Raw genomic sequence first — 922,746 nt, forward strand, 5'->3', positions numbered from 1 at the left:
GGAACATTTGTGACGTCGTAGAGGAATCCATCGGATTCGACCAACGTCATTTTGCCGTCAACGACTTCAAAAGCCAAATCCAGGCGGCCCAAATAATGTTCTTGTTCTCCGCCGGCTTGAGTAATTGGCACCATCACCTCTCCGTTGAATTCGTATTCGGGAGTTTTGATGACCTTGTGTGTATCTGCGCCGATTACCGCCGAAACTCCGGGAACCTGAGCCAGCTTATGGTCTTCAGGGTTTCCGGCATGCGAAAGGACAATGTTAATGTCCGACTTTTCATTCACTTCAGGAAGCAACGCATTCAACGCTTCAACCGGTTCGATGAAATCGAGATCTGCTACATCATCCCAACCGCGAATTTCCGGCTTCATCGAAGTAAGGCCGATCATGCCGACTTTAACGCCAGTGAAGGTATAACTCTTCCAAGGCTTGACATTCTGTATGTACTTTCCTGTTTCCCTGTCAATGACATTACCAGTAAGGATGGGGAAATCCACGTTGCGGTGGTAATCCTTTAACTGTTCATAACGGCTGTCCGGTGTGCCCTCTCCGGCAGGGTAAACGCGGAAATCGTTGTTTCCGAGAGCCATCGCATCATAGTTCAAAGTTTTCAAAAGAGACGTCTCCAACTCACCTTGACCCGCCTGAAACTCGCCGCGCAGGAAGACATCCCCGCCATCGACGAGAAGAACATTCTCCTCTTCATTGCGCACATTTTCAATGATGGTGGCATATTTCGCAATAGAATTGTGATGAACGGTTCCATCATCCAGCGTGACGATGTCATCCAAATGACCATGAAAGTCATTCGTCTGGAGAATGGTGAGTTCAAACTTCTCTCCCTCCTTGAGCTTTTCCTCCGCATCTGCCGTAACGGGCATTCCGACGAAAGCGGCAGCCATCGCCAGCGAAAAGCAGCCCGTCAATAAATTATTTTTCATTTTATTCATACTATTTCCTCCAAGCAATGACGCTATTAAATTGTAAAACAAGTTATTTAGTTTCCAGTCTTTTCGGATTTTTCAAGCGCTACTAGTTTATTTTTTTCTTCAGAGTTAGTTCTTTCCTCTTTGTCATTGCTGATCAAATCATTTGTTGCTTTTTTAAATTCTTTTAAAGTGTTTCCAAAAGACCTTCCAATTTCCGGTAATTTAGAAGGACCAAAAATGATTAACGCAATGACTAGAATGAGAATTAATCCAGGAATGCCAATGCTAGATAACAAACGTCTCACCTCCTATACAATGATGGTTTGTTAGTACTTAAAAAATGCGATCATTACTTATAAAATTGGCATACCATGACGTTCTAAAGCTGCTGCTTCTAATAAAGACATGCCTTGTTCTTCTGCGAATGCAGTAAGTTTATCCGAAACAACAGGAGCAAGACTAGCTGGCGGTAGAGCCTGGTTCATAGCTCGTCTACGGGTAGAATTTCTGCGTGCAAATGGTCCCCAAATCGCAAAGGTGATACCTGGTGTTTGCATATTTACAAAGAAAGTATTTCCATCTGGAGAAAATGTAGGGCCAGCAAATTCAGAACCATTCATCATATTTTCAGCGAAAGTATAAATTTTTCCGTCAGGAGTTAATCCGACAATACGGTCATTACCGCCACCATCTTCGGCGATCCAAAGATCTCCCCAAGGTGTGATTGTAATGTTATCTGGTGCTTCTAAATCATTTTTATCAGTAGACTCATAGAATAGTTCTAAGATATTTGTCGCTGGCGTGTAGCGATAAACACGGCCAAGGCGTGCTGAACCTGCACTTGTATCATCAAACCATAAAGTACCTTCAGAAAAATAAGCCCCTTCTAAGCGGCTAAACTGAATACAGCCTTTATCCTTAGCATCTTGCTGTGCGATTTCAGGATTTAATTTTTTCCAAACGATCCCGAATTTTTGTCTAGTACTAAATTGACTTGCAGCTGCAGCTGGTAATTCATCAATCGCTGCTGCTTCAAGGGTACCGCCCTTTTGAAGGGAACCTAGCTTTTGGCTTCGGTCATGTGGTGTAAAACGGTACAAGAAGCTTGGACTTGCGTCTTCCGTTAAATACCAAATTCCTGTTGAAGGGTCAACATGCCCAGCTTCATGGGAGAAATAACCCATATCACGGATCGGTGTTCTTGACATTTCGTTTTCAGGATCAAGCGGATTTACTTCAAATACAAAGCCATGTCCCATATCACGAGTTTCTTCCATTGTTAACCAAGTACCCCAAGTCGTAGCTCCACCCGCACAGTTACGGATTGTACCTGAACTTGATACATACTGATCAATGACATTGTTATTTTGTCCAACGATTAATGTGGTTGTGCCGCCGGCAGCACCAGCGCTCCAAGGTTTTTTTCCGTTTACAGGGTAATCTGAATTTGTTCCATTTTCATGGTTTCTTACAAGAATGGTTGTACCCTTCTCTCCTTTATAGGCAGCCATTCCATCGTGAGCAGAAGGGACAAGGTCACCATTAGGCATGATATCACCAGTTCGTGAAAGCATTTTGTAATGAAATCCCCTTGGTAGATCAAGAACTCCATTTGGATCCTTTACTAGTGGGCCATATCCACCAAATCCGCTTGTTGGATTGCTAGATTTCGCTGCAAATCCTTTTGTATTTCCCGCAAGAGAAAATAGCCCCGTTGAACCAAGTGTTAATGCTAAAGTACTCATTCCACCGACTTTTAAGAAATTACGTCTGTTTAAACCGCTATTGCTAGATATCATCAACATTACCTCCAAATTTTTTTTGAGGAATGCTATATTCCTAATAGCAAACTCTACCCTCAAAATTAACAGACCTTTTTAAATGCTCTGTTAATCCCATGTGATTTTATTCCTTCGCATGAAAAATAAACCAAAAGTCACGGTTTATATGAATAAATAAGATGGTTATAACCAAATTTTCACATAAAATAGGTGGTATGAGTCCAAATTGGAGAAAAACTAAGGATTTTGTCATAAAAAGACCGATGCAGATTATTAAAGCTTATTAATAGTTTGTAAATATAAGAGATACACACTATTGCAAACTAGATAAAAATAGCCTTTGATGAACGTGTCAAACAAATGCTTATTTCTGCCTGTCGAAAGTCAAATCACACAACAGTAGAAATGTTGAGTTGTGCTTAACTAATTAAAAGGAGTATATTTATTGCTTCCAGGAAGTTTCTTGATTTCATTCCAGGCTTCAATCGATTCTTCACGACTTTTCCCTTGATTTATCGGGTCAGCAAAAAAGTCACTAATGAATTGATTGTATTTAAATTGAGGTGCAATGTTTTTATTGTTCGAGGGGTCTTTCTTTCGCTCTTCTTCTTCATACCAAGCGTCTACAACATCACGATACGTTTTTCCAACGTTGTTTTTAAAATAGTTTTGAATATAGGTGGAAAAATGAAATTTCCGGATAACTGTCTTAAAGAATGCTCTTACATTTTGACTACAACGATGGTTTTCTGTAATGACTGTATCAAAACTCATAAATTACACCTCCATATTTAATTTACTTATTTTTAACATAGAACAATTGTTCTTATTTGGCAAAATATTCATAATCAAAAACAACAAAGTTTACGAAAATAGCCTTAAAAATAAAATAAATGCCCTTCTCTAATCAGAAGGGCAACTATTAATTATATGGATAGTCCAAAAAACTTTGCAAAAGTCGATTTAATGACTAGAATGTACTGATAAAAAAGCAGCAGAACACTTTGATAACTCGTTTAAAATTAAAATATAAAATAGAAAAAATGTGAGTAAAGTAATATTGGGAATCTTAGTACAACTACCTCTTTTTTTTAATTTAAAGATTTTCGCCACCAATTCACCTGTATTACTTCAAACTAAATATCCTATTACAACGAAAAAACCTTGATACCATCAGGGGTACCAAGGCTCAGTTATAGTACCTGTGAGGGATACGAACCCACGACCCCTTCCCTGTCAATTTGTACTTTTGCAACGCAAGTGGAGGTGTAGTAAAAATAAAAAACCCTACCTTTCATCTCAATTGATAATTATTGATAAGGATTGCACAGAAATGGTACAGAATTTCTAGAACAATGGAATTAAGAGAATTTATTTGTATAAATAAACATTGCGATCTTGAATTATATGAATTTCAAATTAAAAGTACGTAAATGGGGAAGACCATTATTTTCTTCAATATTTTAGATAAATTATCAGCCTACAAGTTAAAAACACAGCTAAAATGGCGTCTTAAATGAAATATTGCTAACAGAATCAGGTGATACTGGTTCCGTTAGTTTTTTTGTAAAATCACCAACATCCCTTATGTTGTCAATTACAGTCCAACCTAATATAGATGGACTATAATAACAAACATATAAAGCAAAAATTGGCGGGAATGAGTCCGGTTCAATACCGCCTTCACACCAGCCAATTAACTGCTTTGTATAAACTCTAACTTTTTGGGGTCACACCAGTTTAACGTCCTACTTCGCTTTTACCTTGAATTGGGACACTTCTACTGTTCACCCATTCCATCAAGATTCTTTGACCCAAAGTTATCGAGCAATGCACGCACTTCATCTGTTGACTCTGTGCTCATTAATTGATTTCTTAATTCACTTGCCCCTCGAAACCCACGGACATATATCTTAAAAAAGCGATGAAGAGCCTTGAACGGACGTAGCCCTAATTTTGAATATTTATCATGGAGATCCAGATGCAACCTTAAGAGATCAAGCAATTCCTTACTACTATGATCTTTCGGCTGCTTTTCAAAGGCAAATGGATTATTGAAAACACCACGCCCAATCATAATCCCATCAATACCGTATTGATGAGCGAGTTTTAAGCCAGTTTGACGGTCAGGTATATCCCCATTGATCGTCAAGAGTGTATCTGGTGCCACCTGGTCACGAAGTTTCTTAATCTCCGGGATTAGTTCCCAATGAGCATCTACTTTGCTCATTTCCTTTCTTGTACGCAGATGAATGGAAAGATTAACAATGTCTTGTTTCAATATGTGTGTTAGCCAGTCATGCCATTCGTCTACATCCGTGTAACCAATCCTTGTCTTTACACTTACGGGCAATCCTCCTGCTTTTGCTGCTTGTATTATTTCTGCCGCAACTTCTGGACGACGGATAAGGCCACTTCCCTTCCCATTCTGTGCCACATTAGGTACAGGACAGCCCATATTGATATCCACACCCCGATAGCCTAGTTTCGCCATACCAATACTCATTTGCCGAAAGTATTCAGGCTTATCCCCCCATATATGGGCTACAATTGGTTGTTCATCCTCTGTAAAAGTCAAACGCCCACGCACACTATGGATGCCCTCTGGGTGACAATAACTCTCCGTGTTTGTAAACTCTGTAAAAAACACATCAGGTCTGGCTGCTTCACTCACTACATGTCGAAAAACAACATCCGTCACTTCTTCCATTGGTGCCAGTATAAAAAAAGGTCGTGGTAAATCACGCCAAAAATTATCTATCATATTAAAATTCAAATCCTCTCAAAATGGGATACCAGGCCAACCCCTTATCCCAAAATTAAAAAAGCAAAATGTACCTGCTTCTTTTACACTTATACCATGCTTAAACACTTTTTATCAAACTGATCAAAAATGTTTATTTTCACGAAATCGGGGTTTGTATCGGAAATATTTATTATAACTTCACAAACTCTGTACTACAACCAAAATATCTCCTGCTGAAATCCACCCCATCAACCAGCATTCCACTGTTCGAGTTAAAATAAAGGTTTGCTAAAAAGACTGAAAATAAAATTGGAAGAACACTGGATTGACAAGGGGTTAAAAGGATAAAGACCCCGAAATCGCAAAAGTATTTTTTAACGAAATCAGGGTCGGACTGGCAAATGTTTATTTAAACTAACAAGAGCGTTTTTTAATTAGACAGCTTCAATTCCAAATCCGTCACGACTTCTACATGTCCAGAGTGTATGTGGCAACACATGGGGTGCTCGGGAAATAATTTTTGATTAATAAATCATCCTGATGAATATTCGTACACCGCTGCAAGTGCTACATTACGAAAAAAAGGGGTTGTTTTCAATGATGGTAAGTTACGCAAGAATTTCAACGATTACGATATAATAAGGATATTAGCAAGTTGAAGTAAAATCAATCAGGACATCAGATAGAAATACTTAGTTGAATAACTAGGATTATCTGAATTCCCATTATCTCTAGGAGGTACATATTTGAAACAAACTAAATCGAATAAAGGTTGGTTAAGTCTTGGGGCAATCGGTTTATTTTTTCTTGGGAAAATGAAATGGTTGTTTGCATTATTAAAAATAGCAAAAGTAGGTTCGTTGATTTCTATTTTTATCTCATTAGGAGCCTATGCCCTGGTTTACGGTTGGAAATTCGCTGTAGCTCTTATCTATTTAATTTACATCCATGAAATGGGTCATTTACTTGCTGCTAAGAGAAAAGGAATCAAAACATCTAATGCTATTTTCATACCGTTTGTTGGAGCTTTAATTTCCCTCAAAGAAGAACCAAAGAACGCAAATCAAGAAGCTTATCTTGCCTTCGGAGGTCCTTTATTAGGTACATTAGCTTTTCTACCAGCCATTCCCCTATTTATGATGACCGAAAATCCGTTTTGGCTATTGGTTATTACACTGGGGGCAATGATTAATCTATTTAATCTAATGCCTGTACATCCTCTAGATGGAGGACGTATAGTAGGAGTCATCTCTACTAAGATTTGGGTATTAGGGATTATCGGAATGGTCGTATATATGTTCTTCCATCCAAATCCATTTTTAATTCTTTTCTTGTTATTAGGTATTACAAAATGGTGGAAAGAATTCCGCAGCGAGATAACTAGAAATCAAAGAGATAGCGTGATTGAATTCAATCAATTTGGTTTAGAGCAGCTAGAGGAATATGCAGGTGCGACAGAAGAAGAAAAAATTCGCCTGTTTAATATTTGGAATGTGGAATTAAATCAACTAAGTCAGAAGCTAAACAAAACGAAGACTTGGCATATCCCACTCCTAGAAGATAATAAGCTAAAAGAAAGACAACTGAACGAGTTAAAAGAAAATATATATAAGTCATTAGTTGATGCTGCTACTTCGAATGAATATCAGTACGGGCCGACCGATTTTGAAAATATAGGCACGTATGAACGAACGGTTGCAACTTTCTTTAAAGAAGTGCAAGAACAAACAGAAATCAGGGATAAAGAACAATCCTATTACTCATCGAGTCTAAAAACAAAAATCATCTGGTTCTCATTATATATTGGACTCGCAATTTTCTTAATGTTAACAAGCTTTTATGCTGGTGATTTAATGGAACAATACAAAACGTTTTTGCCTTAATTTATTATCTAAGGGGACCTATTATGATGGTCCCCTTTTAACTTATACTATTTATTGTTGTTTAAGCATTGTAAATCATTAATATTGATTTTGTACAAATAAAAGAGACCGCTTGTGTTTAACGGTTCAGTTTTCGAGTACAAAAAGAGAATTCGCATAAGTATTAGCACCGATTTAATATATAAATTTGTTGCTTTATTTTTGGTGGTATAACAATGTTTATTCAGCTTTGGTAGTCAAAACGACACCTTAATTACAAAACAAATTGGCAACAGTCTGATAGACAGCAGACTTAGTATAAAACTGTTGTTAATTTGAATGTTAATCCGTTGACCATATTAAATTTAAAACTCATTTTTTATCACAAAAAGTACATTTAATGTAAAATTAAATGGTAAATAAGATACACAGTAGACTATTATAACGAAGTAAGAGAGGAAAATAGCATGGAACAATGCTCTTTTTGTAAAATAGAAGAACTTGAAAATGAATAATAGCACAAATGCTCTGTCTTCTAATTCATATGAAAGTTGCTGCAAGTATTCATTCATGAAGGCATCCCCTTTTTCATTTTCAAAAATGAGCATGCTAACAATAGAAGAACGCAATTCATCTAAGGAATTGCTAACGCTTTTTATCATTTGTTCCTTTATCAACACTTCGGTAATTTTGGTCAGTAAAAACCCTAATGACTTACATCCTTTTGGATCTCCGGATATGCCGATAAAGGGCGGTACATATTAGTCATGTTCAATATGTACCGCCCTTCATTTTTAAAAGTTTTTTAATTTTTGATCTTAATAACGTATACTTTCTGCGTTTTGTTGGTGGGACCCCTTTTTAATCGGTATATTTTTTGAAGCTAAACTTACAATAATGGTTATTACAATATTTATAAATAATGCTATTGCTCCTGTACTAATGTCGTTAATAGTGTGTGGGACTGTTGGAAAAAAGGTTGCGATTTTTATATTAAAAATCGTAGCATACAATACAATGAGCACTCCTGTAATAATTCCTGTCATTGCGCCATATTTATTAATATAATTTTTGGGGGAAAAGCTAAGGAATAATGCAGGTGCCAATTGTGCGATAAGACTGTATGACATGATGTTTAACAGTGCAAGTGCTGCCCCGCCAGATACGGTGAAAATTAAAGCAGTCAAAGAAAGGATAATGATGAATATTTTTGAGGCTACTAATTGTTGTTTTTCGGTAGCTTTTGGAAAAATAACATTGTAAACCCCTTTTGTTAAGCCAACAGATGCAGACAATAACATAACAGATGCTGGTACTAAAGCTGTTAGTAAACCAGCTGCTCCAACTATTCCAATGACCCAAGGATCAAATGTTTGAATAGATAATCTTAAAAGAGAAAGATCTCCATCAGCTCCTTGTAAACCAGGGATTTTTACGATAGCTGAAAAGCCAATAAAAAAAACAAACAGTAATAATATAGTGTATAAAGGTAGGGTAATTGCATTTTTGCGAAGTGATTTTTCACCATTTGCTGAGAAAACCACTGAGAAAGAAGTCGGTAATAAATAAAAAGATATTGCATTTAAAAGAATAGTAGAGATAAACCACGGTATACTTAGTCCCTGATTGGCTAACGTTAACAATTCAGGTTTAACATCCTGAACAGACTTAAACATTTGCTGAATTCCGCCAAAATAGTGGATAGGGATGTATATACCTAAAAAAATAACTACTCCCAAAATCATAATATCCTTAAGCACAGCTGTCCAAGCTGAGCCATGAATACCAGAGAATATTACATATGTTGTAATAACTATTGCACCTATAACACTTGCAACTACAGGTGAAATAGCTCCGTAAGAAGCTTCTGAAACAATGATCCCTAACCCTTTCATTTGTATACAAATATATGGTACAATCGATAAACTTCCCACAATAGCTACTATAATCCCCATTGCACGACTATCGTATTTAGATGCAAAATAGTCAGGTTGTGAAAGAATTCCATGTTCTTTACCGTATCTCCAAATTTTAGGTGCAATCCAATAAGATATGATATATGCTAGAAATATATACGTTGGCACATAATATGCAGCAGCACCTTTGGAATACGCCCAACCACTTGCGCCTAGAAAAGTAAAAGTCGTATAAACCTCTCCAGCTATTAATAGAAATAAGAACAAGGTTCCAAAACCTCTGCCACCAACTGAAAATTGCTGCAAATTCATTTCTTTTCCTCTTTTTGCTGCTATCCCTATATAAAGAGCTACGATTAAGAAAATGAAAATAATAAATAATGATATATTCATTCTGTCTCACTCCCTTGATTATCAGGATCAAGCTTATAAACAATGGTTAAAATAATCGAGGAAAGTACCATCCAAAATACAATCCAAAATAAAAGAAAAGGCATTCCTAACACGTAAGGCTCAATTTTATTTGCAAATGGCAAGAATCCTACAAACCCTATAAAAGGGATTAAGAGTAAGAGTTTAATATATTTCAAAATATGCTCGACCTCCTATTTCATAGTTTGAATTTTTATGGATTAAGAGCAAATATCATAAAAGGATTTGTTAATAGAATTATGTGAAATTAATAGAATTGTAATGAAACTCCTTTTATTAACAAATCCTTTTGCTTAGATCTAATTTTTCATTATTACATCATTCTCCTTTTGATAGATAATTTCTCCATCAATAATCGTTGTCTCCACTTTCAAATCCTTAATACGGTCTGGTTCAGCTTTTAAAATACTGTCATTTAATATAACTAAATCAGCTAATTTCCCTACCTCTAGGCTGCCTTTTATATCTTCTTCAAAACTTGCATAAGCGCCATTCCATGTGTAAAGTTTAATAGCTTCTAGTACACTAATGGATTGATTAGTGCCAATTTCGGCTCCAAATTGGCTTTTTCTATTAACTGCAGTATGAATTCCTAATAAAGGGTTATAATCAGTAACCGGTGCATCTGAACTACCCGCTGCAACAATATCTTTATCTATATAATCACGAGCAGCGTACATATAATTAACACGTTCGCCATAATTGTGAACATATATCTCGCCATATTCATATGGAAATGGTGGATTTGGAATAGGGATGACTTCAAGTTTTTTCATTCTTTCTTGTAAATCTGGGGTTGAAATCCCTGCATGCTCGATTCGATGACGGTGATTTTTCCTTGGAGCTTCTTTTAACGCTCTTTCTACGCAATTTAAATACATTTCAATGGCTTTATCACCTTGAGCGTGTACGGTAATTTGATAGCCTTTTTTATGTGCTTCACCTAGAACTTTGTATATTTCTTCCTCACTATAATAAAGAATCCCGGAATTGTTAGGATCGCTGGAGTAGGGTTTTCGAGTTGCAATCGTTGGGCCAGAGCTACTTCCATCTAAAAATATTTTAGCCGGCCCGACTCTAAATTTCTCATCCCCTGTACCGGTTACTATCCCTGCATTCATCATTTTATTTACAAATTTATCGGATTCATTTATGGTACCAATTATTGCATATACCCGAACACGGATCTCTTTGTTTTTTATAGATGTTTGTAACAAACGATAACAATTAGAATCAAAAGTACCTGCTTCATGAATACTCGTGATACCCCCTGAAATGAAATGATCCGACGCGATTTTAACAGCTTTCATAAGTTCATCATCTGTATAGCTCGCTACATCATTCATCTTCATATTTGCAGCTTCAAATAATTTACCTGTAAGTTCCCCCTTCTCATTTTTTTCAATTACTCCACCTTGAGGATTCGGTGTCTTTTCGTCAAATCCAGCCTTCTCCAAAGCTGCTGTGTTTACGATACAGATATGTCCACATGTACGAGTAATGATGATTGGATGATCAGTTGAAATGGCATCTAGCTCAGCAATCGTTGGATACCGCTTTTCCTTTACTGTGGTTTCATTAAACCCCCATGCTCTTATCCATTCACCTTTCGGGGTTTCCAACGATTTTTTCTTAAGCTCATTCAGCAAAGCTGCAACAGAGTCAATGTGACTTTCTTTACAACTGATATTCAACTGAAAAACCCCATATAAAACCAGGTGTGTGTGAGAATCAATAAATCCAGGAAGAAGGGATTTGCCTGCTAAGTCAATAACTTCAGTCTTCTCCCCAATGAATTCCTTCATTTCTAAATTTGAACCGACCCCAATTATTCGATTATCCTTTATTGCTACAGATTCTACTATTGAGTTTTGTCTGTCTGATGTAATAACTTCACCATTGATAAATACTAGATTTGCATTCATAAATACACCATCCTTTTTTCATTTTTATGCAAACTATGATATATTAAATTTTCACTGATTGTTCTTCTTGATAGATAATTTCACCATCAATAATAGTTGTTTCTACTATTAAATCTTTAATTTGGTTTGGGTTGACACTTAAAATGCTGTCATTTAATATAACTAGATCCGCCAACTTTCCGACCTCTATGCTACCTTTTATCTCTTCTTCAAAACTCGCATAAGCGCCATTCCAGGTGTATAGTTTAATAGCTTCCATTACGCTTATAGATTGATCAGCACCAAACTCCATTCCAGACTGGCTTTTTCTATTGACAGCAACATGAATTCCTAATAAAGGATTATAGTCAGTAACTGGCGCGTCCGATCCACCTGCTGCCATGATGCCACGATCAATAAAATCACGAACAGCGTACATGTGATTAACACGATCACCATAGTGTTGGACATATATCTCTCCGAATTCATATGGAAATGGGGGATTTGGAATAGGAACCATCTCGAGTTTTTTCATTCTCTCTTGTAAATCTGGTGAAGAAATTCCCGCGTGCTCAATCCGATGACGATGGTTTTTTCTTGGTGATTCCTCCAACGCCTTTTCTACACAATTTAAATACATTTCAATGGCTTTATCACCTTGTGCATGTACAGTGATTTGATAGCCTTTTTTATGTGCTTCACCTAAAACCTGGTAGATTTCTTCCTCACTATAATAAAGAATGCCATAATTGTTAGAGTCACTGGTGTACGACTCACGGGTTGCAATTGTAGGCCCGGTGCTACTTCCATCTGTAAACAATTTAACTGGTCCAACTTTGAATCTCTCATCTCCGGTACCAGTTAGCACACCAGCTTCGACCATTTTATTAACAAATTCATGGGAGTTATTTACCTGACATATCATTGCATATATTCGGACACGAATATCCTTACTCTTCACAGCTTGTTGAAGTAAACGGTAACTCTCAGGACCATTTCCACCTGCCTCATGTATACTTGTAATGCCCGCTGCAACGAAATGATCTGATGCAATTTTCACAGCCTTCATCAGTTCACTTTCTGTATAACTTGCAACCTCGTTCATACCCATATTTGCTGCTTCAATTAACTTTCCTGTAAGCCTTCCTGTCTGATTCTTTTCAATAACTCCCCCATTAGGATCCGGTGTGTTCTCGTTAATTTGCGAAATTTCTAATGCTTTGCTGTTCACCACGCTTATATGGTTGCAAGTACGGGATACAATAATGGGGTGTTCAACTGAAATTTCATCCAGCTCAGCGATTGTTGGATAGCGCTTTTCCTTCACAGTGGTTTCATTAAAGCCCCAAGCACGTATCCATTCACCTTTAGGAGTTTCTAAGGCTTTCTTTTTCAGGTCATCTAACAAAGCCTCGATAGAATCGATATGTTCAGCTTTACAACTTACCGCCAACTGATTCACCCCATAAAAAATGAGGTGAATATGAGAATCAATGAATCCAGGAAGAAGCGTTTTTCCTCGCAGGTCAATTACATCCGTTTTTTCTCCTATAAAACTCTTAACCTCCTGATTTGAACCAACAACTGCGATACGATTATCTTTTATTGCTACAGCTTCGACTACTGTATTCTTTTGGTCTACTGTAATAACTTCTCCATTTATCAATACAACATCAGCTTTCATAAACTCATCCCTTTCGTAATTACTCTTTTAGAGTGATCAGTTCAGTATTTAAAGCTATATCTCTCAGCATGCTATTTCGCTTTTTAACAAGATTTATCAATAATTAGTTAAAGTTGAGATAAACATTCTTTTATTGTTTTAACAATAAAAGTAAAGTCTTCTTCTGTGATGCTTAATGGAGGAGAAAGCTGCAAAATATTATTGTAACCTGCAACAGTGTCACCATTTTTACCAATAATTAAACCTTTTTCTTTACAAGCATTGATGACTTTGTTCACCTTTTCAATGGCAGCCGGTTCTTTTGTTTGCTTATCTTCCACTAGTTCAATACCTAAAAGAAGGCCTTTTCCACGAACATCTCCTACGTTTGGATGCTCTTTTACATCCTCTAGTTCATATAACAGTCGTTCACCCAATTCTTTGGAACGTTCAATAAGTTTCTCATTCTCCATAATTTCCAAATTCTTCAAAGCCAGGGCGCAAGCAGCAGGATTTCCTCCGAACGTATTCACATGGCGGAAGCGATCATAATCTTCACTGCCTATGTATGCCTCATAAATCTCTCGTCTGACTGCTGTTGCTGACAAAGGAAGATACGCACTTGTAATACCTTTTGCCATTGTAATGATATCTGGTTTGACGCCATAGTTCATAAATCCAAACGGCTTCCCTGTCCGGCCAAATCCACATATAACTTCATCACAAATGAGCAACGCACCGTGCTTCTTGCAAATTTCTTTTACTTTTGCCATATATCCATCAGGAGGCATTAAAATTCCGCCCCCGGTAATAATCGGCTCCATAATCACGCCGGCTACTGTTTGGCTTAACTCCCATGTCATGACACGATCGATTTCATCAGCACTTGCCAGTGTATGAACATCATCTGGATTGCGATACGTATCAGGCGGTGTTACATGCAGAAATCCTTGCCCCAATGGTTCATATTTGTACTTTCGTTGTGCTTGACCTGTTGCTGCAAGAGCCCCCATTGAATTACCATGGTAAGCGCGATAGCGTGAAATAAACTTATAGCGTCCATGATCCCCTTTTTGCTGATGATATTGACGAGCAATTTTAAACGCCGTTTCATTCGCTTCCGACCCGCTGTTAGAAAAGAAAATGACGTAATCACCACCAAGCCATTCATTCAATTTTTCTGCTAACTTAATAGCAGGAACATGGCTTTGTGTCAGAGGAAAGTACGGCATTTCTTCAAGCTGTTCAAAAGCCGCTCTCGCAAGCTCTTTGCGGCCATACCCAACATTCACACACCAAAGACCGGACATACCGTCTAAATAACGATTTCCATCAATATCCGTCACCCATGCCCCTTCTGCTTTTGTGATAATTAAATTCGTTGGACTAGGAGCTGCTCCTCTCATTGCATGCCAAAGGTACTTTTCATCTACTTTTTGCAAATTTTGTGTTTGTTCTGTCGCTTGCACAATCACCAACTCCATTCTATCCTTTTATGATTTTACATCACTCTTTTAATAACGAGCGGTAAGCATTTTCTTGCGAGTATAGAATTCTACGCCATCTTTTCCATTTGCATGGAGATCGCCATAGAAGGATTTCTTATAACCTGAGAATGGGAAGAATGCCATTGGTGCAGGAACTCCAAGATTGACCCCAAGCATACCTGCATCAATTTCTTCACGGAATTCACGAATGGCTTTAGCACTATTAGTGTACAGGCATGCACCATTTGCGAATGGCGATGCATTAGCAACTTTTATCGCTTCCGTCAAGTCTTTTACGCGTACAGCAGAAAGAACCGGTGCGAAGATTTCATCCTGCCAGATTTTCATTTCCTGTGTCACATTGTCAAAAATCGTTGGGCCAACAAAATAACCTTGGCCGTTTGCTGCATCGTCTTCACGTCCGTCACGAATAAGTGTCGCTCCCTGCTCTACACCGGATTGAATGTAGCCGAGTGTCCGCTCTTTATGTCCTTCACGAATAACGGGACCAAGGAAAGCACCTTCTTCCAGGCCATTGCCAATAGTAATAACATTAGCCGCTTGAAGCAGTCTATTAACGAGCTCATCTGCAACGTCTTCTTCCACGACAACAACAGCCGCCGCCATGCATCGTTCACCGGCTGAACCGAAGGCAGCATTTGTAATTTCTTTCGCTGCAGAACTAAGGTCCGCATCTTTTAATACGATCGAATGATTTTTTGCCCCTGCAAGAGCTTGTACACGTTTGCCGTTAGCTGCTGCTGTTTTATATATATACTCAGCCACAGGTTGAGAACCAACGAAAGATACAGCCTTCACATCCTTATTGTCAAGAATGCCATTAACAACGTCATGTGCACCATGCACAACATTTAGTACTCCATCTGGAAGACCTGCTTCTTTAAACAGTTCAGCTAAGCGATTAACCAGTAACGGTGTTCTTTCAGATGGTTTTAATACAAACGTGTTTCCGCATGCAATCGCGAGTGGAAACATCCAGCATGGAACCATCATCGGAAAGTTAAATGGCGTTATTCCTCCGATTACTCCGATCGGGTAACGATACATCCCCGATTCAACACCAGTAGCAATATCCGGAAGTTGCTGACCCATCATTAAAGTTGGTGCACCTGCGGCAAATTCAACGCATTCAATCCCGCGTAACACTTCACCGTAAGCTTCTTCATAACTTTTTCCGTTTTCTAGCGTAACGAGTTTAGCTAACTCATCCCAGTTTTCAACTAATAATTGTTGATAGCGAAATAGAATACGAGCACGTCGAGGTACAGCGACCTTCCTCCATGTTTTGAATGCTTCATTAGCAGTTGTAACAGCTCTATCTAAATCTTTTCTAGTCGAAAGCGGTACACGAGCAATGATCTCTCCTGTTGCTGGATTTGGTACATCTTCAACTTGTTTACTTGTGGATTCTATCCATTGTCCGCCAATATAATTTTTCAACGTTTGTACATTTTTCGTTACTGCCATGGTAAACCTCCTATTTTTAGATAACCGTCCTATGTATTTATTGCACCTTTAAAAGAAAGCGCATTCATCAGACGGTATGTAAATTTATTCACTTAAATTTCACTACATTTCGTCAACATCTAGTATAAATATTGACAACAGGAGCAGTCATCTGCTTAGCATTTACCCACTCCCCATTTCACATTATTTCAGATTGATCTCATGGTTCATTTTATAATTCTTTTTCAAAAATACTGGACAATCCCATTCACAGACAAGGTCCTTAGCCAAGGAAACGACCCAGTCCTTTGTAATATGATACTTTTCTCCATCAACAGTAATAAACACTTCACCGTCTGTCACAAAGAAAACTTCCTGTTCTTCTAAATGCCACGTTCCTTTATCCGGTTCACCTACCCATGGTTCCCACGTGTCAACACCTAGTTGTTGTGCTTCTTCTGCTGTAAGTTTTTTCGCAAAAAACATGATGATCCTCTCTCTTTCTTATAGGTAATTTTGAAGGAATAGGTTTTATAAACGTACTGTCTTAACATTTGTATCATTTAAACGTTTGAACTCTTTTTTCATAAAGTATATGGCAATGAGAAGGCCTGGAATTTCTGCAGCAGGAGCTGCGTACCATATACCTTCTACACCCCAGAATTTCGGGAAAATAAATAGAAACGGGAACATGAACAACAGCATTTTGCTAACACTAATAAACGTTGCGGACCAGTTTCTCTCTTGTGCTTCGAAATAACCGGAGATAAGCAAGCTGACTGCATTAAGCGTAAACAAAGAATTGAATACAACTGTCGTCCAAATGCCCAGTTTCTGCAATTCAGGATTACCAACGGAAAAAAATGACACAATTGGATCTGCAAAAATGATTAGTATAGCTGTCACAATCACAAAGAAGGCAACCGTAAAAATGAGTCCCATCTTAATTGCTTGTTTAACACGATCAAGGTTGCCTGCACCGTAATTATAACTAATGATCGGTTGAAGTCCTGTCATCCCACCGAGCGCTGCTAAGGCGAGCATATTTGTAATGTAACCGTTTTGAATAGTGAAAGCGGCAACGTGCAGCCCACCACCGTAGCTTTGCAGCATGTTGTTGAAGAAAATAATGGCAAAAAACATCATGAACAGACTCGAGAAAGATGCAAAGCCCGTCCAAGCCACTTCACCGATCGTCTTGAGATTAATCATCATATCTTTCATTTTTGGCTTAAGTTTTGTTTTACCAAACCAGAAATAACAGATCAGGAAAACAGGAATCGATTGCGAAATCGTATTGGCCCATGAGGAACCCATCATCCCCATGTCATACTTCGTTACCATAATCCATTCTGTAATCCCACCAACAACTGCTGCGACTAACCAACTGTTCATTGATAATACAGGTTTTTCATCGATATTTGTTAAAACACTTAATACAACGGCCAATATCGTTAATGGCAATGAAATCCAGAGCAGTCGGCTATATTGCACCGCATATGGAAGCGCTTCATCACTTGCTCCGAATAAGGTCATAATTTGATTTTCAAAGACCACTCCAATTACAGCTAGCAAAATGGAGAAGAAAAGAGTAAACCATAATGTTTGTCCCATAATACCTCTAGCTTCTTCGATTTTCCCTTTACCAAGTCGAAGTGAAATGACCGCTCCGGCTCCCACACCCAAAAGAACGCCAAGCATACGGGTAATAACCATGACCGTAAATCCAATTCCAATCCCTTCGACTTCCAGCTCCTGAAAGCCACTGACGAAATAGCCATCGACAACCGCTGCAACTCCTAGAATCGCGTTAGCCATAATTCCTGCCAAAGCAAATCGTAAATATAGTAACGGAATACTTTTGGTTCCCAGCACTGAATCATACGCTGGCTTATTCATTACTTCTACTTGCTCTTTCTTCGATGACGGACGGTTGTCTGCTATTTCCATGAGCATGTCCCCCTATAAATAATTGATGTAAGTTAAGCTCAATTAATTCGCATACCAACCTACAGGCTTGGCATGCTGGTGGATATTGATTTGCTTCGTTTCCATAAAGTGCTCCAGCCCAGCAGCACCTAGCGCTCGGCCGATTCCACTTTGCTTATATCCTCCCCAAGGACCTTCAACATAAGCGAGATGATAACTATTAATCCAAGTAATTCCCGCACGCAATTTACTAATGACACGTTTTGCTCGATCCATATCTTCAGTAAATACAGCACCGGCTAATCCATAAATGGAATCATTCGCTTTTTGGATGGCATCTTCCTCATTTTTAAATTTCTGTACAACAAGGACTGGACCAAAGATCTCTTCCTTAACAATACGCATATTCGCATTTACGTCAGCAAAGATCGTTGGCGCAATAAAAAATCCTCGATCAAGCCCATTTTCTGTTAAGCGCTTACCACCACAAACTAATTTTGCACCCTCTTCGATTCCGCTCTTGATGTAATGTAAAACTTCATTCATATGAGGCTCGTTTGTGAGGGCTCCCATTTCAATGTTTTCGCTTTCCCCGTTGCCAACTACAATTTTGCTTGCACGCTCGGCCAATCTTTCAACAAACTTATCGTAAATGGACTCCTGTACAAGCAAACGAGATGCAGCTGAACAAACTTGCCCAGCATTGTGGAAAATACCAAACATCGCATTCTCGACTGCAGTTTCAAAATCCACATCGTCGAACACAATAAGTGGAGATTTACCACCCAGTTCAAGTGTGATTTTTTTCATATTGCCCGCAGCTGCGCGCATAATGCTTTGGCCTGTTTTTGTTCCGCCGGTAAAGGCAACCTTGTCAACATCATGGCTCTCGGCAAGCTCATTCCCAACTTTTGATCCAGGTCCCAATACCAAGTTTGCCACTCCAGCCGGAAGTCCAATCTCTTCGATAATTTCAAATAATTTGAATACGCTTACAGGAGTGACCTCAGCAGGCTTAAGTACAATTGTATTCCCTGCGGCGAGTGCAGGAGCAATTTGCCAAACAGCTAACATAAGCGGGAAGTTCCAAGGTACAATAAGTCCACAAACACCAATCGGTTCATGAATAATAATTGTTTCCGAAGAATCAGCACGAGTGTAAGATTCCTTTTTCATGCCTTTGATCAAGTCAGCATAATATCGGAAGCATTGAATCGATACCGGAATATCCGCATAAGTGGTTGCGCGAATAACCTTACCGTTATTTGCAGTTTCCAAGCGTGCAATTTCAGCTGCCTTCTCTTCAAGACGGTCTGCAATCATATAGAGATAGTCAGCTCTTTCTTCAGCTGATAAATTCGACCAGATCCCGCTGTCAAACGCTTTACGAGCCGCCTTGATTGCAATCTTTGCATCGTCTGCTGATCCATCAGCAGACGTTGCGATCACCTCTCCGGTTGCAGGATTGATAATGTTTCGTCTAGCACCGGATAACGCTTCTACCCACTTCCCGTCAATGAACATGTTAATTTTCATAAACAAGTCTCCTTTACGCAATAATATCTTTCAGTTTGAAACCAATATGTGCTAGATTTACCAGCATAGTTTTCTGATTATAGAACGGGAATGATTTGAGGCGTTCCTTTTCAAATCGATATCCACCTGCACTCCCCGTAACGATCCATTGTGCCAATAACTTACCAAACAATGTCGAGAGGGAAGCGCCGTGGCCCGTATAACCCGTTGCGAAATATGCTCCTTCTTTGGATCTGCCGATAACCGGGAACGTATCAATTGTAACCCCGATAAAACCACCCCAACGGAAATCAATCTTGCTTCCTGCTAGTTTTGGCATTATTTTAACCATGGCATCGTAAACACTTTGATAAACGGTATCGCCTAAGTTTGGACGAATATCGCCACCGCCAAATACGATCCGATTATCTGGTGTACGTCGGAAATAGTAAAGGAAATTGCTTGTATCAAAAACCATGCGATCTTTAGGAATGACGGTACTCACCAGTGATTCTGGAAGCTGTTCAGTAGCAATAATACGTGCCGATATTGGCAGTACGCCTTTGTTCAGTTCATTCATGATTTTTCCGGAGTAACCATCTGTAGCGACAATAATGTCTTTCGCAGTAACAGCACCTTTTTCTGTTACAACTTTCACACTGTTTTGACCGTACTCAATAGATAGTGCTTTCGAATGCTCAAAGATTTTTGCACCAATCGATTTAGCTGCTTCTCCCAAACCAATTGCATAGTTCAGTGGCTGGAACGAGTAACTCGAGTTGTCGACTAAGCAGCCATAATAAAGTGGGGAATCGATCTCTTGATGCAACTGACTTCGATCAAGCACGCTTGATTCGTACCCGAAATTTTTGTTTAAGTATTCGCTTTCATGTTTCAACCCTTCAAAATGCTTGACTTTGTAAGCCGCCACAATGTGACCTGTCTTTCTAAAGTTACAGTTGATTTGATGCTCGTCAATGATTTTTTTAACCAGTTCAACACTAAACAGGGAGAGATCGTTAAGCTGTCTCGCCTCGTCGACACCATACTTTTTGGCAAGCTCCTGCACCGTTGGCTTATAGCCTGGCAATACCATCCCGCCGTTACGACCGCTGGCGCCATATCCGATCGTTTCTTGCTCAAGGACAATGACACTCTTCCCTAATTTTTGCAAATGATAAGCAGAAGAAAGACCTGTGAAACCTGCGCCAATAATGACAACATCCGCCTCTTCATTTCCTTCAAGAAGCTTTTCTTTTTCATAGCTGTTTGCAGTCGCTGCCCACAGTGAGAGAGCATCCATTCGATCCATCTTATCCATAGCTAGTTCTTCTCCTTTTGTGACATGTATGCTATAATACAGTCGAATTTTATTCACAATATTCACACTTCTTGAATCCATCATATGACTTGGAGTTTCCTCCATGTCAATAGCCATTTGAGAGTTTTTTGAATTCATTTTCGTAAAAAAGTGGAGTAACTCCACTTTCTTCATTGGGGGCATCTATGAAAATTGGTACATTTGCAAAGCTTTTTCATGTTACGACCGATACCGTTCGTTATTACATTGAACAGGGATTATTAATACCAGACAAAAAAAACACCCAGTATCAAATGAACCAATTGTGTCTTGACGACATGGCTTTTATTACTGAGCTGAAAAAATTTCAGTTTACACTGCTAGAAATTCAACAAATTTTATCGTATCGGCGTGTCACAAACTTCTCGGACCATGAGGATATCGACTACTACAACAACTTACTCATTGATAAAAAAAACTCGCTGACCAAGAAAAAAGAAGACATTTCAAAAGCTATCCAATTGATTGAAAAGGCGGTTCAAACCAGCTCACCTTCATCCAAAGAAGAGAATTTTACAGGGATCCCACTTTCCTTTGTAAATCTGCTCTATTGTCCGAAGTGCCACATTCCACTTGAAATGAAAGATATAACGATTAAAAAAGTCTACATTCAAACCGGGAGTTTAACTTGTACCTGTGGATACGAGGCAGCTATCGAGGAAGGTATTATCATTACCGCGAACTTGTACGAGACGTCTCCTTATCCATCTTATTTTTACGATAAAGAAACGATTAAAGAGATCAATCCCAAAATGATTAACTTATTTGAAAAAAGTAATTTTTGGTTTCAAAAAGTTCTACAAAATGTAGATTTAAAAAACAAGTTAATCGTGGAAACAAACGTTGACGCTTTTGTGTCACTACCCAAATATATCGATGTTCTTGAAACGAGCGCATCCTATGTATTCAGTGGCTATTCGCTTGCGATGCTCAAGAAGGTTAGAAAAAGAATTGAGCGTATGAATCCGAAGCCAAATGTCCTTTATATTTTGAATTCTGATTTAAATCTTCCATTGAAACCGCTTAGCATCGATGTTTTTGTGGATAGTTTTACAGCAAATGATTTTTCACTGCTCAATCCGCAGTTCCCAATTCATGTTCTAAAAAACTATTTCCATAGCAGTTCAACAATTGTCGGCGGGTACTCCTATTATGATAGCTCGGCCAAATCCTTGAAAAATATTTCAGCCTTATATCCAAATTCCCAAGAGCATATTTTATATCCAAAATACATAGAAGAAAATATATCAGTCAACGGATTTCAAATTACGCAAAGTGAAAATATCGGTTTCTGTACAGATCCAGGACCTTTTTTTGATTATCATGTAATAGACGAAAAATTCCACATGCTAATGTATTTGGCTAGTACGAAAAAATAGCACACAAAAAGAGGCTGTCCGAAAAGTAGGCTAGTTCACGGATGAGACAGCTCCCTTGTAGCTAAAATGGTTCTGGTACGAAAACTTCAAGATTATTGCAAGTAATCTCTAAATCTTGGACATACTGATACTATTACTCTAAAAAAGGTGCGTGATCAGTATGGAAAAGCGAAATTTATTTAAATGGAAACATGATCATCCTGACAAACGAATCCGTCGTCATCTCAAGCAAACCAATGACTATTGGAGAGTCGATTAAACATATATCAAAGTAATAAGTCAATGGATGTACCTTAACGTGCTGTCGATTCGAAAGGCAATACCATCGATTTTCACCTAAGCAAAACAAGTAACCACAAGTCTGCAAAGCTATTCTTCAAGAAAGCTTTGCAGACTTTAAATCGTAGCCGGTAGATTGTTTGATGGATGTATTTAATGTAAACGTAGACATTTCAAGAAAAACGATATTTGGTTCAGAAAATGGAAAAGAAAATCGATGGCGATATGGTTTGGTCACAACATATGGGACCCGCTTTTTAGGCAAAGGAAATAATAAAAAGTATCGTCTACCAAATGGAGGAATAGACGTCGTTCTAATTTATATATCCTTACAGATGAATGATTTTATATGCAGCAGCTCTTTTTTGTATTAAGCGTTGAATCTGTTCTAATAATCTAGTGCACCAACATTATTGTTTAATAGAATATACAAAAAGAAGAACGGTAATACTTGGAAAAGTATTACCGCTTTTGATATTGTCTTTGGTTAATATTAGCTTACCTTCATTGTTTTACTTTTACTCTTGTTGCCTGATTTATCTTGTGCGTATACCTTTATAGTAGAACCCTTCTTTTGTGCCTTGATTTTCACTTTATAATTTCCTCGGCTATCTACTACACCTTGTCCGATTTTCTTGCTTCCATTGTAAATATAAATGGATGCGCCTTTTTCACTCTTACCAGTAACCGTTACGGTCTTACTAGTTATTTTATTAACCGTTGGGATCGGTGGAGCTGTTTTGTCTATTACCTTAACTGTTTTGCTGGCGCTCTTATTTTCTGAAGCATCTAAGGCATAAACGGCAATAGAAGTTCCTGCTTTTTGCTTCGAAATCTTCATGGTATACGAACCGCTTTTTGATGTGGATTCTCCGATTTTCTTACTTCCCACCCATGCATATACTTTTGCATTGGTTTCGGCTTTACCAGTAATAGAAGTCGAAGAATCATAGACGGTATTGACACTTGGAGCAGATGGAGCTGTTTTATCGATTACTTTAACCGATTTACTTGCGCTCTTATTTTTTGCTACATCAACCGCATAAATAAGAATAGACGTACCAGCTTTTTGTTTAGCAATCTTCATGGAATAAGCACTGTTTTTCGCTGTTGCTTCCCCGATTTTATTGCTTCCCACCATCGCATATACTTTTGCATTGGTTTCAGCTTTACCCGTAATAACCATCGCATTATCATAGACGGCATTCACAGTTGGAGTGGACGGTGCTGTAACATCTTTAACCGTTATCTCTTTTGCCGCACTTGTATTTCCGGCATCGTCTGTTGCTGTTACAGTTATTTTTGTTCCGGCTTTTTGTTTTGGAATGGAAACCGTATATGTGCCTACGGTACTTGCTTTCGCTGTTCCAATTCCTTTCGTCCCTGCTTTAACTGTAAGGGTTGACCCCGCTTCGGCTTTTCCTGTGACATTCGTCGTTTTATCCGTTACTTCATTCACACTTGGTATTGTAGGAGCTGCATTATCTACAGGTGGTGTCCAAGACGAATCTAGCTTTTTAAAATAAGCAGAGGAAATGAAACCAGTTGACTTTCCATCTTTCGTTTTAACAGGGAACCAGACAAATTGATTTACACTTCCTAATCCTTTGTCATATGTAAATTCTCCTGTTATTTCCAATATAGCATTTTTGGGAGCTAGATTATTTTCGTCCCCGGATTTAGTAGGATGTTTTCTTAAATTCCCATTCCCTCCTGTTACAACTATATCGTCCCCGTTTTTTACAAAATAGACAGAAGTATGCAATGGGTCCGCTAGTGTGAAGGTATCCTCTAAAAAATTAATATTGTTGGTTTTAGTGTCGTATGAGAAGTGCTCTTTCTTAAAAGGAAATTGTGCTAATTTTGTATCTCCTAAGAAACTGTCATTTTCAATATACGAAAAGACTATTTCTTGATAAGCTTTTGTATTTTTCGTCCCATCGCTCTGGTATACAGGACCATTAATAGACTTTGTTCCATTGTACGCCATTATAGGGAAATACCAATTTTCTATTTCCTGTCTTCCTGCACCTTGTATTTTTGGAAGTCGTCCGTAATCGAACTTTTTACTAAGGATTTTTACGCCCTCTTCAATATTGAAGGTAATATCGTATTTTAATTTCTCTTTATATATTAATTTCTCTTCATCGGCGTACCCCTGTGGTATATCTGTAACCTGCATAATACCGATTCCACCATCAGAAGTGATATTAGGCTTGTCCTCTATGAATTGTAAAAAATCACTTTCTTTTCTAGCCACAGCTTTAACAACTTCTGGAGGGATTTCTGCATCCAAAGCTGCATTCGTCAGTAAGCAGTTAATATGCTGAAAATCGGGATTGTCATTTTGCTCAATTACGTCAAACTTTGAGCAATTGGATGCCCAATCTGACGCGGCGGAGGTTTCTTCATAATCCAAACCGAGTAATAAACACGTTAATAATCCTGCCCTTAAAAAGATTGATTTCATTTATTCCATTCTCCAATCTACTTCTACTTATTTAATAATCTATCTACATTTTACCATAATTAGTTTTTTTTAATATATCCTCCAATGTTATTTAAATAATAGAATGAAGACTAGAAACTGAAGACACAACCAAGATAGCATTACTCGATTTCTAGTTAAAACAGAACAAAAAAGAGAGTTAATACTCATGCAAGTATTAACTCAAAAGTAAAACATCTTAATTGGATGCTCAAATACTATCCAAATCTAAAACCTAACTAACTTTTACCGTTTTACTCTCACTCTTACTCTTGTTGCCTGATTGTCAATGGACAGATGATGATATCAGGAGATTTTTAATGTCGCAAAAGGTACAGTATACAAACCTATTAGTAGAAGAAGCGAAATTCATTTTTCAAATCTAACTAACGTTTTTTCGGGAATTTTAATCTCGTCACTATCAAAGTTATTGATTTGGGTAGGTTATCTCACCATCTCGCTTTTCAGCTTCTTCCCCCTACCCAACAACATACAAAAAAATCACCTTTCTCAAAGTTAATTTATTAGCATTTTATCTAATTCACGAACTTTATCATATGACTCCAATAGTTGTTCAGGTATTAATGTTCTCCCATAATCCCAAGCATTAGTTTCTATTTCAGATTTTAGCTTTTCTTTTTCTTCTTCGTGACCATACATTAAAATCCTTAAATCATGTTTGTTTTTCTTAAAATCTAAATAATAACCAATCATACGATAAAGAATAATTTTAACAAAGTCTTCCTCTGTCTCTTTAATTCTAATTTTCCCTTTATAACCGTTAACTTGAAGGTAATTGAATTTTATAGTATTGGTCGATACGTTATAACTCATAGGTGCACTTAGATTATTGTCGAATTCATAAATAATATCCAAATTGTGCTCATTTAATGTGTTATTAATTATCTTTTCGATATCGCTTATATAAAGCATTTAACTATCACTTCCCTTTTAAAGACTTACTTCATTATAGTTGTAGATTAAGTTATTCTTCCTTTATCAATATAATAAACTGTTGAGATATTAAAATCACACAGTTAAAAATAAAGGAAATATTTACTATATAATACTGAAGTGGAGGGTAAGTCCTACGAGAAGTGTGATTAATCCCCTAATAGAACCCCTAATAGGAAAGGAATTTGCTTTTAATTACTCTTCCATACTTTCCTCCTTCTATTTATTGCACTTTAAAGCTTACTATCATTGGTTGTAATTCTTCTTGATATTGTTCTACCATCATTGTATTATACTTTTCAAGCCAAGAAACGTAATGAAGTGCTACATTATGCGCAATATCAAAGTAGGGGACAGGTTCGTTGTAACCACTCTCTCTGTGAGCTGAAAATTTATCTCTGAAGTCTTTCATCGTTTGCCAATATTTTGCATAGTCTTCATGCGTCATGTTCAGAGCTTCCAAGAAGTATTCCCGTGCATGGTATTTGGTAGTAAAGGTAATCCAACACATTATTCTAAAGTGGATTTTACCGAAGAATATGATTATGTACCTTAGAAAAGCCAAAAATACGGTCTTATTTTTAACATCCATCGTGAGCTGAATAAGCAAAAGGCTTTACCTACAGTTCCTTGAAATATTAATTATTACAAATAATTGTCCTGTAATACGTTTTAATCCTTCTCTATCCGCCACCAATTGAGTAAATAATACATAATGAACTATATCTTTAAAAACAAACAAAGACCCAAATCCTTGTTATATCAAGGATTTGAGCCTTTGTTAGTTGATGACCTTTGAGGGATTCGAACCCACAACCCCTTCCCTGTCAATTTTGTTTCATTAAAACTGGTAAGTGCTTTTGTTTAAAAAAGGTTGAAGTTGAAGTATTAAGTCTGCTTCTTTTTATATACAAAAAAAGAATAAATGGTTTTTGTCCCTAAATAGAAATATAATTTAGTAGATATATGATAAGTAAGTATGAAAAGGTGGAGTTTTATTGGATATTTTATGGTGGGGATTAACGATCGTCTTATTTGCTTTAAGTTTTGTAGGAATTGTCTATCCTATTATTCCCTCGGTTGTTGCCATTTGGGGAGGATTTGCAGTTTATCAATTCCTCATTGATTCTGATGAGTTATCCTTATGGTTCTGGATCAGTATGGTTGTGTTGAGCGGTGTATTAATCGCGGCAGACATTATCGCAAATAGTTATTTCGTCAAAAAGTATGGGGGGTCAAAAAAATCCGAGACAATAGCAGCTATTGCCACGATTGTTGGTTCATTTGTCTTCCCTCCTTTTGGAATAATTCTCGTACCATTTTTAGCAGTCCTCGTTTCGGAATTAATCATTCAAAAAGATATAAAGAAGGCTACTAAAGTTGGGTTTGCTACTATAATCGGTTTTTTAGGCGGCAGTTTAGCCAAAGTATTACTTCAATTATTGATGATCGTTTTTTTTATTTTAGCGGTAATTTTTTAATTACTTATCAACGGCCAAATTAGGAAAAAGCTGACTTTCAACAGTCAGCTTTTTCTATGAACAGAAGTCCCATTGACCTATCCGGTACAAGATAATAAGAGAAAAAAGTGATGGAGGAAAAGGAACTATTAGTGAGATAAGTAGATTGAAAGGATGCCACTTTAGGCGATAATTTGCACTTATTTTAAGTGCCATTTTGCACATGCAACTTTAAAACCCAGCTACCTTCATAAGAGAAGATTAGCAGGGTTTCTTCATTATTACTGCTTTTCTAAATATCGATAAATCGTTGTTCGAGATACGCCCCAACTTTCTGCGACGTCTTTAATCGGTGTACCATTTTCAATTAGGGACTTCATCATTTCAATATCTTTCGGTCCAAATTTTTCAGGACGTCCACCAAGACGACCACGTGCTCTAGCTGCAGCTAGTCCGGCAGCCGAACGTTCCTCAATTAAATTACGTTCAAATTCCGCAAACAAATGAAACATCAATTGGCCAGTGGCATTGCTTTTTTCCATTGTTAAATTTTCTTGTAGACTGTGGAAGCCCACACCACGTTCATTTAAGCTATTCACAATTTGAATTAAATCTTGCATATTGCGTCCTAATCGATCCTATCGCCAAACTACAATCGTATCGCCTTCACGTGCATACTGAAGTGCTTCCTCTAAACCAGGACGCTGTCTTTTTGCCCCACTCATTTTATCATGAAAAATTTTGGAACAGCCATATTGCGTAAGTCCATCTGTAAATGTAAATTTTGTAATCCCGTCGACACACGTGTATATCCAATTAACACTCAAATCACTCTTTCTTATTTTCCCTTTTATATTTATTGTAACAGAAGATAAAAATAGATAGGTTATTGAACGTAGAATATTGAACAAAGTTTTGTTACGCTAAAGGCAATAAAAAACGTCCTTTACAAATCGAACAGTGGTGTGTTCAGAAAAGGACGAGTTTTGGAACAAATAATAATTTATTTATAATATCGTGCTTAATCGATAAAAATCAAATAAACGCCAATCCCTTATAGATATGGGATTGGCGTTTTGGCGTACTTCTTAAAGTTACAAATATGTTAAGTTCATTTTATAAACAACATTTCAAGAAATATTTTTCAATTCCTCTGTTAATCGTAGGAATTCTTCTTTGTTTTGATCCTGTAATGACTGGTCAATCTCTTTTCGGATTTGCTCTTTTCGGAAATCAAGAAGGGCTTTGTTTATCACCATTTCAGCAAATTCAGAATCCTTGACGTTTATTTCAGGTTGTGGTGGTGTATTAGCCAAATTCTTTTCCATAGGAAACCAACTCCTTAACCTTTTTTCTATTATACCAAAAGTTTTCAGATTATTCAAATAATTAGACAAGTAGTTCCAATGAAATAATCCGTTTGCTCAATGAAAATGAGTCAGTGAAAAATATAATTGAAAAAACAGGTAATAAGAATGACTATCTATAATATAAAGAAGAAAATATGAATTTGTGTAATTGTACAATTGTGTAGTTGTGTTAGAATTACAAAGTACAAATAAAGACTACATCCCGATTAAGGATGTAGGCTGGTGATACTTCTGGTTGTTACTTTCCAATTATCCAGTTGAAAAGCCTATATTCTTTAAATATATATAAGAACAATTAATTGCCTAAATATAAAGCCTGTATCTTAGATTACCGAGTAATCATTGATACAGGCTTTTTTTATACTCCTTCTTGAACTAAACCAGCTAATAGGATGTCAATATCTTTCTCTAAAATTTTCATTTCCCTTATGATATACCATTTTTGGCCACGCCAAATACCCCTCCAAAACCCTTTTGGAAGGATTTTTCTCTGTTTCACAAAACCGTTAATTAGGCTAAATCTAGGAACGTTTCTTTTCTCTTTAATAGAGCGTAAATCCAATGAAGAACTTATTCATACAGGCAACGTTAGCGATTTCAGCATTATATTGATCTTCGGTTAAATATCCTTTAATCTTTTCAGCGATTTCATCAAATTTCGGGGGATTGGATGGATATTTAACCGTATATAGATCTGTACTATAATCTTTAAATAATTTTTCTGCCTCTTCTACTTTGACCACATTTTCCTCTTTAACGGATTTTCCTTCTTTTTCTTCACCGTTTTCTTTGACCACATCTTTGTTACAAGCAACTATACCAATAAACAATATAGACAAAAACAATATACTAAGAATTTTCTTTATGATAGCCACCTCATTCCCTTCAAATGAACCTACACTACATATTCTATACAAATTATGAATTACCCTTGTTGAACTATCCTGCCCCGTTAGTTCCATAAAGAAAAAGCTGCCTTAAAGACAGCTCCGATCTTCAGCTAACGCACCCGTTAGTTTCTTAAGCCTTGTTGTAGAGTTGACGCAAACTGCGAAGTTAAAAGGAAGTAGTGTAGCCGACTACTCCCTAAGAAAATTAACCATTACAAATCATAAGTACATTACCATCTGGGTCTTGAAAGTTAAAATATGCAAAATCTCCAATTCGCTCTATTTCTTTGACAATGGATATGTTATTACTCTTGATGAATTGGTGAGCTTTGTCTATATCTTTTGCGTAGAAATTAAATAAGACATTATTGGTTGGCTTAAATATAAAATTCGGATCAAAAGTATGGTCATCTAAAGTTAATCCAGTTTCACTTGTTACAGGAATATTGTAAACAGGTGATTTTACAGAGTCATTATTCTGAGAGATGCCAAGGAGATTGCAATACCATTCAACTGATTTTTTTAAATCTTTAACATGGATAAAAACATTGTTTATTTTACTATTAATCGGAGAACTGGCCATTTTCATTGTTTTCCACCTTTCATTGAATCTTACCTAAAGAAATTCAACAAGTTTCAAAAAATCCCTTTAAGGGTTCATCATAGTTCGATTACACTGCGCATGTTGAACTAACCTGCCCTGATAGTTGCATAAAGAAAAAGCTGCCTTAAAGACAGCTCCGATCTTAAGCTAAAGCACCCGTTAGTTCTATAAGTCTCTTAAAAAGGAGGATTGGAAAAATCCAACCCTTTTGTATTAAAGATTATGGACCTTGTGTAAGTATAGCGACGATGTTATATAAGATTGGGAACAGAAATAAAATGATGTTAAAAATTATTCCAACTAACGAAAGTTTATCGCGATTCATTTTATAGCCTACGGATCCCAATATAGCTCCTATTGGACACAGTATAAACGGAAATACGAGTGGCATTCCTTGAATTTTCAAGGATACGATATCAAATAAAAAGTTAATGATCAATAATGTTAAAACAGACGGGATTAGAATGGATATAAGTCCTGGTATTTTTTGCACAACAATTGCCCCTTAATGAATTAGATTATAAAAATTTGTGCCCTTAATGATAATTTAACACTACCTAATTTTAACAAAAATAAGTGTGTTTGTGTAAATATCGAACTACGCCGTACGAATACACTACGCTTATGGAACTCCCTCAGTTTAATACGATTTTCTCACAAATACTCGCTTATTCGCAGGATTTCATCACCTTTGAATTTAAGTTCACGGGTAAAGGGAGTGATTTCAGGACATGAAGATTTCGTGAAGGCATAGTGAAATAAAGGAGTTGTACAAGACTCCACATTTTACCATATAATGTACATTCTCCACGCCGCCCCTGGAGGCTTTCCCTCCCATGTCTCAACGGGTCAATTGCCCTATCATTCCTTCGTCATGCCTATCCAAGGGGTGAAGGCCAGTTATGCTAACCTGATGATGGGTCGGTGCCCTTTTGTTCAAGAAATCTGGTACTCCGTACATATTTGAAATCCTACGAATAAGCCAACATTCGTAAAAAGAAAAAGTCTATGAAAATTAGTTTTTGAAGGTTCCCTTCGAGAACCCTATTAAAAAATCCCCCTTTAAAACTACGCAACCAGTTCAGTTATAGGTTGAACTTTATCTGCACAATAAGACTCGTTTCTGCGTGCTATTCCAACAAATATCCTGGCTAGCTTACCTACCAATTTCATAATCGATTTCATTTTCTTCATTTTTTTCACCTTAACATTATGGGAGTGAATGCCTCGAAATTCCGTGTTATTCATCACAAGGCTCATGGTGGCTAAGTAAAGGAAACGCCTTAGCCTGGATCGCCCTCGCTTAGAGATGACAATTTGGCCTTTCCACATTCCAGAGCTTGCTTCAGCCAGATGCAACCCAGCGTGCCGAAGTAAAGAATTACCGTGTGAAAAACCACTTAGATCTCCTGCTTCACCTAATATTCCGGCTAATGAAATTTCACTAATTCCCTTAATGGCAAGAAGCTTCTTGGCAAAAGGTATTTGTTTTAATACATCCTTAACCTCTTGTTCCACTCTTTCGAGTTGTAAGACAGCGAGATCATACTCCTCTAATAATTGTTCCAAATGAAATTTATACGCTTCAAGTGCTTGTCTTGTGACGACAGATTTCCTAGCTAACTGAAGAAGTAATTGAGCTTTCTTTAATCCAGGCTGCCTCTTCATTATTGATTTCCATCCTGAAACAACATCATGAGATTTCAGGGAACGCAGTTCCATTGGAGATGGAAATAAACGAAGTGTGGCGATCGCCCCTTTACCAGTAATGTCTTTAAATACTTGCCTGAGTTCGGGAAAGACAATATCCACCCAACGGTTTAATTGATTAATAGTGCTAACGAGTCGTTTAACTACCACATCACGGTTAGACATAAGGACCCTAAGTATTTCAAATGATTCTGAAGTGTTCCTGACAAAGGCGTAGTAACCGTTCTTCACCATATCAGCGATGACCAGGGCATCTTTCTTATCACTTTTGGACTGAGTATTATCACGGTTTTCTTTATTCCTTTTTACTAAGTGAGGGTTTACTGTTACTACCTCAATTCCTTGTTTAAATAGCCATTTTGAAAGATTAATCCAGTAATGGCCTGTAGGTTCCATTCCCACGATGGCTGCCTCCAGTTTATTTAATCTTTGAAGCTTATCTATCCATTTTAATAAACTAGCAAATCCATCTTCATTATTTTCAAATGCAAGTGGATCTCCGACTACAATTCCACGGAAATTCACTGCTCTAGCCACATGTAATTGTTGGGCAATATCCACTCCAACAACAAGGTGATTATCGGAAATTCTTTCTATTAGTTGATTTTGTTTATCTTGCATTTTAAACTTCATATTAGGGTTCCTCCTAAGGTTTTGAGTTAGAGTGGTTTCTTACTCATATCTTACTGAGGAGCCCTATTTTTTTCAAAGCTGAAAAATAACGAACTACAGGAATGCTAACCTGCCCCGTTAGTTCCATAAAGAAAAAGCTGTCTTATGACAGCTCTGATTTTCAGCTAAAGCACCCGTTAGTTTAAGTGTATAAAATCACAAACTTAGCTGTTTTTGTTTAATAAGAAAGATGTACTCAAAACTTACTTTCATTCATTACAGGAATGCTGCCCCGTTAGTATAGTAACTTAACTGTAAACGGATTGTTACACAAATAGCATTGTTGGAGGAGACTTCAATGTATATAATTAAGACTCGTTAAGGAGTGAAGAAAGATGATAAGCGTAACAGTAGATAAGTTAAAATTCAGGAAACAATTATCGGTGATTGAACAAATCACACTGAAAGATTTTCTGTATACCTGGGTAGGTAGCTCAAGCAAGGGATTGGATGATTTTTTTCACCTTGAGTACACAGTAGATGTATTTGCCAAAATGGAAAAAACGACGAATGACACCGATTTGTTGATTTCTGATGATGATTATTTCAGATACATAACATTGACGGAAGATAATCAAATTGTGATAGGTGTTTTAGATATGAATTCAGAATTAAAACATAGAATAATTTCACTAGATAAGATGAAATAATTCTTTGTTTTCTTTAACCCATACAAAAAGAGGCAGTGGTACACTGTCTTTTTTTATTTGTTCACTATATGTCTTATGCGACGTTACTGAATTATCCTGCCCCGGTAGCCATCCATGAATCGCCAAAATCGGCGATTCACCACAAAGAATGAAAATGGTTAGGAAGTGTCCATACTGATACTGACCTTAATCCAGTCAACCCCTAATCCATAGACTAATTAATTAACGTTCTCCTCTTTTTTTAAAACGATTGAGCAGGGTCTTCTTAAGTATTGTCTTTTTTCCATTTTTAAAGAAACTTATTTTCATCGTAGTTCAACAAGGGAAGAGTTTATGTAGTAATTCTAAGATGTCTTTTAAGTTCCTTAAATGGAGTAGTATAAGAGTCTTCATATTTCTTAATATGATTTGTTAACACAGACCAATTACTTTCGAGGAGTGGATGTATCTCAGTGGTATCAGCGAGAATATACAGTTCGATTAAGAAATAAAGGGTTTCCCATACCAAAAAGTCATCGTCTAACTCAAATAACACCTCAATGACATTTGGAATAAAGTTAAACGCTTCTTCAGGAGACATTTCCTTAGTAATTGATTGAAAAGAATTATCAAAATACCACTCGTCCTTGTCTAATTTATCTTCCCATTCTACATATATTTCCAATAACCTATTATTCGTTTTAATCACGTCCTATTTATCATTTCTTGTTAAACTAAACTGCCCCGATAGTGCCATAAGAAAAAGGATTGCCGCAGCAACCCCTTTTTCACAATAGTAAGATTCGGTAAAAAAAATAATCTACATTATACATGATAACTAAAGCTAACAATAGGTAAGTAAGTGTAATGACATATTGTTTTGAGGTTTTCAGGTACTTCCACTCCATAAACGACTGAAAACCAAATGATACAATAAAAAAGCACATATACCACTTTACAACATTTATGTCCTCTTCTATTGCATAGGGAAGAGTACATAAAAAAGTTAATAGGATTAGACCTCTTCCCCATCGGTCAATATTCTTACCAGAAGTTTCTGATATCTTTTCTTTCTTTTCTACACCAAGCCATTTCGCTAGAAATTTATTTATAAAGAGAGAAAGAAGAATAATAATGATAAAGAACATAATGAACACTAAGAATTCCAATTAAATATCCCCTTTTCATAACCACTTTATCTATATTTTACCACAATATTATTTGTATCTTATTCAAACTATCCTGCCCCGTTAGTTGCATAAAGAAAAAGCTGCCTTAAAGACAGCTTGATCTAAAGCTAACGCACCCGTTAGTTCTTTAAGACTTTTTGTAGAGTTGACACAAACTGCCTTAGGTTTAAATCCTAATATACTTTAATCACCAATTGCTACTATTAACTTGTTTTTCAGTAATGCTTCTTTGCAAAGTTCTATTAACTTTTCAGCAAATTGTTTTATTTTTTGCCCGTATAAATTTTCTGTTTTGTATTTAATAACTATACTCTCACAAATGTTTACTAACTGATTTATTTCTTCCGTTGAAAATATTTTATCACCATATTGGTCTAATCCTATAAGCAAATCGAAAGGTCCCTTTTCTCTATATCTTTTACCGTATTCTTCCTTAATTTGAAGATAACCCTGCAACACTTCATTAAACTTAACAGATTTTTCTAAATATCGTGTTTCTTTTATTGTATTTGCAATAAAGAAGTCAAGTCCAACATCATTATCCATTCATTGTCCGCCCCTTTCGTATTTTAATGTTAATCATATAATATCAGTCTTTGTTGAACTAACCTGCCCCGTTAGTTCCATAAGAAAAAGCTGCCTTATAGACAGCTCCAATCTTCAGCTAACGCACCTGTTAGTTCATTAAGTAAAAAGGTCACCAAATGGCAGACCCTGATCTAAACTAACGTACCTGTTAGCTTAATAACTAGTAAATGTTAATTTTTTTTCTTTAAAAACTGCATTTCAATGACGAAAGCAATTAGGCATAATCCCATTACTGAATCAATTATATTTTGAACTAACATTGAATCAATTTTTAGAATAAGAGTGATAATATCAGTAAATAAAATAAGAAAGAAAAACAACCGCAATATTTTTTGCTTTTTTGAAAGATTAGAAACAGGTTCAAAAAAAGTATTTAACTTCATAAAAATTCTCCAATTTACCTTTAATTTATATATTTCATTATAGAATCGCGCCTGATTGCGGAAGATCGTTCTATAATATCCATGCTGCAGACTCTTCAAAAAAAGCATACTTTAGTTGTTTTTTTATTTATAAAGATAAACATATAAACAGATGCCTTCTTTTTTTATTTTGTAGTTTTTAAAAGGTGTTTCTTTTAAAAATGTCTCAAAATCTTCTTTTGTGTAAGCACCTTTTTTCAAGAAAGTTTTAAAAGCAAATTTCACAAAATACTTGTCAAACCCCTTCATTCCTAATTTTCTTACTTCCATGTCAATATCATCAGATGTTGCCTCGTAATTCATGTCGATTATTAGAGATGTACCGCCTTGTTTTAGCACTCTATGCATTTCACATAGTGCCTTTACAGGATCTTTGAAATTCTTAAATGCAGCACTGCACACAGTATAATCGAAAAATTTATCTTCACAAGGGAGGTTTGAAGCATTACCTTCTTTAAAATCAACAGAAACATTTGCTTCTTTTGCATTATATTTTTCAATTTCTACAAAATCAGGGCTTATCTCGACTCCTGTTAAATTAAAACCTTTCTTAGCAAGTTCAATAGACAAATAACCCGGACCGGGTGCAACTTCCAATATATTTGCATTTTTGCTAACATGAGATGCAACTTCATGAGCATATCTTTGCATTTCAACCATTCTGCTTTTGCGAGAATTTTTATCATACCATTTTGCTGTTAAGCCATAAATACCAACATCTTTATTCTTTCTAATATTTTTCATCATAAATAAACTTCTCCTTCAAAGTACATTGATTTTCATAAAATAATTACCTATAATTACAAATACCTAACGACGTTAGTTATCTAACACAGTTAGCTTATAATCTAACAGTGTTAGTGTCAATGCTGTTTTGAAATATTTTTTTGGAGTGATTTTATGGCTATAACAAAAGAAGCAATTATAAAAGCATCACTTGATATACTAAATCGTGATGGAATAAGCAATTTATCAATGCGTGCTTTAGCAAAGGAATTAAATATTAAGGCAGCATCCTTATATTGGCACATTAAAGATAAACAGGATTTATATGGTTTAATAGCTGAAGACATTAACCAAGAAATAACATTACCTGAAACAATAGATGATGCAAAAGATGCATTAACAACCCTTGCTTTAGAAATTCGTAGAGTTTTATTAAAAACCAGAGATGCGGTAGACATATTTGCATTATCTTTTCCGAGCACGCCAAGCAGAATAAAAGCTATAAAATTTATGTTAGCTACATTAACAGAGTACGGAGTTTCTGATAAAAACTGCCTAAGTGCTGCAAATATTATGAATAATTATGTTTTATCATTTGTTGCCGATGAAATTCGCGCAAAACATATTTCAGAACAATTTTCTCCAGAAGAAGCTAAACAGTTTGGATTAATTTTTGGAGAACAATATGAAATGAGTCTGGATTTTGAGCAACAATTTTTATATGGTTTACGAGTTATATTGACTGGGCTACTTGTTGATTAAAAAGAAATGGCAAATCAAAATTTCCATGAATTTTGATTTGCCATATTAAAATAGCTATCATATAAAATCAGTCTATTTCTTCTCTATTCTACCAGCCTGTTCAACATGAGCTGTATGCTGCGGCTCTTCCTCAACAAACTGGCCCAATTGTTGAATAAAGATCAAACAGCACTCTTCAACTATCCTGCCCCGATAATTTATTAAAAACAAAAAAAGGACCCCTAGTCCCTTAAAAATACTTTCTATAAAAGTCTCTCCGCATTGCAGATATGCAATAAATTTTTGTGGTTTCACTTTTTTCATGGCCAATTAAATTTTGAATCACTTCCAGAGGTGCTCCATTATTCAATAAATTTGTGGCGTAACTATGTCTAAGCTGATGAGGATGAATGCTCTTTTTAATGTCCGTTCTCTTTGCTAGCAGTTTTATAACGTTTCTCGCTTGAGAAATACTCATTCGATGGGGGGCGCGTGTTGTCACAAATAGTGCTTCCTCATGATCTTTTCGCTCACTTAAATATCGCTTCAACCATATTTCACAACGAGTATTGAAATATACTTCTCGTTCTTTACACCCTTTACCTAAAACGATTGTTGATTGATTAGAGAAATTGATTGAGGTCCTATCTATAGTTATTGCTTCACCAATTCTGCATCCTGTTGAATACATAAACTCAAATAAAGCATTTTCGAATGTTGTATGACAAGCTTCCCGCAAATGTTCAATTTCCTCTTTAGACAAGTATTTTGAAACCTTTAATTCTAATTTCTGTTCCTTGATTTTGGAAGCAGGATTTCCATTAATTAAATTTTCATCCTGAGCCCATCTAAATAAAGATTTAATAAATTTCTGTGACCCAGACTGGATGGCTTAAGCTTTTCCCAGATAAACTTTAGGAGAATTAGTTGAAAGTTCTTGAATGGATATATTTCCAAAACTATTCACCAACAAGTTAAATTGGACATAATAGGCTTTTAATGTTTGTTGAGAATATCCTTGGATTTGCTTATCTGCCTTATATAAACCCCACACATCAGTCAAGATCATATTTAAGCAAAAGTTGCAGTACTAAAATACTTGCTTTATTATTTACGGTATAGTATATTAATTGACGCATCAACTATTGAGCTATCAATCATTTTGTCTAACGTATGAAAAGAGGGTGTTTCTTGACGAATTCATGTTCTAATGAATCTTTTATTTTATATATAATGAACTGCCTTAACAAACAGATAAGTTCAAAATTTGAAAGTTGTACCGGCATTAGTCAATCAAGACATGATATCTTATATCAGCTTTATCAAGTTGATGAAATTAGTCAAACAGCACTTCAAAAAGAGGTTAACATTGACGGTGCAGCGATTACCCGGCATTTAAAACAACTTGAAGCGACTGGGATGATTTTAAGACGCAAAGATCCGGAGGATAATCGATTTACTCTTGTCTGTCTTTCAGATCATGGCCGCAAACAAATTATTCTCTACCAAGCTGAAAAGGCTCGTTTTGTCACTTTGATGCTTAAAGATTTTAAAGAAGAAGAACGTCAAGAGTTAACAGATATGCTGACACGCATTCAAAAAAATATAAGCCAAGTCTAACACTTGATTCGTTACAATTTGAAATGAGAATAACTATAAATTAAACTACTAAAGTTAAAAAGAGGAGACTAGCAACTATGACTACTACAGCACAATTAACAAATGATTTCAAAGAAATTGTCACTGGACGCCGCTCTATAAAAAATTACGACAAATCCGTAAAAATCAGTAGGGAAGAAATGGAGGAAATACTTACCTTAGCGACACTTGCTCCTTCTTCAGTTAATATGCAACCATGGCGCTTCCTTGTAATTGATAGTCCTGAGGGAAAAGCAACACTTGCACCTCTTGCTCGCTTTAACCAAAATCAAGTCGAAACATCTTCCGCAGTAATTGCCGTATTTGGTGATATGAACAATTTTGATAACGGCGAAGAAATCTACGGTAAAGCTGTAGATTTAGGGCTTATGCCTTTAGAAGTAAAAGAAAACATATTAGCCTCATTTACTGGATATTTCGAAAAAATCACTAGTGAAGAAATGAAAGAGGTCGTTCTAGTTGATGGTGGTCTTGTATCCATGCAACTAATGCTTGCCGCTCGTGCTTATGGCTATGATACAAATCCAATCGGTGGCTATGAAAAAGACCAAATCGCAGAAGCTTTTGGATTAGATAAAGATCGATACGTACCAGTTATGCTAATTTCAATCGGTAAAGCAGCAGATAATGGCCATCAATCAGTTCGTCTTCCAATTGATAAAGTCGCACAATGGAAGTAATGTAATAAAGAATTCATTAAATTTCAACCGAGTATGTTATTTTTACTATAATTATATATTAAGTTTATTAATGCTTAACAAAAGAGAGGATGACGTTTAATGATTATCATTCATGCCGTATTCAATATTAATCCAGCAAAACAAGATGCATTTCTAGAGGAGATTCAACCGCTAATCGTAGCTTCAAGAGCGGAAAGTGGAAATGTTTCTTACACTCTTCACAAAGCTACAGAAAAAGACAATGAATTTACAATGGTTGAAGTTTGGCAAGATCATCTAGCGGTTGCAAGCCATAATTCAAGTGAGCACTTCACCTCGTTTGTTGGTAAAGCTAAAGAATTCCTCTCTTCACCTTTAAATGTTAACGCATTTGAAGGACAACCATTAAAATAATGAGTTAAAATGTATGGGATTTCCTATATCCCATCTTATAAAACAAAGAGTTGCTGCTTCGGTAAAACAAGCTGCAACTCTTGTTTATTTCTATTCCATTTTCTCGAACATCACGCGCTTATTCGGCGTACATAATCTGTGTGACAATTTCCATGGAAAGAGGAATGCAAATAGTTCCATTTATTTATCGAATTCAGTTTTCCAAAGCATCCGCCAATGTTGTATTAATCGGTTCTTCTTTATTTTGCTTCTCCATTAAATTGGAGATTTCGTTGTTTGACACTTTTTGATTTTTGTTGTTAATTATTTTGATGTTCATGCGAATTCTAAAAGGAGGGCTGAAAGTGTATATGCTTCATTCACCCAGGATGGGTATCATCCATAATGAAGCGAAATATCTAGGGATGGCCGGATAATTTTTTGACGATTTTCTTCTATTATAAAATAATCTTTTTAAAGTCATTTTCATACTCTTTAACTAGTTTATAAAAAGACGTCTTTTTAACCCCTGATTCCGACATGGCTTTAACAGCTGTCATCTCTCCTGCTTTCCATAAATCATAGACTTCTTTAAACTCTTCCGTTACTTGAGCTTTCGGTCGCCCGAAAGGCACACCTTCAATTTCTTTTAGAAATTCTAAAAAATGCTCTAACTCCTCTTTTATATGCTTCATTGAAAAGCTCTTCCCATAGGGTTTAGATTGATCTAAGAATGCCTGAACTTGACTCTCTCCTTTTGCCACATCCAGACCAACAACTGGATTCATTATCTTTACCTCCTCTACTTATTAACCAGTACCCCTAGTCCTCCATGTAGTGTCATAGCTTCGCTTGTTATACGAGATCTGCGTCCCAACCAGCCTCAAACATGTTTCTACAAGTAGGGGGCGGACTGTTTAGCCCCACGCACCCGTACGTCCTACCCTGGCTACTGATATAATAGATTCTATTAAAAAAAGGTCAACCAGTAAAAACTGGCTAACCTTATAATACGAACGCACCCGTTACTTTAAGTACAATTCTTCACAAACATTGCTACTAATTTATATAATTACAGGAATGCTACACTGTTAGTACGAATTAAACACGCTTGAAAGCCCCCTTTATTATCTCTATTTTTACCAAATAGGTCTTACGCTCGATGATAATTTACCTTCATTTTCTTCAAAAACTAATTTTGATAAATCTTTTTTGAGCATTTGCATTCGTTCAGTACCTATGTTTTCACTCCAGCGTCCCTCAATCTCAGTTAGTATCTTCTCTTTTGCTTTCACTACTAACCAACCTCGTTCGGTCAAAACAATAATTTTTCCTCTTTTATCAGTGGGATGGGTTTGGCGCATAACATAACCACTTTTCTCAAGATAATCTACCATTTTACTTACAGCCTGCTTTGTAATTCCTAAATACTCAGCTAGTTCTATACCTGTCGCTCCATTAGGAATGATACATTTAAACATAAAGCCATGTGCAGGTCTGATATCTCCAAATCCCAATTCACTTAATCCTTCATGCAGTTCATTAATAGATGCGCTAAAGGATAATGACAAAAGTGATGTAAGGTCCAATTCACTAAATACTTGATGATTCATACATAAAACCTCCTTAAATAAAGTCAATTAAGTTGACTTTATTTAAATACCATTGTACTATACACCTTATAGTCAAACAAGTTGACTATATTGTTTTTGTAATAGAGAACTGGGATTCGCTAAAAAAATCAATTCAATATGGAGGTTCTATATTATTAACATGGTTAAAATTAGAGCAAGTGTATTTATTCCAATGTCTTGGACTGAACCTAAGAAGGATATTCAAACAGGAAAAGTAATCCAATTCGAAGGCGACTCACGTGAATTTACACCATATGCAGTAAACACTATGCGTTCTAGAGTTGAACAAGAAGTAGTTGTAGATTTTTATAAGAAGGAAATTTTCTCATATGCGAACACTGGTATAACAACAGAAAGAGTTACAAATCCAGATGGTTCTGTTAATCAAAGAACAGGGAAAGCTAGGACAGAAGGTATTTTGTGCACTAATACTGTATGGAGTTCTGATGATGTTAAATTTCAAATGAGTGCAAGTGCCAGCAACCCATTAAATGTATTTGCACCTCCTGTTGACTACCTATTAACTGTACAGGTCAAAAAAGATGGTAGTATCGATATTCAAGGAGCACATGATGGATTCCCTTGTTTTGAATTTTATAAGCAAGTAAATTTTGGTCCGTTTGAACAAATTTATACGCATGATTTTAGAGAAACTGGTGATACTCCTGAAGCTCTAGCTGGAGAAATGGAGTATAGTTTTAAAAAAATATTGTAAAGACAATAGGATTCCCTTTTTAGTGAATAAATATATAACAACATAAGAGTGAGTAACAGGGGGAAAAAAGAATGACAACAGTTTTATTTGTAAAAGCAAACAATCGTCCAGCAAATCAAGCAGTTAGTGTGAAATTATATGAGGCTTTTTTAGCGAGCTATAAAGAATCTCATCAAAATGATACAGTAGTAGAGCTTGATTTATACAATGAAGAATTGCCATATGTAGGAGTAGATATGATTAACGGCACATTTAAGGCTGGTAAAGGACTTGATTTAACAGTAAAGGAAGCAAAAGCAGTAGCTGTTGCTGATAAATATTTAGAACAATTCCTTGCAGCTGATAAAGTTGTATTTGGTTTCCCGTTATGGAACTTAACAATTCCAGCTGTACTACACACATATATTGATTACTTAAATCGTGCAGGCAAAACATTTAAATATACGCCAGAAGGTCCGGTAGGTCTTGTTGGAAATAAGAAAATTGCATTATTAAATGCAAGTGGCGGTGTGTATTCTAAAGGACCAGCAGCTGAAATGGAAATGGCTGTTAAATATGCAGCAAATATGATGGGCTTTTTCGGTGTAAAAAATATAGAGAAAATAGTGATTGAAGGTCACAACCAATTCTCAGATAAAGCAGAAGAAATTATTGCCGCAGGGCTTGAAAAAGCTGTTAAAGTAGCAAGTACGTTCTAATTAACAAAAACACTTGTCACTCAATATAGCAGTCAACAATTTTATAGCAGTGGAACTGCTTTTTTATTCGCTTATCTCGCTATTTTTGAGTAGTAAGAACCCAATTGATGTGTGCTTTACATTCTCAACTTCGGGTCCAGTCAGGAAAATGCGGATTTACAACGTTAAGCATTCATAAGTAGTAAATTAGCAAAATCCTGACGCTACACCAACCAACAAGATCCCAAAATATCTATGAATACTCATACCAAAAACCCCCTTGGCGCCCAAGGGGGTTCACGTCGTTCGTTTTTATAAACTGCCCCGTTAGTTGCATAAAGAAAAAGCTGCCTTAAAGACAGCTCTGATCCCGTTAGTGAAAACTACAAGTTATTAATTTCAATTATTTTCTTGATTTATAAAAGACGGTCTCCGGTTTTCATTAATTAATTTCGGCATTTGCTCTAATCCAGTAGGTATTGATTGTGGTTCAATAATCTTTTCCAATACAAATCCATTATTTATAAGTGTATGCCATGTGCAATAACTAGTTCCATAATTGGAAATCCTCTTCATTTTGCTTTCTCATTTGCTCTAGATAACGTTTGCCTTCATCATAATCTATAATACACCCAAAACCTCCTCTAATTGAAATCATGATGGGATAAAGCTCCTCTAAATTCAATTCTAAATCTTTAAAGAGAGTGTTTTTATCACATAATAAATCATTTCCCACTTTATTATTAAGGTTATTAAAGAAAGATGATTCACTTATTATTATTTTTTCCACGCCCTTTTTGGTAAATTCAAAGTGTGTATTTATAAAAGGATATTTTTTCTCTTTTAAAATTTGAAGAAGAATGTTCATGTTTCTATTTGAAGAAATTCCTGTCCCAACTATGCACTGTTCTGTTGATAATTCATTTATGGAATCATTCTTTTTATTAGGTATTCTTCTCATAGTACTTAATTTAAAGTTGTACTTATCCAACGCGTTATCACGTATGTAATTGAATAAAACTGATGACAGTTGAGCTTCTTTATCGTCAGAATCATCTGGATGTTTTTCATATTTTGCGGATTTTAATATTTCGCGGGTGTGTTCTTCCTTGAGTTTTGTCACTATATATTGTCTTGAAAAAGTTAATGATCTCATTTTTTTTATCTGCTCTGTTTGCGGCTCTCTTTCAAAATGATCTATAAATGAACTCAATAGAGGTTCTAAGAAAACAGAATCAAAGGTACTTCTATCTACATCGACGTATATCTTAAGTATATTTGCATAGTCCTCCAATTCTTTATTCATAAGAGTTTTAAGGAAATCGATTTTCTTTGCATGAGTTGAAATATACTGAGAGGTGAAATACTCCATAAATGACTTATGAATCCACTTAAAATTAATGCCATCTCTTGTTATTAATGGTACATGTTGAGTTATATCAACAAATATATCGTGTGCCTGTTTTTTATTAGTAAAATAATTATCTGCTAGTACTTCTCTTATAATATTTAGTAATGGATCTTGTTCAAAATCACTAACCTCTTTTGTAAAGCAATAATAAGCAAACTTTTTAAAAAAATATTCAAGTTCATCTCTTGATAAATCACTACCCCTATCCCTTTTAAAATCATCATCTTTCGTTAAGTCATGATCAGAATATAGAGCATCATATACATTCTGTAGAAAGAACCTTGAGTTAGAGGCAATTCTCTTTTGTTTTTATAGGTTACATATAGTAAAGACACAAACATTGGATTTTCTAAAAAATTACTAAAATGCTTTTTAGAATTTATAATAGTATTTATTAATTCTTCTTGTAAGCTATATCTTGTAACATCATCATACTTTCTTATTATTGAGAATGCTTCCTCAGGTTTGAGATTTTTAATCTCATATTTTTCAAAACTGGCAAGATTTAAACCTGCATCAGGTCTAGATGTAATAATAAATCGATTTTGATTGGCGTGAGTTAAGAACGTCTTTAAATCACATGATACTTCTTCCTTGTCTGAACGGGAAATTTCATCATACCCATCTAAAAAGAATAAGAAGTCTCCACCTTTAATTAATTCTAAAATGTTTTCTTTATTGAAATCGTCTGACAAGTAATTGATTTTCTTATATATTTCGTCAAGAATAGAATGATTATTTTTTAAATGTCTTAATTCAATAAATATAGGAATTTGAATTTTTTGTTGCATAGCTGACAGAAATAAAAACTTTAGAAATGTTGATTTTCCCATACCAGCATTATCAAAAATCACCAATCTAGAATGTTCTTCAAAAAAGCTATCATCATATTTTAATGGTGTATACTCTTTTTTTTCGCCTTCAATAAATCCATATTCCTTCAGAGTCAAGGGTTGGTATATATCTTTCAATGATACCCGTCTTTCCTTTAAAGCTAGTGTAGGAATAGAACTATACTCACTATAACTTTTCTCTAAATAGTTACTGAATTTTTCTGCTAGCTCTACATATGAATCTACGTTTATCTTATTTTTAATATTAACCCTTTTTATTTTTTCGGTTATATTCGTGAATAGATATTTCGTTATTTCAGTTGTAGCAGCTCTTGAGAATGGATCTAATATAATAAAATATTCAGGAAATCAAAAAATTTTTTTCTCTTCATAGTTATATATATTCTACCATTAAATAGTAATAGAGTGGATTATTCCAAAAACAATCCTTCAAAATCTGTCCTAAATGTTGAACAAAGATCAAGCAACACTCTTTAACTAAACTGCCCCGATAGTTGCAGCAGCACGCCTTGTAGAATTAGAAATACAAAATGGGACATTTACCAAAGAATCCGATATGTCTTTTGAGCAATTCTCCCAGGACTGGCTTAAAACGTATGGCCGCAGTGGTGTGAAGATTAGCAGCGTAAGAGCTAGCGATAAGGAAATGAAGCATTTTATTAGTGTTTGGGGGCCGTATCCTATAAGCCGCATTACTAAGAAAATGTATGAAGAAAGGCTCCTAGAGTTAAACGAAAAATACAGCCAAAATTATATGGATGGTATTCATGCTTGCGGAAGAATGATTTTTCGGAAAGCATTAACTCAAGGGCTGATAAAAATTAATCATACTGAGGATTTCAAAATGCCTAAAAAGCAGCAAAGTGTTGAGGAGCTGGAGAAAGCAGAAGAGGAAATTGTCTTTCTTGAAAAAGAAGAGCTTGCTCATTTTCTTAAATTAACCTATACAGATGGACTAGAAATGGATCCTCTTATCTTCACGGTACTTTCCTATACCGGAATACGAATAGGCGAATTATTAGCCTTAAAATGGGGTGACTTTAACGAAACACAAGGCACTTTTCGAGTTACTAAAACTCTTTATAACCCTAACAATCATTTTGAAAAATATTAGCTTTTAACGCCAAAAACAAGGGCTCTGTCCGTACGATTAAGATTGATGAAATGGAGCTCAACATGTTAAAAAAGCACCGGATTAAACAGAATGAGATTAAATTAAAAAACGGCCTCGTTTACCAGGATAACGGATTTACTTTTGCTCGAGAGGATGGGCACCCCCAATTAAGAAAAGTAGTGGAGACCCGGCTTAAACGACTGCTAAAAAAGGCAGAGATTAAAAAAAACATAACACCTCACTCATTCCGGCATACCCACACATCTTTATTAATAGAGGCAGGTGTAGGAATTAATGAGATACAGCAAAGATTAGGACATACTGACATAAATACCACAATGAATATCTATGCTCATATGAACTCCAATATGGAAGAAAAGGCCTCCCAACAGTTTAGCAACTGATGAAAGACCTTCTCCTATAGTTAGCTTTTTTATGTCATGGGTTGCCCGTTATTTTGGATAACGAGGACAAATCTGAGGACAAGAAAAACATCATATCAAATGAAACATTGATATAAAAGGGTTTTTAGACCCTAATTACATCATGCCGCCCATGTGGTTTCAAAGTGTAATATGTTTAACAACAGTAGAAAGAAACAGCATGAAATCAAAGTTTTACTCGTGCTAGCTGTACATCTTTAACTTGGATTTAACATAATTTATTATATTTCGTTAGCAAAATGTTAGCAGATATTCGATATGGAATTACTCACAAATCAACAAAGCGATGCAAATTCTACATGCATCGCTTTGTTGCAATGATTACACACTCTACATGACTTGTAGAGACCGCAAACAAATTGATGTAGAAGTTGTTTTTACCGCTCAATTTTTGTTTAAACTCTTTGACATAAAAGTACTAGCATATGAACAACCCTTTTTACATTGTGTATCATCGATAATGAAAAAGACAATTGGACGCGTATCACCAGCTTTGGACTGAGATCTTTTAATTTGAATGATCGTTAATCAATTTTCTGCTCTTGCCGCTCGTATTTGGCTACTCTTTGCAATTTATCTAAATCCACCTTACGATCCCATACTTTTTTTGCATTTTCTGTAATATAGGGATAAAGATATTGATCAACGACAACCTGATAATCCAGGTCATCAAGTAAATTATACGTACGAATTTTTATGGTTTTGTTATCAAGGGTGTCTATGACTATATCATTGATTAAATTCAGTGGATTTCTTACTATATCGATATTCCGGATATTCTTAATATAAACTGTACCTTTCTTCGACTTAATCGTACCATTTTCACCTTGGACAATCGTGAACAGGACCTTTCCTGGAATAAAACCTGGAAGTGACCAAAGCGTTAGGTAAAGGTAAATAGGAGTAAAGATGAGACCACCACCAAGGTAAAATAAAGAATACTTGGACTCAAATTTCAAACCGTGTATGATTAAGAAAAAACAAGCAATTAAAAAACCTACAGTCGCAAAAAACATCCACCCGTACATGAACTTTGACCCTTTTATCTGAATGGCGTTATTTTCTTTCTTAACGTTTACCAAATAATGTACCTCCTTATGCTGGAAGAATCTTGTTGGTCAATAATAGTTGATTAATAGATGCCTCATTTGCTGTCTGAATACTCAGGTCAAGGTTGTTGTCCCTTGTAGCTAGCCAACATTCATTCTTTCCTGGAATCATAAAATAAAAATCTTTTAAGTCAGGGTTATTCTCTGAGTTATACGTTAAGCTTACTAAACTGTCCATTTTACCGTTTCTATTTGAAATATCATTTAAAAACTCTAAGATACTAGTAGACTCTCCCTTTTTACTTACCCATTTCTGAACAATTGACTCCGGTAAAGAATGAGATTGACTTACATCTTCTAAAAGTTCTTCAAATTCTTCACTTTTTAACTTAAGAATAACTTCACCTTGCTTTTCTAACGTATGGAAATGGAAAAAACCGCTTATAACTGAAAGGATTTCTTCTTTCTGGAGCTTAGAAATAGAGTGAACTTGATGATCGTACAATACTTTATGTAAATAAACCTCTTCATTTTTAAAATGAAAGGAAATACTATCTTCTCCTTTAAAGTCTGGCTGATGTTTAGAAGCCTTTACGGTACCTTCTGCATTATTCAACGTATGAATATAGGCAGCAAATTCATCTTTTAGCTTATATTGATTAGCTACTTCCTTTAACATATCTTTTGCTAACAAAGAACGAGAAGCAATTTCTAGCATTAATTTCAACTCTGCATCTTGAAGCGTTTGAAAATACGCTTCCTTAATCGACATTCCTTGTTCAAAAAGTCCTTCACTATAAAATGAAAAAATTAACTCTTCAATACTTAATTGAATGGTATTCATAGATCCTCCTTAAAAAAATGAAAATTTATCCTCAATAAAATCCTTTGCTCCATCGGCAAGGGAACTGGCTGTTTCTTTTGCTTTCGATAATCCATTACCAATCTCCCTAACCTTCCCTAGTGGGTCAGCAATAGTATCTTTAATTTGATCATTTATGAAATCGGCACCCTTATTAACACCTTCAACAACTTTCCCAGCATTCTCCAAACCACCTTTTATCAGTTCAAGCCCATCATGTATAGGTTCTTTAATGACAATCGCTGCTTTCTCTGCTATCCCTGCCGTAAGTTTAGCCGCTTGCTCTCCAACAAGTCCTCCTACAAATGAACCTGCAGCGGCTCCTACAACCGTACCAACTGGGCCTAATAAGCTTCCTAGAGCACCTCCTACAAATGCTCCCGCAATGGAACCTCCAGAAATCGCTACGGTATTATTCACTGCATTTCCTACCGCTTTTGCATTTTCTCGCTTTAAGACCTCTGGATTATTTCCATATTTCGCATAGTTCCCAGAAATTCTCAGTCCCATTCCTCCTACTTCCATTACTCCTGTTACTAGTACTGCACTAACAGCGTTGGTTTTGGCAAATTTCGCTCCCGTCTGAAGAAATGATTTAAACGTTGTAGAGTCCAATGCTCGATACTTAATCCCTTCAAATAATGCCTTTGAACTATCTGTATACTTAACAACATCACCAGGAAGATATTTAGCAACCTTTTTGTGAACTAAATCAGCAAATGGAACATCTCTATATTTTTTCAATAAAAAGGTTGGATTTAAATAGGCTCTTGCTACATTACGAAATTTGGAATTATCGACTACATCTGTTAGTTTATTTAGGGCATTCATATGTTTATACATATAGACATCATCACTATTTTTGATGAATTGCGTAAAACCTAGCCCATAAAATGCCAGCTGCTTTGATACTAAAGCACCCATCGCAGTGAGCGCTCCATATTTCTCATGCAGTTTATAAAGTTGACCGACTAAGTTATCAGCATCGGAAAATTTATTGGCGGTCATTCGAAGGTCGATCTCCATTTCACTCAGAAGGTCAACTAATTGATTTCCTGTTCCCCACGGATCTCCTACTTGATAAAAACAATGACTATACTCTGCTGGAGCACTGCTAATTAGGTTCACTAGTTCCAAATGAAGACTCTTGTATTCTTCTTCAATTTTTGACAAGTGCGAGACAAACTCATTTGCTAAATCTTCTAAACGATCTGGGTCTACTGAAATTTTATTCCCCACTGTATCATCCTCTTTTCTTTTCCTTTATGAACTATTTCATCTATATACTATGAAAAAAGTGATGTCCTAATAGAATAATCTGTAAAGGCAGGATAAATAGGTCGACACAACCCGGTACCCAATTTTCATCCATTCCTTGCTTACCGTCATCTTCTTTTTTCTTTCCTTGTCTCTACTTATTACGAACCATTTTAAACCTCTCAAAACAATTATCATAATCGGCAAGTACAGTTATAAAACTTTAGCGGACATAAGATAGACTTAAAAAAGAGTAATTATTTGATGTACCAAAACACCAAATTGAATGAACAAAATAAAAAAACCACCGCAGCCGGGGAGTAAACTACCATCTTTATTTTGCTTATTCTTATCCGGGAGGATCCAACCTTCCTCTTCCAAACTTTTACGATCCCTATTCTTCGGTTTCATATGACACCTCTTTATATCCTTCATTCATTTTGTTTCTACTCATCCTTCATACAAGCAAGGCGCTCTAATTCTCTTTGTCTTTCAATCTCTTCTCTCACTCTGTCAACATCATTTGCTGCGCTTTCTAATTCTCTACTTATTTGATAAAGATTGTCTGAATGTCTTTGAAATAGGACAGCGGCTTCATCTAGTATTGAATCAAATTTTTTCCGGGCTTCGCCATCCCATTTCTCCGTATTTGTATGTATACTCTGCATTAATTTTGATTCATCTAATTTTAACTCCTCAGAAGATTCCTGAAACACTTTTGTTAATGCTCTGACTTTATCCGAATTCATCTTTTCACCTCATTATTGAATCAACGTACTTTTTCTCTATTTATTCTCAAATACCATTTTAATACAACAATTCCCTATTTTAGATAAGTAAATGTTACTATAATTACTAAGTCACTTCCATAGGCCCCCAGTATTGAAATAAGAAATAGATATAGGAATAATGTTTTATTTTATTAACATAACGAGTGTAGTTGGAAAATATGCCATGATATAACGAGGAAAACTACAATTTTCCTCCTTGGTGCCGGGAATGGAATACTTGAAAATGATTATTACATAAAAGAGTGGGAACTGCCGGAAGGACTTATTTTATTCAATGGAGACGGTCATACTTGGCTCGCATTTGATTACCGCAATGCCACCTCTGCCCCCCCATTGTTTATGTAGACGTTGATTTGGAACAAACTATACAAATCGCAGATAGCTTTGAAGAATTTCTAAAAAACCTATACCTTGAAAATGAGGAATTTGATTTTGAGGGAATGGTGGTAAGGGTATACAGTAAACAAGAATTTGAAACGTTTATACAAGAAGATAATGTAGATGAATTAATATATGCTATACCGGACCTAGCACAAGGCGATGTGGATTTGAAGTGGTTTGGAAATCAACTTTTAACTTTAAGTAATTATCACGAAGAAAATGTGAGAAGTTGGGTTGCTACCAGTGTTTGGAATTCTCTTACACATAGATTAGATGAGGAAATTTTACATTCATTGTTAGAGAATTTTAAGAAGGATGTCGATAGTGAGGTTCGAATGATGGCAGAACTTATTCTTGAAGAAGTGAACTACTCCTTCGAACAACTTAAAGAGGATGTCCATAACGGGAAAAGGGTCAGTCTTGCTTTTCAAGATAAACTTTATCACGTTATTGAAGATTCCAATCAATGGCATCTAGCTGACTACGAAACAGATACACAACAATCGTTTGATTCAGTAGATGAATTATTAGAACAAGCTACGATTGACGGGAAGTCTTTACAAGAAGGATGGAGCCATATTAAAAAGGCTTATTAGGCTATTTGTTATCTGTTGGCCAAGTCACTCTATCGAATTAGTCTTAAGTTACTGTGGTAAGTGTTGATACTTGATAAAACAAAAAAAGCTGTCCGTGATTACGAACATCGTCTTTCAATATAAGTGGATAAATAAGGGATAAATTAATAAAATTAATTTAACCATTTGAAGGAGGAGATAAAATGGATTTATTGATTATTATTGTTATAGCAATTATTTTTTTGATTTTCTATGTAAGAAGTTCAAAATTAATTGAAAAGCAGAACAATCGTATAATAGAGCTTTTAGAAGAAATCAGTGGGAAAAATAAATAGTAAGATCTAAATTTTAAATTAGTTAAATGATTATTTATTCAAGTCGACATATTAATTGTTGGCTTTTTTATTGCATTAATTGGATTAATTTAATATAAATGTGTTTCTTGAAGAAGACCGTTGTCTTAAACTTTATAAAGATTCAGTGAAAAACAGCACTTGAATTGTCAATACAAATCAAGTGCTGATTAGATAAATTTAAATTTCAGGAACCTACTCAATAAATATTCTATTACTAGATTCAAAATCAGCATCAACAAAAGAATCCTCTGCGGTTAAATCCTTATAAGGGTATGTTTAATTTAGAAGCTTCCAGAACGCCATATCCTCCATAATTTCGTATCTATTATTGGTAACAGACGTGACTAAGCTATAGTGTTTTTGAAGTTGCGCTATCTTTTTAACTATCTGCTCACCCTCAGCCTGATTTTCTGGACTGAAGATAGCTTGTACTTCCTTCTTTTTAATGGTAGGTACTCTATGTATAATCCAAGTCAATATATACTGAGCATAGTCATTATCTTTTGTTGCAAAGTGGTCTAAAAATTGGGTTGATAGGATTACACCAACGCCATATTCTCTTCCTTCTTTCATAATTTTCTTTAAAGAAGAGAAGTTTTGACTCAAGAAATTATCCGCCTCATCAACAAGTATCATTTTCGTTAATTCACGATAATCTCCTTGAATTGTACTGTGCCCTTTTGTAGACATCTGGGAATAGAAGGTGTCCAAAGTGATTCCTACTATCAAGTTCTGAACACTTGGATCATAACCAGCCAGATTTACAACCGTTACGCCTTGTATCATGTCGTATAAGGACTTTGTATTCTCACTATTTGGAGAAAAGATCTCAAAATCATAAATTTGTTTTAGTGCTGCATAAAGACTATCTTCTTTTACATCCTCCCTATCCATTAATCGTTCAAATACATTATTTAATGTAGGTGGTACCAGACCCCATGTAGCCATATCAGCCTTATAAATACCAGCTTGTGAATAAGCTTCAATGATTAAATCATTCAATAACTGCTGTTGCTTTATACCTAAATTAAAAGCATTAGCAATTGTTTCTTTAATGGTACTAGCTGTATGCAAAGGCAATAACGGCTTTAGTTGTTTTCCCCTATATAAAGATAACGGATTATACGGAAGGTGATATGGATGATACACTGTAGCGTTTGTCGCTCCTATAAAGTCATCTTTGATATAGTCACCTTTATAGTCAAAGATGAGAACATCAATAGGTGTTCCATTTACATTAGATAGAGAACCATCATGTATCTGCTTAATGAGCGATTTAGTAAACTGAGTTTTACCCGTCCCCATCGTACCAATAATACCTGTATTCGTATGCATGATTTTACTAGTCGTAGTTGGATACCAATACAATGGTTCATTGCTGTTGGGTGAATGACCAAAAAGAATTCTTAATGGTTCTGTTTCGTCAGGCAATTTAGTAACGGAAGGTTCTATAACTAGAGAACTATTATGTGAGTCATGATTCGCCGTAACCGAAGCAATTGCATGGCTTTTTTCATAAATATTTTTCAAATTTTTCTTTTCTTCCGTTTGCAGTTCCTCACGCATTTCCTCCTGTTTCATGTTAAGCATTTCGCCCTTCGGTTGTTTATATATATCCTCCCAGCCTTTTATGAATTTCTCATATGCTTTTTGCATTGCGGATGGTGTTAAGTGGGTGTAAACGTAGTAATTGTCTTTTACAAAGATATTTTTCTTTTTACTTCCATTTTTGGCTACGAAGTATTCTGAATCTGAAGTGCGGATTCCTGTGAACTCTATTGTTTCAATTGTTTTTTGTAAATCTTTTTCCATGAAGAACTGCCAGAAGTTGCGGAAGATTTGTGCGTGTGATTTTTCTGCCCATCTGATTATTTCTCCATCTATGTTCATTTCAAATTCATGAGTGCTCATTAGTAAATTCCTCCTATATTTCTCCTCTTTATATATTAGATTACTAAATTTTAGCTGGCAAATATAAATAAAGATATTAAATGAATTGGTTCTGTTGCAAAAATTTCTAGAGACTTGCAATCAATTCCAAATTTTGGACATGGCGATACTATTACTCTAAAGAAGGTGCGTGATCAAAGTTAGAAATCAGGTTTAAACCTGAAAAAAAACTTCAGTAAGGTTCATCTTACCTAAAATTACTTAACTATTCACTTAACATCGTTAATATCATAATAAAAACCAGTGTCTAATTTAAGACACTGGTTTTTCCTTTTTAAAACTCATATACTCTTCATCTATAAATTTATATGGTATTTCTGTTTCATTTTTTGTTTTCAATTTTAACTTATTCAATAAACGATTTTTAAGTTTTCTATCTTCAATCTCCTTTTCTATTTTTTCATGACACGCCCTGCTTATTATTTCATAATCCACTTTATAAGTTTCAACTTTTGCAAACATCGATTTTATATTTAAATGCTTTGCAATACAAGTCCTATGTTGTCCATCGGTAAACTCGAAGTGTCCACAATCTCTAGGGTGCATTCTTATCTTTCCCCGATTTCATGCCTTATCGTTTCATCGGGATTATATGTTTCTGTTTCTCGATGTTCGTCCATATATCTAGCAATTTCTTTTCGGAGTAACTCGTTATATGCTTCTGCATTCATTTTTGAAAGCTTTGTTATAGGCTCCATCGTTTCAATAGCTGCCAGCAATTCCTTCCTATAGCAGCTGCCTTTTCAAAATTGTTCATGAAAAGGGAAAAAGCAAACTCCAAATTTCCCTGTCAAGGAAGCAGTAAAGTGCCTCAAAACATGATCCCTATCCAAGTTTTCACAGCCGTCGCTAAAATCATGAGAGCAAGTATGACTTGCAGGACTTTTACATTCATTTTTTTACCGGCCATTGCCCCAAGCGGAGATGCAATTAAACTAGCAACAACCATGATTAATGCCGGATAGTAATCAACTTGTCCCGTTGAGATTTTCCCTACTGTTGCACCAATGGATGAAATGAATGTGATGGCTAAGGAAGACGCGATCGTAACCCTTGTTGGAATTCTTAAAACGATGAGCATGATGGGAACTAATAGGAAGCTCCCTCCAGCCCCGACTATACCAGCACCTAAACCAACGATTAAGGCTAGGATGGACGCAAGCCATTTGTTAAAGGTTACTTGATCCAAAGGAATGTCATCTATGCCTTTCTTCGGAATGAACATCATGACAGCCGCTATTAACGCCAAAATGCCATAGACGATATTCACTCCGTTTTCCGACATCGATTGTGATCCAAAACTTCCAATAACACTACCTATTAACACGCTGATCCCCATATAGAGAATGAGCGTGTTATTCAAATGTCCGCTCTTCCGATAGCTCCATACACCTCCGATGGAAGCGAATAAGACTTGTACAGCACTTATACCTGAAACATCATGGGCACTGAATGCCACTAAACCGAAGATGGGGGGAATAAACAGCAGCATTGGATAATTTATTATCGAGCCACCGATGCCGAGCATTCCAGAAACGTATGAACCTATAAAACCAATCAAAAAGATGGTCATGATAAAGGTGATATCCATTGTAAGTGCCTCCCTTAAAAGAAGGGAACCCTCATGGTTCCCTTCTTTTTATCAGCCTTTTCTGATCCAAAATTTCAGTATATCATTTTCTTCAGCCGTTTCCATCAGTTCATGGCCACCGGATCTTGACCAAGCCGCTAAGTCGGCTTTAGCTCCTTTATCGGTTACATGTATTTCCAGCACTTGCCCGGTTTGCAAATCATTCATGGCTTTTCTCGTTTTAACAATCGGCATTGGACAAGCTAGTCCCTTAGCATCTAATACTTTATCTGAATGCATTTTTCATCTCTCCAATTTTTCAATTTTTTATTAAACTTAACGAACGGCACAGCGATTTGGTCCGATTTCCATTTCGCGCTGTTTTTCATCATCAGGTTCGATTTTCCCCATATTGGTTTCGCGAATTTCTTGATAAGCGTTTGGTTGAGGTGGTAAATTACCTGTTACCAGCGCTCTGAATTCCGTTTCATCGGCAATGTTCAATCCATGATTGTCTGCAAACAGCGAACCCAACCTTTTAGCGACACTTCCGTCTTCATTCAATTCATCGATGATCATGAAATGAGATGGCAGTACGATTAACTCGTCTGATAATTCCCTATAACGTGTATACAGTGTTTCTCTTAAGTCCCCTACCCAATCCTCAGCCAATCCAGCTAGGTCCGGTCTGCCAATGGAATCGATGAATAGTATATCCCCGGAAAGCAAGTATTTTTGATCGACCACAAATGAAGTGGATCCAATTGTATGGCCCGGGGAATATAATGCTTGGATATCAATCGATGTATGACCAATCGTTATCACTTTACCGCTTTCTAATGGCTGATATTCAAAAGTTACTTCAGCCGCATCTTTTGGCGGCAGCCAGTAAGCTGCATTTGTTTTTTCCGCTATTCGTCTTCCACCTGAAATATGATCGGCATGTAGGTGCGTATCAAGAACATGCGTAATTTTCACCCCGATATCATCGGCAAAATCAAGGTATGCATCAATCATTCTAGTAGAATCAATAACGGCAGCTTCACCATTGGAAACGGCCATGTAAGATAAACAGCCCTTACCTAGTCGAACAAATTGGTAAATTTCTCCGCCATTGGTCAACTCGCCGATTTTCACTGGTTCCAAGTGTTCACTCCATGCTTTCATGCCGCCCTTTAAATAAAAAACATCCAATCCAGCTTCAGATAGCATTTCAGCTACCATAATAGATGAGCCTTCCTTTGCACAAACTACCAGGATTTCTTTATTGGACGGAATTTGATCGAGAATTTCTTCTACGCCATCCAGTAGATCGAAGTAAGGGATATTAAGGAATTCAACATTCTCACCTTCAATTTTCCAATCGTTAAAGTCACTTTCATTTCGAACATCCAAGATGAATAAGTCCGTTTTATTGATTACTTTCTTTGCTACCTCAGCGGCTGTCATTTGCTTAAACGCCATCTTTCATACCCCCTATAGTATTTAATATTTCAAAAATTTTTACCTTCATTAAAAGGTTAATGTAACATCAGCATCTATAGCGAACTCTAAAAATGTGACCGCTCCACCTACTTCAATGCCGTCAACGAAAGCTTCTTTTTCCATGCCCAAAACGTCCATGGTCATTTGACACACCCTTTTATTCATTTACGGATTTTTGTATAGGACCACTCCATTGGCTCATGCCAGGTTCAACATTGAATACCTGTTCAAATCCAGCTGCCGTCAGTTTTTGTGCAGCAAGATCACTTCGGCTGCCAGTTCGGCAAACTACGAAAATCTCTGACTCTTTATCCAGTTCACCCATACGTTGTTCCAATTCACCCAATGGAAGGGATTTAGCTGCAGGAATATGATTAAAAGCGTACTCTGCAGATTCTCGTACATCCAGGATGATCGTATTACGATTTTCTTCCATTACTTGTAGAAGTTCTTCATTTGAAATGATTTTTTCATGCTTCTTCAATTCTGTTTCTTCTCCGCTTGCTTTCCGAAGATAATGTTTTAGTGTGGTTCCTTCTTCAACGGTACCCAAATATTGATGACCTGTACTTTCCGCCCAGGCTTTCATATCGGCAGTTGACCCTTTATCAGTCGCTTGAACTTCCAGCACTTCCCCTGCTTCCAATCCGTTCATGGCTTTTTTCGTTTTTACGATTGGCATTGGACAAGCTAAACCTTTAGCATCCAAAATGGAATTTGTTTTAATCATTTTTATTTCCTCCTTGCATTAAAATAGGGATAGGGGTATATTTAGATTTAAAAATTATTCTATGGGACCTTCCCATTCATTCATACCTCCCATCATGTTCACCACTTTATATCCATGATCCTCTAGTAACTGTGCAGCCCTTGAACTTCTTCCCCCTGATCGGCAGACCATGATATACTCGTTTGATTTATCCAGATCCTGCATTCTAAATTCCACTAGCCCCAACGGGATATTCAAAGCATTTGGTATTTTCCCTGCCTTTACTTCATCGACCTCTCGCACATCAATAATATGGACTGGCGAGTTTCCCTTCAATAATGCCTTCACTTCATTCGGTAAAATTTCTTTCATCTTTTGGAGACCCTCCTTTTATTAGCGCCAAGAACTCATGCCGCCTTTTACGTTGGTGACTTCTTTAAATCCGAGTTTTTTCAATGCTTTACTTGCATGACTGCTTCTCATCCCGCTTTGGCAGATCACAACTACTTCTTTATCTTTTGAAAGTTCTTGCGCCCTTTTACCAAGATCGTTTAAAGGTATATTTCTAAATTCCTTAATGTGGTTGCCCCTATATTCATTAGGCGTACGGACATCAATGAATTGCTTATCTCCTTTGTTATTCAACTCCGCTTTTAACTCAGTCGCATTTATATTTTTTATCCCTTTTGCCGGGACAAAGCGCTGATATAGAAACCAAACGATGACACCCAATATGACGATATTAAATATAGTTCCCATTTAGCCTAATCCCTCCTGTACCCATATTTAAATAAATAAGTTTACATTTCCATCCTCTGCTTCAGCTAAATAAGCCGCAACACCAGCATACTCAATTCCATCCAATAATTCCTCTTGCTGCAAGCCCAATAAATCCATTGTCATCGTACAGGCTATTAGTTTGATTTCCTGTTCTTGGGCCAACTCAATTAAATTCGGGAGTGACATGGCGTTATGTTTTTTCATCACATGTTTGATCATTTTAGGACCCATTCCAGCAAAGTTCATGTTGGATAGACCCATTTTGTCAGAACCACGGGGCATCATTTTTGCAAACATTTTTTCAAGAAATCCTTTTTTTAATATCATCGGCTCATCTTTCCTTAAAGCATTCAATCCCCAGAATGTATGGAAAATGGTCACTTCATGATCGTAAGCTGCCGCACCATTGGCAATGATATATGCAGCCATTGCCTTATCATAATCACCACTAAATAAAATGATCGTCGTTCTTTTCTTTTCAGTCATATATGTTTTCCCCCTGAATGATATTTAATTTCACTTATACCCTGAGGGGTATAAATTATACTAAAAAATATAGTTCGTCAACCCTATTCACTAAAAAATGAACGGAATGGGGTTTTCTTTATTTAATTGGTCCATGATTGATTTGAGTCAAAATTTCATTCACTTCGAATATTTTTCCATTGACCTTCTCGATGCCAAACCCTTTTAACCGAGCTGTGTGCATAGTCAAGTACTTACATGCGGATTCCTTCGTTTCAAACAGATAAATGCCACCAGCTTCCTTTGCCTCACTGTCTTCGGTCCAAATCTTCCAGATCAAGCCATCTTCATCATTAATGCTTTTTGCTAAATCAGTAAATTCTTTTACCATTTCATGACCAAATGGTCCCTCCATTTTAAAATCCACTTGTAAAATATAAGACATGAATAACACTCCTTTTTTTACGGTCAGGTCAAATTCTTTTACCTGCTTTTAATCAGTAACTCAACCGCTTCCTTGACTAGATGTTCAGTGCCTTCGCCTTTCTCGACGTTTTCCCGAACGCATTTCTCAAGATTGTCACTTACAATAACACCCATGGTCCTATCGATGGCATTACGTGCAGCAGACAACTGAGTGACGACTTCCCTGCAATCTTTTCCCTGCTCCATCATTCCAAGAACACCTTTAATTTGTCCTTCAATCCGCTTCAAGCGATTAATGACATTTTTATCATACTCCATACTCTACCCACCCATCTATTTACAAAGACAATCACTAATCTCATAACTGGTTACTTTAATTCCTTTGCCAATTATGAAGCGCAGCCCCAAGTTCACTTCCAATTTATTAGAAGCAATGACTAGAATTGTGCGCTTTACTCGTGAGTTTGCACGTTTTACTCGTGAGTTTGCACGTTTTACTCGTGAGTTTATGCGTTCTTAACTTATGAGTTCATATTATACCTATAGGGGTATGTTGTCAAGCCGATTAATTCATACTTTTATTAAAAAAATAAAAAGCCACCTAGTACGGCAGCTTTCACTAATTACTTTAATTCTTCAATTATTTCAGCACCATAAGAGTTGTCGATTATACAGCGCCATGTACCCGTGGAATCCTTTTTAAATACATATGTCGCGGTTCTTTCCATAGAGAATTCGGAATCGTCTTTTTGATTGGCACTAAGCTGGGCTTTTGCCACAACCAATGCCGTATCACCCGTTTCGATTATTGCCATCTTTTCTTGATTGACTATTAAACTATGATTAAAGTAATCAGCGATAGCAACGAATGCCCGACGTATTTCTTCTTTCCCTTTTGCGAATGTTCCAGGTTTGACAATTAAAGTTGCATCCTCTGAATAGAAATCCATCAAATGATCGAAATCCTCGTTATTTATTGCCCTGTCTGCATTTTTTATGACTTGTTCCAGTTCATGATTTTGCATATTCACCCTCCTATTCAACCTCTCGCAAATGAGACCGGTCTTACTAATAAATATTCGACTGCCTTGTTGGGGTATCCTGCTCATAAAGTGAATAAGAAAAATAAACAATACAGTGATGCCATCTCTTCTATCATCAAGATTCAACTCACGACAAGAACTGTAAATTCCAGGAAATCACCCTAGTATCACGAGAGAACCCGTCCGCACTTCCTCTAGATATACTTCTGCCCGTACTATTTTCAATTGGTGCTTGAGTTTTTTGCTACCATCATACATTATAGTGAATGTTTTTATGATAATGTTTTTTTTCGCTTTGATACAAGAAGGTATGGAAAAGGCAAATCAATTCACAGATAAAGCTATTGATGATTTGGTGTGATTAGATGCGTGAGGTTGGCTTCTTTCTAGCCCCTTCAATACCTTGCCTTCTATAGCAGCATTACTTGTATGGCTTATACATAACAGTCATTACGCCCCTAGGTTTGGGGAATACATTCGGGTTTATAGTTTACTAGTTAACAGAATTTAACTTAGAAATAAAGTTATAAAAAGGTACAAAAATACGTCTTCAAAAGTCTATAGGAGTTCGTGAACGTTTGTAATGTACTTTGGCAATTTAACGGATGTGAAAATTGGCTGTTTTGTGAAAAAATAGACCCATCCGTAAAAGTGTAATTATATGAACGATACTGATGCTTATTTTCCCTGATAAAGAGCTGCTGGCTATGCCAACAGCCCTTACTTATCATTTTTTATTTTGTGTCTCTAAAGAAAGATGATTAAAGACAGTAGTTGAATTCCATACATTTAACCCTACACGCCCATTGTTAAAAGTCGTATCAGACTTTTCTAGGATCAGATTATCATCCAAATAAGTTTGGATGAGACTGCCTTTTGCTGTAACTTTTAATTTGTATGTTTGATTAGGATTAAGTACCATATGTTCTTCCTGTAGAACTTCAATCTTCCCATCTACAATTTTAAACAATTTCAATATATCATTACGTACATCCACTGTAGCTATATAACCATTTTCGGCTTTTTCATCTGCTCGGAATAAAAGAGCTCCAGCTCCCTCGTTTAATACCTTCACCTCGGTTTTGTATGTGAAATCACTTGCGGTTTGAGAGGCAACTATAAAGCTGTCAGCATCGCTGCGGCCTTGTTTCCCTTCTCTAGTGTCTCCCCATTCACCATTGATTGTAGTCCATCCAGATAGATTGGAAACAATCGGACTGATTCCCCATATACTTTTTAATGTATACATTTCAAGAGTGTCTAAATGAGCAGTACCGCCAAGGCTATAAAGTTCGACACCCTGATTCTCTGGTGATGAGAAAATTTGATCAGTTAACACTTGTTTTCCTTCATTAACAAACACTTCGATGGACGAACGATCTAGAAGAAATTTCAATTTCACTTTTCCATTTGTATTTTGTACGGGGGCTTCGTGTATTTTTTTTACATTCGGGCCAAAATCATATCCTGAATGGGTTCGGTCAATAAACACTGTTTCATTGATAGGATTGTATCCGATGGTCGTATATTGATCGTTACCATTTCTTACTTTAAATCCAACTTCACTTGCTTTATTTGCTGAAAATTCCGCTTCGATTTCTAACGTATCTCCCTTAACATTTTTCAATAGATTTTTACCAGGGATAATAGATTGGTTGCTTAACTTAAGACCTTTATCTCGTAAGGTTATTAATTGTTGTACAGGTGTTTGTTTCAATTGTAACCCCTTCTCTGTCTGCACTAACGATAATTCACGTGGAACAGTGGTTGAGCTTCTCCATGGGGAAGTTGGGGTGTCGTTCGCATATTGCCAGTTACTCATCCATCCCAACCATAACGGCTTGCCTTTATTCCCAGTATTGTTCCATGTCACACCTGCATAAAAGTCTGCCCCATAATCCGTCCATAGAACCTTGTCTGACGAATTATTATTCGTGAATTTTTTTCCATCAAAGTCACCCACAAAGTATTGCATTCCTGAACCCCCGGCTGCTGCTCCATCATTTATACTTACAGACAACACCCACTTTTTCTTATTCAATTTCCCTTCAACCGGCACCTGAATTAATTCTGGACATTCCCACACTCCGCTATAAGATCCTTGTGTCCCTTCTGTCCATTCACCATTTATAAAGTCCCATTCCTTAATCAAGCCCTTTTTCTTACCTACGAAAGGTGTATCAGCCTTAGTTGGATCATTGTCAACAACAATAGGCAGTGACCCTTGATTGTATACATGAAAATCGTCCACATTAATGTGTCCCCAACCTCCAGTTTTATTGTCCACCACTTTCATATAGACGGTCTCTCCAATATATTTTGTAGCATCCCATGTCACACGGCGATACTTTTCATCCTCCGCCCACTTGGTGTTTTCTGCACGAATTAATTCCTTATTATCAGAGGCGCGGACGAGCGCTACATAAAGGTTTTTATCATATCCCCCACCAATCAAGAAATTAATTTCGGCGCTTCCCCCCAGTGTAAAATAGGAAGATCGAATCGAACCGGTTGCATCATCCCCTTTTTCTGCTGTATATCCCCATAAATGATATTTATCCTGTTGTCCGAATGAACCACCCCAATAAGAAGTAGCTTTTGTAACATTTGCTGCCCCAAAAGCATCACCGTCAAGAACGTTCCATCCCTCTAGACTTCCTGACTCGAAATCAGGATTAGCAATATTTTGTTCCTTTGCCACAATGTAATTTTCTTTATTCACGTCTTGAAAGGTTACATTTGAATTACTTACAGTTAAACCAAAATGCCCGCTCTCATACGTTGTATCAACCTGTTCTATGATTTCTTTATTATCTATCTGTACCTTTATCTTGCTGCCATTAGTATAAACAGAAACATCATACACTTGATTTGAATCAATATTTATGGATTTTTCAGCTAAGATAGTAGGTCTATCGTTTTCAATTTTTAAAAGACTAACCTTACCCTTCCCAGCATCCAATTGGGCAATGTACCCATTTCCACCGTTTTTGTCAGCTCTGAAAAGAAGTCCACCTCTCGCACTTTTCCCATTTAGTATAACGTTCGCTCTATAGCCAAATTGATCACCAACCTGTGAAGATACGTAATTACCGTTTGTTTTAGAATTCCCTACCTTCCCTTCCAACGTACTTTCCCATTTTCCATCTATAGCTTTCCAGCTAAGGATATTTGTTTTAAAGTTTGTCGTATTTTCAAAGAAAACATTCCTAAAAACAGAAACAGCATTTCTATTATATAAGCCAAAATTTCCACTTTCATACGAATTATCAGTTATTTTTATAACCGGTTTGTTTCCTATAGAAAGTTTTATGAAATCCTTTTTAGTTTCCACTCTCAACTTAGTTGAATCTTCATCCATCACTTTAATTTTCTTTTCCTGAAGGACGATTTTCTTTCCATCAACCAATTTGCTTAAAGTCACTTTCCCGGATTTGGCATCCACTCCAGCAAGATAAGCATTTTTTAAGGTAGAATCAGAACGAAAGACCAGTTCCCCGGAACCCTTTCGACCATTTTTTTCTCGTACACTTATATCCGCTTCATAAACAAAGTCACTGCCTGTTTGTTTGGATAACACTGATCCATCCTTATCTAGGCTTGTGGCTTGCACCGATGTGGGATCAACACCAAATGAACTCCCGTAGCTCCAGTCCTTTAAATTGGGTGAAGTGTAAATCATAACATCGTTCTTAGCTGCAAGCGTCATCACCCACTTTTTTGATTGGTCATGCCAAAAAACCTTTGGATCGCGCCAATCAGAAATAGGAGGATTCGGCATAACCGGGTTCCCTTCATATTTTTTCCATGTTCTTCCTTTATCATTGCTATAAGCAAGACTTTGCACTTGCTTTGCCCCATCAGCATGAGTAAAAATCGCCACCATTGCTTCTTTTCCAAATCCTGCAGTATTGTTATAATCAATCACAGCGCTTCCTGAGAATATCATGCCATTTTCATCTGGATACAGAGCAACAGGCAAATGCTCCCAGTGAACTAAGTCTTTACTGACCGCATGTCCCCAATGCATAGGACCCCATTTAGAACTATAAGGATCGTTTTGATAAAAAAGGTGGTATTCCCCATCATAATAGACCATCCCATTCGGGTCATTCATCCAACTTGCTTCAGGTGAAAAATGAAATTGATTTCGGTTACTTTCATTATAATAATTTGAATCGGCTGCAAATGTCGGAACAACTGGGATTAATGCTAGAGTACAAATTACACCACATGCTAAAAGTTTGTCTATTGCTTTTTTCAACGGCCTCACACCTTTGCAATTTGTTCTACTTTATAATGATTGAGACTGGCTTCTTAATCGGTCAATAAGTACAGCAGCAATGATCACACCGCCTTTAACAACGAGTTGCCAGTAATATCCAACATCCATTAACGTTAGTCCATTGCTTATTACACCCATTATTAAAACTCCTATAATGGTCCCTTGTATTCTCCCAACACCACCCGTTAAACTCGTGCCGCCTAATATTACTGCGGCAATAGCATCAAGTTCATACCCTAAACCTGCTGTTGGCTGTCCAGAAAATAATCGACCTGCCAGCACAACACCCGCAAGACCCGCTAATAGCCCGCTTAACGAATAAACTTTCATTAAAGTACGCTCTACTTTAATACCTGTAAGACGTGCCGCTTCCTCACTTCCACCAATTGCGTATACATGACGACCAAACATAGTATATTTCAAGACAAAGAACATACCAATATACACAATAACCATGATATAGATAGGAGTGGGGATTAAAAACAGCCGACCAGCTCCTAAAAATTTAAACAAATCTGACTCCACAACAATAGGGTATCCACCGCTAATCACGTATGCAAGCCCTCTTACATATGTGAAACTTCCAAGGGTGACAATAAAGGACGGCAATTTAGTTTTTGCTGTAAAAAATCCATTTACAAGTCCAAAGAAAGCCCCCACTAATAGTCCAGCAGAGATTGACACCAACGGATGTACTCCCGCTTGAGAAATCATTACGGAAACAACACCTGATAAAGCAACAATGGCACCTACAGATAAATCAATTCCGCCTGTTAAAATGACAAGCGTCATTCCAGCTGCCAGTACGCCATTTATTGACACTTGTTTAAGTACATTTAACAAGTTCGACATCTCCAGGAAATTTGGTGCAGTAAAAGCCAGCACAACACATAATAATACTAAAATAATGAGCATTCCTAAACGATTCCAAATTTGTAGAGCTTCCTTTCCATATCGGGCTTTATCAGTGGCCACAACCGTTGTATTCGCTTTCATTTTCATTGCCCCCCTGTAGCAAAAAACATGATTTTTTCTTGTGTTGCTTCTTGCCTTGTTAAATGCCTTTGTAATTTACCTTCATGCATTACTATAATTCGATCACTAATTCCCAAAATTTCAGGCAGCTCGGAGGAAACTACTAACACTGCCAATCCAGCTTCAGCTAACTTTGATACAATTTTATGAATCTCTGTTTTTGCCCCAATGTCCACACCTCTAGTTGGTTCATCGAGAAGTAGCACCTTTGGACCAATCGAGAGCCACCGTGCGATGACAACCTTTTGCTGGTTTCCACCGCTTAAATTGGCAACAAGCTGTTCAGACGAAGAAACCTTTACTCCTAATTCTTTTATAAGGTAATCTGCTTTTTGATCAATTTCTTTCCAGTTCAATTTACCCGCTTTGCGAAATTTTTTTAATTCATTCATAATAATATTTTCTTTGACACTCATGTTCAGAAACAATCCTTGCTCCTTTCGACTTTCCGGCACATGGGCAATTCCATGTCGGATTGCATCATTCGGAGAGGTAATATTCACTTTTTCTCCATTAACCAGAATTTCACCACCTGTTTTTTGAGAAGCTCCAAAGATAGTTCGAATTAATTCGGTTCTACCTGCCCCTACAAGACCAGCAAGTCCTACAATTTCTCCAGGATATATTTTAAACGAAACATTTTTCACAACCCTTTTATCAGATATTCCATTTATTTCGAGGGCGGGCTTCGTGTCATCGACACGAGATGTAGCTACTTTTGTGTGCCTCTTAAAAAGGGAGTTTAATTCCCTTCCGACCATTAACTTTACAAGATGCTCAGGATTTGTTTCCTTGATTGTTCCGCTATTTATCCACTCGCCATCTCTTAGAACGGTATACCTGTTTGAAATTCGAAAAATTTCATCCATTCGATGAGAGATGTAGACAATAGCAACACCTTTCTTTTTTAAATCCTCAATTATCTCAAATAACTTTTCAATTTCTTTATCAGTTAACGACGCCGTCGGCTCATCCATAATTAACACGTCTGCATTATATGAAAGAGCACGAGCAATTTCTACAACTTGTTGCTGTGCCACACTTAATGTGGATACTATCGTTTTGGGATTTAATTCAGATCCCATTGAATGTAAAATTTCTTTTGCTTTATGATAAACATCATCCCATTTAACCATGCCAAATTTATTTTCAGGAAATTTAGTACCCATTAAAATATTTTCACTTATTGTCAAATTTGGAGATAGCTTCAGTTCTTGGTGAATCACACTAATTCCTTGTTTCTTCGCTTCCACTGGACCACTCCAAGTGACAGAATTATTCTTATATATGATGCTGCCACCATTTGCATCAGGCTGATAGATACCTGATAATATTTTAATAAGTGTAGATTTCCCTGCTCCATTCTCCCCCATTAATGCATGAACTTCCCCCTTATAGAGTTCAAGATTAATATTTTTTAAAACAGTAACTCCTGAAAATGTCTTACTGGTCCCTTTCATTTTGAGAATGGGAGAGGGAGAGTCAGATACCGAAACAACATCATTCTCAATTAATTGTACACTGTTCACATTATTGTCCCCCTTAATGAATTAATTTCTTAAAAAAGATAAGACCTTCTAAGGAAGATCTTATTCAGCATCTCATTACCAACCTTTATAGTTGTTCACATTCTCTTGAGTAACTAATTCAACAGGAACTTTGACTAACTTGTCGACTTTCTTTCCATCCAACACATCTTTCCCAATTTCCAATGCTTTTTTCATCATCTCATCTGGATGCTGTGCAGAAGTAGCTGTTAAACTTTTTTTCTCTTTTAAAGCTTCGACTGCTTCTGGAGCACCATCTACACCCACTATAAAAAATTCCTTCTCACGTTCTGCTTGTTCTTGAGCAATCTTTACTCCAAGTGCTTCAGGATCATTAATAGCAAAAATTGCATCAATAGAGCCTTTCGAATGTGCTTGCAAGATATTTTCTGTTGCAGTTAACGCTTTTTCTCTATTTCCTTCTCCATTTTGTTTAGCAATCACCTTAATCTCTGATTTCTTAATCGCTTCTTCAAAACCATTTATACGATCAGTAACTGCAGATACCGGTGGTCCTTCAATTATTGCTATATTTCCTTTCCCTTTTAATTGTTTGATCATATACTCACCTGCAATTTTGCCTGCTTGGTAATTATCAGATGTAACGACACTGTCCACTCCGCCTTCTGCAGCTACATCAACTGCAATAACCGGGATACCCGCTGATTTGGCTTGTTGTACTGCCGCAGCAATTCCTTTTGAATCGACTGCATTTAAAAGAATTAAATCAACTTCTTTTGTAATGAAATCTTCAATTTGAGAAGTTTGCTTCGCCAAATCATAGTCTGCACTCACCGTAATTAACTCAGCCCCCATCTCTTTTGTCGCTTCCTTCGCTCCTTTTGACATAGAAACAAAGAAAGGATTAGAGAGCGTTCCTAGTGTTAACCCTATTTTTAATTTTTGGTCACTTTTATTTTTTTCAACACTTCTCGCACTGTTTGATTGTGAATCTGATCCTGTATCAACTACGCTACAAGCAGTCAAAACAACCAGAAACAACATGATAATCAGAATAAATGACGATTTTAGATAAGTTTTCATAAAATCCTCCTGTTTTTTGATTTTCGCCTGTTATTGAGTTAGATTCGTAGTTAAAAAATGTATCACCTCCCCACTATATATTTGGAATCGCTTTCATAATTGATCATTTATGATTTTTTTTGACCAACTATGATTATATATGACCATTTTATGAGAATCTTAAATAATTGTCAATGTTTTCTAAAAATTTAGAATTCTTTTAAAAATAATGTATTGCTCTGCTTAATCGTGTACAATTACGATGTACACTGTGATATTACGATGTACACTGTTATGGAGGTAGATTTTTTTGTACAGTGAAGAGAGAAAATTAAAAATTATTGATTTTATTACTAACTATTCTAGAGCCTCAGTCCAAGATTTAAGTGATTTTCTAAAAGTATCGCAATCAACGATTCGAAGAGATTTGAAAGAACTTCAAACAACTAACCAGATTCAAAGAACTCATGGGGGAGCTGTTTCTTTACAAGCTGTTAATTTTGAACCAAAGATTATGGATAAAGAAGTTGAATATGTACAAGAAAAAAAAGCCATCGCAAAAAAAGCTGTCGAATTTATAGAAGATGGAGATACAATTCTTTTAGATGCTGGAACAACTACTCTGCCAATCCTCGAAGATCTTCAACAGTTTTCCCAGTTAACAATAGTCACCAATTCCATACTGATTATGAGAAATTTCAAACCCTATGCAGGTATAGAAATATTGTTTTTAGGCGGAAGCCTGCGAAATGAAACGCTTGCATCGGTAGGACCGTTTGCTGAGCACAACTTGGAAATGATCCGTGTGGACAAAGCTTTTGTGGCGATAAATGGTGTTCATTTAACTGAAGGTTTGACAACACCAAATTTAATTGAAGCTAGGATAAAAAAATTGATGATCCAGAATGCACAGCAAGTCATCCTATTAAGCGACTCTAGCAAAATGGGAAAGGTTTCTTTTGCAAAGGTTGCAGACTTACAGGAAATTGACAAATTTATTGTGGATGATAGACTCCACCCTTCCTTTAAAAAATCATTGGAAGACCTTGGGGTTGAGGTTATTTCTGTTCAGACTCGACCTTGAAGCTATTTAACAGAAAAAACACTCCTTAATCTAAGAAGTTACTGACGATTGACCCTTAGACAGTGATTGAAATTGAAAAAAATTCATTTTTATATCGAGTCATTTATTTGTTCTACCTGCGGCTGGAGTGTTTTACAAGTTACTCATAAGAGGAATTACAGACAAGAAACTAAGCGAATTACAGAATACTCAATTCATAATTTAAAAAGGGATAAATTTAATATCTTCCTACCGGTAGAATGGTTTGTTATAAAAAAAAGAAAGCGTTATCAATCAATCGCTTTCTTTTTTTCTTTTTCTAATATTTTAGAAAAGATATTCAACCATTTTTTAGAAAACTCTATCAATGCTATATATCTTATTTTCCTAGAGAATTAGATTTCTTTCTAATTGTTCTCATCAATGTTTCACACGTTAATATTATACTTTTTGATTTTGTTATATAAAGTAGCCAGGGAAACTCCTAATGTCTTTGCTGCCTCTCTCTTTTCTTTAATATCATTGCCAAATTTACTTAAAGTCTCTTGAATGAATTTCTGTTCCGTTTCTTCTATTACTTCATGCAATGTTTGAACAGATTGTTTTTGATGAAACTTTAAAAGGTTCTTTTCTTGTTTCATCATCAACTCTGGTAAATGATGAATTATAATTTCTGTGCCTTCAACCATGCAAATTGCATAATTAATAACGTTCTTTAATTCTCGAACGTTACCTGACCATTCATACGATTGTAGAAACCTTAAAGTTTGTTCATCAATGGTGTACATAGACGAATCTGTAGGTGAATGTGTTATAGCCGATTGAATTAACGAGTAAACGAGATCAGGAATATCCTCTGTTCGTTCTCGAAGAGGTGGTATCTGTAACCGTATCACATTCAATCTATCAAATAACGGTATAAAAAATTGATTTTTATTTACAAGATGGTGCAAATCGCGATGTGTTGCAGCAATGACCCTTCCATCAATATCACGCTCTATCATTTCTCCAACTCTTCGAATCTTCCTTTCTTGTAGAACCTTTAATAACTTAGCTTGAAGATCATAAGACATATTACAAATTTCATCTAAAAAAATCGTTCCATGATTAGCTATTTCAAATAATCCAGCTTTAACACATTTTTTTACATTTGTAAATGCTCCTTCTCCGTACCCAAACAACTCGCTTTCTAAAAGTGTCGAATGTATTGCCGTACAGTTTACAGATATGAAAGGTTGATCTTTTCGGTCACTTTTATTGTGAATAGCTTGAGAAAATAATTCTTTTCCTGTACCACTTTCTCCAGTAATTAATATAGGCAAATCCGATTCTGCTACGTTTCCGCACCATAAAAAACTCCTTTTAACCCCGTATGTTTACAGATAATTTGTTCAAAGGTATACTTTGCTTCGTATAGAGATCCAATCTGTCTTTCTAACTGCTTTAATTTTTCACTTTGTTTCTTCAGCTCTTGGGAGAACCTATGAACCTCAGTCAGGCTCTTACAGACAGATACAGCTCCAATGACTTCATCATGGTCATGCAATATGTAAGCAAACGATTCCTCATTCTCCCATTTTCCCTGTCACTGCGTAAGAAGCGTATCTCTCAATAAGATATATCTATTGGTCATCACCTTCGTTTCTCTATCAATTTTTCTTCTTCGACTAATTTTGGGAACATGGCATTCCGAACAAAAAGACCTTCTTCATCAAAATCACGTTTTGAACCAAACCCAATTACATCTCGCATATACTTTGCGTTTTTAACAATATGTTCGTAGTCATCCCTTGAAAATGGCTTCCCTTCGGTTTCGTCGTTAAATAAATATTGCCGAAATTCCGGTCCGACTTTTTCTAAAAAAATAGCGCCCCCTGCCTAGTTCTGGATAATTCCGTAGTATGGCCTGATGCTTCTGATTTCGATCAAATATTAATAAATTGATAAGAAAAAGGACAAGTGCTATTACAACAAGTGCAACAGTAATAAAGGAGATGATAATTAATCGACTTGCGATATCCATTTTACCCAACCTTGTTATGACTATCGAGGTTAATTTACTTGAACCTGAATTTCTTTATACAGAGTTGCAAATGTTAGAAATGGTTTTAATATACGCAAGTACATAATTTTTAGTAGGTAAAGCCAACATATAGGGAAAGGAATTGAAATGGTCGAGGAGGGAATAATTTGAAGGCATCTGATTTGTTTGTAAGATGTTTAGAGAATGAAGGGGTTCAGTATATTTTTGGGATACCTGGTGAGGAAAATACGGATTTTATTGATTCTCTAATAAGCTCTGATATTAAATTTATCTTGGTTCATCATGAACAAGCTGCAGCTTTTATGGCAGACATTTATGGCCGGCTAACTGGAAAGCCCGGCGTCTGTTTGGGCACATTGGGACCGGGTGCAACTAATTTATTGACAGGGATAGGAAGTGCTTATCTGGATTATTCCCCTGTTGTTGCGATTACAGGTCAGGCGGGCCTTGATCGAATTCATAAGGAGTCGCATCAATATGTGGACATTATTGGTGTTTTTAATGAAGTAACGAAATGGAATCAACAAATTAAGGTGCCGCATACAATTCCGGAAATTATCCGTAAAGCATTTAAAACTGCAGTCATAGAAAAGCCGGGAGCTGTTCATATAGAACTCCCGGAAGATGTGGCGATGATGGATACAGAAGGTGAACCTCTTCCGGTTACACCAATGCCTAGATCCCGCCCAGCCGAGGAAGAAATCAAAAAAGCCGTCGAATTAATAAATCGCGCTAAAAAGCCTATTATTCTAGCTGGTAATGGCGTAGTCCGCGATGGTGCTGCTGAGTCTTTACGGAAATTTGCAGAAGAGAAGCAAATTCCCGTTGTGAATTCGTTTATGGCCAAAGGAGTTTTACCTTCTAACCATCCATTGACCCTTTTTACAGTAGGGATGCAAGCAAGGGATTATGTATTATGCGGGTTTGATTTGGCTGATCTTATTATCACTGTCGGCTATGATTTCGTCGAGTATTTGCCAAAGTATTGGAACGATGAGGCAATGAATCCGATTATTCATATTGATGCTCGACCGGCTGAGATTGATGCTTATTACCCCGTTCAAGCTGAGTTGGTCGGGAACGTTACGGAGGCACTTGAAGCCTTGACCACTGGTGTAGCAAAAAAAGAGCTTTGGCCAGAAGTGAAAAAGTTAAGGTCTCAAATCATTGAAAAATTTCATTCTTCTGATGATGTATCAGGAAGCCCTATCATCCCTCAGCGAATTATCGCCGATTTGAAAAGGGCGGAAAAGGGTAATGCCATTGTCATTTCGGATGTGGGTGCCCATAAATTATGGATTGCCCGGATGTATCAGCCGGAAATGCCTAATCACACTATCATTTCCAATGGCTTTGCATCGATGGGAATTGCCATTCCCGGCGCAATCGCAGCCAAACTGGCAAAACCTGATAAACCTGTCATTGCGGTTACAGGGGATGGTGGATTTCTGATGAATGGGGTTGAATTGGCAACTGCAAAACGTCTAGGTCTTGCTTTCGTGATAGTCATTTTCCATGATTCAAAATACGGCCTAATTGAGTGGAAGCAATTGAATAAATTTGATCGTACAAATGCTATTGAATTTACAGACCCAGACTTTTTAGGGTTCGCAAAAAGTTTTGGGGTTAAAGGAGTGAAAGTAACCCACTCCGATGAATTGCTTCATGCATTAGAAGAAGCTATTTCGAGTCAGGAAATTGTCTTGATTGATGTTGATGTCGATTATTCGGAAAATGTAAAGCTCTCGAAAACACTAGGTGATTATATTTGTAAATTATAAAAGCAGATATTATTGGAGGGATTTCAGATGAAGAAAAAGTGGCAATTGTGGATTGGTGGTAAATGGCGGGAGGCTAAATCATATGAGCCATTATATAATCCCCATTCAAACGAAGAAATTGCACAAATCGGACAGGCTGAACCAGCGGATGCCGTTGAAGCGATTGTTGAGGCCAATGCCGCTTTTCAGAAATACCGATCCTACCCGGCTCATGCACGAGCAGAAATTTTATTTAAAGCTGCAGCAATCATGGAAGAACGCAGTGAAGAACTTGCGAAAATCATTTCTCTAGAGGCGGCGAAAACGATTCGAAATGCTCGTGAAGAAATGAATCGTACGGTTCAGACCTATCGTTTTGCTGCAGAAGCGTCAAAGAACAATTATGGAGAACAAATCCCGATGGATGCGGCAGTGGGTGGGGTAAACCGTTTTGGCTTCACGGTTCGCACCCCGATTGGCGTCGTTACAGCGATTACCCCGTTTAACTTTCCATTTAATCTGGTCGCCCATAAAGTTGGTCCAGCTATTGCGGCTGGAAATTCGATTGTGTTAAAACCTGCCGAACAAACCCCGTTGAGTGCACTGGTTCTTGCCGATATTTTTAAAGAAGCAGGGTTGCCAGATGGAGTATTGAACATCATACCGGGCAAAGGGGATGTTTTAAGTGAAGCCTTGACGACCCATCCACATGTAAAAAAAGTGACTTTCACAGGCAGTGTAGAGGTCGGACACCTTATCCAGCAGCAGGCAGGCTTCCGTAAGCTTACCCTTGAACTCGGATCCAATTCGCCGTTCATCATTGATGAAGGAGTCGACATCGATAAAATTATTCAAAGAAGTGTGATGGGTTCATTTACGAATAATGGGCAAGTGTGTATCTCGATTCAACGAATTTATGTCCACAAATCACTATACCAACAATTTTTAGATCGATTCGTAAGTACAACAAAACAGCTTGTCATCGGTTCCCCACTGGAGGAAAGTACAAATATTACAGCGGTTATTTCAAAAAAATCATTGGAACGGTTACAAAGTTGGATTGACGAGGCAGTACAGGAAGGAGCAAAAATTGAGTGCGGCGGTACAGTGGAAGGCAATGTACTATTGCCTACCGTCTTAACCAATGTAAATCGTGACTCAAAGGTATTTCGTTTCGAAGTATTCGGTCCAATTGTCTGCATTTTCCCATTCGATACGCTGGATGATGCCATCAATGATGCAAATGATTCGCGCTACGGATTGAATTCAGGAGTGATGACACCGAGTATAGAACGAGCTTTTTATGCGGCGGAACGCTTGGAAACAGGTGGCGTCGTAATCAATGATATCCCAACTTATCGGATTGATAATATGCCTTATGGTGGCTGGAAGGACAGCGGTGTTGGCCGAGAAGGCGTCAAATATGCGATGCATGAAATGATGGAGCAAAAGTTTATCAGCTTTAAAATAAGCGACAATTGAACATAGGGGAAATTATAAACCCGTAGTATATGAGACGGCGATATCTTAAAGATTTCGTCTTCTTGTTTTGTCGTAAATTAATGTTTTTATTGTAGCCTTTGTTCTTATTATTAATGGGCACAATCAGAAATTATAATTTCCTTAACGTTACAAATCCGGTTTTTCCTGCCTGTACCCCTATAGGGTTAACTCATCGCTGTTAATTACAATAAATCATTCATCCTGGCAAATCCAGCCCGCAAAAAATCCAGGAGAATAAAATCTGGTTATATTCGCCCGGCTTCAATTTGATTTTCAGGTACAAAGGAAAATTTTCGTAATGCTTTTGTTAACAAGCTCGTCAAGTTGGGATGAATTGTATCTCGCATCTAAAAAAAAGGTTTTCCAAACATTTATTCTGTCTTGAAGTTCTGCATCACCTCGGTCTCCGTACGCACTAACGAGAACGAAAGGAGCCCCTGATTTCAAATTACCCTTAATGGTTCGGAGTAACTTCACCTTCTCATATTCATCATCAATGAAGTGAAGAACCAAGATACAACTTGCCGCATCGAACTTCTAGTCTGAAAGTGGTAAGTCGTCAATTGTTCCATGAAAGAGTCTGACGCGACTTTCCAAGCCTAGCTGAACTACTTTATTTTCAGCAATCTTAAGCATCTTTTCAGAAGGATCAACTCCAGTGAATGATCATTTTGGGTTAGACCGGCCCCATGCCGAAAGTTCATTTCCGCCACCTGCACCGATCACAAGCAGTGATGCCTCTTTTTCGCCCATTTTAGCTCGATAATAAGATTGAACCATCTCAAATAAGGTATCATATGTGAACGGTCCGCCTCCATTGTTCGATTATGCAATGCCCGTCAATACTCACCTGCCCTATATCTTTATTAACAGCAGGCATCCCGGCATTTTGGATGACTATTCGTGAGGGTCCCAACATTTCACCCCATGTTTAAATTAAGTGTTTTACAGACACTTAATATCTACAATTAATATAAAAAAATAGAATCATAAACCTTCATGATTCTTTGTTGATTTGATTTGTTTAGCAATATCAATAATATATCGATTATTTAGTTCATCCTTCATCTTTTTTTCTGCTTCAATCATCACATTTTCAATTAAACAATCTTCATTATTAAAAACCTCATGTTCCAATGAACAATTGAATAAAGTTGCCTTACCTTCGATTGCATGAATTACATCTAAAAAAGAAATCTCGTGAGATTGTCTTACTATACTATATCCGCCATTAACACCAGGATTGGATTCAATTAGTCCTGCTTTAACAAGCTTTGTTAAAATCTTAGAAAGGTATGTTGGTGAGAGCTCCTGTAATTTGGCTAATTGTTCTACTCCAATAGACTTCCCCTTTGGAGTTATAGTTAAATATACCATTGTGTGTAAAGCATAATTAGTGGCTCTTGAATATTTCATGGTTTCTCTCCCTTATAAATACATTAAAGACCCTCAATGTCTGTAATTGATTATAATTTAAGAGGAGATCAATAACAAGGTATTGATCTCCTCTATTCGCAAATCCGACTCAACTAGGAACCTCTTCACCTTTCCTGCCCCAATTAGCTGCATACAAATAAGAGCCGATGAACAGCTCCTCCGTCATGAAGTAAAGCACCTGTTAGTTGAGTAAGCGATAAATATTAATAATTGCCCATATTAAAATTAAGCCCCAAATCAATACTATTATTGAACCGACTATCCAATTCTTTGGCTTACCGTTTTTCATCATTTTTTCTGCCTTACATTCACAGTCGGTTAAAACAGTCTTTGGTATCATCTTTAATGCAATAATTATCCCTAATGGCACGAGAATTACATCGTCTAAGTAACCAAGAATGGGTATAAAATCTGGTATTAGGTCAACCGGACTGAATGCATAAGCTACAACACAAGCCGTAAACACTTTTGCATACCAAGGCACCCGTTCATCTTTACAAGCAAAGTAAAGGATAAAAATCTGTCGTTTTAAATTTCTCGTCCAAGTCTTAATTTTCTTAAGCATCTTATCTCCTATAATGGTTAATATTTTATTACCATTATAACAAAATAAGATTTACAAAAGATTATTATTGCCCTAACCTCCCTCAATGAAGATAGCAAAAGCTGACTTAAGGATAGCCCCGATCTTAAGCTAAAGCTCCATTAGGTCATTAAGGAATTCGATTTTAGTTAAAATAAAAGACTCAATATATCAAATATACATAGTCCTATAAGCCAAAAAGAGATTCCTATTTATCAAGATAAGAAGGAAGAAAAGTTAGTACGATAAACTATAGAAATACCCCTCACTACATAAAAAGGCATGTTCCCTTTTTAGGGAATCATGCCATTAATGAAAGGAAACTAGATGTTGAACCAAGGAACTGCCCTAGACGTGTCTTTTTACCCTATTCTAACTTAAATTATAAGTTTGACTATGTATAGTATACTTATTGATTTTTTCCAAACTTGGTTCATAGCCAATTCCGGGCAATTCTGGAACCATGATCATTCCGTTTTCCACTGTAACTTCAGGGTCAATAATATCTTCTGCCCAGTAGAGGGAGGAAGCTGCGGTATCTCCAGGAAGAGTGAAGTTTGGCAGGGATGTGATTGCGATATTATGCGCTCTTCCGATGCCGGATTCTAGCATCCCCCCACACCAAAGTGGAATTTCATGTTCAAGACATAAATCATGGATTTTCTTGGATTCAGTCAAACCTCCCACACGGCCAATCTTGATATTAATAATTTTACAGCTGCCTAATTTAATAGCTTTCCTTGCATCCTCTAATGAGTGAATGCTTTCATCCAGGCAAATAGGTGTTTTTAACCTTGACTGTAAATCTGCATGGTCAATGATATCGTTATAGGCAAGCGGCTGTTCAATCATCATTAAATTAAATTCATCCAAGGCGGATAGCCGGTCTATATCTTGTAAGGTATAAGCTGAATTTGCATCTGCCATGAGAGGGATTTCAGGATATACTTTTCGGACCTTGTCTATCAATTCAACATCCCAGCCCGGTTTGATTTTTAGTTTAAAACGCTTGTAGCCTTCACCGAGGCGAGCCTCGATCATATCTAGAGTCGAATCAATCGAGTCCTTTATTCCGATGCTTACCCCCACTTCAATTTCTTTCTTTGTTCCACCCAACACACTCGATAGAGAAGCATTTTGCCTTTTCGCATACAAATCCCAAACAGCACCCTCTAAAGCAGCTTTTGCCATATAATTACCGCGAATATGAGAAAAATATTTTTCGGAGATTTCATCAGGATGCCGGATTTCGTTTTTTAGAATAATTGGAATTAGATAATCTTCGAGTATGTGCCAGTTTGTTTTAAGGGTTTCTTCATTATAAAGAGGGTCGAGCATCGCAACAGATTCGGCCCATCCGGATATGCCATCATCGCTTTTGGCTTCAACAAGGATAAAATCCCTATTGTATTCCGTCCCAAAGCTAGTTGTAAAAGGTTGAAGCAAGTCTAGCTTCAGATGCCTCAAAATAACTTGTTTAATTTTCATTAGAAAATTCTCCTTTTGGTTATAAAACCGTTAAAAAACAGTCTTACCATTTTGTATTTTAGGCTGACAGCAGCCTGAATTTTCGAACTCTCATTAAAATCAACTAGTTTATTTTCTCGATAGTACATAAAAATGAACGGGAATTTCTGTTTTAGAATTCTTTATAAAATCAGTTACCTGCCATCCTTGCTGAAATAGATTGGTGAAAATTTCACTAGTTTTCATTCGCCATTCAGTGGCCGCTTGAATATTTGTATCTCTTATTGTTCGGAAATCCTTTGGTATGGCCACAAAAGCTGTGCCACATTCCTGTATAGGCAACGGAAGAGTGAGAGAAGGAACAGGCAATCCTTTTTTATCGGTATCCCATTGAATTAGCGAGTTCTCCATCACATAGTCCAGCGCGATTCCCTGTCCCCTATAATCCGTTGTTTCCTGCTTTTCAATATGCCATTCGACAAGGAAGCGGTCTGTAGGAATTCCACTGTTTAACAGGTCATCCATTTCACCATAGCAGTTTGCGATATAAGTAGAACAGACCCCACCAAGCTTGGCTATATTTAAATACCCATTTACACTTTCCAACGGATCGTATGTCCAGGTAATAACGGAATAGCCGAGCTTTATCGCTTCCTCACGTTGTGCCAGCTTTAGCTTTTCCCCTATTCCTTTGTTGCGAAATTGCACATCTATACCTAGCATATGTGAACAAAGATAGGCTGATTGCCCATTGAATCCCGGAAAGCTGTATTGAAATCCAACCAGCTGTTCCTCCCAATAAGCTCCTAAAACCAAACCACCGTTTTTCACAGCTGTTATGGTTTGGTGTGAGGGGGTTGAATCGGTTTCTCCCCAAATGGTAGATTCTAGCTTTCTTACGTCCTCTAGCTCTTCAATTCGATGAAGGGAACGAATTACAATTTCCTGTGTTTTTGTCATGGTCATCCTCCTTGGAATAGCACAAAGTGCCTTGATAAACCCAACCATAAGATGGAAAAGTTAGTTTCACAGCTGACGGCTTGTCGTGGCTAGGCACTGAAGCTATCATTTAAATATATTATTTTTAAATGGAATACTTTCCATAGAACTTATTCCACTTTACTGAAATCAGCCTCTTGCAATGGAATCATTTTTGTTCTCTTAAAGATTTTATAGCCTAGAAAAGCCAGGAAAAATAACGGAAGCCCGATATAAGAAATTAAAATTCCATACCAGTCAATCTCAGGGCCGAAAAAAGCAGAGTAATTTTGTCCCAGGATAGCCGTTACACATAAAATTGTGGCTAATATCGGACCGAATGGATACCATTTTGATACATAAGGCAAATCTTTCAAATCTCTTCCTTGTGCAATATACGCCTTCCGGAAACGATAATGTGTAATCGAAATTCCTAACCAGGATATAAAGCCGGATAATCCTGCAGCATTTAATAACCAAGTATAAATGGTGCCTTCACCAAAAAGAGAGGTTAGAAAAGCTGCCATCCCAACGATGGTAGAAAAGTACACAGCGTTCACTGGTATGCCGCCTGCATTCACTTTTTTTAGAAACGAAGGGGCTTTTCCTTCTTTCGCAAGCACCCAAAGGACACGAGAAGCTCCGTACATCGCAGAATTGCCTGCAGAAAGAACCGAAGTAAGGATTACCACATTCATAACGGAGGCAGCGATGGCAAGCCCTGCGTTTTGAAAAACTAGAGTGAAGGGACTTACCGCAATATCTTCAATATCCGAGCTTAACAAACGCGGATCATTATAGCTGATTAAAAATCCAATCACAATTATCGCCAAAACATAGAACAAGAGTAGTCTCCAGAAGATTTGCTTAATAGCCTTGGGAATATTTTTGCTTGGGTTTTCACTCTCCCCGGCCGCAATTCCTACTAACTCGGTGCCTTGAAAGGCAAACCCAACCACCATAAAGACGCTTATAACGGATAAAAAGCCTCCTTTAAACGGTGCCTCTCCTTTGGTGATATTTTCAAAACCTACGGCATCCCCTCCCATGATTCCTACAATCATTAATAACCCTACTGCTATAAAAATGATAATCGTCAAAACCTTTATTATGGCAAACCAGAATTCTGATTCTCCATATCCTTTTACCGATAAAATATTCAGGCCAAATATGATTGCAAGAAATAATGCGCTCCAAATGATGCCCGGAACAGAAGGCAGCCAATATTTCATAATCAGGGAGGAAGCTGCTAATTCAAGAGCGACTACGATTGCATTGTTATACCAATAGTTCCATCCGATCGCAAATCCTAATGCCGGGTCGACAAACCTTGATGTATAGGTACTAAAAGAGCCTGTAATAGGAATAAGGGCAGCCATTTCGGCTAAACTTGTCATCAGAAAGAAAACCATGATTCCGGCAATTATATAGGCAGCTACAGCTCCTCCAGGACCCGCAGTATGAATGATGGAACCGCTTGCTAAAAAAAGTCCCGTTCCAATGGTTCCACCGATTGCAATCATGGAAAGATGCCTTGGTTTCAGCTTGCGCTCCAGTTGTTTTTCATCAGTAGCTGCTTGGCCACCGGTTTGTGATGTTTGTGCGATATTTTCCATAAAACACCCCTTCATTAATTTTTAAAGTGAAAAATTTTATTCTGCTGCCGCCATAATTACTGTGTTAATTAATATTTTCGTTCCATAAATAAGTGCTTCTAGATTAAATTTCATATCAGGATGGTGCAGACCAGGCGTTAAATCGCAGCCTAAACCTATCATGGTTGCTGTAATATCAGGATTTCGGGCTGCATATTCACCTCCTTTACATGAATTTCAACTTCATTAACACTCATTCATTAAACACTTCATAGCTTGAATATAGATTTTCTAATTTTTGCTGATGGGTATGGATCCGTTTTGCGTCTTTATCATGTATACCTGCAATAACCAAGTCCAATAAGCTAATAACGGAAGCGATTGAATTGGTTCCGGTTTCTGCGTTCTCTTCAGTTGTCAGTGCAATATCAGAGATACGACCAACAGGTGACAGGAGGCGGTCTGTAACTGAGATTAAACAAACTCCTTGTTCTTTGGCGCACTCAGCAACTTTTAATGTTTCATTCGCATATCTCGGAAAGGAAAAAACAACTAATGCAGACTTGTCAGTGAGATTACAAAACTTTTCATAGAAGTCACCTGTTGGTGAACATAAACTTACATTTTCCCTTAATGAACTTAGCGTATAGGAGAACCAATAGGCGGCGGCATGGGAAATCCGATGCCCTGCAATTAATATTTGGTCAGCCTGTATCAGGACATCGACTGCTTTCCATATATCCTGAACGTTCGTATGATCTAATAGATGTCGTAAAATATGTACTTCGTTTTCTATCACTTTGGTAAATGGATCTTGCTTGTCATCCATGCGGAGAATGGCATCCCCATTGGACATATCTATTTGGGTTTGGTGCAGCAGCTGTTTTTGAATTCTGTCCTGCATTTTACTAAACCCTTCAAATCCTAATGAATAGGAAAACCGAATGACCGTTGTTTCACTAACCTCCGCTTTCCGACCAATTTGAAAAGCCGTTTTAAAGGCGGCTTCATCCAAATTTTCAATCAGATAAGCGGCAACTTTTTTTTGACCTGTCGATAAATGGTGAAATTTTTCTTTCACTAATAATTTAAAAGGAAGATGTTCCATAATATAACTCCTATTCTGATGAATTAAATACTTCTTTATAAAAAAATGTTGAAGTTAATACTTCTGTATTTTATACATTATCACAATTAAATTAGAAAAAGAAGAAGTTTTTAGATTTTTTTGATAATTATCAATATCAGTTACGGCAACAAATTTGTCATTAAGATCGTATTAAGTTTTGGAATCCAGATTTTGATTATGATCAAGTTTTTCCCACAAAAAGAGTGTTAATCCTTAATGGATCAACACTCCCCGATAGTGCAGTAACATTCAAGGTTATTTTTTTAGGTTTCCTTTCATTAATAGTGAAATCTGTTGCTCATCTGTATTTGTAATCTGTTCCAGTTGATTAACGATCAGCTCTTGTCTTTGCAATGGATGGTTTTGACTTAACTTTGCTTTCCCTTCTATATTGTTGATTTTTATTTTGAATCCTTGAACTCCTTTGTTCATGCCAGCGAGTGAACTGTCAGGAGCTTCGTACTTCGACACCATATCATGTAGAGAGCTCATTAACTCATGTTCATCCTCTTGCAGTTCTACTTCTCCGTAAACATGAACGGTCACATAATTCCATGTTGGTACGGCATTATTCGTCTCATACCATGATGGGGAGATATAACAATGCGGACCATGAAAAATAGCTAAGACGGTTTGATTTTTGATGTCTTTCCATTGAGGATTAGGACGAGCAAAATGTCCATATAAGTATGAATTATCCTTGTTTAAAATTAACGGTAACTATATTCCCTCATAATATCGAAGGCAAGTGTTTCGTCATTAATTTTAAAATGTGCAGGAATATACATGTTTTTTCTCCTCTTAGAATTTTTTCTTATCATTAAGATTTATATAAGTTAACCGTTTTTTAACCACAATCCTCAATATTCATGACAACACCCATTACAATTCGATCGTTCCATAAGCCATATTTAGCTATCTGAATTGAACATGCAGTTAGTTTTTCTCTGATACAGCTCCTTTAATTGATACGTGAGCATTTTTGCCTAATATAACAGAAAAGACAACAATCACTGCTATTCCAAGAGTGAAAAATGTGATGGATTCATCTAGAAATACTGTTGCAAATAGAATCATCAAAAATGGTTGTAAGTATTGAATCTGACTAACTCTTGCTATTCCTCCCATAGCCATTCCGCTATACCAAGCAACATATGCTAGAAATTGACTAACCACTGCGAGATAAATTAAACTTACCCAAGCTTGTAAAGGGGCATGGAGCATATCAGTTGTAAGGTTTAGTCCTACTGGAATAATGAAAAATGGAGCACCAATCATAATTGCCCAAGCAATCACTTGCCAGCTACCTATTTCTTTCGCTAATTTCCCCCCTTCTGCATAACTAAGTCCCAGTATAATTACTGCTGCTAATAAAGCTAAATCGGCAAATTGCAATTGACCGAATCCAAGATGAAGTGCATACATAATGACAGCTAAAGAGCCGATCATACTTGAAACCCAGAATTTGCGAGAAGGGATTTCACCTGCCCTAAACATAGCAAATCCGGCTGTTGCTAACGGTAACAGGGCTAATTCCACAGCCCCATGAGAAACAGGCAAGGATTCCATTGCCCAAGAAGTGAGGAGAGGAAATCCTAAAACTGCACCAACAGCAACAATAAGTAGACTCTTTAATTGCCCTGAAGAAGGTAGTTTTTCGTTTCGAACGATCAATACCACAGCTACTAAAATAGCAGCAACAACTGTTCTTCCTAAACCGACGACCGTAGTCCCAAAATACGCTACAGCAATACTTGTAGCAGGGAGCGTTAAGCTAAAACAAATGACACCCACTAATCCCAAAAATAATCCTAATTTCGCTCTGGTTTCTCCCTGCATCTTACCCAACCCCAGTCTTTATATTTTGTATCAAATCTGTACCATCGTTTACTTATCTTAAAAACAGTTCTGATATAATTAACATACTATGAGTACATACAATAAAAATAAACCATTTTTTTACCTATCTGTCCTGGTACAGTTGAAGGGGGATCAATATATGAACTCAAAATATATTAAGATAATGGAAGAAATTAAGCTTCGACTAGCAGAAGGTTCGCTAATTGCAGGTAGTAAACTCCCTTCTGTTCGTCAGTCATCCGAGTATTTTTCATGTAACAAAAATACAGTCATTAAAGCATACGCCGAACTTGAAAAGGAGCATTTAATTTATTCTGTTCCTAAAAGCGGCTACTATGTTGTGAATGAATTTCAAAAAGCGACGGAAGAAAATGAGGTGATTGATTTCTTGTCTGCAGGTCCAGATAAAAATGTTATGCCTTATGTGGAATTTCAACATTGTATGAATCAAGCAATTGACCAATATAAAGAAGAGCTTTTTACATACTCTGATCAACAAGGGCTTTACTCACTACGAGTACAGTTAGTGAAATATTTGCAAAATTTACAGGTGTTCACTCAACCCGAAAGGCTAGTCGTTGTGTCTGGCTCGCAGCAAGCCCTTAATTTATTGGTTTCTATGCCATTTCCAAATGGGAAAAACAATATTCTGATTGAACAGCCTACTTATTTCGGATTCATTGAGTCCATCAATCTGCATCAAGCTACTACTTTTGGGATTGAATTATCGATGGAAGGGATTGATCTTGATCGTCTGGAATACATTTTTCGAAATAATGATATAAAATTTTTCTATATTATCCCGAGATTTCACAATCCACTTGGACATTCTTACACGAATGGCGAAAAGAAGAAAATCGTTGAGTTAGCTGAAAAATACGATGTGTATATAGTGGAGGATGATATTTTAGGAGACCTTGATCCAAATCCAAAATCAGATCCTTTATTTTCTTTTGATCCTTCTGGGAGAGTGATTTATATTAAGAGCCTTTCGAAAATTTTTCTCCCAGGGTTAAGGATTGGTACTGTCGTTCTTCCTGCATTAATGATTAACAATTTTTTACGATATAAATTCAGTTCGGATTTTAATAGTTCAGCACTTTCTCAAGGTGCGCTAGAAATCTATTTAAAAAGTGGTATGTTTAATAGCCATCTCAAAAAAGTAAAAGAGGTATATCGTACTAAAATGCAACTCCTTCAAGAAGCATGTGAATTATTGCTGCCGGCTAATACTTCTTTTTCCAAACCAACTTCAGGATTCTATCTATCCATCAGTTTGCCCGAAAATGTGAAAGCAAAACAGGTAGTTCATATGCTAAATGAGCAGCATATATATGTTGATGATGCCTCTAGAATGTTTTTAGCTGAATATAAAAAGGAAAATCTCGTTCGATTAAGCATCTCTCAAGTGAACGAAAGCCAAATTAAACCAGGAATAGAGCGATTGGCTCACTGTATTGCTTTAATTGACAGTAGAAATAATCATATTACTCCAAATAACTTTTTCCTCATTTAGCATGGGTAAGTTTAAATTGAGGGTATCATCACAGGATTATGCCGCTTAAGTAAATATGTTCAAAACGGTTGTTTATGTGACTTAGAAGTTGAGCAATCAATTGAGAGACCCAAATCTACAACTTTTAAATAAAATAAAACCCTCTCAAACCGATGATTTTTGGAGGGTCTTTTTATTTAACTTGTCTCCTAAGTCTTGAGAACTGCCACGTTATGAAACTAAACTCCCCATATAGTTGCATTAGAGATTTAGCTCCTCAAATCATCACCTTCTTTCAAGCTATGTAACAAAGGGACAGATTAATTGAAGAAGCCGACCAATAAAGAGTCGGCTTTTTTTTCATATACTAATTTTAGCAGAAACCGCCATACCCTTGAACGGCGCCATGACCGCCACCGTTACCGAAGCAAGCAGCTCCAACAATGATTAAGAGTATGAACAATACAACTATAAAGGCGAAACCTCCACCAAATCCACCAACACCGTTATCACAACCACAACTTGATTCATGACCACAACTTGACAATAGAAACATCTCCTTTTTTGTTTAAGGGGGAAAATAATTAAATGGGTTACACCACCTTATGTTCTAATTAAGATAATGACACAATAATACCCAAAAACTTATGCGAAATTCACATTCCTTTTATTGACCATCCTTACGAACTGAAATCACCTGACACGGCATCGACCATATCTTCATGAGCCGATTCTTACGGTTTTCGGTGTTCGATTTGGCAGCAGCAGCTGTAAATGGTACAGGAACCTACTGAGTGTAGGCGAAGCATCATACAGGTAGTCGTTATCTCATCATTTAATGCCGAAGCGAAACGTACAGAATGTAAGGAAGCGGTTCTTTCCTTTCTGTACAGTCTGTAGTGCCAAGAAGGAAGTTCAATAAGAAAAAGCGTCCATACTTTCTCGTAGAGACGCCCCATTGTTAAAAATTTGAATGGTAACAAACAAAATTAACCTATCGTTCAAGTCGTGTATTCTTAAAACAAGAAACTATTTATTCCATCATCTTCCTCATATTCTGTATCTCTATATTAATCTTCCGTATTTGCTTGTCAATTTCATCAATTTGAAGGTCAGTGGCTCCCTGTTTTCTTTTTTCCAACAGTTCATCTCGTAATCTTTTTAAAAAAACCACTCTACCTAACAAGCCCATCTCATACCCACCTTTGTTTATAAATTTCTTTAACCAAAGAGGACTAGTTTAAATTTGTTAACTTTCTGGACCATTGCCTCGAATGAATGTTTATTTCCCCATTCATATTTCCTTTATAACTAACCACTTCAATAAAACTCTTTTCTGAGCTCTAGTCAGACATAACAGAATGTATTTTAATAAATATAATTGGTAATGGAAAAAAAAGCAATTGACATGTCAGGTTAAGTAACATAGTTTCAATAACTATAATAATCAACTAATATATTTTCTGGTTTAGTACGATGAAAGACTTTTTAGTAACTATCAAATTATATCGACCGAGGGATAATTTCTTATTTTTTAAATGCAGTTTATCTATAACTGAAAATGGAAAAAGACGTTTAATTACAAATAATCAATAGAATTGATCATTACTTTTAACACAATAGAAATTATATACCATCGTGGAAAGAACAAGATTATAAAGGAGAACCCAGGATTTAAACCTAAAGGATGCTGCAGGTTAGTGGGATACTTTAAAAGTTTTGGTACTCCTATTAGTACGATATATGCTTTAAGCGGGAATTAAAATTCATTTTTGGCCATAACCCTCCAAAACCCTTTTGGAAGGATTTATCTCTGTTTCACAAAACCGTTAATTAAGCTAAATCAAGGAGCGGACTTTTCTTTTAATAAAGCATAAATCCAATGAATTAGTTTATTAAAACAGGCAACGATCGTCACTTAGGCCGCCGTTTTTCTTGTTGAACATTACACCCCACCCTTGAGCCATTTTAGTTAGGGAATCCATAGGGAGCATTTTCACACTAAAAATTTTAAATATCAATTTATTTTTTAAACAAATTATGGTAATTAATGATATTATTAACACTAAGAATGGATAATCAGAAGGAGTTTTCAATTGTGTCTAGGAGTGCAGATTATACAATACAGGTTTCATGTATCAATTTAATAAGACTTTGTTAGAAGTGTTAGGGGATACTGAAGACTCTGAAATAGCTATTGAGGGAATTATTGAAGATATTGAAGTTAAATCAGAATTACAAACTACGGCAATACAATTCATGAAGGATAACCAAGTCTTCTTTTTATAATCATGGTTCGGGATAAGTCCATTCCGAACCTCTTTTTATAGACAATTCGAAGAAAAGCCAGTTTGCCAACGTTAATTTCCACTCCTGGCACTCGCTTTCCGCGGGCGGTCCGCCCTCGGCGCTCTTTGCGCCTGTGGGGGTCTCCCTTGGACACGCTTTTCCCGCAGGAGTCTCGTACCTTCCGTTCCAATCAACTTGAATGTTATTATAGAAAAAAACTGTAATCCGCTCCCTTCTTCATTGTTTAATTACTTTATTTGTAAAGTTAACAACTTCATTGACATTTAATATCAAGGTATATGTTAGAATATTCTGTAGTTTCAACTTATTCAAAGGGGGGTAATTTAATGGGGGAATTATTTAAGGAAAACGAACTTTTACAAGTTTTAACAGAGGGAAAACAGCCTCCGAATTGTGATTTAACGTTACAGATTAAAGCAAATTATGCCCAGGATGGAATTGCTAGGGGACTATGGAAAGTAGATGAAAAATTTATAAACGGAAATGGTGTAGCAATGGGTGGATTTGTCACTTCTGCAGCAGATATTATTATGGCTTATGCGATATCATCTAAATTAAGTATCGGACAATCCTTCGCATCCATTGATTTACATACTACCTTTCATCGACCAGTAACGTTAGGAGACGTAAAGGTTGAAGCAAAAGTAGACCGAATCGGAAAAAAAACTGCTTATGTACTCGCAGATTTATTTCAAAATGATAAAAAAGTGGCAAGCGTTGTGTCATCAGTTATGGTCCTTTAAACCGGATAAAAAAGCATGTTGCACAAACAATCCCTTCGTAACATGCTTTTTTCGTTTAGATAATTCGATAATATCTCTTCACCAGTTGCAATTAGTTAAACTTATTTCAAGGAATTAAAGAACTCTGAAGAACGGCTCACAAGATTCACCGCTTCGCCTAATCACTTCATTGTAATCTCCATTATATATTTTCTTTGGAAAGACCCATCATCAAACTAACCATCGCAGCACAGGACTTTTGAGATCCATGGTGAAGAGACCGTAATCAATGACAACCATTTCATCATTCTCGGTAAATCCGACATTAGCTATACGCAAATCTATTGGAATGATACCGTACCTTAGGAACTTTAATTCCAACTTGATAAGTTTCGGATATTCCATGATTGCACGTGGCATATTAATGTCCATCTTCTTCATGATGATCCAGCCAGTCCCATACTCCTTAACCGGACATAAATACTTTTTGACTTCCTCATTACAGTTATTATAAATATAGGCTTCATTTGCAGTGCTTATTAATCCTACTTCTGACAATGCAATTTTTAATATATAGCCATTATTTAAATCAAAGACGACCCGGTTAAATCCATGTCCAACCATTTTATACTTGAACTTTAGCGTTTTTCTAGCAGTAGACACCTTTTGTCTTGCGGTTTTATAAAATTGAAATGGCCCCATTTGAGATATCCAGGACTCAATGGCCTTAATCTCTTGCCGGGACAGCATTATACTTTTATTCGGCTGATGTATCCGTTCCTTACCATTGTTAATTGGCCACATTCCCTAAACGTCTCCTTTTTAATTTTTTAGAAGATGGATTCCAGGGAGATGAAAAAACAAGTAAATAGAAGAATCTATAATAAGCAAAAGATTTAGTGTTGGAAACCCCAATCCTGAATGCTGAGAAAGCAAAAATAATGTCCAGGAAAGAGCAATAGCAGCAGTTTCACGAACGGCAAAGAAATTTAAATAAGTAAGGACCTATCTATTTGTCGTTCATAAGTCATTTTCATCATCCATGGATCCCTTACCAAGCATGTCTTCAGTTTCTCTTTCCTAATATGATATGACTTTAATATAAAATGGCTTGTACTGTAGCTGAGATACATTATCATGGACAGGAAACATTGATTATTTGGGCGAGCAAATGAAAAAACAAGCATTTTTTCTCTCTCCATCCTTTCTGTGATAGGAACAGGTAACATGTCAATTGTTCTAGTAATCAAAAGGGCAATATCGAGGTACTCTTTCCTTCATTTGCGAAAAAAATGGTATATTATAGTTTATGACTTCAATGGTTTAAGACAAGGAGTGATGAATTATCCGTAAAAGATGGATCATTTCAACAATTGTTGGATTATTGCTTATTTTTTTAAGTGTAATAGCCTTCAATTATATCGACAGCGATAATAAAACGGAAAAAAGGAAAAATGCAGAAGCCAAGGTGGCCAAAATTCCTGAGGTTCAGGAATATGGCGGGACCAAGCTTGAAAAAGTCGGAGTCAAAAAGATTGGGGAACATTCACATTACTAGAAACGAAGTCTATAAATGAGTCATTTGAATTGGCTCCCATGGTCATCACAATCAACAATATCCGCAGGATTCAATTATCTTCACTCACAGATGAAGTAAAGGAGGAGCTCAAGTCCTATACAGGTTTGAGTTTTGAAGAAGCTTATTCGATATACTATAAAGAGAATTTATCCATGGAGGAAATCGACCAACAGACTGTGTTGTCTAAAACGGATATTGGTGAAGAGGTTTCTTATCTGGAGATCACTTATTCTGTGGAAAATAAAGATTCGAAGGAACTTCAGTTCTTCAGCATGGAGCAAGTTACTTTCAATGATGATCTTACATATAATGTGCCTTCTAAAAATTTCATCCACTCCGGGGATACTTTTATGGGGACAAAAAAAGTAAGTCGATCAGATTACCAGCCCGGAGAAACTAGAAAAGGCACAATCGGCTTATTAGTTGATCCTGATGAAAAATTCAAAGGGCTCGATTCCTTTTCATTCACTACCGATGATATAGCAGATGGTGAGTCTCACGAATTATTGGTGGATGGGACTTCATTTGAAATCCCCCTAAATGGAAAGTAGTTTTATAGACTATAGGGATACGGTAAAAAACCCTATATAAGGGGAACTTCGAAAAAAGCGTTCCCTTATTAGGGTTCCATACAAACTCTCATACTATAACAGTTATGCTTATCTCTCCCCGACAGTGGGGCTCTGAGTTTCTTCTTCCAATAATAATCGCCGTAAAACTTTCCCTACAGCTGATTTCGGCAGCTGTTCCCTGAACTCAAATCTTCGCGGCACTTTAAATCTGGCCAATCGCTGCAGGCAAAACTCCCTGATTTCCTGCTCTGAGACAGACTTTCCTTTCTTTAAGACTATGGCCGCTTTTACCGTTTCCCCACGGTATGTATCCGGCACACCATATACACATGTCTCTTTCACGGCCGGATGCTCATAAATAATATCTTCGACTTCGTTTGGATAGACATTATAGCCGCTTGCAATGATCATATCTTTCTTCCTGCCCACTATATAAAAATATCCATCCTCATCCATCTTCGCTATATCACCGGTGTATAGCCATCCGTCCCGTAATGCCGTTGCCGTTTCCTCTGAATTTTCCCAATATCCCTTCATTACTTGCGGGCCTTTAATGAGCAGTTCGCCTATTTCGCCGGTTGGCAATTCATCAATGCCTGTTTTCAGATCAACGATTTTGGCATCGGTATTAGGGTATGGAACTCCGATACTTCCTGGCTTTTTTTGTCCTGTAACTGGATTGCGGTGGCTTGTAGGTGAAGTTTCCGACATTCCGAATCCTTCCGATATCGAAACACCTAATTTTGTTTCGAACTGATGAATGATCTCCATAGGGAGCGGGGCTGAACCACAGCTGCAGTATTTAAAGCAACTTAAATCGTCCGCCGTTAAATCCGGATGATTCAGTAAAGCAATATACATGGTCGGGACCCCAGGAAAAATGGTTGGCCGATGTGTGCGAATCAAATCGACCACTTTGTTTATTTCAAATTTTTCTAATGTGATATAAGTCGATCCGGCATATATGGCACTATTCAATCTCCCATTTCCAAACACATGGAATAATGGGGTCAATCCAAGCATCCGTTCGCCAGGCCTTTGGAGTTGAAGGGCATCTGCCGTAAAGGCAAAGTCTTGGAAGACATTGGAGACCAAATTAAAATGCGTAAGCATGACCCCTTTCGATTTCCCTGTAGTCCCTCCTGTATATTGAAGTACGGCCAGATCTTCCTTTGGGTCGATGGCCAAAGCAGGAAGTGCCATATCTATCCTTGATAAATCCGTTCCGGTTTCGATTAATTTTTCGGCAGAAATGAACGTTAACCTGTCAGAAAAACCCGTTAGCACTAATTTTTCCTGTTGTTCCTCACGCCCAATGAACCAATCGGCTTCCGAATCCCGTAATATATAATCCAATTCACTTGACTGATAGAGGGGGTTTACTTGAACGACCACACCACCCAAACGATGAATGGCATAATAGGCAATGATATATTCTAGACAATTTGGCAGCATGATCGCTATACGATCGTTCATTTGAAATCCACGGTTGTATAATTTCACGGCAAAACGATCTGAGGCATCCTTCAATTCCATATATGTCATTTCCCGTTCTCCATCTATGACCGCTTTGCAGGTTGGGTAATGTCGGGCCGAACGTTCTAAAAGTCCGTATAATGACATCAATGGAATGTCAATTTCTGCAGGAGTTTCAATTGGATAAAATCCATGCCAAGTTCTAGTCAATTTTTTTAACACCTCATTCTTTTCTAATTAAAGAAATATAGCCATTTATCAGCCAATTTTGATCTTCCTTGCTTTCATTTATCACGAATGATTTTAAATATTCCTGTGCCCTTTGCAATGATGTTGCCTTCAGTATCCTTTATTTCTCCTTCAGTAAAGGCAATTTTGTACCCTTTTTGAAGGACTTTTGCTTCCGCAAATAATTCACCGCTCGATATGCTGGCTAAATAATGTACAGTTAAGCTTGTCGTTACAACTTTAGATTTGGTAACGGAACGAGTCACCATTCCTAGAATGGTATCCAGCATGGTAGCATGAATGCCGCCGTGCAGTGATCCGTTAACATTAAGTAAATGTTCTTCTATGTTTAACTTTATCGTAACATTCCCTTCTTCAAACCGAATGATTTCAAACCCTATATGTGAAAAGAATGCACTACTTTCGAATTGATTGCGAATATCCTCCACTTCAACAGGCAATCTTCTTCCCCCTCACTTTTGCGCGATTCAACTTATGGAAAGGAGCAGAAACACATTGGGTTTCCACACCTTTATCGTTGGCCTATATCGTTTCAACCATGATGGCCATTCCCTGTCCGCCGCCAACACAAAGTGTGGCAACTCCATATCTTTCTTTCCTGCGAATCAGTTCATATATTAGCGTTGTCACGATCCGGGCTCCCGTCGATCCGACTGGGTGTCCAAGTGCTATGGCTCCCCCATTCACATTAACCTTATTTTCATCAAGCGATAAATCCCGGATTACGGCCAATGCCTGTGAAGCGAACGCCTCATTCAGTTCAAAAAGCCCAATCTCCTCTAGCTTTTTTCCGGTGCGTTCCAAAAGTTTTCCAACGGCTGGTACTGGACCAATTCCCATCACTTCAGGGGAAACTCCCGCAGTCGCCCAACCCACAATCTTTGCGATTGGCTGTACTTGTAACCGTTCAGCTTCACTAGCTTTCATTAATACCATGGCAGTAGCCCCGTCATTACGGCCACAGGCATTCCCTGCAGTGACGGTTCCATTTTCCTTGAATGCCGGTTTTAAGCTTGCAAGCTTTTCCATTGTGGTTTCCGGGCGGGGATATTCATCCGTTTCAATGGTAACCGTACTCTTCCTGTCAAATAGCTGGACAGGAACTATTTCATCCTTGAACTTTCCTTCTTCCATCGCTTTTGCCGCTCTTCTTTGACTTTCCACTGAAAAGGCATCTTGTTCTTCCCTGGAAATGTTGTATCGCTGTGCGACATTTTCAGCGGTGATTCCCATCCCCAAGTTTTTCCCATAAATTTCTTGAGGTTGCTGGCCTGCTTCAGTATTAGAGTCCACTAGTTTGGTCCGGTCTCCCCCAAAACGGGCACTTCTTAAATAAAGGGGGGCACGGCTCATGCTTTCCGTACCGCCGGCAACGATTATATTGGCTTGGCCTGAGCTTATTTGCTGTGCAGCTGATGTGATGGCCTGCATTCCAGATGCACATAATCGATTTACCGTAAAAGCAGATACAGTATCGGGAATCCCTGAGCGCAGCGCTGCCACTCTCGCTACATTCGAGGATTCGGTCGTTTGCCTAACCTCCCCGAAAATGACTTCATCCACTTGTTCAGCTGCAATATTAGCCCGCTTGATCGCTTCTTTGATGGCTATGCTCGCCAAATGACCGGAACTAATCTCTTTAAATGCGCCTCCGTACCTTCCAATTGGCGTTCGCACAGCACTCACGATTACAATATCTTCTCCCATTTCGTTCCTCCCCCTTGAAATTACAGATACATGAGCAATAGAATACCTGCCAGCACACTTTTTCTAATAGCGCTCAAAGTTCTTTACGTTTTTGCTAATTAATGCAAAAATCGCCTAACACTCTTCCAAGACATTACGAGCAATGATTAATCGTTGGATTTCATTCGTTCCTTCATAAATCTTCGTTATGCGGGCATCACGATAAAAACGTTCAACTGGATATTCGGCCATATATCCCATTCCGCCATGAATTTGAACCGCTTTATCCGCCACCCGATTAAAAACGTCTGAAGCAAACAGTTTTGCCATTGATGCTTCCTTGATCACTTTTTTTCCTTCATCAATCTTTTGTGCCGCCATCATCGTCAATGCTTTTGCGGCTTCCGTTTCGGTTGCCATATCAGCAAGCATCCATTGAATTGCTTGGTTGTCCGCGATTGGTTTACCGAATTGAATGCGCTCTTTTGCATATTTAGCTGACAATTCAATCAATTTCCCGCTTGATCCCACTGCTCTTGCAGCCAATCCTACCCGCCCTTCACCTAAAATTTTAAGGGCAGAGATATATCCCATTCCAACCTCGCCGATAACATTTTCTTCAGGTATGATACAATCCTCGAAAATGACCTGTGAGGTATATGATCCCCTTAAACCCATTTTTTTGTCCTTTTTGCCGACTGTCAAACCGGGAAAATCTCTTTCTACTAAAAAAGCAGTAATCCCTCCCTTTGCCCCTTTATCTTTATCCGTTAAAGCGAATACTGTATAAACATCAGCTATCGGCCCATTCGTGATGAAATGTTTCGTCCCGTTCATCACCCAGTAATCACCCTTCTTTTCTGCACTTGTTGCCAAATTGGTTGCATCCGATCCCGCTCCGGGTTCAGATAAAGCAAAGGCGCCAATTTTAGTGCCTGCTGCCATTTCAGGCAAGTATTTATTTTTCAAATGTTCGGATGCAAGCTTAACCAGACCTGTACTGCCAATCCCGGTGTGAGCGCTTATTAATGAAACAAAACCATTATGGGTCCTTCCTAACTGCTCCAATACGGTAGCCTTTCCAACCGCATTTAAGCCAATTCCACCGTATTGTTCGGGAATGCTTATCCCAAATAAGCCAAGGCCTTTTGCTTTTTCCACCAAATGCTGCGGGATGGCATCTTCTTCTTCAATTTGTATGGCGTAAGGCTCCACTTCCCTTTCAACGAAATTACGGATCATTTCCTTCATTTGCTGCATTTCCTTGGTTAAAGTGATTGTCATGAGTTACTCCTCCTTAGATCTGTTCATGTAAAGTGAGCCATGGATAAGGTTTTTTCATATTATGGGGCTTCATTTGAATGTCGTGTTATCACCTAATCAGTCAATTGACCAAATACTTAATTTTCTAGTTAACTAGAGTCCTCACACTAACAAAATCAGGCTTCACGCTCAATTATCGTAGCAATCCCCTGCCCTCCTCCAATGCAAGCTGTAATAAGAGCAAATCTTCCCGCAGAACGCTTCAATTCGTAAACCGCTTTCGTAATGAGAATTGCGCCAGTCGCACCAAGTGGGTGTCCGTGTGCAATGGCTCCCCCGTTCACATTCATTCTGGCGGGATCCATGTCAAGCTCCCTATTACAAGCAATGACTTGAGCGGCAAAGGCTTCATTAATTTCTATGATGTCCATATCATTTAAGGAAAGCCCTGACTTTTCCATTACCCTTCTTATAGCGGGAACAGGTCCTATTCCCATATAATTTGGATCTACCCCTGCAACTGCCTGAGCCCTGATCGTCGCTAAAGGCTTTATCCCCAATTCCTCCGCTTTGTCCCTCGACATTATCACCAGGGCTGATGCGGCATCATTCAATCCTGAACTATTTCCTGCAGTCACGGACCCACCTTCTAAAAACGCCGGAGATAATTTGGCTAGCCCTTCCTTCGTTATTTGCGGTCGTGGATGTTCATCCAATTTAAATTCGCCGGCTTCACCTTTTCTGACCGGAATGGAAACTGGCACAATTTGTTCATTAAAACGGCCCTCTTCCACGGCTCTGGCCATATTTTTTTGGCTTTGTAGAGCGAATTCATCCTGTTCTTCCCTGCTGACCTCATATTTTTCAGCTAAGTTTTCAGCTGTGATTCCCATTGGGGGATCGCCAATTTCTTTTGGGGACAACCGGGATTTCCTGAACTGCGGTGGCTTTGCACTGTATGTTTTTTCCGGACGGTCCATCAAGTAAGGCGCCCTGCTCATACTCTCTACCCCACCGGCGATATAGACATCGCCTTCGCAAGCACGGATCGCTTGTGCAGCCAGATTGACAGCATTTATTCCCGAGCCGCATTGACGGTCAATAGTCAGTCCCGGAAGATGAATGGAAAGGCCAGTTTCCAACGCGGTTAACCTGGCTATATTTCCACCCCCGCTCAATACATTCCCCACGATGACATCATCTATCATTTCAGGGTCGACATTCGCTCGTTTTATCGCTTCTTTCATCACTTCTGCTCCAAATACGTGGGCAGGTACAGACGCAAGTGCACCTCCCTGTTTTCCAATAGCTGTTCGTACTGCAGAAACTATGACGGCATCTCTATTCATTTCAACATCCGCTCCTTTTCCTTTTCTTTCATAACATTATTTGATGGCCCTTCCTTCATTTCACTAGTTTCATTGAATTTAAGCAGGTTCGACCCTGCTTATGAGGACTTAAGATCAAAGTTATCCGAACTTTCATTTTTATGATTCCCTTTTGATTTGGCAGGTTTTACGAATATCGCAAATAGGATGCCAAAAGCCAAGACTAGGATGGCCATGAACAATATCGATAAGTTATAACCCAATAGTTGATTTCCTCCAGCTAAACTTATGATATAGCCAGTTAATAGAGGTGCGACAATGCCTGCTAAATTTCCAGACGATGTTAAAATGCTCGTCATCAATCCCCCCCGCTCTTGCATTTCATTGATCATGATCGTTGGTCCAATCGGTAAAATGGCGTATGTCAGGCCCTTTGCCAAACACATGGCGACTATCACCCAGATTGGATTTTGAAACACCATGATCGAGGAAAAGAACAATGCACCAAGAATCATCGCGCCCGCGACCACAAATACCCTTGATGACCGCCAATTCTGATTCTTTTTGAATAAATGATCGGACACCATCGAAACACCCATATAAATGCATACGGAAACGACTCCGATTATGGCAACACTGCTCCCCATCTGACCGGGAGTCATTTTTACGGCTTCCACTAAATAAATCGGGAGCCAAACTGAAAACCAAACAACTAATATATAAGTTGAAAAATATGCGAGGGTAGTAAATAAAGCAGTAGGTGAAGCCAGTAGCAACAAAAAGTCTTTCACTTTTATTTTTTCAAGTTTTACTTTCTTTTTCTTTTGTACATTTTCATATACTTCAACTGGATTCTCCTTTGTTAAAAATTGAAAGAGGAAGAACCAAATTAGGCTTGCTGCACCAAGAGTGGCAAAGGCAACCTTCCAACCGAATATCGTAATTAAGGAAACGAGGATCGGCGCCACGATCATCGCACCAACCGTTCCTCCGCCAACCACTACCGAATTGGCAAAGCCTTTTAATTTCGGCGGAAACCACTTATCTGCATGACTATAAGCAATTGGGCTATAGGGCCCTTCGAATGCGCCCAGTAAAATCCTGTATAAAATTAATAATGGAAGTGCGGTAATGGCTAAAACACCAAATTGCAAAACAGTCCATGTCAGCATGATGAATCCAAGCACTTTTTTAGCACCCAGCCGATCAGCCCATGCTGCCCCAAAAATCCCCGTTACTGGATAGAGCCAATAATAACTGCTTCCGACAAGACCCCACTCCGCATAGGAAAGATCGAATTCCTTCATGATAGGAACAGCTGCAAGTCCTACGATCGATTTATCTGCAAAATTAATCACGGCTCCAAAGAACAATAGAATGAGAACAACCCAACGCATAATGAATCCCCTCCTCTTCTTTATGTGTGTTTGACATTCCATCCACTGCAGGTTTCAACCTGAATGGTTGGAATGAGCAAACGAACTGCATCCCCCTTAGTCTTTTCTTCCTTCCTTTTCAAGTTCTTCTTTAACTAACAATCTTTTTAATAGTTTACCCACCGTATTTCGCGGCAGTTCTTTTCTCACTTCAAATACTTTCGGCACCTTATAAGGCGTCAATTGGGAATAGCAATAACCTTCTATTTCTTCAAGGTCTACGGAAGCGCTTTCTTTAGGGACGATGAATGCTTTCACAACTTCGCCTTTTTCTTTATGGGGAATACCCACCACGGCTGCCTCTTTAATTGCCGGATGTTCATATAGAACACCTTCCACCTCCTGCGGGTAAATATTGAATCCTCCGACGATGATCATTTCTTTTTTCCTGCCGACAATGTAGAAATATCCTTCGGCATCCATAACAGCAAGATCGCCGGTATATAGCCAGTCATTCTGTAAGGCTTTTTTGGTTTCGGCTTCGTTATTCCAGTATCCCTTCATGATTTGCGGGCCTTTTATCAGCAGCTCCCCGACACCTGTGTTAGGCACTTCATTATTTTCATCGTCAATGATCATACAATCCGTGCCTGGAAAAGGGATTCCAATGCTTCCAATTTTCCTTTTTCCGAAAGGCGGATTACGATGAGTGGAAGGTGAAGCTTCCGACAAGCCGAAACCCTCTCCTATTTTGGCACCGGTCAACACCTCAAATCGCTTGATCACTTCAACTGGAAGGGGGGCCGAGCCACAAGAACAACTTTTTAAACAATCCAGTCCATAGTTTTCAATACCTGGATGATTGACGAAAGCATTATACATCTTTGGAACACCTGGAAAGAAAGTCGGGCGATATTTTTTAATGTTTGTAAGGACATCTTGAAGATCGAATTTGGGAAACAAGAGAATGGCTGCTCCAATATAGATACCTAGATTCATCGCACTTGTCATAGCATAAACATGATAAAGTGGCGTAGCTGCCAACACGATTTCTTCACCAGGTTTCAAGGAATCCCCATACATTTCAAAGCTCTGCACGACGTTGGAGGTTAAATTATGGTGAGTGAGCATGACCCCCTTCATCTTCCCAGTTGTGCCGCCTGTGTATTGGATGACTGCAATATCTTCATGAGGGTTTATGATTTCGGGCTTTTTAATGGCCTCTCCGGATTGAATCAACGTTTGAAGGGAGTATGAGCCATTTTGATCATCTTCCGTTTTCATGCAGACATCAAATTCATATATCGCTTTCGTTTCTTCGATTGTATCCGCGGCCGTATGATCAAATACAATATACTTAGCATCCGAGTCTATTAAAATTTGCAAAAGTTCCCTCGGTTTATACATGGGATTCATCTGTACAACTATTAGACCAAGAGCCTGCGCGGCGTAATAACTGATTATGAAATAAGGATGGTTGGCCAGCATCAGACCAATCCGTTCACCTTTAACAAAGCCCATTTCACGCCATTTCCCTGCAAGTTTGTCTACCTGCATTTTAAGATTCATATAATCCAATGAATCGTCTTCATAAATGATGGCTGTATGGTGAGGAAACTTACTTGCTGTTATATCAAGCAGGGAATAGACGGATATTTCCGGTAGCTTCATAGATTTCATTCTTTCAACATACCATTGCTCCCATGGTTTATTTATCGTTTTTCGCACCATTTATCCCTCCACACATAAACGAATGTCATATCGTACATGTTTGATTTATACTTATTTATTATGCAACTTGCATGCCAAGTCCTATAAAGGAGTAAAACAGCAAGATTTTACGTATAACTCAATTCATTTATGAATTTTATTCACAAATAAAGCCTTTCTGTAGAGGATTCATCGATATGCCAATAATTCATTATTGAATTTTTACAGGCTCTGGTTGGTTTTCTAACGATCGTGAAAAGTAGGTTTTTACCATATTATAGATTATACCTACTCACAAATCATAATTTTGATTATATCCATGGTGTATTATTAAATTTGAAAAGCCCATCTAAGGATGGGCAAGTTCATTGTTAATTGAAAGTTGGCTTACGAGTAAATAAATAAAAAATCTATAGCTTAACTTTCATTCCTAGATTTTTATCTTTTGCGCATTCGTAAACTTATTATTCTTCACCGTGTCCAAGAATCATCCAAGCGACATAACTGGTTCAATCGATCGAACCATCCTGTATAGATCTTATATATACGCTCAGTCACTTTTTAATCTCCTTAATTAAAACACTCAAAAATTCCAGGGTGGGCGCATCCCTAAATAATACATATGGCAGTAAATATGAACGAATATAGATTGGGATAATCGGCATTTTGAAGTATTTCTAAACATCGATTTGGAGTTCCCTGGGAATTTTTATATGAGCCACATTAACGAAAATCAGGCTGCCGTTTCCCGAAATACTTTGGTGAAACGGCAGCCCCGCAAGCCCACTAATATCATCTGTTCTTTTCTACGCTTTCCTTTCATTTAAAAAGTTCGTCATGGATGTGGAAGGAAATAAGATTCTATGTTTTTCACATCGTATAGCCCAAAGGGTTTTAATTGCATCCCAGGAAGAAAGTAGCAAGTTAAAAATAATAATGTATACAAAATGGCTTGAAAAGGATAGCCTCTCGCTTGAAGCATCTTTAATTATTTTTCATTAAATTCTACTGCCCTATTAAATGAAGGATCAGAAGTCACCGTAAGCTGTAATGGAATTTCAAGTATTATTTCATTTCCATCGACAATTACGATTCCTCCTCCCAGTTCATGGACACGTGAAGCAGCTTTTGCCATCGCCTCTGGATTTCAGACATTCATTTTCAGTCCACATTCAAGGAGATGGAATCATCCTTCTTCGATTGTGATTTGATCTCTGGCTCTCTTAATTTAAATCTTTTTATCTTTCCTGTCGAAGTCTTTGGTAACTCGTTCACGAATTCAATGTCGCGAGGAACTTTATATGACGCTAACACTTTTTTGACAAATCCTTTTATTCTTGCTTTTACTCCTTCACCTGATTCCGCACTTTCTTTTAATACTATGAAGGCTTTTGGTTTTATTAAACCATTTTCATCCTTTACAGCAACAACAGCAGTTTCCAGTATATCGGGATGTGATAAGAATGCGTTTTCTATTTCTATTGGCGATACCCAAATTCCATTTACCTTCATCATGTCATCATTGCGGCCCGCGTACCAATAGAAGCCACCTTCATCCTTAAAGTATTTATCTCCTGTCACCAGCCAATTACCGAAAAACTTCTTTTTGTTTTCATCATCAAGATTCCAATAAGAGGCTGCAATGCTTTCTCCCTTAATTAAAAGGTCTCCCACTTCATTCACCTGAGTTTCATGACCTTGTTCATCCACAATTTTAGCTTCATAACCGGGAACGATTTTTCCTGTGCTTCCTTGCCGAATATCATCTACTTGATTGGAAATGTATATATGAAGTGATTCGGTCGAACCAATTCCGTCTATAATATCCAATCCAAAAACTCTCTTCCATTGTTCAATATAAGTAGCCGGCAGTGCCTCTCCTGCTGATACGCAAAGTCTAACTGAAGAAAGATCATAGGTTTCCTTCGTCTTCTCAAGGTAATTGAGCATCGATCCATACAGGGTCGGGACACCAAAAAAAATGGTTGGACGATACTTTTCTATCGTCTCGAACACCTTTTCTGCAGTCGGTCTGTCCGGCATTAAAACAGTAGTAGCCCCGGCTCCAAAAGGATAATACATCGCATTTCCCAAACCATAAGCAAAGAAAAGCTTCGAAGCCGAAAAAGTAATGTCATTTTCGGTGATTTGCAAAATGTTTTTGGCGTAGTTTTTGAAAGCTTCTTCCATATCGGTTTGAAGGTGTATAACCCCTTTTGGCTCACCTGTACTTCCTGATGTATAGAGCCAGAACGCTTGATCATTAATGTTGCTAAAACAAGGCGGCAGATCTTTATTTTGTCTGCGAGTAAGATCCTGAAAAGAATGTTCGTTATCTTCCTCGAAATTGTGATCAACCCCATCAACCAAGATGACATGCCTTAAGAAAATTAATCTATTTTTAATAAGCTTTAACTTCTCCCACTGTTCATAAGTAGTGACCAACACTTTTGAACGGCTATTATTCAAAAGATACTCATAATCCTTTGTAAGCAAAAGCGTATTGGATGGAATCGGGATTACCCCAACTTTTATTGCACCGAAGAAACTAATGATAAATTCTGGAGAATCATGTAATAAAAGTAGGATGCGCTGTTCCATCTCTATGCCCAGATCTTTTAATGCCGCACCAAATTGATTGACAAGGGTGTCAATTTCTTGATAAGGATAAGATTGATTTCCATAATAAATAGCGGTTTTTTCTCCTCTGCCTGCTTCAATATTTTTCTGTAAGAAATTATAGGAAGCATTGTACCTCGAGCCTAACCCTCTAATTTTACATTCGGTTTTTATCACACATTTATCCTCCTCAAAAAGCTACTGGTTTTAAAAGCGTCATCCCACCGTCTTCTTTTATTCCAAAAAGAAGAAGGCTTCCATTACAAAGCCAGATAAATTCCTTAACCTTCCATTTTCATTCATTTGGAAACGCCATACGAACTAATTTGAGCGAATTCCCTTCCTGACAATGCTCTTTTTCATTCAGTTAATCAAGGGTAAGTGATTCCATCAGGCTATGAAACTTATATTCTGATAAGCCATCCCCCTTAACAGGTATTGACACCCATTCATATCGGTTGGCTCATGAGGTCGATCAGTAGAAAGAACCTTTCCATCGTATATTTTTTAAAAAAAGTTTTACAGTTTAAGCAATAGTATTGCCTAACGAGCTGTGCAGTACCGAAGGATGAATATAATTCCACATGTTTGCCATCACAAAATGGACATGTCGGACTTTCCTTTTCAACGGAAATAAAGAAATACTTTAATGCAGGTTTACGAACATTTTATACCTTCTTGATTTTTTTTCCATTATCATTACCTCCTAACTATATATCTAGTAAATCTATAATAAACTAAGTTTTAACTTGATAAATTCCAAAAGTGATCAGTGGGATTTCAGAAATGATACGGTTCTTCTGAATTTGTAACAAAGTTTGCTTAAGAGGAAACAGATCGAAGGTATTTTCAGAATTGCAATGGTAAATTATTTTAAAAATACATTTAATATGACATTTGAAATTGTATTAACTTTAATGGCAGTAGGGTGCGGGCATGATCGATCAACACGATTGTTTATAAAAAAATGACCAACTCATTTAGAATTGGTCATCATTTTTTTATTGAATTCCTTCTACTTTTTGATTCCCTTTTATACCCACATACCATCGTTCCTTTGCTTTGATTACTTTTCTACTGCTTTTTATATTTTTTGAACCACGTTTTCGGAAATCTTTTTATCATCATCCATTTTCACTTTTTCAAGCACCATTTTCTTACTCCAACATATAATGCAACAAAGGAAAACCGGGGGTATCAACATGCAAGACAATCAACATGTAAAGCAAATGAATGAGGTTGAAAAGTTTGATGAATGGGTAAAAAAATTTTTTCTGGATCCGGAAACTTGTGCGTTGGATCATCAACTTTTTTCAATTGATATATACGAAAGTGACGATGAGTATATGGTGGAAGCGGTTTTGGAAAATCATGATGTGAAAGATATTAAAGTTTGCTTAAGTGATAATGAGCTATCGATCATCGTTGACGATACTCATAAACCATTTCTTGAAAATAAAGCGGATACAATACCCACACAGAGAAAAATCCCTTTCCCCTTTTCGATTTGCTCTCGAAGAATTACCGCTGAATTCTCAAATCCGATATTGGTGATTCGCATCCATAAGTTTTCCCCCGGAAAAACAGCTGATGATATTAACATAGAGTAGTTCAATAATAATAATAAAAAGAATGGCATAGGGAGCCACTTTCTCCTTAGCCATTCTTTTTTTTGATTTATCCAGCAAAGTAAAAGGAAGTACGACTTCCTTTTTGTGTCGAAATGACTTGGAGCTGGGCATCGATTCTTTCTTTCAGCTCTGGAACATGAGAAATTATCCCGACTAATCTCCCGGTACTTTGTATATCCATCAATGCTTCTATCGCATGATCAAGAGATTCGGGGTCTAGCGTACCGAACCCTTCATCGATGAACATCGTTTCGAGTGAGATCCCGCCTGCATTCTGCTGGACAACATCCGCAAGACCCAAAGCAAGTGCAAGGGATGCCTTAAAGCTTTCGCCTCCCGAAAGGGTTTTGACATGCCTCTCCTGTCCTGTATATTGGTCGTACACGGATAACTCCAGACCGCTCTGGATATTCCTGCGTGTAGGATCCAGCTTTCGCAACAGCTGATATCTGCCGCTTGTCATTTTCAGTAATCTTGAATTGGCTTCTTTTAGGATATCATCTAAAAAGGCTGCCAATACATACCGTTCAAAAGTTATTTTGAAGGAGTTTTGGCCTTTGGAAATCTCAGACAGGTGACCGACGATACTGTACCTTTCATCCAGACTTTTCTGATCTTCCCTGATTTGCGCCAATTTCCTTTCGATTTCTTCGTTAGTCCGTTTTTCTGCATGTATTTCATTCTGATTTTGGCGTAACGACTCCAATTCCACATCTATGAAATCAAAAGTCTTTTTCAATCCTTCAAGGTCCGGTTTGATCATATCTTTCAGCTTCATTTCCAAATCATGAAACAGACTTAAAACACTTTGCCAATTTTGATTATACTGCTGGATTTGGTCCTCCAAATTTTCAAGTGCCGCTTCCGATTTTTTTGCGGCTGTATATTCTTTATAATTGGAAAAGCCTTGATTGGTCAGATCCGTAATTAACTTTTCCCGTTCTTCTTTCAATTCTTGATTTAAAGCCTCTATATTTCCAATTAGAGATTCTTTTTTTGCATTGATGACCGATTCTTTTTCCTTAACCAATTGAAGGTTTTTTTGTGCAGCTTCCAAGGCAATTTGTAAGTTTTTCTGTGTTTTTACAGCCATTTGGTAGGCTGCATCATATTCTTCCTCTGTCCGTATTCCATCTGGAAGGGAATCGGTTAATCCTGTCAGTTTTGTAGAATTCTCAATATACCTGGTTTTCCCTTGGTCCTCTTTTCTTTCTAGAGAGGTCAGATTCTCCTTTAGCTTGGATGCTTTCTCTTTTAATTCCAGCAACTTTCTTTCCAGATCATTAAATAAAGACTTTTTCCGCATCAATTCATTTAACTGCTCTTGGAGCGCTTTTCCTTTTTTAGCAAATTGTTTCAAATGACCAGCAAGATCTTCAAACCTAAACTCCGGCAGGTCATTTTGTAAGTCCCTAAGCTTTTCTTGTGACGAACCGACTAGTGCATCATATTTGGATTTTGCTTGATAAAATTCACTTTCGGCTTGGCTTTTTTGTTGTTCTGCAGTTTTCAGCTTGTTTTCTTGCTCTTTCAGTTCCATATCCGTTGGCATATCCTCATGCATTCGGGCTGGGTCAGGATGACTTAGCGAACCGCACACAGGACAATTTTCTCCTGGGTGTAATAAGGTAGCAAGCATGCCCGCTTGGCCTGATCGCCAATTTTGATTCAGAGCATCCAGTTTTCCCTTTTCCTGAATATGAATTCCTTGAATCTCTTGAAACCGATAATTCTTTTCTTCCAGAACCCGCTTCGCATTCTGAGTCTCGGAAAGAACTTCTTGAAGCTTTTTCATTTTCAATAACGATTGATAATTTCTTTCAGCTTCGATTTCCTTATCGCGATGAAGAACCGCCGCTTTTTCCGCTTCTGTTTTTTCACGAGCAACTCTCTCTGCTTCCTCTTCAATTGCCAGATGTTCCGAAACATTTTTTTCACGAAGCCCTTTACTGCTTCTCCACTCTTTTTCATCCAATGCAACTTGTGCTTTTAAGCTTGCAAAAGTCATGACAGCATCTTTTACCTGCTCAAGCTGATGTACAGTCCGTACGGCCTGATCCCTCTGGTTTTCCTTCAGCATTTCCTGCTCATAGGAAGCCTGCTTCTCGATACGCTCAGTCCGTAACTTCTCGGCCTGCTCACTTAACTTTTGAAGTTCAGCATTCGCATCTTGTACTTGTTTGCCAATTCGCAAATAGTATTGTTCCTGCTTTTCAAGCGAAGCCGCTTTGTGTGCCATTTTAATTTGGCCTTTCACTAGTTCCATTTCAGGCTGTTTTGCTTCAAGGTCCTCCTTTTCTTTTCGTAGCTTTTCTTTTTCCGAAAATCTATTTATTAAATCGACCGCCTTTGAAAGCTCTTGATTTACTTGATCGCGAGCTTTCTGCTTTTCCTGTATTTGTTTATTTACATACTCATTTTTTTCTGTTGCTGCCAAAATGACTTCCTGTAACAGTGGTAAAACCTGTTGTTCGTTAGGCTCTTCCGCTTGCAATTGTGCCTGCAATTCTTCATGGTTGCCTGGTTTGATACCTTTCATTAATTCAATTCGCCGCTGAGCGCTTTTTTCACTTTTCTTTCTAAGGATGGAAGCCTCTTCTTTTAATTTTTCTTCAATTCGTTTATAAAGTTCAGTATGAAATAATTTCTGGAGAATCTGTTCCTTATCTTTGCTGTCGGAAGTTAACAGTTTTCGGAATTCATTCTGTGGAATCATCAGGATTTGCCGGAATTGATTGGCATCAAGTCCAATGAGTAATTTGATTTTTTCCTCAACCTCACGCACATTTGCCCCAAGTAATTTTTTCCCTTCCGCCAATATCTCATATAATTCAGCCTTTGCTCCAACCGTCGTCGTTCCTTCTCCTGATTTTTTCTTTCGTTCCTGCTGCGGTGACCGGGTCACCAAATACGTTTTCCCACGCAGGGTAAATTGCAGCGAGACTTCCGTCAACATATCATCTTCGGCAAACTGACTTCGTAAATCTTGCCCGCTTCGGTCTTCTCCACTGGCTTTTCCATATATAGCAAAACTGATCCCATCAAATATCGTTGTTTTCCCTGCGCCTGTCTTTCCAGAGATGACAAACATGGTCCGTTCTCCAAGGGAATTAAAATCGATGGTTTCCCTTCCTGCATATGGTCCGAATGCCTGCATCGTTAAAATATGAGGTCTCATTTCAATGCCTCCTCTTTCTTCACGGCCTCAATTACCGAAACCATCAAATCCTGCTTTTGAGAATCAAAGTCCCTATCTGTCATTTCTTGATAAAACGTTTCGAACAGGTCCAATTCTGATTTTCGTTCATCCTTTATAGAAGAGAAGGATTTTTTTCTTCTAAGGTCGGTCAAATCCCATTTTCGCTCTAGATGAAGTACATTCGGGTAAATCTGGCGCAAGCGATTAATCGGATCGATGAGCGAACCCTCATCATTAAGTGTTATTTTCAAGTAGTCATCCTTTTTTTGCGATTGATAAAAAGAAGGATCGAGTAACTCTTCCATCGTTCCGGATATTTCCCTCATATCCAGCTTGGGTGCCAATGATCGATAGTTTATTTCGAAGCTTCCATCTTCGTGCATATCGACAATGGAAAGCGACTTATTTTGCTTGGCCTCTGAAAAAGAGTATTTTAATAGTGATCCAGAGTAAAACACCTTAGGATGACGTATCGCATCTGGACTATGTAAATGTCCAAGTGCCGTATAATCGAACGCATCGAATAAGTCAGATGAAACACAGCCAGAACCCCCCACCGACAAGACTCGTTCTGAATCGCTTGTTTTTCCGCCTAATACAAAAGCATGTCCTACGAAGACATTCGGTTCATCCTTATTGAAAGTCTCCGTGATCGTTCCGGTTATCCGCTTCATCGCTTCTTGGTGGGAATGGATACTGTCATCTTCAAAAAGATGGCGAACCGTTCCAGGTTCTGCATATGGAACACAATAAAAATTCACACCCTTGATGCGAACCGGCTCACATGCCTTTGTCAATTTCCCATGAATGTATAACTGGCTATGACGATACCATGATGAACCGAATGCAAGCCTTTCCGCAGAATCATGGTTTCCTGATATTGCAACGATCGGTGTATTCATTTTCACATTAATCGTATAGAGGATTTCATCAAGAAGCTCTACCGCTTCAGTCGGCGGAACGGAACGATCATATAGGTCACCGGCAATCACAACCGCATCAGGTTTTTCTTCCTCGACAATTTCTATGAATTGCAAAAGTGCATGCCTTTGGTCATCTGTCATATGCACCCCGTGAACGATTTTTCCTAAATGCCAATCGGCCGTATGGATAAATTTCATAGTTTCACTCCGTCCTCATTTTTACTTACTATTATTATATCAAAAATTTAACGAATAGCATGGTTTGGGTACAAACGTTCTAATTTTTACCACACTGCCCTATTATTTTCAATTATTTAGAATAAAAAAAGGCAAACTCCAAAAGAGTCTGCCTTTTTCAGCATTAGCTGAATAAGTGTTCATATGGACCCATATTCACTTTTCTTTCAGCTAATTTTTTTTGTAAAAATTTATGGTCACGTTTTGGTGTGGCAATGATATAGCCGCGTATCACTAAATCTTCCGTAATATCTCCCGCTTTTTCTTTTAATGCCAATTCACCGATTTTCCCCGCAATTTTATGACGTGCAACATCACGAAAAAGTTCTGGTACAGGGCTCACTAAGTCTTCGAGTAATTCCTTTTGCTGCTTTGACCATAAGTGCTTTGTTTGGTCCAAATAGTATTCTTCCCAATCCATATCGGATTTCCCATCTTCTTTGGGAAATCTTTTCAGGAACTTCCGAAACATGAAAAAGCCACCTATGCTCATCAATATAATTAAAAGGGCTACCCAAAATAGAATAAACCATAAAAACCATCCACTAAGCAAAGTACCACCTCATATGTATAGAATGATCGTCACTATTATTATAGACAGTAACCCATATCTTTACAAGACTGGCAATGTAATCATTCGGGCTCGTTCACTTCCAACAAGACCAGCGAAAAATCCCCTACGGCATTTTCTTCATAAAGGTTCGTGACCGAAGTCGCATAGTTAAAGATCTCTGCTCGAAACTCCTCGTTTGTCTGAGGGATCTTTAAATCAAATACCATTTGATAAAGCAGTGTTGTAATATCATGATATTCACTATGTGTAACCTTGAAATTGAAACTGACTTTTCTGACTTCCTTACCTTCAGAATCCTTTACAGTTTCAGAAAGAAAATCAGTAACATGCAGGGGAACATCGTTTAAAATGACCTCGTTTACCATTATCAGCATCTCCTTAAAAAGTAGTTAAAGACATGTTATCACTAGAAACTTTCAGCGCCAATGATTCAGCCTTGAAAAATTCGAAAAACGTGCACAGGAACCCTGGCACGTTTTCTTTGAATCAATTTAATTTCCCTTTTTGACGATGATACGCCATTTAGCGTCATCGATTTGCTCAAACTCCGTGATTTCATGACCTTCAGTTGCGGTCCAACGCGGAATGCTCTCCGTTGCTTGTGTGCAATCGAAATTAATGATCAATTCCTCTCCATTTGCCATATCCACTATCGTTTCTTTTGCTTCCACTAAAGGGAATGGGCATACCATTCCAGTCGTTTCCAATACTTTCGCCATTTATATTCCACTCCTTGATTAATGTTTTTTGCCTTTTACCTTAAGCCGCTTTTGATGTAGCTGCTGCCTGCTTTTGCTTACGGATAGTCGTGAAATAAGTTGCTACCCATGTACCTAGTAGGAAAAAGACAATCGCGATCCAGCCTTGCCAAGCAAATAACGCCGAGTTCACCAGAACATTACCGATTGTGCACCCTCCGGCAACACTTGCACCGAACCCCATGATTACACCGCCGATTGCATTGTTACGTAACGTCTTTATATCAGGCAAGCGCCAACGGAATTCCCCACTTCCTTTGGCAGCAATGAAGGCACCAAGGAAAATGCCCAATACCAAAAACGTACCCCAATCGATTAATGCATCATCGCCTGTAATAAGGAAGGTTAGAATGTTCGCGGAAGGTACTGTAATTCCAAGTCCGAACATTCTGCCTGTCATAGCACTTAGCGGCCATGCCATGATTGCAATAAGGCCAACCAATAAATGCTGTAACAAAGGGATGCCACCGTTTTTCGAATAAGATGTGGGCCAATCCCGTTTTTTTCGGTTTCATTTTAAAGATTGGCAGTTTCGGTTTTCCCAATTCACGAATCACCAAGATGCCAACCAAAAGTGTCACAATAATCACAAGCACCCACGGCGAAACATTAAATGTTTCATGAATGTACGTATCACTCGTACGATAGGACAACAAATTATCCCCAGAAACTTTCCATACACCATATTTCGTCATGGCAGCCCCTAGCATATATCCAAAAAGGGCAACCCAACTCCCAATCATGCCCTCTCCGGCACGATACCATGTTCCAGTAGCACAACCGCCTGCCAGAACCATTCCAATACCAAAAATGAAGCCACCCACGATTGTTCCCAACCATGGAAAACCATCATTTCCAAACTGAATGACCCCTGTATCATTCAATGCATAAACACCACTTTGTATTGCTATAACAACAAATGTAGCTAAGAACATCCGTCCATCTTTAGCTAAAATCAAATCACGATATGCACCAGCAACACAGAAACGGCCTCTTTGAAGCACAAACCCCAGCAATAAACCACAAATAATCCCGAACACAATCATTTGTAACATTAACCGTTTCCTCCTTAAGTAAAATAATTATATAATATAATTCGGATAAAATTACTTGGTTTTGATTGTGTTTTATAGAATCTAGTAATCATGAATGTCTTCATTGACTCTAAAGGTTCCCAGGCAAATTAAAAAACCTGAGTCATTTTAATATCGACACAGGTTTCCTGGATTGTCCCTTTTATCCACTCTCAATTACTTTTATCACACCATATTACTTCCACTAAAACTGGCTGCTTTAACTTTTTTGTATTGGTATAGCATGGCAATTCTCCATGGAACGATCATGGCAAAAGCAAGTAAGAAAAACATTCCGCTCAAGACACCGATTTCAATCGTGCTTCCCAGCACCAGTTTCGCCACCAGCCGAACCACCATGAGACCAATCAATATGAATATGAAAGCTTTAGAGCGCTGAATATAAATTTTTTCATCTCTAACTTCGAATTTTGATGTTTTAATTAATAGGATGGAAAATAACATCCCTGCAACAAGAGCCTCCAAAAATTCGTATCGAGTCACCCGGAACATAGGAAAAATAAACATCAAAGCACCCGTACTCATAAAAAGCGGCGGTAAGATGATTTTCTTTTCGTTCACTGGTTTTTTTGTTTCCTTCATCCGGAACATGAAAACACCCATAGCCATCACAATCGCTATACCTGTTGATATATATATCATCTCTTAACCATCCCTTTTAACTAAAAATAGGTAAGTACCATTAAAAATTATATATGACTTCAATTTATAAACAAAGTATATATTACCTACTTAAGATAAACAAGGTGAGGGTTTTTAATTACACGCCCTATGATGCATTCAATTCCCTGCTCTCGTCAAAAAGATTGACCATAAAATCTTTCGTCCCGGCTTCTATATCTCGACAACCATTTTTTGCTGACCCATAGCAGAGCACATTATACCCTTTTTAACGGCATCCAGACGGCTAATGATTGGCGGTAATATCCATCGTCACTGGGTCAGAATTCAAATTTCGATATTATTCAATGGCTTCTCGCCCACACCAATCACTACTTGTCCTGATTTTGATAAAATATTTGAAAGTATCATTCTCATAAACTTTGGCATCATCAACTATTAATATTTGGGCCATGGCCTTTCATCTTCATTTCAAACAACAGTATTATAAAACCTTATTAGAAATGTAGTGATTCTATAATAAGCAAAGATTATGTGACTTTAGACACAAAATAACAAGAAAAACGAATAAAAAAATAATATACCAATATTAAGTCTTGACGAAGGGTAATGCCATTTGAATATTTTTGAAAATATAGCTTATTATGGACTAAAACCCCGTAAAGCCACCGAATAGTCTAGACAGGACTGCAATTATTTTGGTCATCCAATCAAAAAACAAAATCACACCCATTACAATCATTAAATATCCGCCAATCTTCATGATGTATTGGCTGTACTTTTTGATCCATTTCAACTTTCCGACAAAGAAAGATAATATGAAAAACGGTATGGCAAATCCTAATATATAGGCAGTCATATAGCTCATGGCAGCGCTAGGGTTAGTTGCACCCAAAGAAACGACCGCACCTAATAGTGGACCTGCACAAGGCGTCCATCCAGCCGCAAAGGCAAGTCCGATTAGAATGGAACCAATATATCCGCTAGGTCGGTTTTTAAATTCAAAGCGACTATCTTTCATCAATGATTTCGGCTGAAAGATTCCAACAACGAATAAACCAAAAATGATAATCAGGATGGCACCAATCTGACGAATCAATTCTTTGTAATTCGAGAAAAAAGAACCTAGATAGGTCGTACTAAAACCAATTGCAATGAAAACCAGAGAAAAACCAAGCAGGAAGAATAAAGTATGCAGCATACTTCTTCTTTGGAGCATGGCGTTCTCGGATTTGATTTCACCAACGCTCATACCAGTGATATAAGATAAAAAGGCTGGATATAGCGGTAAGCAGCATGGTGAAATAAAACTCAAAAAGCCTGCCCCAAAAGCTAAAAACATATTTATATCATTCAAATGAGCTCACTCCTATGTATGTCAACCTATAAACATTGTAACAAATAAGATAAAAAAATACATTTATGGAACTGTGAATATTTCATGACAACTAAATGGCTGACATCGGAATGGGCCACGGGTTAAATTTTCATTAAGTTAACTTATTTGAATTCATTGGTCCAAGTCGATATAATTGTTATATTCATACAAATTTTACAACGAAAACATAAATAAAAGGTACCTTGAAAAAAAGTTGGGGCCAGAAAGGAAATATAATGGCTAAGAAGAATGAATTTCTCGAACAGATCGAATTAAAGAGAAATGAGCTTATCAAAATTGTTGCTAAAGATGGTTTAAACTCCCATGTTGCCGTTGAATATAGCCAGCAACTTGATCAATTATTAAATAAATATAATGAACTTTTTTATAAAACTGGTACAGGTCTTTAATCCCCTAATCTCTTACCAGTTCATCTCCCATTGATAACCACCATGTCATTATATGCTTAATTTGAACGGACTATCTCCTCTTTTTCCTTTTCGTTCCACAAATGAATACATAAGCATATCCTTTACTATCCTAAAAAACAGGCAAACGCCATCGGCACTGCCTGTTTTCTTGTTTTTTCATTTAATATCATGTACATGTATTACGTAGCAATATCAACACCTGATGTCGGTGCATAGTTTGTAACGACAAGAATAATAGGAGACCTTGCCAAGATGGAAGAACCGTCCGGAAAAGTAATCACTAAACGACTATGAATGTGTTAGGGTTTCTAATTTATTGTAGGCCTCCAAGCTGAAATCACCCGGTTTTTTCAGTACCTTTCCCGATGAAAGAGCCTTAAGCGTTAAAATAAAGTTTGACAAATCACTCAAAAGATATTATCTTTAATTAAAGATAAATTAATTCGAGATATTACAGTATTTTTTTAAACATAAATCTTGAATTAAAGATATCTAAATTCAAAACAAATTCCAGGAGGAATCATAAATGATTGGTATCGGTTTATTAGTTATACGGGTAGTAATTGGATTATCGTTTGTTGGACACGGGGCGCAAAAACTGTTTGGATGGTTTGGCGGTCATGGCTTGAAAGGTACTGGAGGCTGGTTTGACTCAATTGGCATGAAGCCAGGAGTTACCATGGCCCTATTTGCTGGTCTATCAGAGCTTATTGGCGGAGCCTTATTTGCTTTAGGTCTCCTTACACCCTTTGCAGGTATATTGATTGCACTTACAATGCTCGTTGCGATTGTTAAAGTTCACGGCGCAAATGGCTACTGGGCAACTCAAAACGGTTATGAATATAATCTTGCCATCCTTGCAGTGGCGATTGGTGTAGCGATGACCGGAGCTGGCCCATACTCACTTGATTCCTATCTATTTTAAGGAAATCGCTTGGATATGCTAATGCCTATTATCGAAAACACGGAGTGGATTAATCCACTCCGTGTTTTTTCATTTCCCCCATTTTCTCTATAAAACAACAGATCATACTTTCTCCAAACCTAATCTTCGGTACGAATGCTTAAGCATCAAACTTCGAACCATTGAATTTTAAACTTTATATGCTTATTTATATTGGCATAAATACTAGTTTCCTTTTTCACCTCTTATACGTAAACATTTTCTCGTATATCCCAAATATAAAATAGATGGTTTCAATTATGACACGCAAACCGCCTTTGCATCATGGATGTACGGTAGGATTTATAACCGTAAATGACTTTCTTTGTCATACTTTAACTTTAAGTTCCTCTAACAAGCTGGGTTAATGCCATTAAATTATGGTGTTCTATCTATTTCATTCTGTTCCTCCTCTTCCGTTTAGGTATGAATTTTTCACAGGACTAGTGCCTATATAAATAAAATATAAATTTTGGATAAAAACAAAAGTTCCTAATTTGAAATATCATGTCTAAAAACTAAAACTAAAAATCAGGAAAAATAGAGTACAGTAATAATGAGAATGATCATAACCTCATGTTTTTTTATCTCCGGAGTGTCCTCACTAAATCAAAAGATCCGCTATAAGTTAAATATTCCCTCAGATACAGTTAAAGTGCTCCAATTCAATCTGAGGATAATAGAAATCAATGGTACTTTAATTTAAATACGATAGATATTTAGACTCTAGTAAAAAAAATATGAAATTACTACTAAGTTAAACAATATAAATCCCCGAGTGATGACATTATTATTTACTGTTTTATAAACTTTACTTCGATTAATATTTTTTAATACTTAAAAACAAGAAAATACAGAAATAAATAGTTTAGTTATTAAATGAAAAAGGGGGAAAAATAAATGAAGTTTTTATCTTTTGTGGCAGTATTTTTATTTTCTTTTAGTCTTGCTACAACAGGATTTGCTGAGGAAAATGGTCTAAGCGTTAGCAAGGAAACACTCACAGAAGTAGAGTTGGATTATCTTGTAAATGAAGTCGGCAATACTCAAGAAGAATCCGAAGATTTACCTATTGAAATTTCAAGGCGATTAATTGAAGAGAAAGCTAAAGTTATAGATTCTGGATCAGAAATTATGGGTATTTATGATTCAGAAGTTAATAGCCCAGGGCAAATCAGTACTTTTGCATCTATCGCTGCAACAACTTTAAAATTAGGTGGAACTGTATATAAAGTAAAAAGTGATCGTTCAAAAGAAGATAAATTTTATATATACGGTAATTTTCAATGGTTAAAAACACCTTCATATACTTTAGTGGATAAAATGACAATTGGTTTCCCTTCAAGTTCAGGACTGTACCTGCCAACCAGTGGAGGGAAAGTAAAACAACACCAGCACAGATATTCTCAAGATCAACAAGGAAATGGACGTTGGATTGATTATGCAATCAAGTATTCTCCAAGTAATTGGGAACCAAGTGCCGGTGTGGCTGGTTCATATGATTTAAAAGCTTCTACTAGTAAAACCAAGCATAAAGGGTATATTGGACAATATGTATATGTTCCCACATCCAAAAATGGTAAAATAAACATTAAAATAACTTATGGTCATAGAAGAATTGCTGGTACACCTTCTGTGTCAGTTTATCCGGCCGGTTTATCTATTACACCAACAACAGCTACAGATACAAGGTCATATGCATTAACACTATCTTATTGATCTGTTGTTAGAATGGGGGGACCATGAGGCAAATCATTATTAATTTCATTTTCATTTTAGTAATATCAGTAATCTTATTTTTTATCTTTAGCTATGATGCATCTTTAGATAGTGATTTTATGTTGTCACTTTTACTTATCATTACTCTCCAAATATCTTTGATTTTAGCTATTCTTTTGAAAAGAAGATAACATCAGAAGAGCAGCCATTAATGGTTGCTCTTCTATGTTATTGAATAGCGGTCTTCTTAAGTTGGTCCACTACAGACTGTGACTTGGAAGAGCTGTGTGCTCCTTCCATATCCACGGCGTTCCGTAAAGGTAGCCCCCTTTACTCACAGAAATTTCCGAATGTATCTGCCGTTGAGACTTAATTGCTCGTCAATGAAAATTCGTAAGTCTTTCCCCTTTTTATTTTCCGAAACAGCTTAGAAATAGAATACTCGGTTATTCATTCCTTTAAGGATTCAATCTGAAAATCACTATATAGATTCTTTACTCTTTTCAATGACCCTTCCATAAACATAAAAACCCCCGGATAAGGAACACTTTTTTATGTGTGTCCGTTATCCGGGGTATCGGTCAATTCGATTGGGATTTTCATTATCCAAGTACAATCATTCTATACTATTTTGCACACTATTAGCATCGTTTAATTCATTAATATATGAACGTCTACCTATTCAATGCCTGGAAACCAGCCTGGGGAATGGATGATCGCTTGCCATAATGGATCTGGTATATCAAGTTGCTGCTGATTATCCTTGTTTATTTTTGTCACGATTTCTATTTCTTTTCCTTGTTCCACTTTTTGTACCCACTCTGGATCGATTATGAGTTCACGTCCTAATGCGATTAATGGAACGCCAGATTGAAGTGCTTCGATCGCATCATCCGCTGTATAGATGGAACCAACACCGATGATAGGAACTTGATCTCCGACACGTTCTTTTATAATTTCTATCCGAGGTCGGTCAACCTCTGCTCCCCGTCTTGCTTTCGACCAAAATTCCATTAATGAAACATGGAGATAATCCAGTTCCTTTGTCGCAAGTCCATCAATTAATGAGAGTGTATCATCCATAGTGATTCCTGGTGTTTCCGGCTCCTCCGGTGAAAAACGATATCCTACGATGAACGGATCCTTGGCATGTTCTGCAACAGCCTTTTTCACTTCATCCACAACAGCTAATGGGAAATTCAGCCGTTTTTCCAGAGATCCTCCCCACTTGTCTTCACGACGGTTTGAATGTGGCGAAAAGAATTGCTGAAGCAAGTAACCATTCGCACCGTGAATTTCGACACCATCAAATCCCGCTTCTATGGCACGTCGGGTGGTTTCACCAAAATCCAGAATGATTGATTCAATTTCCTTTTCAGATAGTGGACGCGGAACTGCTTTCCCTTCTCCTTCCGATGGAATATTGCTTGCACTGACTACATCGCCATTTGGTATTAATTCCGGTGGAACCTCGCGTCCACCATGAAAAATCTGGAGGATTGCTTTTGCACCTTTCGCTTTAATCGCTGAAGCTAAACGACTTAGGCTAGGAATCAATTCATCTTGATCACCGCCAAATTCACCATGAAAACCTTTTCCATTTGCCGTCACGTAGGTACATGCCGTTATAACCATGCCTACCCCGCTTGACCGTCGTTCATAATAAGTAATTTCGGCATCGGTTACAGTGCCGTCAGGATTCGAAGAGAAATTTGTCATAGGCGCCATCACCAACCGATTTTTCACCTCTATCCCCTTTCCTAAATTGAACGATTCAAATAATGGTGTATATTTAGAATTCATTTATTAATCCTCCATTTAGTTACCCACCCTTTACGGTGTTGGTTGGTATAAGTCCTTACATTACAATACACAACACGCATTTTAAAATCTTAATCATGCATGTTTTGCAATTAATTCCGCAATGGCTTCTTTTGGCTGGAAGCCAATTGCCTGATCTACCTTTTCTCCATCTTTGAATAGGATAAGGGCTGGAATCCCCATCACTCCATATTCGCTTGTCGTATCTGAATTTTCATCCACATTAAGTTTTACGATTTTAACCCGATCACCCATTTCAACATCAATTTCATTAAGCACTGGGGCAATCATTTTGCATGGACCGCACCACGGTGCCCAAAAATCAACCAGTACCAACCCTTCCTTGATTTCACTAGCAAAATTATCATCCGTTACATGTTCTATTGTCATGTTCATTTCCTCCTTGTATTATCCGAAATATTTAAGGTTTTAACTCATCTATTTAAATCTAATTTCCCGATTCTATTTCCCTGGATAAGAAACTCCTCGGATTTCCTGGCATTTATTTTTGGATGGATTTTTATGGATTCCAATTTACCGGATAACTCCATAAACCATGTTTCATCCTTGGAAAGCAAAGCTAAATCAATTAATGCCAAAAGATGACTATCGTTACTGATTTCTAGATCCGGCAGCTTTTCAGTCCATTTACTCGGGATCCAAATCGATTTCCCTACCGTTTTTTCATTGTCACTTTCCACCACGTTCACTTTAACGATTTCTCGATCCGCGCTTACTTTTTCAATGAAACCATGGATAAGTTCCCCTTCTCTTGATCTTCCCTGTACCCAATCCTCATTTTTGAACTGATTATTTTCAGCCATGTCCTTAACACCCCTTTTATGTTCAATTAATATTAAAACTATAGTTATTAACTGTATTAATAAAATATACATTTTGTGCAAAGAAAAAACTAAATCAATATCACGGACATTGTTTAATTTTTTCCAAAAAAGTGCTAAGTGTTATATTTTCTAAATATTTTTCAAAATATAACTCAGCTTCATCGAATATTTGATCCATGACCACCTGGGTGTTGGAAGATATGACACATTTTTTCTCGGGATCACCTGTACACCACTTAGGCTTCAAAGTTCCATGTGATACCGTTATATAAATATCCGCCAAACTCACCTCTTCAGGATTACAGTCAAGAATATAGCCTCCGCCCACACCTTCTTTAGTCTTAACAAATCCTTTATTCCTTAAGCAGCTCATCATTTTCCGAATCCTTGCAGAGTTTGTACAAACGTTTTCTGCGATAGACTCACTGCTTGCCATATGATCTGGTAGATAAGCTAAATAGACCAAACTATGCACAGCTATTGTAAAATCACTATTCACTTTTGCATCCTCCTCAAGGGGATTACTGTAATATTAATATTTACAGTTGATAAAGTCAACTTAAAAAACTCAACAGCCTACTCATCTTTGTTGATTAGTTTATAAATGCAGTGAAATTCCCCCTATCAAATAATAGAAGGCTTTTGTTGGAAAATGAAAACCTTATTTTTGAGAAAGATTCAATGCCGTATTAGCCGCTTTTAAATTCACCTGCGACTGCTCACTTATATCCTGTGGATGATGTGTTTTTACAGCAGATCTCAGCTGTTCCCGTAATGCAGCCCTCAATTCAGGTGAAGCTGTTTCTGTTATGGCGAAAGCCGTATTTCTTATTCCTGATTTGGCAGAATTCAGAAAGTCAGTAGCAAACACCTGTTCTGTCTTACCGCCATATTTTGCAAAAAGTTAGTCATTATTTTTTCCTCTCCTTGATTAACCAGGATTTCCTGTAATCTTTGAGTTTGCTCTCTGCCGCTGCTCATGTACTGTAAAAGAATGTTTTTCAATTCCGTATCTTGGACTAATACGTTCATTGTAGAAGCTTTTGATAGACAAAGGCTTTTGAAATTCAATATTTCATGCAATTCTAACGTTTCATGCAATCCTACTTTTCCACTAAGTATCTCTCCTTTCATTTAAATTCACTTACTTATCTTTCGTTGTTCAAAATGTCTTATTCATTACTTTTCATTTTTTTATAAAAGGTTACAACCATTAGAAAAACAACATGTAGCCCTCTATATACCTGAGAGTTGAATAGGGAAAATCACCTTTGTTACATAGACTGAGGAGGTGATTGAATGGAAAATGAAAAGCTGGCCCTTCACGAGACCATGGTAACCCATGAAATTTTAAATTTTAAAACAATATGCTTAATGAAATCCAAATTAATGCAAGGAATTTGTATTGACAATGATTTAAAAGCATTAATGGAAAAAGAAGTACAGCAATCTGTAATAGCCATTAATGAGCTTAAGACTTTTTACGAAGGTGCCCGAACAAACTATATGCAATGAGGTGAGCTTTAGCATTTTCCTTTATCTTGTCCCATTTTAATAGTTTGATTGTACTTCTTATTCCTATATACCTGCTTCTTCACTAACTATAAAGTACTAACTTTAAACTACTTTAACCAATTATATAACCTTACCAGATTTATCAGGTAACGTAACTCAGTCTTTTTAGATCTATATAGCTGATTTTAATCATTATCTCAATTATTTATATTCATTAACGAACTGTTGGGAAATGCTTTATTTGATAATGGAGTGTAAATATCGCTCTGTTACTTGAATATCTCCGTGTCCTATAAGTCGTGAGAGACTATAGATATCTATATTACCAACTCTAAAACCCTTCACAGCCCTTCCCGTTGACAATAATACTCGTATCTCTAACAATTTCGAAGGGTAATTCCCGTTATTCCATATTTCTTAGCCCAGTATTAGATAAAGTGGAAATTATAACCTTATTACGCGCTTCTATGAACGTCTTAGTATCGAAAGCATTAATCATGTCTCTGACTTCATCTTGGGTAAATCCTTTTGCTAAACAATGGTAATCATACTCTTTTAATCATATCTATTAATTCCAAAACAAAAACCACCTTTTCTGAATCATTCATTCAGAAAAAGTGGCTTTAGGAACAACAATGAAAGATAAACCAAAATTTTATATAAAATCGGCGGAAGGATTCAGCCTGAATGAAGCTACCATTTCGATATTATATAAAATTTTGCATCCAATCTTCCAATAACATTGATATATCAAGGTTTCATGCTATCTTATTTTGTTTGTTGTTTATTCATGGCGCTCATCATTTGATTAATTTTCTTTTGGGATGGCTTCATACCCATTTGCATCATCATCATTTTTAACATCTGTTCGTTAATTGGCGGATTTTTCTTTAAGTAATCCATCATGTATTTACGAGCGATGAAAAATCCCAGCACTACTCCAGCAATCAATGCCAGTACGCCAACTAGAATGTAAACCCACATACTATTTCCTCCTTCGTGTTGTCTAACATCAGTGTACTAGACCAAAGGTTATTATACAATACCCGCTACCCAAAAGTCCCCCATTTAGACAAATTTTCTTTCTTTTATCGGTTTTAACCAACCGTATTTTTCGTGTTCAAAATCAATGGCTAGAAAACTCGCTTCATATTTTCGAATGCACTCAAAGAAGGCCGTTTCCGCTTCATAGTCTCCTTCAGCTTTAAGCATAATGGAATCATCCTGGATGATTAAAACGGCTTTACTGGATCCGTTTGTTTTTTCTAAATAGTATTTTCCATTTTGAGACCAAAAATTCATCTTTTTTTGCAAACGTTGTTCAATAGCTACCTGCAACTGGATAATAGGGACAGTTTTGGTGACATATTCGATTTGTTTTTGCAAAATACTCTTCAGTCTGCCCCTAGCTTGAATATACTCCAAAAACAAATTGAAAAACAGCTTTTCTCTACCATAATAATGATGGGCAAATTCATCTTCGATTAAAAAAATTTCATAGGTTCTCATCAGCCAATGCCTCCTAGCATTCCTATTTTGGTTTGGTCACCAGAACAATTAACAATCAGGACCTTTCCATCTTTCTCCACTCTTGATGACTTTCCCCTTTAACTGACACATTCAAACGAAATTTATTTATTCTCATTATATATTGACAAACTGAAAAGATATGTTGTTTGCTGGAGAAATTTTCTTCTTTTTTTGTCGAATGGAAGATTCCCCATAGAATAAGAGCACTTTCAACATACAATACGAAGTTTTGATAAAAAAACTGACACCAAACTAGTTGGTGTCAGTCCCCATTACGATTATTTTAGCATTTCTTTAACACGAGCAACTACATTTTCTACTGTGAAACCAAATTCTTGCATGATTTTACCGCCTGGTGCCGAAGCTCCAAAATGATTGATGGCCAATATTTCACCCTCATCACCTGCATAACGATCCCAGCCAAACGGTGAAGCCACTTCAATGGCCAGACGTTTTTTCACTGCCGGATTGATTACACTTTGTTTATATTCTTTAGATTGAGTTTCGAATCGATCCCATGATGGCATGCTGATTACCGAAACATCAATTCCTTCGTTCGCTAAAGCTTTCTGTGCTTCGACAGCCAAGTTCACTTCGGAACCAGTCGCAAGAAGTAATGCATCGGCTACTTCTTTCTTAGAAGCGGAGATGATGTAAGCCCCTTTTGAAACACCTTCATACGCAGTTTCGGAAGTGTCTTTTATTGTTGGCAATCCTTGACGAGTCAGTACAAGGGCAGTTGGTTTATTTGTAGACTCCATTGCCACTTTCCAGGCTGCTGCCGTTTCATTGCCATCAGCCGGACGGATGACCCCTAGGTTAGGCATTGCCCGTAATGATGCTAATTGTTCGATTGGCTCATGTGTCGGTCCGTCTTCCCCAACAGCAATGCTGTCATGGGTAAATACATACGTTACAGGAAGTCCCATCAGTGCTGCCATTCTTATAGCAGGACGCAAATAATCAGAGAATACGAAGAATGTTCCTCCGTACACTTTTAATCCACCATGAAGGGTCATACCATTTAAGGCCGCACCCATAGCGAATTCACGTACACCAAACCAAATATTACGACCACTGTAATTACCAGGTAATAGGTCTGTCTCACCTTTAATGGCAGTATTATTAGATCCGGCTAAATCTGCAGAACCACCAATGAAGCTAGGCACCCTTTTGGCAATCGCATTTAACACTTCTCCACTTGAAGCACGGGAAGCTAATGTTTTTCCTTCTTCATAGACCGGAATTTCCTGATCCCAGTCAGCAGGCAGTTCACCTTTGATTGCCAGCTCCAATTGCTCGGCTAACTCAGGATGTGCTTCTTTGTAATTTTTGAACAATTCATTCCAAGCTTCTTCTTTTTGAGCGCCTGCGTCCACAACAGATTCATTGAAGTGTGAATACACTTCTTCTGGAACATGGAAATCCGCTTCGAATGTCCATTTATATGCTTCTTTAGTCAACTTAAGCTCATCTGCACCAAGCGGAGCGCCGTGAACAGCTGATTTACCTGAACGGTTTGGTGAACCGTAACCAATAACCGTTTTGACTTCTATTAAAGTTGGGCGTGCTTCGTCGGTTTTCGCTTCTTCAATTGCTTTGGCTATTTCCTGAAGATCGTTCCCATCCTCAACGCGGATATATTGCCATCCATAAGATTTGAACCGGTTTGCTACGCTTTCACTAAATGATTGACTTAAGTCGCCGTCAAGGGAAATATCATTAGAATCATATAAAACAACAAGCCTTCCAAGTTGTAGATGTCCAGCTAATGAAGCGGCTTCAGCAGAAACCCCTTCCATTAAATCTCCATCTCCACAAATGCTATATGTATAATGATCGACTACATTATAAGAATCACGGTTGTAGCTTTCTGCCAAGTGGCGTTCTGCCATTGCCATGCCGACTGCCATTGCGATACCTTGTCCAAGCGGTCCCGTCGTTGCATCTACACCTGCCGTATGTCCGAATTCAGGATGTCCCGGAGTTTTACTTCCCCATTGGCGAAAGCTTTTCAAGTCATCGATAGATAAGCCATAGCCCGATAAATGAAGAAGGCTGTATAACAGCATAGACCCATGACCAGCTGAAAGAACAAAGCGATCCCTATTAAACCAATCCGGATTTTTCGGGTTATGATTCATATATTCAGTCCATAGTTTATACGCCATCGGCGCTGCCCCCATCGGCATACCTGGATGGCCGGAATTAGCCTTTTCAATTGCATCAATCGATAACGTACGAATCGTATTGATAGAAAGTGCATCTAATTTATCTAACATATAATAAAACATCCCTTCCTGTAATGTACCTCTTTATATTATAGTGACCAGCATAATATCACAACTAAAATCACTATTTACTAACCCAATATTACAATTTTCTACAAATTAGAGAAGGCCCCTATTTAGATTAAGCTAAATAGGGGAATACATACATGAATGCACTCTCTTTTTATTCCTAAAAAAAGAATCCTCAAATGGAGTGTTCCATGAGAATAGTCCAAGCATTAATGTAAGTTTCTTTTTTCTTTAATACTCTTTATCTTTTGAGGAGTGACGTCATTACCTTCTGGATCAACGACTTTCACATGCTCCAACGTATCGGACATGGACCGTCTGAATGTCTCCAAATACTCACTTCTTAATTGGGTTTGCTCTTTCGCCTCAACTTCCGTCAAACCTTCACCCTTGGCCTTTTTTGAAAGTTCATTAATACGGGCTAATTTTTCTTTTGATAGCATAATTTCGCTCCTTCGTAATCTGCGGATATTGTCATGGTATTAAAAAAAAAGCGAAATTACAAGTTCTATGATTGACTTTCCTCTGTATTTAGTTGATGTTCGAGAAAACGCCTGTTTACAGTGGCTTTAGATACATTGTATCCAAAGCCCCTTAAAGTGGCTGCGATTTCTGCAAATGTCAATCCATTGGCCCGGAGTTTAATAATTTCTTCAATTGGAATCTCCATACGGTCCCTTCCAGTGGAATTCCTTTGGTTATGAAGATTTTTTTGCGGACGGTATCCCTTTTCAACGGCTCTTATCATCCCGCGTTTTATTTTTAGATTATGTAGTTTCCTTTGATATTCTTCTACAATACCAACTATCTGGATGACCATGGCATCCGAATCAGATAACTCAAGTTCTCCATCGTGTGAGAGCGTATAAATTTTCACGTCTTCTTTAAGGATGACATGGAAAAGGGCTATTTTGGCATTTCCCCTCCCCAGTCTAGTTTCGTCCTGGATTAATAGAACTTCAGCTTCTTTGGTTTTAAATAGTTCAAGCATGTCAAATATGCCATCCCGATTTAACTCATAACCACTTGCCTGTTCTTTTATTATGGAAACAACTTCCACATCCATCTTTTCCGCCAATTTAACTAATTCATCTTCCTGCCTTGCCAATGATGTTTCCTGGGATTCTTTTTCTGTGCTAACCCTACAATAGATTACTGCCTTCATAATACCCTACCTTCACTACTTACTGCTGACTGGCCAAATTCTGAACAAGATCTTCCCCTTTAACCGGTATGACAATGACTTGACCAGGTTTAATCGTATCCGCCCTGACTCCATTATGCTCTTCTATCCAACCAATGAATTCTTTTTTTGTCAAATCAGCTTCTTCATACTCTTCGGCAATTCCCCATAGGGTGTCGCCTTCACTTACTTCTATAGAAAGGAAATCCTTTTTTTGATCATTGTCTAATGTACAAGAGAATAAAATTGAAAAGATGAATACCGATCCCGCTAATAGAATCGTAGAAATATAATTTTTGTATAATTTTTTCATAAATATCCCTCCAAAGCGAATGTTCGTTCGTATGTTACGTCCAAATTATAATACGAACGTTTGTTTCAGTCAACAACAAAATTCGAACTTATGTTTGTATAGAGTTGGGGGCCATGCTATAATGTAGCAAAGAACATTGGAGAAGAGGTGCACATATGACTAAACTATCAAAACGGCAGCAAGATATCCTTGATTTCATTAAAGAAGAGGTCCGCCAAAAAGGGTATCCACCTTCCGTACGGGAGATTGGCGAAGCAGTTGGACTTGCATCAAGTTCAACAGTACACGGACATTTATCCCGCCTGGAAAGTAAAGGCCTGATAAGACGTGACCCAACCAAGCCGAGGGCCATTGAAATACTGAATTTGGAGGAAGCGAACAATATCCCCAAAGTTAATGTCGTGAACGTTCCGTTACTTGGAAAAGTAACAGCGGGCATGCCGATAACGGCCATCGAAAACATAGAAGAATACTTTCCGCTTCCCGAAAGCATGGTTCCGCATGATGACCATGTATTCATGCTGGAAATCATGGGTGAAAGTATGATCGAAGCAGGAATTCATGATGGAGATTATGTCATCGTGAAACAACAAAGCAGCGCCAATAATGGAGATATCGTCGTGGCCATGACGGAAGATGATGAAGCCACTGTAAAACGATTCTTTAAGGAACCGGATTACATAAGGCTTCAGCCTGAGAACTCGAATATGGAACCAATTATTTTAAGAGATGTTTCGATACTTGGAAAAGTTATAGGCTTATATAGACAAATACACTAAAAGCGCTAACCGCGCTTTTTTTGTTTGTTTAATTTATGTCCCGAATTCTCTCATTATGCATATGGAAGACTAGGTTTTGATATATTTTTTTGATAGAATCGAGTTTTCCTAAGATTATTAACATCCTTTCTCATTTATGCCGGATGAAAGGGAAACTAACGTCTTTCTGGATATATGTATTTTGAAAAATAGGAAACCCTCATTCCAATAAAAAAAAGGGAGCGTTAAAATCCCGCTCCCTGTTAAAGGTTCATTTCACTCTTAATCTTTGGTTCACTTTAATGAGGTTAAGATCAGCCAACCCATTCCACTGTTGAATCTGCACTTGTGTAGAACCATATGCTTTGGCAAGCGCAGAGACGGAGTCCCCCTTTTTGACTATATGATAGACCTCTTCGTTGCTTGCGTCATATTTAGTTAAATCACTTGTTTCGATAAGATTCACCAGTTTTTCTATATATTTCGGGTCCGAGGCGTAGCCCGCATCGAATATTGCTTTAAGTGCCATTTTGTAATCTTTTTCCCCAATGACAGCTGTATACAAACTTCTATTCCATGAAGTCCCCTTTACATATAGATAGGCAAGATCTTGTAGACTTTCTGCCCATGTTGGATATTTTCTGAATTTGGACCATACTTGAACGGGCGCATCGTTGACATATTCGATTGTTTGAATAATGACAGACTCTCCTTTATAGTCACCTTTTGTACCGAATATATTTTTCCCTTGATTTGCTAAGAAGCTTGTCCCATAACCACTCTCCAAACAAGCTTGTGCAATGACAACAGAAGGTAATATTTTAAATTCCTTTTGAATTTTTTGGGCATAAGGAGCAATTTCCTTAATAAACGATTCCTTACTCATTAGAACCTCCCATTATTAGTTGGATATCTTCATTCTTATCGTATTCTAAACTATGAGAAAGGTTACAGCTTGTCCAGCAAAAAAAATGTTATTAATTGTTTTTTGACTAAAATCAATATGATTATAACTTACTAAGTACGGCTTCAATTTGGATTATCATTCTCCCTCTCTAGTAAAAGCCATCAAACCCATTAATATACAATGGATTGATGGCTTTTTAATTGAACGCTGAAAATTTCATAACCATTTGCATCAACTTTATTTGATCAATCATTTAATGAATTACTATGGTATAAACCTTTTATAAATGGTAAAAATTAATTTTATAAAACTTCTAAAATAAGGTGGTGACATTATGGACTACCCAACCATCCATACAAACTTTTGGGATGCAGTGATAGCCATTCCTACCATCATGATTCTTACTCAACTTATTAAGGTCATTTTTCATATTCCACCAAAATTCACCCCTACCATCGCTTTGGGTATTGGCTTATTCATTTCCATTTTCATTAGCCACCGTCATCATTTGGTTGCAGGAATTTTCATGGGCTGGTTTTATGGCTATGCAAGCATTGGCAATTATTCAGCACTCAAAACTTGTATTTTATCTTATAGGGAATCTTATCAAAAGACGGATTAGATCCTAGATGGCACTCGTTGGATTTCATGAATCTTTTTTGTTGCAGGGGGATCTGACTTGCTAAATGCCCTTCGATCAACCGCTAACTTAGGACCAATATGAAATACGGCCTGGCTGTTTCCTTTTGCTGAATCATTTCAATACATTTCACCCAAAAAAAAACCTCTCAATTAAGAGAAGGTCTTTTCTAATCATTTTTACTATTTTTCTATATAGACCGAACGAATCAATGTACGGGTTCTTTCAGTACCATTCACATTTTTTTCCTTGACATCAATCGTTACATTATAAACACCTGATTTAGGTACTTCTGGAAGAGTACCAGAAAAATTTCCGGCGTCCATTACCTTAAATGAGCTTTTTTCACGAATTTCATTACCGTTTTCATCTATTAGATGAACCGAAAATGTTGTACTGATTGGCCTTTTGTTATCATTCATTGGATTCTTTATTAAAAATTTTGCATCTTTTTGCTTAACTTTTCCGGCCATACTTAATGTAATGGGATTCTTTTCGTTAAAATGTGCTGTGAACAGGTATGCGTCTTTTGGCGATTTAGTCTTCAGTCGAACTCTCCAGTCACCAATTTCAAGGTTATTTCTATTAAATGTTTGGATGGTGGCACCATTAAAAAAGGAAGTTTCATTTTTTGCAGAATGAACTTTTAAGGAAGGTGCATACTTTTTATTGGAAGGAGAAATTAATTCGACCTCGACATCATTTGAAGCTGTATATATGGTTATATTACCTGGGGCTGCTTCATTTACATGGAAACTTTTTTCGTTCCAGACATTTTGTTGCAGGACATCTCCCAGGACGGTTTGAGAGAGTGCGGTTGTGATGACATCATCTTCAACCCGTTCTTTATAATTGACATTTAAACCAGGAATCCCAGCAGTAGAAGTGCTTCTTAAATAGGGTTCAATTCTTGAAAATACTGCTGAACCTACTCGAATATTGTCGTGATCATAGTTGGGATCCGTAAATAAATGTGATGCGTAGGGTATTTTTGTACTCCAAACATTCACTAGACCATCATTTTCTCCATATGAAGATAAATATTGTCCACCCATTGATAAAGCTGAAAGAACCGGCCCCCTATTCATACCGGCCACGGTGAAATACATATTTTTACGGGAGTTAACATGGTTATCCGTGACAGATCGAAATTCCGCCATTTTACCAACTTGTAAAGAATAAGTTCCTTCATCTTTTTGACCCAATAGGGAACCAAGCCAGCCCGCATACCAGCTATAAGCCAAATCAGCTAGGTTAGAACCGTGATGAGGGGCCGCTAAAGTGATGACCCTTCCGACATATTGGTGTGCTCCATAGTGTACTAGAGCCGCTTGGGTGTCTGGTCCCCCTTTACTGTGGGCTATTATATTTACTTTTTCGCCGCCGAAATGGTTACTGATTTCTGCAAGCATTTGAGCTAACAGCCTTCCATTAGCATATTGGCTCACTGATCCATTTCCAGCTGAATCATAAAGCTGAACAAAAACCGTTTGGTAACCGGCTTCATATGCTTTGGTATACATATCATTTACACCATGATAGTCCGTTTCACCGTACCAGCTGGTTGAACTGCCATTTTTCCCTTGGACAAAAACGATCGGAGGTCTATTTGTGTCAAGATTGGGAGGGATACTTCCCAAAAACCAATCCCCTGGGTTGAAAGTTTCGGACGGCGGCTTCAATTTTCCTGCTGAGGAAATGTTAGGCTTAGCCATAATTAATATGGTAAGAATGAGGACAAGAAAAACGACATAATTGATTACCTTCTTTTTCAATTGCTATCTCCCCCTATATCCTATGGAATTTTTCGAATTCGCCTATTATCAATGCCCTCCTTCACAGGTCTTCTATAGCATTCATTAGTTTATATTTGTACTATTGCATGCCATTACCTGCTGAATTCATAAAAGATGGGAGAAAAAAACTAGAAGAAATTCATTAACATAGAGATAAAGTATGAAGATTTCCTTGAATTCATTTTCATTTATGTAGATGTTGATGGGGTTTACCTTGGCGATACTGATTTAGTTTGTTTTCCTTACTTGGGTTTACCTGGTCTACCACATTACATGACCTGATTGGGCTCCAGAACAAATTATTAAGTAAATACTTAACAGCGATTGTATATAAATACAAAAATAGAACAAGCCCTTCTCCTGCAAGGGATAGAGGGCTTGACTTTTTTTATGAACATCCTTATAAATTTCCCCTTCGAATGTGCCACTGTCCAATTTCCCCTAATCATGATTCTTCATCAATAAAATTTCCCCATTACAATTGGGTCCCCCATCGAAATTGCATTTCCATCAAAATCACCACCATCATGTTCCGATTGGAAGTTTACATGCAAGCGACCCTTTTTTTGGTTAAAAACTCCTTTTAGCCCCCTCCTCCCACATACCCGTAATTCACCCTGAGAACTGGATAATTAATTTCATTTATAAGCTCGTCCTTTCGATTGAACAAATTTGAATACACCGTCGTGTACGATAATATCATCAATGACCTCTCCACGAATTTCCTTTCAAATCGCAAAGGTGCTAACGGCAGCTCCTACTGCAACTTCAGAGGACCTAATTTCCCTTTCCACTTTTTTCACCTTCTTTCCATCCTCACTTGAATCATCATAATCATGAATTTTGTCCCTTGGCAGGTCAGTGCTATTGATTAAATTTTTCAACCCAGGAATGGTCACACCAGTAACGGAAACTGATAACCTTTAAATATTCAACTACATTTGAAGTGTAGGTCAGGATCAAAAAAAATGATATCGTCGATCGAGAATCCTACACATTCAGCGAACATATACGCCTTATCAATTCGCAAAGGAATCTTATATTGTTCATAATCAATGTAGGTCCTCTTGGCCATCTTTAGCACTTTAGCCATTTCGTCTTGAGTTAATCCTTTATACTTCCTCGCTTGTTTAAGTGTGAACTTAACGTTTGTCATATCTTGTCACCACCTGTCTAAAAAAATGATATCACACTTGAAGTATAGTTTCCAACAAATTTTTGTAAAATTCACGCACTTCAAGTTTACTCACTTTCACTCATAGTGTATATTCAAGTGAGAGGTGAAGAAATATGCACATTGGTGAACGCATTAAAATGTTAAGAAAAGAAAGAAAAATGACACAAGAAGATTTGGCAAATATATTAAAAGTGGCCCCAACGGCAGTATCAGCTTGGGAATCCGGACGGAATAAACCTTTAATGGATAAATTGAGCATGATGTCCTCATGCTTTGAAATCCCGCTGTCCCACCTTATTGAAGGAGCACCAATCGTTAGAAACGATCCTACAATGGAATTTTTAAATGAAAAGAATGTAAGATTAATTGGTGTCTACGGAAATATCCCTGCTGGAGAGCCTAATTTCACCAACGAATATATAGAAGCGTATATGCCGACATTAAATTCCATGCTAAAATCGAATAAAGAGTATTTTTTCCTTAGAGTGAAAGGCAACAGCATGAACAAAGAATTCAGTGACGGATCATTGATCCTTGTTGAAAAAACAACCTACGTCGAAAGCGGAAAAATTGGTGTGGTTTTGGTAAATGGTCACGATGCCACAGTCAAAAAAGTGAATATTAATGAAGAAAATATCACACTCATGCCCTGCAGCACGGATCCTTTTTATGAAGAAAAAACCTATAACATCAAAAATGATAGAGTCCGAATTTTAGGAAAAGTGGTTCAAGCCATTAAAATATACGATTAATATCCATACTAGGGTTTCAATTGCGGCAATGAATAAATTAATGACAAGCAATAGTACATTAATTAGATTCAATTCGTTCAGTTCAGGCCTGTATTCCCTGATACATATTAGGTACAAATCATTTTGGTTTGTGCTTTTCAGTATTGTTTTTAGATGATTTGCCTTTTCCAAAAGATATAAATTTGTGTCAACCTATTAAAAAAGCATACCTTACATTAATAAAGGAGTGAAATGATTGCATGCAATATGATCGATATGATACCAGGATACCGTCTCCTGGGCATCATTCCCATATTAGCAACTTTACGGATACGATGAAAAGTTCATCACCAACTTATACAATTCCTACAGAACCAGTTTTCTTTGACCATTTACTGATGAATTTAGGAAAAACAATAACTGCCGTACCAATCTAAAAATAATAAGAATCTTTGTTTAACAGTTTTAAGAATGGTTTTTAATAGACTTTGTAAAAAATCTACTATAGGTTAATAATATTTTAGTCATAAAATACAATTCCTCTCTTTTTTAACAAAGATTTTCTCTATTATCGAAAGAATGGACATGATTATTTCTTAACTTGAATATTCCAGAACCAGAAAAAGCCCTCTCTTTTAGAGAAGGGCTTCCCTGCGTGGTGTGCTTACTGGAAGTTATAAATAATTTAACCAGTCAATTATTAATTATTCATTTCACCCGCAATTTCTGGTTTACTGTAATGGTGAACTGACTGTCAAGACCATTCCAATCTTTAATTTGCTGAACAGTACTGCCATAGGTCATACTTAAGGAATATACGGTGTCCCCACTAACGACATTGTGGTATACAGCAGTACTTTTCTTTGTAAGATTGAACCATTTAACTAAACCGTTTACATGTCCGCGAGCCAGTGATTCGATAAAGGATGACGTTTTCAATTTGGCTGCGTCATTGACATTATCGATAAATCCATTTTCAGTCAGGAGTGCAGGCATATCCGTTTCACGGAGTACATGTAGATCTCCTGTTTTTTGTCCTCTGTCTTGGATGTTGATAAGCTTCATGACCTCTGAATGAATATAATCTTGATACGTTTTCGTTACCTGATTAGTGGACGTATAAATGTAATCCTCATACCCAGTGCCGCCGCCAGCATTAATGTGGATGGAGAGGTAGAAGTCAGCTCCCCAAGCGTTCGCTTGATTCGTCCGATCGTTTAAAGAGATGGACGTATCTTGGGTCCTGCTCATTTTTACAAAAACGTTATTATATTCTATTAATAAGATGTCTTTGATTCGAGTTGCAATGGATAAAGTTAAATCCTTTTCTTTCAATCCATTCCCCACCGAGCCTGGATCCGTACCGCCGTGGCCTGGATCAATAAACACTTTTACCATTTTGATCACCTCTATTAACCTTATGTTACGTTTAAACAAATGCTTGTACACATAACCATCGGATAAAAGAAATTTCATAATAATAGAGATTCTTCTTCGTTTTCCTTACAAGCTGTCTCTATTAACAAGAAATGAGGCCTTCCTTCTCCCTTTCGTTCCAAAAAAAATACACCAATGCTAGTGTACTTTTACAATCACCCTATGGACGAGAATCTTTCGACTTCTTGAAAAAGATTCATTCCATTATTTCACTTTGGTAAATTCAAACAAGAGTAATTGCCATCAAGCTTTCAACAAGGTGATGGAAGGAGATAGAGGGCTTAAGGATTATTGAATTGGATTAGAGACAAAGATGAACGACAATTAAAAATTGTTCAGAGCTAAACTATAATAAATAAAAATAGGACCTTAAGGAGGTCCAATACTTTTTGAATATTATCAACGTTTAGAATGAACATAGGCTAAACATAGTTTAACCTTTATCTTTAACATAGCATTTAAACAACAATACTTTAAATAAAAGTCTTTGCATTTATTGGCTATGGTTTGTTATTTTTTCTGCACAATCTTTTATTGAGTCAATCACTACAGTTGGTTCGGTAAATTGTGGAAAATGTCCACTTTTTTCAGTGACAATGTGTTTGCTGTTTCTTGACAATGAAAGTAATTCCAATTGATTCTCAAGTCGTTTTTTTCGAGCTTCCTCTGGCATCATTCGATTTTCTTGTCCACCTGTAATGACAAATACAGGTATATCGGGAAAATCATTAAATTGATGGATTTGATTTATAGTTTTTTTTACAAAATTAACTTCATTGAATTGTTTATGTGAAGATAAGGAATCCAACATCTTGAAGATCTTATTAATGATTTTTACTGCCTTGCCTTGATATTCATTAAGGCTTATATCTTTTGGGTGGCTGGATTCCAAAAAAACAATTCCTGCTACTTCATTTGGGTAAAGTCTGGCATATAAATTAGCATATAAGCCGCCTAACGAATGTCCAACCAATAAGAAAGGAGGTTTAAAGCCCACTAATGTAAGTGCTTCACGTAAAGTGTTAACAATATTTATCCCGTCTTGGTTTTCCTTCGGTTTATCGCTGCCAGCAACACCCAAACGATTATAGGAAAATACTGATGATGATTCCGAAATTGCCGGTAGGATTTTCATCCACCCCTCTATCGGTCCCGAACCACCGTTAATCAAAACTATATTTGGTTTTCCGTTTCCACTAATATTATATTGTAAGGTCCCTTGCGGTGTTTCCACTTTATATTTCTCTATTTTCAATGTATGACACCTCACTTTGTTTACATTACGTTACGTGTGTAACAAGCGATTAGTTTCATTTATTGAAGTTCTAGCCAAATACTAATGTGATTCTAAGAAATACAACTTTTACGAAAGTAATAGGAAAACTGGACATTGGTATCATTCAATTGGTTTTCAATTTATATTTTTTATAAATCAACCTTACCTTTAACATTGCCAAAAAGAAAAAGGGCTGAATGATACCCATATAAAATGTGAACTTAAACCCTTAAAAGGAGTGGACCTATGAATAATGAATGTAGTAAGTTTGAACAATTGGTTCAAAAGTTGGATCCAGGAAATAAGCTCATTCGCACATGGGAATTAAAAGGCGGGATTTCTGCACAGGTGACAGGACTTGAATTGTTACAATCTACAGGGCAAATCATAAAAATGGTCATTCGTCAGCATGGTGATAATGACTTGAAACGGAATCCAAATATTGCGGCAGATGAACACAAGCTCTTAGGGATATTGAAATCTGCAGGTTTGCCTGTACCGATTCCCTATTACTTCGAATCCTGCGGGGTTTTTTCCAAACCATGTATACTTATCGAGTTTATTGAGGGCAAGCCAGAGTTCACCCCCTCAAATCTTAATGATCATATCTTACAAATTGCAATCAATCTAGCAAAGATCCATCGTGTTGATTGTGCAAATCTATCTTTATCATTCCTGCCCAAACTAGAAAATTCATATGTAGAAATGTTAAATAAAGAAAGGGTAATCAAGGACGAAGGATTAAATCTGAGCTTAATTAGAGATGTGTTAAAATCATTCATGCCATTATCCTCAATGAATAAGGAAGTGATCCTTCATGGTGATTATTGGCCTGGAAATATATTATGGAAAGAGGATAAATTAGTTTCCATTATTGATTGGGAAGACTCAGGCTTAGGGGACCCTTTGGCTGACCTTGCCAATAGCCAACTCGAAATTTCATTTCATTATGGAATGGAAGCAATGAATGACTTCTCCAATCAATATAAATCCATGATGCCTGAAGTGAATTTTACCAACTTACCCTTCTGGCAATTATTTGCTGCATTACGATTATCTTCATTTCCTGAATGGGGCTTGGAAAAAAGCAAGGAAAATATCTGGCGGGAAAGACACAAGTCATTTGTTCATCAAGCGATTACCCAGATTGGCAAAAATTAATAACCGTTTATAAGTGAAAGATATTATTCCTTAGATAAATTCTCTTTCCCCAACTACGGGAAAGTTTATGATCCCGTAATCTATTTTAAATACAGTGTCATGATGCAGCCATTATTTTTGATAAAGGCATTTATACTAGTCCCTTTATCATTTATTTTCATAAACTAACAATGAGTTTCAAAAAAATATAGGAGGTGTTGAAATGTATAATAAGCCCTGGAGACATCCGAAAGGCGGTCAATGTCCACCACAATATTGCGCACCTCAAACAATGCCTACTCAGTATAATCCGCCACAAACCTCTCCAACAAAGCAATATGTTAAAACAAATGTCATTAACACTGTGATTCCAGTTTTTCATCCGACACATACAACTACCGTGAATAAGCACTTCATCACGTATAAGCATAATTTTCCGCATACCCGAAGTGTCGTGGCAGAGTGTTATACCCAAAGCCAAAGATTTATTTGTGGAGTTCCTCAACCTCCCTGTTTTTCAAAGAGAATGTTAAGATATTAATTAAAAAACCCCGATTCGGGGTTTTTTTCCCTTCCTCCAAACCTCTAAAAAATGGGAAATCCAAAGTGGTTATAACTGTCTAAATGCAAACTCCCTATATCTTTTAAAGTGTTGCTTCTTATAAAACTCTTTTGCATCATTGTTTCCAAACCAATAATCCAGTTCAATTAAATCTATATCATTCTTTTTCGCAATTTCATATACCTCATTCATTAGTTGCTTACCATAACCTTTTTGGGTTTGACTTTCAACGATACTAAGCTGATGCACATATACAGATTTATACCCATATTTAAAAGCATTTTCTGGATAGCTTTTTATTTCAATCCAAGCGTAACCGATCGGTTCCTCATGTTCTTTTAATAGAAGAAAAACAAATCTGTCATTTTCAATCAAATTTTTAAAAGTTTCTTCCATTGCGCTATACTTATATTCTTTAAAATACTTAGGATATAGTTTCGCATGCAGGCTGTGAACAGTTTGATTTAATTTTGCAATTACTACATGATCCCAAGTTTGACTAACATACATAATAATTATCCCCCTTTAAAGCATGTACGGATACAGCGATTAACGGCACGTGCCAAATGGACAGTGGACAGCATTAAATATATGAATATACTTTCTGTGGAGTTAGTTCACGAAGCCAAAAATGCAGTTCCACCGATACCGACTCTGGAGACTACAAACACCCTCCACCCCAAGTTGCTAAGTTAATAAAAATATGGATTTTGAAGAACTTGTCTAAATAACGTATATTATTTTTTTAATAAGCAGATATGGAGGCTTCTGATGAATCTCCCACAGTTTTTTCCGAAAGCTCACTTGTCTGCTGCTGGTTTATTAAGAAAGTCCAAGCCATACCACGTTCAAATGAAATACTAACGTTTATCATAATCAATAATTAATTTTTTACCACTTTACTATTCCGAAGATTCATAGAAAAAAGATTCCGCTGCCCCGAATAAGGGACAAGTCCATCAAAATTCAATCCATCCGTGAACTTAGTGTTATAATTAGTAGTAATCAGAAGAATAAACAACATTTTGAAAGACTTTAGTGCCTTTCATTAAAGCAGGCTTACCGGAAATTTTAGGGCGAAGAAACAAAATTTCTTTAATAACTTGATGAAGTCTCACAATATGTTGCTGTTTAGGAATGTCAGATAGGATTCTAATGTAATTCCCTTTTAATTTTAAAAGGGAACCTATTATAATGGGCTTTTATTACCCTTGGCAATCCGTATGACATAGGAGGAATAATATTGAACAATATGAAAGAAAAAAGCCAACTTTAGCGAGAGCGTTTAAATGCTTTACAGCGGTATCAAATACTTGATACACCGCCAGATGGCGCTTTTGACAGGGTTACAGCCCTGGCATCGCAACTACTCAATGTCCCTATCGCAATAACAAGCCTCGTCGACACGGATCGGATTTGGTTCAAGTCCCATCATGGTTTGGATGTGGAGAAAATAGATAGGGAGCCAGGGCTTTGTGCTTCGGCCATTCTTAATAATGTTCCTTATATTCTTAATGATGCTAGTTTAGACCCCCGATCATTAGCGAATCCTTTGGTTGCAGGTGAAAACGGATTTCGTTTTTATGCAGGCATCCCATTGAATACCCATGATAACCACAACCTTGGCGTGTTGTGTGTCATTGATTATAAACCACGTACAATTACAGAAGAAGAGTTGGATATTCTCAGGTCTCTTGCACAAATCGTCATGGATTAAATGGAATTGCGTCTGGCTTCACTTCACATAAATAAACTCAGTAAGGATAAATCCGACTTATTGGCGGTCTTAAGTCATGAAATCAGAAACCCCTTGAACGGGATTATGGGAATGGCAGAACTGTTACATTCAACTGAATTGACTGAAGAACAAAAAGAATATACAGAAATCATTGAAACGAGCGGAAAATCACTGCTTACGGTGCTCAGTCATATATTGGATTATTCGAAAATGGATGTAGGTAAAATGGAAATGAACATTCAACCATTCGATATCCGTTCCTGTGTGGAACAGGTCATCCAACTATTCACAGCGTAAACCGCTAAAAAGGGAATCCAACTACTAGTGGAAATCGATTCTAATATTCCTATGGTATTATTGGGCGATGATCATAAGATTCGTCAAATCCTCGTTAATCTAGTAGGAAATGCCATTAAATTTACGAATAACGGGGAAATTAACATTGCCGCCGCTTTGATTCCCGATGAAAAAAACCTTGATTTCATTCGTATATCCTTCACTGTGAGGGATACAGGAATCGGTATCCCAACTGACAAAATCAATGGATTGTTCCATTCTTTCAATCATATGCATCCCCAAGGATATGAAGAAATGAACAGAGGAACTGGATTGGGGCTTTCCATTTGCAAACGTTTGACGGAATTGATGGACGGACACATTTGGCTTGCTGGGACAAGCGAAAAAGGTTCTACCTTTACCTTCGAAATAAAGTTGCCGGCATTAAGCCAGGAATGAAACCCTATAGTAAACTATTACTTCAATAGATATGAATTACAATGGGCCAAGACTTTTATAAGTTTTCTACTGGGTCTCTTTTCTTTGTTCTTTTTTTATGGTGGATGCTATTGACCATTCCCCATCATAATTTTCTATTAATTGCTGCTCCGTTAATCGATTTAACCTTTTATTCGTTTCCTTTATACTTTAATCCTTTATTTTGTTCTCACTGGTGAAATAAGATGACGATATGAAGAATTACCGCTTGGTTCGATTAAGACAGGTCTCATTGGACCACCAAAACTTAGTCTGACCTCTTTTTCTTTTATCGCTTTTAAGGCATCCATTAAAAAACTTCCATCTAGTGATATACTTAGCCCCTCCTCTCCTGTGATTGCCATGATGCTTTGCGTTTCTTCTATTTCCCCTAGTTCTGCTGTGGTAGAAGAAATTCTTAACTTAGTATTATCCAGGATTTCCAGATGTACATTGTTATTCCTCGATTCACTTGCAAAAAGGCAGGCTCTGTCAATACCTTTTAACAGTAGATTTGTATCCAAGGTGATGATCGTTTTTAAATCTTTTGGCAGCAACCCTGATACATTAGGATAATTACCTTCAATCAGCCTAGAAAAAAGTGAGAAGTTGTTTGATTTAAACACCATATGGCTTCTCGAGATGAAAATATGTATAACACCCGATTGATTATTAATTAACTTGGTTAACTCATTAAGGCTTTTACTTGGAATGATGAACGAACCATTCACCTTCGATTCTAACGCAAGTTCTCTTACCGCTAAACGATGGGTATTTGTTGCAACACAAGAAAGTATGTTATCCCTGAATGTCATATTGACGCCTGTCAGAACGGGTCTGGCCTCAGTTTTAGAAACGGCAAACGCAGTCTGCTTAATGATTTCCAGTAATTCAACACTTGGGATTTTAAAATGACCATCTTCATCAACTTGAGGAAGGTTTGGGTATTCCTCCGAATGGAATCCATTTAGATTCGTTACAATTTCATTTGATATAATGGTAACTGATTGATTTTCGTTCAGCTTTACATGGATATCATCAGGTGATTTTTTAACGATCTCACTTAAATATTTTGCCGATAATACGACAGTACCCTTTTCGTAAACCTCCAATACCCTTACTCCATCAATCGTTAAAGGAATGTTTTTTTCAATGACAATATCGGAATCACTGCCAATAAGAATTAAGCTATCGTCATTAGCCACTATCATTATTCCTGATAAAATGGGTATTGGTGTTTTTATGGAAACTGCATGGCTGACTTCAGAAATCGCTTTAATGAAACACTCTTTTTTTATTAAAAATTCCATGAAAGAAGTTCACCCCATCATAATCGTTTAATGAACTTAATTCGACAAAATTCCTAAAAATCCCTGTTTGACCTTATTATTAAGCCAGTCTTGTAAAAGAAAACTCCCCAGCAACATTTCTATAATAGGAAGGGCAAGCATGCAATGCATATCTCATAACGATACTCTTTAACTGGAAGATGTGGAATTACAAGAGTACTAGATGCACTTGACAAGTAACCTGCAGGTATCGTTAAATATAAAGACCGTCTGGACGGTTTTGTGATTATATGTTACTCATAGATTCAATTGACTAAAAGGAATTTGTTCTTTTATCGTAAGAACGGCTGCAAAACAAGCTTTAATAGCTGAAGTGGCTAATTATATCCTTTTTCAACTAGGATAGGATATATTTTTTAACGATAGAAAATATTAGACTCGCAATAAGGTTTTAGTTTAATATGGGGACTTTAGATGATAAGATGCTTGGGAATGTGATTGGAAAGAGTAATGAATATACAGGAGGAGATTATCTTGAATCCTTATGCATTTTTGGCAATAGCCATCATAAGTGAAGTTTTTGGTAGTTCGATGTTAAAAGTATCAAACGGATTTAAAAAGTTATACCCTTCCATTGGTGTGGTAATGGGAATGGGGTTGGCTTTTTATTGCCTGTCTTTATCTCTTATATCCATTCCGCTTGGGACGGCTTATGCCATTTGGTCGGGAATAGGGACTGCTTTAACTGCTTTAGTGGGAGTTATCGTTTATAAAGAAAGCTTTAACCTGAAAAAATTTTTAGGTCTAGCCCTAATCATTGGAGGAGTGGTTGTTTTGAAACTCTCCAGTGGCGGATCTCATTAACATTTTAATAATCGGAGGTAATAATATGAAAGGGTACATAGCCTTAGGAGTATCAATCATAAGTGAATTATTTGGTACGACCATGCTTAAGTTATCTGAAGGGTTCACACATTTATTCGCTTCATTTGGGGTTATTATAGGATTTGGAATAGCATTTTACAGCTTATCTTTATGTCTTAAAACAATTCCGTTAAGCTTGGCATATGCCATTTGGGCAGGAATAGGGACAGCTTTAACAGCATTAATTGGCGTATTATTATGGAATGAGCCATTTAGTATCATTACGTTGGGTGGCTTGGTATTGATCATTGGTGGAGTGGTTTTACTAAATGCTTCACACACCCCGAAACAAGCAGGAGAAACGTCAAACTAATGGTTTGACGATCCTCTTTCCCCGCTCGTTGAACAAGAAAAAGAGCTGATGTCCTCTTTACTCCTTACATTTTTACCTTACACCTTGAACCGCATTAGAAAAGGCCGCCATGGCGACCTTCTCTTTTTGAATATTGAATTTAATGCTTTGACCTTTTTTCTGATAACCTAATTGGTCATCACATTTCTTCCTTAGCCTTTTCAGCTTATGGCTAAGGCTTTCACCAAGTCCTTCGTGCAAAGTCCGTGAACTTGAATTTATCAGGTCTATGCCTTGATTCGCTATATTGAAACAAGCTTCCATCGATTAAATGGACGGTACTTTTCACAACTGCCACCATATCGTAGTCTTCTATGTCCAATAATTGTTTATCTTCTTCACTGCATGGCTCCACGGTAATTTCCTTATTGGAAAAACCAATCTGGAGCCCGAGTTCCTTTTCGATATAACCATAAATTGAATCCTCACAAATTTCCTTTGTCAGGTTAGTTACGAACTCACTATTGAAATAGTCTTTGTCCAAAATGATTTTCTTCCCATTAATTTGTCGAACCCGGAACACTTTCCATACTTCCTCACCTTCAGTTAAGTCAAGAAGCTTGATCATGCTTGAGTCGGGGGTCTCAAGCTCCATGGTATGGATGATCGTTTTGGAATGCAGATTCAACTTTTCCACCATTTCTTTATAGGAAATCAAGCCTGCTACAGGAAAATTAAATTTGCTAAAATCCAACACAAAGGAACCCTTGCCTTTGATTTTATGGATATACCCATTTTGTTCGAGCAAATGTAAGGACTTTCTCACAGTATCCCTGGATATGTCGTACTCTTCCATGAAGCTGCTTTCGGAAGGAAGCTTTGAATTTGTCGGAAAGGTTCCTTCTTCGATTTTTGAAACAATATCACCATAAAGCGATAGGTATTTGCTGTTCATTTCATCACCACAATATATTTTTTGTTAGTCCCCTACTCGTCCTTTTTCAACAAATAGACAACCGATTCATAGGGACGAAGGATAATATCATTTGCAAGGTCTTTCGAATCGATATAATTTGAAAGTAGGAGCTCTGACTTGAATCCGGATAGGTCAGCATCTTTTGGAATTTCAAAGGACGCTTCTTTTGCATAAAAGTTATTGATGACCAAAAGTTTCTCATCTTCATAACTGCGTATATAGGAGAACAATTGATCATGATCTCCTAGAATTTCCTTATAGTCCCCATATGCAATGATATCATGTTTCTTCCTTAAGAATATAAGTTTTTGGTAATGATGAAAAATGGAGTCCTTATCCTTCAGTGCTTGTTCAGCGTTGATGATCCTAGCATTATCAGGCACTGTAATCCATGGCGTCCCTTTTGTAAAGCCTGCATGCTCCGTATTTTCCCATTGCATGGGAGTTCGCGAGTTATCACGGGATTTAGCTTGAAGGATTTCGATTATTTCCTTTTCATCCTTGCCTGCCTCTTTTAAAATATTGAAATAATTAATCGATTCCACATCCCGATATTGTTCAATATCATTGAATTTCGGGTTGGTCATCCCTATTTCTTCCCCTTGATATATATAAGGGGTCCCCCTGAGCATATGAATGGCTGTTGCCAGCATCTTGGCCGATTCCTTTTGATACTCTTGATCATTTCCAAACCTGGACACGATCCTTGGCTGGTCATGGTTACACCAGAACAGGGCATTCCACCCATTTCCCTCTTGCATCCCATATTGCCAGCTGCTTAGGATATCCTTTAACTTCCTGAAGTCAAAATCTGTAAGTGACCACTTTTCCCCATCCTTGTAATCCACCTTTAGATGATGGAAACTGAATACCATGGATAGCTCCTTTTCATCTGGAGATGAATATTTGATGCAATGGTCAATGGTCGTCGATGACATTTCCCCTACTGTCATCACCTCTTCATCCTTACCAAAAGTTTCTTCATTCAGCTCTTTCAGGAATTGATGAATTTTTGGGCCATCTGTATAAAAGCAACGTCCATCTCCATCTTTGTCATTTTCAAATAAATCGGGTTTCGATATAAGATTGATGACATCCAAACGGAATCCTTTGACACCTTTATCCATCCAAAAGTTTACTACATTGAAAATTTCCTCCCTTACTCTGGGATTTTCCCAGTTAAGGTCAGCTTGTGTCCGATCGAACAAATGAAGGTAGTATTCATCATGTTCCGCTAAATATTCCCATGCAGAGCCTCCAAATTTCGAAATCCAATTCGTAGGGGGCTCTCCATCTTTCGATTTCTTGAAAATATAATAGTCTTTATATTCTTTCTCTCCAGCCAATGCTTTTTGGAACCATTCATGCTCCGTTGATGTATGGTTGAATACCATATCCAACATGACGTGGATATCCCGTAAATTAGCTTCCTTCACCAATCTCTCGAAATCATCCATTGTCCCAAACACAGGATCAATAGATGTGTAATCCGCTACATCATATCCATTATCATTTTGAGGTGAACGATAAAAGGGGGTTAGCCAAATATAATCCACTCCCAGTTTGTCAAGGTAATCAAGTTTTTCAATTACACCATTTATGTCACCAATGCCGTCACCGTTTGAGTCCTTAAAAGACTTCGGATAAATTTGATATATGGTACTTTTTTTAAAATCCTTCAATTTATATCCTCCTCTGCTGTCCCGGATGTATCTTTTTGGTCAGTATGGTAAAAAGGAGGGAGAATGCTCTCCCTCCGCATTATTAAGCATTTAATTTCGTTGGTTTCGTTCTTGTTTTCAAGTTCATTTGTGGACGCTTGGAGAATGCTATAGTCAAAATGAATGGGACAACGAAAGCAACCAACATCGCGAGTGCAAACATTCCCATATGCTGTGGCTGGATGGAAAGGATACCTGGAATACCCCCGACACCGATTGAGTTTGCCATTACTCCAGATCCGACAGAAACGATTCCTGCGAAAAGTGAACCGATCATACCGGCTAAGAACGGAAAGCCGTACTTCAGATTAATACCGAACATGGCTGGCTCTGTTACACCGAGATAACATGAAATCGTGGCGGGAATCGAAACTTGTCTTTCCTCCTGATCCTTTCTGTTGATGTAAATCATCGCAAGCACTGCTGTACCTTGTGCAATATTGGATAAGGCGATCATCGGCCATAGGTTCGTTCCACCCAATTCACTCATAAGCTGAAGATCGATTGCGTTTGTCATGTGATGCAGTCCTGTGATGACAAGCGGTGCATAGGCAAAGCCGAAAACGGCAGCAAATAGCCAGCCCACTGATGAATTCAATCCGGAATATACAACCGTAGAAATGACTGAACCGATTTTCCATCCTAAAGGCCCCAAAATGGTGTGGGCAATGATTACAGTTGGTAGTAAAGCAAAAAATGGAACGACGATCATGGAAATGGAATTGTGTACTTTATCTCTTAAGAACCGTTCTAAATACGCCAAAACGAACCCTGCAAGTATAGCTGGGATGACTTGGGCCTGATAGCCGATCATATCGACCTGGGCAAAACCGAAATCCCAAAAAGGTATGTCACTTGCCTTTGTGCCTGCAACTGCATATGCATTAAGAAGTTGTGGGGAAACCAGGGTTAACCCAAGGACGATGCCGAGAATTTGAGTCGTGCCCATTTTCTTTGAGATGGACCAGGTAATCCCAACTGGAAGAAAATGAAAAATAGCTTCACCTATCAACCAAAGGAAGGCATGGACCCCTGCCCAAAATTGTGAAATATCCACAAGGGTTTTCGTGCTATCATCGAACATTTTAATATCGCCGATGATATTGCGGAAACCAAGGATGAGTCCGCCAACGACTATGGCAGGAATCAGTGGGGTGAAAATATCCGCAAGATGTGCAATCATTCGCTGCAGCCAGCTCATATTCTGTTTAGCTGCATTTTTCACATCTTCTTTTGACGCTTCCTGAAGACCAGCTATGGAAACGAATTCATTATAAAACGATGATACTTCGTTCCCGATAATGACCTGGAACTGGCCAGCCTGTGTAAACGTTCCTTTCACAAGCTTAATCGATTCGATATTCGTTACATCCGCCTTGGAGGGGTCTTTCAAAGCAAAACGCATTCTTGTCGCACAATGCGTAACCGTCGCAATATTCTCTTTCCCTCCGACATGTTGAAGCAAATCCGTTGCTGGTTCTGTGTATTTACCCATTTCACTACTTCCTTTCCCTAGAAAGCAAAATATAGTTGTTTTTATAACCTGTACGTATAGGTTCTGTATACGCTTTCATATTATCCTGTACGTACAGGTTCTGTCAAGAACTTTTTTCCTCTCTTGCATTTATCTTTTAGAACGATTGATTCTCACGGGCTTTGATTTACCGATCTGGAAATTGATAAAAAAGTTGTTAACACGATTCATGTTATCCCGTAAAAGTTGCATGCAATACAATAAGTTCTTCCTAACATGATAAGTATCTCTGAGAAATGCCTAAATAGGGTATAATGATGATATAACCTCTTAAATAACATTTCAATGGTTAGAATATAAAAGGCAAACGGGGGATGAATTTTATGTCTGAAACTAATAAATTCCCACTTATATCCGGTTATCTATCTCTGGATTTAGTGAACACAGAACTTGTAAGTCGTGGTCAACGTCAAGACTTATTGCTTTCAGAAGGCGATGCACTGGACTGGATTCAGGTAATAAAAGGGGAAAACTCATTTTGGGATGATCAGCTAATCCTAAAAATAAAAGAGAGAATCGGACAGGTATTAGAAAGTATTCTAGAAATGCGTACTATTTTAAGAATACAATTTGAATCAATAGCAGATGGGAATCCAATTCCTGATGAATTTATCGCTTTTTTAGAAAAAAAAATCAAAAAATCACCTTTCACTTATAAATTAATGGATCAAAAACTGATTGCCATACCTGTTGGAGAAGCCGAAGATATCCTGCAAGCTTATATTGCCTTTGACTCATTAAGTTTAATTGAAGAAAATAAGCTGTCATCATTAAAGCGATGCTCGAATGATGATTGCGTCCTGTTATTTATCGATGAAAGCGGAAGACGCAAATGGTGTTCAATGAAAATATGCGGGAATAGGAAAAAGGTAGCCCGATTTCAACACCGGAAATCTGATGATGAATGAAGAATCTACCTTATTAAATAAGTTTGTCAGTCTGTAAACAAATTTGATGTAAACTGGTTGCCTGCAGTTTCATTATAAAACGGTTCCAGTTAATTTCAGAAATCCGCTCCCTTTCCGCCGACTGTCTGTCAAGCCTCCTCAAAGCGAGCGACTGTGGGGTCTTGGCTAGCCAGTTATTCGGCAGGAGTGTAACAAATTTCTTCACATCCATTTAGGATTTCATACAACAGTAAAATGATTCGGGATGAAATTATTCTGAACCTCCTCTTGTCGACACATTGAGTTGGCTTTTTTTTATGGCTTTTAAAACTAACCATTAAAATTAACTTTGACAGGTTATTTTATTTCATGTAAAGTCTAATTATATAAAATAGGGGAGGGTTCACTTTGGACCGTATTTCAGTAGCGAGGCATAAAGAAAAATGCTTTTTTCATATTCGTTATTTATCGAAGATGAAGGGAAAAGGAAGAAGCCCTTTACAGATAAATGTAAAGGATGCAATAACGGGGTTGATTGGGGGATTTTTAACTATATTCGCTTTAATTCTCTTAACAAAAATAACATCAGCAGTGTGGTTAATGGCTCCATTTGGTGCCAGCTGTGTACTGGCGTTCGGTCTGTGGAACGCACCATTATCACAGCCGCGGAATATTATTGGCGGCCATTTTGTTTCAACATTCGTAGGTTTAACTTCCTATCATTTTTTTGGCGATGAACCTTGGGCAATCGGCTTGGCTGTCGGATTAGCAATTGCGGTGATGATGCTGACAAAAACGACGCACCCGCCAGCTGGGGCAGACCCGCTAGTTGTCATGCTTGGCCAGTATGGCTGGAGTTATTTATTTACTCCTGTTTTAACTGGTGCTGTGATAATCGTTTTACTGGCATTGTTAATTAATAATTTGCGCAGCAATCGGAGCTATCCAACTTTTTGGATTTGATTGCTTTTTAATGTGTTATTTGTAATGTTTCACTATCATGAAATAATTAAAAACGAGGAACTCTCAGCTCCTCGTTTGTCAGATATAAGTGCTCGTAATCCTGTTAATTAAGATTTCCCAAACTTTTTAGTATCCTTATCTTCCATCGTTTAGTTTTACATGCGTTTCGGCAACTTCCACTCCGTTTATGAGAAGGGAGATTTGATGGATCCCCATGTAATGTCGACGTGTCGTTAGGTCTTTCCAATTGTGAATCCTCACTTTTTCAACTTCTTCACTACTTGAGAAATCCCTATCTGCCAAAAGGAAAATTTTACGGGAAGTTTTCTGATTTGCTTTCACAAAATCGATGGCATACTCGATGCGAAGTTTCACAGAGTTCTTTTCTTGAACTCGAAAGCCGAAATGAAGTTCACTCGTTTCCCCAATAAAAATCGAGTCTGGTTCATTTCTAATAAATGCGTTTGTAATGATATACGGATTATTCAATATATCCGTATATCCAAATAAAGAAAGGACTTCTGGATCTGCTTGACGAACTAAGGTCCTGCATCCCCGTCGAATAATCCAAATCGTGTTGGGTTCTCCGCTTTCACGCCAGCGCTTGGCTGTTTCTATTACGGTTTTTGGATGGTCTTTGGCAATATCATTCAAGTTATTGGCAACACTTTTGCGAACATATAGGGATGGATCGTTTTTCAGGTTCTCAAGTAATTCCAGGACGGGTGCCGGATCGGATTTGAACATCGGTAAAGCTTGGCCCCAAGGTAACCTGGGCCTGCACCCCTCACTAGCCAGCCTGCGGACATGCTCATCATCATGATTGGTCCATTCCTTCATCTTCTCGATCATAAAAACGGGATCAAGCAAGATAAAAGCACGGATTGCAAATTCAGAGGAGGACCTTGCTGTAAAATGCTCCAACGCATCTAGCGATAACGGCCAATCTTTCTTATTCAATCCATGTACCTCTACAAAATCCGGGAAAAATAAATATCTAAAACCCTCACAATCCTTATCAAGCCGATACAAAATATCCAAAGCCTCTTGATAATCACTTGGAAGATGCTTTCCAAGAGTAATGGAAATGTGCCTAATTCGTTCCTTTAACTTTCTTTCGTCCCAATGCTCATCCATAACTTTCCCAATGAACGATTCAGTAGAAAAAGACGAATACACGCCTCTTACTTTTTCACTGAATTCTCGAATGAACGTTTCATTATATAAATCCTTTAAGGGTTCAGCCATTTTTTTCACTTCTTTTCTTCAGGTTAAATTTGCTTTTGGATACTTGCACTACCTATCAGCTATCATTTCAAACTATGTTATGCACTCTCATCCATAGAGCGATGCATATCATTAAAAAAGGACAACTTACTTTACAGGACAAGTCTGTCCAAAATCAAGTGAAGTTCATTCATCAACTATTTGGAATGGCTGCATAAGAGCTGATTCTATAGGAACCTATATACCTCTTTCAAATGGATGTAATCTTTGCACCAGAACCCGTTTCCCATAAGCCCATCTAATATCCCCATACAAAATCCCTCCCCAAATTTTTCTTTGTGTATTGTATGTTAGTAGTAGCATATAAAGTGAAATATTCCTACCATATTAATGAATTAATCAAAACGACAAAAAGCCCACTCTGAAGAGCAAGGGCCTGCTTCTAGCTTTTATCAAAGAAAAAAGGTCAGTCCCACTGAGTTAATACATTAACAAAGCAGGGACTGACCCCATTGTCTATTAGACATTTTGATTTTAGCTTTATCTGCCTCAGGTGTTATACCTTTCTACTTATCTATTTAATTGTTTCACTTTTACAGGCTTTTTTTCCTTGCTTAATTTGATGATTTGACCGATAATACTGATTGCAATTTCTTCTGATGTTTCCGAGTCAATTTCCAATCCGATTGGAGAATGGACCTGCTCCAACTGTTCTTGCGTGACCCCTTCACTTTTTAACTTTTCAAATATGCTTATGACCTTGCGTTTACTGGCTACCATCCCAACATATGCAATCGGAAATTGCAGTGCCGTTTTTAATACAATATCATCACAATCTTTTGTAACAATTACCACATATGATTTTTCATTTAGGTTGGCTGCGAGCAAAGCCTTTCCAATATCCTCGTTCACAAAAAGGTTTGTCGCATTCGGAAAGCGTTCCTTTGTACAATAACCAACGCGATCATCGACAATGCAATAAGGATATTCGAGGAAATCAGCGAGCTTTGCCAACGCATGGCCTAAATGACCGGCCCCAGCCAGAATGAGTTCAGGCCTGCTTGTATAGACTTCAATAAAGACCCGTAACGTGCCGCCACAATTCATCTGAATTCCGTCTTTTGCATGTTTATTCAACTTATATTCAACGATTTTCGATTGGCCATTTTGGATCGCCTTTACACTATCTTCGATCACATAGTGTTCAGCCAAGCCCCCTCCGACAGTCCCTTCAATGGTACCATCCCGGTAGACAATCATTTTTCCAACATGCCTGGGAGTCGAGCCCTTTGATTCAATAATCATGGCTAAAGCAAAGGTTTCGTTTTGACGCGTCAGCATGGCCACTTTTTCCATCAGCTGCATGAAAAGCTCCCCCCTATCTTTAAACATTAATTCGGTTGATATTGCTTCATGCTAAGAAAATAACGTAAAAGATGTAAAGCAACGGTTTTTCTGTAAGCCGCAGTGGAGCGTTGATCGTCGATTGGTCTAATGATTTTATCGAAGGCTGCCACAATCTCAGCGATGTCTGCATCGGCTAATGGTATCGTTTTTCCAACCAGCTTCTTCTCAATATCAATGGAACGAACCATCGTAGGTCCGACCGCCCCGAAGGCAAATCGAATGTCATCGATTCGATCTTTGCTTATCCGGACGAAACCCGCAAACGATACTTTGGCAATGGCATCTGCGTTGCGGTTACCGACTTTCTCGAAAACGACATGTGAATCTCCTAATACGAACGGCAGAATAATCTCCGTTACTATTTCATTGTGAAAGCGTTGAACCTGTCGTGGACCTTGAATGAAATCGCTAATCGCAACCATGCGATCACCATTTACGGAGCGCAACAGAAGCTTTGCATTGTATACATATAATAAAGGAAGCATGTCACCGGCTGGAGAGGCGTTGCAAATATTACCGCCTAATGTTCCCCGGTTTCTAATTGCCGGGGCAGCAATTGTTTTAATTGCATTCTTTAAAGCAAAAGGAATCAACGGATTTTCAAGTAATTCACTATAGGTACAGCAGGCCCCGATGTGGAGATCCTTGTGATGTTGATACACCTGCTTTAATTCGGAAAGATGATTAATAAAAACAATCGGTTTAGGGATTTTTGGAGGTACTCCCCTTCTACTTTTGTGAAGAACCATAACATCGGTGCCTCCGGCTATGATTGCACAATCATCTCTATTCAATTGGCTCAAAGTTTCGTCTAAACCCTCGAAGCGATACGCTGTTATTTTCTCTATCATAAGCCATCACCTTTTTTAGCTGCTAGGTTAATCGCCTCAACAATCATATTGTAGCCCGTACATCGGCACAGATTTCCGGAGATGCCCTCACGAATTTCAGCCTCTGAAGGATGAGGATTTTCAGATAACAAAGCTGCACTTGCCATAATCATTCCCGGTATGCAATAGCCGCATTGCACTCCCCCGGCTATGGAATAGCTTTCATCTAAAATTTTAAATTGTTCCGTTTCAATGATGCCTTCGATCGTTTGAATATCGGCACCAGCAATCGAGCCAATTGGAATAAGGCAGCTGTTTTGCAGGAGGTTATTCACAAAAACACTGCAGGCTCCGCACTCCCCTTCACCACAGCCTTCCTTTGTTCCGATTAACTCAAACTCATCTCTTAATAAATCTAGTAATCTTGCTGTAGCAGGGGCGTCAGTTTCTACCGTTCTTCCATTTAGTGTGAATTTAATCAACCCTCTTCACCTTCTTTCATCCAAAGACTTTCAATAATGACTTCCGGTGTAATCGGAATTTGCTGAAAAGAAGTTTGCAGGGCATCCTCGATCGCAGCTTGGACTGCTGGAGCGCCTCCGATTAAAGTCAATTCACCTGCGCCCTTCGCCCCGTATGGACCATCAGCATAGGGGTTATCAAAGACCTTGCTTTCAATTGAAACAACATCCAATGAAGTCGGCGGTCCATAATCCGATATGCTTTTTTGTTGGATTCTACCTTGGTTTGACGTCATCTTTTCTAGATAACCGTATGCTAGCCCTTGAGCCAAACCACCGTCAATTTGGCCTTTCATAATCCGTTCATCAATGACCTTCCCAACTTCATAATTGCCGTATACTTTTTCTAACTTTATATTTCCTGTTAACGTATCAACTTCTACTTCAACGATATTAACGCCCCATGAATAAGCCGGGTAGGCATCTCCAGTGAAGGTTTTCTCGTCCCAAGGAATCATTTCACGGTGAACATAGTGCTCAACTACTTCCTGTTCCACCCCTGTTTGCCACTGATCCTTAAGTTTTTTTGCGGCCCGTTCAAGCAATTTTCCGACAATCATCGTCGTCCTGGAAGCTACGGTCGGACCCGAGTCGGGAACCTCTTTTGTATCGGGATAAGGGTACAAAACATCTTCGAACGGGAGGTTAAGTTCTTTGGCGACAATTTTACACAACGTCGTCAAAATACCTTGTCCCATATCAGAGTTTGAGATTTTTAGTGATACCTGGTCGTCCTTTGATTTAACCAGCTTCACCGTTGCTTTAATATGATCTCTTTCGCCACTGCCTGTAAATCCACAGCCGTGGAGGAACAACGAAGTTCCTATGCCTTTTTTATAGCGCTGATTTTGTTGATTTAAGCGCTGAAAGTCTTCTTTTTTCTTTTTGTATTCTGACACGTTGAGTACGTCCTCAATCATTTCTTCCACTAATATCGGGTCGCGGAATTTGCCTTTGGTGATGGTGGGGTCTCCTTGTTTGACTAGGTATTTTCGTTTATATTCAAGCGGGTCGATTTTTGCCAGTTTACTAAGATGTGCAATATGACTTTCGATTCCGGCAAAGCTTTGTGGAGCACCAAAGCCTCTGAAGGCGCCGTTCGGAACGGTATTGGTTTTTAAGACATAGCCTTTTGCATGAAAATGCGGAATTTTATAAACACCGGCACCGTTTATTAATGCGCGCTGCAGCACGACAGAGCTCAATCCCACATTTGCCCCTCCATCGAGAAAGATGTCAACACACATGCTCAGAATATTTCCTTCCTTATCAAGGGCCGTTCGATATTTGAGTTTGGCCGGATGTCTTTTCGTCGTAACCAGCATATCCTCAGAACGGTCGAACACGAGCATTACCGATTTTTTGACTGTTCTTGCGGCAACGGCTACGTGACAAGCCATCATCGAAGGATAATCTTCTTTGCCGCCAAAACCGCCGCCGGTAGGACTTTGAACAACTCTGACTTCATCGTCACCACAGGCTAACGCGCTTAGCAATGCATTTTTTATATAATAAAGACATTGCATCGATCCCTGGACGACAATTTCATCATCCTTATAAACGGCGAGCATTCCTTGCGGCTCAAGGTAGACATGCTCCTGATAACCCGTATCATATTCTTCTTCGATGATTTGATGGGCTCCCTGCTCGATAGCTGAAATGTTCTCTAAGCTTTCCCCAAATTCATAGCTTGCCAAAACTAAGGATGCTGATTTTTGCTTGATCGCTTCGTCCAATGTATAGATAGCCTGATGTTCTTCAAATTCAACCTCCACTTCATTTAACAAACTGTACAGGATATCCAGGTCTTTGCCCGTGAGCATGAGAATCGGCTCACCAATATAATTGACCCACTCATTGGCAAAAATGGGCTGATCTTCTTTGATAATTTTGACATAATTCGGTCCGGGGATATGCTCTGCTCCAACAGCTTCATACCCTTCCGGAAGGTTAGGTAATTGAATGGATATGATTTTTCCATGAGCAATTGGCGATCGATACAAAACACCATAAACCATATTTTCCAATTTCACGTCACTAATATAGGGCAACTGGCCCGATACTTTACCTTTATGGTCCTTTTTGGGCACTGAGGTGCTTATGTCTTTGAGATTCATTGCAACAACACCCTTCGACTCATTTTTTTAAAGGGACATATTCTGAATAGAAACCTCTTCCTACGATTTTATAAATGGAATGATCTTTTATGATTCATTTCTATTCAAGATTTTCGTAGATTTTAATTATATTTTTACTTCGAGAAATTTAAAGCTTTATCATAATCAATGGATTTTTGGTAATCCTCCGGTGTATCAATATCCATTAATACTCCCGCATCATCTACATTCATGTATTGCTTTTCGTAACCGCCCAGGACCACACGTAAATTACTCTCTGGATTGGTTTCGAGAATTTTCTGTTTCACTTCGCTTGATAATTTAATGGGATGGCCGCCTTTATAGTCAAAGCTGGGAATAACCACGTTTCCTTTGTGTTTTGCTAGTAGCTGAACAGTCTCTTTTTTTACAAGCGGACAATCTCCGGGTGTTATAAAGAAGGTTGGGGCATTTACTTCGTTGCAGCCCTTTTGAATGGAATGAAACATTCCCTGGTTAAAGTTTTCATTATAAACAAACTTGATCTGAAATGAATAGGCATTTTCACTGATGATTTTGGCAATTTCCTCTTGGATGATTTTCGCTTGAAATCCAGCTACGACGATGACCCTGCTGCATAATCCTTCAAATTTAGAGATCGTTTGCTCCAACACGCTCATTTGCCCCATCGGCAAAGTCATTTTAAATGCATTCGCTCGGCTGGAATATCCAGCGGCTAGGACGATTGCTTCCATGTTTGTCACCTTCTTCCTATCATTTTTCTTAATTCTCACAATAAAAGCACAAGCGGAGTAAGGATTTTCTGTATGGACTATTAAGAGAACATTGATTGTTTATGTTTTGAATTTTTAATTAAAGAATCTGGATAGTGTTTTTTCTTTATATGCGTAAAAGCCTCATTATATTACTTATTAACCAACTTGATACTATTTTTAATTATCAAAAGATATAAAGAGACAATACATAGTCCTTATTTTAAGAGAAAGAGTGTCAAGTATTGACTAAGGTTTAATCGAAGAAGCTAAAATTATTGAATTATCAGAGAATGATAAATTTTTTAGAATATAAAGAAGCCTTTGCTCTAATGAGCAAAGACTTTTTTTTGACGAGTTTCTTCTATAGTACACCCGTCGAAGCCTCTAATCGACTACATATTTGCGCAAGTGATGTACGAACGCTTCTTGGCTGAGCCAAACACAAAGAGAGATGAGTTCATCTGCTTGATACTTACTAGATCGCTGTACAAAACCATTTGTTTGGCGATTTCTTGTAGGACTATTGGAGATAAAAAGCGTTGTAATTCTTGTGCGGAAAGTGTTAGTTCACTAGAGATGATAGGATCTATAAAAAAACACCATCCTTTCACTCGTATAATTAGGGGTATTAGATTAATCAGTTTCGATTCAATATTATTATATATTTTTCGCTATCAGATAAAGCTGGGATTCTCTGATAATAGTTGTTGAGAAATATCTATAAATCTCTTAATTGCAGGATTTGAGAAAGAATCTTCCTTATACATTAAATAAGTCTCTCTCTTCAGCTTATCATCTTGCGGAAAGGGAATTTCAACCAAAACCCTGTCATTCAATTCTTTCTGGACTGCGGACTTTGACAAGAAGGAAATCCCCATGTTCTACTGCATCATCCCAACTAGGAAAGTAATACAATGCGTTTTTCATTAACTCAGGATTTGACTTCTTTACCTCTTTCTTCAGAGGTGGCTTCCCTTCTTTTTCTACTAATTCAGAAATTTGATTCACGACTTCTTCAACACTCATATTCACTTCCATGTTTTTCCTCCTTCTCGTTCTTGGTTATATATTTTCCCAATTTTTGCACATACAACTTTAAAACCCAGCTACCTTCACATGAGAAGATTAGTGGGTTTCTTAATTATTTACATCTACTTATTTATAGAACCATTCGGATTCGACTATAAAAGCGACTCTTCATTGTTCAGCAATCGCGCGATTGCCAATAATATATTTTGGAAAATAAGTATCAGTTTTAAACTCATTTTAGTACACTTTTAATTATTTTTGTATCAGAGCCATCTTCATGAATACGTATTTGTTTGTAATAATGTATATATATTGATTTAAAAGTGGAATTACCTTAGAATAAAAAACAAAGATTACCTTTTTAGGATATCGAACCCACCCACCTTTTGCAAAGAATGGAAGGGTTCAATGAAAGGCATTGTCGTTAGAAGTCTCCTTTACGGGACTGCTAACGACAATGCCTTTTTCTTTAACTAAATCTAAATATAAGAAAGACAAAACATTTCGAATAAAATGAACGAGTGTTTCCGCTATTTATTTGAATAATTTGAACAAGGTAATTTCAATGACTAGGAGGTCCTATAAAATGGAGTTTGTTACAAGTGTAAACTCATCAGTCAACATTAAAGTAATTGGTATTGGCGGCGGAGGAAATAACGCCGTTAACCGTATGATCGAACATGGAGTTAAAGGTGTAGAATTTATAGCTGTTAATACAGATGCACAAGCTCTTAATTTATCAAAAGCAGAGATCAAGATACAAATCGGTGCAACATTGACAAAAGGTTTAGGATCAGGGGCAAATCCAGAGGTAGGTAAACAAGCAGTTAAAGAAAGCAAAGAGCAGATCCAAGAAGCATTAAAAGGTACAGACATGGTACTCGTTACAGCCGGAATGGGCGGCGGTATAGGAACGGGTGCTGCCCCTGCTATTGCTCAAATTGCCCGTGAGCTTGACATACTAACCATTGGCGTTGTAACACTTCCGTTTGCGTTTGAGGGCAATAAGCGTGCAACACAAGCAGCAGGCGGAATCGCCTCAATGAAGAAAGCAGTGGACACATTAATTGTTATTCCAAACGATCGCTTATTGGAGATTTTACATAAAAATACACCCATTCTTGAAGCATTTCTTGAAGCGGATAATGTTATTCGCCAAAGTATCCAAGGTATATCGGATTTAATTGCTGTACCAGGTTTAATCAACATTGATTTTGCAGACGTGAAAACAATCATGTCCAATAAAGGGTCTGCCTTAATAGGCATTGGCAGAGCAACAGGTAAACATCGCGCTGCGGAAGCTGCAAAGAAAGCCATTTCCAGTCCTTTACTTAACACTTCCATCGACGGAGCCCAAGGTGTGCTAATGAAACTCACAGGCGCCAATATAAGTCTATATGAAGTACAAGAGGCAGCAAATATTGTTACTTCTGCGGCAGACTCAGAGTTAAATATGATTTTCGGTTCTGTTATTAATGAAAACTTAAAAGATGAAATTATAGTTATTGTCATTGCTACTGGCTTGAATGATCAGGAGGTTCCAACATTAAAAATGTCTGCACGTGCTTCAATAACAGAAATGGAAAAACGACTGTCATAAGAGTTCTGATGCAAATTTTACCGTTTAGTATTTGACCGAACTGGAAGTGTAATACCATTGTAATTAACCATAATTAAACCAGCGTCTAATGTTGCTTTTGTATAATGTTTGATCAAACTAATACTAATAACCTTGATAAACGAACAAAAAGAAAGAGCGTGTTTTGAAACAGAGTTTGATCAAAACACGCTCTTCTTATAGTAAGTTGAATCATCTTTGTAATCTTTCCTCAATTAAAAAGCCCGATTGTTGAATATTTAATTTGAAGAAAGTAAAATTACAATTTGGTGACCTAACGTAAATGTGTTCAAAAAAATTCTTTGCCAAGACCAATCTTTAATTAGCAAAGGCCACTAACTTTAATAACAAAAATAAGTCTAATTCCTAGCAATTTAAGCATTTTCGGAGAACTTAGCGGGCTAGAAATTTAGTGGTGACTTTTTTACTTGTTATATTTAGAAAAGGTTTCAATGACTGCCCTGGTTAATATTTCAATACCTGTGAAAATGGCTTCCTGATTAAATGCCATGTTGGGATGGTGTAACCCTGGCTTTAAATCGCAGCCCACTCCAAGCATCGTGGCTTTGATTGCAGGTCTTTCCTTTGTATAATAATGGAAATCCTCCCCACCGGGGGTAATGATGGGCTTAACGAGCCCTTTAGCCCCTAAGGTTTTTTCGATTGCCTTCTCCATAAATCGTTCCGCTTCTTGGTCAATGCATGCGGCATAAACTCTTTCTTTGTGCTTGAAGCTAATTTGACATTGATGGAAGACCGACATTTTCGTCAAGACATCGTCCACCTTCTCGATCAATTCATCCATCGCTTCATTCGTTTGGGCGCGTAAGTCAAGACTGAACTTGGAGGACCCAGGTATAATATTCGCATTTTCCCCTCCTGCAGAAACCTGTGTCATTTTTACTGAATAGGATAATTGCGGGTTTAGCCGTATTCCTTTAAGCTGTTCAACGATGTCAGTGATCACTTCAATGGCATTTAAAGTCAAATGGGGTCTGGCACCATGCCCGTCAAATCCGTGAATCTCACCGAACACTGTATCGGCTGACCCGTGAATGATTCCTGAAGCAGCTTGTCCATGCTTCATTTCCTGTATGGGGCGCAAATGAAGACCATAGAGAAAATCAATATCATCCAATACCTGTTTTTCAATCATCTTTAAAGCACCTTCACCAACTTCCTCGGCAGGCTGAAAAATAAACTTCAACGTACCAGGAAGATTGGTCTTCATTTTTCTTAATAACAGCAAGACACCCAATACAATCGTCATGTGAGCATCGTGCCCACATGAGTGGTTGGCACGTATTGTCCCGTCGACCTCCTGAAGGAGAGCATCCATATCAGCCCGCAATCCGACCGTTAACTTATTTCGCCCTTCCTTTGGATACCAATTGCCCACGATCCCAGGCATATCCCCAAAACTTGTCACCTCAAGATCGCTTTTCATGAGAATCTCTGAAATATAAGCTGTAGTCTGATATTCATTCCAGCTCACTTCAGGATTCTCATGAAGATGGTGGAAAATCTCCAAAACTTGAGGTTTAATTTCATTCAATAATTCCTTCATCAAACCACTCCTTATTCTCTCAGGAGATACCGAGGGCCACTGCTGCAATTAATGCGATGCAAGCAATCAAAGTCCACCCGAGAATTAATTTCCAAATGAATTTTACCCATCGCTCATAGGGAATCCCAGCGATGGCCAAATATCCCATTAACGCTGATGACGTTGGGATGATGGAATTCGTAACCGAATCCCCATATTGGAAGGCAAGTACGGCAAGCTGTCTTTCCAAACCCAATATATCCGTAATGGGAACCATGATCGGCATTGTTGCCGCAGCTTGTCCGCTACCCGAAGAAATGAATAAGTTCAGGATTGCTTGGGTGAAGAACATGCCTACGACATTCAACGTTTGCGGTAAATGACTTATCCCGGACGCCGCCATGAAGACCAATGAATCTATGATTTTCCCTTCTTCCAGCACTACTGTTATAGCCCTTGCAAAGCCGACGATCAATGCCCCAAATGTTACCGCTTTGGCTCCCTCGATAAATGAATCGAATATTTTCCCAAGCTGTAAACCGCCGACAAGCCCGCTAACGATACCCATAATCAAAAATGAAGCGGTGAGCTCGGTTAAAAACCAACCCCATTTAAACACGCCATAAATGTTAAAAGCCAGCCCAAAGATCATCGCTATGAAGACTAGCTTGTGACGCGCCGTCAATTCAGGGAAATCGACCAAACCAACCGTGCGTTTTTCTTTTTGTTCAATATCGTAGATTACGCTTTTTTCAGGATTCAGCTTTACCTTATTTGCATAACGGCTAACATACCAAATGGCAAATGCCAGTACAAAAATATAGACTGCAAAGCGAAAACCGATTCCAGAGAATAAAGGTACTTCAGCCAGTGATTGTGCCACCCCGACCGTAAAGGGATTGAGCATGCCTCCGAAAAACCCGCTGGCTGCCCCAAGTGTAATCATGGCCGTTCCAGTAACTGCATCAAAGCCCATCGCCCTTGCTATAGCGATACCAATCGGTACAAAGATGATGGTCTCTTCTGCCATCCCCATGCTAAAACCGCCAATTGAAAAAATCAGCATACTTAACGGAATTAAAAGCTTCTCCCTCCCCTCAAGTGATCGGACCCCTTTGTAGACCCCCGCTTCAATGGCCCCAGTAGTGCGTATGATCCCGAATGCACCACTTACAAGAAAAATGTAAAAAATAATTTGGGCTCCCTTTTCCAATCCCAATGGAATGGAGGTGAAAAGGTCAAAGAAGCTCACAGGATCTTGCTCAATAGCATGATAGCTTCCGTCGACTACAAGCATTCTACCCGATTCTTTATCTTCAACCCGGTCAAATTCACCGGCCGGAATTACATACGAGGCTAGTCCTGCCAAGATGATTATGATGAAGATAAGCGTGTATGTATGCGGTACTTTCAACCTTGTCTTTTTCTTGACCGGTACACTATTTTTTTCGGTTTCCATCCATTCACCTCATCATGTACGAATTATATTTAAACCTGTTCTTTTTTTATGGTTAATTGCTCAAGAATTTCCTCGTTAATTATGATTCCAAGCCCAGGTTCCTTTGTTAGATGGACGTATGGAATTTCATAATCAAGATTTCCAATATCGAGACTGAATAGCAGCGGACCCGTCAATTCAGTACTGGTAATGTTTTTTCGTGAAATGGCTGTATGGTACCCTGCTGCGGACCCGATTGATGATTCTACCATTGAACCGATTTGGCAGCTGATTCCTGCAAATTCTGCTGTTTTTGCCAATTGGATAGCCTGATAGATTCCGCCGCATTTCATTAGTTTAATATTGATTATATCTACGGCATTCTTTTTAATGATTTCTTGTAAATGGGTTCCGTGATGGATGCTTTCATCAGCCATAAGTGGTATGGTCGTTTTTTCCTTAAGCTTTGCAAGACCGTCAATGTCCCCCATTCTAATCGGCTGTTCCAACCATGAAAGGTTAAATGGTTCCAGAGCCTTCACTGCTGGAAGTGCATTGGCATAAGTTCCCCATCCTTGATTGGCATCGACCCGAATTGGAACCTTCTTCCCGACTTGTTGTCGAACCGCAGCAATCCGTTCCACATCTGAGTCAATATCCCAACCGACCTTAAGTTTTAATGTACTATAACCTTGGTCGACGGCTTCCTGTGCTTTTTCAGCCATAATCCCCGGTTCGTCAATACTTAAAACCTTAGCGAAAGAGAGGGATTCATGGAATTTCCCACCTAATAAATCATAAATCGGTAATTTGGTATATTTCCCCATCAAGTCATAGCAAGCTATATCAATGGCCGCTTTTGCGGAGGGATTTCCAATGATGGCAGAGTTCATGATATCGTGTATCTTTTCTAAATTAAAAGGATTTTCCTGTTTTACAACCGGTAACAGGACATGCTTCAGTACTTCGAATGTCGCATAAAACGTTTCCCCAGTCACATGTTCATCAGGCACTGCCTCCCCATATCCCACCATCCCGTTATCGGCTATTAATTTAACGATAATAGAGGGCATATGCTTGTATGTTTCATAGGAAATGACAAATGGCTCTTTTAATGGCAAATGAGTGGCATGAATTTCACAACGTTCAATAAACAAAACTAACCTCCCCTTTCACTGTCGCTATATGTCGTTAATAAAAACAATATATACCAATCTACTTTTTCTGTAAAGTCTGAAAATTTAATTTTCAGTAATTTTCTTGAATTTTTCCGCAGGTACATATAAATTCCGAGGTCTTCCTTGCCCATATGGGTGTTCCTCTCCAATTTTGTTGAGACAGCCTCCTTCAGTGAGTCTTTTAACGAATCTTTCTGCCGATCTTCTGGTACAGCTCATGTATTCCTCCAGCTCTGCTGCAGAAAAAGCCCGAAAATGATTTATCGAAATGAACTGATGAATCATTTTTATATTTTTCGCACTCATTTTTAGTTCCCTGGCTAGTTTTTGAATGGATTCATCTTCATTTTTCAATTCCACCTGTTGATTTCCTTCAAATAATGGTCCCTGAAGTTTTTGATCTTCATCAACTAAGCAAGCTACCGTTTTTCTCTTTAGAAATTTATTGGTAAAAAATAATGCTTGTGCCGAATGTTTTTCCGCCTCTTGAATCGTATATCCATATCCAATGCCAATTTGGAAGAAAGTTTGAAACTCTTGTTCCATTTGTCCGATGATTTCATCATAAATTTCTGATTCAAACGCCTGCAATGCTCCACGTGTAGTATAAATCAAATGTGGATTTAAGTATTCAAGAGAAACACGAGCCTGTAATCTCTTACTCACTTTCTGTAAAAAATTTAAAAATAGATCACTTTCTTTAAGATTTTGTTGATAATCTTGAATGGAAATGACAGCAATCTGGGATTCTTCCGTTTTCTTTAGCTTCAACAAGGAAATACCTTTTGTGAGACTGTCCATTAAAGTATGTTTGGGCTGAACCATATATCTACAAGGAATTGATAGCCTTTGAAGCTCCTGATAAACAGCATGAATGCTCGTTAGTGCGAAATGGGTTTTTCCTTCCTTATGCATATTTCTGTGGAATTGAACGAATTCTGCTATGTTTAGGATCTGGGTATCTTCTTCCCTCTTGTATATCCAAGGGTAATCCTTCACATAAAGGGGTTTTTCTGCGATTTCTGATTCTTCCAATACCTTCATTAACCGGTTTTTATCCGGTAAATCGATTGAGATTTCGTTTATAGTAACCTGTTCCCTATGAGAAATCGATAACAACGAAAGCGCAACTGTCAATTCATCAAAAGGGACATAGATAGCTTCTATTAAATTCCGTTTAACTTGTTCGTATCCATAATAAAAAGGGATGGAACCTGAAAACAGTACTAGATCGGTTTGTTTGCCCGCATTTTCAATTAATAGACTTGTTTCTTCCGGCATATCATATTGAAAGGAAATGAATTGAACCTCAGGAAACATGGGAAAGTGGACAGATAAGGATTCCAAAAAATACTTTGAGCCTATAACACCGATTTTCATGTTGTTTCACCTCTAAAATGAAATATTATTTTTATTATAACGCTAGAATCTTATTAGTAGCTAAAAAACATTCACCAAAATCATGCTTGCAAGGGTAGTCCATCACGTTCCCCAAGAACTTATGAAAATGGTAATGTCACTTACGATAAACTAACATCGCCCATATTTGTATTTTTTAGTATATTATGAATAAGGAATGGAGAATCGGGAGTAATAAGGAAGTATTAATGACTTGGTCATTTCCTCCTTACAACCCTATCCTTCTTTTCCGATTGATCATGATAATTGGAACCATTTCTGCCATCCTTTTAGTTTACTTTAGTCAGAAAAGTAAATGGAGTAGCTTTTCCATTGGCATGCTTATTTCACATAGCATGGTGTTTTACATTTCTGCGGAATTATCGGGTTGCTTTTTCGGATTACCGGCTTTTAGCTTCCACATATAAAATATTCATTTCTAATTCACCAACAAAACATTTGTTCAGAAGGGAGTTCAAGATGATCAAAGGTCTCTATGAAGCACATTTACCAGTATCAGATTTGCAAAGGTCGATTGATTTTTACCACAAACTTGAATTAGAGCTTGCCTATCGAAGCGAGAGGGTCGTTTTCTTCTGGCTTGAGAAAGGGAAAAGTTGGCTTGGTCTTTGGAAAACGGACCAAGTGGAAATCCCCTATCATCCTTCCATCCGTCATGTGGCTTTACAAATTGATTTAGGTGACATGCCATCGGCGAAAGATTGGCTGAAAGATAAAGGAATTGACATTCGCCCATTCTTTAATTTTACGGAAGGACAGCAGCCTTTAGTTCTCGATAATAACCCTCAAGCTCATGCTGCCGTTTATTTTGATGACCCAGACGGAAATGTCCTTGAATTGATTGCTCCATTAAGGTTGGACTTTGAAGAAAGTTTTGGGGAGATGTCATTAGAAGATTGGTATAAACGATTCCCAATATAAATGGAGAGATGATTCCCAGTTGTTTGTTGCAGTTTAAGAATGGGGACCTCCTTACGGAAGTCCCCATTGATCTAGGCAAAGGATTCTTGTGCAAATATATAGACCATTACGGGATATCATGTCCCATCGAGCTAGTTAAAATGTTAAACCACTGTTCTTTTTCCATGCTAAGGTTTAGTGAATCAATGGCGCTGTCCAGACGTTCTTTCTTACCGGACCCAACGATAGGAACGATTTTTGCAGGATGTCTCAACAGCCATGCATACATAACTTCATCTATTCCTTTAGCACCGATTTCCTCTTTTACGATTTCTAACGTTTTTCTTAAGCGGACAGCCTTTTCATTCGATTCCTCAAAGATGCTTCCCCCTGCAAGCGGTGACCATGCCATCGGAGCCACTCTCATTTCCTGACATAAGTTAATGGTTCCGTCTTCGAAGTTTTCAAGATTGTATGCAGAAAGTTCCAGTTGATTCGTCACAAGAGGAAATTCAAGGTAAGATTGAAGCATATCCCATTGCGTTTTTTTGAAGTTCGATACTCCAAAGTTACGGACCTTTCCTGATTCTTTTAATTGATTAAATGCTTCAGCCGTTTCCGCCGGGTCCATTAGGGGATCCGGACGATGGATAAGTAATAAATCAATATAATCAGTTTTAAGATTTATAAGAGATTGTTCAACAGACTTTATTATGTGAGTTTTATCGGTATTGTAATAGTGACTTTTATGAGAAGGACGGTTTTCTGATCGGATGACTATGCCACATTTTGTGACAATCTCCATTTTATCGCGTAAAGATGGCTTTAATGAAAGTGCGTTCCCAAAAATCCCCTCACATGTATAGCTACCATATATATCAGCGTGATCGTATGTAGTGACCCCCCGATCCATTCCATGTTCAATAAGAGATAGGATTTCCTCGTTGGAAAGTTTCCAATCTGCCAATCTCCACATACCGTGAACAATGCGCGAAAGACTAAGATCTTCAGTTAGATTGACTCTTTGCATGTTTTTTCTCCCCTTTTATATCATGATCGGCTAGTTAATTAGTTGTTTGTTATGGCTTACCTGTGTTCTTGTTTTTATTTTTGTGCCAGTATTTTTCGCTACTGCCATGAACCTTAGTATAATTTAAAATTCCGAAGAATCCTAATCTTGAGTGACCCTTTAATGCCACATTTATTTGGCTTAGCTTCACCCTTTCATGGATTCCTTTTAACAATGGAACTTTTTATACTCTTAAGACTATTACTATTGCACATTACAGCCCTACTTCTCTAAAATGTTCTTAAAATGCGTGAGTGTACGTTATTCAATGATTTCCCCAGCTTTTTACACGCTATTATTTTTGGAACCAATTTGATGAAAAAACATCTAAAGGTATAATAAATAAAAGACCGTCTGGTCAGTTGTTTTATAAGGAGCGAACCATATGGAATCAAAAGCCAGTATCAAGCGTCAACATATCTTAAAATCTGCAACAGAATTCATTCTCCAAAATGATTTTAATTCATTAACTTTAGACTCTGTGGCAAAACAAGCAGGAGTCAGCAAAGGTGGATTATTATATCACTTCCCAAGTAAGGAAGCTTTGATGATCGGTTTAGCGGAATATATTTTCGAAAAATTCAATATACGGTTTAATGAGCATGCAGAGAACGTAGACCCTATTGAAAAAGGTAAATGGTGTCGTGCATTAATCGAAGTTTCCAAATGGGATTTGGAACATAACGCCGAATTGAATATTGGAATAATTGCTGCCTCCATGTTAAATCCCGATTTATCTGAGAGCATTTCACAAAGGTATCAATATGTTCAAAAGAAAGTGGAACAGGATAATATTGATCCGATAACAGCAACCATTATTCGATTGGCAATTGATGGTCTTTATTACTCAGAACTTTTCAATATAGCCCCGTTGGATGAAGACTTACGTGAAAAAGTGATTCAGCAATTAATGACTATGACAAAATAGGCAAATCTATATTTTCATCTGAATGTTTAGAATAAAAAGCGTCACCCACTCTTTTTTAAATATACATCCCATGATTGGGGGGTTCCTTTATGCTCTCTGATTCTTTCGATTCCGTACAAGCCCATTCCTACATACATATCCCTGCATTAATATTTGTTTACCTTCTATTGTAGGTATATAATTGATAAAAAGACTAAAGGTGGAACGACCTATTAATTCCGAAACGAGAAAACCAATAAACATTACACTCAATCCGTATTTGAATAATAGACTTACTAATCTGGTTGAAGAAAGAAATATCCCCATCGAAAGACTGATGGACAAAGCTGTAGACTTGCTGCTTGAATACATGGAAGATAACGATACCGTTAATGCGCAGGTGAAATACAGTAATAACGAAGCGATTGAAAAGAATAAAGAAATGATTGCAAAAAGCAGGGAATTCATTAATAAAAAACAAGCACTTAACCTCTAGGTAAAGTGCTTGTTTCATTTTATTAACCTGTTTGCTTTCTGCATTAATCCCCTAGATCTGGAGATGGTGCTTCCAACACTGAATACATTATTCGTTGATGTCCCACTGCGGATTCCAAACTACTTCCCATAGGTGTCCATCCGGGTCTTGAAAGTGTGCAGAGTATCCTCCCCAGAAAGTGTCATGTGCCGGGTCGGTTATAATCGCGCCAGCTTTTCTTGCTTGTTCCAATACGATATCCACTTCTTCCTTGCTACCTACATTGTGACCAATGGTAAATTCAGTAGGACTTGCCGGGGACAAAGAGACCTTGGCCTCATGTGCTATATCCTCTCGACCCCATATGGCAAGCTTAAGGCCTGCTTGTAGATTGAAAAAGGCAACGGCGCCATGCTCAAATTCTTTGCCCACTATCCCTTCTGTTTGAAACCCCAGGCCATCCCGATAGAATTCCAGTGATTTTTCCAAGTCATCCACACCTAATGTAATGACAGTAATACGTGGTTTCATGATCGGCTCCCTTCTTACTTTATCCCCTATCAATCATTCCCAATTAGACAATAATAAAATTGAGACTCAATCAAAGACCTTGTTCAAACCAGACCAAAATGAAAACGATTTTTTTGTAAATCTGAACTGGCTTCCTGTATAGTAGAATGATTAACTAATCAAGACGAATAACATTTACTACTTGTAATGAAACCGAAAGGAAAAGCGATTACCAATGATTTCATTTATCCTCACCTTGAAACGTTCTTAAAAGCGCTTTGGTCCGCTTTTAAATTGATGAACTTCCAAGTTCTTTTCGTATTGGTCATGGTTATGTTATTTTCCGGCACCATCTTCTATGTTAAGCAGGAAGGTTTAACTGTAATTGAATCCCTTTACTTCTGTGTTGTCACTCTTAGCACGGTTGGGCACCCGAGTTTTGAACCGCAGACAAACTTCGGAAAAGTGTTTACAATGATTTATATTGTAGGCGGCACCGGATTGTTCATGGGCTTAATAGGATACCTTGCATATGCCATCATAAAGAAACCGGAAAACGAGAGCAACAGTAGCAAAATCTAAATGAATAGGAATAGGAATGCTTATCAAAATTGGCATTCCTATTTGATGTCCTAATTCAAACCTTCACTACTAGTACTCTGCACATCATTGATCTTACTATACGTATAAAATTGTCTCTTTTCCCCGTGGATTTACTACAAATAAACAGGTGCTTTAAGGACCCAAATTCCTCTATTTATTCGTCCTTTCTGTTGTCAAGTGTTTGTCTACGATTTGCAAACTAAACGATAGACTTTGCGCAAGAGTTATACTGGGCCTTACCTCTTGAGGGGATACCCCAACATTTTTGTCTCTGTCAGTTCCAACCAAATCGGAATCCCATTACTGTAGTACCATCTAACAGTCAGATGAATATATTTTCAGGCTGATAATGCTTTCACTTAAACAAATTTTCATTGCCTATTTGATCCACATCTCTTTTAGATTAGTATCAGTATGTTCAGATTTAAAGATTAATTGCACTTGTTGTGAAGGTTTTGCACCAGAACGCTACACAAAAACCCTCGATAATTCCTATTGGAATCGTCAAGGGCACTAAAGCGTCTATGAAAGATATTCTATTCTGGATTTAACTTAATTAAACCGCCGTTACCCGACGGTTTTCGGAAAGGTCGGTTGTTAGCTTTCCTTTTTAAATTTCTATAAATTCACCACTTTAGAAGATGATGATATTTTTTTAACGGGTTTATCAGGTTTAGTAAAAATGCTGAAAATAAGACTGGCAATTAATAATAAAGTGGCAGTCATTATAACAGAGTAATTAAATCCGGTCTTAATGTTATCGCCTGCAGATTGGACAACAAAACCTGTTACAGCTGGGCCAATAATTCCTGACAAGTTTGCAAGCCCTAGCAAAACACCCGACATTAATCCTCTTCGTTCAGGAAGTAAGTGATTCACAATCTGGGGTGCAAGTGGGAACATACCATTTACAAACGCCATTCCCAAAAATAAGGCAATAATTGCTCCAAATTCATTTTGGATTAATGTTGTAGAGTAAAAGCATACAGCTGCTAATATTAGAGATGGTCCAGCAACAAGCACACGGGATTTTCGAAGATTTTTTGTCTTTTTAAGTAACCGATCTGAGATAAATGAGATAAGTATACCACCAATAGCAGAACCAAGACCTATGAACATAACTGCATAGCCCATCTGTGTTTGTGTTAAATGCACAATTTTAACAAGATAGGTCGGCATCCATATAAACGACCATGTGAGAATCCAGTAAGCCATGAATAGAGCAAGGCAAGTAAAGATAAAAGTTGAAGATAGAAAAAGTGGATATATCTCTGACCATTTTACTTTTTCGGAAACTATGGTAGATTCACTTTTCACTATATTTCCCTCATTTTTCCCTTTAAAAGTTAATAGCCACAGAACTGCCCAAACCAGGCTTAATACTCCTAAAAAAACCATTACCATTCGCCAACCATAAATTCCAATCATGTAAATAAGAATAGGGACCATAAATTTAGCGAGCATGCTTCCTGTATTCATAATGGAAATCGCAAGGCCTCGCTGTTCAGGAACGAAATGTTTGCTTATATGGCTAATAGCAGTTGCATGAAACGGTCCTTCAATAGCACCTAGAAGGACACGACACATAACTAGCATTGGCAACCCGTAAATTGTCAATGCTCCAAACTGTACTATTGACAAACCAATAGCCATGAAAACGAGCATTTTACCCGTTCCAATTCGATCTGACAATGCAGCTCCAACTATAGACATTATTGAAAAGAACCAAAAGAAGCTGCTTCCAACTATACCCCATTGACCATAATTTAGATCCAAATCTTCCATAATAGGAATAGCTGCGTACCCGATAATCGCCTTATCTGTAAAGTTAATCAAGTAAAGAACAGACAAAAAAGCTATAACAACCCATTTTAATTTCATAACAGTAAACACATCCTTTTTTGATAATAAAATGATATTGGTTCAATACATGAGACAACTTAGATAAGGAAGCACAATAGACTTTATTAATTTTAATTAAGATCAATACGGCTGGATTTTTTATCATAATTTAAAAATGAAAGCGCTTTAAGTTTTGATAATTATGAATATAAAGTGTAATACTCATCTGTGATTTTAGTAGTAGGGTTTAAGAACATACCCTATTGTGTAATCTGTAGAGCCTATAAATAGAGACTCTAGAGATTACACTACAAATTGATAGCACCATATATGAGTGAAGCAAATACTACTAATCCAGGGTGTACTTTCACTTTTTTTCTTTAATAAATAACTGCCTATTCCTATTTGAAAGTAAGATTAATAGAATGATTGAAATGCCATCATTCCAAGAAGCACCGCAATTGTCGGTTTAACATAAGCGTCATGCGTTTAACTTGCGGATAAGTTCCAAATATTATACAGAAGAACCATTAGAGTTAGCATGAGTATTAGAGACGGAGCAACTGTTGCAAATACTGCTGCCAGGAATGAGCCAAGGTATCTACCTTCTTGAAATCCGATGTAGATTTCCATCTTTGTTGCGATTGGACCAGGTAACGTATATCCAATCCCTAACACTTCGCCAAATTCCTCATTGTCATCTATTTAAACGCTCTACTACCTCTTTTTGAACGAGAGGAATCGTTGTAGGTCCCCCACTATATCCAAGCATGCTGCTGCGAAAAACGCGATAAAAAGTCTAGTTGTTTAATGAAATTAATCCTTTACTGTGGATTACCAACTGGCAATTGCCCCATCTGTCCTTGATTCTGTGCCACCAATAAGTACACCTGTTTCAGGATTTCGCCATATAATTTGACCCCGTCCAAACGAACCTGAGTCTACCGCCACTTTAATATCATGTCCTTTTCGTACTAATTCTTCTGCAATGTGGGATGGGAATGTTTTTTCTACTTCAACTGTTTTTTCATTCTTCCACTGCCATCTTGGTGCATCTAAAGCAGCTTGAGGATGTAAGTGAAAATCTATTGTATTCATAATGACTTGAACATGCCCTTGCGGCTGCATATATCCTCCCATTACACCGAATGGTCCAACAGGTTGATTATCCTTCGTTAAAAATCCTGGAATAATCGTATGGTATGTTTTCTTACCGCCCTTAAGGCAGTTATAATGAGTAGGATCAAGGCTGAAATCATGCCCTCGGTTTTGTAAGGCAATTCCTGTTCCGGGTACTACAACCGCAGAACCGAAGCCCATGTAATTACTTTGGATAAAAGATACCATGTTGCCCTCTCCGTCTGCTGTTGCAAGGTACACTGTTCCTCCACGTGGCGGTACACCTGGAGCTGGCATGCATGCTTCACTTCCAATCTGTGCTTGACGCTGCTGGCCATACGAAGTACTTAATAGCTCTTCTGCAGTTACACCCATATGCTTAGGGTCTGTAATGTATTGCTTGCCGCAAGTATAAGCAAGTTTCATTGCTTCGATTTGTTTGTGGTATGTATTTGTTTCTTCTTTTGCTGTAAAATCAAATCCTTTTAGTATGTTTAGTGCCATAAGAGCTACGATACCTTGTCCATTTGGTGGGATTTCCCAAACATCATAGCCGCGATAGTTTACCTTAATGGGATCAACCCACTCTGGTTTAAAGTTTCCTAAATCATCTTTTGTTAAATAGCCCCCGTAAGTCGCAGAAGCTGCTGCAATTTTTTCTGCAAGTGCCCCTTTGTAAAAGCTTTCTCCGTTTGTTCTTGCGATTTCTTCTAGTGTGTCAGCGTGGTCAAGAGACGACCATATTTCTCCGACTTCAGGTGCTCGTTCCTTAGGAGCAAAGGTCTCAAACCAAGCTTCGAACTCTGCTCCTGTACATTCCTGTTTATATTGTTCAAATGCCTTTTTCCAAAAGCGACCTAGCGTAGGTGAAATAGGAAAGCCGTTTGCAGCATATTCAATTGCTGGCTTCATAACTTCTAAAAGCGGTAGTCTGCCAAAACGTTTTGATAATTCTACCCAAGCTGCCGGAGCACCTGGTACAGTTACCGGCAGCCAGCCGTACTTTGGCATACTTTCGTGTCCATTTTCTTTTACCTTCTCTATAGAGATATTCATAGGTGCTGGACCGCTTGCATTTAGTCCGTGTAATTGTCCTTTAGTCCAAACAAGCGCAAAAGCGTCCCCCCCAATTCCGTTTGAGGTAGGCTCTACTACTGTCAAACAAGCAGCTGTTGCAATGGCTGCATCAATAGCATTACCGCCTTTTTTCAAAATATCTAACCCTGCTTGTGCAGCTAAAGGCTGAGAAGTAGCGACCATTCCATTCTTGGCATATACTACATTTCGTTGTGATGTGTAAGGTGAATAATGTGGATCTAACTGTAAAGCCATTATAATACCCCTCCCTTTAAACGTAATATCACTCATTTTCAAGTAAAAAATAACAAAACGAACGAAAAAAATGTTTTTTCTAACGTTTGTTAATTAAAATGCAATTTTTTATTAACAATTGCACGATTTCAAAATAACTATATACTATTTTCCGGAAAAACAAAACATTTTTTTACAAAAGTTTTTAATTTTCAATAAAATCACTCAAAAAAAATAAACTCCCCGATTATAAGAGGAGTTTATTATAGTTTTAATCCTGATCTGCTTTTGAAACGACGTAGTAAAATATGACTTTCCACTCGAGAAATACCTTCTATTCCGTATAGTTCATTATTGATAAAGAATTCCAAGGAAGAAAAGTCCTCAACTAAAACGTGCATATGTAAAGTACTAGGTCCTGTCATTTGGTAACAGCTTGCAACACTTGGATTTTTAGCTAGTTTTTCTGCAACTTTCACTAAGCCTGCAGGTTCGCAATCCACTTCAAAAAAGGCCGATACTTTTTTACCTACAGCTTCAGCGTTGACAACAGCGCTGATTTTTTCAATAACACCCTTTTCCATTAGTTGCTGCACACGATCACGTACAACATATATCCGAATACGAAGTTCGACCATTTTGCATTAATATCTCTAAGATTTTTTTATCAGTATCGTTAATTTCCATCTGCTTCACACACCTTGCCTAGTGATCGGGATTCCTAAGACAAGCATCTTGAATTGGTATCCCTTTTTCTGTAATCATGTACCTTAAATCATTATTATCTTTTGCAACCTCTACCCGAATGCCCTAATGGTGCAGACTATTTGCCAATAGATGCCCCCACCCTTTTAATAAATCGTATACACTTTTAAATCTGTCTACTAATTATATCTTCCTTATTTAACAGCTTTTAAGCTTTAGTGTAAACTATAAATCTATCGTTTACTTAATAGTAAGAGTAATAGAACGAGACCGTCGTACTTTCATTAATAAATGATGTTAATCTGTTCTTAAGTGAAACGGCATTCGAAGTGAACAATATATATTTCTCTTCAGTTGTTTTGATCATGATTCTGTCCGTGGCAGGATACGGAGAACCGATTCTAATCGCACTCTTCCCTTCTCCCCCGTACGTATCATCATTAGTTATTGCTAAGTCCTTAAAGCATCTGGTTAATTTCAACATTCCTTAACCGTTTTTCACCTTCATGTTTTGAGGAACCAAATTCTTTACTTACTATAGTTTTTTATCCATTAAAAGGCCCTTCTCGAATGAGATGGGCCTTTTAATGGATTGCATTTAACCTTCAAGCTCCTTTTTCTTTTTCAAGAGTTGTAGGAATTCCCTATCCAATTCCTCTTTTTCCTCTTCATTCATAACGCTGGACAGTTTTCCAAGTGTCTCGATGATTTGCACTTCAATCATAAGGAATTCAGCCTGTTTATCTTGATGACCTTCCTTGCCCGTATTCAAATTTGTTGATTCATGATTTACAGCCCTTACTCTCGGAGTTTCATCTTCAAATGAAAGTGCATGTGTTGCAAGTGATTGAATCAATGAACGATCATGAGTCACAAAAATGATGGTTCCTGGATATGCTTTTAACACTTCGGTTAAAGCCTCTTTAGTATGAATATCCAAGTAGTTTGTTGGTTCATCCAAAACCAGTACATTATAGTTTCCCAAAAAAACTTTTGCTAAAGAAGCCCTGACTCTTTCCCCACCGCTTAAGACTGTTACTTGTTTGTGAACGTCATTTCCTTTAAAAGCTAATCGTGATAATACTGTGCGAATAAAGGCTTGATTGTAGGGACTCTCCTCCAAAACATTTTCAAGTACCGTTTTACTTTCATTCAAATTTTCTTGTTGTTGTGCAAAAAAACCTACCTTTGCTGGCTTCGCAACATATAAACCTGCATGTCGTTCCACTATCTTTTTCAGTAATGTGGTTTTTCCTGAACCATTTTGACCATTGATGGCGAGTCTGCATGCTAGGGGTACATCTCCATAAATATGTTGTTTCAGCATTCTAGATCCGACGCTCAGCGAACAGCCATTAAATCGAATGACCCTTTTGCTGTGCAGAGATGGAAATTCTGAAATATCAAAAATGATGGGGGTATCTTCCTTAGGTTTTTCTTTTTTTGCTAACTTATCGATTCGAGTTTCAATCGCTTCAGCAGAACGGTTCAATTTCGCCTTCTGTTTTCCAGAGCTGCGTTTATGGAGCCTTGCTTCTGAATTGCCCATTCGTTTAGGGGCTTTCCTGATTGAATCAGATTTGGCTTGGAGGTTTTGTGCAGCCTGTTTCAACCTATTCTTTTCGCGAGTATACTCTTCATATTCCTTATTTTCCTTTTCTGTTTTTGCTTGCTTTTGTGAGGTATACGCTTCGTAATTCCCTTCAAATACAGTAACTTTGCCTTTCTCAACTTCCCATATTGTCGTACACAGATTATTTAAAAATGATTTATCATGTGAAGTAAGCAATATAGCGCCATTAAATGACTTTAAATCCTTTTCCAATTGTTCAATTCCGAATACATCTAAATGGCTGGTAGGTTCATCCGCGATCAATACATTCGCATTGGAAGTCAGCGCTGCGGCAATTTTTCTTCGAGTACGTTCGCCGCCACTTACCATTTCTTGATTCTCATTGGGCAGTTTCCATATGCTCGTTAACTCCCCGCTTATTTCTTGTTCAGTTTCTTCTATCTGTGGGATATAACTGACTGTCCCATAGCTCTCTATATAACCGGAATCAGGTTCCTTAACGCCTGCCAAAATAGAAAGCAGAGTCGTTTTACCCTCTCCATTTTTACCAACCAAGCCAATACGGTCATGACTGTATAGATGAAGTGAATCAACGGAAATGACTTCACGATTCCCGTAGCTTTTCTTTAAATCATTAGCTTTTAAAAATAACATGAAAAATCCCCCTCTATTTTTCTAGAGAGAGATCGCCTGTTACTAAATTAATATACATAAACCAAATATACCTCTCCGATTTCGATAACGGAAAAAGTATTTGTATATGAATTAGTACCTATAAACGAACAGACGAATCCCATCTCTAAACATAATCATTAAAATCTCACAAGGGTATCTAAAAAGAATCTTGTTCAAATGTAAAAGTGATGCTCACTTTACTCACCAATATCAGGAGAGCTAACAAGCGTACTTCCATTGAACATCCTAACCGTTTACACCCAGTGAAATAGATTTAGATTTACTGTTTATTAGATAAGATTACTGCTTCATTGTATGAGGTACCTTTTCCTTCCAATGTAATGAATTAATGATTGCATAGTATCATATGTTTGTAAAGCATGATTGATGCCCGTTTTCCTTAAAGTTCATGTTAATTGGGCTCTACATGGACATGAACATCGTAAACTCCATGATCTTTCATCATCACTTTTTCTACATGGGTCGCTATATCATGAGCTTCTTTAATATCTAACGTAGAATTGACAAGGATGACAACATCAATCACTTCATTATTCCCGTAATTTCTCCCTTTAATTTCTTTTATCCCCTTGACCCCATCCACATTTGTAATTACATCCTTATAAAGGTGAATTTTATTTTCATCGAATCCGTCAGAAAGTTCATGAGAGGCTTGACTGAATATATCCCAAGCTGTTTTGCATATTAATAGTCCAACAATGATTGCAGTCAGGGAATCCAGCCAAGGCATGTCTAATTGGGAGCCGAAAATCCCTATAGCTGTTCCGATACTTACCCAAGCATCGGAAATATTATCTTTTGAAGCTGCCATAACGGCTTTACTATTAATTTTGAGAGCAAGCTTTTTATTATATCGGTATACAAAATACATGGCTATTGCAGATAAAACGCCTACATATCCTGCAATAATGTCAGGTGATTCCTTTCCACCTTTAAGCATGGAAGCAACTGCATCTATTAAAACTTGTACACCAACGGCAAACATGATAAATGAAGCTACCATTGAAGCAATCGTTTCACTTTTCCAATGACCATAACCATGATCTTTATCCGGGGGTCTTTGAGCTAGCCTTAAACCGATCAATACAGCAATCGATGCGATAATATCAGTGGTATTGTTCAAACCATCCGCTTTTAAAGCGGCTGAGTCGCTTATGTATCCTATAGCCAGTTTCATGATAGATAGACAAATATAAGCAATTATACTAATGATTGCACCACGTTCGCCTAATTTGAGGTCATTATACTTCTGTTCTTCCATTCAACTTCCCCCCACAATTAAGTACATGAATATAATATCAACTTAAAAATGGGTGGGTCTATAGCAACCTTTTTGTATCGTTTTATATAAGTAAGTGATAGATAACTATGTTGCACACGGCAAACTATCTGAAAAGAATAATATTGAAGTACCCTTGACGATGCCCTCACCACAAAATAACGAATTTTAGTGAGATTTAATCGTTTTTTCGACTGTAAAACAAAATAAAGTTCCGCTATCATTTGATTGTAAATTATATTTTATATGTAGTGTCTTAGCTATATCCTCAATTATTTTTAAGCCAAGCCCCTTACTTTTACTATCAATATCAAAACCAATCCCATTATCCTTGATACTTACCACATTATTTTCAATGGTTATCACAAGTCTATCAGCCCTCGAGTGATTCAACACATTTTGGAAAACGTTATCAAATAACCTTTGGAGCCATAAGTCATTACTTATCCATTCCAACTCTCCATTTAATGGATGATATATTAATTCAATGCCATGCATATTATACAAATAATCCCATTTCTTAACCATCGTTTCTAATAAATCGTGCATATTCACTTCATCATTCAAGATATAAGAATTATCTAGCGCATCTGTGGATTGAATATTATATTCATTTGTTAATTCGGAAATATAATTTATTTGTTGATATAGTGATTGTAATAGTGGAGCTTGATCTGTATATTGACCTTCTAAATAAAATAATTGTAATCTTACTGCTGTTAAAGGTGTATTGATGTCATGCCTTAATTTATTTAAGAGTTCTTTTTTCATTTCCTTTTGTTGTTTTAGTTCCAATTCCCGATAGGTCGTTCTTTCAATTAGCAAGTTCACCGATTTAGTTAATTTCCCGATTTCATCATTGCCTTTAACCTCTAATTTATTCGGAATCTCCTCATCACTAGCTAAATTCCTGATGGTTTCATTCAATATATTTATTTTATTTAATACCGAGTTAATAGATTTGGAAAATAAGAAGGCTAACAATAATAATGATAAAATAAATACTCCCAGCATTGTAGGATATGCAAAAGATTCATGAAAAGGAATGTCATTATTTTTGGTTTTAAAGGCCATATCATAAATTACTGACATAAGGATACTGATTAACAGTAATATGAATGGCACGCTAATAACGGCGATAAGTAACAATATCTGGTATTTTTTCTTTAATTTCATTTCTTTATATAGGTATTCAATCTATACCCTTCTCCATATATATTTTGGATGATCTCACCGGTATTATCATTGATTTTTGTTCTAACTTTTTTTATATGTACATTAATGATATTTTGATTTCTATCTTCGAGCTGCCATAAATATTCAAAGAAATGTTCTTTCGTTAAAATACGATCCCTATTTTCATATAAATAGAAAAATATTTTACGCTCTATCGCAGTAAAAACCACTTCATTTTGCAAGTCATTATTGAATACCTTTTTATGCTCGGCATCAATATATAAATGTTTAATTTGCGTGAAAGTACCATATTGATTATCCAGCAATTTCTGCATTCTTAGTAATAGCTCCCTAGGATCAAAAGGCTTAGTCATATAATCCTCACCAATTGTCAAACCTTGGAGTTTGCTATCCATATCATTTCGGGCGGATAGAAAAATAACTGGAATGTTTAATCCTAGACTTTTTACTTTCTTGGTAATTTGATAGCCATCATCTCCTGGTAGCATAACATCCATAATGACTAAATCCATCTCATGGATTAAATCAATAATATCTTTTCCTTCTTTTATCCAACATACATTGTACTCTTCGCGTTGCAAAATTTTTTTCAATAAATCACCAATCATCAAATCATCTTCAACAATTAAAATATTATATCTTTTCATCACAGGGCCTTTCTTTTTTCAATTCATTTAATAAATTCCATGGCAAGATCATAAATCTCATCAGGCTCGTATAAATAAATACTGTGCGTCCCTTTCAGTTTTATTACATCGCCTTTTAATAGTTTCTCTGCAAACTCCTCATAATCTTGATTTTTTTGTTTTGTATATGTTGAATTTTTATTTTCATCGGCAATCGCATCTAAAAATAAAATGGGTGTTTCTTTTGGAACCGGCAAGTTAACTGATTTTTTCCCATTATTGTAACTCTGTAAAAGCTCTTGCTCCATATCATCATTAAAAAACTGTTTATAAGATAGTGCTTTATACATTTCTTTTTCATGGTCCGTTAAGAATGATTGCCTAATCACTTCGGGATTATAAGTAGCAGAAGGAACAAGACGGTGCAAACCCATTTTCGTTAAAATATTCACACCTCTTACAGTCAATGAATCAACCAGGCCCATTTTATGAGTTACATATTGGTGCGGTAAACCAATATCCAAAGCAATAATTCCCTTTACTTCACTTGGGTATTTTTGTGCCCAGTAAATCGCTTCGATACCTGATACTGAGTGTGGAACCAAAATATAAGGAGGTTTATTTCCACTTTCCATTAACGATTTCCTACTTTGCTCCAATATTGTATCTATATCCCTATCATCATGAAAAACATCACTGTTTCCATATCCAGCTCTTTCAATTACTGCAATCTTATTTTCTTTTGTAAACTTACTGTATAATCCTTTCAATTCATAAACAGGGGCAGCAATTCCGGAACCGGACATAAAAACGAATGTATCCTTACCGCTGCCTTCAGTATATACATTAATTTTTTTGTTATTAAAATCAACGGATGTTCCTTCACTAATTAATGATGATTCCTTGCCCTTCTGATAATTATGGTAAATAAAAACAGCTATTGCTACAAATAAGATAATAGCAATGAAGGTAAAAAATAAATTCTTTGATACTTTCAACATTTTTTTCATATAGAACACTCCTTTCAAGATATATTGAAAGGATATATGTTAAAAATAAATTTCTAATTAATTTTCATTGTATATTTTCACTTTTCACTTAAGAAAAGTTCAACTTCCAATGACCAGTGAATTTACAGTAGAAAAAGGCTGCGCCAGCGCAGCCATAACTATTGAAGGAAAGCTATTTACGAATGAAGTTTTAGTAGCCCTCCGCCATATTCCTAAGTATAAATAATATTATATGTGGGTTTGATCACTCCGTTTGGATATTGTTTCATTTCAACTAAATCTAATTTTAGACTCGGCTTAACGCTGCCGAAAAGAGGGATGCCTTCACCGATAATGACTGGATTCACTTTCAACACCAATTGATCAATGAGTTTATGTTTTAATAACGTTCCAGCCAGTTCACCGCCCCCGCAAAGCCATAGCTTTCCGTCAGCTTGCTGCTTGAGGTTTTCAATAAACGCCACGGCGTTTCCTTTGATAAGTTCTACCTCCTCATTCGATTCAAACTGAAGGGAGCTCGAGAATATATAATGTTTCAAACCCTTATAGCCTGGTTCACCCGGTTTAGCTCCGAATTGAAATCCAAATTCATATGTTTTACTTCCCATCAACACCGCTTCATAATGCTGGATATCAGATAAAAAGTCTGGGACATGATCTCCTTCAAATAAGAAAAAAGAATGATTGATATCCCCTTCCAACATTGCTTGATCGGCAATGAAATTGTCCAGTGAAACGGCTACATGATATACCAATTCTGCCACCTATTCATCCCTCCAAAAGTGATTACACTAATGTTATTTCCTGAACTCCAAATGTACGATGTCCCTTAACCTTTAGCAAAAGTATCAGATAGCCATATCCATTATTCGTTTGATATGGTCTTCATTTGCTTCGACACCCACTTGTGTGCAAAGGTATTTATTAAGTCTAAGGAACTCTGGGATCATACCTCTTAACGTTTTCATGATTTCATTTGTATTACGGCCACAATCCCAACCTTCCAAAAGGGATAATTGCTTTTCATCTAATTTACTTCTTTCACCTTCGATTTTCGTCCATACTCCATAGGGTCCATCTACGTGTTCTTCCATTTCCATATACCAACCAGACACAATCAACCATCGTATCCTATCAAGATTGGATAGTGCATGAAATATTTCTTCCCTCATAATAGCTCGGTAGGTTTCGTGGACAAATGCAAGCAGCTTTCCTCTCCAATGGTCAACTTCTTCCGGTGAGGGTTTATACACTTGCTTAGCGGATTCCTTAATAACATGGCTCATAATATTTAGGGGATCATAAAGGACTTCAACCTCTTTTAACCAAATGGAAGGTACCATTTCCTCAGGTGAGTGATACCAGCTATCCACTTTCACAAAGGACTCATAATGAGAGACGACGTACGGTGATGAAGGATTGTAGTCTTCGTGAAATGAAACATATCCCCAGTTATTGGCTCTATTCCTTTTTTCCTTTAAAAAACCTGCTTTCCGTTCTGGTATAACAATGGTATGCAAATCGATATCAGAGTAATTATCATAGTTTCCTTTTGCTAATGAACCGGCTAGGTAAATAGCCAAAACATCTGGATCTGCCGATAAATCTTTTAATGCATTTCCCAAAAGAATTTCGCGATGTTTCGGTAAAAATGCATCCCTTTCTATATGTTTACTGACGAATCCCACACAAGAAAACCATCTCCTTTTTTTGTAAAACCTTCAAATTAATATATTCGTGAATCAGAAAAAAATCCCTTCTTCCTATGAACTGCGGATTAGTGAACTTTCTGTCTTATGGTAGTTTCTTGGCTGGAGATCAACGCCCACCATCACCTTCATTGGCTGTCTGAAAATGGTTACTTTCCGGGAATGGCTTTTCATATTGCAATCAGCTTTATCAGGAGACAGACCCTCCCCATGTTCTTCCGGATGTGTTATTATTTTGAATATTAAGTTAGAAGGAGGCATCATTTCATGTTTTTTGCAAATACACCTGAACCGCCCTATTACGCTTGTATTTTCACTTCGCAAAGAAGCGATAAGGATGACACAAGTTACAATTCAACCGCTGATTTCATGGATGAACTTGCCGCTCAACAAGATGGCTATTTAGGAGTCGAAAGTGTAAGAGATCAAAACGGGTTAGGAATTACCGTATCCTATTGGAAGTCCCTGGATGCCATAAAGCTTTGGAAAGAAAATGCTGCTCACAAAAAGGCACAAGAAAAAGGTATGAAAGATTGGTACTCATCATACTCAACCCGAATTTGTAAGGTTGAAAGAGATTATACAAGCAAGTGAGGAAACTAAAATTTAGTACTTGAATCGTTTTTTTATGGTTTTTCAGTTTTAGAAAAAGACCGCTTTTTTTAGGGTTTGTAAATTTGAACGTTGATTTCCATTCCAGGCACTCGCTTTCCGCGGGCGGTCCGGGAGCCTCCTCGGCGCTCTTTGCGCCTGTGGGGTCTCCCTTGGACGCGTTTTCCCCGCAGGAGTCTCGTACCCTCCATTCCAATCAACTGGAATGGTTTTTACTTTAGGCTGTTCTCATCCCGAACCATGTTTAAGACTAGTTAACCCTTTATGGATTTTCACTATTTTATGAAACGCTTATTAGATTGAAAATTTGCGACACCCCTGCCAAGTAACTGGCAGACAGTCGGCGAGAAAGGAAGCTGATTTCTGAAAACAACTGGAACGTTCTTTAAAACTGAAGGCAAATTTGCTTACCATGCAGTTTGTCTTAAGTCTGAGGCCGCTAAAATCTCCTTTTAAAGAATGGTAATAATCCCGTTGGTAAAATTGAAAAAGGGTTTCAGGATGACTGCATTCCGAAACCCACTTTGTCGATAAACTGTGACCGTGTACTTAGCGGTCTTCACAATGAATGATGTCATTAAGATCTTCTTTTATGAGTGAGTACATATATAAATCATCGAATTTTCCACAAGTACATTCATAATGCCTTAGCAATCCTTCTCTTCTAAACCCTTGCTTTTCCACTAGTTTTTGGGATGGGAGATTATCCGGTTCAATCAAGGCTTCAATCCTTTCCAGGTGAAAGTTACGATAACCATATGTAACAACGGCTTCCAATGCCTCACTAGCAATGCCTTTTCGCCAATGATCTTTACTTAATTCATATCCAATTTCAGCTCGATGATGTTTCGAGACCATATTCAGAAAACCACAACTTCCTATAACCTTACCGGAGTTCTTTAATGTAATTCCCCATCTGATTCCCGTACCCTCCCGGAATATAGATTCATACCAATTAATTTCATCGCATACGTCATTCATTGTTTGGCATGGTTCTAACCCCATTGGTTTCACTACATCAGTATCAGATAGATATTTAAACATATCAACCGCGTCTTCTATCGTTACTTCCCTTAAAATCAATCGTCGTGTTTCAATAAGCGGAAATACTTTCTCCATCCAATTTCCCTCCTCTAAATCCCCTTTTCCATATATAACTATTTTAATCATTACCTAATTAAAGCCGATAATCAACGCATTATTGCTTAAAAATTAATGTTAATAACTAAAAAGGCGTCCCTACTTTCGTAGAAACGCCTTTTTCCCGTTTATTTGATTCCTTCATTAAAAGAATTTATTGTTTCCTTTACTGCTGAAATGATTAAAAACATGGGCCTTCGATTTTCATCTAACATTTCAGGAACACTTTTTAACATTTCATCAGAAGGCATCGGTTCCTTTACTGCTTTAATGCTGAAACCAGCACAAATCAAGTCATTCATATATGTTGAAATCGTACGGTGATACTTTACTACGTTTTCGGTTAAGAAGGTTGTTTCTCTCACACCTTCGGATTGATAGTTGTCAACTGGCCAATGCAGATGATTTCCGTGATCATCTACATACCAAGCTTGTTCGTTTCGAGAAGTAAAGATTGGATGTTCAACCGAGAAAACAAAAGTGCCTCCAGGCTTTAGACAATCATGGACCTTTTTGCAGATTGCCTCATACGACTCAATGTAATGAAAAGCCAACGAACTGATGACCACATCAAATTCAGAGCCGGAAAAATCGATGTCTTCAATTGGCATCTTAATATACGAAATGAAACGGTCATCCGTTTTTTCACGAGCTCTTTGAAGCATATTGTCCGAAATATCCACACCAATCACGGAACTAGCTTGCTGCTCACGGGCAAATCGGCAATGCCATCCGAAACCGCAGCCCAAATCAAGTACACTCTTATTGCGCAGATTTGGCATTAGTTCTTTTAATACATGCCATTCTCCCGCAGCTTCAAGTCCCTTGACTGATCGTGGCATTTGCTCATACGCAGAAAAGAAATTTGTATCACCATATTTGTTTTGTTTCATTATTCATACATCTCCTATAAATTAAGATAGCCTCCTAAGATTAATACCACATCTATTTCAGGAGGCTACCTATCTCCTTCTTACCATTTCTTTCACCTCGTTATCTTGATGAATCACTGTCCTTATAGTAGCACATCGCTTGTCTACCTTCCGGCTGTCAGAAGTTCAATTTTATAATGAATCTTCATATTGATCCTATTTTCAATTACCTAGTAATCCTTGATTAGAGCGAACCTTCAAAAAGTCAAATCGAATCCACTAGGACTTATCTCCTAATGAATTTTGTAGGAATAAGTCTTTTTTACTCATCGTTAATAAGTTATCAAAAAGATAAGCAAACTATACCATATTGCAGCTTATACGGGATCTACCTAGGCTTAGTTCACTACAAATTATCCAGGTAGTAAAAAGAAGAAATGTATATCGCTTAATCAAAATTAATGGGGTGAATGTTTTATGAGAATGAAAAAAGCATTAATAGGTCTCTCACTCTTATGTATGATTGTTCCTGGTATTGCCAAGTCGGCTGATTCCGTTGCTGAAAATAATCGAAGCAGTATCGTGGCAAATTGGAAATTCACAAAACAACATGTTAAAAGCGGTTCAATCGATAAAGGTAATTTAATTATAGAAGATACGAGCAAACATGGAAATGATTTAGAGTTAGTGACGATAGGAGATCCTGCCTCGCCTGAAGTAAAAAATATGATTCAATGGTCTGAAGAAGATTATCATGATCTCGAAAAAGTGGATAGCTTGGCGTTCGCTAATTACGAAAACGCCCCTTCAGGGAGATATTTCGAAACCAAAAAGGGTTCACCTATCAATTCGGAGAAATTCGATAAGGGTTTTACCATTGAAGCGATTTTTAAGTTGCCAAGTGATTTTAAGAGTGTCATGGGGCTTTTTTCTAGACAAGGACAGGCTGCCGATCTTAATAAATTGGAAGGTGAGAAGAAAATCCTTTCTGCTTTAACTGTATCCAGTGATCAAAAAATCCAATGGACCAGCCATCCATCTAATTTAAATTACAATGTAAGCAATTGGTCTCGATCATTAAATGCTGATGAATGGTACCATTTGGCGGTTGTTAATGACGGTAACACGACGACTTTAACTTTGAATGGCGTTAGTGATTACGGAAAATCAGAAAAAGTAATAGGTATTGCAGCAGTTAAAGGTAAAGGCTGGAACATCGGAGCAACTGAGTGGGGAAATAAGTTCAATGCTCTATTCAAAGGGAATATCCAGGAAATAAGAATTGCTAATAAGGCTTTGACTGAAAAAGAATGGCTTGTGCAGGATGCTCGTGACGATGAGCCATTTGAAGGATCAAACAAGGCTTTACCCTTTCTAACGAATAAAAAGAATTACAATTTCCTTTTCATTCCAGATACCCAGAAATATTCAAGCCAAAATCCAGAGATTTTCAATAGCCAAATGAACTGGATTTCCAATAACACTAAGAAGAACAATATCGTTATGAATACATTTGTTGGGGACATTGTCGATAGTGATTCAGAAAAACAATGGCAGATTTCCCTCGGAGCCATTTCCCATCTGGATAAAAATCAAGTTCCATATATGATGGCTGCAGGGAATCATGACTATGCTGACGGAGATCCTTTCTTAACACATTATGGGCCGCAGCGTTTTACGAATAAAAAATACTATAAGGGGTCGTCTCACTCTGGGTATAGCTCATATGCAATAGCTAAGGCAGGGAGTTATGAATACTTAGTCTTAATAGTGGATATGAAAAATTTGCATAAGGACTTGGAATGGTCAAAACAGGTTCTGAATCATCATAAAGATAAACCCACCATCCTCGTCTCACATGATATTATTTTTCCAAAGCTTAAGGATGATAAAACCAATGCCGTCGAGTCATCTAATGGCAAACTGATTTGGGATGAACTTGTAAAGAACCACAATCAAGTGTTCATGACTGTAAATGGACATTATTACGGGATAGCACATCGTGTAAAACAAAACACAGCAGGAAATGATGTCATTCAAATGCTAGTCAATTACCAAACGAATTATCGAGGGGGAAATGGCTGGCTAAGACTAGTAGAATTTGATGAAAAGAAGAACAAACTGTATTTCCGTACCTATTCCCCATTTGTCGATGAAATGTCTAAAAAAGAAAAATCCTACGTCGATTATAAATTTTTAACAGGTGAAAATAATTCATTTAAATTAGATTGGGACTTTAAAAATAGATTTAATTTTAATTAATTTAAAAGACGAAAAAATCCAATTCCCCAGGTATAATTAACGATCCCATCAACCTGGGGGGATTCCTTTATTTTGGAGCCCAATATAATGTTGAATCGTTCAAACCGTCATGCTCTAATCATCATTTTGTTTTTTCCAAAACCAGTTATCTTTAGATTTAGATGTTATTATCTCTTTTTCATTAGCGAAATCAGTATATCTTTTAAGACCTGATATATCTTTCTCTATTCTAAATAAGCTCGGACCCTATCAAAGACTCAACCGACATTGCACTTTCTTGAATTTATTTATCAGTCCATTTTTCCTTATATTCATCATAAGCTGCAGTCCAATGATACGGTTGCACTTCTGCTAATGTTTTGAAAGTTAAGTCGTGTCTTGGTAGACTAACTGCCACTTTAACTGTCGGACCCCAGTAAAAAAGCCTTTCTTGACATATTCCACAAGGAGAAAGCACTTTAAATTCTGACTTCTCATCATCACGAACTACACATATCGAATGCGTAATTTTCTTATTCAATTTATGAGCCTCTAATATGGCTCCTGTTTCCATACAAAGATTTGTTGAATCATTTATTATATCAGGAGCTACGCTGGTTAAAGCCGTACCATCTTCTAACCAAACTGCCGCTGCACCGCCCCATCCTTCAGGGTATCTTTCCTTTATTAAGTCAATGACCATTTCGTACAGTCTTTGTTCAATATCCAAGTGATTGCCTCCCATGAATCTTTAGGATCCCATGTCATTTCCGACTACTTTCCCAGGACTTTAATCAGTCTTTGATAAACCAAGCACAGTCTGCAACCTTGCGAGTAGCTATTTGATGATTAACAACTTCAAGCAGCTTTTCGATTGCTTCTTTCATATCTGCATCCATGAATTTTCGTTTTACCAATTTTACCTCCCCACTTTTCTTTAAAACAATGCATCCTTTATATCCATCATTTCATCTCCAACTCCCGCTTTCCCGTTTTTGGAAAAACGTTTTCATGCTGCTTTTTTCATCACTGATTTGTACTTTCCGAACCCATTAACGACAAGGACCCCTAATATCGCAATCACGCCGCCTATGACCGAAAGAGTACTGGGTACCTCCTGCAGCCAAACCCATGCGATGAAAATGGCAATTACAGGTTCAATGTATAACAGACTAGATACGGAGCTGGCCTTTCCTAACGAGAGTGCGACTGCCCATGTAACATAACCGATGGCTGCTGGGAAAATACCAACAAAAATCGCTGACAAGTGACCTTCCAGTGTAGCTTGTTGCATTTCTTGAAATAGGCCAGGAAAGAATATGAAAAATGGTATTGTACCGATCCATGTGAAATAAGCTGTCAATTCAATCGGATTATAGCGGCTAAACAACGGCTTTTGGAAAACAAAAAACACCGCAGAAGCAACAGCAGACATCAGCACTAGAAAGGCTCCTTCAGAAATAGTTAGCGAAGGGCCTGCAGTACCCAATGTAATTAAGGTGATCCCTGTGAATCCTATTCCTAAACCAATCCATCCGAATAAGCCGAGGCGTTCTTTTAAAACGATAGCAGCAATGATCGCGATGAAAACGGGTGCTGAACCAATCAGCATTCCAGCGGTTCCCGCCGAAACGGTAAGTTCCCCGAATGTCACCCCGATATGGTAAATACTAATACCAATAAATGCAAGTATCGATATTCTCAACAAATCCTCTTTTTTCGGGAGTCGAAATTTCACGCCAGGCCATAGAGCATAAAGGACAAAAATCCCTGATGCGATAAGATAACGCACAAGTACCAAATGACCAGCTGAATACCCGCCATGTAAGCCTGCACGAATAGCAGCGAATGTAGATCCCCAAATAATAACTGTAATAGATGCCAATAAAAATGCTTTAGTGTTCAAAACCAATTCCTCCCATACCATTGACTATAACCTGAAGGTATCATGGATACGTAAGAACTTCAATAAAATTCCTATCTCGCTGTGAAGTGGCATAGTAAGAAAAGGAATTTGTGTTCACTCTGGGCTGTAATCATCACTGAAGAAATTCTATTCCATATGGGGTTGGATTGGAAATCTTCATTTAAAGATGGATTAGGTTTGAAAAGCATGCTAAACAAAAGGTGCTTCGTATAGGAAGCACCTTTTGTTCAGACTGTAGACAAACTCGATATTAAGACTGCCTACATTTTTTTGAGGGAGTGTAAAATATGAACGTTGATTTCCACTCCAGGCACTCGCTTTCCGCGGGCGGTCCGGGAGCCTCCTCGGCGCTCTTGGCGCCTGTGGGGTCTCCCTTGGACGCGCTTTTCCCGCAGGAGTCTCGTACCTTCCGTTCCAATCAACTTTGCAGATGGAACCCCTTTTGTCTACAAACTCGTTTACAATTACCTTGTCCACATTTAAGCTTACTTGAAATATTGTCTTGAGGCTTTTACACTGTAACAGTTTTGTGCAGCAATACTGCAATAATAACGTTAAAAGTGTAAAATATTGTGAATTTGAAAAAACTAATAGGATTTCTAACGGAATGCTACTTTATGGTTAATCCAAGAGTTAGTGGATACAATTCACCCGATTTTGGACAGACTTCTCCTTGGAACGTTTGGTCCTTTTTAGACCATGTGCATACCCCGCAATAATCCGTTTAGCAGTTCGAAAGGACTTTAATCCAAGCATTCTGTACAATACGCTTTTTAATAAATCGTTGATCCTGCTACACGATAATGTTGAGATAACTAACTTGCGTTATTTGTATGCCTTCGGGCTACTCTTCTTCTTTTAACTCCTGAATGGCTACAGGAAACGCTGGGTTTTTATCCACTGTTATGATAAGGGTCTTGATTCATACGAAAAAACCAAGTCTTTCTTGAGAAAGCGTTTGGCTGCTTGATTATCTCTGGATTCACTTAGATAAAAATCAACCTTCAGAACCCACTTCACGATACAGGTACTATAATTGATGGTAAAGGAATCGGAACATACATGGAAGAAAATGATAAATTCCGAGAGTTTATATCGGATGATTTTAGGCTGTGGATAGATGGCGTGAAATTTGATCAAAGGGGTTCTCTTATTTTTAACAGTAACAGGCTGCATCGAATGGTTACACTTAATCAAGAAAGTTTTCTGACTGGAACTACCCGTATAGGGTAAGCATTTGTCGTAGAAACCCCAATCTGTTATTCCAATTAATGGAATAACAGATACACTAGGTTAATTCGGATTTTATGTCCTAAAAAATAAAGAATCGAAAATGGACATCACAAAATGATTTCCATTTTCATATTAAATACTTTTTGGTTTTAGGGCACCTTGATGAAAGGCTTTTCTTATATCAAAATAAACATAACCCTACTGGTGATTGCTATTTTTCATATATTTCAAGAGGCAAATCATCCGGATCACAAAAAAAAGTAAACCTTTTTCCTGTTAACTCATCAACACGGATAGGTTCGACTGGAATGTTTTCTTTTTCTAAATCTTCAATCGCTTGATTAATATCTTCCACTTCAAAAGAAAGATGTCTAAGCCCTCTTGCTTCAGGATAACTTGGACGATGGGGGCTATCAGGAAATGAGAACAATTCCAACTGATATTCCCCTCCGACCATTAGATCCAATTTATACGATTTCCTTTCTGTCCGATATGTTTCCTTCTTAATATCACACCCTAAAATATTTACATAGAAGTTTTTTGATTTATCATAATCGGAACAAATTATTGCTACATGATGTATTTTTTTTACTTTCATTTCTTCCTCCCTAAGAACATTGGTTAGTTTTAAAATTTATTTTACCAAAGTTATACATTAATAAAAACTTAGATTCAGTTCCTTTTATTAAAAATGGCAGGATATTAGTCGCAAAGAAACCCTTTGTCTTTAGGTGTGGAATTATCTTTAATTAAATCTGGACTATTTTTCATTTCTTCAATCTTTAAAATTGGTGCTGATTCAGTATCTTTTTTTATTTCATGAGTTACCATGACGAAGGAATGATACGGCATGGGAGGGAAAGCCTCCAGGGGCGGCGTTCGAAAACGTTCATAATAAAGTAAAAAATGAAGTTCTATTATTCTTTTATTTCACGATACCTTAATGTCCCTAACTTACTTTATTTATCCGTTAACATACATTCAATATGGAACCCTGCGAATAAGCGGGTATTTGCGAGAAAATCGTATTAAACTGAGGGAGTTCAATTAGGTGAGCGAGCCTGGCGGCGAAAATAGGATATTTAGTTAAAAAAGAATCACAAGTAGATGAATCTATATTGTGATTCTTTTCAAGCTTAAAAAACTCATATTCAAATATTTAATTCTTCTCCCCGAACTCTTTTCCTGCTGATTTTTGATCCTTTATTTTAAAAGAAATGAGGAAGCTAATTAACGAAAGTACAGCGATGACAATAAATGAGATTTGCGCGCCATACATATCAGGATGGACTATCTCGGGACGCTGCTGAGCATTTTCGGTAGCTGATGTCATCACAGTAACAAGTATTGCTGTACCTACAGATGCGGCAATCATTTTCATCGTATTATCCATTGCTGCACCATGGGCGATTAATCGTTTAGGCAGCTGGTTTAAGGCGGCCGTTGAAACAGGCATCATAACCATGGCTAATCCGAACATCCGTATACTGTACATAACCATAATAAATGTAAAACTTGTCGAAGGACCCACATCGATAAAAGTAAAGGAGGAAGCGGTTATGAGGAGTAATCCGCCAATAACCAACCACCTGGCCCCAATCCGGTCAAAAATACGTCCAATGAACGGGGACATTAACCCGGTAATAAGTGCTCCAGGGAGTATCGCTAATCCAGCTTCAAACGCAGTAAATCCTCGCATGTTTTGCATAAATAGCGGGATGAGCGTTTCGGCACCTATCAGACCCATAAAGGTAATGGCTCCAATAATGATAGCAATCGGGAATAATGAATACGTGAACACACGGAACTCCAGCATTGGATGCTTCAATCGCAATTGCCTGTTGATGAACCAAACAAGTGAAATTGTCCCAATGCCTAGGGATATGATGGTACTCTCGTCTGTCCAGCCATAATTACCTGCAGCTGTAAAACCATACAATAATCCACCGAAACCTACGGAAGATAAAACAATCGAAAGCACATCCACTTTTGGCCGTGTAACTTCTGTTACATTTTTTAAAGCGAAGAACGCAACTATGATATCAATAATAGCAATTGGAAGAATGATAAAGAATAAAACCCTCCATGAGTAGGTCTCCGTAACCCAGCCCGACAAAGCGGGACCAATAGCCGGCGCGAAGGAAATGACCAGACCGACCAGTCCCATGGCTGCACCCCGTTTATGAACAGGGAAAATCATTAGGAAGACTGTTTGCATTAACGGGAGCATGATTCCTGCTCCGCTCGACTGAATCATCCTTCCTAGCAGCAGCATTCCAAAATTTGGAGCTAGCCCCGCTACCAATGTACCAATAGCAAAAATCCCCATCGCGGAAAGAAAAAGCTGTCTGGTGGTAAAGCGCTCCAGTAAAAACGCGCTAACAGGGATCATGATCCCATTAACCAGCATAAAAACGGTTGTTAGCCACTGTGCACTATTTGCCGTAACATTCATCTCCTCCATTACAGGAGGAATGGCGGTAATCATTAATGTTTGATTCAAGATCGCAATAAATGTACCCGCAAGCAAAAGAGCAACAATTGTTGTCTGTTTACGATTTGTTGAACTCAATTATGGTCCCCCTTTACGATTTGGAAAAAACATACTTTTGTAGATTACACGAATTTACATCAGATTTCCAGTAATTTGCTGTTAAAATGAAAGCAATAAAGTCGGCCATTAAATAATTACTTTCCCAACAAATAAAAGGGGATTTCCTTTGAAGAACCAGCTGCAATTGATGTACTTTCTCTTGGCCTAGTCATAGGGTTGCTGTCACAGACCGCAAAGTAGCAGATAAGTAGAGAGATGATGGGGAACACAGGAGCAAAGTGTATGCTCCTTATGTTGTTTATAGGGTCCGTTTCTGAATAGCTCTGCATAAAAAAACCTGTTAAATAATTCCTTTAATGGAGTATTCCTTACTGTCATACATTCATAGGACCAAGACTATTTTATCCTTGGTTATATATGATCTCATCTTTCAAGTAATTTTTCGTTTCTCGGTTTCTTCTTGTATAAATATTGTCAACTAAGGAAAATGTCATTTTATAAAGTAGGTTACCTTGTTTCGTTAGTGGCTTGATGAATGGCCAGAGTGTTCTTATCTTTAGTCTTCCCTACCCATTTCGTCATTTACATTGTATCCCCTTGTAGAATATAAGTTTTGTGCTGAAATTAAAAAAGAGCACTTTGAAAATACCGATGCTCTTTAAATAGTAAAAAATAAAATTATTATTTATTATTTTCTGATTCTTATACCTTTTCATTGTGCTATCACAAATATAAAGGTGTATTTCCATTCCTGTTTAGTAATCTTTTTTTCACCAACCAAGCGCCTCCCATAATTCCTGCATCATTTCCTAACGTGGCATTGGCTAACTCCACTCCTTGCAATACTCTTGGAAAAGCAAAACGAGTAAATTGCTCTTTTAAAGGTACTAACAGTGCATCCCCTGCTTTGGAAACTCCTCCACCAATGATAATTTTCTCAGGATTTAAACCATTCGCAAGATGAGCTAATGCTAATCCTAAATAAAGGGTAACTTTCTCAATCACTCTATTAGCTAATTCATCACCCTCATTCGCTACTTCAAATACTAGCTCAGATGATAATATTTGATGTTCATTGTAAAAATCCCTCAGTCTACTTGGTGTCTCGGTAAAAGATAATTCTTCAATCGCTAAACGAACAATACCTGTGGCAGATGCTATGGTTTCAATACATCCCGTTTTCCCACAATTACAAGGTGCCCCATCCTCTACGAGAGAGGTAATATGCCCTATTTCGCCACCTGCCCCATTTATTCCATGTACAATTTGCCCATTGGAAATAATTCCACCACCAACGCCCGTTCCCAAGGTGATACATAATAAATCTTTTGACCCTTGTCCAGCACCTTTCCACATCTCCCCAATGGCTGCTGCATTTGCGTCATTATCAACTATGACTGGCAAAGATGTTCCCATTTCAAGAAGATCCTTCAAAGGAAAGTTATTCCACCCTAAGTTAACTGCGACATCAATAGAACCATTCCCCAAGTTAATAGGACCGGGTGCTCCAACCCCAATACCAATTAACTTCTGTTTTTCTTGCCCCAACTCACTTAATGTTTGATCTATTGATTTAGCCATCTCCTTAGGAATATTTTTCCCTTTTTCATTTATATTGGTAGGAATTTCCCATTTATATATAATCTCACCATTTTGATTGATAAATGCCATTTTAATAGTTGTACCGCCTATATCTGCACCCACTAACCATTTTTCATCCATCAATACTCACCCTTTTTCATTCAAGTTGGCAAGGAACTTTATGCCTTAACCTTACGGCAAGTTAAGATTAAATTCGTTAATCTTGTACTAGCTATCGACTATACAGCTTTACTTTTTTATATAGTAATTAAGAAGTTTAACTCCTATCTTTCCTTGTTCAATAGAAATTTTTCTAGAGCTACGATAGCCCTTTGTTCATCGTCTCCATCTGCAGTAAATTTAAACTCCTTTGCCATGTCTAACTGTCAGGGCCATTCCCCCGATATTACTTTTCTCAACTACCTTTTTTCCTTTTTCACAATATTAATGTCACTGTTAAAAGATGATGCTTTTCCTACAAATTTCAGCACCAGATCGAGATTGGAGTCCATGACGAAGAAGTACGTCAATTTTTTTCTACCATTAATCCCCACTCTACCCTTACTAATTTATCTATATTTTTAATTGAAATTAAAAAACTTATTTCTCGTAGTTCATACATCTGTTATAAGACACCAGCTTCTCTTCTTTTATGTGTTTTCATAGGAAGTGGAATACGAGTCTCCGTTTTACTATCAAAGAAGTGTACCTTGTTCATGTCTATAGCTAATTTCATTTGTTGACCTGCTTTCACTTCTGTACGAGCATCCACGCGCGAAACAAAGTTCTGATCATTAATTTGTGAATAAACCATTATTTCAGCACCCATTAATTCTGCCACTTCCACTTTAATATTTATTGTTGTATTCGGTGAGGCATCAACGAAAATCAGCTCATCATGAAAATCTTCTGGACGTACACCTAAAATTATTTGTTCACCTATATATCCTTGCTCACGTAATCCTTTCATTTTTCCCTCTGGCACCTCAATACGTACCGGTCCGATATGGAAGATACCCTCTTTTAAGGTACCAGTAAAGAAGTTCATCGCAGGAGAACCAATGAACCCGCCAACAAATACATTTGCAGGTTCGTCATATACTTCTTTTGGTGCACCCACTTGTTGAACAATTCCATCTTTCATAACAACAAGACGAGTTGCCATGGTCATCGCTTCTGTTTGATCATGCGTTACATAAATTGTGGTGGTTTGTAAGCGTTGATGTAGTTTAGCAATTTCAGAACGCATTTGGACACGCAGTTTTGCATCCAAATTGGACAAAGGTTCATCCATTAAAAATACTTTTGCATCACGAACGATTGCACGACCTAAAGCAACACGTTGACGTTGCCCACCCGAAAGGGCCTTTGGTTTACGCTGTAAGTATTGCTCTAGACCAAGGATATGGGCAGCCTCTTGTACACGACGATCAATTTCCTCTTTCGCGAATTTACGTAATTTCAGACCGAATGCCATATTGTCATAGACGCTCATATGGGGATATAAAGCATAGTTTTGGAAGACCATTGCAATATCTCGGTCTTTTGGTGCCACGTCGTTGACACGTTTACCATCGATAAAAAAATCGCCTTTTGAAATCTCTTCAAGTCCTGCAATCATGCGAAGAGTAGTTGACTTACCACAACCAGATGGACCAACAAAAACAATAAATTCTTTATCTTCAATCTGAAGGTTAAAATCTTTCACTGCTGTTACGTTTTTATCGTAGATTTTATAAATATGATTTAAACTTAACTCGGCCATTGTTTTCTCCTTCTTGAATCAGATTTTTTAATTTATAATAGACTAGAATTTTATGATAATTTGATTTTGAAAAAATATTGTGATATGGATCAAGTAGATTCATACCACAACGATCTTTCAATAAAATTAACTTGTTATGCCCACCACATCTGTGAAGGTGTTTTCTCAATTAAAACCGTTTGTAAGTTTGTCACTGCACGTTCGAATCCCTCATCAATAGACATGATCGCATCTTCATGCTCGATACTTACCACATAATCATACCCGTATGTGCGTAATGCACTCATCATATCTGACCATTCTTTTAAACTATGTCCACAACCAACTGAACGGAACGTCCATGCCCGCGAGCGAACTTCTCCATATGGTTGCATATCGGTTAACCCAAACATATTAATATTTTCTTGATCTAAATAAGTATCTTTGGCATGAAAATGATGAATGGCATTTTCTTTGGCTAAAATCTTAATGGCTGCCACTGGATCAATTCCTTGCCACCATAAGTGACTTGGATCTAAATTCGCTCCAATTGCATCACATGTTTGTTCTCGAAGTTTTAACAAGGTATAAGGTGTATGAACTAAAAATCCTCCGTGCAATTCTAATCCGATTTTCACGTTATTCTCTTTTGCATACTCTCCTACCTCTTTCCAATAAGGAATGAGCTTTTGTTCCCATTGCCAAGTTAAGATCTCACCATATTCATTTGGCCATGGAGTAACCGGCCAGTTTGGGTATTTAGCCCCCTCGTGATCACCAGCTGTTCCTGAAAAGCAGTTGACAACAGGTACATCAAGTAAAGAGGCCAGCTTAATCGTTTTACGTAAGGTTTCATTGGATTCTTTTGCAAACCCTTCTTCTGGTGAGATAGGATTTCCGTGACAACTAAATGCACTAATCGTCAATCCACGGTCCGCTACTTTCTTTTTATAGCTTTCTCTCGCATTCGCATCTTCTAATAATTCATCTAACGGGCAATGATGGTTTCCTGGATAGCAGCCTGTCCCAATTTCCACGGTATGTAACCCAGCTGTTTGCACTTTATCTAGCATGTCTTCAAATGAATAGTTTGCAAATAGAACAGTAAATACACCCAATTTCACGTTGTTTTCCTCCTATAGGTCCCAAATTCTTAATATGGTAAGATATTTTTATAAAGCAGATTTTAAACTGCTGGCTCTTTTATCGCTAAAAAGGTACTTACAATTTGTTTGGTTTCATGAGATTCAATAGCGGCTAGAATAACAGATAGAGATTTTGCCCCTTCCTCTCCTGAAACGGCTGGCTCTTTATCCTCTACGATAGCATTTACGAATTGTTCAATCACATGTGAGTTGTCTTGGCCGCCCTCATCGTTTGATTGAATTTTGCCAAGCTCATAATTTGCAACCTCACCTGTTGCGTATTGAACGATTAAGGAATACGTTGGATGATCTTCTAAACGAAGAATTCCTTTCTCACCGTAAATAATCGTGGAGTTATCTTCTTGACCCACGTACGCCCAACTAGATGCGAGCGTTCCAATAATTCCACTTTCTGTTTTTAACACACATACTGCGTTGTCATCGACATTAGCAAAATCTTTAGCGTTCGTTTGCACAAATGCACCTACTTCAACGATTTCTTCACCAAGAATGTAACGAAGTAAATCTGTTTTATGCACACCTAAATCTCCCATGGCTCCAATAAACGCTTCATTTTTTTTAAAAAACCAACTCTCTTTACCGTCAACACTCCATTGCTCAGGTCCTCCATGACCAAATGCGGTACGGAAGCTATATATTCTTCCAATTTCACCACATTCAATAAGCTGACGTGCTTTTTGATGGGATGAAACGAAGCGTTGATTGTGACCAATCATAAGTTTTTTGCCACTTTCTTTTGCTGCTTGAATCATAGCCTGAGCTTCTTCTTTTGACGTAGCCATTGGTTTTTCACACAATACATGAACGCCTTTGTTTAAAGCTGCGATTGATATGGGCGCATGCAAATAATTTGGTGTACAAACACTCACTGCATCTACCGTTTTGCTTGCGAGTAATTCTTCATAATTTTTATATACTTTTGCACCATACTGCTTGGAAACTTCAATGGCGCGCTGTTCATTTATATCACAAACTGCTACAATCTCTACTTCTTTATTCATTTTATATTCTGGTAAATGACGAAGTTGACCGATACTTCCACAACCTATAATCCCTACTTTTACTGTTTTCATAATCAGTTTCCCCTTTAATATCCTTAATTTTTCACTGCAATTCGTTCCAGTGGTGTTGCATTTCCGTATATAGGACGTTTTCTGTCAACTGGGTGTGCCCATTTCACGCCATTTATAATGACACGTTGAATATCTTTATTGTGATATGTTGGATACGTTTCATGGCCTGGTCTAAAATAAAAGACTTTTCCATTGCCTCGTTTATATGTGCAACCACTGCGGAAAACTTCCCCACCTTCGAACCAACTCGTAAAGACTAATTCGTCTGGAGCCGGGATATCAAAATGTTCCCCGTACATTTCTTCGCGTTCTAGCTCGATATATTCTGAAATACCTTCAGTAATCGGATGACTAGGATCTGTTACCCAAAGACGCTCTTTTTCATCTGCTTCGCGCCATTTTAAATCACAACTTGTACCCATTAATGTTTTGAAAATTTTGGAGAAATGGCCTGAATGCAATACGATTAAGCCCATTCCATCTAATACACGCTGCTTTACCTTTTTAACAATTACATCGTCTACTTCATCGTGAGCTAAATGCCCCCACCAAATCAGCACATCTGTTTCTTCTAATACAGCATCTGTTAAACCGTGTTCGGGATCATCCAATGTAGCTGTTTTTGCATCAAATCCGCTTTCTTTTAAAAATGCTGCAATAGCACCATGAATACCTTCAGGGTAGACTTCTCTTACAACTGGATTTTTTTGTTCATGTCGATTTTCATTCCATACAGTTACTTTTACCATCATAAATACTCCCTCTCATTTTGATTTGATGTATTGAAATTATTATCCGTAAATCTCCAACTTCACAATACATAAGCTGTCGATTTGACTGCCCAACCGCTTTCTAAAGTATTTGCTTTAGAGGTCTGCCTGCCAACCTATCACTCTATGGACTGCACTGAATTAAGTCGTTAAAAACAACGTAAACGTTTACGTTAATGGTACTGTAGTCTTCCTCATAGCGGATAGCGGATAACGGCTGTCAATGCCCGTGAGTTGTGGAACAGCCATTACATCACTTGAACAGAATACGGCTGTAAATGTTGGATAGTCCAAACTTGAACCACCCTTTCTATTCCACGTTGAAGACCATAATACCCATATGTACTCATTTGAATGGTTACCGTAACACCAACATCATTTATAGCGTCCTTAAATCCATTTACACGAGGAATTGTCGAAATGACATCTCCTTTTGTTCCGGCAATCACCCCAACATCAATTCCTGTTAAAACTTCACTTGTTAATTGTTTCAATACTTTGAGAACCAGTAAGCAATATATCTAGTACAACAGCCTTAGCCTGATAACCAATCTCGTCAATCACTTTTCTGAATGCCAGAAACAGATAAAACTGGCTTTCTTTGCTGCATCAATAATTGTAATTTCCACCAACTTTCTACGTAAACGTTTTCTAAAAAACACACTAGCACATGTGTAAAACCTTTTCAACGATTTTTCAGATATTTTTGAATTTTATTTATTTTATAAGATATTCTGTTACTGCAAAAAAAAGTGGTATCACCCCTTTATGGGTATATTTGTATAGTGTTTATGGAAAATGAGTGTCTAAGCTTGAAAAGCATGTACAGACAGAAAAATTACTATAAAAAAGGGAACTATTCTTGCACAAATAGCTACTTCAAATCAAAGGATAGAATGACTTATCTGGGGCTTAGATTCAAAGGTGAAAATTTTTTATTCGATTGATGATCAGTCCGGATAAACTATGCTTCTTCCTTCTTGAATAAAACCCGCGCCCGTTAGCTGAAAGAATGTTGTTTTACCTGTACAATTAGCATTAGCAATCTTTTAACTATCTCACGTGAACTTTCGGAAGTTGCGCTTACTTTTATCCACGAACTTCGGCTTTCTAAAGACACATCTTCTATCCTGGAAACTCTTCTTTTTATAGGCTGTGCTTCCTATGATTTCTTTCATTTCCCATCTCCAACGAGTCTGTTTCTCTCCCCTAAGATGGCAGAAATAGTCGCCTATTTTGTGTTGGTAATTTCGGTTTTCTGTGAATGTTTTTTGATTTCGCTTATGTTAACCTCTCTTCACTCCAACTATTTGCAACTGTATATTTATCATTGTGTATGTGTTGTAACATCACATCATATTATGTTTTCGTTTTCTATCTGGGGCATTTGTTTTCGAAAACCTTCATTTACATCTACATCCACCTCTATTAACCCTTTTTCAAAATATATGCTTCATATATTTTTCATTCACATAATCGTGAAATTAACGGATTAAATGTTTACATATGAAACAAGTCGTTTGACGAAAGTTAGAATATTCAAATTTTGAAATAAATTGTATTGAAAACGCTTTATTTATATGTTAAGGTTTTTTAGAAAACGTTTACGTAGAAAGTTGGTGAAACATGTCGATTACCATTAAAGATGTAGCAAAGCAAGCAAATGTATCCGTTGCGACTGTTTCTCGTATTTTAAATAATTTGCCTGGCTACTCGGATGAAACACAACAACGAGTAAAAAAGGTAATCAAAGAACTTGGTTATCAACCTAATGCCGTTGCAAGAGGTTTAATTAATCGCAAAACAAAAACGATAGGTGTACTCGTTCCCAATGTATCTGATTTATTTGCAAGTGAGGTTTTAGCCGGAATTGAGGAACAAGCTCATGAGTTTGGTTACAGTGTAATGATATGTAAAACCAATCATGATGGTAAACGAACGATCAACTACTTGCAGGCATTGTATGAAAAACGGGTGGATGGAATTATTATCGTCAGTGAATTTATCACGCTAGATTACTATAAAGCGATTGAAACAAACAATGTACCGGTTGTATTAGTGGCAACACAATCAGACTATCCCCTTCCCTTTATTAAAGTAGATGATTATCAAGCTGCTTACGATGCCACGACCTATTTAGTAGAAAAAGGGCATTCACATATTGGAATGATTGCAGGAACAAAAAGCGATATCATTTCAACAACTCCACGTGTAAAAGGCTTTACAGACGCATTAAATCACGTGGGAATAACAGTGACCAATGAAATGATCACGTATGGAGATTTTTCTTTCAAGAGTGGTATTAAGGGGATGGACGATTTATTGAAAAGTTACCCAAAAGTAAGAGCTGTATTTTGTGCAAGCGATGAAATGGCTGTAGGAGCCTTATCACTTTTATATAAAAAAGGAATTAGAGTACCGGAAAGTATATCCATTATAGGATACGATAATACAGCTACAGCTGAGAAGGCCATTCCCCCACTTACGACGGTAGCGCAGCCCTTATATAAGATGGGTAAAGATTCCATTCAACTTTTATTGGATCCATCTTTAAAAATAAACCAGCTTTATCCTCATCATATTGCTGAGCGTGATACAGTCCATTCATATAGCGAATAAAGGTTAAGTTACAAGTTGGGGTGATTACACTATTATCACTCCAATTATAAACGGCTTAACGTAAACGTTTACTATCATTGATGATTCCATTAGAGTAAACGTTTACTTATGCATAAAATAGACGAAATTTTCAGACGGGAGATACGTATATGAAGAATAAGTGGCGTTACCTCTGTACTACAGCATTTATAGCCAGTTTACTTACAGGATGTACTAATCAAACAACAGCTGATGAAAAAATCCATATTGAATTTTTTCAAAATAAGCCGGAAGCTGTAGCGACATTTGATCATTTAATTGAAAGGTTTGAAAAATTGCACCCCAATATTGATATTGAACAGAATAACGTTCCTGATTCCGAGACGGTATTACGGACGAGATTGGTGAAAGAAGATGTACCAGACCTTTTAGCGATCGGAGGCAATGCTACGTATGGCGATATTGCAGAAGAAGGATTATTTTATGATTTTTCAAAGGATTCAGCCATCAATAAAGTTATACCAGACTATGTTAATATGCTTAATTTATTAGGTAGAACGAATAATGAGGATAATGGAATTCCCTTTGCGACGAATGCAAATATGCTTTTATATAACAAGGATAAATTTAAAGAGTTAGGGTTACAAGTTCCCAAAACATGGGATGAGCTAATTAACGTTTCAAAACGGATTCAAAAACAAGGAGAATTACCTTTTTATTTTACGTATAAAGATGCTTGGACTGCAATGGTCTCATTTAATGCCTTAGCAGGAAACTTGCAAGGTGACAACTTTATCCAGGATCGCAATTCCAATAAAACAACTTTTACAGAGCATTACAAGGAAACTTTAGTAAAAATGCTTACATTGCTCGATTATGGTCATAAGGATAATTTTGGCCGTGACTATAATGCAGGCAATCGGGCGTTTGCAAATGGTGAATCAGTTATGTATATCCAAGGAAGCTGGGCAATCTCATCAATTAAAGCAATTAACCCAAATATAAAACTCGGTTCCTTTCCCTTACCTGCATCCAATGATTCATCTCAAAACAAACTCGTATCAGGTGTAGATACTGCATTAACGATGTCAAAAGATACACCACATAAAAAAGAAGCGTTAATGTTTATTCATTTTTTATTAGAAAAGGAAAATTCACAGTATTACATTAAAGAACAAAACAGTTTTTCTGCAGTTAAAAATGTTTTACAAAATGATGAAGCTTTAAAAGAGTTAAACCCTTATTTTGTACAACAAAAAATCACTAGTTTTCCGGAACACTATTTCCCTGCTAGTATGCAAGCAGCCAATTTAATACAGGATTTTCTAATTAAAGGAGAAGTCAAACCGTTCCTTTCAAAACTGGATGATGAGTGGAATAAAGTCAAAGCGAGAGAATAACAAGGGGGAAAAACGAGTGGTTAAACAATCCAAAGCCTATTACTGGATGGTGCTTCCAGCATTTTTAATATTTTTTGTATTTCATACAGTTCCAGTTTTTCAAGGGATGATTTATAGTTTTACAAATTATAAAGGGTATGGGGATTTTAATTTTGTTGGCTTAAAAAACTATGTGAATTTATTCCAAGACCAACGTATTTTGGCTTCCTATGGCTTTACATTTAAATTTGCCATTGTTTCCACTTTACTCGTAAATATCATTAGTTTGTCAATTGCCATAGGACTTAATGCAAAGATTAAATTTCAAAATACACTTAGAGCTGTGTTTTTTGTGCCGAATATTCTAAGCGTATTAATCGTTGGGTTTATCTTTAATTATTTATTTGCATTTTTTATCCCTCAAATTGCTGAAAAGTTGGGCATCACATCTTTAACACAAAATATTCTTGGTAACCCAGATTTAGCATGGGTTGGAATTGTGATTGTGGCTGTATGGCAAGCCGTTGCATTTAATACCATTCTCTATTTAGCAGGATTACAAACGATTCCAACTGAATTGTACGAAGCTGCTAGTTTAGATGGTGCGGGAAAATGGAAAAGTTTTAAACACATTACATTTCCACTTATTGCATCTTTCTTCACCATAAATATGGTGCTTGCGATGAAAAACTTTTTGATGGTATTTGACCATATTATTGCAATGACAAATGGAGGTCCAGGTCAATCCACGGAAGCCATTTCGGTATTGATATATAAAGGGGGCTTCTCAGGGGGGGAGTTCGCTTATCAGGCAGCAAATTCTGTGATCTACTTTATTTTAATTGTGGTTATATCAATCCTGCAAATTAAATTCCTTCAAAAACGTGAGGTGGATATGTAATGGAAAGTAAAAAAGTAAATTGGCCTATAACCATACTGCTAATTTTTTGCTCACTGGTTATCTTATTTCCCCTCTACCTAACAGTCGTGACAGCATTCAAGTCACCAGATGAAATGAGTAAATCCCTTTTGTCTCTGCCTCATACATTAAGATGGGAAAACTTCGCTGAAGCCATTCGCCTGACGAATTTTTTTCAATCTATTAAAAATAGCTTTATCGTTACAGTTTTTACAGTTGCTCTTACATTACTGACAAATTCGATGGTGGCTTATGCCATTGCACGGAATATGCATAGACGATTCTTTAAGTTGCTTTATTACTATTTTGTTAGTGCGATGTTTGTACCTTTTCCGATAATTATGTTGCCTGTTGTAAAGCAAACTAGCCTATTCGGATTAAATAATATGACAGGACTTATCTTTCTGTATATTGTATACGGTTTGGCTTTTAATATTTTTATTTATGTGGGCTATATACGTTCGATTCCCAAGTCATTAGAAGAAGCAGCTTATGTAGATGGAGCAAGTATTTGGACAGTATTTTGGAAAGTTATTTTTCCATTATTAAGCCCAATAAACGCAACAGTCGGAATTTTAACATGTTTGTGGGCATGGAATGATTTTATGTTACCACTTGTTATTTTAAGTGATCGTGATTCGATGACATTGCCGCTTGTTCAATATGTATTCCAGTCACAGTTTACAACAAATTATAACTTAGCATTTGCCTCCTATTTAATGGCACTCTCCCCTATGGTCCTTGTTTATATCATAGCTCAAAAATGGATTATTAGTGGTGTGACAAAAGGTGCTGTTAAATAAGGGGAATATGAGACTGATTAAGAAACAAATTAGAAGTGAAAGGAAGATGAAATTGGAGAAAAAATGGTGGAAAGAAAGTGTTGTTTATCAAATTTATCCTCGGAGTTTCATGGATAGTAATGGGGACGGAATTGGAGATTTACGTGGAATTATTTCAAAACTTGATTATTTAAATGAATTAGGAGTTAATGTCGTTTGGCTATCACCTGTTTTCAAATCTCCAAACGATGATAATGGCTATGATATTAGTGACTATCAAGACATTATGGATGAGTTTGGTACCCTGAATGACTGGGATGAACTTTTGGAAGGATTACATTCACGCAATATGAAATTAATGATGGATCTAGTTGTTAATCACTCATCAGATGAACATAAATGGTTCATTGAATCCCGATCATCAAAAGATGATCCGTACAGAGACTACTATATTTGGCGCCCCGGCAAAGATGGAAAAGAGCCAAACAATTGGACATCAGTTTTTAGTGGTCCAGCTTGGCAATATGATAAAGAAACAGATGAATACTACCTTCATCTGTTTAGCAAAAAACAGCCTGATTTAAATTGGGCAAACCCTACAGTAAGAAAAGAAATTCATGACATGATGATATGGTGGCTTGATAAGGGCATTGATGGTTTTCGAATGGATGTGATTAACCTCATTTCCAAAGCGGAAGGATTGCCCAGCACTCCAGGCGGAAAGCGATACGACTGGGGTGGCGATTTCTTTATGAATGGTCCTCGTGTGCATGAGTATCTACAAGAGATGAATCGTGAGGTACTTTCGAAATATGACATGATGACAGTCGGCGAATGTCCTGGGGCATCCGTTGAAGATGCCACTAAGTATGCGAATAGTGAAGGTACTGAACTAAATATGATTTTCACATTCGAACATATGGATTTAGACTCAGGACCAGGCGGAAAATGGGATGTAAAGCCTTTAAAGCTGGACGATCTTAAAGAATGCATGACAAAATGGCAGAAAGGATTGGAAGGAAAAGGATGGAATAGCCTTTATTTAAACAACCATGATCAACCAAGAATGGTCTCTCGCTTTGGCAATGATACATCTTACCGAGTAGAATCCGCAAAAATGCTTGGAACATTCCTTCATATGATGCAGGGAACGCCTTATATTTATCAAGGTGAGGAAATAGGTATGACAAATGTTAAATTTGGTCTTGATGATTATAAGGATATTGAGATTCTGAATATGTACCGTGAAAAAGTTATAGAGGGTCAAGAGGATAAAGCTAAAGTAATGGAATCCATTTATATTAAAGGCCGTGATAACGCTAGAACTCCTATGCAATGGGACGATAGTAAAAATGCTGGTTTTACAACAAGTACTCCTTGGTTAAAAGTAAATCCAAACTATAGAGAAATTAATGTGAAACAATCATTAGAAGACTCGAATTCTATCTTTTACTACTATCAAAAACTAATTAAGTTAAGAAAAAAATATGACGTAATTGTGTACGGTGCATATGATCTTATTTTAAAAGAAAATGAGCAAATTTATGCGTATATACGTACTTTAGATAACGAAACATTACTTGTTATTTGCAACTTTACAGGGGAAGCAGCCTACTTTGAATTACCAGAACACATTAGCTGTGAAGCTAGACAACTGCTAATCAATAACTACGCGGATCAAAACAGTGATGAAATTTCTTCTAATACATTAAAACCTTATGAAGCGCGCGTTTATCTCTCGAAGTAACGAAAAAAAGTAACCTCGATCATTTTTGACTTTATGCAGAGTTCACCTTTTGATGAACCTATTCTTTTTAAGCATATGCATCGTAAGGTTCGTGTGCGAGGACTTACAATTAATATTCTAAAACTAGATATACGGATACTTTCAGATTAAAAAGGCATGTGTATAGGAATAAAAAATAACTTTATATCCAAAAAACTTACCCATTAGGTAAGTTTTTCTTTTTTTTCGTTTTAAATTACCGATAACAATACTAGTGAATTTAAATGAGTTATTATAATTCATGTTTTTTGCCTTAACCATGTGGATGCAATAACCCTAGAATTTCCGGTTAATTTAACTCTTCTTTTTAATTCTTTAAAGAGCTCAATATTTTCTTTATCCCTCCTGCAAATAAAAAGCACCCAATTTAATGGATGCTTAGATTTCCTTTCTTTCGTAATCTTATTTCAAATTTATCACTGAAAAATTCATTGGCATTAAAAATAGTACTAATGTCTGAAATATCACCTATGTTCACAATTAAGGCTTCATCAACTTCTTGATCTGTGAGAACTATGCGATATTCATATTGATTTTCAAAATATTTATCTTTCCAAAAATAAATATCAGTCCCTTGATTTTTATAAGAGCTCATCCTAGCTGAGGAATTGATGTTATAATCATCATATTTTACCAAGCCCCCTCTGTAAGCATAACCTTTTTCATTGAGTGTTCTAGTAATTCTGTCAATAAATTGCGATGGGGTAACAAAAATTAAGCTATCTCCGAACTCCCTGATCATTTTATCGATTTGTTCATTAGGTAAATCAAATTTGGTATAGTAATATTTTTCATCCTCTTTAACCACTTTTAACATATCGCCAACAATTGCATACATACAATATAATGGTCTTTTTTCATTTATATTTTTTCTGAAATTCATTTTTTTAGTTCGCCCCGACATTATTAATTCATTGGTATCTTGAGTAAAGAAATTCATGGTTAATTCCGTAAAAACATGTGCTGCTTCAAATTTGTCTCCTACACCTTTTTCTCCTGAAGCACTTTCTATATCAATATACTTTTTGAAATTATTCATATATAAATCTCCAGACAAAAAACTTTCCACAAAAGGTGTGAACTTTATAAATCCAAAAACTTGACCTTTAAATCCAACGTCTGATATTTTCATATTCTTCATTCCCTCCTTTTTGACTACTAAATTCTACAAAAGGGACTATTCACCGGTATTTATTCCAAGACTATTAAGGAACGTTTACATTAGTGAACATGTAAGAATGTATGCCTAGTTTACAAAGAATATACTTCAGTAAAAAACGCTTATCCAAAGGTAGACAGTCCTTCTTCTTTACAGTCTTCTTTTTAACCTCTCCTGATTTCATAATCTCTCCCCAATAAAAAAGCACCCAATTTAACGGATGCCCCCAATTTATCTCATTCATTTTATCAATAAAATCCTTATATAAACGACTCAAAATATAATGTTCTTGACACCTGGGTCTTTCCCCTTTTCCATTTCATTATTATTTCTGGTTAGACAAAAACACTTCTCCTGCTTCCAAATTAAAACCACGGTTAACCGTTTATAAAAGTTATGTTAAAAAATGTTCACTAAAAGCAAAGACCATTAATTTCTTTCGAGTGAGGATTCTGTTGGTGAAGTTGTCCTTTTTTCATTTGTATTACTTTAATGCCACTTAATTAGGATACATTCCCTGGCTGTTAATGCCGCATCTGAAGTAGGATCTTCCTTTTACATCAAAAAAAACCTTCGAATATAGATCGTCAAAAACCTTCCAGTATTCTGGAAACAATTGAACCTTTTTCATTACCCGTCAAGCCTTTCGGTGAAGTGAAATTCAATAGGGTGCCAACGGATTTTAAGTCTTCATGGATACGTCAAATCTTTTATAATCTATGATTACTCCCTTCACTGCGATTTGGACCATTTTATCGGCCGTTTTCATTCTGCATATATGCCGCGAAAAAATACGAAATAAACACTATCCGCTTTTATTGTGGGGTCCAATATCCTTTTTCAAATTTAATTAAAGCAGAAATCGTGAATTACCGAATATCACTAGGACAGCGGTACTGTATAATGGAAGTATAAGTTTACCTATTTTTAATGCTAATTAATTGGCGTTCAGCTTATTAACTAAAACTTAACTAATCTATCGGCAGAAAGGTTGGTAACTATTTTGAGTATAAATCCAAATATGGCGGAGGTAGCCTCCCTCCTTGGGGAAACGTCACGTGCAACAATACTTACAAGTTTACTGGACGGACGTTTTCATACGGCAGGTGAATTAGCATTGATGGCTGTAATAACACCACAAACCGCCAGCTTTCACCTCTCAAAATTAGTGGAAGGGAACCTTATTAATGTTGAAAAACACGGGCGACATCGTTACTATCAGCTAGCAAATGGAGAAATTGCGCGCATTTTAGAATCATTTCTTGCCATTTCCCCACCGCCTGAAGTTCGGTCGTTAAAACAATCAAGCCAAGTTAAAATGCTTCAGGAAGCCAGAACTTGCTATGATCATTTGGCCGGAAAACTAGGAGTCGATCTAACTGAATCGATGTTGAAAGCCGGATATTTGAAAAAAGAAGAGAGAGAATTTGCAGTTACACCCAAAGGAGATCATTTTTTTTCTGAATTCGGCATCGATTTACTTGATTTAAGAAGAAAACGCCGTTCATTTTCCCATTCTTGTTTAGACTGGAGTGAACGTCATCATCATCTTGGTGGAGCTTTAGGAAATGGACTCCTTACACATTTTTTTGATTTAGGCTGGATAGTCCGTGTTCCATCTATTCGCGCAGTAAAAGTAACACCTGAAGGGAAAGAAGGATTTAAAGAAGTTTTTTGTATAGAGGTATAATATGATATTCCCTCATTAGTGGATAGAAAAGGGGCTCTTTCTTTTTCACCATGAGGGAATTTCTGTCCTTTGCAGCTTAGAACAATCCTACGATTACTCTAAAGCTTTTTTAACTAATTTATTTTCCTTTTGGAACTGGCCATTTACAAGATAGATGCCTATGATAATAAACAGTCCGCCAATTAGGAGTGAAGTGTATATCTTTTCACCTAATAGTGCCCATCCTGATAATACACCGAAGAAAGGTGCCAAAAATAAAAAGGCACTCGTTTTTCCCGGATCACTCTTTTGTAAAAGGTAATACCAAACTGCAAATTGCACAATCGATGACATGATACTTAACCATAATAAAATGAATAACGAATTTCCACTAATTATGAAAAATGGTTTCTCAAGAGTAAAGCTGCCAAGTAAAAGCAGTAAACCACCAAAAAGCATCTGATAGGCAGATAAAACCCATGTATCGAAAATCGCTCCCCATTTTTTCGCCAATAAAGTGGAAATGGCCCAGAAAATAGCAGAAAGAATGCCGAAAAGAATGCCAATCTTAAATTCAAGTTGCGCTCCCATCGTAATAATTACTCCCACTAATCCTAATAAAACTCCAATCCATTGATATAGTTTATAGCGTGTTTGTGAAAAAATTGTACCGAATACAACAACGAGTAACGGGTTCGTGAAAGTAAGAATAGAGGATTCACTTGCTGTAATAGTGCGTAAACTCAGGAAAATGCACCCCATTACTCCGGCTGTTTGAAAAGTGCCAATAATAAGCATTTTTATCCAATCCCCTTTAGTGTTTGGATGCGGTCTTCTTAACAAGATTACGATCATCGCCATTATGAACCCGGCAAGTGTGAAGCGTAATGCTGCTAATAATAATGGCGATGAATAAGGTAGACCAATTTTAACTACCGCAAAAGAAGAACCCATTAAAAATGTCGTTAAAAGTATCAACAATGTAAATTTGAAAACATTCATTTTTTTATCTCCTGACATATTTAAATGACCGATCTATAGCTATTATAGCTGGTGATTATTTCAGCTATTATCGAAATATGGAATGCAAGTGGAGATAAATTTATTAGTATCGACATATCATAGGGAAGCTTCATAGTTTAATTGGCATAACTAACTTCTTTAAATCATCGTATTCATCTATTGAAATCAACTAAAAAAAATAAAGTTTACCTCAATTCCCGAACCATCACCTCTCCTAACAGACTTCATGCCTTAAAGTTCACTCATCTTCCTAGCTAAGCTTGTAATTCCTACTTTTCATATATTTCAAGTGGCAGATCATCCGGATCACAAAAAAAAGTAAATCTTTTTCCTGTTAACTCATCAACACGGATAGGTTCGACTGGAATGTTTTCTTTTTCCAAATCTTTAACAGCTTGATTAATATCTTCCACTTCAAAAGCAAGATGTCTTAGCCCTTTTGCTTCTGGATAACTTAGACGATTGGGGCTTTCAGGAAATGAGAACAATTCCAGCTGATATTCCCCTCCGACCATTAAATCCAATTTATACGACTTCCTTTCTGCCCGATATGTTTCCTTCTCGATATCACACCCTAAAACATTTACATAGAAGTTTTTTGATTTTTCATAATCGGAACAAATTATCGCTACATGATGTATTTTTTTTACCTTCATTTGCTTCCTCCCTAAAAAGACTTTGGTTAGTATGTTAACGTAGCGTCCGCCCCTATGGGATATGATTCCGTCAACTAAATAGTTCGCCCCTACTTGTAGAAATTGGTTGTGACTAGATCTCGTTTAACAAGCGAAGGTGCGATACTACATGGATGAAATAGGCGATTGATCCAGCTCTAGACCTACGTAACATTATAAGGCAGCAGCATGCATATTTGTACAAACTAAACTAAAATTCCAAGCAGTTTTGGATAAGGTATTTCCTGAGTGATTTAGAGTTCAGTATTTAGATGTTTCTGGTACATTCAAAAGACTTTAAATCGAATTATCAAAAGAGGTGCAAGCAGGCTACGATAGTCATTGAATAAGGCTGTTATATAAGCCATTCGGGATTGTCGCAAAAAAGAAAACGACTGATGAAATCATTCACCTCAACAAGAGATTACGAGAGTTTTAGGATAGAACGTGAAGAAGGAATGCCCTTTAAAGTAGCATGTTGGATTCATGCGCTAGGTTTATGAAGTTGAAGCCTACGATATTCAGGACCTTTGCATCATGATAAAAACCCCTTGGTCTCAAGGGGTTTTTATACATTCAATTACGACAAGCCAGTGACCCAAGTAACACGCTCTCACTTGATGGGCTATTCTTTTAAATTGGATAAAGGGACCTCTTGTTCATTCTCTGGTTCATCAAGAGGATAGATTCTAGCTGTTTCATTATTTTCATCCACATTTTGAATATAGATTGGAACCTCATTGTGGGTTACATTAGCCATAACTGGTGAAGCCGCAATCTCTTTTGCTCGTTGTTTGTTCATTATATTGACCTCATTTTGATTTGGAATTTTTATAATGTTTATTTACAATTCTTTAATTATTTTTATCATTGGAGCCAGGAAACAAATCCGAAAATATACTTTAAGAACCCTATGTTTCTGACTGTACCCGTTTCTCAATCGAATAAAGGAAAATCATCCGGACCGTTAAGAATAAAAGATGAACTTTATCAACTTTAATTGGTTATCTCATGCGTCAGATTGGGTAAAACCCTAGACCGCTCATGGATCCATTTTTTGCATCGATTAATGTTCTAAATGAGTAGATTCAGAAATGTGACTTAACGCTTCACCAGCTTCATTAACATGAATATCCACTGTTACAAGATCACCAATAGCACAAATACCAACAATTTCATCATTTTCTACAATAGGAATACGACGGATTTGATGATCGGCCATCATACGGGCACATTCGTGTGCATCTGTATCCGGATCACAAGTGATTACATTCGAAGTCATAGAATCATGGCAATGAGAAGTATTGCAATCTTTACCGTCTGCCACACAATTCAAAATGATATCACGATCTGTAATCATGCCTATGACTTTCTTACCTTCACATACTGGAACGGAACCACAATTGATATCTCGCATAATTCTTGCTGCTGCTGTTACAGAATCATGTGGTGCACATACCTTCACATCTTTGGTCATAATGTCACGTACCGTTGTCATGTTTATCATCCGCCTTTATCAATAATTTTTATCGACTATGATATTTTTCACTGTTTTTTAAAAGTTATTCCTACTACTTGAAAAGCACCTCATTGTAAAACAACATTCGCGGCATAAACACTCTATGGATCAATATAATATAGTCCTATTATCGTAAAGGAAATACAAAAACGCCTGTCAACGGTAAATGGCTGACTGTAACGTAGTGGAAAGAATTTCGAGGGGTTAAATGTAAAAAAGAGCCCTTCCGTATGAATGCTCATCTTACGGAAAAAGCTCTAAAATAAATGTAACTAGTGCATCAAACGAAGTGTACCGATTGAGAACCACCGATTAATCCTTGGGTGTAAAAGCTTTATACTGCCGTATATCCGCCGTCTACAATAAGGCTTGTGCCTGTTACAAATGATGCATCATCACTTGCAAGGAAGAGAACAGCCTTAGCCACTTCTTCCGCTCTGCCTAAACGGCCGATTGGATGTAAATCGATTAAACCTTGTCGTATCTCACCTTGCGCTTCCGCAATAAGTGGTGTATCGATATAACCTGGGCAAACTGCATTGACACGAATGCCATCTTTCGCATAAGTCGAACCTAACGTTTGTGTTAATAGCTTAACCCCGCCTTTTGCTGCAGAATAAGCTGTTACCCCCGGTTTCCCAGCATGGCTATGGATGGAGCCTGTATTGACAATGGCACCACCAGTGGATTGTTTCCGCATTTGCTCTATCGCATATTTATCAGATAGGAAGACACCGGATAAATTAATATCAATTGTTCTTTGCCATTGCTCATAGCTTAACTCATGTATGTTTCCGTCTCTTGCAATCCCTGCATTTGCAAACATGATATCCAGTTTTCCATATTTGTTAACCGTTTCTTCGATCATATTCTTAATGTCATTTTCATTCGTCACATCGGTTTTAACAAAAAGAGTATCATACCCTTTTCCATTTAACTCATCTGATACAGCTTGTCCATGATCTGCAAAATCTGCAATGACCACCTTTGCTCCTTCTTCTGCAAATAATTGAACCGTACTGGCTCCAATCCCACTTGCTCCCCCTGTTACGATCGCCACTTTGTTTTCAAGTCTCATCATATATCCAGATCTCCTTTACTTTTTTCTATGCAACAGATTCCTCGAGAACCAGAAATCCTCATCCCTAGAGGTTCTCCCTAGACGATGATTCATATACCATTCAATGAAAGCTGACTACAATAAGCAATCCTTATGAAATAGAAAAGCCAATAAAAAGCTTCATTGTATGTTCATACCTTTATTCTACTCCTCACAATTTGAAATACTATCCTATAAAGTGCTGTACAATAATAGGGTAAGCCTCCCCCTTTTATAGGGGCATTTTGTTTAAGGAGAAGGAATTCGCATGGCTCAACCTTTACATGCATATGAAGAAATAACATTTCGGCAATTCATATTATTCATAAAAAGTCATAACAAACAGATTGAAGAAAATATCAATATTTATTTGAATCTAGAGCCCTTCATATTAGAACCTGAACGTAAGATGATACAATCCTTACTGGACTCATTTTTACTATTTTTATCCGCTCCAAACATCGAGGACATAAGAGACACTTCCGAAAAGCATTTGGACACATGGCTGCAATCACATTTACCCATTTTAAATGTGAATCATTTCAGTATGTTCCGATTAATCTTTGAAAAGGCCATCGTTACCTTAATGGTAAACCTGAAACATGCCCAAACCATATCCATTCTTATGTTCTTATTATCCATTTTCTCTCATCTTATCCATAGCTATAACAAATGGGTGGATGACGAACCTGGGCAGCATTCTAAAACCATTCAAGAGAATGCAGAACTAAAAAGACTGCAGCTACTGGACCAATTAGATGAACTTCTGATTAACTCAGCAGGATTTAAAGATTTTGCTTTTATCCTAAAAAAATGTGAAGAATTCTTTAACTATAAAAGATGTGTTTTTTATGCTTATATTCCTTGGTCCAATCAATGGTACGGGACCATTGGATCGGAGTTGCCAAAGGTTCAAAGCATGAGGGGCCAACTCAGCTTGAAGCAATCCATGGTGTTCAATTCCAAAAAACCGGTATATTTAAAGGATCCCCATAATTACATTAAAGAGGAACATATACAGTTATTTAATCTTTCATCGGTCATTTTTGTACCCATTGTTCATGAACAGCAAGTGTTCGGTTGGCTGACCTTCGATCAATTAGGAGAGGAATTCGATTATTCAATAGATGAACTGACTTTACTTGATCAGGTCGGAAAACGGCTAGGTTTATATTTATCAAGAAAGGATGATGAGGTATCATTTGGTTCCGACATACAATTGACGGAAAGGGAATCCATGATTCTAAATTTGCTGGCAGAGGGATATAACAATAAAAAAATGGCCGAATTATTGCAATTAAGCGAGCATACCGTTAGAGATTATGTAAGCAGTTTAATGACAAAGTTTAAAGCTAAAAACCGTACACAAGTAGTCGTTTATGGATTTCGCTTAGGTCTATTAAAGTAAAATCGGCATTTTTTATTAGTTCTTCATCAAATAGGTCTGTTACAGTTACTAGAGCTTGAAAAACTGAATACAACTATCGTTAGTATTTTCCTTGCAATTGCAAAGGGTCAAATTTTCTTTGCTTCATAATGTAAAAAAGTTCAATCACAGGTATGTATATAATAAAGTTCAATCTACCGCCAAAACTTTTTAGCTCTAAAATTAAAATAAAGACCGAAGTTTTACATCGGTCTTTATTTTTTTGAAATTTTTATTCATTACAATTGAATATCCTTATTAACCTTCACCTTTTTTTTCTGTTTTTCCAGATAAAAACCATCCGCCTACAGCAATAAGAAGCATGACTGACCAAAAGATTATATTCCAAATGGGTCCTTCAACAAAATCGTGAGGGATAATGTGCACAGATGGATGCGCAAGGGTATGCATTAATAACTTAACCCCTACCCAACCAACGATTAACATGGCTGCCGTTTCGAGGCTAGGTCGCTCCGTCAGTATCTTAACGAAGTACCCTGCTGCAAACCGGATGACGATTAAACCTGCAATTGCTCCTAATAAAATAACAATGAATTTTGCCCCATCCATACCTCCTATATCACCCATTGGTGTATCTGGCAAGGCAATGACAAGAGCGACTGCAGCTAAAATGGAATCAATAGCAAAAGCAATATCAGCTAATGCAATTTGTGCAACGGTCATACGGTAGCTTTTCCCTTTTTCCTCTTTGTCCCCATGGTCCTTTTTTAGTAAATGCTTTAATGCAATGAAAATCAAATATGCAGCCCCGATTGCCTGAACTTGCCAAACATGGAAAAGGTACGAAATAATAAAGATGGCACCAATCCTAAAAATAAATGCCAATAGCAATCCAATATTGATCGCTTTTTTTTGCTGTTCTTTTGGTAAATGCTTTGACATAATGGCTAAAACCAATGCATTATCAGCAGATAATAAACCTTCTAAAAAAATTAAAATAATTAAAACCCAGCCATATTCCAATAATAACGATAGTTCCATAATACCCCCTATAAGCATGTTAAAGTATGTGTAATTACCTTCAAACCCTCCAACACTTTCTCTTCAATATTGTCCCATGTATCAACTTCCTTATTCAACACTTCCGTCCTGTTAGCTCCATAAGAAAAAGAGCTGCCGAAGCAACTCCCTTATTGAAGTAAAGCATCCGTTAACTCTATACTATATTCTTTTATGCTTACACTTAGTTCCCATTGAAAAAGATTGGAATTTAAATTTTCAATTTGACTAATCCAAATATTTCATTAAGTTCGGTAAGCATCACCTCGGTTGAATTACCAAATGAGGTATTAGTCCCTACCTACTCTGCCATTAAATGATATTTCTTTAAAATGTCCATTGTGATGTTTTTAGCGTCTGCTGAAGTACCGGAGATATTCGTTACAAAGACATAGTCACGATCCTTTGTTTCAATAAAGCCAACATACCAGCCAATGTTTGACCCCTGTCCTGTTTTTCCGTAAAGCGTATAGTTGTCCCCTTCAGATTGGATCATCATCCGTTTTACGGTTTTCATGACATCCTTATCAAAAGGAAGTTTCTCTGTATATAAATTTTCCATAAAATCCGCTTGTTCAATGGATGAAATTTTGAGTGAACTACTTAGCCAAAACTGATCGATTCCGCCACTAATATCTTCGTTGCCATATGAAATCTTATGAACCCACTCCTCCATTCGACTCTTTCCAATGTCACGGGCCATGGCTTGATAGTACCAAACAACGGAGTTCCTTAGACCAGACCCAAGCGTATGATCCTGGTTCCAAACCTCAATTTCCCGTTTCACTCCGTCCCAATATTTAATGTCATATTCATCTTCAACAGCCCCTACCTGTAATCCAATGAGTGCATTAGGCACCTTAAATGTCGATTGCGGCGCAAAACTTTGTTCAGCTCGATCATTATTATGGATGAAAGTCCTGCCTTTTTTCATTTCACGTAATATGAAAGTTCCGTCGCGTTCAGCAAAAAATTCATCGACGTCAAGCTTCTTAATGTTTAGGTTAACCGTGGCAGCATTGGCTTCACTTGGTTGTTGCAAGCATGTAAACAGAACGGCTGCACCAATTAGTATTAAAAGGACTGCCAGGACCTTAAGTCTTTTCATATTAATCACCTCGAATTCATTTTTACAATCATATCCATTCTAGCAGATTTACCCAATATTTTTAAGATTAAGAATTGTCACCTTTTTATTAAGTACATGAAACGCTAGAAGGGTTAATTTTTTACTATCCTTAAAAACGAATAAAATTCAGTCTTTCCCCAAATAATAGGTAGACTAATTAGCAGGGAGGGATTTATGTGGATGTTAATCGTGTAAAACAGATACTTTCTTCTTCATCTGACATTGAGGTGAGATATAATGGCACTTCAGTATGGATTGATAATTTAAATGAAGATGGAAGAACGGCTACAGTTCATCTAAGAGGACCATTAGAGGAAAGATCAGAAGTAGCAATTGACGAACTTAAAGAAATATAAGGAATATCAAAAATAAGCTCCTCTCGTAATGAGAAGAGCCTTTACTTATTTCAACCTTAATTTTTGACCGATATAAATTTTGTCGGGGTCTTTAATTCCGTTAAGACTAACAAGAGATTTTACCGTTGTTTTATGTTTTTTTGCAATGAAGCTAAGCGTGTCGCCTTTTGTTACAGTATAAGTTGTGGATGTTTCGTTATTCAATGCACGGGAGTTGTGCGTCCTAAAAGTATTTATTGTATTTGTAAAATCCCTATAGGCTATATTCAAATCCACCTTTGTGCTGATCCCGCTTATCTTACCTGAATCAGAATGCTGCCAAATATCTGTGCTGCGTCCCAACGTGCTGTTGTATCTGGCAATCCACAAAGCGTAGTTCGTAAACCTTGATTCATCTAAAGTATTTTCGAGAAAGTATTTACCTGTATACAGCATAGCCGTGTATCCAGCCTCTTCAATAGCTTCTAAAAAAGCTATTGCTGCATCTGTCAGCGTTTCTTTCTTTGCCTCTTTTTTATTTTCTTCAAGGTCAAGAACAACAGGATAGTTTAGAGCAATAGAGCTTATCGAATCCAGAAAATAAGCAGCCTCAGCCTTTGCTTCTGCAACAGTAGCAAACTTTGCATAATGATAGGCCCCGACTTTCAATCCCGCTGTCAAAGCTTGAGGGGCATTTTCTTTAAAATAAGAGAGTTTAGAATAACTCGTTCCCTCGGTTGCTTTAATAAATACAAACTTCACGCCGGCCTTTGCAACTTCATTCCAATTAATAGTACCTTGCCAATGTGAAACATCGATTCCCTTTATATTTCTTTCCATATTAATATCCTCCTCAAGGGAACAACCCTATGGTTGTGTATGATTTTATCACACAGCCCTTATAAACACCCCATGCTACAGGACTATTACCCACCTTATAATAAGATACATGATTGAGTAAAATCATTAATAAATCGTTAAATTTAGTTTGAAAGTAAACTATTTATGCTGCTTACTTTTGTTTTCAAAGATTATTTTATGCTATACTGATTTCATTAATAGCAGAAGGGATGATGGGTGGCCGATGATTAACTAATCTTATTTTTAAAAATTTGAAATCACATATTTCAAATCAAACGAAATAGGATTAGTCTGCCCATTTTCTATAAATTGTCGAGCTATATTGAAAATAGCTCTTATTTGATCATGCACAGGTACGACTAATCCTTCCAAATGAACTGGGAGGATTTTTTTTATTCTCCCTTTAAGGAGAGGGATGGATTATATGAAAGAACTATTAAAATTAGCCAATATTAGCTATGAAGTAATGGACCTTACCATTTTTGAAAATGTAAACGCCAGTGTTCAACAAGGGGATATCATCGGTGTCATCGGCAAAAATGGTGCCGGTAAATCTACGTTGTTGCAATTGATTAATAATGACTTAGTGCCTGCACAAGGACAAATTCAATGGCTTCAGCAAGACTTGAAAGTTTTTATGGTCGAACAAGAAACTGAATCGCATTCTTTCGAAGATAAGACCCCTTTTGAAGTCAAATTACTAGATAAAATGCATGTACCAAGCCATGACTTCGCGCAATTAAGCGGTGGAGAAAAACTGAAAGCCCGACTTGCAAAAGGTCTTTCAAAAGATGCAGACCTTTTACTATTGGATGAACCGACAAACCATCTTGATGCGGAAAGTTTAGAATTCCTCAATGGACAAATTAAAAATTATAAAGGTACCATTATTTTTGTTTCTCACGATCGTTATTTTTTGGATGCTGTTGCAACGAAAATTTGGTCGATCGAAGGTAAAAAGATAATTGAACACAGAGGGAATTATTCGAGTTATATGGAGGTTCGCAAACAGAAAAGACTTACGCAACAACGTGAATATGAAAAACAGCAAAAAATGGTTGAACGGATCGAAGGACAAATGAAGGAAATCACTTCTTGGTCGAAAAAAGCCCATGCCCAATCGACGAAAAAGGAAGGAGTTAAAGAATACTATCGCGTAAAAGCAAAGCGAATGGATGCACAAGTAAAATCTAAACAAAAGCGTCTTGAAAAAGAGCTTGAAAAAGCAAAAGCTGAGCCTGTTGAGTCAGATTATACTGTCCGCTTTTCAATTAAAGCAAACAACAAATCCGGCAAACGTTTTTTGGAAGTTAAGAATTTAACTAAGTCTTTTAACGGGCGAACACTATTTAAAAGCGTCAATTTCACGATTCAGCATGGTGAGAAGGTTTCAGTAATAGGTCCCAATGGTAGTGGAAAGACTACATTATTAAAAATAATTCTTGGACATGAAACTTTTTCGGGCGATGTATGGATTTCACCATCTTCAAAAATTGGCTATTTGACGCAAGAAGTGTTTGATTTACCTCTTGATCAAACACCAGCACAGCTATTTCATAAAGAAACATTCGAGGCAAGAGGTAGAGTTCAAACTTTAATGAAGCATTTAGGATTCATGACATCTCATTGGACAGAACCCATTAGGAATATGAGTATGGGTGAGCGTGTGAAATGTAAGTTAATGGAATATATATTAAAAGAAAAAGATGTGCTTATTTTGGATGAGCCGACAAATCACCTAGACTTAGCTTCACGGGAACAACTTGAAGATACCTTAGCACAGTATACTGGAACACTGATCGTCGTTTCGCATGATCGATATTTTCTCGAAAAAACGACAAGCAGCAAACTCGTCATTTCGGATAATCGTATACAAAAGCAATTGTTTGAATCATCCTCAAAAAGAGATGATCTGGAGGAACTACGATTAACACTTGAAACAGAAAGACAAGAGGTTTTAGGAAAGCTCAGCTTTATGACTTCAAAAGATAAAGCGTATACAGAACTCGACAAGAAGTTTAATGAGCTTACGAAAAAAATAAATGAACTTCGTGACAGATGACTACCGATGTTAATGTCCCCCCTGCCGGTGCTCTAGGATTGTCCATAGGTGTGATTGTGATTTAGTGACCCAGTAACTTAGTTCGGCTGTGGCCTCTTCCTTAAATCGGCCACAGCCGAAATAAAATAAAAAACTCATTTTGTCCCTTCCATATCAATTCAAAGATTATTTATTCTACTAGAGAAATTATTCTATTTTAACTATTCCACTAACATGTTTTCTTACATTTTGTTGTGAGTAAATATAGAGGTATTTGCTAAGAAGCATTGTATCTTCTATTCCAGTTTCACCTTGAATGACGGATTATGTGAGAAGCGATTATGCTTACCATAAAATTATTGCTTACCCTAAAGTAGAAACAGTTAAACGGTAATTCCCTTTGAAAAATAATTCTGGAGTATCTTTTGCATTTGCTCTTTATTTTCTGCAAATTGTTTGTGTCGATGGCCATTTCCTCCAGATGGGTTTAACCCAAGCTCATCTAACATTTGAACCAAATTTTTTCTCATAGTTCCTTCATAGCTTGAATTCTTTTTACTTCGTGTAGGATCTCTTCATCATCGTGTATATGGCCTTTTGCATTGATCACGGTAGTATAGGATTTCTTCATTTGATGTAAACCAGGAGTGATTCCAACAATCACCACTTTGGCTCGTTCATTTACATATTGGAAAGGTGCATAATAGATTTCCATTTTTTTCTTTCATCTCTTTCAAGCAAGAATGGCTCGCTCCGTATCATTTCATCTGTATGGGTAAAGAATTAATTAAGTCCTTATATTGAATGAATTTAGAAAAATTAGCTATCCCCATAAAATATCCCCTTTTTTCTTTATCGTATTTGCATCATATCAGAAAAGAATATTCACCAACTATCATATACAGTTTGGTATGAGCCCTTTAATTATCCATTAAGAATCTTTAAATAGTATCTGCTAAGATACAAGATTTTGGGTGACAGGCATGTTCATCATCTAGCCGGTACAAGTCCTTTAAGGATACTTGTTGAGCTCTTTCTTTTTTACTTAACTAACATAAGGCAATGATTTAATAAAACAAAATAGATTTATTTGTAACTTTATATGTAATCGAGTATACAATGGCCCACTTGTTAATAAGATTTTAAGGATGGTTTAATAAAGGGGGCTTTAGTTATGAGTGAGAACACACAGGAAGCTAATATGCGAAATAACTCTGCGATGTTTGTAGAACGTTCCTTAGATGAGATTCGTTTTTGGTCAAGAATAATGAAGGAACACTCGTTATTTCTAAGACTTGGTTTTAGATGTGAAGATACACAGCTAATTGAGGAAGCCAATCAGTTTTATCATTTATTTGAACGGATAGAACAGCAATCCCATTCATTTACAAATCAAACTGACCCAGAACAGATTAGAAGATTTAATGCGGAAGTGCAACAAGCTGCTACAGGCATATTTTTTTTCAAAAGGAAGGTATTGGGATTAATACTTACCTGTAAATTGCCTGGTGCAAACAATTTCCCACTTTTGGTCGACCATACAAGCCGGGAAGCCAATTATTTTAGAAAGCGATTAAAAGAATTAAATGAGGGTAAATTGAAACCACTTGAAGATGCTATCATCAAAGAAAATGTATTCTTTTTAAGGATAATGGCTGATCATGCAAAATTTATCGGACATCTCCTTGATCCATCGGAAAGAAAGCTTGTAGATATGGCACGAAACTTCAGCAATGATTTTGACCAATTAGTCTTTCAGGCTGTTGACTTAGAGTCCATGAAACCGCAATCTCAAACCGTCCCTCTTTTGGATCAATTTCTAGATCAGAATCGTGTTTCAGTAGTATCACTTCGCGACTTTAAGAAAACCGCCAGAGATTTAATCGAAGAATGCAAAATCAAGAGCATTATCCATCCACTATTGGCAGATCACGTTTTCCGTGAAGCCGAACGTTTCCTTGCAATTATCGATATGTTTGAATCCCATCTTACTGGTGAAACATACAATTAATTGAGTATGGAATATTGTTTTTTATTAAATTGCATTTATCGAATTTGGATATTCCAAACCAATTAGGCCCCTCTCGAATAAGAGAAGGGCTTTTACAATGTTTAGCAGTTAACATCTTAGGCAGCCACTAACTGCCTCCAACCATTCACAATACTCTTCTTGGTATTTCTGTAATCCACATTATAGGGGGCAATTTTTCACGGTTGTAATAATTCCCTGTTATGTCGGACTATACTTTTCATTTTAGGTACTTTTTAAGTTTATCTTTATCAGAAACATGAATCCATGGTAAATCTAGATTATCATCATTAATACCAGGTTGGATAACGCGGCTATATAAAAGGTCATAAATACAATCATTCATTAACTGGATATCATCGTCTGATATTTTCCGGTTATATGTTATTGTAGTGGCTCCTGTTTGAGTTATCCCTCCTATTAAACCCCGTTGTTTTAATGAACTTCCAATCACTTCTCGGATAGCCTCTAGACTAGTCAACGGGAATACTTCAAGGTGTTTAACAATCATTCTTAAAATATCCTCTTTAGATAAATCCTGTTCAATATTTTGTCGCAATTACTCCACCCCCATTTGTAAAAAACATTCTTCAAACGAACCGTAATTTCCTCCTTTATCCATAAAAAGAACGACATTCTGATGCCGCCCTCCTCTTTATTCTCAATGATATAAATAAAAAACCAGATTACTGGGACTTTCAGTCACAAATACAGCGCCTGGCCCCTTCTTGATTGCTTAATAGAAATTTCCGGAAAGAAGGATACTCGATTGTATAGAAACTCAACCTCTTCATAAGTGGTTTGATTTTTGCAGATTAAATTCATGGTAAATATTTGAATTGTGATAACATATAAATTAATAATCAATATTTACGAGGGGAAAGTTGCTTATCTTTAGGATCATTCTGTTCATTCATATTTTTGCTGGAGCAATCTGTCTTATTAGTGGAATAGGTGCTATGTCTTCAAAGAAAAAAAGAGGTAAGCATACAACCTTTGGTGAAATATATCATAGCGCGTACGTTGTTGTTTTTGTCACATCCCTGACAATGGCAATTTTGAATTGGGAAAGCAGTGCCTATTTATTTTTCATTGGGATATTCTCATATTCTTTCGCATTTATAGGCTATGTATCTGCTAAGAAGAAATGGAAAAACTGGATTGCATCTCATATAAGCGGGATGCTCGGTTCCTATATTGCTATTTGTACAGCAATTCTTGTAGTTAATGTATCCAATATAACTATCTTGAATGAATGGAATCCATTAATTTTTTGGTTTCTTCCAACCATAATAGGTTCTCCCCTAATATTTTTGGTTGGACTGAAATATAAAAAATTCAAATCAATTTAAGTGCAGTCAAAAAGCTACCCCAAAAGGACCAATTTGATCCTTTTGATTTTTATCGAATCTCAACAAAATAATTAACAAAGCACAAAACAAAAAAAGCCCTCTCGATTAAGAGAAGGGCTTTTAACAATGGAGGAGTACCACTTAGGGGGTAGTACAATAATATAATTATCGCCAATCAAATCCATTTATATTCATCCTCTTTGTTATGAAGTAAACAAATTAGTGAAAGCTGCTTTACCTTCATTCTAGACTGTGATGATTGCTGCCTTACTCTTTCCCCATCTACCTTCCATAACATTTTTCATTGAATTCACTTTTTGTTCTATTTGTAAAGCTTTAATTAGTGCTGATTTCTAGGACCATTAAATCCATCCATAATCTGCTTTAATTAGGGGCTTGTTACGTTTTTTGATGATAACTGGAGTTCTATCCCCTTTGATTGGACTGCTGTCTTTGCATTGTTGCATTGCTACATATTAAAGGATTCAAAAGATTAAACGGATGCTTGTTCCTATCTTTGGAAATAATAGATACCTCTTACTCTATTCAATTTTCACCATGTTTCTGATATGCTTTTATCAATTAAAAAAGAAAGGTGTAGTTATGATGATAAAGGAATTCAGGGAGTTAATAACTAAAGGAAACGTTCTCGATCTTGCTATAGCTGTAGTGATGGGTGCTGCGTTTGGGAAAATCGTTTCATCACTAGTCGAAAATATTATCACACCGCTAGTTGGAATTATATTAGGGGGGATCAATGTTTCTTCGTTAACCATTAAAGTTGGAAACGCAGTTCTTAAATACGGTATATTTGTTCAAGCTGTGATTGATTTCTTGATTATTTCGTTTGCGATTTTCATGTTTATGAAGATAGCGAATTCTATTATTAGAAAAAAACAAGCCAAAGAGGAAGAGGTAATAGAAGTGGTACCGGCAACTGAGCAGTATTTAAAGGAAATCCGTGACCTTTTACAAAAAAATTCAAGGCAGACGAAACATTATAAGTCCATACTGAATCAGTAAAAGTGTAGAAATAGTCAAAAATCACTTGTAGAATAAGATAAAGCCCCTCTCTTAATTGAAAGTGGCTGGTTTAATGCGTTAGTTATTAATGTCTTCTTGACCTACGTATCCGTTACTTCAACAAGACATGCGACTCTTATTAAAGAACCGTGTGTTGAAAGTCGTAAAGCAAAGTGACAGTAATGATGGCAATCAAAAGAGTCTCTCTATTAAGAAGGGAATACTGAAAGAACTAATGAAATGGCTGTTAAAATGACTAACGCCAGGAACCATACTTGAGGTAAAACTTAAAGATACCTAATAACAGGGTTGGAATGGAAAGCTCAATGGTTGAAAAGATTGTGACATTAGATATCCAGATCGTTCACCACTAAAGCCAAGTGACATTTGCATATTATCAAGTTCTGACATGCAGAGAAGACAGTATAACTGTTGTAATAGGCATTTCTACTACTAATAATGCAGGTAAGAACATTTCTGCTATCTCAATTGATACTGCTTTTGCTACAACCATTGGCTCAGGTATTTGAAGTAAGTACGAAAATGGATAGAATACATAGGCGATAATGTCAAAGACTGGTGTATAGTTCAAGTTCGCAATAATAAGTCCAATCAACCCAATAGAGAGCATAAGCTGGAACTGCTGCACTAATTTTAAACATATCACCTTTATATGAACAAATTTATACAACAATCAGCTATTTCGAAAAAATAACAATAGATTATGAGATAATTTAAGGCATCCTCTTCACTTTGTAAAAATGGGCAAGAGTAAGGCAATGAAGCTTTACTCTTGATCCCTGCTTTCTACATATTATTTATCGGCAATATTTTTCGCGTAAAGCAAGGGTATACTTAACCGATTGTTCTGTACCTTTTTCTTGATCTTCAATCATTTGTTCTAAAAGTTCTTTTGGAGGATAATAGTAATCCAATGGTTTAATGACACTTAAATCATAAGGAGGTTGTTCAACTTTGAAAGCTCCTTCTCCAACCGCAAAGACTCCGCCTGCACCAAGCTCTCTCTTAAAATTGATGGCATATGGAAAACACATTTCAACGTTGATTCTAGTTAGGGTAGATTTCTCAACCAGTATTTTAAAACATTCTTCTGTATCAATATTGCCTGTGCCTACTGGTACACCACATACCCTATAATCCTCGCCATCATGAATGATAATATGATCTTTAAAATGGGTTGTGACTGCATATGGTGCTAATTTTCTTACAGCTTCAACCGGATCTTCCCATGCCATCATTCCGTTGCCCACATCACAATGAGCCCTAACCCAAGGGCTGTTGACTTCCTTAATAATTTGAATAACCTCATCTGTTAACTCTTCCTCATGATTTTCCACAGCTAGTTTTATCCTGTATTTCTCTAATAATGGTACAATTTGTTTGATATCTCCTGGTGCTTTTTTCAATCTTTCCGGATCATACTCTCCTAAGCATGTATACGTGCGAATCACATCCGCTCCGATTCTATGTGCTGCGTCAATGACCTCTTTTAGATGTTCCGGATCGCTTCCATTTGTGTCTATTTCAGCGAAAAATCCATACTTTTGAATTTCTTTTCTTACTCTCTCTAAATACTCCGGTTCAAATGATTCTAAAGTGCCCCATCCTGGCAACCCTGGCCATGGAACAATATTGATCATGACTCCGTCTAATCCCAATTCAGCTGTTTTTCTGATAAAACCGAAAATATCCATTCGACCTGTAATAAACTGCAAGTGATAGCTTTCTGTTTCTAATCCAATTTTCATTTTTTTACCCACCTTTAATTAATTATTTATTTCTTTTGTTTCTAAATTTTGTTGATTTTCTTTTTTCTTGTTTACGATTTTAACTAAATAACTACTAATAATAAAACCTATGATCGCGAATGCAATCATTGTTAAAAAGACATGTCTGTAGCCTTCCATTCCTGGAGATCGATCTAACATGCTTCCATATAGAATAAATGCAAACATAGAAGGGGCATATCCTACTAAGCAGGCTATAGAAACTGCTGCACCACTTATTTCTCTCGGGATTCCTACTTCTTCAATAGGAGCAAAGAATACAGCTTTTTGAGTAATGATAATCGCACTGTAGGCGAAGAGGTTATACCAACATATACATTAAGAGTTTGATGAAGTAAGAGAATAAATATAATCATTCCGATGATCGATGCTGCAAAACCCCCCCTCAAATATTCAGATGGAGATTTGAACTTTTTATCAGCAAGAAATCGCCTATCGGTCCGCTTAACATACCATTTTGGTAATTTTGATGAGGTATACTAATCAATTTAAGCATACATGGAAGAATACAATTCTTTACCAATGGGGCCTAAATAGAATGACTCCCGTACCACACGGGAGTCATCTATTAGCTTCTTAAATTAAAGGTCTTTTTTTTATAGTCCTTTATCCAATCTTGAATAGTTTTCATATCTTCTCACCTCCATTGGTATCGTACCTTTTTTCTTTATCCACTTATTCCTATTTAAAACTCTGATTTTAATGTCCAGAAGTCATTTTGATACCTATGGCCCCTGCAATGATACACATTATAAATAGGTTTAATCTTAAACTTCTGGGTTCATTAAAAAAGATCATTCCTGCTAAAACACTTCCAACTGAGCCGATACTGGTCCAGATTGCATAAGCAGTTCCCACTGGAAGAGAAGTTAATGACAAGGATAGAAAATAAAAGCTTAAACTCCCCAAAAAAAGGCACGCTACAGAGGGGAGCAATTTTTTAAACCCGTCTGCACGTTTCAGGCTTATAACACTACCAATCTCGGCAAATCCGGCAATAATAAGAAAAAACCAAGCCATTGAATCATCCCCTATATAAATCAGTTCAATTCTTTAATGTTCAGGTAGTGCTGGATTGACTTTTATTCCAATTATACCCAATATCATTAAAGCCATAAAAAATACTTTCAGTGGATTAATGGTCTCACCCAAAAAAAGCATCCCAGTTACTACAGTTCCCACTGTTCCCAGTCCAGTGAAAATGGCGTAACCAGTTCCTAAGGGTATTGAATGTAAAGCTTTTGAAAGTAAAAAGAAACTAAAGATAATAATAACAACCGTTACTGTACTAGGTATAATTTTGGTGAATCCGTGTGAATATTTAAGACCGATCACCCAGACAATTTCCAAAAGTCCTGCCATTATGATATATATCCATGCCATTTTATCGCTCTCTCCTTTGGCATTGACACTTATTTTTGAACCACGAAGTTCTCCATATATCGATAAATCGCATAAGCTACCCCATTTTCATCATTTTTAAGGGTTGTCGTTGTACAAACAGTTTTTATGACATCTTTTGCATTTCCCATCGCTACGCTGTATCCAACTTTCTGGAACATGGATAAATCATTGTTGCTGTCCCCGATTGCCATAGCCTTATCTAATGAGCCATTCATCAAGAAAGCCAATTTTTCAAGGGCCATTCCTTTTGAAGCTCTTTTACTAGTAATTTCAATGTTATGATCAGCAGATGAAACAACCATCAACTCATCAAACTTTTTGAATTGGTTCCAGGCTTCCTCTAATTTCTTTTCATCAAAAGAACATGCTAAAATGTTATAAAATTCTTCCTCCTTTTTTAAGATATCATGATAGTTTTCAACTAAAACATATCCAAACTGGTCAAATTGCCTTTCCGCTATTTCAACTAATTCTTTCATATCTGGATTCAAATCTGCGCTTTTCAAACTTTTAATCTCATTATGGAAATGTTCTCTTCCCTTTTTAAGAGTATAAATGGCCTTATCAGTAAACACTTCGTAATAATAATTCCGTTCATCTAACCATTGGAGAATAGATTCGACACGATCTTTAGTTATCGTAATAGAAGAAATGCACTTTGCGCTTTTTGAATGAATGGTTGCGCCATTTGTCCCGATTATAAATGGGGAAATCCCCGCTTTTTCACATATTGTTTGAACGTCAAAATATGCCCGTCCTGTTGAAATAACTACTTCAAAGCCTCTATTTTGGGCATATTGAATCGCCTTTATATTTTCTTCACTAATTTCATTCTGATCGTTTAATAATGTTCCGTCTAAATCTATCGCAATGAAACTCATGCTATATAGCTCCTTTTCTCATTCTATCTATTAATTTCTTTCTAGCTTTTTACCAGCTATCAATAAAAATACAATCAAAAAAGAGAGTATCCCCTCTTCCATCTCGATATATCCTTTTATGGGCTATGCTTGAATCCAATTGACTTCCCCTAATTTTGAATCATTTCTCCATTCCTCTGGAAATGGTTTCTCGCAGACAATCACATCTACTTTTTCTAGAGGACAAACTTTACAAAAGGTGTCGACACCAATTTTAGAGTAATCCGTTAGCAATATAACTTGCTTTGATACCTCGACCATCTTGCGTGAAACTAATGTTTCACGTAAATGATAATTACTAACACCACTTTGAATGGAAACACCACCAGCTGAAATGAACGCTTTATCAATATTAAATTGATTTAACATTTGTTCAGTGAGACCCCCGCATATAGATTGATGCTTAGGATCAATTTGTCCTCCTAGTAATAGAATTTGTCCTGTAAACTTATTTTGATTGAGCAATTCGGTTAACACGGACGACACAGGAAGAGAATTGGTTAAAATCGTAATGTCTTTTTTATTTTCAATACACTGGGCAAATTCAAGCATGGTTGTCCCTACATCAATGGCAATCACATCTCCGTTGGAAATGAGTTCTACTGCTTTTTTCCCAACCTTGATTTTCGCTTCTTGATTCACCGTTGTACGCTGTGTAAATGGAGGCTCCTCAAATTCAAAGACTGTTTTAATCGCTCCACCGTAAACCCTCTTTAACAGTCCTTTTTCCTCTAATATCATCAAATCGCGTCGAATCGTTTCCTCTGAAACATTAAATTGATCAACTAATTCGATAACTTTTACTTTTCCCATTTTGTTAAGTTCTTTTAAAATTTCATTCTTTCTTTCTTCAGGTAAAACAGTCATATTTCTCCCCCTCGATCATTAAGAAATTATAAAATAATGCATTCTTTCTTCGGTACAAGAATATGAACTCGTGCTCCTTGCTCAAACATTTCCCCACGGTGGTGAAGATAGTCTACATGAAAAGCGGACTCCTCTGTTTCTACTTCATATCTTAAAACATTCCCTGCCATGGAAACATCTTTAATAAACCCATTAATTTCCCAGTTCCCTTGTAAGTCCAAGCTGTCCTCACCAACAGAAACTAATTGTAAAACTTCTGGACGAATGGCGACTTCATTCCCTTTTAATTCTGTGGTGCGAACAAGTTTACGGAAAACTTCCATATTACAGACATTATAATTCCCGATAAATTTTGCAACAAATGTATTGACTGGAGAAGTATAAATTTCTGATGGAGAACCGGATTGTACAACTTGTCCTTTATTCATGACAAAAATTCGATCAGACATCGTCATTGCTTCTTCCTGATCATGTGTAACAAAAATAGTTGTAATATCTAATTCTTTCTGTATTCTCTTTAATTCTTTTTGCAGACTTTTTCTAATTTTAGCATCCAATGCGCTTAACGGCTCATCCAGAAGCAGTACTTTCGGCTCCATGACAAGCGCACGGGCAAGAGCAACCCTCTGCTGTTGTCCACCAGATAATTGATGAGGATAAGACTCTTCTTTTCCTATTAAATCAACCATATCAATCATATTTTTCACTTTGGACTTAATATTTTTTACCTTCTTCATTTTAAGGCCGTACGCGATATTATCAAAAACGTTCATATTCGGGAAAAGCGCATAAGACTGAAACACCATACCGACTTCACGCTGACGCGGTGATAAATCAGTAATATCTTTTCCATCAATTAAGATTCTTCCTACATCAACATCTTCAAGTCCCGCAATGGAACGTAATAATGTACTTTTTCCGCACCCGCTTTGGCCAAGAAGTGTAGCAAATTCACCTTTTTTTAATGTTAATGAAATATTATTTAAAACGACTTGATTTTCATATCCCTTAGTAACTTGGTCGATGGTTACATAGCTCATTAGTTTTCACCTTCTAAAGTAGTATTTTTATGACGGTATTTTTCTTAAAAAAATGAAGGAATTCGCTTCTTATTTTGACACCACAGGATTTTTTTTGTTTCTAAACGTAAGCTTTAATACAGTCCCCGTTAAAAGTAAAATCATTGAATAATAAGTAATAACAATTGCACTTGTTAAGTGACCACTGCTGTTTAGTTTGTCGGATAGATAAATTTGAAGGGTTTCAAATCGGCCCCCGACAAGCAAATTGGCAAAAGCAAACTCACTAAATAAAAGAGAGACTGATAATAAGGTAGACACTAAAATTCCAGATATAATATTTGGAAACACCACTGTACGAAACGCATTGAATTTTGTGGCACCGAGTAATTCAGCTGCATCAACAAGTTGTACTGCATTAAGCGTACGAAGGCTGTTACGAATTCCTTGATACATAAATGGTAGAATGGTTATGAAATAAGCACCAATTAAAATCCAAGGTGTTCCGGCAATTTGAATCGGTCCAGCAGAATATAGCTTGATTAACCCAACAGCTCCAACAATGGGAGGAACTCCATAAGGAAGCATGGCTGCGGCTTGGAGCAATCCTTCCCATTTACTGAAATATACCGTGATAATAAAAATTGTCGGAAGCATAATAACAACACTAAGACCTACTGACATGACAATTAAAAACAGCGTTCGTCGAAAAGCATCATAAAACCGTTCATCTTGAAACAATTCAATATACCATTTCATTGTATAACTCTCAGGTAAAATGGTATGATCCCATTTACCAGCGATCGAGAATAAAAGTGTTCCTACAAGCGGAATTAATAAATATATAACTAGTAATCCAACAAACAATTTATGAAAAGTCAATGAAGACTTCATCGTAAATCCCTCCTAACGCTACGCATCATTCGTTCATTGAACCACATCGCCCCTATCATGGTCGTTGCTAGAAGAACTCCCAAAGCACTACCTAGCTGCGGCTTTAATGCAACGTCACTAGCAACTAGAGAAGCAATTTGCAATGACAATATGTTATAGTTGCTGCCGACCAATGCATAGGCTGTAGCGTAGGCTCCCATCGCATTAGCAAACAAAATACTGAATGTACCTACAATACTAGGTAAAAGAACTGGAACCCCTATTCGAAGCCAAAATGAAAATGTTGACCCTCCTAATAATGAAGAGGCTTCTTTCCATTGTTGCTTAATTCCTTGATAAGACGGGTAAATGAGCATAACGGCAAGCGGAATTTGAAAATAAATATAAACAAGAATGAGGCCTGTCCAGGAATATAAATTAAAATCTGCAAACAGGTCCCAACCAATCTTGGCAAAAAGCAACGTAAACAACCCATTGTTTCCAAGTAATATAATATATGAAAATGAAAGGGGAATCCCTTCAAAGTTCGACGTCATATTGGTAATCATCAGTAGTCTGTTTTGTATTTTTTGAGAGAACTTTGTAAACGAATAGGCTGCAATGACTGCTACAATCACAGAAGTTATAGCAGAAAATAAGGAAATGACAAGGCTATTTTTAATGGCTTGTAAGTAAAATTCACTTTTAAATATGGTTAAGTATTGATTAATCGTAACTTGAATTCCATCATCTGCATAAAAACTATTTTTAATCATTGCCACTAATGGTCCTATTTCAAATCCAATCACAAACATAATAAATGGCAGTAAAAGAGCTAATAAGTAAACTTTTTGTTTTTTTATTTTTCGCAAGACTTCTCGCTCCTCTATGTTCTCTAACAATTTGGGAATTGGGCTAACAGTACATTCGTTAAACCAATTCCAGTCAATCTTCATTCTTCATTTTAATGTTGAATAGTGTATCTTTTTTAAAGGGTAACTTTTCCTTTCAGACCTGGAAATTGATATGAAATCATTTTATCGGACGGCTCAATATTTAATAGTTCACAAACGAGAGGTGCAAAAGCTAATTGCGGAACCACTTCACCATAAACGCCAGGCTCAACTTTTGGACTAATGATAAAGAGCGGTACATCACGTTCACCATCAGTTATGCCGCCATGGTTGCCATATTCACTCATGCCATGATCCGATGTAATTAATATGTGGTAACCTTCTTTGATCCAAATTGGCAAAAGTTGTGCCAACAAGCTTCCCATTTTTAGGATTTGCTCACGATATTCTTTTGATTCCGAGCCAAAAATTTCTCCTTTTACATCTACACCGAGCGGATGAATATATAAAAAGTGAGGGTCATACTTTCTGCGTAAAGCTTCTGCATCCATTAACACATGACTATCTGGATAGTCATCGTCCCAATAAAATTTTCCGTATTGAATAGGATTGGATGTATCTTCTTGCTCACGGTCTTCAATAAAATGGAATGGCGCACGATTATAAAGTTCGCTTACCCAGTAATAGGATACTGTTCCGTTTCTTAACCCGTTTTCTTTCGTAAGATGAAAGAGACTTTTCTCCGTAGATAAACGCACGGCTTGATTGGACGTAATCCCGTTCATTGAAGCCGGCGTACCTGTTAACAACACTTCATATAATGGACGGGAAAGACTTGGAAGCTCCGACTTAACTTTGTAAAGTGACGCTTGATTCGTTTCAACTAAATGCTGAATAAATCCCAGCGCTTCGCATGCTTTATCGTATCTCATACCATCAACAACAATTGCTATTACTTTATTTGACATGGACTAACACCTCTTCTTGCCAAATCTGCGGTAAATTTTTAGCCGTTTCTTCCCAAGCTTTGTAATCTTCAATTGGTTTTGCATTTTTGTACTGTTCTTCTGGAACCATTTTTTCAGCTACTTCTTTCGGAAGTTCTACATCGCGAATTGGACGGGCAAATCCTTTAGCTAAATTAATTTGTCCTTCATCGCTTAAGATATATTCTCTAGTTGCCATCGCCGCATGCGGATGCTTTGCAAATTTGTTAATAATAGTTGCGTAGCCGCTTACGACTGAACCTTCAGTTGGAATGGTGACTTCAAATTGATCGCGGTTAATTTGGTCAGCGTAACCAAGAGCATTGAAATCCCAAACAAGGGCAACTTCCACTTCCCCTTTTTCGATGTTAGCCGGCTTGGCATCAGTTAAGCTAAGGCGGCCTTGCTTGGCAAGCTTAGCAAAAAAGTCAATTCCTGGTTGGAGATTTGTTTCATCACCGCCGTTAGCGATAGCGGCAGCAAGTACGGCCATTTGATTCTGTGTACCACGCTGAACATCTCCAACAGTTACTTTATAATCCCCTTTTAATATGTCATCCCAAGATTTAGGCGGGTTATCTACTAATTCTTTATTAGTAAAGAATGCAATCGTTCCTTGGTAGCCAACAACCCAATCTCCATTGTCATCTTTTGCCCACTCAGGTACCTCGTCCCAATAGGAAGTTTTATATGGCATCGTTAATTTTTTTTGTTCCGCGATTGGCCCAAAGGAAATCCCTACATCGCCGATATCAGCTGTTGCACTCTCTCCTTCAGATTCCATTTTGGCAATCTCTTCGGCACTGGACAAATCTGTATCATTGTGTTTCAATGTATATTTTTTCATCACTTCATTCCAAGTTTCTCCCCAGTTAGCCCATGAATCAGGCATACCGACACTATTAATAGTCCCCTCTTCTTTTGCCTTTGTTTCAATTTCTTTCAGGGTTAACGAACTTGGATCCTTAACCACTGGAGCAGCCTCCTCATTAGTAGCTCCACAAGCAGCTAATCCCAGTACACTCACTCCTAACATCACAGCTTGAATAGACTTGTAACAATTCTTCTTGAATGTGCGATTCATAAAAAGTGCCTCCATTTAGTGTGGAATCTTTAATGTTTATTACTGTTTGTTACGGTTTAATCATAATCTGAAAACATTAATTCCACATAAACCAAATATTAAGATTTTGTAAATCAGCTCTTTATTTCTCCAACTCATCAGCTTTTATCTTCATAAGTATTAACAACAGTCCGCAAACAGGATCAAGTAAATGCAAGTCTATAAAAGAGAAATGTGAACAACTTTTATTCAAACATATCACCCTTTTACCTCTCTTTTTAGCTCGTCGTTAACAAAGCTCCCGGTTAGCTAAATAACTTTTCATGCAAAAAAACTCTCTTGATACAAGAGAGTTTTACATAGATTTTATTAAACAGATAGAATTATCAATGTGGCTATAAATAATAATTGTTTTGGGCGGAGTTTTCTGGAAGGTAAATTTTACTGGAATCATAAAATTATGACAGGGATTCCTTCTTTATAGCTTTAGGTTTAGGATGGCAGATATTTTAGGATATTGGCTCTGATCATGCCATTACTGTTAATAATGCAATAGATTAAAAATAATAAGTATTTTATCAATGATTGAAGGTGTTTCGTTCCGTCCCCTTGTTTCCCAAAGAGAATAGTTTTTGTGACTCCATGGCTTCTCCTTTGTTTAAGCCTTTTTGAATCTTTTTTCTTAAAAGTTCACTAGTAAGGTAATTAAGAATAAAAATAGTCTTTTCGATTCAACCCATTTCACGTAAAGCTGCAGCCAAACTGTTTTGCCTAGAGTTAGAGTCTATTTCCCCCTTAATAAGTGATGCTGAGATAGTACCTTCTTTTATAGAATGAGCTAATCGTAAAACACCTCATAATTTTCTTTAATAATTTTTATAGTTATTTGGCCACGTAAAATGGACCCTTAATTTGAATACCCGCTTGCTTTCTCTTATGAAAAAAGCTTTGAATCTGACAAATCTCTGATTCTTGGTGCAGCTAAAGCCCAATAGGTGAGTTAATCCAAAAATTTGATCTGTATAGCCAGCAATATCGGTGAATAGCCGGTTTGAAATAAAATAAATAATCGTTAAGTAACCATTTTAAAAGAACACAGTTAGTATATTCATACATTCTAATTCAATTAAAAAAATCCCTGTTATTCAACGGGGACAATGAAATAAGAGAGATATTTATTTGGTATTTGACACAAAAACTGTGACGGAAAGAGTGTAGGGAAAGATTTCGCAGAATAATGGATCAGTTGAATTTAATTATTTGATATTTATACAACCATTCATCTAACTCTTGACTAGTTTTAATCGTATCGGAATGAGAAAGTCCTTTTAACATTCCGATGACAATCAAACGGCCTTTCAAATAATTAATCTTAGTTTCTATTTCTGATAGTAATTTTGTGTTCATTACTTCGCCCCTGTTAATTTGTATAATTGTTCTAATGATACTGACGATTAACATTATAAATGAGTAGATGCTGTCTACTTGAGCGGGTTAAGTCTACTTTATATGTCTTCTTCAACTACACTACCTTTTCAATACCCCTTTAATTTATCCACCCTTTTCTTTTTAAAAAAACAAAAACAATCAATGTGATTATGCATATATCAAAAAGACTCTCTAATTCTATTCCCAAGCATTCAGCAACTGCTTTTGCTGCAATGATATGCATAAGTGGACCGCCTTGAATTCCTGGGAATACGGATTTATTAATCGCTTTGATAATTACTTCATCGTTCGTTAAAATGATGCCCCCCGCTGTCCTCTTAATGTTTGAGTGGTACTTGTCACAACATCTGCATATGGGATTGGGGATGGGTGAAGAACAGCCGCCACCAGCCCGGCTATATGAGCCATATCCACCATAAGTTTTGCTCCAACTCGATCGGCTATTTCTCTAAATCGAGCAAAATTAATCGTTCTTAGGTAGGTACTTATCCCTGCAATAATCAATTTAGGTTTTTCTTTCTTTGCTATTGCTTCCAACTCATCATAATCAATCAATTGGGTATCTTCTCTAACTCCATAAGAAACAACTTCAAACCATTTTCCTGAAACACTGACTGGACTTCCATGAGTTAAGTGGCCGCCATGTGAAAGGTTCATTCCCATCACTTTATCACCAGGTTGAAGCAGTGAGAAAAAACCGCGAAATTTGCTTGTGCACCTGAGTGAGGCTGAACATTTGCATATTTAGCTCCAAACAGCTTTGTTAAGCGATCGATTGCTGCTTGTTCTACCACATCGACAAATTCACATCCGCCATAATAACGTTTTCCTGGATAACCCTCTGCATATTTATGCCCATAGCTTCTAATACTCTTGGCTGACGAAGTATTCTGATGAAATCAACTCTAGTGTTTGATGTTGCCGTTTCCGTTCGTTTTCAATTGCTTCAAAAATAAAAGAACCACAATGGGACGCAACTCTGGAGAGCGCGTGTATAAAACGCCACCAAAGGGGAAGACTCTTTTCAGTATAGAGTTAAACTCTCAGGTAAAAGGACAGAGAAGGGAATGTTGCCATTACCCTTTTCTGTCCTTTTTTGCGTGCAAAAACAGGGACGTGATATGGAGTGGCAGCAGTTATCTAAACAGAACCTGAGAGATTTGTTCCAAGGGTTTTTTTGGAACTTGCTCCTTCGGTGGCTGTCTATATTGCACTCTCCCACAATCGTCATCCGCTATATATATTTGAACACTCTATATGTTTACTATTGAGAATTAATTCTATAATTGTTTTTTATGGAATCTCCTCTTTATTTATACATATTCAGGAAACTAAGAAAAGAAAAACGGTGGAAAGTCATTTTATATCAGCAAACGCTTTCAAATTTAATAGACTAATGCTTCTTTATGAAGTTCTGCTCTTGATGATCGCTGATTATAGCCTGGTTTTTCTCTTTTTCTTTCAAAACATAACTAAGCAAGTCTAATGAGAGACGCGCTGCTACTTGTCCAGTTATTCCAGCATGGTCGTAAGGAGTAGCTACTTCTACCATATCAAAACCGATTACTTCTCCTCTTTTTGCAATTCCATGGAGTAATTCATTGACTTCTTCATAAAGCAGACCTCCAGGAGAAGGTGTGCCTGTCGCAGGGGCGATCGATGGGTCGAGGCCATCAATGTCCATGGTAATATAATATTTTTCACCTGCTGGAATAAGTTCCAGAACCTGTTCAAATCCCATCTTTCTCATTTGGCGGGGAGACAAGATGACACTTCCGTATTCTCTGGCAGCAACGACATCTGCTTTTTTACTGCTGCTGATTCCACGAATGCCCAATTGGAAAATCTTTTGAACATGATTCATTTCCGATAAGCGGCGGATGCAGCTTCCATGTCCAACCCGCATTCCTGAACGGTGATCTGCCCAGTCTAAATGCGCATCAATCTGGATCACATGAAATGGCCCGAGTTCACCCAAGCCCTTTCCTACTGGAATTGTAATGGAATGATCTCCACCTAATACAACCGGCATTGCACCTTTTGAAACTATTTTTCGAATGGCTTCTTCCGTATTATCATGGGATTGCATCATATCCCCATGTACCATGTCCACATCGCCGCAATCAACGACTTTCCATTTCGGGCCAAGATACATGATATCATTTTCAATATCATAGGCACCATCTAACCCGAAACTATATAATGTAGAGCCTTCACGAATTCCCCTTGGACCCATTCTTGCGCCTGACTTCCATTGTGTTCCCATATCATTTGGAACTCCAATGACAGCAACATCTGCGTCTAACTGGTCTAAATCAGGACATACGGGATATTTCCCGAAAGTACAGATTCCGGTAAAAGGTAAATTAAGATGTTGTTTTTTATTATTCGACATGAACTTTTCCTCCCACTTGTATTACGTTCTTCGAAAATAATATAGATGCAAGCTTCATGCCATCCTATAAAACTAGGTAAAACTGAATAGTGTTATCAATAATGACTACCAGGAACCAACATATTTTCTGATTACTCGAAACTCCTTAGTAAACGCCACAGAGAAAGGAGCACAGGGAATATAAATTCATATCAGTAAAATATTATTCTTGTCTTATTTAGGTTTTAAATAAGACAAATCTTGATGAACTGGCTTTTTACTCGTAAAATAAACACTTAGGAATCTGTTCCAGCCCATCTTCAGAAATAATATTTGAAATTAAAATATTTGCGAATTTCAAAAAAATGCTTCCTCTATTATTAGTCATACATTTTTTCGAGGTGTGCATACTCACTCTCTTTTACTCATTTATCTCTACTTCTCAATTTTTAATGATCAAACCACTTGGTTGGCTCCACTTCTAGATTAATGTTGATTTGTTTTACCTCACTGAACTCATCTAAACCAAAAGTTCCTAATCCACGGCCAATTCCGCTCTGCTTATAGCCTCCCCACGGCGCTTCATTGTAGGCTAGATTATAGGCATTAATCCATGTAATTCCGGCTCTTATTTTCTTAATCACTCTTAAAGCCTTAGCACCATCTTGTGAAAATACACCAGCTGCGAGGCCATATGGCGTATCATTGGCAAGCTGGATGGCTTCCGCTTCGTCCTTAAACTTTTGAACGGTAAGGACTGGCCCGAATATTTCTTCCTGAACAATTCTCATGTCAGGTTTGGTATCGACAAATATCGTCGGCTCAACAAAATAACCATTTTCCAGCCCATCGCTTGTGATACGCTTGCCGCCACAGGCTAATTTCGCCCCTTCTTCTATGCCAAGTTGAATATATTTAAGTACCTCATTCATATGTTCTTCACTAACAAGTGCGCCCATTTCTGTAGAGGGTTTATCACCAGGACCGACTCGGATCTTTTTTGCTTTCTCTATCAGTCTATTGATAAACTCGTCGTGAATGCTCTCTTCAAGCAGCAAACGCGATCCTGCATTACAAACTTGACCGGCGTTTACAAAAATCCCATATAAAGCATAATCGACTGCTGTCTCAAAGTCTGCGTCGGCGAAAACGATGTTAGGTGACTTGCCGCCTAATTCGAGTGCAATGTTTTTAATATTTCCAGCTGCTGTTTTCATGATGCTTCTGCCCGTTGATGTGCTCCCAGTGAATGAAACCATATCGACTTTATCGCTTTCCGTTATTTCATTTCCTACGGTTCCTCCACCGCCCATCACTAGATTGGCAACACCATCTGGTATGCCAACTTCTTTGATAATCTCAAATAATTTGGTAGTGGTAACCGGAGTTACCCCTGCTGGTTTAAATACAATCGTATTTCCTGCTGCAAGGGCAGGGGCGATTTTCCAAGCTCCCGTCAGCAAAGGAAAATTCCACGGAGCTATCAGTCCGCATACCCCTACCGGCTCTCGAACAACCATGGCCTGTACTGGAGCGGAAACGGGATATGTTTGGCCATCCGGTTTTGTGACTAAACCGCCATAGTAGCGAAAACAATCTGCTGCGTCAGCAATGTCAAACTCTGACTCTTTAAGAGGTTTTCCGGTATTTGCTGTTTCAAGTTGGCTAAGCTCCGAGGCGTTTTCTTCAATCTTTTCCGCTATTTTAAATAAGTAGGCAGCCCGCTCAGAAGCCGGTAAGTCCGACCAAATCCCAGAATCAAATGCTAGTCGTGCTGCATCAATGGCCATCTTTGCATCTTCTGCATTTCCGCTGGGTGCCTCTGCAATGATCTTGCCGTTTGCAGGGTTTACAACATTACTCTTTTGTTTACTTAAAGAATCCATCCATTCACCGTTAATAAACATTTTCAACTTATGCAATTTGGAAAACCTCCAGTTCGTTATTCTTCCCTTTAGCAATCTCATATCCATAAATAGCTAATAATGATCTGTAACAGGTTTGGTCATACGCATGCTTTCTGTAAACCATGGTGGCCACCGAATTAAAACTCCTATCAAGCTGGCCACCAATTCAAAAAATTTTGTTCCACATTCATTTAGTATTGAGTCAATTTAGATCTTTCCTCTATAATTGAAGATTTTGAAATTAGCTCCTATATTTCCAGGTACCGTTTACATGATTATCAATCTTAAATTAATGTTGTGTTTTTCACTTCATAAGTGTTTTTAAATAATTCCAGATAATCTGCGCGTGTCAATTCCCGTGAATTAGTCTGTGTACACAAATGAACCGCTGCCCCTTCAGCTAGGAAAGGGAAATCTTCAGGTCTGACATTACTCAGATCTCGAAAGTTAGGAATGCCAATTTTTCTTGCAAGCTCTTTTAACAATACAACACCTTCATGGGCCGTTTCTTCAATTGTTTTACCTCCTCTATATGCTCCAAGCTTTGTAGCTACAATGGCATGCTTCTCGGGGTTTGATGGAATATTAAACTCAAACACATGTGGAAGAAATATGGAATTTGCAACTCCATGCGGAGTATCATAAAGACCTCCAAGTGGTTCAGCCATAGCATGTACGGCACCAAGATCCGAGTTATCAAATGCTATACCTGCAATTAAACTGGCTACGAGCATATTTTTCCGTGCCTCTAAGTTATTGCCATTTTCCACAGCTAAAGGAAGATACTTAGCAATTAATTCAATTGCATAAAGGCTGAGAGCATCTGAAATTGGTTCGGCAACATTGCAAGTATAAGCTTCTATAGCATGTGTAAGTGCATCCATTCCTGTAGCAGCAGTTATAGATTTCGGAAGAGTTAGAGTTAATTCAGGATCCAAAATTGCCAATTTTGGAGCCAATTTAATATCAAGTATAGCCTCTTTTTGTTTTGTAACTGTATCTGTAATAACAGAGCCTGTTGTAACCTCACTACCAGTACCTGAAGTTGTGGGGATACATATGAGTGGAGTTATTTCTCGCTCTAGTAAATTTACACCGTAACGATTTTTAAGTTCTCCTCCATGTGTTAAAAGTGTACCGATTGCTTTTGCTGAATCCATTGAACTGCCGCCCCCAAGACCAATCAATAGATCTATTTTCTCGTCTTTAAATTGTTGATAGGCTCTTTGGCAGTCTACATCTTTCGGATTAGGAGTGATATTATCAAAGACAATATAATTGACCCCTTCTTGATCTAACGAATTTGTAACCTTTTGTAAAATCCCAGTTTGCGCCAGTCCCTTATCAGTAATAAGAAGAGCCTTTTTTCCACCTAGCTCTTTTGCCCTTTTCCCAATATTTTTAACTTTTCCGTTCCCGAACTCTATAGATGTAGGTAGATTGAAATTAAAATCCCATAGCATAATTAATTTCCCCCTTCAATTTTTCAAATAGCGTAAATATCGGACAATGATTCACTCTCTACTTATCAATTTTTAATGATCAAACCACTTGGTTGGCTCCACTTCTAGATTAATGTTGATTTGTTTTACCTCACTGAACTCTTCTAAACCAAAAGTTCCTAATCCACGGCCAATTCCGCTCTGCTTATAGCCTCCCCACGGGGCTTCATTGTAGGCAAGATTATAGGCATTAATCCATGTAATTCCGGCTCTTATTTTCTTAATCACTCTTAAAGCCTTCGCACCATCTTGTGTAAATACACCTGCTGCGAGGCCATATCGCGTATCATTGGCAATCTGGATGGCTTCCACTTCGTCCTTAAACTTTTGAACGGTAAGGACTGGCCCGAATATTTCTTCCTGAACAATTCTCATGTCAGGTTTGGTATCGACAAATATCGTCGGCTCAACAAAATAACCATTTTCCAGCCCATTGCTTGTGATACGCTTGCCGCCGCAGGCTAATTTTGCCCCTTCTTCTATGCCAAGTTGAATATATTTAAGTACCTTATTCATATGTTCTTCACTGACAAGGGCGCCCATTTCTGTAGACGGTTTATCACCAGGGCCGACTCGGATCTTTTTCGCTTTCTCTATCAGTCTATTGATGAACTTGTCGTGAATGCTCTCTTCAAGCAGCAACCGCGACCCTGCATTACAAATTTGACCGGCGTTTACAAAAATCCCATATAAAGCATAATCCACCGCTGTCTCAAAGTCTGCGTCGGCGAAAATGATATTAGGTGACTTGCCGCCTAGTTCAAGTGCAATGTTCTTAATATTTCCAGCCGCTGTTTTCATGATGCTTCTGCCCGTTGATGTGCTCCCAGTGAATGAAACCATATCGACTTTATCACTTTCCGCTATTTCATTTCCTACGGTTTCCCCAACACCCATCACGAGATTGGCAACGCCATCTGGTATGCCAACCTCTTTAATAATCTCAAATAATTTAACAGTGGTATTCGGCGTTACCTCGGATGGTTTAAACACCAATGTATTTCCTGCCGCAAGGGCAGGGGCGATTTTCCAAGCTCCCGTCAGCAAAGGGAAATTCCACGGAGCTATCAGCCCGCAAACCCCTACCGGCTCTCGAACAACCATCGCCTGTACTGGAGCGGAAACGGGAAATGTTTGGCCATCCGGTTTTGTGACTAAACCGGCGTAATAACGAAAACAATCCGCTGCGTCAGCAATGTCATACTCCGACTCTTTAAGAGGTTTTCCGGTATTTGCTGTTTCAAGTTGGCTAAGCTCCGAGGCGTTTTCTTCAATCTTTTCCGCTATTTTAAATAAGTAGGAAGCCCGCTCCGAAGCCGGTAAGTCCGACCAAATCCCAGAATCAAATGCTAGTCGTGCTGCATCAATGGCCATCTTGGCATCTTCTGCATTTCCGCTGGGTGCCTCTGCAATGATCTCACCGTTTGCGGGGTTTACAACATTACTCTTCTGTTTACTTAAAGAATCCATCCACTCACCGTTTATAAACATTTTCAACTTATGCAATTTGATAAAACCCCCAGTTCATTATTCTTACTTTAGAGATCTTACATTCAGAAATAGATAGCGCTTTCATTTTTCTGTGTTTTCAATGTATTCACACCTCCTTAAGTTACTTATACTTACACCTTTTTAGCGGAATAACAGATTATATTTCCTCTACCTTTTGAGGGATTATCTCTTCTTCAAAATGAAACTCAGGAAGGGGATTGTGAAAAAATTTTGTCATATAAAGAAGATATGCTAAGCCACATACCACCCAGATGCCTCCAAGGATCAATGCCTCCATTTCTAGATGTGACCATAACCACATAGTAAATGCTGCGCCCATGAGCGGTAAAAATAAATAACTTATGCAGTCGTTAAAAGAACGTTTCTGATTTCTTATAAAATAATGGGCGATGACAGAAAGATTAACTGATGTAAAAGCAATGAGCCCTCCAAAATTGATAAACTTGATGACTTGCTCCAGAGTTAATACGACACCTAGTAAAGAAATTATACCTATCACGATAATACCGTGTGACGGTGTTTTAAATTTGGGATGAATATAACCAAATTGTTTAGGCAATACAGAATCCCGGCCCATTGCATATAACACACGTGATGCGCTTGTAATTGAAGCAACTCCTGAAGAAAAGTTACCAATAATTACTGCAGTTATAAATAATGATTTGAATAGGTTTCCTCCAACTAGGATAGCGATTTCCATGGCTGCTGAATCAGTGTTTTCAAATGAAAAACCCGGATAGACCAATTGTGCTAAGTAGGAAGAGCCAATATACAAAACTCCTATAAACAGCAACATTATGATAATAGCTCTTGGGATAGTTTTTTCAGGATTGATTGTTTCCTCTGACAAGGTAGTAAGTGAGTCAAAACCAAGAAAACTAAAACAAAGAATTGAAGATCCTGCTAAGATTACTGAAAAGGGAACCTCTGAATTGAAGAATGGTTTACTCGAGAAAAGAGTGCCTGTCCCTACTCCATCTAATAAATTTTTGACGGTTAATATCCAGAAAAAACAAACGAAAATGATTTGAGCAATAACGAAAATTTTACTTGCGGATGCTGATGTCTTTACCCCTAGTATGCTCGGTACAACTATGATAGTAGTTAAAAGAATAATCCACACAAAATGTGGAATCCCTGGAAACACTGCACTTAAAAAGACAGTGGACATCAAACACGTCACCATAGGCGTTAACATATAATCAAGCAAAATTGTCCAACCAACAACAAACCCAACTTTAGGATTAATAGATTTTTGGGTAAATGTATAGGCTGAACCAGAGATAGGGTATGCCTTTGCCATCTTTCCATAGCTGAGCGCTGTAAAAAATATTGCTAGAAATGCAATACTATAAGCACCCGTAATTACACCATGTGAGGTTACGCTAGCTATTCCATAGGTATTAAAAAATACCATGGGGTTATTCCAAGCAATCCCTAAAAAAACAACCTGTGATAAAGTAAGTGTTCTAGCAAGTTTTTTCCGTTTCATAATCAGCTCCCCCACATTTTTAAAGAATACTCAGAAGATTTCAATAATTGTGTATTTTGATTATAAAGGTTGTTGTAACACAAAGGTCAACACCTGTATTATATTTTTTAAGGGGGCGATTTATCTGAAAGAAAAATTAACTATTGGTGAGATGGCTAAGTTACGAGGGATGACTACGGAGACCTTGCGCCATTATGATCGGATTAATTTATTCAAGCCGAAATATATCGATTCACATTCGGGATATCGCTACTATTCTATTTTCCAGTACGAGGTTTTAGGAACCATTAAAGAATTACGGCAACTTGGAATGAGTACGGACGAAATAAAGGATTATTTCAATGAACGTAATTTCCGTAAGTCTTTAGACATTCTTAAAGTTAAGCACGCAGAACTTGTTTCAAAGCTTAATGAATTAACCGACTTGGAAGAAAATATCCAGAAAAAGATTGTATATTTGGATCATATATCAAGAGAAAAAGAACTACAAACGGTCATGTTGCACAACATAGAACGCAGAAAATTAATTACATTGAATGAAAAAATCAATAATAATATAGAGCTCTGTTATGGAGTTATAAGGCTAGAAAATATGCTTGCAGAAAAGTCACCGATTCTGGCTAGTAACAGACTAGGAATTCTCATCCAGGAAGCAGATCTTAAATCTAAACGTTTTGAAGAACCATCAGTCATTTTTGTTGTGGCAAAAAGTAAAGAAAAAATACCAAAGCAATACCAAAAAATCATTCCTGCTGGGTTGTTTGCGTGTATCCGTTATAATGGAGAATTATTATGGAACCGAAGTGAAAGCTTGAGTAAAATAATTGATTATCTTGATGAAGGTGGTTATCAAATTATCGGCGATGCGCTGCAAATTATGCATGTTGATATTACAATCACTGATAAACCAAACGAGATTACCTTTGAAATTCAAGTTCCCGTTCAAAAAGTCTGACCTATATGCGCAGGACAAATGTTTATGTATGGTTTAGACGAAAGATATAGTAGAAGTTTTGATATGAAATTGAACTAGCTAATGGCTAGTTCTTTTTTTATAAGAGATGCTGATGAAATAAACAATTAAATGAGAATCTTAACTCTTCGTTTTATAAAATTCACATATTACACTAATGTTTAATAGGATTATTTTATTAATTTATATACGGTGTCCTGCCACATCCGCCATCAAGCTAAGTAAGAGAGAATATAAAAATGTGTTCTCTTTAATTTGCAATGGTAACACCAAAAATGCGCATGAAAAAAACATCAAACAGGTTAAAAAAAATACAAAATACTAAAATATAAAAGACCGTTTTCTTGTTATAACGATGACATTTCCTTCCCCTTTTTTCTCCAAAGGTGAGACAGACGGAGTCTACTTCGAATGGTTCATTTATAGTACCAATTTGCAATGGCGCAGCAGGTATTGGATTTATTTGCTAAACAGAGTTTTTATACGGTAAGCGTATTGGTGAACCTTTTCTCTCCTCGTTTACTCAATATGGGAAGCTCATCGGAAAATAAATGGATGAATCCGACCTGCCCCGTCCAAGATAGGGAGTATTTTTATAGAATTCCTAAGCATATAAACGAGAGAGAAATTCTACGCTTTTACACAATTTCTGATGAAGAATTGCAACTAAGATAATCACAATGGACATTTTCGGAAGTATGCAACTAATAAGAACTTATGTATTTAAAGCCTCTAAGTTAGCAATACTTTATTTCAGGCTCTAGAGATGTTGAAAGAAATGGGGTTAATAAAGAAGTACAAAATATAAGGACTTTTAAGAGGATCTTTTACTCCAAATCTCACTGTATACAATTTGAATCACAATGAAATAAATTTGAAACGTTTTTTTGGTCTCTTTGTAAAGTTCAAATTCCCAGATTCACCTCTCTTACTCCAAATAAAAAGCATCCCCGAAAGGATGCACTTACATTGATTCATAGTTTTTAATTTCAAATTCGTTCTCAGGCCGATTAATCGACTTTCCCAATTTTTTAATAAGCTCCTGGTAATCCTTAGTATCATTAGGATCTATACCTTCTCTGACGTTCAGTATCTCGTATCGGTCATACTTCTCTGGAATAAGTTTTCCGTCAGCATGGATATAAAGCCTATATTTAATTCTCAGATTCATATTACCATCTCCTTTACTATCAGTTCGATATAAGGAGCTAATTTCCTGCAAGAAATAATACCTATATATGGCAAAAATTATTCGTTTTTATAATCAGAATGCTTGTAGCTCGTATTATCTCTTTTCTAAACATGTATATTCGCGATTTCAGCAGGGGGGAAGTATGAAGTAACTTCATCCCCTTACCTAAGGATTGTTGTATATAAAATAGAAAAACCAGATTAATATACTTTCACCTGAATTTTTTTTGTTATTCAGGCATAAATTGTTCAATACGAAAAAAAAGAGAAGTGGAGGTTTTTTATATGACACACCCCGAACCAGTTTTAAAAATGTACAACTACCACGTGTGGGCAAATGGCGTTATCATTGATCGTTTAAAAGAACTTCCACAGCACATTTATCACAAGGATATTCAGAGTGGTTTTTCTTCGGTATCAAAAGTATTGTCTCACATTTATCTCACAGATTACGCTTGGTTTGACATTATCTCAGGTAATAGTATGAATGAAGCAATGGCGGCTTCTGATCAATTAAAAGAAGTGGTGGAAAAGAAAAGTATTGAGGAAATGAAAAAAATATTCCTAGACTTATCTGAAAGAAACAAAGCACTTCTGAACAGTCAAGAAGATATGGATAAGGTAATTGTGGTGGATAACCCGTATGCAGGTTTGCTTGAAACTTCCATTTCCGAGTCGGTATTACACGTTGTCACTCACGGATCATATCATCGAGGCAATATAGCTACCATGTTGCGGCAAATGGGGCACACTTCCGTTATGCAAGATTTTGGGCTTTACCTTTATTCAAAATAGCACGCCAAACTATAAACCATTATCCTATAGGGGGATGTATCGATGGATGAACTAGTTGGCTCTTGTGTGCACTGTGGTCACGATGTATATTGCACGGCTGGTTTTCTGAACGGTATTCTGTTAGATAACAAGAAAATCTTATGTTTTAATTGTAAGGAAATGTTAAATCCATTGATTGAAGCAGAAAGGTCCGGGGAGCAACTTTGAATAATCCATTTTCCGATTTGCAGGACCCAAATAAAATTAGAAGTTTTACTAAGTGAATAGTATGTGGGAAATGTGTAATCGCGCTTTTTAGTAAACCGGACAAAGTTCTTATATATAATTGAGCATTGTTTGAAATTGTTGATTAGTGGATACCCGTTTTGAGTTGAATCCCACCTTTTTTATAAGGCTACAAATAGGTCATGCCAATGATTTGGCATGACCTATTTTGCCCGATGAACGGTCAGATTGACCTTGTTGGTTTCACACATAAAGGTTGAGAGATGTACTGGTTGGTCGTTTGCATCGAAAGCAATCTTTAATATTCTAAATAGATTAGCGCCAATATCACATTCTAAAAATTTAGCATAGTTTTTTGTACCAATCACGTCTATAATTTTATCGTTACTAACTATTTCCGTATGGTAATCTTCCAAAATGCGTTAAAAGGCATGATTTTAATCACGCCTTCTTACCAATTAATTATTTTTCAGTAAATATGTTAGAATGTGTTTAGATTGATTGAAATAATTCTTTTGATTCGTTTACCATGACTTTGCCCGAATTGAACGGACTTTTAAATGAGCTTTCGAACCGTTACTGCAGCGAAATAAAAATCGTATCACTCCTCTGATTTATCACCTTTATTTCCTGATATTTTCTTAACAACATCCAAAAGAATACACCCTTAAATATTGTCCCTGTGAGTTGTGAAAAAAAGAAAAAACACCTTCAAAAGCCGTAATGGAGGTTATACACCTTAAGATGGTGTATATTGGTTGTAAAACTTAGTGAAGTCGCATTAGCGTCTAATACTTGAAAATATAGCAGGAAATACAATATGTACTAACTCAACAAAAAGGACGTGCCATAATAATGAATCACGATAAAACAGCAATCACTAAAGTTCGTACAGGCCCCATGTTTGCAGTGATGCTGGCTGGTGCTCTCGTCGCTTTCTTAAATCAGACTCTAATCAATATCGCATTGCCACAATTAATGAATCATTTTGAAATATCAGCTGCAACAGCTAATTGGCTTACAACTATCTTTTTACTGGTCAATGGGATTGTCATACCGATTACAGCTTTCTTAATGGAACGATTCAACACAAGGCAATTATATCTTGCTTCGATGGGACTCTTTGCTTTAGGAACTTTTCTATGTGGAGTTGCCCCTAGCTTCTCCGTCTTATTGATCGGACGTGTGGTTCAAGCTGCAGGTGCAGGGATTTTATTCCCTTTGATTACAAATGTAATTTTCACTTTATTCCCTCCTAACAGACGCGGTTTCGCAATGGGTATATTTGGTATCGCCATGAATTTTGCACCAGCCGTGGGACCGACGTTATCAGGATGGATCATACAAAACTATTCCTGGCGGGTTCTGTTTTTCATCATTTTCCCATTTGCCCTTCTTGACTTCATATTTGCAATTTTCATCATTAAAAAAGTAGGGAATACTAGCAGACCCAAACTCGATAAAACGGGTGTAATTCTATCCACTATCGGATTTGGCGGAGTTCTATACGGATTTGCTACAGGCGGTACCAAGGGCTGGGGCAGTTTCGAAGTCCTGACAATGTTCCTTGTTGGAGGAATCAGTTTAGCTTTATTTGTCTGGAGGCAATTTACTGTAAAGCATCCTATTCTGGAATTTAGAATTTTTCGTTACCGGATGTTCACATTAACGACAATCATCAACATCATCGCGACTATGGGTATGTTCTCTGGAATGATCATCATGCCAATCTATATGCAGAATATCCGTGGGTTCACTCCGATGGAATCCGGTCTCATGCTATTGCCTGGCGGTATTTTAATGGGAATCATGTCTCCTATCACAGGTAAGCTGTTTGATCGATTTGGTGCGAGATGGCTTGCGGTAAGCGGACTTGCCATCACTATCATTACAACCTATCTTTTAACACGGCTTGAAACAGATACGTCTTATTCTTATGTGGTGTGGGTATATACCATTAGAATGTTCGGCATGTCGATACTGATGATGCCTATCTTCACAGCTGGATTAAATGAATTGGCACTTAGCCTGAATAAATATGGAACAGCCATGGTCAATACGTTGAGAATGGTGGCAGGTGCCGTTGGCATGGCATTTTTTGTGTCTGTCATGACAAATCAGGGAACGAAACATGTACAGGAAATTTTAACTCAAAGAAACATATCACCAGAAAATACATCTCAAATGACCATGGCCATTAAACAAGGAAGCGTAATGGGAGTAGATGATGCATTCATGATAGCTACATGGTTAACCATAGTTGCGTTCATACTGGCCTTTTTCATACGGCGAACTTCACCACAAGAAGATACCATCACAAATCGTCTATCAAAAAAAATCAGCTTGAATAAGCAAAGTTAAACCTAACCTAGTTTCCAAGGTTTAATAAATCCTCTTATTTACGGACTTGCCCCATTAAGACATATAATTACTGAATAAGGGACACTTTTTATGAGTGTCTCTTATTTTTGCCCTGATTACATGGCCTCAAGGAGACGGCCTTTATTTTAATCCTGCTGAACTCAGCAAAATTTCAGCATATCATCTGAAAAACAAAGCCAACAATATACAAATAGCAATCGTAATTTCCAATCAGCCAAGTATATATTTAAATTCCTCTCATATATTTTAAGATAATGATTTGGACAAGGGGAATATTTTTATGAAAAAGTTTGTTACTCTGCTTTTTTCAAGTTTTTGCATTGGAATTGGTCTTAACCTGTTTATAATCCCCATTCATCTATTAAATGGCGGGATATTTGGAATAAGTTTGTTAATCAAATATGTTTGGGGTATTCAGATTGGGCATACCATGATCATAATCAACATTCCCATATACCTTCTATCTCTTCTATACGATAAGTCTTATTTCTTTAATGCCCTACTTGGGTTAGCTTTTACTTCAACCATTATTGATTGGCTAACACCGTTAAACGGTTTGGTTCATCTACCGATTATAACGAGTGCCATTATCGGTGGAATGACGATTGGGATTGGTGTTGGTTTTATGCTGAGACAAAATATTAGCCCCGGTGGAGTGGATTTGCTAGCACTATTAATCTCAAAATCCACAGCAACTAATCCTGGAATAGTTATTTTTATTATTGATTCACTAATAGTAATTGCGGGAATTATTATATTGAAAGACTTAAAGTTAATGTATTCCATCCTCACGATTTCCTGTGTCGGGATATGCGTCATTTTAATCAATTCTTTTAAGTCAATAAATTTTTTTATAAGATAAGCCATACCTACAAGTGCTGCAACAGGGCCAAATACAATGTTCGCAATGTTACACTATTCATATCTGCCAACACTTTCAGGGATAAAAGCAGCAAAGCTAATCATGGAACATTCTTAAAATAACATCAAAAAGGCAGTGGTTAAATTAGCCACTGCCTTTTACAATAAAGAAAACTCCGAAATCACCTTCAAGCGGTGGAATTTTCGACTTTCCCTGATGTAATTAAAAATCTGTGAGTAAAGTATTCTATTACACCAAATAATAATCCTACAATAATTGCTCCTATGAAAGTGATGGAAGCATTCCATAAAAGATTAGAAAGAATATACACAATCAAAAAGGTAGCTACAAAATCCGCTCCAACACTTATCATTTTGATTCACTCTCTAGATAAGGGTGTAATTGCTTTACTTCATGTTTACTGGTTTATGCAACCCTCACTAGATTGAAGAAATTTGCGACACTCCTGCCAAATAACTGGAGACGCTTGCGGCGAGGAGGCTTGGCAGACAGTCGCACGTTTGTGATTTCGCGCTGTTTACTCGTGAGTTTGAGCTATTTACTTGTAAATTCAGCATGTTTACTCGTGAATTTTACTATTTTACTCGTGAATTCGTGCTGCACCCGTGATTTCGCACTTTTACTCGTGATTTCGCGCTGTTTACTCGTGAGTTTGAGCTATTTACTCGTGAATTCAGCATGTTTACTCGTGAATTTTACTATTTTACTCGTGAATTTTGGCTATTTACTCGTGAATTCAGCATGTTTACTCGTGAATTCGTGCTGCAACCGTGATTTCGCACTTTTACTCGTGAGTTGGGCTATTTACTCGTGAATTCAGCATGTTTACTCGTGAATTCGTGCTGCACCCCTGATTTCGCGCTGTTTACTCGTGAATTTTACTATTTTACTCGTGAATTCGTGCTGCACCCATAATATAGGCTGTTCACTCGTGGGTGCGGATTTCTGAAATCAACTGAAACGTTTTAAATGAAAAAAACTGCAGGCAAACTCGTTTTTCTTCGAGTTAGCCTACATTCAAGCGATTCTTAAAGAATCGCGTCACGACTGTTGAAGTTCAATAATTTTTTATAGAATGCATTAATAAAAGGGAAGTGGAATATGATTAAAATGTCAATCTAAGGGAGGGAATGAATAATAAATGAAAAAAATAAATATTATATACTGGATTTTCACAGGGCTTTTGGCGGCATTAATGGTTTTAGGTTCCATTCCGGATATAATGTCTGTTTCCGATGCAGTCGCTTTATTTAATCATTTAGGTTATCCTACCTACCTTCTACCCTTTCTTGGTATTGCCAAATTATTAGGTGTCGTGGCGATACTTATTCCTGGTTTTCCGAGAATTAAGGAATGGGCCTATGCCGGTTTTGTATTTGATTTGACTGGTGCTATGTATTCAAGCATATCAGTGGGCGACCCTGCCAGTGAATGGCTTCTATTCATTATTGGATATATTTTGATTGCCGGCTCTTATATTTTCCATCACAAAAAAGTAAAATCCGCTTCATTAAGTAATAAGAATAGCGTAACAGTATAATAAATTGGCAACCACCTACACATTTAAGGAGAATTGGATACTAAAAGAGTCCCAATAAGATTTACTTTATTGGGACTCTTGCTTATATTTCAGAACATTAGGTGTTATAAAAAATCTTAACTTACTGTTTTTGAAGACAAATAAGCGACAAGTATATAGCGTTCAGGTGCAGATCCGATAAAATCAAAGGGATAGCAGGTACTGACGGTTAGCGTTGCTCTTGGTTTTGGTACGATTACGGTTCGATCATCCTCATCCACAATTCGAACTTTGTTGACTTTGTATGTGAACTCTCCTGCAGATGTTCTTACAATCAACAAATCTCCCTCGCCTACTTGCCCGAGTTTACGGAATACCGTATCTCTATGACCGGAAAGAACGGAATTGTCATTTTCACCTGGTAGCACACTTTCTGCAAAGTGACCAACGCCTTTCTCCAATTCATCCTCATTTGTTCCATGAAAAATAGGTAGTTTCGCTTTTAATTTTGGGATATAGAGTTCCCCAATTTCTTCACCTGTTTTAGGCCGGACAGGATAAAGCTCCTTCGTTGTTGCTTTCTTACTTGGTGGTTTCTGCACTGTTTCTGTTTCTGTTTCTGCTTCTTTTACTTGGCTACTTGGAGCGTGAGTCTTGTAAAGAAAGTATCCTTTTGCAAACTTATACATATTAGTTGTGGAGAACCAAACCCCAAATAAAATGATAACAATAGAACAAGCAAGCAGAAGCAACCGCTTTTTTTTAAATTGTTTCATATTAAGCTTTCCTGATTTTTCGATACATCAAGCTTCCGAACAAGACAATGAACAGTCCTAAAAGGGCATTAGGGATATAATCGGAAGCAGTGTTTGGAAGTTTAGCCCCTTTTACCGTTTGATGTTCCGAATTCTTATGAGTGCTGATGATCTTTTGTTTAACTGGTTTAGCAACTGGTGCCTTTTCAATCGTCTTTGTCACTTCTTTAGCAGATTCCTTTATTTGTTGGCCTGCATTAGTAACAGTGTTAGAATCGACCATATCACCCGTAATCAAAAGATCGGCTAAGAACTTCCCGTCAGTTGTGTATATCGCTATTTTCAGGTTAGCACCCTTCAACTCTTCCAATTTCATTAAATCCAAAAGGGATACAGGTGATTCCGTGCCACTTTTCACAAGGGAATAGGATACTTTTAGCTTAAAGATGGAAAGTAATTCTTCATAGATAGATGCCATTTCAGCTATCTGTTCTGCTGTAAGCTCAGTTGCTACTTCAAATTCCTCAAAAGCCATCATGCGGTTGCCCAATTCTTCAAGTCGCTCGACTGTTGCCGGATCGGAAAGATGCTCTTCCAAAGACATTAAATGGTCTTCAAGTCGCAATAGTTCCTCTTCCGTAAGACCGAGTTCTTCTTCGAAAATAGGAAGCAGATCCTCGACAACTTCACCTTCCAACTCCCCACCAGTAAGGGTCCAAACAGTTTCCTCAAGATTATCTATGTAAATATAATCGTTAATATCTTCACCATTTTCTTCTAACATTTGTAGAAGGGATCGTTTATCCAGTCCATAATTCTCATTAAAATAATCTAAGTTGCTTAGGTCTGCCTTTATGACGTCACCTAAGAATTCGCTAAGCTCTTCGACAGACTCAAATTCTTCCATGCTAAAATCATATAAGTCTAATGACGCTTCAATGTTTTCTTTTGTTACTTCGAAGCCTCTTTCCTTGCTAACCCTGGCTAAATATTTGACTAATTCCTGGTCAAAGTTTGGATCGCGTTCAAAATCTCCCTCTTCTGCATAGAAATATACAGCTTCATCAAGGTTCCAGATAAAGATATAATCGTCAAGTTCTTCGCCATTTTCGTGTAATAGTTTAATTAGGCCTTCATGGGTTAGGTTATTATCCTCATAAATGGCATCTAAATTACTTAAATCCGCTTTAATAACTTCGCCTAAAGCATCTTTTAGATCATCAATAGATTGAAAGTCTTCAATACCCTCATCGTAATAAGAAAGAGAATTTTCAATATCATCCTTCGTCACTTCAAAGCCCCTTACATGGCTTACCTCTTTTAAATACTTTGTAAGTTCTTGCTCAAAATTATTGCTTTGAGCTGCCGATGTTAATTGTGGGAATAAGCTAATTAACAACGTAATTGAAAGTAAAATGGTCAACAGTTTTTTCATACTTTTCTCCTATTCATAACATTTCTATGTTTCTAGAAAATTATATAGGAATAACCATAACTTAACAACGAGGTTATTTTTCCCAAAAGGAGAAAAATGATATTTTTCTTACTTTGCCAACTAACTTTTAATAAGCATTTACCTCAAAACAAACTGCTTAAAATTACGGGAGATTGATTAATTCTCTTATTGAGCAAAACAACTAATAGTATTAACATTTTTCAAAAAGAGCAATTAGCTCGATTATACTAAAATGTTCAAAGCGCTTTTTTGATTATTCATGAATAAGTCAGTTAAAGGTTAGACATAAAATATAAGACCGTAATATTACAAAAAGAACCTTTATATAAGAGGGCTTCAGACTGTAGACAAACTCGAAGAAGAGCGAGTTTGCCTACAGTCTTTTTACGGCTTGTACAATTTGAACGTTGTTTGAACGTAATGCATTCGCTTTCCGCGGGCGGTCCTGGAGCCTCTTCGTCTTGAGCCTGCGGGGTCTTCCCTAGACGCGCTTTTCCCGCAGAAGTCTTGCGCCTTCCTCTCCAATCACCTTTGTTATAAATTTTGATAGAAACCATATCTGTGGAGTTGAAGGTGTTGCTTTTAATCAGTTGGTACGGGAACATCACTTGATGAAAGATGCGTTTTCAGGGCCCTTTCTCCTACGCTCCCATGCTGGTTCAAGCTGAGGACAATACGCCCTCCCCTTTTGTCTACAAACTGGATACTCTATATAAGAGGGCTTACCAGGGTGAGCAATAATTTCCGAGAGTTGCACAATCAAATTATATCCATTCAATTCCTGAATATATTCATCTATTTTGTTATGAAGCAAACATTTTGAAAGTTGTTTTACCAGATTTCTTCAAAATAAATTTCTATTTATTCTACCTTAACCTGAATTTTATCAATCGCATTATGCCCATAACCCTTTTCATTCCAAAAAGGTAATAAAGGTTGAATTTGACCAAATGAATCTGTTGCTCTAGATATTATCGTATATTCACCTTTTTCTAATATAGTCCATTCAAATGACCAAGTAACCCATCCATAACCTACATTCTTACCAAGTGAAATATCGGCGTTTCTCCATGTATTTCCACCATCAATACTTATTTCCAGCTTTGTAATAACTCCTTTACCTGTCCATGCAATCCCTTTTATTGAATGCTTACCAGTATTTAAAATTTCCATATCCAGCGGTTTTTGTATAGTCGAATTTATATTTATCGTAGTGACTGGAAATGCATCTAGGTCATTGTCCTTATTTGGATAATACATGTAATCAATTGTTTGAAAAGGGCCAGTAAAATTAGAATTAATAACACTTATTTGTTTTATCCATTTAACAGATGCCATTGCATACCACTGCGGAACTATTAACCTCAGTGGATAACCATGTTTAAAAGGAATTGGCTGGTTATTATACTCATATGCAATAATCGTATCCGGGTGCAGTGCTTTCTCGATAGGCAAACTCCTAGTGTAGGTGTAAACCTCATCTAGATCGGTTCTGCTTCCATAATCATAACCCTCCACGACAACTTCTTTTGCCCCTTCTCCAATTCCAGATAGTTCAAGTAAGGTCCGTAAGGGTACACCCCTCCAAATGCCTTGGCTAATTGCTCCCTTTCCCCATTGTTCTCCAAAAGTTTTAGGTTCGAAGAGATTACGCTTGTCTCCCGAACATTCAAGGACAACTTCCACCGTTTTTGAGGGGTATTGAAGAATGTCTTGTATAGACAGTAGTAATGGAGCTGAAACTAGCCCAGTTATGGGGAGCCAATAGTTTGAATAGGAAAGAGTCGGATATGAAAAGTGGTTCCTTCTATAAAATAATTGATTTTCCATACTATCATCATTGATGAATTGAATGGGTGTCTCCTGATTTTCCGGTAGCAAACTACGTGTCGTTAAATAGGGTTTCACTTTACGATGTTTTGTCATAATTCCCTCCTAATTAGATTGAATCATAATAGATGTATACGTTCAGTAGAGTCCAATTAGGTTATTTGATTAAAATTCCTTTATTCGTAATCATTTATTTGGAGCTTCGAAAGCTTTACTCCCCATTTACAAGCTTTTTTATTAAATATATTATTTAAGGTCATTTCAAAATTTTTATTAATTACAGAATGAGTCTTAGGGCCATGACAAGGCCAGTTTTATATCGGCTATTTAACAATGCGCCAAATTATCTAAAAAGTTATTGTAAGTATATTTTTTATTTGAATAATTATAATTGGAATAACTGGCATAATCGGGAAGAACGGCAGCGGTGTAGGTTTCCCTATCATATTTTTAGTAGGAGTGTTTCAAATGGATAGTACTATACAATCATCTTTTGATAATTTACTGTCTCAAGATAAGGACTTACAATACTAAGCCTACAATCATATTCTTGATACTACTAAAGAGAGGTGAACTGGGCTTATGACGTATGGGATCAATTGAAGCTGGATTTGTTTGCGATAGTCGAAATTGTCATGAACATAATGCTTGTTCATTACTTTAAGAAGATTTATAACTAGGACGCACCTTTTTTGGTGCTTTTTAATTTTGATTCAATCATACATCCTCCTCACAGCTCCACCAACTCTATTGTAAGTATCGATTCATTCCCATTAATTCTTCATCATCTTTAAATCATTCTTTTCAAATATTTAAACGAGAATTAGAAATAAAAAATATTTTTGCCCCTTAGCAGATTCTTTGTACTAATCTCTATTTCTCCTAATAAACTTAATAAAAAAACTATTTAGGAGGGGTCCAATGTTTAATAAATCTACGAATAGAAATCTGAATAGTAATACTCCAACTATTTGTAAAATAAATGACGTCACTTACCAAAAGTACCATCTATATAAGAAATCATATGATCGGGAAGTATTGGTAATAAAAGATTACGGTGAAGACCGTGGTGTTACCAATAAAAGTATTGCGTTATTCGAAGCAGTTAAAGACCAATTTGACCGTTTTAAAATTGCAAAAATTGTTAAAGAAATTAATGACGACAATATTTTGGTCGATAGCGACCTCATCCTTATAGACAAAAAAGGAAATGAGTTACACCTATCTGGTTGTAGTTGCGGGTATGCTGGAACTGGTTCACATGGGACAGTTGAAATTTTGAATATGGCTGGATTCGAGATAGATAGAAGGTTTGTGATTTGCTCAAAAGGATTCACCCTTTTTCATCCAAATGAAGAAAAAGAACTTTATGGCGAACGTTTATAATTTTCAGTGAATATAGAATAAATACTGGAACCATTTTTCAAACAATTGTCCTTTATAGGATTCTTATCTACACTACTGTTCTTCTTCATCTTTTTTTGAGCCTCATTTGTCATTATCACTACCTATTCTCATAGCATGAAATATATACACTTGGGCACGGCAGGATGCAAACAACAGCAGGTGCCTAAGGAACTCGAAGAAAAAAATGTGGATGGATATTCAAAATACATGGATTATGCCAATAAAAATACGAAATATCATACAAGTGGGCAGCCTGTCGGTTCCCTTTCATTTTATAAAAAAGCCTTGGTAACTGAGACACTCAGTAATACCAAGGCTTTAAAGCTATTTATACATGGACATATATTGTTCGCGTTCCCATGGGTAACCTTCGACCGGAACATACTTCATAGCATAATCAGCCCCCAATTGACTGTCAAGTCCACAAGGCTCGAATTCCATGTCTCTTAAGGTTTCCCATGGTTCCTACAGTCCCCCTAGTCAAAAAATCAGCTCTCATAATGGACTAACTATCCTATGAAGTATTATCTTAATCTAATGCTCAGTTCTCCTGTTTTTTTAACCATTTCACTGGAGACCCTTACAGAAGCTTTTATTCCTCAAGCATGCCCTTCACTCGCTTTACTTTGTCTTCCATCTTGCGTTCTTTATCACGACGGTCATCGATTCGGATATTCGTACAAACTCTAGCAAGACCTTTTTCAAAAGGTACTTCGTGCATCGCTTGGATCACTTCAAACAATTTAGGCAGGTCGCCTTCAATGATTGTATTCATGGGTGTCAGTTGAAAACGAATTTCTCCCTTTTTTTCATATTCCTTTAATACTCTTTGAATATCTGCCACATAGCTGCTAACACTTGGAGTTTGTGTACCAACTGGAATAACTGTTACATCAACTATTGCCATTCTTATTCACCAATCCTTTTTATGTATTTCACTCAAGAAGCTTACTGTCATCTATCCTAGACGGATGTTTTTTACTAGTATAACTCAAACTTTGCACATACGTAATTAAATATAAGCTTTGAGCTAGTTACCACTTTATTGTTTCATAATTACATCTTTCGCATTAATTTTCCCTTACAAGTAGTGAATACTGCTACTTCACATATGCTGTGTGTATGTGACAATACATGAGATGTAGGAAATTTTTTTTGAGAAGCAGTTTATTTTACAGAATCATTCGGTACAATATCCACATTTCACATAAATTCAGATTGGCTGATCGTGCATCCAATCCAATTGATACATGTTTGATTGGCCAATTGCTTAAATTGAATTTTCTTTGAGGTTTCTTTGTTTAATTTAAAATCAAACATGAATTCAGATTCCTTATTTCTGCTTTTTATCGAATTTGGAAATCCCCCTATCTCACCTTCTAATCTCGAAATTTTTTGGACTTTGCAACAGGCAAGGTCTATATTTATTCCTAACATCTAGTCCATTGATATTGATTCAATTGCATACTTTAGAACTTTCGGTGCCTTTTTAATTCCCTCTGTTCCAATAAAACTGCTCACACTCGCTATTAATATGCTTGAAGAAATAAATTTGACTACATAAAAAATTCCTGATCCAATAATTAGATCTAGGATTAAAAATCTTTTAATTGTTGAGCCTTTAATTATATAAATAACGATTTGATTGTTTTTTTTCCTAGTCAGCTTTGTCACACCCTTATCTTTTTCTAAATGGTATGACAAAGAGAGGTTGTCATATACTTTGTTATTGCCAATCTATTATGGGGTAATACAATCCAACTCCTCTGATTGTTCCACACCAATCCGAAGAGCTAACGAAACAAGGTATATAGTTAATTTTTCCGATTACAAAAAAACCTTTATTGTCTGTTGAAATGCTTTTCCTTGGACTAATACAACCATTGCAAATTCAGTCGATCTAGATTCACTTAACGAAGAACTTCAAGAAGAAGTCAAGGAGTTAAATACAACGCTTTGCCTGATTTACTGATTGTTTCGTCAAAGATGGTATGAGAAGTTTACTTTACTAATTGATGTTGTTCACGAATCAACGAGAAAGGCTATTAGGGGAGACTTTCCACAACTACCGCAGTAATTATCCTTTTTCAAATACATGGCATCCTTTTTACTTTTATCCGTAAAACTTACTATCCTGCCTTCAACCGCTCTTCGAATATCTTTGAACATGACGTACGCACCATAAGTTTCCATCGTACTATAGAAGTGTTTTTCAACTTACTTACCTACATCTACGGTATAATAGACCTATAAGATTTTATAGGAGGTGTTAAAACATGGTTAAACTAAAAAAAATTACCGAAGTATTAATTGATGTAAGAGAATCTGCTTTAACAATAGATTCAAAAGAATCTTGGAAAAAGATCACCAAAAAATACGATATGCTTATAGTTGGTGAAAAATTCAACAAAATTAGCACTATAGAACTGGGACATTCATTAAAATCAACCTATAATTATGAAATCGCCAATGATGAAATTCTTGAATTGGTTCCTAGAGCATGTAAAGAACTTGGAATGAAAACAGGGGAAATGAGATTATTAAAAGAAAAAGACCCCAGAAAAATAGATGCATATTCTATTGATTTATTTTAATAGTTACTAGTAGTCTCTGTTGTTATTCTATTAAAAATCAGAAAATTCAGTTATCAACGAGGGTGATTTTCCTTTTAGTTTCATGTTTTTTAACAGTTCGATAACCTTTAAATCCTCACATTCCATTTTTGTGAGGGTTTTTTAGTTAGCCGTTTTCTCCTAACTCCTTTCAATTTGTTTCCCCGTTCTCCATATGCATGAATATTTGAAAAAGCCATTCCAGTTTTAGTATGTGACGTATATGGGTGAAGAATTAATACTAGATCAGAAATTTATAAAGATGCGCGAAAATAGTACTAATCACGAAATGGTTTCTTCTTGTATATGATTAGTAAATAAAGCACACTTTTTAAGCGTGCTTCATTCATTGGATTTTCCGCCAGTATGAGCAGTTTTTTTTTTCGTGATGAAGCCATGTATATCCTACAGGTTGATTTCCCTTTCGAGTAAAAACTACTTTTACTTTTCGACCTTATAATACAATTGCATATGTTCGATTTATGATCGATAAGTTCTCATATAATTAATTCGTTGTTTCGTACTAAAGCAGCAATATTGCGATAGGTGCTGTAATAATTAACGTAATGAGCGTCCGTTCAAACCAGATTACAACCAACTTCGTAATGCTGATTGGGATTTCGGTTGATAGGATACAAGGTATCGTCGCTGAAAAGAACAATATGGATGATACAGAAACCACGGCAATAATGAACTTAGTTACCAGAGGTGCTTTAACTACAAGAAGCGCCGGCAGGAACATTTCCGCAATTCCTATAGCTGAAGCTTTTGCAGCCAAAAATGGTTCAGGTATTTGTAATGCCCAGGTAAAAGGGTAAAAAAGATAGCCAAGTAAATTAAATACTGGAGTATACTCCGCTAATACAAGGCTGATGAGCCCAACGGACAAAATGGACGGTAGAATGCTCATAGTCATAAGAAAACCGTCCTTTAAGTTTTCCCATAAATTTCTGCCAAGACTTACGGAATTGTTTGCTCCCACCATCGCACTGTTCCAGGCATTTTTGAAAAGTCCTTCTTTGATTACTTCTTCTGGATCCGCATTATCCGAATAATATTCGTCGCTCATTTTATTCAATGGCCAAATACGTACGGTAATAGCAGTGACAAGATACGTTATCCCTAAAGAAACCCAAAAGAAAAGGGACCATATGTCCATAAGCCCGAGAGTTTTTGCTACAACGATCATGAACGTTGCCGAAACGGTTGAAAAACCGGTTGCAATAATGGCAGCTTCTTTAACGGTGTACTTTCCTTCTTTATATAGTCGATTCGTAATGAGCATACCAATCGAGTAGCTTCCTGCTAAATCAGCAACCATATCAACTGCTGAGCGCCCTGGCGTTTTAAATATCGGCCTCATGATTGGCTGCATCAGTACACCCAAAAATTCGAGAAGCCCGTATCCAATGAGTAGCGCCAAAAATATAGCACCAAAGGGAACGACAAGTCCAACAGGTATGACAAGTTTTTCGAAAAGGAAAGGACCCATACTTGGGGCCATTAACCATTCGGGTCCAATCTTGAAATATATTAAGATCGCAACAACAGCGCCTATTACTTTTAAGAAAGAAAAAACTATTGATACCTTATCTTTATTACAGCTTTTTGAAATAAACGGATAAACAGCTCCCAATAGAATGACAATAAGCGCATAAACAGGAACGGCTGACGGCAAGGTTACTTTGATCCATGTTACTATATGATCAATTGGTATGCTTGAAACATCATTTATGGTAATAGGAATAAAAAACATAAAACTTCCTATTAAACTATATATAATAAACTTCAATATATTCGTAGTTGATTGAATTTGCGGCTTCTCTTGTTTCGTATTTGTCGCCACATTTGGTGATCCCATAATTATTCCCCCTATTATATAATTCATGCTGGGTAAATTCTTGGCGTTCAAACGGGCAAAGCCCCGTGGATTGCCGTTTCTTCGATCATACCTGATCAGTTCATGTATCAAGCATTGGAATGTTAATTCCTTTTTCACGTTGTTTTAATTTTCCAGCTCATATCCGGCATCAGCGTGACGCACTACACCCCATAAGAAATTGTGGTCAATGCGTGACTCTGCTTCTTTCGTACCGTCTGCCACAATAACCACTCCTACATGTAAAAGAGTAACCCAATCCGGCTCCGCCGCCGTGATGGACTGATACCCATGTAACGCCTTCATCCAAGAACTATTTTATTTTTTGTATCCGCTTTCATTTTATAGACCTCCTTGTTATTTAACATTCATTGTATACTGAAAATTCTAATAATATATGTATTGTTTGATGATTATTTTATAATTTATTTACAAAAATTCATCTATTAACGTTCATTTTATAATCTATATTAAATTAGAGCGAAATTTAATTGCAGAATGTGTAGTTTTGGTGCAAAAAACTTAAACTGATGGAAATATGAGTCTATGAGACTTTCCCATCCTTACCTACTAAATAGGTTTCTATACTCAATTAAATGAGATTATAGGACTACAAGAACGATAAGGATACACAACAAAAGTATGATATAACAAAAATAAGCCCTCTCCATTTGGAGAGGGCTTTTTATCATGCTGCAAACAATATAGTGAAAGTAGCTTCACCTGCCTTTTTATCAGCTGTTTTCTTTTTAGCTTTCTGGAATTTATATAATGCCGACTCTGTACCTCTGTACGCCATCCCCATTTGTCCCACATTTTAGATCCTTCAATAAACCAATAGGCATACCTGATCCAGTACCAGTAACGTATCTACGTTCAAGACCAACTGACATTGCCTCTTAAATCATCGTGCGGACATACCGTTCATCCCACACAGGACAAATTTTTAGCATCTCATTAGATAGTGGAATAAATGCGGTTAATTTAAGTTAGCTGATTTTTTCTTTACGGAACGTAGCATTTAATTGCCCGGCCCCCGTTAGTTCAAAAAAAGTGTACCTTTCAGCAAAAAGCCAAAGGGTACACTTTTGTGTGCAGTATTTTTCTTTTTTTAGCTGGTAATGCGTAAGCCTGGTACACGTAGTTTGCTTATACTCTACGAATCAAATTATATGATTGGGTGTTACCTGCGATTCAAAAAGGAGTTCGAATGAACAATATCTTAAAGTTTGATTAATTTGTTTTCTCATCGAATAAATTAATCATTTAATCCCTTTCCATTGAGAATTTGCTGCATATATTTTTCTACCCTTCGCACTCGAGTTTTGGATTGTTTGGGTGCAGAAAAATAAAGAATGTATGCTCTTTGCCGTCCCGGCGTCAATGCTTCAAAAGCAGTTTTCAAGGCAGGGATTTCATCGAATTTATTTTGAAATTCTTCAGGAATTATGAATTCTGCCTTCTTTTTAAAATTCACTTCCAAACCAGATTTTTCAACTTCAATGGCTTCATAAATATACCCTTTCAAGATGGTTTCCATTTCAACTATTTCTTGAACATTGGTGAACCGAATCTGGCGCGCCGCCTGTACATTCTCCGTTTGTTGGATTAGAATCCCATGGGCATCCTGTAACAAGGATCCTTTGGGAAACAAAAGCGCACAATATTCTTTAAATCCATGTATTAAAACTATGTTTTTTTTCTCAAACGTGTAACAAGGATGCATCCACTTAAATTCTTCGGTCAACTCACAATCAAGAATGATCTTTCTCAATTTCCCGAATTCTTCCTGCCACTTTTTAGCTTTACTTAAATATTCATCAACCTTAGGATTCATACTATTTGTCATCAAGGAACACCCCACTTCAATTTTTCGATCGTTTGTCAGACAAGATGATCATTCTCAATTTCTCCAATTTCTTTATAATGGGAGATTAATTGATGTCGTATCAAGCAGACCTCGCTTGGAAAGTTTCAGAGAGCTTATGTCGCTAATCTGCCCGATAGTTGAATAAGAAAATAGATCGTGCTAAATGTTAAGCTAATTCGTCACTATCCTTATCACACACATATAAATGGTGTTCAATCCAGTTTGTATTACTACCATCCTACTGAACTAATGTGTAAGCGGGTTCGGGATGAGCGAATTCATCAACTCCTTAATTCCCTTCGTTCAGCCATTTACCGTTGACGAATGCCGCGTTTTTCATTCTGCTGCACATTTGACTTTTGACAAACGAAAATAAAAAAGTGTAGTGTTCGCCACCCTTAATAATCCGATTCCCGATAAACTTCATTTGCTTTGGGAACGGTTTTAAAATCAAATCCTAAAACCAAAACAACCAAAAAAGTGGTTGCTTTTAAGCTCATAATTATTTCCGCCAAAAAGTTGAACAGTCTGCCTTATCGAAAATATTAAACTCGATCCTCAAGTAATGAGAAATTAACCGGACTATCCCACAGGATATGTACTAACTGCTTGGTGTGATCATACCAGCCTGCACAATTTAATAAATTCTTTTAAGTTAGAAGCTAATTCTTCTAATTCTTCGGTTTCGTGATACCAAATATAAATTTTACTATCCATTATCGTATCAACAATCCGAAAACATAATTTGTCCCCTGTACCATCTTCACCAATAGATATTAGGTCATCAGCCATGCCTTCATCTCTCACATCTTGATTTTGTCTTACAATATCATCCCAGGTTCTCTTTAAGTTTTTAGAGTCTTTAATAGGAAACAGAGTCCATTCATCGATCTGAGCATTGTTAGATAGTTTAAAAAGTTCTTTGTATTGTTTGGGAAAAACAACTCCTAATTGTTCTTCTGCTGATTTTATATCTAAATCCGTAACACCAGGTTTTCTTGTGTCAATCAAATCGATTACATCATTCATTTAATACGTACCATCCCTTCATATTCTTTTGCATAAAACTTCTTGATTTTTCTTCAAAAACCTTCTTCAGCTAATCCTGCCCCTTTAGTTTATTAAGCAAAGGCCACCAAATGGCAGCCATGGATCTCAACTAACACACCTGTTAGTTGAACAGATGATTTCTAATCAAAATATTCAACTTTACTTTTTTAGTTTAAAAACTATAAAATCAGCACATCTAAAATCTTCTTCAAATGAAGGATATTTTTTTAACATCTCTTTTGATGGCTTCGGTTCTATTATACTTTCTAAAATAAAACCTGTTTTGATTAAAGTGTTTATATAACTTGTTAATGTTCTATGGAAGAATAGCATTTTTTCTTTATCTCCTAAACCTTGTTCATACACACCTTCATAAAAATATTTATCTACGTTCCAATGCAACTTTTTACCGTCTCTTGTTTTCTCCCAACCACTTTCTGGAGTAACAAAACAAGGATGTAAAATCGAAAATATAAAACAGCCTCCATCTACTAATAGACGATACATTTCTTGAAATGCTTTTTCGTAATTTCCAAGATCTTGAATAACCATATTGGATACTATTAAATCGAAACTTTTATCTTCTAAAGGATTCAAGTCTTCACAATTACCCTGCATATAATCAATTAACAAATCATTTGGAGTTCTTCCTTTAGCAATTTCTATCATCCGTGGTGAATAATCCACAGCAGTTACAGTCGCTTCGGACCTCGCTAAAATTCGACTTAAATACCCCTCACCACACCCAGCATCTAAAACTTTTTTATTACTTACTGTTTCCATAAGTGATAATAAAGTTGGATTTAAAAAAACTTCTTTATGAAGGTCTCCTTGTTCGGTATGATTTGCAGAATATGTATCCGCGAAACTATCCCACCTTTTAATCGCTTCTTCTGTACCAATATTTTGATTCAATTTAACTCCTCCCTGTTCTTTTGCTTTAAGTTCATTCCCAATACTTCGATAATCTTCTTCTTCTAACCTGCCCCTTTAGCTCCATAAGAAAAAGAGCTGCCAAAGCAACTCCCTTAATGAAGTAAAGCACCCTTTAGTTCATTAAGAGTAGGTTTTCTATAGGGGAACAACGTTCCCCCCTTTCTTGTTCACACTACCCGTTAGTTGAACTGTTAGTAAAAATGAAGATTATACTAAACCATCAAGGAAACACACGCCTACTTAGTTAATGGTATTTTAATTTCATTACCAACTTCAAGAATGCAGTTTTGGCGAACCTTAACTGGAGCAAAAATCATAATATATTCGTCATCTGCGCCGGCTACTTCACCTTTACTAAAAACCGGTTCAACTTTTTCACCAGCTGATTTTAGGAATACACCGGATTTTTTATCATCTACGATATAACCGTATTTTTTATCAAATCTCCTTGCATTAAGGAATTGATGTTCCAATTTACTCATCACTCTATATTTCATTCCGGTTTCATCCCTCATAAGCTTAGTATCTTTTCCTGTAACAACAACTCTTGTTTCTAGTGCTGAAAACTCTACCTGCTTAATCTTGTATGTTACTTTTTCAAAAACGAAATCTTTATTTACTGCTACTGTTTCTCTTTCTGAGATGGCAGATTTATCAAGCTTGAAACCGAGTGGCCATATCGTTTGTACGTTACGTTTCTCGTTTTTATCATATATTGTTAAATTTTCAATTTCTAAACGAATGTTTTGTCCTTCATATTGTTTTATTGATTCAAAAGATAATGCTTCAGCTACTTTATTTTTTTTACTATCGTAATATCTGCTTCCCCAACCCACATTATCTAATGATTTCTTTTGTTCATTTCCAACAATCAAGTTGATAGAACTGTCACCCTCAAAAAGGTCGACATAAAAGTTTTTTAAATTTGTTTTTTTACTTTGATAGGTCAATAAGAGTTTTGTCTCCTTATCATCCATCATCACACTCTCAAAATGCACTGTTATGTCATGCTTTTCATCATAAAATGTTTGATCAACAGCTTGACCATGTCCTAGATCAATTGCAGTTCTTACACCTTTATCATCAATATGCTTACTCGAAAATATTTTATCATATACCTCTTGAATAGCTGCTAATACGGGTGTAAATGTTAATGTCGAAACAACAATCAAGCAAACTGCTGCAGCTATTGAAAACCTTTTGTATAGTTTTCTTTTCTTATTGCTTCGTTGCTCTAATTTTGCTTTTTCTACGCCAAGTTTTGTTCTTTCGTGTAATTCTTTTGGAATCTTAATTTTTTCTAACTCTTGCTTTATATTACTCACGAAAGATCAGCCTCCTTAAATTGTTTTCGAAGTTTACCTAACGCACGATATAACACCGATTTTGCTGATCCTATAGGCATATTTAACAAATCTGCTATTTCTTTAAATGAATAACCCTCATAGAACTTTAAAATAACGATACTTTTTTCATCTTCATTTAACTGATCTAGTAATTCTTGAAGTGTTATTGAAAGTGGAATATCTTCATCCTCAAAGCTAATGCACTCATCATACTCTGGTTTAAGTTGAACCACATTTTTATTCTTTCTAACTAAATCAATGGAACTAGTGATTGCTATTTTTATTAACCACGTCTTGAAATACTCTGGATTTTTCAATGTTTCTATTTTTTTGAAAGAACGATATGCCACCTCTTGAACCACATCTAAGGCATCACTTTCATTTTTGACATATACATAAGCCATTCGATAAATATCTTCTTCATATTGTTGGAAAAGTTTTAAAAAGGCTTTATCATCACCTTTTTGAGCTTTTTTCACTAATTTAATTATTATCATTCACCCTCTCCGTTTTAAGTCTACACACATTAGACAAACTAGAGCTTCATTTGGCTTAGATTTTTTTCTTTTTTCTCAAAAAAATTTTAGACCATAATAAACAAAGATTAAATGAGCTTGTCTCTATCTATTTGTAATCCTTCTTGCACTATTCTGCCCCGTTAGTTGCATAAAGAAAAAGCTGCCTTAAAGACAGCTCCGATCTTCAGCTAAACCACCCGTTAGCTCAATAGCAAAATGAATTACAACTCGTTATTTCTCCCAAAGCTCGATCAGTCGACCTTCAGGATCTTCAATCCAAATAAACTTTCCAAATTCACTAATCTCTTTTTTCTTTGCAAGAGGTACACCAATATGTTCAAGATGCTTAATAGTCTCGTTTAGATTATGTACTTGGAAATTTAACATCACTTGTTGTTCTGTTGGAAAATAACTGTCATTCTCGGTAAAGAAAGAAAAGATAGTCTCATTTTCTAATTGGGGTTTTATCACAGTCCCATTCCAATTTTCTATTTCAATCTTCAACACTTCACTATACCATTTTTTTACAACTTCAAGATTCTTAGTTCTCCAAAATATTCCTCCGAAACCTTTTATCATCGTATCTAACTCCTGTCTGTCATCAAATTTTTAGCTATCCGATTACATTAGATATTCGAGATTTAAATTTAAGTTCCTTGTTCAACTATACTGCCCCGATAGTTGCATAAGAAAAAGCTGCCTTGAAGACAGCTCCGATTTTCAGCTAACGCACCCGTTAGTTCAATAAGAAAGGCATCGTCTCCAATTTTATAAAATGCCCACCGTTAACTAAATAGGAATTCTTATAAACCTTGAGGACTGATCTCTTATGCTAATTATTTATTTCGAACCCGTTCACAAAGTATCCAATCGTTTCAAGCTCTTCTTCATTTAGCTCTCTGTTTAGCTTGAGTTGATAAGAGTTCTTTATATCTTCAAAGCGTCCCTCATATTGATCTGTCAAGGTGGCTACAGTCCTTAATAGTATTGCTTCTTTCTGATATTCATCCTTCGATATTGGCTTCCAATGGGATAGGACATAGATTTCAGCATCAAATTGATCGATTGTGTCTAATAATTGAATCGTACTTTGAGTCGTATAATTCCTTTTGTTTGAATAGATATCTGCATAAATAGAGTCGCCAAGGAATAGTATTTTTTCTTCTTTGATATAGACAATGATAGAGTCTGGGGAATGATTGCCACCTACATGCTGCAAAAGACAAGATACTCCTCCTAGATCAAGCTCCATTCTCTGTTCAAAGGCTAAATCTGGTAATGAAATGATAATATTTCTTTCACTTCCAAATTCTCCTTTGATTGCATTGGCACAAAATTCAATTTCCAATCCCGATTTCACTCGTTCTTCTAAAGCAGAATCTGTCCATTCGTACGAGACAAGGTTCTTAATTTTAGCTTTCGTTTGAATAGAAGCAACAGACAGCATATTCAAAGCAGACAAACCAAAAATATGATCCCAGTGCCAATGTGTAAGCACAACGATGCTTGGAAGTGGAATACCTTGTTCTTTAAGCTCTTTAAGAAAACAATTAGCATGTGCTTCTGAATTTCCTGCATCAATCATTAACGATTTGTTATCTCCAACCACTACACCTAGAATAGGTCTATCCGTTTCTGAAACAGGTGTTTGATACCAACATCGATTGCTGATTTTTTCCAAAGTTTGCATATACTTTCCCCCTAAAGATACTATCCTTCAGTAATTCCATAAGTATCTTAATAAACCCTTTGTCGCATTTTTAAAAGTATATGCTTATATTTCGTGAGTTACTGCAAATGATATCAAACGTACCCAACGCTTTTATGAAGGATGGGGACTACATCTGGAGAGTGGCCCAATTATTCAATATAATGAATAAAATGATTTCCCCGATTCGAAAAAAAGCTACAGTACAACTTATTACGATTTTAAACTATTGCGCCCTTTTTAAAGTACAGTGGACTACTTGTTTTGGCAACCCTTCGAGGACGGTGGCTATAAAAAACCTTAATAAATAAAGGAGAGTACATATTAGCCATGTATACTATGTACTCTCCTTTTTCTTTTAGTGAACTAACGCACCCTATAGTTTAAGTACATTTCTTCACAATCTTGTTCCACAAATAGAAAAGTGTTGCCGAAGTAACAACCTTACTCAATAAAAAAACCTCTATCTATCTTATTTCTTAGAAATTCCTCAAATGTAATTTTTCCTGTTTATTGAATACAATTAGTATTTTTCCCATCTAAGAATGATTTGTAAAGGTTTCCTGGTAAAAAAAGTTGGGGTCAACGTGAACATCATTATGATCACTACTTACCATGTAGCCGCCACCAATTAAACGTCATAAGCGGCCTCCATTGTCAAGATGCGATTTAAGATAAGATCCCCTTTTTATAAAAATCTTGATCATACTTTTACAACTGTTCCCACATTGCAAGAAAAGAACTTTTGTCCGAATTCTTGAGCTAAGCTCATGCTTACCTCGAAGCCGGTACAATGGGACACTCCAAGGCGTTCAATATTCAATTCTTTCAACGCTTGAATGCTTTTTTCCTTCTGTTCGTCGCTTACGCACCATAAATGAGTGCCGCCGATAACGGTATGAATTCGGTTTTCACCGGTCTTTTGGACTGCATAATTGAGAATATTGACGATGCCTGCATGAGAACATCCTAGAATGACAAACAAACCTTTTTCCGTTTTGATAATAATGGACTGATCGTCCATAACCTGATCTTGGATATAACCTTCTTCCGTCTGCTGGACAATATCGGTATCGCCATGTTCAAAATCTGATAATCGAGGAACCTCACCTGTTAGATAAACATTTGGAGCGATTTCGGTAAATTCCGTGTTGAATTTAAAATTGGCCCCGTAGCTTTCAAGGTCAACTCTAGAAAAAGGGACTCCGATGTATTTATAACCCATCCGAACAAGATATCCTTCTTTGAACAGGTCAGGATGTGCAAAAACATCAACTGTTTTTGCCTCAACTGCCTTTACGGCAGCCAGCAGACCACCAGTATGATCGATATGATGATGGCTCAGTATAATCCCTTTAATACTGGTTAAATCTTTTTTGAATACTTTCGCGTTATTGAGCAGTGCCTTACCTTGACCAGTATCGAAGAGATAATTACCATGATCCGTTTCCAAAAAAACAGACCAACCGTGTTCCGCAATCGCTCCCAGGTTACTGAACACACTGTTTTCAGAAAGAACTGTTGCCTTAACCTTCATAAAAAATCCCCCTTAAAGTAGTTTAGATACTAAACTATATGTTTAAAAAAATTATTTCTGCAAAAACTCATTTAGCTTTTGAATGCATTTTTCGAAAATTTCGATCTCCTTTTGGTCTAATTGAGCGCTAAGCTCTTTGTAAAAATTCAGATGTAATTCTTCGTGGACTCGGTAAGCACTTTTTCCTTTTTCAGTAAGTGAGATAATTACCGCCCTAGAATCATCCGGGTGTGGGGAACGCTTAACGAGCTCTTTGCTTTCCAAACGTCCGATAATCTGCGTAACCGCACCTTTCGTTACACTGAGACGGGTGGCCAGTTCACTCATGAGGATACCACCATCGTAACCAATTGCGTCAATCGTGTGAATTTCACTTGGCGTCAAGGGGCCTGCGTCTCCAAAGGTGCGGGGATGACGTTCAAGTCGTTGGAGCTGCATAAATAAACGACCTAGATTACGGCTTCCTGTTTTCATACTATACATGTTGTTTGATTGTTCAGAATTTTCCCTATTCATACATTTAGTTTAGCTGTTAAACTATTTATTTGTCAAGGGAACCTTTGATCACTAACCTGCCGCGATAGTTCCATAAGAAAAAGAGTTGCCAAAGCAACTCTCTTATTGAAGTAAAGCACCCGTTAGCTTAATAAGGTGTTTTATTATGCAAAGAATAGTCCTGTTATATGAGTCTTACAAGCTAGCAAACCCTTGCTACATCAAGGGTGTATAAAATCCTGAATAAACGATAAAAAACGACTAAGAGCCAAACTCCTGATACACATGGGTTTGGCTTTTTTAGCTACTTCCAATAATGAGATTTTATGTTACCTTCACATGAATACGATATACATCATGAAAAAAGGGAGGGCACAAAGATAGAACACTCTAGCCTCCTACCGTAAAAATCGCCAATCCGAAAGGACCATTTAAAACGCCTGCACCAAACTCCCTTACACGTACAGGATCATTAGGATAATTGATAATATCATAAATTTCTACCGTACTATTATTAAAATTTGCTGCATACAGAGTGTTATCTGTAATTGCCAATCCCTGAGGACCACTTAAAACTCCTGCACCAAACTCCCCTACATGTATAGGATCCGCAGGATAATTGATAATATCATAAGTTTCTATCGTACTTTCATTAAAATTGGCTACAGACAGAGTCGTACCTGTAATAGCTAGTCCAGTAGGCCCACTTAAATTTCCGTCATTCACCTGCCCTACAAGGATAGGATCATTAGGAGCGAAAATATCAAAAAATGCTACATTGTCATCGAGTTGATTTGATACATACAAAGTGTTACCTGTAATCGCTAATCCGTTAGGACTATTTAAAGCTCCTGGAAACTCTTCTCCAGTAAACTTACTCACAAATATAGGGTCATTAGGAGCAGAAATATCGTAAATTGCTACACCACTGGCATCGCCTTGATTGGCGATATAAAGAGTGTTACCTGTAATCGCCAATCCAGTAGGTTCACTTAATCCCGTACTAAACTCCCCTACACGTATAGGATTCGGAGGAAGTATAGGATCCGTAGGAGCAGAAATATCAAAAATTGCTACTATGTTATCGAATTGATTTGCGACATAAAGAGTAGTACCTGTAATTTCTAATCCCATAGGGCCACCAGTAGGACCATTTAAAACGCATAGAGAATCTACTGAACTAAACTTCGTTACAAATAAAGGATTCGAAGGAGTGGAAATATCAAAAATTGCTACCGTGTTATCGTCACGATTCGATACAAAAAGAAATGTAGATACCACAGGAGGAAGAGTTCCGATTAAATCCAGAACATTTTCAAATTTGAACTCCAAGAGCATTTCCTTTTTGATGACGTCGCGAAGGGTTCTTTGAACACTCGAATCAACAGCAAGAAGTTCAGCTAACGACACCACTGCAGGAGAAAGTGCGGTTCCTGTAGGTAATGTTCCTAGAACAAATTGAAGCTTCTCTGCCTCGGCATTTATGATGTGAGCCAGAGCTAGTTCTTCTAGGGCAATAGAGCTTAAAAGCAATGGAATGGTCTGTGCAGTAGTAATTGAAATGGTAGGTGTAATATTGGGGATGTTCGGAAAAGACAATATACTTGCATCCTTTCTAGGAAACCGTCGAATCATCTGATTCCATGTATAGATAGGTCTCCTACTTTTATGATTTGAACGTTCATAATTTTAAAAGCAATATCATGAACAAAGAATTTACTAGTTATTCTCTCCATTTTATGTAACAAGCGTTTGGATGACTGAGTACTTGCCTTGCTGTAGAAGTACATTCTTTATTGAAAGATCTCTTTTATTTCATTTATGGAACACCTACGATATGAGTAGGAACGCATATTATCAATCCAATAGTCCTCTCCTCTGGCTATTTATAAAAAAACACTTCCGATAACATCTGATTATGCTAACTAAAAAGATGCATAGGATATGCACTTGTCTTTTATAACTTTTTGAGTACGTACCAGAACCTAATTTCTTAACTTGATGGATATTCTTGCGTCTCCCATATTTATATTTTTTCTATAACAATTTGTTTAGCTGTTTAAGATGACGTTTTACTTCATTCAATACATTTTCGTCATTTGTATAGGCCCCTATTTGGATACCATCAACAATTACTCGATGTATATCTTCTGTAACTTTTCTTGTTAAATTAAATACTTTTGCAAACCCATTTTCTGTTAAGATAGCACTCATTTTTGTTTCACCTAGCACATGAAAATTTGCTTCTTTTGTCCTCGGTCCCAAAGTCCATTTACCTTCATAATTTCTTGACGCATAATATCTTGATATGTTGCTGTTATTGAAGAGTCAGACAAATTGTCATGAATATAATCTTCTTAACCTTGGGCTTGCTCATTATATGAATTAACATGGATAGAAAGAAAATAATTTGCTCCCCAGCTATTGGCTTCATCTGTACGTTCAGTTAATGTTCGATAAATATCTGTTGTTCTACTCATTTTGACTTCAACATTTTCATATTCATTGACGTGAATGTTTCGAATACGAAGTCCAATATTTAAAACAATATCCTTTTCTTTTCAGTTATTTCCTATCGCACCACTATCAAATCCTCCATGTCCTGGATCTAAATATAATTTAAACATCAAATATCACCTCCTAATACTCTTTCTATTAGAGGATGTAAAATACACTAATAATGCTTGTACTCTTGTAACATAGTAAATGAGTAAATGTGTGTAAAGAACAGCTGTATTAACGTCCGTTAATCCGCGTTATGGTAACAAAAAGAGGTTGGATACCTTTTAGATACCCCACCTCTTTTTGCCTATAAGTTTAATCTATTCATCATGTCCCCGAATACTATATATTCACCATCTTTCACAAAAACACATCGGAATTTATTCCGGTGTGTTTTTTTATGTTAACCTCACATGTATATCATATACATCTTTCTTTTATGATAAAATAGGAACCTATTAATTTATATAAATAAAAATGAACAACATTTTCTCCCATGTATGTATAAAAACGAGCTAATATTCAGTTCGTTTTTTATTTCTATTATTCATTAATCAATATCCAGCTAGAAAAAGTAGTATTCGATTCTTTTATAAAATCATTCACTACATATTCAGCAGTAACTAAAATAATAGTTACGGGGTGCAGTTCATGATGTCAATAGAGGTGCCAATAATGGTACGCCCCAAAACAAAAAACGTAATCACGACGTTTCCAGGTCCATCAGTAGCTGTGAAAATGGCAGTAAAGTTGCCCAATGCATCTGTAAGAGCAGGATTAGGGGTTATAATACCAAGAGCAGGATTATTCACTTCAAAAGTGACCGGTGTACCTGCTGGAGCAGGAATTCCATCAAATAACACTTGACCAGAAATAACAGATTCATTTGGACCTGTTCCAAAAGCACATATCGTATCTGGATCGACAAGAAAGGAAATAGATATTAAATCACAATCAACAATAGTAATAGTGACAGTATCGCTTGCTCCCGAAGCAGAAGCAGTAATCATTACAGTCCCAGGTCCGTCAGTAGCTGTGAAAATGGCAGTAAAGTTGCCCAATGCATCTGTAAGAGCAGGATTAGGGGTTACAGTACCAAGAGCAGGATTATCCACTTCAAAAGTGACCGGTGTACCTGCTGGAGGGGGACTTCCATTCACCAACACTTGACCAGTAAGAACAGATTCATTTCCACCTGTTTCAAAAGCACATATCATAGTTGGATCAGCATTTATGATAACAGTTACTGTGGGTGGAGGAGGAACGGTTGCTAATAGATCCAGAACATTTTCAAATTTGAATTCCAAGAGCATTTCCTTTTTGATGACGTCACGAAGGGTTCTTTGAACACTCGAGTCAACAGCAAAAAGTTCGGCTAACGACACCACTGCAGGAGAAAGTGTGGTTCCTGTAGGTAATGTTCCTAAAACAAATTGAAGCTTCTCTGCCTCGGCATTCATGATGTGAGCCAGAGCTAGTTCTTCCAGAGCAATGGAACTTAACAGTAAAGGAATCGTCTGCTCTACCGTAACAGAAATGGAAGGAGTGATATTGGGGATATTTGGAAAAGACAATGCGCATGCATCCTTTCTAGGAAACCTTCGAATCACCTGATTCCTTGCATAGGTTTCCTACTTTTGTGATTTGAACGTTCATAAATCATAAACAAGAAATTTACTAGTTATTCTCTCTATTTTATGTAACAAGCGTTTGGATGACTGAGTACTTGTCTTGCTGTAGAAGTACAATCTTTGTTGAAAGAGCTCTTTTATTTCATTTATGGAACACCTACGTGAAATAACGTTAGAAATCTCAGGGTGAAACCTAAAAAGATACTGCCAGCTATTTTGGTTGTCCTGGTGAAGAGGATTGCAATAAAAACAACTTTGAAGAAGCGATTTCTTTAGCAAAACAAATGAATGATGGATATCCTTATAAATTTAGCAATTTCGTTTTGGCTGAAAAAGCAACGGAATTGGAAGTAGAAATCGTTTGGACTCAAAAGGGTAGCAAAGGCAGACCTTTAAAAGAAACATTTACATTCACTGCTGAATAATAAGAAAAAAAAAGGCCGAAATAATCGGTCTTTTTTTTGAACTAACGCACCCGTCAGTTTAAGTGAAGTTCTTCACATGCACATCATTATCTGGCTATAAACTGTATTGTGAAATTCATCTTAACTGGTTTAATACATACATATTATTTTAATCTTTTAGCATCATGGCCGAGGGAAGCAACGGTTTATAGTCAATAGGTGAGGAAAGAGAAATTAGTGTAGTGGAGTTACCATATTTCATACTTTCATTTTCAAATAGTTCAAGTTCTTTTGTAGATTCAACTACTACTTTAATTAAGTAATTATATTCCCCACTTATACGATGGCACTCTACCACTTGTGGTGTATTTTCACAATAATCAACAAAATTAAGACATTGTATGGTTCGAAATAAAATAAAAGCTACTGTTGACTTACCGATTTTATCATTTGATACAACAGTCCTGTAATTTGAGATAATTCCTTGTTCCTCTAATTTTTTTACTCTTTCCGTTACCGCTGGTTGAGATAAACCTATAAGTTTTCCAATGGAAGTCATTGACAATCGTGCATCACTCTGTAAATGCATTAATATATCTTTATCTACGATATCCATACAAAATCACCCTTTTAAAATAAAGTTAAATTAACAAAAACACCTTTATGTTAAAGGTTATATCCTCTTATTTTATAAGTTTATCATTAATATATATAATTTAATATTATAATTTTAAATTATATATTGTTAATATCTTCACCTTTTATAAATCGAAAGAAAAAGATGTAAATTACTTATAATTTATAATCATTATTCTAATAATTCAAATGATTTATTATGTAAAATCAATGTTTATTTTTTTATAATTAAGTTGTTCTTAAAATTCATATAGGATGTGATGAACAAATGTTAACAACAGATAAAGACATCATGGGATTGAGTAAAAGGGTTGATGAAGTAATAAATAAAGCGATCGAAAACAACAAAATCGTTGGTACGGTGACTTTAGTTAGCAATGATGGTGACCTTATCTATAAGCGTGTTGCAGGTTACGCTAATCGGGAAGAAAAAACAAAAATGGAACAGGACTCGATATTTCGCCTTGCATCTGTTACGAAACCAATCGTTTCTGCAGCAGCTTTAGTATTGGTCTCCAAAGAAATAATTGGTTTGGATGATCCAATTACTAAGTGGCTTCCGGAATTTCAACCACGGTTAATAAACGGTGACAAACCTACTATTACTGTAAGGCACTTGCTTACCCACTCTGCTGGGTTGACATATGGATTTTTAGAGCCTGAAGGAGGAGGAGCATATAAAAAGGCAGGGGTTTCAGATGGAATGAACCTTTCAGGACTTTCTCTAGAAGAAAATTTACAAAGACTTTCCTCTGCCCCGTTATTATATGCGCCTGGTACGAATTGGGGTTATTCCATAGCAGTAGACGTGTTGGGTGCAGTTATCAGTAAAGCTTATGGAGATTCGTTGCAAACATTAATTAAGACTCTAATAGCTGACCCATTAAAAATGGCGAATACATCATTTGATGTTAAAGATAATCAAAGAATAGTTACTCAATATCTAAGTAGTTCTCCTATTCCTAAAAGAATGGGTGATAAGGAAGTTGCTCAAGTATTTGAAGGGACCGCAGGCATAGTGTTTGAACCTGCTCGTGCATTCGATACCAGTGCTTTCCCTTCAGGAGGTTCCGGAATGAATGGAACTGCAGAAGATTTTCTGTATTTCCTTGAAGAGTTGAGGTCAGGAGATTCTTTATTACCAAATGATATAAAAAATGAAATGACCAAGATTCAAACCGGAAATTTACCATTAGCCAGCTGGCCTGGAAGAGGTTTTGGTTTAGGATTTACTATATTGAAAGATCCCAAAGAAGCTAATACAAAAGAGTCCATTGGAACATGGAGATTAGGCGGAGCTTATGGACACTCATGGTTTGTTGACCCTATAGAGAAATTAACAGTTGTTTCTTTTACAAATACTGCATTTGAGGGTATGGCTGGTCAATTTACTGTAGACTTAACCGATGCTATTTATGAGTGATATTAAATAAGTTTACTGGAAGAAAAGATGGTTTTAATAAATTAACAGAATAGCCTTACTTTTATATATTCCTATAAATCATAGGCACCTTTCTTAATAAAGAGGTGCCTACTTATATATTTTCTTCTTTTTAAATAGAAATTTATTTTATGTATATAAAGGATTGGCTTATTAAATAAATATCAATATAAAAGAGGTGCACATCTTATGTCACAAAACGGAAGTTCAACTACACGGAGTGCTGCAATTGCCTCTTCACCAGAACGCCTTCCGTGGAACGGTTTAATTACTCTGGCGATGGCTGGATTTATCTGTATACTCACAGAAACTATTCCTGCTGGGTTATTAATAGAGATTGGTAATGGACTAGGAGTTACTGAATCCTTTGCTGGCCAACTAGTTACTTCATATGCTCTTGGATCATTATTAGCTGCTATTCCTTTAACTACGGCAACTCAAGGATGGAGAAGAAAACCTTTGCTGCTTCTATGTATCGTGGGATTTCTTTTATTTAATACTATTACAGCTTTTTCTTTTAATTATACTTTGACGTTAATAGCTCGCTTCTTTGCTGGTGTAACTGCAGGTGTTCTTTGGGGAATGACTGCCGGATATGCCCGTCTAATGGCACCGGAATCACTTAAAGGGAAGGCTATGGCGGTAGCGATGGTCGGAACCCCTCTTGCTCTTGCATTTGGTGTTCCTCTTGGGACATTTCTTGGTTCCTTTTTGGGTTGGCGCTCTGTCTTCGGAATTATGTCATTTTCAACTTTACTATTAGTTATTTGGGTTCTATGGAAACTTCCTGACTTCCCTGGACAATCTACGGAAAAACGCATACCTCTATTGAAGGTTTTGGTCACCCCAGGGGTAAGATCAGTACTATTTGTTGTATTAGCATGGGTACTTTCACATAACATTCTTTATACTTATATTGCACCTTACCTTGACCATATAGGTCTAAGCCAAAAGATTGACATGATATTGCTTATATTTGGAATAGCAGCATTAGTTGGTATTTGGTTTATTGGAATATTAATTGACCATAAACTACGTTCGTTGGTTTTAATCAGCATTGCTGGGTTCGGTTTGGCATCTGTGACACTAGGCATTGGCATGAATCAAACTATTATCATCTATCTTGCAGTTACTTTATGGGGTCTTACATTTGGTGGAGCCGCAACACTTCTGCAAACTGCGATTGCGAATACTGGTAGAGATGGTGCAGATGTTGCTCAATCAATGCTTGTTACAACTTGGAACTTAGCTATTGGGGGCGGAAGTGTAGTTGGAGCATTCCTTTTGGAAACCGTTGGAGTATTTTCTTTCCCTTGGGCAATGTTCTGTATATTGCTAGTTGCGTATATTGTTGTATGGAAAGTTAAAACACCTGGTTTTACTCCAAAACACAAATAGAACAAATAAGAATAGAGCTCAAAAAAAACACGCTATCCAATATTGGATTGTGTGTTTTTACATTTTCAGTTAGATACTCTTTGCCTATTTTTCTTTATGGCCAGGCAAGCACTTTATATCCTGCAATTACAGTTTAAGTAATAAAAGCTTTTATCAATGTTCTCCCCCTCTATAAAACTTACTTATAAAATTGAAAATAGTATCAAACTTTATAGAAATGCTTGAGTTTTCTTATTCAACTATCCTGCCCCTATAGTTCATTAAGAAAAAAGGCCACCAAATGGCAGCCCCCTGATCTAAACTAACGTACCTGTTAGCTTAATAACTAGTAAATATTAATTTTTGTTCTTTAAAAACAGCATTTCAAAGACGAAAGCAATTAGGCATAATCCCATTACTGAATCAATTATATTTTGAACTAACATTGAATCAATTTTTAGAATACGAGTGATAATATCAGTAAATAAAATAAGAAAGAAAAACAACCGCAATATTTTTTTCTTTTTTGAAAGATTAGAAACAGGTTCAAAAAAAGTATTTAACTTCATAAAAATTCTCCAATTTACCTTTAATTTATATATTTCATTATACCTAAAATGTGGTGGTAAACTGTCTTTTCATTTGACCAATTATTGGTATTCCTTGTTGAACTAACCTGCCCCGTTAGTTGCATAAAGAAAGAGCTGCCTTAAAGACAGCTCTGATCCTAAGCTAAAGCACCCGTTAGTTGCCATTTACCCTTCAACATGGAAGAAAAAGGCCTCCCATAGTACACTGTGGAGGCCTTTACCTTTAAAAATATTCACATGTTAGATAAGCATTCATTTCTGAATCTGTAACGCTTGGATTGTCTATCAGACCCTGTACATACAACATAGTCACCTTAATCTCAGGATTTTGACTAGTTTTCAACGTTCGTAAAATGATATCCGAGCTGCTAAAAATCATTCCATAATAAACTAATTTCTTACAGAACTAACCTGTCCCTTTAGTTCCATAAGAAAAAGGCTGCCTCAGCAACCCCTATTAATGAACAAACGCACCCGTTAGTTTAAGTGCAAACATTAACAAGAAAATTGAATCAATAACACTTTTTAGTTCATTATTTAATATCCAGTGTCTTCATTTTTTCTAATTCTTTCTTTCTTTTCTTTTTTAGAGATTCTCTTCCATTACTCCAGCCTCCCAATAAAATCGCCAATCCGCCAACTGCAACAATAATGAGTGAAAATGTATTTCCATTAACCATTCTATTGGACAACCATCCGAAAATAAAAACTAAATAAAGAACAGGTAAGATTGCTCCCCAGTAAATATTGTTTCTTCTAGATAAAAAAAATTGAACCCCCATTATTACAATGAATATTAACCATTTATAAACTTGATCCATTATTCATCCTCTCTTTCCTTTTTATATTTATCAATAATCATTTTTGCATCTTCTAAGCTAATACGGTCATCGATAGAAAGTTTTTTAATAAAACTTATGAACTCTTCGTTCTCTGCACTATTATTTAGTTTTATTTTTTGAATTAACTTATCTAATCTTATTCTTACAGTTGGATAGGATACTCCATAAAATTTCGCTATCTCTTTTAAAGAGCCTGAATTTATTACAAAGTTTTTAATAAATTCAATATCTTCTATGTCTAAAGATAAAATCCAATTTGGAACATCTTTTGACTCCATTTCCAAAACCTCCTTTAGTAAACTTTATATAAACTTTAACATTATTTTTAATAAAATTCAAATTTATTTTAATATTATTAAAAACATGTAGTCCTATAATATGTATTAACTACAAAAAAGGTTATAATATTTACTCTTTTACCTTTAACTATCCTTCCAGTGGTTCAATAAAAAGGGATTGCCAAAGCAATCCAATATTCTTATTCCAGCATCCAATAGTGCTAAAGAAATTTAAGTCTTATAGAACTAAACTGCCCCGTTAGTTCCATAAGGAAAAATCTGCCTTAAAGACAGCTCCGATCTTCAGCTAATGCACCCGTTAGTTGAAGAAGAGAGTTGACAACAAACTGTGAAACAAAAAAACCTCTATTAATTAGAGGTTTTTTTAGAACTATCTTGCATAACTTTATCAATAGCTGAGATAGTAGATTTTATATCTTCACAGGTTTCGATAATTTGTGTATCCAAATGTGTTAGTTCATAACAATTATTGTCATAGCATACAGACAATAACGGTATATCATTTTTGTTTTTGAAAGTTAATGTTATTCCACAGTTATTATACTGTTTTAAGGTTTCTAACATTGTTTTAATGTGGTCTAAGGACATATCGTCTTAGTCTCCCTTCTATTACAGAGGGAAGATGACTAAGAGAAGTCAGTAGGCGTCCTATATAATTCCAATTTTAACTCTAATTAACTATAACATACTAATGATTAAAAGTATTGTTATTCGATGTAGCTACACAGTACGAACACACTTCACTTGTAACAAACCTGCCCCTTTAGTTCTATAAGAAAAAGCCGCCTTAAAGACAGTTCCGATCTTCAGCTAACGCACCCCTTTCTTGAATAAGAAAAATTGCTTATGTGTTTATTTTCCACCTAAATCTTTGAGTTGTTTTTTTATTTCTTTAAGTTCGGACCGAAATGCCTTAACTTCTTTAGAATTGTCAATCCCAATACTAATGGCATATTGAACAATAAAAAATAGAATAACTAAACCAACAAAGCCGTAAAAAATTGAAATAATAATCATAATTTTAGCTCCCCTAATAAAATTCATTAATTTAACGTTACCATAAATAGTAAAATTAGTTGAACTTTTAACATAGCTCTTCTTCAAGGGGTACCACTAGCAAAACGCGGATTTACAACGTTAAGAATATTCCAATATTAAAAATCCCAATCTCTCAGCGATCAAATGAGAAATTGGGATATAATTATTCAAACAAGGGGTAGCTTCAGGAAAATGCGGATTTACAACGTTAAGGAAATTTCAATATTAAAAAGCCTAATTTCTCAATTTAATGCTAAGAAATTAGGCTTTTTTCATTGCTCCATTAAAGAGCCCGTTTGCTGAGTAAAGGTTTTACATTCATTTCATGAGATTATCCATTACTTACTAATATTGAATCTTTTTATTAAAGGTTAACTTTGTTGCAAATATGTGAGTGGTTTTTAATCATTTACCTTTAAACGTTTTTTGATAGCGTTTTTAATTCTAAAGATTTTTTACCCTTATCCTCTGTTTTTTTTTCAATAGTTTTATCAGCCTTAAATAAATTACTTTTAAAGAACCCAAAAGTTAACGTAACGGTGATGATAAATGTAATGGCCATCCCAATGAAATAGACGCTCCAATGTTCCGGATAAACTGAAAGGAAAGATAGAACTCCTCCCACTCCGACAGAAGTAGCTTTCACACCTTGTGCTGCTAGATACGCACTTCCGAATGCACTTCCTACCATAACGGCAATGAAAGGATACCTGAATCGAAGATTGATCCCGTAAATCGCTGGTTCAGTAACCCCAAGCCATGCGGATAACGTTGCAGTAAGTGACACACCTTTTAATTTTTGATTTTGCTTCAGAATAAAGAACATGGTCAACGCAGCAGCGCCTTGAGCTAGTGTAACCGTTTCCCCTATCGGCCATAAAGTAACATAGCCAAGTGTACCGGCCATTTGCAAATTCACTCCTAAGAAGATGTGGTGCATTCCAGTAATGACAAGAGGACCGGAAATAAATCCATACACGCCTCCGGCAAACGCAGGGGATACTTCAAACAGATAAAGAATACCATCCGTAATCCAGTTTGAACCTGTCATCGTAATCGGCCCGATGACTCCGAATGTTAAGAGGCCAGCGAAGACTAATGAAATCGGTGCCACAAATAACATTTGTAAATTATCTGGAATGAAGCTTTTCAAACGTTTCTCAGACCATGTTAAAACCCATGTCGCAAAAATAACAGGAAGAACCTGTCCTTGATAACCGATTTTGGCAATGTCCCATCCAAATAGACTCCAGTATTCCACTTCACTTGGATTTTCTGCATACGCATAAGCAGACATTAATGAAGGATGCACTAATAATAGACCTAACACGATTCCTAATAATGGATTCCCACCAAATTTCTTAGCAGTAGACCACGCGATGAGTACAGGAAGGAATGTAAATGCCGTATTGGCAATGACATTGATAAATTCTGCAAATCCTGTCCAGCCCGCATACACATCCAACAAGGATTTTTTGTCATAGAAAATACCAGAGTTTGCCAGAAGGTTATTTAATCCTAATAAAAGACCTGCAGCAACGATTGCCGGTAGGATCGGAATGAAGATGTCTGCCAAGACCCGGACACCTTTTTGAATGATGTTCCCTTTTTCACTAGTAATCTTCTTCATTTCATCTTTACTTACTTCTTCTGTACCGGTCTGATTTACAAACTCATTGTACACTTTCTCTACAAGCCCTGGACCAATAATGACTTGAAACTGGCCATTCACTGAGAAAGTCCCCTTCACCAGTTCATTTTCCTCTAACTCCTCTTTATTGATCAGGCTTTCATCTACTAATACCAGGCGTAGCCTTGTCACGCAGTGGGATGCATTAATGACGTTTTTTGACCCGCCGATATTATTTATGATGCTGGATACATGATCTTTAAAATCCATTTGATAACCTCCTCTACTTAAGCGTTTACATAAATTTTTAAACTTGTTTAAACAAGTTTATTTTAGTACAGTATAAATTGTCAAGAAAAATTGTAAAAAGGAGTGCTCACTTTGGATATACGAATCACACCTATGAGTCATTATGGTTCTTACATGGCTCTCACTTACCAAGAAAGCCAGACCCCAGAGAAAAATGGGCTCTATATTAATTCAGTAAGAGGCAAATCAAAACAGCATCAAAATGCTCTTAAAATCATCCCAACAATAAATGGGACTCCAGTTGAGTACACCTATGAAGCCGATGAATTTAAGATTGTCCTGACATTTAATGGTGGGGAAATCTTTGTATGCTTTGAAGATGCTGAAAGAATCTTTGTACAAGGCCGAGGGGAAAAAGTAGGTCTAACACTTGATTCCCAGCCAATCTTCAATTTCGAATATAACTATCTTTTGGGAAAAACCGGTGAAGACTACTGCATTGTCAATAGCTACAAGAATCTGACCAAATACATGATCTTTGCACCTCAAGGATCAGTCATGCTTCAACAAAACGTATTCATGGATACGACAGGCAGCACAAACAAAGCAGATAACCTGTCGAGTATCCAAATCACCTCAACGGATGAGTCAGATAAATTTTTATGTGTCATTGAAGACATTCCTACAAGTGGGGCAATTCCAGTAAAAAGGGAGTATAAGTTTGAAGAAGCATTGGATAAGAGCTCGAATCATTTTCTAGAATTCTTATCTAAACAGCCTGCTGTTCCCGAAAGGTATCAAAAAACCCTAAGGGAAGCTGCTTATCTGAATTGGACATGTATTGTGAATGAACAAGGGCTGTTGAAGAGAAAAGCCATGTATATGTCGAATACAAATTTCCCAGGTGTTTGGAGTTGGGATAATGCCTTCAACGCATTAGCACTTGCTGGTGTTGATAATGAGCTCGCATGGGATCAAATTCAGTTATTATTCGATTATCAGGACGTAAACGGACAAATTCCAGGTTCCCTCAGCGATTCGACCATCCGTTGGAATTTCTCCAAGCCTCCCGTACAAGGGTTATTCGTCTTGAAAATGATGGAAAAAATGACATTGACTACTGAACAATTAAAGAGAATATATACTCAAATCAAGAGACATGTAGAATTTTATCTTCAGTACAAAGATTTCAATGGCGACGGGATTTGCGAGTACCATCACGGGAATGATTCCGGACAGGATAACAGCACGGTGTTCAGAGATGCAAACATCATCGACTCACCAGACTTAACAGCATTCTTGATTAAGTCGATGGATATGCTGGCTGTTGTTGCAGAAAAACTTGATAAAGTAGAAGATAAGAAATATTGGGAAGAACAATCCACAAAATACATGCAGAAATTTTGCGACTATTTCCTTATTGAGGACCTTCCATTTGCTCGCTTTACAAGAGACGGTAAAGTAATTGAGAGCCAAGGAATCCTGCCTTTAATGTCAATTATCTTGGGAAACAAACTTCCTGAAGCTGCTAAAAAGAACATCCTCAATCTTCTAAAGAGCGAAAGGTATTTAACAAAGTGGGGAATTGCGTCGGAAGCCATCGACAGTCCTTATTATGAGGAGGACGCTTACTGGAGAGGACCAATCTGGGCTCCTACCACTCTCTTGTTTATAGAAGCATTTGAAGAATGCGGCGAACAACAATTAGCAAATGAAGTAACCGAGAAGTTCCTAGAGCTTTGTAAATATGGAGGGTTTGCGGAAAACTTCCATGCTGAAACGGGGGAAGGATTGCGAGACCTTGCCCATACGTGGACGTCCAGCGTGTTTATCCATTTAGCATCAAAACTGGCAAATTAATTAAAAAAGTGTATGAGAACTTCATCTCATACACTTTTCTTATTTTCGCTGTGTTTGGTCGAAGAACACAAAGTTACCCGGAGTATGCCTTGATTGAGTATGTTCAAACATCACTCCATCCGCATTAAAAACATGACTGGTCACAACGACAACACTATTAAACCCATCTAATTTTAAATATTTCTCATCCATCTCAGTAGTTCTTTCTACCACCATTTTCCGCTTTGCAGTGACCGCCCGTTGGTTCAGCTCTCTATCTAAGTATTCATAAATGGAATCCTCTGCTACCTCAATCGTTAATCCTTTAGCAATATCTTTCCTAAAATAATTATAATCCATAATTACGGGATTGCCTTCTAAATAACGGACACGCTTCAGGTGATACACTTCAACACCGATTGGAAACCTGGTATGCTCATGAATGCCTTCATCTACAACCAATTCCTCAAAGACGGTGACGTCTGTCCGATGTTTCTTATTGTTTCGAATAGCAAACTCCTTAAACGTTTCCGTCTCACCAAACATATATTCATTTCCCTTAAAATCTTGATAAATCACGCGGGCACCTTTCCCATGCTTGGTTTGTACATACCCTTCGTTTACAAGATTTCCGATTGCTCTTCGTAATGTGTTTCTTGAGCAGTCATACTCTATGATCAATGTATTCTCTGAAGGAAGGAGTTGTTGATACTGATAATCATTCTGTTCAATTTTCTTTTTTAAATCTTCATATATTTCTACGTACTTTGTTCTTGGCATGACAGCCTCCTATGCCCTATCTGTATGTAGTAAGTTTGGAGTACACATAATATCTCCCCACTTTCCTTTTTTAAGTATATCATTAAAACTTTATACATTACTTTTCTTAAGTTAATGATGCCTGTTTATTCTATAAACCTTATTCAATTAATTGGCCCTGATCTACAGTATCAGCTCAAAAAAGTTGAAAGCTCCATTGGGATGGGAGCATATCAACTTTCTTGGCGAGTATCGTTTTGACCCAAAAGGAGTTACTACCTTAGAGTCATTACGACCGTTAAACCAATGATAGCTATCAGCCGGTTACACTTTATCGTGGTGAAAACCGGCTATTTTTGTATCCGAATTCCCTTAACGTTGTAAATCCGCGTTTTGCTGGTGGTACACCTTCAATACCTGCCCCGTTAGTTCCATAAGAAAAAGCTGCCTTAAAGACAGCTCTCTAAAGCTAAAGCACCTGATAGTTGAATAATAATGGTTACATTCATGTTTCTTTATTCTGTAATAATAGTTTTTTAACAAAATTACAAAATTTTTCATTACCATGAACTTTAAAAATTATCTCATTCTCGAACTCAATTGATAACATCCATTCTTTATCCTTACCTATAAGTCCAGTATAAGAAGTACCGCCTTCACCAGCTGTGTTTTCAGTCAATAGGTAATACAATGGAAATAATACAGATGTTTTATCCTGTCTCTTTAAACTATAAGTTCCAATGCTTTCTATTACCCTTGAAATATTATCGTGAACATTAACATTAAAATAATTACACCCCTCATTTATCCCAAACATTCTACATCCTTCTAATAAAGATTCATTTAATTCTTCTGGAGAAAATTTTGCAGGTTTTAGATTATGAACAACTGAATGGAAAAGAGTAAGGTGATTATTCAAATCAACCGAATATAAAACTGTACTTGTATTAAAAAAATTTTCTTCAAGGAAATCGTTTGGAAATATGTATTGTTCTAACCATTTTCTTATTTCTTTAGATTCCTCATTATCTAATGCAGTAGCTAATCGCACATTACTTCTCTCCTCATGTTAAAGAAAAATAGACCTTCTTTTGTAATTCCATTATATAAGATACATTATTACCGATGAAGTTGTTCAACTATCTGCCCCGATAGTTGCATAAGGAACAAGCTGCCTTAAATACAGCTCCGATCTTCAGCTAACGCACCCGTTAGTTCATTAAGCAAAATAAATAATTATGCCTTCTCTTATTTTAATTTACTTTTAGCTAATGCCTCCCAATCTTCAAAGGACAGCTTATCAGTAATATGTTTTAAAGCATTAGGAACTTCAACATAACACATCATTTCTAAACTGTTACCATCAGGGTCTTTAAAGTAAACTGAAGCATTTTCTTGATATGGTCGAATAAATGGCTCAATAGATTTTCTACTACCAAATGGCACGACTTCAACTTGAATAGAATCTAACCATTTTAAAGACTCTTTTAAATTTTCATATGAAACTCGAAAAGCAATATGTCGTAAGGAAGGATGGTATGGTGTTTGATACTCATTTCCCTCCCACAACCCTAACCAACTTTTTCCTTTTTCAATCCAAAAAAAAGCAGTGTCTTCATCACGCCATGCAAATTCCAAACCCAACTTTTTATAAAACTCCAATGAAACATCTAAATTTTTAACAGGCAAATGTGCTTCAAATATTCCTTCTATCAAGTTCCCAACCCCTCTACCACTATGAATATATTACCAATTATAGATTAAAACATGTCTTATACAACTAATCTGCCCCTTTAGTTCCATAAGAAAAAGGCTGCCTCAGCAACCTTCCTTATTGAAGTAAAGGCACCCTTTAGTAAAATAAGTCCAGCCAAATATTTCTGGTTGAACCCATTAATTCACCGTCAGTCCACCATTTGGCGAATAATTCAGCATATCTCCACCCGAAAACGGAACCGATTACAAATAAGCAGTATAATCTATAATCCTACTGAGTTAATAATTCCATAATATACTAGATCTTCAAATCGATTTTCTTTCCTCACATGGTCAATTAATATCCCTTCATTTTTCAAGCCTAATTTTTGCATCACTCTTCCTGAAGCTGGATTTGAATTAAAGTAACGAGCAAATACTTTATGGTATTGCTTTTCTTCAAATGCAAAATGTAATATAGCTTGCGCTGCCTCTGTAGCATATCCATTTCCCCAAAATTTTTCACCAATCCAATAGGCTATTTCACCATTATTAAACTTTTGGTTGTTAGATAGCGCTATAGCTCCATATAATTCTCCACTTTCCTTATCTGTTATAGCAAATTCATATGATTTATTAACATTAAAATTATCAAGATGATGCTCAATCCATGATAAAGCATCCTCTATAGAGTATGGATAAGGTAGGTACAATGTATTTTTATAAATATTATAATTATTACAAAGTTTAGTAACAGCTACTGCATCAGATTTTTGAAACAGTCTTAGTACTAGCCTTTTAGTGGTAATTGTTTTATTTAGATTATCATATATCATAAGAAATCCTCCCTAATTTTGGATACTTACTCTTGCATATATTTACTATAATTATCCAAAAGTTCTTATTCAACTAAACTGCCCCGATAGTTCCATAAGAAAAAGCTGCCTTAAAGACAGCTCCGATCTTCAGCTAACGCACCCGTTAGTTCTATAAGAAAAGCGAAACTTCTTCAAGAATTGCGCCCTTTTATGGAATAACATGACTGGCATTTTTTGAAACAACTTTATTAGTATTTAAACGTTTTTATTGTCAATCAATAGCCGTTATTTCTTATTAGGTTCTTGGAGTTGAAACAGCTCAATAACAACAGTTAATGTATCCTGAATTTGAATTCGATTATCAACAAAGTGTTGCAAGTTAAAACCATTAAATAGAGCCCTTCCTGCAGTTGCTAAAGTTCTGGCATCCAATGGACTTCCGACAATACCTTCATTTTTCATTTCTTGAATAAAATGTGTAAAATATGTTCTCCATTCCTCCATCTGAAGAATAAGCTTCTTTTATCTGTGGGAATTCATTTGAAATCATACATCCTTGAAGAAGCATAGGAGAAGACCCCTTTTCATAAGCTTCATTTACCAAACGCATAGAATATTCTTTAAATTTATTTAGTGAATCTCGATCCTTTCCATTAAGAGCTTCCTTAAATCTTCAAAATAGAAATCAATACCTTCTTTTATTAACTTTAGCATGAATTCCTCTTTACTTGAAAAATGAGCATAAAAAGCTCCTTTTGAATAACCAGCGTGTTTTACAATTTGATCAATGCTTGTTCTTGAATAACCTTGTTTAGAAAATAGTTCAATTCCTGATTGGATTAATTTGTTAATGGTGTCTTCTGATTGCTTTTGAAAATAATTTAACCTAAAATAACCTTTTTTAGAAAATTTTGTATATTTTTATTGATTGGAATACATTACCTTTTATATAATTTATTAATAAGTACCGACTAGTTGGTACTTAAAACCAATTATAAAGGAGTGTGCTGTTAATGACATTAACTCAAGGGTTCAAAAAGAAATGGAAAACTATGGTTGTTTCTGTGATTATGGGATTATCTCTATTGGGGTTTTCAGCACCAAAAGCAAGTGCTACTATGACTGATCCACAATATTGGAGAACTGAGGATGGCGCCTGGGATGGAAGTGTGACAACACAATACTTAAATACTGTTGAAGTAGATTTAACAAGCCTTTATAAGATTAACCGCAATAATGGTGTTAAGGAAAAATGGTGGGATACAAGTATGCTTAGTGTCCGATTGTGTAAACCGGGCGGTGTTGGCTGTACAGGATATAAGGGTTTTACTAATACAGGTGGAGGTGCACTTCCCTATGCAAGATTCAGTGGGTTAGCAAAATATCAAAAATATTATGTAGACATTCGTGATTCTTGGTCCAATTATTACTTCAGCGGTTACCTTACTATAACTTATTAGGTCTCTTTCTTATCAAGAAAATAATGTGGTATACGCATTGATGTTGAGCTTATGTAGTTTTAAAGAGGAGATGAAGAAAAGGAAAAGATGAAGAAACTTAAAAAATTGTTTGCTACAATTAGCGCGGTTACAATGATAGCTTCCTCATTTATTTTTGTTACACCAGTACCAGAAGCTAGTGCATTAACTTATAATTGTCCGTCGAGCCGTGGTGGAGATGGATTACTGCAGCCAGGACAAACATGCGAATATACACCAGTAAGACATATGTGGTTTGGTCAAGTCTTCGACATGAGAGTTCATAATAAAGGAACTCGAACGATACATTATAGATTTGTAAACATTTGGTCTAATGAGATAGTAGACCAAGGTTATCTCTCAGCTGGGAAGAGGTTTTATAAGGATGGTCTTGTGATTACCAGGCAAGGAGAATTTAGAATAGAGCTAAGATGTACTACAGGTAGTACTATATATAATGATTGCAATGCAGAAGCTTGGTTTGGAAATTTTCGATGATAAAATAAAAATGGAGGGAGAAATCCTTCTGTCGATTTAAAATAAAGTTTGATAAAAACCCTGTTAATATAGGGTTTTTCTTTTGATTCTTAAACTCCATCTATATTGTTCAATTAAATGGCCCAATTGTTGAACAAAGGTCAAACAGCACTCTTCAACTATCCTGCCCCGTTAGTTCCATAAGAAAAAGCTGCCTTAAAGACAGCTCCGATATTCAGCTAACGCACCCGTTAGTTAAGAAAAGCGAAACTTCTTCAAGAATCGCGCCCTTACTAATGAATATTGATTTGACTATACTTCGACAACATCCACTTTCCAGCTCTTTTGCAGTTTTCGAATATAAATGATTTGACCAATGTGATATGCGTTATGAGTTGATGCATTTCCAAGTATTTCCCACCACTTCGCAGGTTCAGGAAAGCCATTTACTTCACTTTCAACTTTTTCTTCCGTTAATAAATTTTGCCATTGTAATAGTACCTCTAAAAGTCGTTCTTTTAAGTCATTAAAATTTTTATTTTCTGGAATGATAAAGCTTTTATTATTATCACCTATGGAAGGCACAGCATTGACATGAGATTTTTGGTACCTGGTTTGCCATGTTTCATTCCAATAAAGCAGGTGCTGCACAATTTCAACAATACTATTACAATTTTCATTAGGCTTCCAAAACGCTTCTTCCTCTGACAAGTTTTTAACAGAGTCAGAAAATGGAAGGTACCAGCTAGGATCATTAGCATTAGCTAATAATTGATCGGATAATACGTCTTTTGCATGAAACATGCTTTCCACACTCCTATTAAATTTTTTCTTTGAATCCAAAAGAATGTAAAAATAGTCATAAATTGAATACCTAGTTCTATTTATTCTCTTGATTAAAGTTAATTCCCTTTATTATTTTTCATAAGAAAAGCGTTTCTATTTTAGCCTATATAAAAATTACAATCTGGCTCAATTGTTGAATAAAGATCAAACAGTACTACTCTTCAACTATCCTGCCCCTTTAGTTCCACAAGAAAAAGGTTGCCGCAGCAACCCTTTGTTAAACTAACGCACCTGTTAGTTCATTAAGAAATGCAATCCTTATTAGCAATCTGCCCTAGATTGTTAGCGAGTAGAACTAAAAATTAATGAATTTATAATGCTCTTTAGTAAGAATTGATTCTGAAAATCCTATATCTTTTCTTATTTCTAGAACACATTCTGAAAAGTGTTCCTTTTCTAATGATTGCAATCTTCTTACTTCTTCTACGGGTAAACTTTGACCAAATAAGTGGTTGTTTTCAAGTTTAAATTGCATATATCTCGACAATGCTAGCAACACATCATCACTCGCCCACAACCAGGAAACATCATAAGCTTTCAAGAAATTTTTCTGATAGTCGACACGTTCATTTTCAGGTACTCTCTTGCCAATAAAAACTGCCATTGTATTGATTAAATTAATATAAACATTTCTTTTTTGATTTAATCTTTCTTGTTCGTTTGAAAATTCTAATTGAAGATCACTTTTTAACTTTTCTATTTCTTTGTCAATTTCCCCTTTTTGCTTTAGTAATTGATCATCAAATTTTCTTTTTTGTTTTTGTAATCCACGGTTAAACATATATCCTACAATCAAAGTGAATACACCTAGGAATGCAGCGTTTGTAATAATTGATTTAAAAAGATCCACTAGGACCTTCCCCCTTATTAAAATGATATTTTATTACTTTTACATTACCATAAGACGATAAACAACAGGCGTAATTCATTTTACTTATTCAACTAACCTCCCTCTATAAACATTGATGTATCAACGGTTTGCACCACTCGGTGTATTAGTGAAATTATTTTTTTATTCTGCTTTTAAACAGAGTATAGAAATTCTGGTTTTTATTACTAAATTGAGCGTACGCTTCGCTAAAACTAATGGAAATCATTAGCTATTTTCTCCACTATGTGATGCACAATAGATCTCTGCGAAACTTATGATGACGTACCCTCCCATGTCTCTTAGCGTCATTTGCGCTTACATTCCTTCGTTCGGTCTATTCATAAGGCAGAGGCCTGCTAAGCTGCCCCGGGGACTCTTGGTCTTAGTTTAGTAATGTTGCTGGCTTCTCCGTGTCATCCTTCTTGTTATAAATCGATAGTTAGAAATGCTTACGCTGCCTCTGAGAGGCAGTAGAGATCCTTCATCATATTCTGCTCATTAAAATGGACTTTCTTTTTACAAATACCATGCAATACTTTCAACAATTTACCACAGAGTACCACCATCGATTGCTTTCCACGTAAGGGATTTTGTTGGCGTGTTGTGTAATATTCATGAAGCTGTTTAAACCCCTCGTTGTGACGAATGAGTGGTACTATTACTTTGAAAAGAATATATCTAAGTCGCTTTCTTCCTCGTTTGGAGATATGTTTTTGTCCCTTATGTTGACCAGATGAGTTTTCACGTAATGTTAATCCCGCTAGTTTAATCAATTGGCGTGGATTTTCATAAAGTGAAAAGCTTCCAACTTCTGAAAGCAAATCAACAATGGTTGCATCTCCTAATCCAGGAACTGAAGCCAGCAGCTCATATTCCATAGTTGTTTGGGCCATTTCGGATAATTGACTATTCACAGATTCAATTTCGTTTTCTAGTAAGCGATACTGACGCAGGAGCGTGGCAATTTCATGTCGGGCCATCTGTGTCCCTTCTGTCAGTCCAATTGAATTCGTCGCTGCTTCAATGAGTAGCTTTGCTTTTGGTAGCTGTGGGGCTCTCATTCCCTTTACCTTACGGTAAAGAAAGACAAGCTCCTCAGCACTTTTTCCATCGATATCCTGTGGCAACGGAGTCATTTCCAATGTAGCTAGAGCCATCTTTCCGAAAGCCGGAAAGACTTGAGTAAACTCGGGAAAATAACGATCAAGCCAACGAATGATTCGATTTTTAATACTCGCTAAATCTTCCGTTAACTTTGAACGAAGAGTAGATCCGATACGAAGTTCTGCCTCTACTTCTTTTAATAAACGTGGATAGCTAAAACGCCCATCTTTCAATAAACGAGCGATGACTAATGCATCTTTTTTATCGTTCTTTGTCGGTAAATTATCGTCCAGTTCCTTCGATCGTTTGACATGCATTGGATTCACCATGACTAGTGGTATGCCGTAATGATCTAAGAAATTAGCTAGGTTCATCCAGTAGTGGCCTGTTGGCTCAATTCCAACAATTACTTCTGTTTTCTTAGCTTCCTTCATCGTTTGACGAATCTTTTCATACAGGTGTTCAAAGCCCTCTTTTGATTGATGAACTGCGAAGGCTTTTTCTATCACGCGCCCTCGTTCATCAACAAAACAAGCGTAATGAACACGCTTGGCAATATCCATACCAACAACGAGTGTATTTTCAGTAACTTGATTAATTTTTTCATTCCATTTAAACTGCATAGAGAAGTCCTCCTTGTTTGATGCTGGGTCAATGGTCGTTGACACTCATGCATCATACAAGAGGGCTCTTTTTCTTTCAAGACCTCGAACATCCTTCTAACAGGAATGCTGCCCCTTTAGTTGCATAGGAAAAAGCTACAACAATGATAGCTATGATCTTCAAAAATAAACCACTTAATTATGTTAATAATCAGTATTATGTAAGATAGGAAAGCTAAATATATTGTGTTTAATGATGTAGGTTTATGTAGTTTAATGTAGATTGAAATATAGAATAAATATGAACCCTATTTGTTGCAAAAAAGTTCACTCTATATTTTAAGTTAAAGACTACCTTCGTTAATTATTAATTACTATAATTTATCTTATTTTTCTTGAGTTATTATATTATTATTTATCACTTAATATTAAATATATTTTTTTGTATGTTTAAACGTGGTTTTAAAGAAATAGAAGAGGGAAGATATGAAAAAATTAAATGATCAACTATTGATAGACTCGTACCTTAAAGCAATTGAATTAGACTTAAATAAAAATTTTATCCTCGTTCTAGAAGAAGAATTGAAGAGAAGAGGTCTACCCCTTATCGTTCAAAAAGATATGCGTAACTAATTAGTATAAGCTTGAAACTGTAATTCTTTGCTCTTCTTTCTTAACCCAAACTAATAATTCTTGTTCCTTATTAATCAATTCTCTGAATAACACTTGTTCAAATTGTAAAACTAACTAACTCTCTAAGATTTAACTTTTTAGTGTCCAAAATATTGACTCAAATCCACTTTTAGAATTAATTAAATCTCTTACTTAAATTTCGATATAAACTTTCATTTGTCCTTCATGAACTAAACTGCCCCGATAGTTGCATAAAGAAAAAAAACTGCCTTAAAGACAGTTCCGATCATAGGCTAAAGCACCTGTTAGTTGAATTAATCAATTAACCTTCAGTTGGCAAATACTTACATAATTGTTAATAAAACCAACAGTCACTTCATAAGGATACAAAGCTATTTATATTTTTCATTAAATCCAGCTAACAACCAGGATTGTTTTTTCACAGCTACCACTTATGACACTAGTAAAAGAGCTATTCCAATAACCAAAAGTCCGTAATCCATTTTATACCTCCCAATGACAACTTTATTTCTTGTTTTTTTCCTCCTTTGTATCCTTTATAGAGAAAGAAGTATGTATTACAATATTTCAATAGTTATAAAATGGTATTTTAGTAAATGATTACACATAACTAATAGGAGGCTAAGTAGAGGGATTTTCGTTATTCACAGCGATTATCATTTGTAGCGTAATCATGGCAGTAATAATCTGCTTGTAGTTAAAATTTTTTAAAGAACCTTATTGCATATTAAATAAGGCCGCCCAAAAGGAGAAACTTAAAACTTATATTGAAATTAATTTTATCAGTCATAATACAATACAATCTTATGTATTTAGTTTGTGGTTAATTTTTTGAAAATTATTTCTTTTTGAAAAAGTAAAATTTAATTCTTTCATGGAGGTTTTAATTTGGCTACTAAAGTACCATTTTCATTTATATTAGTTATTGGTTTAATGTTATTTGCTCTATTTTTTGGGGCAGGAAATTTAATTTTCCCACCAAAGCTTGGTCAATCAGCAGGAATGAATATCTGGTCAGCAAATGCAGGGTTTTTAATAACAGGAGTTGGCTTACCGTTGCTTGGTGTGTTAGCACTTGGTTTTTCGGGGAAAGATGATTTACAGTCGTTAGCAAGTCGGGTACATCCTATATTTGGTATTGTATTCACAACCGTTCTTTATTTAGCCATTGGTCCTTTATTTGCTTTGCCTAGATCAGGAAACGTTTCTTTTGAAATCGGTGTAAAACCTTTTTTGTCCGAAAATTCAGGTTCTGTACCTTTACTTATTTTTACAATCATCTTTTTTAGCATTACGTGCCTTTTTTCGATCAATCCCGCGAAAGTTGTAGGAATTGTCGGGAAAATATTAACACCAATCAAGTTAACGTTCATTGGAATCCTAGTAGTAGTTGCTTTTAATCATCCAATTGGAGATTTTCAAGCACCTGTTAAGAATTATACAGTTCAACCATTTTTTAATGGGTTTAGAGAAGGTTATTTAACAATGGATACTCTTGCATCTTTTGTTTTTGGCATCATCATCATTAATGCAATTAAAGAAAAAGGTGCTAAAACAAAAAAACAAATTATGGTTGTTTGTGGAAAAGCAACTGGAATTGCTGCCTTTTTCCTAGCAACCATGTATTCAGCTCTTTCTTATATGGGTGCTTCAAGTGTAGAAAAACTTGGGCACCTAGAAAATGGAGGTACTATATTAGCAAAAGTCTCAAATTATTATTTTGGAGCTTATGGTGGGATATTATTAGGATTAATGATTACAGTAGCTTGTTTAACAACAAGCGTAGGACTTGTTACATCTTGTTCTTCATTCTTCCATAAACTATTTCCAAAGGTACCTTACAAAACGATTGCTATTAGTTTATCTATTTTTAGTGCAATAGTTGCAAATATTGGGCTAACACAGTTAATTGCTGTTTCTATTCCTCTCTTAACAGCTATTTATCCATTAGCTATTGTATTAATTTTCTTAACATTTTTTCATTCTTTATTTAAAGGGAAAGCTGAAGTGTATCAAGGAAGCTTACTTTTAACATTTATAATTAGTTTATTTGATGGATTAAATCGAGCTGGTATACACTTTTCATCCATTAATAATTTTTTTAATGAAATTCTTCCTTTGTACGATGTAGGACTAGGGTGGATTATTCCAGCAATTGTTGGAGGATTTATAGGGTTTAGCAGTAGCATACTACGAGGGAAATTCGGTCTTAATCCTCCAACTAGTAGTTAAATAAATATTAAAATAAGGTCAACCCAGTAATTTTTTACTCGTTGACCTTTTAAAATTGTATGTTGAAGCCAGGAACCGCCCTGTTAGCCAACCATGCTGCACTTGAGTCTCCAACAAGAAGTATTATGGCTTTTAAATCAGGAGTGAAAACTGCAGCCTTAGGAAAAAAATAAGTTTTTTTTTACGAAGATGATATCGAGCAATTCTAGCTGTAGGGGCATTTTTACAACAGAGAACAATAGAAGAACTTAATCAAAGAATTACCTATACACGACGGGAGGATCTTGTTAATTATAATTCGATACAGAAAAGCATGTTGATACGGGGATGACTCCTAAGGAGCTTTCTGATGCTTCTCTTCGATTCAGTGACAATACTGCTGGAAACCTTATCCTTAAACAACTGGGTTGACCGACTGGATTTAAAAAAGCACTGGAGGAAATCGGAGATAATGTTACCAACCCTGAGCGATTTGAGCAAGATTTAAATGAAGTTAATCTTGGTGAAACTCATGATACGAGTACACCAAGAGCACTTGCTACTAGTCTTCAGGCTTTTACATTGGGAGATGCACATCCAACTGAGAAACCTGAACTTTTAATTAGATTGGATGAAGAGAAATACTACTGGAGTAGGATCATATGGTACATCGAAATGAGACCCTATTGGCCAGTTACAGGTTAATGGTTCCGAAATAATTATGGACCAAGGAAATGTAAACTGGGAAGTGAAAGATGGTGAATTTGTAAAAAAACGGGTGGATGATATACAGACTTTTGCACAAAAAGAAAAAAAATCAACCTATTATCTGAGGAGGATATAGGATTTCCATATATTGCAGATGGTACAGTTTTAGAAAGTGATATTACAGTACAGCTTTGAAATAACAATAAGAAAGAATCGATTACAATTGAAAATAGCACAATACATCTGCCAAATAGGAAGAGAACATTTATTTTAGAGATAAATTTAGTAGCTGAACAAGGAACTGTTCAATATATTTCTACTGTCAATTTCAATTAAGCATAATTTTGTTAACGGCTAGTAATTCAGCGTATTTCTGTTACTGGCCATTTTTTAAAGTCAAGCATTATCAGCTAAATAATGGAAAGATTGTTGGTATGATAAGAGGTAAAGAGTTAGTGTTTAAATATAATTTGGGATTGGCGAGATCAGTGAGGGAGAGATTGTGGGCGTGGTTGAAAAGCAAGTCTTAAAGAAAAATAGAAGAGGTACTGAATATATCGAGGTTAATGGTGAAATTATTGTAAAGCGTTGTAGTGGTTGTGAGGAAATGCTGGAGTTGGAACACTTCCCTAATTTAAAGGCAGGTTTAGGCGGTACGCGTAGCAAATGTAGACCATGTCTTGTTGAATACGGCAAAAAATACAACGAAAAAAGACCTGAATATACTAAAAGGTATTATGAGAAAAATGGAGAACGTGTACGTGAACGTGCTAGGGAATATTATGCTAGGAAAAACGGAAGGTAAACAAATAAATACCCCTGTACCACCTTTTAAGCTGATACAGGGGCGGGCTTCCATCCCACACCTGAATGTGTTTCTCATATTGTAACTTACCAGAACAACAAAGAAACCCTATACCCACCTTGCCTAATTGGTAAATTAATCTACAAATTCACATCCCTTGTCATGAAGCGCTTTATCTATCCATGTTCTGTCCCAAATTCCATTTCTAATGTCAGCCATTACTTTTTCTTCTTTGATTACGGTTTTACGCGCATTTTCTAATATCTCTCGAGCATCTTTAGGGTTAATTACAACCACACCATCTTCGTCCCCAATTAAAATATCACCAGGTCTGACCGTCACACCTCCACAAGAAATGGGGGTGTTAATTTCGCCAGGACCATCCTTATATGGACCAGCTGGAGTTACACCCGAAGCATACACAGGCATAGTCATCTGCCTGATAACCCCAGCATCACGAATGGCTCCATCAATAACAAATCCGGCAATTCCCCGATTTTGTGCCCAGGCAACCATTAATTCTCCCATCAAGGCATTAGTAGTATCACCTTGTGCTTCAACTACGATAACATCGCCTGGAGATGCCATATCAATTGCTTTATTAAGCAGTAAATTGTCGCCTGGACGAGTTTTCACCGTAAAAGCGCTTCCAATAAGAGGTTGCACATTGTACGGCCTAATTTCCCCCCCTATACAAAATGTTCGGTTCATGTTATCGGCAATGTTTGCCACAGGGATGCCGGTAAAGGCATCCACCAAACTCCGGGGAGGACGTTCAAACTGATTATAGATTCTAAAGCCAGTGTTTCCCATGTGAATTTTCACTCTCCCTTTGTTTGCAAACTGTGATAATTAAAAAGCTTACGGGCATCATCCAAACGCATGCCTTTTTCGGTTGCCTCACGAATTCTATCCTCTGCAGCTTCGATTTCTACTGCAATAGCGAGAATCGTCTCCTTATACTCTTTTGGAATAACGACCACCCCATCGGCATCGCCTACAACTATATCACCCTTTCGAACACGAACGTTGGCAATGGAGACTGCACCTCCCACAACATCAACCTGAACTCTATCTTTGCCAGTTCTCATATACCGATTAGCACTGAACACAGGATAATCCAACTCAATGCTTCGATTGGTATCACGGCAGACACCGTCTATGACCGTTCCTGCAATGCCGCGCCTTTTTGCAACCCCCGTCATGATATCCCCCCCATACCGTACAATCCAAGCGCCCCTGGTTATCAATGACAACCACTTCATCTGGATTTACGTCGTCTATGAAGTCGCCAACTGTCCCCTTTTGGATGTCTACCGGACCATATTTTACAGTGAAGGCTCGTCCAGCTATCTTCCATTGAAGGGAATTGGAACGAATACCTAAGCACTGTCCTTCTACTCCTAATTTATCAAGTGCATCAGAAATTGTTGATGTACCTATATTTTTAAATGATTCAACAATTTTTTCCATAACAATCCCCTTTGTCCTTTTTTGTTCACCTTTTTCATATTCAGCATCTTTCCTTATTACTTGGCCATAAGCACTTTATTTCATCAACTTTAACGAACGTGAAAATGAGTTGATTTTATCGAAAAAAGACCCGTTCGTAAAAGTGTACTTTTACGAACGGGTTAATAATAGCTTTCTTGAACAACTTTTAACGGAATCCCAGTGTACTGAATCTTCGGAGACGAATCTTTTTATGGATTCGCCAACAATTTTTCTTCATTTGACCCAAGCTTGATCGTGTATTCAGTCGGTATCCATAAGCCTGTATTTTCATTTCTTCCTTGGAGAACATATTTCGGGTTGTTTTTGCCCATCCGTTCTGCAGCTGTTTTCGCAAGCTTGCCGATATCACCTGTTTTGAGGCGGTTGATGATTAAACCGAGTTTCAAACTCTTAATTGTCAGCATTTCATAATCTGTGCTGCTGTCTCCCGCTACGAATATCGGACCGTATCCGCCCCGCGTTTTGGAGATGGCGTGTTCGATCACTTCCACCTTACCTTCTCGAGCAGTGATCGGCCAATTGTCTTCATATTCTGCTTGAGTAATTCCTTCCTTCTTTTTTAATCTCATCCCAAAGACATTTTCCTTTGGAAGGTTGTAGCCGTATTTTGGATTTGACGAAAATACCTCCACCACCTCTTCCATCGAAGCCGAAATAACAAAAACGTCAATCCCATTCTCCATAAAAGTATGCATTAAGTTTGCGATTTCCGAGGCCAGACGCAGTCCTGTTGTATAGGTAACTTGAACAGTACCGGCTTTTCCTAACATGGACCCAGGACTTATAAGCGTCACCGATGCCATTTCCGCCCCTAAATTATAATCATTTGAAGCCTCTGCAAGCTGCTGAACTTCTTCGGTCGACATGTTGGCAAATAAATAAAGCACCCATGGATATCCGATTTCAACACCGTATGTTTCCCCAATGGCTTCATACAGAAAGTACATTTTCGCTTTAAAATCTTTAAATTGATCAGTTGAATGAAGCGTTTCTAACCTCTCTTTTCCATTCATCCCATTATAGTTGGAATAAAGAAATTCGTAATCGCGCTTCAGATCCTCGGCGATTTCCATAAGAGTGACCGCATTTCCTTGAAGGTTTTTAAACTCGTGTGAAAAGGGTCCATTCGGCACATTCTTTTTGATCACTTCATAAAACTCTTCCGGTTGCATGTTATATGCCAAGTGATCAATTTGATAAAGAAAGAGGGCCTCCTCCGTATCATTCATGATGCTCGTATGATCCCAATCAAAAACAACATAAGGTTTTCGATTTGGATCGTATCCTGTACTTCCAGCACCATGCTTATCAATTAGGTTTTGAACAGACTTATAGGTGTCAGGAGCCCAATTCCCTTTATCCAACACTTGAATACAATGGCCCTCCCTTTTTTGTGGAGTCGAAACTGCTTTTCCGCTTGCAGCCGCTCCTAAGGAAGCATACAAAAACAAGCAAATAACGATCATGCCAAATAAAGCTTTTAATTTGGTTCTATTATTCATAAGTTCCCCCCTGAAAATTGCAAAAGACGCCTGCCCAATAGCTCGTTATTAGCTATTGAAACAGGCGCCATTGCCGATTGATTCTTTTATACGTAAATATTATCATGAATTTTCAAAATAATCAAATATTTATTCGTAGTTCTTTTCTTAACAATTGTAACTTTATAAAAAAGATTGATCATTTCTGTAATCCTTATTGAATCCATGGATTTTATATAATTCTATGGGCTTTTCTTTTTACAAAGTGTACTTTTACCAACAGGATTAAGTTAAGGTTGAAGCTACTTTTATAATTGAATATTATGGGAGTGATGTAAATAAATCGAGTAGGAAGGAGTGACTAACTTATCATAGAATTCATCCAAATCTATGTCTATCAACCATCGGTACCCTTATTTAATGCACATGCTAGGCACACTGAAAAAGAACAGCTTCTCATATATAAGTAGAAGAAGTCTGTCCTAAATCAGTGGTAATTCTTTGATTTATTATTTAAATTAGTACGTTAAAAATCAGTAAACCAAAGATTTTGTAAGCCTTCTCATTTTTTACAAAAAATCTCTTTACTTAATATTCCTAATATAATCATCCGTTTCATTATAAGAATTTATCTGATTCTTATTTCCTCGATTTTTCATATAGTAGAAGAGATAGCATAAAATAATAAAAGGTACTCCACAATACAGAGCAATTCTTTGGCTCGCATCAAAAGCAAGACCTATACAAGAAGCAAGACACAAAACACAAGCAGCAATGGGTACAAAAGGATAAAGTGGTGTACGGAATTTTAAATTTTTAATATCTCCACCCATTTTCAAAAAATGTTTACGGAACATATATTGTGATAAAACAATCCCTATCCAAACTACTACTACTGCAAATCCTGATATAGCCACAAGTACCACATAAACTGTATCAGGTGCAAATACACTAGATAATAGAGATAAACAAGCTACTGCCATACTTACAGCTAAAGCATTCAATGGTACTCCATTTGACGTTACCTTTCCAAAAAATGAACTTATCATTTTTTCATTTGAAAGTGACCATAACATACGAGTAGATGCATATAGACCAGAGTTTGCTACTGAGAGTAAAGCTGTAATAATAACAAAGTTCATAATATCAGCTGCATAAGGAATTCCGATGTTGTCAAAAACCATCACAAATGGACTTTCAATGACTCCTGCTTCTTTCCAAGAGATTAACCCAGATAACACAAAAATTGCACCAACAAAGAAAAACATTGTTCGCCAAATTACATTTCTAATAGATCTAGGAACGTCTTTTTCTGGATTTTCACTTTCTCCAGCAGCAATACCAATAAGTTCTGTTCCTGAAAAGGCAAAATTAACGGAAATCATAGCCATAAAAACTGGAAGCAGGCCATTTGGGAAAAGACCTCCATCTACAGTGAAATTAGAAAGCATGGGGGCAGAGGTTCTATCATCCATTGGAATAAATCCAAGCATTGCAGACCCTCCAAGCACAATAAATAAGATAATAGTAATTATTTTGATACCTGAAAACCAAAATTCGGTTTCTGCAAATATTTTTACTGAAATGGAATTAAGTAAAAAAATTAGAATCGCAAAGACGGCACTCCACATCCAAACAGAAGTGTGAGGAAACCATCTCTGCATTAATAGTCCAGAGGCAGTAAATTCGGACCCTACCGTTACCACCCAAGTAAGCCAGTACATTAAACCAATAGTAAATCCAGTAGCAGGACCGATATATTTGGTAGCGTAAGATTGAAATGAACCTGTTACTGGCATAGCAACAGTTAGTTCGCCCAGGCATAACATGACAAGGTACATGATTAATCCGCCTACTAAGTAAGCGAGAATCGTTCCTCCTGGTCCAGCTTGGCTAATTGTATATCCACTGCTCAGAAAAAGACCCGTTCCAATTACACCACCTAGCGAAATCATGAACAAATGCCTACTTTTCATTGAACGTTTCAACTGGTTTTCATTGGTATTATTTGTGTTTGTCATCTAGTCTCCTCCTTCGTTATTTACTCTCTTCAAGTACTTAGTTTAATAGACAACAATATACAAAGTTTATATTTCACAGAAAAATCAGAATCTTTATCTTAAAGACTGACCTGGACAGGTCAGCCCTTATGTTATCATATTGTTTTATTATTAACTTTAAAACAAACAACTTTTGGTTCAGTCATTTCTTGAAGTGCAAACTTAATTCCTTCACGACCTAAACCAGAACCTTTTACACCTCCGAAAGGCATCGCATCAATGCGATAATCTGAACTATCATTTACCATAACTCCACCTACATCAAGTTTACGTATGGCTCTCAATGCCTTATCTAAATCACGAGTGAATATACCTGCTTGCAATCCGAAATCTACACTATTAGATTGGGAAATAGCTGTATCAAGATCAGGAACATTATAAATGGTAACAACTGGGCCAAAAACCTCTTCAGTTGCCAATTTACAATTTTCTGGTACATTAACTAAAACAGTAGGTTGATAAAAAGATCCTTCACGTTTTCCACCACAAAGCAACTTTGCACCTTTCTCAACAGCTTCATTTACCCAACTTTCAACACGTTTTGCTTCTTTTTCGGAGATCATTGGTCCCATATCTGTTTCTTCTAATAATTTATCACCTACTCGATATTGTTGAGTACGATCAATAAATTTACCAATAAAGTCATGATAAATACCTTCTTGGACATATATTCTCTGTACACCTAAACAATTTTGTCCTGCTGCCCAAAATGCTCCAGAAACAGTTGATTTCACAGCTTCTTCTAAATCAGCATCTTTCAATACAATAACGGGTGAGTTTGATCCAAGCTCCATACATATCTTTTTCAAGCCTGCTTTTTGAATAATTGCTTTGCCAGTGGCAAGTCCTCCTGTAAAAGAAATCATTCGTATAGCTGAATGAGTAATTAGACTATCTCCCATGTCACTTGGACGACCGGTAATGACGGATAAAACTTTCGGTGGCAGACCGGCTTTTTCAAAAGCTTCTGCCAATAAAAGAGCACTTAATGGTGTTACAGTTGCTGGTTTTACAATAATAGCGTTCCCGGCAGCAATAGCAGGGCCCACTTTATGTGCAACAAGATTTAATGGATCGTTAAAAGGTGTTATAGCTACAATTATGCCAATAGGAAAACGATAATAGTAACCTATGCGATCTTCGCTTCCTGGCATTTGATCAAACGAAATGGTTTCTCCATTAATTCTCCTTGCTTCTTCAGCACTTATACGAAGTGTTTCAATACAACGTAGTACTTCTTTCCTTGCTTCTTTAATTGTTTTACTTCCCTCACGAGCAATAGTAGTTGCATATCTTTCCTTATTTTCAAAGATCCAGTCCGCAGCACGATGAAGTATAGCAATTCTTTCATGTGTTGACATATCTGCTGCTATTTTTACTCCTTTTTTTGCTTCTTCAATAGTATAAATGACGTCTCTTTCATTGGCAGCAGGAACTGTTGTGATTAAACTATGATCCTGTGGATCCAAGACATCAATGCTTTTATCACGAGATACCCATTCCCCAGCAAGAAACATCTTATTTTTATTTATTAAATTGTCAGTAAACATCATACAAAATCACCTCATGATAAGTAATTTTTAACTTATAACTTTAAGAATGAAACGAATTATAATTGATCACGGTTAATGTTGATTAAATCAATAAGAATCGAGAATCCTGTTTCTTTACGTCCAGCTCCCGCTCCAATTAAGGTAATTGGGCCAGCTAAATCACAATCATAAGTAATAGCATTTTGTGCACCTAAAACTCCAGCTAGAGGATCTGTAAGAGGTATAGCTTCAGGTCCTACCTTTGCAATGGCTTTATCGCCATCCTTTATACATTTAGCAATTAACTTCCATCTCTTACCTTCTGATTTTGCCCACTCAATGTCCTTTTCCGTAAGATGACTAATCCCTTCACATTCTACTTCTTCTCGTTTCATTGGAATACCCATTACAATGTTAGCAAGAATGGTAGCTTTATATTGAGCATCATATCCCTCAACGTCGCTAGTCGGATCTGCTTCTGCATAACCAAGAGCTTGTGCCTCTGACAATGCATCTTGATAACTCAATCCTTCTTCCATTTTAGTTAGGATATAATTAGTTGTTCCATTTAAAATCCCTCGTATTTCAAAAATGCTATTCCCTGCCAATGAACTCAGTGGCATTCTTAATGCTGGGGTTCCACTCATAACTGTTCCTTCAAAGCCCCAACGAACATCATTTTTTTTTGCTAATTCAGCTAACTCTTGATAAGCTAGAGAAACCGGACCTTTATTACTCATTACTACGTTCTTTTTGCTTTCAAATGCTGCTTTACAATGATCAATGGCAGGTTGTCCTGTTTTTACATCAGTAAAGGTAATTTCAACAACAGTGTCTGCATTACTCTCACGTATTGTTTGAAAACTATCCCACCCTCTTACCAAGCTAAGGGTTTCAGGGTAACTATCTAATTTTCCTGTTTCCTTTACAGCTTGTAACGCTAAAGAAAGATCCAACCCCTTAGGATCATAAAGGGAACCTTTCATAACATCAGAAATAGCAACGATTTTTGCATCAAAGTTAAACCCAATACGTAGTGACTCACTTTTATCTTGTAAAATTTCAGCTAACCCTTGACCAACTACACCAAATCCAAGTAATGCTATCTTATGTGTCATATTTCAATACCTCTTCCATTAGTAATATTTTATGCTTTCAACTACAGCTAACAGGGTAATTGGATTCTAAGTAAGAAAAAGCTTGCTCTAAATCTGCTATAAGATCTTCTGTATCTTCGATACCTACAGAGATACGAACTAAACCTTCTGGGATACCAAGGGCTTTACGCTCTTCAATAGTACATTCAACATGGCTAGTCGTTCTTGCAGGCCCATATATAGTTTCAACGGCTCCAAGGTTTCCAGCTTTGTTTGCATATTTTAATTTTGATAATAAAATTTTGATAGCTTTCATTTCATCTTTTAATACAAAACTTAATATCCCACCGAACCCTCTCATTTGTTTCTTTGCGATATCATGATGTGGATGCGCTTCCAATCCCGGGTAATAAACTGCGTCAACAAGCTTTTTCTTTTGAAGATACTTTGCAATTTCCATTGCACTTTTTTCTTGTTGCCGTACACGAAGCTTTAACGTTTTCATCCCTCTTAAAATAAGGTAGGCAGACCATGGGTCCATAGTTGCTCCATTAATTTCACGATAATGATAGACTTTTTTCATTAATTTTTTAGAGCCACATACTATGCCACCTAATGCATCTGCATGTCCACTTAAGAATTTAGTTGCACTATGGACTACAATATCAACTCCTAATTGAAGAGGATTTTGATTAATTGGAGTAGCAAACGTATTATCTATGATAACTAATGCACCCACTGATTTTCCGACTCTCGCTATCCTCTCAATATCAGTAACTTTCATAGTAGGGTTAGTAGGAGACTCTAAATATAGCACTTTACACCCTTTGACCACTTCAGCTTCAATTTCTTTATGGTTTCCGGTATTACACAATGTCACATCGACATCAAGATTGGACAAGAATTCAGTAAAAATTTTATTGGTTCCTCCATAAGTATCTTTGACTGATACAACCCGATCTCCTGGTCTTAGAAATGTATATAATGTACTACTAATAGCAGCCATTCCTGATGAAAAACCTACAGCTTTCTCTGCCCCCTCGAGTATCCTTACTTTTTCTTCCAGAGCTTGAACAGTTGGATTTGCCATTCGATTATAGGTATAACCAGGTTTATTTCCAAGGGCAACTTCTTGCCATTCGTCTACGTCATCGTAATTGTAGGCTACACTAAGAACTACAGGAACTTGGGTTGCATTATAAGCAAGAGATTCTTTTTCTCCTGCCCATACCGCTTTTGTTCCATCTTGCACATCTTTAAAGTTATTCTCACTCATATTTTTCTCACCTCTAATTTTATAACTTTTTAAAAATGGTCTTGTTGAAACTTGAATTTTATTTTGTATATAATATATTGTATATTTTATACTCCAAAAAAAATCCCCCTTCCACATTACAGTTTTTACCTAATGTTTTCTTGGGTTTATTTCTTAACATAAAGGTATCTAATACAAATAGTTTAAAAAACTTAAAACAAATGCAGAAAATATACTTTATATTGTATATTGTATATAATACAGAATAGTCAGAAAATATTTTACATACCGAATTATACAATTAACTTATCTATTTTTCAATGCTTTATTATTTTATTCTTAAAAATTCTTTAAACTGCCTTATTTCTAATGCTATAAGTTTTATCAACTTGAATCACTTAAAACAACAATTCATAAATAAAAATGGAAGCAGGAGTCGGTTTATATCTTAAATATAATAATAAATAATAGAGATATTGAAGTCTGTAAAAGATGGTGCTAATATTAAAGACAAGAATTTCTAATATTATATTGTATACTATATAATATTAATTTTTGGCTTAGGAGGAAACGCTATCAAAAATAGATATCAATCATTAAAAGATCTCGTATATGATTATATAACTGAAAGAATTCAGAACGGAACCCTACTTCCTAAGCATAAGATAAATGAATCGGTATTATGCGAAAAATTAGGAGTAAGTAGAACTCCTGTAAGAGAAGCTTTGATACAACTAGCTTCAGACAATTTGCTCGAGTATCTTCCTAGAAAAGGATTTATTGTAAAAGAACTTGATACCCAAAAAAAGCTAGATGTTTTTCGAATTGTTAGTGTATTGGATTCTTTAGCAGCCTCATTATCTTTAGAGCATATCACAGAAAGTGATATTGAACGTATGGAAGATTTGGTTAAGAAAATTGAATTTTCAATTTCAACAAAAAACTATTTAGATTATCAAAAATACCAAAATCAATTCCATAAAGTATATATTGATAAATGCAATAATCCTACATTAATAGATCTTCTTGATTCTTTACAAAATAGTTTTGTTAGACAGATTTATTTAAGTAATAATGAAGAAAAGCTTTTTGCCGTATTAGAGCAAATGAATGAAGATCATAAAGAAATTACCAAATATTTTAAAAAAAGAGATAAAGAGAATTTAGAGCAACTTATTAAGAATAAACATTGGGAAATAACTCATTTAGATATGATATAGTTCATAGTTAACATAAATCTTATAGGAAATACAAAACCCATGGTCTGTCTAGATCCATGGGCTTTACCTTCTGTTATATCCTCGAAAAGTGTTCGTAAAGTGTACTTTTACGAACGGGTAAAATAGTTGCGCGGGAATATAAAAGTGAGGGGACAAGTGTTACTCACAGCAGCCTGCCAGAACATCAAGAAGATTGCCACCTATCTATCCAGAATCGGATTGGTGGGTGGGAGTCGATAATCCTGTTATCTTCCACTATCTTACTCCACCTCCATATATATTTAAAGACGTTTACATTGCATAATAGTTCCAGCCTTTAAAACTAAACTGCACCGATAGTTCCATAAAGAAAAAGCTGCCTTAAAGACAGCTCTGATCCTCAGCTAACGCACCCGTTAGTTCATTAAGGACTAACTCTTAAAAAGAATGCTCTATAAACAATTTTGCATCAAAAAAGACCCATGAAGGGTACTTTTTGTGGGTTTGTTCTTCAAAAAAGATTTCCATTACCGTTAACAAGACACTGATTTTGAATGAAAGAAGTAAGGTCGATGAAAGATGGCACAACCAAAAGATCTCAGCCGATTCGTAATCAGCAACAATTAGATAATATTCTTCAATGATTCCGGAAGTGTTTCCCAAAAACTTAAAGATAATTTTATTTCATATTCATCTGTGTATGTTTTTACCTTTTCTTCTCCGAATTCATCATAAAGAGCCATTTTATATTTACCCTTTTCTAAAGTTGGTGCTACATAAGTTTCATATTTTTCTTTTAAACTTCTAATTTCTAAACATAATTCCTTCGGAACATATCCGATATGTATCTTTTCTCCGTCCAAATTAGTAAGTAAAACTTTTATAGCATTTTTATCATATTCATTAGAATCTTCACTTTCCAAATATCCTTTAGGTAAAGGCTGACCTCCGTATTCATATACTCTTTCTTCAAAATAATCTTCTTTTATTTCTTTGTTTTTAAGACCATCATATGGTTCAAAGTAAAAATACTCAGCTTGTTTCAATTCTTTAACTAACCTTTTAATTGCCTTTTGGTGCTCTTCTACGAACGTTCCTTTTATTAAAAAATTTAATCGTTTAATTGGCTCTTCTTTTTTCGGTTGTTCTTCCTGTATTACTTCCTCTTCTTGTAGTACTTCCTCAACATTAATAATTGATTTTGATTCAACTGTAGCTGCGACATCTTGAGTCTTTCTTTTAAAGAAATCAAACAATCCCATTAATAAACCTCCTTATTTTTTCCCTCACCTTTTTATATAATTCTATTATGTTAAATCACAATAATATGAATCACTATTGTTTTTTTGTGCTCAAAAAGAAGTAATAGAACTAAACCAGCTAATAGGATGTCAATATCTTTCTCTAAAATTTTCATTTCCCTTATGATATACTATTTTTGTTCATGACAAATAACCCTCCAAAACCCTTTTGGAAGGATTTTTCTCTGTTTCACAAAACCGTTAATCAGGCTAAATCTAGGAATGCTTCTTTTCTCTTTAATAAAGCGTAAATCCAATGAAGAAGTTTATTCATACAGGCAACGATCGCCACTTTGGCTGGCTTTCCTTCTGATTTTTTCTTATCAATGAAAGCTTTAAGCTTTTTGTTTCTTGAACTCCTTATGCCGCATAGCACGGCAAGATACAGGGAATGACGTAGTCTGCTCGAACCTCTTTTAGTAATACGATTAATGGTTGCCGTATACTTACCCGATGAGTGAACACTTGGATCTATTCCAGCGAAGGCAACCAGTCTTTTCGGATGATTAAACCGATCGATTTCACCAATTTCAGAAATAATTGTGGCTGCGATTTTTTCTCCGATACCTGGAATCGATTGGATGATCTTATATTCCTCAATTTCATTTGCCAGGGCCACTATACGATCTTCCAAATCAGAGAGGTGTCCCTGGTAATGAAAAAGCAACTCAATATACATACGAAGATTGATTACGTGACTTTGATACACATTTTTTTGGTATGGATTTCGAGATGCGGAGTCCATTATTTTTTTGGCTTTTTTCCATGCCCATTGACCCGATCGGCTAGGACAGAACTCTATAACACTCTCTGCTAGTTTACTTTCCCCGGCTGTTAACACCACCTCTGAAGTGGGATATTCCTTTAATATCAATAAAGAAACCCTTGAATATAGATCCCCAAAAACCTTCCGGTATTCAGGAAACACTTGATCTAAAATGGTGTGAAACTGAAGTTTAGCTTCCACATACATATTCGTTACGATTTCCTGTTGTCTGGACAAATTCCGAAGGTCTAATAGCTGAATTCCTCTAATTTTATGAGGTTCAAAATCCTCTTTGTAATACAGCACACACAACTGGTACGCATCGATAGCGTCTGTTTTTACCTTCCGTAAACTGGTCTTCTTTGCCTGATAAGAAATAATCGGATTTAGTAAGATATATAGAATCCCTTGTTCCTCCAAGTATTGAATAACAGGAGTATGGTAATGCCCTGTAGATTCTAAAATGACCATAGGCATCTGCCCTGTCACCTCTTCAATCTCTTTTAAAAAGTCTAAAAAATGATCTAATTCCTCTTTGATGTGCTTCATTGAAAAGCTCTTCCCATACGGTTTAGATTGATCTAAAAATGCCTGAACTTGACTCTCTCCTTTTGCCACATCCAGACCAACAACTGGATTCATTGTTTTTCCCTCCTCTACATACTTACCAGTACCCCTAGTCCTCCATGTAGTGTCATAGCTTCGCTTGTTATACGAGATCTACGTCCCAACCAGCCTCAAACATGTTTCTACAAATAGGGGGCGGACTGTTTAGTTCACGGGATCAAGTCCCACGCACCCGTACGTCCTACCCTGGCTACTGATATAATAGATTCTATTAAAAAAAGGTCAACCAGTAAAAACTGGCTAACCTTATAATACTAACGCACCCGTTAGTTTAAGTGTATTAAATCACAAACTTAGCTGGTTTTGTTTAATAAGAGAGATGTGCTCATTGAATAAGAAAAAGGCTTTACTCTTTATTGAAGTAAAGCCACACGTTGAACAAGTAAATTAGATTAGTACATAAATCAAAACTATAATTCCTATTAACATAACAAAAAGGGCACTACCCATTATTTATTAAAGATTTCCATAAATTCTTTTTCTCATTCTCATTAATTCTCATACAAAACCTCTTCCATTTTACTATTTTTTAATGAAGTTTACTTGAATTAGAAATTTAATTAGCTTTTCTTGGTCTTCTTAAAAAATAAATAACCAAAAACACCTAAAATTAATGCTATACCTCCGAAAACAATAACTTGATATATAATATCCCCTAACATAACCTGTTCCTCCTATTCTAAAAAAACATTTCCCTAAATATATATACGAGATTTTTCCTAAAAAGGTTTCAACTGGTAGTTTGATTCTAAAAGTCTTATTAAACTAAACTGCCCCGTTAGTTCATTAAGAAGTAGGAATTTACTATTTCCTTTTTCATATTTTGAAAGGAGTAGATATCATTAACCACTTTAATAATTCCCCGTTCTTGGATAAAATTGCACTTCCGTTTGGGATTGCATTATTGATATTACTGAGTAGTTAAGAAGGTTAAGCTTATGTTTTAAAACAAGGTTTTGTTAATCATTATTGACTTTTAAACAAACAAAAGAGACCACTTATTGTGGTCTTCCTTTATGCCCAATGGAACCAAGCACCTGTTAGTTTAAGTACTGTCATTTACAAACTACAACCCCTATCCTAATGTTTTAACGAAGAAATGCCGAAGTTCCTAAAAGGAATCGACTATTTCTTCACTTCATTTTGGAAGAGAGCGTTAAATATCAAGTTTACGGGTACTAATCAATTTCACAATTTCAGGATCGTTATGAGAAAAGAACAAGCTTTTTTTCGTATCTAACGTAGCAATCTTCTCCATATCTTCTTGGCCTAATTCGAAGTCAAAGATTTTGAAGTTTTCGATGATTCTTTCCTTACGAACAGACTTTGGAATCGCAACGACTCCTCTTTGTGTCAACCAACGTAAAATCACCTGTGCAACAGTTTTATTATATTTTTCGGCTATGGACACTAATATTTCGTTCTGGAACATGTTATTTTTTCCTTCAGCAAATGGACCCCACGACTCTACCTGAACATTGTTCTCTTTCATATGTTTCGCACTTTCTATTTGTTGATTAAAAACATGAGTTTCAACCTGGTTTACGGCAGGAATTACTTCATTGTGGACAATCAAATCCACTAGACGGTCCATTTGGAAGTTACTAACTCCAATTGCTCTAATTTTTCCTTCACTGTACAACTCCTCCATTGCACGCCAAGAACCAAATACGTCCCCAAATGGCTGATGGATTAAATACAAATCCAAATAATCCAATTGTAGTCTTTTCAGTGATTTTGTGAATGCGTTCTTTGTACTTTCATAACCTGCATCCTGAACCCATAGTTTTGTAGTAATAAACAATTCCTCTCTTGGCACACCACTCCGCTTGATTGCTCTGCCGACTGCTTCTTCATTCAGATAAGAGGCAGCAGTATCGATAAGACGATAGCCTGCCATAATAGCGTCATAAACGCTTTGTTCACATTCATTTTCATCTTGTATTTGAAAAACCCCAAAACCTAGTATAGGCATCTCAACACCATTGTTCAAAATTACTTTCTGCATATGAAATCCTCCTGTTTTCATTTTCTTTATTTACCTACTCTGTTTGCGTATTCTGCCGGATAGCGATCTCCCGAAATCTCGATCTTCGAGAGCGCATTGTTCAAATCATTCAATTCCTCATGGGTCAGCTCAACATCAGCTGCCCCATGATTTTCTTCGAGGCGCTCCAATTTCCGCGTACCGGGAATCGGAACAATCCATTGCTTCTGAGCAAGTACCCATGCTAATGCGATTTGAGCGGGCGTTGCATCTTTTCCTACAGCAATCTTCTTTATCAGTTCGACCAATACCTGATTTGCTTCGATATTTTCAGGTTTGAAGCGAGGGACAATGCTGCGGAAATCGGAACTACCGAACGTTGCATCCTTATTAATTTTCCCAGTAAGGAATCCCTTACCCAACGGACTGAAAGGAACAAAGCCGATTCCAAGCTCTTCAAGGGTAGGCAGTAGTTCATCTTCAGGACTTCTCCACATCATTGAGTATTCACTTTGAATGGCAGTGAGTGGATAAATCGAGTGTGCACGACGAATCGTTTTAACCCCTGCTTCAGAAAGTCCCCAATGCTTTATCTTACCTTCCTTGATTAGGTCTTGCATTACTCCGGCTACCTCCTCAATCGGAACACTTGGGTCCACCCGATGCTGATAGTAAAGATCAATAGTGTCAACCTTAAGCCGTTTAAGCGAGCCTTCGATTGATTTCCTAATACGCTCCGGCTTACTGTCAAGCACCTGCTTGCCATTTACCATTTGGATACCAAATTTAGTCGCGATATTCACTATTCCCTTGAAAGGAGCAAGCGCTTCTCCTACCAACTCCTCATTTACATATGGACCATATACTTCGGCAGTATCGAAAAAAGTAACACCTCGGTCAACTGCCTCATGAATCATGGAAATCATATCTTTCTTGTCCGAAGCAGGACCGTAACCATGGCTCATGCCCATGCATCCAAGTCCTATAGTAGAAACTTCTAAGTCACTTTTTCCTAATTTACGTTTTTGCATTACTTATATTCCCCCCTCTTTTATAATTGTCACTTTGCTGTTATATTTTATCCGCAACCGATGCGGAGTTAAGTTCACATTGGTGGCATTAAGAAAATCTCATTGGGTTATCCATAAAGCTAGAAAAGATCAATCATGCTGCGACCGCAGCAGCACCAACAGAATTGCAGTATTGACGAGCCGCCCACAGAAGCAGCTACTTTGTCTAAAATACCTGAAATGACAAATTGAGATGTACCAACTTAAAAACTGAAAGGAGTTAACATATATATTTTCAGGTATTCAGGGTGCGCTTCAACTCCTTTATCTATATTGCGGAAATATTAATATTAAAAAGAACTTTGACTCCCTTATTATGCAATAAATAAATAAGAAAGCCTTATAGCATTCCTACCAAATCATTGCCTAATCCTCTCACTTCACTTACACTCCAGAGGAATATGTATTAGAATGGAGCTAGAAAGAATAAGGAAACAAGGAGGTTTATATGTCTGAACAAATCTATAAACAGCGGGCTGATCTCACCCAACTCATAGAGAGTCACACTGGCAAGGACGGGTCTCATCCGACTGCCATTCCTTCTTTATTTTTCTCTCGTTTCTCTAATGTTACCGGTCCAAATTACGGAGTTTACAAGCCTTCCTTATGCATTATCGTTCAAGGTAAGAAGGAGGTATTACTGGCACAGGAGCGCTATGTATACGGTCCAGCCGATTACCTTGTTGCCTCTGTTAACTTGCCAATTACCGGAATAGTCACAGAAGCCTCTTCAGAAAATCCATATTTGGCACTGAAACTCGAATTTACACCAAATCAAATCTTGGAGGTTTTACAGGATTCTCAACTTGCTGTTAACCAGAAAGAACATGCTAAAAGAGGCATGTATGTAAGTCAAATAGAAATAGCTCTGTTGGACGCGGTAACCAGATTATCTCATTTGCTAAACAATCCTAATGATATACCCGTACTCGCACCTCTTATCACGAAGGAAATCATCTATAGGGTTTTACAAGGGCAGCATGGTTTTACTCTGGGGCAAATTGCGTTAGAAGGAAGTTCCACCTATCAAATCGGCGGCGTTGTCGACCATATCATGAATAACTATGACCAGTCTTTTCGGATTGAAGACCTTGCGGAAATTGCAAATATGAGCGTTTCATCGCTTCATAGACACTTTAAAGAGGTAACAGCGATGAGTCCCATTCAGTTCCAAAAACAACTGAGGCTACAGGAAGCCCGTCGTCTATTATTATCCGAGTCAACAGATGCCACTGAAGCAGCATTCCGCGTAGGCTACGAAAGCCCATCCCAATTCAGCCGTGAATATTCCCGCTTGTTCGGATTACCACCAAAAGAAGATATTAACCGCCTGAAGGGAAAATATGCATAAAAAAGTGCGTTAATCCGCTTATGGATTATTGCACTTTTTTATAATGAAGATTTGCCTTGATTAAACTTTTTCCAATATTCTATTTGATATTCCTCTCTTTTAAACCTGTATCCTGCTTCTGAACAAATTTCAGAACATAATGAGTCCCGCTGATATATATTCCCATGATAGCTAGATGATCTATTAAAAATCCCATGGAGGAATCATCAAGGTTCCAACCAAATGGATTATATATGGTTAACTTGTAAAGCATCTCTCTCTCGAAAGAAGCCTGAACCCCATAAACGACAATCAACACCGCTATGACACGAAATGCAATGGCGCGGATACGGCTGGTGCTTTTAATTCCCGTCATCTTTCGTACTGAATTGATAATTGTTGTCCAGGACATCCCAATATGCACAGCCATGAAGATAAATCCCCAATATGAAGTCATAACATGTATCTGCAATAGAACCATGTCATTGTTTATAGGAATAAAAGGTATTATGTCACGAGATATGGGCACAGCACTTATCATGACTACAGCCATAGATACAAGAAAAAGTAGATTGACCACTATGCTTAGAATGCGTCGTACATTGTGCTTTCCCTTAAAAATCGTCTTATACCATCGTCGATTTAAAATATTGTGGGTAATAAACAATAAACACAATAATGCTCCTACCAGTTCATGTATTGTATTTCCGGTAATCTGGTAAGCCATTGCAACTAACATCAGAACTGTCATAGAAAGATCAATGACCAGCCTGATTAACATATTTGGATTCAAGAATTTCTCCTCTTTCTAATTTATTTATACCTGGGTCGGTTTTCCGTCGATGCTAAATCCCTATGTCTTATTATTTAAAATGAACCATTAAAAGAACCTTCTGGATGATTCCCGCTTTTTCTGCTTCCATTAAGCTGTTTCCATGCGATATATCCTGAGAGTCCTCCAATTTATCGTCTACCGCTTTTACCTCCCAGTGTTCGGTGGGAATACCTGCAGTCCGTGATGCTGTACTGCCATCCTTTGACCCAGTAAATTCCCCAAGGTCAAAACTTTTCATTTCATCCCTCGTGTTCACGAAGTCATCCCGTTCCTGGTTCGCGTGACAAGTAAAGCATCGACCGATTTCTTCCTTGTAATCCACCGACTTGTCTCCATTGAATTCCTGGTATAGCCAATCTCCATTACGCATCTCAGTTGGGTTCTCATCAGCCCAGCCAGCTCGCTTTTCCATCACGAAAATTTCACCAAGCTCTTCATCCCTATAGATTTCGAGAGTGATTATGGTGCCGTCAGGGATTGGCTGCCCATTCTGCACCGCTTCTATCGCTTCCCGGCTCGTGTAGAGTTCCTCTCTGACATTTCCCCGATGCACAGTCGTATAGTTTACACCCTTATCGTAGTTCTCAGGGAATTCAACCAGTTCACGATTAGATTCTGATTGTTGTTCCTGTTGGGAAATACCATTTCTGTCATTATTGCCGTTGCAAGCTGAAAGAGTGATGGTCATGACCAAAGCCAGGGATATTAATAATCGTTTTTCCATCTTTTCCCTCCTAGATTCGTTCCAAATTATTACTATACAAAACTCGTAATCGTCCTCCCTGGCTATCCCTATCAAGTTCAATCCCCAGTATTTCACTGTATATATGCTTGTTTCTTCGAGGAATGCTGAATAGCCAGAATCAGAATAATTACCAAAACTCCAGCTTACAGTTAACTTGTAATTTGAATTAAATATGGCATTAGCCACATAAACACTATTTTGCTAACGAGGGAAAAAACGGAGTTGTATTATTCATACCGAATAAAAAAGTAATGTATAAATGTAGAGGTATCCTCATTATGCTACAGATGACAAAGCGACCGCTGTCCTATTTCTCTTAAATCAGTGCCTAATCCTCTTACGTTTCTAACTAAATTGAAATTGACATTTCCTTTTTATGTAAGAACCAAAAAGCGGATCAGTTAAGATTTCTTTTAAATAACCAAAAAGAGTCAATAAGAGGGATCAGCATTTGTATTTTACTCATAGGTATTCAGGGCTTAAAATATAGATTGGAAAATGAACATAAACTAACCTTCCCGATAGTTGCATAAAGAAAAAGAGCTGCCTAAAAGACAGCTCTAATCTTCAGCTAACGTACCCGTTAGTTGAGTTACCAAAATACTATTATTTTTTTATACTTTCTAAGATGGACTTAACAAAATTGGTTTTATCATCTGCATATTTATGTTTATTATTTTTATTAACCGTTGATAATATCTGTTTCAGCTTTTAATATTGTATTCTTGCTGTTTCGTTATTTCTCAAATAATCTCTAAAATCCAATTGTTCAAGTAAATATTTATTTCCACTTTGATACATATGAATTTGGTGTGTTCTTGGTTCACCTTTATTAAAGTAGTATCTATCTGGTAATAGATTTGTCCCTTTATATAAGTATCCAAGTGTTTCTAATGCCGTAACACACTTTTCACCATCTTGAAATTCCTTAACTTCAAGTGCAATATCAATAATTGGCTTTGCACTTAAATGTTTTATTGCTGTACTCCCAATATGGTGAACAGCTAAAATATTCTGACCAATTACCTCTTGAATCCTTTCTTTCTATAATAAAAATTCCTTTTCCCAATTATTTGTCCATGGAACTAAAAACACCTCACCTTTTGGTAATCCAAGCATTTTATTGCCTCCATAACTTAATCATTTTTCACCGTTTATTCACTCTATTTTATAACACCATTACAACTTGTGAATATTTTCTTATTCAACTATCCTGCCCGGATAGTTGCATAAAGAAAAAGCTGCCTTAAAAGACAGCTCCGATCTTAAGCTTACGCACCCGTGGAAAAGAACAACTGGATTTTACTGTAGTAGTGGAAAAGCTTAAACATTTATTCTCAATTGATCGACTACTCTTAGAAGGCGGCGGAGTTTTAAATGGCACCTTCTTGAATGAAGGTTTAATTGATGAATTGAGCTTGATTATAGCCCCAATTGCAGATGGCTCTACTAATTCTTTGACATTGTTTGAAACAAGTCCTCATCTAAAAAAACAGCCTCCAGTCAATTTCTTTTTGAAAGAAATCGAGAAACTGGATGATGGTGGGCTATGGTTGAAGTATGTAACAAAAAATAAATAATCATTACAGAAAGTTAATAGAAGGAATAAACCGATAATAGACACTAGGTTCGTACAATTAGCACTTATACTAGGAGAAACCATTTGGTTAGGCTTTGTTGAGGATGAATGGTGTAATTAATTAAACATAAAATAGCTGTCGACTTTGTCGACAGCCCTGAGAATACGGCTCATTCCTATACTGATCCGTTTGCTTTTGCCTATTTTTAGCTAAGCTAAACTAAAAAAAATAGGTTCCGAGGTTCTTACATTTCCCCTAATACTTTTTTAAGTTCTTCAGTCATATTCGCCCAACCATATTTTGCACCATTGAACGCTTGATCTTCTTTTTCGAATCCAGTTTGTTCAAGGTGTAAGGAGGTTATTCCATCCTCTTGCTTCAATGTCCATGTGACTGTAGTGTTTATCGGGCCACCTACCCAAGTGTAAGATAACTTATAAGGCTCATCCACTACCAACACTTCACAATCTACAATTAAATTCCACTGCTCATTTCGGAATTGACATTTATGTCCTACGATTGGTTTAAAGTTATTTTCCATTATCCATTTTGCAAGAGTATCCGAATCTGTTAATGCGTTCCACACTGTATTGATTGAACTTGTAAACTGAAAATCTAATGATAAATCTGTCATTATTCATTCCTCCGATAATAAATTTTTTAAAAATGCCACTTTTCCCTTCCAAAACTCCTCGTAAAAGGATACCCAATCTTTAATTTCCTGTAGGGGAGCTGCAATTAGCCGATACCTTGTTTCTCTACCGACTTTCCGGTCAGCAACTAGACCAGCTTCTTTAAGGATAGCCAAATGTTTAGAAACAGCGGTACGCCCCATTTGAAATTGTGCGGTTAATTCGTGAAGAGGTAACTCTCCTGCATCTGCCAACAAACGTAGCAATTTACGTCTTGTTGGATCAGCAATGGCTACATAAACATCACGCTCTTGATTTTTCTCGCTCAAAATCCCCCCCCCTTTATAAATCGGACACCAATTGGTGTCCTTATTATAAGACACCAATTGGTGTCATGTCAATTTTCATTATTGACATAAGGACATTAGTTTTATTCACTTATCATCAAGTATACTTTTTCAACTAACCTCCCCCTTTAGTTCCATAAGACTTATTGTAGAGGTGACATATACTGTGACAAAAAAAGAAGATTGAATTAATCCTCCCTCAATAGCTTCAATGATTTTTCCATCTTTACCAGTTTCAACAGAAACACCTACTTGAATGTCCTCTCCCGCTTCGACCTTCCACGTTTCCCTATTCTTTATAATTACATAGACTGCTTCGCCATTTTTAATCGCTCCTGTTGCTAAAAAGTCAGGGACTTCGCCTTCTGAAAGTGTTAAATTCATGTCTTGTTGAATATTTGTTTGGCTTGTTTCTAGTTTATTGATAATTTGACCATAAGTTAGAGCTATATCTTTGTTGTATTTACAGAAGCAAAGATTGGGCTAAATAAACTAGTTGTTAATGCAACAGAAACAGTAAAAGCACTATTGGGGGTTTCTTTTCTTCCACTTCTAAGAATAAATACTTATGAAAGATTGTCTATTTCTAGTACGATTTCCCTCCTTTCATCAAGCACTTTAAACTTTTCTTGTATTAAAATAGTTTTATTTTGCTCCCTTCTTTCTCAAAAATAAAAAGCCATCCCCTTATTGAGATGACTTGCTAAAAATTATTTTCTTTTCATTTGTAATTTAAGAATCATCTTTCAAGAAAAGGCACTCCCGTGATGTTTCTTTGATAGGAACTAATTTTCCATAATCGACCAACTGTTTAATATTTTGCCTTGTACAGCCTACTTCCTTAGTGGTTACGATATCTTTTTCAATAAACTGTTTAAGCTCTTTAATATTATTGAAATAGGACTTTTAGTCATTCATCTTTCCACATCCTCCACTTTAGGTATAAATAAATATCGTAATCCCGTAATCCCTATTAAGGACAGACATAACTATAGTCAAATTCTCCATCCAGTATGTGTTCTTCAAATTAATGGTATAGAGATTAAAAACAAGCAATCCAATAATCATTAATAAAAACCAATTACTTCCTGTTTTTTGCACAGATTTTAAGAAAGACCCAGATTGGACAGCTGCTATTGCGGCTTACGTGTGGATTCAGCAGATTATAATTAACAATGCAACTAGTTTTGTATAGATCATGTGACTTACAATGATGAAAATGATATTACGGAGTTATTTAATAAGGTTCATCCTATAATTTAGGTTGAGATACACAACTTGTTACTAAAATTTTTAAAAATGAATTCATGTTAATATATGAGTTGATTACATTTGTAAAGAAAGGACTGTTTTGTATGACAAAACGAGTACTGATGAGAGGGAAAATTGGATAAGAAAAATATATTATTCTTTTGAACAGTGTAGGTATTACTAATAGGGAAATAAAAGGAAAGGAAAAACAAAGCAAGACAACTATCAAAGTATGTCAGGGGAATGTAAAAAGTCATACAAACCTCGGAAGCCGATTTATACGTCTGGAGTCTTGTATCGAGAAAAGCTTATTTAACTAGAATTTTTTATCAATATCACTATTCATGAAACATATTAACAATATAATATTAACAAATATTACACCTGCCAAAGAAAAAATCCCTTGTAATAAATATCTAATATTATAAAAAGCTTCCGTTCTATCTTCTTTATCCAATGGATAGATTGATTCTAGTAGACTAGGAATTTGCAAACTTCCAATAATTATAACTAGCATAAAAATTATAATTATATGTTTTTTTTTCATTTAAACTTCCATCCTTTATTTATAGGTATATACTTTTTTAAAAGCTACGCCATAAGCTTTTTTTGCCGTGCCTGTTCCTTGTTTAGACCAACTAAAGGAATTCCATGGCATTTTATATACATCATATAGTTTAGTTTTATATACAGGATATGCTGTGAATTTTAAAGATTTAACACTTTTCCCATTTACTTTACTTGGAACTTTAAAAGTACCGGAAATTGCTACAGATGTAGTACCCGTAACACTCCACCCTATAGATCCTGATAGCGCAGCATTACTAGCACCAAAATTCGCACTAACTGTGGTGGCTACTGATTTTGTCTGCTTAATTACCAATACTACTCCTGGACCACCAATAGAAGTGGCAAGACCGCTAGATCCTGTTACATCAGGCCCTCCTCGTACATTTTGAACTTTATATTGATTAATTATAGCACGTGCTTTTGTATTAGTGTCCTTTTCGATATCAATATTCTCTTCTAATAATGACTCATCAAGAACAATTAACTCCTCTACATTTGGATTACTTAGATACTCATTAATGATGGTGAATTGTTCACTAACTGTCATGGTATCATCTACGGTCAAAACTGTACTTGCTACATTGTTGTCATTATAAATTGATTCATTTTTCTCTTGAGCATCTCCCACACGCGGTAAGATTCCTCCAGCTAACAAAACAACCGATAATAGCATTATCATAATCCTTGATAAATTCTTAAACATTTCGGCCCCCCTTTTTTTAGTACATATGTATTACGTTCCTGGATTTTTATGATACATATGTAATATTATTTTAACTTTTTATGGTACATATGTAATACTATACTAAGTATACAAAAAGGGAAAGAGTTAAATGAGAAATGATAGAGCACTTTCTGTGTGGAAGAATAATATATTTCTTTCAACTTGGATATCATTCATTCTAATAAAAATGCCCATACGCAGTTTAAGAGAATGGGCATTTTAGCGTGATGGATTTTTTTAACGCTTAAAATTACAGTAAATTAATTTATCCTCAAACAATTCAGAAATAGTAGCTTTTCCAGCTTTCATATTTATAGAAATCCCTCGTGCCTTCTGAAAATTACATAAAGCAGACTCGGTACCTTTTCCGAAGAAACAATCCAGCGTAAAGTGCAGTAGAATCCATGTAAGATTGCCTTTAAACCTTTTAGACTGTGACAATGGCAAATCTAGTCTCAGGTCCCCAATTTCCATACACAACTAACTTTTTCACTGTAAATCCATTCAAACAACGCAGATATCTATGCTCATATGTCAAAGGAACTCGAAGAAAAAAGTGTGGACGAATAATCAAAATACATGGATTATGCCCAATTAATTATGAAATAGTTTAAAATGTGGTCAGCCAGCCCGCTCCCTTTCATTTTAGAAAAAATAAAAAAAGCCTTGGCAACTGAGAAACTCAGTAATACCAAGGCTTTAAAGCTATAAATACATTGACATATATTGTTCGCGTTCCCATGGGTGAACTTGTGTACGGAACATACTTCTTAGCATAAACAGGCATCATAAAACATCACAAATGCTTGTTTGACAGTTTTTTCGAAAATTGATTCAGCATGAACAAGAGTAAAAAATCATAATTAATCGGGCAGTTTTTTAGTGTGTACTATCTATCTTTAAGTTTGTTAGTTTCTCTGGCTTCTTAACAGGTTTCTTCTTCTCATCACGGCTCATCATTTTCACCCCAATAAAAAAAGCACCCAAATTAATGGATGCCTACTTTTTAATCTTATTAATGTTATCTTGTAAAATTTGTTGATTTTTTTCGATGTTTCTTTAACTTTTGCTAATGGATCGAATGAACTTAAATTTAGCAGCTTATCCTTGTCAAAGTTCAATCCTTCAGGACCAACTATATCAACTATATCTTTTAACTTCTCTTTATCTACAGGAACTTGCTGTTTTATTTGTTTAATAAATCAATTAGTTCTTGTTTGTTCTCTGCTGAAAGTTGATGCCCACTTTCTAACCATTCCTTAACTAATTTAAACATTCCGTGAGGTTGTAAACTTATCTTTTCATCTCAGCCTTGTTCCATGCTAATATCCATTTTTCCATTAATCTCCACTTTGTAAAAATCAGAAGGTGCGTTGTAATAGTTTGCAAAGTCCTCTTGATTCCAACTCATAATATCATCTCCCTTTGCCTACCTAATTCGACAAAAAGGACTTTTCTGCAAATAAAAAGCACCCAAATTAATGGATGCCTTCTCCTTTTATTCACTACTCTTGACGTCTTTTATTAAATCATCTCTAAATGACTTTGCATCTCTTTCAAAAACTTTTTCAAACCTTTTTTCATACTCTTCGTAGGTTATTTGACCTTTTTCAGTTAGTAATTCTACCATAGCTTTAACCCTCACTCTACTCGACACTAATTCGTTTGTCATATTGGACAATAAAATACCGATTTTCTCATAATCATCATTCATTCTGTCATCCCCTTCGTTTAACCAATACGTAACCAATACGACAAAAGGAGGCGTTTTCCTGCATATAAAAAGCACCCAAATGTATGGGTGCCCAAATTTAATTAAATTCATAGCGATTATCATATGTTCTTTCTAATTTGCTCAAAACGTAGTATTCCTTTTTTAATGTTTGCAACTGATTCTCCAACTCTGAATTTATGCCGTTTCCCATTTTCTCTATAATTTCTTTTTGGGCTTTTTTATTATCAAACATCTTTTTTAGCACTTTCGCATGTTCATCAAATATATCCACCTTTTCTCCCCCTTTAGTTTTCACACTATTTATATTCAACTAAAAGTCAAGGATTCCCATTTGTTTATTCACTCTAAGCTAGGCACATGCCAAAGCCTTTTCTCGGATACTAAAACGCGCCGTTATTCCAGAAATTCAATACATTGTTTACGTCATACCCACGCTTTCTTACTACTTGAATCTGGAGCCACAATGAAGTATATTCTTGAACGTTTAGGCCACGGAAGCGCTCAAATTACAGCCGATGTATATGCTCATATCTCTAAAAAAAGCGAGAAAGATACCATGAGTAAGTTTGAGGATTATTTAAATTGAGTCAGAGGGGTAAAAAAGGGGTGAACTTCCTATCTCTAATTCATATTAATTATTACCTCACAAATAAAAAACCCCTGACACCTGAGGTGCCAAGGGTTTGAAAGATTAATACATGGACATATATTGTTCGCGTTCCCATGGGTGAACTTGAGTGCGGAACATGTACTAACCGTTAATATAGTGTCAATCTTGCATAAAAACACCTATTTATAAGGGTTCCTTTGAATTTATCTATCAAAATAAATCATAATAACTCTAACATTATCGGGCATTTATCGGGTGATTTTCGGGCAGTATTTTAGTGTACTATTCACCTTTTTTATAAACAAAATAAAAGAGCACAGCGTGTTTAAGTCGTGTTGGTAGCACTTCTTAAACCGTCCGCCTACTCTCGATAGGCAAGCACTTGCTGTACCCTTAGATGTAGTTTATTACATTATGGGTTTCTTCGCAACGGTTTGCTAATCAATGGTGAATCGTTGCTTTTTTGTTTCCTAAAGGAGAACATATTAATGAAGAAACGTATCGATGTAATCGCAAATGAAGAAGCATATGTCAACTTATCATCATTCATAGAAAGAGAAGAAATGAATAAAACAGTACGTGTGTACAGAGACACTATTCGTATGTCTATTAAGCGTACAGATGTACAAGCCAGACTTATAGCATTACTAGAAGTTCTTAAACGTCATAGCTGCAAGCAAATTGGTGTGAGCTATATGTGTAAGAATACAATTGCAGATAAGCTTGAAGTATCTTATAAAACTGTTCAACGTTTAATGAAGAAACTTGAAGACCTTGGCATGATCCGCCAAGTACCCATGAAGAGAAAAAAGGATATGATGCAAACAGCCAATGCCCTTATTATTCAACCTGCGGAAGATGAAATGTCCGGCAAGCCCCCTGTGAAAGAGTCCAAGAAGTGTCCGGCCATTAAAACAACTACTTCTTTCTTAAAACAAAATATTAAAAACAATAAACGTAAAGCCGTTGCTCAATTCTCTCATGTGGATAATTCTCTAGAAACCTCTTTAAAACAAGCAAATTTTGTTGCTCATTGGGTTCCAGGTGTATTTAGTAACCTAGTTGGTTCATTCTACGAAAAAGCTGAAACTATTCAGGAGTTTTGGAAGGTAATTAAACAGTGTAATAGAGTGGTTGATTATTCTACTAACAAAAGAGCATTCACAGGTAAACAGGAAATAGAAATAGGCACCAAAGCATTCAAGGAATTTGTAATGAAGGTGAAGAGTGGAGTTAACATGCATAAAGGGCCATTTGCTTACTTTATTGGAATTGTGAACAAGCTTATGAACGTGCTTTACTTTGATGCAGAGTTTATGCAGAACTTTAATTGAGCATAAGAGGCAGTTAGTTGAATAAGAAATTTTTATAACTGTCCTAATTTATCTATTTTTCTATTTTACTTTGGCAAGTCATTCACTTCATACGCAACCCGTACTCCAGATTCAATCGCCCCTTGCATCCAACCGTGGGTAAGCGAAGTATGTTCACCGGCAAAGTGCACTCTTCCTTCAGGTATAGGCATATAAGGATACAACTCGGTTTCCTGACTCGGTTCAAAAGCAGTGAAAGCTCCAGAAGAATATTCATTATCGACCCAACTAAAGGAAGTTCCTGACACAAACTCAGAGTAGACTTGGTCTCCGTAAATTTCAGCTAAGTTCTTTAAAGCATATTGAATGCGTTTTTCGTTGGATAGACCGTTCCATGTTAAAGCCTCATCCGCCCATGTATAGCTTGCCAAAACCACAGCAGGTCCTTTTGTACCAATCCCCTGACTTGGGTAATAAGTGAATCGAATCGGAAGGTCAGTTATGGATTTACCACCATATTGATGGTGCCTTTCCCAAAACCTGCTTTTAAACTCGATTCCGATTTTTGTTGCGCTCATATAGTTTAGTTCACGAATCGCTCTCCGTTTATAATAGGAAAAAGAATGGTATGGTTCAACTTTCACAAATCGTAACACTGAAAAGGGGATGGTTATGATGGCAAGATCACCAGTTATGGTGGAATCCTCTAAGGTGTGCTGATGGGTGGAATGGATGGTTACTCTGTTGTTATGTTGGAGTATTTTCGTCATCCTTTGATTGAACATAATAACTTCTTTTAATTGCGGGAGAAATGCCCTTGGCAGCAGATCCATTCCACCGGTTATCTCATAGAAACGATTTGCTCCGAAGGACGCCTCTTCTCGCAAAACTTCAATAAATGACATCCCCATATATGCTTCTAAGTCAAGGAGTACACCAATCATATCAACCGCGCCATCTGAAAAAGTCGTTCCATATTTATAATGGTAAAAGTTTAAGAAAGTACCTAGTGAGTAGTTTTTAAATTCTTTTTCTACGAGATACCAATTTCTCGTTGGGTCTTGTTTAATAAAATCGAGAATTGGCTGTGTAGCTAATTTCACCAGCTCCTCTGCGCTTTTACCTCTTTCATTTGGGGCAACGGGAAAGTTTAGAATACCAGGAGAACGTTCAAAAATATTAAGACGTGTTTTGATTCCATTGAGATAAAGAATATCCATTGGAGTTCGGTTAATAAACAGGTTTAGGGTTAGCCCGAATTTTTTAATATACTCTAAGGTCAAAAAATGAACATCAGGAATACGCATTGGGCCTAGGTTAAAATAAAGCCCATTACTAAAGGGGGAGCGTATGGTATAGGCACGTCCACCTACCCTGTTGTTTGCTTCAAGGATTGTGACGTTGTGCCCGGCCTCCTGCAAAAGAGAAGCCGCAACCAGTCCTGCTAGTCCTGCGCCAACAATAGTAATATGTTTGGGAACTTGCGACTTTTTAAGACCATTTCTAATAATGCTAATCATTTGTTGAGTCGTTAATTGATAATTTATGTTATTAGGCATCTCTTATCCTCCAGTGAATAGATTTTTACATTGTATTCACTTGTATAGATGCATATGTGTTCCTACTATTTACGGATAAATAAAGGAAAGATAAATTCTACTTTTGTAGCTGGGGCACAAATAATATTATTAAATAAAGGAAAGGAGACCCCTCCATTCAGTGATAGGAAAAACTTCATAACACTTACACAGGCATACTTTCTACGTAGAAGTGCCTGGAGGATTTAGCGTTGAAGTTCTGTGTTAAACAAGGTACTTGGAGATAGATTTTAAACTAACAGGCGCCTTACTTTAATAAGGGAGGTTGCTGCGGCAACCTTTTTATTACGGAACTAACGAGGCAGGTTAGTTCAACAAGCGTAGTGTTTACGGACTGTGCTAATGGCTTGCTCTTTTACATAGTCTTTAATTATAAAAGCCATAATAATAACATGATGAAAAGCTTAAAATACATAGCGATATTAATTTGGATTAATTATTTGGGCTGCAGTAACTTTTACTGGTGTTTACATTGATTTTTTTGACAAATAAAAAGGGACATTGCCACTTATGATGATGAAGCGTCGTTCGAAGATGATGCATACGAAAGATTCCACACGTAAAGAATAGCTCCTTATGAAAGGAAGTGAACCAGCGATGATAATCAGTCCCAAAGACCGCATTACGACTTCGCAAGCAGCAGTTATCGTTATCACTTTTATACTTGGAACAGGAATTCTCACCTTGCCCCGAACATCTGTGGAGAAGGTAAAAACACCAGATGTATGGATAACCGTTTTTTTAGGTGGTTTGATTGCAATGCTGGCAGGAGTTATCATCGTCAAATTAGGTCAACAGTTTCCTGAAAAAACCTTTTATCAATATAGCCAAGAAATAGTAGGAAAATGGGGGGGATGGTTACTTAGTCTCCTCCTTGTGGGTTATTTTATTACACTTTGTGGGTATCAGGCCCGTGCATTGGCAGACGTAACAAGCGTGTTTTTGCTGGAAGGCACCCCCCAATGGGCCATCATCCTGCCATTTATGTGGATAGGTCTCTATTTTATCAGAGGTGGTATCAATCCGATGGCACGTCTGTTTGAAATTATATTCCCTATTACAGTCATCATTTTTTTTCTGGTTACCTTACTGAGCTTTAAAATATTTGAGCTGAATAATCTACGCCCGGTACTAGGATTGGGAATTAAACCGGTACTAAAGGGAATAGAGACAACTTCTTTCTCGATTACAGGTTTTGAAATCATGTTTCTCCTTGTGGCGTTTATGAAACAGCCAAATAAAGCCGTAAAAGCAGTCCTGGTTGGAATAGGCATTCCCTTGATCTTTTACTTGATGACAGTCGTGATGGTCATAGGAGGGTTATCCGTCGATGGAGTGGTAACGAGAACATGGCCGACAATGGACCTCATACGTAGTTTTGAAATAACCGGTTTGGTATTTGAACGGTATGATTCTTTGTTGCTCACGATATGGATTATGCAAATATTTACTAGCTTTACCATTGGTTACTATGCTGCTGCTTTGGGGCTGGCTCAACTCTTCAAAAAGAACATTTATTCATTTATGTATGGCTTGCTTCCTGTTATATACATCGTTTCCATGATCCCGAAAAATGTTAATGACGTATTTAATCTGGGGGATATGATCGGAAAAGTCGCGTTGTTTTTGATAGGTATAATGCCTCTTCTGCTACTCATTATCTCGAGATTGAAGGGGGGGGAAAAGCATGCTGCCCAGTCGTAACAATGTACGGTTTCTCTCGATTTCGCTGCTAGTTCTTTTGTTTCTGTCTCTTACGGGATACTGGAGCAGTCATGAAATTGAAGATATGAACTTGATCGTAGGTGCGGCAATAGATATAGGAGAAGAATCAACAGATAGAGGCGAATATAAAAAGCACTCCCCTAACATTAACCTGGCAAATTATTAATCCAAAAGCAGTGGAAGTCCCCTTGGAGAAGCTACGGATCCCTTTCCATCCATTTCGAAGTGTAGAAACCCCAAGGGGATTCGCTATTTTCCAAAACCACGGTTACAAAGGTTTATACGGTGGAATGATAAAAACAGACATTCACCGAAATAAGGGTCTAAAAAAATCCCAACAAATTTTAGATTATATGGGCAGTACTGAATTAGCAGCTAATCTTTTTAGAGCAACACAAACAGAAGAGAAACTTAAACGTGATAAAGTTCAAGGCCAGGGTAGAGCAAATAAAACCCATTATGAAGTTGGGAAAAAGGTCAGGAGTACCATTGCAGAATTAGGAGGAACAATGCCTGAAGATTTGCCTTTTGCAGAGAGTATCAAAAAGGTAGAAAAACAACTACAGAAACAGGCACCAAAGCAAATTAAATGAACTAAAATAATAGAGTCCCTCTCAAAAGAGAAGGGCTTTTTATATTAATCCTCTACAATTACACCAATAATCTCATCAAACTGAATTTTTTCAAAGGAACTATCCTTCTTCTGAATACATAACTCTTTCGTGACAGGATGTATGTACACACAATGTCCGTATAATTCAAGAGCGTTTAGGACATGGCAGTATGCAAATCACAGCAGATGTATACTCACATATTAGTAAAAAAATTGAACATGACACAATGGATAAATTTGAGGAGCATATGAAAAATGTCCTTGAATAATTTTTTTTAGTTTTTCCGGGCATTTATCGGGCAGTTGATAACTTCCTAAGATTTTATGAAAGAATGCCCAAATAAAAAACCCCTGACACCAGAGGTGTCAAGGGTTTGAGATATTAATACATTGACATATATTGTTCGCGTTCCCATGGGTGAACTTGTGTACGGAACATATCCCACTCGATTTCTTTTGCTTCGATGAAGTGTTCAAGTAAGTGTTCGCCTAATGCTTCTTTGATTACTTCATCAGATTTTAATGTTTCCAATGCAGCATATAAAGTAGCTGGTAGATCAACGATGCCTACTTCTTCACGTTCTTCTTTATTCATAACATAGATGTTGCGGTCTACTGGAGCTGGAGGAGTCAAGTCGTTTTTGATACCGTCAAGACCAGCTTTTAGCAGAACAGCAAGTGCCAAGTATGGGTTTGCTGCTGGATCGACACTACGTACCTCTACGCGAGTACTCACTCCACGTGAAGCTGGGATACGAATTAATGGGCTGCGGTTTTTAGCGGACCATGCAACATAACAAGGAGCTTCGTAACCAGGAACTAGACGTTTGTATGAGTTAACAGTTGGGTTTGTTACCGCTGTGAAGCTTGGAGCATGCTTAATGATACCAGCGATGAATTGCTCAGCTGTTTTACTTAATTCCAATTTTCCTTCTTTGTCATAAAATGCATTTTGGTTTCCTTTGAATAGAGAAACGTTACAGTGCATACCAGATCCATTAACACCGAACAATGGTTTTGGCATGAATGTTGCGTGTAAACCATGTTTACGGGCAATCGTCTTAACAACCAATTTAAATGTTTGGATGTTATCACAAGCTGAGATTGCATCTGCGTATTTAAAGTCAATTTCATGTTGTCCTGGAGCTACTTCATGGTGGGAAGCTTCGATTTCAAATCCCATTTCTTCAAGCTCAAGCACGATATCACGACGGCAGTTTTCTCCTAGGTCAGTAGGTGCAAGGTCAAAGTATCCGCCTTTATCGTTCAATTCTAGAGTAGGCTCTCCTGCTGCATCCAGTTTGAATAAGAAGAATTCAGGCTCAGGTCCAAGATTGAAATCTGTGAAGCCCATTTCTCTTGCTTCTCCAAGAACGCGTTTTAGGTTAGCACGGGGATCCCCATCAAAAGGTGTTCCATCCGTATTGTAGATATCACAGATCAAACGTGCAACTTTACCTTTTTCCGAAGTCCAAGGGAAGATAACCCATGTATTTAAATCAGGATATAGGTACATATCAGACTCTTCGATACGGACGAAGCCTTCAATGGAAGATCCATCAAACATCATTTTATTATCAAGTGCTTTTTCTAATTGACTGACTGGGATTTCAACGTTTTTTATCGTCCCTAAAATGTCAGTAAACTGTAAACGGATGTACTTAACATTTTCTTCTTTCGCTAAACGAGTGATGTCTTCACGTGTGAACTTTGCCAATTTCTATTCCCCCTAATAATCATTCATAAATCATATTTTTTATTGGAAAAAACGAGACATATCCCCTTGTCGAAGAGATGTTCGATGCTTGCTTCCTTGTAAAAGCTCGGCACGCAGAAGCTTGCGAAGCTCCTCGTCACTAAGGTCCTGTCTTATTTTTTCCGCTTGTTCTAAATCTTGAGTTTTAGGTAAATTCTGTTCCTTTACAGTGAAAATCTTTTTTATGCCGGCTAGATTGACTCCTTGTTCGATTAAATCTTTAATCTCAAGCAGTCGATCGATATCGTTTAAAGAAAAAACCCGACGATTTCCATCTGTTCTCATAGGAGTAATAAGTTGATGCTCTTCGTAATACCGAATTTGGCGTGCAGACAACTCAGTTAGCTGCATGACGATTCCGATGGAAAAAAGAGGCATCGAACGCCGAATGTTGTTGCCGCTCATTCTTAGCATCCTCCTTTTTTTATCTTAAAATAATCATATATCATGTTATTAAACTTGTCAATATGATGTTACATTTTATGACGTGTTTTTTTCGGAAAAATTAAATGATTTGTAACTACTCAAATATTATGACTATTGTTTTTTTGCAGGAACCCAATTTGTTTGGATTCCTATTATGCAACATTTATAATTGAATCAGTTTTTTATCCATTAGCGCATTCACGGCAGTCAATACAGCAATTTTAACATGGGCGTAAGTCAAGCCACCCTGAACGTAGGCTACATATGGAGCCCTTGTCGGACCATCTGCCGTCAGTTCAATGCTGGCTCCCTGTATAAAAGTGCCCGCAGCCATGATTACATCGTCTTCATATCCTGGCATATAGGCCGGATATGGTGTCACATGGGAATTGATCGGTGATGCATATTGGATGGCCTGACAGAAGGCAACCATTTTATCCCGGTCATCAAATTGGACGGATTGAATCAAATCAGTGCGCTTCGCATCCCATTTAGGATAGGTATTCATACCGATTTCTTCTAAAAAGGCTGCTGTGAACATGGCTCCTTTAACAGCTTGGCCCACGACATGTGGTGCAAGGAAGAATCCTTGGTACATTTCCTGTAGACTATAAAGCGACGCACCCGCTTCCGCACCTATTCCGGGTGATGTTAATCGATAAGAGCAAGCTTCAACCAGGTCCTTTTTACCAACAATGTATCCACCTGTTTTCACTATCCCGCCACCTGGGTTTTTAATGAGTGAACCAGCCATCAAATCCGCTCCGACATGACATGGTTCTTGCGTCTCAACAAACTCTCCATAACAATTGTCCACGAACACGACGATTTCCGGGTTAATGTTTTTAACAAAGGAAATCATTTCCTTAATTTCATCAATCGTAAAGGAAGGACGTGTAGCATACCCTTTTGAACGTTGTATGCCGATCATCTTCGTATTTGGCTGAATGGCTTGTTTGACGGCTTCGAAATCAACTGATCCAGTTTCCGCTAACGGAACGGCCTTATAGCTGATTTGAAAATCGCGTAAAGATCCGATACCCGATCCCCTGATACCGACAATCTCTTCCAAAGTATCATACGGCTTTCCTGTTATGTATAACAATTCATCACCTGGGCGCAATATCCCGAACAGGGCAGTGGAGATGGCGTGTGTGCCTGAAATAATTTGCGGGCGCACCAATCCAGCTTCTGCACCAAAAACATCTGCATATATCAATTCAAGCGTATCGCGGCCCATATCATCGTACCCATACCCTGTAGTCGGGATAAAATGGGAATCACTCACTCTATGTGTTTGATAACTTTGTAATACACGAAATTGATTTTCTTCAATACGTTCGTCCACTTGCTTATGTAACGGAGAAATCATTGCTTCCACTTCCTGGGCAATGTTTTTCAACACTTCTCCATTTGTTAACTGCTGATACATCAAAATTCCCCTTTATAATGAATATTTCTCCAGCTGTCCGGTTAATGGATGATCAGCTAGACAAAAACCTTTGCATTCATATCTTTCCGATTCTTCATTAAAGGAGAGAGTGCGCAATATGGTTTCATTTTTCAGCTGTGATAATAGTTTACCCTCACTTGACGGCAGGAAAACATAATACGGGACCATTTCTTCAATCACGTACTTTTCAATTTCTTCCATGATTTGATTCAGGTCCGATTGTTCATAGGCACTGATCATTAATGAAGCACGACTGCCTGACCTTACGAAATCAGCGTGAATCCTATCTTTCTTATTATACAACGTTAGCTGTGGAATGGAAGGGACTTCTAAGTCATTTAGCAAATCATGCACCGTTTTCTGATGATTAAAGTAATCCGTGCTTGATGAATCCACCACATGGAGCAATAGATCAGCTTCTTTCACTTCTTCCAGGGTCGAGCGGAATGCGGCGATTAATGATGTCGGCAAATCTTGAATGAATCCAACCGTATCCGTCAGCAGCACGGTAAATCCGCTAGGAAGTATGGCTTTTCGCGTCATGGGATCCAGTGTAGCGAATAACTGGTTCTCTTCGAATGAATCCGCCTCCGTCAAACGGTTGAACAGCGTTGATTTACCTGCATTCGTGTATCCCACAAGGGCAATTTGAAAGGTCTTATTACGTTTCCTTCTACCACGATAACGTTCACGATGCTTCACTATGCCGCTTAATTGTTGCTTGATTTCATCTATTTTCCCACGAATGTGGCGACGGTCGCTTTCCAGCTTCGTTTCTCCTGGTCCCCTGGTGCCGATTCCGCCTCCAAGCCTGGACATTTCCGTCCCCTGTCCGACCAAACGCGGTAATAAATATTGGAGCTGAGCAAGTTCAACCTGCAGCTTCCCTTCTCTGGAACGCGCCCGCTGAGCAAATATATCCAAAATAAGCTGTGTCCGGTCAATGATCCTTGCCTCCAATTGTTTCGAGAGGTTCCGAATCTGGCTCGGGGAAAGTTCATCATTAAAGATAAATAAATCCGGCTCAAGCTCCTCTTCCAGATTCCGAAGCTCCTCCACTTTTCCCTTTCCTATATATGTAGCCGGATCGACGCTTTCCCTTTTCTGGGTAATGGTCATTAACACCTCACCATTGGCCGTCTTCGCCAATGAAGCCAGCTCATCGAGTGAATATTCAAAACGTTCGTTAGCCTCTGTTGTTTGACATCCAATCAACACGGCCTTTTCCTTTATTGTTTGTTCCAAATCACATGCACCACCTTCTCGAAGATTTTTGTTAATCATAACAAAAAAAGTGAATATATAAAAATTTCCTGAAAACAAAGCTTTTACCCGTTTTAAAAATTCCGATAACATGCTAAAATCATATTTGGCTTTACCATCAAAATCGAAAAGACATCGAGGGACATTCATATGACATGGGAAGTATTAAGCTTCATAGGTACGATTGCATTCGCCATTAGCGGGACCATCATAGCCATGGAAGAAGAGTATGATATTTTAGGAGTATATATTTTAGGAATCATAACCGCCTTTGGCGGAGGGGCAATCCGTAATCTGCTTATAGGTGTCCCCGTTTCAGCGTTATGGGATCAAAGTTTCTATTTTGCCATCGCTTTAATATCCATCACCATCGTTTTTGTTTTTCCCACAAACCTCTCAAGGCACTGGGACAGATGGGGAAACCTCAGTGATGCCATTGGCCTTTCAGCCTTTGCCATCCAAGGTGCGATGTATGCCGTGGAACTTAATCATCCGATAAGTGCCGTCATTGTGTCTGCTGCATTAACCGGTTGCGGCGGAGGGATAATCCGTGACGTGCTTGCCGGAAGAAAGCCATTGGTCTTCAGGAAAGAAATCTACGTAGTATGGGCCATTATTGCAGGCTTGGCTTTAGGCAGTGGTGTAATATCCCAGTCTTGGCAGCTTTATTCGCTCTTTGCCGTTATTACGATATTGCGAATCCTTTCTTACACTAATAATTGGCATCTTCCTAATAAAAAATGGGTGCCGAAAACATAAATTGAAAAGCCCGCCATCTTGGTGGGCTTTTCTATGTCATTCTTTCTCATCATCCTCAAAAATCAAATCTTGGCTGGTAAGCGTCAGTAAATCTGTTTTTTCAAACGAATCCTCCAGTAAAAGCCGCATCGCCTGCGCCCTGATCGACTTTTCAAGTACATTGCGAATATAACGTCCGTTAGAAAATGAAATAGGCCCCCGGAATGATCGTAATATGATTAAATGTTCTTTTAATTTCCTTTCGGCATCCTGACTCATTAGATATTCCCTTTCCTGCAGCATCCGATCGGCTATTTCCATTAACTGATCGATCGTATAATCCGGAAAATCAACAACAAGCGGGAACCTGGAATGAAGGCCAGGGTTAAGGCTGAGGAAATAATCCATTTCCCTAGAATATCCAGCAAGGATCAATATGAATTCATGCTGACGATCCTCCATATGCTTGACAAGGGTATCTATGGCTTCTTTACCAAAATCCTTTTCGCCGCCTCTTCCCAAGGAATACGCTTCATCAATAAATAAGATCCCTCCAATGGACTTTTTTATTAAATCCCTTGTTTTTTGGGCGGTATGACCAATGTATTCCCCGACCAAATCTGCTCTCTCCGCTTCAATTAAATGACCTTTCGATAATACATTCATTTTTTGAAACAACTTACCGATTAAACGTGCAACCGTCGTTTTCCCTGTTCCGGGATTTCCTTTAAACATCATATGCAGTGCTTGTCGGCCAGTCTTCAGCCCCTTTGCCTCACGTTGTTTATTGATGTAAATCCAGGCATATATTTCTTTAATCATCCGTTTCATTTCTTCCATTCCGACCAGCGATTTCAGTTCATCTTCAATCTCTTTCAACGCAACATGCTGCTGGGGGATTTCTTGCACCAAAATTTCTTTTATTGGCAGATCCTTTTGTAGCGCTTTTCTGTTTTCAGCATTAAACACAATATTGATTTGCCCGTTATTTTTCATACGGATCGGTTGTTCCAATGCATTCACCTCTCCATCTTGGCCCCTGACTCCACAATTTTCATTCAATTTATGATGGTAATAGGCATATGTAGCATAGCCAAAACTATCCCATCGGAGAATTTCATTATATCTTTTCGTGAATACCCAAGATTTCAGTATAATTAGCCATATTCCCTTCCAAACGGCGACTTATTCTGACAGGATTCTTTCCTTGGAGTATTTTTTACGACAAGATTCATTCCCGATCACCAATTTATATGGAAGAATGTCATTTCCTGCGGTTTCCCGGAAAATAATCCGTCCCTTAATATATATTCAAAACAGGTGCGTAAAATTATCGATTCTTTGAAAAAGAACCGATAAATGCAAGCAAAAAAAAACAGGTCGCTATAAGCGAAACCTGTTTTTCACATTCATATATATGATTATTCCTTCACTTCGTAATCAATCTGAACATTACGTTGTGGAGCAAATGTAGAGATCGCATGTTTAAAGACTAACTGCTGTTTGCCCTCCGATTCAAATAAAACGGTAAAATTATCGAACCCCTTAACTTGTCCCCTAATCTGGAACCCGTTTAATAAAAATACCGTCACATACGTACCATCTTTCCGTAATTGATTAAGAAACTGATCTTGAATATTTACTGACTGTTTCATGTATTAGTCCTCCTCTTTTCTCTCTAAATTTATGTATTCGCCTTCACTGAAAAGCTTTCCTGCTATAAATCCAGATATTTCATGTATTTTTTTTGAAAAATCCTCTAGATCGGTCATATTAAACCAAATGACATCCATTTTATTTCGAAACCAAGTTAATTGCCTTTTGGCATATCGACGGGAATTCTGCTTTAAAGTTTCAATCGCTTCATCCAATGAAGCTCTTCCATCAAAAAAATCATAGATTTCTTTATAGCCTATAGCCTGAATTGATTGGCAATCCCTTAAACCTTTTTCATGAAATGACTCCACCTCTTGAATCAGGCCTTCTTCCACCATCCCATCAACACGTTGATCGATGCGTTTGTATAGCTTTTCTCGTTCCATTGTCAATCCAATGATGCACGTATCATATTTCAATTCTGTAGGCTGTTCATTCAGCTGCTCACTCATCGTTTTACCTGTACAATGAAAAATCTCGAGTGCCCTGATCACCCTTCTTACATTATTAGGATGAATCCGATTCGCGCTTTTTGGGTCAACCTTACGTAATTGTTCAAAAACAGGATCGATCCCTAACTCCCTTACCTGTTTTTCGAGTCCTTCCCTATAAACAGGGTCGGATGGTGCTTCCGAAAATTGATAATCATAAATGACCGATTGTATGTATAATCCTGTTCCACCGACGATAATAGGGAGTTTACCTCTACTTTGGATATCCTCGATACAAGCATTAGCACGCTCCTGGAACTCTGCCGCACTAAATGGTTCATCAGGGTCCTTGATATCAAGTAAATAATGAGGAATTCCTTCTGTTTCTTCCCTCTTGATTTTTGCAGTCCCGATATCCATCCCTTTATAAACCTGCATGGAGTCTCCGCTGATAATTTCACCATTAAATAACTTTGCCATCTCAATGCTCATCTTTGTCTTGCCAACAGCAGTCGGTCCAATGATAACGAGAAGTTTTCCTTTTTGTTGTTTCACATTCTCACTGCCTTATATGATTTTTTCCCTATCTTATCATAATCCCGATGGAAGCAGCTAAACATCTACCCATTATGTCCAATTCAGGTTCTTTTATTCACCTTTTTATCGGATTAATCGTCATCTGGAATCACTTAATTCACATTCAATACTGATCCATTAAAAAGGTTGTAATGCCTTCTTTTTTCATATAGTACAGCTTTATTGCCTTAGATTTCCAGAGTATATAATACCGAAAATACAGCTGAAGTTCCCAGCTGCATTTACGCATTTAGCAAGATATAGGACACCGGCTGAAAATATAAATGCTGTATGGGTACCTCTTAAGTAAAAATAAACATGCGCTTTTCAATAATTACAGAATATAATCCCGAGAACGGTAAAAAAATTTGCAAAAAAAAGTATGATTCCTTCTTTTTTATGAGGAATCATACTTTATTATCAATATTGTGCTTCCCTTTTAGTCCATTCTTCCATTTACAGGTATCATCATCGTAACGGTCGTTTCTTTTTCAGTGGATTTTACATGAATCTCTCCATCATATCTGTTAACCAAGTCTTTAACGATGAACAATCCTTGCCCGCGTATTTTTCCCTTTTGTGCTTTTTTTGTAGAAAATCCGCTGGCGAATATGTTCTCCTGATCTAATTCGGAAATCATCGGTCCCGTATTAGTGACCATAAACGTATACTTCTCATCATCAGCTTTGCAGGCAATATTCATTCGGCGTTCATGCTCTGGCAATTCAATCGTTGCCTCGATAGCATTATCGATGACATTCGATAATAGTTTAATCAAGTCGATTGTTTTGACCCGATTAAAGGATTTTGGTGAAACATCAATCTCGATATCGATGTTATAATTCTGGGCCGAGAGCCTTTTCGTCTCTAACAGGACTGATAAGCCCGGATGTATCACATCCAATTTCATCGATTCAATCGAGTGCACTTCTTTTGAAAGGCCAGTTAAATAATCGAGCGCTTTTGAGTTCTCCTCTAATTTAAGCAGTCCATGTATCACCTGAATATGATTGGAAAAATCATGCCTTAATGAGCGGACTGAAGCAATGAGCGATTGAAATTCCGAATGGTACGTATCTTCCGTATCCCCGACTTCACGTGTCAGTTCTTTTTGATACCATTTTTGAAGGACAAAAAAGGTAACCAGCAACATGATAACAAATCCCCCATTATATACAAGGATGGCAATGCTGCTTTTCAATACCTTTCCGTTAATGGCATTAATATCTTCTGCGCTCACATCAATGCCCAAAAAACCAATAATGGTGCCATCTTGATTTTTCATTGGCACACCCACAGTCAAATACTCCCCATATTCGGGGTCTTCCAGAATCCCGGTAATAAAGCTTTGGCCTTCATACGCCTGTTTGACCTGCTCCGAAGGAACAGTACATACGCCACCGATAGGAAAATCGCCTTTATGATCTTTAGAAAATCCAGTAATCATGGCTTTGGATACTTTCGGGTTATCAACCATGATTGTATAAACATATAATGCTCCTATTTTTTCACGGGCATCCTCTAAGTAAGCTTTTATATCCCTATATTCCCGGCTCTTTACTTGGTTATTGAGAAATCGCTGATAGGCCTCTACATCCATTGAGTCGGCAATAGATCTAGCAGCTACCAAGTTTTGATTAGCAACGGATTTTTGCACAGAATTTTTAATGCTTAAATATGTAGAAAACATATTTAGAAGAATGAAAACAATTAATAAAAGAATACTCAAATAAAGAAATGCCCTTAACTTTTTATTTTTCATAGGATTAAACTTACCTCATCTCTAGCAGCTAAAAGTTAACGAACCTATTTTGAGTTTACTATATAAAGGGACAAAGAAATAGAGAAAAATCTAATATTCTCCATAACTACAGGCATATAATACTATAATTTATCAAGTAATTAACAGATTACCCACTTCTTTTTTGATAGTTTCACCACTTTTTTGATCCTGATAACTTTTTAAATTTTAATCTACATTAAATCCAATACTAAATATTTCTAATAAAACATTTTTTTACCTATATAGTTTATTATATTAATATAATTTCATATAAGAAAATGGAAAATCAAAAGTCGTCGAATTCGATATTTCCTCATGAAATAAATAATTTTACCCTTTATATGAAAATATTACAAGAATCTAGAGGTTCCATCCGTAAAATCACACCAAAATTTACATTTTTCATATTCAGGTGCAAGAAAAAAATGGATTACCCTCTTTCAATAGTACATATTAACCGATTTATCATTATGGGAAACGCCAATTCAAAAGAGAAGTTTTCCTTTTAATGAAAAATGGAATCAGAGGATTATCCCCTGATTCCATTATGATAGCTTTATTTAATCGCATTGATGACTGCCCGCTCATACATTTTTTTAGTTACTTGATAATATAGCAGTTGAAGAAGAAAATATGTAGCGATGACCATGGCCGAATAACTAAACAAATTGGAGCCCAATAAATTGCTTAATGCCACGTAGGCAACTATGGCATGCATCATCCCTATCACAAAAGGAGCGAAAAAGAGGATGCGTATTTCCGCACTTAAAATTTGCCGTATTTCTTTTTTTGTTAGACCCAATCGATGAAGGGCATGAATTTGGATCTTCTTATCTTCTAAATTCGTAAAAACTCGCAGGTACATCATGCTTCCTTGGACGATAAAGAATAATAAACTGACAAACAAACCGATAAATAAGATCAATATGCTTCCTTGTTTCATTTTATGATAAATAGGTGCTCTTGTTTGCAATTGATGGTCAGGATTGTTAGACATTTTTTCGATTTTCCCAGAGGTTTCCATCGATTCTTCCCAATCTTTCACTTCGTACCCGCGTACTCTTACCATCTCTTTTAAAGGCATATCAGCAGTTATTTCATTATACAGCAGATCATCGACCACCATCAGGGTGGTTGCTGATTTGATGGGAGCGATTATGGAATGATTGCGCTGACCCGCCATTGTAACCCGTATGATTTGTTTACCATAGTGAAGCTCCTTTTGCTCGCCATTTTGGACGAATTGATAATCCAGTCCCCCTCCATAAGGAAAAACGTATAACGCTTCTTTTCCAGATAACTTTGCGGAATCTAATTTTCGCAAAGTTGCCGCTTTGTTATAATCACTTTCCGAGATTAATAATGACCTATTTTCACTGGGTTCTCCCGTTCTCATATGGGGAAGCATGTGAGTAATGGGCACACCTGTCATATTTACTTTGTAAAGGATCTTGAATCCATCTTCCTTTAAAGTTTTCTCTACTTCGGATGGTTCAATGACGGAATAAATGGAAGCGTCATTTTCAACCCAGCCAATTGATTGTGGAATGTTATCCATCCCTTGCTTCTTTAAATCTGCACTGAACATGAAAAGTGTTCCTGCAGCTGTCAAAATGACGGCCGTAATGATCGAGGTTAAAAAGAATAACCTGGAATAATCCTTAATATTAAATATCAGGTTTGTTTGGTTAATTAAATTCGTTCCATTGTACAAGCTTTTCTTCTTCTGATAAAGCCTTCTGCATAGAGCGACAATACTTTGACTGAATAAAAAATAGGTGCCGATCAGTATGAATATTAAAATGGGCAATACTCGAATATAAGAATTGTTCAATGACATCGTGACTGCCAAATAATAAGAAATGCTTAAGCTAACAACTGATAGTGCAATTAACCACTTTGAAACTATAGGCGTCTTTTTTGGTTTTTGTTTATCTTTTAGTAAATCGACTACTTCTGCATTTCCAATGTGAAACAATGAAAGTAGCGATAATAACTGAAATAATAAAATGAAACCAACAATCGTATAAATGAAGGCCTTAGGGACAAAGACAAACGATAATGGTTGTTCTACAGCCAATAACCAAGAAACTGTCATTAAGAATAACTTTGAGAACAAAAACCCCAATCCTACCCCAATCATGATTGATATGAGGGAAACGATCGTTTGCTCCAGGTAAATCAGTTTTCTAAGTTGGGATTTGGACATTCCAAGTAGTGTGAGCAAACCAAACTCTTTTTTTCGCGGCTGTAAAAATGCGGCATTCGAATAAGCTATAAAGAAAACTGAAAATATGATGATCACAATTTCAGCAGCAATGAGCCCCTTACTAATAAGCTTTCCCCCGGGGATATTAGTATGGACCACATCAGGATGAAAGATAAATGATGCATAAATAAAAAAGATTGAGACGGAAAGTACGATACTGAAAAAATAAGCAAGATAACGTTGGGCATTTCCTTGGATGTTTCTCTTAGCGAGAAGTCGAATGTTCATGATAAACTCCTCCCAAAACACTTAACGTATCTAAAATCCTATGATAGAAGCTCTGTCTTTCCCCTCCATTATGAACCTCCGAAAAGAACTTGCCATCCTTTATGAATAAAACCCGGTCACAGAAACTGGAGGCAATCGGGTCATGAGTGACCATGAGGATTGTTGCTCCCTTTTTCTCCTGGAGTGTCGTGAGGGTATCCATTACCTGCTTGGCAGACTTGGAATCCAAATTACCTGTAGGTTCATCTGCTAAAATAATGGATGGTTCATGAATCATCGCTCTTGCACACGACGTTCGTTGCTGCTGACCTCCGGATATTTCAAAAGTCCGTTTTTCTAAAATCCCTTCAATCCCCAGAAGGTGTGCCAACTGATTTACCCTATTTTCCATTTCATCGAGTTTATAATGATCTAACGCTAAAGGAAGGAGGATATTTTCGCGAACGGTAAGTGTATCAAGAAGATTAAAGTCTTGAAAAACAAATCCAATCTCCCTCCTTCGAAACAAAGCCAGGTCCTGATTTTTTAATTCATTAGGATTTTGATCATTTAGAATGACTTTCCCGGTGGTGGGCTTATCAATCGTGGCCATTAAATTAAGCAGAGTGGTTTTCCCGCTGCCCGATGGACCCATCACTCCGACAAATTCCCCTTTCTGTACATTCATGGTGAAATTATCTAACGCTTTATGAAATAAATTCCCCTGCTTTTGAAAATAAGTTTTGGATAATTGCTCCGCTTTTAAAATCGACATCCTGCTACCTCCCTTTCTTACCACAAGTATAATGAATATAGTGGGAGGCTCCCATCGAAGTTTATTACATAACCGCTTAACTGCCTTACAATTTTGTCACCTTTCATGTAAGGTATTTGTATTAAAGAGAAATTCCACTGTAGTCCCTTCGGATACAGTCGATTGTATGGTAATCCCATGCCCAAGTCTGTTAACGATTTCCTTCACTAGATATAGTCCCATTCCAGTTGACTCTTGTTGGGCCCGCCCGTTCTCTCCTGTAAAAAATGGATCAAACACTCGTTTTACATCATGTGGGACAATTCCAATGCCCTGATCCGTTATCCTAAGTAAAACCTCTGACTTTTTTTCAAAAATGTTGAATGTTATGCTGTCATGCTCTCCCTGCCTTGAATATTTCAGTGCATTAAAGACCACCTGACTAATGGCAAAGTGAAGCCACTTACGATCCGACTGCACATATAAATTCTCATGCTCCGTGTCAAGTCTAGGATAAATGAACCGTTTGATGAACTGTTTCTTTTCCTCGTTAATCACTTGCTTGACTAGATTAATCAAGTCAACCCGCTCCGATTTTACATCCTCTGAAAAACGCTGCAGCCTTGCTCCATGCAAGATAATTTCCAGCCCTCTGCGAAAACGATCATTTTCTTCTTCAATCTCTTTAAGATAATCCTTCATCGTCTCATTCGAAAATGTCCTTTTCCCTTCTTGAACCAGTAAAGAAATGACGGAAACAGGTGTCTTCATTTGATGTACCCATTGGTGAATCAACAGTTCATATTGCTCCTTCTGATTGACCTGTTCTTGTAATTGTTCTATCGTAGCCTGGTTCATTTGTTGAAAAAGCTCAATCCACAATTTTTGTTCATTTGACAGGGGATCCCCAAAGGCTTCGACATATTCAAACGTCAAGCTCGGTTCTTGCTTCATCCTTACTAACTGATTAAGAAAACGGTAATGCCTTATGTAATCTATCGCTAAAAATAGTAACATCAAAAACAACGCGAGAATAAATAAATAGATGATATTGGAAATCGATATCTGATTTCCCGCTTCCAAAACGGCTAATGCATAAGCAATAATAAGCAGGCTTCCCAATAGAACAGTATAAAATATAAAATAAAGACGGTCTTTAATGTAGGATTTTAGCTTCACTTTTCTTCACCTTGCACTATTTTTAGTCGATATCCTTTTCCCCTGCTGGTTGTTATGGCATGCGTGGCGCCAATATCCTCAAGTTTTCTCCTCACTCTAGTGACATTGACAGTCAAAGTATTGTCATCAACAAATGAATCATCATTCCAAAGTGCTTCAAGTAAATCTTCACGCGAGACAATGGTGTCATACTGTCGTAGTAAACAACTCAATAATTTCAACTCATTTTGAGTTAACGTTACCTGTTTGTGTTGATATTCAATCATTGCTTTTTCCGTATAAAGCGTTAACCCATCCATTTCCTTTACTTGTTGTTGGAATGAAGATATTTCAGCATATTCACCATAAACCCTGCGTAGGGCGCTCTTTATTTTCGCTAGTACCACTTCCAAATGAAACGGTTTTGTTAAATAATCATCTCCCCCATATTCAATGGCCATGACTTGGTTCATTTCATCTGTCCTTGCAGAGATAAATATGATGGGAACCTTTGAAACCGTCCTTATTAGTCGGCACCAATGGAAACCATCATAATATGGCAGATTGATATCCAATAAAACCAAATCTGGCCTTATCTCCTGGAACTCCGCAAATACTTTGTCAAATTGCTTAACTTCAAAAACCTCATATCCATATCTTTTTATATAATTGACCAAGATTCCAGCTATTTTGACATCGTCTTCAATCAATAAGATTTTATACATTTCTTCACCTCTTTAACATAACAATCCTTACTATCACTCTTGCATATCATCAATCTTGTTATTGAATTTACAATAAAAAACCTTGAATGGTCTGAGCCAATCAAGGGGATTCAAATAAAATTAGATTTCCTCCGGGATTTTCAATCCCTCAATGAAGGACTTAAAACTCTCTGCAACTTTATAAATATTTTCATCCTGGCTTGATGGATCGGAATACCACCCCTGATCCCAGAAGTAAACTCCCTTTTCCTCTTCGTTATCTATCAGCAAGATTTTACCTGCACACGTATCATTGCCTATGATAATGCAATTCTTATGTAAGTCTTCTCTGTTTTCTTCATGCCATTTCTGTAAATCCAGTTCTTTATCCTGAAGCTCTAACCCATAAAGTACATTTAAGCAAACGAGTGTGTCTAATGCATCTACATAAAACTTACTGTTTTGCACTGCAGTTGTGCCGCCATTATGGGTAAGAAGAAATTGTTTATAATCCGCAGGGATTTCAAATCCCACAAATTTCTGAAAATTATTCACTGCTTCTTGTGTCGCTTTTCCATATCCCTTAATACTAACCATTCTACCAACTCCTATTCAGTTTATTGTCGCAAAAACAATTGATAATCTTATTCTTTAAGGCCATTTCACCTGCTTATAAAATGGGCCGGGTCCTACACAGTCAAATGGCATTGCACTCTGGTAAACTAAACTTTCCTTTTTCTTATTGAATGTCCTTAACAATAAATTATTCATTATTAGTTAGAAAATAACACTTTTTTGAATATATTAACATAATTTTACTATCCTTTTTAGTATTTTCTGATATTTTTTTTGACAATTTCGTTGCTTTTCATTAATAAAATAGTTTTATTTAAAAAAGAGTTTTTGTCGAAAAATCGATAAATCGTATAATTCGTAGATTAATTAGGAGTTTTCGATGATATATCTCCATTTTCGAAGATATATTCCCTCGCAGATAAACGAAACTTAACATTAAATATTATTCAATAAAAAAGGCGCCCAACCATCATCTTCGAGGTTGTGCGCCTTTTCCCTATCTATTTATTAATCCCATTACATCTCATACAATTTTATAGTCATCATAAGTAATTAATAACCTGCTCATAGAAACTGTCTCAGCACGAAGCTTATTCTTATCACGGCAATAAGCTATTATGGAACTATCAGGAAGTTTAGCAGTACAATTCCATTTTCTATATTTCTCACAATACCTGGAGGATATTTCAATAACTTCTCCACGGATCTTTAATATCCTGCGTTCTACCAAGGGCATCATCTCCAATTCGATAATATTATTTACCCTAAATCAGATAAAATATTCTTGGGTTCCATACTTGCATGGCAACTTCAAAGATTATGGACATTATAGTACAACAAACATACATGTGAAACTAAAGATGCCTATTTTAGGATTGATCACGGTGTAATAGCTGCATGTAGCCGTCATTAATTACTTGGACAAGCTATAGTACAAGCCACCCCTTATAGTAAAGTGAATCACAATCGTTATCTTATATAAAAAAAGTTAAATGTCCCTAATAAACGGCGATATTTAAGGTATTAAAACCAGAATAATCTTAATATTTTTTTGGAATATTAAGATAAATCGCAAAATCCACCTACTAGCTCTTAATAATAACTATAAAATTATATTCCTATCACAAAAAATATATTTGAAATTAAGGGATTAGAGTCGTATGATTAGTAGTATCGGCGGAAAACACATAAAACAAAATAATTAAGTTTAAAAGGGGAATTAGATATGGTAGATGTAGTCTCAAAACCTGAACATGAAACATTTAATATTTCTGCAAACCAAGAACAATTGGATATCCTAGATCAGCTTTTAAAGCCTGAGGTTCAGGAATCCTTGAACACTTTAGTTGAGCAGTTACCAAAGCTGACTGAGTTAGTGAATATTTTAACAAAGTCTTATGATTTCGCTCAATCAGTAGCGACTGATGATGTTTTGAAAAATGATACGGTCAGCGCCATTTCGGAGATCGCAGGACCTGTAGTCGGTTCAGTGAAAGGGCTTGCGGCTAATGCCATCGAAGCTAAGGATCGTGCTGAAGTGAATAATGATGTGATTGGTCTTTTTGGTCTGTTAAGAATGATGAAAGATCCGCAAGCACAAAAACTTTTCCGTTTCGCCCAAGCTTTTCTTGAAGTCTCTTCAGAACGTAAAAACCAAAAATAATTTGATAAACTTTCAGTAAGAACGGGGGATTAACTATGTCAAAACAAATCGTCATCTTAGGTGCAGGTTATGCTGGTTTACTATCTGCCTTATCCGTACGTGAATATTACAACAAGGATGAAGTGCAGGTTACAGTGGTGAACCAATTTCCAACGCACCAAATCATCACCGAATTGCACCGTCTTGCAGGCGGATCCATTTCTGAACAAGCTGTTTCCATTCCTTTGGAAAAACTTTTCAAAGGAAAAGATATCGACCTTGCCATTTCAAAAGTGGAGTCTTTCTCAGTCGATAAAAAAGAAGTGAAGCTTTCCAATGGCTCCACTTTATCTTATGATGCCCTGGTTGTTGCTTTGGGAAGCCAAACAGGATTCTTCGGCATTCCGGGACTTGAGGAAAACAGCATGGTCTTGAAATCCGTAAATGATGCAAACAAGATTTACAAACATATCGAAGATCGCATCCGTGAATATGCACAAACGAATAATGAAGCGGATGCAACGATCGTGATCGGCGGCGGCGGCTTGACGGGTGTCGAGTTAATCGGTGAAATCGTGGATCATTTCCCTAAAATCGCCAAAAAGTTCGGAGTGGACTTCAAGGACTTGAAAATCAAGCTTGTGGAAGCTGGTCCAAAAATCCTTCCGGTCCTGCCTGATCACTTAATCGAACGTGCCATGACAAGCTTGGAAGCACGCGGCGTTGAATTCTTGACAGGTCTGCCTGTTACGGGTGTTAAAGGAAACCAAATCGAATTGAAAGATGGACAAACGATAACTGCCAATACGCTTGTTTGGACAGGCGGAGTCGCAGCTCTTCCTATCGTAGGCGAATCAGGCCTTGAAGTGGATCGCGGCAAAGCAACCGTTAATGAGTATTTGCAATCCAAATCCCATAATGACGTTTTCGTCGTCGGGGACAGTGCCGTTGCATTCCCTCCAGAAGGCGGCCGTCCATACGCTCCTACTGCACAAAATGCTTGGCAAATGGGTGAGCTTGTTGGATACAACCTATATGCAGCCTTTGAAGGCAAGAAACTTGAAGAATTTTCACCAGTAAACTCAGGTACACTTGCGAGCCTTGGCCGTAAGGATGCGGTGGCAACCGTTGGGGCCAATAACACTTCCCTTAAAGGTCTGCCGGCTACATTGATGAAAGAAGCAAGTAATGTTCGCTATCTATCACACATCAAAGCCCTATTCAGTTTGGCTTATTAATTTTAGATAAAGCAATCATGAATTATAAAGGACCATTCATCATTTGATGAATGGTCCTCTTTGTAATTAAAGGGCTACAATTTAAAATCAAATCTTAACTTGGTTGATGCTGAATCTAAGGAAAAATCCCTCTGGTAATTTTGCATTTGTCAAAATCCGGAGTTCTTTTATGCGTTTATCATTATAAGAGGAAACTTTCATCAATTCTTCATCCATATAAGCAGGATGAGTCATTATCTCTACGCTTTCCCCATCCATTACCCTTCCCTTCAGGTTTTGAAAGTAGTCTTCAACCACCATTTCTCCATAAAAGTCATCCAGGAACACATCTGTAACGGTTTGAACCCCAGCAAGGTGCTTTCCAGCATTACGCACTGGCAATCCGTATTTATCGGATAGCTTTTGAATAACTGGCAGAAACTCTGTTATCCCGTGTACATGATGATGGCTGTCGAAATGAGTTGGTAACAGACTGAATTCCAAGAATCTTTCGATCTGTGCTGACCACTCCCTCTCCAAATCGCTCAAGGAAATACCGGCAGGGTCACCATATACCAAACCTTGCTTCTTAAAGAAACCAGATTCGTCAACTAAGCTAGGCACGTCGCTCAACAAAGGTTTTCCCCATGTCAGCACTAAGTGTATACCTACTTTCAACGACGGTGTCTTCTTTGCGATTTCAATCGCATGCTCCGTTGCTTTCGCATTCATCATAATCGTTGCCGAATTGACAATTCCATATTTGTGGCTATCCAAAATCCCATAATTCACCGCTTTAGTTAACCCGAAATCATCTGCATTTACAAGGACCTCAATCATGATAAATTATCCTGCAACTCCTTTTTTTCAAAAAACTGAGGCAGATAATCTTTATGTGCCTCAAGCATTTCGTCTAAGATAAGTTTCGCTACCCGATCACTTGGAACGAGTGGATTAATCGTCATGGCTAGCAATGCAGTATCATAGTCACCTGATACCGCAGCTTCGATGGCTACCCTTTCAAAGGATTTGATTTGCTGAATTAAACCGCGAACGGCGACTGGAAGCTCTCCTACATTGATTGGCTTGGGACCATCCTTAGTTATCACGCAACTGGTTTCAATAGCCGATCCATACGGGATGCCTTCAATCGCACCATGGTTGACGGTATTTACCGCTTGAATATCACGCTTATCCGTATGCATCGAGCAAATCAACCGTACAGCCGCATCACTGTAGTACGCACCTCCGCGCTCTTCAAGCTGCGGCGGCTTGATAGCCAGATCCTCGTCTTTGTAAAGCTCGAATAATCCTGCTTCAAGTCTTTGAACGACCTCAGCACGTGTTTCCCCTTTTTCAGCATCCTTCAATTCTTGGGCCAGTACATCACCCGTTTTATAATAGTAGTTGTGGTATGGACACGGAAACAGGTCCAACGCTCTAAGGAATTCCGGCTCCCAGCCCATTGCATGGATATTCTTCATCGTGACGGCTTTAGCTGGATCTGTAATCAGATTGATGATTTGATCTTTGACACTCTCCCCATCAACGAATACATCCAAGCCGTAAACCATATGGTTCAAACCAGCAAAGTCGATCCGGACTCTTGATGGCTCGACATCCATCAAATCCGCAACACCTCGTTCCATGCCAATCGGAACATTGCAAAGGCCGATGATCTTGGAAATATTACTGTGACGCAGAACTGCTTCCGTTACCATTCCTGCAGGGTTCGTGAAGTTAATCAGCCATGCATCCGGACATAACTCCTCCATTTCACGAGCAATATCCAGAATGACGGGAATCGTTCTAAAAGCCTTGAAAAGCCCGCCTGGTCCATTCGTCTCCTGTCCAATCACTCCATGTTTCAATGGAATCTTTTCATCAAGAGCCCTTGCTGCGAGCTGACCAACCCGCAGTTGGGTTGTTACATAATCCGCCCCTCTAAGCGCTTTCTTTCTGTCTAGAGTGAGATGGACATCAATATTCACACCGGCCTTTTCAATCATCCTTCTTGCCAAATCCCCGACAATTTCAAGCTTTTCCTTCCCCGCTTCGATGTCCACGAGCCAAATTTCACTCACGGGAAGTTCTTCATGATATTTAATGAAACCTTCGATCAGTTCTGGCGTATAGCTCGATCCTCCGCCAATCGTGACAATCTTCAGCCCCTTGCTCATTCGGCAGTCCTCTCCTTCACAACATTTGCATGTAAGAATTCTTCGCGTAGATCGATCATTTCCATTGCAAGATCCTTTACTGTCATCGCCGTCATTAAATGATCCTGTGCATGCACTAGGATGATGGGAAGATCAAAATGGTCCCCGCCCGCCTCGGCATGGATTAATTGAGTTTGGTATTTATGGGCCTGCAGTAATTCCGTTTCGGCCTCGGCGATTTTCAAACGGGCAGAATCAAAATTCTTTTTCTTTGCTTCCTGCAACGCTTCCATTGCAAAGCTTCTCGCATTCCCACTATATAAAATCAATTGAAAGGATAGCTGGTATAATTCTTCTTTTTCCATTTTTCATCACTACTTTCTTAAACGCTTAGCGTTTCTGAATCTTTTGTAAGCTTTGTTTCATTTTTGGTGTCTATCTTCACTTGAGCATAAACGAATGGTAAATAAATAGCTGTTGAAATGACTAGATTGATAGCAGCCAAGACCGCTCCAGATACATGTCCGCCTGTGGCCAGGAATCCACCCACAATCGGTGGGGTAACCCACGGGATCTTAGCGACGATCGGGAAAACCATTCCGCTGCTTACCGCTATATAAGATATCACCGTTGTAATTACCGGACCGAGAACAAATGGGATGAACCACATTGGATTCAGCACGATAGGCAAACCGAATAAAATAGGTTCATTAATCTGGAACACCCCTGGAGCCCCACCGAGTGCAATCATCTGTTTATAACGTTTCCGACCGGCAATGATCATTGCGATGATGAGGCCCAATGTTGCACCAGATCCGCCTAAATAAACAAATGCATCCAGGAAAGAACCTGCCAATACCCCGTATTGGTCCATGTCTTTGACACCTTGTGCATATAAATCAATATTTTTCACTCCAGAACTTTCAAAAAGCGGTGTCGTTATCCCTCCAAGGATATTTGGACCGTGCAAACCGATCATCCATAATAAATGAACAAGAAAGACTAGTAAAATAGCGAATGGCAATGAATCTACAGCACTTTGTAAGGGGGATACAATCACTTTACTAAGCCAGTCATTCAGTACCTGACCATCCGTAGCTTTACGGAATAGCAGTCCGAACACACCAGCGACAAAGATTGTTGCCATACCCGGAACTAACTTTGCAAATGAACGGGCTACCGCTGGAGGTACTCCATCAGGCAATTTAATGACTAAATATTTAACTCGGGAAAGTCTCACAAATATTTCGGTTGCTATTAAGGCTACGACTATTCCTGTAAATAGGGCCGTGGCATTAAAATAGTTCACGCTTACGAAACCCCATGCCCCTCCTGTAACATCCTTATCATCGATGGTTAAAGTGACATTTCCGATTTGAGGCAATAATAGGAAGAAACAGGCCGCGGAAACCAGCATCGCTTCAAAACCATCGTCACCGTATGACCTTGCTAGTTTATAAGAAATGCCGAATACAGCGAATACCGTCATGAATGCAAAAGTTCCAAACCAAATATCACCGCCTAGCGTATTCCATGCAGGACCGAAAATGGCCTCCATCATTCTTCCGTAAGGCTTGATGACTTGCCCAAGATTATTGAACAGGACGGCGAATGACCCGATCATTGTAATCGCTATCATTCCAATCAATGCGTCACGAATCGCGAGCAGATGCCGGTTATTTCCTACTTTTACAGCGCCGGGCATAATATACTTATCAATAAAAGTCATCATATCCTTATTCTCCTTTTATTAAAGTAGTGGCTTGTTTAAGTACTTCTTCACCATTACATAGTCCATAGAACATTGGATGGATGGTTGCGACCGGAATTCCCTTTTCTTTTCCCGCTTCCTGTAACTTGGAAAGAAGATATCGAACCTGCGGACCTAATAAAATTACATCAGCCTTATCCATTTCATTGTTCACCTCTGTAGAACCAACAGCCCATATATTGCACTCTACCCCTTGTTTTTTAGCGCTTTCCTCCATCTTGGTAACTAATAAACTAGTAGACATCCCTGCCGAACAACATAATAAGATATTCATCTAAAGTACCCCCCTTTTTAATAATTGATTATTCAGTATTTTCAAGAAAAATTAAACCGTAATTTTGTAATGAACGATGTTCCTTTGCTTTATCACTTCCCTTGAAACATTTATAATATGGGTATTATTACCTCCATACATACATTGTAGTTACAAATCAAAAAAATATCAACACAAATTTTAATTTGTTACTACAAATTTGTGATTTAAAGTTGATTATTGAACTTATCCGAGATAATCTATATGTATATATTGGAATGAGTATAGGAGGAATCATCTGTGGAAACCATGAATAAAGAAGCGGCATTGCATTCCATAGTTAAGGAATCGATCATCGATCTCATAAAAAATGGCGAATATCAAACAAATACAAAATTACCGACTGAGGCTGAGTTTTGTAAAATATACGGAGTAAGCAGGACAACAGTTCGCACGGCCTTACAGCAATTGACCGTCGAAGGCTATATCTACCGTGTTCAAGGCAAAGGGACTTTCGTTTCGGAAAATAAAGTGAAGCAATTCCTTTCAAGCACGGTTGAAAAGTTCTCTGAGCAAGTCACGATGCAAGGAAAAAATCCTTCCACAAAGGTCATTAGCTTAAAGGTGATTGAAGCAAACGCTACCCTTGCCAAGCTTTTTAAACAAAATATTGGAGACCCAGTAAACAAACTGGAACGGATACGTTACGTAAACGACGTCCCCCTTCAATATGAAATTGCCTATCTCCCATGGTATAAAACTCCCGGGCTAAATATCGAAGCCTGTGAACACTCACTCTTTAAAGTACTTGAAACACAATTCAATTTAAAAGTAAAAAAAACGGTCGAACACTTGGAGTTTTCACTAGCCGACGATTCCATTTCTGACAAATTGGATGTACCCAACGGTTCACCTTGTTTTTCATTAGAAACTTACACATATGAGAATGATGGATCGGTCATTGAATTCTCTAAAACTCTCTTTAGAGGCGATCGTGCACACTTTGTCATCGAACGGAACTATTGATTAATAAATACAAGGAGTCGGATAAGGCAGCCCATTTTTTTCGGCATTTTCGATCTATTGCAGTTGGATTGTCCCTTATGCTCAGGTTAAAGTTAAGTGTTTTTTAATATGCGTTTAGAGGCAATCATATCGATTGCCTCTTTTTTTTACTGATTGGATTCATTGTGACCACAATAAAAACACACTTACAAATTAATTCATCAAATGAGTAAAATTGACAAATATGGCATTATAATCTAACCTAGTAGACTAGAGATATTCTACTACTTATGTTGATATCCAAACTTTATACCTATATTTCTTGATAAAAGTTACTGGGGAATCTCTTACTATTAAATAATTAGGCGGGTGGATTTTATGTGCGGTTTTGTTGGATGTATTCAAAAATATCCGAAAGCCATAAATTCAAATATGAAAGACACGATCAAGAAAATGAACACGATCATCACCCATAGGGGCCCGGATGATGAAGGATATTTTTTTGATGAATTTGTGAATTTTGGATTTAGGAGATTAAGCATAATCGATATAGATAATGGTAACCAACCTCTTTCATATGAAAATGAAAGATATTGGATCATTTTTAATGGCGAAATCTATAATTATATTGAACTAAGGAAAGAACTCACTGATGAAGGATTTGAGTTTACTACGGATTCTGATACGGAGGTAATATTGGCTCTCTATAGTAGCCAAAAAGAGCAAACCCTCCAGAAACTGCGCGGCATGTTCGCTTTTATCATTTGGGATAAACTCGAGCAAAAACTTTTTGGTGCAAGGGACCATTTTGGAATCAAGCCTTTTTTCTACTGTGAACAAGATGATGTCACATATTTCGCATCAGAAAAAAAGAGTATCTTGACAGCAATGAATGAAGAGTTGGACGTGAATTCATTACAGCATTTTCTCAGTTTTCAATATGTTCCCGAACCATCCACCCTTTCCAAAAACATTAACAAGTTATCTCCTGGACATTATTTCACTAAAGAGCCCGGAAAGAAAATGGAGATAAAAAAGTTCTGGAAACCTATTTTTCGCCCTTCCAATATAGAAGATTCAAAGGTCATAAAAGAAATACAAGAAACTTTAATGGACTCCGTAAACGTACATATGAGAAGTGATGTACCGGTTGGATCTTTTCTATCAGGAGGGATTGATTCATCATTTATCTGCTCCATCGCAAAAGAGATTAACCCTAAGATCAAAACTTTCTCTGTAGGATTCGAAAGAGATGGATATAGTGAAATAAACGTTGCACAGGAAACGGCAGCCGCTCTAAATGTAGAAAATATAAGTTATATCATAAGTCCTGAAGAATTCTTGGCAGAACTTCCAAAGATTATCTGGCATATGGATGACCCTTTAGCTGACCCAGCTGCCGTTCCGCTATATTTTGTCGCACGGGAAGCTAAAAAGCATGTCAAGGTCGCCTTGTCCGGGGAGGGTGCAGACGAGTTATTCGGCGGATATAATATATACCGGGAGCCCCATTCCCTGCGCATGTTTTCCTATATACCAGCTCCGTTGAACAACGTGTTGAAGGCACTTTCCTCTGTTTTGCCAGAAGGGGTTAAAGGAAAGAGTTTTATAGAGCGCGGAGTTACACCTTTGGACGAACGATATATTGGAAACGCAAACATATTCGGCGAGAAAGAGAAAAAACTTTTATTAGTGAATTATCGCAACGGATTAGAAAATGAAAAAGTGACAAATCCCATCTATCAAAGTGCTTTAGAATATGATCCTATTACCCAAATGCAAAACATTGATATTCAAACTTGGCTAAAAGGTGATATTTTATTGAAGGCAGATAAAATGTCCATGGCGAATTCTTTAGAGGTAAGAGTTCCATTTTTGGATAAATGCGTTTTCGATACGGCTTCAAAACTTAGCATGGATCAAAAGGTAAGAAATGGAACGACCAAATACATGCTCCGAAAAGCTGCCCGCGGGATAGTGCCGGAACATGTATGGAGCAGAAAGAAGCTAGGCTTTCCAGTTCCTATACGCCATTGGTTAAAGGATGAATTATACGATTGGGCAGTAAGGTTAATCCAGGAGAGCCCAACTGACCACCTTTTTAACAAACCGCAAATTATGAAATTACTTGAAAACCATGTAAATAATAAAACGGACAACAGCCGGAAGCTCTGGACCATTTTAACCTTTATGATTTGGCATCAAATTTATATAGAAAAACAATATGAGCCACAGCCTCAAAAGATTTTACAATATGCTGTACATTAAACATCCCTTATGCTTTTTCATTTATTTCACCCAAGCATCCATGAAACATTGCTTGGGTGTTTTTTATATTTACTTGATTATCATTAAGAAACTAATATCCATTCAATTTAACAATTGGTATATGACGAATTTCTCAAAAGGATTAGATTCAGTCAAGCCAGGTAACATCACTTCGTCTTTCATCTCGAAGGCGGTTTGATTTTCCAGGAAAAAAATATAATCCTGTGAAGGATAAAATAAAATCAGCTCGATTTGGCGCGGTTCTTTTTCAAAGGAAAGCAATATGTTATTGATGATTTTCATGAAAATCTGTACAGAGAATGGATTAAAGAAATAAAAACGATTGTCTTTCGTATCAATATCATATTCTTCAGCCAAACAACATTGGAATTCTATATTGCCATAGTTTTTTTTGCTTTTCTTCATGTAGCCATTCAAATTCTCGATCGCTTCTTTATAGAAATTTTCATTCATCTCCACGCCAACCACAGATGATTGATATAAGTGATGGATAAAAAAATTCAACCGTCCTTTACCGCATCCAAAATCCACAATGCGATCATTTCGTTTCAGTGGATATTTTTTGAATAAATGTTCTAATGCGGGATATGGCGTAGGCTCGTATCGGTGATAATGCAAAGAATCATTGAAATTTTTTTGTTCACCTTCCGTTTTGATGTTCAGTATTTCATCATAATTCGTTTCTTCCATTGTTATATGCACCTGCTTCATGTTTTTTTTCAATAAAGGTGATCTTATCCAGGGTAAAGTCTTGTTATATGAATGTCCAGACAATTAATTGGATTTTGCTTTAGTTACATATTCATTAAAATAAAAAAAGCTGAAGCATCAAAAAGAGCTTCAGCTTTTTTTCATTTTTCTTCTTCATCCCATATAATCCAGTCATGAACCTCCAGGATTTCCAGAAATTTCATCAATCGCGGTAAGGCAGGTTCCGCTTCCTCACCAAAGTGTTCACTCATCGCTTCAGAAATCTGATTGACATTGCTTTGGAACTCCATTTGTTTAATGGCAAATGCCCCAAACTTATCAAGCTTGATTTTCCGGACTGATGGTTGTTTAAAGAAACGAATCGTAATTCGTTCCACGAAATTGGTCCGTTGAATGACTAAAAAAGTTGCTTCCGGGGATTCTTGTTCCATAGTGACGCGTCTTTCCAAAAGAGGAACCATAGTTAACAGGTTCCTCTTTTTTGATTGGCGTTTACGAAGCATCTTCTTTTTTCCCTTTGCTAGATACGAACCAAAGCAATCCAGCTAGAGCAAGGAATAGTAAGAAAGGTATCAAATTGCTGGCTAATTTAGCCGCAGCCGGGACTTGGACACCTGCTGCAATCAATATGGCAATAAGTACACCAATCAATGATTCACCTGCTATTAAACCAGATGCAAATAATACACCTCTATCAACACGTGCTTTAAGCGCTTCTTTTGTTTTCGAGAAGAATTCAACGAAGAAACGGATAAACCCACCGATCATGATTGGGGCACTAGTATGAACCGGCAAGTATATGCCGACTGCAACAACAAGTGAATTCAGACCGAAAAACTCTAATGTTATGGCAATAGCCGCACCGATAAAGATAAGGGTCCAAGGTAAATCTCCCCCAAGAACACCTTCAGCAAGTATTTTCATTAGTGCCGCTTTAGGTGCAGGTAGTTCTGCAGATCCCATCGTATAAGCGTTATCCATTAGAACCAGGATAAAACCAATGACAGAAGCAGACGCAACGACACCGATCATCATGGCAACTTGTTGTTTCCATGGTGTTCCGCCCACGATATATCCTGTTTTTAAATCTTGAGAAACATCACCTGAAACCGCAAGTGCTGTACAAATGATCGCAGCAACGGTTAAAGCGGCTACCATTCCTGTCGTCCCAGTAAAACCAGTAGCTTTATAGACAATCGCTACAATCAATAGTGTGGCTATCGTCATTCCAGAAACCGGGGAAGAAGAACTTCCGACGATTCCAACAACCCTTGAAGCCACCGTCACGAATAAAAATCCAAAAATCGCAATTGCAATCGCACCAATGATACCAACATCAGTTATTGGTGTGAAAGCAATGATTAAAATAACAATGATCGTTCCCAGCCAAACATATTTAGCCGGTATGTCTTTTTCAGTACGAATTGAACCTGATTTAAGTTGCCCTTTATTGGCTTTTACGCCTTTAAGAGTATCAATAACTGAACTGAAAAGTATAGGTAATGTTTTGATCAATGTGATCAATCCGCCAGTCGCAACGGCACCAGCACCAATATAACGTATATAATTATCCCAAATTCCCCATGCATCCAATTCACCAATCGGTACATCAGAAGGGAAAATGGCTGTTCCATTGCTGCCGCCAAAAAAGCTGATGGCCGGTATTAGAACGACCCAGGCTAATAACCCCCCACCTAGCATTTGTCCTGCAACACGCGGTCCAATAATATAACCTACACCCAAAAGAGAAGGAAAGGCATCAAGACCAACCACTGCATTTTTAAAATTCGTGATTCCTGTTTCAACCTCTGTCTTGAAGAGCTTAAACCCATCACCAAGTCCTTTAACCACACCGCCGATAACCAAACCGGCTCCGATTAATTTCGCGCTTGTACCACCCTTTTCTCCTGACTTCAGGACCTCGGCACATGCCGTACCTTCAGGATAAGGTAATGTTTCATGTTCCCTTACAATCAAAAGCTGGCGAAGGGGAACCATCATGAAGACCCCTAAAAATCCTCCAGTTAATACAACGAAAATGATGAATGCTTGACTCACGTCCATGTCCCACATGAATAATGCTGGAATGGTAAATACAGCACCGGCACCAATAGCCTCACCTGCCGTGGTCATCGTTTGCACAATATTGTTTTCTAATATTGAATCCCTGCGAAAAACCCCTCTTAAGATAGCCATTGAAATTACCGCTGCGGGTATTGAAGCAGAGACAGTCAACCCAATAAGTAGGCCTAAGTATGCATTTGCCGCCCCAAATACGATTGCAAGAATGATCCCTAGAATAATTGCAGTTGCAGTTAATTCCGGTAGAGATTTAGATGCAGAGACGTACGGAACGAATTTACTCTCTTTTGAATTGTTCGACAATTTTAGCCACTTCCTATGTTTAACTTTAAAATCACAGAGAACATTATATCACTGTAATTTAAAGACACGCAATGGAAAAATACTGCTCGTTAAAAGTTTGATTATATCAAAAATTCAGTTTAGCAGTTTCGGTTTTATAGTATATAAAAATAATATTTATCTAATATTACACCAAATCAATGCATCTCTTTCATACTATGGCGGGATCACAAGGGACTCCTAAACCTTCTTCATCTAATTGTGTTTTATAGTCAATGGATTCATTTGCATTCAATTCAACAGGCTATTATATAATAATTTAATCTGTGTCCTTTCCTAAAAGATAGGCAGGGATCATATACGATCATTAGGACCATAGGCAAATAACCCTGGGTTTTTGCACATTACAATGAAATCTAACATATCCTGCAAAATGAACTCATTAGAAAAGGAATGATAAATTCATGGTCTCCTATATGGACTATACCTCACCATCCACACAATATTTTTTCGATGTTAATCAAAGCAATTTAATGAAAAAAGACAATCAAAACTATATAAATGTTTTAGGTATCAAACAATTGAACACACTCGAAAATGTTTCACTATTAGATATTTACCTTAGTAAGAACAATGTCGTAGAACCGCATTATCACCAAAATGCTGCAGAGCTAGTGTATTGCATTACTGGAGCTGCAACCGTTTCATTACTTAATCCTTTTACTAAGCAAATACAAAATTATCCCATTAAACCCGGTCAAGTAGCTAATGTTCCACAAGGTTGGTGGCATTATGAAGTGGCTAATACCGATAACACTCATCTGCTGGCCATTTTTAATGCACCAACACCTGAGGTGATCCTCGGTTCGGATATCTTGAAATTGACACCTGCAAATATTATGGCACATACGTATTGCATGGATGAAAACCAATGGAAAAAAGCAATTGCACCGGTCCAACCATCAACATTCATCGGTCCGCCAGCAAACTGCCATCGAGCACCCGAAGAAGACATTCAGCAATATCCGCAATATATTAATCACTATGATAACCAGATGTATACTGCCCCTGCACCCAACTATCAATTCCAACCTAATCCCCAGTATTATTATTATTGAAGATAAGTGTCGGGAACTCACTAGCCTATGCTTGGGCTCCTTTTATCTGACCCTTTGATGGGTCGTTTTTTATTTCCCCATCACTCTTCCAACCTTCATCAAGCTCACCCTTCTTTCTTCAAAGTAAAAAGCACCATCGGTTAGGATGATGCTTCCCTCTTCTTATCCATATAATCTTTACGCTTTACTATATCCTCTTAAAAAAACAACCGGTCTCTAGGCAAGTCCTTAATTGGAGTGATGGCTTCTCTTTTAACTAAGTTGTTTAAGTTTTGTCTAGAGCACTGTAAGATTTCTATTGCTTCAGTGGTGTTCAAAATATTATTTTCTATAGTAGAGATCTATTGATGGTACGAAGGGACTGCCGTTATTTTCACCACCTTCCTAAAGTTTGCGGCTCTTCGGACGTAGCGCCCACGAAGCGATATTTAATGCAGCATATGTCAGCGGTAGGATAATAGAAAACCCGTAATCACCATAATCGTTAGCAAACGCATGAGATAAAGCCGCACCAGTCATTAAAAAGAAGATACCAGCGTGAACCCATTCTTTAAGCCGAGGAACACCTGGCACAACCAGAGCGATGGCTCCAAGCACCTTCCAAATCCCGAGAATGGTCAAGACGTATAATGGGTAACCAAGATTCGTCACTAACTCGATGTTTCCCCCATATTGCATAAGTTGCCCGATACCACTTAACATAACAGCTGATGCGAGTAGTAATGTGACTGACCAATAAGCAATCATTTTTCCTCGGGGCTGGGCTTCTACTTTCGCGGTTGTTTCCGCACTGATAATCTTACTCATTTGTTTCCTCCTCATAATTGTTTCAAGTGAAACTTATTCAGGTTCCAAACTTTCCAAATAACTAACTCCTAATACTGAGTTACAGTAAACTTGGTACCTAAAAAAAGTTTATGACCGAATGAAAGATAAGAGACGTAGGTAAATAAAATAAATACTCAACCTGGATTCCCCCACCGAATTAAATACTTCGTTTCAAAGTTCATATGAATCGCCCTCTCCTTTTGAATATAAATCATTCGACAAGAGGAGGCTATTCACTTAAATTTATAAAAGCACCCCATGAATGGATGCTTAAAATAATTTGTTTAACTTTCTTCAGTAGTAATCGGAATCAGGATCAAATTCAAAAAATATCAAATCCGACAGCGCTTCTAAATGATCCATTACTCTTTTCTGATATTCTGTATTAACAGAATTTAGTAGTCCTTTTTTTGCACTTTTGAAAGTAAGATTAGCAACTGTTGCCCCTATAATATAAAAACATATTTGAATTATAGAAACAGTATTACTTAATATTAAACTAATAAGCCCCCCCACCGTTTGTAATTATTAGACAATAAATAACTAATTTTAACTAAAAAAGCAATGGAGAACCCTGCTACATAAAGGTTCTCCATTGCTTTTAATTACATGATCCGTTTAAACATTTTCTCCATTTCATAAATGGAGTAAGAGATGATGATCGGTCTTCCATGAGGGCATGTGAAGGGATCGGTTGTCCGTCTTAGTTCATCCAATAGTGCTTGAATTTCATCATTGCGCAGATGGCGGTTTGCCTTAATGGAGGCTTTACAGCTCATCATGATAGCTGCTTCTTCGCGCAATTTTTTGATGTCGACCTTTTTCATCGATAGCAATTGTTCTATCATTTCTTCAAGGATTTCCTGTTCAATTCCTTTTGGGAACCATTGTGGATGCGATCGGACAATATAGGCGTTATAGCCAAACTCTTCTAAATAGACTCCGACTTTTTCCAACTCATGCCGATATTCATTTATCCGGATACATTGGTCGGTCGAAAATTCAAGGGTGATGGGGACCAGCATATCTTGTAGTTCGTTTTCGACCCGTCCGACTTTTTCTTTAAAATATTCGTATTTGATCCGTTCCTGGGCAGCATGTTGGTCTATGATGTACAAACCTTTTTCGTTTTGGGCGAAAATATATGTTCCATGCATTTGTCCAATTGGGTACATGGGAGGGATTCGACTATCCGGTTCATTCCCCTCGATTTCTTCCTCTTGTTCGATAGTATAGGTTGTATACTTTTCAGCCGACTCGAAAAATGGTTTGCTTTCATCATCTTGGAAGACCGGTATATAGGTATCTGCCATTTGTTGCTGCTCGTTGCTGTAGATTAATTCCTTTATTGGTTCGAGATTGAAATCTTCAACGTGGTCCATATGTTTCTTTTCGTCCTGCTTTTCCCGAATCAAGGTATCCTTCAAGAGTGAAGCTTCTTTCCTGGCTTCTTCAAGTACGCGCTTCCCGCTTTCCACGACATGGTCCAATTCCAGCGTAGTTTGCTCACTTTTCACTTGTTCCGGCTTTGGTGCAGGTGTATATCCACTTGGAATTAGAGATATCTTTTTAAAGGAAGATTTAATCGTTTCTGATACGAGACTGTACAATTCCTGTTCCTTGCTGAGCCTTACCTCCATTTTGGATGGATGTACGTTGACATCGACAAGAATCGGATCCATTTCAATATTCAACAAAGCGATTGGAAAACGGCCAATTGGAAGAAGTGTATGGTACCCATCCAAGATCGCTTTCACGAGTGCATAGTTTTTAATGAAGCGGCCGTTTATCATGGTTGATATATAATTCCTTGAAGCCCGGGTGATCTCAGGCATAACGATATATCCGGATAATTTGAAGTCCAAGGAGCTTGCCTGAATCGGAATCATCTTTTTGGCGATATTCGTACCATAGATTGCAGCTAGCACCTGCCTGACATCCCCGTTACCATTCGTATGCAGGATACGCTTCCCATTGTGTGATAACCGTATTGAAACATCCGGGTGCGAAAGTGCGAGCCTGTTAGCGACATCCGTAATATTTCCTAGCTCGGTATGAATGGTCTTCATATATTTCAACCTTGCAGGAGTATTGTAAAACAAGTCGGAAACCAGGATATCCGTTCCTTTACGGCTGGATGAAGCCTCGAGTTCCTTAACCATGCCACCTTCAAGAAGTATGCGTGTCCCTACACCTTCACCCGTGCTGCTTTTCAATTCGAAACGGGAAACTGAAGCAATACTGGGCATTGCTTCACCGCGAAAGCCAAGTGTTCGAATTCGGAAGAGGTCATTTTCATCTTTTATTTTACTTGTGGCATGACGTTTAAATGCTGCCTCTATGTCATCGGCCAAAATCCCATCGCCATTGTCCACGATCCGGATGGAACCAAGTCCAGCTTCCACCGATTCAATCTCTATTATGGTACTGTTTGCATCTATTGAATTTTCCACAAGTTCCTTAACGACTGAGGCTGGGCGTTCCACAACTTCGCCAGCTGCGATTTTATTGGACAAAGCCTCGTCAAGCTGCATGATTTTCCCCATTATTATCGCCTCGCTTTATTTTCTCATTTAAGTTTCTTTTGTAATTTATAAAGGATATTCATCGCCTCAAGCGGCGTCATTTCAAGGATATCGAGTGATTTAATGTCATCCAGCACCTTTTTTTCCTTAGGTGAAGAATTCACTTTCCCTTTAGGAGCCTCTTCCCCAAAGAAGGAAAGCTGTGCTTCATCATTGGCGGATGTTACAGGAGAGGCTTCTGCAATTGGTGCTTTGACAACAGCAGCGGGCTGTTCAGCCATCGCCTTTGTTTGTCCATTTTCATTCTCTAATTGCGCTAAAATGGCCGCCGCCCGATCAATTAACTGCTTCGGTAAATCAGCAAGCTTTGCAACATGAATCCCATAACTTTTATCCGCTGGACCTTCTTTAATTTTATGAAGGAAAACGACATTTCCATTTTGCTCAATAGCACTGACATGGATATTTTTCAATTTAGGCAGTTCTGATGCCAATACCGTCAATTCGTGATAATGAGTCGAAAAGAGGGTCTTGGCTCCAATTTCCTCATGAATATATTCAATGATGGCCTGGGCAAGCGCCATTCCATCGTAAGTTGATGTTCCCCGCCCGATCTCATCAAATAATATCAAACTGTTTTCTGTCGCATTCATAATCGCATTTCTTGCTTCAAGCATTTCGACCATGAATGTACTTTGACCGGAAATCAAATCATCAGCCGCGCCAATCCTAGTAAATACCTTATCAAAAATAGGCAATTCAGCTATACTTGCGGACACGAAGCATCCAATTTGCGCTAGAATCGATGTTAGCGCAATCTGACGCATATACGTACTTTTCCCCGACATATTGGGCCCTGTGATCAAGAGTAACTCCCGTTCCCCATCCATAAAGCAGTCATTGGGGACATACTCCTGTGATTGAAGGACTTTCTCGACCACTGGATGCCTGCCTTCCTTCAGGACGATTCTTCTATCATCAGAAAATACAGGCTTCACATAATGGCGTTCTTCGCTAATCGTCGCAAAGCACTGCAGGACATCCAGTTCACTGACGCCTTTCGCTAAATCCTGTAAGCGCGGGATATAGCTTTTGACCTCTTCACGAAGATTAAGGAATAGGTCATATTCCAAACTGACGCTTTTTTCTTCTGCTTGTAAAATCAAAGCTTCCTTTTCTTTTAATTCAGGTGTGATATAACGTTCGGCATTCGTTAGTGTTTGCTTCCGTTCATAACGCCCTTCTTCTAGCAGATGCAAATTGGCTCGTGTGACTTCAATATAATAGCCAAAAACACGATTATATCCGATTTTCAATGATCTGATCCCTGTGCGTTCCCGCTCTTCGCGTTCCAGCTGTGCAATCCAGGTTTTCCCGTTTCTGCTGGCATCCCTGTATGTATCCAGCTCCTTATGGAAACCGTCCTGAATGATATTCCCTTCCTTCACGGACAATGGCGGGTTTTCTACAAGCGCCGTTTCAAGCAAATCCGTCACTTCTTCACAAGGATCCAATTTATCGGCAAGAATTGAAATATCCTGATTGGAAGCCATTGACTTCACGATTTCACGAATGATTGGCACCTGTTGCAATGAACGTTTCAATTGAATCAAGTCTCGAGCGTTTACATTCCCGAAGGCGACCCTTCCGGCAAGCCGCTCCAAGTCGTACACTTCCTTCAGCCGTTCACGTAAGTCTTGCCGTTCGAAGTATTGATTTTTCAGGGTTTCAACAAGGCTTTGCCTCCGCTCGATCTGTTTTTTATTAATGAGCGGCCTATCAATCCATTGCTTCAACATCCTTCCGCCCATGGCTGTTTTCGTTTCATCAAGCAGCCATAGTAATGAGCCTTTTTTACCTTTGGAACGAATGGTTTCAGTCAATTCCAAATTGCGTTTGCTATAATAATCAATTTTCATATATTGTGACGTTTCATATGCAAGCACTGGCTGTAAATGATCCAGGCTGCGCTTTTGAGTACGGTATAGATAATTCAATAAACGTGTGGTCGTCGTTGCCAGTTTCTGGTCTTTTAACAGATGAAGCAATGCAACGAATGACTCGCTTTGAACCAAATTATTCTCTAGGGATAAAGCGGCAGCGCCCCGTTCTTGCAGCTTTTTTTTCCATTCTTCATTGAAATCTTCAGCTATGACCACTTCGCTCGCACCAAGGATGGCAAATTCATTCAGAACTTCTTCAAAACTCTCAATCAAAGTGACCTTGTTTTCCCCGGTCGATAAATCATTGTATCCAAAGCCAAACTGCCCATCCGTAAAATAAGTGATGGTGGCAATATAATTATTTTCCTTTTCTCGAAGACCCTTACTATCCATTTTCGTTCCCGGAGTAATCAGCTGGACAACTTCCCTGCGTACCACACCTTTGGCTTGCTTGGGATCTTCAGTCTGTTCACATATAGCTACTTTAAATCCTTTTTCTATCAATATATCAATATAATTAGCAGCCGAGTGATACGGAATGCCGCACATCGGAATTCTGTCTTCACTACCACCTTCTCGGCTCGTTAATGTGATTTCGAGCTCCTGGGATGCATTCAGTGCATCGTCAAAAAACATTTCATAAAAATCGCCTAAACGAAAAAATAAAAAGGCATCCTGGTACTCTGCCTTAATTTTTAAGTATTGCTGTATCATCGGAGTATATCCAGCCATTCCTTCAAAACCTTTCCAAACTAAAATCTATTACTCATTTATGTCCTTCATTATAACATAAGGGAAAGCAACATTGCCTGAATTCGAAATTGAATGGTAAATCAATTATCCTGTGAGATTAACTGTTGTATGCTTGCAGTATCTGCAAACTTTTTTTGGTTTCTCATCGTTATGCCTGCAAGGGTCCTGTCCGACTTCAAATTAAATAAAACCGGATGAAGGGAATGTCATCCGGTAGTTACTTTCTATATTCTATTCGTCTTCGAATTCATCAAGGAAATCCGGATCTAAATCTTCAAATTCCTCATCATCGAAATCAGAGCCCCAGTCATCCTCACAGCGGCCATCTGGACTAACAGCGACACAAATTTTCGTTTCGCCGACGACTTCCACAAAGAATTCCCTTTCCACATGGACAATGATTTTTTGTCCACATGGGGAGATGCAAGCTTCTAAACAATTCGGCTGTTGGACAACTGTTGCAAAAATTTCATGGTCATCAAGACAATCGGGATCACGGTATTTCAGCGAAATCACGTCGGTATATTGCACTTTTTCAGTTACAACTTCCGTCTTCGAATTATGGTTATAAGAATACCAGACGTTGATTTCGTAGCTGCCGTGAATTTCTACCTTTTTGCCGACTTTCTTTGCATCGTATTTATGGTTGATGATCCAACAACCTAGAATGCTAGAAGGATGATGAGCCGGGCAAATGGTGTGAGAGGACTTTGTGAATTTACGTCCTTTTGCCACCACCGCTTTAGTAATTATCTCTCTATATTGTGACATGCTAGCGAACCCTCCTCATACAGTTTCCATTCATCCTATGCGTGGTAAAAGTCTAGTGTGCGTAGAATTTTAATTGTTTGAAAACTGCAGTAATGTTTTAAACCTAGGTTATTTTATGCGCATGTTTTGGGATATGTGTCACGAATGGGCGCTGTATAAGGATTTACGCAATATAAAAAAGCCCTTCTGAAATCAGAAGGGCTTTGCCATATTCATGAACAGCTTCCGCCGCCGGCTTGTACTTGTGAACCAGTCTCCCCGCGAAGGACGTCGCCTTCGGTCGATTCAATGATCAGGTCCGTCACCTTATTCGATACTTGTGATGAGACCATTTGTAAGAGATCATTTACATCTACTTGGGATTGCTTGAATTCTTGGACGATCGGAAGTTCATCCAATTGTTTTTCAAGTGCATCAATTTTGGCCTGAACTTGGCTGTATGCTTTCTCTTTTCCGTAATGCTGGAAGTTTACCGCCTGTTTTTGCAAACTCTTGATACTTGCGATCATTTCACGGATTTTTTGGTTTTCATTGATGTGAGCTTCTGCCCGTTTAAAGAAATCGACTTCTTCCGTGCTGGCAATCATTTCAGCAAGCTCGGCCGCTTTTGACAGGATGTCATCTTTAGTATATTTCGTCATATTACTCCACCTCAATCGCCGTTGCTTCTTCAACCATATCCCCATTTAATGACCATGTTTTCGTATCGGTGATTTTCACTTTTACGATTTGGCCAATAGCGGATTTTGGTCCTTTGAAGTTCACGAGCTTATTTTTCGTTGTATAACCTGCTAATACTTCCGCATTCTTCTTGCTTTCGCCTTCAACAAGCACTTCAACAATCTGTCCATCATACTCTTTCATTTTCAACGCGCACGTATCATTGACAAGGGCATTCAAGCGTTGCAGGCGTTCCTTTTTCACTTCCATCGGTACATTATCCTGCATTTTCGCAGCCGGTGTTCCCTCACGTGGTGAATAAATGTAAGTATATGCTGCATCGAAACCAACTTCGCGGTATAAAGACATCGTTTCTTCAAAATGCTCTTCCGTTTCATTCGGATAGCCTACAATTATGTCAGTTGTTAGCGATGCACTTGGGATAGCTTCCTTAATCTTTCTTACCAGCTCTAAATATTGCTCGCGTGTATATTTACGGGCCATGATTTTAAGTGTGTCCGTACTTCCAGATTGAACAGGAAGGTGGATATGGTCAACAAGATTTCCGCCTTTAGCCAGAACTTCGATCAAGTGATCATCAAAGTCACGGGGATGACTTGTCGTAAAACGAATACGCGGAATATCGATTTTGCGGATTTCATCCATCAAATCACCGAAACGATATTCGATATCCGTAAAATCTTTACCATAAGCATTCACATTCTGTCCAAGCAGAGTTATTTCTTTGTAACCCTGAGCCGCTAAATGACGGACTTCCTGTATGATATCTTCAGGTCTGCGGCTTCTTTCTTTCCCCCTTGTGTAAGGTACGATGCAGTATGTACAAAACTTATCGCAGCCATACATGATATTGACCCATGCCTTCGTTTTGCCTTTACGCACCTTCGGAAGATTCTCGATTACATCACCTTCTTTAGACCAAACCTCAATGACCATTTCCTTAGATAGATAAGCTTCATTAAGAATTTGCGGCAGCCTGTGGATATTATGCGTTCCGAAAATCATATCTACAAAATGGTGCTTCTCAAGAATCCGCTTTACAACTGACTCCTCTTGCGACATACAACCGCAAACCCCAAGCAATAGATCCGGCTTTTCCAATTTTAATGATTTTAAATGCCCCAATTCACCGAACACTTTATTCTCTGCGTTTTCCCGAATTGCACATGTGTTAAGTAAAATGACGTTAGCATCATCCACCGTGTTTGTCGGCTCATAACCAAGTGCCGTAAAGATGCCCGCCATGACTTCAGTATCATGTTCGTTCATTTGACAGCCGTATGTACGAATGTAAAACTTTTTGCCTTCTCCCATCCCACGGAAACCTTCAGGAATTGCGAAGTCATCATGATATTCTACTTCTTCTTTTCCTCGCTTTTTCGCATCTTTTAAGGAAGGCGGAATATAAACGGCTTGAAAGTACTTACTGAAGTCCTTATCGGATTTTTTGTCCGCTGGATTTTCAGCCTGTACTTGTTGTGATTCTAAACGTTGTTTCTCGTTCATAGTTAATCTCCTTTCAAAATAGTTAGTTTATTTCTTTCCCCAACTATTTCAAGACCTATCTTCTAATGGTTTTTATACGGATTCCTTATTAAGAATTACCAGTAAATATTAGCTTTTAAGTGTGATATATCCACATTAACATAGTATAAAGCTTTTAACAGCAAGAAACAATCATTCTGTCGTGCCTTCTTCAATTGTAAGAAACTTTTCACAAATACGGAAAATAAGAACATGAAAGAAGAGGCTTGATTCGTATATTCACTATGACGAAATTAGCCTCTTCTTATTCATTTATTGGATGACCCCTGGCACCTTACCAGCTTTTTTAAATCCAGATAATCCCATTTCCAGTTGATTCAAAACCTCTCATTTCCCCTCCTTTTCAGATGGTTAAGGTATCAGAAGCACCTTACCACACTGACCTTTGATCATCAGTTCAAATCCCTTCTCAAAATCGCTTAGCGAAAAACGGTGTGTAATCATTGGTTTTACATCAACCCTACCACTTCCAAGCAGACTGGAAACCTGTTGCCAGGTTGAAAACATTTTCCTTCCGGTTATCCCTTGGACAGTAAGACCCTTGAATACAATATCATCCGTTATATTAAGAGTGACGGGCTGAGACGGCAGACTTAGAATCGATATCCTTCCACCGTTTGTCGCCATCTTAAACCCTTGTTCGATAGCTATCGGATTTCCGCTCATTTCGCAAACCACATCTACCCCATCCCCATTTGTCAGACCTTTCGTGATTTCCAGTGGATTCTGTTTAATTGAATGAATGAGGTCTGTAGCCCCCATCTTTTTGGCAAGCTGAAGTCGATAATCATTAATATCAAGAGCGATTACTTTATCAGCACCTGCAGCCTTCGCTACGGCAACTGCCATAAGCCCAATTGGACCACAGCCGATTATGGCCACCGTTTTACCCAGCACCTCGCCAGCAAGCACTGAATGGACGGCATTTCCCATCGGCTCTTGGATGGTAGCTATATCGAGTGGCATATCATTTGGATTTTTCCATAGGTTTTTGGCGGGCAGAGCTATATACTCTGCAAAGCACCCCTGTTTATCGAGACCGATAATGTTGGTGTTTTTACAAATATGGAATTGTCCGGTTAAGCATTGCCTGCATGCACCGCAAACTATATGTGTTTCGGCAGATACACAATCACCAACCGCTACAGTTCTCACACTTGCCCCTATCTCGATTACTTCCCCAGCAAATTCGTGCCCAAATACGTATGGTGGATTCACCCTTCCCTGCGACCATTTATCCCAGGTGAAAATATGAATATCCGTTCCACAGATTGAGGTCAATTTCACTCGAATCAAGACTTCGTCATCACGAATTTCCGGAATATCAACAACTTGTAATTGTGCCCCATAACCTCGGTGATGTTTGACGACTGCTTTCATTTTCCCTCTCAACATGTGCACTCCCCCTGAAATAGGGCTGTTCTTTTCATCTACCTTAATATGTAAAGATATGAAAAACTAATTAAAAAAATACCATAATCGCTTTTGTACCAGCCTTCTCACATTAATTTTGATGATTTGGGGTCATTTGTACATTTTTGTTAAATGGGTCATGTTTCTATAGCATCTTGTCCGCTCTCGAATAAGATATCTTGTACAACCAAAATAAACGAAGGAGTGACTTATATGTCATGTAACAATAATCACCATCATGATAATAATAATAACGACAGAATCGCAGACGATTTTTGTCGTGCTGTGAGGGGCTGTAATAGACGCGACCGCGACCGCGATCGGGATCGGGATCGGGATCGGGACCGGGACCGGGACCGGGATCGGGACCGAGATCGGGATCGGGACCGAGATCGGGATCGGGATCGGGACAACGATAGAATCGCAGACGATTTTTGTCGTGCTGTGAGAGGCTGTAATAGGCGCGACCGCGATCGGGACCGTGACCGGGATCGTGACCGTGACCGTGATCGTGACCGTGACCGTGATCGTGACCGCGACCGCCATTGTTGCAGAAGGAACCGTTGCAATTTCTTCGGCGGCTGTGGATGCTAATAACGGTTGGTAGTAAGCTAATCCAGAGAGTATAGTGATTCTCTCTACTTGAGCTTTCCAATTAATCACAAAAAAGGTTCACCCCATCTTAGGGGTGAACCTTTTCGTTTTACATAAATTCTGCAACAAGCTTATCAAAATGTGCTTGATCCAGTGTAAGATCTGATTTATTTAACGCTTCTTCAGCATAACCCGGCACTAATTCCTGGTACGAAGGACGTGAAGAGTCTTGATAAATAATCCCTGTCACAAGTCCGTCATGTTTCATCAAAGTCTGCATCGCCTGTTCTTTATTCGATGAATCATAGCCTTCAATCGTGTTCAATTTAGTTAAGTTTTGTTTAAACCAATCATACGTATTAATCTTATTGTAAGTTACGCATGGAGAGAAAACATTGATAAAGGAGAATCCTTTATGGTTTATCCCTGCTTCAATGATTGCCGTCAGGTCTTTTAAGTCAGTGGAAAAGCTTTGGGCTACAAAAGTAGCGCCAGCTGACAATGCTAATTCCATAGGTGAAACAGACTGTTCTATTGATCCTTCTGGAGTGGATTTCGTTTTAAATCCAGCAGCCGACCTAGGAGAAGTCTGGCCTTTTGTCAATCCATAAATTTGATTATCCATGACTATATAAGTAATGTCGATATTACGACGGATCGCATGAATGGTGTGTCCCATCCCGATCGCAAATCCATCTCCGTCACCGCCAGAAGCTATAACGGTCAATTCACGGTTGGCCATTTTCACTCCTTGGGCAATTGGCAGTGAGCGGCCATGGATTCCGTGGAAACCATATGACTTGATGTAACCAGATATACGCCCTGAACAGCCGATACCGGAAACTACAGCCAAATTCTCCGGCTCCAATCCTACATTTGCTGCCGCACGCTGCATGGCAGCCTGAACGGAGAAATCACCGCAGCCAGGACACCAGTTAGGTTTTACATCATTACGAAACTCTTTAAACGTTGCCATATTCGAACATCTCCTTGCATTGTGTGTGAATTTCATGCGGGAGGAATGGGTTGCCATCATATTTTAGGATGCTTTTAATTTTATTAACGTGTCCGACATTCATCTTGATAATATTAGCCAATTGTCCAGTCGCATTATTTTCAATAACTACTACTTTCTTGGCACTTTGCACCAATGATAGGACTTCATCAGCTGGGAAAGGATGTATCAACCGGATTTGCGCATGATTCACTTTCATTCCATCTGTTTCTAACCGGCCGATCGCTTCATCAATCGTCCCGCGTGTTGAGTTAAAACCAAGAATTAATAAATCCGCTTCTTCATGCGGTGTGTTTTTGTATACTGGCGTATGGAATGTGTTTGTAAGATTATTAAGCTTACGCATCCGTTTATCCATTTGCACTTTACGATTCAAAGCCGTTTCAGAAGGTCTGCCCGTTTCATCATGTTCAACACCTGTAACATGGTGAATTCCATTTTTCATTCCAGGAACTACACGTGGGGAGACCCCGTCTTCAGTTACTTCATAACGCTTGAAGTATGATTTGTTTTCATCCTCTTCAATTTCAAAGTCCACCAATTTACCGCGTCTTATCTCCACTTTTCCGTAATCAAGCGGCTGAACCGTCTGTTTACCTAGTGATAGCTGTAAGTCGGATAAAATGATAACGGGACATTGATATTCCTCTGCAAGGTTGAATGCTTCTGCCGTATCATAAAAAGCTTCCTCGACTGTACTCGGAGCCATGACAATTTTAGGAATTTCACCATGTGTACCATAAATCATGGCCATTAAATCGGATTGCTCCTGTTTTGTAGGAAGTCCCGTAGATGGACCGCCACGTTGAGTATCGACAATGACAATTGGCGTCTCGGTGATGCCCGCTAGACCAATCGCTTCCATTTTCAATGAAAGTCCAGGTCCAGCTGAGGCTGTGATGGCACGTACCCCACCATAGTTTGCACCAATCGCCATTGTAGCTGCTGCGATTTCATCTTCAGTCTGTATGACCGTCCCACCCAATTGAGGAAGTTTTTTAATTAGGTATTCCATAATTTCCGAGGCCGGAGTAATCGGGTAAGCTGCCATGAAGCGGCAACCGCCTGCAACTGCGCCTAAAGCGATAGCATCGTTTCCGATCATGAACAATCGTTTTTGGCCGTCTGCCTTTTCCAGCTCCATTGCGCCCAGTTTTTCTCCAAGCATCACTTCCATTGCTTTGTAGCCAGCAGTAATGGCATCCATATTCTTCTTAACGATTTCTTCACCTTTACGGCCGAATATTTCATCCACCACATCGTTGAATACGGAAATTTCCATTCCCAGAACAGCACATGTCGCACCGATAGCGACCATATTTTTCATTAATGATGTACCTAATTCCGCTGCTATTTCCGTAAATGGAACAATATATAATTCTGCCTTTGTATCTTCTGGGCAGACAGGTTTGAATTTTGCATCTGCGATTATGATGCCACCTTCATGTAATTCTTTATAATTGACGTCAATTGTTTCTTGGTCAAAAGCAACTAAGATGTCTAAATCATCAGAGATAGCACGAGTTTCCGTAGTACTTACACGAATTTTGTTATTCGTGTGTCCACCCTTGATTCGGGATGAGAAATGACGGTAGCCATACAAGTAATAACCTAAGCGATTGAGGGCAATACAGAATATTTCTCCTGTACTTTCAATACCTTCACCTTGTTGTCCGCCAACTTTCCATGAAAGTTGATTGATCATGTCTTACACTCCTTTAGGACGTTCGTATATAAATGCATTTAAAACGCACCTCTCTTCAGAACATTCGACTATGTATAATTAATCGTTCTAAAATAGAAAAGGTGTACTAAACGCTTTCAATTCTATCGGTTAAATCATTAAATTGCAACCTTTTTGCTTTTATTTTTTATATTTTCAGAATATTTATTCATATCTATATAGTAAGAATTAAAAGTCACTTAAGATATTTCCTATTTAAGCGGAAAATTACGAGTGAAATTACCAAAAAGGAGGCCTTTTACAAACTCACTTGAATAAAGCCTGTTCAGTTCATTGATAAGGTTATGATAATCCTTATATGACATTAATTCTTCTACCATATGATCGATTCCATCAAAGTCAGAGCCTAATCCAATTTGTCTTTCCCCGCCCAAATTGCATATATGCTCTATATGTTTCAAGATATCCTTTATCGAAGCCGAATCACCATTTGATAGAAATTGAGGGACAAAAGTTACCCCTATCACACCATTTTTTTGTAAAAGGGCTTTTATCTGGCCGTCTTTCAAATTTCGCGGATTCGAACAAAGATGATAGGCATTCGAATGTGAGGCAATTGGGAATTTTGCCAGTTTTAGGGTGTCCCAAAATCCAGCTTCAGATAAATGAGATAAATCACACCAAATTGACTTCTCATTCAAAAGCGCCACCACCTCCGTTCCAAACCCTGTCAATCCGCCGCCTCTTGATTCTAGTGCCCCATCAGCTACCAAGTTTGCGTAATTCCAAGTTAGACCTACTGAGGACACTCCAAGATGAATTAGGGTTTTCAGTTTCAACAAATCATTTCCAATGCAATCGCACCCCTCCAAAGTTAGCACCGCACCTATTTCCTTTTCTTTTAGAGAATCGATGTCTGCCTTGGTTTTTATAAATTTCATTTCCGGCTCTGATAAAATCTTTTCATGAAAAATATCCACCATTGCCAAAGCCGCTTGAAATCTCATATCAGGGTGGACCTTTTCAGGAATATATATTGCAAAACATTGGACTTTTCCTCCTTGATCCAATAATCCCCGCTTCGTTATATGTAATTTATCACTATCCAAAAAAGTAATATCCGGATCTATGAACATCTTCATCAACACATCACAATGTGCATCAAAAATCTCCAATGTAATTCCCCTTCCTGTCCCTGTCCCTTTAAGGATCATATACTCCATTATAAAGGGACCCGGGTTTTTCGTCATTTGGATTTCAGGACAAAAAAGAGCCTGCTCGCCATCCGACAAACAGGACACCCACTCATGAAATTATCTTGGTTCAATGATTAGCTTTATTGCCGTTCTCTCTTCGCCGTCAATAAGTATATCTGTAAAGGCAGGAATACAAATCAAGTCAACTCCACTAGGTGCGACAAACCCTCTTGCGATTGCTACTGCCTTGACGGCTTGATTTAACGCACCTGCACCGATTGCTTGTATTTCGGCTGCCCCTCTTTCCCTGAGCACTCCCGCTAGTGCGCCTGCTACAGAATTAGGATTAGATTTTGCTGAAACTTTTAATATTTCCATTCCTAGTCCTCCTTGTTTTCCCTGCCTATTCTAACTTGGCTCAATAGTTATAACACTTTCCACTGCTACTATATTCATCAAGTAAAACTTGTATGACAAAGAAAACCGGGATTGTCCACCATTTATTAAGGAATGAAAAAATGGATGGCCAGTTTGACTGTCCATCCATTCAAATCAATTATAAAAGGGGTGATCTTCGTTAATCAAAATTCTTTCTATTTTTTTAGCCCTGCCAGTTTTATCATCAATTTCAAGGAGAACTCCACTTAATAGGGTCCGCCCCTCTTTAGGCACTTCGAAACGGACAGGGAGGCTAGTTAAGAACCGATGAATGACTGCCCCTCTGTCCATACCAAGGATGCCATCATACGGTCCTGTCATGCCTACATCTGATATGTAAGCGGTGCCCGCAGGTAAAATACGGTTATCTGATGTCTGGACGTGTGTGTGTGTACCAACAACGGCTGTAACCTTACCATCCAGGAACCACCCCATAGCTTGCTTTTCACTTGTAGCCTCTCCATGAAAATCGACAAAAATGATTGGTGTCCTTTTTTGAGCCTCCGCCACTAGTTCTTCCGCCTTTTTGAACGGACAGTCCAAATCCGGCATGAATGTTCTAGCTTGCAAATTGATGACCGCTATTTCCTGCTGATTCAATTTTAAAAATTTCATTCCTTCTCCTGGTGCTCCATCTGGAAAATTCGCTGGACGGACGAGATATTTCGCATCATCAATAAAATTAAAAATGTCGCGATTATCCCATGTATGGTTTCCCATGGTCACCGCCTGCGCTCCCCACTCTAAAAAACTGCGGTAAATCTTTTCTGTAATTCCCCGGCCACTTGCAGCATTTTCCCCATTGATTACCGTGATATGCGGACGATACTTTTCTTTTAACTTAGGAAGGTATTCTTGGATCATATCACGACCAGGAGACCCCACGACATCTCCAATAAATAGCAATTTCATTGTAAAACCCTTTCTAGATACATTTCTAATGATATGAATTATTCAAGTATGTATTGTAACATAATATCGGGTAATTATAGGAATCACGCTTAACGATTAGTATTAGAAAAAAGAAAAAACGAAGTGGTTTGCACCACTTCGTCTTTCATTAACAATTTATTTGGCGTATTCGACTGCTCTTGTTTCACGGATGACCGTAACTTTTATATGACCTGGATAATCGAGCTCTTCTTCAATCCTTTTTCGGATATCACGTGCGAGTCGATGAGCCGAAAGATCATCGATTTGTTCTGGTTTCACTAGAATCCGCACTTCACGTCCGGCTTGAATCGCAAATGATTTTTCCACTCCATCGTAGGATTCGGAAATTTCCTCAAGTTTTTCAAGTCTTCTAATGTAATTTTCAAGCGTTTCACTTCTAGCACCCGGTCTTGCAGCTGATAATGCATCAGCGGCAGCCACAAGAACTGAAATGATGGAAGTTGGTTCCGTATCGCCATGATGTGAAGCGATGCTGTTAATGACCGTTGGATGCTCTTTATATTTGGTTGCTAATTCAACGCCAATTTCAACGTGACTGCCTTCCACTTCATGATCAATCGCTTTCCCAATATCATGCAATAAACCTGCACGGCGGGCAAGAACCTCATCCTCACCAAGCTCAGCGGCCAGTAAACCTGAAAGCTGGGCCACTTCAATTGAATGCTTAAGTACGTTTTGCCCATAACTTGTACGGAACTTCAAACGCCCTAGTATTTTGATGAGATCTGGATGGAGACCGTGAACTCCAACTTCAAAAGTTGTTTGTTCACCAATTTCACGAATATGTTCATCTACCTCACGTCTTGCTTTGTCAACCATTTCTTCAATTCGAGCCGGATGGATCCGTCCGTCCTGAACAAGTTTTTCAAGAGCCAAGCGTGCCGTTTCCCGTCTAATTGGATCAAATCCAGATAAAATGACAGCTTCAGGAGTATCATCGATAATAAGGTCAATACCTGTTAGCGTTTCTAACGTCCGGATATTTCGTCCTTCACGTCCGATAATCCGGCCTTTCATTTCATCGTTTGGAAGATTTACTACAGAAACGGTGGTTTCTGCAACATGATCAGCCGCACAACGCTGAATGGCAAGAGAAAGAACTTCTTTTGCTTTTTTATCAGCTTCTTCTTTGGCACGGGTATCACTTTCTTTAATCATAAGCGCTACATCGTGAGCCAGCTCGTTTTCCATTCGGTCTATAATGATTGCTTTAGCTTCTTCACGAGTTAAACCGGAAACACGTTCAAGCTCTGTTTGCTGCTTACGAACCGTCTCGTCCACTTTGCTTTCCATCTCTTCAATATGCTGTTGTCTTTGGTTTAGAGAATCTTCTTTTTTCTCCAAAAGGCTTTCACGTTTGTCTAACGTTTCATCCTTGCGGTCCAGATTCTCTTCTCTTTGCAATAACCGATTTTCTTGTTTTTGTAATTCGTTCCTTCTTTCACGGGATTCCCGATCCGAATCGGAACGAACTTTATGAATTTCATCTTTTGCTTCCAACAAGGCTTCTTTCTTAAGTGCTTCCGCTTCACGTTTTGCATCCTCAAGGATGTGTTCCGCAGAGCCCTTTGCCCCTGCTATTTTACTCTCAAATTTTGATTTGTGAATAAAATAACCAACAACTGCACCGACGATTAGGCCAAGCAAAGTGAAGATGATTGTCATGGGTTCCATCGTTTCACCTCCCCTTGCTATGAACTTTTTACATAAAATGTTGAACTGTCGGCAAGTACATTGCACATAAATTCAATATACAGCACTTAATTTTCAAAATTTTAGTTTGAAAAATTGTAAAATATACATATTAATTGTATAGTTGAGAATTTTTATTGTCAAGCGTTTGTCCCTTATGTATCAATGATTATTCAAGTTTTCTTAATATCAACCATCATTAACTACAGCATTCATAATGGAAGAAGTCTGGATATCTGTTTTCAACGCCATTTAATCCGCTGAAAATTTCGCACTTTTCTCACAATATATAGAAAAGGCCTAAGCGAACAAGCTTAGGCCTTTTCCTACCATTTTAATCAAGTAATTCAAAATGCTCTTCTGTTTCATTTTCTTCTGGTGGTAATTCATGCTCTCCATCAAGATTATAGTGATCTCTGATTTTCTGAGAAATTTCCAGAGCGATATCCTGATTTTCTTTCAAGAACAGCTTCGCATTTTCGCGGCCTTGTCCGACACGCTCTTCATTGTATGAGTACCACGATCCGCTTTTAAGGACGATATCAAGATCTGCACCCATATCGATGATTTCACCTTCCTGGGAAATCCCTTGACCGTACATGATGTCAACTTCTGCTTGACGGAATGGTGGAGCAACCTTGTTTTTTACAACTTTGATTTTGGTTTTATTACCGACGATTTCATTACCTTGTTTTAATTGTTCCGCACGACGCACTTCCAGACGAACTGTTGAATAGAACTTCAATGCCCGGCCTCCCGGAGTCGTTTCTGGATTTCCAAACATAACACCGATTTTTTCACGTACTTGGTTAATGAAAATGGCAATGGTATTTGATTTATTAATGGCACCAGACAGTTTTCTAAGTGCCTGAGACATCATCCGGGCTTGAAGACCCATATGGGAATCTCCCATTTCGCCTTCTATTTCAGCTTTAGGAACAAGTGCTGCCACCGAGTCAATGACAATGATATCTACCGCTCCACTTCGAACTAACGCTTCAGCGATCTCTAAGGCTTGTTCACCAGTATCAGGCTGCGAAAGCAGTAACTCATCAATATTCACACCAAGTTTTTCTGAATACGCTGGATCTAAAGCATGCTCGGCATCAATGAATGCAGCCGTGCCTCCAGTTTTTTGTACTTCTGCAATAGCATGTAATGCAACAGTCGTTTTACCGGAGCTTTCAGGTCCATATATCTCAATGACCCGGCCTCTTGGATATCCGCCCACTCCCAATGCTACGTCCAATGCTAAAGAACCGCTTGAAATCGTTGAAATCCTACGATCAGTCTGTTCCCCAAGTTTCATAATAGAACCTTTACCAAATTGTTTTTCAATTTGTTTTAACGCCATATCTAAAGCCGCTTGACGATCACTCACTCAATTTCCTCCTCTATATTCAAATAATCGGCTGTCCGATTAAAGGTGTACTTACGTTAGCAATTTATTTGAGATCAAGGTTTGCATCCTGTCTCAAAACCTATCTTTACTATATACTCTTTTTACTATTTTGCCAAGCAAAAAGTCGAACATTCATTCGTTTTTTTCTTACGGGATATACTTTGTAAAAAAGCTTTTTATCTTAATGAAATCTCCATTTCCTTTCACTTACTCCCTAAAAAAAACATTTTCATTGAATTAACTTTTTTCTTTTTTCCCTTTTTTTCAAGAAACAAACTTCTTGAACCAAATAAAAAGCAGAGCTGTAAAAAGCTCTGCTTCAGCGTTCATAAATCCCTTAATAGGTAATGACATCCGTACTTCACACTGCGAATACGGTTCTGCGCCCTGCTTCCGGAAAGGTTCAACTCTTTGAAATGAGTGTTTCCATCCCGATATGAAATGCCGATAAATACTGTCCCTACAGACTTGCCTTCTTGTTCATCCGGCCCTGCGACACCCGTAAAGCTTATGCCTACATCCGCATCGAGCTTTTTCCGGACATTAGAGGCCATTTCCATTGCACACTCACCGCTGACCACCCCATGCTCAGAGATGGTATCATCACTGACGCCGAGGACATTCGACTTCGCATCATTCGTATAGCTGACAATACCGCCTTTGAAGACTTTACCGGCGCCTGGGATGGTTGTCAGCTGTTCTTGGAACATCCCTCCGGTCAAACTTTCGGCTGCCGCGATCGAAAGCTTGCGGACCGTCAATTCTTTTACAAGTTCCTTTATTAGCGAAGTATTATCACTTCCATAATAGAACTTACCTACCCTGCTAAGAATTTCTTTTTCCGCTTCTAAAATAAGCTCTTCGCATTTTTCTTTAGAAGAGTCTTTAGCGGTGATCCTTAACGTCACTTCCCCTTCGGCTGCCAACGGAGCAATTGTCGGATTCGTTTGATTGACAAGGAGGTCTTCAATCACCGTTTCCAGTTCGGCTTCACCTATCCCGTAAAACCGAAGAACCTTGGAATCGATCCGTTCATGCTTTTCCAATTTATTCATGATCGATTCATAACCATAACTTAAAAACATCGGCTCCATTTCACTTGGCGGCCCAGGCAGGAGCATATATGTAATCCCGGATTTGGACAAGACCATTCCCGGTGCCATGCCATGATCGTTTGCCAACACTTCACTGCCTTCTAAGACAAGGGCCTGCTTTTTGTTGTTTTCCGTCATGGTCCGCTCCCGTTTTTGGAAGTAAGCTTCAATGGATTGCAAAGCTTCATCATTAAAAACCAGCTTTTTCCCTATATGGCGAGCAATCGTTTCCTTCGTTAAATCATCTTTGGTAGGACCGAGTCCACCGGTAAAGACAATCAAGTTCGCCCTTGATTCAGCGATTTCTATAGCTTGTTGCAATCGGCGGTCGTTATCCCCAACCACAGTATGGTAAAAAACATTGATCCCCATTTCCGCAAACTGCTGCGATAAGAATCTTCCATTAGTGTTATTGATTTGTCCTAGAAGAAGCTCTGAGCCCACTGCAATGATTTCTGCATCCATCTTTTCAAAACCACCATTCGTTTTACTTAGAATTAACAAATACTTCTTTGTTTTTTATAAAATAATCCAAACCTGACCATATTGTAAAGATCAATGCAATCCATAATGCGATATTAGCAAACGGAAGTGAAATGAGGGCAAATGGAAGGTTATGCAGCAATAATGCTGAAATGGAAACAATTTGTGCCCATGTTTTAATTTTACCGAGCTGGTTCGCTGCAACCACTTCGCCAGTACCCGCTAATACCAAACGCAATCCGGTAACGGCAAACTCACGACTTATGATCACGATGGCAATCCAAGACTGACCGTACATTAAATCCAGATCAACCAAAACAATTAGGGCAGCCGAAACCAGAAGCTTATCAGCCAATGGATCTAAAAATTTCCCTAAATCAGTAATCATATTATATTTTCTGGCAAAATGGCCATCGATCCAATCCGTAGTAGACGCGATAATAAAGAGGATGGCTCCAGCTAGGTGCGCCACTGGCAAACTGTATTCTCCCCAAGTCAGCGTCCCCCATGAAAAAGGTACGAGCATGATGATTAAAAAAACTGGTATTAAACAGATTCTTGCTACTGTAATCTTATTAGGCAAATTCAAAACTTTTAACCTCCAAAATTTACGCCTGCCATTTAGGCAATGCGTTTTAGATCTTAACATAATGCTTATATGTATAATTTAACTCAAAATACAATCTAATATGCCGGGTGGACCATTTCCCGCCTGAATTATATAGAGAAAAAATAGTCATCTATAAGATGACTATTCGGCTTTCGTAAATTGTATCGTTACCAATTGCGTATTCACTTCAGTCGGTGAAATGGAATACTCCAGCTTCTCATCATTCACAAAAATTTCCGTTTCATACGCTCTGCCAACATTGATGACAGCTTCTTTTTCATTGGTGAAATCAATTTCCTGGCTTTTGTTCTTGTCGATAGTGCCCTGGAATAGTAATTTACCTTCACCATTTTTTATGCCAACCCATGGTGAGCCTTTGGAAGTCACCTTTAATTTAAAGGTATCCGTATCTTTTAATTCATACGTACTATTTTTACCGCTGGAACTGATGACGCTAAGTTTTTGCTCTTTCTTTTCATCTTTAACATCTGATTCATCTTCATTCTTCTTATCTGATGAATCTGGTTTTACGTCATTCTGTTTCTTGTCTGCATTCTCTTTTTCTTCGTTAAACCCATCACTTTTATTGTAGCCCACGGCTTCATTCTCTTTAGCGGTCTTTTTATCCTCATTATCTGGGTTACTCATATAGTTCGATACCAGTACCCATATCAAAACGGCCGCACCAATTACTAAAACGACAGCCAAGATCTTCGGTAACATTTCTACAACCTTCGAATCCCCTGCCGGTATCGTTTTTCTGGATTGGACCCTTGAAAGCTGTTCTGGCAATTCCTCGCTATAGACTGAAGGCACTTCACTCTTATATTGTTCAAAAATCTCTTCTGAATCCAACCCGACCGCTTCACAATATTGCTTTATGAATGCCCGTACATAGAACTTTCCAGGCATCATACTGTAATTTCCCTCTTCAATGCCAATGAGGTAACGCTTTTGAATCTTCGTTAATTCCTGTAAATCTTCTAGGCTAAGACCTTTTGCTTCCCTAGCTTCCTTTAATCGATTACCTAACTCAGTCAAATAAAACACCTGCCATTTTAAAAGTCAAAGGAACCAAAATCGGACCCTGAAAACTGATCTTTTTGGTCTACAACTTCATATGTTATTTCTTCTTCTGGATTGTTTCGCAATTCAATAATATAATCAAAGTCTTCTAGGGTATACTCCGTATTTTGGACAAAAACATCAGGATGTTCAATGACTTTAACAGCATCAAGCCTCATTATTTCGCGAATCAACTGCCAATGACGCTCATTTGCACGGCGAGTAGAAACAATTCCATCTAAAATGAACAAATTATCATTATTATATTCATCCTCAATAAGCTGACTGCGGATAGTCTGCTTCAAAAGGGTCGATGACACAAACAACCATCTCTTATTAGCACATACACTCGAAGCAACGATAGATTCAGTTTTCCCGACACGCGGCATGCCTCGTATCCCGATTAATTTATGACCTTCCTGTTTAAATAGCTCGGCCAAAAAATCGACAAGCAAGCCTAGTTCATCACGGACAAACCTAAAAGTGTTCTTCTCATCAGCATCGCGCTGAATATAACGGCCATGCCTGACTGCGAGACGATCACGCAATTTAGGTTCCCGCAGCTTAATGACCTTTATCGTATCCATCGTATGGAGGATTGATTCGAATCTTTCTATATTACGGCTGTCTTTCGCCAACAAAAGTAAACCACGCCTGCCTTCATCGACCCCGTTAATAGTGATGATATTGATGGACAGCATACCCAGCAGGGAGGAAATATCCCCTAATAAACCAGGACGGTTCACTTGAATTTCATATTCAAAATACCATTCTTTATTCTCCACGATAACACTCCTTAAGCCTAAAAGCTTTTACCCAACATCCGGGGCAAAACTTATCCACCGTAAATTTCAAGATCTGCACCCATTAAATATTATTGTCTAGCTTCTATAATATAGCATTTCGTGATAAGTTAAAAGGAAAAACCCTATAAAAATATTCATTTTTATATAAGAGGATAAATAGTGATCAACTTCAATCCAAAGGCCCTGTTAATTAATAACAGGGCCTTTGGATTGATATTTTACTTTGTTCCATTGTTCTCGACTAACTTGACCATAACGCTTGCCATGGCATGTTTTTCTTGATCGCTTGCGACCGACCAAAGATCAGCAAGTACTTTCTCTTGATCATTCTTGGGCTCAACCTGCTTAGCTAGGTAATCACCGATTTCGTAAGCCAAGTTGTTAACAGCACCTTCTGACAAACCTTGTTGTTCACCTTGATTTAATCTGTCGCCTAAGAAATTTTTCCATTGATCCCAATTGTCTAGTACAGACATGAATGGTCACCCTTTCCTTCAAAATAGTACAAAGATATTTTGTGAAGGAACCGAGGAAATTATACATGTCTTTAAAAAAATCATGTGTACCATCCACCATTGACGCCTAAGATTTGTCCAGTTATATAAGATGACTTGTCAGAAAGCAAATAATATACGGCCTCGGCGACTTCTTTCGAATTGCCCATCCTGCCCATTGGGATATCACCTTTGATGATTTCCAAATCTTCAGCACTGAAGGATTCGAGCATGGAAGTGGAAATCGCACCGGGGGCAACGGCATTCACCCGGATTCCATTAAGGGATACTTCTTTGCTAAGCGCCTTGATAAAAGCATTTTGACTGCCCTTGACCATTGAATATAATACTTCACAAGATGCACCCGTCTGCCCCCAAATGGATGTGACCGCAACAATAGCGGCCTGTTCTTGGTACATCAGCTTAGGAAGAAGTTCCTTTGTTAATTGGAAAGGGCTCGTTACATGCAACTGGACCATTTCATTGACGATTTTCTCATCCATGTCCGATATGAGCCCATAATAACTATTGCCACTATTTAGGACGATTGCATGAAGGGCAAAAATATTTTCCGCCAATTTCTTGTAGCCGTCCGGTTCAGCCAAATCTGCTTGAACCGGAATAAGTTCTACTTGATGAGGCTTCAGTTCTTCAATTAGTTCAAGGATCGCTTCTTCATTGCTGTTATAATGTAAATAAAGTGAATAATTCTCCTCGGCGAGCTTTATAGCGATTTCTCTGCCGATTCCTCCACTGGCTCCAGTAATAAGGGCAAAACGTTTCCCCACATTCCCGCCCCCTTTTATATTATTTAGGAAGTACCTGACAGACAGTCATCCGTTCTTCGGATATTAAGTCATTGGCGACGTTCCTGATATCTTCCATCTTTAGTTTTTCCAATACTGACACCACATCGAACAGGTTCATATCATTGAAAGCATATCTGGTGAATTGGTTCGCTATATATTCCGGCGAATTCAGAGAACGAAGGAAAGAACCGATTTTTTTCTTGATCGTCCTTTGCAGGCTTTCTTCATTCAAGCCGGTTCCGGCTTTTGATTTTTGCAGGATAGCAAATAAAGACTCGGTCAACTCATCAGGTTTTGCACTGTCCCCGCCAATTAACGCAAACCCAAAACCTTGTTCCTGTGTATAATCATAGGAGAAGCTTTGATCGATCAACCCTTTCTCGTATAGCTCCTCATGCAAAGGTGAACTCTTGCCAAACAGCATTTCCAAATAAATATTGGTCGCCAATTCCCTTTTCAAAAGCTGTGAACCGGATTGATGGACATTGATGGCCTTGATGCCCAGCATCACTTTCGGTGTCTGGACATTCATTTTTAAGATTTCCTTATCCTTGGCAACGGTTTCCGGCTCTTGGTCAAATTTACGTTCCACCTCAGGCTGTTCGTTGTACCCTTTATTATTTTGATTATCCCGAATCAGCTTCATGGTACTTTCGACTTCTACCGGTCCTACAACGAATAAGAGCATGTTGCTAGGATGATAAAACGTATTATAACATTCGTAAAGCATATCTTTGGTAATATCAGCAATCGATTCCACAGTACCGGCAATATCAATTTTCACTGGATGTTGATGATACATATTGGCTATCGTCCCGAAATATAACCGCCAGTCTGAATTATCATCATACATATTGATTTCCTGCCCAATGATCCCTTTTTCCTTCTCTACCGTCTTTTCCGAAAAGTAAGGATCCTGGACAAAGTCGATTAAAGTCGTTAGATTCCTATCGAAATCGGACGTGCTTGAAAATAAATAAGCTGTACGGGTGAAGGAAGTAAAAGCATTTGCAGAAGCTCCCTGCTTTGAAAATTGCTGAAAAACATCGCCATCTTCCTTTTCAAAAAGCTTATGTTCAAGAAAATGGGCAATACCATCGGGTACTTTAGAGAATTCCGTTTGATTCAATGGTTTGAAATGGTTGTCGACTGAACCATAATTGGTCGTGAACGTCGCAAATGATTTATTGAACCCACTTTTCGGAAGAATATATACTTCGAGGCCATTATCCATTTTTTCATGGAAAAGTTCCTCTTTCAATTGAGTGAATGCTATTTTCTCCATTACCCTTGCACCTCCGCTTCTGTTAGGAAGTAAATCGTATCAAGCTGAATCTTTTGACCTACGGCAATGATTTCTTCCTTTGTCGTCCGTTCTGTTTTTGCAAACCACTCGTCGAGTGGTATATTCTGCCCGGAAACCACATTATGATATAAAATTTCTACCAGTCCTCTCGAAACGTCTATCGTTTCAAGGAGCTGGTTCTTGACGACCGCCTTTGTCTGTGCCAGTTCTTCTTCGGAAAAATTCCCTTGCTTCATTTCCTTCATTTGTGCATGAATGATCTCCAGTGCCTGCTTGTAGTTGGCATTTTCGATGCCGGACATGACCATTAACAGACCTTTATGGCTTTCGAGCCTTGAAGCTGCGTAATAAGCAAGGCTGGCTTTCTCCCTGACATTAATGAAAAGCTTTGAATGTGAAAACCCACCAAAAATACCATTGAATAGCTGAAGTGCATAATAATCCGGATCACCATATGCAACATGGGTTCGATAACCGATATTCAATTTCCCTTGTTTCACATCCGAATTTTCTATGATTTCTTTTTCCTTCTCCATCTCCACTACCTTGCCCGTCTTCCTAGGCAGGCTCACCGGCACTCGTTCTTTTAGTGACACATACTTATCAGCTAGAGCCTCCACTTCTGCTTCATCGATATCACCGATCACATATAAATCGATTTCATCCTCAGTCAGAATTTTTTTATAATAAGCGAAAAGGGACTCAGGCGTTATCGTTTCCAAGTCTTGTATGTTACCGCTCGCTTCTAAAGCATATGGTTCGTTTTTGCACATTTCCTCTACAAGCCGTGTAGCTGAATATCGCATTTTGTCATCGGAAATGGATTGAATCCGCTGTTTTAAAGAACGGATTTCATTGGAAACCGTTTTAGAGTCAAAGGCTTCGCCATTCGTCTTCGGATGAAAGATCACCTCTGATAGTAATCCAAAAGCCTTTTCCAGAAGCGGCGTTGAATCACTGAGGAATTTTTCATTGACGATATCGATCGTAAAACTTATGATTTGATATTCACCTTTTTTAGCTACATCGACATAAAACCCTGCCCCATATAAATCATCAAGATAAGATCGAAGCTCGGGTGTTGTAGGATGTTTACTTGTATTGCTTTGTAACACATATGGCAGCAATGCACGATATGTAACTTCCTCTTTTGTCAAAGGGGCTTTCATCTTCAGCACGAGAGTATTCGTTTTATATTTATCCGTACGGACCACATGAAGCTTGTAGCCGCTTTTTTCCGTAATTGTATCGGAAGCAATAGACATGAATAATCCTCCTCATTATATAAATCACCTTTATTAGCTTATTGTTTGTAGATCTGAACCCTTTTAAACATCTACTTAAAATATACATGTGAAAGGAAAAATCATGCAAGTTACAGCTACTTTTTTTGGTTTTTCATCAGACCTCCATCAATAACGGCCCAAGCTTCTGCTTATATAAAAGGAAAAACCGGTCAGCAAAATTTGCTGACCGGTTAAGTAACTTATCTTTTTCCTTTGATGTATGGCTGTCCGGATGCTTTTGGAGCATCTGCACGTCCAATGAAACCAGTTAGTGCAATGATCGTCAGAACATAAGGAGCGATCAAGAGGTAAACCGATGGAATATCCTTGAAGAAAGGAAGGCTCGAGCCAACGATACTTAAACTTTGAGCCAAACCAAAGAATAACGCTGCACCCATTGCCCCGATTGGGTGCCACTTACCAAAAATCATGGCGGCGATGGCCATGAAACCTTGACCATTAATTGTCGCATGATTGAATTCATTCGAAAAGATGGTAGCATAAATCGCTCCTCCGATACCGCCAAAGGCACCTGATAATAAAACGGCGGCATATCGGATTTTCGTAACATTGACACCCATCGTGTCAGCAGCCATGGGATGCTCCCCTACTGCCCGAATCCTTAAACCAAATGGTGTTTTATATAGTACATACCAAACGACAAATGATATTAGAACCGCTATATATACGATATAATAACCATTTGCGAAAAAGATAGGTCCTATAAATGGAATATCACTTAATAATGGAACATCAATCCTTGGGAATGTTTCTGTGATTCTGTCAGTTTGTCCTTTGTCAAAAATCAGCTTTACCAAAAACATGGTTAGACCTATTGCCAGTAAGTTGATGGCGACCCCACTAACCGTTTGGTCCGCCCTGAACGTAATGCATGCCACAGCGTGTAGAATGGAAAATAGCAAGCCAGCGATCATTGCCGCCAAGACTGCAAGCCAAGGAGTCCATTCCCCAAAGACATCAGCGAACATTAAGTTAAAAACAATCCCTGTAAAGGCACCAATGACCATCAATCCTTCTAAACCGATGTTTATGACACCTGCTCGTTCAGAAAATACTCCTCCGAGTGAAGTAAAAATAAGTGGAGCAGCTAGAGCAATCATAGAAGGAATAATAATTTGTAATACTTGGTAAAAATCCACTTATTTCACCCCTTTCTTAAATCGAGCGGCAATCCAACGAATAAAATAACTGGATGCGACGAAGAAAATAATCAATGCTATGACAATATCTACAATTTCACTTGGTATGCCGGTTTCTAGCGGCATATTTAAGGCCCCTGCTTTCAGTCCCCCAAATAATAAGGCTGCCAGAACAACACCAATAGCCGTATTCGCTCCAAGTAAGGCTACTGCAATCCCGTCAAAGCCCATACCTGTGAATCCACCTTTGACCGCTGCATAACCAAAAGTTCCAAGGCCTTCCATAGCACCCGCAAGTCCTGCAAACGCACCCGAAATAACCATGGAAAGGATGATGTTCTTATTTACACTCATCCCTGCATATTCGGAAGCGTGCTGATTAAAACCTACCGCTTTCAGTTCAAAGCCCGTTTTTGTCCTTTCGAGAATGAACCACATGATGATGACGCAGATTATCGCTACCACTATCCCCCAATGCATCCGGGAAAAATCCGTAATGCTTTCAAAAAAAGGAGACCGAAGTGATGCTGTATCAGCAATTCTTTCTGTTTTATCCAGCTTTTCAGTCATTACGTTCCGGATTAAGTAATTCGTTACATATAAAGCTGTATAATTCAACATGATAGAAACGATTACTTCATGCACACGAAACTTCGCTTTTAAATAACCAGGTATGAATGCCCACAAGGCACCGGCAGCTGCCCCAGCTAAGATTGCCAACGGCAAATGTATGATCCTAGGAAGCTCGAAAGCGATTCCGACCCAAACTGCCGCAAGCCAGCCAACAATCAATTGCCCTTCAACGCCGATATTGAATAGGCCCGTACGAAAAGCAAAAGCCACTGCCAAACCAGCTAGGATATAAGGAATGATTGTCCTGACGGATTCCCCTACATAATACGAATCCCCAATAATCCCATTTATCATGGATCCATAGCCGGCAATTGGGTCATAGCCGCTTACTAACATGATTATGGCCCCAACGACTAAGCCGAGGATAACCGCTATTAACGGACTGGTTAATTTAGATAAATACTTAGACATTTTGTTTTCCACCTGCTTCCGTCCGTTTACTGCCGGCCATAAGAAGACCCAGCTCCTGTTCAGTCGTTTCTTTCGGATCGACGATTGCGACGATTTCCCCTTCGTATATAACGGCAATTTTATCGCTTACATTCATGATTTCTTCCAATTCAAATGATATGAGGAGTACCGCTTTTCCTGCATCCCGCTGTTCAATCAGACGTCTATGGATGAATTCGATCGCTCCTACATCAAGCCCGCGAGTAGGCTGTGCGGCAATCAACAAATCCGGATTCCTATCAACTTCCCGGCCGATGATTGCTTTTTGCTGATTCCCTCCAGAAAGAGCCCTTGCCGGGGTATATTCACTCGGAGTTCGAACATCGTAACTTTTAATCAAGGAACGGGCTTTTTCAAATATTTTTTTTGAATTCAAGATACCAGCTTTTGAGAAAGGCTTTTGATAGTAGGTTTGCAAGACAATATTTTCCCCAATGCTGTAATCGAGAACCAAACCATGCTTATGTCTGTCTTCTGGAATATGGCCGACGCCTGCTTCAGTGATTTTACGCGGCTTCAGATTCCTGATTTCTTTTCCATTTAGCTTTATGGAACCTGCTGTTGTCTTCCTTAGGCCAGCCAATGCTTCGATTAATTCGGATTGACCATTTCCATCTACACCGGCGATTCCGACAATTTCTCCTGCACGGACAGCTAAATCCAAGTTCCGAACTGCCGAAACTCCCCGGGAATCCTTGACTTCCAGTTCCCGAACCTCGAGAACTATATCAGAAGGTGCGGCTGCCGTTTTTTCCGTTTTAAAAAGAACTTCCCTACCGACCATTAAGCTGGCCAATTCGTTAGGGTTCGTTTCGTTGACATTCACTGTACCAATTCCTTGCCCTTTGCGTATAACCGTTACCCGGTCACAAACCTCCATGATTTCCTTTAGTTTGTGTGTAATTAAAATGATGGATTTACCCTCTTTGATAAGGGCTTTCATAATATTAATCAATTCCTTGATTTCTTGAGGAGTCAGTACAGCGGTCGGTTCATCAAAAATCAATATTTCCGCACCTCGGTAAAGCGTTTTAAGAATTTCGACCCGCTGCTGCATCCCTATCGAAATATCGGCAATTTTTGCATAAGGATCAACACTAAGCTGATATTGTTCTGATAGTTTCCTAACTTCCTCACTCGCTTCTTTTAAATCGATCTTACCCGCTTTTGATGGTTCTTTTCCTAAAATTATATTTTCCGTTACTGTAAAAGGATCAACTAGCATAAAATGCTGATGGACCATTCCAATCCCTAACTCATTAGCAATGTTTGGACTTGTAATCTTGACTGGCTTACCATTCACACGAATTTCTCCCTGCTCAGGCTGGTATAAGCCAAATAAAACATTCATCAAAGTAGATTTACCCGCGCCATTTTCACCTAATAATGCGTGAATTTCCCCTTTTTTCACCTGAAGGGTAACGTTATCATTTGCCACGATGCCTGGGAATTCCTTACGGATATTGAGCATCTCAATTACATATTCCACGTATTATCAACTCCTAAAATGAGTGTAAATATCTTAATTATTTAATTGCTGATCCTAACTTTTTGATTTTTTCAAAAAAACCAAATGAAAAACTACGATTCTATCATAGTTTTTCATTCGATATTTTAGTTGCAAAGAGCAATTGGGGAAAAGAAAGAATAGAGGGCAAGTCTGCCTCCCTATTCTTTCTTAAATTACAGCTTATAAATCAAGTTTTTCGAATTCCTTATCCGTACCTGGAACAACGAAATCACCTGATTTAATTTTTTCTGTCCATTCTTCTACCGCTTTTAAAGATTCTTCTGTAACGTTATCTTTTGTATCAGAAATGCCTACACCATTTTCTTCGATACCGTACTCAATTACTTTTCCACCTGGGAAGTTTCCTTCTTTCGCTTTCTCGGAAAGGTCTTTAACTGCTACGTCAACACGTTTTAACATAGAAGTCAGTGTGATATTGTCGTCAGTTCCTGGCACTGCTCCTAATTTAGCTTGGTCGCTATCTACACCGATAACATATATTTCCCTCTTAGGATCTTTTTGCTTTTGCTCTACAGCTTCAGTGAATACGCCTTTTCCAGTTCCTCCAGCAGCATGATATATGATATCGATGCCTGAAGAATACATGGAGCCTGCAGTGGATTTACCGATGTCGGCTTTATTGAAATCACCGGCATATTTAACTTCCACTTTCGCATCCGGATTTACAGATAAAACCCCAGCCTTAAAGCCAACTTCGAATTTCTTGATTAATTCAGATTCAACTCCGCCGATAAAACCTACCTTGTTTGTTTTCGTTTGCAATCCTGCAATTACACCTACAAGGAATGATCCTTGCTGCTCTTTAAAACTAATGCTGGCAACATTCTTCTTATCCACAACTGTATCCACGATTGCAAATTGTGAATCCGGACGTTGGTCAGCCACTTCACCAACAGCTTCGGCTAAAAGAAAACCGATACCATAGATAAGATTGTAATCTTCACGTACAAGCGTATTCAGGTTTTTAGCGTAGTCAGCATCAGATTTGGATTGCAGATAGTTGTAGCCATCTTTACCTTTTTCCAAACCATTGTCCTTACCGAATTCCTGAATTCCTTTCCAAGCGGATTGGTTGAACGACTCGTCATCCACGCCGCCAGTATCAGTTACCATGGCAACTGTGAAGTTATCTTTCTTGTCTTTACCATTTGAGGATTCTTTATCATCATTCTCTGAATTACCACATGCTCCCAATAGCGTACCGGCTGCAAGAACAAGTGAAAGAGCTAGACCTAATTTGCGCTTTTTCAATTTTTATCCCCCTAATTTACATAGTTTTTTGAGCAGGAATGTTCTGAAAAGTCATTCATGTTTGCGTTTTCACTTCTCGTTAATTTTTTTTACATGCATCTGATCGACTTTACGCAATCGAAACAAACGCTTGCATTCACACGTATGCAGAGTTACACACGTTTACGAAGAACATGAAAGCTGAACATATTGGCTTTAAAGTAGTTAACAGAATACAGGATAGGCTGGTCCCAATCATCCAGATGCATCTGCTTTAGAACGAGTAATGCGGCTTCTGGCGAGCATTTAAGGATAGGAGAAACTTTCTCGTGATATCCAATAGGTTCAATCTCTGCTACGGCATGCGTAATCTTTCGATTCGCATCTCTTTCCAAAATATCCAAAAGAGACTCATCATTACGGTCGAAATTTTCTGATAGTATTGATTCAGGAATTTTGTCGACACAGTAGACAACCGGCTCCCCATTCGCTGTCCTTACACGTTCGATGATGACGATGCGTTCATCTGTTGAACAAGAAAACCTGCGAATATCCTCTTCTGTAGGTTCTTGGGCCGTCAAACTTAAGAAAATCGTACCCGGATTCATTCCTGCCTCTTCAATCATGTTCGTGACACTTTTTAATTGCTCGATACCTGAAGTGAACCGAGGTTTTGGATTGACAAAAGTCCCAACTCCATGGCGGCGAATGATGATGTTTTCTTCTTCTAAAATTCGCAGCGCTTCACGAAGTGTCGCCCTACTCACTCCCAATTTTTTGGCAAGATCGAATTCTGAAGGGAATTTTTCATTTTCCTGATAAACTCCTGCTTCAATATCCTGCTTCAGGTAATCAATGACCTGCAAATATAAATGTCGACTATCTGATTTTATTGACATACAGTTTCCCCCAGCTAATTTCTTTCTTAAGACATCAGACCTCTGATGTTGAATCATTCCTACTAATCGAAAATAATATAACATTTTTTTTGATATAAATAAATAGTGTTTTACTATTTACTTTAAAAGAATTTAGGAGAAATTACCCTTATCTGTGTCTTTCAATCTAGGAATGGCCACGGAATTTGCACGATTATTCTCCTAAATCAGACTAAAAAAAATTTTGAAAATGTAAACTGAAAAAAGCCAGCTTTCTTTTCAAGATACTGTTTTCCTGTATAATAAGATTTATCTTCTTTGAAGGGATGTACACATGATGTTAAAGATTACAGAATACACGATCGAAAAATTGAATGATCCATTCGGAATTTTAACCGGGGAACGTTACGAGTTGTTCTTGGATATTGAAGTGCCTGAAGAGGATGAGCTCTTTTCAGAAAATGGTTTATATATCCGGGTGCTTTTTGTAGTGGAAGAACAAATAGGCAAACTGATTAAATATGATATTTTTGAAAAAGGGAACGAAGGCGCACTCGAATTCGATTTAGAGGAAGATGAAGAATCGATGATTGCCGACTTCTGCCTTAAACATTTAGACGAGGCGATGAATAATTAAAAAACCGGGCTGCAGCCCGGTTTTTTTTTACCTATGATAAATTCGCTTCATCCTGTTCATCTTTAGTAACCAATACATTTCGTGGTTTACTGCCTTCATACGGACCGACAATTCCCCTCGCTTCCATTTCATCAATCAACCTGGCTGCCCGCGTGTAGCCAATCCGGAAACGGCGCTGCAGCATGGAAACCGATGCGGTTTGCATTTCTATGATCAAGGAGACGGCATCCCCGTATAAACTATCTTCGACTTCACCATTTGAAGTGTCCGCAATTTCATCAGGTATCATCTCTTCATTATATTGGGCTTTTTGCTGTGAAATGACATATGTGACAACTTCCTCGACTTCATTGTCGGATAAAAATGCCCCTTGGACCCGAACCGGTTTTGAAGCTCCTGCAGGCAGGAAGAGCATGTCACCCCGTCCCAACAGTTTTTCGGCTCCGCCCATGTCCAGAATCGTTCTCGAATCGGTCATTGATGAAACACTAAAAGCAATCCGTGATGGGATGTTCGCTTTAATGACCCCTGTAATAACATCGACGGAGGGCCGCTGAGTGGCAATTATCAAATGGATGCCAGCTGCCCGTGCCATTTGTGCAAGTCGTGTGATGGCATCCTCTACATCATTTGAGGCGACCATCATGAGATCTGCCAGCTCATCGACAATGACTACGATATAAGGCAGGAGCGGTTGCTTGGCATCTTCTTCAATGTTATGCCGGTTAATATAATCGTTGTAGCCTTCAATATTACGCGTACCAGAATGAGAAAATAGCTCGTAGCGCCTTTCCATTTCACTGACCACTTTTTGCAAAGCCTGTGCAGCTTTCTTTGGATTTGTCACTACGGGTGCGAGTAAATGGGGAATTCCATTATAGACATTGAGCTCCACCATTTTGGGATCGATCATCATCATTTTCACTTCATGCGGTTTTGCCCGCATCAAGATACTCGTGATAATCCCGTTGATACAAACCGATTTCCCGCTGCCAGTAGCTCCAGCCACTAGTAAATGCGGCATTTTATTGAGCTCAGCCTTAACCGCTTCACCAGAAATATTCCGCCCTAAGCCTATTTGCAGTTTTGCGTCAGGCTTGTCAACTTCTTTGGCTTCCAAAACTTCCCTTAAAGACACCATCGCCACTTCGGAGTTAGGCACTTCGATTCCAATAGCAGATTTTCCGGGAATCGGAGCTTCGATCCTAATATCCTTTGCGGCCAGTGCAAGCGCCAAGTCATCGGATAGGCTGACAATCTTACTTACCTTCACCCCTACATCCGGATGCACTTCATATTTGGTTACGGCTGGGCCTAAATGAACTTGAGTGACCCTCGCTTTCACTCCAAAGCTATGAAAAGTGCGTTCAAGCTTTGCAGCATTTTCATGGATCAATTGGTACTCTCCGCTTTGGTCCGTTTTCTTGGGCTGCAATAATAGTGAAAGGGGCGGTAAAAGATATTCTTTATTTTCCACTTCTGTGAAATTCATTGGCAGAACGGCATCATCCTGTTCCTCTGTACTTTCAGCTGCAGGTTCCATTGCAACGGGAATTATTTCAGTTTCGTCACTATATGCTTTATCAGCAAAGCTGGAAATGATACGTTCCGTCGCCATTTGCTGTGTTTCCTCTTCTTGATGAAGGGGCTGATCCGTTTCTTCCACCAAATCTTTTTCTCGCTTCTTCTTTTTCACGGGATTTTTTTTCTTTTCTTTTTTGTCTTCATTCCACGTTTTCATATCATCTCTGAATGCAGCCCATTGCTTTTTGAAAAAGCCGCCAAGACCCATGAAAAACTTCCCGAGGGTTTCACCTAAAGTTTTCCCGGTCAAAAGCACGGCACCTACAATGATAAAAAGGAATGAAACGATTTTCGATCCAGCTTCGTCGAATAAAAAGTATGAGGCTGCAAATAATATCGCTCCAATCATACCTCCTCCAAGGTCCTTTGTGCTTGCCTTGCCGGTCACTTCCATCCAGAATAGTTCCCATGTATTCGAGATCACGCTGGGCTTAGTAAACGGGCCTCCATCTGCAAGCATGTTAAACAGCGTCACATGACTTAGCAAGAGCATGCTCGCGACAAGGAAGTACATCCCGATGAATTGCCGTTTTAACAGGTAAGGAACCTCCCTCTTTATCATCAAATAGAATCCAGTAGCAATCGCTCCCAACAAAAAGAGGATATACCATTCCCCCATGAAGAAGCGGATTAAAAAGACCGTCCCATTTCCCACTGCTCCAAGCTTGGCAATGGCTATGATGGCCAACCCTATTAAAGTAAGGCCAATCAATTCATATTTAAGCGTTAGTTTTAACTTCTCTGTACTTTTCTTATTTCTGCGTTTCTTCTTTGCCATAATATCACCTGATTCTTCATGAAACTATTCTAACTTTCCTATTCAACATCACAACCTGATTTCCCTTCACGAAACAAACGTTCGTTTTCTGATTATACCAAAAAAATATAACCCTGTCCTTGATATATATCCCATTTCTTCTTAAGTCGGACAATATGTCCAGATAATGAATAAAAGCAGCCAAGAGGCTGCTGATTATCATTCCAGTATATCATAATTTACCTTAGTTAGTCGTTTTTACTAGGTATTCATTTGTCCGAACACATTGATGACTGCCCCCGGCTGAATGTGTACATTCATATAATCTTCAGGATCCGTGCTCACAATTCGATCAATGCGAAACGTGCGTCCACCGTCATGTTCAACCATTACATGTACACCATTATAGATCATTTCAATTAAATTCGCCGTTTTCTCATGGTGATGGGGGAAAATGATTTCTTCAGGAACGATCGTATAAAGTGTCATTGCAGAAGCCCCTCTTCTGTCCCGGCAATTTTGGGCCTTCTTTCTTCCATGAAGGTATTTAGTTTTCTCATGGCTTGGCCTACTCCTCCTACATCATCGATCATACCGATTTCAACTGCCTCGGCCCCGATTACATTCGTGCCTATATCACGGGTTAAATTTCCTTTAGCAAACATTAAATCCTTAAAACTTTCTTCCGTAACATTGGAGTGCCGTGTAACAAATTTAATGACCCTTTCCTGCATTTTATCCAAGTATTCAAAGGTTTGAGGCACGCCAATGACTAGACCTGTCAAACGAATGGGATGAATCGTCATCGTTGCCGTTTCCGCTATAAAGGAATGATCACACGAAACCGCAATCGGCACACCGATCGAATGGCCTCCCCCAAGTACAATCGAGACGGACGGCTTGGACAGGGAAGCCAGCATCTCTGCGATGGCTAGTCCCGCTTCGACATCTCCTCCTACTGTATTTAAAATGACAAGCAGCCCCTCAATATTGGGATTTTGTTCAATTGCCACAATTTGTGGGATAACATGTTCATACTTGGTCGTTTTATTTTGAGGAGGCAGCTGCATATGTCCTTCAATTTGTCCAATGATCGTCAAACAATGGATTTTTGAGTCCTGAGATAGTTGCGGGACATTAGTAGCCCCCAGCTGCTGGATCTTTTCGATTAATGTTGAATTTTTACCTTCCTGCCGGCCTTCATTTTCATTTGGTAATGGTGCATTATCCACTATGCCAACCCCTTTCTCTTAAGCCTATAGCTTTATTATGTCTCGAGTCTCGGACTTCATTCTTCAAGATATAAGAGGTTTGGCACAGAAAAAAACCCCTGACATTTCAGATCAGGGGTTTTTGACTTAATATTCCATGATGATCGGTAAAATCATTGGCCGGCGTTTCGTTTTTTCATAGAAGAATTGGTTTAATGCATCACGCATTTCCTGCTTCAACGTAGACCAATCGAAAGGTTGGCGCGATCCATTTTTCTTCACGATTTCACTTACTATTTCGGTTGCTTCCCCAATCATTTTTTCTGATTCACGAACATAAACGAATCCCCTTGAAATGATTTCAGGACCTGCTGCAATACTTTTATCCTGACGGTTCAACGTGACGACTACAATCAAAATGCCATCCTGGGATAACAAGCGACGATCACGAAGGACGATATTACCCACATCTCCAACACCGCTGCCATCAATCAAGATATTTCCTGCTGAAACTTTGCCGGATAGACCCATTTTATCGCCCTTTAATTCAATGACATCACCTTTTTCGGCAATTATGATGTTTTCACGTTTAATCCCCGCGGCAATCCCAACCTTTTGATGGGCATATAAATGGCGGTATTCCCCATGCACAGGAATGAAAAATTTAGGATTCATCAAATTGATCATCATTTTCAGTTCTTCCTGGCTACCATGACCTGTTACGTGCACTTTATATTTATTCGCAGATACCACCTCAGCGCCTACCCTGTATAGCAAATCGACGGTTTTGGATAAGATAAGTTCGCCGCCCTGTAGGGGTGATGCACTGATCAAAACTGTGTCTCCCTTTTTGATCGTTACCTGCTTATGAGTTTGTTTTGCCATTTTTTGAAGTGCCGCAATGGGCTCCCCTTGATGACCTGTCGATAACACGACGATTTCACGGTCGTTATACTGGCTAATTTCGTTTATTGGGATGATCAGCTCTTCTTCGACCTTTAAATAGCCTAAATTCAAGGCTGTTTCATATACGCGTTGCAGGCTTTTGCCTACAACTGCCACTTTCCTGCGACTAGCTGCAGCTGCATTGAAGACATGTTGAATCCGGTTGATGTTCGAAGCGAAGCACGCAACGATGATCCTTCCAGAGGCAGCATGGAAAACCTCTGTAATATCTCTGGCCACAACTGCTTCTGATGGCGTATAACCTGGCCTCTCGGCACCAGTACTATCCGAAAGCAAGCATAGGACACCTTCTTCACCGATACTAGCCATTTTACCGATTTCCGGTTTATACAGATCGGTTGCCGCTTGATCGAATTTGAAATCCCCTGTATATACGATTGCACCTTCACGCGTATGGATCACGACTCCGACAGAATCGGGGATACTATGGTTAGTCCGGAAAAAAGACACGGCTGCTTGAGGAAAACTTAAAAGGGAATCTGAATCGATCTCAGTAAATATTGCCCTGCCGTTAAAGCCATCTTCCTTTAATTTCGTTTTGATTAAAGCAAGTGTAAGCTTTGTTCCATAAACTGGAACCGGTAAATATTTCAAAACATAAGCAAGCGCTCCCATATGGTCTTCATGACCATGGGTAATGAATATCCCCTGCACCCGTTCCTTATTATCCATCAAATAAGAAATATCAGGAATAACTGCATCGATTCCCAGCATTTCTTCTTCTGGCAGCATTAACCCCGCATCAAGAAGGTAGATGTCCTCGTTCACCTCAACGACGTACATATTTTTACCAAGTTCCCCTTGTCCTCCAAGAGAAATGACTTTTATCCCACTACTTTTATCTTTACCCAATCGAATATCCTCCTTAAAAAATCCCGTTCATAATTTCCCAATGATTTCATTATAACCGATGTTCAAAAAACATGACAACACTTACCATTTTGTAAAGGGACTTTTTCATTTAATCCCTAAAAAAGCTTTTCCATGTTTATGTATGAGACAATCAACCCTGTATATTGCTATACAGTTTCGATCTATCATTTAAGAAATTGGATAGTATATCCCTTTCATATACATCATTATGTAAAAACAAGCCAATCTTCAACGATCAGCTTGTTCCTTGTCTTTTTATTTTTTTAATACCTTAGTTAAAGCCAAGCGTTCCTGCTCCGTCAATGGCACGATTGGAAGTCTGACCGATCCAACGTCAATTCCATATAACTGAAGCGCTGTTTTGACAGGTGCCGGGCTTGGCGCTGCAAACAAACCTTTAATAAGCGGTAACAGTTCCTGATGCAGCCGAGCCGCCTCTTTCAAGTTCCCGATGATAAAAGCCTCCACTATTTTCTGTAACTCTTTACCAGCAATATGTGAAGCAACCGAAACTACACCCACACCACCAATCGCTAGTACAGGCAGTGTTAAAGCGTCGTCCCCACTGTATAATGCAAAATCCTCATCCGTTCCAGCTATGATTTGGGTCATGGCGTTTAAATCCCCGCTCGCTTCCTTCACGGCTACGATATTAGGAATTTTTGAAAGGCGGATGATCGTTTCCGGTTCTATGTTAACCGAAGCGCGCCCAGGAATATTATATACCATTACAGGGAGAGTCGTACTAGCTGCAATAGCTTTAAAATGCTGGTACAGACCTTCCTGATTCGTTTTACTATAATACGGGGCCACCAGCATGATTGCATCGGCGCCATTTTGTTCTGCTTTTTTTGTCAACTCGATGGATGCATACGTATTGTTGCTTCCTGTACCCATGATGATGGGCACCCGTTTTTCAACAACCTTGGAAACATGACGCAATAGCGCAATCTTCTCCTCCGAAGATAAAGTTGGAGATTCCCCTGTCGTTCCCGAAAGCACAAGCGAATCCGTTCCATTCGTTAATAAGTAATTAACCAATGAAGTCGTTTTTTGAAAATCAACATTTCCCTTGCTATCGAAAGGGGTGACCATTGCGGTTGATACTCTACCAAATATCATCATCTAACACCTCTTTAATTTTTAAAACCTTTATTTATTAAAAAACCTATGATTATTGGACTTCACTTTCATGCAGTTGAAATGCATAGTGCAGGGAATTAACAGCTTCGATTAAATCTTCTTCCTTAACGAGCACCCAAATAGTCGTATGGCTGTCCGCTGACTGGAGAATGGCAATTTCCTTCTCGGAAAGCGCTGTAACAATCTTAGCCGCAACGCCCGGCACACCGTTGATGCCTGCACCGACTACGGACACCTTGGCACAATTTCGTTCAATGACCGGTTCATGACCAAGCTCGGCCAAAATCGAGAGGGCAAGCTCTGTCATCTCTTCCGAAACTGTATAAACTACGCCACTTGGATAAATATTTATAAAGTCAACTGAAATGGAGGCATTGGCCATTGCTTTGAAAACTTCTGCCTGTAGATTATATTGATCTTTTTTCGCACGCACCTTGATTTGAGTGATTTTTGGCACATGGGCAATCCCGGTTACGAGCCTTTCACGTATGTCACTACCCTGGCTTCCCTTGTTCACACTTGTAACAAGTGTTCCCAAACCTTCGCTGTATGTTGATCTTATCCGAATCGGCACTTTGGCCTGCATGGCAATTTCAACAGCTCGCGGATGAATGACTTTCGCGCCTTGATAGGCCATGTTGCAAACTTCCGTATATGAAACGATTGATAATGGACGGGCTTTATCGGCAATACGTGGATCTGCCGTCATGATTCCTTCAACATCCGTAAAAATATCGACCCGTTCAGCTTGCAATGCTGCACCTAATGCAGCAGCTGAAGTATCACTTCCACCACGGCCGATGGTCGTGATATCCCCATTTTTAGCCGCTCCCTGGAATCCTGCTACAACGACAACATCCTTCACTTCCAGTTCTTTCATGAGACGGTCACATTTCATTTCGATTATTTTCGCACTTGAATAGTCGGTATTCGTCAAGAATCCCGCTTGAGCCCCAGTATAAGCGACGGCATCAATACCGTGTTCTAACAGCATGTTGGTAAATACAACAGAAGATATCGTTTCTCCTACTGACATAAGTAAATCCTGTTCTCGTTTTGAAAGGCTGGCTTTTGCTCCATTTACTAGTGAAAGTAAGGTATCCGTTGCATAAGGATCGCCTTTTCTTCCCATTGCAGAAACCACAACCACCACTTTATAGCCTTCTTTAATCGCATTTTCAATATGTCCTTTGGCAAACGATCGGCTTTCCTCATCCCGAACGGATGTCCCACCGAATTTCTGGACGATGATTTTCATAATATGCACCCCAAATATAAGCCAGCTTCCCGATTCGGGAAGCTGACAAAAACTCTCTATCCTATTGGTAATTAATTAAGAATAAATTATTACTTAACGGTAACCAAACCTAATTTCAAAAGGCTTTCAGCAATTTGAACAGAATTCCAAGCCGCTCCTTTTAATAGATTATCGGAAACCACCCATAAATGGAAGCCTTTATCTTCATCCAAATCTTTGCGAATCCGACCGACGAATACATCATTCTTGCCGACGGATGAAGCAGGCGTTGGGTATACTTGTTGTTCCGGTTCATCTTCCAACACTATTCCAGGTGCCGTTCTCATTAAATCTTTGATTTGAGAAGCAGCTATGCCATCCTTTTCAACTTCAATGTAAACAGATTCCGAATGACCCGTTACAACAGGAAGCCTTACGCATGTTGCAGCTACTGAAAGGTCTTGCATATGCATGATTTTCTTTGTTTCATTAATCATTTTCATCTCTTCGAAAGTAAACCCATTATCTTGGAATTTATCGATTTGGGGAATGACGTTAAATGCGATTTGATAATGCTTTTCGTCCCCTTTTACCGGCAAAATTTTCGGATCTATTTCTTTTTCATCAAGCAAGTCGCGAGCTTGTTCCTTTAATTCATTTATCGCTGCAGCCCCCGCACCCGAAACAGCCTGATAGGTAGAAACAACAATTTTTGATAAGCCATATGTCTGGCGGATAGGTTCTAATGCCACAACCATTTGGATGGTTGAACAATTCGGGTTCGCAATGATCCCATTATGATTTTTCAAGTCTTCTTCATTTACTTCAGGAACGACTAGCGGCACATTTTCATCCATGCGGAATGCGCTCGTATTATCCACCACTATCGCTCCGCGTTTCACTGCTTCTGGAGCCAATTCCTTAGACACGCTTCCTCCAGCACTGAATAAAGCGATATCGATGCCTTCAAAGCTTTCAGGTTTTGCTTCCTGCACTTCGATTTCTTCGCCCTTAAACGTAAGTTTGATTCCTGCGGAACGAGCCGATGATAAAAAGATGATTTGTTTAATCGGTAAGTCCCTTTGTTCGAGTGTTGAAATCATTTGTTGTCCTACTGCTCCAGTTGCTCCCACAACTGCAATACGCAATCCCTGTGTCTCAGTCATTTATACATACTCCTTTTCTATCTCTTAAAATTAGTTGTTTTTTTGGATTTACTACTTCTTGTTTAGAATATCATTTATTTTATCACATTAACATTCCAAAGGGTCGCACTTTAACAAAATATTCTGGTAGCGGAGTGGTTTTTTATAACTTCAAGCTACAAATTTATGCATATATGCCAGTCATTAGAAAGCGGGAGCGTGCCAGAAAACTCGTTCAGTCTAAATCATCCTTGAACCTTTCGACGATGACCGGTTGAATCTGTTCCCTTTCCAGTGCTGAAATGATCGTATCCCTAATCATGCTCATCCTGGCAACCATGGAACTTGGCTTGCCTGTTGGATTATCCTGGCCATATGGAACAAAATAAATATCTTTTGCTGCCATCAGCCTCATTAGATTGACACCATTTAACCCAAGTGCATCATTTGTTGATATCGCGACCACGACTGGACGGTGATTTCTCATCGTCGCTTTTGCAGCCATAAGTACAGGCGAATCGGTAAGAGCATTTGCCATTTTACTCATTGAGTTACCCGTTAAAGGAGCGATCACCATACAATCCAGTGGCAATTTAGGTCCTAATGGCTCCGCTTTGACGATTGTATCAACGACATGATTCCCCGTCAATTTTTCAATTCTTTCGACCCAGTCCTCGCCCTTTCCAAAACGGGTTTCCGTGTTCTGTACAGTCGATGTTACGATTGGAATGACTTCCGCCCCTTCATTTACAAGTTTTTCTATTTCCGGAAACACTTCATCATATGTGCAATGTGATCCTGTTAATCCGAAACCAATCCTTTTCCCTTGGAGACTCATAGTTTTTTCCCCTTCCTTTTCAAGCACTCGTCTTGAATCAATAACCCCAGTGCATTCGCTAATATCTGACCAGCCGTTTTCGGGGCAACTATCCCCGGTAAGCTCGGTGCCAACAGCGCTTTAATTCCCCTTTTTTCAGCGTAACGAAAATCCGTCCCCCCCGGTTTTGAAGCAAGGTCGATGATTAATGTATGAACTGGCATATTAGCTATGACTTTTGCGGTAATTATCGGAAAAGGAATCGTATTGATACATATATCAACATTTTTCATTTCTGCAGCAAGATCATTTAAATGAAAAGGGGTTAATGCCATTTCACTGATCCTTGCAATATCCTTGCTTTTTCTTGCCCCCACCTTTACTTTTGCTCCAAGGGCCTGGAATGACCGGGCTACACTCATACCGACCCTTCCCAGTCCGAGAACGGCTACATTCGAACCATGGATAGTAAAATCCGTATGTTGAATGGCCATCATGATCGCACCCTCTACAGTGGGAATCGAATTATAAATAGCCACATCATCACGTTCGAACAATAGAACGAGTTTGCGATCCGCTTTCTTAAATATCCCATTGAGGTAATCGTTACTGATTCCTGCATAAAAAGTACAATGTGCCGGGGTATTTTTTATCATTTCTTCAGTCAAAACAACCTCTTCACTGGAAAAGATCGTCTCCACTTTTCCATCTGAATCCGTGCCCCGGACAGGTAAAATAACTGAATCTATTTCCTTGAAATTTATTTCTTCCATTTTTTCCTTAACCGCTCCGGTAAAAGCATGGTCGAGCTGTTCAAAACCTACCAATAATAGCTTCGCATCAAGCTCCGTCAATTTACGGACAACTTCAAGCTGACGCGCATCTCCACCAATTACAGCAATTTGCATGCCTGTGAGCATTAAAACCGTCACCTTCTTTATATAAAAGATCCTAAACATTCCTCGCTTCATGATAAATTTCCCTCAAGAAGCAATTCGGTTTTTACTACATTCTCTAGTTACCCTGCCATCTTATGTTTTCACTTAAAAAACGGTGATAAGAAAAGAAAAAACGCCTTAGCTATTGACAGCTGAGGCGTTTCGAAAGACCAATTCCAGAAAAACCAAGGAGTATGGTACGAGCGTTCTTATCCGTCCATATGCTCTCCATCTTTATGTAGTCCTTCCTGAAAATCAATGATGACCATATCCGTACCGACTTTTTTTATATGTTCCCATGGCACTCTTATTTCACTGCCATTCCTTAAGAGGCCGAACCATTTGACAGAAGGGATGATCAACGTGGTAATTTGTCCAGTTTCATCTATTTCCAAATCCGTCTGACCTAGGATTCCTAATCTTTCCGCTCTATTCACATCGACTATTTCCTTACCGCTCAGTTCACTCAATCTCAATTTCAGTTCCCCCTTTTTCACCTTCTATTCAATCTATATCCGAAAAAGGTAAACTTAGAATGCATTTATCCAAATATTGTCCATAACACTGGACCCCTCCATTTTCAAAGGCATTTAATAAAAAAAGCCTGCCCCCCATTAATATAAGGAAGGTGCAGACTTGTTCGTTTTTATTTGTCCCAGTTTTCCAGCGGGCTCACTAATGACAAGGAATGTTCAGTAAAGATCTGGTTTGCCAGTTCATTGACGGTATCCTCTGTAACCTCGTCAATCTTGATGATGATATCATCAAGGGAACGGTGCTCACCCAACATAAGCTCATTTTTTCCATTTCGGCTCATGCGGCTATTCGTGCTCTCAAGGCTGAGCATCAAGCTTCCTTTAAGTTGCTCTTTACTATTTCGTAATTCCTTTTCCGTAATGCCATCTCTTTTTAATGTATCCAGTGTTTCCTGAATGGTTTCATACAGGCTGTCAAGTTGATTTGTGCCTGTCCCCCCATATACTGTCACCATACCGCTATCTTGATAGCTGGAATGATAGGAGTAAACGGAATAGGCAAGGCCGCGTTGTTCCCTCACGTCCTGGAATAGGCGGCTACTCATGCTTCCTCCAAGAATATTATTCAAGGTGATTAAGCTGTATGTTTTTTCATTACCGATTTCCAACCCTTTGTAACCAAGGCATAAGTGGGCTTGTTCCGTATCTTTTTTACGGGTGATCCTATTTTCATGGAAGGAAGGTTTGACCAATTCAAGTCGGTCTTCCCCTCCTTGATACGAACCAAAGTAGCTTTCGACTTCTTGAATCAATTTTTCATCCACATTCCCGGCGATGGATACCACCACTTTATCAGGTGTATACATGTCATGGACGTATTTTTTTAATGTATCACTATTGAATGTTTCAAGCGTATTTTCCGTTCCTAGTATAGGATAGCCAAGAGGATGATTTTCATATACTGCCTTGCTTAAGAGATCATGAACAATGTCATCCGGTGTGTCTTCGTACATTTTGATTTCTTCGTAGACCACATTTTTTTCTTTTTTCAATTCTTCCCCATCAAATGTTGAATTGAAGAACATATCAGCAAGGATTTCAAGCGCATAGCTTGCATGGTTATCCATTACTTTAGCATAATAGCAGGTATACTCTTTTGAAGTGAATGCATTCACCTGTCCGCCAATACTATCGAACGACTCGGCAATTTCACGCGCATTTCTTGTAGTTGTCCCTTTGAAGAACATATGCTCCAGGAAATGTGAAACCCCATTCAATTCAGGTGTTTCATTTCGTGAACCTGTTTTGATCCATACTCCAATTGCTGCTGAGCGGACAGTTGGAATATTTTCCAATACAATTCTAACTCCATTTTGACACGTGTATTTCTTAATCAACTAACATTCCTCCCAATCATTCTATGCTGCTATCGTTAACCAATACATCATGGATTCGATCGCTCTTCATCTACTGCTTCCGAAACGGTAACAACATCCAAGTCTTTCTTTTTTATTTCGATTATTAACGTTTCCAATGATTTTGCAGTAGATTCCGTCGGATGCATTAAAATAAATGCTCCTGGGTGTACCTTAGAAAGCACTCGTTGTTGAAGGACTTCAGGGCTTGGTTTTTGCCAGTCGATCGTATCCACACTCCACATGACAGTTTCCATACCGAAAGAATCCGCGATTTTCACCGTTTCATCCCGATAGCTTCCACTTGGTGGTGCGAACCATTTCATTTTCAAACCTGTCACCGCTTCAATGACTTCGTTCGTTTTTCGAATTTCCTCACGTGTAGCTTGGGCGGATATGTTTTTCATATCGGGATGTGAATAAGAATGATTTCCAATTTCATGCCCGCCACCCACAATCATCTTGGCCAAATCTGGATTTTTCTTGGTCCAATTACCTTCAAGGAAAAAAGTGGCTTTGACATTATTCTTTTTTAATACAGCCAACATATCTTGTAAGTATTCATTCCCCCAGGCCACATTGATTAAAAATGAAACCACTGGCTTTTCTGGATGGGCCCGGTAAATCGGAGCAGGATCCAAATCCTCTATATGTATCTTTGCAGGCACCTGCTGAAATACCAGCTTATCCTTATCGAACACACCCACCTTCTTCATGGCTTTATACGAATCATCAATATTTACCTTAAGTCCATTATATGCAGGAACGGTTTTCCAAACCGAATCTATTCGTGCATCCTGTGGTGCAATCTCATATTTTTTTGTTGATTCTTTTATTTGTAAAAGAAGCTCATCTTCTTGCTTCATTGAAGCAACTGAATGATCTGTTAATTGGGTCAAATAAATTTGTGTATATGGATTTTGCACTAATAACCATGATATACCTGCAATGGCACTTATCGCAACTATCTGCTTCCATTTATTATTCATTTTTTACGCCCCCTTCATACCAAAATGTATGAAGAAAACGGACAAGGTAGAACATGACAAACTTTTAATGCCATTACAACTATGCTTATCCCAATGCTTTTAAACAAAAAAAGCATGCAGATTCACAAGGAATCGCATGCCGGATTTTGTTTTCTATTACGATTGAGAAGGGTTAGCTGCCTCTTTTTGCTCTTTCAGGACCGCTTTACGGGAAAGGTTTACCCTTCCTTGCTTATCAATCTCAGTTACTTTAACCAATAATTCATCGCCAAGTGAAACGACATCTTCCACTTTTCCGACTCTTTCTTCAGCCAGTTCAGAAATATGTACCAAACCGTCCTTACCATTGAAGATTTCAACGAATGCACCGAACTTTTCGATACGTTTAACTTTACCTAAGTATAGTTCACCCACAACGACTTCACGTACGATATCCTCGATGATTTTCTTCGCCTTTTGAATCATTGGTTCATCTGTAGAAGATATGAATACCGTTCCATCTTGTTCGATGTCGATTTTCACGCCAGTTTCTTCAATGATTTTATTGATATGTTTTCCGCTCGGTCCAATGACATCACGGATCTTATCCGGATTTATAGACATTGTAACGATTTTTGGGGCATATTTGGATAACTGCTCGCGCGGTTGATTGATTGTTGACATCATTGATTCCAAAATATGCATCCGGCCATGTTTGGCTTGAAGTAAAGCTTCTTCAAGGATTTCTCTTGAAAGTCCCTCAATCTTAATATCCATTTGTAGGGCAGTTACACCTTTTGAAGTCCCTGCGACTTTAAAGTCCATGTCTCCCAGATGATCTTCCATACCTTGAATATCCGTTAAGATTGTATAGTGCTCACCTGTTTTGACAAGTCCCATTGCAATACCGGCAACAGGAGCTTTCAATGGAACACCGGCATCCATCATTGCCAAAGTGCTTGCACAGATACTTGCTTGTGATGTTGAACCGTTTGATTCAAGTACTTCAGACACTAGTCTGATTGTATAAGGGAAATCCTTATCGTTTGGAATGACCGGCTCCAATGCTCTTTCACCAAGTGCACCATGACCAATTTCACGGCGTCCTGCCCCACGGATAGGACCAGTTTCACCAACACTGAAATGCGGGAAGTTATAGTGGTGCATAAAACGTTTTGACTCTTCGGTTCCAAGCCCGTCCAGAATCTGTACATCACCAAGTGCACCTAATGTACAGATCGATAGCGCTTGGGTTTGTCCGCGTGTGAACAATCCAGAACCATGTGTACGAGGCAGAATCGTAACTTCCGATGATAATGGTCTGATTTCGTCAGGATTACGGCCATCCGGACGCACTTTTTCTTCCGTAATTAAACGACGGACTTCGGATTTCACCAATTTATTCAGGATTTCTTTGATTTGTTTTAATTTAGCTTCATCAGTTTCTTCTTCATAATGAGCCAACACACGATCTTTCACTTCTTTAATCGCGTCTTCACGAGCATGTTTTTCCTGAACTTGTACAGCTTTGTTCAAGTCTGCTTCACATAGACCCTTCACTTCTGCTTCCAGATCCGCATCCACTTGATATAAAGCGATCTGCATTTTTTCCTTGCCGATTTCAGCAACGATTTTCTCTTGGAATGCAATGATCTTCTTGATTTCATCATGTCCAAACATGATTGCTTCAAGCATTGTTTCCTCTGGTACTTCATTTGCTCCGGCTTCAACCATGTTGATAGCATCTTTAGTACCTGCAACCGTCAAATTGATATCACTTTTTGCAAGTTGGTCAACAGTAGGGTTAATCATGAATTCATTATTGATTCTTCCTACTACAACTCCGGCAATTGGACCTTCGAACGGAATGTCGGAAACTGAAAGTGCAAGGGATGAACCAAGCATCGCTGCCATTTCCGTAGAGCAATCTTGATCGACACTCATGACCATGCTGATGATCTGAACATCGTTCCTGAAGCCATCAGCGAATAACGGGCGTATTGGACGATCAATTAAACGGCTTGCAAGAATTGCCCTTTCACTCGGTCGGCCTTCACGTTTGATGAAGCCCCCTGGAATTTTACCGACTGCATAAAGTCTTTCTTCGTAGTTAACCGTCAAAGGGAAAAAGTCGACATTTCTCGGTTCCTTCGAAGCTGTTGCTGTACTTAATACAGCAGTTTCTCCATAACGGACTAAAACTGCCCCGTTCGCTTGTTTGGCCAATTGCCCTATCTCTACCGTTACATTACGGCCGGCCCAGTCAAATGAATACGTATGTTTTTCCTGTCCCATTTATTAAACCCCTCTCTGAATCTTCACTTAGAGGCTTAGTTTACCTAAACCTGTATTGGATTAAATCATTTATATGTGAAAGTAACTGAACTCGAGTTAAAACCAAACTATTCCTATTATGCACGAAAAAAACAAGCATTAACAGTAAAATGAATAAAAATTTCATTCATTTGATTATGTATATCCTAATCATCTATAAATGGAAAAGGACCCGGCACCTGCCGAGTCCCAAGGACGAAGGCTCAGCCTTTAAGTAGAACACGTCCAAATCATTTGATTAACATCAAAAAAGCGGGAAATTTCCCGCCTTCCTGAAAAAATTATCTACGTAGACCTAATTTGTTAATTAGTGTACGGTAACGAGTAACGTCTTTGTTACGTAGGTAAGTTAAAAGATTACGACGTTTACCTACCATTTTAAGAAGACCGCGACGTGAATGGTGGTCTTTTTTATGTGTGCGTAAGTGACCGTTCAAGTTGTTGATTTCTTCTGTTAATACTGCGATTTGAACTTCTGGAGACCCAGTGTCAGTATCGTGAGTTCTGAACTCAGCGATAAGTTCGTTTTTGCGTACTTGTGTAATTGCCATGTTATTATTCCTCCTAAAATTCTGTAAAATCACCTATTACCGAGCCAGCGTCGGAGTCTCGACTAGCCAAGCAATGGTTATTTTCATACATACAATAGAATACACGTTTTTCATTAAAATTGCAAGTCCTGTCTATCTACTGCCCTTTTATGCTTCCAGCTTTGAAAAATAGGATATTGCATTTTGCTTATCCGTTTCGATCTGAGCGACTAATGCTTCAAGTCCGGAAAATTTCTGCTCACTCCGAAGTCTTGTATGCCATTCAACCGTAACCTGGCTGCCATAAATATCTCTCGAGAACTCCAAGGCATGTACCTCTACAGTTGGATATTTAGGTTTTTCTTCGTGGAACGTTGGTTTGTAACCGACATTGCAAACTCCATCATACCATTTACCGTTTATTTTGATCCTTACAGCATAAACGCCAGCAGCAGGGAAGATATAATCGTCGCTTACTTCAATATTAGCTGTGGGGAATCCCAACTTCCTGCCCCGCTTTTCACCGTGAATGACATGACCTTTCGTCAAATAGCGTCGGCCAGCCAAATGATAAAAGTCGGAAAAGTTGCCATTACCGAGAGTTTCCCTGATTCTTGTCGAGCTAACCTTCTCATCTTCAAGTGTCTGTTTTGCAACGACCGTCTGCGAAAACCTTCCTTGTGCGTAAACAGGCAAATCTTCCATCGACCCTTGACCATAGCGGCCGTATGAATAATCAAACCCTGCTACTACGTGACGGACATTCAGACCGGCAATGTATTCATCAACGAACCGTTCCGGCAGTACCGAAGCAAATTCCTTGCTGAAATGGACAATGAATAAATAATCTATCTCCATCGACTCTATGATATCCACCTTATCTTCAAGTGGAGTGATATAGCGGATATTTTCCGTTTTCCTCCCTAGTACTGCAGAAGGATGGGGGTCAAATGTCATGACTGCTGACTTAAGATTCATTTCATCGGCTTTTTGCTTGGCGGTTTGAATAACAATCTGATGTCCTTTATGTATACCATCAAAAAATCCAAGCGCCATTACAAGCTCAGGAAAATCATCCGATTTAAATTGATGAGGATGCTCTATTGCGATCACTTTCACCTTTCAATCTCCTCTTTCCGACGGTAAAACGGTCTATAATTCTTGTGCCAATACTTTTACAGGTTTAATTAATCCCACTTTTGTCGGATGTATTTGATAAATGGCAATGGCCTTATCGGATGTGTCAACCATCACAAAAGGCTTCCCTTTTTCAACAACGACATCCTCTGTTTGTTCCAATACCGCACCGTTAAGTACTTTCTTTGCTACTTTATCACTAATCTGAAATTTGGGCAAATGAAATAATCCCCGCTCCAAAGGCAATAGAAAATCATCCGTTCTTCCGGTTTCCATGAATGATTCCACCTCAGCAAATGTAAAACAGTCCTCTTGCTTAAAACCTGCTGATTCAATACGGGTCAAATCTGACATATGTGCAGGAAAGCCAAGTGCTTCACCCATCATGACTGCTAGCGTCCGAATATACGTTCCTTTGCTGCACTTGACGCGAAAACGAAAAGAAATGGTTTCCCCTTTGAATTCAGAACGATCATCGAGTAGAGTAATATCGTAGATGGATACCTCCCTTGTCGGCCTTTCCACTTCCACCCCTGCACGAGCATATTCATATAACTTCTTCCCGTTTACCTTTACGGCTGAAAACATCGGCGGCGTCTGTTTAATTTTCCCAGTCAATGATTCCAACACTTCTAGGATCCGTTCACGCTGAATCACTTGATCAATCTTTTTCTCTTCCACTTTTTCACCGCTTGCGTCTTCAGTTGTCGTTGAAAAACCAAGGGTCACTTCCCCTTCATACGCTTTACCGGCTTCTGTCAAATATTCAGCGATTTTAGTTGCCCTGCCAATACAAATAGGTAAAACCCCTGTTACATCCGGATCTAAAGTACCTGTATGCCCAACCTTTTTTGTCTTTAAAATTTTTCTTAATTTAAAAACACAATCATGGGATGTCAATCCCTTGGGTTTCCATAATGGAAGAATACCGTTCACGCTTTCACCTCATCATTTATAAAACACCCTAAACGTTATCATGTAGCAAAATGGAGTCCATTCCGAAAGGTGTTTTTTACTTTTTTACATATTTCGTTTTCAAAAAAAAGAGACCGACTTCAAGAAGTGCAAAGCACTTATTGAGTCGGCCTCCTTTTACTGCTTGCTTATTCTTCGTCTTTTTCAGCCGGTTTTTCCTCTGAATTGATTTGGGAAATCAACGACTCGATACGATTACCATAATCGACCGATTCATCAAATTCAAAAAACAGCTCAGGGGTTTTGCGCAGGCGGATTCTTTGCCCAATTTCTGAACGCATGAATCCTTTGGCCTTTGCTAGGCCTTGAAGGGTTTTCTCCCGTTGTTCCTGGTCACCCAAAACGGAAATATAAACTGTTGCCTGTTGTAAATCGCCTGTGACCGCGACATCCGTCACGGTAACAAATCCGATTCTTGGATCTTTAATCTTTCGGCCGATAATTTCACTCAGCTCTTTTTTCATTTGTTCGCCAACACGATTTGAACGAAGGCTCATAATATCACCTCGATAGCCTAAAGCCAGTCTATATCTGTTATTGTTCGCTCTAGTTCCGGAAAAGAATCTAGAAATTTAAGGGCATTTTGAAGTTCCCGCTCTGTAGCCTTCCTTGAGGACGTTACGGTTACGATAGTAATCTTTGTCCGTTGCCATAAATCCTGAAAATCGGTCTCGGCTACAGAAATATTGAACTTCTGTTTAAGCCGTGTCATGACACGCTGAAGCACGGCCCGTTTTTCTTTCAAAGAATGGGTGTCATGGATGATGCATTCACATTGGACGGAGCCAACGATCATTTACGTTCGATCTCTTCCATTACATACGCTTCGATTACATCGCCTTCTTTAAGGTCGTTGTAATTTTTAATGGTAATACCGCACTCATAGTTTGTTGCCACTTCTTTTACATCATCTTTAAAGCGTTTCAATGCATCAATTTCACCTTCGTAAATGACGACACCTTCACGAATTAAGCGAATTCCGCTATCACGTGTAATTTTTCCTTCTGTAACATATGAACCGGCGATCGTACCAACTTTTGATACTTTGAATGTCGTACGAACTTCGGCCTGACCAATAATTTTTTCTTCGAATTCAGGGTCAAGCATCCCTTTCATAGCCGATTCGATCTCTTCGATCGCTTTATAGATGATGCGGTGAAGGCGAACATCAACATTTTCCGATTCAGCTGCACGCTTAGCATTCACGTCAGGACGAACGTTAAATCCGATGACGATTGCATTGGAAGCTGTAGCAAGGATGATGTCAGACTCTGTTATTGCACCGACGCCAGTGTGTATGATTTTCACTTTAGCGCCTTCCACTTCTATTTTATTCAGGGAAGCGGCTACTGCTTCCGCAGAACCTTGAACATCTGCTTTTAGAATGATGTTCAATTCTTTAATTTCCCCTTCTTTCATTTGCTCGAACAATGTATCAAGCGTTACACGGGATTTTTCATTACGTTGTGAAGCAAGTTGTCTCTGCGCACGCACTTCCCCAACTTGACGGGCCGTTTTCTCATCTTCAAAGACGATGAAACGATCACCGGCCTGCGGCACTTCATTCAATCCAGTGATTTCAACCGGTGTTGAAGGACCTGCATCCTTAACACGGCGTCCAAGATCGTTAAGCATAGCACGTACACGTCCGAATGTATTACCGATAACAATCGGATCTCCGACCTTTAACGTTCCGTTTTGAACTAACAAAGTAGCAACCGATCCGCGACCTTTATCCAAACGCGCTTCGATAACCGTACCATTCGCTTTACGAGTTGGATTCGCTTTATACTCTTCCACTTCACTGACAAGAAGAATCATTTCAAGCAAGCTATCGATACCTTCACCGTTTTTAGCTGAAATAGGTACGAAAATTGTGTCTCCGCCCCATGCTTCAGAAACTAAGCCATGTTCTGTCAATTCTTGCATGACACGGTCCGGATTAGCAGCTTCTTTATCCATTTTATTAACAGCAACGATAATTGGAACTTCTGCCGCTTTAGCATGGTTAATCGCTTCAATCGTTTGAGGCATAACACCATCATCCGCCGCTACGACCAGGATGGTGATATCAGTAACTTGTGCACCGCGGGCACGCATCGTTGTAAACGCAGCATGTCCTGGTGTATCTAGGAATGTTATTTTTTTATCGTTTACTTTAACTTGATAAGCACCGATATGCTGAGTGATCCCGCCTGCTTCGCCTTCTGTTACTTTTGTATGGCGTATAGAATCAAGCAATGTCGTTTTACCATGGTCTACGTGCCCCATGATCGTCACGACAGCCGGACGTTCAATCAAATCTTCAGAAGCGTCTTCAGTGACTAGTGACTCAAGGTCAGTCAGGTCAACACGAATTTCTTCTTCGGCCACTACTCCGTATTCCGCACAAATCAATTCAATTGCATCTTTATCCAAAGTTTGGTTGATTGTAGCCATGACACCAAGCATAAAGAGCTTTTTAATGATTTCAGAAGGTTCACGGTGAAGTTTTTTACCAAGTTCCATAACCGTCAATGACTCATAAAACGTAATTTTCTCTGGAAGCTCTCTTTCTTTACGTTTTGTAACGGGAGCCTGAGGTGCTTGTTGTCTTTGTTTATTATTCTTATTCTTATTATTGCGACCCCTGTTAAACTGCCCAGTTGGTTTTTTCGTACCTACTGGCTTAACTGGTGGTTTCTTCTTCAGTTTTTCTTTATTGACTGTGCTCTTTTCATCCGCTTCAGCTTCGTACTTCGCAACCGTAGCGTTAGCTTTTGGTTCAGCAGCTTGGCTTTTATCTTCGTTTTTAGGTTTAATTGAATCGTTTAATTTATTTACAGTTGAATCGTCTAATGCTGTCATATGGTTTGTTACCTCTATATTCATTTCTTTAAGTTTATTTATTACATCCTTGCTTGAAACGTTCTTTTGTTTTGCATATTCATATACACGCAATTTTGTCATACGTTCACCCCCGTAAAATTTAATCGAGCAGCGTTCGGAGTTTTTGTGCAAAACCTTCATCCAGAACTGCGACGGCAACTCTAGCATCCTTACCTATCGCATGGCCGAGCATAGACCTGCTTTCGACTCTTTTTAAAGGAACCTGATAAAATGCGCACTTATCAGATATTTTTTTTTCAGTGTTTTTTGAAGCGTCCGCGGATAAAATAACAACTTTGGCATTACCGCTTCTAATCTCTTTAACCACTAATTCTTCACCCGAAATTAGCTTGCGTGCTCGATTGGCCAAACCTAATAGAGACATCCATTGTTGTTGTTGGGTCATGGTGTTAGTTTTTCTCCTTATTCACTAATTCAAGCAATTGTTCATAAAGGGAAGAATCGATTTGGGTACTAAGGTGATTAGCCAGCACATTTTTCTTTTTGGCCAGCTCGATAACATCCCGATCAAGAGTCAAATAAGCTCCCCTTCCCGATTTCTTTCCGGTCGGATCAAGGCTGACTTCCCCTTCTTTAGATCGAACGATGCGAATGAGTTCTTTTTTCGGCTTCATTTCGCCTGTAGCCACACATTTACGCATCGGGATTTTTTTTCGGCTATTCATCTTTTTTCACCTCTGAATTACTCATTATCCTCTTCGAAATTTGTTTCCTCTTCATTAACACTATCTCTGCTCAAAAGGAATTCCTGTTCTTCCACTGGATAAATACCAGCTTCGCGGGCTTCCGTTTCACTCTTGATATCAATTTTCCAGCCTGTAAGTTTGGCAGCTAAACGGGCATTTTGTCCACGCTTACCAATTGCCAGGGAAAGTTGATAATCCGGAACGATTACGGTAGTCGCCTTTTCCTCTTCTTTTACGATGACTTCAAGTACTTTTGAAGGGCTTAAAGCATTCGCAACGAAAATGACCGGATTCTCCGACCATTTAACGATATCGATCTTTTCACCTTTCAATTCATTGACGATGGCCTGAACACGTTGTCCTTTTTGGCCTACACAGGAACCGACAGGATCGACTTCTTCGTTATCGGAGTGCACGGAGATTTTTGAACGGTCGCCTGCTTCGCGGGCAACTGACTTAATTTCCACTGTTCCATCGAAAATTTCAGGCACTTCGATTTCGAATAAACGTTTTAAAAGACCAGGATGTGAACGGGATACAAAAATTTGCGGGCCCTTGGAAGTCTTTTCAACTTTAGTGATGAAAACTTTAATGCGATCATGAGGTTTGTACTGTTCATTCGGCATTTGCTCATTAACCGGGAGCAAAGCTTCGATTTTACCTAGGCTCACATAAATGAATCGGGAATCCTGGCGTTGAACGATGCCAGTCATGATATCCTCTTCACGATCAATGAACTCGGCGTAAATGATGCCTCTTTCTGCTTCACGCACCCTTTGAGTAACGACTTGTTTGGCAGTTTGTGCAGCAATACGACCGAAATCCTTTGGTGTTACTTCCATTTCGACAATATCCTCTAACTGATAGTTGGGATCAATTGCTCTTGCTTCTTCGACAGAAATTTCCAAACGTGAATCGAATACTTCGTCAACAACGTCTTTTCTGGCAAATACACGCATAGTTCCTTTACCAAGATTCAAGTCGATACGTACATTTTGTGCTTGGTTAAAGTTACGGCGATATGCCGATATAAGAGCAGCTTCAATCGCGTCGATCAAAACTTCCCTGGAAATTCCTTTTTCGTTTTCTAAAATATAGAGAGCATCCAATAACTCATTGCCCATGGTGATCCCCCTTACGGATATTTAAATATTTAATGATTTGCTTGACTTAAGAGAAGGTAATCGCCAATCTTGCTTTGGCCACCTTTTCGAATGGTATGACAATCGTTTTCTTTCTTGTCTTGATTCTGACTTCGAGTGTCACTTCTTTACCATCGAAACTGGTTAAGATTCCTTCGAATTCTTTTTCATCTAAAATGGGCTCGTATGTTTTTATGTAAACATTTTTACCGATAGCTTTAAGGAAATCCTTCTCTTTTTTCAGAGGCCTTTCAGCTCCGGGTGATGAAACTTCGAGAAAATAATTTTGTGGAATCGGATCAACCTCATCAAGCTTTTCACTGAGTTTTTCACTCACATTTCCGCAATCTTCAATATCTACGCCTGTTTCTTTATCAATGTACACTCGAAGGAACCAGCTTTTACCTTCCTTCACATACTCCACTTCGACTAATTCAAGCTGCAATTCATCAAGAATTGGTAATGCTAATTCTTCTACAACTTCCGTTACCTTTTTACTCATTTGTTTCCTCCATACGTGCGTTGTATGCGCTTGGTTTCGGATTCAAAATTAAATGGTCAATACAACACGAAAGAGTGGGTTTCCCCACTCTTGCCATTGGTTCCTCTTAGTATTTCCAATAAAAATATACCATAATCAAGATATTTATGCAAATATCATGTCTGTTTCTTCCTTTTTTCCATCAGTTTCCTCTTAAAATAAAGATAACTGATTTTGTTCAGGCAATGATTCCAGACATCCTTGTTTATCAAGGTATTCAAGGATGGTCTTCGAAACCTTCCCCCGTTGCTGTAGGTCTTCTTTCGAAAGGAATTCACCATTCTTGCGTGCGTTGACGATATTGATGGCGGCGTTCGTTCCAAGACCAGGTATTGAATTGAAAGGCGGAATCAAATTAGTTCCTTCAATTATGAATTGATCAGCACTGGATTTGTATAAATCCACTTTAGCGAATGCATAGCCGCGTTCACACATTTCCAAAGCTAGTTCAAGAACCGTCAATGTATTCTTTTCCTTTGTAGATGCATCCAATCCCTTTACGGTAATTTCTTCCATTTTCAATTTGATCGCTTGCGATCCCCGTGTCATGGCGTCGATTTCAAAATCATCGGCACGTACCGTGAAATAGGCTGCATAATACAATAAAGGCAGATGCACTTTAAAATAGGCAATCCGGACAGCCATTAAGACGTAAGCTGCAGCATGGGCTTTCGGGAACATGTATTTAATCTTCTTACATGAATCGATATACCATTCCGGCACCTCATTTTTCCTCATTTCCTCTTCGAATTCCTCCGAGAGCCCTTTCCCTTTACGTACAGATTCCATTATTTTAAACGCTAGGGAAGGATCTAGACCTTGATAAATCAGATAGACCATAATATCATCCCGGCAACCGATAACCTCACTTAGTGTACATATCCGGTTGTGGATCAGCTCCTGTGCATTGCTCAGCCATACATCCGTACCGTGAGAAAGCCCTGAGATCTGAACAAGCTCGGAAAATGTTGTAGGTTTCGTATCTTCAAGCATCTGCCGGACGAAACGGGTTCCAAATTCGGGAATGCCGAGCGTACCCGTTTTACACATGATCTGTTCTTCGGTAACTCCTAAAGATTCGGTACTGCTGAATATTTTCATTACTTCAGGATCATCGGTAGGAACGGTCTTTGGATCGATGCCGCTTAAATCTTGAAGCATCCGGATTACAGTCGGATCATCATGTCCAAGTATATCGAGTTTCAAAATATTATCGTGAATGGAATGGAAATCAAAGTGAGTTGTTTTCCACTCGGAGTTCCTGTCATCCGCCGGGAACTGAATAGGTGTGAAATCATAAATATCCATATAATCCGGAACAACGATGATTCCGCCTGGATGCTGTCCTGTCGTCCGTTTCACCCCAGTACAACCGGCAACAAGGCGATCAGTCTCAGCTCCGCGCATATGGATGTTATTATCAGCGGAATATCCCTTTACATATCCATAAGCCGTTTTTTCAGCGACCGTACCAATCGTTCCCGCACGATATACATATTCTTCACCGAATAAGACTTTAGTATAGTTATGGGCCTTTGGCTGATATTCACCGGAAAAGTTCAAGTCGATATCGGGAACCTTATCCCCTTTAAATCCAAGGAAGGTTTCGAACGGGATATCATGCCCGTCTTTTGTATAAGCAATGCCACAATCGGGACAATCTTTATCTGGCAGGTCGAATCCCGAACCTACTGAACCGTCATTGAAGAATTCGGATTTCTTGCACTCCGGACATACATAATGCGGTGGAAGCGGATTTACCTCCGTTATTTCAGTCATCGTTGCAACGAAAGATGACCCAACCGATCCCCTTGAGCCAACTAGATAGCCATCATTCAATGATTTTTTTACTAGTTTGTGAGAAATTAAATAAATAACGGCAAATCCATGGCCAATGATGCTTTTCAATTCTTTCTCAAGACGGGCTTCCACGATTTCCGGCAGGTTCTCTCCATAAATCTTCCTTGCCATGCCATAGCTCATCTCACGCATCTCTTCTTCGGCACCTTCGATTTTAGGTGTATATAGCTCGTCCTTGATTGGCTTGATTTCTTCAATCATATCAGCGATTTTATTCGTGTTGGATACCACGACCTCTTTGGCTTTCTCAGAACCAAGGAAGGAAAATTCCCGTAGCATTTCATCCGTAGTCCGAAAATGTACGTCAGGCAGCTTATGACGATTCAGCGGGTTTGCTCCACCTTGTGAATTTACAAGGATTTTCCGGTAAATTTTATCATTCGGATCCAAATAATGCACATTTCCCGTTGCTACGACAGGTTTATCCAATTTTTCACCAAGCTTGACGATATTGGATATTATCGTTTCTAACGATTTATCATCCCGGACATATTCAAGCTCAATCAAATGCTGATACACTTCCTTCGGATGGATTTCAAGATAATCGTAGAATTCGGCGATATCGACGACTTCCTCAAAACCCTTCTGCATCATCCCTTCAAAAACTTCCCCTTTATCGCATCCCGACCCGACCAAAATTCCTTCACGATACTTTTTAAGTTGTGAGCGTGGTATCCGGGGCACACGATAAAAATAATCGATATGCGCTATTGAAATTAATTTGAAAAGGTTTTTTAAGCCTGCCTGCGTTTGCGCGATCAACGTACAATGGGACGGCCGGGAACGCTGATAAGCATTTCCTTTACCCATATTGTCATTAAGCTGATCATGATGGGTAATCTCTTTTTCCATTGCATCCTTCAGCATTTTCAGCATAAGGTAACCTGTAGCTTCGGCATCATAAATGGCCCTATGATGTTGAGTCAAATCAATATCGAACTTTTTACATAATGTATTTAACCGGTGATTTTTAAACTCCGGATATAAGAACCGGGCAAGTTCCAATGTATCAAGAACAGGATTGGAAGCTTTAGGATAACCCATGTTTTTATAACCTATATTCAAAAAGCCCATATCGAAGGCTGCGTTGTGTGCAACCAAGATCGCATCGCCTGCCCAGTTCTTGAACTTTTCTAGTACTTCCGAGACTTCTGGAGCATTTTTTACAAGATCATCAGTGATTCCAGTCAAGTCTATCGTCGTATTCGATAATGGGTGATGCGGATTTGCAAATGACTCGAATCGATCAATGATGTCACCGTCACGAATTTTCACTGCAGCAAATTCAATGATCGTATCATAAACGGCAGACAGACCTGTCGTCTCAACATCAAACACAACGTAGGTGGCATCTGCCAAAGGAATATGTGCCTCATTATAAACAATGGGCACCCCATCATTCACAAGGTTCACTTCGACTCCATAAAGGATTTTGATACCATTCTTTTTCCCGGCACTATAAGCTTCAGGGAATGATTGTGCACCTGCATGATCCGTAATCGCCACTGCCTTATGCCCCCACTTGGCAGCCTGGGCTACAAGCGCAGAAGTAGGTGTCACTGCATCCATCTGACTCATTGGGGTATGCATATGCAGTTCTACACGCTTTTCACCTTCAGGTGCCTTATCCTGCCGTCCTTGTTTAGATATTTCATTAATATCATTTGCAATCATTACCAGGTCACGTACGAAAGTATCATTTTGGATACTGCCTTGGGCACGTACCCACATCCCTTTTTTCACTCTGGCAAGTATGGCAGCATCCTCTTTATCACGCGAAAACATTTTGACCAATATCGAGCTCGTATAATCGGTGACTTTAAAAGTCAACAGGCTCCGGCCGCTTCGTAACTCACGTACTTCTGCATCAAACACGAAGCCTTCGATAGCAATCCTGCGCTCTTCATCTATAATCTGTTCGATTCTGCGGAAATCCGCATCTTCTTTAATCGTATAACCAATTTTAACAGGTCCTTCGTAGACGCCGTCGTCCCCGCCTTTTTCCGATTCTTTCTTCTGCATTTCCACTAAGGCAGCAAGTCCCTTTTCAGCGTCTTCCTTTTGTTTCTCTTCTAGAAACTTCTGGTAATCAGGATTCGAAACCGTCTCTTTCACTTCCGCTTCCAGAGTCAGCGGGGGGAAACCGAATGTTTGGTAGATATTAGAAATGATGCCGGAGTATTTTCGTTTTAACTGGCCAGCCTCCGTATCATTCCGGGCAATTACAATAAGTTTATATCCATTCACTGTGGGCTCTTGTTCATTCAGAAGTGATAACAGTGCTGGAGACATGCCCTCAAGCTCGCCAATGCAGTTTTTCCAATACTCTTTTACCAATTGTTCCGTCACTTGCGGGTTGGCCACATTCAAGTTGAAAGTGACCTTCGCAATATGGGAAAACGTACTTGCTAAATGAGTAGCAAGTCTTGTATGAACACTGCAAGGAATTAATGCAGGTATATTAAAGGCAAAATGCCATGTTTTGGATTCCCTCTCGATTGAGAGTTTATCAATTTCGGCACCTATGAAATAATTCACAAAGGCATCCTCAGTCAAGTCCATTTGCTGGAGCAAGAGTTGAAATCTCTCTCTACCGCTATTTGGATTTTGATCCATTTCCTCTCTCCCCTATCTACTATCTCTCAAGATATTATTCACTTTCATTTTCACTACGATATCAGAGGCTATTATAACATATCACGAATGTTTCACTAGTATCTAAATCCATGAAAAGGAAAGGCATCATCCAATTGAATGATGCCTACCTATTTTTAAATTTATAATTTATCCTAGTATTTCGTGAAGTTTTAGAGTTAGTTCAGATCTTTCAATTTCAAGAACCTCACCCGTTTTACGGATTTTCACTTCGACGATACCCTCGGATGCCTTTTTACCGACCGTCACCCTTACAGGAAGACCGATCAGGTCAGAGTCAGCAAATTTTACGCCAGCACGTTCTTGACGATCATCCATAAGAACATCCATGCCTTGTGCCTTTAGGTCATTATATAAATCTTCTGCCAGCGCAGCCTGAGCCTCATCCTTCATATTGATTGGAATCAAATGAACTTGGTATGGCGCTAAATTCGATGGCCAGACCAAACCTTTTTCATCGTTGAATTGTTCAGCCACAGCTGCAAGTGTACGGGAAACACCAATACCATAACAGCCCATGATCATAGGCTGCGACCGTCCATTCTCATCCAGGAATGTCGCATTCATAGCTTCGGAATATTTAGTTCCCAGTTTGAATACATGGCCAACCTCAATCCCTTTGGCAAATTTAATTTTTCCGTTTCCGTCCGGTGATGGGTCACCCTCTTGAATGAAACGAAGATCTATATAATTAGTCACGTTAAAATCACGATCAGGATTTACGTTCACATAATGATGGTCTTCATCATTTGCACCACAGATACCATTAACCATTGCTTCGACCGCAACATCGGCAATCACTTCCACTTCAGAAGTGACATTGATTGGTCCAAGAGATCCAATTGTACATCCTAGGACTTCTTTCGTCTCATTTGGATCGACCAATTCAACGATTGAAGCGTTATAGAAATTCTTCAGCTTGATATCATTGACTTCATGATCTCCTCGTACCAATACAAGCACATACTTTTCATCCACTTTGAACAATAACGATTTGATCAGTTTCTCTGCTTCGGTATTTAAGAATGAAGCCACTTCTTCAATCGATTTTTGACCAGGTGTATGAATTTTTTCAAGTGCGATTTGTGCTTCGGAGCTTTTTTCATATATTACACTCACCGGTGCCATTTCAATATTTGCTGCATAATCTGAAGTATCAGAATAGGCAATGGTATCTTCCCCTATTTCAGATAGGACCATGAATTCATGTGTATCCTTTCCACCCATCGCCCCCGAATCGGCAATGACGGCACGGAAGTCCAACCCACAACGGCTAAATATATTTGAATATGCCGCATATAAATTTTTATAAACAGCATCCAAGCTTTCTTGATTGGCATGGAAGGAATAAGCATCCTTCATGATGAACTCACGTCCACGCAACAATCCGAAACGTGGTCTTTTTTCATCACGGAATTTGGTTTGGATTTGGTAAACCGTTAAAGGAAGACGCTTGTAGGATTTCACTTCATCACGAACTAAGCTGGTAATCACTTCTTCATGTGTGGCACCAAGCGCAAATTCACGGTTGTTGCGGTCCCTAAGGCGCATCAACTCTGGACCATAGGTATACCAGCGTCCAGATTCCTGCCAGAATTCGGCTTGTTGTAGAGCCGGCATCAATAGTTCTACTGCGCCAGCATTCTCCATCTCTTCCCGAACGATCGCTTCAACCTTTTGAAGCACCCTTTTTCCAAGCGGCATAAAACTATAAACCCCGCTGGAGTTTTGTCTCATAAATCCTGCACGTAATAGAAGCTGATGACTTTTGATTTCAGCATCCGCAGGCACTTCTCTCAATGTAGGGATTAACGTCATACTCTGTTTCATATCTGCACCTCTTCAATATTTCCTTTTAATTAAACTCTTCAACGGTAAAATTCATACCGCAGCATGATTACGGTCATATCATACAAAAAAGACTTTCTGCGTTATTCAGAAAAGCTAATTTAATATACTCATTCTCGATTATACTTACGATTTCCCTAGAAAACAAACTATTTCCCCAAAACCGTTAAAAAACTAGGAAATGACTTTTCTTTCTTCAGAAAAGAAACAGCCAACAGAAAAATCTGCTGGCCTGTTTACCTTACCCAAACATGTCTTATAAGAAGAATCGCTGAATGTCATTCCATGTAACGACAATCATCAATAACATTAGCAATGCAAAGCCGATGAAGTGAACCATTCCTTCTTTTTGGCGATCGATCGGTTTCCCTCTTAAGAATTCGACCACAAAGAATAACAATCTTCCTCCATCCAATGCCGGTAGCGGCAGCAGGTTCATGATTCCCAGGTTAATGCTGAGCAGCCCTGCCCATTTCATTAAAGTGAATAAACCTTGTTTCGCTACTTCTTCAGTTGATTTATATATTCCTACAGGACCGGATAGACTGTCAATCGTAAATCCACCCGTTACGAGGTCACCAAGGATGATGAAGATTTGTTTTGTCCAGAAATACGTTTCTGTAAAACCATATTGTATGGCTTTAATCGGTGCTTTTTCAACTGGAGGGTAAACACCGATAATCCCGATTTTCTTACCTTCCCTCTCCACTTCTTGTGGAACAACCGGCACTTCTAATGTTTTCCCGTCCCTGTCAACGACAAACTCGATCTCTTGTCCGGGGTTCTTTTGAATGCTTTCCTGAACATCCCCCCAAGAAGACACTTCCGTCCCTTCTATGGATTGAATGACATCCCCAGATTTTAAACCGGCATTTACAGCCGAACCATCTGGAGTCAACTCACCAAGTTTCGCTTCATCCACCACGACTCCTTGAAACAAGCCGATCAACACAAAAATGACAAAAGCCAAAACGAAGTTCATTGCCGGACCAGCTACAATCGTAAGAAAACGATGCCCAAGCGACTTTGAGGCAAATTGCCGGTCAAATGGAGCAATCTGGTTCTCCACACCATTTTCAACGATTACCGCTTCTTTATGGATGGTAAACGTTTTTAATGTATCTTCCTCGCCCTCTTCATAACCAGTAAGGATAAGTTTATGATCAAGGTCGATCACTTCAACTTCCACAATACGAATATCAGGATATTTATCTTTGTTGTTCAAAATGATTTTTGTAACATTCTCTTCATTATCAAACATTAATCCTACTCGATAGCCGGGCTTCAATTCGATATTTTCTGTGTCTTCACCAGCCATACGCACATATCCGCCCAATGGAAGCAATCGAATGGTATAAACGGTTTCATTCTTTTTATATGTGAATACTTTTGGCCCGAAACCTATTGCGAACTCACGGCATAAAATTCCGGCACGCTTTGCAAACACTAAGTGTCCAAGCTCATGGAAAAATACAAGAGCGCCAAAAATGATGATGAACGCTATAATCGTTTCTAAAGTCTGCATGTTCCGGTCACCTATCTTTCACTAAAGATTCTATAAACTGCCTAGTCATATTATCCACTTCCTGAATCGTTTCTAAATCAGGAAGGGCTATGACGGAATGCTGATTCAGCGCTTTTTCAATTAACGTTTCAATTTCAAGGAAGGATACCCTTCCAGATAAGAACGCAGAGACTGCCGCTTCATTGGCGGCATTCAATACGGTAGTCATCGTTCCGCCCATTTTACCCGCTTTATAGGCGAATTGCAAACAAGGATATCTGGTGAAATCCATATCGCTAAAATGCAGTTTGCCCACTTCAGCAAGGTTCAGGCGTTTACGCCCTTCTAGCGGCATACGGTCTGGATAAGTAAGTGCATATTGTATCGGCACTCGCATATCCGGTGAACCCAGTTGCGCTATCACGCTGGAATCATGAAACTCAACCATGGAATGGATGACGCTCTCCTTATGTAGCAATACATCAATTTTATCGTATGGAAGATCGAATAGCCAGTGGGCCTCAATCACTTCCAAACCCTTATTCATCATTGAAGCAGAATCGATCGTGATTTTCGCTCCCATTGACCAGTTCGGATGGTTCAGCGCCTCTTCCACCGTTACACCCTTCAATTCTTCCCTGGTCCGATCGCGAAAACTGCCTCCTGAAGCAGTGATGACAAGACGTTCTATATTTTTTTCCCTTTCACCCTGTAATGCCTGAAAAATAGCGGAATGCTCACTGTCAACCGGCAGCAATCTAACCCCCGCCTTTTTAGCTTCACTTATAACCAAATGACCTGCCGTTACCAAAGTTTCCTTGTTGGCGATAGCAATATCCTTTTTAGCCTTTATTGCTTGAAGTGTCGGATAAAGGCCTACGCTTCCGATGACGGCATTGACCAATATCGTCGCTTGATCATACACAGCAACAGCAGTCAATCCCTCATCGCCATACATGAACTCGATATCCTTGCGGCTGAAGAATTCACTTTTCAAAACATGATAATCTTCTTCCGTCTGGACTGAAACTAGTTTCGGTTCAAACTCTTGTATATAGGCCCTGACCAATTCTATATTCTTTCCAGCAGAAAGCGCCACTATCTTGAATTGATCGGGATGGGACCTTACCACATCCGCTGTTTGTTGACCAATCGAACCTGTCGCGCCCAAAAGGCTGATACTTTTCAAATTGCTCATCTCCTAATTCATTAAACAGTTGCCTATATTTATATTATAAAACATGCAATAAATGCAAAATCGGTAAAATGAATATCACGCTATCAAGCCTGTCCAAAATTCCACCGTGTCCCGGGAGAAGCTTCCCGGAATCCTTAACCCCATAATGACGTTTATACGCCGATTGGACGAGGTCGCCCAATTGGCCGAATACCCCAATGATCAATGAAATCAATAATAATTGTAATAATGTGTAGTCAAGACTGGAGAAGGCGTAAAATAGCACACCCACTACCATCGCGGAACATAATCCGCCGATAAATCCTTCAACCGTCTTGTTTGGACTTATTTCTGGCCATAGCTTTCTTTTACCAAGTGATTTACCTATGAAGTATGCTCCGGAATCGGTTGCCCAGATTGTAAATAATGTAAGCAAGATATAGATCAGACCCAACCCTAAAGAGTCACGTGTTTCGAATAGGTAGTAGAAACCCATTCCCAGGTATAGGACCGAAATCACTAAAAATCCTGCATCATCAAAAGTAAAACGGTTTTTTGAAACGACTGTATAAAGTAATAGCAGCAAAACCCCGATTAAGAAGACTTGCACTTTATCGTAATTTATTTCCGCTAAAAAAGCGGTATGTTCATTAGGCAATAAAAGTACCCACAATAATATGTGAGAAAGAAATGCTTCAAAAGATAGTACACGTAAATTTTTCATTTTCATCAGTTCATACAAACCAATGGACCCCAACAGATAAACCGTCAGTAAAAAGGGAATGCCCCCTAAAATGACTAGTGGAATGAAGATAGCGGCAACTACGACCGCCGTAATAATTCGTTGTTTCATTATTCCATTTTCCTCGCCTTCTACATTAAACGCCACCGAATCTTCGTGAACGCTTTTGATACTCCTCAACTGCCTGCAATAAATGCTCTTCACTAAAATCTGGCCATAGCACCTCTGTAAACCAAAGCTCAGTATAAGCCGCCTGCCAAAGCATGAAATTACTTAAACGGATTTCACCGCTTGTACGGATCAGTAAATCCGGATCCGACAAATGTTTGGTCATCAGATAACTGGATAGCATTTCCTCAGTTACATTTTCCTTTACTATACCATTCTTAGCATCTTGAATGATGCTATTCACTGCAGATACAATCTCCCCACGGCTTCCATAGTTAAGGGCAAAATTCAGAATCATCCCATCATTATCCTTCGTATCTTCCATTGCCCGTTTAACGGCATTTTGAGTATGTGCAGGAATGAGTGATATGTCCCCGATCGTTTCAACTCTTACATTTTCGGAAATGAGCTCAGGTAAAAATGTCCCAAGAAATTCCTGGGGAAGCTTCATCAAAAAGTCGACTTCACTTTTCGGACGTTTCCAGTTTTCAGTGGAAAACGCATAGACTGTCAAAGTTTTGACCCCTAATTTATTGGCAACTTTCGTAATTTTACGAACGGTTTTCATTCCTTCATGATGACCCGCCACACGTGGCAATGCACGCTTTTTGGCCCAACGGCCGTTTCCATCCATTATGATGGCGATATGCTGAGGAACATCAAACTGTTTAATATGCTGAATCCTATTTGTTACATCGGAAGAAGCATCTTTATTAACGAAACGCTTCCAAAGTGAATACATATGTTAGTCCCCCATCAGGTTGTACTTATCTCTCTACAAAGGCAAAGTTTTCGTGCACTATGTATATCAAGCTTTCTGCCGCTTAAAAAGAATCTATATTATAATATCAAAAAAAAACTCGTTCTCATATTATTATTATGAAAATTATTTCTTCATTAGAAGCTAGAAAGGGAGAAATCATTACTTCTTTTATTCTAAAACCGGTTATGATTACAATGAAAAATGCAAAAAAAGGACCACCTCCAACGTTTGCATGCAACATACTAACTCAAGGAGTAATCATTATCGGAGAAACCTTATTATAACAGTTTTCTCTTTTAAGCACACCTATATGTTAGAACCAAGACATGACCCTGTATGGATTCGGCCCTCTTTATTTTAAAAATTCTTAAATGGCAATTATACTTCCAAAATTTCTTTTTCTTTATCTTTTGTAATCTCATCGATTTTCGTGATATTGCCATCTGTCATCTTTTGGATGTCATCAGCATAGCCACGTAAATCATCTTCAGTGATTTCACCATTTTTTTCAAGCTTTTTCAAATCATCATTAGCATCGCGACGCACATTACGGACAGCTATTTTTGCTTCTTCCGCTTCTTTTTTGACAACTTTCACAAGCTCTTTTCTGCGTTCTTCAGTTAAAGCCGGGATGGCTATCCTGATGATCGATCCATCATTAGAAGGATTTAAGCCTAAATCCGATTTCAAAATCGCCTTTTCAATTTCACCCAATACCGTCTTATCATATGGTTGAATGACCAAAAGTCTTGCTTCCGGGACAGAAATACCAGCCACCTGATTAACTGGTGTCGGCGAACCATAATAATCAATCGAGATTCTATCAAGCAATGAGGCATTTGCCCTTCCGGCACGGATGCTGGCTAATTCACGTGTGTACGCTCCAATGGCTTTTTCCATTTTCGTTTTCGCATTCGAAATAACTTGTTTCGGCATCTTTTATTTCCCCCTTACAATAGTTCCAAGCGTTTCGCCTAGAACGGCTCGTTTAATATTACCTTTTTCCATAATCGAGAAGACAATCAATGGTATATCATTGTCCATGCATAATGAGGACGCAGTCGAATCCATTACTTCCAATCCTTCTTTAATTACATCAAGATAGGAAAGTTCATCATACTTCACTGCATTTTTGTCCTTAACCGGATCTGCATTGTAAACGCCATCCACATTATTTTTCGCCATCAAGATGACATCAGCTTCAATTTCAGCAGCGCGCAGGGCGGCAGTGGTATCCGTTGAAAAGTATGGATTACCTGTACCAGCTGCAAAAATCACCACTCTTTTTTTCTCTAGATGCCTGATTGCACGGCGTCTGATATATGGTTCTGCAACTTGTCTCATCTCAATGGAAGTTTGAACGCGCGTTTCAATTCCAAGCTGATCTAGGCTGTCTTGTAATGCCAATGAGTTCATGACTGTAGCAAGCATACCCATATAATCGGCATTAGCACGATCCATACCCATTTCACTGCCTATTTTCCCGCGCCAAATGTTTCCGCCGCCGACAACAACAGCCACTTCCACATCAAGCTCAGCCACTTCCTTGACTTGTTCAGCAATAGATTTAATTACTGCAGGGTTAATTCCAAATCCTTCTTCACCGGCTAATGCTTCGCCACTTAGTTTTAGAACGACACGTTTATATTTAGCGTTACTCATGAGAACCTCCAACTATGTAATCTTTTCGTTCGTTCATCATGCTTTCTTGCAATACTACCAAAAATTCATGACATTTCAAAAAATAGGGAACACCAGAGTGTTCCCTATTATTAATTATCTGACAATTAGTCTTTTTTAACTTGGTTCATTACTTCTTCAGCAAAGTTTTCTTGACGTTTTTCAAGACCTTCCCCTACTTCATAACGAACGAATGATTGGATTTTTCCGCCTTTTGATTCTACGAATTGTCCCACTTTTTGATCTGGGTTTTTAACGAAAGCTTGTTCGTTCACACAGATTTCTTCGTAGAATTTATTGATACGGCCTTCAACCATTTTTGCAACGATTTTTTCCGGCTTGCCTTCGTTAAGCGCTTGTTGAGTAAGAACTTCGCGTTCGCGATCTAATTCGCTAGCATCGACTTGGTCGCGAGAGATATATTTTGGGTTAATTGCAGCGATATGCATTGAAACGCCTTTAGCTGCATCTTCGTCAGTTGTACCTTCAAGAACTGATAGTACGCTTATACGTCCACCCATGTGAAGGTATGCACCAAATGCGTCGTTATCTGTTTTAGTAACGACTTGGAAGCGGCGAAGAGTTAATTTTTCCCCGATTTTAGCAACTGCAGCATTAATATGATCTGCAACTTTTGCACCATTTTCCATTGTTTGCTCAAGAGCAACTTCAACGCTTTCAGGTTTGTTAGCAAGAAGGAATGCAGCCAATTCTTTAACAAGTGCTTGGAAGCCTTCGTTTTTAGCAACGAAATCAGTTTCTGAGTTCACTTCAAGAATAACCGCTTGGTTTCCTTCTACAACGATAGAAGTTAAACCTTCAGCAGCAATACGGTCGCCTTTATTAGCAGCTTTTGCAATTCCTTTTTCACGTAGGAAATCGATTGCTTTTTCCATATCGCCTTCTGTTTGTACAAGTGCCTTTTTACAGTCCATCATACCAGCACCAGTTTTTTCACGCAATTCTTTAACTAATTGTGCAGTGATTGCCATAATATATATCCTCCTCAAATTAAATGCAGTTTATTCAATCTTTACCCATTATTGCCAAAAAATACTTGTTATCATCAAAGAATAATTACGAGCCTTGGCAATATTCCAGAAAAACCATCCACTTATTCAGTCAATTTTACTGAACTCAATACCTGATGACTTTCTAACCTTGAAAATCGACCATACCTTTAAAAAGAACATTCCGTACAGTGATTTATGTATGCTTATTTAGTGCAAAAAAAAGGGATAAAAGGCATTATCCTCTTATCACCTTTTTTTCTTACTGAATAAGCAACCTTTTTTACTTATTAAGCAGTAGTTGTTTCAGTTGCTGTTTCTTCGCCTTGTTTAGCTTCTAAGATAGCATCTGCCATTTTACCTGTTAATAATTTAACAGCACGGATTGCATCGTCATTCGCAGGAATGACTACATCGATTTCATCCGGATCACAGTTTGTATCAACGATACCAACAAGTGGAATGTGTAATTTGTGTGCTTCCGCAACAGCAATACGCTCTTTGCGAGGGTCGATAACGAAGATCGCATCTGGAAGAGTCTTCATATCTTTAATTCCGCCTAAGAATTTCTCTAAGCGATCCCATTCTTTTTTAAGTTGGATAACTTCTTTTTTAGGAAGGACTTCGAAAGTTCCGTTTGCTTCCATTTTTTCGATATCTTTAAGACGAGAAATACGTTTTTGGATTGTTTCAAAGTTTGTTAAAGTTCCACCTAACCAGCGTTGGTTTACATAGTACATACCAGAACGGATAGCTTCTTCTTTAACAGATTCTTGAGCTTGTTTTTTAGTACCAACGAAAAGAACAGTTCCACCGTTAGCAGCTAGTTCTTTCACGAAGTTATAAGCTTCTTCAACCTTTTTAACTGTTTTTTGAAGGTCGATGATGTAGATGCCGTTACGCTCAGTGAAGATATATTTCTTCATTTTCGGGTTCCAGCGACGTGTTTGGTGTCCGAAATGCACACCAGCTTCAAGCAATTGTTTCATAGAAATGACTGACATTTTATTTCCTCCTAAATGGTTTTGTTTTTCCTCCGCACCGATCATTTTCATACAGAAACTGTCGAAACAGCACCATCTGCAAGAATCACGGGGCGTGTGTATTAACACCATTTCATAATATACCATAATGATTCTGCTCAATCAAGAAATATTTATCTATTCATGCGAAACTTTAATAATAGCTCTATTTCCGTTTGACCGCGACCTAAATTTTTGGCGATTTCTTCAATTGAATGACCTTGATCCGCTAACATATCCACTTGTTCATTTAATGTTCGCGCATTTACCGAGGCCTGTAACATGTCCGAAAATTCTTTACCAGTCCGTTTCCCTTCGTTTGGAAGGGAAGTGGCTGCAGATGAAAGCTCTAATTTGTCTTCAACTTTTACGGGTAAAGTATTGTCACCATGTTCTTCAGGCATTATTTTGTAGGCGGTGATCGCCTGCTTTTTAGAGGCGGTACGACTTCCCTCTTTAAACGCTTGCAGCATGTTTTGCTGTTGTTTTACTTCTTTATCTTCCATGGTTTCTTTTATTGAACCATGTTCTTGACTTTTTTGTCCATACTCGTGATTCATTGCAACCGAATTGGTGAATGCCTTTACCAATGTCTCGTTGTCCTCTTTCATTTCCATCAAATAACCAGACATAAGTTGTTCCATTTCACCAATGATTGCCTTTTGATCTTTTTCCAGCTGACTTAAACGATTTTGTCGAAGATATAAAACGATGATGGCAAAAATGGTGAATATATTTAATACAAACAACAAAAACATAAAAAACACTGACATGTTGCCTCCTAATTAACCGGAATATTCAACCCTCGGTTGGGGATCTTCTTTCACTGTTGTTTTTTTCTTGATTACTTTTTGTTTATATTTTTTTGGAGACTGGCGCCTGTCTGCATTTCCTTCTTTTTCATGAAAATGGGCGTGGATGCTTTCGCATCCTGGATTCGTGGAAGTACATATCAATCGGTTTTAAGCTCATAGGCTACCCAACTTCCTTTGAAAACCCTTTTTCATTTCAAATAATCGAACAAAACCGAGCGAAAGTGTGTTTTCATTGGATTACCATAAGAAAAATTCCAAAATCACATTACACTGGAAGTAAGGATGAGAATGAATTTGAACTGCACTTCTAGTTCAATCATTCAGTGATTTCGAATGGATTATTGATGCGGGTGTCTCTGAATTCTTTCAATCTGGTCTTAACATTAGGAGGCATGTCTTCGTTAAATCGAATTTTTCCGATCAACGGGATGCATCCCCTGAAACAATACCCATTTTCAAACTGATATCATGATTAAAACTTTTGATCATTCATCGCGTTTCTTAATTTATATATCGCTTTCGAGTGAATCTGGGAAATCCGGGACGTAGATAGACTCACTACTTGTCCAATTTCGGTCAATGTTAGTTCCTCTTTATAAAAAAGCTGTAAAACCAACTGTTCCTTTTCATTAAGGGTTTCTATGACTTGGGCTAATTCCACATATAGTTCTTCCCTTAACACATGTTCCTCAGGTAAATCCGCTTTTTCATCTTTAATATGAAAATTCGTGCTTTCTTTATCGTCTTGTTCTTGGGGATTTTCATCCATTGATAATACATTGGCAAAGAAATTCTCATTTAATGCAGCATATACTTCCTCTTCCGGGATATTCAATTCAGCTGCAATCTCGTTTGGAGAAAGGTTCCTCATGTATTGCTGCTCTAGCTTTTCTATTGCAGATTCAATTTTCTTGGCTTTATCTCTTGCACTCCGTGGAAGCCAATCCTCTTTTCTTAATCCATCTAAAATAGCACCACGAATTCTAAATGAGGCATATGTATCAAACTTCAGGTCACGCTTCGTATCAAAACGTTCCAGGGCATCGAATAACCCCATCATCCCTAAACTCCTTATATCATCTCGGCTCACATTTTTAGGAAGACTCACTGAAATGCGTTGAACATGATACGATACGAGTGGGATGTATTTCTTAACCAAAATGTCCCCGGCCAGCGGATCTCTGCAACCAACCCAATTTTTCCAACATAACTGCTCTTCTTCGATGGTAAGATGAGACATTGGACATCCTCCTAACATTGTATACGTCTTGTGATCAAAACGGCCCTTAAAGGCCATAAAAGAAACAATAATTCGATTGCAGTGTAACTGTCAGAGTTTTGGCTGTTCTTTTTTAAGAAAAGCCTGATACGTTCCTATATGTTTTTTGTCCCTTTAGTAACGGTCCGTATATTTAGCAAACAATCTTTCAAATTAAATTCGATCGTTCTCCCGAAATTCCCGCCTACATCTTCGGCAATGACTCGAATGTGCAAGTCAGATAACTCTTTCCGGACAGCTTCAACATTCCGGGGTCCTATTCTCATTAAATCCCCTCCGGAGGCAAATTGAAACATTTGCGCACCGCCAGCCAACTTCGCTTTTAGGAATGGCATTCTCGCGCCTTCTTGTACTAATAGCTGCACTAATTCCTTTATCGCCGTATCTGCAAATTTGGCAACGTTTATCTGTCCCGATTTAGCAAGTGAAGAGTTAGGCAGCATGATGTGGGCCAAACCTCCAATTTCTTTTTTTTCATCATAAATCACAACACCAACACACGACCCTAACCCAGAAGTACGAATCGAATAGGGAGTTTTTATAATATTCATATCCGCTATTCCAACCTTAATAACCTTGACCTTTAACAGTTCAGTCATTAGGCGACACTCCTAAAGCGGAAAAAATGATATCAAAAAAATCGGGATCGGGTAAGAGAAAGAAATGACCCTTAATGGATTCAGCAAATAGCTGGTCTTTTTCAAGTACAGTATCAATGACAATGGCTGCGTCACTTACTTGAGATAATCCCAATAATCCATAACTGATCGATGCCCCTACCATATCGATACTCAATGAAGGAACGGATGGATAGAAATTCAATCGGGTGAAATCAGAGAGTGATGAGAGATAGGATCCCGATAAAATATTCCCTAATTCCTGAAGGCAGGAGAGTGCCAATTCATTATAAGGTGTGGAATCTATCAAAAAGGTTTCAACACCAGTCAGCTGACGAATCAAGTATTCAGCTACTGGAAGCGATAGGACAAAAAACATACTCCCAGAAGCATCACCTTCTATTCTAAGGAAAACACTGGCAACCACGTGATCGGCCCCGCCGGCCATTACCATCATTTCATCAAAGGAAACGATTTGGACATTAGGAACATTCATATCAATTTTCCTATTTAGGATGGCAGAAAGCGCCGTTGCTGCGTTCCCTGCACCTATATTGCCAATTTCCTTCAAAATATCGAGTTGAAGAGGATTGATTTTTTCAATGAACGACATATGATTATCCTTCTCTTAATATATTTTCAGTCAATTCTAGACTCAAAGCCTTTTCCAAATTAATTAGGACGAGCAGACGCTTTTCAATTTTAGCCACCCCGCTAATGTATTCTGAAGCCACATGTCCCACAACTTCAGGCTGCGGCTCGATACTATCCACTGGAATATCCAAAACATCATTGGCAGAGTCCACTATTAATCCCACTTCCATATCATCCAGAATGACAATGATGATCCGTGTTGAACCATCGTATTCCACCTCTTCGAAACCAAAACGGACCCGTAAATCAATAATTGGAGTGATTACACCCCTTAAATTTATGACTCCCTTAACAAACAGTGCAGCCTTTGGAACTCTGGTAATATGAAGAAGCTTTTCGATACCGCTTACCTTATCCACTGGAATGGCATATTCTTTATCCTTAATTTGAAATACGATTACTTTCATATCCTGCGACATCTCATTCCCCTCCTCTAAAAAAACTCATGATGACAGGTTACTCCTAAAGCAAACCTAAATTCGAAATTATGAACCAACTTCCCATCACCCTGCCCTATTTATCTATCATTCAATGAATCAATGTGTTGCAATCTATGATTAAGGCAACTTGGCCATCACCAAGAATCGTTGCCCCCGATATTGCAAATGCAGTTGTTAAATAATTACCTAGTGATTTCAATACGATTTCCAGCTGCCCGATAAATGAATCAACGACCAATCCCGCTAATTTATCGCCTTTTCTTACAATGACCACAGAGAGGAACTCTTCATCTTCCTGGCCGAAAGGCACTTCAAATATATCTTTCAGGAACAGAAGTGGTAGAACTTTCCCCCTAAAGTCAATAACTTGTTGATTATGGGCATTCATGATATCTTCTTTTTTTATGATCGCAGTTTCTATAATAGAAGAAAGCGGTATCGCATATTTTTCATTTTGGATTGCAACCAGCATGACAGAAATAATGGACAATGTAAGCGGAAGCTGAATAAGGAAGATGGAACCTTCATTCTCCTTGGAATCGATCGTGACAGTTCCACCGAGAGACTCAATAGTATTTTTAACTACATCCAGCCCCACACCGCGCCCTGAAACATCCGATATGGTTTCCGCTGTTGAGAAACCCGAAGCGAATATCAATTCATAGATTTGCTTATCCGAGAGGGTGACGGCAGTTTCCTTAGTTAAGATCCCATTGGATAGTGCCTTGTTCAAGACCCGCTCTTTATTGATGCCTGCACCGTCATCATCGATTTCAATGAAAACATGATTGCCGCTGTGATATGCTTTTAAAAGGATTTTACCTTCTTCAACCTTTCCTTTTGCCAGACGTTCTTCAGGTGTTTCAATCCCATGATCCATGGCGTTCCTTAATAAATGGACGAGAGGATCACCGATTTCATCAATGACTGTACGATCAAGTTCCGTTTCAGCTCCGCTGATTTCCAAATCGACTTTCTTGTTTAAATCCCTTGCTAATTGACGAACCATTTTAGGAAAACGATTGAATACCGTTTCCACTGGCACCATCCGCATATTCAATACGATTGTTTGTAAATCACTGGTTATACGGGACATTCTTTCGACTGTTTCATGCAATTCCTGATTATCCAAATCACTTGAAATTTGATCAAGTCTGCCTCTATCGATTACAAGTTCCTCGAATAAGTTCATTAGTATATCAAGCCGCTCAATGTTCACTCGAATGGTCTTGCTTGATGCCGGCTTAGCGGGTGACTGTTTTTTCTTCTCATTAATATCAGTTGGAAGCACTGCATGATTAGTCTCTTGTTCCTGAACTTCAGCAACTTTATCCACTTTAACATTGGCAGCATGTCGCAAGCCTTCAAGGTCAAGGGTATTTATAACAACGTGATCCACTTCAGAAACCTTCATGATTTTTTTCTTTATCACTTCACTCGATTCTGTTGTTACCATGGTGACAGTAAATTGCTGATCGAACTGTTCTTCTTCCAAAAGTTCTACGGGTGGGTGTGACTTGATTACTTCACCTGATTTTTCAAGCACCTCAAATACCATAAAAACCCGAGCAGCTTTTAAAAGACAGTCCTCACGCAAACCTATCGAAATTTCAAAGCTATTGAAGCCTTGATCATAGGACTGCTGAAGTACTGTCCATTCAAATTCATCGTACTCTCCCGCAATCATTTCCTCCTTTTCAAGAGCGACAGAAGCTGCAACTTCTGCAATGGAGGTAGACACGGGTGACTCCCCTTTTTCAATCAATTCCAGCTGGTGGACAATACTCTTCACATTTCTTTTTCCATCTCCACCTTCAGCAATGGACATGACCATCGCCTCTAAATCATCAACAGCTAAAAATAACACATCGAACAATTCAGGCGTAAGAATGATTTGACTGTTTCGGATCGCATCCAAAACATTCTCCATCTTATGGGTTAGATTGGCTAAGTCATCATACCCCATTGTTGCCGACATCCCTTTTAGGGTATGGGCGGAACGAAAGATTTCGTTGACAATCGAGAGGTCTCCCGGGTTCTTTTCGAGTACCAGCATCTGTTCGCTGCACATTTGCAAATGTTCTTTACTTTCTTCTATAAATACCTCTAAATACTGGTTCATATCCATACAATCCCACCTCCACGTGTTAAAAATAGCTTATTATCGCTTTAGCTATTTTTTCTACATCCTCTATGCTATCTATTAAATTGGTATTGATTGCCGCTTTCGGCATACCAAAAACGATTGATGTCTCCTGAGATTCGGCTATCGCTTTTAAAGGACCCTCTTGTTTCAGCTTTGTAAGCCCCAGCGACCCATCCATTCCCATCCCGGTCATGATAACGGCTATTTTCGCAAGATCATTCATTTCACTTACCGACTCAAATAGCACATCAACTGACGGGCGATGTCCATTACGCAATTCGGATTGATCCAAAAGGACTGCCCAGCTCATTCCGATTTTCCTCACTTTCAAGTGAAAACCTCCAGGTGCGATGTAGGCGACACCTTTTTGGATCAGTTCACCCTCTTCAGCTTCCTTCACTTTAATCTTGCATAATGAATTCAGGCGTGTTGCCAAGGATTTTGTAAAACCGGGGGGCATATGCTGGACAATGAGTATGGGCGCATCAATTTCTTCTGGAAGTTCCGTCAAGACGGTCTGCAGAGCTCTTGGACCTCCTGTAGATGTACCAATGACTATTACCTTCCTGTTTCCATAGGACCATGTTTTTTCATTTTTTTCAATTTTAATCAATTCTTTTGAATCTATTTTACTATATTTTCCCCAGACTAATGGACTTTTTTCCATATTTATTGCATTTTTTTGTAGTTTGTGAACATTTGCCCTGCTGGCTGCCATAACTTTTTCATGGAGTTCTTTCTTGATTTTATGTAAATCCAATGAAATGGCACCTGAGGGTTTAGCCACAAAGTCAAAGGCCCCATTGTTCATGGCAGCAAATGTATTTTCCGTTCCTTCTTTCGTTGTGCTTGACAACATGACTACAGCTGTTGGACATTCATTCATGATCCGGGTTAATGCTTCCAATCCGTCCATAACCGGCATTTCCACATCCAAAGTCACGACATCGGGTTTTAAAGACTTTATTTTATCTAAGGCATCTCTCCCATTCCTGGCAGTCCCGATGACCTCAACCCTACTATCTTCTGCTAAAAACTCTGAAATTAACTTTCTCATAAACGCAGAATCATCCACTATCAGCACTTTTACTTTACCCATGTAAGGAGACCTACTTTCCTAGAAAATATCTCTTCATATTTCGGAGAAAACGGCTTTTTTGTAAAGTCAATTCTTCCCCAAATGAATGATTCGCATATCTCGATGCAATGTCCAAAATAGCTTTGGATACATCGGCTTCAGAATCGAAAAGGATAAAGGGCATTTGTTTGGTAACAGATTTTGATACTGTTCTATCGTCTGGTAAGAACCCTAGAGCAACCGTTTCCAGACCCAAAAATTTCATCAGTGCATTTTGGAGACGATTTATCGTTTTTTTGCCATCCTTGCTAGTGAAAACCCTATTGCAAACAAGGAACAGTGGAATCTCTTTATTTACGGAATGAATATATTTAATCGTGGAGTATGCATCCATGATAGAAGTAGGTTCAGGCGTCGTGATAACGACCCATTCATCCACACATAAAAGGAATTTCATAGAATTCTGTGTGATACCTGCACCCATATCAAATAAAATATAATCGTAGTTAGCCAACAACAAACTGAATTCTTCATTAAAACGGGTATACGAATCTTCATCAAACGCAAAGAGATTCTTCAATCCTGTTCCACCTGTAATGATTGAAATATTCCCCGGTCCGGTCGTAATGATATCATTCAAACTATAATCATTTTCAAAGAAATCAATAATACTGCAAGGAGATTGTCCCCCAATCAAAATATCAATATTCCCCATACCGATATCCATGTCGAACAACAGGACCCTTTTCCCCCTTTGGGATAAAGCAATGGAAAAGTTCAAAGAAAAGTTTGATTTTCCCACTCCACCTTTACCGCTTAAAACGGCAATCGTCCTGGCCATTGATTGATTTTGGCGGGCTTCCAATCGTCTTCGTAAGTTCTCAGCTTGATCTTTCATATTTTTTAGCCCCAAAAGTCATTTTCAATAACTGTGATGATGTAGCTATTTCAATATCGTCTGGCACATTCTGTCCATCTGTTATAAAAGCGGCTCCTACTTCATGAGTGTGTATAAAATTGAATATAGCCCCGAAAGTGGAGGTTTCGTCCGCTTTTGTAAAAATGACCTGTTTAATCGGTATCGTAGCAAACTGTCGATAAATATCTTCCATATCCTTTTGTTTAGAGGTTAATGACAAAACTAAATAGGTTTCCATCTCAGCTGTAAAATGGATGATTTCATTAAGATCCCTAACGTATTGAGGGTTACGAAAATTTCTCCCGGCCGTATCAATAAAAACATAATCATAACCGGAGAAACGTTCAGTTGCCCTTTTGAAATCTTCCAAATTATAAGCGACTTCAATTGGAACGTTTAAAATCTTTGCATATGTCTTAAGCTGATCTATTGCAGCAATCCTGTACGTATCCGTCGTAATGAAAGCCACCTTTTTATCATGCTTCAGCATGGTTTCCGCAGCTACTTTTGCAAGGGTTGTCGTCTTTCCCACACCTGTTGGACCAACAATATTAATATACTTTTTTTGCAGCCCAGGTTTTCCGTTTTCAACCTTTTCCAAAATCCCGAACATGGCTTCTTCCAACCAAACTTGAACCTCTTCATCTGTGGATTGTTGTTTGAAAACGAACCATTTCTCAAATAGTTCATCCATGATTTGAGACCGAAGTGATATATCCACTTCCTGCTCTGTTAGGTAATCGTGGATTTTTTGCAGTTTTCCTGGATATTTTCTATCAGGTGAATAGATTTGTAAACTCTTGATCATATCTTTCAAACCTTCGATTTCTGTTAATAAATCAGCACTTTCCCTATTACCTTCATTCGTATCAGTGGCATAACTTGCCACTTCCGGTTTCGATGGCAACTTTTTCGATTTCTGTTTGATTTTCATTTGGATAGGCTGGGAAACCGGGTCTATAGCTGCAATCACTTCAATATTCCTCTTTTTGAATAAACCTAGGAAACCACCATTATATACAGCCTTTGAACTTAAGATGACCGCATCACTGCCTAGTTCACCCCTTATTCGCTTCATCGCCTCGTTCATAGATGGTGCCAAATATTTCTTTACCTTCAATCGACATTCACCACCCCTACACTTTGTACTTCTACATTCGATTCGAGTTCATTGTATGAAAGAATCGGTACATTGGGAAAATAACGTTCAGTTAATTGCCGTACATACATCCTTACCGCTGGAGAGCAGAGTAAGATCGGTTGGTGATCCATTAACGTCAACTCTTCCAATTTGGCTGCAATTGCCTCCAATATGGATTGCGATATAGTTGGATCCAATGATAAAAAGTTACCATGTTCGGTTTGCTGTACACCATCCGCGATGGTCTTTTCCACTTTGCCCGATAATGTTATGACTTTAATTCTATTTTCATCCGTAATAAAAGAATTCGTAATCTGTCTAGCTAAATTCTGCCTTACATACTCAGTAAGCAAGTCTGTGTCCGTCGATAACTTGCCATAATCAGCAAGTGTTTCGAAAATGATCGGTAAGTTCCTTATAGAAACTTTTTCCTTCAATAATTTTGCCAATACCTTTTGTACATCTCCTATAGACAACGGATTCGGAGTGACTTCCTCTACTAGGATAGGTGAGGATTCATGGAGATGATCGATCAATTGTTTCGTTTCCTGCCTGCCCAATAGTTCCTGTGCATTGGCCTTTATGACTTCCGTCAAGTGTGTGGATACTACACTTGGCGGGTCTACAACTGTATATCCCATTATCTCTGCATGTTCTTTCATATCATCCGTGATCCATTTGGCGGGTAAACCGAAGGACGGCTCTATCGTATCGATTCCTTCTATTGAATCATCCTCAATCCCGGGACTCATGGCCAAGAAATGATTAAGGAGCAATTCCCCCTTTGCCATGACACTTCCCTTAATTTTCAGCCGATACTCATTAGGATTCAACTGAATGTTATCACGTATTCTGACGACAGGGATCACAAGCCCCAATTCAATTGCAAGCTGCCTGCGAATCATGACGACTCGGTCCAGTAGGTCTCCACCTTGATTGGCATCCGCAAGCGGAATCAATCCATATCCAAACTCAAATTCGATCGGGTCGACACTTAAAAGGTTAACGACGCTTTCTGGACTTTTCATTTCATCGGTTTCCAGCACTTCTTCCATTTCTAGCATTTCCCTTTCGTCCTGCTGCGGTATCCTTGAAATCGTATACCCTCCAACGACTAATAAAGCAGCAATCGGTAAGGTGAATAAGTCGGAAATGGGCGTGAATAACCCTAAAAGGAAAATGGTCGCTGCTGTCAGGTAAAGCATTTTAGGAAATTGAAATAACTGTTCAACAATATCCGCACCGAGGTTTCCATTCGAGGCTGCCCGGGTTACGACTATTCCCGTAGCTGTGGAAATCAATAAGGCAGGTACCTGACTCACGATTCCGTCACCAACCGATAACATGGAAAAATGTACGGCGGACTCTCCAAAACTCATGTCCAATTGCATGACGCCAATGATCATACCGAAAATCAAGTTAATGATGACTATGATGATGCCCGCTATGGCATCCCCTTTAACAAACTTACTCGCTCCATCCATGGATCCATAAAAGTCTGCCTCGTTACTAATTTTTTCCCTTCTGGCACGTGCTTCGTTTTCGGAGATCATCCCAGCATTTAAATCTGCATCAATGGCCATCTGTTTCCCTGGCATCGCATCCAGTGTAAACCTTGCCGCTACCTCCGAGACCCGTTCGGATCCTTTCGTGATGACGATGAAATTGATGATGACCAAAATGATGAATACAACTAATCCTACAAGCACGTTACCTCCGACTACAAACGATCCAAAGGTTTCTACAACTCCTCCAGCATCACCATAGGTCAAAATGGCACGAGTCGTCGAAACATTCAACCCCAGCCTGAACAATGTCAGTAAAAGTAGCAAGGAAGGAAAGATTGAAAATTCGAGAGGTTCTTTCATATTCATCGTAGTCAATAGAACCAGCAGCGCAAGAGAGATATTTAAAAGGAGTAAAATACTTAACAACCATGTTGGCAATGGAATGACCAACATGGCAACGATCATGATGACGCTCGATATAACAACCAAATCTCTTGCTCGCATGTTTTTTCTCTCCTAACTAACGGGTTACCCTATTACTTCTTTACAGTTTACCTTTGGTTTTATATACAAAGGCCAGTATTTCAGCGACCGCCTTAAAGAACTCCTCAGGTATTGCCTGGCCTATTTCAGCTTGATCATATAAAGACCTGGCCAAAGGCCGATTTTCCACCATGATCACATCGTTTTCTTTAGCAATGAATTTAATTTTCTGAGCAACAAAATCAACGCCTTTTGCCACTACATACGGAGCCTCTGCCTTATCTTCATCGTATTTTAAAGCAATTGCAAAATGCGTCGGGTTAGTGATGACGACATCCGCATTGGGAATTTCCTGCATCATTCTTTGAGCGGCCATCTGCCTTTGCTTTTGCTTAATCTTGGATTTGATAAGAGGGTCCCCTTCGGAATTTTTATACTCATCCTTAATATCCTGTTTCGACATCCGGATGTTTTTTTCAAAGTCATATTTTTGATACAAATAGTCCAAAAGAGCAATGAACAATAAAGCCATGGCAGCATAAAATCCTACTTTAATCGTAATATCCGCCAATGTTGCCATCGCTGCTTCCACAGAAATCTGTGATAAAATCATAATCTCGTCCATGCGCTGCCAAAGTACATAAAAGGCAACAAAACCAACAAATGATATTTTAAGAATGGATTTCAATAATTCAACAATGGCCCTCATTGAAAAAATTCGTTTGAACCCTTTAATGGGATCCAATTTTTCAAGTTTGAACTGAATGGATTCAGTCGAAAACAAAAAACCGATTTGCATGACATTAGCCAATACTCCAGCCACTATCGCTGCCGTAAAAACCGGTCCAAGAATAAGACCCATCTCCTTTAAAACCTCAATCATGATAATTTGTATATTCTCCTCGCTGAATCCAGGCAAGGTAAAATGCTGCAGATATTCTTTCATGAGACCGAGCAGGTGATTATACATGTACGGTCCCATAAGCAGTAGCACTGAAAGCACGGCAATTAAATTAACAGAGGTATTTACATCCTGACTCTTTGCCACCTGACCTTTTTTCTTCGAATCCTGACGTTTTTTTGGAGTCGCCTTTTCGGTCTTCTCACCAGCGAAAAACTGTAAACCCAGCTGGAACCTCTCCATATTAAACGCCTCCGATCAACTGCATTAGTTGGCGCATAGTCAAAAGCAAGAAATTGAAGAGTTGGGTGACAACCGTCATCATCATCCCCATCACCAGTACGATAACCGCTAAGCCGGCTATGATTTTCACTGGAATTCCGACAACGAACACATTTAATTGAGGGACTGTCCTAGCAAGGATCCCTAGTGTGACATCCACTAAGAAAATACTTCCCACTACAGGTATGGACATTTGAAAAGCAATCATGAAAGCTTTGCTGAAAGCTTTGGCCAAATATTCTATCAGTGTATTATTTCCGAATGGTACAAATAATTGGTCAATCGGGATGAACTGATAACTATAAAAGATTCCATCCAAAAGCAAATGATGGCCGTTAGTACTCAATAGGAATAATAAAGCGATTGTATAAAGATATTGTCCCATCAACGGGCTTTGTGCCCCAGTTTGGGGATCGATGACATTGGCAATTGAGAAACCCATTTGAAAATCAATCAATCCTCCAGCGATTTGAACGGCCGATAAAATCATATAGGCAGCAAACCCAATGAAGAGCCCAACAACTGCTTCCTTTATGATTAATAAATAAAATGTGACATCCAAGTCCAGAATCGGGGCTTCAATAGTATAGTACATGATCCAGGCAAGGAAGATCCCAAGCCCCACTCGATGTTGTACCGGTATTGAACGGTACGAAAAAATCGGCATAGCCACGAAAAACGTAGTGACCCTGACCACAATTAATAAAAAGGCGGGAAAGTGCGGAAATAATTCCTCCATGCCCTACCCTACAAATCGATTCAGATTACCGAATATTTCATTTGCATATGATAATAGATGGCTCAGCATCCATGGAGCCAATAGTATGAGACCCAATAAGACGGCCACGATTTTTGGAACAAAAGCCAAGGTTTGTTCCTGAATCTGTGTAGTCGCCTGAAAGATGCTTACTAATAGCCCTACAATAAGAGCGATTACCATCAATGGGCCTGCGATAATCAATACCATATAAATTCCTTTTTCTGCTACATCAATAACAAACTCTGCACTCATTTTTTCTCACCTGCTTAAAAACTCTGTAATAATGACTTCACTACTAAATACCATCCGTCAACAAGAATGAAAAGGAGGATTTTAAATGGCAGTGAAATCATGACCGGCGGCAACATCATCATACCCATCGACATCAAGACACTTGCAACGACCATATCAATAACCAAAAATGGAATGAAAATCATAAAACCTATTTGAAAAGCTGTTTTGATTTCACTGATTGCAAAAGCTGGTACAAAGGCAGTCAAGGGAATGTCCTGTATCGTTTCCGGCTTATCAAGCTTTGCATACTCCAAGAATAACTCCAAATCCTTTTGCCTTGTATGGGCACTCATGAATTGCTTAAAAGGTATCGAGGCCTGTACATATGCCTCTTCTAAATCTATTTCTTCATTAAATAACGGGGTTAATGCCTTTTCATTCACTTCCTGAAAAGTCGGTGCCATTATGAAGAATGTCATGAAAAGAGCCAGGCCGACCAACACCTGATTCGGCGGCATCTGCTGTGTAGCTAGCGATGTTCTCACAAAACTCAGGACAATGATGATTCTTGTAAAACAGGTCATCAAGATCAATATGCTTGGAGCCAGCGATAAAACGGTCATTAGAAGAACAAGTTTGACGGAAGTAGAGACATTAGTGGGATCACTGTTATTAAAAAACTCCATGAACTCATTCATTGTCTCGCCCTTTCCTATCAAGCTCATTTAACAGCTTCTTCCTGCTATCAGACATTTGATCGAGTTGATTTTTGAACTCTGTAGAGAAACTTGCGGTTTCGGATTCTCTTTTCTTCAACAACTTATGTTTCACCTTAATTGCAAATTCTCCAGGCTGGATCATTTGATCCATCTTATCGTTGTAATCTTTCAAAAGCTGCTCATATTCCTCAGGATTATCTATTTCTTTCAAGAGTTGAATATTTTCGCCAACCCCGATCACCAATATTCGCCCGCCGACTTTAACAAGCTGGACAGAACGATTTGCTCCAAGGCTCGTACCGCCTAAATTCTCCACTGAATTTGCCTTTTGATACGATTTACTTTTTTTATTGACGAACTTTAATAGGATATAAAGAAGCGCAACTACAAAAATGGTAGCAAAAATCATCCTCAGAAACTCCCAAACGGTTATCCCCACTTTATTTGGATTCGTAGCCTGGTTGGTAGATTGCGAGTCTTTTGATTCATCCTTATCCACTTTTAAATCATCTGGCTGTTCATAAACATCCTTCACCGTTTTTTCAAGATCTTCTGCATGGGCCTGTATGGCCCCTGAAAAGATTACTGCTATCAGCAGTGTGGCCTGAAGCCATTTTTTAATAAAAAACAATATGCAGACACCCTCTTAACTTAATGCTTTATTTATGGCTTCCAACACCCGGTCTGCCTGGAATGGCTTCACGATAAAGTCTTTTGCTCCCGCCTGGATCGCATCAATGACCATGGCTTGTTGCCCCATTGCTGAACACATAATGACCTTAGCTTGAGGATTTACCTTTTTAATTTCCTTTAATGCTGTAATTCCATCCATTTCAGGCATGGTAATATCCATCGTTACAAGATCCGGATGCGTTTCTTTATATTTTTCCACTGCTTGGGCACCATCCGCTGCTTCCCCTACTATTTCAAAACCATTTTTAGAAAGGATATCCTTTATCATCATTCTCATAAATGCTGCATCGTCCACAATTAAAATTCTGTTAGCCATTATTTTCGTCCCCCAAATTACCTGATTTTATTTAATCTTTCACTTTGACTCATGATATCCGTAACACGCACTCCAAAATTTTCATCAATCACCACTACCTCACCTTTTGCTATCAAGCGGCTGTTTACCAGGATATCCACTGGCTCGCCTGCTAATTTATCCAATTCGATGATAGATCCGGATGACAGCTCCAAAATATCCTTGACTGAGCGCTTCGTTCTCCCAAGCTCTACAGTTACTTGCAAAGGGATATCCATCAGCATACTGAGATTTTTCGATTCAGACTCTTGAAGCTGATAAGGCTGAAAACTAGTGAAACTGGCAGGCTGAACATTTACCGGCTGCCCTGTTGGTACGGATGAAACCCCAAAATGCTGCGGCACATTCGGTATTTGGTTTGTAGGTTGGGGTTGGTAACCCCCTTGTCCATAAAATTCATTAGCCGATTGAGTAGACCGGGAGTTCTGGACTGCCGCCGGCTCCTGAGATGGAATGTTTGTTACTGGATCACTTAGTGCCTTTTGCGTTTTCATATCGGTAGGTTCGCTATCGCTTGTTCCCTTTAATAATTCAGAAACTAACCCTTTAGCAAATTCTACTGGCAACAATTGCATAATACTGGAATCAATTAAGTTACCGACACGAAGACGGAACGAGATTTTCGCAAATAAATCCTCGTCCGGTATCGCATTTTCACCTTGTCCTTTTATAAAGTTAAGTAAATCTATGCTAGGAGGAGAAATATCCACCTTTTTACTAAAAATGGTCGACATCGATGTCGCAGCAGAACCCATCATCTGGTTCATGGCTTCCTTGACCGCACTCAATTGAATTTCTCCCAGCATGTCAGAAGGATTCTCCCCATCACCGCCAAGCATCAAATCTGCAATGATAGCAGCATCGCTCTGCTTGATGACCAGCATATTAATACCTGAGAAACCTTCTGTATATTGCACTTGAATCGCTACATATGGATGCGGAAATTCTTCCGCGATCTGTCCCCTTTCAATTAAGGTAACCGTCGGGGTGGTGATATCCACTTTCTGATTCAACAAAGTGGATAGGGCAGTGGCCGAACTTCCGAAGGAGATATTACCAATTTCACCAAGGGCGTCGAGTTCCATCATTGATAAATAATCGTCAATCGAAAGAGAGTTCACCTCACCTTCTATATCACTTGTACCTTTTAAAAGGGCATCTATCTCGTCTTGTGAAAGCATTTCATCACTTACCATCTTCGTCTCCCCCTTTCAAGATTTCAAGAATCTGGATGGCGTGTTTTTTACCCACTTTTCCTGGCTGCCCACTGTATTTGGGGACCCCTCCAATTTTAATCGTCAAAGGTTCATCTATTGCCTTATTTAAATCAATGACATCACCAACATCAAGCAGCAATAAATCCTGGATGGTGATATCCGTAGAACCAAGTTCGGATATTATGGGAAGGTCTGCGTTTCGGATACGCTTTTCCAAAATCATGATTTCCTCTGGGATTTTTTCCTTTTGGGAATTTTCCATCCAATAATGAGCAGATAACTTTGGTATGATTGGTTCTAATACGACGTGCGGAATGCAAATATTAATCATTCCACTCGTTTCGCCGATTTGTGTATTCAAGGAAATGACAACAACAGTATCATTTGGCGAAACCAGCTGAAGAAATTGTGGATTCACCTCGAACTCTGTCATCTCCGGTTCGATTTCAACAATCGTACTCCAAGCCTCCTGTAAATTTTCAAAAGCCTTCTCGAATAAATTCGACATGATTTTCGTTTCTATTTCCGTTAAACTATCTACCTTATTCACGCTTATGCCTCGCCCACCCAAAACTCGATCCATCATGGAATAGGCGATATTCGGGTCGACCTCAAGAATGATACGTCCATCCAAGGGTGGCACCTCAAACACATTCAGGATGGTCATTTTCGGGATTGATCGAATAAACTCTTCGTATGGAATTTGATCTGCCGAAGCAACGGATATTTGAACATATGTCCTAAGTTGAGCCGAAAAGTATGTGGTCAGCAACCTTGCAAAGTTCTCGTGTATCCTGGTCAAACTCCGGATTTGATCCTTTGAAAACCGAAGGGCTCTTTTAAAGTCGTAAACCTTCACTCTTTTTTCTACTTCTACTTTCTTTAAATCATCTGCATCCATTTCACCTGTGGAAATGGCCGATAACAAGGCATCGATTTCATTTTGCGATAATATTTCCCCGGACATTAACACTCACCTCCAAAGCTTCCCCTTCTTATTTAATGTCGCAAGGATGTCCTTATTGAAGAATAGAGGAGGTTATATAAACCTTTTCAACTTTTCCTTCTTCCATTAATTCGTTCATTCTAGTCTTTAGCGCTTCCTGAAGCTTTTCCTTACCTTTTTTACCGGTCAACTCTTCCGCTTTCATTTCGGAAAGTTCGGTAATGATGATATTTTTCACTTGAAAACTTCTTTTTTCCAACTCCTCTTTTGCCTTTTTATTTTCTGTTTGGACCATAAATGAGATTTTAATATAATCATTGCCGGCAAGATTCGTTGTAATTTCGGGAATTTCAACTGATGATTCGACTATTTCGTCAATGCTGGGTTTTTCTTCGGCAGATGTGGGGTCAGATAACTTTGTCACAACCACGACCGCTATGACACCAACAAGCGTAATGGCCACGAGTATAATCAACATAATGGTCCATAGATTTTTTTTCATGATCTTTCCTCCACATCATTACGAAAACCGAGAATATTCACGGTACGATAAAATTGTATAATGGCTTCAACCATTTCCTCTTCCTTCTCAAGCACAACGATTTTCTTACCATTTGTAAAAGTAATGGTCGTATCTGGCAATGACTCGACTGTATTTATGTACAATGCATTGATATGAAAGCATTTTCCATTGAGCCTTGTGACTTTGATAATGATATTTAGGAGCCAAAGCAATAAGCCCCTGGCTCCTCCCTCCCTTAACCTATCGTTTTAAGTTGACCAATTCTTGTAAAATTTCATCCGATGTCGTGATAATCCGGGAATTCGACTGGAAACCACGTTGCGCAACGATCATTTCAGTAAACTCTTCGGATAAATCCACATTGGACATTTCCAAAGAACCTGATGCAATCACCCCGCGGCCCTCACCTGCAATATTGATGTTTGCAGTACCTGAATTGATCGATTCCTGAAAAGTATTACCACCGGTTTTCGTCAAGCCTGATGAATTGGAAAACTTGGCAACGGCCAGTTGGCCTAATGTTGTGATCAGACCATTGGAATATACGCCATTTATTTCCCCTGATGAACCAATATTAAAGCTCTCCAGTTTCCCTTCTTTATTACCATTCGGATTGACAAGAGCAGTCGTAGAACCTTTAACTTGAGTAATGTTCGAGAAATCAAAATCCAATTTAACCTTTTGAACGCTTTCGTCAACTGCTGTATTCGAGTCATCCTCTTTGCCGGTTGAAATGTTAATGGTTTGACCAGCCAGGGTTTTATCAGCTGCCACTAACTGACCATTAGCATCGAAGTTCAACGAAGTGAACGATTTTGGTTTAGTAGCTGAAGTATCCCCCAAAGTAGCAGGTTCTTCATCAAAAAGCTCCCATTTATCATCACCGGTCTTTTGGAAATAGATAGTTGCCGTTTGTTCTTTACCCTTCTCATCCACGACTTTCATTTGCTGGCTAAATACGGTACCATCAATTGCGTCAGCAGCTAGATTTTCACTTACTGATATTTTAGTAGAGGTTACAGCAGGTAAAATCGCATTGACGTTAACAGCAACGTCATCGATTGTTTTTGATCGTTTTCCGTTTTCATCAACCTTAAAAGCCTGTACCTTCAAACCATTCGAGTTGACAAGCGTACCATTATCATCCAGATAAAAGTTTCCTGCACGTGTATACGAAAGTGCATCGCCTTGTTTGACGATGAAATAGCCATCCCCTGATATACCTAAGTCAAGATCGCGGCCAGTGGTTTGCAAGCTTGACTGTGTATGTATGGTATCGATTGTAGCAATCGTTGAACCCAACCCAATTTGTTTAGAATTGGTTCCACCTTTATTGGCTGTTGCTGCACTTGCACCAGATACCGTTTGGTTCATCGCATCGCTGAATGTCACGCGGCTTTTTTTGAAACCGTAAGTGTTGACATTGGCGACGTTATTACCGATAACATCCAATTTTGTTTGTAGGTTTTTTAATCCGCTTATTCCTGAATACATTGAACGAAGCATGTAAAAGCTCCCCTTTCATATAGCGACTGCTTCTGTCATTCCACAGTCCAGGCTTCCTATTCTAGGTCAAGCCCATTAATCCAAAATTATAGTTCCATTGATGTTCGTGAAAATTTGAGATGATGCTTCATCCCTGTCCATGACTGTGATGACTTTGTTATTTTTTCGTACTTACTATGAGTGCCGCATTATCTGTAATTATAAGAGATTCGGTCACGCCCATCTTTTTGGCCTCATTAGCTTTATCGGCTATTTTCCCCCTCGGTTTGCGGTGCTATTTCTATATTTCTTTCATACATCCGCATTTGAGCATGTTTACTAATGGTCAACTTTTCATAAGTGGAAACAGCTGCTTGAAAATGCTGTTGAAAACCTTGTGGACGATCTACCTTTGCCGCAAAGGTACTTTTGTTTGTGACATCATCTGAGCGGAATTTGCTTGAAAACCAAGTTCATTCATATTCCCGCTCCTTAAACTTCAGCGATTTTTATCAATTGCTCTGATGATAGCTTGGTGTTGTTTTCATCATCCACTTCAATTTGCAGCTTGCCATTATTTAGGGATACCGAGATTACGACAGCAGACGACTCTCCATTTTTTTCATCCATCCAGGAAACACGCTTGCCTATTAATTCACTTGCCGCCGTCAAGCTATTCGTCGTGGAACTTGATTGTTTCATCGCTGAAATATTTGCGGGTTCAAGCTTTGTGCCATCTTCCAGAAGGAAATGAACACCATCACCTTTATATTGGATCGACTTAACGATGCCTGTCCCTTCTTCTATCGCAAGGTCATCATCAACTTCATCCAATTTGTGCCAAGTGACTTCCTTACCGACAAAAGAGTTATAGTTCATTAAACTATTTTGTTGATTGATCCCAATTATTTCTTCCATTTGGGCTCCCATATTCATCATTTGTTCCAGAGAAGAAAAAGTGGCCATTTGGGCGATGAATTCCGTATTGTCCATCGGACTTGACGGATCTTGGTTTTGAAGCTGGGTAAGCAGCAATTTTAAGAAATCATCTTTTCCCAATGCATCCCCGGTTTTTCTGTTTTCAGTTTGGGATTTTGATAATAATAGTGACTTATCGATGGTCGTCATTTTTCCACCTACACTTCCAGATTTAACAGAGCATCGGCAAGGGATCCCGTAAACTCGCTTTCCGTCTCATCATTGCTTTCTTCCTTACTCTCTTGTTGCTCATTATGTTCATCCGCGTCTTTCTGGCTGAATTTCTCGGAGTTAAAAGCATTTAAGGACTGTGATATTTCAATTTTTTCTATCTGAATGTTTTGGCCGCTAATTGCTTGTTTTAAGCCATGAATCTGTTTTTCAAGTATATCTTTTGACTGAGCAGTAGTAGCCATAATCTTGGCTGACAGCATACCATCCTTTTGAATCAACTCGATTCTAAGGGCGCCCAAATGTTCGGGATTCAATCTGATCAACAGTTTATTTACTCCGTTAGTTCCGCTAAAGTTCGCTTTACTCAAAATATTTTCAAATTGTTTGATAAACTCTTCTTGACTTACAGTTTGCTCACCTTTGGAAGCTGTCAAGACAAATTGCTCCAACTTTGTCATGAGAAAAGGCATAGAACCTTGATGGTTACCGCTATCCCCATTCTGCAATGTCACACCGCTTCGGATTGTCCCTTCTTTACTTACCTTGTCACTCCCGGATAATTGTGAAAATGCGCTTTTCAATGTTTCCATTGTTTTATTTTGCCCTTTTTCCACAATGTCGGAATGTTCAAATTCTGACTTTTGTTTTGACTGATTGGACAGCATTTTCTCCAGTTTTCCCGTCATACCTTCAAGCAGGTTTTTCAATTGTTTCTGGATAGCTGCTTCATCTTGTGTCATAGCCTTATTCTCCGAGAGAAGATCTTGAATTTTCACCATTTTCAAAAGATTCACCACACCAGATAAAGGGAGCCCATGCGATTCTTCATCACTCAAGACTGTAACTTTTTTTAGGATTGAATAAAGTTCCATGACATTGGCTGATAACAAACTTTGTGGATTCAGGCTCAAGTCATCCTGTTCTTGTTCTAAATCCATTTCCTCGATGCTCGCAAAGAAATCCTTAAGGGCACCCTCATCATTTCCGGTTACTTTTTTTAATACCAGTAAAAGAAGGTTGCTAAATTCTTCTTGGTTGTTTACTGAACGACTTTCAACAATACTCTCTTCACCTGAATCACTTAACCCTTCAAGTTTCAAAAAAACAAGCAAATCCTTTAAAACGGACAATCGTTCTTCAGTGATGCCACCTAATTCCGATGGAAGGGATGGTTCCACCTCTACGACAGACTGAAGGACTGAACCAAACCCGGTATAAGTTTGCTGATTTTGCTTAAATGGTATCTTTTGACCTAATGATGCCAAGGTAAGTAAAGAATTGATGGCTGAATTCATATATTATTCACCTCCGTACTCTTTTCTCTTAAGAACTTTGTTCCGTTAGTTTCTTCGTTAACCTTGCAGCATCAACAGTTGTCATTTGCTCCAATACCTTAGCTAAAGTGGCTGCCTTCATACTTGTGAGAATCTCCACTGCGTCTTCATCATTCATTTCTGTAATGATGGGTGCAGACTTCTTGGGAGCCATGGTTTCATAAGTGCGGATTATATCTTTGAATGCCTGTTTACTACCATTCTGACTATCCTTAAGTAGATTCATTTCTGTTTGAAGCTGCTGTTTTTCAGCTTCTGCCTTTTCAATGGCCTTGTCACGTGTATCAATGATGCCCTCAAGCTTGTCTATCTCTTTTTCCTTGTTTTCAATCTCGGTTTCTAATTTTTCCAGCTTCATCAAAACTTTCTCATCATTCTTGGATGGATTACCTTTCTCTTCACCATTTTGATTCGATTCAATGAATGGTATTTTCCCTGACATTTCCTTTGCCTTTTCCACAACATCGACCCCTGCAACTGTAAAAACGATCAACGCTACAGTTACCGCAAAGACTAAAGGAATGAAGATGACAAGAAACCATTGAAACTTACTTATTTTGCTTTCTTCCAATTCTTCCAATCCAGTAGATTCATTACTTTTTTTACGCATTTTATCACCTAACGCCTTTGCTTAAGAATTGCCGGATTGATATTTCATCCATTTGTTTATTCTCAGCTTCCTTAATGACATCCAGAAATTTATAAAAATCATTTTCTTTCATTTTCTCGTACTTTTTAACCTCAATATTCCTTGCCATCAATATATCCCGTTGAACATTCATCTTGTATCTCGCTTCAATGACTTCCTGTTGACAATGGCTTAAGAGTTTTTCCAAGTTGTCCATAAATAACTGATGGTGACGAATTTCCTGAACGGATAATCCATTTCGCAGCTTTTCCTGTTGAAACTCGAGCAAATCTTCTTTTTTCCTTAAAAGCTTATATAACTTTTCTGCCACTTCTTCAAATCTTTTTAAAGCAGTATTATATTTAGCTAGTGCATCGGTTTTTTCTTTTTCTTTGATGGTCAGGATCTTCTCGAATTTGTATTGATAAATCATAACTAATCACCTTTCTCCATCAATTCGACAAGGGCGTTAATACTATTATCTTTGGGAGCTTTTTCATGGGTGCCTTGCTTTAAAAATGAAATGATTTCCGGATAGCGGGTAATGGAGTTATCAATTTGTTTGGAAGACCCTTTCTTATAAGCTCCTATATTAATCAAATCTTCCGATTCCATATAGGTTGATAAACTTGCCCTTAATTTTTCTGCGGAGTTTTTATGCTTGTCCCCAACAATATTATTCATGACACGACTTATGCTCTTTAATACATTGAGGGCTGGAAATTGACCTTTATTGGCTAAGTTACGGTCTAGTATGAAGTGACCATCCAAAATCCCCCTGACAGCATCAGCAATCGGCTCATTCATATCATCACCGTCGACTAGAACCGTATAAAACGCTGTAATGGTACCTAGCTGATTTGTTCCCGTTCTCTCGAGTAATCTTGGAAGGATGGCAAAAACGGATGGCGTATAACCTTTGGTCGTCGGCGGTTCTCCGATAGCAAGTCCGATTTCCCTCTGGGCCATCGCAACCCTCGTGACTGAATCCATCATCAGCATCACGTTCAATCCCTTATCACGAAAATGTTCGGCGATGGCCGTTGCCGTTAAAGCACCTTTTATCCTCATCAACGCTGGTTGATCAGATGTTGCCACTACAACGATTGATCGTGCCAGCCCTTCAGGTCCAAGATCTTTCTCAATGAATTCACGAACTTCCCGGCCACGTTCTCCAACAAGACCGATTACGTTTAAGTCAGCCGTCGTATTTCTTGCTACCATTCCAAGTAACGTACTTTTCCCTACACCGCTCCCTGCAAAGATACCAACACGTTGACCTTTTCCAACTGTTAATAAACTATCAATCACTCGCACCCCTACATCTATCGGTTCATCAATGGGAGGTCGTTTCATCGGATTTGGCGGATTTTGATCAACAGGAACTGTAGCTAGACCTTTTGGAAGCCGTGAATCATCAATCGGATGTCCCAATGGATCGACTACCTTCCCAATAAGTCCACTTCCCACCTTTATCTCAAGGCTCCGTCCGCTTCCTTCCACGATACAACCCGGTGCAATATCGCTAACTGCTGTAAATGGCATTAAAATAACCATTTCATCACGGAAACCGACAACTTCAGCTAATATTCTGTTTTTCTTTTTTTGTATACCCGTATAGATATAACAAACATCGCCTACAGAGCTTTCAGGGCCTTGAGATTCTATCATTAACCCTACGACACGTTTGACCCGTCCATAATGTTTGAATGGATCAACTTCATCGACTAAGGGCAATAGGTCTCTAGTTTTCATCTTTACTCCCCTTCCAGCAATTCAGTTAGTTTCACTTTTATTTCCTGCAACTGACTGTCGACACTTGCATCCATTCTTCCATTTTCGGATTCGATAATACAGCTATTTTCTTCAAGTTCATCATCCGGAAAGATATATAACTCGGTATCCTTTGGAAAGATTGCCATCAACTCTTCCTTATGAGAGAGAATCGATAGATATTGGACCGGGTGGATATGCAATTGCACTTCACGGTAATCCCTCACCTCTTTGATGGCTCTCTTGACTATGGATAGAAAAGACACTTCATCGTTTTCAAGCTGGTGCCCGATAATTTTCTCCGCCACCTTCACGGCAAGATTCAAAATAACGGTTTCAGATGATTCGATATGCTGCCGATAATCTTTTTTAGAGGACTCTACCACTTCTTTTGCGAAAGCTATTTCCCCTGCAATCTCGTTATAACCCTTTTGGATCCCATCTTCGACTCCTTGCCGATACCCTTCTTTTTGAGCTTGTTCGATAAACATCACTTTTTCTTGATTTTCCCAATGTTCTCGTTCTAACTGGATTTCTGCAGCTATCGTTTGGGCTTTTTGTTTAGCATCTAGTAATAACATTTCGGCTTCCTGCTTAGCATCATTCAGAAATTCATCAGATTGAAAATGTTGAACGTTTCTCCGTTCATCTGCATCATCATTTTGAAGAAAGTAAAAAGGTCGAACTTTTATCGCTATCTTTTTGCTTTTCTCCTGATGGGCCTGCTGGGATTTGATAATCCTAGACAATGATATCATCCCCTCCACCGCGGGCAATCACAATATCTCCATTTTCTTCCAGATGACGAATGACAGCAACTATTCTGGATTGTGCTTCTTCTACATCACGCAAACGTACAGGCCCCATATATTCCATTTCTTCCTGGAACGTTTCGACCATGCGTTTTGACATGTTTCGGAAAACGATTTCCTTCACTTCATCACTTGCCACTTTAAGAGAAAGTTTAAGGTCTTCATTATCAGAATCCCTTACTACACGCTGAATCGCCCTGCCATCAAGGGTCACGATATCTTCAAAAACAAACATTCGTTTCTTGATTTCCTCAGCAAGCTCTGGATCTTGAATTTCGAGTGCATCCAAGATCGTTCTTTCCGTGGAACGGTCAACACCATTCAACACATCCACAACCGCTTCTACTCCACCAGTCTGTGTATAATCTTGGGTCACGGTCGCAGAAAGTTTCCTCTCTAGTATTTGCTCGACTTCATTGATGATTTCCGGCGACGTGCTGTCCATTAAAGCGATCCTTCTTGCAATATCGGCCTGCACCTCTTGGGGAAGTTCTGACAATATTTGTCCAGCCTGTGTGGGATCAAGATAGGACAAAATTAATGCAATAGTCTGCGGATGCTCGTTCTGGATGAAATTCAAGATTTGTCCAGGATCTGCCTTTCGGGCAAAGTCGAATGGACGAACTTGTAAGGAAGATGTTAAACGGTTAATGATGGCAGCTGCCTGATCAGTACCTAATGCCTTTTCAAGTACCTGCTTCGCGTATCCTATCCCGCCCTGTGAGATGTAATCCTGTGCTAAAGCAATATTATGGAATTCTTCCAGAATTTCTTCTTTATCATGGGAGTCCACTTTCCTCACTCCCGAAATTTCAAGAGTCAATCTCTCAATTTCCTCTTCAGAGAGATGCTTATATACAGATGCAGAAACATCCGGGCCTAAGGAAATAAGGAGGATGGCAGCTTTCTGTTTGCCAGTCAATCCAGTCTTTTTTTTTCTTTCTGTCACTTTCCCTACCTCCTAGTCTTCTGCTATCCAGCTTCTTAATAATTTTGCAAATTCATCTGGCTTTTCTTTTGCAAGTTTCTCAAGCTGTTTTCGTTTTAAAGATGCTTCCGTTTCCTTCTCTTTGTTTAAATCCGGAACATCAAATACAACTTCTTCCTCTTCAACCACGTACTCCTCTTCCATTTCAGCTTGCTTTCGGGAACGGAAGAATAAGATTAAGAGAATGATAATGACTAGTAAAAGCACTCCACCGACGATGTATGCCCATATTGGTAACGATGGACTCGTTTCAGCTTTTGGCAAATTCATTTTTCCGTTAAAAGGTTGAACGGAAATCACAATTTTATTATTAAGCTCCTCGTTCGTCAGTTCTTCCCCTTCAACTTTTTTCTCGATTGTCGTGCGTATTATCGTACCAAGGATTCGGGAAATATCATCTACACTCTGTTGAGATAAAGAATTTGGATCGTCAGCAGTGGGCGGTTCAACCATGACCTGAATGCCTAAATCCTTAACTTTATATGGGCTTCCGACTATTTCCTTCTTGATTCGATTCACTTCACTATTTATCTTTTCATCCACTTTTTCATAATCACCGGATCCGGTTGTGCCTTCAACATAACTGGATCCCAATGAATCAGAGGAATCCTCACTTTGCGGAACGCCTCCTGCACCTGCTGCGTCCCCACTATACGATTCATTGATCCTTTGCGCAGAAATCTCAATTCCAGCCATATTTTCTTCATCGACCGGTTCAACTAAATTCTCTTCCCGGTTTTCTTGAGTGAAATCAACGTCTGTCGTGACAGAAACAACCACTTTGTCTCTCCCCATTATCGTTCCAAGCATATTTTGTACCTGTCTTTGAATATCGCGTTCTATTTCTTTTTTAATTTCGTTTTGGGTAGCAAAAGCCGACGCAAAAGAAGAATTTTTATTTTCAAGATCGAAGTACTCAAAGTCTTGGTTCATAATGACGATATTATCTGTAGGAAGATTAGGGACACTTTTTGAGACCAGATGATAAAGGGAATTGATTTGACTTTCTTCAAAGTTATAACCGGGTTTTGTATTCAATACAATGGATGCTGACGCTTCCCCAGCTGAATCACTGACGAAAACTCCTTTATCAGGAAGAGTGATCATTACACTGGCATCTTCTACTCCATCAATTTTTTTTATTAAACTGGCCAACTCCGTTTGCATCGAGTCCAGTTTAATGACATTGAATTCATTTTCAGTCATCCCGATACCAGCACTTTGACTAAAAAAAGAATAGTCGATACTGCCGGATTCCGGAATTCCTTCAGCTGCCAGTTCCACTTTCAGTGAATCCAGGCTTTCTTCAGGAACCATTATGGTCGTACCATTTTCAGATACTTCGTTCTTAATCCCTTGACTGTCTAAATTTTCTTTGATACTCCCCGTCTCCGATGGAGTTAAATTGGAATATAAGGGCACCAGCGTCGTACGAGTGGTTAAAATTGAAACAGCCGTAATGATGATGATAATCAATGCTGCTGAACCAATCATCATGATTTTTTGTTTTTTACTGCGGCTCGTCCAGTAAGTAGTTAATTTGTTCTTAACATTCACTAATACTTCATTCATTTAAATCCCCCGGTCAGTCTATGAATTTATGAGTGGGGGATTCATTTTCCCCCTGGTCATTTTTCTCAATATTAATGAGGTCTTAAAAATGAATGCTATATACTCATTCTCATCATTTCTTGGTAGGCTTCAACAACCTTATTCCGAACCTCTAATGTAGCCTGCATGGTAACGCTGGCTTTTTGTGAAGCTATCATCACCGAATGAAGCTCAACATCATCTCCATTAACCAGTTTGGTTGTAAGGTCATCAGATGTCGTTTGTGTTTCGTTGACTTTATTTATTGATTCTTTTAATACCGACGCAAAATTCCGATTTGCTTCGTATGGTGTATTAGTATTGTTCTGATTTTTTTTCAGCACATTACCTGGATGGTCCATTGGCGAAAGAGAAATCCCCTCCATATCAACACTCTCCATTCAAATTTTATTTTCCGATTTCCAACGCTTTCATCATCATTCCCTTTGATGCATTTAAAACTGTCACATTTGCTTCGTATGAACGTGTTACATTCATTAAATCGACCATTTCCCTAAGCGGGTCGACATTTGGCATTTCAACATAACCGTCTTCATTGGCATCTGGGTGTTCGGGATTGTAATCCAGTTCAAAAGGTGTGTTGTCTTTAACTATTCCAGTCACCTTTACTCCATTCCCGACCTCGCTTTTTTTTCCGGATGCTGCGTTTAAAAAACTTGAAAAACCTTCTTCCTTACTTTGCATCACAACCGCTTTTCTTGTGTATGGTTTCCATGTTTTCGATTCCGCGTCATATTCTCCCCTGGTCGTATCGGCATTAGCCATATTCGCAGATATTACATCCATCCTTAACCTTTGACTGGTCAGACTAGACCCAGTCATATTTATACTTTGGAAGATTCCCATCACTTACCTCCTCTAATTACATTCTCCAATGATTGAAACTTACCTGAAAGCCTGTCAGTGACTGCATTATAATAAATCTGATTGGCAGCAAGATCCGTCATTTCCTTATCAACATCCACACTATTTCCGTTATTGTTATATTGGACGTTTTTCTGCGTCACGATGGGAGAAGCATGACTGCCCTCTGATTTGAAGTTGAAATGTCGTTCATCGGTTCGATATGACTCCAGGGAAGCTTCCAGCTCTGCTTTAAAGGATTGTGTTTTGTCGACCTCTTTAGCTTTATAGTTAGGCGTATCCGAATTGGCTATGTTCTGTGAAATGACTTTTTGTTTTGTATTAGAATAATTAAGAGCATTTTCTAGTGATTGAAAAGTATTCGAAAATAATTCCATATCGATCACCTCTTTCTTTATTTAACAGATAAATACTTTATCAATAAATTAACCCAATGCATTTATGGTTTAATTTTAAAGAAACATAATAAGTATGTCCATAAACAACACAAAGACTTTAGACCTATTATAGTCGAAATTTGTCACAAATTGCTAAAATTTGACGTAATTTTTAGTATTATTCTAGGATTAATATTACGTTATATTACATTTTATTATGATAATCTACATTTTAACCAAATTTTACTTCTATTAGCTTATTTATCATATCGAAAAACCGATCTATATACCTGATACTTTAGAACTAATTTTCATATTTACTTTCAAGTAATTATTTCCATTCAATTAATTTCACCCTTCTAAATAAAGGGTTTATTAAAAAACAAATGGCAAATGCACTATTTCGTTTTTTAAAAAAACGGATCTTTTCAAAGTTATTACCCATTCGACAAATTCCCCTTTAACAATAAAGAAGGACTGAAACTCTTTACCTAAAAGTAATTGATTACATAAAATTAATTAGCACCAGCGACTTTTAGTTTTCATCATTTCAATAGTTATAATAATATAATTACCCTTTTAAAGAAAAATTTAACTATATTTAATGCTTCTCGTAGAAAACACGCTTTTCGCATTTCCATTTAAGATCTTTAATTCGAATTACCTCTTTTTGCTTGTTTGTCTTGTCCTAGCCAGCTTCACATGGAAAAAGTTCACAAAAAAAGGCAGCCCTTTTTCAAGGGCTGCCTTTCTGTATGTTAATTATTTTTAAGCTTTTCTAATTCAAGAAGGAATTTATCGTTCAATACTTTGATATAAGTACCTTTCATCCCAAGGGAGCGTGATTCAATGACTCCTGCACTCTCTAGTTTCCTAAGCGCATTTACGATTACAGAACGAGTGATGCCTACACGGTCTGCGATTTTTGATGCTACAAGCAGACCTTCATTACCTTTAAGCTCTTCAAAAATGTGCTCAATAGCTTCCAATTCGCTGTACGATAACGAGGAAATGGCCATTTGAACGACAGCTTTACTACGAGCTTCTTCTTCTATCTCTTCTGATTTTTCACGAAGGATTTCCATACCTACTACAGTCGCACCATACTCAGCCAAAATTAAATCGTCATCGTGAAATTTTTCTTGTAATCGAGCAAGAACCAGAGTTCCTAAACGCTCTCCCCCACCCATAATCGGTACGATCGTTGTTAAACCAGTTGCGAAAAGCTCTTTGTTTTCCACTGGAAAAGCAGTGTATTCACTTTCGATATCAAGATTGGAAGATGTTTCGGGAATATTGAATAGGTTTTTTGTGTACACTTCAGGGAATTGTTTATCTTCCAACATTTTGTACATGCGTTCATTTTCGATTTGCTGACTTACCGCTATGCCTAGCAATTTCCCGCGGCGGCTGACGACGAAAACATTTGCTTCGATAACTTCACTTAAACTTTCGGCCATTTCTTTGAAGTTAACTGCTTTACCTGCTGCTTTTTGGAGCATTGCATTGATTTTTCTTGTTTTTGCTAATAAGTTCATTTGATTTGTTCCTCCTAAAAATACCATGGTTCACAATAACTATGAAGTTGTATTTCCGTAATTTTATGTTCGTTGCATAGGCAAATTATTGCCAATTGTTTCTGAATTAAAGGATAAACTGGCTTAAATCTTTGTTCCGGGCGATAGAACCAAGCTTACCTTCGACATATTGGGGCGTAATTGTAATCTTCTCCATCGTAATTTCCGGTGCTTCAAACGATAAGTCTTCCAGCAGCCTTTCTAAAATGGTATGAAGTCTTCTTGCACCAATATTGTCTGTGTTTTGATTTACTTCGAAGGCCACTTCAGCTATCTTACGAACAGCATCGTCAGAAAATTCAATTTCTATACCTTCAGTTTCTAATAAAGCAACATATTGTTTTAACAAGGCATTATCCGGTTCATGAAGAATCCGTACAAAGTCGTCTACAGTCAGTTTGTTCAATTCTACACGGATTGGAAATCTACCTTGTAATTCAGGGATAAGGTCGGATGGTTTAGCCATATGAAAGGCTCCTGCTGCAATGAATAAGACATGATCCGTTTTAACTGAACCATATTTAGTCACGACTGTCGAACCTTCAACAATTGGCAGGATATCCCTTTGGACACCTTCTCTTGATACATCCGCGGATGAACTTCCAGACTTCTTACTGGCAATTTTGTCGATTTCATCAATGAAGATAATCCCATTTTGCTCAGCACCGTATACTGCATCGGACGTGACTTCATCCATATCAATCAATTTTGCCGCCTCTTCATTTGTTAAAACGATTCTCGCTTCACTTACCTTCAATTTGCGCTTCTTGCTTTTCTTCGGCATCAAGCTTCCTAAAGCGTCCTGCATGTTCATCCCCATTTGTTCCATTCCCGAACCTTGGAGCATATCAAACATTGAAGCAGCCTGTTCTTCCACTTCGACCGTTATCATTTCACTTTCTAACTCACCATTTGCCAGTTTTTCAGCGACGATTTTTCTTTTTTCCTGCAAACTTAAATCTTCGGAATTTTCTTCCGAATCCTGTTCATCTTGATTGTTATTGCCTCCAAAAAAGACTTCAAGAGGATTCTTGAAATTACTCTGTTTTTTGGTTGATGGCACTAATAGCTCTATTAAACGTCTATTTGCATTTTCTTCAGCCCGTTCCTTTACGCTGGCCATCTTTTCTTCCTTCACGAGGCGGACGGAAGTCTCCACCAAATCACGAACCATAGACTCTACATCCCGGCCGACATATCCGACTTCCGTAAATTTCGTTGCTTCGACTTTTACAAAAGGAGCACCTACCAATTTAGCCATTCTCCGAGCTATTTCTGTTTTCCCAACGCCAGTCGGTCCAATCATTAATATGTTCTTCGGAACGACTTCATCACGAAGTTGATCCGAGAGAAGGGAACGTCGGTAGCGATTCCGAAGAGCCACTGCCACTGCCCGTTTTGCTTCACGCTGCCCTACGATATACTGATCCAGTTTTTCAACGATTTGCCTCGGTGTTAAATTAGCTTTTTTTGACATTTGCGCTCCTCCTTACAACTCTTCCACGATTATATTCGTATTGGTAAATACACAAATTTCCGCTGCAATTTGTAAAGATGATTCTGCGATTTCCTTTGCCGTTAAATGATCACTGGAAAATCGCATTAATGCCCTGCCGGCAGCCAGTGCATAATTCCCTCCCGATCCTATGGCGAGAATTCCGTCATCCGGTTCAATTACTTCCCCGGTACCAGAAACGAGCAGCAAATGGTTCTTATCCATCACGACCAGCATGGCTTCGAGCTTTCTCAATACATTGTCACTTCTCCATTGCTTTGCCATTTCGACGGCAGCACGCTGAAGATTGCCATTATACTCTTCAAGTTTAGCTTCGAACATCTCAAATAAAGTGAATGCATCTGCAACAGAACCTGCAAAACCTGCAAGGACATTACCATTAAAGATTTTTCTTACTTTCCTTGCTGTATGCTTCATCACTACTGAATTTCCTAAAGTAACCTGCCCATCACCGGACATGGCACATTCACCTTTATGATGCACTGCAAATATCGTTGTCATAAAGTGTCCCCTTTCAACATTTAAGGCCGCGGATGTGATGCATTGTAGACTTTTTTTAATTGGTCTTTTGTAACATGCGTATACACTTGCGTTGATGAAATTTTAGAATGACCGAGCAATTCCTGTACCGTCCGAATGTCCGCCCCATTATTCAATAGGTGTGTAGCAAAGGAATGCCTTAGCATATGGGGATGAAGACTTCCATCTGCGGCTGACTTTTTAATCAATTCATTCAATATATAGCGAACTCCCCTAGGTGTAAGAGGGTCTCCACGAAAATTAACAAATAAATAAACATGCGCCTTGGCGTCAGACGAAGTCATTTCCATCCTGGCTGTACGTATGTATAAATCTATCGCTTCTTGAGCATATCTACCAACCGGAACGTAGCGATCTTTTTTTCCTTTTCCATGGACAAGTACTGTACCTAAGGAAAGATCGATATCCTGCAGTTTAATCTCACAGCATTCACTAACGCGAATGCCTGTCGCATAAAGTAATTCCAATAATGCATTGTTCCTTATTCCTATCGGTGAATCTTTCTTTAAAGTAGAAAACAACAGTTTCATTTCCTTCTCATAAAGAAAACGTGGCAGTCTTTGATCCTTTTTAGGTAAAGAAACAAGAGAAAAAGGATTATCCTTCACATCACCTTCACGTAGTAAAAATTTATAAAAGCTCCGTAAGCAAGAAGTCTTTCTGGCTACAGTACGCTTAGAAAGTTTTTTCTCATATAAATTCGTTAAAAACAACCGGACATCAAAATATTCAACAGACGTGATATCGGCAATGCCCTGTTCGTTAAGGAACAGGAAAAATTCTTGAATATCACGTTTGTAATTTTCAATGGTGTAATGTGAACTGTTTTTTTCAATTTGTAAATATTCGATGAAGGATGATAATGCCTTTTTTTGATTAATCATGGAAACACCTCGCAAAGGCTAATAAATAGTATCATACTTTAAAACAGCAGGCAAATATTTTACAAATTTTTCACAAAGTTCTGAATTGTGTCCAAAGCGCGTTTAGCATGTGTTTCGTTACGCTCTTTTTTGGATTTGATTCTCACTTCAAGGTCTGGAAGCAATCCAAAGTTGGCATTCATCGGCTGAAAACTCTTTCCATTTGTCGACGTTATGTACCTTGCCATGCTGCCCATTGTCGTCTCAGCAGGGAAAATGGTAGGCTCCAATCCCTGGACGATCCTTGCAGCATTGATGCCTGCAACTAGTCCCGATGCTGCCGATTCTACATACCCTTCGACGCCAGTCATCTGACCTGCAAAGAATAAATCATCCCGATTTTTGAATTGGTACGTAGGCTTCAGAACATTAGGTGAGTTTATGAAAGTGTTGCGATGCATAACTCCATAACGTACAATTTCCGCATTTTCCAATCCAGGTATGAGCTGCAATACTTCTTTTTGCGGCCCCCATTTCAAATGTGTCTGAAAACCAACAATGTTGTAGAGAGTTCCTGCCGCATCGTCTTGGCGCAATTGAACTACAGCAAAAGGGCGTTTCCCTGTTTTCGGATCTTCCAATCCAACAGGCTTCAATGGACCAAATAACATCGTTTTCTTCCCACGTGAGGCCATCACTTCAATCGGCATGCAACCTTCAAAAAAGATTTCTTTTTCAAATTCTTTAAGTGGGACTGTTTCAGCGGCAATCAACGCTTCATAAAAGCGGTCAAACTCCTCTTCCGTCATCGGACAGTTCAAATAAGCGGCTTCCCCTTTATCATAGCGGGATTTCAAATATACTTTATCCATGTTGATGCTGTCTTTTTCAAGAATTGGAGCGGCAGCATCGTAGAAATACAAGTATTCTTCATCCATGATTTGCTTTAAGCTGTCCGAAAGTGACTGGCTTGTAAGCGGACCGGTTGCAATGACCGTAGGACCATCCGGAATTTCCGTCACTTCCTCATTAATGACCGTTACATTTGGGTGATTTTTGACCTTTTCCGTCACTAGACCGGCAAACTCATGGCGATCAACAGCTAAAGCACCCCCAGCCGGCACAGCGCAAGCATCTGCTGCGGACATGATGACCGAATCAAGTATTCGCATTTCTTCTTTTAATACACCAACTGCATTTGTTAACGTATTTGCCCGAAGTGAATTGGAACAAACAAGTTCAGCGAATTTATCGGTATGATGGGCTGGCGTTTGTTTTACCGGGCGCATTTCGTATAGATCGACTTTAATTCCTCTTTTAGCTAACTGCCACGCCGCTTCACTTCCAGCAAGCCCAGCGCCGATTACACTTACTTTTGTTTCTTTCATTTTTCGAACCTCCATGTATAGATATGATAAGACAGGATCATTTATCATTAAAATTGCTTTCATAAAAGTTTCATTTTTAACGATATCTATGTATTTATACCCAAAATACCCATTCCTGTTATTAATTTAAAGCATATGCTGCAATCCATCTTTTCTAAAAAGGATAAGGACACAAATAGGAATTATATCTTTAAAAGAATATACTTGTCCACTGAATTTTACATCACATGGCCCAAATAAAAAAGTTTCAAGCTTTATCCATTTTCTTCTTAGAAGTAATTCCACTCATTATCATGATATCATACTTCCCCGAACATAAAGAAACTCGGCAGATGCCGAGTCCATTTATATTAGGATTTCTCACTTGTAAATAAGGAAAGTAAACGATTTCACGGTCTTTTCTATGCTTGAGGCGTTTCTTTGAAATCACAATCCATGCACTGGACCTGGACGCCTTTTTTGAGTTTTTTCTCAACAAGTGTCCCTTCACATTTTGGACAACTCCGCGGTAGCGGTTTATCCCAAGAAATGAAGTCACATCCAGGGTAGGTATCACACCCGTAAAATATGCGGCGTTTTTTACTTTTCCTTTCAATGATGTTTCCTTCTTTACATTTCGGGCATTTGACACCGATTTCTTTAACGATTGGTTTTGTGTTACGGCAATCCGGGAAATTACTGCATGCCATGAACTTTCCATAACGCCCCATCTTAAAGACCATCTCATGTCCGCATTCTAAGCAATCTTCACCAGCAGGCTCATCTTTAATTTCTATTTTCTCCATCTCGACTTCGGCCTTAGCCAAATGAACGGCAAATTCTTTATAAAATTCATCGATGACCTTTATCCATTCGATACTGCCCTCTTCGACGCTATCAAACTCCTGTTCCATCTTGGCAGTGAACTCTGCATCAAGAATATCCGGGAAGAATTCACGTATTAATTCAAGAACGATCTCACCAAGCTCTGTAGGGATGAACCGTTTATTATCCAAGGTAACATAGCCCCGTTTTTGAATCGTATCCAAGGTAGGAGCATATGTAGAAGGACGGCCTATTCCCAGTTCCTCTAGCGTTTTGACAAGACGGGCTTCAGTATATCGGGGCGGAGGCTGTGTGAAATGCTGCTTCGGCTCGACATCTTTTGAAAAGAATTGATCTCCTTTTTTCACATCCGGTAAAGCATTTTCCTTTTCTTCCACTGAGTCATCGGACCCTTCAACATATACCTTCATGAAGCCCGGAAATTTAATTTTTGAACCATTGGCCCTGAAGATGACATCCCCGTTATGCAGGTCGATGCTCATCGTATCCATGACCGCCGAAGACATTTGACTAGAAACGAATCGTTCCCAAATCAATTTATAAAGACGGAATTGATCTCTGGATAAGAACTCCTTGACTATACCCGGTTCACGCAATGTGCTTGTTGGTCTAACCGCTTCATGGGCGTCCTGAGCATTAGTCTGTTTTTTCTCCTTGCGCTGTTCAACCTGAACATAATCTTCTCCGTAACTATTTTGAATGAAGGTATGGGCTTCCTGTTTCGCAACATCGGAAATCCGGGTCGAATCGGTTCTCATATAAGTGATTAACCCGACTGTACCTTCCTTTCCAAGCTCGATTCCCTCATAAAGCTGCTGAGCGAGCATCATGGTTTTCTTTGCACGGAAATTTAATTTACGAGCCGCTTCTTGTTGCAGGGAAGAAGTTGTAAAAGGTGCAGCCGGATTACGTCTTCTTTCCTTTTTAGCCACAGCCCCTATCGTAAATTCGCCACCATTTAAAGAAGCGAGTACTTTTTTGACATCCTCTTCTGTATTTAATTCCTTCCGCTCGCCACCCAGGCTGAAAAAGGAACCTTCAAACTGTTCTTTTCCTTTTACAAAATCCGCCTTGATTGTCCAATACTCCTCCGGTATAAAATCTTTGATCTCTTTCTCCCGGTCTATGATCATCCGTACAGCGACCGATTGGACCCGGCCTGCACTTAAGCCTTTTTTCACTTTTTTCCATAAAAGCGGGCTGATATTGTATCCGACCAAACGGTCCAAGACCCTTCTTGCCTGTTGGGCATCAACCAATTTCATATTTATTGGCCTCGGTGATTTAAATGATTCCTTGATTGCCTCTTTCGTGATCTCGTTGAATACCACGCGGCAATCTGAATTAATGTCAACATCGAGACTGTGAGCCAAATGCCAGGCAATGGCTTCCCCTTCTCTGTCGGGGTCAGCCGCGAGATAGATTTTTTTCGCTTTTTTTGCAGCGGTTTTCAATTCTTTTAAAACCGGGCCTTTGCCGCGGATAGTTATATATTTAGGTTCATATTCATGTTCAACATCGACACCCATTTGACTTTTAGGCAAATCGCGCACATGCCCCATGGAAGCCTTTACTTTATATTTTTTTCCCAAGTAACGTTCTATTGTTTTCGCCTTTGCGGGCGATTCCACAATCACTAAGTATTCTGACATCCAATAAATCCTCCTCAAAGAGGTAATATAAATCTTCACTATTATTAATCATTCAAAAATCATTTGTCAACACCTCTTTACTTTTCAAAGCATGCTGATTTATTTATTTATAGGGAATTTGACAAGAGGTGCATTTGCAAAACTTATAACAGTTTTACAATATTTTCAACCTTTTTGTCTAATATTTCAACCCATCTTACTAAAAGAATACCTTATTTTTCTATTTTTTTCATTTGATTCTCCGTCTATCTTCTATATTATATCGTTCAAAATTCTTCTTCAATCTGCTTAGAACTCAAAACAAGTTTTGCACCATCCTGAATCAATTGATTGGTCCCTAGTGATTCGGGACTCGTTACGTTACCAGGAAGCGCAAATACCTCCCTGCCGTGTTCCAAAGCAGCTTGTGCCGTAATGAGGGAACCGCTTTTTTCTTTTGCCTCGACCACGAATACGCCCTGTGACAATCCACTGATGATTCGATTCCTAAGCGGAAACATCCAGGGTTTCGCTATCATTTCCGGTGGAGTCTCAGATATAAGTAACCCTCTATCGCTGATTTCCTCAGCAAGGGAAATATTGGATTTAGGATATATTTGCAAAAGCCCGCCTCCTAAAACCCCAATCGTATCTCCGCCTTCCCCCAAAGTTATCTTATGTGACTCTGCGTCGATTCCTGCCGCCACCCCACTTATGATCACGAATTCTTTCTTTACAAGGGGTAACAGAATCGTTTTTAAGGCCCCCAGTCCATACGAGGTTGGCTTACGTGTCCCAACAACACCTAAGGTATTCCTCCTCGCTAGAAGCTTCTTATCGCCCTTAAAATAAAGAACCCACGGAGGATCAAATATTTGCTTCAGCAAAAATGGGTAATCATCATCGAAGATGGTCAGACAATGAATTTGACTATCTTCGTAAAGTTTAAGTTTATCGATTACATTGAGTGAATATAAATCTTTGAGGAAAAGGTTGAGCTTATTTGAAGGGATAGGGAGCATTTTCACCCATTCAATGTGCTTTGTTGTAAAAAGGGAAGATAGTGATGGGTCATTGGACATGATTTTTTGGATTGTTTTCCATCCTGCTCCGCGACAATGATGGAGATGGATTAACTTTTCAATTTTATTCAATTGGAAACGCCCCTAATCGGATATTTTTAAAAGTAGGTTGATTGTGATGGACTGGGTAAACGAAATGTGTTTACCGAGGATATTGGAGGGAAATAAAGACCGACCCAAAAAAACAGGTCGGCCCAACTTAAATCAATGTGTTTTACAAGGTTCGTACATATCTTTTTCTTTTAGAACCGAAATCAAAGTTTCACCCATTACGGATGGAGTCTCAGCAACTTTAATTCCACATTCGTTCATTACGCGGATTTTCTCGTCAGCTGTCCCTTTTCCTCCAGAGATAATGGCACCAGCATGTCCCATGCGTTTACCGGCTGGAGCCGTACGGCCACCAATGAAACCAACAACTGGCTTAGTCATATTTTCTTTCACCCAGATAGCTGCTTCTTCTTCTGCCGTGCCGCCGATTTCCCCGATCATGATCACCGCATGTGTTTCCGGATCTTCATTGAACGCTTTCAGTACATCGATGAAGTCCGTTCCATTAACGGGATCCCCACCGATACCGACAGCCGATGATTGCCCAATTCCTGCTTGCGATAATTGGTGAACGGCTTCGTACGTTAAAGTTCCAGAACGTGAAACTACACCTACATGGCCTTTTTTGTGGATATATCCTGGCATAATACCAATCTTACACTCTTCCGGACTAATGACACCCGGGCAGTTAGGACCGATCAAGCGAGTTTTTTTACCTTCCATGTATCGCTTCACCTTGACCATATCCAGGACAGGAATATGTTCAGTTATACAAATAACAAGATCAAGTTCTGCGTCAACGGCTTCTAGAATCGCATCGGCAGCAAATGGAGCCGGTACATAGATAACCGATGCATTCGCTCCGGTTTCATTGACAGCTTCGGAAACTGTATTGAATACAGGTACCCCTTCCGCTTCTGTTCCGCCTTTACCCGGAGTGACGCCTCCAACGATTTTCGTGCCGTATTCCAACATTTGTTTTGTATGAAATAATGCTGTTGAACCAGTGATTCCCTGAACGATCACTTTCGTATCTTTATTAATATAAACGCTCATAATGTTCCCCCCTGCCTATTATCCTACAAGTGATACTATTTTTTGTGCTCCATCTGCCATTGATTCAGCAGCCGTAATATTTAAACCTGACTCTTTTAGAATCTTTTTACCAAGGTCCACATTCGTTCCTTCAAGACGAACAACAAGAGGGACATCCAGGCCAAGCTCTTTAGCAGCAGATACTACGCCTGCAGCGATGATGTCACATTTCATGATTCCTCCGAAGATGTTAACGAAGATGCCTTTAACATTTTGATCGGATAGGATGATTTTGAAAGCCTCTTTTACTTTTTCCTCAGTAGCGCCGCCACCAACGTCAAGGAAGTTAGCCGGGTCTCCCATATAATGTTTAATGATGTCCATCGTTGCCATAGCAAGTCCTGCACCATTAACCATGCATCCGATATTTCCTTCAAGCGATATGTAACTTAGGCCATGTTTTGATGCTTCAATCTCTTTCGCATCCTCTTCATCCAAATCACGGTACTCCGCGATGTCTTTATGGCGGTAAATGGCATTATCATCGAAATTCAATTTAGCATCCAGCGCCATTACATTACCATCGCCCGTTACCACTAATGGGTTGATTTCAGCGATTGAGCAATCTTTTTCAACGAAAGCTGTATATAAGTTAACCATAAGTTTGGAAGCTTTATTTATAAGTGAAGCCGGAATATTGATATTGAATGCAATCCTACGTGCCTGGAAGCCAGTCAGGCCGACAACCGGATCGATTACTTCTTTGAAAATTTTCTCTGGTGTCTTTTCAGCCACTTCCTCAATTTCCGTTCCGCCTTCTTCAGAAGCCATCAATACGACACTGTTCGTAGCACGGTCAAGGACCAGCCCGATATAATATTCCTTCGTAATGTCGCAGCCTTCTTCAATAAGTAAACGCTTAACTTCTTTGCCTGCAGGTCCTGTTTGATGGGTCACCAGCGTCTTACCAAGAATCTCTTCTGCATATGTACGCGCTTCATCAAGGTTCTTCGCTACCTTAACTCCGCCGGCTTTCCCGCGGCCGCCCGCATGAATTTGAGCTTTGACGACAACAACTTCCGTACCTAACTCCTTCGCTGCTTCCACTGCTTCATCAACAGTAAAGGCAACCCGGCCATTTGGAACGGATACCCCGTATTGTCGCAATATCTCTTTCCCCTGATACTCATGGATATTCATTTCCCATCCTCCTTATCTACTAAAAAACAACTTTGAAATTTAATGCGCGATTTCTCTACTATATTACAACAAAATTCTCCTTCGTGCATAATTTTCTTTCACATAATTTTTAAAATATTATTATAATATACTTCCACAACCTTGTATAAAGTGGGAAAAACTTTCTTCGCCGTTGTGTTTTTCCTTATGAAAAATCATCTATTTTGGTTCTGAACTTCTATTACAACAAAAGAAATTCCAGTTATAAGTCTAGTAAAAACACCTCCTATCAAAGCCTTTATCGCCATTTTAATCCAGACATCCTTTCATGAAAAATTTGGGTTTCCATTGTGTTGATTCATAGGAAAAGCAAAAGGACAAAGCTGTGGCTTTGTCCTTTTGCTGATAGTTTAGTATTTTTTTAATATAATGAAAATTCGTTATTGTTTTCCCTAAAATTCTACATGAACCAACATGAATCTCTTTAGTGAAATTAAATAATCAGACTCCTACCGATTCATGTCCTTGTCAATTTTATAAATGAATGCAAATACCTCAGCAACAGCTCCGTACAATTCTTCGGGAATTGTTTGATTTATATCTAATTGACCTAAAAGTGCAGCAAGCGATCCATCCTTTTGGACCGGTATATCCAGTTTCATAGCCTTTTCCAGAATATTTTCAGCCGTTTTACCTTTCCCCTTCGCCAATATGACGGGTGCTTTGGATGTCGTTTGATCATACTTTAAAGCAATGGCTTCTTTTCGTCTATTATTTTTCATATTCGAATATCCACTCCACTATATGGACCTGTTTCTGAAAAAGGAACGGATTTCAAACCTTTGTCCCTCTTTTTTCCATTTACGGGGTTTACAAATGAAACCCCTGATAATTTGTAATCCATTTTTTCCAGATTCTCTATCAGGAGGTCTAGATATTGATCAGCTGCCTCTTCAAGGACTGCACCATACCCATTAATGAAAGTCACTTTTATGATTCGATTTTGAACCTGCATGTCGATGACCATCTCTTTAAGGCGTTCTAATTCTAAATAAAATAGGACTCGGCAGTAATTCGGGTCTATCTTGCCATCTTTTGTTTTCCTTCCGCTCCATTGTAATGTTAGGTCCGTTTGAGTAGATCCCAGATTAAGCGGAAGTGTAAGGAGCAAATTCTAAATCGGGCCCATTTTCCTGTGAAAGGATCTGTTGAGCAGTAATCCGATTAAGGATTTGTTCTGCCATCTCCTTTATGGCTCCCGGAATTTGCTCATTCAGCAATTTAAGCAGCAGTGGTTTAAGTGTCTCTAAATCCTTCGTGAACTCCGTCATATCATCTCCAGAACGATTAATGAGTGCATGTTCCAGCTGAAGACCAAGGATCTTGGTCCATTCTTTAAGTTGGTGTGCAACTGATGGCCCATTTGTGAAATCGATTGTTTGAAACTCAGCATCCAATACATGTGCAAGGGCCAGTTTCTCATTACCCATGACGGATAGAGCCTCAGGAAGCTGTTTAAGCGACTGAAAAAGCAATTCAGCCACCATACCCTTCGACTTAACCACCTGCTCTGTATCCTTATTCAAATAGCCTAAAAAGTCATCCACTACTTTTTTTCCGCCTACTCCCTTTATTACTGCCGTTGCTCCTTTAAAAGTACTCTCAAGCAAACGAAAGACAAGAAGAGAAAGTTTTTCTGCAGAAATATTTATTTTCTGAATCGATTGGATATCAGGTCTCATTTTTGCCTCTTCATGATCAACACCGTTCAATATGCGATTTATATTCAATTCTATATCTTCAACTTTACCAAATGCTCCGATTTTCACCTTGGAAAGCAATTGCAATCCTTGGTGTAATTTTTCAATCGCTGAATTCTTCAGAATACCGGACCTCGCCTCAGCTCCATCAATTAAATCCTCCAGAAAAACAGATTCCGTTATTCCCTTTGGAACAAAACCCGTCTTTTGAAGCAGGGAAAATGCGCCGGATTTCATTTCGGGTGTTGAATCGGAATCCAACCAAGCGGTCACTAGCTTTTGCAAACCGATTTGTTGTAGCTGGTTCCTTCTGGAAACATGCAAGGAATCCAATACCTCCATAAGCTTGACAGCCGTCCTCGTTTCCGAATCCCAACCCTGCATCAGCTGTTTAAGGCCACTGAGCAGTTTGTGGAAAGGTTCGCCTTTAGCCTGTGCAAATAATGCATCAAATACTTCTTTTACAAAAGGCAATTGCTGAACGAACATTGTTTTTATGACTGGCAGACCAACTTCTTCAGCATCAGCAGCTTTTAGCCATTGCAAAGCGGACTGAAAAGTTTCCTTGGTTATCGGGAGACGATTTTTCAGGATATATTCGGCAAGCTTCGTTGCGGCAGGTTCGGGCGTCATGCCGAGATGAGCGGTTAATTGTTCAGCTGTTCCCTTTAAGCTGGAATAGTTCAAATTCGGGGAATCTAACGCTTTTAACACGACCTTCCCCTCATTTGGCTGCTGTACTTGAAACCAATACCTTTTACCTGTCCGAAGCGGGATATCGAGAGTGGCAATCATGTTTTGATGGCCAATCTGTACCTCGGCCGTCTGGTTAGGAGAAACCTTATTCACTTTCCCGAAAAGGATTTGCCCGTTTTTCAAACTTGCAGTTCCATGCATTTCTACGGGTGAAGATACAGTTTGACCGCTTGTTATGGATTGCATCACTCATCCTCCCTTAGTCCTTCGTTCGTGCAGCGATTTCCTTTACTGGTGCAAAACTTCTTCTATGCCAAGGTGTAAGCCCGTGCTTGTCGAGCGCTTCTAAATGTTGGCTTGTCCCATAACCCATGTGCTTGTCGAAACCATATTCCGGATATTTTTCACCATATTCCTTCATCATCCTATCACGAGTCACTTTCGCGATAATGGAGGCCGCAGAGATGGTAATGCTTCTTGCGTCCCCCTTTATGAGTGAAAGCTGTGGAATCGGCACATCCAGTTCCATCGCATCGACCAACAAATGATCAGGAAGTTCTGAAAGATCGTTCACTGCGGCCACCATCGCTTTTTTCGTAGCTTGGTATATATTGATTTCATCAATTACTTCGCTATGTACAACACCTATACCTATGGATAGTGCTTCCTTAAAAATCATTTCATAAAACAATTCCCTTTTTGACTCTGAAATCTTTTTAGAATCATTCAGCCCTGGCAAATAAAAAGATTCCGGCAAGATGACTGCACTCGTCACAACTGGTCCTGCCAGCGGCCCTCTCCCTACTTCATCGATACCAGCAAGAATTGAAAACCCCTGTTTTCGCAATTGCCGCTCAAACTCCGTCATTTCCGTGAAAGCATCCTTTACCTGTTGTTCTTTTTCATAGGCTCTTTGCCATTTGCTCACTAAGTCGGTTACACCCTTTCGGCTGTCCTCCCGGCATTCCTGTAAAAATAAATCTCCAGGCTCACTTATTGTCTTTAACTTTGAGGAGATTTCCTTAATGCTCATTGCAGTTTTCATCATCTATCACCCATCATATTAATTATCGGCAGTCTTGCTTTCCTTCTACAGTTCAAACAAAAATACGGAGTGGAAAAGAGACATCAAAAAGAAAAAACCTTTTCGACATCCAACTCCAGCTCCGTATCAACCTTTTCACTGACTGTCTTCAAAAATCAGGTCAATGTCTTGTAATTTCTACTTAATGTTATTCGGGGATATTATCTTCTTCATAATCCTTAGGGACCTCAAACGTAAGCGGACCCATCTTTTCTGAACGGATTTCACGTACGACCAACTCTGCGGTTTTGTCATAATCAATGAAGCCTCCAGATGCTAAACAGCCCCTGAACTTTCCGACCGCATCGAATAGTTCGAGCGTTTCCTGAGGAATTGCATCCAAGTTATAACGGGATTTCAATCTATCCGGATATTCTTTTTCCAAAAAGCGAAGACCGTATAACGAAACTTCGTGCAAGTTTAAAATCGTATCTTTGATCGCTCCTGTCAAAGCAAGCTTCAAGCCTACTTGCTGATCCTCGAATTTAGGCCAGAGAATCCCCGGCGTGTCCAGCAATTCCAATTCCTTACCAACTTTTATCCATTGCTGTGCTTTCGTGACACCAGGTGTATTCCCTGTTTTGGCAATGTTCTTTTTGGCAAGTCGATTTATTAAAGTTGATTTCCCTACGTTCGGAATACCTACTATCATGGCGCGGATCGCTCTCGGCTTTATTCCTCTTGATTCCATCCGGTCATACTTCTCTTTTAAAAGTTTTTTAGAAGCAGTTGTAATCTGGTTTAAACCGTTTCCTGCCTGTGAGTTAATAGCTATTGCCGTTTTCCCCTGCGATTTATAATATTCAAGCCACTTATTCGTTTTTACAGGATCGGCCATATCAGCTTTATTCAAAAGGATAACCCTCGGTTTATGCTGTATGATTTCATCGATCATCGGATTTCGTGAAGATGCCGGAATCCGGGCATCCACAAGTTCAAAGATGATGTCGATCAGTTTTAATTTCTCTGTTACTTCCCGTCTTGCTTTGGCCATATGGCCAGGGAACCACTGTATTGTCAATGGAATCCACCTTCCTACTATTCCGCCAATCGAAGGTCTTCGATCGGCCAATAAACTAATTTAGTTTTTCCTAACACTTTATCGTAAGGAACGACACCAACGCCAATATGGCGGCTGTCCTTACTGAAACGGCGATTATCCCCTAAGACGAATAGGTGGTCTTCAGGCACCGTTCCTTGTTCTATGACATCACTTAATGTAAAAGGTTCCGTCAAAGCCCCGCCATCAATCAATTGTTTTTTATATTCATCCAAGTATGGCTCAGAATAAGCTTTTCCATTCACGTAAAGAGTATCATCTTTATATTCCACTTTTTCCCCTGGCAATCCGATGACCCGCTTTATGTAATCCTTGCCTTCTGGAGCTTCGAAAACGATAATATCGAATCTTTTCGGTTCACCAATCGAATAGGAGATTTTATTAACGATCATGCGGTCCGTATCCTTTAATGTCGGCATCATGGAATTTCCGTCCACAACAATAGGAGCCAGGAGGAAATAACGAATCAGTGTCGCAGCTATAACCGCTATTATGACCGCCTTTGTCCATTCCCACAATTCATTTTTCTTTTTCGCCATCCTTACCCACCCTTTTAGAAAGCATATCAACAATTATTTTAACATGTTGCGGACGCTATAGCGAGCAAGATTCTATATGGTTTTTACCTTATCTGTGCATTGATGGTTTCTTAAAGTGCAAAAAGGGAGCCTGATAAACAAGCTCCCTTTTTGCATGATACTGTTTGGTTATTCACCTTATGTGGATCATGGTAAACCCGCATGAAGATATTCGAAGAATTAACGACGAATTTCTTTAATACGTGCTTTTTTACCACGAAGTTCGCGTAGGTAATAAAGTTTCGCACGACGTACTTTACCGTGACGGATAACTTCTAGTTTCGCAATTTTTGGTGTGTGAACAGGGAAAGCACGTTCTACTCCAACGCCGTAAGAGATCTTACGTACTGTGAAAGTTTCACTAACTCCGCCGCCACGACGTTTGATTACAACGCCTTCAAACAACTGGATACGTTCGCGAGTTCCTTCAATAACCTTTACGTGTACACGTACTGTGTCACCAGGTCTGAATGATGGAAGATCTGAGCGAAGTTGTTCTTTTGTGATTTCGTTAATAAGATTTTGCATCGATTTCAACTCCTCCTGGACGCTCTTGCAAATACTTATTGTTTGCAGCGGAACATCGTTATAAGACTGAGCATTTTGCCCAAGTCACAAGGTATATCCTATCATACTATAAACGTCGATGCAATAGAGATCAGTCTTCTTTTTTAATCTCGGACAATAATTTTTTTTCAACTTCCGATAGTTCATAGCTATCGAGCAAATCCGGACGTCGCATCCAGGTTCTGCGCAGAGACTCCTTCATCCGCCATTCATCGATTTTTTTATGATTTCCGGATATTAGCGGATCGGGAACTTTCATTCCCCGAAAATCTGCAGGTCTAGTATAATGGGGATGCTCTAATAATCCAGAAGAATAGGAATCAAGAATCGGGGAGTCAACATTTCCCAGAACGCCAGGAAGCAAGCGAACAACGCTGTCAATAATGACCATTGCACCCAATTCCCCGCCTGTAAGCACAAAGTCACCAATCGATATTTCATCCGTGACGACATGCTCCCGGATGCGCTCATCATACCCTTCATAATGCCCGCAAATGAAAATGATATGTTCTTCTTTTGCAAACTCTTCAGCTTTTTTCTGCGTGTAACGCTCTCCCTGAGGACAAAGCAGGACTACCCTTGGGGTTAGCTCCGCTTGCCCTTTAAGAGCTTCCACAGCATCAAAAATCGGTTGTGCCTTCAATACCATTCCGGCACCGCCGCCATACGGGTAATCGTCTACCGTCGAATGCTTATTATCTGCATAATCTCGGAAATTGGTCACCTTATAGCTGACAGCTTGCTTTTCTGCAGCCTTTTTTAAAATTGACGAACCGAATACCCCTTCGAACATTTCTGGAAAAAGCGAAAGCACATCGATTTTCATCAGTCTAAAAGTCCTTCCATCGGTGTAATGATGACCTTTTTAGCGGAAATATCTACTTCTTTTACAATTTGTTCAATATACGGGATCAAAATATCCTTCCTGCCAGCTTTCTTAATGACCCAAACATCATTGGCACCAGGCGTAAGAACCTCAATGATTTCCCCAATTTCCATACCTTCATCCGTAAATACCGAACAGCCGATGATTTCATGGAAGTAGAACTCACCTTCGTCTAATTTACCAAGCTGTGCTTCCTTGACTTTCAGGACCCCGTTTCTAAAAGCCTCGACCTGTCCGACGTTATAATAGTTCTCGAACGTCAATAGGTTAAAGTTTTTATGGGTGCGGTGCGACCTGATGACAAGCGGCAAAGGCTTTTTCTCCGTGTCCCTAAATAAATACAGTGTATCTCCCACTTTGTATCGTTTTTCAGGAAAGTCTGTTGAAGAAATAACACGGACTTCTCCTAAAAGACCATGTGTGTTGACAATTTTACCTACATTAAACCAATTTTCCATTCTTTCACCTCTAACGAATTTCCGAGACGATTCCATCTTTAATGACAATGGTCTTCGTTGCCATGATTTCGTCCCAATCTGCCCCAATTTCCACATCAATGATACTTTGAACTTCCCGTTCCTTCAATTCGCTTCCGGTGGGAAGGATCTCCAACTGCTCCATTTGGAATTCAAGCAGTTTAATTTTTTCTTGCCTCTGGTTTATTTCTTTTTCGAAATGAGCACGGAGACTGGCAGGCTGGAGATTTCTTGTTTTTTCAAGTTTTTTCAGTTCAAAGCGAAGCTGTTCACTCTCTTTTTGAAGCTGAAGGCGTTTTGACTTGTACTTCTCGAGGAGCTGATTCTTGCTGGATTCCGTTAATACTTGGTTAACGATTACATTTTGGAGAATTTTCATTCCAGCACCTCCTATTATCTATGATTTCTTATTTCCTTCAAAAAATATGTATGATTGGGTAATCTTTTTGAAAAATGGGGGTCATTCTCCTAAGTATAACGTAAATCGGTAAAAGATGCGTCTTAAAAAGGCGTAAAGTTTAAACTCAGGGTCATAATCAAATAGGATCCAAGGCGGGATTTCACTTTCTTGAAGTACAAAAAAAGGAGGGGTATTAGCCCTCCTTATTCGGAAATCTCCAAATAGATTTTCTTCTGCTGTGAAGATCCTGCTGCATATACCACAGTCCGAATCGCCTTAGCAACACGCCCTTGTTTACCGATGACTTTGCCCATGTCCTCCTTATGAACAGAGAGGGTATAAACAATCCGGTCGGACTCTTCCTTGGAAGCCACGATGACCTCTTCCGGATAATCCACAAGTGCTGAAACAATCGTTTCAATTAGTGCTTTCATCAACTACGTCGATTACTTGCTGTTTTTTGCAACATGGAATTTTTCCATGATGCCTTGTGTTGAGAATAAGTTACGAACTGTATCAGATGGTTTAGCTCCATCTTGTAACCATTTAAGAGCAAGCTCTTCGTTGATTTCAACTTTAGCTGGTTGAGTCACCGGGTTATAAGTTCCAACCACTTCAATGTAACGTCCGTCACGTGGTGAACGAGAATCTGCAACTACAATACGATAGAAAGGAGATTTTTTAGCTCCCATACGTTTTAAGCGAATTTTTACTGCCATTTTAAATAAGCACCTCCGAATAGTTTCACACAAGATAGTATAATATCAAATGTCTTGTATGTTTGTAAAGGTTTTTTTCTTAACAGGTAAAAAAAGTGTTGAAATACATGGCTTTGACCCGTATTTCCGCCAATTTCGACCTAAAAAAAACCTTACATGAACGGGAATTTGAATCCCTTTTTCTTACCTTTTTGCATGTTCGTAACCTGTTTCATCATCTTTTTCATTTCTTCGAATTGCTTCAGTAGACGGTTCACTTCCTGAATCGATCTGCCGCTTCCTTTGGCAATCCGTTTCTTGCGGGATGCATTCATGGTTTCTGGATGTTCCTTTTCCTGCGTTGTCATTGAACGGATGATAGCTTCGACATGACCGATCTGTTTCTCATCGATCTGAAGGTTGTCCATCCCTTTCATTTTATTCGCACCGGGAATCATTTTCAGAATATCATCAAGCGGTCCCATATTCCGCACCTGACCAAGTTGCTCAAGGAAATCATCAAAGGTAAAAGTGGCTGTACGCATCTTTTTCTCTAATTCTTTCGCTTTTTCTTCATCTACATTGGCCTGTGCTTTTTCGATAAGGGTCAATACATCACCCATGCCAAGGATCCGCGAAGCCATCCGTTCTGGATGGAATGCTTCGAGTGCATCCAATTTTTCTCCCATACCGACGAATTTAATCGGCGTGTTGGTGACTGAACGAATCGAAAGTGCCGCACCACCACGTGTGTCCCCATCAAGTTTCGTTAATACGACACCAGTCAGGCCTAGCTGTTCATTAAAGCTTTGGGCTACATTGACCGCATCTTGACCGGTCATCGCATCGACAACCAGGAAGATTTCATCAGGTTTTGTCAATTCTTTGATATCCTTCAGTTCACCCATCAAGTTTTCATCAACATGAAGGCGGCCTGCGGTATCAATCAACACATAATCATGATGTTCTTCCTTAGCTTTTTCAATCGCCTGTTTGGCAATTTCAACAGGACTAACCTGGTCCCCAAGGGAGAAAACAGGCATGCTTAATTGTTTGCCAAGTGTTTCAAGCTGCTTAATCGCCGCCGGACGGTAAATATCAGCCGCAACGAGCAATGGCTTGCGGTTGTATTTTTTTCTAAGAAGATTGGCTAGCTTTCCGGTGGTCGTCGTTTTACCTGCACCTTGAAGCCCTACCATCATAATGACGGTCGGTGGTTTCGAGGCAACAGCAATCTTGCTCTGTTCGCCGCCCATCAGATCCGTCAATTCTTCCTTTACTACTTTAATTACCTGCTGACCGGGGGTTAAGCTTTTCAGCACTTCCTGACCTACCGAACGTTCACTGACACGTTTTACAAAATCCTTCACGACTTTAAAGTTAACATCCGCTTCAAGCAGGGCCAATCGAACTTCACGCATCATTTCTTTAACGTCCGCTTCGTTGACCTTCCCTTTTCCACGGATCTTTTGCATCGTGCTCTGCAGTCGGTCGGCCAATCCTTCAAATGCCATATTGCCGCCTCCTAATCCAACTTCTCAAGCGTTGTGATTGCGTCTAGCAGCTTCTCTTTTGAAAAGGAATCCTTTTCTATGAGTCCCTTCATATTCGCAATCCACTGGTTACGCTCTTGAAATTTTTGAAATAACAATAGCTTAGCTTCATATTCCTCAAGCATCGCTTCTGTTCTTTTTATATTATCATAGACTGCCTGCCTACTGACTTCGTATTCATCGGCAATCTCGCCAAGAGAGTAATCATCCAGATAGTAGAGGGACATGTAGCTCTGCTGCTTCTCTGTTAACAACGATTGGTAAAAGTCATACAAATAATTAATCCGCGTTGTCTTTTCAAGCATCTTAGCAAGCCTCCCTGCTGTTAAGTGAAAACCCTTTACAAGTTTATATTGTAAAGCCTTGTTTATTTGATGTCAAGTTAAACTCCTTACCACTTGTTTGCAAATCATTATTTTTTTCTTTTTCCCGCTTCAAGGAGGATTTCCCCTCCTCTTTTTTAGGTAGTTCTTCCGCTAGATCACAGTGAGTCCCATAATGATCTTGAGGCCTCTTGAAAAGATGGTCAAAAAAACCAGAAGAGAAAGATCTCTTCCGGTTTACACTTTTTTTCTTAAACCTCTTCTTTATCGATGATATCAGCAAAAAGGCCATAAACATATTTCTCAGCATCGAATTCCTGCAGATCGTCCATTTTTTCACCAAGCCCGACAAATTTAACCGGAATGGCCAATTCATTGCGAATTGCCAAGACAATTCCACCTTTTGCCGTGCCATCAAGCTTTGTTAAAACAATACCGGAAACATTGGTCGCTTCCTTGAATGTCTTGGCTTGAATGAGGGCATTTTGTCCAGTTGTTGCATCAAGGGCAAGCAACACCTCGTGTGGTGCGCCGGGTACTTCACGTTCAATTACACGTTTCACCTTTTCCAATTCCTTCATTAAATTCACTTTATTCTGTAAGCGACCGGCAGTGTCACAGATTAGGATATCAGCTTTTCGTGCCTTGGCGGCCTGAATCGCATCGAACATGACCGCTGCAGGGTCAGAGCCTTCACCCTGTTTGATAACACTGACACCCACACGCTCTCCCCAAACCTCTAGCTGTTCAATCGCACCGGCACGGAAAGTATCCCCGGCAGCCAATACGACAGATTTTCCTTCTTCCTTGAATTTATGGGCAAGTTTTCCGATTGTCGTGGTTTTGCCTACCCCATTAACCCCTACAAACAAAATGACCGTCAAACCTTCTTCTTGTATATTCAAGCTTGAAGTCGCCTCTTCATCACCTTGGTAGATTTCAACAAGCTTTTCGGAAATGACGGATTGCACTTCCCTCGTATCAGAGATATTGCGGAGTTTGACTTCCATTTTCAATTGATCAATTAGTTCCATCACAGTATCAAAGCCTACATCAGCCTGTATCAGGATTTCTTCAAGTTCTTCAAAAAAGTCCTCATCCACCTTCCGATAACGGGCAACAAGTTCATTAACCCTTCCAGTAAAGGAATTCCTCGTCTTTGTCAAACCTTGCTTGAATTTTTCCCCAATGGATACTTCTGCTTCAACTTCTTTTTCTTTTTGTTCCTGGGTCGTAAATTTCTCTTTTAGCTTTTTGAAAAAACTCATTGTCCCACTTCCTCTAATTAATGAATTTAAACTTCAATAAAGTTTTCCGATTCTTCCATCCTGACGGAAACAAGTTTGGAAACACCTGACTCCTGCATCGTAATGCCATATAGGACATCAGCCTCTTCCATCGTACCTTTACGGTGGGTAATCACGATAAACTGTGTTTCCCTGCTGAACTTCCTTAAAAATTGGCTGAACCGGACGACATTCGCCTCATCAAGGGCTGCCTCGACTTCATCAAGGATACAGAAAGGCACCGGCCGCACTTTTAGAATGGAGAATAAAAGGGCTATGGCTGTCAATGCCCGTTCTCCCCCGGATAAGAGGCTCAAATTCTGAAGTTTTTTTCCAGGCGGCTGTGCAATGATATCTACCCCTGTATTTAGTAAATCATCCGGATTAGTCAGTTTCAGCTCAGCTCTGCCTCCTCCAAATAAAGCTTTGAAGACTTGTTCGAATTCTTCACGGATCGAATAAAAGGTATCCGCAAAGCGTCGCTTCATTTCATCATCCATTTCATCGATGACTTGGAACAGTGTATCTTTTGCCTGTTGAAGGTCTTCCTTTTGGCTTAGAAGGAATTCATAGCGTTCAGCTACACGGGCATATTCATCAATTGCACCTATATTTACCGTTCCTAATTCCTCGATTGCAAGCTTGATGAGCTTCACCCTTTTTTGAGCTTCTTCTATAGGCATCATCAATGGATACTGTTCTTTAGCACCTTCAAAGGAAAGCGTATATTCTTCTCTCAAGTGGTCGAGGCGATTTTCCAGTTCCACATCCAGACGAGTTAATTTTACTTCTTCATCCTTTATCACTTCAACAATGCCTCTATAAACTCGATTTTCTTCCTTCAAGGCCAGTTCAAGCGTTTCAACTTGTGTTAGAAGTTCATTTTTTTCCTGTTTTTTTATCGTGATTCCTTCAATTGCTCCATTTTTATCGAGTAATTTCTTCTGCGCCATATCTTCCAGGGACTCTTCCCCGCTTGAACTGTCTGTCATTTCATTGGTCAGGAGCCCCAAATCATCTTTATTTTCGGCAAGCCTGCTTGTTTCCTTTGAAAGATCCGCTTCAATGCGTTCCATCTTCTCTTTTTGGTTTTGTAACTGCCCGCGCTTAGAGGCCAGTGTTACCCTCAGTTCATTCGTTTCTTCAGCAAGGCTCTCTTTTGAGGATTGTTGAGATTGCTTTTGTTCCGTCATGTCTGAAATTAACCGGTCAAGCCCTTCAATTTCCGTTTTACATGATTCCAAAAGTTCTTCCAGCTCTTCAAGTCTTGCTGTTTTTTGCTGTTGTTCTTCTAAATATGAATTTTTATCCAAATCATATAGGTGGAGCCGGTCATTCACATTTCTTTCCTGTAGCTCCACTTCACGAAGTTCGCCCTTCAGGGTTTGTTCTTGTAACCGAAGGCTCTCTCCTGTTTTTCTCGTTTGTTCAAGCGTTTTCTCTTGAACACCCACATCCACTTTGAGCTGTTTGACCTGCTTTTCTAGCTGGTTCGTTTTCGCTTCCATGGCGGCAAGTTTTTGATTGAGCTCTTCCAATTCCGTTTTCCTCGAAAGCAAGGAAGTCGTTTTTTGCTTTAAGGCTCCACCAGTCATCGAACCACCTGGATTGACGATATCCCCTTCAAGTGTTACGAAGCGGAAACGGTGCTGCATCATTTTCGCCAAATCATTTGCACCCTTTAAATCTGTGGTGATTATGACGGTTCCTAACAGGTTTTCCGCAATTGCTGCATGTCTATCATCATATTGGATCAATGAGGAACCTGTCCCCACAAAAGCTGAATGGCTTTTCAGTATCGATAATTGGTTCACTGAAACCTCTCTTGCCTTTATGACTGACAAAGGCAAGAACGTTGCACGTCCATACCTATTTTTCTTCAAGAAGGAAATGGCTTCTCGTGCATGCTCTTCGCGTTCTACGACCACATGCTGCATCGCTCCGCCTAGAGCCGTTTCTATGGCCGTTTCATATTCCTTTGGAACCTTTATCAATTCCGCAACTGCCCCTTCAATGCCTTGAAGGGTTTCTTTCGCTTTCAAAACTTCTTTAACACCCTGAAAAAAGCCTGCATAATCCTCTTCCATTTCTTCAAGAAGTTCCTTACGTGATTTTGCCTGTTGAAGGAATTGATAGGCCTTATATAGGGTGGTTTCTTGTTTTTGATACGTATCTTTTGCCGCATTCAATTTATTCTGCTGATTTCGGAAATAAGTGACATGCTCTTCTAGCTGCTTGGTCACATTGTCCATCAGCTGTGAATATTCCACTTTTTTCGCAGTGATATCCATTCTTTCGGTTAAGAACTTTTCATTTTCCATATCAAGTTTAGCATTTTTATGTTCCTGCTGTGTTAGCTGCTGAAGCAGGTACTGTTTTTCGTTTTTAGCTGTGGCCTGCTTGTTCAACCACTCAATATAGTCACTCTTTTTCACTTCAATCATGGCTTCGATATCACTATTGAATAGGCCTAAGCTTTTTTGTTTTTCATGCAGGCTTTCCTGTATCCCTTTTACTTCCAAGTTCAATGCATTCAGGATTTCCGTTTCTCTTTCCTTTTGCAATGACAAACGCTCGACAGCAGCCTCACCTTCCACAATCGCTTTTTCAAGCTGTGACTTGTTTTGGGCAGCATTTTTTTTCCGTTCTTTCAAAACCTCTTTACGGCCTTCAAGCTTTTCAAGTTCTTCGCTGGCATTCAGAAGAATTTCCTGAAGTCCATTGATCGATGTCTCAAGCGTCGCAAGATTATCCCGAAGCTTTTTGAGATGCGCTTCCCTATCATGAAGCTGCCCTGCCATTTGCTGTTCCATTTCATTATGTTTTTCAAGTTCCTGGGACAGGTTTTCCCATTTTTCATAAAGTTCTTCAATTTCAAAAACGGTTAAAGCTACTTCTATTTGCTCAAGCTCTTCTTTCTTCTCCAAAAATTCCTTGGCGAGGGAAGACTGAATTTTCAACGGTTCCACCTGTGCCTCCAATTCATGGAGGATATCATGGACACGGTTTAAATTATCCTGCGTTTCCGTCAGCTTCGATTCCGCTTTTCGTTTCCTTGTTTTATATTTCAGGACACCGGCGGCTTCTTCAAAGATCACTCTTCTTTCGTCTGCCTTACTGCTCAGGATTTCTTCCACTTTCCCTTGGCTGATGATGGAAAATGCTTCACGCCCAAGACCAGAATCCATGAACAGGTCTATGATGTCTTTCAGACGGCAACCTTGATTATTAATGAAGAATTCACTTTCTCCCGATCGATAAACCCTTCTTGTCACACTGACTTCGTGAAAGTCAATTGGTAGGGAATTGGTCTCGTTATCTAGGGTCAATGATACTTCTGCAAAATTCAACGCTTTCCTCGTGTCACTTCCCGAAAAGATGATATCTTCCATTTTTGCTCCACGCAGCGATTTTGCAGACTGTTCTCCAAGCACCCATCGGACTGCATCGGTCACATTACTTTTACCGCTTCCGTTTGGTCCAACCACTGCCGTGACACCAGGTACAAAATCAATCGAAATTTTTTCTGCGAAAGATTTAAATCCTACAACGTCCAAGCGTTTGAGGAACATGACCTTTCCCCCTCTACTGTTCAACTATCTTGTTGGTTTTTTTCTTTTAAAACGATCAATGCATGCTCGGCAGCATGCTGCTCCGCTTCTTTTTTGGACTTTCCTATACCAGATCCCAGCTCTTCCCCATTCAGAGAGACGGTCGAAACAAACTCACGATTATGGGCTGGTCCTTTTTCCTGCAAGATCTTATATTGCAGGACACCGATAGCATCACGCTGGATCAGCTCTTGAAGCTGGCTCTTATAATCCATCACATGAGAAAAAGCACCCTCGTCTATCTTCGGAAACACAACATTTTTTAAAAACTGTACAACTGGCTCTAATCCTTGATCAAGGTACAAAGCCCCAATATAGGCTTCGAATACATCCGCAAGCATGGCAGGGCGTTCTCTTCCACCTGTCATTTCTTCCCCTTTGCCGAGCAATACATATTCCCCGTAAGAAAGGCTATTGGCAAAAGCAACAAGTGAAGGCTCACACACAATGGCTGCCCTTAATTTGGTAAGTTCACCTTCGCTCATCATCGGATATTTTTGATATAAGTATTTAGAGATGGTCAGTTCAAGTACAGCGTCTCCCAAGAATTCAAGCCTTTCATTATCTTCATAAGGCTTACGGCGATGCTCATTCACATAAGATGAATGTGTAAAAGCTTGTTTCAATAAATTTTCATCTTTAAAATGAAAACCAAGACTCTCTTGCAACTGTTTGAATTTATTATCCTTGATTGATGGTTTACGATTATTTCCGTTCCTACGCATCACACAAAACCCTCCACAACGGTTCAAAAAACATATTTTTCCTATATATAAAAAGAAACCTGGCAGGAATTCCTGTCAAGCTTTCCTACGTACCATCATACATTATTATCCGCTTAAAGAAAACTAATGGCAAAAGACCACTGCCATGCAGGTGGAGCCTTATCGCCTCTGCATCAAACTTCTTTAAGTATAAGAGAAAGCCCCGTTAAAAAACGGAGCTTCTAGTCAAATGACAATTCATTACATAGTGCTTTGTATGTAATTCACAGCATCACCTACTGTGGCGATTTTTTCAGCGTCATCGTCCGAAATTTCCATATCGAACTCGTCTTCGAATTCCATGACTAGTTCAACTACATCTAGGGAATCGGCACCAAGATCTTCTTTGAAAGAAGCTTCAAGTTTTACCTCTGATTCTTCTACGTTCAAACGATCTACAACGATTTTAGTTACTCTTTCTAATACATCTGCCAATGTGTTCACCTCCCCTCAAAACATTATAAATTAATTTTGAAAAAAATCAAAGGAAACTTACATGACCATACCGCCATCTACATGAAGAGTTTGCCCAGTCATATATTTGCTGGCATCAGAAGCGAGGAAAGACGCCACTGCAGCGATATCTTTAGGGTCACCGAACCGGGCAAGCGGAATTTGGTCCAACATGGCTTTTTGGACGTCTTCAGGCAATTCCCCTGTCATATCCGTCGAGATGAAACCGGGGGCAATCGCATTGACCGTAATGCCTCTTGAAGCAAGTTCCTTTGCCGTAGTTTTAGTCAGGCCAATCACACCAGCTTTGGCCGCTACATAATTAGCCTGCCCTGCATTTCCGCTGACGCCGACGATCGATGCCATATTGATGATCCTGCCGCTGCGCTGCTTCATCATTTGTCTTGTGACTGCTTTTGTGCAAAGGAACACGCCTTTAAGATTCGTATTGATCACCGAATCCCATTCCTCTTCTTTCATACGCATCAATAGGTTGTCACGTGTGATACCGGCATTATTAACCAGAATATCGACTCTGCCAAACTGTTCGACAACCTCCTTGATCATGCTTGTCACCGATTCACTATTTGCAACATCGCATTGGACGGCAAATGCTTTACGGCCCAATGCCTTGATTTCATCCACCACTTCATTCGCTTTAGCTTCGCTGCCAGAGTAGTTGATGGCAACGTCTGCTCCCTGACGGGCAAGTTCTAAAGCAACTTCTCTGCCAATACCTCGTGAAGCTCCCGTTACAAGTGCTTTTTTACCTTCGAGGATCATGCTTGTACCCCCTTCAATGTTTCAATAGTTTTAGTTAGTGTATCTATATCGGAAACCGAGTGAATTTGAACGGAACGATCAATTTTCTTAATTAATCCACCCAATACTTTCCCAGGGCCAACCTCGATGAACGTATCCACGCCCAATTCAAGGAGATTTTTTACACTGTCCTCCCAAAGTACCGGTGAATACAGCTGTTCGATTAACTTTTCTTTTATTTCAGCAGGTGCAGTAATCGGCTTGGCCGTTACATTTGAAATGACAGGAATTTCTGCCTGTTTGAAGCTAACTTCATCAAGGACCCCCTGTAACTTTTCTGCAGCCGGTTTCATCAACTCCGAATGAAACGGTCCACTCACTTCAAGAGGAAGAGCCCGTTTAGCCCCGTTCTCCTTAGCTTTTTCACTTGCAAGTTTAACCCCTTCTGAAGTACCTGAAATGACGATTTGCCCCGGACAATTAATATTGGCTAATTGGACGGATTCCCCTGTGGCCGTTATTTCAGAAGTCACTTCAGATAGAGCTTCACGGTCCATTCCCAGTATCGCAGCCATTGAGCCTTGACCATTCGGTACCGCAGCTTCCATGAATTCACCACGCTTACGCACAGTATAAACGGCATCTTCAAAAGAAATTGCACCTGATGCCACTAAAGCTGTATATTCACCTAAACTATGCCCTGCTGTATAATCGGGTTTGATTCCCGCTTCTTGCAACTCCTTGACAAAGGCATAACTCGTGGTCAATAGAGCTGGCTGCGCATTATAGGTTACCGTTAATTCTTGTTGTGTGCCGTTAAAGATCAGTTCGGAAAGTGGAAAATCAAGTTTTTCATCAGCTGTTCGAAAAATTTTCTGAGCACGCTCGTTTTCCTGAAATAAGCCATGGCCCATTCCTATTGACTGTGAACCTTGTCCTGGAAAGACAAAAGCAATTTTACCCATTTGTTACTCCCCTGCCTCTACTATGATTTATTATTGTTTTTCTATCGTCTTTGCAATGGTCGATATGACGTCATTGCCAACCATATCGCGAGTCTGGCGTATTGCATTATAGACTGCGTTCGCATCTGAAGAACCATGCGCCTTAATGACAGGGGCCTTCAAACCGAATAGGCCAGCACCGCCATACTCGGAATAATCCATTTTATTTTTAATGCCTTTTAGTTCAGGCTTTACCATTGCTGCAGCCAACTTACTCTTGATGTTGCTCATCAAGGCCGTTTTCACCATTTTAAATACACCCATAGCAGTACCTTCTAGTGTCTTCAACACCATATTTCCCGTGAATCCGTCCGTTACGACAACATCTGCCGGCCCATTTAGGAGGTCCCTGGCCTCTACATTACCTATAAAGGATATCTCCGGTGATTGCTGTAATAATGTAAAGGCATGCTTAGTCAGTTCATTCCCCTTTTTTTCTTCTGTTCCAATATTAAGTAATCCGACACGGGGCTTTTCAATTCCCCGCACTTTTTGGGCATAAACAGAACCCATTATGGCGAATTGAAGCAGATGCTCCGGTTTCGCATCGGAGTTCGCACCTACATCCAGAAGTACAAAACCTTTACCATCGATTGTCGGAAGGGTGGGAGCTAAAGCCGGACGTTCAATGCCTTCTATCCTTCCAACAACAAACAAGCCTGCAGCCATTAGCGCACCGGTATTGCCTGAAGAAATGCACGCATCGGCTTCTCCGTCAGCGACTTGTTGTGCCGCCAATACCATCGAGGCGCTTTTCTTGCGGCGAACCGCACGAACCGGTTCATCGGTACTTAATATTTTTTCATCAGTATGTACAACCTTTATTCGACCGTGTTTCGCTAAGTATTGGTTAATCTCGGCTTCATTTCCCACCAAGGTAATTTCCACATCGGAAAAAGTCTCGACAGCTTTCATTGCTCCCAAAACCTGTGCTTTGGGAGCATTATCGCCACCCATTGCATCTATTGTTATTTTCATTTTCTTTCATCCTTTACTAGAAAGTTAAGAGCGATACATTTCGAACTCGCCTTTAAAAACCAGTTCATTACCCACGTAGCTTCTGACCTCCACCACGGAGCGATCGTTGGTGTGGTCCACGTTTTTAACCTTCGCTTTAGCTACCACTCTTTCATTTTCCTTTACAGAACGAGTAAATAAAATGGATGCTTTTGCAGTTAATGCCAGTTCATCATTTATGACCGCTACAGCTAATGAATTTGCTTGGGCAAAAAGGTGATGTCCCCTTGCAATCCCATTCCGCTTAAAGACATGCTCTTTATTTATATCTAAAATCGAAATTGCATTGTCATCTAAATTAAGATCAATTACTTCCCCGATGATTTCATCCAAAGGCAATGCCCTGATTTCGTCACTGAATTTCTTCTCGGCCACGTTTTTAATACGTTCACGCAGTTCCGGTATCGATAATTCAAGACGGTCAAGCCTAATAGTCTGGACGCTCACCGAATATTTTTCAGCCAGCTCCTCATCCGTTACAAAAGGATTCTGTTTAATCGTTTCGATTAATAATTGCTGGCGTTCCTTCTTATTTCTTCGCATTTGAAGGTCACCATCCGTAGTATTATGACTAGGTACTAATAGTAGTATATATATTTTGAAAACAGATTGCAAGATATTGTGGAAAATCTCACAATCTGTTATTGGATTTTCACTCGGTTCAGTCTAGTTTTTCTCCCGTAAATACGCCCGTTCCCTCTAAATAGTTCCTAAGCGGCGCATACTCCGGGGAATGCCAAAAGCTTTGTGAGGCAATCAATTTTGCTGCATCCATCCTTGCCACTTCCAGGGTCCTATAATCATGGACCATGTCCGCTACCTTGAACTCAGGAAGACCGCTTTGTTTTTTACCGAAGAAGTCCCCAGGTCCCCGAAGTTCCAAATCTTTCTCGGAAAGGGCAAAACCATCGTTTGTCTCGGTCATGATTTTCATCCGTTCTTTGCCGACTTCCGTTTTCGGATCAGCCAGGAGGATGCAAAAGGACTGATCACTCCCCCGTCCAACCCTTCCCCGTAACTGATGCAACTGTGAAAGCCCAAAGCGCTCCGCATCATAAATGACCATTACCGTTGCATTAGGAACATTCACCCCAACTTCGACAACCGTCGTGGAGACAAGGATTTGTGCTTCATTTGCACTAAACTGCTGCATCACTTCGTCTTTTTCATCAGCTGGCAGACGCCCATGCATAAGTCCCACTTTATACCTGTTCGCAAAGTACTGTGTAAGCATTGCATGAACATCGAGAACATTTTGTAAAGAATCAAGTTTCTCCGACTCCTCAATCAATGGACAGATGATGTAGGCCTGTCTCCCTTGCTTTAGTTCCTTTTCGACAAAAGTCAAGATCCGATCAAGCATTTGGTGTTTCGCCCAATAGGTTTCGATCGCTTTACGACCAGCCGGCATTTCGTCTATCGTGGAGACGTCCATTTCCCCAAATACTGTAATTGCGAGCGTTCGTGGAATCGGTGTTGCCGTCATGAACAGGACATCTGGATTTGCACCTTTTTCACGAAGGATCCGACGCTGTTCCACTCCGAAACGATGTTGTTCATCCGTAATGACAAGACCGAGGTTCCGAAAATTCACTTCATCCTGTATCAATGCATGAGTTCCTATTAAAAGGTCGAGCTCCCCGGATTCCAGCATTTGCAATAGTTCCTTGCGCTTCTTGCCTTTTACCGAACTAGTCAACAATGCGACCTTTACTCCACTGGGTTCCAACATGGCTTTCAGGGATTGTGTATGCTGCTCAGCCAGGATTTCCGTCGGGACCATAAGAGCACCTTGGAAACCCGCTGTAATCGTCGCCTTCAGGCATATGGCGGCCACCACCGTTTTTCCTGACCCGACATCCCCTTGAAGTAGACGATTCATCCGATAGGGAGATTTCATGTCATTCAATATTTCCTCGACAACCCTATTTTGAGCATTCGTTAAAGGAAAAGGAAGAGTTTCAACGAATTTTCCCACTTGCTCCACGTCAAACTCCTGGCCAATTCCTTTTGACTGCTCTCGCTGCACTTTACGAAGCGCCTGCATTTTAAGTTGAAACAATAAAAATTCTTCATACACAAAACGGCGTCGTGCCTTTTTCACATCATTGGCCGATAGAGGGAAATGCATGGTACGAAGAGCATCGTTACGCGGCATCAGTTTGTATGTCGCCAACAATTGTGTGGGCAGATTTTCTTCGATCAATGTCTCATACTGGGAAAATGCATTGGAGATAAAGCGGCGCAGCCCTTTAACAGTAATGCTGCCCTTCACCGAATACACAGGTTCGAACTCTTTCTCCCGGCTATGATCACCAACATGGCATTCAGATCCTGTAATGGTTTGGCGATGACGATCCCATTTTCCAGTTACCGTTACGCTTTCGCCTATCGCAAGCTTTTGCTTCAGATATGGCTGGTTAAAAAAAATGACATTTATTAAATATCTCCCAGTCAATAATTTAATAGTAAGCCTGGATTTTTTCTTACCAAAGTAACCTAAAGTGGGCACCGTATGAATCTTTCCTTCTACGGTAACCCTCTCATCATGCTCAACCGTTTCTAAATCCCTCAAACGGTAATCTTCATAGCGATAGGGAAGGTGCTCAAGGAGATCCGCGACGGTATGGATCTCCATTTCCTCCAAAGCTGCTGCCGTTTCTCCCCCAATGCCTTTAACTGCCGTTATGGGTTCCTGTAAAGTGGAGTTCACTTCTTATTCAGCGGCAAGCCAAAGATTTTTGCTTCCAACTCCCGTCCAGTCGGTGTAGCCGCTAAACCTCCTTGTGCAGTTTCCCTTAGAGCAGATGGCATCGTTAGCCCGATTTTGTACATCGCATCAATTACTTCATCACACGGTATGCGGCTTGTAATCCCCGCTAAAGCCATATCTGCGGCAACCATAGCATTAGCTGCCCCCATGGCATTCCGCTTCACACAAGGCACTTCCACAAGCCCAGCAACAGGGTCACATACAAGACCAAGCATGTTCTTTAAAGTGATGGCCATTGCTTCTGCACTTTGTGCCGGTGTCCCTCCTGCCATTTCAACGATGGCTGCAGCTGCCATGCCCGAAGCAGAACCGACCTCCGCCTGACAGCCCCCTGCAGCTCCAGAGATCGAAGCATTATTCGCTACTACGAAACCAAATGCCCCTGCTGTAAATAAGAACTCAATTTTCTGTTCCCGATTAGGTTTTAATTTATTTTGCAAAGCAAAGAGGGTTCCAGGTACAACACCCGCTGATCCGGCAGTGGGTGTCGCACAAATCGTTCCCATGGCTGCGTTCACTTCGTTTGTTGCCACGGCTTTGCTGACAGCATCCAGCAGCATTTCACCGGATAAGGAATTTCCAGATTTAATGTAATTCTGAAGAAGGACTGCGTCCCCGCCCGTCAGCCCGGAAACGGATCGCACACCTTGGAGTCCCTTTTCCACAGCCTGCTCCATCACATCCAGGTTGACCCCCATCTGATGGATGATTTGTTCACGGCTTTTTCCCGTTACTTCCATTTCCTGTTCTATCATCAGTTCTGATATTTTTTTCTGCTTTGAGTCAGCTAATTCTATTAATTCCGCTACATTCCGAAACATGATATCTTCTCCTTCCTAAGTGGAAACGATTGCCCTATCAATCAACAATCCTCGCAACTTGGGTGATGTTGGGGAGTGCTGTAATTTCATCGATGACGTGGTCCTCCAAGTTATGGTCCACTTCAATGGTCATCAAGGCCATCTTCCCTTTCTCCTTACGGGAGACTTCCATCTGGCCAATATTGATTTGATGCTTTGCTAAAATGTTTGAAACATTGGCGATAGCACCAAATCGGTCATCATGAACGACGAGTATGGCAGGGTTGTGGCCTGATAGCCTCAATTTAAACCCATTCAGTTCGATGATTTCAATCTTTCCCCCGCCAATCGATATTCCGACAAGTTCCAGTTCGCCATCATCATCGCCCACCGTTATTTTTGCTGTATTGGGATGTTCCGGTACGGCTTCTTCTTCGCGAAAAGTAATTTTCATTTTCTTTTTGCGGGCTATTTCCAGCGATTCTTTAATTCTCTCATCAAATGTATCAAAATCAAGTAAGCCTCCTACAATGGCTACATCCGTTCCATGGCCTTTATAGGTTTTGGCAAACGATCCGTAAAAAGAAATATGGGCCCATTTTGGTTCCCGGTCGAATAAATTCCTGGCAACCCTTCCGATTCTTGCAGCTCCTGCTGTATGGGAACTAGAGGGACCAATCATAACAGGACCAATTATATCGAATACACTTCTAAATTTCATGAATTGCTCCTCCTTCTTTAGAACTGAACCCAAGGGAAACACTGGGAGTTAGTTTAATAATAACGCCATATTTATTGTAATTCCAAGCGTGCTGTCCCTAATCCTTCATTTCATAAAAAATAAAACTGCATAGCCTAATGACATATGCAGTTTATTGCCTTTTATTTTTTTCTGGATCCTTCAAAGAGACGATTAAAGCTCCCTTATCTTCATGATTCTCTACTTATTCAATTGAAAAAATAAAAGAATATAAAGGTTGTTTCCCATTATGGACTTCAACTTCAACGTCCTCGAAATTCTCATTACAAAACGCAACAAGACCTTCTACATCTTCTGTTGTTGCATCTTCTCCATATAAAATGGTAAGGATTTCGGAATCTTCATCAATCATATCGGAGAGAAGGTCTTTTGCCGCTTGAGTCATGTCTTTATCCTTCACTTTGATGGTTCCTTCAGCAATTCCCATGAAGTCCCCGGTCTCAATTGCAAGACCGTCAATGTTGGTATCCCTGACAGCATAAGTAATCTGGCCCGTTTTCACATGTGAAAGGGCTTCGATCATCGCTTTTTTATTTTCTTCAGCATCAAGTGAAGGGTTGAAAGCCAACAATGCCGCCATTCCCTGTGGTACTGTTTTCGTTGGAATAACAGTCACATTATCACCAAGTACATCTGCAGCCTGATTGGCCGCCATGATGATATTTTTATTGTTAGGCAAGATGATGACATGATCCGCATATGCCTCTTCGACAGCCTTAACAATATCTTCTGTGCTAGGATTCATCGTTTGTCCGCCTTCGATGACGGACTTAGCGCCGATGCTTTTGAATAACTCGCTGATGCCAGCCCCCATCGCTACGGACACTACACCATACTTCTCTTTGTTGGACGGTTTCGTTTGAAGCGGTGTATTCGTTTCACCTACGATCGCAGTATGCTGTTCACGCATATTATCGATTTTCAGTTTGATTAAACTACCGTATTGCTGGCCATAATTCAGGCACGTGCCAGGCTGTTCAGAGTGAATATGTACTTTGACGACTTCATCATCTGAGATGACTAATAAAGAATCTCCGTATTCACTTAAATCATTTCGGAATTTTTCTTCATCGAACGAATTATTGGCAAGTTTTTCACTTTCCAATCGGACCATGAATTCCGTGCAGTAACCATATACGATATCTTCCGTGCTCATATGCCCTTGTACGTTCATGTGATGTTCGGCACTGATCATGTCATCCATGCTTGGGCCATTTGCAGATCGGACTGGAAGGGCTTCCCCTTTCAGCTCAGCAAGGAAACCTTCATAAACGAACACCAACCCTTGCCCGCCGCTGTCAACGACCCCCACTTCTTTTAAGACTGGAAGTAGATCAGGAGTGCGTTTTAATGAAGCATTGGCTTCCGTAACGATTTCTTCCATTACCTGAATAAGGTCTTGGTGATTTGATGCTGATGAAACCGCTTGCTTGGCTGCATCTTTTGCAACCGTTAAAATGGTTCCTTCAACAGGTTTCATTACCGCTTTATAAGCTGTCTGAACCCCTGCTTCAAATGCTTGGGCAAATTCCTCACTATTGATTTCCGATTTATGTTCAATCGCTTTAGCAAAACCGCGGAAAAGTTGCGAAAGGATAACACCTGAATTGCCGCGTGCACCCATTAGCAGTCCTCTTGAAAGGGATGTACCCACTTTCCCGATATGCTCCTGGACGTTATTTTGCACTTCCTTCGCTCCGGAAGTCATCGATAAATTCATATTCGTTCCAGTATCTCCATCTGGAACAGGGAAAACATTCAACGCATCAACCATTTGGGCATTAGCCGCTAAATGGTTGGCACCTTGAATGATCATTTCTGCAAAGCGCTTTCCGTTTAAACTTGTAATTGACACAAAACTTTCCTCCTATACCTAAGGGTTCGTCACACGAACTCCCTGTACAAAAATGTTAACGGAATCAACAGCTAATCCTACAGTTTTGTCCAGAGTGTATTTTACCTTTGATTGCACATTATGTGCAACTTCCGAGATTTTTGTTCCATAACTTACGATAATATACATATCGATATGAACTTCTTCCTCTTCTTGACGGACTATTACACCCTTAGTAAAGTTTTCTTTTCTTAAAATTTCGGCAATGCCGTCTTTAATTTGTTTTTTGGAAGCCATTCCTATAATTCCGTAACAATCCACAGCTGCGCCGCCTGCTACAGTAGCGACAACATCATTAGAGATATCAATTTGTCCATATTTCGTTTGTAATTCGATAGACATTTTCTTTTCCCTCCCAAAAAATCAAGTCAACTAAAGACATTTTACTATAATGTCCATGGTTTTAAAAGTAAATGTCATACGGCACTTTATATATTTCAATTTTCAAGTAGGTATGTCAAGGTTTTTTTCTTGAAAGTAATGAACTGAAGTATTGCATTCTATCGGTAGGTATGATAAATTATTAAAGTATTTTACAAAGACTTAAGACGACTGCGAATAACTTAAGCTTGTTGTAGTTAGGAGGGAATTTAACATGGCACGTAAATGTGTAATCACTGGAAGAAGAACTCGTTCTGGTAACAGCCGCTCTCACGCAATGAACGCTAGCAAGCGTACATGGGGCGCTAACCTTCAAAAAGTACGTATTTTAGTTGACGGTAAACCTAAACGTGTATACGTTTCTGCAAGAGCTCTTAAATCGGGCAAAGTAGAACGCGTATAATGTTACGGCATCCTCTTAGGATGCCTTTTTACTTGTAATGTCCTGCATTTTAATGGGGATGGTTTTAATTTCGTTGATAAGGTTCAGTCTGCATCAGGAAAAGAAGTCATCTCCCATTAATGGATGGCCAACCCCTATCATTCCCCCAGAAATCCCGAAAAAAATAACACCTCCCTGAATTTGAGAGGTGTCATGGAGATAAGTATCAGCCTTTTTTAAACGCTCCGAGCATAGCCCTTACCAAACTGCCCAGAACTTTTGGCAATTTAATCGTATAAAATTTCATCATGCCCCTCCTCTTTGCATCCCACAAATAAAGATGAAGTGGAATTTTTCTATTACAACATAAGCTTTTAAGCGGATATAGGATGATCGTAATTATATCCGAATCTGCTCTAAGCATGAATTTTAATCACTGCTTCTTATCACCATTAATATGCCTTTCTCAAATGAAACATTCCCAGATTCGGAAATTAGTTCATTGCTGATGCAAAGCGTCGAACCTATTTCCAAGCTTGCATCACTCAGAGGGTATTTGAAACCCGAAAGTGTAATGCCGGTGACTTCTGCCGTTACAGGGAGCAATGACAGGTATTTCTTATCTTGCAAAGCAGTGACTTCATATGACCCCGCTGTTTTTACTGTGAATATATTTTGCTTATCAACTATGTATATATCAATGTCACCGTGATAAGGGAGGACACTTTCTTTTTGGAGCAGCTGGATATTACCAAGAAAATGGTCCATTCTTCCTCCTGTAGCGCCCAATATGTGAATTTCACTTGGTTTTTTCCCTATTGCCCATTTAAATGCGATTTCTAAATCCGTTTCATCCTTTTCCGATGAATATAGATTGATCTGTTCCAGCCTTTGCTCGATTTTCTTGTATTCACCTTCCGAAACTGAATCAAAATCCCCAAATCCGCACTTAGGTTCGATACCTTCTTCAAGCAATGCCCATACTCCCCTGTCAACCCCGACCCATAGATCAGTCATCTCTATATACCTTGTTAAATCCGGCCAAAAACATTCCGGACCTCCAGCCATTATACTAATAATCATCGTAATCATCCTTTTCTATGTATATTCATATCCAAGATGTTTTGTATAATTGATAAAAAAAGCCGATCACTATCATTTGAATACGATAGTGTCGGCTTTATATCACTTTCCCCGAATCTTTTGAATCGCTGCGTGTCGATCTTCTTGATTATATATTGCCGAGCCGGCCACTAGGATTGTCGCCCCTTGTTCAATACATAGTTTAGCCGTTTCTTCATTTACTCCACCATCAATCTCTATTTCTAGATTTTGGTTATGCATTTCTGCCATCGCCTTCACTTCAGCAATTTTGGGCAGTACGGATGAAATGAACTTTTGCCCGCCAAAACCTGGGTTAACCGTCATCAGTAATACCATGTCAATATCTTCGATTATTGGTTGGATCAAGGAAGCTGGGGTCGCTGGGTTAAGCACCACGCCAGCCCTTACACCAAAAGATTTAATCAATTGGATCGTCCGATGCAAATGAGTGCATGCCTCTACATGTACAGTTATATAATCAGCTCCAGCTTTCGCAAACGCCTCGATATAACGATCAGGTTGTTCGATCATTAAGTGAACATCCAGCGGAAGCTTTGTCACCGGCCGGATAGCGTCGACAATCAGGGAGCCTATCGTAATATTCGGCACGAAATGCCCATCCATGACATCTACATGGATTAAATCCGCTCCGCCCCTTTCAACATCAATGATTTCTTCTCCCAATTTTGCAAAGTTAGCTGATAAAATGGATGGTGCGATTTTAACCATTTTAATACCTCGGCTTTCTATCTCTAATTTCTTCTAAGAATTGCATATAGTGTTCATATCGATAATGTGGAATTTCCCCTGTCTCAACCGCTTCCTTCACAGCACACTTTGGTTCTTTATCATGCAGGCAAGCCCGGAATTTACAGTCTTCCCCATGCTTATGCATTTCCGGGAAGCAATAGGATAACCGTTCAGCTTCCATTTCCATGAATTCAAGTGAACTGAATCCTGGTGTATCCGCGACAAGCCCAGAGCCAATATGAATCAATTCAACGTGGCGTGTCGTATGCTTCCCACGTCCTAGGTGTGACGAAATATCATCCGTCTTTAAAGCCAATTCAGGATTGATCGCATTCAGCAAGGACGATTTCCCAACACCTGACTGACCAGCAAATACACTCGTTTTCCCTTCTAAATACGGCACTAGTTCTTCAATGCCCCCAGCGGTAACTGAAGATGTCTCCAGTACAGTATAGCCAAGTTTCTGATAGTCCTTGATATACTGAGACAGTTTCTTTTGGTTTTCAGAAGTAACCAAGTCAAGTTTAGTCACGACGATAATGGGTTCGATTTCGTTATCTTCGATAAGTACGAGAAATCGATCAAGCAAGGCTGGACTGAAATCAGGTTCCACTGCCGAAAAGACTAGGATGGCTTGGTCTACATTTGAAATTTGTGGCCGGATCAATTCATTCTTTCGCGGTTTTATTTCGGTCACGGTCCCATCCGTTTTATTTTCCGCTTGAAAAACAACATAATCACCTACAAGTGGCGTCACCTTATTTTTCCTGAATACTCCCCGTCCGCGGCATTGATAGACTTCTTCACCTTCAAGGACATAATAAAATCCACTTAATGCTTTGATAATTTTTCCTTCGGGCATAACCACACTCCTAATTATTAAATTTATTCTGGATAAGAGACGGCTTGGTCGATGATGACCTGATTGTCACGCATGACTTTATATCCTGCTTTCTTATCTGGGGAAACCGTTAATTCGATCGTTCGCTTGGCATCCTCCACGATAAAGAATGATTCTTTAGGCTCCGTCATGCTATTCTTGATATCCTCTATGAAGATTTGGATCTTTTGCGCTTTGCCTGGTTCAACCGGATCATACTCGATTTTGATTTCCTCCGTCACGTTCTTAGGAGGAATCTCTTCTTTCCCTTTCGAAATGACCACTTTCACCGTACTGCCCTTTTCCACCTTCGTAGTAGGTTCTGGAGACTGGGAAATGACAAGCCCCTCTGCAACGGAATCGTCGTAAACTTCTTCTTCCACATCGATCTTTATTCCACTTTCACTGGAATAATCATTAAGGCCAGCTTCATTGAACCCTGTTAAGTTCTTCAAGCTCAATAGGTCTTCCCCTTTACTTACCGTTAGCTCAAGCTCCGTTTCGGATGGTACGATTTCAGTGGCACCAGAAGGCGTTTGTTCTATGATCGTACCGGCAGCACTGTCATCATATTTTTCGGTCACGCTTATGTTTTTGAAACCCATTTTATCAAGCAGGGATTTAACATCTGAGTAATCCCGTCCTTCATAGCTGGACAATGAAATCGTTTCTTTACCAATGCTTTGATAAATATCGATTTCTGCGCCTGCCTTGACCGTCTTACCTTCTTTTGGATTGGTTTTGATCACAAGGCTCGCTTCAACCTCTTCATCTTCAATCTCAATCGTGTCTCCGATGACCAAATCCAATTCAAGCAATTCAGTAATGGCATCATCCAATTCTTTCCCTTTAAGGTCAGGGATCGTCACTTCCTTGGAAACAAACAAAGATGGTAATAAAAGAGATGTACCAGCAATCAGGGCCAGAACTAAAAAGGTGGTCACCAAAATGGCAGGCATTTTCTTTCGTTCTTTATCTTTTTGTTTCGACTTCGTTTTTTGTTTTTTCTGTTTCTTCTGTTTCTTCTGTTTCTTTTTCGATTTACTCTCTACTTCTGATTCACTTTCCCCATCATCCGAATAGACTAAAGTATTTTTTTCAGGACCCCTTATGATTGTCTCATCGATGCTTGAAAGCTGATCATCCGTGATGACGGGGATGGCTTTTGTTGCATCATGATCTTCAGGAATCGCAAAAGGTAGTTCATTCGAACGCTCAGGATTAAGTGACGTCCGCATGTCATCTTCCATTGAGTCTACGCTCTCGTAGCGGTAATATGAATCTTTGGCTGTCGCTTTCAAGATAATATTTTCCACACTCTGAGGTATTTCAGGGTTCCAGCGTTTTGGCGAAGGAGTTTCCGATTGTAAATGTTTAAGAGCTATCGAAACGGCTGATTCACCCGAAAAAGGCAATCTCCCCGTCAGCAATTCAAACATGACGATGCCAAGTGAATAAATGTCCGATTTCTTATTGGCCATCCCGCCTCTGGCCTGTTCCGGAGATAAATAATGAACTGACCCTAGGACTGCATTAGTCTGAGTTATGTTCGTTGCACTTAGGGCCAGTGCAATTCCAAAGTCTGTAATCTTGACGGTTCCTTCTTTATCAATCAGAATGTTCTGTGGCTTGATGTCACGATGGATGATCCCATTATGATGGGCATGAGAAATTGCTGCCGTGATTTGCTTCATGATATCCAATGCTTCATCAACTGGAATTGGAAAATATTTTTGTATGTATTGCTTAAGTGTAAAACCGTCCACGTATTCCATTACAATATAATAGATGGAATCTTCTTCACCAACATCATAAATACTTACGATATTGGGATGGGCCAAACTGGTTGCCGATTGAGCTTCCCGATTGAAGCGCTTGATGAACTCTTCGTCATTATTAAAGTCCATGCGAAGGATTTTCAGTGCAACATCCCTATCTAAAATCATATCCCTTGCAAGGTAAACATTCGCCATACCGCCGCCACCGACCATCTGGATCAGTTTATAACGGCCGTTGATTCTTCTACCAATCAACATTCAATTCACCTGCTTTCACTTTCTTCAGTAAATTGAACAAGCACAAGGGTGATATTATCTTCCCCACCGTAGTGATTGGCCTTATCTATTAATGAAATTGCCTTTTCTTCAAGTGGCTGCCCATTGGTTACCGTTTCTTCAAGTTCCTGTTCATTCACTTTATTCGTCAAACCATCCGAACAAAGCAATAGTAAATCATTTTCTTCGAAGATGACCGTCGTAATGTCCATTTCAACTTGCATTTCTGTCCCCAAGGCTCGTAATAAAACATTTTTTCGTGGGTGGTTCTCAGCATCTTCCTTCGAAATCTGCCCAGAACGGACCAATTCATTAACAAGTGAATGATCTTCCGTGACCTGCTTAAAACCGCTCTCATTATACAAATAACATCGGCTGTCCCCGATGTTGGCAATGGTAGCAAACTTATCGGTGCAAATGGCAGCAACAATCGTGGTCCCCATGCCCTTACATTCCGTATTCGCTTCGGCATGTTCAAAAAGCAACTGATTGACCAAGAAGATTTGCTGTTTCAGCCAATCCTCGGCATCATTTGCCGTATCGATCCCGCGGGACACTTCCCAGCTCTTTTTCAAAAGGTCTATCGTCATTGCACTGGCTACATCCCCGGCACGGTGGCCGCCCATGCCATCTGCAACGATGGCAAGGCGAACGCCTTCCGAGTTCTTAAAAATTCCGCCATTATCTTCATTATGCTGGCGGACTTTTCCACGGTCTGTTTTAAATATTGCCCTCATAGGATCACCTCGTCTCTTCTTTGCGCTCCTTGGCCCGAAGCTGGCCGCAGGCTGCGTCAATATCACTGCCTTGTTCCCTACGGATCGTTACATTAATGCCGCGCTTTTTCAATGTTTTTTCAAACTCAAAAATTTGGTCCCGAGGTGTACGTACATAGTTGCGTTCAGGTACATAGTTAACCGGTATTAAGTTGACATGGCATTTTATCCCGGTTATCAAATCCGCTAATTCTTCGGCGTGTTCCACTGTATCATTTTCGCCGCCGAATAGACCATATTCAAAACTTACACGGCGCCCTGTTTTTTCTGTATAGTATTTGATGGCTTCAATCAGGTCTGGCAGTTTGTAGGCCTTGTTGATTGGCATCAATTTACTTCTCAATTCCGTGTTCGGTGCATGAAGGGAAACAGCAAAGTTGATTTGCATGCTTTCTTCTGCAAACTTATAGATTTTAGGAATGATTCCACTTGTGGAAACCGTAATATGACGTGCCCCGATGTTCAAGCCCTTTTCATGATTTATATTCTTTAAGAATGACATCATATTATCGTAGTTATCGAACGGTTCACCGATTCCCATGATAACGACAGAACTAACACGTTCTTCCACTTCGTCAAGTGCTTGCTGAACTTTAACGACCTGGGCAACAATTTCCCCCGATTCAAGATTTCGCTTTAATCCGCCAAGTGTTGACGCACAGAATGTACAGCCAATTCTGCAGCCTACCTGTGTCGTCACACAAATGGAGTTTCCGTATTCATGGCGCATCAGCACCGTTTCAATCGAATACCCATCATGGAGTTCAAATAAAAACTTCATGGTTCCGTCATTGGACGTTTGCTGAATCAAAGTTTTCAATGTAGTGAAGGTGAATTGTGATTCCAGCTTATCCCGTAAAGATTTCGAAAGGTTGGACATATCTTCAAAACTGGAAACACGCTTTTTATAAAGCCAGTCATATACTTGATCGGCCCGGAATGCCTTCTCGCCATTTTCAATGAGCCATTCTTTAATTTGGTGTAGCTCCAATGAATAGATCGATGGTTTTTCTGGTGTTGTGTCTTTTTTTACTCTTGATGATTTAGTGATTTCTGCCATTACAGCACCTTCTTTCTAAAACTCGCAATAAAGAATCCGTCACTGCTAAAATATTGCGGAAAAACTTGCAGCGTATGACCCTCGATAAATGGCTGAACGCTTTCAGGCATTCTTGTAGACAAGGTTGCATCGCTTTCAAAATCAGGATGGCTTTCCAAAAATGCTGCAGCGACTTGGTCATTTTCTTCTTTATCCACCGTACAGGTACTATATACTAATCGTCCGCCTTGCTTTACGAGCGGGGCAGCCGCTTCCAATAATTGTTTTTGTATGCTTGAGAGTTTCATTATATCATCTTTTGTTTTTGTATACTTAACATCAGGCTTCCGGCGCATGACTCCCAATCCGGAACATGGTGCATCGATCAGGACCCTGTCAAACCCTTCCTTATTAAAGTGTTCTTGCACTTTTCTGCTATCGAGGGCCATTGTCTTAATATTGTTTCTGAGTTTCAGGCGCTCCGCCTGCTCTTTAATGAGCTTGACCTTATGTTCATGAAGGTCAAGTGCATATACTTGTCCAGTGGTCAAGCCTTCTGCGATATGTGTCGTTTTCCCTCCGGGTGCAGCACAGCAATCGAGTACAGCATCATTTTCATTTGCACCTAATGCATGGGCGACAAGCATCGAACTTTCATCCTGAATCGATAAATATCCCAATTTATAGCTTTCTGAATGAGCAAGATTGCCTTTATAGCTGACGATTGCTTCGGGAACGACTTCACTCGCTTCAACATCATATCCTTCTTCCGTTAATATGCTGATTATTTCACTGCGTGAAATCTTCTTTAAATTTACCCGTCCCGTCTGTAATGGTGCAGTTAAGTTGATTTCACACATTTCCTTGGTTTTTTCATAACCAAATTGCTCTACCCAACGCTTGACCAACCAAATTGGATGACTTACTTCGATGGAAAGCCGTTCCAGATCATCTTTGATATCATCAACGGAAGGAACACCATTTCTTTGAATATTACGAAGCACGCCATTGACCATTGAAGATGTACCCTTATGTCCACGCTTTTTGGAAATTTCAACAGCCTCGAAAATGATTGCATGATCGGGCACTTTATCTAAATAGACCATTTGATAAATGGAAAGTCTAAGTAAATTGATTACCCAGCTTTGCGTTTTTTTAGGTTGTTTAATATACGGGTTCAAATAGTAATCCAAAGTCATCTTCCGCTGTATGGTACCGTAGCTTATTTCTGTAAGTAAACCGCTGTCCACACCGGATAACTGGTGCTTGTTAATCAAGTTGTTCAGTAATAGGTTGCTGTAGGATTGGTTTTTCTCTACAGATTCCAAGATATCGAGAGCGATTTCACGTACTCCCTTTTTAGTTTGCTTCATTCTGTTCTCCTAACTTCATGCCTGCTTTAATGAACGACCCGGCTCCGCGCAAGTAATCTTTCGCCGGCATTTTTTTCTTTCCCGAAGGCTGCAGTTCAGTAACTAGTATAGCCGTCTCATTACCTGTCGAAACGATGAAACCATCATTTTGCACATCAATTATCGTGCCCGGTACGGCCAGATTGCCATCTTCCAGTTTCTTTGCCTGCCAAATTTTTAAAATGGATCCGTCCAAGGTTGTATACGCAACAGGCCAAGGATTCAGGCCACGTACATGGTTATAGATGTCTTCTCCTGATTTCGACCAGTCGATTTTTTCCTCCGACCGTTTAATGTTAGGCGCAAAAGTCGCTTGATCCTCATCTTGCTTGATCGCCTGTAACTCCTGATTTAAAAGTTTCGGCAATGTCTCTGCAAGTAAGTCGGACCCTACCTTGCTCAATTTATCATGCAGTGTACCGACATTATCTTCTTCCCCTATGGCAACTTCGGCCTGAGTCAATATATCCCCGGCATCCAATTTCTCCGCCATATACATGATGGTTATTCCAGTTTTTTCTTTCCCCTGTAAAATGGAATAATGGATGGGCGCCCCTCCACGCAGTTCAGGAAGAAGGGAGGCATGTACATTAATGCATCCGTACTTAGGTGCATCCAACAATTCATTCGGAAGGATTTGCCCGAAAGCCGCCGTCACCACTAAATCAGGATTCAATGCAATGATCTTTTCAAGCTCTTCTTTTTCACGGATTTTTTCGGGCTGATAAACGGGAATCCCCTGCTTTTCGGCTTCGACCTTAACTGGCGGCGGCGTTAGCACCTTTTTGCGGCCAACTGGACGATCGGGCTGTGTGACGACAGCAATCACGTCATACCCTTCATCAATGATTCTTTTCAATACCGGCACTGAAAAGTCCGGTGTTCCCATAAAGATGATTTTTGTCATTCTTCTTCAAACCTTTCTAACTCTTCTTCCGAAATATAGCGGGAAACCTTACTTGTGAATAAAACTCCTTGCAAATGATCGATTTCGTGCTGAAGGGCCCTTGCGAGGAAATCTTCCGCTTCTATTTCGAAAAAAGATCCTTTTCGGTCTTGCGCACGGACTTTGACGCGGTATGGCCGCGATACTTCACCATATAAACTCGGGAAGCTCAAGCATCCTTCAACACCCGTCTGTTCGCCTTCCACTTCCAGCACTTCTGGATTAATCAGTTCGATTGCACCTGATCCTTCCTCTATTTCGACGACGGCCACTTGCTTTTTCACGCCAACCTGAGGTGCTGCAAGCCCAACGCCATCCGCCTCCACCATCGTTTCGTACATGTTATTTAACAGCTTTGCCAATTTCTTATCAAAACTTGTTATTTTATCGCATTTTTGTTGTAAAATTTTTTCAGGAAACAAGACAATCGGTAAAATAGCCAAAATTAAAGGTAACCTCCTAGATATGAAAAACAACACTTCATTATATAAAAACGCAAGCTTGAACAGCTCGCGGTAATCATCCATCGCTTAAACAATTACATCATGATCTGTGGATTTAAATCTATTGAAATCTGCAGATGATTTTGAGCCGTTTCTTTTTGATAATGCTCTAAAAGTGTACGTAAATGCTGATTAAGGTCCGGCTCTCGTCTGTATTTTATCAGACATTGATAACGATATCTATTGTTGATTCGACTAATGGGTGAAGCAACCGGACCGAGAACGATAGAATCCCGATTCAATCGTGAGCCTAAATAATTGGTGATTTTTTCAGTGACACTCACCGTCTTCATTAAGTCTTCATGTGAAACGGTTATAAGGACAACGTAATAATATGGAGGGTAATGACTTTGCCTGCGCAGATGCATCTCCCGTTCATAAAAAGCATCATAATCCTGCAAGGCAGAAAGCTCGATGCTGTAGTGCTCAGGCGTATAGGTTTGGATGACCACTTCTCCCGGAAGCTGATGACGTCCTGCCCTTCCGCTGACCTGTGTCAGCAGCTGGAATGTCTTTTCCGAAGAACGAAAATCAGGCAGATGGAGCATCGTATCCGCTGAAAGGACTCCAACAAGTGTGATATTAGGAAAATCAAGGCCCTTGGCAATCATTTGAGTGCCTAGCAATATATCGGCCTTCCCTTCACCAAAGGCATTCAGCAACCGCTCATGTGAACCCTTCTTACTCGTCGTGTCGACATCCATTCGTATTACCCGTGCATCAGGGAGGATTTTCGCAAGCTCCTCTTCAACCTTTTGAGTGCCTGTACCGAAGAACCTTATATGTTCACTTTCGCATTCTGGGCAAACGGAAGGCATTCCCTCTTCAAACCCACAATAATGGCATTTCATTATATCATTAAAGCGATGATAGGTGAGTGAAATGTCACAATTAGGGCAGTTGATGACCAATCCACAGCTTCGACACATCACAAAGGAAGAATGTCCCCGTTTATTTAGCATCAAGACGGTTTGCTCCCCCTTCTCAAGCCGGTCTGTCAGCTTGGTGAAGAGCAGCTCCGAAAACATGGAACGATTCCCGGTTCTTAGTTCTTCCCTCATATCTACAATATCGACTGCTGGCAATGCATTTTTATTCATCCTCTGGCTAAGGGTCAGTAATTTATAAACGTTTTTCTTGGCTCGCGCAAAAGATTCAAGTGTCGGAGTGGCGCTACCAAGTATAACCGGACACTTATATGATTTTGCTCTTTCAATTGCAACGTCCCTGGCATGGTACCTTGGCGTTTCTTCTTGCTTATAACTGGATTCGTGCTCTTCATCAATGATGACCAGTCCCAAGTTTTCAAACGGAGCGAATACGGCTGAACGTGCGCCCACCACCACTTTTACCTCTTTACGGTGAATTTTCCGCCATTCATCATATTTTTCACCTACGGATAAACCGCTATGCATGACAGCAACCTGCTCCCCGAATCGTTCCTTGAACCTCTTCACCGTTTGTGGCGTCAAGGAGATTTCAGGTACCAGCATGATGGCTTCCTTCCCTTTTTCAATGACAGAGGCAATTGCCTGCAGATACACTTCCGTCTTCCCGCTGCCGGTTACACCATATAAAAGGAAAACATCATGTTCATCATGATGTATTTTCTCATGGATGGGCTTCAAGGCAGCCCCTTGTTCATCCGTTAAAGTAAAGGGATTGGATTTTTCGAACACACGGTTCTCATAAGGGTCACGGTATATTTCCTGATCCATTTCCGCCAAGGCCCCTTTTGACACTAGGGCTTTGACCGTACCGCTTGATGTATTGATCAATTCAAGCAATTCTTTTAACGGAACGGGCTCTTGATGTTCTATAAAGTATTGAAGGAGTTCCTGCTGTTTTTTTGCATGGCTGGAAATGGACGACGCCATTTCTGTCAGTTCCTTAGAGGAAAGCAAAGATTTAATGACACGGACGGTCTTCTTGTTAAGACGGTTTTTCACATTATACACGAGCTCTAGATTGCCATTTTGTATTTCCTTTTGAAAAAGGGAGGCATTCTCCCCTTCAATCACTTCTTTCCAAGATATTGAATCGTTCTTTCCGAAAAGATTTTGAATGAAGGGCGGGAGCTGATTCTTTTTATCTTCTATGACATTGATCACTTTTTCATACTTCGCTTTCATCGCTGCCGGAAGCATGGCCTGAAGCGCTGAAATTTTAAAACACATGGCCTCTTTGGTCAACCAGTCACCAAGCTTAAGTAATTCATCATTAAGGATGGGCTCCAAATCCATTGGTTCTTTTATATAGCGTAATTTCGCAAAGTCGCTTTCAGCTTTTAAACCGGTGATGAATCCCTGCACCATTCTTGGACCGAATGGCACGATGACTCGCATGCCGGGCTTAATGACTTGGTTCCACTTTTCAGGTATGCGATAGTCAAATTCTCGATCCGTTTGTTTAGCAGGTACATCCACGATGACGGATGCAATATCCATAAGACATCATTCCTTTTGCATGCGAGATACTTCTGCCAGGATACTTTTAGCTATATCCGCTTTACTCATTTTTGGAAGTTCGGTAGCACTTCCATCTTTATCGTAAATGGTCACGATGTTTGTATCCGTTCCAAACCCTGCCCCTGCGATGGTAACATTATTGGCAACGATCATATCTGCATTCTTTTTCACTAATTTCCCTCTTGCGTATTCTTCAACGTTGTTGGTTTCCGCCGCAAATCCCACCAAGATCTGATGGGTTTTATTTTCACCGAGTTCCTTAAGGATATCCTTTGTCCGTTCAAATTCAATCACATTTTCCCCTGGCTGCTTTTTCATCTTTTGAGCATGATAAATCTTCGGTTTATAATCCGCCACCGCAGCCGTCATGATTACGACGTCACTGGTATCGAACTGATTGAATACCTCATCGTACATATCTGCTGCCGATTCCACAGGTATTACTCTAGCCTTGGAAGGTGGCGTCAAATTCACTGGGCCAGTAATCAATGTCACCTCAGCGCCCATTTCAATTGCCTGTTCAGCTAGGGCATAGCCCATTTTTCCGCTGGAATGATTCGTCACGTAACGCACCGGATCAATTGCTTCACGAGTCGGTCCTGCCGTTATCAAATATTTCTTTCCCTTAAGTGGCTGAGGCCGTGATTTCCGTTCACCGAAATAAAGATTGAGCTGTTCGACAATTGTTTCCGGTTCCTCCAATCGTCCCTTCCCTACATAACCGCAAGCCAAATACCCTTCACCCGGTTCAATGAATTGATATCCGAACGTACGAAGTGTCTCCATGTTTTTCTGAACCGCTGGGTGGGCGTACATATGGACGTTCATTGCCGGCGCTACCCAAACTGGTGCCTCCGTTGCCAGAAGTGTGGTCGTGATCATATCATCCGCGATGCCATTGGCTACCTTGCCAATGACATTCGCTGTAGCTGGAGCCAAAAGAATGATGTCAGCCCAATCAGCCAAGTCGATGTGGGCAATGACTGAAGAATCCTTCTCATCAAATGTATCTGTGTACACATCATTTCTCGAAAGTGCTTGAAAAGTGAGCGGCGTCACGAACTTACGTGCCGATTCACTCATGATCACTTTAACATGCGCTCCTTCCTGAGTTAATTTACTTGTCAGGGCAGCAGCCTTATATACAGCAATCCCGCCGGTGACACAAAGAAGTACTTTTTTATCGATAAGCATGCAAATTTCCCCTAACTATACATTCTATTTTTATCAATTATGAAGCATAACAGAAGAAATTTCATTTGAAATGCGCAATAAATATATGGATTTCCTTAAACAATCCATCTCTTTCCCCGCTAGATCAATTCTTCCGTTACTTTTGAAAATCAAAACAAACAGGCCTGACACCTTGGCCGCAGGAAGGAAGCAACTTTCCAAATGTAACGCATCCTGTTTGCTTTAGGGTGTCAGGCCCGATAGGTCAAGCTTATGTGTTCTCTTAGTTTTCTTCGTAAGAATTATCGTAAGTCAATTTACCTGAATGAATTTCTTCAAGGGCACGACCTACGGATTTATGGGAGACCGGTTTGGTTATAAGGCAATTATCTTTAATTTGCATTTCCCTGGCACGTTTAGCTGCCACTGATACAAGCGAGTATTTTGAATCGATTTTAAGTAATAGTGAATCAATTGATGGATATAACATAGTTTATTCCGCCTCCAACATTTTTTTATATAAAACAGCAACTCTTTCCCGACGGCAATGCTCGGCAATCACAATTGCATTAATTCTAGCACATGCGGCATCCACATGATCATTTTCTACAACATAATCATAAAGATCCATAAGTTCTATTTCTTCCTTGGCCACTTTCATCCGACCTTTTATCGCTTCCTCCGTCTCGGTGCCACGAGTAACGATGCGGCTTTCAAGCTCAGTCAAGCTTGGAGGAGCAAGGAAAATGAAAAGTCCTTCAGGGAATTTCTCCCTGACCTGTTTAGCTCCTTGAACTTCAATTTCCAGAAATACATCTTTTCCGGAATCAATTGTTTCACGGACATAATCCACCGGTGTTCCATAATAATTACCGACGAACTCAGCATATTCCAGCAATTTTCCTTCTTCGATCAGTGCTTCGAATTCCTCGCGTTTTTTGAAGAAATAATCCACTCCGTCCACTTCTCCATGGCGAGGCAGCCGTGTCGTCATCGAAATTGAATATTCAAATGCCGTTCCAGGCTGGGAAAAAATCGCCTTCCTTACTGTTCCTTTACCAACACCGGATGGACCGGACAAAACGATTAATAAACCTTTTTCTCTCATATTGTTTCAGTTACCCCTCTTCTACGCTGTCATCTCTATCTTGAAGCCGTGCGGCAACCGTTTCCGGTTGAACGGCAGATAAGATGACATGGTCGCTGTCTGTAATTATAACGGCCCTAGTTCTTCTACCATATGTAGCATCTATTAAGGATCCGCGGTCTCGGGCGTCTTGGATAATCCTTTTAATCGGAGCCGATTCAGGGCTCACGATGGATACGATCCGGTTTGCGGAAACGATATTCCCAAAACCAATATTAATGAGCTTAATTGACATTTTTGTCCCCCATTCATATTCTATTGTCACCTTGTTAGGTTCATCATAAACCGACTACTCGATATTTTGAACCTGTTCCTTTAATTTTTCAAGCAGACTTTTCATTTCCACCACTTCTTTGGTAATGGCCGAATCATTTGCCTTTGATCCAATCGTATTGACTTCCCTGTTCATTTCCTGAACCAGGAAGTCGAGTTTTCTTCCAATTGGTTCACTATGGGTAAGCGTCCTTGAAAATTGCTGTATATGGCTTTCGAGTCTGGTCAGTTCTTCATTTATATCACATTTATCAGCAAAAATGGCCGCTTCCGTCACGATACGGCTATCTTCAATCAATCCTTCCGTCAACTCGGCTAGCTTGATTTCCAACCGGGCTTTATATTTCCCGACGACTGAAGGTGCATAGTTTTTGACTCCTGCAACAATCTCACCAAACTTTTCAAGCTGGTGTTTCATGTCCAAGGCCAGTTCCTGACCTTCCAGAGTCCGCATTTTTTTCAGATTTTCCAATGCCCCCGTAACAGCCTTCAATAACAGGGATTCCAAATCTACCGGAACCGCAGGTACTTCTTCCGTCACGAAAATCGACTCAAGTTGCAGCATATCCTGTAATGTAAAGGAACTTTCCAGATTGTATTTTCCCTTGACTTCATCCATCAAACCCACATATTGATCAGCAAGATCCCAATCGATCTTCACCTTTTTGGAAACCAGGCTCTCACCTTCCACAGTAATGAAGATTTCCACCCGTCCCCTTCTTATGTATTGATTCGCCTTTTTCTTCACCTTTTCTTCCAAAACCAAAAGCTGGCGCGGCATTCGAATCGTATATTCACAAAAACGATGGTTCACTGTCTTAATTTCGGCAAAAACCTTGACGTGTTCGTTTTCCGCTTCTTCTCTTCCATAGCCCGTCATACTGGTAACCATGGTTCCACATCCTATCAAACATAATGTAGTAATTTGACGTTTACATTCATTTATATATTAGCTACAGCACGAAAACTTTAGCTTACAAATAAAATACTACAAAAATAAAAAGGCAATAGAGCAAGACTCTACCACCTTAAAGATTATATCATATTTCATTGTGCTTTTCTTGCTAAAAAGGTTCCAGCCAGTAAAAAAGTTGGGATCGATGCCATTCCTATTACCAATAGCCAATCCCTTCCCGAAATCGGTACCGTATGGAAGATTGTTTGCAAGGGCTGCACATACATGACGGCAAGCATTAATAATAGGGAGGACAGTACCGCCCCGACTAGATATAGGTTACCGAATGGATTTCTCGAGAAGATCGAACGTTCACTTCGGCAATCGAAAACATGTATTAGTTGAGCTAATACCAGGGTAGCGAATGCGATTGTTTGTGCATAAGCAAGGTTATCCGGATTTGAACGGTATACCACATAAAATGCTATCAATGTAGATATCCCGATCAGAAAACCGCGTGAGATGATTTTCCAGCCAAGCCCTCTTCCGAAAACACCTTCGTTAGCATTTCGTGGATTTCTTTTCATTACATCTTCTTCTGCCGAATCCAAGCCCAACGCCATTGCAGGCAGTCCGTCCGTAACAAGGTTCACGAATAAGATCTGGATTGGTATCAAAGGCAGTGGCAGGGCACATAGCATCGCAAAAAACATGACCAAAATCTCCCCAACATTGGAGGCAAGCAAATAACGGATGAACTTCCTTATGTTTTCATAAATATTCCTGCCTTCTTTGATGGCCGATTTAATGGTGGCAAAATTATCGTCAACTAATATCAAGGAGGAAGCTTCCTTAGCGACATCAGTCCCCGTGATACCCATGGATATACCGATATCCGCTGATTTTATCGCAGGTGCATCATTGACACCATCCCCTGTCATTGCAACGACATGTCCTTTATTTTGCAAGGCTTTTACTATTTTCAACTTATGTTCCGGGGAAACGCGGGCAAATACCGAAACACTTTCAACAACTTCCTCAAGTTCCCCGACTTCCATGTCCGCCAATTGCCGTCCTTCAAGTACACGGTCTTTTCCTTTTAAAATACCAAGTTCTTTAGCTATTGCCTTTGCGGTTATGACATGGTCGCCAGTAATCATGACAGTTTTGATCCCGGCATCCCGACATTCCTTAACTGCCTGCTTCACTTCCGGACGTGGGGGATCTATCATGCCCTGCAGTCCCATGAAGGTTAAATTGCGCTCAGCTTCGGTTTCATGAAGCAAAATCGTTCCTTTTGAAAGGGGTTTATAACCAACGGCAATCATTCGAAGTGCCTGTGAGGCAAGCTCATTCATGTCCTGTTGCACCCTTTCCATACTCCTCTGATTCAATATTTCCGACTTTCCTTCCCAAAGAATCGTGTCGGACTGGGCGATCAATACGTCAGGGGCCCCTTTTACGATGACGAAATGATTATCTTTTTCATCCTTCACTATGACACTCATCATTTTGCGGCTCGAGTCAAATGGAAACTCCTTGACTATCGTAAACTTCTTAGACAAGTGTTCCCTCGTCAAACCCGCTTTCATGGCTGCGACCAACATCGCCCCTTCTGTCGGATCACCGTCCAATATAAATTGTTTACCATTCTCGTTTAACTCAGCTTTGTTACAGAGCATGCCGAAAGTAATCATTTGAAGCAAGGCATTATGGTTTTTCGGTGCAACTGAAACTCCCTCTAAAGAAAACTCTCCGACAGGATTATAACCAGTACCGCCGACATTCCAAGTTTTCCCTCCACTCCAAACTTTCGTCACTGTCATTTTGTTTTGTGTCAGTGTACCTGTCTTATCTGAGCAAATCACCGTTGCGCAGCCAAGCGTTTCTACGGCAGGAAGCTTGCGGACTATCGCTTTTTGTTTGATCATACGCTGAACGCCTAAAGACAAGGCTACGGTCACAATGGCTGGCAAGCCTTCGGGAATCGCTGCAACAGCCAAGGATACCCCGGCCAAAAACATCGTATAGAGGTCATGCCCTTGAATGACGCCAGTCAGGACCACGATTACGGTTAATATTAAAGCCGTGACGATCAAAATTTTCCCTAGCTGCTCCAACCTCCGTTGAAGAGGTGTTTCTTTTGTTTCTGCAGTCTGCAGGAGGTCCGCAATCTTGCCCATCGCCGTGTTCATACCTGTAGCGATTACGATTCCGACTCCATTTCCTCTTGTCACCATCGTTCCCATAAAAGCCATATTTTCCTGATCACCGATACCTTCGACCTCATTCATCAACGGATCGGAACATTTAACTGCAGGAAGAGACTCGCCTGTAAGTGCAGACTCTTCTATTTCAAGGCTTGAATGGTCGATGATCCGTAAATCGGCACCAATTCGGTCACCGCTCGAGAACTTCAGGATATCCCCTACAACGACTTCTCTCGAAGGGATTTTCAGCCATTGGCCATCCCGAAGAACGTTAACTTGCGGTGCTGCCATTTCCTTTAGGGCATCCAGGGATTTTTCTGCCTTCCGTTCTTGAAAAAACCCAAGTAATCCATTCAAAAAAACAATCGCCATGATGGCAATCGCATCGATATATTCACCTAATATCCCTGAGACCAATGTCGCGGCAAGTAAAACTATGACCATGAAATCTTTGAATTGGGCGAAAAATAAAAGAATGGCAGACTGTTTTTCTCCTTCCTTCAATTCGTTAAAGCCATGCTTACGCAGCCTGTCCTTTACTTCATCATCGTCCAAACCGTGTGTAACGTTTGTTTGAAGCGCTTTCTCCATTTCTTGATTATTCATTTCCTTGAACTCCATCAAGTATCACACATCCCTTTGAATAGAATGAAATAGGCTCCTGTATACATCTCAACAGGCGCTCTTTGCTTTACTCATCCAACACCTGCCTGCTTACCGATACATAAAACAACCTGCTCTTCTTCCATGATTATTCAGACTCGTCCAAAATAATGCTATAATTAAACAGAATTGCGGAAAGAAGAACGATTCGGATAATATAATGAATGAATGAATGAATGAATGAACGACCGCCAATCATGATGAATGGTCTAAATTTGCAATTAATCTCAGGAACCTAACAAAATAGCATCATTCAATATACCTGAACTGCAACTCCAGCTTTTCACCCAGTTCGCTACAGCTATAATGGGCAGCCCTGATGCATTGATAACGCCTAGCAAAATGAGTATCTTAGAAAATCTTATGTAAAGGAAGTAAAAATAGAATGTCATTTGATGGATTATTTACGAAAGCGATGACGGAAGAAATCGCTTCTTTATTAAAAGGTGGACGAATAAATAAAGTACATCAGCCTTATAAAAATGAAGTAATATTGGTTGTTCGTGCTGGAGGTAAGAACCATAAGCTCTTATTATCGGCACACCCAAGTTATTCAAGGGTGCAATTGACTGAGGAAAGTTATGAAAATCCTAAAGAAGCACCCATGTTCTGCATGCTTCTTAGAAAGCACCTCGAAGGCTATACGATAGAAGATATTTATCAGTATGAACTTGATAGGATGATCATTTTTGAGGTGAAGGGCCGCAATGAGCTTGGCGATGTCTCTCAAAAGCAATTAATCATTGAAATTATGGGGCGTCACAGCAACATTGTTTTAGTCGATAAAGAACGGAATATGATTTTAGACAGCATTAAGCATGTTTCCCATGCCGTGAACAGTTATCGGGCGATATTGCCAGGCCAGGAATATAAGGTGCCACCCGCACAAGCAAAGGATAATCCCTTCAATGCTACTGAGGACGATATTAGGAAGAATATTGACTTCAATGCAGGAAAACTAGATCGACAGCTTGTTGCCCATTTTTCAGGAATTTCACCATTGGTTGCAAAGGAAGCCGTTTACCGGGCTGGATTAGCCAACAGCACCACCCTTCCATTAGCTTTTTCAAGTCTTATCCAAGAAATCTCGGAACATAAATATGCTGCGACGATCAAAAAAGATGGCAATAAAGAAGTTTTTTATATGCTTTCACTAGAGCATCTAACAGGAAAACAGCGTACGTTTTCTTCATTAAGCGAGATGCTCGACCGCTATTATTTCGGAAAGGCAGAACGAGATCGAGTTAAACAAAAGAGTCAGGATGTAGAACGTTTCATTTCCAATGAAATCGAAAAGAACTCAAAAAAAATCGGCAAGCTCGAACGTACATTAAAAGATACGGAACGCGGAGAACAGTATCAATTATTCGGTGAACTGCTTACAGCTAATCTATATCAAATGAAAAAAGGCATGAAGGAAATCGAAGTCGTCAATTATTATGATGAAGAACAGAATACGGTCACCATTCCGCTTGACCCCTTAAAAAATCCATCCGATAATGCACAAAAGTACTTCTCTAGATACCAAAAGTCCAAAAATGCAGTCGGTGTCGTTCAAGAACAAATTGAAAAGACAAAATTGGAATTGGCCTACTTTGAAGCCTTGCATCAGCAGCTCCAATCAGCTTCACCCAGAGATATAGAGGAGATTCGCGAAGAACTTCAGGAAGAAGGGTACATTCGGCAAAAAAAGAAAAAAGGCATGAAAAAGCCTGCAAATGCAAAACCGCAGCTTGAAACATATTATGCTACGGATGGAGACCTCATTTTTGTCGGAAAAAATAATAAACAAAATGATTATCTAACGAATAAGTTTGCACGCCGTGATGAAATATGGCTTCATACCAAAGATATCCCTGGATCCCATGTTGTGATTCGAAATGAATCACCAAGTGAAAAAACGATAAAAGAGGCAGCCGTATTAGCAGCTTTCTTCAGTAAAGCAAAGCAATCGAGCTCAGTTCCCGTTGACTTCACACAAGTTCGCCATGTTAAGAAACCGAATGGCTCAAAGCCCGGTTTCGTGATTTATGAGCAACAGCAGACCGTATATATTACACCAGATGCCGATATCGTCATTCGCTTAAAGGAAGCGGTAAAGGATTGAATGGTATATAAATAAATAGAGGTGACCCAATCCTGTGTGATTGGGTCACCTCTATTTTCATGCTGAAATCCAAGCGGTATCTGCTGGATTCTCCCGCCATTTTTTCAACTTTTCCAATTCATCTTCTGTGATATACCCTTTTTCATTAGCGACTTTTATCAAAGTCGAGTAGTCACTCAACGAGTGGTTAGTGATGCCCTCAGCATCGAATTTTTCTTTTCCCTTTTCCAATTCGTAAGTAAAGATCGAAACGACTCCAAGAACATCACAGCCAGCTTCTTTCAACGCGTTAACAGCAGTAATCACGCTGCCGCCGGTTGAAATCAAGTCTTCCACAACAACCACTTTTTGTCCTGGAACAGCGCGGCCTTCGATTTGATTACCCTTTCCGTGCTCTTTAGCTTTCGAGCGGACATAGCACATCGGAGCATTTAATTTTTCACTCACCCAAGCAGCATGCGGAATGCCGGCAGTTGCAGTGCCTGCGATCAGTTCAACCTCAGGGAAATGCTGTTCAATCAATCCTTTCAAACCTTCCGCTATTTCATTGCGAACCTCTGGGTATGAAAGGGTTAAGCGGTTGTCGCAATAAATGGGTGATTGAATTCCTGATGCCCAAGTAAAGGGGTCATTCGGCTGTAGGTACACTGCTTTTATTTCCAATAAATGTTCAGCTATCTTTTGATTTATCATGATATTCCCTCCCAAGCTGCTTTCATATCCAAATACGCCCTTAATGGATCTTTCGCCCCCGTTATGGCTCTCCCTACAACGATGGCATCCGCTCCAAAATCCCTTGCCTGTTCAGGCGTGGCAATTCTCTTTTGATCATGCGTCTGTCCACCTGCACTTCGGATTCCAGGTGTGACCGTTAAGAATTCATGTCCGATGCGTTCATGTATGTTCTTTACTTCATGTGTGGAACAGACGACGCCATCCAATCCAGCCTGTTGAGTAAGTTTTGCATAATGGAGGACCGAATCCTCCAGAGATCCGGCAATGTTTTGCTCATCATTCATTTGTTCTTGTGACGTGCTAGTCAGTTGGGTAACCCCTATGCATAACGGACGCTTTTTACCCGCGGACGTTCCTTTATCAAGACCCTCCATAGCTGCTTCCATCATCTTTTGGCCACCCGCCGCATGTACATTGACCATGTCAGCACCTAAAGTTGCCAAACCTGTCATGGCCATTTTGACAGTATTCGGAATATCATGAAGCTTCAAGTCCAAAAACACATCGTGGCCTTGCTCTTTTACGAAAGAAATAATTGATGGTCCATTCTGATAAAATAATTCCATCCCCACTTTTACAGCAAGTTTTTCCGAGGGGAACTGTTTAAGGAATCTCTCTGTTTGAATGAGATCAGGGAAATCAAGAGCGATAATTAATGACTGCTTCATTCTGCTTCCAGCTCCTTCCGGTACATTCTGAAATATGGTCAAATCCCAGCTCATCCAACAATTTCGGTAAATCTTCGATGATGGTCGGGCATACGAAGGGATCCACGAAGTTGGCAGTTCCCACCGCCACAGCACTGGCACCTGCATAGAAAAATTCAATGACGTCTTCTGCTGTAGCGATTCCGCCCATTCCGATTATTGGAATCGATACTTGCTGGCTTACCTCATAAATCATCCGGAGAGCAACCGGTTTTATTGCAGGACCAGATAACCCACCCGTTCTGTTCGAAAGGATCGGCCTGCCAGTTTTTAAATCCAATCGCATGCCGACTAATGTGTTTATCATTGTCAACCCGTCGGCTCCGCCTTCTTCTACAGCTTTGGCCATTTCCACAATGTTACTGACATTCGGTGAAAGCTTTACATATACAGGAACCGAAGATACTTCCTTGACCGCCTTGGTTACCTCTTTTGCAACTTCCGGTACCGTCCCGAAAGCTATGCCTCCTTCTTTTACATTCGGACAAGAGATATTCAATTCGAGTGCTTTTACATTCCCGACCTTACTTATGTCACTGGCTACCTTTACATAGTCAGCTATTTGTGAACCCGCAACGTTGGCGATGATTGGGACATCATACCCACCTAGCCATGCCAGTTCTTCACTGATGACCTTTTCTAAACCTGGATTCTGCAGTCCGATGGCGTTCAGCATTCCCGAAGAGGTCTCCGCTACACGCGGAGTCGGGTTACCGAACCTCGGCTCAGGAGTGGTCGCTTTGATCATGATCGCTCCAAGAATATCCAAGTCGAAAAATTGACTGTATTCACGGCCGAACCCAAAGCATCCAGATGCTGGCATGACCGGGTTTTTCAAGTGTAATCCTGGTAACTCAACTGAAAGCCTGTTCATAATAGCACCTCCCCTGCCCGGAATACGGGTCCATCACTGCATACCTTTTTATAACTGAAACCAGTTGGATCATCCCCTGTATGACATACGCAGGCAAAGCATGCACCGATGCCGCAACCCATCCTTTCCTCGAGGGACAAGAAAAGCTTTTTCTCACGATAGCCCGCTTCCAATGCTTTTAACATTGGTGTAGGGCCGCAAGAAAAGATCGTTGCAAACTCCTGCTCCAGGTTGTCAATCACAGTCGTAACAAATCCTTTTGTCCCATATGAACCATCCACTGTGGCAATATGGGTATCACCTAATTCACTAAACTCTTTTTCGTAAAAGATGGCTGACTTGGTCTGGAAGCCCAATACATGGATTACCCTGACACCATTCGCAACCAACATCTGTGATAATTGATACAGGGGCGGGACACCAATCCCACCACCAACCAATAACGCCGTTTCGCCCTTCTTCGCTTCATGAACGGGAAATCCGTTGCCAAGGGGACCAAGGATATCGACCGCTTCTGCTTGTTTACGCTGTGATAACAACGTTGTTCCTTTACCTTCAGCCCGATAAATCATCGTGAACTGTTTTTCACTGCCATTATAAGAAGAAATTGAAATCGGGCGTCTTAACAATGGCTCAGTACCATCTGTTGTCTTGACTTGGACAAACTGGCCTGGTTGCTTCATCTCTGAAACCAATTCACCTTGCAGAGTAAGTTCAAAGATGGATGGGGCCAGTTCTTTATGAGTTAACACCTTCATTCTTTCCTTCTTGATCATATATAGCTCACCTCACGACTTATTTCCGTTTTTCCCATCGCTTCTGCCGAGAAGGTCATGGATTCTATCACTCTTAAAATGGCTTCTGCCGTATCGAGTGATGTTAAGCATGTCACTCCATTTTCAACCGATTCACGTCGGATTCTAAAACCATCGCGTTCCGGCTGCTTTCCTTTGGTCAAAGTGTTAATGACAAATTGTGCATCCCCGTTTCGGATAACATCCAGTAGGTTTGTACCTTCTTCGCCAATTTTACCGACAATTGCAGTCGGGATTCCGGATTGCTCCAATAGGGCAGCAGTTCCGCTGGTGGCTATCAGCTTGAAACCGATATTATGGAAACGTCTTGCTAAAAGCAGCGCCTCTTGCTTATCTTTATCCGATATCGTCAATAAGACCGAACCATGCCCTTCAATTTTGAAGCCGGAAGCGACCAGGCCTTTATATAAAGCCTTTTCAAGTGTGCTATCTTTCCCCATTACTTCACCAGTCGATTTCATTTCAGGTCCAAGTGAAATGTCCACACCTCTTAATTTCGCAAAAGAGAAGACCGGCACTTTCACATAGACCCCAGATTGTTCTGGCACTAATCCTGATTGGTAACCTTGGCTTTCAAGCGAGTGGCCCAAGATGACCTTCGTTGCTAAGTTAGCCATCGGCACATTCGTAATTTTACTTAAGAATGGAACGGTTCGGCTAGAACGTGGATTTACTTCAATGACATACACTTCTTCATTGCTGATGACATATTGAATGTTCAAGAGACCAATTATATTCAAGCCTTTTGCCAATCGGGTCGTATAGTCGATGATTACTTCTTTTTGTTTTTCCGTTAAATTTTGAGGCGGATAGACTGCAATCGAATCACCGGAATGGACGCCGGCACGTTCGATATGCTCCATGATCCCTGGGATAACGACCGTTTCGCCATCGGAAATGCCATCGACTTCGACTTCCTTACCCGTCAGGTAGCGGTCTATCAGGACAGGATGATCTGGATTTATTTTCACGGCATTTTTCATGTAATGCAGCAATTCCTCTTGTTTATAGACGATTTCCATCGCTCTTCCTCCGAGTACGTACGATGGCCTTACTAATACCGGGTAACCAATGTCTTCAGCAATGACGATCGCTTCATCAACCGATGTTGCGGTTTTACCTTTTGGCTGCGGAATGCCTAAATCCTTAAGTGCCTTTTCGAATTTATTACGATTTTCCGCCCTATCCAGGTCTTCAAGTGAAGTACCAAGGATCTTCACTCCTCTTTCAACAAGACCATCTGCAAGGTTGATCGCTGTCTGTCCGCCAAACTGGACGATGACCCCTTCTGGTTTTTCCAAATCGATGACATGCATGACATCTTCAAGTGTCAATGGTTCGAAATAAAGTTTGTCGGAGATACTGAAGTCCGTCGAAACTGTTTCGGGATTGTTGTTAATGATGATCGCTTCATATCCCGCTTCTTTAATCGCCCATACCGAATGTACGGTCGCATAATCAAACTCTACTCCTTGCCCTATCCGAATTGGGCCAGACCCCAGAACAATGACACTTTTCTTGTCAGTAACGATGGATTCATTTTCATCTTCGTAAGTTCCATAAAAATACGGTGTTTCCGATTCGAACTCGGCAGCACATGTATCGACCATTTTGTAAACAGGGATGATCCCTTGCTTTTTCCGGTACTCATAGACGTCAATTTCGGGAACTTCCCATATTTCTGCAATCGTTTTGTCAGAAAACCCTAGTTCTTTAGCCTTTTGCAATACTTCACTATCAAAGGAATGTTCTTGAAGTTCCTTTTCAAAGTTGATTATCTTTTTCAACTTATGCAAGAAGAATAAATCGATCTGGCTCCATTCGTGAATGGTTTCGATCGTCTTCCCCCTTCTTAATGCTTCGCCGATATAGAATAACCGTTCATCTCCAGCTTTTCGGATCCGTTTCTCTATTTTTTCATCCTCAAACTCGTCATTCAATTCAAGATGGTATATACCCGCTTCAAGGGAACGAACAGCTTTTAAGATGGATTCTTCGAATGTACGGCCGATTGCCATGACTTCTCCGGTCGCTTTCATTTGTGTCCCGAGCCTGCGGTTGGCGCTTTCGAACTTATCAAAAGGCCAGCGCGGAATTTTTGTAACGACATAGTCCAGGGCCGGTTCAAAGCTCGCATAGGTTTTACCTGTGACCGGGTTCATCATTTCATCAAGCGTCAAACCAACTGCTATCTTTGCTGCAAGCTTTGCAATTGGATAACCTGTTGCTTTTGAAGCAAGTGCCGACGAACGGCTGACCCTTGGGTTCACTTCAATGACATAATATTGATAGCTGTTTGGATCTAGCGCAAGCTGAACATTGCATCCACCTTCAATTTTCAAGGCACGGATAATCTTCAAAGACGTATTTCTAAGCATTTGATATTCTCTGTCACTTAAAGTTTGGCTAGGTGCGGCAACTATCGAATCGCCAGTATGGACACCGACAGGGTCGAAGTTTTCCATATTACATACAACTATTGCATTATCATTGGAATCACGCATCACTTCATATTCCACTTCTTTGAACCCGGCAATGCTCTTCTCTAGCAAACATTGGTGAACTGGACTGCTTTTCAGGCCACCCTCAACAATCTCAATCAGTTGCTCTTCGTTATCACAAATCCCACCGCCTGTTCCGCCAAGCGTGAAGGCCGGACGAACAATGACCGGATAGCCGACTCGTTCCACGAATGTATAAGCCTCTTCCAAGTTATGAATGATGTCGCTGTCTGGTACTGGTTCCCCAAGATCGTTCATGAGGGTACGGAACAGGTCACGATCTTCCGCTTGTTGGATGGCGGAAAGTTTCGTCCCAAGGATCTGTACATTGCATTCTTCAAGAATTCCCGCTTCGGCAAGCTCGACGGCCATGTTCAGGCCAGTTTGTCCACCCAAGGTAGGTAACAGTGCATCCGGGCGCTCTTTACGAATGATTTTGCTGACAAATTCCAATGTGATCGGTTCGATATAGACCGCATCAGCCATTTCACTGTCAGTCATGATTGTGGCAGGGTTGGAGTTGATCAGGATCACTCGATAACCTTCTTCTTTTAAGGCTATACATGCTTGGGTTCCTGCATAATCGAACTCGGCGGCCTGTCCGATGACGATCGGACCGGAACCAATTACTAGGATGCTTTTTATATCAGTGCGTTTTGGCATGTTTTTTCCCCCTTGGTGTTTGCAGCTTCAATCATTTGTAAGAATTCATTGAATAAGTAGTTTGCGTCTTCCGGCCCTGGTGATGCTTCCGGGTGATATTGTACGGTGAAAGCTGGATATTTTTTATGGCGCAGTCCTTCAATCGTATCGTCATTCAATGCTGTATGTGTCACAATAAGATCAGTCTTTTCAATTGAAAACTCTTCGACTGTATATCCATGATTTTGAGATGTGATGGATATCTTCCCGGTGCGAAGGTCTTTAACCGGATGATTTGAACCTCGATGGCCGAATTTTAATTTTTCCGTATCCGCCCCGTTTGCAAGTGCGAATAATTGATGTCCTAAACAGATTCCGAATAATGGCACTTCCGTTTGGATTGTACGGATCATTTCAAGTGTCTCATGAACACTTTTCGGATCCCCAGGACCGTTTGAAAGCATCACACCATCTGGATGATATTGCATCACTTCCTCGGCAGTGACGTTATAAGGCACAACCACGACATCACAGCCGCGCTTCGTCAACTCACGTAATATCCCATGCTTCATGCCATAGTCTACAAGAACTACCCGCGGGCCTCTGCCCGGGCTAGAATAAGGTGATTTTGTTGAAACCTGTTTCACTTGATTAGAAGGAATCACCGTTGCTTTCAACTGGGAAACAACCTCTTTTGCATCTTTATTGATATTGCAGAGCGCTCCTTTAAGTGCGCCTGATTTCCTGATGATCCTTGTCAGCTTTCTCGTATCGATTCCGCTTATTCCAGGGATGTTCTTCATTTTCAGATATTCATCTAGGGATGTTTGGTTTCGCCAGTTAGAAGGAAGTTCTGCTGTTTCCTTAACGACGAATCCTGCTATCGCTGGATTGATGGATTCAAAGTCATCCCGGTTTATCCCGTAGTTCCCGATCAATGGATACGTAAGTGTAACGATTTGACCGCAATAAGATGGATCGGATAGAATCTCCTGGTATCCTGTCATTCCTGTGTTAAAAACGACTTCACCTATTTTTTCTACGTCCCCTCCGAATGCTTCCCCAAGGAAAACCGTTCCATCTTCTAAAATAAGCTGTCTTTTCATCCTTGAACACGTCCTTTTTCCCAAGCTGTTTTTCCTTCTGCAATTGTCATGACTGGCCAGCCATAACATTTCTTTTCATTAAAAGGTGTATTTTTCCCTTTTGAAGCAAACTCTTCATTATTAATTTCTTTTTCCGTTTCCAAATCTATGAGCACGATATCGGCAGTAGCACCTTCTTTAAGCTCTCCATATGGAAGGGAGAAACATTCAGACGGTTTAATTGTCAGGAAATCGACTAATTGCTTTAATGTTAAGACGCCCTTTTTGACCAATTCGGTATAAAGCAACGGGAAGGCCGTTTCCAATCCTACTATTCCGAAAGGTGCTAGCTGCATTCCCTGCGCCTTTTCCTCAGCCGCATGCGGGGCATGGTCTGTTGCTATAAAATCGATGGTTCCGTCAAGCAGTCCTTCTATCAACGCGTCCCGATCTTCACGGCCCCTTAAAGGCGGGTTCATTTTATAATTCGTATCAAGTCCCGGTATATCATCTTCACACAATAATAAGTGATGCGGTGTAACTTCGGCTGTGACCCGGATACCGGCGCGTTTGGCATCCCTTACCGTTCTAACCGATTCCTTCGTGGATATATGACAAACGTGATAATGACAATCCGCCGCTTCCGCAAGGAGGATATCCCGGGCAATATGTACAGCTTCACATACCGACGGAATTCCATTGATCCCCTGTTCCTTCGAGAATCTTCCTTCATGGACGGAGCCTTTATTGATTAAGCTATTATCTTCACAATGAGCAACTATGGCCATATCCTGAGCGGCTGCCCGCTTCATGGCCTCCAGCATCATCCCGGCTTCTTGAATTCCTACGCCATCGTCCGTAAAGGCGAAAGCACCCGTTTGTTTTAATGAAGAAAAGTCGGTCAATTCCTTGCCAGCTTCCCTAATCGTTATAGATGCATAAGGGAGTACCCGGACATGCGCCGTTTCTTCAATTTTCCGGTTAAGCGCTTCAAGGTTTTCCACTGTATCAGGAACGGGCCGAGTATTAGGCATCGCCGCTACCGTAGTGAAACCGCCTCTTGCCGCTGCAAGCGTTCCACTTGCGATTGTTTCCTTGTGTTCACCGCCCGGTTCGCGTAAATGGACATGCAGGTCAATAAATCCCGATGTAATGAGTAACCCTTCAGCATCAACTACCTTACAATTTTCCGTAGCCAGGTTCTCGCCGATTTTTGTGATGACCTTTCCTTCTATTTCAATGTCCGCTTTTTTGAATGAGTTTTGATTATCTAGCAATACTCCATTTTTGATTACGGTTTTCATGGATGATTCCCCCTTCGGATTGTTCAAGCACATTTTTTAATACGGCCATTCTGATGAACACGCCATTTTGCATTTGTTTGAAAATTCTTGAGCGGCTGCATTCGACTAAATCACTGTCTATTTCAACACCGCGGTTTATTGGTGCAGGATGCATGATGATCGCATCCGGTTTCATATTTTTTTCACGTTGTTTGGTCAGGCCGAAACTTTCCAGATAATCTCCGTTTGCCTGATCGTATTTTTCAATATGCCTTTCATGCTGGATTCTGAGCAGCATGACCACATCCGAAGTAGCTACCGCTTGATCGATGTCTTCATACCTTCCTAAACTGTTTGTTCTGTCAAACCATTCAGGCGGACCTGAAAATACGACATTCGCTCCTAATCGAGTTAATGCTTCTGCATTCGATTTCGCAACCCGACTATGCCTGACATCCCCGATTATCGCAATCTTCAGACCTTCGAAACTTTTAAACTCTTGTTTTATCGTCAATAAGTCCAGTAATGACTGGGTTGGATGATTCCCGCATCCATCCCCTGCATTGATTATCGGGATCCTTATCCTCCCTTTCAATTCGTCAAAATAATTATCCTGCTCATGACGGATGATCAAGGCATTGATGCCTATTGCTTCTAACGTTTTAACAGTGTCATATAAGGTTTCGCCTTTTAACACGGATGATGTACCCGCATCAAAAGGAATGACCTCAAGGCCCAGTTTTCTTTCAGCCATTTCAAAGCTTGATTTTGTACGTGTGCTTGGTTCAAAGAAGAGATTGGCAACTGTTGTCTGCTGTTTAGGATTCCATTCCGAGCCATTGGCAAATCCCTCAGCCTCGTCTAGAATTCTTTCAATTTCAGGTATAGTCAATTCATTCATCGTCAATAATTTTTTCATCGATCCTGCTCCTTTCACATTTGTGATGCGGGGCATAAAAAACACCCCGCCATTAAGGACAGGGTGTAGGTCATAAAGAAGCGTGAGGTCACGGAATGGTTATAAACACCTATCCCGTTCTCATTCATCTTTACGCAACACCCTTTTAAGCCTCTCTGGACTTCTTTTAAAAGGTGATCTATTGTTTAATGCAGTTTCACTTATTTTTCAAAGATGTCTCCTGATATTTTTTCCCGGTCAGGAAGAATCAAGTTAAGAAGGATTCCGACGATGGCTGAAAGTGCCATTCCGGAAAGCGATACCGTGTCCGATAGTTGAACGAACGCTCCCCCGATCCCTAACACCAGGATGACTGAAGCTATCATCAGGTTTCTTTTCTTGTCAAAATCAACCTTATTATCAATCAGCATCCTTAATCCACTTGATGCGATGATACCGAAGAGTAAGATGGAAATGCCGCCCATTACAGCTGTAGGTATCGAGCTGATGACTGCTGAAATCTTACCGTTAAAGCCAAAGATGATTGCAGTTAACGCTGCCCCTCCGATGATATACACACTAAATGCCTTTGTCATCGTAAGGACCCCAATATTTTCACCATATGATGTCAGCGGTGGACCGCCGATGAACGAACCAATCATGATTCCTGCTCCATCTCCTAAAACCGAACGATGCAAACCGGGCTTTTCCAAAAAGTTTCTGCCAACTACTTTGCTCAGTACCATCTGGTGCCCGATATGTTCTGATAAAGTCACGATGGCAACGGGTACCATGATGGCAATGACCTCCCATGAGAAGGTCGGTGTATAGGTTACATATGGAAACATGAATTCAGGCATTTCCCACCATTGTGCTGACTTGATTGGTTCATAATCTATTATTCCTGCAACAGCCGAACAGCTGTAGCCCACTATGATTCCCATTAAGATGGGAATCAAGTTAATGAATCCCTTAAAGAACACGTTGCAGATAATGGTTACCGCTAAAGTGATCAGCGCTATAACTATATATGTGACGCTGTATTTATCTTGTGGATCATACATTGCCATTTCCACTGCCGTCCCGGCAAGGCTTAATCCGATTACGATAATGACCGGACCCACCACAACCGGAGGAAGTAAATTCATTAACCAGCGCAACCCGACTTTTTGGATGATCAAAGCTACTATCCCATATATGAATCCTGCTGCAAAACAGCCGATCATGGCCGCCTCCGGACCTCCTAAAGCCTTTGCCGCGATGATTGGCGTAATGAAGGCGAAAGATGAACCGAGATAAGCAGGTATCTGCCCTTTGGTAATCAATAAGTAAGAAAGTGTGCCTAATCCGCTTGAAACCAGTGCTACCGCCGGACTTAACCCTACCAGGAATGGCACTAGCACCGTTGCACCGAACATGGCGAACAAATGCTGGATGCTTAACGTAATCCACTGGCCAACCTTTGGCACGTCCTCGACATCCAGTACGATGTCCCTTTTTGTTTCTTCCATTTTCGTATCCCCCTCATGAAAATTGCATCAAAACTGCAAAAACCCTCTTTGCAGTATATACAAAGAGGGTTTCTCAGAAGGTGAATGCCTATGCATGGCACAACTCTCCCGATTGACTCCCCTTTGCCAGCCTCTCTGGACTGTCTTTAAAAGGGTGATATGAAATTTTCATGTTGTTTAGTTTTCTAATATAGTAACTTGATCTACTTCATCTACTTCTGTTAAAGTAACGGTAATTTTTTCAGATTGGGAAGTCGGAACGTTTTTCCCGACAAAATCTGCACGTATAGGCAGTTCCCTATGTCCCCTATCCACTAATACGGCAAGCTGGATTTGCGAAGGTCTTCCCAAATCAACCAGAGCATCCATTGCCGCTCTAACGGTCCTGCCGGTGAAAAGGACATCATCCACTAAAATCACTTTCTTGTCGCTGATATTGACCGGGATGTCTGAACCTTTTACGATGGGTTCCCCATCATTGGTCTTTTTTGAGAGGTCATCGCGATAAAGTGTAATATCCAGTTCACCCAGCTCTATTTCCTTACCTTCTATTTGATTGATGCGCTTTGCAAGTCGGTCAGCAAGGAAAATCCCGCGTGTGCGTATCCCGATTAAAACGCAATCTTCAATCCCCTTATTTTTCTCAATAATTTCATGGGCAATTCTCGTCAAGGCTCTGCTAATGGCCTGCTCATCAAGTACTATGGCTTTCTCATTCAACATGTCGGCCACCCCGATTCCTTTTTTCTGATAGGTCTGTTTCAACAAAAAATCCTCATGCCAAGAAGGCATGAGGATTTTATCGCCATGGGTATAATTATCCCACATAGCGTATCCGTTTCCTTCTCAGTCTCTCTGAACTGTGTTAAAGGTTCTTATTAAGTTGTTATTATAATATATCAAAAAAACGTATTTGTCAATCCTTACTTCTACGTAATTGATTAATTAGATTTTCAAACTCTTCCGGAATCGGAGCTTCGAATTCCATATACTCATTCGTACGTGGATGAATGAAACCAAGAAGTCCCGCGTGCAATGCTTGTCCATCTAATTTCAGGGTCTTTTTCGGACCATATTTCGGATCTCCCGCTAGTGGGAAGCCAATGTATTTCATGTGAACACGGATTTGATGTGTTCTGCCTGTTTCAAGCTGGCATTCCACCAAAGTGAAACCATTGAAACGTTCGATGACCCGGAAATGTGTGACAGCATTTTTGGAATTTGAATCTGTGACAGTCATGCTTTGGCGATCTTTTTTATCCCGGCCGATCGGTGCATCAATCGTTCCGAAGTCATGAGGGATCACACCATGAACTACAGCTTGATACTTACGTGTGACCGTTTTGTCAACCAGCTGCTGTACAAGTTTTTCATGTGCCATATCATTTTTCGCAACCATCAATAGACCTGATGTATCTTTGTCGATTCGATGGACGATTCCAGGCCGCATGACTCCGTTGATTCCAGAAAGATCCTTGCAGTGAGCCATCAATCCATTTACAAGCGTGCCAGATACATGTCCCGGTGCCGGGTGGACGACCATACCGCTTGGTTTATTAACAACGAGTACATCTGCATCTTCATAATAGATATCCAAATCCATTTCCTCTGCTATCGCATCCAATTCCTCAAGTTCAGGAATCGTTACTTCGATTGTATCGCCAGGGATAGCTTTGTAATTCGTCTTTATAGCCGAGCCATTTACTAAAACATGGTCATCCTTAATCCATTGCTGGACTTGAGTACGTGACCATTCCTCATTCAAAGTGGAAAGAGCTTTATCAATCCTGACTCCTTTTAGTGTTTCATCGATGCTGTATAACCTTTTATCCATTATCTTTCTCCTTAGCGTTTTTTTCTTCTAAAAACATATGAATCACGAGCAGACTGACACCAATTGAAAGCGCAGCATCAGCAACATTAAATACCGGGAAACTGTAGCTGAAAATATAGGTATGAACGAAATCCACTACTTCCTGACGAGCAACACGATCGATGAAATTACCAATCGCACCGCCTAGCATGAGAGCAAGTGCAACTCCAAGCAAACGGCTGTCCTTCGCCATTTTCTGAATATAATAGACAAGTCCAATAATGACAGCGATGGTGATGATGTAGAAAAACCACATTTGACCTTGTAGAATTCCCCATGCTGCCCCACGATTACGATGCGAGGTGATATATAGAAGGTTTTCAATAATTTCAATGCTTTCTCCGTACTCCATTTTTTTCACAATCATCCATTTTGTCAGCTGATCGAGAGCTATGACCAAAAGGGCAATCAAATAATAAAACACATGTTTTCCCCCAAACTAATCAAATCTTCACCTTTGAATTGTAGCATAAACTAGAAATAATGACTAATCCGAAAAACAGAAGTCAGTTATCTGTACCTGAAGAATAAAGGGCCGATTGAAAAAAGGCAACATTCCTTATGGAGGTTGTTATACTTTCAAAAAAGCTTTTAGCCTTTACTCTATCATTTCCACAAAAAAGCCGGTCCCTTCATAAAGGGACCGGCTTACCTTTTGGAATTATTGATTCACATAATGCTCTTTAACGACTGTTGCACAACGCGGGCAAAGTGTTGGATGTTCTTCCACGTGACCTACTTCTTTCGAAACATTCCAGCAACGTTCACACGTTTCACCTTCTGCTTTGGTAACAAGAATCGCTATATCCTCAAGCTTCACCGCTTCTGTTGGGGCACTAGCCACATCGCCAGCGATTTCAAATTCGGATACAATGAATAACTGTTCAAAGCTTTCCTTGATGCTATCCAGCAGATTCTTCGTTTCTTCATTAACATATACCATCACTTTTGCGTTCAGTGATTTTCCGATGACCTTCTGGTTACGGGCTTCTTCTAATGCTTTTAGTACATTATCACGGACGTTCATGAACGCCGTCCATTTTTCTTCAATGACGTCAGCACCATTAATGGAAATTGCTTCAGGCATCAATGTCAACTGTACACTTTCTTCCGTTACACCCGGAATGAACGCCCATACTTCATCAGCTGTATGCGAAAGGATCGGTGACACCAATTTCGTTAAGCTGACCAATGATTCGTAAAGGACAGTCTGAATGGCCAACCGCTCTTTACCATTTGGTGCTTCACAATAAAGAATGTCTTTTGCATAATCCAGGTAGAACGAACTTAAATCCTGAGTGCAGAAATTATTGACCATATTATAAATTGTAGCAAACTCATAATTTTCATAACTTAGCTTCGACTGGGTGATCAGCTTATTCAATTTAACTAGCATGTATCGATCGACTTCAGGTAATTCCTGGACTGCCACTTTATCGGTTTCTGGATTAAATCCATCCAAGTTCCCTAACAGGAAGCGGAATGTATTACGGATTTTACGGTACACTTCCGAAACTTGTTTTAAAATAGGATCGGAAACCCTGACATCCGATTGGTAATCCACCGAAGCAACCCAAAGGCGTAAAATATCTGCACCAAGTTGGTTCATGACCTTGGATGGCAGGACAACGTTCCCAATTGACTTACTCATTTTACGGCCTTCGCCATCCAATGCGAACCCGTGACTCAACACACCTTTATATGGTGCTTTGCCCGTAACCGCAACACTTGTTGATAGTGACGAGTTAAACCAGCCGCGGTACTGATCGGAACCTTCTAAATAAAGGTCAGCAGGGCGCTGCAGGTCGTCTCTTTCTTCAAGTACCGCTTGATGAGAAGAACCTGAGTCAAACCATACGTCCATGATATCCGTTTCTTTCGTGAAGATGCCATTCGGGCTGCCTTCATGTGTATAGCCTTCAGGCAGAAGGTCTTTCGCTTCACGCTCAAACCAGATGTTCGAACCGTGTTCGCGGAATAGATTTGAAATATGGTTGATGGTTTCATCCGTAATGATCGGCTCGCCATTTTCTGCATAAATGACTGGAATTGGCACGCCCCATGCACGTTGGCGGGAAATACACCAATCCCCGCGGTCACGGACCATATTGAATAAGCGAGTTTCGCCCCAAGCGGGTACCCATTTGGTTTCTTCAATCGCTTCCAGAAGTTCACTTCGGAAGTCTTTGATTGACGCGAACCATTGTGCTGTTGCACGGAAAATCGTTGGTTTCTTCGTCCGCCAGTCATGTGGGTAAGAGTGTGTAATGAACGTCAAGTTCAATAACGCGCCTGCTTCTGTTAATTTTTCAGTAATTGGTTTATTCGCTTGATCATAAAATAACCCAGCAAATTCCCCTGCCTCTTCCGTCATGACTCCTTTTTCATCTACAGGACAAAGTACGTCCAAGCCGTATTTTTGCCCAATGATAAAGTCATCTTCACCATGTCCAGGTGCAGTATGAACACACCCCGTACCTGCTTCAGTTGTTACGTGCTCACCCAACATGATTAAAGATTCGCGGTCATAAAGAGGGTGTTTGGCAACAGCACGGTCCAACTCGCTCCCTTTTACCGTTTTCAGGATAGACGGGTTATCCCAGCCTAAAGTTTCTGTAACCGATTCAAGGAGTGCTTCAGCAATTAAGAATTTGTCATTTTCGACAGCCACTACTACGTAATTTAATTGCGGATGTAATGAGATACCAAGGTTAGCAGGAATCGTCCATGGAGTTGTCGTCCAGATGATGATTTTTACGCCTTCTTCGATTACACCTTTGCCATCCGTGACTTCAAAAGCAACATAGATTGACGCAGAACGTTTGTCTTGATATTCAATTTCAGCTTCGGCTAGGGCTGATTCACTTGATGGAGACCAGTAAACAGGTTTTTTCCCTTTATAGATATAGCCTTTTTTCGCCATTTCACCGAAGACCTTAATTTGCTGTGCTTCATATTCAGGCTTTAATGTGATATAAGGATTATCCCAATCACCACGGACCCCTATTCTCTTAAACTGCTCACGTTGATTGTCAATCTGAACATAAGCATACTCTTCACAAAGCTTCCTGAACTCGGCAACGCTCATTTCTTTCCGTTTCACGCCTTTTTTTGTCAATGCCGTTTCGATTGGAAGTCCATGCGTATCCCAGCCAGGTACATACGGTGCTTGAAAACCGCTCATCGATTTAAATCGGACAATGAAATCCTTTAAAACCTTATTCATTGCATGGCCCATATGGATATCGCCGTTAGCATATGGAGGTCCATCATGCAAAATGAATAAAGGGCGTCCTTCCGTTTGTTCCTGCACTTTTTTATAGATGTTCATTTCTTTCCATTTTTCTTGGATTTCCGGCTCACGTTTCGGCAAATTCCCCCGCATTGGAAATTCAGTTTTAGGCATCAATAAGGTATCTTTGTATTCCATCATAAAATCCTCCATCCGTCTTTACAAAAATTCATTCGAACCAATGACTTGATATCCGGCCAAAATAAAAAGCCCTCTCATCCCTAAAAAAAGGGACGAGAAAGCTTAGCTTCCCGCGGTACCACCCTGGCTAGAAAGATCCACAAAGTGAATCCAACCTCTCGAGCATTCGTAACGTGAATGAAACGCTTCATTTACTTACTGCAAAAGCAGGTTCAACTCAGAACTCAAGGGTGATCTTCAATATCTTCGCTTATTCCGGGCTTTCACCATCCCCGGTTCGCTAAAAATAAGTGTGTGAAGAATTTACTTTCCCTGTCATCGCCTAATGTCATAATGAATAGTATTGTTAAAAAATTATATGCGAAAAAAGTGTTCAAAGTCAAGGAATCGTTTAAATTTCCTCTTCCACTCTCTCATTTAATTCAATTTCAGTCGCATCTACTTCATAATCCAGAAGATGATCCCAATCGTCATTGTCCAGCAAATCCAGCTGTGCACCGACAAGCATTTTGAAACGCGTCCGGAATACTTTGGATTGCTTTTTCAAATCTTCGATATCCATAGCAATTTTCCTTGCTTTCACAAGTGACTCATTGACGATCCGGTCAGCATTTTTCTCTGCTTCCTTTATGATCAGTTTCGCTTCTTTTTGGGCATTGCGCCTTAATTCTTCGGCTGCTTCTTGTGCGACAATAATCGACTTATTAAGTGTACCCTCAATTGTCGTAAAATGTCCCAAACGATCATATGTCTCGTTTAGTTTATCTTCAATTTCTTTCTTCTCCCTCAAAATCAGTTCATAATCTTTAATGACCTGGTCGAGAAATTCATTTACTTCATCTTCATCATACCCACGAAATACTTTGTTAAATTCCTTGTTATGTATATCTATCGGGGTTAAGGGCATTACGGCACCTCCAGAACGGTTTCTACTCTAGTATGTTAAAACTCTATATTCGACAATAAATGTACGAATCCTGCTTGATATTGAATTATTTTTGTCTGCCTAACGAGATTCTCCACTTATCCTTCTTGGTTTTCCCATCAATTGAAGCTATTTTACATCTGCCAAAACCTCTGATGGAAAGTGTATCACCCTCACGGCATTCTTCCGAGACGTTTTCCGTTTGCTTGAAATTCACCTTTACTTTTCCTGACGTTATCAAGGCTTGCGTTTTTTGACGGGACATATTCAGGACGGACGATAGCACACTGTCAAGCCTAAGAGAACTGACGGTGGATACTTGCTCTTCCCATTTTTCGTTAACTTGGATGATATCCCCCATCGGAATCCGTTTGATGGTAACGGAAGCGTTACCTATTTTCTCCAGGTTTCCTGTGAGATATAAATCCATCTCCTCGGCAGCTATAAATTGAATATGCTCCTCCGTCACTATTATATCACCAAATTTTTCACGTTTTACCCCAAGTGACATCAAGGTTCCAAGTATTTGCCTATGTTCAAGCGAAACAAACTTTTTTGGATAGGAGATATCGTATAAGGAGATATTGAAATCCGATGGTTCAGGAGAGTAATAATCAGGGTAAATGAGCACACGTTTTCGCTCTACGTAATCGCTCCCGCCATTAAATTGCAGTTTCGCATCCGGATCATTCCCTAATAAGGATGTAAGAATTTCCTGCTGACGCGGATCAAGGAAATCAGATAGTTTCGGAGCGTAGGAATTTTTAACCTGATCAATCCAATTCATTGCCTGGTCAATAAATTCTTTTTCCTCCGGCCTGAAATGCTGATAAATACTCATGATTGAATAAATGCTCCTTAGCTATCAAGTTAATGGTCGATCATAAGGAATTGATTAACTGGTTCTTCGTTGCTTGCTACTACACAGCGGAAATTCTTCCGACTGTGTAGTAATGATGCAGTCAGGTTAATTGTTGATCATCCTATTAAAGTCTGTAAGTAAAAGATTCCGTAACCGCTGGCAAAATTAAGCACCAGCAAGGCCACAAGAGGTGAAAGATCGATCATCCCAAGTGACGGTATGAACTTTCTGAACGGTTCTAAATACGGTTCGCAAATCTTTTCAAGGAATTTACCAATCGATGTCTCCCTTGCATTTGGGAACCATGACATCAATATGTAACCGATTAATGCCATTGAATAAATTTCTATTAAATAATATAAACCCTGAAGCACTAAACCCATTAACCATTACCACCTCGCTTCTTCGTACTCCTCTTCGGCCGCAAAGCCGGTAATATTACCGGAAACATCGACGTTGTCCGGGGTACATAAGAATATATCTGTTCCGATTTTTTGGATATCCCCGCTGATTGCATAGACAGTCCCACTTAGAAAATCGATGATTCGTTTTCCTTGATCATGCTGGATTCGTTGAAGGTTCACAACAACAGCACGTCTGTTTTTTAAATGATCAGCTACTTCCTGGGCTTCTGCATAAGCACGAGGCTCCAATAATACTACTTTAGAAGATTTCTGTACGCTTTGCAAACTTACGATATTCTGATTGGTATTATTCCCTGCAGAAGCGGGCTGCTGCTGTTTACCTGACTTCACGACTTTTGGTTCAGCCCCCTCTTCTTCCATCACTTCATCCTTGTACTCATACTCATCATCCAGAGCGAAATAAGATTTAAATTTTGATACGAACGACATCTATAGCGTACCTCCTTAAAATTATTCGCCTACAAGTGCAGTACCAATCCTAATCATTGTTGCGCCTTCTTCAATGGCAATCATGAAATCATTGGACATCCCCATGGACAATTCAGTGCAGGGGGCATGCTTCAACCCGGCATTTTGTATTTCCACCTGGATGCCCTTCAGTTTCCGGAAGCATTCCCGCAAAACCTGTTCATCATCCGTCAAAGGAGCCATCGTCATCAATCCTGCAACATTCACCTTATCAAAAACAGCTAACCCTTTTATGAAATCCATTGTCGCCTCAGAATTCAGGCCATGTTTCGATTCCTCACCTGAAACGTTCACCTGCACTAAACAGTTTATCGGCTCATTTGCGCGTTTTTGAATTTCTTCCGCCAAAGAAATGCGATCCAACGAATGGATATAAGAAATTTTATCGATGACATTCTTTACTTTTCGTGTTTGCATGGAACCAATATAATGCCAGTGGGGCTTGTCCTTCAGCACTTCATATTTATTCAAAAGCCCTTCGTCACGGTTTTCACCCAAATCAATTATTCCCGCTTCCAATGCTTCATTTGCCCTCTCGACCGAAACATATTTCGTCACTGCGATTAACTTTATATCTTTACGGTCCCTTCCACTATTTTCACATGCTATATTTATTTTTTCTTCGATGTTTTTTAAATTGTCCACTACTTTCACTTACCCTAAATCCTCCTTCCAACCGATAAAACTCATCAATCTACCTGTCTTCCCGTTATCACGGCGATGCGAAAAAAACAATTCATGATCACAGCTTGTACAGTATGATGTAACGTCGATCTGACTTTTTGGAATTCCTGATTTTTGAAGAATCAATGCATTAAGTTGCTTAAGATCTAACTGATATTGACCTTCACTGATTAAATTATAGGGCTTTTCGTCATTATCTACCAGCAAATTCTGCACTAAATCCATGACATGATCATCCACTACATAGCACTTTGAACAAATCGAAGGTCCAATAACAGCAATTATCTCCGTTGCCTTTATACCCTTATCTAGCCATGCCTCAACCATTTTTCGGGCAATTCCATTAACGGTACCCTTCCAGCCAGCATGTGCCACCCCAATCATACCATGTGCCGGAGCAAGAAAGTATAAGGGCACGCAGTCCGCATAGCAAAGGGTCAGTAAAACATTTTGATCCTTTGTATAAAATCCGTCAGTTGCTTTAAAGGCAGAATCATAATCCATTGCACCTCTTCCGCCATCGCGGCTGGTAACTTGATGGATATTCGTTTCATGTGTCTGCTCGGCGCCTATCCATTCATTAAGCGGAAACAACAGCTTATCGGCTAAAATCCTGCGGTTTCCCTGGACATCTTCAAGCTTATCCCCGACATGAAAACCGGTATTCAATGTTTGAAAATCCCCTGAACTGACTCCCCCATTTTTTGTGGTGAAGCCCGCTACGAGCTGGAGATTTTGTTGTCTCCAGCTGTCAATGAGCATATATTGGTCTTTTACTAAAACAAATGGCTCTTTCATGCTATAAACCTCTTTAGTTTTAGTCTAGTGTATCATATATTTACGCCATGTACCTTTAAAACCGTTCATCTTTCAGCTCTGCTTGAAATACCGTCTGATGTTCAACAAGAATGACATCTGCACCGATTTTTTTTATTTTGCGCCATGGAATCACAATATCCTGTTCCCTCCCGAAGAAACCCATTAGCCTTGTTCCATTTGAAACGATGATGGCCTCTATTTTCCCTGTGGCCGTATTGATTTCAAGATCTGACATATTACCTAATTTCTTTCCATCCGCTATATTGACGATATCCTTAATTTGAAATTCGGAAATCCTGGTCATATCACTCAGCTCCTCAAAATTTCATCATAGATGAAGGTCCTATTGCTATGTATATGACATGATTCACTCAAGGATGAAGAATACGATAAATAAACGTACATACAGTTTCCGATTCCCTTCTGGAAGGGATTTTCACAAAATAAAAAAGCCGCTATGGATAAGTTGCTGATAAGCGGGTAATCGACATTTTTGCCCTACCCGCTTCAGCTAACTTTTTCTCATGCTCAGCTTCTACTGTTGGATATTTTTATTCATTTGCTTAATTGCTGCTTTTTCCAATCGGGATACTTGCGCTTGTGAAATGCCAATTTCCTCGGCTACCTCCATTTGCGTCTTCCCTTGGAAAAACCGTTTGCGAAGGATCATTTTTTCCCGGTCATTCAACCGTCTCATACCTTCATTTATAGCTATTTCATCAATCCAGGTACTATCTTTATTTTTTTCGTCACTCAGTTGGTCGAGTACATAAATCGGATCCCCGCCATCATTATAAATCGGTTCAAAAAGTGAAACTGGATCTTGTATTGCATCTAGTGCAAAAACAATTTCTTCATGAGGTACTTCCAACACCTTGGCGATTTCTTCAGCTGTCGGCTCACGAAGGGTCTGACTTATGAGCTTTTCTTTCACCTGCAAAGCTTTGTAAGCGATGTCTCTTAAAGAACGGGATACCCGAATCGGATTATTGTCACGAAGATATCTTCTGATTTCTCCAATAATCATCGGTACAGCATACGTTGAAAACTTAACATTTTGACCTAGGTCAAAGTTATCTATCGACTTCATTAACCCTATACAGCCTACCTGAAATAGATCATCTACATACTCTCCCCGATTGTTGAAGCGCTGAATGACGCTTAGAACGAGTCGAAGATTCCCGTTTACCAGTTTCTCTCTTGCTGAAATATCGCCATCTTGCAGTTCTTTAAAGAGTTTTCTCATTTCTTCATTCTTTAAAACCGGTAATTTTGATGTATCCACACCGCAGATTTCAACCTTATTACGAGACAAAATTATTCCCTCCTCACAGGAGCGCTGTACAAAAAACAGTATTTCCGCGGGAGGAAAAAATATGCACATGGCTAGAACGGAAAATCATCATTATTTTTCAAAATAGCTAACAAAGTATTGATTTAATTGGCATTTAAGCTCTTTATTTTTTTACACCATTTTATTAAATTCTTTTCGAAGCCTCTTAATAATCCTTTTTTCCAAACGTGAAATGTAGGATTGGGAAATCCCCAACATATCGGCAACATCCTTTTGTGTTTTTTCTTCCCCACCTGCAAGTCCAAAACGGAGTTCCATTATCTGTTTTTCACGTTCGGATAACTGCGTAAGTGCTTTTGTCAGCAGCTTGCGGTCAACGTTTGCCTCGAGGTCCTTCGTGATGATGTCATCGTCAGTTCCAAGGACATCGGATAACAGTAGTTCATTTCCATCCCAATCGATATTCAGAGGTTCATCAAAAGAAACTTCAGAACGGATTTTGTTATTTCTGCGTAAATACATTAATATTTCATTCTCGATGCATCTCGAAGCATATGTAGCCAGTTTAATTTTCTTCTCAGGATTGAATGTATTCACAGCTTTGATCAAACCTATGGTACCAATGCTGATTAAATCTTCAATATTGATGCCCGTATTTTCAAATTTCCTGGCAATATAAACCACCAGCCTTAAATTCCGTTCAATTAAGATCGATCGTGCAGCTTCATCGCCCTTGGGTAATTTATTGATCAGTATTGCCTCTTCTTCCTTTGAAAGGGGCGGCGGCAGTGCCTCACTCCCTCCTATATAAAATATTTCGTCCGTTTTCAATCCGAGCTTGAACAATAGTTTGTACCAAAAATAAGTGAGCCGAAGAATGAATTTCTTCAAAATAATTCTCCCTTCTAATAAACGGATTATGGTTCAAATTTAAGAATGAATCAATGAATCAGGAGGCATTTTGCACCGGTATTCCGGTTAACATTTTCGGGTGAACGATAGATTGATAGCTATTGTCGGGAGAGAGTTGCTGAAAGGTAAACGAAACGAGACCCTGCTTGACATGATATTCTTTTTCCCCTTGAACGATTTTAATGTAATCCGGCTTGATTGCTGTTAACAGCTGATGTTCATGACCCACGACTTTATAAGGGATGACACGCATTCTTCCGGTCCATGAATATTCGGGCTGTACTTCCTGCTTAATCAGGTTATCAGGGTTTTTAAAGAGCTCTAGCATGTCGTTTGGAATTCCTGCTTCCTCGCCTGAAAGAGAGATGATCATTACTGGGGAACGTGTAATCGGATCATATAATTGATTGCCGCTATCCACCAAACCAAGAAACGTACCTTCAAAATCAGAAATTTTAACCGAGACCGAAACCATTTGTTCATGTGTAAGCTTTGTCATCTCCATCCCTTCAAGTGTTCGCTTGGAAAATTGCCAAGCGAGCGGGAACCCAATCATTACGAATATCCAGCTGACAGGATCACCAAAACGATTGATACCTGCATATTGACCAGGGTCCTTGGAAACGATTTGAAATTCAAATAGGTAGTGAAGTCCCAGCAGGATACCTCCTGATAAAAACGTCACAAAATATAAAGTGGCCACCGATTTCATAAAAAGTTTTAACCTATTGAACCCAAAGGTTGCCAGCACCATGACCAGGGATACAAAAATCTTCATGTACGCTCGGTCGGCAATTGCATAAAAAGGAGTGAACGCCAATACGATAATGAAGGAACCGATCAGCCCGCCGATGCATACCCGCCAAAGAGCTACCCTTCGTTTGAGAATGATGGCGGTCCAATATAAAAGGAGGCAGTCAAATAACCAATTCAATAACCAGATCACATCTAAATATAAGGTCAAACACCCTCCCCTCCTTTTATGAACTAACCTTCCACTAGCAAAAAGTATAGCGTACCTGCCCTTAGAAAGTGTGTCACTTTTTGTACTGAAAAACTTAAGAGTTTTTCAGTCATTTTTACCCTTTTTGTAGAAAAACAGCTATTGATATTTTCAATACTGTCTTAGAGACTATCCTGCTCCCTTTTACTACTGTCGATTTATGTTATAAAAGTTTAATAATTTATTGACTCTCTTATCTTGTTACATTTACCAAATATAAATGGCCCGACCCGGTAACCCTAAAGAAGGTGCATGACCAGGAACTCCATCAAGCAGCGGTATCGGGCCTTCCACCGAACAGGAGCATTCAGACACCGATCAAGGGTGCAATTTTCCAGATTTCGATTAGCCATTCGATCAGAGTGACAATGCCCGAGAAGGTCCCATCATCATTAAGGTCAATGGACACAATTGCATTTTTATGAATTCATTTTTCAGACGACAAAAAACCGTCCCCAAATGGGAACGGCATATGACGTCGATATTAACGGCGTCTATTACGGTTACGGAGGAAGGTTGGAATATCCAAGGCCTCTTCACCTTGATTGGCATTACGTGCAGGCTGTTCATTGACTTCTTCTCTCTTCACTTCACGCTTCACGTTTGACTGTGGCGTTTGTTGTGTCTGAGGTCTTGATTGCTGCTGTTGTCCGAGTGTCGGACGTCCTGTAGGCCTTATTGAAGCTTCAACCTCGTTAAAGCCTGTTGCAATTACTGTAACGACGATTTCATCTTTAAGGTTTTCATTGATAACCGAACCAAAAATCATGTTTACGTCTTGATCGGATGCAGTAGCCACGATATCGGCCGCTTCCTGGACTTCAAAAAGACTTAGGTTCGTACCACCGGTAATATTCATCAGTACGCCTTGGGCACCATCAATCGATGTTTCAAGCAACGGACTGGAGATGGCTTTTTTCGCCGCTTCTGCTGCACGGTTTTCCCCGGAAGAAATCCCGATTCCCATTAGTGCGGAACCTTTGTTGGACATGATGGTCTTAACATCGGCAAAGTCCAAGTTTATAAGACCTGGAACAGCGATTAAATCTGAAATCCCTTGTACACCTTGACGAAGTACATTATCGGCTTCACGGAATGCTTCAAGCATTGGCGTGCTTTTATCGACAATTTCAAGGAGACGATCATTCGGAATGACGATCAGTGTGTCAACCGATTCCTTCATGGATGAAATGCCGCCTTGTGCCTGAGTTGCACGTTTTCGGCCTTCGAAAGTAAATGGGCGTGTAACTACACCGACTGTAAGCGCCCCTAAATCTTTAGCAATGCCAGCGATGACAGGAGCAGCTCCCGTTCCCGTACCGCCGCCCATTCCAGCCGTTACGAATACCATATCGGCACCTTTAAGCGCTTCTTCAATCTGCTCTTTGCTTTCTTCTGCAGCTTTTTTTCCTACCTCCGGATTGGCACCTGCACCCAAACCGCGTGTAAGCTTCCCACCGATTTGCATTTTAATTTCTGCTTTTGATAGATTAAGAGCCTGTGCGTCAGTATTGACAGAAATAAACTCAACACCCTGTACACCATGCTCGATCATTCTGTTTACCGCATTGTTTCCGCCGCCGCCAACACCTATTACTTTTATCGTTGCTAATTGTTCTAAATTAGAATCAAACTCCAACATGACAATCCTCCTATTTTGACGAAATTCCCGATTCTTTATGATTGTTATTCAAAAAAGTAACCCAGGATTTTTTTGAATTTAGATTCACCTTTTTCACCTTGTTTTTTAGCCGTGTTCTCTTTGCTTTTCTGAGAAACCTTCTGGCTGCGCTGGTCGTTATCTTCATGTGCTTGTCCAGCTGCTACAGGGGTTTTATTAGCGGTGTTTTTTTGCATTCTCTCTTTCTTGCATGCATGTTTAATCAGACCAACAGCTGTCGTATATTGGGGTTCCCTAACTCCGATGTAATTCGGCTCAGCTGTCCTAACGCGATTTTGGAACACATATTGAGCAAGCTCCAGGACTCCCGGCATCTTGACGACGCCTCCGGTCAACACGAAACCACCTGGTATATCCTGGAAGCCGAGTCTCCTCAAATCATCTTGAATCAACTCGAATATTTCGGTCACCCGCGCTTCAATGATATCCGAAAGCATTAGCTGGTTGCATTTCTGCTGCTGGTCGCTACCGATGATAGGTATTTGAAATACTTCATCTTCAGACGCATCATCATAAAAGGCATGTCCATGCTTTACTTTTATTTTCTCAGCTTCTTCCATCGTTGTCCTTAGAACAATGGAAAGGTCTTTCGTAAGTGTTTCACCGCCTATAGGTATCACAGACGTATATTGTAAATAGCCTTGTTCGAAAATTGCCAGAGTCGTGGAACCTCCGCCAATATCGACAAGTGCAACACCAAGTTCTTTTTCATCCTTGGATAAAACAAGGGAACCTGCGGCTAATGGCTGAAGAGCGATATCTGTTATTTCTAACCCTGCCCTTTCCACACAACGCAGCGTATTATGTAAAATTGTCCGAAGACCTGTGATTAAAATCCCTCTCATTTCCAATCGAACACCTATCATGCCCCTTGGATCACTTATTTCATCAAGTTCATCAACTTTGTAATGAATCGGCACCACGTCGATTATTTCCCTGTCGGATGGTATCGTTATTAACTCCGCTGCTTCCCTAACACGGAAAACGTCATGCTCAGTAATCTCTTTATTTTCACTGGATACCGCTACTACCCCATGACAGGGCTGAAGCGTCACGTGATTTCCACTTATACCGACGATTACCTTTTTTATCTCCATCCCTATCATCCGTTCTGCTTGCTCTACAGCCTTTTGAATGGATTGGACGGTTTCATCTATACCGACGATCGAACCCTTTTTGAGCCCCTCTGATTTAACATTTCCCACGCCGATTATATTTAATGTGTCATTGACCATTTCCCCAATGATAACTTTTACACTGGATGTACCGATGTCAAGACTTACGTATATTTCATTGCTGTTCATTCCATGGCACCTCCTTCAGTTTTATACATGTATTAGTAGAATAACATTTTTATATCGAAAGACTTATTCATTATAGAATAACAGAACTGATTACAACAACTCGCGAATGTCATACTAAGCAGTTCATTTGTATTTCCCAAACAGAACTCGTAGATTCCTCACTTTAAGATGCTAATTGTTCGCTTCTCAACTTAACTGATATATTACTAAACTAGATACTGCCATAAACTATTCGTCATTTATAACTTAATTCCCTTTAAAATTATAGATTTTTTTTCTGCTTTTTCCGGGAAATGGACCATTTTTCAATTAGGATCCTTCTAATCAGGGCGATATTTTGAAAGAGCCTTACGCCGAACACGAAGATTGCGGCTAAGTATAAGTCTACACCAAGATGTACACCTAGAAAAGCCAAACCTGCGGCCAAAACAATATTAAAGAAGAATCCTGTTACAAATACTACTTCATCATAAAGATTTTGCAGATGCGCCCGTATGCCTCCAAACAAGGTATCAAAAGCAGCAAGCACGGCAATGGAGAGATAATTTGAATATTCTTGGGGAATATCAAAATCCACCAAAAAACCAAGGGTGATCCCAATTAAGAGTCCAAAAACTGGCAACCACATCACGATCCCCCCCCATCCATAATGGGTTCCATGTGTTCCACATTAATAGCATTTTGGTATGCCGGCAATGTTAATTCACCAGTCGGCACCTTAATCTGCACTTCAAAATTATCTATAAAGAAATCATCCATAAGTTCAGAACCTTCAATTCGCTGCTTAAGTTTCTTTGGATTAACGGTTATTGCCTGCATTTCGACAGGGTAATTGACTAGGGGATATCCGTCCATTTTCGGCTGTCCATTAATATCACGAATAACCGATGTCGATATATACCTTTGCCCTGAAATGGAAATTTCGTCAGCTCCAAACCTATACATTTCATTAATGAGCCGAATTATCAGCACTGGTGAAATATACTCGATTCTCTCACCAAGTAGAATATCTTCTTTGATAGGCTGAATAGACACGATTACCCCATTACCTTTTATTTCTGTCAACCCTGCGTCAGACTTTAATTCGGTCAGGGTGTCACGCAATACTTCTTCTTTACTCTCATTTTTCTTTGTTTCATAGGAGGCGATTTTCCCCTCAAGCTTACTGATATCCTCAATTAATTCCACCTGGGTCTGCTGTTCTTTCAATAAATCATTTTTCAGCTCCCACATATCCCTTGTATCGGAAATGACAGGCTGATTCACCAAATTGAATTGAATAGCGAGCATGAAGCCAGCAATCAACGTAACCAAACTAAAAGAAAGCTTTTTTTTCATTTCCAGTTTCTCACCAATCTTTCATCGAATCCGGCGATCTAATCACCCTCCAATAATTGGATCAAAAATGATATTCTTTTGTTTTTCCACTGTAAAGATAATATTCTCATTAACCAGCTGTTCCTTAATGCCACCGGGTAAGTCCAGGGAAGCACCCAGGACATCAGGGTCCCCAATCGCAGAAATGGTAAATGGAGCAGGATGCTGATGGCCATCGATTGTGATCACTGGCCCATTACAGATTATGTAGGAATTATGATTTAACCTTTGACCGTTAATCGCAACAGCCTCTGCACCTGATATGTATAGTTCATTGACGACCTTGAAGACATGCTGTTCGTGGACCAGGTAGTTATTGACATTGGCTTTTGAGTCCATATCTGTACCATCTTCAAGAGTCACCTGAAGGCCTGTGCCTTTCACTTTCACTTTTCCGAGAAACATTCGGTATTTCTCCGTATCCTTTGCCAAATTGAAAAAAAGCTGCTTTTCCTGTGCTAGGTCCTTTTCTATTTTGGATACATTTTCTTGCTTTTGAAGGAGTTCCTTCTGAAGGTCCCGGTTCTGTTTCTCTTGTTCGATCAGTTGTTGCCTGAGTTCATATTCCTGATTCCAGGCTTTGTCCTTCCCTACTCCTTTACCATCTTTGGTCAGATTGTAAGAGAAGGCAATCATAAATCCGAGAACTACGCAAACTAGGGGCAAAACCACCCGTTTGCCATTAATTTTCCTCATTAGTGTCTTCCTTTTGTTCAGCGTCTTCATATGCTTTAAAATAAGAACCCACTTCCAGATCAATGACTCCCTTTACATCAGGATCCAACTGGCTGACAATCGATGGATAGTGAATCATTTTCTCGTATAAAGTCCGGCTTGTCGCACTTACCTCAAACCCATCGTTCATAAACATGACGATATGATAGGCATCTGTTTTGGTTGGAGCATAATGAATTTCGGAAATGGCATTCTGAATCTCGACAGGAAGCTTGTCCAATTCTTCTAAAAGCAACTTTAATGCTTTACCCTCTTTGAAACCAATTAAAACCGGGGCAAATACTGGAATTTCTCCTGTTGCTAGCTCTTCCAAAACGGTCCCATTTTCCAAAATAGGGGCATACTTCCCATTATTGGACAGGTATGCCATCCTGTTATGCTCCGAAACCGTAATTTTAATGGCATTAGGAAATACAGGTGTTACCTTAACGCTTTTTATTTCCTGATTCTTTTTGATATTAGCCGCGGCTACCCCTGTATCAACCTTCCAGATGCTTCGATCCTTATTCACCTTACTCAATTTAATGATTTGCTTGGAAGTAATATAACGATTACCCTCCACCTGCACGGATTTCACATAGCTCAAAGGGGATAAAAAATATAGCACACAAGCAACCAGTATGAAGAAAAGGGAAAGCAAAAGAACAAGTCGCCTGTTTGCTTTACTTTTTCTTAATTGTTTTAATTTCGGGATGCGGTCCTCAATGGAAACGATTTTCCCCTTTTCCATCCCTTTCACCTCTTCCTGAAAAAATGGATGGTTTTTGGCACAGTAAGAAATCAATCAAACTCAAAATTCGGTTATAAATAAACTTTAAAGGTAACACATTATATCACAAAATTTGGATATAAAAAATAACTCCATTATTATTTCCGGCCGATAATTTCCACTTCTGTTTCCATTTCAATTTCAAACATATCATACACAGTATCCTTCACATGCTGTATCAAGGCTTGAACATCCGCTGCACTTCCATTACCTGTGTTAACGATAAAGTTCCCATGCATCGGTGAAATCTGAGCTCCGCCAATCGAGTGTCCCTTCAGGCCTGCATTCTCCACCAGTTTACCTGCATGATGCGGAAGAGGATTCCTAAATATGCTCCCGGCACATGGAAGATTATACGGCTGCGTTTCTTTACGGTAATTTTTGTTATTCTGCATTCTTTCAACGATTTCGGTTTTATCACCCTCAGTCAATTGAAAAATTGCTTCAAGTACGATTCCAGGTCTTTTCTTCTGAAGTAGGGAAGTACGATAAGAAAAATCCATTTCTTCCTTGGAAAGCCAAGCTAGGGTTCCATCTTCAAAAAGGACATGTGCCGCCTTGAGAATTTCACTCATATCGGAACCGTGCGCACCAGCGTTCATATAGACAGCTCCGCCGACCGAACCGGGGATTCCACTGGCAAATTCCAATCCTGCATACCCTTTTTTACTGATTTGTACGGACAGGCTGACAAGTGATACCCCAGCCCCTGCTTTAATCTCGGCGCCATTTATCTCGAGGTGATCAAGTCCTTTACCCAATTTAAGCACGGCACCTTCAATTCCGCCATCACTTACAAGTAGGTTCGAGCCCCTGCCAATCGCCCTCCATGGTATCCCATGTTCTTTAATGACCTGCATCGTTTTTTCTATATTTTCAATGGAAGATGGCACGATGAATAAATCAGCCGGCCCCCCAATTTTCATAGTTGTATGATTCGCAAGCGGTTCCTGTTCTAGAACTTTGCCGATTTTCATTTCAGTTAATTGCTTTATCACTTTATCCATGATAAACCTCCTTGTTGTTCCAAAAATTCCAAGTTACGATTTTCAATTCCTCTTCCATGAGGTCACTTATTTTAGAAGATTAATAACACCTTTTAAGCAGAAAATGAACAGCAGCAAGCCCCAGTACGGCCTAACCCTCTTATACTATAGTCTAAACAAAGCCGTATTGCCAATATTTATTGTGGATTCCCCAACATTCATACATGGTAATATTTAAGCGGCATTTCAATTATTTCTAAATTCCGGCAAGGTCCCCTCCAAAATCTTTTTCCTGCAAGGGCTTTCAACGTAAAAAAAAAGAAGCCCTGCATTTAACAGGACTTCCCTTTTCTCATATCATATATTTTCCTGATGTCAGAATCTTGAATAACGACTTATATTCAGGAGCACTCCGATTGCCATCAACATGAGTGTCAGAGATGAACCGCCATAACTCAAGAGGGGCAAGGTGATACCCGTAACCGGCATCAATCCCGTTACCACCCCTATATTGATCATCACTTGAATGGCGACCATTGCAATGATTCCCACCGCTACAAGGCTCCCATATAAATCAGGGGCACCAAGTGCGATCCGTATGCCCCGCCAAAGCATAAGCGCAAATAACAAAATGACCAGAGAGCCTCCGATGAAGCCAAGTTCCTCGGACAGTATGGCAAAAATGAAATCAGTCTGAGGTTCTGGTAAATAGAAAAACTTTTGGCGGCTTTGCCCGAGTCCCAGCCCGAATAATCCCCCGGGCCCAATGGCATAGAACGATTGAATCATCTGAAATCCACTGCCCAAAGGATCCTCCCAAGGATCCAGAAAAGATGTGATCCTTTTTATCCGGTAAGGCGCTGACAAAATCAGACCGATAAAACCAGCCACCCCGATAAGACCCAAGCCAACAAAATGGCTGATTCTTGCCCCGGAAATAAAGATCATGACGATGCAGGTTCCTACCATTACCGTTCCCGTTCCAAGGTCGGGCTGTAACATGATCAATCCAAATGCCAAAAACACTAAACCCAAGGATGGAAGCATCCCTTTTTTAAAGGAGGTGATCAGCTTTTGCCGTTCGGATAAAAACTTAGCTAAAAAAGCGATCATCGCTAGCTTCATGAACTCAGAAGGTTGGACCGAAAAGGCACCTACACCAATCCAGCTCCTCGAACCATTTCTCGCCATCCCTATACCCGGCACCAGCACAGCCAGTAACATAATGAAACAAATGATGATCAAAATCTTGGCCCAAGTCCGCCACGTCCAGTAATCCACATTCATGATGAAAAACATGGCTATGACACCAACGCAGGCAAACAGCAACTGTCTTTTAGCAAAATAAAAGGAATCATCAAATTTATATGTTGCCCAAATGGCACTTGCGCTGTAAACCATGATTAATCCAACGGTCAAAAGACTTAAGGTGACGATAATGAGAATGAGATCAGGATTCGATTTTTTTAATGGCACGGACATCCACCTCTAGGAAGTTTTTCGAGCCTGTACGAATAAAAACATCATTGCTGATTGCTTGTCAGCACTTTAGTCAAAAAAAAAGCGATAACGGCTCATTATCGCTTTTTTCCAAGGTGTCAACGTAGAAGCAAGTTCACTTCTCTCTGCGAAAGCTCTTACTTAAGTTTATGCACGGCCTCCATAAACATGTCTCCTCTTTGCTCAAAAGTTTTATATTGATCCCAGCTTGCACAAGCCGGGGAGAGAAGAATGCAGTCGCCTTCATTTGATAATTCAAATGCAGCCGGTACGGCCTTTTCTACATTATCGACACGTTTTATATTCGCTATTCCTATTTCTTTTGCTACCCGCTCAATTTTTTCTGCGGTTTCGCCAAAAGTTATCAAGGCTTTGACATTTTTCATAGCCGGTTTCAACTCATCGAATTCATTCCCGCGATCCAACCCGCCTGCCAATAAGATGACAGGTTCCGTAAAGGATGTTAACGCTTTGGACGCTGCAAGAATGTTCGTCGCTTTCGAATCATTATAAAATTTACGGTTTTCGATCGTTGCAACAAACTGCAAACGGTGCTCCACACCATAAAATGTTTTCAGTACAGTCTGAATGGCTTCGTTGGCAACACCCTTCAGTTTGGCCGCTGATATGGCCGCGAGCACATTTTCCAAATTATGTTTTCCAGGAAGCGCTATCTCTGAAACATCAATGATTTTTTCTCCTCTGAAGTATGCGGCACCTTCTTCCACATAGGCTCCATTCTCATGTTTCACTTCAGTTGAAAAAGGTACAAGTTCAGCCTTGGTCTTTTTCGCCATGGATACAACGGGATCTTGATCTGCATTATAAATCATGAAATCTGAGCCTATTTGATTTTTCGCAATCGCAGCTTTTGCTTCGGCATATTCCTGTTTGGAACTATGATAATCCAAATGCGCATCATACAAATTTGTCAAGACTGAGATTTCAGGACGAAATTCCTCTATTCCCATTAACTGAAACGATGATAATTCAATGACGATCGAGTCATCTGATTTTGCCTTTTCAGCAACACCCGAAGCCACTGTCCCGATATTCCCAGCAATAAGTGGGGACTTTTCACCGGTCTTCAACATTTCGAATATTAATGTTGTCGTAGTCGTTTTCCCATTTGTACCAGTGATGCCTATGAAAGGGGCCTCACTGATCTGATAGGCCAATTCAACTTCCGTAATAACCGGAATCCCTTTTTCCAATGCCCCTTTTACGATAGGGTTCCGATAAGGGATTCCCGGGTTTTTCACGATTAACTCGAAACCCTCATCAAGAAGCTCGATCGGATGACTACCGCAGATGACTTTAATTCCTTGTTCAAGAAGTCCTTGAGCCTCAGGATTTTCCGATAATGGCTTCATGTCATTCACCGTTACGAAAGCTCCTAATTTATGTAGAAGCGAAGCTGCCGTCACTCCGCTTTTTGCCAATCCCAATACCAATATCTTTTTCTCTGAATACTTTGCAGTCTCTTTCAATTATATCCACACCTCTAAATAGATTCCGAGTACCGCACACAGCAGCCCCACTGTCCAGAAAGTCACGACGACGCGCCATTCCGACCAGCCGGAAAGCTCATAATGGTGGTGAAGCGGACTCATTTTAAAAATACGTTTTCCAGTCGTTTTAAAAGATCCTACCTGTAGGATGACTGAGAGCGTCTCAATGACGAAGACTCCGCCAATGATTACCAGGAGGATTTCAAGCTTCGTTAACAGGGCGATGGTAGCGATCGCTCCTCCAAGGGCCAAGGAACCCGTATCTCCCATGAATACCTTTGCAGGATGTGCATTGAATACCAAAAATCCGAGCACCGCACCGACAACCGCCACCGAAAAAATAGCGACATCGTATTGTGACTGACTCCAGGCCAATATGGCAAAAGCACCAAAAGCAATGGCTGATGTCCCTGAGACAAGTCCATCAAGCCCATCCGTCAAATTGACGGCATTCGAAAAACCTACCAGCCAGAAAATAACGATAAAGAGATAAAACCAGCCAAAATCAAAGGCAAAGTCAGTGCCTGGAATCGTCAATTCAGGATTAAAACGGTCTGTCTGTTTAAAGACGAAGTAAAAAATCACCGAAATCACAATTTGCCCAATCAGTTTTTGCTTAGAAGTCAGTCCCAGGTTTCGCTTCATGACCACTTTGATGAAATCGTCCAAGAAACCTAATAAACCAAATCCTAAAGTAACGAATAATAATAAATACGTTTCGGTCGAAGGTACCGAAAATTTCAAAGTCATGACCAATGTAGCGATGGTAACAGATAATAATATGACCAAACCGCCCATGGTGGGTGTTCCCGTTTTCTTCAGATGCGATTGTGGGCCTTCTTCCCTGATACTTTGCCCGAATTTCAATCTTCTTAAAAACGGGATGAAAATCGGCGAAAGAAGAACGGTTACTAAAAACGCCACCAAAATCGTATAAAAAATTACTTGTTCCAACATTCCTTACTCCCTCATTCCTAACACAATTCAAATATAAAATTCTGCTTGTTGTCTTTTCTTATTTGCAGCAGGGCAAATTCATTCACCGATTGTTCAAACTGAACCCAAACGACTTTGAATCGCCTTTTTTGCTTCTTCACGGTCATCGAAGTGAAGCACTTCGTCACCGACCAATTGATATGTTTCATGACCTTTTCCAGCTATTAATATAACGTCGCCCTCTTCCGCCTTGGAAACAGCATAAGCAATCGCCTGCCTACGGTCTTCAATTACCGTATATTCTTTGCCCGCTACGCCAGTTTCCATATCCCGCAGGATCTGGGTAGCATCTTCACTGCGTGGATTATCCGAGGTAAAAATCGCGTCAGTCGCCAAGCTGCATGCAATTTTGGCCATGATAGGACGTTTTGTCTTGTCTCGGTCCCCACCGCAGCCCACTATCACAAAGATTTTCTTTTGAGCAAACTCACCAACAGTTCTTAAAACATTTTCTAAACTGTCCGGTGTATGGGCATAGTCAACTATGACAGGGAAGGCCTGATTCGCTGTAATGAGTTCAAAACGGCCTGCAACACCATTTATTTCCTCGATGGATTTAATGGTCTCATCTAGATCGTTACCGGCGCACAGAGCAGCAGAGATGGCTGAGAGTACATTGTAAACACTGAATTTACCAATTAGCTTCAGCTGAATGTAACGCTCTTCTTTACCAGCTGTCAAGGTGAACGTTGTTCCTTTTGCGTCAATTTTTATATCCTTCGCCCTGATATCCGCTTCTTTGTCGATACCGTAAGTAACGACTGTAGCAGCAGTCGCTTTAATGAAATCAGCTGTTGCCTCATCATCAGCATTAAGCACAGCATATTTAGGACGATTCTCTATGTAAGCATTGCCGAGCTGTGAGAAAAATAAGGATTTTGCCTGCCTGTATCTGTCCATGGATTTATGGAAGTCCAAATGATCCTGTGTGAGATTCGTAAAAACGGCAATATCATAATCACAGCCATGGACGCGCCCAAGTTCAAGTGCATGCGAAGAAACTTCCATAATGGCAGTGGAGACAGACGCTTCGGCCATTTCATGAAAAGCCTTCTGGAGCGTAACGCTATCTGGCGTCGTGTTCTTAGTTTCATATACCGTATCGGCAATTTTTGTATACATCGTGCCAATCAGTCCTGTTTTTTCATGTCGATCCTCGAAAATCTTTTCCAATAAGTGACTAGTCGTCGTTTTTCCATTCGTTCCTGTAATTCCAATCAAACGCATCTTTTGAGTTGGATGTCCATAAAATGCATCGGCAAGCACGGCCATCGCCCTGCTTGAATCCCTGACAACGATCACAGGAACATCGAGTTCAAGCGGCCTTTCCGCAATGACTGCTGCAGCTCCATGTTCTACAGCGAGTTGGGCAAAATCATGACCATCGACTGTATAACCTTTTATACAAACAAATAAACTTCCGTCTATGACTTTACGGTTATCATTTTCTATGGAGGTGATTTCAGGATTTTCTCCTTCATACGTAAATAAGGAGTTTAAATAAGATAGTAATTTGTGAAGCTTCATTTTTCCATCCCTCTCAACTTAATTTGAGGATTCATTATATGTGATTAGCCTTGGCTTGTCGAGAAACCAATTTCAATTATACGGGGTTTTCACGACTCCGTAAACAAAGCGGCTGATGATTCTTCAGCCGCTTTAACTATTCATCTATTATATTATACTTATTCTGTATTTTCGCCAAGATAAATTCTTATTGTAGAGCCTTGTTTTACTTTAACACCTGGATCCGGTGCTTGATTTATGACTTTATCCCCATTACCGGCAATATCCAGTTTAAGATCGATGAGCTGTGTTTGCAACTCTTTTTTACTAAGTCCAACAACGTCAGGTACCTCGACCATGACGGGATCCGTCCAGACAGTTTCCTTCTCAATCTGGTTTTTTCTTGGCTTGACGTCCATGGCCCTAAGTGAATCCTCCATGATATTCCCAACGATCGGTGCTGCAACGACCCCGCCGAATTGTACCGTTCCTTTCGGATTATCCACAGCTATATAGACGACGATTTGCGGATCATCCGCTGGAGCGACACCAATGAATGAGAGAATATAATTATTCTCAAGGTATCGGCCATTTTCAGCTTTTTGGGCTGTACCCGTCTTCCCACCAACTCGGTACGACTCCACGAATGCTCCTTTACCGCTCCCTTGAGCAACAACGGATTCAAGTGCTTCACGGACTTTCTTCGAAGTTGCTTCTGAAATCACCTTTTTCTTCGCCTGCGGGGTCTTTCGCATCAGCACTTCCCCATTTTTTGGATTCACCAGTTCCTTTGCGATATAAGGTGTATACAAAGTCCCCCCATTCACGGCCGCCGACACCGCTGTCACCTGCTGAATGGGCGTTACGGCAACACCTTGTCCAAACGCAGTGGTTGCCTGCTCAACCGGACCCACTCGATCCATATTGAACATGATTCCTTTTCCTTCTCCGGTTAAATCAATCCCCGTCTTTTGCCCAAAACCGAAATCATTTATATATTTAAACAGCTTGTCTTTACCAAGCCGGTTCCCTAATTCTACAAAACCAGGGTTACATGAGTTCTCGACGACTTCAAGAAAAGTTTGGTCCCCATGTCCTCCCCTTTTCCAGCAATGCAGTGTAGACCCTGACACTTCCACATGTCCTGAATCATAAAAATGTTCCTTTTGTAAGTCGACCTTCCCTTCCTCCAGCGCTGCAGCAAGCGTGATGATCTTAAAGGTCGAACCTGGTTCATAAATACTCCAAACTGGTAAATTGCGATTATACACTTCTGAAGGTACATTTTGAAAATTGGCTGGATCAAAAGTTGGCCTGCTCGACATTGCCAATATTTCCCCTGTGTTCGGGTCCATGGCAATGGCAATAATACCATCGGGATTATATGTGGCCTCCGCATTATCGAGCTCCCTCTCCACGATTGTCTGGATTTTGCTATCGATCGTAAGCTTCAGGTTATCACCGTCAACAGGAGGCTTATAGTCATCTGCCATATTTTCAAGCCTTTTCCCTTTCGCATCAGAATAAAATTTAACAAATCCTCTTTCCCCACTCAGTTCCTTATCATAAGACAATTCAATACCCATCAGCCCTTGATTATCAGATCCCGTAAAGCCAAGAACATGTGAAAGATATTCACCAAAGGGGTAATGGCGCTTTGAATCTTCAGCGATATAAACGCCCTTTATCCCTAATGCTTTAATTTCCTTCGCCTTTTCATGAGATATCTTTCTGCCTTCCGGAATTCTGACGCTCATCGACTGTTTCGTTAACCATTGATAAGCCTTTTCCTTTGTCATATCCAATATTGAAGCAAGCTGTTCCGCCGTCTCCCCAGGATTCTCAATCTGTCTTGGGATGACATAGACTGTTGGCGCGGATATATTCGTTGCCAGCTCGACACCATTCCGATCCAGAATTTCTCCTCGTTTGGCTTCAAAAGGAATATTCCTGCTCCAGGAATCTTTAGCCAGCCCCGTCAACTTATCCCCTAGATAAAACTGCACAATTCCCAAACGGATATCAATGATAAAAAAAACAACGATACCTACTGCCAATGCGATTGCCAGCCGTTTTCGGACAGTAACATTCGAAACACGCAAAAACAGGCACCTCCATTTCATACATGCTTCAATATATGCTTGTCTACTCGTTGCTAGACTAAGAAACATTCAAAAAAATAACGATGGGGGTCCAAATGGACCCCCATCGTTATTTTCACTCTGTTTTCTCATTTGTCTGTATATCTTCAGCAGCCCCTTCAGGCTGGGATAATTCAATATTGAAGGTATCTCCTTCCTTCACCTTTTTTCCGGCCCCGAGACTCTGTTTACTCACATAACCAGTTCCTTTAGTTTTCAGATCCAGTTTTGCAACCTTAGCTAATTTCATGACATCGCGCAAGGACCATCCCTTCATCTCCGGAACTTTCATTTCGCCTTCGGTCCTCAGGATTATTTTTTCACCCTGTAAGAGTATACTCCCTGCTTTTGGGGATTGATCGAGCACTTTACGTCCACTCCCGATCGTACTTACATCATAGCCAAGTTCCTTCAGTTCTGCGACCGCCGAACTCTCGGTCTGGTTCGTATAGTCAACGATTTTATTTGCTTTTTGTTTTTTAACATCAGAAGGTTTGATGTTTAGATATTGCAGGCTATTTTGCATGACAGGATTAAATATCTCTGATAATGGATCAGCCCCAACATAAGATACACCTAACTTCGGCTGCTTGACCGCCACATAAATGACCAACTGCGGATCATCTTTTGGAGCCATACCTAAAAAGGAGAATACATAGTTATTTTTTCCTTCTAAATATCTACCTGTCGGGCCCGCAATTTGTGCAGTACCGGTTTTCCCCGCTACTTCATATCCATCAATGGCATATTTTTTCCCTGTTCCTTTTTTCGCGGAAATCACCGTTTCCAAATAATCACGGACTTGTTTTGCAGTTTCTGCCGAAATCGGTTCCCCTGTCACTTTCGGCTTTGTCGTTTTCAAAACTTTTCCGGTATCCTGATCGGAAATGCTTTTTATCACGTACGGCCGCATCATTTTTCCGTCATTGGCTATTGCGGATGCAGCTTGGATCTGTTGAATCGGCGTAACGGTCGAACCTTGTCCAAAGGAAGTAGTAACTTTTTCAAGCTTATACTTGTATTGAATTTTACCGGTTATCTCGTTCGGCAGGTCAATTCCCGTTTTTTTATCGAAACCGAATTTAGTCAAATACTCACGAAAAGTATCCGCTCCGATCTTATCCATTGCAAGAGTGGCAAATGCGACGTTTGAAGAACGTTGAACCCCTTCCAGAAAGGTCATGCTCTTCCCTCTTTCGATTCCGCTATGATCACCGATTTTGCCCGATCCGGCTTTATACGTTCCCGCGACAAAACTTTCGTTTGGATTAAAGACCCCTTCCTCAACAGCCGCGGCAAGGGTGAATGTTTTCATGGTTGATCCCGGTTCGAAGCTTTCTTCAATAGCCAGGTTACGCCATGTATCCGTAAGCCCCACTTTCGTTGTCGGATGGAAGGTAGGCCTTTGCCCCATCGCGACAATCTCCCCCGTTTTGGGGTTGGACACAATCGCTATGATTTGCTCGGGATCGTATTTTGCTTGCACTTTGCTCATCGAATCTTCCAGGAACGTTTGTATTTTCTTATCGATGGTAAGCATGACATCACTGCCATTATCCGGAGCAACCACCTTTTCCTTTGAATCCGGTAAAAGCAGTCCCCATGAGTCACTGTCATATGTAAGCTTCCCGTCCGTTTCCTGCAATTCTTTATCGAGGTACTTTTCAATGCCGAACTTACCGGCCATTTCTCCCGTTTCTTCATCTTTTTCTACATAACCAATCAGATGGGATGCGAAAATCCCATTAGGATAAAAACGTTTATTGGTTCTTCCAAATGTAATTCCCGGCAGTTCCAGTTTTTCTATATTCTGCTTGACGACCTGAGTCAAATCCTTGCCGGCACTGCCAAACTCTACCTGGTATGCCTTTTTTTTCGTAAGTCTTTCATAGATATCCTGTTCATCCATGTCGATATATTTTGCAAGCTTGTTCGCGGTCATCTCAGGATCTTTGACATGCTCTGGTGCCTTTTCACTGAGTACAGCCCTTAAAATATAGGAGGAAGTATCCTCGGCGATGACATCACCTTTTGTGTCGAGTATGCTTCCCCTTTTTGCTTCTATGACCTGTTTCTTTTCATATTTCTTGTCGATTTTCGAAGCCAGTACCTCCCCGCCTGCTGTACCTGTTACCTGAATATACAAAAAGCGGCAGACTAATACAAAAAAGAGCAGGCCGAATAAGAAGAATAATCCGGCTGCCCCATGCTTCATATTTTTTTGTTTCTGCATTATCACTGCACACCCTTCACATTATTCTCATTTAACTTGAACCCTAGCGCTGCAGCTTTTTTCCAAATTCTTTCGTATGTACTAAGTTCAGCAACCTGCACTTTCAAATCATCATTCACTTTACCCTGTTCTTCAATTGAACTTTCCACTAGCTGGATTTCTTTATTCGTTTCATAAATTGCCGCTTGATTAGAGACTATCTTCACTCCCATAAAGGTAACCATTATAGCAAGGGCACATAGTAAGAAAACTTCACCAATGGATATCTTCGCTTTACGGATGACCACTGTTTGATGTGTTTGTTGCTGTTGTTGGTCTTCATATTGCTGTTCTTGCATTTTTTTGGCTATGGAACTCATTCATGTTCCCCCTTACTGATTTTTTTCTGTAATTATTGCTTTTCGGCGATTCTTAGTTTAGCCGATCGGGAACGATTATTCCCTTCCAATTCTTCTTCTGAAGGTAATATCGGTTTTCTCGTTATTATTTTCATGGATGGTTTGAATTCATCCGGGATAATTGGAAGTCCAGGCGGAAGGTCTGGAAGGGCACTCGCTTTTTTAAATACCGTTTTACAAATCCTATCTTCAAGCGAATGGAATGTAATGACAGATATTCTTCCTTCTTTATCCAATAGCGATATAGCTTGCTCTAACGAATCTTCAAAGACACCAAGTTCATCATTCACAGCGATTCTTATTGCTTGGAATACTCTTTTCGCAGGGTGTCCGCCTTTACGTCTTGCCGGGGCCGGTATCCCATCCTTAATCAACTCAACAAGCTCAAACGTCGTTTCAATCGGTTTTATTTCACGTGCCGCTTCAATTTTCCTAGCGATTTGCTTCGAAAACTTTTCTTCTCCATATTGAAAGAAAATTCTCAGCAAATCATGGAATGACCAGTTATTCACGACATCATAGGCAGAAATTGCAGCACTTTGGTCCATCCTCATATCTAAAGGGGCATCATGGTTATAACTGAAACCACGCTCCGGTGTGTCCAATTGCGGGGATGATACACCTAAATCATAAAGAATCCCGTCCACTTTTTCGATTCCCCGGGCATTCAACTCTTCTTTTAAGTATTTAAAATTATTAGGAACAAGAACAATGCGATCGCCATAGCTTTCCAATTTTTCCTTAGCATTCCGAATCGCCGTTTCGTCCTGATCAAAAGCATAAAGCCTGCCCTTGTCAGAGAGCTGTGAAAGTAAGTATTCGCTGTGACCGGCTCCTCCTAAAGTACAATCCACATAAATTCCATCAGGTTTGATGTTCAATCCATCAACCGTCTCTTTTAATAACACTGTTGTATGTTGAAACATGCTAGACATCCTTCCAATCGGTTATTGAGTGACTCTATTTCTGAGGGCAGCCTTAAATATCAAAGCCAATCATATTTTCTGCTATCTCAGCGAAAGAATCCTCCGAAGCTGAAAAATAGTTTTCCCAAAGGGATTTGCTCCAAATCTCAATACGATTGGTAACACCAAGAATTACACATTCTTTTTCCAATTGGCCATATGAAGTAAGCGGCGTGGGGATATTAATTCGCCCTTGTTTATCAATTTCGCATTCTGTAGCTGCAGAAAAGAAAAAACGGGTAAAGGCTCGGGCATCTTTTTTTGTTAAAGGCAGGGCTTTCAGCTTTTCTTCAAGCAGCTTCCACTCTTCCATAGGGTAACCAAATAAACATTGATCGAGTCCGCGGGTAAGGACAAATTGCTCCCCTAGATTGTCCCTGAATTTCACTGGGACTATCAAACGGCCCTTTATATCGATGTTATGATGGTACTCTCCCATGAACATACCCATTACCCCCACATTCTAATCTCAATGTACCACAATCCCCCACCTTTCTCCACTTGTTTTTACTTTCTCCTTCCAAGTAAAAATTCCCTTCTTTTCTACTTAAGTTTATTTAGCCAATTTATTTAAAGAAATCTGCATTTCGCTCGAATGGACTCAGACTACGACGCAGTCCCACTATTACTGTCGAAGCACTGCCTGTCAAATGCCTGTAACCAGAAAAAAGACAGGCTTTAGCACCTGTCTTTTTTCCACTTTTCAACCCTCCGTCAGGATAGGAAAGTGGGAACCCTTATTCAATATGTTTGGTCCACCACTTTTCCCCAAACGGATGGTTTTTCTACATGAATATCAATTTATGCTGATTATTGAACCGGTATTCCAGTTTCATGATATCCTGAATGAACTCTGGCCCATATTGATTCAGGTAATAAAAAACATTCCAAATCCTCTCCTGGGGTGATCCTAGGGGATACAGCGAATTTGCTATCCGTTCATATTTCTTCAATATCACCGAATGACGTTCCTTTGTTCGGTCACCGATTTTCCCATACATGAAATCCAATTGCTTTTGGATGAATTCGATGTTTTTGTTCAACATCGGTTCAAGTCCTCTATCTAAAGAGACAGCGTGGACAAAAAGCTTTTCATGGTTCTCTTCAAGCTGTGATTTCAGCGTCCCGAACAGGCTGTCAATCGTCTTATCTTTCACGGAATCGAGGTAACTTTTTACAGCATTAGCGGTTCCTTCTGTCAGAACAGTTTCCAAACTGAGTCCCATTTCTTCAAGATCCGTATGGACACTACGCTCTACAAGCGTGATGTTTAACCTAGGAATGATTGGTGGCATCTTCATGGAAAATAACTCAAATGCCTGTTTTAATTCTGCCCAATAGGCTATTTCCCCTGGCCCAGAAACGAAAGCCAATACAGGGAAAAGCATTTCTTGCATAAGCGGACGTGTAATGACATTGTTGCTTAATCGTTCTGGATGATTTTTGGCTATCTGCAGGAGTTCCTGCCAGGTAAATGATACCTCACCATTTTTCCCGCTGAAGCCGCCGTCCACACGCTCGAGTAAACATCGATCTTTTTTTTCAGGATCATAATAAAATAAATTCGCTGCCTGTTTATCCATTTCTATCATTTTTGCATACCCTTTAGCATGCATGAATGATTGTTGTTCCTCGACCAATTTAGCAATCCGTTCACTTTTATTAACCATCGATTCAAAGTAGTCCTTCTCGATTTGCCTTAATTCCGGATCTCCAGCATCAACTAGTAAAAGGCCATATTCTTTGAACCACTCATGTATCAACCTGGCGAAGAAGTCGACGAAGGTCTTCGATTGCCTAATGGTTTCCTTCATATCAAACAGGAGTTTATTCGTAAAGGCAGTTTCACCATATGTTTCAATGATTTCTTCGAACCACTTCTCTGCCTTTTCCGTTTCCAGTTCCACATCAGAAACCATTGTTTTATACGGCTGATAGGAAGGATAGGTTTTTTTGTAGGGTTTTCCGTTTTTCATAACATGAACATGATTGACTTCAGCCAAATCATGATCTTCTCCAGCTATCCAAAAAACTGGAATGACTGGCTGCCCCAGTTCTTTTTCCTGTTCTTCCGCAAGCTTAATGATCGAAATCACTTTATGAATGGTATACAGCGGCCCGGATAATAACCCAGCCTGCTGTCCTCCAATCACAACCACGGAATCATCCCTGCGCAACCTTTCAATATTTCCCTTAACGGCATCATTGCATGAAAAACGAGACATGTATTGTTTTATGTAATCCGACAATTCATCACGTAAAAAAGAGCGGTTCATCAATTCATCATATCTATTGCGATAAATGTCAGGCTTAGACAAGTCATAGTGAAAATAATCCTCTGTTTCAAGACGGTTTTGTAAATAGTCCGATGCAAAACGGTTTAAAGATGGTAACGCGAGATCTTTCATCTCCATTTCTGTTCTCCCTTTCTCTGCCAACTACAATTCTTTTTAGAGTATAACATTCCCGTTTAAGAAAACAAAAGAAGTTGCCCAGCAGCAGAAAATTGATGCGTTGTACTATGTTATGTAGTCAATATCTTAGTAATACTTGTAATAACACCGATGGAAAATAATAGAAGGTATGCAACGAAAAAGAAGGCGAAATTCACTCTCCAAAAACCCTTTAATACCTTATGGAAAATGATTTCTTCTTTCACCTTGTAATGGACAAGGACCACCGCGCATGCGTTGATGAGCATGATGAGCATGATCACCCAAAGAATTTGCTTATCCCAAATTGTAATGATCAAATAATGGACGGATATTACGAACAGCAGCGTACTCATGTCCATTGCAAATTGAACGGAGCGCCTATGGTTACCAGTGAATTGTTTGGCACTTATAAAAAAAAGTATATACCCTACGAATGGCAGGGTAATAAATATCGCGGCAAGGCTCGAAACTACGTTCGGCACACCCTCATCCCCCCTGAGACTCTTTTCCTTTGACCATCCTATATAGAGAAGACGTCAGGCAATCACTTTTCCCTTTACTCTTTGCCTCCGAGAGGACATGACCCAAAATAGCATCAATTTCCGTTCTACGGCCATTTTCTAAATCTTTTAGCATCGATGATCGATTTTCCGCTGTCGCCATACAAACGGATTTCACATGTTCAAATGACTCTGTTTTATTTCGCACTTCCAAAATATCGGAAATTTCTTCAAAAAGGTCTTGAAACAATTGATAGTAAAAAGCATTTGTGATCAAACCACCATTTTCAACTTCAAGTATCGCTGTTAATGGATTTATCACCGCATTGACGACAAGCTTATCCATCAGCATCGAGTGATAGTCCTCACTCTTTTTAAAGGGAAAATGATCGATCCTTCCATTCACTAAGGAGAGTTGTTCAAGTTCCCCTTTAAAGGAAGCGATCCTTGTAATGCCGAGCCCTGTATGCTCCACGGTGTTCCCGTCATGTTTCATTGCCCCATGCTCTACTACCCCCAAATAGATGGCTTGAGATTGAAGCCTCTTTAAATAAGAAATATGCCCAAAGCCATTCTGCAAGAATAGCAAGGGAACCTGAATACCATTGATCCAAGGCAGTATTTGCGGCAGGTGATATTGCTTGACAGCCACTATAAGAAGATCCTCACCGGATATCCCCTCAACCAAGCCCTTCGAAATGATGCCTGTCAGCAGCCGGCTTTCACCATCCTCAATAAGACGGATACCATCACGATTGATGATCGAGGCCTGATCCTCAGTATGGGTATAGAGAGTCACTCTATGTTTTTCACTCAAATGAGACGCAAACAGAAGCCCGATAGCCCCTCCACCAATGATTCCAATTCTCATATTACCCTTCCTTACTTTTTAAATATATTTACTATTTTATCACATTATCTTTTTTATCTTGCATCAATTTTCACATCAATAACTATAGAAAACGCCGCTAATCAGATTGAATGATCTAGCCTGCCCATCAACACGCTCGCAATAAAATCCCATTAACGCGCCAATGAAGATATATTTTCTTCTTAAAGCGGTAATTTAATGGTATATTAGATACGAAAAGCTTAGCCATTCTTTAGACTTTATAGGAACAAAAGATACCTCCAATCTCAACCGACGAGAAATCGAAGGGAATAGGGCGGGGGATAAAAGGCTGTAAGCATTTAGTCAGCAAGGATAAATCGGTCGATGACATTCTAGATTTAGCCTAAGCTGGAATTCCACAGGGTAAAGATCAGTGGGATGACTTTCAATGGGTATTATCGGAAGAGGTTTATCAGAATTAAGGGGGAGCTTTTTTATGGAATACAAGGTGGAACGATTACTTGTAAATTTTAAAACGCTTGAGGAATTCAAAAAATTCAAAGAATACGGGATACAGGAACTGTCAATGCTAGATGATTTAGAGGGTAACATCATTGAAAATGACAGCCAATCACCTTTTTACGGAATCTTTTATGGCGACAAACTTGTAGCCCGGATGAGCCTGTATAAAAGAAGTGCTAAATTTGACCAGTATTTTGACAATTCAAGGGACTTCCTTGTTCTTTGGAAACTTGAAGTCCTGCCTAACTATCAGAAAAAAGGTTATGGAAGAGCTTTAGTCGAATTCGCCAAAAGCCTGAACATGCCTATCAAAACCAACCCACGAGTTCATTCACAGGACTTTTGGAAAAAGATGGAATTTTCTGCAGTTTCCTATGATATGGACAGGGACCTTGGAGAAAACCCGCTGATTTGGAGCCCATTTACAGAACAAGAAAATAAAGAAATGGATACACAAGAATAAGGAAATGAAGAAAATGCGGGCGGATTTTCCCACCCGCATTTTTTATTTATTGACCCTCTCTAAATTACCATTTTTATCCATCTGAAAACTCACCTTAGGATTCATCTTTTCGTCCTCTTGTACACTTAGCTTTCTTGCACGCTCCATTATCTGCATCAAGGCACGATAATCTTCCTCTACCGCTTTCAGGTTTTCTTTAAGCAGGGCATTTTCTTCCTTTAATCGGACATTTTCCCGTTCAAGGAATAGGGACCGCTCAGAAATCCGTTCTTTTTCCTTATTATCTAGCTGAAAGAATTCATCCATTTTGGTTAAATATAATATAACTTCCTGGAGGGTAATAGATTCATTTTCTTCCTGTTGTGGCGTCTTTTGTTCAATAGTGTTATTTTCCACCACTGCACTGGAATCCCTTTCCACATCAGGATCAATGACTACCTGTTCTTTCCTTTGTTTCTTCGCCAGCTCTATCCCTGACTTATATTGCTTCCTTACAAATGAATTCCAACGGAATCCACATGCAGCCGATGTCCTCGATAACTGTTTCCCCACTTCTTCAAACGCCTTTAATTGTGTACTTCCTTCTCGTATATGCCTTAGCACCACTTCAGCCAACAAAAGATCCTCATCGTGAGTCCATGCATCTTGTCTCGCAATCGACATCTCTCTACCTCCCAGCAAGTTTTAATTCATAATATGCACATGCTAGGAAAGATAGAAGATATATAGAGCGTGTAATATTTATTTTTTCTTATTTAAAAAACGATCGACTGCAGCATGGTGCTCATCACTCGCCCACAGTTTAGAACATTCCCGAATTTCCGCATCCATTCTTCCTTTAAGTCCGCTGCCTTGCCATTTATGGACCAACAATCTTTTATAAGCCATCAATACCCCAGTCTCATGGCGAAGAAAATCTTTTGCGAAACTTTCCCATCCATCCATACCTTCTCCGACTATCTCATCTACAAAACCAAATTCCTTCGCTTCCTCAGCTTTATGTACTTTTGCATCCAATAATAGCTTTAGCGCTTTTTGCTCTGGTATTTTTTCAAGTAAAAGTGAAGCTCCACCCCATCCTGTCGTGATTCCTAGAGTTCCCTGTACAAACCCGAGCTTGACTCCGCTCTTTGCCAATCTAAAATCACATGCTGTCGCTATTTCGCATCCCCCGCCGACAGCACTTCCATTGATGAGCGCTAATGTTGGTTTTGGAAATACTGCTAGTTTATAAAGAATTTCACCCATTTTCGATAACATAGTAAAGGCTTCTGCTTCTGTATGCAAATCTTGGAATTCACTTAGATCCCCACCTGAACAGAAAGCCTCAGAGCCCACCCCTGTAAGGACCAGCAACTTAATTTCGTCATCGTGTGCCGCTTCTGACAATATCGACTCAAGTTCGTTCATAAATTGATAATTCACGGCATTCCTTTTCTCCGGTCTATTAAATAGTACCTTCATGAAACCGCGTTTATCCTTTTCAACCTTAATCACCTGATTCACGTAAACACCTTCTCCAAAATTATCATCAAACATCGATGAATTCTAAATATTCTGCCAAATATATTTGTAAAAAAAGCACAGAGAAAAATCTCTGCGCTTTGATTAGCGTGTTGCATCAAGAAAGCAAAGCTCTCAAGTAGGTCAAGAAATTATTTTGCGACAACTTCTTTTCCTTTATATGTTCCACATTCTTTACAAACGTGATGTGAAAGAGTCATTCCACCACAGCTCGGGCATTCTACCATACCAGGTACTTGAAGCTTGAAGTGCGTACGACGTTTTCTTTTTACAGTTTTCGACGTTCTTCTAAAAGGTACAGCCATTATTCCCACCTCCTTAAAAAATATAAAAAAGCTGGAAAAATCGGATTAACGATTTTTCGTTCCAATCAAGATTCTTTATTGTTGTCAAAAAAGTCGGCAAGCTTTGCAAATCTCGGATCAACCTTATGCTCATTTTCTTCTTCAGAAATAACAGCCCAGTCTTTCCCAGATTGAGGAGCAGCTTCGTTCGAATCGACATCCTCACAAAAAACCTGCATCGGAATTTCTAGCAATAAATTTTCTTTAATTACCGGTATTAGGTCTACAACGTCACCTTCCACAACAGTGACATCATCTCCGTAGAAATCAGTGCCATCTGCCTTTAAAAGAAAGGTTTCCTTTGTATCAATATCAATCGGATATTTAACGTCTACCAGTGTACGGGAGCAAGGTAATGTTAATTCACCTGAAAGATGCAAGTGAAAAGTAATCTCGGTCGAGCTGATATCAGCTCTTCCTGCTACTCTAATCGGAGAGACATCGCGAATTTGCGGGTCTCTTTCTCTAATGTCTAAGACATCCACCAGTTCATCAAACCGTAAATCTTTGTCCCGAATTTTTTGAAGTTGACTAATCGTCCATTTCAAATGAAATCACCTCAAGGCAACAAAAATAATTATAGCTTTCAATTATAAGTTTGTCAATATTTTTTCTTTACACTATAATGTAGTCATCCTAACTGATTGTCCAAGTTTAAGAATCATTTCAAACAAAAAATCAAGACGATTACTTATAGTAATTTTACTTGAAATACTATTTTAGCACTAAGTTTAAAAAATACAAAGTTTTTCTCTGAGGTGAACGAATGAAAGCTTGCGGTTTAGTTGTCGAATATAACCCTTTTCACAATGGACATGTTTTACATGCAAGAGAAAGTAGAGAAAAAACAGGGGCAGATGTTGTGGTGGCAGTTATGAGCGGGCCCTTTTTACAGCGTGGCGAGCCTGCTATCGTCAGCAAGTGGACACGTGCCGAAATGGCCTTGAATGGCGGCATAGATCTTGTCATCGAACTTCCCTATGCTTTCGCGACACAGAAGGCGGAGATATTTGCAAAAGGATCTATCTCTCTTTTGGAATCCCTTGGCTGTGACTCCTTTTGCTTCGGAAGCGAAGATGGCAGAATTGAACCATTCATCACCGCCCACAGAATCCTTTCGGATAATTCCGCTGCATTCGATGCTGCCATTAAATCTGCTATGGATGCCGGTAATAGTTATCCGGCCAGTGCTGCCCAGGCTTATCGATCGATCATCAATGGTGATGCGGCATTGGATTTGACGAAGCCAAATAATATTCTTGGAAAGGAATATGTAAGTGCTGCCATTTCAAACGGCTACTCCATTCGCCCTTATACAATTCAAAGGGTCGCTGCCGGATACCATGAAACAAAGTTGTCCCAAGACCCTATTGCCAGCGCAACGGGGATACGCAAAGCCATCCATGAACACCAGAAATTGGATCCTGTATCCAGTTATATTCCTCAACCGACAATGAGTGGTCTAGAGCAATATTTATTGCACTACCATGCCTTACATGACTGGGAAATGTATTGGCCCATGTTAAAATACAGAATCCTGTCTTCTACTTTAACCGAATTGGCAGGGATTTACGAAATTGAGGAAGGCATAGAACACCGAATAAAAGAAATGGCCAAACAATCTTCGGGCTTTTCTGAATTCATGGCCACTCTGAAGACAAAACGCTACACATGGACACGACTACAGCGGATGTGTGTCCATATATTGACCCATACATTAAAGGAACAGATGATTCACAATGACCAACCAGCCTATATCAGACTTCTTGGCATGAATGGCCGGGGACAAGAATATCTGCGCACTGTAAAAAAAGGCTTACCGCTCCCGCTCATTTCTAAACTTTCGTCCTATCAGAAGCAGGAGATCGATACGGATTTGCGAGCGGCACAGGTGTATGCACTGGGCTTGTCCGAACCGCATCAAGCTGCCTTGATGAAAAGGGAATATGAATCCCCCATCATTTTCAAATGAAGTATGGTTTAAGCCTGGCCCGTCCATCCTTAAGAGTAAAAATCTAATCATCAAAAAAGCGCAAACAGTAGATGACTGCCTGCGCCTTTTTTCATTTTTCTTTTCCTTTTAGCTTCGTTAAATAGGCTATTGCATCCTCAAAGTTGTCAACCGGCACGATCTTCATGTCGGTGTCTATGTCCTTTGCTGCAATGAGTGCATCTTCATAATTCGAACCTGCTGCCCCGTTTTCATTTGGGGCAAAGAATATTTCGGCTCCAGATTTATCGGCTGCCACTATTTTCTGTTGAATCCCGCCGATTGGACCGACTGTCCCATCATCCGACATCGTTCCTGTCCCCGCTATATCATATCCACTTGTAAGATCGCCCTTTGTTAATTGATTATAAATTTCCAAAGAAAACATTAAACCAGCAGACGGACCGCCTATTTGTTCTGAATCTATGGCTATAGACGGTTTCGTGGTCACTTTTCGGTTATCATCAAGCGAAATGCCTATTCCAACCCTATTAGGGTCATCTTTAAAAGGCTGCAATGAAAGAAAGGCCGTTTTCTCCGTTTCCTCCCGCTTATACACTATTTTAACTTCATCTCCAGCTTTTTTTCCGTTAATGTAGTCCATGAATTCCTGTGCAGAATTGAATTTAACATCATCGACCTGAATGATTTGATCGCCGGCTTTCAGTTCTTTAGCCGCCGGCATTCCTTTAAGCACGTCCAAAACATATACACCCAGGTACTCGAAATCGACTTCTTTCCCTGCTTTTTCATATGCTATCTGAATGGCGTTATTTTTAGAACCATCCATTAAGTGCAGCTGCCTGACATTATATTCTTCATCTGTTTCATCTTCACTTCGAATGGAGGTCTCTGGATAAAGCTCCTGATATTTGCTCCACTTTGCCAGCATATAGGAATATATATTCGCCCGGCCCATCCTTACAGTGGTTAACATAAAGCTGCCTTTCGCTTCATCTCCTCCGGAAACCTCTATGATTGGCTCTAATTCTTTAGCCATTCCTGGTTTTGATACATAAAAAGGTAGGGAATAAAGGGCTGATGCTATGAGAAGTATAGCCACCACCAGGAAAGTGCGTACATATATTTTACGGCTCATCTTCAAAGGACTCCTTCCAAGTAACAATGCTTTGCTTAATTTGATCTATCTTTCCTCTTGCAGCTTCTTCTCCAATACTAATTATTTCCTGTACGTTTGTAAATGATTTCGAGCTGTATTTCTCAACCCTGGGGCGTATCATCACGTCTGAAGCAAACTCCCTGCTTTTAACCAGCTCCATTTGCAGGATATCGAGGCTTTGCATGATTACATCATAGATGGAGTTTATCTCCATATCCTGTTTCACGTGGGCTACATCCACTCCAATTATGATGTCCGCTCCCATATCCTTCACGACTGAAACAGGAACCCTGTCAACAACACCTCCATCAACAAGCAGTCGATTTCCAATTTTTTCGGGAATGAAAATGCCGGGAATGGAAATGCTTGCCCTAACAGCTGGAGCGATGGGACCTTCCTGAAATATGACTTTTTCCCCCGTTTTTATATCAGTGGCGACCACTGCCACAGGAATATCGAGTTCTTCAAATTTCTTACCATATGTAAATACCCTGATTAAATCCTTTGTCCGTTTACCTGAAATGAAGCCCATTTTAGGTATGGTGAAGTCCAAATAATACTTTCGCTTAAATGCACGGGACAACTTATACAGCCTCTCGATATCCGAACCCGCTCCATAAAAGGCAGCAACCATGGCTCCCATGCTGCTTCCAGCAATCATATCTATTGGAATGCCTTCTTGCTGTAATACCTTTATCACGCCAATATGTGCAAACCCCCTAGCTCCTCCCGACCCAAGTGCAAGCCCGACCTTTGGTTTCGACAAAGATATCCCCCCCGCCTATAACTAGTTCAAAATATTGAAATAACACTCATTCAAAGTTATGGTCTTAAACGGATTTATAGAAGCATATTATTTATATTGACAGTGAAACAAGCATGGCAGAAAAAAACTATGCAGCCATGTAAATGAAAGGCTACATTGAATTTTCCATTGTGCGGATTATCCTCATTTATACATGTCGGTACAATCCACATTATTCATGCACCTTACTTTTTCGAGAAAAGGATGTTCACATTTTATTATATACGAAACGAACTGCCCTTATTTAGTAACCTTCAAGAGGAGGCTGAATTTTGCTAAAATCAAAATCTAAAACAGTACTGTTAGCTACCTCCGTCACGATGATGGCAGTTGGCTTGATCATCTTCCCCCAAGAATCATTTGAAGCTTCCAAAAGCGGGCTGAATATGTGGTGGAAAATTGTTTTCCCTTCGCTACTACCTTTCTTGATTTTCTCGGAGTTATTAATCAGTTTTGGGGTTGTCAGGTTCATCGGCGTCATGCTCGAGCCATTTATGCGTCCCTTATTCCGTGTACCGGGAGTGGGCGGGTTTGTTTGGGCGATGGGACTTGCATCAGGGTTTCCGGCTGGGGCGAAATACACTGTAAGGCTTCGTCAGGAAGGACAATTAACACGCCTTGAAGCTGAAAGACTCGTTTGTTTCACCAATTCTTCCAATCCATTGTTCCTGTTCGTTGCAGTTGCCGTTGGGTTTTTCCACAATCCTCATTTAGGGATCATCCTTGCACTTTCCCACTACCTAGGAAATTTTTGTGTAGGCATCATCATGCGTTTTTACCGTTGGAAAGAAGACCAATCCCATACAAAAGTAATGACCAAGCTCCCCTCCATTAGACAAGCCTTTGGCCAGATGCATCGAACCAGAATAAAAGAAACAAGACCCTTTGGCAGTTTGCTTGGAGATGCGGTACTCTCATCTATTCAAACTTTATTGATGATCGGAGGGTTCATCATTCTCTTTTCGGTGGTCAATAAGCTTTTATTTCATATGAACATTACCGGATTGCTCGCATCGTGGGTCAGTGGGATTTTACATATTTTTAATTTCCCGGATTCCTTAAGCCCACCGTTCATATCAGGCATGTTTGAAATGACTCTTGGTTCAAAATTAACCAGTACGGTCGAAAATGCGAGTCTCTTTCAGCAAACTGTTATGACAAGTTTCATCTTAGCTTTCAACGGGTTCAGCATCCAGGCGCAAGTTGCCAGCATCATAGCCACAACAGACATTCGTTTTGCTCCCTTTTTTCTGGCTAGGATAGCACATGGCCTTCTGGCATCCATAATTACCGTCCTGCTTTGGGAACCATTCTATAAAGGCAACAGGTTCAGTGGCAGCCCGATACCCTCCTTCCCGGTCAGTGGATCAGGAGAACATGCAAGTTCCCTTTATCAGAATATGCTTGATTTTGGACCTATTCTGACCCTCGCCTTTTTGATCCTATACATCATCATATATACCAAAAGGCTATTCAAAGGCCTTTCTTAAACCAAAAAAAAGAGCATTGCGCATTGGCAATGCTCTTTTTTCTATTCTTTCTCGTACTTGTTGGCCAGAGCTTTCTGGACAACGGGTGGCACTAGTTCAGAGATATCCCCGCCATACTTCGCAACCTCTTTTACGATACTTGAACTCAAGAAAGAATATTGATTTTTCGTCATGATAAAAAATGACTCTATGTTACTGTTAAGGAATCGGTTCATTGAAGTTCCCTGCATTTCATATTCAAAGTCGGAGGTCGCCCTCAATCCCCTGATAATGGCATTTGCGGAAACGCTTTCAGCATAGTCGACCGTCAATCCTTGATAGAAATCCACTTTAACATTTGGCATATGGGCAGTCGCTTCAGTAATCAATTCCAGTCGCTCCTCCACTGTAAACAGTGAATTTTTGGCTGAATTGTTCACGATGACCACATATACCTCATCAAAAACATTAGCTCCCCTTTGAATGATATCAAGATGACCAAATGTTATTGGATCAAAACTCCCTGGACAAATCGCTATTTTGGACATTCATAGTTCCCCCTGTTCGTGTACGTTTCCCCATTGATAAATCGTAACGGCAATGACACCATAAACCTCTTTTCTCTTAACGGTAAAGTCACCAACTCTTTCTGGCAATGTAACATCATGACCATGCTCACAAACAATGTATCCCATATCGCTCAGCAATCGGTATTTATGTATTTCTTCAAGAATCTCAACTAGCTTTTGTTTCTTATAAGGTGGATCAAGAAAAATTAATTCAAAAATCATTTCCCTTTTCACCAAAGCTTTCAATGCACGCTCTGAATCATTTTTATAAACTTCTGCACGCTCTGAAAACTTACATAGTTCCAAATTGGCCTTAACCGTTTGATTTGCTTTAAAATCCCGGTCTACAAATATGGCTTTATCCATGCCTCTGCTTAACGCTTCAATTCCCAGTCCACCGCTCCCGGCGAACAAGTCAAGGACCAGCCCTCCTTCGAAATAGGGACCAATCATATTGAAAATGGATTCCTTGACTTTATCAGTAGTCGGCCGGGTTCCTGTACCCGGTACAGCCTTAAGTGGTCTTCCTTTACAAGTTCCGGAAACGACCCTCATCATTCTCACCACATTTTATGACAAATTTCTGTTACTTTCCTATCCTAACATATTAGAAAAAGCTAGCCAATAATAAAAGCCATTTCCTGCATTTCCTAAAGGAAATCAACTTATCACTTCGTATCGGGATAGAGATATCCATTCTTTTTATAAATCTTTTACATTTTGAATAATAAAGTGGTTTTTGGCAATAATGTGAATAACAACATTCCTTTTTAGGTGTTGTTGCCAACCGCGGAGAAGGCTTACGTTTCCCCATAAGTTCTTCCTCCGGTTTCTCCTCTCCCTTTGCCTTCTGGTCCTTAGTTAGACATAGAAGGACCCTGCAAATTTTTGCAGGGCTTTTTTTTATGAAATCAAAGTTTCTTTATCATGATTCGTCATTGAAGTTGTCCTTCTCTTTTATGAGGGATAATGATAAAGTAATGAATAATAAGTTAGTTAGGAGAGGTTTAAGTGATTCAACGTTTTATTGAACTTGGACAAGGGTATTCCGATATATATGAGTTACTGGAAGTAGGACGCAATCAGAAACATCGGGTTGCAAGGCTTTTGTCCCTGCATACTACAATAAATGATAAAAAGGTAACGTCATTGGTCATTGTCATGCAGCCTACAGATCCAGGGAAATTTCAGCCGCTTTATATTTGCCGTGAAGGCATACCTAACCCTCATGCCACCAAAAACAAACGCTATGAGCTTTTTGAGTGCTTGGCGGAGGAACTGGATAAACCCATTATTGAAATCGATGTGAAATCTTCGACGCTTTTTGCAGAAATCGAGTTGTACTACCAACACTTAATCGGCATTTTGCGAATGAATAGATATCTGCCCCCATTAGGCTGAAAGATTTGATGCCTGAATTGAAAAAGGCTGACTCCGCATGAGTCAGCTTTTTTCAAATTCCCATTTTATAATCATATTCTTTCGCTTTATCCGGTTTGGAGTTTTCGAATTCCACCTTCAAAAAAGGCTTGTATGAAAGGTCCACTTTTTTTACGAACGAATAATTATTCAGTTTTTCCACCAGTGGTTCCACTTCATCCATATTCGTATAAAGGACTACATATTTCAACTTTTTTGAAACATAATGGATATTTCCAAACTTCCTAAGCATTTTGGCTTGTTTTAATGTATGTAAATAGACGATGATTCCCTGTCTCGCTCCAAGCATATCAATAACTCCCTTTTATAAAGGTTTTAACTAAGTGTAGCATAGCAGAATCTTTACTTTCAACCAAGAAAAAAGATTATAAACGAAATTCTCTTACTATTATGAATATACATACTGTGAAGGGAGCAGAAACTACGATGGATTTAAACCAAATTTGGGATCAATTTATAGATCATCTATTGGATAATGATGAAATTACCCAAGTATCGATAAAAAAATTCACAGGTATACCATTTATATATATCCATTTTCATCCGGCACAAAATGATAATAGTAAGCTTTCCTTCATAATAAAAAAAGCCGCTAGCCTTTCAATGCGTGGCAAGCAGCTTCATTGTGAAACCATTTTTGTACGGCAGGAAGAACATTTATATGTATTCCGTCATCGTTTTTATGTGCCGCAGCAAAAGATGTTTTGCTGCGGCAACCTTTGTCCGGATTGTATCCTATATCGCAGTTAATCGCATTTGGAACTTATCCAGAAGTACGAAAAACTGGCATGAGGTTCAAGGAAGGATATTTAATACGTGCATCGATTCATTATCCCCCACTATCCAGGACGACGGTTCCATACATGACACAGCCACCGAACTCCGAAGTTATATCGAATTTCGATGGCTTATTGAAATGCCGGCCAAACAATCAATTGTTATGATCTGGCTATTTCATTAAGCAGAGCATCCACAACTTCCGCCGGTTCCGCAACTTCCCGTTGAACATCCCCCAGATGATACAAAAAATGGATTTCCCGCTGGGGTTTTAACCTGTTCAGAAACCGCACGGCCTATTCTTCCGCTTATTTCATCAAGAACGGATTGCAATTCAGTCTCCGCCCTCTTAAACTCAGCAACCGTTGGATGCATATCCATGTCTCGTTTAGCTTCCCTGGTTTCCAAATTGATGCGTTTATAATCCGGATGATATTTACCGAACCTTTGAACATCTTCAAATAGATCCTTTAATGAAGTAAACTTGGAAATTTTCCTCTGGGCCTCTTTGTCGCTCTGTAATTTATATAAACTAAGGAGATAGTCTTCCCCTATTTCAGAATGTAGGATCATTTCTGCCAATCCATCAGCCTGTTGTAAAATGTCGATGATTTCCATAGTAGCAAGCATTAACAAGCTCACCTCCACAACCATTTTACCATTTCTCCCTTTCAGAAGCTAATGGTTTGATTAAATCGAGGAAGTGATATGTACCTCAAACTCTTTTTGCAGCCCTGTTTTTTCACCTGAACCATTCAAAATCTCCAGCTTAATTTTATGCATGCCATTCGGGACATCCTTTAAGATAAATGCCGCCGTCTTCATATCGACTTTCTTCTGATTATCAATAAATACGGACACAGTTGCCAATTGTTCAGAATTCGCTTCAGAAAAACCATAGTTTTTCAAGTAGCACTCTACATAGACAGAGTTGCCTTTCACAAAAGTTTTTACCCGAAAGTCCTCATCTGAATTTCGGATGCTCGATACAGTGGTGGCAGCTTTATGGGCAGTTACATCTTGTATGGCTACTTCTGAATTTTCAGGTTCCGGTATTTTCTTTCCACACCCCGACGCTGCCATCAACACTGTTAAAACCAAAATCAACTTTCTCATGCCATCGTCCCCCTTTTGCCTTTATTGTTCGCCAAAAGGAGTAATTTACTCTTATTTTCTTCATTCACTTGGAGCATTCATCGCTTGAAACATATGAAGCATCATGGAAGCCACTTGAACGCTTTCCGAAAATTTAGAAACCCGATGTGGAATCGACTTCTCAAAATAATATTTCGCTTCGGTTTCAAATACATCCACTTCATGTGGATTACGCATTAACCTTTTGTACCATGCAGGGTTAATCCTCAAGTAATTTCGCATTTCTTCGTTTGTTTGAATGAATTCATATATATTCTGACGCATGAAAAACCCTCCTTAATCTTTGGTGAATAAAAAAGGGTTAGCTCTCTGCTCTTTTTCTTTTGGGGGAGGACTGGTATCACCTGATTTATTCCCTTGGAAAGCAGATAGCACTCCTTGGATTGCACCGATGGCCTGATTGGCATTTGTAATATATTGTTGTATCTGTCCCATATCCATATTTTTAACTGCACTCATTAACGAACCGATTAACTCTGTACTTTGGTCGCCCTTTTCTACCGGCCGTGATGTGGATTCTGCATTTACTTTGGACTCATCAACCCCGCCGTCAGCCTGCCAGCGTGGATGATCTTCACCGAGTAAATACCATTCTTCAAAAAGTTCCTGCCATGTTGCTTGCTTGTTTCTCACTTCATTCACTAAATAAGGATGTTCCTTGACAAACTCCCGAAATCCATCCACGGAGGGCCGCTTTCTTTTTGCCATTACTCTCACCTCACACTTAGACATCGCCTATTGCACCATATGCTAAAGGTAAATAAAAAGTGCATAACATTCCTTTTCAAATGCAATTGGATTTCCCATGGCGATCGATTAACGTGCGAATTAATACATAGGCAAACGATCATCATCGAGGGGAAGGTTCACTGTGATGATGGGGAACTTTGCGCTATATCGACAGGGAACTTTTTTATTTTGAAAATATAATCCAGAACAAAAAAACGGACCCAAATCGGATCCGTCTTTTTATTTTTTTATGAAATTCTGAGTGTAATACTTTTTATAAACCCCAACACCCAGACCTGTAAATTCCTCGTTCAGCATCGCATCCCGATGCCCTTTACTATTCAACCAGCCTTCCATGACTGCAGCTGCGTCCACATAATGAGCCGCAATATTTTCACCTGCTGCCCTGTATTTAACATGACCTGCATCGAGACGTTTTTCCAAGTCCCCTTTTGTTTCAGAAACATGGGTTCCTTCAGGAGTGTCCCTCATTTCCCGGCTATGAAGGTAAGCAACCTCCGCAGTCGGACCATCCCATTCTAAAGGCTTCAAATCAAACCTGCTGCGCATTATATTCGTAATGTCAAAAATTTGCTGCTCATTGCCATCTTCCACTTTCTCCAATTCTTCTTTAGAAAGGTCCTTAACGGTCACAAGTTTACCATTATAGGTCAACTCATATGGCTTTTGCTTTAAAAGCGCGGAATCATTCAAAAATCGGATGCTTGAAACAGTCCCTGTGAATTTATCCAAATAAAGCTGAACATGTATGTTCCCTAGTTCAATCAATGGCCTCATGTTCATATCTTCCTCCGACAATTCAAAACGATAGGAACTGTCGCCAACCTCAATATCAACAGTAGGTTCTACATATAAGCTTGAATAGATGGCATCAATCGATTGTCCTATTTTAAAAGGGGCGACATTGACATCATCACCGATTCCATAAGCAGATACCACTTTTTCATTTTCAACGGCTAATTGGAAATAATCGTTATAGTCCTTTTTATAAACCCACCAATCATATCCATATGCGGACATATCAATTCGATCTGGCTTACCGTATTCCTTTTCTATCTCTTTTGCATTTTTCCCAATTGTTACTGCCAAACCTTCCGTCACTTTAGTAACCCCTTCTTTTTCGGAAGAAGTACTTTTTTCATTTATATGTCCATTGGGGTTAACACCTTTGTTACCATCAATAAGAGGGTTTCCTTCATCCTCATCGCCGATATTAAGATAAATACCGATTACAAAAAAAATAATGATTAACACCAACACCTTACCAAAACTTCGCAGAGGAACACTCCCTCTCTCTATCTAATTTATGTATCTAATGCAAAAACCTTTCTTTCCTGATTATATCACTGTTCAATCATAATTTTCTAATTTACGATAGACTGCCCCTTCATTAAATTTATTTAAAAGTGGAACTTTTATGAATGATCAAAATACCCTGGTTGAGTTCATTGCAACTTCCACCATTTCGTACTATTATAAAATATAGGATAAAATGGTATATTATAAACATACTTGGAGATTTTTAATATATTCATGTACATAATATTTTCCCGGTATGTCATTTTAATTCTCAATAGTAAACATAGGAGGTAGTACTCGTGAAATTTGAAAGCTTTGGAATTGAAAACATCACAGCCGACTTAAACCGATTAGATGACCTAATGCCGCAATATGGTTTAATACGTGCAGAACAATGGGATTACGAAAGAGTCAGTTATGATCGTAAGTTCGAAGTAAAAGAAGGCACGTTTTACCTGCGAATACTAGGCTATGCAACAGAGGGCGATGTAGGCGCTCACAGGGCCGTCATCAAACTAATGGTTCCCCTATTAGGAAAACACTATTATCCACACGGAGTTGAATATGGCGAAGGTGAGGACTTCCCTGCATCACTTGTTAAACAATGTGAAAAAATCCTCGCTCAGATCAAAGAAGAGCTTTCAGAATTCAACGGTCTTTAAAAGCCGTTAGTAAAAAGTGCGGTAAAAGAGAGAGGATCATAACTGATGCTCTCTTTTGTGTATCCATTACAAAAGCCTGATGCTTTTTTTGCATCAGGCTTTTTCATTATTTTAAAATCCTAGGATCGCCTTTATTAAAGATGTTGTCTCGCCGCCATGATAAATGACATAAAGCAGGATGTAAACGGCTACTCCAGTTATCCCAGTGAAAAACCAAATGATGCTTGTCGCAGGGCCGATTTTTTTATGAATGGCGAATTTGCCTTTAAACCCAGTGGTAAGCATGATGATCCCCAAAACCGCACCAGTTGTAGCAAGTGTTATATGGAAGATCAAAAAAATCGTATAATAAATTTTAATGTCATCGGGTCCGCCAAATGACGTACTCCCAATGAAGACCGTCCGAGAAAGATATATAGTGAAAAAGATTACCGCAAAAACCGCAGCTACCATCATGGTTTTTTTATGGGTCTCGATTTTGCGTTGTTTAATTTGATACCAGCCTATTGCAACAGTGATGGCACTTAATACAATGAAGGCAGTACTTATTGTTGGAAGGATTGGTAAAGACATATGTATTGTAGTCCTCTCTATATTTATTAATCAACTACCATTTTATAAGAGGCACTCATAAAATTCAATAAAATCAAGTTTTATTAACAGAATGATCACTTTTATGGAATAGCCAAGTCGAATCACTAGCTATTTGCTTGGAAATCCGTTAACCAGGCTATGACATATAAAAGACTTGTCCGCCCCTAGACAAGTCTTTTCGTACAACTATTCTACAGTCTGAAAATCCGAAGGTATCGGGTCGATATCATTTTGCCCGCCATTCTCCTTTTTGAACCAAGCAAAGAAAATGACACCTAATACATAGCCTAATACGATTTCTTGAATCACCTTCATCAAAACCCCACCAAGCTGTTGATCTTCCAGCAATGGCAGCCCATTGAACATTTCTGGACCACTGAGCGTTAAACTCGACAGTGCTGAAGCCGGAACGCAAAGTTCCATGGCACTGGCCCAAGATTCCGCATTGGTAAACGTATCATACATCGGATCATTAGCAAAAATGATTAAAGCACAAGCTGGAGTCATTAAAATGCCACTGCCGAAAATATAAGCTACTTTTTTTACACCTGATAGACTTTCACGTTCAGGCAGTCGATTTACAAGTGGGAACCACATCAATACTGCAGTCGCAAACAAAAGGACCGTGTATCCGGCATGAATCCACATCCCCGTTTTGATAAAGTCGAACACTAACGGAATATGGTACAACGAGAAAAGAACATTAAATAGTAAAAGGGCGACAAGAGGTCTCGTGAAAAATTGAAATAACGCCTTCACTCCCTTTGAATTAATGAACGCTCTCAAAAGCCAATCTGGAATCGCAATGATGAATAAAGGCGGAATCACAAGATAGAGCAATGCCATTTGAAACATGTGGGCACTGAACATGATATGGCTCAGTAAATCCAGCGGCGATCCTTTTACCACATAAAGAAGGATCATGGCTATTAAAAAATAAGTTATCTGTTTAACGGAAAGCGATGAACTGCCCGAAAACTTCTCCCTTTTTTTTGTCACCAGCAAAAAATAGCCAAGGGTTATAAGTACGAGGGCGGCAAAATAATAAGGACTCCATAAGGCGCGAAATCCGAAAATATCAATAGACAAAAAATCACCTCGTTCATGAACTTTTTACTTTCATTATACCTAAAATGAAACATGGTAACAAATATAGATAAACCTGGATTCTTTTTCTAGCACATAAAGAAAACCGGCTATCATTCAATAGCCGATTTTCTTTATGGTTTATAACCAAACGATCGTTGTGAAAACAAGGACAGTTATTAAGCCGACTGCAAGGCCAGAAAATAAAAACAATGCAATGGTTCCATGCCCTTTGTGCTTCATATGCATAAAATAATACAATTGGAAAATTACTTGTATAACAGCCAGTAGCAAAATGACTGGTTTAATGAACCAATGTGAAAACCCTTCAATTCCTACTGCAGCAAAAGCAAGCAATGTAAAGAAAATCATAAGCGTAAATGTTATCACTTGATGTTTCATCTCTTCAGCATTTTTCTTGCGGCGATATTTTAAATCGACATTCGGGTTCGCTGAATTTGATTGTTCATTCGCCATCAGTTATCCCACCATTCCCATTAAGTATACGACTGTAAAGATAAACACCCAGACTACGTCAATGAAATGCCAATAAAGACTCGCGACATAAAATTTAGGAGCGTTATATAAATTCAAGCCCCTTCTTGCATTACGAACCATAAGAGATATGATCCAAACCAAACCGAAAGCAACGTGCCCTCCGTGAAAACCAACTAAGGTATAAAATGCGGAGCCAAAGGCACTACTCGTAAATGTATGGTGGAATTCATGAACGTAGTGATTAAATTCATAAATCTCGAGACCTAGAAAAGCAAAACCAAGTGCCACCGTAATCACAAGCCAAGCCTGCATTTGTTTAAAGTGGTTATTTTTCATATGATACATTGCATACACACTAGTCAATGAACTGGTCAATAACAGCATGGTTGCTACAAAAGTAAGTGGTAATTCGAATAAATCTTTTGCCAGGGCTGCATCACCATTTGGAACCTTATCCTTCAATGCAAGGTATGTTGCAAATAGTGAGGCGAATAATACCGTCTCTCCACCAAGAAACAACCAGAATCCCAAATACTTATTTTTACCTTCTAAAGTCGCTTTCTCGGGAGAAGCAGGCCAAGTGGCATCCGTGAATCTTTCATCTGATTGCATTATGCCTTACCTCCCTTGTCTTTATCGTCCATAAGGTCTTCTTTATGAATATGGAATCCATGATCGTCTTTGACGGAACGAATAAACATTGAACCAAACGTTATCAAAAGTCCAACAATCATTATAGGCAGGGTCCATGTCTTATCATCCATATTATATAAAGCACCGAATGCGGCTACAAATAAACCGAGAGCAATCGTTAAAGGAAGTATAGATGAATTAGGCATATGGATATCCCCTAGTGGTTCTGCAGGAGTCATTTCCGTTTTCCCTTCCATTTTTTCAACCCAGTAAGGATCTAATCCGCGGACAAGCGGAAGTTGTTTGAAATTATAAAACGGCGGTGGTGATGGAATTGCCCATTCAAGCGTACGTCCATCTCCCCATGGATCATTGCCGACTTTTTCATTTTTCACGGATGTAATGATTATATTGATGACCATAACCAAGACCCCAAATGCCATTAAGAAGGCTCCAACTGTACTAATCATATTACCTGTATTGAGTCCTTGATCGTCCAAGAATGTAAATACGCGACGAGGCATCCCCATTAACCCTAAGAAATGTTGAATGAAGAATGTTAAATGGAAACCAATAAGGAACGTCCAAAATGTGATTTGTCCCAATTTTTCACTTAACATAGTTCCAAACATCTTCGGCCAATAGAAATTGATTCCAGCCAGTAAACCTAATACAACCCCACCGACAATTACATAGTGGAAATGGGCAACAACGAAATAACTATCATGGTATTGATAATCAGCAGGTGCCGATGCTAGCATGATACCTGTTACGCCCCCCATGGTAAATGTAGGAATGAAGGCAACTGCATAAAGCATCGGAACCGTGAACTTGACGCTTCCTCCCCACATCGTAAAAATCCAGTTGAATATCTTAATACCTGTTGGTACTGCGATAGCCATGGTAGCCACAGCAAAGATTGCATTTGCGATTGGACCCAGGCCAGTGGTAAACATATGATGGGCCCAAACCATGAAACCCAAGAACCCGATTAAAACGGTTGCAAATACCATCGATGAATAACCAAATAATCTTTTTCTGGAAAATGTAGCGAAAATTTCCGAAAAAATACCGAATGCAGGAAGAATAAGGATATAAACTTCCGGGTGACCGAATATCCAGAATAAATGCTCCCAAATAATCGTATTCCCCCCAGCTGCTACATCAAAGAAATTCGAGCCAAACATCCGATCGAACATCATTAACACCAATCCCACGGTAAGCGGGGGAAAAGCGAATAATATCAATGCGGAAACAACGAAAGTTGACCATGTAAACAGCGGCATACGCATATAAGTCATTCCAGGCGTACGCATATTAATAATCGTTACAAGGAAATTGATCCCTGCAATTAATGTTCCCAAACCTGATATCTGTAGTCCGAGGACGTAAAAATCAATGCCATGGCCTTCGGAGTGAAGGGAAAGTGATGCATATGATGTCCAGCCTGCATCGGGAGCCCCCCCTAAAAACCATGAAAGATTCAAAAAGATTCCTCCAAAGAAAAACAACCAAAAACCTAACGAGTTCAAAAATGGGAACGCAACATCACGAGCCCCTATCTGTAAGGGTACAACAGCATTCATTACAGCAAATACTAATGGCATGGCGGCCAGAAATATCATGGTCGTACCGTGCATGGTCAAAATTTCATTATAAAATCCGGCACTTACGAAGTCATTATTTGGGATTGCAAGCTGGATACGGATAAACATCGCTTCCAAACCGCCGATTACAAAGAATAACCCGCCAGAGATAAGATATAAAATGGCGATTTTCTTATGGTCTACCGTCGTCAGATAATCCCAAATCGTAGCGCCAAATCCTTTTTTATTAGCGTACGTACTCACGATTTAACCTCCTTAATCAATGTTCTATTTTTCTTCCACCTTAAGCTTTAAAAGATAAGCTGCCAGTGCATTAATATCTGAATCTGAAAGTTCTCCGTAAGTACCGGTCATCGTGTTACCCGGTTTATACTTCTCAGGATCCTTGATCCAATTTTTCACATTTTCTTCCGTATGTTCCAAAACGCCAGCTATTTTTTGACGTTCACCGAATGTAGCCAGATTCGGTGCCTGTCGAGCAGCCTCAGGCCTGCTGTCATTTGGTGTCACCGCATGACAACCTATACAACTTTGATTAAAGACATCTTCACCCTGTTTGGCTAGATCACCTTCCACGACAGGTTCTTTCGCCGCTTTCATATCTTTAGTCCAAGCTTCAAAGTCGCTTTTAGACTTCGTTACGACCTTAAAATCCATCAAGGCATGGGAAGGACCGCAAAGTTCAGCACATTTCCCGTAGAATAAGTTGTTCGAATCTTCCGCCTTTTCACTGTCGAATTCTAAGAAAAACTGATTGACCCCTTCTGTATTTGTATCCATCTTTCCACCGGCAGCCGGTATCCAGAATGAATGCTTAACATCTGAAGCCGTTAGATTGAAATACACTTTTTGATCGGTCGGCACAACCAAATCCTGACTTGTGACTACGCCAAGGTCCGGATATTCAAACTCCCACCAATAAAGGTTCGCCCTAACATTCACGACAAGTGCATCCTTCGTTTTTCCATCCTTATCTTTCTTATCCATTGCCTTTGTGTCAGCTAAGTCGAAAGTCGTGACGACGGTTGGAACAGCCAGAACAATTAAAAGAAGGATAGGAATAACAGTCCAGATAATTTCGAGTTTATGACTTCCTTCAATTTGTTTCGGTATTGTTTCGTCGCCCTTCTTCCGACGGAAGCGTAGTAAAACTACAACGAACAAAATAATCACAACAATAATAACCAGTACCATGATCAGTGTACTCAATATCAGTAAGTCATACTGAGATTGCGCAACATCGCCAGCTGGCTTCAGCGCGGATAGAAATGGTTCGCCGCAGCCCGAAAGGACAAGTCCTACAATACCCAGCAGAGCAATTAGGCGCCATTTGTGCAGCCTTTTTTTCATAGCTTCAGAAACCCCTCTTTCGTCAAAATTTTCTCACAAAAATAAAAATGGGCGCAATTGCGAATATTCTCTCTATGTCAATTTCTAAAAAGAAAGAATCCCTAATCTAAGGAATTATTAAAGATGATTCATGTAACCGCTCTTATGAATGACCCTGTTGAGGAGTTTTCCGTTAATATGTATGAATGGCGGTCAGTGCATTATTTATTTGTAAGCTGGAGCCTGTAAAACGAACAGGCCGCCAGCTTATATTAACCAAAACTAGATGAGTGTGACAATAACCATCGCTACAAATAAAATGGTCATATAATTTAAAGAATATACAAACATGGATGTTGCCCACTTAACATCATCTTTCTTTTTATACCCCTTAATTCCTAAAATAAGCCAACCTGTGCTCAATAATGCAGCAAGAATAACCAGCGGAGTTCCTAATGGAGTTAAAAAGAAAGGAACGAACATTAAACAGACGATCCATAACATAATCGATCTTTTTGCAGCCTTGAACCCTTTTACAACCGGAAGCATGGGTACACCCGCTGCACGATATTCTTCGACACGCCTCATTGCAAGTGCATAAAAATGAGGCGGCTGCCATAAGAACATGATCGCGAACAGGACCCAAGCAATCTTATCTAGGCCCGGGTCGACGGCAGCCCACCCGATAAGTGGAGGTACCGCTCCGGATATACTGCCTATAATCGTATTCGAGACAAATCTCCGTTTAAAAACCATGGTATATAAAACAACATAGGCGAAGACGCCAAATGCACCAAGTATGGCCGTTGTCATATTAGTCAACGCAAGTAAAATCAGCCCTGCAGCAATTAAGCCAAAACTTAACGCCAATACCTTTGAAGGCTGCACTTTCCCAGTTACCGTTGGACGGTTTTTCGTTCTTTCCATTAAATGATCGATGTCACGATCATAATAATTATTGAAACTGCAAGATCCCGCCATGATGAGAGCCGAACCTGCAAGTGTATAAAACACTACATCAAGATTACTTAAGAAGCTAAGCCCCGAAAAATGAAGGGCTAACCATACGCCGGTAAAAGCTGTAATTATATTTGAATTGACAATCCCCACTTTTATAAGTGCGAGAAAATCCTTCCAAGCTGTTGTTTCCGGTATATCTGATTGAAGGGCGGCTTTACTGTCCTTCATGACAGCTTCTGACAAACCCCTTGTTTCTGACATTTGTTTTCCTCCTTTAAATCATTCAGCACAGACGCAAATGCAGAAAAAATACTTACAAATGCTATAGAACATTATTTCATACTTTTTGATATTTGTAACCAAGGAAGCGTAAACAAAAAGTAAATTATTTACCAATGACCGTGGCCAATGGAATCCATAAAGAGCTATCATTCTTAATATCATGCTTAATAACAGTAAAATTTAGTAAAATCATTTCTTCAATATATTAAAACACATTTTTGGAAGCTTTTGTGAAAATTTTTCGGATATTTTTGACCAATTTGTGTCTCGAAAATTTCACTGCAGTTGTAAGATGGATGTCCATCAAGAACATGAATAGTAAGCTTTTATCATCATCCCCCAGGCTCTATCTCTATTTTGCTCCTACTTGAAGGTTTACACTCCCTTTATTTCTATCAAAGTCTCTTGTAACTTTCAACTATTTCAGGCATTTTAATTAATAGCTATAATATTAACTGAACTTGTAAAATCATTCTATTTTGTGTAATATCGAGGAAGTTCGACAAATATTTATGAAAAATCCTATGCTATTATTAATTTTATGGAACAACCCTAATTTGCTACAGAGAAAAAGGTGGGACTACTAGTGAAATCGTCTCTTAAATGGTTTGCTGTTTTAACTACGATTGTAATGCTTTTCATCTTACTGGGTGGAGCTTTAGTCACGAAGACGGATTCCGGCATGGGATGCGGAAGGTCCTGGCCATTATGCAACGGCCAATTGATTCCGGACAAAATCACGTTTGAATTGGTCATTGAGCTTTCCCATCGACTCGTTTCAGGTGCTGGAGGATTCTTGGTTTTAATTTTATCGTATATGTCTTGGCGAAAAATCGGCCATATCCGTGAAGCACGTTTCTTATCCGTCCTTTCTTTTGGTTTTCTGTTACTACAGGGGTTGATTGGAGCCGCTGCCGTTCTTTGGTCACAATCCGATTTCGTCCTGGCCCTTCATTTTGGGATATCACTCATTTCCTTTGCTTCCGTCTTTTTACTGACACTATTGATTTTTGAAGTCGACAAGAAGTTCGAAGCCGAAAAACTCATAGTTGACAAACGAATGAAATTCCATATTATTGGCGTATTGATTTTTTGTCTGGTAGTCGTATATACGGGTGCTCTTGTAAGGCATACAGAATCCAGCCTAATCTGTAAGGATTGGCCTTTATGTGTAAATGATAGCCCTGCGCTTCCCTCCAACCTTTATGAATGGGTGCAGATGGGGCACCGTGCAATAGCTGGCGCTATTTTCATTTGGGTATCATACGTTGCTTATATTGCAAAAAAATATTACAAGAATCAAAAAGTGTTATATGGCGGTTGGATTGCTGCATTCATTCTCGTTTTTTTACAGGTTACCGCTGGAGCCTTTATAATTTTCTCTAGGCAGAACTTGTATATCGCATTGGCACACGCTTTATTCATTGCCTGCTTTTTTGGTGTAATGAGTTATTTGATGTTACTGACATCAAGAAGTAAAAAAAATGCCCTAGCCAAGCAAAAAGGGAACGCTGCCCACACAGTCAAAGGACAGGATGAACATGATATAACACCAACGATACCCGCCCGTTAATGTCTGATTGTTCAAGCAAATAAGATAATAAGGTAAAACAAAAACCACCATTCTGGAGAATGGTGGTTTTTGTTTTACCTTAAGGAGAAATTCAATGACCGTACATCGCCTAAAAGAGGCTTACAGGGCAGCTTGAAACCTCAAGCATACCCAACATACCCCAAATCGTTCACAAGGCCACAGTCAGCGATATTACTTAGTTATTTCAATCAATAAATCACCAGTACTGATCGCTTCTCCATCATTTACATAGATGTCTTTAATGGTCCCGGAGAATGGCGCTTGTACGGTAGTTTCCATTTTCATCGCTTCCGTAATGATCAGGTGATCACCCTGTTTGACCTGATCGCCTTTCTCGACGACTACACGAATAACCGTACCTGGCATTGTCGCACCGATTTGTTCTTTATTTTTAGGATCAGCTTTCATTTTTGATATAACGGAAGATTTAATGTTTTCATCCTTGATGATCACTTCACGTGATTGACCATTCAACTCAAAATACACAACCCGTGTTCCATCAGCCAAAGGTTGGCCGATTGAAACTAATTTAACGATGAGCGTTTTTCCCTTTTCAATTTCAACTTCGATTTCTTCACCTAGCCTCATGCCATATAAGAAAGTCGCGGTATCAAGGTTGGAAACATCTCCAAACAGCTCAATTGTTTTATTGTAATCCAAGAATACTTTTGGATATAGGGCATATGCAAGCACATCGAAATCAGTGACAGGCCGTCCCAATTCCTTGAATAATTCTTCTTTAAGAGCAGCAAAGTCCACTTCTTCCAATAATTCACCCGGTCTTACCGTTATAGGTTTTTTCCCTTTCAGAATAACTTCCTGAAGCTCTTTCGGGAATCCACCGACTGGCTGACCCAGATAGCCTTCGAATAACTCTATGACTGAATCAGGAAAATCGATGGTTTTTCCTTTTGTCAGGACATCTTCTTCAGACAGGTTATTTTGCACCATGAATAAAGCCATGTCCCCAACGACTTTGGATGAAGGCGTCACTTTTACGATATCACCGAACATCGCATTGACGCGCTGGTACATTTCTTTCACTTCATGCCAGCGGTCTCCCAGCCCCACAGCTTTAGCTTGCTGCTGTAGATTACTATATTGACCGCCAGGCATCTCGTGTTTGTAAACTTCGGTATGAGGAGCATTCATGCCACTTTCGAAGTCATGATAGAATTTCCTGACCTCTCCCCAGTATTCTCCTAAACGCTCTAGTGAATCGACTTCCAATTTAGGTTGTCTGCTTGACCCCTCCAGTGCATAATGAAGTGTTTGTACACTTGGCTGTGAAGTCAGGCCAGCTAAAGACCCAATCGCCGTATCAACGATATCCACACCAGCTTCAATCGCTTTTGAATACATGTAAATCCCATTTCCGCTTGTATCATGAGTATGGAGATGGATCGGAAGGGAGGTAGTTGCTTTCAGTTCCGACACAAGACGGTAAGCAGCATCTGGTTTCAAGAGGCCAGCCATATCCTTGATCGCTAAAATATGGGCACCGGCATGTTCTAATTCCACCGCCATTTTTTTATAGTATTCGATATTATATTTGCTGCGTGACGGATCATTCAAATCCCCGGTATAACAAATGGCCGCTTCCGCAATTTTCCCGGATTGACGGACTGAATCTATAGCCACTTCCATCCCTTTAACCCAGTTTAAACTATCGAAGATCCGGAAAACATCAATGCCGGCATCCGCTGATTTTTCTACGAATTCACGAATGACATTATCAGGGTAATTTTTATAACCAACTGCATTTGACGCCCTTAATAGCATTTGTAAAAGGACATTCGGTGCTTTTTTCCTAAAACTTAACAGCCTGTCCCATGGATCTTCTTTCAAGAAGCGATAAGCCACATCGAAAGTTGCCCCGCCCCACATTTCCATTGAAAATAAATCAGGAAGGAGTTTGGCTGTAGGTTCAGCGATATCAAGGATATCTTTCGATCTAATTCTTGTCGCAAGTAAAGATTGATGTGCATCACGGAAAGTGGTATCTGTGATCAATACTTCTTTCTGTTCTTTAATCCAATTGACCAGTCCCTCTGCACCTTGCTGTTCAAGTATATTTTTTGTACCCGAGATAAGCGGCAGACCACCGACATTAGGAATTGGAGCTGGATCGAAAACAGGTTTTTTCTTTTTCTCGACTCCCGGGAAACCATTCACGGTTACATTTCCGATATATGAAAGCATTTTTGTCCCACGGTCTTTTCTGATTGGGAAGCTAAATAATTCCGGTGTTGAATCAATGAATGATGTATCGTATTCCCCATTTATGAAATTTTCATGTTTAACAACATTTTCAAGGAAGGGGATATTTGTTTTAATTCCTCGAATCCTGAATTCCTTAAGGTTACGAACCATTTTAGAAGCTGCCTGCTCAAATGAAAGCGCATGAGTAGAAAGTTTAACGAGAAGGGAATCATAATACGGTGTGATAACCGCACCTTGGAACCCATTCCCAGCGTCCAGACGGACACCAAATCCTCCACCGGAACGGTATACCATCATTTTCCCGGTATCAGGCATGAAATTATTCAATGGGTCCTCAGTCGTCACCCGTGATTGAATCGCATATCCATGCGTTTTAATTCCTGCTTGTTCGGGAATCCCGATCTTTTTGCCATGTAGCTCATGCCCTTCGGCTATCATGATTTGAGATTGAACGATATCAATGCCTGTAATCATTTCAGTAATGGTATGCTCAACCTGCACCCGTGGATTGACTTCAATAAAGTAAAATTCTCCATTTGCTACCAGGAACTCGACCGTTCCAGCATTTACATAATCAATATTTTCCGCCAACTTGACTGCTGCCTCACAAATTCTTTCCCTTAAATCTTCTGAAAGGGAAACGGAAGGTGCCACTTCCACAACTTTTTGATGCCGTCTCTGAACGGAACAGTCACGTTCGTATAGATGGACGATATTCCCATGAGTATCAGCCAATATCTGAACTTCGATATGCTTTGGATTTTGTATGAATCTCTCCACATAGACTTCATCATTGCCAAAAGCCGCTTTAGCTTCTGATTTTGCGCGATCATAAGCCTCTTCAACTTCTTCGATTTTTCCGACAATTCGCATTCCACGGCCGCCGCCGCCTAAAGATGCTTTTATAATAATTGGAAAACCGTATTTTTCACCAAATTCCCTGACTTCTTCAACACTGGTCACCGGTCCCTCGCTACCAGGGATGACCGGGATATTAGCTAGTTCAGCTTGGGTTCTAGCTTTCACTTTGTCACCAAACATATCTAGGTGTCTGGATTCTGGTCCGATGAAGATGATTCCTTCTTCCTCACAACGTTTCGCAAAATCAATATTTTCAGAAAGGAAACCATAACCTGGATGAATCGCATCGACTCCGCTCATTTTGGCAATCGCTATTATGCCTTCAATATCCAGGTATGCATCAATCGGTTTTTTGCCTTCCCCAACCAAATATGCCTCATCCGCTTTATATCGGTGATAAGAACCATAATCTTCCTTTGAATAGATTGCAACTGTATGAATATCTAATTCCGTGCATGCCCGAAAAATCCGTATCGCTATTTCTCCACGATTTGCCGCAAGTACTTTTTCTATACGTTTCCCCATTGCTACCACCCTAATCAATATGTATTTTTATTGAATATATAGAAAAAAAGCGTGATAGATTCACCACTTTTTATTCATAAGTTTATTTCCCGAGAATAAGGAGATCGACCTGATAAGGCTCTTTTTATTGCTGATGTAATTATTTCGATATATTTTCATGTTTTCGTTTTTTACCTACCATAAATACAAAAAAAGAATCCTTAACCATTAGTAAAAGAAAATTTAGTTATTATAATATATTATCAAAAAGTAAACAGTTGGATTTAACATACATTTAATATAACCATAATACTAAAATAAACTGAATACAATAAAAAAATAAAAAATTAAGTATATTCCCATGTAAAAACAAGGAATTCGCACTTTTTTCCGCCTAACGAATCCAATGTTAATTCAGCAAGGCATATTTCCCACCAGTCCTTAAAATGCTAGATTTGAAGGGATTTTCCATCGAAAATTCGAAAATGAAAAAACTCCATTGAGCTTCTGCACGTTCAATTAGTATGTCACATTCGAATATAGTATAACACTATTCACAAATGATGTATATAAATAAAAAACTCAAACAATCATCGAGATTTGTTTGAGTTAGTATGTTTTATTTATTATTTTTTTAATGATGCTTCATGCAAAACTGACAATTCCTGTTCAAGGGTTTCCAAAAGGGATTTGCCCTCGGTTTCCTCTACCAAGCCCAAGCGTACGGCAAAATCAATTTCTCGTGATAGGCCGAACATTTGTGTATCAAGTACCTCTTCATATAAAGGACATTGAGGCATAGTGAGATTTTCCATTTGAACTTTTATCAGTTTTAGAATCTTGTCAGCATCTGCTTTTAATAAAGCATAAGCTTTTTCTCGATGATTGACAAGCATATCAGATGCCATGTTAAATCCCCCCGCTCAGAGCGATTAAATCTTATCTTTAAATTCTACCTTTTGTTTTATGAAAAAGCAAGGACATTGACAAACAATTTGCCATTGAGATAACACAATCACCTCTCTACTGATTATACCGGCCATGGAAATTGTTCACCTTCTTGAAGATGTGACATTTCAATTATAATTGATTATAATTATTAAAGAGCAACAGAAAGGAATGAGATATTTGGAACCCATCGTATTTATTAACGGAAAAGTGAAATATCCAATTACACTAGATCCTGGAGTATGGATTTTTGATGACCGTAAAGTTGAAATCGATACATATTTCCACGCTGAAAGAGTCCAAGTCAATGAATTAGAAGAATATACGATTGCCGCCTCCAAACATTGGCAAAAAGAAATACAGGAAGGCGCAACCATGCCACCCACATTAAAAACGGAACGAAAGTTCGAGAAGCAAAGATTGCTCGAAGGGACTTTCGGCATTCCTTTTGAACCTTTTTTAAGAAATGCCGAACCTGAAAACGGGGTAACGGAAGTGATCGTCACAACCGATGATAAGGAACTTACATTCCCGTTGGAAGCGGCACTTGAATTTTTCCTGGGCTTTTCCAAGGATGGAAAGCCGCTTAAAGTATCCGAGGGCGGCCCCATGGAAATTTACTTCGGTGATGCTTCCAACATCAATGATCCGATAAAAAATGTACGGTCTTTCACTGTTAAATAAGACTTAGTCCATAAAACTTTATAGCAATCGGCAAGGGTCATCCCTTGCCGATTGTATTATAAAAGCGTAGCAGCGAGTTGGGCCAATCCAGATCTTTCCCCTTTTATCAACTTAACATGGCCGGCAATACGCTCGGTCTTGAATTTTTCCACCACATAGGTCAAGCCATTATTATATTCATCTAAATAAGGATGATCTATTTGCTCCGGATCTCCCATTAATACAATTTTGCTCCGCTCCCCGACTCTCGTCAATATGGTCTTAACCTCATGTTTTGTTAAATTTTGCGCTTCATCGATGATGATGAACTGATCTGGGATGCTCCTTCCCCTGATATAGGTCAGGGCTTCTACTTCGATCGAACTCATGCCTGCTAAGATGGCATCCAATTCCCCAGGTTTTTTCGTATTGAACAAAAATTGCAGATTATCAAATATAGGCTGCATCCAGGGTCTTAATTTTTCTTCTTTTTCCCCTGGCAGATAACCAATATCTTTACCAACCGGCACAATGGGCCTGGCAACCAGAAGTTTCTTATATTGTGACAAATCTTCAGTTTGCATTAATCCTGTTGCCAAAGCCAATAAAGTCTTACCTGTCCCTGCCTTACCAATAAGTGTCACTAGCTGAATATCCGAACGAAGCAACAAATCAAGTGCCATCGTCTGCTGGACGTTTCTCGGTTTAATTCCCCAAATATGTTCCCCTTCGTACATCAATTTCTTAACGAACCTGCAGTTCTCATCCACAATCCCAATCGCAGAAGCTGAACTGCCCAGCGTGTCCTTCATCAACAGGAATTGATTTGGATAATATGAGTCTTTTGTCAGTTCTTCAAGTCCCAAAAAACTTTTTTCGTAAAACTTATTAAGATTATCAATCGATACATACACTTCTTTATGCCCAGCGTATATATGATCCATTTCTACGACACGATCATTTAAAAAGTCCTCTGCCTCAAGACCGATTGCATCAGCTTTAACCCTGACGAGTGTATCTTTACTAACCAAAATGACCGTTTTTCCATCTTCCTTCGTCTCTTCTTCCAAAGATAAATTTTTTGCGACTGCCAATATCCTGTTATCGTTCGTTTTCTCCACAAAAATTTCCTGAAGCTTATGAAATGAACGGTGATTAAGTTCAATCCGTAAGCTGCCTCCATTATGAAGCGGAATGCTTTGATGAAGCTTCCCTTTTTCCCGAAAGTTGTCGATCAATTTCGATACTTGCCTGGCATTCCTTCCAATTTCATCCATATACCTTTTTTTCGAATCCAATTCTTCTAATACGACTGCCGGAATGACAACTTCATTATCTTCGAATGAATAAATCGAATACGGATCCTGCAACAGGACATTCGTATCTAAAACATAGATTTTTTTCCCCAATATGACGCCTCCTGCCTGCTCTTTAGGATATGCCTTACCATTTACTACACTCAGCAGTTATGTAGCGGACGAGACTGTTGATAAAATATATGTTCCTTTGCATAAAGATAGAAGAACATTTACAGACTATAAAGAAAACTTCCAGCTAAGAATGCTATTCCCAACATGGAGTACACCATGATGCGCTGCATTTTATACTTATATGCATCAGACTTAGTCGGTGTGGACAGGCTGTAACTAATGAAAAACATTAAGGAGGTTGTACATTGCAAAAAATCGTTTTGTCAATCGCTGCTGTTCTATTGATGACAGGTTGCACAATGGATAATAATAATAATAATGAAGCGTCTGAAAATAATGGTAAAAACAATATAACGAAAGTCAATAACACGACCATTAAGGAAGCAGACAGAACTACAGGTCAGCAAACAGCTTCAAGACTCACAGGTTTGGCTAATTCCATTCCGGAGGTTAACGATGCCACCGCAGTCGTACTTGGCAAATATGCCATAGTCGGAATAGATATTGACCAAGATATTGAGCGTTCACAGGTAGGAACGATTAAGTACTCAGTTGGAGAAACTTTAAAACACGATCCTAACGGTGCAAATGCCATCGTCGTCGCTGACCCGGATTTAAATGAGCGGATCAGGGAGGTAGCCAAGGATATTAAAGACGGTAAACCTGTAACAGGGATACTGAATGAACTGGCTGACATCACAAGTCGAGTCATTCCTGAGGTACCTGGTGATATTTTAACCCCAACGCCATCAAAGGCCATTGAAAGGGAAAAAAATAAACTTGATGATAATACGGAAAGAAAAGAACTTGATGAAGAGCAAAATGATCAATCCAATCACTATAAAGAATGAATTTTTAGCAACCCGAAGTGAATCTTCGGGTTTTTCTCTATACCCGCCATGAACCCGATAGTGTTAACGTTCAATTGTTAGTTTCACTTTATCCTCGTTTTACCATAAAAATATTGGTATACTTAAAAGCATATTCAAATTGAAGTGAGGTTCAAATAATATGAAGGTTAAATGTGTAATATGCGATCAAATTGAATCGATCCCCGACGATAGCCCAGAAGCTAAGAAACTTCGCAACCGTCCTATACATACCTATATGTGCAATACATGCAGTCAACGCATAGAAGAGCGTACGAACGAACGGATTGCAACCGGAAACTTCCGTCTTTACCGGACAATCAAAAATGAAGATGAATGGTAGAATATTTTATAAAGTTTCCCTGATTGGCCTCATCAATGGAATCATGCTTGGATTGACAATGAAGTGGGTCGAAATGTTTTCTGGTAAACAAGTGTACAAGCTTTTATTGAATGTGGATTTCCTCCCTGTAATCGGAGCTGTTTCTTGGAATGAGGCATCGTTGTTCTTTTTCCATCTTCTTTTCTCACTGGCAATTACGTTTAGTTACGTTTATATCCTTTATCCTTTGAAAATTTTCAGGGAATGGAACAAATATACACTTGCCTTTTTCACGATTATTCCTGCCATCATGCTGTACTTTCCATTATCGGCGCTGTCTAAAACAGAAGTTGTCCTTCCTTCTGATTTGACAGCTTTCTTTTTGTGGTCATTATTACACCTTTTTTACGGACTTTTCCTCCCTAAAGCAATATAAAAAGAACCGTGCGGATATCGCACGGTTCTTTTTATCATCACTCGATATTTTTATACTTATCAGGCTCAAGCTGAATTTGGTCTAACATGATATCAATCAATTCAATCGGAAAACGTTGTTTTTTCATTTCATCTCCCATTAGATACTCGACGAAATAAAAAGGTTCTGTTTTTGAAACCGAATCGATGATTACCTGATGATCATCTTTCAACATCTGCATGAAAAACATTTCTGTATCGCGTGCAGCTGTATCATCAGGCCTTGCATCACAGACAACTTTGATTGTCAACCAATTGTATAAAGCATCCTGTAATGATTTCATCATCTTAAGCCTGTTCTTCTTTTCTCGAATTGTGAAGACGGAATCTATAAATCCCAAGAACAAGTGAAGCGATGATTAATGCTTCCCCCATGGGAAGAAACACCGCAAAGAAAGAAAGAAGGGTACATCCAAGTGCCATTACCGCATAAATGACCACATTTTTTAGCAAAGGTAACTTTTTGGCAAAACCTAACTGATAGACAAGGATGCATAATCCAAAGATCGTCAAATATAAATACCACATTCCTGCTTCAGGATTTTCATCCACTCTGTACAATGCTGCAAAAAATGATAATCGCTCTTGGATATCCAATCTTTTCTCCTCCTCTTGCTATTTATTTTTCTTCAACAGCAACTTTTTTTCTTTTAGCTGCTCTTTCACGCTCGTTTTTATCAAGAATTTTTTTACGAAGACGGATTGATTCCGGAGTTACTTCACAGTACTCATCATCGTTCAAATATTCCAGAGCTTCTTCAAGGGACATGATCCTTGGTTTTTTCATGGAAGAAGTTTGGTCTTTATTTGCTGAACGCATATTTGTCATTTGTTTTGCTTTAACGATATTAACAGTCAAATCGCTATCACGGTTATGTTCCCCGACAATCATGCCTTCATAAATATCCGTACCTGGCTCAACGAAAATAACACCGCGGTCTTCTACTTGCATAATACCATATTGTGTAGTTTTTCCTGATTCCATGGATACAAGTACACCTTGGCGTCTTCCGCCGACTTGACCTTGTGCCATTGGTTGGTAGCTGTCAAATGAATGGTTCATGATACCATATCCACGTGTAATCGTTAAGAACTCAGTTGAATAGCCAATAAGTCCGCGAGCTGGGATCGTGAACAATAAACGAACTTGACCGCTTCCACTATTGATCATATCCAGCAATTCACCTTTACGTGCTCCCATTGATTCCATGATTGAACCAGTGTGCTCCTCAGGTACGTCGATTTGTACACGTTCAACCGGCTCACAACGGACACCATCAATCAAACGAACGATAACTTCCGGTTTTGAAACTTGCAGTTCATAACCTTCACGTCTCATGTTTTCGATCAGGATGGAAAGGTGAAGTTCCCCACGACCTGAAACAATCCAGACATCCGGAGAATCAGTATTTTCGACTCTTAAGCTGACATCCGTCTGCAGTTGGTTTTTCAAACGCTCTTCAATCTTACGAGCAGTAACGAATTTACCTTCACGGCCTGCGAATGGGCTGTTATTTACAAGGAAAGTCATTTGCAATGTTGGCTCGTCAATACGCAGGATAGGTAGAGCGTCAGGGTGTTCAGTCGGACAAACCGTTTCCCCTACGTTAATATCCTCCATACCAGAAACGGCTATTAAATCACCGGCAACGGCTTCTTGGATTTCAACTTTCTTCAAGCCAATATAACCAAAGATTTTCGTTACACGGAATTGTTTAACCTTCCCATCAAGTTTCATTAATGAAACTTGTTGACCTACATGCATTTTACCGCGGAATACACGACCAACACCAATACGTCCTACATAATCATTATAGTCAAGTAAAGCCACCTGGAATTGAAGCGGTTCATCTGAGTTATCAATTGGTGCAGGGATCGTTTCGACGATTGTTTCGAATAGAGGGGTCATGTCTTCTTCTTGTTTAGCAGGATCTGAATCCAAGCTTGCAGTACCAGCAATACCTGAAGTGAAGACAACTGGGAAGTCCAACTGTTCTTCTTCAGCTCCTAATTCGATGAATAAGTCAATTACTTCATCGACCACTTCATCTGGACGTGCAGAATCTTTATCGATTTTGTTCACGACAACGATTGGCGTGATCTTTTGTTCCAATGCTTTTTTCAACACGAAACGAGTTTGCGGCATACAACCTTCATATGCATCAACAACAAGCAGAACACCATCAACCATTTTCATGATCCGTTCCACTTCGCCACCAAAGTCGGCATGACCAGGTGTATCCAAAATATTGATTCTTGTATCTTGGTATTGAACTGCTGTATTTTTCGCAAGAATCGTAATTCCGCGTTCTTTTTCAATCGCATTAGAATCCATCGCACGTTCTTCCACATGTTCATTTTCACGGAAAGTACCAGATTGCTTAAGCAACTGATCCACTAACGTCGTTTTACCATGGTCAACGTGGGCAATGATGGCTATATTACGAATATTTTCTCTTAATTTCAAAAAATTCACTCCTAAAAAAGTTTGTGTATAACGTATCACTAGTATTAACTTACATATTATATCACAAACATACTAGAAACAAATACAGAAATTATGTACAATAGATATATTAGGGGTGATATTAATGAATATTAAATGGAATTTCTTAATATTAGCGTTATTGGCAACATCCAGCATTGGCTCCATTGGCATCTTCATTGCTGAAAAAAGCTTGATTGGAATATTGGCTGCAATCGTTGTTCTTTGCGGAGTTATGGGGTTCGGTTTCACTCAAAAGAAGAAATTGCGTGAAGCAGGGAAGTTATAATATAAAAAACTCGCTGACAGACAGCGAGTTTTTTTTGTTAATTATTTCAAATTGAGTATTTTATTCCATTTTTACCAAGACTCCGGTCATGCCATGGGCATTTCGAAATTCCATTTCGGCTTGCCACCGTCTTTAAGGTTCTAATGTCTGGAAGTACCTGATAAGTATTTATCAAATATTTCTTTGTGCAGCCCAGGTTTAGAAACGAAGAGTGAGTCACCCTCTAAAAAATCCAATTTGTCACCTTTGATATTACTAACTTCCCCGCCCACTTCCTCAACCAGTAAAACTCCTCCGGCAAAGTCCCAGGGCATGAGTCTCATGGTTATGTATGCATCAATCCTTCCAGCTGCCACGAATGCAAGCTCCAATGCTGCCGAGCCATAAGAACGGGTCCCTCTTGCATCCCGGACTAGCGGTGCCAGAAGACTCGGATCAATCCTACGGTTTTCCGTTACCCAGCTTGCATTAATGGAAACGATCGCTTTGCTTACCGATGCCTCTTCAAGAGATGGGAGCCTTTGATCATTCATGAAAGCTCCCTCCCCCTTAATCGCATGATATAATTCATCACTAACGACATCATAAATCATGCCAATTTTTCCGATGCCATCCACATAAACCCCAAGGGAAATTGCGAAATTCCGCTGTTGATGAATGAAATTCAAAGTTCCATCAATCGGATCAATGATCCATACCGTTCCTTTTAGGTCTTTAATATCATTGCCCATTCCCTCTTCCCCAAAAATCCGGTGTTCTGGAAATACTTCGCCGATTTTTTCACAAAAAAACTTTTCTATCCCCTTATCCATATTAGTAACCAAATCATTGGGATTCGTTTTCATTTCAATATTCAACTTGGTTGTAAAGGACGCCCTTAGCCTCGTACCCGCCTCTTTCATCCATAACTTCGCATATGTATCCATTTCCTTAACCGATGCCATTATAATATCCCCGTCCTTTATGATCAGAAACTACATTAAAATGATCCTCTTCTAAAGATTAAAGCAAATATAGCTTACCTTCAAGTTTTTCACATCTTAATTTTTCCATTTTTTAAAACGTATCAGGAATGAAGGTTTGATTCATAATACGATTTCCCGATCATGGGTAAGCCGGCACGAATCCCTTCAAATTACCTTGACTTGAACGGTTCCTTTCCTTATTAAAGGAAATCCGACTCAACGATGCTTGATAATAAAATTCCGCCTAATATATATTGGGGAATTTAATGAAAAACGGACACATATTTTTTATTAAAATAAGTGTCCGTTCATCTATAATAAAATTCCTTGTATTGAAATTGATTCATTTCTTTTATTCAATCTCCTTAAAGATCTCTGCAGCCAATCATTTTTTACAAGGCTTTCAGTTTCAGCAATTCCAACCGGATGCGTTCAAGCCTTTGCTTGCATTGTGACCTCTTTTGGTCATTCTCTTCACCAATTGCTTCAAAAAGGGTTGCTAATTCATAGTCCATTTCCATTCTTAACACTGCAGCTCTATGTCTTTCAACTTCTTTAGCTTTTAATGCTTGGTTCATGACTTGTTTCATAATTAACATTCTCCCTTCATCAATTAACGTAATTTTCTGAATTTATTTTATTTTATCATATGACTTCCTACCACAAATAGCAACTAATTTGTGCTTTAACCCATAAGGAATTTTTTCAGGACCAATCCAAATCGTATTTTTTAAATTTTACTTTTACTTATGCTACAATATGTGCAGATATTACGGTAGGAGAGATGAAAATGAATATTGCAAGTTTTACAGCTGATGATTTTGATGTTTTTAAAATTGATGGATTGGAACCCCGAATGGATGCTTTAAAAGAACGTATCCAGCCCAAACTTCAAGCTCTTGGAGAACATTTTTCCCAACAACTGTCAGTGATGACGGGCGATGAAATGCACCCTCACGTCGCAAAGCATGCTAGACGGACAGTTAACCCTCCTAATGATACATGGGTTGTCCGCAAAATCTAACTTCAATAGTTCGTCCTTGCTTGATTTTTATTTACCCCTACCTAAAATAATATAAACTTGAAGAAGGAGTTTTTATGTAATGCAATTTGAAGGATTCACAAAGAACGATTTTGACACATTTAATATAGAAGGTCTTGACGGAAGAATGAAGGCAATTCAAGAACGGATTCAACCGAAGTTCCAATCGATCGGGCAAACGTTGACGGACGACCTTTCCTTGAATCTTGGGAACGAAATGTTTTTGCATATTGCAAGACACGCCCGAAGAAGTGTGAACGCCCCGAAAGATACATGGCTTGCGATAGCGGCGAATAAACGTGGATACAAACAACACCCGCATTTTCAGATTGGATTATTTGACGACCATGTATTCATATGGCTTGCGTTCATTTACGAATTGCCGAACAAAGAGCAAATCGCAAAGAATTTCTTGAAGAATATGAAGGAAATCAAAACGACCGTTCCGAATGATTTCGTTGTTTCGCTTGATCATATGAAGAAGGACGCAATATCAATGAAGGAAATTGACTTGAAAGAATCGCTTGAACGTTTTCGGGACGTCAAGAAGGCTGAATTCCTTCTTGGACGACACATTCCCGCAAACGACCCGATCTTGACGGACGGAAACGCATTCTTGAACGTTGCCAAAGAAACGTTTGAAACTCTTATTCCATTATATAAATTATCGTATAAATAAAAAAAAGCGTTTCGCCCAAAGAATTGAATGAACGACTTGCCAAGATGACATGGGAGAAATTAGACGAAGAATTCGAAAAATTATACAACGAAAACAGCAAATAAAAAAAGCCGCTTATGACCCATGAAAGATCAAAGTGGCTTTTTTACATTTCATTCAAGTGTTTTATGAGTTCTTCAAGTTTCAATTCGGTAAGTCGTTCTTGAAGGTTATGACGTTTTTTCTCTTTCGGCCATCTGATCCGTATTCGGATTGAATTATCGGATGCACAATAAACTGGTTAGAAAAAAGGAGAGCCATGAAGGCTCTCCTTTCCTTTATTTTCGCACCAATCCTTTGCTAGCTTGTATCAAGTCACTAATTTGATCTTCTTTACCAGTTTCAAAGCATTCGATGATTTTACTGCCGACAATGACTCCATCGCAGTATTGCATAGCATCACGAACATGTTCTGGCGTCGATATGCCGAACCCAGCAAGAACGGGAACGGGACTTAGCTCTTTCACCTTCTTTAAATAGCCCCCGAGCTCTTCCCCAAAAGCATCACGGGCACCTGTAATGCCTTTGACTGTAACTGCGTAGATAAAGCCCTCTGCCCCTGCGGTGATCTCAGTGATACGGTCTTTCGAAGACGTGAGTGTCACAAGTCGGATAAGCATGATCCCTGCAGTTTTGATAGATGAAAAGATGGCTTCTTCCTCAATCGGTAAATCGGGGATGATGCACCCGGAAATGCCTGCTTGAAGACAATCATCCGTAAACTCTTTAAGTCCATATGCCAGAATTGAATTCGAATATCCCATTAAAATAATTGGAATGTTAACATCATCTTGGATTTCCTTAACTTTTTTCAGGACATCTTTTAAAGTTGTTCCATTCTCCAAAGAACGGATGCCCGCCTGTTGGATAACCGGTCCATCAGCGACAGGGTCAGAGAATGGTATACCTAATTCAACAGCAGTTGCCCCACTTTCTTCAAGGAACAGAAGCTGGGTCTTTAACCGTTCAAGACCGCCATCACCTGCCATAATATAAGGAATGAATGCTTTTTCCCGCTTTGTTAGACACTCTTCAAGCGCTTTTGTTAATTTATTCATGTTCATTACCCCCTATTAATGATTGGACCGTTTCTACATCCTTATCACCACGGCCAGACAGGCAAATCACCAGTCCTGTTCCTTTCTCCATTTCTTTAGCAAGTTTTAATCCGAAGGAAATGGCATGTGAACTTTCCAAAGCAGGGATGATCCCTTCTTCCCTTGAAAGCAACACAAGGGCTTTCAATGCTTCATCATCGGTAACGGAAGTATATTCCACCCTGTTGATATCTTTTAGGTAACTATGTTCAGGTCCTACCCCTGGATAATCCAACCCTGCTGAAATTGAATGTGCCTCCTGGATCTGACCGTCTTCGTTCTGCAATACATACATGAATGCACCGTGGAGCACCCCAGGTTTTCCCTTCGTCAAACTTGAAGCATGTAATGGTGTTTCCAGTCCATGACCTGCCGCTTCCACGCCATATAATTTTACGGATTCATCCTCAATGAAGGGATAGAACATCCCCATTGCATTACTGCCACCGCCTATGCATGCGACTACTGCATCCGGAAGGGAATGAACCGTCTCCGAATACTGACGCTTCGTTTCATTCCCTATCACGCTTTGAAAATCACGTACAATAACGGGGAATGGATGAGGTCCAAGAACAGATCCCATTATATAATGGGTGTCATCCACATTTGCTACCCAATATCGTAATGCCTCATTCACTGCATCCTTCAGTGTCCCGCTTCCCTGTGATACAGATATGACCTTGGCTCCCAAAAGTTCCATCCGGAACACATTCAATTTCTGTCTCCTGATATCTTCTTCTCCCATAAAGATGATGCATTCCAACTTCAGCAAAGCACATACAGTTGCCGTTGCAACCCCATGCTGTCCTGCACCCGTTTCGGCAATCACTTTTTTCTTGCCCATTTTCCGAGTCAGCAAAGCCTGACCGATCGTATTATTTATTTTGTGGGCTCCAGTATGATTCAAGTCCTCACGCTTCAGATAAATATCTGCACCACCTGCTAGTCTCGTTAAGTTCTCCGCAAAATAAAGAGGTGTTTCCCGCCCGATATATTGTTTCAGGTAATAGCTTAACTGCTTTTGAAATTCAGGATCTTTTTTAGATTGTTCATATACTTCTTCAAGCTCTGTAATAGCCGCCATTAAAGTTTCCGGAACGAAACGGCCTCCATATGCTCCAAAATGTCCAGTTTTATCAGGCTGTGTATAAGTATTCATCTATTCATTCCTCTTTTCCGGCTGTATATTTTGCCTCATTGATAAATGCTTTTATTTTTACATCATCTTTTAATCCGTTTGTTTCAACGCCACTGGCTACGTCAACTGCGAATGGTGAAACGGCACTAATCGCTTTTCCGACATTTTCCGGAGTCAACCCACCCGCTAGAATCACCTTCTCCCATGGCAAGTCCGCTTTTCGGATCATTTCCCAATCCAAAGTTAGTCCCTTACCGGAAGAACCCTTAGGAAGATCCACTAATAGATAATCTGCCGGGTATTCATGAAGGTTTTCAAGGTCTTTCTCCGACTCGATGGCAAAGGCCTTGATCACCGGCAGGGTCATTCTGCGGGCGAAGCTGGCAGACTCGTTACCATGAAGCTGAATATAATCCAATCCTGCAATTTCAGCACTTTTTATCACTTCTTGTTCAGTTTGATTGGCAAACACTCCGACTTTTTTAACATGTCCGGGTAGATTCGCCCCGAACTCACCTACTATATCCGGCTCGACTTTTCTGCTACTCTCGGCAAAAATGAAACCAATAAAGTCTGCCCCGGATTCAACAGCAGTCCGAGCAGCTGCCAATGTCTTTATCCCGCAGATTTTCACTAACATATTAATCTCCTTATATACTCATTTGCAATTCGGCCATCGTATAAGGAAGATTTGATGAAGTCATCAGTGTCTCCCCGACTAAAACCGCTTTTGCACCAGCTTCCTTCACACGCATAACGTCTTCTTTTGTCTTGATTCCACTTTCACTGATAATGATATGGCGTTTTGGATCAAGTAACTTCGCCAGTCGTTCCGTTACAGCCAAATCCACTTTGAAGGTCTTTAAATTCCGATTGTTAATCCCTATGAGTTCTGCATTTAGTTCGAGTGCTCGTTCCAGTTCAGCTTCATCATGGACTTCCGTTAATACTTCAAGCCCATTATTTTTTGCATATTGATATAATTCATGAAGACGTTCTTTAGAAAGTGCAGCCACAATTAATAGAATGATTGTTGCACCAGCTCGATAGGCACGATCGATTTGAATTTCATCGATGATGAAATCCTTGCACAACCTGGGAATCCGTATCGCCTCGCTTACGTTTCTCAAATCTGCAAAAGATCCTTTAAAGAAAATCTCATCCGTCAATACCGATATTGCTGCCGCTCCGCCGCTTTCATATGAAAGTGCCTGCTCGACTGGATTCACATTGATTTTAATGTCCCCTTTTGAAGGGGAAGCCCGTTTTATTTCCGCAATAACAGCCATTGATTTTGCCGTTTTCAAATTTTCTACAAGAGATGGTCTGACTATATTGATCAATACCGAATCATCTAAGTCCCTTTCTTTTAATTTTGCGACTTCCACCTTTTTCTGTTCGATGATTTTCGTTAAGATATTTTCCATTTACATGACCACCTTATTTCTATTGCCATAAGCAATGAGATTTTCTAACTTTGTAAGAGCCGATCCGCTATCCAGGCTTTCTTTGGCCATGGAGATTCCTTTTTTGATCGTAGCTGCCGTACCATGTGCGTATAATCCCAATCCAGCATTCAATAAAACGGTATCGCGATAGGCCCCTTTTTCCCCTTTGAGAAGGCGAAGCATAATATCGGCGTTTTGTTTGGCGTCACCGCCACGGATGGCATCATTTCCGTAAACCGGCAGATCCACTTCTTCAGGATGCAGCGTAAATTGGGTTATATCCCCTTGCTCCAATAGCACGAGTGAATTTTCACCCTGCAGGCTTGCTTCATCCATAAAACCGGCACCATTTATCACGACCGCGCGTGTCCTGCCCAATTTATGTAGGACTTCCGCAAATAACTCGAGCATATCGCGTCGATTAATTCCCAATAATTGCGTGTCGAGTTGAACTGGATTTGTCAAAGGTCCGATAAGATTAAATATTGTCGGGATTTTCAATTCTTTTCTTACTTTCATTATTCGTGCAATATTAGGGTGAACGGATGGGGCAAATAAGAATGTGATCCCATTTTCCTCCAGCAGTTCTTTTAACATGTCAGGCTCCAAGTACAAATTAACACCTAGCTCTTCCAATACATCCGCACTTCCCGTTTTACTTGAAATGCTACGGTTTCCATGTTTGGCAACCTTGACACCTGCCCCAGCCAGTACGAAGGCCGATGCGGTACTTATATTGAAGCTTTGTGATCCATCTCCTCCCGTTCCGCAATTATCCATTACATTAAGGGAGCTTGTTTTTACACTTCTTGCTTCTTTTCTCATGACTCGGACGAGGCTTGCTATTTCACCTGCCGTTTCCCCTTTGGATTTTAGGGCTATGATGAAAGCTGCCATCTCGCTTTCGGTGATATCTTTAGAAAATAACGCTTGGGCTGCTCTGCTCATCTCTTCTTCCGTCAATGTTTGACGCTCTGCTAACTTCGCTAAATACTCCTTCACCACTAAACTCCCCCAGTCGTTTTTTGTATTTATAAAATGGATTGTTCCTTCTCTGATTGAAAGGTTCCGGCAATCTTATAAAATTGATGTAATAATTCCTTGCCGATTTTCGTCCCTATTGATTCAGGGTGGAACTGTAACCCGTATAGCGGGAAATCTTGATGTTTTAGGGCCATGATTTCCCCATCATCCAGTGCACTCGCCGTCACAGTCAGCTCATTTGGCAAACTCTCTCTTTCAACTACAAGAGAATGGTAACGCATTACCGGGAATCGTAAGTCCTGTTTCGCAAATACACCTGTTCCATCATGCTCGATAACCGATGTTTTCCCGTGCATGATTTGTTTTGCCCCAACCACGTTCGCACCAAAAACTGCACCAATGGCCTGATGCCCCAGACAAATGCCTAAAAGCGGAACCTTCTCATAAAAGCTACGAATGATCTCCATACTGATACCAGCATCTTCCGGTCGGCCAGGTCCCGGGGAAATGACGATTGCCATGGGATTCAATTCCTCAATTTCAGCAAGGGTGATTTCGTCATTCCTTTTTACAACGATTTCTTTTTCCACTTCCCCTAAATATTGATAAAGGTTGTAAGTGAACGAGTCATAGTTATCAATTAATAAAATCATTTTGTGTGAACCTCCATTAGTGCTCGTGCTTTATTTTGTGTTTCTTCATATTCCGTTTTTGGATCTGAATCATATACAATTCCTGCCCCTGCCTGTACATGGGCCTTGCCGTCTTTAATGATCATCGTCCGAATGGCTAATGCCATATCAAGATCCCCTCCATAACCAATGAATCCTATTGAGCCCGAATAAATTCCGCGTTTACAATTTTCCAGTTCATTGATCAGCTCCATCGCCCTGATTTTAGGAGCACCTGAAACTGTTCCAGCAGGGAGGCAGACCGTCAGCGCATCCAAACTCGTGAATCCTTCCCTAAGCTTTCCGCTAATCTTAGAAGCAATATGCATGACATGCTGATATCTTTGAATTTCCATTTCCTCGGTCAGGTGGATCGAACCAATTTCGCAAACTCTTCCAAGGTCATTTCTTCCCAAATCAACAAGCATCTTATGCTCAGCAAGTTCCTTTTCATCCATCAGCAGACTTTCTTCCAATCCCTTATCTTCTTCGTCCGTTTTCCCTCTCGGCCTTGTACCGGCAATGGGATTAACGTGAACCATTCCTGATGAAACACTGATCAAGCTTTCTGGAGACGACCCTAGAATGGTATAGTCACCAAATTCTATATAAAACATATAAGGTGATGGGTTGGCTAAACGCAGACGACGATAGGCATCGAAAGGTTCACCATCGAAGTCCGCTTTAAATCTTTGTGATAAAACAACTTGGAACACTTCACCAGCCACAATCGCCGCTTTAACATCAAGAACCATTTTCTCAAATTCATCCTGACTGAAATTCGACTTGAATTCCAAATATTCCGACGATATTTCCTTTGACGGTTTGCTAGCCTGATTGATTTTTCCCTTCATCCCCAATAAACTTTTTTCACTATCTTCTTCCGCAGTCAAAAGATGGATTTTTTGTAAAACATGATCGAATATATACAGTTCTTTATAAAAGAGAAAATGAGCATCAGGCATTTGCAGAGAATCAGGCGGCACCGAGCCTATATTTTCATATAGCCGAATGATATCATAGCCCATATAGCCGATTGCACCTCCATTAAATGGCGGAAGATGTACGGGGGCCTCTCCTATCTCGACTAACAATTCATTTTTTAGAAACTCGATGATATTGATGTTCTTTACGATTTGGTCACCTGTTTCAGGGTCTTTCACATATACTTGGCCAGCGAGTGATGTCACCTCCAAGTATGGGTTTGAACCTAGATAAGAATAGCGCCCGTTGTCATGATGCGAATTGGAACTTTCCAATAAAAATTTCTGTTCCCCATCCAGCTTCTGAAATATGGCAATGGGTGTGTGAATATCCCCTTCAATTGTATCCATTTTGAAGCGGAGTATTTTTTTTTCATCCAAATTGTTCATCTCAATTTCCTCCCGATTCTTATACGATCATATAAACTGCCAAAAGGCAAACCCTTTTGACGAGTGCCGGAGTTTCCAGTTACTCTGAATATTTTTTGACTCTTCCTCTAAAAAGGTATTTATATTGAAAATCCCATAAAAAAATCCCCTGCAAACACAAATATGTGTCTGCAGAGGACGGTATACCGCGGTGCCACCTCAAGTTGGAAAAACGCATCATTTTTCCCTCTCAAGCAAGAAATGAAAGTTTCTTGCGAATACCCTTTAACGGTGGCAGCCGAGTTTCCCTACTTATTTCAAGAAACCACTCATAAGTCCATTCATCTTCTTATATCGTACCGGGTTCCACCTTTTCCGGCTCTCTGTGACGCATCTAAAAAGATTACTACTCTTATTCATAGATTTAATTATCATTTTCATAAAAACGCAAAAAGGGCCCACATCCAAAGGACGAGGAACCCGTGGTACCACCTTAATTAGCTAAATTAGCTCACTTTACGGCATTAACATGCCTATCTCCATTAACGATGAGATAATCGCCAAAGCCTACTCCGTCAATCCGTTTCGGTTTGGGGCTCGGAAGTCCATTCGCTTAAATTCGTTCACCAGTTTTCAGCAACCACTGGCTCTCTGCAGAACAGCATTAAGGTACTCTTCTTCGTCACTGCCTTTATCTTTTTCTTGATTATTATGTTAAAACAATCTTTTCAGTAAGTCAATGGAGTTTTCTAAAAATTATATTTTTAATTTTTAATTTTTATCCATTCTCCGTCTTCGATTCCTTTTGCCTTCTTAATAACGAGATATGCTGAATAGGTGCTGGCTGACTCAAACTCATCCGTATACTTTTTTTCATCCGCCTTACCGGGGACTATTTCCTTGAATCTTCGATATGCTTTCATAAATTCTTCTTTTTGGATTTTATTTTCATAAGCCTTTTCTACCGCTTCAAAAAATTTAATCACATCTACTATTTCATCAGTAGTCCAATCAAGATCCATTGGATATTGATAATCCATACCCTAACACGCTCCTTCTAGATAGTATTTCATGTTGTCCGGGAGTCCATTATCTTCAGTCTGCCCATTTTGAACGAATTGCTTCCGCTTGGCCGATAATCCGACTGAATAGTTCAGCAGTCGATGGTACATCATGAATCAGCCCCATCACTTGTCCAGCCCAGGCATATCCTTCACTTTCAACACCGTCGTGAATATAACGCTGGTTCGCTTTTCCACTTATGTAATCCTTCAATTGCTCATATCCGCCATTTTCTTTTTCTATTTCAAGGATCTTATCGGTCCAGTTGTTTGCAATTACCCTGGCTGGTGCACCAATGGACCTCTTAATGACAACGGTATCATTTTCTGTACCGGAAACCAAGGCATTTTTATAAAATTCATGCGCATGAACGCACTCCTTGACTGCTATGAATCGTGTTCCCATCTCGATTCCATCGGCGCCAAGTGCCAATGCTGCCATCAAACCGCGCCCATCGCCAAACCCCCCCGAGGCGATGACTGGAATTTTAACGGAATCCACAACTTGAGGAATTAACACAGAGGTTCCAATATCATCACGGCCTAAATGTCCGCCGCCCTCCTGCCCAACCACCATCACTGCATCTGCACCAAGCTGTTCAGCCTTCACCGCCTGCTTCCTTGCAGCAACAAGCACCAGTTTTTTCACCTGAGTACCTTTGACGTATTCAAGAAATGGCGAAGGGTTTCCGCCGGTTACGGAAACAACTGCGATATCCTCTTTCAATGCTGCTTCAAGCATGTGTTCATAAGGCCTTCCATGCTGCCCGATTGCAAAGTTCACACCGAAGGGTTTATCCGTCAATGATTTAGTTTTTCTAATTTCATCTATCAGTTGCTCTTGGTTTTCCAAGGACATGGCCGTTACCTGTCCAAGACCTCCTGCATTCGAAACTGCCGCAGCCAGTTCTGCATAAGCTAAATGAGCCAATCCCCCTTGTACGATTGGGTATTGTATCCCTAACAAATCGGTCACACGCGTATTCCACTTCAAACTCCTCATCTCCCTTTTCCTTTTAGTGATTTGTTTTATTTAGCTGCATTCTATATAACATAGCTTCATTATGGCAAATATTGCTTACCCGTTCAATTTTTAAACTCACGCATTCAATATTCATAAATGAAGAATTCTTGAGTCAATCCAGTTAATACTAGGCATATACACAATTATAATCGACTGATATTTTTATTGAGCCCCTTAACATCGAAGGCATTTAAAAATTGTTTATGTCAGACATTAAAGTCACGCTAGGCATTTATTATAAGACGTGCTATAATTCATTTGTTTTATGTCTATCCACAAGACCATTTGAATGGACTCGGAGAAACATACGATCGTTAATAGAAAGGGAGTATACCCTCCCCGATATTTCGTACCTATTATATTGAAAAGGGGCCACAAAGAATTGTCACAGAATGAAACACCCTTATACACTGCCTTATTGCAGCATGCAAAAAAAAATCCCGTTCAATTTCATATTCCAGGTCATAAAAAAGGAAAAGGAATGGACGCTGATTTCCGTAATTTCATTGGAGAAAATGCATTATCCATAGATTTAATCAATATTGCACCACTCGATGATCTCCATCAGCCTAAAGGTATCATTAAACAAGCTCAGGATCTTGCCGCTGAAGCTTTTGGTGCAGATCATACATTCTTTTCCGTTCAAGGAACAAGTGGTGCGATCATGACGATGGTCATGACAGTCTGCGGACCTGGGGACAAAATCATCGTTCCGAGGAATGTACATAAATCCGTAATGTCTGCCATTGTATTTTCCGGAGCTGTTCCCATTTTCATCAATCCTGAAATAGACAAAGACTTGGGCATCTCCCACGGAATCACCATCGATGCCGTTGAAAAAACTTTAAGGGAACATGGTGATGCAAAAGGTTTGCTTGTAATCAATCCCACCTATTTCGGTATTTCGGCTGATTTGCAAAAAATAGTCGAACTTGCTCATTCTCATAAAATCCCAGTTCTCGTAGATGAAGCACATGGTGTCCATATTCACTTCCATGAAGACTTGCCGATGTCAGCCATGCAAGCTGGAGCAGATATGGCTGCAACGAGTGTTCATAAATTGGGCGGTTCACTAACGGGAAGTTCCATATTAAATGTTAAGACTGGATTGGTTTCAGCAAATCGTGTACAAGCCATTTTGAGCATGCTCACAACAACCTCAACCTCCTATATACTTCTGGCTTCTCTGGATACGGCTAGAAGACAGCTGGCGACTGTAGGCAGGGAAATGATCGATGAGGCCATCAATCTTGCAGGATATATCCGTGAGGCCGTAAATGAGATTCCTTATCTATACTGTGTCGGCAGCGAAATTCTTGAGAGTAAGGCAGCCTTTAGTTATGATCCGACTAAGTTGATCATTTCCATTAAGGAATTGAATATTACCGGATACGACGTTGAAAAATGGCTTCGTGAAAAGCATAATATCGAAGTCGAACTTTCTGACTTGTACAATATCCTTTGCCTGATAACACCGGGAGACTCAAAAATGGAAGCGGACCTGCTGATCGCTGCCCTAAGAGACTTATCGGATGAGTTTAAGGAAATGGCTGCTGAACATGAAAAAATTGAAGTTCTCCTTCCTGATACACCGCCACTTGCTTTATCACCAAGGGAGGCATTTTATGCAGAGACCGAAGTGGTTCCCATCGAGGAATCGGTCGGCAAAATCAGTGCTGAATTCATCATGGTTTACCCGCCGGGAATCCCGATCTTCATACCAGGCGAACTGATTACTGAAGATAATATCAATTACATCCGGAAAAACATCGAGGCAGGCCTACCTGTCCAAGGTCCAGAGGATCCAGAGATAAAATATTTGCGCATCATTAAAAACTGATTGAATTCCATCAAACCAGAGCAGATACCTGCTCTGGTTTTTTGCCCATTTTATTGATTCAACGTAATTGAGCAAAGTGCTCTGGATGAAAACGGAAGAATTCTCCCCCGTTAACTTCGATAAAAAGGGTGCTCCAGGTTATAATCCTGAAACACCCTTCAATTCTATTAATCTAAAAGTCTTTTTCCATTTATTTTTCAGAGGCAGCTGTATCACAGCTTTGGCAGTTGTGATTGTGTGTATAAAGTACACTTACTTTTTCATCTTCAAAATGTTCAATCGTGCTATTGCAAGTTTGACATACGATAGTTCCCATTTTTACAACCCCTTCCTCTATATTGTATGCATCAATTACATAATGTAACCGCTTTATATGAATTATAATATAACACATTTATTATTTCAAGCTAAAAAGTATAACATATATACTTTTTCCATTAAATTCAATATAGGTTCATTCCATTGATTTATTTCTTACATTTTGAAACCGCCGATTGGAAGTAAACGGTTCTAATCATTGGAATTCTTATTATGAAAACGCGCATTTACAAAAAACGAACGGCTCTTGGAGCTCTTTTTTACAAATTCCACCACATTCCTTACTCAGCAAAACAAGGTGAAAAAGGAATTTTGCCTTTCAACTTACATATAGATTAGTATATAAAACAACCATAAAATGTTAATATATACTTACATTCGAAAGATCTAAGGGGGATCCAAATGACTGAAAATGCCTATATTAAACTTGTTCCTGAGTCCGTAAAAGCGACTGTAACCATTGAAGATGTGAAAGAATTGCTGAATTATTATCAAATGATCACAGCAAAAACAGGAAAGCAACTGGATTGGGAGTATGATAAGAAAGCATTTCCTTATGAAATGAAAGTACCTGAAAGAATGAAAGATAAGGCTATTTATCTCCAAGCCAAAGAGGATCGATACCACATGATATTGATAGGCGTTGACCAAGAAGTCGTTAAGGATGAAGATGGATTAGAGCGGATTCAATCCTATATCCAATTCACCCTCCCTGAAACAGCAACTTTCGGTGATAAGGGAAAAGCTAATGAATTGTGCAAGTTCCTAGCAAAGAAATTACGGGCACAGCTCCATCTATTTAATAATCGGGTGATGTATTACTATCCAAGGAAATAAAAAACCTGCTGTGACCGAGAATCAGCTCATGCAGGCGTTTCAATTAATTTTAGATCAAGGAACTTATAACCTTTCTTTTGAAAACCTTTCACTATATCCTCTATCGCTTCACTCGTCCATTTCCGGTCATGCATTAGTAAGTTCGCACCATTTCCTAAATATGGGCTGTTCAACATGATATCAGTTAAAGCTTTTTTATCCTGATACTCTTTTTCCCAGTCATATCCATATGTCCAATTCATGACCAACATTTTTTCTTCCTCAGCAACTTTTTTTGAATGATCGGTATTCGATACAAAAGGCGCCCTGAAGTACTTAGGGCGTTCACCTATAATGCCCTCAACCAAATTGTTCAATTTAACGATTTCCCTCTCTTGTTCCTTTTCAGTCAATTCTTTTAAATTTACATGGGAATACGTATGATTACCGATAGGAAAACCCATATCATGAATTTCTTTTAGCATCGCTTTATTTTCATCTTTTTCAAGAAAGTGACCGTTCACGAAAAAAATCGCAGGTACTTCAAGTCGCTTAAGGGTTTTGGCAATTTCCAGCGAATATCATCAAAGGTTAACAACACAACTTTCGGATTTGCATCCCCAATGGGTTTAAATGACCAATTATCTTTGTTCACCCGATATTCTGCCTTTACATTCCCTACGAGATTTATTTTTGATGTTTCTTTTTTCAGATCTTTTTCTGGCTGGCTTTCATCTTGAACTGTTGCTGACGTTTCCACACTTTCTTGATTCTCATTTTCTTTGATTGGGATTGTGATCGTGATCGTTACAAGCCATCAAGAAAAATGATATAGATGTAAATAATACTAATACTCTGTTAATCATGGTTCCTCCGTTGTTTCTTGTGTCGTTGCTGGCCATACGAAAAAAAATTCAATAAATGGGTACTAACGTTTCCAAAAGGATTTGTAAAATCCCATAACATAATAGGCTTATCACGGTAACAAGCATGGTTCGCTTATTGGACTTTAAAATCATTTTGCCAATGTAAATGGCTAAATAAGAGAAGACCAGAAACATGAATACTTTGAAAACAAATCGATCATTAACAGACAGCCATTCAACTAATGTATACCCACTCCAAACGATTAGTTGAAAGAGGATTACCAGATAATTTTTCAAGTGATCCACCCCATTTTAATATGAATACATCGGCCATAGTTTTTTATTGGCAAAAAATATCCTTTAGCAAACATCGCTCATCCTATTTTTTATCCTCTATTACCTTTTTAAAACCCTTTCAAGGAAAAAAGTTAGAAGACCTTTGTATAGCTTATGCCCTTTTTGTCCTTTTCATTTAACTAGTGTAAAGAAAATAATGAATTAGGAGTAATCCTTCATTTTCATCTTCTTGCCAATACAAAAAAGCGTACTGCCTAATGCAGTACGCTTTTTTTAAAATCAATTACTTAATGATGTGAATAGGAGTTCCAAGGGCAACTTCAGCTGCTTCCATAGTGATTTCCCCTAAAGTTGGATGTGCATGGATTGTCATCGCGATATCTTCAGCAGTCATTCCCGCTTCGATAGCTAAACCAAGTTCTGCAATCATATCAGATGCGTTTGGTCCTGCAATTTGTGCTCCTATAACCAATCCGTCTTCTTTGCGAGTGATAAGCTTCACAAATCCGTCCGTATTATTTAATGAAAGAGCACGTCCATTTGCAGCGAATGGGAATTTAGAAGCAAGCGCTTCGATTCCAGCTTCCTTCGCTTCTTTTTCATTATAACCGACAGAAGCTAGTTCCGGTTCAGAGAATACAACAGCCGGAATGGCAAGATAGTCGATTTCAGATGAATGTCCTGCAATGGCTTCAGCTGCAATTTTACCTTCATAAGAAGCTTTATGAGCTAACTGAGGTCCAGAAACGATATCACCGATTGCGTAAATGTTTTTCACGCTTGTACGGCATTGTTTATCCGTTTCAATCAAACCACGGTCAGTCATTTTGATTCCAACTTGTTCTAAGCCGATTTCTGCAGTATTAGGACGACGTCCAACTGTTACTAAAACGTAATCGGCTTCAACTTTTTTCTCTTCGCCTTTTACTTCATAAGTAACGGTTACGCCTGTTTCAGTTTCTTCCACGCCTTTAGCATTTGCTTTGGTAACAATTTCAGCACCCTTGTTTTTAAGGTTACGTTTAACAAGTGCTGCCATTTGTTTTTCAAAGCCTGCAGAAAGAATTTCTTCCGTACCTTCAAGGATGGTCACTTTAGTGCCAAAACTTGCGAATGCTCCGCCAAGCTCGGTACCAATGTAACCTCCGCCGATTACCACGATCGAACTTGGAACTTCTTCCAAAGCAAGGGCACCAGTGGAATTAAGTACTCGTTTCGTATATTTAAATGACGGAATCTCGATTGGCGATGAACCAGTAGCGATGATTGCGTTTTTAAATGTATATGTTTGGGCTGAGTCATCATTCATAACACGGATGCTGTTTTCATCAACGAAATAAGCTTCCCCAGTTACAACCTCAACATTATTACCTTTTAACAGGCTGCTTACACCGCCTGTTAATTTTTTTACAACAGTACCTTTCCAAGCTTGTACTTTAGAAAAATCAACAGTAACTTTTTCTGCAAAGATACCCATGTCTTCTGAATGCTGAGCTTCATGGAAACGGTGTCCCGCCGAGATTAAAGCTTTCGATGGGATACAGCCTACATTCAAACAAACTCCGCCGATTGTTCCTTTTTCAACGACCGTTACTTTCTGTCCAAGCTGTGCTGCGCGAATTGCGGCAACATATCCCCCTGGGCCTGAACCGATCACTAAAGTATCTGTTTCGATTGGAAAATCTCCTACTACCATTGTTTACGCCTCCATTAACAATAATTCTGGGTCGTTCAATAACTTTTTGATATGATTCAATGCATGCTGAGCAGTTGCTCCATCAATCATGCGGTGATCAAAGCTCAGTGATAATGCCAGAACTGGAGCGGCGATAATTTCCCCGTCGCGTACAATTGCTTTTTCGGCAATGCGTCCAATCCCTAGAATGGCAACTTCTGGATGATTGATTACAGGTGTGAACCATTGACCGCCTGCGGAACCGATATTCGTAATGGAGCAAGAAGCACCTTTCATTTCGTTAGGAGCCAATTTACCGTCACGAGCTTTCGTCGCTAATTCATTAATTTCTTGTGAAATGGCAAAAGTTGATTTACGATCTGCATCTTTTACAACTGGAACAAGCAGTCCTTTGTCTGTGTCTGCCGCAATTCCGATATTGTAATAGTGTTTATGGATAATCTCACTAGCCTCATCATCAAATGATGTGTTAAGCATAGGGAATTCACGCAATGCACTTGTTAACGCTTTAACAACATAAGGTAGGAATGTAAGCTTGATTCCTTTTTCTGCAGCAATTTCCTTGAATTTCTTACGGTGAGCAACCAGTAGCGTCACATCGACTTCATCCATCAATGTTACATGTGGAGCAGTCTGTTTGGATTTAACCATTGCTTTGGCGATAGCTTTTCTCATACCGCTCATTTTCTCGCGAGTTTCAGGATATTGTCCTTCTGGAATCGAAACTTTTTGTTTTTCGGTTGTTTCCTTATCATTTTGTTGTGAAGCTTCACTTTGAGCTGCTGGTTGCTGTGGAGCCGTTTTGCCGTTTTTGAAAGCATCGATGTCTTCTTTCATGATGCGGCCGTTATCCCCAGAACCAGAAATCTCACGAATATTTACCCCTTGTTCGCGTGCATATTTCCTAACAGAAGGCATAGCGATAATACGTCGTGAAGGATCCGCCTCAACCTGTGGTTGTGATCCCGCGCCCGTTTCTGCACTATTTTCTTGAACCGGAGCAGCCTCTTTCTTGACTTCCTGTCCAGCTTCAGCAGTTGCTTGAACCTGGGCCTCCGTATCCTTTCCACCTTCTGCCTTCGCTTCTTCTCCATGATCCCCTTTAAACTGAAGATCTTCATATCCTGGAGCATCGAATGTTACAAGTACATCGCCAACAACGGCAACCGTTCCTTCTTGAACAAGGATTTCTTCAACGGTACCTTCCACTGGTGATGGGATTTCAACAACGGCCTTATCGTTTTGAACCTCACAAAGCACGTCATCTTCTTGTATCTTATCTCCTGGTTTTACAAACCATTTCACTATTTCACCTTCGTGTATACCTTCTCCGATATCAGGGAGTCTAAATTGGAATGCCACTGAGTTCAACCTCCTATATTAAATCATACTTAGTGCATTGAATAAAGTCCTTTATCTTGCATTACCGTTAATGCAAAATCACTTTCACTAGCAGGACGTTCATTCCCATTACTTAAGATTGTTAAAACTTCAAGACTTTAGTTGCCGTTTCAATAATGTCTTTATAATTAGGGAGCCATACTGTTTCAGCTTGTGAAAACGGGAATACCGTATCAGCAGCAGCCACTCGCAGTACTGGAGCGTCCAAGCTCAAAATGGCACGTTCGTTAATTTCAGCGACAACATTCGCTGCTATACCAGCTTGCTTTTGGGCTTCTTGAACAACGATAGCACGTCCAGTTTTTTCTACAGAAGCAATGATTGTATCAATATCCAATGGAGATACAGTCCGTAAGTCGACCACTTCGACGGAATGACCATCCTTAGCCAATTCTTCAGCTGCCTTGATGGATTCCTGTACCATCGCACCATACGTAATAATGGATAAATCCGTTCCTTCTCTCTTCACATCCGCTTTTCCTAATGGAATTGTATATTCCTCTTCAGGAACTTCCTGACGGAATGAGCGGTACAATTTCATGTGCTCAAGGAAAATGACTGGGTCATTATCACGAATCGCTGAAATCAATAAGCCTTTTGCATCGTAAGGAGTGGAAGGGATTACTACTTTTAACCCTGGTTGCTGAGCCATTAAACCTTCTAAGCTATCAGCGTGCATTTCCGGAGTGTGCACTCCGCCTCCAAAAGGTGAGCGAATTGTAACCGGCGCACTGTAACGTCCTCCTGAACGGTAGCGCATACGAGCAAGCTGACCGCTTACGGAATCCATTACTTCATATATAAACCCGAAGAATTGAATTTCAGGAACAGGACGGAAACCTTGTAAAGAAAGACCAACCGCTAATCCACCGATTCCAGATTCAGCAAGTGGTGTATCGAATACACGATCTTCACCGAATTCTTTTTGAAGATTTTCCGTTGCACGGAAAACTCCCCCATTAAGACCAACATCTTCTCCAAAAACGAGTACATTCTCGTCATTTTTAAGTTCTGTACGTAATGCTTCTGTAATTGCTTGAATCATCGTCAATTGAGCCATGGCTTACTTCGACTCCTTCTCTTTATAAATTTCATATTGTTCTTTTAAGTTATAAGGCATTTCTTCATACATGTTCTCAATAAGGTCTGTAACCTTTTGCTTAGGTTCTGCATCAGCCTTTTTGATTGCTTCTTTAATATCGTCTTTTGCTTTTTCTATTGTTTCGTTCTCTAATTCTTCATTCCAAAGTTTTTTGTTTTCCAAGAACTTGCGGAAACGAACCAATGGATCTTTCAGTTCCCACTCATTATCCATATCGGAAGTACGGTAACGTGTCGGGTCATCCCCAGCCATCGTATGTGGTCCATATCGGTAAGTTAATGTTTCGATCAATGTAGGACCTTCACCATTAATTGCACGTTCACGTGCTTCTTTAACAACTGTATAAACGGCCAACGCATCCATACCATCAACCTGGATGCCAGGAATACCTGCAGCCACACCCTTTTGGGCTAAAGTTTTCGATGCTGATTGCAATTCAACAGGAGTCGAGATTGCAAAACGGTTATTTTGCACGATGAAGATAGCTGGCGCTTTAAATGCACCTGCAAAGTTAATACCCTCATAGAAGTCACCTTGAGATGTTCCACCGTCACCCGTATATGTGATGGCTACAGCTTTTTTTCCGCGTTTCTTCAATCCAAGAGCCACTCCGGCAGCTTGGATATATTGAGCGCCGATAATGATTTGAGGCGAAATGACATTGACGTCTTCAGGAATTTGATTTCCCTTGAAATGTCCACGGGAGAATAGGAATGCTTGCCAAAGCGGCAGGCCGTGCCAAACGATTTGCGGCACATCACGGTAACCAGGAAGAATGAAATCCTCTTTTTCCAAAGCATACTGTGAAGCGATTTGAGAAGCTTCTTGACCGGCAGTCGGTGCATAGAACCCTAATCTGCCTTGGCGGTTCAGTGATATAGAACGTTGATCCAAGATGCGGGTATAAACCATACGACGCATTAATTCTTGCAGTTGTTCATCACTTAAATCAGGCATTGCCGCTGCGTTAACGACTTCTCCCTCTTCATTTAAAATTTGAAAAGTTTCAAATTGATCTTCCACTTTCTTAAGCTGATCTTGAACATTAATTTTAGCTTGTTTAGTTTTTTGAGCCATTTTGGCACCTCATCCTTTCATTAAAAAGGTTTGCTATTATTATTCTATAAAGCAAAAATAGTTTGCTTTTTAGTTTCTTCAACAATACATTCTTTTATTTTTCCCTTAAGACCAATCCCTCAAACGTGGATATGCTTAATATGTCTCAATCTTATTCTGTACCATAAAAAAAATCAAGGAAAATGATACAAGAACTTTTATAGATTAAGTTTACAAGATGAATTAACATCAAGTCAATCACTTGGAGTTCCTTATTTTTTTGATTTTATAGAATTTCCAACACTAAAACTTCTTCTCTGTATTAGTTTTCGTTTTACGACTGTACTATTAAATTTCCCGTATTTATCATTTTAGGGATGACGACGAATAATATTTCAAATCCCCCGTCGATCCCATCGATTCCAAAACCGCATTAACTAGAGGCATTTGAGCCATTAAGATAATATTACGAAAAAATATTCAAACGCTTTCATATCAGTCAGCTGTTTGATTTTCTATTAACGTTTTTTTTTAGTACAGGTACTGAAAATTTTACATTCACTTGTTTCGACAAAATAACTATTCTAAAATTTTTTAGTCTATAAATGAACTGGATGCACAAAAAATGAGCTGTGATTGAGGATCACAGCCCATCATTATTATATTATTTTGTAGAATCAGCCATTTCTATGCCGGAACTATCATAAAAACTCTCTTTTTTTTGATTGGATTTTTCCGTTAATGCATTAAATTGTTCATTCGCCTTCAAAACTTTTCCATAAGAGGTATTGATTTTCTTGATTTGCCCTTGTAATTCATCCATTTTCAAATCCTCTTTTTTAAACAGTTCATATAATTCACGATCATAAGCCAGACTTTGTTGATAGGCATCATACAAATTGTCGTAGGTGCTATAACGCTCACTCATGATCTTTTTCAATTCAGTCGCTTCTTTTTTAACTTTTTCATCCTCTATTTTCCCGATTTGTTCACCTATCTTATTGAATTGTTCTTTTGAGGATTGCATACTGCTTTGTTCCTTTTCTATTATTTCCTCCCGTTGGTCGATATTCTTGGTTGCTTCATCTGAAATCTCGACGATTTGTTCATACTCATCCAATCCAAGTTCAATTATTTTCTCATACTTTTCTTTTTCCTTTTTCTCCAAATCATTAAGCGGCTCTCGATGCTCGGTGAAATTACTTTCCTTTTCAGCAGTTTTCTCCAGGATCTTGTGGATCTTTTCTTCAGGTGAACCGTTAAAACAACCGGTCAAGATCACTAATGAAAGAAGTAAAATAACATATGGACCAAAACTCTTCAACATAGACAGCTCCTTCTGATAGTTCTTGAAGTTTCATATTTCTTTAAATTTCTGTTTATGCACGGACACTTGCACTAATCTTATTCCGAACATGAATTTATCATTACTGGGCGTTAGCCTACACCCTTTAAACCATACTGCATAGGCTGTAGGGACCGTTTCAAATCAGAGTGGTCAACATTTTAATAAAACAAAAACGGAGGTATGAAATTATGTATGGAGGTTACAACCAGGAATGTTGTTATCCGGTTTCCGTTGCACCCAGCTTTGGTTATGGTGACCAATGTTGTGGAGGCTTTGGAAGCGGCTTTGCCATAATCATTGTCCTGTTCATTTTGCTAATCATTGTCGGCGCGTGCTTATGCTAAACAGATAATTACTATTACCTTTACCCGAAAATGTTAACTATTCACCCTGATTCACAAAAAATGATTTATTTTTTTAATAGACTTTAACACGTAAATAAAATTATGGCTGGGATAGGAATTAATCGACTTGATTCCATCCCTTCCATTTTTCTTTCATTAGACTATCCATTAACTTTCAGCATTTTTTTTGTTAAAATAACCTATACATATTATAAGAAATTTTATGGGGTGAAAGATTATGCTTACCATGGATGATTTTGTTAATGAAGACGATCCAATCTTAAGGCAAGTCGCGGTAGAGGTTCCGCTTCCGGCATCATATGAAGATAAGCAACTTTTAGCCAGCTTGATGGAATATGTCCAAAACAGCCAGAAGCCCGATATTGCTGCTCTATACGGGTTAAGGGCGGGAATTGGCTTGGCTGCACCACAGGTGAATGTTTCAAAAAGGATGATTGCGGTTCATTTGAAAGAAAAAGATGATCAACTGTATAGCTATGCACTTTTCAACCCTAAACTCATTAGCCATTCAGTGGAAAAAGCTTACTTGACAAGCGGAGAAGGCTGTCTTTCCGTTAATCGCCCCGTTTCCGGCTATGTACCACGTTATGCTCGAATAACCGTCGTGGGTACTGACCTGGAAGGGAAATCGGTTCAACTCCGCCTAAAAGGCACCGCAGCCATTTGCTTTCAACATGAAATCGACCATCTAAATGGAATCATGTTTTATGATCATATCAATCAGGAAGACCCCTATGCCGTTCCGGAAAATTCCATTGCGGTGGAAAGGTAACGTAATAAGCGACAAAAACTCCCGTCTTGTTGGTTGACGGGAGTTTTTGTTTTTAAATCAGTTCAAGTTCCTTCAAACCAAAAAGTATGCCATCATCATCGACATCCTTCGTTACAAAGTCGGCCTCTTGTTTCACAAGTTGACCGGCATTCCCCATTGCCACGCCATATCCCGCTACTTTTAACATTTCTATATCATTTAAGCCATCTCCAAAGGCGTAAACATCCTCTAGAGCAAACCCGACTTTTTCCATTAATATTTTAATGCCTTCTGCTTTTGACCCCCCGAATGGAAGTACATCCGTCGAGTATTCATGCCATCTAATAAAGTGAAAGTCATCATATTTCCCAACATAGTTCCCTTCTTCATCTTCCGAGCAGAATAATAAGGCTTGGTATATTTCATTGTCCTCATAAAAGTCTGCCACATGTTCAGGGTGTGGAAACTTCAAGGTGCTTAAAGCTTCTTCAATTCTGCCATGATGTGGAACACTCGATTTCATTGTCTCCTCATTCATGAAAACGATCGGTATTTGATTATTTTCAGCATGTTCGTGAAGCCGCTTTATCTCAGGTATGCTCAAAGGGTTTTTATAAACCACTTTCCCTTCAAAAACAACGTATTGTCCATTGAAACTTACGAATGTATCAATGCCAAGCTCTTCCCTTAAAGACTCGAACATGAATGGAGCCCTTCCTGTGGCAATCGCTACAAAAACCCCGCTATCCTGTAGTTGCTTTATGGCTTTTTTCGTTGAAGCAGGTAACTTTTTTTCATGATCGAGCAATGTTCCGTCAATATCAAAAAATACGATTTTCACTAACGATTCACTTCCAATTCATTCATTTTTAATATGTACCCATTTAATAATTGTCATCAAGATAAGTCAAGTAACTCTAGCGGATTTCCCTCAAAGTTACGTTTTTTATTCACGAATGAGCATATACTATTCCTAATAGAACTCAACTCAGGTTTTCCAAATTACACTTCTCCGTCCTTCTTGCCCCTAAATTCACAGTCACCTGTAAGAATGAGCCTTTTTTTTCAAAAATGGGCCAAGTACTTGTAAAGACATATTTACATTATTGAATAATCCTATACAATAATAACTAAGGGAGCGTGATCGCCATGTTAAAAAAGCTTCGTAAAAAGCTTGTTAAACAGTGGAATGATCTTTTAAGAAAAAAATCTATCGCATGATCTGCCACTCATATCCTGCCTTGGCCGTCATCCAAATGCGAATTTTTTTCGGACAGCCCTTCAAAAACTTGCGGAGGGCTTCTTCCTTGTTGTAAAGTTCTTGTTAAGCATTCTTTCTATCTTGGCTAGATATGGCCAGGTGAATACATATTCAATCAAAATATGAGTCGTTGTCTGTTCATGAAACGCTGTACCCAGTGGTACTATATTAATTAAGAAAGAAATCGTTTACGAAAAAAGACCCCATTTAAATTAGATAAAGTGAGTAACCGTTTTTTGCATAAAAACAAGCCGGCAGAAACTTTTCTTTATCGATTTAAGTTTCACACATAGTAAAAACGGATAGGATATAAGATAGAGGAAGCTACAATTGGATTGATACCCGAATCGGCCATCTATTTTTTTATATACTTTTTAGACATTGGTATATTTAATTCATCAAAACCCCTTCCGTTTTTATGGCGGAGCTGGGTTTATTTTTACATGATGTTGAAAAACATGAAAAAATTGTTGTTTTTATATATAATGAAAAAAGCAATGCAAACAAGTGAGGAGAGATTAAAATGGTTTTTAAGGTATACTATCAAGTAACCATAGCAGAGGTTCCCATCAGGGAGAATACTAAAACAGTGTTTATCGAAGGTGAATCCGTTCGTGACGTCCGTTTAAAATTAAAAAATGAACCTTATAACGTAGAAATCGTACTACCGGTAACTGGAGCATATTTAGAATATGAAAAACAAAATGAAGATTACAAAGTATTGGAGCTATAATTTATGAAATTTGTAAAAAACGATCAAACAGCTGTATTCGCCCTGGGCGGTTTAGGCGAAATCGGTAAGAACACATATGCTGTTCAGTTTCAAGATGAAATCATCGTCATTGATGCTGGAATTAAATTTCCTGAAGATGAACTTCTCGGTATTGACTATGTGATTCCAGATTACAGCTATTTAGAGAAAAATGTAGATAAAATTAAAGGTGTTTTCATTACGCACGGCCATGAAGACCATATTGGCGGGATTCCATATTTACTTAGAAAAGTGAATGTACCAGTATACGGCGGGAAGCTAGCTCTTGGGTTACTTCGTAATAAATTGGAAGAACACGGCCTTTTACGTCAGACAAACATGATTGAAATCAGTGAAGATGAAGTGATCAAGTTCCGGAAGACTTCCGTCTCTTTCTTCCGCACAACTCACAGTATCCCTGATTCTTATGGAATCGTCGTAAAAACCCCACCTGGACAAATTGTCCATACTGGTGATTTCAAATTCGACTTCACTCCAGTGGGTGAGCCTGCAAACTTGACCAAGATGGCTGAAATCGGTAAAGAAGGCGTATTGTGCTTACTCTCAGATAGCACAAATAGTGAAGTGCAGAACTTTACTATGTCCGAAAGCCGTGTCGGCGATACCATTCAAGACATTTTCCGTAAGGTTGACGGCCGGATCATTTTTGCAACGTTTGCATCGAACATCCATCGCCTTCAGCAAGTTGTGGAAGCAGCAGTGGCTAATGGCCGTAAAATAGCTGTTTTTGGACGTAGCATGGATTCAGCCATAGCAATTGGCCAAGATCTTGGATATATCGTAGCGCCTAAAGATACATTTATTGATGTACAGCAATTGAATCGTATGCCTGCAAATAAAGTAACCATCCTTTGTACAGGCAGCCAAGGTGAACCAATGGCAGCCCTGTCGCGGATAGCGAATGGCACTCACCGTCAAATTCAAATCATTCCTGGTGATACTGTGGTATTTTCTTCTTCACCTATTCCCGGTAACACAATCAGTGTTTCCAGAACGATTAATCAATTATATCGTGCTGGAGCAGAAGTCATTTCAGGTCCTTTGAATGACATTCATACATCAGGACATGGCGGACAGCAGGAACAAAAACTAATGCTTCGTTTGATAAAGCCAAAATTCTTCATGCCAATCCATGGTGAATACCGGATGCAAAAACTCCATGCCCGCCATGCAGTAGATTGCGGTGTTCCGGAAGAAAATTGCTTTATCATGGATAATGGTGAAGTACTTTCCTTAAGTGAAAACACGGCACAAATCGCTGGTAAAATCCCTTCAGGTTCGGTTTATATCGATGGAAGCGGCATCGGGGATATCGGTAATATCGTGCTGCGTGATCGTCGGATTCTTTCCGAGGAAGGCCTTGTGGTTGTCGTTGTCAGCATAAATATGAAGGAATTCAAAATTTCATCCGGACCTGACATCATCTCACGCGGATTTGTTTATATGAGAGAATCAGGAGACCTGATCAGCGATGCTCAATCCTTGATCACCAAGCATTTAAATAAGGTGATGGATCGCAAAACTACACAATGGTCTGAAATTAAAAATGAAATTACAGATACTTTATCTCCATTCCTATATGAAAAAACTAAACGCCGTCCTATGATCCTACCGATCATCATGGAGGTCCAATAATCATAAAAAAGCCCAGCCATTGATGGCTGGGCTTTTTTGTGATACGCCTTGCTTATTCCACAATTTTTTTTTCAAAGCGATTGATGTCTGAATCTGCTCCGATGACAATCAATATATCACCTTTATGAATTAAATCGCTTGCCTGTGGGGAGACATTTATTTCGTTCCCTCTTTTAATCGCAACGATATTCAACCCATAGTGAGCGCGAATATCAAGGTCAAATATTGAGTTTCCATTCATCTTTTGGCTTGCAACAATTTCGACGATGGAATGTTCATCAGAAAGCTCCAAATAATCGAGAATATTATTGGAGACGATATTATGGGCAATCCTTCTCCCCATATCCCGTTCGGGGTGCACCACAAAGTCGGCCCCGATTTTTCGAAGAACCTTCTCATGATAATCATTTTGCGCTTTTACCGTAACATTTCCGACACCCAATTCCTTAAGCATGAGAGTCGTCAATATACTGGCTTGAATATTCTCGCCAATCGCTACAATGACGTGATCAAAATTACGAATGCCTATGTTTCTCAGCACATTTTCATCCGTCGTATCCCCTACCACGGCATGTGAAGCTATTCTGGCAAATTCATTCACTCGATCTTCGTCTGCATCGATAGCCAGAACCCCTAATCCTTCTTCAGCTAATGTCTTGACTATACTGCCTCCAAAACGGCCAAGTCCAATTACCGCAAATTCTTTTTTCACAATAAGCCCTCCAACATCATTCGTTCTCTCTTTAGAGCATGTTCTGTTCTGAAAAGCATTTTTTAAGATTCGTTTCCTTTAAATGTTATATATTCCGTTAAATGGCTAATCGCGAGTTCAATCGCGCTTTCATCAGGACTTAACTTAGCATGGTGCAATCCGTATTCCGATGAAACCCCTAGCCAAAACATGAAGCCAGGAATCTCTTTTAGCATATATCCAAAATCTTCACCCGTCATCGCTTCAGTACAGCGATGTAAATGAACAGCGGTGGACATCTCTGTAAATTCCATGAATTCCCGGGTCAACCGTTCTTCATTATACACCTGGTGATACATCGCACCATAGTCTATTTCTGCTAAGCACTCATAACCAACTTGTATCCCATCCACAAGCGCTTTTATTCTTGACTTGACCTTTACCATCGATTCGGGGTTAAGGGTGCGTATTGTGCCTTCTAAACGCGCTGTCTCCGCAATAATATTTTGAACGGTGCCTCCAGTAATCTTCCCAACTGTAATGACAGCTGAATCAAGCGGATTGACATTCCTGGAAACGATGGTTTGCAGCTGCCCTACAAGCGAGCAGGCTGCGATGACCATGTCTTTTGTTTCATGCGGATAGGCTGCATGCCCCCCTTTCCCTCTCAAATCGATGAATAATTCAGATGTATTGGCAAATAGAAGCCCTTCTTTAACTGCAATCGTTCCAACTGGATACTCTGGAGCAATATGTAAAGCAAGGATCATATCCGGCTTCCATTTTTTCATGGTTTCCGATTTAAGCATCGGTTCAGCTCCGCCAGGACCCTCTTCTGCAGGCTGGAAAATGAATAGTATGTCATCATCGATCGGATTTTCGGTGAAATATGTCAATAAACCCAAACCGATGCTCATATGAAAATCATGGCCGCAGGCATGCATATATTCCTCGTGATTGGATGCGAAAGGCAGTCCAGTTTCCTCTTTTATCGGCAGACCATCTATATCAGCCCGGTAGCCAATCATTTTCCGCGGGTTCCTTCCCTTCACTTTCACGAATATCCCTGTTCGCCAGGTTTCTATTTCCATTCGCTCCTGGGCCAGATTCGTTATGTAATTCAATAGGTATTGCTGCGTCTTGAATTCTTTAAATCCTATCTCCGGTATTTGATGCAAATCACGCCGGATTTCGGCAAAAGGATTTATTTTCACATTATTCCCTCCCTATACAGAAAGCGTGGATATAATTATCCACGCTTCAGGCAATATTCACTAAGAAATTATAGTTGACGAAGTTCTTGCATGATCTCTGTTTTTGATTTGGTTTTTTCATCAATTTGTTTAATGACCTTCGCCGGTATACCAGCAGCCACGGAGTAAGGCGGAACGTCTTTCGTTACAACTGCACCAGCTGCCACGACTGATCCTTGACCGATTTTCACACCTTCAAGAACGACCGCATTAGCTCCGATTAAAACATCGTCTTCCAAAATGACCGGTTGTGCCGAAGGTGGCTCGATGACACCTGCCAAAACTGCACCTGCACCCACGTGACAGTTTTTACCCACTGTTGCACGTCCGCCAAGTATTGCGTTCATGTCAATCATTGTACCTTCACCAATGACCGAGCCAATATTAATTGATGCCCCCATCATGATCACTGCGTTGTCACCGATCGATACTTGGTCACGGATTATTGCACCAGGCTCGATACGGGCTTTGATGCCTTTTAGGTCCAATAAAGGAATGGCAGAGTTACGACGATCATTTTCAACAACATAATCCTCGATTTTTGTTCCCGCTGCCTTGATTGCTTCTTCGACTTCAGACCACTCACCGAATACAACCCCTGTATTACCTGTAATGAAAGTTTTAGAAGCTGGACCAAAATCCATGCCTTCTAAATCGCCTTTGACATAGACCTTTACTGGTGTAGATTTTTTACTATTTGAAATAAAAGAAATAATTTCGTTCGCATCCATTTTATTCATTCCGGGAAAAACCTCCTAAATATGTATCATTACTCGTTTTAAATTTACCAGACAACTGCCTGCAAGACAAGTTGAATGTCACTCTAATATATTATTCTGCCCTATTGACATTTTCATCAGCGGGTCTATAACATTCCTTGGTCGCGAATATGTTCTTTCACCACTTCCGTGAATGCTTGGACTTGCTTTAACTGGAAGGCAGATTCATAGCCGCAAAGCCATGTATCTCGTTCGATTGAGTGGTTATGTCCATCTAGAAGAGGGATTTTAAAAACATTCGTATCTTTATCATGTAATGTGATGGCTGGAAGGATCGCATATCCGATACCATTGAACACCATTTGTTTGCATGTTTCGATTTGATCCACGACTATGGTGTTTTTTGGTGTCGTTTTAAATTGCCGATGCCACCAGTCCTGAATTTCCTGATAATAATTCGAATCGCTTTTAAACTGAATGAATGGTCTGTCCGTTTCGAACACTTGATTCAGTTCCTTCATTTCAGTATCCACCAAATAAAGCATATCAGTAAATAAATGCTGCTTTACCCCTTTCCAATCCGGGGCCCCCCTTATGATGCCAATATGTACTTGTCCTTCATACAAAGACTTTAAAATCTCACTGCTCCAGCCAGTGATTAATGAAATTTTGGCAAACGGATATTTTTGGACGAACTTTTTCAATACTTGCGGCAGCCAATTTTGACCGACAATCGAGGCACAGGCTATTTTCAAAGTTCCATACACTTCATGATCCATGGCTTGGATACTTTCCCTGACCTTTTCCTCTTTTTCTATAACCTCATTGGCCAAACGAATTACCGCTTCACCTGCCGGCGTCAGCGACAGCCCTTTTTGTGAACGCAGAAACAGTTTTGAACCCCAATCCTTTTCTATTGATTGTAAACGCTGTGATAAAGCCGGTTGGGAAACGAACAACCGTTCAGCAGCTTTTCTCATATTCATTTCCTGAGCAAGTACGGATAATAAATGAAATTCCGAAAATGACATACACACCAACCTCTTGATAATTAATTCTTAGCATGATGATTTAATTTATTTTAAATTTAATTATCAACAAAGTCCGATTATAATACAAGGGAAAAGAAACGGCGTGAATATCCTTTGACGATCATATTTCCGGCAATTGATACTCCGAGTCGCATTTCCTTTACATACAATGGCAAGCTCCTTTTATGAGTCTGCCTTTCCCTCTCCTGCCTCCTTATTCTTTCTTAGTCTAGTAAGTAATATGAAACTGATAACGGAGAAGACTAGAACAATTAGATAAATCGTCTGTAAAGATAATGTAAGTCCTTCCTGCAAAACCTTTACCACACTTTGAGGAAGCGACATACGTTCCTCATTGTTCAACAGCATATTTGCCGTATCTATCGTCACCCCCGAGCCTGCTGGTGCATGCTCGTTTAAATAGGCTTGAAGTCTCGTATTCATGATTCCTCCAAGTAATGCAGCACCTACCGTATTTCCTAAATTCCGCATGAACATATTGGAAGCTGTTGCAATACCCCTGCGTTCCCAGCTAACGGTCTTTTGAATGACGACAATGAATGAAGTAGAAGTCAATCCCATCCCAACACCGACAAAGAAGGATCCCATGGCAGCAATAAGGGGTCCTGCTTCTGGCTTCATCCATACGAGGATCAAACTCCCAAGGATCAATGAGCACCCTCCAAGGAGGGAGGTAGATTTGAATCCTATTTTCATCAATAACCTGCCTGAAACCATTGATGCGATCGGCCAGCCGATTGACATGGCCGTCAATGTAAAACCAGCTACCGTAGGCGAGCGTTCCATCACACCCTGTACGAATGTTGGGAGGAAACTTGATAATCCAATCATCATAACCCCTGTAGTCAATGAAACAAGATTTGCAATCAGGATGGAGCGCTCCTGCCAGAGTTCAAATGGCATCATTGGTTCGGCAGCTTTCTTTTCCTGACGAATGAATAAGCTGAAGGCGATGATCGCCACTAATGCCAAGGAAATGACCGGAGCTGAAGCCCATGACCATTTTACTCCTCCTTCTACGAGTATCACCATAAGAGTGGATATGGATAACGTCAATAGCGTTGCACCGATGTAATCGATATCACGTTTTTTCTTTTCGATATTTTCATGAAGGAAAAACCAAATTCCAATAAAGGCTAGTAAGCCCAGAGGGATATTAACCCAGAATACAAGCTTCCAAGTCAGGGATTCAACGAGCAAGCCGCCTAAAGCTGGCCCCATGACCGCCGAAATGCCCCAAACGCTCGATAGGTACCCTTGAACGCGTGCCCTTTCCTCATTTTTATAGATATCACCAACAATCGTTGAAGCTACAGGAGCTACAGCCCCCGCCCCAAAACCTTGTACAAAGCGATAAATGATGAGTTCCGTCATGGAATTGGCAAAGCCGCAAAGAAGGGAGCCAATTAAGAAAACAACGATGCCAAATAATAAGACAGGTTTTCTACCGAGAATATCCGATAGCTTTCCATATATCAGGACTGTCACGGCGTTCATTAACAAATAACCTGAAAACACCCAGCTGTAAAGTGAAAAACCACCTAAATCACTTACAATGGCCGGCATCGCCGTCGAAACGATCGTTCCTTCAATAGCATTCATAAACATAGCCAACATGATGGCAGCTAAAATGAAGGGGCGTTTCAATTTTTTATTCTGCACTTTTGTACTATCCAACGCTTGGCCCAATTTCCGCATCCTTTCCAAATAAACAATAACTTTTATAGATTTTACCACCAGCTGGATCAAATATGTAAAAAAAAGAAAACCCGCCAATTGGCGAGTCTTAAAGTTACGATCAATTTCAGCCTTACATATTTATTCAGGTGCATTTTGTTTAAATACTTTTTTCAAGATTGCTCTTCTCGTTAAAATACCTTCAAATACATGATCATCATTCTCTACACAGACAAACGGATGATCAATCAACAATTCCACACCCTTAGTCAATGTATCTTCAATATGCAGGCGAGGTATTTCTATATTCATTATTTCAGAAACTTTTTTATTCTCAAGATTATCAAATTCAATTCGTTCCAGTCCCAAGATTGAATCAAGAATGACTGGTGTGCTAATTAAGCCATGCAATTTATACATCGGATCTAACACAGGAATGGCCGTATAACCGCTCTTTGTTAATACCAATAGTGCATGTTCTAAGTTATTGGTTACCTGCACGTGGGCCACGCGTTCAGAAGAAATCATTAAGTCTTTAACGCTGGATTCCAATAAATCCCCATCATGAGTACCGATCATGTTAAAACCCCTTACCATATGTTTTTATATACAGCTCTTTCTATAGTTTAACATATGTAAGCAGAAAAGGCTCATTCCCAGACCAATAAAATCCCAAACTGTGGGATTTTCGCAAGAGATCCTTAGCCCTTACTAGTTTTGATGTTAACCTGTTTAAAACCGCATTCCGGGCATTGATAAATCACATTTTGGTTGGATTGTGCCGTCAATACATTTTCCATTTCCCTTTCCTCACCGCATACTGGGCATATTACCATTGGATTTTTCATTTACATCCCTCCAATTAATAAGATGTCGTAAAAATCACTACTTCATTCAAAAAGTGAAAATTGAACGGCCTCATTTACAATAAAAAAGCCGCTTTCAAAGGAAGGCGGCTTTTTGTGATTTTTTAAGATTGAAGAAGATCAAAGATTTCAATGGTAATCATATCAATATTATCGAATTGATATTTTGATGACTTCCCTTTATCACTGTATACTTCAAGCTCGAACATTTCTGTTTTGCTGAAATATGTAACTTGGCACTTTTTCACACCATCTATTTCAAAAAAACGTTGAGCAGATTCAGATTCCTTCGCTTGCTCTTGAAGACTTTTCAATCTGGTAAGGATGCCCTGTAATTGAGACATACTCCCTCTCCTTTCTGAATAAAACCTTTTCGATAGGTTTCACTATACCATACTTTTCTATCCAGTAGCCACGCTGAAATAAATTCAGAATAATTTAAAACTTCATTCTTTACATGGAACTATTAACAGAATAAAATAAGGAATGGATTTTGTACATGAAAAATTTTCTGGGGGTAGATTCTATTGGGAAATATTAGTGAACTTGGTTATCGCATTTCATTGATTGATGGTTTTGATTTGAATAGAAAAAATCGTACAGGAACATATGTAATTGCCGATAAAGAAATCACTTTAGTCGAAACTTCCGCCAGCCCTTCCATCCCCCACTTAATGAAGGGGCTCGAAGATTTGGGAATCTCCCTCGAGGATATTACATATATCATTCTTACCCATATTCATTTGGACCATGCAGGTGGAGCCGGACTTTTTTTAGAGCATTGTCCGAATGCCAAAGTGATCGTCCATCCAAAAGGTGCACGGCATCTAGAAGACCCAACACGTTTGATCGCTGGGGCTAAAGCGGTCTATGGTGAAGAATTCGACGAGCTTTTCGATCCGATTTTACCTATACCATTTGATAGAATGCTTACTAAACATGATGGGGATTCCCTAAAAACAAGTGATAATTCCTCATTGACCTTTTATGACACCCCAGGACACGCAAACCATCATTTAAGCATTTTCGATTCCGTTTCAAAAGGCATGTTTTCAGGTGACACCGTAGGCATCTATTATCGTGAACTCGATGAAGAAGGTTTCGAATTTTACTTACCGTCAACATCACCAAACCAATTTAACCCAGATGCGATGCTTGCTGCAGCGGAATTGTACGAGAGCATCGGCGTCGAGCGTATATATTTTGGCCATTACGGGGTATCGGAAAATCCTAAGGAAGTATATAAACAACTTCATTACTGGCTGCCCAAATTTGTGGAGACTGCCAAATCGGCATATAGGGAATTTGCTAGCTTTGAGGAACAAGTGGCAGCAACCAGTAAAAATATTTTCACGGAAGTCGCGATTCATTTAGGCGAAAAAGGAATCACCACCGATCATCCTGTTTTTGAAATCATCGCCATGGACCTAAATGTTTGCTCCATGGGTTTGATAGACTATCTAGTAAAGCAGGAAAAGGATAGGTAGGAGGGTCCTTCAAGGTCTTTTCCTATTCAAATGTCTTGGCATTCTCTATAATGAAAAAGTAAACCCTACCTAAAGCATACATGGAGGAATGAAATGAAAGACGTTACGCTTTATACCCAACCTGATTGCCCTCCCTGCAAAATCATGAAAATGTTCTTTGATGATAATAATATCGTATACAAAGAAAAAGATATTAAAGCAGATGGACATGCACGTAAAGAACTAACGAATAAATACGGCGCCTATTCCACACCAACGGTCGTAATCGATGGGAAAGCCATCATTGGTTTTGAACTGGACGAAATAAAGAAAGAACTGAATATATAACAAAAAGTCTAGAGAAGCTTTTCCTCCTCTAGACTTTTTCATTTTAGTCTCCATACTTTTCAATTTTGAAATACTTTCTTTTAAAGTACCTTATTTCATTTTTTCACTTCATACTTTACGTCCATTACCTTCCAAACGTCATTTTCCCTTTTTAAAGTAACTGATTCAACATGTTTTCCCATAGATACAGGTCCGTCCCCTGTATCTTTGAATTCCTCCTGAACATAAATGAACTCGCCGTTTTTCCCATATACTATTTCCGTATTCTTATCGTAACTGAAAAATGGGATATAATAGGGAGCGAAGTCTGAACCGAATGCGGTATAACCGCCATCGACTTTCACTACATTCGATTTAACAAACTTCTCGATGAACTCACCTGTGAAATGTGTATCCAACTTCCCTTCAATCTCTTCCTTCGTACGAACTTCCTCACTGATCGAGCCTTGATTCTCTGCTGCAGCTCGTACTAAAGATAGTACTTCCTCTCTATGTAAGCCCTCCGCTGAAGCTGTGAACCCTCCTCCTAAAAATAAAAGGACACTGGCAAGACATGCAACTAAATATTTACTCATTCCAATCATCTCCTAGTAAAAGAATTTCTCCTAATGGTTCGGATTTCTGCCTATGTCTTTCAATACCCGTCCAGAACAAAGCCAAACTACAAAATCATATTATCCGCGAGATCTTGATGCTATTGCCTATTCTTCACAATAAAAAAGAAGATTTCATGATATTGAAATCTCCTTCTTACGATCATTGAAAAGCATAGTACAAAATAAAACCGGCAACCAAAATCGTTCCAACAAGAAGTGAAACGAATATCGGGTTCTTTAAATAAGGATGTTCTTTAACTGAATCATCGATAGTCGAATCATTTCTGGCCTTCACTTTCTGTGCCCTTGCTACAGAATAAGTATAAAAGAGCAGATATAACGCCATTACAGTAACGATCATGATTAGAATCCAGATGTACGTGCTCAAAATATGTCTCCTCCAAGCGCATCATTTCTGCTTATCGTTACACATTTTAAGCGATTGTATACATGAATCGTTTTACTTATAATAGGGCTTCATTTTCATATAAATAACTATACGAAAGATCAAAGAAAATGTATTCCTTATTATTCAGGGGATATGAAAAGGTCCGGATGGTTTCTCCCGTTTCGATATCACTGTATAAATCGGATAAAATCCCTTTTTTCTCATTACGCATCTTTACGATATTTTCGAGAAAATAAGGTCTCCAGCTCCAATTTTTATTCAAATAACTCGGTTGGACTACCCATTGCTTGTCCTTATGGAGGATATTGGGTGATTTTTGATACCCCTCTTCATCACAAATATAAAGCCGAAAACATATGGAATCCCATTTTTTCGCCAAAATACCGAGAAACTCTTCATGGGTGCCAACTCGCTTTTCCTGTTTTAAGAAATTTTGCATATTTTCGTTGAATTGCAAAGTCTTTTGATAAACGGCTTCAAGCTTCTTGGTCTCGAGTGAAATGAAGGACTGACATTCTTGATGGAACTTTTCACGAAGTAAATCTTTATTAATGAACTCGCCGTGCGGTTTCGCCAAAAAGTATCCTTGATAATATCGTCCCCCGTTCTTCCATGCGAAACGAAGTTGGTATTCGGACTCAATGTTCTCAAAAAGTAAATTGGCGCCGATTTTTCGTGCTAGCATGCTTAGAGAAAACAGGATGACCTGATAGGCATCTCCACCTGAAATGCGAAGCTGGTCCAGGTTAACTTTTAAAATATTCGGAGAAATCTGTGCGATTCGGTCTAATTGAGTATCTTGCCCTAAATGATCTAAAGCTATCTTAATCCCATATGTTTTAAAATAAGCAAGCACATGCTGCAAAGGATCGAAGTTTTCCGGACTGATCGTGTCTGATAATTCCAGCACGATCCGGTGCATTTCTTCTGGTTGGAAATGGCGATGTAAAATCTCCATGAATTCTTCGCCATGATCCAGCATAAGCAAATTAGGATCTCTGTTGATAAAGATAAGAAAATCTTCACCATAGTCTTTTATTCTCTCTAAGGCAATTTCAAGTACGTAATTATCCACTTCCACCCTATACTCTTCCGGAACTGCAGAATCGTGAAAAAAAGGGCCAAGGCTTTTATATTCCGCTTGTTCCTCATAGCGCCCTAGAATTTCATACCCGATTACCTGATGTTGATCTGCACTGAAAATCGGTTGAAAGAATGGTGTCACCTTGTCTAAATTCTTTAATATCTTTTCTGTATCCATGATGCATCTTCCCCCTAATTACGAAAACACCAATATGCCAAAATTATACCATTAGTTTCTAGCATTGATAATAAATAATTTTAATTCCTACTATATAACTCTTTTTTCAGCCAATTAAAATTCGCCGATCATTCCATCCTTTTGAATGAAACTGAATGATTCTCCATTGAAAAGGCATTGTCCATATATGGAACAATGCCTTATGCCTTATCAAAAAGGGAAGAACCATGGAATCGTGATCACCATGATAACGCCAATGAAAATCTGTATGGATATCCCGATCATGATAAAATCCTTATACTTGTAATCACCTGCTGTCATGACAAGCGCGTTGGTAGTGGCCACCCTTGGAGTGGATAGCGCTAAACTGCCAGCAACGGCAAGGCATAAAAACACAGGAAGAGGATCTATCCCTTGATTCACTGCAGATGTAAGGGCAATGGGCGTCATGATTACCGTCGCAGCTCCATAGGGGATGAATTGGCTTAGGATAAGTGTCAGGAGGTAAAAGACAGCTAATATGCCGTGTGCCCCGATATTACTGAATAAAACGGCAAGCCAATCACTTATCATCCTCACTCCACCGGTATTATCCAATGCAGCCGTTATTCCGAACATAGCGGCAATCAATAGTACAGGTTCCCAGTTAATCTTTTGGTAAGCATCCTCCATAGAACGGACACATCCAGTGATCACCATCAACAATGCTGCGGTCACTACCGATAGTACAGCTGGGATGGAATCGATTGATAAAAGAATGATCATCAATGCAGTGATTCCCAAGCTAATCCATGCCTTGCCCTTGGAGTTGACTGGAGAGCCATCTTCCGAAGTACTTCCAATAACGATGACATCCTGTAAATCAGTGGAAATCCGCTCAATGTTCTCCCATTCTCCATGAATCAGGATTGCATCTCCCGGTTTCAGTCGTTCCGTCCCGACATCCGCTTGAATATATTCACCGTTGCGATTGATTGCCAGCACATTACACTGGTATTTCTCACGAAAATGCACATCTATCAAGGTTTGATTTTCATAATCCGAATTGGGAACGATCAATATTTCCGTCAATCCAAACCTACTGCTAAGAAAATGTTTTTTAATTTGTTCGGTATTGAAATGTTTAAACTCCAGTTCATAGTTAAGTGCCAATCTCTCAACTGCTTCTTCTTCTCCAAACACCAAAATGATATCTTCAGGATGAAGAACCTCATCCGCTCTGGCTGAAATCGTCAGCTGCCTTTGCAACAGCGGCAATTGCTTATCCTTCGGCTTCCGTTGGATTTCAATCAAAGTCAATTCATACTGGATAGGAAGCTGAAGGTCCGACAGCCTTTCTCCAACAATATCGGAAGTAGCGGGTATATGCAGATAATGCAACCGGTCATATACTTTGTACATGCCGGCAAGCTCCCCTGCGGACAGTCCCTTTACACTATTGTTCGCGGCAATCGTTTTCTCAGGTAGCAAGAGGCGTCCAAGTGTCAACATGAAGAATAACCCTGCTGCAAAAGCGATCAAGCCCACAGGTGTAAAGTCAAAAAATGATAATGTTCCTATTCCGTTTTGCCTTAATACATCAGCAACAATCATATTGGATGGGGTACCGGTAAGTGTTAATAGCCCGCCAATACTGCTTGCATAGGCAAGGGGCAATAAATACCTTGTCGGACTTGTTTTTTGTTGTAAAGCCATGCTCATAACGAGAGGTAGTAGTATGGAAACAATTCCTGTTCCACTTAAAAATGCACTTAATATTCCAGCTGTCAGCATCACGATAAGCAGCGATTTCCATTCACTGCCCCCACATAAACCTAACAACTTATTTCCTGCCTTTTCCACTATTCCTGAATTTAACAGGCCGGCACCGACGATAAATAGCCCAGCCAGCATGATTACCACTTGATTCGCAAACCCGGCCACCAGTTCATCCAATGTAAGTATCCCCAGTAAACCCAGGATGGCTAGTGCACTAAGTGCAATTAAATCGGCGCGAAATTTCCCTTGTATAAAAAGCGCAATAGCGCATAGAAGTATAATCAGTGTAATAAACATTGGTTCGGTCATCATGTTACCTCCGTATAGATGTTCAATTTCAAACCGGATACGGTTTCATTAAACCCCAGTTTACATGTTTTTCATATGCGTACAGAAGATATTTTCTTCATTTTATGTATATTGTTTGTTAGTATTAGGAAGTAACATTTTTATATTAGATAGGTTGATTAATTTGAATAAACCCATATCCAGAAGAACATTTTTAAAGAAAAGCCTTGGTACATTGGCTACCGTAACCGGTTTAGGTATTGGCGGAAGCTATTATGCTCATAATCTGGAGCCGAAATGGTTAGAAATCAAGCATAATGTAATCAGCCATCCCCTTATTCCAAAAGGTTTTCATGGCATGAAAATGATCCAATTCAGTGATACGCATTTAGGCTTTCAATTTCAACTTAAAGATTTACAAGCAATTGTCAATAAGATAAACCAATTGGACCCGGATGTCATTTTATTTACCGGAGATTTAATGGACCAGCCTAATAAATACAAGGCCCAGCAGAAAATCCCTTCTGTATTGAATCAGCTCAAAGCGCCACTTGGAAAATTCAGCATCTACGGTAACCATGATCATGGGGGATATGGCTCAGAAATTTACAGCGATATCATGAAGAAATCACATTTTACCATGTTGCAAAATACCTCAACTAAGATTACCTTATTAACGGCTGAAGAAATATTCATTGCCGGGGTTGATGATGCCATGCTTGGAAAACCGGATTTTGAAAAAGCCCTTGCAGGCATCCCAGAAGAAGTGTTCACCATTATGCTTTCGCATGCCCCTGACCTTGCCGATACATCAAGGAATTACGACATCCAGTATCAAATAAGCGGTCACAGTCACGGAGGTCAAGTACAAATTCCCTTTGCAGGAGCCCTTGTAACTCCCCCCTACGCTGAAAAGTACCGAGAAGGCACGTATGAAATTGACTCGTTAACATTACATGTTAATAGAGGGCTTGGCACTACCCGGCTCCCATATCGTTTTCTTTCTCGTCCTGAGTTGACGGTTTACGAATTGCAGGCTAAAAAATGATAGTGTATAACACAGGTGAATTCCGCCAGACTCATTACCAAAACCTGTTCGACCAAAACAGCTTCTTACCTAAATCATCAGTAATGGATTCCTATGAATTATAGCATTAGAATTATATTTGAGAAAACCAGGTTTTTTTACCAGTAACGATCGTCATAAAGGCTTTGCCATACTTAAGTAGCCGCAAAGGAAAGTGCCGATACAACCTAATACCGACACCGTCATATAGATAAGGCTATCTATATAACGGTGTTTTCTTATAAGTTCGAGAGTTTCCATACTGAATGTAGAAAAGGTCGTAAAGGCTCCCAGGAAACCTATTATCAGGAAAACCTGCAAAGATAAAGCCCAGCTTTCTTTCTGTGGAAATACCATTCCTAAACCGAAAGAACCTATAAGGTTAATCAGTAAAATACTAAAGGGTATCGAGACTGCTGGCAATAGCCTATTAAAAATAATCTGCAAGACATATCTGGAGGCCGCTCCCAAAAAACCTCCTATAAAAACTGAAAGGACTTCAATCAAAGGGGCTCACCTCTCCGTCTATTAAAAAGGCCCAGTCCGAGGAAACCGGCAACCAAACCAAAGAAAAGCGTGGCCCCAAGATACAGTCCTGCAAAAGGCAGAGAAGTCTGCAGTAGATCCACCACTTCCTGGGAAAATGTGGACATCGTGGTGAAACCGCCGCAAAACCCGCTGCCCAGCGCTAAAAACCAAAATGATTTCTTTTTCGAGGCGAAATAGCCATTAATCATTCCAAGTAAAAAGCTGCCTACTATATTTATTAAGAGGGTTCCAAACGGAAAGAAGGAATGGCCAGTAGTCAAGATCACGCAATAACGTAATATCGCTCCCGCCGCTCCTCCAAAACCGACGGCAAAAATGCTTTTAAACCGTTCCATTACAGTCACCTCAAATTTTTCTCACAAGTAGATTCATTATAACAGATTAGGATGAAACAGGCTCCTTTCTAATAAAAATCCATACTATGTAAAGAATTAGAGAAAAGGAGGCTAATTATGCAAACACAGCATTATCCTTACTACCACTATCCTCAAACCATAATGCTACAGAACGAATACAGAAATGCATATGGGAATGAATATGGACCTGAATATTGGAATGACGAGCGCTTCTTTCCTTTCTTTCCTCTATTGGCGCCTGTAGCTTTTGTTGCAGGATTGGCAATTGGACCGTTGCTATTCAATAACCGTCCACCTGTCTATCCATATCCTCCTCCATACTTGCCAGCTTACCCTCCTTATCCGGCTTATCCTGCTTACCCTGCGTATCAAGGTTTTCAGGGCTACCCACAACAATTCGGCGCACAGGCACAGGCACAGGCTGGGGTATCTGAAAATATCAATATATACACTCAATAAGGATTGGACAGAAGGCGTCATTAAACGCCTTCTTTTTCTTATCCCAAAAGGCGCTCGATTGAATTTTACTTCCTTATATATTTTGAAGTGGTATAATATGAAAATGAATAGTTGGTAAAGTGTTGGGAAATGATTGTCATACCCTAGAGATGTACATGCATTATTATTTTACTATTTTCAGCCTAATTGGCACACACGTCTCTATTTCAACCAATATAAAAACAGGTTTTTATTGAAGGAGTTCTGTAACGTCCCTTCTAACCTTATTAAGAAAAGGAGTTCCCATAATGAACCAAACGAAAGGACATTCTGAAAGGGATGAGTTTTCGATCAACTCCCTTGCCCAAGCCGTGTTTATTGTTAATAAGCATGCAAAGACTGCGTTGGAGCCAAAGAATTTATATAATTTAAAGCGGCTCGCATTAAGCAAGCTTATGCAAGAAGGAAAAGCGAAGAAGATTGGACTTCATTTCTCCGATAACCCTCGCTTTGCAGCACAACAATCCGACGTAATCGTTGAATGCGGATCATATGTTTTTCATTTACCTCCCACTAAGGAAGATTTGAAAAAACTACCCCACCTCGGCAGCCGGGCAGCATCCATACGGAACCCTAAAGCGTCGTTGTCATTATCCAAGGCAAAACAAATCCTGCAATCTTACGTTGGACAAGCAGGTGAAAAACAACCGAACCCTACCAATACCGAGAAAAGGTCTTACGGGCGTGGGTCGGTTAAGCAACCTTTTCACAATCCATTCCCATCTTCCTTTTTAGGAAAAGGTTCCAAGTATTAAGTATTTATTTCGGATAAATCAAACGGGCCGTGAGGTAATGCCTCATCGGCCCGTTTTCACATTTATAATGCAATTCTATCTATCAAATTTATAAGCTCCGTAATTTCAGGTTTGCTGATTTGTGCGTCAGCCCCCACGACTTGACCTTTATGACGCAAGCTGTCCGTAATCAAAGAAGAGAAAATAATCACCGGCAATACTGCGAGTTCACCGCTTTCCTTTATTCTTCTAGTCAAATGATGACCATCCATTTGGGGCATCTCAATATCGGTAATCACCAGTTGCACTTCTTCTTCGACCACTTTTCCCGATGCAATCAAGTTCTCCAGATAATTGATTGCATCAAGTCCATTCTCATAAAACTCCAAGTACTTGAATCCAGCCTCTGACAATGTATCGTACAGCAGCTTTCTCAGTAATGGGGAATCTTCTGCAATCAGGATTTTCTTATCTGAGTTTTGCCTGTTACCAAGCTTTTTAACCTGCTGGATGTTTATCCCTGATTCCGGATTGATTTCGACCACTATTTTTTCAAAATCGAGTAACAGTAACATTTCGCTATTTAATTTTATTACTCCGATAATCTGACTTTCAAGGCCTTGGTACATATCCGACGGCTTTTCGATTTGAGACCAGGAAATACGATGGATCTGTGTTACCGTATGGACATGGAAGACCACTTTTTGCTGATTGAATTCAGCCACTATGAATTTATCCTGCTCAGGAGTTTCTGATGGCGGAAACCCTAAAGCATCCGCTACATTCACAACTGGCAGGACTTCACCGCGAAGCTCAATGATCCCCTCCACATTTTGATGGGAATGAGGTACAAGCGTGATGGGGACAGGATTAATGATTTCCTTCACCTTAATTACGTTAATGCCGAATTTATTCCTTCCGATGCCGAATTCCACTATTTCAAGCTCATTTGTTCCACTTTCAAGTAATATCCCTTTATTTGCTTCCAATTTTCATCTCGCCCTTCTCTTACATATACATTTTATAATTCCATCAATCATTTATCCGGGCAGGCAAGTCCTGCTCTTGGATACATAGACCTAACATGGTTTTATAAATGAACTCATACCTAATAATTCGGTTACTTATGTCTTTTGTTTAGAGCAAAGATAAAAAAAGAATCAAGAAGTGATTATCATCTATTCAAGCAAAACAAAAAAGGGACCCAAACTGGTCCCTTCGATCATTTTTCACTACTGCCGTTCCGGCAATCAAATCATGAAGGCCTGTTCTCCGGTGTAACCCCCGCGATTATATAACTGACATAAAAGCTGATAGGATCGTCGCAAAATAATGCCCTGTAGCCCTTCAAAACCCTATTCGTTCTCCATTTATATCGGTCACTTTACTAGTCAGGAGTATTTAGTTGACCCTTCCTTGCCATTGTAACCAAAGCCCAGCATACTCTTCTCTTTCCTATGGATTACCAATAGAGCCAGTACACCATTTCAACAAATCTCATATTCATAAATTTAGTATTTCGCAAAATAAAGTCTCAAATGATACCGGTATCATTAAAGCAGCAAGTCAGTTAGTTGTTTTCAGCTCTTTCGTGACCTTTTCCTTGGAGTGAGCCAACCTTTTTTAACAAAGAATAAAAACATCATCAAAGCAATTCCGCCCATCATTCCAAGGACGAGGTAATAGCCATAGTGCCAATTCAATTCCGGCATGTATTCAAAATTCATCCCATATACGCCTACTATGAAGGTCAGCGGCATGAAAATTGTAGTGATTACAGTCAATGTCATCATCGTTGAATTCATATTATTAGAGTTCACCGACAAATAACTATCCCGGATATCGGAGGAGAAATCTCGGTAAGATTCCAGCATTTCAGTTAATTTAAGAAGATGATCGTACACATCAGTAAAATACAGGTGCTGATCTTTTAAGTAATTCAGACGCTCGGATGAAATCATCCTGTATAATAAATCACGCATCGGTAAAATGGTCCGACGGAGCCTGGACATATCCGTTCGTAAATCGAATAGCTGATCCATCAATTCGTTTATCGTTTCATTTTCAGTATTGTCCTCAATGCTCCCCAATTCGCTTTCCATTTTATACACAGGAGGGAAAAATTCATCGACGATCCTGTCAATTATCCTGTGCATCAAGAAAAAGGGACCTTGCTTCAACATTTTATTTCCAGGAATTTCTTCCCACACCTTTTCAAGTTCAAGCATTTCTTCCTTATGAAAAGTGACAATCCATTTTTCACCAACAAACATATCCAATTCAACTGCTCTAAATACCTTCTGCCTGAGAGCATGAATCACAAGAAATTGGTAGTCCTCATAAAAATCCATTTTGGGACGTTGGTTAAAATCATCCAGGCAGTCTTCAATTGCCAGCGGATGAAAGTGAAAATGATTGGATAAAAGTTCGATCTCCTTGTTTGTGGGGTTGGAAAAATCCACCCAATACCACTCGATATCCGTATTATCCATTTCTGATAGCGGCAAACCAAAACTGACTTCTTGGTTAGAAGTAATTGCGCAAGTCCTTATCATATGTATCAACCCTCAAATTTTTCTTATCATTCATTATACCTTTAATTCATTAATCTCAAAAAGTATTTCTCCCCCATCCAAACTAAATGATAAAATAGAATGAATCCGTCAAACATAGTACATAATCTCATGAAGTATGAAAAGGGAGGATATTCATAGTGGAACATTTAATAAACCCTCTAGTAAAAGAAGTTCAAATATCAGGGATCCGTAAATTCTACAATATGGTCGCTGAAATCGAAGGCACCATTTCCTTAACGATAGGACAGCCTGACTTTCCAACTCCAATGCATATTAAAGAAGCGGCAAAACAAGCCATCGATAATGATTATACCGTTTATACTCACAATGCCGGCTATCAGGAATTAAGGGAAGCTGCTTCTGAATATGTAAAGGATAAATACAAGCTTAGTTATGATCCATCGAATGAAGTTATAGTGACCTCGGGTGCAAGTGAAGGCATTGACATTACCTTTCGAACGATCCTCATCCCAGGGAACGAAGTAATATTACCAGGGCCGGTCTATCCAGGATACGAACCCATCATCAAAATGTGCGGTGCAAACCCGATTTATGCCGATACAACAAAAAATGGATTTCGTTTGACTGCAGATATAATTGAAAAGTACATAACTGATCAAACTCGTTGCATCGTCCTGCCATATCCATCGAATCCGACTGGGGTTACGTTGTCTTCCAAAGAATTATTGGACATTGCCGAACTGGTAAGGGGCAAGGACATCTTTATATTGGCGGATGAAATATACAGTGAACTTGTATTCGATCAGGAACATGTATCGATTGCCACGTTCTTAAAAGAACAAACCATCGTCCTGAACGGTTTGTCCAAGTCCCATTCCATGACCGGGTGGAGAATTGGCCTTCTGTTTGCGCCTGCAGCCGTGTCTCAGCATATCCTGAAGGTCCATCAATACAATGTGACTTGCGCCTCCTCCATATCGCAGAGAGCTGCCTTGGCTGCCTTGACCGCAGGTAAAGATGATGCCATTCCCATGAAGACAGAGTATGCACGGAGACGTGAATACGTATACAGTCGTTTACAAGCGATGAAACTGGAAATAATCAAACCAAATGGTGCTTTTTATTTCTTTATAAAGCTTCCGAAAGGCTACACCACCTCCCTCGACTTTTGCCTCAAGCTTGTTAAACAGGAAAAAGTGGCAGTAGTCCCTGGAGATGCTTTCTCTCCACTTGGCGAAGGGTACTTTAGGATATCCTATGCCTATTCAATGGAAACACTTGAAAAGGCTTTGGACCGTATAGAAGCATTTTTAGCTTGATTGAACCGGACAAAAAAGTGGCCTTCAATAAAACGATTGAAGGCCACTTTCCTATTCTCAAAGATTTCAGCTACTGATTGTATTACACCATGTCGGACAACTAATACAATCTCCGTAAAAAACGAATTTCCCGATATCCCTCTTCCTTATTCGTCGTGGTAAGGCTCACTTCAACGATGGACCCAAGTAAATCAGCCATCACTTCTTCAAATTCCTTTGCGGAGCGCGGCTTTGAAAGACCTAAACTTTTCAATTCGCGCATCAGGATCTGGAAGCCGGCATTCGTTTCGATATGACTGAATTTCACCGGCAAGATTAGCGGACTTTCATTCATTAATTTCAGATCCCAACGAATGGGCTTTGTTTGATGAATGGTTTTCTCGCGTTTATACCCTTCAATCCTGACAATATATCGACCATCTTCTAATTCCTGGAATTTCATATTGATATCATCGAATTCGCCCATAACGATCACTCCTTTTTGTAAAGGCTGTCGCTATCAGCTTATTCATGAAAAAGATATGCTAGCACTTAATTATAGTGTTTATATAATGCCTGGGTACCGCTATTTTCCTCGCCAGCTTCTGCCAGCCCCTCATATAGGGATTTGCTCAGGCTTAACCCCGGAGCCTCCATTCCCATCCTTTCAGCTTCATCAAGTGCAATTTTCATATCCTTAATAAAATGCTTGATATAAAAACCTGGTTCAAAATCCCCTTTGACCATTCGCGGCACAAGATTGGACAGTGACCAGCTTCCGGCAGAACCCGAAGATATGCTTTTCAGAACCTGGTCCGGATCCAACCCCGCCTTTTTGGCATAAGAAATTGCTTCAGTTACTCCGATCATGTTAGATGCAATGGCAATTTGATTGCACATTTTCGTATGCTGGCCTGACCCAGCAGGACCTTGGTGGACAACATTACTGCCCAGGGTATCAAAAATGTGCCGGACCGCTTCAAACGCCTCACTATCGCCGCCAACCATTATCGTAAGCTTCGCATCACGAGCACCGATATCCCCTCCAGAAACCGGTGCATCCAATGATTCCATTCCTCTTTTTTTGGCTTCCTCTGCTATTCTCACGGCCAAGGATGGTGTGGAGGTAGTCATATCGATTAAATGGGCTCCTTTTTTCCCATTCTTGATAAGACCATTTTCCCCAAGATAAATTTCTTCCACATCGCTAGGATATCCTACCATTGAAATGATCACATTAGCCTTCTGTGCGATTTCCTTAGGTTCAGATGCCCACTTTGCACCCTGTGAGAGAAGTTCACTTGCCTTTGCTTCCGTCCTTGTATAAACGAATACCTCAAATCCTGCCTTAAGTAAATTGGCCGCCATACTTTTTCCCATAACTCCCAAACCTATGAATCCGATCACATCGTTCGATTGCGTCACTGCAAATTCCTCCCAATCATTTTGTTTAAAACCTTAAATGGACTTTATCATTCCTCCATCAACTAAATAGGACTGGCCAGTTAAATATGTATTAGCGCCTGAAACAAGGAAAGTAACGAACTTGGCAAATTCCTCGGGTTCCCCATAACGGCCAAGTGGGATTTTATTGATGGATTGTTCAGTGACCTTCTCAGGTGTGACGCCTTGTTTTTCTGCATTCATTTTATCAAGGTGCTGAACGCGGTCTGTTGCGATCCTTCCAGGACCAACTGTATTGACCAAAATCCGGTCTGGAGCTAACTCGGAAGCTAACGTCTTTGACAACCCCACGATTGCAGTTCGGAATGTATTCGATAATATCAATCCAGGAATCGGCTCCTTAATGGATGAAGATGCAATATTTACGATTTTTCCGCCCTGTTTTTTTAGATGCGGCAAGCTCTCACGAATCGTCCTTATGAAGCTTAGTAAATTAAGTTCGAAAGATTGTTGCCATTCTTCATCATTGAAATCTGTAAATGATCCCCCTGGGGGCCCACCGGCGTTATTAATAAGAATGTCGATACCGCCCAACTCTTCAACAGTTTTCCCAACCAAGCTTTTAATATCTTCAGCCTTTGTTATATCCGTTACCATATAAGCCACTTTACCAGCCCCAAGCTGTGATAATTCCCTTTGCACGGCGGCTAGCTTTTCACCATCACGGCTGGCTAGCATGACATTTGCTCCTTCTTTTACCAATTCTGCTGCCATCGCCTTTCCCAAACCTTGGCTTGAAGCTAAAATCAAAGCATTTTTCTTTTCCAAATGTAATTCCATAAAATATCATATCCTCCATTTCGTAAAATAAAATAATAATTCCATTATATCGTCATAATCGAAATGTGAAAAATCTGAATAATCATTCTCTGGTTTTTTTTATTCCCTGTAGTTAAACTCAAAAAAATTGCCGGTTGGATAAACCAACCGGCGACAAAGGGGGAAATGAGAATGTCAGCTGCCCTAATAGAGCCAAACTACTGTGCTTGCTTTTTATTTACCCCCATTTTGTTGCAATAAACATTCTTTATCAAAATGTTAAGAATAAATTACAGGAAAGCACCCCAACCGAAGGGGATGGGGTGCCGTTTATATCATTTATTTATTGCTTCAAAGCGTTAACTACTGCTTCTTTCACATTATCATTCGTATCCAGCACTAAAACTTCCTGAGATAGTTTTTTCATCTCTTCAAGCGAAAGTTGGCTGATTAAGGAACGTGCTTTTAAAATGGAAGTGGCACTCATTGAGAATTCATCAAGGCCCATTCCGATTAAGATCGGGATAGCCACTTCATCTCCAGCCATCTCACCGCACATCCCGGCCCATTTCCCTTCTTTATGAGCTGCATCTATAACCATTTTAACAAGGCGTAAAATCGCTGGATTATATGGTTGGTATAAATAAGATACTCTCTCATTCATTCGGTCAGCGGCCATCGTATACTGAATCAAGTCATTAGTGCCTATGCTGAAGAAATCGACTTCCTTAGCAAATATATCAGCCATCACTGCAGTTGAAGGGATTTCAACCATAATTCCGACCTCAATTTTTTCGGCAACTTGAACACCATTATCAAGCAATTCCTGTCTAACTTCAGCCAAGACGGCTTTTGCTTCGCGGAATTCAGCTAATGTTGCAATCATCGGGAACATGATTTTCAAATCACCGTAAATGCTTGCACGAAGCAGGGCACGGAGCTGGGTCCGGAAAATCTCCTGCTCATTTAAGCAGAGGCGAATCGCACGGTAACCAAGGAAAGGATTCATTTCCTTAGGAAGCTCTAGATAAGGTAACTCCTTGTCTCCGCCTATGTCAAGCGTTCTGACGACTACAGGCTTTCCTGACATTCCTTCCAGCACCGCTTTGTATGCCTCGAACTGTTCTTCTTCACTCGGGAAGTCATTTCTGCCCATATAAAGAAATTCCGTACGGTATAACCCGATGCCTTCACCGCCATTTTGATGAACGCCCTCTAGATCTTTCGGCGTACCGATATTGGCAGCCAATTCCACATGATGACCATCTTTTGTAACCGTTTGTTCATGAACCAGTTTCGCCCACTCAGCCTTTTGCAATGCATATGCTTCCTGTTCCTCTTCGTAGCGTTTCACGAGTTCAGGAGTAGGATTGATGTGCACTTCACCCTTTAAGCCATCAATAATGACCAAGTCACCATTTTCAATGGATGAGGTTACTGACTTTGCTCCAACGACTGCTGGAATTTCCAATGAACGCGCCATTATGGCTGAATGGGATGTACGTCCACCGATATCGGTCGTAAATCCTTTGACGTAAGCCGGATTCAATTGTGCCGTATCGGAAGGAGTCAAATCCTCCGCAATGATGATCACTTCTTCAGCAATCATGCTTGGATTTGGAATATGAACACCTAAAAGATGTGACAACACCCGTTTCGTAACGTCACGGATATCCGCTGCACGTTCCTTCATGTATTCATTATCCATTTGTTCAAACATAGTAATGAACATGCTTGCGGTTTCATTTAAGGAAAACTCAGCGTTGACGTTTTCCGATTGTATTTTATCCTGAATTGGAGTGATAAGTTCCGGATCAGCCAAAACAAGCAGGTGTGCGTCAAAAATAGCGGCTTTATCGGCCCCTAAGTCCTTTTCGGCTTTTTCCCTGATTATCTCCAATTCAACTGTTGACTTTTGAATAGCTTCCTTAAAACGGGATATTTCCGCCCCGACATCTTCTATGCTTCTTTTTTCAATCGATAAATCTGGCTCAGTCAGTCGATAGGCTTTAGCGATGGCTATTCCGTTTGAAGCTGCTATTCCACTAATCAAAGTGGACATTATTCTGCTAATCCTTCTCTATTCAACGTTTCAGCAAGTGTGTTCAGTGCATCATTTTCATCGCTTCCTTCAGCAGTAATCGTAATCTCTGCCCCTTTGCCAATACCTAGTGACATTACACCCATAATGGATTTAAGGTTCACTTTTTTCTCTTTATAAGCAAGGTTTATTTCTGAATCGAATTTTCCGGCAGCTTGTACCAGCAATGTAGCCGGCCGAGCATGTATTCCTGTTTCTGCAGTTACTGTAAATGTTTTTTCCACCATATAAATCAATCTCCTTTAGATAAATTAACAAAATAAGTTATGTAAGGGGTGTTCTCTAACCAATCAGTAAAGAAATGCCCTTTTCCTTATCAGAATAGCATTATCATCCCCAACAAACAAACCATAACTATCTGGTACCTAAAAAATAGTACAAAAATATAGATAGAACTGCAACCATTACTTTTCAGATTCTTCAATTATTAAATGGAAAGCTGTGCATTTTTGGTAAAAAAAGCTCTGAAACTAAGCATAATGAAAAGGACGACCGTTAATGAAACACTCCCGAGAATTCCGATAATTATGGCAATCTGGTATTCAATTGCGATGAGTGGGCTTATTCCCGACAGGATTTGCCCTGTCATCATTCCTGGAAGGAAAATAATTCCCATCCCGAGCATATTGTTCAAAGTCGGGAGGACTGCCGAGTCGAATGCAGCATCCACATATTTCTTCACAGCCCTTGCAGGAGTCGCTCCAAGCATCAACATCGCTTCTACTTTTTCACGATTACTGCTAATCCCATCATGGAGGTTTTTAAGCGCTAATGTCACACCAGTCATTGCATTCCCCACGATCATCCCTGCTATTGGAATGAAATACCTTGGCTCATACCATGGCGTGAAATGGATCACGACCACATTAAAATAAAACAAGGCAGCCATGGGACCTGACAACATACTTAGGATGACCATCCTTTTAATTTTCTTATTGAGCGTATAGGGCACTTGCTTAAAAATATTATGGATGGAGAACAAAGCCATTGCACATAGAAATCCTAAAGAAAGTAAAGGGTGGGGATTTTCAAAGATATATGTCAAAACGTATCCGGCAAGAATGAGTTGGACCGTCATCCGTACCGTAGCGAGCATGATTTGCTTTTCCCGTGAAATCCCTCGCCATTTAACGATAATGAGCAGTACTACAACAAAGATATAGGCTGCACAAAGTCGCCAGAACTCAATATCTATTATCCCATTACCCTCCATTAATAGTCACCCTCCTTGGCCTTTTTCAGAACGATCATCTTTTCAGCACATATGTCCGCAAGCTGTTTTGAATGGGTAATCATGATGACCGTTCCTTTTTCCCGCTTTACTTCGTCTAAAAAACGGCTCATGACCCTTAGCTCGGTTTCCTCATCGAGAGCTGAAGTCGGTTCATCCAGTAAATACACTTCTGGTCTCAATAAAAGTAATCTCGCTAGTGCCAGCCTTTGTTTCTCCCCTCCAGAAAGATTCTCCGCCCCCTCATCTAAAGACTTCTGCAATTGTACGGTTTCAAGTGCTTTCACCAATTCGGCTTTATCCTTTTTTTCCCGTTCTGTCAATTCCAGGCCCAGCTGGAGATTTTCTTCAATCGTTCCCGGAAAAGTGAACGGTGTCTGAGAAAGCATTGTGACTCTACGTCGGAGCTCTATCGGGTTGAAATTATCCAGCAACTGATCTTGATAATAGATCGAACCGCTATCCGGGTCATCCATCCTGTTCAATAATCGTAGCAGTGATGTTTTTCCTGCTCCGCTTTCCCCTGTCAAGCAAGTAACCATGCCATCGGATATTTTCAAATCATCAATATGCAGGATGCCTTTATACCTAATTTTTTCAAGCCTAAACATCATTTATCACGCCTGCCTCCCTTACTCCACCTTATCATTATAAGAAACTATCATGATATGGGGTAGCGATGCATATGAAAATTTTAATGTTATTTCATTTTCTTTCGCTTTTTTATAGGTTAGTATTATTCCTGCCGAATATATCCATGATGGACATGGAAAACACCTTTAAAATGGAGGACTTATCATGAACAGAAATTCCTTTTTACATTCTTATCTGCCTGTTTTTCTCCTGACTGCCATATGTCTGATCACTTTGACTGGCTGTCAGGCCGCATCAGATAACTTGATCAATGAATCGAAACAGGAAGATTCAATGTCCAATGAAGATATTCAATCCAGCACGAATTCTTCCAAAGAAGAGAAAGGCAGGACATTCACAGCCGAGATCGTCAGGGTTGTCGATGGAGATACAGTAAAAATCAAAATGCCAAATGGAAATGAAGAAACGGTCAGGCTCCTTTTGGTAGATACCCCAGAAACCGTGCACCCCTCCAAGCCCGTTCAGCCTTTTGGACCTGAAGCAAGCAAGTTCACCAAGGATTTAATGCCTGAGGGCTCTAAAGTGGAAGTAGAAACCGGCATTGGTGAAAGAGATAAATATGGCCGGCTGCTGGCCTATTTTTATGTTGATGGAAAAATGGTGAATAAACTACTGCTTGAAAAAGGACTGGCCAGGGTAGCCTATGTTTATGCACCGAACACTAAATATCTTGATGAATTGGAAGATATGCAGAAACAAGCCCAAAAAGAAGAAATCGGGATTTGGTCAATTGAAAACTATGCAACCTCAAATGGATTTGATGATTCGAAGTCCGGAGAAGAATCAGAGAAAAAAACCACTGTCAATTCATCTTGCAATAACCCAGAAATTAAAGGGAATATAAACTCTAAAGGCAATAAAATATATCACATTCCTTCGGGCCAATATTACGAAATAACTAAACCGGAAGAAATGTTTTGTACCGAACAAGACGCACAGGAAGCTGGATTCCGAAAATCGCAGAGTTAAAAAAACAATGGTTTTATCAACATCCCCACATTGGATCACAATCATAAGTGTTTAGGGGGATACATATTGAAATACAAAAGGAATGAAGCATTTTGTTTCAGCTTTTCTCCCCCACTTCCTCTTTTTTCATCTTGAGCTACATGTGAAAGTGGACTTTGAGCTATTGCTGATGTTTAAAATAAATGATGATTCATTGAATTGCGATAAATCTATCGAAAAAAGAATGAGTGTATGGTTTCGGCACATCCAATATTCGGATGTGTCTTTCATTTATTCAAACCCATATTCAAAAGTACTCTCCAAACTTCTGAATCTTCCTTTCCCTTTCAATAAGTTTCTGGTTCAGCGCCTGAAAACCAACGTGTTTTCCTTACATTTCTCACTTATGCCCTTTCGCTATAACCGAACGAATTATTTATGGTAGAAGCACCCGGGAATACATGAAAGTGCACTTTCTAAAGGTAGCTTGCTCAATGGAAGATTTCTCAGCTCTAAAGACTGAATTTACCCCGATGATCCATCATATTATCCGCTCACTATCGATCTATAAGAATAAAGAAGAATATTTTCAAGTAGGTTTGATTGCTTTATGGGAATCAATCGGGAATTTCAATGAGGAATACGGACAATTCTCTAACTATGCCTATACTGTAATCAAAGGCAAAATCCTTAACGAATTAAAGCATCATCATAAATATGAAACCTGCACCGAACCATTTGATTCCTTCATACTAGAGATTAAAGATCCTTTTTCAATCCACGAAGAGGCCTTCCCCATCGAAAATATATTACCTTATACGGAAGGCTTGACAAAGAATCAGCAACGCTGGCTTTTACAGACGTACTTGGAAAATAAAACAGTGAGTGAAATTGCTGAGGTATATCAAGTTACTGCTGCAGCCGTCAAATCATGGAGAAAGGCCGCTTTAATTAAATTAAGGAAGCAAGTAGTTTCCCATTGTAAATAATGAAGATAGGGTGGCTCACTCATGAGCCACCCTAAAATATCAGTCCATTAACTTCTCGCCTCTTCTAAATAAGTATAAATTATTTCACCGTTATGGAGAGCATTCCCCCGAAAATGTTTAAAGTCTTCCCTTTTTATAAGAACCTCACGAAAAGCTAAAAATTCTTCTTTTGTTATCCTGAATTCATCCATTTCTCGATTTGCCAGTTTATCGAGTACATCTTTCGCTTCTTCAGCATTCATAATATTATCCTCCTAATTTTTAAATTTTCTATCCATAATCAGACAGGAGAAATTCCGTTTCCATTTTATCATAAGCATGCCACTTTATATAAATCAGAATTTTTTGAGGCTCACTTGCTACATATTTCTTTACGTATGCTTTAAAATAGTGCAAACTGTATAGTAAAATATCATAATGTAAAATGATTGGCATATTTTGTACATAGGATTACATACTGGTACGCATAACTGCGTTTTCAAGATATACCAAATTATGCCATTTCATTATTACTGCTCCTTTACAAGAATTGCTACTCCCTTTAAAAGTTTAGCTTACTGTACCGACAGAAGAGATATCCAATTCTCTTACTTGCACTCCCCACGTCAAAATCTAAACGGCAAGATGTTCGAATAATCCAATTACTCCATAGTTACTTTTTGATCATTGTAAAACGAAATGGGAAAGGATGATTACCATGAAGAAAGCGGAAGTCGGAAATATCATTGAATTTAGAGAAGGCTTAAAAGGAATCGTCGAGAAAGTGAACGAGAACTCAGTAATCGTGGACGTCACGTATATGGAAAATTATCGTGATTTGGAACTTGAGCAGAAAACCGTCGTCAACCATAAAAATTATAAAATCATAGGATAATTCAATGTAATCAAACGGGATGGTTTCTCAATGACCATTCCGTTTTCACTTTTTAGTAATCATTTCAATTTAAGTTCCTGCTTTTTTGTAACAATTTTCAATTGATAACGTCATTTTATTAAAGGGGAAATCACCAGCATGTCTGATTGCTGTGATATCTTTTATAGGAATATTGGAATTCTATCAGAAAGACGAGGGAAATGACATGACTAGTTGGACACGTTATATTGGCTGTGCCGCATTCGCCGCTTTTCTGCTGACTGGCTGCGGTACGACCGCAGACGAAAATGCAGACCAGCCACAGGAGAATTCTGTTAACGAGGAGAACGAAGGCAATTCTTCACATGGAGATAATGGCAATAAAGGAAACAACAACAATGTAAGACTGATGGAGCAAAACCTGCAATATATAAGTAACGGGAAAGCAATAGAAAAAACAGCGTTCTTAAAAAGAAGTGATAATCAACCGTTCAGCCTCTATGTTTTACAACAATTTAAATTAAGCGCCGAAGAACCAGGAAAAGACATCGTGTTCCTGACTGAAGATGACTCCATTTATATGAGAATCGAATTATTGACGGCTGATGTCAATTGGGATGAAGTGGAAAAAAATGTTCAAGCCCAGCTGAAAAGCCTTTCAGACACGATTGTGGATCCAGCTCTTGATGTCGAGAACGGCATGGGATTTGAAGTGAAAAGTGGGGATGATGTGATTACTTCAATATTGCTCAAGGATGAAAAAGCACCCGTCCGCTTAACTATGTTCACAAAAAAAGATAAGGATTACCGGGATGCTTTTCTACAGATGGCTAAGACGCTGATGAAAGGATGAACATCCATTCAGGTACGGAGGGCTAAGGTCATGCCCCCCGTTCTTCATTTCTCCTTCCCTCCCTTGCTTTTCCAGACAAGCATTAAAAAAAGCAGGCTTATGTATCCAAAAACCGGATAAATATATCCTAATAACCTTCCATATCCAAATTCACTTATGATTAAAGCTATTAAAAAAATCACCGCTATGATCAGCATGCTTGGCATTTTAATATAACTGCTTATTTGCCTCTGTAATCCATATATGTTTCCGATGACCGAAGTGAATATCTCCCCGTAAATCACCAATATGAACATCCAATATAACTGGCTGGCTGCCGTTCTCATAATAACCGCCGAAGGAATTTCATAATTATTCACATCAGGAAGTGTCATAAGTGAAAAATGCCCCGTTAATAAAATGATGGTCAGGAATATGCCCCCAAGGATTGCACCATGTTTAATGACCTTCTCATCTCGGACTTCATAGGCAACCGGAACCAGCACAGCCTGTGCCAAGGCCAGGTTAAAGGCTGTATAGGCAAATGGTGACAAAATCATTTTCAGGGTAATCACTTCATCTGGCACTTTTGTAAGGGTCTTGAAGAACTCTCCATTTCCCAAAGTCGAGAAAAAAAGGATCAAACTGAAACAGATCATGATTGGTACAACAAAAGAGTTTACAGTGAATACACCGCGCATTCCCATCATCAAGACCAAGGAAGCCAGGATGATCGTGGACCAGCTCCCTATACTTTTCGGAACCCCAAGTTGTTCTTCGAAAACCGCGCCTGAACCCGAAATCATGACAGCCGTCACCCCCAACAGCATAATAAGGAAAAAGATGTTGATGATTCCTGCAATTTTCTTTCCAAAAAGAAATTGATTGAACTCCTCATAAGATGAAGCCCTGATCCTTGCGGAAATGAGCATGATTTTAGTTCCAGTGAAAATGAAAATATAACCTGCTATTAAAATCCCAATAAAGCCATAGAAGCCATAACGGGTAAAAAACTCGACAATCTCTTTTCCAGTTGCAAAACCTGCACCGACGACTGTTCCTACATAAACCGCTGCAATCTGGAAAATCCCTGACCACCTTGACAGCATACTCTCCCCTCCTCCCTACATATATATGTAAGGAAGAGACATTTAAGACAAGCCGAGCAATATTCCTTTTGTCGGCTGTTTTCCCCTGGACTTTATGGCATTAAAGAGTTAGTTAACTTTCCTATCATTGTGTGGTCTGAATTTCCCTGTTCACCTATTTCGAATTTCTCTGTGAGGCTTTAGCAGAGCTTTTTGTACCAAACCTTCTGAACGTAGGAAAGATTAAAAAACGCTTAAGGAGTAATCCCCAAGCGTTTTATTAAAGCATCCAAATGATTACCGAATCATTAAAACATTATCTTTTATAATGCTTTATCATCGACAGTGGAAAGCCATTCGTCTATCACCTTAACGACCGACTGTACTGTCCCGTCAACAAATGGAGATTTCAGATTCGCAGATTCAACGAGATCAAGGAAGGACTTGCTGCCTCCAAGTTGACACAGATTCAAATAATCCTTCCAAGCCGTTTCATCTTTTTCAGCTGACCTTTTCCAGAATTGGAAAGCGCAAATTTGGGCCAATGTATAGTCGATATAATAAAAAGGCGACTGATAAATGTGGCTTTGCCGCTGCCAATACCCGCCGTTCTCCAAGTATTCATTCCCTTCATAATCACGATGCGGCAAATATTCCATCTCGATCTTACGCCAAGCCTGCTTTCTTTCAAGGGGGGAGGCTTCAGGATTTTCATAAACAAAATGCTGAAATTCATCAACAGCTACCCCATACGGGAGGAATGTGAGAGCACCACTTAAATGGGAAAACTTATACTTTTCCGTATCTTCCTTGAAAAATAGCTCCATCCATGGCCAAGTTAGGAATTCCATACTCATCGAATGGATTTCACAGGCTTCATATGTGGGCCAATAATACTCAGGAATGTCGAGATTACGGCTGCGATATACTTGGAACGCATGTCCTGCCTCATGCGTTAAAACATCTATATCCCCGGAAGTACCATTGAAATTGGAAAAGATGAATGGAGCTTTATAGTCTTCTATAAAAGTACAGTAGCCCCCGCTTTCTTTTCCTTTCTTCGCCACAAGATCCATCAGGTCATTAGCTATCATATAATTGAAAAACTCATTCGTTTCAGGCGAGAGCTCTTGGTACATCTTTTTCCCATTTTCGATGATCCACTCCGCAGGGCCTTTTGGAACGGCATTACCAGTCTTGAAATGAAAATTCTCATCATAATAGTTTAAATTCTCCAAACCAAGACGTTCGCGCTGACGTCCCTTCAGCCGGGTAACAAGCGGTACCACTTCCTTTTTAACCTGCTTGCGGAATGCAGCAGCCATATCAGCATCATAATCAGTCCTTGTCATTCGATAATACCCAAGCTCCACAAAGTTTCCATAGCCTAGCGCTATCGAGATCTCATGCCTCACCTTGACAAGTTCATCGAATATACGATCCAAATCCACCTGCTTTTCTTCAAAGAAACCGTAATATGCCCGACTTGCATTTTTCCTTAACTCACGGTCCGCCGACTCCATAAAAGGCTGAAGCTGGGCAAGTGTCAGCTCTTTTCCATCAAAGTGAATTTTTGCAGAGGCAATTAATTGCGAATATTCACTCGATAATTTATTTTCTTTTTGCAGTTGCGGTATGATTTCGGGTGAAAAGGTTTTAAGTTGGGCTTCTGCCAAGTCAAATAGTTGATTTCCCCATTTAACCTCAAGCTCCTGACGATAATTCGAGCGAACGAGTTCATAGTAAAATTTTGATGTTAATTCTTCCATTTCAGGGGAGAAGTCATCTAAATAATCATTCTCCGCTTTATAAAATTCATCATTGGTATCAATGGAATGTCGAATATATACCAAATTAAACATCGTACCTACATGATTTCGAATTTCATTTATTTCTTCCATGGCTTTTATTTGCTCATCAGCATTTCCAGCATCCGTAAACTTTTCCAAAGCGTTCATGAATCGGGTTTTAATCTCATCCATTTCAGGACGTTTATATTCATACTCAGTAAATTTCATATGTACACTCCTTTTCATGATATAACGACATTTTTTAATCCAAATTAATGTTATCCACCAATCGAAATCACTTTCAAGACACATTCTCATTAATAGCGGTTATCGTAATATAATTTAATTCGCCACAACGGTATTAAAAACCTTCATGTCCTTGAAACAAATTAGGTTTTATTAGCCATAAAAAAACCAGCACCTGCAGTAAACTCCGGGTGCTGGTTCTTAAGCTAATTTTGAGCGGAATACCCAATCTTTTTAAGCAATTCTATCACGGTTTCCTTTTCATCTTGCGTAAGTACACTCATGATATCATCGATTCTTTTTTCATGCTCGGGAAATACCCCTTCAATGAAGGCTTTTCCTTTTTCCGTAATTTTTGCAAAGGTTACACGGCGATCCTCTTTACATGCTATTCTCTGTAGATAATCCTTCTGTTCAAGTTTATCCACGACATAGGTAATGCTGCCGCTCGCTAGCAGGATTTTTCCTCCTATTTGCTGAAGAGGCTGATCGCCTTTATGATAAAGTAATTCCAGTACTGCAAACTCAGTTGGATTCAAACCCTCTTCGGCTATATGTTTATTTACCACATCATTGATAGATCTATGTGCTCTAGACATCACTATAAACAGTTTCAAAGACTGTTGGATGTTATTATTCTCCATAACTTCACAACCTTAAAGTTTTTAATTAAAATATCTTGAATTAAAAGTTATTATATGACATTATGACTTTTTTGTCAATCTGCCCTGTTTAGTATGCACTATTGTTTAATCACTCATTTTGATATACTTGAAATAAAAGCTAAAGTAGTGACAAACATGAAAACAAGGCATAAATTCACCGCATATCTACTTATTGTTATTTTACCATTAATTATTTTGTCAATCATTTATTGGACACATTTAGAACGTTCCATTCAAAAAGAAAGACAGGAACAAGCTGAATGGGCGGGAACCGTTTATCAAGAATACATAGATCAAGTTATAAGTGAAACGAAGGAAATCCTTGAGATGCTTAGCCTTAGCAGTTCGGTTCTTTATATGGATGATAAAAAAACCGAACTTCTTATGAAATGGATCAAAGATACAGATTCCAGGTATGCCGGAGTATATTGGCTAAATCAGGATGGCGTTTCCATCTCAGGGACGAATAAATATTTCCATCATTACTCTTTAATTGAACAGGATGATATTGAGCTTGCAGTAAAAACTCAAAAAGCTGTTGTTATAGGAACAAAGGATCCATATAAACCTGATTTCGATTATATTCCATTTTTGCTCCCATCCTGGATCATGATAAAAAGGCGCAAGGGTTTTTATTGGCACATATTAGGCTCGATGATATGGAAAAAACATTAAAAAAACTCAGCCCTGGTCATGCCTTTATCTTGGAAACAAGCGATAAAACCCGAATTCTAGATATAAATACCGAAGAATTCACTGGACATTCAACATGGGTGGATGCTCCTTTAACCGAAGTGGATTGGACTCTTTCGGTCAAGATGCCCGACAGGATTAATACAAATAACATGAATTTCTTTTTAATACTTGTCTTTTTCACCTTCCTTTTTACTCACATGATCTATAGCGTCATGGAGGAACTGATCGTTCGCAGGAATACCAAAAACCAAAAGTTATTAAACGATAGGCAAAAAATAGATTTTGTCGGCACATTGGCTGCCAGTACGGCACATGAAATAAAAAATCCACTTACCGGCATAAAGGGGCTGGTACAATTACTGGTTGAAAAACATCCAGAAGAACAAGATCAGTTTTATTACTCTGTCATCATGAAGGAAATTGAACGGATCAATAGTATAGTGAGCGAATTTTTGATTTTAGGGAAACCCATGGCCCAGACTTTATCCTTATATGATATTCGCAGTATCATTGCTGAATTGAGACCAATAATAGAATCAGAAGCACGTCACTTCAATATAGAAGTGGAATGGAACATCGTAAAGGAACCGATCATGGTTCATTGTACAAAGGACCAACTCAAACAAGTCATTCTCAACATTGCCAAAAACGGTTTCGAGGCAATGGAAGTTGGGGAAAAGTTAAGGATTCGGATTCATCATGAAAATGAATGGGCTAAAATCATAATTATCGACAACGGTCATGGACTGAATGAAAAAGATATCGGTAAAGTCTTCGATCCCTTTTATACATCGAAAAAGGAAGGAACCGGATTAGGGCTATTCGTGTGTAAACGAATAATTGAATCTTTTAACGGAACCATCGAGTTTTCAAGTAAACCTCTAAACGGTACAACCGTTACAATCAGCTTACCTTTAATAAAAGACCAACCATTGAAGGGTTTAATTTTTAAAAATGAAGACTAGAGAACGATTCCGATTATTTTATAAGGGTGTCATGCATACGGGACATGCTTAATGAATCTATTTATGGAATAGATAAAATTCTTAATCAGGAAGAAGGAAATATACATATGGGAAGTATCGCTGCCATTAAAACAAACCCGCAAAAACAAGATATGACTCTGAAAATCATGATCATCATAGGCATCTGCCATTTAATGAATGATTCACTTCAGGCCGTAGTTCCGGCCATGTTCCCAATCCTGGAGAAATCAATGTCGCTAACGTATACACAGCTGGGGATGATTGCATTCTGCCTGAATATCGTCTCATCCCTTCTGCAGCCGGCAGTTGGGTTCTATACAGATAAAAAGCCCCTTCCCTATGCATTGCCCATTGGATTGACCAGTACTTTAATAGGCGTCATCATACTTGCAATTGCCCCAAACTATACTGTTATCCTTGGTGCAGTCATCTTGATGGGCTTTGGGTCAGCCATTTTCCATCCGGAAGGTTCTAGGGTTGCCTACATGGCAGGCGGCCCTAAGAGAGGCCTGGCGCAATCAATTTATCAGGTTGGCGGGAATAGCGGGCAAGCCCTTGCCCCACTCATCACAGCCATCGTACTTGTTCCTTTCGGTCAAAAAGGCGCACTCTGGTTTGCCTTGGTTGCCTTAACGGCCGTTATCCTATTGCTGTATATTGCCAAGTGGTATTCTCAAAAATTAGTTCACTTCCAGCCTATAAAGCTTGCTGCAAAAGTAATCAATAAAGAACGGTCCCATAAAGTGGCCAAAGCCTTGGTATTAATTTTATTCATTATTTTTGCCCGTTCCTGGTATGTATCTTGCATGACGAACTTTTATAGTTTTTATTTGATCGAGCAGCATTCATTCACGATAAAATCCGCTCAGATTTTCCTATTTGCCTTTTTAGCCGCTGGAGCTGTAGGTACGTTTTTCGGTGGCCCGCTTGCGGATAGATTCGGTCGTAAAAATGTAATTTTCTTTTCTTTCGCTGCAAGCATGCCAATAACCGGACTTTTACCATTCGTACCTCCTACAGCCGCTTTTATCTTATTATTGATGGCGGGATTCATTATAATGAGCAGTTTTTCTGTCACTGTAATATACGCACAGGAATTGGTCCCGGGAAAAGTCGGAACAATGGCCGGCTTGACTGTAGGCTTAGCCTTTGGAATGGGTGCCATTGGATCCGTTTCATTGGGTGCCATCGCAGATATAATCGGAATCGAATCCATGATTAAGATAGTGGGATTCCTGCCATTGCTTGGGATCATCAGCATATTGCTGCCGACTGATCTAACATTGAAAAAATGGTATGCACAAGAATGATTCGCAGAAGACATGCATGACTTCAAAATGGTTTTTTCCTGGAACCTATTTTTTATCATCTAAATACAATAAATTATTGTTTCGCCCAAAGGTTTACAAATAAGTAATGATAAGTACCATACAAAGGAGAAATATATGAGTGGAGTTTTATTAGGCAGCATCCTATCTGCTATGTCTACAGGGTTCGGTGCGTTACCAATCTTGTTCATTCAAGGTTCAATCACACATCGTTTCAGAGACACGCTGCTGGCATTTACCGCTGGTATCATGATGGCTGCTTCGTTATTGAGCTTGATTCCGGAGTCTTTAGCCACCGGAGGGTATACTCAGCTTGTCATTGGGGTTTTTCTCGGGGTAATGACATTAACGATCATGGAAAAAAACATTCCGCATATCGATCTCAGCCATACGAAAAGTGGTATTCAGTTCGATGAAAAGGCTTTGCTGATCATCACTGCCATTACGCTCCATAATATCCCTGAGGGTCTTTCTGTAGGTGTCAGTTACGCCTCGGATACAGCTGATACAGGTAACTTGATCGCTTTTGCCATCGGCCTGCAAAATGCCCCGGAAGGGTTACTTGTCGCCTTGTTTTTAATTAATCAAAAAATCGGTAAATTCACAGCGTTCCTGATAGCAACCTTGACCGGTACCATCGAAATAATTACGGGCTTATTGGGTTATTATTTAACCTCTTACATTGGGTTCCTGGTTCCATACGGCTTAGCTTTCGCTGCGGGAGCCATGCTTTTCATCGTTTATAAGGAATTGATTCCTGAAAGCCATGGGGATGGTAATGAACGCACCTCAACCTATTCATTCATTGTCGGTCTTTTGTTCATGGTAATATTATTGGAAATTTTGTAATCCAGACCTGACCATGGCTGGCTCCATTAAGTGAGTCAGCCCTTACTTTTTATTAATCAGTGTAATACATTCAGTTAAATTCCTGCTTCTAAACAAATCCGCTTGACATTGACGTTCCCCATGCATGAAGGACACCTTCTGGTGACCTCCCCTCGATGTATACCTCAAAGCAATAGTTATTCAAAAGATAATGATCGTCTTTTGTATATGATCTTTCTTGAATTGTTTTCATGAAATGTTTGTAAAGTTCATTTCCTACCTGTTCAATAACCCAAAAGGTGCTTATCTCCCCTACCGCTAATTTAAGAAGTGATGCATGCATTCAGATCCATTTAAAATGTAAAATCATCATTAAAGGGCTTCTGTACAATAACAACCATTTCTTCCCGCTTATTTCTCACTTCCACTGAAGAATGATGTTGAAGGATCAAATACTCATTTATAAGTTTATCAAGTTGCTCGCTTTGGCGAAGGGTATACTCATGACCTATTCCATACATTTTTGCCAACTCCATCATTTCCCAACGCTTCATTCGAATCTCAGAACAAATTTCCGTTGCACACTTAGAATTCATAACTACATTCACTACTCCTGCCCTTTTAAAGTTACATCATAAAAAGAAGTATTACAAAATATGCCTTATATGTAAATAGATTCGCAAAAAAAGACAAAACTTCTTAAATTGCGATAAAGCCTGACCCACCAGCAGACAGGATATGACGGAAATTCCGAACCATAATCCTCTTAATGATTTGATATGAAAAAGCCAGCTCCGAACATTCGATTCGAAAGGTCTTCAATTTTATTTCCATTGTTAGTTTCCGCTCAAAACACTTTAGTAGTTTACCACATTAGCAAACAAGGACAAATTTATCAATGGATAAAAAGATGGAATATCCCTTTAATTAGCGCAATATTTTTTCGATAGTACAACGTCAATTGTGATTCCAAGATGAAAATGATATAAAATGGAAGCAAAAAAAAGGAATCCATTGAATAAGGATCCCCCCATTTACTAAAAGAATTTTGCATGCTTTCTGATTGCTGAGCGAGAGTCTAGAATATTCCCTCCACTTATCTTCATTACTCGAATGGCAAATAAATATGAAAGCTCGTCCCTTTATCCACTTCGCTTTCCACTTCTATATAGCCATTGTGCTCTTCAATGATTTTATAGCTGACCATAAGCCCCAGTCCGGTTCCCTTGTCCTTCGTCGTATAAAAAGGTTCACCTAATTTTTTCAGCATTTCCGTTGAGATCCCCATGCCTTGATCGGTAATTGAAATACAAACATATTTCTCTGAAAATCGGATTGTTTTAATATGAACAGATCCGCCATCCGGCATGACTTCCAATGCATTTTTGATGATGTTGATGAACACTTGCTTTAACTGGTTCGCTTCACATAAAACCTTAAACTCATCTTCTTCGAAGTCTGTCTCGAATTGAATATTTTCCAGCAGGGCCTGAGCGGCCAGTAATTCCAGTGTCTCCCTCAAAATGGTATGAACATCCTGTTTGAAAATTTTAAGTGCCTGTGGCTTTGCCAGTACCAAAAATTCCGTGATAATTGTTTCGATTCGCTTAATTTCAGATGTAATCACATGAAAATATGTGGAAAATTCCCCCTTGACGCCATCCTCAAGCAACTGGATAAACCCTTTTAATGCAGTCATTGGATTCCTGATTTCGTGAGCAATCCCTGCCGCCAGTTCGCCAACGACATTCAAAGTATCCGATTTTCGGATCTGTTCCTGCATTTCGAGATTTTTACTCACATCACGGAAAATACTCAGATTCAGGTTCGAATATAAATTTTTCCTGGTTAAAAATTCAATATGCTTAACTCTTCCATCTTCGAATGTTATTGGAATGATGGATGAGTAGACCTCATGCTTGTAAACATTTTCAATATGCCCGTTTAAGGCAGGAGCATTTTCAGGGATTTTCTCGATGAATTCCTTAACAGATAAAGATAGCAGTTTGCGCTTCGATATTTCCAATATCTTCTGACCCGCTTCATTAATATCGGTGAACCCTTCATTGTTCCATAATATCAAGCCGTCTAATGTTCCCTCAAAAATCTTCCTGAATTTCTTCTCACTATCCCTTAATTCCTTCTCAATAAGCCAGCGCTCACTGACATTTCGAAAGATTGTTACGTTATACCCATCACCTTCATGTTTTTTGGCAGTCAATTCAAGTAATTTTATTTGGTGATTCGGCATTTTATAAATAAGTTCCCCCCTCACTTGGGTGTCCCTTTCAAACGTTTCCATCATCTGCCCAAAATGATGGTTGTTGCTGTACACGTATTTCCAGATATAGCTGCCTATCAATTCCTTTCTGCTGGATTCAAAAATTTTACATGCTGATTGATTGACACGAAAAATGATTCCGTCATCATTCCAGAATATGATCGCATCCATGGACTGGTCGAATAATTCCGCAAAAATCCGTTCGCTCGTCTCTAACTTCTTTTCTATTAAATTTGATTCTGTAATTCTTCGAAGTACCGACATGTATAATTCATTTCCTACTGTTGAACTTATGGAAAAAGTAAAATGATGGAGTTCATCCCCGATCATTATCTCTACCTCACCTTTGAAGTTCGACTCAACAAAGGCCCTTTGTATGCTCTCGTCCCAATATGCCTTATAATCTGGTGAAATGAGGTCCCTCATATTCATTCCAACAATCTCTTTTTTCGGGATGCCCATGATATGAATAAAGGCATGGTTCACTTCCATGATTATTCCTGAACTGTCGAATAGTATGATGCTTTCTATGGCCGTATCAAAAATGTCCAAAAACATCTGCCTTGACATTATTGTTTCCCGGGACGAAGAAACCTCCAATGTCACATCCGCCAAACGATAAAATTGCTGTCCTTCGGAAGGAGCCCCCATACTCATAAACTCTATTTGTTTAAGGGCTCCGGTATGAAGCTGGATCATCTGCCTTTCACTGTCAATCGGTTTTTTGGGGGAACCGGACTCATCCTGATTATTTATAGGGATGACCTCGAGAAAATCAGTTATCTTCATGGACGCCAGCTGATCTTTAGATGTTTCCAGCAGGGCACATGCCGCATCATTGACATATGTGAGCCTTAGTTCCTCATCAACCCTAATAAAAGGCTCTGACATTGAATTGAAAATGTTCAAAAACCCTTCGATCTGCTTATTCAATTTTAAAATTTCCTGTTTATATTCCGTTTCATTCTCGTAGTCGATATTCATATTGACACCCCTTATCAAAACCCATCCTTACCAATCTTTTTATTCGACACCCATCTTGATTTTCCTCGGTAATTTCGAAAATCGATGCAATCATCTAAATCCAAAATTATCCTATATGTCAAATTATAGTATGTTGAATCATTTAAAACTTCGCGTTAAGCTTAATTTAAGGCTATTATACTAAATTTAATAAATATTGATTTAATACTACGTAATTAGGGTATAAGGAATAACAATGCTTTCTAGCTACCTTAAAAATTCATTAAATGGAGGCAACTATGAAACAACGTGATTTTTTCTTCGATAACGCCAAGTTCATTCTAATGGCTTTTGTCGTCTTTGGACATTTGCTGAATACGTATATACATGACAGTGAAACGATTTACGCTATATATAAAACCATTTATTCCTTTCACATGCCTGCCTTTATCCTTGTTTCAGGGTTCTTTGCAAAAGGCTTTTATCAAAAAGGATATTTAGCAAAAATTACAAAAAAACTGATTTTACCTTACCTCATTTTCCAATTGATATATACCGTTTACTATTATTTCTTATATGAACGCTCTGCAATCACTGTAGATTTGCTTGATCCCCAATGGTCGCTTTGGTTCTTGATCAGTTTGTTCTGTTGGAACATAATGCTACTTGGTTTTTCAAAGCTAAAGCCATCAATAGGCATAGGTTTATCCATTTTAATCGCATTATTGATTGGGTATATTGACCATATCTCCAATTACCTTAGTCTCTCGAGGACATTCGTTTTTTTCCCGATGTTTTTAATCGGGTACCATTTAAGCAAGGACCATTTAAAAAAGCTATTCACACCCAAGGTTCGTTTTGCTTCACTTAGTGTCATGATAGTGATTTTTATCGGGTTTTATTTAAATACAGATATCAATTATAAATGGCTGCTCGGTTCGAAACCATATGCCGAGCTTGAAGACGCGACAATCATATCCATGTTTAAACGCCTCGGATTTTATGGATTGAGCATAATTTCAGTGTTCAGCTTCCTTTCATTCATCCCGCGCGGACAATATTTCTTTACGAATTGGGGTAAACAAACCCTATATGTGTATCTGTTGCACGGATTCTTCATCCGTTTCTTCAGGGAAAGCACCATACAAGACTACTTCAGCAACAAAGAGAGCTTTATCATGCTCGCCGGCCTCTCTTTCTTGATCACCGTGTTATTGTCAAGCGAAATGATCGCTACAATGGCCCAGCCGATCATCGAGTTGAAGGCGACCAAACCAAAACGTTTCATGTCTAAAACAAAAGAGTATATAAAACAAGCATTTTGAAAGAAAACGGATAAAGCATTTTCTGCTTTATCCGTTTTTTAAAAACAATTCCATTTCATTTCTCAAGCTGAAAAGATTTCCCTTCTTACCAATAACTCATTTTTCAAATGCAGCACGCTATGGTAAAATTACTAGTTGGTGCTTGTTGGCTTAAAAAGACATGTACACGAAAGGAGCCAGGCGTTTCTTTTACGCCCTTTAACATGAATATAATTATCAGTACTCTTAACGCAAAATATATCCATACATCGCTATCCATTCGCTATTTAAAGGCTTATGCCCAGCCAGATTATGATGTACAGCTGGCAGAATATACGATCAAAGATCCAATCATGAACATCGTTGGTGACCTTTATTCCAAAAAACCTGATGTCATAGGATTCAGCTGTTATATTTGGAACATCGAGGAAACAATGAAAGTTGTAGCCATGCTGAAGAAGATCAATCCAGAATTGGTTATCATTCTCGGCGGACCTGAAGTCACATATGATGTTGGTGAATGGCTTGATCAGATCCCCGGGGCTGATTTTATCGTAATTGGAGAAGGTGAAGTCACCTTTAAGGCTCTATTATCTGAAATTGAAGGTGCGAACGACTATAAAAAGGTCGGCGGCATTGCGTATCGACAGGACGGAAAAAAAATCATCCAGCCTCAGAACGGCAAGGTTGATTTGAAATCGCTGCCTACACCATACCGTTTGGAGGAAGACCGTAGTAATCTATCTAAACGTGTCACCTATATCGAAACTAGCCGAGGGTGCCCATTCAGCTGCCAATTTTGTCTCTCATCGATTGAAGTGGGTGTCAGGTATTTTGATCGTGAAAAGATTAAAGAAGATATCAGATACCTTATGGCTAATGGTGCAAAGACCATTAAGTTCGTTGACCGAACCTTCAATATCAGCCGAAGCTATGCCATGGAAATGTTTCAATTCCTAATTGATGAACATCTGCCCAGTGTGGTATTCCAGTTTGAAATCACTGCGGACATCATGCGTCCGGAAGTTATCCAGTTCTTGAACGATAATGCGCCTGCAGGATTGTTCCGCTTTGAAATCGGGGTACAATCAACGAATGACCATACGAATGATCTGGTTATGAGAAGGCAAAATTTCGAAAAACTGACGCGGACCGTCACAATGGTTAAAGAAGGGCAGAAAATTGATCAGCATTTAGACCTGATTGCCGGTTTGCCTGAAGAAGATTACCATTCCTTTAGAAAGACCTTCAATGATGTCTTCGAGCTCAGACCCGAAGAGATGCAGCTTGGCTTCTTAAAGATGCTCCGTGGTACAGGCTTAAGGATACGTGCCGATGAACACCAATATATATATAGTGATCATGCTCCCTACGAAATCCTAGGAAATAATGTATTATCCTTCGATGATATTGTCCGCATTAAACAAGTTGAAGATGTCCTTGAAAAATATTGGAACGATCATAGAATGGATCATACCACGGAATATCTGGTCAAAACGGTATTTCAATCACCATTCGACTTCTTTCAAGATTTCGGTACCTATTGGGATCAACAAGGCTGGTCACGAATCGGACATCAGCTTGAAGACTTATTCAGACGTTTACAGCAGTTTTTGGCTTCCCGCGAATCTGCTGAACTGAAAAACATAATCGGACTCATGAAATTGGATTATTTCTTGAATCAAAAATACAAACCACGTAAACCTTGGTGGGAAGCTTCACTTGATAAACATGGCCGGAAAGAGATTTATGAAGATATCCTGAATAAGCCGGATCAGCTTGGATCCACTTTCACCGCTTTGGCACTTAATGAAAAAGAAATACACAAACACACCTTGCTCGAGGCACTTCCCTTTGATTTGGAAACGTATTTATCGGAGGGGACAATCATCGAGAAACCATCGATCATGCTTGCCTATTTTGATCCGAGTGGTAAGGGCTCAACCGTCTTCCCACTCTCAAAATCCGGAAGCATCATTTTTTAAAGATAAGGACGGACCCCAGTAATGGGCCCGTCCTTTTTTATTTTTTTATTTATTATCACGTTTTTTATTTTCTTTTGCCAATATTTCATAAATTTTGGTCGCGTTCATATCGCCACTGAATTCGATTCCAAATTCAGTCCGTACATGTTCCCCTATCTTTTCCTGTGAGTTCCGTTTTTCATTATCCATTAACTTCTTCCTTTTCTGCCTTGCTTCGAATTGCGGTTAGCACCTTTCATTGGGTTTTCCTCTAATGCGAACTCATTGGAAAACTCATTTTCAGCTTGGTTCCTTTTTGGCGTTTTGCTTGCTTTGACAGCACCATCGACATTGGCTTTCCTTTTCATTTTCATCCACCCCTTTTAATATAGTTTACATTTTTAGAATGGGGTAAAACAGCCGAAAATTATTCAGGGATAATATAGGGACAGACGAGAAAAATAACCGTAAAACGAAAAGGGAGATACTATATGAAGAAGAAATTGGATTCACCAATTGTCGACGATACACAACCCCACCAAATTAATGCACCAAGCTTTAAAGGAACCGGCATAAAACCACAAGCTCCATTCGTCAATGATTACGGAGTCGTCATCGGAGACAGTAAATATGCATCTGAAAACTCACCACTCGAAAATTGGAGCGAAGATACCGACCCGGAAATCATGGCTGGAGACGAATGGATACACCCCACCAATGATATAGGCTGGAATTCAACCGAAAACCGTGAACTGTTAGAGGCTAAAAGAGCGCCGCAACCTCTCTTTATGCATCCTGATAAAGATGTTAGCGTTGAAACGGATTGAGTGGTTCTTAAGGAAGTGAAATCCCCTTATTAGCCAAGGGGTGTATCGCTTAGGTATACACCCCTTACTATTATTTAACCTGCAAAATCAACTTGCCTTTCGTTTGACGTGCGTTCATTTCTTCATGGACCTCTGCAGCCTTTTCAATCGGATATATGCCGCCGATAGTTAGCTTAAGCTCCCCTGACGCCACGTAAGAAAAAAGGTCTTCAATGCTAGGCAACAGCAAATCTGGGTGTTTCATGATCTGTGGCAGGAAAAAACCTACGACGGATTGATTGCGCCTCATTAATTGCTGTGGGTTCATCGTATAAGGCTCTCGGCTGGCATTACCAAAAACGACAAGACGGCCAAATGGTGCCAAACATTTCAATGTTTTCTTGAAAATATCCCCTCCAGCCATTTCCAGCGCCACATCGACTCCTTTTCCTCCCGTGGCTTCACGGACTTTCAGTTCCCATCCTTCTTTGGTATAATCGATAAGTTCATCTGCCCCCATCTCTTTAGCTAGCTCCAACTTTTCCAATGTGCTGGCAGTTGCAATAACTTTTCCAGCCCCGAAGATTTTGGCCAACTGGACTGCAATCGTACCCACTCCCCCTGCAGCAGCATGGACCAATACCGTATCCCCCTGTTGCATGCGCCCCATTGTCTTTAGAATATGATAGGCGCTCAGGCCTTGAAGGGGTAAGGCAACAGCTTCATGGAACTGAATGGCATCAGGAAGCGGAATGGCGGAGAATTCACCAGATAGGGCATATTCTGAATACCCACCCGATTCAATTAAACTCACGACCCTTGTACCAGGTTTGATTTTAGTCACCTTTCCACCAACTTCCACCACTACACCCGCCACTTCCGCACCTGGAATGAACGGAAGCGGCGTAGGTACTACATATTGTCCTTCCCTCCTGGCTGTATCCGCATAATTGACGCCGACACAATCGATTTCAATCAGAACTTCATGCCCAGTTGGCACGGGCCTTTCCATTTCAGTCATTTTCAGTACTTCCGGTCCGCCGTATTTTTCAAATTGAATAGCTCTCATCATTGTCCCCCCTTATTAATTCCCCGTAAATCCCGGTTTTCTTTTCTCTTTGAATGCTGCCACCCCCTCTAGATGATCTTCTGTGGAAGCCATCAAGGTTTGCGTGATTCGCTCCTGTTCGAGTATTTCATCCAATGTAGCTGTAAATGAATGGCTAACGAGTTTTTTCATCATTCCATATGCTTTTGTTGGACCATTTGAAAGCTTTTCCGCTAGTTTCAATGTTTCTTCTTCAAGTTGATTGAGTGGATATAAATAATTAATTACACCTAACTGGTATAAGCGTTCCGCAGAAATCGGCTCTGCTGAAAAGAAGAGCTGCTTTGCAAGGTGGGGGCCTACTAACTTTGGTAAAAAATACGAACCCCCTCCATCTGAAATCAGGCCTACCTGTGAAAAACTCATGGCAAATTGACTATCATCGGAAGCCACTATCAAATCACAAGCGAGTGCCAAATTGAAACCGGCCCCTGCCGCAAATCCATGAACGGCAGCGATAACTGGAACCTCAGAAGCATCGAGTGCCAAAATGCATTCGTTCATTCTGCCAACATGATCATACAATTGACCTGCAGATGCCTTCCCCATCGACTTAACGTCTCCTCCTGCAGTGAATGACCGACCCGCCCCTTTGATGATGACAGCCCTTATATGTGGCGTTTGTTTAACATCCTTAATCGTTTTCGTTAAATTTGCAATCATATCAGGACTAAATGCATTCAGGCTTTCAGGACGATTCAAAGTCAGGATCAATACATTATCGATAACTTCTGTCAACAAGTGTTCTTTTAACATTTTCCCATCCCCTTTTTCTATTTGATCAACCAGCCGCCATCCACCAATATATCTGTCCCTGTCATATAGGAAGCCTCCGGAGAAGCAGCAAAGGTAATGACATTACTGATTTCCTCCGCTTTCCCCACTCTTTCCAGTGCCGTGTTCCTCTGAATGGACTTTACGAATTTTTCATTTTGCAATCCATCCTCCGTTAATGGCGTTTCAATAAACCCCGGAGATACGGAATTGACCCGAATGCCGACTGCAGCGAGTTCCAGTGCCAATGATTTCGTTAAACTGATGACCCCTGCCTTAGCAGAGCTGTAATGCGGGATGAATGCCCCTGCCTGATGTCCTGACAGTGAAGCGACATTCACGATTGCCCTGTTGATGGAACCTTCATTTCCACTGTTCGCTCCTTCTTCCATCACTTTCCCTAAGTACTTGGAAACTAGATAGACACTTTTCAAATTGACATGTTGAATCATATCCCAATCAGCTGCAGATGTATCCAAAAGCTTCGAGGACTTTGATCCACCTGCGTTATTGATTAGGATGTGAAGGTCACGATATTGTTCCTTTACATACATGGACAACTCTTTTACATCTTCCTCGACGGTTACATCCGCAGGGAAAATATCGGCCATGGGAATCGTGTGCCTGGCATTGATTTCAGCTGCCGCTTCCTCCAGCTTTCCTTTCGTCCGCCCTACCAACAACACTTTTGCCCCTTCGTCCGATAAGCGCATCGCTGTAGCTTTCCCAATACCAGAACCTGCACCTGTCACCACCGCTATTGACTGTGAAAACCTCATTCCCTTCACCTCATTTCTGGATTTTGATACTACGTTTCCTGCCTTTTCAATTCCGCCTCGATTCTTCCATCCACCAACTCCGGAACAAGATCTATCGAACCTTTTTGGGCCGCCAATTCCAAATCGGCGATCAAGCTGTGTTTGTCAAACAGCTGTCCGACATATGATGATTGCAAGATATCAAGGGCATTTTCGCTATTCGTGCGATAAAGCGCAATTGCAGCCTTTGCTGCATCGTTGAGCATGAATGTACCTTGTGATCCAGCAATCAGGCAATCTATCAAATGGCCTGCACCGTAAAAGTCTTCCAGACTGAATTCACCTGAGTTTCCCGAACAAACGATGACGATCGTTTCTGTTTTATGATGTTTTTTTATTTTTTCCGCAACAGACGGATTATTCAGCAATGAAGCGATGTAAACCTTTTTGGCAGCGGCAGAATTTCCCAACGCTACCGTTCCGTTAGTCGTAGACAGTATTAGTGTTTTTCCGTGTACCAACTTACTCAATAGCGTCGGACTTGGGTACATCAAATCTTCAACCGGCTTTGCTTTAAGTTCACCTGCCACTAGAATATCCCCATGGCCCAATTCCTGGCTTTTCACTAAGGCATCAATTGGATCCATGACAGGAATCACCTGGCGTGCTCCATCATGAAGTGCTGAAATAATCGTTGTGGTCGCTAATAACACATCCAGGATGACTGCAACTTTTTCCCCTTCTTGAAGCTTTTCCCCATCTATCTCTTCTTTTTTTAATAACAAATGAATGTTTTGTACATACTCCATATTCTTAAACTTCCTTCGCAGCTACATTTGCTGCATGGCTGATTAAGCTTTTAACCGTTTTTCCGAGATTGGAAAAACGGGGGTCATTAGTCTGGCCTTTTTTATATCGGTAATAGATTTGCTGAAGGATGACAGCTAACTTAAAGTAACCAAAGGTTAAATAAAAATCGACGTTGGAAACATCCCTGCCGCTTCTTGCTGCATACGTCTCGATAAATTCCCTTCTTGTCAGGAAACCAGTTAAAGTCGTGACGGACGCTTGACCAACACCGATTTTGATAGGTTCCGGGTCACCGCTTTCCGTCCAATAGCTTAAAGCAACTCCTAGATCGGCTAACGGATCACCAACGGTGGACATTTCCCAATCAAATAAACCGACCATCTCTGTAAGGTCATGGTTAAACATGGCATTATTGATCTTATAGTCATAATGGATAATTGAAGTCTGGCTATGTTTCGGGATATTCTGTTGCAAATATTCGATAAGCGGCCGAACTTCTTTTATTTCATCTGTCTTTGCTCTCTCATAGCGGGAAATCCAACCGTTTACTTGTCTTTCAATGAATCCCTCCGGTTTGGAGATTTCCACTAATCCCGTTTTCTCATGAGGGATCGAGTGTAGGTCAGCAAGCCGATCGACCATGACATAAGAAAGCTGTCGGCACTTTTCAGGAGTAGGCTCGATTCCTTTGGGAAACTCATTGTCTATTACAATTCCATGTTTCCTTTCCATTAGGAAAAAAGGGGCCCCAGCAATAGACTCATCATCCGAGAATAGAATTGGCTCGGGAGCGGCTTGAAAATATGGGTTGATTGAGGCCAGAATATGATGTTCACGCTTCATATCATGTGCCTTTGGAGCGACAGGACCAAGCGGCGGCCTTCTGAGGACTGCCTCCCACTCCCCCATTTTCAGCTGATAAGTCAAATTGGAATAACCTGTGGAAAATTGTTGCAATTCTAACGGTTCATTTGGAAGGTCCAATACATTTTTTCTTAGAAAGCCTTCTAATGAATGAACATTCAGTTCCTCTCCGGGCCGAACAGGAATCGTATCGTCAACCATGTTCTTCCACTCCTTTAGACTTTTATCATTCTAATTATGAACAAGATGTGAGATGAGCTTTTCTTTAATCATTTCAGGAATTGGTTCACTATTTTGATTCAAAAAATTGAAACAGACTAAAACTGCACTCCCCTTGGCAATGACTTCACCAGTTTGTGAACAGAGAATATCATGGACCATTTCACAGCTTTTCGTCCCCACCTTCGTCAAGGATGAACGAATGGTCAAGAGTTGATTGAAATATCCCTGAGCAATAAAGTCGCATTTTGTGGAGGCTAACAAAAAATTCCACGATTCGACTTTCATCGCTAGTCCCAAGGCTTCAAAAAATTTCATGCGGGTTTCTTCGAGGTAAATGAAATAGCTTGTGTTATTGATGTGGCCCAAAGCATCCGTTTCGGAAAAACGGACGTTGACTTCAAATTCATGCATAATACCCCTCCTTGTTTAACGATGTACAAAAGCAGGTTTACGCTTATCCAGAAAAGCGGAAACCCCTTCTTTAACATCTTCAGTTTGGAAGATTTCTTCAAAAAGATTCGTTTCTAGCTCTAGTCCTTGTTCAAGCGTTGCCTCACTTCCTTCATTAATCGCCTTCTTGATTCTTGAAAGTGCTTGTAGAGAGTGCCTCGTCATTCTTGAAGCCAAGATTTTCGCTTCCGATAAACCGCAGCCTTGCTCGACGACTTTATTGACAAGCCCGATTTTTTCCGCTTCTTTGGCATCGAGCGGATCACCGGTGAATATAATCTCCTTTGCTTTTGCGTTCCCTACAAGTCTGGACAAACGCTGTGTACCGCCAGCTCCAGGAAATAAGCCTAATTTCACTTCCGGCAGCCCAATTTGCACCTGTGTTTCAGCGACACGCATATCACAGGACAGAGCCAATTCGCATCCGCCGCCTAAAGTCAGGCCATTTAATACAGCAATCGTAGGTTTAGGGAACTTGTCTATTTTAGTTAAGACGGCGTGACTTTCCCTTACCAATTCTTTCATATTCGGGTTTCCCATCATGTTAGGGAATTCTTTTATATCAGCACCAGCCGCAAATGCGATATTGCCTGCACCCGTTAAGAGCACTGCTACAGTTTCAGAATCCCTTGAAAGTTCAGTGAATATTTCTCCCAATTCTTTGAATACCTGTTTGCTGATCACGTTTAATGGAGGATTATCAATGGTTATGATCGCAAGATTATTTTCTTTTTCCACTCTAATTAACTGTGTCATCGATTCTTCACTCCTTGATTTGGATAATCATACCAACCTTTTCCTGTTTTCCTTCCTAAATGTCCTTTGTTCACCTTTTCTTCTATACAAGCATTTGGCTTGTCTTCTGGATTTCCAGTTTCATTGTATCGTTGCTGCATGACAAAATATCCTACATCAATACCTGATAAATCCATCAGTTCAAATGGACCGATGGGATGGCCTAACGCTTTCCGGCAAATTAAATCGATATCCTTATAATCCACAATTCCTTCTTCATACAAATATAGGGCCTCACGCTGCAACGCTCCCAAAATTCGATTGGCTACAAATCCCGATATTTCTTTCCTCAACAAAACTCCTGTCCTATTCATTTTCTCTGTGACTTCCATCGCAAGCTTAGCGGTTTCTTCAGAAGTTTCATTACTCATTACAACTTCAACACAATCCATTATTAGAGGCGGGAAAAAGAAATGCATATTAATGAACTTATCCGGACGATTCGTCACACCTGACAGCAGGCTATTGACAATCGTTGAACTATTCGTTGCAAAAATGGTCTCTGTTGGTGCCAATTGCTCCAGTTTAGCGAAAACTTCCTGCTTCACATCAAGTTTTTCAACAACCGCTTCAATGATCAAATCAGCTCCACTGGCCGCTTTCTCCAAATCGGTAGTATATTGAAGACGGCTAAATGCCGCCAATTTTCGATCTTCAGACAATTTTCCTTTTTGGACCCATTTAGTCAAAATGACGTCCAATTTTTCTTTGGCTGCATTCAACGCTTTTTCCTGAACATCCTGAAGAATCGTTTCGTAACCTCCAAGTGCAGCAAGCATCGCAATTTGATGCCCCATCTGCCCAGCCCCGATTACGGTTATTGATTGAATTTGCTTGTTGGTCATGCCATCCATCTCCCCTCTACTAACTGGTTAGTATGTAACCTAGTCACGCTTCAATTCCATGCAGAATCATCCCCATAAAAATGGCTGCCACTTCCTGTTCGTTTTTTTCACCTTCTGGGTCAAACCAATGATAGCTCCAATTGGTCACACCCAAAATAGCAAAAGAGATGATGGATGCATCGAGATTGGAACGTAGTTCTCCGCTCTCGATGCCTTCTATCAGCACTTGCTCGATTTTATTACGGAAATCATCCCTCTTAGGAAGGACTTGTGCAAGTTTTTCGTCACTTAAATTTTTCATTTCACGGAAAAAGACCGTGGCGCTGGATTTTTTGGTTTTAATGCTTTTTAAGAGCATATATACCATATCGAAAAGCTTATCCTTACAGCTTTTCCCAGGATCCGAAATGATTATTTCCTGCTCACTAAGCAACTCGTCTATATAAGCTAGATGAATATCCATAAGCAACTGCTCTTTGCTCGTAAAGTAATAATAAAACGTTCCCTTCGTCACCCCGACCGATTCGACGATATCAGAAATCGACGTTTCACTAAAGCCCTTCTTTTCAAATAAGCGTATGCTATGTTCTGTCATTTTTTCTTTCATGTATGCATCCTCGCAATCTGTTAAAATTTCAGCTGAATTGATATCATACGCTTTCGTACTATCAAAGCCTTCTTATCTCCTGGAAAGTTCTTCCCTTAAAGCTCGCCTTAAAATCTTTCCGACATTTGTTTTCGGTAACTCTTCACGAAATTCAACGAAATTCGGAACTTTATAGGCCGATAGGTTTGCACGGCAGTAATCAATGATTTCCCGTTCACTTGCCTTTTTATTATTTTTAAGTACAAGCACCGCTTTAACCGACTCCCCTCGGTAAGCATCCGGAACCCCGATGACAACCGCTTCCTGGACAGCAGGATGTTCATAGAGAACTTCCTCCACATCACGCGGATATATATTAAACCCACTTGCGATGATCAAATCTTTTTTCCTGTCGACAATATAGAGGTACCCTTCTTCATCAACCTTGGCGATATCCCCCGTATAAAGCCAACCATCCCTAAGAGTGACCGCCGTTTCCTCAGGCATATTCCAGTAACCTTTCATCACTTGAGGTCCTTTGACGACCAATTCCCCCATTTCGCCAGTGGGCACTTCTTTTGTCCCGTCTCCTAGGTCCATCACTTTATATTCAGTCGAAGGTATACCAATCCCGACGCTCCCAGGCTTCCTTTCAGCAAATACCGGGTTACAATGCGTTGTTGGCGAAGCTTCCGTAAGACCGTAGCCTTCCAATATCTTCGCACCTGATTTTCGTTCGAACTCACGTAGCAGTTCCACAGGCATCGGTGCACTTCCGCTGTTACAGACCTGAATTGATCCCATTCCATAATCTTCTGCCTTTGGATGATTCGTCAACGCTACATACATGGTCGGTACACCAGGAAAAGTGGTTGGCTGTTCGCGCTTTATCGTTTCAAGCACTTCTTCTATTTCAAACCTTGGCAGCATGATTGAGTCACCAGCAATATAAACGGATAGGTTCATTGCGGACGTCATTCCAAAAACATGGAAAAGCGGGATGACTGACAACGTTCTTTCAGCTCCCAATTTTAATTCATGCTTGAAGAATTCATATGATTGAACGACGTTAGCCAGAATATTTCTGTGAGTCAGCATAGCTCCTTTTGAACGGCCAGTCGTTCCTCCTGTATACTGAAGAACGGCAATATCATTTTCCGGATCGAATGATACTGGATTGATTTTTCCGTCCCCTGACTTCATGAATTGGTCAAATGAAACATCAGGCTGGAAATCTGCATCTGATGGCTGCAGGCTTACGGCGATAATATTTTTCACATTTGCATGCTGCTGGACACTTTTCACTTTCGGATATAATCCATCCAAAACCACGATCGTTTCGGCACCGGAGTCCTGTAAGATATGCTGCAACTCCCTTTCAACCAGCATTGGATTGATTTGGGTGATAATTGCTCCTGTCGTCAAAGATCCATAGTATGCAATGACGTATTGGGGACAGTTAGGTAGCATGATGGCGACACGATCACCTTTTTGGACGCCTTTTTTTTGCAGGGCTGAAGCAAAGGCTTGCGCTGCATGAAAAAGTTCCTGATAAGATATCTTTCGTCCATAAAAAGTAATAGCTGTATTGGTTGGATAGGCCTGACATGCATTTTGAAGGATTCTTTGCATCGGAAACTCAGGAACTTTTATTTCCTTTGAAATTGAATCGGGATAAACGGACAGCCATTTTTTTTCATTCATCATTACATACCCTCCATCCATATTTACTTACTTTTCTTTACATTGCATGTGAACCCCCATCAACAATCAAGATATTTCCACTCACGTAATCAGATGCCTTTGAGGCCAGGAAAACCGCTGCCCCTTTTAAATCATCATCACTCCCTAACCTTCTTAGCGGAGTGGAATCCAAGATAGGATTCTTTCCTTGCTCGAGAACCCCTTTCGTCATTTTTGTCGGAAAGAATCCTGGTGCGATTGCATTAACATTGATATTATGCTGACCCCACTTAACGGCTAAATCCTTCGTTAAAGTAATGACCGCCCCTTTACTCGTATTATATCCGACCGTATCGAGCACCCTCGGGTCGGTCCCTCCTAATCCGGCGACGGAAGCGATGTTTATGATTTTCCCCTGTCCCTGCTCAATCATGACCCTGCCTACAGTCTGGCTCATGATAAAGGTTCCGGTTACATTGACATTCATCACCTTCTGCCAGGCTTCAAGGGGCATGTCGACGGCCGGAGCCCCCCAGGATGCCCCGCTGTTGTTTACTAAAATGTCTATCGTACCGAATTCCCGGTAAGTTTCGTTAACGACTTCCTGTACATCCGACGGATTGGTGATATCGCACTTGAAGGAAAGCGCCCTGACCCCAAGCTTTTCGATTTGCGAAGCAACTTCGTCGCATGCTTCCTTCTTCCTTGAACAAAGAACGACATTAGCCCCTGCTTCGGCAAAGCCGGTAGCTATTTGTTCTCCCAATCCTCTCCCTCCACCGGTAATGATCGCCGTCTTTCCAGTCAGATCGAATAGGTCGGTAACTTTCATATTTTCACCTCATGCTTTTGTTGGTATTTTCGAAGTTCTATTTTAGCCACTTGTGAACGGTGCACTTCATCCGGGCCATCAGCAAGCCTTAACGTCCGTGCATTTGCCCAATGTGCAGCAAAAGGGAAATCATCGGAAATACCTGCAGCCCCAAATCCTTGAATGACCCTGTCCAGCACTTTCAATGCCATATTTGGTGCCACCACTTTTATCATGGCTATCTCCGCCTTGGCTTCCTTGTTCCCGACTGTATCCATCATATAGGCAGCTTTTAAAGTCAGAAGTCTTGCTTGTTCGATTTCAATCCGTGAATCGGCCACCCATTCCATGATCACACCTTGTCTCGCCAAAGGTTTACCAAAAGCGACACGATTTTGAATACGCTTACATAATTCTTCAAGTGCTCTTTCAGCAGCGCCGATAAGCCTCATGCAGTGATGTATCCTTCCAGGTCCGAGTCTTCCCTGGGCAATCGCAAACCCTTTGCCTTCACCCCATAGTATATTCGATGCCGGAACCCTCACATTTTCAAAATTGATTTCGGCATGGCCATGCGGAGCATGATCATAACCAAACACTGGGAGCATTCTCTCGATTTTCACACCCGGTGTATCCAGCGGTACAAGAATCATTGACTGTTGTTCATGCTTGGACGCTTCAGGATCTGTCTTACCCATAACGATGGCAATCTTGCATCGGGGATCGCCTGCTCCTGACGACCACCATTTCCGGCCGTTTATGACATACTCATTACCTGCCTTTTCAATCCTGCACTCGATATTGGTCGCATCGGAAGACGCCACTTCCGGTTCTGTCATCGAGAAACATGAGCGGATTTCCCCAGCAAGCAACGGTTTCAGCCAGCGTTCTTTATGTTCATCTGAACCGTATCTCACCAACACTTCCATATTACCTGTGTCCGGCGCGTTACAGTTGAAGATTTCAGGTCCTATCATCGACCTCCCCATGATTTCACAAAGCGGTGCATATTCTAGATTTGTTAAACCTGCCCCATAACCGCTATCAGGTAAAAATAAATTCCATAATCCTTCTTCTTTTGCTTTTGCCGTTAATTCAGTTAAAATCGGCGGTATTTCACTCCAGCGGCTCTTCTGTGCTTCGAGCTGCTTTTGGTAAACGGATTCATTTGGATATACGTACTTTTCCATGAATTCCGTTAACTTCTTTTCCAGATTTTTCACCTTTTGAGTATGTTCAAAGTTCAAATTGAATTCCTCCTTTTAAACTGACTAACCGGTTAGTATGTTCTTTCTTTTACAGTATACACACAATTTTCAGATTTTTTCAATAATTAAATCATTTATTTTCATGTCGCTTTAGTCCTTGTATATTTTCATTTCCCCCGTGATCCTTTGGTTGGACTGTAGGAAATACGCATACGATTTTCGTACCTTTTTTTAGTTCACTTGTGATGAAAACTTTTCCTCCATGCTTTTCAATGATTTTAAAACAAACGGAAAGACCCAATCCTGTTCCTGATGATTTCGTCGTGAAAAATGGTTCTCCCACTTTTTGAAGGGAGTTTTCCGGAATACCTTCCCCTTCATCCAAAATGCTTACAAAAACTTCCCCATATTTTTGATATATGCTCACAAAAATATTTCCGCCATCCGGCATCGATTCTATGGAATTTTTTATCATGTTTATTAGTACTTGCTTGATTTGGTTTTCATCAAAGTAAATGAAAATGGGTTCTGTATCATAATTTTTATGAATTTGAATATTGTTCAATACGGCGTTTGTCTCCAACAGGGTTATGACATGATTGCAGCTTTCCTTTAAATCCTTCTCAAGAAAAACCGCCTCGGCAGGTTTCGACAGCAGCAAGAGTTCATTCAGGACTTGCTCGATTCGATTTATTTCCGAAAAAATAATATCATAGTATTCCTGTTTTTCGGCACCGCCATCTTTAATCAATTTTACAAAACCCATTATAGCTGTCATCGGATTCCTGACCTCATGTGCAATCCCTGCCGCCAGTTGGGCGGCCGTTGATAACTTGCTTGATGTGATCGCCAAATGTTCGTTTAGGCTCACGAGCTTCTCTTCCGCATGTTTACGTTCATTAATTTCAGAAATAATGCCTGCCGTCCCTATGAATTTCCCAGCATCATCGTAAATTAGTTTAACGAATGCTTCAACCCAACTTGTCCCCTTTTTCGCATTTAGTTTAATGTCCGCACGAAAATATTTATTTCCCCGATGAAAGGATTCCGCAAAGGCCCTTAATACGTCTTGATAAGAAGTGTTATCCATATATTTAGAAAAGTGAAGCCCTAAAGACTCATTCACGGTTGCACCACTCATCGATTTCCATGCTGGGTTTAAATACAACCATTTTCCTTTATCATCCGTTTGGAAAATAACCTCATTGAAGCTATTGACCAATTCTTTAGAGTACTTGGAGAAAATGCGATAGCGTCCTTCGCTATCTTGCAATAAAGCAATCGTTTTCCGTTTATTATCATAGATAGCACCCAAACACCAAGCTATGGATAAAATGGCGATTAAATAAATTGCTGCAAAGGCGGAAAACCTCCGTTCTTCATGACCCAGCCATCCTAAATAGGGCAATATCAATATAAAAAAAAGGACAGGGACAATGATCCTTCCAATATATTTCATCACTTCTTCCACCTCCTTACCAAAATGATTTAAACTTCATCCGATCGAATTCCAGCAAGTCAGGGGGCAAATTAATCATATACTGTATATAACAATGGTAAAAACCCACTCATAGGTAAATTTCAACATTTTATTCATGATTCCTGCAAACAAGACAAAAAACCTTTCCTCGATGGAAAGGTCACTGTTCAAATTAATTCATTTATCCAATGATGACTCGTTCCTTTGGATAATGGAAATTTTCCGTAACTTCTTTATGGCCTATGATATACAGAAGGGATGTTATCCCGACACGGCCAATGAACATAATGATCATTATGACAATTTTACCGGTATTACTGAGTTCAGGCGTGATTCCCATCGAGAGTCCAACTGAACCAAAAGCCGAACATACTTCAAAAATGATTTGCATCAAAGTAAAATTCTCAGTAATCGATAAAATGAAGACAGCCATTATGCAAAGGAGCGATCCCATGATCATAACTGCAGTTGCCTTTCGAATATCATCGGGATGAATCTCCCGCTTGAACACTTTAATGGAACGCCTTCCCCTCATGAAATTCCATAAAAAGAGAATCATTATTGCCAGGGTCGTTGTCCGGATACCTCCTCCGACTGAGCTAGGGGATGCCCCAATAAACATCAATATGCTCATCAATAAAAGGGTCGGTTCCGAGAAATCACTCACATTCATTGTTGCTAATCCGCCGCTTCGCGTATTAGAAGACATAAATAAAGAGTAAAAGAACGATTCATGCCAGCTTTTATCTTTAAAGAAACCGTTCATTTCCAACAGGTAAATCAGGATCGTTCCCCCAATGATAAGGGAAAAGAAAGTGACTGATGTCAGCTTCGTGAACAAAGAAAAATGAAACTTATAAGTACGGGCACGATTGGACAAAAACTCTTTCAGCTCAATCAAGACAGGAAACCCAATGGCTCCAAGGGTAAGCAGGATAATCGTGATGAACTGTACAAAATAATCGTCTTTAAATGGAATCATTGAAATACCGGTAATATCAAAACCAGCATTCGTGGTGGCACTTACGGCTAAAAATAAGCCATTTAAAAAGGCTTCTTTCCAGTTTGGAAAATAATCCAGAAAGTAAATGCCTAAAACTAGAGCTCCAATCATTTCAATTACGACAAATATCTGAATGATTTGAATCAATAATTTAACAAGCCCCGAAAGATTCGATTGGTTTTGATCTGTCATGATCAATTGTCTTTCCTTCAAGCCGATTTTCTTACCCAAAATCAACCAGAAAAACGTACCAAGTGTCATTATGCCAATACCGCCAAATTGGAGAACAAACATTAGAATGAAATAGCCTACCTCATTATACACTTCGGGCAAACTAACAACTGTTAGGCCTGTTACACTTACTGCACTTACGGCTGTGAATAAAGCATCCATGAATTCAAATTCTACGCCTGGCTTAAGAGCAACCGGCAGACTCAACAGTACGGTCGAGATACTGACGGCCAAAAAATAATAACCGACGATAAGCTGAGCTGGTGTTAACTTTGATAATATTTTTTTGATAGCAAACATAAAGAGTTTCCTTTCTTACTCCTTTATGGTTATGTATGTAGGTGGAACACATAACCATTAATAATCTAGTTTACCCTTTTTTCATTCTTTTTTCCATTCTCTTTTAAAACTGACTTACTTTCAACAAAAAGGTAGGTTTACCAATAAGTTTGATGCCGCTTATATAAGTAAAACTCCTCATTCTACTTATACTATCATTACAGCGGCAAAAGCCGTTGAAAAAGTAAAGGGGAGATTCAAATGGCTAACAGCAGTAACAACCTTCTTGTTCCTGGAATCGAACAAGCATTAGAACAAATCAAATATGAAATTGCATCAGAGTTTGGTGTACAATTAGGTTCGGATACTTCAGCACGTGCCAATGGTTCAGTTGGCGGCGAAATTACGAAACGTCTTGTACAACAGGCACAATCTCAACTTAAAGGTCAATAATTCCTAACACAATTGAATATCCATGGCTAAGAGTCCAGCTGCGTGCTGGACTCTTTTTACTTATTGTGTTCATTCCCATGTCCATTATTACCCTTATCCCTTTTCGACTTATTCCAATCTTGCTTACCTTGTTTTACTTGCTTTACTTGTTTTACTTGTTTTACTTGTTTTACTTGTTTATTTTTTTTTTCATACTTTATTGGATCGTCATTATTCTTTTCTTTGACCAATGGAACTCTTTTCTTATCGAACTTTTTAACATACTTTTCATTTTTCTGCTTGTCCTTTGATTGGTTGCTTTGATTGCGATCAGATTTTATTTTTGGCTCCCCGCTTTTTTCCTTGAAGCCATTTACCTCATTCCGTTTTCCATTTTCAGCCTTACTATCGGTTTGTTCCTTATTTTGGGCTGGTTGTGTTCCCAGGTTTTTCCGTTCAGTTGGTTTGACTTCGTTTGACGGCTTTTGTTTTATTGCATTTGCATTGTTCTCTATTTCCTTTTCTTCATCTGATTTGTTTCCTGTATTCAGCGTTTCGCTCTTCACTTTCGGAATATCAACCTTTTCCTCGACTTTTTTATCTGGTGCAGGTTCCCTCATATTGACTTTTACCTTTTCTTTATCTTCATTCAACTTCTTTTCGACATACTTACCTGTGGATATGCCTTGTTCCCTTGCTTGGTCACGATCGCTTTTTGTTGCCTGAATCACTTTCATCTTTGTTTTAGTAACATTATCCTGCTCAGCTATTTCTTTTATCTCTTCTTTTAAATTCCTATCCAGTTTTTTATTCTTATCCAATAATGTTGTGGAAACGACTATTTGTTTATTTCCTTTCAAATAACCGAGTTGCTTCGTGGTTTCAACGATTCGGACTGTAACAGTCTTAATATCCTTGCCTTTCCAATCCTTCAGCTGGCCAATCACAAGCTTGCCGTCTTCATTTAAGCCAGTAAGTTTGAGAACTTCTAAATGATCGTCAAGCTCCAATTCAATGCTTGGATTCACATCTATTGTCATATATGCAGACACAGGCCCAGAGAAATAGGATGGAAGAATCGAAAATAGAATCAGGAAGGTGGAAGCAATGCTTAGCACGGCCTTTTTCTTGAAAGATGAATGAAAATTGGAAAAGGCTAAAGTAAACTTTTGTTTAGCAGGTGAAAAGGTGATTTCCTCACCCACTTCATATGCCCGTTCCTGCCTTTTGGCTTTTAGAAATTCACCCTCGGGGGTCAATAGGGTTACAAATCGCTTATTTACTGAAAGAATAACTCCTTTTTTCATCCATTGATAGCCCCTTTTATATAATCATTCAAGTACAAAAAATCTCCGTTTATTATGATTGCAACAGCAATGATGTACTTTCTGTTCCGTTCAATCGTTTTTCTGCTTACATCCACTTTTCCTTCGAGCTGCTTTACTGGCAGCCGCTTTTTTGCAAACAGGATTTCTTTCAGTTCGTCATCTTCCATTAACAATTTAGCGATCATGATGGCTCCCTTCCTTGCATCCGCATGTTTTGGAGAGTTTTCAACTAAATCCTCAAATGACAGACCAAAATCCTGTAGATGGCTTATATAAAGGTGAATTTCTTCTTTTCTTCTTTCCGATTCCTTTTGCTTCTCGTATTCATTGATGGAATTTTCATTATCGATATATATATGGCTTTGATCATTATCATCATTCAAAGTCAAATCCAATAGTACTTCTTTTCGCTTCGACTGGCTTCTTAAATAATCAATAACCCTTCGTCTAACGAGGGTTTCGGCAAATGCCAATAAAGAACGGCCTTTTTCCGGGGAATATTTATCGATTGCCTCATTAAAAGCAATCATTCCAATACTAAATTCATCATCTGATTCGTATATGTAACGTCTGCAAACCGATGATACTGTCTTCGCAATAAAAGGTTTGAACGACTCTATAGTATCATTACGAAGGCTTATATCGCCTTCTTGAATTTTCAATACTGTTTCTTCTAAAGAACGCTTTTTTTTGAATGCTGTAAACAACACACCAAGCATTTGCTCACCTCGCTCCTGTTGAACATAAAATACGCATCAACATACTTATCTTAAGCGGAGGGAGTCTAAAAGACAGTACCAAAAGAACTATTTTTGCGATATAAATGAAATCACATAATATATCAACATGATAAAATACTTAGTTTTTTCTCGTTTATTACAGTGCAATTACAGTAAAATTTCTTTTTACGGATTTTTCTGCAATCCAATGGGACAATTGTCATTTTTCTAACCGGAATTTAATATTCACATCTTTTAACATATCATTCGTAAAACTTACCTGCTCTTTTGAGGGTCACTCCATAAATACATTAAAAAGCAAAAAAAATAGGCGTGACAAGCACGCCAGTTTTTTAAGCTTCCTGTATTTTTTTCTCTTCTTTCGCTTTTTTTTCTTTTTTGCTTGAAATGATCCATGCACCTGCCGCAATTCCAATCAATACGGTCCAAAAAATCGATTTCCAAAGAGTTGATTCAGGGAAATGATGATCGATGACAGCCAGTGAAGGGTGCGCGAGTGTGTGTACCGCCAATTTCACTCCAACCCAACCCACAATCAAAAATGCTGCCGTTTCGAGTGAAGGACGCTGATGAAGTAACTTCACGAATGCATTTGCTGCAAATCGCATAATGATCAAACCAATCATACCGCCGAGGAACATGACAGCGAATTGCCCTCCGTCAATACCGCCGACTTTCATCCAGCCTGTTGCAGGAAGTGTAACAGCCAGTGCTACGGCAGCCAACATGGAATCGATTGCGAAAGCTATATCAGCCGCTTCAACCTTTACCACGGTCATCCAGAAGCCAGATTGCTTTTTAGGCTTCGTGATTTCCTTCTCACCTTTAACAGCGTATTTTTTGTAAATGTTCTGAAAAGCAATGAAAAGTAAATAAATCGCACCGATTGCTTGAATTTGCCACACGTCGACAAGAAAGGAAATAAGGAATAAACTTGCAAAGCGGAAAACAAAAGCTCCCATCAGACCATAAAACAAGGCTTTTCGCTGTTGTTCTTTTGGTAAATGCTTAACCATGACAGCCATGACGACTGCATTATCCGCAGCAAGTATCCCTTCCAATCCAACCAAGATAAGAAGGACCCAGCCATATTCCAATAATATTGATGCTTCCATTCATTCAACCTCCAATAGTTTGTATTCCCTCCCTATCGGCATTGGCAAAATAAAAAGACCTCTGCCATATAGGCAAAGGTCTTGCTGAACATGAAAACATGTCAACAAAGCCGATGAATGTTTCCATTCACGTAATGACGACTTTGTTTTAGGGCGAACCCTAACGCTACTCCCCTTTGAAAAGGAAAATCAGTTATTAAGTATATTGATAGTATACGCGCTCGTTATGAAAATAACAATCTTTTTTTATTATTGGACCTCATTTTCGTTTCCCTTTGGTTAATTTAATCAATTGCAAATATTCTTTGCCAAAACGAATCCAGTTCGTTCTTGCAGAAAAGTAGTTCTGAAACAGCGATAAAAAACTCGTGTATTTCCCCTCATATGGATACCATTGGATTTCTGAATTCTTTTTACCTTTATCGACCATGATCGCTTTTTCATGACAGAAAATCTTCAATCCATGCTCGCCATGATAGCGGCCAATGCCACTTTGTTTGGCACCGCCAAATGGTAAATGATGATTAGCAACAGTAATTAGCACATCATTGATCGTCACCGCTCCTGTTACTAACTGTGACGCAATCCGGCTTGCTTTTTCCCTGTCCATCGTCCAAATGCTCGAATTAAGTCCATATTCACTTTCATTTGCTAGGGCGATCACTTCCTCCTCCGTGTCGAAAGGCATAACGGGCAACACGGGTCCGAACGTTTCTTCTTTCATGATTTTCATGGAATGATCGACATTGGACAGAATCGTCGGCGGAATGAAATGGGTCTGTCCCCTTTTCCACTCTTTCGGAGGTGTTCCTGTTTCAATTATCGCCCCCTTAGTCAGTGCGTCCTCCAGGTGTCCAGCCACAACATCAACCTGTGCCGGGAAAGTCATTGAACCGATATCATCCTTTAATTGCATCCCCTGCCTCATGGACTTCGTTTTTTCTTTAAGAAGCATTAGGAATTCCTTATAAACAGTACGTTCTACATAAACCCTTTCAACACTCATGCAAACCTGCCCGCTGTTCGTAAAAGCCCCCCAAAGAGCCCCGTTCACTGCCCGTTCCAGGTTAGCATCACGTAAAACGATCATCGGATCCTTCCCGCCAAGCTCCAGAGTCGTTGGGATCAGTTGTCTTGCTGCCACCTCACCAATCATTTTTCCGGTCCTTACAGACCCAGTAAAAAATATATAATCCGGTTTTCGCTCAGTCAACTCTGCACCCAATTCTTTTCCCCCATGGGCAAATTGTATCGTTCCCTCTGGGAAACCAGCTTCAAGAAACAGATTTTCGATGCAAACCCCAACTAAAGGAGTTACTTCTGATGGCTTGGCGATGACTGTATTCCCCGCTGCTAGAGCATTAAGAATGGGGACCATCGAGAGCTGAAGCGGATAATTCCATGGTGAAATGACGAGAATCGTTCCCCGGGGCATATAATGGACATATGATTTTTTACCAATTAACATGAGTGGAGTGGTGACCTTCTGTCCGGAAAGAGTTTTCACTGCATGTTTCTCGATATGCTTGATTGCATCAATCGTTGGCATGATGTCAGCAACCAGCGCTTCAATTTTCACTTTTCCCGTATCTTTTGAAATGACTTCCGCTATTTCATCCATTTTTTCAACCATCAATAAACGAAGACGTTTTAAATGGTGCAGCCGTTCCTTGATGGGAAGATTCGACCATGCTTTGAACGCATGTCTTGATTTCTTATATATATGAGGTATCGACGTCAATGGCGTTGGATCGATTTCCGCAATCTTCTCACCTGTTGCCGGAGAAAACACTTCCCACTTGTCATGTATTTTTCCCATAACTACTCCCCTTGCTTTTACCTTATTTTTATATGGTATTCATAATCATTTTTATACTTTGAATACGACCGACATAGCCGAAATCCCTTCCCTGAAATCAGGACATACCATTCCAGAAGTAAATCCTTTTGGGCTGCAGTCTTGTCAAAACGCCCATTTAAAGTGCAATAATCAAGGGCTTCTTTTTCCACTCCTAAATAGGCCCATAATAAGAGCACATTGCTTAGTACCATTTGTATATGTACTTTTGGTCTTTTCTTATACAGATTCATCAACGAAAAGTTCATAAATTGCACTAGCCGTACAGAAGTTGAATCAGTTAAATGATAAGTTTTCCCTGCACCCTCTTTATATAATGCCAGACACAAAGTAGCCTGTATAATATTATTGATTGGAACCAGGTTCACAATATGGAAAAAGGGAGGAAGCTTAGGCTATCAATAAAATTAAGGATGAAATGGGGACCATCGAATTTAATCGTTTCCCCTGTTTGGCTCTTAACACTCCCGAGATTATTGTGATAGAATCCCTTCTGCTTTAAAAAGTAGTTATGCTCCATGTAATCCATCCCTCTCACCATTGAATAGTAATCTTCTCGGCATAATAGCACTGTCGAAAATGAAATATATAGTAAAAATTTTCATTATTAAAAGGAGTATTCACGTTAGCTATCGAAGGTAATGTATAGGAATCCGAAATCTCTGTAAGCAAGAGAGGAAATTTAGAAGTCAAGTTAATGGTTTTTGTGTTTAGTATTGGTATTTTGAGGATAAATTCATATTATCGAATAAAAATTATTATCTATATAACCGATTTTCCGTTACTATATAAGAAGGCGATTTTTTCGCGCATACATATTTGAGGTGAGCGCACAAGTGAAAAGAATAATTAAAGCATACGACTTCCCTATTTTCATCGCTGTCGTATTACTCTGTTTGTTTGGTTTAGTCATGATTTACAGTTCGAGCATGATTACTGCTGTTGCTCGATACGGCCAGCCCATGGATTTCTTCTTTGAGAAACAAAAAACAGCCTTTCTCATTTCATTCCTGGCAATGATCGTAACGATGATTCTTCCTTATAAGATGTACAAAAACAAAATGTTCTTGATGTTTATGATGTTTGGAATGGCCGGTATCCTTTTGCTGCTCTTTATTTTCGGCCATACAGCAGGAAATGCCACAAGTTGGTTTAAGGTAGGGACAAAATCGATCCAGCCCGCAGAATTTTCCAAGTTAGCCATGATCATTTACCTGGCAGCCATTTACGGAAAAAGACAAGATCGAATCAATAGTATTGATAAAGCCGTCATCCCCCCGATTTTCTTTCTGGTATTCATCTGTTTTTTAATCGGAATACAACCTGACTATGGAACGGCAGCAGTCATTTTCCTGATTTCAAGTACCATGATCATTTCATCCGGGATGTCTTTTAAGAGTATTTTCAAACTCTCTTTAATTACAGCGATATTCGTTGCCATATTTGCATTAGGAGTACTCGTGACTGGAAATTTCTCTTCCGTTCTCTCTGAAAATAAGGTGTCTCGTTTTACGGGATTTGCAGATCCTTTTGGAACAGCAGGAGAAAGCGGGTATCAACTCGTGAATTCATTATTCGCGATAGGATCCGGTGGCCTTACTGGTGTCGGACTTGGTGACAGTGTACAAAAATACGGGTACCTGCCTGAATCACATACAGATTTCATCATGTCTGTCATTGCAGAAGAGCTTGGGATATTCGGAGTGGGATTCGTTCTATTGACACTTGGTTTTATCGTCCTTAGGGGATATGTACTTTCAGCAAAATGCAAAGATCCATTTGGAAGTCTTTTATTGATTGGCATCTCATCCATGATTGGCATTCAAGTTGGCATCAACGTCGGCGGAGTGACTGGACTTATCCCTATTACGGGGATCACCCTTCCATTCATCAGTTATGGAGGATCTTCCTTACTGCTGCTCATGCTTTCTATGGGCATATTCCAAAATGTCGTAATGCGAATGAATTTACTTGAACAGAAAGAAAAGGTCGTGACCATCCCAAAGGATGAGATCGCTTCTTCAAAATAAACGATCCAAATCCTTTACCCCTGACGTTTTTCATGTCAGGGGTTTTTAGTCATACCCGTCTCTCCATAATGGTTAGGTTATAAAAAAACAGGCAGTCGAAACCGACCGCCTGTTTTTTCATTTATAATGGATACCTATTTTCGTAAAGCCTGCAATCAAACTAAGCAAAGGACAAAGTAAGCAAAAGAATGCAAATGGGGCATATTCAAGGGTTGAAACACCCAATACCTGTGTCAAGAATACACCGCAGACACCCCAAGGAACCAGAGGATTCACAACTGTTCCCGCATCTTCAAGTACCCTCCCAAGCGTTTTTGGCTGCAAGCCTAAATCTTCATATTTCTGCTGAAAGGCTTTCCCAGGCAATATAACTGACAAATACTGTTCCCCGACTAGGAAATTCACGCTGATTCCTGCAAAAACGGTAGCTGAAATCACTTTCGCTACACTCGTCAATGAATCCTGGACCGCATTTAAAATAGAAGGGATGACCCCCAACTCGAACAATAATCCGCCCATCGCCAATGCCAACATCACCATCGAAACGGAGAACATCATACTTTCAATGCCGCCCCGCGATAGGATTGAGTCAAGTTGATCCATTCCACTCTTAAGTACAAAGCCGCCGTATAAAATATCTGCTAGTTTTGCAACCGACAAACTTGGCGTTTGTATGAAAGCAACGACTGCCGCCGAAATGATTCCTGCTGACAATGTCGGAATGGCTGACACCTTTTTCAAAGCCATGACTAGAACGATGACAAACGGAATCAAACTCCATATGCTAATGTTCGTTTCCATTTCCAAGGCTTTGGTCATGGCTTCAATCTCATCAACACGTGCCAGTTTGACATTCGGTGAAAGGAAGTAAAAAATGATAAGTGATATTAAAAAACCTGGAATCGTTGTCCACAACATATTATTAATATGTTCAAATAATGGTACTCCAACTGTTCCCGAAGCAAGGTTGGTCGAGTCGGATAATGGAGACATTTTATCCCCAAGAAATGCACCGGAAATGATTGCACCGGCTGTAATCGCCAACGATAAATCCATCGCCGCCGCCATACCTATGAAAGCAACGCCGATCGTGGCTGATGTTGTAAGTGAACTCCCGATACAGAGTCCAATTAGCGAACACACCAGAAATGTGACCGCATAGAAATATTCACCAGAAATCCAGTCAAACCCATAGTACATGATGGTAGGGATTGTCCCGCTTGCCATCCAGATCGAAATTAGCATTCCAATGAAAAAGAATATATAGATGGCTCCCATACCTGAAACTGCACCTTTGACTATAGCCGCTTCCATAATCGTAAATGGCAGCTTCTTTATCGTTCCATAAACAAATAGAAATAGGATGGCCGCTAATATTGGAATATGGGGGGCAAGTCCATAATGTATGATACCAGTTGCAATAATTAAGAATAGAATTGCCAAAACCCCGATTGCTTCAGGTAAGGAGAGTTTTAGCTTTGCATCTTCTAGACGCATGATGTATTTCCCCGCTTTCATGTTGTATATTCTGTGAGGTAAGGATCGGACCTTTCCACTCCTCGTAATTACTGAAACGCTTTTAAGCACTAAAGTACTAGCTAAATATATAGGAGTTTCGGGAGATTGTCAAAGGAATATTTTAGTAGATTTCAATATTTTTCAGTGTTATTCCTTTAAAATTATAAACCGCGAACCTCCACCACTCTATTTTATGGATATCTGTCTAATTCTCTTCCATCACAATGACTTTTATGTGACATGATAAATACTTGGGCTATTGTTATGCATTGGTTATCGATTTATTATCGTTAAAAAAATATCCAGATAATGAAAAAAGCCCGTGTATATAACACGGGCCTCTCCATTATTTCAAATCCATTGGATTATATAGTTCAATGTCTGGATTTTTATCTTGGAACCAACGAAGTGCAAACTCATTTTCAAATAAGAATGCATATTTATCAAACCGGTCTTTAACAAGAATGCTTCTTGAGCTATGAAGATTTTCATCAAGCTTTTCATCTTCAGCCCAGCGTGTGATCTTACTACCCATGCGCTCCATCACGACTTCAACATTGTATTCATTCCTCATTCGATGCTCGAATACTTCAAATTGAAGTTGCCCAACCGCACCAAGCAGATATTCTTCCATCCGAACCGTTTTGAAGAGCTGAATTGCCCCTTCTTGTACGAGTTGGTTTATTCCTTTATGGAAATGTTTCTGTTTCATGACGTTTTTAGCTGTTACCCTCATGAATAATTCCGGTGTAAACTGAGGCAGCCTTTCAAACTGAAACATGTCTTTGCTTGTTGTAATCGTATCGCCAATTTGGTAGTTCCCGGTATCATATAAACCGATGATATCTCCGCTTACGGCTTCGTTTACGGTGTTGCGATCATCAGCCATGAATTGAGTAGAAGAAGAAAGGTTGATTGGTTTTCCTGTCCTGCTCAAGTTGACGCTCATTCCACGCTCGAATTTACCGGAGCAGATGCGAAGGAAAGCGATCCGATCACGGTGTTTTGGGTTCATATTCGCCTGGATCTTGAAAATGAATCCAGAAAAATCATTACTGACAGGACTCATTTCACCTGATGTTGTCATCCGTGCTTGTGGAGCTGGCGCAAACTTCAGATAAGCATCCAAAAACGTCTGAACACCAAATGTCGTTAAAGCACTTCCAAAAAATACGGGACTAAGTTTTCCATTCGCAATGTTTTCTTCGGAGAATTGGTTACCCGCTTCCGTCAAAAGCATTATTTCTTCCAAAGTTTGCTCATATAACTGGGAATCCTTAAGTTTATGATCCACTTCGAGTTCACCTTCGTCATTCAACGGAAGGAAACGCTCATCCCCTTCAGTTTTAAACTGTTCAATTCGATTATTGAACCTATCGTAAATGCCCACGAAGTCTTTTCCCATTCCAATCGGCCAGTTCATCGGGTATGTTTCAATACCTAATACCTCTTCAAGTTCGGCAAGCAATTCGAGCGGCATTTTACCTTGTCGGTCCATTTTATTGATAAAAGTGAAAATCGGGATACCCCTCATCCGGCATACTTTGAATAATTTAACCGTCTGGTCCTCGATCCCTTTTGCCGAATCGATGATCATCACGGCGCTATCAACAGCCATCAGTGTACGATATGTGTCTTCACTGAAGTCTTGGTGACCTGGTGTATCGAGAATATTAACACGGAAATCATCATAATCAAATTGCATGACCGAAGATGTAACGGAAATTCCCCGTTGCTTTTCAATCTCCATCCAGTCACTGGTTGCATACTTCCCTGTTTTTCTGGCTTTAACTGTTCCGGCATCACGGATCGCGCCACCAAACAGCAATAATTTTTCTGTCAAAGTCGTTTTCCCGGCATCCGGGTGAGAGATGATTGCGAAGGTCCGTCGGGATTGAACCTCGTCTTTTAATGTAGTCATAAAATTTTCCTTTCATTATTGGAGTCATCAATAAAAAAATTTATAGGAGGTTTATTGTATTTTTTACATTGGAATGGCAACCTTTCTTTGTATGCAAAGATCCTGATCATACACAATATATGTAAGAAGGAATATATCATAAGGCTTAAGCCTTGGCTACTCGGCATTCATTTCAATCAACCTTACTATTTTAACACGATATGAAGGAAAGATGTAGAGGTGAATGAATCACCATAGGGGGATTTGTACAGATAGCAAAACAAAAGACGCTTAATCAGCGCCCCTTATCCTAATTCATATGGTCATCGTTCATTTTTTCATGGTTTCCCAAACTTATCTTGCTGTTTTCATCGCTTTTTTGCTTTTCCAGCGTTTCTTTACTTCCTTGAATATGATGGGAGCAGCAAAAATGAGGGCCCTTTTTAATAATTTCTTCATTTTACATCAGTCCTTTCTTTCTTATCCTATACCCGATTATTTTCGTGAAAAACTTTAATGCCAATTGTTTTTGTAATTTGAAACATAAGGGAAACCAAGACTTTTAACCTCTTGGACTTGGAAACCCCCGTCAAATTAATCCAGGAAAATCCTTACCAGCATTACCGTTATACTTCCCCTCATAAAACATCCCTAATATTATTTTTCCCAAATGAAAATGTATAAATCACTTCCATTTGTTTTATCCTTTATAAAGGTGGGTATATACTAAAAAACTGGGAATTGCCTCAGAGGATGGATTTAGAAAAGGGTGAATATATCCTATAGGCAGTCACACATTATCAAGCATCTTCATATGATTATTTTAACTTGAATGAATGAGGGTGTTTGATAATGTGTGAAATTGATTTTTCCATCCAGGGGAAATCATCACCATTAATATTTTTAAAATTTTTAGGAGGATTCATCGAATGACAGTAACAGGTAAAGTAAAATGGTTCAATAGCGACAAAGGATTTGGATTCATCGAGGTACCAAACGAAGATGATGTATTCGTACATTTTTCCGCCATTCAAGGAGAAGGGTTCAAAAGCCTTGATGAAGGTCAAGAGGTTGAATTTGAGATTGAAGAAGGAAACCGCGGACCTCAAGCTAAAAACGTTGTAAAACTCTAAAGTATAGAAACATAAACATAAGTCATATGCATTAAAAAAGGATGCTTCCCATATTGGGGGCATCCTTTTATATTTCATTCATTCAAGTTTACCTGGCTTCTCATTCATTAAAATGATCCAAAATGAAGCTGGGTATATGTTCGCCAGAAAAACTCTTGATGTCCACATCCCTGCTATCTTTATAATAAAAGGCAGCTGAATACTCTCCGCCCCAACCGATTTGGGCATTATCAATGGCCGTTTCGATTTCCGAAACCGTGTTAATTTTCAAGTGGTTTTGCTGCTGTTCAATCTGTCGTGCAAGTTCACTTTCTGAATTCGAATTATAAATTTCCGGATTGGTCTTCGCAACCAAAATATATGAGATATCATCAGGCATTAACCGCGCTTCTTCTGCTTGCCCCGTATTTTCCATCCATTTTGAAAACTGAGTATAAGAAGAGTCCCATTTCATATAAATGATTTTGTTATTATTCAAATGAATGTCAATGGAGGCATAATCACCAAAAGAAGTTGTCATTTGGGCGAACGACTGATTATTCAGGTCCTCAGACAATGCCCGCACAGCTGCTTCCAGCTGTTGACCATCCGTGATCGTTACGGATTTGTCCACTTGTCCGCTCGCCGTTATCCTGATTTTAGAAACGTCTTTGGCGGAAACATTCAATAACTCATTAACTGTTTTTTTATATTCACTCGACTCATGAATTTTCGCCAATAGCGGCAGGTAAGAGTCGTAGTTTTGCAAATAATACTCTCTTGCTAACCGTTTTCCATTCTTGAGTTCATATATCAGAAATACGGATTGTCCGTCATTCAATTCACCAACGGAAACATTTTTTCCCTTTTCGATAATTTGCTGATGCAATAACCTGATTACGTCTATATTTTCCTTCTCTTTAAGATAAGTGGATGCGTTATCTGACGTACCATCTTCAAAAAATATGGGTGAATTGCCAATATATATTTGGCTAATCATCTTTTCATCAGGTACCTTGCCCTTATACTGAATGGGATCTATTTTTAAAATGAGTGCCAGTATAATAATAACCACCATAAATGCTACATAACCTTTCAGGTTGACCCGTATCCGCCAAGTCTTTTGCAGGACGATTTCCCCTAAATAAAATCCAAGCAAAGAACCGACGATATAACCGAAGAAAATCCACCCGGGTTTTCCTGTCGTTTCGCTAAAATAAAGTCCTGTAAACAACATCATGCATATTGTCAGGCCGAATTTAAATAATGGCTTAATCTTAGGAAAAACGAATGCCTGCGATACATGTTCCAGCTTTCTCCTCTCATAGAGAAAAAGAGAACAAAACAGAAAAAGAACGGTCAAAATACTGTAGATTAATGTATCAACCGAGAAAAGGGTGATTTTCTCCATCTCCGTTGCAGCTAATAAGGGTGAAATGCCATTCATATTGGCACTTAGATAATAATCTGAAGAAAATCCTGCTACCAAAAACTTCAGATTGGCTGCAAACAATATAAACAACCCCACCGGCAAAACAAGAATAATATAGGTGAACAGGCCTTGCAAGGCTGATAATCCCGTCACCATTCCAATTAAAACGGCAACAGAAAAGATCAAAACTTCCAAAATAAAAGTAATCCCCATCCAGGACCAAATATCCGGGATCGTATAAAGCCTTTCTATATCTATTGCCGAGTGGAATAATATCAATATTGAACCTGTAAATAAAATAGGCAAACCAATGAAGCCTATTCCCGTCCCTATCATATGAAAATAGATGTTGCGTCTAGTAATCGGTAAACTATGAATAAAATCTGAAGCTTGTTTCATCTGTAAAAACCGAAACAGGAAGATGGCAAGTAATACTGGAATGACGATGACCAAGACAAATTGAATCATCTGCTGACTGGAAAAAAGGTTTTCGAATTCCACATATTCATTATACTCATTCAAAATAATCGTTAACATTTCCAGAGGCAGTGCAAATATGAGGCCGACGAAATATAGGAAACCGATCCAGCCAGTGCTTCTGAAAATATAGACAATCAGTTCTTTATTAAACCAGGTTATTCTGGATGACATAACCTATATCCCCCATTTCATAAATGAATATCTCCTCTAGGGTAAGGGGGAGAATATCGAATATTTCTGGCTGAAATTGATTAAAGTGCGATTTAATCATGGATTCTTTACCTTTAACAATGCAAACGATCACGCTGCCGCGTCTTTCCTTGTTAAGAATTTGAATTCCGTGGTATAAACCGTGGGGAATTTTATGTTTAAAGGCAATTTGCACTTTGTGTACATCCGCTTTTAAGTCGTCCAAATCCTTATGGATAACAAGCTCCCCATTATGTAGGATCCCTACATGATCGGCTAAATCTTCAATTTCCCGGAGATTATGGGAGGATATTAAAATCGTCATATCCCTTTCTGAGACATCCTGAATCAATAACTGTTTCACATTCTTACGCATGACCGGATCTAACCCATCAAACGGTTCATCGAGGATGAGAACTTCCGGCATCGTCGAGAGTGCGAGCCAAAAAGCAACCTGCCTCTGCATGCCCTTTGATAGTTTATGTATTTTATATTGGAAGGGTATCGGGAATACCTCCTGTAATTGGTTGAAACGTTCTTGATTCCAATCACTATAAATCTGGCTATAAAAACCTGCCATTTGCATGATCGTATAGTTAGCCAGGAAATAAGGTGTATCAGGGAGGAAGAAACAACGATTTTTCACATCACGGTTTTCAAACACATATGATCCATCAATAAGAACTTCACCGGCATCCTGTATCAGATTGCCTGAAAGCATTTTTAATAGAGTCGTTTTCCCCGCCCCATTGGAACCTAACAACCCGAATATGGATCCTTTTTGTATGACCAAGGTGACGTCCTTGATTGCTTCTTTTCCTTCATATAATTTACTCACCTGTTTTATTTCAATCATGAATCTCCCCCCTTTGCCAATGGACTGATTTCTTTTACTAATCTATAAATCTCATGTTTTTCGATACCGATATACAGAGCTTCAGCGAGAACCTTTGCAAGCTCGTGTCTGATCTTTTCTACTTTTAATGAATTTTTCAAAGATTTAGGAGGTGCCACGAAATTCCCTTTGCCTGGTAAAGTATAAATATAACCGTCAGCTTCAAGCTGCTTGTATGCTTTTTGGATCGTATTTGGATTGACGGTCAATTCCTGAGCCAATATTCGAATGGATGGGAGCTGATTATGTTCCAGTAAAACTTCATTGATCATTAGTTCCTTAAACTTATCCATCAATTGCTCATATATTGGCTTTCTACTTTGTACATCCAACTCAAACATCATCAACCCTCCTAGAACAATGGGTGTATTACACTTCCTAATACAGTTTATTATAAAACAATTTCTTCCAATTTAAAACAATAGCCTCCATAAACTCCCTATCATTTTGTTTAATAAGACTTATAGTAGGGAACTAATGATAGTAAGAATAAACAAAGGAGTTGTTTTCATTGAAACCATTATATACAGCTGCAGTTACCGTACACGGTGGTCGTGAAGGACATGTAAAGTCAGAGGACGGAATTTTGGATTTCGATGTGAGGTCACCGAAGGAATTAGGTGGTTCGGGTGAGCGCGCTACAAACCCTGAACAGTTATTTGCAGCCGGTTATGCGGCTTGTTTTGACAGTGCCTTGAATCTTGTTCTGCAAAAAGAAAAGAAAAAAGTCGATACATCCGTGACAGCAAATGTCACGATCGGTAAAGATGAGGAAGACGGCGGCTTTAAATTGGCTGTAAGGTTGGATGTTTCGATTCCTGACCTAAGCAGGGAAGAAGCCGAAGACTTTGCCAAAAAAGCTCACATGACCTGCCCCTATTCAAAAGCAACTCGCGGGAATGTCGACGTCACCTTGATTTTGGTATAAAGATTATGAAAGGGAATGGACCCGGCAGCGAAGCTTTGGTCCATTCCCTTTTCCTTATTTCACTTCTTCCAATCCCTTCATTTTCAAAAGAAAACCCAGACCTATTACGGCCATGATAATCAGTGACCCTAATGCCATCCGGCTCGCCAATGTACCGAGATCATGGAAAACCAACGTAATCGTTCCATATAAAAGCGGACCGATTATTGAAGAGACTTTTCCAGAGAATGCAAATAGTCCAAAAAATTGTCCCCTCTTCTCCTCTGGGGTCAATTCAATGATATATGTCCGTGATGTCACCCACATCGAACCCAGCGAAATGCCGAACATACTCCCTGCAACCCAGAACCAAAGAGCGGTTTGTGCGAAGACCGCTATAAATAAAGCGACCAAGAGCAGAATTCCCACATATGTCACAGCTAGCCGCGGTCCCTTCGACTGAGTGATGTATCCAAACATAAACGAACCGGCAATACTCGATACTGTCGATACCAAGTAAAGCAAAATGAAACCGCTTGAGGAAAATCCGACAACAGTCTTGGCATATACGGCCATCATGCCAATAGTGGTCGCAATTGCATCGTTTAAAAAGAAATAAGCAATCATGAATGTAAAAACCAATCGATAGGATTGCATCTCTTTAAAAGTTGCTTTAATTTCCTTATAACCAGATAAAAAAGGTTGTTTGGCTTTTTGCTGTTTTGGAGTCTCTTTTAAAAAAAAGAATAAGGGAAGGGAAAAAACCAGAAATAAAATGGCCGTGGGCATAAAGGCTTCATGTGAACTACCTTTACTTATGAAAGGATAGATTGACAGTCCCACCAACGTTCCAAGGTATCCTACGGCCACTCCAAATCCTGATATAAGCGGCAATTGCTGTTTCGTACCTAAATCACTCATCATCGTATCATAGAAAACAAGACTTGAATGATAGAAAAACTTAGCTATCACAAATAAAAGAATGACGATCACTAAGGAAATTGGAATCCCCAGAAATTTTCCATCGAATGATAACCCTCCAAACACCCCCATTAAAAATGTACTTGCAACAGATATGAGCGTGAATATCATAATGTATTTTTTCATTTTTCCCGTTCGATCGATCATGACCCCGAACAGCGGGGAAAACAAAACAAGAAACAAACTGGCAATCGCATTTGCGTACGAGATGAAAGTACTGGCAATCTGATCAAGAACAGCATTTTCCCCAATCTGTTCCTGGAGGAAGAATGGAAAGAAAATCGTATTGATATTAGAGGAAAAAATCGTATTGGCAAAATCGTAAAAAGCCCATGAGAGAATGGGCAAGGAAAAATATAAACCAAAATTACCCTTCCATTTTTTAGACTTCGGTTTCACCTGCAATTCCATCTGCTTTCCCCCCTTATTGATACTTAAATTATATGTATTCCATACCTTTCCAATAAATCCTTTTATGTCTGAATAATCACATTGTGTAAAACATGATTTTTTCCTACCTAACATGTAAAATTATGAAATGAGGCTGTCAAATTGCAAATTTCTTTTATTTTCTTTAAGTTTGGGTAAATAATATCGAAGAATTTTAATTACTGTGTCTAAAAGGAGTGTGAAAGGTGATCGCATTTTTTCTTATTTTCTTGGTAACCACCCTTGTCTTGTTCGTTCTCTACTCTAAAAGAACAAAGAGTGATTTCCCTGAAAGCTTCATAAAGCAGCATTCCCCCCTTAAAATTGGACATCGCGGTGCATCTGGATATTGCCCCGAGAATACAATGGCATCTTATATCAAAGCAATTGAATTGGGAGCTGATTGCCTGGAAGTGGATATCCATCTTAGTAAAGATGAAGTACTTGTGGTTCATCATGATCCCACCCTGGATCGAACCACAAGCGGCAAAGGGAACCTCCGTGATTACACCGCTGCCGAATTAAAGGAATTGGATGCAGGAAGCTGGTATCATACTCGGTATAAAAATGAAAGGATTCCTTTACTAAGTGAGGTATTGGAGAATTTCGGGTCAGAAGTTGGAATCTTAATCGAATTAAAACATCCATCTTCTTATCCCGGGATTGAAAAGAAACTTGCAGAAGAATTAGGGAAATTCCAAGAATATTCAACAGGTAATAATAGGATAATGGTTCATTCGTTCGATATGGAATCCATGAAAAGGTTTCATCAACTAATGCCGGACATACAAGTGGGCGTTTTGATAAAACGGCGCATTAATGACCAAAAATTAAAAGAGATTGCAGAGTTTGCATCATTTTTGAATCCAAAGCAAACGATTTTAAATACGAAGCTGCAAATGCGAATCCAAGAGCACGGGATGAAAGTATATACATGGACCGTCAACAATAAAAAACAAATGCGCATGTTTGAAAAGATGAAGTTAGATGGTATCATTTCCGACTTTCCTGATTATTTTTTGGATTGAAACTTTGAAATTAAAAAAATGAAAAAAACAATCCGCTAATGCGGATTGTTTTTTTCATAACATTGAAATGATTGTATCTCATGCGCATCCGTTCCATAATAGGCCCATCGCTGTTGACTTCGTCTCCATCGATAACCCGTCACGGAATTATAGCCCACATAAGTGGGGTAAAACCAAAATGAACGGCCATTTTTAAGCCAAACATACGTATTTTGGTATAAGCACCCTTTCATTGATCCAGCGTCAATTGCCTTATACATTCCATCGTGAAGTTGTGGAATAAATAAAGGCGGAGCTATATGAGGTGGGCCTCCTCCTTGCGACGGCCGTGGCGGCGGCTCGCCCCGCCAGGCGGAGTCCTTACATCCATTATCTGATTTTCAAAAGGAAATGGCGCTGCCGAGTAATCATTTTCAATGTAACCGGGATGTGCATTTTGATATAAATTATTTTCAGTACCGTTATGGTAGTTCTGTTGATCAAATGAATCGTACGGTTTCATATCTTTTCACCTCATGATTGAACTTCTTTTTATCCGAATGTAGACGAATGACCATGTGTGCAATCTTCGCTCAAATTACATCTCTGGATTCTAAAAAGACCTTTAACGTCAAATTATCACATTGGAAAATATTCCCTGTTTATTTTTTGAAAATACCCCTTATATTTTTTAGCTTCTTCCACTAGAATTTGATATAGTGTTCTTAATGATTTAAACTCAGTAAGATCAATAGTCATTCAAGGCCTTAAATCGTTACTTGCTTTATTACTTGGAGGCTAACCGAACTAAATTTTCTTATCTTAGAAAAAACGAGGGATTCCTATGTGGGAATTATTATTAGAATTCGATTATCAGACCGTTCGCCATGCGGTATGGGCAGGTTACTTATTTACCTTTGTCTTTCCACTGGCTGCTTTTTATTTCTTAAATAAAAAGCAATCGCTCTTGAACGATAAATATCAAGCTTCCGTTCATTCAGATAAAAGTAAATCCCCTGTTAATGCAGGCAGCATTTTTGATTGGCGCGGTGCACAGCGCTTTTTCACATTTATCCGGCAAAAGGACTCACCCGATGATTCCGATGAGCCAAGCCTCCTTCTCGTTGTTTAACCACTAACAATTCGAGGAGGAATCATTTTGAAGAAGAAAAACATGTTTCTATTTACCGTCCTATTTCTAGCAACGACCCTTTTGACAGGGTGCTCTGCAGCAACGAGCGGCCCATTTCATACTGCATTGGTTAACCCCATGACAAAAATGCTTGAATTTAATGCTGATTTATTTAATGGTAACTATGGTTTAAGCATCATCATGATGACATTTTTAATCCGTCTTGTCTTGCTTCCGCTGACTGCCAAGCAATATAAAACACAGCTCAGCATGAAAACGAAGATGAATGGGCTGAAACCGGAAATGACAGCAATCCAGCAGAAAATTAAAGAGACGAAAGATCCAGCTAAACAAAAGGCCCTTCAACAGGAAATGATGCAGCTTTACCAAAAACACGGAGTCAATCCTCTAAATATGGGATGTCTGCCGCTTTTGATTCAAATGCCGATTCTCATGGGTTTTTATTATGCGATTCAAGGTTCCCATGAAATTGCGACCCATAGTTTCCTTTGGTACAGCCTTGGCCAGCCGAATATTGCCATGGCGATTATCGCTGGCGTCATTTATTACTTCCAATCGGTCATTTCCATGAGACAAATGCCGGAAGAACAGCAGAAGCAAATGAAGATGATGAGCCTGCTCTCACCAGTAATGATTTTATTCATTTCTTTCTCCGCTCCTGCTGCATTGCCACTGTATTGGTCAATCGGAGGTTTATTCATGATTGTTCAATCCATCGTGCTTCAAAAAGTATATAAAAAAGACCATGCCAATGTCCCTGCTGTGACTGAAACGGTTATGAAAAAAAGCTAATCCAACTTTAAACTGTACCCTATAGAGCAGACACTTTAAAAAAGTCTGCCTATAAGGATATTATTTTGTATATCAAATGAGTAAAAAGGTTTTAACAGAAAAAGAGATTGAAGTACTTTCAAATAATCCTTACGTGAAACCCGTGGGCTTTAAAGAAATCACTTATATGGACGATTTCAATCAAATTTCCATTTAAATATTCAGTTACCAAGTGATTCAGAAGGAAAAGACAAAAAAGTGCATTCCGCAGCGCGGAATGCACTTTTTTTATTTCTTTGGCAATGGATTTGTTGAAACCTTTTCGAAAAACCGCTCTACATATTCGAAATCCGTGTAAAAGAACAATAATAGGTCACCCGGTTGTGATGCTTCCCAGGCTTTTACGAATGCATCCAATTCATTAGGTTCGATGAATGTTCGATCTTTATGTAACCCTGCTTCTACGGCAGCTTCCTGAAGCAGCCCGGCTACTTCGAAAGGCTCCCTTCCCCGCAAATCGTCGTCTTCTTTAATGATGAACAAATCAGAATTCATGGCCGCCACCTTGGAGAGCCTGATAAGCTCATCATCAATACGGTCACCCGGTCCGGCCAAAACAGTAATTAGACGATTTTTATTATAGGCACTGACCGTTTCGAATATGGCCTTTAATCCTGCTTCATTATGGGCATAGTCGATGATGATCGTTCGCTCTTTCAACTTTTTTAAATTGAAACGCCCTTTGGACAAATTGGTATCAGGCATAAATGTGACAGCCTTTCTCCTTAGTTCTTCCATGGAGATCCCTTGTGTTTCGGCTGCGGCTAACGCCTGAAGTAAGTTGGCGATATTATGACGTGCCATGCCGTTAATCGTTATTGGTATCATGGAGCAATCCATAAATTGATGGATGACACCATCAGATGAATGACAGATCATGCCTTGTTCATTGACGTACCAAACTTTACAACCACCATTTATCGCTGCCTTCACGTGAGGCTGGGTGGCATCTATAGAGGTATAAATGACCTCCCCATCTGTATAAGCGTTCATGGCAGCTACATTCGGATCATCTGCATTCAGTACACAATAGCCTGTTTTCAGCACAACTTCTGCTACCAGCCTCTTTAATTTTATCAGATCATCCAATGTATCGATTCCATCACGGCCAAGGTGATCCTCACTCACATTAGTAATGATCCCCACATCACATTTACGAAAAGCCAGACCTTCACGCAGAATGCCTCCCCGGGCCGTTTCCAAAACGGCTACATCAACTTCAGGATGGCCCAACACCATTCTTGCACTGACCGGGCCACTGCAGTCACCTTGATCCAATACCTCATCGCCGATATATACTCCATCAGAATTCGTCATACCTACCTTTGTTTTTTCATTAGTAAGAAAATAATGAACCAATCGGGTGGTTGTCGTCTTTCCATTTGTTCCGGTCACTGCGATGATCGGTATAGCTGCCTCTTCCCGAGTCGGAAATAAATAATCGACAATGGCTTTGCCTACATCCCTTTTTTCCCCTTCACTCGGATAATGATGCATTCGAATTCCCGGTGCAGCATTCACTTCAATAATTGCAGTCCGTGAATGTTCGATCGGTTTTGATATATCCTCACAGATAAAATCTATTCCGGCTATATCCAAACCAATCGCTTTCGCGGCAGCAACCGCCATATTCCTAATGCTTGGATGGACCTGGTCCGTTACATCGATTGCCTTTCCACCAGTCGAAAGATTTGCATTGCCGACAACTTGAACCAATTCCCCTTGGTTCGGAATGGTATCCAGCGTCCGGTTCGATTTTTCCAAGTAACACGTAACGGTATGTGTAAGCGGAATTCTTGACATCGGCTTTTCATGACCTTCCCCCCGCAATGCATGACGATTTTCCTTTTCTATCAAATTGCGTATTGTTTCCTTACCGTTTCCAATAATATAAGGAGGAAGCCTCAAACTAGCGGCTATAAGTTCTCCATTGACTATCAGTAACCGATAATCATGTCCTTCAATATGCCGTTCGACAATGTACTTCTCCACATGCGGCTCCAAACAATTGATGACATTGAATAGTTCATCCTTATTTTTGATATGGGTGATGACACCTTGCCCTTGTCTCCCATTATACGGTTTTATGACCAGTGGGAAACCCAGCTTGCCCGCCGAGGTAAAGATATCTTCAATGGAATGGGCAACTTCACCTTCAGGTATAGGAAGGCCACACCCTCTTAAAATTGATTTGGTCATTGATTTATCACATGAATTCTCAACTGCAATATTCGATGTCTGGCTAGAAATTGTCGCCTGGACATACTTCTGCCTTGAACCCGTTCCTAAACGTAGTAAACTTTCATCACCCATTCGCTCGACAGGGATATTTTTTGCTTGTGCAGCCTTAAAAATGGCTTCGGTACTTGGCCCCAGTTTATTTCTATAATATAACTGCTCTATTTGTTTTACATAAGATTGTACATTTATAAGTTTTTCACCATTCAGGATGGCTTCCACGATATCTTTCGCTGCTAAAAAAGCTTGAAGTCCCGAGTGAGGCTCCTGATAGTCAAAGGTAACATAATAAAAACCCTTCTTTTCCATCATTATCGTTTTTCCACGAATGGCTTCGATGCCGGCCAAGTTTTGAAGTTCAATCGTCATATGCTCCAATATATGTCCCATCCATGTTCCTTTTCTCAGCCTTTCGGCGAAACCGCCTCGATACCCTTTTGAACATGAATGGCTTCCCAAGTTCGGGAGCGCCTTTAACAATTTTTCATTGAATCCAGGTATTGAATCAGATGGTTTCTGTTCCAGTTCCCCTATATCCAATTCAATGCAAATCGTCGGTGTATAAGCAAAATAATTAGGTCCTTTTAAATAACGGACTCGATTGATTATCATTGTTGGATCCCCTTTTTCATCAACAATTTCCTGGTAAGCAGATCAAAACGGTATCCCCTGGTTAGTGCATGAAGGTTAAATCCCGAAAGAGTCAACTCTTCACTACCATTATCAGAAGATGTGATATTGATATAATCACTATTGCTGCCATCAAGAACCAATACTTGATGTTGGCCAAAGACTTCAAAATGACCGTCTTTTACTAAAATTGCTGTATTTTCATCAATTCCGATACCCATAATTTCTTTATTCCCTGCTATCGCACTTAACAGTCGGTCAAAGCGGCCACGCTGGGAAAAGTGTTGATCAATTATCAGGCCGTCAAGGAAGCCGAAACCCATCCCAATCTCAACCTTTAACTTATTATCATTCAGCATCGTGTCGGCAGCAACGATCATATGCTTACCTAAAATGGAAGCTCCAGCACTTGTCCCTGCTATCACCATTCCATTATGCCAGGCTTTAGAAAGGGCATTGTGAAATTTGGATTTTCCAATCAACTCAGACAACCGGCTTTGGTTTCCTCCAGAAATGAAGATAGCGGAAAAAGAGGTCAGCTGTTCACAAATCGCCGGATCGTCTGCATCCTGCCTTGAATCCAGCTTGATCACTTCCACCCTGTCCACGCCTAAATCCCTGAAAACCTTGATATACTCCGTACTCACTTCTTCAGGAATTTCACTCGCTGTAGGCAATATTCCTATTCCGCCATCTGAACGGATTGCAAGCTGGACAAATTTATTTAATACTTCACCTTCAAGGCATTTATCCTCTGCCCCGCCAATGATAAGTAATTCACCACAATTCATTCCTCATACTCACCTTTACAAATGGATTAAGATCATGAAATTGCTCTATACAGAACACATAATGACTAGTATGGCAACTTGTCCTAGTCTTCATTCATAAAAATGGTAAACTGTAGAATTTTGTTTAACTTAATGAAAAGAGAGGAAAAGTAATAGAGTAAATAATAAAAGGAGTGTGCAAAGATGAGCCAAAACCAATTAAAAGAAAAAGTATTGAACATCATCCGTGATCATAAAATAGGAGTTTTATCATCTGTAGAAAATAACAAACCACATTCACGCTATATGACATTTTTTAACGAAGAATTAACTTTATTCACACCAACGAGTGCAAATACGGAAAAAATTGATGAAATTGAAAAGAATCCTAATGTCCATATCCTGATTGGCTATGAAAATGAAGGATTAGGCGATTCATACTTAGAAATCTCAGGAACCTCGAAAATTAACGATTCACAGGAACTGAAGGATAAATTTTGGAATGAGTCTTTTAAAGATTGGTTTGACGGTCCGAAAGATCCAAATTATTTAATCCTTCAAATTAAGCCCGAGAGCATCCGATTGATGAACAACAATGGTGAACCTTCACAAGAATTATCATTATAAATGAATTATTATTTGGCATTTACGAGTCAATGAGCAAAATTCACGAGTAAATGTGCAAAACTCACAAGTATTTGACCGAAACTCACGAGTAAAATGGCAAAACTCACGAGTATTTGACCGAAACTCACGAGTAAATGGCAAAATTCACGAGTATTTGACCGAAACTCACGAGTAAAATAAAGTTTGTTATAAAAATCAGTTAAAAACCCGTACTCATATGACATGAGTGCGGGCTTTTTTCACGATTAGACCAATTCTGATTGGATATAATGCAAAATGAGATTGGCTGTATGCTTTAAAGAAGAGACGTGTGTCCTCTCGAAGGCATGGGAAGCATCAATCCCCGGTCCGATCAGACCATGTACGACATCATATCCTGCCCGGATTGCAGCCGAAGCGTCCGATCCATAATACGGATAAATATCGACGCGATAGTCAACAGCATTCGCTTGGGCAAGTGTGACCAGATGCTGACGTAATTTATAATGATACGGACCCGAGGAGTCTTTAGCGCAAATGGAAACGCTGAATTCATCCGTCGTTTGTCCACTACCGATCGCGCCCATATCGACAGCTAGATATTCGACTGTTTTCTCTGGGATATTGGAATTGCCTCCATAGCCGATTTCTTCATTGTTGGAAATCAGGAAATGGGTCGTATATGCCAATTTAATCTTACCTGCGGAAATGAGGTCAATGATATGAAGGAGGATGCCAACGCTAGCCTTATCATCCAAATGCCTTGATTTTAAAAAGCCTGTATCCGTCAATTCCACTCTAGGTTCAAAGGAAACAAAATCTCCAACAGATATACCGATGGCCTCCGTTTCCGCTTTATTTTTCACGATAGCATCTATACGGACTTCAATTGTCTCATCATCGCGCTTGGCATCCCCGGCATTTTTATATACATGGACAGAGGTCTGATTGATTAAAATGGTGCCGGTGATAATGGTCCCATCAGCTGTATGGATTCTACAATACTCCCCTTCCACTGAGTTCCAGCGGAAACCGCCGATCATCGTCAATTTAAGGCGGCCATTCGCCTTGATTTCCTTCACCATGGCTCCCAGGGTATCGACATGGGCAGTCAGCAATCGATGTTTGCCATCATCTTCTCCTTTTAATGAAGCAAGTAGTGCACCTTTATTCGTGATTTTGTAAGGAATCTGCCTCTTCTCCATGAATTCGGCCGCATATTTAATGGCTTGCTCCGTAAAGCCGGAGGGGCTGGGTATTGATACCAATTCTTTTATGTAAGATACGATTTCCTTTTCTTCGATAACACTCATGCATATCGCTCCTTTCTTCTTTGTCCATTATATCTTTTCATGGCAACTTTTAACATATTAAAAGACCGTCAAAAGACGGTCCTTTAATCGATTTAACTCATATGGGCCAGGACAGGCAAAATGGCCATAATTAGTGTTGAAATGCCATATAACGCTAAATTCTCCATATGCACTTTTCTTTTCCACTTATCGCGCCATACTTTGTATCTGCTCATATCTTCGTTCCTCATAAAAAAAACCTCCTTCATGATGAAAGTTCAACTTACTTTAACTGTCTTTGTTTGTTGGACATTTCCTTCATATATTCCAAGAAGGCAATTCTCTTTTCGTCTGGATAGGCTACAATGTCTGCAATGATTTCCTCTTCAAGAGGTTTCAGTAAACGGCCAACCGATTCAGTAAACAATATTTCTAACTCTCTCTTTGTTTCATTAGGATTTCTCACTTCCATCAACATCACCCTTCCAATTACTTACTATTATGTATTTAACCTTAATACACACCTTTGAAACGTAAAAAAAATCGGCCGCCCATGCAGGCAGCCGATTGGATTCATCAATTAAATTATTTAGTTACACCCACATTATGCCACTGATATTGGCGGCCTGCAAGGAAATCATAACCAGTAACTCGATCATTGACTCCAGCCAACTGATAACGGAATAATGTCGGAATTACTGGTACCTCTTCATGAATCAATTCCTGCCACTCATTGTAGGTATCGATCCTATATTGATCATCGAAGGCCTCCTCTGAAATCCCTTTAGCAAGAAGCTCATCATTTTTTTCATTTACCCAGCGAGTATAGTTAAATTCTGCAGATCTGGACCATAAGCCTGATGGATCCGGATCGGAAGCGACTCCCCATGCAGCTTGATAAATATCAACTTTGTCATTATCCTTTTTCAGTAGGTCATAGAATGAATTGAACTCATGCAGCCTTCCATCCTGCAATTCAACATCCAATCCGACTTGTTCCCATTGTTGGATATAATACCTTGCAAGAGGTTCGGAAACATCGGAGCCACTCATGGAAGCAAAGTTGATCTTGAACTCTTTTCCATCCGCATCTTCACGAATGCCATCCTTATTCGTATCTACGAATCCTGCTTCATCCAAAAGTTTTTTAGCTTTTTCAGGATCATATTCATATGCTTTTACATCTTTATTGTTATATTTAAAGTTTGGTGTAATGACCGAGTTGGCAGGGAATCGGAGGCCCTTGTACATTTTTTCGCCAACTTCTTCATTATTGATTGCATATGCCATCGCCTGACGAAGGCGTTTGTCTCCGAATTTTGGATTCTCATCCATAACATTTTCTTCTTTTTCCTTATCATAATGACCGAAATTGAAACCAATATAGGTATAAGCCAATTCAACTTTCCCCAATAATTCGACATTATCCAATTCCTTGGCCTGGTCATATTGCTCAGCCAGGACCTCCGCTACATCGAGGTCACCATTTTCAAGTGACTTAACGACAATAGACGGATTCACGACTTTCAATGTGACACTGTCCAATTTAGGTGCACCACGGTAATAATCTTTATTCGCTTCGAATTCGACGGCTTCCCCTTGGACGATTTTCTTCACTTTAAATGGTCCAAAACCAATCGGATTTTTACGGATTTTATCTGAAGATTCCAACTCGGCAATTGGAACATCTTTTAAGTATTCTTTATGGAGCGGGTATGTCCATAATCCAGTCGTGACGGAAGGGTTCGCTTTCTTGAAAGTGAAAGTAATTTTCTTGTCGTCCACTTTAATGCCTGAAATCTTATCCGCTTTCCCTTCATGATACTCTTCCATACCCTCGATTAAAGCCATTTGTTCATCATAACGTACACCTTTGTAATCTTTGCTTCCCATGACAAGATATGCATATTCTAAATCCGCACCTGTCACAGGCTTGCCATCTTGCCATTTCACATTATCCTTAATCGTCAGGGTAACCGTTTTATGATCGTCTGAAATCTCATAGGAAGCGGCACCTTCATTCGTGTATACATAGTTTTCGTCTGTATCCAATAAATCCTCATCAAAGAATGTGATAACTTGGTTATCGGGGTCGCCTTGATAGAAAACTTTGTTCAAAATCCCTTCAAACGGGGTATCGGATACCAATCCATATGTCAAATGGCCGCCTTCAATCGGCTCTCCTTGATTAGTCGTCTTTGTCGGGAATTTAGAGGTATCGACCTGTTCGACATCTTTCCCTTTTTTCTCTTTCGTTGACGATTTCTCCGTATCGTTCGAACATGCAGCAAGCAGTAGAGACGAAATGGCCAATGCACTTAATACCTTACTATAGCTTTTGATTTTCATATCATACACTCCCCTTTTTTTATGCTCTTCTTTGTCTTGCATCGGCGGCGCGCTTTAACGCTTGACCAACGAAATTTATACTCAGCATCAACACTAAAATCATGAGTGATGCGGGTACCCATATCCACCACTTGTTTTCCAGAACATCTGGATTTCGAGCATAACTGATGAGCGTCCCGAGACTCGGTGAGCTCTCCGGAAGACCGAACCCTAAGAAAGTCAAACTGGATTCTAGGCCAATATTGCCTGCAAGGTTCAAAATGAAGTTAACGATGATCAGTGAACTGACATTGGGCAGAAGCTGAAAAAGGATGATTTTCCAATGTGGCGTCCCAAGTGTCTGAGAGGCATGGATATAATCCAGCTCACGCTCTGACAAAGCCTTTGAACGAATCAGCCTTGCTTTTCCAGTCCATAAAAACATCGTCATGATTAAAATGAAAACATATACATTGAAGATCGGAACTATCGTGACTACAACGATGATGAACATCAATTGCGGTAGGGAAATCACGAAATCGATAACACGCATGATCACATTATCGGTTGCCCCTCCAAAGTAGCCAGCAAGTAGCCCTAATGATAAACCGATGATAGCCGTGAATAATGTAATGAATAAACTGATCGTGAATGAATTTCTGGTACCTATTATCAGTTGCCCGAATACATCCCGGCCACCATAATCGGTTCCAAGCCAATAGTCTGAAGATGGTTCCATATAAATGGAGAGGAAATCGACCTTGGCTATTTCCTTGGCATCCATGAAGAGCGACGCCCCGTAAACGAAAAGCAATATGGCTGCTAATATAATCAATGAGCCCATTGCAAGCTTGTCTTTTTTGATTTCCTCCCAGATGATTTTAATTCCTGAAGGGCTCACATCTTTCACTTGTATGTTCTTTCCGGTTTCCACTTTCATTTCCATACGACTCACCCCGCTCCTATTCTATCCGTATGCGCGGATCGACCGCACTAAGTATGATGTCCGAAAGAAGAGTGCCAAGCAGAGTGGCAAATCCCGTCATCATGACGATAGCCGTGACAACGCTGAAATCCCGCAGACTGACTGAACTAAGGAAAAGCTGACCTAGTCCCGGATAACTGAAAATGGTCTCGATTATGACCGCGCCGCCGATTAATCCAGTAATTTCATAACCTAAGAATGCCGCTATCGGTAAAAAGGAATTCCTAAGGATATGCCGTGAATATACTTTTGATTCAGGCACTCCCTTCGAACGCGCAGTCCTTACGAAATCCTTGATTTTATTATCGATGATTTCATTTCGCAAGTATTGGATCGTGCTTGTTGTTGCAATTAAAGCTGTACTTAAAGCTGGTAAAATCAAATGATTGATCTTACTTACAACATAGGCGAATGTTCCTTCATCCACTTTGGAATCGACACTGCCACCAGACGGGAACCAATCCAAGGCAAATCCGAAAACGAATAACATGATTAAAGCAAAAATGAAAATCGGTGTACCAAACCCTACATAGCTATAACCCGTAACGGTTTTATCCACCCAGGTATCGTTATACCTTCCGCTAAGTATGCCTAATGGAATTGCAAGCATATATGTAAAGATCAGAGTGACCAACGCCAGGAACACCGTGTTCCAAAGCCTGTCTTCGATAACATCCATGACGGGCGTTTTATGTGTATAGGAAATACCGAAATCCCCCTGTACAGCATTGGATGCCCACCTTAAATATTGTTGGTACCAAGGGTCATTCAAACCCAGTTCCTCCCTTATCCTATCAAGCTCGGCTGGATTGGCCCTAGGGTTGATTTCCTGGCCTGACAAAGCATCTCCCGGCATTGCTTTTGCCATCATGAATACGATGATGCTCAATAAAAAGAGCTGCGGGATCATTACTAATAAACGTCTAAGGATAAACTTCCACATATTCTTTTCACCTCCTTATTGTAATGCGACTCTATGCGTCGGTGAGATCGGCTTCAAATCGTAAGCACGTCCATTCTCATCGAAATATCTTGAGTAGGTTGACTCATATTCTGAGGTGAGTTTTTTTCTTAGCTGCACTTTATCCTCGCGAACTTCCGGCTCTAAATCCGGAATGGCGGCAATCAGGCGTTTCGTGTATATATGTTGGGGATTTTCATAGATTTCCTCACTTTTACCTTCCTCTACCAATCTACCGCGATACATAACGCCCATCCGGTCACACATATGCCGGATTACACCTAAATCATGCCCGACAAATAAATAAGTCAAATTGAATTCCTGTTGGAGATCCTGAAGGAAATTCAATACCTGAGCCTGAACGGAAACATCCAGGGCTGATACCGGTTCATCGGCAATGATCAGTTTAGGTTTTAATGTCAAGGATCTGGCAATCCCAATCCGTTGGCGCTGCCCACCTGAAAATTCATGTGGATACTTGTGGATCGATTCCGGACTGAGTCCGACTTTGTCCAAGAAGTCCTGAACGATTTTCTTTTCCTCTGCAGGGGATAACCGTTCGAAATTCCTCAGCGGTTCGGCAATGATGTCCAGTACCCTCTTCTTGGGATTCAATGATGAATACGGGTCTTGGAAAATCATTTGGATATCTTTTCTGAATGGTTTAATCTCTTTTCTACTTAAAGATGCTAAATCCCTGCCTTCAAACAGGATTTGTCCGGAAGTCACATCATTCAGCTTGACAACTGCCTTGCCTGTCGTGGACTTGCCGCTTCCGGATTCCCCGACCAAACCATATGTTTCCCCTTGCTCCAACTCAAAGGAAACACCGTCCACGGCCCTTACGTGATCGACCACCCTTCGGAAAAAACCGCCCCTAATTGGAAAATGCACTTTTAAATTATCTACTTTGAGTAATGTCATGGGTCGATGCATCTCCTTCAGCTTGAAAATAAAATTCTTTATAGCAGGTACACCTTACAAAATGTTCGTTGCCCACATCGTGAAGTCGGGGCGACTCTTCATGTGCATGTTTTGGTATCCAAGGAATCCTATCTTGGAAACGACATCCTATCCTATCCATTTTCGCAATCGATGGAACGATTCCCTCAATAACATGCAAACGGTTTTTCTCGTTTGCAGCCGAAGGAATCGAATTTAATAACGACCTCGTATATGGATGCAGCGGATTGTTGAATATCGTTTTGACACTTCCCGTTTCCACCACCTGACCTGCATACATGACAACGATCCTGTCAGCAACCTCTGCTACGACGCTCAGATCATGTGTAATTAAGATGATTCCCATTTTTGTCCTGCTTTGGATATCTTTCAGCAGATCAAGTATTTGCGCTTGAATCGTAACATCCAGTGCCGTGGTGGGTTCATCGGCAATGACCAGTGCAGGGTTACAAGCAATGGCAATCGATATCATCGCCCTTTGCCGCATTCCACCCGAGAGCTCATGCGGATATTGCTTGTACGTCCGTTCAGGATAAGGAATTCCTACTTGTGTCAAAAGTTCGATCGTCCTGTTCTTTTTTTCCTCACTGGAAAGTTCAGTATGGTAATCAAGATTCTCCTCGATCTGTTTTCCTATGGTCATGAGCGGGTTCAACGCCGTTAGAGGTTCCTGAAATATCATACCCAATTCCTTACCACGGACTTTATTCATTTGCATATCATTCAACTTTAGTAGATTTTGGCCTTTATAATTAATGTTTCCTTGGGATTTCGTTCTCTGCTTATTATGTAATTGCATGATAGATAAAGCCAATGCACTCTTTCCACAACCTGATTCTCCAACAACTGCTACAATTTCATTTTCATTCACCGTAAACGAAACATCATCCACCGCTGCATGATATTTGTTACCGATTCGAAATGAGGTAGTTAGGTTCTCTATTTGCAAAATAGCTTTCTTCATCCTTGCCCCCCTAAACTATTTTTTTGGGAAAATAATTAATCTTCTGATAATTATTTAAAATTTTAATCAATTTTTTACAATTATACAATAGTTTTATTGCAAAATAATCACATTTTTTTCATATTTTATAACTTTAGGAATAATTTTCTGCAATAAAAAATCATTTCCTTTACAACTGTTATACAGTAAAGTTTTGAAGTCCTATTAATTGCATAGAACCAATATTTTTTTCTTTATTATTTCGAAATAACTATTCTATAGATCATACCTCTAAATTGAACTTGTCTTTGTACGTACCGCAGATCGATTCTGGTTAGTAATATTTTAATATTTCAGAAAAATTAGTCTATTTTTAAGAATATCATAAAAAATGTAATTATTTCATATATATTTCAATACTTTCAAAAAAACACCTAATTTTTATCAAAGGCAATGAAACCTTTTTAAAACAGATTCGTAGAAAATGGTAGAAAATAAATGATGAGGTGATTGAATGTATTCACAAACTGTACAAACATATATGCCATCCGTCATGCGGACGTTCGCTTTATCTCTTGCTGTTTCCGTTTTAGGGATGGCTCTCGGCACTTTTGTTCCACCATTCTTGTTCATTCCCTTAGCGATACTTGAGTTTGCCATGTTGATTGGAGCTTTCATCATGCGGAAGAAAAAAGCTATCGGTTACACATTCTTGTATAGTTTCACATTTATTTCAGGAATTACGACCTATCCGATCATTGCACACTATCTAGCCGCTGCAGGGGCAAATGTGGTGATCTTAGCCGGTGTGACGACGACAGTTGTATTTGGAGGACTGGCGATTTATGCTTCAACCACCAAAAGGGACCTTTCTTTCTTGGGAGGAATGTTATTTGCTGCCTTGCTTGCTTTAGTGGCCATAAGTATTTTCAACATTTTTTCTCCATTAAGCTCTACAGCCATGCTGGTCTTTTCATTTATTGGGATTTTAGTTTTCAGTGGTTATATTTTATATGATTTCAATCGAATGAAGCATTACGGGGTTACAGCGGAAGAAGTACCGCTAATGGCCTTGAATCTGTATCTAGATTTCATTAACCTTTTCATTAACATCTTACGTTTCTTTGGTATATTGGCAAGCGATGACTAAAAAGCGCGTATGATCAAACCAACAAGGTATCTTAAGAAAAGACGCTTGGACTGATCCGAGCCTCTCAGTTTGTAAACAAAAAGGTTTCGGAATGGTCTCATTCCAAAACCTTTTTTGATTTTTTATTGGATTTGAAGCAGTTATAGAGAATAGTGACCTCGCCTAGGTCATTATTCAGGACATTTCTGACCCTCGCTAAGTCCAGTTGGCCATCTTTCTTACATTCATGGCAAAGTAAGCATCGCCTGCATCGACAATTTTTCAAGTCCCCCTTTAAGTAGTCCAACGCATAACGTGCTTTTCTTTTGCCTTTACGTTTCGCATAAATATGTTTTCCTTACATTCTTGCAAAATATGGCGTGTGACCACTTTCTAATGGTCTTTAATTTCTGTACACTGTGATAAAAATGAACAATTCGCACAAATGGATTTGGATGATTTGTACTCACAATAGCCCTCTTTATTTGTTGTTATGTACTTTAAAATCTCGTCCGATGAGCAGAGATAACAATAAAAATGTTTATCGCACACATAGTCATGCTTACGGAAGAACCCTTCTCTTGTTCGAGGACGTGTATAGGAGCTGGTGTGATTTCTTTGCCAAAAAGGTAGTTTATAATGGCTGGTGTTTTGTAAGCTGCATCTGCGGCAACAGCTTCTGGTTTTCAAACTCTCTCAATAAGCTCTAAGATATGACTATCATGCATATTTCCGGGTGTTACTATCGTCCCCAACACAAATCCATTGCGGACTGCTGCCGCATGGAACGAATAGGCAAACTGTTTTGTTCGTTCAACTTTCACATAGTGGCCACTCTCAGGATCAGTTGAACTTTCTTTACTCACCTTAGTTTATTCCTTGATAATTTTAACTGGTGGAAAAGGCTCATAACTGGATTAATACTTGGGCGTCCTACCTCTGAATACATATCATTCACCAAGTCATACATGAAAGGGAAATCAATTGCTGTCTCCATATCCAAATGGTTCGATGGCACCAGTTGATCTAAAGTAATCATTTCAAGTAGATCTCGCTGAATAGATCATGTTCATTAAGTCTCCTTAACACCTCGAGTTTTAATCCTTCTATTTTAAAACAAAAAAGACTGTAGGCAAAAGGAGTTCTATCTTTCTGTTAAAACAAAGTTGATTGGAACGGAATGTACGAGACTCCTGCGGAGAAAGCGAGTGCCTGGAGAGGAAATCACATGTGACAAACTCAATTATTATCGAATTTGTCTACAGTCTGAGACGCTTGGACTTATTCAAGCGCCCAAGTTTCTTTTCACGTATTTGCCATACACCGTTATGTCCTGTAAAAACATAATTTCTGGATGTATTCAAAAATGGATGCTATTTTTCAGAACCCTGCAAATGAATAAAAGACCAAATCACGAATTTGGTCTCAATGCTTCATTAATAAGTAAGAACTGCTTAAGGCATTCGTATCTTATTTATATAATCCTGGATTTGATTGATCAGTCCATGGCAGTTTCACACCGAAGGTACTTGCAATGAATTGTGTATCTTCTCTTCTTTTTTTCCTTATTTGGGCCCGTTGTTTTGCCGATTCATTTAAATTCATTTCCATCTCTGTTTCAGGGACCAAACGCGGAACCGGTATTGGTTTACCTTCTTCATTAATGGCAACAAAGGTCAAAAAGGAAATGACGCATAAATTCCGATCTCCTGTAACTAAATCCTCTGCAATCACCTTTACGATGATTTCCATTGATGTTCTGCCCGTATAGGTCACGAAGCTTTCCAGGCAAACTGCATTTCCTTCGTGAATGGGGTGCAGGAAATCGACAGAATCGGTTGATGCCGTAACGACGTTGCTTCGCGCATGACGCATGGCGGATATAGCCGCTACATCATCAATGTATGCCATTAGCTTGCCTCCGAACATCGTACCAATGTTATTTGTATCCGGCGGGAGGACAAGGCTTGTTTTTATGACCAAAGAGTCCCGGCAATGTTTTATTTCTTCCATGGTGACTGCACTCCTTTATGTCTGATTTCTCACTAGTCCACTTTATCGAATTATTACCTGTAAATCAATTCACATGCTTATTTTCCTGCTTTTAGTCAAAATTATTCGGTTAAAATAAAGCGTCCCACTCTCACTGCCCTTTTGGCTGCTTGCCTTGTTGCAGCTCACGCAGGCTCAAACCAAATGTCATTTGTAAATGAGGATAATCCTTAAACCCTGTCCAATCCCCGCCCCAATCAAAACCTAACCCTTTAGCGATGGTTACGACTTCCATCCAATCCGACTTTCCATTATCGTTGCCGTCATAACCCATATCCCAAATGGCCTCACCTTGTTTGTTTAGGAGGGCAAAATCTATCGCCAAACCGAAATTATGAAGAGACTCCCCACCTTTTGCATTCGTTACGATGTTCCCCGTGCTTAAACGGCCTTTTTCATAGAGTTCATTTTGCTCGGCTAAAGAACGATACCCTGCCGTAATGATTACTGGGATGCCTTTGTCATTGGCCAATTGAATGAGCTCGTCTTTTTTGTCGGCGACGATCGGATTCAGCTCGTCTGTCAGTTTGATTTCATCTAAATCAGGCGGAAGCATATACTTGAACAAGAGCCCCAACAACAATCCGAAAAAGCCCAATATCAGACATGTCCTTACCCAAGTGGCTTTCACTGAAAAACCCTTCCTTTACTATAACTGTCTGAAAGTCAAAAACTCAACCAAAGACGGATGAGTTTTTTCTTCTATTATAACTTTGATTTCAATTCTTCTATTTGCATTAAATGCCGTTTTTCATGTAGTCCCACGAACGAGATCCATTGCTTCAAGCTTAATTCTTTAAACAATGGGTGGGGAAAAGACTTTTGTTTGAGATCATTTTCTTTTGCTTGGTCAACGACTCTTATAAAAGCTTTGCGAGTTTCGGACAACTTATCCTTAACCTCATTCAAAGTTTGGAATGATTCTGACGGAATGACAAATGGCGGGGCCTGAACCTTCACTTCACGATTTAATGTAAGCTCGATCGGTTTATCAACAGCCGGAGTGCTATCGTCGCTTTTCAATTTATCGGCAATGCTCTTTGTTATGGCCCGTTCCATTAAATATAAATGATCCAACACCTGAATGATGCTCCATCGTCCTGCTTCAGGATGCGCGTTCAGCTGTTCATCCGATAGTCCGTTGACCGTATTTAAGAGTTCTTCCCTGATTTTTTCATTATCATTCATCTTTAGCATCTCCTCTTATAAGCCTGGCTAATCTCCTATAATTATTCCATGACCTATATGAATGTGTAAAATAATAATACTTTTTGACAGAAACGAACCGATTAATAGTTGTCTATTTTTTGAACAGCTCTATGATAGTCATAAAGGTAAAATTCGCCTAATATAAAGGACTATCAAAATTCATCAAGGGTATTCTAAATAGGAGTGATCGCCATCATTGGAGGATACTCCATTCAGCCACAAAAGCAGATACAAGCATCCCAGATCTTTGCAGTTCTCTTCCCAACTAAAGGCCATATCAAATTCCTAGCGACTTATGCAGGTAAAAATGCACAGAAAGCATTCTGTGCATTTTTGCTTTCATTTGAAATCATAACTTTCCAGAACCCGATTCGTAATGAGTTGATACCCTTTTTCATTCGGATGTATCTTATCACTGAAATACTCTGTTTTCTTTTTATTTTCAAAAAGATCATTTGTAGGAATGAATACCATCCGATCATCCTTTTCCGCTATTCTCTTTATTGCTTGGTTATAATCTAGAATGTGTTTTTCAAGTTTTTCATTGTCTTTAATTGGGCTATATAGCCCTACTACCAGTATATCCGCTTTATCGTTTGCCTTTATCAGGGTTGATATAATCTTATCCAGATGGTTGATATACTCCCGTTTACCATCATCGATTTTTCGGTCACTTATTTTCTCCAAGTTCCCGCCGTTACTATTGATCAAGTCATTCGTTCCAATATAAACGATGAAAGTATCGGCTTTATCAAGTTTCGTTTTAATGCGGTAATCATCAAGCTGCTTCATTACCCCATCCGTTTCCTGACCTTTTATACCGTAATTCCAAAAACTCACTTTTTGTTCCGATTCCGGATTATTCAATTCATCCTCCAGACCGTCTACATATCCTTCCCCGTCCTTATCCCCTTTTCCATAGGTTAACGAATCTCCAAAAGCCATCACCCTTTGTACATCTTTCGCTTCCGAGGCTTGAAATTTATATGCCGCGAAACAAATTATTAGTACAATAATTAATAAACCTGCTATTTTTTTCATTTGCTTCTCCTTTTGTCTATTTACTATGAAGTATTTAATCTTTTAAATACCCAAAAATCTGTAGTCCTAACATATAAAATGAATTGTCAGATAAAGAGCAAAGAGTGTATGATAGTATAAAACTTTCAATGGATTGGGTTTCATTCACCGTCCCTTAATAAAAAACCGGCGATACCCTTTATTCTGGAGATAGAATATAGATAGGAGTTTAAATCATGGAAGAGCACATAGAGTTTAGAGAGGCAGAACTATCGGACTTACCCAGGATCGTTGAAATATATAATTCGACAATTGCTTCAAGAATGGTCACGGCGGATACGGAACCTGTATCCGTACAATCGAGGGTTACATGGTTTGAGGAACATGATTCAGAAAGTCGACCGCTATTTATCATTATTATAGAAGGGGAAACTGCTGGATGGATGAGCTTTCAATCGTTCTATGGGCGGCCGGCCTATAATTCCACGGCTGAAATCAGCATTTATATTGATGATTATTTCCGGGGAAAAGGAATCGGACAAATTTCGATTCAAAAGGCAATTGATGTTAGCCCAAAATTAGGGGTGAAGACTCTATTAGGTTTCATTTTTGCCCACAATGCACCAAGCCTGAAGCTTTTTTCCAAATTCGGGTTTGAAAAATGGGCACATTTACCTCAAGTTGCCGAGCTGGATGGCATTGAACGAGATTTGATCATTCTTGGTAAACGTGTCGATATTTAAATATATTTATTTAAAAGCTATTGCCTTGTGTAGTAGCTTTTTTCTCTGATTAAACGAGGACGAAATAGTGAATTTAGAAATACCTATATACTCTCTGGAGGGAAAAATATTCAGATTCTCTTTTATTTGTCAACGCATTTAACAGCGCATCCAATTCTTGACTTGCTTGAACAGTTAGAAGACTTGTAAAACCATAAACTGCTGCCAATTTGATCATTTCCTCTCTCTTTTCTTCTACTTTTTCTATAGTTACCTTCCGACAAATCATATAAACACCTCCTAATTTTTCAATATTTTTACACTTTCATCATAATGAAACTCGTAGTTAAAATCAACTATTTTCCGGAAATTAAATGTGTTATTTCATAGGTTAAATGTGACAAAAAGCCTATTTCAGTCTCTAATTATGTATATTTTGTGACATCCTATATATAAACCTAAATAAAAAAAGCATCCACAAGTGTGATACATTGCGAATGCTTACATCATATCCCTATCCCACGAACCCAAAATATAGTCTATCGCTTACTATGTCATCCATTCCGAAGGAGACTCGTTATTAGGTCTATTTATAACAATCTTATATTCATCTTCAAGTACTTTTAACGGGGCATCGTAAAGGTGCCTTTCATCAGAGGTTTTGTATACTCCATTGGCCAATAACTCTTCAATAAGCTTTGCCTTCCTCTGTTCAATCCTCTTAAATAATTCCGCCATGTAAATGGCTCCTTTCCTAGTCATCATAAAGCCTGCTTCTAGTTGAGCTAAACTGTATTAACTGGTTTGATTTTCACCAAATTATATATACCTTTATTATTATGTCACTAAACGTTATTCCGCAAAAATAAAAGCCTCTTCTAATTCAAGAAGAGGCTGACAGTGTCCGTACGGCTCTTCTTATCTTCCAAGCATATGCTTGTTGGATTTAGCACAGTTCCCAAAATGGGTCTGCTGCCGAGGTTTCTTTGGGCCAAGTCCCTCCACCTCTCTGGATAAGAATTCAATATATAATTGATGTAGACATGATTTTATCCCAATAATCATCAAATGTCAATTACCTGGATCTCCCTTTTTTCCTGAGCCATAAAGGATTCCCTCTTTCAAATACGGGTTGCATTTTCTTGTCTTTCTGATATGATGTCAGTAATTACATACAATTCACACCACTAGGGGAGTCTTTTTTAAGACTGAGATGGAATTAGTTCCGGACCCTTTGAACCTGAACCGGCTCATACCGGCGGAGGGAAGTGGATGATATCGTCCATTTACAGACTTTATCCATCTACCCCGTTCCGTATTCAGGAGCGGGTTTTTTTATTGGGTGTAAACAGGGGGATCCATCTAAAGGAGGATGAACAATGGAGAATACTAAATTAGAAACATTCAGTGATAGACTTCATGGACGGGCAAAAGAGATTTGGAAAAGGAACCATTCACATCCCTTTGTCCAGGCAATTGGAAACGGCACACTTCCTGAAAAGAAATTTGCCTATTACCTGAAGCAGGACTATATCTATCTCATGGATTATTCCAAGCTCTTTGCTTTAGGTGTCATCAAAGCTCATAATATCGAAACCATGGCAAAGTTTGCGAGTATTTTAAATGAAACCCTTCAAGTTGAAATGGATATCCATCGGCATTATGCTTCAGAATTCGGAATCAGCTCCAAGGAATTGGAAGATACAGAACCCACACCAACCACTCTAGCCTATACGGGTTACATGCTAAATGCAGCTCAGCATGGGACTTTGGCAGACCTGATAGCCTGTCTCCTACCATGTGCTTGGGATTATTATGAGATCGGTTTGCTATTGAAAGAACAAAATGGTGAAGCATTGGAAAACAATCGCTACTCTGATTGGATAAGGTCATATTCATCTCCTGAATTCGGTGAAGCACACAAGTGGCTGATTGCTTTGTTGGAAGAATTAACTGAAGGCATGCCCGAAAAGGAACTTCTTAGATTAGAAAAGCACTTTTTGGTGACTTCCCGATATGAATATTTATTCTGGGATATGGTTCAAAATGAGCAGGATTGGCCACTGTAGGTCGTTGATATGATGAATCCAATCAAGAAATTGACATTGACCGCCATGATTACGGCTATAACGACTTTAACCAGTTCATTTATTTTCATCCCCGCCGGATTTGCAAAAGTCTTTCCTATTCAACATCTGGCAAATGTCCTGACAGCCGTATTATTGGGACCTGCTTATGCGGTAACACAAGCTTTTTTAGTTTCCATCATTAGAAACATGTCTGGTACCGGTTCAATTTTCGCCTTTCCTGGCAGCATGATCGGTGCACTTTTGGCTGCCGTCGTATATCGAAAAACACAAAGCTTAAAATTCGCTTGTTTAGGGGAAGTGATCGGGACCGGCATTTTCGGTTCCCTAGCCTGTTATCCACTTGCAATCCTCCTATTGGGAGAAAAAGCTGCTCTTTTTGGTTTTTTACCAGCTTTTATGCTTAGTTCATTCGCAGGTGCGATTTTAGCTTTCATATTACTTAAAATACTTCTAAAAAATAATTATATGAAGGGGTTTTTTTATGAAAACAGCATTAACCATCGCAGGCTCTGATTCAGGGGGCGGTGCTGGAATACAAGCTGATTTAAAAACATTTTCTGCACATGGGGTCTTTGGAATGTCAGCAATCACAGCCGTAACCGCACAAAATACAATGGAAGTGCGTTCAATTCAGGCCATCGATACAGCTATCATTTCGGATCAAATTGCAGCCATTTTTGAAGATATTCGTGTCAATGCAGTAAAAATAGGTATGCTTGGATCAAAAGAAATAGTGGAAACAGTCGCTGCGTCCCTTAAAACATTCTTACCTGACATCGTTATCCTTGATCCTGTCATGATTTCCAAAAGCGGCCACCATTTGCTCGACGAAAAAGCCGTCTCTGCCTTAAAAACGGAATTGCTTCCGCTTGCAACCCTTGCAACCCCAAATGTACCAGAAGCGGAAGTTCTTACTGGCTTGTCGATTCGAACGAAACAAGATTTTTACAGGGCATGCATATCCATACAAGAACTGGGCCCTAAAGCCGTTTTACTTAAAGGGGGCCATGCAGCGGGAAATCCAAATGATCTCTTTTATGATGGGACTGACTTCCACTGGATAAAGGGAGAACGCATTCATACAAAAAACACACATGGTACAGGCTGTACCCTGTCATCCGCCATTACATCCAACCTGGCAAATGGACTGACATTGCTGGAGTCGATCGAACAGGCCAAGATCTATATTTCTGAAGCCATTCGTAATAGCTTTTCAATCGGTAAGGGTCATGGACCTGTCCACCATTTTCATTCATTTTCAAAAAAAGAACGGAGTGAATTAATATGAAGGTTCCTGCAGCCGATTTATTCGTGAGGGTAAGAGAAGGAAAACCACTCGTTCACCAAATCACCAACTTTGTTACGGTCAACGACTGTGCAAATGCCACCCTTGCCATCGGTGGTTCGCCTGTTATGACATCGAGCCCAAGAGAAGTGGCGGATATGGTCAAATTAGCAGATGCATTGGTCCTTAATTTCGGTACGATTGATGATAAAGTCTTGGAAGCAATGGAGATTGCCGGTAAGACGGCAAATGCCCTGGATATCCCGGTCATTTTGGACCCGGTGGGAGTGGGTGCCACCGCCTATCGGACAGAGCAAGTCACAGAACTCCTACGTAAGGTTAATTTCCAAATCATTCGCGGAAATGCGAGTGAGATCCATCGATTGATGGGTGGGGATATCGTTACACGGGGGGTGGATTCGGGGGAACTTGCGATTAGCAATGCGGAGCTGGCTGCACAAGCGGCAAATAAATTGAATAGTGTCGTCGTGGTCAGCGGGGCGAAGGATGCTGTTAGTGATGGAAAACATACGTCCATAATCGACAACGGGAACCTCCTTTTAACAAATGTTACAGGTACCGGATGCATGGCCACTGCTCTTATCGGAACCTTTTCCGGAGTCACGGACGATTTCTATGCTGCTGCAGTTGCCGGTATCTCTACCATGAGCATTTCAGGGGAACTGGCTGCTGGAAAACTTCAAGAAGATGAAGGAACAGGCACGTTTCGTGTGAGATTAATCGATGCAATATCAAGAATGAATAAGGAAACCTGGATGCATGAGGTGAAAATAAATGAAGAAATCCAAAATTGATTTAAGCTTATATTTAGTTACGGAAGAGTCCATAGCAATAGAAGATTTGACCAAAATCATTACAGAATCGGTTTCAGGAGGAGTCTCGATCGTACAACTTAGAGAAAAAAACAATTCCTCCCTTTCCTTTTATAAAAAAGCTTATGCATTAAAACAGTTATTGAACGAGCTGTCCATTCCCCTTATCATTAACGACCGGGTAGATATAGCACTTGCTGTTGCAGCTGACGGAATTCATATTGGGCAAGATGACCTTCCACTGCCTGTCATCAAACAAATGGTTCCTGACGATATGATTATCGGGGTATCAGTCTCCACTCTTGAAGAAGCAATCGAAGCCGAACGAAATGGAGCAGATTATATCGGAGTCGGTTCCGTTTTCCCTACGAAGACCAAACAAGATGCAACGCTAATGGCAATTGAAGATCTGGAGGAAATTTGCCGCAGCGTATCGATTCCCGCCGTTGCCATCGGGGGTATAACTGCCGATAACATTTCCTCGCTTTCTGATAGCGGGCTATCCGGAACGGCAGTCGTTTCAGCCATCATGAATGCTGATAGTCCGAAGACTGCCTCCGAATTCCTTTTAAAAATAATAAAAGACTTTAAATAACGAAATGAGGGGACTGAATTCAGTCCCCTCCCTTATGTTTATGTCAAAACGGTATTCTTAGTTTCCTTCCCAAAAGCTACGGCAACGGCCCCCACTAGAATAGCAATCGTAAATATGGTGAAAATCGTTGAAATCGGAGTATCGGCAGCAACTAAATACCCTACAAGCAATGGACCCAGGACACCGCCAATCCTGCCGATGCCAGCAGCTAAACCAGCACCTGTGCCACGAACTGCAGTTGGATACTGCTCAGGTGTATACGCATAAAGCGCACCCCATGCCCCTAGGTTGAAGAAAGATAGGAACATTCCAGAAACTATCAGTGGTGCCAACCCCTCTGCCGATCCAAAGAAAAAGGCACTGATGGCCGTTCCGATTAAGTATGTGATCAAAACGAATTTACGCCCCATCTTCTCTATCAGCCATGCAGCTGAAAAATAGCCTGGAAGCTGTGCAAGCGTCATGATCAAAACATATTCAAAGCTTTGAATCATACTGAATCCTTTTAGGACCATCACACTTGGCAGCCATAAAAACATCCCATAATAAGAAAAGACCACGGAAAACCACAGAATCCACAGTACAAGGGTCTGGCGGGAGTATTCCTTTTTCCAGACACTTTTCATATTGCTTAATACAGATGGTCTCTGCTTTTTTTCAAGTTCCGTATACTTCGGTGAATCCGGCAGTTTCAAGCGCAGATACAGTGCATATAAAGCGGGAACGGCGCTCAATAACAATGCAACCCGCCAACCATAAGCAGGAATGATGAAATAGGAAATGAGTGCTGCCAATATCCAGCCAACCGCCCAAAAACTTTCAAGAAGAACGACGACCCTTCCCCTTTTACTAGCTTCAACACTTTCAGAGACCAATGTCGAGGCGACCGGAAGTTCTCCTCCGAGTCCCATTCCAATCAAAAATCGCAATATCAAGAACAAGCTGAGTGTACTGACTGCTGCAGACACGCCACTTGCAATTGAAAACAATAATAAAGTAATGATAAAGACATTCTTCCGTCCGACCTTGTCAGCCATTGCACCAAAGAAAACGGCTCCAACAGCCATACCTATAGAGTTAATGCTCCCAATCCAGCCAACCTGTTCACTGGTTAAGTTCCATTCTTGTTTCAAAGCAACAATAATGAAAGAAAGCATACCGACATCAAGTGCATCGAACATCCATCCAAGACCCGCAACACCAAGTAATTTACGCTGCGATATCGTTTTCGCATTATTTCCCATATATTCCTCCTGATGAACTTTAGACCTTCTAGTTATTTTATCCTTATTCATTTTAACTATTAACTTTCATTTTTGCTATAGTAATTACACATGTCATGACAAAAAAATACTTCATTTTTAAAATGATAAAGAAATCTTGGATATTCTGTCGAATGTTATAGATTGAATATTCCCTTTTTTTCATTTATTATAAAAATTGGCATAAATCATAGCGTTATCAATAAGTCATCATGTTTTGCCCAAGTTAATCATTTTATTCAGGAGGGTAATTATGACAAATCTAACGTTAGAAGTAAGTGGAAAGCTGCAAAAATTTTTAACAGGACCAAAAAAGCTCTATATTAATGGTCAGTTTGTGGAAAGTGCTTCAAAAAAAACCTTCTCCACTCCTAATCCTGCTACAGGACAAAAACTTGCCGATGTTTATGAAGCTGATAAAGAAGATATCGACTTAGCCGTCAAAGCTGCACGCAAAGCATTCGATGAAGGTCCTTGGTCAAGGATGAGCGCGGCTGCACGCAGTAGGCTTATGTATAAACTTGCCGATTTAATGGAAGAAAATAAAACTGAACTTGCTCAATTGGAAACGTTGGATAATGGGAAACCAATCAGTGAAACTACCAATGCCGACATACCTTTAGCTATAGAACATATGAGATATTTTGCTGGCTGGTCCACCAAGATTGTTGGACAGACCATTCCGGTAAGCGGAAATTACTTTAACTACACAAAACACGAGGCTGTTGGTGTTGTCGGCCAAATCATCCCATGGAACTTTCCGCTTCTTATGGCGATGTGGAAACTGGGAGCGGCACTTGCTACAGGTTGTACGGTCATATTAAAGCCTGCTGAGCAAACACCGCTTTCCGCGCTTTACCTGGCTGAATTATTGGCTGAAGCCGGTTTCCCTGATGGAGTCGTCAATATCGTTCCCGGTTTTGGTGAAACCGCTGGACAAGCACTTGTCGACCATCCGCAAGTAAATAAAATTGCATTTACAGGTTCGACCGAAGTTGGAAAATTGATCATGCGCTCCGCTTCATATTCATTGAAACGGGTCACATTGGAACTTGGAGGGAAATCGCCAAACATCATCCTACCTGATGCGGATTTCTCAAAAGCCATCCCTGGAGCTTTGAATGGGGTCATGTTTAACCAAGGGCAGGTATGCTGTGCCGGTTCAAGGGTTTATATTCAAAAGAAACATTATGATAATGTTGTTGCAGATATGGCCAGCCATGCAAAAAACATTAAACAAGGGGCAGGATTGGATCCAAGTACACAAATTGGACCGCTTGTTTCCCAGGAGCAGCAAAATCGGGTAATGGGCTATATTGAAAAAGGGAAAAACGAGGGTGCGGAAGTTCTTGTCGGCGGAAATAAACCGGGTGAACAAGGCTACTTTGTTTCTCCTACTATATTCGCTGGTGTCGAAGAGGATATGACAATTGCTAAAGAAGAGATTTTCGGGCCGGTTATTGCGGCAATGCCTTTCGAGGATTTAGATGATGTCATCAACCGTGCAAATGCCAGTGAATATGGATTGGCAGCCGGCTTATGGACAAGCGATATAGCCAATGCCCATTATGTTGCAGGAAAACTCCGTGCCGGTACAGTGTGGGTGAACTGTTATAACGCGTTCGACGCAGCTTCCCCATTCGGCGGCTACAAACAATCCGGAATCGGACGTGAAATGGGATCTTATGCACTTGACAACTATTCAGAAGTGAAAAGCGTCTGGATCAATTTGGGTAAGTGATTTTTGACTATTAAGAAAGAGGGTCTCAAAGAGGCCCTCTTTCTTTCAGTCCATTGATTCACTGAACCGAATTATTAAATTATTCAACTATTCAAACCTTTTAATAGTCTTTCCTTCTTTAGTTTTGGTAAAATGCAAGATAGACAAAATAGCTGCTGGAGCTTGAGCTGACTCATGTGTGCACACGAGTGTGATTGTCGGTGTTGATGCTAAAGTGGATGAATCAAAACCGATGTAGATTGAATTCAGCTGCTTCCCGGTTGAACTCCTTTATTGAATTTACTATAAAGTTTTTCCACACAACTATGTAAAAAGTTTCTTTTTTATAGAACAATAAGTACAATTATGAATGTAGAAAATGGAAAAGGAGTTTTGAAATGATGAGTGATTTTCAATCGAATTTAGAAAAATATGCAGAACTTGCCGTTAAAGTCGGCGTTAATATCCAACAAGATCAAACCCTGGTCGTTAATACTACATTAGAGGGCGCTGACCTTGTCCGTCTCATTGTAAAGAAAGCATATGAGAACGGTGCGCGTAATGTCATCGTTAATTGGAATGACGATATCATTTCACGTACCAAATATGAACTGGCTCCGGATGAGGTGTTCCACGAATATCCAAAGTGGCGTGCAGAAGAAACGATCGAACTTGCGGAAAACGGAGCTGCCTATCTATCCGTCATCTCCTCAAGCCCTGACTTATTAAAAGGTGTAAAACCTGAAAGGATAGCCAACTTCCAAAAGGCATCCGGAACTGCACTGAAGAAGTGGCGTCAGTATATGCAATCCGATAAAGTAAGCTGGTCCATAGTCGCCGTCCCTTCAAAGGCTTGGGCTGATAAGGTATTCCCTGAAGAGGCAGAAGGAAAACGCGTTGATATGCTATGGGAAGCCATTTTCAAGGCAGTTCGTGTTGATGTTAAGGATCCTGTAGAGGCCTGGAAAAAACACGATGATACCCTGCATGAAAAGGTTGATTATTTAAATGATAAGCATTACCAAAAATTGCATTATACGGCTCCTGGAACCGACTTGACAATCGAGTTGCCTGACAAGCACCTTTGGGTCGGAGCAGGAAGCGTTAACGTACAGGGTCATGAATTCATGGCTAACATGCCAACCGAAGAAGTATTTACGGTTCCATTGAAAACAGGTGTTTACGGTACGGTTTCCAGTACGAAACCCCTTAGTTATGGCGGCAACATCATTAATAATTTTTCAGTTACCTTTAAGGAAGGACGAATCATTGAAGTAAAAGCTGAAGAAGGGGAAGAAATTCTAAAACAATTGGTGGAAACGGATGAAGGTTCACACTACCTTGGTGAAGTTGCACTTGTTCCATTCAACTCACCGATTTCCCAATCGAATGTTTTATTCTTCAATACATTATTCGATGAAAACGCGTCAAACCATCTCGCAATCGGCAGCTCCTATGCTTTCTGTATTGAAGGCGGAAAAAACATGAGTCCAGAAGAGCTTGCAGAAAATGGATTGAATGAAAGCCTTACACATGTCGATTTCATGATTGGATCCGAGAAAATGAACATCGATGGCATCAAACAGGACGGCACTTTAGAACCTGTCTTCCGTAATGGGGATTGGGCTTTTTAATTAAAGCTTTGATATAGAGGGGTTTTGAAGATCTAAAACCTTGAGTGGTCACAAAAATGGTCACATTTCTTTAATTTTAAACAAATTATCTAGCTCATCAGCCACGTGTTTCTGCATTCTAGGAAGCACGTGGCTATACTTGTCTAGCGTAATTTGAATGGATATATGTCCAACCCTCTCCGAAATGTGTATGTCTTATGTCATAAAGCGGATTGAAGGTAATCCTAGCTTTACCCCTTGGGCTTTAAGTCGTTTGGAAAGCGTAGCAGAATCGAACGGACACCAGCACTTGTTTTAGCACCTACTTTAAACTGCTTTGCATTAATGTCATAGATTTGTCTGATATAAATGATTTTTTGTTCAAAATCAATATCCTTCCAACGCAATCCAGTTATCTCACCTTTTCTCATGCCAGCCAGTTAATAACGCCATTAAATAGACCGTATCAAACCGATGTTTTTTTGAATGTTGTATGAAATACTCAACCTGTTCAGTATCCCAAGCAGTCATTTCAAGATTATTTCTCTTTGGCAACGTCACATTTCCCTTTATTTGAAACTTCTTTATTTGAACAATAATATTGAACTATTCATTTAGGTTTAAGACAAATTCATCAGTCAAAAAAGGATGAACAAATAAGTTCATCCACTTGTATTAATGAAATTGTTCGGTAACCCTTAAAATTTCATCTTTATATAAAAGAATATCGTTTACACTTTCTAATTTATGTGTAGTTTTTAATTCATCATTTAATTGGATATATTTATTACTTGTATTAAAGCCTAATCTACAAATCCATTTACGTATGCTATCATCTAATAAAACGTTAAAATAACTTTTGTTATCTCGATAGTAAATTCTATTTGCATCTATGCTTTCTTTAAGCATTAATTTAATTAAAACATAACCTTCTATTTCTTCTTCGGTTGTTACGATTATTGGTCCATCTACTACTTTTTCAAGTTCATCAATTAACTCTTCCTCTTTTGTCGGAGCTACTTCTTCATTTATTTTTTCAGCTAAATTTGTTTCATTTCCATCAGTTGAACTTAAAGCCTTTTGAAGCTTATCATTTACCTTTTCATTAACAAATTGATTTAGAGATTTTTTTACTATATCTCGAAAATTATCAATTACTTTCTTCGTCTTTACACCTTGATAAACATCACTTAAAACAAATTTAATAAACTCTTCATTTGGTTCATCCCATTGTTGAGTTAAGAAATTTTTAATTTCATTAGTGTATTTTAATTCAGATGCAGTAGTTAATACATTTTCTACATTAAAAAAATTCTTTCTAAATTTCGCCAATTCCAGAAAATGATTTTCTCTTATTTCATGTAAATTAAATATAAAAAATGGCTTTTCATCCATTTTATTAGGTTCTTCTAAATCAGTGAAGAACTTGTATTCAATTCCATTTGTCAAAATTGCAAACTTAGCTTTAGTAGTTCCGAAATACCTAAATAATTGTGAATCATGATTATGTAGTTTCTCATGAACACTTTTTGCTTCTATTAAAATTACAGGGTTTCCGTTTTCCATTATTGCATAATCAATTTTTTCACCTTTTTTAATCCCAACGTCCGCTATGAACTCTGGTACTAATTCCTCCGGGTTAAATATATCATATCCTAATGCTTGTATTAATGGCATAATTAACGAGGTTTTTGTTGCTTCCTCAGTTTGAATGTTATCTTTTATTCTTTCTATTCTACTTGATAGCGTTTTAATTTGTTGTATAAAGGTTTCCATTTTAATACCCCCATTTTATAAAAAAATATTCTATAAAAATTATACCAAACAAAATTATGCTAATCTGTAAAAAATTACATTCAGGCTCTCATTCCAAGAAAAGAAGTAATAACCAGAAAAAAATACAATTTTGAGTACATGTGTGAAAGACTACCTCCTATCGCTTCATCAACTTAAATAATATCTACTACTCCCTCGTCTAGAACAGGTCTCAAAAACTGCTTATAAAAAGTAAATTCTTTTAATGGAATGTTATAATTTACACCTAAAGGATGTTTAGGTTGGTTGTTTGCTATCTCCCGAAAACAGTACAGACGAAAATTTGAAAACAAAGATTTGAGGGATTCATCCATATAACGTTTTTGGATTTTTCCATGTTCACCCCAAGCTACGACTATTTTACTTGCACTTTGTAAGGCACTCTGTAAGAAACCATAATTATGCTCCCCTACCATCTTGTTATAGTCTTTCACCTTCTTAAGGTCATTGGGGTCAGTAGCACGATAGGCAAAAAAATTAACAATTTGTAGAGAACCATATCCCCATCTTTTCGCAAATTCGATACATACCTTTGTCGTCTGGTCCTCTTCCACGTTATCTGCCGTGCTTGGGTTAAGTAAAACAAAGACTACTCTTTTCTGATTTGATTCATCCCATTCTCTAATTAAGGAATAACGATAATCTCCTTCCAACACCGCTTCTCTTCTAATAAATACCAGTCCCTTCTTTCCACCAGCATAGTTTTGTGATTATTTTACCATTTGCACTAAAATGTAACTGTCATATTTTGTCGAGTAACAAAATCAAGGAGAAAAACACTTAAGGATTAGAAAGAAAAGAAAATGTAACAAGGAGAAAATTCCAATCTTGAAAAAGGTTGGATTGCAGCGATTGAAGTGCTATTAACATTATTGAAGGGCATTATTTCGAGGTGGTTGAGGTGGAGTAAGTGAGTGAAACTAGAAAGTAAAATTCCTTACCCAAAATGAGCTAATCAGTTTGGGTAATTTTTTCAACCGCTGTAAGGATTTCATTACGTGCTCGGTTTCGATGTGATTGCATTAAAACACCTGCAGCATTACTGTCTTTAGCCTTCATACATGCAATAATTGCTTTATGTTCCACTATGGAGTGAAAAGGAAAAGGCCTGTGATTAATCGTAAATAATCGCGCTCTATATAATTGATCTGAGTGGCTATCTATTACCGCCCTAAGACGTTTATTATTTGCGTAGTCAATAATTGATTGATGAAATTGATCATCTAAAATTGCCCATTTTTTTAAATTCTTTTGCTCAAGTGCTTCTTCCTGCTGCTTAATCAATGATTCCAGTTGATTTATCTCTCCCTCTCCCACCTTTACAGTAGCAAGGCTTACGGCAAGTCCATCAAGTTTTTCAACTATTTCATAAATTTGTTTAAGATCCTCTTTTTCGATGGGCTCAACTATGAATCCTCGTCTCGGTATAAGGCGAACCATGCCTTCCGTCTCCAAACGCACGAGAGCTTCCCTTACAGGAGTACGGCTCATTTGTAATGCTTCAGCCATCTCCCGCTCAAGTATCGTTTTCCCGGGAGGAAGGACTAAATCACGGATAGCTAGTCGGACAATGTGATATGCCCTCAGTGGTAAACGATATTCATCGAAACCTTCGAGATTATCAATAAAGAACAAAACATCTTTCTCCAAACTTGTTTCGTTTAGAGAAAAAATTTTTTCATTATCATTTTTAGTATTATTTTTCTTCATCATTATCACCTAATCCATTCTTCATTTATATAGTCATTATTTTAGTAATAAATCCTATACCTAACATGTACCATTTTACGCATCTATAAAGAAAAAAGGTATACCATTTTAGTTTGCAAACCAAATAGAACAATTACTTGCTTAAAATTATTTCGAATGATAAAAATCCTCTTACAAAAGAAAAAAAGACTGGGGTGTTTTTTGGAACCCCCCCAGCCCTCTATTTCATATTTCTGCTTTAACTTTGGACAGATTTTCTATAATGGCATCCGTTATTTCGTCTGTATTATACGTTCCACCAAGGTCACGAGTAAGAATTCCCTGACGTGTCGTTTCTGCAATTGCTTTATTGATGAGTACTGCTTCTTCTTTTAGCCCTAAATGATCTAACATTAGTGCAGCGCTTCCAATTGCTCCAATTGGATTGGAGATTCCTTGGCCAGCAATATCAGGTGCCGATCCATGAACGGATTCGAACATACTTGGTGTACGCCCTTCGGGATTGATGTTTGCGCTGGCAGCTAATCCCAAGCTTCCTGCAAGAGCACTACCTAAATCAGAAAGAATGTCTGCGAATAAATTAGAAGCGACTACAACTTCTAGTTCTTCAGGTTTCAATACAAATTGTGCGGCAGCTGCATCAACAAGCCATTGATCCGTCTCTACATCCGGATAATCTTTACTTACGCGAGCAAATACTTCATCCCAAAGTACCATTCCATACTGCTGCGCGTTACTTTTCGTGATGCTTGTTACTTTCTTCTTTTTACGTGTCCGTGCAAGATCAAAGGCATAACGGATAATACGTTCGCAGCCGTGATCTGTAAATAAAGCGGATTGCACAGCTACTTCTTTTCCGGGTCCACGTCCGGAGAAATTGCGACCGCCGATACCTGAATATTCACCCTCAGAGTTTTCTCGAATCAATACCCAGTTTAGAGAATCAACATCCGGGTGATTAAGTCTTCTTGGGACACCAGGAAGAAATTCGATAGGGCGAATATTGGCCCATTGATCAAACCCCTGACAGATCGCTAAGCGCAAGCCCCATAAGCTAACATGGTCTGGCACTCCAGGAAATCCAACAGCTCCAAAATAAATTGCATCATAATCTCTTAGTTTTTCTACTCCGTCTTCATCCATCATTTTCCCGTTTTCTAAATAGTATTCACAGCCCCAAGGGAAGAAATCGCTTTCAAATTCGAACTTACCGTTAGAATCTTTCGCTAAATGATTAATTACTCGAAGACCAGCCTCAACTACTTCCGTACCAATTCCATCACCTGGAATAACTGCTAAACGAATTTTTTTTGTTTCACTCATTAAAATATCCTCCTCCACTAATCCTGCCTCTTCAAGCGGTTTAGTTTAATGTGAATCTTATAGTCATTATGTTAGATAACGTATACGTTATTGTCAATGGTTTTTTATTAAATTCGAATGTTCTTTTAGTTTTTTCTATACACACACAAGAAAAAATTAGATGATAGCCGAATTTAACCTAAATTCCTTTTATCAAAGAACGTTTCACTTTGTCCAAACCACCTCATATTTTTAGATAAAACAAAGTATTCAGAAATTTATTGACACTAATGTATACATTAATGTACAATCCAATAAGGTTACCATACTTTTTTTATTTTTCACCATCACAGGAAAAAGAAGGGGGAATTTTTGAATGCGCTTTCAGACATGGAGTTTTAAGCTTCATAGTTTCTAATAACGTCTTGGTTTTTTTCCAGATCACCACTTATCGAAGCGATAATTTTGTATACGTTTCCAGTCATAGGGTAATTAAAAAGTAGGATTCTAAAAGTTCTACTTAGGTTGTAAATGATACTACCAATTAATGTTATAAGGAGGCGTATAACGTAAAGTTACTAAAAAATTTAACAGTCCAAGAAAGTTGAGTAAGCAATTTTTAGTGAACGAAAAGAAAAGCTTATGAAGAAATCAGTAAACAAGCTAGTTTCATCAAGTAAATGAATAAGAGCCTAGAACCTCATTAAAAGTTGGTCCTTCTGATGAGGTTCAGAATGAAAGATTAATATATTCATAGCTTAACAATGTAGTAATACACTTAACTATTTAAAGTTTCAAATAATTTTATGTCATAATTTTTACGGGAGGTGGTTTGTATGCTAACATTCCTAGCATTATTAATGATCATTGTATTCATTGTACTTCTCTCAAAAAATAAATTATCTGTATTCGGGGCATTAACAATTGTTCCATTTGTCTTTGGAGCAATTGCTACCTTTGTAACGGGCGCTTCCTTTTTGGATCTCTTTGAATGGATTAAAGAAGGTATTTTATTTAGTGTTAATGAAGAAACAGGAAAGGTATCCATTGGGGTTATTTCACCTGCAATTGTTATCTTATTTGCGGTGTTGTATTTTGGTGTAATGCTTAATGTCGGTTTGTTTGACCCTTTATGCGAATTCTTTATTAAAAAGGCTAAAGGTGACCCACTGAAAGTTACTATGGCAACAGTTTTAACTGCGACAGTAGTCACTATGAACGGTGATACTACTACAACTATTATTATTTGTGTTGCTGCTTTCCTTCAACTTTATAAACAAATGAATATTAAGCTAATTTATTTAGCTGTAATTATCGTTACCCCAATTGGAATTTTTAATCAGTTACCATGGGGAGGTCCAACAATTGCTGCGAGCACAGCAATGGGTGTAAGTATTAGCGAATTGTTCGCAAATTTATTACCAGGGATGCTAGTTGCTGAAGTATATGCAATTTTCATGGCTTATTTTATTGGAATAAAAGAACGAAAGCGCTTAAACTTTGATCCTAAAACTGCTAAAGATATTTCTCCTGATCAAATGGAAAGCATGTTAAACGCTATTCGTCTAAAAGACCCTGAATTAAAGAGACCTAAACTCTATGCTTTTAATTTGATTTTAACCCTCGTTATTTTAGTTATGCTTGTGATGGATGTTGCACATGGCGGTGTTTTATTTGGTATAGGTGCAGCAATTGCCCTTACGGTAAACTATAAGTCTGCAAAACTTGTTAATGAACGAATGGATGACTTAGCAGCAGATGCTTTAGCACCAGCTTTGGCAACTTTGGCTGCTGGGGTTTTCTCTGGCGTTTTAACAGGTAGTGGGATGTCAACTGCTTTAGCAACATCCATTACAGCTATTATCCCAGAATCATTAGGCTCACATATGGCACCAATCTACGCGTTAATTGCAGCACCTGCAATTACATTTTTACCGCAAGATGCTTTCTACTTTGGGATTGCCGGGGTTATGTCAGATGTTATGGGGCAATATGGAATTTCTGCTAGCGAAGCGGCTGTAGCTTCCATGGTGGGACAGGCATTCCGTCTAATTTCCCCAGTTATCCCAGCTCTATATATGTTAGTTAGTTCTACGGAGACGAATTTTGTGAATTTTCAAAAAACATATGTAATTTATGCTTGGCCAATTATATTTATATACCTGGCTGTTTATATATTAACTGGGTCATTACCAATTTTCTAAAGGATAAAAGCTATATCATGAAGTTCAACTATCAATTCTTTTGATTATGCTAAGTCAGAATATTATATAGAAATTTCCTATCAAATGAAAAAGGTATATGAAAGTATTGTCAAATATTACTTCTTTATTTAAAAGAAAAAAATATAGAGATTGAAGCTAAACCAATTGAAACAGATGGTTCTTTTTGAGGGAACAGTCTGCAGAGCCAGGTAGAATTCAATTGTAAGGGTTAGACAACTGTATTGTGACTTTTTCTTCTTAAACATTCACGCGATGATAATTGAGTGTCATTACTCTTTGTTTATAAAACAAGCCTCATCGAATATTTTTACCATCGATGAGGCACAAAGTAATATAAATTTCGTTCAATTGAAAGAATATCTTGTATTATCTTAATCGGCTTGTTGTCATCATTATCCCCTGAAATTAGTTTTATTTCATCACTAGGACTAATCGCCGCACCCACAACCCCGATGATACTTTTAGCTGATAGTGATTTTTTTATTTATTCAAGTTTTTATAATAAACATAAAAATTTTTATTTCTAATTTGCATATTTTTTACGATTATAGCCGCTTCCCTTCGACTAACAGCAAAAGTATCTATGAGCTTTCCATAACGGCGACATCTAAGAGCACCTATAATGCCACTTCTCTTATCAACAACGCTGCAGGCATCAGCCCATTCGTCATCATACTTCGATACCTCTCTTGACACTTGAACAATAAGATCAGCTAAAGAAACAGCCTAAGTAGGAACATGTAAAGCGGTACCCGGGAAGAATGATGGATCAAATTTACACAAACAGAATGTTCTGATATTTCAATGAATGACTCCCCCCCTTTCACTAAATCGTCCATTGTCTACTATTTTTACTTCACTGCGCTTTTGATCTAAATACTGAAGAAGCTGTGCACGGTACTCCTGACTTTTTTCCCGATTCAAAATCGCAAAAAAAAAAACAGCAAAAGCATTCATTTAATGATCATCCTCTCGCCAATGTTTACCTGTTACGTTTACACGCCTGTTCGAACTGCTTGAAGTAGCCGGAATAATTGATTTGTCGTTGATCGTAAATTGCTGAACGTTACTTTTGGATCCATCGCTTCTTCCAGTGTCATTGGCGTATTCACAATAGAAAAATAGGAAGTGACACCAAGTTTGTTTAATGCTGCTGTCTCTTCAGTAATTCCACCTGCGAGCGCAAGGACGGGAATCCCATGCTTTTGGGCAAGCTGCGCTACTCCAAGGGGTGCCTTTCCCATAGATGTTTGTCCGTCTAACTTCCCCTCACCAGTAATGACAAAATCGATACCTTGCATACTCTTTTCCATTTCAATAATCTCCAACACTAGTTCAATTCCAGACTGGAGATGGGCATGTAAGAAACCTGAAAAAGCAGCGCCTAATCCCCCGGCAGCTCCGGCCCCCTCAATCTGGTTGATGTCTATACCCAGCTTATCAAGGACGAATTCTGCAAAGTGTTTAAGCCCTTTATCTAGTTGTCCCACCATTTCAGGCGTTGCTCCTTTTTGAGGCCCAAAAATGTACGCAGCGCCATCCGGCCCGTAAAGAGGGTTTTTTACATCACAAGCAACCCTGAATGTGCACTCTTTCAATTTTGTATTCACATGGCCCAGATCCATTTTCCAAATATCTGTGAGCGCTTGACCGTCTACTCCTACTTTCTCATTGTTCATGTTATAGAAACGAAAGCCCAATGCTTGCAGCATGCCAATCCCTGCATCGTTTGTAGCGCTTCCACCAAGCCCAATGACAAACTCACGACATCCTTTTTCTATGGCATCAGAAATGAGTTCTCCAACGCCATATGTGGTTGTAAAGAATGGATTACGTTGGTTGTAAGGAACAAGAGGTAAACCACAAGCTGCAGCTACTTCAATAACAGCTGTCTTCTCATCACCCAAAATTCCATAGATTGCCTCTACTTTTTCTTTTAAAGGCCCTATTACTTCTTTTTTGACTAGTTTCCCATTGGTTGCCTGTACCAAGGTCTCCACCGTTCCTTCTCCACCATCCGCTAAAGGAAGTGTTACGATCTGCGCTTCAGGATAGATATCTCTTATACCTAAAGAAATAGCTTCGCTGCCTTTAATAGAAGAAATACTTCCTTTAAATGAATCAATGGCAATTAAAACTTTCATCATTAGCACCTCCGTCATCTACATTGATTATAGGTGAGTATTTAGGTAAAGGTAATAGTCTAGGCAACAAAGAATTATTAATAATTTTGTTTTATATAACAAAAAACCTCAAACTAAAGAGTTTGAAGTAAAAGAGCAAGATAAAGTTTAACAGAATCATGGTAATCCCTTGGATTTGCCGCTGTTTTTTGAGCGATTTTATCAAGACGATACTGCAAGGTATTTTTATGGATAAATAATTCTTCAGCTGTCTTCTTCAGCGAAAGGTTATTATTGTAATAAGTATGTAAGAGATTTATTTCCGCTTCTGAAAGTTCACCGATGAGTTTCGATGCATAGTCTTTTCTTATATGGAAATCAATGTTTTCCATAATCATTTCTAAATCCAGCTTTGCATATTCGCATACCGTTACTTTTTTTGAAAGAGCATATTTTAAGGCAAGTTTTGCATGCGTATAGGACTTTGCGAGTTCCTCTAAATAACCGATACTGCCTATCCCGATCGAATAGCTTACATTCATAGAGCGGAAATACGAATTGAAGATTTGTAATATTGATTTATACTGTGATGCGTTAATAATTAAGGCGTATTGGTTTGGAAATAAGTAAGTAAAAAGTTTAATTCCCTTTTCTAATAATATCCCATTCATTTTAACAGGAAGTGATGAGGCATTATTCAAACCTGGCAAATGAATAATAGCGACAAACGCTCTCTCTTCTAACTCATATTGGAGCTGCTGCAAGTGTTCATTCATGAATGTATCCTCTTTTTCATTTTCAAAAATGAGCATGCGAACAATAGATGAGCGCAATTCGTCTAAAGAATGAATGACGTTTTTTATCATTTGTTCCTTTATCAATACTTCTGTAATTTTGGTCAGTAAAAACCCCAAGGACTTACATTCTTCCGGATCTCCGGATATCCCGATAACACCCAGCATTATTTGATCGATCATGACCGGATAATTAATGCCTTTTCTTGCACCCTTAAACGCCTCATTCGCAGTAACTTCTACAACACTTCCTTTTTTCTGCACTTGAAGGGCGGCAGCATGAAAAGAGCCGACTCGATCTGGGTCTGTACTGGCCACAACTTTCCCATCTAAATGTATAAAGTTTATATCTTTTCCAATGACTTCTTTTGCTGCATCCACGATCATTTGAGCTAAAGAAGGACTAATCTGAAAATTTTCTTTCATCCTTATCTATTCCTTTTATAATGGATTGGACTGTTTCTTTTTCATTTTATCACCAGAAGATGGAGAATTGCTCAAATGTATATATTTTGTTTTACAGTATTTTATTACCTCCTTTTTCAAATCCCCTTGCCGTTGAACCAGCATGCTTTTAAAACTGGCTTTTATAGTTGACTCTCCGCTTATGATTACCTGCGAGATAATAATAAGCCCCTATTGCATTGAAAGCCTTCTGTAGCTATAAATAATGAGTTGGCATCTATTGGTGCACTCCAAGAAGTTGTTGAGTCTCAGATCCTCCAGAAGTTGATTTACGATGTTTCACTTGCCTTTATAATCGGTGTCTCAAAGCCAAAGGCATCCTTGTCCCACCATCAGGTCCTTTTTTACTGACTTTTACATTGTAACCAAAGCCTGAAGTAAACCTGATACTAGTTCTTGCATTTCCAATGATCTAGTTTATCATAATGTGAAGAATACACTGTTCAGAGTAAAAGACACATGACCTCAAAGAACGAATTTACGCTAATAGGAACCTTTTCAGTATCAATATATCCACCCATACAGTTAAGGGAAGTTACATAATATATCCTTGGAATATCTTGGACACATTTTTTATTACCAAATATGTTATACTATTAGTAAAGAGGGTGCATAAATTGAAAAGCAATAAGTATAATACTGGCGAAACAGTAACTATTCAGGATACTAATGAATCAGTAACCATTAATAAATGGGCATATGTAAAAAACATGAAAAGATATTCTTATACTGTAAAAGAACATCCAACTACTTTTTTCTTTGAAGAAGAATTAAAAAAATCTTAATAACACGTCCCTAAAACCCTACTCAGCTCAGAGTGGGATTTTTTTTGCTTACTTTCTTTAGCACAATAAAAAACAGACTCCCATCGAGGGAGTCTGTTCATATAGGTTACGATTTAATTTTAAAATTAAGCTTTTTGAACGTTAGCAGCTTGAGCTCCACGAGCACCTTGCTCAACGTCGAAAGTTACTTTTTGACCTTCGTCTAAAGACTTGAAGCCTTCGCTTTGGATAGCTGAGAAATGTACGAATACGTCGTCTCCATTTTCACGTTCGATAAATCCAAAACCTTTTTCTGCATTAAACCATTTAACTGTACCTTGTTCCATTTTTGTTGCCTCCTAGTGCATAACACACATTGTATTACTATTTTCAATCATTTGGAAAATAACTAGTACCTTCTTCCACAATCAAAAACAATTCTTTATTAGATTAACACGAAATGATTAAGATAGCAAATTATCTCGTGATATTTATTTGACAGGGCACATTCTTTTTCCGCTTCCCTATATCCTTTATTTACTTTATTTATCCAATTGAATGATTCAGTTATATTTTAAGGGGTATATCAGAGTATAAGAAACCGTACCATTTTCACTTAAAGAATTAACAACGAGGGGGGGGGCAACCAATGAAATATTACAAAGTTTCTAATAGCGGTATTGACAGTAAGGTTATTGTAGCCTATAGCGGATATGAGGCACTTGGATTTTATTTAATTGAAATCGATGATCAACTTGGTTTTGTTGATGATATAGATGTGGAAGAAGTGAATGCCGATGAACGAGTCGAGATTTCCTATACCGGTTATCCCGTTTATAAGACACTTAAAGAGTTATATCAAGAGAAAGATTTTTGGGAAGTTCCTAATGTTGTCGTGGAAGTCGAATAATGAAAGTACCCTCCCCCATCTTTAGGAGAATTCGAATTCACCTCCCAATCAACTCTGTCAGATAGTATTTGGTAATAGCCAGATATTGACCCTTGCCCCAAGAATTATTAGGTAATCGGCATTTTCCGGAATTGGCTGATGAATGCTTTCTTGTATTTTCATGTGTAAAAAACCGAAATAACCCAATAACACAATAAAACCAATAACACCAACTTTCATCGCTATTTTTAAAGTTTTCCCCCGTTTCATTTTCCTTTCATTATCTAACATTCTTTCTCATCCCCCCTTATAACTAATATGGAAGAGCGGGAAATCATGAATGACTTCCCGCTCTTCTTCTTATAATAGTGATAACCCTGTTGACCATTCCAAAAATATTGAATCGGACAATTTAATCTGCGACCATATCATCATAAATCACCTTTCCAATTTTACTGATTACTTGGCGGCTTTCTTCCTCTGAGTTCATATCCTCAGTAAGAACTGCAGCATAAACAGTTTGTGTTTCTGACCGAATGATTGCACAATCATGGGCAACTCCCCGAATTCCGCCCGTTTTGCTTGCGACCTTAACCCCTCTGCCCATCAATGATGGAAGTTTATCCCTTAATTGCTGATTGTCAAATACTCGCAATATTCTTTCCTGGCTTTCTTTCGTTAAAAAGTCGCCTGTATGTATAGCTTTTAAGCAGGTAATCGTATCTTCCGCCGAGATGGTATTGTCCCGACCTTCTTTTAATGCCTTAAAATCCTGCATTTTTCGTTCAAGGACGGTATTTTTCAAACCAAGTTCCTTGATGCATTGATTTATTTCCTCAAAGCCCAACAGTTTCATCATCATATTCGTGGAAGTATTGTCAGAAACAGTTATCATCAGTGTCAATAAATCCTCTACAGTTAAAAATACCTTATTCGATAAGACATGCAGGACTCCTGATCCCCCAGTCACTTCATTAGGGGGGATGGTAACTGGTTGATTCAAATAGATTTTCTTTTGTTCGCTTTGACGATAACCTTCGATGATCATTGGTATTTTGATCAAACTCGCTGATTGAAAAGATTCATCCTCGTGATATCCAATCGTATCCCCTAGCTCATTTTCAATTTTATAGGCAATTTTCCCATTAAATGATTCAACTAATTCCAAGATATCATGTTCTATAGTTTGTAAGGTCATCTATTCCCTGTTCCTCCTTAAGATTTCATAAGTCCCTATAAAAACTCCCATATACCCTAACTTATTCTACCATGTTAAAAGCAGTACAATCTTCTTGAAAATTCCAAATCGAATAAATTTGTATAGTAAAACGAAATAAAAGAGCCTTCGTATCGAAGGCTCACTTAAAAACTGATATTCATCTAGTCTTAACAGCCCGGCCCTTCACTAATGGGAATCGTTTCTTCTCAGTTGTATCCACCTGTGTGATTTCTCCATCATGGACGGTTATTATGACGGATCCATATTGAAGTTCTTCCAAGCTTGAAATGATATGCCTTATTTTCAATTCTTCTTTCTTTTCCATATTATCTCCCCTTCAATACTGGTAATAAAGCTTCGTTTCATACCTAATGTTAAAAAGAGATCGTACGAAAATCTACACGTACTCTTCCCACTTTCAATGTTTTCTTGAGGAACTTGGTTACCTATCATATCCTCATCTCTTAACCCTTCCGATTAAGAATAACCCGTTCATAGGAACTCCATATTCCCCTCCCTTCACTATAATAAATAAAAGGCACCCGTCATCTAACAGATTAGATGTAAGGGCGCCTTTAGTTGACTAATCGGCAATATTCAGGAGTTGCAAACGTTATGGAAAAATCCAGTATACGATTTGAAGCAATAAACCGCATTATCCTTACCTATTAACTCGGTTTTTTCTAATATAATCCAATTTAATCCTTTTGTCAATCACGCATTGCAATTTTCTGATTAGTCTGTGTTTTACATTTTACTTATTTACCACTTTACCAAACTAAACTATTTAAGATATACTATTTTAGTATAAGTTGTCGGTATATAACACACACTTTGTATTTAAGAAAGGTTCGATTATATATGGTAAATAAAAAATGGGGTTTATTGATTTTGACCACATTCGTAATTGGAAATATGGTCGGCGGCGGAATTTTCATGCTCCCTGCTCAATTAGCACAAGTATCCAGTCCATTAGGGGCAACATTGGCATGGATGGTTACTGGACTGGGAGTATTTTTAATAGCTCTGGTGTTTGGTAACCTGGCAGTCCGGAAACCGGAATTGAAAGCCGGACCTCAAAGTTATGCCCAATCATTATTTAAATCCCGGGCTAAAGGAAGGGTTTCAGGATATAGCATGGCTTGGGGTTATTGGGCTGCAAATTGGGCGGCGACAGCTTCTGTCATCATTTCATTTGCTGGTTACCTATCAACGTTTTTCCCGGTGATGCATAGTACGAAAGTGATTTATACTGCGGGTTCGTTTCATCTCGAAATTGGTAAAGCACTAACCTTTGCAGTCTGTTCCATTGCCCTTTGGGGAATTCAGGCAATCTTGGTAAGAAGCTTCAACAGTGCTGGGAAACTGAATCTTTTTGCTACGGTAACAAAAGTGCTTGGATTCTTATTTTTCATCATTATCACGATATTCATTTTCGATTCCTCAAATCTGGGGAACGGTGCTGAATTTTACGATAAGACAGGTTCAGCCATCTCTTTAGGTGATCAAGTGAATGCTGCTGCAATTTCAACATTATGGGCATTCATCGGTATTGAAGCTGCCGTCATGCTTTCAAACCGTGCCAAGTCACAAAATGATGTTAAGAAAGCCACGATTCTAGGTTTACTTATCGCTGTTGCCATTTATATCGGCATTACCTTATTGACGATGGGTGCCATATCTCAAGACGATTTGAAAATATCACAAAAACCACTTGTTGACGCACTACAAGCTGTAGTCGGTTCAAGCGGTACGTATTTAATGGCCGCACTTGCCGTCATTTCCTTATTGGGTTCTACAATCGGATGGATTGTCGTTGCATCTGAAGTTCCTTACCAGGCAGCGAAATCAGATCTGTTCCCGTCCTATTTTGCAAAGGCAAACAAAAATGGCACGCCTGTCCGTTCTATGACAATAACAAATATCATGACACAGATATTCTTATTCTCCACTATTTCGGGAACGATTTTGGAAGCTTATAAATTCTCAATGATCGTCGCTACACTCGCATACTTGATTCCTTACCTTGCATCAGTTCTGTATCAATTGAAATTAGTCATGACTGGGGAAACCTATGACATCATGAAAGGTTCGAGGGTTCGTGATGGCATTATCACCATCCTGGCGTTAATCTACTCGATTTGGGTCATCAAGACAGGTACAGCTGATATGAATACATTCATACTTGGCATTGCCTTATATGTAGTTGGAATCGTTCTATACCCGCTCTGGATGAAAAAGAAAGCATAACCTTAAACACCTTGGCATTCAAAAGTGCCAAGGTGTTTTTTTATATCTCTTTCATTACCAGTCTAGTTTTCAACTGAACCGTTTCCCCTGAGCTTAACTCCCTCAATCCAGTCAATTCCTCCGATAAATCCAGATTAGGGGCATTCGTTACCCATGTGTATGGTTCTGGACAGACGAACCCCTCCTGATTGAACAATACCCAAAACTTAAAACATTGATCGCCATGATAAATGACTTGTATGCCAGCCTCATGGTCAGTGAGAATACACTCGTTTTCCAGAGAACTTTCCTCATCATAGCCAAATAGATCATCAAACAGCCGGCCTTCCAAGCTAAATCCGTTTTGGATTTCCAATGTATTGTCCGTTTCATGAATTTCGCCAGTAGGCAATGACCTTTCATTCAACTCCCATTGTTTATTGACGGGAAGTGATATTCTGCAATCTTCCAACTTACTCCCTGGCCCAAATGGAAAATTGAATACAGTATGATAACCTGCTCCCCACGGAAAGGGTTCAATGCCCTTGTTGGTGATTTCCAATTTTATATCCAATGTTTCACCGCTTAAGGACAAAGTCATATTCACTGTAATATCTTGCGGAAAGCTGCCTTTTAGATAAGCAAAATCACTGCTTGAAAACTCAGTATTAATGACTATTTCATTCCCGTTCACTTCTTTTTTGCAGACTTGCCACGGCTTGTCATGCAAAAAACCATGAATATGATTGGATTTTTCCATTTCATTGATAGGAAACTTATACATAGTCTCCTTATATGTAAATTGACCATCTTCAATTCGATTGGGAGGGAACAAGATTGGCATCCCGTATAAAATGGGGACCTTTTTAAATTCTTCCAAACTACCTGGAGTTCGCAGCACCTCAATATCCTTTCGCTTGTACTTCAACGAAAGTAGATTGCTTCCTAAAGATGGTGCAAGTATCGCTTCCACTTTTTCATTGCCGAACTTTATGGCCTTTTCATTTAAAAAAGTGATATCCTCTATATAACCTGTCACTTACTCTCCTCCTTTTGCTTGAACATATATCCATCCTACTTCCAACAACCATTTTTTGCAACAATTGGAATGAAAATACACTCAAAAGAAACATCGGTATTTCTTAACCATGTTGCCAGTAATTAAGATTTTGCCTAGTTTGCTTTAATACCTATCTATTATCTTAGATTCTTTCTTTTGCACCGATCTACTACCACTAAACTCGACTTTTAATAGAGTCGTTTTCATTGCATGTATATAGTTTTTACGAATATCTTAAAAAATAAAAAAAGGACGCCTTTACGGCATCCTTTTTTACTTATCGATTACTTTCACTTACTAAAGCCACTATTCCCTCTTCATCATCCAAAACAAGTTCAATACCCGAATATGGATCTTTATTCAAATATTCATCCAGCCATAAGCGAAGCGCTTCTATCAAGTTGATGGTGATTAACACTTGTTTCCGGCCATCGACAAAGGTTTCAGCCGAAAATCCATAATCATCATCATACATTAACTCCACTTCTACCTCATTAGGTTGTACCTGCTTTTTACGGGCAATGTAAACACAAACCGCATTGATGATATCTTGTTCGGAAATCTTTAGCCTCTCCATGGGTTTGGATCCTCTTTCTTCTTCTTATCTTTGAAATATGTGAATATTTTACGGATTACAACGATTAATGCAACAACCGCTAACACGTTGATTAACAGTCCAAGTATAGAACCAAGGGCTCCCATATTGGCGAATAGGCTACCAAAAAGTAATCCTGCCAGTCCGCCTAGCATAATCCCTTTCATTAAGCCGCCTTTATTAAATGTGTTTCCAGTTTTTGCTTTATTAGTAGTAGTGGCATCGGATTTCTTCGTTTCTTTATTTTGGAAATTCGAATTATTATTGTTGTTGCTGTTAAAGCTTCTTTTTCCAGACTTGTAACCCCTTGCATCGACTGACTCCGAATGATCCTGGAATACATAAGTGCCGACTGGAGAGAATGCTAGTGTAATTGTAAGTAATGCAGCCATAAATTTTTTCATCATGTTTTTTTGCCTCCGTTTAATAGTATGGAATGTTGTTTCATTATATCTTTTCCCAGATTAACTGAAAGTCCACATCACCTATCCTTGTTTTATCTTATAGTATTTACGTTGAATATCAAAATAAGTTTCACTTTTTTTCGATATTTTTTCAAAAAAAATAAGCAGGGGCATTTACTCCCCTGCTTATTAAGGAACTATTAATTTACACGAACGACACGGCCGTTGTATACAGATGCCCAATATCCACTTTCCATATTGGCAATTGCAACACCTGTTGAACTTTGGGAACCGATAAATTTGCCGCCGCCGACATAAATTCCGACATGCCCATCAGTTTTATAGGTATTGAAAAATACTAAATCTCCAGGTTGTTTTTGACTATCAGATACTTGACGTCCTGCATTTTTCAATGCATCCGTACTGGCTGGAAGGTTCACACCAGCTTGTTTATAAGCCCATGCAACGAACCCTGAACAATCGAATAAACCGTTAGCGATATCGGATGCCGTTCTTCCGCCACCAAATTTATATGTGGAGTTACCGATATATTTATAACCTGCTGTAATTGCAGAGCCTGTATTTGCACTGCTTGGCTTGCTTGATGCTTCAGTTTTACTGGCTGCAGGTTTATCAGCAGAACTGTTTTTAGTTGAATTTGAAGATGAAGATGATTCACCTTTAGACGAACCTGATGCCGACGCTTCGCCTTTAGAAGAACTTGGCGATTCTTCACTAGAAGAATTTGAAGAATTCACTTCTTCAGCAGCACGGTCAAGATCAGCTTTCTCAGATGCTTTACGTTCTTCCTCTTTTTTGATATTTTCACGAATGGATGCTATTTGTGCTTCTAAACCTGCATCTTTATTCTCTAAAGATTGTTTAAGGGCCTCTGTTTCCGCTTCTTTCTTTTCAATCTTTGCCTTCATATTGACAGTTTCTGCTTTTTGATCTTCAATTTGAGATTGCATACCTTTAAGTTCTACTTCCATATCCTTTAGGTTTTGCAATTTTTTCTCTACGGTTGCTTGTTTTTTTTCTAAGTCAGCTTTATCCGCTTCCTGCTCGCTAAGAATCTGTTGGTCCGCTTCCACAATTGTAGCTACCGCTCCAACACGATTAACGAATTCACCAAAGCTTTTAGAACCTAAAACAACTTCAAGGTACTCAACGTCCCCGCCGCTCTCTTGGAATGAAAGGGCGCGCTCTTTCAAGACTTCCTCGCGTTTTGCGATTCTTTCTTCCAACGCTTTAATTTCTTTCTTTAAAGAAACTATATCTTTTTCCGTGTCTTTAATTTCTTGTTTAGTATCTTTGATTTTTTCGTCATTTTCTCTCATTGCCGTTTCAATCTGGGCAATTTGGGAATTCATTTTCGACTGTTCTTTTTTTAGTTCCTGAATAACTTGTTCCGCCTCTGAAATATCCGATTGTATTCCTGTGCGTTGCGATTGAATATCCGAGATATTTTCTTCAGCTTTCACTGATGGTATGGCAAAAGCGCTTCCCAATCCTAGCATAATTGTCGTGTTCAATACGATAAGTTTTTTCTTCAAACTCATTTCCCCTGCTTTCCTCCCCGTGCATTTCCATCGACCCACTTCTTTTTCTCTATGAAAAATGATTAGTCAAAATAAATTGCTGGGAACTCTTCTCTATTTTTTTTACTCTTTATGTAATCTTCTAAGGTTGTAATTATATTAAATACACTTCTGATACTCTACTATGTTTTCACCTAAGTCGTAGTATATCATCAGATTTTGTCAAATACGTAATATTAATGTTACAATTACATTTCAATTTTAACATTATACGTAAGAATTCGACTTTTCCTCGTGATAATACAACCAATATCTTACAAAACCATCTTCGTATTTTGATGCAAGACTTTCTATCTAGTGTTTAGCACCAAGGGACTATAGACTATCGGCAGGTAAAAACTCACATAGTTCGAACGCATAGAAGCCCTTTTGTATCAGATTGCAGCTTATTTACCATTGATACAGGAAAGTTCGCTAATATCCTCATTAAAAAACTAAAAAAACCGCTCTTCAGCGGTTTTTCTGTCAATATTCGACCCATTCTTAAATTCCAGCCATAAAGTCGACAAAAACTTTCAATTCTTTTGGCCGGACGAATACCCTTTCCCCTTTGCTTATTTCCAGATTCAAGTATTGATCTTTCGTCAGTTCGATTTCCAGCGGTTCGTTTGTATCCTGACGAATGACTTCTATCCGGACGATGGGGCCAATTGTATGAATGTGGTCAATTATGGAAGCAATCGAATCCTTTTCTGATGATGCTCTTTCTATGATAAAGTTATGAGCCCTTACATAACCCGTTCCCAATCCATCTTCACTGCCCGGGGCATTCATTTCCACATTCCCAGTTACCAATTTCCCTTGGTGAACGTTGCCTTTGAAAAGATTGACACTGCCGAGAAAATCATAAACAAATGGATTTTGCGGTTGATCATAAACTTCTTCCGGAGTACCAATCTGTTCAATTTTCCCTTCATTCATGATTACGACCCGATCAGCTACATCCATCGCCTCTTCCTGATCATGCGTCACGAACACACTCGTAACGTTGAATTCATCATGAAGCCTTCTTAGCCATCGCCGAAGTTCTTTACGAACCTTGGCATCCAATGCCCCGAATGGTTCATCAAGCAAAAGAATATTCGGTTCAACCGCAAGTGCCCTTGCCAAAGCAACACGCTGGCGTTGGCCGCCTGATAATTGGGATGGATAACGATCTTTATATCCTTCCAGCTTGACGAGCTGAAGCAACTCGGTAACCTTCTGTTCAATCACTTTTTTACTTGGCCTTATTTTTCTAGGACGGACCTTCAATCCATAGGCAATATTATCAAAAATGGTCATATTGCGAAAAAGGGCATAATGCTGGAAGACGAAACCAACATTTCGATCTTTTACATGCTTATGCGTGTAATTCTCTTCATTAAAGAGGATCTTTCCGTTCTCTGCCTGTTCAAGACCCGCAATGATACGCAGTAATGACGTTTTTCCAGATCCGGACGGGCCAAGAAGTGCTACGAGTTCCCCGCTTTTTATTTCCATATTAATGTTTTGGAGAGCTTGATAAGACCCGTAATATTTTGTAACATTTTCAATGATGATACTCATTTCATTCCCCCCTAACTCGCTTTTGTTGATTTAAAGTCCGTTTTCCATTCTATGAAACTTTTAATGATCAAGGTTATGATTGCAAAAATGGACATCAGGGATGCAACGGCAAAAGCAGCTGAAAATTGATATTCATTGTATAAGATTTCAATATGAAGCGGCATCGTATTGGTCATCCCCCGTATATGGCCCGATACGACCGATACAGCCCCAAACTCCCCGATTGTCCTGGCATTGCAAAGTATGACTCCATATAATAGTCCCCATTTTATATTGGGAAGGGTTACGTACCAAAATGTCTTAAACCCTCCCGCCCCCAGCGTTAGTGATGCCTCTTCTTCAGACGTCCCCTGACTTTGCATGAGCGGGATCAATTCACGCGCAATGAATGGAAAGGTAATGAAAATGGAGGCGATGACAATCCCTGGTATTGAAAAGATCACTTTAATGTCAAAGGTTTGCAGCAATGGACCAAGTGTTCCATGCAAGCCGAAGAGAAGGACAAAAATCAAACCGGCTATGACTGGGGAAACGGAAAAAGGCAAATCTATCAACGTTATTAAAAAGTTTTTCCCCTTAAAATCATATTTTGTTATGGTCCACGCAGCCACTACCCCAAATATGGCATTGAGCGGCACAGTGATGAGGACTACGATCAATGTCAATTTAATCGCAGCCAGGGAATCAGGATGGGAAATGGCCGCAAAATATGTTTCGGCACCTTTTTCGAATGCCTTTACAAAGATCGCGATTAATGGGACAACTAAAAACAAAGTCAGAAATAGCAATACAATGGAAATAAGGACCCACTGTATGGATTTAGGCTCTTTTGTTGCGTTTCTCGTTATAATGACCGGGTCATTCGTTTTTGCAACCACCGAATTATCATGTTCCAACATGTCCCCTCCTACTTCCCTGAATATCTTTTGCCGGTCCACCATTGTAAGATATTGATGGTGAACAAAATTATGAATGTAAAAATGAGCATGACGGCTGCAACAGCTGTTGCCCCTTCATAATCATACTGTTCGAGCTTTGTCATGATGATCAGCGGGGAAATCTCCGTTTTAAACGGCATATTTCCTGCAATGAAGACAACGGATCCATACTCTCCAAGTGCCCTCGCAAAAGAAAGTGCAAAACCCGTCAATATCGCTGGAATCAATTCCGGGAAGATAATTTTAATGAATGTCTGCATTCGATTCGCCCCTAAAGAAGCAGATGCCTCTTCCATCCCTTTTTCGATATTTTCAAGCACCGGTTGAACCATCCGCACTACGAATGGAAGACCGATGAATATAAGGGCGATGATAATCCCGATAGGAGTGAAAGCGATTTTAAAGCTGAAAAATTGCCCGATCCATCCGTTCGGTGAGTACAAAGTCGTCAAAGTAATCCCTGCCACAGCAGTCGGGAGGGCAAAAGGCAAATCAACCAGCCCATCGATGATCCGCTTGCCGGGAAACTCATAACGAGTAAGCACCCAGGCAATTAAAACGCCAAAAACTGCGTTCACGAAGGCCGCAGTTAACGCTGTCAAAAAACTCAATTTATACGAAGCGACAACCCTTGGTTCAGTTATGGTCGCCCAAAAATCCTGAAATCCCATTGAAAATGTGTTTAGAAAAACCATGGATAATGGGATCAAAACGATGATGGTGAGATACAGCAACGTAAACCCCATCGTCAATCCAAAACCGGGTATGGTCCTCTTTTTCTTCTGTTTTCCTTCTGTCGCTATATTCATCGCTTCGCCCCAGCTCTTTTTCTGATTTATGAAGGAGAAGATGTGAATATCCATCTTCTCCCCCATGCTTATTGCGGTTGATAAATTTCGTCAAATGTACCACCATCATTGAAATGTTTTTCCTGGGCTTTTTTCCACCCGCCAAACGTATCATCGACAGTCACCATATCGATATTTGCAAATTGGTCTTCATATTCAGCGAGAACCTTCTCATCCCTTGGACGATAGAAGTTTTTCGCGGCAATTTCCTGACCTGCATCCGTATATAGGTATTCCAGGTAGGCTTCAGCCACTTCCTTGGTTCCTTTTTTCTCGACCACTTCGTCGACAACAGCTACCGGTGGCTCTGCTAATATACTGATCGAAGGATTGACGATTTCATATTTGTCATCACCGAATTCTTCAAGTGTTAAATAGGCTTCATTCTCCCAAGCGATAAGTACGTCACCAATTCCCCTTTCTACAAAAGTGGTGGTTGCACCACGTGCCCCTGAATCCAGAACTTCAACATTTTGATAAAGTTTTTTCATGAAATCCTTTACTTTTGTTTCGTCATTATCGAAATTCTTCTCTGCATAAGCCCAGGCTGCCAGGTAATTCCACCTTGCCCCTCCGCTTGTCTTTGGATTTGGTGTAATTACGGAAACATCCTTTTTGGTTAAATCATCCCAATCTTTAATGCCTTTAGGGTTATCCTTTTTTACCAAAAACACAATGGTTGAGGTGTAAGGTGTCGAGTTTTCCGGCAGACGTTTCTGCCAATCCCCCGCTAATAGGTTACTAGCTTCATAAATGGCATCAATATCATAGGCCAATGCCAAAGTAACGACATCCGCTTCCAATCCATCAATGACAGCCCTACCCTGTTTACCAGATCCGCCATGGGATTGTTGAATCGTTACATCCTGACCCGATTCTTCTTTCCAGTGCTTCACAAACGCTTCATTGAATTCCTGGTACAATTCGCGTGTCGGATCGTATGACACATTCAATAGCTCAAGTGTCTTTGACTTTGATGTCCCGTCCCCTTCCGTTTTTTCCGAGTTACATCCTGCAAGTACACCGAAGGCTAATATCAAACTTGTCAATTTCATCAACTTTTTCATGGAATCCCCCCTGTTTTTGCAACAAAAAAAGCACACTACTTCCCTTTTAATTTTTTTTTCAAGGAGATAGTATGCCTTCAGTTCTCTGATCAGCAAATATTCTGAATTTATGTATCATTAACATAAAGCATAGTATACCAAGTTGTCAACTATGTTTTTATTAATAAACATGTCCTTTTATTTAAACTCATTCACGTATCGAAGGTGAATGAATTTTCCATACGAAAGAGCTCGATCCACGGAGAGATCGAGCCCGACACTTAAGAATTTGATCCTTTTTGATACAGCTTATTGTCCACAATATACTGATAACACTGATCAGGCAGTAAATATCTTGGTTCCCCACCCATCGCGAATTCATCCCTTATATATGTAGAACTGATTTCCATGGAAAGGCCTTTATCTATAAGGTGAAATGTATTGCCATCATCATAATTCCTTAGCAATGGACTTTTGGATATGATTTTCAACATATCGATCCCATCCCGTGCCATGACGATGAATTTATGATTGGCAATCAACTTTTCCCTGAATTTCCATCGTAAGTGGATCGGTAACTCCTGATTATCAATATCTTCAAGTAAATCCGCACCCATTATGAAATAAACTTCATCCTTAGGATATCTTGATTTAAAATATTCCATCGTATACCAAGTATATTGTTTACTCGTTCCAGCACGTTCATTAATTTCATAATCACTAACTTCGAATAACGGGTTGCCCCCTATTGCCAGCCCAAGCATTTTCCAACGGTGTCCATTGCTCGTTTTCATCTGTTTATCGATGCGGCCATTGGCACAAGGCAAAAAAATCACCTTGTCTAGCTTAGCACGATGCGCAATGGTGGATGCTGTCCATAAATGCACATTGGTGACTGGATCGAAGGAGGATCCATAAACTCCAATTTTGCCCATCCTTATATCCCCCTCATCAGCCTTTCTTTTTTACCACGGCCCTGACCGGACTCCCATCCCCTGCTTCTATTGCAAGCGGTAATGCAGCCAAATCGTATAGCCCAGGCTCAAGTCCGTCAAGGACCAGCCCTTCCAGGATATGAATCCCACAGCCAGACAGCGCATGATGTGCAGGCAATTCTTTGCTGTCGAGAAAGTCAACGGAAGGTAAATCAATCCCAAGCAGCCTCACTCCTTTATTTGCAAGGAAGGGTGCTAAACCTGGTTCAACCGCTGGAATCCATTCAGGAAAACGGCTGTGGTCCTTCCATTGTCCAGTACCCAGCAACAACCGTCGGACTCCTGTCAATTCAATGCCTTCAAAATCTTTGATGCCAATACTTTCAGCTGCATCCACCTTTACTACAAGTGCAGTGCCAATATATAAATCGATATCAAGTTCGATGATTTTTTTTCCCTGTCCATCAAAATGAAAGGGCGCATCAATATGGGTTCCTAAATGGGTACTCATCCGAATTTCCCCTACATTCACGGATGCCCCCTCCGCTATTGATGAATTAAGCCGATATGAATATGGTGCATCTCCTGGCCAATATGGCGTACTTTCATTCAGGCGCTGAGAAATATCTAACCATGGATTCATCTATAATTTCCCCTCCAGTCAAAGCTTACAGTTTGGTCCTTAAAGTCCAAAGCTCAGGAAAAAATGGTTGTTCGACCACTTTCTTCAGATAACTTACACCGGATGATCCGCCCGTTCCCATCTTATTACCGATGATCCGCTCGACAGTGCTCATATGATTGAATCTCCAGAATTGTTGCTGACTTCCAATATCAACGAGTTTTTCGGCCAACTCATACAAATCCCAGTATTTATGCACATCACGGTAAACTTTCAGCCACGCGCTTTCGACACTGGCATTTTCCCGATAGGTTTCAGACCAATCCCTGTTCAAGACTGATTCATCAACGGGAAGTCCTTTTGCAGCCAAAGCCCCAATCGCCGCATCATAAATACTAGGTTTATTCAAAGCAGCCATCATCGACTCATACAGCTCAGGCTGATGACGGAAAACCGCCAATATTTGCGAATTCTTTTGACCCAATGCAAATTCTATCAACCTGTTCTGAAATGATTGAAATCCGGAAGAGTTTCCTAGTTTATCTCGGAATTCCATATAATCAGATGGCGTTAAGGTCGAAAGCACATTCCAGGATTGAACAAGTTGCTGTTGGATCCTAGCCACTCTGGATAGCATCTTAAAGGAAGGCTCCAAGTGCCTTGCCTCAATATGTTCCGTTGCTGCAGTCAATTCATGGAGGATCAATTTCATCCATAATTCACTGGTTTGGTGAATGATGATGAACAGCATTTCATCGTGATGTCCGGAAAGCCGGTGCTGACTCGATAATATTTGATTTAAATGCAGGTAGTCCCCATAGGACATATCCTTCTCAAAATCAGTTACCATCCCTTCTTCCAAACGATGTTTATCCTTTGGTCCCTTATCCATACCATCCCTCTTTCCCTTTACGTTCTTTTGATTTTCGACATTAAAAAATAAACGATGCAAAGGAAGACCAGCCAAGGAACACCGAACTGGAGAACGATTTTAAACGGGCCAGTGAACCAAGTAGATACCGTCAAAGCAAACAAGAGTAATGCACCAAGAATCGTTAAATACGGAAAGCCATACATTTTGACCGGTAATTTACGCCCCCCTGATCTCTCCCACCCCTTTCTGAAATATAAATGGGAGATGAACACCATGAACCAGGTTAAAATGGCTCCGAACATCGATATCCCCATCATGAATGCATATGAGGTATCCGGAAGCAGGACCTTTACTCCTGCAGCAAGAAATATGCCCAAAGTGGATATGAGAAGGGCTCTTATCGGGACTCCTTTCCGGCTCACTTTTTGAAACAGGGATGGAGCCTGCTTTTGCTCGGATAATGAAAATATCATTCTGGTGGAGGCATATAATTGGCTATTCATTGCAGATAAAGCAGCTGTTAAAATAATGAAATTCATTATCCCCGATGCTCCAGGGATATTCAGGATTTCCATTACCCTAACAAATGGGCTTTTCTCAATACCAGCGGATTGCCAGGGAACGATCATTAACATGATTCCGATTGTCAGTACATAAAAAGTGGCAAGTCTGAAGACAGTTGCCTTCAAAGCTTTAGGGACGGCAATATCAGGGTCTTTTGCTTCTCCCGCCGTCACCGCAATCAACTCAGTTCCTAAAAAGCTGAAGAGAGAAATAAATATAGCGACCCAAAGCCCCCAAAATCCGAAAGGCATAAAACCTCCATCATTGGCATAGTTCTCTGCACCGATCCCGCTTGAAGGTTCGGCGCCAATCACCACATAGGCACCCAATAGAATGAAAATGACAATGGCGCTAATTTTGATCATTGAAAATATATACTCAAAATTCCCGAATGTATTGACACTTGTCGCATTTACATAGATTAGCAAGGCAGCAAAAAGGAAGATCCAAACGCTTCCAGGTACATCCGGGAACCAATATTTCATATATACCGAGATTGCACTCACTTCGACACCAATGGCAAGGACATTCGCTATCCAATATGAATACCTCACAACAAAACCCGCAAATGGACTTATATATTTTTCAGCAATGGTTCCAAAGGATCCAGATGTTGGATGGGCTACAGTCATTTCCGCCAAACATCCCATCAGGAGAAGGACAATGAATGCACCTATTGCATAGCTGATCAGTACACTTGGACCTGCCGTTGAAATCGCAAGGCCACTGCCCAAAAATAATCCTGTGCCGATTGCACAACCCATGGCAATCATTGTAATTTGATTCGATGATAATTCACGATGCAGCTTATTTTTCTCCATTTGTTGCTCCCATTCTAGGCAATGATTCCCCTTTTATTTTCATAGTTTTCATATAACCTGCCGTCCATGATCTTTTTGAGGACCTGTACCGTTTCATAAACTTCCTGAAAAGTGGTATAAAGAGCAACAGGTGCTAAACGAATCATATTCGGTTCACGATAATCGGGTATGATAGCCTCATGTTTCAATGCTTTACATATTCTTGCAGCTTCTTGATGTTCAATGATGATATGACCGCCCCTTTTTGATTCATCCCTTGGGCTGCCAATTTCAAATCCATATCCCGCCAATTCCGATTCGATTAAATCCATAAGATATTGAGTCAGCCTCAAAGATTTATTCCGGACTTGTTCGATTCCCGCTTCCGCAAACATTTCTAGCGAGCCTAAAAGAGGAGCCATGCTTAAAATATGGGGAGTTCCAATCTGAAAGGCACCTGCTGAATTTGCCTGAGTGAAGGAATGTTCCATATCGAACTGCTTATCCTTCCTCGAGCCAAACCATCCCGCCAACCCGGGCTTCCTGTCAAAATGCTTACGGTTCACATATAACCCCGCTACACAACCTGGCCCGCCATTCAAATGCTTATAATTACACCAAAAAGCGAAATCCACTTCCCACTTGTCAAACCAATGCGGAATCGCACCCACGGAATGACAGGCATCGAATCCTATCATGATTCCACGCGCATGCGCTTCCTTTGTTAACCTCTCCATATCAAGGATCTGTCCGCTTCGATATAAGACCGTCGGAAGTACAATCAACCCTATTTCCTCTTTCATCTCTGCAATGATGTCATCTTCTTCAAGGAATTTACCATCTCGGCTTTTCACCTGGACTAAATGTGACGAAGGGTCCAGCCCATGCAATTGGAGCTGGCTTTGAAGTGCATAGATATCACTGGGAAAGGTTAGGTCATCCGCCAAAATCTTATTCCTGCCAGCTATCGGTTCAAAAAAGGTCGCCGCAAGCTGATGCAGATTAGCTGTAGTTGACCCTCCCATTATCACTTCATCCACTGCTGCCCCAACCAATTGGGCACTCAATTCACCCAATCTCTCAGAATAGTAAAACCAAGGCTCTGCACCCTCCGTCCACCCATCAATTCCATACATTTTCCAATCTTCCAATGAATTCATTAAACTTTTCTCAGCCCGCTTCGATAAAAGTCCCAATGAGTTGCCATCCATATAAATCATCCCGGGATTCAAGTAGAACTCCTCTCGGTAAGGAACTAATGGATCTACCTGATCCAAAGTTTTCGCATCCTCTTTCATTGACATAAAATTCCCCTCGCTTTCTTCCGAGTCCACTATATTTCACTTGTAAATCCCTACCCCTTCCCATGCCAACCTTATCATTCTGTTAGGATCTTTTTCAATATAATCCTTTTTATCAAAAATCATTGTGTAGTGATTGGTTTCATCATATTTCGGCCAGATTTCGCCTTCCGGGGGATTGGGGTTTCCATGTTTCGCAAAGTTGACCCAATGGCCCTGTATCCTTTGGGAAACCTTTAGTGCAGCTGGCCTGGAACCATATGAAGTAATCCGTTTGCCCAATGCCGAGTCGAAAGTCTGGAAGGCAAAAGGAATTTCAATACCATGGGTCGCCCCTAATTTACTTATGCGCATTGCCGCCGTTTTATAATCAAAACGGTACATCCATGTTTTTTCGATGCGACTGTATGCCTCCGCATACCAAACCGAAGGAATATGAAAAGTCGCATCCCGGCCAATGCCTAGCACAGCTTCCTTTTCCGGGTAGTTCAAATAAGCATTCGTAATTCGCTCTTTCGCGTCTGGATCAGTATTTTCAAACATTTTATGAATCATCTCTTCATTAGTCGGGATTAACGGGGAATCCATCTGGTCGAATAATGTAGCTTCGTCCCTATTTGTTCCAATAAGCAAGGATATTCCCTTTGCTTTTCCTGATCGAATCGAATCTAGTGGATAATCAGGCAGGAAGTCACCATCCACGACAGGTCCAAATGATAGGGAACCCGGCTTGTCTTGCGAGTTTTCCTGTAATAGTTGGTAGGATGCCGCGACAATCTCTTGAACTGGAAATGTTTTTAACCGTTGGATTTCATTCTTTCCAATGCCCAAGATCTCAAGGAACCTTTCACTGAAATGGCGCGCAAATCCTTTTCCGTAAACAGATGTCGGAGCGGGACTTTCTGCAATAGCTTGTTTAAATAGACCTCTCGCTGAAGGAACGGTAAGTAAAGTCGTTACGGCATTCCCTCCAGCTGATTCACCAAATATCGTAACATTTTCAGGGTCGCCGCCAAAAGCTTCTATATTCTCTTTAATCCACTTCAGAGACGCCACTTGATCACGTAAACCTAAATTGGTTTCAAATATTTCCCCATCAACTGCCAAATCGGTAAAATCCAAATATCCCAGTGCACCCAGCCTATAGTTGATGCTTACTACAACTACGTCTCCATTCTTAGCCAATAAGTGTCCATTGTACATATCAAGGGATCCGGCTCCCGTTATATATGCTCCACCAGGAATCCACACCATGACCGGGCGTTTTTTATCATCAGCTCTAGGTGACCAGATGTTCAGGAACAAGCAATCCTCATCCATTTTTTCATTTGCTGCCATTCCAGTTCTTACAGCCCGATCCATCGGCTGTGGGGGTATGGGACCAAAATCCACTGCATCCATGACACCGCTCCATTTATCAACGGGCTCAGGCGAGCGGAAACGCAGAGCATCTATCGGCGGTTTCGCATACCTGACTCCACGCCAAACGCATATACCGTTTTCCATAGTGCCTTGAAGATGTCCTTTACCTGTCGTAACTATTGATCCAATCATTCACTCTCACCTCTTCATATAGTCGTAGATACTTAAGTTCTTCTTTTTCCGTTCACTTATATCCTTCATCTATATCGAAAAAAGATTAAAATCTCCATTTAGCCAAGTACCACTATCTTATGCAATCCTTAAGTAAGCATCGTTTGCCGAGTTCAACAAAAAAAAGACCCAATCAGGTCTTTTTTTGTTGAACTCGGCAAAAATCTTAGGCGAGCATGGCAATGATGCTCAATAAAGAGCTGCTCCGAACGGAAAGCTGTTTTGCAGCATATGTTAACTGCTGTTCATCAAGCTTTTCCAGTAAGGGCTTTAATTCAAGCAATTCATTCTCCAGTCCTTTAAGGTCTGTAGATATCTTGTCCACCAACAAGAGCACTTGCTCCGAATCAACAGTGGTTTCAGACAAAACTTGTAACCGTTCCTTGATTTCAGTCAAAGGCATATTCTGTTCTTTATACCGATTAATCATTTGAAGACGATTTAGGGCATCTTCTGTGTAATATCGATATCTTGACCCAGTTTTTTCATAGTTCAGCATTCCTAATTGTGTGTAATAGTCAATGGTTCTCCTCGAAACATTCGCAAGTTCAGCAAGCTGGCCAATCCGATATATATTCATCCAGACAGTCACCTTCTTTTAAAATCTACTGTTAACGATACTATAACATAACAATCCAAAAAGGTGACTTCGAGGATGAATCTATTAGACTACTTTATCCGAATTACCCTTCAGCTGCTTCTTGGCAAAATACAGAGCATCTTCCTTCGATTTAAAAAAGTGCTGTTTTTCTATTTTATGATATAATCCGGTGCTGAGTAGCAATTCCTTTGGTTGCTGCTGGATTCCAGAAATGATTAATTTCCCCTTATATTTTCCGATACGATTAACAATCGCCAATAGTGCAGCCTCTGCTGAAGTGTCCATATATGTTACCCGGCGCATGCTTAATACCAACACCTTCGTCTTATTATCCACGTTCGCTAATATCGATGACTCCAGGACATCAATCGAACCAAAGAAGAGAGGACCTTCCAAGTTATATACATTGATCTTTGAATCAGAATTATCAATAGGAACAATCTCAGTAATCTCATGACTTCTTTCCCTAACCTTTAACGTGTGGCTCATTTTTGCAATGAAGGTGATGAAGGCAATCGATAAGCCAATCCCCACTCCCATGATTAAATCAGTGAAGACAGTGACGAGAAAGGTGACTAGCAAAACGGCAGAATCAGCAGTCTTCGTTCTCAATACATGGGCGAATTCCTTTCTTTCACTCATATTCCAGGCAACAAACATCAATATGGGTGCCATGCTAGCCAAAGGTATATGCGCTGCAAATGGAGAAAGGACAAGCAAGACCAATAAAACGACAATGCCGTGAATGACTCCTGACATCGGAGAGGCTGCCCCGCTTTTTATATTGGTAGCTGTCCTGGCAATAGCACCTGTTGCCGGTATCCCACCGAAGAATGGAGTCGCGATGTTCGCGATCCCTTGGGCAACCAATTCCTTATTACTATCATGCTTGGTCCCCCCATGTTATCGGCCACGGTAGCGGATAACAATGACTCGACACCGCCCAACAAGGCAATCGTAAAAGCAACTGGAAGGAGTGTGATAATGATCTCCACTGAAAGCTCCGGCACTTGGAATTCCGGAAAACCTCTCGGAATCGCTCCATAAGTGGAACCAATCGTAGCCACCTTATCGGGAAATGAAAAATAGGCAGACATTGTGGATATTAGCAGACCCAGAAGTGGAGCTGGCACTCGCGGCAAAAGTCTAGGTGCCAGCAGGATGACGATGAAACAAATGACCGCAACAATCACACTATATATATTGATCTTGTCTGCATTAATCACCAGTTCTTTCATGTTATCTATAAAAAATTCATGTTTTTCCACTTTCATGCCAAAGAAGCTGGCAATCTGCCCCGAAAAGATTATTATCGCAATTCCTGTAGTAAATCCAATGATGACAGGACGGGGAATGAACTTCATCAAATTTCCTAACTTAAGAAGGCCCATCAAGACTAATATCATCCCCGCTAAAAACCCGGCAATTAGCAGACTTTCATATCCATATTGCATAACGATACCAAATAATAAAGGTACAAATGCTCCGGTCGGTCCTCCAATTTGATACTTGGAGCCACCCAAAATCGATATGAGGATTCCAGCGATGATGGTCGTATATAATCCGTATATCGGTTCGACGCCTGAAGCAATTGCAAAGGCCAAACCTAAAGGAATGGCCACAACACCTACAACCAATCCTGCCGTTACGTCCTTTTGAAAACCCTTCATGTTATATCCTTGGAATCTGGAATCTTTTATCATTCTTTTCAAACTCACATCCTTAGTCGTTTTTTAAGATTGGGATCTACCATTATCAGGAAAAAGATATTCTTTCATTTTAGAGGGAGTTACTCAATCGATATCAATATTAACTATTGTAGAGGATACTATTCTTTCAACGGGACTGATTGGTTCACTACAAACATACGGGGGACCTTTCAAAAATAAGAAATAATCGTCATATGTAATCTCCTTTGTTAAGTTATTTGACATGGTTCTTGGCCACGCTTCAACATTATACAGTAAAACGTAAAACTGTACATTGTTAGCATTGTAAACATTTGTTTACATTTTTTGATTTTTTTTACATATACATTACAATCCGGGACCATACTTCCAGTCTAGTTAGTTTGATCCTGGAGATATAGACTACAAACCGGGAAGTTTGAACTTTCGACTAATTCCCCACTCATCTCAAGGTGTAGCCTTGAAACAAATATTGATCATAATTCCCGATACTACAGAATCGTTTTTTCCAAACTTATCTTTTATGGTCGATATAATTTCCCTATTATTCGTTCAATCATTTACTGGTCTATATATACAAAAACCTCTTGATTAATATCAAGAGGTTTTCTTTCTATTTACAGCTCTTCTCCTCTCGTCTCGATAATATGCTTGTACCAATGAAACGACAGCTTCTTTTTTCGGTTTAATTGATCATGATGGTCCACGTAAATAAATCCGTATTGCTTTTTATACCCGTTTAACCAGCTTAATAGATCGATGACAGACCAAGCGTAATACCCTTTTAAGTGAATGCCTTCTTTGATTGCACGCTTAATCACTTTTAAATGTTCCTCAATATATTTAATACGAGGAACATCCACTATTTCACCATCAATAATCGGATCCTCATCACCAAGTCCGTTTTCCGTAACATACATTTTAATATCACCATAACGCCCTTTTAACATATGAAGCCCATCTAAAAATCCTTGAGGAGAGATTTCCCACCCCCATTTTGTATATGTTTTATCTTCCATTTTCACGGTCCGATAAAAGCCATCAAAAGATGGGTTCCCTGGAGCTAGAGTAGATGTTTCTCTTGAATGCTCCATGGATGAAACGACTTCCCGATTTTTTTCCACTCGAATGGGCTGGTAATAATTAAGTCCAATAAAATCATTCTTTTCCGCATTTCTTTTTAACGTATCCAGTTCTTCTTCGGTCCAACTTGGCGTCCAGCCTTTCTCCTTTAATTGCTCAACCACATAAGCTGGATATTCACCTTTTAATATTGGGTCATAATACCAAAAAGTTTCATATTCATTGGCATGTCGGGCAGCTAATGCATTCTCATGCTTATCATCTATGCTGTAAGCTGGTAAGAAAACATGGGTAATCCCAATTTCACCGTAATGATTCAGTGCCTTGTATACTTCTACTGCTTTCGCATGTGCATAAAACACGTAATGTGTCGCTTGAAAGTATTTATTCTCATCATTTTGGATACCAGGCGGGTGCGCACCTTTTAAATAGCCCAATCCGCAAAACATAACCGTTTCATTAAACGTGATCCAATGTTTGATGCGGTCTCCGAATGCCTTAAAACAAATTTCTGCATACTTGACGAATGCTTCAGCTGTTCGCTTATTCGTCCATCCTCCATCTTGTTCAAGCGTCAAAGGTAAATCCCAATGATACAGCGTAACAAAAGGAACTATCCCGTATTTTAAGCATTCATTTATTACATTATTATAAAATTCCAAGCCTTTTTCATTTACTTCTCCGTCACCTGTGGGCAAAATACGTGCCCATGAAATGGAAAACCGATACGATTCAAGTCCCATCTCTGCCATTAATTTAATATCTTCTTTGTAACGATGATAATGGTCTATGGCTACATCTCCGGTTGTACCTTCATATGTTTTCCCCGGAATCTTTGAAAAAACATCCCAATTCGTTATACCTTTACCATCTTCATCCCATGCTCCTTCTATTTGAAAAGAAGCAGAAGCTGCTCCGAATAAAAAATCGTGTGGAAACTTCATAATAAACCCTCCGTTTTTATACCAGCTTATTAAATTGATACTAATATATTTTATTCATTGGCACAAATATTAATGTGATTATAATTTTATTCAATATTTGACTATATAATCTTCGTAATAACATAACCATTAAAGGTAGTATTTACTGTATAGGAATGATTAAATCCAGTGTCAAAGAGAAACCTAAAATAAAAGAAGTTAATTCTGTGAATCAATCTCTCTTTTTTAGTAAAAGATAAATAACTTACATTTCGTTTTTTAGTTTCATATGAATAAATACAAAACCCGTCCACCTTTGGAGGACGGGTTACACATATTCAAGATGGTGCTAATCACTCCACAACCGGGAGCCAACCTTTTATATGAATCAACTTTTCCCAAAGAGGATCTGTAATGACAAGTTCTTCCTGATCCTTTTTCGAAAGGGTCGTCCGTATTTCCCCTTCTTTTCCAGACCTGATTTTTTCAATCCAATGCGGTTCCATAAGAAGTTCACGGCCAAGTGCGATAAATGGGACACCCGTTTCCATAGCTTCTGCAACTTCATCGGGTGTATGCAGGGATCCTACACCGACAACTGGAATACGATTCCCTACTTTGTCGTAAATTTTAACGATGCGCGACTTTGTCCTATCACTCTCACGGAAAGATCCATTCCAGAAGTGACCTACCGATATATGTAGATAATCCAGGTTTTGATTTGCTAATCTATCAACAAACTGGATCGTATCATCTAAAGTGATTCCAGGATCGCTGCCTTCTTCAGGAGAAATTCGGTAGCCAATGATAAATGGCTTTTCCGCATGCTCAGCAACCGATTTTTCGACTTCATTCACAATGGTAAGCGGGAAAATCAATCGTTTTCCCAGTGTTCCTCCCCAGTTATCCGTACGACGGTTTGAGTGCGGCGAGAAGAATTGTTGAAGCAAATACGTATTGGCACCATGGATTTCCACACCATCAAATCCCGCTTCGATGGCCCTTCTTGTTGCTTCTCCAAATGCCTTAATTACGCCTTGAATTTCATCTTCACTCATTTCCCGCGGTACCGGTGCTTTCTCGCTGGAAGCAATGGCACTTGCAGAAACAGGTTGGTTATCAGGCAATAATTCCGGCGGACTTTGCCGGCCTCCATGATATATTTGCAATATCGCTTTTGACCCGTTAGACTGTATCGTTTCCGCTAATTTTCTCAAAGATGGGATAAATGAATCGTCATCTGCACTAAATTGACCTGGGAATCCCTTTCCTCCAGCAGATACATAGGCACATGCCGTGACCACCGCACCTACACCTGCCGAGCGTTCAGCGTAATAGGCCAGTTCATCATCGGTTACAAACCCTTGATCATCCGAGGAATAAGTGGTCATAGGTGCCATCATGATACGATTTTTCACTTCTACCCCTGATGGAAATTTATATGGTTGAAAGATCTTTTCGTATTTTTGATTCATGCCAATCCTCCCCCTTTAATCTTAATGGTGATGATGTCCGTGCGGCTCCTTGGAAGGGTTCGTGATTTCAAAGCCTTCTTCAGGTACATAAAAATATTTAATCCAGACACCATCCAGAAATTCCTCACGTGAATCAAGCAAAATATCGATATCTTTATCTGTTTTGACGATTTCATCATGCTCTGCAGGTGTATCTAGTTTCATCTCATAATGGGCATGATCGCCATGCATATGGGTGATATATACACGAATCATTTTCCCTTCGGCTTCTTCAGTGCTCAGCATTTTTTGTAAGACCTTTGCTGCATTACGATTAATTTTACAATTCATGTCCATTCCTCCAACAATAAAAATTTCCATGTACTGAATTCTACCCAATTAAGGGGCATCAGTAACATCCATTTATACCCTTCCTTCTTGGCCATGTCCAATTAGTGCTTATAATCCGTCTGATGGAAAGACGACGCCGATTTGCTTTCTTGCTTCATCCATGATTTCCATAGTCAACAGTGAATTCGAATATGAATTTATATCCGATTCCTTTTTCCCCTGCTTTATCAATTCAACAAATTCTTTCGCTTCATAATACATCGTATGCATATCCTGTTTAGCCGAAATGTTTTCAGTGGTTCCATCCCGATACTGGATATCCACAGCTTGAGGTCCAGAAATTTTCTGAATGAGGATGCTTCCAAGCTCACCTTGAATTTCCGTTGGCAAATTGGATTCAGTAATCTTGGAAAACATGACGACTGCCTCCATTTCATCATAGGAAAGCAAGATCGTCCCCTGTCCATCAACTCCTGATTCAAGCATCGTTCCTGATGCCTGCACCTTATTTGGTTTACCGAAAAGTACAACAAGTGGATAGAGGACGTAAATTCCTAAATCCATTAAAGAACCACTGGAGAATTCAGGATTGAATGCATTCAGCACAGTGCCTTGTTTATACGCATCATAACGTGATGAATATTGACAAAAGCTTCCTGAAAAACGTCGTACCTTCCCGATTTTATCCAGATTCCCCTTTATACTTTCGAAATTCGGCATGATGGTTGATTTCATCGCTTCCATCAATAGCACTTCATTTTGTTTTGCAGCCTCAATCATTTCCTTTACTTCTGCCGCATTCGAGGCCATTGGCTTTTCACATAATACATGTTTTTTATTTTGTAAAAATAACACGGCTTGCCTGCAATGATGAGAGTTAGGGCTGGCTATATATACAGCGTCGATATCATCGCTGGCCGCCATTTCTTCTAAATTTGTAAATGTCGTATGTACATCGTACTTATTGGCAAACTCCTTGGCTTTCTCTTCTGTACGTGAATACACTGCGGTTAACGATAAATCCTCTACATGCTTTGCAGCCTCCAAAAATCGCTCCGTGATCCAATTTGTACCTATTACCCCTAATCGTATCAACATCCTATCCCCTTTCAAGCTAATTTATCATGTCCTCAATATACAGACATTTCACTGAAAAACAAAGTAAAATGAACACTGTCAATGGTTTAAATTGGATTTTTTAGGCAATATTCGTTTATAATTTTTCTATATTACCACTGCCATGATGTTTCTACATACTCCCTAAACGGGAAAGAAAAACTTAAAAGGAGCGTGTGAAGTTTATGACAGATTTAATGAAAAACAAAGTTGCCATCATTACCGGTGGAGGATCGGGAATTGGCCGGGGTGCAGCACTGAAACTAGCTGAAAACGGTGCCAACATCATCTTTTTTGACCGTACAGTCGAAAATGCCGAAAAGGTGAAAGAAGAAGTGGAAAACCTGGGCCGAGAGGCTTTAATCATTAAAACGGATGTTTCCAAGGCTGAGCAAGTTGAACATGCCTACAAGGTCGCCTATGACCATTTTGGGAAAATTGATTTTGTATTCGCAAACGCAGGCATCAACGGAGTGATCGCCCCTATAGAAGATATTAAGCCAGAAGATTGGGATCAGACTCATACCATCAACCTCAAAGGCACCTTTCTCACCATTAAATACGCCATTCCCTATATGAAGGAAACGGGTGGCAGCATCGTTATTAACAGCTCCATCAATGGAAACCGATATTTCAAGAATTTTGGTTTTTCCGCCTATAGCTCATCCAAAGCTGGACAAGTCGCTTTTGGTAAAATGGCTGCACTCGAATTGGCAAAATATAAAATCAGGGTAAATACCATTTGTCCCGGCGCCATCGATACGAATATTCATGATAACACCTTCCCGGAAGATGAAAACCTAAAAAAAATCAGGATTCCCATTGAATATCCGGAAGGCTCTCAGCCCCTGGCGAAGAAAGCAGGGACTACCGAACAAGCTGGTGATCTCGTATTGTTCCTAGCATCAGACATGTCCTCCCATATTACGGGCACGGAAGTTTATATCGATGGAGCAGAATCACTATTATGATTCATACTTAAGTCCTCATACAAACCCATTAAAAGGAAAAAGCTGAAATCCCACTTCAGGATTTCAGCTTTTTCCTTTTTAAGCAACTCGCCTTAACCCGCGACGGGCAAGAATCAAATAAGCGAACATGGCGATGACATGACAACTTACCATCACAACTCCCATCGGCAAGGAGGACTCACCTGAGCCTAAGCCCACAAGCGGAGCCATTACTGATCCTAATATAAAAGGAAGCAGTCCAATTAAAGCCGAAGCACTGCCTGCTGTTTTTTTCTGATTTTGCATCGCTAAAGAAAAACTCGTTGTACCCACAATACCGACGCTGGAAACGGAGAGGAACAAAGCGACCAAGATTCCTGCCAACCCGATTTCGAGAAGGACTGAGGCAAGAAGGAATATTCCTCCAAACAAAGCAAGACATAGTCCTATCTGAAGCAGTTTTTCTTCTTTAACCTTCCCTGCCAGCTTTCCGGCAATTTGGGAAGCAATGATGATCCCAATTCCGTTTATTGCAAAAATCAGGCTGAATGTCTGTGGGGAAACCCCATAAATATTCTGGAGAACAAAAGGAGATCCGGAAATATAAGCCAACATGGCGGCACTAATGAAACCTTGTGAAAAAGCATAGCCCATGAACACTCGGTCCTTCAATAAATTCCCAAAAATCTTGATTGTATCGTTTATCCCACCGGCACTCCTGAGATTAGGAGATAAAGTTTCTTTTATCCCAAAAAATGCAGCCGCAACCATAAGGATACCTAATACTGAAATGACAATGAAAACTCCCCGCCAAGAAGTGAACTGCAAAAGCTGACCGCCAAAAACTGGAGCCAAAATCGGTGCCGCTCCATTTACCAGCATTAACATGGAGAAGAACTTGGTCAATTCCGTTCCTGAAAAAAGGTCACGAACTATGGCCCTTGAAATGACAATGCCTCCAGCTCCCGCAATACCCTGGATAAAACGTAATAATAAAAGCAATTCTATGGATGGAGCAAAAGCACATAACAGAGATGAAATGCAATAAATGGATAATGATATGATTAACGGTGTCCGTCTTCCCTTTGCATCACTTAGCGGCCCTAAATAAATTTGGCCTAAAGCTAATCCTAACAAGCAGGCAGTCAAACTCAGCTGGGCTAAAGACGTACTGCTTTTCAGATCCTCTGCCAGTGTCGGGAGACCCGGTAAATACATATCAAGTGACAGTGGTCCAATCGCAGCAAAAGACCCCAGCATAAGCGCCATCAACAGCCTTTTGGATTTGGTCATTTCGTTGCCTGATGATATCGTTTCCTTCATTTCAATCATTATTACCCCTATCCCTCTTTCAACTAATTGTTTTTCCTAAATAAAACCCGGATTTCTTTAGTTTACAAAAAATCCGGACAATTTACGATAAGTATGCTTCCCTTGAATTGGATTCTTCCTTTCACCAATAAATTAAACACATGCTTCAAAACTCCGAAATCTCCTGAAAAGGACAAATCAATATCAGGAAATATATGTGAGGATGCTACGAACCAAAGGAAAACTATTAAAGGTCCAAACAATTCCCCACCTTCGGATGTAACTCCAGTTGAGCATTATTTTCAGCTTCGGCTAAAAAAAATCCAATGGACATTCCCCATAAAAAATAACCCCATTTTGGAGTAATTTCAGACTGTAGGCAAACTCGAGGAAAAGCGAGTTTGCCTACTATTTTTTTCTAAAAAACCATTCCAGTTGATTGTAAAGGAAGGTACGGGACTCCTGCGGGAAAAGCGCGTCCAAGGCAGACCCCACAGGCGCGAAGAGCGACGAGGAGTCTCGGTATCCAGTTATTTGGCAGGAGGTGTTGCAAATTTCTTCAATCTAGTAGGAGTTTCATAAAACAGTAAAAAACCCTAAAGTATAAACTAGCCTAATAGGTGGTTTGGGATGAGACCATTCCAAACCACCTATTAGGGTCATTTTGATTTATTCAACAATACTAAATTACGGGGAGTATCACCAGATAACCCCTCCATCAAGTTTTGTACAGCAAGAGCTGCCATTTTCAATCTTGTGGCAATACTGGCACTCCCGATATGCGGCAATGTAACCACATTGGGCAATGTTAGCAGCGGGTGATCCACGGGAACGGGTTCTTCTTCAAATACATCCAATCCAGCCGCCCAAATCTCTCGGTTTTCCAGCGCCTGGTACAACGCCTTTTCATCGATAATCCCGCCTCTTGCGGTATTTATGAGCACAGCCGTCCCTTTCATTAATTCCAGCTGCTCCTTGCCAATCATGTAAGTGGTTTCCGGTGTGAGCGGCAGCATGACACAAACGAAGTCCGAGAGTTGGAGCAATTTTTCAAGGGGCTGATATTCGATTCCTAATTCTTTTTCCTGTTCATATTTACGGCTTCGATTAAAATAAACTATGTTCATATCAAATCCCTTAGCTCTTTTTGCAAGGGCTTCCCCAATCCTACCTAACCCGATGATACCAAGCGTTGCACCGTGTACATCTTGTCCGGTCAGCTGCATCGGCGACCATGTTTCCCACCTTCCACTCCTTAAATAATCTTCTGCCTCCATCATCCTTCTCGCCGTTGCAAGCAGTAAGCCGAAGGTTAAATCAGCTGTCGTTTCCGTTAAAACCCCCGGTGTGTTCGTTACCATGATGCCCCGTTTTGTTGCACTTTGAACATCAATATTATTATGGCCCACTGCCATATTCGCGATGATTTTCAGATTAGGCGCCTGTTCAATCAGTGACTCATCGATTTGTTCCGTCAATAAGCATAGCAGCCCCTCGACTTCTTTCATTTCTTCTTCAAGGACTTTCCTAGGGACCGGTATATCCTCTTGGTCCCACATCCTGACATCATAATTCCCACTAAGTCCATCGATGATTTGTTCCGGCAATTTCCTTGTAATATAAATTTTAGTCTTCAAACCATAACCTCCCATACCGTTTCATTTCATAGAACGCGTTACACATTCAGTGTTCATTTCATATTCACATACAACAATCCATTTCAAGAATATTGGCTAAATAATCATCTTGTTTATTCAATTTTAAAATAAATTAGATGAATAGACCATTCATTCCCAATTATTAAATTCTCGTTTGCCTGAAAGCTTCCGCTTGACAGTTTCAGTTCATTCAACTAATCATAGAATAATAACCCTTTAAATCTATTCGGTCATTAGTAATATCGCAATTTTCCAGATGAAGTTTATCTCGATTTAGGAGGATATGGGACGTTCATGAAAACGAATACAACATTTAAAATTTATCCAATTATAGCTCCAAGCGCTTTATCTTTAAAAAGTATAAACTTTTATTTAGTTAAACAGGATGAATCTTTAACATTAGTCGATGCAGGTATGAATGATGACGTCTGCTGGAATGCACTGCAGCAAACATTAAACGAAAATGGATTTACCGTTGGAGATATCACGGAAATTTTGTTAACCCATCACCATGGAGACCATGTTGGTTTGGTCAACCGGATTACCGAACTCCATCCGATTCCCGTTTATGCCCATTCTAAATCCATTCCCCGTTTAAAAAGGGATCCTGACTTCTTAAGTATGAGAATTAATTTTTATAAGCAGCTTTACCATGAGATGGGCTGTGGTGAACTTGGAGATAAACAAGTGGCTTACCTATTCAACGCAGTCGATAATAATAAAGATCAAAAATTGAATGGTGACATCATCGCGATCACGGAAAAACAATGGCTGAATTTTGAAGTGATCGAATTTCCCGGGCATGCCCCGGATCAAATTGCTTTCCTTGACCAAGAAGGGAAACGGCTTCTTGCCGGTGATTTATTGATTGAACATATATCAAGCAATGCCTTGATCGAACCTGATGAAAACGGTAATAGGATGCTGACTCTTGTAGATCATATCGATTCCTTAAAACGATGTTTAGCATTACAGGTGAATCTACTCTTGCCTGGTCATGGTAACATCATTGAACAACCTGGTCATCTGATTGAAAAAAGACTCAACAGCATAGAAAGAAAATCACAAAAAATCCTGGCCTTGATAGAATCTGGAATTTCTACAGGCAATGAACTGGCAAAGGAATTTTACAAACAAAAGTATATAGCAGAATTCCCGCTCGTCATGTCAGAAATCATCGGCCATTTGGATTATTTAGAATATCAGGGGAAGGTCACGAAACAACTCGTTGAAAATGTAGTACATTATCAAGCTAAATGACATCAAAAAAGGCTGAAATTGATATTATCCCCACTAAGTGGAAAGTGTAAAAGGCTACGGAATAATCCGTAGCCTTTTACACTCACACTTGTAGGGGACTTTACTATGTCTAGAAAAAATATGTAAATCACTTGAATCTGAAATACATAGGCCTATTTGGGTGTTTTAATTAATCGAACAGGAAAACGATTAGAAAATGAAGAATCTATTATCTGAATGTTATTTATTTTCAGAACAGGAGAATGAATGTGAAAAGAAAATTTTTAAAGGTTTTAAGTTCAACAGTAGTAGCCGCAGCATTACTTGGCCCAAATGTCAGCTTAGCTGAAAGAGGACCGAATACGACAGGTGGAACGAATCTTTCTACCGAAGCATTCCTTAATTATGACGAACTTGTAAAAAAATTAAATCAACTTGAGCAAGCGAGTGCAGGGAAAGTCAATGTTGAAGTGGCTGGACAAACAAATCAGGGTCGTTCCATTCAAAAAGTGACTGTCGGTCATGGTGACAAAGTCGTTCTTATTCAAAGTGAAATTCATGGAAATGAAAAAACTGGAACTGTTGCGTTATTGAACATTCTTAACAACCTTGGTCAAAGTAACTCACCTGAGGTAAAGAAAATGCTTGATGAACTAACAATTGTTGCTATTCCAATGATGAACGTAGACGGCTCCGAGCTTGATCGTCGTGGAAATGAGATGACATGGTCTGAGGTTGTAGGGAAATTCCCCCATCTTTCTAATGTGAAACCTACTTGGAACTATTACACTACTCCCAGATCAGGAGACGACTATGCTAGCAAACCGGGATTTGATGTTAATCGTGACTTTAATCCTGACCTAAACTATGTACCAAAGCCTCAAGACTTCCCGGGGGCATCTGAAAAGCCGGGCTGGTTTATTACACCCGAAGCGCAGACGGTACGTGACACATATAAAGGGTTAAAATCGAAATTCGGGAAAGTGGATGTTTTTATCGACCTTCATCACCAAGGGTTCCCATATATCGAAGGAACTGATGAGCGTGTAACTATGTCAATATCAGGAAAATTCGTTCCTAACCCAAGCACTCCAGAAGGTGCTAAATATGCAGAGTATGCAGATAATTTTAAATATGATTTCTCCCGTCAGTTGACACTTACTGCGTATAACGCACTACAAGCAAAAGGGAATTCAGTTTTTACAAATATTTCATTATACGATCAATCTATTGACCTGCCAGGAACTGCTTTAGGGACGTTTGCTTTAAACGGAAGTGGGACGGTTCTATTTGAAGTTAGTGGTCAAACACAAAACTTTGGGCAAAAAGAGAAAGGCCAGCTCGTAAAAACGGTTGAAACGGGGCTAATGGGTATTATCAATGGTGTAACAGATGGATCGGTTCATAGTCTTAATCCATCAGACTATGAAAAAATCCCTGAAAGTTCATCTACACCCGGAATCTAGTCAATTTTGAAACTTAATTGCAAAGGGGGCTTGTCCGCCATCTGGCACCGGTTGAATATCGAAGCCAGATGGCAGCATAGCCTTTTTTAGTTGTCTACTTGACAGGGGTAAGTCCATATCCAATTAAAGATTTCAGCCTTTTCTTGCTGACGAAGCTCACACACACACTACAACCTGTCTGGAAAAAATACCCTTCCTGGCTACACAGCGATCAGCAATTTCAAATCCTGCTTCTTCAATCATATGATCCATCGTGTCAATCGTTACGACGACGACCTTGTCAGCAAAGCTCCTGGCATGTTTAAGGATCGATAGCTGATCCTCCGGCGTTGCATGCGTATACAAATTGTAAGGCATATCGATAATCGCTACATCATATTTACTGGTGACCGCTGAAATCGGACCTGTAGTTACATCACCTTCGAGTCCGAAATAGGCAATATTCTCTCTAGAACCGTCAGTAACAAGTGGGTTGATATCTCGGCCAACAATATTTATCCCCATTGATAGTGCCTCTACCAATACCGTTCCAATTCCGCAGCACGGATCAATGGCCCTCACTCCATCAGGATGTGGAACGGCTATGTTGGCAATGGCTCTCGCCACTCTTGTGCTAAGTGCAGTTGAATATTCACGCGGCTTCTTCATATGATGTAACCAAACAGACTCAGGTTTGACATATTTCCCAAAATACCAACGGCCTCCCAGGGGCACGATTCCGTAAACCTGATCAGGATTACGTACATCGGCATTCCCCTGAATGTGCCAGCCAATTTCACGCTCAATTTCACGCTGTCCCTGATAATCTATTTTTGCTTCTTTAGTCAGATCATTAATTTTTACGAATAATACTTTGAACGTCGAATCCGGCAATTGAATATCCTTCACTTGCTCAACAATTTCGGATATGCTTTCCCCTTCAAACATGACATCGACCCGCCCTTTCATAAAAGGACTTCTGCTCGGTTCAATTTCTATATCACTTTTTAAAATATTTCCTGAAGTCTCAAAGCCAAAGAACGAGCGCATCTCCATTTTAGATAATTCGCGTTCGTCAGGGGTGCATGTAAAGGTATATATATATGCCGGTTTACGGCTATGATTAGTCAATCCATTCCCATCCTTCATTTACTTTAGATTATATCTTTCTATCAAACATAGCTGTAATAGTATAGAAAAGCAAATGGAATCGCGCAGAAAAAACAGCAGGAGTGATTTTCTTTCAGCACTCCTGCTGTTTTTTCCATTTTCCATCACTAAAGAAAAGTATTAATCCAATTTAAACAGCCGGCTATTTATATACTTTGCACGGGCTTCCATGAATTTCAGGATAAATCCGGGCTAATTGTCAAATTTTTCTTCCCCCCCATTAATATACGGGTCTTTTGGAACATAAGGTCTTATTTGATCATGCATTTCCTGAATGATAGGTTTCATATACCCAACGTTAACCGATTACTCAAAATCTTCTTTAGAAGACTCTGGTATCGAACACGAAATGCCCTAACATCAAGGATTCTAGCAGTCAATGTGTTGAATCCCTCGATTCTCACATAATCCTCTTCCATCACTTTCCCATTAACATCCCTGCCCCATGTCGCATCATAATCCCATGGGATTATTTCAAAGAGTCCTGTATCTCCATTTCGATACAAGGCATAGTTATGGACAAACCCATCATAGTTTTGCGTGAATATGAGTCCGTCCAGCCAGCGCAGGTACTTTTCCACATCGACATATTTTACGATTTCCTTTTCAAAATCCCCCTTGAAATTGTATTGATTTGAATGATCAACTCTTGTAAATGTAATTCATCCTTTCCTGTTCCCCATTTTTTTTGATATCCCATCTCCAATGATTTTTTGATTCCTTTATCCAAATCGCTCATCAATGAGAAATTGGCATCACCATCCACTGCATAGAAAATGGCACCCTTGGGCAGCCCCCTTGTCTTCAACTAATATTCATCCACCGATTCCAATTCTAGGTATATCCCTTCGTCCTTTCCGTTCAGATTCAGGAAAACGAACTGGGAGTTCGGTAATAAGGTGCCTATATCCGCAAAAAGTCTAAAGATAATTTATTTCTTAGTAAAGATTTATCTTTATATTCGGCATTTAAATGAACTTCCTTGGCATTCTTATAAGTATTAGGTTTTTAAAAGACTACATATAGGATTTTTTGCGAAAACCGCGGATATGTGAGCCACGGTAAACAATATCAATATCCAGTTTTTTTCTGTTAAGTGTTAACTTTGCCGGTAAAGGATCATTGCACCATATATCTCTGCGAAGTTCCATTAAATTAACTGGTGGAATAAAAAGCTGGTACATAGGCAGCTTCTTGTCAGCATTCATATAACCCTTCCCTTTCACTTTCCTTTTAAATTATGGAAAAAAAGCGAAGGGTGTCACCAAAAAAACACTATTTTTAAAAAGACTGGGGATTATCTTTAGCAAATCACGTACAAGCAACATAGTTTAATGTATAGAAAGGGGGATTATATATGTCAGAAATCATTCGTGACATACAAAATGCGGTGGATAGAGCCAATTCCATGGGATTAAGCGATTTCATGTTTAAGGACCCATGTTCAAAAGGCCGTTCTTCACGTAAAAGCAACAAAAACAGGCGAACTTCCCGCCCCAGAAGCACTAAACGTTGCACTAGCAGGAGGAGGTCCACTTGCCGTACGCAAAGACGCACTAGCAGGAGGAGGTCCACTTGCCGCACGCAAAGACGCACTAGCAGGAGAAGGTCCACTTGCCGCACGCAAAGGCGCACTAGCAGGAGGAGGTCCACTTGCCGTACGCAAAGGCGCACTAGCAGAAACCGGTGTTCCATATGCTGCAGACAAAGGCGCTCCAACAGAAACCGGTGTTCCTCCAACCACTGCAGTTGGCTTTGCTTCAATAACTTTCGCAATAAACGGAAAAGGTGCTTCTAGTTTCATGGTTCCGTTTTAATGTACAATTAATATTTTTTTACTGGATATTAAGCTTTACTTTAAAGTCCAATTTCTATAAAAAAACACAAACTCGTCGTAAAGGGGCGAGTTTTGTGTTTTTAAAATTATCACGATCGTTATATCCATTAAAATGTCCCGTTCCTTAAACAATAAAAAACACTGCCATTTATAATGACAGTGGATTTATTTGCCATGTACCCGAATCTATAAAAAAGGACCCTACCCTCAAACATAAGGTAGGATCCTTCCAGTTTCGCTTATTTAACGGAGACCAATTCGAACTGTGCATACACATCCTTCAACCCTGCTTGAATGGCTTGACCAGCCTTTCCACGATAATGCATTTGCACACGATCAATCAATTCTTCGATACCATCTTTCAGGCAATAACCGCGCAGCAGTTGACGAATGAATTCCCTGCCATGTTCTGTAGCTAGTGTACAGGAAGCCTCGACTATTACACCATATTTAAAGTCAAGTTCTACCGTGATGGTGATGGAATCATATATATTTCTCGCTGCCATCCCTTGTGGAAGCTTTGCATGCCCTGCAATAAAGTATGTGTTCATCATCTGATCTCCTCTATCTATAATTAATGTACGGAAACCTGCTCGAAGGGCCATGCAGGCAATTGCTTACGAAGCTCTTTATCTTGTCTGTAGCCAAGTGCGTATTCACCTTGCATTACTGTATGAATCTCACGGGTGCCTTCGTAAATGACCGGAGCTTTTGAATTCCGTAGAAAACGTTCGACTGGATATTCATCCGAGTACCCATAGGCACCATGGATTTGAACAGCATCATTGGCTGCTTCGTTAGCAGCATTACATGAAATCCACTTGGCAAGTGATGTTTCCTTCGTATTCCTTTTTCCTTGGTTTTTTAAGGTACCCGCTTTAAATACCAGCAATCTGGAAATCTCTAAATTTGCGGTCATCTTGGCAATCATCTGTTGAACGAGCTGATGCCTGCCAATCTCTTTTCCGAATGTACTTCGTTCATGGCAATACTTCAAGCTTGCTTCAAGGCTTGCTTCAATTAATCCTACAGCACCTGCTGCCACTGTAAACCGACCGCTGTCCAATGCCGACATGGAAATTTTAAAGCCCTCACCTTCTTCACCAAGCCTATTCTCCACCGGGACTTTAACATCCGTTAAAAAGACTTCGCCTGTATTCCCCGCACGAATTCCCAATTTTCCTTTAATGGCCTTCGACTCCACTCCCTCAAAAGTCCGTTCCACAATAAAAGCGGTAATTCCCCTTGAGCCAGCATCATGATCAGTCTTGGCGAAAATGAGAAAATGATCTGCATAATCACAGAGCGAAATCCAAGTTTTTGATCCATTCAAGATATAATGGTCCCCAACACGTTTTGCCGTTGATTTCATCGCCGCTACGTCAGACCCTGCATTCGGTTCAGTCAGCCCAAAAGCGCCAATCTTGGTCCCTTTTGCTTGCGGAACTAAATATTTCTGTTTTTGTTCTTCCGTCCCCCATTGCAGCAGGGTCATGCTATTCAACCCCGTATGTACAGAAACTGCTGTTCGATAAGCCGTATCGCCTCGCTCCAGCTCTTCACAAACGATGGCCAGGGTATTATAATCCATTCCGACTCCACCATACTCTTCGGGGATACAAACGCCCATTAACTGCAATTCCGCTAACCTTTTTAAAATATGTGGTTGAAATTCTCCTTGCCTATCCCACTCTTGAATATATGGGATAATTTCCTTATCCACAAATTTCCTTACCACTTTCTTCACGCTTTGCTGCTCTTCTGTTAATTCGAAATTCATCATCAAAATTCCTCCTAAATAATTTTATTTTGCTTGAATTTGATTATTTGGTCCGGACTATATCCAATTTCAGCCAAAACGGCATCGGTATGTTCCCCATACAGCGGCGGATGCTTTCTCATAGTGACCGGTGTTTTTGAAAGGTTCAAGGGCGATCCCGTCACTCTAAGATTTTCGATTGTGGGATGTTCCATTTTCACCAACATGCCTCTTTCGATGATCTGTGGATCCTCGAACATCTCTGCGATATCATTAATCGGACCATTTGGTATCCCTGCATCATCAAACAGCATTTTCCACTCTTTTTTTGTCTTTGCTTTCAATGAATCCTCTAGTATTGGTATTAATTTTTCCTTGTTCAGCAATCGTTTTTCATTATGCTTAAACTGTTCTAGCTCCGCTAAATCAGGTCTGCCAATAACGGTTGAGAATCTCCTGAACTGCTCATCATTGCCTACAGCCACTACAAGCTCCCCATCGCGTGTTCGGAACGTTTGGTATGGAACAATATTGGGATGTTGGTTTCCCATCCGTTCAGGGGTCAAACCATTGAATAAATAGTTGCTGGCTACATTCACCAATGAAGAAACCTGACAATCCATTAACGAAATATCAATTTCCTGTCCTTCCCCCGCTTTATCCCTATGATGTAAAGCGGATAAAATGCCAATGCATGTATACAAGCCAGTCAATATGTCAGCTATGGCCACTCCGACCTTCACGGGACTCCCATCTTTTTCTCCTGTGATGCTCATCAAACCACTCATCGCTTGAATGATATAATCATAGCCAGGTAAATCTTTATATGGTCCGGTTAAACCAAATCCCGTAATCGAGGCCATGATCAGTTTGGGGTTGCATTCCTTTAAATCCTCATAACCTAACCCCAGTTTTTCCAATGTACCCGTCTTGAAATTTTGAATCACTATATCCCCTGAAGACACCAACTTCCGGAATATCTCTTTCCCTTGTTCCGACTTTAAATTCAAGGTCATGCTTTGCTTATTTCGGTTTGCACATAAATAGTAAGCGCTTTCTCCTTGCGCGAATGGCGGACCCCACCCTCTCGTTTCATCACCTGATTCATGATGCTCGATTTTAATTACATCCGCACCCAAATCACCGAGAATCATTGAACAAAACGGACCCGCCAAAACACGGGACACATCGATAATCCTGACTCCTTCCAAAGCTCCATTCATACCATCACCCCTTTCAAACTGTCGGGATACACAAAAAAGAGCCAGTAAAACAAACAATGTCATTACATTGAACGTTTCACTGACCCTTATCCACGCACTGTCTTCCTGCAAAGGAAGATCAAGTGAACCAAGTCAATTTTTATGAATTCCAGATTTATGACAAGCCGGCCATGCAACAAGGTAACTTGTTGTCATCGGTTTGGTAAATTAAGTATAGAACCATTGTTTGAATTTTGCAATAATTTTGTTTATTGGTCGATCATAATTTTTAACGCCCTTTAATCGTTGCTCTTGTAATCTCGGGAATCCTTTATGTTTAAGAAGCAAAATTTTACACTATTTGGTTATGCGCCATAACGTTCTTTTTGGATTTCTTTAAGAGACTTCCCTCGAGTTTCCGGTGACATGGTAAGACCAATGACTAAATGGATGATTAGGAATGCAATCATAATCAAACCAGCGATCTTGAACCCTAATGTCGTGATTAATAAGGCAATAACTAGAGAGAATAGCCCTACACCGATGCGGGCAATCGAAAACATGACACCTTGAGCTTTTGCACGATACTTCGTGTGAAACAGCTCACTTGACCATAAGGCATAAAATGATTGTGCCCCAAAGCCTGCTGCGGTTCCCCAAAGCAAAACAAACAACATCAGTTCCGTCCAGCCCATTCCTCCAAACGTTAGGATGAGCCAAGCGACGATTCCCATTGCAGCTCCAATCCCAAACAGAACCTTTCTGTTTACTTTATCTCCTAATTTAATAAATACAAAATAGGTGGAGACAACAGTCAATAACCATAGTGTACCTTGTAATAAGTTAGCTTGTGTATCGGTGAGGCCACCTACTGTTTCATATATATATATGGCATAAAGTACCCCATTACTCCAGCTACTAAATTCCAGAATCCGTATATCCCGATTAAAAGGAATAAGGCTTTACGGTTTTCTTTCACACTGAACAATTCTTTAAGAGAAACGTCTGTAAGCTTCCCTTTCTTTTTAAGTTTGTTTTGTTTTTGTTTTTCTTCTTCCCAGATTGTCGATTCATTAATTTGTTGTTGCAATACGGATTCTTTAAAGGAACTTTTTTTTAGAGTAACCTTTATCGTGGGCTCTAAAATCTCACCATATTCATTTTCAGGATGTTTAAATTGCCTTTACAGGGGTGACATGTGATGATTAAGATACTCAAACTCTATATGATAAAACAAACCTATTTAGAAGGCATTTAAAGATTTAAAGGGAGATGGCAAAATGGAAAATATAAAGAAAGAAATAGTCGAAGCCATCAAGAAGTACCCCACAATTATCATTCATCGTCATGTTAATCCGGACCCGGATGCATTGGGCTCACAAATTGGCTTAAAGAATCTATTGAAGCAGTCCTACCCGTCAAAAGAAGTCTTTGTGGTAGGCGAGGAAGTGGAAAAGCTCCTATTCATTGGTGAAATGGATGCCATTTCCGATAACAAATACAAAGGGGCCTTGGTGATTGTTTGTGATACTGCCAACATTTCACGGATCAGTGATTCCCGCTATGATCAAGGGGAGATGCTGATCAAAATTGACCACCACCCCGAATATGAACAATTCGGTGACCTTTCTTGGGTCGATCCGTCCTATAGCTCTGCAAGTGAAATGCTTGTTGATTTATTTTTGCTATTTCCAGAAGGCTTTATCATGAATAAAGAGGCAGCTAAATCATTTTATGCAGGAATACTTGGTGATACAGGGAATTTCATGAATGGGAATACCACTCCTAGGACATTAAAATTGGTTTCGTACTTAAGAACTTTTAATATCCAGCCAGAAAGAATCCATAACTGCCTTAATATAAAGCCGAAAAACGCTTCCAGACTTCAAAAGGACATTCTCATGAGCTTCAAGGTAACCGATAAAGGGGTGGCTTACTTCATTATTACGGAGGATTTGTTAAATATGTATGGTGTAGACCGAATCGAAGCTTCGAATTTAGTTAATACGCTATCAGGTGTCAGAGGAAACAAAATATGGGTTTTTTTCATAGAATATCCTTCTGAAATCCGTGTCAGGATTCGTTCACGAAATATTCCCATCGCTTCAGTCGCACGTCAATTCAATGGAGGGGGACATTCACTGGCTTCAGGAGCTACCATCCATTCCTGGGAAGAGGTTGATCATGTTATTCAAGCATTGGATCAAGTCTGTCTTTAACAGGTGCATGACTTCATATTATGACAGCAATCATTTTGCTGCCGTGTTTATTTAGGATTATATTCCCAGGTTCATTAATACGGATTAATTCGACCTATACCGGATTACCAAAAAAGCGCCAAAACCAGGATGGCTGAGGCGCTTTTTGTTTCAATTTACTTGGATACTTCTTCAAGAGTTGATAGATCGATCATACCTTTTATATCACTGCTTGGGATATAACCAGCTTCTTTGCTTATGTCAGCCATTTCCTGAATGACTTGCTCATTAACTTCAGTGGTCACTTCCAGGCGTGAAAATGCTGAAGCCACTTCTTCTTTACTTAATTCTTTTCCTGTCAGTTCCTTCAAATGCTTAATGACAAGTTCTTGGCTTTCTTCAGGATTGTTTTGAATAAAATCCACTGCTTTTTCGTGAGCTTTCAAATAGGAAGCGGCGCGCCCCTTTTTATCCAAGAACTTCTGGCTTGCAGCCACTACCGTATTTGGTGAATCTTTCCCCCAAGCAAATTGATCCCAATCAAGCACTAACTTTCCTTTTGCCTGGTTTTCCAATACATACCCCCAAGGTTCCTGGGTAGCTGCTGCATCGACTGATTTTTGAACAAAAAGAGCAGTTGTGTCAGCAGGTGCTGATGCATACAGCTCAACTGTCCCCCCATTTGTAGTCGGTTTTAAGTCAACATCTTGAAGGGCTTTCCTAAGCATGACATCCTGTGTACTCCCAATGACGGGAATCGCTACTTTTTTACCATCCAAATCCTTTAAATCAGTAACCTTGCTGCCCTCGCTAGCCACAAGAACTGCACCGCCATTAACAGCTCCAGAGATCAGGTGGTATTCAGGGTTTTTTACGTAAAAGTTAAGCAATGGACCAGGACCAACCGTTCCAACATCAATGGCGTTTGTAGCCATTGCTTCCATGAATAAACCGCCATTGGCCACTGTCTTGGTTTCAATCTTGACATCTTTACCGAACTCTTCTTCAAAAAAGCCTTTTTCAAGTGCAATGATCGTTGCACTGTGAGTTAAGTTAGGAAAATATCCAATTTTCACAGATTTTTTCCCCGAGCCTTCTCCTTCTTCTTTACTGGTGGATTGCGTGCACCCGCTTACTATTCCGATTAACAATACGGACATAATAAGGGCAAAAAATGATTTTTTCAGCATATTTTTCTCTCCTTTTTATCTATTATCCTATTAAACTACCGTTGATTCACGCCCCACTTCAGTTGAACATTACGTTCCAGGCGTGAGAAGACAACATTATCCACGATTGTACCGATGATTGCGATAATGATCATTACGGAGATGACCAAATCCATTTGTCCCAGTGATCTGCCCATTTCCAGCAATTGTCCAAGACCGCCTCCCCCGCCAAGTAATTCACCGGCCATCAATGCACGCCAGGAAAATGCCCATGCAATTCGCAGACCGGATATTATTTGTGGGACGGATGCCGGTAAAATCACGGTGCGAAGAAAATGAAACCCGGTCGATCCATATGTTTTGGCAACCCGCTGATACAATTGGGGCACATTCCGGAATCCACTGGTTGCATTAACTGTCATCGTCCAAGTTGCACCGATCGTGACGATAAAGAGAATCGAAAAATCATTCAATCCAAACCAAATGATCGCTAGAGGGAACCAAACTATACTCGGGATGGACTGTAAGGCCGTCACGACGAATCCTAGAGTATCTTCCACCAGTTTAAAGCGCCAAATGAAATATCCTAATATTAGACCTACTATAATGGCAATCGTAAAGCCGATCAGGATACGGCCAAGGCTTTTTCCGATGGCTTCGGTTATTTGTCCGCTCACCAGTCCATTAAACAGAGTTTCCAAAACCTGCGTCAGGCTTGGGAACATGAAATCCGGAAGACTGGAAAGTCTAGATGTGACTTCCCATATCCCCGCTATCATCGCGATGAATATGATTCGTCTTAAAGCTGTAATCATTCCCCATTTCCTCCTTCAGCACTTTTTCAATTTCCTCCTGCAAGATCGATAGTACCCTTTGTTCAGTATGCAAAGTTACACTATCAGGCATAACCCCATCTTTCATGGAAGGGACGGAAATAGTCTCTTTAATTTTCCCTGGACGGGTTGCAAAGACGATAATTTTTTCGGAAAGCTGAACAGCCTCACGAATATTATGGGTAACGAAGAAGATTGTCACCTTAGTTTTTCTCCAGATTTCGAGCAGCTCTTTATGCAAGACCATCCTCGTTTGCTCATCCAGCGCAGAAAATGGTTCATCCATCAACAGGATATCCGGTTCCATCACCAGCGCTCTTGCGATGGCTACCCTCTGTTTCATGCCCCCCGAAAGTTGATGTGGATAGGAGTCAATATAACGGCTGAGGTGAACCATTTTTAAAATGTCCAATGCCTTGGATTTAGCCTCTTCTTTGGGAATTTTCTTTAACTTCAATCCATATGTAACATTTTCAAGTACCGTCAACCAAGGAAATAACCCGGCCTCCTGAAACACTACGACCCGTTCCGGACCTGGCTTCATCACCTTTTTTCCAGCTACACGTATTTCTCCTTTATCAGCCTTATCAAGGCCGGCAATTAAATATAGAAGTGTCGATTTGCCACATCCTGAAGGTCCGACGATTGAAACGAAGCTTCCTTTCTCGACCTCTATGTTAATCTCATCGAGCACCTTTATGCTTTCTTTCTTTTCATTCGAAAAACTTTTTTCAATGCCATCTATTGTTAAATACATAAAGCCACCCCACTTTTATATCGCATCGATTTACTAAACATTATTTCTTAATAATGATTAATCCAATGGTTTTTGTCAACTATAAAAATGCAAAAATTCTAATTTATCGGTATCTTTCTATTTAACTGTCATTTTATTTATAAATATTCCAAACTTGCACAAAAAAAACCATTTGGACAACTTCCATGCAACAAAATAAAAAAACCTGAGCCCTTTCTAAGGGTTCAGGCTAATTTGAAGTATCCAGTTTCGTTTCAAGTAAGGGTAAACGAAGTTCCCAGCCCATTCAGTGAACTTAAAAAATCCTGCTTCCATACAATTTATCCTTCATCTTTTGTGTCCTTGCATGCAAGGGCTTTTTCAAAATGATTCCTAAGATGAGCGTGATCATTATAAAGAGAAACAAGATGAAAATATCCCTACCAGCAACGCTCCAGGTTATTCCCCCAACAGATTCACGAAGTAAACCAACGGCATAGGTGAATGGCAGGAAAGGGTTGATATGTTGAAAAAAGGGAGGTGTAACTTGAATGGGAAATGTGCCTCCTGAACTTGAAATTTGAAGGACCATCAAGACGACACTAATCCCTTTTCCAACATTTCCAAGAACTGAAACGAAGGTGTAGACAATGAGTGTAAATACTGTACTTATCAAGACAGAAAACAGGATGTACTCAAATTTATCCGCTACGTACACATCGATCAGTAGAATATTCCCTATGGACACACTAAGTGCCTGCATTAACCCAATTATGAAGAAAATAAGATACCTACCGATATAAATTTGATACGGACTGTAATTTTTTTGAGAAACACCCACGCTAAGCATGGAAATTAATATTGTACCACCCACCCAAAGGGAAAGTGCCGTAAAGAAAGGAGACATGGCTGATCCATAGTTTGGAATCGGAAAGAGACTATGTTTATTGAGCAGCACTGGTTCTGAAAAAAATTCACTTTCTTGTTCAATATCATTCCTTAGGAAATCAATCACTTCTTCCATATTATAAGACTTATCGATTTCTCTCATTTTAGAAGCTAAGGCCTTTATTTTCGTTTCGATTTCCGGAAACTTTTTCTGTAACTTATCGATATCCCCTGAACGTGTTTCCAACGTTCGATTGGTCTCATCCAAAAGCGTCTTCACTTCTGGAATGACCTTGGTCCCCTCTTCCATCGTAACCTGGACTTTATTCAATATTGATTCCGTTTCATTCCATATTTCATTGAATTTTGGCGCTGTTTCCTTTGAATAGACATCCTGGAATCTTGCCAAGACTTGATCATTGTTCTCGCCAAGTTCGATAAGATTGCCGAAGGATCGGTTATTCAGCGCGTGAAGTTGGTTCGAAGCATTATCCCGCAAATCCTCCACTAGCTGTATTTCCGGCTGAAGCAAGCTTTTCTCACTAAATTGATTGACTCTCACCAATAAATTATACATACTATCCAAAAGGTACAACTCTTTATTTATCCTCGTTATCCCTTGTTCCATTAGCTGATCCGACTCATTGCCAGGCAAACCCTGACCCGTTAACCGGTTTGCCAGCACTAAAGTTGATTCATTAAAGCTCCTGATATTCGCAATATCATTTTTCAAGAGTGGATTGAGTCCTTCAAATGCCTGCTTTGTTGAATCTACATAACTGGAAACGTCTGAAAACAATTTGTCTTTCTGCGATGTTATCCCTTCTATGGAATCCAGACCATCATTCACTACCTTAATGATATCTTCAGCCTTTTTAACATGTGTTTGAACGGTTTTGATATTTTGTTCAAGCTCAGGCAATTCAGCCTCTAATAAATACACCATATTCTTCATTTTTTGAATCGTCGGCAACTCATTTTGCAAGGTTATTCCCAGTTCATTAAAGATTGCAAGGATACTCCCACTAGCTGATTTGATAAAGCTTTTGCTCACATTATCCACAATGCTGTTGGCCCCCGCTGCCGTAATTTTAGGAGCAACGGAATTGATTTTTTCATTAACATAGTAATCAATCTCCGCTTTCACAGGGTCATCGGTCATGATTGTCGCAATATGCTCGGAAAAATTCTCTGGAATGATGATGGATGCGTAATAATCCCCTTTTTCCACCTTTGCTATCGCTTCTTTTTCCGTTGTGAATCTCCAGCCCAGATCTTTATTCCCTTTTAACCCCTCTATTACTTCCTTCCCTATGTTCACCGCTTCGCCATTTATATCCGCACCTTTATCATTATTGGAAACACCGACAAGGATTCCTTCCGTATTTGCATACGGGTCCCAGGATGCGACAATATTAAACCACGCATAAATGGACGGGATGAACATAAGGAACACAACAACGATACAAACGAAGAAATTTTTATAAATGCTTTTTAAATCGTCAATGAATATTTCCCGAATATTACTCAAACCATACCCCCGTGCAAAAAAGTATTTTGATGCTATTATTCGAAAAATGTTCTTAATCAATACTAAGTAAACATATCCATGGATTTTTCAAAGCAAATAAAAAGAAGCAAGTAACGAGCTACCTGCTTCCGGAGATTTAACTTATCTTGAAGGCTTGGTTTAAAAGGAAGTACGTTTCATAATGATTAATTCTTCTTCATCTATCACACCCATAGAATAAATCTATCAATTTATGTCAAATGGGTTTCCCATCCAAAGACGGTTTTTTTCTTCTTACTATTACAGAATAAAGGGCTTGCTGTATGAACATGCTATCACAAACGAACTGTCGGGATTTTTGTAAGGGAGAAATAGTCATGTCAGAATCTGTTGAAATCATCTTTCGAACCTTTACCGCGTTTATTTTATTATGGGCATTTGTACAGCTGCTCGGTCAACAGACGATTGCCCAGAGGACCTATCACCTTTATATCGCTTCAATTACAATGGGGACAATTGCAGGAAATCTAGCCTTTAATATTAAAATTAAATTCCTGTATTTTATCATTGCAATTATCATAATGGGTACCGTCGTTTTTATGCTGAATCTTCTAGCGGTTCGAAATCCGCGCTTCGGGAAATGGATCGCTGGAGAACCTGCTACCTTAATTCAAAAAGGACAAATTCTCGAAGAGTCAATGGAGCGAATGGGGTACTCACTGGATTCTCTTAAACAGGCTTTGCGGGGAAAAGATATCTTCAACATAGAAGAAGTGGAGTGCGCCATTTTAGAGATAAATGGCTCACTCTCTGTATTAAAAAAAAAACAATACCAAAATACCACCAAGCAGGATTTACCTCTACTGGCCTCAGCAGGTTCTGTACCGATAGAGCTGGTTCATGATGGGAAGATCTTATACGAAAACTTATCCAAACACAACTACGATGACGAATGGTTAATGGCTGAACTAAAAAAAAGAAACCTTTCTGTTTTTGACATCTCATATGCCGTCGTAGGGACAAAAGGAAATTTGTATATTGATTTGATTAAGGATCAATTAAGATAATAATCCTTTGCATTTCAAATAACATTATTAAACCTGTACAACTAATATCATAAGAAAAGTAATCATTTATCGAAGGTCCGAATGCCCCATAAAGGAACTTAACAGCAAGCAACGGAAAAAACCTTACGACTCTAAGGCAAATTGACCGTCACATGGAGTTTCTGTGCAGTCTTCGTGCTTTGCATTCAGGAGATAATGATATCTAAAATGACAAAATAAAAAACGGGAAGAACAGCAATGCTTTCGCCGTTCGGATGACCCGTGAGGAATTCGAATCAGGGACCCCTTCATAGAAATCTAACAGGTTACTGCATTAAATGAGTGAAGATACTCCTTTTTATTTTCATATTTCGCATTTTGTAATTGGAAATAGGAATAATTAAAAGTGGTTTTTCCAGAAGGAAAAACCACTTTTTCACGCTATAATGTTTTAACGCTTTTCAATCACGTTTATCAATTCCCTTAAATAATCCGGTAGATCAGGCGGACGTCTGCTTGATACAAGGTTTCCATCTACTACGACGGGCTTATCTATCCAAGTTGCCCCCGCATTTTCCATATCATCTTTAATGCCAGGTGTACTCGTTACATTCTTCCCATGTAAAATTTTAGCAGAAATCAACACCCAACCAGCGTGACAAATTTGCCCGATGGGTTTTTTATTTTCTTCCATGCTTTGGATAAGTGATATCACTTCAGGAAACCGACGAATTTTGTCAGGTGCCCAACCGCCTGGTACAAGAATAGCATCATATTCTTCAGCTTTAATACTGCCATACTCATAATCAGATACGGCTGGTACACCATATTTTCCAATGTACGTTTCATTCGCCTTTTCTCCAGCGAGGTGAACAATCGCTCCCTCTTCTTTCAATCGTAAGATCGGATACCAGAGCTCTAAATCTTCAAAATCGTGGTGCACCAGACTGATAATTTTCTTTCCTTCTAACCTCATGGAAATCTCCCCTTCTTTCGTTATTTCCCCTTTACCATTCTTCCCTATTTCTTGCAACAAGTCCAAAGTGTTGTGAGACCCTCTGGGATATCGGTGATGATTTAAACAATGCATTAGGCGATGCATCAATATTTGGTCTAAAAATCAACCTTTACCAAGTACAACCCAGCTGCCTCCGCCATACGCCCCGTCTGGATTCTTTCTTTTGACTCTAAAATACTTGGTATATTTTCAGCATCTATTTCACCCAACCCAACTTCTATCAACGTTCCGACAATTTTTCTGACCATATTATAAAGAAATCCATCACCTCGCACTGTAATTTGGATGAAGCCGGCATTTTCTTCTATATCAATAGAATATATTTCACGCACCATGGATTTTTTCTTAGACTTTGCATTAGAAAAAGAAGTAAAATCATGTTCACCTATAAAATATTGACATGCTCTTTTCATTTTTGTGATATTCAGCTTTTTCTCAACATGCATACTGTACTTTCGCATGAAAGGATTTGTATATTGCTCGTTCCAGATCTTATACAGATAGGTTTTATCCTTAGCATTATAACGGGCATGAAAACGATCAGGAACTAATGTAACATCCACAACGCTGATATCTTGGGGTAAATATCTATTCAAATAGTTCATGATTTCAGATTCAGTCAGATTTTCTCCGATCTTAAAATTGGCAATTTGAGCAAGAGCATGTACACCTGCATCTGTTCTGCTGCATCCGATGATTTCAATTTTTTCCCCTACCATTTCCGTTAATACATTTTCTATTTTCCCTTGAATGGTATCATCACTATTACCGAGTCGTTGCCAGCCCTTATAGCGCCCGCCATCATATTGAATCGTCAATTTATAATTGTTCATTGCTTCCTCCTTATTTTATTACTGTATAGTCATCTAAACAGAAAATTCTTGATAAAATACAAGCCCCCATACAACTCCTGCTGTATGAGGGAACATATGATTTTTTCTTATAAACAATATTATATTGTATTGTATTTTGTCCCTTTATTCCCCTATATATCAGGTTAAACTGAACTTCGTTACTTCTTTCAAAAGTCTAAAGCAACTGTAGTAACAGGATAATCCGCTCCCCTTTTCAGGTTTCGATTGGAGCACCCCACAGCTTACAAGGACCATGATTTATGTAAAGTTCATACATCTTATTAATGCCTTTCGATTTTAATCCTAGCAATCAAAGTGAAATGTACTTCTGCATAGTGTATCAAAGAGGCTAACGTCATGCAACGAACGATTCACCGTCATATGCAGTTTCTGTGCAACTTTGTGCAAAGCATGAACAAACAGGAAAAATGGATGGAAGCGAAAACAGGAAATGGGCCAAAACCCCTGTTATATCATGGATTTAAGCCTTTGGCTGTTGATGACCTGTGACGAGCATAAAATGCTTTCGGTAAGATTTTTAAATTGACGATCTTCATGAAACACTTGAATTCCAAATTTTAAAAGCATAAAAAAACACCTCACATATTTTAGCGTGAAGGTGGTTTGTTGGCATTCCATGGTGTTTAACTTGCCCCATCATAATACAGTCGTGATTTAAAATAAAAAACGGCAAAAACATTGTTTAACAATGCTTCCGCCGTTCGGATGACCTGTGAGGGATTCGAACCCACGACCCCTTCCCTGTCAAGGAAGTGCTCTCCCACTGAGCTAACAAGTCGTATGTAAGACTGACTGGTAAATTACTTAAGTACATAATTTATTATAAGTTTTTTTGTTAAAAAGTCAACGAGTTATATTAAAAAAGTTTTAATTTTATCTTTTTTTATTTTACCTCACTAAAAAACAAGAATATACGTTCCCTTTTTCCTTGCATAAAAAACGTATGTTCGCATATAATATAGCAAGCAAGTCAGCAAAGGAGTGACAAGGAATGAAATATATACTTCGTAAACATATGGAAGAAAACGCTCCATTGGAAATAATCTATCTCTCCGAACAAGGAAAGATTACGCAGCGGAAAATCCAGGTGCTTGAAGTTTATCCAGGCCATATTCACGCATTCTGTTTTCTAAGGCAGACAAAACGGACATTTAAAATGGCCAATATCCTTTCTGCCCGCCTCATTAAGGCCAGGTTTGATAGGTCTGGATGAAAATTGTTTATTAAGATTCAACCGATTAACTCTTCTTCTTCCTGAATGTCCTTTTCCTGTTCAGTTAATGATTCTTCTTCATCTCTCAGGCGATGAGCTAACCTTGAGGCGGCACTCGCGGCAATACTTGCAACGATATCATCCAGGAAGGTATGCACGATTCCTTCTTGTTTCTTATCAAGTTCGTGAATGACGCCTATTTTATTTTTGTCCAAATGGCCAAAGGTCGTTACAGCAATGCTTCCGTAACCGAGTACTGCACCAAAGGCAATTGTTTCATCCACTCCGAATAAACCTTCATCAGATTCAACAATCGATTGCAGGGGTTCTGATAGCTTTTTTTGCTCTGCCAGTTTATCCAGCTCCACACCGACTAAAATGGCATGTTGAATTTCCCTTTTCAACAGGACACGCTCAACGCTGTGGATGCATTCCTCAAGCTTAAGATCAGCTTTATACGGGAACTGCAATTCATAAACGATTTTTGCAATTGCTTCCACACTGACACCACGTTCTATCAATGATCGTTTAGCCGCCTTTGTTACTTCCCTGCTGTGTACGTGTACATCTGCCATTTTATTCGCCACCTCTTTTATTGTATTTTTTTTCTATATCCTTGTATTATAGCACCTTATAATTTAAATTTTTAGAAAATATAATGAAAATTTTCTATTCTAACTTCTTGTCACGGGAAAAAGTCGTAAGGCTATGCTAAAATAATCAAGTAAGTTGTTTTTCATTATTAATTATCATTGAGGTGCGGGAGAATGAGTTTACGCAAAGGCACAATTAAAGAGTACATGTTTAAAAGCGAAGCTTTAGCAGAAGAATTGGAACTACTTGTTTACTTGCCTGCTAATTTTTCGCCATTGTATAAATATTCGCTTGTGATTGCTCAGGATGGCCGTGATTATTTTCAAATGGGCCGAATTGGTCGCGTAGCCGATGAACTGTTAGGGAACGATGAGATCGAGAATATCATCATTGTCGGCATTCCCTATAAAGACCGTTTTGACCGCAGGCGCAAATATCATCCGGACGGGGAACAGCACATTGCATACATACGTTTTCTTGCCCATGAACTTGTCCCGTTTTTAGATGATGAATTTCCAACCTATCAAATGGGACATGGTCGAACTTTGATCGGTGACTCTCTTGGTGGTACAGTTTCTTTATTGGCCGCCCTGCAATACCCCCATACATTCGGGAAATGCATCATGCAGTCGCCACTTGCCAATGAAGCCGTAATGGATGCTGTACGTAATTTTGAGGATCCGCATCTCCTCGAACTTTACCATGTGATCGGGACTGGGGAAACGGATGTTCCGACCACGGATGGCAACAAGGCAAACTTCATAGAACCCAACAGGGAATTACATAAGTTACTAAACCAAAAAGGATTTCCATGCTTCTATGAAGAATTTGAAGGTAATCATACCTGGAAATATTGGCAGGCAGATTTAAAGAGAGCACTATTGGAAATGTTCTAACTACTCGAAATCGTCCCTTTAAGATGGTTTCAAGAAAAACACGTCCAACTATAATACAAAAATCAAAAAATATCAGGAGGTTTTATTTATGAAATATGGTGTTGCAATTTTCCCTTCAAAAAAACTTCAAGATTTAGCTAACTCCTATCGAAAACGGTATGATACGAAATATGCTTTCATTCCACCGCATCTAACGCTTAAACCAACGTTCGAAGCGACGGATATGGAAATTTCGACGATCGCTGAACAATTAAAAGACATTGCTAAAAAGTGCAGGCCTTTTAAAATGAACGTAACTAAAGCGAAGTCTTTCCAACCCGTAAGCAATACTATTTATTTCAAAGTTGAATTATCCGAAGGGCTTCAAGACCTGCATAATGCACTTAACAATGAGGAATTTATGAAAAGTGAAAATGAACATGCATTTGTCCCGCATATTACCATCGCTCAAGATTTATCCGATAATGAGCATTCTGATGTTTTAGGCCAATTGAGCATGCTTGACGTTAGCCATGAAGAAGAGGTGAAACGCGTTCACTTGCTATATCAGCTTGAAGATGGGGCATGGACCGTTTATGAAACATTTAGATTAGGAGCTGAATGATTTCGTGTTTGTAAAAATTGCAGAGAACAGCCAAGAGCTTGAAAATGCTTATTTGATTAGAAAAAAAGTATTCGTCCAAGAGCAAAATGTCCCTCTTGAAGAAGAGATCGATAAATATGAAGAAGAGTCTACACATTTCGTTTTATATGATGAACAGGAACAGCCAATCGGTGCCGGCCGCTTCAGGGTCATCGACAACATTGGTAAAGTCCAGCGCATTTGTGTACTGTCATCGGGCCGAAAGAATGGTGCCGGTGCCATGATCATGAACGCTATCGAAGAATACGCAATCCAGCAGGAAGTCCCTCAATTGAAGCTTGATGCCCAGGTACATGCGATTCCTTTTTATTCGAAATTAGGATATGAGATCGTTTCCGACGAATTTCTGGATGCTGGCATTCCACATAAAACGATGATGAAAACCATTACATGAAATAAAAACGCTGTCCTTTCAGTCTTCTGATTGGACAGCGTTTTTTTGTTCGTTCATGATTTTAAATTATCGTTTTAAAAAAAACCATATCCGTTCAATGGCAATCTCCGCAAAAATACATAGTCTATATATAGAAAGCAAGAAGGAGGGAAAATTTTATGGGTAACAATGAATTTAACCTGGAGGAGTCTCAAAAAAGACTAATGGAATTGCTGGTTTCAAGGACTATGAGAAAACATGGTTTCAAAAAGGGGAATATCGATCTAACTGAAAAAGAGAAAAACAACTTAAAAGAAACCATTCGCTATTTACAAGAGCAATCACAGAAAATCATAAACCAAGAAAAGAACATCACGGAAAATGATGTTAATCCAGTTACAAATACCATTCACAACAAATTCACGGATTCCAAAGATAAATGACTCACCATATCACCTAATCAAACCTTACTTGCTGGCGAGAAATAAATAAACCAAGACATAGCAGCACTTACATTTAATTCCTAAAGTTCCAGCTTCTTTATTTTTCAACCCCCGCAAACTAATACTTTCCCTATGTATTAAAAAATAGACGAATTAACTGGTTTATTCGTCCAACCCGATTATCCATCAAAGCATATTTTAATAGGGAATAAAACCTAAGGAGGAAAAAACAACATGAACCAAAATGTATATCGTAGCAACTGTAACACACATGAAGACTCTGAAAGATCATGGTCGGCTCTAGATTCCGCTTCCAGACATCCCCTGTCAGGATTCTGTAACGACGATGACACACGGATTGACCAAGATGCAAGACAGGATAATAATCAAGTTCAGCTTTCTGAAGAACTTATTTACATTAAAGATTCTTGTAATGTAAATATCACTTCAACGGATGTTAAAGCGGCTCTTTCTCTACAAGCAGCCCTACAAGCAGCAATTGCAGTCATCGTAAGCATTTCCATTGCAGATGCTGATAATGCTGATAAGATCACTCAACAATTAATCCAATCTTCTAATATTAAACAAATCACGCGCCAAAAAACAATTGTTGAAAACAGCCGTGATATCGACATTACAACAACTGATGCACAAATCGCTCTTAACATCCAACTATTACTGCAACTATTGTTAGCTCTAATCGTGGAAATTGACATTCTCTAAGAAATCATCACAAAAAGGACACTTCGTGTGTCCTCTTTTGTTTTCATTACAGAATTAGACAATTTCGTTAAAATACCCACCTTTTCCTGTTATTTCAGCCGTTAATTCTTCACTAATTCCCATTTGTTTTTTATACGTGCCTGCTCCATATGTCCTTTCCCGAATATGATTTTTAACTTGATCGAATCCTTCAAAGCTTCCCCTCTCCTCTCCCAACCTGATCAAAACGGATAGGTTGAATGGGTGTCGTTCCTTCAACAATTCTTAGTTTCTCTGCAGCTTCGAGCTTCCGGTTGGCATATTGAATGTAATCAAATTGTGTGACAGGTGCTATGTATCCCATAGTAATCCCTCCGTTATTTAAAACGTTAAATTGTCATTTCAATACCCGTCCGGGACGATATTTAAACACAATTTCCGCATTCTTTTTTCCTAATCTTCTGGTATGATGAGTATTGCCGATATTTTTATAGATTAGAGGTATCCATTTATATGAATCAAGCAAAATCTGGCAATGAAATTGTACATTTACATACCGTTTCAGCTGGTGAGCTGCAGACACTCTTTGAAAAAGGAAAACGTGATCAGCTTTCTTGTATCATTTGTCATAAACCAGTGAAATTGTTTATTGGAATTCATGAGACACCCTATTTTTATCATAGTGACCCATCGCAGGCACCCTGTGAAATGCCAAATGAACCAATGAATGAGGACAAGCCATTAGAATATATGGAACAGAATGGATTTAGGATTCCAACATCACGAACCATTACGGAAACAAAAACCATTACGGAACCTCTCCTTAAAAGCCGGCCCATAGCTGGCAATCCGAAATATTCAGCTAAGCCTTCTGCACTGGCACAATCAGAGGAACCATACTTTCAGGAATTATCCTCATCCGGGGTTGTTCTCGATGCAGAGCAACTCAAAGCGGTAATGACGATCGATGGACCAATTCTGGTCCTATCAGGAGCCGGCAGTGGGAAAACCCGAGTATTAACGGTACGTACTGCCTATATGCTCACAGTGAAAAAGATTGATCCAAAAAGTATCATGCTTGTGACCTTTACGGCGAAGTCTGCAAAGGAAATGCAGCAGCGTCTGCTAGGCTATCCCTATATGACTCCTTCCCTTGTTTCGCAAATAGTTAGCGGGACCTTTCATAGCATCTTTTATAAAATCCTGATTTTTCACGAACCATCCAAATGGCAGCGCGATTTCCTTTTGAAGTGGGAATGGGAAAAAGAAAAGATATTGAAACAGGCTGGCAGGGAAATGGAACTTGATGATAAGGAATTTGCATATGATCAAGCCCTTCAACAAATTGGGCTTTGGAAAAACTCATTGGCCTTTCCAGAAGATATTCAGCCGAAGGACGAGTGGGAGAAATCCTGTTTATTTTTATATAAAAGATATGAAGAATATAAACAGCAAACAGGGAAGTATGATTTTGATGATATGCTTGTGGGCTGTTATGTATTTTTAAAAAATCACCCGGATTCTTTAAAGAAATATCAGCAAAGGTTTAACTATTTTTTGGTTGATGAGTTTCAGGATATCAATAAAGTTCAATATGAATTGATAAAACTACTCTCTGCTGAATCAAAAAATGTATGTGCGGTTGGAGATGATGATCAATCCATTTATTCATTCCGGGGAAGCGATCCGAAGTATATTCTGAATTTCAATCATGATTTCCCTCGATCCCAGGTTATAAAGCTGACTGAGAATTACCGCTCTTCCCATGAAATTGTCGCTACAGCGAACCGCTTGATCAAGCGTAACCAGAACCGGATGGAAAAAAAGATGCGGGCACAGCATGATTCTGGAAATCCCCCTGTATTATTTTATCCTTATGATGAGGAATTGGAAGCAACGATGATCGTATCCGATATCCAAGAAAAAATATCCAAGGGAGCAAACCCTGGGGAATTTGCAGTTTTGTACAGGACACACACGATGTCCAGGGCCATTTTTGAACGGCTCGCAGCTTCCAACCTGCCATTTGTCATTGAAAAAGATGCGGATTCGTTTTATCAGCGCAGGGTCATTCGCGGCATGCTTGCCTTTATGCGCTTGAGTTTGTTTCCCCATGATAGCAAGGCAGCATCGGATGTCCTTTCCTCCTTATTCTTGAAACAAAGTATATTACAGGAGTTAAAAGCACAGACAATACTGCAGGATTGTGATTTTATCGATGCATTTGCTTTTGTTAAGACAGGACATGCTTTTCAAGAACGAAAATTAAAAACGATACCAGGGCAGATCCGCTCTTTAAAAAATATGTCACCACTCGTCGCTTTAGAAATTATCGAGAAAGATTTAGGATATCAGGAATATGTAAAAAAACGCGGAAATGATGCGAACCTGGAAAAGGGTTCCGATGACATCCGCGACCTAAAGGTGGCAGCAAATCGTTTTCCTACCGTCGCCGCTTTCCTTGATCATGTCGATCATATGACTGCGATGGTCCAAGAGATAAAACAGCTATCGAAACATTTTAAGGATGCGATTCAACTTACCACCATACACCGTTCAAAAGGGCTTGAATATCAAACCGTTTATGTTCTTGCTGCAGTCGATGGCAGCATTCCTCATGATTTCGCACTTGAATCATACCGAAAAGGGGAACTGGCTCCTCTTGAAGAGGAAAGGCGCTTGCTCTATGTAGCGGCAACCAGGGCTAAAAAGGACCTTTACCTTTCCATCCTGCAAACTAGACGCGGACGGACCGCCCATCCATCACGTTTCTTGAAGCTTTGACCAAGAGTTAATCTCTCCTTGGAAAGGATGAATAAACTATAAAAGGCCTGCACGATAGCAGGCCTTTTTGTCACTTTTTATTTATCATATTGGAAATGGTTCCGAAATCCAGTTTATTCCCTTCAGCTACGATGGAATGTACGATTTTATCTTCCGTTTCTTTATTGACCGGTTTATTCGCTATTTTTGAAACGCGCTTAATGACGTTTCTAACAGTTTTTTCATCTTTAAAATTGGCTCCTTGTAGAGAGTTTGCCAATTCTAATACATCTTTCATATTTACGCCCGTTTTACCTTCTATGTTTTTAAAAAAGTTATTATCCATACCTAAGCCCCTCCCTTTTCTGTACCTATCTTATGGCAATATCAGAAAATTGGTGCTAGGCCCATGCAAATAAAAATAAAAGGAATAGGCTTCTTCTGCCTATTCCTTTTACCTTAGCAGAAAGAAGCCCCTACAATGATTAATAGGATAAACAATACAACGATTATCGCGAAAGTGGAACCGACTCCGCCATAACCGCCTCCGTATCCATAACCGCTGCCGTCACAACAACCGTAGCCACCGTAGCCACCATAACCAAACATACTAAATCACCTCGCTCTCGCTAAAGCTTACTGATAACATATGTAGGTCTGGACAAATATGTATAGGCCATGTCCTAGTCCAGGCAGCCTATTTCCGCTTATTTTATCCTTTTGGTCTGAATACTAAAGCTCCGATAAATCCAAAAATGATCGCTGAAGAGATACCGGAACTCGTAATTTCAAACATTCCTGTCAGTACGCCAACGAGACCATGTTTTTCCGATTCCATCATTGCCCCGTTCACTAGCGAGTTACCAAAGGAAACGATTGGTATGGTTGCTCCTGCACCAGCAAAGTCAACTAGTGGTTCATATAAATCAAACCCACCAAGAACAGCTCCTATTACAACGAACAAACTTAACGTATGTGCTGGTGTCAGCTTAGCAACATCGAAAAGAAGCTGGCCGACTACACAGATCAAGCCACCGATGACAAAGGCCCAAAAAAACATTGGTAACATCCAAATCTCTCCTTTTTCATGAATTCATCCCATACTCAATGGCTACCGCATGGGCAATGCACGGAATCGAATCTTTTTGCTGGACGGATAGTGGTGACAATAATGCTCCTGTTGCAACAAGCAGGATTTTTTTATATTTACCCTGAATCATTTCATTTAGTATATGGCCATATAAAACCACTGCTGAACATCCCGCACCACTCCCACCAGCCAAAACAGGCTGGTCCTTTTTAAAAATCATCAAACCGCAATCCTTAAATTTTTCCTGATTGATATTGCAGCCCTTTTGCTTTAATAAGTCCATGGCTGTCTCCCTGCCTATTTGTCCTAAATCACCAGTAATGATGAAATCGTAATCGTCCGGGCTCAAACCAGTATCTTTGAAATGGGCAAGAATCGTATCGACGGCGGCCGGGGCCATCGCTCCCCCCATATTGAAAGGATCTTTCAAACCCATGTCAATGACCTTTCCGATAGTGGCCGAAACTATATGGGGAAATTCCCCTTGCTTACTTCCATTAGGAGCAACCAGCGCCACCCCTGCTCCTGTTATCGTCCATTGAGCTGTAGGTGGTTTTTGCCCTCCATATTCAGTTGGATAGCGAAATTGCTTTTCAACAGCTGCATTATGGCTCGAGGCGCCTGTCAACACATAGTTAGCCCCGCCATAATTGGTGATGAAGGCAGCTAAAGCTAGCCCTTCCATTGACGTGGAACAGGCTCCAAACAAGCCGAAGTATGGAATGCCATTGGTTCTGGCTGCAAAACTTGTCGGTGTCACCTGATTGATTAAATCACCCGCCAAGAAAAATTGCACCTGCCCCTTGTCGATCTTACCTTTCTCCAATGCAAGCTCCACCGCTTTCTCCATCAAATGGCGATGAGCCTTCTCATATGAATCCTGCTCCATCCACAAATCGTCATATAGAATATCGAAATCTCCCGCAATTTCTCCATTTGCCTCAAACGGCCCGCCTGTTACCCCTGTTTCCAAAATGACCGGTTTATTGGCGAACATCCATGTTTGTTTTCCTTTTAACACCGCTTAGCCCCCAAACATTTGATAAATCGTTTTTATCAACGCCACGACAAAGGCTGAAAATACTCCAAATAAAATGACCGAACCGGCCAATTTAAACATATTGGCTCCAACACCAAGTACAAAACCTTCTGTCCGATGTTCGATAGCAGCCGAAATGACTGCGTTACCGAATCCCGTAACAGGGACTGCACTCCCTGCCCCACCAAACTGGCCAATGCGGTCGTAAAACCCGAAGCCGGTCATCAAAAGGGCCAGAAACACCATGGTAGCAGTTGTCGGACCTCCGGCTGTCTGTTCTGTAAAGTTGAAAAAATAAATATAGAAATAAGAAATGGCTTGACCCACTATGCAGAAAATCCCGCCTACTAAAAAAGCTTTCAAACAATTCTTCACAATTGGTCTTTTAATTTCATGCTTCCCTTGGAGCTCCTTATATGCATCCTGCAGGGGGGTGATTTTCTCCTTGTTGCTCATAGTGCTGATCCTCTCTTTCTAAATCAATTCTTTTTGAAGTCCTTCAATTTCCTTGAACTTCTCTCTTGCCTTTTTCTCTGGAACATCTTTTTTCTTGAGTAATTCGTTCAATCTTAAAGATTCCAAAAAGATTTTATAATCACTCGATACGATAAAATCATTCTTGGGAAACTTTTCTTCCAAATTTTCAGTCACAGTCTTTTCAATCTTTTTCATATGAAAACGTTGTAAGTGCTTCACTTTATAAGCGACGATAATCTTTTTTCCGTTTTTCACGACGATCACGTCATAGATGGTGTCTTCATTAGCAACTGTTTCCTTGACCTTTGAGATCAGTCCCTTTTCATCTTTCTCATCCATTCCATTAATGATATCCATCGGTTCAGGATTCGTACGTTTAATCATTGCTAAATGCTCCGTTTTTCCATCATTCTGATTGCTGCAGGCAGTAATAACACACAAAACAACTATAAAAACCAGCCAACTGCCCTTAAAATATCTTCCTTGTCTGAACATAGAATCACATCCTAATTTATCGTTCTATTGTTATTTTCTTGTTTAACTGTATTTTTATGAATGGTAGGATTAGGAAATAAAAAACCTTTCCAAAATGGAAAGGTTTTTTTACTCAATATCCTTTATTTTTATTGTTATTGTTATTATTACAGCCACAGTCTTTCTTGATTTTGACCGGCTGATCTTTTTTCATCGGTTTGGCATAAGTCCATGGATTCGGTTTCTGATTCAATTTATGACTCCTCCTTTAAGATCTATACCATACTATATGAATGAAGAGACAAGTTGTTTCCAATCAAATGCCCATAATTTTGCTGATTATGACCTCGATGATCGCTCCTATTGCTGCTACGGCAAGGATTAATATCAGTACGTCGCCTATAAACCAATGTTGGATATAAAGAAAAACCAGAAAAAGGCTGATCCATACACCCACGCACCAAAAACAGCTTAGCAATTGACCAAGCCAGCCAACCAGGCCCTTTTCTTTCGGCAGTAAAAATATTTCCACATCCCCTTCTTCATTCTTTTCCTCTATCTCTTTAAAAAAGGGGCGGCGCAGCGGCTCCATGATTTTATCGAACACGATCAAGCGTGTCAGCCTGAAAGATGCCAAGCCTAATATTAGAAATAAGGTGAACTCATTTGGTGGGGGAAACATTCAATATGGCTCCCTTCATTTGGATTCTTCAATTATTTTAGCATCGATAATATCCGGCAGACCCACGAAACGAATATGGTTCCCTCTTTTAATCTTCACTGATTCCCCCTTCATTCCCAACACATGAAACTGAAGCGTTTCTCCGTTAATAACAGCCTCACATAATGGCTTTGGAAAACCTTGTTGATTGGAGAGTCGGGAAATGATGTCGCGAGTAGATTCTTTTTTTTCAACCTTTTTCCTTTTTCTCTTAACTGGCTTTTCGAATTCCTGTTCTGCTTGTTCAGGCTGTTCCGATTTTTCAACCGGAGTTTGCTCAGGGACATATTGTTCGGTAATTTTCCTTATACCCGTAATCTCTGTTTCAATTTCCTTCATGACATCATAAACACCAAATTCGCGTTTGACTTTTTCGATTTTCTCTTCTTTATGCTCGGCTTCCTGAAATTCCGGCTCAACGTTGTCTTGAGGTGTATCTTTTTTCGTTCGAAAATCACTTTGCATATTCCCTCGCTGATCAGATATTTTTGCCTGATCGACATATAAAAGTGGTTTGGATTCCTTATCGACATTATTCTCTGACATGAAAATCCCCCTTAATATTTCAGAATATCAACAGACTGCAGCTGTTCCATATGATATTGGACAACTTTTTTCCCGAATTTATGCCTTATGAACAAACTGGATTCTTTCTTTTGTTCCAATTTCCCGAACAGTGTACGGTCATTGATGATGAACTTACAAACAGGCTTAGGTGCAAAGGCTGGAAGTCGGGACAATAGCTCCACCAATTCCTCGGCAGTATATGAAGTGCTGATAATTTTTTCATTTAAATTAATATGTCTCTTCAGCGTTTTGTGTATCGTTTGTTTTCCAACAGCACAAGGTAGATCAACTTTCTTCATGTCCATGATGCCCCTCCTTCTTTTTCACGAATAGGGTTAAAAGCAGGTTTATGCCGATTCTCCCAAACAATGAATATCAGCTCTATGTATCATTTATATGAAATTCACCCTTCATTATGCTGGAGATGGTGCCACTCCCTAAAAAAAGGACATCAACCAATCTTGGGTATGTTGGGGATTAGTGAAGAAAACTAAAACATTTGAAGAAGAAAAAGGTGAAAAGATTTCAATTGAGGATGTAGCAATTCAAGATACCGTCAGAGTGGAAAATCAATAAAAAAGGGGACCGATATCGGCCCCCCTTCTTTTACTGTCATCCAATTATATGGTAACCAGAATCCACATGGATATTTTCCCCGGTAATTCCGCGAGACATGTCACTTAATAAAAATACTGCCGTATCCCCTACTTCTTCAGGAGTCGTTGTACGACGGAGCGGTGCTTCTTCCTCAATCTTCTTTAAAATTGTATTGAAGTCACGAACACCTTTAGCGGATAAGGTACGGATTGGTCCGGCTGAAATGGCATTCACCCGAATGTTATCTTTGCCAAGATCACTTGACAGGTAACGCACATTGGCTTCAAGTGAGGCCTTAGCCACTCCCATTACATTATAATTTGGCATGACCCGTTCACCGCCAAGATACGTCATCGTGACAATGCTTCCACCTTCCGGCATGATTTCTTTCGCCGCTTTAGCGACAGCCGTTAAAGAGAATGAACTGATATTATGGGCTAGCAAAAACCCTTCACGGCTCGTGTTGACGAACTCACCGTCCAACTCTTCCTTATTAGCAAATGCGATACTGTGTGCCACGCCATGAATGATACCTGTTTCTTCCTTGATCGCCGCAAAACATTTTTCAATGCTTTCGTCCTTCGTTACATCACATTGTAAAATCGTGGAAGGCTCCCCTTCCAATGTAGAAGATAATTCCCTAACGCTTTTTTCTGTACGGTCTTTTCCGTAAGTGAAAATCAGCTTTGCACCTGCTTTATGTAAGGAACGGGCAACTCCCCATGCAATACTTCTTTTATTCGCTACACCCATTATGACAAACGTTTTTCCCTCTAATGAAAAAGTCATCGTATGTGACCTCCTATTTTTAATACAAGTTATTAGTACCTGCTACTAATGACAGTATATCAAATTTCCTCTGATAAAAACAACGTTTTCTGAAGTCCCCTTGGAATATAGCTTCTCCAAGAAGGCCTTCTTTAGCTTATAGTAAATAACCCATGAATAATGTAGCCAATCCGAAATAAATCAAAATGCTGATAATGTCATTGATGGTTGTAATGAATGGTCCGGAAGCTACAGCTGGGTCGATTTTCATTTTATGCATGAAAAGCGGTACAAGCGATCCGGCGAGTGTGGCAACTACTAATGTTATGAAAATCGATATGCCGACCAATAAACCCAGCATTATATCGTCTTGCCAAATATAAACGATTAAAATGCTGGCTATTCCACATGTCAGGCCAGTGATGAGACCCGTCCCCGCCTCACGCATGACCAGCTTCCACTTGCTTTCCTGCTCCAATTCCCCTGTTGCAATTCCCCGTACCGCCACTGCCAATGCTTGTGTTCCTGTATTGCCAGCCATGCCGCCGATCAATGGTATGAATACAGCCAGAATCGCTTTTTGACTAAGTGTCTCCTCAAAACGACCAATCAGGCTAGCGGTCAATAATCCTAAAAACAAAAGAATGATCAACCAAGGCAACCGTTTCTTCGCAGCAGAATAGGGACTTTTATCAACATGATCAAGATCAGATATACCTGCCAATTTAGAATAATCATCGGATGCCTCTTCATCCATGACATCAATGATATCATCAACCGTAATAATCCCTAACAAATGGTTTTGGAAATCGACGACCGGCACGGCAAGGAAGTTATAGTCCCTTATTTTTCGTGCCACCTCTTCCTGGTCTTCAGATACAGGTACGGAAACTACCCTGTCATCCATTAAATCACCAATTAAAGCATCTTCATCAGCTATGATCAATGTCCTGAGCGATAAAACACCAAGCAGCTTCTTATCCTGATCGGTAACGAACACATAATATATCGTTTCCGCTTCCGGAGCTTCCCTTTTTAAGATCTGCATGGCTGATCGAGCCGTTTCGTTTGCTTCAATGGCAATGAACTCTGTCGTCATGATACTTCCTGCCGTAGATTCCTCATAGTTCAGAAGCTCCTGGATTTCACTTGCCGCTTCATCATCCATGATGGTCAAATAGCTGACGGCCTGCTCATCATTGATTTCATTCAGGACGTCTGCCGCATCATCCGCATACATATGGGAAAGCATATCGGCTGCATAAGAAGGATTCATTTCAGCCAATAGGCTTTCGTAATTCTCTTCATCTATTTCTATATTTTCAAAAAGGTCCGCCATTTCTTCCGGTGACAAATATGTGTAAACGACGGATCTGAATTCATCTGACAAGCTTGTGTAAAATTGAGCCTGATCATACGGATGCATTTCAAGGAACTCCGTACGGAACTGATCTAGATTTTCCGTTTTAAGCGCTTCAAGCAAAAGCTCGTTATTCATTTGACTACTCTCCCGCTCCTGGTCCTTCATCTCCTCCATAACCATACACCTCCTAAAATATATTTTTTCATTTCCTCGTTTATATTTTATTTTTTTAAATAATACTATACTAATACCATAAACATAGACAAAACAAACAAAGGGTGTGTCAAATGAACATCGATATCATAGGGGACATTCATGGATGTTTCGCCGAATTCAGGCAGCTGACGGAAAAAATGGGCTATACGTGGGAGACAGGGTTTCCTGTACATCCCTCTGGAAGGATTCTCGGCTTTGTAGGGGATTTAACCGATCGCGGCCCAGATTCCCTTCAAGTAATCGAGGTTGTCCATGAATTAGTCATTAACCAAAATATTGCTAGGTATGCCCCAGGTAACCACTGCAATAAATTGTATCGGTATTTTTCAGGCAATAAAGTTCAAATATCACATGGTTTAGAGACTACAGTAGCTGAATATGAGAACCTAAACAATCGGGAGCAGAAGAAAATCCGAAAAAAATTCATGGATCTGTATGAACGTTCCCCACTCTATCATCTCATAGATGATGGGCGATTGATCATTGCCCATGCAGGAATTCGCAGTGATTATATTGGTCAATATAGCAGTAAGGTAAAAACCTTTGTCCTCTACGGGGATATCAACGGCTCCAAACATCCAGATGGGTCTCCTGTCAGGAAGGACTGGGCCCAATCCTATAAAGGGGAAGCCTGGATCGTGTATGGACATACGCCAGTCCCTGAAGCTAGACGAGTCAATCATACATACAATATTGATACAGGCTGCGTCTTCGGTGGAAAACTAACGGCAGTGCGTTATCCCGAAATGGATCTTCAAGAGGTGCCTTCGACCATGCCATATATAGCGGAAAAATTCAGGACGTCCTTTGATTAACCAAAAAAACTCGCCATCTTGGTGAGTTTTTTTGGCATCTATCGATTTTTTTCATAATCCTGAATTCAGTTTAATGAGAGCCGGTTATACGTCAGGAATCCCAGCCCTTACTTCCCTCGAGCAATCGGGTCATATCTTCAGGTAACTCTTCTTGAAACAACATCATCTTCTTTGTGAAAGGATGTAAAAATTTCAATTCAAAACAATGAAGGGCTTGACGAGGGATACTGCTCCTGCTCCCTCCATATAAATCATCACCAGCCAGCGGGTGACCTATATGCGCCATATGTACCCTGATTTGATGTGTCCGTCCTGTTTGGAGTTCCAAGTTAAGGAATGTATGGGACCCAGTGTGTGCCAATACCTTAAATAGGGTACGGGCATACCGCCCATCCTCCCTGACTTCCCGTTCAATGATGCTGGTCGACTTTCGTCCGATTGGCGCCACTATCTCTCCTTCAGGTCCGTCAACGGTTCCTTCAGCTATGGCTTGGTATCTCCGTTTTACCTGACCTGATTTTTGTTGTTCACTTAAAAGATGATGGATATGCCGATGCTTGGCAATTAAAACCAGACCCGATGTGTCGCGGTCAAGCCTTGTAACAATATGGATCGTTGCCTGTATCCCCGTCTTCCGATAATAACCTGCCAAGCCATTGGCCAGACTGCCGTTAGGATGCTCCCGGGAGGGAATGGTATTCATGGAAGGAGGCTTCGCCACCACCAATACAAACTCATCTTCATACCTGACATTCAAGGGGATGGGTTCTGGCAAAAGGCCTTCACTTCCCTGCTCCGGGGGAAATATGACGGTGACGGTGTCCCCAGTTTCAATTCGTTCCCTTACGGTTACTTCTACGCCGTTCAACTGGATAAAGCCACCTTTAAACTTGATATCCGTTAATGCTCGTTTTGAAATATCGCATTTGCTGAGGAACTCTCGCAATAAAGAGCCAGAATCCTCTTCAAAAACCGACCAGGTCAAAGAAAAGTTTTGATTTGACATGAGGTGAGTATATCTCCTTAGTTAGCAATAAATGAATCATGCACTCTTTTCCAGAAAGGAAAAGGGCGGAATCTGGCAAAACGGATCTTTTCATCTGCCACTCGGCACTGTATCGACTTTACATCTTCCTGAAGCAGGGTCAAATGGTCAATCGTAATTTGAAAATTGACTGCATTGACCGGCCTGAACATGCACGTATGATGAGCCGGCAGCAGAAGAGGCGATCCGACCGTCCTAAATACCCGGTTGTTAATGGATGCCAATTCGGTAATCTGGATGGCATCGATTGATGGATGGACGATGGCACCACCAAGCGCCTTATTATAAGCCGTGCTTCCGGATGGTGTCGCAATGCATAAACCATCTCCACGGAATGTCTCGAAATGCTGTCCGCGTATTTCAACATCCATGACGAGCGTACCTTCAACACTTTTGACTGTCGATTCATTCAAAGCCAAAAATCTGGTTTCCCGTCCACCATGCTGATAACGGACGATTGTTTCGAGCAGTGGATATTCCACAATTTGAAATGGGGTTTTTGCTAACGCTATTACCAATTTTTCAATTTCATCAGGGGTCCAATCCGCATAAAAACCAAGATGTCCTGTATGTACTCCAACAAAGGCGGTTTTGTCCAATCGATTCTTATAACGGTGAAAAGCGTATAATAAGGTGCCATCACCACCGACAGAAATGACAATATCCGGCTGATCTTCGTCATATTCCAAATGAAAGTCCTGAAGATACGTTCGCATCCTTTGCATTAAAGTATTCGATTTCGCATCTCCTTTTGACGTAATCGCAAATTTCATATAATCCCACCTTACAATTTAGATTTCTTCCTGTTCACCCATTTATCAGTTTAAGAATCTTTCTTCCGGGAAAAAAGACGCTGTGCTTCCTGGATTTCCGTCCGGATTTGCGACATCTCTGCATCAAGCAGGAAGGCCGCTTCGGCTGCGCGTTTCAACCGCAGTTGAATATCTTCCGGGAAAATGCCTTTATATTTATAATTTAAAGAATGTTCAATCGTCGCCCAAAAATTCATCGCAAGTGTCCTGATTTGAATTTCGGCAAGTATATTTTTTTCGCCATGGATCGTCTGGACCGGGTAGCGGATGACAACATGATAAGAACGGTAGCCGCTTGCTTTTTTATGGGAAATATAATTCCTCTCTTCGACTATCTCGAAGTCATTGCGACCCCGTAAAAGTTCAACTACCTGTTCGATATCATCCACGAACTGGCACATCATGCGAAGTCCTGCAATATCCTGAATTTCGGTTCCCAATTTATCAATGGGAATATCCTTCTGGCTCGCTTTATCCAAAATGCTGACAATCGGCTTTACCCTGCCTGTTACAAATTCGATCGGCGAGTGAATATTCTCTCTCTCAAACTGTTTCCTTAATCCCTTAAGCTTAACCTTTAATTCTTCGACAGCCTGAGTATAAGGCGCCAAGAAATCGTCCCAACTCTCCATTGCCACACCACCTATATCTATCTAAAAAGCGTCTGTTCAACTCTGGTATGGGCAGAACGCTCTCCTATATCCAGCAGAACCATGCCTTACTGCATTTCACCGCTGGATCCTATTCAATCTTTCTCTAAAACAAAAAGTATGTATTAATTTCTCTATATACGGTAATCCATTTCTTGAGTTCACCGTTTATATTTTATCATATCCTGCAATTGATTCCTAAATATTCAAGTACAATACCAAAAAATTATTGCATTCAATTTGACAGCTAGAATTGTTCTAATATGATTAACCTAAGAATCAGCCAGGAAGGAAGGAAAACATGAACCAGCATATTGAAATAGAATTTAAGAATCTCTTAAGCGAAAAGGAATTTCGTCAACTGATCGATCATTTTCATATCGTTGCATCGAACTTTAAATCACAGAAAAATCATTACTTCGATACATTAGAATTCCATTTGAAAAATCAGGGCTCTGCACTAAGGATCCGGGAGAAAAACGGTCGATACGAGCTGACTTTAAAACAGCCTGCTACAGAAGGATTATTGGAAACGAATCAAGATATCTCTGAAGAGACCGCTTATGCATTTCTGAATCATAACACTTTCCCTGAAGGCGAGATCCAACATCTTATTCTTGAATGCGGAATTAACCCAAAAGACTTTACCTGTTTTGGGACACTAAAGACGGACCGTGTTGAATTTCCTTACAAAGATGGTTTACTTGTTTTAGATCATAGTTCGTATGTGAATCAGGAAGACTTTGAACTTGAATATGAAGTGACGGATGCAAAAGCGGGAAAAAAAAATTTCCTGACCCTCCTTGAAACCCTTCAAATTCCCGAAAGGGAAACCGAAAATAAAGTTAAGAGGTTTTATCGCGCCAAATTCCAGGAATAATCCTGTTTGAACCATAATCGGAGGTGGAGAGTTTGAAAGTCCAAGATTTCAAAACTTTTATGGAATTGCAGGCAATCCAGCAATTCACAAATGGCAACATCACAAATAATGATTCATCTCGATCCATTTTCCAGCACATGCTGTCGGAACTGGTTTCGGGTGATGCTCTTGAAGACACTTCGCAGACATTTGGTTCCTTATTAACCAATGTGGAAACGGAAACGAAGTCCTTTCTTCAATCCGGCAGCCTGAAATCGAACCCGATAGCCGCTGCATATACTAACAATGAGTCCAGCGAAACCGGCACAAACTACGATCAAATCATCAGCCAGGCGGCCAGTTTATATAATCTCCCGGAAAAACTGATAAAGTCGGTCATTAAACAAGAATCTAACTTTAACCCCGAAGCCACCAGTTATGCTGGTGCAACTGGCCTCATGCAGTTAATGCCGGCAACTGCAAGGAGCCTTGGAGTTGATGATCCCAGCGATCCGGAACAAAACATCATGGGCGGGAGTAAATATTTAAGCCAAATGATGGCCCGTTATGATGGGGACATCAAGGTTGTACTTGCTGCTTATAATGCAGGACCAGGAAACGTGGATAAATATAACGGCATTCCGCCCTTTAGAGAAACCCGGAATTATGTTCAAAAAGTGTATGGCACATTTTCAAGCTAATGAAAGCTGACCCTGATATTATTGGCGGGTCAGTTTTTTCATGTCTACATATTTCGGAAACCGCTGGACAAAATGTTAAAGCTACCTAAAAAGCGGTCTATCCCGTACATTCCCCTGTGTCATACTACAGATGTAAAATTTTCTTCAAGCTATATATTTGTTATATCAGGACGTCATTGATAAAATATGAATAAATATCAAACATCTTTCTTTAAAAGGAGTAATCAACATGATGCAAGGGAACCCTACACCATATGAATTAATTGGAGAAGGGCAATTACACAGGTTAATTGATGTGTTTTACTCCAACGTTAGTCAACACCCGGATCTGCAGCCGATTTTCCCTGACGATTTAACTGAAACGGTCCGTAAGCAAAAACAATTTATGACTCAATATTTAGGTGGTCCCTCTTTATATACGGAAGAGCATGGCCATCCTATGTTGCGGGCTCGACATATACCTTTTGAAATTACACCAGATCGTGCGAAAGCATGGCTCTCATGCATGTATCAAGCTATGGACGAAGTGGGCCTTGAGGGTGAAATTAGGGAATTTTTCTATCACCGCCTTTATTTAACGGCACAGCATATGATCAATACATCCGGAACTGACGGGAAAGGAGAAGACAGTTGAGCGCACATAAACCAGTTTTCAATATTTCCGATTGGATCAAGACACAGCATTGCTATGATATAGGAAAAAAGCCAATTGAAATTTATGTTTTTGTTGATCCGCTTTGTCCCGAATGCTGGGGCTTAGAACCGATTATTAGGAAATTACAGATAGAATATGGTCAATTATTCAGTTTACGCCATGTTTTAAGCGGTAAAATCGATTCTCTTAATATGGGGAAAAATAAAAATTATGAAAACCTTGCTCAAGTTTGGGAAAAGACAGCCAGCCGCTCGGGAATGTCCTGTGACGGAAGTCTTTGGTCTGAAAACCCGATCTCTTCTCCATATACAGCTTCCATCGCAATAAAAGCAGCGGAATTGCAGGGCCGTAAATTGGCCATTCGCTTTTTAAGGCAGCTTCAAGAATATGTATTCATAGGAAAAAGGGATATATCCAATATTGAAGTCTTGACCGAGTGTGCCAAGACGGTTGGATTGGATGTGGAGGAATTCCTTTATGACATCAATTCTTCCAGTGCAGCCAAGGGTTTTCAATGTGACATGAAAATCACCAGCGAAATGGAAGTGACTGAAATCCCTTCCCTTGTCTTTTTCAATCAAAATATTGAAGAAGAGGGAATAAAAGTTTCGGGTGTCTATTCTTACGAGGTATATGTTCAAATTTTAGAAGATATGCTGAATGGCCTTCCCGCCCCTGCCAAACCACCCTCCCTTGAAGAGTTTTTAAGCTGTTTCAAACTAGTGGCCACAAAGGAAATCGAAACGGTTTATAATATGAACAAGAATAACGTCGAGTTAGAAATGAAGAAACTTGTTTTAAAACAGTTGGCAGAGAAAATTCCGGCTAAATATGGGACGTTTTGGAGATATACAAAGAAGCAGTCATGAATTTGACTGCTTCTTTGTTGTTTAAAAAGGGAAAAACCATGCAAATCAACGATTGCATGGTTTTTTTATAAGAAATAAGGGGATGGGAGAAATTTTTTCACGATCAAACAAAGGGGTATAAGTTTGTTTGTGATTCACTTCACAATAAATAATATAACAGATTACACATTTATGTTTCAACTATATGTGCAACTTTTCACAAATTGTTCACAATATATATTTTCCAATTATGATAACCCCTTCTCGTATCTAGCAAAATAAGAGCCTCATTTTGCTTTAACGGTATAAGTGCTTTTGATATATGATATAGAAATGGTATGAATTTAATTGTGAAAAATATCACAACACTGATTATATCTTTATTTTTCATTATCTAAACTTGCTACTTTTGTTATAACCGGCATCAATTCAACCCGTTTAATTTATCAGCAAATGAAAAACCCCGGCAAATCGCTAAATTTGCTGGGGTTTTCATCTATTTATACGAAAAAGGGGATGGGAGAAATTTCACGACGAGCAAACAAAGGGGTATATGTTTGGGATGTGATAACTTCTATATCTGTACTATAGCAGATTATACACATTAATTGCAAGAACTTGTGCGCAATTTCACATTATTGTCATATTCTTAGAATACTGCTTATTTTCAAACATAAAATCTAATAAAAAAGCAGATGATCTTTTATCCTGCTGCCAGGTTGGAGGTGGCCAAATTGAAAGGCTTTATTCTACTTATACTCTTGATAGGGTCGCTATTCGTCCAGCTACTCGGTATCATGAACCTCATTCCTCTGTATTTTACCTCCCCTATTTTATTTTTTGTTTTCTTCATTATTCTTCACAGCTTAAATCAGAGAAACCGTTTTAAAGGATTATAACGGATATCCATATTAGATGAAAAGGAACCCGAAGCCATTCGGGTCCCTTTCACATCCTATTTATTCAAAAGCTCTTCCAACTCATTTAATTTTTCTTCGAATACATTCATGGCATCTTGTACAGGCTCGGCTTTTGTCATATCGACGCCAGCCTTTTTGAGTACTTCAATCGGATAATCAGAACTTCCAGATTTCAAGAACTCCAGATACCTTTTGACAGCAGGCTCTCCTTCTTCAAGGATTTGCTTGCTTAAAGCTGTTGCTGCACTGATTCCGGTCGCATATTGATAAACATAGTAATTATAATAGAAATGTGGAATACGTGCCCATTCCAAACCGATTTCTTCATCGATGCTCACATTCTCGCCAAAGTATTTCTTGTTCAGCTCATAATATTCCTTAGTGAGCATATCCGCTGTCAATGCTTCCCCATTTTGAGCTTTAAGATGAATGGTATGTTCAAACTCTGCAAACATCGTTTGGCGGAACAATGTTCCACGGAAACCTTCTAGATAGTGATTCAATAAATAAATGCGTTTCTTTTCTTCTTCGATTGTATTCAGTAAATAATCATTCAACAGGTTTTCATTACAAGTCGATGCAACTTCCGCTACAAATATCGAATAATTCCCGTATGGGTATGGCTGGTATTTACGCGTATAGTAGCTATGGACCGAATGCCCAAACTCATGAACGAGCGTGAATAGGTTATTGACGTTATTTTGCCAGTTCATTAAAATATATGGATTCGTCCCGTATGTACCAGAAGAATAGGCACCGCTTCGTTTCCCTACGTTTTCATGTACATCGACCCAACGGTTTTCAAATCCCTCTTTCAAAACATTCAAATAGTCCTCACCAAGCGGAGCAAGACCCTTTAGGACATAATCTTTGGCCTCCTCATATGTCACTTCCATCTTCACTTCTTTTACAAGAGGAGTGAATAGATCATACATATGAAGTTCATCTAATTCGAGTACTTTTTTACGTAAATCAAGATAACGGTGCAGTAAAGGCAAGTTGTCATTGACCGTTTTAACGAGATTATCATATACGGTCTCCGGAATGTTATTGCTACTTAATGCCGCTTGGCGTGCTGAATCATATTTTCGTACTGTGGCATTGAAATTATGGTTTTTCACCTCTCCTGACAGGGTTGAAGCAAACGTATTACGGAACTCACCATACTTGCTGTATACCCCTTTAAATGCCTCCTCACGTACACGTCGATCATCGCTCTCAAGAAAACGGATATACCTTCCGTGAGTTATTTCCACTTCATTTCCCTCTTCATCCTTGATGGTCGGGAATTTCAAATCAGCATTGTTAAGCATACCGAAAGTATTGCCTGATGAATCGAGTACTTCTGATGCTTGTGCCAATAATTCTTCCTGCTCGGCAGATAAGATATGGGGTCTCTGAAGATTAATTTCCTCTAAAGAATGTTTATATAATTTCAATTCTTCTTTTTCTTCCAAAAACCCTTCCACTTTGCTTTCGTCAATACTCAATAACTCAGGAACCATATATGAAAACGCAGCTGCTGCCTGGGCATATAAAGCTTTGGCCCGATCCTCCATCCCTTGGTAAAAAGGATTGGTTGTATCTTGGTCATTGCGCATATGTGAATAAGAATAAACTTTCCCTAGCTTCTCGAATACTTCATCTTGGAGTTGAAGGGCTGCAAATAATTTTTCTGCGCTTTCGCCCAACGTCCCTTTATGTGCCTCCGCTTTCTTGAGGTCTTCCTTCACTACTTTGAAGGCAGCTTCCCAATCTTCTTCGGTGGCGAAGATATCTTCCAGTCTCCAAGTATCCTCTGCAGCTATTTCACTTCTTGAGGGTAATGCATTCACTTTTGTTTCCTGTGTCATAAAAATTCCTCTCCATTCTATAGAAAACTCGCCAATCAGCTAACTCATTAAACCGGATTGAACGCTGCAATGATCCATACGGCATTCATGCTTTCTAAAAGTTTTTAAATCTCGTTCTTATTACTATTTCTCCATTAACAAAAATAATCCTGCCATTTCATCTGAATTCAAGATAAATAGGGATGTTATCCCTGATTATACTGGATATTCCCCTTTTCCATCATCAACTTATGCTTTTCATAGAAAAATTTTTCCATCATTTGAACTTGATCACTGGTGAAGGGAAGGGAAAATTCCTTCTCAACTTTAAAAACCCCCTCTTCCAACTTTGATATGTAACCCATGTGCTCCAATAACTTAATGTATTGACCTACAGGGTACTCCAAGGGTGGTTTTTCATGAAGCAATGGCAACGGCCTGAACTTTATTTCCCCTTTTTTTGAACGCTTCTTAAAAAAGTGGATAATATTCGCCATGAAAATCTTTTCCCCTATTTTTTTCTCTTGAAACACATCCATGTAAAACCATGCCTGCCATTCAATCGGGGCTGTTTCGATCAAAAGCATCCCTCTAACTGGAACACCCACTTCAATGGGAATTGTCGCAGGTGTAATATGATGTAAATACAGTTCTTCGAAAAAAGGATCGGTTCTACGTGCAGTTTTCACACGATGGAGGGACCAGTCTTTTCGTTTATATCTCCAAGCAGGCAGAAAAGGGAAACGAAAGCTGTTTTGGGGCAATGCCCGACTAGGGGGAAGGAGTGTTAAGGAAGCTGAAGTCAATTCGGCAAATACGGTTCTAGGGGTGAAAGGAGTGAGGTTCTTCAATACTGATAAATGATTAGTTTCCGGGCAATACATCCAAAGAAACGGATGGTGCCAGCTGCCGCTGACAAAGAGCCATTGGAAGCGGGATAAACTGAATTCATACATGCTTTTCCTTTTTAAGCGTTTTGCAGCGAGGATCCAGATTGGCTTGATGCCTACGCTTTGATAGGCTCTTGTCCGTTCAATGAATTCAACCTCCGGGATTACGGAGCATTGAAATTCTATTGCATAGCGATTCCCCCCTATCGTAGCTAAGATATCAGCCCTTTTCTTAATTTCGGGAAAGTAGGCTTCTAAATCCACTTGATAGCCGTGTGATAAAAACCACTGAAACAATTTTCTTTTTCCCATTAAGTGATAGGCGGATTCCGGTTCTGAAGAAGCACGGCATGAAGAATTATTTTTATGGGCGAAATGCGGGATCCTGACGTTTCCTGCTTTGATGGACATTTCCATCTTGCAGCACGGACAGTAATAATTTGCTGACTTTCTCCATTCAGCAAGCACGTTTGCCGGTATCCTTTCAGGAAGGGTCATCCAAGTCCCATCTTTCTTTATCGCAGTTAGCATACATCTCCTCCTCATCCACTACATTCGCTTGCATCGCTAAGGATCCCTTCCTTTTAATAAAAAAAATGCCAGATCGGCATAAAGGAAAGTTAATTTCTATAGAAGGGGTGAAAGCAATCGGCAAGTGGATTCCAATACTTTCAACCCGAAATTCCGTTTGGAAAATGCAACAATTTCCACCTCTTGGGATACCTTTATATCTTCCAAAAAATCATTCACAAGCTGTTGTGTACTTTCCGTCCGGTAGAGAAAGGCATTGACTTCGAAATTCAAGTGAAAGCTTCTCATATCCATATTGGTTGTCCCAATTGAAGCCAGTTGGTCATCAACGATGATGATTTTACTATGCATGAAGCCCTCATTATATTGGAATATACGAACTCCCGAAGCAAGCAATTCGGGAAAATAGGTTCTCGAAGCATGAAACACTATATGCTTATCGGGGTTCTTTGGGACCAGCAGCCTGACATCCAAACCACTTAAAGCAGCTACCTTCAATGCTTGAAAGATATCGTCGTCAGGAACGAAATAGGGTGAGGCAATCCAGACGGACTTTTCTGCAGAAGTGATCATCTTAAAAAAAATGCTCTTAATGATCGTCCACTCACTATCAGGCCCGCCGCCAATCAATTGAACTCCACCATGATCATGATGGACCGGCACGCCAGTCAAGAGATATTCATCCGTTAAAAAGCTATTATTGGTGCTATAATACCAATCCTGCAGAAATATGATCTGTAAAGTCCTGACCGCTTCCCCTTTCACGATAAGATGCGTATCACGCCAAGAACCGAATTTCGGATCATGACCCAAATATTCATCTCCAATATTGAGGCCACCGATGAAACCGACAGAGCCATCTATCACAATTATTTTACGGTGATTACGAAAGTTGAATTTATTATTTAATAAAGGGAGATGCAACGGACCAAAGGCAACCATTTCGACTCCTACATTCTTCAGTTCATCGATATAAGAGCGAGCTAACTTCCATGAACCAACCGCATCATAGAGAAAACGGACTTTTACCCCTTCTCTTACTTTTTGTATCAAGACATCCTTTAGCACACCGCCAATGCGGTCATCCCTAACAATATAATATTCTAAATGAATATGATGTCTGGCTTTTTTTAATTCTTCGATGATATTGGAAAATGTCTCCTTACCATTCCTTAAAATCCGGGTTTCGGTCGTAAATGAAATAGGGCTATTCCCTAGCCTATTTGCAAGAGTGAATAATTGCTGAGAGTTCTCGCCCATTTCCTTAATTCGATCATTATATTCCGCTTCGCCGCTTAATTTCACGAATCTTTGCTTATCCAAAAAGTACTTCTTGCGAAATATCCTTTCTTTCCGAAAATTACGGCCAAACAAAAAGTAAAATAAGAAACCGATGAATGGGAAAGCGCCAAAAATAACAAGCCATGTAATGGTCTGTATAGGATCCCGATTTTCCAGGAAAATGATAAAACCAATTATCACCAACAAAAGGGTCAATATAAGGCTAGAATAAAAAATCAGCCCGCCACTGACGTCATTTGTTAGAAAATACCAAGTTCCGACCAACAAGAGAATAAGCAGACCGATGCCAACTATATTCTTCACCTAGACTACCTCCAATTAACAAACACAGGCACATGTAAAAAACCTCCCTGCCTAAGGTAAAAAATTTATTCTAGGACGAAAAGGCCGATTTCAGTAGAAATCGGCCTCAACAGTCTATGCGAAATATTTATCGACCGTTGTGAATACATCATTTTCGATAACTATTTTCCCGTACTCTTCAAGCATGTGCACCGTTATTGGTGACTCCTGACTATATTCCAATAAAAGACTTAGTACATTATCGATTTCTTCCTCATCAATCTCCGCCTCGGAAAATTCGATATAAAGATAATATTTATTTTGATAAACATAAAGTTTTGTCGTCCAGTCATCCAATCCATGACGCTTACTTAATGAAATGACATCCTCAAAATCATCGAACGTCGTGATGAATTCAATCATACCATCTTCGAATGTCATACCGCTTTCTTCATCCTTACCATGGAAATGTTGATCAAGAAGCGTATCCATCTTATCTGATACATTAAAATCCTTTAACTTATCATCTGAAAGAGGCAGCTCGAGTTTCTGACCATCTTTGGCAAGCTGGGCTTTTGTGACCAAAACTTCCAAGCCTTTTTCAAGGGCTTGAACTTGAATCCATAAAGGGCCTTCAATCATGAATTCTTCTTCTTGATGCACTTCATCCATCATTTCCCAAAAAAGCTCCTCACTTCTCTCGCGACTGTACCAAATTTCTTCGCGATCGAAGCCTCTTTCCTCAATATCTATATAGGAAATATAAAATTTCACTGTATCATCATTAATGCGTTCGATTTCCATGATTCCCCTCTCCCTTCCTTTCTCATTTTGAAGGGATAATAACCCCCAAGCGAAAATTGCTCTTAAAAGCTCTTTACCCGTAAGTGAATACTGTAAATCATGATAGCCATTAAAACAGACTATTTTACATCATTTTATGACAAAACCTTGAAGAAGGGAAATAAAAAACATTACTTATCTAAAAAACAATTGTTTGCCTAATATTCCATTCATTCTATAAAAAAATTCATCCGCATGCAACTATCACAATGCTTTCTTCAAATTTAATCTTACTGTAGTATATGCCTTATTATTATACATGGCGTGGGGAGTAGCATTCTTATTTTATCTTTAAATGATGACCGGTCATAGGGACTTGCTGAAAATGCCAAACGTCTGTCGCCTATGGATTCGGTCATGCCCGGTTATTAAGGTGAAAAATCGGTTATGTATAAAGAAAAAGCCCTGCACAATTCCTGGCAGAGCTTGAAAGACCTTATTAGTTGACCATACGTTGTGCTTCCCGTAACTGGAAGGTACGAACTTTACGTGGTAAAAAGCGTCTTATCTCATCTTCGTTATAACCAACTTGAAGCCGTTTCTCGTCAAGGATAATTGGACGTCTCAACAGTCCTGGGTTTTCCTTGATCAATTTATATAATTCTTGAAGAGGCAGGCTCTCTAAATTCACGTTTAACTTTTGGAAAGTTTTTGACCGTGTTGAAATGATTTCATCGGTGCCATCTTCTGTCATTCGAAGAATTTCTTTTATCTCATCAATCGTCAACGGTTCTGAAAAAATGTTTCTTTCTTTATATCCAATCTCATGTTCCTCTAACCATGCTTTTGCTTTTCTGCATGAAGTACAACTAGGTGATGTATATAATGTTACCATGTTTACTCACACTCCCTAAATATAGAATCGGTGATCTATGAGGAGAAATCTACTATTAGTATTCATAAGTACCACTCTAATTTGAAATAATTTTAAATAAGTATTTCATATTCTTTATTATACACTAATTTATTTAAAATGAATACCCTTTTTGATATTTGAAAAAATCCTTTTAAACTTCTGGTTTAGCCTGTACTATAGCTATTTCGTTTTTTTATGTAATACATTAAATCGACTTTTTCTAATTGAAAATACCTACCTATCATTCTCATTTAACTCTCAATTCGGCCCTCATGTTTTTTAATTAGCTCGTTACTTTTATTTACCCCCATTCCTTGTCAATAAACAAGATCTTGTTAATATATTTTCTTTAACAAAAAGCAAATTCCTCCTTTTTACAAGAAAAACCATTCTTTTAGCACATATAATTCCAAAAGTAAAAAAGGTAATTCAAAAGAATCAGCAATAAGGGAACAATCTACCATCCAAGAAGTTATAGATATTCAGTTTTCTGCAATAAATGCATAAGAAAGCGAGTTTGCCTGCAGTTTTTTATTTGCAAGACGTTCAGTTCAATTTCAGAAATCCACTCCATATCCCCCGACTGTCAGCCGAGGCTCCTAGCGGCAAGCGTCTGTGGGGGAGGAAAACCATATCTCCCTGTATTTTCTAAAAAAACATTCCAGTTGATTGGAATTGGAACGGAAGGTACGAGACTCCTGCGGGGAAAGCGTAGCCAAGGGATACCCCACATGCGCAAAGAGTGCCGCGGGCGGACCGCCCTCGGAAAGCGAGTGCCTGGAGTGGAAATCAACGCTCTATTTTAACAAACTCTCAAAAAACATTCAGTTGATTTCAGTGAACCGCTCCATATGCGCCGACTGTCAGCCAAGGCTCCTCGTCGCAAGCATCTAGCGGAGGCTCGGCTAGCGCGAGTTTTTCGGCTGGATTATCGCAAATTCCTTTAATATATTGAGGGTTACATCCTTAAAAAAAAGTAAAAATCGAAGGTTTACCAAGTCTTCTATTAAAAAAACATGGTTCGGGGTAAAACCATTCCGGACCTCCTTTCATCGACAAATTCTAAGAATAGACAGTTTCTCTCTCTCAATTTTTCTAAAAAAAGTTCCGGTTGTTTTCTGCTGTAGGCTGTAGCACTTTTACTTTTTCGTTAGCCTGAGCTGTTTTTTCGTCCGTTCACGCAATTTTTCTTCCTTTACCGTACTTGTTTCAACAAACTAAAAAGGACCGGTGAACAACCGGCCCTTTTTTCTCAAACTTCCATCTCTTTAAAAATATCCGTTTCCTGACCTGCATTCAAGCTTAGTACATCCTCTACATCTTGATAAGATTTCCCATAAAGGTCATCATCTTTGTAAGTATGGATTTCAGAATAAATCTCTTTCATGAAATCAAATACGTCTTCTTCATCAACAGATGGATTTGCCGGCCAATATAAGATTTCCATAGGGGTGTTCTCTTTGGTGGCAAGCGATTTTCTGCTGTAGGAAATCGAAGAAGCATGATGGAATCCTTCCCTTTTATAAAATTTCAGCCTTTTAAATGTATCATCATCATTTTCTTGTACTGGTTCGACTTCCAGCAAAATCGTTTTCTGCTTTTTTTGCAATTTTTGAATCAATTTCCTTCCTAGTCCCTGCCCCCTTGAATTCTTTGATACAAATAGGTAATCAACGAATATAAACTCTTCCCCTTCCACATACAATAAAACATGGTCGGGACCTTCATCCTTTTTATATATTTCCTGCTTATCTTCTAAAAGAACTTCTATATGTTCTTTGGACTTCATTTCTTCAATAGGGAAATACTGGTTTAATTTTTCATACCAATTCATAATTTAATCTCCTCATCTGCTAGTTTATACTTTCCAGATTTTTTCTTATCCACTACAATGGAACTTAAATAGCTTGAAAATATTAGGAGGGGTTTGGATGATCAGTTACTTTATCGACTTTTTTTTAGTCGCTGCTTGCGTTATTGGTATTACAGCTGTGAATGGCGTTGTGACGAATGGCATCGGCGAAAAATGGTTTGGCGGGAAACGTCACTCTCATATTTTCGATCAATCGAAACGAATTCAGTCAGGATGGAGTCAAGTTGGCGGGAATAAAAAGCGGTAATTCAGAGAGAAATTGGATGACCGGAAGGATATTCCTAGGTCATCCATTTTTTCATGGGGTATAGTCTACTCCCTTTGTATATCGATTTGCTGCATTCCATAATAAGTATTCATCAATACCATTATCATTCAATGCTTTTATTTGGGCTTCCACTTCTTCCTTACCATACCTTTGATAATTCCCCTCCCCTAAATATGAGGCAGTAAAATCTTGTAGCCAAGGTCTTGAAGTAGGTGGCGTTTTTAATTCCTTCAGCTTCCCGTTCTCCAATTTCGCATATTCCTTAACGAGATCATACGGCTCCAAATCAGGCTTATCGATACCAAAATAAGATGTCCAGTGACTTGGATAGATCATGGAGGAAATTACATCGACATTCTCAGAGATTTTTGTGAAGTTTTGCCCAATTCCGGGAGCTTCAGGCAATGTGGCAGCATATCCAAAAATATCCACTGATACTTCTACACCATATGGCTCCAGTTGTTTCCTCGCATAACTTACGAAATCCGTCACCGCCTGAACCCTTTTGGCTGTATGACTTACTTTCGCTTCATCATATTCACCGACATCATATTTCAAATCATCTTCTTTATTTTCGAATCCTTCGGGAAAACGGACATAGTCAAATTGAATTTCTTTAAAACCCATCTTTGCAGCTTCAATGGCAATACCGACATTATAATCCCACACCTCTTTTAAGAATGGGTTAACGAAAGCTTCCCCTCGACCATTCTTCCATATCTTTTCGTCATCTAAAAAAGACAATTCAGGCTTCTCTTTGGCCAGAAGGGAGTCTTTAAAAACGACTACCCTTGCAATCGGATAAATCTGTTTATCCTCCATTTTTTTCAGCATTGCCCTTGGATTTTTTATGTAGTCTTTACCAATCCCAGCATATGGAGAATCGGGATCTTCGGTTTGATACGTAACGTTCCCCAAGTCATCCTTAATATCAATGACCATCGCATTCAAATCGGTTTCATCTACATATTTAACAAGTTCATTCATTTTACTGCCACCCGCTGCAGGCCCTGTCACATATATTCCGCGCACAGCATCTGGATAGTCGAATTTCAACCCCGAATCAAAAACAAAACGCGGTACGCTCTCAGGCAAATCTTTATTTTCTAATGCTACCTGCCTGGTTTCGTTCATGCCTTCCGCATGAACTGGCTGTTGAATCAGGAATATGCACATACCTGTCATCAACCATTTACACATTGGTTTCATTTTCTCCACCTCATTCGCCATCAGTCATCAATATTCAACAAATATAATAAACCCCTTTCTTTAATACCACAAACAATTAATTTTACTCCTATATATTAAAAATAATTAAAAAACTCCGCCTTACAAAGTTTATATCTTAAAACCCATAGGTGGAAATACGTTCCTCGGCACTGTATTCCCTTGTATGTATCCTTCCCTAAAATCCTCTGCTCATAGTGAAATATAGTAAACGGTTTGATTTTCCTTGAGTCTTTCATTTCTTCCATAATCAAAAAAAGGAAACGGAAAATCCGTACTTTTGCTTGATTGCCGATTCGATTATACATTTAATATAAATAAATGCTAAAATACAGTTATAGTGGACAATTCGTATTCTCAGAATGGCATCGATACTGGACAAAACGTCCTTCCACAAGATTTAAATGAGCGTTCCCTTTCATGGGCTTCACGCACATTTCTTTCAAAGAAAGTGGATTCATTTTCTATTTATCCTTACAATAATGAAGAGCGAATATCCATTTATCAATAAACGCATTTAGAGGAGTGACTAGCAGTTGAAAAGGATTTTCTCCGGCATTCAGCCATCCGGTTCCGTTACTTTAGGAAATTATATCGGAGCCATGAAACAATTCGTTAACTTACAAAATGAATATGAATGTTTCTTTTGTATTGTTGACCAGCACGCAATTACAGTTCCACAAGATCGCCTTAAGTTAAGGAAAAGCATTAAAACTTTGGCCGCTTTATATTTGGCCATTGGTCTAGATCCTGAAAAGAATACCATCTTCATTCAATCAGAGGTACCTGCGCATGCTCAGGCAGGCTGGATTTTACAGAGTATATCCTATATTGGTGAACTTGAGAGAATGACCCAATTTAAAGACAAATCCGCTGGCAAGGAAGGGGTATCAGCAGCACTTCTTACTTACCCGCCGCTGATGGCTGCCGATATTCTCCTTTATGGTACGGATGTCGTTCCTGTCGGGGAAGATCAAAGACAGCATCTTGAATTGACACGCGATTTGGCTGAACGCTTCAATAAAAAGCACAATGATATTTTCAAAATCCCGGAAATCAGCCTTCCTACAGAAGGAGCACGTATCATGTCCCTTCAAGAACCAACCAAGAAAATGAGCAAATCTGATCCTAACAAAAAGGCAACGATTGCCTTATTGGATGATCCGAAGCAAATCGAAAAAAATATCAAGAGCGCAGTTACCGATTCCGAAGGTATTGTCCGTTACGATAAGGAAAACAAAGCCGGTGTTTCCAACCTGATGTCAATTTACTCCATCTTCAGTGGAAAAACCTATTCAGAAATCGAAGAGATGTATGAAGGCAAAGGTTATGGCGACTTTAAAAGTGATCTGGCTGATGTGGTACTTGGAGAAATCCTACCAATCCAGGAACGCTATAATGAATTGATTGATTCGCCTGAATTGGATGAAATTCTGGACCGCGGTGCAGAAAAAGCCAACATTGAAGCCAATAAAATGATTAGAAAAATGTATAATGGCATGGGACTTGGCAGAAAGAGATAAAAAAAGACGATCCTCATCGGATCGTCTTTTTTTGTTCATAATATCGATGGGCTATCGCCAGCTTCCACTTGCCAAAGCTTCTCAAAAAAAGGCTGCCCCTTCACCAAATTTTCACAAAGTTGAAGGTGCTTCTCTGACCAGCCCTCCTTCATTTCTTCATATAACTCCAGCCAAGCTATCTGAAAATCCATTTCTTGAATGCTTTCATATTTTTCAGGGGCCCATTCTGTATACCAATAGCGGATTTCAGCAGTATTTTTCGCCGTGAATAATTGGTCCATGGCCATGAATAGTAATTGCTTAAGCTGTCTTTCTTTTCTTGTCAACCCATTCATGAATAAGGGAGACGGCGACAAAATATGATATTCTTTCTCAGATGTAGGTTTTTCAGTAAAGGTGTAATCCATCTCATCATGGTTTTCTATCATGTCATAAACAATTTGTTCCTGCCGGGGAATTATTCTGCTTTTCCTGATTGGAATATGATACCCTATCGTATCAACAGCTAAAATTCCATTTCCATCAGTCACGATAAAACAATAGTCAAGCTGAATTCGTTCATGATTTTTCCTTGCATATGCTTTTTGATACACGTCATTCAGCAATGGCTTAGGTAATTCTGACAAGTCGTTTTCTATGTAGTGGAACAATGTTGATGACACTTTCAACAAAGGAACTTGATCTAGTAGTTCGATCCCATCATCCTTCCTCCATTCATGAAAATGACAAATATTATAGCCGTTTTCTTCTCCTTCAAACCAGTTAACCCATACATCATGAAGATATAACATCATTCATCCCTCACTTAAACAAATTTCTGTTTGTCAATCAGTATAGGCAGGAACCATACAATTTATTCCTATTCTAGAAAACAGATTAATAAAAAAAGAACGTATATATTAGCTATTTATTGATAAGAATTCTTCAGATTGAATAATGAATGATTTTTTCACAGAGAGTTTTTCGTAATTTTTTACTAGGTAATAGCCACTACAGTATCCAAGCATATATGGGTATCCTTTCGTTCCAAGCAGAAGCACATCATGAAGAGGGTCTGTACGCTTTATCATGTGCTTTTTCTCTAAATGTTTGCTCCAAAATTCTCGTAGTTTATCTTCCTGATATAACTTAGTCCATTTCGCTAAAAATTTTGTTCCTAAATATTTACCCACCGTTCGTTCCGCTAGCCCTTCCATGATCATCGTATCAAGGAGAGTAAATTCTTTTTGGTCCTTTTTCAAATGATGCAATCGGCAGACATGATGATATTCATGAATCAACAGGGCCTCCATTTCCTTTTCAGCTATACCCTTGTCGTAAAAAAGGAATAGTTTATCTTCAAATGCCAACCCTGACTTCGTTTCAACCGTTTTCTTCCATATCCCTGAAGACATGAGCGGAAAAATAAATATGGGAACATCAGGCCCTCCCCATAGTTTCTTATAAGATGTGAACAGGCTTTGTGTTTTTTCCCATACATTATTTTCTTTTAAGTTTTCCCATGTGAGTTTCGTTTTTTGATTCGGCGAATACATGCCATGCTTTAATAAATGATGATAAATCATATCCGCATCAAGCGTATTGTTGAATGTGCTTTTAAGTCTTTCCATCATCTGGACCGGGTGGTTGAAATCCTTCCTCATCCATTCATCAGTTGAAATGACTCCCATTTCCCATACACCTCCGCCTCTTTTGACTATCGTATGATTTAAAAAAGGTGAATGACACATTTTATATCCTGCATTTTCCCTTCAACACAAAAAGAGCAGATCTCAAAAGATCTGCTCTTCCTTCTGTTTGTTTTATTGATATTTCTTGAAAAGAATAGTAGCGTTATGTCCACCGAATCCAAGTGAATTGCTGATGGCGGCATTGATTTCGCCCTTCCTTGCTTGATTCGGGACATAGTCCAAATCACACTCAGGGTCTGGTGTTTCAATATTGATGGTTGGAGGCAAAATGCTGTCCCTGATTGCCTGAATCGTGAATATTGCTTCCACACCGCCTGCTGCCCCTAACATATGGCCTGTCATTGATTTAGTGGAACTTATTGCAAGTTTATTAGCATGGTCGCCAAAGACTTCTTTGACTGCCATCGTTTCATATTTGTCGTTGTAAGGCGTACTCGTTCCGTGGGCATTCACATATTGGATGTCTTCCGGATTCAAACCTGCATCCTCAATAGCAATTTTCATCGCTCTTGCCCCGCCTTCTCCACCTGGTGCCGGAGCGGTAATATGGAAGGCATCTCCAGTTGAGCCATAACCAGCTATTTCGGCATAAATCTTGGCTCCTCTATTCAATGCATGTTCAAGATCTTCCAGAACGATGATTCCAGCTCCTTCGCCGATTACGAAACCATCACGGTTAAGATCGAAAGGACGGCTAGCAGTTTGTGGATCAGGATTGGTCGATAAAGCAGTATTTGCACAGAATCCTGCAACCGACATTTTTGTGATTGGCGCTTCGGCTCCACCTGTGATCATCACATCGGCATCGCCACGTTGAATGGCTTTAAAAGCGTCACCAATTGAATTTGTTCCTGTTGCGCAGGCTGTTACCGTACATGAATTGATTCCTTTAGCACCCAGTAAGATAGATACCTGGCCAGCTGCCATGTCCGGAATCATCATCGGTACGAAAAATGGGCTCACCCGTTTATACCCTCTGTTTAAAAAGTTTTCATGCTGTGTCTCAAGAGTCTCCAGCCCGCCGATACCCGAACCGATCCAGACCCCGATACGTGCTGCATTTTCATCCGTTATTTTCAGCTCACTATCATTATAGGCCATAACGGATGCTGCAATTGCATAATGGGTAAAACGGTCCATCTTACGCGCTTCTTTACGATTAATATAAGTCTCTATATCAAAGTCCTTGATTTCAGCAGCCACTTTAACTGGGAATTCTTCAGCATTCAAACGAGTTAAAGGCCCTATTCCTGATTTCCCCTCGATTATATTCTTCCATCCAGTTTCTGCATCATTACCAACTGGTGAGATTGCTCCAATACCTGTTACAACTACACGACGATTAGTCATTAAAATGGCTCCTTCCTATTTTAAAGCTCTTACGTTTTGCTACTTCTTTTATTTACCCCACCTAAGAGCAATCGCTCCCCATGTAAGGCCACCACCAAAACCGACCATGACGATTAAGTCATTGTCCTTGATTCTTCCTGCTTCCATTTCTTCCACAAGGGCCATTGGAATTGACGCTGAAGAAGTATTTCCATATTTATGAACCGTTTTTGCCATTTTTTCAAGCGGGAGACCCAAGCGTTCTCTTGAGGCTTCCATAATGCGTATGTTTGCTTGATGCGGGACAAGCAGATCCACATCTTCTTTTGTCAAACCAGCTTTGTCCAAAACACCCAGGCTGGATTCCCCCATCTGACGGACAGCAAATTTAAATACTTCACGTCCATTCATATGAATGAAATCTCCTTCCTGTAATAAGTGCTTCCCGCCAGTTCCATCTGCGCCTAATTCAAAGGAAAGGACCCCTTTGCCTTCCGATACAGGTCCAAGTACAGCTGCACCCGCACCGTCACCAAAAAGTACAGCAGTATTGCGGTCTTCCCAATTGGTTACTTTCGAAAGTTTTTCAACACCGACGATCAACACATGCTTATATGCACCTGTCTTAATAAATTGCTGTGCCGTGATCATTGCATACATAAAACCGGCACACGCAGCACTTACATCCATTGCAGCTGCCTTCATCGCTCCCAATTTCTCTTGAATCATGCAAGCAACAGAAGGAAATGACTGATCAGGCGTAACAGTAGCTACAAGAATTAAATCTATCTCTTCAGCAGAAATTTCCGCATTTTTCAATGCAGCTTTTGCGGCCTCATAAGCCATATCTGATGTATCAATATCATCATTAGCAATTCTTCTTTCCTCAATACCCGTCCTAGTCCGGATCCACTCGTCGGAAGTGTCCATAATTTTCTCTAAATCCGCATTTGTAACGATTTTGTCGGGTAAGTAGCGGCCAAGCCCAAGTATTCCAGCATTCATCTTGCCATCCCCTTATATTTTAATGAGTTATTATAAGCATCTATTATTACCTGGTACTAATTTTATATAAAAAAACACTTCCTTGCAAGAGTTAACAATTTGAAAAGCTAAAGAAATCTCTTTCCGAAGTCGGACAAGCGCCTATGCCAGGGGAAATTGGGGACATACATTATAAATGAGATAGGAGGAATTTATTGTGGACATCTTCAATCGCAACAACCAGGGAACCCAGGATGATCATTTTTCGAATTTGATGTTTGGCAGGAAAGCTGAAGCTGAACCTGAAGCTGAGCAAGAGGAATCGACGGTTGATTACATGCAATTGATGGAGAGTGTTGAAACTTTGATGAGCTTATACAGTCAATACAAACCGGCCATCGATAAAATTAACCTGAACCCATTGATCGCCAAGTTCTTGAATAAAGAATAAAAAATAAGGCTGCCCTTTTACCCGGACAGCCTACCTTCAATTAACGCTGAGCATCTTGTTTTCCAAGCTCATAAGCTTCTTGCATCACGCTTTTAAAGAGCTCCATGAATGGCTCTGCCATCTCCATCGAGAATGGAATCCCGCTTGCTTCAAGCTTCGCTTTAGCTTCTGGGAAGTACTTCATGGCGATTCCCATAAATTCAAGAGTTTTATCTGAACTCATTTGCATTTCCCCCTATCTTTTGAATAACCATCAATTGATCATTGTGATGCCCAAATAAAGCTCAATATTATCATAATTCCACTTGTCCCTTTCGTAAAGGGCGCAAATATAAAATCATGAATATCTTTTGACGTTTATTCCTATCCTTGAACATTATAGTACAAGACATATAGGGTAGAGGCAAATATACAGTTTTGTCCTTTCCAAATAACGAAGCTTTCGGTTTTATATTTTCCTTCGAATTTAAGCATTAAGGTCCTCTCCCCGTTAATCACGCTTTCTCCACTCTTTAAGTAAATTTAATCTTTTATTATGTTTTCTTTGTAAAGCAATGCCTTCTTCCGGGTCCATTTTGCTGTGCACCTCAAATATTGATCCTTTATTGATTTTAGTTTTTGGTTGGGAAATGAATGAATCCATAGTTTCACCAAATATTAACTTGGCACATTTATTCCAATGATCATCAATACTGCTGCACAATTGGATGGCCCTATCGGAAGTGGAGGTAAGCACTGCTTCCAAATCATTCACAAAATCAGTGATGAAGAGGGCATCTCCGGTATATTCGTTAGCGATTGCCGCTTTGATATCTGACTGTCCAAGTTGATTGATTCCAGCTTCAAAGCTCATGCCTTCCGGTTGCCAAGGTCCATAAATCGTCGGTAAAAATATGATTTTAGCAGAATCAATTCCTTCGATCAAGTTTAAAATGGACTGAAAAATACTGACATCTCCTTCAATTGGCATGAAAATAACAAAATTCGGCGTTTGATTAGATCCATTTTTTTTGCATTTTTCAATGAAGTAAACGATTTCGCCTATAAGAAAATCGATTTTGCCCGTTTTTCCGCTTTGAATATCGTAACAAGATATGAAAACAGTGTCCTGCTGTGAAATATCCAATAATTTAAGTTTATTTATCGGAAAATATATATAGTTCGAACTTCTACCTATTTCAAGTTCCTTTTCTTCCATAATATATCGACTTGCTTCGGAATCAGCCCAATCAATTCCGATTACTTCTTCACCTTGGTTCAAAAAATATTGAGTTACATGGAATCCCACAAATTGATAAGTGCCAATGACAATGTATGTTTGCATAAATACAGCCTCCTCGTATGCCATCAAGCCCATTTCACTCGACACGTCTAGTTTTTTTAGATGCTGTATCGTATGCAAACTATTGTGAAAATATATCCATTCTCATAAAGACTCTTCATTCTCATTGAAAAACTTCTGTATTTGATAGGGGATTTTATAACGTTTTTCAGGCAATAAATAAGTCAGCTGCAAGTCTGCTTTCCTAGCCAGTTGGATTTCCCGATAAAGGGAGGCTTGCTCTTTCCGCATGCTTCCAAAAACCTGAATCACTTTCATGGGGATTTTCTCAGCGATCACTGTATCTTCAGTGTCCAGAATATGCTGTTCACATTCTGCCGGATCGAGCTCAAATGCAGCAGCGACCTCGGACAGCCACTTTTTATAGAAGAACTTATTTTCCTTTTCTTTCTCCAGTTGAGCTTTCAAGGAAAAAACCGGATCGATCAATACGACAGAGCGTATTTTATTTCCAAGTTCATTCATTAGCTTTAAGGCAAGGAGCGCGCCTGTCCCCTCTGCCAATATATGAACCCTTTGATTGACTATTTCTTTTTTCATGAAAAGGATATATAGGTTAAGGGAAAGGTCCATTGCTTTAGGGCTGCCCCAGTTGGCTCCGTGAAAATTGGATGAGAATAGCGTGTATCCGTATTCCTTTAAATATTCCAATATCCGCAACCTGCCAGGATGTTGCAGCCAAAAGCTGCTGTCTTTTTCGACAAAATGACTACGGTCTCCAATTACCATTACGGAAAAACCACTGGGCCGCTCTGGATAATAGATGATATTCCATTGGTCATCAATTTGAAAAGTTCGTTGTTCCATCGGTCTAACTCCTTTAAGGAATATTACTACTACTATATTAATTTATGACGAAAAATAGAAAGGGTTAGTGGTAACACCTAACTTCTTATCTTAAATTAACCAAGCTGGGATGGTTTTTTTTATTGAATCCCCAGAATTTCCCTTTTCACATGATTACCAACTAGACTGCCTGAAAAGTTCTCTTATGATTTAAGGTAATGAATTATTTAAAGGTTATTATTAAAAACACGTTTTAACTGTATATTAATTATGGTAAGATAAAAATGAATGTAGTGGAATGAGGTGAAATTCGATGCGTTATGCTTGGACAATTTTTTGGACATTCTTATTAGTGCATATGACTGTATATGTTGTTTCTTCCATGATCGGAGTTTCATACGATGCTGCGCAGGGGACGATTTTAGGAGTAGCTGCTGCTATCCTGATTTGCATCATCCCTGCTATCATGCCTGCTGGGCCAGCAAAAGACTCTCATCAACATTAAGAAACAAAAAGAGGACATCCTTTTAGGATGTCCTTTTTGTTATACCGTACTTTGCTTTCGGGTAAACTACATTTTATATGAGGACTAATTCATCATGATCATAATCAATCGTTATTCCTTTTTCCAGTCCAACTGTCCCAGCTATGATCTTACGGGCGATTTTCGTTTCAAGATGCTTTTGGATGAATCGCTTCAATGGTCTGGCCCCATATACCGGATCATATCCCTGGTCCGCAATGAATTCCTTAGCCGCTTCAGTGACGTTCAGGATAATATTTTGTTCAGTTAACCTTACTTGTAAATGCTGAACCATTTTTTCTACGATTTCAACGATTTCTTGTTTCGTAAGAGGTTTGAATAAAACAATGTCATCTACGCGATTCAAAAATTCCGGACGGAAATGCCCTCTTAATTCTTTAAAGACTTGATCTTTTATTTCGTCTTCAATTCCACCATCCATCAGGTTGGACTGCAACAAGAAATGGGAACCGATATTAGAAGTCATGATGATCACTGTATTTTTACAGTTGATTGTTCTGCCCTGGGAGTCCGTTATCCTACCATCATCCAACATTTGCAGCAAAATATTGAAGACTTCAGGATGCGCCTTTTCAATTTCATCCAATAATACGACTGAGTATGGGTTTCTCCTAATTGCCTCCGTTAGTTGGCCGCCTTCCTCAAAACCAACATATCCAGGGGGTGCACCAACAAGGCGGGACACGGAATGTTTCTCCATATATTCCGACATATCGATTCGAATCATATGTTCTTCACTATCGAATAGCGTTTCTGCCAAAGCTTTTACCAGTTCAGTTTTACCTACCCCAGTCGGCCCCAGGAAAATGAATGAACCAATCGGTCTGTTGGGGTCTTTAATTCCAGCCCTTGCCCGTAAAACAGCATCGGATACTAGTTCCACCGCTTCTCCTTGACCTATTACGCGTTCATGCAGGATATCAGAAAGGCGGAGCAGCTTCTCCCTTTCACTTTCCACCAGCTTGCTTACGGGAATCCCCGTCCACCTTGCAACAATCGAGGCAATTTCCTCCTCAGTCACTTCTTGGCGAAGCAACCGTGATTCCTGTTTTTCCTTTTCCAATTCATCTTCCATTGCTTCCAATTCTTTTTGAAGCTGTGGAATCCTTCCGTGCCGAAGTTCTGCTGCCCGGTTAAGGTCATAGTCATTCTCTGCCTGTTCCAGCTCATGGCGCAGTTTCTCAAGCTCTTCACGTTGATCCTGCACCTTTTGAAGAGCTGATTTCTCCATTTGCCATTTGGACTTCATGCTATTCGCTTGATCCTGAAGTTCTGATAGTTCTTTTTGAAGCACTTCCAGCCTTGCTTTGCTTTGAGGGTCCTCCTCATTCTTCAAGGCCGCTTCTTCAATTTCAAGTTGCATGACTTTTCTCGTGATTTCATCCAACTCGGAGGGCATTGAATCGATTTCCATTCGGATCATCGCACAAGCTTCATCCACAAGATCTATCGCTTTATCCGGTAGGAATCGCTCCGTTATATATCGGTTCGAAAGGACAGAGGCTGCTACGATCGCCCGATCATGTATCCTGACGCCATGGTGAATTTCAAATCGTTCCTTTAATCCACGCAAAATTGAAATCGTATCTTCCACATCCGGTTCAGGAACCAGAACCTGTTGGAAACGGCGTTCAAGAGCCGGATCCTTTTCAATATATTGTCGATATTCATCCAGGGTTGTTGCACCGATACAATGCAGCTCCCCGCGTGCAAGCATCGGCTTTAACATATTCCCGGCATCAAGTGCGCCATCCGTTCTTCCGGCCCCGACAATTGTATGCAATTCATCAATGAATAAAAGGATTTTGCCGTCACTTTTCTTGATTTCATTCAACACCGCTTTTAGCCTTTCCTCAAATTCACCGCGGAATTTTGCCCCTGCGACAAGCGCACTCATATCAAGTGAAAAAACGGTCTTGTCCTTTAATCCTTCCGGCACATCCTTTCTCACGATCCTTTGTGCCAACCCTTCGACAATGGCTGTTTTACCAACTCCAGGTTCTCCAATTAATACAGGATTATTTTTCGTTTTACGTGATAGGATCCGAATGACGTTACGGATTTCCGTATCTCGACCGATTACGGGATCGACCTTCCCTGATTTAACTTCAGCAACGAGATCTCTGCCGTATTTTTTAAGTACCTCATATGTGCTTTCAGGATTTTGATTAGTCACTCGCTGATTCCCCCTTATATCGTTTATAACCCGTTTTGCTTTATCATAATCAATCCCATATGATGAAAAAAGCCTGTTTACATTCGTTTTATTGACCTGCAACGACGCAAGAAGTATATGTTCGACAGATAAATATTCATCTTCCCACATCTGCATTTCTTTTTCGGCAGCGGTCAAAATTCCCTGTAGGGAGGATGACATGTAAACCTGAGAAACACTTCCGCTCACTTCCGGTAATCGATCCAGTTCCCTATTAAGCTCTATATCAAATTGATTCATCGGTTTATCAGATTCCGATAAAATCCTGATTAATAAACTTTCATCCTGTTCCATTAAAATCTTTAATAAATGAAGCTCCGTCAGCTCGGGATTCCCTCTATCTTTAGCTAGCTCCTGGCCGCCAATGATTGCCTGTTGGGTTCTCTCCGTCATTTTATTAATATCCATCTTAAAACCTCCCATTCATCTATTTCATGAACGAAACCCCTCTTGGTTTGACCAAGTTTGACCTTTATATTTTCATTATACTTCTAATTCTCCCCATGTAAAGGAATGTTATAAAAAATGCAATTATGGAGGATAAACGGCAAAAGCCTTTCTTCATAAAGAAGAAAGGCAAAACCCATCTGTAAATTCATTACATCCCATCACAAGATTTTTATGAAACGAATCAGCTTTATGCTTTCACGGCCATTTTATTATAACCATGAAATTCATCGACGAATTTGAAATCCTTATCCGTGCGACCTGCAAGGATTGTATCTCTGAGCAGAATTCCAGCATCGGTCGCATTGTGGATGATTTCCCCCCACATTCTAGCGCTGGTTTGAACATTCGCCGTACGCGGAATCCGTTCCTCTTGGTATTCCAAAAATGCCTGTTCAATGTCATTCCCATGCTTATGAAGCATATCGGCCAAATAAGCTGCATCTTCTAAAGCCTGGCAAGCCCCTTGTGCCAAGTATTGAAGCATCGGATGTGCAGCATCGCCCGTTAGCGTAATCCTCCCTTTTGTCCAATTATCAATTGGTAAACGGTCATACATTGGCCAGCGACGTTGCCGTTGAATGAATGAAATTGCATTCTGAACAAGCTCACAAGTTCCGGCGAATACATGATCCATTTCTTCGGGGGTACCCCATTGATCTGTTTTTTCATTTTCTTCCGTGTATTGAGAACTTTTGAAGACCACCACTTGGTTGTATAGTTCTCCCCTTCTAACCGGGTATTGAACAAGATGAAGGTTTGGTCCAATCCACATGTATACATCATCTAAATCTCCATGACTCGTAACCTCTTCCATCGGAATCGCTCCTCTGTATGCAACATATTGTGAGCAGACCGGTTGATCTTCAACAAACAGTTTCCGTGCATTGGACCATAATCCATCGGCTCCAATGACAGCCGTTCCTGAATGTTGGGACCCGTTGGCAGAAGTAACTGTCACTTCACCCTCATTTTCTACTGTTTCAATAATGGTTTGGTTCGTTACCAGTTCAATATACGGGTTCATTTCACAGGCTTCAGCCAATACTTTATGCAAATCGGAACGATGCAAAACAATATAAGGCGCTCCATATCTTTCTTTATAAACATCACCTAAATCCAAAGCGGAAAGCTCTTTTCCAGAAAAAGCATCCATCAGTACCAATCTTTTTGGAAAGACTGCTATTTCATTGATTTTTTCCATGACGCCTAAACGCTTTAATACGTTGGTTGCATTTGCGGCAAGCTGAATCCCTGCACCAATTTCACCAAATTCGGGAGCTTGTTCAAGGACCTTTACGTACTGTTTAGTTTCTGCGATTCCTAAAGCAGTTGCCAATCCGCCAATTCCCCCACCGATAACGATGAATGGTTTTTTTTCTGTGTTCATCATCAATTCCCCCTATATAAGTAGCTTTTAGCCAATGTTGTGGACCAGCACCATAGTAAGCGTTTTCATTCGACTGGCATTCTATATATTCATTAGGATCATTCTGAAAGTTTCAAACCGATTATTTTCAAACCAAAACAGGCTTGAATTCACTTTCAACCTTTTGGTAACCATTGTTTGTGTCTAATGCCTGTTGCTGTTCCAAATCGAATCTCTCCATTATTGGTAGGTCGTTTACCGAGAATAAGTAAGAATCGACTTCTGCAACATGCTCATGCCAAGCCCAATTCGGAACGACGAAATAATCTCCCTTGGACCAATCAAAACGCACTCCATTAATGACCGTATAGCCTGAACCTTGGTGCACTTGATAGATTGTGGAATGGGTATGGCGATGTGCTTTGGTATGGAATCCTTTTGGCAGTTTCTGCATCCATGCCCCCATCGTCGGATTTGCCGTTTGTCCATTTGAAGGGTTGATATATTCCACAGCAAAACCTTCAAATGGATCTGGTTCGAAGTTCATTAATCCTTCTATCGCTGCTTTGGTGCCTTTCCATTTGTAGTTGGCAAGCGGTGCCACTTGTGAATAACGATCGGATATCGGACGAACCATTCCGCCTTGATAACGGAGCTCTGAAAAATCATCAGGCCGTTTAGGCATTTCAACCCGGTCTGGGTATGGTTCAAAGAAAGTGCCACCTATTGAATAGATAGTTGGGATATCAAGGGCATCCATCCAAATCATCGGTTTTTCTCCAACATGACCATGACCATGCCATAGGTTTTTTGGCGTGATCAAGAAATCCCCTTCTTCCATGAAGATCCTTTCTCCTTGCACGATGGTGTAGGCACCCTCACCATTTGTAATGAAACGAAGGGCACTTTGAGAGTGACGATGGGAAGGAGCCACTTCACCAGGCAACAAAAGCTGAACCGCTGCATAAAGCGTTTGTGTTGTCGAAGCCCATCCCCAAGGCTGACGATAAGTTAAGCCAGGGTTTTGAAAATAAATGGCCCTCCGCTCCCCTCCCCGATCAGGTGTGAAGATTTCAGCTGCTTCCATCAACTTTTTAGTCAAAAGCTCTTCTTTCCATAAATAAGCATGGGCATGAGGTTTAGGTTCATGGTCCATCAGAGCGGGAATGGCTTCCCACAGAGGCCCAAGGTTATACTGTTGAATATCCTTTGTAAAATCCTTTACGATTGCACTATTCATGTATTCCAATTTTTCAGCCATATTAATCCCAACTTTCTTTTTTTATCTTTTCTCACTGGATTTTAGAAAGATTTCGCTTAATTTGATCGTAGTGTCCTGAAATATGTTCATCGATGAAGTGTTCCACAATATAAGAAACGGGTTTGTTTCCGAATTTCGCGAAATTTCGGTGTGGCGATTCTCTAGATAGTGTTTCTTCATCTAAATTCCCGAGCCTGCTTTCCACTTTATATTTAAGCTCCTCCACTTGTTTCAAGACATCATCAACAGCAAGTTTGTCAGTATGGGTAACGGCTGCCAATCGGGCTGGATCTTGTAAGCCACGCCCCCATTTGGCTCCAGGCATCGCTATTACAGTTTCCACTTCACCTAACCAATAAGGGATGGCCTCAGCTAAATGGGAAAGTATCTGCATGATTGACCATTCATCATCTGCAGGCTTATATCTGATCGTTTCCTCCGGGAGGTTTGCTGCTGTCTCAAGAATGTGGTCGATTGATTGGTGAACCGATTGGATTGATATCCCGATTTCCTGATACGCCATTTTATTTTCCCTCCCCGACAAGTCGCACACGGTTTTCAAGATAACCTATTTTGTCGATTTCGATTTTGACAACGTCACCATCTTTTAAGAACACTTGTGGATCACGGGCTACTCCTACCCCACCCGGTGTTCCTGTGAGTACGATGTCACCTGGTTCAAGAGTCATTAAATTCGATAAGAATTCAACTAAATACTTCACATCGAATACGAAGTTGGATGTATTCGTTTTTTGGCGTTCTTCACCATTTACCGTTAATCGGACATTTAAGCCAGATGGATCGGATAGTTCATCGGAAGTGACTAACCAAGGCCCCAACGGAGCACTTCCTTCAACCGTTTTCCCTTGAAGCCACTCAAGTGTACGCCGTTGGATATCACGGTACGTAACATCATTCGCAATTGTATAACCAGCTACATAATCAAGAGCATCTTCTTTTGAAACATTACGTGCCCTTTGTCCGACTACAAAAGCGAATTCCGCTTCATAATCAAGTTGTTCAGAGATTGGGAAAAACGGTATATCATCCTGGGGACCGATTACTGTATTGGCGAACTTTGCGAATACCACAGGGAATGGCGGCAATTCGCGACCCATTTCAGCAATGTGTTCACGGTAGTTATGTCCGACACAAATAATTTTGCTTGGCTTTTGGATAGGGGCCTCAAGCTTTATATCTTCAATTTCATGTACCATTTTATGTCTGAAGGAATCACGATTGTTCAATGCATAATCCGCAGCCTTTTTCGCGATGGAAAGGCTTTCATTCCCTCCCTGTAAAAATGCCTCCATTGTTGCAGGGACATACGCTTCAGCGATTTGTACACTGCGGAGTTTTCCTTCGCTTTCAAGAAGCGCTTGATAGGCATAGTTCAAATCCACTATTACATTATCCGGGTAAATTGCACCAATACGTTTAAATCCCTGACTGCTGAAAGTTACTAATTTCATATTCCATTCTCCTTTATTAATCTGGATTTTTTATAAAGCCTCTTTTAGTTCTTTGTTCGTGGGCCATCTGCTGGATTAACTTCACAAACCAGAATATGAATGATAAATGCTCATCTCATCAATCCACTAATAGATAACTTAGTTCACTATTTATATAAATGATAACTTAATTTTCGGAATATTGTCAAGATAGTATTGTAAATAATTTTGTGAAAATGTTATCATTTACACCATTAAGAGTTCTTCTGAATCCACTTGGGAAATTTATAAAATAGACAAAAAATTCATTTATTAATAATAAAGTATATTGATAGCTTTCAAGTGGCTGATTTTTTCTTACTTTAATTTCATTTAAATTTTACAGATTCTGATATACTAGACCTAAATTAAAACAGATTAGGGAGATTGACTTATGGAAATCGTAAAATCCGGTTCGACGATTCAATCATTACAAATAGGGATGAGCATCATAGATTTACTTGCTTCCCAAAGAAATCCGTTAAGATTCTCTGATATTCAAGAATTAACGGACATAACGAAAAGTAACCTCTATAAGTATTTGAATACATTGACTCAACTGGAGTTACTATATCGTGATAAGACAACCGGTATGTATCACCTTGGGAGCAAATTGATTCAATATGGCATGGCAGCCATAGGAAATGAGGACATCACGAGCAGAATAACACCTTATTTACAGGAAATCAGTCACCATACCTCTTGTACAGTCCTTTTTTCTGTTTGGACATACGATGGACCAATCACGGCAAAAATATGGAATTCCAACCAAAACTTAAACATCGGGGCCCAGTTGGGTACGCGTCTTCCCCCATCATCCTCTTCAGGTAAAGTATTCACTGTATTTCAGGATCCTTCCTTGACAGCGGACTGGATTGAAAAAGATCGTAATGTTACCGGGCCTTTCCTGAAAGAAACAAATGAATATCATGATATTCGGAAATACAAGATCGCTTTTGCCAAAGAGCCTCTTGTACCTTCTGTTTCCTCGATGTCCATCCCTGTTTTTAATTATAATTCAGACTTATTGGGAGCGATCACTGCCGTTGGATTCACCGAAAGCATTCCAGATCATTACGATGATCCCTTAAGCCACTATTTAAGAAAGAGCTATTTGGAGATCTCGAAAATATTCGGTTACACCGCTGAATAAGAAAAGCAGGAAAAAGGATGGTAATCATTCCTTTTTCCTGCTTTTAGATTTTTCATGGCTTTCGCTGATATGTCCATATCCGGTTGTGATTGGATGTTTCAGGAAAAGCGTCCCCTGCATCAAGTTTTACCATTTTCGGATTCACTACCGTGCTGCCCGTTTCACCGATTTCTACGTAGGTCCCATTGTTAGGCGCCTTCTGACCTGGCTTGAATTGACGATTTTGCCCCATAGATTTCACCCCTTTACATGCTTTCCTTGTTATTATTACCATGTTCCTTTCTTTCATGTCAGAAAAATTAAGGACACACAGGAAATTCGGCTGAATTAAAAAAGCCCTGCTCTCTGAGCAGACGCTTAGACTGTAGACAAACTCGATAATAATTGAGTTTGTCTACAGTCTTTTTAGGTTTTATAATAGGTGGATTAAAACCTGAGGTGATAAGGGCGATTACTAAACATGATTCTATTCAGCGAGATTAACTTGAAATGATTAACTTTAAATCACCTGGTGCAATCGAATCATTTGGTTCGTAAAATGGAGGCAACAATTGATTACTCTTTCATTTATGACTTGGTTAAAGATATGTATTCAGAGGTAGGACGCCCAAGTATTGATCCAGTTATTATTCTCTATACTGCTAAAATTCCAATAAAAAATCAAAAAGGTTTCGGAATGAGACCATTCCAAAACCTTTTTTTTGATTAAGACATTAAATCCACTAGAACCGCTTTTTGGGCATGCAGACGATTTCCGGCTTGGTGGAAAACGACGGAATTAGGTCCATCGATGACTTCAGCCGTTACTTCTTCTTCCCTGTGTGCAGGCAGGCAATGCATGAATAAATAATCTTCTTTAGCAAGTTTTACAAGTTCACCATTGATTTGATAATTTTTAAAAGCTTCTAAGCGAATGCTATTCTCGATTTCCTGCCCCATGGAGGTCCAAACATCGGAATAGACGATATCCGCATCTTTTATAGCTTCCGAAGCTGAGGTTGTCACCACAATTTCACTGCCAGTCTCTTCTGCCACTTTTTGAGCATAGGCAACAACCTTTTCGTCAGGTTTGTAGGCCTCAGGACACCCAATGGAAAAGTCCATTCCCATTTTTGCGCAGCCCACCATCAATGAATTGGCAACATTATTGCCATCTCCGATATAACTCATCTTCAGGCCTTTTAGCTGTCCTTTAATCTCGATGATCGTCAAGAAGTCAGCAAGCACCTGACAGGGATGTGCAAGGTCTGTTAACCCATTGATGACTGGGATAGAGGAATTTTCTGACAACTCCAGGATTTTTTCATGCTCGAAGGTACGAATCATGATGCCATCTATATATTCAGAAAGGACTTTTGCAGTATCGGAAATAGTTTCCCCACGTCCAATTTGCAAGTCATTGCCACTCAAGAACAAAGCGTGTCCGCCAAGCTGCATCATGCCAACTTCAAAAGATACACGGGTACGGGTAGACGATTTTTCAAAAATCATCCCCAGCGTTTTCCCTTTTAAAGGTGTATATTCTTCGCCAGCTTGCCATTTGCCTTTAATGGTCTGTGCTAGCTTTAACAAATCTTCAATTGCTTTGGGTGTAGACTCCTTCATGGTCAAAAAATCTTTTCCATTTAAAATCTTCGCTTGTGTCGGTGCCGTCATTGAACTCATACGTGTGACACTCCTTTCGAATATGATACAAGCCATTCCTGAAGCGAGGTAACCCCTGGATCAGCATTTTTCAACGATTGTAGATAGGCCTTAAAAGTCTCTTCTTCCGTAAATGCAAGCAGTCGATATTTTGCTGCCAGTAACCTTAGCTTCTTATCTTCTTCTGTTGTTCCATATGCCAATACAACCGCTGCATTCCCTTCATTTAACCATTCATCAAAATCAGAATCCCCCAGTGTCAAACCTGCTTCTTCGATTTGCGCAAGTAAATCTTCACTTAATTGGACTGATTCGGATTGATATACACCTGAGGTATTTTTTGCGTTTTGAGCATGGAATACTTTTGTCAATGCTTCATTTACCGTTTCTCCGATGGCGATTCCTTCACCTGTTGATTTCATTTCCGGCCCCACCTTCGAATCAAGTCCGCTAAGTGCAAATGTAGAGAATACTGGATATTTTACGACTGCATATGGAATTTCTTCCATCAAGCCCGTTTTATCGAACGCATTCGACAATGAATATTTCCCGAGCAATATTTTTGTCGCTATTTGCACTAAGGATACGTCAGTCACTTTACTGATGATTGGAATGGTCCGACTGGCACGGGGATTCACTTCCAATACATATACACTATTTCCGTCAATCACGAATTGGATGTTCATAAGTCCTTTATAACCAAGCTCCATTACTAGTTTTTTGGCATAAAGGGTCATTTTATCTTTGATATCATCCGTTAAGGATTGAGCTGGCAACAATGCCATGCTATCCCCTGAATGAACCCCTGCTTTTTCAACATGTTCAGCAATGATTGGAATATATACATCATTTCCATCTGCGATCAAATCGATTTCGGCTTCTTTTCCCGGAATATAAGAATCGATTAGCACGGGATATACAAGTGCCGTTCCATTTTCCATTCTATTCAATAAGCTTTCCTTGGAGCGGATGATTTCCATTCCCTGGCCGCCAATTACATAGGATGGGCGTAAGAGCACTGGAAAACCGATTGCCTCTGCACGCTCAATTAATTGTTCTTCACCATTAGCCATTGAACCCGGCACATGAGGGATATCCAGTTTTTGAAGAAGCTGATAAAAGCGATCACGGTCTTCTAATTGATCAAGTGTATCAAATGAAGTCCCCAACAAATTGACACCGTAATCTTCGAGGCCTTTTGCGAGATTTATCGCAGTCTGCCCGCCAAATTGAACGATTACATCTTCAATATCTTCCGCTTCTATTACATTAAGAACGTATTCAAGGGTTAACGGCTCAAAATAAAGGCGATCTGCCGTCGCAAAATCCGTACTTACCGTTTCAGGGTTATTATTGATCATGATCGTTTCAACATTTTCATCTTGGAGTGCATAAACCCCATGAACGGAACAGTAATCAAATTCTATTCCCTGTCCGATCCTGATAGGACCGCTGCCAATCATCAAGACTTTCTTTTTATCAGTCTTTTTCTGTTCATTTTCACCAAAATATGTTGAATAGTGATAGTTAGTATGTGATTCGAACTCGGCTGCACATGTATCTACCGTTTTGTAGACCGCCGTAAGGCCAAGTGATATCCGATGTGCTCTCAGTTCCATCTCACTTACATTCCATACGGAAGCAAGATAGCGGTCTGAGAAGCCCTTTTCCTTGTATGACTGCAATTCTTCCTTAGTCACCTGATCGATTGACATGCCTTCGATTTCCATTTCTTTTTGGATCAATGAAGCAAAGGATTTAAGGAAGAAATAATCTATGGTTGTCGCTTCATGGATTTCTTCAATCGTCACGCCTTTTCTAAGCATTTCAAAAATGACAAATATTCGTTCGTCTGATTTTTCGGCAAGCTTCCCCCAAAGTTCAGGAACCGTTTTATTTTTCAGCGATGCTAGCTGCAGTCCATTCGTTTTTAATTCCAAAGAATCGACTGCCTTTTGGACTCCCCCCTCAAAGCTGCGGTGTAAAGCCATCACTTCACCTGTGGCCTTCATCTGTGTTCCCAATTTGCGGTTGGCGGTCGTGAATTTATCGAATGGCCACCTCGGGAACTTCACCGCTACATAGTCAAGAGCAGGTTCGAAGCTTGAATAGGTGCTTTGCGTTACAGGATTGATAAGTTCAGATAAATGGTAGCCGACAGCAAGCTTTGCAGCTATGCGAGCTATTGGATAACCTGTTGCTTTTGAAGCTAGTGCCGATGAACGGCTGACGCGTGGGTTAACTTCTATTAGATAATATTGTTTGCTATTCGGATCAAGTGCAAATTGAATGTTACAGCCGCCTATAATACCTAAAGCAGAGATGATTTTAATGGAAGCGGCACGCAGCATTTGAAACTCATCGTCAGATAAGGTCTGTGATGGCGCCACCACGATTGAATCACCTGTATGAATCCCTACCGGATCGATATTTTCCATGTTACAGATGGTGATGCACGTATTGTTGGCATCTCGCATCACTTCATATTCGACTTCTTTAAATCCAGCAATGCTTCTTTCAATCAAGCATTGTGTAATCGGGCTTTCTTGGAGTCCGCCCCGTACAAGTTCCTTAAAGGTATCCAGTGAATCAGCAATCCCGCCGCCAGTGCCTCCCAGTGTATAAGCAGGACGAACGATGATGGGGAAACCGATTTTATCGGCAAAAGCTAGCGCTTCTTCAAGAGAATGGACAATTGTACTGTCTGGAACTGGTTCTCCTATTTCAAACATCAGCTCACGGAACAGTTCACGATCCTCCCCCTTTTTGATGGAGTCGATTGGAGTTCCCAATAATTTGACTTTATATTTTTCAAGTACTCCGGCATCATCCAATTGATAAGCAAGATTTAACCCTGTCTGACCTCCTAATGTTGCGAGCAGGCCATCCGGCTTTTCTTTGGAAATGATCTTTTCCAGTACATCGACGGTTAAAGGTTCGAAATAGACAGCATCCGCATTCATATCATCAGTCATGATCGTTGCCGGATTGTTGTTGACCAGTATGACTTTATATCCTTCTTCTTTTAAAGCGAGGCAGGCCTGTGTACCTGCATAATCGAATTCGGCGGCCTGCCCGATGACAATCGGCCCCGAACCAATCACTAATATGGTCTTTATCGTGTCGTCCTTAGGCATAAGCTTTTTCTCTCCCGCTATAATCATTTATCATTTGTAAAAAGTCGTTGAATAGTAGTGAACTCTCGATAGGCCCTGGATTTGCCTCTGGGTGGTACTGGGTAGTGAATATTGGCAGGTCTTCATGCATGAGTCCCTCAACTGTACTATCATTCACATTTCTGAATCTCACTTGAAGCGATGTTCCTTGTAAGCTCGGTTCATCAACCTCATAACTATGATTTTGAGAACTCATATACACCTTTTTCGTTTTCAAATCGACCACGGGCTGATTCGCTCCGCGATGTCCAAACAGCATTTTTTTTGTATTTCCCCCAAAGGCTAGTGCCGTTAATTGATGACCGAGACAGATGCCCATCGTTGGGAAATTCGTAATGATCTTTTTTATGTTTCCTAAAAGGTATTCAAGCTGTTTTGGATCCCCAGGCCCATTTGAAAGCAAAATACCATCTGGCTTCAAGTCCTTGATTTGTTCGAATTCAGTATCGAATGGTACGACGGAGACTCGGCAGCCTTGCTTAACCAATGAATCCAATATGGATTTTTTATAACCGAAATCCATCATCACCACGTGCTTGTCGCCTTCTCCAAAACTCTCGACTACCTTTGTGGATACCTCAGCAACGTGGGCGGATAAACCATTCAGACCAGGTTCGACAGTGAATTTTTCTTCCGCTGTGATGACTGCTTGCATGGAACCTTCCTGTCTTATATTCTTAACGACCGCTCTTGTGTCAACATGGCTTAAAAGCGGAATGCTCCACTTGTCTAAATATTCACCAAGTGAATATTTAGCTTGATAATGAGAATGGCCCATATTTCCTTCATATACAATGACACCCGCAACATGCGGCTTTTTACTTTCAAAATCATATTCATTGATTCCATAATTTCCGATCAGAGGATATGTGAAGATGACAATCTGGTCCTTATATGAAGGATCTGTCAATACTTCTTGATATCCGGTCATTCCTGTAAAAAAGACAATCTCTCCAGTGATTGCTTTTTCAGTGGATTTTGTCAGCAGTTCCCCTTCAAAGACGGAACCATTCTCTAAATATAGATAGCTTTTCATGATCTTCACCTCTTTAGATGATGTATATTTATATATAGAATAGCATAATTATTCATTTTGTTCTATAAAAATTCATTCAATTTAGATAGTTTGTTTAATTGCCAATACTTTTTTAATTTTGTTTATTGCCATATCAATCTCTGGTTCAGTAACTGTCAGTGATGGAAGTAAACGAAGTACCTTAGAACCTGCACTCAATACTAATAAGCCCTCATCTTGAAGTTCCATTAAAAACCCCTGAACATCTTGTTTACATTCAATCCCGACCATCATTCCCAGTCCGCGAATCTCTATCACTTCTTCCGAATCATTTAATGCTTTTGCCAATTCACTCTCAAGGTATTCAGCCTTTTTCACGGTACTTTTTAAAAATCCTGATTGGAAAATTTCCATTAAAACAGCTTCAGCTGCTGAGACACTAACGGGATTACCTCCAAAAGTGGATCCATGACTTCCAGGGTTAAAGAACTCCGACAGCCTTTCCTTCCCAATCATCGCCCCGATTGGCAGGCCATTTCCCAGCCCCTTAGCAGAAGTGATGATGTCCGGTTGGATATTGAAATGCTGGAATGCAAATGGTTTCCCTGTACGTCCTATCCCAGTCTGGATTTCATCAATGATAAGAAGGGCTCCGTGATCTTGACATTTAGTTTGAATCGCGTCCAGATAGGATTGCTGTACAACATGGATGCCGCCCTCACCTTGAACTATTTCAATCATTACAGCGGCCGTATTTTCATCAATGGCTGCTGTCATGGCATCATTATCATTAAATGGAACATATTCGAACGAAGCTAGCATAGGTCCGAAACCAGTTTTAATTTTTTCCTGTCCCGTTGCAGCCATCGTTGCAAACGTGCGGCCGTGGAAAGACTGCTGACATGTGACAATTTTGCTTCTCCCAGTAGCTTTACGTGCAAGTTTGATAGCTGCCTCATTCGCCTCGGCACCACTGTTAGCAAAAAACACCTGGCTTAGACCAGAGGCATCTGCCAGCATTTTTGCTGTCCGTTCCTGTATGGAACTGTTAAACATGTTGGAAACATGCCAATATTTATTAAGCTGTTCCGTGACGGCCATTTTTACCTTCTCATGACAATGCCCAAGATTCAAAACCCCGATTCCGGATGTGAAATCCAGATACTCTTTACCAGTTGTACTCGTAATCTTCATTCCTGACGCTGTGTCTGGCTCAATGTTCCACCTTGCATATGTTGGAAATAAAGAACTCATTGAAATACCCCTTCTTCCTGAAGAAATTTCGTTCCGATGAATTGTCCGCCTTGAAAAAAGTGATCTTTTCCACTCACGATCATCACTTCTTCAACCCCTTTATTAAGAACCGACAGCGCTGTATTGACTTTTGGAATCATTCCTCCATGGATGCTTCCATCCTCGATCAATTCCTTTGCTTCCGTTTCAGTCAATTTCTCAATGATCTGTTCATTCTTCAAGACCCCTTTAACATCGGTCACAAATAAACACATATCGGCCGATAGTGACTTCGCTACTGACCCTGCAGCCATATCAGCATTCACATTTAATTTAGTACCTTCTTCGGTAGTTGCAATTGGCGTCAATACCGGACAATAACCATTTTCGAATAAAAGTCCAAGTAATTCAGTATTGACTTTTTGTATCTTACCTACAGCTCCAAGTTTCTGTTCATCTATATACTCACCTGTGAGAATTCCGCCGTCAGAACCATTTAAACCGACTGCCTTTATGCCGTGTGTTTCTAATTTATGAACGAGACTGCGGTTCGATTTGCCTGCCAGGATAAGTTCCACAATTTCCATCACTTCAGTGGTCGTTTTTCTTAAACCATTTTCAAAGACTGGTTCAATTTCATATTTATCAAGCATCGAATTTATATCTGGGCCGCCTCCATGAACAAAGACAATATGATACCCCCGGTTTTGTAACTCTTTAACACTATTGAAAAACGACTCCGATAACTCATTAATGATACTGCCGCCGCACTTAATGACTAATATGTTCATTCTTTCCTCCTTACGAACGATAGCTTCCGTTTATTTTTACATAATCATAGGTTAAATCGCAGCCCCATGCTGTTCCCGATTCATTACCGTCTTTCAAATAAACATGAATGATGATACTTTCATTTTCCAAGTAAGCCTTGGCTTCTTCCTCAGAAAACTGTATTGGCTCACCATCTTTAAGTACGACGATATCACCAAAAACAATCGTTGTTTGATCCGGCTTGAATCCCACACCGCTTCTTCCCATCGCAGCAATGATTCTTCCCCAGTTTGCATCCGCTCCAAAAGCTGCCGTTTTCACTAGATTTGATCCAACGATCGTCTTCGCCATCATCTGTGAATCTTGCTTCGTCTGCATGCCATGAACATTCACTTCTATAAGTTTTGTGGCACCTTCTCCGTCTTTCGCAATTTGTTTGGCCAGATTTTCGGATGTTTGTTTTAATAATTCCAGGAAGACAGACCATTCAGGATGGTCAGGCGTCAAAGGTTCATTGTTCGCTTTTCCATTCGCTAGCACTAACACCATGTCGTTCGTTGAACAGTCACCATCAACCGTAATTTGATTGAATGTATCATTGGTTATGGAAGATAGTGCTTGCTGTAAATCATTCGGTTCAATGACAGCATCCGTTGTAATGAAACCAAGCATTGTGGCCATGTTTGGATGAATCATTCCCGAACCTTTCGCAGCTCCGCCCATTTTCACGGTTTTACCGTCAATCATTGTTTCATAACCGCAGCTTTTCGTTACAATATCCGTTGTTAAAATGGCGGTACCAAAATCTTCAGCAGCTTCAGATGTATTCTCTGGCTGTAAGGACTCTATGCCTTTCTTAACTTTTTCCATTTCCATGTATTCCCCAATGACTCCAGTTGAAGCCACTGCAAAAGAATGATCCTCCAAACCGAACTTTTGAGCCGCAAGCTTCCTCATTTCATTTGCATCTTTTAAACCCTGTTCTCCTGTACAAGCATTAGCACAGGCACTATTGACTACAATGCCGTGAAGTTTTCCAGTAGCGGCAATGCTGTTTTTCGTTACATTGATTGGAGCTGCTTGAACTATATTTTGTGTATAAACCGCAGCGGCTGACGCTGGTACATCGGTAAAAATGATGCCAACATCCTTTTTGGAGTAGCGCAATCCTGCATGGACACCTGACGCTTTGAACCCTTGTGGCATTAAAATGTTTCCTTCTTTAATTTGTTTGATTTCTTCAACTGACTGTAGTGTATTCATTATTTCCCTCCAAAATTTACGGATATAGCGGACTGTTCCATAGTCCTGCCGTTTCTTCTAGTCCCATTAATATATTTGCATTTTGAATGGCCTGCCCTGCAGCACCCTTCACTAAATTATCAATAACTGAAACCACCGTTACCTTACCTGTCCTTTCATCATATGCGACGCCAATATCGCAAAAGTTCGATCCATATACTTGTTTCGTTGATGGAAAGCGATCGAGCGGCTGTACCCGGACAAATGGGTGGTTCTCGTATACTGTTTCGTATAAATCCTTTAATTCAACATTTGAAGTCCCCCGATTTACCTTTATATACATCGTTGCCATAATCCCTCTTGTCATTGGAACTAGGTGGGTATTAAAGGTAATAGGTTGTAAATCCGATGACCATCGTCCAAGCTGTTGTTCGATTTCCGGTATGTGTTGATGTTGATTTACCTTATATATCTTAAAGTTCTCATTCATTTCACTATAATGGGTAACGGCCGAAAGTGATTTACCCGCTCCTGAAACCCCGGATTTTGCATCGATGATCACTTCTGCGGCTGCTCCGGCCAATCCTTCAGTGAATAAAGGGGCGAGGCCTAAAAGTGATGCAGTTGGGTAGCACCCTGGATTCGCAACAATCGTTGCTTTCCTTATTGCTTCGGCATTCCATTCAGCCAATCCGTATACAGCTTCTTCAATAATATGCTGTGGGGCGGCTGGTTTTTTATACCAGTGTTCGTATTCACCCGGGGTTTGAAGCCTGAGGTCTCCTGAAAGGTCGATTACTTTAATGTCAAGGTCAGAAAATTCCGAAATCAATTGCGAGGAAACACCAGAAGGAGTTGCAAGAAATACAATATCGGATTTTTTTGCAATCGCTTCCGGGTCAATTTCTTCTAATTTATCTTTCATATGCATTAAATGTGCATTTTCTTCATATAAATTCCGACCAAATTGAGATGAAGTATGCAATGATTTTATTTTAAATTGCGGATGATTATTCAGGAACCTTATTAGTTCCACTCCTCCATAACCCGTTGCACCTACTATTGATACGTTCATAAAACCATCTCCTATAATTTTAAGTCCCTGTCATTCTTTGATTCTATTATTATATGACTGAATAAAAATAAAATCAAATGTATTTTTATAAAATTAATAACTCCACTTTAATTTGAAAAATTATCCACATTAATTTCTAAAATTATCCAAAGTTGTTGACTGCTAGTGTTTTTTCCGTTTAAATCAAAGGTAGTGATTGTGTTATAAAGGTATCTAAAAGGTGGTCATATACATGAATGAATTTTCGTTATCCAATCGGATGCATGCAATTTTAGATAATGAACAGCAAGTTAAACATATGGAAAAAGGACGCTTCCTTTTCCAGGAGAGTACCCCAGCAAGTGATTTGTATTACATTTTAAAAGGGAAAGTAGAAGTGAGTAAGGTTGTTCCCGACGGCCGGGAATTAACTATGCGCATTTGTTCGGAGAATGATTTGGTTGGGGAAACAGTCCTTTTTTCTCAAAATCCTAAATATATGATGAATGCAAAAATGTTGGAAGATGGAACTGTTGCGGTTATTTCCAAAGAAGCATTAGAAGAGAAAATCGCCTCCGATAGCCATCTTGCAGTTGATATGATGACATGGTTATCAGCTCAAAACCGTAAAAATCAGTCTAAATTCCGCGATATGCTCCTGCACGGTAAGAAAGGTGCTTTTTACTCCACCCTCATCCGTTTATCAAATAGCTATGGCACTGAAGTTGAAGACGGTAAAGTTATCAATCTTCCCTTTACAAACCAAGAACTCGCCAATTTTTGCGGCACATCCCGCGAGGTAGTCAATCGAATGCTCGCCCAATTAAGGAAAAACAATGTCATCTCCATTAATAAGGGACGCATTACGATTCTTGACTTAGACTATTTGAAGCAGGAAATCGACTGTGAAAACTGTCCAATAGAAATCTGTACCATCGATTAAAACCCTTCCATAAAAACAGCGAATGCATAATGTCTTACTTGATCTTAAAATGATTGTTTTCAAATTCATCCCTAGGACCATTTAATTATTTTAATTACAAAGGATTCGATATAATAATTTCACAGTACTATAAAAAATGCATAAAAAAAGCATAAAAATTCATATAAGTTAATGGCAAGCATCGGAAGGCCTTAACAACTATATATACTAAATTAAGGGATGGCATAGTTGCCATCCCCTAATTTAGTATATATTCATTCAGACAGGATCACTTTTTTTACCCGCCAATGAATGACATTTCGATTTTTTCCTGTTTTGTCACTGTTCCCGCTGCCCGTTCATCTGAATAGCGGTCGTCCCTATGGTTCCAAAGTGAAATGATGAATTCAGTCAATTCTTCATCTGTCATGTCGGAACGGAGCAATGACTTCAAGTCATGCCCCTTTCCATTAAACAGGCATGTATATAAACTTCCGTTAGCAGAAAGTCGTGCACGTGTACAACTGGAACAAAAAGACTCGGATACTGATGTTATGAAGCCCACTTCTGCAGTAGTGCCTTTATAACGGAAGCGTTTTGCCACTTCTCCAAAATAATCTTCATCAACCGGTTCAAGATCGAATTCGGTTTGGAGCATCTCGAGCAATTCTTTTTTCGTAATGACATTCTTCAACTGCCAGCCATTTGTATGTCCGACATCCATGAATTCTATATAGCGTAATTGAATGCCCTCTTCCTTACAAAAACGGGCCATCGGCAGGATTTGAGATTCATTGGTTTCTTTTTTCACAACCATATTGACTTTAACGCCAAGCCCAGCTACTTTGGCAGCAGCTATGCCTTCAATGACCGGCTTTACCCCGATGTCCCTACCGTTCATCTTCTTGAAAAGTTCATCATCGAGACTGTCTAAGCTGATATTAACCCGCTGCAAACCAGCTGCCTTCAAATTCGCGGCATGTTTTTTCAAGAAGACACCATTCGTAGTCAATCCGATATCTTCAATACCATCAATTTGAACGAGATTTGAAATCAGAGTGGTAAGATCTCTCCGGAGTAATGGTTCCCCGCCTGTCAACCTTAGTTTTTTAACCCCTAAGCTTGCAAATATTTTAGAAAGCCTTACAATTTCCTCGTAAGATAATAGCTCACTTTTAGGCAGGAACTGAAAATTCTCATGAAAAATTTCAGCAGGCATGCAATACTGACAGCGAAAGTTGCACCGATCTATGACTGAAATCCTTAAATCCCTTAGTGGCCTGTCCATTGAATCTTTTATATGACTGTTCAATTAACCACTCCTAGCCATAAGTATTAGAAAAAAACCAGACCATAAAAAGTGGCTCCATAAAATGGATTCACTTTTTTTTGACTGGCTTTATATTTCTATTACCTGGTTATTATTTGATTCCTAATGCAATTTTAGCATATCTGGACATTTTGTCTTTGGTCCACGGCGGACTCCAGACTATTTTAACATCCGTTTCCTTGACCTCTGGAATATCTTCCAGAACCAATTTCACTTGATCGACAATCGTCCCAGCCATCGGGCAGCCCATTGCAGTCAATGTCATCGTTACTGTAGTCAGACCTTCCTCATCCATATCAACATCATATACCAAACCTAAATTCACGATATCTATACCAAGCTCCGGGTCAATGACCTGCTCCAAAGCTCCTAAAATAATGTCTTTTGTATCTTGATCCACTTCGATCACTCCTTTTATGGAAAATCTCTTCATTGTCCGTATTAGAATCATAACAGATTTCGGGTGAGTACTTAAGCTTTTTGCACAGTTGACAGCAAATGTTTCGCGAACCAGTCCGCAGTAAGAAGTACTCCTTCTCTACTGACCTTGTGTCCTGATTTAGGGTCGAGAATAAATTCGATTTTTTCATTTGCCTCATTATAACCCGCTTTGACCCCTTCATAAAAGCGATATGCATGCTGATATGGTACCACTGGATCTTTAGCTCCATGCCAAAAAAGAAGCGGGCGGTTGGAAAGCTTATCTTGATTAAGACTCAAGTCAAATGGCTTGAGCTGTTCAATCACCTTGGCAACTTCCTCATCAGTAGCAGGGAAATCAACTTTCCTTTTCTTAATTTCCGCCATTTGGAGCTCTGCATACGCGACATATGATGGGTTTCCCATCAAACTGACTCCGGCCGATATCCAATCATAAGCAGCAAGAGCCCCATTAGTCACTATTCCCCCCATAGAGGTACCCGCTATACCTATTCTGTCAGGATCAATTAATTTTCTGGATATTAAATCATCCTTCATCAAAGATAAATCCTGGATGGTCTGTAAAACCATTTCCCAAAAACGGGGCATCATTTCGGAATCACTTAAACCAGCTTCCCTTTCCCCATGATGAATCACATCGGGAAGAAGTACACGAAACCCCTTCTCAGCCAATAAATAAGCATAGTGAAGATTGTGTTCCTTTGCACTTTGAAAACCATGTATAAAAATAATAAGCGGTAATTTCTGATGGAAAGTGGTTTCCTCGCTTAAGTGTAATACAGGAATATGTCCAATTTGTTCCTTTTCAATTATTATCAAGTTAACCCCTCCGAATAATTTGTTCGGTTTTAATCTAAAAGAAGTTCAACAACCTTCTCAAAAAGAATTTTGCATTCCTTATTCCATTCCTTTAAACCTGAGCATCGCTTTAAGTATCATGATCCTGCATATAGTAATATCATACAGGAATGCATAAAGAATGAAAAAGATTTACATTTACTTTAAAATAGTCTTAACAATATTTGCATATAATGAAATCAAAAAGAACAGAAGGTGTGTACATGGCGGAGAAACATTTAATCGTATTGGATCTTGATGGTACTTTACTTACAGATAAAAAAACAATTTCTTCAAGAACTAAAAAAACACTGCTAAAACTTAAGGAAGATGGACACGAAGTTATGATAGCTACCGGTCGTCCCTTTCGCTCAAGTGAACTTTATTACCGGGAATTGGGATTGACTACACCAATCGTTAATTTCAATGGCGCTTTCATCCATCACCCATTACAGACAAGCTGGGGGGTATACCACTCTCCACTGGATATAAATGTAGCGAAGGAGATTGTTGAAGCGTGTGATCAGTTTGAATATCACAACATCATCGCTGAAGTCCGTGACGATGTTTATGTCCATTATCATGATGAAAAATTGATGGACATGTTCAATCTAGGAAATCCAAACATGAAGACGGGTGACTTGCGCAATTTCCTTAAGGATTCCCCAACTTCGATGCTAATTCACACAGATAGTCAATTTGTAGGCCAGATTCGCCAGCATTTATCCGATGTTCATGCAGAATTGGTCGATCATCGCCGCTGGGCAGAGCCTTTTCATATCATTGAAATCATTAAGAGCGGGTTAAGTAAAGCCGTGGGGCTAAAACGAGTATCCAACTATCTGGAAATTCCTCAAAACAGGATAATCGCTTTCGGGGATGAAGATAATGATTTGGAAATGCTCGATTACGCGGGAACCGGAGTAGCTATGGGAAATGCAATCTCACCAGTAAAAACAGTTGCAAATACGACTACATTGACGAATGAAGAAGATGGAATAGCAGTCTTCCTTGAAGAAAAATTCAATATTAAACCCTAATACGTCATTTTTTACCTTCATAATATCTCTCTTACAAGCCAAACTAATAAGGACAACAGCTTCCTTATGTTGTCGACAACGCTCAGAATCGGAGGAGATAAGCATGGGTAAAAGCAGTAAATCTAAACGATTTGTACAGCAGGGCAAAGAAAGTGTTGCCAGGCATGCCGAAAAAATCCCTTATCACACTACGTTTGAAGAAGCTGAAAAAGACAGGTTAAGAATTATGTCTGAACAAAGCTATGGTGGCTTCTAATGGGAAACAAATTATTCCAGAAAGCAAGGGAATTTGTAGAAGAAGCTCTCCACTCTGAGCATGACGGTGACCAGCAAAAGACAGAGGAAGTCGCTAAAAACGCTCTTTCATCAGCCTTTGCCAATACTACAGAGGCGGAAAAAGAACAACTGCGAGAACTCCAGGAAGAGCTGGAAAACCACTCGAAATAAAGTGAAGGCCTCCAGGATTCCTGGAGGCTTTCATTATGTTCATCAATTGTTATTTCGTGCCTTACCTCCTTTTTCACCGATCTCTTTATAAAAATCTTTACCATGGGAATCGGAAGTGGCCTCGCCGCCCTTTTGTCCAATTTCCCGGTAAAAATCCTTGTCGTGATTTTTAGAAGTGGCTTCCCCGCCTCTACGTCCTGCTTCTTCTCTACTCATTTTTTCATCGTTAGCCATTTTTATCACTCCTTCAAGGTTTTAAATTGGCGCTACATTATCAGAATTAGCCGTTACAAGCAATAAACTTATAACACCAAAAATTCTTCCTTTTGTAATGGAAGTGTAATGGCTTTAATTTTCCTGTTAATATCATTCCCTGCGGAAGGTACCGACAATGCCCGAAGTTTCTATAATGTTTGTAAAAGCGTGTGGATCCACTTCTTTGATGATCCGTTCAAGGTCATACAGTTCATACCTTGTAATGACGATCAATAACATTTCCTTATTTTCGTTAGTGAACGCCCCTTTTGCAGGAACCCTTGTAATTCCGCGAACTAACTGAGCATGGATTGCCTGTTTAAGTTCTTCGCTTTTCTTTGTAATGATCATGGCTGTAAGCTTTTCATGACGAGTATGTATCGCGTCCACAACACGGGTAGATGTGTAAAGGGTAACAAGTGTATACAAGGCTTTTTCCGGTCCATAAACAGCTCCTGCAGTCACAATGATCACGCCATTCAGCAGAAATAAATAAGTACCTACAGGTTTATCCTTCTTCCGTGATAGAAGCATGGCGATAATATCCATTCCGCCAGTCGATGCACCGTATTTCAAGGTGATTCCCACACCCACTGCAGCTATGACTCCGCCAAACACCGCATTCAATAGTATGTCAGGTGACCAGCGTGTAATCGGAATGATTTCCATAAAAAAGGACATCAAGACAACGCTGAGGAAACTATAAAAAGTAAAGGACTTTCCAACTTTCCGCCAGGCAATGATCGTTACTGGAATGTTCAATAAAAGCAATAGAATTCCTGTCGATACATTAAAAGGAGCAAAAGAACCTATCATTCTTGATAGTAGCTGGGCCACTCCTGTAAAGCCGCTTGCATATACGTTTGCCGGTATTAGAAAAAAGTTCATCGCAATAGCATTAAGTAATGCTCCGACCACAACTATGATAATTTTCTTCATTTCACCACTGTACATTCTAAAAACCTCCATTTCACCCTTATCCTATTATCTTTTTACCCTTAATTATTTATTCTATTTACGTAGAGATTGAATTTTTACCGTTTCGTGCTACACTAAAAAGTAAAGTGACCACTCATTTTCTAAAAATTGTAAAAAGAAAGCAGGTGTATTATGGCTATCACAATTCTTGCAGATAGTGCATGTGATTTGCCATTGTCTTTCTATAAGGAAAACAATGTATCATTAATCCCTTTACAAGTCCATCTTGATGGGGAAAATTACGAAGATTTACTTACCATTAATTCTCACGAAGTCTATCAGGCGATGATTGATGGAAAAGCTCCTAAAACATCGCAAGCTTCTCCAGAATACTTTATAGAACTTTTTACACAGTTTGCCAAGGAGAAAAAACAAGGGATCTATATAGCCTTTTCCTCTGAGTTATCAGGAACTTATCAAACGGCAGTGATGATTCTTAATCAGGTGAAGGAAGAGTACCCTGACCTTGACATCGAAATCGTCAATACGAAATGTGCTTCGATGGGGGTCGGTTTAATTGTAAAGAAAGCTGCCGATCTAGCAGCAAACGGTGCCACTAAAGAAGTGATCCTAGCTGACATCGAATTCCGCACCCGGCATATGGAGCATCTATTCACTGTTGATAATCTTGATTATTTGGCCCGTGGCGGTCGCATCTCCAAAACCTCTGCCCTTGTTGGAGGTTTATTAAACATTAAACCGTTATTGCATGTTGAAGATGGGAAGCTTGTTCCGCTTGAAAAGATACGCGGCAAAAAGAAATTGATTAAACGTGTAATAGATTTAATGCATGAAAGAGGCAAAAATTTAACAACCCAAACGATTGCCATCAGTCATGGTGATGATGAAGCCACGGCATTGGAATGGAAGGAAGCCATTCAAAATGAATTCGGGACAACCGATTTCATGATCCATACAATCGGCTCCGTCATCGGTGCACATGCCGGTCCTGGTACAATTGCCCTCTTCTTCTTAAACGATACCCCTGGGAAATCATAAACATACATACTCCCCTCCATATTTGTGAACAATATATATTGATCATGATAATGGAAGGGAGTTTTCACTATGTCAAAAACAACTGATAACAATAAAAGGCCAAAAGATAACCAAGCGATAAATGCCGAGAAAAATATCGCATATCAGGAAAATCTCACTGCAGGTAAGCACTCCTATTCGAAGAAAACGGACCATAAGTGAAGCGTGGGGCTTGTGCCCTCGCTTTTTTTATAAGCAGTCACCGATTTAACCATATGGTTTATATAGTTGTCTTCCTATCACTCTTTCTCTATAATAAAGGAAATAAAACCTGCTGGAGGTAAGTGATGGCAAAGGAAAATTCATTTGATATTGTTTCGAAAGTAGACTTTTCAGAGGTAACGAATGCAGTTACCATGGCTATGAAGGAAATTCAGACCCGCTATGATTTTAAAGGTAGCATAAGCAGCGTCACCATTGAAAAAGAAGACCTGGTTTTAGTGTCCGACGATGAGTATAAGCTCGAACAGTTGAAGGATGTCCTCATTAGTAAACTCATTAAACGTGACGTACCCATCAAGAATCTGGACTATGGTAAATTAGAAGGTGCTTCTGGCGGTACCGTTCGCCAGCGGGCTAAGTTAATTCAAGGTATCGATAAGGAACAAGCAAAAAAGATTAATACCATCATTAAAAATAGCGGTCTTAAAGTGAAAAGCCAAATCCAGGATGATCAAATCCGTGTTACCGGTAAGAACCGGGATGATTTGCAAGGAATCATTTCTGCAATCCGAGGCGCTGACCTGTCCATTGACGTACAATTTTTAAATTACCGCTAAGTAAGAAGGCCTCACCTGCTTTTTGGGTGGGTCTTTTTTATATGTTAGCAGCTGGCCTCTATAGCGGTAATACCCTCTTTTCCCTCAAATGAATCTCCTTCATGGAACATGGATAGACTAGTCATGTTCCCTCAGAATAAATAATAACCCAAACTCTTTTTTGGTCATTTTTTCCATGTTTTCTTTTTCCCAAAAGAAGGAATAGAAAAGCGTAGATAATTAAACAGGAGGCGTTTAATCTTGACTAGTCAAAACCAAAATCAAAACAAACAAGGATTTCCACCTCAACATCAACAACATCAACCTGGAGTGGAAACAAAAATGGAACCGAACCCTGATTCAGTTAAATCTACCTACAAAGGAAGTGGTAAATTAATAGGGAAAACGGCAATCATAACTGGAGGAGACAGCGGAATCGGTAAATCAGTTGCCATTTATTATGCTAAAGAAGGTGCTAATGTGACAGTTGCCTACTTGGATGAACACGAGGATGCTCAAACGACAAAAGAATTGATCGAGAAAGAAGGCCAGAGATGTTTACTCATTTCCGGAGATATCGGTGATGAAGCATTCTGCCAGGATGTCGTCAAAAAAACGGTGGATGAATTCGGCGGTTTGGATATTCTAGTCAACAACGCTGGAGAACAGCATGTGCAGACAAGTATCCTTGACATTTCTGCTGAACAATTGGAAAAAACGTTCCGCACTAATATTTTCTCGATGTTCCATTTAACAAAAGCTGCATTGAAGCACCTGAAAAAAGGAAGCAGCATCATCAATACAACCTCTATCACAGCCTATCAGGGCAATCCAAAATTAATCGATTACTCTTCAACAAAAGGTGCAATACTAGCCTTCACAAGAGCTCTATCGAACTCCATCTCAAAAGATGGCATCAGAGTGAACGGCGTTGCGCCAGGTCCAATCTGGACACCGCTGATTCCTGCCTCATTCGGTGAAGCGGATGTTGCCAAATTCGGTACGGATACTCCAATGGGCCGCGCAGGACAGCCAGAGGAATTAGCACCAGCCTATGTTTATTTGGCTAGTGATGATTCATCCTATGTCAGCGGACAAGTCATCCATGTAAATGGCGGTACCGTTGTAAACGGATAAGCTAACTTCAAAAGCAGTGGATTTCGTCGCAAATTGAAATCCACTGCTTTGCTTTTTTCAAGCAGGATATTTCCAATTAACACGGAAATATTGGGTATGGAAGGAGTGACCTCATTTGAAAAATATTATAGACCCCTGGTTCACCGTTCAGGAATTGGGCTCAAAGACGTTTGCAATTAGTGAATATGGTCATTGGGAGAAAGTTCATTCCTTTTTACTAATTGGGGAGTTCCAAGCTGCGTTAATCGATACAGGATTAGGCATCGTGCCGATTAAGCGGATTACGGACCAGCTTACCGAACTTCCGATAATCGTCCTGACCACACATGTGCATGCGGATCATATTGGCGGACATGGGGATTATGATACAATTTATGTTCATGGTGATGATGCCGATTGGCTGATCAACGGCATTAAGGGTTTGTCTTTGGAACAAATAAGAAAAGACATGGCTCGGGATATCACTATACCCGTACCGGAGTCTTTCGACCCTGATACATACAAGCCATACCAGGGGTACCCGGATAAACTCTTATCGGATGGGGACACCATTGATCTTGGGAACCGCAATTTAGGCATTTATCACACACCTGGGCATTCACCTGGCCACATCTCTATTTTGGATCATGAAACTGGTTATTTATTTACTGGTGACCTGCTTTATTCAGATACTCCAGTTTATGCATTTTATCCCTCGACAAGCCCTGAAGACCTTGTGAATTCGTTAGAAAAAATCGCTACGATCCAGAAAGTCTCCAAAATCTATGGTGGACACAACCAACTCGGACTTGAACCAAAGATTTTTTGTGAAATCCTTACAGCCATTCAATATCTTAAAGAGAATAACTTAGTCAGACATGGAACGGGTGTACATACATTTCAAAGTTTCAGCGTACATTTCTAGCAAAAGGGCATTGCTTTTACGCAATGCCCTTTTCGTTTAATAAGTCATGGCCATCGAACCTTGCTTGATTGATCTGCAAGAATGCCTTTCCACAAAATGATGTGGAATGATGGACCCAGCAGGAGTATCTCCAGTTTGCAGCATTTGAATGATGCCCTTAGCTGCCTGATATCCCAAATCGAAGATATTAATATCTACAGAAGTCAGGGCTGGTAATGACAGTTCAGAGAAAAGAACGTTATTGAAGCTTACGATGGACATTTCTTCAGGAGTGCGCACGCCCATCTCGCGAAGTGAATGCACGATGCCAAGTGCCATAAGATCATCACTGACCACCAAAGCGGTTGGTGGTTCATCGATGGATAGTAACCTTTTTGCAGCAGCTTGTCCACCTTCATGCAAAAAGTCTTCATGCAGGGTATATTCCTTCCTTCGATCGATTCCAGCACTCTTCAACGCTCGTTCATAACCTAATAAGCGATCGAGGGTCATCACTAGGGTTACATCACCTCCGATGAATCCAATCCTTTCATGCCCTAGCTGAATGAGATAATCTGTTGCCTGCTCGGCTGCCAAGACATTATCGTTATCTACATATGTTATCTCCTCGATAAAATCATAGGGTTTCCCAATGATGACAAACGGAAAATCCCTTGCTCTCAAATAGGTCAGAATGTGATCGTCCATCCTAGAATACATCAGGATTATTCCATCAACCATCCCCCCCTGCACCATATTTACGACTCCTTCGTAGATTTCATCTTCTGTTTTTCCCGTGCTTAGCAACAGGGAATAATGGTTTTCCTGAGCCCCCTCACTAAGACCCTGGAGGATCGTCGGAAAAAATGGATTTTGATAATAATCATTTGACGAGCTTGGCAGTACCAAGCCAATGATCCTGGTTGATTGATTAGCAAGACTACGTGCAATGAAGTTTGGATGGTATCCTAATTTATTCATCGCCTTACGTACCCGTACCTTTGTTTTTTCACTTATTCGAGGATTATTTGCAATCACTCGAGAAACTGTTGAAGGAGCAACATTCGCTAACTGTGCCACATCTTTTATCGTGATGGCCATTCATTTCCCCTCTCCCTTCTTAGCCTTTATTGACTTCATTCAAAAAAAGGTGAATACCAATAAACACTTCTCTTATATTTATTTTATAATTATACATTTTTATGTATTAATAATACACTCTGCCCAATAGTTATTTCCATACTTTTTTTGCCGTTTATTCATTTTATCAGAAAATACTTACTTTTCCGTTTTTTTTCGTATATTTTTCAAAAATTAAAAAGAAGCTGATTATGGATCAGCTTCTAAAAAACGGACAGGTCTTTTGTGCAGAAAGAAGTCAGACGACTAACTACAGAGGGTTTAAAGCTAGTTTCCAATCAAATCAAAGGAAGATATTTATAGATCAATAACGATAAATCCTTGTTTCATATGGTCGTAAATCAATAACGGACCCTTCAGGACAATCCTCATAATTAGCTAGTAAAAGTTCCATTTCACCCCAATGAGAAAGATCGATTTGGTGGTGATTCACACTAAAGTTACATATTACCTTGACTGAATCACCATTCATAATTCTTGTATAAATATAAAGTTCAGGGTGATCTTCCCATAATAATTCATATTCCCCATAAACAAGTACCTGATGTTTTTTTCGAAGTTCAATCATTTTTTTATAGAAATGATAAATGGATGATGGATCATTCCTCTGCTGTTCTACATTAATGGCACGATAATTGGAATTAACCTTCATCCAGGGTGTTCCGTGCGTGAACCCACCATTTTCTTTATCATTCCATTGCATCGGCGTTCGTGAATTATCACGGCCGCTATGCCATATAATGTTCATTATTTCATCATGCGAACGACCTTTTGAGGTCTCAATCCGGTAAAAATTTTTCATTCCAACATCATCATAATCATCAATCGAATCAAATTTGACATTCGTCATGCCTATTTCCTGACCTTGATAAATAAAAGGTGTCCCTTGCATGAAAAAATATAGAGCCCCAAGCATTTTTGCGCTTTCTAGCCAATATTGATGATCATTTCCCCAGGTCGATACACTTCTGGGCTGGTCATGATTTTCAAAAAACAAAGCATTCCAGCCTTTGTTTTTCAGCCCCTTTTGCCACTTGGTCATGGTGCGTTTTAACCCCTGAACATCAACATCGTGATTCTGTCCCCTATTCCAAAGTCCAAGATGTTCAAATTGAAATATCATATTGAATTTCCCATTCAATTCCCCGACCCATTCATCAGCCTGCTCAATCCTGACGCCATTGGCCTCCCCGACCGTCATGATATCATACTTAGAGAACGTCTCTTCCTTCAACTCCTGAAGGTAATCCAGAATCCCGTCCTGATTGGTATGCATTTCAAACGCAGGTACATACTGATGCCAATAAGGGTTGGGCATATCCGGCAGGCCTTCACGCTTATGAATATGCGTAATCGCATCAATCCGGAAGCCATCAATTCCCTTATCGAGCCACCAATTCACCATTTCATACAACGCCTGTCGCACACCCTCATTTTTCCAGTTTAAATCTGGCTGCTTTTCGGCAAATAAATGTAAATAGTATTGATTGGTCCTTTCATCGAATTTCCAGGCACTTCCGGAAAAGATACTTTCCCAATTATTAGGCTCCCGTCCGTCCTGCCCATCCCTCCATATATACCAATCCCGTTTCGGATTATCGCGTGACGAACGTGACTCAACGAACCAGGGGTGCTCATCGCTTGTATGGTTCAAAACAAGATCGAGTATCACCTTCATCCCACGTGCGTGAACATCCTCCAATAACAGTTCAATATCTTCGATTGAACCGAACTCATCGGAAACTGCTTGATAATCACTAATATCATAGCCATTATCCGCATTGGGCGATTTATAAAATGGACAAATCCAAATGACATCTACCCCTAAATCCTGCAGATAATCGAGCTTTGAAATCAATCCTTTAATATCTCCTACACCATCACCATTACTATCCATGAAACTGCGCGGGTATATTTGATAGCAAACCGCTTCTTTCCACCAAGTCTTATTCATGCTGTACCCTCCCGATCCTGTTTTCCACAAAGCCTTAGGGACAATGTTTGGCAGCTACCCACAATCGAGAGGTACATGATTATTTTGGTTGGTTCCGTTTTGAACGCTTAATAACCAAAGCAATGAATATACCAAAAATAAGAAGAACCAATCCTATAACTAACAGGTAAGGAATATTGATAATCGACTTGGGTGACAGTGTGTAAACTTCTGTCGTCTCCCTGTCGATTACGATAGAGTAGCTGTTGTCCTTACTGCGGACCAGATCCCCATTCAGCATACCTCTCAACTCTTTATTACTTTCAAGTTCCTTTTCAGTAAGGTTTATCTTTTGAGTTTCAGTCGTATTGTTCATGGCGACGACAATCGTTTCATCACCATACACACGTTTGAATACCGAAGCTCCGCCTTTTTCATATAAAAGCTCCATATCCCCTTTTATCAATGCTGGGTACATGTCTCTGAGATCAGAAAGCTTTGTTATATATTCCACCAATTCCTGTTCTGTCTTGAAATTCATCAATTTATGATTATCCGGAGCAATATCACCATTTAAGGCAATTTCCGATCCATAAAATACGATTGGCACTCCTGGCATCGTATATAGATATGACAGCGCCATTCTCCATCTGGCACCTGGGTTTTCGTTATGATCGGCTGCATCCTTTGTAAAACGCGGCATTCCCTGAGTATCCATGAACAATGCCTGAGGAGCATTGCCCCCAAATTCATCTTCACTTTTCGCAAACGAATTAAAAACGGGTTTCAATTCTTTATCAGGTGCAGCAAATGCTTCCCGTAGCTCAACATTTTGCGGATAAGCCATGAAAGCATCGATACCCGTTTTCTTATAGCTTGAAATCAAATCCGCATCACCTTGTATATCGCCGATTGTATAGAAATTTGATTTTTCAGATTTGACTGCACCTACAAATTCCTTCCAAAAATCTTTTGCTACGTATTGAACCTTATTTAAACGGTACCCATCAATATCAGTTTCCGTTATCCACCATTTGGCGGCATCAAGTAAATATTTCCGTGTTTCCTCATTGTCTTGATTCAAATCCGGAAGACCATCGACCCAGCCTGTTTCCAAATCCTTTTGATTACCTTCATTGGAAATCTTTTTTTCTTCATGGAACCAATCTTGTTTTTCAGGGTCGTTCAGCCAAGATGAGTCAGGACCCACATTATTTGCTTGAAAATCAATGATCACCTTCATATCGCGTTTATGTGCCTCATTCACGAGTTTTTTAAACTCTTTAATTGTCCCAAAGTGTGTATCCGTTTTATAAAAATCAGTCACCCAATCGCCATGATAGCCATTTTCATCATTAGCGAAAATTGGTGAAAGGATGATAGCTGTATAACCCATATCTTTTAAATAATTCAGTTTCTTCGTGACACCTTCAAAATCCCCACCATTAAACGCAGAAGGGTCATTCACATTCGCATCTCCATTATTTTGTGTATTACCATCGAAAAATCTGTCGACCAATAATGAATATACGATTTCGTCCTTCCAAGTTCGTTGTTCTTTTTCAGCTGCTCCTACTGGAATGGCGTAAAAAAGAAGCAACGGAATTAAAGCGAGTGATAACACTCTTTTTCTCATATCCGCTCTCCTCCTAGCTATCTCTTTACGCCTTTAAGATTAGCCTTTTGGCCCCTTAACGTCAAATCCAAATTATAAAAAACTTTACACTAAAGGGACAAATTGGGGATACTGGATACAGTTAATGAAATGGAATAAGCAGAAGACGATTAACGTTCTTTTTTTATCGTCTTAACCGCTTTATCCAAAGCCCTTTTTGGTTTTGCTTTTTCAGTGGCTATATCATCCATGGCAGAATTCATCGGTCCCCATACCTTATTCATTTCCGGAATATTCGGCACAGGTTCAGCGTATTTTATTTGTATGCTTAAGGCTTGTGCCCTTTCATTTTCATTGATTGCTGCATTGTGTTTGATTGAATTATTAGGAGGGATTTCCCCTGTTATTTCATAACGTTGCATTGCATTATCATCGTTTGTCAAATATTCAACTAACTTCGTAGACCAATCAGGATGTTTTGTGAATGCTGTTACATGCCAGCCTTTGATTTCCATGAACGTTTTCATTGGCTGACCATTTGGCAATTCGGGCAAGGGGGCAAATCCTGTATCCTTTCTCTCGGAAAATGAGTTACCGTCACTCATGAAAGAAGCCAAATCCCCTTGACTAAACAACTTCTCGATCGCTGCCTTGTCGCCTTTTGGAATCAAATCCGCTTTATACCATTTTTGGATGTACGCAGCTCCTTTTACAGCACCCTTATTATTCAAACCAATGTCCGAAGGGTCTAGATTTCCATTCTTATCTTTAAATGTGTAACCTCCCATTCCAGCCATTACTCCATACCCATCATGGAAATCATTCCATTTGGCATAATAACCATACACATTACCTTGTCTTAATTCCTTCGCCATTTTATATAAATCATTCATCGTTTCAGGAGGCTTAGCCATCAATTTTTTATTATAAATTAAAACGGAAGTGTTTACGGATTTCGGCAATCCAAATACCTTATCTTGATACATCTCGCCTCTAATTGAAGATTCAATGAAGGCATTTAATACTTCATCACTCACTTTCACTTCCTGAATTAGGCCTTCCTTTACGATTTGCCCGACTTTTTCATGAGAAAAAGTTACCACATCCGGGGCTTTTCCGTTTCCAATCGGCCCATCGCGACGAAGCCGTTCATACATCTCGGTAGCTATTTCCAGCTCTTCATGCTCAACTTTTATTCCATATTCTTTTTCAAATGCTTCAATCACTGGCTTTAGGGCCTCCGCTTTCCCTTTTTCCTCCCAAATGATCAATTTTTTCGGCTTCGCTTCATTACTGGCTTCTTCGTTTTTCTTATTTTCTTTCACTACTTTATTTTCCAAATCTGAACTGGATTCACAAGCACTTACAATAACGATCAAGAACATGGACATGAACAAATGAAAAATCAGCTTCTTCACTTTCATTCTCCTTTTTAAAATGTTTATTCTATCATGTCCAAAAGCACCAAATAATACTGTTTTTCAGTTCAGCCAATCAAATAAAGCCCCAGAATGAAAGCGGTACCAAACTTATTGTTATCATTATATGAACGGCTTTGGTTTTTACAACATTTTCCTCGACGTATTTATTTCCTTGTAGTGATGAACACTTTTTGTTATTTTTTAGTTAATAGGTGCTTCTTTCAATTAGAATTGGGTATATAACCATATTGAAAAAAACACTTAACGGCTAATTACAACTGCTTAGTGAACCCCCTCATAACAGCCTGAAGTTCCCTTTTTCATATTCACTTCCCCAAATACTTATAGAATTGGAGTGGTTTTAATGGAATTTTCATCCATACACCATAGACCTAATGACAATTACGGCTATCCCATCAACACTGAAACCCTACATATCCGACTACGTACGAAAAAACAAGATATATCCTCAGCTGGATTGATTTTTGGGGACCCATACATTTCAGATAATGGACAATGGCAGTACGAAGAACTTCCCATGAGTTTATCAGGCAGCGATAACCGTTATGATTATTGGCATATTTATGTGAAGCCTACCTACAGAAGAATTCGGTATGGGTTCAAGGTCCTCTCAGAAGATGAAAGTGCCATTTACACGGAAAAGGGTTTCTTTAAAGAACCCCCCCGAGATCCGGGATGCTATTTCGCGATTCCCTATCTACATCAAAATGAAGTATTCGGCGCACCAGAATGGGTCAAAGATACAATTTGGTATCAAATTTTTCCTGAACGATTCGCGAACGGAAACCCTGACAACGATCCGGAAGGTGTTAAACCTTGGGGAAGTGAAGACCCGGCAGTGGATAATTTTTTTGGCGGGGACTTCGAAGGAATCATTGAACATTTAGATTACCTAGAGAAGCTCGGCATCAACGGAATCTATTTCACGCCAATCTTCCATGCCCACTCCAATCACAAATACGATACGATTGATTATCGGAAAATCGATCCGCAATTCGGAACGAAGGAAACATTGAAAACACTGATAAACGAATGCCACAAACGGAATATCCGAGTCATGCTGGATGCCGTTTTTAACCATAGCGGCTACTATTTCCCCCCATTTCAGGATTTACTCGAAAAAGGAGAGGATTCGAAATATAAGGATTGGTTCCATCCACACAGCTTTCCTCTCAAAGGAGGGGAAAGGCCCAATTATGAAACGTTCGGTTTTTTTGAATCGATGCCAAAATTGAATACTGCGAATCCGGAAGTGAAAGAATATCTGCTCGAAGTCTCAGCCTATTGGATTAAGGAGTTCGATATAGACGCCTGGCGACTCGATGTGGCAAATGAAGTCGACCAACCATTCTGGCGTGAATTTCGAACAACGGTGAAAAGTATAAAGCCTGACCTTTACATTCTTGGTGAAATTTGGCACGACTCCATGCCATGGCTTCGCGGCGATCAGTTCGATGCTGTCATGAATTACCCTTTTACCAACCAAGTTTTCCGCCTGGTCGCTTCACAAACCATCAATGCACGCGAGTTCACCGAAGAAATGACAGCCATCTATCATAGTTACCCGACCAATATTTTTGACGTGACGTTCAATCTCCTTGGAAGCCATGATACACCGCGGATTTTCACGGATTGCGGGGAAGATCTAGATCGAGCCAAGCTCATCCACGCGATCCTGCTTACTTTCAATGGCAGCCCCTGTATATACTATGGCGATGAAATCGGCTTAACCGGAGGCAGGGATCCAGGATGCCGAAAATGCATGGTTTGGGAAGAAGAAAAACAAAATACCGAGCTTTTCAATGAAATTAAGGCATTGATCCACTTACGAAAAGAAGAACGATTACTTGCCAATGCCGGAAAGTTCAAATTTCTAAATACAAACGGAAACGAAAATATCGTGGCTTACCAAAAATATAATGGCGAACGCGCTGTCGTGATCCTCATCAACCCGACGGATGTCCAGCAATCCTTCACTCTCCCTATTGATTTGAAGGGGCGTACACTAACGGATTTAAGAACAAAAGAAACAACACAGGAATGCCAATTTGAATTGGGTGGATATCAATATAAAATTCTTGCATTCAATCTTTGAGACAATGAAAACGGGGCAAGGAAAATCATCCTGCCCCGTTTTTTTCAATCGATTATTTGAATATCATATTCTTTGAACCATACATGGGTTTGTGCCAAGTGAGCCAGTAACTGGGGACCTGACATCAATTGCCCGAACCACGGCACTTTAAAAGCGGCTCCTTTGGAATCCACTATATCCGTCAGCTTCTGTTTATCGAAAAACTCATGCAAGACCGAATTTTTATCCCTCAGTAAGTCTTTCAACCACGCCTGCACACGGTCAGTATATATAGGGTTGTGGGTTTTTGGATATGGACTTTTTTTACGATACAATACCTCATCCGGTAACAGCCCCTCCAACGCTTTCCTCAGAATACCCTTTTCACGGTTGCCTTCCATTTTCATTTCCCAAGGAATGTTCCATGCATATTCAACAAGTCGATGATCGGCAAATGGAACGCGCACCTCTAGACTTGCCCCCATACTCATCCGGTCCTTCCGGTCAAGAAGCGTCGTCATGAACCATAACAAATTCACATAGAAAAGTTCTCTACGCTTTGCTGCTACACCGTTTTCCCCTTCCAATTTAGGAGTTTCGGCAAGGGTGGTCAAATAGGCTTCATTCGCAAATTCCTCCAGCTTCAATTTCTCACGCCATCCCGTTTTCAATAACGATACCCGTTCCCCGGTCGATCTCATCCATGGAAAACCAGCTCGATTTAAATCATCTTCACGATGAAACCAAGGATAACCGCCAAAAATTTCGTCCGCACACTCACCGGACAGGCCTACGACAAAATCCTGCTTGATTTCCTTACAAAACCAAAGTAATGAGGAATCGACATCCGCCATCCCTGGAAGGTCCCTTACAAGGACAGCTTCCGTTAAATAATCCGTTAACTGTTCTTGAGTGATGATCGATGAATGGTGAACCGTGTTAAAGGTATCCGACATCTTTTTAATCCAATGTCCATCAGAGTTAGGCTGAAAATCATTTGCCTTAAAATAGCGCTCATTATCTTCATAATCAATGGAATAAGTATGCAGCCGTCCTTTCCCTTCTTTTTGATAGGCGTTTGCCGCAATGGCCGTTATGGCGCTAGAGTCCAGCCCTCCTGACAAGAAGGTACAAAGTGGAACATCAGATACAAGTTGCCGAGTCACTGCATCCTCGACAAGGAAGCGGACCTTCTCGGCCGTCTCATCGAGGGTATCCCGATGTTCTTCGCTTTTCACATTCCAATACCTCCAAATTCGGAGCCCTTGCCTTGATAATGTTAGAGCATGGGCAGGTCTTAACTCTTGGATATTATGAAAAACACCGGAACCTGGCTTTCGGGATGGGCCCACACCAAAAACTTCAGCCAACCCGTCGCGGTCGATCTCCGTTTTAACATCCGGGTGGGCTAAAATCGCCTTTAATTCAGAGCCAAAAATAAATCCCCCGTCCCTTTCTGCATAAAAGAGTGGCTTTACCCCCATCCGATCTCTTGCAATGAATAATTTCTGTTCCTTTTCATCCCAAATTGCAAACGCAAAAATCCCATTGAACAAGTCAATGCATTTTTCTTTCCATTCTATATAAGAAGTAAGTAAAACTTCTGTATCAGAATGACCCTTAAAGGAATATCCTTTTAATAATAGCTGTTTTCGAATGTCTTCGGTGTTATATAGCTCTCCATTATAACAAAGCGTATATCTGCCGTTTTTTTGATCTTTCGACATCGGCTGTTTTCCGCCTTCCGCATCGACAACCGTTAACCGTTTATGACCAAAGGCAACATGGGCTTCACTCCAAACATTTTCCTCGTCTGGCCCCCGCTTTGCCAACGTTTTTGTCATATTTTCAACTGTTTTTGTTTCCTTCCGTAAATCTTTTTGAAAATGCACCCAGCCTGTTATCCCACACATTTTACACTTCATCCTTTCTATCCGGACTCTCAGAAAAAAATATTGGCTCCCTGTCTTAAAAAGATTTACAGTCGCTTATTTGTAAATTCGAAGATCAAGCAAAGAAGGTTTAAGTATCGAACAGCAACATTCCGTAGGATCCCCGCCCAAAACGCCAGGCGTTGATAATGAATTGTTGAGCAAAGCATCCCGTGTTTAACATAGCCTATGCAAAGACGGAAAGATGGTTATTTGTCCATAATATTTTAAAATATACAGTTATATTTTCATTGGATTTTGACTAAAAAGTAGGTGAGGATTCCACTATTGGAGGTATATGTATGAGTCAGCAACAACGAACCAAGTTAATGAACAGGCAAACAAGAGCTTTTACCGAAGGAACAGTGGAAAATATCAATCAACAATGGATTTTTTTCGATGATGAAACAGATGAGGCCTGCTCCATCGAAGACCATGTTGATAGCATCATTGAAGTTTACAGGGGTGGGCGCTGGCAGCAAGGAGTTGTTGAAGAAGAGGGAAAAATCCTGCTTCACCGGGAAATCACCTTCTTAAGGGAAAATGAGCCCATTCGGATCCGCAAAAAGCTGCTCTACTCTTTTGAACGTTTATTGGAAGAATTGAACGACGATTCCTTTTTCCAATTTGTAACGACCTTGAATTCACTTGATTTTTCTATTTATGATTGTATATATAGCTATAATCAGCTCACTTTTTTAAGGGCTGTCCCTAACCAGTCCGGCGTGAATTTCTTCACTTTTGATAACGAGAGCCAAATATGTCTCGTTCAGCACCACTTTTCTTATGGGAAGAAGGATCACGATCGTTTTGAATTCACCCTGAACACCGGAAAAAGGATCGTCATTGAGAAAGTGAATTCACAATAACGGGTAAAAAAAAACGGGTAAATGAGATTTCCTCATTTACCCATTTTCAATTCTGTATTAAAAAAAGTCCATTCCTTGCGGCAGGGAAAGCCCTAAATAAAGGACGAATACAAGCGCAACGATGAACAATATCCACATGGCACTTGTGCTTTTACCTTTTTTCGTACGGACCAACACCATTTCCATCGCCGCAATCACGATGATGCCAACAATCATTTTTACTGCGTAAGCACCAAAATCCGTGATCAGCATTCCGCCAGTAAGGAAAATCAATAGATAGAATAAACGTGTTATCATATGTAGCATTTTCGCTTTCGGATTTCCACCTTTAAGCATCGAATATGTGACAAAGAAAAGAATGATTCCGATAACCCAAGCTGTAATATGCATATGTGTCATTTTTTTGCCCCCTCGTTCAGTTTCCTTTTAATCATATCATAGGCTTTTACAAAATAACAAAACTAAGGATTCATCTGAATAGGTAAAATCAACAATTTAATGAACATCATTTACATTTCTTCTAAACTGGTCCTCTTCGACGCATAACTGGCTTTTTACCATATGTAACAAAACGCCATACATATTCAACCGGTCCGTAATTAAACAGACCCATCCACAATAAGGAAAGCAGAATTTGCAGGCAAAAAAGAGCTATTAGGAAAACAACCCCTGTCGTGTAAGAGACAGATCCATATAAACCAAGGCCATATGAATAAAAAATGACCGTGCATACTATCGATTGGAACAAGTAGTTACTCATCGACATCCTTCCGATATACGAAAGGGGGTGGAACAGGCGGGAAGCTCCTGCCTGTTCCGCCAAAAGCGTTATTGCCGTGATATAAAAAATCGTAAGTAACGGTCCGCCAAAATAATCCTGTACGAATATCGTGCCAAAATGGTATACCGTCACATATGGCAATATCTTCATTGTCATGCCCAACAGCAAGCTTACAATCAATATCGCTTTGAATTGTCGTTTATATTGACTTGGATTTTGGAGAAAGCCTTGCTTTGCAACGCCTGCTCCAATTAAAAAAAACGGAAAAATCGATAAAAAAAGGATAATGGCATTAAAGAGGTTGTTCACCATATACCAATCTAGTGCTCTTTGACTCATTATTTCCGTAAATGTACCAGATTGATAAACTTCCAAAGACTGTTTCATCATCGCAGAATCAGTCGTTATCGCCATCCCTTCCCTATCAAATATGCCCATTATAAGAAATAGTGAACCCAATATAGCAAATGGCAGGACATAACAAACCGAGCCTAGCAGAATTAGATTCCTGCCCTTCATCTTATAAAAAAACAAAAATGCAAACCCAAATACAGCATAATTAATGAGGATGTCCCCATGCCAGATGAAAAAAGCATGAATGCACCCAAGCACCAGCAGGAAACTTAGCCTTTTCGTAAATAATAAAGGAAATGAAATACCCTTTTCTGCACTCCTTACAGCAAGTATGATGGCCCCGAAACCGAACAGGAATGCAAATAACGGATAAAAGCTGGCCTGTGCGACAATATCACTGAATCTGTACAATATCCTGTCCCATCCTTCGGACCATCGCTCAGCACCATCTATGTACAAAAGCGGAGAGTGGAAAGAAGGCATATTCACTAAAAAAATCCCTAAAATGGCTAATCCACGTAAAATATCGATGCTTACGATCCGTTTACTTTCCTGCAATGGTACCATCGTGCCCTTCATTGGTTCACCTCTTTCATCCATACAGATTTAACGTCTCTTCTATAACCTGATTTCATCATCTTTAACCACTATGGCAGCTTTTTGCTTTTTTATTAGTATGACAAACAAGCTACCCAATAAGCAAAAGATTCCCGCAAGGAAGAATGCCCATGTATAGGAGTTGAATATTTTGAAAATTAGCCCTCCACCGTACGCGGCCACCGCTGCACCCATCTGATGCGCCGCGAATATCCAACCGTATACAATCCCACTTTTCTCCATTCCAAAGACTTGTCTTGAAATGCTTATGGTTGGAGGGACAGTAGCTATCCAATCCAATCCGTAAAAAACGGAGAAGATGATCAATAGGGCGATTGAGCCTTCATTTAGTGCAAAAGGAAGTAATACGAGGGAAGCACCCCTAAGACCGTAATACCAAAACAACAACCAACGGTTATCAAAACGATCTGATAACCACCCGGATACAGTCGTACCAATCAAATCAAAGATCCCCATGAAAGATAGCAGTGAGGCTGCCGTAACAACCGGTAATCCAAAACTAATACAATAAGAAATGAAATGTGTGCCGATCAACCCGCTCGTTGAAAGTCCGCATATAAAAAAGCTTCCTGCCAATAACCAGAATTCCTTCACTTTCACTGCTTCAATCAACGACTGAAAAGCCATGGCAATGGGGTTCTTCTTTTGGACTGTAACAGCCTCCTGACTTTCCTCTTCTAATCCATATGGAAGAGTGCCAACTTCCTTCGGATTGTTTTTCATGAATAAAAGGATGATTGACAGCATGATCAAGCTAAGGACCAAAATTAATCCAATCGCCCATCTCCACGAGTGATTCTCAATGATGATGGCTAAAACCGGAAGTAAAATGAGCTGACCTGTGGCCGTACTTGCCGTCAGTATCCCGACCGCCAGCCCCCGCCTCTTCTCGAACCAACGATTTGCCACATATGGGCTCAATACCGTTAAAAACACTCCAGAACCCAATCCAATGATGATTCCCCAAATTAGAATGAGCTGCCACTCATGCTCCATGAAGAAAGTGAGGAAAATCCCTGCCAATAAAGTGGACATGGCCAATACCATCATTTTCTTCAATCCAAGCACTTCAATTAGGGCGGCCATGAATGGACCCGATAATCCATAAAGAAAAAGACTTATGGCGAAGGCTAAAGAAATGATGGACCGGTCCCACCCGAACTCATTTTCAAATGGTACGATGAATACTCCCGATGATGACCTAACGATTCCGGCTACAATGATCGAGAAGAATGTTATGATTAAAATGACCCAGCTATAATGAATACGTTTCAATTCTCTCCCCACAATCCAAAACTCTTAGAATCAACAAGATTTAAAAAGAATTATTATAATAATTTGAAATATTTTATAATAGTAACACTTTATCGTTAAACAGGAAGCTTTTTATCGAAACAAATTTGAGTGCTTCTCTTAAAAAGTCAAAATGAATGAGTTGATATCAAACAATGGCATGAGTTCCTGTGGCTGTATTTACGGAAAGGGACACCTGGTCAAATGGAGCTTCCTGACATAAGGTCCCTCTCTCAAGCTTCGTTCCCTATCTTCATAGCTTAATATGAAACCGAATCGACCGGGCAAACAGAAATAAACGCTGATCATTTCTGAACAGCGTTAACGAGCATCAATTGACGAATCTGCCTGTTTTCCCCTTAGAGTCCCAGTAATCATTACGGAGATGGATTTTTTGTATTTTACCAGATGCCGTTTTTGGAAGCTCACTGACGAACGACACGCTCGTGACTGATTTGAAATGAGCTAAATTTTCCCGTGTGAAGTTCTTTATATCATCTTCCGTTAAATCAGCACCCGTTTTTAGCACAATGAAAGCATGCGGCGTCTCCCCCCACTTTTCATGCGGAACGGCAATGACTGCCGCTTCAAGAATGTCCGGATGTTCATAGAGGATTCCTTCCACTTCTATGGAAGAAATATTTTCTCCGCCACTTATGATTATATCCTTTTTGCGGTCAACGATATCAACATTGCCATTTTCATCGATTGTTGCCATATCCCCTGTATGCAGCCATCCATTTCTAAGTGTCTGGCTGGTCGCTTCTTCATTTTTCCAATAACCTAACATCACTCCATGACTGCGGACGATGAGCTCCCCAATATCCACGCCATCATGGGCCACTTCCTCACCATTGTCATGGATAACCCTTACCTCACTTCCTATGATGGGATATCCGGCTTTCGCCTTCATTCTGTATTTTTCTTTTTCCGAAAGATCATCGAATTCAGAACGAATCAGCGATATCAGACTAACCGGAGTTGATTCGGTCATTCCGTATATTTGAATGAATTCCCAGCCTAACTCTTTTTCTACCCTTGTAACGAATGCAGGAGGCGGAGCGGAACCCGCAACAACGATTCGAATATCCTGCTTGATCTTCGGAACATTCCGTTCATAATATTGAAAAAGTGAATTCAGAACCGTCGGTGCCATATGCATTATGGAAACCTTATGCTTTTCAAGTGCATCAAATATCATTTCGGGGCTGGTTTTCCTCAAACAAACTTGAGTGGCACCATTAGCCGTATAATAAAATGGGGCACCCCAACCATTCACATGGAACATCGGCAGTACATGCAAATATGTATCGCGGTCATTGACCCTGAAATGATGCATCGCACCTAGGGCATGCAAATAGTTGTTGCGGTGAGTCAGCATCACCCCTTTGGGATTTCCTGTGGTCCCGCTTGTATAAAGGAGGCTCGAAACATCATTTTCATCCACCGACTCCCGATTAAAGATTCTGGTATCAAAAAGGTCCAGCCAATGGTTGTAATCGGTTTCATTTATCTCTTCCTTTTTATAATGTACAATTATGTGTTCCACCGATTCAAGTTCATCCTTGATAGGAGCAATTAAATGATACAATTCCTGATCTACAAAAAGGACCTTGGACTCACTATGGTTCAAAATGAATACATAATCGGCAGGCTTCAAGCGGATATTCAATGGAACGATTACGGCCCCAAGTTGAAATACCCCATAAAAGCCTTCAAGCATTTCAATTGAGTTTGGTGCCAAATATGCCACCTTATCACCCTTTTTGACTCCAAGATCCCTTAAACCATTTGAAAGCTGGTTTACACGGCCGTTCAACTCTGAGTAGGTTAAAACCTTGTCATCACCAATGATGGCTTTCTTATCGCCATATAGTAAGGCTGCTCGATCTAAGAAATGCGATAAAACTAATGGTACGTTCATTTCCTCACCCCTCATTTTATTTGAAAATTCTGAATTAGTAATTATTTTACCATATCTGTTTCCAATTATTCAATAATTTCCACTACTGTTATATAACAATATATTGATAGGCAGATGAATCACATCAATCATGAGTCAACATACAATACATTGAAACTCCCTTCGGTGATAGGCTCATTGCCTAATATTCAAGGGAAAATCAGAATAAAAAAAGGGTGATTTTCTTGCCGGCCATCGTAGGAGTCGTTCAAGTCATCAACGTCGGTAGCAGTGGAATTGTCCATATTGGTGACGTCTTTAAAATTAGTCCATATTCAACTTCAAAGACTTTTGCAGGTGCTGGCTCGTTTAATACAGGTGAATCCATATCCCTTTATAATGCCTATAGCACCACAAATACAAATGATACAGATGGTGTTGATCAGCCACTGGTCTTAAATCTCTAATGTTTTTAAGAAAGGAGTCCGCATGATCTTCAATATTCACCAGACCATACAAATCAATATGATAAAAATTGAAAGCATCGCCAATTCATCCGTTTTTCAAATAGGAAGTGCCGGGGTGATTAAACCATATTCCACATTGGCCAATACCGGTGGATTCACTGAGCCTGCTCCTGAAATCGAAGCTGATGTAGTACCATTAACCAGTTTCGTCCCGTTTACACCTTCCTAGTTCATAGGCATTCACCTACCTCCAACTTTTTCATATACTGTCATATATGAATTTATCTTTTTATGAAGGTGAGGTGTTGAATCGTGAATCAGGATCTTTATTCGTATTCCATACAAATGCAGCGTTTCCTTGAAGCCCAGGATAAGCGGATCATGAAACTTGAACACGAACTCAAACGCCTGACAGATGAACTTGCCGAGCTGAAAAATAAACCGCCAATCCATGTAGATAAAATTGAATATAAATTCGATCAGTTAAAAGTCGAATCTTTAGATGGAACGTTGAATATCGGTTTAAATCCCAATGACCTTAACAACATTGATGAATTTGCCGTCAACAACCAACCCGTTCAACCAGCACCAAACCTATTTCCAGGCAGGGAAATCGTCGTCCAGGAAATTCACAACGATATCCTTTCAGACTTGGAAAATATGATCCACGATGCGGAAACCCAGCTGAAAATATCATTGGAACCCTCTTATCATGACTTCATTAAACAGGACGTCGAACGCCAGCTTCATCAACGAATCAATATGTATTTCGATAATCTTTCTTACGCGGAACGTGCACCGCAGCAAAGGGATAATATCAAGGAAAAGATCAGGGAAAAGGTAAAATCCGATATTCAAACTGCATTATTACAATTCATTACCCATTCACAAGCCGAGACAGGAGGAAATCCAAATGGAGTTTAATGTAACCAATCACCAGCTTTGTGTAGGTGATATTAAAATTACCGGTGTAGCAAGCTCTGCTTTATTTCTCATAGGGGATGTACAAACGGTCCAACTATCTTCCGCATTCGATACCCCGCCGGAATCCCTTATCATCGGGCCATTCGTGCCGCTTTCTCCAGCAGGATAAATAACATGTTTTCAAGAATATCAAAAGTAAAATCAATATTATCCGACACGGTATCATTCAGCTCCACCCTGCAAATCGGGGATACTTCATATATTGACGGAAATTCCCTGGCTTTAGCGATTCAAAAGAAAAGTGAAACTTTCAATTCATTCGATATTCATTTCGAAGACTATGACATTTTTAAGAAACCTTTTTATATCCCGAGATTGACTGAACCCGTCATATCAAGGTTTTCAAATCCGAATCCCTTCATACGGGTCGGCAATATCAATATAATCGGGATATCAGCCTCATCTGTAGTTGGTGTCGGAAACGTAGGCCATGCACGTATGGAATCCAGAGTGAAACATATTCGGGAGGTTCCTAAAGAAATCGAAGAGACACCAATCGGGGATTCTACAAACAACAGTTAAACTTTTATAGGAGGGGTTCATATGCCCGCTATTATCGGCCCAGTTCAAATATTTAATGTCGCGCAAGGAAACCTGTTATTCGGTGATTGCGCCGTCATTTCCCCTAAGTCTTCATCCAAAACCGTTACCGGATCCGGTTCAGGGAACACAGCTGCAATCGTCTTCACGGCCAATGGTCTGAACGGTAGCAATGTCCTTGATGTCAATGGGGTCGACCAGCCCATTACAGGGAATAATTAGTCAAAGAAAAAGCCTCCCATTTCCAGGGAGGCTTTTAAATTCGACCTATTTTTCTATCATGTTAAATACTTGCTCGACATCCTTGTCACCCCTGCCTGATAAATTAACGATCAGTATATCATCTCTTGTTAACTCTTTTGCCAGCTTCATGGCGTAAGCTAAAGCATGTGAGCTTTCGAGAGCTGGAATGATCCCCTCTGTTTTGGATAATACCTGGAAGGCCTCAAGAGCTTCTTCCCCTTTTACCGTCACATACTCCGCCCGCCCGCTATCTTTCAAAAAACTATGCTCGGGTCCCACACTTGGGTAATCCAAGCCGGCTGCTATGGAAAATGTCGGTTTTGGCTGCCCATGTTCATCCACTAACGTCAAACTTTTAAATCCGTGCAATACTGCCGGGACACCTTGCGAAATACTTGGGGCTTCAATTGGTTCTACACCAATTAAACGGACATTTCCTTCTTCGATATAATGTGCAAAAGCACCAATCGCATTACTTCCCCCTCCTGCACAAGCAATGATGGCAGTTGGGAGCTTTCCTTCCTTTTCAAGAATCTGGCGTTTTGATTCTTCACTTATGATCGCTTGAAAATGCTTAACGATCGTTGGATAGGGGTGTGGTCCCACTGCTGAACCAAGCAAGTAAAAAGTATTTTCATAGTGTTGCACCAAATCATTCAATGCCTCATCAACTGCATCCTTTAATCGACCCTGTCCCTTTTCGACCGCTACAACTTTTGCCCCCAACAATTCCATCCGAAAGACATTCAATGCCTGCCTCTCCGTATCCAGCTTACCCATATAGATTACACACTCCAAGCCAAACATCGCACATGCCGTCGCAGTCGCTACACCATGCTGTCCAGCGCCAGTTTCTGCGATGATGCGGTTAGCACCCATCCGTTTAGCGAGCAAGATTTGTCCGATCGCATTATTAATTTTGTGAGCACCTGTATGATTCAGATCTTCACGCTTCAAATATATTTTTGCCCCGCCAATCTTTTTCGTTAAATTCTGTGCATGGGTTAACGGATTTTCGCGTCCGACATATTCTTTCAGATAGTATTGAAACTCCTCAATGAATTCCGGGTCATCCTTATATTTCAAGAATTCCGTTTCTAAAATATCCATTACTTCCTGAAGTTCTCCCGGTACAAAGCTTCCACCGAACTCACCAAAATATCCCTTGCTCTTGATCTCACTCGTCATACTCCACTCTACTCCTTTAAAAAAGGTATTTTTTCTCCCCTAGTATATAGTAAGCTTTTGTATACTTTCAAACTATTCTGTTTATTCAATCAAAAAAAGGAGCGCCCCTCATCAATGGGACACTCCTTCTCTGTTATACTTCCAATAAATGCGATCCGTCAAAGAAAAACAAGTAACGGCTAGTCACTTTCTTATTCATTATCCCTTCAACAGCCCTCGTATAAAACTGTAGCTGCATACGGTATCGATCGGCAAGAATCTCTTTAGCCCCTTCATACCCGCTAGTAAAACGGCCGGTAATCGTATCCGTTTTATAATCCAGAAGCACAAGACCTTGTTCATCTTCAAAGATACAATCAATCACACCTTGGATAAGGATCTCTTCATCTCCAGCTGCCCAATCGCTGTAAGCTTCCTTTGCAGGCAACGACATCGTAAATGGCACTTCACGGCGAATGCTCTCGGCCCTCTGCATTCTTTGGCCGATTTCAGTGTCAAAGAAATCGACGATCGTCTTAGGATCCACAGCTGCTTTCTGTTCCTCTGTCAGCAACTCACGCTGAATCAAGTCAACCATCAGTTCCTGAATCGTTTGAATGGTAATCTCTTTAGATAGATCAATATGCTGCATGACTAAATGTGTAATCGTACCCCTTTCAGCAGGAGTAAGTGACTTTTCTTGCATGAAAGTCGGCCGCTTCGTGATGGGTCGCTTAAATTTACGCAACAACTCTGTGGAGCTTTGCTCGTCCTTGAGTTCATATTGACGTTTTAGTTCAGAAACGGATTGCTTGGAACGATACACCGTCGCCTCATGCTCGGGGTACTCCCATTCGAGCTGTTCTTTGATATGCTCATAAAACTCGGAAACGATACCGACCTTCTCCGATTTCTGGACATGATCAAGTATTTGTTCCTGAACTAGTGCCTCTTCCTCATCCAGAACAGCAAGCTCTTCACTTGGAATGACGGAAATGGACCAATTCGATGGATGCGACTCCATTTCCAAGCCTTGGCCAGCAGCACCAAGAGAATCCCGATGTCGGACAAGGGATGGACCAATCCAATCAAGATAGCTTTTTGCACCTGCCCGTACATAGTCCTTTAAAAGCCAATCTCCATGTGCCGCATTACTTGCCCAGTTCTGCTGCGTTTTTTCTGCATCATTGATACTGGCAATTAAATATAGCTTTTCCTTAGCTCTTGTAAGCGCCACGTAGAGGACACGCATCTCCTCGGCAATCAATTCAAGCTGCTTTTTTTTCTTAAAAGCCAATTGAGGGAGGGATGGATATGTAATCCGTAATTCGGAATTCACATACTTTGCCGCAAAGCCATAATCCTTATCCAGTAAATACGGCTTGCGTAAATCCATCATATTGAATTGCTTGGAAAGACCGGCAATAAACACGATCGGGAACTCAAGACCCTTTGACGAGTGAATCGTCATCAGGCGGACTACATCCTCCTGTTCCCCTAAAGCCCGAGCGGCCCCTAAATCATCTCCACGTTCTTGCATCCTTTCTATGAAACGCAAGAAACGGAACAGACCGCGGAACGAACTTGCTTCATATTGCCTTGCCCTGTCATACAACGCTCTTAAATTGGCCTGACGCTGTTTGCCACCCGGCATCCCTCCTGCAAAATCATAGAACTGCGTTTCGCGATATAGAAGCCAGATCAAATCTGATAATGCCTCCTGCCTGGCAAGCTTCCTCCACTTCACTAGTTTTTTATAAAAAGCTGAGGCTTTTTCATAAAGTCCCGGATGTTCTTCGGGGTCACTCTTTCTATAAAAATCAGCTAGTGCTTCATAGTAGCTCCCTGTATGGAATAAACGCACCTGTGACATTTCTTCTTCATCCAACCCGACGATAGGTGAACGAAGAACGGAAGCCAATGGGATATCCTGTTGCGGATTATCAATCACCTTCAATAAAGAAATCATGATGGCCACTTCGGTCGCTTCAAAATACCCTGTCGACAAATTGGCATAGACTGGAATCCCCTGCTTTTTAAATTCCTCCATGATTTGCGGTGCCCATGGCATCGAACGGAGAAGGATGACCATGTCCCGATAAGTGGCAGATCGATACTGTTTGGTTTTCGTATCATATATCCGATGCTTTTCGCTTATAGCCTTCTTAATGAGCTTGGCCATTTGTCTTGCTTCGAGCTGTGCTTTTTCAAGTTCCTCGGCCTCAAACCCGCCATCCGCCCCTTCTTCCGATTGAGCTTCTGGATCGGCTGTTCCATCAATTAAAAGGAGCTCGATTGGGTTTGGATCGTCTTCGGGATATGGGGCACCTTTTTTCAATTGGGCATCTTCATCATAATCAATCTCACCGACTGTAATGCCCATCAATTGTTGAAACAAGAAGTTCGTACCATCGAGAACTTCCTTTCGGCTCCGGAAATTACGGTTTAAATCAATTTTCAGTCCGGATTCAACACCATCATGGGTGAAACGTGTGTACTTTCCAAGGAAAAGATTCGGTTCCGCAAGCCTGAACCGGTAAATGGACTGCTTGACATCGCCTACCATAAAAAGATTCCCATTATATTCGCCGTCAGCTGTCACCAGTTTTAAAATGGATTCCTGAACAAGGTTCGTATCCTGATACTCATCTACGAGTACTTCTTTGAACTGGTTCCTGTATTCGACCGCAGCCGCTGAAGGTTTTCGTTCACCATCCACAGTTTCCCCTGTCAAAATCCGAAGACAATAATGTTCCAAATCAGCGAAATCCACCAAATTCTTTTCTGCTTTTGCAGCGAAGAATCTTTCGTCAAACCGTTTAACAAGCGTTACAAGTGTATCGACATAACCCTTGAGTTCCCTTATATCACGCAGGTAGCTTTCCGGTTGACGGGAAAATAACTCTTCCTGTAACGATTTGATGATTTTTTTCGCCTTATCACGATACTTGGTAGCCTCATCCGCTACTTCTTTGATAAAATCGGCACCAGTAAGGCGTTTTGCCGTTCCAAATTTCACGTTTTGGATTTCTTCATAAAGTGCATTCCAGGATTGTTCTTTCACTTCGGAAAGTTTAGCAACCAGGGCAAGGTCGGCTAAATAGTTCTCAGCCCTTGGTGCAGGCCCCCCAGGGACTTTTGTTAACGCAAGCGACCGTTCCAATAGATCCCTGGCAGTGTCCAATTGTAAACCAATATCGAATTTCAATGAATCGATAAACGAAAGATCATCAATCCCATCATCATCAGCCAACTCATACATGCTGGCTGCATCATGGAGCCATCGGTCCGGATCAGGATTCGATTGCGAAAAATCATACAGTGATCGAACTATATTCTGAAGTGCATCATCGTTTCGATCGCTTGTGAAAGCATCAACCAAATTAAAGAACTCATCATTATCACTTTGTCCATACTGCTCCTCGAAAAGTTCTTCCATCACTTCATCACGGAGTAACTGGACCTCTGTAGAATCTGCAATCCGGAAGCCCGGATCGATTTCCGTCAGATAATAATACTTCCTGATCACCTCTAAACAAAAGGAATGAAGTGTGGAAATTGAAGCGCGATTTATCAAGCTCAACTGCTTGCGCAAATGCTGTGAATGCGGATTATCATTGATCGCTCTTTCTAATGCCTCACCTACCCTATGGCGCATCTCGGCAGCCGAAGCATTGGTGAAAGTAACGACAAGAAGTTCATCAACATCGATTGGATCTACTTCCGAAATGACTTTTTGAATGATCCGATTGACCAGTACCGCCGTTTTCCCTGAACCTGCAGCGGCCGCAACCAGAATATCCTGATCTTTAGCCCATATCGCCTTCCATTGATCTTCCGTCCAGGTCACGTCTCCTGGTAGAGCAGGAATTTTCGTTTTACTCATCGCTCTCCTCCTCCCCCCTTAATAGCTCAAGAACATCATTTTGTTTCTTCTGTGCTAAATTCCTAAATTGATTCTCCTCCAGTGACTGGTCGAATTGGCATACGGATTTAAAGGAACAGAATGTACACGGGGTTTTTTCCTTTAATTTATATGGCGTTATATCCACATCACCATCGACCATTCGATCGCCAGCCTCCTGGTAAACGCGGCGCACATGGTGATTCAGAAGCGAAAACTCTTCCCTGCTGGCAACTTTGGAAGCCGCCAGGAGTGATCCATCCTTTTTAAATCCAGCTGGAATGATATCCGACTTACCCGAATTTTCAATATCAAGCGAATTATCCATCATTTGAATGACATTTGAATGATCTAGTACAAGTCCATTCATTTTAAAACTTTTATAAATTTCTTCTTCAATTTTATCCAAACTGAGCATTCCCTTTGATTTGACAACTGGATTATGCACATGAAAATACAAAACGCCGGCTGGAATGGCTTCCTTGCCTATAAGCGATTTGGAATGGGTGACGACGATATCAAGGTATGTCAACATTTGCAGCGCGAGTCCATAATATACTTCACTCATGTTCAGTTCCTTTTCACTCGACTTATAATCGAGCACACGCAAATAGACACCCTCACCTTCTTCCGCTTTATCCACACGGTCGATTCTCCCGATCAATTCCATCTTCGTACCGTTTTTCAATGTGAATGAAAGTGGCGGCAGCTCTCCATTTTTCCCGAATCCGAGTTCTAATCCAATTGGAGCAAAACCGCTCACCTTTGCATGTTCACTTAATACGATTGAGGCCCGTCCAATCACGTGTTCCAGTTTCCTGCGTAAATAGTGATGGCGGTTCGTACTTAACAAAATCTGATTTTGAAGTTTGGGAGCAAGTCTCTCCACAGCAATTCTAGCTAACTCCAAGCATTGTTCCTTTGTCAATGTAGACCAAGGAATATCATGTTCCTTTAAGTAATCGGAAATCATTTTCAACGCTCCATGGAACATCTCGCCAATATCCGGTGCATCCAAACGGAAAATTTGCCTTTCCCTCAATTTCAAGCCATGGGCGGCATAATGGGAAAACGGGCAGCTATTGAACATTTCCATCCGGGATACACTTGTAAGAATGCTCTCACCATATAATTGCTTACTAGTTTCCTCAGATAATTTCTTCGTTCTATTTTGATAAAAAAGGCTCGATAAAACCTTTGTTGCCGACGGACCGACCATTTCATCCTCCATAATGGCATTATATACATCCCACCAAAGTGAATGGATTGGATAGTTCCTTTTTTTCAGCTGCAATTGGGCAGCCAGATACGATAGTGCCACATCATAATTCGCCGCATATTTCACCTGTTCCTCGGCAGAAAGATCGGATGGATCGTTCATATAATATACATCTGAAACGTTAGGCAATACGTCCCTTACCCGTTTCAAATAGGATGAGGGTAAAAGTGCCTTTCCTTCCTCGTCGGCAAGCGGATATGATAGATAAAGGGCCTCAGCAGGTGTAGTAAAAGCTTTATACGCTGTAAACTCCTCATCAAGGAGGCGCACTTTTGAACTTGGAGCAACATCAAGCCCACCAGCCAGCAGCACCTCACGATCACTATCTGAAAATATCCCGTCAGATAAAGCTTTTCCTGGCAAAACCCCTTCATTCAAGCCGATAACAAAAGCTGTCTTCACATCATCGAGGCGGGATAAATCCAGATTAGCGACTAGGACTTGGTCAATTGCAGGCGGTACCAAAGAAAATTCAAGAGATTCCAGGCCAGCTTCAATGATTGACGCAAACTGTTTCATGGACAGCTCTTCCCCGCTCAGCAGTTCAACGAATTGGTCCAATAGGTCGACAACCGCGTTCCACGTTTGCTCATGCTCTCTAGCCGATACCAAATCACCTGATTCTTCTGCCTCTAGTTTCAGCTTTTCCAATTTTTCCGGTACATGCAATTCTTCAAGATATAGATAAAGGGCTTCACACAATTCCCTGCCATTAGCAGCCTTCTTAACCCGTTTTGAGAGCTTCAAGATGGGCTCGGTAAATAATTGCTTCATCTCATTCAACTCTTGCTCAAGCTTCATTTCCTTATCCGTTTGGTTCCGGTCCTCTAGTTCAAGTCCGCGGAAGCGCCGGTAGGTCCAACGATCTTTGGACGTCCACCTGCTTCCTTTAATTCCACGGGCGAGCACATAGTTTTCCAGCTTATCTACCTGTTCGCGCATCCTATCGTGATTTTTTTGCAGAGGAAATAGAAGCTCCGTCTTGATTGCACGAAATACCGGCTCATAACGCCAATAGCCATTGATGATCTCCAAGGTGGAACGAATCAGTTCAATCAGGGGATGATTCAGCATGGTCCGTTTGGAATCGACGAACAATGGAATTTGATAATCCCTAAACACGGTTTGTAAAATATCTGCGTATGCTTCTCCATTACGGACTAAAATCGCAATATCACGGAAACGGTGCTGTTTTTGTCTGACCAGCGACAAGATGTCCCGGGCAACTCCTTCAATCTCAGCCCTGCGGTTAACTGCCTGGGCAATCGTTACATCAGGTGAATGCTCAAACGTCCGTGCAGGACGAATGGCAAAATAAGTTTCCAGATGATTCAGCCCCGGACTCTTTCCGAACCTCTCAGTCCCTTTTAAGATTCGATCTTCTGTAATTGGTATACCGTTCCTCAATCCAGCCTGATAAAGGTGATGATACAGATTCCCCGTTTGCCTGAACAATTGCAAATCATCAGGAGCATATTGCCTGTAGGGCTGATCTAACGTCAGCGAGATCGTTACACTCCTGCACAGCTTCATCATTTCTTCCACAATCAATAATTCCTGTGGCGTCAAGCTATAAAAACCATCGATATATATATCCGCTTTCCTTATATATGAAGACTCTGACATTTTCTCGATAAGCAAAGTGAAATAGTCTTCGGAATCTAAATATTTATCAACCATTTCATCCTCAAAAGCCTGATAGACCAATTCAAGATCATGCAGTTTATCCTGAATGCCGCTGCCGGACGGTGATGTTTCGGCCAAATAATTTTGAATGTCATCAGGTTGGATGCAATACTGCTTGAACTCAGCCAGCATTAGTTCCATCTGTGCAATGAACCCCTGCTTATCAGCAGAGCGGCGAAACATCTTTAAATCTTCCTTTTTATCATCCATGATCTTCCGTATCAACATATTAACGCCAACGCTGTCCAAATGTAGCCGGCTCATTCCCCCAGTTTCCTGAAGAACGCGCCAAGCCAGCCTGCTAAAACTGAAAACCTGTGTCCGGATCATTCCGGCAAGGCCTGGTGTTTTAATTAATTTATATTCAGATAGAAACGTCATCTGATCAGGAACGAGGTAGATAATTGGATTGCCTTCGGGATCTTCTGCCAATTTGGAGCGAATTTCGTCCAATATATGCGAAGTTTTCCCTGCACCCGATCTTCCCAGTAAAAAACGGAGTGACATCTCTTTTCCCCCTTATACAACATAATATCTAGATCTATCATACCAGAAATACTTTCTTTTTTATGACTAGGTTTCTGTTTCCAATTAGACACACTTTCTATTATTTTACCGTTTCCCTTAAAAAAACACCAATCGTACGTTCGCGTTTTCCCCAAAAGAAAAAGCCCTCATAATTTTCGGGCTTCGAATCATTCACCTGTAAATCTATAATTGAATTCTTTGAGCGGCCAATATCGAACATCGACTTTACCGATAACATTTTCAACAGGTATATAACCAAAGTGACGGCTGTCCGCACTTTCAAGACGATTATCACCCATGACAAAAAGCTTGCCCTCCGGGACTGTGGTCATGTCCGTCAATTCTTTTAAGGTAAAATCACCCGTAAAATCCTGTCCCGGAAAACCTTCCTTATATTTCTCAAGATAAGGCTCATCCACTTTCTCACCATTTACGTAAAGCCAATCATCTTTATAACGAATGCGGTCACCTGCAATCCCTATAACTCGCTTAACATAATCTTCTTGTGAATTCGCATGAAAAACAATAATGTCAAATCGGTTGATATCATGAATCTGGTAATTGATTTTATTCACGACAAGTTTATTGCCATCTTCAAGGGTCGGCTGCATCGATTTTCCTTCAACATCATAACTTGAAAAGAAAAAAGTACGGATTAAGATGTAAATAACAAAAGCTATCATGGCTGCTTTTATCCAATCGGATAAAGTATTCTTGTTTGTTTTTTCCATCTAGTTCAACCCCTACTACATTTATATACTAATTTATTGTCCTTCTTCTCTCTTCATGCTTTTATTTAACCGGACTTCCAGTCTTTTTCCTACATACCACAGGATAAAGATGACAATCCCGATAATGATCGTACGCACAGGCTTATGTATTAAGGACACTAAATCGTAACCTACGAAGCTGATCGTAAAAATCATCACCGCTTTCCCTCCTACGACTGCAAGTCCATATTGCAAAGGACTGACTTTTGAAAGTCCTGCCACGATATTCACGATAGCCGATGGAGTAAAAGGGAAGCAGAGCAGTATGAACATGGGACCGAATCCATGGCTTTCCACCCAAACCATCAACCTCTGCACCTGCTTATGTTTTTGCAAAAATCGAAAAAACCTCATTTGACCATATCTTCTAATAACTAAAAAGATAAAAAAAGAACCAGCTACAGCACCAATCCAAGAAAATAAAAACCCCCACCAGAGACCAAAAGCCGTTGCATTAGCAAGCACGAACACCACTAAGGGCAAAAAGGGCAAAAAGGCTTCCAGCATCGGCAGTAAGATCCCAGGAATTGGACCGAATGAGCGATATTGCTGAATAAGCGCCGAAATATGATCAAGTGTAAACCACTCACGTATAGTATCCAAATCCATAATTATCTCCCTCGACATGCTACTATAAAAGTAGCATAAACTTATTAAAAACCGTTTATTTTAGATATATCACTTTCCCCTGAAATTGCAAGAATTATTATCCATATATCTTCATACTTTCCCTATCTCAGGAAAACATAATCTTGTTAACAAAAATTTCATCATTTATCAAAATTGCTTGCATATGCACTGAAAATGCATTAGGATAAAAAACAAGAACAAACGTTCTCACTTTTACTAAGTATACATATTAATATTGTAAACGTGCTACTTTAGAAAGGAGCGGTCATGATGACCCGCATTCCAGAAGATGACCGAAATATGATTGAAAAAGCCATCTACCTCCCTATGGTTATTACAGTCTTGAACCGGGATCTCAAGGTCATCGAAATTAGTCCGTTTAAATTAAAAAGGCCCTATTCGGAACTAGTCGAACATATTTTAACGGTGGTCCAGGACGATCTTGCCGAGGTACGGCGCTATTTGCGCAAGGAGAATATTAAAGTAAGTGAAATCAAACGCGATGAATCCTTCACGATGTATTGTTTTTTATATAAAGGATACGAGGAACATCATAATTACTTCAATCCCCGCCTTCGCAACAAAACCGAAGACTTGTTATGTTATTACTTTTTCGAAAAAAGTCTCCGCTCAAGGGAAATTTAGCGGATTATCCCTATTACAGACATCCTCCATATTGTTTGCCTGTGAATGATGGGTGATTGGAGTCTTTCCGGAAGGATACAGATGCCTGGGGGGAAGGAAGATATGACCATTAAAACGCATCTGATCTTTCCTGCTTCTAAGATAAGTGAGTACAATTTTTCCACAGTCCTTAACGAATAATAGGTTGGGCTGGCATGCTCATTATTAATCGTCATTTTAATCACCACTTTAATTCTGTACAAACACAACTATTCCCCAACACTATCATTTTAGAGTCAGCACAGCATTTTTGCAAAAGATTGTTGACGGCATTGTCTGAGTAAAGTCTTTGAAAACCAAATTACTTTAATTAAAGTGTCTCTGACAGCTTATAAAAATAAATCGCCTACTTATAAATTAACCAACAAAAAAGCGGAAAGATTATTTTGGATATAAATCCGTATTCGATTGGAAAAATTCATAAATGAAAAACGTCAACCAGAACTCTTTTTTTTTTAGTCATGTCTATATACTGCCCCTATACCAGTCTAGCCATCTACTACTAACCATCTCTTGATATAAAAAAGAACTTCCAGAAAGATAAGAACCCTTGTGAATAGTTTGTGAAATATTGAACAAAATATTTGAAACATCGTGGATGTCCAATATATTATGAAGTGAATCACTAACAAACTTATACCCCTTTATTTGATCGTTAAAAGTTTCTCCAACTCTTTTTTCTTATAAAAAACCATGCAATGTTTAACCTCTGCATGGTTTTTCTTTTTTATATAATCAATTCGACAATGTAAGACATATTCCGTTATAAGAATCCGAGATGGACTTTACAATATATAGGGTTTTATAGGGTGAATAATAGAATTAGCCACAATTTCAATCGATTCCCCAGGATTTGTGACAAAATTCCAAACTCCCTTCACATATTCTTCACCTACATCATAAAGTCCTACGCCTATTCCCTTTGCAATATCTGCCGTTTGCTTGGAGGTTTCTAGCTGCAAAACATATTGCTGTTGGTGAGCCCTAAGTTTTCATACCCTATCTGATTGGCGATTTTGAGGAACTCATCCGGAATTTAATAGATTTCTTTTATGTAATACTATTATTCACTGTGAAATTTTGGACATAATATATATTCAAAAAATCAGGGAATCTTTAAACAATCATCATAGATACCCAGGACATTTTAACTGGTATTTTGGTGATAATATCTCCATTTCCAAAGAAGGCACTGAAAAATCAAAAAAAGAAATTGACGATCTAATGGATGAATTATTTGAAGATTAATTATGGAACCCTTCTTTAATAAGAAGGGCTTCCATTATTTTCGAGTGAATTCCGTACGCTTGCATCCTTTACTTTCATTCCAATCATGCTTTTATGATTATCCCAGCCTGAATCCCTTTCTAACGTGGTATATACTTTGACATTACCTCTGAAGCCTTGACTCCATTTGCTTCGGTGAACAGATAGAAAGATTTCCTCTTTGTTTCCTCAATCCTCTGGATGAGTTTCGTTTTTAAAAAGGATGTCCGGTGCAGCTGGTTTTCGAAAGAACTGCATGATACTTCTATATCGATGGTTTGTTTATTCCTGAATGTGATGGTTGTATGTTTGGAATCCTGGCGATCATAGGATACTACATGCTCATGTGATATCCAGATGCATTGGGGACGCAACGGAGATGTAGTTGGAAAGAAGAAGATCGAACTCGTCGGATCAATCGCGATCGGTGCTTTATGTGTGATGTTTATGAGCTGTTTCGTGCCTTGCTTGCGTCCTTCATAACTTGATCCGAAGAACTCACAGCTTTTCTTTACTATTTCCAAAGGTTTAAAGGGCGAGACGAATTCGTCCTCCATTTCAACGATACGGGCATATATTTTACTGCCATAATTGATTGGCGAAACCATTAGTGTATATGGCGTGATTTCATACTCCTCGATGATTCCCTGACTGTTTTCCTTCATTATTAATCCACCTCTTCCTCATTGCATTAAACACTTTTTTCACTTTAACAAAGCTTATACTCTTAATTGCTGTTTGTACCCTTCCATTCCCCATTGTCAATAAATAGGTGAAGTCAGATGGGAAATATATGTTAAATTACTCACTATAATAGCACAACCTGTAAAGATAAAAAGCAAGTTCACACAAAGTTAAAAATTCTTATAAATAGTGGTCATTTCGTCATCTAAACGACACATTTTCAATCAAGATTCAAATTTTTTAAATTTTCAGTTGATTTTATCCATTCAAATCCATATACTAATAAAAAGGGTCAGGGGTGGTAACTTTGAAAAATGAAAAATCTTATTCAGAGTCAGTGAAGTCCTTATCAATGAGCGAAATGAAAAACGATGCTGTGGTTCAGGAAATGTTAATTGATATGATTATTCTGGAATCCGTCCTTAATACCAAAAAGAATATCCTTGCGAAACAGATTGATGAAGCCTTGGATATGAAAAACGAACCTTTATTCTTAAAATTAAGTTCTGAAATGAACGTTTTGCTAAAACAGTTTGGAAGCTAAAATGCATGACTAAATAACAGCCTGATAATCAAAAAAGCCTCCCCAATGTTGGGAGGCTTTTCTATTTATCATCACTCTTTATGAAACATCCCCATGACTTCGGCTGTTTCTGTTATATTGACAAAAGCATTCGGATCCACTTCTTTTATCATCGCTTTTACATCGGTTAATTGATAACGGGTAATGACTGTCATCATCACTTTACTCTTTTCTCCAGAGTATGCACCTTCACCATCCATGACTGTAATTCCTCGATATAGGTTGGTCAGGAGCTTCGTTTTCATTTCGTCACTCTTTTTCGTAACGATCATTAATGTTAATTTAATGTGATTGGAATGAATTGTATCAATCACCTTTCCAGCTGCATATATGGAAATCAGCGTATATAATGCGGCATCCCAACCAAAGATGAAGCCTGAAATAACCACCACAACTCCATTCATCACTGAAAGCAATGTACCAAGTGGAAAATCGCTCTTCTTAGCCAACAGCATGGCAATGATATCGAAACCGCCTGAAGACCCTGAAGCACGAAAAATGATGCCTATACCGAATCCCGATATGATTCCGCCAAATAAAGAAGACAAAATCGGTTCAGTGGATATTCCATGAACTGGAATGAGATATAAACTGACGGATATCACGACAACTGATAATATCGTATAGGTGATAAAGCGTCTTCCTAACTTCAAGTATCCTAGAATCAGCAATGGCAAATTCAAGAGAAAATTCAATATCCCTGTGTTGACTGGGGTAATGATTCCGAACATAATCGCAAGTCCACTAAGTCCGCTGCTTAAAATTAAATGAGGTATCAAAAATAAGTTGTAGGCTACTGCAACAAGCACTGAGCCTATAGTGATAAAAAGTACATTATACATATCTGATCTCCTTAAAACGAACTGGGAATTTAATTTATTATAGTAGAGAACCTAAGAATTTTAAAAATAATAGTTTTTTCTGAAAACAACTTAAAAAACTTACACTTTCCCGATATAAGTAAAGGAAAAAGCCAGCTTATTTGTTTAAATATATATAAGTATTGATAAATGCTGAATATTAAAGCCTGTATCAATAATTACCAAGTAATCATCGATACAGGCTTTTTTTATTAAAGATTCGCTCCTTATTTTTTTCGGAACATTGGAAAAAGAGAAAAAATCCCTAATTAAATAAAGTGTCTAACTTTTTGGGTTCACTTCAATCACAGCTCTCTATAGAACAGCTTTATGAATGAAGTGAAGTCACAAAACGGGAAACATATTTTAAATGAAGCTGAAACCTATTTGCTGCAGTGCAAACTAAGGCGTCAAATCCCCAGAATCTTCAATACTCTCATCCACCGGTACGGATACCGTAATGGCCGGACACGTCTTATCAATGCCAATGGTAAGTTGTTTCTTTATCAACTTTTCCTGCAGACTAGCTTTAAATCATATATATAAGAATAATATGTGAAAGCTTTGGAACTGATTTTGAACTCCCGAACGATTCAATCATTTGAGTACTTCATCAAGAATCTTTATCTCCTTCTCGTGCAAATTCAATAGCTTCATAAAGTTGGGCTCTTTGTTTTGTACTTGTTCCAGTTATTTTCTCAACCGGCTTGACTTCCATTATCAATACAGCTGCTGATAATATCGTTAAAGACTATGCGGAAAACATTCAGTTTACAAAAACAAATGAAAGTTACTGGAAAGGGACAGCGTTAGGGACTCGAATCGATCTTGGGAATATTAAATTAACTAAAGAAAATGAACAATATGAAGAGGAAAATCCAGTAGAATTTCACAATAAACTAAAAAGATACAACGGATTTAATGACAGTGAACCAATAGAAGAAACGTTTGAGGAATATTGGTTAGTTTTAACTTATAATGAAACATCCAAACAATGGATTATAGATGAGGTAAAAGATTATTATTCATATAATGATGAATTCATGAAGGGGAAGGACGTTGTGAAAAGTGATTTTAAATAATAAAAAAGCCTACGATCCTTGCAATTCAAGGAAGTAGGCTTTTTTTACTTTTTCTTTTTATGTAGGCAATGTTAATGAATATTGTTGATATTTATTAACGAAATGAGTAACTTTTAATTCAAAGAAGTTACTCTTCTTAATCAAATTAATCTTTAACTTTATTTTTGTGTCTATTTGCTAACTTCATAGCGAAGAACTGAGGAATCAAATTCAAAAAACTAACCAAGATTAATAATTGATATGGAGTTAGTGGCTTAAAATAGCCACCCCATCGTTCGTTCCCTGTCATATCGCTTATGAAATAAAATGAAATTATTACAGATAATATATTACCAATAATAAGAGAGATTGAATTATTAAAGAGTTTGCCGAAGAAAGCAAGAAGTGAAGTCACTACAATCATAATTAAATAGCCAAGCATTGAACGGTTAGCAAAATCTTGGTGCATTGAAAAATAAACAAAAGGAAAACAGTATAAACAGACTATTAGAATACCAATTACTATTTTTCTTAGAACAAGCAAAATCTTATTCTTCATATATCCCCATCCCTATACCTTTGTCTATCTCGATAGTCCCCACAGCCTGTAATTCATTTAAACGACTTAAACTCTCTTCTTTATCAAAAGAACTATGCCAACGATAATCATATTGATCCAATATACGGTAATGGTCACTAATCAAATTTTGTTGCAAACGAAAATCCCCTCTATACTCGATTTCTTTCCACCATATCTTACCACCCATTGTTTTTTCTTTAGGCGTACCACCATTTTTGCTAGCAATTAACTGAACAAAATCAACTGGATTGTCACCAATTGATGATATCAACAATTGGCTATGATTAAACAAAGCACAAAATGCAACAACGGTGGTCCAATTGGCTTCTGTTCTTCTTTTTTCAATTTGAACTAGTGTTTTTTTTGAAATCCCTAGAATTTCAGACATCTTATCTTGAGAAAAACTCTGTTCTGTTCGGACAAGTTTCATTTTTTCTGATATTAAATTGATGAATTCTTCTTTTTCCATATATACTAAATACTCCTTTTTAGTGTAATTTTACACTAATAGTATTATTTTTCAACAAAAAATACCCTTTTTGAATAAAACCAACTTTAAAACACAAAGAAAAATGCAAGAACGAACCTTGCTCTAAATAAGTTTGAAATGGGAATATTTCTTAATTAAAGCTGTTGAACTAACCTGCCCCGTTAGTTGCATAAAGAAAAAGCTGACTTAAAGACAGCTCCGATCTTCAGCTAACGCACCCTTTAGTTTAACAAGGAACTATCTATTGACATCCAAATAATTACAAAATATAATACATACATATGAATGTATTAATGTGTGGAGGTGATAAATTGGCACGTAATAAATATCCTGAAATAACGGTACAGAGAATATTAGATGCTGCAACTAGACTTTTTCTTGAAAAAGGATGGGACCAGACAACAATCCAAGACATTATTGATGAATTGGGAGATTTAACTAGAGGTGCGTTCTACCATCATTTTAAATCTAAAGAAGATATTATAGATGCCGTTCTCAAACGATTGGCTTCGGAAAATAATCCTTTTGAACAAGCAGAGAAAATGGATGGTTTAAATGGTTTAGAGAAACTAAAAACTGCTTTTCAGCTTTCCTTTACTAATAATCAGGGACAGGTTGATGCGATCAAGTCTATCCCATCTATTTTAAAAAGTCCTACACTTATTGCCAATCAATTAATGGAATGTGTCAGAATAGGAGCACCAAGTATACAATCAATTATTGAGGAAGGTGTAGAGGATGGTTCAATTTCCGTTCACTATCCAAAACAATCTGCTGAAACACTTGTGATACTAGCGAACATTTGGTTGAGTCCAATTATTTTTTCAGTAAATACAGAAGAATATATGCAAAAGGTAAAACACTTGCAAGAACTATTTAACGGTATTGGTTTGCCAATTATTGACGATCAAATACTAACCTCTTTTGAAACTTGTCACAGAGAAATCTTCAATTTAAATAGGCTGTCATAAGGCAGTTTATTTTTTTAAATACATACATACATATATATGTATGTTGAAATTTGATAACTGGATTGATTTGTGTCGGAGTGGGTGCAGCATCAATTATAAGTGGTTGGATGCAGATTCAAATGTTTCAATGATTAAAATATGCTAAAGAAAGGGAGGTAAACATTATGAAGGGCGCTCTAATTGCAGGAGGGGTTTCAGTATTGTTAATAGCCTCAGGAACTATTGAATTTTTTCTTAAAAAAGACTTCGTTCACAAGGAGGACTTAAAAGATGTTTCCAAAATTATTGTGGATAGTGATGTTGTCAACGTTCATCTCAGTTCTGATGGTTCTAGGATGGATCTTGAGTACACAGGTAAAAAATCTATTCTAGGTGATCCCCAAGTTGATGTTACATATGAAGGCGATCAAGTTGTTATTAAGGTAAGAGAAGTAAATAATTGGAGACGAATTGCACCAATTAACACAAGCAGAGGAAACTTAGTTCTGAACGTCCCATCTAAATTAATGGACCAAGTTCAAATTAGTACCGGAGTTGGAAAAATAGATGTTAGATATCCGAGCGAAATTAAAGAACTAACCCTAAATTCAGATGTAGGTACAATTAATGTAGATTCTTTCAAAGGTGAATCTCTAAATGTATCATCAAATGTTGGTACTATTAATTTAGGAACAATCGACGGAAATATCAATGTAGATAGTTTAGTTGGTAGAATAAAAATCGAAGACCTTTCTAATATGAAAGGAAAGAATAATATTAAATCTAATAATGGCACCATAAAAGTAGGAATACCTGGTGAAAAGACTCTTAATGAGGTAGGATTAAATATCATAACTAAAACTGGAAGAATAATTTCAGAAAACAATAAACTATCAGGAGAAAACATTTATAATGTAGAACAACTTCCCCCAGGGAAGAAAGTCATTAATAGATACAAAGGAGATAAGGAATTAAATATAACTTCCTTTGTGGGTAATATAAAGATTTATTAAAAAGAAAAAGAAGGAGGATTCTCCTTCTTTTTCTTTTTAAAAGGTCTTCAATTTTCTATATTTCATTATCTTCCAAGAAAGCATAAAAAGGTCATCCATTTTACATAAATATATTCCATATCATCCTACTTTCCCTTTGGTACTCATCCTTTTTATCTTACCATTTCTTCTTCAACTAACCTGCCCCTTAGTTCATTAAGGAAAACCAAAATCAAGTATTGATTTCGGTTTATCATTTTTATAAACGATTAAACTTTATTCAAAACGTTACGACTTTATTTTAAAACTACACCTTTAATGATCAAACGGTTATATGTAAAACTTAGTTACTATAATACAAATTAAAGGTATGCTTTTCAGTGAGCATACCTTTAAATAATTTTTTTATAGATCTTTTATTTAATAAAATACATTTTTCCATTTACTTCAATGGATACCGAAGACTGTTTCATTTCTTTTTTAAGATTTTTTGCATAAGCTACAACTTCATTAATTTTATTCTTATCTAACTTTTCAGTGAAGCTATAAACAATGGTTACTTTTTCTTTAACTAATTTTTCATTGTCTCCTATCCAAGCTCCTGTTCCATCGTAAGAAGTAGCACCTCCAAACATATTAGAGAACTTCTCTAAAGACTGGTCAACATATTTGCTGTTATCAATAGGTTGATCAATATTGTAGGTAGATGGAACATAAATTTTTACAACATTGTCAAGATGGAATTGTCCTTTCAAAACATTTGATTGTTGTTCTTGAGTTGTTGATGTTTGTTTAGATGGGAGTTCAACATATAATGTATAAACAAATAACCCAATTAACATAAAGAATGCTAATACTTTAATTACTACTTTATTCTTCTTCAGTTTTATCACTTCCCCTTATTTAATAATTCCTACTCAAAAATAACAAATATAGGAAATTTATCTTTATAATATCAAAAAGGTGTATTGACGTATATATACTTTTTTGTCGTTTTTTAGGTTGTATATGGTATGCAAAGCTAGCTAAGATAATCACTCTTTAAGGAATCCATCAAAAATAAACCCCCTTGGTAGCCAAGGGGGTTTCTCATCTTCGAAATTATCGATTATGCTGTAGCTTTGAAACAAAGTTTGATCATTTTTGTGTTCCTTAATCAACTAACGCACCCGTTAGCTCTATAAGAAAAGAGTTGCCAAAGCAACTCCCTATTTGAAGTAAAGCACCCGTTATTTCAAAAAATCAAAAGTTATAGATTTATGCTAGTTTAATTTATTTCTTTTTGTCTTTGCTGTATACATTAATTTTGTAGGAATCGTTTTTAACCAATTTTTGCATTTCTTTAGAATTCAAATATTCTTTAAGGACCTTTTCGATATTATCGCCATGTTCCCTTGAATCGGGTTCTGAGCTTTTTAAAGAAACCCATATATCTATTCTTGGTTCAGGGTTAATAGAATATCCAGTCAAAGTAATTTTGTAATCCTTTTTACCGATTAATTCATCAGTAATAGAATCTAGAATCATCATCCATCTTTCAATCACCCTTTGTATCTGCATTTTCAACAGTGGAAATCCGCTCGAGCATGGTTGGATGGGAATACCGTAGCCATTTTACCAGGAATGGTGGATTGACCTGACTCAAACCCGACCTTGTGAGTTCCTGGAAAGTGGTGATTGCTGATTCTTTATCCCCGGTCATTTCGATGGCATAACGGTCAGCCCTTGTTTCTTGATATCTGGAAACATAATTGGACACCGGGCTGGAAGCAAACAACAGCACAGACGTTATTAAGAAAAATAATGGAAGAGAAGCGATGCTGTCAACCGTACGCACCTTTAACAGGTGGCCCCAGCGCCTTATGATATAATTCATGATTTTCGATGTCAGCCATAAGCCGATTAAAGTCATTCCTAAATATCCTGCAATCCCTATATAAATGTGCTTTTCAACATAATGAGCCATTTCATGTGCCATGATAAAAAGGATTTCATCTTCCTTTAGTTTATTGAGGGTCGTATCCCAAAGGACTATCCTTGAGTTGGAACCTATGCCGTTCACGTATGCGTTTAAGGCATTTGTCTTTTTCGCCATATTTACTTCATATACGTGATCAGCCGGAATTTCAGCCTGTGAGGCAAGTGCCAATATTTCCGTTTCCAGCTCTTTATTTTTGAGCGGATAGAATTCATTATACAGCGGATCAATCAAAACAGGCTGAACAAACATAAGAAACAAGGTAAATGGAATGGACAACATCCAAGCATAGAGCCACCACTTCTTCACACTTTTCTTCATTAACCAATATAAGACGGAAACGATGATGAACATCAACCCAAAATTCACCCAAAATTCGATGACTCCATCCTTCATCCACGAGGTGAAACTTTGTGTACTGATATGGTAACTTTTACTCATCCGGTAACCAATGAAGCTGATTGGAAATAGTGCCAGGTAAGAAATTACAGAAAGCCAGAATAAGTAAATGCCTGTTTGGATCACTTTCCGTTTCGATACCGTCATGGAAGACTTTTCAAATGCTTTTGAAAAACCAAATAATAAAATGAAGAAATACAGCAGCCATTCATATGGTGTAGAAACGAAAAAAATAAAATTCCTCAGACCTGAATACTCTTCGCTAAGTTTTAGTTCCCTTGCATTCAAAAATGTTGCAGGGTCTGCTGCAGTACCACGCAATGCTTCGGGAATGGAAGTATCTGCCCCATAAAAAATATACCAATACATCACTGCTGCATAAAAGATATATAATAGAATCGCTCTTCCTGCCCATTTTCTAACCATGATGCCCCTCCTTATAACGAAACTCCCTCTTATTAGTTTAATCCAAAATGGACAGGTTAGAACTGCATTTCCCTTCTATATTATTTATTCCATAAATATTCAAACAATCTCGATCATTTTGTCTGGTTTTAATCCTTCTTTTGTTTTATCAACTTTCAATTATTAGTATTGCACAGAATCCCGTCAGTCAAAAATGCACTCATGAAACTACGGTCCGGCTTTGGAATTCGAGTATGTTCAAATGCAGAAGATAAGGGATGAACTGAGGTGGAATTTTCCAATCACATTCGATCCGGAAAAGAACAGCGGAAGGAGTGGATGCATATGCAGAGACAGTTAAAATAAAACGGATGGCTAGGAGGTATTACGAGGAACAGTTAAAGATATGAAAAGGCTCATTGACCAATTTAAATTCCTTTTTCGAGATTCAGGCACCGGCGAATTCATCTATCCTACCGCCACCTTGTTGCCCGATGATAAAAATCATGTCATCATCAAAGTATTTGGAATGGTTTAAATATAATTCCTATAAAGAATCGGGTGTATAAGGCCATTATGAAAAATCTATGAAAGGAGCGAAGGGCTTAAATAGTCACCCCTTCATGCTGCTATTTTGAAAACTATACAAAAGTGCCATAAGCTCAGGGCGATTACTAACATTCAGTTTTCTGTAAATGCGGCTGATATAGTTTTTTACCGTGCCGATGGATAGAAAAAGTGTTTTTGAAATTTGCTGATTCGTCTGGCCTTCGTTGAGTAGAATAAGCAGTTCATACTCGCGTTTAGAAAAGGCCCCTAATTTTTCAATTGCCTTATCCAAAGATACTGGTGATTTTTCAACACCATCCTGCTGCAGCTTCTTCATTAGAAAAGATTTGAATGAGGCAGGATAGACTATTTGACCATTGGCACATTGACGGATTGCCGACACCACTTGTTTCATTCCACTATCCTGTAACACATAACCTGCTGCACCATGGCATATTGCTTCGATAAGATAATGGTCTTCTGAACAGGCAGTAAGAATGACGAAAGGAATGGATGGGTGTCTTTCCTTTAGGATTGGCATTACTTCCTGTCCATACTTCCCTGATGACTGGACATCAAGAAGAATGACATCAACTGATACTGTATAATCAAGATCAAGAAATTCCATTTCATTCCCCGTTGTTCCTATGACCTTAATGTCTTCTTCTTTTTCGATGATTCCCTTTAGCCCCCCTTTGCCACCATATATCATTAGCTTAATCGACTTCATAACTTCACCTGTTCTTTTCATTATTTGTTAATAATCCGATGATTTTTATAATTGCGGCCACCACGAATAGTTCTATTGGTCTATATATTACATCATTAATTCACTTGATAACAATATAAATGAAATAAATTCAAAAGCAAAATTTAAACTGTAAAATATGCTTTAAAAAAGTGCACGGTAAAAAGGCTATCAACCTGTTTGCCTTCAGGAAGATAGCCTTTTTCTTTGTTCCTCGTCTATGAGTGTATCAAGTTTCATGATGCTTTCCTTTGCCCGGAGAAAATCAATTTTACGGTAATGGTGTTTTCCACCTTCTTCTTCATCTTTTTCGTCGGCCCATTTGACGACCTGCTGAAGCGGTGTTCGAATAATATCATTTGAAGGTAAAAACGAATCGGTGTGAAATAAAATGGCGAGGGAAATTGTCTTTGCCTTTATCGGGTTCTCTCCCAAACGGATTAATAGTTTATGTGCTCGTTCTGCACCTTTAATGGGATGGATATCATTTTGTTTGTACAGATCATAATCCCATTTACCGTTGCGATACCAGGTAAAATGGCCCATATCATGCAAAAGTCCAGCTTTAGCTGCAATATCAGGGTCTATCTTATATTCGTTTGCTAGGTGAAACGAATGGTATGCTACCGCAATCGCATGAGCCAGACCTGAACGGTTCAAGTATTTTTGAGCAATGGGATGTGTAAAAATATCTAAAAGCTTTACATCTCTCATCTAACCCCTCCTTACAATTATGTGGAAATTTTTAATGACAATCATAACTCTTTTCGAAACAAGAATCAAGGTTTTAAGCTTCCCCTCCTGATATATTTTATGCAGCCTGATACACTTTGTTTGTACAAAAAAGGACCATTGCAGGTTATAGGCAATGGTCCCCTCATGATCAACCAAATTCAGTTTTGTATTACATGTTTTTTTAAGGAACGCCGTAAAATTTTACCAGTTGTGTTTTTTGGAAGTTCATCCAAAAACTCAATTTTTGCCGGAACCTTATACTTAGCCAAGTGTTCCATGCAATAGGCAAGTAATTCTTCCTCGGTCAATGCATTGTTTTTCTTTACCACGAAGCAATGAACCACTTCTCCCTGATTTGGATCCGGGATGCCTATGGCTGCTGCCTCGACTACTTCAGGATGGGCGTACAGAACCTCCTCCACTTCACGTGGGTAGACATTATAACCCCCGACGATGATTAGTTCCTTTTTACGATCTACGATGAAAAAATACCCTTCATCATCCATCCTCGCTAAATCGCCTGTATACAACCAGCCATTTTTCAAGACTGCCGCCGACTCTTCAGGCATTTTATAATACCCCTTCATTACATTCGGACCCCTTACAATCAATTCTCCTACCCCATTGATCGGCACTTCTTCACCAAGCTCATTGACCACTTTGTTTTCCACCCCAAGGATCGAGGTTCCGATGGATCCCGCCTTCCTTGGACGATCCAAAGGGTTGAAGCAGGTAACGGGAGATGCTTCGGATAAACCATACCCTTCCGAAACACTGACATTAAATTTCCGCTCGAATGCTTCAAGCAGTGACACTGGCATGGCGGATCCACCTGAAATGCATATGCGCAACGACTTCAGATCGTCTTCTTTCGCATCGGGAAATTGGAAAAGAAAATTGTACATCGTTGGCACCCCAGCAAAAACGGTTGCATCATATTTTTTGATTTGCCTGAATATTTCCTTTGGACTGAATTGCGGGACAATTAAAAGCGTACCTCCGCTCATCAATGGGGCATTCACAACTACCGTTAAACTGAACACGTGGAACATTGGTAATGTCGTAATGACACGGTCACTTTCCGTGATTTTCAAATAATCACCAACATCATGAGCATTGGAGAATATATTGGCATGTGTGAGCATGGCCCCCTTCGGTTTCCCCGTTGTCCCTGAAGTGTAGAGTATGATTGCCGTAGCATCAGGATCCAGGTCAGGACCTTTAAAACCGGCATGCCCCTTTTCGACCATTTTTGCAAACGATTTCATTTTTGGGTAGATGTTAAATTTGCTAATATCCCCATTATTCGGCTGCGTTTCACAAATCACATACTGTTCTACGCTCGAGAGGATCGGGTTCATTTTCTCGAATAAGGGTACAAGCTTATCTAAAGTCACGACGACCTTTACATCGCCATTATTCAGGATGTAACCAATCTCATCAGGTGTGTAAATTGGATTTACGGGAATTACGGTCGCCCCTGCTCGCAAAGCTCCATACAACGAAATGATGAAATGTGGAGAATTGCCTAATACCAGCGCAACATTATCACCTTTTGAAACACCAAGCCTATGTAATTCGTCTGCAAACTTTGTAACGGCCATATCCAATTCCCCATATGAGGTGGATTGATCCATAAAATAATAAGCTGGCTTATCGGCCTTTCTTAAAGCCGTTTGATGAAGCTGTTCAGATAAATTCATCGTTCTCCCTCCCCTGTAAATAGCATGAATGAACAATCATTCATTTTTATAAAAGACTAAATACATTTTTATTATATTAAAAGAATGCGTTTACAGCAACAATTTTATCCATATTCAAGCAATTACTGTCATTATTAGACACAAAAGCCGTCCTATTAAATCGGGACGGCTTTTCAGGCTTAATATATTAAAGCCAATATTTCTTCTTTCGTTACATTGCCAAAATAATGCCGAACATCTATCTCATCTAGTACACTGCTGATGGCTTCCTTTTCATAGCGTATTCCAGTAAGCTTTTGTTCAATATCCGCAACCTCTCCGACCCCGAAGAAGTCACCGTAGATTTTACAATTCTCAATGATTCCCCTGTTCACTTCAAGACGGATATCAACAGAGCCCACCGCGAATCTATGTGAGTTTTGCAAGTTGAATTTAGGCGATTTTCCGTAGTTCCACGCCCAGTTTTGATACCTTTCTTCCGAGATTTTATGAATTTCCTCCCAATCGGCCTCCGTTAAAACATACTCTGTAACTTTGCCGCTACCTTTGAATATATTTTGCAGAAGGAATGAACGGAATTCTTCAACAGACATCGGTTCTTTTAAGAAATCAGCGATATTTCCGACACGGCTTCTTATCGATTTAATTCCCTTGGACTCGATTTTATCCTTTTTCACTTTTAAGGCGGATACAATGTGATCCATTTCTGATTGAAACAACAATGTCCCGTGACTGAACATTCTGCCCTTCGTTGAAAACATCGCGTTGCCGGAGATTTTCTTTCCTTCGGCCAGGATATCATTACGTCCGCTTAATTCAGCATGTATTCCAAGTTTCTCAAGCGTTTCCACGACAGGCTGGGTGAACTTCTTGAAATTATGGAAGCTATCTCCATCATCTTTCGTAATGAAACTGAAATTGAGATTTCCTAGGTCATGATAAACAGCCCCGCCCCCTGAAAGGCGGCGAACTACTGTAATGCCATTTCCCTCTACATAATCGGCATTGATTTCTTCAATTGTATTTTGATTCCTTCCAATGATGATTGAAGGGCGATTTATGTAAAATAGGAGATAGGTTTCATCTATATTTAAATGTTTAAGCGCATATTCTTCAATGGCCAGATTAATTCTCGGATCTGTAATTCCCTTATTATCAATAAAAAGCACAGTTGTTCCTCCTTGTAGAGTCCATTCATTACCCTAATGTTTCATTTATAGTTGGAATTCGAGATTGGTTTTAGCTACAGCTATTTCCCTTTTGAATACCTCGGATGCTTCTTTTTTCAGTTGATCAAGATCCCCATAATGAGGAAGATGAGTTAACAGCAAAAGCTGGACGTCGGCCTTGGCTGCTAGCATGCCCGCTTCTCTAGCCGTCATATGCCCCGCCTTTGAACCATCCATATCACTGTAAAAGTTACTTTCACACAATAAAACATTTGCGTCTTTAGCGAAATCTGCTAACTCATCCATATAAGAACTGTCACCTGTATAAACAATCGAATGATTTTCAGCTTCAATCCTCATAGCAAAACAAGGGACTGGATGTTTTGTTTTCATGAACGTAAATTTACACGGTCCTATGGTTAAGGGTTCATCAGCAGAGTAGGCTATGCCCTTTGTCACGTCTTTATAAGTTAACTTTCCAAATTCGGCTTGGTCTAAATCATGACCATAAATAGGTATGGTCCTTTTTTCGCTGCCCAATAACTGCTGTATGAGCGCAGCGTGCTGCAGGACACCAATATCCGCAACATGATCCGGATGATAGTGGGATAATACAACTGCACCTAGGTCCTCCGGCTTCATATGATTTTGCAGCTGTGATAGAACACCACTGCCACAATCAAGCAGAATGCGAAAATCTTCATATTCAAGCAAATAGCCAGAACTTGCCTCATTTTTAGCTGGATATCCGCCCCAGCAGCCAATTACGGTGATTTTCATGCTTAGGCACTCCTTTTTTCTCTCAATGACTTCCCCATTAATATAAACTATTCTTTCCCTCATTTCACCTTTTTTACTTATGTTATAAAACATCGATTGACAATCTGTATCTGTTATAATACAATGGAGTTATAGAAAAGCGAATAACAAAAAAATTCAGGAGATGATGTTCATGATTCAAAGTAGCGTTGAGTTCTTTAAAAACCTGCCTCCGAAACAATGCACGGAATGCGGAAAAAAAATTGAAGAACAGCACGAATGTTATGGAAACCACTGTGATCATTGCCTTTCTGGAGAGTAGTAGTAATGTGTTTCACCATCCTCTGCGGCAGGATGATCCCATATAAAGTTCGGTTTAACAGCTGAAAACCCAATATAAAGAAGAGATACCGATCATCGGTATCTCTTCTTTTGGTTTTTTACGATTCATTGCATTCCAGCCAAAAAAATAGAATTATCACGGAGCGGATAATCCTTTGAATAAATATATTTTAAATAGTTCAGCAATTTCATCTTTCTCTAATGGGGCATGGTTCCTTTCCCAATCAAAAATGAGGGCAAGGTACATCTTTAACATCAGGAAAGCTGTTATCTCTGGATCGCAAGGCTTTATATAGCCCTTATCAATCGCTATTTTAAGTTTGTCCTTAATGTAAGATACGACAGCTTCTTCCATTTCATTAACCATTTCCTGAACGGCCGGCGTACCAATTTCCCGCTCTTCCTGAAAAAGCTTTAAAGATAACTGATGCTCCTGCCTGAACTCCAGGATTCGATAAACGGCCCGATGCAGGTTTTCAAAAAAGGAGAGCTGATCATCCAAAGATTGTTCCGCCTCATATTTCATTTCCTCTATCATCCGCTGAACGATTTCTCTAAACAGCTCTTCTTTATTTTTATAAAAGGTATAAATGGTCCCTTTTCCCACATTGGCAATTTTAGCGACTTGATCCATCGTCGTTGCCTTATACCCAAAAAGTGAAAACGACTTGGTCGCGGCTTCTAAAATTAATTTTTTACGATCAACAGACATTTCCCACCTCAATCCTGACCAAACGGACAAAACAGTCATTATGTTCAAAAATATCATACCAAAAATATTCAGTCTTTTCAATTTAATTTTAAATTTTCTAGAGAAATAATGGCCATCCTCATTACTGGACAGCCACCTTTTCGAAAATTGGGTATTTAATTTTCCACAGTAAAAACAAAAGTGCCGCTTATTCAGATGTATAGCATGAAAATATGTAGAGGCACATTACAGAATGGTTAAACTGAATATCCCATATAACTATTTTTCCTGTAATCTGTTTAAAATGATTGTGGCCAAAGCATCGATGAATTCAGGTTTAACATTGGGCATATCCGGCCTGTAGTAAGCTGCACCAATATCTTCCGTCACAACCTTACATTCATAATCGTTATCATAAAGGACTTCAAGATGCTCGGCCACGAAGCCTACAGGAATATAAATGAAAGCTTTATACCCTTTTGCTTGATGAAGATCTCTGGTTAAATCCTGTACATCCGGCCCAAGCCATGGTTCAGGTGTTTGTCCAGCGCTTTGCCAGCCTACTGCATAATTGGTGACACCCGCGCCTTCAGCAATCATGTCTGCAGTTTCTTTCAATTGATTTGGATACGGATCTCCAGATTGCAAGATTTTCTCAGGGAGACTATGTGCAGAAACGATCAAAGCGAAATTATCGCGTTCTTCCGAGGTCATTTTCCCGATTACACCTTTTACTTGATCTACCCAATATTGAATGAATTTCGGCTCATCATACCAGCTTTCAACAGAAGTGATGGTCATGTCACCCAATTTAGCGGCTTCATCCTGTGCACGTCCATTATAAGACTTCACGCTGAATGTTGAAAAATGCGGTGCCAATACTATACTGACAGCTTCTTTGATTCCATCATCATGTATTTGTTTCACTGCGTCTTCAACAAAAGGTTCAATATGTTTCAGTCCCAGATATGCCTTGAATTCAATTTCTTCCTGAACGGAATTCAATTGCTTTTCAAGGGCTTCAGCTTGTCCCGCCGTTATTTTTGCAAGCGGGGATAATCCACCGATCGCTTCATATCTGCCTTTTAGATCGGCAATCAATTCGTCGCTTGGTCGTCTCCCATGACGAATATGTGTATAATATCTTTCAATATCCGCCTCAGTGTACGGAGTACCATAAGCCATGACTAGAAGGCCCATTTTTTTTCTTGACATGAAATTACACCTCTTTTAAAGATTTCGTTCTTTTATTGTGCATCCAATTAAGGATTTTTAGCAAATGGTTCGTTCACCTTACTTCATTTTTGATGAATATTCATGAATGAAAGCGGTCAGTCTCTTCAGTGTTTCCGGATTTACGGAAGGGAAAACCCCATGTCCAAGGTTAAAGATGTAGCCATCCTGTTCCATGCCCTGATCCAGGATCCTTTTCGTCCGTTCTTCTATAACATCCCATGATGATAATAGCAGTGCAGGATCAAGGTTACCTTGAACCGTTTTCTGTATTCCCATTTGTCTTGCTTCTGTAATCGGAAGTCTCCAATCCAGACCGACTACATCAATCGGAAGGTCATTCCATTCCAGTGCCAAGTGACTAGCACCGACCCCAAACATGATTAGTGGTACATTTTCTTCACGTAATGAAGAAAAGATACGAGTCATGATTGGCTTGATGAATACGCGGTAATCCTCAACGTTCAATGCACCCACCCATGAATCAAAAATTTGGACGGCTTTAACGCCAGCCTTAATTTGGGACTTGACATAGATGATGATCATATCCGCTAACTTATCCATTAAAGCAAACCAGGCCACTGGCTCGGAATACATGAATGCTTTCGTCTTATTGTAGTTTTTGGAAGGGCCGCCTTCAATCATGTATGAAGCAATGGTGAATGGTGCACCGGAAAAACCAATCAAAGGAACGGACAATTGCTCCGTGGTCAATAATTTAATCGTGTCCAACACATAAGGGATGTCTTCATCTGGGTTCAATTCACCCAATTTTTCAACATCCTTTACTGATTTGATCGGATTGGAAATTACTGGACCGATTCCCGACTTAATATCGACATCGACACCAATGGCTGGTAGCGGTGTCATTATATCTTTATATAAAATCGCAGCGTCTACATCATATTGCTCAACTGGCAATCTAGTCACATAAGCGCATAATTCCGGCTGATGAGTGATCTCGAATAGGGAGTACTTCTCTTTCAGTTTACGGTATTCCGGCTGTGAACGGCCAGCCTGACGCATATACCAAACAGGCACATGATCCGTTTTCTCTCCTCTCGCAGCTTTTAAAAATGTATCATTCGTAATTTCCTTAGACATTAATATCCACCTTTCAAGCAATCACGTTTCTATTTTCATTCATACTTACCTAGAATATCAGAAGGATGTTGAATTTCAAATCGAATCTCCTTAAACTATAGCTTTTTATATAATAGAAGTATAGCCAACCTATATATTTGTCAGAAAATCGACGTTTTTATAAAAATCTTACCGGTTTCCAAGTCCAATGGTTTGATTGGAAATGGTAAAAGCACGATTCATTGGGTAAAATGGGTATACAGGTACTATATAGAAATTGGAGGGGAATTTATGAATGTATTCATCACATCAGGCACTTACGATTTTTTGAAAATCAAAAAAGATAAGCACCCGAAGGAAAAAATATTACTTATGCAAAACCCTGACACTACAGTCCTTTTACATGAAACATCAGGTAAAACGATCTTTAGCTCGCCACGTAAATATGAAGTAGTCGATGGGAAAGGAAACCTTCAAGATCATGGCTATGTAGTCATGAACAATATCCCTGTCAGTGAAGAAGGACGACCGGTATTCGAACATCGTTTTAAAAACAGGGCCGGATTCATAGAAAATGAACCAGGTTTCGTCGCCCTTCGTGTCCTGCGGCCCATCAACTCTGAAACTTATGTAATCTTAACGATTTGGGAGAAACAAGCTGATTTTCTGAACTGGAAGAACTCCAGTTCCTTTCAAAAAGCGCATAACAGCGACTCCAAAGCTCCAGTTACGAATTCCAGCCAGAAGATGTTTTCAGGTGAAGCCTATGTAACGCAGTATACATTGGTGAAGGATTCCGAAGAATGATCCATTCCTGCTCAATAAAAGGTCCATCCTCTCAAGGATGGGCCTCTTAGAAATAATCGCAATCCGACAAATTCCTTCTTTATTTCCGGGGAAATGCAACGGATATATACATATATTTCATCTATGAATCCTTTTTCAAATGACTCTCCTCCTAAGTAACTTATACAAATTAAACAAGGTTAAACTATATGCGACTCCTAATGCATAACCTGCCAAGATATCAGTTGGAAAATGAACGTTCATAGCGATCCGGCTGACCCCTATTAGCAGAACCAGACAAACGAAACCTATTCCCACTACCCATTTCAATGAGTTTCCCTTAACTTCTTTTATGATGAAATAAGTAACCATACTAAAAAAAATAAGGCCGACCATTGCATGGCCGCTTGGAAAACTGAAGCCACCTGCCTCCATCAAATGATTTTCAGGCCGCATTCTTTGAATATGATTTTTTATCCACCTGTTTAAAACATCGCCCCCAGACACTCCGATAGAGAAGACGGCCATGGTCAAATAATCCTTCTTTATTACCCATAAATATAGGACACATAGTAAGCTTCCAAAACCAATGACTTTGGATTTCCCAAGATATGTGATGAATTTGAAGAAAGTGAATGAAAAAGTATTCTCACTCACGGCAAAAAGTTCTGCAATATATGTATCGAACGCTAAAGTCTTCTCACTCTGGACTTCATGCATCAAAAAAAAGAATAGCAACAAGCAAAGCAAAACCACAACGATCCAGGAATATTTAATCATAGATATAACTCTCCTCGAGGTATTTAATTTACTTTTGATTATTCTGAATATGATATACTATTTACAATTAAACCAATCATTGGGAGGTGCAAAATGATACATCGATTACACAGACTTCTAGATGGTTCATATGAAGAAATGGTTTCCATCAGGCGTTATCTTCATCAACATCCTGAACTTTCTTTTCAAGAAACCCAAACAGCGGCCTTCATCGCTGAATATTATGAAAAACTCGGAATCGAACATCAGACAAATGTAGGCGGTAATGGTGTTATTGCCAAGATTACAGGCAGTAAGCCTGGTAAAACGGTAGCATTGCGTGCTGATTTCGACGCCTTGCCCATTCAAGATGAAAAAGAAGTTTCCTATAAATCTTCCGTACCCGGGGTAATGCATGCGTGTGGACACGATGGCCATACAGCGACTCTCCTCGTCCTTGCAAAAAACCTTAATGAACTGAAGGATGAGCTGGAAGGTCAATATATATTTATCCACCAGCATGCTGAAGAATATGCTCCAGGTGGCGCCAAACCGATGATCGAGGCCGGCTGCCTTGATGGGGTGGATGTAATTTTTGGCACCCATTTATGGGCTACAGCCCCTACCGGAACGGTCCAATACGCTTATGGACCTCTTATGGCTGCAGCTGACCGATTTGAGATCATCATTCAAGGCCAGGGTGGACATGGAGCCCAGCCGCATAAAACCCGCGATGCAATCGTAGTCGGCTCCCAGCTAGTCATGGCACTACAGCAAATCGTAAGCCGCCGCCTTAACCCAATAGATTCTGCAGTTATTACCGTCGGTTCCTTTGTAGCCGATAATGCATTTAACGTCATTGCAGATAAGGCTAAAATAATCGGGACCGTCCGTACTTTCAAGGAAGATGTCCGTTCATTTATAAGCGAGGAAATAGAGCGTATTGTTAAAGGAACCTGCCTAGCTGCAGACTGCACCTATGAATATCAATACATTCAAGGTTATCCAGCTGTTATCCCACACGATGAGGAAACTACATTCCTCATCGAAAGCACTGAGTCCATCGAGGAAGTTCTGGTTACAGAGGAAATTGACCCGGATATGACAGGTGAAGATTTTTCTTATTATTTACAAAATGTGAAAGGTACATTCTTCTTTACAGGGGCCAGGCCAAAAAATGAACATACATATCCGCATCATCATCCTTTGTTTGACATCGATGAAAAAGCGATGCTCATTGCAGCCAAAATTTTGGGCACGGCAGCTGTAACCTATCATAATAAGGAACAACCATCTCCAAAGGTGAATGAATCTTTATTGCGGTAATGGTAAAGGGACGGGTTTTCGCCGTCCCTTACTCTTTAAGCAGTCTGATTCGGTAACAATTGACAGCAGTCTCCCCAAGCTGTTCCAGCAAATGATGGTTTGCATATGCACCGACAGCTGCCCCAAATCCCGGGACGAGTTGGAACATTTTGATGACATCGATGTGATCACGATATTCCTGCTGAAATTCTTGCCAGTCTATTTCCGGTAAATTCCCCGAATCCCATTTTTCTATTACCCTTAATGTTTCCAGCTTTTTTTCCTCGCTTGAAACCGCCATCTGGAAGATATGGAGAATGAACAGGCGTTCCTCATAATTATTTGGATCGAAACCGTATAAACGGGATATTTCGAATAATAACTTCATCTTGATGCTTAGCAGTAAAGGAAAATCAGCCAATCCGATTAAAAGCCCTGCCGCTCCGGTTCCCACACCTTCTATAACGGCGGTTTTCCGATATGCCGTTACAGTTTCCGCAACCCATTCTTCTTTTTGCTGCAAGGATAGAAGCACTACATTTTTTTCTTTAGACATATATTTCGAACCGGATAATACTGCCTCTATCATCCCTTTAATACTATCAGTAATCATTTTATGCACTCGGGCTGGAATATAACTGTTCATTTTGTTTTGCGCCTTTTTGGACATCCGCTCAAACCTGCCCGATTTCTTAGCTACTTTCTTTTTCCATGTTACTAGTTCCAATAATGCCTTTTGCTCATATTCATCCATCTTTTAACACCTCCGTTAAATATGTATATACCCCTTTAAAGGCTTTTATTTTCAATTTTCATTACTTAAAAGAAAAAGCTGATTTTTTGAAAAATCAGCTCCTGCTTAAAAGTTTTTAATTTTCTTTGTTGCATAATTTTTAAAACCGAATAAGAAAACAAGACCCATTGCCAGAGCCGCTAAAGCGGACATCCATTCCCCTTTCACTAGCAGGACCATGCAAAAGACCAGGTCCTCAAATAATAGGAAATAGGAAATTAGCTTTATGACTGCAGATTCTCTCATTTTTGCTGGCAATGGATACAGTGAGACCCACACTTTCCATTCATGAGCCTTCCAAACAGGCAGCAGTTGAAGGGCTGTCATGAATAGGAACATGAAAGTCACAATCAAATGTGCCCATATATTAGTGAATACACTTAAAATCACGGAACCAATGATAGTTAAACGAAAACAAAGGCCCACATAATCATTGGATCGCAACAAAGTACGGGCGTATAAATAGGTATAAGTTGATTTTTCACCATACGGAATGAAGGATAAAAGCCAGTCCATCCATTTCCTTCTTGCTACCTTCCCTTTCAAATGGGGAACATCAGTAAACATGTTCGCTATTCGATAAAAAGAATTCATCCGTTTGTTTTCCAGTTCAACCAGTCGTTCCCACTTCAACACAAAACCTTTAGTTGCGCTTCGGTAATACATGTAAAGCCCTAACAATAATAAAATGGTTATAAGTGCAAACAGGATATTTGCCCTTGAACAGATGAAATAGAGCATCACTCCATTAAGTAAAAAGCGGATGATAGAGTCCCAATGGCTCACTGATGGATCCTGATATTTCAATACCTGCCAGCGCATGGTTAAATTCAAAAACTTCAAAATAAGCAAAACAACCAGGATGATCCCAAAGTCTTTACCGCCTGCACCCGTAACCTTTGTATACATCGGGATAAATGCAATTAGGACAACCAACAGGATAAAGCCCTGCATGACCCAACTTAATACCAATGAATTCTTGAAATAGCTTTTCAAATTCGTTTCAAGCGGAAGCAAGAATACCGTATCAGGTTCTTTCAAAAAAGTATTTATCGGGCTTCTGGTTACCAGGAGCGATAAAACAAAAGCCATGATCAATTCAGCCGGGAAATCACGGTCTAAAGTCTTCACCCAATCACTGTAATAATAAGCTAAACCACCAAGGACCAATACCATGACAAAAACCAGATGGCCGTTAAAAATATAGCGAAGATATTTTTGCGTTTCATTTATATAGCCTAAATATCTTTCCTTCCAGAGATTTTGACTATTCATGTCCAATTTCTTCTTTCGTCAATTGAATATATAAATCGTCAAGAGTTGCCCCCGGCATGGAAAATTGTTCACGAAGCTGCTCAAGATTGCCTTTTGCGCGAATCTCTCCATTATGCAGGATGATGAAGGAATCACAATACCGCTCGGCTGTTGCCAGTATGTGGGTGGACATTAAAATTCCCGCTCCACTCTCTTTCATTTTCCTCATCAAATCAAGCAAGGATTGAATGCCTAATGGATCAAGACCCACAAAGGGTTCGTCGACGATATATAAAGACGGCTGTACTAAAAAGGCGCACATTATCATGACCTTTTGCTTCATTCCTTTTGAAAAATGGGCCGGAAACCATTTGAGTCTTTTCTCCATATGGAATTCCTTTAACAGAGCGTCCATCCTTTCTTTATAGGTCGCTTCCGCCAAACCATGAGCCATGGCCGTCAGCCTTAAATGCTCCTCGAGTGTCAGCTCATCATATAAGATTGGTGTTTCTGGAACATAAGTGAATTGTTTACGATATGTATCCGGGTCTTGGGCCAGTGTTTTACCATGAATCGAGACACTTCCGCCTTTTGGCTCCATGAGACCGATGATATGTTTGATCGTCGTACTTTTCCCAGCCCCATTAAGCCCGATTAACCCTACTAACTCATTTGGTTGAATGTCGAAACTTATTCCTTTTAAAACGGGCGTTTTCGTATATCCGCCCACTAATTGCTTGATTTCCAATAAGGACATATAAACGATCCTTTCTATATAGAGGTTCTTATTTCCATTTTAGCAAATTCTCCTGCTTTTATATAGTCGAGTGTTCCCGGGCTAAAATTTCCATAAATAACTAATTATAATTTTCCTGCTTGGTGGCCATCATAAATAAGGAAGAAGGGGTTAGTCATTACGTGTGATTCACATCATATTGTAAATGAGGTGTCAGTTAAAGACGTATTACACTGAAATGCCCAAAAGTTTTATTACAAATGATTTACATCATATTTGTAAATGAGGTGTCAGTTAAAGACGTATAACTGAATTAAAAACCAGAAGCTTCATTTAAAAAAATCGTTTCGAGCAAGGAGATGGTTCTCTTGCACGTAAAAGCAGAAAAATCATTCAATAATTATCAATTATGCTTTGAAAGTTGATGAAACTTTAAAGATATAGGAGATGGTTGCTTTGAATGGAAAATCTCTAAACAGATAATAACCATATTTTACTCCAATGTAGATGAGGTGTTTGTCGCAGAGAATTTATGCTAATGCGAATTTTTGAAGCAAAACCCCCTTTTTCGAACAGGCAGGGTGCAACTTAATGTTGCATCCTGTTTTTATGATTTTTCCTTTTCCCAAGGATTCATGCTATGGTACGATTAACCAAATACATTAACTTCTAAAAGGAGCGTTTTAAATGAGTGATTGCATTTTTTGCAAGATAATCGATGGGGAAATTCCAAGTACCAAAGTTTTCGAAAATGAACATGTACTGGCCTTTCTCGATATCAGTCAAGTAACAAAAGGCCATACCCTGGTAATTCCTAAAGTACATAAGGAAAATCTTTATGAGTTAACACCTGAAATAGCCAAGAATCTTTTTGAAGTGGTGCCGGAAATTGCCCGCGCCGTGAAACAGGAATTCCAACCTGTAGGCCTGAATCTTTTAAATAATAATGGTGAAGCCGCAGGACAGTCCGTTTTCCATTTTCACATGCATTTAATTCCGCGACATGGAGAAGGTGACGGCTTTGGGGCTGTTTGGAAAACGAATACCAGCGACTATACACCTGATGACCTGAAACAAATCGCTGACTCCATTGCCCAGCATTTAAAATGAGACGGGAATAGTAAGGTTTTTAGCCCCTTCCTTTCATATACTTTATAGTCTAGCAACTGAACTTTTTCCAAGTGCTGGTTGTACGAAATACAATTGGTCCTCACTCAAAGTGCAGGACCTTTTACTTTGGCCATCATTAAAATGAATTGTCACTTAAAATTCTTAATTTTCCTCCTATTGAATTTAGTTTTCTGGTAGGATATATGAATAGTCTCAAATACTTTATCACATAGTCGTATAGGAGGAAAAAAATTGAAACGTGCACGCAATTTTAACGCTGGGCCAGCCGCCCTCCCCTTAGAAGTTTTACAAAGAGCCCAAAACGAATGGCTGAATATTGAGGATTCCGGCATGTCCGTCATGGAATTAAGCCATAGAAGTTCGGAATTTGAAAAAATTCATAACCATGCCATTCAATCATTAAAAGACCTTATGGAAATTCCTGAAAATTATGAAGTTCTTCTGCTGCAAGGAGGAGCAAGCCTGCAATTTTCCATGATTCCAATGAACATTTTGAATGATGGAAAAAGAGCAGATTATGTTCTCACTGGTTCTTGGTCGGAAAAAGCATTAAAAGAGGCCAAGAAGGTAGGTAAAACGTCAGTTGTAGCTTCATCCAAAGATGAAAAATATACGTTCATCCCTAAAGTCGAAGACATTGAATTGAATGATGATGCTGCATATCTTCATATCACAAGCAATAATACGATTTACGGAACGCAATGGAAGGATTTCCCCGAAACAGGCAACGTTCCTTTAGTAGCTGATATGTCAAGTGATATTCTCAGCAAAAAAATTGATATCAGTAAATTCGGAATCATATATGCAGGTGCACAAAAGAATCTAGGACCATCGGGAATCACAGTCGTTATCATCCGTAAAGATTTAATAACGGATAATGAAACAATCCCATCCATGATGAACTATTCTATCCATTCAAAAAATAATTCTTTATACAACACCCCTCCGACATTGGCCATTTACTTATTGTCCCTTGTGTTGGATTGGGCAAAAGAACAGGGCGGCGTGGAAAAAATTGCTGAAATCAATGAAGAAAAGGCAAAAGTCATTTACGATGCGATCGACGGCAGCGATGGTTTTTATAAAGGCCATGCCTTACCGGACAGCCGTTCATTAATGAATGTAACTTTCACGCTTCCGTCTGAAGAAGCTGAAGTTCAATTCCTTAAAGAAGTGAAGCAAGCCGGATTCGTAGGACTGAACGGTCACCGTTCCATCGGTGGCTGCAGAGCATCCATCTATAATGCTGTCCCTCTATCCCATTGCCAGGACCTTGCCGATTTCATGAAGAAATTCCAGGAATCGTATAAAGCGCAGGAAGCTAAAATCCTTTAATTCGAACAAATATAACTTCTAAAAAAATAGGTCTTATGATATACTGTTTTAAACTTCTTGCAACAGGCAATAGTGCATTGTTGAAGAAAAGATGTTAGTTGAGATGAGAATAGGAGAGATGAGTAAATGAAAACGAAAACCCTTGTGTCACTGTCCCTATTAATCGGGATTGGGGCTGCCCTGCATTTTATCGTTCCTGGATTCTTCCTTGGAATGAAACCGGATATGATGCTGTTGATGATGTTTTTGGCGATTGCACTGTTTCCCGCGAAGAAAAATGTATTCATTGTTGCCTTGGCTGCTGGAGCCATCTCTGCCATGACAACTACATTTCCTGGAGGACAGATTCCAAATATCATAGACAAATTGGCAACAGCCTTTCTTTTTTACCTTTTATTCATCAGTCTTAAGAAGTTTTCAACATCCGTTGTCACCGTTAGTATTTTGACTGCCGTAGGAACAATCATTTCCGGCGCTGTCTTCCTTGGTTCGGCTTATTATATCGTTTCCCTTCCAGGTCCTTTCGTTGCACTTTTCGGCGCTGTTGTACTTCCTGCCGTACTGCTAAATACAGTTGCGATGGTCATTATTTATCCAATTGTGAACGGCATCGTAAGAAAATCTAATATACCCATTAATGCTTAAGCAGCAGGATCATCATACTTAAAAAAGCACCGGAATGTCCGGTGCTTTTTTTTTCCAATCTTATGAATCTGGGATTCTAGTCAGACTCATCCTCCAAGGGTCAATGAATCAATATCAACATAAACCAAATGAAAAGCAGTAAAACCCCGGGAAGACCCATAGCGAAGGCTCTAGCCTGGAGCACCCTCTTTGGCGGATAGATGCCCGGAGTTTTCGCCTTCCTTAGAAAATACCCCATTCCGCACAGGCATATAAGGCCTAATAAAAAAATGATTTTCATTATTAACCCACCAGTGCCATCCATGTTCCGACAGCTTGTTTTTACTATCTATATGCCGCTCTTTCCTTTATATGAAGCATTTTGAATAAAGCTTCAAGTTATTTTTAAATATTATATATTTACTATATAAGTTTAAAAAAATATTTTTGTGATATAAAGATAAAATGGTCGATATGCTTCCATAAGAATGAAAATTATGGTATTTTGATATCAATAGTATTTCTATCCCTATTTATCATAATTTCCAATTGATTTTTACAGCAGGGATTCCGACCATGTAAAGCGAAAACAATATTATAAAATGAGGTGATCCTAATGAAAGCAAAATCATTACTAATTGGCTTTTTAACCGGGACAGTCGTAGCAGGTGCAGCAACCTTACTTTCTACACCAAGTTCAGGTAAAGACTTACGGACTCGCATCAAAACGAATACGGACGAAATTAAGAATATAATTGATGAATTAAAGGTAAAAATGCTAAATATTAAAGATGACACGATGGAAGCTACAGAAATCAGCAAAGAAACGGTAAAAACCTTCATTTCGGATGTCCAGGTCGTCATCGAGAGCTGGAAGCAGGAAATCGAACCCAATAAGAATGAATTATTGAAGAACGTTCAAGAAATTGAAAATTCATTAAAAGAATTGGAAACGGTCATTCCTGCTTCGAAAAATTAATAGCTTACATCATCACAAAAGCTTGATTCTCCATTTTTCCCAATAAATTACATGGTTTATTGGAGGAAAATGGAGAATTCCTTAAAAAAACTAAAATTTTCTAAAAATTTCGCAAATATTATCTTTATTAATTTTTATTTTATTGTCATAATAAATATATAGAATCTTATAAGTAGGTGAGCCCATAATATGCAGAATAAAAATTATTCTATGAAAGAAGCAATGATTTTTAGTCAACGAATTGCACAATTAAGCAAAGCATTATGGAAATCGATTGAAAAAGATTGGCAGCAATGGATTAAGCCCTATGATTTAAATATCAATGAGCACCATATTCTTTGGATTGCCTACCATCTTAATGGCTCTTCCATTTCAGATGTTGCAAAATTTGGGGTCATGCATGTTTCTACGGCATTTAACTTTTCAAAAAAATTAGAGGAACGCGGGTTTTTAACATTTTCAAAGAAAGAAAATGACAAAAGGAATACGTATATAAAAATCACCCCTGAAGGTGAAAAGCTTCTGCTTGATTTAATGGAGACATACGACCCAAGTAAGAACTCTGCTTTCTCAGGTGCACTTCCACTACGTGAGCTTTATGGGAAGTTTCCGGATATGATTGAAATGATGGCTGTCATCCGTAATATATACGGTGAAGATTTCATGCAAATCTTTGAACGATCCTTCGATAACATTGATCAGGAGTTTACTGACGTGGAGGGTAAAATCACCAAAAAAAAGATAGAGAAAGAAACTGAGCCAGTTTAATTTCACACTCTATCCATTTCCTTCATGAAAGATACATATAAACCTTGTGAGAGGCATGCATCAATGCAATCCTTTATGGTTATTTTGGGATTAATCTTTCTTTCAAATTGATTAAAAAGCGGTCGAAAGTTCATGTAACCTTCCGCTTTTTCTATTTCATAGCGTTTGCTCAAGATATCACATGTTTCCAATAATTCTTCCGCTTCCTTCTTCGTGAAATTTTTTTCCACAAATAGAAAGTCCAACTTGGCCTCCGGATTGCGTATCAAGTTTAATAAAAGCCGTTGATGAAAACGGAGTATTTCTATTTCTTCATTTATATTTTTCATACATCATTAATCCCCAATCAATCATTCAAATTTAACAAATAAGGCTTATAACCAATTTGATTTTCATGCTTAAGATCGCCCTGGTCCTTTGTTCAAAACCCGGCCTTAAACTCCTTTAGCATGCTTCCACACTAAAATGATTTTTATCTTAAAACTAATCCAAGAATTCCATTGCTTTTTCCACCCATTCATCGTAATGTATGTAAGTATATTCAACGGTCTTTGGAGGGCTGATTTCGAAATGAATTCGTGGAAAACAATTGACGTGGCAAAACAATATGGGAATTGCCGCCTGATCTTCTTTTCAGTTTTTACTATATTGATGTCTTTTGTTCTGATCTATACATTATTAAGTGCCTTTTCATCCCATGTTGTTTTGTATGGCGATCAAACAATGGTATTTTTTAGCCTATTACTCTTATTATATCCTGTTCACAAACTATTACACTATTTACCTTTACGATTATTGTGTAAAAAAGTAAAAACTTCATGGTCCTTGAAGTGGAATCTTGTCCTTACATGCAAAGTCAATGTGCATTATCCGATTCGAAAGCACCTATATCTCTTGATTCTTGTGTTGCCTTTCTTCATTATGTCTGTCATATTGATTGGTTGTGCCCTTAGTTTTCCACATTACATCCATTATTTCACTATTTTATTATCCCTGCACACAGGATTATGCGTATCTGATTTTATTTATATAAAAAACCTGGTTGGTTCCCCAAGGCATTCTTTTATCGAGGAACACCTCGAAGGATACGATATACTTATTCAAAAGTGATTTCTTATCTATTCATAAAGATGCCTGATGAGATTTTTAGGTATCTTTTTTCATTATAATTTGGTATCGTATTTATACATGATGTTTTGCAAGGAGGGATTTTAGGTTTTGATCTCGTTCTGGTTTATTATTTTTGCTATTTTGATCCTTTATAATATTAATAGAATGACAAACTCTTTATGCATTCAAAAGGAAATTGCTGAAGACCGGCAGCCAAAAGTATTCAGGACCATTAATGTATTAATTACTATTATGTTATTATCCTCCTATATTGAAATTTTGTATACGTAGAGATGAGCAACAAATGATGGCCATCATTTGTTACATACATTGGTGATATCCGGCGCATTATCCACATAAAGAAAAAGGGCGAAGCTGATTGCTTCGCCTTTTGTTTATGAGTTTAACACCAAGAAGCTCCAATGATGATTAACAGGATGAAAAGAACGACAATTAGAGCAAAGCCTCCACCTATTCCTCCAGACATTGATCTTCCTCCTTTCCATTCTTAAGTAATGGTAATTTCATGCACACTCTTATATCCGCCAAAAGGAATCCATTCCTTTCATAGCTTGATAATCACTTCAATCTTTTTTGTTGAGCGGCTACCCTATCCTATTCAACTCCACGGCAAAAGGAGTGGGCTCTTTCCATTATTAATTTTGCAACCGATTAGCAGAAGGCTGCTCCTACAATTATTAATAAAATGAATAACACCACCAACAAAGCGAAACCTCCGTTAAATCCATTACTCATTATGCTACCTCCTTTTGATGTCCTCGATTTATCATATGTAATGGTTTATTATCTGGGTAGGCGTTCACCCATTTTCCAAAAAATTCTTATTCATACACCAATATATTATTTTTTGTAAAGTAACCAGAATATGTTATAGTTAATTTTGTGGAAATACGAAAAATAGCAAACCAGAAACTTAAAACTAGGAGTTGTTTTTATGAAGAAGTGGGCATTATCGATTGCTGTTACTGCAGGGCTGATAGGACTTACAGCATGCAACAGCGACAAGGAAGCAGTCGTGGAAACTAAAGCGGGAGATATATCCAAAGAAGAATTTTACAATGTAATGAAAGATCGTTATGGTGAAACCGTTCTTCAAGAACTTGTTTATGAAAAAGTTCTTTCTGAAAAATATACAGTGACGGATAAGGAAGTTAAAGCTAAAACCGACGAGCTTAAAGCACAAATGGGTGAAAATTTCGAAACGGCCCTGGCATCTTCCGGATATAAGAGCGAAGATGATCTTAAACGTGCACTTAAAATCGGCATGCTTCAAGAAAAAGCAGCCGTTGCTGATATTAAAGTAAAAGAAGCTGATGTGAAAAAAGCTTATGAAGACTATAAACCACAAATCAAAGCGAGACATATTCTAGTAGAAGACCAAAAAACTGCTGACGAAGTTAAAGCTAAATTGGACAAAGGCGAAGACTTCGCTAAACTTGCAAAAGAATATTCAACAGACACAGGTACAGCTGAAAAAGGCGGAGAGCTAGGCTGGTTCGGTCAAGGTGAAATGGTTCCTGCATTTGAAGAACAAGCTTACAAAATGAAGAAAGATGAAATCAGCAAGCCGATTAAATCAGATTATGGCTTCCATATCATCCAACTTCTTGATACAAAAGAAAAAGAATCATACAAAGATATGAAAAAAGATCTTGAATATGATTTGAAAGTCGCTCAAATTGACCAAACAAAAGTTCAAGATATTTTGAACTCGGAAGTCAAAAAAGCGGACGTGAAGATTAAAGATAAAGATCTAAAAGATGCCCTCACTTCTGGTGAAGCAACTCAAGCTGAAAAATAATTGGATAGTAAAAAGCGACAGGACTTTGGCCTGTCGCTTTTTTTCATCATACAAGCTATGCTCCCTGATTTATATCCTTTTTACGCCTCTCGCGCTCTTCCTCCATACGTTCAATGTACTTCTGACCTTCCTTCTCAATCCAAGCATCATCTATGAGGCGTTCCTGCCTAGCTGTCCAAATTGACATGACTGCACTGACAATTATTCCAATAAACACGAACCAGATCCAAATTGGCATGTCCATTCCCTCCCTAATAATCTACTATTCATTTACTAGAGAATATGCATGAACAAAAAAAATATGCTTCTTTCTCCGTCGGGAAAGAAGCATATTTTATTAAAATGTTGGTTTATAGAATGAACGATTATCGAGCGCGAAGACTCTCTCCGTAAATTCACCCGGTTTCACTTTTTCCAAGGCACGGTCCATCATATTTATCTTGGCATCCATATTATCAATATAATGCAGCACTTCCGCTTCCCTCACCATTGGCGGTTTGGGACTGCCCCATTCCGCTTTACCATGGTGGCTTAATATCAAGTGCTTGAGAATCATGATTTCTTCTGCTTCAATGCCTAATTCCTCTGCTGCCTTACCGACTTCATTTACCATGATGGTGATATGCCCCAACAAGTTCCCTTCCACTGTATAAACAGTCGATACAGGCCCAGATAGCTCATGTACCTTACCAAGGTCATGCAGAATGACTCCTGCATACAAAAGATCCCTATTGAGCGAAGGATATAGGGTTGAAATGGCCTTAGCCAGCCCTAGCATCGATACAACGTGATAGGCGAGTCCAGACATATACTCATGATGGTTCTTGGTGGCAGCAGGAAACGTCAGGAATTCATTCTGATATTTTTTAATGAGATGCCTAGTCACCCTTTGGATATTCGGATTCCTCATTTCAAAAATGAATTGAGTGATGGTTTCCATCATTTCTTCCTGGCTTAAAGGGGCCGTTTGAATTAAATCGGCTTTCGTGACGCCATCAGCATCTGTAGTAATTCTGATATTACGGATTTTCAATTGGCTGCGTCCTCGATAATTCTGGACTTCCCCTTGAACTTTCACCGTAGCTTCCGCACTGTATGTTTTCTCATCAGCCTCGGAAACATCCCATAGCTTTGCCTCGATCTCCCCGGTTTTATCACATAAAATCAATGTTAAAAACGGCTTTCCATTACTTGCAACCGCTTTTGTACTCGTTTTAATGTACATATATATATCTACTACTTCACCAATTCCGTAGTGTATGATCCCATTTCCCATGCGACTGCCTCCGTTCAATTAAATATCAACATTATAACATATCAACCTCGTCAGTGCGTTTAGTTTTCGTTAATAAGTGATAGTCAATGAAAGTTAAGCCTAAGCTGCGTTCACTTATCTCTCCACAAGAAAACCAGGCTTGAACCCAAGCCTGGCTCTCCAATCGAATCTATCTCAACAGTTCTTGTTCGGACAATACGCGCATTTTTCATGGCCCTCAATTCGGTAATATAAACAGCATGTCACCCGTTTATAAGGATTCATGGATTCCTGAACACTTTTTTTCCCAATGAATCGTTTAAAAGGGGAACGCGTTTCAATATTCAGCCATACTTCATCATCAAGCAGCCTTTCAATGTCC

At 39.2% G+C, this 922,746-nt stretch carries 909 protein-coding genes, 1 tRNA gene, 33 pseudogenes, 4 riboswitches and 2 other annotated features (2 of these 949 cut by a window edge); of the genes and pseudogenes, 221 read left to right on the forward strand and 722 right to left on the reverse strand.

The features are described 5' to 3' along the window. The 5 genes and pseudogenes from QUF94_RS16395 to QUF94_RS16415 all read right to left on the reverse strand — a co-directional run. Nucleotides 1-953: the 5' portion of a bifunctional metallophosphatase/5'-nucleotidase gene (locus QUF94_RS16395; protein ID WP_289316793.1), read on the reverse strand. Its footprint begins 61 nt before the window's first position; only the first 953 of its 1,014 coding nucleotides appear in the window; its start codon is at nucleotides 951-953; its stop codon lies beyond the left edge, outside the window. Between the two features lie 47 nt (nucleotides 954-1,000). Next, entirely contained in the window at nucleotides 1,001-1,228 is a 228-nt protein-coding gene (gene tatA, locus QUF94_RS16400; RefSeq protein WP_289316794.1) for a twin-arginine translocase TatA/TatE family subunit, read from the reverse strand. A 57-nt stretch (nucleotides 1,229-1,285) separates the two neighbouring features. Beyond that, complete coding sequence (locus QUF94_RS16405) at nucleotides 1,286-2,731, reverse strand: alkaline phosphatase PhoX (RefSeq protein ID WP_289316795.1); 1,446 nt, start codon at nucleotides 2,729-2,731, stop codon at nucleotides 1,286-1,288. A 405-nt stretch (nucleotides 2,732-3,136) separates the two neighbouring features. Next, nucleotides 3,137-3,487: pseudogene (locus tag QUF94_RS16410) on the reverse strand (DUF6434 domain-containing protein); the annotation flags it as partial. Between the two features lie 1,006 nt (nucleotides 3,488-4,493). Then, the gene (locus QUF94_RS16415; protein ID WP_289316796.1) at nucleotides 4,494-5,477 is read right to left on the reverse strand and encodes a tRNA dihydrouridine synthase; all 984 of its coding nucleotides are present in this window, start codon (nucleotides 5,475-5,477) and stop codon (nucleotides 4,494-4,496) included. Between the two features lie 728 nt (nucleotides 5,478-6,205). Between QUF94_RS16415 and QUF94_RS16420 the strand changes: the two genes are divergently transcribed. Both QUF94_RS16420 and QUF94_RS16425 read left to right on the forward strand, forming a co-directional pair. Beyond that, nucleotides 6,206-7,342 (forward strand): site-2 protease family protein, encoded by a 1,137-nt coding sequence (locus QUF94_RS16420; RefSeq protein WP_289316797.1) that lies wholly within the window; start codon nucleotides 6,206-6,208, stop codon nucleotides 7,340-7,342. A 579-nt stretch (nucleotides 7,343-7,921) separates the two neighbouring features. After that, a complete protein-coding gene (locus QUF94_RS16425) occupies nucleotides 7,922-8,086 on the forward strand; it encodes a hypothetical protein (protein ID WP_289316798.1) in 165 nt (54 codons plus the stop codon). A gap of 53 nt (nucleotides 8,087-8,139) precedes the next feature. On the opposite strand, the gene QUF94_RS16430 is transcribed toward QUF94_RS16425, so the two are convergent. The 10 genes from QUF94_RS16430 to QUF94_RS16475 all read right to left on the reverse strand — a co-directional run bounded on the left by QUF94_RS16430 (nucleotide 8,140) and on the right by QUF94_RS16475 (nucleotide 20,955). After that, nucleotides 8,140-9,630, reverse strand: a complete 1,491-nt coding sequence (locus tag QUF94_RS16430) for a sodium:solute symporter family protein (protein WP_289316799.1) — start codon at nucleotides 9,628-9,630, stop codon at nucleotides 8,140-8,142. Beyond that, nucleotides 9,627-9,827, reverse strand: a complete 201-nt coding sequence (locus QUF94_RS16435; RefSeq protein WP_053346183.1) for a DUF3311 domain-containing protein — start codon at nucleotides 9,825-9,827, stop codon at nucleotides 9,627-9,629. The genes QUF94_RS16430 and QUF94_RS16435 overlap by 4 nt, the downstream gene beginning before the upstream one ends. A gap of 141 nt (nucleotides 9,828-9,968) precedes the next feature. After that, nucleotides 9,969-11,594 carry an amidohydrolase gene (locus tag QUF94_RS16440; protein WP_289316800.1) on the reverse strand — a complete coding sequence of 542 codons (1,626 nt, stop codon included), beginning with the start codon at nucleotides 11,592-11,594 and terminating at the stop codon, nucleotides 9,969-9,971. Nucleotides 11,595-11,637: 43 nt separating this feature from the next. Then, a complete protein-coding gene (locus QUF94_RS16445) occupies nucleotides 11,638-13,257 on the reverse strand; it encodes an amidohydrolase (RefSeq protein ID WP_289316801.1) in 1,620 nt (539 codons plus the stop codon). A 107-nt stretch (nucleotides 13,258-13,364) separates the two neighbouring features. Further along, a complete protein-coding gene (locus tag QUF94_RS16450) occupies nucleotides 13,365-14,705 on the reverse strand; it encodes an aspartate aminotransferase family protein (RefSeq protein ID WP_289316802.1) in 1,341 nt (446 codons plus the stop codon). 45 nt (nucleotides 14,706-14,750) lie between these two features. Beyond that, nucleotides 14,751-16,211 carry a CoA-acylating methylmalonate-semialdehyde dehydrogenase gene (locus tag QUF94_RS16455; protein ID WP_289316803.1) on the reverse strand — a complete coding sequence of 487 codons (1,461 nt, stop codon included), beginning with the start codon at nucleotides 16,209-16,211 and terminating at the stop codon, nucleotides 14,751-14,753. 183 nt (nucleotides 16,212-16,394) lie between these two features. Continuing rightward, nucleotides 16,395-16,676, reverse strand: a complete 282-nt coding sequence (locus QUF94_RS16460; RefSeq protein ID WP_289316804.1) for a cupin domain-containing protein — start codon at nucleotides 16,674-16,676, stop codon at nucleotides 16,395-16,397. Between the two features lie 45 nt (nucleotides 16,677-16,721). Then, a complete protein-coding gene (locus QUF94_RS16465) occupies nucleotides 16,722-18,140 on the reverse strand; it encodes an MATE family efflux transporter (RefSeq protein ID WP_289316805.1) in 1,419 nt (472 codons plus the stop codon). Nucleotides 18,141-18,182: 42 nt separating this feature from the next. Beyond that, on the reverse strand, nucleotides 18,183-19,655 hold the full coding sequence (locus QUF94_RS16470) for an aldehyde dehydrogenase family protein (protein WP_289316806.1): 1,473 nt from the start codon (nucleotides 19,653-19,655) through the stop codon (nucleotides 18,183-18,185). Nucleotides 19,656-19,668: 13 nt separating this feature from the next. After that, complete coding sequence (locus QUF94_RS16475) at nucleotides 19,669-20,955, reverse strand: NAD(P)/FAD-dependent oxidoreductase (protein WP_141993366.1); 1,287 nt, start codon at nucleotides 20,953-20,955, stop codon at nucleotides 19,669-19,671. Nucleotides 20,956-21,140: 185 nt separating this feature from the next. Here QUF94_RS16475 and QUF94_RS16480 point away from each other — a divergent pair, with 185 nt between their 5' ends. The 3 genes and pseudogenes from QUF94_RS16480 to QUF94_RS16490 all read left to right on the forward strand — a co-directional run bounded on the left by QUF94_RS16480 (nucleotide 21,141) and on the right by QUF94_RS16490 (nucleotide 23,026). Continuing rightward, a complete protein-coding gene (locus tag QUF94_RS16480) occupies nucleotides 21,141-22,373 on the forward strand; it encodes a MerR family transcriptional regulator (RefSeq protein WP_289316807.1) in 1,233 nt (410 codons plus the stop codon). 160 nt (nucleotides 22,374-22,533) lie between these two features. Next, nucleotides 22,534-22,784 (forward strand): annotated as a pseudogene (locus QUF94_RS16485) (DDE-type integrase/transposase/recombinase); the annotation flags it as partial. Nucleotides 22,785-22,795: 11 nt separating this feature from the next. After that, nucleotides 22,796-23,026 (forward strand): hypothetical protein, encoded by a 231-nt coding sequence (locus tag QUF94_RS16490; RefSeq protein WP_289316808.1) that lies wholly within the window; start codon nucleotides 22,796-22,798, stop codon nucleotides 23,024-23,026. Nucleotides 23,027-23,145: 119 nt separating this feature from the next. On the opposite strand, the gene QUF94_RS16495 is transcribed toward QUF94_RS16490, so the two are convergent. The 3 genes from QUF94_RS16495 to QUF94_RS16505 form a co-directional block, all read right to left on the reverse strand. Continuing rightward, nucleotides 23,146-25,122 (reverse strand): Ig-like domain-containing protein, encoded by a 1,977-nt coding sequence (locus tag QUF94_RS16495; protein ID WP_289316809.1) that lies wholly within the window; start codon nucleotides 25,120-25,122, stop codon nucleotides 23,146-23,148. A 534-nt stretch (nucleotides 25,123-25,656) separates the two neighbouring features. After that, nucleotides 25,657-25,974 (reverse strand): hypothetical protein, encoded by a 318-nt coding sequence (locus QUF94_RS16500; RefSeq protein ID WP_353957793.1) that lies wholly within the window; start codon nucleotides 25,972-25,974, stop codon nucleotides 25,657-25,659. A gap of 343 nt (nucleotides 25,975-26,317) precedes the next feature. Further along, nucleotides 26,318-26,542, reverse strand: coding sequence for a hypothetical protein (locus QUF94_RS16505; RefSeq protein WP_289316810.1), 225 nt, complete (start codon nucleotides 26,540-26,542; stop codon nucleotides 26,318-26,320). A gap of 550 nt (nucleotides 26,543-27,092) precedes the next feature. Here QUF94_RS16505 and QUF94_RS16510 point away from each other — a divergent pair. Further along, nucleotides 27,093-27,575: a DUF456 domain-containing protein gene (locus QUF94_RS16510; protein ID WP_289316811.1), complete on the forward strand. Its 483-nt coding sequence runs from the start codon at nucleotides 27,093-27,095 to the stop codon at nucleotides 27,573-27,575. A 260-nt stretch (nucleotides 27,576-27,835) separates the two neighbouring features. On the opposite strand, the pseudogene QUF94_RS16515 reads toward QUF94_RS16510, so the two are convergent. From QUF94_RS16515 to QUF94_RS16540, 6 genes and pseudogenes are all read right to left on the reverse strand, one after another. Continuing rightward, nucleotides 27,836-28,377: pseudogene (locus QUF94_RS16515) on the reverse strand (recombinase family protein). A gap of 307 nt (nucleotides 28,378-28,684) precedes the next feature. Next, on the reverse strand, nucleotides 28,685-28,882 hold the full coding sequence (locus QUF94_RS16520; RefSeq protein WP_289316812.1) for an IDEAL domain-containing protein: 198 nt from the start codon (nucleotides 28,880-28,882) through the stop codon (nucleotides 28,685-28,687). Nucleotides 28,883-29,466: 584 nt separating this feature from the next. Continuing rightward, complete coding sequence (locus tag QUF94_RS16525; RefSeq protein WP_289316813.1) at nucleotides 29,467-29,886, reverse strand: hypothetical protein; 420 nt, start codon at nucleotides 29,884-29,886, stop codon at nucleotides 29,467-29,469. 133 nt (nucleotides 29,887-30,019) lie between these two features. Continuing rightward, nucleotides 30,020-30,403, reverse strand: coding sequence for a VOC family protein (locus tag QUF94_RS16530; RefSeq protein WP_098177408.1), 384 nt, complete (start codon nucleotides 30,401-30,403; stop codon nucleotides 30,020-30,022). Between the two features lie 235 nt (nucleotides 30,404-30,638). Further along, on the reverse strand, nucleotides 30,639-30,911 hold the full coding sequence (locus QUF94_RS16535; protein ID WP_289316814.1) for a hypothetical protein: 273 nt from the start codon (nucleotides 30,909-30,911) through the stop codon (nucleotides 30,639-30,641). A gap of 575 nt (nucleotides 30,912-31,486) precedes the next feature. After that, a complete protein-coding gene (locus tag QUF94_RS16540) occupies nucleotides 31,487-32,761 on the reverse strand; it encodes an IS110 family RNA-guided transposase (protein WP_289316815.1) in 1,275 nt (424 codons plus the stop codon). A 374-nt stretch (nucleotides 32,762-33,135) separates the two neighbouring features. On the opposite strand from QUF94_RS16540, the gene QUF94_RS16545 reads away from it, so the two are divergent. Beyond that, the gene (locus QUF94_RS16545; RefSeq protein WP_289316816.1) at nucleotides 33,136-33,450 is read left to right on the forward strand and encodes a hypothetical protein; all 315 of its coding nucleotides are present in this window, start codon (nucleotides 33,136-33,138) and stop codon (nucleotides 33,448-33,450) included. Nucleotides 33,451-33,781: 331 nt separating this feature from the next. Here the strand turns inward: QUF94_RS16545 and QUF94_RS16550 are convergent, their stop codons facing one another. The 5 genes from QUF94_RS16550 to QUF94_RS16570 form a co-directional block, all read right to left on the reverse strand. Continuing rightward, complete coding sequence (locus QUF94_RS16550) at nucleotides 33,782-34,138, reverse strand: ABC transporter (RefSeq protein ID WP_289316817.1); 357 nt, start codon at nucleotides 34,136-34,138, stop codon at nucleotides 33,782-33,784. Nucleotides 34,139-34,217: 79 nt separating this feature from the next. Next, nucleotides 34,218-34,577 carry a DUF4181 domain-containing protein gene (locus QUF94_RS16555; protein ID WP_289318411.1) on the reverse strand — a complete coding sequence of 120 codons (360 nt, stop codon included), beginning with the start codon at nucleotides 34,575-34,577 and terminating at the stop codon, nucleotides 34,218-34,220. A gap of 225 nt (nucleotides 34,578-34,802) precedes the next feature. Continuing rightward, on the reverse strand, nucleotides 34,803-35,165 hold the full coding sequence (locus tag QUF94_RS16560) for a hypothetical protein (RefSeq protein WP_289316818.1): 363 nt from the start codon (nucleotides 35,163-35,165) through the stop codon (nucleotides 34,803-34,805). 212 nt (nucleotides 35,166-35,377) lie between these two features. Then, complete coding sequence (locus QUF94_RS16565) at nucleotides 35,378-35,590, reverse strand: hypothetical protein (RefSeq protein WP_289316819.1); 213 nt, start codon at nucleotides 35,588-35,590, stop codon at nucleotides 35,378-35,380. Between the two features lie 123 nt (nucleotides 35,591-35,713). Beyond that, on the reverse strand, nucleotides 35,714-36,376 hold the full coding sequence (locus QUF94_RS16570) for a class I SAM-dependent methyltransferase (protein WP_289316820.1): 663 nt from the start codon (nucleotides 36,374-36,376) through the stop codon (nucleotides 35,714-35,716). A gap of 153 nt (nucleotides 36,377-36,529) precedes the next feature. Between QUF94_RS16570 and QUF94_RS16575 the strand changes: the two genes are divergently transcribed. Further along, nucleotides 36,530-37,117, forward strand: coding sequence for a TetR/AcrR family transcriptional regulator C-terminal domain-containing protein (locus QUF94_RS16575; RefSeq protein ID WP_289316821.1), 588 nt, complete (start codon nucleotides 36,530-36,532; stop codon nucleotides 37,115-37,117). 72 nt (nucleotides 37,118-37,189) lie between these two features. Here QUF94_RS16575 and QUF94_RS16580 read toward each other — a convergent pair whose 3' ends face one another. The 3 genes from QUF94_RS16580 to QUF94_RS16590 form a co-directional block, all read right to left on the reverse strand. Continuing rightward, complete coding sequence (locus QUF94_RS16580) at nucleotides 37,190-37,327, reverse strand: hypothetical protein (protein WP_289316822.1); 138 nt, start codon at nucleotides 37,325-37,327, stop codon at nucleotides 37,190-37,192. A gap of 19 nt (nucleotides 37,328-37,346) precedes the next feature. Further along, nucleotides 37,347-37,859 carry a tyrosine-type recombinase/integrase gene (locus tag QUF94_RS16585; protein WP_289316823.1) on the reverse strand — a complete coding sequence of 171 codons (513 nt, stop codon included), beginning with the start codon at nucleotides 37,857-37,859 and terminating at the stop codon, nucleotides 37,347-37,349. Between the two features lie 129 nt (nucleotides 37,860-37,988). After that, nucleotides 37,989-38,159, reverse strand: coding sequence for a hypothetical protein (locus tag QUF94_RS16590; RefSeq protein WP_289316824.1), 171 nt, complete (start codon nucleotides 38,157-38,159; stop codon nucleotides 37,989-37,991). A gap of 128 nt (nucleotides 38,160-38,287) precedes the next feature. Here QUF94_RS16590 and QUF94_RS16595 point away from each other — a divergent pair, with 128 nt between their 5' ends. From QUF94_RS16595 to QUF94_RS16605, 3 genes are all read left to right on the forward strand, one after another. Continuing rightward, the gene (locus QUF94_RS16595; protein WP_056529680.1) at nucleotides 38,288-38,716 is read left to right on the forward strand and encodes a MarR family winged helix-turn-helix transcriptional regulator; all 429 of its coding nucleotides are present in this window, start codon (nucleotides 38,288-38,290) and stop codon (nucleotides 38,714-38,716) included. 77 nt (nucleotides 38,717-38,793) lie between these two features. Continuing rightward, nucleotides 38,794-39,435: a nitroreductase family protein gene (locus QUF94_RS16600; RefSeq protein WP_289316825.1), complete on the forward strand. Its 642-nt coding sequence runs from the start codon at nucleotides 38,794-38,796 to the stop codon at nucleotides 39,433-39,435. 99 nt (nucleotides 39,436-39,534) lie between these two features. Further along, nucleotides 39,535-39,828, forward strand: a complete 294-nt coding sequence (locus QUF94_RS16605) for a putative quinol monooxygenase (RefSeq protein WP_056529674.1) — start codon at nucleotides 39,535-39,537, stop codon at nucleotides 39,826-39,828. Between the two features lie 193 nt (nucleotides 39,829-40,021). Here QUF94_RS16605 and QUF94_RS16610 read toward each other — a convergent pair whose 3' ends face one another. From QUF94_RS16610 to QUF94_RS16620, 3 genes and pseudogenes are all read right to left on the reverse strand, one after another. Beyond that, nucleotides 40,022-40,147: a hypothetical protein gene (locus tag QUF94_RS16610; RefSeq protein WP_289316826.1), complete on the reverse strand. Its 126-nt coding sequence runs from the start codon at nucleotides 40,145-40,147 to the stop codon at nucleotides 40,022-40,024. Nucleotides 40,148-40,445: 298 nt separating this feature from the next. After that, nucleotides 40,446-40,595: pseudogene (locus QUF94_RS16615) on the reverse strand (IS110 family transposase); the annotation flags it as partial. A gap of 351 nt (nucleotides 40,596-40,946) precedes the next feature. Next, complete coding sequence (locus QUF94_RS16620; protein WP_289316827.1) at nucleotides 40,947-41,420, reverse strand: MarR family winged helix-turn-helix transcriptional regulator; 474 nt, start codon at nucleotides 41,418-41,420, stop codon at nucleotides 40,947-40,949. Nucleotides 41,421-41,571: 151 nt separating this feature from the next. Between QUF94_RS16620 and QUF94_RS16625 the strand changes: the two genes are divergently transcribed. Then, nucleotides 41,572-42,156, forward strand: coding sequence for a DUF3238 domain-containing protein (locus QUF94_RS16625; RefSeq protein ID WP_289318412.1), 585 nt, complete (start codon nucleotides 41,572-41,574; stop codon nucleotides 42,154-42,156). A 71-nt stretch (nucleotides 42,157-42,227) separates the two neighbouring features. After that, a complete protein-coding gene (locus QUF94_RS16630) occupies nucleotides 42,228-42,854 on the forward strand; it encodes an FMN-dependent NADH-azoreductase (protein WP_289316828.1) in 627 nt (208 codons plus the stop codon). A gap of 526 nt (nucleotides 42,855-43,380) precedes the next feature. On the opposite strand, the gene QUF94_RS16635 is transcribed toward QUF94_RS16630, so the two are convergent. Beyond that, on the reverse strand, nucleotides 43,381-44,139 hold the full coding sequence (locus QUF94_RS16635) for a hypothetical protein (RefSeq protein ID WP_289316829.1): 759 nt from the start codon (nucleotides 44,137-44,139) through the stop codon (nucleotides 43,381-43,383). Nucleotides 44,140-44,474: 335 nt separating this feature from the next. Beyond that, the gene (locus QUF94_RS16640; protein WP_289316830.1) at nucleotides 44,475-45,215 is read right to left on the reverse strand and encodes an NACHT domain-containing protein; all 741 of its coding nucleotides are present in this window, start codon (nucleotides 45,213-45,215) and stop codon (nucleotides 44,475-44,477) included. 439 nt (nucleotides 45,216-45,654) lie between these two features. Here QUF94_RS16640 and QUF94_RS16645 point away from each other — a divergent pair, with 439 nt between their 5' ends. Continuing rightward, entirely contained in the window at nucleotides 45,655-46,212 is a 558-nt protein-coding gene (locus QUF94_RS16645; protein WP_289316831.1) for a tyrosine-type recombinase/integrase, read from the forward strand. After that, on the forward strand, nucleotides 46,206-46,616 hold the full coding sequence (locus QUF94_RS16650; protein WP_483313690.1) for a tyrosine-type recombinase/integrase: 411 nt from the start codon (nucleotides 46,206-46,208) through the stop codon (nucleotides 46,614-46,616). The genes QUF94_RS16645 and QUF94_RS16650 overlap by 7 nt, the downstream gene beginning before the upstream one ends. Nucleotides 46,617-47,179: 563 nt before the next feature. Here QUF94_RS16650 and QUF94_RS16655 read toward each other — a convergent pair. The 4 genes from QUF94_RS16655 to QUF94_RS16670 form a co-directional block, all read right to left on the reverse strand. After that, nucleotides 47,180-47,737, reverse strand: a complete 558-nt coding sequence (locus QUF94_RS16655; protein WP_283901614.1) for a DUF5381 family protein — start codon at nucleotides 47,735-47,737, stop codon at nucleotides 47,180-47,182. Between the two features lie 13 nt (nucleotides 47,738-47,750). Next, nucleotides 47,751-48,548, reverse strand: coding sequence for a hypothetical protein (locus QUF94_RS16660; protein ID WP_289316832.1), 798 nt, complete (start codon nucleotides 48,546-48,548; stop codon nucleotides 47,751-47,753). A 9-nt stretch (nucleotides 48,549-48,557) separates the two neighbouring features. Then, the gene (locus QUF94_RS16665) at nucleotides 48,558-49,805 is read right to left on the reverse strand and encodes a hypothetical protein (protein ID WP_289316833.1); all 1,248 of its coding nucleotides are present in this window, start codon (nucleotides 49,803-49,805) and stop codon (nucleotides 48,558-48,560) included. A gap of 464 nt (nucleotides 49,806-50,269) precedes the next feature. Beyond that, nucleotides 50,270-50,572 carry a WXG100 family type VII secretion target gene (locus tag QUF94_RS16670; RefSeq protein ID WP_283901611.1) on the reverse strand — a complete coding sequence of 101 codons (303 nt, stop codon included), beginning with the start codon at nucleotides 50,570-50,572 and terminating at the stop codon, nucleotides 50,270-50,272. Nucleotides 50,573-50,967: 395 nt separating this feature from the next. Between QUF94_RS16670 and QUF94_RS16675 the strand changes: the two genes are divergently transcribed. Next, on the forward strand, nucleotides 50,968-51,591 hold the full coding sequence (locus QUF94_RS16675; RefSeq protein WP_289316834.1) for a hypothetical protein: 624 nt from the start codon (nucleotides 50,968-50,970) through the stop codon (nucleotides 51,589-51,591). 182 nt (nucleotides 51,592-51,773) lie between these two features. Further along, nucleotides 51,774-51,905: a hypothetical protein gene (locus QUF94_RS16680; RefSeq protein ID WP_289316835.1), complete on the forward strand. Its 132-nt coding sequence runs from the start codon at nucleotides 51,774-51,776 to the stop codon at nucleotides 51,903-51,905. Nucleotides 51,906-52,202: 297 nt separating this feature from the next. Here the strand turns inward: QUF94_RS16680 and QUF94_RS16685 are convergent, their stop codons facing one another. From QUF94_RS16685 to QUF94_RS16745, 13 genes and pseudogenes are all read right to left on the reverse strand, one after another. Further along, the gene (locus QUF94_RS16685) at nucleotides 52,203-53,837 is read right to left on the reverse strand and encodes an ATP-binding protein (RefSeq protein WP_289316836.1); all 1,635 of its coding nucleotides are present in this window, start codon (nucleotides 53,835-53,837) and stop codon (nucleotides 52,203-52,205) included. 291 nt (nucleotides 53,838-54,128) lie between these two features. Further along, the gene (locus QUF94_RS16690; protein ID WP_289316837.1) at nucleotides 54,129-54,338 is read right to left on the reverse strand and encodes a hypothetical protein; all 210 of its coding nucleotides are present in this window, start codon (nucleotides 54,336-54,338) and stop codon (nucleotides 54,129-54,131) included. 86 nt (nucleotides 54,339-54,424) lie between these two features. Continuing rightward, nucleotides 54,425-54,574 (reverse strand): hypothetical protein, encoded by a 150-nt coding sequence (locus QUF94_RS16695; RefSeq protein WP_289316838.1) that lies wholly within the window; start codon nucleotides 54,572-54,574, stop codon nucleotides 54,425-54,427. A 113-nt stretch (nucleotides 54,575-54,687) separates the two neighbouring features. Beyond that, nucleotides 54,688-55,467 (reverse strand): sulfite exporter TauE/SafE family protein, encoded by a 780-nt coding sequence (locus QUF94_RS16700; protein WP_289316839.1) that lies wholly within the window; start codon nucleotides 55,465-55,467, stop codon nucleotides 54,688-54,690. Nucleotides 55,468-55,518: 51 nt separating this feature from the next. Continuing rightward, a complete protein-coding gene (locus tag QUF94_RS16705) occupies nucleotides 55,519-55,746 on the reverse strand; it encodes a sulfurtransferase TusA family protein (RefSeq protein WP_230162787.1) in 228 nt (75 codons plus the stop codon). Between the two features lie 36 nt (nucleotides 55,747-55,782). Beyond that, nucleotides 55,783-56,910, reverse strand: a complete 1,128-nt coding sequence (locus QUF94_RS16710; protein WP_289316840.1) for an MBL fold metallo-hydrolase — start codon at nucleotides 56,908-56,910, stop codon at nucleotides 55,783-55,785. A gap of 48 nt (nucleotides 56,911-56,958) precedes the next feature. Continuing rightward, nucleotides 56,959-57,081: pseudogene (locus QUF94_RS16715) on the reverse strand (DsrE/DsrF/DrsH-like family protein); the annotation flags it as partial. A gap of 7 nt (nucleotides 57,082-57,088) precedes the next feature. After that, on the reverse strand, nucleotides 57,089-57,661 hold the full coding sequence (locus QUF94_RS16720) for a sulfurtransferase TusA family protein (protein ID WP_289316841.1): 573 nt from the start codon (nucleotides 57,659-57,661) through the stop codon (nucleotides 57,089-57,091). A gap of 54 nt (nucleotides 57,662-57,715) precedes the next feature. After that, nucleotides 57,716-58,012 (reverse strand): rhodanese-like domain-containing protein, encoded by a 297-nt coding sequence (locus QUF94_RS16725; RefSeq protein WP_289316842.1) that lies wholly within the window; start codon nucleotides 58,010-58,012, stop codon nucleotides 57,716-57,718. A gap of 21 nt (nucleotides 58,013-58,033) precedes the next feature. Next, nucleotides 58,034-58,399 carry a rhodanese-like domain-containing protein gene (locus QUF94_RS16730; RefSeq protein WP_289316843.1) on the reverse strand — a complete coding sequence of 122 codons (366 nt, stop codon included), beginning with the start codon at nucleotides 58,397-58,399 and terminating at the stop codon, nucleotides 58,034-58,036. Nucleotides 58,400-58,426: 27 nt separating this feature from the next. Beyond that, nucleotides 58,427-58,906, reverse strand: a complete 480-nt coding sequence (locus tag QUF94_RS16735) for a DsrE/DsrF/DrsH-like family protein (protein ID WP_289316844.1) — start codon at nucleotides 58,904-58,906, stop codon at nucleotides 58,427-58,429. Nucleotides 58,907-59,024: 118 nt separating this feature from the next. Next, nucleotides 59,025-59,330: a monooxygenase gene (locus tag QUF94_RS16740; RefSeq protein ID WP_289316845.1), complete on the reverse strand. Its 306-nt coding sequence runs from the start codon at nucleotides 59,328-59,330 to the stop codon at nucleotides 59,025-59,027. A 38-nt stretch (nucleotides 59,331-59,368) separates the two neighbouring features. Next, nucleotides 59,369-59,629 carry a metal-sensitive transcriptional regulator gene (locus QUF94_RS16745; protein WP_289316846.1) on the reverse strand — a complete coding sequence of 87 codons (261 nt, stop codon included), beginning with the start codon at nucleotides 59,627-59,629 and terminating at the stop codon, nucleotides 59,369-59,371. Nucleotides 59,630-59,702: 73 nt separating this feature from the next. Between QUF94_RS16745 and QUF94_RS16750 the strand changes: the two genes are divergently transcribed. Then, complete coding sequence (locus QUF94_RS16750) at nucleotides 59,703-59,831, forward strand: hypothetical protein (RefSeq protein ID WP_289316847.1); 129 nt, start codon at nucleotides 59,703-59,705, stop codon at nucleotides 59,829-59,831. Between the two features lie 103 nt (nucleotides 59,832-59,934). Here the strand turns inward: QUF94_RS16750 and QUF94_RS16755 are convergent, their stop codons facing one another. The 5 genes from QUF94_RS16755 to QUF94_RS16775 all read right to left on the reverse strand — a co-directional run bounded on the left by QUF94_RS16755 (nucleotide 59,935) and on the right by QUF94_RS16775 (nucleotide 68,265). Continuing rightward, on the reverse strand, nucleotides 59,935-60,336 hold the full coding sequence (locus tag QUF94_RS16755) for a YybH family protein (RefSeq protein WP_289316848.1): 402 nt from the start codon (nucleotides 60,334-60,336) through the stop codon (nucleotides 59,935-59,937). 745 nt (nucleotides 60,337-61,081) lie between these two features. Beyond that, nucleotides 61,082-64,618, reverse strand: a complete 3,537-nt coding sequence (locus QUF94_RS16760) for a GH32 C-terminal domain-containing protein (protein ID WP_289316849.1) — start codon at nucleotides 64,616-64,618, stop codon at nucleotides 61,082-61,084. 30 nt (nucleotides 64,619-64,648) lie between these two features. Then, nucleotides 64,649-65,635: an ABC transporter permease gene (locus tag QUF94_RS16765; protein WP_289316850.1), complete on the reverse strand. Its 987-nt coding sequence runs from the start codon at nucleotides 65,633-65,635 to the stop codon at nucleotides 64,649-64,651. Between the two features lie 2 nt (nucleotides 65,636-65,637). Further along, nucleotides 65,638-67,134 carry a sugar ABC transporter ATP-binding protein gene (locus QUF94_RS16770; RefSeq protein WP_289318414.1) on the reverse strand — a complete coding sequence of 499 codons (1,497 nt, stop codon included), beginning with the start codon at nucleotides 67,132-67,134 and terminating at the stop codon, nucleotides 65,638-65,640. A 144-nt stretch (nucleotides 67,135-67,278) separates the two neighbouring features. Next, nucleotides 67,279-68,265, reverse strand: coding sequence for an ABC transporter substrate-binding protein (locus tag QUF94_RS16775; protein WP_289316851.1), 987 nt, complete (start codon nucleotides 68,263-68,265; stop codon nucleotides 67,279-67,281). 289 nt (nucleotides 68,266-68,554) lie between these two features. On the opposite strand from QUF94_RS16775, the gene QUF94_RS16780 reads away from it, so the two are divergent. Beyond that, on the forward strand, nucleotides 68,555-69,328 hold the full coding sequence (locus QUF94_RS16780; RefSeq protein ID WP_289316852.1) for a DeoR/GlpR family DNA-binding transcription regulator: 774 nt from the start codon (nucleotides 68,555-68,557) through the stop codon (nucleotides 69,326-69,328). A 407-nt stretch (nucleotides 69,329-69,735) separates the two neighbouring features. Here QUF94_RS16780 and QUF94_RS29095 read toward each other — a convergent pair whose 3' ends face one another. Both QUF94_RS29095 and QUF94_RS29100 read right to left on the reverse strand, forming a co-directional pair. Further along, complete coding sequence (locus tag QUF94_RS29095; RefSeq protein WP_483313691.1) at nucleotides 69,736-69,951, reverse strand: helix-turn-helix domain-containing protein; 216 nt, start codon at nucleotides 69,949-69,951, stop codon at nucleotides 69,736-69,738. Continuing rightward, a pseudogene (locus QUF94_RS29100) lies at nucleotides 69,943-70,638 on the reverse strand (sigma 54-interacting transcriptional regulator); the annotation flags it as partial. The pseudogene QUF94_RS29100 and the gene QUF94_RS29095, both read right to left, overlap by 9 nt. A gap of 859 nt (nucleotides 70,639-71,497) precedes the next feature. Between QUF94_RS29100 and QUF94_RS16795 the strand changes: the two are divergent. Together QUF94_RS16795 and QUF94_RS16800 are read left to right on the forward strand one after the other, a co-directional pair. After that, nucleotides 71,498-73,132: an acetolactate synthase large subunit gene (locus QUF94_RS16795; protein WP_289316853.1), complete on the forward strand. Its 1,635-nt coding sequence runs from the start codon at nucleotides 71,498-71,500 to the stop codon at nucleotides 73,130-73,132. A 27-nt stretch (nucleotides 73,133-73,159) separates the two neighbouring features. Continuing rightward, nucleotides 73,160-74,593: an aldehyde dehydrogenase family protein gene (locus QUF94_RS16800; protein ID WP_289316854.1), complete on the forward strand. Its 1,434-nt coding sequence runs from the start codon at nucleotides 73,160-73,162 to the stop codon at nucleotides 74,591-74,593. A gap of 558 nt (nucleotides 74,594-75,151) precedes the next feature. Here the strand turns inward: QUF94_RS16800 and QUF94_RS16805 are convergent. The 9 genes and pseudogenes from QUF94_RS16805 to QUF94_RS16850 form a co-directional block, all read right to left on the reverse strand. Beyond that, nucleotides 75,152-75,265, reverse strand: a pseudogene (locus QUF94_RS16805) (class I SAM-dependent methyltransferase); the annotation flags it as partial. A 336-nt stretch (nucleotides 75,266-75,601) separates the two neighbouring features. Next, nucleotides 75,602-76,030, reverse strand: a complete 429-nt coding sequence (locus tag QUF94_RS16810) for an Rrf2 family transcriptional regulator (RefSeq protein ID WP_289316855.1) — start codon at nucleotides 76,028-76,030, stop codon at nucleotides 75,602-75,604. Nucleotides 76,031-76,232: 202 nt separating this feature from the next. Next, entirely contained in the window at nucleotides 76,233-76,616 is a 384-nt protein-coding gene (locus QUF94_RS16815; RefSeq protein WP_289316856.1) for a YkvA family protein, read from the reverse strand. 390 nt (nucleotides 76,617-77,006) lie between these two features. Beyond that, nucleotides 77,007-78,122, reverse strand: a complete 1,116-nt coding sequence (gene menC, locus QUF94_RS16820; protein ID WP_289316857.1) for an o-succinylbenzoate synthase — start codon at nucleotides 78,120-78,122, stop codon at nucleotides 77,007-77,009. A 108-nt stretch (nucleotides 78,123-78,230) separates the two neighbouring features. Then, a complete protein-coding gene (locus QUF94_RS16825; protein WP_289316858.1) occupies nucleotides 78,231-79,061 on the reverse strand; it encodes a GNAT family N-acetyltransferase in 831 nt (276 codons plus the stop codon). Between the two features lie 149 nt (nucleotides 79,062-79,210). After that, on the reverse strand, nucleotides 79,211-80,695 hold the full coding sequence (locus QUF94_RS16830; RefSeq protein ID WP_289316859.1) for an amino acid permease: 1,485 nt from the start codon (nucleotides 80,693-80,695) through the stop codon (nucleotides 79,211-79,213). Nucleotides 80,696-80,927: 232 nt separating this feature from the next. Next, nucleotides 80,928-81,782, reverse strand: coding sequence for a MurR/RpiR family transcriptional regulator (locus QUF94_RS16840; RefSeq protein WP_289316860.1), 855 nt, complete (start codon nucleotides 81,780-81,782; stop codon nucleotides 80,928-80,930). 276 nt (nucleotides 81,783-82,058) lie between these two features. Continuing rightward, nucleotides 82,059-82,537 (reverse strand): annotated as a pseudogene (locus tag QUF94_RS16845) (FMN-binding negative transcriptional regulator). 202 nt (nucleotides 82,538-82,739) lie between these two features. Beyond that, nucleotides 82,740-83,642, reverse strand: coding sequence for a DMT family transporter (locus tag QUF94_RS16850; protein WP_289316861.1), 903 nt, complete (start codon nucleotides 83,640-83,642; stop codon nucleotides 82,740-82,742). 160 nt (nucleotides 83,643-83,802) lie between these two features. On the opposite strand from QUF94_RS16850, the gene QUF94_RS16855 reads away from it, so the two are divergent. After that, nucleotides 83,803-85,179, forward strand: a complete 1,377-nt coding sequence (locus tag QUF94_RS16855) for an aminotransferase-like domain-containing protein (protein ID WP_289316862.1) — start codon at nucleotides 83,803-83,805, stop codon at nucleotides 85,177-85,179. Between the two features lie 352 nt (nucleotides 85,180-85,531). On the opposite strand, the gene QUF94_RS16860 is transcribed toward QUF94_RS16855, so the two are convergent. Next, nucleotides 85,532-85,705, reverse strand: a complete 174-nt coding sequence (locus QUF94_RS16860; protein ID WP_289316863.1) for a YjcZ family sporulation protein — start codon at nucleotides 85,703-85,705, stop codon at nucleotides 85,532-85,534. A 486-nt stretch (nucleotides 85,706-86,191) separates the two neighbouring features. Then, the gene (locus tag QUF94_RS16865) at nucleotides 86,192-86,350 is read right to left on the reverse strand and encodes a hypothetical protein (protein ID WP_156324934.1); all 159 of its coding nucleotides are present in this window, start codon (nucleotides 86,348-86,350) and stop codon (nucleotides 86,192-86,194) included. Between the two features lie 941 nt (nucleotides 86,351-87,291). Here QUF94_RS16865 and QUF94_RS16870 point away from each other — a divergent pair. Both QUF94_RS16870 and QUF94_RS16875 read left to right on the forward strand, forming a co-directional pair. Beyond that, nucleotides 87,292-87,447: a hypothetical protein gene (locus QUF94_RS16870; protein ID WP_289316864.1), complete on the forward strand. Its 156-nt coding sequence runs from the start codon at nucleotides 87,292-87,294 to the stop codon at nucleotides 87,445-87,447. A gap of 347 nt (nucleotides 87,448-87,794) precedes the next feature. Beyond that, complete coding sequence (locus QUF94_RS16875) at nucleotides 87,795-88,211, forward strand: PaaI family thioesterase (protein WP_289316865.1); 417 nt, start codon at nucleotides 87,795-87,797, stop codon at nucleotides 88,209-88,211. A gap of 210 nt (nucleotides 88,212-88,421) precedes the next feature. On the opposite strand, the gene QUF94_RS16880 is transcribed toward QUF94_RS16875, so the two are convergent. Next, nucleotides 88,422-88,994 carry a hypothetical protein gene (locus tag QUF94_RS16880; RefSeq protein WP_289316866.1) on the reverse strand — a complete coding sequence of 191 codons (573 nt, stop codon included), beginning with the start codon at nucleotides 88,992-88,994 and terminating at the stop codon, nucleotides 88,422-88,424. A gap of 580 nt (nucleotides 88,995-89,574) precedes the next feature. Here QUF94_RS16880 and QUF94_RS16885 point away from each other — a divergent pair. Next, nucleotides 89,575-89,748, forward strand: a complete 174-nt coding sequence (locus tag QUF94_RS16885; RefSeq protein WP_289316867.1) for a hypothetical protein — start codon at nucleotides 89,575-89,577, stop codon at nucleotides 89,746-89,748. Between the two features lie 38 nt (nucleotides 89,749-89,786). Next, complete coding sequence (locus QUF94_RS16890) at nucleotides 89,787-90,320, forward strand: hypothetical protein (RefSeq protein WP_289316868.1); 534 nt, start codon at nucleotides 89,787-89,789, stop codon at nucleotides 90,318-90,320. A 108-nt stretch (nucleotides 90,321-90,428) separates the two neighbouring features. On the opposite strand, the gene QUF94_RS16895 is transcribed toward QUF94_RS16890, so the two are convergent. The 7 genes from QUF94_RS16895 to QUF94_RS16925 form a co-directional block, all read right to left on the reverse strand. Next, entirely contained in the window at nucleotides 90,429-92,027 is a 1,599-nt protein-coding gene (locus QUF94_RS16895) for a long-chain-fatty-acid--CoA ligase (RefSeq protein WP_289316869.1), read from the reverse strand. A gap of 74 nt (nucleotides 92,028-92,101) precedes the next feature. Next, nucleotides 92,102-92,506 (reverse strand): PaaI family thioesterase, encoded by a 405-nt coding sequence (locus QUF94_RS16900; RefSeq protein WP_101221671.1) that lies wholly within the window; start codon nucleotides 92,504-92,506, stop codon nucleotides 92,102-92,104. A gap of 82 nt (nucleotides 92,507-92,588) precedes the next feature. Then, the gene (locus QUF94_RS16905; RefSeq protein WP_289316870.1) at nucleotides 92,589-93,773 is read right to left on the reverse strand and encodes a thiolase family protein; all 1,185 of its coding nucleotides are present in this window, start codon (nucleotides 93,771-93,773) and stop codon (nucleotides 92,589-92,591) included. Between the two features lie 114 nt (nucleotides 93,774-93,887). Beyond that, a complete protein-coding gene (locus QUF94_RS16910; protein ID WP_289316871.1) occupies nucleotides 93,888-95,036 on the reverse strand; it encodes an acyl-CoA dehydrogenase family protein in 1,149 nt (382 codons plus the stop codon). Nucleotides 95,037-95,191: 155 nt separating this feature from the next. Then, nucleotides 95,192-96,364 (reverse strand): thiolase family protein, encoded by a 1,173-nt coding sequence (locus tag QUF94_RS16915; RefSeq protein ID WP_289316872.1) that lies wholly within the window; start codon nucleotides 96,362-96,364, stop codon nucleotides 95,192-95,194. A gap of 98 nt (nucleotides 96,365-96,462) precedes the next feature. Then, a complete protein-coding gene (locus QUF94_RS16920; RefSeq protein ID WP_289316873.1) occupies nucleotides 96,463-97,740 on the reverse strand; it encodes an MFS transporter in 1,278 nt (425 codons plus the stop codon). A 96-nt stretch (nucleotides 97,741-97,836) separates the two neighbouring features. Beyond that, the gene (locus QUF94_RS16925; protein WP_289316874.1) at nucleotides 97,837-99,447 is read right to left on the reverse strand and encodes a long-chain-fatty-acid--CoA ligase; all 1,611 of its coding nucleotides are present in this window, start codon (nucleotides 99,445-99,447) and stop codon (nucleotides 97,837-97,839) included. A gap of 819 nt (nucleotides 99,448-100,266) precedes the next feature. Here QUF94_RS16925 and QUF94_RS28855 point away from each other — a divergent pair. After that, entirely contained in the window at nucleotides 100,267-100,431 is a 165-nt protein-coding gene (locus QUF94_RS28855) for a hypothetical protein (RefSeq protein ID WP_353957794.1), read from the forward strand. On the opposite strand, the gene QUF94_RS28860 is transcribed toward QUF94_RS28855, so the two are convergent. The 3 genes from QUF94_RS28860 to QUF94_RS29105 form a co-directional block, all read right to left on the reverse strand. Beyond that, nucleotides 100,418-100,564 (reverse strand): hypothetical protein, encoded by a 147-nt coding sequence (locus QUF94_RS28860; RefSeq protein ID WP_353957795.1) that lies wholly within the window; start codon nucleotides 100,562-100,564, stop codon nucleotides 100,418-100,420. The genes QUF94_RS28855 and QUF94_RS28860 overlap by 14 nt on opposite strands. A gap of 26 nt (nucleotides 100,565-100,590) precedes the next feature. Next, entirely contained in the window at nucleotides 100,591-102,225 is a 1,635-nt protein-coding gene (locus QUF94_RS16935; protein WP_289316875.1) for a benzoate-CoA ligase family protein, read from the reverse strand. 272 nt (nucleotides 102,226-102,497) lie between these two features. Next, nucleotides 102,498-102,683: a PaaD-like zinc ribbon domain-containing protein gene (locus QUF94_RS29105; RefSeq protein WP_430101810.1), complete on the reverse strand. Its 186-nt coding sequence runs from the start codon at nucleotides 102,681-102,683 to the stop codon at nucleotides 102,498-102,500. Nucleotides 102,684-103,250: 567 nt separating this feature from the next. Between QUF94_RS29105 and QUF94_RS16940 the strand changes: the two genes are divergently transcribed. Further along, the gene (locus QUF94_RS16940) at nucleotides 103,251-103,658 is read left to right on the forward strand and encodes an Hsp20/alpha crystallin family protein (RefSeq protein ID WP_289316876.1); all 408 of its coding nucleotides are present in this window, start codon (nucleotides 103,251-103,253) and stop codon (nucleotides 103,656-103,658) included. Nucleotides 103,659-103,725: 67 nt separating this feature from the next. Here the strand turns inward: QUF94_RS16940 and QUF94_RS16945 are convergent, their stop codons facing one another. The 8 genes and pseudogenes from QUF94_RS16945 to QUF94_RS16985 all read right to left on the reverse strand — a co-directional run bounded on the left by QUF94_RS16945 (nucleotide 103,726) and on the right by QUF94_RS16985 (nucleotide 112,442). Then, complete coding sequence (locus QUF94_RS16945; protein WP_289316877.1) at nucleotides 103,726-106,857, reverse strand: SbcC/MukB-like Walker B domain-containing protein; 3,132 nt, start codon at nucleotides 106,855-106,857, stop codon at nucleotides 103,726-103,728. Further along, nucleotides 106,854-107,999, reverse strand: coding sequence for an exonuclease SbcCD subunit D (locus tag QUF94_RS16950; RefSeq protein ID WP_289316878.1), 1,146 nt, complete (start codon nucleotides 107,997-107,999; stop codon nucleotides 106,854-106,856). Before QUF94_RS16950 ends, QUF94_RS16945 begins: the two co-directional genes overlap by 4 nt. 163 nt (nucleotides 108,000-108,162) lie before the next feature. Then, nucleotides 108,163-108,591, reverse strand: a complete 429-nt coding sequence (locus QUF94_RS16955; protein ID WP_034312903.1) for a DUF2621 domain-containing protein — start codon at nucleotides 108,589-108,591, stop codon at nucleotides 108,163-108,165. 80 nt (nucleotides 108,592-108,671) lie between these two features. Then, nucleotides 108,672-108,977 (reverse strand): DUF3219 family protein, encoded by a 306-nt coding sequence (locus QUF94_RS16960; protein WP_289316879.1) that lies wholly within the window; start codon nucleotides 108,975-108,977, stop codon nucleotides 108,672-108,674. Between the two features lie 126 nt (nucleotides 108,978-109,103). Then, nucleotides 109,104-109,331, reverse strand: a complete 228-nt coding sequence (locus tag QUF94_RS16965) for a sulfurtransferase TusA family protein (protein ID WP_289316880.1) — start codon at nucleotides 109,329-109,331, stop codon at nucleotides 109,104-109,106. Between the two features lie 40 nt (nucleotides 109,332-109,371). Then, nucleotides 109,372-110,425: pseudogene (locus QUF94_RS16970) on the reverse strand (YeeE/YedE thiosulfate transporter family protein). A gap of 204 nt (nucleotides 110,426-110,629) precedes the next feature. After that, nucleotides 110,630-111,106, reverse strand: a complete 477-nt coding sequence (locus QUF94_RS16975) for a CcdC family protein (protein ID WP_289316881.1) — start codon at nucleotides 111,104-111,106, stop codon at nucleotides 110,630-110,632. A gap of 628 nt (nucleotides 111,107-111,734) precedes the next feature. Beyond that, nucleotides 111,735-112,442: a cytochrome c biogenesis CcdA family protein gene (locus tag QUF94_RS16985; protein WP_289316882.1), complete on the reverse strand. Its 708-nt coding sequence runs from the start codon at nucleotides 112,440-112,442 to the stop codon at nucleotides 111,735-111,737. A gap of 257 nt (nucleotides 112,443-112,699) precedes the next feature. On the opposite strand from QUF94_RS16985, the gene QUF94_RS16990 reads away from it, so the two are divergent. The 3 genes from QUF94_RS16990 (at nucleotide 112,700) to QUF94_RS17000 (ending at nucleotide 115,556) form a co-directional block, all read left to right on the forward strand. Then, the gene (locus QUF94_RS16990; RefSeq protein WP_289316883.1) at nucleotides 112,700-112,873 is read left to right on the forward strand and encodes an aspartyl-phosphate phosphatase Spo0E family protein; all 174 of its coding nucleotides are present in this window, start codon (nucleotides 112,700-112,702) and stop codon (nucleotides 112,871-112,873) included. Nucleotides 112,874-113,420: 547 nt separating this feature from the next. Next, nucleotides 113,421-113,819: a DoxX family protein gene (locus QUF94_RS16995; RefSeq protein WP_289316884.1), complete on the forward strand. Its 399-nt coding sequence runs from the start codon at nucleotides 113,421-113,423 to the stop codon at nucleotides 113,817-113,819. Nucleotides 113,820-114,737: 918 nt separating this feature from the next. After that, nucleotides 114,738-115,556 carry a hypothetical protein gene (locus QUF94_RS17000; RefSeq protein ID WP_289316885.1) on the forward strand — a complete coding sequence of 273 codons (819 nt, stop codon included), beginning with the start codon at nucleotides 114,738-114,740 and terminating at the stop codon, nucleotides 115,554-115,556. A gap of 678 nt (nucleotides 115,557-116,234) precedes the next feature. Here the strand turns inward: QUF94_RS17000 and QUF94_RS17005 are convergent. The 5 genes from QUF94_RS17005 to QUF94_RS17025 all read right to left on the reverse strand — a co-directional run bounded on the left by QUF94_RS17005 (nucleotide 116,235) and on the right by QUF94_RS17025 (nucleotide 119,093). Beyond that, nucleotides 116,235-117,359: an NADH-dependent flavin oxidoreductase gene (locus QUF94_RS17005; RefSeq protein WP_289316886.1), complete on the reverse strand. Its 1,125-nt coding sequence runs from the start codon at nucleotides 117,357-117,359 to the stop codon at nucleotides 116,235-116,237. Between the two features lie 93 nt (nucleotides 117,360-117,452). Continuing rightward, complete coding sequence (gene trxA, locus QUF94_RS17010) at nucleotides 117,453-117,767, reverse strand: thioredoxin (RefSeq protein ID WP_289316887.1); 315 nt, start codon at nucleotides 117,765-117,767, stop codon at nucleotides 117,453-117,455. Between the two features lie 44 nt (nucleotides 117,768-117,811). Then, complete coding sequence (locus tag QUF94_RS17015; protein ID WP_289316888.1) at nucleotides 117,812-118,201, reverse strand: IDEAL domain-containing protein; 390 nt, start codon at nucleotides 118,199-118,201, stop codon at nucleotides 117,812-117,814. 100 nt (nucleotides 118,202-118,301) lie between these two features. After that, nucleotides 118,302-118,721, reverse strand: coding sequence for an RrF2 family transcriptional regulator (locus QUF94_RS17020; RefSeq protein ID WP_289316889.1), 420 nt, complete (start codon nucleotides 118,719-118,721; stop codon nucleotides 118,302-118,304). Between the two features lie 162 nt (nucleotides 118,722-118,883). Next, nucleotides 118,884-119,093 carry a spore coat protein gene (locus QUF94_RS17025; protein ID WP_289316890.1) on the reverse strand — a complete coding sequence of 70 codons (210 nt, stop codon included), beginning with the start codon at nucleotides 119,091-119,093 and terminating at the stop codon, nucleotides 118,884-118,886. Nucleotides 119,094-119,521: 428 nt separating this feature from the next. Between QUF94_RS17025 and QUF94_RS17035 the strand changes: the two genes are divergently transcribed. Then, entirely contained in the window at nucleotides 119,522-119,737 is a 216-nt protein-coding gene (locus QUF94_RS17035; protein WP_289316891.1) for a spore coat protein, read from the forward strand. Nucleotides 119,738-120,505: 768 nt separating this feature from the next. Here the strand turns inward: QUF94_RS17035 and QUF94_RS17040 are convergent. The 6 genes from QUF94_RS17040 to yneA all read right to left on the reverse strand — a co-directional run bounded on the left by QUF94_RS17040 (nucleotide 120,506) and on the right by yneA (nucleotide 125,063). Next, nucleotides 120,506-120,721, reverse strand: coding sequence for a YneF family protein (locus QUF94_RS17040; protein ID WP_034312934.1), 216 nt, complete (start codon nucleotides 120,719-120,721; stop codon nucleotides 120,506-120,508). An 84-nt stretch (nucleotides 120,722-120,805) separates the two neighbouring features. After that, a complete protein-coding gene (gene sirA, locus QUF94_RS17045; protein WP_289316892.1) occupies nucleotides 120,806-121,246 on the reverse strand; it encodes a sporulation inhibitor of replication protein SirA in 441 nt (146 codons plus the stop codon). Between the two features lie 299 nt (nucleotides 121,247-121,545). Continuing rightward, a complete protein-coding gene (tkt, locus tag QUF94_RS17050; protein ID WP_289316893.1) occupies nucleotides 121,546-123,549 on the reverse strand; it encodes a transketolase in 2,004 nt (667 codons plus the stop codon). Nucleotides 123,550-123,776: 227 nt separating this feature from the next. Continuing rightward, on the reverse strand, nucleotides 123,777-124,010 hold the full coding sequence (locus QUF94_RS17055; protein WP_289316894.1) for a DUF896 domain-containing protein: 234 nt from the start codon (nucleotides 124,008-124,010) through the stop codon (nucleotides 123,777-123,779). 65 nt (nucleotides 124,011-124,075) lie between these two features. Beyond that, entirely contained in the window at nucleotides 124,076-124,732 is a 657-nt protein-coding gene (locus tag QUF94_RS17060; protein WP_289316895.1) for a YneB family resolvase-like protein, read from the reverse strand. A 19-nt stretch (nucleotides 124,733-124,751) separates the two neighbouring features. Next, nucleotides 124,752-125,063: a cell division suppressor protein YneA gene (yneA, locus tag QUF94_RS17065; RefSeq protein WP_289316896.1), complete on the reverse strand. Its 312-nt coding sequence runs from the start codon at nucleotides 125,061-125,063 to the stop codon at nucleotides 124,752-124,754. Nucleotides 125,064-125,218: 155 nt separating this feature from the next. On the opposite strand from yneA, the gene lexA reads away from it, so the two are divergent. After that, entirely contained in the window at nucleotides 125,219-125,842 is a 624-nt protein-coding gene (gene lexA / locus QUF94_RS17070) for a transcriptional repressor LexA (RefSeq protein ID WP_289316897.1), read from the forward strand. 250 nt (nucleotides 125,843-126,092) lie between these two features. Here the strand turns inward: lexA and QUF94_RS17075 are convergent, their stop codons facing one another. Next, complete coding sequence (locus QUF94_RS17075; RefSeq protein ID WP_289316898.1) at nucleotides 126,093-126,707, reverse strand: glucosaminidase domain-containing protein; 615 nt, start codon at nucleotides 126,705-126,707, stop codon at nucleotides 126,093-126,095. Between the two features lie 355 nt (nucleotides 126,708-127,062). On the opposite strand from QUF94_RS17075, the gene QUF94_RS17080 reads away from it, so the two are divergent. Next, nucleotides 127,063-127,350, forward strand: a complete 288-nt coding sequence (locus QUF94_RS17080; RefSeq protein WP_289316899.1) for a hypothetical protein — start codon at nucleotides 127,063-127,065, stop codon at nucleotides 127,348-127,350. Nucleotides 127,351-127,550: 200 nt separating this feature from the next. Here QUF94_RS17080 and QUF94_RS17085 read toward each other — a convergent pair whose 3' ends face one another. The 3 genes from QUF94_RS17085 to QUF94_RS17095 all read right to left on the reverse strand — a co-directional run bounded on the left by QUF94_RS17085 (nucleotide 127,551) and on the right by QUF94_RS17095 (nucleotide 130,320). Then, nucleotides 127,551-129,083, reverse strand: a complete 1,533-nt coding sequence (locus QUF94_RS17085) for an esterase/lipase family protein (RefSeq protein ID WP_289318416.1) — start codon at nucleotides 129,081-129,083, stop codon at nucleotides 127,551-127,553. An 809-nt stretch (nucleotides 129,084-129,892) separates the two neighbouring features. Further along, on the reverse strand, nucleotides 129,893-130,048 hold the full coding sequence (locus QUF94_RS17090) for a hypothetical protein (RefSeq protein ID WP_289316900.1): 156 nt from the start codon (nucleotides 130,046-130,048) through the stop codon (nucleotides 129,893-129,895). A 47-nt stretch (nucleotides 130,049-130,095) separates the two neighbouring features. Continuing rightward, nucleotides 130,096-130,320 (reverse strand): helix-turn-helix transcriptional regulator, encoded by a 225-nt coding sequence (locus QUF94_RS17095; RefSeq protein WP_289316901.1) that lies wholly within the window; start codon nucleotides 130,318-130,320, stop codon nucleotides 130,096-130,098. 134 nt (nucleotides 130,321-130,454) lie between these two features. Here QUF94_RS17095 and QUF94_RS17100 point away from each other — a divergent pair, with 134 nt between their 5' ends. Then, entirely contained in the window at nucleotides 130,455-131,093 is a 639-nt protein-coding gene (locus tag QUF94_RS17100; RefSeq protein ID WP_289316902.1) for a LexA family protein, read from the forward strand. A 239-nt stretch (nucleotides 131,094-131,332) separates the two neighbouring features. Then, on the forward strand, nucleotides 131,333-131,509 hold the full coding sequence (locus QUF94_RS17105) for a hypothetical protein (RefSeq protein ID WP_289316903.1): 177 nt from the start codon (nucleotides 131,333-131,335) through the stop codon (nucleotides 131,507-131,509). A 271-nt stretch (nucleotides 131,510-131,780) separates the two neighbouring features. Here QUF94_RS17105 and QUF94_RS17110 read toward each other — a convergent pair whose 3' ends face one another. Together QUF94_RS17110 and QUF94_RS17115 are read right to left on the reverse strand one after the other, a co-directional pair. Further along, nucleotides 131,781-132,470 (reverse strand): N-acetylmuramoyl-L-alanine amidase family protein, encoded by a 690-nt coding sequence (locus tag QUF94_RS17110; RefSeq protein WP_289316904.1) that lies wholly within the window; start codon nucleotides 132,468-132,470, stop codon nucleotides 131,781-131,783. Nucleotides 132,471-133,002: 532 nt separating this feature from the next. Then, the gene (locus tag QUF94_RS17115; protein WP_289316905.1) at nucleotides 133,003-133,764 is read right to left on the reverse strand and encodes an alpha/beta fold hydrolase; all 762 of its coding nucleotides are present in this window, start codon (nucleotides 133,762-133,764) and stop codon (nucleotides 133,003-133,005) included. Between the two features lie 267 nt (nucleotides 133,765-134,031). Here QUF94_RS17115 and QUF94_RS17120 point away from each other — a divergent pair, with 267 nt between their 5' ends. Next, a complete protein-coding gene (locus tag QUF94_RS17120; protein WP_289316906.1) occupies nucleotides 134,032-134,946 on the forward strand; it encodes a phosphotransferase family protein in 915 nt (304 codons plus the stop codon). 271 nt (nucleotides 134,947-135,217) lie between these two features. Beyond that, nucleotides 135,218-135,466: a CotD family spore coat protein gene (locus tag QUF94_RS17125; protein ID WP_289318417.1), complete on the forward strand. Its 249-nt coding sequence runs from the start codon at nucleotides 135,218-135,220 to the stop codon at nucleotides 135,464-135,466. Between the two features lie 69 nt (nucleotides 135,467-135,535). Here the strand turns inward: QUF94_RS17125 and QUF94_RS17130 are convergent, their stop codons facing one another. Then, on the reverse strand, nucleotides 135,536-135,997 hold the full coding sequence (locus tag QUF94_RS17130) for a GNAT family N-acetyltransferase (RefSeq protein ID WP_289316907.1): 462 nt from the start codon (nucleotides 135,995-135,997) through the stop codon (nucleotides 135,536-135,538). Nucleotides 135,998-136,796: 799 nt separating this feature from the next. Here QUF94_RS17130 and QUF94_RS17135 point away from each other — a divergent pair. The 3 genes from QUF94_RS17135 to QUF94_RS17145 are packed head-to-tail and all read left to right on the forward strand — an operon-like array spanning nucleotide 136,797 to nucleotide 137,960. Then, complete coding sequence (locus QUF94_RS17135) at nucleotides 136,797-137,204, forward strand: GAF domain-containing protein (protein WP_289318418.1); 408 nt, start codon at nucleotides 136,797-136,799, stop codon at nucleotides 137,202-137,204. Further along, a complete protein-coding gene (locus QUF94_RS17140) occupies nucleotides 137,205-137,522 on the forward strand; it encodes a sensor histidine kinase (protein ID WP_289316908.1) in 318 nt (105 codons plus the stop codon). It begins immediately after the preceding gene. A gap of 27 nt (nucleotides 137,523-137,549) precedes the next feature. Continuing rightward, entirely contained in the window at nucleotides 137,550-137,960 is a 411-nt protein-coding gene (locus tag QUF94_RS17145; protein ID WP_289316909.1) for an ATP-binding protein, read from the forward strand. A 197-nt stretch (nucleotides 137,961-138,157) separates the two neighbouring features. On the opposite strand, the gene dnaN is transcribed toward QUF94_RS17145, so the two are convergent. Continuing rightward, on the reverse strand, nucleotides 138,158-139,288 hold the full coding sequence (gene dnaN / locus QUF94_RS17150) for a DNA polymerase III subunit beta (RefSeq protein ID WP_289316910.1): 1,131 nt from the start codon (nucleotides 139,286-139,288) through the stop codon (nucleotides 138,158-138,160). A 513-nt stretch (nucleotides 139,289-139,801) separates the two neighbouring features. Here dnaN and QUF94_RS17155 point away from each other — a divergent pair. Both QUF94_RS17155 and QUF94_RS17160 read left to right on the forward strand, forming a co-directional pair. Next, nucleotides 139,802-140,131 (forward strand): DMT family transporter, encoded by a 330-nt coding sequence (locus tag QUF94_RS17155; protein WP_289316911.1) that lies wholly within the window; start codon nucleotides 139,802-139,804, stop codon nucleotides 140,129-140,131. Between the two features lie 25 nt (nucleotides 140,132-140,156). Then, nucleotides 140,157-140,504, forward strand: a complete 348-nt coding sequence (locus tag QUF94_RS17160; protein WP_289316912.1) for a DMT family transporter — start codon at nucleotides 140,157-140,159, stop codon at nucleotides 140,502-140,504. A 220-nt stretch (nucleotides 140,505-140,724) separates the two neighbouring features. On the opposite strand, the gene treR is transcribed toward QUF94_RS17160, so the two are convergent. From treR to treP, 3 genes are all read right to left on the reverse strand, one after another. Further along, nucleotides 140,725-141,438, reverse strand: a complete 714-nt coding sequence (gene treR, locus QUF94_RS17165) for a trehalose operon repressor (RefSeq protein ID WP_289316913.1) — start codon at nucleotides 141,436-141,438, stop codon at nucleotides 140,725-140,727. Nucleotides 141,439-141,470: 32 nt separating this feature from the next. Next, the gene (gene treC, locus QUF94_RS17170) at nucleotides 141,471-143,141 is read right to left on the reverse strand and encodes an alpha,alpha-phosphotrehalase (protein WP_289316914.1); all 1,671 of its coding nucleotides are present in this window, start codon (nucleotides 143,139-143,141) and stop codon (nucleotides 141,471-141,473) included. 82 nt (nucleotides 143,142-143,223) lie between these two features. Then, complete coding sequence (gene treP, locus QUF94_RS17175; RefSeq protein ID WP_289316915.1) at nucleotides 143,224-144,675, reverse strand: PTS system trehalose-specific EIIBC component; 1,452 nt, start codon at nucleotides 144,673-144,675, stop codon at nucleotides 143,224-143,226. 362 nt (nucleotides 144,676-145,037) lie between these two features. Here treP and QUF94_RS17180 point away from each other — a divergent pair, with 362 nt between their 5' ends. Continuing rightward, entirely contained in the window at nucleotides 145,038-145,622 is a 585-nt protein-coding gene (locus tag QUF94_RS17180; protein WP_289316916.1) for a CGNR zinc finger domain-containing protein, read from the forward strand. A gap of 13 nt (nucleotides 145,623-145,635) precedes the next feature. Here the strand turns inward: QUF94_RS17180 and QUF94_RS17185 are convergent, their stop codons facing one another. After that, nucleotides 145,636-145,833 carry a hypothetical protein gene (locus QUF94_RS17185; RefSeq protein ID WP_289316917.1) on the reverse strand — a complete coding sequence of 66 codons (198 nt, stop codon included), beginning with the start codon at nucleotides 145,831-145,833 and terminating at the stop codon, nucleotides 145,636-145,638. A gap of 176 nt (nucleotides 145,834-146,009) precedes the next feature. On the opposite strand from QUF94_RS17185, the gene QUF94_RS17190 reads away from it, so the two are divergent. Continuing rightward, nucleotides 146,010-146,564, forward strand: coding sequence for an HPP family protein (locus QUF94_RS17190; protein WP_289316918.1), 555 nt, complete (start codon nucleotides 146,010-146,012; stop codon nucleotides 146,562-146,564). Between the two features lie 135 nt (nucleotides 146,565-146,699). Here the strand turns inward: QUF94_RS17190 and QUF94_RS17195 are convergent, their stop codons facing one another. Beyond that, nucleotides 146,700-147,812 (reverse strand): DNA alkylation repair protein, encoded by a 1,113-nt coding sequence (locus QUF94_RS17195; protein WP_289316919.1) that lies wholly within the window; start codon nucleotides 147,810-147,812, stop codon nucleotides 146,700-146,702. 98 nt (nucleotides 147,813-147,910) lie between these two features. On the opposite strand from QUF94_RS17195, the pseudogene QUF94_RS17200 reads away from it, so the two are divergent. Next, a pseudogene (locus QUF94_RS17200) lies at nucleotides 147,911-148,009 on the forward strand (IS6 family transposase); the annotation flags it as partial. A 352-nt stretch (nucleotides 148,010-148,361) separates the two neighbouring features. Here the strand turns inward: QUF94_RS17200 and QUF94_RS17205 are convergent. From QUF94_RS17205 to QUF94_RS17235, 8 genes and pseudogenes are all read right to left on the reverse strand, one after another. After that, nucleotides 148,362-149,156 (reverse strand): XdhC family protein, encoded by a 795-nt coding sequence (locus QUF94_RS17205; RefSeq protein ID WP_063234629.1) that lies wholly within the window; start codon nucleotides 149,154-149,156, stop codon nucleotides 148,362-148,364. A 26-nt stretch (nucleotides 149,157-149,182) separates the two neighbouring features. Further along, entirely contained in the window at nucleotides 149,183-150,049 is an 867-nt protein-coding gene (locus QUF94_RS17210; RefSeq protein ID WP_289316920.1) for an FAD binding domain-containing protein, read from the reverse strand. Continuing rightward, nucleotides 150,046-150,510 carry a (2Fe-2S)-binding protein gene (locus tag QUF94_RS17215; RefSeq protein ID WP_034312987.1) on the reverse strand — a complete coding sequence of 155 codons (465 nt, stop codon included), beginning with the start codon at nucleotides 150,508-150,510 and terminating at the stop codon, nucleotides 150,046-150,048. Before QUF94_RS17215 ends, QUF94_RS17210 begins: the two co-directional genes overlap by 4 nt. Continuing rightward, nucleotides 150,507-152,666 (reverse strand): xanthine dehydrogenase family protein molybdopterin-binding subunit, encoded by a 2,160-nt coding sequence (locus QUF94_RS17220; protein WP_289316921.1) that lies wholly within the window; start codon nucleotides 152,664-152,666, stop codon nucleotides 150,507-150,509. The genes QUF94_RS17215 and QUF94_RS17220 overlap by 4 nt, the downstream gene beginning before the upstream one ends. A gap of 134 nt (nucleotides 152,667-152,800) precedes the next feature. Further along, entirely contained in the window at nucleotides 152,801-153,400 is a 600-nt protein-coding gene (locus QUF94_RS17225; protein WP_289318419.1) for a nucleotidyltransferase family protein, read from the reverse strand. 385 nt (nucleotides 153,401-153,785) lie between these two features. Then, nucleotides 153,786-154,011: pseudogene (locus tag QUF94_RS17230) on the reverse strand (IS4 family transposase); the annotation flags it as partial. An 84-nt stretch (nucleotides 154,012-154,095) separates the two neighbouring features. After that, on the reverse strand, nucleotides 154,096-154,299 hold the full coding sequence (locus QUF94_RS28865) for a LysR substrate-binding domain-containing protein (protein WP_353957675.1): 204 nt from the start codon (nucleotides 154,297-154,299) through the stop codon (nucleotides 154,096-154,098). Continuing rightward, nucleotides 154,250-154,459, reverse strand: coding sequence for a hypothetical protein (locus QUF94_RS17235; protein ID WP_289316922.1), 210 nt, complete (start codon nucleotides 154,457-154,459; stop codon nucleotides 154,250-154,252). The genes QUF94_RS28865 and QUF94_RS17235 overlap by 50 nt, the downstream gene beginning before the upstream one ends. A gap of 577 nt (nucleotides 154,460-155,036) precedes the next feature. Between QUF94_RS17235 and ftsZ (QUF94_RS17240) the strand changes: the two genes are divergently transcribed. Then, a complete protein-coding gene (gene ftsZ / locus QUF94_RS17240; RefSeq protein ID WP_289316923.1) occupies nucleotides 155,037-156,050 on the forward strand; it encodes a cell division protein FtsZ in 1,014 nt (337 codons plus the stop codon). Between the two features lie 442 nt (nucleotides 156,051-156,492). Here the strand turns inward: ftsZ (QUF94_RS17240) and QUF94_RS17245 are convergent, their stop codons facing one another. The 4 genes from QUF94_RS17245 to QUF94_RS17260 all read right to left on the reverse strand — a co-directional run bounded on the left by QUF94_RS17245 (nucleotide 156,493) and on the right by QUF94_RS17260 (nucleotide 161,610). Beyond that, nucleotides 156,493-157,635 carry a M20 peptidase aminoacylase family protein gene (locus tag QUF94_RS17245; protein WP_289316924.1) on the reverse strand — a complete coding sequence of 381 codons (1,143 nt, stop codon included), beginning with the start codon at nucleotides 157,633-157,635 and terminating at the stop codon, nucleotides 156,493-156,495. A 19-nt stretch (nucleotides 157,636-157,654) separates the two neighbouring features. Continuing rightward, nucleotides 157,655-159,073, reverse strand: a complete 1,419-nt coding sequence (locus tag QUF94_RS17250) for a YfcC family protein (protein ID WP_289316925.1) — start codon at nucleotides 159,071-159,073, stop codon at nucleotides 157,655-157,657. Nucleotides 159,074-159,102: 29 nt separating this feature from the next. Further along, nucleotides 159,103-160,209: a mandelate racemase/muconate lactonizing enzyme family protein gene (locus QUF94_RS17255; protein WP_289316926.1), complete on the reverse strand. Its 1,107-nt coding sequence runs from the start codon at nucleotides 160,207-160,209 to the stop codon at nucleotides 159,103-159,105. An 84-nt stretch (nucleotides 160,210-160,293) separates the two neighbouring features. Beyond that, nucleotides 160,294-161,610 carry a MarR family transcriptional regulator gene (locus tag QUF94_RS17260; RefSeq protein WP_289316927.1) on the reverse strand — a complete coding sequence of 439 codons (1,317 nt, stop codon included), beginning with the start codon at nucleotides 161,608-161,610 and terminating at the stop codon, nucleotides 160,294-160,296. A gap of 498 nt (nucleotides 161,611-162,108) precedes the next feature. Here QUF94_RS17260 and QUF94_RS17265 point away from each other — a divergent pair, with 498 nt between their 5' ends. Further along, nucleotides 162,109-162,570 carry a VOC family protein gene (locus QUF94_RS17265; protein WP_289316928.1) on the forward strand — a complete coding sequence of 154 codons (462 nt, stop codon included), beginning with the start codon at nucleotides 162,109-162,111 and terminating at the stop codon, nucleotides 162,568-162,570. 106 nt (nucleotides 162,571-162,676) lie between these two features. Here the strand turns inward: QUF94_RS17265 and QUF94_RS17270 are convergent, their stop codons facing one another. Continuing rightward, nucleotides 162,677-163,579, reverse strand: a complete 903-nt coding sequence (locus QUF94_RS17270; RefSeq protein ID WP_289316929.1) for an aldo/keto reductase — start codon at nucleotides 163,577-163,579, stop codon at nucleotides 162,677-162,679. A gap of 424 nt (nucleotides 163,580-164,003) precedes the next feature. On the opposite strand from QUF94_RS17270, the gene QUF94_RS17275 reads away from it, so the two are divergent. Then, nucleotides 164,004-164,546, forward strand: coding sequence for a TetR/AcrR family transcriptional regulator (locus tag QUF94_RS17275; protein ID WP_289316930.1), 543 nt, complete (start codon nucleotides 164,004-164,006; stop codon nucleotides 164,544-164,546). 181 nt (nucleotides 164,547-164,727) lie between these two features. Further along, nucleotides 164,728-165,021 carry a ribbon-helix-helix domain-containing protein gene (locus QUF94_RS17280; RefSeq protein ID WP_289316931.1) on the forward strand — a complete coding sequence of 98 codons (294 nt, stop codon included), beginning with the start codon at nucleotides 164,728-164,730 and terminating at the stop codon, nucleotides 165,019-165,021. An 87-nt stretch (nucleotides 165,022-165,108) separates the two neighbouring features. Here the strand turns inward: QUF94_RS17280 and QUF94_RS17285 are convergent, their stop codons facing one another. Further along, nucleotides 165,109-165,531, reverse strand: coding sequence for a VOC family protein (locus QUF94_RS17285; protein ID WP_289316932.1), 423 nt, complete (start codon nucleotides 165,529-165,531; stop codon nucleotides 165,109-165,111). A gap of 214 nt (nucleotides 165,532-165,745) precedes the next feature. On the opposite strand from QUF94_RS17285, the pseudogene QUF94_RS17290 reads away from it, so the two are divergent. Beyond that, nucleotides 165,746-166,092, forward strand: a pseudogene (locus tag QUF94_RS17290) (potassium channel family protein). A gap of 639 nt (nucleotides 166,093-166,731) precedes the next feature. On the opposite strand, the gene QUF94_RS17295 reads toward QUF94_RS17290, so the two are convergent. From QUF94_RS17295 to QUF94_RS17350, 12 genes and pseudogenes are all read right to left on the reverse strand, one after another. Further along, nucleotides 166,732-167,994 carry an MFS transporter gene (locus QUF94_RS17295; RefSeq protein WP_289316933.1) on the reverse strand — a complete coding sequence of 421 codons (1,263 nt, stop codon included), beginning with the start codon at nucleotides 167,992-167,994 and terminating at the stop codon, nucleotides 166,732-166,734. A 450-nt stretch (nucleotides 167,995-168,444) separates the two neighbouring features. Beyond that, nucleotides 168,445-168,633 carry a chromate transporter gene (locus QUF94_RS28870; RefSeq protein ID WP_353957796.1) on the reverse strand — a complete coding sequence of 63 codons (189 nt, stop codon included), beginning with the start codon at nucleotides 168,631-168,633 and terminating at the stop codon, nucleotides 168,445-168,447. Between the two features lie 156 nt (nucleotides 168,634-168,789). Then, complete coding sequence (gene ggt / locus QUF94_RS17305; protein WP_289316934.1) at nucleotides 168,790-170,406, reverse strand: gamma-glutamyltransferase; 1,617 nt, start codon at nucleotides 170,404-170,406, stop codon at nucleotides 168,790-168,792. A gap of 242 nt (nucleotides 170,407-170,648) precedes the next feature. Continuing rightward, a pseudogene (locus QUF94_RS17310) lies at nucleotides 170,649-171,072 on the reverse strand (Lrp/AsnC family transcriptional regulator). Between the two features lie 262 nt (nucleotides 171,073-171,334). Then, complete coding sequence (locus tag QUF94_RS17315; RefSeq protein ID WP_289316935.1) at nucleotides 171,335-171,574, reverse strand: SunI/YnzG family protein; 240 nt, start codon at nucleotides 171,572-171,574, stop codon at nucleotides 171,335-171,337. Between the two features lie 114 nt (nucleotides 171,575-171,688). After that, the gene (abc-f, locus tag QUF94_RS17320) at nucleotides 171,689-173,317 is read right to left on the reverse strand and encodes a ribosomal protection-like ABC-F family protein (protein ID WP_289316936.1); all 1,629 of its coding nucleotides are present in this window, start codon (nucleotides 173,315-173,317) and stop codon (nucleotides 171,689-171,691) included. Nucleotides 173,318-173,750: 433 nt separating this feature from the next. Further along, on the reverse strand, nucleotides 173,751-174,620 hold the full coding sequence (locus tag QUF94_RS17325) for a cation diffusion facilitator family transporter (protein WP_289316937.1): 870 nt from the start codon (nucleotides 174,618-174,620) through the stop codon (nucleotides 173,751-173,753). A 186-nt stretch (nucleotides 174,621-174,806) separates the two neighbouring features. Continuing rightward, nucleotides 174,807-175,814 carry a sensor histidine kinase gene (locus tag QUF94_RS17330; protein WP_289316938.1) on the reverse strand — a complete coding sequence of 336 codons (1,008 nt, stop codon included), beginning with the start codon at nucleotides 175,812-175,814 and terminating at the stop codon, nucleotides 174,807-174,809. Then, on the reverse strand, nucleotides 175,811-176,482 hold the full coding sequence (locus tag QUF94_RS17335; protein WP_289316939.1) for a response regulator transcription factor: 672 nt from the start codon (nucleotides 176,480-176,482) through the stop codon (nucleotides 175,811-175,813). The genes QUF94_RS17330 and QUF94_RS17335 overlap by 4 nt, the downstream gene beginning before the upstream one ends. A gap of 23 nt (nucleotides 176,483-176,505) precedes the next feature. Beyond that, the gene (locus QUF94_RS17340) at nucleotides 176,506-177,471 is read right to left on the reverse strand and encodes an alpha/beta fold hydrolase (protein ID WP_289316940.1); all 966 of its coding nucleotides are present in this window, start codon (nucleotides 177,469-177,471) and stop codon (nucleotides 176,506-176,508) included. Between the two features lie 212 nt (nucleotides 177,472-177,683). Then, entirely contained in the window at nucleotides 177,684-178,235 is a 552-nt protein-coding gene (locus QUF94_RS17345; RefSeq protein WP_289316941.1) for a dihydrofolate reductase family protein, read from the reverse strand. An 84-nt stretch (nucleotides 178,236-178,319) separates the two neighbouring features. Further along, nucleotides 178,320-179,159 (reverse strand): nucleotidyltransferase domain-containing protein, encoded by an 840-nt coding sequence (locus tag QUF94_RS17350; RefSeq protein ID WP_289316942.1) that lies wholly within the window; start codon nucleotides 179,157-179,159, stop codon nucleotides 178,320-178,322. A 288-nt stretch (nucleotides 179,160-179,447) separates the two neighbouring features. Between QUF94_RS17350 and QUF94_RS17355 the strand changes: the two genes are divergently transcribed. Beyond that, the gene (locus QUF94_RS17355) at nucleotides 179,448-179,774 is read left to right on the forward strand and encodes an antibiotic biosynthesis monooxygenase family protein (RefSeq protein WP_289316943.1); all 327 of its coding nucleotides are present in this window, start codon (nucleotides 179,448-179,450) and stop codon (nucleotides 179,772-179,774) included. A gap of 567 nt (nucleotides 179,775-180,341) precedes the next feature. Here QUF94_RS17355 and QUF94_RS17360 read toward each other — a convergent pair. Both QUF94_RS17360 and QUF94_RS17365 read right to left on the reverse strand, forming a co-directional pair. Next, the gene (locus QUF94_RS17360; RefSeq protein WP_289316944.1) at nucleotides 180,342-180,911 is read right to left on the reverse strand and encodes a GNAT family N-acetyltransferase; all 570 of its coding nucleotides are present in this window, start codon (nucleotides 180,909-180,911) and stop codon (nucleotides 180,342-180,344) included. Between the two features lie 149 nt (nucleotides 180,912-181,060). After that, nucleotides 181,061-181,825 (reverse strand): class I SAM-dependent methyltransferase, encoded by a 765-nt coding sequence (locus QUF94_RS17365; RefSeq protein ID WP_289316945.1) that lies wholly within the window; start codon nucleotides 181,823-181,825, stop codon nucleotides 181,061-181,063. Between the two features lie 456 nt (nucleotides 181,826-182,281). On the opposite strand from QUF94_RS17365, the gene QUF94_RS17370 reads away from it, so the two are divergent. Continuing rightward, nucleotides 182,282-184,066 (forward strand): laminin G domain-containing metallophosphoesterase family protein, encoded by a 1,785-nt coding sequence (locus QUF94_RS17370; RefSeq protein ID WP_289316946.1) that lies wholly within the window; start codon nucleotides 182,282-182,284, stop codon nucleotides 184,064-184,066. Nucleotides 184,067-184,349: 283 nt separating this feature from the next. Here QUF94_RS17370 and QUF94_RS17375 read toward each other — a convergent pair whose 3' ends face one another. The 13 genes and pseudogenes from QUF94_RS17375 to QUF94_RS17435 all read right to left on the reverse strand — a co-directional run bounded on the left by QUF94_RS17375 (nucleotide 184,350) and on the right by QUF94_RS17435 (nucleotide 196,587). After that, on the reverse strand, nucleotides 184,350-184,775 hold the full coding sequence (locus QUF94_RS17375) for a cytidine deaminase (protein ID WP_289316947.1): 426 nt from the start codon (nucleotides 184,773-184,775) through the stop codon (nucleotides 184,350-184,352). A 64-nt stretch (nucleotides 184,776-184,839) separates the two neighbouring features. Then, nucleotides 184,840-184,962, reverse strand: coding sequence for a hypothetical protein (locus tag QUF94_RS17380; RefSeq protein WP_289316948.1), 123 nt, complete (start codon nucleotides 184,960-184,962; stop codon nucleotides 184,840-184,842). Between the two features lie 92 nt (nucleotides 184,963-185,054). Further along, nucleotides 185,055-185,951 carry a DMT family transporter gene (locus QUF94_RS17385; protein ID WP_289316949.1) on the reverse strand — a complete coding sequence of 299 codons (897 nt, stop codon included), beginning with the start codon at nucleotides 185,949-185,951 and terminating at the stop codon, nucleotides 185,055-185,057. A gap of 654 nt (nucleotides 185,952-186,605) precedes the next feature. Continuing rightward, nucleotides 186,606-186,974: pseudogene (locus tag QUF94_RS17390) on the reverse strand (DDE-type integrase/transposase/recombinase); the annotation flags it as partial. A 442-nt stretch (nucleotides 186,975-187,416) separates the two neighbouring features. Continuing rightward, a complete protein-coding gene (gene gloA2 / locus QUF94_RS17395) occupies nucleotides 187,417-187,803 on the reverse strand; it encodes an SMU1112c/YaeR family gloxylase I-like metalloprotein (protein WP_289316950.1) in 387 nt (128 codons plus the stop codon). 104 nt (nucleotides 187,804-187,907) lie between these two features. Continuing rightward, entirely contained in the window at nucleotides 187,908-188,036 is a 129-nt protein-coding gene (locus QUF94_RS17400; RefSeq protein WP_289316951.1) for a hypothetical protein, read from the reverse strand. A 328-nt stretch (nucleotides 188,037-188,364) separates the two neighbouring features. Further along, on the reverse strand, nucleotides 188,365-189,777 hold the full coding sequence (locus tag QUF94_RS17405) for a DHA2 family efflux MFS transporter permease subunit (RefSeq protein ID WP_289316952.1): 1,413 nt from the start codon (nucleotides 189,775-189,777) through the stop codon (nucleotides 188,365-188,367). Nucleotides 189,778-190,482: 705 nt separating this feature from the next. Then, nucleotides 190,483-191,481: an ROK family glucokinase gene (locus QUF94_RS17410; RefSeq protein WP_289316953.1), complete on the reverse strand. Its 999-nt coding sequence runs from the start codon at nucleotides 191,479-191,481 to the stop codon at nucleotides 190,483-190,485. A gap of 484 nt (nucleotides 191,482-191,965) precedes the next feature. Further along, the gene (locus tag QUF94_RS17415; RefSeq protein ID WP_098372824.1) at nucleotides 191,966-193,105 is read right to left on the reverse strand and encodes an ABC transporter ATP-binding protein; all 1,140 of its coding nucleotides are present in this window, start codon (nucleotides 193,103-193,105) and stop codon (nucleotides 191,966-191,968) included. Nucleotides 193,106-193,239: 134 nt separating this feature from the next. Continuing rightward, on the reverse strand, nucleotides 193,240-194,208 hold the full coding sequence (locus tag QUF94_RS17420) for a sugar phosphate isomerase/epimerase family protein (protein WP_289316954.1): 969 nt from the start codon (nucleotides 194,206-194,208) through the stop codon (nucleotides 193,240-193,242). 62 nt (nucleotides 194,209-194,270) lie between these two features. Next, entirely contained in the window at nucleotides 194,271-195,323 is a 1,053-nt protein-coding gene (locus QUF94_RS17425; RefSeq protein WP_289316955.1) for a Gfo/Idh/MocA family protein, read from the reverse strand. A gap of 23 nt (nucleotides 195,324-195,346) precedes the next feature. Next, the gene (locus QUF94_RS17430) at nucleotides 195,347-196,072 is read right to left on the reverse strand and encodes a ThuA domain-containing protein (RefSeq protein WP_063234582.1); all 726 of its coding nucleotides are present in this window, start codon (nucleotides 196,070-196,072) and stop codon (nucleotides 195,347-195,349) included. 269 nt (nucleotides 196,073-196,341) lie between these two features. Continuing rightward, nucleotides 196,342-196,587 carry a hypothetical protein gene (locus QUF94_RS17435; RefSeq protein WP_289316956.1) on the reverse strand — a complete coding sequence of 82 codons (246 nt, stop codon included), beginning with the start codon at nucleotides 196,585-196,587 and terminating at the stop codon, nucleotides 196,342-196,344. Nucleotides 196,588-197,719: 1,132 nt separating this feature from the next. On the opposite strand from QUF94_RS17435, the gene QUF94_RS17440 reads away from it, so the two are divergent. The 5 genes from QUF94_RS17440 (at nucleotide 197,720) to QUF94_RS17460 (ending at nucleotide 203,518) form a co-directional block, all read left to right on the forward strand. Beyond that, nucleotides 197,720-198,712 (forward strand): LacI family DNA-binding transcriptional regulator, encoded by a 993-nt coding sequence (locus QUF94_RS17440; RefSeq protein WP_289316957.1) that lies wholly within the window; start codon nucleotides 197,720-197,722, stop codon nucleotides 198,710-198,712. 149 nt (nucleotides 198,713-198,861) lie between these two features. Further along, nucleotides 198,862-200,091: an ABC transporter substrate-binding protein gene (locus tag QUF94_RS17445; protein ID WP_289316958.1), complete on the forward strand. Its 1,230-nt coding sequence runs from the start codon at nucleotides 198,862-198,864 to the stop codon at nucleotides 200,089-200,091. 46 nt (nucleotides 200,092-200,137) lie between these two features. Then, complete coding sequence (locus QUF94_RS17450) at nucleotides 200,138-200,971, forward strand: carbohydrate ABC transporter permease (protein WP_289318420.1); 834 nt, start codon at nucleotides 200,138-200,140, stop codon at nucleotides 200,969-200,971. Further along, nucleotides 200,971-201,792, forward strand: a complete 822-nt coding sequence (locus tag QUF94_RS17455) for a carbohydrate ABC transporter permease (RefSeq protein ID WP_063234577.1) — start codon at nucleotides 200,971-200,973, stop codon at nucleotides 201,790-201,792. Before QUF94_RS17450 ends, QUF94_RS17455 begins: the two co-directional genes overlap by 1 nt. Nucleotides 201,793-201,844: 52 nt before the next feature. After that, complete coding sequence (locus QUF94_RS17460) at nucleotides 201,845-203,518, forward strand: glycoside hydrolase family 13 protein (protein WP_289316959.1); 1,674 nt, start codon at nucleotides 201,845-201,847, stop codon at nucleotides 203,516-203,518. Nucleotides 203,519-203,924: 406 nt separating this feature from the next. Here QUF94_RS17460 and QUF94_RS17465 read toward each other — a convergent pair whose 3' ends face one another. After that, nucleotides 203,925-204,689, reverse strand: a complete 765-nt coding sequence (locus QUF94_RS17465; RefSeq protein ID WP_289316960.1) for a hypothetical protein — start codon at nucleotides 204,687-204,689, stop codon at nucleotides 203,925-203,927. A 1,030-nt stretch (nucleotides 204,690-205,719) separates the two neighbouring features. Here QUF94_RS17465 and QUF94_RS17470 point away from each other — a divergent pair. Continuing rightward, nucleotides 205,720-206,406, forward strand: coding sequence for an ArsR/SmtB family transcription factor (locus tag QUF94_RS17470; RefSeq protein WP_289316961.1), 687 nt, complete (start codon nucleotides 205,720-205,722; stop codon nucleotides 206,404-206,406). Nucleotides 206,407-206,499: 93 nt separating this feature from the next. Here QUF94_RS17470 and QUF94_RS17475 read toward each other — a convergent pair whose 3' ends face one another. The 5 genes from QUF94_RS17475 to QUF94_RS17500 all read right to left on the reverse strand — a co-directional run bounded on the left by QUF94_RS17475 (nucleotide 206,500) and on the right by QUF94_RS17500 (nucleotide 210,679). After that, nucleotides 206,500-207,387, reverse strand: a complete 888-nt coding sequence (locus QUF94_RS17475) for a DMT family transporter (RefSeq protein ID WP_289316962.1) — start codon at nucleotides 207,385-207,387, stop codon at nucleotides 206,500-206,502. A 290-nt stretch (nucleotides 207,388-207,677) separates the two neighbouring features. After that, nucleotides 207,678-208,064 carry an SMU1112c/YaeR family gloxylase I-like metalloprotein gene (gene gloA2, locus QUF94_RS17480; protein WP_289316963.1) on the reverse strand — a complete coding sequence of 129 codons (387 nt, stop codon included), beginning with the start codon at nucleotides 208,062-208,064 and terminating at the stop codon, nucleotides 207,678-207,680. Nucleotides 208,065-208,707: 643 nt separating this feature from the next. Next, nucleotides 208,708-208,884: a small acid-soluble spore protein H gene (locus QUF94_RS17490; protein ID WP_289316964.1), complete on the reverse strand. Its 177-nt coding sequence runs from the start codon at nucleotides 208,882-208,884 to the stop codon at nucleotides 208,708-208,710. Between the two features lie 264 nt (nucleotides 208,885-209,148). After that, on the reverse strand, nucleotides 209,149-209,580 hold the full coding sequence (locus tag QUF94_RS17495) for a CBS domain-containing protein (RefSeq protein WP_289316965.1): 432 nt from the start codon (nucleotides 209,578-209,580) through the stop codon (nucleotides 209,149-209,151). A 355-nt stretch (nucleotides 209,581-209,935) separates the two neighbouring features. After that, nucleotides 209,936-210,679, reverse strand: a complete 744-nt coding sequence (locus QUF94_RS17500; RefSeq protein ID WP_289318421.1) for an SDR family NAD(P)-dependent oxidoreductase — start codon at nucleotides 210,677-210,679, stop codon at nucleotides 209,936-209,938. A 289-nt stretch (nucleotides 210,680-210,968) separates the two neighbouring features. Here QUF94_RS17500 and QUF94_RS17505 point away from each other — a divergent pair, with 289 nt between their 5' ends. Next, nucleotides 210,969-212,108, forward strand: a complete 1,140-nt coding sequence (locus QUF94_RS17505; RefSeq protein ID WP_289316966.1) for a LuxR C-terminal-related transcriptional regulator — start codon at nucleotides 210,969-210,971, stop codon at nucleotides 212,106-212,108. 276 nt (nucleotides 212,109-212,384) lie between these two features. Here QUF94_RS17505 and QUF94_RS17510 read toward each other — a convergent pair whose 3' ends face one another. Beyond that, nucleotides 212,385-213,128 carry a TerC family protein gene (locus QUF94_RS17510; protein ID WP_289316967.1) on the reverse strand — a complete coding sequence of 248 codons (744 nt, stop codon included), beginning with the start codon at nucleotides 213,126-213,128 and terminating at the stop codon, nucleotides 212,385-212,387. A gap of 319 nt (nucleotides 213,129-213,447) precedes the next feature. Then, nucleotides 213,448-214,254, reverse strand: coding sequence for a class D beta-lactamase (gene blaOXA / locus QUF94_RS17515; protein WP_289316968.1), 807 nt, complete (start codon nucleotides 214,252-214,254; stop codon nucleotides 213,448-213,450). 197 nt (nucleotides 214,255-214,451) lie between these two features. Between blaOXA and QUF94_RS17520 the strand changes: the two genes are divergently transcribed. Continuing rightward, nucleotides 214,452-214,631 carry an H-type small acid-soluble spore protein gene (locus QUF94_RS17520; RefSeq protein ID WP_289316969.1) on the forward strand — a complete coding sequence of 60 codons (180 nt, stop codon included), beginning with the start codon at nucleotides 214,452-214,454 and terminating at the stop codon, nucleotides 214,629-214,631. 45 nt (nucleotides 214,632-214,676) lie between these two features. Here QUF94_RS17520 and QUF94_RS17525 read toward each other — a convergent pair whose 3' ends face one another. Next, nucleotides 214,677-215,450, reverse strand: coding sequence for a GH25 family lysozyme (locus QUF94_RS17525; protein WP_289316970.1), 774 nt, complete (start codon nucleotides 215,448-215,450; stop codon nucleotides 214,677-214,679). Between the two features lie 445 nt (nucleotides 215,451-215,895). Here QUF94_RS17525 and abc-f (QUF94_RS17530) point away from each other — a divergent pair, with 445 nt between their 5' ends. Beyond that, nucleotides 215,896-217,533, forward strand: coding sequence for a ribosomal protection-like ABC-F family protein (abc-f, locus tag QUF94_RS17530; RefSeq protein ID WP_289316971.1), 1,638 nt, complete (start codon nucleotides 215,896-215,898; stop codon nucleotides 217,531-217,533). 505 nt (nucleotides 217,534-218,038) lie between these two features. On the opposite strand, the gene QUF94_RS17535 is transcribed toward abc-f (QUF94_RS17530), so the two are convergent. Then, on the reverse strand, nucleotides 218,039-218,227 hold the full coding sequence (locus QUF94_RS17535; protein WP_289316972.1) for a hypothetical protein: 189 nt from the start codon (nucleotides 218,225-218,227) through the stop codon (nucleotides 218,039-218,041). A 459-nt stretch (nucleotides 218,228-218,686) separates the two neighbouring features. Here QUF94_RS17535 and QUF94_RS17540 point away from each other — a divergent pair, with 459 nt between their 5' ends. Continuing rightward, nucleotides 218,687-219,523, forward strand: a complete 837-nt coding sequence (locus QUF94_RS17540) for a DUF2935 domain-containing protein (RefSeq protein ID WP_289316973.1) — start codon at nucleotides 218,687-218,689, stop codon at nucleotides 219,521-219,523. Between the two features lie 238 nt (nucleotides 219,524-219,761). Here QUF94_RS17540 and QUF94_RS17545 read toward each other — a convergent pair whose 3' ends face one another. Continuing rightward, a complete protein-coding gene (locus tag QUF94_RS17545) occupies nucleotides 219,762-220,100 on the reverse strand; it encodes a hypothetical protein (protein ID WP_289316974.1) in 339 nt (112 codons plus the stop codon). 325 nt (nucleotides 220,101-220,425) lie between these two features. Here QUF94_RS17545 and QUF94_RS17550 point away from each other — a divergent pair, with 325 nt between their 5' ends. Further along, nucleotides 220,426-220,893 (forward strand): DUF2306 domain-containing protein, encoded by a 468-nt coding sequence (locus tag QUF94_RS17550; protein WP_289316975.1) that lies wholly within the window; start codon nucleotides 220,426-220,428, stop codon nucleotides 220,891-220,893. 606 nt (nucleotides 220,894-221,499) lie between these two features. Then, nucleotides 221,500-221,916, forward strand: a complete 417-nt coding sequence (gene mscL, locus QUF94_RS17555) for a large conductance mechanosensitive channel protein MscL (protein ID WP_289316976.1) — start codon at nucleotides 221,500-221,502, stop codon at nucleotides 221,914-221,916. Between the two features lie 430 nt (nucleotides 221,917-222,346). Here mscL and QUF94_RS17560 read toward each other — a convergent pair. The 20 genes and pseudogenes from QUF94_RS17560 to QUF94_RS17655 all read right to left on the reverse strand — a co-directional run. Beyond that, nucleotides 222,347-222,547, reverse strand: a pseudogene (locus tag QUF94_RS17560) (YjiH family protein); the annotation flags it as partial. A 187-nt stretch (nucleotides 222,548-222,734) separates the two neighbouring features. Beyond that, nucleotides 222,735-223,685 (reverse strand): sugar phosphate isomerase/epimerase family protein, encoded by a 951-nt coding sequence (locus QUF94_RS17565; protein WP_289316977.1) that lies wholly within the window; start codon nucleotides 223,683-223,685, stop codon nucleotides 222,735-222,737. A gap of 18 nt (nucleotides 223,686-223,703) precedes the next feature. Then, nucleotides 223,704-223,865, reverse strand: coding sequence for a hypothetical protein (locus QUF94_RS17570; protein ID WP_289316978.1), 162 nt, complete (start codon nucleotides 223,863-223,865; stop codon nucleotides 223,704-223,706). Between the two features lie 558 nt (nucleotides 223,866-224,423). Beyond that, nucleotides 224,424-224,744: a DMT family transporter gene (locus QUF94_RS17575; RefSeq protein ID WP_057276213.1), complete on the reverse strand. Its 321-nt coding sequence runs from the start codon at nucleotides 224,742-224,744 to the stop codon at nucleotides 224,424-224,426. A 33-nt stretch (nucleotides 224,745-224,777) separates the two neighbouring features. Next, nucleotides 224,778-225,107 (reverse strand): DMT family transporter, encoded by a 330-nt coding sequence (locus QUF94_RS17580; RefSeq protein WP_289316979.1) that lies wholly within the window; start codon nucleotides 225,105-225,107, stop codon nucleotides 224,778-224,780. Between the two features lie 29 nt (nucleotides 225,108-225,136). Continuing rightward, a complete protein-coding gene (locus QUF94_RS17585) occupies nucleotides 225,137-226,009 on the reverse strand; it encodes a Cof-type HAD-IIB family hydrolase (protein ID WP_289316980.1) in 873 nt (290 codons plus the stop codon). A 123-nt stretch (nucleotides 226,010-226,132) separates the two neighbouring features. Beyond that, nucleotides 226,133-226,915 carry a DeoR/GlpR family DNA-binding transcription regulator gene (locus QUF94_RS17590; RefSeq protein WP_289316981.1) on the reverse strand — a complete coding sequence of 261 codons (783 nt, stop codon included), beginning with the start codon at nucleotides 226,913-226,915 and terminating at the stop codon, nucleotides 226,133-226,135. A 26-nt stretch (nucleotides 226,916-226,941) separates the two neighbouring features. Continuing rightward, nucleotides 226,942-227,955, reverse strand: a complete 1,014-nt coding sequence (locus tag QUF94_RS17595) for an ABC transporter ATP-binding protein (RefSeq protein WP_289316982.1) — start codon at nucleotides 227,953-227,955, stop codon at nucleotides 226,942-226,944. Nucleotides 227,956-228,024: 69 nt separating this feature from the next. Next, nucleotides 228,025-228,828, reverse strand: coding sequence for an ABC transporter permease (locus tag QUF94_RS17600; protein WP_289316983.1), 804 nt, complete (start codon nucleotides 228,826-228,828; stop codon nucleotides 228,025-228,027). Continuing rightward, complete coding sequence (locus tag QUF94_RS17605; protein ID WP_289316984.1) at nucleotides 228,825-229,679, reverse strand: ABC transporter permease; 855 nt, start codon at nucleotides 229,677-229,679, stop codon at nucleotides 228,825-228,827. Before QUF94_RS17605 ends, QUF94_RS17600 begins: the two co-directional genes overlap by 4 nt. Nucleotides 229,680-229,795: 116 nt before the next feature. Beyond that, nucleotides 229,796-230,629, reverse strand: a complete 834-nt coding sequence (locus QUF94_RS17610) for an alkaline phosphatase family protein (protein WP_289316985.1) — start codon at nucleotides 230,627-230,629, stop codon at nucleotides 229,796-229,798. Further along, nucleotides 230,619-231,731: an ABC transporter substrate-binding protein gene (locus tag QUF94_RS17615; RefSeq protein WP_289316986.1), complete on the reverse strand. Its 1,113-nt coding sequence runs from the start codon at nucleotides 231,729-231,731 to the stop codon at nucleotides 230,619-230,621. Before QUF94_RS17615 ends, QUF94_RS17610 begins: the two co-directional genes overlap by 11 nt. A gap of 614 nt (nucleotides 231,732-232,345) precedes the next feature. Beyond that, nucleotides 232,346-232,753: pseudogene (locus QUF94_RS17620) on the reverse strand (Tn3 family transposase); the annotation flags it as partial. Between the two features lie 199 nt (nucleotides 232,754-232,952). Continuing rightward, nucleotides 232,953-233,117 carry an aspartyl-phosphate phosphatase Spo0E family protein gene (locus QUF94_RS17625; RefSeq protein ID WP_289316987.1) on the reverse strand — a complete coding sequence of 55 codons (165 nt, stop codon included), beginning with the start codon at nucleotides 233,115-233,117 and terminating at the stop codon, nucleotides 232,953-232,955. A 235-nt stretch (nucleotides 233,118-233,352) separates the two neighbouring features. Beyond that, nucleotides 233,353-234,113, reverse strand: a pseudogene (glyA, locus tag QUF94_RS17630) (serine hydroxymethyltransferase); the annotation flags it as partial. Between the two features lie 15 nt (nucleotides 234,114-234,128). Beyond that, a riboswitch (glycine riboswitch) is annotated at nucleotides 234,129-234,228 on the forward strand. Nucleotides 234,229-234,282: 54 nt separating this feature from the next. Continuing rightward, nucleotides 234,283-234,390: riboswitch (glycine riboswitch) on the reverse strand. A 162-nt stretch (nucleotides 234,391-234,552) separates the two neighbouring features. Beyond that, nucleotides 234,553-235,554: an agmatinase gene (gene speB / locus QUF94_RS17635; RefSeq protein WP_289316988.1), complete on the reverse strand. Its 1,002-nt coding sequence runs from the start codon at nucleotides 235,552-235,554 to the stop codon at nucleotides 234,553-234,555. A gap of 428 nt (nucleotides 235,555-235,982) precedes the next feature. Then, nucleotides 235,983-237,455: an aldehyde dehydrogenase family protein gene (locus QUF94_RS17640; RefSeq protein WP_289316989.1), complete on the reverse strand. Its 1,473-nt coding sequence runs from the start codon at nucleotides 237,453-237,455 to the stop codon at nucleotides 235,983-235,985. Nucleotides 237,456-237,724: 269 nt separating this feature from the next. Next, the gene (locus QUF94_RS17645; RefSeq protein WP_289316990.1) at nucleotides 237,725-238,903 is read right to left on the reverse strand and encodes an iron-containing alcohol dehydrogenase; all 1,179 of its coding nucleotides are present in this window, start codon (nucleotides 238,901-238,903) and stop codon (nucleotides 237,725-237,727) included. 72 nt (nucleotides 238,904-238,975) lie between these two features. Continuing rightward, nucleotides 238,976-240,448, reverse strand: a complete 1,473-nt coding sequence (locus QUF94_RS17650) for an aldehyde dehydrogenase family protein (RefSeq protein ID WP_289316991.1) — start codon at nucleotides 240,446-240,448, stop codon at nucleotides 238,976-238,978. Between the two features lie 142 nt (nucleotides 240,449-240,590). Next, nucleotides 240,591-241,946, reverse strand: a complete 1,356-nt coding sequence (locus tag QUF94_RS17655; protein ID WP_289316992.1) for an APC family permease — start codon at nucleotides 241,944-241,946, stop codon at nucleotides 240,591-240,593. A 49-nt stretch (nucleotides 241,947-241,995) separates the two neighbouring features. Between QUF94_RS17655 and QUF94_RS17660 the strand changes: the two genes are divergently transcribed. Then, complete coding sequence (locus QUF94_RS17660; protein ID WP_289316993.1) at nucleotides 241,996-242,901, forward strand: MerR family transcriptional regulator; 906 nt, start codon at nucleotides 241,996-241,998, stop codon at nucleotides 242,899-242,901. 982 nt (nucleotides 242,902-243,883) lie between these two features. Here the strand turns inward: QUF94_RS17660 and QUF94_RS17665 are convergent. Continuing rightward, on the reverse strand, nucleotides 243,884-244,090 hold the full coding sequence (locus QUF94_RS17665) for a hypothetical protein (RefSeq protein ID WP_289316994.1): 207 nt from the start codon (nucleotides 244,088-244,090) through the stop codon (nucleotides 243,884-243,886). A 305-nt stretch (nucleotides 244,091-244,395) separates the two neighbouring features. Between QUF94_RS17665 and QUF94_RS17670 the strand changes: the two genes are divergently transcribed. Together QUF94_RS17670 and QUF94_RS17675 are read left to right on the forward strand one after the other, a co-directional pair. Continuing rightward, nucleotides 244,396-244,905 (forward strand): DinB family protein, encoded by a 510-nt coding sequence (locus QUF94_RS17670; RefSeq protein ID WP_289316995.1) that lies wholly within the window; start codon nucleotides 244,396-244,398, stop codon nucleotides 244,903-244,905. Nucleotides 244,906-244,947: 42 nt separating this feature from the next. Beyond that, nucleotides 244,948-245,112: a hypothetical protein gene (locus QUF94_RS17675; protein WP_289316996.1), complete on the forward strand. Its 165-nt coding sequence runs from the start codon at nucleotides 244,948-244,950 to the stop codon at nucleotides 245,110-245,112. 221 nt (nucleotides 245,113-245,333) lie between these two features. On the opposite strand, the pseudogene QUF94_RS28875 reads toward QUF94_RS17675, so the two are convergent. Further along, nucleotides 245,334-245,543, reverse strand: a pseudogene (locus QUF94_RS28875) (GntR family transcriptional regulator); the annotation flags it as partial. A 442-nt stretch (nucleotides 245,544-245,985) separates the two neighbouring features. Between QUF94_RS28875 and QUF94_RS17680 the strand changes: the two are divergent. Together QUF94_RS17680 and QUF94_RS17685 are read left to right on the forward strand one after the other, a co-directional pair. Further along, on the forward strand, nucleotides 245,986-247,491 hold the full coding sequence (locus tag QUF94_RS17680; protein ID WP_289316997.1) for a DHA2 family efflux MFS transporter permease subunit: 1,506 nt from the start codon (nucleotides 245,986-245,988) through the stop codon (nucleotides 247,489-247,491). Between the two features lie 301 nt (nucleotides 247,492-247,792). After that, nucleotides 247,793-248,374: a YitT family protein gene (locus tag QUF94_RS17685; RefSeq protein ID WP_289316998.1), complete on the forward strand. Its 582-nt coding sequence runs from the start codon at nucleotides 247,793-247,795 to the stop codon at nucleotides 248,372-248,374. A 187-nt stretch (nucleotides 248,375-248,561) separates the two neighbouring features. On the opposite strand, the gene QUF94_RS17690 is transcribed toward QUF94_RS17685, so the two are convergent. After that, complete coding sequence (locus tag QUF94_RS17690; protein ID WP_289316999.1) at nucleotides 248,562-248,747, reverse strand: DUF2512 family protein; 186 nt, start codon at nucleotides 248,745-248,747, stop codon at nucleotides 248,562-248,564. 129 nt (nucleotides 248,748-248,876) lie between these two features. On the opposite strand from QUF94_RS17690, the gene QUF94_RS17695 reads away from it, so the two are divergent. After that, a complete protein-coding gene (locus QUF94_RS17695) occupies nucleotides 248,877-249,209 on the forward strand; it encodes a hypothetical protein (RefSeq protein ID WP_289317000.1) in 333 nt (110 codons plus the stop codon). Nucleotides 249,210-249,536: 327 nt separating this feature from the next. Then, nucleotides 249,537-249,935, forward strand: coding sequence for a DoxX family protein (locus QUF94_RS17700; RefSeq protein WP_289317001.1), 399 nt, complete (start codon nucleotides 249,537-249,539; stop codon nucleotides 249,933-249,935). Nucleotides 249,936-250,051: 116 nt separating this feature from the next. Here the strand turns inward: QUF94_RS17700 and QUF94_RS17705 are convergent, their stop codons facing one another. From QUF94_RS17705 to QUF94_RS17715, 3 genes are all read right to left on the reverse strand, one after another. Continuing rightward, nucleotides 250,052-250,690 carry a class D sortase gene (locus tag QUF94_RS17705; protein ID WP_289317002.1) on the reverse strand — a complete coding sequence of 213 codons (639 nt, stop codon included), beginning with the start codon at nucleotides 250,688-250,690 and terminating at the stop codon, nucleotides 250,052-250,054. 1 nt (nucleotide 250,691) lies between these two features. After that, the gene (locus QUF94_RS17710) at nucleotides 250,692-252,104 is read right to left on the reverse strand and encodes a processed acidic surface protein (protein WP_289317003.1); all 1,413 of its coding nucleotides are present in this window, start codon (nucleotides 252,102-252,104) and stop codon (nucleotides 250,692-250,694) included. An 882-nt stretch (nucleotides 252,105-252,986) separates the two neighbouring features. Further along, a complete protein-coding gene (locus QUF94_RS17715; protein ID WP_289317004.1) occupies nucleotides 252,987-254,051 on the reverse strand; it encodes a sulfite oxidase in 1,065 nt (354 codons plus the stop codon). Between the two features lie 825 nt (nucleotides 254,052-254,876). On the opposite strand from QUF94_RS17715, the gene QUF94_RS17720 reads away from it, so the two are divergent. Further along, nucleotides 254,877-255,341, forward strand: a complete 465-nt coding sequence (locus QUF94_RS17720) for a hypothetical protein (protein ID WP_289317005.1) — start codon at nucleotides 254,877-254,879, stop codon at nucleotides 255,339-255,341. A 135-nt stretch (nucleotides 255,342-255,476) separates the two neighbouring features. Beyond that, the gene (locus tag QUF94_RS17725; RefSeq protein WP_289317006.1) at nucleotides 255,477-255,812 is read left to right on the forward strand and encodes a hypothetical protein; all 336 of its coding nucleotides are present in this window, start codon (nucleotides 255,477-255,479) and stop codon (nucleotides 255,810-255,812) included. Between the two features lie 142 nt (nucleotides 255,813-255,954). On the opposite strand, the gene QUF94_RS17730 is transcribed toward QUF94_RS17725, so the two are convergent. Then, the gene (locus QUF94_RS17730) at nucleotides 255,955-256,269 is read right to left on the reverse strand and encodes an MTH1187 family thiamine-binding protein (protein ID WP_289317007.1); all 315 of its coding nucleotides are present in this window, start codon (nucleotides 256,267-256,269) and stop codon (nucleotides 255,955-255,957) included. Between the two features lie 1,369 nt (nucleotides 256,270-257,638). On the opposite strand from QUF94_RS17730, the gene QUF94_RS17740 reads away from it, so the two are divergent. Further along, nucleotides 257,639-257,956 carry a hypothetical protein gene (locus tag QUF94_RS17740; RefSeq protein WP_289317008.1) on the forward strand — a complete coding sequence of 106 codons (318 nt, stop codon included), beginning with the start codon at nucleotides 257,639-257,641 and terminating at the stop codon, nucleotides 257,954-257,956. Nucleotides 257,957-258,497: 541 nt separating this feature from the next. On the opposite strand, the gene QUF94_RS17745 is transcribed toward QUF94_RS17740, so the two are convergent. The 17 genes and pseudogenes from QUF94_RS17745 to QUF94_RS29115 form a co-directional block, all read right to left on the reverse strand. Further along, nucleotides 258,498-259,835 carry a YjiH family protein gene (locus QUF94_RS17745; RefSeq protein WP_289317009.1) on the reverse strand — a complete coding sequence of 446 codons (1,338 nt, stop codon included), beginning with the start codon at nucleotides 259,833-259,835 and terminating at the stop codon, nucleotides 258,498-258,500. 100 nt (nucleotides 259,836-259,935) lie between these two features. Beyond that, nucleotides 259,936-260,154: pseudogene (locus QUF94_RS17750) on the reverse strand (urocanate hydratase); the annotation flags it as partial. Between the two features lie 520 nt (nucleotides 260,155-260,674). Then, nucleotides 260,675-260,884: pseudogene (locus tag QUF94_RS17755) on the reverse strand (phage major capsid protein); the annotation flags it as partial. Between the two features lie 227 nt (nucleotides 260,885-261,111). Continuing rightward, the gene (locus QUF94_RS17760; RefSeq protein WP_289317010.1) at nucleotides 261,112-261,702 is read right to left on the reverse strand and encodes a YdeI/OmpD-associated family protein; all 591 of its coding nucleotides are present in this window, start codon (nucleotides 261,700-261,702) and stop codon (nucleotides 261,112-261,114) included. 523 nt (nucleotides 261,703-262,225) lie between these two features. Beyond that, nucleotides 262,226-262,346 (reverse strand): annotated as a pseudogene (locus tag QUF94_RS17765) (iron chaperone); the annotation flags it as partial. Further along, nucleotides 262,342-262,752 (reverse strand): SMI1/KNR4 family protein, encoded by a 411-nt coding sequence (locus QUF94_RS17770; protein ID WP_289317011.1) that lies wholly within the window; start codon nucleotides 262,750-262,752, stop codon nucleotides 262,342-262,344. The pseudogene QUF94_RS17765 and the gene QUF94_RS17770, both read right to left, overlap by 5 nt. 180 nt (nucleotides 262,753-262,932) lie before the next feature. Continuing rightward, nucleotides 262,933-263,688 carry a class I SAM-dependent methyltransferase gene (locus QUF94_RS17775; protein WP_289317012.1) on the reverse strand — a complete coding sequence of 252 codons (756 nt, stop codon included), beginning with the start codon at nucleotides 263,686-263,688 and terminating at the stop codon, nucleotides 262,933-262,935. Nucleotides 263,689-263,945: 257 nt separating this feature from the next. After that, entirely contained in the window at nucleotides 263,946-265,034 is a 1,089-nt protein-coding gene (locus tag QUF94_RS17780) for a DUF4179 domain-containing protein (RefSeq protein ID WP_289317013.1), read from the reverse strand. Continuing rightward, the gene (locus QUF94_RS17785) at nucleotides 265,031-265,552 is read right to left on the reverse strand and encodes a sigma-70 family RNA polymerase sigma factor (RefSeq protein WP_289317014.1); all 522 of its coding nucleotides are present in this window, start codon (nucleotides 265,550-265,552) and stop codon (nucleotides 265,031-265,033) included. Before QUF94_RS17785 ends, QUF94_RS17780 begins: the two co-directional genes overlap by 4 nt. Nucleotides 265,553-265,804: 252 nt before the next feature. Next, a complete protein-coding gene (locus QUF94_RS17790) occupies nucleotides 265,805-266,152 on the reverse strand; it encodes a VOC family protein (RefSeq protein WP_289317015.1) in 348 nt (115 codons plus the stop codon). 253 nt (nucleotides 266,153-266,405) lie between these two features. After that, nucleotides 266,406-267,263: an MBL fold metallo-hydrolase gene (locus tag QUF94_RS17795; RefSeq protein WP_289317016.1), complete on the reverse strand. Its 858-nt coding sequence runs from the start codon at nucleotides 267,261-267,263 to the stop codon at nucleotides 266,406-266,408. Between the two features lie 721 nt (nucleotides 267,264-267,984). Continuing rightward, nucleotides 267,985-268,818, reverse strand: a complete 834-nt coding sequence (locus QUF94_RS17800) for an MBL fold metallo-hydrolase (protein ID WP_289317017.1) — start codon at nucleotides 268,816-268,818, stop codon at nucleotides 267,985-267,987. Between the two features lie 51 nt (nucleotides 268,819-268,869). Continuing rightward, nucleotides 268,870-269,292, reverse strand: a complete 423-nt coding sequence (locus QUF94_RS17805) for a MarR family winged helix-turn-helix transcriptional regulator (RefSeq protein ID WP_289317018.1) — start codon at nucleotides 269,290-269,292, stop codon at nucleotides 268,870-268,872. Nucleotides 269,293-269,703: 411 nt separating this feature from the next. Continuing rightward, nucleotides 269,704-270,912, reverse strand: a complete 1,209-nt coding sequence (locus QUF94_RS29110; RefSeq protein WP_483313663.1) for an LVIVD repeat-containing protein — start codon at nucleotides 270,910-270,912, stop codon at nucleotides 269,704-269,706. 438 nt (nucleotides 270,913-271,350) lie between these two features. Further along, on the reverse strand, nucleotides 271,351-271,527 hold the full coding sequence (locus QUF94_RS28880; protein ID WP_353957797.1) for a hypothetical protein: 177 nt from the start codon (nucleotides 271,525-271,527) through the stop codon (nucleotides 271,351-271,353). Nucleotides 271,528-271,670: 143 nt separating this feature from the next. Further along, complete coding sequence (locus QUF94_RS28885; protein ID WP_353957815.1) at nucleotides 271,671-271,862, reverse strand: N-acetylmuramoyl-L-alanine amidase family protein; 192 nt, start codon at nucleotides 271,860-271,862, stop codon at nucleotides 271,671-271,673. Nucleotides 271,863-272,450: 588 nt separating this feature from the next. After that, nucleotides 272,451-273,389, reverse strand: a complete 939-nt coding sequence (locus QUF94_RS29115; RefSeq protein ID WP_483313664.1) for an alpha-helical endospore appendage domain-containing protein — start codon at nucleotides 273,387-273,389, stop codon at nucleotides 272,451-272,453. Between the two features lie 341 nt (nucleotides 273,390-273,730). Between QUF94_RS29115 and QUF94_RS17825 the strand changes: the two genes are divergently transcribed. Beyond that, complete coding sequence (locus tag QUF94_RS17825) at nucleotides 273,731-273,871, forward strand: hypothetical protein (RefSeq protein WP_289317019.1); 141 nt, start codon at nucleotides 273,731-273,733, stop codon at nucleotides 273,869-273,871. A gap of 148 nt (nucleotides 273,872-274,019) precedes the next feature. Here QUF94_RS17825 and QUF94_RS17830 read toward each other — a convergent pair whose 3' ends face one another. Next, nucleotides 274,020-274,466 carry an Lrp/AsnC family transcriptional regulator gene (locus tag QUF94_RS17830; protein ID WP_289317020.1) on the reverse strand — a complete coding sequence of 149 codons (447 nt, stop codon included), beginning with the start codon at nucleotides 274,464-274,466 and terminating at the stop codon, nucleotides 274,020-274,022. A 288-nt stretch (nucleotides 274,467-274,754) separates the two neighbouring features. On the opposite strand from QUF94_RS17830, the gene QUF94_RS17835 reads away from it, so the two are divergent. Then, entirely contained in the window at nucleotides 274,755-275,909 is a 1,155-nt protein-coding gene (locus QUF94_RS17835; RefSeq protein ID WP_289317021.1) for a serine hydrolase domain-containing protein, read from the forward strand. Between the two features lie 207 nt (nucleotides 275,910-276,116). After that, nucleotides 276,117-277,325 carry an MFS transporter gene (locus QUF94_RS17840; RefSeq protein ID WP_289317022.1) on the forward strand — a complete coding sequence of 403 codons (1,209 nt, stop codon included), beginning with the start codon at nucleotides 276,117-276,119 and terminating at the stop codon, nucleotides 277,323-277,325. Nucleotides 277,326-278,427: 1,102 nt separating this feature from the next. Here the strand turns inward: QUF94_RS17840 and QUF94_RS17845 are convergent. The 4 genes from QUF94_RS17845 to QUF94_RS17860 form a co-directional block, all read right to left on the reverse strand. Continuing rightward, a complete protein-coding gene (locus QUF94_RS17845; RefSeq protein ID WP_289317023.1) occupies nucleotides 278,428-278,715 on the reverse strand; it encodes a hypothetical protein in 288 nt (95 codons plus the stop codon). After that, nucleotides 278,715-279,014: a DUF2089 family protein gene (locus tag QUF94_RS17850; protein ID WP_289317024.1), complete on the reverse strand. Its 300-nt coding sequence runs from the start codon at nucleotides 279,012-279,014 to the stop codon at nucleotides 278,715-278,717. The genes QUF94_RS17845 and QUF94_RS17850 overlap by 1 nt, the downstream gene beginning before the upstream one ends. Nucleotides 279,015-279,887: 873 nt before the next feature. Next, a complete protein-coding gene (locus tag QUF94_RS17855) occupies nucleotides 279,888-280,052 on the reverse strand; it encodes a hypothetical protein (protein WP_181762298.1) in 165 nt (54 codons plus the stop codon). Between the two features lie 436 nt (nucleotides 280,053-280,488). Next, on the reverse strand, nucleotides 280,489-281,973 hold the full coding sequence (locus QUF94_RS17860) for a PTS transporter subunit EIIC (RefSeq protein WP_289317025.1): 1,485 nt from the start codon (nucleotides 281,971-281,973) through the stop codon (nucleotides 280,489-280,491). Between the two features lie 111 nt (nucleotides 281,974-282,084). Between QUF94_RS17860 and QUF94_RS17865 the strand changes: the two genes are divergently transcribed. Further along, nucleotides 282,085-283,812 (forward strand): amylo-alpha-1,6-glucosidase, encoded by a 1,728-nt coding sequence (locus tag QUF94_RS17865; RefSeq protein WP_289317026.1) that lies wholly within the window; start codon nucleotides 282,085-282,087, stop codon nucleotides 283,810-283,812. A gap of 39 nt (nucleotides 283,813-283,851) precedes the next feature. On the opposite strand, the gene QUF94_RS17870 is transcribed toward QUF94_RS17865, so the two are convergent. The 6 genes from QUF94_RS17870 to QUF94_RS17895 all read right to left on the reverse strand — a co-directional run bounded on the left by QUF94_RS17870 (nucleotide 283,852) and on the right by QUF94_RS17895 (nucleotide 287,915). Next, nucleotides 283,852-284,571: a UTRA domain-containing protein gene (locus QUF94_RS17870; RefSeq protein WP_144553238.1), complete on the reverse strand. Its 720-nt coding sequence runs from the start codon at nucleotides 284,569-284,571 to the stop codon at nucleotides 283,852-283,854. 484 nt (nucleotides 284,572-285,055) lie between these two features. Then, nucleotides 285,056-285,601 (reverse strand): hypothetical protein, encoded by a 546-nt coding sequence (locus tag QUF94_RS17875; RefSeq protein ID WP_289317027.1) that lies wholly within the window; start codon nucleotides 285,599-285,601, stop codon nucleotides 285,056-285,058. Nucleotides 285,602-285,798: 197 nt separating this feature from the next. Further along, on the reverse strand, nucleotides 285,799-286,266 hold the full coding sequence (locus tag QUF94_RS17880; RefSeq protein WP_289317028.1) for a VOC family protein: 468 nt from the start codon (nucleotides 286,264-286,266) through the stop codon (nucleotides 285,799-285,801). Nucleotides 286,267-286,529: 263 nt separating this feature from the next. Next, the gene (locus QUF94_RS17885) at nucleotides 286,530-287,081 is read right to left on the reverse strand and encodes a GNAT family N-acetyltransferase (RefSeq protein ID WP_289317029.1); all 552 of its coding nucleotides are present in this window, start codon (nucleotides 287,079-287,081) and stop codon (nucleotides 286,530-286,532) included. Nucleotides 287,082-287,348: 267 nt separating this feature from the next. Beyond that, nucleotides 287,349-287,567, reverse strand: a complete 219-nt coding sequence (locus tag QUF94_RS17890; protein ID WP_289317030.1) for a hypothetical protein — start codon at nucleotides 287,565-287,567, stop codon at nucleotides 287,349-287,351. Between the two features lie 126 nt (nucleotides 287,568-287,693). After that, nucleotides 287,694-287,915, reverse strand: a complete 222-nt coding sequence (locus QUF94_RS17895) for a TetR/AcrR family transcriptional regulator (RefSeq protein ID WP_353957816.1) — start codon at nucleotides 287,913-287,915, stop codon at nucleotides 287,694-287,696. Nucleotides 287,916-288,076: 161 nt separating this feature from the next. Between QUF94_RS17895 and QUF94_RS17900 the strand changes: the two genes are divergently transcribed. Further along, a complete protein-coding gene (locus tag QUF94_RS17900) occupies nucleotides 288,077-288,523 on the forward strand; it encodes a hypothetical protein (protein ID WP_289317031.1) in 447 nt (148 codons plus the stop codon). A gap of 87 nt (nucleotides 288,524-288,610) precedes the next feature. Beyond that, entirely contained in the window at nucleotides 288,611-289,039 is a 429-nt protein-coding gene (locus QUF94_RS17905) for a hypothetical protein (protein WP_289317032.1), read from the forward strand. Between the two features lie 291 nt (nucleotides 289,040-289,330). On the opposite strand, the gene QUF94_RS17910 is transcribed toward QUF94_RS17905, so the two are convergent. The 3 genes from QUF94_RS17910 to QUF94_RS17920 all read right to left on the reverse strand — a co-directional run bounded on the left by QUF94_RS17910 (nucleotide 289,331) and on the right by QUF94_RS17920 (nucleotide 292,462). Continuing rightward, nucleotides 289,331-289,822: a DinB family protein gene (locus tag QUF94_RS17910; protein WP_063575018.1), complete on the reverse strand. Its 492-nt coding sequence runs from the start codon at nucleotides 289,820-289,822 to the stop codon at nucleotides 289,331-289,333. A 337-nt stretch (nucleotides 289,823-290,159) separates the two neighbouring features. Continuing rightward, nucleotides 290,160-290,714 carry a hypothetical protein gene (locus QUF94_RS17915; RefSeq protein ID WP_289317033.1) on the reverse strand — a complete coding sequence of 185 codons (555 nt, stop codon included), beginning with the start codon at nucleotides 290,712-290,714 and terminating at the stop codon, nucleotides 290,160-290,162. Nucleotides 290,715-291,184: 470 nt separating this feature from the next. Then, entirely contained in the window at nucleotides 291,185-292,462 is a 1,278-nt protein-coding gene (locus QUF94_RS17920) for an IS110 family RNA-guided transposase (RefSeq protein ID WP_289314804.1), read from the reverse strand. Between the two features lie 465 nt (nucleotides 292,463-292,927). Between QUF94_RS17920 and sda the strand changes: the two genes are divergently transcribed. From sda to QUF94_RS17940, 4 genes and pseudogenes are all read left to right on the forward strand, one after another. Further along, entirely contained in the window at nucleotides 292,928-293,074 is a 147-nt protein-coding gene (gene sda, locus QUF94_RS17925) for a sporulation histidine kinase inhibitor Sda (RefSeq protein ID WP_289317034.1), read from the forward strand. A gap of 909 nt (nucleotides 293,075-293,983) precedes the next feature. Continuing rightward, a complete protein-coding gene (gene brnQ, locus QUF94_RS17930; protein WP_289317035.1) occupies nucleotides 293,984-295,327 on the forward strand; it encodes a branched-chain amino acid transport system II carrier protein in 1,344 nt (447 codons plus the stop codon). 205 nt (nucleotides 295,328-295,532) lie between these two features. Next, nucleotides 295,533-295,958 (forward strand): annotated as a pseudogene (locus QUF94_RS17935) (serine hydrolase); the annotation flags it as partial. A gap of 564 nt (nucleotides 295,959-296,522) precedes the next feature. After that, nucleotides 296,523-296,819, forward strand: coding sequence for a hypothetical protein (locus tag QUF94_RS17940; protein ID WP_289317036.1), 297 nt, complete (start codon nucleotides 296,523-296,525; stop codon nucleotides 296,817-296,819). A gap of 135 nt (nucleotides 296,820-296,954) precedes the next feature. Here the strand turns inward: QUF94_RS17940 and QUF94_RS17945 are convergent, their stop codons facing one another. The 8 genes from QUF94_RS17945 to QUF94_RS17980 form a co-directional block, all read right to left on the reverse strand. Next, nucleotides 296,955-297,632, reverse strand: a complete 678-nt coding sequence (locus QUF94_RS17945; RefSeq protein ID WP_289317037.1) for an RraA family protein — start codon at nucleotides 297,630-297,632, stop codon at nucleotides 296,955-296,957. A gap of 8 nt (nucleotides 297,633-297,640) precedes the next feature. Beyond that, entirely contained in the window at nucleotides 297,641-298,024 is a 384-nt protein-coding gene (locus QUF94_RS17950) for an RraA family protein (RefSeq protein ID WP_289317038.1), read from the reverse strand. Further along, nucleotides 297,963-298,292, reverse strand: coding sequence for an RraA family protein (locus tag QUF94_RS17955; RefSeq protein ID WP_289317039.1), 330 nt, complete (start codon nucleotides 298,290-298,292; stop codon nucleotides 297,963-297,965). Before QUF94_RS17955 ends, QUF94_RS17950 begins: the two co-directional genes overlap by 62 nt. A 230-nt stretch (nucleotides 298,293-298,522) precedes the next feature. Next, nucleotides 298,523-299,836 carry an HAD family hydrolase gene (locus tag QUF94_RS17960; RefSeq protein ID WP_289317040.1) on the reverse strand — a complete coding sequence of 438 codons (1,314 nt, stop codon included), beginning with the start codon at nucleotides 299,834-299,836 and terminating at the stop codon, nucleotides 298,523-298,525. A 563-nt stretch (nucleotides 299,837-300,399) separates the two neighbouring features. Further along, nucleotides 300,400-301,836: an amino acid permease gene (locus QUF94_RS17965; RefSeq protein WP_289317041.1), complete on the reverse strand. Its 1,437-nt coding sequence runs from the start codon at nucleotides 301,834-301,836 to the stop codon at nucleotides 300,400-300,402. A gap of 134 nt (nucleotides 301,837-301,970) precedes the next feature. Then, complete coding sequence (locus QUF94_RS17970) at nucleotides 301,971-303,425, reverse strand: aldehyde dehydrogenase family protein (RefSeq protein ID WP_289317042.1); 1,455 nt, start codon at nucleotides 303,423-303,425, stop codon at nucleotides 301,971-301,973. A 59-nt stretch (nucleotides 303,426-303,484) separates the two neighbouring features. Then, a complete protein-coding gene (locus QUF94_RS17975; RefSeq protein WP_289317043.1) occupies nucleotides 303,485-304,525 on the reverse strand; it encodes a homoserine dehydrogenase in 1,041 nt (346 codons plus the stop codon). A gap of 37 nt (nucleotides 304,526-304,562) precedes the next feature. Beyond that, nucleotides 304,563-305,780 (reverse strand): cystathionine gamma-synthase family protein, encoded by a 1,218-nt coding sequence (locus QUF94_RS17980; RefSeq protein WP_289318424.1) that lies wholly within the window; start codon nucleotides 305,778-305,780, stop codon nucleotides 304,563-304,565. Nucleotides 305,781-306,334: 554 nt separating this feature from the next. Between QUF94_RS17980 and QUF94_RS17985 the strand changes: the two genes are divergently transcribed. After that, on the forward strand, nucleotides 306,335-306,979 hold the full coding sequence (locus QUF94_RS17985) for a GntR family transcriptional regulator (protein ID WP_289318425.1): 645 nt from the start codon (nucleotides 306,335-306,337) through the stop codon (nucleotides 306,977-306,979). A 602-nt stretch (nucleotides 306,980-307,581) separates the two neighbouring features. On the opposite strand, the gene QUF94_RS17990 is transcribed toward QUF94_RS17985, so the two are convergent. From QUF94_RS17990 to QUF94_RS18005, 5 genes are all read right to left on the reverse strand, one after another. Next, nucleotides 307,582-308,220, reverse strand: a complete 639-nt coding sequence (locus tag QUF94_RS17990; protein WP_289317044.1) for a hypothetical protein — start codon at nucleotides 308,218-308,220, stop codon at nucleotides 307,582-307,584. Nucleotides 308,221-308,464: 244 nt separating this feature from the next. Beyond that, nucleotides 308,465-309,667 carry an IS110 family RNA-guided transposase gene (locus QUF94_RS17995; protein WP_289314851.1) on the reverse strand — a complete coding sequence of 401 codons (1,203 nt, stop codon included), beginning with the start codon at nucleotides 309,665-309,667 and terminating at the stop codon, nucleotides 308,465-308,467. Nucleotides 309,668-310,212: 545 nt separating this feature from the next. Next, complete coding sequence (locus QUF94_RS28890) at nucleotides 310,213-310,314, reverse strand: LPXTG cell wall anchor domain-containing protein (RefSeq protein WP_142398510.1); 102 nt, start codon at nucleotides 310,312-310,314, stop codon at nucleotides 310,213-310,215. Between the two features lie 494 nt (nucleotides 310,315-310,808). After that, complete coding sequence (locus QUF94_RS18000) at nucleotides 310,809-311,660, reverse strand: aldo/keto reductase (RefSeq protein ID WP_289317045.1); 852 nt, start codon at nucleotides 311,658-311,660, stop codon at nucleotides 310,809-310,811. 26 nt (nucleotides 311,661-311,686) lie between these two features. Then, on the reverse strand, nucleotides 311,687-312,670 hold the full coding sequence (locus tag QUF94_RS18005; RefSeq protein ID WP_289317046.1) for an aldo/keto reductase: 984 nt from the start codon (nucleotides 312,668-312,670) through the stop codon (nucleotides 311,687-311,689). Nucleotides 312,671-313,157: 487 nt separating this feature from the next. On the opposite strand from QUF94_RS18005, the gene QUF94_RS18010 reads away from it, so the two are divergent. Beyond that, the gene (locus QUF94_RS18010) at nucleotides 313,158-314,060 is read left to right on the forward strand and encodes an AraC family transcriptional regulator (RefSeq protein WP_289317047.1); all 903 of its coding nucleotides are present in this window, start codon (nucleotides 313,158-313,160) and stop codon (nucleotides 314,058-314,060) included. Between the two features lie 79 nt (nucleotides 314,061-314,139). On the opposite strand, the gene QUF94_RS18015 is transcribed toward QUF94_RS18010, so the two are convergent. From QUF94_RS18015 to QUF94_RS18025, 3 genes and pseudogenes are all read right to left on the reverse strand, one after another. Further along, nucleotides 314,140-314,832: a DUF4405 domain-containing protein gene (locus QUF94_RS18015; protein WP_289317048.1), complete on the reverse strand. Its 693-nt coding sequence runs from the start codon at nucleotides 314,830-314,832 to the stop codon at nucleotides 314,140-314,142. A gap of 70 nt (nucleotides 314,833-314,902) precedes the next feature. After that, on the reverse strand, nucleotides 314,903-315,598 hold the full coding sequence (locus QUF94_RS18020) for a cytochrome P460 family protein (protein WP_289317049.1): 696 nt from the start codon (nucleotides 315,596-315,598) through the stop codon (nucleotides 314,903-314,905). 627 nt (nucleotides 315,599-316,225) lie between these two features. Beyond that, nucleotides 316,226-316,654 (reverse strand): annotated as a pseudogene (locus tag QUF94_RS18025) (GrpB family protein). A gap of 227 nt (nucleotides 316,655-316,881) precedes the next feature. Between QUF94_RS18025 and QUF94_RS18030 the strand changes: the two are divergent. Next, nucleotides 316,882-317,199: a dihydrofolate reductase family protein gene (locus tag QUF94_RS18030; RefSeq protein WP_353957817.1), complete on the forward strand. Its 318-nt coding sequence runs from the start codon at nucleotides 316,882-316,884 to the stop codon at nucleotides 317,197-317,199. A 244-nt stretch (nucleotides 317,200-317,443) separates the two neighbouring features. On the opposite strand, the gene QUF94_RS18035 is transcribed toward QUF94_RS18030, so the two are convergent. The 7 genes from QUF94_RS18035 to QUF94_RS18070 form a co-directional block, all read right to left on the reverse strand. Continuing rightward, nucleotides 317,444-317,833, reverse strand: a complete 390-nt coding sequence (locus QUF94_RS18035; RefSeq protein ID WP_289317050.1) for an SRPBCC family protein — start codon at nucleotides 317,831-317,833, stop codon at nucleotides 317,444-317,446. Nucleotides 317,834-317,836: 3 nt separating this feature from the next. Then, nucleotides 317,837-318,160: an ArsR/SmtB family transcription factor gene (locus tag QUF94_RS18040; protein WP_289317051.1), complete on the reverse strand. Its 324-nt coding sequence runs from the start codon at nucleotides 318,158-318,160 to the stop codon at nucleotides 317,837-317,839. A 129-nt stretch (nucleotides 318,161-318,289) separates the two neighbouring features. Beyond that, nucleotides 318,290-318,562 carry a hypothetical protein gene (locus QUF94_RS18045; RefSeq protein WP_289317052.1) on the reverse strand — a complete coding sequence of 91 codons (273 nt, stop codon included), beginning with the start codon at nucleotides 318,560-318,562 and terminating at the stop codon, nucleotides 318,290-318,292. 1,183 nt (nucleotides 318,563-319,745) lie between these two features. After that, nucleotides 319,746-319,976, reverse strand: coding sequence for a hypothetical protein (locus QUF94_RS18055; RefSeq protein ID WP_289317053.1), 231 nt, complete (start codon nucleotides 319,974-319,976; stop codon nucleotides 319,746-319,748). Between the two features lie 15 nt (nucleotides 319,977-319,991). After that, nucleotides 319,992-320,702, reverse strand: a complete 711-nt coding sequence (locus QUF94_RS18060; protein WP_289317054.1) for a hypothetical protein — start codon at nucleotides 320,700-320,702, stop codon at nucleotides 319,992-319,994. 1,519 nt (nucleotides 320,703-322,221) lie between these two features. After that, nucleotides 322,222-322,437, reverse strand: coding sequence for a hypothetical protein (locus QUF94_RS18065; protein ID WP_289317055.1), 216 nt, complete (start codon nucleotides 322,435-322,437; stop codon nucleotides 322,222-322,224). Between the two features lie 97 nt (nucleotides 322,438-322,534). Next, nucleotides 322,535-322,729 carry a hypothetical protein gene (locus QUF94_RS18070; RefSeq protein ID WP_289317056.1) on the reverse strand — a complete coding sequence of 65 codons (195 nt, stop codon included), beginning with the start codon at nucleotides 322,727-322,729 and terminating at the stop codon, nucleotides 322,535-322,537. A 94-nt stretch (nucleotides 322,730-322,823) separates the two neighbouring features. Between QUF94_RS18070 and QUF94_RS18075 the strand changes: the two are divergent. Both QUF94_RS18075 and QUF94_RS18080 read left to right on the forward strand, forming a co-directional pair. Continuing rightward, a pseudogene (locus QUF94_RS18075) lies at nucleotides 322,824-323,044 on the forward strand (tyrosine-type recombinase/integrase); the annotation flags it as partial. Between the two features lie 512 nt (nucleotides 323,045-323,556). Continuing rightward, the gene (locus QUF94_RS18080) at nucleotides 323,557-324,402 is read left to right on the forward strand and encodes a helix-turn-helix domain-containing protein (RefSeq protein ID WP_289317057.1); all 846 of its coding nucleotides are present in this window, start codon (nucleotides 323,557-323,559) and stop codon (nucleotides 324,400-324,402) included. Nucleotides 324,403-324,467: 65 nt separating this feature from the next. Here the strand turns inward: QUF94_RS18080 and QUF94_RS18085 are convergent, their stop codons facing one another. Beyond that, on the reverse strand, nucleotides 324,468-325,940 hold the full coding sequence (locus QUF94_RS18085; protein ID WP_289317058.1) for a flavin monoamine oxidase family protein: 1,473 nt from the start codon (nucleotides 325,938-325,940) through the stop codon (nucleotides 324,468-324,470). 636 nt (nucleotides 325,941-326,576) lie between these two features. On the opposite strand from QUF94_RS18085, the gene QUF94_RS18090 reads away from it, so the two are divergent. The 4 genes and pseudogenes from QUF94_RS18090 to QUF94_RS29120 all read left to right on the forward strand — a co-directional run. Continuing rightward, a complete protein-coding gene (locus QUF94_RS18090) occupies nucleotides 326,577-327,683 on the forward strand; it encodes a spore germination protein (RefSeq protein WP_289317059.1) in 1,107 nt (368 codons plus the stop codon). Continuing rightward, on the forward strand, nucleotides 327,667-327,870 hold the full coding sequence (locus QUF94_RS18095; RefSeq protein WP_289317060.1) for a hypothetical protein: 204 nt from the start codon (nucleotides 327,667-327,669) through the stop codon (nucleotides 327,868-327,870). The genes QUF94_RS18090 and QUF94_RS18095 overlap by 17 nt, the downstream gene beginning before the upstream one ends. Nucleotides 327,871-327,892: 22 nt before the next feature. Beyond that, the gene (locus QUF94_RS18100) at nucleotides 327,893-328,297 is read left to right on the forward strand and encodes a hypothetical protein (RefSeq protein ID WP_289317061.1); all 405 of its coding nucleotides are present in this window, start codon (nucleotides 327,893-327,895) and stop codon (nucleotides 328,295-328,297) included. A 163-nt stretch (nucleotides 328,298-328,460) separates the two neighbouring features. Next, a pseudogene (locus tag QUF94_RS29120) lies at nucleotides 328,461-328,586 on the forward strand (site-specific integrase); the annotation flags it as partial. Nucleotides 328,587-328,699: 113 nt separating this feature from the next. Here the strand turns inward: QUF94_RS29120 and glnA are convergent. The 4 genes from glnA to hflX all read right to left on the reverse strand — a co-directional run bounded on the left by glnA (nucleotide 328,700) and on the right by hflX (nucleotide 333,236). After that, the gene (glnA, locus tag QUF94_RS18105) at nucleotides 328,700-330,034 is read right to left on the reverse strand and encodes a type I glutamate--ammonia ligase (RefSeq protein WP_289317062.1); all 1,335 of its coding nucleotides are present in this window, start codon (nucleotides 330,032-330,034) and stop codon (nucleotides 328,700-328,702) included. Nucleotides 330,035-330,073: 39 nt separating this feature from the next. Continuing rightward, nucleotides 330,074-330,478, reverse strand: coding sequence for a MerR family transcriptional regulator (locus tag QUF94_RS18110; RefSeq protein ID WP_053345434.1), 405 nt, complete (start codon nucleotides 330,476-330,478; stop codon nucleotides 330,074-330,076). Between the two features lie 184 nt (nucleotides 330,479-330,662). Then, nucleotides 330,663-331,931 carry a methionine gamma-lyase family protein gene (locus tag QUF94_RS18115; protein WP_289317063.1) on the reverse strand — a complete coding sequence of 423 codons (1,269 nt, stop codon included), beginning with the start codon at nucleotides 331,929-331,931 and terminating at the stop codon, nucleotides 330,663-330,665. Between the two features lie 12 nt (nucleotides 331,932-331,943). Continuing rightward, nucleotides 331,944-333,236: a GTPase HflX gene (gene hflX, locus QUF94_RS18120; protein ID WP_289317064.1), complete on the reverse strand. Its 1,293-nt coding sequence runs from the start codon at nucleotides 333,234-333,236 to the stop codon at nucleotides 331,944-331,946. Between the two features lie 129 nt (nucleotides 333,237-333,365). Here hflX and QUF94_RS18125 point away from each other — a divergent pair, with 129 nt between their 5' ends. Then, entirely contained in the window at nucleotides 333,366-333,974 is a 609-nt protein-coding gene (locus tag QUF94_RS18125; RefSeq protein WP_289317065.1) for a trimeric intracellular cation channel family protein, read from the forward strand. 36 nt (nucleotides 333,975-334,010) lie between these two features. Here QUF94_RS18125 and spoVK read toward each other — a convergent pair whose 3' ends face one another. From spoVK to QUF94_RS18170, 9 genes are all read right to left on the reverse strand, one after another. Next, nucleotides 334,011-334,967 carry a stage V sporulation protein K gene (gene spoVK / locus QUF94_RS18130; protein ID WP_289318428.1) on the reverse strand — a complete coding sequence of 319 codons (957 nt, stop codon included), beginning with the start codon at nucleotides 334,965-334,967 and terminating at the stop codon, nucleotides 334,011-334,013. A gap of 407 nt (nucleotides 334,968-335,374) precedes the next feature. Then, on the reverse strand, nucleotides 335,375-335,608 hold the full coding sequence (gene hfq, locus QUF94_RS18135; protein WP_289317066.1) for an RNA chaperone Hfq: 234 nt from the start codon (nucleotides 335,606-335,608) through the stop codon (nucleotides 335,375-335,377). 3 nt (nucleotides 335,609-335,611) lie between these two features. Continuing rightward, on the reverse strand, nucleotides 335,612-336,532 hold the full coding sequence (gene miaA / locus QUF94_RS18140) for a tRNA (adenosine(37)-N6)-dimethylallyltransferase MiaA (protein ID WP_483313692.1): 921 nt from the start codon (nucleotides 336,530-336,532) through the stop codon (nucleotides 335,612-335,614). Nucleotides 336,533-337,055: 523 nt separating this feature from the next. Continuing rightward, nucleotides 337,056-338,345, reverse strand: a complete 1,290-nt coding sequence (locus QUF94_RS18145) for a sensor histidine kinase (RefSeq protein WP_289317068.1) — start codon at nucleotides 338,343-338,345, stop codon at nucleotides 337,056-337,058. Nucleotides 338,346-338,955: 610 nt separating this feature from the next. Then, entirely contained in the window at nucleotides 338,956-340,896 is a 1,941-nt protein-coding gene (locus QUF94_RS18150; RefSeq protein WP_289317069.1) for an FtsX-like permease family protein, read from the reverse strand. Further along, the gene (locus QUF94_RS18155; RefSeq protein ID WP_289317070.1) at nucleotides 340,874-341,650 is read right to left on the reverse strand and encodes an ABC transporter ATP-binding protein; all 777 of its coding nucleotides are present in this window, start codon (nucleotides 341,648-341,650) and stop codon (nucleotides 340,874-340,876) included. Before QUF94_RS18155 ends, QUF94_RS18150 begins: the two co-directional genes overlap by 23 nt. Nucleotides 341,651-341,746: 96 nt before the next feature. Next, the gene (locus tag QUF94_RS18160) at nucleotides 341,747-342,808 is read right to left on the reverse strand and encodes a sensor histidine kinase (RefSeq protein WP_289317071.1); all 1,062 of its coding nucleotides are present in this window, start codon (nucleotides 342,806-342,808) and stop codon (nucleotides 341,747-341,749) included. Then, nucleotides 342,805-343,512: a response regulator transcription factor gene (locus tag QUF94_RS18165; protein ID WP_289317072.1), complete on the reverse strand. Its 708-nt coding sequence runs from the start codon at nucleotides 343,510-343,512 to the stop codon at nucleotides 342,805-342,807. Before QUF94_RS18165 ends, QUF94_RS18160 begins: the two co-directional genes overlap by 4 nt. Before the next feature lie 120 nt (nucleotides 343,513-343,632). Beyond that, complete coding sequence (locus QUF94_RS18170; RefSeq protein ID WP_289317073.1) at nucleotides 343,633-344,088, reverse strand: SMI1/KNR4 family protein; 456 nt, start codon at nucleotides 344,086-344,088, stop codon at nucleotides 343,633-343,635. A gap of 1,204 nt (nucleotides 344,089-345,292) precedes the next feature. Between QUF94_RS18170 and QUF94_RS18175 the strand changes: the two genes are divergently transcribed. Next, complete coding sequence (locus QUF94_RS18175; protein WP_289317074.1) at nucleotides 345,293-345,730, forward strand: helical membrane plugin domain-containing protein; 438 nt, start codon at nucleotides 345,293-345,295, stop codon at nucleotides 345,728-345,730. A gap of 35 nt (nucleotides 345,731-345,765) precedes the next feature. After that, nucleotides 345,766-346,947, forward strand: coding sequence for an NAD(P)/FAD-dependent oxidoreductase (locus tag QUF94_RS18180; RefSeq protein WP_289317075.1), 1,182 nt, complete (start codon nucleotides 345,766-345,768; stop codon nucleotides 346,945-346,947). Nucleotides 346,948-347,034: 87 nt separating this feature from the next. Here QUF94_RS18180 and chbG read toward each other — a convergent pair whose 3' ends face one another. The 5 genes from chbG to QUF94_RS18205 are packed head-to-tail and all read right to left on the reverse strand — an operon-like array spanning nucleotide 347,035 to nucleotide 351,130. Next, complete coding sequence (gene chbG / locus QUF94_RS18185; protein ID WP_289317076.1) at nucleotides 347,035-347,766, reverse strand: chitin disaccharide deacetylase; 732 nt, start codon at nucleotides 347,764-347,766, stop codon at nucleotides 347,035-347,037. Beyond that, nucleotides 347,763-349,106, reverse strand: a complete 1,344-nt coding sequence (locus QUF94_RS18190) for a 6-phospho-beta-glucosidase (protein WP_289317077.1) — start codon at nucleotides 349,104-349,106, stop codon at nucleotides 347,763-347,765. The genes chbG and QUF94_RS18190 overlap by 4 nt, the downstream gene beginning before the upstream one ends. After that, nucleotides 349,103-349,450, reverse strand: a complete 348-nt coding sequence (locus QUF94_RS18195) for a PTS sugar transporter subunit IIA (protein WP_289317078.1) — start codon at nucleotides 349,448-349,450, stop codon at nucleotides 349,103-349,105. The genes QUF94_RS18190 and QUF94_RS18195 overlap by 4 nt, the downstream gene beginning before the upstream one ends. Nucleotides 349,451-349,467: 17 nt before the next feature. Then, the gene (locus QUF94_RS18200; RefSeq protein WP_289317079.1) at nucleotides 349,468-350,817 is read right to left on the reverse strand and encodes a PTS sugar transporter subunit IIC; all 1,350 of its coding nucleotides are present in this window, start codon (nucleotides 350,815-350,817) and stop codon (nucleotides 349,468-349,470) included. Between the two features lie 4 nt (nucleotides 350,818-350,821). Further along, on the reverse strand, nucleotides 350,822-351,130 hold the full coding sequence (locus QUF94_RS18205) for a PTS sugar transporter subunit IIB (RefSeq protein ID WP_289317080.1): 309 nt from the start codon (nucleotides 351,128-351,130) through the stop codon (nucleotides 350,822-350,824). A gap of 288 nt (nucleotides 351,131-351,418) precedes the next feature. Here QUF94_RS18205 and QUF94_RS18210 point away from each other — a divergent pair, with 288 nt between their 5' ends. Together QUF94_RS18210 and asnB (QUF94_RS18215) are read left to right on the forward strand one after the other, a co-directional pair. Next, a complete protein-coding gene (locus tag QUF94_RS18210) occupies nucleotides 351,419-352,135 on the forward strand; it encodes a GntR family transcriptional regulator (RefSeq protein ID WP_289318429.1) in 717 nt (238 codons plus the stop codon). 357 nt (nucleotides 352,136-352,492) lie between these two features. Then, entirely contained in the window at nucleotides 352,493-354,382 is a 1,890-nt protein-coding gene (asnB, locus tag QUF94_RS18215; protein ID WP_289317081.1) for an asparagine synthase (glutamine-hydrolyzing), read from the forward strand. Between the two features lie 102 nt (nucleotides 354,383-354,484). On the opposite strand, the gene QUF94_RS18220 is transcribed toward asnB (QUF94_RS18215), so the two are convergent. From QUF94_RS18220 to QUF94_RS18230, 3 genes are all read right to left on the reverse strand, one after another. Further along, nucleotides 354,485-355,093 carry a methyltransferase domain-containing protein gene (locus tag QUF94_RS18220; protein ID WP_289317082.1) on the reverse strand — a complete coding sequence of 203 codons (609 nt, stop codon included), beginning with the start codon at nucleotides 355,091-355,093 and terminating at the stop codon, nucleotides 354,485-354,487. A gap of 161 nt (nucleotides 355,094-355,254) precedes the next feature. Next, nucleotides 355,255-355,617 (reverse strand): PqqD family protein, encoded by a 363-nt coding sequence (locus QUF94_RS18225; RefSeq protein WP_289317083.1) that lies wholly within the window; start codon nucleotides 355,615-355,617, stop codon nucleotides 355,255-355,257. Beyond that, the gene (locus QUF94_RS18230) at nucleotides 355,607-357,499 is read right to left on the reverse strand and encodes an OPT family oligopeptide transporter (protein WP_289317084.1); all 1,893 of its coding nucleotides are present in this window, start codon (nucleotides 357,497-357,499) and stop codon (nucleotides 355,607-355,609) included. Before QUF94_RS18230 ends, QUF94_RS18225 begins: the two co-directional genes overlap by 11 nt. A 443-nt stretch (nucleotides 357,500-357,942) precedes the next feature. Between QUF94_RS18230 and QUF94_RS18235 the strand changes: the two genes are divergently transcribed. Then, the gene (locus QUF94_RS18235) at nucleotides 357,943-358,596 is read left to right on the forward strand and encodes a cupin domain-containing protein (protein ID WP_289317085.1); all 654 of its coding nucleotides are present in this window, start codon (nucleotides 357,943-357,945) and stop codon (nucleotides 358,594-358,596) included. Nucleotides 358,597-358,980: 384 nt separating this feature from the next. Here the strand turns inward: QUF94_RS18235 and QUF94_RS18240 are convergent, their stop codons facing one another. The 28 genes from QUF94_RS18240 to QUF94_RS18375 all read right to left on the reverse strand — a co-directional run bounded on the left by QUF94_RS18240 (nucleotide 358,981) and on the right by QUF94_RS18375 (nucleotide 391,886). Continuing rightward, nucleotides 358,981-359,403: a DoxX family protein gene (locus tag QUF94_RS18240; protein ID WP_289317086.1), complete on the reverse strand. Its 423-nt coding sequence runs from the start codon at nucleotides 359,401-359,403 to the stop codon at nucleotides 358,981-358,983. Between the two features lie 626 nt (nucleotides 359,404-360,029). Then, on the reverse strand, nucleotides 360,030-361,970 hold the full coding sequence (mutL, locus tag QUF94_RS18245) for a DNA mismatch repair endonuclease MutL (protein WP_289317087.1): 1,941 nt from the start codon (nucleotides 361,968-361,970) through the stop codon (nucleotides 360,030-360,032). A 23-nt stretch (nucleotides 361,971-361,993) separates the two neighbouring features. Then, nucleotides 361,994-364,624: a DNA mismatch repair protein MutS gene (gene mutS, locus QUF94_RS18250; protein ID WP_289317088.1), complete on the reverse strand. Its 2,631-nt coding sequence runs from the start codon at nucleotides 364,622-364,624 to the stop codon at nucleotides 361,994-361,996. A gap of 252 nt (nucleotides 364,625-364,876) precedes the next feature. Continuing rightward, nucleotides 364,877-365,416 carry an outer spore coat protein CotE gene (locus tag QUF94_RS18255; RefSeq protein ID WP_289317089.1) on the reverse strand — a complete coding sequence of 180 codons (540 nt, stop codon included), beginning with the start codon at nucleotides 365,414-365,416 and terminating at the stop codon, nucleotides 364,877-364,879. Nucleotides 365,417-365,628: 212 nt separating this feature from the next. Beyond that, nucleotides 365,629-366,057 (reverse strand): YlbF/YmcA family competence regulator, encoded by a 429-nt coding sequence (locus tag QUF94_RS18260; protein WP_289317090.1) that lies wholly within the window; start codon nucleotides 366,055-366,057, stop codon nucleotides 365,629-365,631. Between the two features lies 1 nt (nucleotide 366,058). After that, the gene (gene miaB / locus QUF94_RS18265) at nucleotides 366,059-367,603 is read right to left on the reverse strand and encodes a tRNA (N6-isopentenyl adenosine(37)-C2)-methylthiotransferase MiaB (RefSeq protein ID WP_289317091.1); all 1,545 of its coding nucleotides are present in this window, start codon (nucleotides 367,601-367,603) and stop codon (nucleotides 366,059-366,061) included. Nucleotides 367,604-367,993: 390 nt separating this feature from the next. Then, the gene (gene tdh, locus QUF94_RS18270; protein ID WP_289318430.1) at nucleotides 367,994-369,034 is read right to left on the reverse strand and encodes an L-threonine 3-dehydrogenase; all 1,041 of its coding nucleotides are present in this window, start codon (nucleotides 369,032-369,034) and stop codon (nucleotides 367,994-367,996) included. A gap of 237 nt (nucleotides 369,035-369,271) precedes the next feature. Further along, nucleotides 369,272-369,718, reverse strand: coding sequence for a hypothetical protein (locus tag QUF94_RS18275; RefSeq protein ID WP_289317092.1), 447 nt, complete (start codon nucleotides 369,716-369,718; stop codon nucleotides 369,272-369,274). A 40-nt stretch (nucleotides 369,719-369,758) separates the two neighbouring features. After that, a complete protein-coding gene (locus QUF94_RS18280; RefSeq protein WP_289317093.1) occupies nucleotides 369,759-370,625 on the reverse strand; it encodes a 2-oxoacid:ferredoxin oxidoreductase subunit beta in 867 nt (288 codons plus the stop codon). After that, nucleotides 370,612-372,369 (reverse strand): 2-oxoacid:acceptor oxidoreductase subunit alpha, encoded by a 1,758-nt coding sequence (locus QUF94_RS18285; protein WP_289317094.1) that lies wholly within the window; start codon nucleotides 372,367-372,369, stop codon nucleotides 370,612-370,614. The genes QUF94_RS18280 and QUF94_RS18285 overlap by 14 nt, the downstream gene beginning before the upstream one ends. A 230-nt stretch (nucleotides 372,370-372,599) precedes the next feature. Then, nucleotides 372,600-373,571 carry a dipeptidase gene (locus tag QUF94_RS18290; RefSeq protein ID WP_289317095.1) on the reverse strand — a complete coding sequence of 324 codons (972 nt, stop codon included), beginning with the start codon at nucleotides 373,569-373,571 and terminating at the stop codon, nucleotides 372,600-372,602. Nucleotides 373,572-373,661: 90 nt separating this feature from the next. Further along, on the reverse strand, nucleotides 373,662-373,922 hold the full coding sequence (spoVS, locus tag QUF94_RS18295) for a stage V sporulation protein SpoVS (RefSeq protein WP_029281188.1): 261 nt from the start codon (nucleotides 373,920-373,922) through the stop codon (nucleotides 373,662-373,664). 174 nt (nucleotides 373,923-374,096) lie between these two features. Then, a complete protein-coding gene (locus QUF94_RS18300; RefSeq protein ID WP_289317096.1) occupies nucleotides 374,097-374,894 on the reverse strand; it encodes a TIGR00282 family metallophosphoesterase in 798 nt (265 codons plus the stop codon). Between the two features lie 156 nt (nucleotides 374,895-375,050). Beyond that, the gene (rny, locus tag QUF94_RS18305) at nucleotides 375,051-376,610 is read right to left on the reverse strand and encodes a ribonuclease Y (RefSeq protein WP_289317097.1); all 1,560 of its coding nucleotides are present in this window, start codon (nucleotides 376,608-376,610) and stop codon (nucleotides 375,051-375,053) included. Between the two features lie 352 nt (nucleotides 376,611-376,962). Next, nucleotides 376,963-378,009: a recombinase RecA gene (gene recA, locus QUF94_RS18310; protein WP_289317098.1), complete on the reverse strand. Its 1,047-nt coding sequence runs from the start codon at nucleotides 378,007-378,009 to the stop codon at nucleotides 376,963-376,965. Nucleotides 378,010-378,356: 347 nt separating this feature from the next. Beyond that, nucleotides 378,357-379,589: a competence/damage-inducible protein A gene (locus QUF94_RS18315; protein WP_289318431.1), complete on the reverse strand. Its 1,233-nt coding sequence runs from the start codon at nucleotides 379,587-379,589 to the stop codon at nucleotides 378,357-378,359. A 22-nt stretch (nucleotides 379,590-379,611) separates the two neighbouring features. Continuing rightward, complete coding sequence (pgsA, locus tag QUF94_RS18320; RefSeq protein ID WP_034313524.1) at nucleotides 379,612-380,196, reverse strand: CDP-diacylglycerol--glycerol-3-phosphate 3-phosphatidyltransferase; 585 nt, start codon at nucleotides 380,194-380,196, stop codon at nucleotides 379,612-379,614. A 162-nt stretch (nucleotides 380,197-380,358) separates the two neighbouring features. Continuing rightward, nucleotides 380,359-381,267: a helix-turn-helix domain-containing protein gene (locus QUF94_RS18325; RefSeq protein WP_353957798.1), complete on the reverse strand. Its 909-nt coding sequence runs from the start codon at nucleotides 381,265-381,267 to the stop codon at nucleotides 380,359-380,361. Between the two features lie 8 nt (nucleotides 381,268-381,275). After that, nucleotides 381,276-382,067, reverse strand: coding sequence for a DUF3388 domain-containing protein (locus tag QUF94_RS18330; RefSeq protein WP_289317100.1), 792 nt, complete (start codon nucleotides 382,065-382,067; stop codon nucleotides 381,276-381,278). A 239-nt stretch (nucleotides 382,068-382,306) separates the two neighbouring features. Then, nucleotides 382,307-382,564: a DUF3243 domain-containing protein gene (locus QUF94_RS18335; protein ID WP_289317101.1), complete on the reverse strand. Its 258-nt coding sequence runs from the start codon at nucleotides 382,562-382,564 to the stop codon at nucleotides 382,307-382,309. A gap of 80 nt (nucleotides 382,565-382,644) precedes the next feature. Next, the gene (gene ymfI, locus QUF94_RS18340) at nucleotides 382,645-383,370 is read right to left on the reverse strand and encodes an elongation factor P 5-aminopentanone reductase (RefSeq protein WP_289317102.1); all 726 of its coding nucleotides are present in this window, start codon (nucleotides 383,368-383,370) and stop codon (nucleotides 382,645-382,647) included. Nucleotides 383,371-383,389: 19 nt separating this feature from the next. Then, nucleotides 383,390-384,676 carry an EF-P 5-aminopentanol modification-associated protein YfmH gene (gene yfmH, locus QUF94_RS18345; RefSeq protein ID WP_289317103.1) on the reverse strand — a complete coding sequence of 429 codons (1,287 nt, stop codon included), beginning with the start codon at nucleotides 384,674-384,676 and terminating at the stop codon, nucleotides 383,390-383,392. After that, complete coding sequence (gene yfmF / locus QUF94_RS18350) at nucleotides 384,676-385,962, reverse strand: EF-P 5-aminopentanol modification-associated protein YfmF (protein WP_289317104.1); 1,287 nt, start codon at nucleotides 385,960-385,962, stop codon at nucleotides 384,676-384,678. Before yfmF ends, yfmH begins: the two co-directional genes overlap by 1 nt. A gap of 221 nt (nucleotides 385,963-386,183) precedes the next feature. Further along, nucleotides 386,184-387,143, reverse strand: a complete 960-nt coding sequence (locus QUF94_RS18355; protein ID WP_289317105.1) for an ABC transporter permease — start codon at nucleotides 387,141-387,143, stop codon at nucleotides 386,184-386,186. After that, entirely contained in the window at nucleotides 387,144-388,187 is a 1,044-nt protein-coding gene (locus QUF94_RS18360) for an ABC transporter permease (RefSeq protein ID WP_289317106.1), read from the reverse strand. Beyond that, complete coding sequence (locus QUF94_RS18365; RefSeq protein WP_289317107.1) at nucleotides 388,180-389,715, reverse strand: ABC transporter ATP-binding protein; 1,536 nt, start codon at nucleotides 389,713-389,715, stop codon at nucleotides 388,180-388,182. Before QUF94_RS18365 ends, QUF94_RS18360 begins: the two co-directional genes overlap by 8 nt. 201 nt (nucleotides 389,716-389,916) lie before the next feature. Then, nucleotides 389,917-391,008 carry a BMP family lipoprotein gene (locus QUF94_RS18370; protein WP_289317108.1) on the reverse strand — a complete coding sequence of 364 codons (1,092 nt, stop codon included), beginning with the start codon at nucleotides 391,006-391,008 and terminating at the stop codon, nucleotides 389,917-389,919. A 152-nt stretch (nucleotides 391,009-391,160) separates the two neighbouring features. Continuing rightward, nucleotides 391,161-391,886, reverse strand: a complete 726-nt coding sequence (locus QUF94_RS18375; RefSeq protein ID WP_289317109.1) for a GntR family transcriptional regulator — start codon at nucleotides 391,884-391,886, stop codon at nucleotides 391,161-391,163. 316 nt (nucleotides 391,887-392,202) lie between these two features. Here QUF94_RS18375 and QUF94_RS18380 point away from each other — a divergent pair, with 316 nt between their 5' ends. After that, nucleotides 392,203-392,502, forward strand: coding sequence for a DUF6509 family protein (locus tag QUF94_RS18380; RefSeq protein ID WP_289317110.1), 300 nt, complete (start codon nucleotides 392,203-392,205; stop codon nucleotides 392,500-392,502). Nucleotides 392,503-392,533: 31 nt separating this feature from the next. On the opposite strand, the gene QUF94_RS18385 is transcribed toward QUF94_RS18380, so the two are convergent. From QUF94_RS18385 to QUF94_RS18525, 29 genes are all read right to left on the reverse strand, one after another. Then, entirely contained in the window at nucleotides 392,534-394,864 is a 2,331-nt protein-coding gene (locus QUF94_RS18385; protein WP_289317111.1) for a DNA translocase FtsK, read from the reverse strand. A gap of 240 nt (nucleotides 394,865-395,104) precedes the next feature. Further along, nucleotides 395,105-395,332, reverse strand: coding sequence for a YlzJ-like family protein (locus QUF94_RS18390; protein WP_289317112.1), 228 nt, complete (start codon nucleotides 395,330-395,332; stop codon nucleotides 395,105-395,107). Beyond that, nucleotides 395,329-396,078 carry a ClpP family protease gene (locus QUF94_RS18395; protein ID WP_421157044.1) on the reverse strand — a complete coding sequence of 250 codons (750 nt, stop codon included), beginning with the start codon at nucleotides 396,076-396,078 and terminating at the stop codon, nucleotides 395,329-395,331. The genes QUF94_RS18390 and QUF94_RS18395 overlap by 4 nt, the downstream gene beginning before the upstream one ends. 123 nt (nucleotides 396,079-396,201) lie before the next feature. Beyond that, entirely contained in the window at nucleotides 396,202-397,872 is a 1,671-nt protein-coding gene (locus tag QUF94_RS18400) for a ribonuclease J (protein ID WP_289317114.1), read from the reverse strand. Nucleotides 397,873-398,148: 276 nt separating this feature from the next. Further along, nucleotides 398,149-399,018: a 4-hydroxy-tetrahydrodipicolinate synthase gene (gene dapA, locus QUF94_RS18405; protein ID WP_289317115.1), complete on the reverse strand. Its 870-nt coding sequence runs from the start codon at nucleotides 399,016-399,018 to the stop codon at nucleotides 398,149-398,151. A 49-nt stretch (nucleotides 399,019-399,067) separates the two neighbouring features. Further along, nucleotides 399,068-400,294, reverse strand: coding sequence for an aspartate kinase (gene dapG / locus QUF94_RS18410; RefSeq protein ID WP_289317116.1), 1,227 nt, complete (start codon nucleotides 400,292-400,294; stop codon nucleotides 399,068-399,070). Nucleotides 400,295-400,383: 89 nt separating this feature from the next. After that, nucleotides 400,384-401,439, reverse strand: a complete 1,056-nt coding sequence (asd, locus tag QUF94_RS18415) for an aspartate-semialdehyde dehydrogenase (RefSeq protein WP_289317117.1) — start codon at nucleotides 401,437-401,439, stop codon at nucleotides 400,384-400,386. A gap of 214 nt (nucleotides 401,440-401,653) precedes the next feature. After that, a complete protein-coding gene (locus tag QUF94_RS18420; RefSeq protein ID WP_289317118.1) occupies nucleotides 401,654-402,256 on the reverse strand; it encodes a dipicolinate synthase subunit B in 603 nt (200 codons plus the stop codon). Continuing rightward, the gene (dpaA, locus tag QUF94_RS18425) at nucleotides 402,253-403,155 is read right to left on the reverse strand and encodes a dipicolinic acid synthetase subunit A (protein ID WP_289318432.1); all 903 of its coding nucleotides are present in this window, start codon (nucleotides 403,153-403,155) and stop codon (nucleotides 402,253-402,255) included. The genes QUF94_RS18420 and dpaA overlap by 4 nt, the downstream gene beginning before the upstream one ends. Before the next feature lie 227 nt (nucleotides 403,156-403,382). After that, entirely contained in the window at nucleotides 403,383-403,649 is a 267-nt protein-coding gene (locus tag QUF94_RS18430; RefSeq protein WP_289317119.1) for a YlmC/YmxH family sporulation protein, read from the reverse strand. 170 nt (nucleotides 403,650-403,819) lie between these two features. Then, the gene (locus tag QUF94_RS18435) at nucleotides 403,820-405,046 is read right to left on the reverse strand and encodes a M16 family metallopeptidase (protein WP_289317120.1); all 1,227 of its coding nucleotides are present in this window, start codon (nucleotides 405,044-405,046) and stop codon (nucleotides 403,820-403,822) included. 47 nt (nucleotides 405,047-405,093) lie between these two features. Continuing rightward, nucleotides 405,094-406,053, reverse strand: a complete 960-nt coding sequence (locus QUF94_RS18440; protein ID WP_289317121.1) for a polysaccharide deacetylase family protein — start codon at nucleotides 406,051-406,053, stop codon at nucleotides 405,094-405,096. A 156-nt stretch (nucleotides 406,054-406,209) separates the two neighbouring features. Next, nucleotides 406,210-408,327: a polyribonucleotide nucleotidyltransferase gene (pnp, locus tag QUF94_RS18445; protein ID WP_289317122.1), complete on the reverse strand. Its 2,118-nt coding sequence runs from the start codon at nucleotides 408,325-408,327 to the stop codon at nucleotides 406,210-406,212. 320 nt (nucleotides 408,328-408,647) lie between these two features. After that, nucleotides 408,648-408,917, reverse strand: a complete 270-nt coding sequence (rpsO, locus tag QUF94_RS18450; protein WP_053345367.1) for a 30S ribosomal protein S15 — start codon at nucleotides 408,915-408,917, stop codon at nucleotides 408,648-408,650. A 147-nt stretch (nucleotides 408,918-409,064) separates the two neighbouring features. After that, on the reverse strand, nucleotides 409,065-410,015 hold the full coding sequence (gene ribF / locus QUF94_RS18455; protein WP_289317123.1) for a bifunctional riboflavin kinase/FAD synthetase: 951 nt from the start codon (nucleotides 410,013-410,015) through the stop codon (nucleotides 409,065-409,067). A 33-nt stretch (nucleotides 410,016-410,048) separates the two neighbouring features. After that, nucleotides 410,049-410,969 carry a tRNA pseudouridine(55) synthase TruB gene (gene truB / locus QUF94_RS18460; protein ID WP_289317124.1) on the reverse strand — a complete coding sequence of 307 codons (921 nt, stop codon included), beginning with the start codon at nucleotides 410,967-410,969 and terminating at the stop codon, nucleotides 410,049-410,051. A gap of 167 nt (nucleotides 410,970-411,136) precedes the next feature. Then, nucleotides 411,137-411,505: a 30S ribosome-binding factor RbfA gene (gene rbfA / locus QUF94_RS18465; protein ID WP_289317125.1), complete on the reverse strand. Its 369-nt coding sequence runs from the start codon at nucleotides 411,503-411,505 to the stop codon at nucleotides 411,137-411,139. A 17-nt stretch (nucleotides 411,506-411,522) separates the two neighbouring features. Further along, entirely contained in the window at nucleotides 411,523-411,804 is a 282-nt protein-coding gene (locus QUF94_RS18470; RefSeq protein ID WP_057913375.1) for a DUF503 domain-containing protein, read from the reverse strand. Continuing rightward, on the reverse strand, nucleotides 411,801-413,957 hold the full coding sequence (gene infB / locus QUF94_RS18475) for a translation initiation factor IF-2 (protein ID WP_289317126.1): 2,157 nt from the start codon (nucleotides 413,955-413,957) through the stop codon (nucleotides 411,801-411,803). Before infB ends, QUF94_RS18470 begins: the two co-directional genes overlap by 4 nt. A 19-nt stretch (nucleotides 413,958-413,976) precedes the next feature. Beyond that, a complete protein-coding gene (locus QUF94_RS18480; RefSeq protein WP_061144653.1) occupies nucleotides 413,977-414,282 on the reverse strand; it encodes a YlxQ family RNA-binding protein in 306 nt (101 codons plus the stop codon). Nucleotides 414,283-414,286: 4 nt separating this feature from the next. Further along, entirely contained in the window at nucleotides 414,287-414,562 is a 276-nt protein-coding gene (rnpM, locus tag QUF94_RS18485; RefSeq protein ID WP_061462443.1) for an RNase P modulator RnpM, read from the reverse strand. A 17-nt stretch (nucleotides 414,563-414,579) separates the two neighbouring features. Further along, nucleotides 414,580-415,707, reverse strand: coding sequence for a transcription termination factor NusA (gene nusA, locus QUF94_RS18490; protein WP_289317127.1), 1,128 nt, complete (start codon nucleotides 415,705-415,707; stop codon nucleotides 414,580-414,582). Nucleotides 415,708-415,753: 46 nt separating this feature from the next. Further along, on the reverse strand, nucleotides 415,754-416,227 hold the full coding sequence (gene rimP / locus QUF94_RS18495; RefSeq protein WP_289317128.1) for a ribosome maturation factor RimP: 474 nt from the start codon (nucleotides 416,225-416,227) through the stop codon (nucleotides 415,754-415,756). Nucleotides 416,228-416,419: 192 nt separating this feature from the next. Continuing rightward, nucleotides 416,420-420,742, reverse strand: a complete 4,323-nt coding sequence (locus QUF94_RS18500; RefSeq protein ID WP_289317129.1) for a PolC-type DNA polymerase III — start codon at nucleotides 420,740-420,742, stop codon at nucleotides 416,420-416,422. A gap of 168 nt (nucleotides 420,743-420,910) precedes the next feature. After that, nucleotides 420,911-422,611, reverse strand: coding sequence for a proline--tRNA ligase (locus tag QUF94_RS18505; protein ID WP_289317130.1), 1,701 nt, complete (start codon nucleotides 422,609-422,611; stop codon nucleotides 420,911-420,913). 274 nt (nucleotides 422,612-422,885) lie between these two features. Next, nucleotides 422,886-424,154 carry an RIP metalloprotease RseP gene (gene rseP / locus QUF94_RS18510; RefSeq protein ID WP_289317131.1) on the reverse strand — a complete coding sequence of 423 codons (1,269 nt, stop codon included), beginning with the start codon at nucleotides 424,152-424,154 and terminating at the stop codon, nucleotides 422,886-422,888. A 7-nt stretch (nucleotides 424,155-424,161) separates the two neighbouring features. Further along, nucleotides 424,162-425,322: a 1-deoxy-D-xylulose-5-phosphate reductoisomerase gene (dxr, locus tag QUF94_RS18515; RefSeq protein ID WP_289317132.1), complete on the reverse strand. Its 1,161-nt coding sequence runs from the start codon at nucleotides 425,320-425,322 to the stop codon at nucleotides 424,162-424,164. A gap of 43 nt (nucleotides 425,323-425,365) precedes the next feature. Then, nucleotides 425,366-426,163, reverse strand: coding sequence for a phosphatidate cytidylyltransferase (locus QUF94_RS18520; RefSeq protein WP_289317133.1), 798 nt, complete (start codon nucleotides 426,161-426,163; stop codon nucleotides 425,366-425,368). A 25-nt stretch (nucleotides 426,164-426,188) separates the two neighbouring features. Continuing rightward, nucleotides 426,189-426,962 carry an undecaprenyl pyrophosphate synthase gene (locus tag QUF94_RS18525; RefSeq protein ID WP_289317134.1) on the reverse strand — a complete coding sequence of 258 codons (774 nt, stop codon included), beginning with the start codon at nucleotides 426,960-426,962 and terminating at the stop codon, nucleotides 426,189-426,191. A gap of 137 nt (nucleotides 426,963-427,099) precedes the next feature. On the opposite strand from QUF94_RS18525, the gene QUF94_RS18530 reads away from it, so the two are divergent. Next, a complete protein-coding gene (locus QUF94_RS18530; protein WP_289317135.1) occupies nucleotides 427,100-427,267 on the forward strand; it encodes a hypothetical protein in 168 nt (55 codons plus the stop codon). A 94-nt stretch (nucleotides 427,268-427,361) separates the two neighbouring features. On the opposite strand, the gene frr is transcribed toward QUF94_RS18530, so the two are convergent. The 73 genes from frr to QUF94_RS18890 all read right to left on the reverse strand — a co-directional run bounded on the left by frr (nucleotide 427,362) and on the right by QUF94_RS18890 (nucleotide 496,663). Next, nucleotides 427,362-427,919, reverse strand: a complete 558-nt coding sequence (gene frr / locus QUF94_RS18535) for a ribosome recycling factor (protein WP_289317136.1) — start codon at nucleotides 427,917-427,919, stop codon at nucleotides 427,362-427,364. Nucleotides 427,920-427,922: 3 nt separating this feature from the next. Next, complete coding sequence (gene pyrH, locus QUF94_RS18540) at nucleotides 427,923-428,645, reverse strand: UMP kinase (RefSeq protein ID WP_057913387.1); 723 nt, start codon at nucleotides 428,643-428,645, stop codon at nucleotides 427,923-427,925. Nucleotides 428,646-428,770: 125 nt separating this feature from the next. Beyond that, nucleotides 428,771-429,655: a translation elongation factor Ts gene (tsf, locus tag QUF94_RS18545; protein WP_289317137.1), complete on the reverse strand. Its 885-nt coding sequence runs from the start codon at nucleotides 429,653-429,655 to the stop codon at nucleotides 428,771-428,773. A 308-nt stretch (nucleotides 429,656-429,963) separates the two neighbouring features. Continuing rightward, nucleotides 429,964-430,677, reverse strand: coding sequence for a 30S ribosomal protein S2 (gene rpsB / locus QUF94_RS18550; protein WP_289318433.1), 714 nt, complete (start codon nucleotides 430,675-430,677; stop codon nucleotides 429,964-429,966). A gap of 152 nt (nucleotides 430,678-430,829) precedes the next feature. Further along, complete coding sequence (locus QUF94_RS18555) at nucleotides 430,830-431,468, reverse strand: hypothetical protein (RefSeq protein WP_289317138.1); 639 nt, start codon at nucleotides 431,466-431,468, stop codon at nucleotides 430,830-430,832. Between the two features lie 514 nt (nucleotides 431,469-431,982). Beyond that, nucleotides 431,983-432,750: a FliA/WhiG family RNA polymerase sigma factor gene (locus QUF94_RS18560; RefSeq protein WP_289317139.1), complete on the reverse strand. Its 768-nt coding sequence runs from the start codon at nucleotides 432,748-432,750 to the stop codon at nucleotides 431,983-431,985. A gap of 134 nt (nucleotides 432,751-432,884) precedes the next feature. Then, nucleotides 432,885-433,388 (reverse strand): chemotaxis protein CheD, encoded by a 504-nt coding sequence (locus QUF94_RS18565; RefSeq protein ID WP_289317140.1) that lies wholly within the window; start codon nucleotides 433,386-433,388, stop codon nucleotides 432,885-432,887. Beyond that, complete coding sequence (locus QUF94_RS18570; protein WP_289317141.1) at nucleotides 433,381-434,019, reverse strand: chemotaxis protein CheC; 639 nt, start codon at nucleotides 434,017-434,019, stop codon at nucleotides 433,381-433,383. The genes QUF94_RS18565 and QUF94_RS18570 overlap by 8 nt, the downstream gene beginning before the upstream one ends. Nucleotides 434,020-434,023: 4 nt before the next feature. Then, nucleotides 434,024-434,479 carry a chemotaxis protein CheW gene (locus QUF94_RS18575; RefSeq protein ID WP_289317142.1) on the reverse strand — a complete coding sequence of 152 codons (456 nt, stop codon included), beginning with the start codon at nucleotides 434,477-434,479 and terminating at the stop codon, nucleotides 434,024-434,026. Nucleotides 434,480-434,588: 109 nt separating this feature from the next. Next, nucleotides 434,589-436,628, reverse strand: a complete 2,040-nt coding sequence (locus tag QUF94_RS18580; protein ID WP_289317143.1) for a chemotaxis protein CheA — start codon at nucleotides 436,626-436,628, stop codon at nucleotides 434,589-434,591. A gap of 19 nt (nucleotides 436,629-436,647) precedes the next feature. Continuing rightward, the gene (locus QUF94_RS18585) at nucleotides 436,648-437,745 is read right to left on the reverse strand and encodes a protein-glutamate methylesterase/protein-glutamine glutaminase (protein ID WP_289317144.1); all 1,098 of its coding nucleotides are present in this window, start codon (nucleotides 437,743-437,745) and stop codon (nucleotides 436,648-436,650) included. 10 nt (nucleotides 437,746-437,755) lie between these two features. Then, nucleotides 437,756-438,622 carry a MinD/ParA family protein gene (locus QUF94_RS18590; protein ID WP_289317145.1) on the reverse strand — a complete coding sequence of 289 codons (867 nt, stop codon included), beginning with the start codon at nucleotides 438,620-438,622 and terminating at the stop codon, nucleotides 437,756-437,758. Further along, the gene (gene flhF, locus QUF94_RS18595; RefSeq protein ID WP_289317146.1) at nucleotides 438,606-439,763 is read right to left on the reverse strand and encodes a flagellar biosynthesis GTPase FlhF; all 1,158 of its coding nucleotides are present in this window, start codon (nucleotides 439,761-439,763) and stop codon (nucleotides 438,606-438,608) included. The genes QUF94_RS18590 and flhF overlap by 17 nt, the downstream gene beginning before the upstream one ends. Next, nucleotides 439,760-441,796: a flagellar biosynthesis protein FlhA gene (gene flhA, locus QUF94_RS18600; RefSeq protein WP_289317147.1), complete on the reverse strand. Its 2,037-nt coding sequence runs from the start codon at nucleotides 441,794-441,796 to the stop codon at nucleotides 439,760-439,762. The genes flhF and flhA overlap by 4 nt, the downstream gene beginning before the upstream one ends. Before the next feature lie 40 nt (nucleotides 441,797-441,836). Beyond that, complete coding sequence (gene flhB / locus QUF94_RS18605) at nucleotides 441,837-442,919, reverse strand: flagellar biosynthesis protein FlhB (RefSeq protein WP_289317148.1); 1,083 nt, start codon at nucleotides 442,917-442,919, stop codon at nucleotides 441,837-441,839. A 1-nt stretch (nucleotide 442,920) separates the two neighbouring features. Then, on the reverse strand, nucleotides 442,921-443,697 hold the full coding sequence (fliR, locus tag QUF94_RS18610) for a flagellar biosynthetic protein FliR (protein WP_289317149.1): 777 nt from the start codon (nucleotides 443,695-443,697) through the stop codon (nucleotides 442,921-442,923). 3 nt (nucleotides 443,698-443,700) lie between these two features. Next, a complete protein-coding gene (gene fliQ / locus QUF94_RS18615; RefSeq protein WP_230158060.1) occupies nucleotides 443,701-443,970 on the reverse strand; it encodes a flagellar biosynthesis protein FliQ in 270 nt (89 codons plus the stop codon). Nucleotides 443,971-443,984: 14 nt separating this feature from the next. Further along, entirely contained in the window at nucleotides 443,985-444,650 is a 666-nt protein-coding gene (fliP, locus tag QUF94_RS18620; RefSeq protein WP_289318434.1) for a flagellar type III secretion system pore protein FliP, read from the reverse strand. Further along, nucleotides 444,643-445,302 carry a flagellar biosynthetic protein FliO gene (locus QUF94_RS18625; protein ID WP_289317150.1) on the reverse strand — a complete coding sequence of 220 codons (660 nt, stop codon included), beginning with the start codon at nucleotides 445,300-445,302 and terminating at the stop codon, nucleotides 444,643-444,645. Before QUF94_RS18625 ends, fliP begins: the two co-directional genes overlap by 8 nt. A 15-nt stretch (nucleotides 445,303-445,317) precedes the next feature. Further along, the gene (locus QUF94_RS18630; RefSeq protein WP_063231856.1) at nucleotides 445,318-445,680 is read right to left on the reverse strand and encodes a chemotaxis protein CheY; all 363 of its coding nucleotides are present in this window, start codon (nucleotides 445,678-445,680) and stop codon (nucleotides 445,318-445,320) included. 17 nt (nucleotides 445,681-445,697) lie between these two features. Next, nucleotides 445,698-446,915: a flagellar motor switch phosphatase FliY gene (gene fliY / locus QUF94_RS18635; RefSeq protein WP_289317151.1), complete on the reverse strand. Its 1,218-nt coding sequence runs from the start codon at nucleotides 446,913-446,915 to the stop codon at nucleotides 445,698-445,700. Beyond that, complete coding sequence (fliM, locus tag QUF94_RS18640) at nucleotides 446,905-447,903, reverse strand: flagellar motor switch protein FliM (RefSeq protein WP_289317152.1); 999 nt, start codon at nucleotides 447,901-447,903, stop codon at nucleotides 446,905-446,907. Before fliM ends, fliY begins: the two co-directional genes overlap by 11 nt. 52 nt (nucleotides 447,904-447,955) lie before the next feature. Then, the gene (gene fliL / locus QUF94_RS18645; RefSeq protein WP_289317153.1) at nucleotides 447,956-448,384 is read right to left on the reverse strand and encodes a flagellar basal body-associated protein FliL; all 429 of its coding nucleotides are present in this window, start codon (nucleotides 448,382-448,384) and stop codon (nucleotides 447,956-447,958) included. Further along, a complete protein-coding gene (locus tag QUF94_RS18650) occupies nucleotides 448,381-448,617 on the reverse strand; it encodes a flagellar FlbD family protein (RefSeq protein WP_483313665.1) in 237 nt (78 codons plus the stop codon). Before QUF94_RS18650 ends, fliL begins: the two co-directional genes overlap by 4 nt. Before the next feature lie 28 nt (nucleotides 448,618-448,645). Beyond that, nucleotides 448,646-449,911 carry a flagellar hook protein FlgE gene (locus QUF94_RS18655; protein ID WP_289317154.1) on the reverse strand — a complete coding sequence of 422 codons (1,266 nt, stop codon included), beginning with the start codon at nucleotides 449,909-449,911 and terminating at the stop codon, nucleotides 448,646-448,648. Between the two features lie 75 nt (nucleotides 449,912-449,986). Then, nucleotides 449,987-450,052: a hypothetical protein gene (locus QUF94_RS28895; protein ID WP_353957708.1), complete on the reverse strand. Its 66-nt coding sequence runs from the start codon at nucleotides 450,050-450,052 to the stop codon at nucleotides 449,987-449,989. A gap of 330 nt (nucleotides 450,053-450,382) precedes the next feature. Next, entirely contained in the window at nucleotides 450,383-451,018 is a 636-nt protein-coding gene (gene flgD / locus QUF94_RS18660) for a flagellar hook assembly protein FlgD (protein ID WP_289317155.1), read from the reverse strand. An 8-nt stretch (nucleotides 451,019-451,026) separates the two neighbouring features. Then, on the reverse strand, nucleotides 451,027-452,337 hold the full coding sequence (locus QUF94_RS18665; RefSeq protein ID WP_289317156.1) for a flagellar hook-length control protein FliK: 1,311 nt from the start codon (nucleotides 452,335-452,337) through the stop codon (nucleotides 451,027-451,029). 28 nt (nucleotides 452,338-452,365) lie between these two features. Then, the gene (locus QUF94_RS18670) at nucleotides 452,366-452,986 is read right to left on the reverse strand and encodes a MotE family protein (protein WP_289317157.1); all 621 of its coding nucleotides are present in this window, start codon (nucleotides 452,984-452,986) and stop codon (nucleotides 452,366-452,368) included. A 4-nt stretch (nucleotides 452,987-452,990) separates the two neighbouring features. Continuing rightward, nucleotides 452,991-453,437, reverse strand: a complete 447-nt coding sequence (fliJ, locus tag QUF94_RS18675; protein ID WP_289317158.1) for a flagellar export protein FliJ — start codon at nucleotides 453,435-453,437, stop codon at nucleotides 452,991-452,993. A gap of 2 nt (nucleotides 453,438-453,439) precedes the next feature. Further along, nucleotides 453,440-454,759 carry a flagellar protein export ATPase FliI gene (gene fliI, locus QUF94_RS18680; protein ID WP_289317159.1) on the reverse strand — a complete coding sequence of 440 codons (1,320 nt, stop codon included), beginning with the start codon at nucleotides 454,757-454,759 and terminating at the stop codon, nucleotides 453,440-453,442. Between the two features lie 2 nt (nucleotides 454,760-454,761). Beyond that, a complete protein-coding gene (fliH, locus tag QUF94_RS18685; RefSeq protein WP_289317160.1) occupies nucleotides 454,762-455,526 on the reverse strand; it encodes a flagellar assembly protein FliH in 765 nt (254 codons plus the stop codon). Continuing rightward, nucleotides 455,519-456,538 carry a flagellar motor switch protein FliG gene (fliG, locus tag QUF94_RS18690; protein ID WP_289317161.1) on the reverse strand — a complete coding sequence of 340 codons (1,020 nt, stop codon included), beginning with the start codon at nucleotides 456,536-456,538 and terminating at the stop codon, nucleotides 455,519-455,521. The genes fliH and fliG overlap by 8 nt, the downstream gene beginning before the upstream one ends. Nucleotides 456,539-456,550: 12 nt before the next feature. Beyond that, nucleotides 456,551-458,149, reverse strand: a complete 1,599-nt coding sequence (gene fliF, locus QUF94_RS18695) for a flagellar basal-body MS-ring/collar protein FliF (protein WP_289317162.1) — start codon at nucleotides 458,147-458,149, stop codon at nucleotides 456,551-456,553. 95 nt (nucleotides 458,150-458,244) lie between these two features. After that, nucleotides 458,245-458,529, reverse strand: a complete 285-nt coding sequence (gene fliE, locus QUF94_RS18700) for a flagellar hook-basal body complex protein FliE (RefSeq protein ID WP_289318436.1) — start codon at nucleotides 458,527-458,529, stop codon at nucleotides 458,245-458,247. A 46-nt stretch (nucleotides 458,530-458,575) separates the two neighbouring features. Next, nucleotides 458,576-459,034, reverse strand: coding sequence for a flagellar basal body rod protein FlgC (gene flgC / locus QUF94_RS18705; RefSeq protein WP_289317163.1), 459 nt, complete (start codon nucleotides 459,032-459,034; stop codon nucleotides 458,576-458,578). Beyond that, nucleotides 459,034-459,429, reverse strand: a complete 396-nt coding sequence (gene flgB / locus QUF94_RS18710; RefSeq protein WP_289317164.1) for a flagellar basal body rod protein FlgB — start codon at nucleotides 459,427-459,429, stop codon at nucleotides 459,034-459,036. The genes flgC and flgB overlap by 1 nt, the downstream gene beginning before the upstream one ends. A 758-nt stretch (nucleotides 459,430-460,187) precedes the next feature. Next, on the reverse strand, nucleotides 460,188-460,967 hold the full coding sequence (codY, locus tag QUF94_RS18715; protein WP_053345318.1) for a GTP-sensing pleiotropic transcriptional regulator CodY: 780 nt from the start codon (nucleotides 460,965-460,967) through the stop codon (nucleotides 460,188-460,190). Between the two features lie 106 nt (nucleotides 460,968-461,073). After that, nucleotides 461,074-462,483, reverse strand: a complete 1,410-nt coding sequence (hslU, locus tag QUF94_RS18720; RefSeq protein ID WP_289317165.1) for an ATP-dependent protease ATPase subunit HslU — start codon at nucleotides 462,481-462,483, stop codon at nucleotides 461,074-461,076. Nucleotides 462,484-462,495: 12 nt separating this feature from the next. Continuing rightward, nucleotides 462,496-463,023, reverse strand: coding sequence for an HslVU peptidase proteolytic subunit (gene hslV / locus QUF94_RS18725; RefSeq protein WP_289317166.1), 528 nt, complete (start codon nucleotides 463,021-463,023; stop codon nucleotides 462,496-462,498). Nucleotides 463,024-463,043: 20 nt separating this feature from the next. After that, nucleotides 463,044-463,946, reverse strand: coding sequence for a tyrosine recombinase XerC (gene xerC / locus QUF94_RS18730; protein WP_289317167.1), 903 nt, complete (start codon nucleotides 463,944-463,946; stop codon nucleotides 463,044-463,046). A 59-nt stretch (nucleotides 463,947-464,005) separates the two neighbouring features. After that, a complete protein-coding gene (trmFO, locus tag QUF94_RS18735; RefSeq protein ID WP_289317168.1) occupies nucleotides 464,006-465,313 on the reverse strand; it encodes an FADH(2)-oxidizing methylenetetrahydrofolate--tRNA-(uracil(54)-C(5))-methyltransferase TrmFO in 1,308 nt (435 codons plus the stop codon). 401 nt (nucleotides 465,314-465,714) lie between these two features. Further along, nucleotides 465,715-467,790, reverse strand: coding sequence for a type I DNA topoisomerase (gene topA, locus QUF94_RS18740; RefSeq protein WP_289317169.1), 2,076 nt, complete (start codon nucleotides 467,788-467,790; stop codon nucleotides 465,715-465,717). Nucleotides 467,791-468,056: 266 nt separating this feature from the next. Beyond that, entirely contained in the window at nucleotides 468,057-468,923 is an 867-nt protein-coding gene (gene dprA / locus QUF94_RS18745; protein ID WP_289317170.1) for a DNA-processing protein DprA, read from the reverse strand. A 132-nt stretch (nucleotides 468,924-469,055) separates the two neighbouring features. Then, nucleotides 469,056-469,958 (reverse strand): succinate--CoA ligase subunit alpha, encoded by a 903-nt coding sequence (gene sucD / locus QUF94_RS18750; protein ID WP_289317171.1) that lies wholly within the window; start codon nucleotides 469,956-469,958, stop codon nucleotides 469,056-469,058. A gap of 18 nt (nucleotides 469,959-469,976) precedes the next feature. Further along, nucleotides 469,977-471,137, reverse strand: coding sequence for an ADP-forming succinate--CoA ligase subunit beta (gene sucC / locus QUF94_RS18755; protein ID WP_289317172.1), 1,161 nt, complete (start codon nucleotides 471,135-471,137; stop codon nucleotides 469,977-469,979). 488 nt (nucleotides 471,138-471,625) lie between these two features. Further along, nucleotides 471,626-471,898 (reverse strand): EscU/YscU/HrcU family type III secretion system export apparatus switch protein, encoded by a 273-nt coding sequence (locus QUF94_RS18760; protein WP_289317173.1) that lies wholly within the window; start codon nucleotides 471,896-471,898, stop codon nucleotides 471,626-471,628. Next, the gene (locus QUF94_RS18765) at nucleotides 471,895-472,287 is read right to left on the reverse strand and encodes a hypothetical protein (protein WP_289317174.1); all 393 of its coding nucleotides are present in this window, start codon (nucleotides 472,285-472,287) and stop codon (nucleotides 471,895-471,897) included. The genes QUF94_RS18760 and QUF94_RS18765 overlap by 4 nt, the downstream gene beginning before the upstream one ends. Further along, entirely contained in the window at nucleotides 472,265-473,818 is a 1,554-nt protein-coding gene (locus QUF94_RS18770) for a hypothetical protein (RefSeq protein WP_289317175.1), read from the reverse strand. Before QUF94_RS18770 ends, QUF94_RS18765 begins: the two co-directional genes overlap by 23 nt. A 13-nt stretch (nucleotides 473,819-473,831) precedes the next feature. Continuing rightward, nucleotides 473,832-474,617: a ribonuclease HII gene (locus QUF94_RS18775; RefSeq protein WP_289317176.1), complete on the reverse strand. Its 786-nt coding sequence runs from the start codon at nucleotides 474,615-474,617 to the stop codon at nucleotides 473,832-473,834. Between the two features lie 187 nt (nucleotides 474,618-474,804). Beyond that, nucleotides 474,805-475,677, reverse strand: a complete 873-nt coding sequence (gene ylqF / locus QUF94_RS18780) for a ribosome biogenesis GTPase YlqF (protein ID WP_289317177.1) — start codon at nucleotides 475,675-475,677, stop codon at nucleotides 474,805-474,807. Between the two features lie 17 nt (nucleotides 475,678-475,694). Then, nucleotides 475,695-476,255 (reverse strand): signal peptidase I, encoded by a 561-nt coding sequence (gene lepB, locus QUF94_RS18785; RefSeq protein WP_289317178.1) that lies wholly within the window; start codon nucleotides 476,253-476,255, stop codon nucleotides 475,695-475,697. Nucleotides 476,256-476,474: 219 nt separating this feature from the next. Next, nucleotides 476,475-476,822, reverse strand: coding sequence for a 50S ribosomal protein L19 (gene rplS / locus QUF94_RS18790; protein ID WP_034313702.1), 348 nt, complete (start codon nucleotides 476,820-476,822; stop codon nucleotides 476,475-476,477). A gap of 130 nt (nucleotides 476,823-476,952) precedes the next feature. Beyond that, nucleotides 476,953-477,687, reverse strand: coding sequence for a tRNA (guanosine(37)-N1)-methyltransferase TrmD (gene trmD, locus QUF94_RS18795; protein WP_289317179.1), 735 nt, complete (start codon nucleotides 477,685-477,687; stop codon nucleotides 476,953-476,955). Next, on the reverse strand, nucleotides 477,687-478,205 hold the full coding sequence (rimM, locus tag QUF94_RS18800; RefSeq protein WP_289317180.1) for a ribosome maturation factor RimM: 519 nt from the start codon (nucleotides 478,203-478,205) through the stop codon (nucleotides 477,687-477,689). The genes trmD and rimM overlap by 1 nt, the downstream gene beginning before the upstream one ends. A 10-nt stretch (nucleotides 478,206-478,215) precedes the next feature. Beyond that, on the reverse strand, nucleotides 478,216-478,602 hold the full coding sequence (locus QUF94_RS18805; RefSeq protein ID WP_230158129.1) for a YlqD family protein: 387 nt from the start codon (nucleotides 478,600-478,602) through the stop codon (nucleotides 478,216-478,218). Between the two features lie 224 nt (nucleotides 478,603-478,826). After that, on the reverse strand, nucleotides 478,827-479,057 hold the full coding sequence (locus QUF94_RS18810) for a KH domain-containing protein (RefSeq protein ID WP_289317181.1): 231 nt from the start codon (nucleotides 479,055-479,057) through the stop codon (nucleotides 478,827-478,829). 12 nt (nucleotides 479,058-479,069) lie between these two features. Then, nucleotides 479,070-479,342, reverse strand: coding sequence for a 30S ribosomal protein S16 (rpsP, locus tag QUF94_RS18815; protein ID WP_034313715.1), 273 nt, complete (start codon nucleotides 479,340-479,342; stop codon nucleotides 479,070-479,072). A 152-nt stretch (nucleotides 479,343-479,494) separates the two neighbouring features. Continuing rightward, nucleotides 479,495-480,835, reverse strand: a complete 1,341-nt coding sequence (gene ffh, locus QUF94_RS18820; RefSeq protein ID WP_289317182.1) for a signal recognition particle protein — start codon at nucleotides 480,833-480,835, stop codon at nucleotides 479,495-479,497. Nucleotides 480,836-480,846: 11 nt separating this feature from the next. Further along, a complete protein-coding gene (locus tag QUF94_RS18825; RefSeq protein ID WP_061462382.1) occupies nucleotides 480,847-481,179 on the reverse strand; it encodes a putative DNA-binding protein in 333 nt (110 codons plus the stop codon). Nucleotides 481,180-481,448: 269 nt separating this feature from the next. Next, nucleotides 481,449-482,465: a signal recognition particle-docking protein FtsY gene (gene ftsY / locus QUF94_RS18830; protein ID WP_289317183.1), complete on the reverse strand. Its 1,017-nt coding sequence runs from the start codon at nucleotides 482,463-482,465 to the stop codon at nucleotides 481,449-481,451. A gap of 26 nt (nucleotides 482,466-482,491) precedes the next feature. After that, complete coding sequence (gene smc / locus QUF94_RS18835; protein WP_289317184.1) at nucleotides 482,492-486,055, reverse strand: chromosome segregation protein SMC; 3,564 nt, start codon at nucleotides 486,053-486,055, stop codon at nucleotides 482,492-482,494. A 20-nt stretch (nucleotides 486,056-486,075) separates the two neighbouring features. Then, entirely contained in the window at nucleotides 486,076-486,819 is a 744-nt protein-coding gene (gene rnc, locus QUF94_RS18840; RefSeq protein ID WP_289318437.1) for a ribonuclease III, read from the reverse strand. Nucleotides 486,820-487,059: 240 nt separating this feature from the next. Next, nucleotides 487,060-487,293, reverse strand: coding sequence for an acyl carrier protein (locus QUF94_RS18845; protein WP_034313729.1), 234 nt, complete (start codon nucleotides 487,291-487,293; stop codon nucleotides 487,060-487,062). A gap of 57 nt (nucleotides 487,294-487,350) precedes the next feature. Beyond that, nucleotides 487,351-488,094: a 3-oxoacyl-[acyl-carrier-protein] reductase gene (gene fabG, locus QUF94_RS18850; protein ID WP_289317185.1), complete on the reverse strand. Its 744-nt coding sequence runs from the start codon at nucleotides 488,092-488,094 to the stop codon at nucleotides 487,351-487,353. Beyond that, complete coding sequence (gene fabD, locus QUF94_RS18855) at nucleotides 488,091-489,038, reverse strand: ACP S-malonyltransferase (RefSeq protein ID WP_289317186.1); 948 nt, start codon at nucleotides 489,036-489,038, stop codon at nucleotides 488,091-488,093. Before fabD ends, fabG begins: the two co-directional genes overlap by 4 nt. 30 nt (nucleotides 489,039-489,068) lie before the next feature. Next, the gene (plsX, locus tag QUF94_RS18860; RefSeq protein WP_289317187.1) at nucleotides 489,069-490,055 is read right to left on the reverse strand and encodes a phosphate acyltransferase PlsX; all 987 of its coding nucleotides are present in this window, start codon (nucleotides 490,053-490,055) and stop codon (nucleotides 489,069-489,071) included. A 24-nt stretch (nucleotides 490,056-490,079) separates the two neighbouring features. Beyond that, nucleotides 490,080-490,637, reverse strand: coding sequence for a transcription factor FapR (fapR, locus tag QUF94_RS18865; protein WP_289317188.1), 558 nt, complete (start codon nucleotides 490,635-490,637; stop codon nucleotides 490,080-490,082). Between the two features lie 118 nt (nucleotides 490,638-490,755). Further along, on the reverse strand, nucleotides 490,756-492,807 hold the full coding sequence (gene recG / locus QUF94_RS18870) for an ATP-dependent DNA helicase RecG (protein WP_289317189.1): 2,052 nt from the start codon (nucleotides 492,805-492,807) through the stop codon (nucleotides 490,756-490,758). Next, nucleotides 492,804-493,688 (reverse strand): L-serine ammonia-lyase, iron-sulfur-dependent, subunit alpha, encoded by an 885-nt coding sequence (gene sdaAA, locus QUF94_RS18875; protein WP_289317190.1) that lies wholly within the window; start codon nucleotides 493,686-493,688, stop codon nucleotides 492,804-492,806. Before sdaAA ends, recG begins: the two co-directional genes overlap by 4 nt. A 37-nt stretch (nucleotides 493,689-493,725) precedes the next feature. Further along, nucleotides 493,726-494,388 (reverse strand): L-serine ammonia-lyase, iron-sulfur-dependent subunit beta, encoded by a 663-nt coding sequence (gene sdaAB / locus QUF94_RS18880; RefSeq protein WP_289317191.1) that lies wholly within the window; start codon nucleotides 494,386-494,388, stop codon nucleotides 493,726-493,728. Between the two features lie 223 nt (nucleotides 494,389-494,611). Then, nucleotides 494,612-496,282: a DAK2 domain-containing protein gene (locus QUF94_RS18885; protein WP_289317192.1), complete on the reverse strand. Its 1,671-nt coding sequence runs from the start codon at nucleotides 496,280-496,282 to the stop codon at nucleotides 494,612-494,614. 18 nt (nucleotides 496,283-496,300) lie between these two features. After that, nucleotides 496,301-496,663 carry an Asp23/Gls24 family envelope stress response protein gene (locus tag QUF94_RS18890; protein WP_289317193.1) on the reverse strand — a complete coding sequence of 121 codons (363 nt, stop codon included), beginning with the start codon at nucleotides 496,661-496,663 and terminating at the stop codon, nucleotides 496,301-496,303. 253 nt (nucleotides 496,664-496,916) lie between these two features. Here QUF94_RS18890 and rpmB point away from each other — a divergent pair, with 253 nt between their 5' ends. Then, complete coding sequence (gene rpmB / locus QUF94_RS18895) at nucleotides 496,917-497,105, forward strand: 50S ribosomal protein L28 (RefSeq protein WP_034313767.1); 189 nt, start codon at nucleotides 496,917-496,919, stop codon at nucleotides 497,103-497,105. A gap of 205 nt (nucleotides 497,106-497,310) precedes the next feature. Here the strand turns inward: rpmB and spoVM are convergent, their stop codons facing one another. The 17 genes from spoVM to QUF94_RS18980 form a co-directional block, all read right to left on the reverse strand. Beyond that, the gene (gene spoVM, locus QUF94_RS18900) at nucleotides 497,311-497,391 is read right to left on the reverse strand and encodes a stage V sporulation protein SpoVM (protein ID WP_034313769.1); all 81 of its coding nucleotides are present in this window, start codon (nucleotides 497,389-497,391) and stop codon (nucleotides 497,311-497,313) included. A 122-nt stretch (nucleotides 497,392-497,513) separates the two neighbouring features. Then, complete coding sequence (locus tag QUF94_RS18905) at nucleotides 497,514-498,167, reverse strand: thiamine diphosphokinase (RefSeq protein ID WP_289317194.1); 654 nt, start codon at nucleotides 498,165-498,167, stop codon at nucleotides 497,514-497,516. 102 nt (nucleotides 498,168-498,269) lie between these two features. Further along, nucleotides 498,270-498,917 (reverse strand): ribulose-phosphate 3-epimerase, encoded by a 648-nt coding sequence (rpe, locus tag QUF94_RS18910; protein ID WP_289317195.1) that lies wholly within the window; start codon nucleotides 498,915-498,917, stop codon nucleotides 498,270-498,272. Nucleotide 498,918: 1 nt separating this feature from the next. Next, complete coding sequence (rsgA, locus tag QUF94_RS18915) at nucleotides 498,919-499,800, reverse strand: ribosome small subunit-dependent GTPase A (protein ID WP_289317196.1); 882 nt, start codon at nucleotides 499,798-499,800, stop codon at nucleotides 498,919-498,921. Between the two features lie 23 nt (nucleotides 499,801-499,823). Then, nucleotides 499,824-501,854, reverse strand: a complete 2,031-nt coding sequence (gene pknB / locus QUF94_RS18920; protein WP_289317197.1) for a Stk1 family PASTA domain-containing Ser/Thr kinase — start codon at nucleotides 501,852-501,854, stop codon at nucleotides 499,824-499,826. Nucleotides 501,855-501,859: 5 nt separating this feature from the next. Further along, entirely contained in the window at nucleotides 501,860-502,609 is a 750-nt protein-coding gene (locus QUF94_RS18925) for a Stp1/IreP family PP2C-type Ser/Thr phosphatase (protein ID WP_289317198.1), read from the reverse strand. A 4-nt stretch (nucleotides 502,610-502,613) separates the two neighbouring features. After that, nucleotides 502,614-503,708: a dual-specificity RNA methyltransferase RlmN gene (gene rlmN, locus QUF94_RS18930; RefSeq protein WP_289317199.1), complete on the reverse strand. Its 1,095-nt coding sequence runs from the start codon at nucleotides 503,706-503,708 to the stop codon at nucleotides 502,614-502,616. Further along, nucleotides 503,708-505,060 carry a 16S rRNA (cytosine(967)-C(5))-methyltransferase RsmB gene (gene rsmB / locus QUF94_RS18935; RefSeq protein WP_289317200.1) on the reverse strand — a complete coding sequence of 451 codons (1,353 nt, stop codon included), beginning with the start codon at nucleotides 505,058-505,060 and terminating at the stop codon, nucleotides 503,708-503,710. The genes rlmN and rsmB overlap by 1 nt, the downstream gene beginning before the upstream one ends. Continuing rightward, the gene (gene fmt / locus QUF94_RS18940; protein WP_289317201.1) at nucleotides 505,047-506,006 is read right to left on the reverse strand and encodes a methionyl-tRNA formyltransferase; all 960 of its coding nucleotides are present in this window, start codon (nucleotides 506,004-506,006) and stop codon (nucleotides 505,047-505,049) included. The genes rsmB and fmt overlap by 14 nt, the downstream gene beginning before the upstream one ends. Continuing rightward, nucleotides 506,003-506,488 (reverse strand): peptide deformylase, encoded by a 486-nt coding sequence (gene def / locus QUF94_RS18945; protein ID WP_289317202.1) that lies wholly within the window; start codon nucleotides 506,486-506,488, stop codon nucleotides 506,003-506,005. The genes fmt and def (QUF94_RS18945) overlap by 4 nt, the downstream gene beginning before the upstream one ends. A gap of 95 nt (nucleotides 506,489-506,583) precedes the next feature. Further along, nucleotides 506,584-508,995 carry a primosomal protein N' gene (gene priA / locus QUF94_RS18950; RefSeq protein WP_289317203.1) on the reverse strand — a complete coding sequence of 804 codons (2,412 nt, stop codon included), beginning with the start codon at nucleotides 508,993-508,995 and terminating at the stop codon, nucleotides 506,584-506,586. Between the two features lie 6 nt (nucleotides 508,996-509,001). Further along, a complete protein-coding gene (gene coaBC / locus QUF94_RS18955) occupies nucleotides 509,002-510,210 on the reverse strand; it encodes a bifunctional phosphopantothenoylcysteine decarboxylase/phosphopantothenate--cysteine ligase CoaBC (RefSeq protein ID WP_289317204.1) in 1,209 nt (402 codons plus the stop codon). Between the two features lie 262 nt (nucleotides 510,211-510,472). After that, nucleotides 510,473-510,679, reverse strand: coding sequence for a DNA-directed RNA polymerase subunit omega (gene rpoZ / locus QUF94_RS18960; RefSeq protein ID WP_101224607.1), 207 nt, complete (start codon nucleotides 510,677-510,679; stop codon nucleotides 510,473-510,475). 3 nt (nucleotides 510,680-510,682) lie between these two features. Continuing rightward, a complete protein-coding gene (gmk, locus tag QUF94_RS18965; protein WP_034313809.1) occupies nucleotides 510,683-511,297 on the reverse strand; it encodes a guanylate kinase in 615 nt (204 codons plus the stop codon). A 10-nt stretch (nucleotides 511,298-511,307) separates the two neighbouring features. Beyond that, nucleotides 511,308-511,571 (reverse strand): extracellular matrix/biofilm regulator RemA, encoded by a 264-nt coding sequence (gene remA, locus QUF94_RS18970; protein ID WP_034313813.1) that lies wholly within the window; start codon nucleotides 511,569-511,571, stop codon nucleotides 511,308-511,310. A 54-nt stretch (nucleotides 511,572-511,625) separates the two neighbouring features. Next, nucleotides 511,626-512,501: a YicC/YloC family endoribonuclease gene (locus QUF94_RS18975; RefSeq protein ID WP_289317205.1), complete on the reverse strand. Its 876-nt coding sequence runs from the start codon at nucleotides 512,499-512,501 to the stop codon at nucleotides 511,626-511,628. A gap of 155 nt (nucleotides 512,502-512,656) precedes the next feature. After that, on the reverse strand, nucleotides 512,657-515,335 hold the full coding sequence (locus tag QUF94_RS18980; RefSeq protein WP_289318438.1) for a calcium-translocating P-type ATPase, SERCA-type: 2,679 nt from the start codon (nucleotides 515,333-515,335) through the stop codon (nucleotides 512,657-512,659). A gap of 427 nt (nucleotides 515,336-515,762) precedes the next feature. Between QUF94_RS18980 and QUF94_RS18985 the strand changes: the two genes are divergently transcribed. After that, nucleotides 515,763-517,484, forward strand: a complete 1,722-nt coding sequence (locus QUF94_RS18985) for an Rqc2 family fibronectin-binding protein (RefSeq protein ID WP_289317206.1) — start codon at nucleotides 515,763-515,765, stop codon at nucleotides 517,482-517,484. Nucleotides 517,485-517,541: 57 nt separating this feature from the next. Here QUF94_RS18985 and pyrE read toward each other — a convergent pair whose 3' ends face one another. The 42 genes from pyrE to QUF94_RS19195 all read right to left on the reverse strand — a co-directional run bounded on the left by pyrE (nucleotide 517,542) and on the right by QUF94_RS19195 (nucleotide 563,141). After that, entirely contained in the window at nucleotides 517,542-518,177 is a 636-nt protein-coding gene (gene pyrE / locus QUF94_RS18990) for an orotate phosphoribosyltransferase (RefSeq protein WP_421154907.1), read from the reverse strand. Next, nucleotides 518,174-518,887, reverse strand: a complete 714-nt coding sequence (pyrF, locus tag QUF94_RS18995) for an orotidine-5'-phosphate decarboxylase (protein WP_289317207.1) — start codon at nucleotides 518,885-518,887, stop codon at nucleotides 518,174-518,176. Before pyrF ends, pyrE begins: the two co-directional genes overlap by 4 nt. Continuing rightward, nucleotides 518,859-519,800 (reverse strand): dihydroorotate dehydrogenase, encoded by a 942-nt coding sequence (locus tag QUF94_RS19000; RefSeq protein ID WP_289317208.1) that lies wholly within the window; start codon nucleotides 519,798-519,800, stop codon nucleotides 518,859-518,861. The genes pyrF and QUF94_RS19000 overlap by 29 nt, the downstream gene beginning before the upstream one ends. Beyond that, nucleotides 519,797-520,576: a dihydroorotate dehydrogenase electron transfer subunit gene (locus tag QUF94_RS19005; RefSeq protein ID WP_063231913.1), complete on the reverse strand. Its 780-nt coding sequence runs from the start codon at nucleotides 520,574-520,576 to the stop codon at nucleotides 519,797-519,799. The genes QUF94_RS19000 and QUF94_RS19005 overlap by 4 nt, the downstream gene beginning before the upstream one ends. Next, nucleotides 520,573-523,779, reverse strand: coding sequence for a carbamoyl-phosphate synthase large subunit (gene carB / locus QUF94_RS19010; RefSeq protein WP_289317209.1), 3,207 nt, complete (start codon nucleotides 523,777-523,779; stop codon nucleotides 520,573-520,575). Before carB ends, QUF94_RS19005 begins: the two co-directional genes overlap by 4 nt. Beyond that, on the reverse strand, nucleotides 523,758-524,864 hold the full coding sequence (locus tag QUF94_RS19015; RefSeq protein ID WP_289317210.1) for a carbamoyl phosphate synthase small subunit: 1,107 nt from the start codon (nucleotides 524,862-524,864) through the stop codon (nucleotides 523,758-523,760). The genes carB and QUF94_RS19015 overlap by 22 nt, the downstream gene beginning before the upstream one ends. After that, nucleotides 524,861-526,147: a dihydroorotase gene (locus QUF94_RS19020; protein ID WP_289317211.1), complete on the reverse strand. Its 1,287-nt coding sequence runs from the start codon at nucleotides 526,145-526,147 to the stop codon at nucleotides 524,861-524,863. The genes QUF94_RS19015 and QUF94_RS19020 overlap by 4 nt, the downstream gene beginning before the upstream one ends. After that, on the reverse strand, nucleotides 526,110-527,045 hold the full coding sequence (locus QUF94_RS19025) for an aspartate carbamoyltransferase catalytic subunit (RefSeq protein ID WP_289317212.1): 936 nt from the start codon (nucleotides 527,043-527,045) through the stop codon (nucleotides 526,110-526,112). Before QUF94_RS19025 ends, QUF94_RS19020 begins: the two co-directional genes overlap by 38 nt. A gap of 200 nt (nucleotides 527,046-527,245) precedes the next feature. Next, nucleotides 527,246-528,535 (reverse strand): solute carrier family 23 protein, encoded by a 1,290-nt coding sequence (locus QUF94_RS19030; protein ID WP_289317213.1) that lies wholly within the window; start codon nucleotides 528,533-528,535, stop codon nucleotides 527,246-527,248. A 177-nt stretch (nucleotides 528,536-528,712) separates the two neighbouring features. Beyond that, on the reverse strand, nucleotides 528,713-529,258 hold the full coding sequence (gene pyrR, locus QUF94_RS19035) for a bifunctional pyr operon transcriptional regulator/uracil phosphoribosyltransferase PyrR (RefSeq protein ID WP_289318440.1): 546 nt from the start codon (nucleotides 529,256-529,258) through the stop codon (nucleotides 528,713-528,715). A 193-nt stretch (nucleotides 529,259-529,451) separates the two neighbouring features. Continuing rightward, nucleotides 529,452-530,369: an RluA family pseudouridine synthase gene (locus QUF94_RS19040; protein WP_289317214.1), complete on the reverse strand. Its 918-nt coding sequence runs from the start codon at nucleotides 530,367-530,369 to the stop codon at nucleotides 529,452-529,454. Beyond that, nucleotides 530,362-530,832 (reverse strand): signal peptidase II, encoded by a 471-nt coding sequence (lspA, locus tag QUF94_RS19045; protein ID WP_289317215.1) that lies wholly within the window; start codon nucleotides 530,830-530,832, stop codon nucleotides 530,362-530,364. The genes QUF94_RS19040 and lspA overlap by 8 nt, the downstream gene beginning before the upstream one ends. A gap of 237 nt (nucleotides 530,833-531,069) precedes the next feature. Further along, nucleotides 531,070-533,838 (reverse strand): isoleucine--tRNA ligase, encoded by a 2,769-nt coding sequence (gene ileS, locus QUF94_RS19050; RefSeq protein WP_289317216.1) that lies wholly within the window; start codon nucleotides 533,836-533,838, stop codon nucleotides 531,070-531,072. A 394-nt stretch (nucleotides 533,839-534,232) separates the two neighbouring features. Continuing rightward, nucleotides 534,233-534,748, reverse strand: a complete 516-nt coding sequence (locus tag QUF94_RS19055) for a DivIVA domain-containing protein (protein WP_057913479.1) — start codon at nucleotides 534,746-534,748, stop codon at nucleotides 534,233-534,235. Between the two features lie 85 nt (nucleotides 534,749-534,833). Then, the gene (locus QUF94_RS19060; RefSeq protein WP_289317217.1) at nucleotides 534,834-535,607 is read right to left on the reverse strand and encodes a YlmH family RNA-binding protein; all 774 of its coding nucleotides are present in this window, start codon (nucleotides 535,605-535,607) and stop codon (nucleotides 534,834-534,836) included. Between the two features lie 137 nt (nucleotides 535,608-535,744). After that, nucleotides 535,745-536,011 carry a YggT family protein gene (locus QUF94_RS19065; protein WP_289317218.1) on the reverse strand — a complete coding sequence of 89 codons (267 nt, stop codon included), beginning with the start codon at nucleotides 536,009-536,011 and terminating at the stop codon, nucleotides 535,745-535,747. A 6-nt stretch (nucleotides 536,012-536,017) separates the two neighbouring features. Continuing rightward, the gene (locus tag QUF94_RS19070) at nucleotides 536,018-536,482 is read right to left on the reverse strand and encodes a cell division protein SepF (protein WP_289317219.1); all 465 of its coding nucleotides are present in this window, start codon (nucleotides 536,480-536,482) and stop codon (nucleotides 536,018-536,020) included. Nucleotides 536,483-536,503: 21 nt separating this feature from the next. Continuing rightward, the gene (locus tag QUF94_RS19075; RefSeq protein WP_289317220.1) at nucleotides 536,504-537,175 is read right to left on the reverse strand and encodes a YggS family pyridoxal phosphate-dependent enzyme; all 672 of its coding nucleotides are present in this window, start codon (nucleotides 537,173-537,175) and stop codon (nucleotides 536,504-536,506) included. Beyond that, nucleotides 537,176-538,003, reverse strand: coding sequence for a peptidoglycan editing factor PgeF (gene pgeF / locus QUF94_RS19080; RefSeq protein WP_289317221.1), 828 nt, complete (start codon nucleotides 538,001-538,003; stop codon nucleotides 537,176-537,178). 55 nt (nucleotides 538,004-538,058) lie between these two features. Then, nucleotides 538,059-538,328, reverse strand: a complete 270-nt coding sequence (locus QUF94_RS19085) for a YlmC/YmxH family sporulation protein (protein ID WP_053345249.1) — start codon at nucleotides 538,326-538,328, stop codon at nucleotides 538,059-538,061. A 231-nt stretch (nucleotides 538,329-538,559) separates the two neighbouring features. Next, complete coding sequence (sigG, locus tag QUF94_RS19090) at nucleotides 538,560-539,339, reverse strand: RNA polymerase sporulation sigma factor SigG (RefSeq protein ID WP_034313871.1); 780 nt, start codon at nucleotides 539,337-539,339, stop codon at nucleotides 538,560-538,562. 150 nt (nucleotides 539,340-539,489) lie between these two features. Further along, entirely contained in the window at nucleotides 539,490-540,209 is a 720-nt protein-coding gene (gene sigE / locus QUF94_RS19095) for an RNA polymerase sporulation sigma factor SigE (RefSeq protein ID WP_053345247.1), read from the reverse strand. Nucleotides 540,210-540,267: 58 nt separating this feature from the next. Further along, nucleotides 540,268-541,194 (reverse strand): sigma-E processing peptidase SpoIIGA, encoded by a 927-nt coding sequence (gene spoIIGA / locus QUF94_RS19100; protein WP_289317222.1) that lies wholly within the window; start codon nucleotides 541,192-541,194, stop codon nucleotides 540,268-540,270. Nucleotides 541,195-541,717: 523 nt separating this feature from the next. Beyond that, nucleotides 541,718-542,875, reverse strand: a complete 1,158-nt coding sequence (ftsZ, locus tag QUF94_RS19105; protein ID WP_289317223.1) for a cell division protein FtsZ — start codon at nucleotides 542,873-542,875, stop codon at nucleotides 541,718-541,720. Between the two features lie 44 nt (nucleotides 542,876-542,919). After that, nucleotides 542,920-544,218 carry a cell division protein FtsA gene (gene ftsA, locus QUF94_RS19110; RefSeq protein ID WP_289317224.1) on the reverse strand — a complete coding sequence of 433 codons (1,299 nt, stop codon included), beginning with the start codon at nucleotides 544,216-544,218 and terminating at the stop codon, nucleotides 542,920-542,922. 262 nt (nucleotides 544,219-544,480) lie between these two features. Then, complete coding sequence (locus tag QUF94_RS19115) at nucleotides 544,481-544,846, reverse strand: small basic family protein (protein WP_289317225.1); 366 nt, start codon at nucleotides 544,844-544,846, stop codon at nucleotides 544,481-544,483. After that, nucleotides 544,846-545,556 (reverse strand): DUF881 domain-containing protein, encoded by a 711-nt coding sequence (locus QUF94_RS19120; protein ID WP_289317226.1) that lies wholly within the window; start codon nucleotides 545,554-545,556, stop codon nucleotides 544,846-544,848. Before QUF94_RS19120 ends, QUF94_RS19115 begins: the two co-directional genes overlap by 1 nt. 42 nt (nucleotides 545,557-545,598) lie before the next feature. Beyond that, on the reverse strand, nucleotides 545,599-546,291 hold the full coding sequence (locus tag QUF94_RS19125) for a DUF881 domain-containing protein (RefSeq protein WP_289317227.1): 693 nt from the start codon (nucleotides 546,289-546,291) through the stop codon (nucleotides 545,599-545,601). Beyond that, nucleotides 546,278-547,060, reverse strand: a complete 783-nt coding sequence (locus QUF94_RS19130) for a cell division protein FtsQ/DivIB (RefSeq protein WP_289317228.1) — start codon at nucleotides 547,058-547,060, stop codon at nucleotides 546,278-546,280. The genes QUF94_RS19125 and QUF94_RS19130 overlap by 14 nt, the downstream gene beginning before the upstream one ends. A 137-nt stretch (nucleotides 547,061-547,197) precedes the next feature. Further along, entirely contained in the window at nucleotides 547,198-548,106 is a 909-nt protein-coding gene (gene murB / locus QUF94_RS19135) for a UDP-N-acetylmuramate dehydrogenase (RefSeq protein ID WP_289317229.1), read from the reverse strand. Between the two features lie 354 nt (nucleotides 548,107-548,460). Next, complete coding sequence (gene spoVE, locus QUF94_RS19140; protein WP_095389937.1) at nucleotides 548,461-549,561, reverse strand: stage V sporulation protein E; 1,101 nt, start codon at nucleotides 549,559-549,561, stop codon at nucleotides 548,461-548,463. Nucleotides 549,562-549,722: 161 nt separating this feature from the next. After that, on the reverse strand, nucleotides 549,723-551,075 hold the full coding sequence (gene murD, locus QUF94_RS19145; RefSeq protein WP_289317230.1) for a UDP-N-acetylmuramoyl-L-alanine--D-glutamate ligase: 1,353 nt from the start codon (nucleotides 551,073-551,075) through the stop codon (nucleotides 549,723-549,725). Beyond that, entirely contained in the window at nucleotides 551,076-552,053 is a 978-nt protein-coding gene (gene mraY / locus QUF94_RS19150; protein WP_289317231.1) for a phospho-N-acetylmuramoyl-pentapeptide-transferase, read from the reverse strand. 93 nt (nucleotides 552,054-552,146) lie between these two features. After that, nucleotides 552,147-553,619, reverse strand: coding sequence for a UDP-N-acetylmuramoyl-L-alanyl-D-glutamate--2,6-diaminopimelate ligase (locus tag QUF94_RS19155; RefSeq protein WP_289317232.1), 1,473 nt, complete (start codon nucleotides 553,617-553,619; stop codon nucleotides 552,147-552,149). A 158-nt stretch (nucleotides 553,620-553,777) separates the two neighbouring features. Beyond that, nucleotides 553,778-555,700 (reverse strand): stage V sporulation protein D, encoded by a 1,923-nt coding sequence (locus QUF94_RS19160; protein WP_289317233.1) that lies wholly within the window; start codon nucleotides 555,698-555,700, stop codon nucleotides 553,778-553,780. Between the two features lie 115 nt (nucleotides 555,701-555,815). Then, entirely contained in the window at nucleotides 555,816-557,972 is a 2,157-nt protein-coding gene (locus QUF94_RS19165; RefSeq protein ID WP_289317234.1) for a penicillin-binding protein, read from the reverse strand. Nucleotides 557,973-557,974: 2 nt separating this feature from the next. Next, nucleotides 557,975-558,331, reverse strand: coding sequence for a cell division protein FtsL (ftsL, locus tag QUF94_RS19170; protein WP_289317235.1), 357 nt, complete (start codon nucleotides 558,329-558,331; stop codon nucleotides 557,975-557,977). Between the two features lie 32 nt (nucleotides 558,332-558,363). Further along, nucleotides 558,364-559,296: a 16S rRNA (cytosine(1402)-N(4))-methyltransferase RsmH gene (rsmH, locus tag QUF94_RS19175; RefSeq protein WP_289317236.1), complete on the reverse strand. Its 933-nt coding sequence runs from the start codon at nucleotides 559,294-559,296 to the stop codon at nucleotides 558,364-558,366. Nucleotides 559,297-559,348: 52 nt separating this feature from the next. After that, the gene (mraZ, locus tag QUF94_RS19180; RefSeq protein WP_053345229.1) at nucleotides 559,349-559,780 is read right to left on the reverse strand and encodes a division/cell wall cluster transcriptional repressor MraZ; all 432 of its coding nucleotides are present in this window, start codon (nucleotides 559,778-559,780) and stop codon (nucleotides 559,349-559,351) included. 340 nt (nucleotides 559,781-560,120) lie between these two features. Then, nucleotides 560,121-561,749, reverse strand: coding sequence for a bacillithiol biosynthesis cysteine-adding enzyme BshC (gene bshC / locus QUF94_RS19185; RefSeq protein WP_289317237.1), 1,629 nt, complete (start codon nucleotides 561,747-561,749; stop codon nucleotides 560,121-560,123). A gap of 110 nt (nucleotides 561,750-561,859) precedes the next feature. Continuing rightward, nucleotides 561,860-562,252: a DUF3397 domain-containing protein gene (locus tag QUF94_RS19190; protein ID WP_289317238.1), complete on the reverse strand. Its 393-nt coding sequence runs from the start codon at nucleotides 562,250-562,252 to the stop codon at nucleotides 561,860-561,862. 4 nt (nucleotides 562,253-562,256) lie between these two features. Then, a complete protein-coding gene (locus QUF94_RS19195; protein ID WP_289317239.1) occupies nucleotides 562,257-563,141 on the reverse strand; it encodes a 2-dehydropantoate 2-reductase in 885 nt (294 codons plus the stop codon). Between the two features lie 457 nt (nucleotides 563,142-563,598). On the opposite strand from QUF94_RS19195, the gene QUF94_RS19200 reads away from it, so the two are divergent. Further along, on the forward strand, nucleotides 563,599-564,087 hold the full coding sequence (locus QUF94_RS19200) for an N-acetyltransferase (RefSeq protein WP_289317240.1): 489 nt from the start codon (nucleotides 563,599-563,601) through the stop codon (nucleotides 564,085-564,087). A gap of 42 nt (nucleotides 564,088-564,129) precedes the next feature. Here the strand turns inward: QUF94_RS19200 and QUF94_RS19205 are convergent, their stop codons facing one another. The 4 genes from QUF94_RS19205 to QUF94_RS19220 form a co-directional block, all read right to left on the reverse strand. Continuing rightward, on the reverse strand, nucleotides 564,130-564,750 hold the full coding sequence (locus QUF94_RS19205) for an RsfA family transcriptional regulator (protein WP_289317241.1): 621 nt from the start codon (nucleotides 564,748-564,750) through the stop codon (nucleotides 564,130-564,132). 78 nt (nucleotides 564,751-564,828) lie between these two features. After that, entirely contained in the window at nucleotides 564,829-565,626 is a 798-nt protein-coding gene (locus tag QUF94_RS19210; protein ID WP_289317242.1) for an enoyl-CoA hydratase/isomerase family protein, read from the reverse strand. Nucleotides 565,627-565,742: 116 nt separating this feature from the next. After that, nucleotides 565,743-565,916 (reverse strand): 50S ribosomal protein L32, encoded by a 174-nt coding sequence (gene rpmF / locus QUF94_RS19215; RefSeq protein WP_034313929.1) that lies wholly within the window; start codon nucleotides 565,914-565,916, stop codon nucleotides 565,743-565,745. Between the two features lie 65 nt (nucleotides 565,917-565,981). After that, nucleotides 565,982-566,503, reverse strand: coding sequence for a YceD family protein (locus QUF94_RS19220; protein WP_048684570.1), 522 nt, complete (start codon nucleotides 566,501-566,503; stop codon nucleotides 565,982-565,984). Nucleotides 566,504-566,721: 218 nt separating this feature from the next. Here QUF94_RS19220 and QUF94_RS19225 point away from each other — a divergent pair, with 218 nt between their 5' ends. Further along, entirely contained in the window at nucleotides 566,722-567,927 is a 1,206-nt protein-coding gene (locus QUF94_RS19225) for a nucleotidyltransferase (protein ID WP_289317243.1), read from the forward strand. Nucleotides 567,928-568,018: 91 nt separating this feature from the next. Here QUF94_RS19225 and QUF94_RS19230 read toward each other — a convergent pair whose 3' ends face one another. Further along, a complete protein-coding gene (locus QUF94_RS19230) occupies nucleotides 568,019-569,044 on the reverse strand; it encodes a SepM family pheromone-processing serine protease (protein ID WP_289317244.1) in 1,026 nt (341 codons plus the stop codon). After that, nucleotides 569,034-569,831 carry a patatin-like phospholipase family protein gene (locus QUF94_RS19235; protein ID WP_137018809.1) on the reverse strand — a complete coding sequence of 266 codons (798 nt, stop codon included), beginning with the start codon at nucleotides 569,829-569,831 and terminating at the stop codon, nucleotides 569,034-569,036. The genes QUF94_RS19230 and QUF94_RS19235 overlap by 11 nt, the downstream gene beginning before the upstream one ends. Before the next feature lie 311 nt (nucleotides 569,832-570,142). Here QUF94_RS19235 and ylbJ point away from each other — a divergent pair, with 311 nt between their 5' ends. Then, on the forward strand, nucleotides 570,143-571,360 hold the full coding sequence (gene ylbJ / locus QUF94_RS19240) for a sporulation integral membrane protein YlbJ (RefSeq protein ID WP_289317245.1): 1,218 nt from the start codon (nucleotides 570,143-570,145) through the stop codon (nucleotides 571,358-571,360). A 41-nt stretch (nucleotides 571,361-571,401) separates the two neighbouring features. Here the strand turns inward: ylbJ and coaD are convergent, their stop codons facing one another. Beyond that, nucleotides 571,402-571,887 carry a pantetheine-phosphate adenylyltransferase gene (coaD, locus tag QUF94_RS19245; protein ID WP_289317246.1) on the reverse strand — a complete coding sequence of 162 codons (486 nt, stop codon included), beginning with the start codon at nucleotides 571,885-571,887 and terminating at the stop codon, nucleotides 571,402-571,404. Further along, complete coding sequence (gene rsmD / locus QUF94_RS19250) at nucleotides 571,888-572,463, reverse strand: 16S rRNA (guanine(966)-N(2))-methyltransferase RsmD (RefSeq protein ID WP_289317247.1); 576 nt, start codon at nucleotides 572,461-572,463, stop codon at nucleotides 571,888-571,890. Nucleotides 572,464-572,919: 456 nt separating this feature from the next. Here rsmD and QUF94_RS19255 point away from each other — a divergent pair, with 456 nt between their 5' ends. Further along, on the forward strand, nucleotides 572,920-573,309 hold the full coding sequence (locus tag QUF94_RS19255; protein WP_289317248.1) for a DUF7147 family protein: 390 nt from the start codon (nucleotides 572,920-572,922) through the stop codon (nucleotides 573,307-573,309). Nucleotides 573,310-573,361: 52 nt separating this feature from the next. Here the strand turns inward: QUF94_RS19255 and QUF94_RS19260 are convergent, their stop codons facing one another. Next, a complete protein-coding gene (locus QUF94_RS19260) occupies nucleotides 573,362-573,637 on the reverse strand; it encodes a YlbG family protein (protein WP_048684554.1) in 276 nt (91 codons plus the stop codon). A 101-nt stretch (nucleotides 573,638-573,738) separates the two neighbouring features. Between QUF94_RS19260 and QUF94_RS19265 the strand changes: the two genes are divergently transcribed. Beyond that, nucleotides 573,739-574,098: a hypothetical protein gene (locus QUF94_RS19265; RefSeq protein WP_289317249.1), complete on the forward strand. Its 360-nt coding sequence runs from the start codon at nucleotides 573,739-573,741 to the stop codon at nucleotides 574,096-574,098. Between the two features lie 207 nt (nucleotides 574,099-574,305). Here the strand turns inward: QUF94_RS19265 and QUF94_RS19270 are convergent, their stop codons facing one another. The 5 genes from QUF94_RS19270 to QUF94_RS19290 form a co-directional block, all read right to left on the reverse strand. After that, nucleotides 574,306-574,755: a YlbF/YmcA family competence regulator gene (locus QUF94_RS19270; RefSeq protein ID WP_289318441.1), complete on the reverse strand. Its 450-nt coding sequence runs from the start codon at nucleotides 574,753-574,755 to the stop codon at nucleotides 574,306-574,308. A gap of 60 nt (nucleotides 574,756-574,815) precedes the next feature. Beyond that, entirely contained in the window at nucleotides 574,816-575,241 is a 426-nt protein-coding gene (locus QUF94_RS19275) for a hypothetical protein (RefSeq protein ID WP_289317250.1), read from the reverse strand. 60 nt (nucleotides 575,242-575,301) lie between these two features. Next, a complete protein-coding gene (locus QUF94_RS19280) occupies nucleotides 575,302-575,544 on the reverse strand; it encodes a YlbE-like family protein (protein WP_289317251.1) in 243 nt (80 codons plus the stop codon). 12 nt (nucleotides 575,545-575,556) lie between these two features. Continuing rightward, the gene (locus tag QUF94_RS19285) at nucleotides 575,557-575,988 is read right to left on the reverse strand and encodes a YlbD family protein (protein ID WP_289317252.1); all 432 of its coding nucleotides are present in this window, start codon (nucleotides 575,986-575,988) and stop codon (nucleotides 575,557-575,559) included. A gap of 261 nt (nucleotides 575,989-576,249) precedes the next feature. Beyond that, on the reverse strand, nucleotides 576,250-577,284 hold the full coding sequence (locus QUF94_RS19290; protein WP_289317253.1) for a CAP domain-containing protein: 1,035 nt from the start codon (nucleotides 577,282-577,284) through the stop codon (nucleotides 576,250-576,252). 344 nt (nucleotides 577,285-577,628) lie between these two features. On the opposite strand from QUF94_RS19290, the gene QUF94_RS19295 reads away from it, so the two are divergent. Continuing rightward, nucleotides 577,629-577,991: a YugN family protein gene (locus QUF94_RS19295; protein ID WP_289317254.1), complete on the forward strand. Its 363-nt coding sequence runs from the start codon at nucleotides 577,629-577,631 to the stop codon at nucleotides 577,989-577,991. 111 nt (nucleotides 577,992-578,102) lie between these two features. Here QUF94_RS19295 and QUF94_RS19300 read toward each other — a convergent pair whose 3' ends face one another. The 7 genes from QUF94_RS19300 to cyoE form a co-directional block, all read right to left on the reverse strand. Next, on the reverse strand, nucleotides 578,103-578,564 hold the full coding sequence (locus tag QUF94_RS19300; protein WP_289317255.1) for a DUF420 domain-containing protein: 462 nt from the start codon (nucleotides 578,562-578,564) through the stop codon (nucleotides 578,103-578,105). A gap of 207 nt (nucleotides 578,565-578,771) precedes the next feature. Continuing rightward, the gene (gene ctaG, locus QUF94_RS19305) at nucleotides 578,772-579,674 is read right to left on the reverse strand and encodes a cytochrome c oxidase assembly factor CtaG (protein ID WP_289317256.1); all 903 of its coding nucleotides are present in this window, start codon (nucleotides 579,672-579,674) and stop codon (nucleotides 578,772-578,774) included. Nucleotides 579,675-579,812: 138 nt separating this feature from the next. Further along, nucleotides 579,813-580,148, reverse strand: a complete 336-nt coding sequence (ctaF, locus tag QUF94_RS19310; protein WP_289317257.1) for a cytochrome c oxidase subunit IVB — start codon at nucleotides 580,146-580,148, stop codon at nucleotides 579,813-579,815. A gap of 3 nt (nucleotides 580,149-580,151) precedes the next feature. Beyond that, nucleotides 580,152-580,781, reverse strand: a complete 630-nt coding sequence (locus QUF94_RS19315) for a cytochrome (ubi)quinol oxidase subunit III (protein ID WP_289317258.1) — start codon at nucleotides 580,779-580,781, stop codon at nucleotides 580,152-580,154. Continuing rightward, nucleotides 580,781-582,652 carry a cytochrome c oxidase subunit I gene (gene ctaD, locus QUF94_RS19320; RefSeq protein ID WP_289317259.1) on the reverse strand — a complete coding sequence of 624 codons (1,872 nt, stop codon included), beginning with the start codon at nucleotides 582,650-582,652 and terminating at the stop codon, nucleotides 580,781-580,783. Before ctaD ends, QUF94_RS19315 begins: the two co-directional genes overlap by 1 nt. Nucleotides 582,653-582,676: 24 nt before the next feature. Next, nucleotides 582,677-583,759: a cytochrome c oxidase subunit II gene (gene coxB, locus QUF94_RS19325; RefSeq protein WP_289317260.1), complete on the reverse strand. Its 1,083-nt coding sequence runs from the start codon at nucleotides 583,757-583,759 to the stop codon at nucleotides 582,677-582,679. 261 nt (nucleotides 583,760-584,020) lie between these two features. Continuing rightward, a complete protein-coding gene (cyoE, locus tag QUF94_RS19330; RefSeq protein ID WP_289317261.1) occupies nucleotides 584,021-584,959 on the reverse strand; it encodes a heme o synthase in 939 nt (312 codons plus the stop codon). Nucleotides 584,960-585,566: 607 nt separating this feature from the next. Here cyoE and QUF94_RS19335 point away from each other — a divergent pair. After that, entirely contained in the window at nucleotides 585,567-586,553 is a 987-nt protein-coding gene (locus QUF94_RS19335) for a COX15/CtaA family protein (protein WP_289317262.1), read from the forward strand. Between the two features lie 192 nt (nucleotides 586,554-586,745). On the opposite strand, the gene pyc is transcribed toward QUF94_RS19335, so the two are convergent. Beyond that, a complete protein-coding gene (gene pyc / locus QUF94_RS19340; RefSeq protein WP_289317263.1) occupies nucleotides 586,746-590,183 on the reverse strand; it encodes a pyruvate carboxylase in 3,438 nt (1,145 codons plus the stop codon). A 605-nt stretch (nucleotides 590,184-590,788) separates the two neighbouring features. Next, on the reverse strand, nucleotides 590,789-591,070 hold the full coding sequence (locus QUF94_RS19345; RefSeq protein ID WP_034313996.1) for an Fpa/YlaN family protein: 282 nt from the start codon (nucleotides 591,068-591,070) through the stop codon (nucleotides 590,789-590,791). Between the two features lie 220 nt (nucleotides 591,071-591,290). Between QUF94_RS19345 and QUF94_RS19350 the strand changes: the two genes are divergently transcribed. After that, a complete protein-coding gene (locus QUF94_RS19350) occupies nucleotides 591,291-591,794 on the forward strand; it encodes a peptidyl-prolyl cis-trans isomerase (RefSeq protein WP_289317264.1) in 504 nt (167 codons plus the stop codon). Nucleotides 591,795-591,850: 56 nt separating this feature from the next. Here QUF94_RS19350 and QUF94_RS19355 read toward each other — a convergent pair whose 3' ends face one another. Then, the gene (locus QUF94_RS19355) at nucleotides 591,851-593,182 is read right to left on the reverse strand and encodes a PhoH family protein (RefSeq protein ID WP_289317265.1); all 1,332 of its coding nucleotides are present in this window, start codon (nucleotides 593,180-593,182) and stop codon (nucleotides 591,851-591,853) included. A 266-nt stretch (nucleotides 593,183-593,448) separates the two neighbouring features. Between QUF94_RS19355 and QUF94_RS19360 the strand changes: the two genes are divergently transcribed. From QUF94_RS19360 to QUF94_RS19370, 3 genes are all read left to right on the forward strand, one after another. After that, nucleotides 593,449-594,054: a YhcN/YlaJ family sporulation lipoprotein gene (locus QUF94_RS19360; RefSeq protein WP_289317266.1), complete on the forward strand. Its 606-nt coding sequence runs from the start codon at nucleotides 593,449-593,451 to the stop codon at nucleotides 594,052-594,054. 160 nt (nucleotides 594,055-594,214) lie between these two features. Beyond that, entirely contained in the window at nucleotides 594,215-594,415 is a 201-nt protein-coding gene (locus tag QUF94_RS19365) for a YlaI family protein (protein WP_081112824.1), read from the forward strand. Further along, nucleotides 594,399-594,830, forward strand: a complete 432-nt coding sequence (locus QUF94_RS19370) for a hypothetical protein (RefSeq protein WP_289317267.1) — start codon at nucleotides 594,399-594,401, stop codon at nucleotides 594,828-594,830. The genes QUF94_RS19365 and QUF94_RS19370 overlap by 17 nt, the downstream gene beginning before the upstream one ends. A 37-nt stretch (nucleotides 594,831-594,867) precedes the next feature. On the opposite strand, the gene QUF94_RS19375 is transcribed toward QUF94_RS19370, so the two are convergent. Genes QUF94_RS19375 through typA form a run of 3 tightly spaced genes read right to left on the reverse strand, consistent with a single transcriptional unit; the run spans nucleotide 594,868 to nucleotide 597,335 of the window. After that, nucleotides 594,868-595,152, reverse strand: a complete 285-nt coding sequence (locus QUF94_RS19375) for a hypothetical protein (protein WP_289317268.1) — start codon at nucleotides 595,150-595,152, stop codon at nucleotides 594,868-594,870. Between the two features lie 4 nt (nucleotides 595,153-595,156). Beyond that, complete coding sequence (locus QUF94_RS19380) at nucleotides 595,157-595,465, reverse strand: YlaH-like family protein (RefSeq protein WP_289317269.1); 309 nt, start codon at nucleotides 595,463-595,465, stop codon at nucleotides 595,157-595,159. A 22-nt stretch (nucleotides 595,466-595,487) separates the two neighbouring features. Beyond that, nucleotides 595,488-597,335 (reverse strand): translational GTPase TypA, encoded by a 1,848-nt coding sequence (gene typA / locus QUF94_RS19385; protein ID WP_289317270.1) that lies wholly within the window; start codon nucleotides 597,333-597,335, stop codon nucleotides 595,488-595,490. A gap of 124 nt (nucleotides 597,336-597,459) precedes the next feature. Here typA and QUF94_RS19390 point away from each other — a divergent pair, with 124 nt between their 5' ends. Then, entirely contained in the window at nucleotides 597,460-597,642 is a 183-nt protein-coding gene (locus QUF94_RS19390) for a YlaF family protein (RefSeq protein WP_289317271.1), read from the forward strand. Nucleotides 597,643-597,782: 140 nt separating this feature from the next. Here QUF94_RS19390 and QUF94_RS19395 read toward each other — a convergent pair whose 3' ends face one another. Both QUF94_RS19395 and QUF94_RS19400 read right to left on the reverse strand, forming a co-directional pair. Further along, on the reverse strand, nucleotides 597,783-598,586 hold the full coding sequence (locus QUF94_RS19395) for an inositol monophosphatase family protein (RefSeq protein ID WP_289317272.1): 804 nt from the start codon (nucleotides 598,584-598,586) through the stop codon (nucleotides 597,783-597,785). Nucleotides 598,587-598,999: 413 nt separating this feature from the next. After that, nucleotides 599,000-599,197: a hypothetical protein gene (locus QUF94_RS19400; RefSeq protein WP_034314018.1), complete on the reverse strand. Its 198-nt coding sequence runs from the start codon at nucleotides 599,195-599,197 to the stop codon at nucleotides 599,000-599,002. A gap of 200 nt (nucleotides 599,198-599,397) precedes the next feature. Here QUF94_RS19400 and QUF94_RS19405 point away from each other — a divergent pair, with 200 nt between their 5' ends. Both QUF94_RS19405 and QUF94_RS19410 read left to right on the forward strand, forming a co-directional pair. Beyond that, entirely contained in the window at nucleotides 599,398-599,631 is a 234-nt protein-coding gene (locus QUF94_RS19405; protein WP_430101364.1) for a DUF1054 family protein, read from the forward strand. A 79-nt stretch (nucleotides 599,632-599,710) separates the two neighbouring features. Then, nucleotides 599,711-600,328, forward strand: a complete 618-nt coding sequence (locus QUF94_RS19410; RefSeq protein ID WP_289317273.1) for a YktB family protein — start codon at nucleotides 599,711-599,713, stop codon at nucleotides 600,326-600,328. Nucleotides 600,329-600,645: 317 nt separating this feature from the next. On the opposite strand, the gene trpA is transcribed toward QUF94_RS19410, so the two are convergent. From trpA to QUF94_RS19455, 9 genes are all read right to left on the reverse strand, one after another. Next, the gene (gene trpA, locus QUF94_RS19415) at nucleotides 600,646-601,425 is read right to left on the reverse strand and encodes a tryptophan synthase subunit alpha (protein WP_289317274.1); all 780 of its coding nucleotides are present in this window, start codon (nucleotides 601,423-601,425) and stop codon (nucleotides 600,646-600,648) included. Then, the gene (gene trpB / locus QUF94_RS19420) at nucleotides 601,418-602,623 is read right to left on the reverse strand and encodes a tryptophan synthase subunit beta (protein WP_289317275.1); all 1,206 of its coding nucleotides are present in this window, start codon (nucleotides 602,621-602,623) and stop codon (nucleotides 601,418-601,420) included. The genes trpA and trpB (QUF94_RS19420) overlap by 8 nt, the downstream gene beginning before the upstream one ends. A 4-nt stretch (nucleotides 602,624-602,627) precedes the next feature. Continuing rightward, nucleotides 602,628-603,242 carry a phosphoribosylanthranilate isomerase gene (locus tag QUF94_RS19425; protein WP_289317276.1) on the reverse strand — a complete coding sequence of 205 codons (615 nt, stop codon included), beginning with the start codon at nucleotides 603,240-603,242 and terminating at the stop codon, nucleotides 602,628-602,630. Nucleotides 603,243-603,252: 10 nt separating this feature from the next. Beyond that, the gene (gene trpC, locus QUF94_RS19430; RefSeq protein ID WP_289317277.1) at nucleotides 603,253-604,029 is read right to left on the reverse strand and encodes an indole-3-glycerol phosphate synthase TrpC; all 777 of its coding nucleotides are present in this window, start codon (nucleotides 604,027-604,029) and stop codon (nucleotides 603,253-603,255) included. Beyond that, on the reverse strand, nucleotides 604,030-605,052 hold the full coding sequence (gene trpD / locus QUF94_RS19435; RefSeq protein ID WP_289317278.1) for an anthranilate phosphoribosyltransferase: 1,023 nt from the start codon (nucleotides 605,050-605,052) through the stop codon (nucleotides 604,030-604,032). Nucleotides 605,053-605,081: 29 nt separating this feature from the next. Beyond that, nucleotides 605,082-605,687: an anthranilate synthase component II gene (locus tag QUF94_RS19440; protein ID WP_289317279.1), complete on the reverse strand. Its 606-nt coding sequence runs from the start codon at nucleotides 605,685-605,687 to the stop codon at nucleotides 605,082-605,084. Further along, nucleotides 605,684-607,078 carry an anthranilate synthase component I gene (gene trpE, locus QUF94_RS19445; protein ID WP_289317280.1) on the reverse strand — a complete coding sequence of 465 codons (1,395 nt, stop codon included), beginning with the start codon at nucleotides 607,076-607,078 and terminating at the stop codon, nucleotides 605,684-605,686. The genes QUF94_RS19440 and trpE overlap by 4 nt, the downstream gene beginning before the upstream one ends. A 170-nt stretch (nucleotides 607,079-607,248) precedes the next feature. Continuing rightward, nucleotides 607,249-607,486 (reverse strand) — a binding site (T-box leader). A gap of 35 nt (nucleotides 607,487-607,521) precedes the next feature. Then, nucleotides 607,522-607,752: a binding site (T-box leader), on the reverse strand. 69 nt (nucleotides 607,753-607,821) lie between these two features. Next, complete coding sequence (locus tag QUF94_RS19450; protein WP_289317281.1) at nucleotides 607,822-608,097, reverse strand: UPF0223 family protein; 276 nt, start codon at nucleotides 608,095-608,097, stop codon at nucleotides 607,822-607,824. A gap of 55 nt (nucleotides 608,098-608,152) precedes the next feature. After that, nucleotides 608,153-609,112, reverse strand: a complete 960-nt coding sequence (locus QUF94_RS19455) for an NAD(P)H-dependent flavin oxidoreductase (RefSeq protein WP_289317282.1) — start codon at nucleotides 609,110-609,112, stop codon at nucleotides 608,153-608,155. A gap of 412 nt (nucleotides 609,113-609,524) precedes the next feature. Here QUF94_RS19455 and QUF94_RS19460 point away from each other — a divergent pair, with 412 nt between their 5' ends. Then, nucleotides 609,525-610,982: an aminotransferase class I/II-fold pyridoxal phosphate-dependent enzyme gene (locus tag QUF94_RS19460; RefSeq protein ID WP_289317283.1), complete on the forward strand. Its 1,458-nt coding sequence runs from the start codon at nucleotides 609,525-609,527 to the stop codon at nucleotides 610,980-610,982. A gap of 190 nt (nucleotides 610,983-611,172) precedes the next feature. Here the strand turns inward: QUF94_RS19460 and QUF94_RS19465 are convergent, their stop codons facing one another. Beyond that, nucleotides 611,173-611,298 (reverse strand): GapA-binding peptide SR1P, encoded by a 126-nt coding sequence (locus QUF94_RS19465; RefSeq protein WP_072272684.1) that lies wholly within the window; start codon nucleotides 611,296-611,298, stop codon nucleotides 611,173-611,175. Between the two features lie 404 nt (nucleotides 611,299-611,702). Between QUF94_RS19465 and QUF94_RS19470 the strand changes: the two genes are divergently transcribed. Continuing rightward, complete coding sequence (locus tag QUF94_RS19470) at nucleotides 611,703-612,137, forward strand: DUF1885 family protein (RefSeq protein WP_289317284.1); 435 nt, start codon at nucleotides 611,703-611,705, stop codon at nucleotides 612,135-612,137. Nucleotides 612,138-612,163: 26 nt separating this feature from the next. Here the strand turns inward: QUF94_RS19470 and QUF94_RS19475 are convergent, their stop codons facing one another. The 8 genes from QUF94_RS19475 to QUF94_RS19505 form a co-directional block, all read right to left on the reverse strand. Beyond that, nucleotides 612,164-612,640: a polysaccharide deacetylase family protein gene (locus tag QUF94_RS19475; protein WP_353957799.1), complete on the reverse strand. Its 477-nt coding sequence runs from the start codon at nucleotides 612,638-612,640 to the stop codon at nucleotides 612,164-612,166. Then, nucleotides 612,637-612,876 carry a hypothetical protein gene (locus tag QUF94_RS28900; RefSeq protein WP_353957800.1) on the reverse strand — a complete coding sequence of 80 codons (240 nt, stop codon included), beginning with the start codon at nucleotides 612,874-612,876 and terminating at the stop codon, nucleotides 612,637-612,639. The genes QUF94_RS19475 and QUF94_RS28900 overlap by 4 nt, the downstream gene beginning before the upstream one ends. Nucleotides 612,877-613,030: 154 nt before the next feature. Beyond that, a complete protein-coding gene (locus QUF94_RS19480) occupies nucleotides 613,031-613,288 on the reverse strand; it encodes a hypothetical protein (RefSeq protein ID WP_353957684.1) in 258 nt (85 codons plus the stop codon). Between the two features lie 274 nt (nucleotides 613,289-613,562). After that, entirely contained in the window at nucleotides 613,563-614,975 is a 1,413-nt protein-coding gene (lpdA, locus tag QUF94_RS19485; protein ID WP_289317286.1) for a dihydrolipoyl dehydrogenase, read from the reverse strand. 3 nt (nucleotides 614,976-614,978) lie between these two features. Continuing rightward, nucleotides 614,979-616,337: a dihydrolipoamide acetyltransferase family protein gene (locus QUF94_RS19490; protein WP_289317287.1), complete on the reverse strand. Its 1,359-nt coding sequence runs from the start codon at nucleotides 616,335-616,337 to the stop codon at nucleotides 614,979-614,981. Between the two features lie 121 nt (nucleotides 616,338-616,458). Beyond that, nucleotides 616,459-617,436: an alpha-ketoacid dehydrogenase subunit beta gene (locus QUF94_RS19495; RefSeq protein ID WP_251427584.1), complete on the reverse strand. Its 978-nt coding sequence runs from the start codon at nucleotides 617,434-617,436 to the stop codon at nucleotides 616,459-616,461. A 3-nt stretch (nucleotides 617,437-617,439) separates the two neighbouring features. Then, nucleotides 617,440-618,555, reverse strand: a complete 1,116-nt coding sequence (gene pdhA / locus QUF94_RS19500) for a pyruvate dehydrogenase (acetyl-transferring) E1 component subunit alpha (protein ID WP_289317288.1) — start codon at nucleotides 618,553-618,555, stop codon at nucleotides 617,440-617,442. Nucleotides 618,556-619,198: 643 nt separating this feature from the next. Next, nucleotides 619,199-619,861, reverse strand: a complete 663-nt coding sequence (locus tag QUF94_RS19505; RefSeq protein WP_289317289.1) for a YkyA family protein — start codon at nucleotides 619,859-619,861, stop codon at nucleotides 619,199-619,201. A gap of 209 nt (nucleotides 619,862-620,070) precedes the next feature. On the opposite strand from QUF94_RS19505, the gene QUF94_RS19510 reads away from it, so the two are divergent. Next, a complete protein-coding gene (locus tag QUF94_RS19510; RefSeq protein ID WP_289317290.1) occupies nucleotides 620,071-620,226 on the forward strand; it encodes a YjcZ family sporulation protein in 156 nt (51 codons plus the stop codon). Nucleotides 620,227-620,464: 238 nt separating this feature from the next. Then, nucleotides 620,465-621,019, forward strand: coding sequence for a peptide deformylase (gene def / locus QUF94_RS19515; protein ID WP_289317291.1), 555 nt, complete (start codon nucleotides 620,465-620,467; stop codon nucleotides 621,017-621,019). Between the two features lie 52 nt (nucleotides 621,020-621,071). On the opposite strand, the gene QUF94_RS19520 is transcribed toward def (QUF94_RS19515), so the two are convergent. Next, the gene (locus QUF94_RS19520; protein WP_289317292.1) at nucleotides 621,072-621,839 is read right to left on the reverse strand and encodes a Cof-type HAD-IIB family hydrolase; all 768 of its coding nucleotides are present in this window, start codon (nucleotides 621,837-621,839) and stop codon (nucleotides 621,072-621,074) included. Between the two features lie 943 nt (nucleotides 621,840-622,782). On the opposite strand from QUF94_RS19520, the gene QUF94_RS19525 reads away from it, so the two are divergent. Continuing rightward, nucleotides 622,783-622,992 (forward strand): DNA-dependent RNA polymerase subunit epsilon, encoded by a 210-nt coding sequence (locus QUF94_RS19525; protein ID WP_289317293.1) that lies wholly within the window; start codon nucleotides 622,783-622,785, stop codon nucleotides 622,990-622,992. Between the two features lie 3 nt (nucleotides 622,993-622,995). Next, nucleotides 622,996-624,666 (forward strand): ribonuclease J1, encoded by a 1,671-nt coding sequence (gene rnjA, locus QUF94_RS19530; RefSeq protein WP_289317294.1) that lies wholly within the window; start codon nucleotides 622,996-622,998, stop codon nucleotides 624,664-624,666. A gap of 52 nt (nucleotides 624,667-624,718) precedes the next feature. On the opposite strand, the gene QUF94_RS19535 is transcribed toward rnjA, so the two are convergent. From QUF94_RS19535 to QUF94_RS19570, 8 genes are all read right to left on the reverse strand, one after another. Then, entirely contained in the window at nucleotides 624,719-625,378 is a 660-nt protein-coding gene (locus QUF94_RS19535) for a potassium channel family protein (protein WP_063231996.1), read from the reverse strand. 62 nt (nucleotides 625,379-625,440) lie between these two features. Continuing rightward, entirely contained in the window at nucleotides 625,441-626,565 is a 1,125-nt protein-coding gene (locus tag QUF94_RS19540; protein ID WP_289318442.1) for an N-acetyldiaminopimelate deacetylase, read from the reverse strand. A gap of 74 nt (nucleotides 626,566-626,639) precedes the next feature. Further along, nucleotides 626,640-627,350 carry a 2,3,4,5-tetrahydropyridine-2,6-dicarboxylate N-acetyltransferase gene (dapD, locus tag QUF94_RS19545; RefSeq protein WP_289317295.1) on the reverse strand — a complete coding sequence of 237 codons (711 nt, stop codon included), beginning with the start codon at nucleotides 627,348-627,350 and terminating at the stop codon, nucleotides 626,640-626,642. Between the two features lie 125 nt (nucleotides 627,351-627,475). Then, nucleotides 627,476-628,360, reverse strand: a complete 885-nt coding sequence (locus QUF94_RS19550; protein ID WP_289317296.1) for a transcriptional regulator CcpC — start codon at nucleotides 628,358-628,360, stop codon at nucleotides 627,476-627,478. 183 nt (nucleotides 628,361-628,543) lie between these two features. Beyond that, a complete protein-coding gene (locus QUF94_RS19555) occupies nucleotides 628,544-630,079 on the reverse strand; it encodes an MDR family MFS transporter (RefSeq protein WP_289318443.1) in 1,536 nt (511 codons plus the stop codon). A 120-nt stretch (nucleotides 630,080-630,199) separates the two neighbouring features. Then, nucleotides 630,200-630,637, reverse strand: a complete 438-nt coding sequence (gene cbpB / locus QUF94_RS19560; RefSeq protein WP_289317297.1) for a cyclic-di-AMP-binding protein CbpB — start codon at nucleotides 630,635-630,637, stop codon at nucleotides 630,200-630,202. 122 nt (nucleotides 630,638-630,759) lie between these two features. Beyond that, a complete protein-coding gene (locus tag QUF94_RS19565) occupies nucleotides 630,760-630,906 on the reverse strand; it encodes a hypothetical protein (protein WP_089362373.1) in 147 nt (48 codons plus the stop codon). A gap of 122 nt (nucleotides 630,907-631,028) precedes the next feature. Next, nucleotides 631,029-631,268 (reverse strand): YkuJ family protein, encoded by a 240-nt coding sequence (locus QUF94_RS19570; RefSeq protein WP_034314086.1) that lies wholly within the window; start codon nucleotides 631,266-631,268, stop codon nucleotides 631,029-631,031. A gap of 183 nt (nucleotides 631,269-631,451) precedes the next feature. Between QUF94_RS19570 and QUF94_RS19575 the strand changes: the two genes are divergently transcribed. Then, nucleotides 631,452-632,411: an MBL fold metallo-hydrolase gene (locus QUF94_RS19575; RefSeq protein WP_289317298.1), complete on the forward strand. Its 960-nt coding sequence runs from the start codon at nucleotides 631,452-631,454 to the stop codon at nucleotides 632,409-632,411. 93 nt (nucleotides 632,412-632,504) lie between these two features. Continuing rightward, complete coding sequence (locus QUF94_RS19580) at nucleotides 632,505-632,738, forward strand: glutaredoxin family protein (protein WP_034314090.1); 234 nt, start codon at nucleotides 632,505-632,507, stop codon at nucleotides 632,736-632,738. 95 nt (nucleotides 632,739-632,833) lie between these two features. On the opposite strand, the gene QUF94_RS19585 is transcribed toward QUF94_RS19580, so the two are convergent. From QUF94_RS19585 to QUF94_RS19600, 4 genes are all read right to left on the reverse strand, one after another. Next, on the reverse strand, nucleotides 632,834-633,313 hold the full coding sequence (locus tag QUF94_RS19585; protein ID WP_289317299.1) for a DUF3993 domain-containing protein: 480 nt from the start codon (nucleotides 633,311-633,313) through the stop codon (nucleotides 632,834-632,836). Nucleotides 633,314-633,494: 181 nt separating this feature from the next. Further along, entirely contained in the window at nucleotides 633,495-633,722 is a 228-nt protein-coding gene (locus QUF94_RS19590; RefSeq protein ID WP_289317300.1) for a hypothetical protein, read from the reverse strand. A gap of 76 nt (nucleotides 633,723-633,798) precedes the next feature. Continuing rightward, nucleotides 633,799-635,004, reverse strand: coding sequence for an EAL domain-containing protein (locus QUF94_RS19595; protein WP_289317301.1), 1,206 nt, complete (start codon nucleotides 635,002-635,004; stop codon nucleotides 633,799-633,801). Nucleotides 635,005-635,214: 210 nt separating this feature from the next. Next, nucleotides 635,215-637,071 (reverse strand): SLC13 family permease, encoded by a 1,857-nt coding sequence (locus QUF94_RS19600; protein ID WP_289317302.1) that lies wholly within the window; start codon nucleotides 637,069-637,071, stop codon nucleotides 635,215-635,217. 163 nt (nucleotides 637,072-637,234) lie between these two features. Here QUF94_RS19600 and QUF94_RS19605 point away from each other — a divergent pair, with 163 nt between their 5' ends. Then, nucleotides 637,235-638,098: a metallophosphoesterase gene (locus QUF94_RS19605; RefSeq protein WP_289317303.1), complete on the forward strand. Its 864-nt coding sequence runs from the start codon at nucleotides 637,235-637,237 to the stop codon at nucleotides 638,096-638,098. 153 nt (nucleotides 638,099-638,251) lie between these two features. Here the strand turns inward: QUF94_RS19605 and crcB are convergent, their stop codons facing one another. Together crcB and QUF94_RS19615 are read right to left on the reverse strand one after the other, a co-directional pair. Beyond that, the gene (crcB, locus tag QUF94_RS19610) at nucleotides 638,252-638,623 is read right to left on the reverse strand and encodes a fluoride efflux transporter CrcB (protein ID WP_289317304.1); all 372 of its coding nucleotides are present in this window, start codon (nucleotides 638,621-638,623) and stop codon (nucleotides 638,252-638,254) included. Continuing rightward, nucleotides 638,620-639,000: a fluoride efflux transporter FluC gene (locus QUF94_RS19615; RefSeq protein WP_289317305.1), complete on the reverse strand. Its 381-nt coding sequence runs from the start codon at nucleotides 638,998-639,000 to the stop codon at nucleotides 638,620-638,622. The genes crcB and QUF94_RS19615 overlap by 4 nt, the downstream gene beginning before the upstream one ends. Before the next feature lie 117 nt (nucleotides 639,001-639,117). Between QUF94_RS19615 and QUF94_RS19620 the strand changes: the two genes are divergently transcribed. Next, entirely contained in the window at nucleotides 639,118-639,480 is a 363-nt protein-coding gene (locus QUF94_RS19620) for a hypothetical protein (protein WP_289317306.1), read from the forward strand. A 287-nt stretch (nucleotides 639,481-639,767) separates the two neighbouring features. Beyond that, on the forward strand, nucleotides 639,768-640,274 hold the full coding sequence (locus QUF94_RS19625; protein ID WP_289317307.1) for a YkyB family protein: 507 nt from the start codon (nucleotides 639,768-639,770) through the stop codon (nucleotides 640,272-640,274). Nucleotides 640,275-640,336: 62 nt separating this feature from the next. On the opposite strand, the gene QUF94_RS19630 is transcribed toward QUF94_RS19625, so the two are convergent. Both QUF94_RS19630 and corA read right to left on the reverse strand, forming a co-directional pair. Continuing rightward, nucleotides 640,337-641,242: a chemotaxis protein gene (locus QUF94_RS19630; protein ID WP_289317308.1), complete on the reverse strand. Its 906-nt coding sequence runs from the start codon at nucleotides 641,240-641,242 to the stop codon at nucleotides 640,337-640,339. Nucleotides 641,243-641,833: 591 nt separating this feature from the next. Further along, nucleotides 641,834-642,808 (reverse strand): magnesium/cobalt transporter CorA, encoded by a 975-nt coding sequence (gene corA, locus QUF94_RS19635; protein ID WP_289317309.1) that lies wholly within the window; start codon nucleotides 642,806-642,808, stop codon nucleotides 641,834-641,836. 158 nt (nucleotides 642,809-642,966) lie between these two features. Here corA and QUF94_RS19640 point away from each other — a divergent pair, with 158 nt between their 5' ends. Next, the gene (locus tag QUF94_RS19640) at nucleotides 642,967-644,109 is read left to right on the forward strand and encodes an aminotransferase A (protein ID WP_289317310.1); all 1,143 of its coding nucleotides are present in this window, start codon (nucleotides 642,967-642,969) and stop codon (nucleotides 644,107-644,109) included. 100 nt (nucleotides 644,110-644,209) lie between these two features. On the opposite strand, the gene QUF94_RS19645 is transcribed toward QUF94_RS19640, so the two are convergent. From QUF94_RS19645 to QUF94_RS19675, 7 genes and pseudogenes are all read right to left on the reverse strand, one after another. After that, nucleotides 644,210-644,575 (reverse strand): hypothetical protein, encoded by a 366-nt coding sequence (locus QUF94_RS19645; RefSeq protein WP_061462238.1) that lies wholly within the window; start codon nucleotides 644,573-644,575, stop codon nucleotides 644,210-644,212. 65 nt (nucleotides 644,576-644,640) lie between these two features. After that, nucleotides 644,641-645,525, reverse strand: a pseudogene (locus QUF94_RS19650) (NAD(P)-dependent oxidoreductase); the annotation flags it as partial. Nucleotides 645,526-645,546: 21 nt separating this feature from the next. Beyond that, on the reverse strand, nucleotides 645,547-646,332 hold the full coding sequence (locus tag QUF94_RS19655) for an SDR family oxidoreductase (protein ID WP_289317311.1): 786 nt from the start codon (nucleotides 646,330-646,332) through the stop codon (nucleotides 645,547-645,549). A gap of 322 nt (nucleotides 646,333-646,654) precedes the next feature. Next, on the reverse strand, nucleotides 646,655-648,373 hold the full coding sequence (ptsP, locus tag QUF94_RS19660; RefSeq protein WP_289317312.1) for a phosphoenolpyruvate--protein phosphotransferase: 1,719 nt from the start codon (nucleotides 648,371-648,373) through the stop codon (nucleotides 646,655-646,657). Then, nucleotides 648,373-648,639 (reverse strand): phosphocarrier protein HPr, encoded by a 267-nt coding sequence (locus QUF94_RS19665; protein WP_230157562.1) that lies wholly within the window; start codon nucleotides 648,637-648,639, stop codon nucleotides 648,373-648,375. Before QUF94_RS19665 ends, ptsP begins: the two co-directional genes overlap by 1 nt. A 200-nt stretch (nucleotides 648,640-648,839) precedes the next feature. Next, nucleotides 648,840-649,625: an ABC transporter permease gene (locus tag QUF94_RS19670; RefSeq protein ID WP_289317313.1), complete on the reverse strand. Its 786-nt coding sequence runs from the start codon at nucleotides 649,623-649,625 to the stop codon at nucleotides 648,840-648,842. Then, a complete protein-coding gene (locus QUF94_RS19675) occupies nucleotides 649,625-650,254 on the reverse strand; it encodes an ABC transporter ATP-binding protein (RefSeq protein WP_289318444.1) in 630 nt (209 codons plus the stop codon). Before QUF94_RS19675 ends, QUF94_RS19670 begins: the two co-directional genes overlap by 1 nt. Before the next feature lie 187 nt (nucleotides 650,255-650,441). On the opposite strand from QUF94_RS19675, the gene QUF94_RS19680 reads away from it, so the two are divergent. After that, nucleotides 650,442-651,266, forward strand: coding sequence for a thermonuclease family protein (locus QUF94_RS19680; RefSeq protein ID WP_289317314.1), 825 nt, complete (start codon nucleotides 650,442-650,444; stop codon nucleotides 651,264-651,266). Between the two features lie 473 nt (nucleotides 651,267-651,739). Next, nucleotides 651,740-652,234: a sigma-70 family RNA polymerase sigma factor gene (locus QUF94_RS19685; protein WP_289317315.1), complete on the forward strand. Its 495-nt coding sequence runs from the start codon at nucleotides 651,740-651,742 to the stop codon at nucleotides 652,232-652,234. 47 nt (nucleotides 652,235-652,281) lie between these two features. On the opposite strand, the gene QUF94_RS19690 is transcribed toward QUF94_RS19685, so the two are convergent. Then, the gene (locus QUF94_RS19690) at nucleotides 652,282-652,476 is read right to left on the reverse strand and encodes a hypothetical protein (protein ID WP_289317316.1); all 195 of its coding nucleotides are present in this window, start codon (nucleotides 652,474-652,476) and stop codon (nucleotides 652,282-652,284) included. Between the two features lie 455 nt (nucleotides 652,477-652,931). On the opposite strand from QUF94_RS19690, the gene QUF94_RS19695 reads away from it, so the two are divergent. Both QUF94_RS19695 and QUF94_RS19700 read left to right on the forward strand, forming a co-directional pair. Beyond that, complete coding sequence (locus tag QUF94_RS19695) at nucleotides 652,932-653,108, forward strand: YkvS family protein (protein ID WP_064505160.1); 177 nt, start codon at nucleotides 652,932-652,934, stop codon at nucleotides 653,106-653,108. A 205-nt stretch (nucleotides 653,109-653,313) separates the two neighbouring features. After that, nucleotides 653,314-653,940, forward strand: coding sequence for a hypothetical protein (locus tag QUF94_RS19700; RefSeq protein ID WP_289317317.1), 627 nt, complete (start codon nucleotides 653,314-653,316; stop codon nucleotides 653,938-653,940). Between the two features lie 44 nt (nucleotides 653,941-653,984). On the opposite strand, the gene QUF94_RS19705 is transcribed toward QUF94_RS19700, so the two are convergent. From QUF94_RS19705 to QUF94_RS19715, 3 genes are all read right to left on the reverse strand, one after another. Continuing rightward, nucleotides 653,985-655,028 carry a YkvI family membrane protein gene (locus QUF94_RS19705; protein ID WP_289317318.1) on the reverse strand — a complete coding sequence of 348 codons (1,044 nt, stop codon included), beginning with the start codon at nucleotides 655,026-655,028 and terminating at the stop codon, nucleotides 653,985-653,987. A gap of 302 nt (nucleotides 655,029-655,330) precedes the next feature. Next, entirely contained in the window at nucleotides 655,331-657,025 is a 1,695-nt protein-coding gene (locus tag QUF94_RS19710; RefSeq protein WP_289317319.1) for a M3 family oligoendopeptidase, read from the reverse strand. Nucleotides 657,026-657,249: 224 nt separating this feature from the next. Further along, complete coding sequence (locus QUF94_RS19715) at nucleotides 657,250-657,687, reverse strand: MarR family winged helix-turn-helix transcriptional regulator (protein WP_289317320.1); 438 nt, start codon at nucleotides 657,685-657,687, stop codon at nucleotides 657,250-657,252. A gap of 216 nt (nucleotides 657,688-657,903) precedes the next feature. Between QUF94_RS19715 and QUF94_RS19720 the strand changes: the two genes are divergently transcribed. The 4 genes from QUF94_RS19720 to QUF94_RS19735 all read left to right on the forward strand — a co-directional run bounded on the left by QUF94_RS19720 (nucleotide 657,904) and on the right by QUF94_RS19735 (nucleotide 661,567). Next, nucleotides 657,904-658,383, forward strand: a complete 480-nt coding sequence (locus tag QUF94_RS19720) for a cache domain-containing protein (RefSeq protein ID WP_289317321.1) — start codon at nucleotides 657,904-657,906, stop codon at nucleotides 658,381-658,383. After that, on the forward strand, nucleotides 658,368-659,369 hold the full coding sequence (locus tag QUF94_RS19725; protein ID WP_289317322.1) for an ATP-binding protein: 1,002 nt from the start codon (nucleotides 658,368-658,370) through the stop codon (nucleotides 659,367-659,369). The genes QUF94_RS19720 and QUF94_RS19725 overlap by 16 nt, the downstream gene beginning before the upstream one ends. 107 nt (nucleotides 659,370-659,476) lie before the next feature. After that, the gene (locus tag QUF94_RS19730; protein WP_289318445.1) at nucleotides 659,477-660,700 is read left to right on the forward strand and encodes an MFS transporter; all 1,224 of its coding nucleotides are present in this window, start codon (nucleotides 659,477-659,479) and stop codon (nucleotides 660,698-660,700) included. Between the two features lie 135 nt (nucleotides 660,701-660,835). Then, the gene (locus tag QUF94_RS19735) at nucleotides 660,836-661,567 is read left to right on the forward strand and encodes a ZIP family metal transporter (protein WP_289317323.1); all 732 of its coding nucleotides are present in this window, start codon (nucleotides 660,836-660,838) and stop codon (nucleotides 661,565-661,567) included. Between the two features lie 332 nt (nucleotides 661,568-661,899). On the opposite strand, the gene QUF94_RS19740 is transcribed toward QUF94_RS19735, so the two are convergent. Next, nucleotides 661,900-662,142: an aspartyl-phosphate phosphatase Spo0E family protein gene (locus QUF94_RS19740; protein WP_289317324.1), complete on the reverse strand. Its 243-nt coding sequence runs from the start codon at nucleotides 662,140-662,142 to the stop codon at nucleotides 661,900-661,902. Between the two features lie 509 nt (nucleotides 662,143-662,651). Continuing rightward, nucleotides 662,652-664,811: a PAS domain-containing sensor histidine kinase gene (locus QUF94_RS19745; protein WP_289317325.1), complete on the reverse strand. Its 2,160-nt coding sequence runs from the start codon at nucleotides 664,809-664,811 to the stop codon at nucleotides 662,652-662,654. A 278-nt stretch (nucleotides 664,812-665,089) separates the two neighbouring features. Between QUF94_RS19745 and QUF94_RS19750 the strand changes: the two genes are divergently transcribed. Further along, on the forward strand, nucleotides 665,090-666,115 hold the full coding sequence (locus QUF94_RS19750) for an acyltransferase family protein (RefSeq protein WP_289317326.1): 1,026 nt from the start codon (nucleotides 665,090-665,092) through the stop codon (nucleotides 666,113-666,115). 203 nt (nucleotides 666,116-666,318) lie between these two features. Then, nucleotides 666,319-668,079, forward strand: coding sequence for a B12-binding domain-containing radical SAM protein (locus QUF94_RS19755; RefSeq protein WP_289317327.1), 1,761 nt, complete (start codon nucleotides 666,319-666,321; stop codon nucleotides 668,077-668,079). Nucleotides 668,080-668,124: 45 nt separating this feature from the next. On the opposite strand, the gene QUF94_RS19760 is transcribed toward QUF94_RS19755, so the two are convergent. Together QUF94_RS19760 and QUF94_RS19765 are read right to left on the reverse strand one after the other, a co-directional pair. Further along, the gene (locus tag QUF94_RS19760) at nucleotides 668,125-668,268 is read right to left on the reverse strand and encodes a hypothetical protein (RefSeq protein ID WP_289317328.1); all 144 of its coding nucleotides are present in this window, start codon (nucleotides 668,266-668,268) and stop codon (nucleotides 668,125-668,127) included. After that, nucleotides 668,268-668,426: a hypothetical protein gene (locus tag QUF94_RS19765; protein WP_185148035.1), complete on the reverse strand. Its 159-nt coding sequence runs from the start codon at nucleotides 668,424-668,426 to the stop codon at nucleotides 668,268-668,270. The genes QUF94_RS19760 and QUF94_RS19765 overlap by 1 nt, the downstream gene beginning before the upstream one ends. Nucleotides 668,427-668,549: 123 nt before the next feature. Between QUF94_RS19765 and QUF94_RS19770 the strand changes: the two genes are divergently transcribed. After that, nucleotides 668,550-668,885 carry a DUF3905 domain-containing protein gene (locus QUF94_RS19770; protein ID WP_289317329.1) on the forward strand — a complete coding sequence of 112 codons (336 nt, stop codon included), beginning with the start codon at nucleotides 668,550-668,552 and terminating at the stop codon, nucleotides 668,883-668,885. Between the two features lie 70 nt (nucleotides 668,886-668,955). On the opposite strand, the gene QUF94_RS19775 is transcribed toward QUF94_RS19770, so the two are convergent. The 14 genes from QUF94_RS19775 to QUF94_RS19840 all read right to left on the reverse strand — a co-directional run bounded on the left by QUF94_RS19775 (nucleotide 668,956) and on the right by QUF94_RS19840 (nucleotide 682,792). Then, nucleotides 668,956-669,933, reverse strand: coding sequence for a quinone oxidoreductase family protein (locus QUF94_RS19775; RefSeq protein ID WP_289317330.1), 978 nt, complete (start codon nucleotides 669,931-669,933; stop codon nucleotides 668,956-668,958). Nucleotides 669,934-669,948: 15 nt separating this feature from the next. Further along, on the reverse strand, nucleotides 669,949-670,728 hold the full coding sequence (locus QUF94_RS19780) for an enoyl-CoA hydratase/isomerase family protein (RefSeq protein WP_289317331.1): 780 nt from the start codon (nucleotides 670,726-670,728) through the stop codon (nucleotides 669,949-669,951). A gap of 17 nt (nucleotides 670,729-670,745) precedes the next feature. Next, a complete protein-coding gene (locus tag QUF94_RS19785) occupies nucleotides 670,746-671,525 on the reverse strand; it encodes an SDR family NAD(P)-dependent oxidoreductase (RefSeq protein ID WP_289317332.1) in 780 nt (259 codons plus the stop codon). A gap of 29 nt (nucleotides 671,526-671,554) precedes the next feature. Beyond that, nucleotides 671,555-672,313, reverse strand: a complete 759-nt coding sequence (locus QUF94_RS19790) for a 2-phosphosulfolactate phosphatase (RefSeq protein WP_289317333.1) — start codon at nucleotides 672,311-672,313, stop codon at nucleotides 671,555-671,557. A gap of 4 nt (nucleotides 672,314-672,317) precedes the next feature. Beyond that, entirely contained in the window at nucleotides 672,318-673,379 is a 1,062-nt protein-coding gene (locus QUF94_RS19795; RefSeq protein WP_289317334.1) for a phosphotransferase family protein, read from the reverse strand. Between the two features lie 30 nt (nucleotides 673,380-673,409). Next, nucleotides 673,410-673,811, reverse strand: coding sequence for an acyl-CoA thioesterase (locus QUF94_RS19800; RefSeq protein ID WP_289317335.1), 402 nt, complete (start codon nucleotides 673,809-673,811; stop codon nucleotides 673,410-673,412). A gap of 15 nt (nucleotides 673,812-673,826) precedes the next feature. Further along, nucleotides 673,827-674,606 carry an enoyl-CoA hydratase/isomerase family protein gene (locus QUF94_RS19805; RefSeq protein ID WP_289317336.1) on the reverse strand — a complete coding sequence of 260 codons (780 nt, stop codon included), beginning with the start codon at nucleotides 674,604-674,606 and terminating at the stop codon, nucleotides 673,827-673,829. After that, nucleotides 674,603-675,490 carry a 3-hydroxyacyl-CoA dehydrogenase family protein gene (locus QUF94_RS19810; protein WP_289317337.1) on the reverse strand — a complete coding sequence of 296 codons (888 nt, stop codon included), beginning with the start codon at nucleotides 675,488-675,490 and terminating at the stop codon, nucleotides 674,603-674,605. Before QUF94_RS19810 ends, QUF94_RS19805 begins: the two co-directional genes overlap by 4 nt. 43 nt (nucleotides 675,491-675,533) lie before the next feature. Beyond that, nucleotides 675,534-676,097 (reverse strand): TetR/AcrR family transcriptional regulator, encoded by a 564-nt coding sequence (locus tag QUF94_RS19815; RefSeq protein WP_289317338.1) that lies wholly within the window; start codon nucleotides 676,095-676,097, stop codon nucleotides 675,534-675,536. A gap of 72 nt (nucleotides 676,098-676,169) precedes the next feature. Next, nucleotides 676,170-677,780, reverse strand: a complete 1,611-nt coding sequence (locus tag QUF94_RS19820) for a long-chain-fatty-acid--CoA ligase (protein ID WP_289318446.1) — start codon at nucleotides 677,778-677,780, stop codon at nucleotides 676,170-676,172. Between the two features lie 37 nt (nucleotides 677,781-677,817). Continuing rightward, nucleotides 677,818-678,591 (reverse strand): SDR family oxidoreductase, encoded by a 774-nt coding sequence (locus QUF94_RS19825; protein WP_289317339.1) that lies wholly within the window; start codon nucleotides 678,589-678,591, stop codon nucleotides 677,818-677,820. Continuing rightward, entirely contained in the window at nucleotides 678,588-679,817 is a 1,230-nt protein-coding gene (locus QUF94_RS19830) for an acyl-CoA dehydrogenase family protein (RefSeq protein ID WP_289317340.1), read from the reverse strand. The genes QUF94_RS19825 and QUF94_RS19830 overlap by 4 nt, the downstream gene beginning before the upstream one ends. 91 nt (nucleotides 679,818-679,908) lie before the next feature. Next, complete coding sequence (locus QUF94_RS19835; protein WP_289318447.1) at nucleotides 679,909-681,237, reverse strand: ATP-binding protein; 1,329 nt, start codon at nucleotides 681,235-681,237, stop codon at nucleotides 679,909-679,911. A 202-nt stretch (nucleotides 681,238-681,439) separates the two neighbouring features. Further along, nucleotides 681,440-682,792, reverse strand: coding sequence for a TrkH family potassium uptake protein (locus QUF94_RS19840; RefSeq protein WP_289317341.1), 1,353 nt, complete (start codon nucleotides 682,790-682,792; stop codon nucleotides 681,440-681,442). 240 nt (nucleotides 682,793-683,032) lie between these two features. On the opposite strand from QUF94_RS19840, the gene QUF94_RS19845 reads away from it, so the two are divergent. Then, nucleotides 683,033-683,224 (forward strand): alpha/beta-type small acid-soluble spore protein, encoded by a 192-nt coding sequence (locus QUF94_RS19845; RefSeq protein ID WP_034314196.1) that lies wholly within the window; start codon nucleotides 683,033-683,035, stop codon nucleotides 683,222-683,224. A 56-nt stretch (nucleotides 683,225-683,280) separates the two neighbouring features. Here the strand turns inward: QUF94_RS19845 and QUF94_RS19850 are convergent, their stop codons facing one another. From QUF94_RS19850 to QUF94_RS19865, 4 genes are all read right to left on the reverse strand, one after another. Beyond that, entirely contained in the window at nucleotides 683,281-684,510 is a 1,230-nt protein-coding gene (locus QUF94_RS19850; RefSeq protein WP_289317342.1) for an anti-sigma factor domain-containing protein, read from the reverse strand. Further along, nucleotides 684,507-685,250 carry an RNA polymerase sigma factor SigI gene (gene sigI / locus QUF94_RS19855; RefSeq protein WP_289317343.1) on the reverse strand — a complete coding sequence of 248 codons (744 nt, stop codon included), beginning with the start codon at nucleotides 685,248-685,250 and terminating at the stop codon, nucleotides 684,507-684,509. Before sigI ends, QUF94_RS19850 begins: the two co-directional genes overlap by 4 nt. Before the next feature lie 353 nt (nucleotides 685,251-685,603). Next, entirely contained in the window at nucleotides 685,604-686,386 is a 783-nt protein-coding gene (locus QUF94_RS19860) for a TerC family protein (RefSeq protein WP_289317344.1), read from the reverse strand. A 259-nt stretch (nucleotides 686,387-686,645) separates the two neighbouring features. After that, nucleotides 686,646-688,205 carry an aldehyde dehydrogenase family protein gene (locus tag QUF94_RS19865; protein WP_289317345.1) on the reverse strand — a complete coding sequence of 520 codons (1,560 nt, stop codon included), beginning with the start codon at nucleotides 688,203-688,205 and terminating at the stop codon, nucleotides 686,646-686,648. Nucleotides 688,206-689,080: 875 nt separating this feature from the next. Between QUF94_RS19865 and QUF94_RS19870 the strand changes: the two genes are divergently transcribed. Next, nucleotides 689,081-690,274, forward strand: coding sequence for an FtsW/RodA/SpoVE family cell cycle protein (locus QUF94_RS19870; protein WP_289317346.1), 1,194 nt, complete (start codon nucleotides 689,081-689,083; stop codon nucleotides 690,272-690,274). Nucleotides 690,275-690,391: 117 nt separating this feature from the next. Here the strand turns inward: QUF94_RS19870 and nhaC are convergent, their stop codons facing one another. Next, the gene (gene nhaC, locus QUF94_RS19875) at nucleotides 690,392-691,792 is read right to left on the reverse strand and encodes a Na+/H+ antiporter NhaC (protein ID WP_289317347.1); all 1,401 of its coding nucleotides are present in this window, start codon (nucleotides 691,790-691,792) and stop codon (nucleotides 690,392-690,394) included. 346 nt (nucleotides 691,793-692,138) lie between these two features. Beyond that, nucleotides 692,139-693,713 (reverse strand): peptide chain release factor 3, encoded by a 1,575-nt coding sequence (locus QUF94_RS19880; RefSeq protein ID WP_289317348.1) that lies wholly within the window; start codon nucleotides 693,711-693,713, stop codon nucleotides 692,139-692,141. A 908-nt stretch (nucleotides 693,714-694,621) separates the two neighbouring features. Here QUF94_RS19880 and QUF94_RS19885 point away from each other — a divergent pair. Beyond that, entirely contained in the window at nucleotides 694,622-694,825 is a 204-nt protein-coding gene (locus tag QUF94_RS19885; RefSeq protein WP_061462203.1) for a cold-shock protein, read from the forward strand. A gap of 100 nt (nucleotides 694,826-694,925) precedes the next feature. On the opposite strand, the gene QUF94_RS19890 is transcribed toward QUF94_RS19885, so the two are convergent. Genes QUF94_RS19890 through QUF94_RS19900 form a run of 3 tightly spaced genes read right to left on the reverse strand, consistent with a single transcriptional unit; the run spans nucleotide 694,926 to nucleotide 698,141 of the window. Further along, complete coding sequence (locus QUF94_RS19890) at nucleotides 694,926-696,887, reverse strand: DUF6449 domain-containing protein (protein WP_289317349.1); 1,962 nt, start codon at nucleotides 696,885-696,887, stop codon at nucleotides 694,926-694,928. Next, nucleotides 696,862-697,761, reverse strand: coding sequence for an ABC transporter ATP-binding protein (locus tag QUF94_RS19895; RefSeq protein ID WP_289317350.1), 900 nt, complete (start codon nucleotides 697,759-697,761; stop codon nucleotides 696,862-696,864). Before QUF94_RS19895 ends, QUF94_RS19890 begins: the two co-directional genes overlap by 26 nt. Beyond that, complete coding sequence (locus QUF94_RS19900; protein WP_289317351.1) at nucleotides 697,758-698,141, reverse strand: GntR family transcriptional regulator; 384 nt, start codon at nucleotides 698,139-698,141, stop codon at nucleotides 697,758-697,760. The genes QUF94_RS19895 and QUF94_RS19900 overlap by 4 nt, the downstream gene beginning before the upstream one ends. 170 nt (nucleotides 698,142-698,311) lie before the next feature. Here QUF94_RS19900 and QUF94_RS19905 point away from each other — a divergent pair, with 170 nt between their 5' ends. After that, nucleotides 698,312-698,728, forward strand: a complete 417-nt coding sequence (locus QUF94_RS19905; protein WP_289317352.1) for an organic hydroperoxide resistance protein — start codon at nucleotides 698,312-698,314, stop codon at nucleotides 698,726-698,728. A gap of 54 nt (nucleotides 698,729-698,782) precedes the next feature. On the opposite strand, the gene QUF94_RS19910 is transcribed toward QUF94_RS19905, so the two are convergent. Continuing rightward, the gene (locus tag QUF94_RS19910; RefSeq protein WP_289317353.1) at nucleotides 698,783-700,099 is read right to left on the reverse strand and encodes an MFS transporter; all 1,317 of its coding nucleotides are present in this window, start codon (nucleotides 700,097-700,099) and stop codon (nucleotides 698,783-698,785) included. Between the two features lie 224 nt (nucleotides 700,100-700,323). Here QUF94_RS19910 and QUF94_RS19915 point away from each other — a divergent pair, with 224 nt between their 5' ends. After that, nucleotides 700,324-701,145, forward strand: coding sequence for a glycerophosphodiester phosphodiesterase (locus QUF94_RS19915; protein WP_289317354.1), 822 nt, complete (start codon nucleotides 700,324-700,326; stop codon nucleotides 701,143-701,145). A gap of 295 nt (nucleotides 701,146-701,440) precedes the next feature. Here the strand turns inward: QUF94_RS19915 and QUF94_RS19920 are convergent, their stop codons facing one another. Continuing rightward, a complete protein-coding gene (locus QUF94_RS19920; RefSeq protein WP_289317355.1) occupies nucleotides 701,441-701,647 on the reverse strand; it encodes a hypothetical protein in 207 nt (68 codons plus the stop codon). Nucleotides 701,648-701,968: 321 nt separating this feature from the next. Between QUF94_RS19920 and QUF94_RS19925 the strand changes: the two genes are divergently transcribed. Continuing rightward, nucleotides 701,969-702,256, forward strand: coding sequence for a hypothetical protein (locus tag QUF94_RS19925; RefSeq protein ID WP_289317356.1), 288 nt, complete (start codon nucleotides 701,969-701,971; stop codon nucleotides 702,254-702,256). 27 nt (nucleotides 702,257-702,283) lie between these two features. Next, a complete protein-coding gene (gene yidC / locus QUF94_RS19930) occupies nucleotides 702,284-703,069 on the forward strand; it encodes a membrane protein insertase YidC (protein ID WP_289317357.1) in 786 nt (261 codons plus the stop codon). Nucleotides 703,070-703,336: 267 nt separating this feature from the next. Here yidC and cphA read toward each other — a convergent pair whose 3' ends face one another. Together cphA and QUF94_RS19940 are read right to left on the reverse strand one after the other, a co-directional pair. After that, complete coding sequence (cphA, locus tag QUF94_RS19935; RefSeq protein WP_289317358.1) at nucleotides 703,337-705,958, reverse strand: cyanophycin synthetase; 2,622 nt, start codon at nucleotides 705,956-705,958, stop codon at nucleotides 703,337-703,339. Beyond that, nucleotides 705,955-706,767, reverse strand: coding sequence for a cyanophycinase (locus QUF94_RS19940; protein ID WP_289317359.1), 813 nt, complete (start codon nucleotides 706,765-706,767; stop codon nucleotides 705,955-705,957). The genes cphA and QUF94_RS19940 overlap by 4 nt, the downstream gene beginning before the upstream one ends. Before the next feature lie 183 nt (nucleotides 706,768-706,950). On the opposite strand from QUF94_RS19940, the gene QUF94_RS19945 reads away from it, so the two are divergent. Further along, nucleotides 706,951-707,373: a pyridoxamine 5'-phosphate oxidase family protein gene (locus QUF94_RS19945; RefSeq protein WP_289317360.1), complete on the forward strand. Its 423-nt coding sequence runs from the start codon at nucleotides 706,951-706,953 to the stop codon at nucleotides 707,371-707,373. Between the two features lie 26 nt (nucleotides 707,374-707,399). Here the strand turns inward: QUF94_RS19945 and QUF94_RS19950 are convergent, their stop codons facing one another. The 9 genes from QUF94_RS19950 to QUF94_RS19990 form a co-directional block, all read right to left on the reverse strand. Beyond that, nucleotides 707,400-707,597, reverse strand: coding sequence for a hypothetical protein (locus QUF94_RS19950; protein WP_289317361.1), 198 nt, complete (start codon nucleotides 707,595-707,597; stop codon nucleotides 707,400-707,402). Nucleotides 707,598-707,618: 21 nt separating this feature from the next. Then, nucleotides 707,619-708,665, reverse strand: a complete 1,047-nt coding sequence (locus tag QUF94_RS19955) for a M42 family metallopeptidase (protein ID WP_289317362.1) — start codon at nucleotides 708,663-708,665, stop codon at nucleotides 707,619-707,621. Between the two features lie 92 nt (nucleotides 708,666-708,757). Further along, a complete protein-coding gene (locus tag QUF94_RS19960; RefSeq protein WP_289317363.1) occupies nucleotides 708,758-708,895 on the reverse strand; it encodes a hypothetical protein in 138 nt (45 codons plus the stop codon). A gap of 32 nt (nucleotides 708,896-708,927) precedes the next feature. Continuing rightward, the gene (locus QUF94_RS19965) at nucleotides 708,928-709,116 is read right to left on the reverse strand and encodes a hypothetical protein (RefSeq protein WP_034314269.1); all 189 of its coding nucleotides are present in this window, start codon (nucleotides 709,114-709,116) and stop codon (nucleotides 708,928-708,930) included. A gap of 113 nt (nucleotides 709,117-709,229) precedes the next feature. Further along, nucleotides 709,230-710,993 (reverse strand): oligopeptide ABC transporter substrate-binding protein, encoded by a 1,764-nt coding sequence (opp4A, locus tag QUF94_RS19970; RefSeq protein WP_289317364.1) that lies wholly within the window; start codon nucleotides 710,991-710,993, stop codon nucleotides 709,230-709,232. A 19-nt stretch (nucleotides 710,994-711,012) separates the two neighbouring features. Then, nucleotides 711,013-711,912 carry an ABC transporter permease gene (locus QUF94_RS19975; protein ID WP_421157033.1) on the reverse strand — a complete coding sequence of 300 codons (900 nt, stop codon included), beginning with the start codon at nucleotides 711,910-711,912 and terminating at the stop codon, nucleotides 711,013-711,015. A gap of 22 nt (nucleotides 711,913-711,934) precedes the next feature. Next, entirely contained in the window at nucleotides 711,935-712,900 is a 966-nt protein-coding gene (gene opp4B / locus QUF94_RS19980; protein WP_214743605.1) for an oligopeptide ABC transporter permease, read from the reverse strand. A gap of 15 nt (nucleotides 712,901-712,915) precedes the next feature. Next, nucleotides 712,916-713,842 (reverse strand): ABC transporter ATP-binding protein, encoded by a 927-nt coding sequence (locus QUF94_RS19985; RefSeq protein ID WP_289317366.1) that lies wholly within the window; start codon nucleotides 713,840-713,842, stop codon nucleotides 712,916-712,918. Beyond that, nucleotides 713,820-714,845, reverse strand: a complete 1,026-nt coding sequence (locus QUF94_RS19990) for an ABC transporter ATP-binding protein (RefSeq protein ID WP_289317367.1) — start codon at nucleotides 714,843-714,845, stop codon at nucleotides 713,820-713,822. Before QUF94_RS19990 ends, QUF94_RS19985 begins: the two co-directional genes overlap by 23 nt. 493 nt (nucleotides 714,846-715,338) lie before the next feature. Here QUF94_RS19990 and QUF94_RS19995 point away from each other — a divergent pair, with 493 nt between their 5' ends. Further along, nucleotides 715,339-715,974, forward strand: a complete 636-nt coding sequence (locus QUF94_RS19995) for a Bax inhibitor-1/YccA family protein (RefSeq protein ID WP_289317368.1) — start codon at nucleotides 715,339-715,341, stop codon at nucleotides 715,972-715,974. 195 nt (nucleotides 715,975-716,169) lie between these two features. On the opposite strand, the pseudogene QUF94_RS20000 reads toward QUF94_RS19995, so the two are convergent. The 5 genes and pseudogenes from QUF94_RS20000 to QUF94_RS20020 all read right to left on the reverse strand — a co-directional run. Further along, nucleotides 716,170-716,861: pseudogene (locus QUF94_RS20000) on the reverse strand (transposase); the annotation flags it as partial. Between the two features lie 562 nt (nucleotides 716,862-717,423). Beyond that, a complete protein-coding gene (locus QUF94_RS20005) occupies nucleotides 717,424-717,966 on the reverse strand; it encodes an acyl-CoA thioesterase (RefSeq protein WP_289317369.1) in 543 nt (180 codons plus the stop codon). Nucleotides 717,967-718,096: 130 nt separating this feature from the next. Then, the gene (locus tag QUF94_RS20010; protein WP_483313666.1) at nucleotides 718,097-718,636 is read right to left on the reverse strand and encodes a M15 family metallopeptidase; all 540 of its coding nucleotides are present in this window, start codon (nucleotides 718,634-718,636) and stop codon (nucleotides 718,097-718,099) included. A 74-nt stretch (nucleotides 718,637-718,710) separates the two neighbouring features. Next, nucleotides 718,711-719,193 carry a DinB family protein gene (locus QUF94_RS20015; protein WP_289317370.1) on the reverse strand — a complete coding sequence of 161 codons (483 nt, stop codon included), beginning with the start codon at nucleotides 719,191-719,193 and terminating at the stop codon, nucleotides 718,711-718,713. 360 nt (nucleotides 719,194-719,553) lie between these two features. Continuing rightward, on the reverse strand, nucleotides 719,554-720,255 hold the full coding sequence (locus tag QUF94_RS20020; RefSeq protein ID WP_289317371.1) for a DUF459 domain-containing protein: 702 nt from the start codon (nucleotides 720,253-720,255) through the stop codon (nucleotides 719,554-719,556). A 215-nt stretch (nucleotides 720,256-720,470) separates the two neighbouring features. Here QUF94_RS20020 and QUF94_RS20025 point away from each other — a divergent pair, with 215 nt between their 5' ends. After that, nucleotides 720,471-720,977, forward strand: coding sequence for a GNAT family N-acetyltransferase (locus QUF94_RS20025; RefSeq protein ID WP_289317372.1), 507 nt, complete (start codon nucleotides 720,471-720,473; stop codon nucleotides 720,975-720,977). 73 nt (nucleotides 720,978-721,050) lie between these two features. On the opposite strand, the gene QUF94_RS20030 is transcribed toward QUF94_RS20025, so the two are convergent. Then, entirely contained in the window at nucleotides 721,051-721,245 is a 195-nt protein-coding gene (locus QUF94_RS20030; protein WP_289317373.1) for an aspartyl-phosphate phosphatase Spo0E family protein, read from the reverse strand. A 260-nt stretch (nucleotides 721,246-721,505) separates the two neighbouring features. Then, a complete protein-coding gene (locus QUF94_RS20035) occupies nucleotides 721,506-721,694 on the reverse strand; it encodes a Fur-regulated basic protein FbpA (RefSeq protein ID WP_034314291.1) in 189 nt (62 codons plus the stop codon). A 177-nt stretch (nucleotides 721,695-721,871) separates the two neighbouring features. Beyond that, nucleotides 721,872-721,976: riboswitch (SAM riboswitch) on the reverse strand. 159 nt (nucleotides 721,977-722,135) lie between these two features. After that, nucleotides 722,136-722,240, forward strand: a riboswitch (TPP riboswitch). A gap of 95 nt (nucleotides 722,241-722,335) precedes the next feature. Between QUF94_RS20035 and tenA the strand changes: the two genes are divergently transcribed. Genes tenA through thiE form a run of 5 tightly spaced genes read left to right on the forward strand, consistent with a single transcriptional unit; the run spans nucleotide 722,336 to nucleotide 725,759 of the window. Beyond that, on the forward strand, nucleotides 722,336-723,025 hold the full coding sequence (tenA, locus tag QUF94_RS20040) for a thiaminase II (RefSeq protein WP_289317374.1): 690 nt from the start codon (nucleotides 722,336-722,338) through the stop codon (nucleotides 723,023-723,025). Between the two features lie 12 nt (nucleotides 723,026-723,037). Continuing rightward, on the forward strand, nucleotides 723,038-723,559 hold the full coding sequence (gene thiW / locus QUF94_RS20045) for an energy coupling factor transporter S component ThiW (RefSeq protein WP_289317375.1): 522 nt from the start codon (nucleotides 723,038-723,040) through the stop codon (nucleotides 723,557-723,559). Next, a complete protein-coding gene (thiD, locus tag QUF94_RS20050; RefSeq protein ID WP_289317376.1) occupies nucleotides 723,528-724,334 on the forward strand; it encodes a bifunctional hydroxymethylpyrimidine kinase/phosphomethylpyrimidine kinase in 807 nt (268 codons plus the stop codon). The genes thiW and thiD overlap by 32 nt, the downstream gene beginning before the upstream one ends. Beyond that, nucleotides 724,331-725,146 carry a hydroxyethylthiazole kinase gene (thiM, locus tag QUF94_RS20055; RefSeq protein ID WP_289317377.1) on the forward strand — a complete coding sequence of 272 codons (816 nt, stop codon included), beginning with the start codon at nucleotides 724,331-724,333 and terminating at the stop codon, nucleotides 725,144-725,146. Before thiD ends, thiM begins: the two co-directional genes overlap by 4 nt. Further along, nucleotides 725,127-725,759, forward strand: coding sequence for a thiamine phosphate synthase (thiE, locus tag QUF94_RS20060; RefSeq protein WP_289317378.1), 633 nt, complete (start codon nucleotides 725,127-725,129; stop codon nucleotides 725,757-725,759). Before thiM ends, thiE begins: the two co-directional genes overlap by 20 nt. Before the next feature lie 38 nt (nucleotides 725,760-725,797). Here thiE and QUF94_RS20065 read toward each other — a convergent pair whose 3' ends face one another. Next, nucleotides 725,798-727,003: an MFS transporter gene (locus QUF94_RS20065; protein ID WP_289317379.1), complete on the reverse strand. Its 1,206-nt coding sequence runs from the start codon at nucleotides 727,001-727,003 to the stop codon at nucleotides 725,798-725,800. Between the two features lie 271 nt (nucleotides 727,004-727,274). Here QUF94_RS20065 and QUF94_RS20070 point away from each other — a divergent pair, with 271 nt between their 5' ends. Together QUF94_RS20070 and QUF94_RS20075 are read left to right on the forward strand one after the other, a co-directional pair. Continuing rightward, nucleotides 727,275-728,762, forward strand: coding sequence for an aldehyde dehydrogenase family protein (locus tag QUF94_RS20070; protein ID WP_289317380.1), 1,488 nt, complete (start codon nucleotides 727,275-727,277; stop codon nucleotides 728,760-728,762). Between the two features lie 380 nt (nucleotides 728,763-729,142). Next, nucleotides 729,143-730,375: an aminopeptidase gene (locus QUF94_RS20075; protein ID WP_289317381.1), complete on the forward strand. Its 1,233-nt coding sequence runs from the start codon at nucleotides 729,143-729,145 to the stop codon at nucleotides 730,373-730,375. Between the two features lie 230 nt (nucleotides 730,376-730,605). Here QUF94_RS20075 and QUF94_RS20080 read toward each other — a convergent pair whose 3' ends face one another. From QUF94_RS20080 to QUF94_RS20105, 6 genes are all read right to left on the reverse strand, one after another. Further along, nucleotides 730,606-730,761 (reverse strand): site-specific integrase, encoded by a 156-nt coding sequence (locus tag QUF94_RS20080; RefSeq protein ID WP_289317382.1) that lies wholly within the window; start codon nucleotides 730,759-730,761, stop codon nucleotides 730,606-730,608. Between the two features lie 10 nt (nucleotides 730,762-730,771). Continuing rightward, nucleotides 730,772-730,909 (reverse strand): hypothetical protein, encoded by a 138-nt coding sequence (locus tag QUF94_RS20085; RefSeq protein ID WP_289317383.1) that lies wholly within the window; start codon nucleotides 730,907-730,909, stop codon nucleotides 730,772-730,774. Nucleotides 730,910-731,029: 120 nt separating this feature from the next. After that, complete coding sequence (locus QUF94_RS20090) at nucleotides 731,030-732,130, reverse strand: type I restriction endonuclease (RefSeq protein ID WP_289317384.1); 1,101 nt, start codon at nucleotides 732,128-732,130, stop codon at nucleotides 731,030-731,032. 173 nt (nucleotides 732,131-732,303) lie between these two features. Then, the gene (locus QUF94_RS20095; protein ID WP_289317385.1) at nucleotides 732,304-732,822 is read right to left on the reverse strand and encodes a DUF1643 domain-containing protein; all 519 of its coding nucleotides are present in this window, start codon (nucleotides 732,820-732,822) and stop codon (nucleotides 732,304-732,306) included. 298 nt (nucleotides 732,823-733,120) lie between these two features. Next, nucleotides 733,121-733,879: a GntR family transcriptional regulator gene (locus QUF94_RS20100; RefSeq protein WP_289317386.1), complete on the reverse strand. Its 759-nt coding sequence runs from the start codon at nucleotides 733,877-733,879 to the stop codon at nucleotides 733,121-733,123. Nucleotides 733,880-734,104: 225 nt separating this feature from the next. Next, complete coding sequence (locus QUF94_RS20105; protein WP_289317387.1) at nucleotides 734,105-735,202, reverse strand: tartrate dehydrogenase; 1,098 nt, start codon at nucleotides 735,200-735,202, stop codon at nucleotides 734,105-734,107. Between the two features lie 815 nt (nucleotides 735,203-736,017). Between QUF94_RS20105 and QUF94_RS20110 the strand changes: the two genes are divergently transcribed. Beyond that, a complete protein-coding gene (locus QUF94_RS20110; protein ID WP_289317388.1) occupies nucleotides 736,018-737,385 on the forward strand; it encodes a citrate:proton symporter in 1,368 nt (455 codons plus the stop codon). A gap of 501 nt (nucleotides 737,386-737,886) precedes the next feature. On the opposite strand, the gene QUF94_RS20115 is transcribed toward QUF94_RS20110, so the two are convergent. From QUF94_RS20115 to QUF94_RS20130, 4 genes are all read right to left on the reverse strand, one after another. Beyond that, nucleotides 737,887-738,102 carry a hypothetical protein gene (locus QUF94_RS20115; protein WP_289317389.1) on the reverse strand — a complete coding sequence of 72 codons (216 nt, stop codon included), beginning with the start codon at nucleotides 738,100-738,102 and terminating at the stop codon, nucleotides 737,887-737,889. Between the two features lie 105 nt (nucleotides 738,103-738,207). After that, a complete protein-coding gene (locus QUF94_RS20120) occupies nucleotides 738,208-738,330 on the reverse strand; it encodes a hypothetical protein (protein ID WP_289317390.1) in 123 nt (40 codons plus the stop codon). A gap of 71 nt (nucleotides 738,331-738,401) precedes the next feature. After that, nucleotides 738,402-739,550, reverse strand: a complete 1,149-nt coding sequence (locus QUF94_RS20125; RefSeq protein ID WP_289317391.1) for a glycerate kinase — start codon at nucleotides 739,548-739,550, stop codon at nucleotides 738,402-738,404. A 113-nt stretch (nucleotides 739,551-739,663) separates the two neighbouring features. Beyond that, a complete protein-coding gene (locus tag QUF94_RS20130) occupies nucleotides 739,664-740,749 on the reverse strand; it encodes a CdaR family transcriptional regulator (protein ID WP_289317392.1) in 1,086 nt (361 codons plus the stop codon). A 656-nt stretch (nucleotides 740,750-741,405) separates the two neighbouring features. Between QUF94_RS20130 and QUF94_RS20135 the strand changes: the two genes are divergently transcribed. Next, nucleotides 741,406-741,573, forward strand: coding sequence for a hypothetical protein (locus QUF94_RS20135; protein ID WP_289317393.1), 168 nt, complete (start codon nucleotides 741,406-741,408; stop codon nucleotides 741,571-741,573). Nucleotides 741,574-741,698: 125 nt separating this feature from the next. Here QUF94_RS20135 and cspC read toward each other — a convergent pair whose 3' ends face one another. Then, nucleotides 741,699-741,899 (reverse strand): cold shock protein CspC, encoded by a 201-nt coding sequence (cspC, locus tag QUF94_RS20140; RefSeq protein ID WP_010331195.1) that lies wholly within the window; start codon nucleotides 741,897-741,899, stop codon nucleotides 741,699-741,701. Between the two features lie 302 nt (nucleotides 741,900-742,201). On the opposite strand from cspC, the gene QUF94_RS20145 reads away from it, so the two are divergent. Then, nucleotides 742,202-742,462 (forward strand): hypothetical protein, encoded by a 261-nt coding sequence (locus tag QUF94_RS20145; protein WP_289317394.1) that lies wholly within the window; start codon nucleotides 742,202-742,204, stop codon nucleotides 742,460-742,462. Between the two features lie 57 nt (nucleotides 742,463-742,519). Here QUF94_RS20145 and QUF94_RS20150 read toward each other — a convergent pair whose 3' ends face one another. The 3 genes from QUF94_RS20150 to QUF94_RS20160 form a co-directional block, all read right to left on the reverse strand. After that, nucleotides 742,520-742,732: a hypothetical protein gene (locus QUF94_RS20150; RefSeq protein ID WP_289317395.1), complete on the reverse strand. Its 213-nt coding sequence runs from the start codon at nucleotides 742,730-742,732 to the stop codon at nucleotides 742,520-742,522. A gap of 121 nt (nucleotides 742,733-742,853) precedes the next feature. Beyond that, a complete protein-coding gene (locus QUF94_RS20155) occupies nucleotides 742,854-743,639 on the reverse strand; it encodes a serine hydrolase (protein WP_289317396.1) in 786 nt (261 codons plus the stop codon). Nucleotides 743,640-743,817: 178 nt separating this feature from the next. After that, nucleotides 743,818-743,985 (reverse strand): YezD family protein, encoded by a 168-nt coding sequence (locus QUF94_RS20160; protein WP_289317397.1) that lies wholly within the window; start codon nucleotides 743,983-743,985, stop codon nucleotides 743,818-743,820. Nucleotides 743,986-744,521: 536 nt separating this feature from the next. Here QUF94_RS20160 and QUF94_RS20165 point away from each other — a divergent pair. Next, nucleotides 744,522-745,910, forward strand: a complete 1,389-nt coding sequence (locus QUF94_RS20165) for an amino acid permease (protein ID WP_289317398.1) — start codon at nucleotides 744,522-744,524, stop codon at nucleotides 745,908-745,910. A 40-nt stretch (nucleotides 745,911-745,950) separates the two neighbouring features. On the opposite strand, the gene QUF94_RS20170 is transcribed toward QUF94_RS20165, so the two are convergent. The 20 genes and pseudogenes from QUF94_RS20170 to QUF94_RS20265 form a co-directional block, all read right to left on the reverse strand. Next, nucleotides 745,951-746,928 (reverse strand): aldose 1-epimerase, encoded by a 978-nt coding sequence (locus tag QUF94_RS20170; RefSeq protein WP_289317399.1) that lies wholly within the window; start codon nucleotides 746,926-746,928, stop codon nucleotides 745,951-745,953. Nucleotides 746,929-747,226: 298 nt separating this feature from the next. Beyond that, entirely contained in the window at nucleotides 747,227-747,526 is a 300-nt protein-coding gene (locus QUF94_RS20175; protein ID WP_289317400.1) for a YxcD family protein, read from the reverse strand. After that, complete coding sequence (locus tag QUF94_RS20180; RefSeq protein WP_289318449.1) at nucleotides 747,514-747,948, reverse strand: hypothetical protein; 435 nt, start codon at nucleotides 747,946-747,948, stop codon at nucleotides 747,514-747,516. The genes QUF94_RS20175 and QUF94_RS20180 overlap by 13 nt, the downstream gene beginning before the upstream one ends. A 200-nt stretch (nucleotides 747,949-748,148) precedes the next feature. After that, entirely contained in the window at nucleotides 748,149-749,510 is a 1,362-nt protein-coding gene (locus QUF94_RS20185; protein WP_289317401.1) for a C40 family peptidase, read from the reverse strand. A gap of 522 nt (nucleotides 749,511-750,032) precedes the next feature. Beyond that, the gene (locus QUF94_RS20190; RefSeq protein WP_289317402.1) at nucleotides 750,033-751,097 is read right to left on the reverse strand and encodes a sulfate/molybdate ABC transporter ATP-binding protein; all 1,065 of its coding nucleotides are present in this window, start codon (nucleotides 751,095-751,097) and stop codon (nucleotides 750,033-750,035) included. A gap of 11 nt (nucleotides 751,098-751,108) precedes the next feature. After that, nucleotides 751,109-751,993 (reverse strand): sulfate ABC transporter permease subunit CysW, encoded by an 885-nt coding sequence (cysW, locus tag QUF94_RS20195; RefSeq protein WP_289336063.1) that lies wholly within the window; start codon nucleotides 751,991-751,993, stop codon nucleotides 751,109-751,111. Between the two features lie 11 nt (nucleotides 751,994-752,004). Next, complete coding sequence (gene cysT / locus QUF94_RS20200) at nucleotides 752,005-752,844, reverse strand: sulfate ABC transporter permease subunit CysT (RefSeq protein WP_289318451.1); 840 nt, start codon at nucleotides 752,842-752,844, stop codon at nucleotides 752,005-752,007. Nucleotides 752,845-752,912: 68 nt separating this feature from the next. Further along, on the reverse strand, nucleotides 752,913-753,950 hold the full coding sequence (locus QUF94_RS20205; RefSeq protein ID WP_289317403.1) for a sulfate ABC transporter substrate-binding protein: 1,038 nt from the start codon (nucleotides 753,948-753,950) through the stop codon (nucleotides 752,913-752,915). Between the two features lie 260 nt (nucleotides 753,951-754,210). Further along, the gene (nadD, locus tag QUF94_RS20210) at nucleotides 754,211-754,864 is read right to left on the reverse strand and encodes a nicotinate (nicotinamide) nucleotide adenylyltransferase (protein WP_289317404.1); all 654 of its coding nucleotides are present in this window, start codon (nucleotides 754,862-754,864) and stop codon (nucleotides 754,211-754,213) included. A gap of 16 nt (nucleotides 754,865-754,880) precedes the next feature. Further along, nucleotides 754,881-755,507 carry an arylformamidase gene (gene kynB, locus QUF94_RS20215; protein ID WP_289317405.1) on the reverse strand — a complete coding sequence of 209 codons (627 nt, stop codon included), beginning with the start codon at nucleotides 755,505-755,507 and terminating at the stop codon, nucleotides 754,881-754,883. Between the two features lie 25 nt (nucleotides 755,508-755,532). Beyond that, on the reverse strand, nucleotides 755,533-756,378 hold the full coding sequence (gene kynA / locus QUF94_RS20220) for a tryptophan 2,3-dioxygenase (RefSeq protein WP_289317406.1): 846 nt from the start codon (nucleotides 756,376-756,378) through the stop codon (nucleotides 755,533-755,535). Between the two features lie 17 nt (nucleotides 756,379-756,395). Beyond that, nucleotides 756,396-757,745: an amino acid permease gene (locus tag QUF94_RS20225; protein ID WP_289317407.1), complete on the reverse strand. Its 1,350-nt coding sequence runs from the start codon at nucleotides 757,743-757,745 to the stop codon at nucleotides 756,396-756,398. A 14-nt stretch (nucleotides 757,746-757,759) separates the two neighbouring features. After that, complete coding sequence (gene kynU, locus QUF94_RS20230; RefSeq protein ID WP_289317408.1) at nucleotides 757,760-759,028, reverse strand: kynureninase; 1,269 nt, start codon at nucleotides 759,026-759,028, stop codon at nucleotides 757,760-757,762. 36 nt (nucleotides 759,029-759,064) lie between these two features. After that, entirely contained in the window at nucleotides 759,065-760,579 is a 1,515-nt protein-coding gene (locus QUF94_RS20235) for a carboxylesterase/lipase family protein (RefSeq protein WP_289317409.1), read from the reverse strand. A gap of 205 nt (nucleotides 760,580-760,784) precedes the next feature. Next, a complete protein-coding gene (locus tag QUF94_RS20240; protein WP_289317410.1) occupies nucleotides 760,785-761,198 on the reverse strand; it encodes a MerR family transcriptional regulator in 414 nt (137 codons plus the stop codon). An 84-nt stretch (nucleotides 761,199-761,282) separates the two neighbouring features. Then, nucleotides 761,283-762,922, reverse strand: a pseudogene (locus QUF94_RS20245) (SulP family inorganic anion transporter). 602 nt (nucleotides 762,923-763,524) lie between these two features. Then, a complete protein-coding gene (locus tag QUF94_RS20250; RefSeq protein ID WP_289317411.1) occupies nucleotides 763,525-764,934 on the reverse strand; it encodes a GH1 family beta-glucosidase in 1,410 nt (469 codons plus the stop codon). Between the two features lie 332 nt (nucleotides 764,935-765,266). Beyond that, nucleotides 765,267-766,388 (reverse strand): NADH-dependent flavin oxidoreductase, encoded by a 1,122-nt coding sequence (locus QUF94_RS20255; RefSeq protein ID WP_289317412.1) that lies wholly within the window; start codon nucleotides 766,386-766,388, stop codon nucleotides 765,267-765,269. A 21-nt stretch (nucleotides 766,389-766,409) separates the two neighbouring features. Continuing rightward, the gene (locus QUF94_RS20260) at nucleotides 766,410-766,718 is read right to left on the reverse strand and encodes an iron-sulfur cluster assembly accessory protein (RefSeq protein WP_289317413.1); all 309 of its coding nucleotides are present in this window, start codon (nucleotides 766,716-766,718) and stop codon (nucleotides 766,410-766,412) included. Between the two features lie 108 nt (nucleotides 766,719-766,826). After that, nucleotides 766,827-767,813 (reverse strand): Gfo/Idh/MocA family protein, encoded by a 987-nt coding sequence (locus tag QUF94_RS20265; RefSeq protein WP_289318452.1) that lies wholly within the window; start codon nucleotides 767,811-767,813, stop codon nucleotides 766,827-766,829. A 206-nt stretch (nucleotides 767,814-768,019) separates the two neighbouring features. Here QUF94_RS20265 and QUF94_RS20270 point away from each other — a divergent pair, with 206 nt between their 5' ends. Next, the gene (locus QUF94_RS20270) at nucleotides 768,020-768,805 is read left to right on the forward strand and encodes an SDR family oxidoreductase (protein ID WP_289317414.1); all 786 of its coding nucleotides are present in this window, start codon (nucleotides 768,020-768,022) and stop codon (nucleotides 768,803-768,805) included. 78 nt (nucleotides 768,806-768,883) lie between these two features. Here QUF94_RS20270 and QUF94_RS20275 read toward each other — a convergent pair whose 3' ends face one another. Next, nucleotides 768,884-770,107, reverse strand: coding sequence for a multidrug effflux MFS transporter (locus QUF94_RS20275; protein WP_289318453.1), 1,224 nt, complete (start codon nucleotides 770,105-770,107; stop codon nucleotides 768,884-768,886). A 647-nt stretch (nucleotides 770,108-770,754) separates the two neighbouring features. Continuing rightward, complete coding sequence (locus QUF94_RS20280) at nucleotides 770,755-771,732, reverse strand: 2-hydroxyacid dehydrogenase (RefSeq protein WP_289317415.1); 978 nt, start codon at nucleotides 771,730-771,732, stop codon at nucleotides 770,755-770,757. A 315-nt stretch (nucleotides 771,733-772,047) separates the two neighbouring features. Here QUF94_RS20280 and QUF94_RS20285 point away from each other — a divergent pair, with 315 nt between their 5' ends. Both QUF94_RS20285 and QUF94_RS20290 read left to right on the forward strand, forming a co-directional pair. Then, complete coding sequence (locus QUF94_RS20285; protein WP_289317416.1) at nucleotides 772,048-773,013, forward strand: MBL fold metallo-hydrolase; 966 nt, start codon at nucleotides 772,048-772,050, stop codon at nucleotides 773,011-773,013. 248 nt (nucleotides 773,014-773,261) lie between these two features. Next, nucleotides 773,262-774,458, forward strand: coding sequence for a M14 family metallopeptidase (locus tag QUF94_RS20290; RefSeq protein WP_289317417.1), 1,197 nt, complete (start codon nucleotides 773,262-773,264; stop codon nucleotides 774,456-774,458). Between the two features lie 156 nt (nucleotides 774,459-774,614). Here the strand turns inward: QUF94_RS20290 and QUF94_RS20295 are convergent, their stop codons facing one another. Both QUF94_RS20295 and QUF94_RS20300 read right to left on the reverse strand, forming a co-directional pair. Continuing rightward, nucleotides 774,615-775,568 carry a TRM11 family SAM-dependent methyltransferase gene (locus QUF94_RS20295; RefSeq protein ID WP_289317418.1) on the reverse strand — a complete coding sequence of 318 codons (954 nt, stop codon included), beginning with the start codon at nucleotides 775,566-775,568 and terminating at the stop codon, nucleotides 774,615-774,617. Between the two features lie 159 nt (nucleotides 775,569-775,727). After that, nucleotides 775,728-776,815, reverse strand: a pseudogene (locus QUF94_RS20300) (CotH kinase family protein). A gap of 149 nt (nucleotides 776,816-776,964) precedes the next feature. Here QUF94_RS20300 and QUF94_RS29125 point away from each other — a divergent pair. Further along, nucleotides 776,965-777,042: pseudogene (locus tag QUF94_RS29125) on the forward strand (CotG/ExsB N-terminal domain-containing protein); the annotation flags it as partial. A gap of 24 nt (nucleotides 777,043-777,066) precedes the next feature. Here the strand turns inward: QUF94_RS29125 and QUF94_RS20305 are convergent. From QUF94_RS20305 to QUF94_RS20325, 5 genes and pseudogenes are all read right to left on the reverse strand, one after another. After that, on the reverse strand, nucleotides 777,067-777,411 hold the full coding sequence (locus QUF94_RS20305; protein ID WP_289317419.1) for a hypothetical protein: 345 nt from the start codon (nucleotides 777,409-777,411) through the stop codon (nucleotides 777,067-777,069). A gap of 272 nt (nucleotides 777,412-777,683) precedes the next feature. Then, nucleotides 777,684-777,995, reverse strand: coding sequence for a DUF3870 domain-containing protein (locus tag QUF94_RS20310; RefSeq protein ID WP_048682993.1), 312 nt, complete (start codon nucleotides 777,993-777,995; stop codon nucleotides 777,684-777,686). Between the two features lie 23 nt (nucleotides 777,996-778,018). Continuing rightward, entirely contained in the window at nucleotides 778,019-779,224 is a 1,206-nt protein-coding gene (locus QUF94_RS20315) for an acyl-CoA dehydrogenase family protein (protein WP_289318454.1), read from the reverse strand. Nucleotides 779,225-779,238: 14 nt separating this feature from the next. Beyond that, nucleotides 779,239-780,426, reverse strand: a complete 1,188-nt coding sequence (locus QUF94_RS20320; RefSeq protein WP_289317420.1) for a CaiB/BaiF CoA transferase family protein — start codon at nucleotides 780,424-780,426, stop codon at nucleotides 779,239-779,241. A gap of 344 nt (nucleotides 780,427-780,770) precedes the next feature. Then, nucleotides 780,771-781,498 (reverse strand): annotated as a pseudogene (locus QUF94_RS20325) (MFS transporter); the annotation flags it as partial. Nucleotides 781,499-781,685: 187 nt separating this feature from the next. Between QUF94_RS20325 and QUF94_RS20330 the strand changes: the two are divergent. Further along, nucleotides 781,686-782,624 carry a DHH family phosphoesterase gene (locus tag QUF94_RS20330; protein ID WP_289317421.1) on the forward strand — a complete coding sequence of 313 codons (939 nt, stop codon included), beginning with the start codon at nucleotides 781,686-781,688 and terminating at the stop codon, nucleotides 782,622-782,624. 155 nt (nucleotides 782,625-782,779) lie between these two features. Here the strand turns inward: QUF94_RS20330 and QUF94_RS20335 are convergent, their stop codons facing one another. The 4 genes from QUF94_RS20335 to QUF94_RS20350 all read right to left on the reverse strand — a co-directional run bounded on the left by QUF94_RS20335 (nucleotide 782,780) and on the right by QUF94_RS20350 (nucleotide 787,760). After that, entirely contained in the window at nucleotides 782,780-783,793 is a 1,014-nt protein-coding gene (locus QUF94_RS20335) for an aliphatic sulfonate ABC transporter substrate-binding protein (protein WP_289317422.1), read from the reverse strand. Nucleotides 783,794-783,828: 35 nt separating this feature from the next. Then, complete coding sequence (locus QUF94_RS20340; RefSeq protein WP_289317423.1) at nucleotides 783,829-784,587, reverse strand: ABC transporter permease; 759 nt, start codon at nucleotides 784,585-784,587, stop codon at nucleotides 783,829-783,831. After that, a complete protein-coding gene (locus QUF94_RS20345; protein WP_289317424.1) occupies nucleotides 784,520-785,362 on the reverse strand; it encodes an ABC transporter ATP-binding protein in 843 nt (280 codons plus the stop codon). The genes QUF94_RS20340 and QUF94_RS20345 overlap by 68 nt, the downstream gene beginning before the upstream one ends. 295 nt (nucleotides 785,363-785,657) lie before the next feature. Beyond that, nucleotides 785,658-787,760 carry a YhgE/Pip domain-containing protein gene (locus tag QUF94_RS20350; protein WP_289317425.1) on the reverse strand — a complete coding sequence of 701 codons (2,103 nt, stop codon included), beginning with the start codon at nucleotides 787,758-787,760 and terminating at the stop codon, nucleotides 785,658-785,660. Nucleotides 787,761-788,116: 356 nt separating this feature from the next. Between QUF94_RS20350 and QUF94_RS20355 the strand changes: the two genes are divergently transcribed. After that, nucleotides 788,117-788,806, forward strand: a complete 690-nt coding sequence (locus tag QUF94_RS20355; RefSeq protein WP_289317426.1) for a DUF421 domain-containing protein — start codon at nucleotides 788,117-788,119, stop codon at nucleotides 788,804-788,806. A gap of 430 nt (nucleotides 788,807-789,236) precedes the next feature. Here QUF94_RS20355 and QUF94_RS20360 read toward each other — a convergent pair whose 3' ends face one another. Further along, the gene (locus tag QUF94_RS20360) at nucleotides 789,237-789,761 is read right to left on the reverse strand and encodes a type 1 glutamine amidotransferase domain-containing protein (RefSeq protein WP_289317427.1); all 525 of its coding nucleotides are present in this window, start codon (nucleotides 789,759-789,761) and stop codon (nucleotides 789,237-789,239) included. A gap of 137 nt (nucleotides 789,762-789,898) precedes the next feature. Continuing rightward, a complete protein-coding gene (truA, locus tag QUF94_RS20365; RefSeq protein WP_289317428.1) occupies nucleotides 789,899-790,636 on the reverse strand; it encodes a tRNA pseudouridine(38-40) synthase TruA in 738 nt (245 codons plus the stop codon). A gap of 378 nt (nucleotides 790,637-791,014) precedes the next feature. On the opposite strand from truA, the gene QUF94_RS20370 reads away from it, so the two are divergent. Then, the gene (locus tag QUF94_RS20370) at nucleotides 791,015-791,167 is read left to right on the forward strand and encodes a hypothetical protein (protein WP_289317429.1); all 153 of its coding nucleotides are present in this window, start codon (nucleotides 791,015-791,017) and stop codon (nucleotides 791,165-791,167) included. A 217-nt stretch (nucleotides 791,168-791,384) separates the two neighbouring features. On the opposite strand, the gene QUF94_RS20375 is transcribed toward QUF94_RS20370, so the two are convergent. Next, nucleotides 791,385-791,456, reverse strand: a tRNA-Val gene (locus QUF94_RS20375). 213 nt (nucleotides 791,457-791,669) lie between these two features. Between QUF94_RS20375 and QUF94_RS20380 the strand changes: the two genes are divergently transcribed. Further along, on the forward strand, nucleotides 791,670-791,891 hold the full coding sequence (locus QUF94_RS20380) for a hypothetical protein (protein ID WP_289317430.1): 222 nt from the start codon (nucleotides 791,670-791,672) through the stop codon (nucleotides 791,889-791,891). Nucleotides 791,892-791,908: 17 nt separating this feature from the next. Here the strand turns inward: QUF94_RS20380 and QUF94_RS20385 are convergent, their stop codons facing one another. After that, nucleotides 791,909-792,466, reverse strand: coding sequence for a phosphatidylglycerophosphatase A family protein (locus QUF94_RS20385; protein WP_289317431.1), 558 nt, complete (start codon nucleotides 792,464-792,466; stop codon nucleotides 791,909-791,911). A 192-nt stretch (nucleotides 792,467-792,658) separates the two neighbouring features. On the opposite strand from QUF94_RS20385, the gene QUF94_RS20390 reads away from it, so the two are divergent. The 5 genes from QUF94_RS20390 (at nucleotide 792,659) to QUF94_RS20410 (ending at nucleotide 795,563) form a co-directional block, all read left to right on the forward strand. Then, nucleotides 792,659-793,381, forward strand: coding sequence for an alpha/beta hydrolase (locus tag QUF94_RS20390; RefSeq protein ID WP_289317432.1), 723 nt, complete (start codon nucleotides 792,659-792,661; stop codon nucleotides 793,379-793,381). 88 nt (nucleotides 793,382-793,469) lie between these two features. Continuing rightward, a complete protein-coding gene (locus QUF94_RS20395) occupies nucleotides 793,470-793,985 on the forward strand; it encodes a YjcG family protein (RefSeq protein ID WP_289317433.1) in 516 nt (171 codons plus the stop codon). Between the two features lie 4 nt (nucleotides 793,986-793,989). Further along, nucleotides 793,990-794,418: a GNAT family N-acetyltransferase gene (locus QUF94_RS20400; protein WP_289317434.1), complete on the forward strand. Its 429-nt coding sequence runs from the start codon at nucleotides 793,990-793,992 to the stop codon at nucleotides 794,416-794,418. Nucleotides 794,419-794,576: 158 nt separating this feature from the next. Then, the gene (locus QUF94_RS20405; RefSeq protein ID WP_289317435.1) at nucleotides 794,577-794,840 is read left to right on the forward strand and encodes a hypothetical protein; all 264 of its coding nucleotides are present in this window, start codon (nucleotides 794,577-794,579) and stop codon (nucleotides 794,838-794,840) included. Nucleotides 794,841-795,074: 234 nt separating this feature from the next. After that, entirely contained in the window at nucleotides 795,075-795,563 is a 489-nt protein-coding gene (locus tag QUF94_RS20410) for a spore coat protein (protein ID WP_289317436.1), read from the forward strand. A 54-nt stretch (nucleotides 795,564-795,617) separates the two neighbouring features. Here QUF94_RS20410 and QUF94_RS20415 read toward each other — a convergent pair whose 3' ends face one another. Both QUF94_RS20415 and QUF94_RS20420 read right to left on the reverse strand, forming a co-directional pair. After that, entirely contained in the window at nucleotides 795,618-795,779 is a 162-nt protein-coding gene (locus QUF94_RS20415; protein WP_289317437.1) for a hypothetical protein, read from the reverse strand. Then, nucleotides 795,754-795,906 carry a hypothetical protein gene (locus tag QUF94_RS20420; RefSeq protein WP_289317438.1) on the reverse strand — a complete coding sequence of 51 codons (153 nt, stop codon included), beginning with the start codon at nucleotides 795,904-795,906 and terminating at the stop codon, nucleotides 795,754-795,756. The genes QUF94_RS20415 and QUF94_RS20420 overlap by 26 nt, the downstream gene beginning before the upstream one ends. Before the next feature lie 149 nt (nucleotides 795,907-796,055). On the opposite strand from QUF94_RS20420, the gene QUF94_RS20425 reads away from it, so the two are divergent. Continuing rightward, nucleotides 796,056-798,326, forward strand: coding sequence for an ATP-dependent helicase (locus QUF94_RS20425; protein WP_289317439.1), 2,271 nt, complete (start codon nucleotides 796,056-796,058; stop codon nucleotides 798,324-798,326). 70 nt (nucleotides 798,327-798,396) lie between these two features. Here the strand turns inward: QUF94_RS20425 and spoVIF are convergent, their stop codons facing one another. The 11 genes from spoVIF to mgtE form a co-directional block, all read right to left on the reverse strand. Then, the gene (spoVIF, locus tag QUF94_RS20430; protein WP_289317440.1) at nucleotides 798,397-798,651 is read right to left on the reverse strand and encodes a sporulation-specific transcription regulator SpoVIF; all 255 of its coding nucleotides are present in this window, start codon (nucleotides 798,649-798,651) and stop codon (nucleotides 798,397-798,399) included. Nucleotides 798,652-798,764: 113 nt separating this feature from the next. Then, complete coding sequence (locus tag QUF94_RS20435; RefSeq protein WP_289317441.1) at nucleotides 798,765-798,914, reverse strand: YjcZ family sporulation protein; 150 nt, start codon at nucleotides 798,912-798,914, stop codon at nucleotides 798,765-798,767. Nucleotides 798,915-799,017: 103 nt separating this feature from the next. After that, on the reverse strand, nucleotides 799,018-799,374 hold the full coding sequence (gene spoVAE, locus QUF94_RS20440; RefSeq protein WP_289317442.1) for a stage V sporulation protein AE: 357 nt from the start codon (nucleotides 799,372-799,374) through the stop codon (nucleotides 799,018-799,020). 16 nt (nucleotides 799,375-799,390) lie between these two features. Further along, nucleotides 799,391-800,416, reverse strand: a complete 1,026-nt coding sequence (gene spoVAD / locus QUF94_RS20445) for a stage V sporulation protein AD (protein WP_289317443.1) — start codon at nucleotides 800,414-800,416, stop codon at nucleotides 799,391-799,393. 3 nt (nucleotides 800,417-800,419) lie between these two features. Then, on the reverse strand, nucleotides 800,420-800,890 hold the full coding sequence (gene spoVAC / locus QUF94_RS20450; RefSeq protein ID WP_289317444.1) for a stage V sporulation protein AC: 471 nt from the start codon (nucleotides 800,888-800,890) through the stop codon (nucleotides 800,420-800,422). 18 nt (nucleotides 800,891-800,908) lie between these two features. After that, nucleotides 800,909-801,406: a YhcN/YlaJ family sporulation lipoprotein gene (locus tag QUF94_RS20455; protein WP_289317445.1), complete on the reverse strand. Its 498-nt coding sequence runs from the start codon at nucleotides 801,404-801,406 to the stop codon at nucleotides 800,909-800,911. A 295-nt stretch (nucleotides 801,407-801,701) separates the two neighbouring features. Then, complete coding sequence (locus tag QUF94_RS20460; protein ID WP_289317446.1) at nucleotides 801,702-802,067, reverse strand: DUF1360 domain-containing protein; 366 nt, start codon at nucleotides 802,065-802,067, stop codon at nucleotides 801,702-801,704. A 15-nt stretch (nucleotides 802,068-802,082) separates the two neighbouring features. Beyond that, a complete protein-coding gene (locus QUF94_RS20465) occupies nucleotides 802,083-802,652 on the reverse strand; it encodes a hypothetical protein (protein ID WP_289317447.1) in 570 nt (189 codons plus the stop codon). A gap of 11 nt (nucleotides 802,653-802,663) precedes the next feature. After that, nucleotides 802,664-802,978, reverse strand: a complete 315-nt coding sequence (locus tag QUF94_RS20470; protein ID WP_289317448.1) for a hypothetical protein — start codon at nucleotides 802,976-802,978, stop codon at nucleotides 802,664-802,666. A 307-nt stretch (nucleotides 802,979-803,285) separates the two neighbouring features. Continuing rightward, nucleotides 803,286-804,059, reverse strand: coding sequence for an enoyl-ACP reductase FabI (gene fabI / locus QUF94_RS20475; RefSeq protein WP_289317449.1), 774 nt, complete (start codon nucleotides 804,057-804,059; stop codon nucleotides 803,286-803,288). Nucleotides 804,060-804,195: 136 nt separating this feature from the next. Continuing rightward, complete coding sequence (gene mgtE, locus QUF94_RS20480; protein WP_289318455.1) at nucleotides 804,196-805,566, reverse strand: magnesium transporter; 1,371 nt, start codon at nucleotides 805,564-805,566, stop codon at nucleotides 804,196-804,198. 122 nt (nucleotides 805,567-805,688) lie between these two features. On the opposite strand from mgtE, the gene prpE reads away from it, so the two are divergent. Then, entirely contained in the window at nucleotides 805,689-806,432 is a 744-nt protein-coding gene (prpE, locus tag QUF94_RS20485) for a bis(5'-nucleosyl)-tetraphosphatase PrpE (RefSeq protein ID WP_289317450.1), read from the forward strand. A 91-nt stretch (nucleotides 806,433-806,523) separates the two neighbouring features. On the opposite strand, the gene QUF94_RS20490 is transcribed toward prpE, so the two are convergent. The 3 genes from QUF94_RS20490 to yjbM are packed head-to-tail and all read right to left on the reverse strand — an operon-like array spanning nucleotide 806,524 to nucleotide 808,921. Continuing rightward, nucleotides 806,524-807,438, reverse strand: coding sequence for an RluA family pseudouridine synthase (locus tag QUF94_RS20490; protein ID WP_289317451.1), 915 nt, complete (start codon nucleotides 807,436-807,438; stop codon nucleotides 806,524-806,526). Between the two features lie 17 nt (nucleotides 807,439-807,455). Beyond that, the gene (locus tag QUF94_RS20495) at nucleotides 807,456-808,250 is read right to left on the reverse strand and encodes an NAD kinase (protein ID WP_289317452.1); all 795 of its coding nucleotides are present in this window, start codon (nucleotides 808,248-808,250) and stop codon (nucleotides 807,456-807,458) included. Nucleotides 808,251-808,300: 50 nt separating this feature from the next. After that, a complete protein-coding gene (gene yjbM / locus QUF94_RS20500) occupies nucleotides 808,301-808,921 on the reverse strand; it encodes a GTP diphosphokinase (RefSeq protein WP_289317453.1) in 621 nt (206 codons plus the stop codon). A gap of 319 nt (nucleotides 808,922-809,240) precedes the next feature. Between yjbM and QUF94_RS20505 the strand changes: the two genes are divergently transcribed. The 4 genes from QUF94_RS20505 to QUF94_RS20520 all read left to right on the forward strand — a co-directional run bounded on the left by QUF94_RS20505 (nucleotide 809,241) and on the right by QUF94_RS20520 (nucleotide 812,023). Continuing rightward, on the forward strand, nucleotides 809,241-809,819 hold the full coding sequence (locus QUF94_RS20505) for a CYTH domain-containing protein (RefSeq protein ID WP_289317454.1): 579 nt from the start codon (nucleotides 809,241-809,243) through the stop codon (nucleotides 809,817-809,819). 23 nt (nucleotides 809,820-809,842) lie between these two features. Next, entirely contained in the window at nucleotides 809,843-810,499 is a 657-nt protein-coding gene (locus QUF94_RS20510) for a lytic transglycosylase domain-containing protein (RefSeq protein WP_353957801.1), read from the forward strand. 229 nt (nucleotides 810,500-810,728) lie between these two features. After that, on the forward strand, nucleotides 810,729-811,133 hold the full coding sequence (locus QUF94_RS20515; RefSeq protein ID WP_289317456.1) for a globin domain-containing protein: 405 nt from the start codon (nucleotides 810,729-810,731) through the stop codon (nucleotides 811,131-811,133). Then, complete coding sequence (locus tag QUF94_RS20520; protein ID WP_370014242.1) at nucleotides 811,130-812,023, forward strand: ClpXP adapter SpxH family protein; 894 nt, start codon at nucleotides 811,130-811,132, stop codon at nucleotides 812,021-812,023. Before QUF94_RS20515 ends, QUF94_RS20520 begins: the two co-directional genes overlap by 4 nt. A gap of 934 nt (nucleotides 812,024-812,957) precedes the next feature. On the opposite strand, the gene pepF is transcribed toward QUF94_RS20520, so the two are convergent. From pepF to QUF94_RS20550, 6 genes are all read right to left on the reverse strand, one after another. Further along, nucleotides 812,958-814,775, reverse strand: coding sequence for an oligoendopeptidase F (gene pepF / locus QUF94_RS20525; protein ID WP_289317457.1), 1,818 nt, complete (start codon nucleotides 814,773-814,775; stop codon nucleotides 812,958-812,960). 185 nt (nucleotides 814,776-814,960) lie between these two features. Then, nucleotides 814,961-816,175 (reverse strand): competence protein CoiA, encoded by a 1,215-nt coding sequence (locus QUF94_RS20530; RefSeq protein ID WP_289317458.1) that lies wholly within the window; start codon nucleotides 816,173-816,175, stop codon nucleotides 814,961-814,963. A gap of 96 nt (nucleotides 816,176-816,271) precedes the next feature. Further along, nucleotides 816,272-817,780, reverse strand: coding sequence for a cardiolipin synthase (gene cls, locus QUF94_RS20535; RefSeq protein ID WP_289317459.1), 1,509 nt, complete (start codon nucleotides 817,778-817,780; stop codon nucleotides 816,272-816,274). A 114-nt stretch (nucleotides 817,781-817,894) separates the two neighbouring features. Continuing rightward, nucleotides 817,895-818,563, reverse strand: a complete 669-nt coding sequence (mecA, locus tag QUF94_RS20540) for an adaptor protein MecA (RefSeq protein ID WP_289317460.1) — start codon at nucleotides 818,561-818,563, stop codon at nucleotides 817,895-817,897. A 478-nt stretch (nucleotides 818,564-819,041) separates the two neighbouring features. Next, nucleotides 819,042-819,437, reverse strand: coding sequence for a transcriptional regulator SpxA (gene spxA, locus QUF94_RS20545; RefSeq protein WP_034314502.1), 396 nt, complete (start codon nucleotides 819,435-819,437; stop codon nucleotides 819,042-819,044). Nucleotides 819,438-820,710: 1,273 nt separating this feature from the next. Next, entirely contained in the window at nucleotides 820,711-821,292 is a 582-nt protein-coding gene (locus QUF94_RS20550; protein WP_289317461.1) for a GNAT family N-acetyltransferase, read from the reverse strand. Between the two features lie 97 nt (nucleotides 821,293-821,389). Between QUF94_RS20550 and QUF94_RS20555 the strand changes: the two genes are divergently transcribed. Beyond that, on the forward strand, nucleotides 821,390-821,578 hold the full coding sequence (locus QUF94_RS20555) for a hypothetical protein (RefSeq protein ID WP_289317462.1): 189 nt from the start codon (nucleotides 821,390-821,392) through the stop codon (nucleotides 821,576-821,578). Between the two features lie 51 nt (nucleotides 821,579-821,629). Here QUF94_RS20555 and QUF94_RS20560 read toward each other — a convergent pair whose 3' ends face one another. Further along, a complete protein-coding gene (locus QUF94_RS20560) occupies nucleotides 821,630-822,775 on the reverse strand; it encodes a putative glycoside hydrolase (protein ID WP_289318457.1) in 1,146 nt (381 codons plus the stop codon). Nucleotides 822,776-823,362: 587 nt separating this feature from the next. On the opposite strand from QUF94_RS20560, the gene trpS reads away from it, so the two are divergent. Beyond that, nucleotides 823,363-824,349 carry a tryptophan--tRNA ligase gene (gene trpS / locus QUF94_RS20565; RefSeq protein WP_289317463.1) on the forward strand — a complete coding sequence of 329 codons (987 nt, stop codon included), beginning with the start codon at nucleotides 823,363-823,365 and terminating at the stop codon, nucleotides 824,347-824,349. A gap of 35 nt (nucleotides 824,350-824,384) precedes the next feature. Here the strand turns inward: trpS and QUF94_RS20570 are convergent, their stop codons facing one another. The 4 genes from QUF94_RS20570 to QUF94_RS20585 all read right to left on the reverse strand — a co-directional run bounded on the left by QUF94_RS20570 (nucleotide 824,385) and on the right by QUF94_RS20585 (nucleotide 828,374). Next, a complete protein-coding gene (locus QUF94_RS20570; RefSeq protein ID WP_034314514.1) occupies nucleotides 824,385-825,140 on the reverse strand; it encodes a YjbA family protein in 756 nt (251 codons plus the stop codon). A 108-nt stretch (nucleotides 825,141-825,248) separates the two neighbouring features. Then, nucleotides 825,249-826,019 (reverse strand): DUF2268 domain-containing putative Zn-dependent protease, encoded by a 771-nt coding sequence (locus QUF94_RS20575; RefSeq protein WP_289317464.1) that lies wholly within the window; start codon nucleotides 826,017-826,019, stop codon nucleotides 825,249-825,251. Nucleotides 826,020-826,151: 132 nt separating this feature from the next. After that, on the reverse strand, nucleotides 826,152-827,390 hold the full coding sequence (gene fabF, locus QUF94_RS20580; protein WP_289317465.1) for a beta-ketoacyl-ACP synthase II: 1,239 nt from the start codon (nucleotides 827,388-827,390) through the stop codon (nucleotides 826,152-826,154). A gap of 48 nt (nucleotides 827,391-827,438) precedes the next feature. Then, on the reverse strand, nucleotides 827,439-828,374 hold the full coding sequence (locus tag QUF94_RS20585) for a beta-ketoacyl-ACP synthase III (RefSeq protein ID WP_289317466.1): 936 nt from the start codon (nucleotides 828,372-828,374) through the stop codon (nucleotides 827,439-827,441). Nucleotides 828,375-828,570: 196 nt separating this feature from the next. On the opposite strand from QUF94_RS20585, the gene QUF94_RS20590 reads away from it, so the two are divergent. After that, on the forward strand, nucleotides 828,571-828,804 hold the full coding sequence (locus QUF94_RS20590) for a hypothetical protein (RefSeq protein WP_289317467.1): 234 nt from the start codon (nucleotides 828,571-828,573) through the stop codon (nucleotides 828,802-828,804). 40 nt (nucleotides 828,805-828,844) lie between these two features. Here QUF94_RS20590 and QUF94_RS20595 read toward each other — a convergent pair whose 3' ends face one another. The 3 genes from QUF94_RS20595 to QUF94_RS20605 form a co-directional block, all read right to left on the reverse strand. Then, nucleotides 828,845-829,027 (reverse strand): ComZ family protein, encoded by a 183-nt coding sequence (locus tag QUF94_RS20595; protein ID WP_034314525.1) that lies wholly within the window; start codon nucleotides 829,025-829,027, stop codon nucleotides 828,845-828,847. A gap of 267 nt (nucleotides 829,028-829,294) precedes the next feature. Next, nucleotides 829,295-830,128, reverse strand: coding sequence for a Rossmann-fold NAD(P)-binding domain-containing protein (locus QUF94_RS20600; RefSeq protein ID WP_289317468.1), 834 nt, complete (start codon nucleotides 830,126-830,128; stop codon nucleotides 829,295-829,297). Nucleotides 830,129-830,230: 102 nt separating this feature from the next. Beyond that, nucleotides 830,231-830,953 (reverse strand): alpha/beta fold hydrolase, encoded by a 723-nt coding sequence (locus tag QUF94_RS20605; protein WP_289317469.1) that lies wholly within the window; start codon nucleotides 830,951-830,953, stop codon nucleotides 830,231-830,233. 292 nt (nucleotides 830,954-831,245) lie between these two features. Between QUF94_RS20605 and QUF94_RS20610 the strand changes: the two genes are divergently transcribed. Beyond that, nucleotides 831,246-831,437 carry a YjzD family protein gene (locus QUF94_RS20610; protein WP_289317470.1) on the forward strand — a complete coding sequence of 64 codons (192 nt, stop codon included), beginning with the start codon at nucleotides 831,246-831,248 and terminating at the stop codon, nucleotides 831,435-831,437. Nucleotides 831,438-831,510: 73 nt separating this feature from the next. Here the strand turns inward: QUF94_RS20610 and clpB are convergent, their stop codons facing one another. The 5 genes from clpB to QUF94_RS20635 form a co-directional block, all read right to left on the reverse strand. Further along, nucleotides 831,511-834,099, reverse strand: coding sequence for an ATP-dependent chaperone ClpB (gene clpB / locus QUF94_RS20615; protein ID WP_289317471.1), 2,589 nt, complete (start codon nucleotides 834,097-834,099; stop codon nucleotides 831,511-831,513). Nucleotides 834,100-834,328: 229 nt separating this feature from the next. Further along, nucleotides 834,329-835,528 carry an FAD-dependent monooxygenase gene (locus QUF94_RS20620; protein WP_289317472.1) on the reverse strand — a complete coding sequence of 400 codons (1,200 nt, stop codon included), beginning with the start codon at nucleotides 835,526-835,528 and terminating at the stop codon, nucleotides 834,329-834,331. Between the two features lie 127 nt (nucleotides 835,529-835,655). Beyond that, nucleotides 835,656-836,768, reverse strand: a complete 1,113-nt coding sequence (locus tag QUF94_RS20625; RefSeq protein WP_289317473.1) for a cupin domain-containing protein — start codon at nucleotides 836,766-836,768, stop codon at nucleotides 835,656-835,658. Nucleotides 836,769-836,799: 31 nt separating this feature from the next. Then, entirely contained in the window at nucleotides 836,800-837,291 is a 492-nt protein-coding gene (locus QUF94_RS20630; protein ID WP_289317474.1) for a DinB family protein, read from the reverse strand. Between the two features lies 1 nt (nucleotide 837,292). After that, a complete protein-coding gene (locus QUF94_RS20635) occupies nucleotides 837,293-838,240 on the reverse strand; it encodes a fumarylacetoacetate hydrolase family protein (protein ID WP_289317475.1) in 948 nt (315 codons plus the stop codon). Nucleotides 838,241-838,652: 412 nt separating this feature from the next. Between QUF94_RS20635 and QUF94_RS20640 the strand changes: the two genes are divergently transcribed. Next, complete coding sequence (locus tag QUF94_RS20640; protein ID WP_289317476.1) at nucleotides 838,653-839,411, forward strand: IclR family transcriptional regulator; 759 nt, start codon at nucleotides 838,653-838,655, stop codon at nucleotides 839,409-839,411. Between the two features lie 52 nt (nucleotides 839,412-839,463). On the opposite strand, the gene QUF94_RS20645 is transcribed toward QUF94_RS20640, so the two are convergent. Further along, nucleotides 839,464-839,643, reverse strand: a complete 180-nt coding sequence (locus QUF94_RS20645) for a YjzC family protein (protein ID WP_061462081.1) — start codon at nucleotides 839,641-839,643, stop codon at nucleotides 839,464-839,466. Between the two features lie 276 nt (nucleotides 839,644-839,919). Between QUF94_RS20645 and QUF94_RS29130 the strand changes: the two are divergent. Next, nucleotides 839,920-840,045: pseudogene (locus QUF94_RS29130) on the forward strand (transposase); the annotation flags it as partial. Nucleotides 840,046-840,116: 71 nt separating this feature from the next. Here the strand turns inward: QUF94_RS29130 and argF are convergent. The 7 genes from argF to argC all read right to left on the reverse strand — a co-directional run bounded on the left by argF (nucleotide 840,117) and on the right by argC (nucleotide 849,567). Continuing rightward, complete coding sequence (argF, locus tag QUF94_RS20655; protein ID WP_289317478.1) at nucleotides 840,117-841,076, reverse strand: ornithine carbamoyltransferase; 960 nt, start codon at nucleotides 841,074-841,076, stop codon at nucleotides 840,117-840,119. Beyond that, nucleotides 841,073-844,192, reverse strand: a complete 3,120-nt coding sequence (locus tag QUF94_RS20660; protein ID WP_289317479.1) for a carbamoyl-phosphate synthase (glutamine-hydrolyzing) large subunit — start codon at nucleotides 844,190-844,192, stop codon at nucleotides 841,073-841,075. Before QUF94_RS20660 ends, argF begins: the two co-directional genes overlap by 4 nt. Further along, complete coding sequence (locus QUF94_RS20665; protein ID WP_289317480.1) at nucleotides 844,185-845,267, reverse strand: carbamoyl phosphate synthase small subunit; 1,083 nt, start codon at nucleotides 845,265-845,267, stop codon at nucleotides 844,185-844,187. Before QUF94_RS20665 ends, QUF94_RS20660 begins: the two co-directional genes overlap by 8 nt. 81 nt (nucleotides 845,268-845,348) lie before the next feature. Further along, the gene (locus tag QUF94_RS20670) at nucleotides 845,349-846,500 is read right to left on the reverse strand and encodes an acetylornithine transaminase (RefSeq protein ID WP_289317481.1); all 1,152 of its coding nucleotides are present in this window, start codon (nucleotides 846,498-846,500) and stop codon (nucleotides 845,349-845,351) included. Continuing rightward, on the reverse strand, nucleotides 846,497-847,270 hold the full coding sequence (gene argB / locus QUF94_RS20675; protein WP_289317482.1) for an acetylglutamate kinase: 774 nt from the start codon (nucleotides 847,268-847,270) through the stop codon (nucleotides 846,497-846,499). Before argB ends, QUF94_RS20670 begins: the two co-directional genes overlap by 4 nt. 10 nt (nucleotides 847,271-847,280) lie before the next feature. Beyond that, complete coding sequence (gene argJ, locus QUF94_RS20680; RefSeq protein WP_289317483.1) at nucleotides 847,281-848,513, reverse strand: bifunctional ornithine acetyltransferase/N-acetylglutamate synthase; 1,233 nt, start codon at nucleotides 848,511-848,513, stop codon at nucleotides 847,281-847,283. A gap of 16 nt (nucleotides 848,514-848,529) precedes the next feature. Further along, nucleotides 848,530-849,567: an N-acetyl-gamma-glutamyl-phosphate reductase gene (gene argC, locus QUF94_RS20685; RefSeq protein WP_289317484.1), complete on the reverse strand. Its 1,038-nt coding sequence runs from the start codon at nucleotides 849,565-849,567 to the stop codon at nucleotides 848,530-848,532. Nucleotides 849,568-849,799: 232 nt separating this feature from the next. Between argC and QUF94_RS20690 the strand changes: the two genes are divergently transcribed. Beyond that, entirely contained in the window at nucleotides 849,800-850,489 is a 690-nt protein-coding gene (locus QUF94_RS20690; protein WP_289317485.1) for a Crp/Fnr family transcriptional regulator, read from the forward strand. 277 nt (nucleotides 850,490-850,766) lie between these two features. Here the strand turns inward: QUF94_RS20690 and moaA are convergent, their stop codons facing one another. The 3 genes from moaA to QUF94_RS20705 all read right to left on the reverse strand — a co-directional run bounded on the left by moaA (nucleotide 850,767) and on the right by QUF94_RS20705 (nucleotide 853,058). Continuing rightward, nucleotides 850,767-851,756, reverse strand: a complete 990-nt coding sequence (gene moaA, locus QUF94_RS20695; RefSeq protein ID WP_289318458.1) for a GTP 3',8-cyclase MoaA — start codon at nucleotides 851,754-851,756, stop codon at nucleotides 850,767-850,769. Nucleotides 851,757-851,889: 133 nt separating this feature from the next. Then, entirely contained in the window at nucleotides 851,890-852,198 is a 309-nt protein-coding gene (locus tag QUF94_RS20700; RefSeq protein WP_034314562.1) for a metal-sulfur cluster assembly factor, read from the reverse strand. 71 nt (nucleotides 852,199-852,269) lie between these two features. Next, the gene (locus QUF94_RS20705) at nucleotides 852,270-853,058 is read right to left on the reverse strand and encodes an alpha/beta fold hydrolase (protein WP_289317486.1); all 789 of its coding nucleotides are present in this window, start codon (nucleotides 853,056-853,058) and stop codon (nucleotides 852,270-852,272) included. Between the two features lie 242 nt (nucleotides 853,059-853,300). On the opposite strand from QUF94_RS20705, the gene QUF94_RS20710 reads away from it, so the two are divergent. From QUF94_RS20710 to QUF94_RS20720, 3 genes are all read left to right on the forward strand, one after another. Beyond that, nucleotides 853,301-854,116, forward strand: coding sequence for a Cof-type HAD-IIB family hydrolase (locus QUF94_RS20710; protein ID WP_289318459.1), 816 nt, complete (start codon nucleotides 853,301-853,303; stop codon nucleotides 854,114-854,116). A 103-nt stretch (nucleotides 854,117-854,219) separates the two neighbouring features. Beyond that, nucleotides 854,220-854,372 carry a hypothetical protein gene (locus QUF94_RS20715; RefSeq protein WP_164468789.1) on the forward strand — a complete coding sequence of 51 codons (153 nt, stop codon included), beginning with the start codon at nucleotides 854,220-854,222 and terminating at the stop codon, nucleotides 854,370-854,372. Then, complete coding sequence (locus QUF94_RS20720; RefSeq protein WP_289317487.1) at nucleotides 854,372-854,563, forward strand: DUF3813 domain-containing protein; 192 nt, start codon at nucleotides 854,372-854,374, stop codon at nucleotides 854,561-854,563. The genes QUF94_RS20715 and QUF94_RS20720 overlap by 1 nt, the downstream gene beginning before the upstream one ends. A gap of 45 nt (nucleotides 854,564-854,608) precedes the next feature. Here QUF94_RS20720 and QUF94_RS20725 read toward each other — a convergent pair. Both QUF94_RS20725 and QUF94_RS20730 read right to left on the reverse strand, forming a co-directional pair. Further along, a pseudogene (locus QUF94_RS20725) lies at nucleotides 854,609-854,797 on the reverse strand (KGG domain-containing protein); the annotation flags it as partial. A 132-nt stretch (nucleotides 854,798-854,929) separates the two neighbouring features. Then, on the reverse strand, nucleotides 854,930-855,772 hold the full coding sequence (locus QUF94_RS20730; RefSeq protein WP_289317488.1) for a YitT family protein: 843 nt from the start codon (nucleotides 855,770-855,772) through the stop codon (nucleotides 854,930-854,932). A 156-nt stretch (nucleotides 855,773-855,928) separates the two neighbouring features. Here QUF94_RS20730 and QUF94_RS20735 point away from each other — a divergent pair, with 156 nt between their 5' ends. From QUF94_RS20735 to QUF94_RS20755, 5 genes are all read left to right on the forward strand, one after another. After that, complete coding sequence (locus QUF94_RS20735; RefSeq protein WP_289317489.1) at nucleotides 855,929-856,795, forward strand: DegV family protein; 867 nt, start codon at nucleotides 855,929-855,931, stop codon at nucleotides 856,793-856,795. Between the two features lie 69 nt (nucleotides 856,796-856,864). Next, the gene (locus QUF94_RS20740) at nucleotides 856,865-856,996 is read left to right on the forward strand and encodes a DUF3941 domain-containing protein (RefSeq protein ID WP_081092478.1); all 132 of its coding nucleotides are present in this window, start codon (nucleotides 856,865-856,867) and stop codon (nucleotides 856,994-856,996) included. 125 nt (nucleotides 856,997-857,121) lie between these two features. Next, on the forward strand, nucleotides 857,122-857,613 hold the full coding sequence (locus QUF94_RS20745; RefSeq protein ID WP_289317490.1) for a YajQ family cyclic di-GMP-binding protein: 492 nt from the start codon (nucleotides 857,122-857,124) through the stop codon (nucleotides 857,611-857,613). A gap of 240 nt (nucleotides 857,614-857,853) precedes the next feature. Beyond that, the gene (locus tag QUF94_RS20750) at nucleotides 857,854-858,729 is read left to right on the forward strand and encodes an SDR family oxidoreductase (protein WP_289317491.1); all 876 of its coding nucleotides are present in this window, start codon (nucleotides 857,854-857,856) and stop codon (nucleotides 858,727-858,729) included. A 115-nt stretch (nucleotides 858,730-858,844) separates the two neighbouring features. Beyond that, nucleotides 858,845-859,633 (forward strand): MBL fold metallo-hydrolase, encoded by a 789-nt coding sequence (locus QUF94_RS20755; RefSeq protein WP_289317492.1) that lies wholly within the window; start codon nucleotides 858,845-858,847, stop codon nucleotides 859,631-859,633. A gap of 36 nt (nucleotides 859,634-859,669) precedes the next feature. Here the strand turns inward: QUF94_RS20755 and QUF94_RS20760 are convergent, their stop codons facing one another. From QUF94_RS20760 to QUF94_RS20775, 4 genes are all read right to left on the reverse strand, one after another. Beyond that, a complete protein-coding gene (locus tag QUF94_RS20760) occupies nucleotides 859,670-860,713 on the reverse strand; it encodes a LacI family DNA-binding transcriptional regulator (protein WP_289317493.1) in 1,044 nt (347 codons plus the stop codon). A gap of 343 nt (nucleotides 860,714-861,056) precedes the next feature. Then, a complete protein-coding gene (locus QUF94_RS20765) occupies nucleotides 861,057-862,706 on the reverse strand; it encodes a glycoside hydrolase family 13 protein (RefSeq protein ID WP_289317494.1) in 1,650 nt (549 codons plus the stop codon). A 79-nt stretch (nucleotides 862,707-862,785) separates the two neighbouring features. Continuing rightward, nucleotides 862,786-864,321 (reverse strand): alpha-amylase family glycosyl hydrolase, encoded by a 1,536-nt coding sequence (locus QUF94_RS20770; protein WP_289317495.1) that lies wholly within the window; start codon nucleotides 864,319-864,321, stop codon nucleotides 862,786-862,788. 149 nt (nucleotides 864,322-864,470) lie between these two features. Next, nucleotides 864,471-865,718, reverse strand: coding sequence for an extracellular solute-binding protein (locus tag QUF94_RS20775; protein WP_289317496.1), 1,248 nt, complete (start codon nucleotides 865,716-865,718; stop codon nucleotides 864,471-864,473). 367 nt (nucleotides 865,719-866,085) lie between these two features. On the opposite strand from QUF94_RS20775, the gene QUF94_RS20780 reads away from it, so the two are divergent. Next, nucleotides 866,086-867,837 carry a glycoside hydrolase family 13 protein gene (locus tag QUF94_RS20780; protein WP_289317497.1) on the forward strand — a complete coding sequence of 584 codons (1,752 nt, stop codon included), beginning with the start codon at nucleotides 866,086-866,088 and terminating at the stop codon, nucleotides 867,835-867,837. Nucleotides 867,838-867,881: 44 nt separating this feature from the next. Here QUF94_RS20780 and asnB (QUF94_RS20785) read toward each other — a convergent pair whose 3' ends face one another. Beyond that, nucleotides 867,882-869,729, reverse strand: coding sequence for an asparagine synthase (glutamine-hydrolyzing) (gene asnB, locus QUF94_RS20785; protein WP_289317498.1), 1,848 nt, complete (start codon nucleotides 869,727-869,729; stop codon nucleotides 867,882-867,884). A gap of 320 nt (nucleotides 869,730-870,049) precedes the next feature. Between asnB (QUF94_RS20785) and QUF94_RS20790 the strand changes: the two genes are divergently transcribed. Further along, on the forward strand, nucleotides 870,050-870,616 hold the full coding sequence (locus QUF94_RS20790) for a DUF2777 domain-containing protein (RefSeq protein WP_063232220.1): 567 nt from the start codon (nucleotides 870,050-870,052) through the stop codon (nucleotides 870,614-870,616). A gap of 57 nt (nucleotides 870,617-870,673) precedes the next feature. Here QUF94_RS20790 and QUF94_RS20795 read toward each other — a convergent pair whose 3' ends face one another. From QUF94_RS20795 to QUF94_RS20810, 4 genes are all read right to left on the reverse strand, one after another. Beyond that, complete coding sequence (locus tag QUF94_RS20795) at nucleotides 870,674-871,015, reverse strand: YisL family protein (RefSeq protein ID WP_076367205.1); 342 nt, start codon at nucleotides 871,013-871,015, stop codon at nucleotides 870,674-870,676. Between the two features lie 121 nt (nucleotides 871,016-871,136). Continuing rightward, nucleotides 871,137-872,330 (reverse strand): DUF418 domain-containing protein, encoded by a 1,194-nt coding sequence (locus QUF94_RS20800; RefSeq protein WP_289317499.1) that lies wholly within the window; start codon nucleotides 872,328-872,330, stop codon nucleotides 871,137-871,139. Nucleotides 872,331-872,369: 39 nt separating this feature from the next. Beyond that, a complete protein-coding gene (locus QUF94_RS20805; protein WP_289317500.1) occupies nucleotides 872,370-873,644 on the reverse strand; it encodes an MFS transporter in 1,275 nt (424 codons plus the stop codon). A 349-nt stretch (nucleotides 873,645-873,993) separates the two neighbouring features. Further along, nucleotides 873,994-875,586, reverse strand: coding sequence for a long-chain-fatty-acid--CoA ligase (locus tag QUF94_RS20810; protein ID WP_289317501.1), 1,593 nt, complete (start codon nucleotides 875,584-875,586; stop codon nucleotides 873,994-873,996). Nucleotides 875,587-875,810: 224 nt separating this feature from the next. Between QUF94_RS20810 and QUF94_RS20815 the strand changes: the two genes are divergently transcribed. The 6 genes from QUF94_RS20815 to QUF94_RS20840 all read left to right on the forward strand — a co-directional run bounded on the left by QUF94_RS20815 (nucleotide 875,811) and on the right by QUF94_RS20840 (nucleotide 877,778). Further along, complete coding sequence (locus QUF94_RS20815) at nucleotides 875,811-876,032, forward strand: spore germination protein (protein WP_063577089.1); 222 nt, start codon at nucleotides 875,811-875,813, stop codon at nucleotides 876,030-876,032. Nucleotides 876,033-876,054: 22 nt separating this feature from the next. Then, on the forward strand, nucleotides 876,055-876,261 hold the full coding sequence (locus QUF94_RS20820) for a spore germination protein GerPB (protein ID WP_137017139.1): 207 nt from the start codon (nucleotides 876,055-876,057) through the stop codon (nucleotides 876,259-876,261). Nucleotides 876,262-876,344: 83 nt separating this feature from the next. Further along, entirely contained in the window at nucleotides 876,345-876,956 is a 612-nt protein-coding gene (gerPC, locus tag QUF94_RS20825; RefSeq protein ID WP_289317502.1) for a spore germination protein GerPC, read from the forward strand. Then, nucleotides 876,946-877,125, forward strand: coding sequence for a spore gernimation protein GerPD (locus QUF94_RS20830; protein WP_289317503.1), 180 nt, complete (start codon nucleotides 876,946-876,948; stop codon nucleotides 877,123-877,125). Before gerPC ends, QUF94_RS20830 begins: the two co-directional genes overlap by 11 nt. 5 nt (nucleotides 877,126-877,130) lie before the next feature. Continuing rightward, nucleotides 877,131-877,538, forward strand: a complete 408-nt coding sequence (locus QUF94_RS20835) for a spore germination protein GerPE (protein WP_289317504.1) — start codon at nucleotides 877,131-877,133, stop codon at nucleotides 877,536-877,538. Between the two features lie 21 nt (nucleotides 877,539-877,559). After that, entirely contained in the window at nucleotides 877,560-877,778 is a 219-nt protein-coding gene (locus tag QUF94_RS20840; protein WP_289317505.1) for a spore germination protein, read from the forward strand. Nucleotides 877,779-877,823: 45 nt separating this feature from the next. Here the strand turns inward: QUF94_RS20840 and trpB (QUF94_RS20845) are convergent, their stop codons facing one another. The 5 genes from trpB (QUF94_RS20845) to QUF94_RS20865 form a co-directional block, all read right to left on the reverse strand. Beyond that, nucleotides 877,824-878,987 (reverse strand): tryptophan synthase subunit beta, encoded by a 1,164-nt coding sequence (trpB, locus tag QUF94_RS20845; protein WP_289317506.1) that lies wholly within the window; start codon nucleotides 878,985-878,987, stop codon nucleotides 877,824-877,826. A gap of 133 nt (nucleotides 878,988-879,120) precedes the next feature. Next, complete coding sequence (addA, locus tag QUF94_RS20850; RefSeq protein ID WP_289317507.1) at nucleotides 879,121-882,852, reverse strand: helicase-exonuclease AddAB subunit AddA; 3,732 nt, start codon at nucleotides 882,850-882,852, stop codon at nucleotides 879,121-879,123. Next, nucleotides 882,845-886,342 (reverse strand): helicase-exonuclease AddAB subunit AddB, encoded by a 3,498-nt coding sequence (gene addB / locus QUF94_RS20855; RefSeq protein WP_289317508.1) that lies wholly within the window; start codon nucleotides 886,340-886,342, stop codon nucleotides 882,845-882,847. The genes addA and addB overlap by 8 nt, the downstream gene beginning before the upstream one ends. A 188-nt stretch (nucleotides 886,343-886,530) precedes the next feature. After that, entirely contained in the window at nucleotides 886,531-887,094 is a 564-nt protein-coding gene (lepB, locus tag QUF94_RS20860; protein ID WP_289317509.1) for a signal peptidase I, read from the reverse strand. Nucleotides 887,095-887,127: 33 nt separating this feature from the next. Further along, nucleotides 887,128-887,742, reverse strand: a complete 615-nt coding sequence (locus QUF94_RS20865) for a TVP38/TMEM64 family protein (RefSeq protein ID WP_289317510.1) — start codon at nucleotides 887,740-887,742, stop codon at nucleotides 887,128-887,130. Nucleotides 887,743-888,033: 291 nt separating this feature from the next. On the opposite strand from QUF94_RS20865, the gene QUF94_RS20870 reads away from it, so the two are divergent. Beyond that, the gene (locus tag QUF94_RS20870) at nucleotides 888,034-888,408 is read left to right on the forward strand and encodes a YhjD family protein (RefSeq protein ID WP_289317511.1); all 375 of its coding nucleotides are present in this window, start codon (nucleotides 888,034-888,036) and stop codon (nucleotides 888,406-888,408) included. 824 nt (nucleotides 888,409-889,232) lie between these two features. Here QUF94_RS20870 and QUF94_RS20875 read toward each other — a convergent pair. Then, nucleotides 889,233-889,409: a hypothetical protein gene (locus QUF94_RS20875; protein WP_289317512.1), complete on the reverse strand. Its 177-nt coding sequence runs from the start codon at nucleotides 889,407-889,409 to the stop codon at nucleotides 889,233-889,235. Between the two features lie 118 nt (nucleotides 889,410-889,527). Here QUF94_RS20875 and QUF94_RS20880 point away from each other — a divergent pair, with 118 nt between their 5' ends. Continuing rightward, the gene (locus QUF94_RS20880; protein WP_289317513.1) at nucleotides 889,528-889,695 is read left to right on the forward strand and encodes a hypothetical protein; all 168 of its coding nucleotides are present in this window, start codon (nucleotides 889,528-889,530) and stop codon (nucleotides 889,693-889,695) included. Between the two features lie 119 nt (nucleotides 889,696-889,814). Here the strand turns inward: QUF94_RS20880 and QUF94_RS20885 are convergent, their stop codons facing one another. Beyond that, on the reverse strand, nucleotides 889,815-890,378 hold the full coding sequence (locus tag QUF94_RS20885; RefSeq protein WP_289317514.1) for a competence protein ComK: 564 nt from the start codon (nucleotides 890,376-890,378) through the stop codon (nucleotides 889,815-889,817). 326 nt (nucleotides 890,379-890,704) lie between these two features. Between QUF94_RS20885 and QUF94_RS20890 the strand changes: the two genes are divergently transcribed. Then, nucleotides 890,705-890,941 carry an IDEAL domain-containing protein gene (locus tag QUF94_RS20890; protein ID WP_289317515.1) on the forward strand — a complete coding sequence of 79 codons (237 nt, stop codon included), beginning with the start codon at nucleotides 890,705-890,707 and terminating at the stop codon, nucleotides 890,939-890,941. Nucleotides 890,942-891,012: 71 nt separating this feature from the next. On the opposite strand, the gene QUF94_RS20895 is transcribed toward QUF94_RS20890, so the two are convergent. Beyond that, nucleotides 891,013-891,822 carry a YitT family protein gene (locus QUF94_RS20895; RefSeq protein WP_289317516.1) on the reverse strand — a complete coding sequence of 270 codons (810 nt, stop codon included), beginning with the start codon at nucleotides 891,820-891,822 and terminating at the stop codon, nucleotides 891,013-891,015. 725 nt (nucleotides 891,823-892,547) lie between these two features. Here QUF94_RS20895 and QUF94_RS20900 point away from each other — a divergent pair. Further along, the gene (locus QUF94_RS20900; protein ID WP_289317517.1) at nucleotides 892,548-892,922 is read left to right on the forward strand and encodes a hypothetical protein; all 375 of its coding nucleotides are present in this window, start codon (nucleotides 892,548-892,550) and stop codon (nucleotides 892,920-892,922) included. 145 nt (nucleotides 892,923-893,067) lie between these two features. Here the strand turns inward: QUF94_RS20900 and QUF94_RS20905 are convergent, their stop codons facing one another. Together QUF94_RS20905 and QUF94_RS20910 are read right to left on the reverse strand one after the other, a co-directional pair. Further along, the gene (locus QUF94_RS20905; RefSeq protein ID WP_289317518.1) at nucleotides 893,068-893,460 is read right to left on the reverse strand and encodes a hypothetical protein; all 393 of its coding nucleotides are present in this window, start codon (nucleotides 893,458-893,460) and stop codon (nucleotides 893,068-893,070) included. Continuing rightward, nucleotides 893,450-893,950, reverse strand: a complete 501-nt coding sequence (locus tag QUF94_RS20910; RefSeq protein WP_289317519.1) for a helix-turn-helix transcriptional regulator — start codon at nucleotides 893,948-893,950, stop codon at nucleotides 893,450-893,452. The genes QUF94_RS20905 and QUF94_RS20910 overlap by 11 nt, the downstream gene beginning before the upstream one ends. A gap of 332 nt (nucleotides 893,951-894,282) precedes the next feature. Here QUF94_RS20910 and QUF94_RS20915 point away from each other — a divergent pair, with 332 nt between their 5' ends. Beyond that, a complete protein-coding gene (locus QUF94_RS20915) occupies nucleotides 894,283-894,942 on the forward strand; it encodes a TetR/AcrR family transcriptional regulator (protein ID WP_289317520.1) in 660 nt (219 codons plus the stop codon). A gap of 164 nt (nucleotides 894,943-895,106) precedes the next feature. Continuing rightward, complete coding sequence (locus tag QUF94_RS20920) at nucleotides 895,107-895,934, forward strand: DUF4097 family beta strand repeat-containing protein (protein WP_289317521.1); 828 nt, start codon at nucleotides 895,107-895,109, stop codon at nucleotides 895,932-895,934. A 395-nt stretch (nucleotides 895,935-896,329) separates the two neighbouring features. Here QUF94_RS20920 and QUF94_RS20925 read toward each other — a convergent pair whose 3' ends face one another. The 8 genes from QUF94_RS20925 to QUF94_RS20960 all read right to left on the reverse strand — a co-directional run bounded on the left by QUF94_RS20925 (nucleotide 896,330) and on the right by QUF94_RS20960 (nucleotide 904,379). Beyond that, nucleotides 896,330-896,806, reverse strand: a complete 477-nt coding sequence (locus tag QUF94_RS20925) for a DUF3574 domain-containing protein (protein ID WP_289317522.1) — start codon at nucleotides 896,804-896,806, stop codon at nucleotides 896,330-896,332. 379 nt (nucleotides 896,807-897,185) lie between these two features. Next, the gene (locus QUF94_RS20930) at nucleotides 897,186-897,458 is read right to left on the reverse strand and encodes a DUF4030 domain-containing protein (protein WP_289317523.1); all 273 of its coding nucleotides are present in this window, start codon (nucleotides 897,456-897,458) and stop codon (nucleotides 897,186-897,188) included. Continuing rightward, nucleotides 897,451-898,716, reverse strand: a complete 1,266-nt coding sequence (locus QUF94_RS20935; protein ID WP_289317524.1) for a M48 family metallopeptidase — start codon at nucleotides 898,714-898,716, stop codon at nucleotides 897,451-897,453. Before QUF94_RS20935 ends, QUF94_RS20930 begins: the two co-directional genes overlap by 8 nt. Nucleotides 898,717-899,308: 592 nt before the next feature. Continuing rightward, entirely contained in the window at nucleotides 899,309-899,995 is a 687-nt protein-coding gene (locus QUF94_RS20940) for a response regulator transcription factor (protein ID WP_289317525.1), read from the reverse strand. Between the two features lie 183 nt (nucleotides 899,996-900,178). Further along, nucleotides 900,179-900,706 (reverse strand): HD domain-containing protein, encoded by a 528-nt coding sequence (locus QUF94_RS20945; RefSeq protein ID WP_289317526.1) that lies wholly within the window; start codon nucleotides 900,704-900,706, stop codon nucleotides 900,179-900,181. A gap of 179 nt (nucleotides 900,707-900,885) precedes the next feature. Beyond that, nucleotides 900,886-902,430, reverse strand: coding sequence for a fatty acid--CoA ligase family protein (locus QUF94_RS20950; protein WP_289317527.1), 1,545 nt, complete (start codon nucleotides 902,428-902,430; stop codon nucleotides 900,886-900,888). Nucleotides 902,431-902,609: 179 nt separating this feature from the next. After that, on the reverse strand, nucleotides 902,610-903,599 hold the full coding sequence (lplA, locus tag QUF94_RS20955; RefSeq protein WP_289317528.1) for a lipoate--protein ligase: 990 nt from the start codon (nucleotides 903,597-903,599) through the stop codon (nucleotides 902,610-902,612). Nucleotides 903,600-903,644: 45 nt separating this feature from the next. Further along, complete coding sequence (locus QUF94_RS20960; protein ID WP_289317529.1) at nucleotides 903,645-904,379, reverse strand: MBL fold metallo-hydrolase; 735 nt, start codon at nucleotides 904,377-904,379, stop codon at nucleotides 903,645-903,647. A gap of 172 nt (nucleotides 904,380-904,551) precedes the next feature. Here QUF94_RS20960 and yhfH point away from each other — a divergent pair, with 172 nt between their 5' ends. Next, nucleotides 904,552-904,680 (forward strand): protein YhfH, encoded by a 129-nt coding sequence (yhfH, locus tag QUF94_RS20965; protein WP_065310849.1) that lies wholly within the window; start codon nucleotides 904,552-904,554, stop codon nucleotides 904,678-904,680. A gap of 156 nt (nucleotides 904,681-904,836) precedes the next feature. Here yhfH and QUF94_RS20970 read toward each other — a convergent pair whose 3' ends face one another. The 3 genes from QUF94_RS20970 to hemE form a co-directional block, all read right to left on the reverse strand. Next, entirely contained in the window at nucleotides 904,837-905,412 is a 576-nt protein-coding gene (locus QUF94_RS20970; protein WP_289317530.1) for a TetR/AcrR family transcriptional regulator, read from the reverse strand. Nucleotides 905,413-905,670: 258 nt separating this feature from the next. Continuing rightward, nucleotides 905,671-906,606, reverse strand: coding sequence for a ferrochelatase (gene hemH, locus QUF94_RS20975; protein ID WP_289317531.1), 936 nt, complete (start codon nucleotides 906,604-906,606; stop codon nucleotides 905,671-905,673). 78 nt (nucleotides 906,607-906,684) lie between these two features. Beyond that, nucleotides 906,685-907,728 (reverse strand): uroporphyrinogen decarboxylase, encoded by a 1,044-nt coding sequence (gene hemE / locus QUF94_RS20980; RefSeq protein WP_289317532.1) that lies wholly within the window; start codon nucleotides 907,726-907,728, stop codon nucleotides 906,685-906,687. 270 nt (nucleotides 907,729-907,998) lie between these two features. Between hemE and QUF94_RS20985 the strand changes: the two genes are divergently transcribed. Next, nucleotides 907,999-908,514 (forward strand): antibiotic biosynthesis monooxygenase family protein, encoded by a 516-nt coding sequence (locus tag QUF94_RS20985; RefSeq protein WP_289317533.1) that lies wholly within the window; start codon nucleotides 907,999-908,001, stop codon nucleotides 908,512-908,514. Between the two features lie 135 nt (nucleotides 908,515-908,649). Here the strand turns inward: QUF94_RS20985 and QUF94_RS20990 are convergent, their stop codons facing one another. Next, nucleotides 908,650-909,273 (reverse strand): phosphatase PAP2 family protein, encoded by a 624-nt coding sequence (locus QUF94_RS20990; protein ID WP_289317534.1) that lies wholly within the window; start codon nucleotides 909,271-909,273, stop codon nucleotides 908,650-908,652. A 93-nt stretch (nucleotides 909,274-909,366) separates the two neighbouring features. Here QUF94_RS20990 and QUF94_RS20995 point away from each other — a divergent pair, with 93 nt between their 5' ends. Beyond that, a complete protein-coding gene (locus QUF94_RS20995; protein ID WP_289317535.1) occupies nucleotides 909,367-910,578 on the forward strand; it encodes a M20 family metallopeptidase in 1,212 nt (403 codons plus the stop codon). 28 nt (nucleotides 910,579-910,606) lie between these two features. Here QUF94_RS20995 and QUF94_RS21000 read toward each other — a convergent pair whose 3' ends face one another. The 3 genes from QUF94_RS21000 to QUF94_RS21010 form a co-directional block, all read right to left on the reverse strand. Further along, a complete protein-coding gene (locus tag QUF94_RS21000) occupies nucleotides 910,607-911,311 on the reverse strand; it encodes an EcsC family protein (protein WP_289317536.1) in 705 nt (234 codons plus the stop codon). A gap of 105 nt (nucleotides 911,312-911,416) precedes the next feature. Continuing rightward, nucleotides 911,417-912,625 carry an ABC transporter permease gene (locus QUF94_RS21005; RefSeq protein WP_289317537.1) on the reverse strand — a complete coding sequence of 403 codons (1,209 nt, stop codon included), beginning with the start codon at nucleotides 912,623-912,625 and terminating at the stop codon, nucleotides 911,417-911,419. Beyond that, entirely contained in the window at nucleotides 912,618-913,361 is a 744-nt protein-coding gene (locus QUF94_RS21010) for an ABC transporter ATP-binding protein (RefSeq protein ID WP_289317538.1), read from the reverse strand. Before QUF94_RS21010 ends, QUF94_RS21005 begins: the two co-directional genes overlap by 8 nt. Nucleotides 913,362-914,027: 666 nt before the next feature. Here QUF94_RS21010 and QUF94_RS21015 point away from each other — a divergent pair. The 3 genes from QUF94_RS21015 (at nucleotide 914,028) to QUF94_RS21025 (ending at nucleotide 916,451) form a co-directional block, all read left to right on the forward strand. Next, nucleotides 914,028-914,450 (forward strand): HIT family protein, encoded by a 423-nt coding sequence (locus QUF94_RS21015; protein ID WP_289317539.1) that lies wholly within the window; start codon nucleotides 914,028-914,030, stop codon nucleotides 914,448-914,450. A gap of 252 nt (nucleotides 914,451-914,702) precedes the next feature. After that, nucleotides 914,703-915,806 carry a 3-phosphoserine/phosphohydroxythreonine transaminase gene (serC, locus tag QUF94_RS21020; RefSeq protein ID WP_289317540.1) on the forward strand — a complete coding sequence of 368 codons (1,104 nt, stop codon included), beginning with the start codon at nucleotides 914,703-914,705 and terminating at the stop codon, nucleotides 915,804-915,806. A gap of 126 nt (nucleotides 915,807-915,932) precedes the next feature. After that, entirely contained in the window at nucleotides 915,933-916,451 is a 519-nt protein-coding gene (locus tag QUF94_RS21025; protein ID WP_289317541.1) for a tryptophan transporter, read from the forward strand. Nucleotides 916,452-916,551: 100 nt separating this feature from the next. Here the strand turns inward: QUF94_RS21025 and yhzF are convergent, their stop codons facing one another. Next, nucleotides 916,552-916,755, reverse strand: coding sequence for a membrane protein YhzF (yhzF, locus tag QUF94_RS29135; RefSeq protein WP_483313667.1), 204 nt, complete (start codon nucleotides 916,753-916,755; stop codon nucleotides 916,552-916,554). A 291-nt stretch (nucleotides 916,756-917,046) separates the two neighbouring features. Between yhzF and QUF94_RS21030 the strand changes: the two genes are divergently transcribed. Together QUF94_RS21030 and QUF94_RS21035 are read left to right on the forward strand one after the other, a co-directional pair. After that, the gene (locus tag QUF94_RS21030; protein WP_289317542.1) at nucleotides 917,047-917,409 is read left to right on the forward strand and encodes a YtxH domain-containing protein; all 363 of its coding nucleotides are present in this window, start codon (nucleotides 917,047-917,049) and stop codon (nucleotides 917,407-917,409) included. 189 nt (nucleotides 917,410-917,598) lie between these two features. Then, the gene (locus QUF94_RS21035) at nucleotides 917,599-918,177 is read left to right on the forward strand and encodes an HTH-type transcriptional regulator Hpr (RefSeq protein WP_289317543.1); all 579 of its coding nucleotides are present in this window, start codon (nucleotides 917,599-917,601) and stop codon (nucleotides 918,175-918,177) included. A gap of 2 nt (nucleotides 918,178-918,179) precedes the next feature. Here the strand turns inward: QUF94_RS21035 and QUF94_RS21040 are convergent, their stop codons facing one another. Continuing rightward, nucleotides 918,180-918,506, reverse strand: a complete 327-nt coding sequence (locus QUF94_RS21040) for a DUF1878 family protein (RefSeq protein ID WP_289317544.1) — start codon at nucleotides 918,504-918,506, stop codon at nucleotides 918,180-918,182. Between the two features lie 394 nt (nucleotides 918,507-918,900). On the opposite strand from QUF94_RS21040, the gene QUF94_RS28905 reads away from it, so the two are divergent. Then, nucleotides 918,901-919,287, forward strand: a complete 387-nt coding sequence (locus QUF94_RS28905) for a DUF3267 domain-containing protein (protein ID WP_353957710.1) — start codon at nucleotides 918,901-918,903, stop codon at nucleotides 919,285-919,287. 108 nt (nucleotides 919,288-919,395) lie between these two features. Beyond that, on the forward strand, nucleotides 919,396-919,578 hold the full coding sequence (locus QUF94_RS21045) for a hypothetical protein (RefSeq protein WP_034314696.1): 183 nt from the start codon (nucleotides 919,396-919,398) through the stop codon (nucleotides 919,576-919,578). A gap of 112 nt (nucleotides 919,579-919,690) precedes the next feature. On the opposite strand, the gene QUF94_RS21050 is transcribed toward QUF94_RS21045, so the two are convergent. Then, entirely contained in the window at nucleotides 919,691-919,774 is an 84-nt protein-coding gene (locus QUF94_RS21050) for a YjcZ family sporulation protein (RefSeq protein ID WP_076367288.1), read from the reverse strand. A gap of 185 nt (nucleotides 919,775-919,959) precedes the next feature. Next, nucleotides 919,960-920,043 (reverse strand): YjcZ family sporulation protein, encoded by an 84-nt coding sequence (locus QUF94_RS21055; protein WP_285767821.1) that lies wholly within the window; start codon nucleotides 920,041-920,043, stop codon nucleotides 919,960-919,962. 199 nt (nucleotides 920,044-920,242) lie between these two features. On the opposite strand from QUF94_RS21055, the gene QUF94_RS21060 reads away from it, so the two are divergent. Beyond that, nucleotides 920,243-921,109, forward strand: coding sequence for a peptidylprolyl isomerase (locus tag QUF94_RS21060; protein WP_289317545.1), 867 nt, complete (start codon nucleotides 920,243-920,245; stop codon nucleotides 921,107-921,109). A 55-nt stretch (nucleotides 921,110-921,164) separates the two neighbouring features. Here QUF94_RS21060 and QUF94_RS21065 read toward each other — a convergent pair whose 3' ends face one another. The 3 genes from QUF94_RS21065 to QUF94_RS21075 form a co-directional block, all read right to left on the reverse strand. Then, entirely contained in the window at nucleotides 921,165-921,347 is a 183-nt protein-coding gene (locus QUF94_RS21065) for a sporulation YhaL family protein (RefSeq protein ID WP_053344914.1), read from the reverse strand. Nucleotides 921,348-921,446: 99 nt separating this feature from the next. After that, complete coding sequence (gene yhaM, locus QUF94_RS21070) at nucleotides 921,447-922,385, reverse strand: 3'-5' exoribonuclease YhaM (RefSeq protein ID WP_289317546.1); 939 nt, start codon at nucleotides 922,383-922,385, stop codon at nucleotides 921,447-921,449. Nucleotides 922,386-922,559: 174 nt separating this feature from the next. Next, on the reverse strand, nucleotides 922,560-922,746 hold the 3' end of the coding sequence (locus QUF94_RS21075; RefSeq protein ID WP_289317547.1) for a (2Fe-2S)-binding protein. 512 nt of this gene lie beyond the right edge of the window; 187 of the gene's 699 nt are visible here — the last part of the coding sequence; its start codon lies off the right edge, out of view; the stop codon is at nucleotides 922,560-922,562.

Source organism: Peribacillus sp. NJ4 (genome assembly GCF_030348345.1).
GTDB lineage: Bacteria > Bacillota > Bacilli > Bacillales > DSM-1321 > Peribacillus.

Excerpts from the sequence above, each read along its gene's own strand:
- QUF94_RS17580 (WP_289316979.1), bottom strand. The coding sequence starts at position 225,107 with ATGGCATGGATATATATCATAATGGCAGGACTTTTGGAAATTGTCTGG.
- QUF94_RS19025 (WP_289317212.1), bottom strand. The coding sequence starts at position 527,045 with ATGAAAAAATTATTGACGATGAATGAATTGACTATACCTGAAATTGAA.
- QUF94_RS17655 (WP_289316992.1), bottom strand. The coding sequence starts at position 241,946 with ATGAAACGGAAAAAACTTGCTAGAACACTTACTTTATCACAGGTTGTT.
- QUF94_RS20465 (WP_289317447.1), bottom strand. The coding sequence starts at position 802,652 with ATGTCAGAGAATAATGTCGATAAGGAATCCAAACCACTTTTATATGTC.
- ftsA (WP_289317224.1), bottom strand. The coding sequence starts at position 544,218 with ATGAACAGCAATGAAATATACGTAAGTCTTGACATCGGTACATCCAGT.
- QUF94_RS19995 (WP_289317368.1), top strand. The coding sequence starts at position 715,339 with ATGTATTCACAAACTGTACAAACATATATGCCATCCGTCATGCGGACG.
- QUF94_RS20635 (WP_289317475.1), bottom strand. The coding sequence starts at position 838,240 with ATGAAATTAGTAACTTTCAGCAGTCAGGGATTTAAACGTATTGGTGCA.
- QUF94_RS19230 (WP_289317244.1), bottom strand. The coding sequence starts at position 569,044 with ATGAGCCGTAAAATATATGTACGCACTTTCCTGGTGGTGGCTATACTT.
- QUF94_RS19785 (WP_289317332.1), bottom strand. The coding sequence starts at position 671,525 with ATGAGGTTTTCACAGTCAATAGCGGTGGTGACAGGTGCAGGTTCTGGT.
- QUF94_RS18630 (WP_063231856.1), bottom strand. The coding sequence starts at position 445,680 with ATGGCTAACAGAATTTTAATTGTGGACGATGCAGCATTTATGAGAATG.
- pyrR (WP_289318440.1), bottom strand. The coding sequence starts at position 529,258 with ATGTTGAATGAGAAAGCCATAGTACTTGATGAGCAGGCCATTAGCAGA.
- QUF94_RS20125 (WP_289317391.1), bottom strand. The coding sequence starts at position 739,550 with ATGAAAGTTTTAATTGCCATTGATTCATTTAAAGGAAGTATTTCTTCT.
- QUF94_RS18890 (WP_289317193.1), bottom strand. The coding sequence starts at position 496,663 with ATGTCTATCGAATTACAAACGAAATATGGACAAATTGATATCTCTAAT.
- QUF94_RS19120 (WP_289317226.1), bottom strand. The coding sequence starts at position 545,556 with ATGAAAAAAAAGCTTTCTTTTAGTTTGGTTACGTTGATTGCTGGCTTC.
- QUF94_RS17960 (WP_289317040.1), bottom strand. The coding sequence starts at position 299,836 with ATGAATAATAGAACCAAATTAAAAGCTTTATTTGGCATGATCGTTATT.
- QUF94_RS18210 (WP_289318429.1), top strand. The coding sequence starts at position 351,419 with ATGAATAAAGAAGCGGCATTGCATTCCATAGTTAAGGAATCGATCATC.
- sirA (WP_289316892.1), bottom strand. The coding sequence starts at position 121,246 with ATGAGAACCTATGAAATTTTTTTAATCGAAGATGAATTTGCCCATCAT.
- QUF94_RS18825 (WP_061462382.1), bottom strand. The coding sequence starts at position 481,179 with ATGCTTGAAAAGACAACGCGGATTAATTATTTGTATGACTTTTACCAA.
- QUF94_RS19465 (WP_072272684.1), bottom strand. The coding sequence starts at position 611,298 with ATGGGAACTATCGTATGTCAAACTTGCAATAGCACGATTGAACATTTT.
- QUF94_RS16720 (WP_289316841.1), bottom strand. The coding sequence starts at position 57,661 with ATGATTAAAACAAATTCCATTTTGGATGCTAAAGGTTTAGCTTGTCCA.
- yfmF (WP_289317104.1), bottom strand. The coding sequence starts at position 385,962 with ATGTCTATTGCTTCCGATACAATTACGGAAAAAAGCGGCTACAAGCTT.
- QUF94_RS18505 (WP_289317130.1), bottom strand. The coding sequence starts at position 422,611 with ATGAAACAGAGTATGACGTTAATCCCTACATTGAGAGAAGTGCCTGCG.
- fliJ (WP_289317158.1), bottom strand. The coding sequence starts at position 453,437 with ATGATTTATCAATACAAATTCGAGAAGATCCTGACCATCAAAGAAAAA.
- QUF94_RS20105 (WP_289317387.1), bottom strand. The coding sequence starts at position 735,202 with ATGAGTGAAACAAAAAAAATTCGTTTAGCAGTTATTCCAGGTGATGGA.
- QUF94_RS17950 (WP_289317038.1), bottom strand. The coding sequence starts at position 298,024 with ATGACGGGGGTTGCAAAAAGGCGCGGCATTGCAGGAACGGTCATAGAC.
- QUF94_RS20090 (WP_289317384.1), bottom strand. The coding sequence starts at position 732,130 with ATGGAAACCTTTATACAACAAATTAAAACGCTATCAAGTAGAATAGAA.
- lepB (WP_289317178.1), bottom strand. The coding sequence starts at position 476,255 with ATGGCGAAAAAGAAAAATGAATTGTGGGAATGGACAAAGGCGGTCATA.
- QUF94_RS19115 (WP_289317225.1), bottom strand. The coding sequence starts at position 544,846 with ATGTGGTTGCCAGTTTTTGGACTCTTAATTGGGATCACCCTTGGTTTT.
- QUF94_RS16525 (WP_289316813.1), bottom strand. The coding sequence starts at position 29,886 with ATGGAACTAACGGGGCAGGATAGTTCAACAAGGGTAATTCATAATTTG.
- ctaF (WP_289317257.1), bottom strand. The coding sequence starts at position 580,148 with ATGGCGAATGAACAATCAAATTCAGCGAACCCGAATGTCGATTTAAAA.
- QUF94_RS18115 (WP_289317063.1), bottom strand. The coding sequence starts at position 331,931 with ATGTATCAGCAGTTAACAAATGGAGAAGTGTTGAAAAACATTGCCCAG.
- QUF94_RS19165 (WP_289317234.1), bottom strand. The coding sequence starts at position 557,972 with ATGCAGAAACAAAAAAATATGAAGCATGGGGCAGCCGGATTATTCTTC.
- rlmN (WP_289317199.1), bottom strand. The coding sequence starts at position 503,708 with ATGGCAGAAATCACTAAATCATCAAGAGTAAAAAAAGACACAACACCA.
- QUF94_RS18190 (WP_289317077.1), bottom strand. The coding sequence starts at position 349,106 with ATGAGCAAGGGGCTGAAGATTGTCACGATTGGCGGAGGATCGAGCTAT.
- QUF94_RS16495 (WP_289316809.1), bottom strand. The coding sequence starts at position 25,122 with ATGAAATCAATCTTTTTAAGGGCAGGATTATTAACGTGTTTATTACTC.
- QUF94_RS16765 (WP_289316850.1), bottom strand. The coding sequence starts at position 65,635 with ATGAAAGCGAATACAACGGTTGTGGCCACTGATAAAGCCCGATATGGA.
- mgtE (WP_289318455.1), bottom strand. The coding sequence starts at position 805,566 with ATGAAGGACCAGGAGCGGGAGAGTAGTCAAATGAATAACGAGCTTTTG.
- QUF94_RS20940 (WP_289317525.1), bottom strand. The coding sequence starts at position 899,995 with ATGAAAAGAACAGGTGAAGTTATGAAGTCGATTAAGCTAATGATATAT.
- QUF94_RS19815 (WP_289317338.1), bottom strand. The coding sequence starts at position 676,097 with ATGAAAGAAAAAATGACAGAACATAGCATACGCTTATTTGAAAAGAAG.
- QUF94_RS19765 (WP_185148035.1), bottom strand. The coding sequence starts at position 668,426 with ATGAAAAGGAAAGCCAATGTCGATGGTGCTGTCAAAGCAAGCAAAACG.
- QUF94_RS16975 (WP_289316881.1), bottom strand. The coding sequence starts at position 111,106 with ATGATATATATATCAACAGGTATAGCGATTGTGATGGCTATGGGTGTT.
- QUF94_RS16540 (WP_289316815.1), bottom strand. The coding sequence starts at position 32,761 with ATGAAGTTTAAAATGCAAGATAAACAAAATCAACTAATAGAAAGAATT.
- QUF94_RS17975 (WP_289317043.1), bottom strand. The coding sequence starts at position 304,525 with ATGACACATAAGATAGCATTACTTGGATTTGGTGTAGTTGGTCAAGGG.
- gloA2 (WP_289316950.1), bottom strand. The coding sequence starts at position 187,803 with ATGAAAGTAAAAAAAATACATCATGTAGCAATAATTTGTTCCGATTAT.
- pyrH (WP_057913387.1), bottom strand. The coding sequence starts at position 428,645 with ATGAGTAACGCTAAATATAAACGTGTCGTTCTAAAACTAAGTGGCGAA.
- QUF94_RS20340 (WP_289317423.1), bottom strand. The coding sequence starts at position 784,587 with ATGATTACAGCTTTAAGACGAATCATATTCATCGCGATGATAGCGGGG.
- QUF94_RS17500 (WP_289318421.1), bottom strand. The coding sequence starts at position 210,679 with ATGAGACTTGAAAACAAAGTGGCGATCGTAACAGGGGGAGCAAGTGGG.
- QUF94_RS19580 (WP_034314090.1), top strand. The coding sequence starts at position 632,505 with ATGAAAGACGTTACGCTTTATACCCAACCTGATTGCCCTCCCTGCAAA.
- QUF94_RS18290 (WP_289317095.1), bottom strand. The coding sequence starts at position 373,571 with ATGGAGTATATGATCCTTAAAGGGACAGGGACAGGAAGGGGAATTACA.
- QUF94_RS16905 (WP_289316870.1), bottom strand. The coding sequence starts at position 93,773 with ATGGGAGAAGATATTGTAATCGTGAGTGCTGTGCGAACGCCAATTGGA.
- gloA2 (WP_289316963.1), bottom strand. The coding sequence starts at position 208,064 with ATGAAGGTAAAAAAAATACATCATGTAGCGATAATTTGTTCCGATTAT.
- QUF94_RS19365 (WP_081112824.1), top strand. The coding sequence starts at position 594,215 with ATGAAGGTTAAATGTGTAATATGCGATCAAATTGAATCGATCCCCGAC.
- QUF94_RS16500 (WP_353957793.1), bottom strand. The coding sequence starts at position 25,974 with ATGAGTTATAACGTATCGACCAATACTATAAAATTCAATTACCTTCAA.
- QUF94_RS20305 (WP_289317419.1), bottom strand. The coding sequence starts at position 777,411 with ATGAAACTAGAAGCACCTTTTCCGTTTATTGCGAAAGTTATTGAAGCA.
- QUF94_RS19975 (WP_421157033.1), bottom strand. The coding sequence starts at position 711,912 with ATGAAAGTGGAAACCGGAAAGAACATACAAGTGAAAGATGTGAGCCCT.
- QUF94_RS17670 (WP_289316995.1), top strand. The coding sequence starts at position 244,396 with ATGACACACCCCGAACCAGTTTTAAAAATGTACAACTACCACGTGTGG.
- nadD (WP_289317404.1), bottom strand. The coding sequence starts at position 754,864 with ATGGGCAAAATTGGAGTTTATGGATCCTCCTTCGATCCAGTCACCAAT.
- kynB (WP_289317405.1), bottom strand. The coding sequence starts at position 755,507 with ATGAATCCATGGTTAGATATTTCTCAGCGCCTGAATGAAAGTACGCCA.
- QUF94_RS19200 (WP_289317240.1), top strand. The coding sequence starts at position 563,599 with ATGGAATACAAGGTGGAACGATTACTTGTAAATTTTAAAACGCTTGAG.
- fliY (WP_289317151.1), bottom strand. The coding sequence starts at position 446,915 with ATGGTAAGTGATGAAATGCTTTCACAAGACGAGATAGATGCCCTTTTA.
- QUF94_RS21025 (WP_289317541.1), top strand. The coding sequence starts at position 915,933 with ATGAAAACGAAAACCCTTGTGTCACTGTCCCTATTAATCGGGATTGGG.
- QUF94_RS19790 (WP_289317333.1), bottom strand. The coding sequence starts at position 672,313 with ATGGAGTATGTACAAAACATTCATTTGTTATTAAAAAAAGAAGAGATA.
- QUF94_RS20405 (WP_289317435.1), top strand. The coding sequence starts at position 794,577 with ATGGGTAACAATGAATTTAACCTGGAGGAGTCTCAAAAAAGACTAATG.
- opp4B (WP_214743605.1), bottom strand. The coding sequence starts at position 712,900 with ATGTGGAAGTTTATCCTTAGACGTTTATTAGTAATGATCCCGCAGCTC.
- pgeF (WP_289317221.1), bottom strand. The coding sequence starts at position 538,003 with ATGAAAGAGCCATTTGTTTTAGTAAAAGACCAATATATGCTCATTGAC.
- QUF94_RS18375 (WP_289317109.1), bottom strand. The coding sequence starts at position 391,886 with ATGTCAATAAAATCAGATAGTCGACATTTATATTTGCAGGTCATTGAT.
- QUF94_RS19755 (WP_289317327.1), top strand. The coding sequence starts at position 666,319 with ATGAATATAATTATCAGTACTCTTAACGCAAAATATATCCATACATCG.
- QUF94_RS19775 (WP_289317330.1), bottom strand. The coding sequence starts at position 669,933 with ATGAGAGCTATTCAATTTGAAAAATACGGCGGACCGGAAGTACTGAAA.
- QUF94_RS19835 (WP_289318447.1), bottom strand. The coding sequence starts at position 681,237 with ATGAAATATATTGGAAGGATCATTGTCCCTGTCCTTTTTTTTATATTG.
- cyoE (WP_289317261.1), bottom strand. The coding sequence starts at position 584,959 with ATGTCAGAAACAAGGGGTTTGTCAGAAGCTGTCATGAAGGACAGTAAA.
- QUF94_RS18670 (WP_289317157.1), bottom strand. The coding sequence starts at position 452,986 with ATGCGTAAAAAAAGTAATGAATCTACTGGATTGGAAGAATTGGAAGAA.
- trmD (WP_289317179.1), bottom strand. The coding sequence starts at position 477,687 with ATGAAAATCGATGTGCTTTCGCTTTTTCCAGAAATGTTCGAAGGGGTA.
- QUF94_RS21010 (WP_289317538.1), bottom strand. The coding sequence starts at position 913,361 with ATGTCCTTATTGGAAATCAAGCAATTAGTGGGCGGATATACGAAAACG.
- QUF94_RS18560 (WP_289317139.1), bottom strand. The coding sequence starts at position 432,750 with ATGTCTCATCTTACCATCGAAGAAGAGCAGTTATGTTGGAAAAATTGG.
- QUF94_RS20240 (WP_289317410.1), bottom strand. The coding sequence starts at position 761,198 with ATGAATATATATCGGATTGGCCAGCTTGCTGAACTTGCGAATGTTTCG.
- QUF94_RS16555 (WP_289318411.1), bottom strand. The coding sequence starts at position 34,577 with ATGTTCTTTATCATTATTATTCTTCTTTCTCTCTTTATAAATAAATTT.
- QUF94_RS19940 (WP_289317359.1), bottom strand. The coding sequence starts at position 706,767 with ATGAATTGTGGTGAATTACTTATCATTGGCGGGGCAGAGGATAAATGC.
- QUF94_RS18260 (WP_289317090.1), bottom strand. The coding sequence starts at position 366,057 with ATGACGAAATATACTAAAGATGACATCCTGTCAAAAGCGGCCGAGCTT.
- miaB (WP_289317091.1), bottom strand. The coding sequence starts at position 367,603 with ATGAACGAGAAACAACGTTTAGAATCACAACAAGTACAGGCTGAAAAT.
- QUF94_RS19375 (WP_289317268.1), bottom strand. The coding sequence starts at position 595,152 with ATGAAATCATTACAGGATGCTTTATACAATTGGTTGACAATCAAAGTT.
- trpB (WP_289317275.1), bottom strand. The coding sequence starts at position 602,623 with ATGAATACTTATACACAGCCTGATAAAACTGGACATTTTGGAGCATAT.
- QUF94_RS17130 (WP_289316907.1), bottom strand. The coding sequence starts at position 135,997 with ATGTATGTTAGTCAAACTTGGGATCATGTAGTAATTGCAAAATTAAAT.
- QUF94_RS19505 (WP_289317289.1), bottom strand. The coding sequence starts at position 619,861 with ATGTTGAAGAGTTTTGGTCCATATGTTATTTTACTTCTTTCATTAGTG.
- QUF94_RS20740 (WP_081092478.1), top strand. The coding sequence starts at position 856,865 with ATGTCAAAAACAACTGATAACAATAAAAGGCCAAAAGATAACCAAGCG.
- rsgA (WP_289317196.1), bottom strand. The coding sequence starts at position 499,800 with ATGCCCGAAGGAAAAATTATCAAAGCATTAAGTGGATTTTATTATGTC.
- QUF94_RS16725 (WP_289316842.1), bottom strand. The coding sequence starts at position 58,012 with ATGAAAGAAATTTTACCGAATGAAGTGAAGGCATTATTGAAGGGAAAC.
- rpsO (WP_053345367.1), bottom strand. The coding sequence starts at position 408,917 with ATGGCAATTACACAAGTACGCAAAAACGAACTTATCGCTGAGTTCAGA.
- QUF94_RS20790 (WP_063232220.1), top strand. The coding sequence starts at position 870,050 with ATGAGTCAGCAACAACGAACCAAGTTAATGAACAGGCAAACAAGAGCT.
- QUF94_RS21040 (WP_289317544.1), bottom strand. The coding sequence starts at position 918,506 with ATGAAAAATATAAATGAAGAAATAGAAATACTCCGTTTTCATCAACGG.
- QUF94_RS19865 (WP_289317345.1), bottom strand. The coding sequence starts at position 688,205 with ATGGGAAAAATACATGACAAGTGGGAAGTGTTTTCTCCGGCAACAGGT.
- QUF94_RS17510 (WP_289316967.1), bottom strand. The coding sequence starts at position 213,128 with ATGGAACTATCGTTATTATTGGAATATGGCTGGGTTTTAATTATTTTA.
- QUF94_RS20330 (WP_289317421.1), top strand. The coding sequence starts at position 781,686 with ATGGAAAATATAAAGAAAGAAATAGTCGAAGCCATCAAGAAGTACCCC.
- QUF94_RS20145 (WP_289317394.1), top strand. The coding sequence starts at position 742,202 with ATGAAATATTACAAAGTTTCTAATAGCGGTATTGACAGTAAGGTTATT.
- QUF94_RS20410 (WP_289317436.1), top strand. The coding sequence starts at position 795,075 with ATGAACCAAAATGTATATCGTAGCAACTGTAACACACATGAAGACTCT.
- QUF94_RS19280 (WP_289317251.1), bottom strand. The coding sequence starts at position 575,544 with ATGCGTCAGAATATATATGAATTCATTCAAACAAACGAAGAAATGCGA.
- QUF94_RS16405 (WP_289316795.1), bottom strand. The coding sequence starts at position 2,731 with ATGATATCTAGCAATAGCGGTTTAAACAGACGTAATTTCTTAAAAGTC.
- QUF94_RS17415 (WP_098372824.1), bottom strand. The coding sequence starts at position 193,105 with ATGGCCGAGTTAAGTTTAAATCATATTTATAAAATCTACGATAAAAAC.
- QUF94_RS19405 (WP_430101364.1), top strand. The coding sequence starts at position 599,398 with ATGAATATTGCAAGTTTTACAGCTGATGATTTTGATGTTTTTAAAATT.
- QUF94_RS20205 (WP_289317403.1), bottom strand. The coding sequence starts at position 753,950 with ATGAAAAAGTTGATGAAATTGACAAGTTTGATATTAGCCTTCGGTGTA.
- QUF94_RS20110 (WP_289317388.1), top strand. The coding sequence starts at position 736,018 with ATGCTAACATTCCTAGCATTATTAATGATCATTGTATTCATTGTACTT.
- QUF94_RS20830 (WP_289317503.1), top strand. The coding sequence starts at position 876,946 with ATGGAGTTTAATGTAACCAATCACCAGCTTTGTGTAGGTGATATTAAA.
- QUF94_RS16735 (WP_289316844.1), bottom strand. The coding sequence starts at position 58,906 with ATGACTGAAAAGAAAAGAACGACGATCATTTTATTTAGTGGTGATTAT.
- QUF94_RS18000 (WP_289317045.1), bottom strand. The coding sequence starts at position 311,660 with ATGCAGAAAGTAATTTTGAACAATGGTGTTGAGATGCCTATACTAGGT.
- QUF94_RS20610 (WP_289317470.1), top strand. The coding sequence starts at position 831,246 with ATGCGTTATGCTTGGACAATTTTTTGGACATTCTTATTAGTGCATATG.
- QUF94_RS19960 (WP_289317363.1), bottom strand. The coding sequence starts at position 708,895 with ATGAGGAACGAAGATATGAGCAGATACAAAGTATGGCGCGATAAGTGG.
- mecA (WP_289317460.1), bottom strand. The coding sequence starts at position 818,563 with ATGGAAATCGAACGCATTAATGATGATACAGTGAAATTTTATATTTCC.
- QUF94_RS20910 (WP_289317519.1), bottom strand. The coding sequence starts at position 893,950 with ATGGAAAAAGAAGAATTCATCAATTTAATATCAGAAAAAATGAAACTT.
- QUF94_RS19645 (WP_061462238.1), bottom strand. The coding sequence starts at position 644,575 with ATGGGCGAATTCGATGATATCAATATGAAATTCCAGGAATTAGAAGAT.
- dpaA (WP_289318432.1), bottom strand. The coding sequence starts at position 403,155 with ATGCTCACAGGCATGCAAATTGCTGTAATTGGTGGAGATGCGCGTCAG.
- trxA (WP_289316887.1), bottom strand. The coding sequence starts at position 117,767 with ATGACAATAGAACATGTAACGGATGATAATTTTGCTAGTGAAATCAAG.
- sucD (WP_289317171.1), bottom strand. The coding sequence starts at position 469,958 with ATGAGCGTTTATATTAATAAAGATACGAAAGTGATCGTTCAGGGAATC.
- fliM (WP_289317152.1), bottom strand. The coding sequence starts at position 447,903 with ATGTCCGGGGAAATATTATCGCAAAATGAAATCGATGCCTTGTTATCG.
- fapR (WP_289317188.1), bottom strand. The coding sequence starts at position 490,637 with ATGCGAAGAAATAAGAAGGAACGCCAGCAATTATTAATCGAAACGATT.
- fabI (WP_289317449.1), bottom strand. The coding sequence starts at position 804,059 with ATGACTTTTTCATTAGAGGGAAAAACGTTTGTCATAATGGGTGTAGCG.
- carB (WP_289317209.1), bottom strand. The coding sequence starts at position 523,779 with ATGCCAAAACGCACTGATATAAAAAGCATCCTAGTAATTGGTTCCGGT.
- QUF94_RS20970 (WP_289317530.1), bottom strand. The coding sequence starts at position 905,412 with ATGTCTGTTGATCGTAAAAAATTAATTTTAGAAGCCGCGACCAAGTCG.
- QUF94_RS17685 (WP_289316998.1), top strand. The coding sequence starts at position 247,793 with ATGAAAAAGTTTGTTACTCTGCTTTTTTCAAGTTTTTGCATTGGAATT.
- QUF94_RS21050 (WP_076367288.1), bottom strand. The coding sequence starts at position 919,774 with ATGTCTGGAGGAATAGGTGGAGGCTTTGCTCTAATTGTCGTTCTTTTC.
- QUF94_RS20250 (WP_289317411.1), bottom strand. The coding sequence starts at position 764,934 with ATGAAGTTTCCACACGATTTTTTATTCGGAGCAGCTTCTGCTTCTTTT.
- QUF94_RS19070 (WP_289317219.1), bottom strand. The coding sequence starts at position 536,482 with ATGTCGTTCGTATCAAAATTTAAATCTTATTTCGCTCTGGATGATGAG.
- fliF (WP_289317162.1), bottom strand. The coding sequence starts at position 458,149 with ATGAATGAAGTATTAGTGAATGTTAAGAACAAATTAACTACTTACTGG.
- flgD (WP_289317155.1), bottom strand. The coding sequence starts at position 451,018 with ATGACGACCATCGATAAGTCACTATTATTATCAAAATCCCAAACTGAA.
- QUF94_RS21065 (WP_053344914.1), bottom strand. The coding sequence starts at position 921,347 with ATGCCAATTTGGATCTGGTTCGTGTTTATTGGAATAATTGTCAGTGCA.
- yhaM (WP_289317546.1), bottom strand. The coding sequence starts at position 922,385 with ATGGGAAATGGGATCATACACTACGGAATTGGTGAAGTAGTAGATATA.
- QUF94_RS17715 (WP_289317004.1), bottom strand. The coding sequence starts at position 254,051 with ATGACAAAACATCGTAAAGTGAAACCCTATTTAACGACACGTAGTTTG.
- QUF94_RS20945 (WP_289317526.1), bottom strand. The coding sequence starts at position 900,706 with ATGAGAGATGTAAAGCTTTTAGATATTTTTACACATCCCATTGCTCAA.
- QUF94_RS19370 (WP_289317267.1), top strand. The coding sequence starts at position 594,399 with ATGAAGATGAATGGTAGAATATTTTATAAAGTTTCCCTGATTGGCCTC.
- QUF94_RS20905 (WP_289317518.1), bottom strand. The coding sequence starts at position 893,460 with ATGAAGAATAAGATTTTGCTTGTTCTAAGAAAAATAGTAATTGGTATT.
- QUF94_RS20760 (WP_289317493.1), bottom strand. The coding sequence starts at position 860,713 with ATGGCCATCACGATAAAAGATGTGGCACAGTTAGCGAATGTTGCTCCT.
- sigI (WP_289317343.1), bottom strand. The coding sequence starts at position 685,250 with ATGCTTGGTGTGTTGTTTACAGCATTCAAAAAAAAGCGTTCTTTAGAA.
- hemH (WP_289317531.1), bottom strand. The coding sequence starts at position 906,606 with ATGTCAAGAAAAAAAATGGGCCTTCTAGTCATGGCTTATGGTACTCCG.
- QUF94_RS16855 (WP_289316862.1), top strand. The coding sequence starts at position 83,803 with ATGAACTCAAAATATATTAAGATAATGGAAGAAATTAAGCTTCGACTA.
- QUF94_RS20150 (WP_289317395.1), bottom strand. The coding sequence starts at position 742,732 with ATGTTAGATAATGAAAGGAAAATGAAACGGGGGAAAACTTTAAAAATA.
- QUF94_RS19735 (WP_289317323.1), top strand. The coding sequence starts at position 660,836 with ATGAGTGGAGTTTTATTAGGCAGCATCCTATCTGCTATGTCTACAGGG.
- QUF94_RS18975 (WP_289317205.1), bottom strand. The coding sequence starts at position 512,501 with ATGGTTACCAGTATGACGGGCTATGGAAGAGAAGAAGCGGAAAACGAA.
- QUF94_RS17785 (WP_289317014.1), bottom strand. The coding sequence starts at position 265,552 with ATGATAATAATTAAATTAGTGAAAAAAGCTCAAAAAGGTGATGATAAA.
- priA (WP_289317203.1), bottom strand. The coding sequence starts at position 508,995 with ATGGATATTGCATCCGTCATCGTGGATGTACCTGCTAAACAAACGGAT.
- QUF94_RS18125 (WP_289317065.1), top strand. The coding sequence starts at position 333,366 with ATGACATGGGAAGTATTAAGCTTCATAGGTACGATTGCATTCGCCATT.
- QUF94_RS18565 (WP_289317140.1), bottom strand. The coding sequence starts at position 433,388 with ATGACTGAACTGTTAAAGGTCAAGGTTATTAAGGTTGGAATAGCGGAT.
- QUF94_RS20840 (WP_289317505.1), top strand. The coding sequence starts at position 877,560 with ATGCCCGCTATTATCGGCCCAGTTCAAATATTTAATGTCGCGCAAGGA.
- coaBC (WP_289317204.1), bottom strand. The coding sequence starts at position 510,210 with ATGCTTATCGATAAAAAAGTACTTCTTTGTGTCACCGGCGGGATTGCT.
- nhaC (WP_289317347.1), bottom strand. The coding sequence starts at position 691,792 with ATGAAAGCGGGGAAATACATCATGCGTCTAGAAGATGCAAAGCTAAAA.
- QUF94_RS17315 (WP_289316935.1), bottom strand. The coding sequence starts at position 171,574 with ATGTTGAAATTAACCAGATGCTTTAAGGACTTAGCAATAACTAATGAT.
- QUF94_RS19885 (WP_061462203.1), top strand. The coding sequence starts at position 694,622 with ATGACAGTAACAGGTAAAGTAAAATGGTTCAATAGCGACAAAGGATTT.
- fliP (WP_289318434.1), bottom strand. The coding sequence starts at position 444,650 with ATGAATGAGTTCATGGAGTTTTTTAATAACAGTGATCCCACTAATGTC.
- yfmH (WP_289317103.1), bottom strand. The coding sequence starts at position 384,676 with ATGGAGAAAATAGCATTCACTCAATTGAAAGAGGAACTTTTCCATGAA.
- QUF94_RS18110 (WP_053345434.1), bottom strand. The coding sequence starts at position 330,478 with ATGAGCGGCAACAACATTCGGCGTTCGATGCCTCTTTTTTCCATCGGA.
- QUF94_RS19510 (WP_289317290.1), top strand. The coding sequence starts at position 620,071 with ATGTATGGAGGTTACAACCAGGAATGTTGTTATCCGGTTTCCGTTGCA.
- QUF94_RS19750 (WP_289317326.1), top strand. The coding sequence starts at position 665,090 with ATGAAACAACGTGATTTTTTCTTCGATAACGCCAAGTTCATTCTAATG.
- QUF94_RS17900 (WP_289317031.1), top strand. The coding sequence starts at position 288,077 with ATGACATTAACTCAAGGGTTCAAAAAGAAATGGAAAACTATGGTTGTT.
- QUF94_RS18390 (WP_289317112.1), bottom strand. The coding sequence starts at position 395,332 with ATGACACTTTATACGATCGTTCCTGAAGAAATCATTTTCCCCCATCAC.
- QUF94_RS16425 (WP_289316798.1), top strand. The coding sequence starts at position 7,922 with ATGAGCATGCTAACAATAGAAGAACGCAATTCATCTAAGGAATTGCTA.
- QUF94_RS18240 (WP_289317086.1), bottom strand. The coding sequence starts at position 359,403 with ATGAGTAAGATTATCAGTGCGGAAACAACCGCGAAAGTAGAAGCCCAG.
- QUF94_RS19595 (WP_289317301.1), bottom strand. The coding sequence starts at position 635,004 with ATGGATACAGAAAAGATATTAAAGAATTTAGACAAGGTGACACCATTC.
- cysT (WP_289318451.1), bottom strand. The coding sequence starts at position 752,844 with ATGAATATAGCGACAGAAGGAAAACAGAAGAAAAAGAGGACCATACCC.
- QUF94_RS16960 (WP_289316879.1), bottom strand. The coding sequence starts at position 108,977 with ATGGTAAACGAGGTCATTTTAAACGATGTTCCCCTGCATGTTACTGAT.
- tkt (WP_289316893.1), bottom strand. The coding sequence starts at position 123,549 with ATGTTAGATAAATTAGATGCACTTTCTATCAATACGATTCGTACGTTA.
- hslU (WP_289317165.1), bottom strand. The coding sequence starts at position 462,483 with ATGTCAAAAAAAGCTAATTTAACACCGAGGCAAATCGTTGAAAAACTG.
- QUF94_RS20640 (WP_289317476.1), top strand. The coding sequence starts at position 838,653 with ATGGAAATCGTAAAATCCGGTTCGACGATTCAATCATTACAAATAGGG.
- QUF94_RS17565 (WP_289316977.1), bottom strand. The coding sequence starts at position 223,685 with ATGAAAATTGGATTAGAAACAGAAAGCTATCACTTGCAGTTTATTACA.
- flgC (WP_289317163.1), bottom strand. The coding sequence starts at position 459,034 with ATGGGAATCTTCCAAAGTATAAATATGACTGGGTCTAGTCTGACCAGT.
- moaA (WP_289318458.1), bottom strand. The coding sequence starts at position 851,756 with ATGGACAGGCCACTAAGGGATTTAAGGATTTCAGTCATAGATCGGTGC.
- QUF94_RS17055 (WP_289316894.1), bottom strand. The coding sequence starts at position 124,010 with ATGCTATCAAAAGAAAAATTAGCCCGTATTAATGAACTTTCAAAAAAG.
- QUF94_RS17260 (WP_289316927.1), bottom strand. The coding sequence starts at position 161,610 with ATGAAAATCGGTGTTATAGGCTCAAAGTATTTTTTGGAATCCTTATCT.
- QUF94_RS20660 (WP_289317479.1), bottom strand. The coding sequence starts at position 844,192 with ATGCCTAAGGACGACACGATAAAGACCATATTAGTGATTGGTTCGGGG.
- QUF94_RS16865 (WP_156324934.1), bottom strand. The coding sequence starts at position 86,350 with ATGGGCTTGTTAGGTAGAGTGGTTTTTTTAAAAAGATTACGAGATGAA.
- QUF94_RS20270 (WP_289317414.1), top strand. The coding sequence starts at position 768,020 with ATGACAGATTTAATGAAAAACAAAGTTGCCATCATTACCGGTGGAGGA.
- QUF94_RS17400 (WP_289316951.1), bottom strand. The coding sequence starts at position 188,036 with ATGGTAACTCATGAAATAAAAAAAGATACTGAATCAGCACCAATTTTA.
- QUF94_RS17445 (WP_289316958.1), top strand. The coding sequence starts at position 198,862 with ATGAAGAATAAGTGGCGTTACCTCTGTACTACAGCATTTATAGCCAGT.
- thiE (WP_289317378.1), top strand. The coding sequence starts at position 725,127 with ATGAAGAAATCCAAAATTGATTTAAGCTTATATTTAGTTACGGAAGAG.
- QUF94_RS19285 (WP_289317252.1), bottom strand. The coding sequence starts at position 575,988 with ATGGCAAAAAGAAAGCGGCCCTCCGTGGATGGATTTCGGGAGTTTGTC.
- QUF94_RS20960 (WP_289317529.1), bottom strand. The coding sequence starts at position 904,379 with ATGAAAATCACCGTAATTGGCTGCTGGGGCGGATATCCAGCTAAAAAT.
- QUF94_RS20800 (WP_289317499.1), bottom strand. The coding sequence starts at position 872,330 with ATGAAGGGCACGATGGTACCATTGCAGGAAAGTAAACGGATCGTAAGC.
- QUF94_RS17760 (WP_289317010.1), bottom strand. The coding sequence starts at position 261,702 with ATGACAAATAGTATGAATCCTAAGGTTGATGAATATTTAAGTAAAGCT.
- QUF94_RS16840 (WP_289316860.1), bottom strand. The coding sequence starts at position 81,782 with ATGGAACATCTTCCTTTTAAATTATTAGTGAAAGAAAAATTTCACCAT.
- QUF94_RS20795 (WP_076367205.1), bottom strand. The coding sequence starts at position 871,015 with ATGACACATATGCATATTACAGCTTGGGTTATCGGAATCATTCTTTTC.
- ftsY (WP_289317183.1), bottom strand. The coding sequence starts at position 482,465 with ATGAGTTTTTTCAAAAAGCTAAAAGAGAAATTTACGACCCAGGAACAA.
- QUF94_RS20075 (WP_289317381.1), top strand. The coding sequence starts at position 729,143 with ATGAGTGATTTTCAATCGAATTTAGAAAAATATGCAGAACTTGCCGTT.
- QUF94_RS17100 (WP_289316902.1), top strand. The coding sequence starts at position 130,455 with ATGCACATTGGTGAACGCATTAAAATGTTAAGAAAAGAAAGAAAAATG.
- QUF94_RS16610 (WP_289316826.1), bottom strand. The coding sequence starts at position 40,147 with ATGAACATCAAAATAATTAACAACAAAAATCAAAAAGTGTCAAACAAC.
- QUF94_RS16995 (WP_289316884.1), top strand. The coding sequence starts at position 113,421 with ATGATTGGTATCGGTTTATTAGTTATACGGGTAGTAATTGGATTATCG.
- spoVAC (WP_289317444.1), bottom strand. The coding sequence starts at position 800,890 with ATGAGCAACAAGGAGAAAATCACCCCCCTGCAGGATGCATATAAGGAG.
- abc-f (WP_289316971.1), top strand. The coding sequence starts at position 215,896 with ATGAAAGAACTATTAAAATTAGCCAATATTAGCTATGAAGTAATGGAC.
- trpC (WP_289317277.1), bottom strand. The coding sequence starts at position 604,029 with ATGGAAAATATCTTAACGAAAATCATCGAACAGAAAAAGGTGGAAGTC.
- QUF94_RS18180 (WP_289317075.1), top strand. The coding sequence starts at position 345,766 with ATGTCAAAACAAATCGTCATCTTAGGTGCAGGTTATGCTGGTTTACTA.
- QUF94_RS20175 (WP_289317400.1), bottom strand. The coding sequence starts at position 747,526 with ATGGAGAGGCTAAAGATTTCCGAACAAGATATCATCAATGCGGTTTGT.
- QUF94_RS19900 (WP_289317351.1), bottom strand. The coding sequence starts at position 698,141 with ATGTTTGAGTTGGATGTACAAAGTAGAAAGCCAATATATGAGCAATTG.
- QUF94_RS18985 (WP_289317206.1), top strand. The coding sequence starts at position 515,763 with ATGTCATTTGATGGATTATTTACGAAAGCGATGACGGAAGAAATCGCT.
- QUF94_RS19795 (WP_289317334.1), bottom strand. The coding sequence starts at position 673,379 with ATGGTTGACGATACGATTCCTGTTCGGCCCGGAGAGGAACTGAATGTT.
- QUF94_RS17665 (WP_289316994.1), bottom strand. The coding sequence starts at position 244,090 with ATGAATCTGAGAATTAAATATAGGCTTTATATCCATGCTGACGGAAAA.
- QUF94_RS17505 (WP_289316966.1), top strand. The coding sequence starts at position 210,969 with ATGGCTCAACCTTTACATGCATATGAAGAAATAACATTTCGGCAATTC.
- QUF94_RS20550 (WP_289317461.1), bottom strand. The coding sequence starts at position 821,292 with ATGAATTGGTATGAAAAATTAAACCAGTATTTCCCTATTGAAGAAATG.
- QUF94_RS17225 (WP_289318419.1), bottom strand. The coding sequence starts at position 153,400 with ATGGAAGCAATCGTCCTAGCCGCTGGATATTCCAGCCGAGCGAATGCA.
- QUF94_RS17080 (WP_289316899.1), top strand. The coding sequence starts at position 127,063 with ATGGACTACCCAACCATCCATACAAACTTTTGGGATGCAGTGATAGCC.
- QUF94_RS16990 (WP_289316883.1), top strand. The coding sequence starts at position 112,700 with ATGGCTAAGAAGAATGAATTTCTCGAACAGATCGAATTAAAGAGAAAT.
- corA (WP_289317309.1), bottom strand. The coding sequence starts at position 642,808 with ATGATAAGGACTTGCGCAATTACTTCTAACCAAGAAGTCAGTTTTGGT.
- QUF94_RS17040 (WP_034312934.1), bottom strand. The coding sequence starts at position 120,721 with ATGTGGGTTTACATTCTAGTTGGCGTACTGGCATTGATTGCTGGAGTA.
- smc (WP_289317184.1), bottom strand. The coding sequence starts at position 486,055 with ATGTTCCTCAAACGCTTGGACGTTGTAGGATTTAAATCTTTCGCAGAA.
- QUF94_RS17980 (WP_289318424.1), bottom strand. The coding sequence starts at position 305,780 with ATGAGTGAGAATAACTTTAAAGATGTGCAAGATGGAACAAAAGCGGTA.
- QUF94_RS18175 (WP_289317074.1), top strand. The coding sequence starts at position 345,293 with ATGGTAGATGTAGTCTCAAAACCTGAACATGAAACATTTAATATTTCT.
- QUF94_RS19600 (WP_289317302.1), bottom strand. The coding sequence starts at position 637,071 with ATGACCGAACCAATGTTTATTACACTGATTATACTTCTATGCGCTATT.
- QUF94_RS19955 (WP_289317362.1), bottom strand. The coding sequence starts at position 708,665 with ATGAGTGTTATCGAAGAAAAGGAAATCGTATCTTACATAAAAGAATTG.
- QUF94_RS19390 (WP_289317271.1), top strand. The coding sequence starts at position 597,460 with ATGAATATTAAATGGAATTTCTTAATATTAGCGTTATTGGCAACATCC.
- QUF94_RS20225 (WP_289317407.1), bottom strand. The coding sequence starts at position 757,745 with ATGGAGAAAAATAAGCTGCATCGTGAATTATCATCGAATCAAATTACA.
- QUF94_RS18440 (WP_289317121.1), bottom strand. The coding sequence starts at position 406,053 with ATGAATAATAAATGGAAGCAGATAGTTGCGATAAGTGCCATTGCAGGT.
- QUF94_RS17720 (WP_289317005.1), top strand. The coding sequence starts at position 254,877 with ATGTTTAATAAATCTACGAATAGAAATCTGAATAGTAATACTCCAACT.
- QUF94_RS17835 (WP_289317021.1), top strand. The coding sequence starts at position 274,755 with ATGTTAACAACAGATAAAGACATCATGGGATTGAGTAAAAGGGTTGAT.
- QUF94_RS19005 (WP_063231913.1), bottom strand. The coding sequence starts at position 520,576 with ATGATCAAGAAGGAAAGAATGAAGGTGTTAACTCATAAAGAACTGGCC.
- QUF94_RS21000 (WP_289317536.1), bottom strand. The coding sequence starts at position 911,311 with ATGGATGAATATGAGCAAAAGGCATTATTGGAACTAGTAACATGGAAA.
- QUF94_RS20065 (WP_289317379.1), bottom strand. The coding sequence starts at position 727,003 with ATGGGAAATAATGCGAAAACGATATCGCAGCGTAAATTACTTGGTGTT.
- flhB (WP_289317148.1), bottom strand. The coding sequence starts at position 442,919 with ATGGAGAGGTTCCAGCTGGGTTTACAGTTTTTCGCTGGTGAGAAGACC.
- QUF94_RS16815 (WP_289316856.1), bottom strand. The coding sequence starts at position 76,616 with ATGCTTAAGAAAATTAAGACTTGGACGAGAAATTTAAAACGACAGATT.
- QUF94_RS17850 (WP_289317024.1), bottom strand. The coding sequence starts at position 279,014 with ATGGAGTCAAAAGATGTTCCAAATTGGATTTTATCTTTAGACATAGAA.
- sda (WP_289317034.1), top strand. The coding sequence starts at position 292,928 with ATGAAAAAATTAAATGATCAACTATTGATAGACTCGTACCTTAAAGCA.
- QUF94_RS19700 (WP_289317317.1), top strand. The coding sequence starts at position 653,314 with ATGACTAGTTGGACACGTTATATTGGCTGTGCCGCATTCGCCGCTTTT.
- QUF94_RS20645 (WP_061462081.1), bottom strand. The coding sequence starts at position 839,643 with ATGGGGCAAAATCGTCAATTCAAGCCAGGTCAGAAGGCGCCTAACAAT.
- QUF94_RS16695 (WP_289316838.1), bottom strand. The coding sequence starts at position 54,574 with ATGGAGCCTATAACAAAGCTTTCAAAAATGAATGCAGAAGCATATAAC.
- QUF94_RS17965 (WP_289317041.1), bottom strand. The coding sequence starts at position 301,836 with ATGACAAACACAAATAATACCAATGAAAACCAGTTGAAACGTTCAATG.
- fabF (WP_289317465.1), bottom strand. The coding sequence starts at position 827,390 with ATGACTAATCGTCGTGTAGTTGTAACAGGTATTGGAGCAATCTCACCA.
- cspC (WP_010331195.1), bottom strand. The coding sequence starts at position 741,899 with ATGGAACAAGGTACAGTTAAATGGTTTAATGCAGAAAAAGGTTTTGGA.
- QUF94_RS17840 (WP_289317022.1), top strand. The coding sequence starts at position 276,117 with ATGTCACAAAACGGAAGTTCAACTACACGGAGTGCTGCAATTGCCTCT.
- QUF94_RS21005 (WP_289317537.1), bottom strand. The coding sequence starts at position 912,625 with ATGAATAGTCAAAATCTCTGGAAGGAAAGATATTTAGGCTATATAAAT.
- QUF94_RS17450 (WP_289318420.1), top strand. The coding sequence starts at position 200,138 with ATGGTGCTTCCAGCATTTTTAATATTTTTTGTATTTCATACAGTTCCA.
- QUF94_RS17205 (WP_063234629.1), bottom strand. The coding sequence starts at position 149,156 with ATGCAGCTGATGGAAAAAGTGGCCATGCTGACGCGTCAAAACGAAACC.
- QUF94_RS17275 (WP_289316930.1), top strand. The coding sequence starts at position 164,004 with ATGGAATCAAAAGCCAGTATCAAGCGTCAACATATCTTAAAATCTGCA.
- QUF94_RS19030 (WP_289317213.1), bottom strand. The coding sequence starts at position 528,535 with ATGGAAGAAACAAAAAGGGACATCGTACTGGATGTCGAGGACGTGCCA.
- QUF94_RS16710 (WP_289316840.1), bottom strand. The coding sequence starts at position 56,910 with ATGGCGTTTAAGCAAATGACAGCCGCTGAGGTAGCAAAGAAAGTAATC.
- QUF94_RS28905 (WP_353957710.1), top strand. The coding sequence starts at position 918,901 with ATGGTATTTTTTAGCCTATTACTCTTATTATATCCTGTTCACAAACTA.
- rpe (WP_289317195.1), bottom strand. The coding sequence starts at position 498,917 with ATGGTTAAAATCGCACCATCCATTTTATCAGCTAACTTTGCAAAATTG.
- argJ (WP_289317483.1), bottom strand. The coding sequence starts at position 848,513 with ATGAATACACTACAGTCAGTTGAAGAAATCAAACAAATTAAAGAAGGA.
- QUF94_RS18220 (WP_289317082.1), bottom strand. The coding sequence starts at position 355,093 with ATGGAAGAAACGAATTATGATGAAATACTGAACATCAAAACGGAAGGT.
- QUF94_RS21030 (WP_289317542.1), top strand. The coding sequence starts at position 917,047 with ATGAAAGCAAAATCATTACTAATTGGCTTTTTAACCGGGACAGTCGTA.
- QUF94_RS16740 (WP_289316845.1), bottom strand. The coding sequence starts at position 59,330 with ATGTCTTATATTTTACAAGTGGATTTTAAAATGGAGGGACCATTTGGT.
- QUF94_RS18080 (WP_289317057.1), top strand. The coding sequence starts at position 323,557 with ATGAAGAAACGTATCGATGTAATCGCAAATGAAGAAGCATATGTCAAC.
- QUF94_RS18500 (WP_289317129.1), bottom strand. The coding sequence starts at position 420,742 with ATGGATCAAAATCCAAATAGCGGTAGAGAGAGATTTCAACTCTTGCTC.
- QUF94_RS17805 (WP_289317018.1), bottom strand. The coding sequence starts at position 269,292 with ATGAAAACAGGAAGCCGTAATCTAGGTCGTTTATTTATGCAGCTCCAA.
- QUF94_RS20745 (WP_289317490.1), top strand. The coding sequence starts at position 857,122 with ATGGCAAAGGAAAATTCATTTGATATTGTTTCGAAAGTAGACTTTTCA.
- QUF94_RS19275 (WP_289317250.1), bottom strand. The coding sequence starts at position 575,241 with ATGAGAAAGTTGATTTTGGTTTTAACAGTGTTGATGGCAGCGTCGGGG.
- mutL (WP_289317087.1), bottom strand. The coding sequence starts at position 361,970 with ATGGGGAAAATCATGCAGCTTGACGAGGCTTTGTCCAATAAAATCGCA.
- rimP (WP_289317128.1), bottom strand. The coding sequence starts at position 416,227 with ATGAGTAAAAAGGTAACGGAAGTTGTAGAAGAATTAGCATTACCAATT.
- QUF94_RS17035 (WP_289316891.1), top strand. The coding sequence starts at position 119,522 with ATGGAAAATGAAAAGCTGGCCCTTCACGAGACCATGGTAACCCATGAA.
- yhfH (WP_065310849.1), top strand. The coding sequence starts at position 904,552 with ATGATTCAAAGTAGCGTTGAGTTCTTTAAAAACCTGCCTCCGAAACAA.
- coaD (WP_289317246.1), bottom strand. The coding sequence starts at position 571,887 with ATGTCCAAAATAGCGATTTGTCCAGGGAGTTTTGATCCAATAACATTT.
- coxB (WP_289317260.1), bottom strand. The coding sequence starts at position 583,759 with ATGAAAAAAAGGCTGCACAAATGGCGCCTAATTGCTCTGCTGGGTATT.
- QUF94_RS20020 (WP_289317371.1), bottom strand. The coding sequence starts at position 720,255 with ATGAAAAAAATAGCAGGTTTATTAATTATTGTACTAATAATTTGTTTC.
- dnaN (WP_289316910.1), bottom strand. The coding sequence starts at position 139,288 with ATGGAATTTTTAATAAAAAAAGAGTGTTTCATTAAAGCGATTTCTGAA.
- QUF94_RS19395 (WP_289317272.1), bottom strand. The coding sequence starts at position 598,586 with ATGGCATCGGTTAAGGAAATGGATACATATGCGAAGTTATGGATGAAA.
- QUF94_RS17745 (WP_289317009.1), bottom strand. The coding sequence starts at position 259,835 with ATGGGATCACCAAATGTGGCGACAAATACGAAACAAGAGAAGCCGCAA.
- QUF94_RS18655 (WP_289317154.1), bottom strand. The coding sequence starts at position 449,911 with ATGCTTCGTTCAATGTATTCAGGAATAAGCGGATTAAAAAACCTACAA.
- spxA (WP_034314502.1), bottom strand. The coding sequence starts at position 819,437 with ATGGTAACATTATATACATCACCTAGTTGTACTTCATGCAGAAAAGCA.
- QUF94_RS16600 (WP_289316825.1), top strand. The coding sequence starts at position 38,794 with ATGACTACTACAGCACAATTAACAAATGATTTCAAAGAAATTGTCACT.
- QUF94_RS16705 (WP_230162787.1), bottom strand. The coding sequence starts at position 55,746 with ATGCATTCAGATAAAGTATTAGATGCTAAGGGACTAGCTTGTCCAATG.
- sdaAB (WP_289317191.1), bottom strand. The coding sequence starts at position 494,388 with ATGAAATTTAGAAGTGTATTCGATATAATTGGTCCTGTTATGATTGGT.
- QUF94_RS20710 (WP_289318459.1), top strand. The coding sequence starts at position 853,301 with ATGGCGGAGAAACATTTAATCGTATTGGATCTTGATGGTACTTTACTT.
- QUF94_RS19665 (WP_230157562.1), bottom strand. The coding sequence starts at position 648,639 with ATGGTGGAAAAAACATTTACAGTAACTGCAGAAACAGGAATACATGCT.
- QUF94_RS18810 (WP_289317181.1), bottom strand. The coding sequence starts at position 479,057 with ATGAAAGCACTAATTGAAACGATTGTTTCAGCACTTGTGGATTATCCG.
- pdhA (WP_289317288.1), bottom strand. The coding sequence starts at position 618,555 with ATGGCTCAAAAAACTAAACAAGCTAAAATTAATGTTCAAGATCAGCTT.
- spoVS (WP_029281188.1), bottom strand. The coding sequence starts at position 373,922 with ATGGAAATATTAAAAGTTTCAGCAAAATCTAATCCTAATTCTGTAGCA.
- QUF94_RS19880 (WP_289317348.1), bottom strand. The coding sequence starts at position 693,713 with ATGACTACATTAAAAGACGAGGTTCAATCCCGACGGACCTTCGCAATC.
- hflX (WP_289317064.1), bottom strand. The coding sequence starts at position 333,236 with ATGATTAACAAAAATCTTCGAGAAGGTGGTGCATGTGATTTGGAACAA.
- QUF94_RS17575 (WP_057276213.1), bottom strand. The coding sequence starts at position 224,744 with ATGGCTTGGTTTTTTCTTATTATTGCCGGATTTGCCGAGATTGGTAGT.
- rsmB (WP_289317200.1), bottom strand. The coding sequence starts at position 505,060 with ATGAAGCAAACTAAAAAGGGAGTACGTGAAATCGCTCTCGATATCTTG.
- QUF94_RS16415 (WP_289316796.1), bottom strand. The coding sequence starts at position 5,477 with ATGATAGATAATTTTTGGCGTGATTTACCACGACCTTTTTTTATACTG.
- QUF94_RS16565 (WP_289316819.1), bottom strand. The coding sequence starts at position 35,590 with ATGAAGTTAAATACTTTTTTTGAACCTGTTTCTAATCTTTCAAAAAAG.
- xerC (WP_289317167.1), bottom strand. The coding sequence starts at position 463,946 with ATGATTAATCAAAAAAAGGCATTATCATCCTTCATCGAATATTTACAA.
- QUF94_RS17120 (WP_289316906.1), top strand. The coding sequence starts at position 134,032 with ATGAATAATGAATGTAGTAAGTTTGAACAATTGGTTCAAAAGTTGGAT.
- QUF94_RS17005 (WP_289316886.1), bottom strand. The coding sequence starts at position 117,359 with ATGAATTCTAAATATACACCATTATTTGAATCGTTCAATTTAGGAAAG.
- QUF94_RS16950 (WP_289316878.1), bottom strand. The coding sequence starts at position 107,999 with ATGAAATTTATCCATACGGCCGATTGGCATTTAGGAAAAATCGTTCAC.
- gmk (WP_034313809.1), bottom strand. The coding sequence starts at position 511,297 with ATGAGAGAAAAAGGTTTATTAATCGTTTTGTCCGGTCCATCCGGTGTT.
- trmFO (WP_289317168.1), bottom strand. The coding sequence starts at position 465,313 with ATGAAAGAAACAAAAGTAAGTGTAATCGGCGCTGGGCTTGCTGGAAGT.
- QUF94_RS17890 (WP_289317030.1), bottom strand. The coding sequence starts at position 287,567 with ATGGAGGAATGGAGAACATATTTTACACATTTTATTCAAGAAATGAAA.
- QUF94_RS18065 (WP_289317055.1), bottom strand. The coding sequence starts at position 322,437 with ATGAATGATGATTATGAGAAAATCGGTATTTTATTGTCCAATATGACA.
- fmt (WP_289317201.1), bottom strand. The coding sequence starts at position 506,006 with ATGACAAAAATCATCTTTATGGGAACACCGGACTTTTCAGTGCCGGTA.
- mraZ (WP_053345229.1), bottom strand. The coding sequence starts at position 559,780 with ATGTTCATGGGAGAGTACCATCATAACATCGATATAAAGGGCCGTTTG.
- QUF94_RS18555 (WP_289317138.1), bottom strand. The coding sequence starts at position 431,468 with ATGTCAGTGTTTTTTATGTTTTTGTTGTTTGTATTAAATATATTCACC.
- QUF94_RS19740 (WP_289317324.1), bottom strand. The coding sequence starts at position 662,142 with ATGAATTCTAAGTGTGCAACGGAAATTTGTTCTGAGATTCGAATGAAG.
- QUF94_RS18005 (WP_289317046.1), bottom strand. The coding sequence starts at position 312,670 with ATGCAAAAACGTAAATTAGGAAAAAGTGACTTAGAAGTTTCTACTATA.
- QUF94_RS18570 (WP_289317141.1), bottom strand. The coding sequence starts at position 434,019 with ATGTCGTTCATTGAAAAAATCAATCCTCTTCAACTCGATATTTTGAAG.
- QUF94_RS17220 (WP_289316921.1), bottom strand. The coding sequence starts at position 152,666 with ATGAATCTCAAAGACATAAGCACCTCAGTGCCCAAAAAGGACCATAAA.
- QUF94_RS18905 (WP_289317194.1), bottom strand. The coding sequence starts at position 498,167 with ATGATTATTAGTATAATGGCTGGAGGTCCGGAATGTTTTTGGCCGGAT.
- fabD (WP_289317186.1), bottom strand. The coding sequence starts at position 489,038 with ATGGGTAAAATTGCTTTTGTCTTTCCAGGACAAGGTTCACAGTCAATA.
- treP (WP_289316915.1), bottom strand. The coding sequence starts at position 144,675 with ATGGGTAAATACACAGAACCAGCAACGGATTTGCTTCAACATGTCGGA.
- QUF94_RS19225 (WP_289317243.1), top strand. The coding sequence starts at position 566,722 with ATGAAAGCTTGCGGTTTAGTTGTCGAATATAACCCTTTTCACAATGGA.
- QUF94_RS17335 (WP_289316939.1), bottom strand. The coding sequence starts at position 176,482 with ATGAAAAGATATAATATTTTAATTGTTGAAGATGATTTGATGATTGGT.
- QUF94_RS20310 (WP_048682993.1), bottom strand. The coding sequence starts at position 777,995 with ATGAACACATACTTTATTGCAGGGCATGCAAAGCTTCCACAAGGGATG.
- QUF94_RS18055 (WP_289317053.1), bottom strand. The coding sequence starts at position 319,976 with ATGAAAAAAAAACATATAATTATAATTTTTATGCTAGTTATAATTATT.
- QUF94_RS20690 (WP_289317485.1), top strand. The coding sequence starts at position 849,800 with ATGAATGAATTTTCGTTATCCAATCGGATGCATGCAATTTTAGATAAT.
- thiW (WP_289317375.1), top strand. The coding sequence starts at position 723,038 with ATGAATCCAATCAAGAAATTGACATTGACCGCCATGATTACGGCTATA.
- QUF94_RS19195 (WP_289317239.1), bottom strand. The coding sequence starts at position 563,141 with ATGAGAATTGGAATCATTGGTGGAGGGGCTATCGGGCTTCTGTTTGCG.
- QUF94_RS19555 (WP_289318443.1), bottom strand. The coding sequence starts at position 630,079 with ATGCGGAAATTGGGCCAAGCGTTGGATAGTACAAAAGTGCAGAATAAA.
- QUF94_RS17970 (WP_289317042.1), bottom strand. The coding sequence starts at position 303,425 with ATGTTTACTGACAATTTAATAAATAAAAATAAGATGTTTCTTGCTGGG.
- QUF94_RS16620 (WP_289316827.1), bottom strand. The coding sequence starts at position 41,420 with ATGAATCATCAAGTATTTAGTGAATTGGACCTTACATCACTTTTGTCA.
- QUF94_RS19705 (WP_289317318.1), bottom strand. The coding sequence starts at position 655,028 with ATGCTGTCAAGGTGGTCAGGGATTTTCCAGATTGCAGCGGTTTATGTA.
- QUF94_RS19040 (WP_289317214.1), bottom strand. The coding sequence starts at position 530,369 with ATGGATAAAAGGTTATACAGCATCGATGAAACACTAAAAGGAGTCAGG.
- QUF94_RS18060 (WP_289317054.1), bottom strand. The coding sequence starts at position 320,702 with ATGTTTAAGAATTTATCAAGGATTATGATAATGCTATTATCGGTTGTT.
- QUF94_RS19710 (WP_289317319.1), bottom strand. The coding sequence starts at position 657,025 with ATGAAATTTACTGAGTATGAATATAAACGTCCTGAAATGGATGAGATT.
- QUF94_RS20920 (WP_289317521.1), top strand. The coding sequence starts at position 895,107 with ATGAAGGGCGCTCTAATTGCAGGAGGGGTTTCAGTATTGTTAATAGCC.
- QUF94_RS19300 (WP_289317255.1), bottom strand. The coding sequence starts at position 578,564 with ATGTCTTTACCAATCCTTCCAACAATAAGTACTGCCTTCATTGTATTA.
- QUF94_RS18470 (WP_057913375.1), bottom strand. The coding sequence starts at position 411,804 with ATGATCGTTGGCTCCGTCCAATGTGAATGCATCATCCATGACACCCAT.
- QUF94_RS18520 (WP_289317133.1), bottom strand. The coding sequence starts at position 426,163 with ATGAAACAACGAATTATTACGGCGGTCGTAGTTGCCGCTATCTTCATT.
- addB (WP_289317508.1), bottom strand. The coding sequence starts at position 886,342 with ATGTCACTCCGTTTTTTACTGGGAAGATCGGGTGCAGGGAAAACTTCG.
- rnpM (WP_061462443.1), bottom strand. The coding sequence starts at position 414,562 with ATGAATAGCCGAAAAAAAATCCCGATGCGTAAATGTGTGGCTACAGGC.
- QUF94_RS17920 (WP_289314804.1), bottom strand. The coding sequence starts at position 292,462 with ATGCAGTTTAAATGGAATGAAAAAATTAATCAAGTTACTGAAAATACA.
- QUF94_RS17355 (WP_289316943.1), top strand. The coding sequence starts at position 179,448 with ATGTTTTTTGCAAATACACCTGAACCGCCCTATTACGCTTGTATTTTC.
- QUF94_RS19315 (WP_289317258.1), bottom strand. The coding sequence starts at position 580,781 with ATGCAATCAGATGAAAGATTCACGGATGCCACTTGGCCTGCTTCTCCC.
- QUF94_RS28890 (WP_142398510.1), bottom strand. The coding sequence starts at position 310,314 with ATGTTAGGGGATATTATATATCAAGTTATTGTTTTCGGAGGTATAGCA.
- QUF94_RS17060 (WP_289316895.1), bottom strand. The coding sequence starts at position 124,732 with ATGAAGGCAGTAATCTATTGTAGGGTTAGCACAGAAAAAGAATCCCAG.
- QUF94_RS20865 (WP_289317510.1), bottom strand. The coding sequence starts at position 887,742 with ATGGATTTGGATACTATACGTGAGTGGTTTACACTTGATCATATTTCG.
- QUF94_RS17905 (WP_289317032.1), top strand. The coding sequence starts at position 288,611 with ATGAAGAAACTTAAAAAATTGTTTGCTACAATTAGCGCGGTTACAATG.
- kynU (WP_289317408.1), bottom strand. The coding sequence starts at position 759,028 with ATGTCAATGAAAGAGGATGCGAAAACTTTGGATCAGGTAGATCCATTA.
- QUF94_RS16910 (WP_289316871.1), bottom strand. The coding sequence starts at position 95,036 with ATGACAATCACTTTAACCAAGGAAATGCAGCAAATGAAGGAAATGATC.
- flgB (WP_289317164.1), bottom strand. The coding sequence starts at position 459,429 with ATGGAATTATTTTCGAATACTTTTCAATCACTAGAAAATGCTCTTAAT.
- QUF94_RS16430 (WP_289316799.1), bottom strand. The coding sequence starts at position 9,630 with ATGAATATATCATTATTTATTATTTTCATTTTCTTAATCGTAGCTCTT.
- QUF94_RS20255 (WP_289317412.1), bottom strand. The coding sequence starts at position 766,388 with ATGAATCAAAAATACGAAAAGATCTTTCAACCATATAAATTTCCATCA.
- pknB (WP_289317197.1), bottom strand. The coding sequence starts at position 501,854 with ATGTTGATTGGTAGAAGAATCAACGGCCGTTATAAACTGATCCAGATG.
- rpmF (WP_034313929.1), bottom strand. The coding sequence starts at position 565,916 with ATGGCTGTACCTTTTAGAAGAACGTCGAAAACTGTAAAAAGAAAACGT.
- QUF94_RS16465 (WP_289316805.1), bottom strand. The coding sequence starts at position 18,140 with ATGGAAATAGCAGACAACCGTCCGTCATCGAAGAAAGAGCAAGTAGAA.
- ggt (WP_289316934.1), bottom strand. The coding sequence starts at position 170,406 with ATGGCTTTACAGTTAGATCCACATTATTCACCTTACACATCACAACGA.
- QUF94_RS18480 (WP_061144653.1), bottom strand. The coding sequence starts at position 414,282 with ATGACCCAACAACAACAATGGATGTCTCTATTAGGTTTGGCCAATCGA.
- spoVIF (WP_289317440.1), bottom strand. The coding sequence starts at position 798,651 with ATGGATAATAACTTTTTTAAAAACATAGAAGGTAAAACGGGCGTAAAT.
- tsf (WP_289317137.1), bottom strand. The coding sequence starts at position 429,655 with ATGGCAATCACTGCACAATTAGTTAAAGAATTGCGTGAAAAAACTGGT.
- spoVAE (WP_289317442.1), bottom strand. The coding sequence starts at position 799,374 with ATGTTACCAATGTTTTTTTGGGCCTTTGTCATCGGTGGCTTGATCTGT.
- QUF94_RS17645 (WP_289316990.1), bottom strand. The coding sequence starts at position 238,903 with ATGCTATGGGATTTTAATTTCAATCTACCTACATCTATAGAGTTCGGG.
- QUF94_RS19205 (WP_289317241.1), bottom strand. The coding sequence starts at position 564,750 with ATGTCGATTGCGAGACAAGATGCATGGACTCACGATGAGGATCTTTTG.
- QUF94_RS20395 (WP_289317433.1), top strand. The coding sequence starts at position 793,470 with ATGAAATATGGTGTTGCAATTTTCCCTTCAAAAAAACTTCAAGATTTA.
- QUF94_RS20665 (WP_289317480.1), bottom strand. The coding sequence starts at position 845,267 with ATGAAAAGCTATCTATATTTAGAGAATGGTTCCGTCTTTGAAGGGGAA.
- rpsP (WP_034313715.1), bottom strand. The coding sequence starts at position 479,342 with ATGGCAGTAAAAATTCGCTTAAAACGTATGGGAGCTAAAAAATCTCCT.
- QUF94_RS17125 (WP_289318417.1), top strand. The coding sequence starts at position 135,218 with ATGCCTACTCAGTATAATCCGCCACAAACCTCTCCAACAAAGCAATAT.
- QUF94_RS17690 (WP_289316999.1), bottom strand. The coding sequence starts at position 248,747 with ATGATAAGTGTTGGAGCGGATTTTGTAGCTACCTTTTTGATTGTGTAT.
- QUF94_RS17570 (WP_289316978.1), bottom strand. The coding sequence starts at position 223,865 with ATGTTAGATCGATCTCCAGGAATGGAAGGCTACAGACATGTCTTTTTA.
- QUF94_RS16890 (WP_289316868.1), top strand. The coding sequence starts at position 89,787 with ATGGTCATCACAATCAACAATATCCGCAGGATTCAATTATCTTCACTC.
- QUF94_RS28865 (WP_353957675.1), bottom strand. The coding sequence starts at position 154,299 with ATGGGGATTTCCTTCTTGTCAAAGTCCGCAGTCCAGAAAGAATTGAAT.
- dapG (WP_289317116.1), bottom strand. The coding sequence starts at position 400,294 with ATGAAAATCATCGTCCAGAAATTCGGTGGGACATCCGTTCGGGATGAG.
- QUF94_RS21060 (WP_289317545.1), top strand. The coding sequence starts at position 920,243 with ATGAAGAAGTGGGCATTATCGATTGCTGTTACTGCAGGGCTGATAGGA.
- QUF94_RS17675 (WP_289316996.1), top strand. The coding sequence starts at position 244,948 with ATGGATGAACTAGTTGGCTCTTGTGTGCACTGTGGTCACGATGTATAT.
- QUF94_RS20630 (WP_289317474.1), bottom strand. The coding sequence starts at position 837,291 with ATGGCGTATCAGGAAATCGGGATATCAATCCAATCGGTTCACCAATCA.
- QUF94_RS16965 (WP_289316880.1), bottom strand. The coding sequence starts at position 109,331 with ATGGCGAAAGTATTGGAAACGACTGGAATGGTATGCCCATTCCCTTTA.
- thiD (WP_289317376.1), top strand. The coding sequence starts at position 723,528 with ATGAAAACAGCATTAACCATCGCAGGCTCTGATTCAGGGGGCGGTGCT.
- fliL (WP_289317153.1), bottom strand. The coding sequence starts at position 448,384 with ATGAAAAAAAATCTATGGACCATTATGTTGATTATACTCGTGGCCATT.
- QUF94_RS20035 (WP_034314291.1), bottom strand. The coding sequence starts at position 721,694 with ATGGCGGAATTATTTAAGAGGATTGAACAGAGGAAGGCAAAGCTTATT.
- yjbM (WP_289317453.1), bottom strand. The coding sequence starts at position 808,921 with ATGGAGAGTTGGGACGATTTCTTGGCGCCTTATACTCAGGCTGTCGAA.
- QUF94_RS17440 (WP_289316957.1), top strand. The coding sequence starts at position 197,720 with ATGTCGATTACCATTAAAGATGTAGCAAAGCAAGCAAATGTATCCGTT.
- frr (WP_289317136.1), bottom strand. The coding sequence starts at position 427,919 with ATGCCGAAACAAGTTATTTCGAATGCGAAAACGAAAATGGAAAAAGCC.
- rimM (WP_289317180.1), bottom strand. The coding sequence starts at position 478,205 with ATGGAAAATTGGTTTAATGTAGGTAAAATTGTCAACACACATGGTCTT.
- QUF94_RS19565 (WP_089362373.1), bottom strand. The coding sequence starts at position 630,906 with ATGAAAAATCCAATGGTAATATGCCCAGTATGCGGTGAGGAAAGGGAA.
- QUF94_RS20190 (WP_289317402.1), bottom strand. The coding sequence starts at position 751,097 with ATGAGTATCATCATTGAAAATGTTACAAAATATTACGGGTCTTATCAA.
- infB (WP_289317126.1), bottom strand. The coding sequence starts at position 413,957 with ATGACAAAATTGCGTGTATATGAATATGCAAAACAAAAGAACGTTTCA.
- flhA (WP_289317147.1), bottom strand. The coding sequence starts at position 441,796 with ATGCGAGCAAGAGATTTGGTTGTTATATCGAGCGTCATCATGATCGTT.
- QUF94_RS19695 (WP_064505160.1), top strand. The coding sequence starts at position 652,932 with ATGAAGAAAGCGGAAGTCGGAAATATCATTGAATTTAGAGAAGGCTTA.
- QUF94_RS17180 (WP_289316916.1), top strand. The coding sequence starts at position 145,038 with ATGTCTGAAACTAATAAATTCCCACTTATATCCGGTTATCTATCTCTG.
- QUF94_RS19625 (WP_289317307.1), top strand. The coding sequence starts at position 639,768 with ATGAACCAAACGAAAGGACATTCTGAAAGGGATGAGTTTTCGATCAAC.
- dapD (WP_289317295.1), bottom strand. The coding sequence starts at position 627,350 with ATGAATAAAATGGATGCGAACGAAATTATTTCTTTTATTTCAAATAGT.
- QUF94_RS16575 (WP_289316821.1), top strand. The coding sequence starts at position 36,530 with ATGGCTATAACAAAAGAAGCAATTATAAAAGCATCACTTGATATACTA.
- QUF94_RS17370 (WP_289316946.1), top strand. The coding sequence starts at position 182,282 with ATGAGAATGAAAAAAGCATTAATAGGTCTCTCACTCTTATGTATGATT.
- QUF94_RS17325 (WP_289316937.1), bottom strand. The coding sequence starts at position 174,620 with ATGGAAGAACAGAAGTATAATGACCTCAAATTAGGCGAACGTGGTGCA.
- QUF94_RS20620 (WP_289317472.1), bottom strand. The coding sequence starts at position 835,528 with ATGAACACAGAAAAAAAACCATTCATCGTTATCGGTGGGGGAATTGGC.
- QUF94_RS17160 (WP_289316912.1), top strand. The coding sequence starts at position 140,157 with ATGAAAGGGTACATAGCCTTAGGAGTATCAATCATAAGTGAATTATTT.
- kynA (WP_289317406.1), bottom strand. The coding sequence starts at position 756,378 with ATGGATAAGGGACCAAAGGATAAACATCGTTTGGAAGAAGGGATGGTA.
- QUF94_RS16730 (WP_289316843.1), bottom strand. The coding sequence starts at position 58,399 with ATGGGAACTATATTTAATATCGTCATATTGGGTGTCATCGTTTGGTTT.
- QUF94_RS19945 (WP_289317360.1), top strand. The coding sequence starts at position 706,951 with ATGAGCCAAAACCAATTAAAAGAAAAAGTATTGAACATCATCCGTGAT.
- QUF94_RS20995 (WP_289317535.1), top strand. The coding sequence starts at position 909,367 with ATGATACATCGATTACACAGACTTCTAGATGGTTCATATGAAGAAATG.
- QUF94_RS18165 (WP_289317072.1), bottom strand. The coding sequence starts at position 343,512 with ATGTATAAAATCTTATTGATTGAAGACGATGTCAAAATAGCTGGAATC.
- QUF94_RS17475 (WP_289316962.1), bottom strand. The coding sequence starts at position 207,387 with ATGAATGTTTTCAAATTTACATTGTTGATACTTTTAACGACATTTTTA.
- QUF94_RS19805 (WP_289317336.1), bottom strand. The coding sequence starts at position 674,606 with ATGACACAGTTAATTAGAGTGGAAAAAGAAAATAATCTTGCGATCATA.
- QUF94_RS20470 (WP_289317448.1), bottom strand. The coding sequence starts at position 802,978 with ATGGACATGAAGAAAGTTGATCTACCTTGTGCTGTTGGAAAACAAACG.
- QUF94_RS16530 (WP_098177408.1), bottom strand. The coding sequence starts at position 30,403 with ATGAAAATGGCCAGTTCTCCGATTAATAGTAAAATAAACAATGTTTTT.
- QUF94_RS17495 (WP_289316965.1), bottom strand. The coding sequence starts at position 209,580 with ATGACAACGGTACGTGACATTATGACCAAAGATGTGAAGGTATGTGCA.
- QUF94_RS20460 (WP_289317446.1), bottom strand. The coding sequence starts at position 802,067 with ATGTTTCCCCCACCAAATGAGTTCACCTTATTTCTAATATTAGGCTTG.
- QUF94_RS16475 (WP_141993366.1), bottom strand. The coding sequence starts at position 20,955 with ATGGATAAGATGGATCGAATGGATGCTCTCTCACTGTGGGCAGCGACT.
- QUF94_RS20990 (WP_289317534.1), bottom strand. The coding sequence starts at position 909,273 with ATGATTAAATATTCCTGGATCGTTGTGGTTTTGCTTTGCTTGTTGCTA.
- QUF94_RS19655 (WP_289317311.1), bottom strand. The coding sequence starts at position 646,332 with ATGGAATTACATTTGGAAAAGAAAAATGCTTTGATTTTAGCTTCAAGC.
- QUF94_RS19925 (WP_289317356.1), top strand. The coding sequence starts at position 701,969 with ATGTGGGAATTATTATTAGAATTCGATTATCAGACCGTTCGCCATGCG.
- QUF94_RS18980 (WP_289318438.1), bottom strand. The coding sequence starts at position 515,335 with ATGGAGTTCAAGGAAATGAATAATCAAGAAATGGAGAAAGCGCTTCAA.
- QUF94_RS18315 (WP_289318431.1), bottom strand. The coding sequence starts at position 379,589 with ATGGATGCAGAAATCATTGCAGTGGGCTCAGAGCTTCTTCTAGGACAA.
- QUF94_RS19685 (WP_289317315.1), top strand. The coding sequence starts at position 651,740 with ATGGAAGATTTCTCAGCTCTAAAGACTGAATTTACCCCGATGATCCAT.
- QUF94_RS20585 (WP_289317466.1), bottom strand. The coding sequence starts at position 828,374 with ATGAATGCTGGAATACTTGGGCTTGGCCGCTACTTACCCGACAAAATC.
- murB (WP_289317229.1), bottom strand. The coding sequence starts at position 548,106 with ATGGATAAAGTGATAAAGCAATTAACTGAAATGAAAATCGGCAAAGTT.
- QUF94_RS18805 (WP_230158129.1), bottom strand. The coding sequence starts at position 478,602 with ATGAAAATTCTCCAAAATGTAATCGTTAACCAAGTATTAACGGAATCC.
- QUF94_RS28860 (WP_353957795.1), bottom strand. The coding sequence starts at position 100,564 with ATGGCAAAAGCTGCTTCACGTGTCCATGAACTGGGAGGAGGAATCGTA.
- QUF94_RS17360 (WP_289316944.1), bottom strand. The coding sequence starts at position 180,911 with ATGGAGAAAGTATTTCCGCTTATTGAAACACGACGATTGATTTTAAGG.
- QUF94_RS20360 (WP_289317427.1), bottom strand. The coding sequence starts at position 789,761 with ATGAGGTTAGAAGGAAAGAAAATTATCAGTCTGGTGCACCACGATTTT.
- QUF94_RS17410 (WP_289316953.1), bottom strand. The coding sequence starts at position 191,481 with ATGGATGAAAAATGGTTAGTGGGTGCAGATATAGGCGGTACAACTATT.
- QUF94_RS17610 (WP_289316985.1), bottom strand. The coding sequence starts at position 230,629 with ATGTCAAATAAAGTAATAGCAATTGTTGTTGATGGTATGAGATACGAT.
- QUF94_RS17540 (WP_289316973.1), top strand. The coding sequence starts at position 218,687 with ATGAGTGAGAACACACAGGAAGCTAATATGCGAAATAACTCTGCGATG.
- QUF94_RS19470 (WP_289317284.1), top strand. The coding sequence starts at position 611,703 with ATGACTGAAAATGCCTATATTAAACTTGTTCCTGAGTCCGTAAAAGCG.
- QUF94_RS20165 (WP_289317398.1), top strand. The coding sequence starts at position 744,522 with ATGGTAAATAAAAAATGGGGTTTATTGATTTTGACCACATTCGTAATT.
- lpdA (WP_289317286.1), bottom strand. The coding sequence starts at position 614,975 with ATGGTAGTAGGAGATTTTCCAATCGAAACAGATACTTTAGTGATCGGT.
- QUF94_RS21055 (WP_285767821.1), bottom strand. The coding sequence starts at position 920,043 with ATGAGTAATGGATTTAACGGAGGTTTCGCTTTGTTGGTGGTGTTATTC.
- QUF94_RS17885 (WP_289317029.1), bottom strand. The coding sequence starts at position 287,081 with ATGATATATGATAATCTAAATAAAACAATTACCACTAAAAGGCTAGTA.
- QUF94_RS16875 (WP_289316865.1), top strand. The coding sequence starts at position 87,795 with ATGGGGGAATTATTTAAGGAAAACGAACTTTTACAAGTTTTAACAGAG.
- plsX (WP_289317187.1), bottom strand. The coding sequence starts at position 490,055 with ATGAAAATAACAATAGATGCAATGGGTGGCGATAATGCTCCCAAAGCA.
- mscL (WP_289316976.1), top strand. The coding sequence starts at position 221,500 with ATGATAAAGGAATTCAGGGAGTTAATAACTAAAGGAAACGTTCTCGAT.
- prpE (WP_289317450.1), top strand. The coding sequence starts at position 805,689 with ATGAACATCGATATCATAGGGGACATTCATGGATGTTTCGCCGAATTC.
- QUF94_RS20335 (WP_289317422.1), bottom strand. The coding sequence starts at position 783,793 with ATGCTGAAAAAATCATTTTTTGCCCTTATTATGTCCGTATTGTTAATC.
- miaA (WP_483313692.1), bottom strand. The coding sequence starts at position 336,532 with ATGAGCATTGAGATGGCAAAGTTATTTAATGGTGAAATTATCAGCGGA.
- QUF94_RS20570 (WP_034314514.1), bottom strand. The coding sequence starts at position 825,140 with ATGTTATATCTTCATGATGTATGGGTTAACTGGTTTGAAGGAGAAGAA.
- QUF94_RS17295 (WP_289316933.1), bottom strand. The coding sequence starts at position 167,994 with ATGAAATTAAAATGGGTTGTTATAGCTTTTTTGTCTGTTCTTTACTTG.
- QUF94_RS20575 (WP_289317464.1), bottom strand. The coding sequence starts at position 826,019 with ATGGGAGTCATTTCAACTGATGAATGGATGAGGAAGGATTTCAACCAC.
- QUF94_RS17525 (WP_289316970.1), bottom strand. The coding sequence starts at position 215,450 with ATGGAAAGAAATATAAAGGGAATCGATGTTTCACATTGGCAAGGTACT.
- QUF94_RS16455 (WP_289316803.1), bottom strand. The coding sequence starts at position 16,211 with ATGGCAGTAACGAAAAATGTACAAACGTTGAAAAATTATATTGGCGGA.
- QUF94_RS20260 (WP_289317413.1), bottom strand. The coding sequence starts at position 766,718 with ATGAATTGTAAAATTAATCGTAATGCAGCAAAGGTCTTACAAAAAATG.
- abc-f (WP_289316936.1), bottom strand. The coding sequence starts at position 173,317 with ATGTTATTTTTAAAAGCTAATGATTTAAAGAAAAGCTACGGGAATCGT.
- QUF94_RS18770 (WP_289317175.1), bottom strand. The coding sequence starts at position 473,818 with ATGCAATCCATAACAAGCGGTCAAACTGTATCTTCACCCGTAGAAATG.
- rpmB (WP_034313767.1), top strand. The coding sequence starts at position 496,917 with ATGGCACGTAAATGTGTAATCACTGGAAGAAGAACTCGTTCTGGTAAC.
- QUF94_RS19065 (WP_289317218.1), bottom strand. The coding sequence starts at position 536,011 with ATGGGTTTAGTGCTTCAGGGTTTATATTATTTAATAGAAATTTATTCA.
- QUF94_RS19155 (WP_289317232.1), bottom strand. The coding sequence starts at position 553,619 with ATGAAGCTTCACAAATTACTATCTTATTTAAACTCCTTATTTACGTAT.
- QUF94_RS16470 (WP_289316806.1), bottom strand. The coding sequence starts at position 19,655 with ATGAAAATTAACATGTTCATTGACGGGAAGTGGGTAGAAGCGTTATCC.
- codY (WP_053345318.1), bottom strand. The coding sequence starts at position 460,967 with ATGAACTTATTAGCAAAAACAAGAAAAATCAATGCAATGCTCCAAAAA.
- blaOXA (WP_289316968.1), bottom strand. The coding sequence starts at position 214,254 with ATGAAAAGACTTAAGGTCCTGGCAGTCCTTTTAATACTAATTGGTGCA.
- lexA (WP_289316897.1), top strand. The coding sequence starts at position 125,219 with ATGACTAAACTATCAAAACGGCAGCAAGATATCCTTGATTTCATTAAA.
- QUF94_RS28855 (WP_353957794.1), top strand. The coding sequence starts at position 100,267 with ATGGATGTGGAAGGAAATAAGATTCTATGTTTTTCACATCGTATAGCC.
- QUF94_RS16635 (WP_289316829.1), bottom strand. The coding sequence starts at position 44,139 with ATGAATAAAGAATTGGAGGACTATGCAAATATACTTAAGATATACGTC.
- QUF94_RS17535 (WP_289316972.1), bottom strand. The coding sequence starts at position 218,227 with ATGGAAATCTATTATGCACCTTTCCAATATGTAAATGAACGAGCCAAA.
- QUF94_RS17600 (WP_289316983.1), bottom strand. The coding sequence starts at position 228,828 with ATGAAGTCTTCATTGACTTTTCATAAATTGTTTGTTGGATTACTAGTT.
- QUF94_RS18235 (WP_289317085.1), top strand. The coding sequence starts at position 357,943 with ATGGTCTCCTATATGGACTATACCTCACCATCCACACAATATTTTTTC.
- QUF94_RS17770 (WP_289317011.1), bottom strand. The coding sequence starts at position 262,752 with ATGAATGATGTAATCGATTTGATTGACACAAGAAAACCTGGTGTTACG.
- QUF94_RS16605 (WP_056529674.1), top strand. The coding sequence starts at position 39,535 with ATGATTATCATTCATGCCGTATTCAATATTAATCCAGCAAAACAAGAT.
- QUF94_RS16745 (WP_289316846.1), bottom strand. The coding sequence starts at position 59,629 with ATGGAGTATGATAAAAATGTCATTAATCGCTTGAAGCGGATTGAAGGA.
- QUF94_RS17195 (WP_289316919.1), bottom strand. The coding sequence starts at position 147,812 with ATGGCTGAACCCTTAAAGGATTTATATAATGAAACGTTCATTCGAGAA.
- QUF94_RS16825 (WP_289316858.1), bottom strand. The coding sequence starts at position 79,061 with ATGACAAAAACACAGGAAATTGTAATTCGTTCCCTTCATCGAATTGAA.
- QUF94_RS17870 (WP_144553238.1), bottom strand. The coding sequence starts at position 284,571 with ATGCCAAGAACAAAGTACGTAGAAATATATGAAGATTTAAAAAAGAAA.
- QUF94_RS20770 (WP_289317495.1), bottom strand. The coding sequence starts at position 864,321 with ATGAGAAAAAGAGTGTTATCACTCGCTTTAATTCCGTTGCTTCTTTTT.
- QUF94_RS20100 (WP_289317386.1), bottom strand. The coding sequence starts at position 733,879 with ATGAAGAAAAATAATACTAAAAATGATAATGAAAAAATTTTTTCTCTA.
- QUF94_RS18590 (WP_289317145.1), bottom strand. The coding sequence starts at position 438,622 with ATGAAAGATCAAGCTGAGAACTTACGAAGACGATTGGAAGCCCGCCAA.
- QUF94_RS20185 (WP_289317401.1), bottom strand. The coding sequence starts at position 749,510 with ATGAGTTTGAAGAAAAAACTTATCGTATTGAACACGACAATTATGCTA.
- QUF94_RS20530 (WP_289317458.1), bottom strand. The coding sequence starts at position 816,175 with ATGCTAACTGCGATAAAGAAAGATGGGACTTGGATGACCCTTCCTGAA.
- fliE (WP_289318436.1), bottom strand. The coding sequence starts at position 458,529 with ATGGACCATCCAGGTAATGTGCTGAAAAAAAATCAGAACAATACTAAT.
- QUF94_RS16800 (WP_289316854.1), top strand. The coding sequence starts at position 73,160 with ATGAAGAAAAAGTGGCAATTGTGGATTGGTGGTAAATGGCGGGAGGCT.
- QUF94_RS17590 (WP_289316981.1), bottom strand. The coding sequence starts at position 226,915 with ATGACTGTTTTACCTGAAGAAAGAAAGAATGAAATTTTAAAAGAACTT.
- QUF94_RS20765 (WP_289317494.1), bottom strand. The coding sequence starts at position 862,706 with ATGAATAAGACTTGGTGGAAAGAAGCGGTTTGCTATCAAATATACCCG.
- QUF94_RS17625 (WP_289316987.1), bottom strand. The coding sequence starts at position 233,117 with ATGAACACAAAATTACTATCAGAAATAGAAACTAAGATTAATTATTTG.
- treR (WP_289316913.1), bottom strand. The coding sequence starts at position 141,438 with ATGAACAGCAAATACCTATCGCTTTATGGTGATATTGTTTCAAAAATC.
- QUF94_RS19345 (WP_034313996.1), bottom strand. The coding sequence starts at position 591,070 with ATGGCATCTGATATGCTTGTCAATCATCGAGAAAAAGCTTATGCTTTA.
- QUF94_RS16945 (WP_289316877.1), bottom strand. The coding sequence starts at position 106,857 with ATGAGACCTCATATTTTAACGATGCAGGCATTCGGACCATATGCAGGA.
- QUF94_RS17710 (WP_289317003.1), bottom strand. The coding sequence starts at position 252,104 with ATGAAAAAACTGTTGACCATTTTACTTTCAATTACGTTGTTAATTAGC.
- QUF94_RS18035 (WP_289317050.1), bottom strand. The coding sequence starts at position 317,833 with ATGACAGATTTATCATTAGATTTTCAGTTTACAAGTTCAATCAATACA.
- QUF94_RS20885 (WP_289317514.1), bottom strand. The coding sequence starts at position 890,378 with ATGAAGGAAAACAGTCAGGGAATCATCGAGGAGTATGAAATCACGCCA.
- QUF94_RS19615 (WP_289317305.1), bottom strand. The coding sequence starts at position 639,000 with ATGGAACGGTTTAAAAGCATTTTTGCCGTCGGTTTTGGAGGAGCGGCG.
- addA (WP_289317507.1), bottom strand. The coding sequence starts at position 882,852 with ATGAGTAAAACGAAAATTCCTGCTCTACCAGGAGACGTGACCTGGACG.
- fliR (WP_289317149.1), bottom strand. The coding sequence starts at position 443,697 with ATGGAGGAATTATTTCCGCACTTTCCCGCCTTTTTATTAATTGTGGTC.
- QUF94_RS18085 (WP_289317058.1), bottom strand. The coding sequence starts at position 325,940 with ATGCCTAATAACATAAATTATCAATTAACGACTCAACAAATGATTAGC.
- menC (WP_289316857.1), bottom strand. The coding sequence starts at position 78,122 with ATGAAAATTAAACAAGTTATTTTGAGGCATCTGAAGCTAGACTTGCTT.
- QUF94_RS17595 (WP_289316982.1), bottom strand. The coding sequence starts at position 227,955 with ATGAGCTATGTAACCATCGACCAAGTTACTAAGGGATATGAAAATCAA.
- QUF94_RS20870 (WP_289317511.1), top strand. The coding sequence starts at position 888,034 with ATGACCCGCATTCCAGAAGATGACCGAAATATGATTGAAAAAGCCATC.
- QUF94_RS17185 (WP_289316917.1), bottom strand. The coding sequence starts at position 145,833 with ATGGATGTGAAGAAATTTGTTACACTCCTGCCGAATAACTGGCTAGCC.
- tenA (WP_289317374.1), top strand. The coding sequence starts at position 722,336 with ATGGAGAATACTAAATTAGAAACATTCAGTGATAGACTTCATGGACGG.
- QUF94_RS16770 (WP_289318414.1), bottom strand. The coding sequence starts at position 67,134 with ATGAAAGGGACCAGTAAGACATTTTCAGGAGTTACTGTTTTAAAAAAT.
- QUF94_RS20070 (WP_289317380.1), top strand. The coding sequence starts at position 727,275 with ATGACAAATCTAACGTTAGAAGTAAGTGGAAAGCTGCAAAAATTTTTA.
- pyrE (WP_421154907.1), bottom strand. The coding sequence starts at position 518,177 with ATGATAAATCAAAAGATAGCTGAACATTTATTGGAAATAAAAGCAGTG.
- QUF94_RS20820 (WP_137017139.1), top strand. The coding sequence starts at position 876,055 with ATGATCTTCAATATTCACCAGACCATACAAATCAATATGATAAAAATT.
- QUF94_RS20180 (WP_289318449.1), bottom strand. The coding sequence starts at position 747,948 with ATGAAAAAATTTATGGCTGCATTACTTACAATTACACTAGCATTCTCT.
- QUF94_RS18360 (WP_289317106.1), bottom strand. The coding sequence starts at position 388,187 with ATGTCTAAGTATTTATCTAAATTAACCAGTCCGTTAATAGCGGTTATC.
- QUF94_RS16880 (WP_289316866.1), bottom strand. The coding sequence starts at position 88,994 with ATGTGGCCAATTAACAATGGTAAGGAACGGATACATCAGCCGAATAAA.
- QUF94_RS16440 (WP_289316800.1), bottom strand. The coding sequence starts at position 11,594 with ATGAATGCAAATCTAGTATTTATCAATGGTGAAGTTATTACATCAGAC.
- QUF94_RS18045 (WP_289317052.1), bottom strand. The coding sequence starts at position 318,562 with ATGAATTTAACACTTTCAGAAGGCGAAGTCCCTGACTTTTTAGCAACA.
- QUF94_RS17855 (WP_181762298.1), bottom strand. The coding sequence starts at position 280,052 with ATGATTATTATTTCAATTTTTTACGGCTTTGTTGGTTTAGTTATTCTA.
- QUF94_RS19770 (WP_289317329.1), top strand. The coding sequence starts at position 668,550 with ATGAAGAAGAAATTGGATTCACCAATTGTCGACGATACACAACCCCAC.
- QUF94_RS20025 (WP_289317372.1), top strand. The coding sequence starts at position 720,471 with ATGGAAGAGCACATAGAGTTTAGAGAGGCAGAACTATCGGACTTACCC.
- QUF94_RS20835 (WP_289317504.1), top strand. The coding sequence starts at position 877,131 with ATGTTTTCAAGAATATCAAAAGTAAAATCAATATTATCCGACACGGTA.
- ftsZ (WP_289316923.1), top strand. The coding sequence starts at position 155,037 with ATGGAGTTTGTTACAAGTGTAAACTCATCAGTCAACATTAAAGTAATT.
- QUF94_RS18255 (WP_289317089.1), bottom strand. The coding sequence starts at position 365,416 with ATGTCACAATATAGAGAGATAATTACTAAAGCGGTGGTGGCAAAAGGA.
- QUF94_RS18170 (WP_289317073.1), bottom strand. The coding sequence starts at position 344,088 with ATGGTTAGTATTAAGGGATATGGAAAAGCGACACAAGAAGCAGTGAAT.
- QUF94_RS16645 (WP_289316831.1), top strand. The coding sequence starts at position 45,655 with ATGTCTTTTGAGCAATTCTCCCAGGACTGGCTTAAAACGTATGGCCGC.
- QUF94_RS20130 (WP_289317392.1), bottom strand. The coding sequence starts at position 740,749 with ATGAAAGAAAATTTTCAGATTAGTCCTTCTTTAGCTCAAATGATCGTG.
- QUF94_RS18775 (WP_289317176.1), bottom strand. The coding sequence starts at position 474,617 with ATGAAAACTGCAATGAGCATTAAGGAAATCTCCTCAAAGTTAAAGACA.
- QUF94_RS20155 (WP_289317396.1), bottom strand. The coding sequence starts at position 743,639 with ATGACCTTACAAACTATAGAACATGATATCTTGGAATTAGTTGAATCA.
- QUF94_RS20285 (WP_289317416.1), top strand. The coding sequence starts at position 772,048 with ATGAAAACGAATACAACATTTAAAATTTATCCAATTATAGCTCCAAGC.
- rbfA (WP_289317125.1), bottom strand. The coding sequence starts at position 411,505 with ATGAGCCTTCGTTCAAATCGTGTTGGCGAACAAATGAAAAAAGAGCTG.
- QUF94_RS17015 (WP_289316888.1), bottom strand. The coding sequence starts at position 118,201 with ATGGCTGAAAATAATCAGTTCAAAAATGAGGATTGGGTACAGGGAAGA.
- QUF94_RS17705 (WP_289317002.1), bottom strand. The coding sequence starts at position 250,690 with ATGAAACAATTTAAAAAAAAGCGGTTGCTTCTGCTTGCTTGTTCTATT.
- ileS (WP_289317216.1), bottom strand. The coding sequence starts at position 533,838 with ATGGAATACAAAGATACCTTATTGATGCCTAAAACTGAATTTCCAATG.
- rpsB (WP_289318433.1), bottom strand. The coding sequence starts at position 430,677 with ATGTCAGTCATTTCTATGAAACAATTGCTTGAAGCTGGTGTGCATTTC.
- chbG (WP_289317076.1), bottom strand. The coding sequence starts at position 347,766 with ATGATTGAGGTCCTTGTAAATGCAGATGATTTCGGGTTAACTAAAGCG.
- QUF94_RS17910 (WP_063575018.1), bottom strand. The coding sequence starts at position 289,822 with ATGTTTCATGCAAAAGACGTATTATCCGATCAATTATTAGCTAATGCT.
- QUF94_RS18285 (WP_289317094.1), bottom strand. The coding sequence starts at position 372,369 with ATGATCAATCAACTTTCATGGAAAGTTGGCGGACAACAAGGTGAAGGT.
- bshC (WP_289317237.1), bottom strand. The coding sequence starts at position 561,749 with ATGGAGATGAAAGATCTCGCGTTACCATCTTTAAACCGTTTTGCATCG.
- QUF94_RS16660 (WP_289316832.1), bottom strand. The coding sequence starts at position 48,548 with ATGAATACCATTCAATTAAGTATTGAAGAGTTAATTTTTTCATTTTAT.
- QUF94_RS20390 (WP_289317432.1), top strand. The coding sequence starts at position 792,659 with ATGAGTTTACGCAAAGGCACAATTAAAGAGTACATGTTTAAAAGCGAA.
- QUF94_RS20505 (WP_289317454.1), top strand. The coding sequence starts at position 809,241 with ATGAACCAGCATATTGAAATAGAATTTAAGAATCTCTTAAGCGAAAAG.
- rny (WP_289317097.1), bottom strand. The coding sequence starts at position 376,610 with ATGGAACCCATGACAATCATCTTCACTTTGCTTGGCCTAATCGTCGGT.
- QUF94_RS18090 (WP_289317059.1), top strand. The coding sequence starts at position 326,577 with ATGATAATCAGTCCCAAAGACCGCATTACGACTTCGCAAGCAGCAGTT.
- QUF94_RS20005 (WP_289317369.1), bottom strand. The coding sequence starts at position 717,966 with ATGGAAGAAATAAAACATTGCCGGGACTCTTTGGTCATAAAAACAAGC.
- QUF94_RS20030 (WP_289317373.1), bottom strand. The coding sequence starts at position 721,245 with ATGATTTGTCGGAAGGTAACTATAGAAAAAGTAGAAGAAAAGAGAGAG.
- QUF94_RS17085 (WP_289318416.1), bottom strand. The coding sequence starts at position 129,083 with ATGGCTAAGCCTAACATTTCCTCAGCAGGAAAATTGAAGCCGCCGTCC.
- argC (WP_289317484.1), bottom strand. The coding sequence starts at position 849,567 with ATGAACGTATCAATAGTAGGTGCAACGGGTTATGGAGGAGTGGAACTA.
- QUF94_RS17250 (WP_289316925.1), bottom strand. The coding sequence starts at position 159,073 with ATGGAAACCGAAAAAAATAGTGTACCGGTCAAGAAAAAGACAAGGTTG.
- QUF94_RS17075 (WP_289316898.1), bottom strand. The coding sequence starts at position 126,707 with ATGAGTAAGGAATCGTTTATTAAGGAAATTGCTCCTTATGCCCAAAAA.
- QUF94_RS20595 (WP_034314525.1), bottom strand. The coding sequence starts at position 829,027 with ATGAGTTCAGATAAAACTCTTGAATTTATGGGAATCGCCATGAAGTAC.
- QUF94_RS18925 (WP_289317198.1), bottom strand. The coding sequence starts at position 502,609 with ATGAGGGCAATATTTAAAACAGACCGTGGAAAAGTCCGCCAGCATAAT.
- QUF94_RS16775 (WP_289316851.1), bottom strand. The coding sequence starts at position 68,265 with ATGAAAACTTATCTAAAATCGTCATTTATTCTGATTATCATGTTGTTT.
- QUF94_RS18095 (WP_289317060.1), top strand. The coding sequence starts at position 327,667 with ATGCTGCCCAGTCGTAACAATGTACGGTTTCTCTCGATTTCGCTGCTA.
- QUF94_RS19265 (WP_289317249.1), top strand. The coding sequence starts at position 573,739 with ATGAATATACATACTGTGAAGGGAGCAGAAACTACGATGGATTTAAAC.
- cbpB (WP_289317297.1), bottom strand. The coding sequence starts at position 630,637 with ATGATCGGTACTCATGATGGGGATTTATTGGAATCCAGCGTTAAAGAC.
- rsmD (WP_289317247.1), bottom strand. The coding sequence starts at position 572,463 with ATGAGGGTCGTTTCCGGAACTTGTAAAGGAAGACCACTTAAGGCTGTA.
- asnB (WP_289317498.1), bottom strand. The coding sequence starts at position 869,729 with ATGTGTGGGATAACAGGCTGGGTGCATTTTCAAAAAGATTTACGGAAG.
- QUF94_RS19760 (WP_289317328.1), bottom strand. The coding sequence starts at position 668,268 with ATGGATAATGAAAAACGGAACTCACAGGAAAAGATAGGGGAACATGTA.
- QUF94_RS18155 (WP_289317070.1), bottom strand. The coding sequence starts at position 341,650 with ATGTCGATTTTAAAAGCGGAGCAATTATCCAAAACTTATTTTCAAAAG.
- QUF94_RS19780 (WP_289317331.1), bottom strand. The coding sequence starts at position 670,728 with ATGTTAAAAGAACACTTGTTGACAGAAGTTATCGATAATGTATTGATC.
- QUF94_RS19745 (WP_289317325.1), bottom strand. The coding sequence starts at position 664,811 with ATGAATATCGACTACGAGAATGAAACGGAATATAAACAGGAAATTTTA.
- QUF94_RS19730 (WP_289318445.1), top strand. The coding sequence starts at position 659,477 with ATGGGAAGTATCGCTGCCATTAAAACAAACCCGCAAAAACAAGATATG.
- QUF94_RS18200 (WP_289317079.1), bottom strand. The coding sequence starts at position 350,817 with ATGATGACTTTTATTGATAAGTATATTATGCCCGGCGCTGTAAAAGTA.
- QUF94_RS17490 (WP_289316964.1), bottom strand. The coding sequence starts at position 208,884 with ATGAACAAACAACGAGCAAAAGAGATTGCGGCTTCACCAGTTATGGCT.
- QUF94_RS19055 (WP_057913479.1), bottom strand. The coding sequence starts at position 534,748 with ATGCCCTTAACCCCGATAGATATACATAACAAGGAATTTAACAAAGTA.
- ftsZ (WP_289317223.1), bottom strand. The coding sequence starts at position 542,875 with ATGTTGGAGTTTGATTCTAATTTAGAACAATTAGCAACGATAAAAGTA.
- QUF94_RS18300 (WP_289317096.1), bottom strand. The coding sequence starts at position 374,894 with ATGAAATTGCTATTTATTGGAGATGTCGTGGGGTCTCCTGGTCGTGAT.
- QUF94_RS17790 (WP_289317015.1), bottom strand. The coding sequence starts at position 266,152 with ATGATAAAAGGTTTCGGAGGAATATTTTGGAGAACTAAGAATCTTGAA.
- QUF94_RS17210 (WP_289316920.1), bottom strand. The coding sequence starts at position 150,049 with ATGATAGAGAAAATAACAGCGTATCGCTTCGAGGGTTTAGACGAAACT.
- QUF94_RS19725 (WP_289317322.1), top strand. The coding sequence starts at position 658,368 with ATGGAAAAAACATTAAAAAAACTCAGCCCTGGTCATGCCTTTATCTTG.
- QUF94_RS16685 (WP_289316836.1), bottom strand. The coding sequence starts at position 53,837 with ATGAGCACTCATGAATTTGAAATGAACATAGATGGAGAAATAATCAGA.
- sucC (WP_289317172.1), bottom strand. The coding sequence starts at position 471,137 with ATGAATATCCATGAGTATCAGGGGAAAGAGATATTGCGACAATACGGG.
- QUF94_RS20380 (WP_289317430.1), top strand. The coding sequence starts at position 791,670 with ATGAAATATATACTTCGTAAACATATGGAAGAAAACGCTCCATTGGAA.
- hslV (WP_289317166.1), bottom strand. The coding sequence starts at position 463,023 with ATGACAACGATATTTGCAGTGCATCATAAAGGTGAATGTGCCATGTCC.
- ffh (WP_289317182.1), bottom strand. The coding sequence starts at position 480,835 with ATGGCATTTGAAGGATTGGCCGACCGACTGCAGAGCACGATGCAAAAG.
- QUF94_RS20495 (WP_289317452.1), bottom strand. The coding sequence starts at position 808,250 with ATGAAATTTGCGATTACGTCAAAAGGAGATGCGAAATCGAATACTTTA.
- asd (WP_289317117.1), bottom strand. The coding sequence starts at position 401,439 with ATGACTGAGACACAGGGATTGCGTATTGCAGTTGTGGGAGCAACTGGA.
- QUF94_RS19410 (WP_289317273.1), top strand. The coding sequence starts at position 599,711 with ATGCAATTTGAAGGATTCACAAAGAACGATTTTGACACATTTAATATA.
- QUF94_RS16570 (WP_289316820.1), bottom strand. The coding sequence starts at position 36,376 with ATGATGAAAAATATTAGAAAGAATAAAGATGTTGGTATTTATGGCTTA.
- QUF94_RS19800 (WP_289317335.1), bottom strand. The coding sequence starts at position 673,811 with ATGCATGAATTTGAAGTCAACGTCCGTTTTTCCGAAACGGATGCTTTG.
- QUF94_RS18020 (WP_289317049.1), bottom strand. The coding sequence starts at position 315,598 with ATGGAAAAACGATTATTAATATCCCTGGCTTTGGTCATGACCATCACT.
- remA (WP_034313813.1), bottom strand. The coding sequence starts at position 511,571 with ATGTCAATTAAGCTCATTAATATTGGTTTTGGGAATATCGTTTCCGCA.
- QUF94_RS20275 (WP_289318453.1), bottom strand. The coding sequence starts at position 770,107 with ATGAAGGAAACGATATCATCAGGCAACGAAATGACCAAATCCAAAAGG.
- QUF94_RS19570 (WP_034314086.1), bottom strand. The coding sequence starts at position 631,268 with ATGTCTCAATTACAGGGCATCCTTACCAGATTGAAAAGTCTTCAAGAG.
- QUF94_RS20320 (WP_289317420.1), bottom strand. The coding sequence starts at position 780,426 with ATGAATGGAGCTTTGGAAGGAGTCAGGATTATCGATGTGTCCCGTGTT.
- QUF94_RS19015 (WP_289317210.1), bottom strand. The coding sequence starts at position 524,864 with ATGAAAAGACAGCTTATTTTAGAAGATGGAACGGTTTTCCTTGGGGAA.
- QUF94_RS20780 (WP_289317497.1), top strand. The coding sequence starts at position 866,086 with ATGGAATTTTCATCCATACACCATAGACCTAATGACAATTACGGCTAT.
- QUF94_RS17730 (WP_289317007.1), bottom strand. The coding sequence starts at position 256,269 with ATGGCAATAGTTGATGTAACAGTTATTCCAGTTGGTACACAAACTCCA.
- QUF94_RS17995 (WP_289314851.1), bottom strand. The coding sequence starts at position 309,667 with ATGAATCCAGTTGTTGGTCTGGATGTGGCAAAAGGAGAGAGTCAAGTT.
- QUF94_RS20385 (WP_289317431.1), bottom strand. The coding sequence starts at position 792,466 with ATGGCAGATGTACACGTACACAGCAGGGAAGTAACAAAGGCGGCTAAA.
- ftsL (WP_289317235.1), bottom strand. The coding sequence starts at position 558,331 with ATGAGTTCCATAGCCAAAAAAATGCAAGAACAGCAATATGAAGACCAA.
- QUF94_RS20735 (WP_289317489.1), top strand. The coding sequence starts at position 855,929 with ATGGCTATCACAATTCTTGCAGATAGTGCATGTGATTTGCCATTGTCT.
- QUF94_RS20560 (WP_289318457.1), bottom strand. The coding sequence starts at position 822,775 with ATGTGCATATTCCTGATTCAACAGCCAGTTCATGCGGAAGGCATGAAC.
- QUF94_RS18380 (WP_289317110.1), top strand. The coding sequence starts at position 392,203 with ATGTTAAAGATTACAGAATACACGATCGAAAAATTGAATGATCCATTC.
- QUF94_RS16850 (WP_289316861.1), bottom strand. The coding sequence starts at position 83,642 with ATGCAGGGAGAAACCAGAGCGAAATTAGGATTATTTTTGGGATTAGTG.
- QUF94_RS16940 (WP_289316876.1), top strand. The coding sequence starts at position 103,251 with ATGCAAGACAATCAACATGTAAAGCAAATGAATGAGGTTGAAAAGTTT.
- QUF94_RS19495 (WP_251427584.1), bottom strand. The coding sequence starts at position 617,436 with ATGGCTCAATTGACGATGATTCAAGCAATTACAGAAGCATTACGTACA.
- QUF94_RS17140 (WP_289316908.1), top strand. The coding sequence starts at position 137,205 with ATGGAATTGCGTCTGGCTTCACTTCACATAAATAAACTCAGTAAGGAT.
- QUF94_RS20625 (WP_289317473.1), bottom strand. The coding sequence starts at position 836,768 with ATGGCTGAAAAATTGGAATACATGAATAGTGCAATCGTAAAGGATTTT.
- QUF94_RS19920 (WP_289317355.1), bottom strand. The coding sequence starts at position 701,647 with ATGAAACCGTACGATTCATTTGATCAACAGAACTACCATAACGGTACT.
- QUF94_RS18335 (WP_289317101.1), bottom strand. The coding sequence starts at position 382,564 with ATGTCTGTACTAGACAATTGGGATCAATGGAAAAATTTCTTAGGCGAC.
- rplS (WP_034313702.1), bottom strand. The coding sequence starts at position 476,822 with ATGCAAAATCTTATTAACGAAATCACAAAAGAACAACTTCGCTCAGAT.
- QUF94_RS19850 (WP_289317342.1), bottom strand. The coding sequence starts at position 684,510 with ATGAAAAAAGGAGTTATTCTTTCAGTAAATAAGCGATTTGTAACCCTA.
- pyc (WP_289317263.1), bottom strand. The coding sequence starts at position 590,183 with ATGGGGAAACGTATAGAAAAAGTACTTGCGGCAAATCGTGGAGAAATA.
- QUF94_RS16445 (WP_289316801.1), bottom strand. The coding sequence starts at position 13,257 with ATGAAAGCTGATGTTGTATTGATAAATGGAGAAGTTATTACAGTAGAC.
- QUF94_RS16700 (WP_289316839.1), bottom strand. The coding sequence starts at position 55,467 with ATGGATATCACCTTTATCATGACCATCTTTTTGATTGGTTTTATAGGT.
- QUF94_RS20015 (WP_289317370.1), bottom strand. The coding sequence starts at position 719,193 with ATGAATGATAATGAAAAAATCAGGGAAGAACTCTTAAATACGGTCAAC.
- QUF94_RS21015 (WP_289317539.1), top strand. The coding sequence starts at position 914,028 with ATGAGTGATTGCATTTTTTGCAAGATAATCGATGGGGAAATTCCAAGT.
- dapA (WP_289317115.1), bottom strand. The coding sequence starts at position 399,018 with ATGATGATATTTGGTAGAGTATCAACCGCAATGGTCACCCCTTTCGAT.
- asnB (WP_289317081.1), top strand. The coding sequence starts at position 352,493 with ATGTGCGGTTTTGTTGGATGTATTCAAAAATATCCGAAAGCCATAAAT.
- QUF94_RS19910 (WP_289317353.1), bottom strand. The coding sequence starts at position 700,099 with ATGGAATTGCAGGTGAAACCGAAGTCTAAAAAATGGAAGGGTAATTTT.
- QUF94_RS19260 (WP_048684554.1), bottom strand. The coding sequence starts at position 573,637 with ATGCTTGGAGCGAGACAGGGAATCATCGTCTATTTACATACATTAAAA.
- QUF94_RS19675 (WP_289318444.1), bottom strand. The coding sequence starts at position 650,254 with ATGTTTAGGCTTGAAAAAATTAGGTATAAAGGCATCCTGCATATTGAT.
- trpE (WP_289317280.1), bottom strand. The coding sequence starts at position 607,078 with ATGAACAATTTGGATGAAAAAAAAATACTCCGCTTCAAAATGGATACA.
- QUF94_RS20490 (WP_289317451.1), bottom strand. The coding sequence starts at position 807,438 with ATGTCAAATCAAAACTTTTCTTTGACCTGGTCGGTTTTTGAAGAGGAT.
- QUF94_RS16480 (WP_289316807.1), top strand. The coding sequence starts at position 21,141 with ATGAAAATTGGTACATTTGCAAAGCTTTTTCATGTTACGACCGATACC.
- QUF94_RS20345 (WP_289317424.1), bottom strand. The coding sequence starts at position 785,362 with ATGTATTTAACAATAGATGGCATTGAAAAAAGTTTTTCGAATGAAAAG.
- QUF94_RS16750 (WP_289316847.1), top strand. The coding sequence starts at position 59,703 with ATGAAGCGCAGCCCCAAGTTCACTTCCAATTTATTAGAAGCAATGACT.
- QUF94_RS20810 (WP_289317501.1), bottom strand. The coding sequence starts at position 875,586 with ATGAACGTACCATTAGTTTTATCGCATTTCTTAGATCGAGCAGCCTTA.
- nusA (WP_289317127.1), bottom strand. The coding sequence starts at position 415,707 with ATGGGCAATGAGTTATTGGATGCTCTCTATATTTTAGAAAACGAAAAA.
- QUF94_RS16915 (WP_289316872.1), bottom strand. The coding sequence starts at position 96,364 with ATGAATAGAGATGCCGTCATAGTTTCTGCAGTACGAACAGCTATTGGA.
- QUF94_RS20605 (WP_289317469.1), bottom strand. The coding sequence starts at position 830,953 with ATGGAACAACGAACTTTTCAAATTGATGACCAATGGAATATCATCTAT.
- QUF94_RS19525 (WP_289317293.1), top strand. The coding sequence starts at position 622,783 with ATGGTTTTTAAGGTATACTATCAAGTAACCATAGCAGAGGTTCCCATC.
- rsmH (WP_289317236.1), bottom strand. The coding sequence starts at position 559,296 with ATGTTTCAACATACAACAGTGTTATTAAAAGAGACGGTTGATGGATTG.
- spoVM (WP_034313769.1), bottom strand. The coding sequence starts at position 497,391 with ATGAAATTTTATACGATTAAATTGCCAAAAGTTCTGGGCAGTTTGGTA.
- QUF94_RS20895 (WP_289317516.1), bottom strand. The coding sequence starts at position 891,822 with ATGTATAATGTACTTTTTATCACTATAGGCTCAGTGCTTGTTGCAGTA.
- QUF94_RS17830 (WP_289317020.1), bottom strand. The coding sequence starts at position 274,466 with ATGGATATCGTAGATAAAGATATATTAATGCATTTACAGAGTGATGCA.
- QUF94_RS20555 (WP_289317462.1), top strand. The coding sequence starts at position 821,390 with ATGATCAGTTACTTTATCGACTTTTTTTTAGTCGCTGCTTGCGTTATT.
- QUF94_RS18580 (WP_289317143.1), bottom strand. The coding sequence starts at position 436,628 with ATGGATATGAACCAGTATTTAGAGGTATTTATAGAAGAAAGTAAAGAA.
- QUF94_RS17095 (WP_289316901.1), bottom strand. The coding sequence starts at position 130,320 with ATGACAAACGTTAAGTTCACACTTAAACAAGCGAGGAAGTATAAAGGA.
- rnjA (WP_289317294.1), top strand. The coding sequence starts at position 622,996 with ATGAAATTTGTAAAAAACGATCAAACAGCTGTATTCGCCCTGGGCGGT.
- QUF94_RS28880 (WP_353957797.1), bottom strand. The coding sequence starts at position 271,527 with ATGAGTGCTATCTTAACAGAAAATGGGTTTGCAAAAGTATTTAATTTA.
- hfq (WP_289317066.1), bottom strand. The coding sequence starts at position 335,608 with ATGAAACAGTCAGTAAATATTCAAGATCAGTTTCTTAATCAATTACGG.
- QUF94_RS20455 (WP_289317445.1), bottom strand. The coding sequence starts at position 801,406 with ATGTTCAGACAAGGAAGATATTTTAAGGGCAGTTGGCTGGTTTTTATA.
- QUF94_RS17585 (WP_289316980.1), bottom strand. The coding sequence starts at position 226,009 with ATGAGTTTCATTGCGATAGATTTAGACGGAACATTATTAAACGATCAG.
- QUF94_RS19890 (WP_289317349.1), bottom strand. The coding sequence starts at position 696,887 with ATGTCATCCAGAATAACCTGGTTTAATAAAGAACTGATTGTCTATATT.
- QUF94_RS16630 (WP_289316828.1), top strand. The coding sequence starts at position 42,228 with ATGACAACAGTTTTATTTGTAAAAGCAAACAATCGTCCAGCAAATCAA.
- QUF94_RS17725 (WP_289317006.1), top strand. The coding sequence starts at position 255,477 with ATGAAATATATACACTTGGGCACGGCAGGATGCAAACAACAGCAGGTG.
- QUF94_RS17365 (WP_289316945.1), bottom strand. The coding sequence starts at position 181,825 with ATGAAACAAAACAAATATGGTGATACAAATTTCTTTTCTGCGTATGAG.
- argF (WP_289317478.1), bottom strand. The coding sequence starts at position 841,076 with ATGAGTTCAATGACGGCACCGACACAAGCGAAGATTTTAAATGGAAAA.
- QUF94_RS16505 (WP_289316810.1), bottom strand. The coding sequence starts at position 26,542 with ATGACGCATGAAGACTATGCAAAATATTGGCAAACGATGAAAGACTTC.
- QUF94_RS19990 (WP_289317367.1), bottom strand. The coding sequence starts at position 714,845 with ATGAAGAAAGCTATTTTGCAAATAGAGAACCTAACTACCTCATTTCGA.
- yneA (WP_289316896.1), bottom strand. The coding sequence starts at position 125,063 with ATGAAAAAATTATACAAAAATTATATTTCTACGATTCTATTAGCGGGA.
- QUF94_RS20355 (WP_289317426.1), top strand. The coding sequence starts at position 788,117 with ATGTCAGAATCTGTTGAAATCATCTTTCGAACCTTTACCGCGTTTATT.
- QUF94_RS19950 (WP_289317361.1), bottom strand. The coding sequence starts at position 707,597 with ATGTCATATGAGTACGGGTTTTTAACTGATTTTTATAACAAACTTTAT.
- QUF94_RS19620 (WP_289317306.1), top strand. The coding sequence starts at position 639,118 with ATGCAAACACAGCATTATCCTTACTACCACTATCCTCAAACCATAATG.
- QUF94_RS17270 (WP_289316929.1), bottom strand. The coding sequence starts at position 163,579 with ATGCAAAGAGTCAATCTAACTGAAGATCTTAGTCTTTCGCGCATTGTT.
- QUF94_RS19965 (WP_034314269.1), bottom strand. The coding sequence starts at position 709,116 with ATGGAAGTGAGAAATCCTAATGAAACAAAGAGAGAGTTAGAAATATTG.
- QUF94_RS16545 (WP_289316816.1), top strand. The coding sequence starts at position 33,136 with ATGATAAGCGTAACAGTAGATAAGTTAAAATTCAGGAAACAATTATCG.
- QUF94_RS17800 (WP_289317017.1), bottom strand. The coding sequence starts at position 268,818 with ATGAAGGTTAAGGCAACAGTTCTTTCTGAAAACAGTGTGTTCAGTAAC.
- QUF94_RS29095 (WP_483313691.1), bottom strand. The coding sequence starts at position 69,951 with ATGATGAAACAAGAAAAGAACCTTTTAAAGTTTCATCAAAAACAATCT.
- QUF94_RS17265 (WP_289316928.1), top strand. The coding sequence starts at position 162,109 with ATGATCAAAGGTCTCTATGAAGCACATTTACCAGTATCAGATTTGCAA.
- rpoZ (WP_101224607.1), bottom strand. The coding sequence starts at position 510,679 with ATGTTATATCCATCAATTGATTCACTATTACTTAAAATCGATTCAAAA.
- QUF94_RS19425 (WP_289317276.1), bottom strand. The coding sequence starts at position 603,242 with ATGTTAGTGAAAATCTGCGGGATAAAGACATTGGCAGCTGCTCGGACT.
- QUF94_RS19840 (WP_289317341.1), bottom strand. The coding sequence starts at position 682,792 with ATGTTTGCTATCAAAAAAATATTATCAAAGTTAACACCAGCTCAGCTT.
- QUF94_RS20935 (WP_289317524.1), bottom strand. The coding sequence starts at position 898,716 with ATGGTTAGAAAATGGGCAGGAAGAGCGATTCTATTATATATCTTTTAT.
- hemE (WP_289317532.1), bottom strand. The coding sequence starts at position 907,728 with ATGTCTAAGGAAATTACGAATGATACATTTTTAAAAGCTGCGAGAGGA.
- QUF94_RS17700 (WP_289317001.1), top strand. The coding sequence starts at position 249,537 with ATGAAAAAAATAAATATTATATACTGGATTTTCACAGGGCTTTTGGCG.
- QUF94_RS20600 (WP_289317468.1), bottom strand. The coding sequence starts at position 830,128 with ATGCAAACATACATTGTCATTGGCACTTATCAATTTGTGGGATTCCAT.
- QUF94_RS19985 (WP_289317366.1), bottom strand. The coding sequence starts at position 713,842 with ATGACATTACTCAAAGTAGATAATTTAAAAGTGCATTTTCCAATTAGG.
- QUF94_RS19690 (WP_289317316.1), bottom strand. The coding sequence starts at position 652,476 with ATGAATGCTGAAGAAGCGAAAGATGTACTCGATAAACTGGCAAATCGA.
- QUF94_RS19060 (WP_289317217.1), bottom strand. The coding sequence starts at position 535,607 with ATGAGTATTTATCAGCATTTCAGGCCGGAGGAAAAAGAATTTATTGAC.
- QUF94_RS18760 (WP_289317173.1), bottom strand. The coding sequence starts at position 471,898 with ATGAAAAATAATAGACGAAAAGAAGCCATTGCTTTAAAGTATGATCAA.
- QUF94_RS17110 (WP_289316904.1), bottom strand. The coding sequence starts at position 132,470 with ATGGTAAAAGTGTTTATTGATCCAGGCCACGGCGGTACGGATCCAGGC.
- QUF94_RS19860 (WP_289317344.1), bottom strand. The coding sequence starts at position 686,386 with ATGGAAGCATCAATATTATTGGAATATGGCTGGGTCCTTCTTATCTTG.
- yhzF (WP_483313667.1), bottom strand. The coding sequence starts at position 916,755 with ATGGATGGCACTGGTGGGTTAATAATGAAAATCATTTTTTTATTAGGC.
- cphA (WP_289317358.1), bottom strand. The coding sequence starts at position 705,958 with ATGATAATCAATCGAGTCCGTTATTTAAAAGGACCTAATTATTTTGCT.
- QUF94_RS16520 (WP_289316812.1), bottom strand. The coding sequence starts at position 28,882 with ATGGAAAAGAATTTGGCTAATACACCACCACAACCTGAAATAAACGTC.
- QUF94_RS19130 (WP_289317228.1), bottom strand. The coding sequence starts at position 547,060 with ATGGAAAAGGGGAAAATCGTTTCCATTGAGGACCGCATCCCGAAATTA.
- QUF94_RS20315 (WP_289318454.1), bottom strand. The coding sequence starts at position 779,224 with ATGAATTTCGAATTAACAGAAGAGCAGCAAAGCGTGAAGAAAGTGGTA.
- trpB (WP_289317506.1), bottom strand. The coding sequence starts at position 878,987 with ATGACGAGTGAGATCAAGAGCAAGGGATATTTTGGTGAGTTCGGTGGA.
- mraY (WP_289317231.1), bottom strand. The coding sequence starts at position 552,053 with ATGTTGGAACAAGTAATTTTTTATACGATTTTGGTGGCGTTTTTAGTA.
- QUF94_RS17425 (WP_289316955.1), bottom strand. The coding sequence starts at position 195,323 with ATGAAAACAGTAAAAGTAGGGATTATAGGTTGTGGAAGTATCGGTCAA.
- QUF94_RS20435 (WP_289317441.1), bottom strand. The coding sequence starts at position 798,914 with ATGTTTGGTTATGGTGGCTACGGTGGCTACGGTTGTTGTGACGGCAGC.
- QUF94_RS18150 (WP_289317069.1), bottom strand. The coding sequence starts at position 340,896 with ATGAACATTCGACTTCTCGCTAAGAGAAACATCCAAGGAAATGCCCAA.
- QUF94_RS17945 (WP_289317037.1), bottom strand. The coding sequence starts at position 297,632 with ATGGGAAACACTGGCTTTAGAATCTATAATCAGTTTGAACGTCCTCCC.
- QUF94_RS17795 (WP_289317016.1), bottom strand. The coding sequence starts at position 267,263 with ATGCAAACTTTGGAAAAAATCAGCAATCGATGTTGGTATCAAACACCT.
- QUF94_RS16690 (WP_289316837.1), bottom strand. The coding sequence starts at position 54,338 with ATGTTTGCAAAAGTTGAAACTTATAAAGTGGATTATGAAATAATAAGC.
- QUF94_RS19020 (WP_289317211.1), bottom strand. The coding sequence starts at position 526,147 with ATGAAAACCGTAATCAAAAATGGAGTATTGCTAGATAATCAAAACTCA.
- QUF94_RS18585 (WP_289317144.1), bottom strand. The coding sequence starts at position 437,745 with ATGGGTAAAGTAAAAGTGCTGATAGTGGATGATTCTGCGTTTATGAGA.
- QUF94_RS16920 (WP_289316873.1), bottom strand. The coding sequence starts at position 97,740 with ATGCGTTGGGTTGTTCTCATTCTATTGTTCTTTGGAGCCGTGATTAAT.
- rseP (WP_289317131.1), bottom strand. The coding sequence starts at position 424,154 with ATGCAGACTTTAGAAACGATTATAGCGTTCATCATCATTTTTGGCGCT.
- QUF94_RS17955 (WP_289317039.1), bottom strand. The coding sequence starts at position 298,292 with ATGGAAAAAATTGTTGAATCATTTAAAAATATAGGTACATCAACAATT.
- QUF94_RS20715 (WP_164468789.1), top strand. The coding sequence starts at position 854,220 with ATGGGTAAAAGCAGTAAATCTAAACGATTTGTACAGCAGGGCAAAGAA.
- QUF94_RS19670 (WP_289317313.1), bottom strand. The coding sequence starts at position 649,625 with ATGGAGGGTAATGGGATAATAGATATTGAGTTCTGGCGACTTTGTGCA.
- QUF94_RS20950 (WP_289317527.1), bottom strand. The coding sequence starts at position 902,430 with ATGAATTTATCTGAACAGCTTCATCAAACGGCTTTAAGAAAGGCCGAT.
- QUF94_RS17615 (WP_289316986.1), bottom strand. The coding sequence starts at position 231,731 with ATGAATCGCACATTCAAGAAGAATTGTTACAAGTCTATTCAAGCTGTG.
- QUF94_RS18205 (WP_289317080.1), bottom strand. The coding sequence starts at position 351,130 with ATGAATATCTTATTATGTTGTTCGGCAGGGATGTCTACTAGTTTATTA.
- QUF94_RS17845 (WP_289317023.1), bottom strand. The coding sequence starts at position 278,715 with ATGGATCAAGTTTATAAATGGTTAATATTCATTGTAATAATGGGGGTT.
- fliI (WP_289317159.1), bottom strand. The coding sequence starts at position 454,759 with ATGAAAACTAGAGACCTATTGCCCTTAGTCGATGAAGTTGATCCATTC.
- QUF94_RS19440 (WP_289317279.1), bottom strand. The coding sequence starts at position 605,687 with ATGATTTTATTAATTGATAACTATGACTCGTTCACTTACAACCTTTAT.
- lepB (WP_289317509.1), bottom strand. The coding sequence starts at position 887,094 with ATGGAAAAAACAAACAAGAATACTTTATCCGATTGGATAAAAGCAGCC.
- QUF94_RS16870 (WP_289316864.1), top strand. The coding sequence starts at position 87,292 with ATGTATCAATTTAATAAGACTTTGTTAGAAGTGTTAGGGGATACTGAA.
- QUF94_RS19680 (WP_289317314.1), top strand. The coding sequence starts at position 650,442 with ATGAACAGAAATTCCTTTTTACATTCTTATCTGCCTGTTTTTCTCCTG.
- sdaAA (WP_289317190.1), bottom strand. The coding sequence starts at position 493,688 with ATGTTTCGGAATGTAGCGGAATTAATAGAATTAGCTGACTCAAAGCAG.
- fliQ (WP_230158060.1), bottom strand. The coding sequence starts at position 443,970 with ATGAGTGCAGAGTTTGTTATTGATGTAGCAGAAAAAGGAATTTATATG.
- QUF94_RS16680 (WP_289316835.1), top strand. The coding sequence starts at position 51,774 with ATGGATTTATTGATTATTATTGTTATAGCAATTATTTTTTTGATTTTC.
- trpA (WP_289317274.1), bottom strand. The coding sequence starts at position 601,425 with ATGAATAAATTAACAAAAGCGCTTGAAGAGTGTCTAACAAAGCGGGAA.
- QUF94_RS16670 (WP_283901611.1), bottom strand. The coding sequence starts at position 50,572 with ATGAATTCGGATAAAGTCAGAGCATTAACAAAAGTGTTTCAGGAATCT.
- QUF94_RS19825 (WP_289317339.1), bottom strand. The coding sequence starts at position 678,591 with ATGAAAGTTACCGACCTATTCGATCTGACTGGAAAGACGGCGATCATT.
- QUF94_RS19845 (WP_034314196.1), top strand. The coding sequence starts at position 683,033 with ATGGCTAACAGCAGTAACAACCTTCTTGTTCCTGGAATCGAACAAGCA.
- clpB (WP_289317471.1), bottom strand. The coding sequence starts at position 834,099 with ATGGATATTAATAAAATGACGGAGAGAACCCAACAGGCAATCATTGGC.
- pyrF (WP_289317207.1), bottom strand. The coding sequence starts at position 518,887 with ATGAAGCAGTCATTAATTATCGCTCTTGATTTCCCTGATCTCATTCAA.
- QUF94_RS20425 (WP_289317439.1), top strand. The coding sequence starts at position 796,056 with ATGAATCAAGCAAAATCTGGCAATGAAATTGTACATTTACATACCGTT.
- QUF94_RS19270 (WP_289318441.1), bottom strand. The coding sequence starts at position 574,755 with ATGCTTGCTACTATGGAAATCATCGACATTTTACAACAGGCTGATGGA.
- ptsP (WP_289317312.1), bottom strand. The coding sequence starts at position 648,373 with ATGTCCACTTTGATTAGTGGAATAGCAGCTTCAAACGGAATAGCCATC.
- QUF94_RS17455 (WP_063234577.1), top strand. The coding sequence starts at position 200,971 with ATGGAAAGTAAAAAAGTAAATTGGCCTATAACCATACTGCTAATTTTT.
- QUF94_RS20985 (WP_289317533.1), top strand. The coding sequence starts at position 907,999 with ATGAATGTATTCATCACATCAGGCACTTACGATTTTTTGAAAATCAAA.
- QUF94_RS17340 (WP_289316940.1), bottom strand. The coding sequence starts at position 177,471 with ATGAAAAAAATGTTGAAAGTATCAAAGAATTTATTTTTTACCTTCATT.
- QUF94_RS19820 (WP_289318446.1), bottom strand. The coding sequence starts at position 677,780 with ATGAATGAAAAAAAATGGCTGTCCGTTTATCCCGATTCAATTTCAAAG.
- QUF94_RS18530 (WP_289317135.1), top strand. The coding sequence starts at position 427,100 with ATGAAAATTATTTCTTCATTAGAAGCTAGAAAGGGAGAAATCATTACT.
- QUF94_RS20515 (WP_289317456.1), top strand. The coding sequence starts at position 810,729 with ATGATGCAAGGGAACCCTACACCATATGAATTAATTGGAGAAGGGCAA.
- QUF94_RS17465 (WP_289316960.1), bottom strand. The coding sequence starts at position 204,689 with ATGAAAATATCAGACGTTGGATTTAAAGGTCAAGTTTTTGGATTTATA.
- QUF94_RS19085 (WP_053345249.1), bottom strand. The coding sequence starts at position 538,328 with ATGACCAGGATTTCCGAATTTCAAATTAAGGATATCGTCAATATAGCG.
- QUF94_RS18420 (WP_289317118.1), bottom strand. The coding sequence starts at position 402,256 with ATGAGTCTCCAAGGGAAAAGGATTGGTTTCGGATTAACAGGATCACAT.
- QUF94_RS18280 (WP_289317093.1), bottom strand. The coding sequence starts at position 370,625 with ATGGCAACGTTTAAAGAGTTTCGTAATGATGTAAAACCTAACTGGTGT.
- opp4A (WP_289317364.1), bottom strand. The coding sequence starts at position 710,993 with ATGAAAATCAAAAGCTATAGTAAGGTATTAAGTGCATTGGCCATTTCG.
- QUF94_RS20160 (WP_289317397.1), bottom strand. The coding sequence starts at position 743,985 with ATGGAAAAGAAAGAAGAATTGAAAATAAGGCATATCATTTCAAGCTTG.
- QUF94_RS19550 (WP_289317296.1), bottom strand. The coding sequence starts at position 628,360 with ATGTCATTTTCGGAATTTCATTTATTATCCGTACTTGCTCAGGAAATG.
- QUF94_RS19810 (WP_289317337.1), bottom strand. The coding sequence starts at position 675,490 with ATGACCAACAAGCAAATTCAATCAATAACCGTAATCGGGGCTGGGCAG.
- QUF94_RS17430 (WP_063234582.1), bottom strand. The coding sequence starts at position 196,072 with ATGGTAAAAGTAACTGTATGGAATGAAAATCGACATGAACAAAAAAAT.
- QUF94_RS17330 (WP_289316938.1), bottom strand. The coding sequence starts at position 175,814 with ATGAAATTAAAGAAAAAATACCAGATATTGTTACTTATCGCCGTTATT.
- def (WP_289317291.1), top strand. The coding sequence starts at position 620,465 with ATGCTTACCATGGATGATTTTGTTAATGAAGACGATCCAATCTTAAGG.
- QUF94_RS18575 (WP_289317142.1), bottom strand. The coding sequence starts at position 434,479 with ATGTCGCAGGATATGAAAGTAATCGTATTTCAAATTAAGGATAAAGAA.
- QUF94_RS19895 (WP_289317350.1), bottom strand. The coding sequence starts at position 697,761 with ATGATTGAAATAAAACAGGTGAGTAAATTATATGAAGGAAAAGAAGCA.
- QUF94_RS18525 (WP_289317134.1), bottom strand. The coding sequence starts at position 426,962 with ATGTATTCACTTTGGAAGCGTTTCGTTAATAAAGATGCTTCTTCCGAT.
- QUF94_RS16830 (WP_289316859.1), bottom strand. The coding sequence starts at position 80,695 with ATGGAAAATATCGCACAAACATCACAAACCGGTGGCCAAGCAGCTACT.
- QUF94_RS20670 (WP_289317481.1), bottom strand. The coding sequence starts at position 846,500 with ATGAGTTCTTTATTTCCAACATATGCAAGGTGGAACATTGAGCCAGAC.
- QUF94_RS16755 (WP_289316848.1), bottom strand. The coding sequence starts at position 60,336 with ATGCAAAATCATGAACTGGAACAAGTCATAAAAAATGCAGACAGGGCA.
- QUF94_RS16810 (WP_289316855.1), bottom strand. The coding sequence starts at position 76,030 with ATGAAATATTCAAGAGCCACTAATTATGCTTTACACACAATGGTATAT.
- QUF94_RS18195 (WP_289317078.1), bottom strand. The coding sequence starts at position 349,450 with ATGGAAAAAGAAGAATTATACCAGCTATCCTTTCAATTGATTTTATAT.
- pepF (WP_289317457.1), bottom strand. The coding sequence starts at position 814,775 with ATGACACAGGAAACAAAAGTGAATGCATTACCCTCAAGAAGTGAAATA.
- QUF94_RS20370 (WP_289317429.1), top strand. The coding sequence starts at position 791,015 with ATGCAACGAACGATTCACCGTCATATGCAGTTTCTGTGCAACTTTGTG.
- QUF94_RS17245 (WP_289316924.1), bottom strand. The coding sequence starts at position 157,635 with ATGAAGGAATTATTGAATGAAATTAAACCTCAAGTTTTGGAGATTTTC.
- QUF94_RS21035 (WP_289317543.1), top strand. The coding sequence starts at position 917,599 with ATGCAGAATAAAAATTATTCTATGAAAGAAGCAATGATTTTTAGTCAA.
- fabG (WP_289317185.1), bottom strand. The coding sequence starts at position 488,094 with ATGATCCTCGAAGGTAAAAAAGCACTTGTAACGGGAGCTTCACGAGGT.
- QUF94_RS19125 (WP_289317227.1), bottom strand. The coding sequence starts at position 546,291 with ATGAGGAAAATTAATGGCAAACGGGTGGTTTTGCCCCTAGTTTGCGTA.
- QUF94_RS17680 (WP_289316997.1), top strand. The coding sequence starts at position 245,986 with ATGAATCACGATAAAACAGCAATCACTAAAGTTCGTACAGGCCCCATG.
- QUF94_RS19000 (WP_289317208.1), bottom strand. The coding sequence starts at position 519,800 with ATGAACAGGCTTTCAGTTGAGTTACCAGGATTACACTTGAAAAACCCG.
- QUF94_RS19715 (WP_289317320.1), bottom strand. The coding sequence starts at position 657,687 with ATGGAGAATAATAACATCCAACAGTCTTTGAAACTGTTTATAGTGATG.
- QUF94_RS17825 (WP_289317019.1), top strand. The coding sequence starts at position 273,731 with ATGAATGATGGATATCCTTATAAATTTAGCAATTTCGTTTTGGCTGAA.
- QUF94_RS16490 (WP_289316808.1), top strand. The coding sequence starts at position 22,796 with ATGGATGTATTTAATGTAAACGTAGACATTTCAAGAAAAACGATATTT.
- QUF94_RS16560 (WP_289316818.1), bottom strand. The coding sequence starts at position 35,165 with ATGGATAATGATGTTGGACTTGACTTCTTTATTGCAAATACAATAAAA.
- mutS (WP_289317088.1), bottom strand. The coding sequence starts at position 364,624 with ATGGCTGGATATACTCCGATGATACAGCAATACTTAAAAATTAAGGCA.
- QUF94_RS17740 (WP_289317008.1), top strand. The coding sequence starts at position 257,639 with ATGGTTAAACTAAAAAAAATTACCGAAGTATTAATTGATGTAAGAGAA.
- QUF94_RS17285 (WP_289316932.1), bottom strand. The coding sequence starts at position 165,531 with ATGAAACCACGTATTACTGTCATTACATTAGGTGTGGATGACTTGGAA.
- QUF94_RS17990 (WP_289317044.1), bottom strand. The coding sequence starts at position 308,220 with ATGGGATTGTTTGATTTCTTTAAAAGAAAGACTCAAGATGTCGCAGCT.
- thiM (WP_289317377.1), top strand. The coding sequence starts at position 724,331 with ATGAAGGTTCCTGCAGCCGATTTATTCGTGAGGGTAAGAGAAGGAAAA.
- QUF94_RS18225 (WP_289317083.1), bottom strand. The coding sequence starts at position 355,617 with ATGCTTCGTAAACGCCAATCAAAAAAGAGGAACCTGTTAACTATGGTT.
- QUF94_RS20420 (WP_289317438.1), bottom strand. The coding sequence starts at position 795,906 with ATGGGATACATAGCACCTGTCACACAATTTGATTACATTCAATATGCC.
- QUF94_RS20730 (WP_289317488.1), bottom strand. The coding sequence starts at position 855,772 with ATGTACAGTGGTGAAATGAAGAAAATTATCATAGTTGTGGTCGGAGCA.
- speB (WP_289316988.1), bottom strand. The coding sequence starts at position 235,554 with ATGTCGAATAATAAAAAACAACATCTTAATTTACCTTTTACCGGAATC.
- QUF94_RS20720 (WP_289317487.1), top strand. The coding sequence starts at position 854,372 with ATGGGAAACAAATTATTCCAGAAAGCAAGGGAATTTGTAGAAGAAGCT.
- QUF94_RS19210 (WP_289317242.1), bottom strand. The coding sequence starts at position 565,626 with ATGTTTGATGATAATTTTGGAGAAGGTGTTTACGTGAATCAGGTGATT.
- QUF94_RS18665 (WP_289317156.1), bottom strand. The coding sequence starts at position 452,337 with ATGAATTCAGCCATCAATTCTTTACTTACCTTGGCATCATTAGGTCAA.
- QUF94_RS17235 (WP_289316922.1), bottom strand. The coding sequence starts at position 154,459 with ATGGAAGTGAATATGAGTGTTGAAGAAGTCGTGAATCAAATTTCTGAA.
- QUF94_RS20235 (WP_289317409.1), bottom strand. The coding sequence starts at position 760,579 with ATGATTGGATCAATAGTTACGACAGGTAAAGGACATCTTCAAGGCACT.
- QUF94_RS18385 (WP_289317111.1), bottom strand. The coding sequence starts at position 394,864 with ATGGCAAAGAAGAAACGCAGAAATAAGAAAAGTACAGAGAAGTTAAAA.
- QUF94_RS18010 (WP_289317047.1), top strand. The coding sequence starts at position 313,158 with ATGTCTGAACAAATCTATAAACAGCGGGCTGATCTCACCCAACTCATA.
- QUF94_RS17860 (WP_289317025.1), bottom strand. The coding sequence starts at position 281,973 with ATGGATTTTAAAGATCATGTATCCAGCATCATAAATAATATCGGCGGG.
- QUF94_RS16460 (WP_289316804.1), bottom strand. The coding sequence starts at position 16,676 with ATGTTTTTTGCGAAAAAACTTACAGCAGAAGAAGCACAACAACTAGGT.
- rnc (WP_289318437.1), bottom strand. The coding sequence starts at position 486,819 with ATGCGTAGGAACGGAAATAATCGTAAACCATCAATCAAGGATAATAAA.
- QUF94_RS19450 (WP_289317281.1), bottom strand. The coding sequence starts at position 608,097 with ATGGATTATCAATATCCAATGGATCTTGATTGGACTACTGATGAAATA.
- topA (WP_289317169.1), bottom strand. The coding sequence starts at position 467,790 with ATGTCAGAATACTTAGTGATTGTGGAATCGCCCGCAAAGGCGAAAACA.
- truA (WP_289317428.1), bottom strand. The coding sequence starts at position 790,636 with ATGAACAATTATAAATTGACGATTCAATATGATGGCGGGCGCTATAAG.
- argB (WP_289317482.1), bottom strand. The coding sequence starts at position 847,270 with ATGAACATATTAGTCATTAAGTGCGGCGGCAGTATCATTAATGAGTTA.
- pnp (WP_289317122.1), bottom strand. The coding sequence starts at position 408,327 with ATGGGACAGGAAAAACATACGTATTCATTTGACTGGGCCGGCCGTAAT.
- QUF94_RS19585 (WP_289317299.1), bottom strand. The coding sequence starts at position 633,313 with ATGAGTAAATATTTAGTTGCATGTCTTGCCAGTGTCCTTTTATTTTTA.
- QUF94_RS17000 (WP_289316885.1), top strand. The coding sequence starts at position 114,738 with ATGAAGTTTTTATCTTTTGTGGCAGTATTTTTATTTTCTTTTAGTCTT.
- QUF94_RS17105 (WP_289316903.1), top strand. The coding sequence starts at position 131,333 with ATGCAATATGATCGATATGATACCAGGATACCGTCTCCTGGGCATCAT.
- QUF94_RS19400 (WP_034314018.1), bottom strand. The coding sequence starts at position 599,197 with ATGAAACAAGTCATGAACCAAGCATTAAAAGCTAAAGAAGTTGAAAGA.